This is a genomic window from Sorangium sp. So ce836, from assembly GCF_028553905.1.
GTDB lineage: Bacteria > Myxococcota_A > Polyangia > Polyangiales > Polyangiaceae > Sorangium > Sorangium cellulosum_D.
Genome location: NZ_CP102233.1, coordinates 1,903,162 through 2,825,907, shown reverse-complemented (window position 1 = coordinate 2,825,907; position 922,746 = coordinate 1,903,162). Strand labels below are relative to the sequence as shown.

Here is a 922,746-nt window from a genome sequence, read left to right as displayed (position 1 = left end):
CAGGCCGAGCGCTTCCTGGCCGAGGCGAGCCGCAGGCTGATGACGCTGGGCTACGGCGCGACCTTCGAGAGCGTGGCGCAGCTCCCGGTGCCCGAGCTCTCGGATCAGTGCGTCGTCGAGGTGCTCTTGGAGGACAGGACGCCGGGCCCGACCGCCGTCGCGGGGGTGCCCGGCGAGCAGCTGGAAGCGCTGAAGGACGCGCTGCGCGCTCTGGCAGAGGCGTCGCCGGCCGGATCCGAGCGGGAAGAAGGCCGCGCCACGCCGCTGTTGCAGCAGGTGCATTCGCTCGACCCCCGGGTCAGGCCACCGTGGGATCGGCTCGGCGTCCGTTCCTTTCTGCGGGTTCCGCTGCTCGCGCGCGACCGGTACTTCGGCGTCATGACCCTGCTGGCGACCGCGCCCGAGCGCCGTTATGGTCCCGCCGACCTGCAGCTGGCCGAGGAGCTGGGGCGCCGCGCGGCGCTCGTGATCGACAACGCCCGTCTGTATGCCGAGGCCCAGGAGGCGATCCAGCGGCGGGACGAGTTCCTCGTCGTCGCGTCTCACGAGCTCAAGACCCCGCTGACCTCGCTGCAGATGCAGGTGCAGGCGGTCGAGCGCGTGCTGCGCCGCCGCTCGCTCGCGGACGTCCCCCCGGAGCGGTTCGAGAGGATGTTCCAGACGCTCGGCCGCCAGACGTTGCGGCTCGGGCGCTTGGTCGACGAGCTGCTCGACGTCACGCGGCTGAACGCCGGGCGGCTGACGCTCGCGCGGGCGCCGGTCGATCTGACGGCGCTGGCGCGCGAGGTCGTCGACCGGATGCGCCCGCAGCTCGCGGACGCCCGCTGCCCGATCCAGCTCGATCTGGACGAGCCCGTGGTCGGCCACTGGGATCCGTCTCGCGTGGAGCAGGTCGTCATCAACCTCCTGTCGAACGCGATGAAGTACGGTGCAGAGAGGCCTATCCTCGTCGGCGTGCGGCGGAAGGCCGAACGCGCGCTGGTGGTCGTCCGGGATCAGGGGATCGGGATCGCCGAGGCCGATCAGGGCAGGATCTTCGAGCGCTTCGAGCGCGCGGTGTCGGTGCGGAACTTCGGCGGCCTCGGCCTCGGGCTGTACATCGTGCGCTCGATCGTGATGTCGCACGGCGGATCCATCCGGGTGGAGAGCCATCCGGGCGCGGGCGCGACGTTCGTGGTGGAGCTCCCGCTGAACCCACCGGAGGCGGACGAGCCCGGCTAGTCGGGTAGGCAGGTTCCCGATCGGCTGTTCGCTGTTCCTCGAGATGAACTGAGCTCCAGGGCGCCTATCCGGGCGCTCGCGCCGCGCCCGGGCGACGGACCCACCGCTCAGTGGCGCGTCCTGAGCAGATCGCGTTCAGTGGGCGCGCTCCGCGCGCTCGTTGCGCGTTCGCCGCGGTCGCCGCGGGGAGCGCGCGCGTTCCGCGGCGCTGGGCGGGGGTCGACCGGGCGCGCGGCCTGGGCGGCGAGGGGGCGCGGCGCGGCCGCGGGGGCGGCGGCCTCCTCGGGCGCGGGTGCGGCGGCCCCCGGCGGCGCGGCGTCGCCCGAGCGCGCGGCTGGGCGCGGGCGCGCCTGGGCGGCGATGCGCGCCTGCGCGGCGCGGACGATGGCCCCGGCGCGCGCGTCGACGCTCGCCGCCCGCAGCGCGCCGGGGACCTGGACCTGCGCCCACAGCGCGCCGGTCGACAGCACGACGCCGAGCGCCACGACGAGGCCGGCCGCGAGGCCCAGCTTGCCCCGGCGCGCGGGCTCGGCGCGCGCCGGCGCCCCCGACGGGCCGACCGCGGCCTCGTAGGCGGCGACCATGGCCTCGATCGAGGGGAACCGCTCCGTCGGATCCAGGGCGAAGGCGCGCGCGAACCAGCCCGAGAGCGCCGGCGGCGCCGCCGGGCACAGCGACGACCGCGGCGGCTGCGCGCTGGCCAGGATCGAGGCGAGCACGTCGCTCATGGTCTGGCCCGGGAAGGGCAGCTGGCCCGTGAGCGCCTCGTACGAGACGACCGCGAGCGCCCACATGTCCGAGTGCGGGCTCGTGTCCCCGTCGCATGCGTGCTCCGGGCTCAGGTACGCCGGCGTGCCCAGCACCACGCCGTCGGCGGTTCGACGGGGGAAATCGGCTGGCAGGTCCTTCCGGATCCACTTGGCGATCCCGAAGTCCGCGACCTTGGCGCGCATCTCGCCGCTCCGCTCCTCCTCGAGCAGCACGTTCGTCGGCTTGACGTCGCGGTGCACGATGCCGAGGCGGTGCGCGACCGAGAGGGCCTCTCCGATCTGGCCGAGGAGCGGGGCGAGCTCCGCCGGGGACATCGGCCCCCGCTCCTGCATGAGCTGCCGCAGGGACCGGCCTCGAACGTAGCCCATGACGAGGTACGGACCGACTTCGGGATCGCTCCCGACGTCGCGCACGGCGACGACGTGGTCCGTCTTCTGCGCCAGCTGCGCCGCGAGCTGGGCCTCGAACCGGAAGCGCTCCAGCGCGGTGCCAGCCTGGCTCTCGCGCTGGACCGTGAGGAGCTTGAGCGCGACGTCGATCCGCAGGGCCCTGTCGTGCGCGAGCCACACCTCGCCCATGGCGCCGCGCCCGATCAGCCGCAGGAGCTTGTACCGCCCGGCGACGACCTGGTTGCGCCGCGGGTCCTGCGCTACGTCGCCGCGCCCGGCGGCGGAAGAGGCGGGGCCGGCTTCGCCGGAGCGGCCGGAGCGCGCCGCAGCGGCACGCGCGCTGATCGGGGGATTGGCGTCAGATTGTCCAACGGAAGCCGATGCTTGCCACACGAGCGGTACCCTCCGTGCCGTCGCCGTGTCCAAGCTCGTTGACGCGCTGATGCGACAACGCTCCTGGCCACCGAGACCGGGGCATGTCGGCTACGATACCACCGGGAGGGCAAAACAGGAATCAGGAACGGTCGAAGCGGCTCGCTCGGGAGTCTCCGGATTCACCATCATGTGCGCAAGGGTGGTGGATCGGCGCCATAGTGCGGTGACCTCGCCCGGGTCGGAACGTGATCATGATGGCCGTGAGGGACGTCGATGGTGTTTCCGTCGGCTTCGAGCACGAGCGCCGCGGAGCGGCCAGGGCGGTACGGGCGCTCGCCGGGAGCGGCGGGCGAGCGAGGCGGGCATGCAGAAGGACTTTGCCGCCATGATTTCCACCGTCGCCGATGAATCTCGGCTATTGAGATCGAGAGGCCCACATGTTCGAGTACAGCCCAGCCTGGCCGCACAGCGCGCTTCAGTCGGCGTTCGCGGAGGTCTACTTCGTTGTTGGGACCAACAAAACCCATCACGCGGGCACGGACCTTCAAACCAGCCGCACGATGGTCATACTTCGTGACGGCGGCGCCCTCACGCTCGTCAACACCGTGCGGCTGACAGAGCATGGGCTCGGCGAGCTCGAGAAGCTCGGTCGAGTCCGCGATGTCGTTCGGCTGGGCGCCTTCCACGGTCGAGATGACCCTTTCTACCGCGATCGGTACGGCGCGACGACCTGGGCGCTTCCAGGTGTTCGATGCGCCGATGGACGTCCGGCGGATAGAGAGCTCGACCCCACCGCACCCTTCCCGGCGCATGGAGGCAAGGTCTTCGTCTTCTCCACCGCGGCGTTCCCAGAGGCTGCGGTGGTGCTCCCTCAGGAGGGCGGGATTCTCATCACCTGTGACGCTGTGCAGAACTGGACCCGTGTCGATCCTTTCTTCTCGAAAGAAACAGGAGATTCATTCCTGGAGCAGGGTCTGATCGGCGCCGCGAACATACCGTCGACCTGGCTGAGCGCGTGCAGCCCCGATGCCGCCGATTACCGACGGCTTGTTTCCCTGACATTTCGGCACTTGATCAGCGCCCACGGAGAACCCTTACGCGATGACGCTCAAGCGCTGCTACGGCGCCGCATCGCAGCGGCATTCCCGGAATGAGCGCGGAGCTGCCCAACATCGTGGCATTGCAGCGGACAGCGCTTCGCGCTTCCGCCGAATGCCAGAATGTTGGACGGTAGCGCCGTGGAGTGGGGCCTGGTCGCCGCCCCGTCCGCCATGGCGCCGCCACCCCCTGAGCTGCCCTTCTCCTCGGGTTTTCCCGTGGTTTCGTGCCGGCATGGGGCATGCTCGAGGCCGAGCGTCATGCCGACCAGGAGCACGCGATGGTCTATTTTCAGCTCAGCTGGAACGGGTTGCGTGAGCCGATGCGGCAGGCTCTGGAGGCGTTGGTCATGGAACGGCAGATCGAAGGCGAGGCGACTTTTCCCCCGTTCGTGCAGAGGCTCATCGATCGCGGCAAGCTCGAGGGCATCCGCGAGGGCGAGCTCAAGGGCAAGAGGGATACGCTGTTGCGGCTGCTCGCGCGTGCAGGAATCGTGCTCACCGAGAACGAGAGCGCTCGCGTCCAGGCATGCGCGGACGTCGCGCCCCTCGACCGCTGGATCGATAACGTCCTCGGGGCGAAGACCGCCGCCGAAGTGCTCTCCTGACGGTTGACGGATGCGGCCCGACAGGGCGATGGATCAGACGGGCTTCGCCCGCTGATCATCGCCAGGGTGTTGGGTGGAAGCGATGATGGAGGAATCTGCGCGACACGCCGTCATCGTCGACGTTCTCCAGTCTCACGGTGTCACGAGCGAAGCGGAGGTCGCGGATGCACCATCATGAGTCCCCGACCAACAAACGGCTGGTACTGATGGGGGCGGTGCCGAGCGTCGCCAGGCTCCGTGACCCACAGCACACCCGCACGCCGCGTCCAGCTTCAGCGGGTGCCTCGATGATGCTCAGGCGAGCGGCGCCCAACAAAGGGCCTGGGCAGCTGAAGTAGCATGGGAAAGCCGACCAAACCCGTACAATGAGGCCAAGCTAATGGATCCGCGCCTTGCCAAGCTCATCGAGGACTATCGTGCAAAGGTCGCAGAGGCCGTTGCCTTGCTGGAACGTGCAGGCATACCGCGCCCCTCGAGCAGCCTCGAATGGACTCAAACAGACGTCGCCGGTCGCGATGAACTCGCGGAAGGCTACCGCTATTTCAAGCATGGCTTTGGCTGCGCGGTAGTGGGACCAGAATGGACGGTCGATTTCGACTTCGGCGACGAGGGGCAGATTGACGGAGTTGACGCCGGGCGCTTACAACGGTTCGCAGGGGAGAGGCTCGGCCAGTACGGGTTCACGTCACAGGAGCAGCTCGAGCGCGCCTTCGACGATGCGAAAGCAGCTGGTGATCTGGTCTACTCTGGCTACATCCTGTACTACTCAAAGTGAGCACTTGGCGAACAGCGGCTTGCCGCCGGCGGCGTTGTGCGCCGCGGCAGAAGCCCGGTCGTTAGGCCCCCCTCCTCTTTCTCCGTCCCATCCCTACCTCTGGTGTCGTCGGGGGGGTCGACGGAAACGGGGGTGGACCAGACGCCGGGCGGCGCTCGTCGGAGCGTCACGCGCGTACGTACCGTCGTTGTCCGTGCACCACCACGGCGCGCGCCTCGCGCTCGCGCGAGCGCCTCAGCTCGAGCACGCCGCGATGCGCTCGACGACCTCGGCCGTCTTGTCGCGAAAGATCTGGTCTTCGAATAGCCAGACGTGCTCCAGATACGAGTGCAGCCAGTAGAACAGACGCCGCCGCTCGTAGCCGGGCCGGAGCGGCGCCCTCTCCGCGTAGATGGGCAGGAATCCTGGAAAGCCGATGAAGGCCTCGAGCAGGAAGCTGAGGCTGCGCGCCCTCCCCCTGGGGGCGCATCACGCGCGACCCGCGCGCCTAGAGGGGAGCTGATACGAGCGGAGATTCAGCGGCAAGAGCCCGCGCATGACACGGCAAGCCGCGCGGACGGCAGCCACGGTGCGCTCAGGCGGGAGCGGAGCGAGCGGAGCGGGGACCCGTTCCGGGGAGAGGCCGAGCGACGGCACGATCGCCCGAGCCGCGAGGAGACCTGTCAGGCACGCGCGCTCGAGGAACATCGCCGGCGATCCGCACGCAACGCCGTCACCGCAGCGCGCGACGTTCGGCAGCGCGGTGATCACCGCGGGGAGCCGCGCCATCTGGCCGACGCGCAGTGCGACCTGGGTCGGTGGATTGCGCTGCACGTGGGCATGCACGATTTCGCCCGGGACCTCGGGCCAGATCCGCCGTACCGTCGCCTTGATTCGCTGCGCCAGGGCCGCGTCCTCCACCATCTGCACGCCCACGGCCAGGTCTCCGTAAAGGTGCGCTTCGAGGACACCGCCTCCCGTGCGAGCGTGCCAGGTGCGGAATGGCTCCTGGAGCCGATGCAGCCAGAAGAAGTTCCTCGCCACAGAATCGACCAGCAGCCCGGAGGGCGCGCGCTCCGGCCGCGGAGCGCCCGCGAGCCACAGCCGCACCACGATGCTCGGGAGCCCGGCCGGCCGAGGGCTCCCCGAGGCCGAAGCGAGCGGCGTCCCCGCAAGGAGCCGCTCCTGCCCGGCGGGATCGAGCGCGACCACCACCGCGCTGGCCGGGAGCGTCTCGGCCCCTCGCGGCGTGTCGATGGCCACTCCGGTCGCGCGCCGCCCCTCGATCCGCAACCCCGTCGCGCGCGCGCCGAGCAGCACCTCGCCGCCTCGCCCGCGGATCGCAGCGAGGAGCGGCGAGATCACACACTGCTCTGAGTCGGCGGCGAAGACATCGAACTGCGAATCACGCCGGTCGTTCACCAGATAAAGGTGAATCCCGGTGAAGAGCGCGGCGAGGCTGACCGCATGCGTCTCCTCGAAGTAAATCGAGTGCGAGAAGGACTCGAAGAGCTGCCGGAACGAAAGTGGCCAGTCCGCGATCATCGTCGCCACGCTCGCGTGATCGTACGCGGCGACGTCGTCGGGCGAGGCGAGGTCGAACGCGAGAGCGTGAGAAAGGCACCCCAGCATGCGCGCGAACGCGACCGGACCCGCCGTGAGCGTGTCGTAAGCGAATGGCGGGGAGAACCAGGGGCGGAACTGCGCAAGCGGCGCCGGCAGGCGCGAGCCGCGCACGGACGCGCCGATGTCGACGGCCGCGACGCCGTTGGGCGAGTCGACGATGAGCTCCTGCGTTCCAGCGTCGACCAGCCACCGATCGAGGCCGTGATCGGCGAGGAGGCGGCGCAGGTTGCGATACTGCCGCCACACGCCGTGGAGTCCGTGCTCGATGGGGAACTGCATCGCCGTGCCGCGCCATCGGACATCCACGGTGTCCAGCGTGGCCAGGCGCCCGCCGGCGACATCGCCGGCCTCGACCAGCAAGACGCGGGCGCCTGCCTCCGCCAGGCGGCTCGCCGCCGTGAGCCCGGCCAGCCCCGCGCCTACCACGACGACTCGCGACGATGTCCCCGTCACGGCCGGACTTCGGCAGCCGACGCGGTCGCCGCCGAGGTGGGGCTGTACTGCGCGACGATCTCTCCCTCGTTCAGTACGAAGCTCACGTCCATCTCCACGCCGGCGGCCGCCTCCACGATCGGCATGTTACCCGGCGCGAGACGGTAGATGGGGTCGACCGTCGAGGGCCCGATCTCGAACCGCGCCGCGGAGAGGAGCACCGCCCGGGAGACACGCACGTCGTGGAGAGGCGTGCGCCACACCCGCGATACGCACGAGCGGTCGCCCGCAGGGGTCGGGATGACCTGGTGCGTATAGAAGGGCAGTTCGAAGACGTTGCTCATCCCCAGCGCCGCTCCCCGCGCGCCCAGCGCGGCAGCCTTGTCCGCCACCGCGCGAGCCACGTGGTCGACGAAGGACTCGTGTTTCGCAGCCGCATGCCACGTCCCACGCACGAGCTCGATCGGGTGGACGTTCCCGGCCGTCTCTCCTGGAGCGAGGCCGGGCCGACGCACCTCCATGCCGTCGCTGCCGATGGCGATCTCCGCTAGCTTCTTCGGAAACCCATACATCTCGCGCCCGGTGACCATCATCACGTCGCTCGAGATATAGATGGTGTTGATGAAGAGCCCTATCTCGCTCACCCGCGCGTGCTCACGCACGAAGCAGCCGATGACGAGCTCCCGGTACGGGTAAACCGCGCCCGTCGGATCCGAGGAGGAGAACGCCGACGAGTAATCCATCACGCCCCACAGCGCCTTGCCCTCGAGGCCGGGGAGGACACCCAGGCAGGGAGGGATATCCGCGCTGAGCCAGCCCGGATCGACGTCGACGAGGAAGAGACGCGCGCGGAGCGCCAGCGAGTAAGGGGGCGGCAGGCAGAGCGGATGCGCGCTCGGCATGCCCAGGGGAGACGACCTGAAGCGATCCCGCGGGGGCGCGGCTCGATCGAGCGGAGCAGGCCGCGGCGCGCGCGCGAGGCGGCATGTCCCGAAGTCGTAGACCAGCTCTTGCACGTCGTCGGCGCCATGGAAGGTCTGCACGACGAGGCGCGCCTGCTCGGAGCGCTCGATGACGCGGAGGTCTAGGTCGGGGCGGTCGAACGGCCCGGCGTCGAGCGGGTTATAATAGATCTCGAAAGCGCCGTGCGCATCGGTGATGCCGCGGCCGAGGAAATCGCCCCTCAGGGCGTCGCGATCCCACAGCTCCAGCTCTACCCCCGCGAGCGGCTCGCCCGTCGCGGCGAGGACGAGCTTGCCGACGGTCTTGTGGCTGCGCGAGCTTGTCTGAGGACGGGGGAGCCCCTCCAGTATCCGCTCGTGCAGCTTTTTGGGTTGTTGTTGAGAGGCGACTTCGTCCTTTTTGTCTGCCATGGATGACTCTCAGGGCAAGAGGAGAGAATGACAGGTACATGTTGCTGTTATGGCGGTCAAGCGAAAGGGGCAGGCGTATAGCCGCCGCTCGGGTTTGCACGCGCGGGCTCATTCCGCTCGGTACGTCTCACCCGCCGCGCGCAGGCGCTCGATGAGCTTCGTGCCCATGGCGACCGCGGGCGTGAGGACGCCCCCGTGCGCCGGCAGGTCGTCCTGGGCCAGCGACAGCGCCGCCTCCCCGAGCATGATCGCCGTTCCGCCGTACCCGGGGTCGTGGCTCCCGGCGACCACGCCGGTGAGCTTCTTTCCGGCCGCGCTCCTCGCATGGATCTCAAGGCGAAACCGCCCCTGTTCGCGCTGCTCTCGGCTCGGCCCCTCGCCCGGCGCCGGGAGGAGTCGCCCGAGCAGCCTTCGCCCCGGCGGGACGACGGCCAGCGCGCTCGCGCCCCCGAGCGCCGCGCTGATCCCCGCCGCCCTCGCGAGCCCTGCGACGCCCTCGCCGGTGCTGATGGCCTCGTCGTAGCGGAAGTCGCGGCCGTAGGCGTGTCCCAGGAGCGCGTTCGAGCGCCGCACGACGCGCGTGTTGATGGCCGCCATGATGAACGGAGCCGTCCAGCCCCCGCTGCCTGCGTCGCGTCCGGGAGCCTTGAAGTCGCGACGGTCCGGGCCGCGGGGGCTGCCCTCTGGATCGAGCGCATACGGATCGATGAGCGCGCGCCACACGGCCGGATCGCCGATGTTCTCGAAGATGGACATCAGGGTCGCGACCGAGCCGCCGCTCAGGCCGCCCGGCATTTTGAGGATCACGCGGCCGTGCGCCTCGGCGAGCCGATCGCCCTGCGCGGCGAGGTGCTCGTGGAGCATGAGCACGCCGAGATCCGACGGGATCGAGTCGAACCCACAGCAATGCACGATGCGCGCCCCCGTGGCCTCCGCGCGGGCGTGGTGGGCCTCGATCATCCGGCGGATCCAGTGTGTCTCGCCGGTGATATCGCAGTACGACGTGCCGGCCTCGACGCAAGCGGCGACCACCTGATCGCCGTACTTCGCGTAGGGCCCGGCCGTGCTGCACACGACCCGCGCCCGGCGGACGATATCGTCCATGGCGCCGCGATCGAGGCTGTCGCCGACGAGGATGGGGAGAGCCTCCGCGGCGGGATCGAGGGCGGCGAGCCCGCTCCGGACGAGCTCGAGCCTGCGCCGTCTCCTCCCCGCCAAGGCCCAGCGCACGCCTGGGCGCCGCGCCACGAGGTACTCCGCGACCAGCCGACCGGTGAAGCCGGTGGCACCGAAGAGGACGATGTCGAGTTCCTTGGTCATGCGCGCCAACCTGGAGCAGAGCGCTGGAGTATCTGGGGGCTATCGCGGTTTCGCAAGACCTGAGGTTCGCATCACGCCGTGGTTATCGGCTAGCCTTCATGGCCCGCCGCCGGTGCAGCTCTTCAAATGATGCCGCCGTCGCCAGGGAAATAGGTCCTTGAAGTCGATTGCTCCGACGTGAGCGCTACGTCTCAGCTGCCTGCTGGCAACCGCTGCGGTCTCGCCAGGCTGCTCAGCCGCCTGCCGGCAGCCGGCTCCGGTTCCGCGAGGCTGCTCTTTCTCGCGGCTTCATCATGCCACCGGGTGCGTGCGAGCACGCGGCGTCGCGCAACGCGCCTCCTCCACAGCCATGCGCCTCGCGAGCGCTCCCCGCGCGCCGTGGAGCGCTCTCATGCGCCATCTGTACACCGTGCTGACGGGTATCCCTCGCGTCTCGGCGATGTCTCTCACGGAGATCTCGTAGAGGTCGTGCTGGACGAGCACCGAGCGCAGCTCGAACGGCAACTCCAGGACGAGTGATCTCAGCAGGCACCGCCGCTCCGCCGCGAGCAGGCGCTCGATCGCCGTCGCGCTGCCGCCGGCCTCGCACAGCTCTGCGGGATCCGTGAGGATCTCGTTCCGTTGAGAGGCCTTCGCGTGGTAACGCGAAGCGACGTTCACCGCGATGCCGTTCAGCCACCGCGCGACCTCGCCACGCGAGGGGTCGTAGCTGCCAAAACCCATGATGGCCGCCAGAAAGACATCCTGGCTCAGATCGCCACGATCGCGCTCGGGTACGCGGAGCTTCCCGAGCCACCGGTGAACGCGCCGAGCCGTCTCGGCCCGAAAGAGATCGTGAAACGCGCCCGCCCGGTCGCGGGATGCCGCGCGGTTCACCTCGCTTTGCCGAGATCCCGGCCGTCCCGCCGCCCGCGCCGCGACGCCCCGCGCGCCGGGCGCGCTCGGGCGAGCCGTCCGGGGGTGTCGCGCCACAGGGGCCGACGCCTCACCCAACATGCCTGCTCCGACACGATGAACGGCTGCACCCCGCGCGGGCAGCGCCTCGAGATCCATGGCTCGCCTCCGAGTGAAACGTGAATGCTCCGCGCGACCCTTCGTCCGCACGCAGACACGACCGCTCCTGAGCAGGCCTGAGCAGGCGCCGCGCGCCGAGCGACGCCCGCTCAGGGGGCGCTCAATCCCCCAGGGCGGCGACCACGCACCACGGCACGTCGAGCGCCGCCTTCGGCACGAGCGCCGCCTCGCGCTCGGCGATGCCCCGCCGCGCGCTCCTCACCGGATCTGATCCAGCAGCGCCTCGCGCTCGCGCGCCATGCGGCCCCGCGGGAACCTCCGCCCGTGCTCCTCGAGCATGCGTCGTGCCTCGACGAGCGACGCGACATCACCGGCTTCCACGGCCGTCCGTGCGCGGGCGACCAGATCTCGCTCGCGTGCGCCGATCGCCGGGCGCCGCGCCGCGGGCCGGCCTGTCGGCACGGCGGGGCCTGCCGGCATCGCGAGGCCGGCAGGGGCCGCCACCGCCGCAGCCAGCGCCGGAGGCGCGGTCACCGCGCCGTCCAGCGCCTGGCCCACGCGCGCGGGCTCGGTGGGATGCTGCCCAGCCTGCGCCGTCGCCGGCACGAGCGCCCTCCGGGAGACCACGGCGGCCATGGACGTGCGGAGCGGCTCGACGGGCTCCCTCGGGCCCACGGCCAGCGTGCCGAGCAGCGCCGCGCACGCGATGGCGAAGCCCGGCGCCACCCAGCGCGCAGAACCACCGCGCCGGAAGGAGCGCCGCTCCAGGAGCCAGGGCGCGAACAGCACGGCGCGCAGCCGCCGGGCGCCGCGGCCCCGCTGCCTCGCCTCCCAGCGGGCGGCCGCGTCCTCGAACTGCTCCCAGGCCCGGCGCAGGCGGCTTCGCGCGGTCTCCAGCGGGATCTGCAGCTCTCGAGCGACGTCGGCGATCGGCCGCTCCAGGAGCTCGCACGCGATGAAGACCCCGCGGCCCCGCTCGCCGATCTGCTCGATCAGCTGCCGCACCAGCGCCGCCTCCTGGCGTGCGATGGCGTGCTCCTCGGGGCTCTTTCGGTCATCGCAGAGCGCCGCCTCGTCGAGGCCCGTGAGCACGTCCTCGCGCCTGCGCGCCGCACGCCGGTGATCGCGGGCCGCGTTCAGGACGACGCTGTCGCGAAAGGCGCTCGGATTCGCGGCCGAGCGCGCCTGCTCGCGCTTCTCCCACAGCCGCACCATCGCGTCCTGCATGACGTCGTCGAGATCCCGCGCGGGCACCCCGACGTAGCTGGCGAGCGATTTCACGCGAGCGGATAGAGGGCAGGTCGGCGTTGCTCGGTCCACGACCCACCAGACGATCCGAGCCAGGCCCGATGGTCCAAAAATCGACCGAGCCCGCGAGAGGGGTGGGACGGGCGGCGCCACGAAACACGATGGCGACGAGGCGGGACACGGGGGATACGGGCCCGGCGAGATGTCCTCACAGATCCAGCCCGCCGGCGGAGCTGAGCCGTTGCCCAGCTCCGCCGTGGTCCCCTCCCCCTCCCCCACTCCGGCCTCTGACCTCCGGTCCCCGCGGTGAAATCGTGCATTACTTCATCGATGCTCCGGTTCTCTTTCACTCGTTGATCCGGTGACGACTCTCGCCGTCTTGAACGCCATCGACAACGAGAACACCCAGCGCTGCCGGGAACCGGCTCGTTGACATGGGCCCGCGCGAAGGAGTATCCACCGAGCGGTGTGCCGCGCGCGCTGCGCCTTCGTGACGTGCGTCTTCCTTGGCGTCATCGCGGCGCAGGAGGGCGTGGCGGGCGCGCGTGAGCCCCATGCGATCTCGGGCGCGCACGAGGCGTCGACGACAGCGAATCCGCTGCGCCTCGCGCGGCAGGCGCGCGACGCCGGACGGTGGGTCGAGGCCGAGGCGGCGTACGAGGCGGCCCTCAAGGCGGCTGAGACGGCGTGGACGACGGACGCGGAACGCGCCGAGATCGCCGCGGAGCTCGGCCTGTGCGAGCTCGCGCTGGGCAGGCACCGCGACGCGGCGGAGCACCTGGCGCAGGGCTTGAGACACCGCGACGGGCTCCGCCGCGCGCTCCGGGAACGGGCGGAAGACGGCCTGCTCCAGGCGGAGCGCCGCGTGGCGACGGTCTACCTGGGGGTCAATCCGCCCGACGCCGAGGTGTTCGTCGATGGCAAAGCGCTGGGACGACCGGCGCCGACCTACGAGCTGTTCCTGGAGCCGGGACACCACACCGTGCGGGCCCGGCTCGATGGCCACGCCGAGGCGGTGAGCGCGTTCGAGGGGCAGGCAGGCAAGGACATCTCGCTGGCGTTGAAGCTGCCGCGCGCGCCGGAGCGCGGCGCGCGGGCCCCGGGGGCGGCCAGCGCTGGCGCGTCGCGGCCGGCGGCTCCGACGGCGCGACCGGCGGCGCGGCCCGCAGTACCCCTGACGGAGCTGCGGATCGGGGGCGCGGCGCTGGCGACGGCCGCGGTGGCGGCCGGCACGGTGTTCCTGCTGCGGGCCGATGTGATCGACGGCAATGCCGCCGAGCGCGAGGTGGCGCTCCGCCGGCAAGGCTGGACGCCGGCGACGTGCTGGTGGCCGGACGCGCCCTCGGCCTGCGGGGAAATCCGCAAGGACCTGGCCGAGCGGGATCTGTTCGCGACGCTCGGCAACGTGGCGCTGGCGACGGGGGCGGTGTTCGGGATCGCGACGGCGGCGTCGTTCCTCGCGGAGGGGTGGCTCGTCCACGAGGCGCCGGCCCGCGGAGGCGTGCAGGTGGTGCCGAGCGCGACGGGAACGCAGGCCGGGCTCGTCCTTCAGGGCGCGTGGTGAGGCGAGGAGGGGCGATGGGGATGCGCGGGGGGCGAGGTCGAGCGAGGCTGCGTTCGGTCGCGCTGATCGTGCTCGGCTGCGGAAGCGCCTCGGGGAGCGCCGGCTGTTACTATGCCGAGGACTGCGCGAGGAGCTTCACGTGCCATCCGCTCCCCGGCGAGACGCCGCCGGCGCTGCCGGCGTCGCCGTGCGACGGCGATCCCGCGACGAGCCCGGCCAAGGACGGGTGCGGGGTGTTCGTCGCGCGGCATGGGGACGACGCGAGCGACGGGACGAGGGAGGCGCCGGTCAGGACGCTGCGGCGCGCGGTGGAGAAGGCGACGGAGCCCGGGGGGACGCGGCGGGTGTACGCGTGCGCGGAGGACTTCGAGGAGGCGGTTACGCTGCCGTCGGGCGTCGCGATCTGGGGCGGGCGGGATTGCGGCGCGGAGGCGTGGACCTGGGGCGGTGGGGAGAGCTTCACCGGGATCGCGCCCGAGCCGGGGCGGGTGCCGCTGACCGTGGAGGCGCGCCAGGAGAGCAGGACGTCGGCGGTGTTCGGGGTGCGGCTCGTGGCGGCGGATGCGGTACGGCCGAGCGGGTCGTCCATCGGGATGATCGTGGGCGAGGGCGCCGCGGTGGAGGTGGTGTCGAGCGAGATCCTGGCGGGGGACGGGGCGGATGGGGCGGACGGGGAGAGCGCTCCGCAGGGCGAGCCCTGGCGGGCGCCGGATGGGGCGCCTGGCCATCCAGGCGCGCCCGGGTGCCTGGCGGACTGGGCCGCGGGCGCTCCGGCGCCCGTAACCGTGTGCGAGGACGGGACGACGTCCATCGGCGGCGCGGGCGGCGACGGTGACGTCGCTGCGGGCGGTGACGGTGCGGAAGGTGCACCGGCGCTTCACGAGGCACCGGGGTCTGGCGCAGTCGACGATGGTGAAGGGGGAAAGGGCGGGGCGATGAGCTGTACGCCCGGCAAGAGGGGCGGCGATGGGAAGCCTGGCACGAACGGGGTTGGCGGCGGGACAGGATTGGAGGAGCCGCTCAAGTACGGGAGCATCAGCGCGCACGGCTGGCAGGGGTTCTCGGGACAGGAAGGCCAGAGCGGGGGCATCGGCCAGGGCGGGGGCGGCGGGGGCGGCGTCGGACCGAACGGGCAGTGCCGCCCCGTGGATCCGCAAGGCGGACCGTCCGGCGGCTCGGGCGGGGGCGGCGGCTGCGGGGGGCGTGGTGGCCGGGGGGGCGGCTACGGGGGCGGTAGCTTCGGGATCATCGCCCTGCATGCTCACGTCCTGGTGGACAAGACCGACATCATCACCGGCAATGGGGGGCGCGGCGGCAACGGCGGGAGGGGGCAAGAGGGTGGCAAGGGCGGGCCACGCGGCGCCCCTGGAGCTATCCCAGGCACGGCGTACTTTGCATGCGAGGGTGGGTTCGGCGGTACAGGAGGCAAAGGCGGCCACGGCGGCGGAGGGCTCGGGGGCATTTCCGTCGCCGTCGCACGCGTGGACAGCAGCGTTCACCTCACGGAAAGCGCTCGCTGGAGCCCATCAGGCGCCCCCGGTGCCGGTGGATTCGGACCCGATCCGGATGAGGAGCCAGCGAAAGGGCAGCCCGGCATGAGCTCTCCCCTCTGGGATTTCCCCGAGCTGGATGTGCCGCCCCAATAGGGAGGATCATGAGATTCACAGTCGGTGCATGGGTCCTTCTGCTATCCTCTCCGACCGTCCTGGGGTGCGGAGCGGAGACGTCGACCCCACCGTGCGCGGACGGGGGCACCTGCAGCGCCGGGCCCTCGGAGGAGGCGTGTCTAGAAGGCCTCGCCGCGCTGCGTGTGCAAGATGGTTGCGGGGTGTTCGCGAGCACGACCCAGGGGGACGACGACAACCCCGGCACGATGGATAAGCCCGTGAAGACGCTTGCCCGCGCAATCGCGCTCGCGCCGCGTGCACAGGGGCGGGTGTTCGCCTGCACCGAGCCTTTCCTCCATGATGTCACGTTGCCGTCCGGCATCGATCTGTGGGGCGGCTTCAATTGCTGGGCGGGATGGAAACACGCCACGGAAACGTTGAGCCCCGAGTATGTGGCATCTATCCAGCCAGGATCATCGTCCGAGGTCGCCCCACTCACCGTGGTGGCAGCGCAGGACGACGGCGAGGTGGCCACCGACGGTGTATCCACGATCGTGGACGTGCACGTGATCGCCGATTTCGCACCGGAGGAGTCGATCCCTTCTACCGTCGCGATGAGGCTCTGGCCGGGTGCGGTCGTCGAGGTGCTTCGGAGCGTGCTCAAGACGAGCTACGGCCGGAGAGGCGCAGACGGCGCGAACGGGTCGAACCTTGCGCCACCGGGATCGGCAGCGTACGGGGAGATCGGCGCCATCGGGAAGGACGCTTGCTCGGCAGCCACCGTGACCGGCGGGCCCGCCGTGATGACCGTGTGCGGCGACCTGGTATCGACCGGCGGCAAAGGGGGCGACGGGACCCCGGACCGCGGCGGCGATGGCGAGGACGGCAAGCCGCTGCCGACCCCGAACTCCAGGGACGCAGGCCTGGGCGGCGCAGGCGCGAAGGACGGGGCCCCGTGCGAGGACGGTCACCGTGGGGATGACGGTGCGCCGGGCGCGCCCGGCGCCGGCGGCCAGGGTGGACGGCTCACCGAGGCCGGATGGGAAGGCGTGCCCGGCCGCCAAGGCGGCACGGGAGCGCCCGGCCAGGGGGGCGGCGGCGGCGGCGGCGCACCAGGCGGCCGGAGCAGCTGCGGCAATGCGGCACTGGGCGGTGCGTCGGGCGGCTCGGGCGGCGGAGGCGGCTGCGGCGGTACGGGCGGCGGCGGCGGCGCGCCGGGTGGCGCGAGCATCGCGATCTTCGCCCATCCGGGCAGCAAGCTTACCCTGCGGGAGACCCGGGTCGTGACGGCCGGAGGCGGTTCCGGCGGCGGGGGGGGGCGAGGTCAGATGGGCGGGCAGGGTGTACAAGGAGGCCCGCCGGGGCGGGCGCCAGCCATGGGGGGCGAGTACGCCTGCCGAGGCGGCTACGGCGGCTGGGGCGGCACGGGCGGCTACGGCGGCGGGGGCTCCGGCGGGCCCTCGATCGGCATCGCTTATGCCGACGACGAGCAGCTCACCCTGGATCGCGTCACGTTCGAGATCGGCCCGGGGGGCCGGGGCGGCATCGCGGATGTGGAGGACGAGACGCGCGACAAGCCGAACCGCGGCAGCGACGGCTTCGCTGCCGAGACGATGCGCTTCGCGCCGTAGGGTCTGCGCCCGGGTTGCAGCCCGCGACCGCTCCCCCTTGCCCGATCCATCATGCCCGCCGAACGGCTCGCGCCTCACCCGCGAAGGCCGGGGACCGCCGTCCGGCCGGCGAACGCCCATCAACGTCTCCGGCGATCCGCGGGACCGGAGCCGGCCGGCCTTCGTCGGGTACAGGCGCTCGTTAGCCGGCGGACTGTTGCACTACCGGTCGCTCTCGCCGTCATCCGGCATCTCAGTGTCCGGAAACGCGATCTCTTCTGCGAGCTCCTTCTGGTTGTCGTTGGACAAGACGAAGAAGATCCTGCTATCGACAACCCGAAGCCTCTTCGAGTTCGCGTCGTAATAGAAGAGCGGTGGGCTCATGTCCGCCTGGTACAGCGGAAGGTTCGTGAGCAGGTTGGTGACATCACCAGTGCGAATAGTGGACTTGTCAACGCGGTGATGTGCCGCCCGAAGCAACTCCAAAAGGTAGCCTCGGTCAATCCCCTCCTGCAACTTGGTGACCGGCAGCGAAAGAACCGCTTGAGTCAGGTAATACGGGAGCAGAAGTGGCTCCTCGCCTTCTCCTCGTCGAACGCGCGACTTGGCCGCGATACCCTGAAATCCCTTGAGCAGGGCACTCCGTTGAGACTCGAGTTTCGAGCGAATGGCGCGTTCTAGCGCGGCACCATCCGAGAGCACCGTTGGCGAGTGCATTCGCTCGTAGACGGCACCCTCAAGGCAGTACTGCTTGAGGAGCTCCTGAAACAAGCCAACGTTACCATAGGCACAGCTTCGCATTCTTGCGAGGTGATCGGGGTCAATTGTGATGTTGAGACACCTCGAGCCGACGTCGGCAATATCGTTAAAGTGCGCATCCTTCCATGGCTCAATTGGGACCTCAACAACGCGATCCTGAAGATCGCCGTTATGAGTAACGAGCAAATTTGCCTCTTTCCAGATGCCAAGAATCAGAAATTTGATCCCGACCTCGTGAAATGTCTTGAGGTCGAAAGCAAGAGCCCGTTGTGTCGGCCCAGGCAGGTAGTGGTAATTCTCGAGCACGACGCGCTTGTTGAAAGCGAGCTTCTCAAGGAGCTCGGCGATCGACTGGGCATCGCCAAAATCGTGTGACACAAACTCGGTCGTCAGCTGCCGCTGGCCCTTGACACTCCCTGAACCTTCGAGCTCGGCCTGGGAGCCGCCGACAAGTGGGAGCTTGGCGGCAAACCCGATCTTCGCTTTCAGACCTACAGATCCCTCGATCGACTGCGTTTCGATAGTCTTGATCGTCGCGCCTGCCTGTCGCAGAATGGATTGGTATAGCGTTTCAATCGACATCCGAGGACCACACCGGACAATGGTGCACTTCTCGTCAGGCAAGTGCTTCTGGCGGAGCGAGGTCTTTCCCTGCTTGGATGAACCGTAAACAACCACATGATGGTCCGTCGCCAGCGACTCCTTGAACCGCGAGTCAACGTCGTCACGCTCCACGTAACTGAGAACGAGCTGGGAGCGAATGCCGAAAACTTCCTCGGTACGAACGGTCATGGTGTCCCTCGGTCCTTCAAGCTGGGCCCATCTTACGCCAGCGTCCGGGGTCAGGGGAAGGGGGCCGCGCGGTCCGGCTGACGTATCGGCGTTCACCCACGCCGGGCCGAGGGCGCGGAGCAACCGAGGTCAGGCGTCGGGTGCAACGCCAGGTTAGCGAGCTCCGTCATCTCGCTCCGGGTCCTCTGGCTTGATCGAACCGCCGACGAGGTCAGCCGACCGGCGGACCTCGGCTTCGGAGACGACCAGCGTGATAGAGCCGAACGAGAAACGGTCGGAGCGCTTCTCGAACGGGCTCGCGTGAGGTGGAGAGATCTTTTGATGGGACACGACGCAGACGGTCCGGGGTCTGCGGACCGAATTCACATCCGCCGCGGCAGACTGGGCAGTATCTCGTGATCTTTGTGTTGTGCTGCACCAATGCTGTCCAGCGCCATAGGGGACATCCGTCGAACACCGGCGGCAGCCGCCGCCTTTCCCGGCGGGCGGGTAGCGTCTGGACGGACGCGGCGGACGCGCAGCCGGAGGCGTCGCGCCTGGGTGACACGACGCGGCCGCCTCATAATCGGACCCCGTGCTCCTCCGCGGCCTCGCCGCCGTCGCGCGGTACCATGATCGCGACGATCGCGCCGTCGAGTTCCTGACCCAAGCGCTCGAGCTGGCCCCGGAGGACGTCGCGACGCTCGTCGCCCTCGGCGATGCGCACCTCGCGCGCAGCCGCGTCGACGACCGCCGAGCGCTGGGCGCGCGCCGCGCCGGAGGCCGAGCTTGAGCGCGCCGACGCGCTCGTCCTCATGGGGCACGTGCTCCTCCGGCGCGCGGACGTGAGCGGCGCGCGCGAGCACGCAGTTTGGGCGACCCGCACCGTGGCGGCGAGGCGAGCGCGCCGGCGAGGTTCACGGCGCTCGCGACCGCCTGGACCATGGCAACAACATTTCACCTTCGACCAGCCTTGTGAAGCGCTGCATTGGCTCGAAACCGAATCCGCGCGCAACGATCGCGTTCAAGATCTGGCGTGGAATCCTCACAGCTGCAATGGGATGAGAGCCACTCCAGATCCTCTTAATCGATCCACAACGCAATCCGACCAGCAGCAATCTTTGCAGCTGCGTCGGTTGACTTGGCGTCCTTCTCGTTACTCATGACGCATGACGAACTGCCGATCTGCCGCGGCGCGCAGCGCCGCCAGCAGCAACGGCTTGTTGGGCGAGTTGCTCGGGAATGGTCGGGTGTGCCTGTTGATCACGCCGCCTCGGTCTCGCGCTCGAGTGCGGCGAGGGCGCGTTGAATGCGCGCGACCTCAGCCGACTCGAAGTAGGGCTCGCCGCACTGCTCGCACACCCACGCGGGCACTGCATCCCAGCGCACGTGATAGCCACTGCGGTCCACGCTGAAAGGAGCATGGGATCGCTTCATCTCTCCTCTACAATGCATGCACTGCATGATCACCTTCTCTTTCTGAAGTCGGTGGACCATTGATCGGCATGAGGGATGTAGGCCGTGATGAAGGCCAGGTAGTCCGGCTTCGGTGCGCAGACGACGTGGATGGGACGGCCGCCGTCCCTGGATCCGAGGAGGAGGCAGCTGTGGCCGCGCATATCCTCCGGGTAGTCCTCGACCACCTCGCCGGCGTTGATCGCTGCTTCGATTTCGGCAGGCGAGATCATCCGGCTGGGGCGGCTCATCTGACGCACCGCGTGGGGAGGAAGAGGATTCTCTTCGCCGCCGCTGCCCGGTCCTGGTCGAGAACGCTTGCCGTCATCGAGCTGGACCACCTCCTGCGCCAGTATGCCCGAGACCTGAGTCAAACTCCACGCCGAGATCGCTCGGAGGCGCCCCTCGCCACGCGGTCGACGTTCCGGCGATCTGCAGGGGGCGCTGGTGATGGCCGCAGGATCGCGCCTGAGCACGCCGAAGCGCTCGTCCTCATGGGGCAGGTCCTCTTCCGGCGCCGGGACGTGAGCGGCGCGCGCGCGCACGCGGTCTGGGCGATGCGCGCCGACGTGAGCCATCCGGACGCGCCGAGGCTCCTCCCCGCCATCAAGGCACGCGAGAGCTTGCTCCTCGGCCTCTGGTGCCGCATGAGCTCGGTGCTCGCGGGGCTCGGCCCGAGCGCGATGCTCGTCTTCCTCGCCGCGGTCGTCACCCCAGGACCAGCCGCTGCGTCGGCGGCCCCTCCCGTGGACGCCCTCCGCGGCGGGAACGTCCACGGCGCGTCGTGGGCTCGGGTCACGTGCGGCGCAGCCGGCGAGCTGGTCTTATCCCCTGTCGTCGCTCGGCCCTTCCGGCAGCCCCTCGGGCGCGTCCCACCCGCCGGGAGGCTCTTCGATTCACAGCGCGACGAGGAGATCGCGGGCGACCTCCGAGATGTCGGCGCGGATCGCGAACCCCGGCCCCCAGGCCGACAGCAGCGCGCGGAGCCTCTGGGCAACGGCAGCTGCGGCTGCGGCGGCGGCGGCGCGGGCGGCGCGATCTCCGCCCATTGGGGCAGCAAGCCGACGCTCCGGGAAACGCGCGTCGTCACGGGCAGGGGCGGTCCCGGAAGCAGGGGTGGTCCGCGCGCAGGCTCGCCGGGCCCCTCCTCCTGCCCGCTCGGGAGCAGGGCGGGATGAGCGACCTCCACCTGAGCTGGTTACGCGCGAGCTGTTGTCAAGCCACGGGAGCCGTCCGACCGCCGACCGCGCCTTGAGCCGTGGCGAGCCGAGTCACGTAAGGTGTACCTCGCACATCGAAGCGACATACCCAGGCGCGATCAGCGTCGTACGCGACAGCACCTCCAAGGGACACCGGCGCTGCGGCTTGCAAGCTCGGCAGCCGCTCCAATATCTCTTCGCCTCCGGCACGCCATCGAAAGGACCATCTGCTCAATTCAGACGCCTTTTCCGGATGCTCCTCACACTCAATGACGCGTCCGCCGTCATGGCGGGACCAGGCCAACAGCCGCTCGAGCACGCAATAATCGCCAACATGCGAGAGCCACGCATGCAGACCGGACCTCGCCCTCATTCCGTTGGAAAACACCTTAACCGGCGCGATCCAATCGCTGGAAAGCTGCCGCAGGAGAAGCTCGTCAAACCGCGACAGCAATAGACCCTGAGCAGTCTGCCTCGGGAAGTACCCAGCATGGTAGCGCCCAAGGTTTGCAAGCTGCGGGTGGAGCGCGCTACCAGATGCGCAAAATCTAGATATCGCAACGGGGGATCGGCGACACCACAGTTTCCAGAGAGTGGCAGCGAGCGCGATCTCAAGCTCCGAACACCGGGTGACGGACGGCTTTCGCTGCAGCGCGTCCGCTACATCGATATAGGCCTCCACCGCTGGATCGGGCCCCTGTGGCAGTACCAGCGTCGCATCGGGCTCAAGAGCCATCATGAAGACTTGTCGCCCTCGCTCAGCCGCGGAAGCGCAGATCCTGGAGAAGCTCAGCAGGCCGCGGATCGTCGGCGGCAACGCCACGCAGATCGGTTTTCCGTCAGAGTCAGCGAGTTCTTTATTAAGCTCCGCAGATGGTTCCACTCCCCAGCGCCGAGCTCGCAGGGCTCGATGACGCTTCGGTTCTGCGCTCGACGGACCGACAAGGATATTGTCATCCTCGGCGACCACGGGAGACACAATCTTCCTGAGCTCTGATTGAGCGATTCTACCTAGCGCGACGTAGACGGCACCCTGCAGCGAGTAGCTCATCATCGGAACCCACACTGTCGACACTTACACTGCGGTGGGTACGGTCTATCATTGAGGCAGGCGTCGAGGCAAGTCCTACACGGGCTGCTACCATGGATATCGCATCCGGGGAATCCAACAATACACTTCCCGCCAATATCTTCGCAGTCGTCGAACATGTCATAGCAGTCCTTCGACGGCGAGCACCCAGCCATCAGCGCCTGTGACGCGCCATCAACATCTCCTTCTCCGTCATCTTCCCCATTCCTGAGGTAATCCCCTGCACCTACTGAGCCTGTGGGTATTCCAGCACCTGCGCCTCCCGGCTCCACTGTTTCGCAATCGTAACTCAAGTCGCATGCGGGAGCGAGCACCGTCACGAGTATGCCGCACAGCACGAGGGCGATCAGCCTCATCGTTGCCCGAGATTTCATCTGTTCCTCCGAGCGGTTTCGGACGCACCGTTCCGATCGTCCGGCAGCAACGCAGCGTCAAGGCCATTGCTGGTCCACGTGCTCGACCCGGTGCCCTCGCGACCGCCATGACGTCGCCTTGGCCCACAAGGGCAGCAAGGCGAGCCCGCCGGCGGCCGCCGTCCACGCTAAAAAATTCCTCCCGAGCACGATCGAGCAGGCGCACGCGACCCTCGCGAAACCGACCTACCCCCCACCGCGTAGCACCCTCGAACGACACGCCACGGCCCATCGCAGGCCGAGGCGGGCGCCATACGGGCGCCCGCGGCCGCTCCGGTCTCGTCGGCGTGCCGCTGGAGGAGCGCCCACTGCCACGCGGCTCGCCGCGGCGGGGGCGATCCAGGTCGCGTCATCTCAATCACCGCTTCTGGAGGATGTTCATGAAGATTCGGAATCGCGCGCTGTCGGCCCTGCCCCTCGTCCTCACCCTCGCCGCTGCTTGCGGCGACGGCGAGGGCGGCGATACCACCGGCGCCGGTGGCATGGGCGGGGAAGGCGCCGGTGGGGCCGCTGGCGGGGATGCGGTCACGAGCTTCGAGGTGACCCTCGAGAACGTGACGCCCGCGCGGGCTTACCGGGTGGCCGGCGTGTTCAACACGGCCGTGGGCGAGAGCATGCCCGGGCCGCTCTTCCCCGAGAAGAGCTTCGAGTTCCGCGTCGGCGCCCTGCCGGGCGACAGGCTGTCGTTCACGACCATGTTCGGTCAATCCAACGATCTGTTCTATGCGCCCGACGGCGCCGGGATCGCGCTCTACGACGCGTCGGGCAAGCCGGTGAGCGGCGACGTGACCGACCAGGTCCTGCTGTGGGACGCGGGCACCGAGGCCAACGAGGAGCCGGGCGCCGGGCCGAACCAGGCGCCCCGGCAGAGCGCCCCGAACACGGGCGCTCCGGACCCGGACAACACGGTGCGGCTGGTCCAGGATGACTATACCTACCCGGCGGTCGAGGAGGTCATCCAGGTGACGGTGACGCCGGAGCCGGGCAATGAGTTCACGATCCGGATCACCAACATGTCGGAGGTGGGGACGCTGATGCCCGAGGGCGGGGAGCCGGCCGCCGTGCCGCTGTCGCCGGGGCTCTTCGTGGTGCACACGATGGACGACCCGCTGTTCACGGTCGGGCAGGCGTACCCCGACAACGGGCTGGAGGCGCAGGCCGAGGACGGAAACCCGATGATGCTGCACGAGGGGGCCACGCCCCGCGCGGGGCTGACCTCGCCGGCGGCGCCGGGCGTCGCGGTGGTGCACGGGTCCGGAGCGCCCCTGTTCGAATCGGGCGAGGCGGACCGGGGCAAGGGCCTCGAAATGCTGGCCGAGGACGGGAACCCGTCCGCGCTCGCAGAGGCGCTGGAGGCCGAGGTCGGGGGCGAGAGCGGTATCTCGTCGGTGCTGGTCTACAACACGCCCGTGGGCGCCTCGATGCCAGGGCCGCTGCTGCCCGGCGCGACGTTCAGCTTCACGGTGACCGCGCGGCCCGGCGAGCGGCTGAGCTTCGCGTCGATGCTGGGGCAATCGAACGATCTGTTCTTCGCGCCGAGCGAGCAGGGGATCGCGCTGTTCGACGCGAGCGGCGAGCCGGTGAGCGGCGATGTCTCCGACCAGGTCACGATCTGGGACGCGGGCACCGAGGCCAACCAGTGGCCCGGCGTGGGCCCCGACCAGGCGCCGCGCCAGGCCGGTCCGCAGATGGGCGCCGACGATCCCACGGACCAGGTGCGCCCCGTCGACGACGGCTATCTGTATCCCGCGTCGAACCAGATGCTGAAGGTGACCATCACCCCGGCGCGGTAGCGGGCTCGCGAGCCTCGGCCCCGCCGACGCGACGCTCGACACGGGAGCGCTCGGCGCCTCGGGCGAAGCATCTTGTGCCAGAACGGGCCAGCGCTTCTCCGGATGTCAGGGAGCGGAAGAGCCCGGAGCGCTGCGGCCCGGTCGCTCCGCGCGTTTCGCCCCGGAAACACACGCGCCCGCGATCGCGGGCCGGCGCGGCACGGCCGATGCTGGGCGGGGCGGCATGATGCGAACCCTCCGAACCTTCGCTCCGCTCCTCGCCCTGTCTCTGGCCGCGATCCTCGGCTGCGATGCCTCCACCGAGCCCAACCCGACCCCCGAGCCCGGGGACGAGGCGTGCCGCGACGGCGACAAGCCCGGGTGTGTGGTCGCCTCGGACAAACAGCGCATCTCGACCCCGGACGTCCCTTCAGAGGACAAGACCGCGCTCGTCTCGGGCAACTCCGCGTTCGCGCTCGACCTCTACCAGGAGCTCCGCCAGGAGCCCGGCAACGTCTTCTACTCGCCCTACAGCATCTCGACGGCGCTCGCGATGACGTGGGCCGGCGCGAAGGGCGAGACCGAGACGGCCATGGCCGACACGCTGCGCTTCGACCTCGGGCAGGACAAGCTCCACCCGGCGTTCAACTGGATCGACCAGGAGCTCGAGAGCCGCGGTCAGGGCGCGCAGGGCGCCGATGGCGAAGGCTTCCGCCTCAACGTCGTGAACGCGCTCTGGGGGCAGATCGGGTACGGGTTCGAGGCGCCCTTCCTGGACACGCTCGCGCTGAACTACGGCGCCGGGATGCGCGTCGTGGACTTCCTGGGCCACAAGCAGGAAGCGGCCGATCTCATCAACGGCTGGGTCAGCGACCAGACCGAGGGCAAGATCGAAAAGCTGGTGCCCGTGGACGCGATCACCCCCGAGACGGTGCTGGTCCTCACGAACGCCATCTACTTCAACGCGGCGTGGCGCACCCCCTTCCAGCCCACCGCGACGGCGGACGGGCCGTTCGAGAAGGCCGATGGCACCGAGGTGACGGTGCCCTTGATGCACGCCAGCCTGGAGATGCCGTACGCCGAGGGCGAGGGCTACCAGGCGGTCGCGATGCCCTACGACGGGGACGAGCTGTCGATGGTGTTCCTCCTGCCGGCCAAGGGCACGCTCGACGCGTTCGAGGCGTCGCTCGACGCGGCGAAGGTCGACGGCATCGTCGGCGCGATGAGCGAGCACCTGGTCGAGACGACGATGCCCAAGTTCAAGTTCGAGTACGAGCTGAGCCTCAAGAAGACGCTGGAGGCGATGGGGATGGAGATCGCGTTCACGTTCGGGGTCGCGGACTTCACCGGCATCAACGCCAACGGACAGCCCTACATCCAGGACGTCCTCCACAAGGCGTTCGTCGGCGTGAACGAGGCCGGCACCGAGGCGGCGGCCGCGACCGCGGTCATCGTGGGCGACGAGTCGGCGCCCCAGCCGGCGTCGCTCGCGCTCGTGAACCCCTTCCTGTTCCTCATCCGCGACAACGCGACGGGCAGCATCCTGTTCGTCGGCCGCGTCGCCGATCCCAGCGCGAGCTGACGCGCCGAGCCCCGCTCCCGCAGCGTCCGTGCGCCAGGCGCCGGGCGCCTGCGACGGCGAACCGCCTCCATCGTTGCTCCGTGAGCGCGCGCGCCGCTCGACCCGCCCGCGCCCCCGCCGGCGCGGGGGCCCGCGGCCCAGACGCCGGGGCGCGGCCGCGCCGCCTCCCGGAGCACCGGGTCCTTCACATCCTCCGCGGGCCGGGTCTGCCTCAGCGACACCCGAAAGGAGACCCGAATGAGACGCGCAGCGCCGATCCTCCTGTCCATCACCACCTTGGGCACCACCTTGGGCACCACCTTGGGCACCACCCTGGGCACCGCCATGGGCCTCGCCGCGTGCGAGGCCGCCGACGTCGAGCCGCCCGCCCCCGTCGCCGAGGCCCCCGCGCCGCTCCAGGCCGTGGCGCCGTTCTCGGTCGTCATCGCCTCCGATCCGCAATACTGGTGGAGCGAGGACGACCTCGTGGGCGAGGACGCCGCGAAGGCCAAGCTCTCGTCGGCGGACATCAAGGCCCTGGGCAACAAGACCAACCGGGATCAGGTCAAGGCGATCAACGCGCTCGTCAAGGGCGCGACGCCCCCCGGCTACAGCGCGCCCAGCGCGGTCATCGTCAACGGCGATCTGACCTCGTTCGCCCGGCCCGACCAGTGGGCCGCATACGAGGACCAGTATGAAGACGACCTCCGGGTCGACGTCTTCCCGGGGCTGGGGAACCACGACTACGGGAGCAACGTGCACGACAAGTGCGGCGCCTCGGCGCAGGACATCGCCGAGGCCTGCGGCTATTGCGCCGCGAGCACCGGCTGCGACCTGTGCGAGCTCGTGGGCGCCTGCGATTGCGACAAGGGGTGCGCCGAGTGCGACCGGATGACCGGCGAGGGATCCAACTACTGCGGGAACGAGTCGCGGCGGTGGATGGAGCGCTGGATCAAGAAGCACCGCGGCCAGCTCGAGGCGTACGATCCGGGCAGCGTGGCCTACTCGTTCGTGAAGAACGGGATCCGCTTCATCCAGCTCCACAATCACCCCACCTACGAGGAGCCCGACTTCCACATCTCGAAATCGATCGACTTCCTCCGGAACCAGCTCGCCGACGCGGTCGGCGAGGGGCAGCGCGCCGTCATCAACATGCACGATTTCGGCGACGACATGTCGACCACGGACGGGGAGTTCATCGGCGCCATCACCGGCTTCGAATACAACGTCCTCGGCATCTTCTCGGGGCACATCCACGACCAGGCCGGCCACAGGGGGGACATCGCCGTGAACAAGGTCCAGATCCCGTGGTTTCGCACCGGCTCCGCGACGTTCAGCTACTTCCTGCTCGTCCAGTTCCACGGCGACAGCATGGATGTGAGCGCCGTTCACAGCGAGGGCGGCGTCCCCGCGCAGGTCACGGCGTACACGACCTCGGACTGCGACCATCACGGCGTGGGCAACTGCGCCAACGTCAAGGCGCCGTCGCACCACCCCTACCCCGTCAACCCTTGCCCGGGGGGCACCCAGCCCGACGCCGCGCCGGGCTCGGCGCCGAGCTCCCCCTGCGTCGTGGTGCCGGCGCAGCGGATCACCGACGGCCACACCGAGGACAAGGCCGAAAAGGACGATCATTTCGGCCGGGCACTGGCCACCGCAGACTTCAATGGAGACGGCTACGCCGACCTGGCCGTGGGCGCGCCCTACGAGGACATCAACGGCGCGGACGACGCGGGCGCCGTGAACGTGATTTACGGTTCGATCCTCGGGCTGACGAGCGGCGGAGACCAGCTGTGGCACCAGGACTCGCCGGGCGTGGTGGGCAGCGCCGAGAAGGACGATCGCTTCGGCTATGCCCTGGCGGCCGGCGACTTCAACGGCGACGGCTTCGACGATCTCGCGATCGGCGCGCCCGGCGAGGACATCGGCGGCGACGACGATGCCGGCTCGGTCTACATCCTCTACGGCTCTGCGTCCGGGCTCACGAGCGCCGGCAATCAGGGCTGGGACCAGGACAGCCCGAACGTGGCCGGCGGCGTCGAGCGCGGCGATCACTTCGGCTGGTCGCTGGCCACCGGCGACTTCAACGGCGACGGCTACGCCGACCTGGCGATCGGCGCGCCCGACGAGGACGTGGACGGTCACGACGACGGCGGCGCGGTGCACGTCTTCCGCGGTACGGCGGCGGGCCTGTCGGCCGTCGGCGATCCGATGTTCCACGAGAACAGCCCGAACGTGGCCGGCAGCGTCGAGGAAGGGGATCGCTTCGGCTGGTCGCTGGCCGCCGGCAACTTCGACGGCGACGGCTTCGACGACCTGGCGATCGGCGCGCCCTACGAGGATCTCGCCGGGCACGGCGGCGGAGGCGCGGTGCACGTCTTCCGCGGCACGCCCGCGGGCCTGTCGGCCGTCGGCGATCCGATGTTCCACCAGGACAGCCCGAACGTCGCCGACGCCGTGGAGGACGGCGATCACTTCGGCTACGCGCTCGCCTCGGGCGATTTCGACGGCGATGGCAAGGCCGACCTCGCGATCGGCGTGCCGCACGAGGATTTCGCCGGGCACGGCGGCGGCGGCGTGGTGCACGTCTTCCGCGGCACCGCGTCGGGCCTCTCCGCCGCAGGGGATCCGCTGCTGAATCAGAACACCCCGAACGTGGGCAGCAGCGTCGCGGACGGCGATCACTTCGGCTGGGCCCTCGCGTCGGGGGACTTCGACGGCGACGGCAAGGCCGACCTGGCGGTCGGCGCGCCGCACGAGGACATCGACGGCCACGACGACGCCGGGGTGACGCACGTCTTCCGCGGCACCGCCACGGGCCTGTCGACCCTCGGCGACCCGGCGTACACGCAGGACAGCCCGGGCGTGGAGGGCAGCGTGGAGGACGATGACCGCTCCGGGTACGCGCTGGCCGCCGGCGACTTCGACGGCGACGGCAAGGCCGACCTGGCCATCGGCGCGCCCGGCGAGGACATCTCTCGCGGCGGCGACGACAACGACGGCCACGTCAACGTCCTGTATGGCTCGAGCGCCGGCGTGGTCGCCGACCGCGATCAGGTCTGGCACCAGGCCTGGTGAATCGCCCGGCGTGAGGCGGCGAGACCGCCTCCTCACGCCCGCGCTCGCGCCGGCGGAGCCTGCATCGTGAAGCGCGCCCGCGGTATGCTCCTCCCCCAGGAGCCCCTGCTTGTCCGCTGAAGACCACCGATCCGAGCCGTCCTCCGGCGTCACGGTCGATCCCCAGCCATCCCCCGGCGTCACGGCCGACGCGGCGCCGTCCGCCAGCGCCACGGCCGACGTCGACAGCCTCTCCAGCGGCGGCTCCACCGCTTCCTCGCCGTCCCTCGCGTTCCTCCGCCAGATCGCCCGCGTGCCCGAGGTCGTCCCCGTCGCCCCCGTCGACGCCGACGAGAGCGGCGCCTTCCTCGCCGCCGGCGAAGATCCGCCGCGCTTTTCGCTCCGCCGCCGCCTCGGGAGCGGCGGGTTCGGCACCGTGTACGAGGCCTTCGACGGGAAGCGCGGCGCGCTCCTCGCGCTCAAGGTGCTGCGGCGCCCGGACGGGAAGGCCATCTCCCTGTTCAAGCAGGAGTTTCGCGCGCTGGCCGGCATCGTCCACCCGCGCCTCGTCCGGCTCTACGAGCTGCACCGGGACGACGCGCGCTGGTTCTTCACCATGGAGCTCGTCTCGGGCACGGACGTGCTCACGCACGTGCGCGGCGCGGGAGGGCCGGACGAGGCGCGCCTGCGCGCGGCCTTCCGGGAGATCGCCGAGGGGCTGGCCTTCCTGCACGACGCGGGCAAGCTCCACCGCGACATCAAGCCGTCGAACGTGATGGTCGACGCGGCCGGCGCCGTGAAGGTCCTCGACTTCGGGCTCGTCGCCGATCTCAACGCTTCCGCGGCGCCCGTACGGGCGGGGACGCCGAGGTACATGGCGCCGGAGCAGGCCGCGGGGCTCGCGGTCGGGCCGGCCGCCGACATGTACGCCGTCGGCGTGATGCTCCACCAGGCGCTCACCGGCCGCCTGCCCGCGCAAGGCGGCGCGGCGCCCGCGCCGGGGCCGCTGCCCGCGCAAGGCGGCGCGGAGTCGGCGCCGGGACCGCTGCCCGCGCCGGGACCGCTGCCCGCGCAAGGCGGCGCGGCGCCCGCGCCGGGGCCGGCCGCGACGGCCGCGCCCGAGGATCTCGACCGCCTCTGCCGCGAGCTCCTGGCGCACGATCCCGCCGCCCGCCCCACGGCCCGCGAGGTCGCGGCGCGGCTCCTCGGCCAGGCCGCCGGCGCGCCGATCGCGCGGCGCCCCGCGCCGGCGGCTCCCTTCGTGGGCCGCGCGGCCGAGCTCGGGCGGCTCCACGCGGCCCTCGACGAGGCGCGCGCGGGGCGCACGGTGGTCGCGCTGCTCCGCGGATCGTCGGGGATCGGGAAGAGCGCGCTCCTGCAGCGGTTCCTGGAGTCGGCGGGCGGCGGGCCCGGGGCCGTCCCGCTCGCGGGGCGCTGCTTTCAGCAGGAGTCGGTGCCGTACAAGGCGCTCGACGGCGCCGTCGACGAGCTCGGCCGGCTCCTCGCCCGCGCGGCGCCGGAGGACCTCGCCGCGTGGCTGCCCGACGACGTGGTCGAGCTCGGGCGCGCCTTTCCGGTGCTGCGGGAGGTGCCGGCGATCGCCGCGGCCGCGCCGCGGGAGGGCGCGGCGCCGGACGACGCGGAGCGCAGGCGCCGGGCGTTCGCCGCGCTGCGCGAGCTGTGCGCGCGCCTCGGCCGCGCGCGCGCGCTGGTGCTCGCGGTCGACGATCTCCAGTGGGGCGACCTCGACAGCGTCGCGCTGCTCGTCGAGCTGATGCGCCCCCCCGCGGCGCCGCCGCTGCTCTTCGTCGCCTCGTACCGCGCCGAGGAGGCCGCGACGAGCCCCGTCCTCCGCGCGCTGCTCGCGGCGCTCGGCGCCGATCTCGCGGCGGACGTGCGCGTGCACGAGATCGACGTCGGCGAGCTGCCCCCCGCCGACGCCGCGGCGCTCGCGGGCGCGCTGCTCGCGGGCGCGGGCGCGCCCGGCGGCGCGGCGGCGCGGATCGCGGCCGAGGCCCACCACAGCCCGCTCTTCATCACCGAGCTCTCGCGGCTCGCGGCCGAGCGCGGCGATCTCGGCGGCGCCGCGCCCGACCTGCCCGCGCTCCTCGCGGGGCGCGTCGAGCGGCTCCCCGCGCCGGCGCGGCGGCTGCTCGAGGTGGTCGCGGTGGCGGGGCAGCCGATCGCGCGGCGGACCGCGGCGCGCGCGGCGGCGGCGGAGGGCGAGGCGCTGGACGAGCCCGAGGCGCTCTCGCGGCTCGTCGCCGCGCAGGTCGTGCGCGTGCGGGAGGCGCACGACCGCGAGGAGCTCCTGCCGTACCACGATCGCGTCGGCGAGGCGGTGCTCGCCGCGCTGCCGCGCGCGCGCCGCCGCGAGCACCACCTCCGCCTCGCGCGGGCGCTGGAGGGCCAGGGCGGCGCCGAGCCGTCCCTGCTCGTGCACCACCTCCGCGGGGCCGGGCTCGACGCGGAGGCCGCGGCCTGCGCCGTCGAGGCGGCGGCGCAGGCGCAGGCGGCCCTCGCCTTCGATCGGGCGGCGCGCTTCGCGCGCGAGGCGCTCGAGCTCGGCGAGCGCGACCCCGCGGTCGCCCGCGGCGCCCGCCTCGCGCTCGCCTCCGCGCTGGCGAGCGGCGGCCGGTCGCGCGAGGCGGCGGAGGCGTACCTCGATCTCGCGTCGCGCGAGCCGCCGCGCGAGGCGCTCTCCCACCGGCTGCGGGCGATGCAGCTGCTCCTCGCGGGCGGGTACGTGGACGAAGGGCTGTCGGTGCTCGACGGCGTCCTGGCCGAGCTCGGGCTCTCCAGGCCGGGGTCGACGCTCGAGGCGCTCGCGCAGGCGGCCGCCCTGCGCGCGCGGCTGTGGGCCCGCGGCCTCGCGTTCCGCGAGCGGGCGGAGCGCGAGATCCCGGGCCGCGACCTGCTCGCCATGGACGCCTGTCACGCGGCCGCGAGCCTGGCCGTGACGGCGCCCGTCCAGAGCGCGCCGTTCGCGGCGCGGCACCTGCTCCTCGCGCTCGACGCCGGCGAGCCGCACCGCCTCGCGCGGGCGCTCACCCTCGAGGCGATCCACGCCGCGCTCCGCGGCCAGCGCGACGGCGGCCGGCGCGCCGCCTCCTTGCTGGCGCTCCTCGAGCGGGTGGCCGCGCGCTCGCCGCGCCCGGAGGCGCGCCATTTCCACCTGCTGGCCGAGGGCGTGGCCGCGTTCGCCCGCGGGGAGATCGAGCGCGCCGAGGTGCTCCTCGGGCGGAGCAGCGCGGCGCTCGGGGCGCACGGCGGCGAGAGCGGGAGCGGCGGAAGCTTCGCGCACGCGCTCCTGGCGACGGTGCTCTGGCTCCAGGGCAAGATCCCCGGCCTCGCCGCGATCACGGCCGAGCTGCTCGCCGAGGCGCGCGAGCGCGGCGACCGCTACCGCGAGACGATGATCCGCCTCAACGGCGCGTACCTGCTCGACCTCGCCGCCGATCGGCCGGCCTCGGCGCGCGCCACGGTGGACGCCGCCATGGAGCGCTGGTCGCGCGCCGGCTACCACCTCCAGCACTTCCGCGAGGTCCTCGCCCGCGGGCGGATCGCGCTCTACGAGGGCGACGCGGCCGCGGCGCTGCGCTTCGTCCTGGCGGCGACGCCGCCGCTCCTCGGCTCCGGCATGGTCGCGATCCCGCTGGTGCGGGGCGAGCTCTACTACCTGCGCGCCCTCGCGTCCCTCGCGGCCGCCGCGCGCGGCGGCGCGCGGGCGGTCGCCCTGCGCGCCCTCGCCCTCGCCGACGCGCGCGCGCTCGACCGGCGCGACGTCTTCTGGGGCCCGCCCGTCGCCGCGATGATCCGGGCCAGCGTCGCCGCGCAGCGCGGCCGCGCGGCCGAGGCCGCCGGGCGCATGCGCGGCGCCGAGGCCGCGCTCGACCGGCTGGGCGCCGCCCTCCTGGCGGCCGCCGCGCGCCGCGCGCGGGGGCTCTGGCTCGGCGGCGACGAGGGGCGCGCGCTCGTCGCCGCGGCGGACGCATGGATGGAGGCCCGCGGCGTGCGGCGCCCCGCGCGGTTCGCCGCCACGCTGGCGGGCTAGCACCCAACGCACCCGCGGTGCCTCTCGCGTTCACCTTGGAGCGACAAACGGGTTAAAACCGCTCGAAAGAGCAGAGCCAGCCCACAGGAGAGGACGATCCATGAAACTGTACTTCAGCCGAAACCTGAATCCACGGGTCGCCGTCGCCGTGGCGCGCCACCTCGATGCACCCGTGGAATACGTCCACGCAGCGCCTCTCGACCCGTCCCAGCAGGAGAAGTTTCGCGCGCTGAATCCGAACCTGCGCGTGCCCATCCTGGTCGAGGGAAACCAGTCGCTCTGGGAGACGGACGCGATCGCGTGCCGCCTCTCTCAGCTCACGGGCTCGGACTTCTGGCGCACGGGCGCCGCACAACCGGAGATGATCCGCTGGTTGAGCTGGGGCACGCACAACTTCGTCGCGGCGTGCGACAAGGTCCATTTCGAGCGCGTGACGAAGCAGCGCTACGGGCTCGGTCCCATCCGCGACGACCTCGTGGCGGAGGGGCTCTCGGGGTTCGCCGAAGCGGCGACGCTGCTCGATCAGGTCCTGAGCGGCAGGGACTGGCTCGTCGGGAGCGCGGTTTCGTATGCGGACTTTCGCATGGCGTCGGTGCTCCCGTTCGCGGATCTCGCCGGGCTGCCGCTCTCGGACTACCCGCGCGTCGCGGCCTGGCACGCGCGCCTGTGGCAGCTCGACGCCTGGCGCGATCCGTTCGCGGGGCTCGACGCCCCGGAGCTCCCGGAGGTCCCGCGCTTCGACGCCGCCGGATCGAAGCCGTAGCCGCTCGAGGTGCGCGGTCGTGTCGAGCGCGGACGCAGGCCTGTAGGGAGGGCGCCTGCGCTCAGCGCCGCAGGATCCACCGATGGCCGCGGAGCAGCATGCGGGGCGCACGCGCGCGGTCGACGTCGATCGGCGAGACCCCCGCCCACGACGCGAGCGCGCCGACGGCGACATCGCGCTCCGGCGGCGAGAGATCGCCCAGGCTGGAGAGGTGGTTTCCACGCGGCACGACGAAGCGGTGCGAGTCCCGAGCCTCCCCGACGTCGAACGCGGCGGCTGTGTACGGGTCGTTCTCGCCGTAAATGAACATCAGCCGCTCGCCCTCGGCGGTGAGCCAGGCGGAGATGTCCGGCATCGCCCCGGGATCGAAGACCGGAGTCTTGCCGGGCCCAGGGATGATGAACGATGCGGCCGTGTCGGCGTCGGGGTACACGAGGAGATCGGCGAGGTGATCCGTCGCGATCGCCGGATAACCGAGCTGCACCGCAGCTTGCCAGTAGTAAGGCTCGTACACGACGAGGGAAGGATCGCTGTAGAACGAGGGCTGGCTCACCGTGTCGAGGAAGGCCCAGACGTCCTCGTCGTCCGACGCCGCGGTCGGGACGGCGTCGCAGAGGGTCGCGTCCATGTACTGCCAGAGGGCAAAGACGGAGTCGACCACCGCGGTCTCCAGGACCCTCTCGATGCCGAGCAGGTCGTACGAGAAGCCCTCTGCCGCGGCGTCGGCCTCCATGCGCGCCAGCATCGCCGGGCGCCGCAGCAGCACCTCGCGCTGGAACTGCCGGAGCGCGCCCTGGCAGGCCGCATCGCCGCGCTCGGCCAGGAACTCGAGGTAGCGCGGATCGGGGTTGCCCATGCTGTGCGGCGTCACGTAAGCCACGGTGCCGTCCACGTCGTCGGGATAGAAGCGACGATGGTAGACCGAGGCCATCCCGCCCTTGCTCCCGCCGGTGGAGATCCACTTGCCCTCGTAGAAGGGCCTCAGCGACGCGATGACGTGGTGAATGTCCGCGGCGGCTTGCTCGATGGTGAGCTGCGACCAGTCCGCGGGCTCCGGGCGGGAAGGCGTGAAGAAGCGGTGCTCGACGCGGATCTGGTTGCCGGCGAGCAGCTCGGTGGGCTCGTCGAGCCACTGGTACTCCGGCCAGAGATTGTAGCCTTCGGTCGCGATCACCACGGGCGCGGCGGGGTCCCGGTGGTGGAGCACGAGGCGCTGGCGAAACCGCGCGCCGTCCGGATCGTCGTGATCCGCGGGCTGATCGATCTCCATGACGAAGTAGCGGTAGCCCGGAAGCTCCGAGTCCAGCTCCTCGACCGTGAGCCCCTCGACGCTCTGGAGCTGCTCGAGGATGTCGTCCGAGCCGTGGGGGTCCGCGCCGCCCGCGCCGCCGCCGCCCGCGGCCTGCGGATCCGCGCCGCCCGCGCCGCCGCCGCCCCCGGCCTGCGGATCCGCGCCGCCCGCGCCGCCGCCGCCCTCGGCCTGCGGATCCGCCCCGCCCGCGCCACCGCCGCCCTCGGCCTGCGGGTCCGCGCCGCCCGCGCCACCGCCGCCCCCGGCCTGCGGGTCCGCGCCGCCCGCGCCACCGCCGCCCCCGGCCTGCGGGTCCGCGCCGCCCGCGCCACCGCCGCCCCCGGCCTGCGGGTCCGCGCCGGAATCACCCCCGCAGGCGACAAGCAACGAAGTGACCGAGGTGAAGGCGAGCAAAATTAGATATCGGGTGGACATAGCGGCCGAGCCTACATCAACGAGGCGCTCGTTCGGACGAGCGCCGCCGTCGGGAAGCTGCCTTCACGACCCGAGGCGCCGTGCCGCCGGATCGACGCGGTGGCGGCGCGGCTCCGGGGCGATCCGGCCGTGAGCGCGACGATCCCGCGCCTCGGCATGGACCGCGCGATCCTGGCGGGATCTCTGACGCACGGACCTGCTCACCCCTCGCCGAGCAGCCCCGCGCGCCGGCCCGCCTCGACGAGCTGGTCCTTCACGATCTGGAAGCGCTTGCGCAGCCGCTGCGCCTCCCGCTTCAGCGCGGCCTCGTCCACCGCCTCTTCGCCGAGCATCACCCGCGCCACGTCCTTCCACTCCAGCCCCTTGTCGAGGCGCAGCACGAGCAACATCCGATCGTCCGGCGGCAGCGCCTCGCGCAGCTCCATGAGCTTGTCCTTCGCGTCGGTGCGCAGGTACGGCCGCGTCTCGGTGCGCACCTGCTGCTCGATCGCGCTCAGCTCCGTCGTTCCGAGCGACGGGCGCACCCGCCTCTCGCGGGCACGCCTGTCGCGGGCGTGGTTCTTCGCCGCGTTCCGCGCGATCGTGTAGGCGAAGGTGCGGAGCGAGCACTCCCACGCGAAGGTCGGCAGCCCGCGCAGGATGCGCTCGCACCACAGCGAGAAGACGTCGTCGGGGTCCTCCTCGCGGCGGAGGAGCGCGGTCAGGAAGCCGAGGATCTCGGGCCCGTAGCCGCGGACGGCGAGCTCGGCGGCCCGCGCGACGGCGCCGCTCTCGCAGTGCTCGCGGACCTCGCGCTCGAGGTGCTCTCGGTCGACGGACATCGTGGGGCCGAGGATATCACCGTCCGCCGATGTCCCGCAGTCGACCATCCCGCCGCCGTGCGGCGGCGGCGCTGCATGTCCACGCCGCGGGGAGAGGCTCGACGCGACGCCGGGACGCGCGGCCCGACCGCCATCGCCGCGTCACGGCGCGAGCGCGCACCAGAGGCCGTCCGACGCGCGGCCGCACAGGTCGGCGCGGCCGTCGCCGTCGACGTCGCCGAGCTGCACCGTCGCGCCGTACCGCGCGGGGAGCCACCCCTGGGCATCGCCGAAGGCGCCGAGCGACGCGGGGCGCGCCGCGCCGAAGCCGAGGCGGTTCGACATGGCGCACAGCGCGCCGGAGGTGCCGCGGCCGCAGAGGTCGGCGTCGCCGTCGCCGTCGACGTCGCCGAGGCCGAGGCTCCCCCAGTGGCTCGGCGCCGCGTCGAACTCCGACGCGTCGCCGTAATCGGGCGCGCCCCCGCGGCTGTACGACCAGACGTGCGGCCGCGCGAAACCGGCGCCGGAAGCGCTCGCCACCGCGCACACGACGCCCGACGGCCCGCGGCCGCAGGCGTCCGCCGCGCCGTCGCCGTCGATGTCGCCGAGCTGGATCGTGGCGCCGTACGGCTCCGGCAGCCAGCCGTTCGCGTCGGACATGTCGGCGAGCCAGAGCGCCGCCGCCCCGAAGCTCCCGGCGGTCGTGTTGATCGCGCAGCGCAGGCCGTCGGCGCCGCGGCCGCACACGTCGGCGTAGCCGTCGGCGTCCACGTCGGCGAGGTGGATCGAGCGGTAATAACTCGGCGCGTCGTCGAACCCCTCCGCGTCGGAGAAGCTGTACGTCCACCAGACGTCGCCGGTGGTCACGAACGCGTCGCCGGCGGCGTTCGCGACCTGGCAGCGGATGCCCCACATGCCACGGCCGCAGATATCGGCCTTGCCGTCGCCGTCGATGTCGGCGAGCTGGATCGTGTTGCCGTATTGCGCGGGCCGCCAGCCGTTCGCGTCGGAGAACTCCGTCGTGTACCGCTGCGCGGGGAGGAACCCGCCCGCGCCGTTGCTCCGCGCGCAATACACGCCGTCGGCGCGCCGCACGCACGCGTCGGCCTTGCCGTCGCCGTTCACGTCGCCGAGCCGGACCGTGCGCGTGTAGGACTCGCTCGTGCCGATCTGGGCGTCCGAGAAATCGTTGTTGTACGACCAGCGGGTGGGCGCCGAGAGCTGGATCGCGAACCGCTGCGCCTCGGCGCCGCTGCAGTCGACCATCTGCACCGGCGTGCCGTTCGCGGCGTTGCCGCCGGCGACCGCGAGGCACCTCCCCTCGAGGCCGCGGATCTGCCCGCCGTCCAGCATCGTCCACGCCTGGCCGGGCGTGCCGGCGCAGCCTTCGAGCACCACGGGCGCGCCGTTCGACGCGTTGCCGCCGGCGACGCCGAGGCAGCGGCCGCCTGGGCCGCCGATGCGGTCCTCCGCGACTGTCCATTGCTGCGCCGAGGCCATGGAGCAACTGGCGAGGACCACGGGCGCGCCGCTCGACGCGCCCGCGGCCGCGAGGCATTTGCCCCCGAGCGCGCCGAGGCGGCCCGAGACGCCCGCGATCGCCGAGGCCACGTACCGGCGGCGCGCCCAGGCGCGATAGTCCGAGTTGGCCGGGTCGCAGGTCGTCCCGGTGCCGCACGCGCTCATGTCCGAGCAGGTGAACCGGTCGCATTGCGCATACCACCGGAACGCGTCCCAGGTGATGTCGAACTCCTCGTCGGAGACGTTCGCCTGCTCGTCCGACATGTCGTAACCCCGGTAGATCTGGAGCCCGTGCCCCGCGGCGTAGGCCTGGTGCGCGGCGAACGCGAACAGCGACGTGTGGTAATGATCGGTGTGGTCGCCGGCGTGGCCGTAATCGCTGTTCAGCGTGCCGACGCGGCTCGCGCGGAAATCGGACATCAGGCGAGCGAGGACGCCGATGAGCTCCTCGCGGGTGTAATCGACGGGGGGCTCGTCGGCGGGGACCTCGACGGCGGGGTCGTCGCAGGGGTCGTTGCCGGGGTCGTCGTCGGCGCATTTGTAGTCGCATTGGTCCCCGGTGCGGTCGACGCGCGTCACGATCGGCGCGCCCCCGTTCCAGAGGTCGCTCAGGAGCGCCGCGTCCGGGGACGAGGGGAGCCGCAGGAACACGAGCCCGACGCGGCCGGCGCTCCCGTCGAGCGCGCAGCGCACGAGATCCTTGCCCAGCACCGCGGCCTCGGCGCAGCTCCAGCTGTTGGCGAGGCCGGCCATCGCCGCATACGCGGCCTTCATCCCGGCCTCCCGCTCGCCCATCACGTCCAGGCAATTGCCGCCGAGGCCCGCGGTGACGTAGACCGTCTCCACGGAATTCCCCGCCTGGATCGAGTCCGCGATGTCGGGGTTCATGAAGAGCAGATCGTCGTCCTGGTGCGCGACCACGTAAAGATCGCGCTCGGGCGCGGCGAGCGCCTCCCGGGCCGTGGTGGCGACGCTCTCGCGCTCCACGAAGAAGAGGTCCTGAGCGCTGCTCTGCCCGGAATAGAGGCTGTCCAGCGTCGTGTCGGCGAGCGTGCGGACGACGGCCGGCGGCGCCCCGGGGTCGATGCGGCGACCGGCGCCGGAGCCGGCCCAGATGCTCACGGTGGCGCTGTAGCGGCCGTTCGCGTTGGCGGGGCCGAACACGTACCGCGCGAGCCACGTTTGCTGCGTGGTCCCGGCGATGCCGCTCGTCGGGCCGGCGCCGTCGACGAGCAGGCCCGCGGGGCTCGACGTGTCGAAATGGAGACCGTGGTGCTGGTGGGCGGTCGTCCAGGAGCTGACGCCCATGGGCACGTGGTACGCGTAGCCGACCGGGGGCGCCGCCATGCGGCCGGTGACGGCGATCCACCGGGTGGCGTGCGCGGCCGACAGCGGGGCCGCGAACCGGCGGCGAACGTAGCCGGCGGTCTGCACGAGCTCGCCGCCCTCCCGCGCGAAGGGCCAATCGTCCGCCCAGCCGACGGCGCCGCCCACCTCCCCGTCGTGCTCGTCGTAAGCGAGGATCTCGGCGCGCGCGCTGGCCGGGGCCGCCGTCGCGGCCAGCAGGCCGCCCAGCGCCGTCAGGGTCCGCGCCGCCTTGGTCCACAGGTGTGCTCTCGAATGGATGCGAGTCATGGCTCCGCTCCTCGGGTGAGGCCGGCCCTCTGCCGGCGTTCCCCGAGGCAGACCCGCGCCGGCGCGCGGTGTGAACCGAAATCCGACACGCCGGCGGAGGCATGGCGGAGGGTCGTATCGAGCGGACGATGAGCGCCCCTGCGCATCGCGGCGACGCCGATATCCCACCAGGTTGCCAGGGCCACCCGATGTCGGACTCTGGATGGGCCTCATCGAAGGAGCCCCTCGCGATCGGCGCGAGCTCCCTCACCGGCGCTCCCCGCAATGGGCCTTGGCCGGCGCCGCTCCTTCTGGCACGCTCGTCGAGTCTCCTCGCGGCGGAGTCCTCACCGCGATGCGCCCGCGCCCGCCGAGCGCGACGCGTCCAAGTCCGGGTCCGCGCGCTCCGGGGAGCGAGGGGGGGCATGCCAACGAACACCGTCATCGAGAGCGCGATCCGCCGTGCCGCCGTGCTGCTCGCGACCTCCGCGCTGGGCGCGTGCAGCGCGGAGACGCCGCCCTACGACGACCTGCCGCTGCGCGACGCGCTGAGCGCCGCGCCGGAGGTCCTCGCGGCCTTGCCCGAGGGAGCCCTCCACGACGTCGCGGCGCGGCTGGAGGAGGCGCACCGCGAGCAGGCGGAGGAGACGCCGATCCTCGACGCGGAGATCGCGAGCGTCCCGGCGCTGGTCCGCAGCGCGGACGCGGCGCGGGAGGAGCTCGGGAAGGACGCGATCGTCCTCGGCGCGCTCGAGCCGTCCGCCGAGGGGTTCGTGCTCCGCTCCCTCGCGGCGGAGCGCGGGGCCGAGCGGCCGCTCGCCCGGCCCGTCCTCGCGGGCCAGCCGGCGTCGCCGGAGACCGCGGGGCTCGAGGACGCGGCGCTCGACGGCCGGGCCGGCGCGATCGTGGCGGAGCTCGCGCGGCGCGCGGGCGCGCGCGAGCTCGTCCGCGTCACCGGGCTGCCGGCGGGCGTGGTCGCCCGGGATCGGGCGGTCTACGTCAACGCCGCGTGGCTGGTCGCGCTGAGCGCCCTCTCGCCCCCGGACGCGCCCCCGCTCGAGGGCCCCCAGGGCGCCGTCGCGCTGCCCGAGCTCCCCCGGAGCCAGCCGCAGTCCGTGCGCGCCAACCCGTATCACCTCCCGGGGTCGGTCGCCGAGTGCGCCGCCGGCGTGCGGGACGTGTGCACCTGCGCCGAGGCCGGGCGATGCGAGCACGAGCGCACGGATCCGCGCTTCGCCGACGCGCAGGCGGAGTGCGCGTGGGTCAACGCCGGCGCGACGAACGCCGAGGCGCTCTGCGTGCTCGCGCTGATGAGCATCGAGGGGGTGAAGGAGTGCGTCCTCGCCGCGGGCAGCGGCGCGTGCGCCGCGCTGCCGATCGCCGACCGCGACGGCGCGCTCGCCTTCGCCGCGGACGCGGGGTGCATGGCCGTGCTCGACCGCTGCCTCCAGTACGGCGAGCCGACCTCGCCGGCCGGCGTCCCCATCGGCGCGCCGAGCGGCTCGTCGGGCGACGGCGACTGCGGCAGCTGCGGCGGCGGCTGCGCCGGCTGCAACGAGGACATCGCGGGCTGCAACGAGAACTGCAGCGATTGCAACCAGAACTGCAGCGATTGCAACCAGAACTGCCGCGACTGCAACCAGAGCTGCAAGGACGGCGATCCGACGGCGGGCAGCGGCTCGGGCACGAGCTGCCGGCTGGCCGCGGGCGGGCGCGACCTCGAGGGGGGCCGCCCGGGCGCGCGTGTGCCCCTGGGCGCCGCGTTCTGGCTGCTCGTGCCCGCGGGCTACATGCTGCTGCGCATCCGGAGGCGGGCGTGAGCCGGGCGCTGATGCTCTGGCTGGAGCGCCACGGCCTGCCGCCGTGGCTCTCGCCGACTTACGCGGTGATGGTCGCCGTCGCGGGGCTCCTCGGGTCGACGGCGTTCTTCTGGCTTGTGCGCCGGGACCGGGGCGACGTCGGGGTCGAGGGTCGCGCGCTCCTCTGGGGCTACGTCGCCGCGCTCCTCGGCGGCTACGCCTTCGAGGCGCTGCGCGCCGTGCCCGAGGCGCTCGCGCGCGGCGCGTGGGGTCCGCTGCTCCACGCCGGCCGGGCCGCGTACGGGGGCCTCATCGCGGGCGTCGCCGTCGCCGGCCTGGTCCTGCTCCGCCGCGGCGCGCCGGTGCTGCCGTTCCTCGACCGGCTCGTGCCCGGGCTCGGGATCACGTACGCCAGCGTGCGGACCGGGTGCTTCCTCGCGGGGTGCGACTACGGCCGCGTCACGGCGGGCGCGCTGGGCGTCCGGTTTCCCGCGGGCAGCCCCGCGGCGGCGGATCACGTCGCCGCCGGCTGGGTGCCCCTCGGGGCGCCGAGCCTGCCCGTGCACCCGACGCAGCTCTACGAGGCGGCGCTCGGGCTGCTGGCGAGCGCGATCGCCGCCCTCTGGCTCGTCCGGGGGCACCGAGACGGCCGCGCCTTCGCGACCTGGCTCGCGCTCTACGCCGCCGGCCGGTTCTTCGTCGAGCTCCTCCGCGGCGACGCTGGGCGCGGCGTGTACGGGGGGCTGAGCACCGCCCAGCTCGTCTCGCTGGCGCTCCTGCTGGGCCTCGCGGCGGCCGTCCTGCGCGCGCGCCGCGCCCGCGGCGCTCGCGGCGGCGCCGCCGCGGCCCCCGCGCTGATGGCGCTCGCTGCCCTGAGCCTGGCCGCGGGGGAGGCGGCGGCGCAGCCGGCGCGCTCCGAGCCGCCCCCGGCCGCGAAGCCCGCGCCGGCGAGCTCGGCGCCGCCCGTGGCGCCGCCGCCGCGGGCTCCGGCGGCGCCGCCGGCTCCGGCGCCCTACCCGTACCCGCCGCCTCCGGCGGGCGGGTATCCCGCGCCCTATCCCTACCCGCTGCCTCCGGCAGGCGGCGCGTACCCCGCGCCCTACCCGTACCCGCCGCCCCCGGCGGGCGCGTACCCCGCGCCCTATCCCTACCCGCCGCCTCCGGCAGGCGGATATCCCGCGCCCTATCCCTACCCGCCGCCTCCGGCAGGCGGATATCCCGCGCCCTATCCTTACCCGCCGCCTCCGGCAGGCGGGCCTCCCCCGCCCTACCCGTCCCCGCCGCCCCCGGCGGGCAGATCCGCTGCGTCTCCCCCGCCCTCGCCCGCGGCCGCCGCACGGCAGCCCGGGCGCACGCCGGAAGCGCCTCCGGAGCCCGCGGTCGAGAAGCCCGGGACAGGCCCCCAGGCGGAGGCCAACGCGCGCAAGATGGCGCTCTCGCTCGGGATCTCCGGCTTCTTCGTTCCGGCGCGCTTCGCGGTCAAGGATGGGATGTCCGTGGATCTCGACGTGCTCGCGCGCCTGCGCCTGAGCGAGACGCGCCGCTTCGAGATCGGCGTCGAGCTCCGGAGCGTCTCGACCACCGACGTCGACCAGGTTGCGGCCGGCGTGCCGCTCCGGCTCGTCATGGGCGTCGGCTCGCATGTCGAGATGTCGGTCGGGATCACACCGGGTTATTACCGCATCTTCTTCGACTCACCGTATTTCGAGAGCGTCGGCGCCTTCGGCGGCCGCTTCGCGTGGGGGATCCAGCTCCCGATCACGCCGCACCTGTTCGTCGGTGCCTCGCCGGTGAATTTTCTCTTGCTCGGCTCGAGCGACGTGGATGCGCTCGTGGCCTACGAGCCCGGGCTCTGGGTCGGCGCCGGGCTCTTGTGACGGAGCTCGCCGGAGCGTTCGGGAGCTGATCGAGAGGCCCCGATCGAGCCCGCCGTCACGGCCGGGGTGCGGCGGCCTCTGGCTCGCCCTCGTCGCCGAACAGGAGCTCGACCCGGAGCTCCAGCGCCTCGAACGGCTCTGCGCGCACCGGTTCGCCCGCGCCGGCGCTCAGGGCGAACAGGTAGCCTTCGCGCGCCCAGCGATAGACGATCAGGAGCCGGTTGGCCGGATCGAGGACCCAGTAATGGCCGACGCCGGCCGCGTGATAGATGCTGCGTTTGTCGCCGAGGTCGCGGGCGGCGGTCGAGGAAGAGAGCACCTCGGCGACCCAGTCGGGGCGCTCGGCGACCGCGCCGCCCGGGGGTGCCTTGGGGAGCGCGGGGATGCGCGGTGGCGGCCATGCGGGGAGGCTAGCACCAAACGCTCCCGCATCCCTTCGCGCTGCCAGAACCGACTTCCACCACGGTTGGTGACGGAGGCGGCCGCCTCGACGATCAGGCGACGCTGACGAAGCTGGACGCGGCAGCGCAGAGCGCGGAGGAAGTCGACGGTCAGCCCCTGGCGCCCGCAACGCCGTCAACCCAGCATCGCCCTATAGACGTCGCGCGGATCCATCTGCTCGGGGAAGACCGAGCAGCCGCCGTCGTTGATTTCGATCACCGTGTACCCACCGCGCTCGAGCCGGGCCACGTCGGCCGTGAAGAAAGGGGAGCCGATGACCTGCCCGAGATGGGCGAATTGCCCCGGATGCTCGAGCGTCGAGTCCACGTCGTAGTAAGGCGCGTGCGCCACCAGCCGCCCCTCCCAGAACACGAGCCGGTGCTCGTCGGTCACGCGACGCTGGCCGGGCGCCCAGCCGGGCAACGTCGCGAGATCGAGGTATTTTCTCAGGACGAACCCCCGCTCGAACCGGTCGCCGCGGAGCTCCAGGACCTTCTCGCAAATCTCGGCGAAATCGTCGTACGTGGCGCCCTCGGGCACGAAACACGCCCGATGCCAGAGCTCCTTGACCGATTTCACGTGGTCCTTGACCACCCACGGCGGCGGCCCGAGCTCCAGGGCCACCTCCCACGCTTCCCGGATGTCTTCGCCTTCGGTCCACCGCGTGGGCGCCGTTCGATCGCCGAGCAGCGGGACGTAGTTCGGCATGTACATCGCCTCGGCGAAGCTCTCGGGATCGACGACGAGCTCCTCGCCGCGGTCCTGCATGGCCTCATACAGGCCGGTGTATTCCTCCTCGCTCAACATCCACCCTCGGTAGAGCCACGTCCGGTACCGGGGCTTCGGCAGCCGGCGCAAGGCGCGCTCCGGCTCGCCATTCACGACGGGGTCGAGAGGGATCGCGTACGACTCGATGCCGAGCTCCTCGGCGGCCAGCACGTCGATTTCGAAGCGATCATCGGCGAACTGAGGGACATGGGGTCTTCCGAAGAGGATGGTGACGTCGCTCATGGAGTCCTCCAGGCTGGCGCCGCGCGTGGATCCGGGCCGCGCGGCGGGCCGACAAGGTGGACCCATGTTCGCGAAGAACCAGTCTTGCAAGGATCGATCGTTTGCGAGAGGATAGACTCAACGGGCGACGAAAGCCGGATCTCCCGCCCGCGCGTCGCGCCGCCGTTCAGGCCGGAATGGTCGCCGGCTCATCACCGGAGCGAGCGCGCAGGCGCGCGTGGCGGTGGCCCCTTTGCGCGTACCATCACGCCCGCAGACAGGCCGGGCGCCGACGGGAAGGCTTGATCGCCCCGGCGCACCGCGGGGATACTCGGGCGATGACCGGCTCGCCCGTGCTCGTGTTCACCGACGACAACTTCGCAGCGGAGGTCCTGCAGTCGCCGCTGCCGACCCTGGTCGAGTTCTGTGCGACGTGGAACGCCCCCTCGCGGGCGATGCTGCCGACGACGACGCAGATCGCGACCCGCTACGCCGGCAAGCTCAAGGTCGGCCGCCTCGACATCGACCACAACCAGGACACCCCGCAAGCCTACGGCATCCGCTCGATCCCGGCGACGCTCCTGTTCCGGGGCGGCAAGGTCGTCGAAATGATCGTCGGCGCCGTGCCCTCCGCGAAGGTCGAAGCGATGGTCATGAAGTACGTGTGATCACGGCGGGCAGCCGGTCCGCCCAGGCGCAGACGGAGCGGAGAGGACGCTGCACACGCAGCGCGTGGCACACGCACCGCGTGACCCGGCAGGATCGCTGACCTCCGCGCGCCTCCCCCCCCCGGCGATCGCGTGCCATAGGCTGACTGCCCTCTGCACCCAGGGACGCATGTGGGCGACAACGTGCCAGAGCGGTCGATGTCAAGAACGAGCTTGCGTTGCCGGCACGCTCGCAGCGCGCCGGTCACCGGCACGGCGCGCAGGGGCCGCCGCAATCCACGCCGGTCTCGCCGGCGTTCATCACGCGGTCGGTGGGCGAGGGCGCCGACGCCCCCGCCTACGCGGGCTGAAGAGGGCCAGAAAGGCGCCCCCGCCCTGAGCGCTCGCGGCGCGCGCCCCGCCGCCGGGGGCGGCCCGTGCGGCGCCCCCTTTACTTGCCGCCCTCGACCGGAAGCCCCTCGGCCCGCATCGCCCCCTGCACGGCGGGGCGCGCGGCCACCCGCCGCTGGTACGCGAGCAGATTGGGGAAGGCCGACAGGTCGAGCTTGACGAAATTCGACCAGTTGGTGACCGTGAAAAGGTAGGCGTCGGCCACGGTGAACTGCTCGCCGAACAGGTAGGGCCCCTTCGCGAGCGCCGCCTCGATCACGCCGTAGCGCTTGCGCAGGTACTCTTCGCTCTCTTGCCGCTGCTCGGGCGAGGTCTTCGGTTTGAAGAGCGGGCTGTAGCTCTTGTGCAGCTCAGAGTTGATGTACCCGAGCACCTCTTGCACGCGGTAACGAGCCATCGTGCCCGGCGGCGGCACGAGCTTCGCTTCGGGCTTCTGGTCGGCCAGGTACTGGACGATGGCCGGCCCCTCGGTCAAGACCTCGCCGCCCTCGAGCTCGAGCGCGGGGATGTACCCCTTCGGGTTGATGGCCGAAAAGTCGCGGCCCGACGCCGTCTTCTTGGACGCGAGGTCGACCTTCTCGAGACTCAGCTCGATGCCGACCTCGCGGGCGACGACGTGCGGAGACAGAGAACAGGCACCGGGAGAGAAATACAATTTCATAGGAGCATCCCTCGTATCATGTGGTGTTGGTGAGATCCCCGAACGACCCCGCCCCGGCGACGCGCCTCCGGGCGTTCCGGGCGGCGAGGGGCGGGCGGGCGCGGGGGTCGGCGAAGGCCCCCGCGCGCCCCGGCGAAGCCCGTCGCTTCGGCGAGGGCCGCGGCGCGCCAGCCCCGATCGTTCGGGGCCGGCGCCATCGAGACCAGCAAGCTAGCGCGCGAAGTTACTCTTGGATACTCGCCAGGTGCCAGATCCCCGAAAAACGGGTATCTTCGGGGTTACCCATGGCACTGCCGGTGCGAAAAAATCGCGTCCCCCCGCCGCCCCTCTGCCCGCTGACGCTGTGCATGGCGCTCTTGCGCGGGGCCTGGGCGCCGAACGTCATCTGGTCGCTCAGCGGGCAGCCGCGCCGGTTCGGCGAGCTGCGCGTCGACATCCCGCAGATCTCGGCGCGGGTGCTGAGCGCGCGCCTGCGCGAGCTCGAGGCCAAGGGCGTGGTCAGCCGCCGCGTCATGCCCACGTCGCCGCCCTCGGTCGAGTACGAGCTCACCCCGCTCGGCCAAGAGCTGGTGCCCGCGCTCCGTGCCATCGTCGAGGTCGGCAGAAAGCTCAACGTCCGAGAGCCTCACACCGTGCCGGGGCCCGGGGCACGCCCGCGCAGGCGCGCGGCCGCCCCGGCGCGAAGCCACGCCGCCTGAGAGCGGGGCCGGCCCCCTCGCCCCCGCTCGGCCGCCGCCCGCGTCGCTCCCCGTCTCTGCGCCTGTCCGGCGTGCTCGCGCCGCGCTCGTCGTGGCGCGCCGCAGGGGTGTCGCGTGTGCCAGCGGCGAGCGCGACGACGGCATCGCCGAGACACCAGCCTCGGCACCGGCGTCACGAAGCCAGTCGGTGCGCGCATCGACGGGTCGAGCCTGCTCCGTCGGGTGGACCTCGAGGACGTGTTGGCCTGCCCGTCTGGCGGGCGGTGGAGGCTCGTGGCCGACATCTCCGAGCGCGAGGTCATCGTCGCCATCCTCAAGCATCTCGGGCTCCCGAGCGAGGCGCCTCCCATGCGCGTGCGCCGAGCCCGAGCTGCGAAGCGGCGTGAGCGCCGCAGGCCAAGCCCCCTTTCGCCCGCGACGCCGGCGTCCACGCCGGCGTGCGCCCGCGGCGCTGCCCGCGCCACAGGTTCGCGGCAAACGCCCTCGGTCGCGCAGCGCCGAACGACCCGAGGCGCCCCGACAACCGACGACTGGGCGGTAGAAGGGGCATTCGACGTCCTATCCTCCGCCCGCCCGCTCGACCGCGCGGGAGGACCACACGGACGCAGCCGCGGATCTCAGAACACCGTCGCAGCGAGCGACACGGTCGCTCCCCACCTCGGCCGCAAGCTCGCCGACGGCGCGCCGCCGAGGCCCACAGGATCATCGCGGTCGCTCCGCTCAATAAACGCAGACGCGCGCTGCGTGACCCCCCTCGTGATCTCCCATTCCAACTGCGCCGCCACGCGCGTCATGAAAATCATATCCCCCGCCCGAGGCGCCCCTTCAGGCACGCCCAGATCGCTCACCACGACCCGCTTTGCCATCACGACCGTGCCGCTGCCGCCTGCGTAGATCTCACGCGTGATCGCTACCCGCCCCTCCGCCGCGATCTGGCCCCCCACGTCGCCCGCGCTCCCTGTCGGATCGAGCCGCGAGAACGTTCCAGCGCCGATCGCCGCGCCAGGCCCACGCTCCCCGGCGACATATCGGTCGAGAGAGCTCCAGCTCGGTACGAAAGGCAGCGCCGTCGACCGATAGACGAGATCCCCGAAGATCGTCGGCGTCATGACGCTTGGGACGCTCTCCTTCTCGCCCTCCTCCGACGACGGCGCCTCCGGCGGCAGCGTGGCGTCATAAAGATGCGTCGGCACAGCGATACCGATGCCGCCCCGCGCCCCGAGCGACAGCCGTCTCGACAGCGAAATGCCCGCGAGCGACAGCACATCAAGCTCGATCGTGAGCGCCGCCAGATTGGTACGCCCCTCCTCCCCCCGCTTGAACGGCGCGTCCTGCTGCGCCACGTTCAAATCGATGATCGCCGCACGGACCGGCCGCTCGGGGCTCCGGTCGAAGAACTCGACCACCACCAACTCGACCCCGAGATCGCGCTGCGTGGTTCCCTCCTCGTAGCGCAGCACGTCGGCCTCGACGGCGAGGCTCATCAGGTTCACCTTCGCCGGCAGCACCGTGAACATGCCCGGGAGCGCGAACCGGCCGCCCACCGACATCACGCCGCGCTGCGATCGCCAGAAGCGATCGGTAAACTCCACAGGCCTCTGGTACGAAAACCGCTGCTCCAGGACGACCGGCGTAAGCTGAAGCGTCGCGCTCTCCGCCACGCGCCACTCGAACGCCCGAGCGCCGCCCGTCGATCGCGCCGCGGCGAGGCCAGCCGCGCCCGCGCGGACGATCAAGCCGCGGCGCGCATCGAGCATCGAAGGCGAAAAGAGGCCCAGGCCTGGCGCCCTCGCGTCCGGCTCCGCGGCCGTCCACCCGATCCACCCCTCGCCGTCGATATACGGCCGCAGCCCGCCCCGCGCGCCATCGCCCCGCGTCCCCGCGGCGAGCGCGTCGACGCCCAGCGACAGCGACGCTCCCCAGCGCTCGTCCTTCACGATCGCGATCGAGTGCGGAGAAGCCTCCTCGCCAGCCACGGCGCTCGCCCCCGGCTCGTCCCCGCCCCGCGCGGACCCGGCCGCGCCGAGCTGCGTAAGGAGCGCGCACGCCCCGGTCAGCGCGATTCGCTGACGACGCGAACTCGACTGCGCACGCAGGCGCTTCTGCGCGGGGTTTGGACGCATCGACGTGGGGCCCAGAGGGCGCCTAACAACTCCCGTGCCCGAGCCGAGCCCGCCTCCTTCCCAGCACCGCCGCGAGCGCGCCCACCAGCACCGCGACCACGCCTCGGGCGAGCGTGACAGGCCAGTCCTCAATGTGATGGCACATCCTGACGGCCGCGCATGTACTTGACATCTCCTTCCGCGCCGCGTCGTTCCGGCTAAATCCAATCGAACTGCACGCATGGGAACCGCGCGCGACCGAACGAGCCACGTGACAGGAGGGGTCTCATGACGACGAATGGACGATGCTGGACGGCTGCCTTCGGGCTCACGCTGATGACGGCGGCCTGCGGAGCGAGCGATCACCGACGCAGGGCGGGAATCCACGCCGATCGAACGGGCGCCGATTCCCCAGAACGAATTCACTCCGATGGAGATCGAGGCGACGATCGACAGGCTCGTCGCCGAGATCAACAAAACCTCGTTCCAGCCGAGCTACACGAACTGCATGCCCCAGGCCGGTGATGCGAGCCAGATCCAGAACGGGTATCCGGGCAGCCACGCCTCAGGAAAGGCGGTGAGCGAGGCGCCGTGACTTGCGGTTTCGGTGATGAGGCGCATGGCCTTGTCCACGCCGGCGTCGAGATCGAGAAAGGCAGGGGCGGCCTGGACAGCCGCGGCCTTGAATCGGGAATGGGCCATGGTCATGGCCCATCGATAGCGCCCTCGCCGCCGTGCGGATTGGGCCAGCGCGCGCGAGGCCCGCGTGGCGCGCGCCGCCAGCGCCTCTCGTCGGCGACGTCAGCGCTTCTTCTCGAAGGACACCTCGGGGTACTCGGGCGAGGGGCCGTCGAGCAGCGGCGACGCGTCGCCGCGCACGTGCGCCTCGACGAAGGCGCGCGTGTACGCGTTCGTGATCTCGACCGCGCGGGCCGGAGCGAGCGTGCCCAGCTCCTCGGGGAGGGCGCCTGCGCCGAGCAGGTGCTCGATGACGACGGGCAGATCCGAGAACGTGAGGTGCGCGGCGCCCTCGACCCGCGCGAGGTAGCCCTGGCCCTTCAGCGCGCCGTAGGTCTCGTCGACGCGCACGTCGTCGACGTGGCTCTCCGCGAGCATGATCAGGAACGGCTGCGCGAGGCTCCGGCCTCCGGCGCCGCTCTCCGGCCCCACGAGGCTGCCGTCGAGGTTGAGCCCGGCGTCGAAGCGGTCGTCGACGGCGCACGCCTCGGCGGCCATCGCGCCGCCGAAGGAGTGGCCGAGGACGCCGACCCGATCGAGGTCGAGCCGCCCGGTGAGCAGGCCCTCGGGGTCGCGCTGCGCGGCGGCCGTGAGCTCGTCGAGCACGAAGCGCGCGTCGTCGACCCAGACCGCGACGTGCTCGTCCATCGCCTCGAAGAAGGCTTCGATCTCCTCCGGCGTCGCGTCCATCCCCGGCGGCGTCCCGACGACCGGGCTGAAGGGCACCGCGCGGCCGTCGGGGAACACCGCCAGCTCGGTGTCGTGGGTGTGGCTGATGGCGGCGACCACGAAGCCGTGGCTCGCCAGGTCCTCGACGAGGCTCGTGTAGTCGGCGCGGAGCATCCCGAACCCGTGCGAGAAGAGGAGCACCGGGTAGGGCGCGCCCTCGTCGGCGAGGGGGACGCCGGTGCGCGCGTGCGTGACGAAGCTCGCCTCGAAGCCGTCCTCGACCGGGAGGCCGGCGCTCGCGCGGCGGCTGTCGCCCTCCTCCGGCGAGAGGTACGGCGCGAGCTCGCCGGCGCCACAGGGATCGGCGGGATACCAGAGCTGCACGAGGAGCTCCCGGCGGTCATCGGGATCCTCGGTCGCCTCCTCGCCACGCGCGCTGTCGGTCAGCGCGCGGACCTGCGTGCCGACCGGGTGCGGGCCGGTCGGGCGGGGAAGCTCGAAGAGGCCGTCGCCGGGCGGAGCGTCGCCCCACGCGGTGCAGACCGGATCACCGTCGCGCGGCGGCGCGGCGTCGTCGTCGCCGCAGCCGGCGAGGAGCGCGCAGGCGGAGAGGGAAGCGAGCAGCCAGGAGGCATGTCGAGAGAGGCTGTGATGGATCATGTTCGGTTCGTGCTCATACCGTGATCGAGACCGGCGCGGCGAGCACGATTGTGGGGGGTGGCCCATCACCGGGCACGGCCATCTCGGCCCCCGACGGCCGCATCGCAGCTCGGCTTCGGAGGCCACGTCACAACGGCGCCGCACACCTCGTGCTCGAGCCCATCGCGTTCGTGGCCAGGCTGGCCGCGCTCATCCCGCCACCGTCGGAATCAGCGCGGGAGCACGTTGGCTGGGCGCTGGCGCGCCACACGGAACAGCACGATGGCGGCAGCGGTCCACGCGATCAGCGTGAGGACCGAACCCTCGACGCCGTAAGCACCGCCGCTCAGCCACTCCGGACCGGCCGGCGTCACCTGAATCCAGCCGCGCGCCGCATGGCCGGAGACGGGCACCGATATCAGCGCATCGAACAGGTAGTTCCAGGCGAAGTGCATGCCCATGGCGATCCATACGCGGCGGGTGAGCAGATAGACGCCGAGCAGGCCGGCGCCGGCCGATGCCGTGGCCAGAATCGCGAGGGCGCTCACGTTCTCGTTCGGCAGGTGGGCAAGCGCAAACAGCAGTACGTTCGATGTCGCGGCGATGCGGAACCCCCACCGCCCCTCGACGATGCGGAACAGGATGGCGCGGAACACGAGCTCCTCGAAGGTCGCGACCATGATCTGCTCCGGCAGCGGCTTGAAGATGGCACGCCAGTCACCCAGGCCCTGCACCTGCAGGGCGCCACACAGCAGCAACGAGCCGGCCACGCCGACCGCCAGCGCCGCGCCGATGCCGAAGCCCATGCCCAGCTCCGGCAGGATGCGTGGCCCGGCAGCCTCGAGCGGCTCGCGCTTTTCCACTTTGCGCACGTAGAAGCGGTAGCCTGCCATGCATCCGGCCGCGGCCAGCAGCGTAGGCCACACCACGCGCATGGGTTTGGGCGCGATTTCGGACAGCATCAGCAGCAGCGCCATGGTGCCGATGGAGGCAAGCACCGCAATCAGGATGCGGACGAAGGTGTTTGCGAGAAGGCGCTTGCCCAGCGAAGGGCGGGGCGCTGCGTCAGCAGTGGCGGTGCTCATTTGTCGTCCTTTGTTGAACTGCTCCGGCCCCCCCTGCGCGCCGCCCTCCGAGGTAGCACATCCGTTCGCCGCTGGCTGCGCCGCGAGCTGCACGTCGCCGTCGCCGTCGAGCGCGAACCGCGTCTGGTGGCGCACGCCCCACGCGCGCTCGAGCGCGCTCCAGCGACGCGCGAGCTGCGCCACGCTCGCGGCGCTCTCGAGCAGGTAGAGCGTCGGCGAGAAGGTCAGCGCGTCGGAGCCTCGAGCGGACGGCCCGCGGCCTCGAGGCTCTGCGCGAGCACCTGGGCGACGGCGCGCGCATGGGGCTCGGCGAACATCGTCATGTGATCGCCGGGCACCCAGCGGACATCGACGCCGGCGCGGGCGTGCTTGCCCCAGCCCCAGGCCGGGTCGTCCGCCGCGCGCGCGAAGAGGCCGAGGTCCACGAGAGGGTCGAAGCGGCTCGGCTCGGAGGCTCGCAGGAGCACGACGCGATCCACCGTCACGTGGGCCGGATCGTAGCGGCCGTACGCGAGATCGCTCGCCTTCATGACCTCCGCGATGCCGCGCGCGCGATCGGGCCCCGCGTCCGTGGGCAGGACGCCGAGAGCCCCGAGCCGGCGCGCCAAGAGCTCGAGCTGCGCCTCCGGGCTCCTCGCCCGGAGCTCCTCGTCGAGCGAGCGCAGCGCCTCCGAGGACATCGGCTCGAAGAGCGCGAGGATGGCCGTGAGCCAGCGGGCATGGTCCCACCGGAAGCCGATCCAGTCGCGCTCGGCGACGGGCGCCGGGACATCGAGGATCGCGAGCAGGGCGACCTGCTCGCCTTCGCGCTCGAGCTGCCGGGCCATCTCGAAGGCGATGGCGCCGCCGACGGAGTGGCCGCCGAGAGCATAGGGGCCATGAGGCCTGAACGCGCGGATCGCGGCGAGGTGATGAGCGGCGAGCGCCTCGATGGTGGCGAGCGGCGGCGACTGCCCGTCGATGCCGGGGTACTGGAGGCCGTAGAAGGGCTGATCCGCGCCGAGGTGCCGCGCGAGCGCGTGGAAGTAGACGACGTTGCCGCCGGAGCCGGCGACGCAGAAGAAGGGCGGGCGCCCGCCGTTCGGCTGGATGGGGACGAGGGGCGTCCAGGGGCGCGCACGCGCGGGCGCGCGCAGGGCGCTCGCGACACGCTCGACCGTCGAGCCTCCGAACAGGGCGGCGAGCGGGAAGGCCTGCCCGAACTCCTGCTCGATGCGCGCCGTCAGCAGCGTGGCAAGGAGCGAGTGGCCCCCGAGGTCGAAGAAATCGTCGGTCGCGCCGACCGGGTTGACGCGGAGGACCTCGGACCAGATGCGCGCGAGGCGGAGCTCGATCTCGTCGCGAGGAGCGACCCATGCACGGCCGGTCGGGGCCGCGAGCCCCTCGGGCTCCGGGAGCGCGCGCCGATCGGCCTTCCCGCTCGGCGTCAGCGGAAGCGAGCTCAAAGGGACGATCACCGCAGGGACCATGTAATCAGGGACGGTGGCCCTCATGAACTCGCGCAGATCACCGACATCGCAGCCGTCCCGCGGGACGACGTAACCGACCAGCCGCTTGCCGCCGGTCGCGTCGTCCCTGGCGGCGACGGCCGCGGCCTCGACGCCAGGATGGCGGGCCAGGACGGCCTCGACCTCGTCGAGCTCGACACGAAAGCCGCGGATCTTGACCTGCGCGTCCGTGCGGCCGAGAAACGCGATGTTGCCGTCGGGGAGATACCGCGCAAGGTCGCCGGTGCGGTAGAGGCGAGCGTCGGGAGCGGCGGAGAAGGGATCGACGAGGAACCGCTCCGCCGTGAGCTCTGGCCGGCCGAGGTAGCCGCGCGCGAGGGAGGCGCCGCCCACGTAGAGCTCGCCGGGGACGCCGATCGGGACGGGGTGCCCCGCAGGGTCGAGGAGGTAAATCTGGGTGTTGTCGATCGGTCGGCCGATCGACGGCAACTCCGGCCATGCGCTGGCCGGGCCAGAGAGCGTGAGCGCGGTCACGACGTGCGTCTCCGAGGGACCATACTGATTCTGCAGCACGCAATGGGGGAGCTCCTCGAAGAAGCGGCGCACCGCGGGCGTGATCCGGAGCTGCTCCCCCGCGACATAGAGCTCGCGCAGGCTCTCCGGGGCCGGGGCGCCGCGGTCGACGGCCACCGCCATCTGTTGCAAGGCCACGAAGGGGAGGAACATGCGGGCGACGCGGTGTTCCGCGATGACCCCGAGCAGCGCGAGCGGATCTCGGCGCGCCGGCTCCGAGATGAGGACCAGGGTGCCGCCCGTCCAGAAGGTGGCGAACAGCTCGAGGAAGGAAGCGTCGAAGCTGATCGGCGCAAACTGCAGGGTGCGGTCGCCCGAGCCGAGCGCGGTCTGGCGGAGCTGCCAGGCGAGGAGGTTGACGAGGGGCCCCAGCGGCATCGCGACGCCCTTGGGAGTCCCCGTGGAGCCCGAGGTGTAGAGGACATAGGCGAGCTGATCCGGTGAGGCCTCGTCGTCCAGGTCGTGGTCGGGCTCGGCCGAGAGGAGGTCCTGGGCGGCGTCCATGCACAGCGCCTCGGCGCCGTGGTCCGGCAACAGGTGGAGGAGCCCCGCGCGGGTGACGAGCACGCGGACGCCGGCGTCGGCGCACATGAAGCGCAGTCGCTCCGCAGGATAGCTGAGATCGAGCGGGACATAGGCCGCGCCGGCCTTGAGGATCCCGAGCACGCCGACGATCAGCTCCGGCGTCCGGTCCAGGAGCAGGGCGACGCCGGTATCGCGGCGGACGCCGAGCCGGCGCAGGCGACGCGCGAGCTGGTTGGCGCGGCGGTTCAAGGCGTCATAGGTGAGCTCCTCCGCGCCGAAGACGACGGCGGCGGCGTCCGGGGTCCGGCGCACCTGCGCCTCGAAGGGCGCCACGATGGAGCAGGAGGGGCGCTCGATCGCCGTCGCGTTCCAGTCGTCGAGGAGCTGCCGGCGCTCCCCGGGGGTGAGCATGGGCAGCTCGGATATCCGCCTCGCGGGGTCCTCGGCCATCGCGGCGAGCAGCACCTCCAGGTGGCCGGCCATCCGCCGCACGGTCTCTGCCGCGAGCAGATCGCTGCGGTACTCGATCCGACCGAGGATCCCCTCCGCGCGCTCGTCGATCTCGATCATGAGGTCGAACTTCGCGGTGCCCGTGTGGACGCCGAGGCGGTCGAGCGTCCACCCGAGCGGGCCTGCGGCGAGCGGCGGCTGCGAGATGAACGCCACCTGGAAGAGGGGATTCCGACCGGCGTGGCGCCGGGGATGGAGCGCCGCGACGAGGGCCTCGAACGGGAGCGCTTGATGCTGGAGGGCCTCGAGGCTGAGGCCGCGGACCCGCCGCAGGAGCTCGCCGACCGTGGGATCGCCGGAGAGATCGGCGCGGAGGACGAGGGTGTTGTCGCAATAGCCCATCACGCGCTCGAGCTCCGGCCGGCCGCGCTGCGCGATGACCGTGCCGAGCGCGAGATCGCGCTGGCCGGTGTAGCGATGGAGGAGAACGTAGATGGCGGCGGTCACGGTCATGAAGAGCGTGCCCCCCTCCCTGCGACCGAGGCGCCTCAGGGCCTCGGTGAGGTCGCTCGAGAGCGCCATGCACGCGCGCTCTCCGCTGCAGCTCGGGGCGCTCGGGCGGGGCCGGTCGAGCGGGAGCTCGAGCTCGGGCAAGCCGCGGAGCCGCTCGATCCACCACGGGAGCTCGGCCTTCGCGGCCCGCTCGGCCTCGGCCCGCTGGTAGGCGACGAAGTCCGCGTACTGGGCCGGGAGCTCGGGCCACGGCGGCGCCGTCGCGCCGCGGGAGAGGGCGTCATAGGCCACCTCGAGCTCCGCGAGCAGGACGCGGTACAGGGAGATGCCATCGACGATGAGATGGTGAAGGACGAGGTGGAGCTCCTGTTCGTCGTCGGCGAGGCGCACGAAGGTCGCTCTGAGGAGGGGAGGTGCTCCTAGGTCGAAGGAGAGCCGGGCTTGCTCTTCGGCGAGGCGCTGCGCCGCGGGCGCACGGTCCGCCGGAGGGACCGCCCGCAGGTCGACGACGCGCAAAGAAAAGGAAGGAGCGCGAACGAGCCGCACCGGCCGACCCTCCCTCTCGACGAACGCCGTGCGCAGGATCTCGTGACGGCGGATGAGCTCGACCAGGCACCGCTCGAGGACGCCTTCATCGACCGGGCCGCGCATGCGGATCGCGCAAGGCTCGTTGTAGAGCGGCTCTCCGGCGTGGAGGCGGTGCAGGAACCAGATCTGCTCCTGGCCGGGGGAGAGCGGGAGCTCGTGCTGCGGCGCCGCGAGAGCGGCGGCGTCGTCCGCCGGGCGCGCCGCGAGCTGGCTGCCGGCGTCGTCCTCCCGGGGGGCGCGCTTTGCGTCGATGTGCTCGGCGAGCTCGGCGATGCTCGGCGCGCTGAAGAGCGCGTCCACCGAGAGCTCGACGCCGAGCGCGCTCCTGATCCGCGCGGCGGTCTGGATCGCGATCAGCGAGTTGCCGCCGAGATCGAGGAAGTTGTCGTGAACGCCGATCTCCGCGCCGAGGATCTCCTTCCAGATGGCGGCCAGGGCGCGCTCGGTGGCGGTGCGCGGGAGATCCGCCGGATCGATGCCAGCGTCCCCTGCGGGCGCGAGCTCCGCGGGCAGCGACGCCCGCGAGAGCAACGCCTGGCGATCGAGCTTGCGGCTCACCGTGCGAGGGAGGCAGTCCATCGCGTGGAAGGCCGAAGGGATCATGTAGGCGGGCAGCCGCGACGCGAGGAAGCCGCGCAGCTCCTGCGGGAGGTTCGACGAGGGCGTCCGGGGTACGACGAAGGCGACGAGGCGGCGCGAGCCGTCGGCGTGCTCCGGCGCGACCACCGCGGCGTCGCCCACGAGCGGGCTCTCGACCAGGATGGCCTCGATCTCCTCCGGCTCGACGCGGAAGCCGCGGATCTTGACCTGATGGTCGGCGCGTCCGACGAACTCGAGGTGTCCATCGGCGCGCCAGCGCACGAGGTCTCCTGTCCTGTAGAGGCGAGCGCGCCCTGATGGATCGAAGGGGCTCGTGATGAAGCGCTCCGCCGTGAGCTCTGGCCGGCCGTGATAGCCGCGCGCGAGGCCGGCCCCGCCGAGGTAGAGCTCCCCGGCGACCCCTCCGGGAACGGGCTCGCCCGCCGGGCCGAGCACGTGCGCCTCGACGTGCGGCATCGGGCGCCCGATCGGGACCTCGGCGCCGAGGTCGTCGACGGCGGAGAGGTCGCAGGTGATCGCGACGACCGTGGCCTCGGTGGGCCCGTAGGTGTTCACGAGGCGCGGGGACGGCCCGCAATGCGCCTTCCACGCGAGGACCCGCGCGAGCGACGCGCGCTCGCCGCCGATGATCACGAGGCGGACGCAGGGCGGCAGCTTCAGGCCGGACGCGGTGAGCTCGACCGTGAGCTGGTGCCAGTAGCCGGTCGGCAGATCGAGGACGGTCAACCCGAGCTCCGCGCAAGCCGCGACGAGCGCGGGCGCCGAGCCGATCATCGCCTCGCTGCGCAGCACGAGCGTGCCGCCGGAGGTCAGGCTGGTGTAGATCTCCTCGACGGCAGCGTCGAAGCTGATCGCGGCGAACTGGAGGACGCGATCGCCCGGGCCGATGCCGTAGTCGACGCACGCCGAGCGCGTGAAGCGCGACAGCGCGGCATGCTCCACGACGACGCCCTTCGGTTGGCCGGTGGATCCCGACGTGTAGATGACGTACGCGGCCTGGCCGAGGCCCGCGGCGGCGGCCGGCGCGCCGGTGGGGCGAGCCTCGATGGCGGTGCGGTCGGCGTCGAGGCACACGACGTGCGCCGCCTGCGACGCCAGCCGGCAGGCGAGCGCCTCCGACGTGAGGACCGTCACGACGCCCGCGTCCTTGAGGATGTAGGCGCGACGCGGCTCCGGCTCGGCGGGGTCGATGGGGACGTACGCACCTCCCGCCTTCAGCACGGCCAGCATCGCGACGATCTGCTCGATCGAGCGCTCCAGGCAGATGCCGACGAGCGCCTCGCGGCCGACGCCGAGCGCGGCGAGGTGGTGCGCGAGCTGGTTGCTGCGGGCGTCGAGCTCGGCGTAGGTGATGGAACGGGCGCCGGCGACGACGGCGATCGCGCCCGGAGCTCTCTCCGCCGCTCGCGCGAACAGGTCGTGGACGCAGGCCGCGTCGTCGGAGGCGCCGCGGGGGTGGGCGGCGCCGTTCTCGCCGGCGCGCGCCGGGCGCGCGCCGCCTGGCCAGAGATCCCCTGCGGGCGCGGCGAGCGTGGTCCGCGGCGCCTCCGCGCGACGCGCGCGCGAAGGCGGCGTCCAGTAGGCGAGATCCTCCTCGAACCTGCGGCGCAGGTAGGGATCGAGCGCGTCGCTTATGCCCGGCAGCCCCTGCTCGACGTCGCCGACCGCGGCGGCGTAGCGGGAGATGCGGAGCGCGAGCGCGTCGCGGCTCATGAGGGCGGCCTCCTCCCGGGCTCCATCGCACGCCGCCGCGAGCGCCGCGTCGAGGCGTCCCCCGAGCCACGCGGCGGCCGGGCGCAGGGCCGACGCATCTCCGCGGCTGCTCTCGACCGCGGCGAGGAGGAGCGCTTCGGTCGTGGCATCCCCGAGGAGCGCGCTGCCCCAGTAGAGGGCGGTCGACCGGTCGTCGAAGGGCGTCGCGGCATTCCCCGCGCGGGCCCGCACCCGTGTTGCTGCTTCCTCGAGGCGGCGGGCGATCGCCGGCGACGCGCACGTCTCGGCGAGGAAGCGGTACAGGCTCCGGTCCGCGTGCAGCGCGCTCGAGCCGAGCACCATGTTCAAGGCCTCGGTCGGGCCCTCGAAGATGCGCCATGGGCGCGCGTCGCGGTACATCTGCGGCACGAGGTTGCTCTCCTCGTAGCCGCGCGCCCCGAGGAGCTGGACGAGCTGATCGACGGCCCAGCCCAGGGACTCGGCGCCGGCGTTCTTGCAGGCCATGTACGCCTCGGCGGGGACGCTCCGGCCTGCGTCGCGCAGCTCGGCGATCCGCGTGGCCAGCGCCTCCACCGACGTGATCCGGGCTGCGAGCTCGCTCATGCGGGCGAGCGTCACGGGGTTGTCGAGGAGGTTGCCTGTCAGGACCTGCCGCCGCTCCGCGTAGCGGAGCATGAGCTGCGCGCAGCGCTTCATCCCGCCGACCGCCATCCCGCCCAGATAGAAGCGGATGAGCATCATCGTGTCCCGGGCTCCCTCCATTCCGCTGCCCGGCGCGCCGAGCATGTCGGCCGTGGTCACGCGGACGCCGTCGAGCACCACCGTGTTCTTGGTGAACCCGCGCAGCCCCAGGGTGAGCGCCTCTGGCCCGATATGGAGCCCGTCCGCGCCCTGGCGGACGATGAAGCCCGTCAGCCCACGAGAGCGGCCGCGCTCGTCGAGGAGCTGGGCATAGACGTGGATGACGCTGGCGGCGGAGCCGGCGCCGACCCAGAGCTTGCTGCCGTGGAGGCGCCACGCGCCCTTACCTTCCGGGACCGCCCTGGTCTCGATGGCGCGGAGGTTGGAGCCCGCTTTGGGCTCGGTCATCGCCACCGCGGCGAAGGCTCGGCCGCGCGCGACGAGCGGGAGGAGCTCGCCGCGCACCGCCTCGGTCGCGTGGTGACCGATGGTGTGCGCGCCGAGGATGCTGTCCAGGACCACGATCGCGAGCGTGAGATCGATCGCCGAGAGCTGCTCGAGGACGCGGAGGGCGTCGCCGCAGCGGAGGCCGAGCCCGCCATGGCGCTCGGACACTTGCATGCCGAGCAAGCCGCGGTTGCCGAAGTCCAGGATCACGTGCGGCGGGATGCAGCGCCGCTCGTCGATCAGGCGGGAGTTGATCCGCCGCTCGGCGTACTCGCGCACCCATCGGATCAGCTCATCCGCGCGCCGCCGGCTGGTCTCCGGAGAGGCAGCCCAGGGCTCGGGTTGTACGATGTTCGAGTGCTGCTCGACGTGATGTAAGGTATCGGTGTGCATGTGCAAATTCCCTGCGAAGGCGCGGCGCCTCGTGCGCCGGTCGGAAATGTCTCCTGGTCAGCCGATCCGCTCGTGGGGGAGGTGATCACTCCGTGAGGATGCTCTCGGGGCCGGCGATGACCGGGGTGTAGTCACGGCTCGCGAGGAACTCGGGCCGCGGCATCGAGACCGGGTGAGCTCGATTGAGGACGCTGTTGTACGTGACCAGGATGAGGCACCGGTCGATCGGCGTGATGTTGTTGCTCGACCCATGTACGAGGTTCGGGTGGAACAGGAGCACGGAGCCGGCGGATCCCAGCGCGGTCCGTACGGGGTGGCGAGCCGCGAGGTAGCGCACCTGCTCGCGGCTCAGCACGTACTTGAGGTCCGCGGTCAGGTTGTGGATCCACGCCGGTTCGCCCGCGTAGGCCCCGCCTTGGCTCGCGGACGGGCGCACCTCGATGACGCCCTCGCGGTGCGAGCCGGCGAGGAACATGAGCGGGCCGTTCGACTCCGTGTTGTCGTCGACCATGACAGCGACGTTGACCAGCCGGGGCTCGGGCAAGCCGTCCTCTTCACGCCAGAAGATGAAGTCCTGGTGCCAGGGCCAGAGCTCGCCGGCGAACGCCGCCTTGAGGTTGATCTTGAACTGATAGACGAACACCTCATCCGCCAGGATCTGGCGGCACGGCTCGACGAGACGAGGGTGGCGGACCAGCCTGGCGAAGCTCTCGAACGTCTTGTGCTGGCCGTGAACGCCGCGCACGGTCTGCCCGTCCCGCTCGAGGACGCGGCGCGGAGACTCCTCGGCGAGCGCTACGCGGGTATCGGCCCGGATGCGCCCGAGCTCGGCGTCGGACAGCACATTCGGGACGATCACGAACCCGTCTTGATGGTAGGCGTCCAGCTGAGTCTTCGTGAGCTTCATGAGCGGATCTCCTCCAGTGGTCATGGCCGTCATCAACGCGACGGCGAGCGGCAGATACAGCATCGTGGAACGATTGCGACGCAGCGTTGAGCGCGTGCGCGGTCATCCCCCTGGCGCACGGCGATGCTGCTGTGCCCGGTAGACAATGCACTTTGCGGGCCAATCGCGTATTCTCGCTCACAGAGCGCTGGCCGTGTCCGACGCCCGGCGGTGGTCCTGGAGGTGGAGGGCACGGCGGGAGCGCGGAAGGCGCCGGGCGCGGAGCGCAGGTCCGCGGAAAGGCTCCGCTTTAGCGCGCCATGCGGCCGGCGAGGGCGCCGCGCCCCTGGGCGCCGTCTCCGTGACATGTCACGGGGGCTGTCACGCTGCCGCCGTGACATGTCACGGGGACTGTCACGCTGCCGCCGTGACATGTCACGGGGACTGTCACGCTGCCGCCGCGACATGTCACGGGGACCGTCACGCTGCCGCCGTGACATATCGCTCGTCGGGCTCGCGATCGTCGTCGTGCTCTCGGGGCTCGTCGCCGCGTTCCTCTGCTGGGGCCGACGTTTCCGCGAGGGCAAGACTGCCCTCCCCCGCTCGCGTCTACGGCGCGCCGCCGAATTGAAGCTCGACTCCGCCGATCCTATAGCTATCGACGTAATAGCTCTTGGCGACGCGGTCGTAGCTCATCTCGCCCCCTCTCCCCATCCCCCCACGGAACGAGCCAGCGGGGGAGGGCGTGCGGCGCGGGCGGGGGGCGGCGGGGCAGGCCCCCACAAACCCGAGCGCCGGCCCGCGGCGCAGCGATTCGCCCCCCGATCGCCCCACCCGTTCCCATGGCCATAGCCACCAAAAGGCGCGAGTTTGTGGGACCGCCCCGCCGCCCCCCGCCCGCGCCGCACGCCCTCCCCCGCTGGCTCCGCTGCAGTCGGCTCAGCGCCTACGGTTGCCCCGGCTCCACCGCGATCTCGTCGAACCGCTCCGCCGCCGCGTGCCGGCTCCCCGGCTCCCGCGCCGTCCCTGGCCGGAGCAGCTGCACCGTGCGCATCCCCGCCGCCGCCGCCGCGTCGAGCTCCGCCGCCACGTCGGACAGGAACAGCACCTCTCCCGGCTGCACCCCGAGCGCCTCCGCGATCCGCTGGTAAGCCCCCGCCTCCCGCTTCGGCCCGGTCGTCGTGTCGAAGAACGCCGTGAAGAGCCCTGTCAGGTCCCCGGATGTCGTGTGCTGGAACAGGAGCTTCTGCGCCTCGACCGACCCGGAGCTGAACACCGCGAGCGTCGCCCCGCGCTCCCGCCACCGCCGCAGCGCCGGCGCCACGTCCGCGTACACGTGGCTCCGGAGCCCGCCCGACTCGTAGGCGCTGCGCCAGATCTTCCCCTGCAGCGCCTTCAGCGCCGTCTCCTTGCGATCCTCGTCGATCCACGCGCGCAGCGCCGCCGCGAGCTCGCCGTCGCTCACCGCCTGCGCGGGCGCGCCCCGCTCGCGCGCGACCGCGCCCCGGGCCGCCTCGACCTCCGGGCTCCCGGCGTGCGCCGACACGTACGCGGCCAGGTCCCGGCGCGCCACCGAGAACAGCGTCTCGTGGACGAAGCGCACGTCCGTCGTGGTCCCCTCGATGTCGACCAGCACCGCGCGCGCGGGGATCGACGCCGTGCTCACGCCGCGAGCCTCGGGAAGCGCGACGCGATGTCCGACCCGGTGTGCTCGGCGACCCACCCCTTCGGATCGGAGAACCACCGGATGCAGGTGAACGACGGCGCAGGCCCCATGTCGAACCAGTGCCGCGTCCCGGCAGGAACGCTGATGAGGTCGCCCTTCTCGACCAGGAACGAGAGCACGCGCTCCCCCTGATGGATGCAGAACAGCCCGCGCCCCTCGACGAAGAAGCGCGCCTCGTCCTCGGTATGGATGTGCTCGTCCAGGAACTTCCGCCGGAGCTCCGCGTGGTTCGGCGTGCTCGGGGAGACCGAGATCACGTCCGCCGTGACGAACCCGCACGCCTCGGAGAGCTGCTTCACCGGGCCGGCGTACGCCTCGAGCACCTGCTCCGGCGACGCCGAGGGCGGCAGCGGGCGCTCGGCGGACCAGCGCTCGAAGCGGATCTGCGACGCGCCGGCGACGCGGGCGATGTCCTCGAGCGTCGTGTATTCCTCGGCCTTCGTCGGATCGTTCTCCCGGTACACCCGCAGCAAGCTCATGAGAGCCTCCCTTCCAGCAGCGCGCAGTCGAGCATGAACTCGAGCGCCTCGATGTGGCGGATCGTGTCCGCGATGTCCGCGCCCCAGGTGTAGAGCCCGTGGCCGGCGATGAGGTAGCCGTGCACCGGCGGGTGCGCGGACATGAACGCCTCGACGTCCTCGGCCAGCTTCCGGATGTCCTGCGTGTTGACGAAGACGGGGAGGAGCACCGTGCGGTCGTGCGTCGTCACCCCGGAGAGCGCCTTCGCCACCTCGTAGCCCGCGAGGGTCACGTATCCCTCCTGCGCGCACCGGCGCGAGAGCACCGTCGCGGCCCGCGAGTGGGTGTGCGCGACGGCGCCGATGGCGGCGGAGCGCCGGTAGAGCTGGCAGTGCAGCGCCGTCTCGGCCGACGGGCGGCTGGCGGACGGCCCGACCAGGCGGCCGTCCGCGTTGACGACCACGATGTCCGACGGGCCGAGCGCGCCCTTCGGCCGCCCGGACGCGGTGATCGCGATGGTGCCTTCGCCGAGCCGGGCGGAGAAGTTGCCGCTCGTGGCCGGCGTCCAGCCGCGCTCGTAGCACCAGCGGGACAGCTCGATGAGCTCGGCTGCGACCGAGGAGAACGAGGCCAACGACGTCCCGCGCGCGCTCACCGCGCGACCATACCAAAGCGAGCCCGGCCGATCAACGCGTCCCCCGGCGGCCCGAGCCGCAGAGTCCGGGACAGCCGCGCTCGGCGCGCCCTCGCCTCCGCGCGTCACGACGTCGGCAGGCGGCCCTCCGCGCGCCGTCCAGCGCGGTCGCGCGCGCCGCGGAGCAGGCCGGCCCAGAACCCGAGCCCGTGCGCCGCGTGCATTGCGGGGAAGATGGCGCAGAGCAAGGGAAAATCGCCGGGCGAGGCGCTCCGCGCGAGCCGGAGCGACGCCGCGATGACGAGCGCGGCATACCCGAGCGCCGCGAGCGCGAGCGCGGGTCGGACGGACGGCAGCAGGGCGGACGCGAGGGCGAGCAGCGCGGCGGCGGTCACCAGGAAGAACGGCAGCATCGGCCGGAGCGACAGGAGCCTCCGGCGGCGGAGCAGGGTGCGGGCGCGACCCTTGCCATAGGCGAAGTACTGCCGCGCGAGCGCTGGAAGAGACGATCGCGGGTAGTAGTACGCGACGATGTCCCGGGACAGGTAGACGGCGCCGCCGGCCTCGATGATGCGCTGGTTGAGCTCGGCGTCCTCGTTGGTGATCGCGTCCGGGTCGTAGAGGCCGGCGATCTCGAACGCCTCGCGGCGGAAGGCCCCGTTGAAGACGGACTCGACGAAGCCCTCGCGCGAGGGGTCGCGGTAGGCCGAGCCGCCGACGCCGAGCGGGCTCGAGAGCGCGGCGCAGAGCGCCCGCTGAAAGCGGTTCCGGTGGCGCGCCCGCGCCGCGCCGCCCGCGTTGAGCGCGCCGGTCCTCCGGAGCGCGGCGACCGACGCGGCCACGTAGTCTCCGGCGTAATCGGCGTGCGCGTCCATCCGGACGATCACGTCGCCTCGCGCTCGGCGAATGCCGATATTCATCGCCGCGGCCTGGATCCGGGCGGGGTTGTGGAGGAGCGTCACCCGCGGCTCCTCCGCCGCGACGCGGGCGACGATCTCCCGAGTCCTGTCGATCGATCCGCCGTCGACCACGAAGATCTCGAGGAGCTCGGGAGGATAACGCTGCTTCAGGGCGCAGCGGAGGACGTCCTCGATGTAGCGCTCCTCGTTGTAACAGGGAATGACGATGCTGCACCGCGGCCGCTCGGCGAGCGGGCGCAGCGAGAGGCGGCCCGAGAGGGGCGCGCTCGCCGATGGATCCATGGACTCCCCCCGTCTCTCTCGGGTCGAACCGACCCGACGCTGGACTGTGCGAGAGGCGGATACAAGCGCGGGGCCATGAGGCGTCGCGGGGTCGACCGGAGCAAACCGTGCCGCGCGGGAGGGCCGGGAACGCGGGTGAGCAGGCCGCTGGGCTCGGGCTGCACATCGGCGGGCGAGCTCTTGCCGAGCTGCCCGCTCGCGAGGCGGTGCGAGGGGAGAGCGGCCGACATGCTCACCGACGAGCGGCTCAACGACGCGCCGAACGTCGGTGACCATGGGCTGCCTTCGCTTCCTCGATGAGCGCATCGGCGAGGGTATCGGCGAACAATGCACTGGCCAGAGGAGAGCACGAGCTCGCTCGCGCCGCGAAGGCGCTGCGGGCAGCGGGCCACGAAGCTGGCGGAGGGGAGAAAGCGTCGCGCAGCAACGACAACGGCGCGCGAGGCGATGCGCGGCGCGGCGCAGGAGACCCGCCGGGGCTGCGCAGGAGCCAGACGATGGGGGCGAAGGACACCGACGGGGGCGCGCAGGAGGGGCGCGGGTGCCGCGCAGGACAAGGACGAGTGTAGCGCAGGACACAAACGTGGTTGCGCAGGAGGGCCCACGGCCTGCGCAGGACCGCCGACGGCGCTGCGCAGGAGGGCCGGCGGGTCGGCGCAGGACCCCGCCGGGGGTTGTGCAGGAGGGCCCACGGCCTGCGCAGGACCGCCGACGGCGCTGCGCAGGAGGGCCGGCGGGTCGGCGCAGGACCCCGCCGGGGGTTGTGCAGGAGGGCCCACGGCCTGCGCAGGACCGCCGACGGCGCTGCGCAGGAGGGCCGGCGGGGGGGCGCAGGAGGCCGCCGGGGGTTGTGCAGGAGGCCCACGGCCTGCGCAGGACCGCCGACGGCGCTGCGCAGGAGGGCCGGCGGGGGGGCGCAGGAGGCCGCCGGGGGTTGTGCAGGAGGCCCACGGCCTGCGCAGGACCGCCGACGGCGCCGCGCAGGAGGGCCGGCGGATGGGATCACGGCTGGCCGAAGGGGAAGTCCATCAGGATCCGGCTCTGGACGAAGACTCCATCGTCGAGCGTGGGGTCGTTCATGAGGCCTGATTGGACCCGGAGCTCATCCCGCTGCCGTGAATCCAGAACACGCTGGCGCGCGCGCGTCTCCTCACCAGGGGATCGGGCCTGCGTCGTCCGAGAAGGTGCCAGTCGGCCCGTCGGGGCCGAGCAGCGCGAGCCGCACCGGCTGGCGCGCGCCTTCGGCGACGGTGCGCGTCCCGCTGTGCGCGTTGAGATCGGTCGCGACATAGCCGGGGCACACCGCGTTGACCTTGATCGCGGTGCCGGCGAGCTCCTGCGCGAACGCGATCGTCACCGCGTTGAGCGCGCTCTTCGACGGGGTGTACGCGACGCCGCCGACGCTGCGGTTCGGCGTGGCGGGATCGCTGATCGAGGTCAGCGAGCCGAGGCTGCTCGACATATTGACGATCCGCCCGGCCGGCGCCTCGCGGAGGAGCGGCAGCATCGCCTGGGTCACGGCGATCACGCCGAACACGTTGGTCTCGAACACCTCGCGGACGTTGGCGAGCGAGGCCACGCTCGGCCTCCCGCTCTGGGCGATCTCCTCGACCGTGTCCCCGCGCTGCGCTCCGCCTCTGACGATGCCAGCGTTGTTGACGAGGACGTCGAGCCGGCCGAGCTCGCGACGGATCCGCGCCGCGGCGGCGGCGATCGAGTCGGCGTTCGTGACGTCGAGCGCGATCGCGCGAGCATCGCCGGCGATCTGCTTCGCGGCGGCCTCGCCGCGCGCGAGGTCGCGCGAGCCGACGAGCACCGTGTAGCCGCGCGCCGCGAGCTCCTTCGCGATCGCGTGGCCGATACCTTTGTTGGCCCCCGTGACGAGGGCGACGGGTTTGTCGTTCATGTCCCCTGGATAGCGACCTCCGCGGGCGCTGCCTTGGCGATTCTTGGCCGATCGAGAGGGCGGCCAAGAATGCCCAAGCCGGCCGCCAAGAATGCCCAAGCCGAGGGGGCGCGTCGGGCGTAGAATGGGGGCGTGACGACCCGTGCCGAGCTCCTTCCCGTCCCCGTGCCCGGCGTGCGCGTGACGCGCTGGTCGACCGACGAGCTCTACGGCGGCATGAAGGAAACGTACGCGATCGCCCGCATCGAGGCTGGGCGCACCGAGTGGTGGAGCCGCGGAAAGGTGTGGAGCTGCGGCCCGGGCTCGCTGCAGATCCTGCAGCCCGGCGACGTGCACCGCGACATCTCGCGCGACGGCCCGGGCACGGGCCAGTGCGTCGCGCTCTCGGCGCAGATGGTCGAGAGCGCGATCGGCAGGGTCTGCGTCCATCCACAGCTCGACGCCGGTGACGAGCGGGGCGCGGCGTTCCACCGCCTGCACCACGCGGTGCGCGCCGGCGCCGATCGCCTCGAGATCGAGGCCGCGGTCGCCGAGGCGATCGCCGCGCTCGCGGCGATGGGTGACGTGCAGCGCGAGCTCACGCGACCGGTGCGCCGCGCGGTGGAGCTCCTGCGAGAGCGGCTCGCCGGGCCGGTGACGCTCGACGACCTCGCTGCGCACGCCGGCCTCGACAAGTACCACCTGTGCCGCGCGTTTCGCGCGCAGGTCGGCATGTCTCCGTACGCGTACCTGACGCGGCTGCGGATCATGCGCGCGAAGGAGATGCTCGCCGCCGGCGTGAGGCCGCGCGACATCGCCCCGCAGGTCGGCCTCTACGACCAGAGCCAGCTCAACCGGCACTTCCGGCGCATCGTCGGCACCACGCCCGGCCAGTACGCGCGCGGCGCCTAGAGCGGCGGTCACCCGCTTCGGAGGCGGGCCCATCTCGACGTTTTCGGTGCTCAGCGCACTGGAGTGCGCTTCCGCGCCGAAAACGCCGATCTGGGCCGTCTCCTGTGCGGGTGACCGCCGCTCTGCGATCGTTCGGGGGCGCGAGGTCAGAACTGCGAGAAGAAGTTCCAGATGGCCGAGCTCGCGAAGCTCGGCTGCTGGTGGTCACCGGCGAACTCGCAGCGGTGCACCGGGTAGCCCTCCCGGCACCCTTGATAGGCGACGCACGAGCTCGGGCCTACGGGGGTCGTCTCGGTGCTGCAGCCGTTCTTGCGCACGAAGACGTCGAGCGCCGCCCTCCCGGCCGAGATGGGGACGACGCTGTCGGACAGGCCGTGCGACATCCAGACGGCGACGGGCTGGGTGTTGGATTGGTTGCAGCCGCTGTAGAGGGCGCCGGACATCGGCGCGATGGCCCGGAAGACGTCGGGCATGTCACAGCCCAGCGCGTTCGACATCATCCCGCCGAAGCTCCACCCGGTCGAGAAGACGCGGCTCGTGTCGACGCACAGGTTGGCTTCGAGGTGGTCGACCATGGCGCGGGCGAAGGCGACGTCGCGCCCGCCCGTGTTGGCCCAGCCGTTGTCGATGCCGTTCGGCGAGACGAAGATGGCGCTGCCGTTCGCCAGCGCCTTGAGCCCATAGTACCCGTTGTTCACGACGTCGCTCGCCGATCCGCCGCGCCAGTGCCAGCCGAACACCAGCCGATACGCCTTGTTCGGGTCGTAGTTCGCCGGGATGTCGAGCACGTACTGGCGCGAGGTGCCGTTGACGTTGATGGTGCGGTTACCGCTGGCGAGGGAGGTGGGAATGCCGCAGCCGGCGCTGCGCACGCCGCCGGTGCCGGTGCCGCCGCCGGAGCCGCCGGAACCGCCGGAGCCGCCGGAACCGCCGCTGCCGCCGCTGCCGCCGGTGCCGCTGGTGCTGCTGGTGCTGCCGGTGCCGCCGGTTCCCGAGCCCACGGGCGTGAGTCGGAATTGCTGATTGGTGCCGCCGTTCGACGCCCATTGAATCACGGCGGTGCCGTCCGCGGTGCCGCGGCCGTAGACGTCCAGGGACTTGCCGCTGTGGCGCGCGGTGATGCGCACGACGCCGCTGGCGACGTCCGTGAACGACCACTGCTGGTTTGTCCCGGTCCAGCAGGAGTATTGCTGGATGGCGGCGCCGTCGCCGGTGGAGGCGCCCGTGACATCCATGCAACGGTTGCTGTTGACGTTGCGGATGCGATAGTAGCCGCCGCCCGCCGATTCCATGCGGAACTGTTGCCGCGTCGACCCGTTGCAGCTGGCGATCTGCATGGCCGCTCCATCAGCGGTGCTGCCTCCGGCCACCTGCACGCATTTTCCACTCTGGACGCCGACGATCGTATAGACCGCGTTCGTATCGACCGTGATGGCGCCCTCGAGCGAGCCTTGCTCCTCGATGTCGGCGTCGTACGCCCCCTCGGGGCCGACGACGCACGACACGGCGAGGACGCCCGTCGCCGCCGCAATCAAGCCCTGCTTGGTTCCGAATCTCATCTCGTCCTCCTCCTGTCAAGTAAGTGAAACTGCCATCTTCTCACTGCTCGACGCTGCCCTTGCGCAGGTCGGGGTCGCTCGCCGCGCGCTCAAGGCTCCCGAGCGGGCCGCCGCGCCGGCCATCGCCGCCGCGGATGAACGTAGAGACGCGCGCAGGGTGGATGGGTTCGCTCCGCGTGCGCCAGGGTCGGTCGAACCGCCCTGCTCCTCGGAGCAAGGCGGTTCGAGGGCGAGCCACTCTAGGGCAGATTGGCAGAAGAGATCTGCCAGGTCCTGTCGGTGCAGAAGCGGCAGCTCGGGCCGACGAGCATGCCCTTGCCGGTGGCCGATTCGTCGCCCTTGAGCCACCAGTTGAGCCACGCCAGGTTGACCTGAGTGAACTCGCCGCCGTTCCGGGCCCACAGATCGCCCCCGTGATCCGCGCCGACCTTGGCGAACATCATGACCGGGATATCACCCAGGGCGGCGATGTTCTGGAAGTCTCTCGCGCCGTTCTGGTTCGCGCCCAGGCTATCCGCGGTGCCGGTGACGATCAACACGGGTGTATGAATCGAGTTGTAGAACGACTGATTCGCCGAGAAAGAGCCGCTGCTCGTGTGTCCCCAGGTCGTCATCCTGGGATCTGCAGCGGTCCCCGCCGCCATCAAGCCGCCGCAGGAGAAGCCGTTCGCGGCGACCTTCGTGGTCTCGATTTTCTGGTAGTAGGCGCTGCAAGGCTTCTCATTCTGGGCGATCACCCAGTCGACGTAGCCGCGCAGCACGTCGCCTCCGCTCCCGAGGTCGCGGTTGGGCTGCGTGTTTCCCGGTGTCCCGTCCGCCACCACGAAGTAGCCGTGCGAGGCAATTTCGGCCATGGCCGCTTGATTCGCGAGCCCGTCTCGCGAGCATCCGCCCTGCCCCCAGACGAAGATCGGATACTTGGTGGCTCCACTGAGATCCGCCGGACGGAAGATGGTGCCCTGGTTGATTCCCGGGTCTGAATTCGTCTCGACGACCACCTGATGAGGGCCGCTCCCCGACACGTTTCGACCAGCCGGTCGCGACGCGGTGCACGTGCCGCCGGTGCCGCCCCCGCCGCCGGTTCCGCCCCCGGCGCCGGTGCCGCCGGTGCCGCCGGTGCCGCCGGTGCCGCCGGTGCCGCCGGTACCGCCGGTGCCGCCAGTGCCGCCGGTACCGCCCCCGCCGCCGGTGCCGCCGGTTCCCGAGCCCACGGGCGTGAGTCGGAATTGCTGATTGGTGCCGCCGTTCGACGCCCATTGAATCACGGCGGTGCCGTCCGCGGTGCCGCGGCCGTAGACGTCCAGGGACTTGCCGCTGTGGCGCGCGGTGATGCGCACGACGCCGCTGGCGACGTCCGTGAACGACCACTGCTGGTTTGTCCCGGTCCAGCAGGAGTATTGCTGGATGGCGGCGCCGTCGCCGGTGGAGGCGCCCGTGACGTCCATGCAACGGTTGCTGTTGACGTTGCGGATGCGATAGTAGCCGCCGCCCGCCGATTCCATGCGGAACTGTTGCCGCGTCGAGCCGTTGCAGCTGGCGATCTGCATGGCAGCTGCATCAGCGGTGCTGCCTCCAGCCACCTGCACGCATTTTCCACTCTGGACGCCGACGATCGTGTAGACCGCGTTCGTATCGACCGTGATGGCGCCCTCGAGCGAGCCTTGCTCCTCGATCTCGGCGTCGTACGCCCCCTCGGGGCCGACGACGCACGACACGGCGAGGATGCCCGTCGCCGCCACGAGCAAGCTCTGCTTGGTTCCGAACCTCATCCTGTTCTCCTCGTCCTGCTAAGTAAGTGAAACTGGAATCTTCTCACGGCTCGACGCTGCCCTTGCGCAGGTCGGGGTCGCTCGCCGCGCTCAAAGCTTTCGAGCGGTCCGCCGCGCTGGCCATTGCCGCGCAGAGTGGATAAGTTCATTTCGCGTGCGCCAGGCAACGCGATGAGGGTATCTATTGTTCCGGGCTGGCATGCCCGTCAAGCCGATTGTGCATCGCGAGCGGGCCTGACCTCATAAAGGTGCGATAAGCTCAGATGCCGAGTCATGATGGTAACTCGACGCCGACATGGGGCCGAGTCCTCGACGGACGCGATCGCCAGGCGCGCCAGGCGCGCGAATCTCGTGCGAATCTCGTGCGAATCTCGTCGAAGATCGCCTGCGGCCGACGGGCCGCGCCGGCCGCGCTCGGCATGCGAGCGCGCTCGAAAAGCTGGAGTGAAATGGACGGCTGGCGTCGCCGTACGACACCGCCAGATGTTCATGGTGCAGCCCCCCCGGAGAGGCCTGCTGCTGGACGGGATACGTCGGGTCGCTTCCGGGGTTCCCGCCGCTGCCGGCTGCACCGGCGCTGGGATCATTGCTGCAACCAGGGTCGCCACTGGCCAGGACCGCGATCCCAGCCGCGAGCGACATGACCGATCGCTACTTCATGACCGTCCCCTGAGTGCGCATGACGGCCCACCTGGAGCGAAGCAAAAGCATGACGACCGGTCGACAGTGTGAGCGTTCACATGGCCGGTGTCAACGTCGATCGACCAGCACGCCGCTCGGTTATCGATGTACGCGCAGCTGTGAGCATTCACAAATTCACCCAGCTAGCGTGCTGAGCCGCAGCACGCCGTCCAGCTCGCCCCTGCTTCCGCGCTCAGCGTGGGCCCGGGCCACTCGGCATAGGCGTTTGCGGGCCCATGCTGCAACATGCTGCATGAGAAGAGGACCGCCAGGGCGCAAGAGGCGCAAGGAAACAGAGATGGAATTTTATTCTTCTCCTCCCCCGCCCCCTTGCGCCCTGGCGCCCTGGCGGTCCTCTTCTCATGAATCGATTTTTTGCCGAATTCCGGCAGGATCGGCGTTCTAGCGCCCCCGGCGCACCACCCGCGCGATCTTGCGCGACAGCACGTCCGGCGCGACCGGGTAGCGCACCACATCGGCGGCCCCCGCCGCGACGAGCGCGTTCATCCGGTCCGAGGAGAGCCCCGCCGCGCACACGACGGCCCGCACGCCGCCGGGCGCCGCGCGGCCGAGCGCCTCGAGCAGCGCGCACGCCGCCTCCACGTCCGCGCCCGCGTCGATCACGGCCACCCCGAGCCCCGAGTCGACCAGCGCGGCGGCGTCGGCCACCTCGGTGAGGTGGATCCCCTGCGCGTCGAGCCCGATCTCGCACGCCTCGCTGAGCCCCTGGCCCGCCGGCGCGAGCCGGATCAGCCCGACGGCGCGCTCCGGGACGGGCGCGAGCCGCGCCGTCTCGCCGAGCGGCCAGGGGGGCGCCCGCTCGCCCCGCTCCCCGAGCGGCACGTCCGCCTTGCGCTCGGGCAGCCGACGCGCCTCCGCCTCCCGCGACATCGCCTCGTCGAGCCGCGCCCGCGCCGCCGCGGCGCTCTCCGGCCGCCGCTCCGGCAGCTTCGCCAGGAGGTCCAGCCGGAGCCGCTCCAGGAGCGGCGGGACCGGCGGCGCCCCGGGCGGACGGACCAGCGGCGGCGGGATCGAGAACATGTGCATCGCCATGAGCTCGATCGCCGGAAGACCGGTGAACGGCGGCGTTCCTTGCAAGAGCACGGTGAGAATGCAGCCGCAGGCGTAGAGATCGGTGCTCGGGCCCACGGCGAGCGAGCGGCACTGCTCGGGGCTCATGTACTCCGGCGTGCCGGCGACCATGTCGTTCGAGGTGAGCGTCGGGCCGGCGTCGAGCGGATCGTCGAGGTGCGCCAGGCCGAAGTCGACGACCTTGGCGACGCGCTGCCCGTCCTGCTCGGCCAGCAGCACGTTCTCCGGCTTGAGATCGCGGTGCACGATGCCGCACGCGTGCGCGGCGCCCACGCCGTCGAGGATGTCCCCGAAGATGGCCGCCACCTCCGCGAGGTCCATGAGCTCGCGCGACGCCCGGAGCCGCGCGGCGAGCGACTGCCCCTTGAGCAGCTCCATCACGAGGTAGACGAGCTCCTCCTCGTCGTCCTCGTCGCCCCCGAGGTCGAGCACCTTGACCACGTTCCGGTGCACGAGGCGCGAGGCGGCGCGCGCCTCGCGGAAGAACCGCCGCCGGCTCTCCGGGAGCAGCGCGATGTGCGGGTGCATCGTCTTGACCGCGACCGGGACGCCGAGCAGGACGTGCTCCGCCTCGTAGACCTCCCCCATCCCGCCCGCGCCGAGCAGCCGCACGAGGTTGTACTTGCCGCCGAGGACCCGCCCGACGCCGGCCCGCTGCGACGGGCCGGCTTCCGGCACGTCGGAGGGGAGCGTCTCCGCGTCGGCCATGCGGCCGGCGGGCTGGCGCGGGTCGGGCGCGAGCTGGGTGCCCGGCGCGCGCGCGCCCTTCAGCACGGTGCGGTCGGGGTCCCCGGCCGGCGGCCGGCGCGCGCCGTCGCCGCCGCTCACGGCGGCGCCTCGCGGAAGCCGACCGCGATCTGCGCCGTCACCGGGCCCTCGCCCGCCTCGCGCCACGGGCTCACCCGCACGGACAGCGCCCCGAACAGCGCGCCGCCCGCCTCCGCGCCCGCGGACAGGCCGCCGAGCACGTCGTTCGCGCCGTCGTCCCGGTGGACGAGGTGCAGATCCAGCGCGCCGTGCAGCCGGAGCCACGGCGCCGCGTCGGCCGCCGCGCCCGCCAGCAGGAAGCCCTGCGACGGCGGCGCGGCCGGCGCGCCGCCGCCCGAGGCGCCCGCTGCGCCGCCCTCGCCGCCCGCCGTGCCGCCCTCGCCGTCCGCTGCGCCCTCCCCGCCGCGCCCCGCGCGGATGCGGAGGCCCGCGTCGACCACCCACGTGAGCCGGCCCGCCGCGCCGCCGAGCGCGACCCCGGGCTCGACGCGGACCGGCGGGCCCCCGTCGGCCAGGGGCACGCCCAGGCGAAGCGTGGGGCCGAGCTCGAGCGCCGAGCGCTCGAGGCGCACGGCCCGGAAGCGCGCGCCGAGCCAGCCGGTGCTGCCCCCCCCCTCGCCGTCGCCGGCGGGGTTCGAGCGCAGCGCGGCGTCGAGCCCCAGCGGCCCGATGGCGCCGCTCGCGCGCACCTGCCCCGCCGCCACCCAGCCGCCCCCGGCGCGCACCGCGGCCGCGCCCACGGCCACCACGGCCGGCGGGGTGGGGCCGAGCCAGAGCGCGTCCGCCGCCGCGGTCACCGGCAGGAGCGGGAGGTACGCGCCCAGCACGGGCGCGGCCGGCGGCGGCGGCACCGCCGCGCGCGCCGGCCCCGGCGCGGCCGGCAGCTCGACGTCGCTCGTGCCGAGCACGCCCCCGCGGCCGTCCGCGACGTCGAGCCGGACGCGCAGCGGCTCGCCGGGGCGCGCCGCCTCCGGGGGCAGCGGGATCCGCGCGGTCAGCGCGCCGCCCTGCGCGCCGCCGGTCAGCGCGGCGGAGCGCACCCCGCCCGGCAGGTGGGCGACGATGCGCGGCGCCACCCGCTGCGCGACGTCGACCCCCGCGACCCCGTCGAGCGCCACCCGGGCCTCGAGCGCCTGCCCGCCCGCGGTCGCCACGCGCGCCGCCTGGATCGCCGCGCTCACCGCCGTGTAGCGGACCGGGAGCGACGTCACCGCGTCGGGCGCACGCTCCGCCGCGGCGCTGCCCCGCTCGCGCAGCCGCAGCGCGCGCGGGGCGCGCTGGAGGAGGTCGATGCGCTCGGGGATGGGGCCGAACGGCCCGTCGTCGAGCGAGAGCTCGAGCGCGGGCGACGGCGTGAGCTCGACGATCCCGTACGGGTTCGCGGTGATCTCCCGCGCCGCCGGGGCGACGCCGCCGGAGACCCGCGCGGCGACGAGGTGGAACCGGCGCACCGCGCCGACGCCCAGGTACTCCTCCCGATCGATGACCCGGACCCGGAGGAAATAGGCGCCGGCCGGCATCTTCTCCGCGCGGAAGGACACGACGTCCGGCTTCACCTCCTCGCGGACGACGAGGTCGTTGAGCTCCGGGTCGCGCGCGACCTCGACGCGGTAGCCGGCCGCCCCGGGCGCCGGCTTCCACGACGCCGACAGGACGCCGAGCCCCGCCGGGGCGAGCGCGATCGGCGCGACGTCCGCGGTCGTCCACTCGGGCGGCGGCGGCAGCGGCCGCGGGCGCGCGGGCGGCGCCCTGTCCGAGAAGCGGGTGCCATGGTCCTTCGGGACCACGACGGAGACGCCGCCCGAGCTGACCCCCGCCTTGCCGTCGAACACCGCGACCGTCGTCCGCTCCCCGCGCCGCTGCACCACGGTGTCCCGCGACGACGCGCTCACCCGGCCGCCCCCGCCCGTGGCGACGTCGACCGACTGGCCGCGCAGCGCGGCGAGCGCGGCCTTCACCTCGCCGTCCGCGAGCTCCACGGCCGCGGGCGGCGTCTTCGATACCCGCGTTCGGCTCGCCGTACCGTAGATGACGACGAGCGTATTGGGCGCGAGCAGCACCCGAGTCCGATCCACAAACTCGATGTCTGCCCGCCCCTCATCGAGCGTGTTGACGCTCGAGTTCGCGACGAGGGGCATCCCCGGCGCCGCGGGCGCCCAGGCGCCGGCCGCCGCCCGCGCGCGCACGTCTGGGTGCATCGACCGGATCTTCGCGTCGGGGATCGACGTCACCTCGGCGGGGAGCACCAGCGTGAGGCCCTCCGCGAGCGCCGTGCCCGGGCCGCACGCGACGCGGTTATATCGCTGGATCAGCCCAACATGCCTGGACGAGCCGTAGAGGACCTCTGCGATGTGGTCGCACGTCTCTCCGCGCTGCACGCCCCATTGGATGACCGCCTCTGGATATCCCGGCGTCGGCTCTTTGGCGCTCGACGCGCCGACGTATCCAACGTGGCTGGCGCAGCCGAGGAGCACCGCGATAGCGACGGACTGGCCACTTGACGATGCCACGCCCGGCGCACGCTAGCGGATCGAGATCGGCGTTGCAAGAGACCAGGCAATGGGATACGAGCAGACCGATGGCGTTTTGGTCGGCGCGCGCCATCGCGCCCCTCCTGGCCTCCCCGCTGCTCGTCGCGGCCGCCTCGGCTTCCATGCCGGCCGCGGCGCAGGAGGCCACCGCGCTCGACAGGCTCGCTCCCGCGCCCGCGGGCGACGGGCTAACCACTGTCCCTTCTGCCGGCGTATCGGGCGAGCTCCGGCCGGCGGTCGGACTGCTGTTTTCCTATTCTCATCAACCGCTCAGCCTGCGCGGGACGGCGCCCGCCGGCGCGGTCGCGTGGGTGGACCGGCAGGCGATCCTCCACGCGCTCGCGAGCGTGGAGCTCTTCCAGCGGGTCAAGCTCGACCTCGACGCGCCGTTCGTGCTGGATCAGGGCGGCGCGTCCGGCGCGCTGGGGGACGTCCGCGTCACGGCGCCCGGCGGCGGCGCCGCGCTCGCCGATCTCCAGGTGGGCGGCCGGGTGGCGCTCCTGCCGCAGGAGGGGCTCTGGCCGGCGGCGGCGCTCGGGCTCTCGGTCTGGCTGCCGACCGGCGACGCGTCGGCCTTCGCCGGCGCGGGCGCCGCGCGCTACGCGCCGCGGGTGATCGTGGGGGCGGAGCACCCGGGCTTCCGCTGGTCGGCCTCGGCGGGGGGCCGGTTCCAGCCGGCCTCAACGGACAGCCTGACGGGGAGCGAGGTCTTCTTCGCCGCGGGCGCCGGCGTCCGCAGAGGCCCGCTGCAGCTCGGGTCGGAGCTCTCCGTGTGGGCGGCCGCCGGCGAGGCGTCGGCGGTCCGGGTGCCGGGCCGCGCCGGGGCGGAGCTCCTGCTCACCGCGCGCTGGTCGCTCGGCCCGCTCACGCTGGACGCGGGCGCCGGCCCCGGCTTCGGGCGGCTGCCCGGCACGCCCAAGGCGCGCTTCTTCGCGGCGCTCGGCATCGCCGCGGACGCCCTGCCGGCGCCGGCCGCGGCCGCGCCTCGGGCCCCCGCGGGCGCGCCCGCCGGGGCGGACGGCGGCCGCGGCGCCGCGCTGGCGCCGGCTCCGGCCGCCGATCTCGACGGGGATTCGGTCCCCGACGCGGAGGACGCGTGCCCCCGGGTCATCGGCGAGGCGCGCCCGCCGGCCGCGGCGGCGGGGGCCCGGCAGGCGTTCCGGCGCGGTTGCCCGCCGGACCGGGACGACGACGGGATCTACGATGTCGACGATCGCTGCCCGGACGAGCCGGGGGTGAGCAGCGCCGCGGCCGACGGCGCGCCCGGGAGCGCGGGGGCCCGGCCGACGTCGAGGCACGGCTGCCCTGCGGACACGGACGGCGACGGCATCCCCAACGCGGCGGACGCCTGCCCCTACGAGCGCGGCAAGCCGAGCGAGGACCGCGCGACGCACGGCTGCCCGTTCGCGGTGCGCATCGAGGGCTCGCAGATCGTCATCCTGCAGCAGGTCCAGTTCCCGACCGGCAGGGCCGAGATCGAGCCGGAGAGCTTCGAGCTGCTCGCCGAGGTCGCGGCGGTCCTCGAGGAGCACCCCGAGATCGCCCGGGTCGCGGTCGACGGCCACACGGACAACCAGGGCGCCGACCAGGCGAACCTGCGGCTCTCGCAGCGCCGCGCGCTCGCGGTGGTCGCGTGGCTGACCGCGCACGGCATCGACGCCCGCCGCCTCGAGGCGCGCGGCTTCGGTCCGCGCCGGCCCATCGCCGACAACCGCACCCCCGACGGCCGGGCCCGGAACCGCCGGGTGGAGTTCCAGATCCGCAAGCGCACGGACGAGGGCGCGGCCGGCTGGAAGGACGGCCCCCTTGAGTGACCCGGCGCGCGGCGCGGCGCGCCGCCGCCGGGCGCGCGCCGGGGGCTCCGCGTGAGGGCGCTCTCGCTCAAGGCCAAGGCGATCGCGCTGTTCGCGGGGATCGCGCTCGTCCCCGTGGCCGTCGCCGTGACGCTCCTCGCCGACGTGAACCGGCGCGCCGTGCGGACGTCCGAGGAGGCCTTGCAGGCGGCGATCCTCTCCGAGGTGGCCTCGGTCTCGATCCAGCTCGTCCGGGACGTCGAGAGCGACGTCGTCGCGGCGGCGGCCATCTTCGGTCACGCCGCGGGCGGCGCGATCCGGGACGAGGATGCGGTCGCGTCGGTGCGCGCCCTCGTCGCGACGCGCGCGCTGGTCGACGCGGTGCGGCTCGAGGTGCCCGACGCGGGGATCGGCACCGTGATCCGCAAGGCCTCGTCCGGCGCGGACGTCCCCGCGGCGCCGGCCGCGCTGCGCCGGCTCGCGGACGAGCGCGGGGTCGGCTTCGGCGTGGTCGGTCCGGCGCGGGGCCTCCTCGTGGCCCGCGTGCGACCGTCCGGAGAGGCGGGCGCGGCGGATGCGCCCGCCGGCGCGGCCGATGCGCCCGCCGGCGCGGCGCCGCCTTCCCCGGCCGGCCCTGCCGGCTACGTGGTCGCGGAGGTGGCGCTCGACGCGCTCGGGCGCGATCTCGCGGCGATCGCCGCGCGCCGCTTCGGCGGCCGCGAGGTGCGCCTGCTCATCGCGGGCCACGATCGCCGGGCGATCGCGGCGTTCGGCGTGCCGGGCGCCGCGCCGGGCGCCGACGTCTCGGCCTTGCCGCTCTGGGGCAAGCTCCCGCTGGGCGCGGTGTGGACCGACAAGATCAGCGTGCTCGGCCCGCACGACGAGGGCGGCCAGCGGATGATCGGCGCCATCGAGACGCTCCCCGACCTCGGCTGGGCGGTCGCGATCTGGCGCCCGGAGCCGGTGGCCTTCGCCGCGCTCGACGAGATGCGGCGCCGCGGCCTCGCGGTCGCCGCGGGCGCGCTCGTCCTCGCGCTCGTCCTCGCGGTCTTCACCGCCCGCCACGTGACCCGCCCGGTCCTCCACCTCGTCGCGCAGGCGCGGCTCATCGGCGCCCGGCGCTGGCGCGAGATCGCGCTCGGCGAGGGGCTCCGCGGGCGGCGCGACGAGATCGGCGAGCTCGCCGCCTCGCTCGGCCGCATGGCCGCGGATCTCGAGCAGGGCGAGGCCGAGATCGCGCGCGAGGCGAAGCTCCGCGGCGATCTCGGCCGGTTCATGGACAAGGCCGTCGTCGACGCGATCGTGCGGGGCGAGCACCCGCTCGCGCTCGGCGGCAAGCGGGCGGCGGTGTCGGTGCTCTTCGCCGACGTGGTCGGCTTCACGCCGCTCGCCGAGTCGCGCGAGGCCGAGCGCATGGTCGCCCTGCTCAACGAGCTCTTCTCGATGCTCACCGAGATCGTGTTCCGGCACGGGGGCACGGTCGACAAGTTCATCGGCGACTGCGTCATGGCCGTCTGGGGCGCCCCGCTCGCGCAGGCGGATCACGCGCGGCGCGCGCTCGCGGCCGCGGAGGACATGATGCGCTTCCTCGAGACGGCGAACGAGGAGTGGCGCGAGCGGTACGACGTCGAGGTCCGCCTCGGCATCGGCGTGAACTCCGGAGAGGCGATCGTCGGCAACGTCGGCTCCGACAAGCGGATGGAGTACACGGTGATCGGCGACGTGGTGAACGTCGCCTCGCGGCTCGAGGCGATCGCGGCGCCGAACCAGGTGCTTGTCTCGGAGGCGACCCGGTCCCTCGCCGGCGACGCCTTCCCCCTGCGCGCGCTGGGCGAGCGCAACCTCACCGGGCGCAAGACGACCACGGCCGTCTACGCGCTCGATCCGGACTGAGCACCGCCCGGCGCGCCCGCGCGGCGTTCAGTCGTGCACCGCGTTGATGATGCCGTCGAAGAACTCGGCGCAGCCGATGTCGTCGAGCATCCGGCTCCAGCCGATGTCGTCGAACGGCTGCGGCAGGCCGTGGTTGGTCAGCAGGACGCCGATGATCTTGAGATCCGGATCGACCCACACGAACGTCCCTGCGCCGCCCGCCTTGCCGTACGCGCGCGGCGACAGGCGCATGCCGCCGCTCGAGAAGCGCCTCGTCCAGAGCTCCCAGCCGAGTCCCTTCGGGGTGAGGAGCAGGTTGTTGATGGGCGAGGTGTCGGTCGCCGCCGCCGTCACCTGGGGCGTGTTGTTCTTCTTCATCAGGCGCACCAGATCGGGCCGCAGGACCTCGGCGCCGCCGTAGGCGCCCCCGTTCATGATCATCTGGCAGAACACCGCGATGTCCATCGCCGTGGAGAAGACGCCGTCACACCCGGTGACGCCGCCCAGCGCGAAGTCCTGCTCGTCCTGCACCTCGCCGCGGACGACGTAGCCCCGGAGGCTCGAGTACCCCGTGGCCGCGATGCGCTCGAGGAGCTCCGGGGGCGGGCAGTACATCGTGTCGCTCATGCCGAGAGGCTCCCAGATGCGGTCGCGCGCGACGGCGTCCAGATCGTCCCCCGCGGCGGCCTCGATCATCCGGCCGAGGAGGCGGTACGTGAGATCGCTGTAGAGCACCGACGTGCCCGTCGGGTACTCGAGCGGCGTCTCGGTCATGAGGTGCCACACGGTCTCGTCGTCCGGCTCGTCCAGGAACTGGTTATCCATCGGCAGGCCGGCCGAGTAACGGAGCATGTCGTAGACGGTAATGGCCCCCTTTCCGTTGGCGGCGAACTCCGGCAGGTAGCTGGCGACCGGATCGCTCAGCCGGATCACCCCCTCCTGCACGAGCGCGAGCGCCGACGCGGCCGTCGAGAGCACCTTGGTCATCGATTGCAGGTCGAAGATCGTATCGAGCGTCACCGGCTCGTCCGCGCCGGCGACCTTGCTGCCGAAGGCCCGGTGCCCCACGACGACGCCGTTCCGCGCGACCAGCGCGGTGGCGCCGGGGAACAGGCCCTCGCTCACCCGGCGTTGTATCCGCGCGAACACGTCCTCGAGCCGTTCGGAGCTCATGCACACCGCCTCGGGCTGCCCCGGGGTGAGCGTGGTGCAGGTGGCGCCTCTCCACGGGTCCGAGCCCAACGCGGGCGCCGCGGCGGCCACCGCGGCGAGCTGGGTCATCCCTTGCAAGAAGTGCCTGCGGTTGAACGCTCGTCGTTGATCGATCATGGCTCTTCCCAACCTTGCTTTCATGAGGAACGAATGGTTCCACGGTGTCGCCTCGGCAGCGCCGGGCGCATTCAACGTGGGCGTCTGTCGCGAGGAGTCGCAAGTAGCACGCCAGCGCTGCCTGTTTTCTTCTCCTCCTGCTGCATCGCCGACGAGACCGACTATCTCGCTGCCTTTTCAGCCGAGCGGCTGGGCGCGTCTCTGCCATTTGGGTTGGCACGGCGGCAATCGAAGCGCAATCGATTGCGGGATGACGCAAGCAGATGTGCGCTCCCGCGACATCCAGGACGCCCCAGGACGACCGTGGACGAATGCACAGCACGTTTTCGACCGCGCTTCGAGGCGAGGGCGGACACCGCATTCGGGCGTCGCTCCACGGGCGCGGCCGCGCCTCCGGGCGGCGCGCCCGAGCGGCTGGATCGACGCGGACGGCGCCTCTCGAGGTGCGCCCCACGACGTCAGGCAGCCAGCGCGAGAGGGTGCCTCCACGCGAGCTGGGTCGAGGGCAGCCCGACCATCTGCCCGCTACCCCATCTGCCGCCCAGTCGCCGGTCCCGATTTGTCTCCCGACAAACAACTCTCGTCGTCGAGTGGATGGTTTAGAGAGCAGCATCACGGATTCGATGCGATAGCAGGATACCGACGGAGCTTCCCTGTCGCGACGCCGCCGCGCGCCGCGATACCCTCTCTCCTTTCGCCCCTCAGGACGGGCGGGCGGCCCGCCCGCACCGAGCGCGCGGCTCCCCGGGCCGGCGGTGCGCCAGGATCGAGCCGTACCAGCGGCCGCGGTGCTCCGCGGTCGAGTCTGCATGCCCTGGCATGCACCTGCGGGCGCTGGCATGCACCTGCGGCCACTGGCATGCACCTGCGGGCGCTGGCATGCACCTGCGGGCGCTGGCATGCACCTGCGGCCACTGGCATGCACCTGCGGCCACTGGCATGCACCCCTGCGGGCCCCGGCATGCACCTGCGGGCCCCGGCATGCAGCTCCCGCGGACACACGGCCGCAAAGGAGGGTCCGGCTGCCGCTCATGGCGGATCTCGAGACGACCGCTCAGGCCGCCAATCGCGCTGCTACCGCCCGGTTTCTCGGGGAAAGCTGGCCGACGCGCGCTCGGCGCGGCGCGGGCGTCGTCACCCTGGATGAGCTCGCCGGCGGATGACGCGATGGGCGCAGGCGGTATAAAACTGACCACCCCGCGGCCGGGAAGCATCGACGCACCGCCCCGTCCCTTGCGCGGGCAAACCTAAATCGATATCATATGAGCTCGAGATAGACAACGGCAGAAGCGCACTACGACAGAGAGCCCCCGCGGCCCCGCGTAGCCTGTCGTGTCTTGTCTCATTGTCACAGCCCCAGTGAGGCACCTTTGTCGCCCGGACGACAGAGCGATTGAACTCTTTCACGACTATGCTGTCCTGACACCGACTCTGGCGTTGGCATCAACCGTGAATAGTCTCCAGCGCGAGGGCCGAACGGCTCTGCAAGTGGGGCGTATGTGCTCCGGGACGGCATGAGCGAACATTGATTTCGCAGCGCGCAGGGCTGTTCGCAGCAGCGCGCCGCGCGGGGGGGCTCCCTTATAGGAGCCCGCCCGGTACAACATGGCTGCATCGAGACCGGCGCGAGAGCGCCGGCTGGCGACCACAGGTCGAGATCGATCCAAGCGGACGCGCACCCGACGGACGGGGCCGCCCGAGCGCGCGATCGATCCATGGGACTCGTGACTCGCTCATGACGAACCGGTGTTTTGCGCTCGTCGAACGATCAAACCAAACCTAACAAGACCTGCTTCCAAGAGGACAAACAAACATGAAGTCGATCAAGTCTCGCGTGCTCTCTGGTGTTGGCGCTGCTCTCGTTGCCCTCAGCCTGTCGACCAGCGCGCTGGCGTCGTGGGATGCGCCGGCCGCCAGCGACGCGCCGAACTACACGAACGTGGCCGCTGGGCTCGTGTCCGTCGCCGCCCAGCTCACCGATGTCCTGGATCTGAACGATGAGGTCATCAACGCCGAGCACATCAAGATCGTGTACCTCGACGACGTCCTCAACGACGCCGATATCGACATCCTCAGCCAGACGCTGAACAACCTCATCCTGAACCTCCAGATCCTCAACCTTCAGAACGTGCTGAAGGACGTCGACGTCCTCAACGGGATCAAGGTCGGCGACGTCCTCAGCAACAACGATGTCGACGTCAGCGATGTCGTCGGCGTCAAGGTCTTCGACATCAACGGCGTCAAGAAGCTGCTCGTGTTCGTCAAGTAGCTCTGAACGCGGGCGGAGCGCCGACAGCAGGAGAGGACGAAGCCCGGGAGGTCGGCCGCCTCCCGGGCTTTGCTCGGTCAAAATGACCGACCATCCGGTCATCTCGACCGGCCGGCGCGCCGCTCCATCCCGCGCGACGGCCGTGAAACCCGGCGATCGCGGCCTGGCCTCCGGGGTGCTCTGGGGTGCCCCCGTGGTCCGCTCGCCCGCGCCGCCCTCGGTCCTCGAGCGCGCTGCCCGGCCGAGGGGCCCGGGAGGCAACCGCGATGGATCATCGGATGGACGTGCTCTCGCCCGCGTTTCGCGCGAACCCGTATCCCTGGTACGCCGCGCTGCGCCGCGCGGCGCCGGTCTGCCAGGTCGAGCCCGGCGGGATGTGGGCGGTGAGCCGGTACGAGGACGTGCTCTTCGTCCTCAAGAACCCGGAGCTCTTCTCGTCGCACGGCTTCAAGGCGGCGTGGCAGCCGCCCTGGGTGGGGTACAACCCGCTCGCCAACTCGATGCTCGCCCTGGATCCGCCGGCGCACACGCGCCTGCGCGGGCTCATCCACCGGGCGTTCGGGGCGCGCACCGTGGCCCGGCTCGCGCCGCGCGTCCGCGCCGTCGCCGAGGAGCTCGCGAGCGGCCTCGCGGGAGAGCTCGACGCCATCGACGCGCTCGCGATGCCGCTCCCGGCCTTCGTCATCGGCGAGGTGCTCGGGCTCGACCACGGGCTCCGCCGGCACTTCAAGCGATGGGCCGACGACATCCTCTCGGTCACGCCCGGCCCGGAGCCCCCCGCGCACGCCGAGCGCGTCCGGACGACGATCGCCGAGCTGACGGGGTACCTGAGGGACGTTGTCGCGGCGCGGCGCCGCGCGCCGGCGGACGACACCGTGACCGACCTGATCCGCGCCGAGGCCGACGGACAGGCGCTGACGGACACCGAGATCGTCGACTTCCTCGTCTTGCTCCTGCTCGGCGGGCTGGAGACGACAACCCACCTGCTCGGCAATGCGCTCCTCTTCCTCGCCGATCATCCGGAGATGATGCGGCGCCTGCGCGGCGCGCCCGACCTCGTGCCGCTCTTCCTCGAAGAGGTGCTCCGGTACGACGGCCCGAGCCAGTCCGTGCCCCGGCTGACCACCCGGGAGGTGGAGCTCGCCGGGGCGACGCTGCCGCCCGGGGCGCTCGTGCTGGCGCTCGTCGCCTCGGCCAACCGCGACGAGCGGCAGTACCCCGAGCCGGACCGGTTCGACCTGCACCGCGGCTCTCACGGAGGGCTCCAGTTCGGGCACGGCATCCACTTCTGCATCGGCGCGGCGCTGGCCCGCATGGAGGCCCGCGCGGCGCTGGAAGCGCTGGTCGCGCGCTTCGCCCGGATCGAGCGCGGCCCCGGGGAGATCGTCTACAACCGCACCCTCACCGTGCGCGGCCCGGTCGCCCTGCCGCTGCGGTTCGTCGCCGGGCCGGCGTGAGGCGCGCGCACGTAACCAGCGCGCGCGAACGTAACCCGCGAACGTGACCCGCGAACAAAACAAACGCGCCGCGAGGCGCAGGGCGCGTCACCCGCGCTCGCCGGCCGCCGCAAAGGGCCCTGCCGCGCCTGCCATCTTGACAGAGGTCGCGCCCGCGCTATCCTCGCCACACCGGTCAGGAACAGGATCCGTCATTCCACCGACCGCCGAGTCATGACGGGCCGCGCAAGCGCCAGGCGACGATAGACGCAAAGACGTCCCCGCGCCGCACAGGCCGGGGATGACGAGGTCGCGCCATGCGAAAGGCGGAAATCGACGCCCTGGTGCGCGCGCATCGGGGCCGTGCCCGTCCCGTCGCCTTCTTTCATGTGCTCCGCCAGCCGGTGCTCGAGCCGGACGATCATGCCTTCTTGTCCGAGCACATCGAGGAGCTCGGGACATCCGATCTCCTGCGCTGGAGGGCGCGGTGCGAGAGCGGCTTCAGCGGGCCGGTGATCCAGCAGCTCGCCCGGCTCGCGATCCGGGATCCGGCGCACTTCCAGCACGAGGTGCTGGGCGTGCCGCGGCTCACGCTCGCCGAGGAGGAGTGGATCGAGCTCTCGGATCTCGTGCGCGGGAAGGTCCCGGCGGCCATCTACGAGCGCGTGCTCGCGCGCTGCCGGCGCGAGCCCGTCCAGTGGGCCTCGGAGTTCGTCTTCTCGCCGAGGGTCTACCGTGGGCTGCCGCCGCTGCTCGACGGCGATGAGCTCGACGGCCTCGGCGCCGAGCGCCCCGCGCTGCGCGACATGCCGGTCGCGAAGATCCTCGCGGCGCGGCGGGCCGGGGCGCTGTCGCTCGACGACGGCGCGCTGGCCGCGCTGGCGATGGAGCGCGCGCGCGGCTCGGACGAGGACTGGAGCGCCGATATCCCCCATTTTCCTGCGGTGCTCCGGGACGCGATCCTCGAGAAGGCGCGGCGGACGCCGCGGGGGTCGGAGCGGGCGAACCTGCTCGTCTGGCTGGAGGCGCACGGCGTGGGGCGGGCCGCGCTGCTCGATGTCGCGCTCGGGTCGATCCGGGCGGGAGGCGACGCGTATCCCATGCTCCCCTGGCTCGTGCGCCAGCTGACGACGCGGGCCGCCTGGGACAAGCACGGTCTGGAGACGCTCTCTGCGCTGATGTCGCGGCGCGCCTTCTCGGAGATAGGCGAGCTCGTGACGCTCGCGTGGAGCGAGGCCGGCCAGGGCGGCAAGGAGGTCTCGCGCGGCTTCCTGGAGGCGATCCAGGTCGCCTTCGCGCTGGTCCTGCTCGGGATGGCGCGCGAGGCGCTCGCGGCGGGCCGCCAGGAGGGCGCGACGGCGGCGCTGTCGGCGCTCGCGTGCCTCGACCCGCCGTCGCGGGTGAGCCGCGCGGTCCACGAGCTCCGGCGGGTCCCGGGCGCGAGCCCGGATGTCGCGGAGCTCATCGCGGTGAACGAGCGGCTCGTGAAGCACAGCGACGCGCGCGACGCCTCCCTGGAGGGATTCGTGGCCGCGCTCCACGCGATCGCCGACGCGTCCTGCTGAGCGCCGCCGGCGCGGCGCCGCTCGCGGCGGCGACACAGCGGCTCGCGGCCGGCGGCCCGTGACGTAGCGCGCGGCGCGGGCGCCGGCGGCGCGTGACGTAGCGCGCGCCGCGCTCGACGCGGGGATTCGATGGGGGAGCGGCCGTCGCCTCCCTTCGACGGCGGGGGCCGATTGCCTTCCTCCCGTCGCGAGGGCCGGCGGTCGCCTTCTCTTCGCATGCGGTGGTCGGCCGCTGCCTTCGCTTCCAATGCGAGCGCGGCCGATCGCCTTCGCTTCCAATGCGGGGACCGGCCTTGCCTCCCCTCGAACGTCGACTCTGGAGGAGCACGCCGATGGCGTTCATCAACTATGCGAGCCGGGAGATCTACTGCAAGATCGTCTATTACGGGCCCGGGCTCTGCGGGAAGACGACGAACCTTCAATACGTGTACGATCGGACGGTGCCGAGCGCCAAGGGGCGGCTCATCTCGCTGAAGACGGAGAGCGATCGCACGCTGTTCTTCGATTTTCTGCCGCTCGATCTCGGGGGCCTGTCGGGCTTCCGGACGCGCCTTCAGCTCTACACCGTGCCGGGCCAGATCTTCTATCGAGCGAGCCGGAAGCTGATCCTGAGGGGAATGGACGGGGTCGTGTTCGTGGCGGACTCGCAGCTCGCCCGGCTCGACGCGAACCTGGAGTCGATGGCCGACCTCTGGGACAACCTCGCCGAGGAGGGCCGCTCGCCCGGGCGGCTGCCGCTCGTGATCCAGTACAACAAGCGGGATCTCGACGGGATCGCCGACGTCGCGGAGCTCCGCGCGCTCCTCAACCCGGGCGGAGCGCCCGAGTTCGAGGCCGCGGCGGCGAGCGGCCGCGGCGTGTTCGACACCCTGCGGGCGATCGCGAAGCTCGCCCTCAAGGAGATGGATCGCGGGCGCCGCTGAGGCCTCCCGCGCGCGGCTGGGCTCGTGCACGAGGGCACGAGGCCGTATCCTCGCGTGGCGTCGAGGCCGGGCACCTGCGCCTCGACCTCCTCGTCTTGCCCCTTCCCCAACCCCCTCGTCGTGGAGGCGAGCCATGCCTGATGACCGTCTCACCGCCGCCGAGCTCCGCGAGATCTGGGCGATCCTGTCTCCCGCGGAGCGCGTCGAGAGCTTCGAGCACACCGACCGGAGCGAGGTCCACAGCTTCTTCCTGAGCCTGTCCGGGCAGGAGCAGGCGGCCCTCCTGCTCGCGATGAGGAGCGGCGAGCGGAGGCTCTGGATGCGGCTCCTCGCGCCCGACGACGCGGCGGACGTGATCCAGCTCGTTCCGCCGGAAGACCGCGCCCCGTTCCTCGAGATGCTCGACGAGCCGACGCGGCGCGAGGTCACGGCGCTCATGGCGTACGCCGAGGACGCGGCGGGCGGCCTGATGAGCCCGCGGTTCGCGCGCCTGCGGCCCGACATGAAGGTCGGCGAGGCCATCCGGTACCTCCAGCGGCAGGCCCAGGAGAAGCTCGAGACGATCTACTACGCGTACGTGCTCGACCAGGAGCAGCGGCTGCTGGGCGTGGTGTCCTTCCGGGACCTCTTCGTCGCGCCGGGCGACAGGCCGGTGTCCGACGTCATGCGCCGGGACGTCGTCTCGGTGCCCGACACGCTGGACCAGGAGGCGGTCGCGCACGTCATCGCGCGCCACGATCTCAACGCGCTCCCGGTCGTCGACGCCGGGGGCCGGATGAAGGGCATCGTGACGGTCGACGACATCGTCGACGTCGTGCAGCAGGCGGCCACCGAGGACATCCAGAAGCTCGGCGGCATGGAGGCGCTCGACACGCCGTACATGCAGACCAGCATGCTGGCCATGGTGAAGAAGCGCGCCGGCTGGCTCTCGGCGCTCTTCCTCGGCGAGATGCTCACCGCGAGCGCCATGGGGCATTACGAGGAGGAGATCGCGAGGGCGGTCGTGCTCGCGCTCTTCGTGCCGCTCATCATCTCGAGCGGCGGCAACTCCGGGTCCCAGGCGACGACGCTGATCATCCGCGCGATGGCGCTCGGCGAGGTCACGATCAAGGACTGGTGGCGCATCGTCCGACGCGAGCTCACCGCCGGGCTGTCGCTCGGCGTCATCCTCGCCACGATCGGTCTGGTCCGCATCCTGGTGTGGCAGGCCGTCTTCCACACGTACGGGGAGCACTATCTCGAGGTGGCCGCCACCGTCGCGATCAGCCTGGTCGGCATCGTCACCTGGGGAACGCTCGCGGGCTCGATGCTGCCCTTCGCGATCCGCCGGCTGGGCTTCGACCCGGCCAGCGCCTCCGCGCCGTTCGTCGCGACCCTCGTCGACGTCTCGGGGCTCATCATCTACTTCAACGTCGCGCAGATCGTCCTGCAAGGCACGCTGCTGTGATGCTCGGCGCTTCGATGCGCTCCACGACGAAGGACGGCAAGTGCACCCAGGACCCGTCGTTGCTGCGCCGGGAGCTCGTCGGCGACGAGCGCGCCGCCTCCGGCGCCGCGCCCCGCGGCGGCGCGACAAAAAAAATGCGCCCCCGTGTCGATCCGGCCCGCCCCCGTTCGTCGCCCTGCTGAGCGCCGGGGGTACCCCCGGTGACCCCCCGGACGGAGACCCTGGACCAAGGAGGATGTGGACATGCGTTTCATGATCATGCACAGGACCGACGCGCAAACCGAAGCCGGCGCGCTGCCGAGCCCCGAGTTCATCGCCCGTGTGGGGCAGCTGGTGGGGGATCTGGCGAAGACGGGGGTGCTGCGCGCCGGCGAGGGGCTGCGCCCGAGCTCCCAGGGCGTTCGCCTCCAGTTCGCCGGCGGCAAGCGTACCGTCACCCGAGGGCCCTTCGGCGCGGCGAGGGCGGTGCCGGCCGGCTTCGCGATCCTCCGCGTCGCCTCGCTCGACGAGGCGATCGGCTGGGTGTCGCGCTTCGCGGAGCTGATCGGCGACGTGGACATCGACATCCGGCCCGTGACCGAGGCGTGGGATCTCGGCGTGGCGCCGAAGCCCGAGGGGCTCACGACGACGCGGTACATGGCGGTCCACTGCCACGACGAGGCCGACACCGGCGCGCCGCCCGCGCCGAAGCTGGTGGAGGAGATGGGTCGCCTCATCGAGGAGATGACCCGGGCCGGCGTGCTGCTCTCGGCCGAGGGGCTGCAGCCGAGCGCGAAGGGCGCTCGCGTCGCGTCGACCGGCGGCAAGCACAAGGTGACCGACGGGCCGTTCGCCGAGTCCAAGGAGCTGATCGGCGGCTACGTCATCGTCGATGTGCCGTCGCTGGACGCCGCCAAGGACCTGGCGCTCCGCTACGCGGAGGTCGTGGGCACCATCGAGATGGACATCCGCGCGCTGTCCTGACGAACCTCGTCCCGAACGACTCGGACGCGTGCTACGACGCGTGCCTGGGCCCGTGCCTGGAAGACGGCGCGCTCCTGCCGAGCCAGCGCGCGCGGGCCCGCACCGCCGAGCGCCTCTAGCCGCGCCCGCCCCCGCGACCACTGCACATCTGTCCACATGCTGTGGATTTTCTGTGGACAGATCGAGCCCGGCACGCCGCAGCGGCGCGTGAGCTGCGCGGCGCGGGTTCCTCGGAGGAGCCACGGATCCGGAGCCGTGCCCCGGCCGGCAGCGACAAGGATTCTTGTGGAGGAGCTCGCTCGGTTGCCCGCGCCAGGGTCGCGGGGGATGTCGAGAGAGCACCGACAAGGTCGGGTTTCGCGGCCCCGCCGCCATCGGGCTTCAGCGGGATCCCGAGGCGTTCTCGTGCGCCGCAAAAACTCCGATCTGCCGAAAGCGCACGTTTTTTTGAGACTCTGGTGATTGAGTCCGAGCTGCCGGAGCAACATGGAGGTCGTTCCTTGATCCTCGAACGCCGGGGCCTCCGGTCGAATGATCCGCCGGCCCCGGAGAGCGAGGACCTTTCGCGGATCGCCTCGTGCGCCGCGCGTTATGAAAGGATATTTCCATGCGAACTTGCTTATCTGCAGCAACGGCCACCGCCCTCGTGCTCCTCGGCGCGTGTGTCATGGATGACGCGTACGGGCCTGAAGGAGGGCTCGAGCAACAAGAGGCCTGGGATCAGCCGCTGACAGGCGACGGGCTGACCGCGACGCTGACGTACGCGTCGGACTGGGGGACCGGGTACTGCGCCGACGTCGCGATCCGGAACACGGGGACGGCGGCGACGACCACATGGCGGATCGGCATCGACATGAGCGGCACCACGCTGGCAAACGCCTGGAACGTGGCGACGAGCATGAGCGGGCCGCAGCTGATCGCGACGCCCGCCGCCCACAACGCGAGCCTGGCCCCGGGCGCGTCGACGAGCTTCGGCTTCTGCGCCACGGCGAGCGGTCCCACGCAGCGCCCGGTGCTCGCGAGCGTGACGGCAGGCGGATCCGGCAGCACCAGCAGCAGCAGCGCCAGCAGCGCCAGCAGCACCAGCAGCACCAGCAGCACCAGCAGCAGTAGCAGCGCCAGCAGCGGCGCAGGCGGCAGCGGCGGCGCCGGCGGCAGCGGCGCCAGCAGTAGCAGCGCCAGCAGTGGCGCAGGTGGCAGCGGCGGCTCTGGGGGCAGCGGCGGCTCCGGCGGCAGCGGCGGCTCCGCACCGAGCGGCCACTACCAGATGGAGGACCTCGATCGCGGCGTGGTCGCCGTCAAGGTCTCCAACGGCGTTTACGTCGGGTGGAGGATGTTCGGTTACGAATATGACCCGGCGAACCCGAACGCCATCTCGTACGACGTCTACCGGAACGGCACGCGCATCGCGAACGTCACCAACAGCACCAATTACCTGGATACCGCCGGCACCACCTCGTCGACGTACACCATCCGGGCCGTCGTCGGCGGCGCCGCACAGGCAGCCTCGCCCGCCGCCGCCACCTGGGGCCAGAACTACCTCCGCATCCCGCTCGAAAAGCCCGCCGGCGGGACGACGCCCTCGAAGTGCGACAACGCGGGCGAGAGCTATTCGTACTCCGCGAACGACGCGAGCGCCGGAGACGTGGACGGCGACGGACAATACGAGATCATCCTGAAGTGGGATCCGTCGAACGCCAAGGACAACTCCCAGGCCGGCTGCACCGGCCCCGTCTACCTCGACGCCTACAAGCTCGACGGGCGGCGGCTGTGGCGCGTCGACCTCGGGAGGAACATCCGGGCAGGCGCGCACTACACGCAGTTCGTGGTGTACGACTTCGACGGCGACGGGAAGGCGGAGGTCGCCGTGAAGACCGCTCCAGGCACGCGCGACGGGACGGGCGCGTACCTGCGCCGAGGGCCCGCCGCCTCCGACGACGACGCGGCGGACCACAGGAACGGCGCGGGGTACGTGCTCAGCGGCCCCGAGTACCTGACCGTGTTCGGCGGGCTCGACGGCGCAGAGCTCGCGACCGTGGCGTTCGACGTGCCCCGCGGGACGGTCTCCTCCTGGGGAGACTCGTACGGCAACCGGGTCGATCGGTTCCTGGCGAGCGCCGGATTCGTGAGCGACCTCGGGAGAGGACAGGAGGCGAGCGGCCGGCCGGCGATCCTGATGGCCCGCGGCTATTACACGCGCGCCACGATCACCGCCTGGAGCTTCCGCGACGGCAGCCTCACCCAGATCTGGAAGGCCGACAGCAACGCGAACACCGCCTACACGGGCCAAGGCGCCCACTCGATGGCGGTGGCCGACGTCGACGCCGACGGCGCGCAGGAGGTGATTTACGGCGCCTCCACGATCGACAGCAACGGCACCCGGAAGTGCTCGACGAACTTCGGGCACGGCGACGCGCTGCACGTCAGCGACTTCGTCCCCTCGCGTCCGGGGCTCGAGGTGTTCATGCCGCACGAGGACGGCAGCAAGCCGACCTTCGACATCCACGACGCGAACACGTGCGCGGTCCTCCGGCAGGGGCCGGTCACGGGCGCCGACACCGGCCGCGGCGTGGCGGGCGACGTGCTCGCGAGCAACGCCGGCGCCGAGATGTGGACCAACTCCACGGGAGGGCTCCTGTCCGCCAGCAGCGGGTCGAACGTCGGGAGCCAGCCCGCCTCGGCCAACTTCCTGATCTGGTGGGACGCGGACGAGCTGCGCGAGCTGCAGGACAAGACGTCGATCACCAAGTACGGCGGAGGCTCGCTGCTCAGCTGCAGCCAGTGCGCATCGAACAACGGCACGAAGTCGACGCCTGCGCTCACGGCCGACCTGCTCGGCGACTGGCGGGAGGAGATCGTGTGGCGCGAATCCAACGACGCCGCGCTGCGGCTGTACACGACGACGAGCGTGACGACGCGGCGGATCTACACGCTGATGCACGATCCGCAGTACCGCATGCAGATCACCTCGGAGCAGACCGCCTACAACCAGCCGCCTCACCCGAGCTTCCATATCGGCGCCGGGATGGCGGCGCCCCCCAGGCCGGACATCCACGTCAGGTGACGCCGACCGCGCACGGCGGGCGGGTCGCCCCGCGCGAGGCCGCGGCGCGGCCTGCCCGCCAGCGCGCGAGGGCGTGAGGTCGAGCGGTCAGGGCGCCGCGCGAGCGACAGGCCGAGAGGAGCCGCGAGGCGCGGGAGCCGCGGGCCGGAGGCGCGGGAGCTGCGGCCGGGATCTCACTTCCGGTACCGCGCGAGCAGCAGGCCGGCGTCCGCGGTGCCGTCGGCGACGAAGCCCGCCATGGCGCGGGCGCCGGTCTCGTTGAAGTGGGTGCCGTCGACCGAGCCGTCCGCCCGGACGAGGAAGAAGTCCTCGCCCGCCGCGACGCACCCGATCGAGTTCAGGTGGGCGAGGGTCTTCTCGTTGAGATCGATGACGGGCACGTCGAGCTCGCCCCCGAGCTCCCGCATCGCCTTGGCATACGCGGCCAAGCCGTTGCCGAAGTCGTGGCTGTCCCCGGTGCACGATCGCCGCGGTGGCGGGGTGACGAGCACCGGGATGGCGTCGCGCGCCTGCGCGCCCGTGATGTACTGCTCGAGGTACGATTTGAAGTCCGTCGCGGGGTCGAGGTAGTAGGGAATCGTGGCGCCGTCGTGCTCGTACGTCGCGGTCTTGTTGCTGTCGTTGGTGCCGAACTGCACCAGCAAGTAATCGCCGCGCTGGATGTCGTCGAGGATGTCGGCGAGGCGCTCCTCGTCGATGAACCGGCGCGCGGTGCGGCCGCCGATGGCCCGGTTCTCGATGTGCACCCGCGCGTCGAAGAACTCTCCCAGCATCTGGCCCCAGCCCGCCTGATGAATGGCGCTGTTCACATAGGTCTGAACGGTCGAGTCGCCGGCGATGTAGACCGAGACGTCCGGCAGCGCGGCGCTCCCGCCGCCGCCTTCAGCGCCGCCCGAGGCGCTCGTGGGCCCACCGGTAGCGGCGCCGCCGCCCGAGCCACCGGCGCCCGAGCCGCCGGCGCCCGTGACGCTGGCGCTCGTGACGCTGGCGCCCGTGACGCTGGCGCCCGAGCCGCCGGCGCCCGTGACGCCGGCGCCCGTGACGCTGCTCGCGTCGCCGGCGCCGCTGCCGCTCTGCGCGGGGGGCGGGTCGTCGGCGCCGGCTGGGTCGCAGCCGCCGGACGCGCCGGCGACGAGAAGAAGAGGAAGCACGACGGTCAGGAAGATGGGGCGAGTTCGCATGACAAGCTCCTGCGGGAAAACAACGGATGGAGGAAGCGCGCCTCGGTGCGGGCGGCGGGGAGGCTGAGGGGGTAGCCGCCCGACGACGGATGCGCAGCGAGGAGGCGATCGAGGGGCGAGGCTCGGGACGAGGTGGGCGGTGAGAGGCAGGGTCGCATGGTCGAGATGGTGCGAAGCGCCGCACAGGCACCGCCGTGCTCTCCACGTGGGCCGAAGCGGGCGCGATCAATCACGGGTAGGCCGGACGCCTTGTGAGAAGCGAACCTATTTCACCAGGGTGCAAAATTGAACATTGGCGGCGTCGCGGATCTCAACCCCGGTCGGGTCGGTCGCGCAAACCCCAACCACGGTCAGCTCGCCCGACTCGCCCGCCGGCGTGAGCGGCCGTCAGAGCTCGACGCCGAGAATCACGCCTGGCCGCAGCCGGTAACGCGCAAGGACCGTCTCGGTCCCCTGATCAAGCGACAGGTCGTAGCGAACGCGCGCGGGATCGAGCTCGACGAAGAGCTCCGTGAACACCCGGAGATCCCGGCTCAGCGGCAGCTTCGCCACCGGGCCGGCCACCAGCACGAGCGCGTTCGACGCGCTCGCCTCCGCAGGCACGAACCCCGACGCCCCCGCGCTGCCCGGCCTCGGCGCCGCGCTCACATGATCGACGCCCGCGCCGAGCCGCACCCCGAGCTCGATCGGCATCACGCCCATCGCCATCGGGTAGAGCCAGCAGACGTCCGCCCGGAGCGTGATCGTGCGGAGATCGAGGCCGATGCGCGGCTCCTCGTAACGGCGCTCGAACTGGTACTGAAAGCGCGCGTCCAGGGCGACCCGGTGTCGACCCCAGCCCCCGCCGAGCGCCACGCGCCCCCCGGGACCGTGCGTCAGACCCACCTCGGCGGAGTGCGCCGTCACCCCGTAGAACACCCCGAGCTCCAGGGCGCGCCGCGGCGCCGGCGGCGCCGCCGCGGGGGCCGGCGTCTCGACGGGAACCTCGGGAGGCGCCGCCTGGCGGAGGATGAGCGCGCGCGCCTGCTCCCGATCCAGCGAGGCGCGCGCATCCACCCGCAGCGACCGCAGCGACAGCTCCACGACCTGCGCCACGGACTCGCGATCGAGCTCGTCGAGGCGGCCCGAGAGCTCGATCGAGCGCACCAGGAAGCGATCGGCCACGGGATCCGTGAAGTAGAGCGCCGCGCGGCGCGGATCGCTCACGTCGATCCAGCACGAGAGGGTCACGCCGGACGAGGCTCGCGTCGCGAAGAGCGCCGCCGCGTCGAACCGCGGCGCGATCCGAAAGCGGACCGCGAACGCGGAGAGCGCCTGGGATTCGAGCGCCGTCCGGATCGCGCCGAGGTGGTCCGCAGCGCCCGTGAGCACGATCTCCACGACCGGCGCTCCGGACACCGCCGCTCCGGACACCGCCGCTCCGGGCGATCCGGACGCCGCCGCCGTCCCGTCGCGCGCCAGGGCGCTCGCCGAGGAGAGCGCCGCGGCCGCGGCGACCGCGAGACAGCACGCCCCGCGCTGCGCGAGCGCCCGCCGCGTGATCACCCTCCGAGCTCGGCGAGACGGCGGCGGGCGTGCTCGACGTACGGCGAGCCCGGGTGCTCCCGGAGCAGGCGCCGCCAGTTCTGGGCCTCGTCGGCGGAGCGGCCGAGCGCCCGCAAGGCGCGCCCGCGGCCGTAGAGCGCCTCGACCGAGAGCGGCCGCGAGCCGGCCACGCCGAGGTACCGGTCGAACTGCGCGAGCGCCGCCGCGGGCGCGCCGGTGTTGAGGAGCAGGCTGCCCAGCGACACGAACGAGAGCGTGGCCTCCGGCGACGTCGCGAAGCTCTTCTGGAGCGAGCGATAGAGCTCGATGGCGCGCTGGGAGCTCCCGGCGCGCCGCGCGTCGTTGGCCTCCCGGAAGAGCTGCTCCGCCGTCGCCGCGGCGGAGGACGGCGCTGCCGCGCTCGGCCCCCGCGCCGCGTCGCGCGGCCTCGGACCAGGCGCCGCGACCTCCGGCAGCGCCGCCGGCGGCGTGGAGGGCGCCGGCGCGCTCGACGCCGCCGGCGGCGCGACGGCCGCCGCGCGCTCGCCCGCAGGCGGAGCGGCCTCGGGGAGCGCCGCCGCGCGCGGACGGGACACCGCCGCGCGCACCGCGGGCTCGATCGCGCGGGCGCTCGGCCGCGGCGCCGCCTCCGGGCGCGGACCGACGAGCGCCGTCGCGGCGCCGGCCACGCCGCAGGCGAGCACGGCCGCCGCGGCGCAGAGCCAGGCGCTGCGCCGCCAACCGGCCCCGCGCCGCCCCGCGAGGCCGCCTCCCGGCCGCGCATCGTCGTCTCCGCGCCGGACATCGTTGTCGGGGCGCACATCCGCGCTCGCGCGCCACACCGCCGCGCCCTCGCGGTCCACGCCCGCGGGCCACACCGCCGCGCCCTCGCGCCGCAGATCGATCGCGACCCCGCCGATCGCGGCGTTCGCGATGCGCGCGAGGAGCTCCGCGTCCCCGGGCTCCGCCGCGCCCACGGCGTCGAAATCCTGCGCGAGCTCCCAGGTGATGCGGCACGACTCGCAGGCGCCGAGGTGGGCGTCGAAGGCGAGCCGGTCGGGCTCGGTCGCGACGCCGCGGCGCACCCGCGTGAGGAGCTCGCTCCGGCAGTCCGCGCTCATGATTCCCTCCCGCGGAAGAGCTCGGCCAGCTTCGCGTTGTTGGCGAGCGCGCGCCGCAGCGCCTCCTTGCCGAGCCGGAGGCGGCTCCACACCGTGTTCGGAGACACGCGGCCCAGCGCCGCGATCTCGTCGACCGTGTAGCCGAGCACGAAGTGAAGGGCGAGCGCCTCCGCGGTCGACTCCGGCATCCTGTCGAGCACCTCGAGCACCATCTCGCGCCGCCGGTTGGAGACCGTCTCGGCGAACGGCGACGCGCCGCGCTCGTCGGGCGCGACCTCGATCGGCGCGTCCGGCTCGTCGAAGCGCTCGCGCACGCGGAGGCGCCGGCGCGCGCCGAGCGCGGTCATCACGGCGATGCGGCTCGCGAAATGGAGCACGGTGCACTCGGCGCGGAAGGAGGGCAGGGCCTGGAGCAGCGCGAGCACGGCCTCCTGGGTTACATCCTCGACGTCGGGGTGATGAGGGCCGAGCACCTTCCTCACGCTCCTCAGCATGGCCCCGCCGAGCTCGGTGATGAGCGTGCGGATGGCCGCGGGGTCGCGCGCCGCCGCGGCCCGAGCGAGCCCGAGCAGGTCGTCCGCCCGCGGAGGTGCTCCCTCCGGCGTCGTGAGGAGATCTGTCGCGGGCTTTCGCACGTTGAAGACAATGCACGAGGCCGGAACACCGGGTCAAGGCGCACCGAGAGCGCCGGAGCCCAGCAGTCCGGCGGTGACGCTCGGGAGCTGCTTGGGGCGAGCGGCGCGCGGGGGCTGCACACGGCCTTGCTGCCCACCCTCACTCGCAGGACGGAGACGGGATATCGGCGCTGGCGGCGGGCAGGGCACCGACGTTGGGAGTCCCACCGCTGCTCCATCGCGTGGTGAACGCGGCGCGCACGTCACGGCCCTCCGGAGCGCGGCCAACCGTCGCTGTCCCACACCAGCTCGGAGATCCGCAGCGTGGGGGCGCCGTTCGCCTGGACGTCGTAAGCGTGATAGAGGTTGTAGGCCCGGCCGCCCTCGAACATGACCGCGTTGTGTCCGGGCCCCCGCCATCGGGAGTCGCCTTGGACGAGGAGGGTGCCGCCGCCGGACCTCATCTCCCTGCCCTCCTTGTCCACGTACGGTCCGGTGATGCTCGGCGAGCGGCCGACGGCGATCTTGTAGGTGCTGTCCGTCCCACGGCAGCACGCGTCGAACGAGACGAACAGGTAATAGAATCCGCAGCGCCGGACGATGAACGGCGCCTCGATGGCCCCGGCGGCGTCGGGGCGCGAGGCGAGCGCGTGGAGCTCCGCGTCGGCCCGCTCCCCCGACGGGGTGAGCTTCACCATCTTGATGCCGCTCCAGAAGCTCCCGAATACGAGCCACGGCGTCCCGTCCTCATCGATGGCGACGTTGGGGTCGATCGCGTTCCAGTCGTCGCGCGTCCCGTCGTTCGAGCAGATGGCGGCGCCGCGGTCCGCCCAGGGCTCTCGGGTGTCGAGCGACACCTTCGTCGCGTGCCCGATGCACGACTTGTTGCTGCCGAACGTGGAGGCGGAGTAATACAGATGGTAGGTGTCCCCGAAGCGGGAGATATCGGGCGCCCAGAGGTGGTCCACGCCTGGCACCTTGCCGGCCAGCCATGCGGGCTTCGCGTCGAACACCCGGCCGGTATCCTGCCAGTCGATGAGGTTCGAGGAGACCTTCATGGGGAGCCGGTCCCCCGTCTGGAACAGGTGATATCGGTCGCCGGCCTTGATGACCACCGGATCGTGGGTCCCCAGGTTTCCGGACAGACGCAGCGCCTCGGGCGGGCTCGCCGGGTCGAGGATCGCCTCTGCGCACCGGTCGCCGACCTCTCCGCCGCCGGTCCCCCCAGCGCCGCCGGTCCCCCCGCGCCGCCGGTCGCCCCCGCGCCGCCGGTCCCCCCCGCGCCACCGGCGCCGCCCACGCCGGCCGTGGCGCCGGCGTCACCTCCCGCGCCGCTGCTCGACGTGGCGGAAGCGGTCGTCGAGGAGGTGGCGGCGCCGGCGGTGCCGCTGTCCTGACCGCCGGCGCCGGCCCCCGGGCCCGGCGACTCCGAGCTGCAATGGAGCGACGCGACGACGCTGAGCAGGCCCCACGCGCGCGCAGACACCCGTCGACACAGAAATCGGCAAAGCATGAAGCGCATCTGAGACTCCTGAAGCTCCCCTGACCGATCGTTCATCGACGGACCGCCCGCGGGCGGTCGACGCGTGGACTTCGCGCGCTCCCCGCGGCCCCACCGCGCTCCGGCGGAGCGACGGTGGGACAGGCTCCCTGCCCTGTCCTCGAACGTCATCGGGAACCTGTCCTTCCTCGTTTCCACGTGGATCTGAGCGCCCGCAACCAATCACGGGTCGCTCGAATTTCTCGCGGTCAGCTCAGAACATTTTATTACAGCGGCAAACATACACCAAGAAAGGACACCGCGGCTCCACACGGTCGCACACGTGTCACCCGGAGGGGTCGCCTGTGCGGGCGGCTCCTCCAGCGCCGCCCGCGTGCGCCGCGATCGCTACGGGGCCATCGCCGCGATGCGCGGGGCCTGAGCTTGCGGGGTCATGGCGCGACGCGGTGGGCTTCGTAGATATCGGCCACGCTGGTCCGTGTCGACGCGAAGAACAGGACGGAGCCGTCCGGTGAGAGGTGCGGATCTGTGTCGCGCTCGCCGGGGAGGTTCACCGGTTCCTCGAGCGGCGCTGCCTCCTCGAACGCCGCTTCGGCGCTCGCCCGCCGTGCCCAGAACAGGTCTCCCCCTCCCTGGCGGCTCGATCGGAACAGGATCTGCTTGCCGTCGTCGAACAGGAACGGGCCGCCCTCGTCGCCTGGGCCGTCCAGCCCGGCGAGCGGGGCGAGCGCGCTCCAGTCGTCCTCCGGGCGTTCGCGCGACGCGATCGCGAGGTACGTCTCCGCGTCCGCGGGCGTGACGCCGGTCACGACGTGGAGCCCTGCGGGATCGACGTGAGGGCCCATCACCGTGGCGCCCTCGACGGCGAGGGCGTCCACGTGCACCGGCGTTCCCCACGGGTCGTCCCGGCGGGCGCGCTCGGCGAGCCAGATGCCCTGCGGCTCGCGCGCGCTGTAGAACCAGATCCGGAGCCCATCTCCGGAGACGCAGGGGGTATCCTCGACGCTCTCGGCCAGGTTGATGTTCTCCACGGCGCGCGGCGCGTCCCAGGGCGAGCCCACCCCTGCCCGCCGCGACGTCCAGATGTCCCGGCTCCCCTCGCGATCGGACATGAAATAGATCTCGAGCAGATCGTCCGTGAGGGTCGGGTCCTCTTCCCTTGCGCTGCTGTTGATCTCCGTCACCGCCGTCGGCGCCTCGAACCTCGGCCGCTCTGGCACGCCCGCGCCGCCTCCACCCTGCCCCGGCGAGAGCGCGCCGATCACGACGTGCTGGTCCTCGCACCCCGCCCCCCCGATCGCGAACCACAGCCCCGCCGCCCCCGCCATCCCTCGAAACCGGCTCATCGATCTCCGCTCACGACCAGAACCCCGCTCTTGCCCGTACTCCCCCCTTCACCATGGAAGGCCCCGTGAGGGGGAGCTCGTCGCGCGGAGGCTCACCCGATCCCCGCCTCGCTCGGCGGCACGACGGCCTTGTCGTCCGCCGCCTGGAGGGGCACATGGGGGAACCACAGCGCCACCACGAAGCCGACCAGGCCCATGGCCGCGATGATCCAGAACACCGTCGTGATGCCCGACGTGAGCGCCTCTCCGAGGTGCTGCACGATCGACGGATCGAGCTCCCGCGCCCCCTCTGCCGTGAGGAGCCGGCTCGCCGCGTCCGCGGGGATGGTCGGGTCCTTCGCGAGCTGGGCCGTGAGCACGCCGCCCATGACGCCGACCGCCACCACGCCGCCGAGCAGCCGGGAGAACATCGTGCTCGCCGTGGCGATGCCGCGCTGATCCCAGGCGACGCTGCTCTGCACCGCGATGAGCAGCGCGACGTTCGACAGCCCCATGCCCACGCCGAAGACCAGCGTCGTCGCGCGGAGCATCAGCGGCGTGTCGTGCGCCCCGCCGAGCGCGAGCGCGAGCCCCGCCGCCGCGGTGAAGCCGAGGCCGGCCCAGATGAGCGGGCGGAACCCGACGCGCGGGATGAGCCGCCCGCCGATCGCGCTCGCCACCGGCCAGCCGATCAGCATCGGCGCGATCGCGCTCCCGGCCTCCGTCGGCGTGCCGTGGAGCACGCCCTGCACGAAGAGCGGCACGAACGTGATGGTGCCCATCATCGCGCCGCCCAGGATCGCGCCGGCCACGTTGGAGGTGAGCATCACCGGCCGCCGGAAGAGCGGCAGCGGGATCATCGGCTCGGGGGCCCGGCGCTCGACGGCGAAGAACACGGCGAACAGCGCCACCGCCGCGATCGAGGCGAACAGGGTCGTCCCCCCGCCGAGCCTCCCCGTGGCGAGGAGCAGCGCGACCACGCCGGCGGACAGCAGCGCCGCGCCGAGGAAATCGAGCGCGTGTGGCCGCTTGTCGATCCGCTCGTGGAACGCGCTCGCCACGAGCGCGACGGACGCGACGCCGAACGGGATGTTCATGTAGAAGACCCAGCGCCACGAGAAGTAGTGCACGATGAGCCCCCCCACCATCGGGCCGATGATGCCGAACAGCCCCCAGGCGGCCCCGAAGACGCCCTGGATGCGGGCGCGCTCGTTGAGATCGAAGATGTCGCCCGAGATGGTCATCGCCATCGGCTGCATCGCCCCGGCGCCGGCCCCCTGGAGCGCGCGGAAGGCGATGAGCTGCGGCATCGACCGCGCCGCGCCGCTCGCGATCGAGCCGATCAGGAACACGGCGATGCCGAACAGCATCACCGGCTTGCGGCCGTAGATGTCCGAGAGCTTGCCGCAGATGGGCACCAGCACCGACGAGGTGAGCAGGTAGGCGGTGGTGACCCAGGCGTACTGGTGAATGCCGCCGAGATCGCCGATCACGGTGGGCATCGCGGTGGCCACCACCGTCGATTCGAGGGCGGCCATGGCGAGGGACAGGATCAGCCCGACGACGGTGAGGGCGCGGTGGGTCTTGCGTTCTGAAGCCATGCAGGTGGTTGGGGATGTGGTGTGGACGAGCCGGCGCGGCAAGCGTGACACCGCGCGGCGCCGCTCGTCGAGCCGCAGGGCGCGGGTCGCGGCGCCGGGGCGCGCGGCGTCCGCGCCGGCGACGGCGGCGCGCCCGGCGCAGCGCGCCCGCCCGCCCGCCTACGCCGGCATCCGCAGCGCTCGCCGCATCGCGGCCGTGATCTTCTGCCGGACCTCCCCGTAGCCGGCCCACGGGTCTTCCCGCAACGACGCCAGGCGCTCGGGCAGGCTCCTGAGCGTGAATCGGTCCGAGCGCATCTCGGGGCCGAGCTCGTCCCAGGAGAGCGGCGCCGACACCGGCGCCCCCGGCCGGGCGCGCGTCGAGTACGCGGCCACCGACGTCGCGCCCCTCGTGTTGCGCAGGTAGTCGATGAAGATCTTCCCCTTCCGCTGCGCCTTCGAGACCGCGATCGTGTACCCCTCCGGATCGCGCCGCGCGATGTCCCCCGCCAGCGCCTTCGTGAACGCGAGGCACTCGTCCCACCCGCTCGACGGCGTGAGCGGCACCACGATGTGGAACCCCTTCCCGCCCGTCGTCTTCACGAAGCTCTCGAGGCCTAGCTCGGCGAGGCGATCCCTGAGCAGGAGGGCGGCCGCGATCACGCGCTCCCAGGCCACCGAGGGATCCGGGTCGAGGTCGAACACCACCCGATCCGGCTTCTCCAGCCGCGATGTCGTCGAGTTCCACGTGTGGATCTCCAGGATCCCCATCTGCGCGAGCGACACCAGCGCTTCGGCCGAGTCCGCGACGAGGTACTCGCCCGCCTTCGTCTTCTCCTGGATCGTCACGCGCCGGAGCGCGGACGGCCCCCACACCTTCGCGTGCTTCATGTAGACGCACTCGCTCTCCGTGCCCTCCGGACAGCGCACCAGCGTGAGCGGCCTGCCCTTCACCTGCGGCACCATCCAGCCGGCGACCGACTCGTAGTAAAGCGCGAGCTCGCGCTTCGTGATCCCCTGCGCCGGGTACAGCACCCGGTCCGGGTGCGACAGGCGCACCCCCGCGACCGAGGCGCCGTCGCCGTCCTCCGCGTCCCGCGCCTGCCGCGAGCGCGCCCCGGCGCTCTTCCTGGGCGCCGCGCGCTTGTTCGCCCTGGGCGCCGCCGCTCTCCCCTTCTTCCCCTTCTCCCCGGCCGGCGCGCCGCTGCACGACGCGCGAACCCAGCCCGGACCGCGGCCGGGCACGTAGGGCGCGTCGATCCGCTTGGACACGATCCCCTTCAGCGACAGCTGGCACCCCTTCTGGACGACCTCCTCCCACGACCCCTCGACGTGATCGCCGTAGCGCAGGGCGCCCCCGCCCTTGCTCGCGTCGCGGAGCAGCCGCTCCAGCGCCTGCTTCCGCGCCGAGAGCGGCGACGCCATGAGATCGTGGCCCTCCAGGTACAGGAGATCGAAGACGAAGTAGACGACCTCGCCCTCCCGCGGCGCGGCCTTCGCGCCGGACGGCGGCGGGGCCGTGGTGCCGTCGCGCCGGAGCACCGCCACCTCGCCGTCGAGCAGCGCGCTCCTCAGCCCGAGCCCCGCGATCGCCGCGGCGATGTGCTCGAAACGGCCCTTCTGCTCCTTCCCCTTCTCGTCCACGAGCCGCACGCGCCCGTCCTCGACCCGGGCCATGATCCGGCAGCCGTCGATCTGGATCTCGTGCAGCCACCCCTCGCCCTCCGGCGCCCCCCTCGGCTTGCCCTTCGCCTTGCGCGCCGGGAGCCGCTCGGGCAGCTGCGGCCGCACCTTCTGCGGCATCGCCGCCTCGCGCGCGCCCTCCACCCGCCCCGCGACGCGCGCCCAGCCGCCCGCCCCCCGCGCCCCGCGCCCGCCGGCCGCCGCCTTCTCGTTCTTGTTCTCCTTCTCGGCCCGGTTCGAGTGCCACACCCGGTCCTTGGCCGCGGCGATTTCGTCGAGCTGCCGCCCGCTCGCCACGCTCTCGGGCCGGGCGTCCACGACGCTGTACTCCTCCGTGGCGCGCGCCTCCGCGTCGTTCTCCTTGATGAGCAGCCAGCTCCTCCCCTCGTCGTCGTCCCGCCCGCGGGTCTTCACGAGGGTGAAGCCGCCGCGGAGCTTCTCACCCCGCAGGAGGAACTTCAGCTTTCCGGCGTGATATCCCTTGTGCGGGTTCTCGAGCGGCACCCACGTGCCCCGGTCCCACAGCAGCACTGTCCCGCCCCCGTACTGCCCTCGCGGGATGATGCCCTCGAAGTCGCCGTACTCGAGCGGGTGATCCTCGGTGTGCATCGCGAGCCGCTTGACCTCGGGGTCGAGGCTCGGCCCCTTCGGCACCGACCAGCTCTTGAGGACGCCCTCGAGCTCGAGGCGGAAATCGTAATGCAGGTGCGAGGCGGCGTGCTTCTGGATGAGGAAGGTCCGCTCCTCGCCCTCGGCGGACGCGGCGGTGGCCTCTTGTCCCCGCGGCTCGGGTGTGATGGAGAAGTCGCGTTTGCGCCAGTACTCGCGCAGTCCCATGAGCTAGGATTAGCAGAGGGCAGCACCCGCTGCAGCCGAGCTGCTGAGCACGCCTGGGCCGGGCTCCGGCCACGCCCTCGAGACACGCATTCGCGTTGCTGACGGAGAAAACAAGGAGCATGTCCGGAATGGAACCCCCCTCGAAGGAGGGTAGGTTGATGGCGACCCTCGAGCGTTTGCTCGAGCTCCCCGCGGCCGACCTCCGGCAATCGCTGAACCAGGCGAGTGAGCTCCTCGGAAGCGCGCTCGACGCCGACAAGATCGACATCTTCCTCTTCGATCCGAGCAGGAAGACGCTGTGCGCCGCCGGGACGAGCAACACGCCGATGGGCCGGCTCCAGCAGTCGCTCGGCCTCGACGTCCAGGCGGTGGCCAACGGCGGCTCGATCGTCCAGGTCTTCACGACCGGCGAGCCCTACATCACCGGGCACGCGGACCAGACGCCCGGCGAGCTCCCGGGCGTGGTCCACGATCTCGGGGTCCGGTCGCACATCGCGGTCCCGCTCGTCATCGAGGGCGAGCGGCGAGGGATCGTCTCCGCGCAGTCCGCCCGGCCGGAGTTCTTCTCCGACGGAGATCTCCGCTTCCTGAGCGCGGTGTCCCACTGGATCGGCACCCTGACGCACCGGGCGGAGCTGGTCGAGCAGGTCACCACGGCCGCCGTCGCGCAGGGCCGGCGTCAGGCCGCCGAGGAGCTGATCACGGTCCTCGCGCACGATCTGCGGAACCACCTCGGCCCGCTCATGAACCGCCTCGATCTGCTCCACCGGCGCGCCGAGCTCGCCGGCCGGGAAGACGACCTGCGCGACCTCGACCGGGCGAGCGACGCGGTCGAGCGGCTCGGCCAGCTCGTCTCGGACCTGCTGGACGTCGGGCGCCTCGAGCAGGGGCTCTTCGAGATCGCGCCGGAGCCCGTCGATCTGGTGGCGCTGGCGCAGGACACCGCGAGGGCGCTCGGCTCCCCGAGCGTCGAGGTCCGCGTCGAGGGCCCGCCGGAGCTCGTCGTCGTGGCGGACAAGGCGCGCCTCCGGCAGGCGCTGGACAACCTCGTCAGCAACGCGGTCAAGCACTCGCCCAGAGGAAAGTGGGTCCTCATCAAGCTCAGCAGCGATCTGCGCGAGGGAAAGGAGCGCGCCCACATCGATGTGGTCGATCACGGCTCCGGCGTGCCGCCGGAGCTCCTCCCCAGGATCTTCGACCGCTTCGTCACCGGCGGGAAGGCGCCGGGGATCGGCCTCGGGCTCTACCTGGCCAGCCGGATCGCCGCCGCCCACGGGGCCACGCTGACGGTGAACTCCCCCCTCGGCGAAGGCGCGACGTTCCGGCTCAGCTTGCCCGTGAGCGGACCGCCGGATCACGCGAGAGACGCGTGACCGGGAGGCGAAGGCTGCCGGGCATCCCCCGCCTCGCTGGAGCTCGGCTCGGGCGCCTCGCCGCCTAGGCCGCGTCGCGGCGCATGGCGGCGCTCTTCGCCCCGGCGCGCAGCCCGATGTCCTTCATGATGCGCGCCGCGAGGCCGGGCGCGATCCGCTGGAGCACGAGCAGGCTGCGGTTGGACGCGCCCGCGAGGAAGCTGCGCCGCTCCCGGCGGAGCGTCTCGACGAGCTGCTCGGCCACCCACTCGGGCGCGAAGATCTGCGGCCCTTCCAGCGGCCAGTCGTTGCCGGCGGCGGTGCTCGTGTGCGGGGGAGCGAACACGGTCACCCGGACGCCGCGCCCCTCGAGCTCGCCGCGCAGCGACTCGGAGAACGCGACGACCGCGGCCTTCGCCGCGGAGTACGCCGCCGCGGCCGGCATGGGCACCCACGCCACCGTCGAGGCGATGTTCACGACCGTGCCCGAGCCCCGCGCCAGCATCGCCGGCAGGACCGCCCGCGTGACGCGCTCCATCCCGAACACGTGCACGTCGAACATCGCGCGCGTGAACGCCCCGTCCGTCGACTCCCAGAGGGACATCTTGCCGCCGTTGCCGGCGTTGTTGATGACGACATCGATCCGGCCGAGCCGCGCCAGGATCGACGCCACCGCCGCCCCGACCGACGCGTCGGAGGTGACATCCATCTCGACGGCCATGGCGCTCCCCCCGTCGCGGGCGATGCGATCGGCCTCCGCCGACAGCCTGGCCAGCGACCGCGCGGCCAGGACCACGCGCGCGCCCTCGCGGGCGAGCGCCCTCGCGCTCGCGAGCCCGATGCCCGAGGAAGCGCCCGTCACAATGATCACTTTGCCCTTCGGTTCCATCTCCTCTGTCCTCCTCGCTCCGCCGAGAGCTCGCCGCGGGCGCGCTCGATCCACCCGAGCTCCGCGTCGCACCACGCGAGCCCGTGCTCGATGCTCAGCCGCCACAGGTCGCGCTCGCGCGAGGATCGCGCGAGCGCGAAGATCCGCGGGTCCCCCAGCCTCCCCTCGTAATCGTCCTTCGTCGCCTCGAGCTCCCGGGCGTACCTCGCCAGGAGGTCGTCGAGCTTCTTCGGCGGCACCTGCGCCGCGAACACCAGCTTGAGCAACAGCGGGTGCCGCAGCACCAGCGGCTCGAGCGGCTCCTCGAGCCACACCTTGAGCGCCGCGCGGCCGGGCTCCGTGAGCGAGTACACCTTCCGGTCGGGCTTGCCGTCCCCGGGCATCGTCGTGACCTCGACGAGCCCTTCGCGCTCCATCGCGTGCAGCTCCCGGTAAATCTGGCTCTGGGTCACGGACCAGAACGACCGCACCGACCCGTCGAACCGCTGTTTCAGCGTGTAACCGCTCGTCGGCTCGAGCGAGAGGAAGCCCAGGAGGGCGCCGCGGAGTGACATGACACACCCCAAATAAGGCACAAGTGTCATATGTGCAATGTGATTTATGGCCGCGCCGGCCGCCCGGAGCGGCCGCGCCGCAGTGCGGTGGCGGCCGCCGCGGGCTCGGCTACACCGCGCGGATGCTCCGCCGACTCCTCGCCTGGCTCGGTCGCACGCCCGCGCCCCGCGCGCCCGCGCCCCCCGACCTCGACGGCGTCGCCGGCCCGCCCGACCCGCCCGAGCCCGACCCGCCCGGCCCCGACGACGTCGTGGTCATGCCGATCGAGGACGCGATCGACCTGCACACGTTCGCCCCGCGCGACGTCGCCTCGGTCGTCGAGGAGTACCTCCACGAGGCGCAGCGGCGCGGCTTCCGCGAGGTGCGCGTCATCCACGGCCGCGGCAAGGGCGTGCAGCGCCGCGTCGTGCGGGGCGTCCTCGCGCGCCACCCCGCGGTCGAGGGCTTCCGCGACGCCCCGGCCTCGCGCGGCGGGTGGGGCGCGACCGTCGTGTGGCTCAAGGCCGCGGGCAGCGACGCCGCGCCGTGAGCCTCCCGCAGGGCCACCTGGAACGGCCAGAGGCTCCCGCGTTAAGATGGCGCGCATGTCGCGTCCCCCCGCCACGCCCGACGACCCGAGCCCGACCAGCATCGCGGCCGCCACCGAGCCCCGCATGAAGGCCGAGGTGCTCGCGGTGCCCCGCCTCGAGCTCTGCGTCGAGCGCGAGGCGGGCAAGCCCGCGAGCCGGACGATGGTGCTCGACGGCGACTTCATCCGCATCGGCTCCCACCAGAGCAACGATCTCGTCCTCGCCGATCGCGCCGTCTCGCGCTTCCACTGCATCCTCGAGCGCGTGAAGACGACGTTCCGGCTCACGGACGTCGGCTCGCTGAACGGGACCTACCTCGGGGGCGTCCGCGTGCGGGACGCCGACGCCCTCCTGCCCGAGTGTCGCATCGAGCTCGGCGAGTCGGTCGTGCGCATCCGCGACGCCGCCGCCGTCGCCGAGACCGAGCTCGCGCACGCCGTCAGCTTCGGCGCGCTCCAGGGCGTGTCGGTCCCCATGCGGCGCCTCTTCCCCGTCCTCGATCGCGTGGCGAAGAGCGCGCCCGACGTGCTCATCGAGGGCGAGAACGGCACGGGCAAGGAGGTCATCGCCACCGAGCTCGTCCAGCGCGGCGCCCGCGCCCACAAGCCGCTCGTCATCGTCGACTGCGGCGCCATCTCGCCGAGCCTCATCGAGAGCGAGCTGTTCGGCCACGTGCGCGGCTCCTTCACGGGCGCCTCGCGCGACCGCGCCGGCGCCTTCGAGGAGGCCGACGGCGGCACCGTCTTCCTCGACGAGATCGGCGAGCTGCCGCTGGAGATGCAGCCCAAGCTGCTCCGCGCCCTCGCCTCGCGCGAGGTGCGCAGGCTCGGCGAGAGCCGGGTGCGCAAGGTCGATATCCGGGTGATCGCCGCCACGAACCGGCGCCTCGAGCGCGAGGTGAACAGCGGCCGATTCCGCGAGGACCTCTATTACCGCCTCTCGGTGCTCACCGTGCGCGTCCCGCCGCTCCGGGAGCGCAAAGAGGACATCGGCCTCCTCGTCCACTGCTTTCTGAACGAGCTCGGCGCCGTCGACAAGGTGCACCTCTTTCCGCCCGACGTCATCGAGGACATGAAGCGCTACGACTGGCCCGGCAACGTGCGAGAGCTGAGGAACTACGTCGAGCGCCGCGTGGTGCTCGGCGAGGGCGCCGCCATGGGGGCGGCGGCGCCGTCCGAACGGAGCTCCGCGCCCCCGGGCTCCGGGCCGCCGGGCTCCGGGTCCCAGGGCGCCGCGCCGCCGAGCGGCGCGCACGACCTGCCCGCCGCGAACATCGAGATGCCCTTCAAGGAGGCGAAGGAGGCCATCATCGACAGGTTCGAGCGGGACTACCTCGCCGCCCTGCTCGAGTGGTCGAACGGCAACGTGAGCCGCGCCGCGCGCAAGGCGGGGCTCGACCGGATGTACCTCCACCGCCTCCTCCAGCGCCACGGGCTGCGCCGCGCCGCCGCCCTCGACTGAGCGGCGCCGCGCCCGCTCGGGCCGTGCGCGGCCGCGCGCGATCTTTGCACCCGTCCCCGCGATAGGAGAGGGCGCCGCCGCCTCCCCCATGTCACAGTCGCGGCGCAATGGCGCGACCCGTCCGTGTGCGTAACCTCGCAAGATCCCTAAACATTTCTGAAACAGAGATGCTCGTCTGGCTCGCGGAGAACGCGCCCGCGGCGGACGTCCGGCACCCGGCGGACTTCCTCCCCGCGGAGATCGCGGAGCGCGCGCAGGAGGCGCTCGCCCGGTCGCCGGAGCCCCCGCCGGCGCAGGAGCCGGTCGAGCGCCGCTGCGCGGACTGCATGAAGCTCCCCGCGAAGGCGGGGATCCGCGCGGTGGAGATCGGGACCGACGCAGTTTGCGACATGTGCGGCAGCTCTGCGAACAAGCGGGCGGCGCTCGCGATGATCGAGGCGTTCCGCGCGCGGGGGCTCCGGCGGCTGCTCGTGGTCGGCGGGGGGCCGGGCACGGCCGAGGACCTGCGGCGGCTGCTCGCGGGCGAGGTCGACATCCGCATCGTGGACGGCGAAGGGCACCGCAACGCGGCGAAGGCCGACGCCGATCTCCGATGGGCCGACGTCGTCGCGGTCTGGAGCTCGACCATCCTCTCGCACAAGGTCTCGAAGCTCTACACCGATCGGCGCGACGCGTTCGGCGACAAGCTCGTCACCGTGCCGAGGCGCGGCGTGGCCGCGCTCTGCATGGCGGTGATCGAGAAGGTGGGTTTGACAACAGGATAGTCGCCTTTTCCCACCTCCCCGCCGGCGCCCGTTATCCCGCGCCTGCTTCGCCGGTCGCGCCCTCGTCGGGCCAGCTGCTCTTGTGCTCGGCGCTCGACTCTGGAGTCAGCGGCTTGCTCCCGTCGAACACGCCGGGGATCGCCTCGTTGCTCGACCCGCCCCCGCGCGGCGTATCCACCCCCGGCGACGCGTCGCCCTCCTCGACGTCCTGGCCGTGCGCCGCCTGCTCGCGCGCGCCCGCGGCGCCCTCACGCCCCTCTGGCGTCGCCGCGGGCTCCGCCGGCGCTCCTTTCGTGGGCTCCGCCGGCGCTCCTTTCTGCCCCGCTGCGCTCGGATCGCCCACGGTCCCCTCCGAGAGGCCGCCGTAGCCGGGCGGGCTCGCGGCGGGGCGCTCGGGCCCTCGTCCTTGTATCGTGCGCTCGTCTTGAGCCATGGAGTGTCTCCTTTGCGACGAGGTGCAGCAATGGACATGCCACCTTCGACGTGGAGACGGGCGGGGCGTGGACGGAGAGCGGCGGGGCGTGGATCGCGCGGATCGACCGGCGCTCACGCCGGACGGCTGCTGAGCCGCATGCGGCGGAGGGTGCGCCGCGCGTGGGGCACCCAGCCACGGAAGTGCCAGCGCGCGGACATCGCGAGCCCGCGGACCCACTCGTCGGCGGCGTAAGCCACCCAGACGCCGGCGAGCCCCCAGCCTAGGTGGACGCCGAGCAACCACGACAGGCCGACGGCCACGGCGAACATCGAGAAGACGCCGAACCCGACCGGAAAGCGCGCGTCGCCGGCGGCGCGAAGGCCGTTGATCACGACAAGATTGAGCGTGCGGCCCGGCTCGACCAGGAGGGTGAGCCAGAGCAGCTTGGAGCCGGTGGCGATCACCTCCGGATCGCTCGTGAACAGGCCGAGCAGGCGGGGGCCGAGCAGCGCTGTGGCGAGCACCAGGGCCACGCACACGGCGAACCCGACCGCCAGGCCGCCGCGCACCTGGCGATCGGCGCCGTGCAGCTCGCCCGCGCCGATGTGGTGCCCGACCACGATCTCGGTCCCGAAGCCGATCGCCATGCCGAACAGGAGCAGGAAGTGCACGATCTGCATCGTGTACGTATGCGTGGTGAGCGCCGTCTGCCCCATGTCGGCGACCATGGCGAGGATCATCATGAAGCTGATGCGATAGACCACGTTCTCGCCCGCCCCCGGCAGGCCGATGTGCAGCACCTCGCGGAGCTGCTCGCGGCGAATGCGCCAGAAGTCCTCGAAGGTCGGGCGGATGCCGAGGCGCGCGATCCACAGCTGCCGGTGCATCCAGAAGGAGCACGCGCGCGCGATCACCGCGGCGATCGCGAGCCCGTTCATGCCGAGCCCCGGCCACGCGCCGACACCGAACATGAGCGGCAGGCTGAGCGAGAGCTGCACGACGTACATGACGACGATGAGGCGCAGCGTGTCCCGGCCGTAGGTGTGGGCGCGCAGCACCGAGCCCATCGAGAAATTCATCGCGTCGAACGCCAGCATCACGCCGACCGCCATCAGGTAAGGCTGCGCGATCGGGAACAGGGACGGCGGCAGGCGCATCAGCTCGAGCAGGGGCCTCGCGCCGAGCGCGATGACCGCGCAGCTGGCGAGGCCGAGCCACAGGCTGGCCGCGAGCGACGCCCGCGCGACCTTCTCCGCGGCGGCGCGGTCGCGCGCGCCGAGGCACTGAGTGACCACCACGCTCGCGCCGACGCTGACGAAGCGAAAGGTGATCATGAAGGTCAACATGATCTGGTTGGAGAGCCCGTACGCCGCGGCGGCCTCGTCGGACAGGCGGCTGACCAGCCAGACGCCGAACACCCCGACGAGCATGTGCAAGAGGTGCTCGCTGAAGATGGGCCAGGTGATCTCGAGCAGGCGGGGGCGAGGAAGAGACGGAGCAGGAATGACTGATTGCAAGGCGCCGCATCCTACTCTGCCGGGCCGCCTCTCGCCATGTCGGAACACGGCTGGGCGAGCGCCGGCCGCCGCGCAGTCGAGCGCCGGCCGCGCCGCCGACGAGGCGGTCGCCGCGCGATCGCGCGGCGCTGTGGTCCGCGCGAAGGCGGCTGGGTCCGCTGTCGCCTGTCTCCTCACGGTCCGCTCGGGTCGCACCGGCCGAGCGCCGCGGGAGCCGCCGGGCGCTGCGTCGCGGCGCTCTCGCGGCGACGTAAGCGCGAGAGGAGGAGATCGAGGGGAGACGGCGAGACGGGTCGTCGCTCTCTCCTTGCTGGGTTATCCCTTCCCGGCTCCCCCTCGCCTCGATTACCCTCGGAATGAGCGGAGCAGGGCGCCCTCGCCCCGCCGCGCCCGGAGGGTTCGAATGGTGAGATTGCGTAGCATCGCCGGAGGGCTCCTGGCCGCGGCGGCCGCGGCGCCGGCCGTGACGGCCGGGTGCGCTTGCGGCGATCCGAGCGGGGCGAGCGCGAGCGCCTCCGGCGCCGGCGGCGGCGGGGGCGCGGACCAGGGCGCAGGGAGCGGCCTCGGGGGCGACCCGTTCCCGGCGGGGAGCGGCGTGTCCATCGTCGGGAGCGGCGGGTGCGAGGGGCTCGAGTGCCAGAAGATCGCCTGTCCGGGCGGCGGCAAGACGACGGTGAGCGGCACCGTGTACGCGCCCGCGGGCGAACTCCCGCTGTACAATGTCATCGTTTACGTCCCGAACAGGGAGCTTGATCCGATCGCCGACGGGGCGAGCTGCGAGCCGTGCAACGTGGCGCTCTCCGGAGACCCCATCGCGCTCGCGCTGACGGACACGGACGGGCGGTTCGTGCTGGAGGACGTGCCGGTCGGCGAGGACATCCCGCTCGTCGTCCAGCTCGGCAAATGGCGGCGCCGGATCACGCTGCCGAAGGTCGAGGCGTGCGTCGACAACCCCATCGCGGACGGGGAGGTCCGGCTGCCGCGCAACAAGTCGGAGGGCCATCTCCCGAAGATCGCGCTGACGACCGGCGGCGCGGACGTGCTGGAGTGCCTGCTCTACAAGATGGGTATCGACGCGTCGGAGTTCACGCCGGAGGCGGGCGACGGGCGGGTGAACCTGTTCGTCGGGCGCGCCATCGAGGGGGACAGCGCGACGAGCCGGTACCGCGACGGGCTGAACCACGGGGCGGCCCTCTCCCCTGCGCGGGAGTTCTGGGGCTCGCTCGACAACCTGCAGCAATACGACATGGTGATCCTGTCGTGCGAGGGGTCGGCGTTCCTGGCCGACAAGCCCGAGGCGGCGCGGCGGGCGATGTTCGACTACGCGTCGGCGGGAGGTCGCGTGTTCGCGTCGCACTGGCACAACACCTGGCTGCGGCTCGGGCCGGAGCGGTTCCCCGAGACCGCGACCTGGGACGAGGGCAGCGACCCCGACGACGGGCTCCCCGTGCTGGTGGACACCACGTTCCCGAAGGGCGCGGCGCTCCGCGACTGGCTCGTCCGCGTGGGGGCGTCGACCGTGCCGGGGCGGATCGAGATCGACGATCCGCAGCACTGGGTCGACTCGGTGAACGAGGAGATCGCGACGCGGTGGCTCTACAACGACGCCGACCCGGCCTTCGACGCGCGGGCGGGGGTCAAGTACTTCACGTTCAACACGCCGATCGGCTCCCCGGAAGAACAGCAGTGCGGCCGGTTCGTGTACACGGACATCCACGTGGCGGCGACCGACGTGGCCGGGGCGCCGTTCCCGAGCGGGTGCGAGGACCGCGACGGGGAGATCCATGAGCTGACGGCCCAGGAGAAGGCGCTGCTCTTCATGCTGTTCGACCTGTCGGCGTGCATCACGCCGGACGACGAGCCGCCGCCGGTGCCTGTCCCGAGGTAACCCGAGGTGACGGAGCGCTCGCCGTCGCGGCGAGGAGCTCAGTGGCCAACGTGGGCACCGGTCGGCGGGTGGACCAGGACGGCACAGAGGGCCACGACAGGCGCGCTCGAGGCTTGACATCCCGGGCGCGGTCGTCATCGCTTTCACGAGCGCGATTGACGCTATGCGCATGGATGGGCGGTTGACCAGGGTGGTCGCCCGACCACCGACGAGCGCGCGGTAGCCTGCGCAGATCCTCGAGGGAAAAGCGAGGGAAAGACGGCTCGCGCAGGCCACGGACGCACGGCGACACCGCCCGATTCGCGGGTCCAGCGGACTGGCATGCATCTTGCGGAATTTTTAGTTGCCTGCACACCACGGCTCGGGCACATCGACGCCCGAGATGGCCCCGCCTCACACCTCCCCGGTGGCTGACGGCCGCTCGCCCACGAGCGCTTCGCTCGGCAGCATGGTATCATGGCCTACATGCCAAGGCTTAATTTTCTCGATTAACTTTTACCGCGTAGAGGGCTTGCCACCGGCGCTGAGCTGCCCTTTTAATGCCGCGCCATACGGTTACTTCCCTTGGAGGACATGATGAAGAGCGTTTCATTTCGCGGTGTGCTTGGCAGGTCGAAGTGGTCATTCGGCCTCGCGGCGGTCGCCCTGCAAGCAGCCGTGCTGATCGGCTGCGGCGACGCGTCGACGGATGATGGCGTGGGCGGCGCCGGCGGCGCCGGCGGCGGCGGCGGGGGGACGACGACGGGGACCACGTCGACCTCGGCCAGCTCGACGACCTCGGTCAGCTCGACGACCTCGGTCAGCTCGACGACCTCGGTCAGCTCGACGACCTCGGTCAGCTCCACCACGACGGGGCCCGGGACGACCTCGTCGTCGACGACGAGCACGGGCACCGGGATGGTGCCCACGGACGGAACGCCGGTCGAGCGCCACGGCGTGCTCCGGGTCAAGGACGGCAACATCGTCGGTGAGCACGGGGCCCCGGTCCAGCTCAAAGGCATGAGCCTGTTCTGGAGCCAGTGGAGCAACTACTACAACGGGAACGTCGTCAACTCGATCGCCGACAACTGGAAGGCGACCGTCGTCCGCGCGGCGATGGGCATCGAGAACGAAGGCGGCTACCTCGAAGACGCGGGCGGCCAGAAGGCCAAGGCGAAGGCCATCGCCGACGCGGCGATCGGGAAGGGCATCTACGTGATCCTCGACTGGCACGATCACAACGCGAACAACCACCTCGATCAGGCGAGGAGCTACTTCCGCGAGGTGGCGCAGACCTACAAGAACGTGCCCAACGTGATCTTCGAGGTCTTCAACGAGCCGCTCAACACGCACAACTGGCAGACCGTGAAGTCGTACGCCGAGGCGGTGATCGGCGAGATCCGCGGCCAGGGCGCGAACAACCTCGTCATCGTCGGCTCGCCGAACTGGTCGCAGGACGCGGACATCGCCGCGGACAACCGCATCAACGACCCCAACGTGGCGTACACCCTGCACTTCTACGCCGCGACGCACAAGAACGCGCTGCGCGAGAAGGCCCAGCGCGCGATGGACAAGGGCCTGGCGCTGTTCGTGACCGAGTGGGGGACGTGCGACGCCAGCGGCGACGGCGCGCTCGATCTCGGCGAGTCGGGGACCTGGCTCAACTTCCTCGACGCGCACAACATCAGCTGGGCCAACTGGTCGCTGGGCGACAAGGCCGAGGCGTGCTCCGCGCTGAAGCCCAGGGCGAACACCATGGGCAACTGGACCGACAACGACCTCACCGAGTCGGGCAAGTGGGTGAAGGCGAAGATCGCGGAGTGATCCGCGGCCCCGGGCGCTCGCCCCGGGGTCATTCGCTGGTTCGCGCCGTGCAATGGTGCAATGGAAGCGACCAAGAGCGCTGCAGCGCGGACGAGGCTCACCAGGAGACGGAGCGCATCGCTTTGCCCTGACCCTCAGCGAGCGGGGAGCGCGCGCCCGCCGAGCGCGCGTCTCCCCGCATCGCTCACGCGCGCTTCGGCGCCTTCTCCGAGGACAGGGGCCGCCCCGCACAGAAAGGGCACTGGTCGTCCGAGCTCCAGTCGTCGTCCTCGAGGCCGAGCGCCCGGAGCTGCTCGAGCTCCCACGCGCGCGCCTCGGGCGAAAGCGGGGCAGGACAGGTCGATGAGTGTTCTCTCGGGCGACGCAACATGGACGGTCCCGTTCGGTTGTGCTCCGGAGAGCGGCTCCGGGATCTAACGCGCGCAGCGCTGCAGCGCCCGCGAAATCGGCCGCGCCGCGACGCGTCTGTCCATCGTTGAGGCGAACGGAAAAGGCCTCTGGAGGAGGGTGAAACAGCAAACCGGCAGTTCGACCCGGAAGCGCGGATGCGCGCTGCCGGCGCATCCCGAGCCCGACCGTAGGCCCCCACGGGGGCCGGCGCCCTTCAGCGAAGCCCCCCCGCGCGCAGCCGCTCGGCGACCTCGCGGCGCCGCAGCTTGCCGCTCGTCGTCTTGGGCAGCTCGCCCGGCGGGAGCAGGACGACCTGGTCGACCGTGACCCCGTTCGCCCGCAGCGTCTCGCGCACGCGCTCCGTGAGGCCGGCGTGCTCGGAGGCCTCGGCGCGCGTCTCGGCGACCACGTAGACGGCCTCGGTCTGCCGCTCCTCGAGGAAGAGCCCCACCGCGACCACGCACCCGGCCCGGATGCCGTCGACCCGGGACGCGATCTCCTCGATCACCGCGGGGATCATCGTGTGACCGCCCTTGATGATCACCTCCTTCTTCCTGCCGGTGACGAACAGCGTCCCGCGATCGAGGAACCCGAGATCCCCCGTGCGCAGCCAGCCGTCGACGAGCGCCTCGGCGGTCGCCTCGGGCTCGTCGAAATACCCCTCCATCACGGTCTCCGAGCGCACCTCGATCTCCCCCACGGTGCGCTCCGGGACGGGGCTGCGCCCGGCGTCCACGACGCGGATCTCCGTGCGCGGGATCGGCCTGCCGACGCCGACGAGCTCCAGCGACAGAGGCCCCGGCGCGGCCTCCTCGACGCGGCCCTCGCGCTCGAGCAGGCCGCGATCCACCGTGATCACGCGCGGCTCGGCGAGCAGATCGGGGAAGGTCACGGCGACCGTGGCCTCGGCGAGGCCGTACACCGGGAAGAACGCCTCGAGGCGGAAGCCGCAGGGCGCGAACGCCTCGGCGAAGCGGCGGAGCAAGGCGGGGGAGATCGGCTCGGCGCCGACCATCGCGCACCGCCACGCGCCGAGGTCGAGCCCCGCCTCGACGGCGCGGCGGGCGAGCCCGACGCAGATGGCGTAGGCGCTCGGCGGCCCGAGCGAGATGACGCCCCGGATGCGCGACATCTCCGCGAGCCACGAGAACGGCCGCGTCCGGAACTCGAGCGGCGAGAGCATGTGCACGGGGAAGTCGTTGAAGAGCGGGAAGAGCAGCCCGCCGACGAGCCCCATGTCGTGGTGGAGCGGCAGCCACGACACGCCCCCCGCGCCCTCGCCGCGCACCGGGAGCCGCTGGCTCATCGCGTCGAGGTGCAGCATGAGCCGCTCGTGCGGGATGACCACGCCGCGCGGGTGCCCGGTGCTGCCGCTCGTGAGCTGGATGAGCGCGGGGCCGGGCGCGCGCTCCGGATCGGGCAGCGAGGCGTCGAGCGGCGCGTCGAGCAGCGGCTCGGCGGCGAGCTGCGTGAGGCCGTCCGCGCCGCCCTCGCCCTGCGCGAAGCCGAGCAGCGCCGACGAGACCACGAGCGCGCGCGCGCCGACCCGGGCGGCCGTCCGCCGGAGCTCGCCGAGGAACGCCGCCACGTCCGTGAGCCGGTACGGCACCCCGACCTGGATCGGCACCGCGCCGAGCACCCAGACGCCGAAGAGGCACGGCACCGCCACCTCGACGTCCGTCACGAGCAAGAGCACGCGGTCGCCCGGGCGCACCCCCGCCGCGATGAGCCCGGACGCCGCCGCGCGCGCGCGGCGCCAGTACTCCGCCCACGTCCAGCCGACGAACTCGCCTTGCTGCTTGTGGTAGAAGCCGAACCGATCCGGCGTGGCCTCGGCCCGCGCCCGGAGCAGGCCCGCGACCGTCCGCGCGGCGACTCCACCATTCACGGCGCTCACGGCGCGCGCCTCGGCTCGGGCGAGGGCGCGACGCCGAGGCGCTCGCGGCCGCCGCCCTTCGTCGCCACGATCATGTACTCGAGCGCGGTGCGGCGCGCGAACGAGAGCCGGCCCACGGTCATGTACGTCTGGAGCAGCCGCGAGAAGCCGGGCGCGCGCGCGTCGATCCGGGCGCGGTTCGCGCGCACGTTGTCGATCCACCGGGCGACCGTGTGCACGTACGAGCTCGTGAGGTCCTCGACGCGCCGGACATCGAGGCCGGCCTGCTCGATCATCCCGAGCTCCTCGGCGAGCGAGATCAGGCGGCAGTAGCCGAGCGCCTGGACGAAGATGTACTGCGTGGCGGAGCTCTCCCGGTCGCCGCGGGCGCGCGCCGGGAAATAGCAGTCGGAGATGAGCAGCCTGCCGCCCGGGCGCAGCGCGGCGGCGACCTTCTGGTGGATCCGCTCGCGGTTGTGCATGTGCACGATGCTGCCCACGAAGAGCACCGCGTCGAGCGACTCGGGCTCGAGGTCGACGTCCTCGATATGGGCGAGGTCGATGCGGACCCGCGAGGCGACGCCCGCCCGGTCGGCGCGGCGGAGCGCCTCCTGCCGCTGCTTGTCGCTCAGCGTGACGCCCCGGAAGCTCCCGCCGGTGCGCTCGGCGAGGTAGATGAGGTTCGAGCCCCAGCCGCACCCCACGTCGAGGACGCGCTCGCCGGGGTGGATGTCGAGCTCGCGGCGGACCCAGTCGTACTTGCGCTCCTGCGCCGCCTCGAGGCTCTCCCCGGGATCGAGGAAGATGCCCGTCGCATAGGCGAGGCGGCTGTCGAGGACCATGGAGAAGATCTCCGGGTCGTTCTGGTAATGGGCGGCGACCTCCCGCCGCTCGTGCTCCCGCTGCTCCTCGGGCGTCCGGCCGGCGGCCTCGCGCTCGGCGCGCGTGCGCGGGGAGATCACGACGCCCCTCCCCGGCCGCCCCGCGCCGCGAGCTGCGCCTCGACGAAGGCGATCACGTCGCCGACCGTGCTGATCTGCGCCTGATCCGGCGCCGCGAAATCGGGCGCCACGATCTGGAATCGCTCCTCCAATGCGACGTTGACCTCGATGAGCGCCAGCGAATCCACGCCGAGGCCGTTCTCGAGCGACAGATCGGGAGTCACGGCATCGACGCTCATCCCACATCGCTCTGCAATGATGGTGCGGACCTCGCGGGCGATCTCCGGATCTCCCCCGCTCGCCGCCTGCGGCTGCTTCTCCAGCGCCGCTTCGCTCTTCTTCATCGCGCTCTCCAGTCCAGGGTTGGGCGCGCGCGACCTTCAACGCGCCGGCGCGAGTGGACCTCCATGCCAGCGCCGGTCACGGCCAGACTGGGCCGTACCATGATCGCCATTCGCCGTCCATGACCGGACGAGCGCGCTCGCCCGCTCGGGCGTGGCGCGCGGCTCAGGGCGCCGGCGGACGCGCCCGCGGAGCCGGCGCGAGCGGCTCAATCGCCGAAATCGCCGAGATCGCCGCCGCCGTCGTCGAGCCCGCCGCCGTCATCGCCCCACGGATCGCCGTCGTCCAGCCCATCGCCGTCGTCCAGCCCATCGCCCTCGTCGCCGCGATCGGCGTCGTTCAAGAGATCGGGATTCGCCGCGGCCTCCTGCGCGGTGCCGAGCGGCATGCCCGCCGGGCTCACGAAGAGCACGTGGGGAGGCGAGAGCATGTGCATGAACGAGGAGATGAGCATCACGTCCAGCATCACGCTGAGCGGGCTCGGAGGGTAATAGACCATGAACGGGTCGTAGCCCGGGTGCGTGGGGCTGGCCGGCTGCGGCCCGGCGGCCGCGCCGTCGCCCGAGGGCGCGTGCACGACGCGCGCCTCGGCGTGGCGCTGCTCCACGCGCGCCTCCGGCATCGACGCCTTGAGGGCGCCCTCGAGGCGCCCGACGAACGACTCGAACTGCAGCCGCGCCGTCTCGAACAGCGCCGGGTCCTTCGCGAGGGGCTCGACGCGGCGGCGGTAGTCCTCCGCGGGCTCGCCGGCGCGCGGCTCGAGATCGCGCAGGCGCCCGCCGACGGACACGATCCCCGCCGGCTCGTCCTCGGCGTGCTCGGTGCGGGCGCGCGCCTCGATCACGAGGTGCAGCCCCGCCTCCTCGTGCTCGGCGGCGAACTTGAGCTCGGTGAAGCCGCGCCCGAACACGGCCGAATGCTCGGCCAGCGCGAGGACGAGATCGGGGAGATCGTCCGGCTTCCCGTCGGTGTCCTGGAAGATGACGGTGTCGTCGATGACCAGCGAGAGCGCGTTGCCCACCCCGAGCTGGACGAGCGCCCGCCGCACCTGGTCGACCACGGCGGTGGCCTCCAGCTCGACGCGCATGCGATCCGTGTCGAGGTCCAGCGTGGCGCCGAAGCCGCGCTTCAGCTTCTCCCAGAGCGTGGGGTCGCGCTGGATGATGCTGCCCTTGAGCGATACGTGGATCTGTCCGATGAGCCGCATGCGCGCTCCTTAGCACCGGAGCGCCGCCGGAGGGCGGCCGACGCGGGCGCGGCGCCGAGGCGCCGGCCGGGCGCGCTTCGCCGAGGCCGCCCCGCGCCGGGGCGCCCCTGGCCGCTCGCGCGCGGGGCTAGCCGAACGTGAACCGCTGCGCGACGCGCTTGTACGCCTGCTCCACGACGCGGCGCGCGTGGTGGATGGCATTGGAGTGAGGGAACTGCAGCGACGGCGGCTCGCTCTCGTCGGTCTCCGGCGACGCGTCCGCGAGCCGGCGCGCGAGGGCGCCGACGGTGTCGACCTCGAAATCCCTCGAGTTCTCCTCGAGGAAGCGGCAGAGCCCGCGGAGCCGCTCCACGTTGAGCCGGTTCGGGTAGCCGCGGCGCGCCTCCGCCGAGTCGAGGAAGTAAAACTCGAACGAGTGGGTCACCAGCGTGACCTCCTTGACCCCGAGGGCGCGATAGCGGAGAAGGCAATGCTTGATCTCGTCGAGCGTCACCGCCGTGATCTGGAGGTGCCTGAAGCGCTTCGTCGGCTCGATGAAGTTCGTGACCGGCAGCTCGTACACCCCCTTCTCGGGCGTCTCGAAGAGGCCGAGCCGCGCGCCGGGATACTGCATCTTGCAGTTCTTGTTGAAGTAGCAGGGGTTGTAGTTGCTGCTCAGCACGAGCCCCGCCAGCTTCATCGCCCGCCAGGTGTCGTTGTTCGCGCCGAAGTTGCCGGCGCGGTAGCCGAGCAGCTCGCCCGCCGGGACGCCCGCGCGCACGAGCAGGTCGCGCCCCTCGAGGAGCAGCCGCGCCTGCTCCTCGACCGGGTAGTCGGCGATGTCGTCCGAGACGCGGGCCTCGCCGCGCGTGTGCCAGTCCGCGCGCCGCTGCACCGGGTGCACGTGCAGCTGCACGTCGTGGCCCCGGCTGTGCAGCGCCTGGCACACGTTCGTGAGGCCGTCCATCCCGAAGCTGTACGAGCCGATCGCCTCGACGAAGAACGTCCCGCGCTGGCCGTGCGCCTCGAGCTCGCGCATGATGAGCTCGATGCCGAGCGGCTCGCGCTGGTTGACGAAGCGGCCCCAGATGCGGAGGTCGTAGCCCATCGCGGGAGATTTGCTGTCGCCCGTGATGCGCTCTTCGGCGCACTCCACGTCCACGGTAATGTATACCCGCGTCCTGCCGTCAGCCATCGCCTGCTCCTCCCTCACCGCGCTTCTGAAGAACCATCGTGATCGTCGGGGACACGAAGCCCACGTGCATCCCCAGCGGGCCGAGCACCCGGTTCGCCGCGGAGAAGGCGAGGAGCCGCGGCCCGGACATGCCCATCTTGGCCTTCAAATCGACGATCAGCCGCCCCCGATCCTGCTGCGAGATGTCCGCATAATCGCCGAACCCGCGCCGGAGCTGCCAGGGAAATACGCTGTAGACCGACGGGCCCGGAAACAAGGGGTGCAGCGGGCGAGGCACGTAGTTCATCAGCGGGCGGCGGCTGTGGAGCTCGATCGGCCAGAGGCGGTTGCTCGTGCCCAGGATCACGATGAACCCCCACGACCCGAGCACCCGGTCGATCTCGCGCTGGACGGCGGGCAGGCGCTCGGGCGGGACGTACTCGAGCACGCTGTTGCAGGAGACGAGCTCGAACTCCTCGTCCGCGAACGGAAGCGAGGTCGTGTCGGGGACGTGAAGGACGCGCACCTTGTCGGACATCCCGTGGCGCTCGACGTTCAGCTGGGTCAGCTCGACGTACGTGGGGTCGACGTCGATCGCCGTCACGTCGGCGCCCAGCGTCGCGAGGACGATCGCCGTCCCGCCCAGGTGGCAGCCGAACTCGAGCACCTTCTTGCCGCGGACCGACGTGAAGAGGTCGTCGTAGGCGTGGCGGCTGTGCCGCCACTCCCAGGCGACATAGCCCCCCACGAAGACGTCGTCCGGATCCCAGCCGTGGCGCTGGGCGCACTCGCGGAAGCGGCGGTCGGCGTCTGCGTCCCGGACAGCTGGCGGCGATGTGACGTTCGGGCTGGGTTCGCTCATCGGGAAGGGCTCAAGCGTCAGGCGTGCCCCCGGACGGCATGGGCGCCCTGTAGATGGCGAACAGGTAGGGGGAAAACCAGGGGTTCGTCTCGCCAGGGATCACCCGGCTGGCGAGCGCCCGGAGCGGCGCGACGAGCTTCCAGACGACACGCCGCGCCAAGAGCGGCGCCTCGTCGTCCAGCCAGAAATCGAAGTGGCCGCCCGTGTAACGGGCCTGGACGATCTCGGCGCCGTTGCGGCGGGCGGCGGCCTCGAGGAACGGAAGGTTCATGATGCGGGTGTTGTGGCCGTTCAGGTTCTTGCGATCGAGCAGCCAGTGGAGCGCCTTCTGCCCGCCGGCGAAGTTCGGCATGGCCACGACCACGGTGCCTCCCGGCTTCACCAGCTCGAAGTGCCGATCCACCACCGACCCTGCGTCATCGAAGTGCTCGATGAACCCGAAGGAAGCTACGATATCGAATTTTTCCTCGGGCTTCCAGGAGAAGAAGTCCCCCTTCTCGATCTTGCCGACGTTGACGCCGCGCTTCGTGAGCTCCCGCTCGACGACGGATGGGTCGCAGGCGTAGTCGAGGCCGTGGGCGGTGAAGCCGAGGCGCCCGCAGAAGTCGGCGAGGATGCGGCCCGGCGCACACCCGATCTCGAGGAACGACAAACCCTCTCCGCGCGGCAGGAAGGGAGCGATGTCGTCGTAGAGCTCGCACCCGCCGCCCATGTCCTCGGCGTCGGCGTTGAGCTTCCAATGGTTCTCCCAGTACTCCTGTGACGTGAGCTTCAACGTCGCCTCCTCGTTGCCATGACCGAAGGGGCGGCTCCACGGCGGGCCTCCCCGGAGGATCGCCTTCGACCCGCCACACCGCGGCTGGTCGCGCTGCTCAGGCCGGTCAGCCTGGTCAGCGTCGTCAGCATCGTCGGCGTCGTCAGCATCGTCGTATGCGATCCGTGTGCCATTCAGCGGCACGAATCCTAGAAGACGCGAAGGCCCGCACGCAAGCCGGCCCTCCGGCTTCGCCCTGCGCCTCCGGCCGTCGGGGGGCCGGCGTCGCGGCGCGCGGGGCGCCGAGGCGTTTTTCCCCGGCGTTCTGCCCCGCGGGCCGCGCCCGCGCCGCCGGGGCTAGGAGGCCGCCACCTTCTGCAGGCGCTCGCGGAGCAGGACCTCGAGCTGGGCGAGCGCCTTCGCGAAGCCGTCGATCCCCTCGCTGAGCTTGTCGCTCGCCATCCGGTCGGCGCTGTGCATCGCGCGGAACGTCGCCTCATCCATCGTGATCTTCTCGATGTGCATGGCGCGCGCCGCGTCCGGATCGAGCTTCCTCGGCAGCTCGCCGCGCGCGGCGGCGAGCTCGGCGAGCAGCTTCGGCGAGATGGTCAGGAGATCGCAGCCGGCGAGCTCCTTGATCTCGTCGATGTTGCGGAAGCTCGCGCCCATCACCTCGGTCTTGTAGCCGTGCTTCTTGTAGTAGTTGTAGATCTTCGTGACCGAGACGACGCCGGGGTCCTCGGCGGGCGCGTAGCTCGCGCGGCCCGTGTCCTTCAGGTACCAGTCGAGGATGCGGCCGACGAACGGCGAGATGAGCGTCACGCCCGCCTCGGCGCACGCGATCGCCTGGTGCAGCCCGAAGAGCAGCGTGAGGTTGCAGTGGATGCCCTCCTTCTCGAGGACCTCCGCCGCGCGGATGCCCTCCCACGTCGAGGCGATCTTGATGAGGACGCGCTCGCGCGAGACGCCGGCCTCCTCGTAGAGGCGGATGATGCTCCGGCCCTTCTCGATGGTCGCCTGGGTGTCGTAGGAGAGGCGCGCGTCGACCTCGGTCGAGACGCGGCCGGGGATGATCTTCAGGATGCGCAAGCCGAAATCGACGGCGAGCCGGTCGAACGCGAGGCTCACGGCGTCGCCCGGCTCCTTGCTCCGGCCCGCCTCCTTCTGGGCCCACGCGAGCGCGCCGCTCACGATGTCGGTGTACTCGGGCATCTGGGCGGCCGCGGTGATGAGCGACGGGTTCGTCGTCGCGTCTTGCGGGCGGAATTTCTCGATCGAGTTGATGTCGCCGGTGTCGGCGACCACGACGGTGTACGCCTTGAGGCGCTCCAGCAGGTTCTGGTCCATGGCGCCATTGTACGAGCAGCCAGCCAGGACGCTTCAACGCTTTCGCGGCCTTCGTGCGAAGGGCCTCCGCTGCCGCTGGATGCACGGCCCGCGGTGGCCTATGGACAGCGCCCCGTGGAGCCGCCCCCCAACGCCGTCGCGCAGCCGCCCCCCGACGCCGTCGCGCAGCGCGTCCTGTCCGCCTACGACGAGCGCCTGGCCGTCCTGCGCGCCGAGGCCGGCGCGCTCGATCGCCGGTCGAGGACGTTCTCGCTCCTGCGCGGGGTCTCGTTCGTGGCCGCGGCCGTGGCCGGGGGGTACGCGCTCTTCGGCGACGTGCCGCGGTGGGTCGCGTACGCCGCCGGCGCGGTGACCGCGGTGTTCCTCGGGCTGCTCGTGGCGCACGCGCGCCTCGTCACCCGGATGACGGAGGTCGACCAGCGCATCGGCCTCTACGTGCGCGGCAAGCGGCGCGTCGCCGGCGACTTCGCCGACTTCCCCGAGCGGGGCGAGCGCTTCGCCGCGCCCGACCACGACTACGCGGGCGATCTCGACGTGTTCGGGCAGGCGTCGCTGTTCCAGCTGCTCGACGTGGCCCAGACGGGCGAGGGCGAGGCCACGCTCGCGGCCTGGCTCAACGAGCCCTCCCCGGCGCCCGCCGTGGCGGCGCGGCAGGAGGCGGTGCGCGAGCTCGCCGGCCTCGGCGCGTTCCGGGAGGATCTCGCCGTGGTGGGCCTGCAGGCGGGGGCGCGCGGCCGCGAGGCAGGGCCGCTCATCGCATGGGCCGAGGCGCCCCCGGCGCTGCTCGGCGCCGAGGCGCGCGCCGGCGGCCTGCCGGCGAGCGCGCTGCTGACCGCGGCGAAGGTGCTCGTGCCGCTGACGCTCGCGCTGCTCGCGGCGCCGCAGATCGTCCCGGGAGAGCAGCTCGGGCTGCTCCGCCACGCGTGGCTCCTGCCGTTCGCGGCCCAGCTCCTCGTGCTGCTCCTCCTGCGGCCCGCGATCGAGCCGATCCTCGCCGCCGCCTCGTCGCGCGAGGCGCCGTTCGCGCGGTACCGGCCGCTCCTCGCGCGCATCGAGCAGCAGGCGTTCTCGTCGGCGCTGCTGAACGAGCTCAAGGCCGAGCTCGCCGGCCCCTCGGGCGCGCTCGCCTCGCGCGAGATGACGGCGCTCGAGACCCGGGTGGGCTACTCGGACCTGCGCCACAGCGGGCTCATCCACATCATCGCCGACCTCTTCCTGCTCTGGGACGTGTGGTGCGCGCTCGCCCTGGAGCGGTGGAAGCTGCGCGCGGGCCGGCACGTGAAGGCGTGGATGCGGACGCTCGGGCACGTCGAGGCGCTCGCGAGCCTCGCGACGTTCGCGCACGAGAACCCCGACTATGCCTACCCCGAGGTGAGCGTGGGGGAGCCGCGCTTCGCGGCGACGGGGCTCGGCCACCCGCTCTTGCCGCGCGGCCGCCGGGTGACGAACGACGTGTCGCTGGAGGGCGCGGGCGCCGCGCTGCTCGTGACGGGCTCGAACATGTCGGGCAAGAGCACGCTGCTGCGCGCGATCGGGGTGAACGCCGTGCTCGCCCTCGCGGGCGCGCCGGTCTGCGCGTCGTCGCTGTCGCTGTCGCCGGTCCGCGTCCGGACGAGCATGCGGATCAAGGACTCGCTCGAGCAGGGCGTCTCGCATTTCTACGCCGAGCTGACCCGCCTGAAGCGCGTCGTCGACGGCGCGGACCGCGGCGAGCCGGTGCTGTTCCTGCTCGACGAGATCCTCCACGGCACGAACGCGCGGGAGCGCCAGATCGGGGCCAGGGCGGTGGTGAGGCACCTCGTCGAGCGGGGGGCCATCGGCGCGGTGTCGTCCCACGACATGGGGCTCTCCGTGCTGGAGCAAGAGACCGCGGGCCGCGTGCGCAACATGCACTTCGAGGAGCTCGTGGTCGATGATCGGATGACCTTCGACTACACGCTGAAGCCCGGCGTCGTGACGAGCGCGAACGCGCTGCGGCTCATGAAGATCGTGGGGATCGACCTCGACTTCTCGGAGGGCGGGAGCGCGCCGGCCGCGGCCGCGTCGCCGCCGCCTCCCGCGTCGGAGAGAGCGGCGGCGCCGGAATGAGCGCGACGCGCCGCCCGAGCGGATCATCCCGCTACGACGCGGCCTGACCCGTACCCTGCTCCTGCGGCGCGGCGCGCTCCCCGAGGACGCCTGACGCGGTCGGCGGCGGTGACGCGGCCGCCGGCGCGCCCGCGCCCCGCGAGGTCACCTCCCGCGCGAACGCGGCGATCCGCTCGGCGAACCGGCGCGGGTCGTCGACGTGCGGGCAGTGGCCGACGCCTTCGGGCTCCTCGATCTCCGCGTGCGGCGGGAGGTGCCGCCGGTAGTACTCGAGGTTGCCGCCCGGCATGAGGCGGTCCGAGCGGCCCCAGATCAGCAGGATCGGCATCGACAGGGACCGCAGCTGCTCGGGCGTGAACGCGTGCTCGCACCGGGCCGAGCTCGTGAAGGAGACGATGGTCTCGCGCGCGAACATCCGCACGATGTCGCCGGCGACCAGCGGGGCGAACCACGGGACGCGGTGGTAGAGCCGCGCGAAGAACGCGTGCGCGTCGGCCCGCGACCGCAGCTTGAAGGCGCCGAGCAGCGCCGCGAGCTCGGCCTGCTCCATGCACGCGCCGGCCGGCGACGCGAGCACCAGCGCGCGCACGCGGTCCGGCGAGCTCAGCGCGTAGCTCACCGCGACCGCGCCGCCGAGGGAGTTGCCGACGACGATGGCCGGCGCGTCGAGCTCGCGGTCGAGCAGCTCGTTCATGGCGGTGGTGAGGCACTCCGGCGTGAACGCCGACGCCGGCGCCGCGCTCCACCCGTGCCCCGGCGCCTCCGCGGCGATGACGCGGCGGGCGTGCCGCCGCAGCCGCTGGAGCACGGGCGCGTACGGGAGCGCCGACGAGCCGATGCCGTGGAGCAGGACCACGGTCGGGAGCGAGCCGGTGCCGGGAGCATCGTAGAGGTGCAGGCGGCAGACCGACGTGTCGACCCAGCGGCTCTGCACCCCGGAGCGGTTCAGCGCCTTCTTGGCGAGGCGCTCGGCGAGCGGGAGGATGCCCATCCGCCGGGCATAGCAGATCGCGAGGGTTCCCGCGCGGGCGGAAGCGCGGGCCGGGCGCGGGCCCGATTTCCGTTGAGCGCCAACGAGATCCGCGCCACATCACCGCCGTGCGATCGCTGCTCCTCGCTGCCGCCGTCTCCCTGGTCGCGTGCTCGCGCCCCGAGCCGCCGACGCTCAAGCCCGAGGTCGCCGCGGTGACCGCCGTCACCGCCCAGGGCATCGATCTGCGGGTCCAGATCCAGGCGTACAACCCGAACAGCGTCGATCTCTCGACGCGCTCGCTGAAGGCGACCGTGCTGCTCGACGGCAAGATCGACGTCGGCACGGTCACCGTGCCCACGCCGCTCAAGCTGCGGTCGAAGCAGTGGACGCGGATCGACGCGCCGCTCTCGGTGAAGTGGCAGGATCTCACCAGCATCGCCGCGCTCGCGGCGCAGGGCCGGGGTGTCCCGTACCAGGTGAACGGCACCGTCGCGATCGGCGGGGAGACGCTCAACGTGGACGTGCCGTTCCGCCTGGCCGGCACGCTCACGCAGGAGCAGCTCGTCACGGTGATCGGGAACTCGCTGCCGGGCCTGCCGCTCCCCGGCTTGCGCTAAGCAGCGGCGCCCCATGTCCGGCGGCCTGATCTTCCACGACGGCGGCGGGCCCGTCGCGCGCTGCGGGCGCTGCGGCGCCGAGGCGGCGGGGCCGTGCGCGCGCTGCCATGCGCCCGTGTGCGGCGACTGCTGCGTGCTCACCGAGGGCGGCGCGCGGGTCTGGGCGATCTGCCTCGCGTGCGAGGATCGCGGCGGCCGCTCGCTCCGCCGGGGCTGGGCGACGGTCCTCGGGTGGATCGCGCTGCCCATCGCGGCGCTCGCGCTGCTCGTCGGGTTGCTCGAGTGGCTGCGCAGGTGATGATGGAGAGAACGGAGGCGTCATGTTCAGCGTGAAGAAGATCGAAGGTCCGATCCCCACGGTGGAGCTCGTCGACGGCGACGCCTCGAGCCGCGCCGTGCTCGCCCCGGCCCGCGGCGGGATCCTGACCGAGCTGACCCTCGGCGGGCGCGAGCTGCTCTACCTCGATCGCGCCACCTTCGAGGATCGCAGCGCCAACGTGCGCGGCGGCAACCCCGTGCTCTTCCCTTCCCCGGGCAAGCTCGCCGGCGACGCCTGGTCGTCCTCGGGCGCGCAGGGCCAGATGCGGCAGCACGGCTTCGCTCGCACCCTGCCCTGGTCGCTCGACGATCACGGCACCGCCGCGCCCGGCGGCGCTCACGCGCGGCTCGCCCTGCGCTCGAGCGAGGCGACGCGCGCGCAGTACCCCTGGGATTTCCGCGCCGAGCTCACCTACACGCTGCGCGGCAGGTCGCTCCGGATCGACATCCGCGTGACCAACGAGACCGGCGAGGGCGCGCCGCCGATGCCCTTCGGGGTCGGGTTCCACCCGTACTTCGCCGTCTCCCAGGCCGACAAGCCCCGGGCCTCGATCGAGACGCGGGCGACGCGCGCGTTCGACAACACCACGAAGCAGGAGGTGCCCTTCTCCGGCTTCGACCTGACCCGGCCCGAGGTCGACCTCCACCTGCTCGACCACGGCTCCACCGAGAGCGCGCTCTCGATCGAGGGCCCCCGGGCCGCGCGCATCGCCGTCCGCGGCTCGCCCGAGTTCACCCACTGGGTCGTGTGGACCTTGCAAGGCAAGGACTTCGTGTGTCTCGAGCCCTGGACCTGCCCCGGCGACGCCCTCAACACCGGAGAGCGCCTGATCCACCTGCCGTCGCGAGAGACGCAGGCGCTGTGGATCGAAATCTCTGCCTGAGACGCAGCGCGCGCGAGGCAGGCCCTCGTGACATGAGGGCTGAAGCGAGGAGCGCAAGGGCCGCGCTCGATTGCCTGCTTCGCGGTTGACGGCGGGCTGGAAACAGCATGGAATCCGGCCCATGACTTCTGCAACCCACCTTACCACACATCGCAACCTATCTATCCGCTGCCGGGCGCTGCTCGGGCGGCGGTCGCGCTTCCTGCTTTCCGCCTTGCCCGCCGCCGCGCTGGTCGCGACCGTCGCGACGGGCGCTTCCGCGGCGCCGGTCTGGACCGGAGACTTCGAGACGGGCAACCTGTCCCAGTGGAACACCTCGCTCAACGGCGAGCACATCTCGGTGGTGACGTCGCCTGTCCTGCAGGGGACGCGCTCCGGGAAGATCCAGCTCACCAACGACGCCCGCTGGTCCAACGGCATCAAGCGGGTCGAGCTGAACCACAAGCCGGCCGCCGGGCGCACGGCCGAGGGCGCCCAGACGTATTTCGCCTGGAGCTTCTACCTCCCCGAGGCGCTCGCGGCGGACCCGCCGACGCAGATCGGATACTGGGAGTCCGAGGGGAGCTACAATCAGATGATGTCCTTCGAGGTCGTGGGACAGAACATCAGCTTCGCCACCCGCAAGCCCGCGAACAAGGTGCACTGGCAGGCGAACGGCGCGGTGACGCCCGGCGTGTGGCACCGCATCGCGCTGCACATCAAGTGGTCGACGAACCCGAGCCAGGGCTCCGTGGACGTGTGGTTCGACGGCGAGCAGGTCGTCACCGGCGGCCAGGCGCAGACCCTCGCCGACGGCAACCCGCACTTCACGCAGGTCGGCCTGCTGCGCAACCCGTCCGAGTTCACGGACAGCCCCATCATCATCCTCGATGACGCCGTGGAGGGGGACACCCTCGAGGACGTGCGCCCCGCGCTCCCCTCCTCCGGGGAAGGCGGCGCAGGCGGCGCAGGCGGCGGGGGAACCGGCGGGGGCGAGAACGCGGGCGGCGCAGGCGGCGCGGGCGGCGCGGCCGGCGCCACGAGCGGCAGCGGGGGCGCAGGCGGCGGCACGACGAGCGGCTCGGTCACATCGACGTCCTCGGCCGCGACCTCCGGCGCCGGCACCACCGGCACCGGCGCGGGGACCGGCGGCGCGGACGAGGGCGCCGACGAGGAGGGCGACGAGGGCGGCTGCAGCTGCCGCGCCGCCGGCTCGCCCGCGGCCCCCACGCCGCTGGCCCTCGCCGGGCTCGCCGTCGCGCTCGCGTTCGCGCGGCGGCGCGCGCGGCGCTGAGCCGTCGCGAGCGGCCCCGAGGCCCCAGCGCGAGCCGCGCCGCGCCCGGGCCCAGGCACGAGCGGCGCCGCGCGGGCCATGAGCTCGGCCGCCGTTCACAAAATTGATTCTACGATCAATTTTGTTGAACCGAACGTTGACATTGTTGATCCACGGACGATACTAGCTTCGTCCTGTGGCAAGATTTGTCGTTCGATGCCCGAGCTGTGACGGTGAGCTGCGCGCGACGCGGCTCGGCTGCCAGGCCTGTGGAACCAACCTGGACGGCCAGTTCGAGATCCCGGCGCTGCTCCAGCTGTCGCCGGACGATCTCGCCTTCGTGACCGCCTTCGTGCGCTCCTCGGGGAGCTTGAAGGCGATGTCGCAGCTCCTTCAGATCAGCTACCCGACGGTGCGCAACCGGCTCGACGAGATCATCGGCCGGCTGGATGCGCTGGAGCAGGGCGTTCAGAAGCGCCGGCACGAGATCCTGGATGCGCTCGAGCACGGGCGCCTCTCCGCGAAGGAGGCGGAGGAGGCGCTGAGAAAGGTGGGACTCTGATGAAGATCACGCCCGACGAGAGGGTGCGCGCGCTCGTGCGCGACCGCGTGATCGAGCCCGCGGAAGGCGAGCGGCTGCTGGCGACGATGTCGCCGCGGCCTCCCCGGACCGGATGGCGGCTGGCGCTGAACCCGTTCGATCGCTTCGGCGGGGAGGTCGCGGCCGTGGCAGGGCTCGCGGTCGCCGCGCTGAGCGTCGCCATCACGCGGCTCGGCGTCCGCTTCGACGGCTTCCTCGACCTGCACACGGCGCCCGAGGTCGTCCCGACCACGACGGCGCTCCTCGAGCAGGTCGTCGTGTGGCCCCTGCCCGCCCTGCTCTTCTGGGCGTACGCGCGGCTCCTGCGGTGCCGCGTGCGGTTCATCGATTTCCTCGGCGTGATCGGGCTCTCGCGCGCGCCGCTCGCGCTCGCGGCGATCGTGCTCGGCCTGCTCGCCCCTGCGCCGCCAGCGGCGGGCGGGCCGGTGCTCACGCCCGCGGTGGCCGCCTTCGCCGTCCTGGCCGCGCTGTGCCTCGCGTGGTTCCTGACGCTGCTGACCCAGGGCTTCAAGAACGCCTCCGGTCTGCGGGGCGCCCCGCTGATCGCAGGGCTCATCGGCCTCGTGCTCGTCTCGGAGATCGTCTCGAAGGTCGCGCTCGCGCACCTCGGCTGAATCCATCCGGTCCGCGGCGCGCCGCCGGCTCACGCGGCGCGCTCGGCGACGCTCGCCCGGTCGCGAGGGCGCACCGGTGCGCCCGGGCGGCCTCGGTTTTCCCCTGCTGCTGGCATCTCCCCTGCTTCTTCGGAGGATCGTCATGTCATTGCGTTCGAGTCACCTGGTCCCGGCGCGCCGCGCCGCGTTCGTTCTCTCGTGTGCGGTCGCGCTCGCGGGGTCGCCCTTCGGCGTGGGCTGCGGCGCCGGAGAGGGCGAGTCGTCCGCCGGCGGAGACGGCGCCCTCCCGGACGAGACGGAGCCGCCCCCGGCGCAGGAAACACCGAGCCCGCCGGCGTGTCCGGAGGCGACCAGCGTCGATATTGCCGTCGAGAACGCCTACGGCACGCTGGCGGGCACGCTCGAGGTGCCGGCCGGGTGCGGGCCGTTCCCCGCGGTGGCGATCCTCCCCGGCTCCGGGCCGACCGATCGGGACGGCAACCAGGCGGCCGCGGGCGTCACAGCGGACACGTACCGGCTCCTCGCGGAGGGCCTCCGGGACCGGGGCATCGCGTCGATCCGCTACGACAAGGCCGGCATCGGCGGGAGCGCCTCCGCGGCGCCCCGCGGCGAGCAGGAGATGCGCTTCGAGATGGGCGCCGACGACGCGGTCCTGTGGGTGAAGGCGCTCCGCGACGACGGGCGGTTCGCGACGGTCACGGTGGTCGGGCACAGCGAGGGCTCGCTGCTCGGCATGCTGGCCGCCCAGGCGATCGAGGTCGACGGCTACGTCTCGATCGCCGGCGCGGGCCGGCCCATCGGCGCGGTGCTGCGCGACCAGCTCGCCGGCCTGCCGGACGAGGATCGCGAGAGGGCGTACGCGATCCTGGGCCGGCTCGAGGCGGGCGAGCTCGTCGAGGACGTCCCGCAAACTGAGCTGTTCCTGCGCCTGTTTCGCCCGAGCGTGCAGCCGTACATCATCTCGTGGATGAAGCACGATCCCGCGGTCGAGCTCGCGGCCGTGAAGGCGCCGGTCCTCCTGCTGCAAGGGACCGCCGATATCCAGGTAGGGGTGCAGGAAGCCGAGCGGCTCGCCGGCGCGCGGCCGGACGCCAAGCTCGTCCTGATCGAGGGGATGAGCCACACGCTCAAGGAGGCGACGCTCTCGAGCGCGTCGCAGCAAGCGGCGTACACCGATCCGAGCCTGCCTGTGGTGCCGCGCGTCTTCGAGGAGATCGGGGCGTTCCTCCGCGCGGAGTGACGTCGCGCGCCCGATAGCTCAGCTACGGGGAATGGATTCGAGCGCGCGGAGCCGGTCCTCGACCCACGGGACGACGCGATCGACGTGGAATGCCATGAGGAGGAGAACGCTACCGCGGCGGGCCCCGCCCAGGCTACCGTGGGATCTCGCCATCAGGCATGACCCGGAGGATCTCATGTCGGGTTCACGTTGCACGCGACGCGCCCTCGCCGGGGCGCTCGGTTTCGCCGTCGTCGTGGGGGGCTCCGGCTGCAGCGACGACGCGGCGCGCGCGCCCGGAGGAGCGCAGCCCGGCGCCGGCGGGGCCGGCGGCCGAGGCGGCGAGGAGCAGGAGCCCTCTCCCGCGCCGGCCTACACGATCACGGCGTTCGAGGAGGTCCGGATCACGAGCGACGCGAGTCAGCCGAACTTCCAGCAGGCGAACGCGGACATCGATCTCCGCGACGGGCCGTTCGCGAGCGTGAGGCTCGTCGTGGAGCTGGAGAGCACGTGTTATCCCTTCGAGACGTGGGAGGACAATCCGCCCCCGGAGGGCCAGAGCTGGCCCGCGGATTGCGACGCGTTCGACCGGAACTTCGAGCTCTCCCTGGACGATCCCGTCGATCCTGCGGTGGATCCGCCCGGCATCGAGCTCGTCCGCGCGATCACGCCGTTCGGGGGGCCGCTGCGCCTGGAGGTGGACATCACGGACGTGGCGAACGGGCTCCCCGCGGGCCAGCACCGGCTGAGGGTGGTGATCCCGACATGGTCCGACGGGAGCGGTCAGGTGAGCGGCTCGAACGGCGGGTGGAACGTGAGCGCCGTGGTCGAGGCGGTGCCCGGGCCGGCGCCGAGGAAGGTGCTGGCGGTGGTCCCGCTGTTCAACGGGTCGCAGACGACCGCGGGCGGGCCGGGGCCGCTCGCCGTGGAGGTGCCGGAGGGGACGGTGAGCTCGCGCGTGGAGTACCGGATCACCGGCCACGGCGGCGGCGAGTCCGGGTCGGGGTGCATCGGGCCGGCCGAGGAGTTCTGCAGGAGGATACACACTCTTTTCGTGGACGGGAGCGAGCTTGCCCGCATCAGGCCGTGGCGGACCGACTGCGCGGCGCTCTGCACGATCGCGCACTACGGGCCGGAGGACGGCGGGTTCGATTACTGCCTGGAGAACCCGTGCGGCGCGATCGAGAGCGTGCGGGCGCCGCGGGCGAACTGGTGCCCAGGGAGCGAGTCGCCACCGTTCACGTGGGACGCGGACGCGCTGCGGGTGCCCGGGCAACACACGCTGGCGTGGGAGATCTCGACGGTCGCGGAGGGCGGCGTATGGAGGGTCTCGGCGACGTACTTCGCGTTCGGCGGGTAGCGGCGCCGCGAGCGGCCGCGCGCGTCGCGCCCCTCGCGCGGGCCCCTCGCGCGCTCCGCCGCGCTACGGCGGCAGCTCCTCGAACTGGGGGAGGCCGTCGGTGATCGGATGCCACGCCGCCTTCGAGCCGACGTAGATGTGATGTTCCGGCCGTCGCTCCGGCGCCTCGGAGAGCGCGCCGAGCTGCACGTGAGCGAACGTGTTCCCGCGGACCGTGTCGTACAGCGGCGAGAAGCATCGGTCGCAGAGCCCGCGATACCCCTCCTCGGACTCGTCGACCTTCAAGAGGTGCTCGCGGCCCGCGGAGATGCGGACCTTGTCGATCGCGATCCCGCCGACGGCGGAGCAGGCGGCGCCGGTGCGCCGCCGGCACCTCGAGCAATCACAATAGAAGGCGTAGTCGAACGCATCGTCGACCTCGAAGCGCACGAGGCCGCAATAGCAGCTGCCCGTCAGCATGGATCCTCCACGCCTGTCGATCGCTGCGCCAGGGCCGAGAGCCGGCCGGCCCCGACCAACCAGGCCCGCGGGTGATGCGGCAGCCCGTCGCGCGGCCGCTGCTCGGCCGCGGCGACGAAGGCGCCGTGCAGCGCTTCGTCGCTCGGCGAGCGCAGCGCTTCAGGCGCGAAATGTGCGAAACATGCGCATGTCATGAGACCTCCGGCTCTGGCTGTGTTGGTGGATCGTGGGTTGTCCAGTCCATGGTTGTCCGACGCGCCTTCCGATCGACCCGGATCGCACGAGCGCTGTTCTTTTTCTGTACCACGGGCCGCCTCGGGCAGGCGCCCGCGATCGGCGGGCTCTGCTGGTCGCCGTAGCCCGGCCGTCCGCGCCACGGCTGCCGTCGCGCCGGGCGGCTCCCGCATCCGCGGCTCGGCCCGCCGATCGCGGCGCGCGGGCGGCTCCTGCGGAGCCCGGCACAGGGCGGATATCGGCGGAGAGAGAGAGCCGGCGCGATGCTTGCAATTGCAAAAGAGCGTGCCTGAGCGGAGCCCGGCGCAGGGTGGGAGTCGGCGGCGGGCGATCCGGCGCGATGCTTGCAATTGCAAAGGAGCGTGCCTGAGCTGTTCCGATCTCAATTGATGTTTGAACCCCATCATCGGCAGAGATTCCGTGTGCGCGATGCGCGCCGACGACTACAATGCCGTCGCGACCGGGGATAAACCGGCGAGCACATCCGTGATCAAGAGATCGCTGACAGGGAATGACGAACTCGAACCAGAAAACGGCGGAGCTCGCGGGCGTCTTCTGATTCACTTATTCATCTTGAGCAGAACCCCGTGAATTTGCCGATCTGACATGGAGAACCTTAATGCGCATGAATCGCTTACTTGGCTACATCTCCGCTTCGTTCGCATGCAGCCTGATCGCCTGCGGCGCTGGCTCGCACAGCGATGAGAACAGCGGCACGTTGGGCTCCGCGCTCGTGAGCTCGGATGGCACGATGACGGCGGAGATCACCGTGCCGTCGGACTGGAAGAGCGGATACTGCGCGAGCGTGACGATCAGGAACACGGGCAGCAGCGCGACGACGTCCTGGGGGATGGTCATCGGGCTCAACGGCTCGACGTTGAACCACGCGTGGAACACGCGCATCACGCCGTCGGACGGGCAGCTGAGGGCCGTCAACGAGTCCTACAACGGGAGGCTGGATCCGGGCGCCTCGACCATGTGGGGGTTCTGCGGGAGCGGCACCGGCAGGCCCACGCTCGTAGCGGTCGACGGCAGCGGAGGCCCAGACGTCACCACGAGCACGTCCGTGAGCAGCAGCGTTGGGTCGGGCGGCGGCGCGGGGGTCGGCGGCAGCGGCGGCGAGGGCGGCGAGGGCGGCGGCTCCACCACCACGACCACCGCGGGCACCGGCGGTGAGGGCGGCGCTGGCGGCGGCACGACCACCGCGGGCACCGGCGGTGAGGGCGGCGAGGGCGGCGAGGGCGGCGGCTCCACCACCACGACCACCGCGGGCACCGGCGGCGACGGCGGCGGCTCCACAACCACGACCACCGCGGGCACCGGCGGCGACGGCGGCGGCTCCACAACCACGGGCGGCGGCGGCGAGGGCGGCGCTGGCGGCGGCTCCACCACCGCGGGCGCCGGCGGCGCACCGCCGCTGGATCCGGCGTGCGGCCCGGACACCGCGGCCTTCGCCGATGTGGCGCCCATCCTGGAGAAGAGCTGCGCGAACCAGTTCTGTCACGGCAACCCCACCTCGCCGGCCGGCCGGCTCGACCTCCGCACGAGCACGGCGGTCGGCGCGCTGGTCAATCGGGACGCCGGCTCGTGCTCCAGCGAAAAGGCGCTCGTCGTGCCGTTCATGCCGAGCAGCAGCTACCTGATGAACAAGCTGAAGGACGTCGGCCTGTGCGACCCAGACGAGAGCAGCATGCCCCCCGGCTCGTCGCTGCCCGAGGCCGATCTCAAGACGATCAACGACTGGATCTGCGCGGGCGCCCCCGACCGCTGAGCGCTGCTCGGCCGAGGAGAGCCCGCAGCGCCCCCCGCCGCTCTCCCAACCTGGGTCGGCGCCGGCTCAACCTGGGTCGGCGCCCCCCAACCTGGGTCAGGTTGCCGCCGCCCGCCGGCCTAGCTCACCTGCCGGCCCGTCCGCCGACCGGGGATGAACCGGAGCGGCAACGTGATCGGGCCGCGGACCGTCAGCGTGCGGTTGTAGCGGAGCTCGCCAGGAACGCGCTCGACCCGCTCGAAGCGCGCGATCACCGCCTCCAGCGCCACCCGCGCCTCCATGCGGGCCAGCGCCGCGCCGATGCAGAAGTGGACGCCGTGCCCGAAATGGAGACCTCCCTGCGAGCCACGGTGCAGGTCGAACCGATCCGGATCCTTGAACCGCGCCTCGTCCCGGTTGGCCGAGGCCACGATCGGGAGCACCAGCGCGCCGCACGGCACCGTCACCCCGGAGAGCACGACGTCCGCGGTGGCGATCCGGGGGAGCGTCTGGACCGGGCCGTCGTAGCGGAGCATCTCCTCGACGAAGAGGGAGATCAGGCCGGGCTCGGCGTGCAGCCGATCCATCATGTCCGGGTGGTCCGCGAGGAACAGCAGCGAATTGCTGAGGAGATGCGTCGTGGTCTCCAGCCCGCCGATCAGGAGAGTGACCAGGAACTCGACGATCTCGGCGTCCGTCAACCGCTGCCCGTCGAGCTCGGCACGGACGAGATCGCTCACCGTGTCCTCGACCGGCGCGCGGCGCCGCTTCGCGATGACCTCCATCAGGTACCCGGTCAGCTCCGCGAGGGTCGTCCGCACGCGCTGGGCGTCCTCGGGGCTCGGGAGCTCGGGCGTGATCGCCACGATGTCGTCGGCCCAGCGCTTGAACTTGCCATGAAGCGCGTGATCGAGGCCGAGGATCTCGCCGATCGCAAAGGCCGGCAGCGGGTGCGCGAAGGCCTCGACGAAATCGGCCTCCTCCACGAGCCGGTTCGTGAGCTCCGACGCGACGGCGCGGAGGCGCGGCTCGATCCGCGCCACGGTGGCAGCCCCGAACGCGCGGTGGATCAAGCCGCGCAGCCGCGTGTGCGCCGGCGGGTCCATGGCGAGCATCGAGTTGGCAAACGGGTTGTAACCCACCCAGGGAGGCTGCCACGCCACCTTGAAGCCCTCGGAGGAGAAGAGCCCCGGGTTCTTCATCACGAAGAGCACGTCCTCGTACCGGGTCACCGCCCACATGCCGCCGGGATCAACCTGGCAAACCGGGCTCGTTCGCCGCATCTCGGCATAATGGGGATGCGGATTCGCACGTAGATCTGGCGCCAACACATCAATAAGGGGACTCATCGCGGCTGCCTCCAGTTCGCCGGTCCAGCGAGGCACGCCCTGGACTGCTAGCGGGTCGATGGTCCTCCCCCCACAGCGACCAAGCTCGTGCGCCTCAACACTACGGCACACCACATGTTTGCCATAAAATACGCCATTCACGCAATAGCGCATTCGAGCATGCGCACGCCGACGAGGCGGCGGGTCTTCAACCCCGCGTCGCGGCAGCATGACGGGAGACCATGTATGTCGCTGTGAGGAAGTCCAGCGCCGCTCGTGATGCGGTCGGCGCGCCCTGGCTCGGCGCACCGCCCGGGCGCAGCAGCGTCGACCCAGGTTGCCGGCGCCGGGGGGCGACCCGACCCGGGTGGCGCGGAGCGCAGGCTTGAGGCGGGGCAGGTTGGGCGGGGCGGCGCGGCGCCCCGCTCACTCGTGGACGAGAGGGCCGATGCCGTCGGCGAACGGCCACCCGTAGCTCTCATCGAGATGAATCTGCCAGTCGAACGCCCCGCGGAGCGTCGGGTGATTGCTCTCGAGCTCGTTCCACGTGGGGATCGCCTCGTCGATCGACATGTAGTTCGTCTCGTCCGAGATCCCGAATCCCACGACGACGTGCCGCGCACCGAGCCGCGAGACCCACTCGTTCACGCTGTCCACGATGTACTCCTGCTGGTCCAGGTCCGGTCCGTCGTAGTACTGCGGGGCCGCGTAGTCCATGGCGCCGGCCTTCACCATGGCCTCGCAGAACGTCTTATCGACGTCCTTCCAGGGCGCCGGCGGCGCGGTGATGATGAAGCCCGGGAAGCGCCGCTTCAGCTCCAGGCTGATCCAGATCATCTCGGAGGTGTCGGGGGCCTGGTTGGCCTCGAACGTGTTCCAGTCGATGCCGTCGAACCCACCCAGGCTGTTGTAGATGTCGACCACGCTGTCGACGAACGCCTCCGACTTTTCGCGGGTCGGGAAGCTCATGCCATTCCCGGCGCCCCCCACGGTGAGGAGGATTTTGCGCCCCTGGGTGGTCCGCGCGTACTGGATGTCTGCGTTGAGGTTCGTCGCCGCTCCCCGGCCATCGCCCGGCGGCGTCCAGGTGACGGCGCCCGTCGTGCCGGGCGACCCTCCCACCGGCAGCGCGGCGAAGAGATAGATCACATTGTACTGGCTGTTGATGTCCCGGATGCGGATGGGCGACGGCGTCCAGTTGGGGTAGTAACCGGCGACGACCTTTTCAGGGAGCGTCCCGCCCGCGCCGGGGATGGGATCCGGGGTGACGGTGCAGCCGGCGTACGGCTCCCAGAAGTACGTGCTGACCGTCGGGATGTACCCAGGGTTGCCGTGCTCGGCGATGTAAGCCTGGCCCTCGTAAATCACGATAGCGCCCTCGTCGTACCACTGACCCTCCTGCCACGCCGGAGCGCCTGCGCACGCGGCAGATTCGCCCTGCCCCACATCGGCCTCATCCTGCGAGGATCCGGGGCCAAGACATCCGAGCGCGCCTGCGGCGACGGCCACAAGGAGGAGCGACAGCCTGGAAGCAGCAGCAGTGGAATTGAGCAACATGGTGGGTTTTCCTTTATCGGAAGAGAAGAAGAAGGATCGCCGGCGGTCACCTTGCCTGCTGCAGCATGGCCATGCCGTTTTCGGTAGGCGCGCGGCGTGCGTACCTGCATCGCGACGAAGATGCGGTTTCTGGCGGAGCTCACCAAGCTTGATGCCACCATGGAGAGCAACCCTTCACAGAATCTTGCTTCGCCCCCCGACAGGCCCGTCGCCCGCCTCGCGGTGGTGTCGTTACGGATGCGTTGAAGATGTACCGAGGCGTGACATTTGCTGCTGCGATGAAATCAGCGACGACGTTCGGCCACGTGCGCCGGGCCTCGGGACGCGCTCCGACAGGATATCCGCGTTCCGCCGCGATCCCGGAGCGGCGCGCGGCCGGGCCAGCTCGCTCGACCCTCTGCCGCACACGCCGCCGGGAAATATCGGAAACACGCGCCGTCCGCGCGCCTCGGCGGGCGCGCCGTCGCGCGATGCTCGGTCGAGGCGTAAGCTGCTGCGCAAGCCATGCGCGCCCTCGTCCTGAAAGCCGCGAAGAGCCCGCTCGTGCTGGAGGATCGGCCCGCCCCGCGGCCAGCGCCCGGCCAGGTGCTGCTGCGCGTGCGCGCGTGTGCCGTGTGCCGCACCGATCTGCACGTGGTCGACGGCGAGCTGCCCGACGCAAGGCTGCCGCTCGTGCCCGGGCACCAGATCGTCGGCGAGGTCCTCGAGGAGGTGCCCGCGCCCGGCGGAGCGCCGCGGTTCGCGCGCGGCGCGCGCGTGGGCGTGCCCTGGCTCGGGTGGACCTGCGGCGCGTGCGCGCATTGCCGCGCAGGGCGGGAGAACCTCTGCGACCTGGCGCGCTTCACCGGATACCAGATCGACGGCGGCTATGCGGAGCTCGCGGTCGCGGACGCGCGCTTCTGCTTCCCTGTCCCGGCGGGCCTCCCGGACCTCTCGGCCGCGCCGCTGCTCTGCGCCGGGCTCATCGGGTATCGCACGCTGCGCATGGCCGGGGACGCGGAGCGGATCGGGATCTACGGGTTCGGCGCCGCCGCCCACCTCGTGGCGCAGGTGGCCCGCTTCGAGGGGCGGCGCGTCTTCGGGTTCGTTCGGCCGGGCGACGACGCGGCGCAGGCGTTCGCGCTGGCCATGGGGGCCGAATGGGCGGGCGCCTCCTCCGAGGCGCCGCCCGAGGAGCTCGACGCGGCGCTGATCTTCGCCCCGGCCGGCGAGCTCGTCCCGGCCGCGCTGCGCGCGGTGCGCAAGGGCGGCACCGTCGTCTGCGGAGGAATCCACATGAGCGATATCCCCTCCTTCCCGTATTCGATCCTGTGGGGCGAGCGGGTGCTGCGCTCGGTGGCGAACCTGACGCGCAAGGATGGCGAGGAGTTCCTCGCGCTCGCGCCGCGGGTGCCCCTGCGGACCGAGGTGAACGTGTACCCGCTGGAGGCGGCCAACGCCGCGCTCGACGACCTGCGGAACGGCCGCTTCTCCGGGGCGGCGGTGCTCGTGCCGTCGTGAACGCACGACGGCGGTCGCGCCCGGCGCGGAGCTCGGGGCGCCCTCCGGCGGAGAAGGCCGCCCGCGGCCGCGGCTACACCCGCGCCGTCTCCTCGAGCTCCTTGCCGCGCGTCTCGGGCAGGAGCCACAGGATGAGCGCCAGCGCGAGCACCGGGAAGATCGCCGTCGCGGACACCGCCGGTCCCCAGCCCATCCGCTCTGCGGCGACGCCCACGCCGACCGGAGAGAGGATGTAGCCGATCCGGCCGAGCAGGTTGTTGGACCAGGCGAGCGCGTCGCCCCGGAGGTGCGTCGGGAAGAGCTCGGCGTTGTACGCGTTGAGCACGGGGAGCACGCCGCTCGCGCCGAAGATGGCGAAGACAAGCGCGACCGTGAGCCCGGCGCGCGAGCCCAGGGAGTAAGCGCCGAGCACGCCGACCGCCGCCAGCAGATAGATGATCACCGCGCCCGCGCGGCGGCCCATCACGTCGAGCAGCTTGCCCGACGCGAAGATGAGCGGCATCGAGACCAGCGCGGCGAAGGTGATGCTGGCGCCCACCTCGGCGTCGGTGAACCCGCGCTCCCGGAGCGCGAACGTCTTCCAGAACGTCACCGCGTTCTGCGTGCAAACGTACGTCAGCCCCCAGATGAGGGCGAGCTGCAGCATCCGCCCGCGGTAGGGCGAGCGCCAGATGCGCATGAACGGCTGCGCGCCCTCCGCCTCCCGCGCGGCGGCCGCGTGCTCGAACCGCGCGGTCTCGCGCAGCCCGCGCCGGGCCACCGCCATGACGAGGAGCGGGATGCCGCCGACGAAATAGACGCTGCGCCAGCCGTACGAGGTCGAGAGGAGCAGCGGCACCACCCCGGCGCACACGATGGAGCCCAGGCTCGAGAACGCCTGGATGACGCCGATCACCATCCCGCGCCGGTCGCTCGGGTACTCCTCGGCCGCGTACACCATGCTGACCGCCCACTCGCCGAGGAGGAAGATGCGCGCGAGGAGCTGGAAGACCGCAAAGACATAGACGTTCGGCGCAAACCCCGTGAGCACCGAGAAGAGCGTGTAGCCCAGGATCGTGATCGTGAGCACCCGCCGCCGGCCCCACTCGTCCGCCTTGCGCACGAGCAGGTACGCGATCATCGTCCCCGCGTTGATGAACCCGACGAGCAGCCCCTCGTGGCGGGCCGCGAGGCCCATCTCCGCGCCGATGTTCGGCAAGATCTGCGTGAGCGCCAGGTAGTCGTAGCCCTCGAAGAACGAGGCCACGCTGAGGAACCAGAACAGCCGCCGCTGGTAGGGCGTGAACGGCGTGTTCCGTTGCGGGGCAGCTGTCGTCATATCACCTCTCCCTCAGAGCGGGCCCTCGTAGACGCGGTAGCGCCGGTAGACGGAGCACCCGGCCGACTCCACGATGTGCCGCATCGGCGCGTTGTCCTCGTGGATCAACGAGGCCTCGAGCCGCTCGTACCCGGCCGCCCGCAGGCCGTCCACCACGTGCTGCACGAGGAGCGCGTACAGGCCCGTCGACCGGAACGCCGGCACCACGCCGATCAGCTTGAAGCTCGCCGTCCGGACGCGGCGGAGCGCCCAGGCGGCGCGCGCCCACCCGAGCGGCAGGAGCCGCCCGCGCGCCGCCGCGAGCGCCTCGTTCAGATCGGGGAGGCACACCGCGAACGCCGCGGGCGCGCCGCGCACGGTCGCGATCTGCAAGAGGCGCGGGTTCGAGAGCAGCGCGAACGCGCGCCCCAGGTTCACGAACTCGGCGCGCGACATGGGGACGACCTCCGGCACGCCGCGGTACGCCTCGGTGAAGACCGCGTGGACGATCTCCATGTCGCGCGAGATGCGATGGACCGCCGCGTGGCGCACCTCGAGGCCAGGGATGCTCACCGCCGCGGCCTTCCGGCGCAGGGGCTCGGGGAGCTCGCGGCGGCGCCCCGCGGCGTCGAAGAGCGGGGTGTCGTAGGCGAGCATGTCGTAGCGCTTCGAGAACCCCTCGGCCTCGACGAGCTCGCGGTAATACGGCGGGTGATGGCCGGCGAGCATCGGCGGCCGGGAGCCGTACCCCTCGACGAGCAGCCCGATGTCCTCCACGCGCGTCACGTTGCGCGGGCCCCGCAGCGACGTCGCGCCGAGCGCCCGCGCGCGCTCGCGCACCGCGCCGAAGAGCGCCCGCGCCGCCTCGGGATCGCGCTCGCACTCGAAGAAGCCGAAGAACGCCGTGCGCTCGCCGCTGTGGCGGTCGTGGCGCCCGTCGACGAGGAGCGAGATGCTCCCGACCGTCTCGCGCCCGCGCCGCGCCCGGAACAGGCGGAGGCTCGCCTCGCGGAAGAAGGGGTTCTCGGGGTCGAGCCGCCGGAGGACGAGCGGGCGGAGGGGCGGCACGTAGCCCGGATCGGCCGCGTGCAGGCGCAGCGGCAGATCGAGGATGTCGGCCAGATCCGCGGCGCTGCTCGCCTCCTCGATCGCGATCGACATCGAGGCGCTCAGTACCCCGCGAGCCGCTTCAACCGGAAATACAGCGGCGTGGGGCTGTTCTCGTGCTTCTCCTTGAGCGGGCCGCACATGAGCGGCAGGTACATCACCCGCCGCTGGCTCGCGTCGCCCGTGGCCGTGGCCTGCGCGACGCGGTGCCAGATCCGGCCGTCGTGGATCGTGAGGTCTCCCGCCTCCGCCTCGAGCGCGTACTCGTCCGGGTCGGGCCGGTGGTCGACGAAATACGCCTTGCGGGTGACCATCCGGAAGAGGCCCTGGCGGTGCGACGAGGGGATCAGCCGCACGCCGCCCTTCGAGAGGGGGGAGTCGTCGAGATAGAAGCCGACGTTGAGGTAACGGCGCGGCCGCTCGAGATAGAACACGTCGCGCAGGCTGTCCGTGTGCCAGCCGAGGCGCTGGTACGTCGAGCCCTCCTCGCGGCGATAATGGTTGATCACGAGCCCGTCGCGCTCCCGCTCGGCGATCCGGTAGCCGGGCCCGGCCACATCGAGGATGGCGCCGAAGCGAGGATCGCGCAGGAACGCGCGCAGGCGCTCGCCGAAGAGCGACGCGAACACCATGCGCTGGATGTAGCGCGACCCGTCCTTCCTCGTGCCGAGGATCAGCGGGACGCCGTTGATGTGCGTCCTCCCCTCCCCGACGAGCCGGCGATCGATGGCCTCCACCTCCTCGACGAGCGAGCGCACCGCGTCGCGGCCGGCGAAGCCTCGGAAGCGAATGAACCCGTGGGTGTCGAGGAAATCTCGCTGCTCGGCCGTGAGCGCGCCGCCGAGCGTGAAGTCCGGGAGGCGGAGTCGGCGGTTCGCCGGAGGGAGTCCGGCGGCGGGCTGCGGCTCGCGCGGGGCGACGGCGGGCTGCGGGTCGCGCAAGGTGTGCACGGGGCGTCTCCTTCGCGGGTCCCTAGCGCAGCCGGGCCGCGGCGGGAACAGCCGTCCCACGCCGGCGCGGAATCTGCGCCTCGGCGCACGGCTTGCAGGTTCGTCACACGCGGTGCCGCCTCACCGAGCCGATCCCGGGGCCGCGGCAAGCCGTCATGTCGAGTCCGTGCGTCGCCCGCCGCGCCGGTGGGCTGCCACCGGGCCTGTCGATCACCGCCCTGCGGCGCGGTGGCACCTGCCTTGCAAACCGGCGTCGCGACCGATGAGCGATCCGCCGGGGCCCGTGGCCGAGGAGCAACAGCGCGGTGAACCGCCGATGGCGCCCGTCCGCGGGAGAGCGCGCCGCGCGCGCGGCATCCTCTCATGGGGCTTGCCGCTCGCGCTTTGCGTCGCGCTCGGCGCGGCCGTCGGGCTCGGCGGCTACACGTTCCTCTACGCGAAGGGCGCCTCGTACCTGCAGAACGATCCGTCGGCGTGCGCCAACTGCCATATCATGAACGAGCAGTTCGACGGGTGGCAGCGCTCCAGCCACCGCGCTGTGGCAGGATGCAACGACTGTCATGCGCCCCACACGTTCCTGGGTAAATACGCCACAAAGGCGTCGAACGGGTTCTGGCACTCCTTCGCCTTCACCACGGGCCGCTTCCCGGACCCGATCCGGATCAAGCCCGGCAATCTGCGCATCACGGAGGAGGCGTGTCGCGGGTGTCACGGCGACGTCGTGCATGCGATCGACAGCGAGCACCGCGGCGCGCCCCGGCTGTCGTGCGTGCGCTGCCATGAATCGGTGGGCCACCTGCACTGAGGCGCGCCCGCCGCTCGAGGGATGGAGACGATGACGGAGCCCAAGGACGAAGGATCCACGACCGAGCGCCCGAAGGAGCCGGCGCTCCGGCGCTACCTGCCGCTCATCGCGGTCGCGGCGGCGGCCGCGACCGCGGGGATCGCGGCGCTGCTCGTGAACATCTTCGAGCACAAGCAGGAAGCGAAGAGCCCGTTCTATCGCGTCGTCGAGCTTGACGACACGATGGACGACCCCGCGGTCTGGGGGAAGAATTTCCCCATCCAGTACGACGGCTACCGGCGCACGGCCGACCAGAAGCGGACGCGCTACGGCGGGAGCGAGGCCGTTCCGCGCACGCCGACCGAGGCCGATCCGCGCAGCGTCGTCGCGCAGTCGAAGCTCGAGGAGGACGGGCGTCTGAAGACGATGTGGGCCGGATACGCCTTCGCGCGGGACTTCCGCGAGGAGCGCGGGCACGCTTACATGCTCGAGGACCAGGTGTACACGGAGCGGCAGATCGCGACGAAGCAGCCGGGCACCTGCATCCATTGCCACGCGTCCGTGTACGTGCCGTACAAGAAGCTCGGCGGCGGCGACCTCATGCGCGGGTGGGAGGCGATGAACCAGATGCCGTTCCCCGAGGCGCGCAAGCTCGTGACGCACCCGGTGTCCTGCATCGACTGCCACGACCCGGAGTCGATGCAGCTCCGGGTGACGCGGCCCGGGTTCCTCGAGGGCATCCGCGCGCTCAAGGCGTCGATGGGCGAGAAGGACTACGACGTCAACACGATGGCCACGCGCCAGGAGATGCGCTCGTACGTCTGCGGCCAGTGCCACGTGGAGTATTACTTCAAGGGTCCGGAGAAGCGCCTCGTGTACCCGTGGGCGAAGGGCATCAAGGTCGACGAGATCTACGCCTATTACGAGGAGACGGGCCACGCGGACTGGACGCACGCGGAGTCGGGCGCGAAGGTGCTGAAGGCGCAGCACCCGGAGTTCGAGATGTGGAATCAGGGCGTGCACGCCCGCTCCGGCGTCGCCTGCGCGGACTGCCACATGCCGTACCAGCGGGTGGGGGCGGCGAAGGTCAGCGATCACCACATCCAGAGCCCGCTGCTCAACATCAACCGGGCGTGCCAGACGTGCCACAAGTGGCCCGAGGACGAGCTCCGGCAGCGCGTGGAGACGATCCAGGGGCGCCACGCCGAGACGCGCGATCGCGCGATGGACGCCGTGACCGCGCTGATCGGCGACATCCGGCGCGCGAAGGAGGCGGGCGCGACGGACGAGGCGCTCGCGGAGGCGCGCGCGGCGCAGCGGAAGTGCCAGTTCTTCGTCGACTTCGCCGAGGCCGAGAACTCGTCCGGGTTCCACGCGCCCCAGGAGGCGATGCGGATCCTGGCGTCCGCCATCGACACCTGCCGCCGCGGTCAGCTCGCGCTGCGCGACGGCGCCCCGGCCGGGGCGGCGGGGGCGATCGCGGCGCCGGCGGAGGCTGCGGCGGCGGACGCGGGCTCGGAGGCGCCGGGGGGGGCCGCGGCGCCGAAGATAGGCGCGCCCTAGTGCTCTACCGCGCTCTCACCGTCTTCAGGAAACAATACATTTGCCTTCAACCGCGCGCTGAAGGAGCGACTTAGATCGTTCCTTCTCCTCCTCCTCGCGAAGCACGCCCCGTCGTTCCCGCGCAGCCTCGTCCATCCCGGCCACGAATTCTTCAGTAAATCCGAGGAGGTCCAGCCGCTTGATCATCCCCTCGTTCGTGTAACCGTCTGTCAGGCGATGTCTCAAGCCTTCATATGACTCGCGCGGCTCCCGCGCAGCCAACACCTGCTCCAATGACGTGTATTCAAAAATATTGATGACAACTTCGTCGTTCTGGGTCCTCATTCGCCTTACCCTCGCTTCAGGTGACGCGCCGCCTCCGCGTTCCGTTGGAGCTATCATGATTGATTGACGGGAACGCCACCTGCCATTAGACCCTCGCCCGTCGCGCGCGTCAAGCCGGTCGCCGAGATTCTGTCGCCCGATCTCGCTTCATTCCTCGAGGCGAGAGGGCGCCGAGCGCTCGCCGGAATCCGCTCCGAGCATCCCTGCCAGTGGCTGCAGAAGGCGCTCTCGGCCGCAAGCAGGATCCCGAGCTTCATCGTGGGCCGGCTCGAGGACCGGCTTGCCGAGGCGCACGCGAAATCGCGGCGCAGCTGTTCCCCGCAGACTGCAAAACGAAGACCGCTACTTCAACCCGTGGATGAACTACTGACGCAAGTCACACTTCCAGGAGGGACGGAGCGCGCCGAGGGGTGGCGCTGTCAACGCGGGTAGGTCGCGCAGCTGGGTTTGACGTTTCCGAAACGTTCGTTTCGGATTCCCTCTCCACTCAGCGTCTCTCGTGAATCCGAGATCCGTAACACGGAGCCCCGTGCCGTCCGCCTGCGCCGAGCCGATGGCCGGCCTCTTCCATGCAGGTCCTCCGGCACGCACGTCCTCCGGCCCAACGAGCTGAGCCGTGACTCCGTATCTCGGCCAAGCGCGTTTGTATCCTGCCATGCATCCGAGGCGACGTGAGTCAGCGTCGACCTCATCGCGAGATAGTTCTTGGTTTCTTGAGATGAGATCCGTAGGGTGGCCGCAAAAGGGGAAGACACCATGGCTACACGCCGCAATCGCTCCTGGGCCACTGCCGCTGGATGTGCCGTCCTCGGGCTGGTCTCGGCCTCGTGCGCTGCCGGAGATCCGAGCGCGCCTGCAGCTGAACAGTTCCACGTCTCGCTCGTGGGCAAGGACACCGTCACGACGTTCTTGAACCGCCTCGCCACGACAGATGGCCAGGTCGTTGTGACCCGCGCCACCGTCGATGGCGCCCGGCAGAGCGTCGCGCTCGGGGAAGAGCCCGGCGCCTCGCTGCACCTCGTCGAAGGGCCGCTGCCCGCCGCGCCCCTCCCGGGCGAACGCGCGCGCGTCGGCGGGATCGCCGTTGTCGCCGTCCCCGCTGGCCTGGAGCCCCATGACTGGCTCGGCTCGCACCGCTACCACGCCGAGCCGATCGCGGAGACCGAAGTGGTGCTGTCGGGCGCGCGCGGCCGACAGGGGGCCCCCGCGCCGGCCGGGAGGCGCGCGGCGTTCGAGGGCGACGCCGCCGACGTCCGCATCGACGCCGAGTTCCTCCAGGCGCGCCTCAAAGAGCTCTCCGGCGCCGTGCCCGTGACCCTCGGCGGCCGGACGGTCACCCTCCGCGAGCGCGGCTCCGAGAACGGGCGATCCCTGGCCCGCGCCTGGCTGCGCCAGCAGTACGAGGCGCTGGGGTTCACCGTGCAAGAGCACCCCTATCGAAGCGGCTGGAGCCAGGGCGTCAACGTGACGGCGGACAAGCCCGGGGCCGATCCGTCGCGCGTCCTCATCCTCTCGGCCCACTACGACTCGGTCAGCAACGCGGGCGCCGACGACGACGGCTCGGGCGTCGTGTCGTCGCTCGCCATCGCCCGCGCGCTCAAGGACGCGCGCCTGAGCATCGGCCTCCGCGTCGTCGCCTTCGATCAAGAAGAGACCGGCCTCCTCGGCTCGAAGGCCTACGCGAGCATGCTCGACCGGAACGGGCAGCTCGACCAGGTGGTCGGCGTCCTGGATCTCGAGATGACCGGATACGACTCCAACGACGACGGGCGCTATCACGTCATCCACTGCAACGAGAACACGTCGTCCGAGCTCGCCGCCCTGGTCGAGTCGGCCGCCGCGCGTGGCGAGCTCCGCCTGACCCGGGTGGACGCGTGCACGAACCGCAGCGATCACGCGGCGTTCTGGCGCTACGGCACGCCCTCCGTGGCCGTGTCGCAGAACTTCTTCGGCGACGACGGCAATCCCTGCTACCACGCGCGCTGCGACACGGTGGATCGGCTCAACTGGGACTACATGCGGCGGCTGACCCAGGCCGTCGCGCTCGCCGCGGCCGATCTCCTGATCGAGTGACGCGAGCCGCCGCGCGGCGGGCGAGCGACCGCAGGTCGTCGCTCGTTCCTCCCACCTCCCCGCCTTCCTGCTCGATCACCTGCCATCGTCCGGCGGGGCAAAAAAAACAGAGCGCCTGCTCGACGGCGGGGGGGGGAAGCCGTCACAGGCGCTCTGCTCTGTCCACACTAGCAGGATGCGGGCCAGGTCCGTCCATGCGCGTTTCGCGGGATCCTGCTCGCGGACGGCGCTCGCGGTCTTTCAATCCTGAGATCGGTGTTTGCAAACCTGGCAGCTCGGCGACTCCCGGAGAGGGCGCGACCACGGCGGCGCTACCTGGCGCGTGACGCGTCGGTGCGGGCGCGCGCCGCGGGGGCGCCCGGCCGGCTCGCGTAGAGGGCGAGGTGCTCGTAGGCGATGGTCGCCCCGGCCAGCGCGGTGATCCCCGCCGTGTCATAGGCGGGCGCGACCTCGACGACGTCCGCGCCGACGATGTCCACGCCCGCTATCCCGCGCAGGATCTCGATGGCGGTCGCGGTGCTGAGCCCACCGCAGACGGGCGTGCCGGTGCCCGGCGCGAAGCTGGGATCGAGGCAGTCCACGTCGAACGTGACATAGACCTTGCGCCCCTCGACCAGCTCCAGCACGCGCTGGGCCACGGCCGCGGCGCCGTTCCGGTGCACCCAGGGCGCGTCGAGGATCTGGAATCCGTGCGTGTCCGGATTGAAGGTGCGGATCCCGATCTGCGCCGAGCGGGCCGGATCGACGATGCCTTCCCGCGCGGCGTGGAGGAACATCGTGCCGTGATCGATCCTCCCCTCGTCGTCGCCGACGCTCCACGTGTCCGAGTGGGCGTCGAAGTGGATCAGCGAGAGCGTGCCGTGCTGCTTGGCGACCGCCCTCAGCGCCGGCAGCGTGACGAAGTGGTCGCCGCCGATCGACAGCGGCGCGGCCCCGCCGCGGAGGATGCCCGCGATGTGCGCCTCGATCGCGGCAGGCACCTCGAGCGGCCTGCCGAAATCCCACTGGCAGTCGCCGTAGTCGACGATCGCCAGCTGATCGAGCGGGCTGACCGCGCAGCCGTAAGGGCGGCCTTCAAACGAGAGCAGGGCCGACGCCTCCCGCACGGCCCGCGGGCCGAAGCGCGCGCCGGGCCGGTTCGTCGTCGCCGTGTCGAGCGGCAGCCCCGTCACCGCGACGTCCACGCCCGTCAGATCGCGCGAGTACTTCCGGCGCAGGAACGACAGCGCGCCCGCGTAGGTCAGCTCGAACGACGCGCCGACGAGGCTCTCGGCCGTGAATGCATGATCGCCGCGCACGCTATTCCCCATCTCGACCCGCTCTCACCCCCCGATGAACCGTCGCCGAGAGATACCATGCGCCGCGCGGCAAAACACGGCATCTTCGCCGGCGACGCCCGGCAGCACGGCCCCGCCCGCCCGGTCACCCGCCCGCCCGGGTCAGCTGGCGGATCGCGGCGGCGAGCGACTGGAAGATGGCGATGCCGCGCAGCTCGATCCCGAGGCTGACCATGCGCTGCGCCATCGTGGGCCCCACGCCGACGAGGCTCACGCGGGCTCCGAGCAGCCGTGTCGCCTGCGCCGTCTGCACCAGGGCCGCCGCGGTCGTCTCGTCGACGAGCGGCACGCCGGTCAGGTCGAGCAGCACCCACCGCGCGCGCTCTCGCGCGACGCCCGAGAGCACGGCCTCGAGGATCTGCTGCGCCCTCGCCGCGTCGATGGCGCCGATCAGCGAGATGAGCAGCACCCCGGGCAAGAGGGGGATGACGGGACAGCCGAGCTCCCGCACCGTGCTCGCGAGCGCGCGCTCGCGCTCGTAGGCGGCGGCCAGCATGTCGCGCTCCGCCTGCAGCGCGATCTCGATCTCCTGGCGCTCGAACGTCGCGACGAGGAGCGACACCCACATGACCAGCGGCTGGAGGTTGTCCGCGAAGCTCTCCGTGTGCAGCCCGCCGAGCACCAGCGTGCCCCAGTCGCGCTGCGCGGTCGCGATCGGGACCATCACGCAATAGCCGCCCGCCTCGTCGGGCTGCGCGGCGTCGAGCAGCTCGGGCGGCGGAAACAGGCCGGCCGGGACGCGGCGCCCCACGAGCGCGGCCACGCCCGGATCGCTGGTGTGCACGCCGTCGATGACGACCTCTCGCCCGCCCGGGCCCGGCTCTTCGGCCCAGAGCGCGAGGCACCCAACGCGCACGGAGGTCTGCCGCAGCCACGCGAGGCGCTCGTCGGCCCGCGCCTGCTTCGAGGCGAGGAGCCTGCTCATCTCCATGTTGGCGCGGATCAGCCGCTCGAGGCTCTGCACGCTGCTCCGCTCCGACGCCACGACGGCCCGCTGCTGCGCCAGGCGCACGCGGCCGAGGAAGGCCTGCGCTCGCCGCGCCGCGTCCGGATCCGGCGCGCCGGCGAGCTGCCGCGCGGCGGCCTCCTCGACCAGCATCACCGCCGCGAGGAGGACCTCGAGCCTGCCGCTGTGCGCGACCGCGGGGGCGAAGGCGTGCTCGAGCGTCCCCACGTCCGGGAGCTCCGCCCCGGCGAGCGCCGCGCCGAGGCCGCGCGCGATCACCTCGGCCTCGGGCCAGACCAGGGGGCGCGGCGACGGCGCCGGCCGCTCGAGCAGGCGGCTCAGCTGCCGGGACAGCCCGCGCTGCCAGTCGCCGCCCGCCGCGTCGAGCTCCGGCGCGGGCGGCGCGGCGCCCCACGCGGCGCTGCCGCACGAGCGCCGCACCACCAGCTCGGCCGAGCCGCGGGTCACGGGCTCTGGCGGCGGGATGCCGTGGATGAGATCGACGATCCGCTCGACGGCGATCCTCCCGAGGAGGGCGGGGTCCTGCCGCATCGTGGTGAGCGGCGGATCGCAGTGCTGGGCGACGCTGATGTCGTCGAACCCCACCACCGCGATGTCCTCGGGCACGCGGTAGCCGTGCGCCCGGATCGCGTGGATGGCGCCCATCGCCATCTCGTCGTTCCCCGCCACGATCGCGGAGCAGAATTTGCCGTCGCGGTCGAGAAACTCCTGCAATCGGCGCTCGGTGTAGAACATCGTGCACTCGTCGAACTCGGAGAGCAGGTTGAGGTCCGCCGGGAGCCCGCGCGCCCTCATCGCCTCATCGAACGCCTTGCCGCGCTCGACGAAGTCGTCCGATGTCGATTTGCCGATGTAGGCGATCCGGCGATGGCCGAGGCCGACGAGGTGATCGACGACACGGTGAATCGACTCGCGGTTCTCCGCCCGGACTATCGGGTACCGCGGGCCGAGCGGGGGCGCGCAGAAGATGACGGCCGGCTTCCCGTCGGAGAGCAGCTCCTCCAGGCCGTCGATGGTGTACATCGCGATCCAGCCGACCACCCGGTCGAGGCCCAGCCCGCGCGCCAGGACCGTCCGAGGAGGCCCGTAGATCATGAGTAGCTCGTAGCCGCGCTCCCGCGCCGCGCGGTGCATGCCAGCGAACACCATGGCGTTGAAGGAGTTGTCGATGAAGACCGACGCGACCCCGATCACGTTCCGTGTGCGCTGGTCGACAGGCCTCGTGCTCATCCCGGTCGTGTCCTCCCCCGCGTCCAGCGGGCGAGCGTATCACCGACCTCGACGAAAACGACTGGGTAACTTCGGCGCCGGCGACCGGGGCCGCTCGATCCGGCGCAGTCCTCCTCCGTGCGCGCATGTAGAACATCGTGGACGGCCATACCAGGGCGGTCGATATCACCGAGGCTCCAGCGCGACGCGGGGGCGCAGGCCGGCCGAGGCTCATTGTTTGTAGGGAGCCCTACGCAGGGCGCGAGACCGAGCGGAGGAGCTCGTCGTGGCGGGGTGTGCTCTCACGCCTCAGCGGGCGTGGCCGACAGGGAGCTCCGGGCCGATGCAGCCGCACCCGCACGCGTTGGTGAAGAGCCTCTCCGGCGGCGAGCACGCGACGTCGAGGAGCATGCATTCTTCCGGATCGTGAGAGACATAGACGACGTTCGTGGTGCCCGGCTCCGGACAGACGACCGGCTCGGGGCTGATGCAGCCGCACCCGCAGTCGTTGTAAAAGAGCGTCTGTCCCTCCGCGCAGATGAAGTCGATGAGGTGGCACTGCTCGATGTCATCCGACACGTAGCGGACGCCCGGATCGCTCGGGTCCGGGCACGCCTGCGGCCCGGGGTCGATGCAGCCGCACCCGCACTCGCCGCCGAAGTACTCCTCCGGCGGCGAGCAGGCGAAGTCGATGAGCGTGCACTCCACCGGATCGTGAGAGACATAACGGACGCCCGGATCGCTCGGATCCGGGCACGCCTGCGGCCCGGGGCCGATGCAGCCGCACCCGCACTCGCCGCCGAAGTACTCCTCCGGCGGCGAGCAGGCGAAGTCGATGAGCGTGCACTCCTCGGGATCGTGAGAGACATAACGGACGCCGGGATCCCCCGGAGCAGGGCAGCTCCCGCCGCCGCCGGGCGAGGGGTCGCCGCCGGACGAGGGGCCGCACCCGAGCTGTCCGACGATCGAAGAGGCCGCAAGAAACAACAAGGCATAGGCTCGCATGTTCGTCTCCGTATCTTTCTTCAAGAGGGTTGATCCGTGGAGATGCACCTCCCCTTCGAGGCCCGCCTCGAGCCCCGGGAGGAGATGAGCGTTCAAGCCGGCTCAGGGAGCGTCGCTGACGAAGAGCGTCACCGCCCTCCGGGAGACCTCCGGTGAAGACACCTCGATCAGCAGGACCTCCTCGCGCGGCTCGTCCTCGATCGGCTGGAGCACCACGCGGAGGTCGGCCACGTCCCCGGCCTCGAGGATCACCGGCGCCGTCGCCCCCTCGAGGAGGTACCCGGGCGCCGGCGCGCGCAGGGCGATCGCGTCGATCGCGAGCGGCGCGGCGCAGGTGTGCACGAGCGGGAGGGCGCGGGTGGACGCGGCGCCGACGGCGGTCTCGGGCAAGGCGAGCTCCGGCTGGACCCGGAAGCAGTCGGCGAGCGGGCGGGGCGCGGGCTCGAGGACGCCGCTCCGGGCGACGAGATCCGCCGGCGCGGAGCGGGCCGCGCCGCGCCGCGCCTGGAGGCGCAGCTCGTGCCCGCGGAAGGCGTCGATCTGGAGCGCGAAGCTCCCGTCCTCCTCGACCGGCGCGACCACGGGCGCCCCGGTCCCGTCGAGGTTCACCGCCCAGACGAGATCCGCGCCCTTCGCGCTCCCGGGCCCGCCGGTGACATCCATCGGCGCGCCGTCGCACTCGTCGCAGATCGCGCCGACCACGTCCCCGGCGAGCGCAGGCGCGGAGGGCGGCTCCGGGATCGGGTTCACCCCGCACCCGGCGACGCAAGCAACGAGAAGAACCGCGAGCCAGCGCATCAGGCCACCATCCTGTCGAACGGTGTCCTGTACAACCGCCGTGCCAGCGCGCCCCCCGCTGCGTTTCGCGGGCGTCGTGGACCCTTCTTTGTACCATTCTGTACCATAGTGTACCGATGGTACAGGACGGCCTTGCGCCAGGCGCGGTGGTCGACGGCCGCTACGACGTCGTGCGCGCGCTCGGGCGCGGCGGGCTCGGGTCGGTGGTCGAGGCGCGCGATCGGCTCTTCGAGCGCGACGTCGCGCTGAAGGCGCTGCGCTTCGACTCCGCGGGCGCGGCCGAGGCGTTCCGGCGGGAGTTCTCGCTGCTCTCGGCGTGCGCTCACCCGCGGCTGCCGCGCGCGTACGACTTCGCCCGGACGACGTGCGGCGGCGCGCCGCTCACGTACGCCACGACGGAGCTCATCCGGGGCCGGACGCTCGCCGAGCACGCGCGGGGGCGCGCCCTCGACGCGGCCCTGCCCGTCCTGCTCGACGCGCTCGACGCGCTCGGGTGGCTCCACGGCGCGGGCATCGTCCACGGCGACTTCAAGCCCGAGAACGTCCTCGTGCGGGACGACGGCGCGGGCGTGCTCATCGATCTCAGCGCGGCGCGGAGGATGCGCGCCGCGGCGGGAGACCTCTCGGGCACGGCGCGGTTCTTCGCGCCCGAGCTCCTCCGGGGGGCCCCGCCGAGCGCGCGCTCGGATCTCTTCGCGGTGGGGCGGACCCTGGAGGCCCTGTTCCCGCTCCTCGCCGGGGCGCCGCCCGCCGCCCTGCGCCGCCTCGCCGAGCGGCTCACCGCGGAGGACCCGGCCAGCCGGCCCTCCGGCGTCGACGAGGTGCTGGAGGCCCTCTCCGCCGGCGGCGCGCCGCGGCGCGCGCCCGCCGTCGTGAGCGAGCCGGGCGAGATCGTCGGCCGGGAGCGCGAGGTCGAGGCGTTCGGCGCGGCGCTCGCGGCGCTGCTCCGCGGCGAGCGCGGGCCGCGCGCCGTGGTGATCACGGGCGAGGAGGGCGCCGGCAAATCGCGGCTGTTCCGCGAGCTCAAGTGGCGCGCGCAGCTCAGCGCGCCGGTCTTCGAGGGCGCGCCCCGCGGCGAGGATCCGCTCCGCGCGCTGCTGATCCGCGCGCTCGGCCGCGCCGCGCTCCCGGCCGGCGTCGACGCGCTGCTCGACGCCCGCGGCGAGCTCGCGGGCGGGCGCGGGCGGCCCGGCGACGCCCCGGGCGCGCCCGAGGGCCCGCGCGCGCCGCGCGGGCCGCTCGCGAGCGACGCGCCGCGCCGGCCGCTCGTGCTCGCCATCGACGACGCCGATCGGCTGCGGCCGCACGACCGGGCGCTGCTCGAGGCGCTCGTGCGATCGGCCGCGCCGACCGACGCCCTCCTCTGGCTCATCGCCTCCGCCGAGCGGCTCGACGTGGGCGGCGGCGCGGTCGTCGAGCTCCCGCTCGGCCCGCTCGGCGAGGCGGCGGTCCGGGTGTGGACGGCGCCCCTGGCCACGGCGGCGCGCGTGTCGGATCTCCTCCGCGCGAGCGGCGGCCGCCCGCGCGCGCTCAAGGAGCTCTGCGCCGCGCTCGGGCAGCGCAGCCTGAGCGAGGCGGAGCTCGATCGCTTCGTGACCACGATGACCACGCCGGAGCTCTTTCGCCGGCGCGCGGCCGCGCTCGCCCCCGGGGAGGCGCGCGCCCTCGCCGCGCTCGCCGTGGCGGATCCGCTCGGGCCCGAGGCCGCCGCGGCGCTCGGCGTGGGGCGCGCGGCCCTCGACGCGCTCGAGGCGGCGGGGCTCGCGCGGCTCGACGGCGAGGGGTTCCGCCTCGGCCAGCCCGGGCAGGCGCGGGCGCTCCTGCCCGCGCTCGACGCGGGCGTCGTGCGCGAGGTCGCGGCGGCGATGGCGGCCCACCTCGCCGGCGAGGGCGAGGCGGCGCTCGCCCCGGCGCTCCGCAGCCAGCGCGCCGCGGACCGGGCGAGGGCGCTCGTCTTCGCGGGCGACCACGAGGCCGCGCGGCGGGCGCTCGCCGCGTCCGAGCCGATGTTCGAGTGGGCGCCGCGCGCCTGGGTGCGCGCGGCGGACGCCGCCTGCGCGGTGCAGCCGGCGCCGCGGACGCTCGTGGCCGCCGCGTCCGCGCTCGAGGCGGCCGGCGATCCGAGGCGCGCGCTGTCGCTGCTCGCCCGGGCGAGGCGCGCGCGGCCGCCGCGCGACGTGGTCGCCGAGCTCTCGTACCGGGCCGCGCGCTGCTGCGAGAAGCTCGGCAAGGTCGAGCGCGCGCTCGGGCAGCTCGGGCGCGCGCGGGCGCTCTCGCCCGGGGCCGCGGGCGGGCGGCTCGCGAGCCTCTCGGCGCGCTGCCTGCTGCGCCTCGGCCGCTACGACGAGGCCCGGCGCGAGGCGCAGGGCGCGCTCGCGGCGGCCGACGGCGGCGGCGACCTCGCGGCGGCCGAGGGCGGCGGCGACCTCGCGGCGGGCCGCGACGCCTCGGCCGCGGCGGAGCTCGCCGAGACGCTGGGCCTCGCGCTCGGCTACCTCGGCGACCAGGAGGGCGCCCTCCAGAGCCTCGCGCGCGCCGTCGCGCTGCGGCCCGCGTCGGACTCGCCCCGCGCCCGCGCCCGCACGCTCAGCTACCACGCGCTCCACGCCTACCGCGCCGGGGACGCGGCCCTCGCGGCGCGCGGGTTCCAGGAGGCGCTCGACCTCGCCGAGGCCGAGGGCCTCGGGGACCTGCTCGCGACCGCCGCGCTGAACCTGGGGACGGCGCGGCACCAGCTCGGCGACTGGGGCGCGGCGCTGCGCTGCTACGAGCGCGGGCTGCGGGCGGCGATCGCCTTCGCCAAGGAGCGGACCGAGGCCACCCTGCGCTTCAACCTGGCCAAGATCCACGCGGACGTCGGCCTGCTCGATCGCGCCGAGCTCGGCCTCGCGCGCCTGCGCGCGCCCGACGGCGCGAAGGTCCCCGAGGAGATCGCCGCGGCGGCGCTCGGGCTCGCCGCGGAGATCGCGGCGGCGCGCGGCGCGCTCGGCGAGGCGGCGCGGCTGCTCGACGAGGCCCGCGCGGGCCACGCGGCGCGCGGCTCGAAGCGCGAGGCGTGCGAGGCGACCCTCCACGCCGCCGAGGTCGCGCTCGCGGCGCGCGACAGCGCCGCGGCCGGCGCGCGGCTGGCCGAGGCCGCGGCGCTGCTCCGGGAGATCGACGCGGCCGACCTCGCGCTCCGCCGCGCGACGGCGGGCGCGGAGCTCGCGCTGGCCCTCGGCGACCCGGGCGCGGCCCTGGAGCAGGTGCAGCGGGGCGCGGGCCTCGTGGCGCAGGTCGCGCAGCTCGAGCTCCACGCGAAGCACGAGGAGGTGTCCGCCGAGGTGCTCCGCCAGAGGGCGGCGACGGCGCTGGCCGAGCGGCACCGCACGGCCGCGATCGAGTGCTGGGAGCGCATCGGGAGCACGCTCCCGGCGGAGCTCGCCGAGGTCTTCTGGCGGCACCCCCGGCGGGCCGCGCTCCGCGGCGGTCCCGCGCGGCCGGCGGCCCGCATGGAGCTCGTGATGAAGCTCCTCGAGATCAACCGGCGCCTGAGCTCGACGCTCGACGCCGAGGAGGTGCTCCGCCTCGCCATGGACGCGGCCATCGAGCTGACCGGCGCCGAGCGGGGGTTCGTGATCCTCACGTCGGCTGCACGCGATCCACGCGATCCGCGCAATCCCCCCGATTCCCCCGGAGGGCAAGCGAAGGTCAAGCTCGAGGTCGCGGTCGCGCGGAACCTCGATCGCGAGCGCGTCGGCAAGAGCCAGCTCAAGTTCAGCCACGGGATCGCCAAGCGGGTGGTCGAGCGCGGGGAGGCGGTGCTCACGGTCGACGCGCTGGCCGACGCGCGGTTCCACGGGAGCGCGTCGGTGCACGCCCTGCGGCTCCGGTCGATCGTGTGCGTGCCGATCCGCGCGCACGGCGCGGTGCTCGGCGCCGTCTACCTCGACAACCGGTTCCAGCGCGGCAAGTTCGCGGAGGGCGACGCGGATCTGCTCGGCGCCTTCGCGGACCAGATCGCGGTCGCGCTGCACAACGGCCGGCTGATGGCCGAGCTCAGGGAGCGCACCCGGGCCCTCGAGGAGGAGCAGCGCCGGGTCGCGGAGCTCATGCGCTCGCAGGCGGACGAGATCGAGCGGCTCTCGCACGAGCTCGAGCGGACCCGCGCGGACGCGCGCCGCGACTTCCCGGAGATCGCGGGGAGGAGCGCCCCGATGCGCGCCGTGCTCGCGCTCTGCGAGCGCGTGGCGGAGAGCGACGTGACGGTGACGGTGACGGGCGAGAGCGGCACCGGCAAGGAGCTCGTCGCGCGCGCCATCCACGCGGGCGGGCCCCGGCGGGGCGGGCCGTTCGTGGCGGTCAACTGCGCCGCGCTGCCCGAGGCGCTGCTCGAGTCGGAGCTCTTCGGCCACGTGAAGGGCGCCTTCACCGGCGCCGTCCGGGACCACGGCGGCCTGTTCCTGTCGGCGCGGGGCGGCACGCTGTTCCTCGACGAGCTCGGGGACACGCCGATCGGCGTGCAGGCGAAGCTGCTCCGCGCGCTCCAGGAGCGCTCGATCCGCCCGGTGGGCTCGGACCGGAGCGTCCCCGTCGCCGACGTGCGGGTCGTCTGCGCGACGAACCGGGATCTGCGGGAGGAGGTCGCGCTGGGGCGCTTTCGCGAGGATCTCTACTACCGGGTCAGCGTCATCGAGATCCGCCTGCCGCCGCTCCGCGAGCGCCCGGACGACATCCCGGCGATCGCGCAGGCGATCGTCGAGAAGCTCTCGGCGCGCCAGGGCCGCCCGGCCTTCCGGCTGTCGCGGGGCGCGCTCCGGCGGCTCATGTCGTACGGCTGGCCCGGCAACGTGAGGCAGCTCGAGAACGTCCTCTCGCGCGCGTGCGTGCTCGCGCCGGGCCCGGAGATCGGCCCCGCCGACATCCAGCTGCCGGCGGCGGCGCCCGCGCCGCGGGCCCGGTCGCGCGCGGACTACCGCGGCGCCGAGGCGGAGCGGATCCGCGCCGCGCTCGCTCTCGCCCGCTGGAACGTGTGCGAGGTGTCGCGGAGCCTCGGGATCCCGAGGACGACGCTGTACCGGAAGCTCGCCCGGTACGGGCTCTTGCGGGAGGGGTGAGCGCCGAGCGCGCGCCGCGGCGAGCTAATCCCAGATTCGCACCACCATGAGCCCCAGGCTCGATCGCTTGCCCACGGCCACGATGCGGCCGTCGCGCTGGACGGTGACGGCGTAGAGGTGGTTTGTCTCCGGGAAGTCGTCCAGCACGACGGCGCCCGAGGCGCCGAACCCGGCGTCCGCCGTGCCGTCCGGCAGGAGCCGGAGGATCGAGGCCGTGATGCCCGAGTTCACGGTGCCGCCCGCGACCGCGCCGAGGAGCTTGCCGTCGGCCTGGAGGGCGACGCCGTAGCCTCGCACATAAGGCTTCCCGCCTCCGCTCGCGTTCACCATGCCGCTCCCGCCGAACGTCGTGTCCGCCGAGCCATCCGCGGTGAAGCGCGCGAACGCATAATCGTTCACGCCGTCCAGCGCATAGCCCACGAGGACCGGCTTGCCGTCGCTCCCGAGGGCGAGGTCGGCGTCGTTGTACGGCGTCTGCGCGAGGTAGGCGACGCCGCCAGCTCCGAAGCCCGGATCGAGCTCCCCGTCGGGATCGAGCCGCGCCGCCAGGAAGGTGGGGCCATCGGTCCTCTCCGTCCCTCCGGCGACGATTCGATCGCCTCCGCCGATCGCGACCGAGTGCAGCGGTCGCTCATCCATCGAGAAGAGGCCCGAGCCGGCGAACCCGCGGTCGAAGTCGCCCGTGGAAGAGAGCCTCACGGCGATGCCGCGGTTGCCCGGGTTCCCGACGCCGACGGCGACGATCGAGCCATCGCGCAGGACGGCGACGTCGAAGCCCTCCGAGCCGCTGATCCAGGCGCGATCGATCGTCGCGACCCCGCTCGCGCCAAAGGCCTGGTCGAGCCCGCCGCTCGCGTTGAACCGGACGACCGCGAGCTGGCCGCTGCGCGTCCCGACCGCCACGATGCGCCCGTCCGGCTGCAGGGCCAGCGATTTGACCGAGCCCTCCTGCCCGACGACGAGGCCCCCTGTGCCGAACTCGGGATCGAGCGCGCCGCTCGGCAGGAAGCGCGCGAGCCCCCAGGTGTTCCCGTCGACGCCGGCGACGACGATCTTGCCGTCGTCCTGGACGACGACGGCGCGCCCCTCGTGAGACGTGCCGCTGGAGGCGATCCCGTCGCCGTCGAACGACTGATCGAGCGTCCCCGGCGGGTCGGCGACGAGGAGCGAGACCGGCAGCAGCTGGTCCTCTTCCCCGGGCGCGCTGGCCCGGAGCGAGGGCGCGGCGCTGCCCACGATCGCGAGCGGCTCCGCGGCCAGCGTGAGCACGCCGGTGGTGTCGCCGCCCGGGACCACGACCGGGCTCGCCGTGACCCCGCTCGGCAGATCCGACAGCGACAGCTCGACATCCCCCGCGAAGTCGCCCGAGCGCGTCACGGTGACCGCGAGCTCCTCCGAGCCGCCGCGCACCACGCGCGCGGCCGCCGGGTCGAGCGCGATCGAGAAGCCGGACTGGGGCACCCCGCCGCCGCTGCCCTGCGCGGGTCCGCCGCCGCTCCCGCCCCCGCCCTCGCCCGGCGCGGCGCCGCCGTCACCACCGCCGATGGCGCCGCCGGCGCCGTCGCGCGAGACGTCGTGAATGCCGAGGATGCCCTGGCAGCCGAGCGCAAGGCAGGCCGCGGCCGCCCCCGCGAGGCAGGCCGCGCGCCGGAAGCGCCGCGCTGGCCGCGTCGGCGCGCTCCTCTGCGCGAACGGCGTCAGCAGAAGGATCATGGCAGCACGCTATCACGGCGCCCGCACTGTACATCCGTTCATTCATCTGCTAGCCGACAGGCATGCGCTCCCGCAAGGCCGCCGCCGCCGTCGTCGTCGAAGACCTGCCGCTCGACGAGGAACCCGTCGACGCGATCCCGCCCGACGACACCGCGGCGGACGAGGCGTTCGCCGCCGCGGGAGGGCCGCCGTCGCTCGAGCGGATCTGCATCGATTGCGGCAGCGGCGGCGGCGCGCACGACGGCTGCGCGCACCGCGAGCGCGCCCGCTTCCACGCGCCGACGCGCGCGGCGCTCGAGCTCGTGGCGCGCCTGCGCCGGGCCGCCGCCGAGCACCGCGCCGCCGCCCGCGCCCTCCGGGCCCTGGTCACCGCCGAGCACGCGCGCGGCCGCGCCGAGTTCGAGCGGGAGGAGCCGGAGCCGCTCGCGCCCCCGCAGCCCGCCGCCGCGCCGGAGCCGCCGCCGCCCGCCGCCGCGCCGGAATCGGACGACGCTCCGCCGGCGCTCTGCCCGCGCTGCGCCGAGCGGATCGAGGCGGCGCCGGCCGAGCCCGAGGCGCCGCAGCGCCGGCAGAAGCGCAAGGGGCGGGTGCCCCTCGAGCAGCAGGCATTCCCGTTCACGGGCGACTCCGAGCAACGCTCGCCGCACGGCGCCTGAGCCCCGGCCGGCGCGCGCCGCGGGCACAGCGCAAGAGAGCTCGCCCGGCGCTCGCCGTCATCTCGCGTACGTCAGCGCGACGACACTCGGCACCTTCCGCGATCCGATGACCGGAAAGTTTACCGGCGAGCTAGCGAACTGACACGCTCCCACCGCGCGGCAGGACGCGCGCGTTCCGTGCTACACGGTCCTGTTGATGACAGCGACGCGGCGGAATGCCGGAGCTCTGGACCACCGAGGATTCTGCCACCATGTCGCTCGATAGAGCCATCGGCCTCACGTGCCACGACATCTGGGGAACCTATTTCTGCGAGGTGCTTGGAGGTATCCAGTCGGCGGCAAGGCACTCTGGATATCGCGTGATCGCCGTCAAATCGCCGCCGCGAGACGTTCACAGGCTCGAGCTCGCGCGCGACCAGATCGACGGGTGGATCGCCCTCATCGATCCGACGGACATCGAGCTCTTCCTCGACGACGGCCGGCCGGTCGTGACCCTCAGCGCGCGCTCCAGCGACGGGCGCTGCCCGTACGTCCTGCCCGACAACCACGGCGGCGCCCTGGCGGCCGTGCGCCACCTCATCGATCACGGGCACAGGCGGATCGCCTTCGCGGGCCACATGGCGCATGAGGATATCCGGCAGCGCTTCCAGGCCTACCGGGACGCGCTCGACGAGGGCGGGATTCCGTTCGATCCCGCCCTCGTCTTCGAGCTCCCGAACAACGAGCGGGCCGGCGGGCGGTTCGCCGCGCAACGCCTCCTCGAATCGGGCGTGTCCTGCACCGCGATGTTCATGGCCACCGACCAGGGGGCGCTCGGGATCATCGACGCGCTCGCCGAGACAGGCCTCCGCGTCCCCGAGGACCTCGCCCTCGTCGGCTTCGACGACATCGAGGCGGCCAGGTACGCCTCGCCGCCTCTGACGACGGTCCGCCAGCGGTTCGACTGGATCGGCAGGACGGCCGCCCAGCTGCTCATCGATCGCCTCGCCGGACGGGATGTCCCGAGCGCGGGGCACATCGCGCCGACGCTCCTGGTCCTGCGCCGCTCCTGCGGCTGCTCGCCGGCGCCGGCCGAGCGCGAGGCGCCCGCGCCGGCCGACGGCGCCGCGGACCAGGCCGACGCGCTCGCCCGGGAGCTGGTCGCCCTCGCGACCTTCTCGTCGGCGCCCGACCGGAGCGCGCCGCCGGCGGAGTCGTGGCCCGGCGTGACGGAGGTGGTCCGCGGGCTCGAGGCGGCCGCCCAGGGAAAGCCCGGCCCCCCGCCGGCGGCGCTGGAGCGGGCGTGGCGCGAGGCCGCGGAGCAGATGCCCCATATCGATCTGCTCCTCGCCATGATCGATCGCCTGGAACGAGCGGGCCAGTCCATGCTCCGCGGCGCGGAGGACGCCGCGGCCCAGCGGCGCGTCACGGCGTACATCCGGAGGGCGCGCCACGACATGATGCAGGGCCGGGTGGCGATCGAGGCGGCCCGCGCCGATTACCTGAACAGCCTCCTCGACATCAACCTTGTTGTCCGGGAGACGCTGCTGGAGCACGCGGACAACGGCGGGAGCAAACTGAGCTGGCTCTCCGCGGTGCAGATGAGCTGGGGCTGCCTCGCCGTGTGGGAAGACCCGGGAGACGAAGGGCCGACGCTGCGGATCGTCGAGAGCTCCTGCCCCGGCCAGGAGGCCGCCGCGCCGGCGGCGGGCACGCGCGTCGCGGCGGCGGAGTTCCCGCGCGGCGGCTGGCTGCCAGCGGCCGTCCAGTACGACGGCGACCACGTCATCCGGCTCATCCCGCTCCGCAGCCAGGGCGAGGACCGCGGCGTCCTGGCCATCTGCGCCCCGGTGAGCAGCCCGCTCGGGCTGGATCACCGGGACATGGACATGTGGGTGGCGATGCTGACCGCGGCGTTCGAGCGCGCCTCGCTGATCGAATCGCTGATCGAGCAGGAGAAGCGGTCGCGCGCCGCCTACGAGCGCGAGCGCGCCCTCGCCGACGCCGTGCGCCGGCTCGGGTGCCCGGTCATCCCGCTCGACGAGGGGGTGCTGCTCGTGCCGCTCGTCGGGGCCATCGATCCGGAGCGCGCGAGCCACGTGCTCGAGGTGGTGCTCGCGGAGCTCAGCCGCCAGGAAGCCGAGGTGTTGCTGATGGATATCACCGGCGTGCCCTTCGCCGACATGCAGGTCGCGGCGTCGCTGACGAAGACGGCCCGCGCCGCCATCCTGCTCGGCGCCGAGGTCATCGTCGTGGGGATGCGGCCGCAGGTGGCGCAGGAGTTCACCCACCTCGGCATCGACCTCGCGGGGATGACGCTTTACCCGACCCTCGGCAGCGCGCTCTCGTCGCTGCGCCGCAGGCGGCAGCCGCTCATCGCGCCGCGGATGCCCCGCGCCTGAGCCGCCGCGCACATGGCCCGGCAAAAGCCGGCGTTCCCCGGAAAGGGTCGCCAGCGCGAGATTGAACCGACCTCGCCCTGCATGGGTCCACATTGCCGTTGACCTGATCGCGCCGGGTGGACGACGCTGCGCCCCGGGAGGAAGAGGAAGCCATGTCGACCCTGGTACGTCTGTCCGCCGCGACGGCGTTCGCGGCCGTCGCGATGCACATCGGCGTGCTCGTCACCAGCACCAGCGGGTGCGGAGGCGACGAGTGCGACGAGGAGCCCATCGGGTGCAACACCGTCGAGGATTGCCCTCGCTGGGTGGCCCGGTGCAACGGCGGGTTCGCCGCGATCGCTGGGCAGTGCACCGAGGCCGGCTGTTGCCGGCGCGCCGTCGACGTGTGCTTGGCAGTGTGCGACTCGTTCGAGCAAAAGGTCACGAGCTGCTCCCAATACGATTGAGGCCCCGCCGCTCCTCTACCCCTCCACGCCCGGCCCCGCCCCGTGGGCCCCCGGGTCGCGCTCGCCTTCGCCGGGAGCGCGGCGCGCCGCGCTCGGCTTGCTCTTGCTGACGCCCACGCGCCGCACGAACGAGAGGAACTGCCCGAGCGTGGGCGAGGCGTCGTCGGCCCGCCACGCGAGCAGGAGGTCCGTGACCGGCGCGCCCACGATCGGCCGGAGCGCGAGCCCCCCGCGCCGGATATTCTTGATGGATTCCGGCAGGATAGAGACGCCGAAGCCCGCCGCCACGAGGCTCAGGATGTCGAGGTGCAGCGCCTCCTGCACGATGCGCGGCGTGAAGCCCGCCTCGCGGCACAGCCCCACCACGAGGTCGAAGAAGGCCGACCCGCGCTGGCGCGGGAACACGACGAACGGCTCGCGCGACAGGAGCTCGAGCGGGATGCGCCTGCGCCCGGCGAGCGGGTGATCCGCAGGCAGGGCGACCAGGAGCGGCTCGCGCCGGACGCACTCGGAGGCGAGCCGCGGGTCGTTGAGCGGCGCCCTCACGAAGCCGACGTCGATGCGCCCGTCCTTGAGCGCCTCGATCTGCTCCTGCGGCGGCATCTCGCGCAGCGCGAGCTCCACCGACGGGAAATCGGTGCGGAAGGCGCGGACCAGCTCCGTGATGCCGCTGTAGGCGAGCGACGACAGGTACCCGACCACGAGGCGCCCGGTCTCGCCGACGCTCGCGCGCCTGGCCTCGTGCACCGCGAGGTCGAGCGCGTCGAAGACCCGCCGCACGTGGGCCAGGAAGACCACGCCCGCGGGCGTCAGCTCGACGCGCCGCCGCGACCTGTCGAAGAGCGAGAACCCGAGCTCGGACTCGAGATCCTGGATCTGCCGGCTCAGCGGGGGCTGGGCGATGCCGAGCCGCTGCGCCGCGCGGCCGAAGTGCCGCTCCTCGGCGACGGCCGTGAAGTACCGGAGGTGGCGCAGGTCCATACCTTGAAGGTATCGTCTGATACGAAATAATAGATTGGACGAACGTCAGGGGCACCCTAAATGCGGAGCCTGCCCTCCGGCGGCCCCGTCCGGGGCACCCTGGAGGGGGACGGGAATTGGCCGCCCATGTGGCTCGTCCGGATCGCGCTGCAACGTACGTACACGTTCATCGTGATGTCGATGCTCATCGTCATCCTGGGCGTGTTCACCATCACCCGGATGCCGACGGACATCTTCCCCGACATCGACATCCCGGTCCTGTCCGTCATCTTCAACTACGGCGGCCTCCCCCCCGAGGAGATGGAGAAGCGCATCGTCAACAACTACGAGCGCTTCCTCACGACCACAGTCAACGACATCGAGCACATCGAGAGCCAGTCGCTCACCGGCATCTCGATCATCAAGATCTTCCTCCAGCCGGGCGCCAGCATCGAGGCCGCCACCGCGCAGGTGACGGCGGTCTCGCAGACCGCCATCCGCATGATGCCGCCCGGCATCAGCCCGCCGCTCGTCATCCGTTACAGCGCCTCCAGCGTGCCCATCCTCCAGGCCGCGCTGGAGAGCGAGTCGCTGAGCGAGCAGCAGCTCTTCGATTACGCGGTCAACTTCATCCGGGCCGACATCGCCACGATCCGGGGCACGCAGATCCCCTGGCCTTACGGCGGCAAGCAGCGCCAGATCATGGTCGACATCGACCCGCAGCGCCTCTTCGCCTGGGGGCTGTCGCCGCGCGACGTGAACGCCGCCCTCGGCGTGCAGAACGTCATCCTGCCCTCCGGCACGGCGAAGATGGGGGAGAACGAGTACCCCGTCATCATGAACAGCAGCCCCGAGGCGTTCGAGGAGCTCGGCAAGCTGCCGCTCAAGACGGTGAACGGGAGGACCGTATACCTCCGCGACGTCGCGAGCGTCCGCGACGGGAACGCGCCGCAGACGAACATGGTGCACGTCGAGGGCAAGCGCAGCGTGCTCCTCAGCATCCTCAAGAACGGGAGCGCGAGCACGCTCGACGTCACGTCGCGCATCCACGCGATGCTGCCGAGCACGCTGGAGAAGCTCCCGAAGGAGCTCAAGGTCTCGCTGCTCTTCGATCAGTCGGTGTTCGTCCGCGCGGCGGTCGACGGGGTCGTGCACGAGGCGCTCATCGCCGCGGGGCTCACCGCGCTCATGATCCTCTTGTTCCTCGGGAGCTGGCGCAGCACGCTCATCGTCGTCATCAGCATCCCGCTCTCGATCCTCGTCTCGATCATCGCGCTCGACGCCCTCGGCCACACGCTCAACGTGATGACGCTCGGCGGCATGGCGCTCGCGGTCGGCATCCTGGTCGACGACGCGACCGTGGCCATCGAGAACATCCACAGGAACCTCGGGCAGCGCAAGCCGTTCATCCGCGCGATCGTCGACGGCGCGCAGGAGATCGCCGTCCCGGCGCTCGTCTCGACGCTCTGCATCTGCATCGTCTTCGTGCCGGTGGCGTTCATCACCGGCGCCGCGAAGTCGCTCTTCGTGCCCATGGCCTTGGCGGTCGTCTTCGCCATGCTCATGTCGTACTTCCTGTCGCGGACGCTCGTCCCCACCCTCGTGCGCCTCTTGCTCGAGCGCGAGGCGGCGGAGCACGCCCACGGGCATCACCCGGAGGGGACGGCGAACGCCGATCCCCGACCCACGTCGAAGCCGAAGAGCGTGTTCGGGCGCGTCTTCGCCGCGTTCAACCGCGCCTTCGACCGGCTGCGGGCGGCCTACGGCGGGTGGCTCGCGTGGGCGCTCGCGCACCGCGCCGGGTTCGTCGGGGCGTTCCTCGCCTTCGTCGCCGCCTCGGTCGCGCTGATCCCGCTCCTCGGCCGCGACTTCTTCCCGAGCGTCGACGCCGGGCTCATCAAGCTCCACGTGCGCGGCGCGCCGGGCACCCGCCTCGAGGAGAGCGAGCGCCACTTCGCGCAGATCGAGGAGACCATCCGCAAGGTGATCCCGCCGGGCGAGATCCGCACGATGCTCGACACCATCGGGATCCCGGCGAGCGGCATCAACCTGTCGCTGAGCGAGGGCGCGCAGATCTCGTCGGCCGACGGGCAGATCTTCATCGCGCTCGAGGAGCACCACAAGCCGACCGCCGGCTACGTGCGCAAGCTCCGCGAGAGGCTGAACGCGGCGTACCCCGACACGACGTTCTTCTTCCTCGCCCCCGACATCTCGACGCAGGTGCTGAACTTCGGCCTCGCGGCGCCCATCAACGTCCAGGTCGTGGGCCCGATCGGCAAGGAGGACGAGACCTACGCGGTCGCGCGGCGGATCGCCGATCGCATGGAGCGGATCCCCGGCGCGGTGGACGTGCACCTCGCGCAGGTGCCGGCGCGGCCGCAGCTCCGCATCGACGTCGACCGCACCATGGCCGACCAGCTGGGGCTCAGCCAGCGCGACGTGGCGAGCGACGTCCTCGTCTCGCTCTCGTCGAGCGGGCAGACGTCGCCGACCTACTGGCTCGACAAGCGCGGCGTGCAGTACCTCGTCGCCGTGCAGACGCCCCAGTACGCGATCGGCTCGATCGACGACGTGAACGCGACGCCGCTGTCGACGGGCGACGGCCGCCCCCAGCTCCTGTCGAACGTCGCGTCGCTGTCGCGCTCGACCGGGCCGGCGAACATCACCCACTACAACGTCGCGCGGACCTTCGACGTGCAGGCGAACGTCGACGGCACCGACCTCGGCTCGGTCGCGGGCGCGGTCTCGCGCGTCATCGACGAGCTCAGGCCCGAGCTGCCGCGCGGGACGAAGGTGACCGTCAAGGGGCAGGCGGAGAGCATGGACTCCTCGTTCACCGGCCTCGGCTACGGGCTGCTCTTCGCGGTCGTGCTCGTGTACCTGCTGATGGTCGTGAACTTCCAGTCGTGGCTCGACCCGCTCATCATCCTGATGGCGCTCCCGGGCGCGGTGGCCGGCATCGCGTGGATGCTCTTCGTGACGCACACGACGCTGAGCGTGCCCGCGCTGATGGGCTCGATCATGTGCGTCGGCGTCGCGACGGCGAACAGCATCCTCGTCGTGACGTTCGCGAACGACCAGCGCAAGCTGGGCCGCGACGCCCCCACCGCGGCGCTCGCCGCGGGCATGACGCGCCTCCGGCCGGTGCTCATGACCGCGCTCGCGATGATCTTCGGCATGCTGCCGATGTCGCTCGGCCTCGGCGAGGGCGGCGAGCAGAACGCCCCGCTCGGCCGCGCGGTCATCGGCGGCCTGCTCGTCGCCACGCTGAGCACGCTCTTCTTCGTGCCGGTGATGTACAGCGTCCTCCGGAGCAAGACTCCGGCCAGAGACACGCTCGCTGAGGACCTATGAGCTCCCCCGAACGCCCTGCCCAGACCCCGCCTCCGGCCCCTCCCGCCGACGATCTCGGCTTCGATCTGCCGCAGCCCGCCGCGATGACGCGCACGCGCGGCCTCGCCATCGGCGTGGGCCTCGCCGTCGCGCTCGGGGCGGCGTTCGCGGCGGCCTACCTGCCCCGCCGGAGCGCCCGCGCCGCGCTCGAGGAGAGCGTGCGGGCCGCCGAGGGCGCCGCCCCGCGCGTCGTGGTCGTCTCGCCGCAGCCGGTGTCGAGCGACCGGGCGCTCGTCCTGCCGGGGAGCATCCAGCCCCTCGAGGAGACGGTCGTCTACCCGCGCGTGAGCGGCTACGTGCGCAAGTGGAGCGTCGATATCGGCGACAAGGTCGAGGAGGGGCAGATCCTCGCCGAGATCGATACGCCCGAGCTCGATCAGGAGCTCGCGCAGGCCCGCGCCCAGCTCGTGCAGGCGAACGCCGGCCTCGTGCAGGCGCAGGCGAACCGCGACCTGTCGCGGTCGAGCGTGCAGCGCTACGAGCAGCTCGTCCCCGCGGGCGTGGCGCCGCAGGAGGAGCTCGAGCAGCGGCAGGGCCAGGCGCACGTCGCCGAGGCGAGCGTCACCGTGGCGCGGGCCGCGATCACCGCGCAGCAGGCGAACATCCAGCGCATCCTGGACCTCAAGAAGTTCGCGAAGATCGCCGCGCCGTTCGCGGGGACGGTCACCTCGCGGACGATCGACCGCGGCGCGCTGGTCACGGCGGGCAACGGGACGCCGCTGTTCCGGATCGCGGCGACCGACCCGGTGCGCGTCTTCGTGGGCGTCCCGCAGGACGTGGCGCCCAGCGTGCGCGTCGACGCGCCGGCGAAGGTCACGGTGCGCGAGTTCGCGGGGCAGCCGTTCCAGGGCACGATCGCGCGGACGGCCGGCGCGCTCGACGCGGCGACGCGGACGATGAACACGGAGGTGCGGGTGCCGAACCCCGACGGGCGGCTCCTCGCGGGCATGTACGCCGAGGTCGCGCTGACCCTGCCCACGCCGCACCGCGTGCTCGAGATCCCGGCGACGGCGCTCTACAACGACGCCAAGGGGCTCCGCGTGGCCGTCGTGGATCCCGGGAGCAAGATCCGCTTCGCGCCCATCACGGTCGAGCGCGACACGGGCGCGACGATCCATGTGTCGACCGGGCTCGACGGGAGCGAGCGGATCGTGAAGCTCGCGAGCGCGGAGCTGACCGACGGTATGGCGGTCGAGGTCCTCAAGTGACGAGGCGCCGCGCCCTCAAGTGACGGGCGCCGCCTCGGCGGCTCGTCGGACGGCCTCCACGAGCCGCTCCACGTCGCGGAGCACGGGCCAGACCTCGCGGATGGGCCCCTCAATTTCACGCTCCCGAGCGCTCCACGAAACCTGCCGCCGTGTACCATGGCGCCATGACGCGCATGGACCTGGTGGAGCGGATCGTCGCAGCGAAGCTGGAGCGCAAGCTGACCTGGAAGCAGCTGGCCGAGGCGGTGGGGCGCAGCGAGGTGTGGACCACCTCGGCGCTGCTCGGGCAGCAATGCATGAGCGCCGACGAGGCGGCCGCGGCCGGCAACCTGCTCGGCCTCAGCCAGGAGGAGGTGCTCCTGCTCCAGGTGCCGCCGTCGAAGGGCTCCCTCGGCCCGACCCCGCCGACCGACCCGCTCATCTACCGCTTCCACGAGATCGTGCAGGTGTACGGCACGACGCTGAAGGCGCTGATCCACGAGAAGATGGGCGACGGCATCATGAGCGCCATCGACTTCGAGATGAGCATCGACAAACTGCCCGATCCCAAGGGCGACCGCGTGCGCGTGGTGATGCACGGCAAGTTCCTCCCCTACCGCAAGTGGTAGCGGCAGGGGCGCGCCCGTGCGGCGCCGTCACTGGACCGGTGGCGCGGCGAACGGGTTGAGCTGGTTCGTATACAGGTCCTCGGCCTTGATCTGGCCCGGCTTCAGCTCGCCGTCCTTCACCAGCCAGTCGATCCAGACCTCATATTCCTTGGACGACAGGAGCCCCCCCTTGCCGGCGACGCCCATGCTGGTCCAGTACTTCACCGCCGACGCGTCCTCGTTGCGGCCCCGCCGCTCGATGATGCGCTGCAGGCGGGCCACCACCTCCTCGCGCGGGGTGCTCCGCGCCCACTCGACGGCGCGCGCCACGGCCTCCACGAACTTGCGGGCGCTGTTCGGGCTCTCCTCGAGGAAGCGCCTCTTCAGCACGTAGCTGCCGGCGGTGAACTCGCCGAACAGCTCGAAATCCGAGAACAGCGCGCGGATGCCGCCGCGCTCGAGCGCCTTGTCGCGCAGGATGTCGCCGAGGACCGCGACGTCGACCTGCTTCTGCCGGAGCGCCTGCTCCGCGCTCACGGGCGGCAGCACCACCAGCGTGACCTGCGCGATCTCGGCGCTCGTCAGCCCGCTGCGCGACAGGTACTCCTTCAGCATGAACTCGTGGTGCGCGCCCAGCGTGTTCATCGCGACCTTCTTGCCCACGAGGTCGCGCGGCGACCGGATGGCGCTGTCCTCGGTCACGTAGAAGCCGCTCCAGCGCTTGGCGTCGACCCCGTAGCCGCCCACCACCGCCCGGAGCGGCGCCCCGGCGGCGATCAGCTTGATCACCGCGCCGTTGAACGCCTGCCCGAAATCGGTGTCGCCGGTGACCACCGTCTGGATGTCCTGCGGCCCGCTGATCGTGTTGCCGACGTAGCTGAGCTTGAGCGGGGCGAGATACCCGAGGTCCTCTGCCAGCTCGGGCACCGAGACCACGCCGGCGAACCCCTGATGGCGCAGCTCCAGCACCTCGTAATCGCCCGCGGCCCTGTCGCCCTGACCGCCGCCCGGCTCGACCTTCGAGCAGGCCGCGAGCGAGAGCGCGGCGCAGAGCGCCGCCACGAACGCGCGGCGGGTTGCGGTGAACGGAGCAGACGGTTCGAATTCGCGCATGGGTGCAAGGCCTCTGTGTGCGCCGTGGGTCGGCGCGTGATCTGGATCGTCCCTCTCCTCGTGGGACATCGTCGACGGCGCGCGCTGTGCCTCTCGGCTCACGCTCACTCGGCGGCCGCCGGCTCGGTCGGGGCGGGGTGCGCCGCGGCCACCGCGCTCGACGTCCTGCGCGCCAGCGCGAGGAGCAGCCCGAAGAGCACGGACAGGAGCAGGAACATCGACTGGAGTCCGAGGCTCTTGCCCACGAGGCCGCCCACGGTGCTGCCGAACAGGCCTCCCGACGGCCCCACCAGGGCGTGCAGGCCGGCCACCTTCCCCCGCCCCACGCGCGCGCCGATGCGGGCGATGCGGGTGAGGTTCGCGATCTGCAAGAGGCCGAGCCCGAGGCCGAGGATCAGGCCGCCGGCGCGGAGCAGGTTCAGCTCGCCCGAGAGGCCGAGCAAGAGGAGCGCGCTCGGGACGAGGACGAGGCTGGTGAGGTAGATGCGCTCGTGCCCCACCCGGCCGACCAGGCCGCCCAGCGCGAACAGCGCGAAGATGTAGGTCACGCCCTGCCACGCGAGCAGCCCCGAGGCCTCGGCCGCCGTCAGGTGGGCGACGGCGACGCCGATCGGGATGATGAAGAACATGAAGAACGAGTTGACCGACTGGGCCGCGAACTCGATCATGCACACGCCGCGCAGCTCGATATCCTGCGCGAGCAGGCCGAGATCGGACCGGACGCCGGAGAGGCGGAGCGCCCTCCGGGGGGTGGACCGCGCCGCATAGCGACCGAAGACGATCGGCGACATGAAGACCGTGACGAGGAAGCTCGCCCCGATGAGCCAGTAGGTGCCCTGAAAGCCCAGGGATTTGGTGAGCGTGGCCGCGAGCATGGGGCCCAGCAGGAACATGCCGACCATATGGGTGCCGCGGTACCAGCCCGCCTTGCCCTCACCCACCGTCTCGAGCTGCTGCATGAACACGGTGCTCAGCGAGACGAAGCGCAGCGGCATGAAGAAGCTGATCGCCGTCGTGCAGACCAGCAGGAACACCGGAGACGGGACCGCCGGCAAGGCCATGTAGATGGTCCCCGCCACGAGGCTCCCCAGCACGAACAGCCGCGAGGGCCCGAGGTGATCGACGAGGAGCCCGATCGGGATGCTCATGAGCAGCACCCCGACGCTCTGCGACCCGGCGATGAGCCCGAGCAGCGCCTCGTTCGCCCTGAGCTCCATCGCGTAGAGCGTCGTGGTCACCTTGGCGACGCCGACGCTGATGCCCATGACCGAGGACAGCGCGGCGAACACCAGAAGAAAGCGGTTCTTGTCGATGAAGGAACGCAGCTTGACCTCGTGGACGGCTCGAATCAGGCCTGGTGATCCGCCCCAGCGATCGGCAGCCGTCGCCGCGTGTCCGCGGCGCCCACGCTCGTCAGCGTCAGCAACGCCCGTGCCGCGCCGCCGCGCGCGCTCGGCGAGGCCGCCCGCGCGCGCGCTGCTGCCCCGGCAGCAACCGGTGATGATCCGCTGCTCCGGCGCAAGCAGGACCACGCCGCCGCGCGCCCGATCGGCCGCCCGCGACGGCGAGCGCCTGCGCCGGCGCGGCGGTATGCTGGCGCCATGGCCGCAGCCGCGCCCCCGACCGAGCCCGCCTTTCACGAGGCCGCCCTCGGGCCGGTGCCGCTCCGGGATCTCGGCCTCACCATCGCGGGGACGCGCCTCGAGGCCGTCATCGCGGAGTTCACGGCGGAGCTCGATCTCGCCGGGATCCGCCGGGTCCGCCCGCGCTTCTACCTCTCCACGGAGTGGGGAGTCCCGTTCAACACGATCTCGATCGGCATCCCGTTCTACCTGGCGAGGCCCGACCTGACGGCGCTCCACGGCGCGCGCACCGGGCACGTCGAGGGCGTCTCCCGGGCGGATTGCCTGCGCTACCTCCGCCACGAGATGGGGCACGTCGTCAATTACGCCTATCGCCTGTACGGCGAGCCGGAGTGGATCGAGCGATTCGGCCCGATCGACGCGCCTTACCACGAGGGCTACCGGCCGATCCCGTTCAGCCGCCGGCACGTCGTCCACCTGCCCGGCTGGTACGCGCAGAAGCACCCGGACGAGGACTGGGCAGAGACGTTCGCCGTCTGGATGACGCCCGGGCGCGCGTGGCGGGTCGAGTACGCCGACTGGCCCGAGGCGCTCGCCAAGCTGGAGTACTGCGAGCGCGCCCTGGCCGCGCTGCGCGACCGCGACCCGGTCGTGACCGACGACGCGCTCGACGAGGACGTCGCCGAGCTCGGCACGTCGCTCGACGAGTATTACGGCGCGGCGCTCCCCGGCGAGGGCGAGCTGCCGCGGGGCTTCGACGGCGCGCTGCGGGCGATCTTCGACGAGCTCGACGCGCCGGACGAGGCGGGCGCGGCGCGGCCGGCCGCGGCGCTCATCCTGGACATGGAGCGGGAGCTCGTCGCCAGCGTCTACCGCTCGACCGGCCATTTCCCCGAGGCGACGCGGCCGCTCGTGCGCCACCTCGCCGGCCGCGCGGGCGCGCTCGGGCTCGCGTACCGCGCCGCGAACGAGCGGGCGGCGGTGATCGCCTTCGCGGCGCTCGTCACCGCGCTCGCGATGAACCACGTGCGCACCGGCAGCTACTTCTCGTAGCGCTGCATCGCGAGGTCGACGATCCGCTGGATCAGCGCGTCGTACCCGAGGCCGGCCGCGGCGGCGGCCATGGCGAACTCCCCCGAGGCCTCGAGGTAGCAGCTCGCGTTGACCTCGATCACGTAGATGTCGCCGGCCTCGGTGAGCCGGAGATCGACCCGGCCGTAGTCCTTCACGCGGAGCGCCCGGTAGGCGTCGAGCGAGACCTTCTGGAGCCTCGCCCGGAGCTCGTCGGAGAGCTCCGCGACCACGGCCTTCGTGCCCTTGTACTCGGCGCTCTGCTCGTCGAACTTCGCCTTCTGATCGAGGATGTGCGGCCGCCCTTCCGGGAAGCCGGTGAAATCGATCTCGATCGGCGGGAGCGCCGTGGGCTGCGCGTTGCCGAGGATCCCCACGTAGAGCTCCCGCCCCGCGATGAACTCCTCGGCGAGGGCCGAGTCGTCGCACTCCTCGTGGATGGCGAGGACCCGCTTCATGAGGGATCGGGCGTCGTGGACGAGGCCGTTCCCGTCGATGCCGATCGACGCGTCCATGCGGAGCGGCTTGACGAAGAGGGGCATGTGCAGGTTGCCCCCGGTCTCGAAATCCGCGTCCTTCGAGAAGACGGCGAACCTCGGATAGAGGATGCCCTCGAAGGCGAGGATCTTCTTGGAGAGGCCTTTGTCCTGCGCGAGCGAGAGCTCCGCGGGGCCGGAGCCCGTAGAGCGGAGGCCGAGCATGTCGAGCAGCCCGACCACCGAGACGTCACCGAGCACGTTGTCGCCGAACATCTCCATGAGGTTGAAGACGAGATCGGGGCGGGCTCGCGAGAGGGCGGAGACGAGCCGCGCGACGTCGCCGTGCTCGGCGACGACCGACACCTCGTGTCCGCCGTTCCTGAGCGCCCGGGCGACCTGCTCGACCACGACATCCGGCTTCTGGTCCGGGGCCTCGATGTACGTGAGCACGACGATGTTCATGGCAGGGCTCGGCGTCGCATCGACGCACTCGATGCGCTCGACATCGATGTCGATGTATGAGCATGAAGCGAGCCAGGCTCGATCTGCGGGGAGAACGAAGGGGAAATCGCCCTCGCCGGCGCCTCACCGCCGTGGCGCAACGTCGCAGAGGGGCGATTTGCCGCTCCGGAGCGGATGCTCTGCCGACCTCTGCAGCTCGTAGATCCTCCCCGGGCCCGATCACGGTAGAATCTGGGACAGCATGGACGTGAGCCAGCTCATCGAGCGCGCGGCGGCAGCGCCGTCGTTGCTCCTCGCGACGGACTTCGACGGGACCATCTCCGAGATCGCCGCGGTATCGGGCGGGGCGGTCGCGGAGCGGGGCGCCATCGAGGCGCTCCAGGCGCTCTCCGGCGCGCCGGGGACGGCCGTGGCGATCGTGTCGGGCAGGACGATCCACGACGTCGCGGCGCGCACGGCGGCGCTCGAAGCGGCGTGGCGCGTCGGCGAGCACGGGGCCGAGATCGCGGCGCCGGGCGGCGCGCTCCTCTACGAGGCGGAGGCGCCGGCCGAGGCGCTCGACGCGCTGGAGCGGGACGCGGACGAGATCGCGCGGCGCGTCCCCGCGTTCTGGGTCCAGCGCAAGCGGTGCTCGCTCGCGCTCCACTGGCGGCTCGTCGCGGCGGAGGATCGGCCGGCGGCCTTCGACGCGCTCGAGGCGTGGTCGAGCGCGGCGCGGCGGAAGGGGCTCGTGGTCATGCGGGGGCGCAGCATCCACGAGGCCAGGGACGCCGCGCACGACAAGGGCGGCGCCCTGGCGTTCCTGCTGGCGCGGCTGCCCCCGCGGACGCTCGTGGTCTACGCGGGCGACGACACGACCGATGAGCCGGCGATCGCCTACGCGCGGGCGCACGGGGGCGTGGGGGTGTACATCGCCTCCCCAGAGCGGCCGGACGCCGGGGTCGAGCCCGACCTGACGCTCGGCGACCCCGGAGCGTGGATCGCCCTGCTCAAGGAGCTCGCGGTGCGGCGCGGCGGCCTGGCGAGCGCGGCGCTGCGCCCGGCGTGAGGGGCCGCCGAGCGGCCGCGCCGCCCGGCGTCGCGCCACGGGAGGCGCCCGGGCCGGATCGTGTACGCTCGCGGGCATGCCCATCACGCGACTCACGAAGCCCGATTCGAAGTTTCGCCTCGAGGACGTCTCGACCGACCCGCCCCGCGACGCGACGAAGCAGGAGGCGGCCGAGCGGCTCCACGAGCTCGGCAAGGAGCTGCTCGAGCTTCAGGAGCTCATGTGGGGCGCGCGGACGCACAGCGTGCTCATCGTGCTCCAGGGCCGCGACGCGGCCGGCAAGGACGGCGCGATCAAGAACGTCGTCGGCGCGCTGAACCCGCGCGGCGTGAGCGTGAGCTCGTTCGGGGTGCCGACGAAGGAGGAGCGGGAGCACGATTTCCTGTGGCGGATTCACCGGCACGCGCCGCGCGCGGGGGAGTTCGCCATCTTCAACCGCTCTCATTACGAGGACGTGCTCGTCGTGCGCGTGCACGACCTGGCGCCCAAGTCGCTGTGGGGCGAGCGCTACGACCACATCAACGATTTCGAGGAGCTGCTCGCCGAGCACGGGACCATCGTGATCAAGTTCTTCTTGCACATCAGCAAGAAGGAGCAGGAAAAGCGGCTCCTGGAGCGCGAGGAGAACCCCTCGACCGCCTGGAAGCTCAACGTGAACGACTGGAAGGAGCGGGAGGTCTGGGACGAGTACACGGAGGCCTACGAGGACGCCTTCCGGCGCTGCTCCTCGCGGTACGCGCCGTGGTGCATCGTCCCGGCCGACGCCAAGTGGTACAGAAACCTCGTCGTCGCCGAGACCGTGGCCGAGGCGATGCGGGAATACCGCGACGATTGGCTGAAGACGCTCGAGCGCAACGGGAAGGAAGGCCGCGAGGAGCTCGAGGAGTACCGCAGATCGAAGGGCGCGCGGCACAAGGGCTGAGCGGGCAGCTCAGGGCGACGCGCGGGGCCCGCCCGCGTCGCCAGCATAGACGTCGGCTCAGGTGGGCGTCAGGCAAGCTGGCGGCCCGGGGCGCGGGCAGGACGCGCCGCGCTCGGCCATAACGAGCCGAGCGGCCCGGGGCCGCTGACGCACGCGCGCGCGCCTCCGACGCCACCACGGCGGCCATGTTCCGCAAGCCTCCCTCGGCGAGGCTTTGCCTCCTCCTGCGGGGCTTTGCATTCCTGAGCAAGACGTTGCCCTCCTCAGCGGGACTTGAACGAGCGAGCTGGTCACGGCGGTCCGTCACCTCCGCCCCTGTACTCTCCTGCGACGTCCACCGGTGAGCTCGTTCCCCGGCCGTTTCACCCCGCCATCGCCATCCATGAGATCCATGAGCCGCAGAGCCGAGCGGCATCCTCGCGGCTCTGCATGCACGCCCGGCACGCCGATCCTTCAGCGGCACGCCCCTTGATTAGGCCTTTGCGCGGGCGGGAAGTCGGTGGGGGTAAAGCGGCGGAGCTCAGTCCGCACGAGGCCCTGCCGACCGGTCCGTGACCGAGCAGGCCAACTTGCGTCGGATGAAGGAGAGAAACAAGATGAATACGGACAACAGCGGATTCGATTTCGAGATGATCACCCTTGACGACCCCACCGAGCTGGAGGTGCGGGAGGTCTCGCTGCATTGCTTTTGTTGCGGATGCGGCTACGTGGACGACGAGTGACATGAGCGGCGGGGAGGCTCCCCCCCGGCCGTCGGCGCCCAGGCAGCGCTCGCGGCGCTGCCTGGGCGCTTCCTTTTACCTGCACGCAAGGAGATGTTCATGAGTGTGAATCCGAGATTCGATCTGCCGCGCATCGGCGTTGGGCTCGCCCATCGCCCCTGGTTCGTGCGCGGGATCGAACAACACCGCGACCGTATCGATTGGATCGAGATCTGCGCGGACCATTACATCTATCGGACGGAGGGGCGGGTCGCGCGCGCCGTCGAGCTGAGCCAGCGGCTGCCCATAGCGCCCCATGGCCTCGAGCTATCCATCGGCACCGACGCGCCGCTCGACATGGGTTATTGCCGTGACATCGCGCGCCTCACGAAGGCGGTGCGCGCCCCCTGGTACAGCGATCACCTCTGCTTCACGCAGGTCTCCCAGATCGAGCTCGGCCAGCTCACCCCGCTCGCGTTCACCGAGACCGCCGCGGCGCGCTGCGCCGCCAAGGCGCGTCAGTTCCAGGACATGCTCGGGGTCCCGCTGCTCCTCGAGAACATCACCTATTACATGGCGATCCCCGGGTGCACCCTGACAGAGGCGGATTTCATCAGCAAGGTCGTGAACGACGCCGATTGCGGCATCTTGCTCGATCTCACGAACCTGTACATCAACGCCCAGAATCTCTACTATGATCCGTATGATTTCATCGATCGCCTCCCGCTCGAGCGCGTCGTGCAGGTCCACCTGGCCGGCGGAGCTCGCGAGGACGGCATGTGGCTCGACACGCACGACCAGCCGGTCGACAGCCATCCTGAGGTCTGGGACCTGCTCGACTATCTCTGCCGGAGAGCGCCCGTGCGCGGCATCGCCATCGAGCGCGACGCGAACCCGCCGGAGGACTTCGGCGAGATCCTGGGAGAGGTCGAGCGCGCGAGGGCTATCTGGGCATGAGGCGCCCCTCGCGCGGCCGCAGGGTGGACGATGAAAGTCATGAATTGCATAGCAAAGGGGCGGACGATGGATACGGACAAGTCAGCGTTTCAGACGGCGTTCGCGCGGCTGCTCACCGAGCCTCAGGCGTTCGAGCGCTTTTACGACGACCCGGCGCGCTTCGCCGAGGAGAACGCGCTCAGCGCCGGACAGGTATCCGCGCTCCAGTCCCTCGACAAGGACCGGCTCCGCTGGATCTCGAGGTCGATGGGCACCAAGCGCTTCTTCCTCGTCGAGACGTACTTCCCCGCCACGTTCGCGCTGCTCCGGCGCCACAAGGCGCTCTCGAGGATGGAGCGGAGCCTCATCGCGACATACCGCCCGATCAAGTCCGAGCGCCTGATCCGCGCGTTTCGCGACGCGCTCTGGTTCACCGAGCTCATCGAGCGGCACGTCGACCGAGGGGAGCTCCATATCCCCTACCTCCTCGACGTGATGCGCTGCGAGCGCGCCGAGTTCATGCTGTGGTCCGACGCCGCCAGCGTCGAGAGCGCGAACGATTTCAGGTCGCGGAACGCGTCGAGGCCGAGCGTCACCGAGGCGGAGCTGCTCGACGGCGCCGTGCGCGCGGGCCGGCACGTCGCGCTGCACGAGTTCGCGTTCGATGTCTTGTCGTTCGTCCGGGCGCTCGTCGACGGCAAGGCGCCGCTCGATCCGGAGCCCGCGCCGACGCTGATCCTGTTCGGGAGGATCGCGGCGACCGATCGCGTCCAGAAGGCGCGCGTCGGGCGGAGGATAGGGTCCTTCCTTACCCGCGCTGGCAGCGGAAAGCCCACCCGGGAGATCCTCGCGGAGATGCTTGAATCAGAGGCCGATCGCGCCACACGGGGCGCCGCCGAGCGAGATTGCTGTCGAGTGCTGCACAAGCTCTACGCGCTGAGCTTCGTGACGATCGAGGAGAGCATCGGGCCGAGCGCGCGCGGCGGAGACGAGGACGCGAGGCCGCGGAGCGCGGCATGAAGGGGGCTCCGCGACGTCTTCATCTCGCACCTCGGGCGGCCCCCGCTCCCTCGAAGGACCCAGGGAACGGAGCGTCTCCTTCGTCCTGACGGATCGACTCGGCTTACAGGCAGCTCGCGGCGGCGCTGGGCGACGGCGCGGTCCTCGGCCCGGGCTCGGATCTCTCGGCCTACGTGGACCCCTATGCGTTCGGCGGCTCCGAGGCCTTCCGATGCTCTGGGGCAGCGCTGCCGCCGGGACATCATCCAGAGCAACGCCCAGCTGGGCAATGTCTTGCGCGAGGCGGCGCGCCGCTGTCCGCGCTCGCACGGGTACGATGGGCCCGGCGCCACGCCCGATGAGGTGGTCGAGGCGATCCGCCAGGAGCTGGGCACCTGCTAGCCCTGGCCTCGCCGCGGGCCGGCCTGCGCGCCTGCGAGCGCCTCGAACCAGGCGCCGAGCGGCCGTGTCCCGCGCGCGGGCGCGACCGAGTCGGACGTCATGACGGCCGCCACGAACTCCAGCAGATCCGACAGCCGCGGGTGGATGCCCTCGAGCAGCACGCTCGTGGACCGGAGCACCCCCGCGGGGACGTGCACGATGAGCCCCTTCTTGCCCACGGCGTCGAACGCCAAGCGCATCACCTCGTCGCGCGTCATGACGTCGGGCCCGCCCACGGGGATCACGTCAGGCCCCCCGGCGAGCGCCTCGGCGAGCGCCTCGGCGACGTCCGCGGGGTGCACCGGGTTGGTCCTCGCGAGGCCGTCGCCGGGCACCGTGCCCACGCCGGCGCGGGCCATCGCGATCATGTCGTTCAGCGCGGAGTAGATGCCGGTCGGGCGCACGAACGAGAACGAGAGGCCGGAGGCGCGAATGCGCTCCTCCACCTGGAGATGGGCGGCCAGATAGCGGGTGTGGGCATATCCGGGGCCAGGGTGCGCGGAGAGGTAGACGAAGCGCTTCACCCCCGCCCGCTTCGCCGCCTCGAGCAGGTGCGTGTTCGCCACCACGTCGACGTCGTAATAGCTCCTGCGCTCGCGCAGCGTCATCGAGACGTTCGCGCCGAGACAGGACACGACCGTATCGACGCCCCGGGGCGCGCCGGCAACGGCCCCGGGCTCCGCCGCGTCGGCGACGACGACCTCCGAGGCGAGGCCGCGGATGCCCGCGGCGTTGCCCTCGGTGCGAGAGAGCGTGCGCACGAAGAGACCCCGGCCGCGGAGCAAGCGCAAGAGCTCGGAGCCGACCGCGCCCGTGGCGCCGGCGAGGAGGATCCGCTGCACAGTCATCGGGTCACCCGTTCCTTTCGAGCGCAGCGCCCGGGGGCGCTCCGCCCCTCGCCCGCCCGGTAGCGCAGCGACACAAGCCTTGCCAGCATGTCGGTGTCGACGTCAAGGATCGCGCGATCTGCCGGCGGACAGGCGCGTATCACGGCGGCTCCGGCGGGCGCGCGGCGCACGCACGCCGTGAATCTACGGCGGGCTCAGGTCATCCGCCTGATCATCCTGGTGTGCGGGATCCCGGCCTCGTCGAAGAGCGGCCCCTCCTCGACGAAGCCGAGCTTGCGATAGAACGGCGCGGCGGCGACCTGGGCGTTCAAGACCAGCGCGCGCGCGCCCTGCGCGGCGGCGACGCGGATCGCCTCCTCGAGCAGCCGCCGCCCGAGGCCGGTGCCGCGAAGATCCTTCCTGACGGCGACGCGGCCCACCTTGAGCGCGCCCTCGTACGGCACGACCCGCATCGTCGCGACGACCTCCTCGCCGTCCAGGACCACAAAATGCTGCGCGCCCTCGTCGAGCTCGTCGACCTCGATGTCCGCGGGCACGGCCTGCTCGACGACGAAGACCTCGTACCGCAGGCGGAGCGCGCCGACGTAGAGCGGCGAATCGCTGCGGATCGGGAGGATCTCGCCGGCCATCAGGCGCTCTCCAGGGCCGCGGAGCGGGCCTGGCCAGCCAGGCCCGCGCGCGCCGCGGCGGCCGCCCCGGCGATGATGGCGAGGACGGCGCGCTGCGCCGCCCACAGGAGGCCTCGTTGCTCGATGCTCATCGTCGTATCCATGGGTCCTGCGCGCCGAGGCGCGGCCCCGCGCCCGGCCATGTCGGATTCGTGCGCTGTCACCGGCGCCGCGTCCACCGGATTCAGCACGCCCTGGAGCTGCTCTGCTCGGACGAGCTAGCCTGATCCCACCGTGAAGATCATGACCTTCAACATCCTCTCCGGCGGCGAGGATCGCTTCGAGGCGATCCTCACGATCGTCGCCGCCGCGCGCCCGGACCTGCTCGTCCTCCAGGAGTGCGTCGGCTGGGAGGACGGCGCCCGGCTCCGGGCCGTCGCCGAGGCGGTCGGCGCGCCCCCGGGCGAGCGGCACGCCGTGCTCGGGAACGCCAACCCGCGGCCGAGCGGCCGGCGGAACCACGTGGGCGTGGTCAGCCGGGCGCCGCTCGTGAAGGCGCGCGTGCACGCGCCCGAGGTGCTGGCCCACTGCCTCGTCGAGCTCGAGCTCTCGCTCGCCGGCGAGCCGCTCGTCGTGCTCGGCACCCACCTCAACGCCGGCAGCGAGGACCGCCGGCTCGCCGAGGCCCGCTGGCTGCTCTCCCTCGTGCCGCCCGCCCGGTTCGCCGCGGGCCTCTGGGCGCTCGCCGGCGACCTCAACGCGATCTCGCGCCGCGACCCTTACCCCGCGGACCTCGACGCGCGCCTCGCGGCCGCCGGCATCGAGAAGTACGGGAGCCCGCCGCGATTCGACACGATGGACACCCTCGAGGCGTTCGGCTGGACCGACGCCCTGCGCCTCCGGCCGCGCTCCCCGCGCTGGGCCACCGCGCTGCGCGGCCGCGCCGACGCGCAGGTGGAGACGCGGACCGACTACGTGCTGCTCTCACCACGGCTCTCCGGCCGGCTCGCGCTCGCCGACGTCATCGACGTCGGCGCCGCGTCCGACCACCACGCGGTCGTCGCCGACATCGCCTGACGTAGCCGGGCGCACTTCGCGGCCCAGCGCGCGCCGCCTTTCCGCTACGCTCTCCGCGCGATCGATCGCAGGAGGAGAAGAGAGCGTGGTGGAGCAGCCGAGCATGGACCGCGCGCCCGGGGACGAGACGCTGGATCGGCGCGACCGCCTGCTCGCGGCGCTGCTCCACGGGCCGGACGCCTTCGTGCTCCTCCGCTGCGACGCGGACGTGGCGGAGCTCGCCTCCCGGGCGGCGCCCCTCCGGCTCGTGCTCGTCACGGCGGACGTCGACGCCTCGGCCGACGAGATCCGCGCCGACGTCGAGCCCCTGGTGAAGGCGGCGCGCCCCGGCGGGCCGCCCGCGCACTTCGTCGTGGTGGGCGGCGGCGCCGCCGCCGGCCGGGCCGCGCTCGCGAAGGCGGCGCCGCTCGTGCAGCCCGTGCGGATGGGCTTCCACCACCTCGACGCGGCGGGCGCGCTCGCGCGCGTGAAGGGGCCCGCCCTGCCGGCCCTCGACGAGGCCCACAGGCGCCTCGCCGAGGTGGGCCCGACCGGCCCCGACGCCATCGCCCGGGCGCTCGAGGAGGGGCAGACGCTGGCGCGGCAGGAGCGCGCGATCGTCGACAGGCTGACGGGCAGCCGCCGCGTCACGACGACGCTCGTGATCGCGTGCGCCGCGCTCCTCGCCGTGAGCTATCTCTTCGGCTCGGGCACGCACGAGGCGGCGCTCTGGCGCATGGGCGCCAACAGCGGCGAGGCGGTGCGCCGCGGCGAGCTCTACCGCCTCCTCGCGTCGGCCTTCCTGCACGCCGACCCGATCCACCTGTTCGTCAACATGCTGGCGCTCTGGTCGTTCGGCCCGATGCTCGAGGCGCTCCTCGGCCCGCGGCGGTTTCTCCTGCTCTACGCGGCGTCGGCGCTGGGCGGGTCGGTCGCGAGCGCGATGCTGGCGGAACGGTGGAGCGTCGGCGCGTCGGGCGCGATCTGGGGCCTCATGACGGCGGGCATCGGCGTCGCGCTCCGGCCCCACGGGCTCCTGCCCCCGGCGATGATCGCGCAGATGCGCAGCCGCGCGTGGTGGCCGCTGGGGCTGAACCTCGTCTACAGCTTCCAGCCCGGCGTCGACCTGCTCGCGCACCTCGGCGGCGGCGTCGTCGGCTTCGCGCTCGTCGTCACGGTCCTGCCTCGGGGCCTCCTGCCGGTCGAGCAGCGCGCGCGCGCGGCGGACGCGGAGCCGAGGCCGCGCCCCCTCCTCACGGCGGCGGCCGCCCTCGCGGCCGCGGCGATGGCGGCGTCCGTGGCGATCGCGCTCGCCGTCGGCCGCCCGTGGGCGCTCGGCGAGCCGCCGGCGCTGACGCGCGTCGCGATCGCGGACACGGGCGTCGCGCTCGAGCTGCCGGAGGCGCTCGCGCGGGTCACGGCCGTGGAGGACCTGGACGGCATCCCCTTCCACTCGTACGGGCGGCTGCCCCAGACGCCGGTCGTGTTCCAGATCGCCGTCTTCCCGCTGGACGGCGAGGTGCCGCCCGATCAGCTGGGCGAGCTCCTCGATCAGGAGCGCAAGACGCTCGACGAGCACCGGCCGGCGAACACCGTCAAGAAAGGCCCGGCGGAGCGCGTCGATCTGGGCGGGCGCCCCGCGGTGAGCGTCAGGAACGAGCTCAAGAACGGGGTGCAGATGGTGAGCTACATCGTCGTGCTCGGGGGCCGGGAGGTGGTCCTCCAGGCCTACTCGACGATGAATCGGCCGGTGTCCTGGGCCGGGATCGAGGACAAGGTGGCGGCGACGATCGCGCTCCAGTGACGCGCGGCGACCTGCGGCCGGCGGCGCCCGCATCGAGCGGACGACCCGACGGAGGCCCTCCCCCGCCCTGCGCGCCCGCGACGAACGCGCCTGGCCGGAGGCGCCGCGGCGACCTACCTTGCTCGCCATGACGAAGAAGCTCCGTGTCGATGTCTGGTCCGACATCGCGTGCCCGTGGTGCTACGTCGGCAAGCGCCGGCTCGAGGCCGCGCTCGCCAGGTTCCCGCACCGGGATGCCGTCGAGGTCGTCTGGCGCGCGTTCGAGCTGGACCCCGCCGCGAAGCGCGTCCTCGGCGCGGAGGTCTCCTACGCCGAGCGGCTCGCGAGGAAGTACGGCGCGTCGGTCGCCAAGGCCGAGGCGATGATCCGGCAGATGACCGAGGTGGCCGCGGCGGACGGGCTCGACCTCCACTTCGAGCGGGTCCGGCCCGGCAACACCTTCGACGCGCACCGCGTGCTGCACCTCGCGGCCGAGCGCGGCGTGCAGGGCGCGGTGAAGGAGCGGTTGCTCCGGGCCTACATGACCGAGGGCGAGGCGATCGGCGAGCCGGAGGTGCTCGCGCGCCTCGCCGGCGAGGCGGGGCTCGACCCGGCCGAGGTCCGCGAGGCGCTCGCGGGCGACGCCTTCGCGGCCGAGGTGCGGGCCGACGAGGCCGAGGCGCGCGCGATCGGCATCACGGGCGTCCCCTTCTTCGCCTTCGGCGGGCGGTACGGCGTCTCCGGCGCGCAGCCGGCCGAGGCGCTCCTCGGCGTGCTCCAGCGGACGTGGGACGAGGCGGCCGGCGAGCCCGACCCGGCGTTCGCCGAGGGGGCGGCCTGCGGCCCGGACGGGTGCGCGTGAGCCGCCGGGCGTGATAGAGAGCTCCGCGGCGGATGGCGATTCAATGGTATCCCGGCCACATGACCAAGGCTCGGCGCCTGATCGCCGAGTCGATGCCGTCGCAGGACGTCATCATCGAGGTGCTCGACGCCCGCATGCCGCGGGCCAGCGAGAACCCCGTCGTGGCCGAGCTGCGCGGCCAGAAGCCGTGCATCAAGGTGCTGAACAAGAGCGATCTGGCGGATCCGGCCGTCACGACGGCGTGGCTGCGCCACCTCGAGGCGGAGCACCCGGCGCCCGGCGAGGCGCCGCCGGGCGGCAAGGTGCTCGCGATCGCGCTCTCCGCGACCCAGTCGTCCGAGGCGCGGCGCCGGATCCCGGAGCTCTGCAAGCGCCTCGTGCCCCCCAAGAACGGCCCGGGCAAGGTGGTGCGGGCGATGATCGTGGGGATCCCCAACGTCGGCAAGTCGACGCTCATCAACACGCTCATGGAGCGCAAGGTGGCCAAGGTGGGCGACGAGCCCGCGGTCACCAAGAGCCAGCAGCTCGTCACCTTGAAGAGCGGCATGGCCATCTCGGACAACCCGGGCATCCTGTGGCCGAAGATCGACGACGAGGCGGCCTCGTTCCGCCTGGCCGTGGGCGGGGCGATCCCGGACACGGCCATGGACTACCAGAGCGTCGCCCTCTTCGCGGCGGGGTACTTCCTGCGGCGCTATCCCGAGCTCCTCGTCGCCCGCTACAAGCTGAAGGAGCTGCCGGAGACGGCCCCCGCGCTGATCGAGGAGATCGGCCGCCGCCGCGGCTGCCTGCGGAGCGGCGGGGCGGTGGACCTGCACAAGGCGTCGGACATCCTGGTCCACGACTTCCGCGCCGGGCGCCTCGGGCGCATCAGCCTGGAAGAGCCGCCGGGGCTGGAGCCGCCCTCGGGCATCGAGGAGAGCGCCTGAGCGGCGGCGCGGCGCGCGCTTCAACCGCGGCGCCGCGGCGCCGCGCTACGCCGCCCGCTCCGCCGCGACCAGCTTCGCCCGGACGATGGCGCTGGCGAACCAGAGGTACTCGTCCAGGAACCGCTCGGTCGCCTTCGCGATCGGCTCGCTCTTCACCTGGAGCGACTCGTCGAACGCGTCATGGATCTCCGAGACGAGCAGCTTCGTGGGCATCGCGAAGGCCCCGAGGCTCAGGACGACGTGCTGCAGCTGGGTCGACGCGTTGATGCCGCCGAGCTTCCCCGCGGAGACCGCGGCCACGCCGATCGGCTTTCGGTTGAACTCCTCCCAGAAGTGATCGAGCGCGTTCTTCAGCACGCCCGAGAAGCTCCCGTGGTACTCCGGCGTCACGAACACGAGCCCGTCCGCCGCGCGGAGGCGCGCGCTCAGGGCCTGAACCCGCGCCTCCGCCTGCGCGCTCAGGGCGGAGCGCCCCTCCAGGATCGGCAGCGGGTCGTCGGCCAGGTCGATCAGATCGGCCGCGACGCCCCGCTCCTTCAGCTCCTTCTCCAGGTAGAGCGCGACCTTGTGCGACTGCCTTCCGACCCTCGTGCTGCCAAGCAAAATGCCTATCTTCATGACGGCTCCTCCAGCCAAGAACATGCCCTCAGGGTGAGCTGGGGTGTCCATTCCGTCAGCCGACCCTCCAACCCCTTGGACAGTGTCCAATCCGTCGTCCAGGCGCGCCCTCGCGGGGGGCCGGCGTCGCCGATGACCATGGAGGTGACCGGCGCGGAGCGTCGCCCGGGGAAAGCCGCGCGTGGTAGGCTCGCCGGTCGACATGAGCGGCCAGGATCTTCGACCGGCGGCCGCCGGCGCCGCTACCATGCCCGCCGCGACGTCCGCCTCCCGGCGCCGCCGCGGCGCCCCTCACCCCACCCACTCGACGAGGATCTCACTCCATGGCCGGAAGCAGCCTGCTCGCCCTGATCGACGACATCGCCACCGTGCTGGACGACGTGGCCGTGCTGACCAAGGTGGCCGCCAAGAAGACCGCCGGCGTGCTGGGCGACGACCTGGCGCTGAACGCCCAGCAGGTGACCGGTGTCACCGCCGACCGCGAGCTGCCGGTCGTGCTGGCCGTGGCCAAGGGCTCGCTGATCAACAAGGCCATCCTGGTGCCGGCGGCGCTGGCGATCAGCGCCCTGGTGCCCGCGGCCATCACCCCCCTACTGATGCTCGGCGGCACCTTCCTCTGTTACGAGGGGTTCGAGAAGGTCGCGCACAAGCTGCTGCACACGGAGCACGAGGAGGAGGCCCGCCGCGCCGAGCGCGTGCACGCGCTCTCCGACCCGAAGATCGACCTCGTGGAGTTCGAGAAGGAGAAGATCAAGGGCGCGGTGCGCACCGATTTCATCCTGTCGGCCGAGATCATCGCGATCACGCTGGGCACCGTGGCGGACTCGAAGTTCGGCACGCAGGTCGCCGTGCTGGCCGGCATCGCCCTGATCATGACGGTCGGCGTCTACGGCCTCGTCGCCGGCATCGTCAAGCTCGACGACGCGGGCCTCCACCTGAGCCGCCAGGGCGACGCGTTCCAGCAGTCGCTCGGCCGCGGCATCCTGAGGGCGGCGCCCTGGCTGATGAAGGGCCTGTCCGTCGCCGGCACCGCGGCGATGTTCCTGGTCGGCGGCGGCATCCTGACGCACGGCGTGCCGTGGCTCCATCACCACATCGAGGACATGACCCGCGGCGTCGGCCCCGTGCTCGGCGCGGTGGTGCCGTCGCTGGCCAACGCCGTGGTCGGCATCGTGGCCGGCGCGGTGGTGCTGGGCGTCGTGACCGCGGTGAAGCGGGCGCTCGGCCGCGACGCGCACGAGCCCTGAGCGCGCCATGCGCGGTCGCCCGGCTCCCGCGCCGCGGCGGGGGAAGCACGCGCCGCGCGGCTCAGCCCTGTCCCGGCCGCACCAGGGCCGCGAGCAGCCGGTCGAGGGCCGCGGCCGGGTCGGCGCCGAGGCCGGCGTGGACGCGCGAGGGCTGGACGATGGTGCTGGCCGGGGACACCACCCAGCCGAAGCGCTCGGCCTGGGGGAGCCCGGCGACGTACCCGCACGCCGGATCGCCGGCGCAGACGCGGCGGATGAAGTCGAGGTGGCCGCGGACCGCCTCGAGGTCGAGCGCGGGCCAGAGGGCGAGCAGGCGCCGCTCGTCGGGCTCGCTCCGCGCCTCGAGGAAGCCCTGCGCGCGGCAGAAGAGGACCACCCCGACGTTGACGCGCTCGCCGCGCTCCACGCGCGGGACGACGCGCAGCACGGCGTAGTCGAAGGCGTCCGCGGCGTCGCGCGCGCGGGGCGGGCTATCGTCGGGTGCGGGCATCGAGCGCCTCCTCGACGAAGCCCCGCGGCGACGCGAGGCGGTGGGTGAGGTACGCGGCGTACTTGGCGCGCCGCGCTTCGACGCTCGGCGCGCTCGGCGCGGCGGAGGGCGCCGGGGCCTCGCCCTCGGCGAGGCTGTAAAGCGCCGACGCGCGCCGCTCTCCGACCAGCCGGATCGGCGGCTCCGGCTCGACCAGCCACGCGTCCGGGATCGCGGCGACGATCTCCGCGATCCGCGCGGGCGTGAGCCGGGCGCTGAGCGCGGCGTCGGCGGCGGCGATGTCGCGGGCGAACGGGAGCAGCGCGTGGTTCTGGATGAGGGGGAACCGGTCGGGCGCGTCGGCGAGCGGGTCCGTCGTGTCGGTCCAGGCGTGGTGGACGTAGAGCGCCGCGCCGTGGTCGATGAGCCAGAGGCGGCGGTGCCACAGGAGCAGGTTCGGGTTCTTGGGGGTCCGGTCGACGTTGCTCACGAAGGCGTCGAACCAGACGACCGCCGACGCGAGCGCCGGGTCGAGCTCGGGGCCGACGAGCGGCTGGAACGCGAGCGAGCCGGGCAGGTAGTCGAGCGCGAGGTTCAGGCCGGCGCTCGCCGAGAGCAGGTCCGAGAGCTCCGGGTCCGGCTCGGCGCGCCCGAACTCCGGATCGAGCTCCATGAAGACGATCTCCGGCACGGGCAGGCCGAGCGCGCGCCCGATCTCCCCGGCGACGAGCTCCGCGATGAGCGCCTTCGGGCCCTGGCCGGCGCCGCGGAACTTCAGCACGTAGAGGCCGTCGTCGTCGGCCTCGACGAGGGCCGGCAGCGACCCGCCCTCGCGGAGCGGGGTCACGTAGCGGGTCGTGTGGACGGTTCGGATCATACGGACCTTGGCGTCGCGGCGGACAGCGCCCCTCGGGCCAGGCGGCGGTAGTTGACGATATCTCGGCGCTCTGTGCCAGCGCGTCGCGCTCCCTTTCGGCGAACGGCGGCGGCTGGCCTCCGCTGGCGCGGCGCCTTCCGCAGCAGCGGTATTCCGGCATGAGCCTTGCCGAGCCGCCGCGGTCGCCGCGCGCGACGGCGGGCAAGCCCGGGGCGCGGATGGCGGCCAGAAGAGAGGAATCTCATGCATTCACGCATCTGGCTCATCGGGCTCGTTGTCCCTGCCGTCCTCGCCGCCTCGAGCTGTGCGGACGACGAACCTGGCACAGGTGGCACAAGCGCCGGCGCGACCGGCGGCGATGGCGGCCACGGCGCGACCGGCGGAGATGGCGGCGCCGGCGCGACCGGCGGCGACGGCGCGACCGGCGGAGGCGGCGACGACCGCGTACCGACAGCGTGCCGCAGCAGCGCGGAGTGCAGCCCGCCGCTCCCGAACGGCGAGTGCGTCTCCTATGCGGATCCGTGCTTCAACGCGGGAACCAACTTCTTCCCGCTGTGCTTCGAGGGCGCCTGCCAGGGCGACCAGCGCTGCTTCCAGTGCGCGCCGCAGGGGCGGGGTGTCTGCATATCGCCGTGCGCCGCTGACGCGGATTGCCCGGCGGGCAGCGCCTGCGACGAGGGCCAGCGCTGCGCCCCGAGCACCTGCGCGTCCGACGAGGATTGCCCGGTCAACTTCGCGTGCGATCTCGGTGCGGGCCAGTGCGCGCGGAAGAGCTGCGCCGCCGACACCGACTGCGCGGGCTATTGCGTCGATGGGGTCTGCAGGGACGCGCTGGGCACGTGCGAAATCTGAGAGCGCACCGCTGAAGACATGCCGCCGCTCCTTCGCGGGGCGACGCCGCGGCCCGCGGCTACGGCAGGCGCGCATTGACATGACTGCATGAAACGGGGGAGCTGGGTCGCACCGGAACGTGCGCCCTCGATGATCGATGAGGCGGGCCGGGCGCTCGCTCGCGCGCAGCAGCGCGGGAGCGAGCGCCGCAGGCCCTCCTGGCTCACTCGCCGAGGTGATCCAGCCTCGAGCCCGACACCGGCAGGTAGTCGCCGAGCAGGAATCCCTGCAGATCGTCCGTGAACTCGAACGGACCGATCACATGAGTCACCTCGCCGCTCGCGCCGCCGGCGCCGCCCTCGCCGCTCGTGCCGCCAACGCCGCCGGCGCCACCGTCGCCGCTCGTGCCGCCAGCGCCGCCCTCGCCGCTCGTGCCGCCGACGCCGCCGGCGCCACCGTCGCCGCTCGTGCCGCCGGCGCCACCGTCGCCGCTCGTGCCGCCCGCGCCGCCCTCGCCGCTCGTGCCGCCGATGCCGCCGGCGCCACCGTCACCGCTCGTGCCGCCAGCGCCGCCCTCGCCGCTCGTGCCGCCGACGCCGCCAGCGCCGCCCTCACCGCTCGTGCCGCCGGCGCCACCGGTGCCGCCGCCGGCGCCGCCCGTGCCGCCGCCACCCGTGCCGCCCGTGCCGACGGGCCTCGTGACGGTGATGGAGTCGACATAGACCACGGTCGGGTTGGCCCAGGGCCCCGTGTCGCCTGCATCGACCTTGATGCCGATGCGCTGCACCTGGGTCTTGTCGAACGCCTCGGCCCCTGGAACGCCGGCGGCGTCATCGACGTCGATGGTGAGCTCCGTCCAGTCGCCCAGCACGCTGAGGTCCGTCCACGCCCAGGGGACGCCGACCCAGCCCTGGGCCCCCCCGTTCTGCACGTACGTCTGCACGCCACCGCCGGTGCCGGCGTGGACCTTCAGGCGGTACGTGACCGTCGCGCCGGTCAGGTCGACGAGCCCCGGGAAGTCGAACTGGAACAGCGTCCCCGTGCTCGCCTCTGCGAGCGGCACGGCCAGCCGAGCGCAACCCGAGCAGCTCTCGTCCGGCCCAGGACCGATGTCCGGAGCGCTGCCCCCGCCGCCTTCGTTGACGCCGCCTTGGCCGCCCTCGCCGCCCTCGCCGCCCTGGCCGCCCTGGCCGCCCTCGCCGCCTTGGCCGCCCTCACCGCCCTCGCCGCCGGACCCCGTGGTGGTCGAGCTCCCGCTCGTCGAGCTCGCCGACGTGCTCGTGCTGGACGAGGTGCCCCCGCCGGCGCCGCCGCTGCCGTCGTCGCCGTCGTCGCCGCAGCCCGTGGTGGCGAACGCGCCGGCCAGCAATCCACACATCGCCAAAGAAAGAACTGATCTCATCGCATCCTCTCTATCTAATCCCATGAGGGGCCACGCGGCTGAGATCGCTGTTCGCCGTACCTGCTTAGCCGTACCCGAGCTCGCTCCGAACCCGCCGCGCGGGCGCGACGTTATCCCGAAGCCGGAATTTTCTCAACGGCGCATGTGGACATTTCCGAACCGGCGCTCGGCGCGACGAACGAGCTCGCTCGTCGGCCGCGCCACAAACGCGGGAGATCGCGGGAGCACCGGCGCAAGAAAACAAGTCAGGAGCACGGACCGGACGCAGCGCGACGCGCGATCGCCGGCGCCGGGGGGGGCGAGCGCTCAGGCCTGCTCGACGTTCTGCATCGGGCCGCCGGCCGGGCCGGACCCGACGTCGACGGCCCCGGCGAACCCGGCGGTCGGCGCGGAGAAGGCGCCGCGCTGGGCGGCGGGCTGGCCGGGCGGCGCCGCGCCGATGTCCCCGCCGACCACGCCGAGCTCCGCATCTAGCGCGGCGTCCCGCTGCGCCTCCCGCTCCCGATCGCGCGAGACGACCACCTCCGCGACCGTACCGACGAGCGTGCCGATCACCGAGCCGGCGACGGCCCCGGGCGGGCCGGCGATCGCGCCCACCGCCGCGCCCGCCGCGGCCCCCGCGAGGGCCCCAGCAGCGGCCTTCGCGAGGCCGGAGGCGTGCGGAGGGACGCCCGCGGGCAACGGCACATCGCCCCGGCGGCGCGCCTCAAGATCGTTCTCGACAGCATCCAACGCGGTATCGTGCATGGCAATCACCCTCGCGGAGACCGAAGCCTCCCGCTGCGCGGGGGCGGCTCACGGTAGTTCCGTCATCTTGGTTCGTCGGTTCCTCGGTCCTCCCGAGTCAAAGCACGCACCGTGCCGCCGAGAGCCGCGCGCGGCGCCGCGCGCTCCTGCGCCTTTGCGGCCGCCGCGCGGCGCGCGCGTGGCGCATTTCGCCCCAGCGAGCGCGTCGAGGCGCGGAGCTCGGCGCCCGCTCGAGGCCGCCCGGCGACAATTGGATTCGGCTGGAGGCCGATCGGGTCGACGGCGCGAGGGAGGGTCCAACCGATCCGATGGATCGATGCTTCAGCGCGCCTCGCGCGCTTCTCTGGTGAGGCGCAGCGGGGCTGGCCCGGGCTCAGTCGGCAAGGTGGGACAGCGTCGAGCCTTCCACGGGCATGTAATTGCCGATCACCATCGGCTCCGCGCTGGTCGTGAACTCGAACGGACCGACCACATGAATCACCTCTCCGCTGGAGCCGCCTTCGCCGCCCGTGCCGCCTTCGCCGCCGGTGCCGCCGGTGCCGCCGGTGCCGCCGGTGCCGCCTTCGCCGCCGGCGCCGCCCGCAGCGCCCGAGCCGCCTTCGCCACCGATGCCGCCAGCGCCAGCCGTGCCGCCCTCGCCGCCCGCGCCGGCCATGCCGCCCGCGCCGCCGGTGCCGGCCATGCCGCCCGCGCCGCCGGTGCCGGCCATGCCGCCCTCGCCGCCGGTGCCGGCCATGCCGCCCGCGCCGCCGGTGCCGGCCATGCCGCCCGCGCCGCCGGTGCCGGCCATGCCGCCCTCGCCGCCCGCGCCGCCTTCGCCGCTCGCAGCCCCGCCTTCGCCGCCCGTGCCGCTGGTGGCTCCCGCGCCGCCGACGCCGCTCGCGCCGCCCTCGCCGATCGCGCCTCCGGCGCCGCCCGCGCCGATCGTGCCGCCCGCGCCGCCCTCGCCGAACTCGTCGCGCGTGCCCCAGGCACCGCGCGCAGCGCTCGTGCTCCCGCCCTTCGTGACCGTGATGGAATCGACGTAGATGACGGTCGGGTTGGCCCAGGGCCCCGTGTTGCCCGCCGTGATCTGGAGCCCGAGCAACTTGACCTGGGTGCCGTTGAAGAAGGGAGACGTCGGGGCCAAGGCGTCGACATCGATCGTCAGGTCCGTCCACTCTCCCAGGCCGGCGACCGGATTCCATGTATAGCCGACGTTCGCCCAGAAGAGCTCAGCCCCATTTTGCACGAACGGCTGCACGCCGCCGTTGGTGCCGGTGTGGGCCTTCACGCGGAATGTGACGACGGCGCCCGTCAGGTCGATCGCCTCGTCGAACCCGATGAAGAACTGCGTCGCTTGCCCCGCGCTCCTGAACGGCACGGAGAGCCGCGCGCAACCAGGGCAGCTCTCGCTCGGGTCGACGGTCCCGCCGCCGCCTTCGCCCGAGCCGCCGCCGGAAGCCCCCGTGCCGGTCGCGCTGCCGTTCCCGCCCGTCAAGCTCGACGACGTGCCGGAGCTAGAGGAGCTCCCGCCGGCGCCGCCGCTGCCCGAGCCGTCATCGCCGCAACCCGTCGTGGCGAACGCACCGACCAGCAAACCGGTGACCGCCAAAGAATGAACGGTTCTCATTCAAGCCCCTCCTTTCATGGATCCCACGGGGCTGCGTGGCGAAGCCGCCGTTCGCCTTCGCGGCCATCACCGCACCCGAGCTCCTCCGCGGCCATCACCGCACCCGAGCTCCTCCGAGCCAGCCCCACACGCCGCGAGCGTATCTGGTGCCGAGAGCTTTCTCAACAGCACGGACGGCCAAATCCGTCGTCAAGAACACAGCGGCTCGCGATCCTCGACGCTGGATCCGCTGCGGGGGCGACAGCCACATCAGACCACCTGCGGAGTCGAGCCCGGAGCGCAGCGCCCCTGCCGGCGCCGGCGGTCGAGCGATCAGGGCTGCTTTAGGGTATTCCACCCTACCAGCCCAGCGCCGGCCGGCGATCGCGGCGCAATCGTTTGCGCGACGGGCGCGACGGGCGCGACGCGGGCGCGACCGGGCCTTGCACCCCGGCGAGCGAGCTGGTTAACCTTGGCGGCAATGACCTTGGAGGTCCGGCTGGTCAACGAGATCTGCGCCATGGGCTGGGTCGACCGGATCCATGTCGCCGTGTGGCGAGGAAACGGCGTCAACGAGGCTCACACGTTCTATCGAGAGATGAAGGCCGGTATCGCGCGCTTCGGGTGGGGAATCGGCCACCTCGCCGTCATCGAGCCCGGCACCGCGCTGCCGCCGCCGGACATACGAAAGATCATCGTGCGGGTCTTCGATGAGGTTCCCGGCGCGGTGGGCGGCGTGTCCGTCGCGTGCGAGGGGCAGGGCTTCTTCGGGTCCGCCGTGCGCAGCGTGGCGACCGGGCTCATGATGCTGGCCAGCGCGCCCGTCCCGTTCCGGCTCAGCGGGAGCGTGGTCGATTCGGCGGCGTTCCTGTCGACGCACGTGGCCGCAGGCGCGACGCCGCTCGATCCGACGGCGATCGTCAGCGCGGTCCAGGAGCTGAGGCACCGGATGCGCATGAGGGTCGCCAAGTCGGCTTGAGCCGCGCCCGGGCGCGGGGCGGCGCGGGCCGCGCCCGGCTCACGGCTGCTGCGGGCGCGCCGCGCGGGCGCGGAACAGGCAGAACGCCGCGAAGGTGAGCGCCGCCATGAGCGCGCCGGAGACCCACAGCACGGGGCGGTGCCCGTAGCGATCGACGCCCATCCCGACGACGGGCGCGAGCAGCACGAAGGCGAGGCGGAACAGGAAGCTGCGGAGCGAGACGCAGCTCGCGCGATCGCCGTCGGGCGCGAGCCGCTGCTCTTCGTGGTGGAGCAGCGGCATGTGGAGGCCGCGCACGAACGTGAGCAGGAAGTAGAACGCGAACCCGAGCGCGTGATGCGAGATCGCGAGGCCGAGGTACCCGGCCGCCACCAGGGCGACGCACGCGAGCAGCATCCCCGTCATGCCGAGGCGGCGGCCGGCGCGCTCGCTCAGCATCGCGCCGAGCGCGGTGGTGAAGCTGGCGACGGACCACATGGGGCCTATCCACGTGACCTTGGCGCCGGACTCGGTGGCATACAGGGCCATGAGCCAGGTGGGCAGATACGACGCGAGCGCGAACGCGACGCCGAGCAGCAGCACGGCGCGGAGGTCGGCGCGCTCGAGCAGCGCGTCGCGCACGACGGAGCGCATGCGGCCGAGGTGATCCTCGACCTTGGGCAGGGCGCGCTGGGTCTCGCCGAACCGGAGGGCGATGCCGAGGGCGAGCACCCACGCCGCGACCTCGATCACGAACGGCAGGCGAGACCAGCGCGCGTACAGGAAGCCGGCGACGAGGGCGCCGCTGCCCGAGGCGATCTGGGCGATGGAGCGCATGCGGCCGTACCAGCGGGCGAACTCGTGCTCTTTGCCCTGCTCGCGGAGCGAGTCGTAGAGCAGCGCGGAGTCGGCGCCCGAGACGAGCGAGAACCCGACGCCGAGCACGAGCTCGGCGAGGATCACCGACCAGAGCGCGTGCGCGATCGCATAGAGGGACCAGCCGAGCAGGATGCTGGAGGAGCCGAGCACGAGGGCGCGTCGATGGCCGAGGCGGTCGGCGATGTAGCCGGAGGGGAACTCGAAGAGCGCGATGCTCAGGTTGAACGAGGCCTGCACGCTCATCATCGTGGCCACGCTCATGCCGATGTCCCCGGTCCAGAACAGCGGGAAGATGGCCGCCGGGAACATCAACGAATGCACGCCGTAATAGGCGCAGATGAGCCACGGGTTCCGCTGGACGGACGACATGACGGGAGGGGGCGAGCTTACGGCACCGAGCCGCCCCGCGCGAGGAGGGTGTTCGTCTCGCGGCGCGGGGCGTGGTCCCCCGGGCCTGCCGGGATCGTGTCAGCAGGAGAGAATGGGCTCAGGCGTCCGACGTCGCGGGCCTGCGCGGACCGCCCTAGGCCGCGCGGCCGTATTTCACGTCGTACCTCGCGAGCAGGACGCCGTTCGCGTAGGGCTTCGACGCGACCAGCGCCAGATCGACCTTCCTGGCGCTGCCGCCGAAGAGCCGGACCCCGTGGCCGAAGAGGATGGGATTCACCTTCAGGACGAGCTGATCGATGAGCGCGTGATCCAGGAGGAAGCCCGCGAAGGCGCCGCCCCCGCAAAGGTAGATGTCCGCGCCGGGAGACGCCTTCAGCCCCTCGATGACGGCGACCTCGTCGCGATCGACGACCTGGACCTCGGCCCCCTCGTCGAAGCGCAGCGTCCGCGAGAAGATGTGGTGCTCCATGTGCGGGTACGCCCGCTTGCCCGGGACGAGCCCGAGGGGATAACCCCACTCGTACGTCCTCTTCCCCATCAAGACGGTGCGATAGCCCTTCAGGCGCTCGAGGTACTCGGCGGCGTGCTCTCCCTCCATCAGGAAACCGTCGACCGAGCCGTCCTCATGCGAGATGAAACCGTCGAGCGACACCGCGACGTCGTAAACAATCTTTCTCATTCGATCCTCCTCGTTCTCGGAACCGACCTGCAGCGCGGACGAGCGCGTTCGTCCGCAGGCGCTGACGTGACAGCGCCCTCACGGCACCACGGGCGCCGCTCCATCGCCGCGAAGAGGGCGACGGACGGCTCGCCACGGACGGCCGTGCGACAGAGAGATGGCTTCAGCGAGGAGCGACCATAATCGACGCGTGTCAGGCGTCGTCGGCGACCCTAGCATGCACCCGCTCGCTTGCCTAGCGGTTCGAGCTCCCACGATTCCCGCGCTCGCCCGCATCGTACCCCGACCACCGTCGCGCCCAACGCACGAGAACGCACGTACGCCAGCGCACAACACATGACGCGGCCTTGACCGCGGCTGGCCGCCTTGGGGACCCCCCGTTGCCCTGCTGGTGATGCGCTGGTAGCGTCTTCGGCACATGAAGGAGAAGACAGCCATGAGGAGCGATGTGAACCGGTGCTGGCGCCTTGCCTCGCGTCCTGTCGGCCTGCTCAAAGACAGCGATTTCACGTTCAACGAGGAGCCCATCCCGGAGCCGAAGGCGGACGGGGACATCCTCGTCCGTACACTTTACCTGTCGGTCGATCCCACGCAGCGGATATGGCTCGCTCGCGACTCGTACATGCCGGCGGTCCCGATCGGCGACGTCGTCCGCGCCGGCGGCGTCGGCGAGGTCGTACGCTCGAACAGCCCCGATTTCGCGCCGGGCGACCTCGTCCAGGGCCTCCTCGGCTGGCAGGACTACGCGCTCTTGACGGCCGGGAAGCGAGAGCTGCTCCCGGCCTCGAAGCTGCCGCCCGGCATACCGCCCGAGCTCGCGCTCAGCGTCTTCGGCGTCACCGGGCTGACCGCCTACTTCGGTCTGCTCCACGTCGGCCGCGTCAAAGAGGGGGAGACGGTCGTCGTCTCGGGCGCCGCCGGCGCGACCGGGATGATGGTGGGTCAGATCGCCAAGGCGAAGGGCTGCCGCGCGATCGGGATCGCAGGGGGCGCCGAGAAGTGCGCGTGGATCACGGGGGAGCTCGGCTTCGACGCCGCCATCGACTACCGATCCGAGGACGTCGCCGCCCGGCTCCGGGAGCTCTGCCCCGCCGGCATCGACGTCTATTTCGACAACGTGGGCGGCGCGATCCTGGACGCGGCGCTCGCGGAGCTCGCGATGCGCGGGCGCGTCGTGCTCTGCGGCGCCATCGGCGATTACACCGAGTCCGAGTCGCCGCCCGGCCCGAAGAACTACATCAACCTGCTGATGCGGCGCGGCCGGATGGAGGGATTCATCGTCACCGACTACCTCGGCCAGGTGAACGAGGCGGTCTCCGACCTCGCCGGCTGGGTGAGCTCGGGCAAGATCAAGAATCGCGTGGACGTGCAGGAGGGCCTCGAGAAGGCGCCCGCGACGCTGAATCGCCTGTTCACCAGCGCGAACACGGGCAAGCAGCTCCTCAAGGTCGCCGATCCGTGAGCGCGCCTCGAGGGAGCGCCCATCCGGCTAGAACTCGGTCCCGATCACGTACCTGAGCTGGCCTGTCTTCAGCGAGATCACGTAGACCGCCGTCCACGAGGCGAAGAAGACGTCGTTCGCCGACGCCGAGATCCCGGACGAGACCTGCGATTTCTTGTGGACCTGCACGTCCCACAGGCGCTTGCCGGTGGCGCCGTCGAAGCAGGCGAGGCGCGTCCCCTGGCTATGATCGTTCATGTCGTAGGGGACGACCAGGAGCCCGCCCTCGTAGGCCGCCTCCTCGGTCCCCATCGCCCTCGTGGTGAGCGGATCGACGCCGGGCACCACGTCCTTCCAGAGGACCTTCTTCTTGTCGACCGCGGCCACCATCCTGACCTGGCTGCCCTTGCTGCGACGGCCGAGCATGAACCGCGGCCCGGGACCGCTCGGGACGAGCGCGTGGTGCGCCGACATGCCCTCGATCGCGTGCAGCGCGGGCAGCCCGAGCTCGTCGAAATCGGACCAGCCGACGAGCCGATAGCCGGGCGCCTCGTCGGCGTTCGAGCTCGGGACCGGCTTGCACGCCGCGCCCTTCGCGAGCTCGCGCCGCCTCCCGCTCGCCGGCTCCAGGCCGTGCTTCGCGTCGTCGACCGTCTCGACGACGATCACGCCGTCGCCCTGGCACACCCGCCTCGGCTTCTCGCCGAGCGACGCCGACCACGAGGCGGCCCCGGTGCGCAGATCGTACGCCTGCGCCTTGCCCAGGCCGTCGATCGAGATCACCCGATCGAAGACCACCGCGCGCCGCGCCTCCTGGCCGGCCGCGTCCTTGGTCAGGGCCGCCGTCTTCCACAGCTGCTTGCCGTCGCGCCCGTCGAAGGCGGCGATCCACTCCTCCCCGGCAGGGATCCCGCTCTTGCCGATCACGTCCGGCGCCCCGTCGCCGTTGACGTCGGCGAGCATCGGCCGATCCTTGAACTGCACGCTGGGCCCGATGCCGAGGACGGGCCGCGCCCCGGACGCCGCCGGCGCGCGCTGCGTCACCAAGGCGGCGACCCCGCCGGCCATGGCCATGGCGGCGACGGCCCCCATCACGGCGAACACCGCGACGTTGGCGGACGGCGGCGCCACCCGGACGACGTGCATGCCCTGCGGGACCGGCGCGGTGGTCGGCTTCCTGCCGCGATCGATCAGCGACCGCGCGCCGCAGTACTGGCAGGTGACGGAGTCCATCCCCGGCTGAACCGGCAGCGGGGCGCCGCATCGCGGGCATCGGGTGTCGACGATCCTTGCCATCGTTCCACTCTACACGAGCTCCGCGGCCTATTTCTTCTCCCGCGCGCCGCTCTCCCGCGCGCCCCCGCGCCTGCCCGAGCCGGCGCCCGCGCCGCGCTGGCCCGGCGGCCCGCGCTCCAGGAGCGCCGCGCGCGTGAGCCCCTTCCCGCCGAAGCGCTCGGCCACCTCCGCCACGACGCCCTCGAGCCGCCGGCGGCGCTCGGAGGCGACCGGGAACAGGCTCAGGGTCGGGCCGGCGGTCTGGCTCGTCAGATCGCCGGCGGCGACGCCGACGAGCCGCACCGGCCGGGACAGGTCGAACCGCGAGAGCAGCCCCCGCGCGCAGGCGTAGATCGAGTCCGTGTCCGCCACCGGCTCGGGCAGCTTCGCCTGCCGCGTGCGCAGCGTGAAATCCGAGTATTTGAGCTTCACCGCCACCGCGCGGCAGGACAGGCCCGCCTTGAGCAGGCGCCGCGCCACGCGGCCCGACAGCTCGAGCAGCCAGCGCTCGATCGGCTCCCTGCCCCGGAGATCTTCCTCGACCGTCTCCTCCGCGCCGATCGACTCCGCGACGCGGCCCGGGACGACCGCGCGCTCGTCGACGCCGGCCGCGAGGAGGCGCACGTGCTCGCCCCACGCGGGGCCGAGGAGCTCGGAGAGGCGCGGCGCCGGGCAGCGCGCGAGGTCGCCGATGGTGGCGAGCCCCGCCGCGCGGAGGCGCTCGGCGGCGCGCGGGCCCACGCCCCACATGCGCTCGAGCGGCAGCGGCGCGAGGAACGCGGCGACGTCGTCGGGGACGACGACGAGGCCGTCGGGCTTCTGCAGATCGCTCGCGATCTTCGCGGCGAACTTGCACGGCGCGACCCCGGCCGAGGCGGTGAGCCCGATCTCGCCCTGGATAGCGCGCTTGATCTGCGCCGCGATCGCGACGCCGTCGCCGAAGAGCGCGCGGCTCGCGGTCACGTCGAGGAAGGCCTCGTCGAGCGACAGGCCCTCGACGAGCGGGGTGAAGCGGCGGAAGATCGCGAAGACCTGCGCGCTCACCTCGGCGTAGCGGGCGTGCCGCGGGGGCACGACGATCGCCTGCGGGCAGCGGCGGATCGCCTCGGCCATCGGCATCGCCGAGCGGGCGCCGGAGGGGCGCGCCTCGTAGGAGGCGGCCGCCACGACGCCGCGCCGCGAGGCGCCGCCGACCAGGACCGGGCGGCCCTGCAGCGACGGGTCGTCGAGCTGCTCGACCGACGCGAAGAACGCGTCCATGTCGATGTGGAGGATCTGGCGCATCGCGGGGGAGCGATCGCACCCCGGGAGCGCGCCGGGATCAACCGGCCGCGACGCGCCGGCGCCTGCCCGGGCGATCTCCCCGGCGGCGCGCGCCGGCTCACTCGAGCGACTGGAAGAAGCGCCAGGCTCGCCCGCCCGCGCCGGACGGTACGGAGTGGCCGCCGGGGTGCGTGCAGTACACGAGCGGCAGGCCCTCCTTGCAGCCTTGGTACTCGACGCACGAGTTGCCGAAGGTCGCCGACGGCATCGTTGTCGCCTGGCAGCCGTTCCGGCCGCGCCAGAAGTCGCGGGTGGATTGTCCCAGCGCGGGGGTCACGGTCCCGTCGGTGTCGCCTTGCGTTTGAATCAGCGCATGCGCGGCGCTCGCGTCGCTGCACATGGGCTGCGATGCGTTGGGGCCCCACCCGGCGACCGGAGCGAGGCCGCGGAACACGGAAGAGCGCTCGCAGCCGAGCGTGTTCGTCATGAAACCACCCTGGCTGAACCCGACCGCGAAGACGCGCGTCGTGTCGACGCAGTAGTTCGACTTGGCGTGCTCGAGCATGGCGTCGAAGAACGCCAGGTCGGCCGAGAGGCGCGCCGGATTTGCGCTCGGCGGCGGACCGCCCCAGTTGGAGTCTGCGGTGCCCCACTGCGATTGGGTGCTCGGAGGCGTGGACTGCCCGTTCGCCGGCAGCCCCTGCGGGTAGATGAGCAGCGCCTGGTCGTGGGTCTCCTGGATGAGCTGGAATCCGCTGCTGTCGTGCGCGGCCCACACGTTGTTCATGTTCAGGCCGTGGATACCGAAGACCAGCGGCAGCGGCTTGCTCGGATCGTAGTTCTCCGGCACGTACATCAGGAAGTAGCGCGTCACGCCGCCGACCGTCAGCGTCTGCTGCGTGCGAGGGTCGGGGCGCGTCACCGCCTTGCCGCAGCCCACCGAGCCGCCGCCGCCGCCGGCGCCCGCCGAGCCGCCGCCACCGGCCGAGTCGCCGCCCGTGCCGCCGGTGCCCGCGCCCCCGCCCCCGCCGGCTCCTTCGCCCGACGTCGATCCCGCCGACGTCGATCCCGCCGACGTCGATCCCGCCGACGTCGATGCCGCGGTGGTGCCGCCGCTCGTGGAGGCGCCGGACGACACGGAAGCGCCGGGGTCGACGGGATCCGGATCCGACGAGCAAGCGGGTAGCCCCATCGTCACGCCTACGGTGAAAAAAACGCTCAAGCCCAGTGCAGATCGACTCATCGCGACACCACCTCTCCAACGGACTGCTGATCGCCGGGGCCCGGGCGATCACGGGTCGTCCGCCACGCTCCCCCGGCTGGTTGATGCAGGCATCGTGCGCCGGGCACCGCCGGGCCAGTCAGGATTCTCAATGGGTCGAGAACAGGCTCCAGAGGAACGTGGGCGCGAACGCAGGCCAGCCGTGATCGGCGCCGCCGTGGTTCGGGCCCTCACCGGCAGCGTTCCACGAGGCGCCTCCCCAGCGTGAGGGCGCGCATTGTGAGCGCTCACATTGTCGGTGTCAACTCTCGTCGGCGGAAACGCGGGTATTCTCGGGCCCGCGGAGAGGCAACGCTGGCGAGGCGCCTCCGGAGCGGCGCGTCAAGAGGACGCTGGCGCCGGACCGCGGTCGTGACCGGGTGGCCGGACCGTCTGACCCGGCATCTCGTCGGTGATCGGGATCTCTTCGGTGATCGGGGTGCATGGCGCGCCGCGGAGATCGGGCTTCCACTCCGGCGGCCATCCCACTAGCATCCACCTTGTGAGCGCTCACAGCCGATTGCGGCCTCATCCTGCCGGGGCGACGCAAGACGCTCCCGAGCACGAACCGGCTCAGCGCCGACTAGGACATGACAATGAAGAGACATATCGCTTCCATGACGGCGGTGTTCCTCATCGCCGCCCTGCCCGTCTCCTGCGGAGTTGACGAGCGGATATCGCCCCTTCCGTATCCGCTCACGATCGAGGCGACGGGCGACGGGACGACCGATCCGCCGCCCGGGACCTACATGCACGAGCCGGGCACCGTGATCACCGTGACCGCGACGCCCGCTCCGGGACGCAACTTCCTGGGCTGGAGCGGCGCCGACACCGGGCTGGACAACCCGGCGACGTTCACCATGGGCGAGGGCGCGACGCTGACGGCCACGTTCGGCGCCGCGTTCAGCCCGACGACGTACCAGAACCCGGTGCTGCCCGGCGACCACCCGGACATGAACATCTACCGGGAAGGCGACGACTTCTACCTGGTCGGGTCGAGCTTCCACACGATGCCCGCCTTCGAGATCCTGCGCTCGACGGATCTCGTGCGCTGGGAGCGCGTGACCCGGGCGGTCGATTCGACCGCGCCCGCGCTGGACGAGCAGACCGGCCCTGGCCAGGGCACGTGGGGCGGCTTCATCGTCAAGGCCGGCGATGTGTACCGGGTCTATTACGCGATCGGCGCCACGCAGTATTTCTCCTCGGCGCCGAGCCTCGAGGGCCCCTGGTCGAAGCCCAAGAAGGTCGATGTCTTCCCCTACACGCCGCCGGGGAGCGACACCGCGTACGAGCGAGGGACCGGCTCCGACAACTCGGTGTTCGTCGATCCCGAGAGCGGCAAGACCTTCATGATCATCAAGAACGGTCTGTGCAAATGGGACGCCGATCACCCGAACGACTTCGGCATCAACCTGGTCACGGAGATCGACCCCAAGACCGGGATGCTGCTGCCGGAGTCGACCATCGATCTGAGCTTCATCAACTGGGACCAGCAGACCGGAGGCTGCGGGGACTTCACCAACCCCGACTACAGCAAGTGGGCCGAGGGGCCGACGATGGCCAAGCGCGGCGACTGGTACTACTACTTCGTGTCGACCCACACGGCCTGCGGCGGCCAGCTGCACGCCTGGGCGTCGAAGAAGCTGGTCGGCAGCGCCCCCGAGGACTGGCACTGGCTCGGCTATGTCCTGACGGGCAAGGAGCCGTACGCCGGCGTGCAGCACACCACCGCTCCGATCGAGCTCGAGGACGGCACCTGGTGGGCGTTCGCCCACTCCTACGACTGCACCGGCGTGGGCACCCAGGACTGGAAGAACGGCGAGTGGCAGGGGCTCGGCCGCGAAGGGATCCTCCTGCAGGTGACCTGGGACGAGCAGCAGGTGGATGGGGAGACGATCCCGGTCCCCAAGTTCACGCTCGATGGGCGCGAGCTGCCGGCGCCCAAGCTGCCGCCGAGCGGCGTGCCGTTCCTGGTGCCCGTGAACGACGAGTTCTCGTCGGACACGATCAACCCGGCCTGGACCACCTTCGGCCGGTCGGAGGACAAGTACTCGGTGACCGACCGCGCTGGCTGGCTGCGGATCGAGCCGGGCGCCGGGGAGACCACGCGGGTCGTGCAAAAGGACACGCTGCACTCCAGCAGCATGACCGTGAAGCTGCAGTTCAAGCCCAAGGCGGAGGGCGACGCGGCCGGCCTCCACGTGGGCAACGGCTACTGGGAGGACGAGCAGGTGCTCGCGGCGCCGACGTGGATGGCCAGCGGAGAGGGCTTCATGCTCCCGGCCATCCTGGAGGTCTCCGTGGCGCGGGTCATGGAGGACAAGAAGGACCGGATCCGGTTCTCCTTCCGCTCGCGCTCGGTGAAGCCTCCGGTCGAGGAGGGGGGCGCGTACACCGAGCTCGATGAGCCCGTCGTGGTGGGCGGATCGGCGCCGGCCCCCGAAGGCGACACGATCTGGCTGAAGCTGGTCCGCACCGGCCACAAGGCCACGGGCTGGTTCAGCGCCGATCGGATCGAGTGGACGCAGGTAGGCCCCGAGATCGACGTCTCCACGCTCGACAACTTCTACGCCATGGCCCACACCTGGATCGGCAACCAGGCTGGCATGTTCGCGACCAACAAGCGCGCTGATTTCGACCTGTTCACGTATCGGGACGGGTTCACCTGGATCCCGGCCGCGGAGGCGAACCAGCAGTCGGGCACCGACGTCGCGTCGAGCAAGTCGGCCGGTACGGTGCTGGACGGGCTGGAGAACGGCGACTGGGCCATGTACGGCAGCGTCGACCTGGGCAGCGGCGGCCTCCACGCGAAGGCGATCCAGCTCAAGGCCTCGAGCGCCGGCCAAGGCGGCGCCGTGGAGGTCTGGATCGATCCGCTGGCCGGCGGCTCGGCCATCGGCACCTGCAACATCCCCGACACGGGCGACTGGGAAGCGTGGGAGACCACCACGTGCGACGTGAAGCCCACCGAGGGCACCCACGAGGTCTTTCTGAAGGCGACCGGCGGCGCGGGCGAGCTGGTGCGCATCGCGTCGCTGCGATTCGTGCCCTCCGAGTGACGGCGCGGCGCTAGCGCACCGGCGGCTTCAGGTCGTCCGGCAGCCTGCCGGTGGGCGGCCGCGGCAGCTCGGGCGGGCGCTCGAGCGGCGACGCCGGTGACGCCGCGTCCGGCCCGGCGTCGAGATCGCCGCCGGCGTCGGGCTGGCCGCCGGCGTCGGTCTTGCCATCGGCGTCGGGTTTGCCGCTGTCGCCCGCGTCGCTCCCCGGAACGGGCGGGAGCGGGCGCGTGTCGTCGGTGCAGGCGCAGAGCGCGCAGGCGGCGATCAGGAGGAGCCAGGCTCGCATCGTCTGGCTCCCCGCTCAGTACTTGACCCAGATCTCGGTGCCGGGATGGATCGCCGTCAGCACCTCTGTATCCGGTTCGGTCGTGATCAGGCTCTGCGTGTTCGGATTGGGGCTGTAGGCCGCCTTCCCCGCCCAGACGATCAGCGCGTCCTTGAAGACAGCGAAGTCGTGGACATGCTCGTTCACCGTGTACTTGTTCCACCCGGGTGAACGCGGCGGAAGGACCGTCAGCGACGGCGCTGGATTCGTGGTCGGGGTGCCCGCGTCCGCGTCGTGGTTTCCGTGCTCGCCGGAGGTATCCACCCATTCGGCGATGGTCTCTGTGCCATCCGGGGTGCGGCAGGTCTGGGTGGTGGGGAAGAACAGCGTCTTGAACGGCGCGTCCGGGACCTTGAACCGCACGGTCAGCTTGTAATAGCTGGTGTCCGCCGGAAGCACGTCTTCAACGGGCTTGGTCCAGACGACGGCGGTGACGTTGCCCTCGGCGTCCTTCTCCAGGACGGCCTTGCCGAACGTGCTGTCCAGCGGCCGGACCGACGTCACCCCGGTTGGGATCTGGACCTTCACCCGGTAGGTGTCCGCGCCGTCACAGCCGTGGCCGACACCGAAGGTGGCCTCGTGGGTGGCGCCGGCGAACGCGGGGCCCGACACGGAGATGTGCGCGCGGGCGGCGGTCGCGGCGAACAACGAGCCTGCAACGAGCAGGCAGCTCTGGAACACCCTCTTCATCTCAAGCACCTCCACCGAGGAAAGCTCGAACACTCTAGTAGGGCCGCCATTCCTTGGAAATGCGACCTGTTGTCGCAGGCGCCCGCGACGCATCGCGATCGGCGTCGGCTCAACCCCCCTTCAGCCGATAGCCCACGCCCGGCTCCGTGATGAGGATCTGCGGCCGCGCGGGATCGCGCTCCAGCTTGTGCCGGAGCTGCGCCATGTAGACGCGCAGGTAATGCGTCTGCCCCGCATACGCCGGGCCCCATACCTCTCCGAGGAGCTGGCGGTGCGTCAGCACCTTCCCCGCGTGCCGGATCAGCGTCGTCAGCAGCTTGTACTCGATCGGCGTCAGATGGACCTCCTCGCCCGCCCGCAGCACGACCCGGCGCGCGAGATCGACCTCGACGTCCTGCACCTTGAAGCCCGCGCTCTCGGCCTGCGCCCCGCGCGCCGCGTGGGCGGCGTGGCGCAGCGCCACGCGCAACCGCGCCAGGAGCTCTCCCGCGCTGAACGGCTTCGTCAGGTAATCGTCGGCGCCGCCGTCCAGGGCGTCGATCTTGTCCTGCTCCTGTCCGCGGGCCGAGAGCACGATGATCGGGACGGCGCTCCACTCGCGGAGCCGCCGCGTCACCTCCAGGCCATCCATGTCCGGGAGCCCCAGATCGAGGAGCACGAGATCCGGATTGCGCGTCGTCGCCTGGGCGATCCCCTCGCCGCCCGTCTCCGCCTCCACGAGCCGATAGCCCCGGGCCGCCAGCATCGCGCGGAGGAACCGCCTCATCTGCGGCTCGTCCTCGATCAGCAGCACGAGGGGGGAGGCGTCCGACATTCTCTCTGCCACGTTATCAACCGCCCGCAGCCGCGGGCAGCTCCGGGCCGGCAAGATCGGGAGGGCGGCCCTCGATCGGCAACACCACACGGAAGATGGCGCCCCCCTCGGGGCGGTTCTCCGCCGTGATCCGCCCGCCGTGCGCGGCCACGATGCCGCGGCAGATCGTGAGGCCGAGGCCGAGCCCCTGCCGGCCCTGACCGCGTCCCCGGTAGAACTTCTCGAAGATCGCCTCCTCCTCGCCGGGCGCGATGCCCGGACCGCGATCCTTGATCTCCAGCACCGCCACGCTCCCCTCGGTGAACCCCCGGATCGCGATCGGGCTGCCGGCCGGCGAGTACTTGAGCGCGTTCTCGAGCAGGTTGATGAGCACCTGCTCCATCAGCACCCCATCCATCGGGACGAGCCCTGTCGCCCGGTCCAGCTCGATCGAGACATGCCGGCCCTCGAGGTGCTCCTCGACCCGGTTCAGCGCGGCGCCGACGACCTCCTCGAGCGGCAGCCACTCCTTCTTGACCGCGAGCGCCCCGGACTCCAGCCGCGTCATGTCGAGCAGGTTGCGCACGAGGCGCTCGAGGCGCCGCGCCTCCTCCAGCACCGTCTGCGTCAGATCGCGCCGGACGGCCGGGTCGAGCGCCGCCCCCTCGTCCTCGTCGTCGAGCAGCGCGCCCGCGGCGCCGGTGATCGTGGCGAGCGGCGTCCGCAGATCGTGCGAGACGGAGCTGAGGAGGGCGTTGCGGAGCTCCTCGGCCTGCGCGCGGAGCTGCGCGCGCTGGGCCTCCCGCGCGAGCAGTGCGCGCTCCAGCGCGAGCGCCGTCTGCGCGGCGAAGGCGCCGAGCAGCTCGCGCCGGCCGAGGTCGAGGAACGACGACGGCGGGCGCGGGCGGACGCTGAGGACGCCGATCGGCCCGGAGGAGCCCTGGAGGGGCAAGTGCATCGCGCCCGCGCTCGGCAGGGTGTCGGTCCCGGCGCCCGCGGCCTTGCCGCGCGCGTACGCCCACTCCGCGACCGCCAGCTCCGGCGCGCTCGCGGCCAGATCGTCGGCCGTGCCCGCGCGGACGGCGAGCCGCCCGTCGGGGCCAGGCAACAGGACGGCCGCGTCGGCGTCGAAGACGTCGCGCACGTGGCGCGCCGCCGCCAGGCCGAGCGCGTCGATCCCGCGCAGGGCGGCCAGCTCCTTGCTCATCGCGTAGAGCGCCGCGGTGCGCTGCTCGCGCTCGCTGGCGCTCGCGGCCTGGCGGCGGATGCGCGCGGTGAGGCTGGCGATGACGAGGCCCACCCCCAGCATGATGGCGAACGTGAGGAGGTACCCGAAATCGCCCACCGCGAACGTCAGGTACGGCCTTACGAAGAAGAAATCGAAGGCGGCGACCCCCAGCACCGACGCGAGCGCCGACGGCCCGGCGCCGAAGCGGCTCGCGACGAAGGCGACCCCGAGCAGATACACCATGATGAGGTTCGCCCGATCGGAGAACGGGTGCATGAGCCACGAGGCCAGCGTGCAGAGCGCCACCACGCCCGCGCTGAAGGCGTAGGCCAGCGGCCTGGCCGGGCGCCGCTCCGGCGGCCCGGGATCCGGCTTCGGAGCCTCCGCCGTCCCCTGGATGACGTAGACGTCGATGTCGCCGCTCTGGCGCACGAGATCGTCGAGCAGCGAGCCGTAGACGAAATCCTTCCATCGAGGGTGGGTCGGCTTGCCGACGACGATCTTGCAGACGTTGTGGCGCCTCGCGTACCGCAGGACCTCCGCGGCGACCTCCGCGCCGTGGAGCTGTGCCGGGACGGCGCCGAGGCGCTCGGCGAGCGCGAGGTGCCGGTCGACCCGCTCGCGGTCGGCCTGCGAGAGCCGCGCCTGCGCCGGCGTCTGCACGTAGACCGCGTGCCACTCGGCCTTCAGGCCGCCGGCCATCCGCCGCGTCGCCCGGATCAGCCGCGCCGACATGGGGCTCGGGCCCACGCAGACGACGATCCGCTCGGCGACGGCCCAGGTCTTCTGGATCCCGTGGGCGCGCATGTAGCCGCGCATCTGGTCGTCCACGCGCTCGGCGGTGCGCCGCAGGGCGAGCTCGCGCAGGGCGATGAGGTTGCCCTTGCGGAAGAAGCTGCTCGCCGCTCGCTCGATCTGCTCCGAGAGGTAGACCTTGCCCTCGCGCAGGCGCTCGAGGAGGTCGTCCGGGGGGAGGTCGATGAGCTCGATCTCGTCGGCGCGCTCGATCATCGAGTCGGGCACCGTCTCCCGGACCACGACGCCGGTCACCTGCGCCACCACGTCGTTCAGGCTCTCGATGTGCTGGACGTTGACGGTGGTGTGGACGTCGATCCCGGCGTCGAGGAGGTCCATGACGTCCTGCCAGCGCTTCGCGTGCCTGAGCCCCGGCGCGTTCGTGTGCGCGAGCTCGTCGACGACGAGGAGCTTCGGGCGGCGCTTCAGCGCGGCCTCGAGGTCGAAGTCCCGCAGCGCCCTGCCTCGGTGCTCGACCTCGATCGCGGAGAGGCGGGGCAACCGCGGAGGTTGATCGAGGAGCGCCTCCGTCTCGGCGCGGCCGTGCGTCTCGACCCAGCCGACGACGACGTCGACGCCCTCGTCGCGGAGCGATCGCGCCGCCTTCAGCATCGCGTACGTCTTGCCGACCCCGGGCGCGGCGCCGAAGAAGATCTTGAGCTTGCCCTGCCGCTCGCGCGCCTCCTCCTCGCGCGCCGCCGCGAGCAGCGCCTCGGGATCCGGCCGGTCGTCGCCTGCGTCCGCCAAAGCGCGCGCCCTCCTCAGCGGGCGCCGTCGAGGGCGAGGTTCAGGAGGAGCACGTTCACGTGGGGCTCGCCGAGGAGCCCGAGCAGCCGCCCCTCGGTGTGCCGCGCGACGAGCCGGCGCACCTGGTCCTCGGGGAGGCCGCGCGCGCGCGCCACGCGGCGCACCTGGTACGCCGCCGCCGCGGGGCTGACGTGCGGATCGAGGCCGCTGCCGGAGGCGGTCACCAGGTCGGCCGGCACCGGCGCGGCGCTCTCCGGATCCGCGGCGCGGAGCGCGTCGATCCTGGCCTTGACCAGCTCGGCCAGGGCGGGGTTCGTGGGCCCGAGGTTGCTCCCGGCGGAGGCCTGCCCGGCGTAGGGCACGGGGCTCGTCGCCGAGGGGCGCCCCCAGAAATAGCGAGGATCGTCGAACGGCTGGCCGAGCAGGGTCGAGCCGGCCACGCGGCCGTCCGCGATCACGAGGCTGCCGTTCGCCTGCCGGGGGAAGGCGGCCTGCGCGATCGCCGTCGTGAGCAGCGGGTAGGCGACCCCCGTGACGGCGGTGAGGACGGCGAAGAGGACGAGGGCGGGTCGCAGGTGCGCGAGCATAGCGTTCCTTCCCTGGGTCATCAGGCGAGGTCGAGGGCGGAGAGGAGGAGATCGATGAGCTTGATGCCCACGAACGGCGCGACGAGCCCGCCCAGGCCGTAGACGAGCAGGTTCCTGCGGAGCATCCGCTCCGCGCCGACGGACCGGTAGCGGATGCCCCGGAGCGCGAGCGGGATGAGCGCGACGATGATGAGCGCGTTGAAGATCACCGCGGAGAGCACCGCGCTCCGCGGCGTGGCGAGCCCCATCACGTTGAGCCGCCCGAGCGCGGGGTACGTCGAGACGAACGCCGCCGGGATGATGGCGAAGTACTTGGCCACGTCGTTCGCCAGGCTGAAGGTCGTCAGCGCGCCCCGCGTCATCAGGAGCTGCTTGCCGATCTCGACGATCTCGATGAGCTTGGTCGGGTTCGAGTCGAGGTCCACCATGTTCCCCGCCTCCTTCGCGGCCTGGGTGCCGGTGTTCATGGCGACCGCGACGTCCGCCTGCGCCAGCGCGGGGGCGTCGTTCGTCCCGTCGCCGGTCATGGCGACGAGCCGGCCGCCCGCCTGGTACTCGCGGATGAGCGCGAGCTTGGCCTCGGGCGTGGCCTGCGCGAGGAAGTCATCGACGCCGGCCTCGGCGGCGATGGCCGCTGCGGTGAGCGGGTTGTCGCCCGTGATCATCACGGTCTTGATCCCCATGCGCCGCAGGTCGCCGAAGCGCTCCCGGATGCCGCCCTTCACGATGTCCTTGAGGTGGATGACGCCGAGCACCGCGCCGCCCTCGACGACCACGAGCGGCGTGCCGCCCTTGCGGGAGACGGCCTCGGTCACCGCGCGGACCGCGGCCGGGACCGCGCCGCCCTTCTCCTTGACGTGGGCCTCGATCGCCTCGACGGCGCCCTTCCTGATCTCGCGCGCGCCGTAGTCGACGCCGCTCATCCGGGTCTGCGCGGAGAAGGGGACGAAGCGGGCCCCGAGGGCCCCGAGGTCGCGCTCGCGCAGGCCGTGCTTCTCCTTCGCGAGCACGACGACGCTGCGCCCCTCGGGGGTCTCGTCGGCGAGCGACGCGAGCTGCGCGGCGTCGGCGAGCGCCCTCGCCTCGACCCCGTCCGCCGGGATGAGCTCCGTCGCTTGCCGGTTGCCGAGCGTGATCGTGCCGGTCTTGTCGAGCAGCAGCACGTCCACGTCGCCGGCGGCCTCGACGGCGCGGCCGGACGTGGCGATCACGTTCGCCTGGATCATCCGGTCCATGCCGGCGATGCCGATCGCCGAGAGCAGCCCGCCGATCGTGGTCGGGATCAGGCACACGAGCAGCGCCGTGAGCACGGTGATGCCGATCGGCGTCCCCTGCCCCGTCTGCTGGACGGCGAAGATCGAGTAGGGCAGCAGGGTCGCGGTCGCGAGGAGAAAGACGATGGTGAGCGCGGCGAGCAGGATGTCGAGCGCGATCTCGTTCGGCGTCTTCTTCCGCTTCGCCCCCTCCACCATCGCGATCATGCGGTCGAGGAACGCCTCGCCAGGGTTCCTGGAGATGCGGACGATGAGCCAGTCGGACAGGACGCGCGTCCCGCCGGTGACGGCGCTCCGGTCGCCTCCGCTCTCCCGCACGACCGGGGCGCTCTCGCCGGTGATGGCGCTCTCGTCGACCGAGGCGACGCCGACGACGACGTCGCCGTCGCCGGGGACGATCGCGCCCGCCTCGACGAGCACGAGGTCCCCCTTCCGGAGGCTCGACGCGGAGACCGTGGTCCGCGGCGCGTCGCGCTCCGGGGAGGCGAGCTTCACGGCCTCGACGTCGCGCCGCGCCTTGCGGAGCGCGTCGGCCTGCGCCTTGCCGCGCCCCTCGGCCACGGCCTCCGCGAAGTTCGCGAAGAGCACGGTGAACCAGAGCCAGAGCGAGATGGCGAGGATGAACCCGGCCGGCGCCTCGCCCTGGCCGGCGAGCGCGTGCACGAACAAGGCCGTGGTGAGCGCGCTCCCGGCGAGGACCACGAACATCACCGGGTTGCGCACCTGGTGGCGCGGGTCGAGCTTGCGGAACGCGGCGGCGATCGCCGGCCTGAGGATCGCCGGCTCGAGGAGCGGCCTCGCGGCGGTCTTCTTCCCCTCGACGTCGCGCGACGGGTGGCGCGACCTCGGCGGCGGCGACAGCTCGGGGGGAGGAGGAGCGGGCGCGCCGCGCCTCTCGATCGCCTCGGCGCCGGAATGAAGGTTCAAGGTCATCGCGTCATCTCCAGGTGCTCGACGATCGGCCCGAGCGCGAGCGCGGGGACGAACGTGAGCGCTCCGACGAGCAGCACGGTGCCTGTCAGGAGCGCGACGAAGAGCGGCGTGTGCGTGGGCAGCGTGCCCGGACCGGCCGGGACGAGCTTCTTCCGCGCGAGCGAGCCCGCGAGCGCGAGCACGGGGACGATGACCGCATAGCGGCCGATGAGCATCGCGACGCCGATGGCGGTGTTGTAGAACGGGCTGTTCGCGCCGAGGCCGCCGAAGGCGCTGCCGTTGTTGTTGGCGCCGGACGAGAACGCGTAGAGCACCTCGCTGAACCCGTGCGGACCTGGGTTGAGCACGCCCTTCTGCCCTGCCTCGGTCATCACCGCGACGGCGGTGCCGAGGAGGACGGTGATCGCCGGGAAGAGCACGACCAGCGAGGCCATCTTCATCTCGAAGGCCTCGACCTTCTTGCCGAGGTACTCCGGCGTGCGCCCCACCATCAGGCCGGCCACGAAGACGGCGATGATGACGAACATCAGCATGCCGTAGAGGCCGGAGCCGACCCCGCCGAAGACCACCTCGCCGAGCTGCATGAGCCAGAGGGGCACGAGCCCGCCGAGGGGCGTGAAGGAGTCGTGCGTCGCGTTCACCGAGCCGTTCGAGGCCGCCGTTGTGGCGGTCGCCCAGAGGGCGGAGCTCGTGACGCCGAAGCGCGCCTCCTTCCCTTCCATGTTGCCGCCGGCCTGGAGCGCGCTCGCCGCCTGATCGACGCCGAGGCCGGAGAGCGCGGGGTTGCCCGCCTGCTCCGAGGCGATGCACGCGACGAGGAGGACCGCGAAGATGGCCGTCATCGCGGCGAGCACGGCCCAGCCCTGGCGCCGGTCGCCGACCATCCGGCCGAACGTGTGGCAGAGCGCGGCGGGGATGAGCAGGATCGCGAGCATCTCGAGGAAGTTCGAGAGGGCCGTCGGATTCTCGAGCGGGTGCGCCGAGTTCGCGTTGAAGAACCCGCCGCCGTTGGTCCCGAGCTGCTTGACCGCGATCTGCGAGGCCGCGGGGCCCATCGGGATCACCTGATGAACGACCGCATCGCCGCTCTGATCCTTGGCGGCCTGGAGCAGCGATGCGCCCTGGTGCGCGCCGAAGCCCTGCACGACCCCCTGGGACACGAGGAGGACGGCGAGCACGAGCGAGAGCGGCAGGAGGATGTACAGGGTGCTCCGGACGAGATCGACCCAGAAGCTCCCGACGGTATCCGCGGTCCTCCGCGTGATCCCGCGGATCAGCGCGACGAGCACGGCCATTCCGGTCGCCGCGGACACGAAGTTCTGCACCCCGAGCCCGGCCATCTGCGTCAGGTGGCTGAGCGTCGACTCGCCGCCGTACGCCTGCCAGTTCGTGTTGGAGGCGAAGCTCACGGCGGTGTTGAAGGCGAGATCGGGCGGGACGGCGGCCATGCCCTCGGGGTTCAGGGGCAGGACGCCTTGCAGCCGCTGGAGGGCATAGAGGACGATGAGCCCGGCCAGATTGAACGCGAGCACCGCGAAGGCGTAGTCCTGCCAGCGCATCTCCTGGTCGGCGCGCACGCCCGCGGCGCGGTAGATGAGCCGCTCGATGGGCCCGAGGACCGTCGCCATGATGCCGCGCTCGCCCTGGTAGACCCGCGCCATATAGGCGCCGAGCGGGGCGGAGAGGCCGAGGAGGACGGCCAGGTAGAGCGCTGGTTGAAGCGCGTTGCTGGCGGTCATGACAGGCTCTCCGGCCTGAGGAGGGCGAAGATCAGATAAACCAGGAGACCGAGGGCGAGGACACCCGAGATCCAGGTGAACGCAGTCATGGCGCTCAGACCCTTTCACAGAGCCGGATGAGCCCAGCAAACAGCGAGAAACAGAGGAGCGTCAATCCCAGGTAGACCATGTCCATGGCGACCTCATCGGGCGCTCCGGCGCCCGCGGCGATCGAGCGGGGCAGAAGGTAGTGCCCCTCAGGTCAAGAGGCTGTCAATCCAGGGAGGCGCGTCGTCAAGAAACCATCAAGACCGGTCATGGGGTCGAGCGGTCCGAGCGATCCCCGGGGCGCGGCAACCTTTACCTGTGCCGTCGCGGCCGTAACCAGTCTCCGAGCAGGTAGGGCACGAGGAGCGCGGCGAGCGCGGCCAGCGTGGCCGCGCCGCCGAACGTCTCGCCGCGCGCGACCGACCCGACCGTCGTGACCGTGCAGGTGAGCCAGGTGAGCAGGAAGATGGGGGCGAGATCCGCGTCAATCCGGGGGTCGTCCTCCGGGATCCGGGGGTGATCCTCTGCTGGCGCCCTGAAGGGCGCGGCGGCCACGGCTCTGCTCGGCGACTTCATGGCGGTGCTCTGCGGATGGAGGTCGATCGGCGATACCGGCAAGGTAGATCTTGGCGCGTCAAGATCCCCTCAGGGCATGCCGTCCAGGTATCAAGATCGCGCATCCCGACGCCCAGGCCCCCTCGACCGCGCCGCGGGCCCGCGCCTTCCGGCCAGCCGCCGTCGCCGGGACCCGCGATCAGCACGGCCCCGCAGCGCGCCTCACGGCCGATGAGGCCGGGCGCCCTCGGCACGCCCGTTGAATCCGCCTTGCTCGTTCGATCACCGGGCACGATCTGCCCGGAAGGAAACGCTCATGACGGACGAGGAGCGCGAGCGCGGAGCGACGGCGACGGCCGTGCCAGGGCTCATCACCCGGCAGAGGGACCCGGAGAACCTGGAGATGCCCTTCTCGGGCGTGCGCGATTTCCTCACGCCCGTCGAGCAACTCTATGTCCGCAGCCATTTCGACGTGCCGCACGCCGACGCGGCGACATGGCGTGTCTCCATCGAGGGAGCGGTGCAGCGTCCCTTCGAGCTCGCCTACGACGAGCTCTGCGGGCTCCCCTCGCGGACGCTCGTCGCGTTGCTCGAGTGCTCGGGGAACGGACGCCTCTTCCTCTCGCCGCCCGAGGCGGGCCTCCCGTGGGAGCTGGGCGCCGTGGGCAACATCGAGTGGACGGGCACGCCGCTCTGGCCGCTCCTGGAGCGCGCCGGCATCGAGGCCTCCGCCCGCGAGGTGGTGCTCGTCGGGGCGGATCAGGGCGAGCCGCGCGATCCCGAGCCGAGCACGCCGGGGCCCATCGCCTTTGCGCGCAGCCTGCCTCTGGAGAAGGCCTCGCGCGCCGAGGTGCTGCTCGCCCATCGCATGAACGGACATCCCCTGACGCCCATGCACGGATTCCCGGTGCGCGCGGTGGTGGCCGGCTGGTACGCGATGGCCTCGGTGAAATGGCTGCGGCGGATCGTGGTCGTGGATCGCCCGTTCCAGGGCTACTTCCAGACGCTCACTTACGCGCGCTGGGAGCGCCGGCACGGGCTCCCCAGCCTGGTCCCGGTGGGCGAGCTCCAGGTGAAGGCGCAGATCGCGCGGCCCGCGCCGCACGAGCGCGTGCGCGCGGGGTCGACGGTGCACGTGCACGGCACGGCCTGGTCGAGCGACGCCGCGGTCACGCGGGTGGAGCTCAGCGCGGATGGGGGCGCGAGCTGGCTCGAGGCGCGGCTGCTCGACGAGCCGTCGCCGTACACGTGGCGAAGGTGGGAGATCGCATGGCAGGCGCCCGCGCAGCCCGGGCGGTGCACGCTCATGGCGAGGGCGAGCGACGCGTGCGGCCGGACGCAGCCGATGGAGCGTGACCGGGATTTGCGGGACGGGATGATCAGTCATGTGCTGCCGATCGAGGTCGAGCTCGGCTGAATCGCCCTCGGGTCCGAATCTTGAGTAGATTCACTCGGCGCTGATTCCGACGAAGATCCTGGCGGTGATCTTCCTCCTGGCCATGATGGTGGCCGCGGTCGCGATGCTCTGGAAGCACCGCCCGCCCGTCGACGGCGAGCCGCGCGCAGGCACGGCGGGGCCGTGCTCACAGCGCGCGCGGGTCAGTCGGGGTCGTAGGGACCCAGGATCACCGGCCCTGGCGCGAGCAGCTGCGTGCCCTCCATGAGCCAGACCGCCGCCTGGTTCGTCCCGGCCTTGTACCAGAGCACGTCCCCCAGGTTGTCGAAGCTCACGTCGGTGCCGGGCAGCACCTCCCAGCCGCTGCCGAGCGGCCCCGGGAGCGCGGGCCCTGGCACGAGCACGTGCGTGCCCTCCATCAGCCACACGGCCATCAGGTTCTGCTCGGGGCTGTTCCAGAGCACGTCGCCCATGCTGTCGAAATTGACGTCCTCCGAGGTGACGATGCGCCAGCCCGGGCCGAGCGGCCCCGGGATCACCGGCCCGGGCACGAGCACGTGCGTGCCCTCCATCAGCCACACGGCCATCAGGTTCTGATCGATGTTGTTCCAGAACACGTCGCCCATGTCGTCGAAATTGACGTCTTGCGCGGTCGGCGCCACCCACCCCTCGCCGGGCGGTCCCGGGATGAACGGCCCCGGGTCGAGCAGGTGGTCGCCCTCCATCAGCCAGACGGTGATCAGGTTCTGCTGGGGGTTGTTCCAGAGCACATCCGCCATCCCGTCGAGGTTGAAATCGGTCACCGAGTGCACCTCCCACCCGCGGCCGAGCGGCCCCGGGATGACCGGCCCCGGCGCGAGCAGCTGGCTTCCATTCATCAGCCAGATCGCGACCAGATTCTGCTCTGCGTTCCACCAGATCACGTCCGACATGCCATCGAAGTTGAAGTCGCCCGCGTTGGCCGCCATCCATCCATCGCCGACCGGTCCCGGGATGAACGGTCCCGGCGCGAGGAGCCGGTCTCCTTCCATCAGCCATATGGCCATCAGGCTCTGTTCTTTGTTGTTCCAGAGGATATCCCCCATGCCGTCGAAGTTGAAGTCGTTCAGGCGGATGGCCTCCCAGCCGTAGCCGCTCAACCTCGGTGTCGCGACGCCGAGCGAGGGCGCCGGGGGCTCGACGGGCTCACCGTCTCCGGGAAGGTCGACGCCGGACGAGCAGGCGGCCATGGCGTGAACCGCGACGACCGCGCGCAGCGCGGCCCCTACAACCGCAGACCTCTTCACACTCGCCTCTCTTGCGCGTCGAGCACGGGCACGGGTGGCGGCCCGGGCAGCTCCGATCCGGCCGCTTGTGCGCGCCGCTCACGCGCACGGCGAGGGCGGCAAGCGGCAGTCCATCGTAACCATCCTTTGCGCCGGATCTCGGCGCGGCGCCCACATGCGAGCTTGCCCGGTCATTCCCCGCTTCTTGCATCGAGGGTCGCCGCATAGACACGCTGTGCTCATCGAGCCCGACGAGCGCCCCGGTCCCGGGGCGCTCGCTGGATCTCGTCAACGGCCCATGGCGCCTGCCCGCCGGTCTCCAGGAGGAGACGGTCGCCCGGGACGTCGGACGCCGAGGGGGCTCCGTTGCCCCTGCGCGCTCGTCGAGCCTGGGCGGCGCAGGCCATGTACGGTTCCGACCGCAACCTGGAGAGCGTAGATGTTTGCACCTGACGTAAGAATCACGCTCTGTACGGCGATGCTGCTCACTCCGTCCCTCACCTGCGTGGGCGCGCGCGAGGCGCCTGGGATCGCGGGTCCCGGCAGCGCGCACGCCGGGGTCGGCGAGGCCCGTGGGGCCCTCTGTTCCGGCCTGATGATCGCGAACGTGCTCGTCTCCCCGGAGACGTACCACTGGGAAGATCCCGCCCATCTGCTCACCGTGTCGGAGGGGTTCGGCCCGCGGATCCTCGACGCCGCCGTGTCGGCGAGCGTGGAGCCCTCCGTGAACGTCACGGGGACCGGCACGGGCACCTTCACGCCCCCGGAAACGCAGCCCTTTCCGGGCACGACGTTCATCCCTGGCATCGGCGCCCAGCCGGAGATACCTGGTCTGCCGGGCGTGCCGGTGACCGGCATACCGGGCCTACCGGGCGTGGTGGGCGCGCCGGGCACGCCGGGTACGCCGGGCTCTCGATCGCCCACGGACTTCCCGCCTTCCTGGGGCATGCCGGGCAACGGCGGCACCTCCGGCTACCCGCCTTTCTGGGACATGCCGGGCAACGGCGGCACCTCCGGCTACCCGCCTTTCTGGGACATGCCGGGCAACGGCAACACCTCGGGCACCTCGCCTCCCTGGGGCATGCCGGGCAACGGGGGCACCTCGGGCTACCCGCCTCCCTGGGGCATGCCGGGCAACGGCAACACCTCGGGCTACCCGCCTCCCTGGGGCATGCCGAGCAACGGCAACACCTCGAATGCTCAGCCCTCCTCGGGCACGCCGGGCAACGGCAACACCTCGAATGCTCAGCCCCTCTCGGGCATGCCGGGATTGGGCCTGCCGGGAGGCTGTACGCTCTCGAGCGAAGACATCTCCGCAGCGGTTGGATTCAGCGTGACCGCGAGCGTCACGGTCGAGGCCAGCACGTCCTACTTCGTCCCCACGGCCGCGTTTGGGCGGATTTCGGCGTATCCCGTCTTCCAGAGGGTCACCTGGGATCTCGTCAACGTCGGCGGCTGGAGCTGGGGAGTCCTCCCGCCAGGGAGCAGCCCTGTCGTGGCCTCGGGTGTCGTGCTCAAACCGATCGGCATCTATTTCTCTACGGACCGCATCTATGATCTTGCCTCGATGGGAGGGGGGGTGATCAGCCCGGGCCCGATCTTGGGTCCCCCGGGCGGCTCCGACGCGGGCGGCAGCGCTGGCACAGGCGGCGCGGCCGGCGCTGGCGGCGCTGGCGGCGCTGGCGGCGCGACCGGCGCTGGCGGCGCGACCGGCGCTGGCGGCGCGACCGGCGCTGGCGGCGCGACCGGCGCTGGCGGCGCGACCGGCGCTGGCGGCGCGACCGGCGCGACCGGCGCGACTGGCGCGACCGGCGCGACCGGCGCGACCGGCGCGACCGGCGCTGGCGGCGCGACTGGCGCGACCGGCGCGACCGGCGCTGGCGGCGCGACTGGCGCGACCGGCGCTGGCGGCGCGACCGGCGCGACCAGCGCGACCGGCGCTGGCGGCGAGGCCGGTGCTGGCGGCGCGTGACATTCACCATTCCGACGGATCAGCCGCATCCGGCGCTCTCCTGAGCGCCGTGGCCTCGCGGGGGTGGCTCCGCCGGCCCGGGGGGCCCCTTGCTCAAGGGCTGACCAGCTCGACCGGCGGAATGGATTCGCACGCCGTGTAGCTCAGGACGCTGACGTCGGCCCCGCGAACGGCAAGGCCCACGCAGCGCGCATGAGCATAACGGCCTGGTCCCATGCTTCGCCCGATCGTGACCTTGTATCGCGAGATGTGGCCGCGCCCGAAGATCGGCATGGACTCCTCGAGCCGGATCACATCCATGTGGTATCGCCAGCCCACGAACTCGACGATGCGCTGGAGACGATCGACGCCGAAGAGCTGCGCGTCGCCGAACACGATCCCCTCTGGATCCAGCAGGTAATCGTGCCGTCCGTTGTTGTCCCAGTACTCTCGCCCGGCGACGAGGTACCGAACCGCGAACCGCGCCGGCTCCGGATAATCGGCAGGATAGAGGATGCCGGAGAACACCCACCGCTCGGGAGAGCCCCACGGCGGCGCGGAATCATACCTGGCCGGAGCATCGCGCCATTCGCCGGTGGCGTCGCGGTAGTGGATGAGCACTTGCTTCTCATAGGCGATGTTGTCGACGAGAATCACGCCGGAGACCTCCGACACCGGAGGGTCGCCGCCGCGCTTGCGCGTCGCATGCGCAAGGCGAACGATGTCTGTCGTGCCGCTCATGGGGTCCCCCTCCCTCCACGCAGCACTCCCCGGGCCGGCGGGAGGTGGGCACCGGTGGCACACGCCTCCAGGGTGTCGTGGCGTTCGCCCGCATCGCGCCTGGGGCGTCGTGCGCCTGAGACGGCGCGCCCGCGTCCCACGCCCGGGCAACCCGGCCGTATCGGCCGCCCTGCGTCCCCCGGAGCGCGACACGGTCGCTCCTCGGGTGGGTCGTCAGGAGAGCTCCCCACCCTGGATCACGGCCGGTAGAGCTCGAGGCCCCACCGCTGCCGGATCCCCAGCGGAAAGTGATGGTCCAGGACGTCATGGGAGAGCGCCTTGAACGCCTGACGCGGATAGAACAGCTTCTTCAGGGCGGCTCGCCAGGCCCTCGCAGCGGCGCGGCCGTCTCCAGCGCGGATGGCCTCGCGAATCTCCTTCACGTGATGATCGACGAGGTCGGACACGTGATCTCCGTAGTCGGTCACGAGCGCGGGGCGATCGAGCTTGAGGACCTGGATGGTCCTCTTGCCCCTGCGACTCCCGCCGCGAGCCACGGGGATCCATTTCGTCTTCTTCCCCGCCTGGTGAAACGGCAAGAACTGGATGTAATCCATCGGATCGTCACTGCCCGCAGGATCGACGAGGAGGGCTCGCTCGGGCCCCGGTGGGCTGTGACCCACCGGCAGGATGCGGCTCCCCCGGCTGAGGGGGAATTTATTCTTCTTGTGCCTTCGATTGCATCTTGGGCAGGCGAAGAGGAGATTTTCCCACGTCCACGCCAGCCACCAGTAGCCGTACGTGGGGCGGTCCCCGCCGCGGTAGGCGCGGGTCTTGGGCCGGAAGTGCTCGACGTCGTTGTAGAGGCGGTCGACGCGCCGCTCGCAGTAGCAGCACGTCCGTCCCTGCGCTTTCCAGAGGTCGCAGCGAGCGATGTTGTACCGGTTGCCGAAGTCCTTCGCCGTCGGTGGCGCGTCCCGAACGATGGCCTCGAGCCGCTTCACCTCCACCTTGCGGATGGCCTCCAGCCCTTCCGGCTTCGGGCCTCGGTCCACGCGGATCACCGGCCCCGCGCCCTCTTCGCTGGCCGCCCCTCCCTCGCCCTGGTGCGGGACACGGGCTCCCACTCGGGCTCGACCCCGGCGGCGCGGAGCTTCTGCCGCAGCGCGACCATCTCCTGCTCCTCCGCATCCGATCGGCCAGGGTCGTTCGCGAGCAGGCCGTACCGCTGCGCGGCCTCGCCGAGGTCGGTCGGGTAGAGGCGATCGATCCCGAAGAACTCCTCGTATAGCTCGCTGCCGGTCATGAGCGCGGGCGACTCGCCGGTCTTCCGGGCGATCACGTCGCCGTCCCGGTTGCGGCCGAGCCGGATGATCTCGTCCTTCGCGAAGCCGGGGAGGACCATGGGCGAGTGGGTGGTCACCACGAACTGCATCCGCGGGAAGACCTTCTTCAACTTCGGCACCAGCTCGGCCTGCCAGCTCGGGTGCAGGTGGAGGTCGATCTCGTCGATGAGCACGAGGCCGCTCTTCTCCGAGGGATCCACGAGGGCACCGTCATTCGACCTCGTAGCCAGCATCTGAGTATCAGCCACGATCTGACCGATGAGGTCCGCGATCCAGGAGATCAGCCCCTGGTAGCCGTGGGACAGCCACGTCGCGGGCAGCTTGAACGTGGAGGAGCCCGAGCGCAGCTCGAAGAGGTGCGCTTCCACGAGGTCGGCGGCGCTCTTCACCCCGCCGCGGCGCCGGAGCTCCAGCCCGCGCACGCGCGGAAGCAGGCGGGAGCGGCGAAAGAGGGCATCGGACAGCATCTCGGCGTAGCGGGCCGGGTCGATGCCGAGGTCCTGGAAGATGTCGGCGAATCCGGTGCCGAGGATGGGGGCGCCGTCGAACAGGGAGTCGAGCCGGCTCAGCGTCGGATCGTCCGGACGGGCTGCGCCGTGCGGTTTAGGCAGGCGCCGGTTGACGCCGTACCCGGCCACGAACCACCACGGCGCGCCGATGGCGCGGGCTTCGCGCAGGGGGCCCGGGTCGGCGTTGAGCGTCGGATCGAGGTCTTCCTGTGGATGCGCAGAGGGATCCCCGTAATCGGACGAGCCCACGAAGACCTTCCATTTGGGCGCCAGGCTGAGTCGGCTCCGCAGGAACTTCGGCGGCTGGCCCAGCTTGCCGCTCCAGCCCGGGTATATGCGCGAGCGCTTTTCGGGCAGGGGCCCGAACGCGAAGCTGGCTGCGATCTCGAGAGCCTCGTCCGGGTGCCGCCGGTCCGGCAGCGACGGGATGTCGGCGAGCTGGTTGGCCCGGTCGGGGCCGCTGGCCGCGAGCGCGATCGCCTGCAGGATGGAGGTCTTGCAGAGGCCGTTCTCGCCCACGATGACGGTCCACATCCGCGGCTCGCCGGTGGAGGTGGTGAACGACAGCCGCAGATCGCGGAGCAGCTTGAGGTTCCGGATGTGGATCTCGCGGAGGTACACGGCGGCATCCTAGCGCAACGGGCGCGTGGGTGTTGCGGGCCGTGCACCACGGCTGAAGGCACAAGGCTCGGCGAGTAGTATTTCATCCTTCCCGCTTCATCTCGTACCGTACTCAACCCCGCAGCCATGCCGCTGCGGGGACAGCACGACATGGCGCGCCCCCGTCGTTTCGTGTCATGAAGGGCCCCCATGATCACGACCTCGCTTGCCGGCATCCCGGCGAAGCAGCTCGCGGCGGCCGCGGACGACAACCTCGCCGTCCACTCGAGCTGGGCGCAGGAGCATCTCCCCGGCGCCCACGTCGAGCGCGACGCCGGCCTCGTCCTCGTCGACTCCGGGCTGCCCTGCGACACCTTCAACTTCGTCCTCCGCGCCCGCCTCGACGCCGCCACGGCAGCGGCCCGCGCGGCGCAGGCCATCGACCACTTCCGCCGCGCCGGCCGCCCCTTCTCGTGGTGGGTCGGCCCCGCGGACGAGCCGGAGAACCTCGGCGATCTCCTCCGCGCCGCGGGGCTCGAGGCCGCCGAGTCGGAGGTCGCCATGGCCGCCGATCTCCACGCGCTCCGCGCCGATCCCGCGCCGCCGCGCGGCCTCGAGATCGCGCGCGTCAGGACCCCGGCGCAGCTGCGCGACTTCGCGCGCCTCCTCGCGGCCAATTGGACCCCGCCCGATCCCTACGTGGCGCAGTTCTACGAGATGGCCGCCCCGGCGCTCCTGTCGGACGACGCGCCGCTGTGGCTCTACGTCGGCTACCTCGGCGACACGCCCGTGGCGACCTCGGAGCTCGCCGTCGGAGGCGGCGTCGCCGGCCTGTACAACATCTCGACCCTCCCGTCCCACCGGCGGCGGGGGATCGGCCGCGCGCTGACGCTGCGCCCGCTCTTCGACGCGCGCGCGGCCGGGCTCCGGCTGGCCATCCTGCAGGCATCGGCCGACGGGCTGGGCCTCTACGCCCAGGTAGGCTTCGTCGCGACCGGCCGGATCACGGAGTACAAGCCGCCCGGCGAGGCCGCCCCCTGAGGGCAGCCCGCCGGGGTCCTCGGCGCGCGCAGCGCCCGCAGCTCGACGCCCACAGCTCGACGCCCGCGGCGCAGCGCCCTCGCCTCAGCGCGCCGCCCGCCCGATCTCCTCCGCCGCCCGCGCCCGCTCCTCCGCCGCCTTCGCGAGCGGCCCCGCGAGGAGCGCCTGCGCCTCGCGGAAGCGCGCGGCCACGTCGGCCCAGTAGCTCGGATCCGCGCCCTGCGGCGCCGCGATCTGCTTGATCAGCGCCGCGTCGTACGCCGCGATGCCCGCGTACGGCGAGGCCGGCTTCGCGCGCGCCACCCAGTCGAGCGCCGCGAGATCGCCCAGGCCGAGCCCGGTGAGCGGCGCCCGCCGCATCATGAGCGCCGCGTCCTCGGGGCCGTTGCGCAGGCCGAGGGCGAGCGCGAGCAGCATCGTCGCCTCGGGCGGGCGCGCGGCGCCCTCGGGCCGCGCGGCGAGCAGCGCCGTCGCCTGGTCGAAGTCCACGGCGCGCCAGTACAGCCGGCCGAGCTCGAGCCGCGCCCGCGCGTAGAGCTGCCGCGCCTCGGGCGAGAGCTCGGCAGAGCGCAGCGCCGCGCGGTGCTGCAGCGGGACGCCGCGGTCCAGGAAGACGCGCAGGAGCTCGGGCCGCGCCGCCATCTCGGCCGGGATCAGGCGGCCCGCGTAGTACGTCGGCAGCCGGGCCGCGAGTCGCAGGGCCGCCGACGCGGGCGCGGCCGCCGGGAGCGGCGGCAGCTCCAGCGCGTCGAGCGCGTCGACGCGGCGGCCGCCGTAGAGGCGCGAGAGCATCGCGCGCGCGCCGTCGACGCGGGCGTCGCGGAGCACGCCGACCGACGAGAGCTCGCGCAGGCCGACCAGCGCGGCGTCGCGGCCGCGGCTCTTCCAGGGCTCCAGCAGCTGATCGAGCTCGCCGTAGTAGACGTTGCTGAGCTCCGCGTCCTTCCGCATGGCGTCGGGCAGCGGCGCCGACCTGACCGCCTCGACGAGCCGCATGTCGGCCCGCCCGGACTCCACGGCGACGATGCCCTTCGCGTAGAACGGCAGCTCGATCCCGAGCCGCCCGAGATCCTCGATCGCGCGGGCCTGGTCGGTCACCCACGTGAAGAGCGGCCCCTTGGTGAACGCGACGACGCGCTGGGCGTCGTAGGGCGGCCGCAGCGCGGGCGGCTCGGTCGCGGTGCGCGCGAGCCGGGCGGAGAGCGTGAGGCCGAGCAGCACCTGGTAGAGGTCGCCCTTGAGCGTGGCGGGCGGCGCCTCGAGGTACGGCACGGCGATGGCGTCGCCGCACCCGGCGGGCGCGAGCTCGGCCCGGAGCGCGCGCGCGAGCCCCGCCTCGAGGCCCGCGCACGCCTCGACCCCCGCGAGCCGCGCGTCGCGCTTCGCGGCGTCCTCCTCGGCGAGCGCGGCGTCGAGCGCGTCGAGGGCGCCCCCGACATCGCCGCAGGGCCGCGCGGGCGCGACGGGGGCGCGCCGCGCGAACGCCGCGCAGGCGGCCGGCGGGGCGGGCACCCCGGCCGGCGCCGGGGGCACCAGCGCGGCCTTCGGGTCGAACGGCGCCTGCTTGAGGAGCGGCAGGAACTCGTCCTTGAGCGTGCCGTGGACGGCGAAGGCCTCCTGCTCGGGGAGCGGAGGCGGCGGCGGGGTCGCCGCGCGGGCGTCGCCCGGCGGGACGGGCGCGTGCGCCGCGGGCGGAGGAGCCGCGGCGCACGCCGCGAGGGAGAGCCCCATCGCGGCGGCGAGGGCGGAGAAGATCGGGCGGGGGATCGAGCGCATCACGTCTCCTTGGACACGGGCGATCCGCAAAGGTTTCGCCGAGGGCCGGCGGGCGGCCGTCGGGACCCGAGCGGTGCGCGGTCGTGGATATCACCGCGGCGGCGGGGGCGGGGACGCAAGGTGACGATCGGGGGAGCGACCGGCCCTCCATCGACGCGCTCGAAGGGAAGCGCTGGCGCCCGGCCGCGCGTATTGCGCGCCTTGAAGGAGCCGCAGGGCGCATGGCGAGGCTCGCCGCCGGCTCCACCGTCGAGTATCTGCTTGCGCATGCGGCCTGTCCCGACGAACGCCGTATCCGAGGCCGAGCGATCGCGGCCCCGTCACGAGGAGAGCGACCAGCACTTCATCCTCTATGGCATGACGTGGAAGGACTACGAGATCCTCCTCGCCGTACGGGGGGACCGGGCCGGCGTGCGCATGTACTACCTGAACGGAGCGATCGAGCTGATGCGCCCGTCTCGCGGTCACGGTGGCGTCAAAACGACCATCGCGCGGCTCCTCGAGGCCTATTGCGACGAGCGCGGCATCGAGCTCAGCGGATATGGCGCGTGGACGCTCCGCAACGCGCCGAAGGAGCGCGGGGCCGAGCCCGACGAGTGCTACATCGTCGGCGCTACGAACAAGGAGGTTCCGGACCTGGCCATCGAGGTCGTCTGGACGCACGGAGGTCTCGACAAGCTCGAGATCTATCGAGGGCTCGGCGTCCCCGAGGTCTGGGTGTGGGATCGCGAGGAGGGCCTCCGCGTCTTTGCGCTCTCGGGCGAGCGGTATGAGCCCCGCGCGCGGAGCGCGTTCCTCCCCGAGCTCGACCCTGCGTGGCTCGCGGGCTTCCTCGAGCAGCCGACGCAGAGCCAGGCCGTCCGCGCGCTGCGCGCGGCGCTGCGGTGAGGCAGGCGTCGTCATCACCGCGGCGCGCGGCCGCGCTGCACCTCAGGCCCTTCGCGCCGCGCGCGGCGTGATCCTGTACCCCTTCCGCGCCAGCGCATACCGGAACCCGGCCTGAAGGTCCCGGTGCGTGGAGAGCTGGCCGAGCTCGATGCCGAGATCGATGACGGTGCGCGCGACGCCGGGCGAAGCGCCGACGACGCTGCACTCGGCCCCGAGGAGCTGCGCGGCGCGCGTGGCCTGGAGCAGGTGGCTCGCCACCGCGGTGTCCACCGAGGTGACGCCGGTGATATCGATGATCACGAACTCGGCCTGGTGCCGCTCGATCGCGCGGATGAGCGACTCCATCAGCTGCGCGCCGCGGGAGCTATCCATCTGGCCGACGAGCGGGACGACGAGGATGCCCGGGTGGATGGGGATGCTCGGCGTCGAGAGCTCCTGGATGAGCTCGAGGAGCCGCCGCTGGGTCTCGAGGAGGATCGCCTCGTGGCGCTTGGCGTCCTCGATCTTCTTGCGCTCGGTGATGTCCTCGATGATCCCGAGGAGATAACGGCCCTTTCCCTTGGCGGGCTCCATGGGGATCCACCGGGCATGGCCGATCCGGGGCCCGAGGCGCGACGAGGAGACGTGGATCTCGGGCATCTCGACCGGCACGCCCCCCGCGAGGACGGCGCGGCTCTCGGCGTCGATCTTCGCGGCCAGCTCCTTCGGCAAGTAGTCGGCGAGGCACTTGCCGATCAGCTCTCCCGGCGCGTAGCCGTGGAACTCCTCGAATCTCCGGTTCACCCGCACGTAGCGGAGCTCCGCTTCCTCCTTGACGAAGAGCAGGATCGGGAGGTTGTCGATGATGGCGTCGAGGACGACGCGCGTGCCCTCGAGCGACGCCTCCGTCGCCCGGCGCTGGGTGACGTCCTCGTAGAGCACGGCGAGGCACCGCTCTCCCAGGGGGAACGACCACGTCGTGAAGGCGCGCGAGCCCTCCTCCGCGGGCAAGACCACCTCGCTCTCGGCGGCGCGGCCGCTGCGGATCTGCTCCGCGTAGCGCTGCGGAAGGCCGACCCGGCGCAGGCTGGGGACGCTCTCGTCCATGGTCTGGCCGACGATCGCCGCCGTGGGCCTGCTCGAGATCCGCTCGGCGGCGGGGTTCCTGTAGCTGTACCGGAGCGACCGGTCATCCGCCGGGTCGTCGAGGGTGAGGAACGTGCAGCCGAGCTGCATCGACGCGATCACCTGCGCGCAGCGGCGCTGGTGCTCCCGGGCGCGGCGCTCGCCCAGGTCGATGAGGCGGAGCAGCGCGCCGCGACCGCCGCCGATCGAGCAGGAGAGCCCGCGGAGCGCCCAGGCCGGCGCGCCCGAGCCGTCGCCCGGCAGCTCGATCTCGGCGCGGTCGATCTCGCCCGAGAGGAGCGCCTGGATCCGGGCGAGGTCGACGGCCGCGGGGGATGGGGGCAAGAGCACGCGATCGCCCTCCGGCGACAGCGGCAGGATCGGCGCTCCCGCGCCCGCGAGGAGCCGCTCGAGCGGCTCGTTCTTGCACCGGATGGCGCCCCGCGCGTCGATGATGAGCGCGGGGTCGTCCAGGGCCTCGATCAGCGGCCGCGGATCGATGCACAAGATCTCTTCTTTGTCGCCAGCTGCCGTCTGCACCAACTCCACCCCCGTTGCGCGTCGTGCGTGGCCGAGCGCGGTCCTCGCCCCTGGATGGTCGTCCGGAGCGCATCATCGCGCTGTTCTTGGAGTTGTGCACTCCCCGAATCGGGGGCGGGCCCGGGAGACGGCGGCTAGCGGGCGGGGATCGCGCTCGTCAATACCACTCTCCGCCGAGCCCGAGCGTGAAGCTGAAGGTCGTGCCCTCGGGCAGGAACACCGGGTGGAGCTCGGCGGCCAGGGCGAACCCGCTGCGCCGCGGCCCGTCGCCGGACAGGCCGCCGAGGATGAGGGCGCCCCGCGCGTGCGCGCCGAAGTACCAGTCCGAGGTGCTGGCGCAGCCGGCGCCCGACTCGAGGCCCGCGAGCGTCGCGGAGCAGCTCGCGACGGCCACGTAGTCCATGGATGGCCCTGCGCCGAAGTCGAGGACATGAAACAAGGTGAAGCTCGCGAGGAGCGAGTTGTAATCGATGAACCCCGCCTCGAACCCCGCGCTGTTGTCGGTGCTCTCGGGGGTGAGCGTCAGCATGGGGGTGTTCTGGTAGTAGATCCCGAACAGGTGATTGATCTGGAGGCCGAGCCGGCCCGTCCACGCGAAGACGCCGCCGGTGCCCGTCGGCGCTTTGATGACGCCGCCGCCCAGCGTGCTGCCATACCGGAGCCGGACGCCGTCCCGCTCCTCGTCCTCGGGCTCCTTGTCCCCGTGCTCCTTGTCCTGCGTCTTCTCCTCCGGCTCGGCCGGTGAGGGCTCCGGCTCGTCCACGGTCACCGGGCCCGCCACCGGGGGCGGCGGCGCAGCGCTCGGACGCGCCGGCTGGTTCCGGGGCGGACGCGGAGCGACCGGTGGCGCGGGCGCGACGGGCGGCGGCGGTGCGGGCGCGACCGGCGGCGGCGGCGCGGGCGCGACCGGCGGCGGCGGCGCGGGCGCGACCGGCGCTGTGGGCGAATACGGCGGCGCGGGCGAATACGGCGGCGCGGGCGCAACCGGCGGAGGCGGCGCGGGTGCGACCGGAGGCGGCGCCGGCGCTGCGGGCGGCGGCGCCGGTGCGGGCGGGACCGGCGGCGGCGATGGCGACGGGATCGGCGTGGGCGCAGGCGCAGGCGGTGGCGCCGGCGCGGGCGGGACCGGCGGCGGGGACGGGGACGGCGTGGGCGCCGGCGACGGCGGCGGCGGCGGCGCTGGTTGCGCGGAGGCAGACGGAAGCGGTTCCGGAGGAGGAGGCGGCGGGAGGGGAGCGGCGTCCTGGGTCAGGGCCGTCGCCGAGACCGCCAAAGGAACGGTGAGCGCCGCAAGCGCGGCAAGCCAGCGAGGGGATGTCATCCGGTTTTCCTCGACGCGCTCCTCGCGGCCGTCAAGCGCGCGAAGGTGCGAGCTGTGGGCCGCGGTACGCAGGCGTGATGATCCCCCCGTACGCCAAGAAACGCCAGCCCACGGATCGCCGCCCGATGAGCCCCACATCCCCATCCCTCCACTTTTCATCACGGAGCGCGGCGGCTCCGGCCACCAGCCCCCTCGAGCCATGCGTCGAGACCCCAAAGCCCTTCTGTGCGGCATCAGCCCCCTGCTCGGGATCCTCCTGTCCGTCGCCTGCGTGGGGGAATCTTTCCACCAAGACGCGAACGGCGATGGTGGCGCTGGGAGCGTCCAAGCGTCGACCGGCGCGGGCGACGGCGGCGCAGGCCTCGTGGGCCCAGGCAGCACCGGCAGCGCGGCAGGGCACGGCGCCGGTGCGGGGGACAGCGCCAGCGCGGGCGGCGGCGACGGCGGCAGCGCGGGCGACGGCGGCAGCGCCGGCACGGGCGACGGCGACGGCGACGGCGACGGCGGGGCGGCCGCGGGGCGGCCGTGCAAGCGCGGCATCGCGTACGGGTACCACTCGGTCGCCGACCTCTCGGCCCTCTCGGCCAGCGTCGGCTGGTGGTACAACTGGGCGACCGTCCCCGACGAGGCGCTCCGGGGAGGCGCCTACGTCGACCTGGGCGTCGACTTCGTGCCGATGGTCTGGGGCGGCCGCTTCGACGCCGACCAGGTCAAGGCGGCGATCCCGAGCGGGGCGAAGTACCTCCTCGCGTTCAACGAGCCGAACTTCTTCGCTCAGGCCAACCTCTCCGCCGCCGAGGCCGCGGCGCTGTGGCCACAGCTCGAGGAGATCGCCGACGAGAAGGGGCTGAAGCTCGTCTCGCCGGCCGTGAACTTCTGCGGCGGCGGCTGCCACGAGACCGATCCGTTCGCGTACCTCGACGCCTTCTTCGCCGCGTGCGAGGGCTGCCGCGTCGATTTCATCGCGGCGCACTGGTACGCTTGCGACAGGCCGGCGCTCGAGTGGTACCTCGGCGAGCTCAAACGCTACCGGCGCCCGATCTGGCTGACCGAGTTCTCGTGCGGAGACGGCGCGGATCGGTCGCCCGAAGCACAGGCGGCGTACATGCGAGAAGCGGTGCCCCTCCTCGAATCGGACCCCGACGTCTTCCGGTACGCCTGGTTCTCCGGGCGGACCGACGCGATCCCCAACGTGGACCTGCTCGGCGCGAGCGGGGAGCTCACCGCGCTCGGCGAGCTCTACGTCTCCCTGCCCCACGCGGAGAGGTGCAGCCAGTGACCGCCCGCGCGGCGGTCGCTCCGTCGACCCCGCCGCCCGCCGGCGCGGTCTCCGCCGTCGCCGCGGCCGGCCTCCAGGGCGCGCCGCTCGATTTCGACGAGGTGTACGAGGAGACCTTCCCCTTCGTCTGGCGGACCGTGCGCCGCCTCGGCGTGGACGCGTCCGCGCACGAGGACGTGTGCCAGGAGGTGTTCGTGGTCGTGCACCGGCGGCTCCCGGAGTTCCGGGGCCGCTCGTCGCTGAAGACGTGGGTCTTCGGGATCGTGGTCAACGTCGTGCAGACGCACCGGAGATCGCTGCGCCGCAAGAGCCCCGCCCACCGCGGGACGGGAGAGACGGTGGATCCGGAGCAGCTCGCGGGGCCGAGCGACCTCAGCCCCGACGAGGCCATGACGAGGGCGGAGGCCGCGCGCGTGGCGCACGACCTCCTTGCGTCGCTCGACGAGGAGAAGCGCGTGGTGCTCCTCCTCGCCGAGCTGGAAGAGATGCCGGCGACGGAGATCGCTCAGGGTATCGGCGTGAACATCAACACCGTATATGCGCGGCTGAGGGCCGCTCGACAGGCATTTTCCGACGCGGTGCGCCGCCACCACGCCAGGATCCGAGGAGGCCGCAATGGATGAGCTGGGGCCTGGGGAGCGGGCGCTCCTGAACGCCCTCCGCGACGAGGACGAGCCGACCGACGACGACCGGCGGCGGATGCGCGCGGCCGTGTGGGCGAGGCTCGGCCTCGCCGGGGCGGCGGCCACGGCCGTGATCGCGAGCGCCAACGGCGCCGCGGGGGCCGGCGCCGTCGGCTCGGTGAGCGCCGGGGCCGGAAGCGCCGCGAGCGCCGCGGCGGCGCACACGGTCGGCTCCACCGCCGCGGGCGCGGCCGCGAGCGGTGCGGTCGCGAAGGGGGCGGCCGTCACGCTGCTCGGCGCCCCGCTGAAGATCGGGCTCGCGACGCTGATCGTGGGCCTCGCGACGGGCGCAGCGCTCTACCACCCGGCGTCGGGCGAGGCGCCCGCGCCGCACGCGGCGGAAGCGCCGAGGCTCGCGGGCCTGGCGCCCCGAGCGCCGCACGCCTCGTCGCCCTCCGGCGCGCCGGGCGACGAGGCGCCTCCGCCCGCCGAGGCCAGCGCCTCTGCCGAGGAGAGCGCCTCCGCCGAGAGCAGGGCCGCCGCGCAGGCCAGCGCCTCTGCCGGGGCGAACGCCCCTCCCCCGGCCAGCGACGCCGCCCAGGCCAGCGCCGCGCCCGGGGCCGGCGCCGCCGCCCAGGCCAGCGCCGCGCCCGCGGCGACCGTCGCGTCGCGCGCGCCAGCGTCGCGCGCGCCGGCGCCGGGGACCGCCGCCGCGAGGCCGGGCGCCGAGGGGCTCGACGCGGAGATCGCGCTGCTGCGCGACGCGCAGCAGGCGCTGCAGGCGGGCCAGTTCGCGCAGGCGCTCTCGAAGCTGAACGAGCACGGGAGCCGCTACCCGAGGGGCGTGCTCTCGACCGAGCGCGAGGCCTCGCGCGCGATCGCGCTCTGCCGCTCCGGCCGCGCGGCGGCCGGCAGGGCGATCGCGGCGAAGCTCCTGGCGCAGAGCCCGGGCTCGCCGCTCGCGACGCGTGTGCGCGCCGCGTGCGGGCAGGAGGAGTAGAGTGCGCGGGTGCACGTCTCAAGAGCGGCCTGGGCCCCGTCGGCCCTGCAGGCGCTGATCGTCGCGGCGGGGCTGCTGCCTGCCCGCGCGCGCGCGGCGCCCGCCGAGCCGCGCGCCATCGAGCTCCGCTGGGAAGCGCCGGACGGGTGCCCGCCGGCCGACGAGGTCCGGAGCGAGATCGACCGGCTGCTGGGGACGTCGGCGCAGCGCCAGGCGATCGCGGTCGAGATCGCCGTCGCCCGCCGAGGCGGCGCGCGCCTCCGGCTCGATCTGCGCGTCCGCGCGCCGGTGCCCGGCGAGCGCGCGATCCACGGCGACGACTGCGCGGCCATGGCGCGGGCGGCGGCGCTGATCGTCGCGATGTCGATCGACCCCGATGCGGCCGCGCGGAATGCCGCCGCGCAGCCGGCGCAGCCGGCGCAACCCCAGGCGAGCGGCGGCGACGGAGCGGCCGCGCCGCCGCCCGCGCAGGGCCGCGCGCCGCGGATCCCGCCGCCTGCGGCGAGCCGGCCGCCGCCCACCGCGAGCCGGCCGCCTCCGCCGGACGAGCGCGGCGTGGAGGGGGCGCTCTGGGTGAGCGCGCAGGTCGAGCAGGCGCTCGTCCCGGCGATCGGCGTCGGGGTCGCCGCGGGCGGCGGGATCCGCGTCGGCTGGCTGCGCGCGGACGGGGCGGCCGGCGTGGTGCCGTCGAGCGCCGGCCGCATCGCCGGGCTGACCGCAGGCGCCGACTTCCGGCTCTGGTTCCTCGAGGTCGACGCGTGCGCGCGCGCCCTCGGCCGTCCCCTCGGCGTGTACGTCTGCGCGCTCGGCCGCCAGCACTGGCTCCTCGCCCGGGGGCGCGAGGTCGACGAGGCCTTCACCCGCACGGCGCCGATCTTCGCGGCCGGCCTCGGGACGCTGCTCGAGTGGCGCGTCGCCGCGCCCCTGAAGGTCGAGGGAGCGCTGCACGCCCTCGTCCCGCTGCAGCGTCCCCGCTTCGTCGTCGAGAACCTCGAGGGGACCGTCTATCGCCCCCCGGCCGCAGGTCTCAGCGCCCGCCTCGGCCTCGCGCTGGCCTTCTGAGCGTCACGGCCGATCCGGGCCGGCGCTCCACGCGGCCTCGACCGCGCAGCCGGCCAGCGCCTCGCCGTAGATGCGCAGCTCGTCGTAGCGCCCTCCGAAGTACGGGTCCTGATCGAACTGGGACCGCCCGAGCCAGTTGTTCACGTCCTGGATCGCCGAGAGCGGAAAGCCGACCGGCGCGCTGCCGAGGAGCGCGCCGTCCAGGTAGAGGGCCAGGGACGCGGCCGCGCCATCGAAGACGACGGCGACCTGATGGATCTCGCCGTCGTCGAGCGTCGGCGCGGTGGGGATCGCCACCTCGCCCGCCGCGCCGCTATCGCTCGCGAGCGCGGCGATCCCCCGCGCGTCGAAGCCCGTCGACGGCGTGATGACCAGGTAGGACTCTCCCACGCTCCCGTCGCCTTCGACGGGATCTTCGCCCCCGCTGCCGAGGCCGAAGTCGACGATGCGCATGTAAGCGCCGCCGCCGTCGCGGGCGACCCAGGCCATGACCGTGACATCGCGCAAGCCCGAGAGGAGCCCTGAGGGCAAATCGACATAATCGTCCTCGCCGTCGAGGGCGAGCACCCCTCCGCCATCGAGGCTCGCGCCGCCGAGGATCTCGCCGTCTGCGCCGCCGACGGTATCGGCGACGACCGCCCCCACACCGTCGAACGTGTACCGATGTGTGGGAGATGGCAGCGCATCACAGGGAATCATCCCACTACCCCCTCCCCCGCCGCTGCCCGCCTCACCGCCGGTGCCCGCCTCACCGCCGCTGCCCCCTTCCCCGCCGCTGCCCGCCTCACCACCGCTGGTCGCCGATACCGGGTTCATGCGGCCGACCGCGATCTCCGCTTCCGCTCCGCACCCGGACAGCCCGAGGAGCAACACCATCACCGTAGTCTTCTGCGCACAGAGCACGGCTCGATCCTAGCGCGCCCGTGCTGCCGATTTGATCACGAACGCAGCGCGCTCCGGTCACGAGGGGGTATCTGCCGATTCCACACGCGGGAGCCGACGATGACGTTCAGACTTGACCGGGTGTTCGCGCGCCCCTGGCTCGCTGCCGGGGGCTGTCTCCTGAGCATCTCGTGCACTGGCATCCTCGGGAGCGAGGACGCCCCGGAGGAAGACGCCTCCTCCGTCGCGCCAGGCGGGATGCCTCTGCACCACATGACGGCGTCGGAATACAACAACACCGTCGCCCACCTCCTGGGAACGCGCCTGAGGCCCGCGGACGGCTTCCCTGCCTTCGGCGCGAAGGGCTTCGACGCGAGCGTCAGCGCGCTCTCGAACCTGTCCCAGGTCCTAGTCCAGGGGTATTACGACGCCGCCAAGAAGCTCGCCGAGGACGCGTTCTCGAACGAGGCGCAGCGCGCGAAGATCCTCGTGTGCGACCCGGCGCAGGGCGCGGGCGACGGGTGCGCGCGCGAGATCATCGAGCGCTTCGGGCTGCGCGCCTTCCGGCGCCCGCTCGAGGCGGCGGAGGTCGAGCGGTACGCGGCGCAGTACGCGCGCGCGCGGAGCACCCTCGAGATGTCGCCGGTCGAGGCGGTGCAGCACGTCGTCCGGGCCCTGCTGACATCGCCGCATTTCCTCCTGCGGATCGAGGCGGGCCCCGATTCGGAGCGATCGCCGGGCGCCCTCAACGGCTACGAGATCGCCTCGCGCCTCTCGTACCTGCTCTGGAGCTCGCTCCCGGACGAGGAGCTCTTCGACGCGGCGGAGGGCGATCGCCTGGCCACCGAGGACGAGCTCCGGCAGCAGGTGGACCGGATGCTGAACGACCCGAAGAGCGCCGCCTTCTTCCAGAACTTCTTCGGGCAGTGGCTCGGCACGCGCACGCTCCCCAGCCACAACGTCGACGCGTCCCTGTTCCCGCTCTGGAACGACGACGTGAAGGGCGCGATGGTCGATCAGGCCAACGCCTTCTTCGCCGAATTCACGACCGGCGGGCGGCCGTGGTCCGAGTTCCTCACGGCGCCCCACCCGGACAGCCCGCGGCTCGCGCCGCTCACCGCGAGCGACCCCGAGGGCGTCCGCGGGGGATTCCTCACGCTCCCCGCGTTCCTCACGCTCTCGTCGCGCGCCGATCGCACCTCGCCCACGTCCCGCGCGAAGACGATCCTGGCGCAGCTCTTCTGCGTGCCCCTGGCGCCGCCCGCCAACGTGGACATCCCCGAGCTCGACGCCCCGGGCAGCGGCTCGGGCCCGGTCGACAACGTCCGCGCGAAGCTCGAGAAGCACCGCGAGTCGCCCGACTGCGCGAGCTGCCACGACCTGCTCGACCCGATCGGGCTGAGCCTCGAGAACTTCGACGCGATCGGCGCCTATCGGACCGAGTACCCGAACGGCGATCCGATCGACGCGACGGGCAAGCTCGAGGACACGGAGTTCCAGGACTTCTCCGGCCTCCTGCCGAAGCTCCAGGGAGACCCGCAGCTCGGGGTCTGCCCCTCCGAGCAGCTCTTCACCTACGCCCTGCGCCGGCGCCCGGCCGGCGCGGACATGTCCACGTTCCGGGAGATCGCCGCGCGCTGGGACAGCGGCACGATCGCGGATCTCGTGAAGCACGTGGTGATCAGCGACGCCTTCCGCCTCCGCGGCGGGAAGGGCGAGGCGCAGTGAGGCCGCGGGCGAGTTTGTCGAAGGACACCGGTCACGAAGGAGCGATGCGCACATGAAACGCTTGATGACACGCAGGAACCTGTTGCGCGGCGCGGGCGTCTGCCTGGCGCTGCCGTTTCTCGAGAGCCTCGCGCCGCGCCGGGCCCGCGCGGGGGAGCCCGGCACCCCGAAGCGCTTCGTGCTCTGCACCTTCCCGAACGGGGCGCCCCACCACTGGTGGGAGACGGCGCCCGCGTTCGGCAAGACGCTGAAGGGCGCCGACTTCAAGCTGCCGAGGGTGCTCGAGCACTTCGCGCCGGTGAAGTCGAAGATGCTCATGATAAGCCGCCTCGGCAACTACACCTGGAGCAAGGAGCAGAACCCGTTCATCGAACCGTCCCATTCGCGCTGCGCCGCCGCGCTGTCGACCTGCGTCGACGCCGATCAGCTGGGGAGAGACGCGGGGCAGGACCTCGGCGAGTGGGTGGGCAACGGCGTCTCGGTCGACCAGCTCATCGTCCAGAAGGCCGGCCCGGAGCAGGCGACCCGCATCCCGTCGCTGCAAACGGGGCTCGGGGTCAAGCCGGGCTTCTTCGACGGGCGCAGCTACGCCTACAACCAGGCCGTCTCCTGGAAGAGCCCGCGCGAGCCGCTCAAGCGCTCGGTCAACCCGAAGGCGGTGTTCGACGCGCTCGTCAGCGCGGGCGCGGCGCCCGCGGCGCCCGTGCCCGGGCAGACCGACGAGCAGGCCAGGATCGAGGCGGAGCGCCGCGCGGCGACCGAGAAGAGCGTCATCGACACCGTGCTCGCGGACGCGAACTCGCTCATGAACCGGGTCGGCTCGGACGATCGCAAGATCGTCCAGCAATACCTCGACTCGCTGCGCGAGATCGAGAAGAACGTGACCCGCGTCCAGTCGACGATGACGCCGGGGCAAGGGAGCCTCGGCTGCAGCCCGATCCGCGAGCCCGGCGTCGTCCCAGAGCCGCCCGGACAGCAGGAGGGGCTCAACGAGAACGACAGCACGGAGGCCGGCGAGTACAAGCACGACGATCACGCGAACGTCATGATCGATCTCATCGTCATGGCCATTCAATGCGACGTGACCCGCGTCGTCACCCACATGCTCGACGACGCGCGCTCCGAGTTCGAGTACCGGTGCATCCCGGCGGACGTCCGCGCGAAGGTGGGCCTCGAGTACCGGCAGGGCAGCAGCCTCCATTATCACTCCTGCCAGCACGGCCCGGGCAACCTGGGCAGCACGAACGAGGGCGGCCGCTACGCGGTCGTCGAGGAGAGCAACCTCGACTTCGCGGCGATCAACTGCTGGCTCGGCCAGAAGACGGCGCAGCTCGCAGAGCGGCTCGCCGCGATCCCCGAGGGCGACGGGACGGTGCTCGACCACTGCGTGATGGTGTACATGAGCGAGATGCGTACGCACGATCACGACGCGTACGATCTGCCCATCGTCCTTCTGGGCGGCGACGGCGTCTTCCTGAACGACGCGCACGTCGCCTACGACGCGCTCGGAAGCGATCGCCAGCTCCGCGATCTGTGGTTCACCATCATGAACCAGTACTACGGCCTGGGCGTCGCGTCGTTCGGCGAGGATCGCCGCGGCGAGCCGAACCGGCTGCTCGAGGAGATCCTGCGCTAGCGCGGGGGATCGCGGTCTTTCTGGATAGGCTCACGTCGGAGGGTAGCGCGATGATCGAACGCCGCTCACGTCGGCTATTGTCTCGGGGTCTCCACGTCGCGCTCGGGCTGCTCGCGGCCTGCGCAGCAGGGCTCGGGTGCTCGGGCGACCCGTCGCCGGCGTCTCCCCCGCCGGGCGGCGGGGGCGCTCCGCCGGGCGGCGCGGGCGGCGGGGGCGATCCCCCTCCCGCGCCGTGCGTGGAGGCGGACGGCGGGCCGGCGCTGCCGCAAGCGTTCGCCCTCAACTGCGGCGGATGCCACAGCGCCCACGGCGACACGAGCGGCGGGTTCCCCGATCTGTTCGCCTTCGACGGCTCCCAGGAGGCGTTCGCGGCGCAGGTGCGCACGGGCAGCGGCCGCATGCCGGGCTTCGGCGAGCAGGCGATCACGTCGGCCGATATCGAGGCCATCTACGCCTATTTCTCCTCTGGAGCGCCGCCCGCCGCGACCTGCCCCGGCGGCGAGGTCGACCCCGGCGAATGCTCCGGCGTGAGCGGCCAGATAGCCCCCCTGTTCCCGGCGGTCGCGGGCGGCAAGGCGATCACCACGACGGCCGCGGACGGGACGATCACGCTCGAGGCGGCGGGGCGCGTGCGCGGGCGCCACGAGCGAGAGGAAGAGTTCAGCCCGTTCCAGCCGCGCTATTTCGAGAACCGCAGCTACAAATTCATCGTCGAGGACGCGATCCCGGCGGGGGGCAGCACGGTCAAGTTCACCTGGCTGCCGAGCGCGAAGGCGTCGGACACCCAGGTGATCAACTTCCGCTGCTGGTACACGGGCGACGGCAACGTGTTCCACTCGAACAACGGCATGGATCGCATCACGAGCACCCACTGGGAGTTCGTCGTGGATCGCAATGCCAGGGAAGGCAGGGAGATCCGCGAGGGCGATCTGCTCGAGTTCGAGTTCGGCGTGTTCCTCGACCCGGCCACCGTCGAGGGGAGGACCAGCTATTACAGCGACACGTTCCGCTACCGCGTCGGCAGCGGCGAGCTGACGCCGTTCGACGCGCCGAACGAGGCCGCCCTGTCGGGCGGAGACGGGACGATCCCGTACATCTACGCGGAGCCCCACCTCTATTTCGAGCAGATGGCGCTGAACATCCAGGAGGGCTCGATCCAGCGCTTCCTCGAGGGGCGCCGCCTGTTCCACACGGACTTCGCCACCGGCGAGCACACCGAGGGCGGCAATCCCGTCTTCGACGAGCACGCGGGCAAGGCGGGGCCGCTCTCGAACCAGACCGCGTGCGTGGGCTGTCACCTCAACAACGGTCGCGGCGCCCCGCCCGAGCCCGGCGAGGCGATGGAGACCGCCGTCGTGAAGCTGTTCGGCGCCGGGGCGGGCGCGGACGGCAAGCCCACGGCAGACCCGATGTACGGCCGGCAGCTGCAGGACAAGGGGCTCGACGGGAGCCCCGGCGAGGGCACGGCCACCGTGGCCTACGCGGAGGAGCCCGGGCAGCTCCCCGACGGCACGCCGTATATCCTGCGCAAGCCCACGTTCCGCTTCGACGGGCTCTCCGCGGGGCAGATCGCGAGCTACTCGGTCCGCGTCGCCCGGCCGGTCGTGGGCATGGGCCTCCTCGAGGCGATCGCGGAGGAGGCGGTGCTCGAGCGCGCGGACGGGATGGACTGCAACCAGGACGGCATCTCGGGCCGTCCGAACCTGATCCCGGATCCGGTCTCGGGGGTGTTGCGGCTCGGGCGCTTCGGCTGGAAGGCGGGCAAGGTGAGCGTGCCCCACCAGGTCGCCGACGCGCTCGTCGCGGACATGGGCGTGACGACGAGCCTGTTCCCGGTCGAGGAGTGCGGCGAGAAGCAGGCGGGCTGCCAGGCCGGCGCGAGCGGGACGCCGGAGCTCTCCGATGAGGATCTCGACAGGATGGCGGCCTACATGCGCGTGCTCGGCGTGCCGCCGCGCCGCGACACGACGGACCCGGCGGTCCAGCGCGGCGAGGTGCTGTTCAGCCAGGCAGGGTGCGCGAGCTGCCATGTCCCCTCGATGAAGACGGGCAGCCATCACCCGTTCGTCGAGCTGCGCGATCAGATCATCCACCCGTACAGCGATCTGCTCCTGCACGACATGGGCGAGGCGCTCGCGGACACGTCGACGAGCGATCACCTGGCGGGGCCGCGCGAGTGGCGGACGCCGCCGCTCTGGGGCATCGGGCTGCTCGAGGCGGTGAACGGCCACACCCAGCTCCTGCACGACGGCCGCGCGCGGGACGTGGTCGAGGCGATCCTGTGGCACGGCGGCGAGGCGGACGCCGCGAAGCAGCGCTTCATGGCGCTCCCGCGGGGAGACCGCGACGCCGTCGTCGCCTTCCTTCGCTCGCTCTGAGCGCTCAGAGCCCCGAGCGGCGCGCCATCTGCTTCGAGATCCAGCGCATCGGGCCGGGCGCCACGCGGGCGGCGAGGCTCGCCGTCTTCACGAAGAGGCTCGTCTCCAGGACGTCCCGGCGCGCCTCGACGGCGCGCACGATCCCCTCGGCGACCTCCTCGGGGCTCTGCGGCTTGTGGCCCGGCGGGCGGTAGCCGACGTTGTCGTCGGTCACCACCGCGTTGGCGTGGAACGGCGTCGCGACCGGGCCCGGGCGCACCACGAGCACGCGCACGCCCCGCGACGCGAGCTCCGCGCGGAGCGACATCGAGAGCGCCTCCAGCGCGAACTTCGACGAGGCGTACGCGCCCATCCGCGGGGCGGCGACGAGCCCCGCGACCGAGGAGACCATGACGATCGTCCCCTTCGCGGCCGAGAGGGGCTCGATCGCGAGCTGCGCGAGGCGCACGGGCGCGACGACGTTGAGCCGGTAGATCGCCTCGAGCTCGGCGGGGTCGATCTCGAGCGACGGCGCGTAGTAGCCGCGCCCGGCGTTGTTCACCAGCACGTCGAGCCGGCCGTACGCGCCGAGCGTCCGCTCGCAGAGCGCCTTGCGGTCCTCCTCGGCGGTCACGTCGCCGGCCACGCCGAGGGCGTCGCCGCCCGCCGCGCGCACCTCCTCGACCACGCGATCGAGCGCCTCGCGCCCGCGCGCGCTCAGCACCACGCTCGCCCCGCGCTTCGCCCAGGAGAACGCGAGCGCCCGACCGATTCCGCTGGATGCACCGGTGATGACGACGACGGGAGCCATGTCGGCGGGAGTATAGGCGCTCCGGACGGCGGGGGACAAATTGCTGCCGGCGGCCGCCGGCCGCGCGGGCAGGGGCGGCCAGCCGGCGGTCGTGCTCCGGCGTCCCCGCTCGCGGACGCACCTCCCCGGAGGCGCGCCGCCTGCCCTCGCCAAAGCGGCGGCGCCGTGCGCTGACGTTCTACCGATCCGGCACAGGACCGTCGCAGCGCTGCCAGACGAATCGACCTCGTTGCATACGCTGCGCCGACCGACGACAACACGATTGCGCCATCATCAACGGAAACGCGTCGGTAACACGTAACACAATCTTCGCGCATTTCGTTGGTGCGCCGACTATATTCCCCCGCACACGAAGCCGCCGGGGGGAACGGCTGCCGTCTCCCCGCATAGCGAGCTATGACGTGTAGGTCTCGATTGCATCGACGCGCCCGAACCGCGCCGAGGCTTGAGCGTTCGAGCGCCTCACCAGTGCATTTTGACGCGGGGTGACCGGCAGAGGCAGGAGCGCGGCTCGTCCTCGCTCCGCCGGCTGGCAGCGCCGCGATGGCAGTTCGCGATCGTGGGGGTGACCCGAGCCGGTCCGGCCATCAGATCCATGCAGCCATGGCCGTTCGTACAACCTGTTTGGCGGGACCGGCCGGCGCGCGGTCTCGGCGTTGCGTTCTCATCGCGCGCGCCTGGCGCCGACACCCCACCGAACCGCGGGACGTGATTCGCTCCGCGGCGACAGGGCTCATCTTACGAGCAAACAGGTGCGAATCGACATAGGACGGAATCCGTATCCGGGGAGGGAATGGGGGACGCACCGTGTGTGCGCGCAGTTTGCCAACGCAGTTTCGAACGGGGCGCCGAGCGGGATCGTGACGGGCCGCTGACGAGCGTGAGCGCGAAGGGGCAGCGATCGAGAGCGCGCGTAGCGAGGCTCTCGACGAGAAACGCCGGTGCGGGGCGCAGCCGCGGCATTCACAGATTCGTAACAGGAGATCTCGCGCGACGCGCTCAACCTCAAACCCTGACGGAGAATGAAATGAAGAAAAAGTCGATTGTTGCCTTGTCGATGATGGTCGGCGCCGCCCTCGTGGCGCAGGCGGATCGCGCGAGCGCCGGGCATTGCCCGGCGGCGTCCGTGGGAGACATCACGGAGTACGCCATTCCTTCGGGCGCCTCGCCGGGGGCCATGACCTTCGGCCCTGACAACCGCGTCTGGTTCACCGAGCCCACCGCCAAAAAGATTGCGGCCGCGGATTCCAACGGCAACGTGACCGAGTACCCACTCGCGGCCGGCGCGAACCCGTTCGCCATCACCCTCGGTCCGGATGGCCGGATCTGGTTCACCGATACGGGGAGAAACCTGATCGGGGCGATCACGAAGAGCGGCGTCGTGACCGAGTACGCTATCCCGACGAGCAACTCGCTCCCGGCCGCGATCACGCTGGGGTTCGACGGGAATCTGTGGTTCACCGAGACCCTCGGCAACAAGGTCGGACGCATCACGCCGGCCGGGGTGATCACCGAGTTCGCGCTGCCGACCGCCAATAGCCAACCGCGCGGGATCGCGGCTGGAATCGACGGAAAGCTCTGGGTCGCGGAGTCGCGTGCGAACAAGATCGCGCGGATCAGCACGTCCGGGGCCGTGACCGAGTACCCGCTGCCGGCCGGGGCCGTGACCCCCAACGCGATGACGCTCGGGCCCGACCTCAAAATCTGGTTCACCATGGCGGGCAAGATCGCGAAGATCGACACCCACGGGACCGTGACGGAGTTCGCGCTTCCTGCGGCGAGCCGCGCCCCCGCGAACATCACCCTCGGGGTGGACGGCAATCTCTGGTACACGGATCAGTCCGCGAACAAGATCGGACGCGTCACCACGAGCGGCGTCGTCACCGAGTTCGATCTCCCGCTCGCCAACTCTCGCCCGTTCGGGATCACGCTGCTCCCGTCGCTCCAGGGGTGCGGCCTCCTCGACATCTGGTTCACCGAGCGGCAGGGGAGTCGCCTCGGCAAGATCCGTGCGGTGACCACCCGCTGAGCGGCACCCGTCGCGAGAGATAGAGACTTGACCGCCTGCCGGCGAGCGCTTCGGCGGCCAGGCGGCCCTCGCTGAATTGTTGGCTTGATAGATGCGCTCCGTGCGCCGAGATGTTCGAGGTGCACGGGCGCACCGTCACTCTGAACGATGGAGATGAACATGAACAAGATGGGTAAATTGGTTCTTTCGGCGCTTTCTGTCGTCAGCTTCGCGGCGTGCGCCGTGAACAGCACGGACCAGGCAGAGGTCGTGGGCGAGTCGGAGCAGGCGCTGGTCAACACCCTGACAACCACCAATGGCTTCTTCGGATCGGACACGCTGCGCAACGTGATCACGCAGGCGGTCTTGGAGTCGGGGGCGAACCTCACCTACCTCGGTACCGGGTCGGGCAACGGCGAGAACTGCCTGCGCGGCAGCGCGCCCTCGCCCGGCGTGGCTTATGAAGGCGTGAATTACTGCAACGGGACCGTGGAACAGACGATCGCGCCGATGTCCCGGCCCCTGAAGAACCCTCAGGAATGTGAGGCACAGCATGCCGTCGGGAAGGACGCCATCGCGCTCTGGACGAAGTCCACCCAGACCGCCGACGACCTGGCGCATGACGATGTCGCAGATGCGTTCTGCGGGACCCACCTCAACGGAAGCGGTAAGAGGGACGGGACCGTATGCCCCGTCGACCTGTGGAGCGAGATCTCCCCTGGGGGGTCGACGAACCCCTCGCACCCCATCGTGCTCGTCCGCCGCGACGACGCTTCGGGCACGACCGAGGTCTTCAAGGAGAAAAACAACTGCTCGGCGTTCTGCTCGAATGTCAAGGTTGTGGAGGACGGCGGCCCCGGGATCGGATGCCGGTACACGGACGACGCGCCGGGGACCTCTTCGATCACGGGCGCGGGGATGCCGGGCCCGGGCCCCTGGCTCGCCTTGGTGACCGACTCGGTCACCGATTGCATCGGCAAGATCGCCGCGAGCAACGCCGACGTGCTCGCGTACGCCGGCCTCGATGCGGACGAGTCGGGTAACAAGGCGCTCGAGATCGACGGCGTGGAGCCGGAGGCGGAGACCATCCGCGATGGCTCTTACTACTATTCTCGCTGCCTGTTCATCAACGAGGGCTGCGGAGATCGCGATCCCGAAGAGTCTGTCTTCATGGACTGGGTCTTCAATACCGACTCGGTGAGGTTCGAGGAGGTTCTGGAGGATCACGAATTCTTCGCGTGCACGGATCTGGAGGACCCGGGTCACGAGCCGTTCGACTGCACCTGCAACTGATTCATCTCCTCCTATTGTCCCAAGAGCTCACCGGTCGCGTCGTGATCGCGGAGCACCTCGCCGTGCGCCGGACTTCATGAGTCGAGCGCGTCGTTCTTGCCTCCAGGCGAGAGTGGCCGTGTACCAGTAGCATCCCTGGCCGGCGAGCGGCGTTGCTCGGTTCGTCTTTGACGTCGTGCAGCCGCTCAATCACCTCACTCTCAGCCTGACCGGCGATAGCAAGCTCTCGCGCGCCCATCGCGAGCTCGCGCAGAGCCTCCCAAATTCATGACCTTGCGCAGGCGCGGTCCCCTATCTCATCACCCGCTGAGCGCCGTGCGCCGCGAGAGATAGCGACTTTGCCGTCTAGCACGGATCGGTGCGCATCGACGTACCCGCGCACGAGGATGTGAGACCCAGCGAAGAGCCTATGCCGCGCCGCGCGCTCAGCGTTCAGCCCTTGCAAGGCTCGCCGACACAAAAGCTCCAACCCGCTGTTGCCCGAGCAGCTGGGCATACAATTATTCCGTGTCCTCGCGTCGCGTCCGGAACCTCTCCGGGCGCGGCGTTTCGCGCAGTGCGCTCCGGCGGTCGCCAGACCGTGGCCTGCGCAAGAAAGGACGCCTTCATCCCATGCGAAAAACATCCATCGTATGCGCATTCGCCGCCCTCTCGATCAGCGCTTGCACCCTCGACTCCCGCACCTCGGGCTCCGGCGACGAGGGCCCGATCGGCGAGACGGCACAAGCTATCGTCTCCGATTGCGACTACCTCAACCCCGTGTTTTGGCCGCCGCTCGCCTTGCCCGTCGACTTCGACCGCGAGCTGCTCATCCGCGACGTCGCCGTCGTCGATGACCCCTGTCGCACCACCTGGTCCGGCTTCTGCCCGTTCGGCGGTACGCCGGGCGCGTGGACCTTCGGCGCGCTCATGAGCCAGATGGCGGGCACGACGCCCCCGCAGCAGTTCGTGGCCGAGTGGCTGCATCAATGGGAGGTGCCGCTCGTCGTCAACGGCTTTACCGCACCGGCGCGGCCCGGCGTCCGGCCCGTGCTCATCGATCCCTGGCTCGTCGCCAGCGGCTGCCCGGCGGGCGCGCCCATCGTCGGCCCGGGCGCGTGCCCGCTCGATCTCCAGCAAGCGCCCTTCCGCCTACTCGCGACCCTCAACCGCGCGGATCTGCAAGACCCCATGCCCCTCTACGGCGGCCCCCCGAGCCCGGGCGAGGTGCGCTTCGTGTTCGGCATCTTCGACCTTCCGAGCGGCGGTCCCCTCCCGGCCACGGTCATCCTCGAGTACCGCCTCCCCTCGCAACGCGGCGGCGCTCCGGCCACGACCTTCGACTGGGCCAACGGCTTTCACAAGCTGAGCGATCCGTCGCTCGGCCCCATCGGCTCGCCTTCGTACCTCGCCGTGCTCGAGTCGCTGCTCACCGACATCACCTCGCCCGGGGCCGAGCCCGGCGCGCTCAACGCAGGAAGCGCCATCGGCCAGGTGCGCACCAACGAGATCGTCTTCGGGCCCGACTGGAAGCTCCGTGAGAGCACGCTTCAGCAGGTCGGCCTCGGCCCGAACGCCGCGCTGCTCCTGCCGGACACGACCAAGCAGACGCCGGACGACTCGCTCAACGCGTCGGGCGTGCTCGACGGCTACCTCGACGCCAACGCGTTCTTCACCGGATCGACGAACCTGATGGACTTCACCCAGACGCCGGTCCCGCCCTCGATGCTCGGCGGCGAGTCGACCTCGCCCCCGCCCCCGCCCGCGCCGGGGCCGTTCTGGGATCACACCCTGCCGACCCCCCTCCTCCCGGTGGAGCGCCATCACTTCGCGTTCGCCACCTGCAACGGCTGCCATAGCCCGACCGAGTTGGCGACGCCCTTCACACACATCGACCCGCGCCCGGCGGGCGCGCAGTCCGGCGTCTCGCCGTTCCTCGCCTCACCACCCATCCCCGCCGGCGGCCCCACGGGCCTGCCCGCGCCCGGCACCGAGCTCACCGTACCGGACCCGGCGGGAACGGGCGCCGTGTTCTCGTACCACGAGCCCTGGCGCCGCGTCTGTGAGACGACGCGCATCCTCAACGGCGTGGCCATGCCGTTCACGCGGGCCAACGGCGCGCATTGAGCCGATCCTTCTCCCTCGCGGACGCCGCTCGGGTCCGCCCCCGGCGCGCCGACGGCCAGACGTCTGGTCGTGCCGTCATTTGAACCTGAAGGCGGAAAGAAAACCTGAATGATCTTCCCGCCTTCCCATCTTCATGGGAACCCTCTTGGGGCCAATGACCGCACCATCCGCAGTTTCCGCGCGGGCGATGAGCCGGCCGGGACTACGACGGCCGAGCGCCGGCCAATGTCTGCGGGGTCGGGGGCGCGGGGGTCCCAGGCGCGGGCGCTGCCGCCGGCTTGCCGTTGGCCTGTCCGGCCTCGGCGGCCTTGCGGGCCTTCTCGCGCCGGGCCGCCACGCGCCGGCGCCGATCGTAGGCGCTCGTTACCTCACGGGCGATCTCGGGGTGGCGCCGGAAAACGTGCGCTGCGGTCTTCCGGATGGCGCCGACGCGCTCGACCATGAGGTGCAACATCTGGTTGCGGATCGTGGTCGCGGCGGCCGAGGTGACGCCTTCGGGGACCGCTTCCAGCGCTCGCCGTTGCAGATCCTCCGCGAGCTTCCTGGCCTCGGCGATGAGGCGCACGTCGAACTCCTCGTCCGCCTCGACCAGGCGGTCCTTGAGCGCCTCCGCGAGCCCCGCGTAATCGCGGAGCGCCTGGGAGAGGGCGCTGGAGCGCTGGCCGTCCTGCGCGTGGAACTCCTTGATGCGCGCGAGCTGCACGTCGGCGGGCTCGTCGACGTCGTCGTCCAGCAGGAACGCGAGCGCCGACTCGAGCTCATCGACAACGAACCGGGCGCGCTCTCCGACATCGGTGACCGCGGGATCGACGATGAGGAGCAGCCGCGTCTGCGCCTTCTGCACGGCGTGAACGATGGAGAGCAGCTCCTCGCTGGTCGACGCGGGCAGGCGGTTCTTGACCCGCTTGAGGCCGGGGCGATCGCCGTCGGGCTCCCAGTACTTCTCCACGAACGCCGCGGCGGCGACCGCCTCGCGCACGGCGACGTCGTACGGCACCTTCAGCGGGTTGTCGGTCCGCTCCGTCTCGGCGGCGGCCTTGACCCAGCGATCATAATCCTTTCCCTGCTTTGCCATGGCGATTGCTCGTTCCCTCCTCCTGCGTCCCGCGCCTTTCCGGCGCGGCGCGAAGCAGCAAGGATGAGCTCGCTCGCGGAGATGTCTACGACGAAAAATTGCCGGTCCGGACGCGAGCGGAGGACGCCCGGGGCGATGAGGTAGAGCCGCGGCGTACGGAGCGCGGGGGCGCGCGTCCGGATGGCCGGGGGAGGGTGTCCGGATGGCAGGGAGCGTGTCCGGATGGCCCCGTGGGTGTCCGGATGGCGGGGCGGCGTGTCCGGGTGGCCGGGGGCGTGTCCGGATGGCGGGGCGGCGTGTCCGGATGGCCGGGGGGCGCGTCCGGGTGGACAGAGGCCGGTGTGCGAGCCGAGCCCTTGTAACATCTCTGACCGGGAGCCGCGGTGACACTTCCTTGAGCCACGGCCTCGTGCTCCGGGAGGACGGGAGACAGCGACCGGACCTTGTCGACGCGACACACTCGCCGAGCTCGATATCGGACTCCCGGAACGTCGGAGGGTCGGGCAGGTTCGCAAGGCGGCCAGCTGTAACTGTAGTACGAGAGCTCGTTCATCGTGGCACGTGACTGGCGAGACGAACGCATCGATGAACTGAGGTCGAGCCGCTGAAGCATCCCCCCGAATTTTTTCGGGAAAATTCAGAGGCGTGGAGACAAAAAAATCCCACCAATCTCCCCGTTTCCCTGCCTCCCTGTTCAAATTTCCCGCCAAATGCCGACAAATGAGGGAATTTGTCAGGTCGAGCCGACGAGCACTGCGGCCGAACTCCGGGTTCAACACGGCGTCCTATGGCGCGATACAGCTTCGGCGCCGACAGCCCGAGCGGCAGCCCACCCCGCAACACCGCTCAGCATAGGAGGTCTGGCCGGTGAACGCTTACTCCCCATTAACGGCCGGCGGGAGAGGCGCGCTTGCGGCGCGCAAATCAATGACAGAGCAATCATTTACGTCGACGGGACCGCAATGGCGTCACGGATCCGTGACAGCCCGCATTCACGGTTGTTCCAGGAGCTCACCGGTGGCATTTCGGCCGCCGCATCGGTAGGGGCTTCGCCGCTGCGAGCCCGGGGAGCTGGCAATGATGGGTCAAGGTCGGCGTTGGGTGACGATGAGGTCGATGGTGCTGTTGCTCGGGGTCGTGTCCATAGCCGGGTACAGCTGCGGAGGTGACGACACCGGTGAGCCCCCGGGGGGCACGAGCGGCGGCGGCGCTACCAGCGGTGGTGACGGCGGCGGCAGCGGCGGTACCGGCGGCAGCAGCGGGGTCGCGGGCGGCGATAACGGCGGAGGCGGCGGCAGCGGCGGCACCGGCGGAGGCGGCGGCACCGGCGGTACCGGCGGTACCGGCGGCACCGGCGGTGACGGGGGGGGCACGCAGCCGCGTCTATGCACCCCGGCCCGATCGCACGAACCGATCCCGCAGCGCCACTCGGCGACGGTCGAAGATGCCCTCGATACCTTCAGCAACCTCTCGGGGGAGATCGAGATTCAATGTGGCAACTGCCACAAAGCCCCAGCAGAGCAAGGAGATTTCTCCTACACGGGCACCCCGGAGAACCTGTGCAACGCGCGCGGCAAGAGCGGCAAGACGCCCGATGACGTCATGCTCAGCGGGGAGATGCCCTACATGATCGGCGGGCAAGAGGCCCTCGGCCGGCGGCTCCAGGCGTGGATCGCGCAGGGGTGCCCCACCGGCACGTACGTCCTCCCGAAGGGTGACATGGAGGTCGATCCGGACGGAGATTTCGTGACCCCGCGCGAGATCGGCGATGCGCTGACCGAGCTCGGGAACTGCATCCCCGACGCCGAGATCGTCGGTCGAGACGAGGAGGTGGACGAGCGCTTCGCTGCGATGCAATCGTTCGAGGACCTCCCGGTCAAGCTGTCGGAGACCGATTTCGTCTCGCTGGACGCCGAGGTGCTCGCGCGCAGGGGGACGCTCGCCTACGCGCCGACCTACCCTCTCTGGTCGGACGACGCGGCGAAGCTGCGCCTCGTGCACGTCCCGGCGGGGCAGGCCATCACGTACGACCCGGAGGCGAAGAAGCTCCGCATCCCCCCGAACACCCGCCTCTACAAGACCTTCTTCAGGGCCGTGGTCGAGCCCGACGGCGTCACGCGATACCGCAAAATGGAGACGCGCCTCATCGTGACGCGCGAACAGGCCGAGGACGCGCTCTTCGGCACGTACGTGTGGAACGCGGAGGAGACGAGCGCGAAGCTCCTCGGGACCGGGCTCGATCCGGCGTCACCGGACAGCAGGGAGCTCTACCTGAACGGAGAGCCGTTCCCCGACTACGTCCGCCCTTACACGGCCGACGAGACCACCGGGGCGGTGCAGAGCTACGCCGTGCCCGGCGCGACGCGATGTGTGGCGTGCCACACGGGCTCGGAGAGCGAGAGCTTCGTCCTCGGCATCACGCCCTTCCAGCTCCACAAGCGACCGAAGGGGGAAGGCGGCGTCTACACGCCGGACGTGCTCGCCGACGAGCTCAATCAGCTCGAGCGTCTCCTCGCGTACGGTGTCGTGCGCGGCACGTTGGCGACCCTCACGCCCGACGACTTCCCCAAGCTGGAAGACTCTGCGCTGCCCCGCCGGGCACGCAACGCCGACGAGCTGAACATGCAGGCCTACATGGCGGGCAACTGCGCCCATTGCCATAACCCGCGCGGCTATGCGGTGGCGAGCAAGGCGACGCTGCGAGGCCTGGACATGTCGCCTGGCGGGAGCGTCTTCGGGTTTCCCATGGATGCCACGGGCTCGGACGGGCGGTCCTACTTTCCTCCTACGCGCGTGTCCGTCGATGAGCTCTCCATCCAGAACTTGGTCCCGAACGGGGGGATCTACAGTCGGGTCGTCCTGCCCACGGGAGCGTGGACTCTCCGCGAATTCGGCCTGCCCGTGAGCAACGAGGAGTTAGGCTCATTCTTCATTCTCCACATGCCGATGCATACGGCGTCTGTGGACTGCCGCCTGCCGGTCCTCGTGGCGCGCTGGTGGGCGTCGGTGCCGCGCGATTACGAGCGCGGGGGACAGGAGGCGCCGGAGGATCCGGAGGCGATCGAGCTCGCCATGCGCTTGGCGGACGCCGCGGAGGCGCGCGCCCTTCGGGACTGCGAGCAGCATCGCGATATCGGGTGGGTGCTCGAGGACACGACCGAGCGCTATCCGTATGTCCCGCGCAACATCGACTGGAAGACGAAGCTCGACGACTGGATACGCGCGGAGGAGATGACGAGCGAGCACGAGGCGCTGGCGAAGAAGGCCTACGCTCAGGGGTACTTCGCCCCACGCTGCGCGTTCCCGGGGGATTCGCCAGAGCCCGAGACAGTGGAGCCGTGGATGATCAATCAGGGGACCGGGAGACCGCGCCAGCCGTGGAGCGCGATCTACTGGTCCAACCCGGGGGAGCATATCTACGCTGGTATCTGCTCGAACTGCCATGGGATTTACGGAGACGCCCAGACCGGCGCAGCCAGAGCGCTCCGCGCGACCTCCGGGGCGAGGGTGGCGAGCTTCGTGGACGGGCTCTTCGGCCCGCGCTGGGCACCCAACGAGAACCTCGCCACGTTCCATGGGCCCGACGCGGGGGAGGACGACCTCGGCCCCGATGGGGCGGCGAAGTACCTCGTCTGGATGGCGACCGGGGGCACTACCGTCTCGTTCGGCCGTACCCCGGAGGAGGAAAGGACCTTCTTCAATGTCTTCGTGAACAATCGGATCGTGACCGCGGTGCCGATCCCGCTCGATCTGGAGACCGCGAAGGCCGCCTTCAGGCGATCGAGGGCGAACATGCTCGGCGTCGCGCGCGCCGCCTGCGATGAGATCCGCACCGATGCTCATCGATACGGAGCCCGTTACGACGCCGCGGTCGCGAGCGGAAATTGGAGTAGCATCCTGAGCAGTGTGGTGCCGCCGGAGTTCGGCGTGCCCATGTGGAGGGACGTGTGCACGCTCAGGAATCCTCTCACGGATGAGCTCCGCACCGCGGACGCAAGCTCGCCGGAGGTCGATGCATGGCTCCGGAGAGCGGTCTTCAACGCCGGCGTGATGGCCTACATCTACATGCGTGACGAGCTGACGAAGGGAGTCATCGCGGTTCCGCGTGACGCCTGCGAGCTGAAGTTCCCGAGGCAGTGAATCGTTCTGGCGCGTGCGACGCGCTACACGGAGATGTGTTACGATGAAGATGCGTCAACGATGGCTGATCATAGTGGGTGCGCTGGCCGGGCTTTCGATCTTCACGAGCGCTTGCGGGGACGACGATACCTCATCACCGTCGGGGCAAGGCGGAGGTGGGACCACGAGCGCCAGCGCCAGCACGTCGTCTGGCGGCAGCTCTGACGGCGGCGGCGGCGGAACGGGCGGCAACGACGGCGCGGGCGGCGGCGGGACGGGCGGCGGCGGCGCGGGCGGCGGCGGGACGGGCGGCGGCGGCGCGGGCGGCGGCGGGACGGGCGGCGGCGCGGGCGGCACGGGCGGCGGCGGTATGGGCGGCGGCGCGGGCGGCACGGGCGGCGGCGGTATGGGCGGCGGCGGCGCCAGCAGCACGGGCGGTGCTGGCGGCACGGGCGGCGGCGGCGCCAGCAGCACGGGCGGCGGCGGCGACGCGGGCGGCGCTGGCGGCATCGGCGGCGGCGGTGACGCGGGCGGCGCTGGCGGCATCGGCGGCGGCGGAGACGCGGGCGGCGCTGGCACGGGCGGCGGCGATCCGGAGGAGTGTGGCCTGCCGCCGGACACCGACCCTGAACCCAAGGTCCGGTTCATCAACGCCCTTTTGCCGAATCGCCAGAACACCCCGGTAGGGGCCGGCGACCCGCCTGCGCTCCGCCTCTACGTGAACGGGGCGCCGGTATCCGACATCGAGGCAGTGTCGCCCAGCAGGGTCGCCGCGTCGGTCACGAAGTACGCCAAAGTGACGGCGGGCGCGATCACCTTCTCGGCACAGAGCGATGATGGAACCGGTGGCGCAGGCGACGCGCTCACGATCTCGGCGGATCCGCTGACGGTCGCCCCTGGGGCGCGCTACACGATCGCGGCCATTGGGATCCTGGGCACGACGTCCACCAGCAGTAAGCCGCGGCTTCTCATCGCAGAAGAGAAGTTCACGACGCCTTCATGCAGCGAGGTCGCCTTGCGCTTCGTGAGCGCCGACTCCAACTCTGCGACTCCGAAATCGTTCTACATCGACCGAAGCGCCACGGCCGCCGCGGACCTCGGCTGGTTCACCGCCAGCGCTCCAGAAGGCCTGCTCGTGCCCCTGTCGACCCGGGCGATCACGGTCACCGCGTCGAGGTCCTTCGGTCCGACGGGTCAGGCGCCGTTCTCGCTCTCTGCGGCATCGCTCACCGGCGGGCGATCGTACTTCGTCATCGAGACCGGGGAGCCGACCCGCGTCGCCAATGACGCGCGCGCACACGGCCTGCTCGTCGTCCCGGCGGGGGACGACTCGCCTGCCGTGTTCGTCAGGCGCGATCCGCTCGTCTACCTCTTCCATGCATCGCCGCCGCCCACGCCATCGTCCCTCGTGGTATACTCGGGCGCGGAGAGGATCGCCATCAACCTGAGGTATGCGCAGGTGCCGACGTACACCGATCTGCCGCCGGGGGAGTCGACGCTCTCGCTCGTCGCGCCCGGCTCTGGCACCGGCGAGGGGGGCGCGGGTGACGCCGTGGTAGTCGACGGTCAGCGGACGAGCCCGCTGGACGCCGGCGCGATCTACCTGGGAGGCCTGCTCGGCACCACCGGAGAGACGGGCGACAAGGCGCTGCAGCTCAAGCTGTGGAGGGTTCAGCCGGACCTGACCGGGACGTTCACCACCCCGCGCGTCCTGTTGATCAACGCCTCGGCGAAAGCGCCCTCGGTGGATCTCGGCTACTGGTCGGTCAATGCAGACGGGACCCGAGGCGATACCTTCACACCCGTGCTCACCGACGTCGCGTACGCGTCGGCGAGCGCCATCACCGGCGTCGATTTCGTGCCGCCGCGCGCCGCCGACCAGCAATGGTTAGGAGTTCGACCGGCCGGATCGGCCGACGCCATCCGGAGCGTTATGAAAACCCTGCCAACGAACTGGTATGCCGCTGTCCTCCTGGGAGACTGGACCTCATCCGACCCAGCGAGCGCCGCGCAGCTCATGTTCGTGAGAAGCTTCGGCATCGTCCCCGCGGCCACCCAGGTGACGTTACCGAGCCCCTGACCGGCGCCCCTGACCGGCCGAAATCCTGCGCCCCCCTTCGACCGTACTGATTTCCTCCCCGCGCACCCTTACGATACGCAGCTTGCCTGACGGCCTGCCCGAGCGGCAGGCGCCGCCCGACGCGCGCTGCGCGTCGGCTCCTCCTGACCAGGGTGCACATGAAGAAAGTTGTCGGAGCGCTGTTGATGGGATCATGGCTTCTCACGGCCGCCGCGTGCGGCGACGACGGGCCGACCGAGCCGCCCTCGGGCACGGGAGGGGGCGGCGGCGCGGACGACGGCGGGAGCGGCGGAGACGGCGGGCGCGGCGGAGACGGCGGAGCCGGCGGCGACGGCGGCAGCGGCGGCGACGGCGCCGCCGGCGGTGCGCCCAGGGGCATCCGTTGCCCTGGCTCGGACCTCGTGTGCCCCGAGGGCACGCGGTGCCAGGTCGACGCGGAGGGCAAGCCGTCGGGCTGCACGGCCGCGTGCGACGAGGCGCGCGCCTGCGGCGACGCGGCGTGCTGCAGCGCCGGCGCCGCGTGCGTGGACGGCGGCTGCGCGGCGGCGGACCTCGTGCTCGAGCCCGCGCAGGGCGGAGAGCCCGTCACGTTCGCCGCGATCACCGTGGGCGAGGACGCGTGCGAGCTGCTGCACGGCTGCGTCGGCGCGAGCGGGCGGCGGGCGCTCATGCGCTTCGACGTCTCGCTCAGGAACGCCGGCGACGTGCCGCTCGAGCTCGGCGTGCCCTCGGAGAGCGCCGTGTTCGAGCCGAATTTCTGCGAGGACAGCTACGTCGTCCCGCGCTTCTTCCGCGCGCGCCTCACGCAGGGCGAGGCGGCGGTCGCCGAGGCCGAGCTCGACGCGCGCTGCGTCGCGATGCAGGGCGGCCAGTACAGCTGCAACGCGCAGGGCCTCGGCCCCGGAGAGCGCGTCGATCAGCCCGGCACCGTCGCGTGCAACGCCCTCGACGTGACCGGCGTGCCGGCCGGGCTCTACGAGCTCGAGATCACCGTCAACCCGAACAGGGCGATCGCGGAGGCGAGCTTCGACAACAACACGATCGTCCTGCCCGTCGACTACCCCGCCTGCGACGGCACGATGTGCGGCGGCGCGTGCTGCCCGAGCGGCCACGCGTGCGTGGACGGCGTCTGCATGGTGCCCGACCTGCGCCCGAACAAGGAGCGCATCGTCGACACGGTCCGCTTCTCGTACCAGACGTTCGCCGCGGACGCGTGCGAGATCGTGGAAGGGTGCATCGCGGGCCCCGGCAGGCGGCACCTCCTCCAGTTCGAGGGGCGCATCGAGAACGCAGGCCCCGGCCACCTCGACCCGGGTCCCGAGTTCGACAACCCGCTCTTCGAGTACGCGCAGTGCCACGGGCACTTCCATTTCAGGGAGTTCACCGATTACCGGCTGGTCGACGCGGACGGCGAGGTCATCGCGCAGGGCCACAAGCAGGCGTTCTGCCTGACGGACATGGATCCGCTCGATTTCGAGTCCCCGGCGCCGCCGGGCTTCCCGACCTCGGGGGGCACGGGGTGCAACTTCCTGAGCGCGGGGTGGGCCGACGTCTACCCCGTCGGCACGCCGTGCCAGTGGGTCGACGTGACGGACGTGCCCGAGGGGGATTACATCCTCCGTGTCGCCGTCAACCCGACCGGCGCGGTCGCCGAGCAGTCGATCGAGAACAACGTGGTCGAGGTGCCCGTCCACGTCCCGGCGTACACGGCCTGCGTGCCCGAGCCGGAGATCTGCGGGGACCTCGTGGACCAGGACTGCGACGGGGTCCCCGACAACGGCTGCGGGGGCGCGGGGTGCGTGGTGCCGCTCCCCGAGGTGTGCGGCAACGAGGTCGACGAGAACTGCAACGGCGTGCCGGACGACGGCTGCGCGCCGATCCCGGGCGCCGACAGCTGCGAGACGCCGGGGGAGCTCGCGGAGTCGATGGATTACGCCGCGCAGATCACCGCGGAGAACACGTCGGACGTGGCCCTTTCGTGCGGCGGCGGGGGCGGCGAGGTGTTCTTCCGGTTCACGCTGCCGTCCGAGCAGGTCGTCTACCTCGGGACCCTGGAATCCGAGATCGACACGGTGCTCGCGGTGCTCGAGGGCGACGGGTGCGGCGGCGCCCCGGTCGGCTGCGCGGCCCGGAGCTGCGGCGATCGCATGCTGGGCGCGCACTTCGCGGCGAAGCTCCCGGCCGGTACCTACACGGTGGTGGTCAAGGCCGTGAGGCCCGGGGACTCCGGCCTGGTGCGCCTCCGGTTCGAGCGCCCGACGTGCCTCGGCGAGCGCGCCGAGGTGATCGCGGGCAGCGGCCTCATCGGCGGTGACACCACCGGGGCGCCGATCCCTCCAGCGTCCGTGTGCGGCCCGAGCAGCCCCGAGCAGCCGTACTATCTCCCCGTATGCCCGGGGGTCCCCATCCTGGTGTCCTCGTGCGGCCTGACGGACTTCCCGATGAGGCTGAAGACCGCGGACGATGCGTGCAATCCGGTCAACGTCCAGTGCTCCGCCGCGGCCAACGCGTGCGCCGGCGCGCCGGACGGCGCCAACGCCTCGGTCTTCGGGCTGCGGCTGGGAGGGGGCCTCGGCTCCATCACCGTGAGCGGACGCACGCCGGTGGATTTCGGGCCGTACCAGCTCTTCGTCACGCAGTTCTTCTGACCGGGCGCGCCGCCGGCGTGACCCGCGCGGCGGCGCTCCTCCCGCTCCACGGGCGAAGTTTGCGCTCGGCCTCGGGCGATCTGCGCTAGAACCGCGCCCATGCGAGCCAACCATCCGTCCGAACGGAGGCGCCTCCGGGCGCTCTCGTCCCTGTCCAGCGCGCTCGTCGCCGCGCTCGGCCTGACGTTGCCCGGCTACGCCGCGCCCCCCGCCGCAGCCCCCCCGGCCGCGGCCGCGCAGCCCGCGGCGGCTGCGCCCGGGGCCAAGCCGGCCGCGCCGGCGCCGGCCGGGGCGACGCCGGCCACGACCAGCGTGAGCGTCATGATCCCGGTCGAGAAGTACACGCTGGAGAACGGGCTCGAGGTGATCCTGCACGAGGATCGCCGCACGCCCGTCGTCGCCGTCAACCTCTGGTACCACGTCGGCTCCAAGGACGAGCCGAAGGGCAAGAACGGCTTCGCCCACCTCTTCGAGCACATCATGTTCCAGGGCTCGAAGCACGTCGGCGAGGACATGTTCTTCAAGTACCTGGAGCGCGCCGGCGCGAGCGATCGCAACGGGACGACCAACGCCGACCGCACGAACTACTTCGAGACCGTCCCGGCCAACGAGCTCGGGCTCGCGCTCTGGCTGGAGAGCGACCGGATGGGGTGGCTGCTCGATCACGCGAACGAGGAGACGTTCGCGAGCCAGCGCAACGTCGTGAAGAACGAGCGCCGCCAGAACTACGAGAACGCTCCGTACGGCCTCGTGCCGCAGTTCCTCCGCGCGGCCATGTTCCCGGAGAGCCACCCCTACCACCTGCTGACCATCGGCACGCCCGAGGACCTCGACGCCGCGCGGATGGAGGACGTCCGGGCCTTCTTCAAGACGTTCTACGTGCCGAACAACGCGACCCTCGTCGTGGCGGGCGACATCGATCGCGCCCGGGCGAAGGAGCTCGTCGAGAAGTACTTCGGCCCGATCCCGAAGGGCGCCCCGCCGCCCGTCGTGTCGAAGCCCGACCCCGGCGATCTCGCGACCGAGAAGCGCCTCGAGATCGAGGCGGACGTGGAGCTGCCCCGCGTGACGATCAGCTGGGTGACGCCGCCGATGTTCGCGCCCGGCGACGCGGCGCTCGACCTCGTCGCCAACGTCCTCGCCTCGGGCAAGACGAGCCGGCTGTACAAGAAGCTCGTCTACGATCTCCAGATCGCGCAGGACGTGTTCGCGGCCCAGCAGTCGAGCCAGCTCGCCAGCACGTTCCAGATCACGGCCACGCTGAAGAAGGGCAAGTCGCCCGAGCAGGCGCTGAAGCTGATCGACGCCGAGCTCGAGAAGCTGCGCAAGGCGCCGCCGACGCAGGACGAGCACGACCGGGCCCGGGCGAAGCTGCTCTCGGACCTGATCTTCGGCATGGAGCAGGTGACCAACCGCGCGAACGCCATCAACAACTACAACCAGCTCGCCGGCGATCCGGGGTACTTCCCGAAGGACGTGGCCAGATACGAGCAGGTCGCGGCCGCCGACCTCCAGAAGGCGGCCGCGGATCTCCTGCCCCAGGGCAGGCGCGTGATCGCGCTCGTCACGCCGAAGCCGGGCGCCCCGAAGGCCGGGCGCCTCGTGAAGCCCACCCCGGCGGCCGCTGCGCCGGCGGCCGCGAAGCCCGCGGCGGCGTCGGCGGCCGCTGCGCCGGCGGGCGCGAAGCCCGCGGCGGCGGCGCCCGCGGCGCCGGCAGCACCGGCGGCCGACCGGCCCGAGCCCGCGCCGGCCATCAAGAAGCCCGCGGGCGACAAGCCCGCCGTCGACAAGCCCGCGGCCGGCACGGCCGCGCCGAAGGGGGGTTGAGCCATGCGCATGAAACGAATCCTCTCCGTCTCGCTCGCCGCCGCGGCGCTCGCCGCCTGCGCCTCGAACCCGCCGGCGCCGCCCGCCGCGACCGCCAAGGCGCCGCCCGCGCCGCCCACCGCCGCGGCGCAGCCGCCCGCGCCGGCGGACGCCTTCCGTCGATCGCCGCCGCCCCCCGGGCCGGAGGTGGTCTTCGTGCCGCCCCGCATCGAGGAGGCGAAGCTCGCGAACGGGATCCGCGTCCTCGTCGTGGAGCGGCACGAGCTGCCGATCGTCGCGGTGGACGTGACCACCGTCCGGGGCGCCGACCAGGCCGATCCGGGCGTCGGCGCGTTCGCGGGGGCGATGCTCACGCAGGGCACCAAGACCCGCACCGCGCTCCAGTTCAGCGACGCGCTCGGCAAGCTCGGCGCGAGCTTCTCGTCCGGGGTCAACTTCGACGGCGGCGGCGTGCAGGGCCAGAGCTTGACGCCGCGCTTCGGCGAGATGCTCACGCTGCTCGGCGACGCGTACATGAACCCGGCGTTCGCGCCGGCCGAGATCGAGCGCGAGCGATCGCGCCGCATCACCCAGCTCGCCGAGCTGAACGACCGGCCCGCGTCGCTCCTCTCCATCGCCCAGGGCCTGGTCCTCTACCCCGAAGGTCACCCGTACAGCGCGCCGCTGATCGGCACCGAGGCGGCGCTGAAGAAGATCACGGCGGGCGCCCTCGCGCGGTTCCACGCCGCGCAGTTCCGGCCGGAGCTGACGACCGTCGCCATCGCCGGGAACATCACCAAGGCCGACGCGGTGAAGGAGGTGGAGCGGGTCTTCGGCGCCTGGAAGGGCCCGATCGGCGCGCCGCCCGCCCCGGCGAAGGCGGAGCTCCCCGCCGAGCCGCCGGCGCTCGCGGCGGGCGCGCCGCGCGTCGTGATCGTCGACCGGCCCGGGCTCACGCAGTCGTCGGTGACGGTGACGCTGCCGGGCGTGCCGCGCGCGACAAAGGACTACGACGCGCTCCTCGTGATGAACACCCTCCTCGGCGGGCAGTTCTCGAGCCGGCTCAACCTGAACCTGCGCGAGAAGCACGCCTACACCTACGGCGCGCGCTCCAGCTTCGACATGCGCCACGGGGCGGGCCCGTTCTCGGCGGCCGGCGCCGTCGTGCGGGAGAACACCGGCCCCGCCGTGAAGGAGATCCTCGCCGAGATCGAGCGGATGCGGAGGGAGCCGGTCACGATCGAGGAGCTCGCGGACGCCAAGGCGAACCTCATCCGCCAGCTGCCGGCCCGCTTCGAGACGGCGGGCGCGACCGCGTCGACGGTGGCGAGCCTCGCGGTCTACGATCTGCCGCTCGACGAGTTCGCGACGCGGCCGGCGCGGATCCAGCGGATCACGCCCGCGGACGTGCAGCAGGTCGCGCAGAAGTACCTCGTGCCCAAGCAGCTCCGGGTCGTGCTGGTGGGCGACGCCGGCGCCGTCGAAGGACAGCTCTCGGCGCTGCAGCTCGGCGAGGTCATCGTCCAGAAGGCGCCGGGCGCGACGGCCGGCCAGCCGGCGGCCGGCCAGCCGGCGGCCGGCAAGCCCGCGGCGCCCCAGGCCGGCAAGCCCGCGGCGCCCCAGGCCGGCAAGCCCGCGGCGCCCCAAGCCGGCAAGCCCGCGCAGCCGGCAGCTCCCCCCGCAGCGAAGAAGCCGTGAGAGCCGCGGCGCCGCTCGCCGGCGCGTGCGCGCTCGTGTGGAGCACGACGGCCGCCGCGCAGGCAGGCCCGGCGGCGCCCGACTGGGCGTTCGGAGCGCCGGGCGGCGAGGTGGCCGTCGCCGCCGTCTGCACGGCCTCGCTCGGGGCGTACCTGCTCCCCCAGCGCCGCTCGACGTGGGGCGCCGCCTCCAGCGAGGAGCGCGACGAGACCATCGGCCTCGTCAGCGACATCACCGGCGCCGCCGTGGGCACGCTGCTCGTCCTCGGCAGCGGGTACGCGCTCGAGGGCAGCTATCTCGCGGGCGCCGGCGTCCGCCGCCCCTTCTCGCGGGCGCTCAGGACGTCGCTGATCGAGGTCGAGGCCGCGGCGCTGTCGACCGGCCTCTCGAGCATGATCAAGCGCCTGTCGGGCCGGTGCCGGCCGCGCTCGTGGCGGACCGATCGATGCGGAGACACCGACCTCGACTTCGACGCCTTCCCGTCAGGCCACACCACCCCGGTCGCCGCCATCGCGGGCGCGCGGCTCAACCTCGCGCTGCGCACGACCGGCGACGCCGCGCCGCGCCTCGGCGCGCTGGCGATCGCCGAGGCGGCCACCGTGGTGACGATGGCGCTGCGGATCGGCTCGGGCGCGCACTCGTGGCAGGACGTCGGCGCCGGCATGATCCTGGGCCACGTGACGGGCTTCGCGATCGCGGCCATCCACCCGATCGCGCCGAGCGAGGCGCCATATGCGGCAGGCCCGCCGCCCGAGCCGACGCCGGAGCCGGCCGCGTTCACCTGGTCGTGGACGTTCTGAACGGTCGGGCGCGCGCCGCCGAGCCGACATCTCCGTCCTTTCCCGCGTGCCGTCGCGTCCAGAGGGCGGGCGGCGTTCGAGGGCGACGGGCGGCGCGCGGCTGGAGGCGCCGGCGCGCGCGGGCGGGCCGGCGGGCCGCGATCCATGCTCGCGCCATGCCCATCTTCGAGAAGCGCACGCGCATCGCCGCGCCCCCCGAGCGGGTCTTCGCCTTCCACGAGGAGCCCGACGCGCTGGAGCGGCTCATGCCCCCCTGGGAGAAGGCGCGCGTCCTGGAGAAGACCGGCGGCATCCTCGTCGGCGCGCGCGTGGTCCTGGAATCGCGCGTCGGCCCCGTCCCGGTGCGCTGGGTCGCGGAGCATACCCGGTACGAGCAGGGCAGGATGTTCCAGGACGCGCAGCGCAGCGGCCCCTTCAAGCGCTGGGTCCACACCCACCGCACGGACCCCGACGGCTCGGGCGGTTGCTATCTCACCGACCACGTGGAGTACGAGCTCCCGCTCGGGGCCCTCGGCCGGCTCGGCGGCGGCCGCTTCGTCCGGCGCAAGCTGGAGCGGATGTTCGACTACCGCCACGAGGTGACGCGGCGGGCCTGCGAGGCCCCGCCGCAGTAGCCCCACCGCGATGGCCACCGCGGCGGCCATCGCCGGGCGCGCCCGGCGCGCCGCGCACGGCCGTCGCGCCGCGCACGGCCGTCGCGCCGCGCACGGCTATCAGCCGCTGCCCTGCGTCAGCGGCGCGGATCGCCCTCGGGCCGTCCCCCCGGGTGCGCCGGATCGAACTGCGCCGGCCGGTCTTCGTGCGGCCCGTCCGCCGTGTATCCCCGCTGCGAGGCGCCCTGCTGGCGAGCGATCTTCTCGACGTCGCTCGATCCCTGCGTCGTCTCGTCGTCGAGGTGCCGCGTCGGCGCCCCCGGCGCCTGCTGTTCGCTGCCGACGTGCTGCTCAGCCTGCTTGCGCGGTCCTGCGTGCTCTTTCGTGGGTTTCATGATGTCACCCTGGAGCCCGATCGCTGACTGTAAAGCCCCTGGTTGCCAGGCGGGCGCCGGCCCCACGTTCCTCGCAATGCCGCGTCACGCGGCGGCGGCACCGACCTTCGTGCTCTTCCACGGAGGGCGAGATCTCGATCGTCGCAGCGGCGTGACCTCGCGCGCCGATCTGGAGCGCTGGATCGCGGGCCAGACCGGACAGCCCTCCACGCGCGCAAGCCACGCCTGAGCCCGCGTCGCGCGACGGACGGGAGCGGGGCGAGTCCTCGAGAGACGCGGGACCAGCGGGGCGCCGGGTGGACACCCCCGGTGCGCTTGCCATCGAGCGCCGCGCAGCGGTGAAGCAAACGCGGCGGTGAGGGCTCGTTGATTCCGCGCTGCGCGACGCGCCCATTTGGGTTTCTGCGTGGCCCCGATGCGCTGCAAATGGCGTGAGCGCGGGTGGGCGAACAGAACTTGGCCGGCGACCGCCCTCTCGGCGTAGTCACGGCGCCGTGCCGAGCACACCGCACGAGGTCCTGATCGTCGCATTGCGTGAGCAACCGGGGTTGCTCGGCGCGCTCGTCTCCAAGCTCACCGGCGTGAAGCTTCCGCGGAGCCTCAAGCCGGCCGACGCCACGCTCCGCTTCGTGAAGCCCGCAGAGCTGCGGCTCGATCTCGTGCTTCAGGGCGGCCGGCGCCGCTGGGTCCTGGTCGAGCTGCAGCGCGGCGTCGATCCGGCCAAGCGGCGGCGGTGGCCCCTCGCGGCCAGCCTGCTCTTCAGTCAGACCGGCGCGCTGGGCGACGTGATCGTCATCACCGCGCGCCGCGCCGTCGCCCGCTGGGCCGAGCGCGTCGCGTGCGTGCGCACGCGCCTCGGGACTGAGCTCCAACTCAGGCCGGTCGTGCTCCACCTCGGCGCCGACGAGGGCAAGGCGCTGCTCGACGAGCGCCACCCCGAGCTCGCGCTCTTCGCGGCGTGGGCCATGCAGCACCGCCATGGGCCCGGGGCGCGCGCCGTCGTCGAGCGGGCGTTCGAGCTGACCGAGCGGCTGCCGCGCGCGTTGCGACGGGCCCAGCAGCGTGCGATCCTCTCCGTGCTCAGCGAGCGGATGCTGGAGCTCCTCAGGGAGGCCTCGATGAACCCCGACAAGATCCCGGAAACCCCCGCCGCCAGGAAGTTGCGCCTCTTCCTCGAAGCGCAGGGGCGGAAGAAGGGCCGGGCCGAGGGCGAGGCCAAGGGCAGGGCCGAGGGCCGGGCCGAGGGCGAGGCCAAGGGCAGGGCCGAGGGCCGCCAAGACGCGCTGCTCACGCTGCTGCGGGCGCGCGGGCTCTCGCCCTCGCACGACGACGAAGCGCGCATCCGGGCCTGCGCCGACGCAGCGAAGCTCGACCGGTGGATCGCGCAGGCCGCCACCGCGACGACCGTGCGCGAGGCCCTCGGGACGAGGACCCACAGCGCGAGGGCTCGCCCCCGCACGCCGGCTCGCTCTCGGCAGTCCCCCGCGTCGCGCTCCTGAACCGCGCCGGAGGCGCCTCAGCCGCTCCACGCAGCTGAGCGCCCGCCCCCGCCTCCCCGAGCAGACGCGCCCGCCCCCCCCCCGAGCGGACGCGCCCCGCCGCCGAGCGACGCGCCCCCTAGCTCGTCCCTGGAGCGCGCGACGACGTGCTCGGCTCCCCCCGCCCGAACGCCGCGCCCGCCGCCCCGCCGCGCACCGCGCGGTAGCGCGCCAGCTCGCCGAACTGCGCGAGCCGGGCGCGCACGATGTTCCTGCTGATGCCGAGCAGCCTCGCCGTCTGGAGCTGATTGCGATCGCAATAGCGGTACGCCGTCCGGATGATCGTCTCCTCGATCTGCTCGTGCAGGTTCGGCAGGTTCTGCTCGAACAGCGCCAGCAGCGCGCCCTCCAGCGACGTCGCCTGCGGCGTCGGCCGCACCTGGGACACGGCCTCCGCGCCCCCCCGATCCGACGGCGGAGGGCTCGTCCCCGCCTTCGGCTGGAGCGCCGTCAGGCGCAGATCCGCCGGCGTGACCTCGTGCCCTCTGCAGACCAGGAGCGCGTGGTGCATCGCGTTCTCGAGCTCCCGGATGTTCCCGGGCCACGGGTGCTCCAGGAGCCGCGCCGTCGCCTCCGCCGAGAGCGCGGCCGGCGCCGAGCCGAGCCGCTGCGCGTACAGCTCGAGGAAAAACCGCGCCAGCGGCAGGATGTCGCCCGGCCGCTCGCGCAGCGGCGGGAGCGCGAGCGTCGCCACGTTGAGCCGATAGAAGAGATCCTCGCGGAATTTCCGCGCGATCACCGCCTCCTCCAGGTTCACGTTGGTCGCCGCGATGAGGCGCACGTCGATCGGGATCGGCTGGCGCGAGCCGAGCCGCACCACCTCGCGCTCCTGCAGCACGCGGAGCAGCTTCACCTGGAGCGGCAGCGACAGATCCCCGATCTCGTCGAGGAACAGCGTGCCGCCGTCCGCGGCCTCGAACCAGCCGGCCTTCGAGGTCGTCGCCCCGGTGAAGGCGCCCTTCTCGTGGCCGAACAGCTCGCTCTCGACCAGCGACTCCGACCAGGCACCGCAGTTGACCGCCACGAAGGGCCGGCCCCGCCGGTGGCTGAGCGCGTGGATGTGACGCGCCACGAGCTCCTTTCCCGTGCCGGTCTCCCCGGTCACGAGCAACGTCGCGTCGCTGGGCGCGATCTGACGGATCCGGTCGAGGAGCGCCTGCGACCGGGGATCCTCGAAGACCAGCGCCTTCGCGCGCAGGGAAAGAGCCAGCGAGCTCGGGTTGGGAAGCGTGAGCAACGGCATCGTCATCGGGCTTTACTCACCATGATAGCGGATGTTCCGTCCATTATAACGGACGACCTGGCCGTGCGCCAGAGATCTTTCTCAGGCGCGGCCTTACCGGGGGCCCCGGACGGATCCGGGGCCGCTCGTGCTACGCCTCGAGGAGGTAGCCGCGCACTTCGTCGGTGAGCGCCTTGATGTCGTGATCGGTGCGCGACCGGGGGCGCGGCACGTCGACGGGGACGACGCGCTTGATCCGCCCCGGCCTCGGCTCGAGCACCACGACCCGATCGCCGAGGAACACGGCCTCCTCGACGTCGTGCGTGACGAGGATCATCGTGATCTGCTCCTTTTGCCAGATGCGCTGGAGCTCCTGCTGCAGCTTCGTGCGGGTCAGCGCGTCGAGCGCGCCGAACGGCTCGTCGAGGAGCAGGATCCCCGGCCGGTTGACCAGCCCGCGCGCGATCGCCGCCCGCTGCGCCATCCCGCCGGAGAGCTGGTGCGGGTAGGCCCGCTTGAACGCCGACAGGCCCACGAGCTCGAGGTGATCATCGACCGCGCGGGCCTTCTCGGCCCGCGTCCACGCCGAGTTCTCGAGCCCGAGCGCGACGTTCTGCTCGATGGTGAGCCAGGGGAAGAGCCGGTGCTCCTGGAAGACGATGCCCCGGTCGAGGCTCGTCCCCTCAACGCGCGCGCCGCCGACGAGGATGTCGCCCTCGTACTCGGTGTCCAGCCCGACGAGCAGCCGGAGGAGCGTGGACTTGCCGCAACCGCTCGTGCCCACGACGCTGATGAACTCGCCGGGGTGGATGGTCAACCCGATCCCCTGGAGCACCTCTAGGGACTCGTCCTTGACCACGTATTTCTTGTTCACATCACGGATGTTGATGACTCCAGGCGAGCTCATGGATTCCTCCTCGAAGATGTTCACACGCCGCGGACGCGCCAGCGGAGCAGGCGGTCCTCCGCGGCCGTAGCCAAGAGGTTCAGGCCGAAGCCCACGAGGCCGGACACGATCAGCCCGACCAGCACGACGTCCATCGCGAAGCGCTCGCGCCCGTCGACCATCAGGCTGCCGATGCCCGGCGCGGGCTCGAGCAGGTACTCGGCCCCGAGGGTGCCGAGCCACGCATAGATGAGCGCCTGGTGGACGCCCGCGAAGAGCGACGGCGCGGCGGACGGCAGGACGACCTTGCGGACGACCTGCCAGCGCGAGAAGCGGAGGACGCGCGCCACCTCGATGTGCTCGACACCGACGCTCCGCACGCCCTCATAGGTGTTCACGACGACCGGATAGAAGGCGGAGAGCGCGATGAAGGCGACCTTCGCCTGCTCGCCCACGCCGAGCCACACCGACATGAGCGGGATCCACGCGAACAGCGCGACCTGCTTCGCGGCGTGGAAGCTCGGCGAGAACAGCCTGTCGGCGGTGCGCGAGAGCGCGAGGAGGCCGCCGACCGCCGTGCCAGCCAGCGTCCCGAGCGCGAGCCCGAGGAGATCCCGGCCCAGGCTGGCCCGGAGGTGGGCCCAGAGCTCCCCGCTCTCGTGCTGGGCCTTCGCGGCCTCCCAGACCGCGAGCGGCGGGACCAGGATGCGCGTGTTGGCGAGCTCGTAGCGGCAGACAACGATCCAGGCGGCGACGAAGAAGATGGGCAGGACCAGGCCGCGCCGCAGCCGCGGCTGGATCCATGCGTGCGTGATGGCGCTCATCGTTCGGACCTCGCGGGTGTCACAGGGCGGCGCGCCGCCAGCGGAGGAGGCGGGCCTCGATCTTCTCGAGCCCCTTGTCGAGGACGAGCCCGAGGACGCCGACGACGAGGATCGCCGCGAGCACCACGTCGAGCTGGAAGAGCTGGCGGCCCCAGACGATCAAGAACCCGACGCCCTCGGAGGAGGCCAGGAGCTCGACCGTCACGAGCGACAGCCACGCTTGCGTGAGGCCGTACCGGATCCCGACCGCGATCGACGGGACCGCGGCGGGGAGCACGACCTTCCGGAGCAGCTGGACGTTGCTGAACCGGAAGACCCGGGCGACCTCGATGTACGATCGAGGGACGTTCTTGATGCCCTGGAGCGTGTTGAGCGCGACAGGGATGAGGCTCGCCTGCGCGATGAGGATCAGCTTCAGCGACTCGCCGATGCCCACCACCATCATGAACAGCGGCAGCCACGCGAGCACGGGGACCTGCGCGAGCGCCTTGAAGAGCGGGTGCACGTAGTCCTCGATCCGCCGCGAGAGCCCCATGGCGACGCCGAGCAGCAGGCCGGCCGCGCCGCCGACGGCGAAGCCGCCGAAGACGCGCCCGAGGCTGATGGCGATGTTCGTGTGCAGATCACCCGAGCTCGCGAGCTCGGTCAGCGTCTGGAGGACGAGCCCCGGCGCCGGCAGGATCTGCGGCGGGATCAGCTCCCGCTGCGAGGCGTAGCTCCACGCGAGGAGGAGCGCCGCCGGGAAGATGAGCCCGACGGCGACGTTGCCCACCCGCCGCGACAGGAGCCGCGCGGCGCCGCCCGTGGGCAGCGCCACCTCGGGCGCCGCGAGCTTGTAGGCGGCCTGGGTCTGGCTTTCTTGGATTCCCTGCTGCGTCATCTTGGTTGCCTTTCGATCGTGGCCGTGCGCCGTGCCGCGCGCGCTCCTCTCATTGCCTTCCGGGGTGCTTGACCTTCCCGTTCGCGTCGAACTCGGGCCAGTAGCCCTCGAGGTTCAGCTCCTTGAGCGCCGCGTTCAGGAACCGCAGGTCGATCCACGAATCGACGTCGAACGTGCTCCTGATCAGGCCGAAGCGCTTCGCGTCGGCGACGGCCGCCTTGTAGCGGGAGATCAGGTACTCGTCGAACAGCGGGCTCGCGCGCACCTTGAGCGAGTCGCCCGTCTGGTCCGCCTTGAAGTTCGCGTACGGCGTCCCCGACTTGGACCAGAGCTGGTAGATCGGCGCCGGGTTGGCCTCGTTCTGCGCGATCCAGTGGGCGGCCTGCACGACCACCTTCACGACGCGCTTGGTCACGTCCGGGTACTTGTTCGCGAACTCCTCGGTGACGATCAGGTGAGCGTGCCGCAGGTAGGCCGGCGAGTCGTTCTTCGTCGTGTAGACGATCTTCGCGATCCCCTGGTCCTGGAGCGTGAGGAGGTCGTATCCGCCGAAGGCGGCGTCGATGTCCCTCGTGGCCAGGGCCGCCTTGGCGGTCGCGTTATCCATGTTGAGGATCCGGAGGTCGCGCTCCGACAGCCCGCTCCCCGCGAGGATCTTGTTGACGGCCAGCTGGAGGTTCGTGCCCTTGAAGAGGGCGACCTTCTTCCCCTTGAGGTCGGCGAGCGACGAGATCGGCGAGTCCGAGGGGACGGCCAGGTACGTGTGCTGGCGCGTCGACACGCCCGCGAGCAGCTTCGTCTTGAGCCCCCCTGCCCTGCCGATGCTCGACGGCAGGTCGCCCTGGAGCGCGAAATCGAGGAGGTTGTTCGCGTACGCCTCGTTGACGGCGGGGCCGGCGCCCTTGAAGAAGGACCACTCGATCTTGATGTTGTCCTTCTTGAACTCCTCCTCGAGGAGCCCGCGCGCGTGCACCACGCTGAGGCTGCTGCCGCCCACGAAGGGGCGGTTGCCGATGCCCACGCCGGCGAACGCGACGCGGATGACGCGCGGCGCGTCCGCCCGCGCCGCGTGCGTCGAGAAGGTCAAGAGCGCCGCGATGAAGATCTGTAGAATGATAAGAGCTCGTCTCATGATGTCCTCTCCGAATCCATGGCCGCGCGCCGCGGGACGCGTCAGAAGCCGCCCTGCAGCTGGGCGAGCAGCTCGTGCTGCGCCCCTTCTTTGTTCGTGTGGTCGTCCCGTCGGTTGAAGTTGAGCTGGAACTTCGTCGTCTCCGCGAAGAAGACGTTGAAGCCGAGCGTGTAGACGTCGACCCGGTTCTCGAGCACCTCGGTGCTCGGGTCGAAGAGGTCGACGCGGATGAACGGCTGGTAGGTCTTCGGCCACCAGTCGTCGTACCGACCCTGGTTCCGGTAGCCCCGCAGGAACTGCTCACCCCAGTTGTAGAAGAACGTCGCCACGTGCGACAGGCTCGAGAGCCTCGTCTTCTGGGGATCCTCCAGCGTCGTCCCGAGCGTGACGTCGTCCTGGCCGTAGATGAACTCGTAGGTGACGCCGATCGGGTAATGGTTGTAGTAGATATCGCCGCCGTACCGGCGCTTCGCGCCCTTTCCGGACAGGGTCTTCTTCTCGTCCTTGAGGAACGTGTTCTGCCAGCCGATGTACACGCTCCCGCCCAGCGTGATCTGCCGGAGGATGGAGTTGTAGTCGGACGGCACGGTGAACGCGAGGCGGCCTATGATGTCCTTCTCGCTGTTGTCGTCGGGCGTGTTCGGGCCGCTCCCGTTGACGAGGCCCACGGCGTAGGCGAGGATGGGCGCCCGGTAGTTGTAGCCGTAGTCCACCTGCGGCAGGATGTCGCCGCGGATGATGAGGCCGAGCTCGCGCCGGTTGAGCCCGAGCCGCGTCGTGAACTGCGCGTTGGTGATGACGGGCTTGAGCTCCTCGCTCGCCGGCACCTCCAGCCCGAACGGCAAGAGCTGCTGTCCGAGGGTGATTTGCAAGACCCAGTCCTCGGGGGCGAGGGTGGGGAGCACGGAGTACGACAGCTGGGCGTCCAGCAGGTTGAGGAAGCTGTTGTTGCTCGCCTGCTGGGGCGAGGCGCCGAAGCGCAGGGAGTAGGTGAGGTTGCGCCCTTCCTCGTAGTCCTTGTAGAGGATGCCGTTGAACGAAAGGAGCGCGGCGCCCGTGTCGAACGTCACCTTGCGATCGTTCGAGGTCGCCGTGTTCACCGGCTGCTCCGACCACCCGATGCGCGTCTGGACGACGCCGCCGATGGTGAGGGAGCGCGTGGAGATGGCGGTGTGGAGATCGCGCTCGCGCTGCCACTGGAACTTGAAGTTCTCGAGGTCGGTGACGAGCCCTTGCAGGTCGTCCCGCGTGACGGCGTTGGGATCGGGCTCGACGAAGGCCTCCGCGGCCGCGTCGCCCGCGGGCGCCGAGACCGGGGACGGCACGCCCGGGGCTGCGCCGGGGGCCGCAGGGTCCGCAGCGGCGGCGCCCGGCGCGGCGGCCGCGGCGCCCGGTGTCGCGGCCGGAGCCGCACCGGCAGGCGCCGGGGCCGCGCCCGCTGGCGCTGGGGCCGCACCGGCGGGCGCAGGGGCCGCGCCCGCTGGCGCCGGGGCCGGTCGCTCCCCCTGGGCTCTGCCGGGCGGGTTCTGGGCGCTCGCCTGGGTCGCGCAAAGGGCGATGGCCGTCGCGAGGATCGTGGGGACAGCTGTTCTTGAACGGTCAAGCAGACGCATGAATGGATGATCCAAAGAGGTTCGTTGATTCGTCATCACCGCCGCGCGGGGCTGCTTCCGTCAGCCCCGCGCGGCGCATCGCCGTCAGGCCGCCTTGCTCTTCGGCAGCTTCTGCTCGACCGCGGTCCCTGCGAAGAAGCCGGGGTTCTTGCCGGCGAAGAAGTTGTAAGGATGGGTGAACACGAGATCGCGGAAGTTCGCCTCCGTGAGCGCCCCGCGCTCGACGAGGCTCCAGGTGTCGGCGAGGACCTCGGTCAGGTCCGGCACGTCCCAGTGCCCGCTGTCCGACGCCCAGAAGGCGTTGAGCTGCACGCCGAGCGGGTTGACCTTCGTGTTGAACGCGTACGCGATCGTCGGATCGTCCGCCTCCGAGCCGAAGTAGAAGTTCGGCACGTACCGATCGCGGATGTCCTCGAGCCGCTCGATGCCCGCCGCCGCGAAGTCGTCGAGCGCGGCCGGGTCTTGCGGCTGGCGGCGCGAGTTGTTCGACACGCCGAGCGCCCCCCCGAGGACGGCGTTGATGTCGCCGAGCCGCGCCTCGACCTCCTGCCCGCCGTACTGCTGGTACAGCGCGTAGAGCAGCTTCGCGTCGATCAGGTCGGGGTTGTAGTTCTGGACGGCCCGGCCGTTGCGCTTCTCCCAGTGGCCGACGAGATCGGCGAAGAGCGTCGCGCCCCACGCCGCCCCGCCTTCGAGGAAGCCGACGCGGAGATCGGGGAACCGCCGGGTCACGCCGCTGAAGAACAGCGACTTCGCGAGCGCCTCGGAGGCGGAGGCGAAGTGGCCGATGTGGTTGTACATGTAGCTCGAGACCGAGCTGCGGCTGGTCCACCCCATGCCGGCAGAGTGGGTGGTCAGCACGATCTTGAGCTCGACCGCCTTGGCCCAGAACGGGTCGTAGTTGTATTCGCTGTCCACGCCGAACGTGTCGAGCCAGTTCGCGTGCCGCGCGACGTCCGGATGGTGGCGGGACGGGTACTTCTCGGCCACCGCCCGGATCGGCCGGCGGAGGTTGCCCGGGATGAGCGCGACCTTGAGGCCGAGCTCGCGCACGGCGAACTCGAGCTCCTCGACCCCCTCCTCCGGCGTGTGCAGCGGGATCGCGGCGACCGGCGTGAGGCGGTCGGCGTACGGCCGGTACACGTCGGCGTGATACGCGTTCACCGCGCGGATGAGCACCCGGCGCAGATCCTCCTTGCCGACGTGGGTGGCGAACGTGGAGACGTTCGGGAACAGGACCGCGTAGTCCGTGCCCGACTCGCCGAGCCGCTCGTGCAGGAGCCTGGGCAGCGACACCGTGGCGAGGTCGAGCGTGTTCTTCGTCGGCAGGGCCCACCACGGCGGGCGGACCGAGCGCTGCGCGGCGCGCTGCTCGGGCGTGAGCTCGTACCACTCGTTGCTCAGGTAGCCGAAGCCCCGGTTGATCGCCTGGCGGAACTCGTCGACGTACTTCGCGCCGCCGTACTTCGCGATGTAATCCTCGAGGATCGGCGCGAACTCGATCGTGTGCAGATCGGTGTCGATGACCGGGTAATCGAGCTTGTCGCGCACCGCGCGCGAGCGGGAGGTCTTCTTGCCGTCTTTCAGCGAGAGATGAGAGGATGAGATGCTCATGACGATGTCTCCAGGGTGCGGCCGCGCCGCGCGCTCGCCTCCGGCGCGCGGCAGCCGCGATCAAGGCGCATGAGGCGGCGCGCCGAGGGGCGACCGCTCCTGTGCTGAGAACGTGAGAGGCCTTCGAGCTAGAGCGCCGCGAGCGCGGCGCTCGGACAGCGGGTGGCCGTCCATCGCTCGACGTCAGCGCCGACCCGGCGGGGCGGGACCTGCGGCGAGCGCCGGAGGGAGGAGCGCGCCTGCGCCGGCGCGCCGATGGCAGCGCTCGTCGCGGCGCGGCGCCGCACGACGGCCGGCACGCCTGGACGCGCGTTCGTCACGATCATGCCGGCGAGGATGGATGGGATCGCAGCGAGCGCGATCACGGGGTCTTTCATGGCTGTCTTCAGGTGAACACTCGCCCTGACGCGTTGCACTGCGCGGACCAAAGCCTTCGCCGGGTACAGCAGGGCGGGCCGGGCGGAAGCCGACAGGTGCGCGCCGCGCGGCGAGCGCGACCGCCCTCTCCTGAGCGCCGTCCCGGGGGAGAGATGGAGAGGGCCTGAAGAGCCCGACGCCTCCCGATGGCGAAGGAAGATCAGCGGGTCGCAGCGCGCGCCGCGCACCCAGTCAGAAGAGCGAAGCGACGTTCGTTGCTCCGCTGTCGCTTCCGTTCTGCACGCGGCGTACCAGGCTTATGTCCGCTTCGGAAGACGCGAATCCGTTATACCGGACGCCCTCGTGCTGCTGGGGCAGCAGGCGTGTGCTGCCGGGGTGCTGCTCCAGCAGCAGCCCGAGCGGGGGTGCGTCATGGCGAAGGCGAAGGCGAGGCCGGCAGGCTCGTCGCGGTCGCGAACGCGATGCCGCTCTGCAGGTCGCGGCGGGTCACGATGCCGGAGAGGTCGATGTCGAGGCTGACGATGGCCTGGGACACCTCGGGTCGGATGCCCGTCAAGACGACCTGCGCCCCGAGTAGCCGGACCGCCCGCGCGACCTGCAGGAGGGCGTTCGCCGAGGCCGTGTCGATGTGCGGCACGCCCGTGACGTCGATGATCGCCACCCGCGTCTGCCGCTCGACCACCTTGCTCAGCAGGTTCTCCATCATCTGCTGCGCCCGCGCGGTGTCCAGCGCGCCCACGAGCGGCAGCACGAGGACGCCCTGGCTGATCGGTACGATGGGCGCCGACAGCTCCAGGAGCGTCTTCGCCTGCATCCGGAGCTGGTCCTCGAGCTGCTTTCGCTTGGTGATCACCTCCGTGAACAGCATGATCCCGCCGATCTCGCCGTTCGGGGTGTACCACGGGAAGATCTTCCACATCCCCCATTCGACGTGCCCGTCGCTCCGCGGGAAGGGCTCCTCATCATTCCCTTCCGAGGCCCCTGCGAGGCAGCGCTGGTGAATCGCCTTCCAGTGCTCGGGGACGTCGGGGAAGATCTCATAATGGCTCCGGCCGACGAGCTCCTGGTCGCCCAAGCCGAGGTCCGTCCGGTAGCGGTGACTGGCCATGACGTAGCGCATGTCGCGATCGAACATGGCGAACGCTGCCGGGGTGTAGGTGACGAAGAGGCGCACATGCTCCTCGCTCCGGCGCAGCGCCTCCTGGAGGCGAGCCCGCTCCTCCTCGGCATGCTCCAGCTCCCGGATGCGCTGCCTCAGGCGCTCGTTCTCCGCAACGACATCGTTGTAATCCAAATCACAGGTCATTCAGACCCCCAGTTCTGTCCTGGACTGTATACCAAAGAAGGAGGACCGGGGGCGACCGAAGCGGCGCAGCGCCGGCGCTCAGCGCGCTTCGTGTGCGGCCTTGAGGCCGGCGATGTCCAGCTTCACCATCTTGAGCATCGCCTCGGAGACGCGGCGCGCCTTCTGGGGATCCGGGTCGGCCATCAGGTCGCCGAGGGCGGTCGGCACGATCTGCCAGCACACGCCGAACCTGTCCCTGAGCCAGCCGCACTGCTCGGCGGAGCCGCCCTCGAGCAGCGCGTTCCAATAGCGATCCACCTCGGCCTGGTCGTCACAGCTCACCACGAACGAGATGGAGTGGTTGAACGGGTCGAGCGGGCCGGCGCTGATGGCCATGAAGGGCTGACCGCACAGCGTGAACTCGACGACCTTGACCGAGCCGGCGGGGCCGCCCGGCGTGTCGCTCGGCAGCGCGGTCACGCGGTCCACCCGGGAGTCGGGGAAGATCGACGCGTAGAACCGAGCCGCCTCCTCCGCCTCCTTCGCGTACCAGAGGTGCGGCGTGATCTTCTGGACCCTGGTGCCCGCTTTGCGGTCCTCGCCGCCCGAGTCGAAGAGGACCGCGAACCCGCCCCAGATCATGCGCTTGGGGTCGAACGGCGGGTCTTCCGTCGTCTGCATGCGCGGGTCGTCCCTCATCTTCGCGCTCGCCTGGTCGCGCACCTCCTTCGAGGGCCACACGATCCAGGAGAACACGATGGTCTCGCCCGCCTCGGCCTTCACCGCGCCCTTGAAGTCGGTGATCTTGCCATCGGGGACGTCGTCGCCCCAGCACTCGACGACGCGCGTCGCACCATACTCCTGGAAGAGCTGCGCGGCCTTCGCGCAGAGCTCGCGATAAGCTGCCTTTTTGCCCGTGGGCACCGGAGTCACGAAGCCGTCGATATAGCTCATGGGCGCGATTATGCAGACCTGCCGTTTCGGGCGTCAAGCACGGCGGATCCAGACGAACGGCGGGCTCGACCATGGACGGGAATCGATCGCGCCGAGGCCGGCCGAGCGGATCGCGGCCAACGGGCCCGCGGCAGCGAGCCACGGCCCGCAGCGGGAGAAATCGAGACGCGCATTCGGAATGCACCCTGCGCGCCCCTCGGAGAGGGGCGACTCCCGATCTTCTCGTGGAGCCTTCCTGTCCTGCCGCATGGCTGCCGGGTCGCGCCGAGCTGGCGCCGACGCGGCGACGCTTCAGCTCGGCGCAGCGTCGAGACGAGCGCGATCGCCGTGAGGCGACCACGCCGAGCGCCGTCAGCGGGACGTCACGACCGACCGGGCGAGACGTCCTGCGCTTCCCGGCGCATCTCGCGCAGGAGGGCGGCGGCGACGGTGCCCGGGTGGGTGCGGTCCGGCGCGGCGCCGAACGCGGCGAGGACCTCCGCGAGCGGGCGGGGCTCCTCGCCCGCGGGCAGCCCGCCGAGGCGAGCTGCCGCGAGGAAGAAGCCCGCCGCGTAATAGGCGAGGGCGATCGCGCGCGCCACGCGGGCCCGCGCGCGGTCGTCGTCGCTCGCGGGCCGACCGAGGTACGCCTCGAGCAGGGCCTCGCGCTGCTCGGGCCGCGGATAGGCGAACACGCCGAGCTGCGCGAGATCGACGAACGGATCGCCGGCGCCCGCGGTCGTCCAGTCGACGAGGTACACGCGGTCGGCCGAGACGAGCACGTTGTTCGGGTTGAGGTCGCGGTGGCACGGGGCCGCGCGCGCGTGGGGCGCGCTCACCCGCTCGAGCTCGTCGGCGGTGCGGACGAGCTCCGCCGGGAGGCCCACGCCCGCGAGCGCGGCGCACTGCGCGTCGAGGGAGCGCAGGAAGTCGATGCGCGACGGGCCGCGCGGGAACGGCGGACCGTCGTGGAGCCGCCGCAACGTCGCCGCGACCCGCCCGAGCAGCGACGGGTCGCGCGTCGGGCGGAGCGGCGTCCCCGCGATGCGGTCCATGATCGTGACGCCCGCCCGCGCGTCCGCGTGGCGCAGCCGCGGGGCGACGCCGCGCTCGGAGGCGAGGCGCATGCACGCGGTCTCGCGCGCGAAGCGCCCCGGATCGCTCGGATCGGGCGCGCAGCGCTTCGCGACGTACGGCGCGCCGTCGACCGCGAACGCGAGCAGCGTGGCGCCGGAGAACCCGCCGGACAGCGGCGTCACGTCGGCGACCGGGCGCCCGGGGAACGCGGCGGCGAGCGCGGCGGCGAGGTCCGGGTGCAGCTCCGGGGCGCTCATGCCGCCCCCCGCGCCGCGGCGAGCCGCTTCGCGTACAGGCGGCTCCGCGCGGCGAGGTCGGCGGGCCGCGCCCAGTCCCATCCGATCGCCCGCCAGTCCGGGTCGTCGGGATCGAGCCCGAGCGAGGCGACGAACGCGCGATCGGCGACGAAGAAGTGGCGCTTGTACGTGAGGAGATAGCTGCGCGGCGCCTGCGGCAGCGCCTCGAGGTGGGCGCGCGCCTCGTCGTAGGTCGCGAACCAGTGGTGCAGCACGCCGCCATCCCGGCCGTAGAGCAAGGTCCCGAGCTCGGGCGCGCCGGGCTCTCCCGCGAGGGCGAGGCGCGCGCGTTCCCAGCTCGAGAAGCCGCACTCGCGCGCGACCACGGCGAGGCAGTGCTTGCGGCGAATGCCGGATACGGCCGCGGCGAGCGCGGCCTCGTCGGCGCGCACGAGCTCGGGCAGCGCGCGCAGGCGGGAAAGCGCCTGCGCGTCGTTCGACGCGAGCCGCTTGTGCAGCAGCTCGGCGCGGATCTTCAGCTCGCGAACGGGATCCATCATGGACGTCTCCTCTCGAATCGGCCGCTGCCCGCTCCCTCGGCCCGAGGATCTCGACGTGCTCATGACGGTGCGAGGTGACCCGCGATCGTCGCGTTGCAGGGTGAAAGGCTTCTTTCCGGCGGGGAGGGCGCCCCTGCGCACCCAGAGCGACGACGTTAGCGCTTCGCGCCCTGGCGCGCCAGGTGGAAGATATTCGCAGGATGCCGCCGCTGCTCGTGGTCCCTGGTGATTCCGGCTCGGGGCCTCGCCACTGGCAGACGGGCTGGGAGCAGAAGCTCCCTTTCGCGGCGATTGCTGACGACCCGCCTGGTCTACGCGCGGTCGAGCCTACGCGCGGCTCGCCTCGACCTCGCGCAGCCGCCCGGTGCGGACGTCGTACACAAACCCACGGACGGGGATGTCCTTTCGCACGAGCGGCGAGCTCCGGTAGATCGCGATATCGTCGCGGACCGACGCGTCCAGATCCGAGAACGGCAGGAAGGCCACGTGATCGGCATCCGCCGAGAGGGTCTGCCGCAGCTTTCGGCGGATGTCCTCGTCGGTGAACGTGAGCATCCCGCAATCGGTGTGGTGGACGATGACCACCGCCTCGGTGCCGAGGAGGGTCTGGCTGATCGCGAGGCTCCGCAGCGCCTCCACGACGCGCCCGCCCGCGTTGCGGATGACGTGCGCGTCCCCCTCTTCGAGCCCGAGCGCGCGCGCCGGGTCGAGGCGCGCGTCCATGCACGCCACGATCGCGACCTTGCGGCCTGGCGGCAGGGGCAAAGAACCCTTGGTGAACTGGGACGCGTAGGCCTCGTTGGCGCGGAGCAGCTCGTCGATGACGCTCATGGCCCCATTGTCGACGGCTGGAGGGGGCTCCTGTCAAGCAATTCATCCGCTATAACGGACGGCGCCGGGCGAGCGCTGGCGGGCAGCGCGATCCTCCGCCGGCGCAGGCGCCCCCGTCCTCCAGCCGGTCGACCGCGGCCTCGACCGCCTCCGCGTCCCTGCCGACGAGCAGGAGGCCGTCGCCCCTGACGCCGAACACCGGCGCGCGCCCCTCAACCCCAGAAATGGATGCCTTGGACAGCGCTGTGATGGCCTCGATGCCGAGCGCGCCCCGGCGTCGCGCCGCACAGCCATCGAGAAGAACCGTCCCTTTCATGTCATGGGCTCGCGCGCTCCGTGGTTGCGGCTGGTGACTCTTGGGACTCACCATGCGGCTCAGCAGGGCAGCGCAGCGCACGATTGCACCCTACTGGCAATCTTCCAACCAGCGTCCTCAATTATCGCCTGTGTGGGACATGATCGACCCGGATAGACACGATTGTCGGACGCGGCCGCCCAGGATCGTGTAGGGTGCGAATGTGGCGAATCTCGACGAGATCTCGGACCGGACTTACGAGTCTGCGGGTGCAGACTTCGCCTTCGTGATCACCCGACGGGGAAGGCTCGTCACCCGGCGAGCGCCGCGCGACATGTCCGAGGAGGGCCGCAGCCGGATCGTGGAGGCAGCGCTGAGCCTCGGGAGCCAGGGCCGGCTCGGTCATGTGGAGCTGCCGCGCGAGGACCTGGTCCCGTACGGGGGCGCGGCGCCCATCGACGTGTACTTCGGCGTGGCCGACGAGGCGATCCTCTGCGTGGTCATGCCCACGTGGGCGGACCGTCAGGGCGTGTGGCCCGCGCTCGAGCACGGCCTGCGCGCCATCGACGAGGCGGCCGCGGCGGCGTCGCGGCCGGTGCCCAAGGGGCCCCGGCGCACCCGGTCGCGCCCGCGCGCGGAGGCGGCGCCTGCCTCCGCGCGCCGCCCGGTCGCCGAGGTCCGCGAGCCGCCGCCGTCCACCCGCGCGGTCGCGGCCGTCTGCGAGCCGCCGCCGTCGCCCGCGAGGCGCGCCGCGCCGCCGTCGCCGCCCGCTGGCAAGCGCAGCGCCGTCGCGGGGCTGGTCCTCCTGGCCAACGGCGGACCGCCCCGCTCGCTGGCGCGCCCGGTGATGCTCCGCGACGCGTCCCCGCCGCCCGAGACCGCACCCGCAGCGTCGTTGCCGGAGCTCCGCATCGGCGAGGCGGCGCTCGGCCGCGAGGGCCACGCCGCCGTCGCGCGGGAGCTCGGCGGGGCGCTGTCGTCGGCGCCCGAGATCCAGGTGGGCATGGCGTCGGTGGGCCACGAGACCCTGGCGGCGATCGAGGCCGAGCTGCAGCCGCCGGCGCGCGCCGGCTCGATGCCCGAGGCGTTGCGCGTCGAGCTGGTGAGCATCAGCCGCGAGAGCCTGCTGGAGATCGCGGCCGAGGAGGCGCGCCAGGCGACCGCGGGCCCGCGGCCGTCGGTGCCGCTGGTGAGCCCCGAGCGCCTCACCCACCCCTGGGTGGAGCCGCCCGACGACGCGAGCGTCGAGCCGGAGGCCGAGATCGCCGACGCGGCGCACGCGCGGCGCGCTCGCTCGGGCTGATCATCGATCTCGTCCCGCTCCGCGTCGGAGACCTCCCGGGCGCGGCCCCGGGGCGCACGCGCCGACCGGCCTCACACGGGCCCGCTCCAGGACTCGAGCGCGCCTCTCAGATCGCGCGACGCGCGCCGCGCGGCGTCGCTCGCCCCCGTCGTGCTCGCGCCGGAGCAGCAGATCGCCCCGGGGTGCTGCTGAGGCAGCAGCGCACCAGCAGCGCTCCGGGCTCATTGCAGCTCGGCACCGCCCGCCGCGGGCGCGCGCCGGCCGGCGGTCGCCGCCCGCGGTGAGCGGACCTGCGGCACGGCAGTTGCCGTGCGGTCGCCGATCGCCGCCCGCCGCTCGCCGCCTCAGGCATCGTCGGCCGCGGCCCCTCCCCGCTCGACGCCCGCGCGCGCCCCGAGCCTGACAAGGAGCATCCCGTGACCGTGCCCCACCGACCCGGCAAGCTGCACCTCAACGCGTTCCTGATGACGATAGGACACCACGAGTCGGCGTGGCGGTTCCCGGAGAGCCACCTGACCGGCACATGGGACGTGGCGCACTACACGCACCTCGCCCGCGTGGCCGAGCGCGGGACGTTCGACTCGATCTTCTTCGGCGACGGCCCGGCGCTGCAGGGCGATATCCGGTACCGGCCCGTGGGCCGGCTCGACCCGACGGCGCTGCTGCCGGCGCTGGCCGCGGTGACCGAGCGGATCGGGCTCGTGGCGACGGCCTCGACCACGTACAACGAGCCCTACAACCTGGCCCGCCGCTTCGCCTCGATAGACCACATCAGCGCGGGCCGGGCCGGGTGGAACATCGTCACCACGGCGGGCAGCGACGCGGCCCAGAACTTCGGCCTGGACGAGGTGCCGGAGCACCGGCACCGCTACGAGCGCGCGGCCGAGTTCGTCGACGTGTGCCTCAAGCTGTGGGACAGCTGGGAAGACGACTTCCTGATCGGCGACAAGGCGACAGGGCGCTTCGCGGACGGCGACAAGATCCACCGCATCGACCACGAGGGCCGGTTCTTCCGCGTGCGCGGCCCGCTCAACGTGCCGCGCACGCCGCAAGGCCACCCGCTCCTGGTACAGGCAGGCTCCTCGGAGGACGGCAGGGAGTTCGCCGCCCAGTACGCCGAGGCGGTGTTCACGGCGCAGCAGACGCTGGCCGAGGGGCAAGCGTTCTACGCGGATCTCAAGCGGCGGGTCGCCGCGTTCGGACGGAACCCGGCCCTCGTGAAGATCCTCCCGGGGATCGTGCCGATCCTCGGCGGCACCGAGGAGGAGGCCCGGCGGCGCGAGGACGAGCTCGCGGAGCTCCAGGTGCCGGCCTACGGCCTGAAGCAGCTGTCCGGCCTGATCGGCGTCGAGCTGACCGAGGCGGACCTGGACAGGCCGCTGCCCCCCGTGGGCGACGTGAAGGGGGTGCGGGGGATGCAGAGCCGCTTCGCGCTCGTCACCGACCTCGCGCGGCGGGAGAACCTCACCGTGCGGCAGCTGCTCTCGCGCCTCGGGGGCGGCCGCGGACATCGCACGTTCACCGGCACGCCGGAGCAGGTCGCGGACACGATCGAGGAGTGGTTCACGCACGGAGCAGCGGACGGCTTCAACGTGATGCCGCCGCTGCTCCCCTCCGGCCTGGAGGCGTTCGTCGAGCACGTGGTGCCGCTCCTGCGGCGGCGCGGCCTGTTCCGCACCGAATACGAGGGCACGACGCTGCGGGACCACTACGGGCTCCCCCGGCCGGAGAACCGGTTTGCGGCGCGCCGGGCGGCCGGCGGCCTGGCCGCCGCCGCGGCGGCGGCGCGCTGAGCGCGCGCCCGGCGATCCTGTCGCGCAAACGAGGCAGGATCTCATCCACCGGCGGCCGCGCCTGTCGTCGGCGCCGTGTGGAGACTCGACGCCTCATGTCCTGCCGTGCCTGTCACGATGGCGGACCCCGGACGTGGAGCGGGGACGCCGGCGATCTTCCTGTTCCGTAGCTTCTTGACGACGAAGGCGGTCACGGCGCCGGCCGATGCCGCCTTGGCGAGGACCACTCCGAGGGACGCGAGGCACGCAGGGCACATGGGGCTCTTCTCCTCCTGTCGGCGGCGGTGCGCGCGGCGCTCCGCCGCCGACGCAGAGAGATGACACACGGCCCGCGGACCCGAGAGCAACATCGATGTCGCGAGGGCCGACGAGCCTCGGAAGAGGGCTGGAGTCCACGAAGGAGGAGGAGGACGGCGATCGGGGCGCGCCGGACCGAGGCGGAGAGTGCGCCCGCTGACACTCGCGCCGGCGACGCGCCCTGTCCGGAGGCCCTCTGGACAGAGCACCGTGCGGGCCCGTGCGTGCGTGCACGTGCGCTCCGTGCGCTCGCACCCCCCGGATTCCCCAGCAAACCCCGACATTTTCGACGACAGATCCGGTGGCCCACGCCGTGCTTGGGGCGAAGCAGACGACGCAGCGTGGCGCGCCCGTGGCGCCGCGCCCCCTGCTGGCCGAGGCGTGCCGCCCGGCGCGGTCCCCGCAGGACCGGAGCCGCGCTCGCCCCGCGCTGCCAAGGAGAGCACCGCGATGCCCACCGACGACGATCGCATGATTCCGAGCAGCATGTCCCCCCTGACCCTCCGGCAGTACGAACAGGTGTCCCGCACCCTGATCGACAGCTCCCCCCCGCAGCCGGGAGAGATCGACGTCGCGCCCCGCGGCGCCGGCAAGTACGGCGCCTGGATCCGGCAGCTCGTCACGGGCGCCGCGGGCTGGCTGAGCACGAGCCGAGCCGCCTTCTGCATCCCGCTCGTCACCTTCCTCGTGCTGCTCACCGTCCTTGTCTTCCGGCCAGGGCAGCTCGACGCGACGGTCGCGGTCGACCTCCGCCTCCCTTCGGAAGAAGCCATTCCGAAGGAGCAGCTCGCGCCCGGCGTGGAGGGGATCGACCCCGAGGACATCGTGTGGCGCTTCCGTTACGGCGCCACGGGCACCGAGTTCGGCGGCGGCGTCCCCTACTGGATCTTCCGCGTCATGCCGAAGATCTTCGACGACGAGTTCAAGGGGCGCGGCTACGATCGCTTCGGCTTCGGCGCCGACGACGCCGCCTATTACGCGTCGCGACCGGTGGGCCGGGGGCTCTTCCTCGCCGACTCCACCCTGAACATCCCGCTCTTGCGCACCCGCTTCGCGCTGAAGCGCGTCGCCATCAACTGCTCGGGCTGTCACCGCGGCGAGTACCTGAACGAGCGCGGCGAGCCGGTCTACGTCGACGGGATGCCGAACCACACCGCCGACCTGCAGGGATTCAAGCGCTTCTTCGCGCGCGCCTTCCAGGACGAGCGCGTGACCGGGGATCGGCTCATCCAGGAGATCAACGCCGCGCTCGCCGAGGAAGGGGCCGCCCCGCTGACCGCCCGCGAGCAGGCGCTCTACCGGATCCTGCTCGTCGAGCTGAAGAAGCGGGGGAGCTCCGGGGCGTTCGACTGGATGGACCTCCGGGCCGACAACGGCCCTGGGCGCATCGACCCCTTCAACGCGGTCAAGTTCGAGGTCCTCAAGGCGCCCGACGACGGCACCGCGGCCCAGATCGACTTCCCCTCGCTCTGGAACCAGCGCGCGGAGATCCGCGAGTGGCACCACGTCGACGGCAACACGATGAGCTCCAAGGCGCGCAATCGCGGCTCGGCCATCGGCGTCGGCGCCGTCCCGATGTCGCTCAACAAGCCCACCATCGACGCGATCGGGCGCTGGCTCGACCGCGACCTCCCGCCGCCGAGATACCCCTTCACGGCGCCCGCGCCCGAGCGGGTGGAGCGCGGCCTCGCGGTCTTCACCGAGCATTGCGCCTCGTGCCACGGGCTCTATGACCCGGAGAAGCGCACGATCGAAGAGGTCGAGGGCAGCTTCTACATGGAGCGCGTCGACACCGGGACCGACGCGGAGCGCTCCAAGGCGTTCCTGAAGCCGGCCGCGGACGCGCTCAACGCGTACGGCGAGCGGCGCCTGCTCTGGGAGAAGGACGCCTTCCGCCCGGTCAGGGCCGCGGGCGAGTACCTCGCCGGCCCGCTCGACGGGATCTGGGCGCGCGCCCCCTACCTCCACAACGGCTCCGTGCCCACGCTGGCCGACCTGCTCAAGCCGCCGGCGCCCCGCGGCAAGCTCGCTCCGGAGAAGGCGCGGGAGCTCCGGCCGAAGCAGTTCTACCGCGGCGACCGGCGCTTCGACGAGCGGAACGTCGGGTGGGTGTCGACCGAGCCGATGGAGGGCGAGCGCGCGCTCTTCCTCTACCGCACCGTCGACGACAACGGCGCGCCGATCCCGGGCAACGGCAACGAGGGGCACACGTACGGCACCGACCTCCCGCCGGAGGACCGCGAGGCCCTCATCGACTATCTCAAGACCCTTTGATCGAACCGGACCAGAAGGAGCAGAGTCATGATCCCCCTCTTGGAAACCGCGCTGGCCTTCGCCATGATCATGCTCACTGCGAGCCTGTTCGTGAGCGCGGTCGTGCAGGTGATCGTCAACGTCGGACGCTACCGTTCCTGCGTCCTCGTCCACATGCTGCGGTCGCTCATGCACGGCTTCCGCGCGCTCCACAAGGACCCCGACGTCGTCGATCCGGCGACCGGGCGCCCGGCGCATGGCGCGCTCGCCAGGAACGAAGCCTGTGAAATGCGCTTCGTGCACGAGGTGCTCTCCGATCCGGTCCTGCACGCGCGCAGCGCGAAGCTCGCGTACGGCTCGGACCCCGAGCGGCTCGCGGGCCTCGTCGAGTACATCGACGTCGAGGACCTGATCAGCATCGCCACCGGCGCCTCGGCGCCGGCCGACGGGGACGGGCGCGAGCTCCTCTTGCCGAGCCGCTGGGTGAGCTGCGGCCAGGGCGGCTCGAGCGCGACGAAGCGCTACGCGACGCTCGAGCAGTTCTCCACGTACGTGCGCCGCTGGTTCCCCACCCTCGAGGGCACGGCGTCGCAGACGTTCAAGCTGCGGGTGCGGCGGCTGACGCTCCTCGTCTCGATGATGGTGGTCATCCTCTTCAACTTCGACGGCTTCCAGGTGCTCGCGCGGCTCCACCAGAGCGGCGCCGCGCGCGCGCAGGTGGCCGCCCACGCGGACACGGTGGCGACCACCGCGGCGCGCCTGGGCGAGCTCCCGGCCGGCGCGCCGGCCGAGCTCCCCGACGCCACGCTCGAGGAGCTCGGGCTCGAGATGCAGAAGACGGCGACCCTCCTCGACGAGGCGAACCTCGGCGTCGGCTGGCAGCAGAGCTGGATCGTCCAGCGGTTCCGCGCGTACCGCCACGATGTCCTCGCGCCCCCGCCGACCTCGCTGGAGCTCCTCCAGGACACGCTGTTCTGGCTGGCCGGGCTCGCCTTCTCGTGCGGGTTGCTCTCCCTGGGAGCGCCCTTCTGGGTCACCACGTTCGCTCGGCTCATCCAGATGCGCAACGAGGTGCAGCACCGGAAGCGCCAGGAGAGCGCGTCCGGCGTGAAGGTCGCGAGCACCGCCCTGCCGTTCCCCGCGCGCGAGCGCGCCGTCGCCAAGCCTTCCTGACCCCCCAACGACACCGAGGATCTTGGTCATGAACACGACGCTCAAGCTCCACGAGGAGTCCCCGCCGCCCGGCGAGGAAGACAGCATCCGCCAGATCACCGAGATCATGAGGCGCAATTACGAGCAAGCTTACCCCGCGGGCGCCTCGCCCGCGCTCCGCGGGGTGCACCCGAAGTCGCACGGCTGCGTGAGGGCCCACTTCGTCGTCGACGAGGGCTTGCCCCGCGAGCTCCGGCACGGCGTCTTCCGGGAGCCGCGCGTCTACCCGGCGTGGGTCCGGTTCTCGTCGACCTCCTCGCGCGTCCAGTCGGACATGAAGCGCGACTCCCGCTGCATGGCGATCAAGCTGCTCGGCGTCGAGGGGGAGAAGATCCTCGACGGCGAGAAGGACGCGACGACGCAGGATTTCCTGATGGGGAACACGGACGTGTTCTTCTCGCGGAACGTCGCGGACTACGTCGAGCTCATGTCTGCCATGAGCGCGGGCAAGCCCCTCTCGTATTTCTGCTCGCTCCGCCCGCCCCGCCTCCGGCTGCGCGAGCTCATGAACTACCTCTCCGTCGTGCTCAAGCCGGTGAAGAACCCCCTGCACGCCCGGTATTTCAGCCAGACGCCGTTCCGGCTCGGCGCGCGGGCGATGAAGTTCTGCGTGGTCCCCCGGCCCTGCGGCGCGCCCGGCGTCGGGGTCGAGCCGGGCGACGACGCGCTCAAGCAGGCGGTGGCGCGGCAGCTCGAGGGGGGAGACTGGATGTTCGACTTCCTCGTGCAGCTCCAGGCCCACCCGACGAAGACGCCCATCGAGGATCCGACGATCCGCTGGAGCGAGGATCTGTCACCGTTCACCAAGGTCGCGACGATGGTCATCCCGGCGCAGCGCCTCGACCTCCCGGGACAGGCGGAGTTCGAGGAGAACCTCTCGTTCACGCCCTGGCACGCCCTGCCGGCGCACCGGCCGCTCGGCGGGCTGAACCGCGCCCGGCGCGCGGTCTACGAGGCGATATCGAAGCTCCGCCACGAGAGGAACGGGGCTCGCCGCGAGGAGCCGGCGGCGCCGCGCGCCGGGCGCGCGCGCGCGCCGTCGAGCGCAGGGCCGGCGCGGCTCGGACTCGGGTGAGGTCATCGCCATGCTGCCAAGGAACGACATCATCCATGCTCATGCCGACGTGAACGGCGTCCGCCTCCATTACGCGTCCAGGGGCGCGGGCAAGCTCATCCTGTTCATCCACGGCTTCCCCGAGCTCTGGTACGCCTGGAAGCGGCAGCTCTTCGATTTCGGCCGCCACCACCGCGCGGTGGCCCTGGACCAGCGCGGCTACAACCTGTCGTCGAAGCCGTCGGCCGTGGACGCCTACGGCGTCGACCTCCTGGCCGCGGACATCGCGGCGCTGATCGAGCACCTCGGCGAGGAGAAGGCCGTGCTCGTCGGCCACGACGTGGGCGCGGTCGTGGCCTGGGCCGTGGCGCTCCGCCACCCGGAGCGCGTCGAGAGGCTCGTCGCCATCAACATGTCTCACCCGGCGTGCTTCGACCGCGCGCTGCGGGAGGACCCAGCGCAGCAGGCCGCGAGCCAGTACATGCACCTCTTCCGGAGCCGGTCCGCGGAGGAGCACCTCTCCCGGAACGAGTACGGCTTTCTGCGGGAGATCTTCCTCGAGCCAGGGCTGTCGCAGGGATATTTCAGCGAAGCGGACGTCCGTGTCTACCTGGAGGCGTTCGCGCAGCCGGGCGCGATGACGGGCGGGCTCAACATCTACCGCGCGGCGCGGATCGGGCCTCCAGGCCCGGGCCAGCCCGTCGGGGGGAGCAACCTCACCCGAGGTCTCCACTCGCTCACCGTCTCCGTGCCTGTCCTCGTGATCTGGGGCGAGCGCGATCCGTACCTCTTGCCCGCGAGCAACCTCGCCGGGATCGAGCTTTACGTCCCCGATCTGAGGGTGATGCGCGTGCCCGAGGCGACCCACTGGATCGTCCACGAGGAGCCCGAGATCGTCAACGCGGCGATCCGCGGCTTCCTCGCGCGCTAGCCGAGAGCCGCGCCGTCGTGATCACGACCAATCTTGCCTCCAAGCGCTGGGGCACCGTTTTTGGAGATGCGGGCGACGCGACGATCAGCCCACGTAAGCTTGCGATGGGCTGGTGCCCGGTCTCTCGCGCTCTTCTCCGAGCGGCGGCATGCCGTCGACACCGGCCGCCGCGCCGTCCCCGCGGCTGTCGCCGGGTGCCTGGGTGGCGCGGTCGCTCGAGCGCTCTCTCCCTGGCCACAGCTGCGTCTCCACGCACGTCGACAGCTCTCGTGCCAGGCTCGCAGGATCATCCAGGACGAGCGAGTGCGTGCCGTCGAGGTGGCTCATGACAAAGTCTCCTGTCGTCACCTGACGCCACGCCTCGATGGATGACGCATCTGGGATAAGCTCGTCCCTCGTCGCTGCCACGGCGAGGACAGGGACGTCCAGCAGCTTCTCCTCGGCCCACCGATAGCTCATTCCAAGCCGCGCATCCGCACGGAACGAGGGGAGGAGCGCCGCACGAAGCTCGCCGTCGTCCAGGGCTGTCTCCGGCCATGCCCCGACCGCGACCATTCTCTTCACGACGGTGTCGTCGTCCTCCTCGATCCCCAGTTGCATCGTGCGCTGTCGTGCGTCGGACGGCGGGGTCATGCAGGCGACGGCGAGGCCGAGCGGCGCACGATGCACGCCACGAGACAAGGCGCCGCACAGCACCGCGTAAGCTGTCCAGGTCCCGAAGCTGTAGCCGAAGAACAGCGTGGGCAAGTCGAGTCGCCCGCGCAGCGCGTCGCACACCTCGCTGACGAAAACGCTCATGTCCGTGACCGGCGTCTCTGCGAGCCGATCACCCCGAGCCGGGGCCTGGATCGCCACGAGCTCCACGTCGTCGGCCACATGCTGGGCGAGGGGTAAGAACAGAGAGGCTGCCCCTCCAGCGCCCGGGAAACAGACGATCCGGACGGCGGGGACGCGCGGCGACCTGAGGATGCGAAGCCACTTGCCGGCGACCTTGTCATTCCGCGGGAGCGAGCGCTCCCCGGCCGAAGGGAGCATGTCGAGGAGGAAAGCACCGATGGACCTGGAGTCTGGATGTGTGAAGGCCACGGTGACGGGGAGCGTGGCGCCGATCAGGCTGGAGAGCCGGTTTCGAAGCTCCACCGCCATCAAGGAGTCCATTCCGAGCTCCAGCAGGGGCTGGTCGGCCCGGATGGTAGCCGCTCTCTGCAACCCGAGCACCGCGGCGACCTCGGCTTGAACCAGAGCGACGAGCGACTTCAACCGCTCCTGCTCAGGCAGCGCCACGAGACGCTCGCGAATCGCCGAGGTGCCCTGTGATGCCGGGGAGACCCGGCGCAGGCCCGGGCGCAGCAAGGCCAGGAACAGCGGAGGCAGCGCGCCGCCGGTGTCGAGCTTGCGCTGCAGCGTCGCCAGATCGAAGCGCACCGGGGCCAGGCTCGCCTCGGCGCGCAGGAGCGCGGCATCCAGCAGCGAAAGGCCCTCCTCAATCGACATCGGCACAAGCCCTGCGCGCCGGATGCGTGACAGCTCTGCCTCGCCCAGGTGCGCTGTCATGCCCACACCCGCTTGCGCCCAGAAGCCCCACGCCAGGCTCGTCGCCGCGAGCCCGCAGCCGCGGCGGTGCGCCGCGAGCGCGTCGAGGAAGCTGTTGGCCGCCGCGTAGTTGCTCTGGCCCGACGTCCCGAGCGTCCCGGACATCGAGGAGAACAACACGAACGCCGACAGATCGAGCTCCCGCGTCAGCTCGTGCAGGTGCAGCGCCCCGTCCACCTTCGGCGCGAACACCCGTGAAATGCGCTCCGGCGTCTGCGACGACAGGATGCCGTCGTCGAGCACGCCGGCCAGGTGCAGCACCGCGGTCAGCGGGTGCGCGGCCTCGATGCCGGCCAGCACCTGCGCGACCTCCTCTCGTTTCGACACGTCACACGCCGCCACCGTCACGGTCTCGGCGCCGAGCTTCTCCAGCGATTGCACGAGCTCCCGGGCCCCGGGCGCCTCCAGCCCACGGCGCGACGTCAGCACAAGGTGCCGCACTCCGTGCGCGCGCACCAGATGCTCCGCAACGGCCTGACCCAGCTCGCCTGTTCCCCCGGTCACCAGGACCGTGCCCGTCGGGTCCAGCCCGCGAACCGGCGTAAGCGTCTCCGCTGCCGCGGGCACGCGCACCAGGCGCGCCGCCAGCGCAGCGCCGCCGCGCAGCGCAAGCTCCGGCTCCGTCGCCGTCGCCAGCGCGCGCGCCAGCAGCTCGCCGTCCACAGGCTCGGTCCCGACGTCGATCAGGCGCAGCCGGCGCTCGGGGTGCTCGCTTCGCGCCGTGCGAACAAGCCCCCACAGCGGTGCGTGTGCCAGGTCCTGGACACCGTCGCCCGGAGCGGCGCTGACCGCACCTCGCGTCACCCACACCAGCTCCACCCCCTCGAGCCGGGGCTCCGACAGCCACGCTTGCAGCAACGACAGCGCCTCCTGCGTCGCCTCGTGCGACGCCGCCGGCACGCCCGGCTGGCTGGTAGCGGCAGCAGTGACATCGACCACCACCCGCACAGGCGCGCTCGCGCCCTGCTCGAGACGTGCAAGCAGTACATCGAGGCTCGCCACCGCCTCCGCCTCCAGGATCTCGGCCAGTTGCCCTTGCCCCTCCGCTACCATGACAAGCGTTGGCGGGGCCGGCTCCGACGAGCCGGCCACGAGGCGCACAGGGCGGAAGTCCACCCGATACAGATGCTGCGCCTCGGTACGGATCGCCGCCCTCAGCTGCTCGGCTGTCGCCCAGCGCAGCTGCAGCTCGCCGACGCTCGCCGCGGGCTGGCCGATCGCATCTGCGACGGACAACGAAGCCGTGATCTGCCTGGAGTCCGCGGTCTCCTGGAGCTCCATCCGGACCCGGAGCTCGCTCGCCCCCATGGCGTGCAACACCACGTCCGACCAGGCGAACGGCAGGAGCACCGCGTTCGCTCCTGGCCTCTCGGAGAGGGCCGCAACCATCGTGTGCAGCGCGGCGTCCATCAGCGCCGGATGCACCCCGTAGTCCTCGGCGCTGTCCCCCGCGGCCTTGGGCAACACCACGCGGCCGAACAACGTCGTGCCTCGACGCCACAGCTCCACGAGCCCCTGGAAGGCCGGGCCGTAGTGGAGTCCACGCTCACGCAGCCGCTCGTAGAACCCGGAGAGATCCACCTCCTCCGCGCCGGGCACTGGCCACGTCGCGAGCTCATCGAGCTCACCAGGGATGCCGCGGGGCTCGTCCGTCAACACCCCCGTCGCGTGCTGCACCCACGGGGCGTCTTCTGGCCCCTGCTCCAGCTGGCTGTACAGCCCAAACTCACGCCGACCCGCCGCGTCCGGCGCGCCCACCGACAGCTGCAGTCGCACGGCCACGTCCTCGGCGAGCACCAGCGGCTCGGCCAAGACCATCTCCGACAGCGCCCCGCTGCCCACCGTGCGCCCAGCCGCCAGCGCAAGCTCCAGCATCCCCGCGCCGGGGAACACCACGTTACCAAACACCTCATGGTCGCGGAGCCACGCATGCTCGCCCAGCGACAGCCGGCCAGTGAACAGATGGCCATCGCCCTCAGCCAGCTTCGTTGCCGCTCCCAGCAGCGGATGGGCGGCCGCCTTGAGCCCCGCCGAGCTCACGTCGCTACGCGCCTTCGAAATATCCAGCCAGTAGCGCTGCCGCTGGAATGCGTACGTCGGCAGCTCCACGACACGACCGCCGTGGCCCGACAGCACCCGGGCCCAGTCCACCTCGTGCCCCTGCACGTGCAGCTGCCCCAGCGTCCTGTACAGCTGCGACAACCCACCTTCGTCGCGCTGCAAGCTCCCCACCACCACCCCCTGCGCCTCCGCGCACGCCGTCGTCAGCGGCATCGCCAGCACCGGGTGCGCGCTCACCTCCACGAACACACCGTGCCCGTCCTCCAGCAGCTTCGACAGCGCTCGGTCCAGGCGCACCGTCCGCCGAAGGTTGCGGCACCAGTACTCGCCGTCCAGCGCCTCGCCCCGCGACACCTCTCCTGTCACCGTCGAGTAAAACGGCAGCTGCGTCGCCTTCGGCCTGAGCGACGACAGCTTCGCTCCTAGCTCGGGCAGCAGCGCATCCATGTGCGCGCTGTGCGACGCGTAGTCGACGTTCACCTTCCGGCAGAACACACCTTCTGCCGTCAGCTCCACCATCAGCCCGTCCACCGCCTCCACGTCACCCGACACCACCGTCGAGCTCGACGTGTTCACCGCCGCTATCGCAAGCGCCTCCCCGTACGGCGCGATGCGCTCCTGCACCTCCGATACCGGCCGCTCGACCAGCATCATCGCCCCCATCCCCGACCGCTGACGCACCGCCTGGCTGCGCAGCGCCACTACCCGCGCTCCCTCCGCAAGCGACAGCGCCCCGCACACCACCGCCGCCGACACCTCGCCCTGGCTGTGGCCCACCACCGCCGCAGGCTCCAGCCCCAGCGACCGCCACGCCGCGGCCAGACCCACGCACATCGCGAACAGCGCGGGCTGCACCACGTCCACCCGCTCCAGCGACGGCTGCTCCTCACCTGCCTCACCCGCCTCGCCGCGCAGCACCGACAGCACAGACCAGCCCGTCCACGGCCGCAGCGCCTCATCGCACGCCTGCACCGCCTCCGCGAACGCTGCGCTCTGCTCCAGCAGCGCTCGGCCCATCCCCGGCCACTGGCTCCCTTGGCCGGGGAACACGAACACCACCTTGCCTCGCGCACGCGCCGTGCCCACGGACACCGCCCGGTGGCCGCGACCCTCTGACAGCGCCCGCAGCACCTCCACCGCCTCGGACACGCTCGCCGCAAGCATCGATGCGCGTGAGGCGAAGTGCGTCCGGTGCAGCGCCGCCGTCCTCACCACGTCCGACCACCCCACCTCCCCGTGCTCTTCCAGCCACTTCGCCCAGCGCTCCGCCTGCGCCGCCACCGAGGCCTCGTCTCGCCCCGACAGCAACAGCGGCAATAGCGCAGGCGCCGCCTCGGCCTCGACAGGCTCGCGCCGCGCCTTGGCCGGCGCTTCTTCAAGGATGATATGCGCGTTCGTCCCGCTGATCCCGAACGACGACACGCCGGCACGACGGACCCGGCCGTTGCGCCGCCACGGACGCGCCTCTTGCAGCAATGACAGCCCGCTCCCCTCCCATGCGATGTGCGGGCTCGGCTGCTCCGCATGCAGCGTCTTCGGCAGCACCTCGCGCTGCAGCGCCAGCACCATCTTGATCACGCCCGCCACGCCCGCGGCAGGTCCCGTGTGCCCCAGGTTCGACTTCGACGACCCCAGGTACAGCGGACGCTCGGGGCTACGCTCCGGTCCAAACACCTCCGCCAGCGCTCCGGCCTCGATCGGGTCTCCAAGGCTCGTGCCTGTCCCGTGCGCCTCCATCGCGTCGATGTCCTCGGGCGACAGCCGGCACGACGACAGCGCCTGCCGGATCACCCGCTGCTGGGCAGGGCCGTTCGGCGCCGTCAGACCCTGGCTGCGACCGTCCTGGTTCACCGCAGAGCCACGGATCACCCCCAGCACACGGTCGCCGTCGCGCTGCGCGTCAGACAGCCGCTTCAGCAACAGCATCCCACAACCCTCGGCCCAGCCCGCGCCGTCCGCCTGCGCCGAGAAGCTCTTGCACCGACCGTCTCGGGCCATCCCCTTGAGGCGGCTGAACTCCACGAACAGCGCGGGGGTGCTCATCACCGTCACCCCGCCGGCCAGCGCCAGGTCGCATTCGCCCTGGCGCAGCGCCGTGCACGCCAGGTGCAGCGACACCAGCGACGACGAGCACGCCGTGTCCACCGTGATCGCTGGGCCCTGAAGCCCCAGCACGTAAGCCACCCGGCCAGAGATCACGGAGCCAAGATTCCCCGTCATCTGGTACCCGTCCAGAGCATCCAGGGCGCTCCCGATCTGGCTGCCGTAGTCCGAGCCGGCCGAGCCCAGGTATACACCGGTGGCGCTCCCGCTCAGCGCCGAGGGGCGCACGCCGGCCCGCTCCAGCGCCTCCCACGCCGTCTCCAGCACCAGCCGCTGCTGGGGATCCATCGCCTGCGCCTCGCGCGGCGAGATCCCGAAAAAGCCCGCGTCGAAGAGGTCGACGCCGTGAACGAAGCCCCCCTCGCGCGCATAGCTCTTGCCCACGGCGTCCGGATCAGGAGCGTAGATACTTAGGGCGTCCCAGCGTGCAGGGAAGCGCTCGATCGCGTCCTTCCCTTCCGCCAGGAGACGCCAGTAGTCTTCCGGCGTCGCCACGCCCCCTGGCAGTCGGCACGCCATCGACACGATCGCGATGGGCTCGTCCTCCTGCCCGCGACGACGCCCCCGCGGGCGGTCCCCCGCGCTCTTCAGTTCCGAGAACGCCTGCTTCAGCAGCAGCTCCGCGACGGCCCGCGGCGTCGGGTAGTCAAAGACCAGCGTCGCCGGCAATGGCGTCTCGGTCCTGGCGGTGAGGCGGTTGCGCAGCGCCACCGCCATCAGCGAGTCGAGCCCCAGCTCCTTGAGCACCTGATCTGCTGCCACAGCCTCGCTGCGCGGCAGCCCCATCACGGTCGCGACCTCGGCCTGAACCAGCGCGACGAGCGCATTCAGGCGCTCCGACTCCGGCAGCCTCGCGAGACGCTCACGGAGCGCCGAGGCTTCCTGGGCTCCAAACGCAGCCTTGCGCAGGCCCGGACGCAGCAGCGCCCGGAGCAGCGCAGGCAGCTCGCCGCTGGCCTCGACTCCTCTCTGTAGCCTGGCGAGATCCAGGTACGCCGGAACCAGGCTCGCTTCAGGCCGCGAGAGCGTCGCGTCCAGAAGCGACAACCCCGCGCTGAAGGACATCGACATCAGACCAGGTTGTTTCGTGGCTCCCGGCTCGGCGGTGCTCGGTCGGGCGGTCCCCGTCGGCTCCGGCATCCACGACCCCCACGCCAGGCTCGTCGCCGCGAGCCCGCGGCTGCGGCGGTGCGCCGCGAGCGCGTCGAGGAAGCTGTTGGCCGCCGCGTAGTTGCTCTGGCCCGACGTCCCGAGCGTCCCGGCCGCCGACGAGAACAGCACGAACGCCGAGAGGTCGAGCTCCCGCGTCAGCTCGTGCAGGTGCAGCGCCCCGTCCACCTTCGGCGCGAACACCCGTGAAATGCGCTCCGGCGTCTGCGACGACAGGACGCCGTCGTCGAGCACGCCGGCCAGGTGCAGCACCGCGGTCAGCGGGTGCGCGGCCGCGATGCCGGCCAGCACCCGCGCGACCTCCTCCCGCTTCGACACGTCACACGCCGCCACCGTCACGGTCTCGGCGCCGAGCTTCTCCAGTGATTGCACGAGCTCCCGGGCCCCGGGCGCCTCCAGCCCACGGCGCGACGTCAGCACAAGGTGCCGCACTCCGTGCGCGCGCACCAGATGCTCCGCAACGGCCTGACCCAGCTCGCCTGTTCCCCCGGTCACCAGGACCGTGCCTGCCGGGTCCAGCCCGCGAGTTCGGGTGACCTCCTCCACCGCCTGCACGCGTACCAGGCGCGCGGCCAGCGCAGCGCCGCCGCGCAGCGCAAGCTCGGGCTCCGTCGCCGTCGCCAGCGCGCGCGCCAGCAGCCCGCCATCCACAGGCTCGGTCCCGACGTCGATCAGGCGCAGTTGGCGCTCGGGGTGCTCGCTTCGCGCCGTGCGAACAAGCCCCCACAGCGGCGCGTGCGCCAGGTCCTGGACACCGTCGCCCGGAGCGGCGCTGACCGCATCCCGCGTCACCCACGCCAGCTCCACCCCCTCGAGCCGGGGCTCCGACAGCCACGCTTGCAGCAGCGACAGCGCCTCTTGCGCCGCCTCGTGCGACGCCGCTACTGGCGATCGACCGGCATTTGCAGCAGTGGCATCGACCAGCACCCGCACAGGCGCGCTCGCGCCCTGCGCGAGACGTGCAAGCAGTACATCGAGGCTCGCGACCGCTTCCGCCTCCAGGATCTCGGCCAGTTGCCCTTGCCCCTCCGAGACTATGACAAGCATTGGCGGGGCCGACTCCGACGAACCGTCCACGAGACGCACAGGGCGGAAGTCCACCCGGTACAGATGCTGCGCCTCGGCACGGGTCGCCTCCCTCAGCTGCTCGGCCGTCGCCCAGCGCAGCTTCAGCTCGCCGATGCTCACCACAAGTTGCCCCACGGAGTCAGCGACGTACAGCGAAGCCATCGCCTGCTCTGCGCCGTGATCCTGGAGATCCACATGGACCCGGAGCTCGCTCGCCCCCATGGCGTGCAACACCACGTCCGACCAAGCGAACGGCAGGAGCACCGCGTTCGCTCCTGGCCTCTCGGAGAGGGCCGCAACCATCGTGTGCAGCGCGGCGTCCATCAGCGCCGGATGCACGCCGTAGTCCTCGGCGCTGTCCCCCGCGGCCTTGGGCAACACCACGCGGCCGTAGTACGCCGCGCCTCGACGCCACAGCTCCACGAGCCCCTGGAAGGCCGGGCCGTAGTGGAGTCCACGCTCACGCAGCCGCTCGTAGAACCCGGAGAGATCCACCTCCTCCGCGCCGGGCACTGGCCACGTCGCGAGCTCATCGAGCTCACCAGGGATGCCGCGGGGCTCGTCCGTCAACACCCCCGTCGCGTGCTGCACCCACGGGGCGTCTTCTGGCCCCTGCTCCAGCTGGCTGTACAGCCCAAACTCACGCCGACCCGCCGCGTCCGGCGCGCCCACCGACAGCTGCAGTCGCACGGCCACGTCCTCGGCGAGCACCAGCGGCTCGGCCAAGACCATCTCCGACAGCGCCCCGCTGCCCACCGTGCGCCCAGCCGCCAGCGCAAGCTCCAGCATCCCCGCGCCGGGGAACACCACGTTACCAAACACCTCATGGTCGCGGAGCCACGCATGCTCGCCCAGCGACAGCCGGCCAGTGAACAGATGGCCATCGCCCTCAGCCAGCTTCGTTGCCGCTCCCAGCAGTGGATGGGCGGCCGCCTTCAGCCCCGCCGAGCCCACGTCGCTACGCGCCTTCGAGATATCCAGCCAGTAGCGCTGCCGCTGGAATGCGTACGTCGGCAGCTCCACGACACGACCGCCGTGGCCCGACAGCACCCGTGCCCAGTCCACCTCGTGCCCCTGCACGTGCAGCTGCCCCAGCGTCCTGTACAGCTGCGACAACCCACCTTCGTCGCGCTGCAGACTCCCCACCACCACCCCCTGCGCCTCCGCGCACGCCGTCGTCAGCGGCATCGCCAGCACCGGGTGCGCGCTCACCTCCACGAACACGCCGTGCCCGTCCTCCAGCAGCTTCGACAGCGCTCGGTCCAGGCGCACCGTCCGCCGAAGGTTGCGGCACCAGTACTCGCCGTCCAGCGCCTCGCCCCGCGACACCTCTCCTGTCACCGTCGAGTAAAACGGCAGCTGCGTCGCCTTCGGCCTGAGCGACGACAGCTTCGCTCCTAGCTCGGGCAGCAGCGCATCCATGTGCGCGCTGTGCGACGCGTAGTCGACGTTCACCTTCCGGCAGAACACACCTTCTGCCGTCAGCTCCACCATCAGCCCGTCCACCGCCTCCACGTCACCCGACACCACCGTCGAGCTCGACGTGTTCACCGCCGCTATCGCAAGCGCCTCCCCGTACGGCGCGATGCGCTCCTGCACCTCCGACACCGGCCGCTCGACCAGCATCATCGCCCCCATTCCCGACTGCTGACGCACCGCCTGGCTGCGCAGCGCCACTACCCGCGCTCCCTCCGCAAGCGACAGCGCCCCGCACACCACCGCCGCCGACACCTCGCCCTGGCTGTGGCCCACCACCGCCGCAGGCTCCAGCCCCAGCGACCGCCACGCCGCGGCCAGACCCACGCACATCGCGAACAGCGCGGGCTGCACCACGTCCACCCGCTCCAGCGACGGCTGCTCCTCACCTGCCTCACCCGCCTCGCCGCGCAGCACCGACAGCACAGACCAGCCCGTCCACGGCCGCAGCGCCTCATCGCACGCCTGCACCGCCTCCGCGAATGCCGCGCTCTGCTCCAGCAGCGCTCGGCCCATCCCCGGCCACTGGCTCCCTTGGCCGGGGAACACGAACACCACCTTGCCTCGCGCACGCGCCGTGCCCGCCGACACCGCCCGGTGGCCGCGACCCTCTGACAGCGCCCGCAGCGCCTCCACCGCCTCGGACACGCTCGCCGCCTGCACCGATGCGCGAGAGGCGAAGTGCGTCCGGTGCAGCGCCGCCGTCCTCACCACGTCCGACCACCCCACCTCCCCGTGCTCTTCCAGCCACTTCGCCCAGCGCTCCGCCTGCGCCGCCACCGAGGCCTCGTCTCGCCCCGACAGCAACAGCGGCAATAGCGCAGGCGCCGCCTCGGCCTCGACAGGCTCGCGCCGCGCCTTGGCCGGCGCTTCTTCAAGGATGATATGCGCGTTCGTCCCGCTGATCCCGAACGACGACACGCCGGCACGACGGACCCGGCCGTTGCGCCGCCACGGACGCGCCTCTTGCAGCAATGACAGCCCGCTCCCCTCCCATGCGATGTGCGGGCTCGGCTGCTCCGCATGCAGCGTCTTCGGCAGCACCTCGCGCTGCAGCGCCAGCACCATCTTGATCACGCCCGCCACACCCGCGGCCGCCTGCGCATGTCCCAGGTTCGACTTCGACGACCCCAGGTACAGCGGACGCTCCGGGCTACGCTTCGGGCCGAACACCTCCGCCAGCGCTCCGGCCTCGATCGGGTCTCCGAGGCTCGTACCCGTCCCATGCGCCTCCACCGCGTCGATGTCCTCGGGCGACAGCCGGCACGACGACAGCGCCTGCCGGATCACCCGCTGCTGGGCAGGGCCGTTCGGCGCCGTCAGACCCTGGCTGCGACCGTCCTGGTTCACCGCCGAGCCACGGATCACCCCCAGCACACGGTCGCCGTCGCGCTGCGCGTCAGACAGCCGCTTCAGCAACAGCATCCCACAACCCTCGGCCCAGCCCGCGCCGTCCGCCTGCGCCGAGAAGCTCTTGCACCGACCGTCTCGGGCCATCCCCTTGAGGCGGCTGAACTCCACGAACAGCACGGGGGTGCTCATCACCGTCACCCCGCCGGCCAGCGCCAGGTCGCATTCGCCCTGCCGCAGCGCCGTGCACGCCAGGTGCAGCGACACCAGCGACGACGAGCACGCCGTGTCCACCGTGATCGCTGGGCCCTGAAGCCCCAGCACGTAAGCCACCCGGCCTGAAAGCACGCTCGCCGCGCTCCCGGTCCCTCGGTACCCGTCCAGCGCGGCGAGGTCATTGCCGAGAAGAGCACCGTAGTCCGAGCCCATCGAGCCCAGGTACACTCCGGTGGAGCTCTCGCTCAGCGCCGAGGGGCGCACGCCGGCCCGCTCCAGCGCCTCCCACGCCGTCTCCAGCACCAGCCGCTGCTGGGGGTCCATCCCCTGCGCCTCATGAGGCGAGATCCCGAAGAAGCCCGCGTCGAAGACATCGATATCCCGCAGGAATCCACCCTCGCGCACGTAGCTCTTGCCCACGACGTCCGGATCGGGGTCGTAAACAGAGAACGACTCCCATCGGGACGGGAAGCCATCGATCGCGTCCTTCCCTTCCGCCAGGAGACGCCAGTAGTCTTCCGGCGTCGCCACGCCCCCTGGCAGCCGGCACGCCATCGACACGATCGCGATGGGCTGGGTGCGCGAGGCCTCGAGCTCTGCCATGCGCCGCTCGAGCAGAGCGATCGCCGCCATGGCGCGCTGGAGTCGGGTATCATCGGGCTTTGTCATCACTCACCACCCAAAATTGCGTCGAGCTTACTGTCGATGTCCTGCATGGTCAGCGGGAGCGGGACATCCTCTTCTTCTTGGCGGCTACCATTCTCGTGGTGGCCATCGTTCGTTCGGGGGAGCTTCGGCTCGGCGAGCTGGAGGAGCCGCTGGAGCACACCAGCTTGCTGCATCTGGCTCGCGGAGACCCGCTTGAGCACCCATTTCAACATGCCGTCCGGGTCCGCGGGAGGGCCGTCCTCCTGGGGGGAGAGGGCCGAGAGCAGGCGGCTGTCCAGCAGCCTCGCGATGGCCCGCGGCGTCGGGTAGTCAAAGACCAGCGTCGCCGGCAAGGACGTCTCGGTACGGGACGTGAGGCGGTTGCGCAGCGCCACCGCCATCAGCGAGTCGAGCCCCAGGTCCTTCAGCACCTGGTCTGCCTCAACACCCTCGCTGCGCGGCAGCCCGATCACCGCGGCGACCTCGGCCCGAACCAGCTCGACGAGCGAGCTCAGGCGCTCCGCCTCCGGCAGCTCCGAGAGGCGCTCGCGGAGCGCAGACGCCTCTTTCTTCGTCGCGGAGGACGCCTTGCGCAGGCCCGGGCGCAGCAGGGACCTGAACAACGCCGGCAGCGCGCCGCTGGCCTCCAGCCCCCGCTGTAGCTGCGCAACATCGAGGTGCAAAGGCACCAGGGTCGCCTCGGAGCGCAGGAGCGCGGTGTCCAGCAACGAAAGCCCTTCTCTCACGGACATCGGTACAACCCCGCTGCGCCGCATGCGCGACAGCTCTGCCTCGCCCAGGTGCGCTGTCATGCCCACGCCCGCCTGCGCCCAGAAGCCCCACGCCAGGCTCGTCGCCGCGAGCCCGCGGCTGCGGCGGTGCGCCGCGAGCGCGTCGAGGAAGCTGTTGGCCGCCGCGTAGTTGCTCTGGCCCGACGTCCCGAGCGTCCCGGCCGCCGACGAGAACAGCACGAACGCCGAGAGGTCGAGCTCCCGCGTCAGCTCGTGCAGGTGCAGCGCCCCGTCCACCTTCGGCGCGAACACCCGTGAAATGCGCTCCGGCGTCTGCGACGACAGGACGCCGTCGTCGAGCACGCCGGCCAGGTGCAGCACCGCGGTCAGCGGGTGCGCGGCCGCGATGCCGGCCAGCACCTGCGCGACCTCCTCTCGCTTCGACACGTCACACGCCGCCACCGTCACGGTCTCGGCGCCGAGCTTCTCCAGCGATTGCACGAGCTCCCGGGCCCCGGGCGCCTCCAGCCCACGGCGCGACGTCAGCACAAGGTGCCGCACTCCGTGCGCGCGCACCAGATGCTCCGCAACGGCCTGACCCAGCTCGCCTGTTCCCCCGGTCACCAGGACCGTGCCCGTCGGGTCCAGCCCGCGAACCGGCGTAAGCGTCTCCGCTGCCGCGGGCACGCGCACCAGGCGCGCCGCCAGCGCAGCGCCGCCGCGCAGCGCAAGCTCCGGCTCCGTCGCCGTCGCCAGCGCGCGCGCCAGCAGCTCGCCGTCCACAGGCTCGGTCCCGACATCGATCAAGCGCAGGCCGCGTTCTGGGTGCTCGCTTCGCGCCGTGCGAACAAGCCCCCACAGCGGTGCGTGTGCCAGGTCCTGGACACCGTCGCCCGGACCAGCGCTGACCGCATCCCGCGTCACCCACACCAGCTCCACCCCCTCGAGCCGGGGCTCCGACAGCCACGCTTGCAGCAGCGACAGCGCCTCTCGCGCCGCCTCGTGCGACGCCGCTACTGTCGATCGATCGGCATTTGCAGCAGTGGCATCGACCAGCACCCGCACAGGCCGTCGGGCACCCTGCTCGATCAGTGCGACCAGCGAGTGGAGGCCTGCAACCACCTCCGCCCCCAGAGCCTCGGCCAGTCGTCCTCCCCCCTCCGGCGCACCGAGCACCGCCAGCGAGCCCGTCTCCGCGACCGACGCCGTGAGCTCCGCAGACTGGAAGTCCACCCGGTACAGATGCTGGACACCAGCATGGATGGCTGTCCGCATCTGCTCGGCCGTCGCCCGGCGCAGATGCAAGGCGCCGACGCTCGCCACCAGCTGACCGGTCGGGTCAGCGACGTGCAGCGAAGTGACCTCCTTCTGTGCGCCTTGTTCCCGGAGCTCCATCCGGACACGGAGCTCGCTCGCGCCCACGGCGTACAACACCACATCCGACCAGGAGAACGGCAACAAGACGGCGCCTTGCTCTTCCATCTCCGAGAAGGCTGCGACCATCGTGTGCAGCGCGGCGTCCATCAGCGCCGGATGCACGCCGTAGTCCTCGGCGCTGTCCCCCGCGGCCTTGGGCAACGCCACCCGGCCGTAGTACGCCGCGCCTCGACGCCACAGCTCCACGAGCCCCTGGAAGGCCGGGCCGTAGTGGAGTCCACGCTCACGCAGCCGCTCGTAGAACCCGGAGAGATCCACCTCCTCCGCGCCGGGCACTGGCCACGTCGCGAGCTCATCGAGCTCACCAGGGATGCCGCGGGGCTCGTCCGTCAACACCCCCGTCGCGTGCTGCACCCACGGGGCGTCTTCTGGCCCCTGCTCCAGCTGGCTGTACAGCCCAAACTCACGCCGGCCCGCCGCGCCCGGCGCGCCCACCGACAGCTGCAGTCGCACGGCCACGTCCTCGGCGAGCACCAGCGGCTCGGCCAAGACCATCTCCGACAGCGCCCCGCTGCCCACCGCGCGCCCAGCCGCCAGCGCAAGCTCCAGCATCCCCGCGCCGGGGAACACCACGTTACCAAACACCTCATGGTCGCGGAGCCACGCATGCTCGCCCAGCGACAGCCGGCCAGTGAACAGATGGCCATCGCCCTCAGCCAGCTTCGTTGCCGCTCCCAGCAGCGGATGGGCGGCCGCCTTCAGCCCCGCCGAGCTCACGTCGCTACGTGCCTTCGAGATATCCAGCCAGTAGCGCTGCCGCTGAAACGCGTACGTCGGCAGCTCCACAGCACGACCACCATGGCCCGACAGCACCCGTGCCCAGTCCACCTCGTGCCCCTGCACGTGCAGCTGCCCCAGCGTCCTGTACAGCTGCGACAACCCACCTTCGTCGCGCTGCAAGCTCCCCACCACCACCCCCTGCGCCTCCGCGCACGCCGTCGTCAGCGGCATCGCCAGCACCGGGTGCGCGCTCACCTCCACGAACACACCGTGCCCGTCCTCCAGCAGCTTCGACAGCGCTCGGTCCAGGCGCACCGTCTGCCGAAGGTTGCGGCACCAGTACTCGCCGTCCAGCGCCTCGCCCCGCGACACCTCTCCTGTCACCGTCGAGTAAAACGGCAGCTGCGTCGCCTTCGGCCTGAGCGACGACAGCTTCGCTCCTAGCTCGGGCAGCAGCGCATCCATGTGCGCGCTGTGCGACGCGTAGTCGACGTTCACCTTCCGGCAGAACACACCTTCTGCCGTCAGCTCCACCATCAGCCCGTCCACCGCCTCCACGTCACCCGACACCACCGTCGAGCTCGACGTGTTCACCGCCGCTATCGCAAGCGCCTCCCCGTACGGCGCGATGTGCTCCTGCACCTCCGACACCGGCCGCTCGACCAGCATCATCGCCCCCATCCCCGACCGCTGCCGCACCGCCTGGCTGCGCAGCGCCACTACCCGCGCTCCCTCCGCAACCGACAGCGCCCCGCACACCACCGCCGCCGACACCTCGCCCTGGCTGTGGCCCACCACCGCCGCAGGCTCCAGCCCCAGCGACCGCCACGCCGCGGCCAGACCCACGCACATCGCGAACAGCGCGGGCTGCACCACGTCCACCCGCTCCAGCGACGGCTGCTCCTCACCTGCCTCACCCGCCTCGCCGCGCAGCACCGACAGCACAGACCAGCCCGTCCACGGCCGCAGCGCCTCATCGCACGCCTGCACCGCCTCCGCGAACGCCGCGCTCTGCTCCAGCAGCGCCCGGCCCATCCCCGGCCACTGGCTCCCTTGGCCGGGGAACACGAACACCACCTTGCCTCGCTCCCGCGCCTTGCCCACGGACACCGCCCGGTGGCCGCGACCCTCTGACAGCGCCCGCAGCACCTCCACCGCCTCGGACACGCTCGCCGCAAGCATCGACGCCCGCGACTCGAAGTGCGTCCGGTGCAGCGCCGCCGTCCTCGCCACGTCCGACCACCCCACCTCCCCGTGCTCTTCCAGCCACTTCGCCCACCGCCCCGCCTGCGCATTCACCGCGGCCTCGTCTCGACCCGACAGCACCAGCGGCAATAGCGCTGGCGCCGCCTCGGCCTCGACAGGCTCGCGCCGCGCCTCGGCCGGCGCTTCTTCGAGGATGATATGCGCGTTCGTCCCGCTGATCCCGAACGACGACACGCCGGCACGACGGACCCGGCCGTTGCGCCGCCACGGACGCGCCTCTTGCAGCAGCGACAGCCCGCTCCCCTCCCACGCGATGTGCGGGCTCGGCTGCTCCGCGTGCAGCGTCTTCGGCAGCACCTCGTGCTGCAGCGCCAGCACCATCTTGATCACGCCCGCCACACCCGCGGCCGCCTGCGCATGTCCCAGGTTCGACTTCGACGACCCCAGGTACAGCGGACGCTCGGGGCTACGCTCCGGTCCAAACACCTCCGCCAGCGCTCCGGCCTCGATCGGGTCTCCGAGGCTCGTACCCGTCCCATGCGCCTCCACCGCGTCGATGTCCTCGGGCGACAGACCACACGACGACAGCGCCTGCCGGATCACCCGCTGCTGGGCAGGGCCGTTCGGCGCCGTCAGACCCTGGCTGCGACCGTCCTGGTTCACCGCAGAGCCACGGATCACCCCCAGCACACGGTCGCCGTCGCGCCGCGCGTCAGACAGCCGCTTCAGCAACAGCATCCCGCACCCTTCGGACCAGATGACGCCGTCAGCCTGGGCAGAGAAGCTCTTGCACCGACCGTCTCGCGCAAGCCCCCGGGCACGACTGAACTCAACGAATCCCGCGGGCGTGGTCATCACCATCACCCCGCCGGTCAGCGCCAGGTCGCATTCGCCCTGGCGCAGCGCCGTGCACGCCAGGTGCAGCGACACCAGCGACGACGAGCACGCCGTGTCCACCGTGATCGCTGGGCCCTGAAGCCCCAGCACGTAAGCCACCCGGCCTGAAAGCACGCTCGCCGCGCTCCCCGTACCCTGGTACCCGTCCAACGCGGCGAGGTCACCGCCGAGAAGAGCACCGTAGTCCGAGCCCATCCAGCCCAGGTATACCCCGGTGGCGCTCTCGCTCAGCATCGAGGGCCGCACGCCGGCTCGCTCCAGCGCCTCCCACGCCGTCTCCAGCACCAGCCGCTGCTGGGGATCCATCGCCTGCGCCTCGCGCGGCGAGATCCCGAAGAAGCCTGCGTCGAAGACATCGATATCCCGCAGGAATCCACCCTCGCGCACGTAGCTCTTGCCCACCGCCTCCGGATCGGGGTCGTAAACAGAGAACGCGTCATAACGGGAGGGAAAGCGCTCGATGGCGTCCTTCCCTTCCGCCAGGAGACGCCAGTAGTCTTCCGGCGTCGCCACGCCCCCTGGCAACCGGCACGCCATCGATACGATCGCGATCGCCTCGTCTTCCTTCGTCCGGCGACGCGCCCGCGCTGCCGTCACCTGCTGCTTCGAGAAAGCCTGTCTCAGGAGCAGCTCTGCGACGGCGCGCGGCGTCGGGTAGTCGAACACCAGCGTCGCCGGGAGGGGGATCTCGGCTCGGGCGCTGAGCCGACTGCGCAGCTCCACCGCCATCAACGAATCTAGCCCTAGGTCCTTCAGCACCTGATCTACCGCAACGGCCTCGCTGCGCGGCAGCCCGAGCACCGCGGCCACCTCGGCCCGAACCAGCTCGACGAGCGAGCTCAGGCGCTCCGCCTCCGGCAGCTCCGAGAGGCGCTCGCGGAGCGCCGAGGCTTCCTTCCTCGTGGCGGATGACGCCTTGCGCAGCCCAGGGCGCAGCAGCGCGCGAAGCAGCGCGGGCAGCTCGCCGCTGGCCTCCAGCCCCCGCTGCATCTGCGCAAGATCGAGGTGCGCAGGCACCAGGCTCGCTTCGGGGCGCAGAAGCGCGGCGTCCAGCAGCGAAAGGCCCTCCTCGACCCGTATCGGCACAAGTCCGGCGCGCTGGATACGTGAGCGCTCCGCCTCGCCCAGGTGCGCTGTCATGCCAACGCCCGCTTGCGCCCAGAAGCCCCACGCCAGGCTCGTCGCCGCGCGCCCGCGGCTGCGGCGATGCGCCGCGAGCGCGTCGAGGAAGCTGTTGGCCGCCGCGTAGTTGCTCTGGCCCGCCGTCCCGAGCGTCCCGGACATCGAGGAGAACAGCACGAAGGCCGAGAGATCGAGATCCTCTGTCAGCTCGTGCAGGTGCAGCGCCCCGTTCACCTTCGGCGCCAGCACCCGCGAGAGACGCTCGAGCGTCTGCGCGGTGATGACGCCATCGTCGAGCACGCCGGCCAGGTGCAGCACCGCGGTCAGCGGATGTGCGGCCTCGATGCCGGCCAGCACGCGCGCGACCTCCTCCCGCTTCGACACGTCACACGCCGCCACCGTCACGGTCTCGGCACCGAGCTTCTCCAGCGCCTGCACGAAGCCTGGGGCCCCGGGCGCCTCCAGCCCACGGCGCGACGTCAGCACGAGGTGCCGCACCCCGTGTGCGCGCACCAGATGCTCCGCGACGGCCTGACCCAGCTCGCCTGTTCCTCCGGTCACCAGGACCGTGCCCGTCGGGTCCAGCCCGCGCGCCGGCGTGAGCCCTTCCGCTGCCGCCGGCACGCGCACCAGGCGCGCCGCCAGCGCAGCGCCGCCACGCAGCGCAAGCTCCGGCTCCGTCGCCGTCGCCAGCGCGCGCGCCAGCAGCCCGCCGTCCAGAGGCTCGGTCCCGACGTCGATCAGGCGCAGCCGGCGCTCGGGGTGCTCGCTTCGCGCCGTGCGAACAAGCCCCCACAGCGGCGCGTGCGCCAGGTCCTGAACACCGTCGCCCGGAGCGGCGCTGACCGCGTCCCGCGTCACCCACACCAGCTCCACCCCCTCGAGCCGAGGCTCCGACAGCCACGCTTGCAGCAGCGACAGCGCCTGTCCCGTCGCCTCGTGCGACGATACCACCATGTCCGAGCGCTGTGAGCTGCCAGCCGCCATGTCGACCAGCACCCGCTCAGGCAATCGGGTTCCCTGCTCGATCCGCGCGAGCAATGCATCGAGGCCTGCGATCGCCTCCACACCCAGCGCTTCGCCCAGTCGCCCTCGCCCCTCAGGCGCACGGAGCACCACCAGCGAGTCCACCTTCGAGCCCGCCTCCACGAGGCTCACGAGCTGGAAGTCCACCCGGTACAGGTGCTGCGCCTCGGCATGCGTCGCTGCCCGCAGCTGCTCGGCCGTCGCCCGGCGCAGATGCAGGGCACCGACGCTCACCACCGGCTGGCCGGCGGCATCTGTAACGCGCAGCGAGGCGGCTGCCTGTGCCGAGTCTCTGCCTCCTGCGAGCTCCAGCCTCACCCGGAGCTCGCTCGCCCCCGTGGCGTGCAACGCCACGTCCGACCACGAGAAAGGCAGCAGCACGTCGTCCGGCGCTGATACCTCCGCAAACGCTGCGACCATCGTATGCAGCGCGGCGTCCATCAGCGCCGGATGCACCCCGTAGTCCTCGGCGCTGTCGGTCGCGTCTGTGGGCAACACCACCCGGCCGAAGAAGGTCGCGTCTCGACGCGACAGCTCCACGAGCCCCTGGAAGGCCGGGCCGTAGCGGAGTCCACGCTCATGCAGCCGCTCGTAGAACCCGGAGAGGTCCACCGCCTCGGCGCCGGGCACTGGCCACGTCGTCAGCTCATCGAGCTCGCTGGAGGTGGCGAGGGTCTCGTCGGTCAACACGCCCGTCGCGTGCTGCACCCAGGGGGCATCTCCCGGTCCATGCTCCGGCTGGCTGTACAGCCCAAACGCACGCCGCCCCGCGGCGTCGGGCGCCCCGACCGAGAGCTGCAGCCGCACGGCCACGTCCTCCGCGAGCATCAGCGGCTCGGAGATCGTGAGCTCCGACAGCGCCCCGCTGCCCACCGCGCGCCCAGCCGCCAGCGCGAGGTCCAGCATCCCCGTGCCCGGGAAGACCACCTCGCCAAACACCGCATGGTCGCGAAGCCACGGCTGCTCGCCCAGCGACAGCCGGCCTGTGAACAGATGGCCGTCGCCGTCGGCCAGCTTCGTTGCCGCTCCGAGCAGCGGATGCCCCGATTCCCTCAAGCCCGCCGAGCCCACGTCGGTACGCGCCTTCGGCGCCTCCAGCCAGTAGCGCTGCCGCTGGAACGCGTACGTCGGCAGCTCCACGACACCACCGCCACGGCCCGACAGCACCTGGGCCCAGTCCACCTCGTGCCCCTGCACGTGCACTGTCGCCACCGCCGTCGCCAGCGCGCGCTCTTCCTCCTGCTCTCTCCGCAGGCTCGTCACAAACGTCGCCTCGGCTCCCTCCGGCAGGCACCCCGCCCCCAGCGCGCACAGCACGCCATCCGGCCCGCACTCGACGTATGTGCTCACCCCCGCCGCCGCAAGCGTGCGCATCCCGTCCAGGAAGCGCACCGCCTCGCGCACCTGCCTCACCCAGTACTCGGCCGACATCAGCGCTTCTTCGCCACCGAGCTCGCCCGTCACGCCGCTCACCACCGCCAGCTGCGGCCGCGCGTACGTGCACTCCCGCGCCACCTTCCCGAACTCCTCCAGCATCCCGTCCATGTGCGCGCTGTGGAACGCGTGCGACACACGCAGACGCCGCGTGCGCCGGCCCTGCGCCTCCAGCCGTCGCGCCACCGCGAGCACCGCCGCTTCGTCCCCGCTCAGCACCGTCTGCATCGGCGCGTTCAGCCCGGCGATGCTCAGTCCCCCCGGCGCCCCGACCTCCGACAGCGCCCGCTGCACCTCCGGCTCCGAGGCCTCCACCGACACCATCGCTCCCCCGGCCTCGCACCCCTGCATCAGCCGACCTCGGGCGCACACCAGCTTCGCTGCGTCCGCAAGGCTCAGCACACCCGCCACGTGCGCAGCGCTCAGCTCTCCTATCGAGTGCCCCAGCAGCGCAGCGGGCTTCAGCCCCCACGACTCCCACTGACGGTACAGCGTCACTTCCAGCGCAAACAGCCCGGGCTGCGTGTACTCCGTCCGCTCCAGCAACGCTCCTTCCTCGCTGCCCGCGGCCGCGAACACCACCTCTCTCAACCCACGGTCGAGGTGCGCGTCCAGCGCCTCGCACACCTCGTCGAACGCCGCACGGAACACGGGGTACACTTCGTAAAGTCTCTTCCCCATCCCGAGCCGCTGGCTGCCCTGCCCCGTGAACAGCACCGCAAGCTTCCCGCCTCGCTTCGCCGTCCCGCTCACCACCGCCGCATCCGGCCGCCCCGACGACAGCGCCCTCAGCCCCTCCACAGCTCCCGCAGCGCTCGCCGCAAGCACCGACGCCCGCGACTCGAAGTGCGTCCGGTGCAGCGCTGCCGTGCGCACCACGTCCGACCACCCCACCTCCCCGTGCTCTTCCAGCCACTTCGCCCACCGACCCGCCTGCGCATTCACCGCGGCTTCGTCTCGACCCGACAGCACCAGCGGCAATAGCGCTGGCGCCGCCTCGGCCTCGACAGGCTCGCGCCGCGCCTCGGCCGGCGCTTCTTCGAGGATGATATGCGCGTTCGTCCCGCTGATCCCGAACGACGACACGCCGGCACGGCGCGGGGGGCCCTCTGCGCGCCGAGGCCAGGGGGTCAGGCGATCGACCACCTGCACCGGCAGGTTCTCCCACGGGATCCGGGGATTGCGCGGCGTGCTGTGCAGCGTCGCCGGCAGCGACTCGTAACGGAACGCCGCCAGGATCTTGCACACCCCTGCGATGCCCGCGGCGGACTCGAGATGACCGATATTGCTCTTGACCGCGCCCAGCTGCAGCGGACGAGCCATATCCCGGCCTTGCCCGTACACCGCGCCGAGCGCCTGCACCTCGATCGGGTCGCCCAGCGACGTGCCCGTACCGTGGCACTCCACCACATCGATGCTCGCCGGCTCCAGCCCCGCGTTCCGCAGCGCCGCGCGCACCACCTTCTGCTGCGCCGTGCCGTTCGGCGCCGTGATCCCGCTGCTCGCGCCGTCCTGATTGACCGCCGTGCCGCGCACCACACCCAGCACCCGCTTCCCCTGCTGCTGCGCCTCGGACAGCCGCATCAGCACCAGCACCCCGACTCCCTCGCCACGGCCATAACCGTCCGCCGCCTGCGAGAACGCCTTGCACCGCCCGTCCGGCGACAACGCGCGCGTGCGCGACAGCAGCACAAACCCCGCCGGGTTCGCCAGCACCTGCACACCTGCCGCCAGCGCCACCTCGCAATCGCCCCGGCGCAGCGCGTCGCACGCCAGGTGCAGCGCTACCAGCGACGAGCTGCAGGCCGTGTCGGTCGACACCGCAGGGCCTTGCAGCCCGAGGTGGTAGGCCACCCGTCCCGCAGCAAAGCTCAGCGCCGTCCCTGTCAGCGCATACGCATCTTCGTTCGCGCTCTTTCCTCGGTAGCTCGCGTATTCGCTCGGCGCCACGCCCACGAACACTCCCGTATCCGAGCCCTTCAGGTGCTCTGGACGCACCCCCGCGTCCTCCAGGGCGCTCCACGCCGTCTCCAGCAGCAGCCGGTGCTGCGGATCCATCGGCTCCGCCTCCCGCGGACTTATCCCGAAGAACCCAGGGTCGAACGACGCCACGTCGTCGAGCAGCGACGCGTTCCGCACGTACGTCTTGCCCTTCGCGTCGGGGTCAGGATCGTACAGCGCCTCGACGTCGAATCGTTGGGCCGGGATCGGCCGCAGCGTATCCCGCCCTTCGACCAGCACCTGCCAGAAGCTCTCCAGGTCGCTCGCTCCGCCAGGCATGCGCAGCCCCACGCCCACGATCGCTATCGGCGTGCTCCACCCCTCTTCCCGGCTCACCTCGCGCACCGCCGGCTCCGGTCGCGGCTGAGGTGTGAGCTGCTCCAGCAGCCAGCGCGCCACTTCGCTCTGCGTCGGGTGATCGAAGCTCAGCGTGCTCGGTACCGTCATGCCCGTGCGCTTCTGCAGCCGCTTCGACAGCTCCACCGCCATCAGCGAATCCAGCCCGAGGTCCAGAAAGCCACGGTCCGGGTCAAGCCGGCTCGGGTCCGTCATGCCCAGTACCGCGGCCGTCTCGCTCGCCACCAGCTGACGTACCCGCTCGCGCCGCTCGGCCTCGCTCAGGCCCAGCAAGGTGTCTCTCAGCGCGGTCCCGCCTGCGGCCGGCTGCGGGCCGCGGCTCTCCTGCGCCCGCCGGGCCTCCTCGATCCCGTCCAGGAGCGGCCTCGGCCTCGCCGCGCTGAACGACGGCGCGAAGCGCGACCAGTCCACGTCCGCGATCGCCACCGACGTGCGCCCCAGCCGCAGCGCCATCTCCAGCCCGGCGAGCGCCTTGTCGGGCGACATCACCGCGACCCCGCGGATCCGCAGCTGCGACTCGAGCTCGCTGGTCACCATCCCTTCTCCCGCCCAGGGGCCCCAGTGCAACACCGTCGCAGCCTGCCCTCGCGCGCGCCGGTACCGCGCGAGCGCGTCCAGCCCTGCGTTCGCTGCGCCGTACCCAGCCTGCGCCCCGGAGCCCCACAGCCCGGCGATGCTGCCATAGAGCACGAACGCATCCAGCTCCCGCTTCCCCAGCAGCTGATGCAGGTGCCACGCCCCCTTCACCTTCGCCGCGAGCTCCTGCTCGAGCTGCTCAGGCTCGAGCTCTCGCAGCGGAACACGGCGGCCTATGCCCGCGAGGTGCGCCACCGCCCTCAGCGGCGCTTCATCCTGCTCCAGCTCCGCGAGCAGCGCCGCGAGCTGCGCGCGCTCCGACACGTCACACGCCGCCAGCGTCACCCGAATGCCCCGCGCCACAAGCTCGTCCCGTAGCTCGCTCGCCCCGGGCGCCGACGCGCCGCGGCGCGACGCCAGCACAAGGTGCTCTGCGCCACGCCCGGCCAGCCAGCGGGCAAGATGACCTCCGAGCCCGCCCACGCCGCCCGTGATGAGCACCGTGCCGCGCGGCTTCCAGCCCTCGCCGTCGCCCTCGCCGCGCACACGCACAATGCGCCTCACGAGGCGCCCGCCGCGCCGCACCGCCACCTGATCTTCGTTGTCGTCGGACACAAGCGTGGTCAAGACGTGCTGCATCACGCCCGCGTCCAGCTCCGCCGGCACGTCCAGCAGCCCGCCCCAGCGCTCGGGGTGCTCCAGCCCCAACGCCCGTCCCAGTCCCCACGTCAGCGCCTGCAACGGGTGCACCACCGCTTCGCTTGGCTCGGTGCTGACCGCTCCCTGCGTGAGCAACCACAGCCGCGCGCCGATTCCGGCGTCGCCGAGCGCCTGCACCACCGCCAGCGTCTGGTACAGGCTGCGGGGCGCCTGCCCTTGCTCCAGCGCGCCTTCCTCGCCTGAGGCCGTGAGCGCGATGACGCCACGCAGCTCGCCCTCCTCCTTTCTCAGGCGCGCTTGCTCTCTCAGCCACGCTGCGAGCTGCGCTCGCTCCACGGCCGCGATGTGCACGATCACCTCGGCCCCCGCGGCGCCGAGCGCACCACGCACCACCTCCGCAAGCTCTCCGGCGAGCGGAGGTGACACCACGAGCCAGGTGCCCCTCGCATCCGGACTACCCGTCACACGCCTCGGATGGTTTTGCCACGCTTCCTCATACAGCCAGCTCGCCGCCGCCGCTTCTGCCTGCTTTCTCTGGCGCCACGCCGCGAGGTACGGCAGCAGCGGCCCGACGCTGGCGCGCACGTCGTCAGGCAGCTCCAGCAGCTCCGCAACGCCATCTCCCTCGCCCTCCAGCGCCGCATTCCACAGCGCCTGCTCCGCGCTGGAGACATTCACCTCGGTCGCCGCGCTCTTCGGCGCTTCCAGCCAGTAGCGCTGCCGCTGGAACGCGTACGTCGGCAGCTCCACGGGCCGGCCGCCACGGCCCGACAGCACCTGGGCCCAGTCCACCTCGTGCCCCTGCACGTGCACTGTCGCCACCGCCGTCGCCAGCGCGCGCTCTTCCTCCTGCTCTCTCCGCAGGCTCGTCACAAACGTCGCCTCGGCTCCCTCCGGCAGGCACCCCGCCCCCAGCGCGCACAGCACGCCATCGGGACCGCACTCGACGTATGTGCTCACCCCCGCCGCCGCAAGCGTGCGCATCCCGTCCAGGAAGCGCACCGCCTCGCGCACCTGCCTCACCCAGTACTCGGCCGACATCAGCGCTTCTTCGCCACCGAGCTCGCCCGTCACGCCGCTCACCACCGCCAGCCGTGGCCGCGCGTACGTGCACTCCCGCGCTACCTTCCCGAACTCCTCCAGCATCCCGTCCATGTGCGCGCTGTGGAACGCGTGCGACACACGCAGACGCCGCGTGCGCCGGCCCTGCGCCTCCAGCCGTCGCGCCACCGCGAGCACCGCCGCTTCGTCCCCGCTCAGCACCGTCTGCATCGGCGCGTTCAGCCCGGCGATGCTCAATCGCCCCTGCGCCCCGACCTCCGACAGCGCCCGCTGCACCTCCGGCTCCGAGGCCTCCACCGACACCATCGCTCCCCCGGCCTCGCACCCCTGCATCAGCCGACCTCGGGCGCACACCAGCTTCGCTGCGTCCGCAAGGCTCAGCACACCCGCCACGTGCGCAGCGCTCAGCTCTCCTATCGAGTGCCCCAGCAGCGCAGCGGGCTTCAGCCCCCACGACTCCCACTGACGGTACAGCGCCACTTCCACCGCAAACAGCCCGGGCTGCGTGTACTCCGTCCGCTCCAGCAACGCTCCTTCCTCGCTGCCCGCGGCCCCGAACACCACCTCCCGCAGACCACGCGCGAGGTGCGCGTCCAGCGCCTCGCACACCTCGTCGAACGCCGCACGGAACACAGGGTACACTTCGTAAAGCCTCTTCCCCATCCCGAGCCGCTGGCTGCCCTGCCCCGTGAACAGCACCGCAAGCTTCCCGCCTCGCTTCGCCGTCCCGCTCACCACCGCCGCATCCGGCCGCCCCGACGACAGCGCGCGAAGACCCTCCACAGCTCCCGCAGCGCTCGCCGCAAGCACCGACGCCCGCGACTCGAAGTGCGTCCGGTGCAGCGCCGCCGTGCGCACCACGTCCGACCACCCCACCTCCCCGTGCTCTTCCAGCCACTTCGCCCACCGCCCCGCCTGCGCGTTCACCGCGGCCTCGTCTCGACCCGACAGCACCAGCGGCAATAGCGCTGGCGCCGCCTCGGCCTCGACAGGCTCGCGCCGCGCCTCGGCCGGCGCTTCTTCGAGGATGATATGCGCGTTCGTCCCGCTGATCCCGAACGACGACACGCCGGCACGACGGACCCGGCCGTTGCGCCGCCACGGACGCGCCTCTTGCAGCAATGACAGCCCGCTCCCCTCCCACGCGATGTGCGGGCTCGGCTGCTCCGCGTGCAGCGTCTTCGGCAGCACCTCGTGCTGCATCGACAGCACCATCTTGATCACGCCCGCCACGCCCGCCGCCGCCTGCGCGTGCCCAAGGTTCGACTTCGACGAACCCAGGTACAGCGGACGCTCGGGGCTACGCTCCGGTCCAAACACCTCCGCCAGCGCTCCGGCCTCGATCGGGTCTCCAAGGCTCGTGCCCGTACCGTGCGCCTCCACCGCGTCGATGTCCTCGGGCGACAGACCACACGACGACAGCGCCTGCCGGATCACCCGCTGCTGGGCAGGGCCGTTCGGCGCCGTCAGACCCTGGCTGCGACCGTCCTGGTTCACCGCAGAGCCACGGATCACCCCCAGCACACGGTCGCCGTCGCGCTGCGCGTCAGACAGCCGCTTCAACAACAGCATCCCGCAACCCTCGGCCCAGCCCGCGCCGTCCGCCTGCGCCGAGAAGCTCTTGCACCGACCGTCGCGGGACATCCCCTTGAGACGGCTGAACTCCACGAACAGCGCGGGGGTGCTCATCACCGTCACCCCGCCGGCCAGCGCCAGGTCGCATTCGCCCTGGCGCAGCGCCGTGCACGCCAGGTGCAGCGACACCAGCGACGACGAGCACGCCGTGTCCACCGTCATCGCTGGGCCCTGCAGCCCCAGCGCGTAGGCCACCCGGCCCGAGAGGATGCTCGCCGCGCTCCCGATGCCCCGGTACCCGTCCAGCTCCTTCAGATCGACAGTATGAAGAGCACCGTAGTCCGAGCCCATCGAACCCAGGTACACTCCGGTGGCGCTCCCGCTCAGCGCCGACGGGCGCACGCCGGCCCGCTCCAATGCCTCCCACGCCGTCTCCAGCACCAGCCGATGCTGGGGATCCATCGACTGCGCCTCGCGCGGCGATATCCCGAAGAAGTTCGCGTCGAACAGGTCGATGTCCCGTACAAACCCACCTTCGCGCGCGTAGCTCTTGCCTGCGGCCTCCGGATCAGGGTCGTAGACCTCGAACCCGTCCCAGCGCGCTGGGAGGCCTTCGATCGCGTCCTTCCCCTCGGCCAAGAGACGCCAGTAGTCGTCCGGCGTCGCAACGCCTCCCGGCAGCCGGCACGCCATCGACACGATCGCGATCGGCTCGTCTTTCCCTGCACGACGACGCACCCGCGCCCGCGCTTCCTTCACCTGCAGCCCCGAGAACGCCTGCTTCAGCAGCAGCTCTGCGATCGCCCGCGGCGTCGGGTAGTCAAAGACCAGCGTCGCCGGCAAGGACGTCTCGGTACGGGACGTGAGGCGGTTGCGCAGCGCCACCGCCATCAGCGAGTCGAGCCCCAGCTCCTTGAGCACCTGATCCGCCGCCACAGCCTCGCCGCGCTGAAGCCCTGTCACGGCCGCAACCTCGCCCCGCACCAGCTCGACGAGCGCATTCAGCCGCTCCGCCTCCGGCAGCGCCGAGAGGCGCTCGCGGAGCGCCGAGGCGTCTCGCCTCGTTGCCGAGGACGCCTTGCGCAAGCTCGGGCGCAACAGCGCACGAAACAGCGCCGGCAGCTCGCCGCTGGACTCCAGCCCACGCTGCAGCTGCGCGAGATCCAGGTGCACTGGGACCAGGCTCGCTTCAGGGCGTGAGAGCGCGGCGTCCAGCAGGGCGAGGCCCTCTTCCACCGGCATCGGCACGAACCCATTGCGCCTCATGCGCGACAGCTCGGCCTCGCCCAGGTGCGCTGTCATCCCCACGCCCGCCTGTGTCCAGAAGCCCCACGCCAGGCTCGTCGCCGCGAGCCCGCCGCCGCGCCGGTGCGCCGCGAGCGCGTCGAGGAACGTGTTCGCCGCCGCGTAGTTGCTCTGGCCCGCCGCGCCAAGCGTACCGGCCGCCGACGAGAACAGCACGAACGCCGCGAGATCCAGCTCCCGCGTCAGCTCGTGCAGGTGCAGCGCCCCATCCACCTTCGGCGCCAGCACCCGCGAGAGGCGCTCGGCCGTCTGGGCGGTGAGCACGCCGTCGTCGAGCACGCCGGCCAGGTGCAGCACCGCGCTCAGCGGACGCGCCGCGTCGATGCCGGCCAGCACACGCGCGACCTCCTCCCGCTTCGACACGTCGCACGCAGCCACCGTCACCGTCTCGGCGCCGAGATCCTCGAGTGACTGCACGAGCTCGCGGGCCCCGGGCGCCTCCAGCCCGCGACGCGACGTCAGCACAAGGTGCCTCACCCCGTGCGCGCGCACCAGGTGCGTCGCCACGATCTGACCCAGCTCCCCTGTCCCGCCGGTCACCAGCACCGTGCCCGCAGGGTCCAGCCCGCGGGCTCCTCGGGTGAGCTCTTCCGCTGCCGCCTGCGCGCGCACCAGGCGCGCGGCCAGCGCAGCGCCCCCGCGCAGCGCAAGCTCCGGCTCCGCCGCCGTCGCCAGCGCCCGCGCCAGCAGCCCAGCGTCCACGGGCTCGGTCCCCACATCGATCAAGCGCAGCCCGCGTTCGGGGTGCTCGCTGCGCGCCGCGCGAACAAGCCCCCACAGCGGCGCGCGCGCCAGATCCTGGACGGCGTCGTCCGGCGCCGCGCCCACCGCGCCCCGCGTCACCCACACCAGCTCGACAGCGTCGAGCCGCGGCTCCGACAGCCACGCTTGCAGCAGCGACAGCGCCTGCCTCGTCGCCTCGTGGGACAACGACGCCACTCCCGACTGACTCTGTCCTAGAGCTGTCGTGTCGACCGCCACCCGCGCAGGCGCGCTCGCGCCCTGCTCGAGGCGCGCAACCAATGCATCGAGATCGGCAATCGCCTCCGCCCTCAGGGCTTCGGCCAGCCTCCCTCGTCCCTCCGCTGCACCGAGGACCACCAGCGAGCCCGCCTCCAGGGGGGCTGCCGCGAGCTCCACAGGCTGGAAGCTCACCTGATACATATGTTGGCCACCAGCGTGAACGGCGGTCCGCAGCTGCTCGGCCGTCGCCCGGCGCAGATGTAGAGCGCCGATGCTCGCCACGGCCTGCCCCGTGGAGTCTGCGACTTGCAGCGAAGCGGTGTCCTGGTGTGCGCCTCCGTCCTGGAGCTCCACCCGGACCCGAAGCTCGCTCGCCCCCGTCGCGTGCAGCGCAACGTCCGACCAGGCGAACGGCACGAGCACCTCGTTCGCCCCTGGGCTCTCGGAGAAGGCCGCGACCATCGTGTGGAGCGCGGCGTCCATCAACGCCGGGTGCACGCCATACGCCTCCGCCCTGTCCTTCTCGGTCCCCGGCAGCACCACCCGACCGAAGTAGGTTGTGCCTTGGCGCGACAGCTCCACGAGCCCTTGAAACGCCGGGCCGTAGTGGAGCCCGCGCTCACGCAGCCGCTCGTAAAGCCCGGACAGGTCCACCTCCTCCGCGCCCGGCACAGGCCACGTCGACAGCTCGTCGAGCTCGTCAGGGATGCCGGGGGGCTCGTCCGTCAACACCCCCGTCGCGTGCTGCACCCACGGCGCGTCCTCCGGCGCCTGCTCAGGCTGGCTGTACAGCCCCACCTCGCGCCGGCCCGCCGCGTCCGGCGCTCCGATCATCACCTGCAGCCGCGCCGCGCCCTCGGCCAGCACCAGCGGCTCGGCGAGCGTGAGCTCCGACAGCGACCGGCTGCCCACCGCGCGCCCCGCCGCCAGCACCAGCTCCAGCATCCCCGTGCCCGGAAGCACCACCTGGCCAAACAGCTCATGATCCCGAAGCCACGCATGCTCCGCCAGCGACAGCCGCCCTGTGAACAGGTGCCCCTCGCCGTCGGCGAGCCTCGTCGCGGCGCCGAGCAGCGGGTGTGCTGCTGCCTTGAGCCCCGCCGAGCTCACGTCGCTACGCGCCTTCGAGATATCCAGCCAGTAGCGCTGCCGCTGGAATGCGTACGTCGGCAGCTCCACGACACGACCGCCATGGCCCGGCAGCACCCGTGTCCAGTCCACCTCGTGCCCCTGCACGTGCAGCTGCCCCAGCGTCCTGTACAGCTGCGACAACCCACCTTCGTCGCGCTGCAAGCTCCCCACCACCACCCCCTGCGCCTCCGCGCACGCCGTCGTCAGCGGCATCGCCAGCACCGGGTGCGCGCTCACCTCCACGAACACACCGTGCCCGTCCTCCAGCAGCTTCGACAGCGCTCGGTCCAGGCGCACCGTCTGCCGAAGGTTGCGGCACCAGTACTCGCCGTCCAGCGCCTCGCCCCGCGACACCTCTCCTGTCACCGTCGAGTAAAACGGCAGCTGCGTCGCCTTCGGCCTGAGCGACGACAGCTTCGCTCCTAACTCGGGCAGCAGCGCATCCATGTGCGCGCTGTGCGATGCGTAGTCGACGTTCACCTTCCGGCAGAACACACCTTCTGCCGTCAGCTCCACCATCAGCCCGTCCACCGCCTCCACGTCACCCGACACCACCGTCGAGCTCGACGTGTTCACCGCCGCTATCGCAAGCGCCTCCCCGTACGGCGCGATGTGCTCCTGCACCTCCGACACCGGCCGCTCGACCAGCATCATCGCCCCCATCCCCGACCGCTGCCGCACCGCCTGGCTGCGCAGCGCCACTACCCGCGCTCCCTCCGCAAGCGACAGCGCCCCGCACACCACCGCCGCCGACACCTCGCCCTGGCTGTGGCCCACCACCGCCGCAGGCTCCAGCCCCAGCGACCGCCACGCCGCGGCCAGACCCACGCACATCGCGAACAGCGCGGGCTGCACCACGTCCACCCGCTCCAGCGACGGCTGCTCCTCACCTGCCTCACCCGCCTCGCCGCGCAGCACCGACAGCACAGACCAGCCCGTCCACGGCCGCAGCGCCTCATCGCACGCCTGCACCGCCTCCGCGAACGCCGCGCTCTGCTCCAGCAGCGCCCGGCCCATCCCCGGCCACTGGCTCCCTTGGCCGGGGAACACGAACACCACCTTGCCTCGCGCACGCGCCGTGCCCGCCGACACCGCCCGGTGGCCGCGACCCTGCGACAGCGCCCGCAGCGCCTCCTCCGCCTCCGACACGCTCGCCGCAAGCACCGATGCGCGTGAGGCGAAGTGCGTCCGGTGCAGCGCCGCTGTCCTCACCACGTCCGACCACTGCACCTCCGCGTGCTCTTCCAGCCACTTCGCCCAGCGCTCCGCCTGCGCCGCCACCGAGGCCTCGTCTCGCCCCGACAGCAACAGCGACATCGCAACACCCTCCGCCGCCACCGGCTCGCGCACTGCCTCCACCGGCTCGCGCGCCGCCTCCACCGGCGCCTCTTCGAGGATGACATGCGCGTTCGTCCCGCTGATCCCGAACGACGACACGCCCGCGCGCCGCGCCCGGCCGTTGCGCCGCCACGGACGCGCCTCTTGCAGCAACGACAGCCCGCTCCCCTCCCATCCAATGTGCGGGCTCGGCTGCTCCGCGTGCAGCGTCCGCGGCAGCACCTCGTGCTGCATCGACAGCACCATCTTGATCACACCGGCGACGCCCGCCGCAGGCCCCGCGTGTCCCAGGTTCGACTTCGACGAGCCCAGGTACAGCGGTCGCTCGGCCTTGCGCCCAGGCCCGAACACCTCCGCGAGCGCTCCGGCCTCGATCGGGTCGCCGAGGTTCGTGCCCGTCCCATGCGCCTCCACCGCGTCGATGTCCTCGGGCGACAGCCGGCACGACGACAGCGCCTGTTGGATCACCCGCTGCTGGGCAGGGCCGTTCGGCGCCGTCAGACCCTGGCTGCGACCGTCCTGGTTCACCGCTGACGCACGGATCACCGCAAGCACACGGTCACCGTCGCGCCGCGCGTCCGACAGCCGCTTCAGCACCAGCATCCCGCACCCCTCGGACCAGATGACGCCGTCAGCTCGCGCAGAGAAGCTCTTGCAACGACCGTCCCGTGCAAGGGCCTTGAGGCGGCTGAACTCCACGAATCCCGCGGGTGTGGTCATCACCATCACCCCGCCGGTCAAGGCCAGATCGCACTCGCCCTGACGCAGGGCCGTGCACGCCAGGTGCAGCGACACCAGCGACGACGAGCACGCCGTGTCCACCGTGATCGCTGGGCCCTGCAGCCCAAGCACGTACGCCACACGGCCTGAGAGCACGCTCGCCGCGCTCCCGGTGCCCCGGTACCCGTCCAACGCCGCCAGGTCGCTGCCGTAAAGAGCACCGTAGTCCGAGCCCATCGAGCCCAGGTACACCCCGGTGGCGCTCTCGCTCAGCGCCGACGGGCGCACGCCAGCCCGCTCCAGTGCCTCCCACGCCGTCTCCAGCACCAGCCGCTGCTGGGGATCCATCGCCTGCGCCTCTCGGGGCGATATCCCGAAGAAATCCGCATCGAACAGGTCGATGTCCCGCAGGAATCCACCCTCGCGCACGTAGCTCTTGCCCACCGCCTCCGGATCGGGGTCGTAAATCGAAGGTGCATCCCAGCGCGCAGGGAAGGCCTCGATCGCATCTCTCCCCTCCTCCAGGAGACGCCAGTAGTCTTCCGGCGTAGCGACGCCCCCCGGCAGCCGGCACGCCATCGATACGATGGCGATGGGCCCTGAACGGAGATCCGAGTGGCTGGTCTGCAGCCTCTGCAACTCTTTCAATGCACGGGTCAACGCCTCACGAAGCGTAGGAGAGGCGGCGCTGCTATTCATGGAGATCCTCTGAGTTCGAAATCATTTGCAAGGCTTGCAAGGCCAGCTGCTCGTCGGCGAGATCTTCGAAATCGGAAATGGGAACCGGAACCTCGACGGATGTTTCGGACGGCCCCCGCAGCTCCAAGAGCTTGGGGAGGAGGCCTGAACGACGCACGAGACTGACGGAGAGGCTGAGCATGAACGCGCGAATTTCCTCGTCGGACATGGAGTCCGCTGTACGCAGCAGATTCCGGCGCTCACCGTTTCCGAACTTTGACAGGAGGAACTTCGCGATGTGCGTGGCAGATGGATGATCGAAAAGCAAAGTGGCAGGCAAGTTGCTTCCGACCAGCAAGGCGAGCCGATTGCGGACTTCGACGGCCATGAGCGAATCCATTCCGAGCTCCCTCAAGGGCTGGGCCGTAGGAATCGCGTCACCGCGCTGAAGCCCGAGCACCGCGGCGACCTCGGCCCGCACAAGGTCGATGAGCGAGCTCAGGCGCTCCGCCTCCGGCAGCGCCGAGAGGCGCTCGCGGAGCGTCGACGCCTCCTTCCTCGCGGCAGAGGACGCCTTGCGCAGCCCGGGGCGCACCAGCGCGCGAAGCAGCGCCGGCAGCTCGCCGCTGGACTCCAGCCCACGCTGCAGCTGCGCGAGATCCAGGTGCACTGGGACCAGGCTCGCTTCAGAGCGTGAGAGCGCGGCGTCCAGCAGAGCGAGGCCCTCGTCGACCGATATCGGCACGAGCCCTGCGCGCCTGATGCGCGACAGCTCGGCCTCGCCCAGGTGCGCTGTCATCCCCACGCCCGCTTGCGCCCACAACCCCCACGCCAGGCTCGTCGCCGCGAGCCCGCCGCCGCGCCGGTGCGCCGCGAGCGCGTCGAGGAACGTGTTCGCGGCCGCATAGTTGCTCTGGCCCGCCGTGCCAAACGTGCCGGCCACCGACGAGAACAGCACGAACGCCGCGAGATCCAGCTCCCGCGTCAGCTCGTGCAGGTGCAGCGCCCCATCCACCTTCGGCGCCAGCACCCGCGAGAGGCGCTCGGCCGTCTGGGCGGCGAGCACGCCGTCGTCGAGCACGCCGGCCAGGTGCAGCACCGCGCTCAGCGGGCGCGCCGCGTCGATGCCGGCCAGCACACGCGCGACCTCCTCCCGCTTCGACACGTCGCACGCGGCCACCGTCACCGTCTCGGCGCCGAGCTCCGCGAGCGATTGCACAAGCTCGCGGGCCCCGGGCGCCTCCAGCCCGCGCCGCGACGTCAGCACAAGGTGCCTCACCCCGTGCGCGCGCACCAGGTGCGCCGCGACCGCCTGACCCAGCTCCCCTGTCCCGCCGGTCACCAGCACCGTGCCCGCAGGGTCCAGCTCGCGGGCTCGGGTGAGCTCTTCCGCTACCGCCTGTGCGCGCACCAGGCGCGCGGCCAGCGCAGCGCCCCCGCGCAGCGCAAGCTCCGGCTCCGCCGCCGTCGCCAGCGCCCGCGCCAGCAGCCCAGCGTCCACGGGCTCGGTCCCCACATCGATCAAGCGCAGGCCGCGTTCGGGGCGCTCGCTTCGCGCCGCGCGGACAAGCCCCCACAGCGGCGCGCGCGCCAGGTCCTCGACGGCGTCGTCTGGCGCCGCGCCCACCGCGCCCCGCGTCATCCACACAAGCTCGGTCGCTTCGAGCCGCGGCTCCGACAGCCACGCTTGCAGCAGCGACAGCGCCTGCCTCGTCGCCTCATGCGACGACCCCGCCACGTCCAACGGGCTCGGGCTCGCGGCGGTGACGTCGACCACCACCCGCTCAGGCGCGCTCGCGCCATGCTCGAGGCGCACAACCAATGCATCGAGATCGGCAATCGCCTCCGCCCCCAGGGCTTCGGCCAGCCGCGCTCCTCCCTTCGGTGCACCGATGACCACCAGCGAGCCCGTCCCCAAGGGAGGTGCTGCGAGGTCCACAGGCTGGAAGCTCACCTGATACATATGTTGGCCACCAGCGTGAACGGCGGTCCGCAGCTGCTCGGCCGTCGCCCGGCGCAGACGTAGAGCGCCGATGCTCGCCACGACCTGCCCCGTGCAGTCTGCGACGTACAGCGAAGCCGCTGGCTGCTGTGCGCTTTGTTCCTGCATCTCCACTCGGATCCGAAGCTCGCTCGCCCCCGTCGCGTGCGGCGCCACGTCCGACCAGGCGAACGGCAACAACACGCCGTCTGGCCCTGACATCTGAGAGAAAGCTGCGACCATCGTGTGGAGCGCGGCGTCCATCAGCGCCGGATGCACCCCATACGCCTCGGCGCTGCCCCTCGCGCTCTCGGGCAACACCACCCGGCCGTAAAGCCTCGCGCCTCGACGCCAGAGCTCCACGAGGCCCTGGAACGCCGGACCGTAGTCGAGCCCGCCCTCACGCAGCCGCTCGTAAAACCCGGACAGGTCCACCTCCTCCGCGCCCGGCACAGGCCACGTCGACAGCTCGTCGAGCTCGCCGGGGGCGCCGGGGATCTCGTCCGTCAACACGCCCGTGGCGTGCTGCACCCACGGCGCGTCCTCCGGCGCCTGCTCGGACTGGCTGTACAGCCCTACCTCGCGCCGGCCCGCCGCGTCCGGCGCTCCGACCGACAGCTGCAGCCGCGCCGCGGCCTCCTCGGCCAGCACCAGCGGCTCGGCCAGAACCAGCTCCGACAGCGTCCGGCTGCCCACCGCGCGCCCCGCCGCCAGCGCCAGCTCCAGCATCCCCGTGCCCGGAAACACCACCTTGCCGAACACCTGATGATCCCGAAGCCACGCATGCTCCGCCAGCGACAGCCTCCCTGTGAACAGGTGCCCCGCGCCGTCGGCGAGCTTCGTCGCAGCGCCGAGCAGCGGATGGGCGGCCGCCTTCAGCCCCGCCGAGCCCACGTCGCCGCGCGCCCTCGGCGCCTCCAGCCAGTAGCGCTGCCGCTGGAACGCGTACGTCGGCAGCTCCACGGGCCGGCCGCCACGGCCCGACAGCACCTGGGCCCAGTCCACCTCGTGCCCTTGCACGTGCACCGTCGCCACCGCCGTCGCAAGCGCGCGCTCTTCCTCCTGCTCTCGCCGCAGGCTCGCCACAAACGTCGCCTCGGCTCCCTCCGGCAGGCACCCCGCCCCCAGCGCGCACAGCACGCCATCCGGCCCGCACTCGACGTATGTGCTCACCCCCGCCGCCGCAAGCGTGCGCATCCCGTCCAGGAAGCGCACCGCCTCGCGCACCTGCCTCACCCAGTACTCGGCCGACATCAGCGCTTCTTCCCCAGCGAGCTCGCCCGTCACGCCGCTCACCACGGGCACCTGCGGCCTCCTATACGCGCACTCCCGCGCCACCCTCCCGTACTCTTCCAGCATCCCGTCCATGTGCGCGCTGTGGAATGCGTGCGACACACGCAGACGCCGCGTGCGCCGGCCCTGCGCCTCGAACCGCCTGCCCACCTCCAGCACCGCCGCTTCGTCCCCGCTCAGCACCGTCTGGCTCGGACCGTTGATGCCCGCGATCCCAAGCCGGCCCTCCAGCCCCATCGCCGACAGCGCCCCCTGCACCTCCGGCTCCGAGGCCTCCACCGACATCATCGCTCCGCCCGCCTGGCACCTCTGCATCAGCCGACCGCGGGCGCACACTAGCTTCGCAGCGTCCGCAAGGCTCAGCACACCCGCCACGTGCGCAGCGCTCAGCTCTCCTATCGAGTGCCCCAGCAGCGCCGCGGGCCTCACTCCCCACGCCTCCCACTGCCGGTACAGCGCCACTTCCAGCGCAAACAACCCGGGCTGCGTGTACTCCGTCCGCTCCAGCAGCGCCTCCTGCTCGCTGCCCGCTTCCGCGAACACCACCTCTCTCAACCCACGGTCGAGATGCGCGTCCAGCGCCTCGCACACCTCGTCGAACGCCGCACGGAACACAGGATACGCTTCGTAAAGCTTCTTCCCCATCCCCGCGCGCTGGCTACCCTGCCCCGTGAACAGCACCGCAAGCTTCCCCTCGCGCACTCCCGTCCCGCGCACCACCCCCGCCGCGGCTCGACCCTCCGACAGCGCCCTCAGCCCCTCCACCGCCTCCGACACGCTCGCCGCCTGCACCGATGCGCGCCAGGCGAAGTGCGTCCGGTGCAGCGCCGCCGTTCTCACCACGTCCGGCCATCGCACCTCCGCGTGCTCTCCGAGCCACTTCGCCCAGCGCTCCGCCTGCGCCCCCACCGAGGCCTCGTCTCGCCCCGACAGCAACAGCGGCATCGCGACACCCTCCGCCGCCAACGGCTCGCGCACCGCCGCCGGCTCGCGCGCCGCCTCAAGCGGCGCCTCTTCGAGGATGACATGCGCGTTCGTCCCGCTGATGCCAAACGACGACACGCCCGCAAAGCGGGGGAGGCCGTCGGCGCGCCGAGGCCAGCCGGTCAGGCGGTCGACCACCTGCACCGGCAGACTCTCCCAGGAGATCTGGGGGTTGCGCGGCGAGCTGTGCAACGTCGCCGGCAGGGCCTCATGCCGAAACGCCGCCAGGATCTTGCACACTCCGGCGATGCCGGCGGCCGACTCCAGGTGACCGATGTTGCTCTTGACCGCTCCAAGCCGCAGCGGGCGAGTCGCCTCCCTGCCTTGCCCGTACACCGCGCCGAGCGCTTGCACCTCGATCGGATCGCCCAGCGACGTGCCCGTACCGTGGCACTCGACCACATCGATGCTCGACGCCTCCAGCCCCGCGTTCCGCAGCGCAGCGCGCACCACCTTCTGCTGGGCCGTGCCGTTCGGCGCCGTGATCCCGCTGCTCGCGCCGTCCTGATTGACCGCCGTGCCCCGCACCACGCCCAGCACCCGCATCCCCTGCGCCTGTGCGTCCGAAAGACGCATCAGCACCACCACCCCGACGCCCTCGCCACGGCCGTAGCCGTCGGCCGCCTGCGAGAACGTCTTGCACCGTCCGTCGGGCGAGACCGCACGCGTGCGCGACAGCAGCACAAACCCCGCCGGGTTCGCGAGCACCTGCACGCCGGCCGCCAGAGCCACCTCGCAATCGCCGCGCCTCAATGCGTCGCACGCCAGGTGCAGCGCCACCAGCGACGAGCTGCACGCCGTATCGACCGACACCGCCGGGCCTTGCAGCCCGAGATGATATGCCACACGGCCCGCTGCGAAGCTCAGCGCGGTCCCCGTCAGCGCATACGCATCTTCGTTCGCGCTCTTGCCGCGATAGCTCGCATACTCGCTCGGCGCCACGCCCACGAACACACCCGTGTCCGAGCCCTTCAGCTGGTCTGGACGCACTCCCGCGTCCTCCAGCGCGCTCCACGCAGTCTCCAGCAGCAGCCGGTGCTGCGGATCCATCGGCTCCGCCTCGCGCGGGCTTATCCCGAAGAACCCCGCGTCAAACGATGCCACGTCGTCCAGCAGCGAGGCATGCTTCACGTACGTCTTGCCCTTGGCCTCGGGGTTAGGATCGTACATCGCCTCCACGTCGAAGCGGTCGGTCGGGATCGGCCTTAGCGTATCCCGCCCCTCCACGAGCACTTGCCAGAAGCTCTCCAGATCGTTCGCTCCGCCCGGCATGCGCAGCCCCACGCCCACGATCGCGATCGGCGCGCTCCGCTCCGGTCCACGGCTCACGCCGTGCTCGTCCGCCGCCGGTCGCTCCGGCGGCATCAGCTGCTCCAGCAGCCAGCGCGTTACCTCGCCTTGCGTCGGATAATCGAAGATCAACGTCCTTGTGACCGACACCCCCGTCCGCTGCTGCAGCCGCTTCGACAGCTCCACCGCCATCAACGAGTCCAGCCCGAGGTCCAGAAAGCCTCGCTCCGGGTCCAGCCCGCTCGGATCCTTCACGCCCAGCACCGCCGCCGTCTCGCTCGCCACGAGCTCGCGCAGCCGCTCGCTCCGCTCCACAGCCGGCAGGCCGAGCAGCATCTCCCGCAGCGCCTTGTCCCCCGCTCCGCCCGCGGCCTGCTGCGGTGTCCGGCCCTCCAGCGCATGGCGCGCTTGCTCGATCCCGTACAGCAGCGGCCTCGGCCGCGCCGCGCAGAACAGCGGCGCGAAGCGCGACCAGTCCACGTCCGCGATCGCCACCGACGTGCGCCGCAGCCCAACCTCGAGCCCGCAAAGCGCCTTGTCCGGCGACATCGGCACCAGCCCGCGGCTCCGGAGCTGCGGCTCGGCCTCGTCGCTCACCATCCCGCCTCCGGACCACGGGCCCCAGTGCAGCACCGTCGCCGTCTGCCCTCGGGCACGCCGGTAGCGCGCGAGCGCGTCGAGCCCTGCGTTCGCCGCGCCGTACCCGGCCTGCGTCCCAGAGCCCCACAGCCCAGCGATGCTGCCATAAAGCACGAACGCATCCAGCTCGCGCTCTGCCAGCAGCTCCTGCAGGTGCCATGCTCCCTTCACCTTCGCCGCGAGCTCCTGCGCCAGCATCTCGGGCGCGAGCTCTCGCACCGGCACGCGGCGGACTATCCCCGCCAGATGCGCCACCGCGCTCAGCGGCGCTTCGTCCTGCTCAAGTTCCCTCACCAGCGCCTCGACCTGCGCTCGCTCCGACACATCGCACGCCGCAAGCGTCACGCGCGCGCCCCGCCCCTCAAGCTCCTCCCGAAGCTCGCGCGCGCCCGCTGCCGCGGCGCCCCGGCGTGACGCCAGCACCAGGTGCTCTGCTCCCCGCTCCGCCAACCAGCGAGCCAGATGGCTCCCGAGCCCTCCCACTCCACCCGTGATGAGCACCGTGCCACGCGGCTTCCACCCCGCTCCGCCGTCCTCTCCACTCACCCGCACGATGCGCCGCACAAGACGCCCACCGCGTCGCACCGCCACCTGGTCCTCGTGGTCCTCGGCAACGAGCGTCCTCAGCACCTGCTGCACCGCTTCCGCGTCCACCTCGGCCGGCAGGTCTACCAGTCCACCCCAGCGCTCGGGGTGCTCCAGCCCCACCACCCGCCCCAACCCCCACGTCAGCGCCTGCGCAGGGTCGGACACCCCTTCGCTTGCCTCCGTGCTCACCGCTCCCTGCGTCAACACCCAGAGCCGCGCATCGAGCCCAGCGTCACCGAGCGCCTGCGCCAGCGCCAGCACCTCGTACACTCCGCGAGGCCCTCGCCCTTCCTCCAGCGCACCTTGCTCCCCAGGCGCGCTCAGCGCCACGACGCCACGCAGCTCGCCCTCCAGGCCTCTCAACCTCGCCGCCAGCCGCGCTCGCTCTTCGGTCGCCGGCTCGATGATCACCTCTGCACCCGCAGCTCCGAGCGCATCACTCACCGCCGCGGTCAGCCCTCCGGCACGCGGAGATGACACCAGGAGCCATCTGCCCCTCACGTCCGGCTTGCCCCTGGCAGCGCTGGCTTCCCTTTGCCACGCCTCCTCGTACAACCAGCCAGACACCGCGGCTTCTGCGTCCTTTCTCCGGCGCCACGCCGCAAGGTACGGCAGCAGCGGCCCGACGCTCTCGCGCACGTCGTCAGGCAGCTCCAGCAGCTCCGCAACGCCTTCGCCTTCCTGCACCGCGTCCCACAACGCACGCTCCGGCCACGAGACATTCGCCTGTGCCGCCGTCGTCTTGGGCGCCTCCAGCCAGTAGCGCTGCCGCTGGAATGCGTACGTCGGCAGCTCCACGGGCCGGCCGCCACGGCCCGACAGCACCTGGGCCCAGTCCACCTCGTGCCCTTGCACGTGCACCGTCGCCACCGCCGTCGCAAGCGCGCGCTCTTCCTCCTGCTCTCGCCGCAGGCTCGTCACAAACGTCGCCTCGGCTCCCTCCGGCAGGCACCCCGCCCCCAGCGCGCACAGCACGCCATCGGGACCGCACTCGACGTATGTGCTCACCCCCGCCGCCGCAAGCGTGCGCATCCCGTCCAGGAAGCGCACCGCCTCGCGCACCTGCCTCACCCAGTACTCGGCCGACATCAGCGCTTCTTCGCCACCGAGCTCGCCCGTCACGCCGCTCACCACCGCCAGCCGTGGCCGCGCGTACGTGCACTCCCGCGCCACCTTCCCGAACTCCTCCAGCATCCCGTCCATGTGCGCGCTGTGGAACGCATGCGACACACGCAGACGCCGCGTGCGCCGGCCCTGCGCCTCCAGCCGTCGCGCCACCGCGAGCACCGCCGCTTCGTCCCCGCTCAGCACCGTCTGCATCGGCGCGTTCAGCCCGGCGATGCTCAGCCGCCCCTGCGCCCCGACCTCCGACAGCGCCCGCTGCACCTCCGGCTCCGAGGCCTCCACCGACACCATCGCTCCCCCGGCCTCGCACCCCTGCATCAGCCGACCTCGGGCGCACACCAGCTTCGCTGCGTCCGCAAGGCTCAGCACACCCGCCACGTGCGCAGCGCTCAGCTCTCCTATCGAGTGCCCCAGCAGCGCAGCGGGCTTCAGCCCCCACGACTCCCACTGACGGTACAGCGCCACTTCCAGCGCAAACAGCCCGGGCTGCGTGTACTCCGTCCGCTCCAGCAACGCTCCTTCCTCGCTGCCCGCGGCCCCGAACACCACCTCCCGCAGACCACGCGCGAGGTGCGCGTCCAGCGCCTCGCACACCTCGTCGAACGCCGCACGGAACACGGGGTACACTTCGTAAAGCCTCTTCCCCATCCCGAGCCGCTGGCTGCCCTGCCCCGTGAACAGCACCGCAAGCTTCCCGCCTCGCTTCGCCGTCCCGCTCACCACCGCCGCATCCGGCCGCCCCGACGACAGCGCGCGAAGACCCTCCACAGCTCCCGCAGCGCTCGCCGCAAGCACCGACGCACGCGACTCGAAGTGCGTCCGGTGCAGCGCCGCCGTGCGCACCACGTCCGACCACCCCACCTCCCCGTGCTCTTCCAGCCACTTCGCCCACCGCCCCGCCTGCGCCGCCACCGAGGCCTTGTCTCGCCCCGACAGCAACAGCGGTATCGCAACACCCTCCGCCTCCACCGGCTCGCGCACCGCCTCCACCGGCTCGCGCGCCGCCTCCACCGGCGCCTCTTCGAGGATGACATGCGCGTTCGTCCCGCTGATCCCGAACGACGACACGCCCGCGCGCCGCGCCCGGCCGTTGCGCCGCCACGGACGCGCCTCTTGCAGCAACGACAGCCCGCTCCCCTCCCACCCAATGTGCGGGCTCGGCTGCTCCGCGTGCAGCGTCTTCGGCAGCACCTCGTGCTGCATCGACAGCACCATCTTGAGCACACCGGCTACGCCCGCCGCAGCCTGCGCGTGCCCAAGGTTCGACTTCGACGAGCCAAGGTACAGCGGTCGCTCGGCCTTGCGCCCAGGCCCGAACACTTCCGCGAGCGCTCCGGCCTCGATCGGATCTCCGAGGCTCGTGCCCGTACCATGCGCCTCCACCGCGTCGATGTCCTCGGGCGACAGCCCGCACGACGACAGCGCCTGCTGGATCACCCGCTGCTGCGCGGGGCCGTTCGGCGCCGTCAGGCCTTGGCTGCGACCGTCCTGGTTCACCGCTGACCCACGGACCACCGCAAGCACCCGGTCACCGTCGCGCCGCGCGTCCGACAGCCGCTTCAGCACCAGCATCCCGCACCCCTCCGACCAGCCCGCGCCGTCCGCCTGCCCAGAGAAGCTCTTGCAGCGGCCGTCGCGGGCCATCCCCTTGAGCCGGCTGAACTCCACGAACAACGCGGGGGTGCTCATCACCGTCACCCCGCCGGCCAGCGCCAGGTCGCATTCACCCTGACGCAACGCCGTGCACGCGAGGTGCAGCGACACCAGCGACGACGAGCACGCCGTGTCCACCGTGATCGCTGGGCCATGCAACCCGAGCACGTAGGCTACACGGCCTGAGAGCACGCTCGCCGCGCTCCCGATGCCCCGGTACCCGTCCAGCGTCTCCAGCCCGCCACCCTGGTAAGCGCCATAGTCCGAACCCGCGGCCCCCAGATACACCCCGGTGGCGCTCCCGCTCAGCGCCGACGGGCGCACGCCGGCACGCTCCAATGCCTCCCACGCCGTCTCCAGCACCAGCCGCTGCTGGGGATCCATCGACTGCGCCTCTCGGGGCGATATCCCGAAGAAGTCCGCGTCGAACAGGTCGATGTCCCGCAAGAATCCACCCTCGCGCGCGTAGCTCTTGCCCACCGCCTCCGGGTCGGGGTCGTAGACCGAAAGCGTCTCCCAGCGCGCAGGGAGGCCCTCGATCACGTCTTTCCCCTCGGCCAAGAGACGCCAGTAGTCTTCCGGCGTCTCGACGCCTCCCGGCAGCCGGCACGCCATCGATACGATCGCCACCGCCTCGTCTTTCCCCGCATGACGACGCACCCCCCTGCGGGCTCCCATCACCTGCGGTCCCGAAAAGGCCAGCTTCAGGAGCAACTCCGCGATGGCCCGCGGCGTCGGGTAGTCGAAGACCAGCGTCGCCGGCAAGGACGTCTCCGTCCGGGCGGCGAGGCGGTTGCGCAGCTCCACCGCCATCAGCGAGTCGAGCCCGAGGCCCTTCAGCACCTGCTCCGCCCCCACGGCCTCGCTGCGCTGGAGCCCGAGCACCGCGGCGACCTCGCCCCGCACAAGCTCGATGAGCGCATTCAGCCGCTCCGCCTCCGGCAGCGCCGAGAGGCGCCCGCGCAGCGCCGAGGCGTCTCGCCTCGTCGCCGTGGACGCCTTGCGCAAGCTGGGGCGCAACAGCGCACGAAACAGCGCCGGCAGCTCTCCGTTGGCCTCCAGCCCACGCTGCAGCTGCGCGAGATCCAGGTGCATAGGGACCAGGCTCGCTTCAGGGCGTGACAGCGCGGCGTCCAGCAGCGAAAGCCCCTCTTCCACGGACATCGACACGACTCCGTAGCGACTGAACCGTGCCAGCTCCGCGGCCCCCAGCTGTGCCGCCATGCCACCACCGGCCGGTGTCCAGACACCCCAGGCGAGGCTCGTCGCCGCGAGCCCGCGGCCGCGCCGGTGCGCCGCGAACGCGTCGAGGAACGTATTCGCCGCCGCGTAATTGCCCTGGCCCGCCGTGCCCAACGTACCGGCCGCCGACGAGAACAGCACGAACGCCGCGAGATCCAGCTCCCGCGTCAGCTCGTGCAGGTGCAGCGCCCCGTCCACCTTCGGCGCCAGCACCCACGCGAGGCGCTCGGCCGTCTGCGTCTGAATCACGCCATCATGGACCACGCCAGCCAGGTGCAGCACCGCGCTCAGCGGGCGCGCCGCGTCGATGCCGGCCAGCACGCGCGCGATCTCCTCCCGCTTCGACACGTCGCACGCCACCATCGACACGGTCTCGGCGCCGAGCTCCTCGAGCGATTGCACAAGCTCGCGGGCCCCGGGCGCCTCCAGCCCCCGGCGCGACGTCAGCACAAGGTGCCTCACCCCGTGCGCGCGCACCAGATGGCGTGTCACCGCCTGCCCCAGACCGCCCACGGCTCCGGTCACCAGCACGGTGCCCGCAGGGTCCAGCCCGCGGGCTCGGGTGAGCTCTTCCGCTGCCGCCTGTACGCGCACCAGCCGCGCGGCCAGCACCGCGCCCCCGCGCAGCGCAAGCTCCGGCTCCGCCGCCGTCGCCAGCGCCCGCGCCAGCAGCCCAGCGTCCACGGGCTCGGTCCCCACATCGATCAAGCGCAGCCGGCGCTCGGGGTGCTCGCTGCGCGCCGTGCGAATAAGCCCCCACAGCGGCGCGTGCGCCAGATCCTCGACGGCGTCGTCCGGAGCTGCGCTGACCGCGCCCCGCGTCACCCACACAAGCTCGACAGCGTCGAGCCGCGGCTCCGACAGCCACGCTTGCAGCAGCGACAGCGCCTGCCTCGTCGCCTCGTGCGACGACCCCGCCACGTCCGAGCGCGGTGAGCTGGCAGCGTTCGTGTCGATCACCACCCGCACAGGCGTTGGCGCGCCCCGCTCGATCCAAGCGCGCAATGCATCGAGATCGGCAATCGCCTCCGCCCCCAGGGTGTCGGCCAGCTGCCCTCGTCCCTCCGCTGCACCGAGGACCACCAGCGAGCCCGCCTCCAGGGGGGCTTGCGCGAGGCTCACGGGCTGGAAGCTCACCCGGTACAGGTGCTGCTCATCGGTGCGGGTGACCGCCCTCAATTGCTCGGCCGTCACACGGCGCAAACGCAAAGCACCGACGCTCGCCACCGGCTGGCCTGCGGCATCTGCAGCGCACAGAGATGCCGTTGCCTGCGTGGAGCCGTCTGTCTCTTCGAGCTCCACGCGCACCCGAAGCTCGCTCGGACCCGTGGCATGCGTTGCGGCGTCTGCCCAGGAGAAGGGCATCAACAACGCATCCGCCTCCCAATGCCCCTCGCCGGCTGCGCCAAGCACCTGCAGTGCTGCATCCATCAGGACGGGATGCAGGCCATACGCCTCCGCCCTGTCCTTCTCGGTTCCTGGCAGCACCACCCGGCCGTAAAGCCTGGTGCCTTGGCGCGACAGCTCCACGAGGCCCTGGAACGCCGGACCGTAGTGGAGCCCGCGCTCACGCAGCCGCTCGTAAAACCCGGTCAGGTCCACCTCCTCCGCGCCCGGCACAGGCCACGTCGACAGCTCGTCGAGCTCGTCAGGGATGCCGGGGGGCTCGTCCGTCAACACCCCCGTCGCGTGCTGCACCCACGGCGCGTCCTCCGGCGCCTGCTCAGGCTGGCTGTACAGCCCCACCTCGCGCCGGCCCGCCGCATCTGGCGCTCCGATCATCACCTGCAGCCGCGCCGCGCCGTCCTCGGCCAGCACCAGCGGCTCGGCGAGCGTGAGCTCCGACAGCGACCGGCTGCCCACCGCGCGCCCAGCCGCCAGCGCAACCTCCAGCATGCCCGTGCCCGGAAACACCACCTGGCCAAACACACCATGATCCCGAAGCCACGCATGCTCCGCCAGCGACAGCCGCCCTGTGAACAGGTGCCCCTCGCCGTCGGCGAGCCTCGTCGCGGCGCCGAGCAGCGGGTGTGCTGCTGCCTTGAGCCCCGCCGAGCCCACGTCACCGCGCGCCCTCGGCGCCTCCAGCCAGTAGCGCTGCCGCTGGAATGCGTACGTCGGCAGCTCCACGACACGACCGCCATGGCCCGACAGCACCCGTGCCCAGTCCACCTCGTGCCCCTGCACGTGCAGCTGCCCCAGCGTCCTGTACAGCTGCGACAAACCACCTTCGTCGCGCTGCAGGCTCCCCACCACCACCCCCTGCGCCTCCGCGCACGCCGTCGTCAGCGGCATCGCCAGCACCGGGTGCGCGCTCACCTCCACGAACACGCCGTGCCCGTCCTCCAGCAGCTTCGACAGCGCTCGGTCCAGGCGCACCGTCTGCCGAAGGTTGCGGCACCAGTACTCGCCGTCCAGCGCCTCGCCCCGCGACACCTCTCCTGTCACCGTCGAGTAAAACGGCAGCTGCGTCGCCTTCGGCCTGAGCGACGACAGCTTCGCTCCTAGCTCGGGCAGCAGCGCATCCATGTGCGCGCTGTGCGACGCGTAGTCGACGTTCACCTTCCGGCAGAACACACCTTCTGCCGTCAGTTCCCCCATCAGCCCGTCCACCGCCTCCACGTCACCCGACACCACCGTCGAGCTCGACGTGTTCACCGCCGCTATCGCAAGCGCCTCCCCGTACGGCGCGATGCGCTCCTGCACCTCCGACACCGGCCGCTCGACCAGCATCATCGCCCCCATCCCCGACCGCTGCCGCACCGCCTGGCTGCGCAGCGCCACTACCCGCGCTCCCTCCGCAAGCGACAGCGCCCCGCACACCACCGCCGCCGACACCTCGCCCTGGCTGTGGCCCACCACCGCCGCAGGCTCGACCCCCAGCGACCGCCACGCCGCGGCCAGACCCACGCACATCGCGAACAGCGCGGGCTGCACCACGTCCACCCGCTCCAGCGACGGCTGCTCCTCACCTGCCTCACCCGCCTCGCCACGCAGCACCGACAGCACAGACCAGCCCGTCCACGGCCGCAGCGCCTCATCGCACGCCTGCACCGCCTCCGCGAACGCCGCGCTCTGCTCCAGCAGCGCCCGGCCCATCCCCGGCCACTGGCTCCCTTGGCCGGGGAACACGAACACCACCTTGCCTCGCGCACGCGCCGTGCCCGCCGACACCGCCCGGTGGCCGCGACCCTGCGACAGCGCCCGCAGCGCCTCCTCCGCCTCCGACACGCTCGCCGCAAGCACCGATGCGCGAGAGGCGAAGTGCGTCCGGTGCAGCGCCGCTGTCCTCACCACGTCCGACCACCCCACCTCCCCGTGCTCTTCCAGCCACTTCGCCCAGCGCTCCGCCTGCGCCGCCACCGAGGCCTCGTCTCGCCCCGACAGCAACAGCGGCATCGCAACACCCTCCGTCGCCAACGGCTCGCGCACCGCCTCCACCGGCTCGCGCGCCGCCTCCACCGGCGCCTCTTCGAGGATGACATGCGCGTTCGTCCCGCTGATCCCGAACGACGACACGCCCGCGCGCCGCGCCCGGCCGTTGCGCCGCCACGGACGCGCCTCTTGCAGCAACGACAGCCCGCTCCCCTCCCACCCAATGTGCGGGCTCGGCTGCTCCGCGTGCAGCGTCCGCGGCAGCACCTCGTGCTGCATCGACAGCACCATCTTGAGCACACCGACTACACCCGCCGCAGGCCCCGTATGCCCCAGGTTGGACTTCGACGAGCCCAGGTACAGCGGTCGCTCGGCCTTGCGCCCAGGCCCGAACACCTCCGCGAGCGCTCCCGCCTCGATCGGATCTCCGAGGCTCGTGCCTGTCCCGTGCGCCTCCACCGCGTCGATGTCCTCGGGCGACAGCCCGCACGACGACAGCGCCCGCTGGACCACCCGCTGCTGCGCGGGGCCGTTCGGCGCCGTCAGGCCCTGGCTGCGACCGTCCTGGTTCACCGCTGACCCGCGGACCACCGCAAGCACCCGGTCACCGTCGCGCCGCGCGTCCGACAGCCGCTTCAGCACCAGCATCCCGCACCCCTCGGACCAGGTGACGCCGTCAGCTCGCGCAGAGAAGCTCTTGCAGCGGCCGTCGCGGGCCATCCCCTTGAGCCGGCTGAACTCCACGAACAACGCGGGGGTGCTCATCACCGTCACCCCGCCGGCCAGCGCCAGGTCGCATTCACCCTGACGCAACGCCGTGCACGCGAGGTGCAGCGACACCAGCGACGACGAGCACGCCGTGTCCACCGTGATCGCTGGGCCCTGCAACCCGAGCACGTAGGCCACACGGCCTGAGAGCACGCTCGCCGCGCTCCCGGTGCCCCGGTACCCGTCCAGCGCTTCCAGCCCGCCGGTATGAAGAGCACCGTAGTCCGAGCCCATCGACCCGAGATACACTCCGGTGGCGCTCCCGCTCAGCGCCGACGGGCGCACGCCGGCACGCTCCAATGCCTCCCACGCCGTCTCCAGCACCAGCCGCTGCTGGGGATCCATCGACTGCGCCTCGCGCGGCGATATCCCGAAGAAGTCCGCGTCGAACAGGTCGATGTCCCGCAAGAATCCACCCTCGCGCGCGTAGCTCTTGCCCACCGCCTCCGGATCGGGGTCGTAGACCGAAAGCGCCTCCCAGCGCGCAGGGAGGCCCTCGATCGCGTCTTTCCCCTCGGCCAAGAGACGCCAGTAGTCTTCCGGCGTCTCGACGCCTCCCGGCAGCCGGCACGCCATCGATACGATCGCCACCGCCTCGTCTTTCCCCGCATGACGACGCGCCCGCGCTTCCTTCACCTGCAGCCCCGAGAACGCCTGCTTCAGCAGCAGCTCTGCGATCGCTCGCGGTGTCGGGTAGTCGAAGACCAGCGTCGCCGGCAAGGACGTCTCCGCCCGGGCGGCGAGGCGGTTGCGCAGCTCCACCGCCATCAGCGAGTCGAGCCCGAGGCCCTTCAGCACCTGCTCTGCCCCCACGGCCTCGCTGCGCTGGAGCCCGAGCACCGCGGCGACCTCGCCCCGCACCAGCTCGATGAGCGCATTCAGCCGCTCCGCCTCCGGCAGCGCCGAGAGGCGCCCGCGCAGCGCCGAGGCGTCTCGCCTCGTTGCCGTTGCCGTGGACGCCTTGCGCAAGCTGGGGCGCAACAGCGCACGAAACAGCGCCGGCAGCTCGCCGCTGGACTCCAGCCCACGCTGCAGCTGCGCGAGATCCAGGTGCACTGGGACCAGGCTCGCTTCGGAGCGCAAAAGCGCGGCGTCCAGCAGAGCGAGGCCCTCTTCCACCGGCATCGGCACGAACCCGTTGCGCCTCATGCGCGACAGCTCGGCCTTGCCCAGGTGCGCTGTCATCCCCACGCCCGCCTGTGTCCAGAAGCCCCACGCCAGGCTCGTCGCCGCGAGCCCGCCGCCGCGCCGGTGCGCCGCGAGCGCGTCGAGGAACGTGTTCGCCGCCGCGTAGTTGCTCTGGCCCGCCGTGCCAAACGTGCCGGCCACCGACGAGAACAGCACGAACGCCGCGAGATCTAGCTCCCGCGTCAGCTCGTGCAGGTGCAGCGCCCCATCCACCTTCGGCGCGAACACCCGTGAAATGCGCTCCGGCGTCTGCGACGACAGGACGCCGTCGTCGAGCACGCCGGCCAGGTGCAGCACCGCGCTCAGCGGACGCGCCGCGTCGATGCCGGCCAGCACGCGCGCGACCTCCTCCCGCTTCGACACGTCGCACGCAGCCACCGTCACCGTCTCGGCGCCGAGCTCCGCGAGCGATTGCACAAGCTCGCGGGCCCCGGGCGCCTCCAGCCCGCGCCGCGACGTCAGCACAAGGTGCCTCACCCCGTGCGCGCGCACCAGGTGCGCCGCGACCGCCTGCCCCAGCTCCCCTGTCCCGCCGGTCACCAGCACCGTGCCCGCAGGGTCCAGCTCGCGGGCTCCTCGGGTGAGCTCTTCCGCTGCCGCCTGTACGCGCACCAGGCGCGCGGCCAGCGCAGCGCCCCCGCGCACCGCAAGCTCCGGCTCCGCTGCCGTCGCCAGCGCCCGCGCCAGCAGCCCAGCGTCCACGGGCTCGGTCCCCACATCGATCAAGCGCAGCCGGCGCTCGGGGTGCTCGCTTCGCGCCGTACGAACAAGCCCCCACAGCGACGCGTGCGCCAGGTCCTCGACGGCGTCGTCCGGCGCCGCGCCCACCGCGCCCCGCGTCATCCACACAAGCTCGGTCGCTTCGAGCCGCGGCTCCGACAGCCACGCTTGCAGCAGCGACAGCGCCTGCCTCGTCGCCTCATGCGACGACACCGCCACGTCCAACGGGCTCGGGCTCGCGGCGGTGACGTCGACCACCACCCGCTCAGGCGCGCTCGCGCCCTGCTCGAGGCGCGCAACCAATGCTTCGAGATCGGCAATCGCCTCCGCCCCCAGGGCTTCGGCCAGCCGCGCTCCTCCCTCCGCTGCACCGACGACCACCAGCGAGCCCGCCTCCGGGACGCTCGCCGCGACGCTCACCGGTTGGAAGTCCACCCGGTACAGCTGCTGGGCATTGGCACGGCTGGCCACTGCCAGCTGCTCCGCTGTCGCTCGCCGCAGATGCAGGGCGCCGACGCTGGCCACAGCCTGGCCCGCCGCGTCCGCCGCCCACAGCGACGCCACCGCTTGCGTCATGTCGCCTTCAAGCTCCAGCATCACCCGGAGCTCGCGCGGTCCCGTCGCGTGCAGCGCCACGTCCGACCACGAGAAGGGCAGCAGCGCCATGTCCGCTCCAGCCGCCTCCGAAGAGGCCGCGAACAGCGCATGCAGCGCGGCATCCATCAGCGCCGGGTGCACCCCATACGCCTCGGCGCTGTCCATCGCGCTCTCGGGCAACACCACCCGGCCGTAAAGCCTCGTGCCTCGACGCCAGAGCTCCACGAGGCCCTGGAACGTCGGACCGTAGTCGAGCCCGCGCTCACGCAGCCGCCCGTAAACCCCGGACAGGTCCACCTCCTCCGCGCCCGGCACAGGCCACGTCGACAGCTCGTCGAGCTCGCCAGGAGCGCCGGGGGGCTCGTCCGTCAACACCCCCGTCGCGTGCTGCACCCACGGCGCGTCCTCCGGGGCCTGCTCAGACTGGCTGTACAGCCCCACCTCGCGCCGGCCCGCCGCATCTGGCGCTCCGATCATCACCTGCAGCCGCGCCGCGCCGTCCTCGGCCAGCACCAGCGGCTCGGCGAGCGTGAGCTCCGACAGCGACCGGCTGCCCACCGCGCGCCCAGCCGCCAGCGCAACCTCCAGCATGCCCGTGCCCGGAAACACCACCTGGCCAAACACACCATGATCCCGAAGCCACGCATGCTCCGCCAGCGACAGCCTCCCTGTGAACAGGTGCCCCTCGCCGTCGGCGAGCTTCGTCGCGGCGCCGAGCAGCGGATGGGCGGCCGCCTTCAGCCCCGCCGAGCCCACGTCACCGCGCGCCCTCGGCGCCTCCAGCCAGTAGCGCTGCCGCTGGAATGCGTACGTCGGCAGCTCCACGGCACGACCGCCCTGACCGGATAGCACCCGGGCCCAGTCCACCTCGTGCCCCTGCACGTGCACCGTCGCCACCGCCGTCGCCAGCGCGCGCTCTTCCTCCTGCTCTCGCCGCAGGCTCGCCACAAACGTCGCCTCGGCTCCCTCCGGCAGGCACCCCGCCCCCAGCGCGCACAGCACGCCATCGGGACCGCACTCGACGTATGTGCTCACCCCCGCCGCCGCAAGCGTGCGCATCCCGTCCAGGAAGCGCACCGCCTCGCGCACCTGCCTCACCCAGTACTCGGCCGACATCAGCGCTTCTTCGCCACCGAGCTCGCCCGTCACGCCGCTCACCACCGCCAGCTGCGGCCGCGCGTACGTGCACTCCCGCGCCACCTTCCCGAACTCCTCCAGCATCCCGTCCATGTGCGCGCTGTGGAACGCGTGCGACACACGCAGACGCCGCGTGCGCCGGCCCTGCGCCTCCAGCCGTCGCGCCACCGCGAGCACCGCCGCTTCGTCCCCGCTCAGCACCGTCTGCATCGGCGCGTTCAGCCCGGCGATGCTCAGTCGCCCCTGCGCCCCGACCTCCGACAGCGCCCGCTGCACCTCCGGCTCCGAGGCCTCCACCGACACCATCGCTCCCCCGGCCTCGCACCCCTGCATCAGCCGACCTCGGGCGCACACTAGCTTCGCTGCGTCCGCAAGGCTCAGCACACCCGCCACGTGCGCAGCGCTCAGCTCTCCTATCGAGTGCCCCAGCAGCGCAGCGGGCTTCAGCCCCCACGACTCCCACTGACGGTACAGCGCCACTTCCACCGCAAACAGCCCGGGCTGCGTGTACTCCGTCCGCTCCAGCAACGCTCCTTCCTCGCTGCCCGCGGCCGCGAACACCACCTCCCGCAGACCACGCGCGAGGTGCGCGTCCAGCGCCTCGCACACCTCGTCGAACGCCGCACGGAACACAGGGTACACTTCGTAAAGACTCTTCCCCATCCCGAGCCGCTGGCTGCCCTGCCCCGTGAACAGCACCGCAAGCTTCCCCCCGCGCACTCCCGTCCCGCGCACCACCCCCGCCGCTGCTCGACCCTCCGACAGCGCCCTCAGCCCCTCCACAGCTTCCGCAGCGCTCGCCGCAAGCACCGACGCCCGCGTGGTGAAGTGCGTCCGGTGCAGCGCTGCCGTCCTCACCACGTCCGACCACCCCACCTCCGCGTGCTCTTCCAGCCACTTCGCCCAGCGCCCCGCCTGCGCCGCCACCGAGGCCTGGTCTCGCCCCGACAGCAACAGCGGCATCGCTGCACCCTCTGCCGCCTCCGCCGCCACCGGCTCGCGCACCGCCTCCACCGGCGCCTCTTCGAGGATGACATGCGCGTTCGTCCCGCTGATCCCGAACGACGACACGCCCGCGCGCCGCGCCCGGCCGTTGCGCCGCCACGGACGCGCCTCTTGCAGCAACGACAGCCCGCTCCCCTCCCACCCAATGTGCGGGCTCGGCTGCTCCGCGTGCAGCGTCCGCGGCAGCACCTCGTGCTGCATCGACAGCACCATCTTGATCACCCCAGCCACGCCGGCGGCCGACTGCGCGTGCCCGAGGTTCGACTTCGACGAGCCCAGGTACAGCGGCCGCTCGGCCTTGCGCCCAGGCCCGAACACCTCCGCAAGCGCTCCCGCCTCGATCGGATCTCCGAGGCTCGTGCCCGTACCATGCGCCTCCACCGCGTCGATGTCCTCGGGCGACAGCCCGCACGACGACAGCGCCTGCTGGATCACCCGCTGCTGCGCGGGGCCGTTCGGCGCCGTCAGGCCCTGGCTGCGACCGTCCTGGTTCACCGCTGACCCACGGACCACCGCAAGCACACGGTCACCGTCGCGCCGCGCGTCCGACAGCCGCTTCAGCACCAGCATCCCGCACCCCTCGGCCCAGATGACGCCGTCCGCTTGGGCAGAGAAGCTCTTGCAGCGGCCATCTCGCGCAATGCCCTTGAGGCGGCTGAACTCCACGAAGGTCGCGGGCGTGGTCATCACCATCACCCCGCCGGCCAGCGCCAGGTCGCATTCGCCCCGGCGCAGGGCCATGCAGGCGAGGTGCAGCGACACCAGCGACGACGAGCACGCCGTGTCCACCGTGATCGCTGGGCCCTGCAGCCCAAGCACATACGCCACGCGGCCCGAGATGACGCTGCCGGCACCGCCCGTGATGCGATAGCCATCGAGCGTCCTCAGGTCGTCCGCGTGGCCAGCGGCGTAGTCCGAGCCCATCCAGCCCAGGTACACCCCGGTGGCGCTCTCGCTCAGCACCGATGGGCGAACGCCGGCCCGCTCCAGCGCCTCCCACGCCGTCTCCAGCACCAGCCGCTGCTGGGGATCCATCGACTGCGCTTCGCGCGGCGATATCCCGAAGAACCCCGCGTCGAACAGGTCTACGTTCCGTAGAAATCCCCCCTCGCGCGCGTAGCTCTTGCCCACCGCCTCCGGATCGGGATCGTAAACAGAAGAAGCTTCATATCGGGAGGGGAAGCTCTCGATGACATCCTTCCCCTCACGGAGGACGCGCCAGAAATCCTCCGGCGTCTCGATGCCACCCGGCAGCCGGCACGCCATCGACACGATCGCGATCGGCTCGTCCTCCCTCACCCGACGGCGCACACGCACCCGACGGCGCACACGCGCGCCGCCCCCCGTCTCCTGTAGCTCCGAGAAGGCCTGCTTCAGGAGCAGCTCTGCGATGGCCCGCGGCGTCGGGTGGTCGAAGGCCAGGGTCGCCGGCAGCGAAGTCTCGGCCCGGGAGCTCAGCCGACTGCGCAGCTCCACCGCCATCAACGAGTCGAGCCCAACCTCCTTCAGCACCTGGTGGGGCTCCACCAACGCGGGGTGATGCAGCCCGAGCACCGCGGCGACCTCGCCCCGCACCAGGTCGATCAGCGCTTCGAGCCGCGCCGACTCTGGCAGCGCCGAGAGGCGCGCCCGAAGCGCCGAGGTCTCCTGTGTCCCGGAGGATGCCTTGCGCAGGCTCGGGCGCACGAGAGCCCGGAGCAGCGCGGGCACTCCGCCGCTGGCATCAAGCCCCGATCGCAGCTTCCCCAGATCGAAGTGCGCCGGAACCAGGCTGGCTTCAGAGCGCGAGAGCGCGACGTCCAGCAGGAACAAGCCCTCTGCTACGTACATCGGGATAAATCCTGCGCGCCTGATGCGCGACAGCTCGGCCTCGCCCAGGGTGTCCGTCATGCCCCCGGCCCCCGGCGCCCAGAAGCCCCACGCCAGGCTCGTCGCCGCGAGGCCACGGCCGCGCCGGTGCGCCGCGAGCGCGTCGAGGAACGTGTTCGCGGCCGCATAGTTGCTCTGGCCCGCCGTGCCAAACGTGCCGGCCACCGACGAGAACAGCACGAACGCCGCGAGATCCAGCTCCCGCGTCAGCTCGTGCAGGTGCAGCGCCCCATCCACCTTCGGCGCCAGCACCCGCGAGAGGCGCTCGGCCGTCTGAGCGGCGAGCACGCCGTCGTCGAGCACGCCGGCCAGGTGCAGCACCGCGCTCAGCGGACGCGCCGCGTCGATGCCGGCCAGCACACGCGCGACCTCCTCCCGCTTCGACACGTCGCACGCAGCCACCGTCACCGTCTCGGCGCCGAGCTCCGCGAGCGACCGCACAAGCTCGCGGGCCCCGGGCGCCTCCAGCCCGCGCCGCGACGTCAGCACAAGGTGCCGCACCCCGTGCGCGCGCACCAGGTGCGTCGCCACGATCTGACCCAGGCCGCCCACGCCTCCGGTCACCAGCACCGTGCCCGCGGGGCCCAGCCCGCGGGCTTGCGTGAGCTCTTTCGCTGCCGCCTGTACGCGCACCAGGCGCGCGGCCAGCGCAGCGCCCCCGCGCAGCGCAAGCTCCGGCTCCGCCGCCGTCGCCAGCGCCCGCGCCAGCAGCCCAGCGTCCACAGGCTCGGTCCCCACATCGATCAAGCGCAGCCGGCGCTCGGGGTGCTCGCTGCGCGCCGTGCGAACAAGCCCCCACAGCGGCGCGCGCGCCAGGTCCTCGACGGCGTCGTCCGGCGCCGCGCCCACCGCGCCCCGCGTCACCCACACCAGCTCGACAGCATCGAGCCGTGGCTCCGACAGCCACGCTTGCAGCAGCGACAGCGCCTGCCTCGTCGCCTCATGCGACGACACCGCCACGTCCAACGGGCTCGGGCTCGCGGCGGTGACGTCGACCACCACCCGCTCAGGCGCGCTCGCGCCCTGCTCGAGGCGCGCAACCAATGCTTCGAGATCGGCAATCGCCTCCGCCCCCAGGGCTTCGGCCAGCCGCGCTCCTCCCTCCGCTGCACCGACGACCACCAGCGAGCCCGCCTCCGGGACGCTCGCCGCGACGCTCACCGGTTGGAAGTCCACCCGGTACAGCTGCTGGGCATTGGCACGGCTGGCCACTGCCAGCTGCTCCGCTGTCGCTCGCCGCAGATGCAGGGCGCCGACGCTGGCCACAGCCTGGCCCGCCGCGTCCGCCGCCCACAGCGACGCCACCGCTTGCGTCATGTCGCCTTCAAGCTCCAGCATCACCCGGAGCTCGCGCGGTCCCGTCGCGTGCAGCGCCACGTCCGACCACGAGAAGGGCAGCAGCGCCATGTCCGCTCCAGCCGCCTCCGAAGAGGCCGCGAACAGCGCATGCAGCGCGGCATCCATCAGCGCCGGGTGCACCCCATACGCCTCGGCGCTGTCCATCGCGCTCTCGGGCAACACCACCCGGCCGTAAAGCCTCGTGCCTCGACGCCAGAGCTCCACGAGGCCCTGGAACGCCGGACCGTAGTCGAGCCCGCGCTCACGCAGCCGCTCGTAAACCCCGGACAGGTCCACCTCCTCCGCGCCCGGCACAGGCCACGTCGACAGCTCGTCGAGCTCGCCAGGAGCGCCGGGGGTCTCGTCCGTCAACACCCCCGTCGCGTGCTGCACCCACGGCGCGTCCTCCGGGGCCTGCTCAGACTGGCTGTACAGCCCCACCTCGCGCCGGCCCGCCGTGTCCGGCGCTCCGACCGACAGCTGCAGCCGCGTCGCGCCCTCCTCGGCCAGCACCAGCGGCTCGGCGAGCGTGAGCTCCGACAGCGACCGGCTGCCCACCGCGCGTCCCGCCGCCAGCGCCAGCTCCAGCATCCCCGTGCCCGGAAACACCACCCTGCCGAACACCTGATGATCCCGAAGCCACGCATGCTCCGCCAGCGACAGCCTCCCTGTGAACAGGTGCCCCTCGCCGTCGGCGAGCTTCGTCGCGGCGCCGAGCAGCGGATGGGCGGCCGCCTTCAGCCCCGCCGAGCCTACGTCACCGCGCGCCCTCGACGCCTCCAGCCAGTAGCGCTGCCGCTGGAATGCGTACGTCGGCAGCTCCACGGGCCGGCCGCCATGGCCCGACAGCACCTGGGCCCAGTCCACCTCGTGCCCTTGCACGTGCACCGTCGCCACCGCCGTTGCAAGCGCGCGCTCTTCCTCCTGCTCTCGCCGCAGGCTCGCCACAAACGTCGCCTCGGCTCCCTCCGGCAGGCACCCCGCCCCCAGCGCGCACAGCACGCCGTCGGGACCGCACTCGACGTATGTGCTCACCCCCGCCGCCGCAAGCGTGCGCATCCCGTCGAAGAACCTCACCGCCTCTCGCGCCTGCCTCACCCAGTACTCGGGTGACCTCAGCTCCTGCTCGCTCCACAGCTCGCCCGTCACGCTGCTCACCACGGGCACCTGCGGCATCCCATACGCGCACTCGCGCGCCACCTTCCCGAACTCTTCCAGCATCCCGTCCATGTGCGGGCTGTGGAACGCGTGCGACACGCGCAGACGCCGCGTGCGCCGGCCCTGCGCCTCGAACCGCCTCCCCACCTCCAGCACCGCCGCTTCGCCCCCGCTCAGCACCGTCTGGCTCGGACCGTTGATGCCCGCGACCCCGAGCACGCCCTCCAGCCCCATCGCCGACAGCGCCCCCTGCACCTCCGGCTCCGAGGCCTCCACCGACATCATCGCTCCGCCCGCCTGGCACCTCTGCATCAGCCGACCGCGGGCGCACACTAGCTTCGCAGCGTCCGCAAGGCTCAGCACGCCCGACACATGCGCAGCGCTCAGCTCTCCTATCGAGTGCCCCATCAGCGCCGCGGGCTTCAGCCCCCACGACTCCCACTGCCGGTACAGCGCCACTTCCAGCGCAAACAACCCGGGCTGCGTGTACTCCGTCCGCTCCAGCAGCGCCTCCTGCTCGCTGCCCGCTTCCGCGAACACCACCTCTCTCAACCCACGGTCGAGATGCGCGTCCAGCGCCTCGCACACCTCGTCGAACGCCGCACGGAACACGGGGTTCACTTCGTAAAGACTCTTACCCATCCCGAGCCGCTGGCTGCCCTGCCCCGTGAACAGCACCGCCAGCTTCCCCCCGTGCACTCCCGTCCCGCGCACCACACCTGCCGCGGCTCGACCCTCCGACAGCGCCCTCAGCCCCTCCACCGCCTCCGACACGCTCGCCGCCTGCACCGACGCCCGCGTGGCGAAGTGCGCGCGAGCGGTCGCCAGGGTGAAGGCGACGTCGACGAGAGCCATGTCGCCTCGGCCATCAAGATGTGTCGCCAGGCGCGCGGCGTTCTCCTGCAGGGCCTGCACCGTCTTCCCGGACACCACCAGCGGGAGAGTGACCGCGCGCGAAGTCGCCGCGCGGCCACCCGTGCGGACCGCGTCCCAGTCGACATCGATCCCTTCGCGCCACAACGCGCCGAGCAGCGCCTCCAGCCCGCCCCGCGCGGCCACCTCGCGCCAGCAGGTCGCGAGGACCACAGAACGGCTGTCTCCCCACGTCTTCAGCGACGCTTCAAACGAGCGCACCGCGACCGGATGCGGCCCCACCTCGACGATGCACGCGCTGTGCTGCCGCGCCACGCTCTCGACAGCTTCGAGGAGCTGAACCGGCTCGCGGAGGTTCCGCGCCCAGTAGTGTCCATCGAGCTCCGGACCGGCGACATACCGGTTCGCGACCGTGGACCACATCGGGATCGTGGGCGCGCTGGGCTGGATCGCCGCGAGCTGCCGCTCGATCTCGGGGAGCAACGGCTCCATCTCGGCGGTATGAGCGGCGTAGTCGATGCGCACGCGCATGGTGCCGATGCCATCGCTCGCGAACCGGCGCACAAGACGCTCGACGGCATCGACCGGACCGGCCAGGCAAACCTGGCCGGGGGCCAGATGGACGGCGACCTGAACGCCCCCCGCGTCCCAGCTGGCGAGGACGCGCTCGGCCTGCGCGACCGACAGATCGGCGACGATCATCGCGCCACGTCCTGACGCATGATTCGCGATCAGAGCCGACCAGGTGGAGATCACCCGCGCCCCGTCGCGCAACGACAGGGCTCCCGCGACCACGGCCGCAGCGACCTCGCCGACGCTCTGGCCGAAAACGAGCTCAGGGACCACGCCCCAGCTTTGCAGGGTGCGAGCAAGCGCGACCTGAACGCTGAAGACCACGGGCTGCACGACGTCGGTTCGGTCGAGCCGCGAGCACGCCTCGTTCGCCGCGAGCTCGGAGATCACGGACCACCCGGTGAACTGCCGGACTGCTCGATCGCAGGCCTCGAGGGTCGCGCGGAACACCGGCTCCCCGGCCATCAGGTCACGGACCATGCCCGCCCAGTGGCCGCCGTGTCCTGAAAAGAAGAACACCAGCCGCGGCCTCGGCCGGGAAATCGGGCGGAGCTCCGCGCCACCGTCGGCCAGCTCCCGCAATGCAGCCTCCACCGAGGCGCCATCGCGCCCCTGGACCATGGCGCGAACGGAGCCCGTGCCGGGCTGCACCACGAGCCGCTCCGCATCGCGACCCGCGCCCGAAGCAGCGAAATCGGCCAGGAGGCGTCGCGCCGCATCGCGGAGCGCCTGCTCCCCATCAGCAGCCAAGGGGACGAGGATCTGCGGCCTGTAGGGAGACTCCTCCAGCGCAACATGGGCGTTCGTGCCGCCGAAGCCGAAGCTGCTGACGCCGGCAAGACGGCCCGCGTCCCTCGGCCAGCCTTGCTGCCGTGCGACAACCTCGAGCCGGAGCGCCTGAAAGTCGATGTGGGGGTTCGGGCTCTCGAAATGCAGGTTCGGCGGCAGCTGCCCGTGATGCAACGCGAGCGTCGCCTTGAGGAGCCCGGCGATGCCCGCCGCAGCCTCGAGGTGGCCGAAGTTCGTCTTTACCGAGCCGATGCGGAGCGGCTGCTCCCGGCCGGGCGCAAACACGGCGGCCAGCCCCGCGGCCTCGATAGGATCGCCGAGGATCGTGCCCGTACCATGGGTCTCGACGTATGCGACCTCCCGGGGCGCAACCCCCGCTCGCTGCCAGGCGTCTCGGATGACGTCAGCCTGGGCCTCAGGGTTCGGTGCCGTGAGTCCATTGGACGCGCCGTCGCTGTTCACGGCGCTGCCTCGCAGCACCGCGTAGATGCGATCGCCTGCGACGAGCGCGTCCGAGAGGCGGCGCAGCACCACCACGCCGCACCCCTCGCCACGGACGTAGCCGTTGGCACCTGCGGCGAAAGCCCGGCAGCGGCCGTCAGGGCTCATCGCGCCGAACTTGGTCATCTGGACCGTGGCGTGGGGGGTCAGCATGAGGTTGACCCCGCCCGCAAGCGCCAGATCCGCCTCCCCACGCCTGAGGCTCAGCGCCGCGAGATGCACGGCTACCAGCGAGGAGCTGCACGCCGTGTTGACCGTCATCACCGGCCCGCGAAGCCCCAGAGCGTAGGCGATGCGGGCGGGGATGATGGAGTTATCCCAGCCCACGGCGGAGTGTGGCTCTATGCCTGTCGCGTCCGCCCCCGCGACGCGGGCATACTCCTGCCACATGGCGCCGAAGAACACGCCCGTGCGAGACCCCCCGAGCGCGGTGGGAACGACGCGCGCGTCCTCGAGCGCTGCCCAGGCAGTCTCGAGCGCGAAGCGCTGCTGCGGATCCATCTGCCTGGCTTCAGCCGGCGAGATCCCGAAGAAGCCTGCGTCGAAACCCACGATCTCATTGAGAAAACCACCCCATCGGGTCGTCATCTTCCCGGGCGCCTGGGCGTCCGCGTCCAGCCAGGCCTCAGCGTCCCAGCGGTCCGGAGGAACCTCGACGACGGCATCCACGCCCGAGCACAGGGCCCGCCACATCCCCTCGGGAGACGTGATGCCGCCGGGCATGCGGCACCCGAGCCCGACGATGGCGACGGGCTCGTCGATGGACGACGACGCGACGGCGCGCGCGCCGAGGGCCGTGGAAACGGGCTCACCGCGCGTATCCGCCAGATGCCTGGCAAGCGCGTTCAGGGTGCTGTGCTGCCATAGCAGCGTGGCTGGGAGAGCGCGCCCCATCCAGCTCGACAGCTTTTCAACCAGGAGCAGCGCCCTCGCGGAGTCGAGGCCCTGCTCGTGGAATCGAACATCATCCTGAACGGCTCCCGGCGCAACCTGCAGCAGATCCGCCAACGCATCGCGCAGAAACCCAAGCATTCTGTCCATCGGCGCCACGACTAACACAATGAGTCATTACGATCAAGTACGACCCCACATAGACGCGTATACGGCAAACCGGCGTCACCCCGCACAGCGCGGGCACGATTTTACCTACGCCGCGCTACGTCTTCTTGAGCTGTACTCCGCGCCCCGCCAGGGCGCCGGCAGCACAGCGCTCATCGCGCCACAGTAAGAAACATGAACGAAACAGAATTCCAGCCCGAGCAGCCAGCATGATTCTGCTTGCAATCAAACAAAAAAGCAAATACCGTGATCCGAGCCCCCCCAGCTGTAGGTTTGCTGCCATCTCTCGATGGCGTTCCGCGGTCGTGCGGCGCTCGTCGTCACGGAGCTTCTGCCTCGCAGAGGCTCGCCATAGAAGGGGATCACGAAAGGCAGCTCGCGCGGCTCGATGCGACGAGCGCCCGCACGACCACAAAACGCAAGGAAGATCAATGAGCTCCACGCAAGGCCATCTCAGCATTCACGATATACTCGTCTCCACGCGAGAGCTCGTCCCCGCGCTGCGCGCTTCCGCAGCCGAGGTCGAGGCAGGCCGCAAGCTCCCCAGCAGCGTATTGAGCGCCCTGGACAAGACGGGAGTGTTTCGCATGGCCATGCCCAAGGCGTGGGGCGGTCCGGAGGCCGATCCGTTCTCGCAAATCGAGGTGATCGAGAACCTTGCGCTCGGCGACGCCTCGTCGGCGTGGTGCGCGATGATCCTTTCGGGCAGCGGCTTCTATGCATCCCATCTGGAGGACAGCGTGGCGCGGCGCCTCTACGGCAAGCTCGACGTACGCCACGCCGGAAGCCTGAGATGGTCCGGGAAGGCCGAGAAAGTGGCCGGAGGCTATCGGGTCACAGGAACCTGGGACTTCTGCAGCGGTTGCCACCACGCGGACTTCCTCGCGGCGGGCTGTCTGGTCACCGAAAATGACAGCCCGGTTCTCAACGCGGACGGCAGCCCACGTATCCTCTGGGCCGTCCTCCCCGCTGGAAGCTTCGAGATCCTGGACACCTGGTACACGACGGGGCTGGCGGGAAGCGGTAGCAACGACTGCAGCGCGGGCAACGTCTTCGTGCCGGAGGAGCACACCTTCAACCTGGTGGACCGCAAGCGCAGCGAGCCGCTGTACTCCTATCCCCCCCTCTTCCTGCAAAGCCTGGTGGGCGTTCAGCTAGGCATCGCGCGCCACGCGATCGAGATCGCGCTCGATCTCGCGCAGAACAAGAAGGTCATGCCGACGGGGCACAGCCTGGGCGCCGAGCAGAGCGTGCAGATGGCGATCGCCGAGGCGGAGGGCGTGCTGGGCTCGGCCAGGAGCTACGTGCGCGATGTCGTCGGCGAGCTGTGGGATGCGCTACAATCCGGCAACGGGCCGTCGCTGAAGCTGCGCGCCAAAGGAATGCTGATGATGATCCACGCCGCACAATCGACCCGACGTGTGGTCGAATCGATGTGCGACGTGGCAGGGGCCACCGCGATCTTCGCCAAACATCCCATCGAGCGCCTCCGGCGCGACATCATCACCGCGAACTCGCACTTCCTCTGCCAGAAAAATAAGTATGCAATCATCGGCCATGCGCTGATGGGTACCGAGCCGGCCTACCCCTACTTCTGATCCGGAAAGGCCGGGGTGGTCAGGGCGAACCGGTCACGAGCTCGTCCGGTCGTCGCGAGCGACGCGCCATCGAGGGATGACTCAAATCTCTGGCCATGCGCCAGGGCACCATGAGGACGGTATGGATATACATCGGAATAGGGCGAGCTGGCGCGCGGCGCTGAGCGGGGTGTTCACGTCGGTGCACACCATCGCGAAGGGCAAGGATCCTCGCTGGTACTACAACAATCTCGGCGAGAACGTATTCACCGAGCAGTCCAAGTTCTTGAACCTCGGGTACTGGGCCGACCCAGAGACGAGGACGATGGACGCCGCGTCGACCGCGCTGGTCGACCTCGTCGCAGGGGCCGCGAAGCTCTCGGCGGGCGACGAGGTGCTGGACGTGGGCTTCGGCTTCGGTGACCAGGACATCCACTGGGCAAAGCGTTACTCTCCGAAGCGCATCGTCGGCATCAATGTCACGGAGAAGCAGGTAGAAGAGGCGCGCAGGCGGATCGCGGAGCTCGGCCTCGACGACCGCATCGACCTGCGCGTGGGCTCGGCGACGGACATGCGCTTCGCGCCGGAGAGCTTCGACAAGGTGCTCGCCGTGGAGTCGGCCTTTCATTTCGATACGCGCGACAAATTCTTCGGCGAAGCCTTTCGGGTCCTCCGCCCGGGAGGTCGGATCACCACCGCCGACATCATCCCGCTGCCAGGGCGGCGGGGCTCCCCGCTGTTCACCCTGCAGTCGCAGGCCCCCGCGGAGAACCACTACCCTCGCGACGTCTATGCGGAGAGGCTTCGCGCTGCCGGCTTCGTGAACGTCGAGGTCCGGTCGATTCGCAAAGACGTCTACGATCGGTACCTCGAGCACCTGGATCGCCGCTCGGCGAGCCCCGATTTCAAGCACAAGAACCCGCTGCTCCGGCTGCTGCTGATGAAGGAGAACCCGCTGCTCACCTGGCTGTTCGCCTCATTCGATTACGTCATCGCATCCGGGGAGAAGCCCGGGAACACGCCTCAGCCCGCCGCGTGAGCACCGCGCGCGGCCTCCCGGCGCAAGTGGCCGGTCGCTCCGGCGCGCTCCACGTCGCGCGCCGGCGGCCGCCCCGCCCGGGCCGTCCGCGTCACCCCACCCCATCGAGCGCAGCGAGGCGCAGCTCGCGCGCGAGCAAGAACGCCGGGAACGTCGCCGCGAAGGCGAGCAAAAAGCTCAGCAACACATACGCCCAGATATGGCGCACGCCCACCCGCCGGCCCTCGACCACCATGAACAGCATCCCAGCCGTGGCGGCCACCGCGATGTCGACAAACACGGAAGCGCCCGCCGGGTTGACCGTGGCCGCGTCGACGAACCCCGTCGGGGAATCGAACCCCCCGGCGAGCATGAACCGTATATTGAACCACAGAACGCCGGCAGTGCCGATCAGCGTGAGCGCGGCATACAGGACGATGCGAATTTTTCGTGTGTTCATGGCGGTGTCTCGATGGCAACACCTAACATAGATTAAATTGCCTCGTCAACCGACCTGCGATACCGGCGAGCATCGAAACCGTGTGCGAGGCTGGATGGATAGAACCGCTGCCGCATTGGCCGTGACGCCGGCACCGGGACGCCGCCTTCGCCGTGAGGCCGTATCGCCTCTCACGGAGCCGGTTGACGCGAATCGCAACCAATGCAAATGGCTTCGAACATGATCGCTCTCGCGCGAGAGGCACGATCATCTTGCACCGGAGGTCTACATGGAGAAGAATCCCTGGCTGTCGCACCGGACCGCGCGGACGGACGCGAAGCTTCGCCTTTTCTGCTTCCCCTACGCCGGCGCCGGCGGGGCCATCTATAGAGACTGGGCGAAGAGCCTGCCGGCGCATATCGACGTCTGCCCGGTAGAGCCTCCGGGGCGATTCGCTCGGTCCAAGGAGAAGCAACCTCGCTCGATGTCGGAGTTCATCGACGGCATCGAGCGGGGGCTGGATGACATGCTCGACCTGCCGTTCGCGTGTTTTGGATACAGCCTGGGAGCGCTGATGGCCTTCGAGTGGGCCCGTTCTCTCCGCAGGCGCCGTGGGATCGAGCCGAGATGCATGGTCGTCGCCGCGAGCAGAGCCCCTCACGTACCCGCCCGCCTGCCGCCGATCTCTCACCTCCCCGCGAGCGAGTTCCTGCGGCGTGTGCAGCAGAGGTACGGGGCGTTCGATCGTGTGATCCAGGAGGACCCTGAGCTGCTGCAGCTCGTCGGCAAGATCATGCAGGTCGATCTGGAGGTGCTGGAGCGCTACGAGTGCAGAGACGAAGCGCCGTTCACCTGTCCGTTCACTGCCATCGGCGGCACCGACGACCCTGGGGCGAAGCGGGAAGACCTGGACGCGTGGGGTAGCCATACGGTGGGCGGATGCGACGTGCGGATGGTGGACGGAGACCACTTCTTTATCCGTACACGCGGCCAGGAGCTCTTGGATATCGTCCGGTCCGCGGTGCAGGCGCCCGGCGCCGCCTGACCCGCCGGGCAGCATCGATGATCGACACCATCACAGACAGCTGAACCACGAGGATGTGCCTGATGTCTAACGCAACACGATGTCGACCCAGGACGCTGGCCGGCCTGGCCACGCTGGTCCTCGCTTTCACCGGAGCGTGCGGGAGCACGGACGACGACATAGAGCCGGTGGTCACGGACGGCTGCGGGGAGGCTGAGCTTTCCAGTACGTGGGAAGGAATTCAGCGAGTCATCCTCGCTGGCTACCAATGCAGCAACGCCACGTGCCACGGCGGCGCAAGCGCTCCGGCGGGAGGCCTCGATCTCCGGCCGGAGGCAGCGTACGCGAGCCTGGTCAACGTACCGGCGAACGCGCCGCTTCCGGGCGAGACCGGCGTGACGCTGCGCCTCTACCCGGGCGAACAGGAGCTGAGCTCGTTCTACAAGAAGATCGAGGCGGCGACGCTGGGCGTCTCCTTGCCTGCAGAGTTCGGCGCTCCGATGCCACCGCCGCCGACGTCCCCCGTCTCCAAGGAGCACCTGGAAGCCCTGCGGCTGTGGATACGGGCCGGAGCGCCCGAGACGGGGATCGTGCAAGGAACCGAACGGCGCCTCGGATGCGACCTGCCCGACGACTTCGACGCGAACAAGCTCCCCCCTCTCGCCCCCCCACCCGCGGGCGAGGGTCTTCAGTTCTACTCGTCGGGCTGGCGTGTGCCCGCCGGAAGTGAGAATGAGGTATGCTACGCGACGTACTACGATCTCACGACCGAGGCCGGGGAGATACCGGCCTGGGCTGAGGCTCCATGCAGGCCCGAGGCCGGCGGCCCGGAGGAGACCTGCTTGGCCATCAATGAGAACCTGCTGCACCAGGACCCGCAGTCGCATCACAGCATCATCTATTCTGTCAGGGCCGTCGTGGAGCCGGACGACGCGTCGTGGGGACAGTGGACCTGCCTGGGAGGCGATCTCGCCGGGGCGCCATGCGACCCGACGATGCGAGGCGTCTCGGCGTCGCAGAGCGGCGCCGACTGCGGGCCCCGCAGCGCCTGCACGTCGCCGCCGAGAGACTCGGTCGCTTGCTGGGACTACCTTCCGTCGATCGCCATGAGCCCCGAGCTGCTCACACCGGTCGGAGGCGCACAGGAGCCCGTGAGCGGCGGTCCGCTGCACGAGGGGGTGTACGACACCCTGCCCCGCAGAGGATACATCTTCTGGAACTCGCACGGATTCAACCTTACACGCAAAGACACGACCATCGAGCACTATCTCAACCTGCGCTTTGCGCGCCCCGAGTCGCGCAAGTTCATGTTCCAGGGCTTCGGCGACAGCAGGTTCATCTTCGCGATGGATGTCCCTCCGTTCGAGAGCCGGGAGTACTGCGCCGGCTTCACGCTGCCACGATATTCCAGGGTCACCGATATATCCTCTCATATGCACCAACGCGGAGTGCAGTGGAGGACCTGGGAGCCCCCTCAGGATCCGGAGTGCAGCCCGGACAACGGATGCCTCCCGAACGATGATCCTCCGGACTACACCAGCACGATCTATAGCGATCCGGTCAGGAAGGAGTATAAGACGCCCCTCGCCCTGGACGAGGAAGACGACGCGTCCCGCACATTCAAGTACTGCGCCGTCTTCGACAACGGACTGAGGGATCCTGCGACCGTGAAGCGCTGCGAGGACGGACGCCCGTGCAATCTGGTGGGCGGCTACACGACGGATGACGAGATGCTGTTCTTCATCGGCCACTATTATATCGACGAGCCGTAGGGATCCCGCGTCTCCCGCGGCGCCGCGTCCACCGGAGGTGAAGAGGAAGGCGAGACCGGCGCGGAGGAGGACGGCGCGCCGGACGAGCGACCGAGGCGCGCGGCGCCGTCCGCGCCCGCGCCGGCCTCTCCGCGCTGCACGATCCGCCTCGTCCTCGCGGAGCACGTCAGGCTCGGCGGGGGAGAGTCTCTCCAGGGGCAGCTCCGGCCACCCCGCGCGCGCACGCCCAGCCGCCGCCTCCACGGCAGCGGCTGCCCGCGCAGTGCGGATGGGCCCGGCCCGCCCCCCGGAACGTTACCGATGTCGGAGTCGGCCTCCCGTGATAAAATCACGCTCCGGAATCTCCTCCGTGACGTCCACGACGACCCTGACCGATCGAAGCCTCCTGTGGGGCCGGAACGACCTGGAGCCGGCCCCGGAGTTCTTCCACCTGGTCATCGCCTGGTCGCGCGAGGAGCCGCACCGCGTCGGGGAGGCGGCGCTCGTCGAGGGGCGCTGCGTGCTCGGCCGCGGCGGGCCGCAGTCCCAGGACAGCGCGCCGCGCCTCGCCTTCCACCGTCAGCGGCCGGTGGGCTGGGCCATGATGCCGCCGCTGGAAGGCCCGCGGATCTCGCGCCTCCAGCTCGAGCTCACGCCCACCGAGGACGGGCTGCTCGCCGTCCGCTCGATCGGGCGCTGCCCCCTGCTCATCAACGGCACGCCCGCGACGCAGGGCCTCGTGAAGGCCGGCGACACGCTCACCCTGCACAACGCCCTCGTGCTGTTCGTGGTGCGGCGGCGGTGGAGCCTCGAGGTGATCCAGGCGCTCAAGGAGGCGCCGCGGTTCTCGTTCGGCGACGCCGACACGCACGGGATCGTCGGGGAGAGCCCGGCCGTGTGGGCGCTGCGCGGCGCCCTCGCGTTCGCGGCGCAGTCCGGCAACCACGTGCTCGTGCGCGGCGAGAGCGGCGCCGGAAAAGAGCTCGCCGCGCGCGCCATCCACGCGCTCTCCCGCCGCCGCGCGGACGTGTTCGTCGCGCGCAACGCCGCGACCTTCCCCGAGGGGCTGGTCGACGCCGAGCTGTTCGGGACGGCCAAGGGCTACCCCAACGTCGGCAGCCCCGAGCGCCCCGGGCTCATCGGCGAGGCGGACGGCGGCACCCTCTTCCTCGACGAGATCGGCGAGCTCCCGCCGCACCTGCAGGCCCACCTGCTGCGGGTGCTCGACCGCGACGGCGAGTACCAGCGGCTCGGCGAGTCGCGCGTGCGCCGCTCGGATCTGCGCGTCATCGCGGCGACGAACCGCCCCGTCGAGTCGATGAAGCACGACTTCCTCGCGCGATTCCTCATCACCGTGAGCGTCCCCGGGCTGCCCGATCGCCGCGAGGACATCCCGCTGCTCCTGCGGCACCTGCTCGCCGCGGCCGCGCGGGAGAGCCCGGAGCTGACCGAGCGCTTCTTCGAGCGCCGCGGCGAGCGGCTCGCCGAGCCGCGGATCGCGCCGGCGCTCATCGAGGCGCTGCTCCGCCACCCCTACACGCACCACCTGCGCGAGCTGGAGCGGCTCATGTGGATCGCCCTCGGGTCGAGCCACGACAACTTCCTCGCCCTCACGCCCGATCTCTGCGCGGTGCTCCGCCCGGAGGCGGGCGACGCCAAGACGGATCCCCGGGCCGGCCCCAAGACGGATCCAGGCAAGTCGATCCCGCCCCAGCCGTCCGACTCCGGCTCGCTCGGGCGCGCCGAGATCGAGGCCGCGCTCGCGGAGGCGCAGGGCAGCGTGACGACCGCGGCGCGCCTCCTCGGGCTGAAGAACCGCTTCGCCCTCTACCGGCTCATGAAGCGCCACGGCATCGCCGGGCCGGACGAAGAGGCGAGCGAGGGCTGAGCCAGCGCGGGCGGCGGCGCCCGCCTCACGCGCCCGGCGCGACCCGGGCGGGCGCGCGCTCGCCGGCGCGCATCCGGGCGGCGATGACGCGGTAGGCGCGGGTCCACGCGTCCCGGTGCGCCTCGGTCCAGTCCGCGGCGCTCACCTCGGACAGCGCCGCGACGAGCGCCTCGCCGAACCACTCGTACATCTCCGGGGTCACGCCGTAGGCCGCGTGCTGGGCGCCGAGCCGCCCGAGCTTCTCGGTGAGCCAGACGTCGTCCTCGAGGTGGTCGAGCACCGCCATGAGCGCCCGCTCGAACATCGTGCCCTGCGCCCCGGGGCTGTTGCGGGTGAAGAGCCGCCTCGCCTGCGGGTACCGCTCGAACAGGGCCCGATACACGAGGCGAGGGAACTCGTGATCACGCTGCACGACGAGCTCGAAGCTGTCGCGCAGCAACTCGGCATCATGGGACGACATGAAGGAACGCCCCTCCGTCGGGGTGAGCATCGATCCCGCGACCAGCATCGTTCGTGCCGCGAAATATCCGCCGACGCGCGCGGCTCGCCGGTCCGGCCGCGGCCCACGCCCCGTGCGCGCACGCCGCAGGGCGTGTGCGCGCACGCCTCCACGTGCACACCTGGACACAAATGCGTCCACCGACACACCGCTCGCTGTAGTGCAATGCCGGCCCCAGCAACAAGGCAACGACCGATCCGCCAGGCGGTCCAGTTGGGTATCCTCGCATGCGCACCGGGCGGTCACGCCGCGCGCTCGGCGCGGCCGTGATGGTGGAGGGCTCGATCCGTGTCGTTCCTCGAAGGTTCTCTGGTTGCGGGTCGGTTCCTCATCGAAACGCTGGCCAGGCGGGGCGGCATGGGGGAGGTATTTCGCGCCCGGGACGTGACGACGGGCGCGCCGGTGGCCCTCAAGCTGCTGCACGCGGACGCCGCGCGCTCGGAGGAGACCGAGCGTTTCCTGCGGGAGGCGCGGTTCCTGGCCGATCTCAGGCACCCCGCCATCGTCGCGTACCTGGCGCACGGGAAAGCCCAGGACGGCCGGCCTTTCCTCGCGATGGAGTGGCTGTCGGGGAAGGATCTCGGCGAGCGCCTCGACCACGGGCCGCTGCGCATCTCCGAGTGCGTGACGCTGCTCACGCGGGTCGCCGACGCGCTCGCCGTCGCCCACGGCCGGGGCGTGGTCCACCGCGACATCAAGCCGAGCAACCTGTTCTTGCGAGACGAGCGCGTCGACGGCGTCACGGTGCTCGATTTCGGCATCGCGCGCTGGGCGGCGGCCGGCATGACGCTCACGGGGACCGGGCGCTTCGTCGGCACCCCCGGCTACATGGCGCCGGAGCAAGCGCGCGGCGACCGCGAGCTCGGGCCGGCCGTCGACGTCTTCGCCCTCGGGTGCGTCCTCTTCGAGTGCCTGACCGGGAAGCACCTGTTCGCCGGCCGGGATCTGGTGGGCGTGCTCGCGAAGATCCTGTTCGACGAGGTCCCCCCGGTCGGCTCGCTGCGCCCGGACACGCCGCCCGCGCTGGCGGAGCTGCTCGCGCGGATGCTCGACAAGGATCCTCAGCGGCGCCCGCGCGACGCCGCGGCGCTCCGCGAGCAGCTCGCCGCCCTGACGCTGCCGGAGGAGGGCGACGAGGCGCCGGCGCCGGTGCTCGCGCCGCCGCCGACGCCCCGGGCGCTCACCGGCGAGGCGATGCAGCTGCTCAGCGTCGTCCTCGCCGTGCCGGCCTCCGGCCACCCCAGCGAGACGCTGCCGCCATCCACGGCCCAGACCTGGGCCCGCCCGACGCGCGACGCCCTGCGCTTCCGGCTCGCGCGCCTCGGCGGCCGCGCCGAGTGGCTGGCGGACGGCTCGCTGATCGTGATCGTGTCGCCGGCGAGCAGCGCGGTGGATCAGGTCTCGACGGCCGCCCGCTGCGCCCTCGAGGTGCAGCAGCACTGGCCCGAGGCCCGCATCGCGCTGACCACCGGCCGCGGGCTGCTCCAGGGCGGCGTGCCCGCCGGAGAGGCGATCGACCGGGCGGTGGCGCTCTTGCGCGGCGCGGCGCCGACGGTGACCGCCGAGCCCGACCCGCAGGGCGCCGCGCTCGAGCCGGGGATCTGGCTGGACGAGCTGAGCTCGAGGCTGCTCGAGCCGCGCTTCCTGATCACGACGCTGGGCGGGCAGCTGGCCTTGACCGGCGAGCGCGCGAGCGTCGACGAGTCGCGCCCGCTGCTCGGCCGCCCGACGCCCTGCGTCGGCCGCGAGCAGGAGCTCTCGATGCTGCTCGGCGCGATCGACGGGTGCATCGAGGAGGCGGCGCCGTCCGGCGCGCTCGTGATCGGGGCGCCCGGCATGGGCAAATCGCGCCTGCGGCACGAGCTGCTCCGGCGCCTCCGCGCCCGGTCGCCCGGCCTCGAGGTGCTGTTCGCGAGCGGCGCGCCGATGAGCGCCGGCTCGCCCTACGCCCTGCTCGGCGAGGCGCTCCGCCGCCTCTGCGACGTGCAGGTCGGGGATCCCCCCGCGGCGCAGGAGGCCAAGATCCGCCAGCGCGTCGGCCAGCGCGTCCCGCCGGCCGACACCGAGCGGGTGAGCGAGTTCATCGCGGCCCTGTGCGGCATCGCGGTCGAGCGGCCGAGCGCCTCGCTGAGCGCCGCGCGCAGCGATCCGAAGATCATGAGCGAGCAGATCCGCCGCGCCTTCATGGATCTGCTGAGCGCCGAGGCCGCGGCGCGCCCTTGCCTCCTCGTGCTGGAAGACCTGCACTGGGGCGACGCGGCCACGGTCAAGCTCGTCGACGCCGCCCTGCTCGAGCTGCGCGAGCGCGCCTTCTTCGTGCTGGCCTTCGCGCGCCGCGAGGTGCACGACGTGTTTCCGAAGCTGTGGCAGGGGCGGGTCGTGCACCGGGTCCCGCTCGCCGGACTGACGAAGAAGGCGGCCGAGCGGCTGGTGGTCGCGGTGCTCGGCGCCGAGGTCCCGCCCAGCCTGGTGGCGCGCATCGTCGAGCAGGCCGCGGGCAACGCGCTGTTCCTGGAGGAGCTGATCCGCGCGGTGGTCGAGGGAAAGACCGAGGGGCAGCCCGCCACGGTGCTGGCGATGCTCCAGGCCAGGCTGTCCTGCCTCGAGCCGGAGGCGCGCAAGGTGCTCTGCAGCGCGAGCGTGTTCGGGCAGACGTTCTGGCGCAGCGGCGTGCTCGCCATGCTCGGGCAAGAGCGCGCGGCGGCCGGCGGCGACGGGGCGGATCGATGGCTGGAGAGCCTGGTCCGCTCCGAGATGGTGGAGGTGCAGTGGAGCAGCCGGTTCCCCGGCGACGCGGAGTACCGGTTTCGCCACGTCCTCGTGCGCGACGCCGCGTACGGCCTCCTCGCGGCGGAGGATCGGCGGCTCGGCCACCAGCTCGCCGGGGCGCACCTGGAGCAGGCGGGGGAGGCGGACCCCATGGTGCTGGCCGAGCACGCGCACCTCGGCGGGGATCTCGAGCGCGCCGCGCTGTATTACCTGCGAGCGGCCGAGCAGTCGTACCGGAGCAACGATTACGACGGCATGCTCTCGCGCGTCGAGCGCGGCATCGCCTGCGGGCCGCGCGGCGACATCCTGGGCCGGCTCCTCGGGATGAAGCTCGACGTCTGCTTCCTGCGCGAGGACTGGGACGTGGGCCTGGAGATCGGCAAAGAGGCCCTGTCGCTCTTGCCGCGGGGGAGCGTCGCCTGGAACAGGGCGGTGGGCCGGCTGGTGGTGATGACCGGCCACCTCGGCCTGGCGGACGACCTGGAGCCCCTCGTGAACGCGATCATGAGCAGCGAGCCCGAGCCCGGGGGCGAGGCGGCGTGCTGCATGCCCGTGGCGACGGCGATCACGGCGCTGAGCCACTGGGGCATGCGCGATCTGTCGCTGCGCCTCCTGGCGCGCCTGGAGCAGCTCGCGACCCGCGTGCCCGAGAGCGAGGAGCTCGCGCACGCGCAGCTGCGCTACAGCCGCTCCACGTTCTTGCGGCTCCTCGGGGACGATCCCTGGCAGGCGTACGAGGACGCGCGGCGCGCGGAGGAGGTCTTCTTCGAGGTGAGCCCCTGGCGCTGGCGCGAGTTCGCGGCGAGCTCGACCGCGCTCTCGATGGCGGAGCTCGGCGAGCACGCCGAGGCGGAGCGCAAGCTGCGGGAGTCGCTGGAGCGCACGCTGCGCATCAACGACGCTTTCACGGTCTCCAGCGTCCGTGTGTGGCTGTTGATCCTCCTCTCGGAGTGCTGCGCGCCGGAGCACCTGGACGAGATCACGGACCTGGCGAACCAGCTCATCGAGATCGGCGCCATGGAGGCGACCGTGGGGCCGGCGCACGGCGCGCTGGCGCGGGTCCTCGTGGCGCGGGGCCGCTTCCCGGAGGCGCGCGAGGAGGCGGAGAAGGCGCTCGCGGTCCTGCAGCGAGACCGGTTTTACCGGCCGCTGGTCTACCGGACGCTCATCCAGGCGCTGCTCCGGGAGGGGTGCGCGGAGGCCGCCCGGCAGGCCTCGGAGGAGGGGCTGGGCTGCCTCGCGGCGCTCGGCGGCTCGCTGGGGTACAGCGAGATCCCGCTGCGCCTCGCGATCAGCGAGGCGCAGCTCGCCGGCGGGGACACGGCGCGCGCGCGGGCCGCGATCGAGCAGGCGCTGCGCGCGGTCGAGGAGCGCGCCCGGAAGATCCCCGACGCGGCCGTGCGGCTCCGCTACATGGAGCAGGTGCCGGCGAACGCGCGGGTGAGGGAGCTCGCGCGCGCGTGGCTCGGGCGCGACGTCGAGCCGCCGACCGGGCCGCACGCGCGCGAGCGGACGGCGTGAAGCGACAGAAGAGACAGCAAGGGCGCAAGGGGACAGGGATGGAATTGGATCCGTCTCTTCCCCTTGCGTCCCTTGCGACCTTGCGGTCCTCTTCCCATGAACCGATTTTCACGGGATTTCAGCGAGATCGGCGCGCTAGACGTCGACCTTGTAGTTCAGCTTGACCTCGTCCCCGTGCATGCCGCGGAACCCCCAGTCGTGGGGCGGCGACTCCGAGATGCAGATCTCGATGTCCTGGTGCTCGATGCCGACCTCGTCCCGGATCCTGTCGAACAGGAGCCGCACGAGCTTCTTCTTCGTCTCCACGGTGCGCCCGGTCATCATCGAGATCTCGATGATCGTATACGCGTCGGTGCGCCCGCCCGGCGCCAGCATGTCCTCGCGCTCCATCGGGAAGAAGCGGTGCGCCCGCTTGTCCTGCGGCATCCCCAGCGCCTCCATGACGCAGGCGTGGATCACCCGCGACAGCTTCTCCTTCACCGGGTCGAGCCGGTCCTTGATCCCGTAAATCTTCACCTGAGACATCGAATCACTCCTGGAGCGGCGCTATCGCCGCCGTACGCCGCGGCTTCATCTACGCCGATTACGCCGATTACGCCGATTGCCCGAACAGGACCACGGCGATCGACAGGTTCGCGTGCTGGTTCTTGCCGCGGACGAAGCACCCCTGCTCTCCGAACGTGAACATGCCGAGGAACGGCGTCGGCCCCAGCGCGGCGCTCATCCCCTGGACCACGCGGCCGATGTCGTCGCGCACCGCGAGCATGCACCCGGCGCAGAAGATCACGAGCGCGCCCTGCGGCTGGAACGAAGGCCGCGCGGCCTCCAGCGCGGCGCCCGCGACGGCCGTGATGCGATCGAGCAGGCCCTCTCTCGACCCCTTCATGAGCACGAGCTCGTCGCCCTCGCTGATGTGCACGCCGAACGTCAGCGCGTTGTCCTGGTCCACCGCGTTCGGGTGGATGAGCAGGAACTGGGGGGCCTTGCCGGCCCAGCCGGAAGGCCGGCCGAGCGGGCTGAGCGCGCTCTCCGCCGCGATGGAACCGCCGCCGAGCTGCGCGGCGAACCTGCCGCCGGTCCACCGGTTGTAGACCTCCGCCGCCGGCTGCCCGTCGATCTCGGGCACCCGCCGCCCCTCCGAGCGCGTGACCCAGCCCCGGTGCTCGGTCGGCGTGTAGCCGGAGCCGAACGCATAGGCGATCTCGCCCGACGGGTACAACGCCGACAGCAGCACCGCGTCGCGGTGCGCCTGCCCGCGCCCGAGCTGCGACAGCGCCCCGTCGAGCGAGTTCGCCCCGGAGGTGCCGCCGAACACCGGCACGTCGGCCCCGACCGCGTCCTCGATCCCGCAGAGGACCTGCTCCTCCACCCCGAGCGGCGCGGTCAGCCAGAACAGCGCCGGCGGCTTGCCCGCCCGGCCGGCGTCCTCCATCGCGCGGCGCGCCGCGCGGGCGGCGGCGGCGCGCGGCGAATCCCCGATCGGCTCGGCCGCCGCGCCGTACGCGCCCCGCGCATCCGCGATGCCGAACAGCGCCAGGCCGGCGCCCGGCGCGCCGTGGACGCCAGCGGCGGTCATCACCGAGAGGCAGGAGCTCGACCCGTGGACCCGCACCGAGGGCGGAAGCGCCGCCGTGACGCGCGCGAGTTCGCCGAGATCGTGGCCCTCGGTGTAGCTCAGGAAGAGATGATCCGGCTCGCCGCCGAGGCCCGCGCGGAGCGCGGCCAGGGCCTCGGCGAACGCGACGCCCGTCGAGCCCGCCGTCGAGGACGCAGAGGCCATCTTCATCGCCCCCGCCGCCCCTTCCGCGCCCGCGCGGCCCGCCCGCGGAGCCTCGTTTGCGCCGGAGAGCGCGCCTGTCCCACTGTCCACGTCGTCGTTGCTCATCGGATCTGGACCTCCTGCGGCGCCCCCCGGTCGGGTCGATCACGCAGGATCCCTATACACCACCCCGCGCCGGGCTCGCCCGGTTTCGACCGCTGGCGCGGAGCGCCCCGCGGGCGCGACCACGGGGTCTCCAGCGCTGAGCCCGGTAGGGTGCCGCGGTGTCGCGGCGCGCGCTCCAGAGCGCCGCCGGCCCGCCAGCGCGCGCGCTCATTCCTCGGGATCGTCGCCCTTGGGCCCGGACTGCCCCGCTGCGGGCTCGTCGCTCTCCTCGCCGTCCTCCTCGGCGACCCCGGCGTCCGCCGCGCCCGCGCTCGTCGCCTCCGCGGCGAGCGCCATCCGCTCGGCGAGGGGCCGCTCGGGGAGCGTCAGCAGCGGCCCGTCGCCGAGCTCGCCGAACATGTTGAGGTACGCGTTCATCGCGTGGCACACCGAGTCGGTGCGCACGTAGCGGTCCCGCACGCTCCAGAACACCCCGCCGGCGGCCGCCTTCGGGTTCTTCAGCATGAAGGAGCTCTCGGGCCCATAGGTGTATTGCAAGATCTGCCGGATCGCCGCGACCACCGCGTCTTTGTACCGGTCGCAGCCCGCCATGCCCTTCGTTCGGCAGTGGTGATGGACCTCCGACATCACCTCGGCGAGCCACCCGCTCCCGCTGCTCGAGAGCGACCGCTGCCAGCGGCCGTAGCGGTAGGCGTCCTCGGGCCTGCGCCACTGCCGCTTCACGAGGTCGTCGGCGCAGCGGAACACGGTCTGCTCGACCCGCTGATCGCCGCTCGCCTTGGCGAAGTCGAGCAGCGACTGGACCGCCCACGAGCTCGAGATCGGGTTGGGCTTCCTGTACTCGTCGCCGAGGAAACAGCCCTTCTTGACGATCCTGGCGAGCAGGAAGTCCGCGGTCTGGGCCGCGGCGTCGAGGTACCTCTTGTTGTTCGTGGCCCGGTAGGTGCGCGACAGCGCGGAGAGGACCTGTCCCGTGTAGAGCGTCGACTCCTTCCCCTGGACCTTCCACGCGCCGCCCTCTTGCCCGACCAGGGCCGAGCGCACGCTGCCGTCCGGCCGCTGCATCGAGATCAGCCAGTCGGCCGCGAGGACGGCGGACTCCAGGTACTTCTTCTCCTTCGTGACGTTGTAGAGCTCGATCAGCGTGAAGATGGACTTCGACGCCGTGCCGACGACCAGCCGGCGCTCGGGGCGCTTCCGCTCCAGATCGAACGCGTAGAAGTAGGCGCCGGCCGTCCGATCGCGCGTCTCGTGGCTCTGCATGCCCATCACGAAGCCGGCGGCCTCGGTCGCCGTGCGGAGCAGGCGCGGGTCGGGCTTGTAGGCGTGCAGCTTCAGCAGGGTCAGCGCCGTGGACGCGGTGTAGATCGTGTGGAGCTCGTCCTCGAACCGGTCGGCGGGCGCGTGGTAGTACTTGTGAACCCCCTTGTGCGTCGGATCGATGACGCGCAAGAGATAGCCTTTGCCGTCCTCGATGCGCTTCGCGAGGAGGGCCTTGTCGAGGGCGCGGACCGGCACGAGCCCCTGGGTGAGCTCGAGGCCCTTCCCCTTGCGCTCGACGCTCTCGATCATCGACTCGTGATGATCCGGCAGCTCCACGACGAGCCGCGCGCCGGCGAGCGCCTCGCGCGCGCCCCCCGCCGCGGCCACGGCCCGTCGCGCGGCCTCCTTCAGCGCGACGCAGAGCCCCGCGTCCGACGCCTCCCCACGGGCGATCTGCTTCCCTTCCTGGAACCCCATCACGACGGCGCGGAAGGGCCGTTTGGACGACAGGGACAGATCGCACGTCACCTTGTCGCCGCCCGCGGCCACCTGGCGGACGAAGGCGACGGTGCGATCGCGGAAGGTGTCGTTGTCGAGCTCGGCGCCCGCGCCGCCGCCCGCCGGGACCTGGATCGCCGGGTCGGGCACCCGGGGCAGATTCGCCGCGATCTGGGCCGCGAAGCGGTCGTCGCCCTGGATCGCGGCGGCCTTCCGGACCTCCGGGGCGCCGGTCGACGCGGCCGGCGCGGCGGCGTCGGGCTTCCCGGCCGCGGCCTCCTCGGCGGGCTTGCGGCTATCGCAACCGATCGCGAGCGCGGAGGACACGGCGGCCACGGCCAAAAGGGTTGCGGTGGAGAGGGCGCGTGAAGACGGCATGGACAAGTACCCCGGAAGCAGCGATATCGACGCGTACCAAGAACCCCGAGGCCCCGCAAGGCCGAACGGGGATCGCGGCACCCCGTAGGTCGGGCGCTCGCCCCCTGTCGTCGCCACTCGATGCTCACATCGGCGCCGCGTGTACGCGCCGCGCGTGCCGTGCGCGCCGTGCGCGCGGCGAGCCCACAGCCGCCTGTGACGGCCGCGCGACAGCAAGACTCCTAGATGTTCCCGGGTGATTCATCGCTTGCGCCGATAGCGCGGAGACGGCGAACTACATGGGTTTCGTGCCCTCATCGGGTCTGAGACGAAAGGATTCGGGTGGCGGAATGCTCTTTTCAACACGACGCAATACAGCGTTAACATCATGGCTCGGGGCGGCCCTCCTCGCGATCGGTCCGGGATGCATTGCCGGAGCGGCCGCGGAGGATACGACCGAAGACGCCGAGCCCCTCGGCGGGAGCACGTCGTTCGTATCGGCGGACGATCTGCCCACGATGGTTTACGGGGAAGAAGAAGAGGAAAAAGAAGAAGAAGGAGAAGAAGAAGAGGAAGAAGAGCAGACCGAGCTCGAGGAGGGCGACATCTACCGGGTCATCGAGGACGGGCATCTCCTGAACCTCAACGGTTACCGGGGCCTGCAGGTCATCGACATCCACGATCCGGAGAGCCCGGCGATGGTCGGCCAGATGCCGGTCGCCGGGACGCCGGTCGAGATGTACGTCGATGGCGACCGCGCGATCGTGCTGCTGAACGACTGGGTCGGGCTCCGCGCCACCCCGGGCAGCCTCATCATGGATCGCCGGGCGGGCGGAGCCGTCCTGCTCATCGATATCTCCAACCGGAACGCGCCCGAGCTCCTGTCACAGCTCGATGTACCTGGAGCCATTCAGACGAGCCGTTACGCGAACGGCGCGACCCGGGACGCCCTTTACGTGGCCAGCACCAACTGGGGGTGGACGGATCTCGGGAACGATCAGTACGAGTGGCACAACGAGGCTGTGATCAAGAGCTTCGAGGTGACGCAGGGCGGGCTCGTGGAGCGCAGCCAGCTCGATCTCGGCGGGTACGTGACGGACATCCACGGCGCGGGAGACGTCCTGCTCGTGGCGCGGGGGCCCGAGGGCTGGGACCGCGAGAACAGCCAGGTGTCGCTCGTCGACATCTCGAGCGTCGACGGTTCCATGGCGCTCCGCGACACGGTCACCGTGGACGGCTATGTGCGCTCGCAGTTCCACATGGACTTCCGCGACGACATGCTGCGCGTCTTCTCCGGCCCGCAGTGGGGTGGCGGGGCGAGCCACCTGCAGACGTGGGACGCCTCGGATCCGGACAACCTCGCGCCGATCGACGAGGAGGACTTCGGCGACGGACAGCCGCTCTTCGGCGCGGTCTTCCTCGACGACCGGGCGTTCGCCGTCACCCACCTCCGCGTGGACCCCTTTCACGCGTTCTCGATCGATCCCGAGGGGAACATCGAGGAGAAGAGCGAGCTCATCGTCTCCGGCTGGAGCGACTTCTTCCGCCCGGTGCTCGGCGCGACCCGCCTCATCGGGGTCGGCGTGAGCGACGAGGGCGGGACGCGCAGGCTCGCGGCCAGCCTGTACGACATCACCGACCTGACCCATCCGAGCCCGATGCTCGCGCGCGCCGAGGTGAGCGGGGACGAGGGCGCCTGGAGCTGGTCGGAGGCCAGCTGGGATCACCGCGCGTTCACCGTGCTCGACGACGCCGTGAGCGTGGAGGCGCCGACCGGCGAGACCGAGACGGGCCTCGTGCTGCTGCCGTTCACCGGTTATCACAGGACGAGCGGCGCGTGGAAGCACGAGTCTGGCGTGCAGATCTTCACGTTCTCGGGCGCGACCCTGACCCGCCGCGGGGTGATGAGCCACGCCTCCCCCGTGCGCCGCTCGTTCCGCGTCGACCCGAGCACCGCGGCGAACGTGTCGGAGACGCAGCTCAGCCTCTACGATCAGCGCGATCTCGACGCCCCGGAGCGGCTCGGCGCCCTCGATCTCGCGCCCTCCTACAACGCGATCTTCGCGTACGGCGATATCCGCGTGCGCATCCGCAACCCCGAGCAGGACTCCTCGCAGCGCGAGCCCGACGAGATGGCCTTGGCAGAGGTCATCGACGCGGACGACGACGCCGGCCTCGCGACGCCGCTCGCGACCATCCCGGTCACGCCCGACGCGAGCTACTACAAGATCGGCGACGACCTGCTCGCCGTCGTGACCTCCCGGTACGTGAGCTGGCCGGACTACGAGACCACGATCAGCGTCGTCGATTTCTCGGACCCGCGAAGGCCGCGGGCGGCGGGCCAGCTCGTCACGACGGCCCTGCCCCCGACCTACGGCGCTTCCTACGATGATTCCTATGACCAGCCGACGAGGGTCCATGTCACGAACAGGTCGCTCACGTTCACGCGCAAGACCGACGTCTGGCGCGATCTCGGCCCGGGCGATCAGTGCGATTCGCACGTCGCGTACGCTCACGGCGACGACGCCTGTACCGGCCTCGACGGCTGCACGTACTACACGGGGCAGCGCACCTGCCAGTCGATCGACGGCGGGCCGGAGTACTGCGCGGGCGGGTTCGCCGCGTGCACCACGCGGCTCGGCGCCAAGGACGCCTGCGCGCCGGTCCTCGACGAGGCGGCGCTCGACGGGCTGATCGAGTCGTATTGCTACGCCGGCGACGTGGGCCGCCAGATCCGGCAGATGAGCGTCCACGTGGTCGACCTCTCGGACCCGGATCACCCGACCCTGGCGCCCGCCCTCGCGCTCCCGGCCGACGAGGACGCCGTGAGCTCCCTTTCCCACGAGGGCGACGTCTACATCTCCGTCAAGCGGCCCGCCGCCGTGCCCCACGACCCGCGCCCCCACGCGCGCTATTTCCTCCGGCGCGTCGACCTGTCCCACCCGGGGGCGCCCGCCCTCGGCCCGGCGATCAACATCCCCGGCGAGGCCCTCGCGATCCGCGGCACGAAGGTGTTCACGCGCGACCGGGTGTGGGGGCCCTACTTCATCGAGCCGGCGCTCGCGAAATCGACGCTGCACGGCGGGCTCGCGCACCTCGACAATCACCAGGAGCTCACCGGCAAGGCGCTCGGCGACACCGTCCTCATCGATCAGCACCAGAGGGCGCTCTTGACGTACGCCGAGCGGAGCTGGCCGACGTACTGGCGATGGAGCCACGGCGACGAGCCCGGCAGCTTCGCGATCCTGAGGGCCAGCCGCACGAGGACGTCGACCGGGTTCGACGTCCTCTCGGAGACGCCCGTCGACCGCTGGACGACGCTCATGCCCTACGCCGCCGAGCGCCGCGCGTTCTTCAACATGTACGGCGGCACGCTGATGGTCGACTACGACGACCCGCGGAGCCCCGTGGCGCAGGCGTTCTTCCACGGCGCGTGGTCCCCCCGGGTGCTGCTCGATCCGGCGCGCGACGAGGTCCTCGTCGCCGCGGATCGGTACGGCGTCCACCAGCTCGACCTCGACGCCTCGAACCTCCTCCCGTGACCCGCGAGGGAGGCGGCGCGCGCCTCCCCTGCCCTCTCCTTCCTCCCTCCCCGCCCTTCGCCGCCCGGCGCGCCGCGCGCTACGCTTCCCGGATGGGACCGGCGCAGATCAAGGGCAAGAACGTGGACATCAGGCTGTGGACCCGGCCGGAGGAGGTCGAGCCGGTCGCGCTGGAGCAGCTGCGCAACATCAGCGCCCTGCCCTGGGTGTTCCACCACGTCGCCGCGATGCCCGACGTCCACTTCGGCAAGGGCGCGACCGTCGGCTCGGTCATCGCCATGCGGGACGCCGTCGCGCCCGCCGCCGTCGGCGTCGACATCGGCTGCGGCATGGGCGCGCTCCGCACGAACCTCACCGCGGCCGACCTGCCCGACGACCTCAAGCGGCTCCGGAGCGACCTCGAGCGGGCGATCCCCGTCGGGTTCGCCGCCCACGACACGCCGCTCAAGGGGTTCGCGGGCCTGCCGCTCTGGGACGAGTTCGCGAGCCTGACCCCGAAGGTCCAGGGGCTGTTCACGAAGGCGCGCTGTCAGCTCGGCACGCTCGGCGGCGGCAACCACTTCATCGAGCTCTGCCTCGACACGGACGGCGGCGTGTGGCTGATGCTCCACTCCGGCTCGCGCAACATCGGCAAGGAGCTCGCCGAGATCCACATCGCCACGGCGAAGAAGCTCGCCCACAACCGAGACCTGCCCGACCGCGAGCTCGCGGTCTTCCTCGCCGGCACCCCGGAGATGAAGGCCTACCGGCGCGACCTCTTCTGGGCGCAGCGCTACGCCCGCGCGAACCGCGAGGCCATGTTCCACCTCGCCGAGGGCGTCCTCCGGCGGCACTTCCCGCAGCTCGAGATCCAGGAAGCCATCTATTGCCATCACAACTACGTGGCAGAAGAGATCCATTTCGGCGAGGAGGTGCTCGTGACGCGCAAGGGCGCGATCCGCGCCGGCAAGGGCGAGCTCGGCATCATCCCCGGCTCGATGGGCACGCGCTCCTACATCGTCCGCGGCCTCGGCAACCCCGAGGCGTTCGAGAGCGCGTCGCACGGCGCGGGCCGCAAGATGAGCCGCGGCGAGGCGAAGCGGCGCTTCACCACGAAGGACCTTGCCGCGCAGACGGCCGGCGTCGAGTGCCGCAAGGACGGCGGCGTCCTCGACGAGATCCCCTCCGCCTACAAGCCGATCGAGCGCGTCATGGAGGACCAGCGCGATCTCGTGGAGATCGTCGCGGAGCTCCGGCAGGTCCTGTGCGTGAAGGGGTGATCGACCGGCGCGGGCGCTCCCGCGTCTCCGCCAGGCGCGCCCGGGGTTCGCGGTCCCTCCCCGCCCTGCTCTCGGCTACCATGCGCGTCGCTGGCGCGACGCACCCCGCGATCGGACGTGCCGCGCGCCGCAGCGCAGGGAAGCCATGAAGCCGGACTGGATCGATCTGGGCCCCCTCTCCGAATTTCCGGCGGAGGAGCCCGTGCTCCGCAAGGACGACGCGGGGCGGCGCTTCGCCTGCGTCCTCCGGGGAGGCGAGGTCCACGCGCTCGACGATCGTTGCCCTCACCAGGGTTACCCGCTCTCCGAGGGCGCGCTGCGCGGCGGCGTGCTGACGTGCGCGTGGCACAACTGGAAGTTCGACGTCGCCTCGGGCGCCTGCACGTTCGGCGGCGAGCCGGTGCGGCGCTACGCCACCCGCGTCGACGGCGGCCGCGTGCTGCTCAACCGGGCCGTCGACACCGCGGCCGAGGTGCGGCGCCTCGTCGCCAGCCTGCGCGAGGCGATCCTCCGCGACGACCCGGCGCGCGCCCTGCGCGACGGCCTCCGGCTGGGCTCGCTCGGGCTCCACCGCATGGAGACCGGCCTCGGCAGCCTCCACCTCGCGTTCGAGGTGCTCGCCAAGGACGGGGCCGAGCGCGCCGAGTACGGCTTCGATCACGGCCTCGCGCTGCTCTCGGATCTCTGCGCCTGGGTCGAGCGCGGCTGGGTCCCCGCCGAGGAGGCGTTCGTGATCGCCGCCCACGCGATCGGCGAGGCGTCGGCCCGGCTCGACCCGCGCGGCAAGGGCGCCGGCCGGGCGACGGCGCGCTCGCCGCTCGCGCGCATCGTCGACTTCGAGCTCGACGAGCCGGCGAAGGTGAGCGAGGCGCTCGCGGCGGAGCGGCGCGACGAGGCCGAGGCGCGGATGCGCGAGCTGGTCGAGGTCCGCGGCGCCGCCGGCGCGCGCCGGGCGCTCCTGCCCTTCGTCGCGCAGCACCTCTACGACTACGGGCACGGCGCGATCTTCCTCGCGAAGGCGCTCGAGCTGGCCGAGCGGTTCTCGTCCGCGGCCGACGAGGTCCTCGCCGCCTCGACGGTGCAGCTCGCCTGGGCCACCGCCGACACGAGCCTGCCCCCCTTCGCCGCCACGCGCGCCGCGCTCGCGCGCCTCGCCGAGCTGCCTTTGCCCGGCGCCGAGGCGCCCACAGGCACGAGCGGCGCCGGCCCGGGCGCCGCCGGCGCCGCGCCGCTCGACCCGGCGGAGCGCGCCGCCTTCGAGGCGGAGGTGCTCGCCGGGGAGCGGCCGGCCGTGGAGGCGACCGTGCGCTGGCTCGCGCGCGGCGCCGGCCCGCTCGCGCTGCTCGTCGCGATCGGCCACGCCGCGGCCGTCCGCCTCGCGCGCTTCGATTCGGCCTGGGAGCAGCGCCTCGACGCCGAGGTCGGGGTGCTCGACGTCACCCACGCCGTCACCTTCGCCGAGGCGGCGGCCGCGCTCGGGCGCGAGGCCTCCCCGCGCGAGGCCGCGCAGCTCGCCGTGCTCGCCGCCGGCTTCGTCGGCAAGCTCCGCAGCGCGGACGCCGCCGCGCCGCCCGCGCTGACGGCGCGCGCGCCCGGCGGCACGCTGCGCCAGGCGGCGGAGGCGCGCGACGTCGGCGGGGCGCTCGCGATCGCGCGCGAACTCGACGCCGACGGACGGCTCCGCGCCTTCGCGGAGCTCGCGCCGTTCGCCGCGCTCGACGCCGCCGTGAGGCCGATCTTCACGGCGCACGCCGTGAAGACGCTCGAGGCGCTCAGGCGCCTCGAGTCGTCCGATCCGCAGCCCGACGGCGCGTACCTCGAGGCGCTGCTCACCTATGTCGTTCCCGTCCGGCGGGAGCTCAGCGCGCGTCGGATCGCGGCCGTGGCGAAGAAGTTCATGTCCGATGGTCGGCCACCCGAGGGGCTGTATTGAGCCGCGCGGCGCCGTGCGCGGATCCGCGGCTCCGTCAGTGGCCAGACTAGGGACCGTCATGCATACTGATCGTCTATGCGGCTTGAGCCTGGGTCCCACGTAGCGCCGCACCTTTCGCTCGTCAGCCTCCTCAGGATGGGGGGTGTCGGCAGCATCTGGGCAGCGCACCACCTCGGGCTCGGCAAGGACGTCGCCGTCAAGTTCATCTCCGCGTCGCTCGCGACCGATCCGATCGCGGTCGCCCGGTTCCACCGCGAGGGCGCGCTCATGGCGAGGATCAAGAGCCCTCACGTGGCCGAGGTCTACGAGCACGGCGTCGCCGGCGGCGGCCTCCCGTACATCGTCATGGAGCTGCTGCGCGGTGAGGAGCTGTCCGACCGGCTCGCGCGCGCCGGGCGCCTGTCCCTGCAGGAGACGGTCTCCATGGTCTCGCAGCTCTGCAAGGGCCTCACCGCGGCGCACAGGCTCGGAATCATTCACCGGGACATCACGCCGGAGCACGTTTTCCTCGCCGACGACGGCGGGAGCACCTGCGTCAAGCTGCTCGATTTCGGCGTGGCCAGGGGGGATGTCGACCCCGACGGGACGACGCTGACGGCCACGGGCGCGGTCGTCGGAAACCTCGTCTACATGAGCCCGGAACAGTTCTTCAACCCGAAGCGGGTCGATGGCCGCTCGGACCTCTGGTCCGTGGCCGTCATGGCGTACCAGGCGCTCACCGGCGCGCCGCCGTTCGAGCAGAAGGGGCTCGAGGCGCTGCTCGGCGCCATCCGTATCGGCATCTTCCCGCTCCCGAGCGAGCGCTCCGCCGACGTCACGCCTGCCCTCGACGCGTGGTTCGTCAGGGCGCTGTCCCGCGAGCCGACCGGCCGCTTCGGCTCGGCCGAGGAGATGGCGGACGCGCTCCACCGGGCCATGGCCGCCGGACCGCCGAGCCCTGTGGGCGCGCCTCCCGAAGCGGGCTAGCCTAGCCGCCATGGCGCGCGCCCGCATCCCGAGCCGTTCCAACCACGAGCTCGTGTTTCGCAGCGCCCGCAAGGGCGAGGAGGGCACGCTCGCCACGGTCGCCTACCGCGCGTTCCAGGCGGGCGATCCGGAGGCGTGGCTGCGGTATTTCACCGAGCACGCGCACCTCGCCCTCGACAACGTGATCGTCGCCGAGACCGACGGCCAGCTCGTCGGGCACGTCTCCTCGCTCGACCTGACGATGAGCTTCGCGGGCGCGGACGTCCCCTTCCAGGGCCTCGCGTCCGTCGCGGTGCTCCCGGAGTTCCGCCGCCGGGGCATCGCGGATCGGCTCGTCCGCGAGAGCCTCCGCCGCATGCGCCGCCGCGGCGAGGCGCTCACGCTGCTCCACCCGTCCCGGCTCTCGTTCTACCGCAGGTTCGGCTTCGGCGTGTGCGAGCTCCGGGACGTCGTGCGCACCTCGCCCGACCGGCTCCCGGACTCGGTGCTGCGCCGCCACGTGCGGGCCTTCTCCCGCCCGCGGGACGAGCCGCTCATCAAGCAGGCCTACGACCTCGCGCGGGCCGACACCACGGGGCAGCTCTCGCGGAGCGACTACTGGTGGGACGTGCGCGTGTTCAAGCGCTCCCCGAGCGGCGCGGTCTACGTCGATCCGGGCTCCAAGGCGATCGCCGGCTACTTGCTCTTCGACGTGCCCGAGGGCGGCGCTTACGGCGTCCAGCAGCTGCTCGTCCGCGAGCTCCGCGCGCCGACGCCTGGCGCGTACCGCGGGCTCATCGGCTTCCTCGGCGCGCTCGGCGATCAGTACGAGGTCGTGGAGCTGGTGCTGCCGCGCGGCTACGGCGCGCCGCTGCTCGACGAGCCGGGCATCCGCGACGAGCCGATGGTGTACGAGACGGCGGCCCGGCACCCCGGCCTGTGCCCGCCCGTGCACACGGCGCACCGCCGCAACGTCCTCGGCCTGACGGCGGCCGGCGCGATGGGGCGCATCGTCGACGTCGCCGCCGCGCTCGCGCTGCACCCGTCGCCGCGGAAGCACGGCGTCCGCGGCGCCATCGGCCTCGACGTCGAGGACCCCGTGTTCACCGACGCGCCGCGCGCCTTCGACGTCACCTTCGCGGCCCGCGGCGTCCAGACGGCGCCCGGCAGCACGGCGGGCGACCGCCTCTCGCTATCCATCGAGCGGCTCACGCAGATCTATTTCGGCGCCACGTCGGCGCGCGATCTCCTGAGCCAGGGCTTCGTGGTGGGCAGCGCCAAGGCGGCCGCGCTCCTCGACGCGGCGTTCGCCGGGCCCCCCCTGTTCCTCGGCGCCTACAACGGATTCTGAGGCGCGGCGCGCCGCTCAGGCGCCGCGCCGGCTCCGGAGGAAGAGCTTGAGCGAGCGCGCGATCAGCGCCGTCTCTTCCCCGCCCTTCCGCGCCTCGGTGGCCGCGTCGTCCTGCGTGTCGACGAGGAGCTGCCACGGCCTTGGATCGTCGTCGAAAGGGAGCAGGAACGTCAGGTCGCACTCCGACGCGTTGAGCAGCAGGACGAAGTCGTCGTCGACCAGCCGATCGCCGGCCTCGTCCACGTCGTCCAGCCCCTCTCCGGACAGGAACACCCCGAGGCACTTCGTGCAGGGGTTCGACCAGTCCTCGTCGGTCATCAGCTCCCCGTCGGGGCGATACCACTGGATATCGTACGCCTTGCCGCCGCGGATCGCGCGCCCCTTGAAGAACGTCGAGCGCCGGAGCGCGGGGTGCTCGTGCCGGATGCGGAGGCACTTGCGCGTGAACTCCAGGAGCGCGCGCGACGGCTCGTCCCAGGTCCACGGCTGCCAGGTGAGCGGGCTGTCCTGGCAGTACCCGTTGTTGTTCCCCTCCTGCGTGCGCCCCCGCTCGTCGCCGTGGAGGATCATCGGCGTGCCCTGCGAGAAGAGGAGCGACGCCATGATGTTCCGCATCTGGCGTGCGCGCAGCCGGAGGATCTCGGGGTCGTCGGTCGGCCCCTCGGCGCCGCAGTTCCACGAGCGGTTGTCGTCCGCGCCGTCGCAGTTGCCCTCCCCGTTCGCCTCGTTGTGCTTGCAGTTGTACGAGACGAGGTCGGCCAGGGTGAAGCCGTCGTGGGCCGTGACGAAGTTGATGCTCGTGTACGGCTTGCGCCCGCTGTTCTCGTAGAGGTCGCTGCTCCCCGTGAGCCGGAACCCGAGATCGGAGGCGACGCCGCCGGCGCCGCGCCAGAAGTCGCGCAGCGTGTCCCGGTAGCGGCCGTTCCACTCCGCCCAGCGCACCGGGAAATTGCCCACCTGGTAGCCGCCGGGGCCCACGTCCCAGGGCTCGGCGATGAGCTTCACCTGGCTGAGCACCGGGTCCTGGTGGATGATCGTGAAGAAGCTCGAGAGCTGGTCGACGTCGTGGAGGCCGCGCGCCAGCGCCGCCGCCAGGTCGAACCGGAACCCGTCCACGTGCATGTCGAGGACCCAGTACCGCAGCGAGTCCATGATCAGCTGGAGCGTCTGCGGGTGGCGCACGTTGAGCGTGTTGCCCGTGCCCGTGTAGTCGAAATAGAAGCGCTCGTTGCCGGGGACGAGCCGGTAATAGGTCGGGTTGTCGATGCCGCGCAGGCTCAGCGTCGGGCCGAGGTGGTTGCCCTCGGCCGTGTGGTTGTAGACGACGTCGAGGATGACCTCGATGCCGGCGGCGTGGAGCGCCTTCACCATCTCCTTGAACTGCCGGACCTCGGACGCCAGCTCGGCGCCCGCGCGGTAGTCGACGTCCGGAGCGAAGAAGCCTATCGAGTGGTAGCCCCAGTAGTTCCGGAGCCCCTTGTCGAGCAGGAACTTCTCGTGCACGAAGGCGTGCACGGGCAAGAGCTCGATGGCGGTGATGCCGAGGTACCGCAGGTACCCGATGATGGCCGGGTGGGCGATGCCCAAGTAGGTCCCGCGGAGCTCTTCCGGGACCTCCGGGTGCAGCATCGTCAGGCCGCGGACGTGCGCCTCGTAGATGACGCTGCGGTGGAACGGCACGCACGGGCGCCGATCTCCGCTCCAGTCGAACGAGGGATCGATGACGACGCCGAGCGGGGGGCCGAGCACCTCGCCGTCGGCCATCACGAGATCGCCGTCCGGCTCGCCGCTGCGGTGGGCGAACGCGTTGGCCTCCCACCGGACCCGCGACGCGAGCGCCTTCGCGTAGGGATCGAGCAGGCGCGCCCGGGGGTTGAAGCGCAGCCCTCGCTCGGGCGCCCACGGGCCGTGCACGCGATAGGCGTACTTCTGCCCAGGTCCCACGTCCGGCACGTAGACGTGCCAGACCAGCGAGGTGCGATGGCGCATCGGCAGGCGTTGCTCGTTCCCCTCGTCGTCGACGAGGCACAGCTCGACCGCTTCGGCGTTCTCCGAGAACAGCGCGAACTGCGTTCCAACGCCGTCCCATGTCGCGCCGAGCGGGTAAGGCTCCCCCGGTCGCAATCCCTTGCGCTTCTGGTCCATGCTGTTCTCCAGGCCGGGAGTGGGCCCCCCCGTCTCGGCCTTGCTGCGGTGGGCGTGTGTTTGCTGGGCTAGGCCACGTGGCTGCGGCGGCTGAGCATGACGTCGCTCACGGCGTCCGCCACGCTCCGCGCCATCCCCTCGGCGATGCGGAGGGTCTGGGCCTGATCGCCCTCCGGGGTGCAGAACCTGAGGCGCTCGATCATGTCTGCGAGCCGCCGGGCTAGCTCGCACGCCTCAGCGATGGAGGCTGATGACTCGAGGGAGGCCCTCCGCTGCGGGAGGGGGACCAGATCTTCGGTCGGCGTCATCGGGGTTGAAATCATGCCTGGCTCCTTCGATATCGGTGATGCCTACAGTCAGCTACCACGGAGAGCAGGCATCATGCCAGCAACACTTCCGTGTGTGCGCTCACCGCGGACACAACAGCCGGCCGCTCCACGGTGGAGGTTGGGGAAACAAAATCGCCACACGTGGGGCGAATTGTCTCCCACAGCGCCTGAGGATGGTGCTCTGGACAGCCTGATGCTAAAATTGCAAGCACATTGCGCGCCCGTGAGGGCAAGGTCACGACGAAGGCTGTCCTGGACGGTCGTGGGAGCTCTGCGGGGGCGGGTTTCGGTTTCAGGCCGCGTGCGCGTACCCCGGAGGTGAGGCTGTGGGACGAGCGAGCGGGCGTGCCGGGAGCGCTCGTCGCCGCCCCGGCGCGGTGCTGGGCGCGAAACGGCGGGTTGCCTTCAGGGCAGCGGCGCCGGGTGCCTTGGGGCGTCGTACCTCAGCCGATCGCTGTGGCCAGCGGCGGTGTGCTGCCACCGCCGCTGACCGCTGCGCAGGGATCGCCGCCGATGGGCCGCAGCGCGCCTCGTCCGCTCCGTTCCGGCCGCACCGTTCGTCATTTCAGTGCCTCAGCCTTGATTCATCTTGACTTGAGCGCCTGAAGCGCGGCGCGAAATCCTGTGCGGAGCGCTCGCGCGCCGCGGATCCTGGCGGGGGCCGATCGCGCACATCGGGAGGGCGGGCTGGTGACACCGGGAGAGGCCGCGTCGGCGGCGGCGTGGACGAACGAGGCGGCTGTAGCAGCGCCCGGGGGGGCCAGGGTAGACTCCGGTCCGCCGCGGCGGCCGCCGGTCCAACGCGTCGCGGTCGAGAAAGCTCATGATCGGAACACTCCAGGCGAAGCTCCAGTACCTCAAGAACAAGAACCTCCACAACTGGCTCGGCGGCTACGCTCGCCAGAGGATCGAGAACGCCCGCAGTCCGCGTCCGATCGGCCCGCGACACGTCCTCTTCGCGGTCTGCGACCACTGGGAGCCGGGGTGGGAGAACGCCACGCCGGAGGTCGGCGACGCGCGGGTGAGGGCGTGGTCGGAGCGATATCCCGAGATGGCCGGCGCCTACCGCGACGCGGACGGCCGGAACCCGCGCCATAGCTTCTTCTTCCCAGGGGAGCAGTACACGCCGGGGTGGCTCGACGCGCTGGCGGATCTCACGCGCCGCGGCTTCGGCGAGGTGGAGCTGCACCTGCACCACCACAACGACACGGAGGAGAAGCTGCGCGCGGACATCCGCAGCTACCTGGAGACCCTCGGGAAGCACGGGCACTTCTCGCGCGACGCGGACGGGCGCATGCGATACGGGTTCATCCACGGCAACTGGTGTCTTGCGAACTCCGGGCGGGACTCGCGGAACTGCGGAGTCGACGCGGAGCTCCCGCTCTTGTTCGAGACCGGCTGCTATGCCGACTACACGTTCCCGTCGGCCCCTGACGAGTCGCAGCACAGCATCGTGAACCAGATCTACTGGCCGACCGGCAACCTGGCGCGCCGGAGGGCCCACGCCGTGGGCGCCCGGGCCAAGGTCGGCGAGGTGCTGGAGGACCGGATCCTGATGATCGAGGGTCCGCTCGCGCTCGCGCTGACGCGCCGGGGGAGCCGGGTGCGGGTGCGGATGGAGTACGGCGCGCTCCAGGCGGTCGATCCGCCGACGCCGGACCGGGTGAAGACGTGGGTGGATCAGAACATCCACATCGAGGGGCGGCCCGAGTGGGTGTTCGTCAAGGTCTACACGCACGGGGCGCCCGAGGATCAGGCGGAGTCGCTGCTCGGCGCGGGGGGCCACGCGCTGCACCGGGAGCTCACGACCCGGTACAACGATGGTAAGGAGTGGGTGCTCCACTACGTGACCGCGCGCGAGATGTACAACATCGCGATCGCGGCGCTCGACGGCAAGACGGGCAATCCCGGGGACTACCGGGATTACCGGCTGAAGCCGCCGCCCTGCGCGAGCTGACGCGCGCGGGAGATCCGGCCTCCGGGGGCCGGGCAGCTCGGCAGAGCCTCAGCCCGCCCCGCGCCGCTCCCGGAGCACCTCCTCGAGGAGCGCGTGATAGCGATCCCCCACGACGTCCCACGAGAGCGCCCCCACGCTGCCCCGCAGCGCCTCCGGATCCCACGCCATGTCCAGCGCGCGGACCAGCGCGTGCCCGAGCGCCTGCGGATCGCCTGCGGGGACGAGCAGGCCGTTGCCCCCCGGCCCCTCGGACACGAGCTCCGGCACGCCGCCCACCCGGGTCGCGACGACGGGGCGGCCCGAGGCGAGCGCCTCCAGGACGACGTTCGGGCAGCCCTCGCGGCGGCTCGGCAGGCAGAACACGTCGCACGCCGCCATGTACTCCGGGATCTCCGCGGGCAGCGCCCAGCCGTACAGCCGCGCCCGGTCCGCGAGGCCGAGCGCGCGCACCCGCGCGCGCAGCGGCTCGAGCAGCTCGCCGCCGCCGACCATCATCAGGTGCACGTCGCGGCGGCCCGCCTCGGCGAGGCGCGCCATCGCCTCCACGAGGACGTCCACGCCCTTCTCGGGCACGTGGTAGCCCGCGTAGAGCACCACCTTCGCGTCCGCCGGCAGACCCAGGCGCTGCCGCGGCTCGACCCGGTCCCGGATCGAGAACCGCGCGCCGTCGACCGCGTTGAGCTGCACCACGACGCGCTCCCGCGGCACCCCGAGCTCGACGAGGCGCTCGCCGAGCGCCCCGCTCACCGCCACCACCCGGGCGCAGCGCTGGAGCGCCGGCGCGATCTGCGCCCGCAGCACCGCGTCCCTCGGCTGCTCGTTGATGTCGCTGCCGAGCACCGTCGTGACGAGCGGCACCCCCGCCTCCCGCGCGAACACGTCCGCGGCGACCGTGTCGGGATAGGCCCAGGCGGCCAGGATCACGTCGTAGGGGAACTCGCGCCGGAGCCCGGCCATCGTGCGCCGGAGCGACGCGTGGATCGCCCGCGCGTGCAGGCGCGGCTGCCCCGGGATCGACCAGTAGGTGGGGAACAGCGCGTCGATGCCGGTGTGCGACTCGCGCGTGCCGCCGATGAGCTCCCGCGACGCCCCGCGCACGCGCGTCCACCAGGGCGTCGGGGCCACGAGCCGGAGCTCGCAGCGGCGCGCGAGCGCCCGGTACGTGTGATAGCTGTACGGCGCCATCGTCGGCAGCCGCATGGAAGGGTAATGGTGGGTGAAGACGAGGACCTTCATCGCGCGCTCGCCCGTCACCTGAGGCCGAGATAGAGCTGCTCGTACTTGCGCGTCATCTTCTCGAACGAGAAGTCGTCGCGGACCCGCGCGTGCCCCGCCTCGCCGAGCCGACGCCGCAGCGCGGGATCGCGCGCGAGCCGCTCGATCGCGGCCGCGAGCGCGTCGGGGTCGTCCACCGGGACGAGCAGGCCGTGCTCCTCGCTCCGCACCACCTCCGGGACGCCGCCGACCGGCGTCACCACGACAGGCAGGCTGCGCGCCATGGCCTCGAGCACCGCGAGCGGCAACCCCTCGTCGCGCGAGGGCAGCACGAAGAAGTCGGCGGCGAGGAGCAGATCGGGCACGTCCTTGCGGAACCCGAGGAAGCGCGCCTCCTCGCCGTGGATCCCGAGCTCCCTCGCGAGCCCGTGGATGCGGTCGCGCTCGTCCCCGTCGCCCACGATGAGGACCGTGACCGCGACGCCGCGGTCCCGCAGCCGCGCGAGCGCCCGGAGCAGCACGTCATGCGCCTTCACCGGATGGAACGCGGCCGGCATGATCCCGACGAACGCGCCGCCGGACAGGCCCGCGGGCGCGGGAGAGGCCGCCGGCTCGGGCGACTCCGCGGGCGAGGGCGCCGGCTCGGGCGAGGCCGCGGGCGCAGGCGGTGGGTCGGCGCCGAAGCCGAGCTCGGCGCGCACCTCCTCGCGCGTCCGCCGCGCCGGGGCGATGTCGATCCCGTTGTGAATGACAGAGATGTTGCCGGCGACGCCCACAGCGCCGCTCTTGTCGGCCGTGTCCTGCGAACAGCCGACGACGGCGTCCGTCGCCCGCCACTCGAAGCGCGAAGGAATGCGGATGATCCCGCGCGTCTGGGCGTGATCGGTGAAGACGAGCCGCGCCCGCGTGAGGAGCTTGCCGACCGTCGCGTAGTGGAGCGCAGTGGGGTTGTGCGCGTGAATGACGTGCGGACGCGCGCGCGCGAAGGCGAGCGCCGCGTCCGCCACGCGCGCGGGCAGCCGCCCGCCGAGCACGGTGGCCGGCAGCGCCCGCTGCCGCGCCAGATCCGCGAGCGGCCCGCCGCGCAGGGCGAGGATGGAGGCGTCGTGGCCGTGGCGCCGCTGCGCCTCGGCGAGGCGCAGCACGAAATGCTCCATGCCTCCGCCGTTCAGGCTGCTCACGACATGGACGATCCGCAGCGTCGAAGTCCCCATGGAGGGTTGCTACCCGAATCGGGTCTCCTGTTGAAGCGCAAACCGCACCGCCCGCCGTCACCCACGCTTGCCAACACGCCTCGCCGGGGCGCTGGCGTTCGTGACGTTTGGCGCGCGGTCGCGCCGAGTCACGCGCGATCGCGTCGAGTCGCGCTCGTCGCTGCTCGCGCGTGCTCGTTCGCGCCCGTTCGTGCTCGTTCATGCTCGAGGGCGCTCCGGGTCGCTGGATCATCCTACCACCTCGCCTCGCCGTCACCGCACTTTTGATTTGGCGAGCGGAAGCGGCTACTAGACGGGCATGAACCCTGAACTTCGGCGCGCCCTGGACGAGGGCCTGCGCCGCGTGCCAGGCATGAGCGCCGCGGCGAGGCTGCTCGCCGTGCGGCTCGAGACCGTCAAGGCGCTCCTCGCGCGCCGGCTCGACGAGAACCCGCTCCCGGTGCCCGACGCCGTCACCCCGAGCGACATCCCGTCGGTCGCCGAGCTCGGCCCCGGGGACAGGGTCCTCGCCGAGCTCGATCAGGACGGCTTCGCCTTCGCGCTCCACCCGGCCGACGTCCCCTTCTTCAACCGCCGGAGCGAGAAGATGCCGCGCCTGCGCTACCGGCTGCACGTCGTGCTGCGCCGCGGCTACGTCTGCGTTCGCAAGCGCTTTATCGGCCAGCCGCGGAACGCGCCCGCGAGCGCGCACCTCTCCGCCCTGCTCGGGCTCTTCTTCTACAACGAAGCCGCCGCGCTCCTCCGCCTGCGCGACCTCCCCAGCGTCCCGCGGATTCGCGATCTCCACCTCACCACGCGCACCCTGTTCATCGACTACGTGCGCGGCCAGACGCTGCAACATCAGGTCGCCGAGCGCGGGCAGAAGGTCCTCGACATCGACCTCGCGCCGCTCGGGCAGCTGTTCGATCCGGAGCGCGATCGGCGCGAGATCGAGGCGTTCGCGAGCGGCGGCGGCGAGGCCTACCGCGGCAGCATCGAGGAGATCGTCCGGTCCATGAACGCGCGCGGCGTCGCGCCGCTCGACGTCAAGCTCGGCAACGTGCTCATCGGCGAGAAGACGGGCACCCTCTACTGGGTCGATTTCGAGCGGGCGGCGATCGAGGGCGCGCCCCGCTACCGCGAGCAGCTCGCGGAGCACCATGACCTCGTGAATCGGTGGTTCGGGCTCTCCCTCCCGGGCGACGGCGGGGCGTGAGGCGCGGCGGGCGCGATCGAGGGTGCGATCGATGACACGAGAGGAAGGCGGGGCGCCGCGGGGCGCCATCGAGCGGATCGGCGAGAAGGCGGGGCGGTCGTGGCCGAGCATCGAGGCGGCCGCGCGGCTCTCGGCGGAGACCCGGGCGCGCCTCGCGGCGCTGCTCCGCGAGCAGATCCCCTGCGACACGAGCGCGGTGGTCTTCGGCTCGCTCGCCCGGGGCGAGTACACGACCGGCAGCGATCTCGACTGGACGCTGCTCATCGACGGTCAGGCCGACGAGGGGCACTTCAGCCAGGTTCAGGCCATCACGAAGATCCTGAAGGGGGCGAAGTTCCACGAGCCGGGCCCGACGGGCGTGTTCGGCAACGTGGCCTTCAGCCACCCGATCCTCCACCAGATCGGCGGGCAGGAGGACACGAACAAGAACACGACCCAGCGCATCCTGCTGCTCCTGGAGTCGCTCGCGATCGGCAAGCCGGACGCCCACGAGCGCGTGCTCAGGCTCGTGCTCTCGCGCTACGTGGAGGACGACCGCGGGCTGCACTACGGCAGCAAGCGCGAGATCATCCCGATGTTCCTGCTGAACGACATCGTCCGGTACTGGCGCACCGTCGCCGTCGACTTCGTCTACAAGCAGCGCGAGCGCAGCTCGGGCTGGGCGCTCCGCAACGCGAAGCTCCGGATGTCGCGCAAGCTCATCTTCGTGAGCGGGCTCATCACCTGCTTCGGCTTCGAGCTGTTCGGCAAGGACCGGGCGACGTGGGCCGACGACGGCGACCGGGTCTCGACGCCGGCGCTCGTGCGCTTCCTGCGCGAGCGCATCCGGGTAACGCCGCTGGAGAGCCTCGCCGAGGTGCTGCTCCGGCCCGCGATCTCCGCGGAGACGGCGCGGATGCTGTTCGACAGCTACGACGCGTTCCTCGAGCTCCTGTCGAACGAGGAGGAGCGGGGCCGGCTGAAGCAGCTGCCGCTCGACGAGCAGCTCGGCCACGACCCGACGTTCAAGCGGGTGCGCGACATCGGGCGCGAGTTCCAGGGCGGGCTCAACCGGCTCTTCTTCGAGGAGGATCCGGAGCTCCGCAAGCTCATCCAGACGTACGGGGTGTTCTGATGCGACCCATGGGCTACTCGACAGGGGCGCTCGCGCTCAGCGACGTCGAGCGGGCGCTCTCGATGCTGGAAGGGAGCTCCGCGACCGCGGTGGAGCTCTCCGCGCTGCGCATCTCGGAGCTCAAGCCCCTGCTCCGGCTGCTCGGCTCCCTGGACCTGTCGCGGTATCGTTACGTGTCGTTCCACGCCCCGAGCCGCTTCGACGCGGCGGAGGAGCGCGTCGTCGCCGACGCCATGGCGGAGGTCGCCGCGCTGGGCTGGCTCATCGTCCTCCACCCCGACACCGTCCACGATCCCGGCGCCTTCCGGCAGCTCGGCGGCCTGCTCGCGCTCGAGAACATGGACAAGCGAAAGCGGACAGGCCGCACGGTGGACGAGCTCCGGCCGTTCTTCGACGCGCTGCCGGAGGCGTCGTTCTGCTTCGATATCGGCCACGCGCACCAGGTCGATCGCACGATGACGGAGGCGCACTTCCTGGTGAAGGCGCACAGGACGCGGCTGAAGCAGCTCCACGTGAGCGAGGTGAACTCGGGCAGCCGCCACGACGCCCTGAGCCAGAGCGCGGCGCACGCGTTCCAGCGGGTCGCCGCCCACGTCCCGGGCGACGCGGCGCTGATCCTGGAGACGCCGGCGTCGCCAGGGGAGCTGGAGCGGCAGATGGCCATCGCCAGAGCGGCGCTGACGATCCCGGACGGCGTGGAAAAGACGCCCGCCTGATCCCGGGAGCGCCGGCGGCGAGGGCGCGGGCGCACGCCGGTTTCGCCGGTCGCCGGCATCGATCCTGGCGAGCCCTGGCCTCGCAGCCTCGACGAGCGGCTTCGGGGGCGTCGCGGCGCCCGACGGACGGTCTGGGGGCGCCCGAGGCGCTACGCTCCGCGCGTTCTCGGCGCGCCTAGGGCCGGATCGGGGGGGACCACGATGAAGCTGAAGACGCTGGCGGCCGCGAGCACCGCATGGCTCGCCGCCCTCGCGCTGCTGACGGCGAGCGGGCTCACGCTCAGCACCGCGTACCTGGACCGCGAGGTCGCGTGCCTCTTCAACCTGGTCCGAGAGGTGCGGTCCATCATGGAGCTGGAGGTCCACCTCCTCGCGTACGAGCGCGAGAGCGCCCGGGTCGCGCTGACGCAGCTCCCCGAGCACGCCCGCGCGCGCGACGCCGCGGGGCGAGAGGTGAAGCGGTGGTTCGAGGACCTCCGCGAAAACCCCGTCACCGTGGAAAACGCGGACGTCTTCACGGCGACCGAGCGGGAGCTCGAGCTCTACCTCGCCGCGCGCGCGCTGGCGGACGGGACGGCGCCGCTGGCCGCCCCCGCGGAGGGCGGGCTCCCCGATGACGTCGATCGCGCCTTCGTCGCGCTCGAGCAGCTGCTCGCCGCGAAGCTCGAGGAGGCACAGATCGCCCGGGGGCGCGTCGACGCGGTGAACCGGCTCTCGGAGACCGTGAGCCTCGGGGCCGCCGCGATGCTCCTCACCGGGGTCCTGCTCGCGCTGTGGCAGATGAGCGGGCGAGTCTATCGCCCGCTCCTCGCGATCCGCGCCGCGATCGACCGCTACGGGGCCGGCGCGCTCGACGCCCGCGCGCCGCAGGGCGGGCTCGACGAGCTGCGCGAGATCGCCGTCGCGTTCAACGAGATGGCCGAGGCGCTGGCCGAGCAGCGCCGGAGGCAGCTCGGGCTCCTCGCGAGCGTGGCGCACGATCTGCGCAACCCGCTGGCCGCGCTGAAGCTCACCGTCGACCGCCTCCGGCCGGATCGGCCCCTGCCGCCCGAGGAGCGGCTCAGGCCGATGCTCGCCCGCATCGGGAAGGAGGCCGCGCGCTGCGATCAGATGCTCACGGACCTCATGGACATCGCGCGGCTCGAGGGCGGCGAGATCGAGCTGCGCCACGAGGTCCGGGACGCGCGCGAGATCGCCCGCGAGGTCGTCGAGCTCTACCGGCCGACGGCGACCGCGCACGAGATCAGGCTGTCGCTGCCCGACGAGGCCGTCCCGCTGCGCTGCGATCCGGTCAGGATCGAGCAGGTGCTCAACAACCTGGTCGCGAACGCCATCAAGTACTCGCCGGAGGGCGGCGCCGTGCTGGTGGCCGTCGCGCGCGAGGGCGCCGAGGTCACGATCGCGGTCACCGACCAGGGCGTCGGCATCGCGGCCGAGGACCAGCGGCGGCTGTTCGAGCGCTACTGGCGCGCGCCGTCGTCGCGCTGCGTGGCGCCGGGCGTCGGCCTCGGCCTGTGGGCCGCGCGCCGCATCGCCGAGGCGCACGGCGGGCGCATCGAGGTGACGAGCGCCGCCGGCGAGGGCTCGACGTTCACCCTGCGCCTGCCGTCCTAGGGCTCGTCCGGATCGAGCTCCCAGCCGAAGACGCCGGGGGTGCGAGCGCGGTGCCTGCCGAGCGCCTCGCCGGGGAGCCAGGGGCCGTCGGCGGCCCAGCGGGTGGAGAAGGCGTCGCGCAGCACGAGCTCCGCCAGCTTGCCCCGCGGCGAGAAGCCCCACTCGGCCTCCTGCGAGACGTCGTCCGGGTCGGCGTAGAGCCGCCAGACGAAGAAGCCGGCGCAGCTGCGCGCGTCGAGGAACGGCGCCATCACCGCGGCGTAGGCCTCGGCCTGCGAGCGCTGATCGACGACCACGTCCTTCATGCGGTCGGGCCACTCCCACGGGCGCACGGCGGGATCGCGCCGCGTGGTGTAGCCGATCTCGGTGAGCAGGACCGGCTTGCCCCACGCGCGCGCCACCGCGTCCACCCCGGCCGCCACCTTGCGCCCGCCGCTCAGGAGCTCCTCGAACGACGCGCCCTCGCGCTCGGCGAGCGGATAGAACGCGTTGATGCCGATGAGGTCCAGCGCGTCGAAGATCAGCGTGTGCTCGACGTCGTCCCAGTTCGCCGAGTAGGTGAGCAGCCCCGGGTACGCGCGGCGCACCGCCTCGATGATCGGCAGGAAGCTCGCCGCCCGCGGCGTCGTCACCCAGCTCCGCAGCTCGACGCCCACGCTGAGCATCTCGGCGCCGCCCTCGCGCGCGACCTCCGCCCAGGTGAGCAGGAACCGGCGGTACGACTCGGCCCAGCGCGCCCAGCCCGCGTCGTCCCCCGGGTCGATCAGCGCCCGCCACTCGCCGCTCTCGACCCAGAGGTGCGGGACGAGCAGCACCTTGAGCCCGCGCGCGTGCGCCTGCGCGATCGCCTCGAGCACGTTGCGCCGGTTCTCCTCGAACGGCGCCTCGAAGACGAGATCGACGCCGGTGCCCTTGCCGTCCCACACGCGGCCGAACGGCGTCAGGCTGACCCAGGTCGCGCCCATCGCCACCGCCTCGTCCATCGCTCGCCCGCTCGCCGCGGTCCCGTAGCCGCGGTCCGGATGCCGGAGGTTCTCGATCGGCCCGATCGTCACGCCGCGCACGCCGCCCCAGCCCGACTCGGCCCACCCCGTCGCGCCGTACGGAAGGCGCTCCGGCGAGATCCGCGGCGCCCCCGGCGCGAGCCGCGGCGCCCCTGGCGCGACGCGCAGCGCCCCTGGCACGACGCGCAGCGCCCCCGGCGCGAGCCGCAGCGCCCCCGGCGCGAGCCGCGGCGCCCCTGGCGCGACGCGCAGCGCCCCTGGCGCGACGCGCAGCGCCCCCGGCGCGAGCCGCAGCGCCCCCGGCGCGGCCGACGGCGCCTCCGCCGCGCTCCGCGGTGCCTCCTGCGCGATCCGGGGCGCGGCGCTCGCGGGTCGCGCAGCGCTGCAGACGGCCGCCGCCGACACGGCGAGGGCGGCGCCCGCGGCGCCGGCGAGCGCGCGTACTTCTCGACTCATCGCTGGCACGGGGACGCCTTATACCAGGCGAGCGGCGCGCGGTACCGCGGACGTCAGCCGCCGTCGGTCTCCTGGGGCCGCGGCCCGCCGCGGCCCTGCTCGGGCGGCTACGGCGCGGCCGTCCCCGGCTGCGGAGGCTGCGGCGCGGCCGCCCCCTCCCCCGGCCGCGCCGCGGTCGCCTCCCCCGAGGGCTGCCGCGCGTGCAGCATCGCGTCGCGCTCCTGCCGCGCGCGCTCGGTCCCCTCGCGCCACCGCTGCTCGCGCTCGATCTTCTCGCGCCGCCGCCGCTCGCGCTCGACCTCGTCGTAGATCACGTCGGGCCGCTGCGGCTGGTACCGGAGCCCGCCCGGCCGCACGGCTCGCAGCGCTTCGCCGTCCGGGCCCGGAGCGCTCTCGGCGTCCGGCCCCGGCGCCGCGGGCTCGTCCGACGCCCCGGGCGCGGCAAGCACGGCCGCGACCGGTCGCATCGCCGCGACGGCGGAGCGCGCCTCCTGGGCCGCGCGCCTCGCCACCCCCTTCGATGCGAGCACGGCGCTCTCACCGCCGCCGAGCGCGCCCGTCTGCACGAGCCACACGCCGCCGACCCCCGCGGCCATCCCGAGCACCGCGAGCGCGATCGCGAGCCGGCGTGGCCACGGCGACGGCCCGCGGCGCACCACCGTGAGCCGCTCCGTCTCGGCCGGCGCGCGCGCCTCGGCCGGCGTGACGCGCGGCGCCGGGTCGATGGTGACGCGATGCGCGACCTGGCGGTCGAGCGGCACGGGCGTTCCACCCGCCGGACGCTGCCCTGCCCCGCCCCTCTGCACGTCGGCGGGGAGCTCCGGCGGGCTCACCGTCAGGACCGGGGGCGGCGTGCGGCTCGGCCGCAGCTGCTCGCCGCCGTCCCAGGACGCGCCCGCGTGCGACACCAGCGTGATCTCGCCGTGGCGGACGCCTCCGGGCGCGTCCCACTTGGCCGTCGTCTCGAGGTCGCCCATGAGATCGTCGGGCGACATCATTGGCAGATCGGCCAGCGTGTCGGCCTCCCACTCGTCCTCGACGGGCGCGGGGGCCGGGGTCGCCATGCGGAGCGTCTCGTCCTCCGCCCGGAGCGCCTCCCACACGCGCTCGGCCGCGTCCTCCGCGCCCTCGCCCCCGAAGCGCGCGAGCGCGAACGCGAGCTTCGCGACGTCCGAGGGGCGCGCCTCCGGGTCCTTGTCGAGGCAGCGCAGCACGAGATCCCCGAGCTCGGCCGGCTCGAACCGCCGCGGGAACGGCGCGGGCGGATCGTTCAGGACCTTGTTGCAGATCTCGAGCTCGGTCCGCGCCTCGAACGGGCTCGCCCCGCAGAGGAGCGCGTAGGCCACCGCGCCGATCGACCAGACGTCGGCGCGCTCGTCGATGCCGCCCGCCGACCGCATCTGCTCCGGCGCCATGTAGAGCAGCGAGGTCCGCATCGCGCCCGAGGCGGCGTTCGGTCCCTCGCTCTCGACGCCACACGCCACGGCCGACACGCCGAAGTCGAGCACCTTCACGCTGGGCGCGCCGTCGCCGAAGCTGAGGAACACGTTCTCGGGCTTGAGGTCGCGGTGGAGGAGCCCGACGCCGTGCGCCTCGGCGACGGCCTCGCAGATCTGGAGGAGGTACTTCACCGCCTCCCTGGCTCGCAGCGGACCGCGGCGCTGCAGGTAGCTCGCGAGATCGGAGCCCTCCAGGTACTCGCTGACGACGAACGGCACACCGCCCTCGACCCCGACGTCGAGGGTCCGCGCGACGTACCTGCCCGAGAGGGCGCGCGCGGCGCGAGCGCCCCGGAGCAGCCGGTCGACGGCGGGCCGGTTCTCGGCGATCCTGGGGTCGACGCGCTTGAGCGCGACGCGCTGGCCCGACGCGCGATCGATCGCGAGGTGGACGGCGCCGACCCCGCCGACGCCGAGCCGGGTCTCCACCGCGTACCTGCCGGCGACGACCTCCTGGCCCCCCGCGGGAGCCCCGGCCGCCCGAGGCGCACGCTCGGCGTCGGTCCACCCCTGCGCGGCGGCGCGATCCTCTCTTCCGGCCTTCAGCGACGTCAACGCACTGCCTCGGTGGGGTCCGCGCTCTGCGCGGACCGGGTCAAAACCTGTCCTCTGAATAGCAGATCCAGAGTGCAGCAACGCGTCCATGACGTGTCGTCTACCGACCACGACGACCGAGGGATGTCCGTTCTGCGCGCAGCCGGCTGGCCGGCCAGCTGGCCGGCCGGCCGGCCCGCCTCCATCCATCGCTGCTGCGAATGCAGCCGATCCATCGCCCTTCGCCATCCAGACATTCCCAGCCATGCAGCCCAGCGATGCGCCGTCCGTGCCACGCAGTCCGGCGCTGCGCCGCGCGTGCCGCGCGGGCCTGCGCTCCGGCCGTCCACGCGGCTCACGGCGGGAGCCCGAGCGCGAGCGCTACCAGGGAGTCGACGCCGGCCAGGACGAGGACGAGCGCCGCGGCGGACGCCGCGCCGAGCCCGAGCGCCTTCACCGCGCGGAGGCGCCGCGGCCCGCGGGCGTCCGGCCGCCCGTGCTGAACGCCGCGCGTGACCCAGCACCACCCGAGCATGGACAGCGGCCCGAACGCGTAGAGCGCCGCGCCCCAGGTCGCTCCGTTCCAGCAAGCGGCGCGCTGCTCGGGCGTGAGCCGCCGCCGATCCCACCGCTGCAGCGCGAGCGGCAGCGCGATGCCGAGCAGCATCTGGATTGCGAGGCGGAGAGCGCTCATGTCGCGCGAGGGGATCCCGGGCGCGCGATCCGCTCAGGCAGCGCCGGACAACCGCTGTTCGATCGAGCACGCCGCAGCGCGTCGCGGCAGAGCTCGGGTGAGCGACTCGATGCCCGTCTTCGCTGTCCTGCTGCGCCGCGGAAAGCACCCCAAAAATCGCGTGCCGGCCTTCTCGATCTCCACGGGGATTGATACGAACGAGGAATGACAACGACTGAGGCAGGGGACATCAGGAACGTTGCAATCATCGGACACAAGGGGGCTGGGAAGACATCGCTCGCCGAGGCCATGCTGTACGTCGCCAAGGCGACGGCCAAGCTCGGCAAGGTGGACGACAAGTCGAGTGTCCTCGACGATACCGCCGAGGAAAAAGAGCACGTTTGCTCGTTCGAGGCGAGCGTCGCGCACCTCTCCTGGGGCGGGAAGAAGATCAACGTCGTCGACACGCCCGGAGAGGGGAGCTTCCTCGCCGAGACGCGGCTCGCGCTCGCCGCGGTCGACGCGGCCATCCTCGTCGTGAGCGGCAAGGACGGCGTACAGCCGATCACCGAGCGTGTCTTCGGGTGGGTGAGGGAGGCGAAGCTGCCGTGCATGATCGTCGTCACCAAGGTCGACGCCGAGAACGCGCGACCCGACGAGGTGATCGCCGAGGTCCGCGCGCGCCTCAAGGCGCCGCTCGCGGTCATGGAGGAGCGCGTCGGCGAGGGGCTCCAGTTCCGGGGGGTCGTGGCGATCCGGACGAAGAAGGCCTGGCTCGACAAGCCCGAGGCGCCCGCCGCGGCCGCGGGCGCCCCCGTGCCGGCCGACGTCGCGGGGGCGGTCGAGAAGGCCCGGGGGAAGCTCGTCGACGACGTCGCCGGCAGCGACGACGAGCTCACCGAGCGGTACCTGACCGAGGGCGACCTCACGCAGCAGGAGCTCGATCAGGGGCTCCGCGCCGCGGTCCGCCGGGGGGCGCTGGTCCCGGTCTACTTCGCCTCCGGGGTCCGCCCGAGCGGCGCCGCCGCGCTGCTCGACGGCATCGTCGAGCTCGTGCCCCCGCCGACCGAGCACCCGGCGTGGGCCGGCGTCGTCCCGAGCGGCAAGCCCGGCGCCACGCCGCAGCCCGCCGAGCGGCCGCCGGCCGCGGACGCGCCGGCGGCGGCGTTCGTCTTCAAGACGTCGATCGATCCGCACGCCGGCCGCACCTCGTTCGCGCGCGTGCTCTCCGGCGTGCTCCGGCCCGACGCCACGCTGCTCAACGCGAGCACGGGCAGCGCGGAGCGCCTCGGCAAGATCCACGCCGTGGTCGGCAAGGACCACAAGCAGGTGGAGGAGGCGCGCGCCGGCGACATCGTCGCGCTGCACAAGCTGAAGGCCACGCTGAGCGGGCACACGCTCTGCGACGAGAAGCACGCGTTCCTCTTCAGCGCGCCGGAGCTGCCGCCGGCCCTCTTCTCGCGCGGCGTGCGGTTCGACGCGAAGGGCGGCGAGGACAAGGTCGGCAACGCCCTCTACCGGCTGACCGAGGAGGACCCGGGGCTCAGCGTGCACCAGGACCCGTCGACCCGCGAGCTCGTCGTCTCGGGCCTCGGCGCCCTGCACCTGGAGATCACGGTGGAGCGCATCCGCCGGCGCGTCGGGATCGACTGCCGGCTCGGCCCGCCGCACATCGCCTACAAGGAGACGATCTCGCGGAAGGCCGCGAACGTCGAGGGCAAGCACAAGAAGCAGACCGGGGGCCACGGCCAGTTCGGCGTCTGCTACATCGACATGGAGCCCCTGCCGCGCGGCGGCGGCTTCGTCTTCGAGGACGCGGTCGTGGGCGGGGCCGTGCCGCGGCAGTTCATCCCCTCGGTCGAGAAGGGCATCGTCAAGGCGATGTCGAAGGGCGTCCTGGCCGGCTACCCGCTGGTCGACGTCAAGGTGCGGCTCTTCGACGGCAAGTACCACGACGTCGACTCCTCGGACGCGGCCTTCCAGATGGCGGGGAGCAAGGCGTTCAAGGCCGCCGCCGCGCAGTGCGCGCCGGTGCTGCTCGAGCCCATCGTGCGGCTCTCGGTGACGGTGCCGAGCGCGACCATGGGCGACATCATCGGCGACATCAACAGCCGCCGCGGGAGGATCCTCGGCACCGACTCGGTCGAGGATCAGACGATCGTGAACGCGTTCGTGCCGCTGGCCGAGGTGCTCGAGTACGAGTCGAAGCTGAAGAGCATGACCCAGGGCAAGGGCACGTTCACGATGAGCGTCGAGCACCTGGAGGTCTGCCCGCCGGCGGTGCAGGAGAAGGTGATCAAGGAGAGCGGCTTCAAGGTCGAGGCCGACGAGGACTGACGGGGCGACGCCCGGGCTACGGGTGGATGTGGACGATGGTCCCCTCCCCCGTGGCCTTCCCCGCGCTGACCCCGTGCCACCCGTCGGGCACCGGCGGATCGGTCCAGAGGAACACCTTGCGCGCGTCGATCGGCGACAGGTTGATGCACCCGTGGCTGCGCGGCTTGCCGTAGTCGTCGTGCCACGGCGCCGCGTGGATCGCGTAGCCGGCCTCGAAGTACTGCACCCACGGCACGTCGCGGAGCTCGAACTTGTTGTCGACCTCGTGCGCGTCCATCGTCGTCGTGACGTGCTTGTCGCGGATCCGGAACGTCCCGCGCACGGTCGAGAAGGTCTTCTTGGGGTCGCCGAGCCCGTCGCGCCCCGTCGCCGCCGCGGTCGCGTAGACGGGCCGCTTGCCCTCGTAGAGGATGAGCGTCTGGCTGAGGATCGAGATGTCGATCCACTTCACGTCCCCCTGCGCGAACGACGGCAGCTCCGAGGGCTTCACCGCGATGGCGACGTCGGAGTCGCGCACCCACGTCCCGTCCTTCGCCTCGACGAGGCGCGCGCCGCCCACCTTCCTCGATCGCCCCGTGAGCTGCACGGCGGTGTGCCAGGGCAGCTCGCCCGCCTTTTCCATCTCGCCGCCCGAGATGTCGTAGCGCTTCGCGTCCTGCCGGTGCACGAACGCGAGGGGCAGCTCCCACCCCTTGGTCATGTCGACGCCGTGGAACGTGGAGCCGCGGGCGGGCTTCAGCTTCGACGTGGGCACGAGCCGCGCGTCGGTGGTCATCGCGAAGCGCCGCCCGCCGTCGCCCATGAAGGTGTCGATGAGGGCGAGCCCCGCCTTGCGCGCGATCCGGTTCGTGATGATCGCGTAGCCCGGGACCTTGAACGACGAGATGTTCGGGATCTGCCGCCCGCCCTTGAAGAACCAGGGGATCTCGTCGCTGCCGTTGCCGCCGTAGAGCTCGCTGTCGCCGAGCTCGGGCGGCCCGGCGGGCGGGTCGCCGGTCGCGTTGCCCTGCGCGTCGAGCGGCACGTCGTTGGCGCCGACCTTGATCTCGTCCCACTTCTTTTTGAGCTTCTTGTAGCTGCGGAGGTGCCGCTCCAGGCTCATCTCGTACTGGAGCTGCTCCTTCATCAACGGCATCCGGTAGTAGTTCGGCGCGATGGCCCTGACGAAGGCGTACGGGTACGGCATCGGCTTGGACAGGTCGGGCCGCCGCGTGAGCGCCCGGAGGATCGGGTGCTGCATGTCGATCGTGGCGTCGCTGTCCGCGCACATGTACCCGGCGGGCAGCACGCGGTAGTAGCCGCCCTGGCAGTCGTCGAACGAGACGGGCTTCTCCCCGCGGGGCGCCGTCCCGCCCGCGCGCAGGTAGCCGAGCTTGGCGGAGCGGCGGTCCGCCTTCTCGTAGATGGGCGCGACCATCTGCACGGCGCCGATGCGGGGCCCGTCGACGCGCGGGAGGGTGGCGGGGTCGTTCTCGGCGGGCGTCTGGGCCGCGCCCGCGGAGAGGCTGATGATGCCCTCGGGCGTGGCGTTCTCCCCGCCGCTGCACGCCGAGAGGACCGGCAGAGCGAGGGCGGCGAGCGCCAGGGCCGGCGGGGAGAAGCCGCGCGCAGGGGCCGGGATCGCAGAGCTTCGCTGTCGGGCGTCCATGCCCCGGGGATGCCGGACAGACGGTCGGGTGGCCAAGTTTTGGCGCTCCCGGATCAGGAAGCGAGCGGCAAGGCGCTGCCAGGAGATGCGCGACGTTGCTGGAAAGGGTTGCGCGGAAGCCCGACCCCGGCTAGGTTCCGGGCCCTCGCGAACCCCGCGAGCATGCGCCACTAGCTCAGCTGGATAGAGCGTCGGCCTCCGGAGCCGAAGGCCAGTGGTTCGAATCCACTGTGGCGCGCTGGGTTGTCGATGATCCCGTGACCTCGGGGTCGCGCCCGGACTGCGGCGATGCGCCGCTCCGTCAGGCGCTCACGCGAACCACGCGTTGAGCTCGGCGTACGTCAGCGGCGCATCGTGGAACGGCGGCGGCGTCCACCGGCCGGCGAGCAGCTGCTCCGCGTCCTGCCTCGCGGCCGAGAGCGCCGTCAAGGCGAGGCGCGGCCCGACGCTCACCCGGCGCACGCCGAGGGCTCGGAGCTGCTCGACGGGCGGCAGCGCCGGCGAGGCCCACACGTTGAGCGGGGCCTGCACCTCCGCGGCGACGCGCGAGAGCCCCTCGGCCGCCGCGAGGCCCGGCACGAAGACGCCGTCGCAGCCCGCGTCGACGTAGCGCCTGGCGCGGCGCACCACCTCGTCGAGGGTCGCTGCGGAGTAGGGCGCGCCGCGCAGGAGCACGTCGGTGCGCGCGTTCAGGAACAGGTCCAGCCCGGCGCGCTGGAGCGCCCCCCGCGCCGCGAGCAGCTTCGAGACGAGCGCCTCGGGCGGCTCGGCCCCGTCCTCGAGGTTCACGCCCGCCACGCCGGCCTCCGCGAGGCGGCACACGGCGTCGGCGACCCCCTCGGCGCTCGTGGCGTAGCCTCGCTCGAGATCGACGCTCACCGGGACGCGCACGGCGCGGAGGATGTCGCGGGCCGAGGCGAGCAGCCGGTCGAACGGCAGGCGCTCGCCGTCGGCCACGCCGTGCGCCCAGGCCACCGCCGCGCTGCTCGTCGCGACCGCGGCGCCGCCGGCGGCCTCGGCCATGCGGGCGCTCACGGCATCCCACGCGTTGAGCAAGACGAGGAGCTGTCCCGGCGCGTGCAGCGCCCGGAAGCGGGAGGTTTTGGTTGCCATGGCCCGGCAGGATAGGCTCATGATGGCCCAGCGACAGTGCCAAGAACCGCGAAAACGAGTGGGCCATCGTGACCCGCCGCGGGGCCAGGGTCTCCGCGGCGCGCCGGCGGCAGCGGAGCGCCGGTACGCTGCAAGCGCAGCTCTACGACCGGATCCGCCAGGCCGTCCTCTCCGGCGCGCTCGCCTCGGGCGCGCGGCTCCCCTCGGCGCGCGCCATGGCGCTCGAGGCGGGCGTCTCGCGGGGGACCGTGGACGCCGCGTACGCGCGCCTCTCGGTCGAAGGGTTCCTCGTGGCGCGCGGCGCGGCCGGCACGTTCGTCACGACCCCGCTCCCCATCGCCGCCGCCTTCGCCCCCGCGGCCCCTCCGGAGCCGCCGCGAAGGGAGCCTCGCGCCCGCGCGGCGCTCCTCCCCTTCCAGGTCGGCGTCCCCGCGGTCGACGCGTTCCCCGTCGCGACCTGGTCGCGGCTGCTCGGCCGGCACGCGCGGCGCGCCCGCGCCGGCGATCTCGCCGGCTCCGACCCGTGCGGCGACCGCGCCCTGCGCGAGGCCATCGCCGCGCACCTCGCGGTCTCGCGCGGCGTCGTCGCGCGCGCGGAGCAGGTGATGATCACCGGGGGCTACCACGGCGCGCTCGGCCTGCTCGCCCGCGCGCTCGCTCGGCCGGGAGACCGGGCGTGGTTCGAGGAGCCCGGCTACCACCGGGCCCGCGCCGCGCTGGAGCTCGCCGGGCTGCGGCTCGCGGCCGTGCCGGTGGACGCCGAGGGGCTCGACGTCGCGCGCGGCGCCGCGCTCGCCCCGCGCGCCCGGTTCGTGTTCGTGACGCCGAGCCACCAGATGCCGCTCGGCATGGCGCTCTCGCTGCCGCGCAGGCTCGCCCTCCTGGCCTGGGCGCGCGGCGCCGACGCGTGGATCATCGAGGACGACTACGACGGCGAGTTCCAGCGCGCCTCGGCGCCGCTGCCCGCCCTCAAGAGCCTCGATGACCAGGGCCGGGTGATCTACGCGGGGACCTTCAGCAAATCGATGTTCCCCGCGCTGCGCCTCGGCTTCCTCGTCGTTCCGGACGGCGCGCGCGACGCGCTCGCCCGCGTGGCCAGCCTGCTGCACCCGGCCCCGCTGCTCGCCGTGCAGCGCGCCGCCGCCGACTTCCTCGGCGAGGGGCACTTCGCGCGCCACGTGCGGCGCATGCGCGCGCTCTACAGTGAGCGGCACGGCGCGCTGTCTCGCGCGCTCGAGGAGCTCTCCTCGCCGCAGCTCCAGGTCGAGGAGGGGACGGGCGGCCTGCACCTGATCGCGCGCCTGACCGGCGCCCGAGACGGAGAGGTGGTCGAGCGCGCGAGCCAGCTGGGCCTCGCGCCGGGTGCCCTGTCGAGCTGCTATCAGTCCGATCCGAACGAGGGGCGGCTCGACGGGCTGCTGCTCGGGTTCGCCGCGCTGCCGGCCTCGCGCGCGCGCGAGGCCGTGCGCCGCCTCGCGCGGGCAATCGAGCAGGTGCCCCGCCCTGAGCTCAACGCGGGGCGCCGGCGCGGAGCATGAAGGCGCGCAGCCCGCTGCGAAGCGAGGCCGCGTCGATGCCGTCGAGCAGGGCGTGCTGAACCAGGAAGCCGAACAGGAGGCTAGACAAGACCCGGGCCATGTGGTCGGCCGGGATATCCCGCGTCACCAGGCCGCGAGCCTGATACGCCGCGATGAGCCCGACGAGCATGCGCTGGACGCTGCTGAAAGTGTCTCTGGCGCGCGCCGAGAAGGAGGGTGAGCGCTGCGCTTCGCCCCACACCTGGACGGCGAGCTTGGCCAGATCCTGTGTGGCCTCGAGGCGCTCGAGCGAGGCGAATACCCGTCCGAGGACTTCCTCAAGCGGCGGCGGTGCCTCGGCGTCGAACGCGGCGTCGAAGGCGTTCTGGACCTCGGCGAGCGTGTCGTCAGCGATGGCGGCGATGATGTCGTCCTTGCTGCGGAAGTAGCGATACACCCCGCCGGCGGAGAGCTCCGCTTCGCTGAGCACATCCTGCATCGACGTGGCGTGGAACCCGTTGCGGACGAAGCAGCGCCGCGCAGCCGCGAGGATCTGCTGCCGGCGGGCATCGAGGTGGTCCTGAGAGACGCGGGCCATGTCTCATCATAGAACGAACATTCGCTCTTGTATACACCAGCACAATCGGGCAACCTAGGTCGAAAGAGAACGATCATTCGTTCACTGAAACATCGGGCGAGGATGACGATGCAAGAGACGACACTTTTCGGCGGACTCTCCGTTGATGATCCCGGGAAACGGCTGGGTCAGCTGGTCGATGGCTTTCTCGCGACCCAGGTCGTGGCCGTGATCGCGCGGCTCGGCGTGCCCGACCACATGGCCGGAACGGCGCGAACCGCGGAGGAGCTGGCGACGGCCACAGGCGCCGACCCGGACGCGCTGGGCCGGTTGCTGCACGCGGCCATGGTCTTCGGCCTGCTAACCCGGGATGAGGGTGGTCGGTTTGCCCTCACCGAGATGGGCGCGTTGCTGCGTACGGACACTCCAGGATCGCTCCGTGACCTGGTGGTTGGCTTCGCCACACCCCCGTTGTGGCAGGCCGTTGGTCGCCTCGCTGATGTCGTCCGCACCGGGCGCGGAGGCGACGAGAACGAGACCTGGAGCTACTACCGACGCCACCCGGAGGAGGCCCGATGGCTCGCCCGCGGCATGAGCCGCATCACCTCGCGCCTCTCGACCGAGGTCGCCGCGGCCTACGACGCCTCCGGCTTCGATCGCATCGTCGATGTGGGCGGCGGCCGAGGAACCCTGCTAGCGGCCATCCTCCGCCGCGCGCCGCGCGCCGCCGGCGTGCTGTTCGATCTCTCCGAGACGCTCGCCGAGGCCCCCACCCTGCTGGCCGAGGGCGGCCTCGCGGATCGCACCCAGATCGTCGCCGGGAGCTTCTTCGACGCGGTCCCGGCCGGCGGCGATCTCTACGTGATCAGTCAAGTACTTCACAACTGGGACGACGAGCGCGCCCGCACCATCATTGAACGTTGCCACCAGGCCAGCCGCGCGGGCGGCACCTTGCTCGTCATCGAGCCGCTGCTGCCCTGTGGCCCGCAGGCCTCGCCGATGCACCTGCTCGACGTGCTCACCCTGGTCGGCTGCGGCGGAAGGGAACGCACCCGCGAGCAGCTCCAGAGCCTCCTGGCCGCAGCGGGCTACACGCTCGCCCGCACCATCCCCCTCTCGCAGGACTTCCTGCCCTGGCACATGCTCGAGTGCCGGCGGACCTGACGCGGCCGATCGCGCCCAGGCCCTGCAGCGCGATGGCCCGAGTGGGCCCCAGGAGCTGCGCGCGTCGCCCTCGCGCGGGCTCGCGCCCTCGCCGCCGCCCCGGCCTCACCCCCTGGCGAGGACCATCTCCGTCGACGTGAACGGCGGCGGCGGCAGGTCCGCGCGGTGACGGAACCCGAACCGCGCGTAGAACGTGTGCGCGTCCTGCGTGCCCAGGTGGACGTGGCGCGCGCCGCAGACCGCCGGGTGCGCGAGCAGCAGGCGCACCACCGCCTCGCCCACGCCGAGGCCCCGCAGCGGAGGGGCGACCATCACGTCGAACATCCACGCGCGCTTGCTCCCGTCGCTCACCGCGCGCGCCGTCGCCACGAGCCGGCCCGCGGCGTCGCGCGCGCCCACCCACGCCGACGAGCCGAGCTGCGCCCGCGCGATCACCTCGCGCGGCACACCCTGGTTCCAGTAGGCGCCCTCGAGCAGATCGACGGCCGCGTCCACGTCGCGCGGCCCGAGCGCGCACGCGAGCGCGCAGCCCGCCGGCGCCCGCAGGAAATCGGGCACCGGCGTGTCCGGGCACGCGCCGCGCAGGAGCTCGATCGCCTCGGGGTCGCCCGGCGAGCCCCGCTCCCAGAGCTTCGTGAGGAGGCGCGCCCGCTCCTCCGGCGCGCGGTTCTGCGCGAGCTTCGCCTTGCCGTCGAGCCGCTCGAGCGGGACCGCGAGCACGAGGATCCCCTCGATCGCCTTGCGGTAGAGCGGGCTCCGGGCGTCGAGCGGCGCGTACCCGCCCTCGGGCTGGTACTTCCGCATCAGCGCCTCCAGCACCTCGGCCTTGTGGTCCGGGTCGTCCACGCGCTCGATCACCCCGTGCGCCTGCGCGCTCCGGTAGAGCGTCGTCGCCGGACAGGCGCGCGCTGGATCGGTGAAGTAGCTCGGGATCGAGGCGACGATCTGCTCGCACGACACCACCGCCGCCCGGCCGACGGCCTCGATCTTCTCGCCCGCGGGCGCGCCGTGGAACGCGATCGACCCCCGGACCACGACGCCGTGCACCGCCCGCAAGAGCGGCGCGCCCTCCGCCGTCGTCGAGGCCACGTGCACCACCTCTGCGCGCCCGAGGAGCTCCTCGGCCTCCACGCGCTCCATGCGGAAAATTTCCCTGCGCATGGCCGGAGCGTGCCGCGCGGCTGGTACGTCCAAAAGATCCGGTCCGTCGATTTCTGCTAGACCAGCCGGCGTGCCCTGGGAGCTCTCGCTCGCCGTCGATCCCGCCGCGTCGCAGCCGATCTTCCTGCAGATCGCGCGCGCCCTCGCCGACGACATCCGCCGCGGCCGGCTCCGCGCCGGCGACGAGCTCCCGGGCAGCCGCGCGCTCGCGCGGTCCCTGTCGGTCCACCGCAACACCGTCCTCGCCGCGTACCGCGAGCTCGCCGCCGAGGGCTGGATCGAGGCCAGCGCCGCGCGCGGCACCTTCGTCTCGGCCGAGCTGCCGGCGCCCGCGCCCCGGCGCTTCGCCCGGCGCGCGGCGGTCCGGGCCGAGGTGCCGGCGAAGCTCGGCTTCGACCTCGGCGCGACCTCGCTCCGGCCCATGCCCCTCGTCCCCGAGGGCGCGCTCCGGATGAGCGGCGGCGTCCCCGACATGCGCCTCGTCCCGACCGCGGCGCTCGCGCGCGCCTACCGCCGCGCGCTCCGCGCCGAGCCGAGCCGGCTGCTCGACTACGCCGATCCGCGCGGCCACGCCCGCCTCCGCGCCGCCCTCGCCGCGATGCTCTCGGCGGTGCGCGGCCTCGCCGCCGGCCCGGAGTCGGTGCTCGTCACGCGCGGCAGCCAGATGGCGCTCGACCTCGTCGCGCGCGCGCTGCTCGCGCCGGGCGACGCGGTGGCCGTCGAGTCGTACGGCTACCGCCCGGCGTGGGAGGCGCTCCGCCTCGCCGGCGCGCGGCTCGTCCCGGTGCCGGTCGACGCCGCGGGCCTCTCGGTCGACGCGCTCGCGGAGCTCGCCGATCGCGAGCGCCTCCGCGCCGTCTACGTCACCCCGCATCACCAGTACCCCACGACCGCGGTGCTCGCGCCCGGCAGGCGGATCGCGCTCCTCGAGCTCTGCCGCAGCCGCCGGATCGCGCTCCTCGAGGACGACTACGATCACGAGTTCCATTACGACGGCCGCCCGGTGCTGCCGCTCGCCAGCGCGGACACGGCCGGCATCGTCGTCTACATCGGCACCCTGTCGAAGATCCTCGCCCCCGGGCTCCGGCTCGGCTTCGTGGTCGCGCCCGAGCCCCTGATCGAGCGGCTCTCCTTGCACCGCACCTTCGTCGACCGGCAGGGCGATCACGCGGTGGAGCGCGCCGTCGCCGAGCTGCTCGAGGACGGCGAGGTGCAGCGCCACGCGCAGCGCGCGCGGCGCGTTTACCGGGCGCGGCGCGATCTCCTCGTCGCGTCGCTGCGCGCCCGGCTCGGCGACGCGCTCGACTTCCGCGTGCCGGCCGGCGGGATGGCCCTGTGGGCCAAGGTGGACGCCGCGATCGACGCGGACGCCTGGGCCGAGCGCTCGCTCGCGCGGAAGGTCGCGTTCTCGGCGGGGCGGCGGTTCGCGTTCGACGGCAAGAAACGCCCCTTCCTGCGGCTCGGGTTCGCGGCGCTGGACGAGCGAGAGATCCGCGAGGCGGTGGAGAGGATGGTCCAGGCGCTCTGATCGGCAGGCGGACAGCCGGCCAGAACGGCCCGGCGCCCTGCACGGCGGCGAACGCGGCAGAAGCGGTAGAACGCGGGTGTCCGCGGTTTTGGGGGCGGCTCCACCTCCGGTCGATGGCGGCGCGTCCACAAAACCGCCGTCTCTCCCTGTCTCTCCGGAGAGAGCTACTCTATGCATCGGGGGCGAACCGAAGGGACAAACACCACCAGATGCATCGAGAAGTAGTGACCGCGCTCGGGCTCGTCGCGGCGACCCTCACCACGATCTCCTTTCTCCCGCAGGTGCTCCGCACGCTGCGCACGCACGACACGCGCTCGATCTCGGTCGGCATGTACGCGGCCTTCGTGACCGGCGTCGGCCTGTGGCTCGTTTACGGCCTGCTCACCGGGGACGTGCCGATCATCGTCGCCAACGCGATCACGTTCGTCCTCTCGGGCACCGTGTTCGTCCTCAAGCTCCGGTACGGCTGAGCCGCCCCCTCCCGCGCGGCGCTCCGGCTCGCCGCGCCTCGGCCAGCCAAACCAGCTCCGCCCCGGCGGCGCCCACTGGGCCTCTCCGCTCCTCCCGCCGAAGCCGGCCTTTCCGAGCCTCGCTTGACACGGCATTTCCCACGTCCTACTGCATTGCCAGTCCCAGCAGCGGGACCAGGGCGCAGATCCCCAGCGGACCATGTCGTGCTCGGCGCGCTGGGGCGAGAGATCGGCTCTCGCGCCTCGATCGCCGCGCCGTGGGCTTCCGTCATCCCGAGAGGGGGATTCATGAGACGATTCCACAGGCCGAGCGTGCTCCTCGCGCTCGCGGCGCTGGGCTGCGGGGCGTCCGAGACGCCGATCGCCGAGGCCGGGGAGGGCTGCGGCGGCTTCACCCACGGCCCCGCGCCCGTCTGCGCCACGGGGCTCTATTGCAGCTACGCGCTGGAGGACAGGTGCGGCTGGGCGGACGCGGCAGGCGTCTGCGAGGAGCGACCTGCGTCCTGCACGGAGGAGCACATGCCCGTCTGCGGCTGCGACGGCCGGACTTACGCGAATCCCTGTCTGGCCGCGATGGCCGGCGTCGCCGTCCAGGCGATGGGCGAGTGCGACGGCGCCCCGACCGGTGGATGAGCCGAGCTCCCCTCACCCGCGACGCATACGTCCCCGACTCGCCGCCGCGAGGCGCGCTGTGCCCGCAGTGAATCGATGACGGTTCCGGTAAGGCACCCGGCCGCGCCGGCTTGACCGCGCCCGCACCCCCTCTCACCATCCAACGTAAGGGGGAATACAATGAATGGTGCGATGCTTTATGACCTCGCGATGCGGCTGCCGCTCGCCGTCCTGATGCTCTATAACGCCCTGTTCACCGGGCGAGATATCTACGTTCACCTGTTTCTCTGGCGCGGGCCCGCGGGGCTCACGTACGGGACGACGCTGGCCGCGCTCCTCGCCACCGAGGCGTATCTCTTGCTCGTCGCGGCGCTCACGCTGTTTCGCCTCCGCCCGGTGCGCAAGCTGAGCGGCGTCGTGCCGCGCATCACCGCGCTCGCCGCCGGGCTGCTGCCGGCGAGCCTCGCGTGGCTGCCCAAGGTTGCGCCCACACCCGGCCGCCAGATGGCGGGGACGCTGCTCCTCGTCGCGGGCCTTGCGCTCGCCGTGGTCAGCCTCGGCTGGCTGGGCAAGTCGTTCAGCGTCATGCCCGAGGCGCGCCGCCTCGTCACGGGCGGCCCTTACCGGCTGGTACGACATCCGGTCTACCTCGCGACGGCGCTCCAGGGCGTCGGCGTGATCGTGCTCTATCCGTCGATCGCCGCGCTCGTGCTCTTCACGGTCGAGCTCGTCTTGCAGGTCGTCCGCATGGGGTACGAGGAGCGCGTGCTGCGCGACACCTTCCCCGAATACGACGATTACGCGCGCCGGACCTCCGCGCGGCTCATCCCCCGCGTCTACTGACGAGCGACGAGGCGCTCGCGCGCCGCTTCGCCCCCGGCGGCGTTGCGCGGCAAAATGCCACGAGCGTCACAGGCGCGCCGCATCGAGGGCGCCGGGCCGGGATATCCGCGATACGCCGCCTCGACGACGCAGCACGGCGGGCGCGGCGCGCGTGCCTCGGCGCGCGGCCCCCCGGCGCCGGAGAGGAGAAATGCCCCGACGAGCTCAGCGCGGAGATCGACGCCCCCTGAGGCCGCGACCGGACGAGGAGCGGCGACCTCGGCGGGCTCGGCGGTTCAACCGGACGGATTCGCTACCCGGCCGACGAACAGGATCGCGCCGGTCGCGTGATCCCGGATGAAGAAGAGGAACGGACGATCGAAATGGATGGTCGCGGGCTCGGGCGCCGACGTCTCGCCGATGACCACCCCCGTCGCCGCCGCCGCCTCGGTGCCCGCCTCGTTCACGGAGACGAACGCCTTGTGGAGCACGTCGCTGATGAAGAGGCCACCTTGCCCGTTCATCCCCGAGAAATCCGCGAGGCCGGAGAAGGCGATGGGCATCCCCAGCTCCGTGAGCGGCTGGACGAGATCGAGGGTCGACGCGAACTTGAACCTCGGCAGCGTCATCGTGACGCTCCGCGACCCGAGCGAGGCGAGGACTCCATCGAGCCGCTCCCGGTCGAGCCCCGCCTCGAAGCCCCCGAGCTCCGACGGGAGCACGAGCACCATCGACAGCTCGCCGCCGTCATAGGGCATCTCCAGCGCCTTGTAGCCGTCGCCCTCGCCATAGCGGACCTGCGCGTTGCCCGTCATCATCGGCACCGAGACGGTGGCGCCGTCGGCCAGCGTGAAATCGCCGGGGGCGGTCGCCTCCTCCTTGAACGGAAACTGCCATGCTGCGTTGAAATAGATGGCGTTCGTCAGCACGAGCCGCGTCGCGGGCTGGATGGCGCCCTCGGGCAGGATGTCCTTGATCCGGCCCTCGGTGCGCTCGGCCACCCAGCCGTTGATGATCCTCCGCGCCTCCTCGGGCGCCTGGGCGAAGTCGACGACGCGCAGCCCGGCCCCGTAGCTCTCCGCGAGCACGTCGAGGAACGGCCGCGCGAACGAGGAGCCGACCTGGCCCCAGAGCGCGTTGGCCACCTTGAGCCGGAACCCCTTGCCGTCCTGCCCCTCGGCGCCCTCGCCGCGGCGCGCGAGCGCCTGGTCGAGCGCGTTGAACGCCGGATGAAGCCGCTGCTCGGGCAGGGTGAAGCGCAGCGCGCGCGCCATCTGCTCCGCCGTTTCGCCGCGGGCGCCGGCGTACGTCATCGCCAGCGCGCTCGACACGCTGTACGGCGAATAGAAGAGGTTGCCCGGCTCGGCGCCGACCCGACGGTAGAGCTCGAGCGCAAAGGCCGTGTTGCCGGCGACGAGCTCCTTGACGTCGGCCTGGGGCACGTCGGGCTCGCGGATCCGCGGCTTGTCCGAGGCGATGACGCAGCCCGCGGTGTCCGGATCCCTGCACCCGGAGGCCGACGGCTGCGGTGAGGGCTGCGCCGCCGCGGCGCCGTCGGAGGTGCAGCCGGCGGACATCAGGGAAAATGGCAACAGGATCGCGGAGATCGGAGGCCTACGCATGCGCCCGGCGGAGCAGGGGGCGTGCCGGCCTGCCGTGGTCCGATCGCCGGCAGGCGTGCAGGGCACGGCGCCGCGCATGATAGGATGCGACCCACCATGCGGAGAGCCCGAGAGAGAGCCGCCGGAGGGGCGCGGCGCCCGTGATCGTGGTCGTGATGGGCGTGAGCGGCGCCGGAAAGACCACGGTCGGGGTGCGCCTCGCGCGCGAGCTCGGGTGGGCGTTCCTCGACGCCGACGACCTCCACCCCGCCGCCAACGTCGAGAAGATGCGCTCCGGCAAACCGCTCGACGACCGGGATCGCGCGCCGTGGCTCGCCGCGCTCTCGGCGCGCATCCGCCAGCTCCTCGACGCGGGGCGCGACGCCGTGATCGCCTGCTCGGCGCTCAAGGCGGCTTACCGCGCGCAGCTGCTCGTCGACCCCGCGCGGATGCGCCTCGTGCACCTGACCGGCGATCCCGCGCTGATCGCCGCGCGCCTCGCGGCGCGGACGGATCACTTCATGCCGCCCGGCCTCCTGGAGACGCAGCTCGCCGCGCTGGAGCCGCCGGAGGACGCGATCCGCGTCGACATCGGCGGCACCCCCGAGGAGATCGCCGCCGCCGTCCGCCGCGCGCTCGGCCTGTGAGCCGGGCTCGCCCCGCGCAGCGCGTGCGGGAGGCCGCAGCGCCTGCGCGACGCCGCGGTGCCTGCGGGAGGCAGCAGCGCCTGCGGGAGGCCGCAGCGCCTGCGCGGGTCATGGCGCCGCGGACAGGCCGAGGACACCGCCGGGCGACAGCCCCGGCGCGCCGAGCGAAAGACCCGGCGCGCCGGGCGCGGTCAGTCCGATTCGGACAGCCGGGCCACGAAGAGCGCGCCCTGCGCGCTGGAGAGCTCGTCACCGCCCAGCTCGATCGTGCCCTGGAACCTCCCGGCGAGCACCGGCTTCTCCCACGGGTCCAGCTCCAGCCCGACGACGCGGACGTCGGCGCCGATGCGCTGGGTCCACTCCTCTTCCTCCCCGCTCGGGCTCAGCCCGGCCGCCCACGCGCTGCACGAGGCCGGATCCTCCGCCTCGCACAGCGCATCGCCGGCCAGCACCACGCTCTCCTCGCTCGCCGCGACCTGGCGGGGGCTCTGCGCGTCGAAGCGCTTCACCCAGAGCACGTCGCCGTCGTCGTCGAGCTTGGCCACGAACGGCCGCGGGCCACCCGGCAGCTCGGGCTCGCCGAAGACGCCGCTGCCGGAGAGCAGCGCGGCGCCGTCCGGATCGACGGCGAGGTCGAACGCCATCTCCAGCTGATCCGACGAGCCGCGGAACCGCTTGTGCCACTCGAGCTGCCCGTCGTCGTCGAGCTTGGTCACGAACGTCGCCGTGCCGCGCCCGTCCTGGCTCGCGATGAGCGCGTTGCCGTCGTGGTCGACCTCGATGCCGATCTCCTCGCTGTCCGCGCCGCTCGGCGGCAGGCTGACCCACACGACGCGCCCCGAAGCGTCGAGCCGGACGACGAAGGCGCCGATCGACCGCCGCTCGATCCGCACGCCGGCGACCTTCGCCGTCCCCTCGAGCCTGCCGAGCACGAGCGCGCCGCCGTCGTCGACGTCCGCCGCGAGCGCCGTGCCGGTCAGGATGGAGTCCTCCCCGGCGCTGATCTGCACCGCCCAGCGGGTCGCGCCGTTCGAGCCGAGCTTCGCGAGGAACAGATCGGCGCCCCAGGGCGACGCCGCCGTGAGACGGTGCGCCCCGAGATCGAGCGTGCCGGTGAACTCGCCGAGCACGAACGCGTGCCCCCCTTTGCCCGCGGCCACGTCGATGGCGCCCTGCGCCGCGGCGTCGCCGAACCGCTTGGCCCAGATCGGATTGCCGCACGCGTCGAGCTTCGCCACGAAGACGTCCGCCGCGCCCGCGCTCTCCAGCCGGGTGCCGCCGAAGGTCGCCTCGCTCTCGAGGGCGCCGGCGAGCAGCGCGTTGCCCGCCGTGTCGATGGCGAAGCCGCGCAACGTCGCGCCCGTGGCGGGGAACTGCCGACTGAACGGCCGCCGCCGGCAGCCCGGCTCGGCCCGAGCGGCCGCTCCCGGCCCACCCGCGCCGGACATGCTGCTGCCGCGCGGAGCCGCGGCGTCCTGACACACACCGCCGGGATCCGCTGCACCCGTCCCGCACATCCCTGCGGGCGATCTGTGCTCCGCGTTCGCCCCGATCGAATCCACGCCGTCGCGCCCCGGCTCGCCCTCCGCCGCGCCGCCCCCAGCCCCCGAAACACACCCAGCTCCCCAGCAGATGACGCCGCAGAGCGCGCCCAGCGCCCCCAAGACAGACCGCATACCGCATTCTCCTCTCCCGCCTCGACGCGGGCAGACTGGAAACACTGCAGGATGTGGACCATGACCATTCCATTTCAAACTTCTTGGAAGTACGAAAATCTCGTCCTTTATCGGGGCCCGCGAACTCATCTGGGACGGGAGGGCGCGATCGGATAGAACCGCTTCATGCCCTCTTCACGCCGCCACTTCCTCTCGCTCACCGCCGCGGCGGGCTCGATGGCTGCGCTCGGCTGCTCCTCCGCGCCGAGGCCCAGCCCGCCCGCGCCGGCCGGCGCCGGGCCCGCACCAGGCGGCGGCCAGGCGCGGGCGCCCGCGCCGGCGTCGCCGCAGCCGACCGTGTCCTCCGGGAGCTCGGGGAAGAAGACGCTCCTCATCCTCGGTGGAACAGGCTTCCTCGGGCCCGCCGTGGTCGAGGCGGCGAAGGCGCGCGGCTATACCGTCACCCTCTTCAACCGCGGCAAGACGCGGCCGCACCTCTTCCCCGATGTCGAGAAGCTGCACGGCGACCGGGATCCGAACAAGGGCGATGGGCTCAAGGCCCTCGCCGGCCGCGCGTGGGACGCCGTCATCGACAACTCGGGGTACGTGCCGCGGATCGTCAAGGCGTCCGCGGAGCTGCTCGCCCCGAACGTGCAGCAATACGTGTTCATCTCGAGCCTCTCCGCCTACGCGACCCACACGACCCCGGGGGCCGACGAGACGGCCCCGATCGCGACGATGGCGGACCCCACCGTCGAGACGATGGGCAAGGACTTCGAGAACTACGGCCCTCTCAAGGCGCTCTGCGAGCAGGCCGCCGAGGCGGCGATGCCCGGCCGGGTCACGAGGGTCCGCCCCGGGTTCATCGTGGGGCCCGAAGACCCGACCGACCGGTTCACGTACTGGCCCGTTCGCGTCGAGCGGGGCGGTGAGGTCCTCGCCCCGGGCACGCCGCTCGACCCGATCCAGATCATCGATGTCCGCGATCTCGCCGCGTGGCTCGTCGCCGTCGTCGAGGCCCGGACCACTGGCATCTTCAACGCGACCGGGCCCGGCGAGCCGCTCACGATGGGCGGGCTGCTCGACACGTGCAAGGCCGCGCTCGCCAGCGGCGCGAACGCGCGCTTCACCTGGGTCAGCGCGAAGTTCCTCGAGAAGCCGGGCGGCGAGCCGGTCGACCTGCCGATCTGGGCGCCCGCAGAGGGCGAGACCCAAGCCTTTCACCTGCGCAGCACCGAGCGCGCGCGCAAAGCGGGGCTCACGTTCCGGGCCGTACAGGAAACGGTCAAGGACACTTTGTCGTGGTGGAAGACTCTTCCGCCGGAGCGGCAAGCCAAGCCGCGGGCAGGGCTCTCGCCAGAGCGCGAGGCCGAGCTCCTGCGCGCGTGGCGAGCGCAGCCCAGAAAAGCCGGCACACTGCCACAGTAGCGCACCCCTGCCCACTTGGGGTAGAATGCTGACGCACGACTCCGGCGGACGTCGCGCCGCTGGAGGAGCCCGCTGTCGCGGGCGACGATGGCCCCTCCATGACCCCCCATCCATCTACGATCACGACGGAGCTCCCAGCGAGCGAAGGGGCCACCGCGCGGACACCCACGCCGGCACCTCCGACCCCGCTGCCGGTGCCCCTCCGCGATCGCCTCGGAGATGGCGATGAAGCTCCTGTGCAAATCGGCTGACGAGCGCTATCCGGGCGCGCAGGTAATGAAGGTCGACCTCGAGGCGTACCTGAAGCGCCGGGACGCGCGCCCCGACGCCGCTTCGTGGGATCTCGACGCCCTCGCGCCGCCGCTCGTCGCGCCGCACGGGCGCGCGGAGCTCGCCGCGATGAGCCTGGCGGCGGGCCGCAAGGCGAAGGAGCAGGGCGCGCCCTCCGAGGCGGCCGGCTTCTTCGAGGCGGGGCTCTCGGCGCTGCCGGACGGGAGCTTCAAGGAGGACCCCGAGCTCGCGTTCTCGCTGCACGCGGAGGCGGCCGAGTGCGCGTACCTCGGCGGCCAGCTCGAGCGCGCGGGGTCGCTGCTCGACGTGCTCGCGGCGGAGGCGCGCTCGGACCTGGAGCGCGCCCGGGCGTACGAGCTGCGCATCGCCGTGTGCGCCGCGCAAGGCCGGCTGGAGGAGGCGATCGCGCTCGGGAAGACGGCGCTCGCGATGCTCGGCGTCCCCCTCCCCGAGGACGGGCCGGCGCGGAAGGCGGCCGCGGAGGCCGAGCTCGCGGCGGCGCGCGCCGCGCTCGGCACGCGCCGGCTCAGCGATCTGCTCGACGAGCCCGAGACGTCGGACGCCCGGGTCCGCGCGGCGCTCCGGCTCCTCATGGCGCTGACGATGCCCGCCGCGCGGATCTGCCCGCCGCTCTGCACCTTCATCGCGGCCAGGCAGGTCAACCTCTCGCTGGAGCACGGCCACGGCGGCGCTTCCCCGTACGGCTACATGGCCTACGCCTGGATGGCCGCGCGGGTGCTCCGCCGCTACGACGAGGCCTACGAGGTCGGCGAGCTCGCGCTCGAGATGAACGAGAGGGCCGGCCAGGACGAGCTCTCGTGCCGGCTGCGCCTCGTGCTCGGGGCGCACATCAGCGTCTTCACCAAGCACCTGCTCTCGAGCCTCGACCTCTTCAAGGAAGCCCACGAGGCCGGGCTCAGGGCGGGCGATCCCTCGTACGTGGCGCAGACGTGCGTCCATACCGCCCTGGTTCGCCTCGGGCTCGGCGACGAGTGCGCGGCCGTGCGGGCGGAGGTCGACGGGTTCCTCGAGCTGGTGCAGCGCGGCCGCGACGAGCTCGCGCTGGCGGCGCTCACGGGGGTGCGCCGCGCGCTCGACGACCTGATGAGCACGACGGCGCCGGTCGGCGCGTCGCGCGCGCCGGAGCCCGTCGTCGACGAGGCGACCACGGCGTACGAGGAGAAGATCTCGGCGCCGGCCTACGGCGCCGTCGCGCTCATCCATTACGCGCTGCGCCAGCAGGTCTGCTTCCTGGTCGAGGACTACGAGGGGGCGATGCGCATGGGCTCGCTCGCCGAGGCGAAGATGCAGGGCCGCGTCGACGATCACCTCGCGACCGAGGTGTTCTTCTACACCTGCCTCACGCTGCTCTCGCCCGCGCTGTCGCGCGGCCGGCAGCTGACCCCCGTCTCCGTGCCGAACTACCGGGATCGGCTCGCGGCGTGGGCAGAGCGGTGCCCGGACAACTACCGGCACAAGCACCTCCTCGTCCGCGCGGAGTCCGCGCGCGCCGCCGGCGAGGAGCTCGCGGCGATGAAGCTCTACGATCAGGCGATCGAGGCGGCGAAGGTGAACGGGTTCGTTCGCGACGAGGCGCTCGCCAGCGAGCTCTGCGCGAAGTTCCACCTGGCGAGCGGGAGGGAGCGGATCGCCCACGTCTACATGACCGACGCCCACGAGGCCTACCTGCGGTGGGGCGCGACGGCCAAAGTGCGACAGCTGTCTCGGAAGTACCCACACCTCGTGGCGCGCACGACGCTCTTCGGGCAGGCGAGCCGGCCGCCGGAGGCCGCGCCCCCGGCGAGCACGCAGCGTCCTTCGCTCGATGCGCTCGCCATCTTCCGGGCCTCGCGCGCCCTCCACGGGGAGCTCGTCCTCGAGCGGCTCTTCGAGCGGCTCCTCCGGGTGCTGCGCGAGATCGCCGGGGCGCGGCGCGCCGTGCTGCTCCTCGCGCGCGACGGCGCGCTGGGCGTCGAGGCCGAGCTCGCCGCCGACGCCGAGGGGGTGCGCCTCGACGCTGCGATGCCGCTCGAGTGCGCGTCCGATCTCGCCGTCGCCGTCATCCAGCACGTCGCGCAAACGCAGCAGCCGGTCGTGCTGGCGAGCGCGGCGGCGGACGAGCGGTTCGCGCAGGATCCCTACCTGCTCGAGGCCGGTCCGCGGTCGATCCTGTGCCTCGCCATGACGCACCAGGGCCGCCTCACGGGCGTGCTCTACGCGGAGAGCGACACGGGCGCCGGGGCGTTCCGCGCGGGGCAGCTCGAGCCCTGCGGGCTGCTCGCGTCGCAGGCGGCGGTGGCCGTGAACAACGCGCTGCGCTACCGCGAGGTGCAGAGCACTGCGAGCGATCTCCGGCGATGCAACGAGGCGCTCGCGGCAGAGGTCGCTCGCCTCACGGAGGAGCTCCGCGCCTGCAACCGCGACGCGGAGAGCCCCTGGAGCGAGCTGAGGCGCTGCAGCGACGCACGCGACGCACGGTAGCTCGAACGGCGCGGCGCGGGTGCGCCGCTCCACGGCGGTGCCGAAGCGCCGGGCTCGACGAAGGGGTGTTCGTCGCGCGGCGCGGGGCCCCGCCGGGCTCGTCTGCGAGCGCCCTCCGGCAAGGCCGGAGGAGCGCGCTCAACCGGGGTCAGACAGCGGCCCTCGAACATCGGCCCTCCCCGCGCCGCGCGACGAACCCCCTCGTCTCGGGCCTACCGTCTCCGCGGGAGACGCCGCCATTGGCCCTCGCTGCGCGGCGACCATGAACCGGGGATGGGCCGGGGCAACGCATCGCCGGCTCGACGCGATGGAGATCTCGCCACGAACCCATGACGCCGGATTCAGGGCGGGCCGCAAATGATGCATAGCTTGGGAGCGGCCCGCCGGGCTCCGTCCGAGACGCGTGGGAGCGCAGAGGCGCGCGACAACGCGAGAGCGGCGCGCGGCAGCGCGAACGGCGCGTGACAGCGCGGCAGCGCCGCGCAGCCACCAGCGCAGAGGGCGCCAGACGCAGAGACCCTCCAGACCGGATCAACCGGCGCCGGAGGGTCCATGAGCTGAGATGAGGGTGCTCCGGATCTCACGGGAAGGAGGGAGGACGCAAAGTACCTTCCGTCTCCCTGCCTTCCCGTGATCCCCTTCGAGCTACGATCGGCTCGATCCCGCTCCCCCCGCATTGCGGTTCGGGAGGGGGAAACGCATCAAGGACGCGCTCGGCTCAGGCGCCGCCAGCCCCGCCCTCACCAGCGCCGCCCGCGCCGCCGGTGCCGCCGCCAGCGCCGCCCGTGCCGCCGCCAGCGCCGCCGGTGCCGCCGCCAGCGCCGCCAGTACCGCCGCCAGCGCCGCCAGTGCCGCCACCCTCACCACCCTCGCCGCCGCCGCCACCCGTGCCGGAGCCGGTCGTCGCCGAGCTGGTCGTCGTGCTGGTCGTCCCGGTGGTGTTGCCGGTGTCCTCGTCATCGCCGCATCCGGCGCCAATCATCATCGTCGCGCCAAGCAGCAGCGCGCTCGCAAAGATGCTCATCGAAGCTTTCATGTATTGTTCTCTCCTTGGGTTGTTCCCCCCCAAAGAATCGCGCGGCACAGCCACACGCCGATCACCGCTCCACACCGCCACGGCGACTCAATTCACGCCGAAAATCGCGCGAATGTGCGCTCGCAAGCCGCGCGAGCGCGTTCACCTGCAATGGTTCGGTGTCGGTTCGATGGTGATTCCGTTATTGTGGATGATAGGCCACCATACTGGATTACGCAAGCTTTTTGTCTCACTGCATCATCGTTGCATGTGCGCGGGCCACCGCGAGCACGCGCCGGTCAAGCACATTCGCCGATGCGCGCTCGAGCGCATGTGAAGTATGAAGAGCGACTGCGTCTGACGCGGCATCCGCTATAACGGATAAACCTCCCGAGGTGAAGCCCCATGAGCCCATGCGTGCTCGCGTGCGCGTGCTCGACGTGGAGGAGCACCGCCGGCGCGCAGCACGCGACCGCGGCCCGACCGCGGTGCGGGCGCGCTTCGTCCGGCTCCCCGCGGTGGGGCTGGCTCCGCGTCTGGCCCAGGGGGACATGTTCCGCGGAGTGCGCTGCAAGTCCCAGGCCTACCGCTCGTCACGCCTCGGGTCGCCACGCCGCGGTCGATGTCGATGGACGAGCCCGCGGAGGCTCAGGCGGCCAGGCGCCGGACCCGGCAGCCATCGTGACGTTCTGCTCGCCTCCTGGATGACCGCGTGATGGGGCCGCTCAGGTCGAGCGGTTCGGGAAATTACGGATGGGAGTTTGCCGGATCGACCTGACGAGCGCCTTTGTCCCGCTCGTGAGCGCGGGCGCGCCGGACCAGACTCGATATCGATCCCGCTCGATCTCGCTCGGGCGCGGCCGTCCGAATCAGGTGTCGTGTGCGTGCGCGAGGGGCGCGACGGCGCTCCTGACCAACGACGCTCGCCCACCGCACGGCGCGTCCCCGGCCGAACGGTAGGGCGGGAGATCGCCCGGCTGCCCTCCGCTCCCCTCGCCCGTCACGGGTTGATCTCGTCGCCAGAGCCTGGCTCCCAGGGGCAGGTGAGCTCGCCGGCGCGGGCTCTGGCCGCGAGGCTCGCCACGGCGGCCACGAGGGCGGCCGGCTCGATCGGCTTCGTGGCGTGCATGTGGAAGCCGGCGTCGAGCGCGCGCTTCTGATCCTCCTTGCGAGCATAGGCCGTCAGCGCCAGCGCGGGCAAATCGCCGCCAGCGTGCGGCGGGCGCTGCCGGATGGTGCGGATGAGCTCGTAGCCATCCTCGCCCGCCATGGCGATGTCGCTCACGAGCACGTGCGGGCGGGCCACGCAGAACGCGGCGAGCGCCTCGCTGGCCGAGGCCACGGCCGTCACCTCGGCGCGGTGCTGCGAGAGCACCTCCTGGAGGAGCTCCCTGGCGTCCGCGTCGTCCTCGACGAGCAAGACGTGGAGCCCGCCGAGATCGGAGGCGGCCTCCGGTGGCGAGAACGAGCGCGAGCGCCCCTCCTTCGCCGGCGCCGCCAGCGAGCTGCGCTCGACCCCGAGGAGCGGGAGCCGGACCACGAACGTCGACCCCTTCTGCAGCCCAGGGCTCTCGGCCACGACCGAGCCGCTGTGGGCCTCGACGATGTGCCGCACGAGCGACAGCCCGATGCCGAGCCCCGCGTGCGTCCTGCGGCTCGTGCTGTCGGCCTGGCGGAACCGCTCGAAGACGAAGGGCAGGAAATCCGGCGCGATCCCCTCGCCCGTGTCGCGCACCGTGAGCTCCGCGTAGGCGCCGGCCCGCCGGAGCGAGACGAGGATATGGTCCCCCGGGCGCGTGAACTTGAGCGCGTTGGAGGTGAGGTTCGAGACGACCTGCTGCAGCCGATCCGCGTCGCCGTTCACCTCGACGAGGGGATCGAGCGAGACGTCGATCGTGAGCCCCTTCGCCTCGGCGGCCGGGCGGATCGCGTCGATGGCGATCTCCACGACGGGCGCGAGCGCCATGGGCGCCGCGCTGATGCGCAGCTTGCCCGTCGCGATCCGGGAGACGTCGAGGAGATCCTCGATGAGCTTCGTCTGCGCGGCCACGTTGCGCTCGATCACCTCGAGGCCGTGCGACACCCGCTGCTCGTCGAACGGCTCGCTGCGCAGGAGGTGCGTCCAGCCGAGGATCGCGTTGAGCGGGCTGCGCAGCTCGTGGGAGAGCGTGGCGAGGAACTCGTCCTTCAGGCGGTTCGCCTCGCGCGCCTCGGCGTGCACGCAGTTCTGGATGGCGATGGACGCGAGCTGGGCGAGCTGCACGAGGACCGTCTCGTCGTCGTCGGAGAACTCGCCGTCGCGCCGGTCCGAGAGCTGGATGATCCCGATGTTCTGGCCGTCGGCCGCGGTGAGCGGCACGGCGAGGTACCCTCGCGGCGGCGGCCTCTGCCCGCCGTCGTCCAGCCACTCCGGGTGCTGCGAGAGCTCCAGCTGCGTCATCCGGAGGGGCCGGTTCCTGCCGCACACGTACGCGCACAGCTTGCCGGCGATGGAGGGCGGCGCCTCCTGCTGGAACGTGGCGTACCGCTCCGAGAGCGACACCGCGGTCCGCGCCCGCTCGCCGGGCCTCTCCAGCTTCACGAGCGTCATGGCGTGATGGGCGCCGCCGACGTCGCGCGCCGCCTCCGTGATCGCCGCGACCATGGCGTCGAGCGACAGGGCCGAGTTGATCGTGAGCGCGGCGCGGTTGAGCCGCTGGAGCTGCTCCGCGTGGGCGCGCAGCGACTCGGCCTGGAGCTTGATCTTCTGTGTCTTCTTGAAGAGATCGACGAAGACAGACACCTTGGTGCGGAGGACCTCGGGGGCGAACGGGGTCATGATGTAATCGACGGCCCCGAGCGAATAGCTGCGCTCGACATAGACGCGATCGTTGTGCGCCGTCAGGAAGATGATCGGGGTGTGCAGCGTGCTCCGCCGCTTGCGGATGAGCGTCGCGGTCTCGAACCCGTCTATCTCCGGCATGTTGATGTCGAGGAGGACGACCGCGAACTCCTCCTGCAGGAGGCAGCGGAGCGCCTCCCCGCCGGACGCCGCCTTGATGACGTTCTCGCCGAGCGGAGCGAGGACAGCCTCCAGGGAGAGCAGCTGCTCGGGCCTGTCGTCAACGACGAGGATGTTGACCCTGCCTACGTCTGCCCTCATCCCGCGTCTCCTTGCCCTCCTGCCCGGCGTCAGCGCCGCGGCCAGCCTCGCAGCATCCTCAGGAACGCTTCGGTGTCCACCGCTTTCGGGCGGCGCCGGCCGCGCCTGCTCCAGGGTTCCGCTCGAGGAGGCCCATGGAGACGATGTGGTCCGAGCGGCGCGGCGCGACCGCGCGGCCGAGGACGGAGCCGCGCTGCGTCGCGACCGGGCGGCTGCCGGCGCCGCTGCCCACGCGATGGGAGGCCCCACCGGCGGCGGTCGAGCGCGCGCGGACCGCGCTCCCGGCGCAACCAGCCCCGAAACGCTCGGCCTCCTGCGCATGGCCGCTCCGTTGATCCATTCCAGCCCTCCCTGAACTGCACTGACGAGCCCGTATCGTAGTCTAGGCGCTGTCTTACCCGCGACCCAGGTCTCGCCTGCAGTGGCAATAAGGGGGGTCCCGATGCTGCTCCATAATCCCCGCACACGGACGCTACACCGAAGCGCGCCGGCGTGAAAAGAGGATTTCGCGGCGCCCTCGGAGGAGCGCTTGCCTTCCGAGCTTCCGAGAGGTTCCGAAACGCCGTGAGGGAGATCGCGAATCGGGAGAGACCACGAAGGAAATCCGCGCGAAACGCGCACGGACCACGAGAGGCGAAACCGATGCGGCAGTGCGCGCGAGAGCGGAAGCGAGCGCCGACCCGAAAGGCGGACTGGAGCGGCGCGGCTCTCGTGACCCTCCGTGTGTCCGTCGTGTTTCCGTGGTGAGGAGTTCGCCCGGCGCGCCGTTGCGCGCCGCGCCGCCGCGTGGCCAGGTGATGACTAGGTGGAAGAGCGCCGCTCCTGCAAGGAACGCGAGTGCCGGAGGATCACCTCGAACACCTCGGCGACCCCGTCGGCGTCCAGGCCGAGCTCGGCGGCGCGGCGGCGGCGCGACTCCATGAGGCGCGCCTCGCGCAAGGGATCACGGACCGCGGCGCCGATCGTGGCCTTGGCCCGGGCGGCGCGCTGGACGAGCTCGGAGCGGCGCGCGAGCAGCTCGACGAGCTCCAGATCCAGCTCGTCGATGAGCTCCCGCGTCTCGCGGAGCTCGGGGGAGAGCGAGCCGAGATCCGGGATCGAGAGCGCGGCGAGGTCCTCGGGCGCGGCGTCTTCGGTCGGGATGTCGAGGGTGCGATCGACGGCGAGGAGCGCGTTGATGAGCCGGCGGCGCGCCTCGCCCGCGAAGGGGTTCTCGCGGTGCAGCGCCGCGAACAGGTGCCCGGCGTCGACGCGCACCGTCTCGATCGTGTGCGCGATGCCCTGGAACGAGGGCGGCGCGTACGGCGCGCCCGCCGGCACGCCGGCGTCGAGCATGCCCTTCGCGATGAAGAAGGCGAGCGCGTGCGTGAAGGCCATCACCCGGTCGTGCTCCTCCGGGGCCTGCTCCAGCACCTGACAGCCGATCCGCTCGAACAGCGCGACGACCTGGCGCACCGCGTCCGGGTGGGCGGTGTTCGGGCAGACGACGACGCGCAGCGGGCGCTCGCCGCGGGCGAGGCTCGCCGGGCCGAAGAGCGGGTGCGTCGCCACCCAGGGCCGGCCTTCGCCGAGCGCCTCGGCCATGGCGCGCGCCGGCACGGTCTTCACGCTGCCTACGTCGGCCACGATCTGCCCCGGCGCGAGGTGCGGCCGCAGCGAGACGAACGCCTCGCGCATCGCCGGCACCGGGACGGCGACGAGGACCAGGTCCGCGCCATCCACGAGCTCCGGGAGCGAGCCGGCCCGCGCGGCGCCGTGGATCTCGGCGCTCGGGTCGAGCGCGCGCACCGCGATCCCCGCGTCGCCAAGCAGCGACCCGAGCGCCGCGCCGAAGCGGCCATACCCGAGGAATGCGACCTTGCCGATGCGCCCGGGCGGAGCGGAACCGCCCCCGGAATGTGGGAGAGAATGCGGCATGCGACGGATACTACGACAGCCGGTCTACGCCGACGTCACGTTTTCTCGGCGCGGCCGCGAGGTCCAGCGCGCGCGACGGCGCGGGCGTCCGGCGTCGACGGGGCGGCCCGCCCGGTTGCTCCCTGCCCGCCCCGCGCCGACGTCACGGCGCACCAGGCGAGCTCCGGCGGCGATCCTCGACGGAGTCGCGGGGGCGCGATCGGCGCCGGCTCACTTGAGCTGCGCCGCGGCCACGCCGAGGATCGCGAGCAGCGACGCGACGGCCGCGAGGAGCGCGAGGCGCGTCGTGTGCCGCGCCAGGTGCGGCGTCTCCTGCTGGAAGGTCCGCGAGAGCGCCGGCGCGCCCGGCTCGGCCCCCTGCAGCAGGCGCGGCGCGGGGCGCGGCTTCGCGTTGAGCCCGAGCCCGATCGTCGGGAGCGAGGCGCGGGGGCGCGGCGGCAGCGTCGCGCCGAGGATGCGCGCGGCGCGCTGCGCGTAATCCTGGCTGCCCACCGGCGCGTGGGGGGCGAGCGCGATCGCCAGCTCGGCCACGTTCGCGGGCCGCCGCGCCGGGTCCTTCGCGAGGCAGCCGAGGAGCACGCGCTCGACGACGGGGGGAATGTCGGGCCGGAGCGCGCTCGGGAGCGCCGGCTCCGCGCTGGCGACGCGCAGCGCGAGATCGGCGGGCGAGCGCGCATCGAAGGGCGGCTGCCCCGTCAGGAGCCGGTAGAGGATCGCGCCGAGCGACCAGATGTCGGCGCGCGCATCGACAGGGCGCGACGGCTGCAGCCGCTCCGGCGCCACGTAGAGGGACACGCCGAGCCCCTCCTGCGCCGCCGCGCCGTCGTCGCCCGCGGAGGACGGCTCCGTCGAGACGCCGAGGTCGACTACCTTGAGGAGCGTCGCCCCGCCGGGGGTCGTCGTGAGGAACAGGTTCGCCGGATCGAGGTTGCCGTGCACGATCCCCGCGGCGTGCGCCTCGGCCATCGCCACGCAGGCCTGCAGCACGTAATCGATGGCCTCCGAGATCTCGAGCTGGCCGCGATCGCGGAGCAGCTCGGCGAGGTCGCGGCCGTCGAGGTGCTCCATGACCAGGTACGGGACGCCCGAGTCGAGCTGGCCGACGTCGAGCACCCGCGCGACGTGCTCGCCCCTGAGCCGCACCGCCGCGCGCGCCTCCCGGAGGAACCGCTCCACGAGCGCAGGGCTGGAGTCGCCGACCAGGAGCTTGATCGCGACCCGCTCGGGCTGGACGAGGTGGCTGGCGCCGACCACCATCCCCTTCCCGCCCCCGCCCAGGACCCGGTCCACTCGGTACTTCTCGGCGATCACGTCCCCTGCGACCACAGGTGCGTTCATCGAAGCTCCCCGCTGCGCGCACCGGCGCGGGGCAGCGGCCCACCCCGGACATGCGCAGCTTCATTCTAGCACCTTCGCTCGCTGGATTGATCGAGGTCGCGCAGCCCGCGCGCTCGCCCGGAAGCGCTGCCCAGCGCGCCTCGCGGAGCAGCGCGAGCAAGCGCGCGCCGCCAGGGATCGGACGGGATTACATCGAGCGCCCGTTCAACGACGTTCGATCCAAAGGGCGCCAAGGGTGCCCAAAGGCGCCAAGGGTGCGCCGGGGTCTCGCGCGTCGGCAGAGGAAGCCGGACGGGCGACATCTCGGCGCTGACCCTAGCCCTGAGCGCGGCGGGCGGCCGATCGAGCATCGATGTGCCGAGGAGGCCGCGTGGCTCCCCGGCCCGAGGAGGGCTGAGGCCGAAGGGGAAGAGTCGACCGATGTTCCCGCGACGCCGTGAGGCCCGAGGCCCTCTCGGCTAGCGCACACACGCAGCCGGCCTTATGCTCCCGTGAAGCGCGCGAGGGGGACGCGTATGGCTCGGGCGGAAACGACCGAGATTCACCGCTGCGGCCGCTTTCGGCTCCGCAGGCTCACGCTCGCCGGCAGGGCGGTCGTGCAGAAGACCGTCCGCGGGACCCCTCCGGCCCCGGGCGCCGCGGGTTTGCTGCTGCGCGAGCACGCCTTCCTGCGCCGGCTCGACGTGCCGGGGATCGCTCGGCCGCTCGCCCTGGAGGGCCCGGAGAGCGCGCCCGCGCTCCTCCTCGAGGACGCAGGCCCCGAGGATCTCGAGCGGCGGCTCGGCCGAGGGCCGCTCGCGCTCGACGCGTTCTTCCACGTCGCCGTCGCGCTCGCCGACGCCTGCGCGCGCATCCACGCGGGCGGCGTCGTTCACCGAGCGATCTCCCCGAGCCGCGTCGTCCTCGGCGCGGACGGGCAGGTCACCCTCGTCCATTTCGCCGACGCGGCCGAGCTCACGAGCGCGCCCGGCGCCCTGGAGCTCGAGAAGCTGAAGGCCCTCCCCTTCCTGTCCCCCGAGCAGCTCGGGCGCACGGGCCGGTTCGTCGACACGCGCTCGGACCTGTATGCGCTGGGCGCGACCTTCTACGCCATGCTCATCGGCGCGCCGCCGTTCCAGGAGCTCGATCCGCTCGCGCTCGTGCACGCCCACGTGGCGAGGAGCCCCGTGCCCGCGCACGCGGTGAGCCCCTACGTGCCGGCGGCGCTCTCCGAGATCGTGCAGCGGCTCCTCGCCAAGATGCCGGAGCTGCGGTACCAGAGCGCCGAGAGCCTCGCCGAGGACCTGCGCGAGGCGCGGCGGCGATGGCTCGCCGCGGGCGACGTCGCGCCGTTCGAGCTCGGACGCCTCGACCTCGCGCGGCGGCTTCCGCTGCCCGAGCGCCTGTTCGGGCGCGAGCGAGAGCTCGCCGCGCTGCAAGGCGCGCTCGCCCGCGCCGCGGAGGGTCGCACGGAGCTCGCGCTGGTGACCGGAGAGGCGGGCATCGGGAAGACCGCCCTCGTCAGGGCGCTCGGCGAGGCGGTCGCCGAGCGGGGCGGGCGGTTCATCGAGGGCAAGTTCGATCTGCGCGCCGCCAACGTGCCCTACGCCTCGCTGGCGGAGGCGCTCCGCACCCTCGCGGCCGCGCTCCGCGCCGAGCCGGAGGACAGCCGCGCAGCGCTCAGGGAAGCGGCGAGCGCGCCCTGCCGGGCGCTCGCCGAGCTCTGCCCGGAGCTCGCCGACCTGCTCGCCGCTCTGCCCGAGCTGCCCGCGGCGGATCCGAGGCGCGCGGAGAGCCGCTTCCTGCTCGCGATCCAGGACTTCGTGCGCGCGGTGGCCGCAGAGCGGCCGCCGCTCGCCATCTTCCTCGACGATCTCCAGTGGAGCGACGCCGCGTCGCTCCGCGTCCTGCGCGCGCTGGCCGCGGATCCAGGCAGCCGGCACGTGCTGCTGATCGCGGCGTACCGGCCGAAGGAAGTCGGCCTCATGCACCCGCTCCAGGGGGCGCTGGAGGAGCTCCGGCGAGCCGAGATCCCGACCACCCGCGTGCCGCTCGGCCCCCTCGACGCCGAGGCGATCGTCGCGCTGCTCGCCGGCGCGCTCCGCTGCGAGCCGGAGCGGGCGCGGCCGCTCGCGGAGCTCATCCTCGCCAAGACCGCGGGCAACCCCTTCTTCATCCGCCAGCTCCTCCGCTCGCTCCAGGAGAAACGGCTGCTCCTGTTCGACGCGGGCCGCTCGACGTGGACGTGGGATCTCGGCCGGATCGAGCGGGTCGGGGCCACCGACAACGTGGTCCAGCTCATGGCCGAGTCGGTCCGCAAGCTGCCCGAGCAGACGCAGCAGCTCCTGCAGATCGCGGCGTGCATCGGCAAGCGCGCGGATCTCGAGATCGTCGCGGCGGTGTCGGGGCGGTCCGTCGACGGGGCGCTCGCGTCGCTCGGCAAGCCGCTCTGCGAGGGCCTCCTCCTGCCGGACAGCGCGCGCGATCGCGGCACGGGGCTCGCGATCCGGTTCGCCCACGATCGCGTCCAGCAGGCCGCCTACGAGCTCGCGCCGTCGGAGCGGCGGGGGCAGCTGCACCTCGAGATCGGCCGCTTCCTCCTCGAGGGCTCCCCGGGCGGCGGCGCGGAGGGCGCGCTGTTCGACGCCGTGGATCAGCTGAACCTCGGCCCGGCGCCGATCGATCCGGAGCGGCGCGGCCGCCTCGCGGAGCTGAACCACCGCGCCGGCCTCAAGGCGCGCCGCGCCGCGGCCTACGGCCCGGCGCTCGCGTACTTCCGCAGCGGCCTCCGCCTGCTGCCCGAGGGCGCCCCGCGCTCGTGCTACTCGCTCTGGTTCTCCCTCCACCGCGACGCGGCGGAGTGCGCCGCGCTGACCGATCGGCACGCCATGGCCCGCGCGCTCGTGGACGAGGGGCTCCGCCACGCGGCGTCGATCCCCGAGAGGGTCGACCTGGAAGCGCTCCGGATCATGAGCGCGACGATCACCGGCGAGCACGATCTGGCGCTCGGCTGGGGGCGCGACGCGCTGCGCGCGGACTTCGGGGTGGAGCTGCCCGCGGCGGACCTCGACGAGGAGATCGCGGCGCAGCGGCGGGCCATCCGCGGGCACCTCGGGGCGCGCTCGCCCGAGTCGCTCGTCGACCTGCCGCGCGCGACCAGGCCCGAGGAGCGGGCCCACATGAGGCTCCTCGCCGAGATGGTGGCCCCCGCCTGGTTCGCGGACCGGAAGCAGCTCTTGCTCCTCACCTCCCTCGGCGTCCGCCTCGCGCTGGAGCACGGCAACTCGAGCGCGTCGATCCTCCCCTACGCAGGGTACGCGATGCTCCTTTCGGCCGAGGGCGAGCTCCGGAGCGCCCAGGGCTTCGGCCGGCTCGCCGTGGAGCTCGCGCGGCGGTTCGAGGATCGCGCCCAGGAGACGATCGCCCGGTACATGGTCAACGAGTTCGTTCGCCCGTGGGTCGCGCCGCTCGCCTCGACCGCGGGGGCGTTCCGCGAGATCGTCGCCCTGGGCCTGTCGTCCGGCGAGCTCCGCTTCACCTCCTACGCGCGCACGGGGCTCGTGGAGCACTCGTTCGCCGCAGGGGTGGAGCTCGATCGCGTGCTGGTCGATCTGAACGACGCGATCGCGTTCAGCCGGCAGACCGGCAACAAGTCGACGCTCTTCTACCAGCTCGCCTACCGGCAGACCATCCGGTGCCTCAAGGGGCTGACCAGGAGCCGAGGCGTGGCCGACGACGCCGAGTTCGACGAGGCGGCCTTCCTCGAGGCGGCGCAGAAGGAGCCGCCGGCGAGGTGCGTGTACCATGTCCTGCGCCTCCAGGCCTCTTACGTGTACCGGGATCTGACGCAGGCCACGGCGCACTCCGACGCGGCGGTCCCGTGCATCCACTTCATCAGCGGCTACATCCCCGAGTGCCAGCACGCGCTGTACACCGCGCTCACCCTGCTGCAGCGGTGCGATGAGGTCGACGCGCCGGAGCGGGCCGCGCTGCTCGCGCGCGCGGCCGACCTCCGGCGCGTCCTGCAAGGGTGGGAGTCGGGCTGCGCGGAGAACTTCCTCGCGCGGCGCCTCCTCGTCGACGCGGAGATCGCCCGCGTCGAGCGCAAGCTCGAGCTCGCCGGCGCGCGGTACGACGAGGCCGTCGACGCGGCGGCGCGCGGGGGGTTCGTCCACCTGGACGCGCTCGGCAACGAGCTGGCCGGGCGCTTCTATCACGGGCTCGGGCGGGCGCGGATCGCGGCCCTGTACCTGCGCGCCGCGCGGCAGGGGTTCGCCCGGTGGGGGGCCTCGGAGAAGGCGCGCGCGCTCGCGGACGAGTTCAGGCTCTCCGGGCCCTACGGGGAGCCCGAGCTCGCCGAGGAGCGGCTGCCGGCGGTCGCCCTCGACGCGCTCAGCCTGCTCAAGGCCGCCGAGACGCTCTCTGGAGAGATCGTGCTCGATCGCCTGCTCGAGAAGCTCCTCGGCGTCTGCCTGGAGGCCGCCGGCGCGCAGCGCGGGGCGCTCGTGCTCGAGGAAGAGGGGGAGCTCTTCGTACGGGCCCTCGGGTCCGTCGCCGCCCCGGTCTCCATCGAGCGCGCGCCGCTCTGCCGGTCGCGCGAGGTCCCGCAGCGGGTCGTCGAGCACGCGCACCGGGCGCAGGAGACGCTCGTGCTCGACGACGCGACCAGCGAGCCGGAGCAGGGCCGCGATCCCCGCTTCGCCGACGGCGGATCGAGGTCGGTCCTGGTCCTGCCCATCCAGCGGAACGAGGCGCGGCTCGGGGTGGTCTACCTCGAGAACAACCTCACCACGCAGGCCTTCACGCGCGACCGCGTCCACGTGCTCGAGCTCCTCTCGGACCAGATCGCGATCGCCCTGGAGAACGCCCGCCTCTACCGCGAGGCGCAGCACGCGGTCCGCATGCGCGACGACTTCCTCAGCATCGCGTCGCACGAGCTCCGCACGCCCGTCACCTCCCTGCGCCTCGGCATCCAGGCGCTGCTCCGGCGGAACGGCCACGCGCCCGACGATCGCCTCGGGCGCGCCCTGCACAGGATCGATCGGCAGGTGCAGCGGCTCACCCGGCTGATCGACGATCTCCTGGACGTCTCGCAGCTCCACACCGGCCGGCTGGAGCTGCACGTCGAGCCGGTCGACCTCGCGGAGGTCGTGGACGAGGTCGTGGAGCGGCTCGGCGAGCGCGTCGCGCAGTCGGGCTCGCCCGTGAGCGTGCGCGCCGAGCCGTCCGTGGTGGGTTCGTGGGACCGGAGCCGGCTGGAGCAGGTGGTGTCGAACCTGCTCGACAACGCCCTCAAGTTCGGCGCGGGCAAGCCGATCGAGATCTCGGTGGCGCGGAACGGCGGCGCGGCGGAGCTCGTGGTGCAGGATCAGGGCATCGGGATCCCGGCCGGGCGCCTCCCCCACGTGTTCGAGCGGTTCGAGCGCGCGGTGTCGAGCCGCCACTTCGGGGGGCTCGGGCTCGGGCTCCACGTCGTGAAGACCATCGTGGAGGCGCTCGGCGGCGCGGTGCGCGTCGACAGCCGCCAGGGCGAGGGCGCGCGCTTCACGGTGGAGCTGCCCTGCGAGCCGCCGGCCGGGAGCCGGGCGGCGCCGGCGTCGCTCGGCGGCCTGCGCCCCTGACGCGCGCCGGCCCGGGGACCGCTACGGCCTGCGCGCCGGCGGCTGTGGGACCATGAGGATGTACGGCGTCTCCGGCTCCTCTCCCGGCGGCACCGCCTGCGGCGCGCGGGCGCCCTTCGCGCCGAGGCTCCGGATGAAGCGGTACATCGCCACGAGGTCGCGCTCGTGCATGGTGGCGTAGTTGAGCCAGGGCATCGGCGGGCGCCCGGCGGCCGCGCGGAACATCCTCACCCAGGCGTCCTCGCTGAGGTCCTGGACGGCGAGCCGGAGGTTCTCCGCGTAGCTCGTCCCCCACGGACCGCGGTAGCCGACGTCGTTGCCCGTCAGCCACTCCGAGGCGGGGAGCCTGCCGCTCGATCGATCCCAGGCCGGCGTGTGGCAGTCGTTGCACCCGCCCACGAGGATCAGGTACCGGCCCGCCTCTTCCGCGCTCGTCGCCGTCACGTGCGGCGAGGCGGGCGGCTGAGCACAGTCGGCACAGCCGATCACCGCCGCCAGCGCCGCGCCCGGCAGCCCGCGCACAGCCCGGCGCGCCGCGCGCGCCGGCGCGGCGGAGGACCTCGATTCAGCGCGCATTTCGCTCCCCATCCCGGCCATTTCATCCGCCGTGCAGCGCGCATACCCGGCCGCGGTGCCGCGCGGGGCGGAGCGCGCCCGCCGCCGCCCGGGCCCGCGCGCCGCGCCGGCTCACCGGCGGCGGGCGCGGGCCGCCATGAGCGGACGCAGGCCGTTCACGCACGCGAGGACCGCGGAGCCGTTGTTCATGAGCGTCGCCGCGACCGGGTTGAGGAGACCGGGGATCGACAGCGCGTACGCGACCGCGTTCACGGCGAGCATCATCGAGAAGTTCTGGTGGATGATGCGCATCGCGCCGCGCGAGATGTCGATCGCCTCGACGAGCTTCGACAGGTCGTCCTCCACGAGGACCACGCCCGCCGTCTCCCGGGCGATCTCCGCGCCCGCGGACACGCTGATGCCGATGTCGGCGTACGAGAGCGCCGGGGAGTCGTTGATGCCGTCCCCCACGACCGCGACCGTGCGGCCCTCCTGCGTCAGCCGCCGCGTGATCTCCGCCTTGTCCTCGGGCAGCATCTCCGCGAAGTACCGGGTGATGCCGAGCTCGAGCGAGACCTGCCGGGCCACCTCGCGGCTGTCGCCCGTCAGCATGACGATGTCGTCGATCCCGCGCTCGCGCAGGCTCCGGATGGTCGCGCGGCTCTCGGCCCGGATCGCGTCGCGGTAGGCGAGCGTGGCGACGTGCCGCCCGTCGACGGCGAGGAAGAGGAGCGACTTCGCCGTCGCCTCGAGCGCCTGCCTCGCGCCGGCCTCGGCGCGGCACGAGACGCCGAGCTCCTCGATGAAGCGCGGGCTGCCGAGCTGGACGACCTTGCCGAAGACCCTGGCCTGCACGCCCCGGCCGACGAGGTAGCGGGACTCCTCCCGGTCCGGGATCGACAGCTGCCACGCGTCGGCGAGGCGGAGCACGGCCTGCGAGACGGGGTGCGTCTGCCGCGCGGAGACCGCGGCGGCGAGCGTCGCCGCCTCGCGCTCGGACAGGGCGTCGTGGACGAGGAAGTCGGTCACCTCGGGCACGCCGGAGGTCAGCGTGCCGGTCTTGTCGAACACCACGGTCGACACCCGCGCGAGCTTCTCGATGTACGCGCCCCCCTTGATGAGGATGCCGCGCCGCGCCGCGGCGTTCATCGAGGCGAGCACCGTGGTCGGGGCCGAGACGCGCGGGCCGGTGCCGAAGTCGATGGTCAGGATGGCGGACACGCGGCCGAGGTCCCGCGTCGCCGCGAGCACGACCCCCGAGCACGCGAGCGCCGGCGGGACGAGCCGGTCCGCCACCACCTCCGCGTAATTCTGCGCGCGCGTCTCCAGCGCGGGCGCGTTCTCGATCAGCCGCGCCGTGCTCGCGGCGGTCGTGTCGCCGCCGACGCGCTCGGCGCGGATGTACAGCTTGCCGTCCTTGATGACGGTCGCCGCGAAGCAGCGGTCGCCGGGGCCCTTGAGCACCGGCATCGACTCGCCGGTCAGCGTCTGCTGATCGACGAGCCCGTCGCCGTCCGTGACCGTCCCGTCGACCGGGATCACCGAGCCGGTGTAGACGACGAGGACGTCCCCCACGGCGAGCTCGGCCACCGGGACCTGCACCTTCGCGTCGCCGCGCACCACCCACGCGAGGTCCTGCTGGTAGCCGAGCAGGCCGCGGATCGCGCGCCGGGCGCGCGCCTGGGTGAGATCGCGGATGTGGTCGCCGAGCGTGACCAGCCAGATGATGCCGGCCGCGTTGACGGCGTCGCCGGTCGCGACGGCCGAGGCGATCGCCAGGCTGTCGAGCAGGTCGACGTTGAGCTTGCGCTGCCGCGCCACCGAGTCCCACGCCCGCTTGAAGATGGGCGCGCACGTCGCGGCGATGAACGGGTACGCGAGGAGCGGCGAGACGAAGCCGAGCGAGAAGAGCACGCCGGCGCTCGAGAGGTAGAGCGGGCGCTTCGCCATCGCCGACGCGCGGCGCGCCTTCCTGGCGCCGCGCGCGGCGCGCAGCGCCCCCCGCGGGGCCGGCGCGGCGGAGGCCTCGGCCGCGGCGCGCACGATGGCGCCGACGTCGATGATCCGCGGGTCGTGCTCGACGACGGCGCTCGACGCGCCCTCGGCGATGCGCACGGACAGGACCCCCGGCACGGCGGCGAGCCCCGCCTCGAGCAGCGGGCCGAACGCCTCGTCCCGCCCGATCCGCGGCAGCCGCAGGCGGACCCTGCCGGGGATCGCGTGGGCGACCGAGACCGCGCCGGTCCCGCTCGACAGGAGCGCTGCCATGGTCACCCCGCCTCGCCGCCGGCGGGCGCGCCCGAGCCCGCGAGGAAGCCCTGGATGCGGGCGTGGTTCAGCACCACGAAGGCGTCGACCCCGTACTTGATGAGCGTGATCCAGTGGGGCATGCTCGGGGAGCGCCGCAGCAGCACCTGGAGCACCCCGGAGCCGACGAGGACCGCCGGAACCAGGAGCTTGAGGTCGACCTGCGGCGGCGGGACGGCCTTCGACGCCGCGTTCAGCCGGTCCGCGGCCTGGACCACGAGGCGCGCCGTCCGGCCGGGGCTCGGCGGCTCGGCGGGCGCCGCGCAGTGCGGCGGCGGGGGCGAGAGCGCGTCGAGCGGGTGACAGCCGCAGTCCGCGAGTTCCGGGATGCTCGCGAGCTCGGAGAGGACGGTCTCCAGCGGGATGTCGGGCTCGTGCTCGACCGTGAGGCTCCCGGCCCACGCGCTCGCCCGCGCTTCGACGACGCTCGGGCAGGCGCGCGCCGCCTCCGCGATCTCTTCCGCCCTCGCCGGGTCCCTGCGCAGCGCGGGGACGCCAAAGCGCACGCGCCCGACAACCCTGTGGATGATGACGACCCCTCGATCGCTCGGCATGGCTCACCTCCCGGCCGTCCGGGCCGGGTCACCGGAACACCCTCTCGTCAGGCCGCGGGCGGCTCGATCTCGGCGCGCGCGGGCGCCCGCACGCCGCCCACGCCGGCGCGCTGCTCTTGCCGGGCCATCTCCTCCCTCACCTCGGCGATGAGGTCGCCGAGCCGCTCCCTGCCCTCGCCGAGCGCGCTCTTGAGCGCGTCGGCGGCGGCGAACCCGAACCGCAAGGCCCTCTTGACGGTCGGACGGGTGATCCTGGTCAAGCTGGCGAGTCCCACGCCGATGATGATGCCGAACCCGAGGCGTTCCATCCCCCCTCCTCTCCTCGAAATCCACGACCGGCGGCGCGCGGCGGCGCCGCTGAAAGACAGAGCATCGGAACCACAGAGGCACAGAGAACACGGAGAGAGACAGAGGCGCTCTGTCCCTCCGTGCTCCTGTGGCTGACTCCCTGGATTCTTGGCTGTTCGGGACGCTAGCGACGCGCGATGTCGGCGCCGCGCGGCCACGGCCAGGACGGGCGACGTCGCGCGGGCGGCGGCGCCGATTCCGGCAATCTGGGAGGGCGCCTTCGAGCGAAGATCACTGCTTCCGCGACTTCCGTGAGAGCACCCACGCATGATTTGTAACACCGTAGTCTCTCGATCGCCATGTACATTTCATGTCCACTCGACACCTGACTTGCGCGCTGACGGAGCGTCGGCGCTGTTCCGCGCTGTTCCGCGCTGTCACGCGCTGTTCTGCGCTGTTCTGCACGGTTCCATACGGCCGCGCGCGGGCGTCCGAAGCGCGCCGCCGCGCCGTCACGTCAATGCGCGATCGGCGTGGGCAGACGGGGCGAGGCTGCGCGGGACCGCGCCGCGCCGGCCGCGTACGCCGGCGTGTCCGTCGCTTCCAGCCGGCGACCGACCGTGGTAAATTTGTGGACATGCAAGCGGGGCAGCACGAAGAGCCGGCGACGGAGAGCGGCGGCTCTCTGCTCGAGGAGCTCCTGGCGGAGACGGGGATCCCCCCGGCCAACGAGGCCTACCAGGACATGAAGCGCGGCGTGAAGGCCGCGCTCGACAGGGTGGCCGGCCGGCCGGACGCCGGCCCGGCGCTCGACAACGCCCTCATCGACCTGTGGATCGCCGAGATCGACCAGCGGCTGTCGCGCCAGATCGACGAGATCCTGCACCACCCGGTGTTCCAGCGGCTGGAGGCCGCGTGGCGCGGCCTCAAGTTCGCGGTCGATCGCATCGACTTCCGCGAGAACATCCGGGTCGAGGTCCTCAACTGCTCGAAGGACGACCTGCTCGCGGATTTCGAGGACTCGTCCGAGATCGTGAGGAGCGGCCTTTACAAGATCGTCTATTCGTCGGAGTTCGGCTCCTTCGGCGGGAAGCCGTTCGCCGCCGTCGTCTCGAACTACGAGTTCGGCCCCGGGCCCCAGGACATCGCGCTCCTCCAGAAGTGCGCGGCGGTCGCGACGATGGCGCACGCGCCCTTCCTGGCCGTCGCGGGCCCGCAGTTCTTCGGGCTCACGGACTACCGGAAGGTGCCGCACCTCGGCGACGTCAAGGCGCTCTTCGAGGGGCCGCAGTACGTGAAATACACCTCGTTCCGCGAGTCCGAGGACGCCCGCTACGTGGGCCTGCTCCTCCCCCGCTTCCTCCTGCGCCTGCCCTACGGGGCGAGCACCGTCCCGGTCCGGGCGTTCTCCTACGAGGAGGACGTCGTCGGCAACCACGCGGCGTATCTGTGGGGCGCCCCCACGTACGCGCTGGCGACCCGGCTCGCCGAGAGCTTCGCGCGCCACCGCTGGTGCCTGCACATCATCGGCCCGCAGTCCGGGGGCACGGTCGAGGGGCTCACGCTCCACGAGTACGAGGCGCTGGGCGCCATCCAGACGAAGATCCCGACCGAGATCATGCTGACCGAGCGCCGCGAGTTCGAGCTCAGCGAGGAGGGCTTCATCGGCCTCACGTTCCGCAAGGACACGGACAACGCCTGCTTCTTCTCCGCGAACTCGGTGCAGAAGCCGAAGTTCTTCGGGCAGAGCGAGGAGGGGCGCGCCGCGGAGGTCAACTACCGGCTCGGCACGCAGCTGCCCTACGTGCTCCTCGTCAGCCGGCTCGCCCACTACCTCAAGGTGATGCAGCGGGAACAGATCGGCACGTGGAAGGAGCGCGGCGACCTCGAGCGCGAGCTGAACAGCTGGCTGAGCCAGTACGTCGCGGACATGGATGTTGTGTCGCCCGCCGTGCGCTCGCGCAGGCCGCTCCGCAAGGCGCGCACCTCGGTGACCGAGGTGGAGGGAAGCGCAGGCTGGTACCGGGTGCACCTCGAGGTGCGCCCGCACCTCAAGTACATGGGGGCGTACTTCACCCTGAGCCTGATGGGGAAGCTCGACCGGGAGTGAGGCCGCCGGCGCCTCGGACGACGGCGGCCGAGGCGGCGAAGGCGAAGGCCGGCCGGCGTCGCGGGCTCCGCGCGGCCGGCGGTCGCTGTCCGCGCAGCGCGCGGTTCGTGGTACAGCGCCGCATGCGCACGCAACGACCGCTCGCAGCCCCCCTCGCGATCACCCTGGCCCTCTCTGCGCTGCCGGCGTGCGGCCCGGCCGCGGGCCCGCCGCCGCCGCCCCCCTCGGCGGTGAAGGCGGCGGCCCCTCCGCCTCTGCCGCAGGGCCTCCCGATCGTCGAGACGAAGCTCGAGAGCGTCGGGCTCGACGAGGCCGCGCTCGATCGCTCGGCCAACCCCTGCGAGGACTTCTACCAGTTCGCCTGCGGCGGATGGCTGGCGAAGGCGGAGATCCCGGGCGACGAGGCCATCTGGATGCGGAGCTTCAACGAGATCGAGCAGCGCAACGAGGCGGAGCTCCGGCGCATCCTCGAGGAGGCGGCGCACGCCGGCGACCGGGATCCGGTGAGCAAGAAGATCGGGGCCTACTACGGCGCGTGCGTCGACGAGGCCGCGATCGAGGCCGCCGGCGCGAAGCCGATCGCGGATCTCCTCGCCAAGGCGCGGCGTGTGCGCGACCCGAAGAGCCTCGGGGCGCTCGTCACCGAGCTCCACAGCCGCCGCATCTGGGCGCTGTTCGACATCGCCTCTGCGCAGGACATGAAGGACGCGACGCGCGTCATCGCCCAGCTCGACCAGAACGGGCTCGGCCTGCCGGACCGCGATTACTACCTCAACGAGGACGACAAGTCGAAGGCGCTCCGCAAGACGTATGAGGAGCACGTCGCGCGGATGATGCGGCTCGCCGGGGCCCAGGAGGCCGCGGCGAAGGCGGCGGCGGCCGACGTGATGCAGATCGAGACCGAGCTCGCGAAGATCTCGAAGACGCGGGTCGAGCGGCGGGACCCGAAGGGCCTGTACAACAAGATGGACCGGGCGGCGCTCGCGAAGGCGGCGCCGGATTTCCCCTGGGACGCGTACTTCCAGGGTCTCGGCCGCCCGGACATCAAGGAGGTGAACGTGACCTCCGTCCGGTTCTTCGAGGGGCTCTCGCGGCTGCTCAAGTCGGCGAAGCCCGCCGCGTGGCAGAATTACCTGGCGTGGCACGTGGTGCGCTCCCTCGCGCCCGCGCTGCCCAAGGCGTTCGTCGACGAGAGCTTCACGCTGCAATCGGCGTTCACCGGCCAGAAGGAGATCCGGCCGCGCTGGAAGCGCTGCGTCGACGCGACCGACAACGCGCTCGGCGAGCTGCTCGCGCAGCCGTTCGTCAAGACGAGCTTCTCCGGCGAGAGCAAGCCCGCGGCCGAGGCGATGGTGCGCGAGATCAGCGAAGCGTTCGGCCGCGAGGTGCGGGCGCTCGACTGGATGGATGAGGGCACGCGGCAGCGCGCCCTCGCCAAGCTCGGCGCGATGGCGTACCTCATCGGGTATCCCGACAAGTGGCGGACGTACGATTTCGAGGTCGATCCCAAGTCGTACGCGAAGAACGCGCTCGCGGCGCGCGCCTTCCACACGCGGTGGGATCTCGGGAAGATCGACAAGCCGCTCGATCGCGACGAGTGGCAGATGAGCCCGCCCTCGGTGAACGCCTATTACGATCCGCAGCGCAACCACATGGTCTTCCCCGCCGGCATCCTTCAGCCGCCGTTTTACAGCGTGAAGTCGGGCGTCGCGGTGAACCTCGGCGGCATCGGCATGGTGGTCGGGCACGAGCTCACGCACGGGTTCGACGACGAGGGCTCGCAGTTCGACCAAAAGGGAAACCTGGAGGACTGGTGGCCGAAGGAGATCGCGGCGGCGTTCAAGGCGAAGACCGAGTGCGTCGAGGCGCAGTACTCGGCCTACGAGGCGCTGCCGGGGGTGAAGCTGAACGGCAAGCTGACGCTGGGCGAGAACATCGCGGATCTCGGGGGCCTGAAGCTCGCGTTCATGGCGTACCGCACGATGCGCAAGGGCGCGGCGGAGCAGACGGTCGCGGGCGGGTTCACCGAAGATCAGCAGTTCTTCCTGGCGCACGGGCAGTCCTGGTGCGGCAAGATGCGCGACGAGGCGCTCCGGATGATGGTGCAGGTGAACCCGCACTCCCCGCCGCGGTTCCGCGTGAACGGGCCGCTCGCGAACCTGCCGCAGTTCGCCGAGGCCTTCAGGTGCGCGCCCGGCACGCCGATGCGGCCGGCAAAGATGTGCTCGGTCTGGTAGCCGCGGCCGGCGTCCCTGGAGAGAGGAGGAACCATGATCCTGATTGGCCAGTACGACTCGCCGTTCGTGCGCCGCGTCGCCGTGGCGCTCCAGCATTACGGGCTCGCGTACGAGCACCGCCCGTGGTCGGTGTGGGCCGACGCGGAGTCCATCGCGAAGCACAACCCGCTCCGGCGCGTGCCCGTGCTCGTGACGGACGGCGGGGAGTCGCTCGTGGAGAGCGCGGCGATCCTCGACGCCCTCGACGACCTGGTGGGGCCCGATCGCGCGCTCCTGCCGCGCTCGGGCGAGGCGCGCCGCGCCGGGCTGCGGGTCTGCGCGCTCGCCACGGGCCTCGCGGACAAGGCGGTGAGCCTGCTCTACGAGCACGTGCTGCGCGAGAGCGACCGCCGCAGCCAGGTCTGGGTCGACCGCTGCGCCGCGCAGCTCGGCGAGACGCTCGATCTCCTGGAGCGCGAGCGCGCCGCGCGGGGCGGCGATTTCTGGTTCGGCGCCTTCAGCCACGCCGACATCGCGGTCGCCTGCGCGCTGCGCTTCATCGGCGAGGCGCACCCGTCCGTGACCGACGCGGCGAGGCGGCCGGCGCTGGCCGCGCACGCGGCCCGCTGTGAGGCGCTCCCGGCGTTCGCGGCGGTGGTCCAGCCCCTCCACGTGGCCGTGAAGGCCTCCTGACGCGCCCGCGTCGCCGCGCAGCTCCGGCCGCCCGACGCGCTCGCGCGGCCGCGCAGCCCCGGCCTCCCGGCGCGCTCGCGTCGCCGGAGCCCCCGTGCACAGCGCACGATACCGGTCCTCGCGGACGCCGCTGGACGCCGCTCACCGACGATATCGCGCGGTGAGACAATCTAGCATGGATGAGAGACGTATTCGCATGGATCCTCTCTGAAGCCATGCCGATACTGCCCTGCATCCGGACGTAGCGAACACACACCGACGCTCCGGGAGGAGAACGAGATGGGCACGAGCAACGGCAGCAGCGGCAAGAAGATCCTGGTCCTGGCCAGCACCGGAACGGTCGGAAAGCTCTTGGTCGAGCAGCTCACCCAGGCGGGGGAGCAGGTGCGCGCGGGGTCGCGCGACCCGGCCAACGTGGCGCAGGTGCGCGGCGTCGAGCCGGTGCGCTTCGATTATCGCGATCCGAGCACCTTCGCCGGGGCCCTGGAGGCGGTGGATCGGGTGTTTTTGCTGTCGCCCTCCGGCGAGCTGGCGCAAGACGATCTGCTGCTCCCCTTCCTGAAGGCGGCGCTCTCCGGCGGCCGGCGGAAGATCGTGCTGCTGACCGCGTCCGGCGTCGAATACGACGACAACATCCCGCTGCGGAAGGTGGAGCTCTTCGTCGAGCGGTCGGAGGCGCCGTACGTGATCCTGCGCCCGACCTGGTTCTCGGACAACTTCCACACCTTCTGGCGCGGGCCGATCGTGCAGGCGGGGGTGCTGCCCATCCCGGCGGCGGACTCCCGGACGGCCTTCGTCGACGCTCGGGACATCGCGGCGTCGGCGGTCGCGGCGCTGCGGTCGGACCGCTTCGACAAGCAGGCGTTCACGCTCACCGGCCCCGAGGCGCTGACCTACGCGGACGCGGCGGCGATCCTGTCCAAGGTGTCGGGCCGGCCGATCCAGTATGTGAACGCGGACGACGCGTCCTTCATCCAGGGCGCGACGCGGGCGGGCCTATCCGAGGGCTACGCCCATTACCTCACGGCGCTGTTCGGGTTCGTGCGTCAGGGCGCGGCGTCGCAGGTCAGCCCGGGCGTGACCACCTTGACCGGCCGGGCCCCGCGCAGCCTGGCGCAGTACGCCCAGGACCACAAGGACGCCTGGAAGGCGTGAGCGCGGCGTAGCGGCGCGGACCGGAGGGCGCGCGGAGCGCCCTCCGCGACGGCTCGTTCCGCCGAGGAGCAAGCCGGAAGAGCACGGCGTGCAGCAAGAGGAGAGACCGCAAGGGCGCAAGGGGCGCAAGGGGAAGAGAGGGATATAATTCCGACTCTGTCCCTTGCGCCCCTTGCGCCCTCGCGGTCCTCTTTCCATGATTCGATTTTCTCCGAATCTCGACGTGATCGGCGCACTAATGCCCCGGCGTCGGGATCAGGCCCAGCTGCTGCCGCGTGCGCAGGTCGTCGCTGTGCGCCCAGTGCTCGGCCATCTTCTTGCCGACGAAGCGGACGATGTGGGTGCCGCCAGACTCGATCCGGCGGTTCGTCGCGGGGATGCCGTGGTACGCGCCGCGGTGGGTGCCGGTGAAGGAGACGCGGGCCACCAGCTTGTCCCCCTCCGCGATCAGGTCCTCGATCGTGATGCGGAAGTCGGGGAAGGCCTCGAGGAACATCGCGAACGTCTGCTTGAGCCCCGAGAGCCCCGGCCCTTGTCCCGGCGGCCCCGCGTGGTCGAGCACGTCGTCCGTGAAGTAATCGTCCGCCGCGGCGACGTTCCTCTCGTGCCAGACCACCTCGACGTATTCCCGGTACAGCGCCTTGAGATCGTGCGTGCTCATGGATTCAGCTCCTTCTTGGGTCCGTTCGACGAAAGCGCCGTCAGACGCGCGCCGTCTCCTCGAGCTCCTTGCCCCGCGTCTCCGGCAAGAGCCACAGGATGAGCCCCAGCGCGATCAGCGGAAAGACGACCGTCGCCGACATGGCGGGCCCCCAGCCGACCCGCTCCGCCGCGACGCCGAGGAAGATCGGAGAGAGCATGTACGCGAGCCGGCCGAGCAGGTTGTTCGACCAGGCGAGCGCGTCGCTCCTGAGGTGGGTCGGGAAGAGCTCGGTCGTGTACGCGTTCAGCACGGGGAGCACGGCGCTCCCGCCGAAGATCGACAGGGCCAGCGAGGCCGTGAGCCCGGCGTGCGAGTGGAGCGAGTACCCGCCGAACACGCCGGCCGCCGCCAGCGTGAAGGTGATCACCGCGCCTTTGCGGCGGCCCACGGCGTCGATCAGCTTGCCCGACGTGAAGACGAAGGGCATGGCGACGAGCGCCGCGATCATGATGCTCGTGCCCACCTGCCCGTCGCTGAGCCCGCGCTCCCGCGTCGCGAACGTCTTCCAGAACGTGACGGCGTTCTGGATGCACACGAACATCAGCGCCCAGATCAGGGCGAGCTTGAGCATCCGCCCGCGGTACGCCGAGCCGAGGATGCGCGTGAACGGCTGCGTCTCCTCCCGCCTCCGCTCGGCGGCCATCTGCTCGAACCGCGCCGTCTCGCGCAGGTCGCGCCGGGCCAGCGCGATGAGCACGAGCGGAATCGCCCCGACGAAGTAGATGGTCCGCCACCCGAGCGAGGTCGAGAGGAACAGCGGCACGAGCCCGGCGCACGTGATCGTCCCCAGGCTGGAGAACGCCTCGATGAGGCCGATCGCGAGCCCGCGCCGATCCTTCGGGAACTCCTCGGCCGCGTAAACGACGCTGACCGCATACTCGGCGACGAGGAAGATGCGCGCGAGGAGCTGGAACCCGGCGAACGCGATCACGTTCGGCGCGAGGCCCGTGAGCAGGGAGAACAGCGTGTAACCCGCGATGGTGATCGTGAGCAGCCGCTTCCTGCCCCAGTGGTCCGCCTTGCGGACGAGGAGAAACGCGAGCATCGAGCCCAGGCTGATGACCCCGATCAAGAGCCCCTCCCCCTTCGGGGAGAGCCCCATCTCCGCGCCGAGGTTCGGGAGGATCTGCGTGATCGCCAGGCGGTCATAGCCTTCGAAGAACGCGGCGACGCTCAGGAACGCGAGGAGCCGAAACTGGTACCCAGTGAGCGGCGTCTTCTCGGTATCGCGGGTGGGCATGGGGGTTCAGCTCTTCCAATCCGAGCGGGAGCTCGTGGGCGCGACCGGACTTCTGCGCGCGCGAGGACCAGCGTGCTCACGCCGCTGGCCCCGGCCTCCGCCGGCCCCGCGCGCCCCGCAGCCCTCGCCGGGCCTCCCCTATCCAAGTTCCGCGCCTACGGCGGAGACCGCAGCGCAGCGTCCCCGCGCTCGTGGCTCATCGCAGAACGGCACGCGCGCTCGCATCCGCCTGGCGGCGCGCTGCTTCCGAGGCAACACCGCTGCTGGTGGAGCGTTGCCGCAGCAGCAATCGCGCCGGCCGCGCGACGCCGCCGGCGCGGCCCGGCGACGCGGAGGAGCGCGAGCGGCGCGGTCGGACCCTCACGTCGACCGGCGGGGCGAGTCGCCCTGTCCCGCGCGCCTGCCGTCCTCGCGATGGCCGTCGCGGTAGGCCGAAGGCGACGTGCCGACCAGCTTCTTGAACGCATGAGAGAACGCGGCCTCCGAGCTATAGCCCACCTCCGCGGCGACCTCCGCCACGAGGGCCGCCCCGGACCGCAAGCGGACCTTCGCGCGGTACATGCGCCACTCCGCGAGGTACTTGCCCGGCGACGCCCCCATCTGCTCGGTGAAGCGCGCGGAGAACGCCGCCCGCGACATGCCCGCCTCCTGCGCCAGCGTCAGCACCGACCAGTCGAGCTCCGGATTCCGGTGCATCCGCGCGAGCGCGCGCCCGATCTGCGGATCGGCGAGGCCCCGCAGCCATCCGCGCTCGTCGGCGGGCACGTCGCGCAGATACGCGCGCAGCGCCTGCACGAGCAGGACGTCCGAGAGGCGCGCCGTCACGATCCCCGCGCCCTCGGCCGGCGCGCTCACCTCGGCGGCGATGCACTGCGTGTGCGCCTGAACGAAGGGGCCTACCCCCTCGTCCGCGCGGAGGTGGAGGACGGGCGGCAGCGCCTCGAGCGCGGGGTGCCCGAGGGTGCCGAAGCGGAACTGCCCGCAGACGATGGTGGTCGGCACCCCGTCGCCGCCATGCTCGACGGCGCGCCCGGGGGACGCGCTCCGGACGAGATCCTCGATCGGGACGGCCTTGCGCGGCTTGCGCGCGTCGCGGAGCACGTGCCCTCGGCCGCTCGGCATCACGAGGAGATCGCCGCTGGTCAGGGCGACGGGCGGCCGCGGCCCGTCGACCTCGAGCCAGCAGCTGCCGCGCGTGATGATGTGGATCCCCCGTCCGCCGGGCGGGAAGCGGAGCGCCCAGGGCGCGGTGAGCTCCAGCCGGAAGTACGACACGCTCTCGAGGCGCAGCTCGCCGACGATCTCGCTGAGGAGGTCCATGCAATCGAGGCCAGGGTAGACGACCCGAGAACGTCCATCAAGTCGGCACCACGGTAGACGATCTCGAAAGTGATCGAGCCAAAATCGCATGGATCCGCCAGCGCACGGCCGCTACAAACCCGTGGATGTCCGGCGCTCCCCGGCCCCGTCGACGGGCCGGAGCGGGGCCGACGCCGCGCGCGGCCGGCGCCGCGATCATCGTCGATGGGTACCGCTGTACCCCGAAACCCAGGAGAACTCCCCATGAGTAGCGCTTCCCCTCGCATCGTCGTGCTCGGGAGCACCGGCATGCTCGGCGCCCCCGTGACTCACGAGCTGGTGTCCGCCGGCTACGCCGTGACCGCCCTCGTCCGCGACCCGAGCGCGACCCGCGCGAGCCACCGGCTGCCGTCCAGCGTCCACCTCGTCGCCGGCGACGTCAACGACGTGAACGGATTGACCGCGGCGTTCCGCGGGCACGACATCGTCTATGTGAGCCTCTCCGTGCCGGTCACCGCAACGGCGAGCGCGTGGCGGGTCGAGTCGGAGGGCATGAAGAACATCGTCGCCGCGGCGCGGGCGGCGGGCATCAAGCGGATCGCGTACCTCTCGTCGCTCCTGCATCGGTACGACGGGTTCCGCTGGTGGGTCTTCGACATGAAGCGCGAGGCGCTCACGATCCTGAAGGAGAGCGGGATCCCGAGCACGATCTTCTATCCGTCGAATTTCATCGAGTCGATCCCCTACCGGAGCCGCCAGGGCAAGCGGATCAACCTCGCCGGCAGCCCGCGCGAGAAGGCCTACTGGATCGCGGCGCGCGATTACGGCAAGCAGGTCGCGCGCGCGCTGGCGCTCCCCGGCGACGAATCGCGAGAGTACGTGGTGCAGGGCCCCGAGCCGCTCACGGCGAAGGAGGCGGCCGAGCAGTTCGCGAAGCATTACACGAAGGAGAAGCTCTCCGTGGGCGCGGCGCCGCTCGGCGTCCTCAAGGTGCTCGGGCTGTTCTCCCCGCTGTTCAACTACGTCTGGCACATCTCCGACGCGATCAACAACGCGCGCGAGCCGTTCCAGGCCGAGACGACCTGGAAGGAGCTCGGCAAGCCGGAGACCACGGTGGCCGACTTCGCCGCGTCGTTCCAGTGAGCGAGGCGGGGCGCCCGTCGCGGGCGCCTGTGTGAACGAGGGCGGGGCGCCCGTCGCGGCGCCCCGCGGCGCGCGCTCAGTGGTCGCTGTGGTCGCCGTCGACCGAGCAGGAGCGCTGGCGCGCGCCGGAGTCCTCGCACGTGCCAGCGACCGGCTCCGGCTGCGGCTCCTTCGCGTGCCTGATCTCCCGGTCCACGACGTTGCAGAGGATCTTGGTGCTCAGGGCCAGGTCGCGGACCGGCATGGCCTCTCTGATCCCGTGGTAATTGACCGGCTCCCCGAAGGCGGTGTCGAACAGGGCGCCTGCGGCGATGGCCTTCACGTACGCCTTGGCGTCCGTGCCGGCGCCCATGGCCACCGCGGGGGCCGGCTTGCCCGTCACCTCCTCGAACGCGCCGCTGATCCGGCTGAAGGTGGGGCCGTCGGTCCGGCGGACGTCCGGCGCCACCCGGGTCGCGGTCTCGAAGGAGATCGGAGCGCCGCCGGAGGTGGCGTTGAACTCGTCGACGATCTGCGCGAAGATGCCGGCGAACTCGCTATCTTGGCCGCACAGGAGCCCCTCGCTCTCTCCGTCCCACGGCTGGCTGTGGTGGCCGATGGCATAGCGGACATCGAGGCTGAGCGTGACGGCTCCGGGCGCGGGCTCGGTGTAGAACCTGGTCAGCGCGTAGGTGGTGCCGTTGCCCTCGGTGAACACCTCGTCGTGGCGCTCGAGCAGCTCGGGGTGAGCTTCACCGAAGGTCCTCGTGCCCCAGGTGGAGACGATGAACCTGCACATGCGGGCGACGTCGTTGTCGGCGACGACCTGCGCCTCCGACAGCGCGCCGAGGAAGTTGGCCAGGGAAACGAGCGGGTTCGCGCCGCTCGCGCGGTTCTCCTGGGGGACGGAGGCGTGCTGCGCGCCCGCGACCTCGGTCGTCAGCTTGAGCTCGTCCGGGAGGCCCGAGGTGTCGACGGTGAGCTTGGCCCGCCGGTACGACGGATCATCGAACGGGTGGGCGGCGTACTCCGCCTCGATGCGCTGGGCGAGCTCCTCGAGCTGCGCCGGCGAGTCGCTGCGGAGGATCGCCTCGGCGCGGTCCGGAAGCTGATTGACGGGACCGGAGGGGGTGTTCAGCGATTCGATCCACACCCCCGTCTCGGGAGGGGGCTCGCGCGGGAGGGAGAAGACGGGGCGCTCGATGCCCTTCTCCGCGCGCACGGCCCAGAACGTATCGAAGATGATCTCGAGGTCGGCGGCCTCCTCGGCGTTCTCCTCGCGGTAGCGCCGCATCGACATGGGGCCGATCTCCTCGGTGGTGTCGAAGATGAGCTCCACGGTGATGTCGTCGAGCAGGGGGCTGCCGTCGTACGCGCGGGCGATGTCCTTGAGCACCAGGAATGTCGCCAGCGCCGGCCCCTTGTCGTCGATGGCGCCGCGGCCGACCCATAGGTCCTGCTCGCCCCCGTGCTTTGTGGCGCCCCTGGCCTTCGTCAGCTGGAACGGCTCCCACACGTCGGCGTCGCCGGGAGACACGGTGTCGAAGTGCGTGTTCAGGGAGATCTTGCGGGGCCCGTTGCCGAGCCGGAAGCCGAAGACCCAGTAGTACCTGGGCTCGGCCGCGTTGCCGCTCTCGACCTTCCACTCCCACGGCTCCAGCTTGTGGGTCTTCTGCCCCTCGTTGAACTGCCGCGCCTGCGCGCTCAGGTCGTCGGCGATCGCCTGCATGTTCGCGACGAACGCCTCCTCGTTGGCGAACTGCTCTTCGCGGTAGGTCTCGGCCGCGACGAGCCTGGCCAGCGCGTCGAAGCTGGCCTCGAGCTCGGCGTCGACGCTCGCGCAGGCCGGCTCACGAGCGGCCGGCGCCTGGCTCGACGGGTCGTCGCCCCGGCAGCTGACACCATACGAGAGCGCCGCGACGCCGATCCAGCCTGCCCGATAAAGCCCAGTCAACCTCATACATCCTCCAGGGCGGATTCGATTCGCGTCGAATCCATTCAGACAAAGCGCACACCACTCCATGCACCGTTCGCACCTCGAGATCCGCACGGCAGCAAGGCGAAAACGACAACAACAAATCTGATTTTCTAGAGCATTTGTGGCTCCTACATGCAATACATAGGCGTTCCCCCGAAGCACAAACACAGGTGATCCATATGGCACAAGAGTTCGATCACAACGCGATTGTACGGCTCGGTATGGCTTACGCCGAGTCGAAGACGCTCCTCAGCGCCGTCGAGCTCGGCGTCTTCACGGAGCTCGCGAAGGGGCCGCTGGACTGGCAGGCGCTGCGCGAGCGGATCGGGATCCACCCCCGCGCGGCGCGCGATTTCTTCGACGCGCTGGTGGCGCTCCGCCTGCTGCGGCGGGAGAGCGGGCGCTACTCCAACACGCCGGAGACGGACCTCTTCCTCGATCGGGCGAAGCGGACGTACATCGGCGGGATGCTGGAGATGTCGAACGCGCGGCTCTACCGGATCTGGGGCTCGCTCACCGACGCGCTGCGCACCGGCGAGCCGAAGAACGAGGTCGCGGAGGGCGAGGACATCTTCACGTGGCTCGCCAAGTCGCCCGAGAAATATCGTGAGTTCACGCAGGCGATGACGGGGCTCAGCCTGCCGTCGGCGCGGGCGATCGCGGCGAAGTTCCCGTGGGAGAAGTACAAGACCTTCGCCGACGTCGGCACCGCGCAGGGGGGATTGCCCGTCCAGGTCGCGCTGGCGCACCCCCACGTGAAGGGCATCGGGCTCGATCTGGCGCCCGTGCAGCCGGTGTTCGAGGGCTATGTCCGCGATCACGGGCTGGCGGATCGGCTGCGCTTCCAGGTGTTCGACCTCTTCCGGGACGCGATCCCGCAGGTGGACGTGATCACCATGGGGCACATCCTCCACGGGTGGAGCCTCACGGACAAACGGAGCTTCATCAAGAAGGCGTACGACGCGCTCCCCCAAGGAGGCGTGCTCGTCGTCTACGACGCGATGATCGACGACGATCGCAGCGAGAACGTCGCCGGGTTCATGATGAGCCTCACCATCCTCCTCGAGACGCGCGAGGGCTTCGATTACACGAGCGCCGATTGCGCGAGCTGGCTGCGAGATCAAGGCTTCCGCGACGTCCGCGCGGAGAAGCTCATCGGATCGGACTCGTTCGTCGTCGGCGTGAAGTGAGGAGGGCCGGCGCGCAGGGGTGAAGGCCCGGCGGCCAGGAGCGATGAGCTTCACGGGGTCGCCGGGCCGCCCTGGCCGAGCGGACGCCCCGCTGGCTCGACGCCAGCGGGGCGCCGCCCCTCGCCCCCCGCGGGCCATGTGCGCTGCGATATCCATCGTTGGAGCGCCGGCGGGGCGCCGCGACCTTCGTTATTGCAGCGCGTCCGGCAGCGACGTGAGGACGCAGAGGCCCGTCTCGGCGTCGCAGGCCACGCGGTCCGCGAAGTCGGGGTTGATCCCGGAGCCGAACGCGCGGCCCTTCGCGAGATCCGGGCGCGGATCGCAGAGGGTCGGGTCCGGCACGCCGTCGGGCGCGCACTCGACCGCGGGGTACAGGCCCACGACGCTGTACGACGCAGAGCAGCCGTCCTCCGTGTAGGTCAGATCGCCGACGATCTGCGTGCCCGGATAGGCGGCCGTCACGTAGATGCGGAGGTTGCTCCACGCATAGCCGATCTCGACCGCAGGGCGCTGCGTGGGCGGCGTATCCTCCGGAGCGTCCGGGGGCGGAGGCTCCTCGTACGCCGGGATGCTCAGCCTGGCCTCCGACAGCGAAGGGACCGTGCAGACGTCGTCCTCGTCCGGATCGACGGCGGCGAAATCGCCAATGGAGTCGAGCGCGGCCTCGCCGAGCTCCACCTGCGCGCCCTGGGCCGCGAAGGCCGGGAAGGCGATCCCCGACGCCCGGACGGCGACGTGGGCCTTCGTGAAATCGGGGCGCTTCGGGTTGCCGGGCTGCCGGGGGTTGTATTTCTCGATGCCGACGATCTCGCCCTTGAGCGTGTCGCAGGCGCCCTCGCCCTGCTTCGAGCCGGGCTTCAGCGTGTATTTCGCCGCGAAGCCCCCGTGGGCCGCGGTGCAGGTGACCCTCCGCTGCTCGCAGGACAAGGACAGCGCGGCGATCGCGAGGATCCCGAGAGATGTTCCGAGCGTTCGTTTCATGGTCATCCGTCTCGCAGTGCGATCGCCCTAGAAGGTCACCTTGGCGCCGATCCTGAAGCTGCGCGGCGCCTGATACGCGATCGGCTTTCCGAAATTCGGGTTCTTGTTGTTCGGATCGAACGCGGACCCGTCGACGTTCTTGAGCTGGCCGAGATCGCCCTTCTTACCGTTCTCGATCGGGAGGACGGAGGCCTGCGTGTACCGCTGGTCCAGGGCCGTCGCCGCCTGGAAGTTGAAGATATTGAACGAGTCGACGGTGATGGTCAGGGCGCTCTCCCGGGCGAGCTGCACCCCGACGCCGACGTGGGCGTCGACGGTGTGCACCCAAGGGAGCCGCTCGCCGCTGCCGCGCGGGAGGATGTAGACCTGATCGGGGCCGTAGAGCGGGTGCGAGCCGAGGTAGCTCGTGGGCGCGCCGGAGGCGGACCGATAGCTCCCGCCCACGCTGACGATCACGCCGTTCTGGAACGTGAAGTCCCTGGCGCCGAAGACCTTGAACTGGTGCCTGCGATCCCCGGGGAGCGGCCCCGTGCGGTTCGGCAGGAGCGACATCAGATCGAAGTCCGCGTTGACGTTCGGGTCGAGCTGCCCTGTCTCGGGTCGAAAGAGGCCGGCCCAGTTGCCGCGCAGGGTCGAGATCGTGTAGCTCGCCTGCGCGAGCCACGCGTCGGCGAAGGTCTTCTCGGCGTGAACGGTGAACGCGTCGTAATCGCGGGCCGGCTTCGGGAAATCCTTCGCGACGCCGTAGCCGGGGTTGCCGATGAGGTACGTCCTCGCCTCGTCCCGGCTGATGTCCTCGATGACCTGGTTCTGGTAACGCTTCGTGTACTGCACCCCGACGCGCAGCTTGGGGTAAACCTCGACTTCGCCGCCGAGCACGATCTCGTCCGTCGACTGCGGCTCCAGATCCGGATCGATGCCGCCGTCGCCGCCGATGACGCGCCACTTCTGGTTCGGGCTGTAGGGGGCGCTCGTCGTGATGAGGTTCTCGTTCCGATCGCACGCGTCGCGCTGCTGCGCGACGTCCCGGGGATCGCACAGTGCCGCGTTGTGCAGGGAGAAGACCTGCCGCTCGCCGGGGAACGCGCGATCGATGATGTTGAGCGGCACGCTCTCGTAGAACCGCGCGTAGTTCGCGTACAGCTTGGAGCGGCCTGCGTGTGTGAAGTCGTAGATCACGCCGACACGCGGCGACCACTGGTTGGGCAGGGCGATCGCCAGCTTGTCGTCGCCCCCGTAGAGCAGCTGCGCGTCGTACCGGACACCCGCGTTCAGCGTGACCTTGTCGAGGATGCTCCAGCTGTCCTGCACGAAGCCGCCGATCGTGGTCGACTTCGACACCGTCTCGAACTTCACGAGCGGCTCGGCGTCGTCGGGGTTGGCCAGGAATCCGAGCCGGCGGAAGCCGGTGTACGCCCGCCCGTCGGTGGTCTCGGCGAAGATGTTGCCGCCCGAGTGGCCGCGGGACGACCCGTAGCGCATCAGCTCGAGGTCGACGCCGGCCTTCACGATGTGGTGCCCGAGGGCGGTGAACAGGGTCGTGAGCACGGCCTTGCCCTGGTACCGGTCCAGCACCGTCTCGTTGAGCGCCCCCGGCCCACCGCTGTAGTAGGTCGCCACGGGGCAATGCTCGGCGCTCGGCGCGCCCGCCGGCTCGCAGTCGCGCGTCGCCGCGGACGGCTCGAAATCGTTGATGGAGTGAAACCCGGGATCGGTCCGCTGCCAGTGCACCTGCGCGATGTCGGACAGCCCCTCGCCGCTCCCGATCCTCGTGCCGTCGGAGGCGCGGACCGCGTTGTCCTCGTGGTGGACGCCGAGCGTGACGTCGAGCAGGTACGTCTTGTTCTGGAACGCCGACGACCACTTGAGGGCGGCGTCGGTGGCGCTCGCGACGTACTCGTGCGCTAGCGCGCCGAAGCTGCCGTTGATGACGTTGTTGCTCGAGCTGTTGTTGAGCTCCACGGTCCCGTCCTTCGGGTTGATGCCGAAGTTGCCGCTGCCGCCCGAGCTCGAGGGGGAGCCGTACACCGACAGCGAGACGGTGTTGTCGGGGTCGATCAGCAAGGTGAGCTTGCCGAGGTACTGGAGGCTGTGCTGGGTGGCGTAGTAGACCCGGCGCGTGCCCGGCAGCGGCTCGGTCCTGTCGAAGCGCAGCTCGCGCTCCAGCCGGTAGCTCGCCGCCGAGGGGGAGAGCCCGGCGAAGAACCAGAGCCTGTCCTTCAGGATCGGGCCCCCGAGCTGCACGCCCACGTCCCGGAGCGACGACAGCTTTGTCTCGGTCCTGATCGTGCTCGCCTCGCTCTCTGCCTGCTCCCGCGCCGCCTCGAGGATGCCGGGCGTGACGCTGAGGAACACCGCGCCGTGGAATTCGTTCGAGCCCGATCTCGTCACCGCGTCGAGGTAACCGCCGGTGGCGCGGCCGTACTCCGGCATGTAGCCGCCGGTGATCACCTTGACCTCCTTGATGAACTCCACGGACAGCGGCGTCCCGATGACGCCGAACGCCGGGTTGTTCACCGACAGGCCGTCGATCACGTACTGGTTCTCGGGCGAGGTCGTGCCGCTGATCGAGACGCCGTACTGGTCGGCGTTCGCGCCGGGCGCCACCTCGGCGAGCGCCTCGAACGAGCGGGTCGCCGCCCCCTTCGAGCCGGTGGAGATGAGCGGGACGCGGCTCGCGAACTCCGAGGTGACGCTCACGCCGGTCGCGCTGGAGCCGACGTCCACCGTCGGCGCGCTGCCGACGACGACGATCTCCTCGGCCTTCAGCGCCTCGGGGAGCAGCTCGCTGTTCACGCGGATCGTGCTGTCGACGCGCAGCTCGATGCCGCCGCGGCTGTAGGGCCGGTATGTCTCCTTGTCGAGCCGGAGCGTGTAGTCGCCCGGCGGCAGGTTCGGGATCCGGAACTGACCCGATGGATCGGTGACGACCACCTGCTCGCCCTGGAGCGCGGCGGACGTCACGGTCACGACGACGTCGGCCGCGGGCTTCTTCGTCGATGCGTCGAGGACCGTTCCGGTCAGCACGCCGGAGCCGGTGGCGAAGGCCGAGGTCGAGACCAGCACGCTGGCCGCCGCGGCCAGCCGCGCGGCCCAGACACCGCGCCTTTCATGCATGAAGTTCACAGATCTCCTATCACGGTGTGGACGCAGGCGGCCCGCCGCCGCGAGGCCGGCAGAGGCGCGCGAGGCGACGGGGCCGGCCTCGTCAATCGGGGGGATGCACCTCTCCGGACGGCGCTACAGCTTGGAGTACCGGTATTCCAGGATGGCCTTCAAATTGGCCATCTCGATCTTGTGGATGGCGTCGAAATGCGGCCAGATGTCGCCGACCCAGGCGCGGTCCGTCCGCGCGCGCGGCTTGCTGATGTAGTCGGGGAGCTCCGTCGTCGCCCGGTCGTAATACGGGTGCTTGCAATTGGTCCAGAGCACGATCGTGCCCGGCTTGCGGATGGTGGGCCTCGCGTCGATGAAGCGGAAGTAGTACCGCATCCACAGCTCGTCGCCCTGGTCCCACGCGCAGGGGTAATCGACGACGCGGCTGTCCGGGTAGGCCTCGGCGCGCACGTAGATCGACGTGTCCTTCGCGAGGTATTCCTTCCCCTTGTAGAGGCCGCCGCCGAGGTGGTGGAGGCTCCGCAGGCTGAACGTCCACTCCTCCAGGCTGTAGACGTTCGCCGCGTACTCGTACGCCATCTCGACCGGGCAATGGATGTACTCGCCGAGGTGGCAGTACTGCCCGAAGATCTCGTTGTGCGAGTACGTCTCCTTGGTGATGCCCTCGAGGTGCTTCACGCACTCCTCGATGGAGTGATCCTCGGAGACGTACAGCCCGGGGATCTCCCTGCTGGAGATCCCGTTCTTCACGAGCCCGGATCGGCTCCACGGCCCTCTATCGTCATGTGCAGTCATCGTGCTCTCCTTCGGGTTCGACATCGCGATCGAGCTAGAACGGCGCCAGCGCCACGGTGGTCTGTGCGCTCGGGAACTGGTTGAAGCTGTCGAGCACCGTAAATTCCGCGGTCGAGCCGCCGATCAAGCCCCCGAGCGCGTTCCCCGCGTTGGTCGCGAGGCTGACGTCGGCGCCGCCGAAGAGGAGGCTCGAGATGGTCGTCGCCTGCTTGACGGGCCCGTGCCAGGTGGACACCCACCAGTTGGCGACGAACGGGGCCGGGGGCGCGCCGGACGGCGCGATCGAGCCCTCGACGACCAGGCGGGGGCTGCCGGGGAACGGCACGCGCACGTAGATGTCGCTGTCGGTCAGCGAGACATCGTACTCGAGGTTCGGCACGTACTGCGCCAGGAAGCCGGCCTGAATGAGCTTGAGCGCGAGGAGCGCGTGATCGGTGTAATACCACAGCGTGTAGCTGTTGACGTCGCCGGTCCCGTCGGGGGGGACGACGAGGAGGCCTATCTGGACGACCGAGCCCGGCGTGGCCGTCCCGCCGTTCACCGAGATGCCATCGGCGTGCGCCGTCCTCACGGTGATCGGGGTGACCGGGTCCGCCTCGCCGGCGAGCACGAACTCGTCCGGGACCAGGGCTCGGGCCTCGTCGGTCGGGACGAGCTCCAGGCCGACCGTCTCGACGACGTTCGTGAAATTGACGCTGAACGCCCGGATCTCCTGCTGGGCCTCGGCGGTGAGCTCGGGGTCTCCGGCGTCGACGGCGCAACCGGCGACAAGGACGCAAGCAAGCGACAGGAGCTTCGTGGAACCACGCGCGTACATGAAAGCCTCCTCAGGCCGCCGACTCAAGAGTCGGCGATCATACGATGATAATGACCAATCGCGTTATCACAAGTGATCTCAGAACAAATCGACGGATCTCAAACACGCTTGAAACAATGCATGAGTCTCCCCACCTCGAAGCCCCGAGCGCGATCGACAGCGCTGCGCGCTGGAGCGTCCGCGCTAGAGGGCGCCGAACGAAGGCGCCGGCATGGTCGGCGCGTCCGGCCCGAGGAACGGCGCGAACGGCGGGATCTCCTCGCGCTCCAGCCGGACGTCGAGCACCCCGGGCAAGAGCTGAGCGCTCTCATGATACTCGCGCAAGCGCTCGCGCAGCTCCTCGGGCGTGGAAGCAGCGCCCACCCAGAGCCGGTCTGGAGGGGCGAGGCCGCGCGCGAGGGTCGCGAAATCGACGCCCGGGTAGCGCACGGCCTCGATCCTGGACTCGAAGAGGAGCTGCTGGCGCGTGACGCACATGCCGTGCATGGCGTTGTTGAAGACGACGAAGAGGACGGGCAGCGAGAGATCGACGGCCGTGTGCACCTCGAGGCCGAGCATCAGGAACGCTCCGTCGCCGCAGATGACCGTCGTCCGCGTCCCGGGCTCCGATCCGAGCTGCGCGCCGATGGCGCCGGCGATGGAGTAGCCCATTCCCCCCATCCCCAGCGCGATGGTCGATGTGGAGCCCGGAGGGACGGAGAGGTAGTGCATGGCCGCGGCGGCGCAATTGCCGGCGTCGAGCACGACGTGGCCCTTGGTCGGCAGGTACGCCTCCAGGATGGCCAGAGCCTGGCTCTGCAGGAGGGCGTCGGCCCTTCCGGGGCGCGGCGCGTCGCCCGGGATCGCCGGCGCCAGGCGAGGCTCGTAGAGGCTCCGCGAATACCCCTGGACCGGGGGGAACGGCGACATCGGCGTCCTCTCGAGCAGCTCGAGGAGCGCGCGGAAGGCGCGGCCGACATCCGCGTAGAGGGTGATCTCGGGCTGCAGGATGCGGTGGATCGCCTCGGGATCGACGTCGATCACCGCGAAGCGCTTGTCCTTGAAGCTCCGCTCGACCGCGGAGCGCGTCATGACGTCGAGCGTCGCGCCCGCGGCGATGATGAGGTCCGCCTCGTCGCGCAGGTACGCGTGCGCCGACGGGTGGCCCGCCGCGCCGATCGTCCCCAGGTAGAGGCGGTCGTCGTTCGGGAAATCTCCGCGGGCCGACATCGTGGTCACGACGGGGATGCCGGCCTTGCGCGCGAAGGCCTCGACGGCCGCGGCGTCGTCCGAGCGCCGCGCCCCCTGGCCGATGAGGAGCAGCGGGCGCCGCGCGCTCCGGATGGCCTCGAGCAGCGGCATCACCTCGCCGATCCCGATCGGCCGCGACCGGCAGAAGCTCGGCAGGTCTCCCGGCCAGTCGGCCGGCGGCGGGCCGACCTCCTGATCATAGAGATCCCGGGGCACGAGGAGCACGGCCGGCCCTTGCCGGCCCGACGTCGCCGCGACGACGGCGTCGCGCAGCATCGGCCAGAAGTCGTGCGGGGTCCTGACCTTCCCGACGTACTTGGAGATGGCGCGCCAGAGCTGGACCGCATCGACGCAGTTGCCGATGCCCGACGAGTCCTGGAACGCCCCCCGGCCCTCGAGCGCGGTCGGGGGCTGGCCCACGATCGCGAGCACCGGCACCGCCTCGGCGTAGGACTCGGCGATCCCGACCGCCAGGTTGAGCATCCCGCCGCCCGACGTCGCGCAGCAGACGGCCAGCCGCTTGTGCACCCTCGCCCTGCAGTCCGCCATGAACGCGGCGCCGGTCTCCGTCTTCGCCAGCACGGAGATCAGCTTTCCTTGCCCGTGTCGGTGCACGGCGTCGTGCAGGTGCTCGATGTTCGCGCCGCTCACACCGAAGAGGTATTGAACCCCCCAATCTCTGAGCGTCTGGACCAGCGCATCGGCCAATTTCATACCGCATGTCCTTTCCGTGCGTGAGGGGACGCCGCGCCCCCGGGCTCGCCGCGCCGGCGAGCGGGCGGGATCGCGGACGGGCGGCGTCGCGCCACGCGCGGCCTACAAACCCTTGAGTCGCCGCAATTTCCTGCGATGAGCCCTCAGCGATGAACATCGAGCCAGCACACGAGCTTCGGACACGGGTGACCTTTCGCCGCTAGTGCCAGCGCAGCACCATGGAGCTCACGAAATCGCCGCCGTTCGAGAACGTCCCGAGCGCGATGATGTCGCCGCGGCGGACGCGGCCGGTCTCGAGCGCGTCCGCCAGCGTGACCGGGATCGAGCCCTGGAACAGGTTGCCGTAGCGCGCCAGGGTGTCGTGCGTGCGCGGCGGGAGGATCCCGATCCGGGCGCGCCACTCCTTGAGGAAGGTGTCGTTCGGCTGGTGCGTGATCAGGAGGTTGACGTCGCTCGGCGACAGCCGAGCCTCCGCGAGGCACCGCTTCACGGCGTCGGGCACGAGCTGCAGCGCGTTCGCCCGGATCGCGTCGACCATATCCTTCGAGAAGTTGACCGTGATCGGGCCGCAGCCGCGCTCCCAGTAGTTCTTGAACTGCCCGTCGACGAAGTCGGGCTCGAACCGGAACAGGCCGTAGTACTCGCCGTGGGAGCGCTCGTACCGCGCCATGATCGACGCCTCGCCCGGCATGACGAGCGTCGCCGACGCGCCGTCGCCGAGCACGGACGACCGGCGGGACTTCTGGAACTCGGGCAGCCGAGAGATGAAGTTCGTCACCGTCACCACGACGATCCGCTTGTATTGCCCGGACTCGATGAACGCGCGGGCCGCGTTGAGCCCGGACAGGAACGAGGAGCAGCTCGTGTCGATGTTGAGGATCGTCGCCTGCTTCGCGCCCACGCGGTGCTGGATCGCAGGGCCGATGCCCGGCCAGAACGTGTCCGAGAAGATGCACGAGCACACGATGAGATCGATCGTCTCCGGCCGGACGCCGGTCTTCTCCAGGAGCCGCTGGACGGCGCGCACGCCGAGGTCCTCGGACAGGTAATCCGGCGACGCGAACCGCCGCTCGTGAACTCCGCTGAAGAACGCGTTGTCCGCCAGGGCGTCCTGCGAGCTCCCGTCGGGCGGCTCGTTCACGACCCTGCGCTCCGGCATGAAGCTGACGACATCGATGATCTGCGCCTTCATAGAGCTCCGCCCTCGAATCCGATGTGTTGAAACCGCGCCGGAGAACGCGGCGCCGAAAACCTGCTATGGCGAGCAATCCGCCGCGGGGTGGCCAGCCGATGACGCTCACCCGGGCGACCGAGGACGCCGACGCCTTCGCTCAGCTCGCTCACAGCAAACAAGGAACGTGCCGCGGAGCTGGATGGCCTCTCTCTTCCCGCGCCGATTCGTGATCCGCCCTTCGTGCCAGCTCCTCGGGCCGCGATGCCGCGAGATGACGACGGACATGCAGGTGTAAATGAATTTCGTTAAATCGTGTTAAGCCGACTGACTGCTGCTGCAGCAACACTCCTACTGATTGTCTGCTGCTGCGTCAGCAGCCGGTCCCGGCGACGGCCCCCGTCCGATTGCTGCTATCACGACGGCTGGACGTGCGCCTGGATCGGGCAGGCCGCCGGGCAGCGCGCTGGCAGGAGGGCGGGGCGACCGCTGGCGTGCGCATTGCCAGCCGGCACGGTCTTGCTGTCGGGGACGAGATCCGCCGACCCACACGGGAAAGAAGGGGCCAGCATGGTGAACGTCGTTGCCGTCGATCCGATTGCTCCTGCCAGCGCCGCGGCGTCGGCCGCCGAGGCCGAGCGCGAGGTTGTGCTGACGTTCTACCGAGCGTTCAGCGAGCGACGTCCTGAGCTCATCGACGAGGCGGTGACCCAGGACTGGGAGGATATCCCGCTGCCCCCCGGTCACGGGCGGGGCCCGGAGAGCGTCAAGCCCATCCTGCGCGCCTTCTTCGAGGCCTTCCCCGACGTGCACATCGCGGTGCTGGACATCCTCCAGGAGCCGGGCCGGGTCGCGGTGCGGTCGCTCCTCACGGGGACCCACCGCGGCACCTTCATGGGGGTGGCGCCGACCGGGAAGGAGATCAGCGTCGCGTGCCACGATTTCCACGCGCTGCAGAACGGCCGGATCGCGCGGACGTGGCACCTCGAAGACTGGTTCACGGCGCTCGCGCAGATCGGCGCCTGGCCGCCGGCGCGGTGAGCTCACCCTCCCTCGTCGCGCGCGGCGCGGCCGCTGGCCCGGGCTCCCCGCGCCGACGGGCGCGCGCCGCGCCTACCGCGGCTGCTCGACCATCGCGCTCCCGCCGTGACGTCGGACCGGCTCGGCGACCGCGGTCACGGTGCCGTCGCCGTGGAAGCGGAGGGCCGTGGCCGCGCCGATCTCGCCGCCCAGCGTGGCCGCGTCGGAGAGGGCGTGGCCCAGGGACGCGAGCCCCTCGGCCTCGGGGGCGCTCAGGAACGCCGTCTCCGCGTCGGTCGAGCCGTCGCCGGAGTTGCGCTGCGAGAGCCGCGGCGCCGCGAGCGCCTCGTCGATGGGCAGGCCGAGGTCGATGTGATTGACGAGGATCTGCAGCACCGTGGTGATGATCGTGGACCCGCCCGGAGAGCCGAGCGCGAGCGCGGGCTTGCCGTCCTTGAGGACGATCGTCGGGCTCATGCTGCTGCGCGGGCGCTTGCCCGGCTCGGCCACGTTGGGGTGCGGCGCGCTCGGGTCGGGCGGGATGGTGAAGTCCGTGAGCTCGTTGTTCAGCAAGAAGCCGTAGCCGGGGACCACGATTCCATTGCCGCCCTCGTACTCGATGGTGCACGTATACGACACGATGTTGCCGGCGGCGTCGCTGACGGTGATGTGGGTCGTCTCGTTGTCGCCCGCGTCCTTCGGGCCAGCGCTCCCGCCCTCCGCCTTCCGGGCGCGGCCCGGCGCGGGGCTCGGATCGCTCTGGAACGCGTAGGGGTCGCCCGGCTCCGCCGCGGCGGAGGGCGCCGCCGCGAGGTCGATCTGGGCGCGCCGTGCATCGGCGTAGTCCTTCGAGAGCAGCCCCTTCACGGGGGCGTCCACGAACTCCGGATCGCCGAGGAAGGCGCCGCGATCGGCGAACGCGAGCCGCGAGGCGCCGAGGTAGCGGTGGAGCACCTCGACCGGCGTGAGGGGCGCCATGTCGTAGCCCTCGAGCAGGTCGAGCGCCTCCGCGACCGCGATCCCGCCGCTGCTCGGGAGGCCGACGCCGTAGATGGCGTAATCCCGGTACGTGGTCGAGAGCGCCGGGCGGACGCGGGTCTCGTAGTCCCGGAGGTCGGAGAGCTCCAGCACCCCGGCGCGGACGTCGAGCGCGCTCCCGGGCTCGACCGGAGGCTCTTTCACCGCGGCGACGATGGCCGCGGCGACCTGTCCTTCATAGAAGGCCTTCTCGCCGCCGTCGGCGATGAGGCGGTAGGTGGCGGCGAGATCCGGGTTCTTGAAGAGGGCGCCGACGGGCCACGGCTTTGCGTCGGGCCCGAGGAAGAGCGCCTTCGTGCTCGTGATCGCCTGGAAGCGCGAGAGGTTGCGCCCGGTCTGCTCGAAGAAGGTCTCGTCGACGTCGAACCCCGCTTCCGCGACCTGGATGGCCCGCTGGAGCACGTCCCCGAGCCCGAGGGTGCCATAACGGCGGAGCGCGTCGCTCCAGCCCCGCACGGTGCCGGGCACGCCGACCGAGAGGCCGCTGGTGACGAGCTCGTCGAACGGCACCGGGGCGCCGTCTTCGTAATAGAGCCGCGCCTCGAGCCGCGACGGCGCCGTCTCGCGGTGATCGAGGGCGATCACCTCGTCCCCATCGGCGAGGTAGATGAGCATGAAGCCGCCGCCGCCGATGCCGCAGGAGAACGGATCGGTCACGCCCAGCACGCCCGCCGCGGCGACCGCGGCGTCGACGGCGTTGCCGCCTCGCTTCAGGACCTCGATGGCGGCCAGCGTGCCGCGGAGATCGACCGTCGCCGCCGCCCCGCGCCGCCCGGTCGCCGTCGGCGCGATCTTCGGGAGCTGTGCGAAGGGATCGCTGTCGGCGCCGCCCCCGGAGGCGTCCGGCACCGCGCCCGCGTCGCCCGGCGCGGCGCCGCCGGCGCCGATCGGAGCGAGCTTTTCGTTCGGGCTGCAGGAGGCGCAGAGGAGGAGGAGACCGACGAGGGGAGTGGTGTTCTTCATGGCTTCTCTCGCGAAGCGCTCCGGGCGCGGGGCGCGCCGGGGCGTCTGCCTCACGCGGCGACAGCGGCCGTGAGGGTCTGTTCAGGAGCAGCGATGTGGATTTCGCCGTCTCCCGGAAAATCACAATGCAATCGCCGTACCGGCGCCCGCGGCCGGCCCGCGCTCGAGCGGACCGCTGCGATGTCGCGCAGGCCCTTGCCACATGGCGGCCATCGGGGTACTGTCTCGGCAGGTCATGAGCGCCAGCGCGTAGCCCCGGCTCGCTGGCCGACAACCCTCCGAACCGCGGTGGGGTGTCCCGGGTGAAGACCTGGCCGGCCGCATGAGCGGCAGGCAAGCGCGGACTCTGGTCGCCCGGAGTCTCCCTGGACTCGTGAGGTGATATGTCGATCGCTTACGTCGTGGACTCGCGTCCTGATGCGGCCGCGCCGTCGCCGCTGGCCGCCGGCGCTCTCCCTTTGCCCGTCGTCGGCGCGGACCTGTCCGTGCCGCTCGTCACGGGCGAGCAGGTGGGCTACGTGAACCTCGATTACGCGGCGAGCGCCCCGTGCCTCCGCTCGGTGCTCGATGCGGTCGCGGCGCTGCTCCCCTGGTACAGCAGCGTGCATCGCGGCGCGGGGTTCGCGTCCACGGTCACGACCGAGCTCTACGCCGCCGCCCGCCAGGCGGTGGGCGACTTCGTCGGAGCGCGCGCCGACGACACGGTGGTGTTCACGAGGAACACGACCGACGCGCTCAACCTGCTCGCCGCCGCGCTGCCCGAGGACACGACGGTGGTGACCTTCGCCTCGGAGCACCACGCGAACCAGCTGCCCTGGCGGCGCGGCCGCTCGGTGGTCCTCCCGGTGCCGGCGAGCGCGGACGAGGCGATCGCGCGGGCCGACGACGCCCTGCGCGGCGCGCCCTCGCGCCACCGGCTGCTCGCCGTGACGGGGGCCAGCAATGTCACGGGGGAGCTGTGGCCGCTCTCGGAGCTCGCCGCGGTCGCCTACCGCCGCGGGGCGCGGCTCTCCGTGGACGCGGCCCAGCTCGCGCCCCACCGCGCGATCGAGATGGCGGCGATCGGGGCCGACTACCTCGCGCTGTCCGGGCACAAGCTCTATGCCCCCTTCGGCGGCGGCGTGCTCGTGGGCCGCGGGGACTGGCTCGACGCCGCGCGCCCGTACCTCGCCGGCGGGGGCGCCGTCCGGCGCGTCACGCTCGACGGGGTCGAATGGGCGAGCGGCGCGCCCCGCCACGAGGCCGGCACGCCCAACGTCGTCGGCGCGGTGTCGCTGGCCGCGGCGTGCCGCGCGCTCGCCGAGGTCGGCATGCCCGCCGTGGCGGCGCACGAGGCCGGCCTGCTCGACCGCGTCACGCGCGGGCTCGGCGCCGTGCCGGGGGTCGAGCGGCTCGAGATGTGGGGCCCCGCGAGCCCGCGTATCGGCGTCGTGACGTTCCAGGTGCGGGGCTTCCACCCCGGCGTGGTCGCCGCCGCGCTGAGCGCCGAGCACGGCATCGGCGTCCGCGACGGCTCGTTCTGCGCGCACCCGCTCATGAGCGCGCTCGCCGGGGCGCGCGCGCCCGAGGCGCCGGGAGGCGCGGCGGTGCCCGGCGCGGTGCGGGTGAGCTTCGGTGTCGGCACCAGCAGGGCGGACATCGATCGATTCCTCGGCGCGATATCCGATCTCGTCGCCCGGGGTCCCCGCGCTCGGTATCGCCTCGACGCAGGGAGGTACGTCCCCGAGCCGGATCCGCGCCCCCGCCCTGCGCTGGCCGGGCTCCTCGCCGGGGGCACGGCCGGCGCCATGCACGGGCTCCTGGCGAGCCACCTGGCGCCGTGCCAGTCGCCGGTTTGAGGCCGGCGACGCCCCGACGGACATCACGTGCTTTCTCCGGGCCGGCGCGGCCCGGCGAGGGATTCGCGACATCCCCCGCCGGCCTGCGCGCGGGCCTCAGCGCTCGGGGAGGCGCAGCGCGGCGAGCCGATCCATCGACGTCTGACTCACCTCTTCCGGCAAGCCGGGGAAGAGCTCCGAGGCGCTCGCCGGGATCGCCGCGGGGTGCACGATGCCCACCTGGATTGTGCGCTTCGCCTCGTCGAGCAGGATGAAGAAGAACCGATCGTCGAGGGGGCGCCGCCACACCGGGCAGCCGCCGCCCGGGTCCTCGGCGTCGAGGACGGCGCCGGCGTCGAGCGCGGCCTGTCCGCAGGCGTCCAGCAGATCTGCGGTGTTCGGGAACGACGCGACGTCGCAGCGCTGCTTGCCGCAGACGCTCCCGCCCAGGTGGCCGACCTGGTACGAGCGGAGCCCGGTGCTGAGGATATCCCGGTTGCCGTACTCGAGCCCTTCGGCCTCGGACACCGTCTCGAAGACGTTGATCTCCCCGCAGCCGTCCCCCACGCCGGGGTCGGTGTTCGCATAGCAATGGCACGGGTGATACTTGCCCCAGCCGTCGCGCATCAGCTCCGATGCCGAGAACCCGACCCACGGCGCGTCGGTCCAGCCGTCGCTCGGGCCGTCGGCGCAGCTGAGCGGCGCGAGCGCCGGATCGTCCGCGTAGGGCATCGACGCGAGCAGCACCACGAGCTTCGCGCCCTCCCAGCCGTGGTAGCTCACGTCGGGCCCGCCGGAGGGGCAGTATGGATCGCTGCCCGGCCCGCAGGGGAAAGGCGCGTCGCGCATCGCATACCAGTGGCATGCATTGCCCAGATCGCCGGTGAACGCGCCCGCGCCGTCCGGCCCGGTGAGCTTGAGATCCGCGAGCGCCTGCGGGGCGCGGCGATCCCAGAACGAGCGGCGCACCCAGCGATCGCCGGCGCCTCCGGGCTGGTAGACGGCGAGCTGCTTGACGCGGAGCGGCCCTCGCAAGATGAGGGTCATCTGCTCGTTGAAGGGCGAGAGCGACGCGCTCGTGACCTCGTGGCGCGTACGGCAGCAGAACTCGTCGCCCCAGGAGAAGTCGAGCGTCGCCGACTCGACGTCGCAGCGCGGGTCGCCCGGCTCCGCCTCGATGCGGCGACCCCAGTAGCCGGGCGCGCCGATGTTCTGGAACGTCATCGTTCCTCCGCGGGTCGCCGCGCCGACATTCTCCGTCGGATAGGGATCTCCGCCCGGCGCTCCCCCGCTCCCGGCGCCGGCTCCTCCGGTCCCCGCCGCGGCTCCGGTCCCCGCCGCGGCTCCGGTCCCCGCCGCGGCTCCGGTGCCGCCGTTCTCGCCGTGAGCGCCGCCGCTCCCGGCCGGTGTCCCGCCTCCGCCTCCGCAACCGGCCGCCGTCATGGCGAGCCCGAGCGCGGCCGCCGTGTTGAAGAGATCCCGTGTGACTCGCCTCGTCATGAGCTGCCTCCGTGCCCCCCAGATCCTCGATGATCGCGAACAGCTGCTCCCGCCGAGAGCGCGCGCTGCGCGAGCGCGCGGAGGTCGGCGAGGCTCGCCCCCTCGAGCGGCGCGGTCCCGGCGTCCAGGGGCGCAGCGGCCTCGCCGCGGCCGAGCTCCTCCAGGAGCCAGCGCCCCGTGAGGACGTCGCCCCCGAGCCACGCGCGCGCCGGCGCCCCGCCGAGCGCCGCGGCCTCGATCCAGCCGATGGGCACGCGCGCGACCACGGCGGCGCCGGCGCCCGGCGGCGCCGGGTCGTCGGGCGCGGTGATGGGCTGGAAGGGCCCTTCGGCGAGCTCCGGCGCCTCGCCGCCGTCGACCCGCGGTAGCGCCGCGCGGAGCGCGACCGCGTCGACCACGGCCTGCGCGAGCGCCTCGAGCGAGGTCCGCGCCGGGAGGACCTCGGCCAGCGCCGCCGGCGCCTTGCCCAGCCAGCGGTCGACGGCGCGCTCGTCGGGCGCCGCGAGCTCCGCGGGGACCGCGAGCGGCGCGTCCTGGCCGGCGAAGACCTCGATGAGGACCGCGCCGTCGCGCGCGGCCTCGACGCCGAGCAGCGCGGCGGGGCGGTGCTGCAGCGCGATCCACTCGCGCCCGCCGTAGTGCGCGGGCGCGCCGGCGCGGGCGAAGCCCTTGAGGAAGCCGCGCACGTTGCGGTTGAGGAGCGTCCGGGCCGTGGCGTCGGGCGCGAGCGCGGCCACGTGCGGCAGCGCCAGGGTCCAGACGACGCCGCGCCCGCCGAGGAAGGCGGCGGTGCCGGTCGTGGCGCGCCGCACGACCGGCACGCCGCGCGCCGCGCAGGCCGCGAGGTCGACCACGCGCGCGGCGCGCTGCAGCGCCCCGAGCACCACGGCGGGGCCGTCGACGAGGCTCGCGGCGAGCCACGGCGCCGCCGGCGACGCGCGAGCGCGATCGAGCAGGGCCGGGCCGAGCGCGAGCGCGCCCGCGAGGGGGCGATGGGCAGGCGGGAGGGTGCGCATGGCCCCGCGGGGCGGCGCCGGTGATACCATCGCCCCATGTTGACCGAAGAGGAGCTGGCAGAGCAGCGCGTCGGCACGCGGATCGGCCCGTGGGCGGTGGAGCGCGTCCTTGGGGTCGGCGGGATGGCGAGCGTCTTCTTCGGCCGCCGCGCCGACGGGTGCGTGGCGGCGGTCAAGGTCCTGCACGCCGAGCTCGCCAGCATCGACGAGGTGCGCAAGCGGTTCCTGCGCGAGGGGCCGATCGGGAACGCGCTGGCCGCCGTGGCGCCGCTCTGCGAGGGGCTCCCCCAGGTGCTGGAGTCCGGGGCCACCGACGACGGCCTGGTCTACATGGCCATGGAGATGCTCGAGGGAGAGACCGTGTTCGACCGCATGGTCCGGCACGGGACGCTCCCCGTCGGCCAGGTGATCGCGCTCGCCGAGCGGGTCCTCGACGTGCTGATCGTGGCGCACGAGCACGGCATCGTTCACCGCGATCTCAAGCCCGAAAACCTGCACATCGGCAACGACGGGCGCGTGCGGGTGCTCGATTTCGGCCTCGCGCGCGTGCTCGACCCGCTGCTCGAGGACGTCGCGGGCGTGCCCGAGATGACGACGACGAGCACCGGCGTGTCGATCGGCACCGACGATTACATGGCGCCCGAGCAGGCCCTGGGCCTCATTCGCGAGATCGACGGCCGGACCGACCTGTTCGGCCTCGGCGCGACGATGTTCCGCCTGCTCGCGGGGCGCACGATCCACGGCAACCTGGACGAGGCGCGCCTGCTCATCGCCGTGGCCACCGAGAAGGCGCCGCCGCTCGCGCAGCACGCCCCCACGGCGCCGCCGGGCCTGTGCGCCGTGGTGGACCGCGCCCTCGCCTTCCTGAAGCAGGAGCGGTACCCCGACGCGCGGACGATGCGGGGCGACCTCGCCGCCGTGCGCGCCGGGCGCGAGCCGCCGTATGCGACGGCGGCGGCGGCGAGGGGGCGGGCGTAGCGCCCTGGTGAGCTGCGCGGCGCGGGGTACGCTGGCACCTGCTCTCTGGCCTGCGCGCGAGCGAAGCGGCGCAGCGCGCCGGGTACGAGAGCGCCTCGCACTTCACCCGCGACTTCACGAGGTGGAGACAAGCTGCTGATCGTCTCTCATCCGTCCTTCTCCGACGACCTGCGGGTCGCGTCGCACAAGAACGCGATCGACGCAGCGGTGAAGGCGGGGGTGAGGCACATCTATTACACCTCTCTCGCCTTCGGGCGAGAGAGCAAGGCAGCCGTGATGAGAGCGCACCTCGACACGGAGGCCTACCTGAGGGCGCGCGGGATCACCTACACGATCCTCCGAGAAGGCGTGTACATGGAGAGCTTCCCCGTCTTCCTCGGGTTCTTCGGCGCCGGACACGACGAGGTGGTCGTGCCGGGCGACGGGGGGGGTCGCCTGGGCTGCGCGGGACGACCTCGGAGAGGCGACGACGAGGATCATCGCAGGCGGCGGATACGACGATGAGACGATAGCCCTCGTCGGGCCAAAGGCGTACACGCTGGAGCAGACGACCGCGCTCATCTCGTCCATCCTCGGCCGCGAGATACGCTTCTCGCTGGTGAGCCGAGACGAGTTCGTCCGGCGGAACAGCGCGAACGGAGATGTCGCGAGGTTCTGGGCGTCGGCGTATCCGGCGCTGGAGGCGGGCGAGGCGTCCAGCGTGGATCCGCTCCTGGGGGCGGTCCTCGGGCGGCCGCCCGTGTCCTTCGAGTCGAGGTTGAGGGAGCTGCTCGACCTCGAAGCGGAGCCGCGGAAGGAGCTCTCCAGCTGGATCGACAACGGACGAGGGCCAGCGCGCTGAGCGCTGTCCCCCTGGGTCGATCGCCTCCGCGGCGCGCGGAGGCGTGGGCGCGTCGACGCTCCCTCTTGCCGCCCCCGTGGCGCTCCACGCGCGTGATAGCCCGGGGATTGACGAAGCGCGTCGCGAGGGGTTAAGCACCGAGGAGCACACCATGATCATCCACCACACCGGAATCGGCGTCTCCGACGTCGCCCGTTCGGCAGCGTTCTACGACGCCGCGCTCGGCGCCCTCGGCTACCGTCGGGTCATGCAGCTGCCGGAAGGCACCGGCGCCGATGCCGTGGGTTACGGCGTCGACTATCCGGCGTTCTGGATCGACCGGTTTCACCCCCACAGCACGCGGAACCATACGGCCTTCGCGGCGCGCAGCCGAGCGGAGGTCGATGCCTTTCACGCGGCGGCGTTGAGGTCGGGCGGCACCGACAACGGCCGGCCTGGGCTGCGCGATACCGCGGAAGGGTATCCGCCCGGCTATTACGCGGCGTTCGTGCTCGACCCGGACGGCAACAACATGGAGGCGCTGTTCATGGAGGGCGGCTCACCGGCGCCTTAGCTCGCGCCGGGCTCGCCGTACTCGCGCCATGTCCGCCCCCACCCGCCGCGCCAGGGCAGCGCTGCAAGCCCTCGTCGTCGCCGCCATCCTGCTGGCGCTCCTCGCGCTCGGCCAGGCGGCGCGCCCCGCCGGGCGAAGCCTCTCACCGCGCGACATCGCCCAGGGCGTCGCCGCCGCCGGCGGCATCTTGCTCGGCAGCATCGCCGTCATGCTCGCCGTGTTCCGGGAGCGCTGGACCACGCTCGGCTTCCGGCGCGAGGCGCCGACCGCCGTCCTCGGCTGGGGCCTGCTCGGGCTGATCGCCAGCTACCTGCTCGCCGGCGCGGGGACGGCCGTCTATGCGCTGGCAGCGGGCGTCTCCCCGGAGCGGCTCGCCGCCGAGAAGACCGCCGCGCTCAGCGGCTTCTCCGAGCTTCCGCCGGCGCTCATCCTCCCGCTCTCGCTCTTCACCGGCACGTACGAAGAGCTGGTCTTCCGCGGCTTCTTCATCTCGCGCCTGCGCGCCGCCCTGTCCCGGGACCCCCACGATCCCGCCGCCGCCGCCGGCGCCGTCGTGCTGACGTCCGCCCTGTTCGCGATCGGCCACTTCTATCAATCCACGCTCGGCGTCGTGCAGACCTTCGCCATCGGCCTGGCGCTCGGGGCGCTCGCGGTGCGACGGGACAACGTCTGGCCGTGCGTCGTGGCGCACGCGGGCATCAACCTGATCGGGATGCTCGCGCTGCGGTTCGCTTGAAGCGGCGCCGCCGGCTCGGCGCGGGCAGCCTGAGCGGCCCCCCGCGAGCTCACGATCACGGTCGATGCAGGCGCGAGGAGGGCGGGCGCCGTTCAGCCGAGGCGCTTTCTCATGCTGATGCTCGTGATCCGGTAGCCGAGCGAGTCGTAGAGCCCCCGCGCCCGCGCGTTCTGCGCGAACACGTGCAGCTCGATGTCCCGCGCGCCCAGGCCGCGGGCGATCTCCTCCGCGAGGGCCATGACCCGGCGCCCGATCCCCCGGCCGCGGGCGTCCTCGCGCAGGTGGATGTCGTAGAGGAACGCGCTGCGAAACCCATCCGCGCTGGTCATGCCGATCCAGACGTGGCCGACCACCGCGCTGCCCTCCAGCACCGCATAGATGTGGTGGTCGGGGGTGGCGAGCCCCTGCGGCAGGAACGCCTCGATCTGCGAGCGCGCGTTGCGCTGCTCGTCCTCGGTCCGCGCGTCCACGGCGCTCGCGCGCTGCTCCGCGTACGAGCAGGCCACGAGCTCGACGAAGGCGTCGAGCTCCGCGGCCTCGAGCGGCCGCACAGAGATGGGGAGATCCGACATGGCGCCAGGTTACCACCAGATGGGGCGGCAGGCCCACGTCGCCCCGGACGGAGGCGCCCATCGGCCCCGGCGCCGTCACTGGATGACGTGCAGCATCCCCATCATGCCGGCCTCGGCGTGGTCGAGGATATGGCAATGGAACATCCACATTCCCGGCCGGTTGTCGTAACGGACCACGAAGCGCGCCGCGCCGTCGACAGGCACGTTCACCGTGTCCTTCCACTCCATCGGCCGCACCGGCCTCCCGTCCGCGCCGAGCACCTGGAAGAAGAAGCCGTGCAGGTGGAACGGGTGATCGAAATCGAACGTGTTCTCCACGGTCCACACCGAGGTCTCGCCCACCGCTGCCACGAGCGGCTCCGCCTTCCACGAGGGCACGCCGTTGATGCCCATCTCCACGCCGCTCGGGCTCTCCTGCAGCGTGAGCTTCAGATCGACGCGCGTCGCCGCCGCCGTGTCGAGCGCCGGGATGTCCCTCCGCACCTCGGGGAGCGGCGCGTCCTCGGCCGCGGGCTCGTCCGCGAGGCGGAGGCGGAACGCCTCGACCTCGGGCCTCCCGAACGTGGCGCCATAGCCGCGGTCGTAAGGCACCCAGCGCACCGGGAGCGTCGAGCCCGGCGCGCCGCGCGGCACGATCAGGACGTCGGCGCGCTCGCCGGGGGTGAGCAGGATCCTGTCCGTCGCGACGGGGCGCTCGAGGAGCCCGCCGTCGCCGCCGATCCGGGTGAAGCGGTGATCCGCGATCATGAGCTGGTAATAACGGGACTTGGCCGCATTGACGATGCGCCACCGCTGCCTGAGCCCGGCGCGCGCCTCGATCACCGGGTTCACCCGCCCGTTCACGAGCAAGTGGTCGCCCTCGCGCCCGAACAGCGTGCCGAGGTTGCCGCCCGCCTCTGGGTCCTCGAGCGTGCCGTCGTCGCGCAGGCTGATGTCGCTGAGCACGAGGACGAGCTCGTCGCCGAGCCCCGCGGGCTCGTCCGGGTCCTCGACGAGCAGCGGGCCGTACAGGCCGTTCCCCGCCTGCACGGCGGAGTCGACGTGGGGGTGATACCAGTAGAGCCCCGCGTCGGGGACGACGAAGTCGTAGGTGAAGCTGCCGCCCGGCGGCGTCTCGGGCTGGCTGTGCCCGGGCGCGCCGTCCATCTCCGCCAGCAAGCGCACGCCGTGCCAGTGAATCGTCGTGGGCGCCGGGAGCTCGTTGCGGAAATTCACGATCACGCGATCGCCCACCTTGGCGCGGATCAGCGGGCCGGGCAGTCCGCCGTCATACGTCCAGGTGGGCGTCCGCTTGCCGGGCACGATCTCGACCTCCTCGACGCGCGCGGTCAGATCGACCTCGACCACCTCGGGCCTGGCGTCGCGATCGCGCGCCGGCCGCAGCGCCACCGCGCTGTCCCACCCCTCGGGCTGGGACGGGCGATCGGCCGCACATCCGAGGGCGACGGCGGCGAGCAAAGGGCTCACGAAAAGGAAGAGAGGGTGATCGTACGGCATGTTGCGGGGCCGACTTTACCACGCGAACGGGACAGGATCCGCCCGAGAACGCCGAACGCTCCCGGAACGGGGAACTGCGGACGCGGACGCGGACGAGGCCAGCGCGCCGCATCCGCGCAACGTCACGCGACGCGCCTGTGCCGCTCGACCACGCTCGCGCTTTTCCCTGGACAGGCGCCGAGGTAGGGCGCGATATTACGCTGTCGGCCTCTCATTGGCTTCATGGGGCACGATGGAATGGAGCACCGAATGAAGAAGCGCGCCGTGCTCGTCGGCATCAACGACTACGCAGGCAATCCGCTCGCCGGTCCCGTGAACGACGTCGCGCTGATGAGCGAGTTCCTCAGGGACCGGTGTGGCTTCAGCGTCGACACGGAGATCGTCTCTGCCACCCAGATGGCAGGTACCAAGTCGGCCATCCTGGAGAGGCTCCAGTGGCTCGTGCGCGGCGCCGAGCCGCAGGATCAGCTCCTCTTCCACTTCAGCGGCCACGGCGACCAGCTCGACGCGTCGGACGACGCCGGCGAGCTCGATCGGCTCGACGAGGTGCTCTGCGCGCTCGGCTTCGACAGGACGAACGCCACGGCGATCCGCGACGACGAGCTCACCGCGCTGTTCTCCACCCTGCCGAGGGGCGCGCACGTCGTGTGGACCTGCGACTCCTGCCACGCTGGGGGAATGCCCCCGGCGTCGGCGCGGGGAGGACCGCCGGCGGCCGAGGACAGGACCGCTCGCGGCTGGAGCGCCGCCGCGGCGCCCGAGCCCCGGAGCGCGCGGGCGAACGATCGGCGGCGCGCGGAGCGACGGATGCGCAGGGCGATGGGCGAGCTCCCCGTCGTCTTCATCGGCGCCTGCGCGGAGGGGCAGCGCGCGTACGAAGGCCCGCTGGGCGGCCGGGTCCACGGGGCGCTCACCTATCACCTCGTCCGGGAGCTCGAGCAGCCGGGAGGGCTGACGACCTCCCTCGCGCGGATCGTCGACGGCGCGACGCGCGCCATGAACCGCGCCGGGTACGCCCAGGAGGCCGTCCTCGTGACGCCGCGCGAGCGCGAGGCGGCTCCGCTCTTCTGGCCATGAGCGGGAGCATGGCGTTCTTGCGCGCTCGTGCGAGCGAATCGCCCGGAGGCGAACACTCATGACGAACCGACACAGGTGGCCGCTCGGGCTCATCATGCTCGCCGCGCTCTCTTCGTCCGGGTGCCCCGAGGACCCGGAGGTGGAGAGATATCTCATCGTCGCGCCGGCCGCGGAGCAGCCGGGCTCGCCAGCGCTGGGGACCAGCGTGCTCGTCCAGCAACGAGGGGGCGCCTACCTGCGCCTGAAGACGATCGCGGGGAAGCTCGATCTATCGACGGACGCGCCCGGCGGAGCCACGCGACAGCCGTCGTGCATCCCCGCGCCCCCGCCCGGCGAGCCGCGGTTCTTCCTCGTCATACCGGACGATGTCGAATGCGAGCTGTACGTCGATCTCCTCGGGCCTGACAGCGGCGACGACGCCCCGGCCTGCTCGGGGCCGCTGCTCGCGAGCCGGCTCCTGCAGATCACGAACGTGCGACAGAACCCCTCCGGCGACGGCGGGGGAGGCCCGGGGGGCGCGGGCGACACGGGCGGCGACGGCGCCGGCACGGGCGGCGCGGGCGGCGGCACGGGCGGCGAGGGCGGCGAGGGCGGCGGCACAGGAGGAGATGAACCGTGAATGGGAAGCGGGAGCGCACGCTCCTCACGTCGAATCATGACGCGCCGTGGATGCGGATCGCGCGCGTCGCGGCGGCCATCTGCGCGATCCTCCTCACGACCCGCGTCGCTCGTGCAGACGGCGCATGCAGGGACGTCAGCCAGCTGTGCAGTGGCGATGATGACAAGACGTGCGCCGAGGAGCTGAGCGGCGTATTGCTCAACATCGAAGGGGAGGTCCTCAACGAGATAGACGCTCTCCAGAAGCGCGTCCCCGCCTCCCCGAGCGCCAGCGTGACAGCCGCGGTGACCGTGGCAAAGACCAAGAGCGACGCGTTCCTCGCGAGCCGCAAGAACGCGTCGAGCGCCACAGGTACGGACGCCGAGAAGAAGGCGGCAGCGGTCAAAGCCATCGCCGAACACTGCGATTACGTCACGGCGAGGGACCAGGCGAACAAGGACATCTCGCAGATCCCGGCGCCGCCCGCCTCCCCCAGCGGCATCGCGGATCCGCTCCAGGCGCAGCGCCAGGAGATCCAGCAGATCTGCACGAGCTCATGCAAGGCCCCCGGCGCCTTCTGCATCGACGCCAGATCCGGCGAGCCGCTCTGTGACGGCCTGGCGCCCGATGTCTACTCGCTCGTCGGCGCTCTATCCCCAGGAGACAAGCTGATCGTACGCGTGTTCGGCGAGGAAGCGCTCAGGGACAAGCTCAAGCTCTCGGTGAGCTTCCTCCGCTCGCCGGACCGCCGCTTCGACGATCGGGCGCCGGGCGGCCGGGCTCCCGCGAGGCTCGAGCTCCTCGCGGAGCAGACCGCGGAGATCCCCGAGGACACGTCGATCACGTCGCTGAAGATCCGCTACGAGCTCGCGGGCGATGGACCCGAGAGCGCGATCGACGAGTCGTATGCCGTGCCCATCGATCAGGGGCAGTACTACCTCGAGTTCGGCGCCCTCATCCCGCTCGTGATCGATGGGTCGCGGCGCGTCGTCCAGACCACGCTCCCCGGCGCCGGCGGCGAGCGCCGCCTCTCGGTCGAGGAGGACTGGAGCGTCAACCCCTCGATCGTGCTCAACGTCTTTCCCGGGGGCCGGCGCCGCGGCGTCATCTCGTCGTTCCAGGACATGCGGCTTTCGACGACGCTGGGCGACCTGCTCGGGGTGCAGGTCGGCGTGGACCTCGACCTCGGCGAGCCCTTCGATCGCATCTTCCTCGGCGGCGTGATCGAGCCCGTGGCGGGGCTCGGCTTCAACGCCGGCCTGGCCTTCGTCCAGCAGGAGTACCTCCCCGCGGGCCACGCGGAGGACATGATCGTGCCCGTCGGAGAGTCCGTGTCGCCCGCGCGCCGGTACGCTCCTCGTTTTTACTTCGGCGCCACGCTGACCCTCGACATCGTGACCACCGCGACGACCGCCACCACCAGCTTCGCGAGCGCGCTCACGCGCTGAGCCCGCTCGCGGCGTCAGACGTAACGCCCCACCGCGTCGAGCAGCGCGGCGAGATTCACCGGCTTCTTCAGGATGTCGACCGGCCCGAGCTCGGCCGCGCGCGGCGCCGCCCCCGCCGTGAGCACGACCACCGGGACATCGGCGATCGACGGGACGCGCAGCTGCTCCGCGCGGAAGGCATACCCGTCCATCATCGGCATCATCAGATCGAGGACGATGAGCGCCGGCGCCGGCGCGTCGCGGAGCCTGGCCAGCGCCTCGGCGCCGTTCCTGGCCGTCATCACCTCGTAGCCCTCGTCCGACAGGACACCCACGAGCGCGTCGCTGACGCCCTGGTCGTCCTCGATGACGAGGATCGTCCGCGATCGCGCGGGGCCGCCCTCCGCGGCCCCGCGCCCAGGGGCGCGCGGGGCCGCGGACGGATCGCCCGGAGCCACGCCGTCGTCGCCCCGCTCCGGATCGCGCGGGGCATCGTCGTTATCGCCCGAGCGCGGTCCGTTCGCGTCCATGGAGGCCCCATAAAGCTTTCCGCCACAGCGCGCAATTTGAATCGCGCCGCGGCGCACGGCGCGCGGGAGGATCGCCCGCGACGAACCGCTCACGCCCGTGCGCGCAGCGAGCTCGGCAGCGCGGCGCGCGCCGGCGCGAGGACGGCGGTACGGGCGCTGCATCCTCGCGGCCCCATGAACGTGGCCGTGATCTTCTATTCCCTTTTCGGCGACACGGCCGCGCTCGCCGCCGCGGTCGTCGAGGGCGCCGAGCAGGCCGGAGCGACCGTGCGGCTCCGGCAGATCGCCTGCCTCGCGGCGCCGCAGGAGCGCTGGAGGACGAGTGAGCAGATCCGTGCCACACGGGAACACCTCGCCTGCGTCCCGGTGGCGCGCCGCGACGACCTCCTCTGGGCGGACGGCATCGCCCTCGGCTCGCCTGCGCGCTATGGCACGATGAGCGCGGAGCTCCGGCGCTTCCTCGACGGAGCCAAGCAGCTCTCGGGCGATCTCGCCGGCAAGGTGGCGTCCGTGTTCTGCTCGCCCTCGCCGATCGCGGGGGCGCAGCGCGCAGCCCTCCAGTCGATGGTCGTCTCCCTCCTCAGCCATGGAGTCCTGGTCCAGCCCCCCGCCCGCGCGGCGATGGATCCCGCGGACACGACCGCCCGGCGCGGCGGCTCGCCCCGGGCGAGCTCGGGCGAGCTCGATCTCACGCTGGCGCGCGCGCTCGGTCGCCGCCTCGCGCTGACCGGACAACAGACGCGCAGGTAAGCGCAGCGCGACGGCCGCGCCGCCGGCCTGTACCGTGACCGCGCCGGCGCGGCGAGCCCTGGAGTCCCGGACAACCGCGCAGCAAATCAGCAGGAGCTCTGCTCCTCTCCCGCACATTGCAGTGAGCGCGACCGCGAAGGGCTGTTACACCTGCGCCGATACCTCGCTACCGGTCGGAACCGATGGACCGTCAGGCGGGGCCCGAAGCCCGGGCCGCCGGCGGCCACCTCAGCCGTAGACAGGAGAGAGCTCAGCGAACCATGAGCGCACAAGCTCACCGCAAGGACTATCACCCTTCGCCGCGGCGCGGGGGCAGGATCGCGCCATCGAGGCGTTCCCCAGCGATGGCCGCAGAGCGGCGCGCCGCGCCGAGCAGCCGCTCGGCAGCCGGCGCGGATCGGCTCCGGTTCTTCCTCCGCGTGGGCGCCTATTTCAAGGAAGAGTGGGCGCGCATCGGCGCGCTCTCCCTCCTGGTCTGCGTCTCCATCGCGATCAGCCTCCTCCAGGTGTGGCCCATCGCCGTGATCGTGGATCTCATCTCGAGCGGGCCCCGCAACGAGGACCTCGTCCACCGCCTCCTCCTCTCGCCGCTCCCGGACAGCCTGCTCGGCCGCGTCCTCGGGCTCGCGGCGATCACGCTCGTCCTCCGCGTGGCGCAGGAGTTCGTGGGCATGGGCCGCGCCCTGATCAACTTCCGCATCGGCTACGGCGGGCTCACGCGCGTGCGCTGCGACGTGTACAGGAAGCTCCAGGCGCTCCACATCGGCTATCACCGGGCGCAGCCGCAGGGGGACGCCCTCTACCGGCTCAACCAGGACGCCGCCGGGTTCCACGGGATCCTCAACGTGGCCGTCGCGGTGATGGGGAGCGCGCTGACGCTCACGGTGATGATCTGCATCATGGCCTCGCGCAGCCTGCCGCTCACGCTGCTCGCGCTCGCGGTCGTGCCGCCGCTCCTGCTCACGAACCACCGGTTCGGGCGCGCGCTGCACAAGAAATGCACCGAGGCAAAGGAGGTCGAGAGCGAGCTCACGACGTCCGTGCAGCGCTCGATGGCCTCGATCGGCCTGGTCCAGGCGTTCGGCCGCGAGGCCGACGAGGAGGCGCGCTTCCACGCGACGCTGCGCAACAGCGTGAAGGCGTGGCTCAGGCTCCACCACGACGAGCTCGGTCACGTGCTCACCGTGGGCTCGATCCTCGGGCTCGGCGGCGCGCTGGTGCTCGGCTACGGCGGCTACCTCGTCGTCGAGGCGCGCGGCGGCGCGGGCGACTCCGGCATGACGCTGGGCGCGCTCACGGCGTTCCTCGGCTACCTCGGCATGCTCTACGATCCGCTCTGCAAGCTGACCGGCGCCGGCGCCGCGGTGCAGGGCGGCGTCGCGGGCGCCCAGCGCGTCTTCGAGGTGCTGGACCGCGATCAGGCGGTGGTCGACGCGCACGACGCGGCGTCGCTGCCGACCGAGCCGCGCGTGCTCTCGCTCGACGGGGTCGGGTTCGAGTACCGCCCGGGCCACCCGGTGCTGCGCGGGATCGACGCGACGATCCGGCCGGGGCAGATGGTCGCGTTCGTGGGCTCGGTCGGCTCCGGCAAGACGACGCTGCTGAGCCTGCTGCCGCGCTTCCACAACCCGACGTGCGGCGCGCTGAGGCTCGACGACATCGACACGCGCGCGATCCGCGTGGCCGACCTGCGCCGGCACATCGCGCTCGTCCTCCAGGACAGCATCCTCCTGCCGGCCACGATCGCGGAGAACATCGCCTACGGTTGCCCCTTCGCGACCGACGCCGAGATCCGGAGGGCGGCCGAGATGGCGGGCGCGGCGGGCTTCATCGAGGCGCTGCCGGACGGCTACGGGACGCAGATCGCCGACGGCGGGCTCAACCTGTCGACCGGCCAGCGGCAGCGCATCGCCATCGCGCGCGCGCTGCTGACGGACGCGCCCATCCTCGTGATCGACGAGCCGACCGACGGGCTCGACGCCGAGCACGAGCGGACCATCGGCGAGGCGCTCCGCGCGCTGAAGGGCCAGCGGACGATCATCCTCATGAGCCACCGCCTGAGCACGATCGTCGACTGCGATCAGATCTTCGTGCTGGAGCGCGGCCGCATCGTCGAGCACGGCGCGCACGCGGAGCTCCTGCGTCGGGACGGCGTCTACACCAAGATGGCGCGGTGGCAGCACCTGCACACCGGCCACGCCCTCGGTCCGAAGAGCGGCCCGCGCCGCGCCCTCCCGGCGCCGTCGCCCGACGCGCTCGGCGGCGACGACGGCCGATGGGCCGATGGGCTGATGGGCTGAGGGCGGAGGCGGAGCGCGGCGCGCGCCCACGCCGCGCGCCCACGCTGCGCGCCGCGCGCCCACGCTGTCGCGACGCGCGCCCCAGAGCGCGCTTTTCGACCCGCACGCCGCCCCCGGAGCCACGGAGACGTGATAGAGCTCCGGTGGCGCGAGAGCCGCGCCTCACGCCGGATCGCCATCGATGCTGCGGGCCACGAACATCGACAGCTTGAGCCGCGGGACCTTCGACGTCCTCGTCCTCGGCGCCGGGATCAACGGCGCCGTCGCCGCCGCGGCGCTCGCCGCGAAGGGCGCCAAGGTCGCGCTGATCGACCGCGGCGACTTCGCCGGATTCACGAGCCAGGAGTCGTCGAACCTCGCCTGGGGCGGCATCAAGTACATGGAGAGCTTCGAGTTTCCGCTCGTGCGGAAGCTCTGCAAGTCGAGGAACCTCCTGCTCAGGAGCTATCCGTCGACGGTGCAGGAGATCCGGTTCTACACCGCGCACGAGCGGGGGTTCCGCCACGGCCTCTTCAAGCTCTTCCTCGGCGCCTGGCTCTACTGGATCATCGGCAGCTTCTTCACGAAGATCCCCCGCCTGCTCTCCCGCCGGGTCATGGCGCGGGAAGAGCCCATCATCAACCTGGACGGCTGCGACGGAGGATTCGAGTACTCCGACGCGTACCTCGTCGACAACGACGCGCGGTTCGTCTGGGGCTTCGTCCGCGCCGCGCTCGATCACGGCGCGCGGGCGGCCAACTACGTCGAGTCGCTCGGCGCGCGGCGCGAGGGGGACGCGTGGCTCACGCGCGCCCGCGACGTCGTGACGGGGCGGGAGCTCGCCATCCGCTCGCGCGTGCTCGTGAACGCCTGCGGGCCGTTCGTGGACGCGCACAACGCGCTCACCGGCCAGCGGACGAGCCACAGGCACATCTTCTCGAAGGGCATCCACCTCATCGTGGATCGGCTCACCCCGAGCCGCCGGGTGCTGACGTTCTTCGCCGACGACGGCCGGCTGTTCTTCGTGATCCCGATGGGCCCGAGGACGTGCATCGGCACGACCGACACCCGCGTCGAGAGCCCTCATGCCGTGGTGACGCCCGAGGATCGGCGCTTCGTGCTGTCGAACATCAACAAGCGCCTCGACCTGCCGCGGCCGCTCACCGAGGCGGACGTCATCGCCGAGCGCTGCGGGGTGCGCCCGCTCGCGGTCGCGAACGGCGGCGGCGACGAGGACTGGCTGCAGCTCTCGCGCAAGCACGCCATCGAGGTGGACCGCGCGCAGGCCCACGTGAGCATCTTCGGCGGCAAGCTCACCGACTGCATCAACGTGGGCGAGGAGATCTGCGCCGCCGTGGAGGAGCTCGGCGTCGCGCTGCCCCGCCCGGCGCAGCGCTGGTACGGCGAGCCGGCCGAGGAGGTTCGCCGCGAGTTCTTCGAGAGGGCGCGCCTCCTCGAGCTCGACGCGCTGACGCCGCCGCGCGCCGCGGAGAAGCTCAGCGCGCGGCTGTGGCGCCGGTACGGCGCGGCGGCGCGCGAGCTGCTCGAGGAGATCCGGCGCGACCCGACCATGGCCGAGGCGCCGATCGAGGGCGCAGAGGACGTGCGGTGCGAGATCGCGCACGCCGCGCGGCACGAGATGATCGTGAAGCTCGAGGACTTCCTGCGGCGGCGCACGAAGATCTCGCTCCTCATCCGCCCGGGCGAGCTCGCGAGCTCGCCCGGGCTCCGGGAGGCGTGCCGGATCCTCTTCGGGGACGACGCCGATCGGCGGCTCTCCGAGTACATCCAGGAGCAGCACGGCGCCCGCGAGCGCGCGGAGGGGGAGGCGCCCCTCGCGGCGCAGCCGGTCAGGTAGCCGCGCCCCGCGCGGACCGCGCTCCACGGCGCGGCGATTCCTCCGTTGAACAAGGCCCCACCGGGCCGCGCTCCTCCGGCGAGCGTGGCAGTTCGAGCGCCGGGCTCCCTCCCGGCGACGGAGCGCGCGGGCGTCCCCGCCCTCTGCACGCCCGATCCCACGCGCGGCGCGTGACAAGGTGAAGTGTTATGCCATTCCGTGCCTCATCTCTCCACATGTAGGTCGGCGAGGCACGATGTGCTGCGGCGCTCCGGATCGCCAGCGCCAGATTCCACCGCTCAGGGAGGCCCCGAGACGCGGCGCGGCGCGCCACTCATGCGCAAGCGAGGAGAGGGCGGCGCGCGCGTGCGACAGGCGCGCGACAATCAGTCCTGAGACGGCAGCACGAGTCGCGCGCGCCCCCGTGTGCCGCGCGTGAGCGGCGACGCCGGCCGGGATCACTGCGGCGCTAGTTTTGCGCGGCAGCGGCCGCGAGTGTGTTGTTCCCCTCGCCAAGGTCCGCCTTTCGCCAAGCTCGTTCGGATCATTCGATCGCGCGCTTCTCGGCGCTTGACACGGTCGACTCCTCTGGGGCGCTTGACAAGGAGGGTTGACCGTCGGTTACGCTGTCCTCTTACGGTGACCAGGAGGGGATGAAGCGGGTGGAAAGGAGTCGCAGGCGTTCCAGATGGGTACCGCGAGCAGCGGTCGAGCGGGCCTTGGGGCACCTCGCATCTCCAGCGCGGATCGCGCACCGCTTGAGTTCGCCGTGTGCGCGGCCAAACGACCTTCTGGCGGCGCCGGCGCGGCCGGGAACATCTCGCCGCATCGCCGAGCTCCGCGCCGCTTGCGCTCGGCTCGCCGAAGCCTGGCGCCGCCCGCGCCGGGCCGTCCAGCCCCGGCGCGCGCCGGCGGCGTTGCTCGCCGCGGCGCTGCTCCTCGGGAGCTGTCTCCTGCTGCTCAGTTCGCCGCTCACGGCCGGCCCCGAGGCCACGCTCTATGTCTATGCCGTCACGCCGCTTCGCGCTCGGGCGCTCGAGCAGAAGATCGAGGAGGCGATGCCCGGCGTCGACGTGACGGTGTTCGGCAAGCTGAGCGATTTCAAGACGGCGCTCGAGGTCAGCCCGCCGAACGCGGCGCTGTCGCCCAGGCCGGTCCTGACCTCGCTCAACCGGGGCGTCGACCTCCAGGGTCTGAGGGCGGGGAGCGACGCAGAGCAATACCTCCTGGTCTCGACGAAATTGCTGGCCAGGGACATGCTCTCCTCCTTCCGGTACGGGATGGTCGACCTGGTCGAGCGGAAGTCGCTCCCGAGGTTCGTCGCCGGCCTGCTCGGCGTGAACGACGCGCCCGAGGTCCAGCGCGTCACGAAGATCGAAGATCTGCTGCAGCTGCTCCAGTTTCAAACGGCCGACGCGGTGCTCCTGCCGGAGCGGTTCCGCGCCGATTTCGAGTCCAAGAGCAAGATGAGCTTCACGATCCTGAGTCTCTCGACCGCCAAGGTCGGGCTTGTGGCGGTGACGTTCCTGAGCGAGCGTCAATCGATCGAGGGCGCGATCCGGAGGCTCCCGAAGCACGTGCTGGCGGACCTGGGGGTGGACGAATGGCGATGAGATCGACGCGTCCGCGCGGTCCGCGCTCGCTCTGGCGAGCCTCCGCCCTGCTCGGGCTCCTCCTGCCCCTGAGCTGCTCGCCGGGCCCGTCCCCCCAGGCCGCCAGAGATCCGGCCCCGCTGTCCGAGGCGCCGCCTCCGGACGGCAGGCCCGTCATCTCCATCATCGCTCCCGCGGACTCGCAGCTCGAGGACATGCTGAAGTCGCTCCGCGTCGAGCTCTCCGACGAATACCGTGTCACCATTTCCCCGCTGCGCATCGAGGAGTCGAGCCCCGAGGCCGTGGGGCGGATCGTGGCGAGGGATCGCCCGCGCGCGGTGGTGCTGGTCAACAATTCGACCGTGCTCCTCTATCGCAGCTGGGTGCGCACCACGCCGACACCGCCGGTCGCGCTGATCCTGATGGCGTCCTTCGCCGAGGAGCTCCAGCGCACCGTCCCCAACTCGGTGGCGATCTCGTACGAGGTGCCGGCGGTCACGGCCATGGTGGGGCTGCGCACGCTGGGCCTCGACGTCCGCCAGGTCGGCGTCGTGTACCGCCAGGGCTTCGCCAGCCACATCGCCCGGCAAGAGACCCTCATGCAGGTGGAGAAGCTGACGTTCGTGAAGCAAGAGCTCTCGAACAAGCCGCGCGTCCAGGACCTCCGCGCCGCCCTGGTGCGGCTCCAGCGCGCCGAGGTTGACGCGATCTGGCTGCCGAACGACAATGGCCTGCTGAGCCCGACGTTCCTCACCGACGTCTGGCTGCCGTACGTGGATCGGCTCGGCGCGCCGGTGGTCGTGGCCGTGCGCTCGCTCGTGAACGAGCACGCGGAGTTCGGGACGTTCGCGGCCATCCCCGATACGCAGGCGCTCACGCTTCAGGCGGCGGATCTCCTCTACGAGCTCGGGGACGCGGACTGGAAGCTCCGGGCGTCGGACGTGCGCCTGCCCATCTCCGTGAAGCGCCTGGTCGACGTGCGGCTCGCGCGGCGCTTCGGCCTCGATTCCAGCCAGTTCGGAAAGGTTGACTTTCTCGTCGGTCGATAACCGCAGTTCGAGGGGGGACTGGAGACGCCATGCCGTTGCCTTTTCAAATGCATACAGGTCCCCGAAGCTGCGGGTCGGCTCGCGCCCTCCAAGGTCATTGCTGGAGCCCTTCGGCCTCGCCGCGGCGGGGGTGTCGCGTGGTGGAGCGGCAGCCCTGGAGGATGCGCTCATGATCCGGGTGCTCGTGATCGACGACGACGAGATCGCCCGCGAGGCGATGTGCAACGTCCTCGTCAGGGCTGGCTTCGTCGTCTCCGAGCTGGCCACGCCCATCGGCGCGACGTCGGTCATCAAGCGGGACGGCATCACCGTGGTCGCGCTCGACATCAACATGCCGACCATCAACGGCGACAAGCTGGCCAAGCTGCTCCGCGAGAACGCGCACCTCTCGAACCTCGGGATCGTCCTCGTCTCCGGCTGCGACGTCGAGCAGCTCAGCGCGATCGGCGAGAAGGTCGGCGCCGACGGCATCGTCTCGAAATCCAAGCTGCACGTCGCCCTGGCGCCCGCGATCGAGCGCGCGGTGGCGGCGCGCGCCGCGAAGGCCGGCGCGACCTCGTCGGTGACGACCCTCTCCGCGCCCCCGCCGGCCTCGTCGCGGCGTCCACGCTGAGTCATGCCCACCCCGAACGCCCACGGCTCGCTCCGTAACAAGCTGCTGCGCCTGATCCTCGGCGCGCTCCTGCTCCTCGGCGGCGCCACGCTCCTGTCGAGCGGCGCCCTCATCTACTCCACGGATCGCGAGGTCCAGGCGACGCGCGAGCAGGAGCTCCTCGGCAGCCTCGAGGAGAAGGCGCGCCTGCTCGGCTTCAACCAGTCGCTGGCGCTGCGCAGCCTGGTGGCGGACAACCTCTTCGGGGACGTCAAGGCGCTCATCTACCAGACGGTCTCGGAGAACAGCGACATCGCGTATGGCCTGTTCGTCGACTCGGAGAACCGGGTCTGGGCGGCGAGCGGGCTCGGCCCCGCGAGCGGCGCGAAGGACGCGCCGGCCCTCACGGTGAAGGACCTTCAGGCGCTCGGTATCAGCGCGGTGCACCAGCCCCGGCCCGCGCTGAAGCGGCGGGCGAACCCCATGGGCGGGGTGGACGTCCTCGAGGTCTCGGCCCCGGTCGTCTCCGAGGGGACCCAGGCCGGGACCGTGATCTACGGCATCAGCACGAAGAGCGTCGCCGAGCGGATGGCCCACGCCCGCGAGGTCGCCGCGAGCCGGCTCGCGACCACGCTCGGCCTGATCGTGGCGCTGATCATCGGCTGCGTCGCGGCGAGCTATTTCCTCGTCAAGCGCGTCGCGGTCCACATCACGGAGCCGCTGCTCGCGCTGCGCTCGGCCGCGGGGGCCATCGCCACCGGGCTCCGCTCGAACGCGCCGCTCGCCGAGTCGACCGGCACGGCGCGGAAGAGCTGGGAGCGCGTGCAGATCTCGAGCGGCGACGAGCTCGAGCTGCTCGGCGCCGCGTTCAACAGCATGGTCGAGGCCAACGAGCAGGCCTTCGAGGAGCTGCGCGTCAAGACCGAGCAGGCCCTCGAGGCGTCGCGGCTGAAGAGCGAGTTCCTCGCCAACATGAGCCACGAGATCCGGACGCCGATGAACGGGATCCTCGGGGTCATCCGGCTCATGCAGAGCCAGGCGCTCGACGGCAAGATGCGGCGTTACGTGGAGACCGTCGACGCCTCGGCGAACACGCTGATGGCGATCATCAACGACGTCCTCGACTTCTCGAAGCTCGAGGCCGGCAAGTACATAGCGCAGCACGTGTCCTACGACCTGCGCCTCGTCGTGCAGGAGGTCGCGGAGCTGATGGCGAGCCAGGCGCACGAGAAGGGCCTCGAGCTCGTGTACCGCGTGGAGCGCCGCGTCCCCACCGGCGTCGTGGGCGACCCCGACCGGTTCCGCCAGGTGCTCACGAACCTGGTCGGCAACGCGATCAAGTTCACCGAGCGCGGAGAGGTGCTGATCGACGCGATCACGGCGCAGCAGGACAAGGCCTCCGCGCTGGTGAAGGTCGCCGTCGTGGACACGGGCCCCGGCATCGCCGCCGACGACCAGAAAAAGCTCTTCTCCGCCTTCACGCAGGTGGACGGCTCGCTGGTCCGCAAGCACGGCGGCACCGGCCTGGGCCTCGCGATCAGCAAGCACCTGGCGGAGGCCATGGGCGGCGAGATCGGCGTCGACAGCACGCCGGGTCAGGGCAGCCGGTTCTGGTTCACGATCAAGGTCGGCGTCACGGCCGGGGCCGAGCAGATCCGGTCGGCCGAGTGGGCGAGCGGGCGCCGCGCGCTCGTGGTGGAGATCAGCAAGAGCTGGCGCGACGTCGTCGTGGAGCACCTCGTGGCCTGGGGCTTCGACGCCGAGGCCATGGCCTCCGGGAGAGACGCGATCAACCGGCTGGAGCTCGGGCTGCTCGAGCAGCGGCCGTTCAGCGCCGCGGTCGTCGGCGTCCAGATGGACGACCTCGGCCTCGAGGAGTTCGTCCGGACCGTCCAGTCGGTGCCGGGGCTCCATCGTTTGCCGATCGTGGCGCTCTACCACATGGGCTCCAGCGTGGCGCTGAGCGGGCTGGAGTCCAGCGTCGTCACGCAGCTCCCCAAGCCGCTGCGCGTGTCCGAGCTCTACAACACGCTGCAGAGCGCGCTGACGGGCGCCGCGGCCGCGCCCGTCAGCAAGCCCGGCGTGGAGCCGGGCCGGATCGCGAGCAAGCTCCCCGTCTTGGTCGTCGACGACAACGAGATCAACCGTTACGTCGCGATGGAGCAGGTGGAGCAGCTGGGCCTGCGGGTCGAGACCGCCAGCAACGGCCTGGAAGCGCTCGAGTGCGTCAAGCAAAAGCAGTACGTCGCCGTCCTCATGGACTGCCAGATGCCGGTCATGGACGGGTACACCGCCACCCAGAAGATCCGCGAGTGGGAGAGCGGGATCGGTCGCCACACGGTGATCATCGCGCTGACCGCGCACGCCCTGGTCGGCGAGCGGGACCGGGTGCTCGCCGCCGGGATGGACGACTACCTGGCCAAGCCGGTGCGACCTCAGTCGCTGCAGAAGACCTTGTGGCGGCACGTGGTGCTGAACCGGGACGAGCCGGAGCCGGGCCCGCTGCTCCCGGACGCCGACAGGCCGTCGCCGGTCCTGCCCGTGCTCGACCCCGAGGTCCCGCGGTCGCGGAAGCTGATCGAGCTCGTCCTCAAGAACGTGCCGGGGCAGCTCGACAGCCTGGAGTCGGCCTTCAAGGAGGCCATGACCAAAGAGGTGATGGCGAGCGCGCACAAGCTGAAAGGCAGCATGCTGTCGATCGGCGCGGCGCGCGTCGCCGAGCTGGCGGAGAAGGTTCAGCTCGCCGCCCGCGAGGGCGACCTGCCGCGAAAGGGCGACCTCTCGCGGCTACGGCAGGAGTTCGATGCCGTCAGCGTCGCCCTGAGGCAGGAGCTCGCCGCCACCGCCAAAGCGAGCTGACGATTGGCCCGATTCCACCATGGCCGAAGGCTCAAAACGAAGCGTAACCGCATGACCTTTGCCTCGCTCGACACCAAGTGGATTGTTGCCCTGGCGATCGCCGCGATGCCAGGCGCCGCGTGGGCTCAGCCGACGGCCGCGACGGCACCGGGAGAGCCGAGGTCCGCGGGGGAAGCGCAGCGCAATGACGCGCTCGAGGGCGTCGACCTCTTGCGGCTGCTCGACGTCGAGGTGTCCACCGCCACCAAGACGCTGGAGACCCTCGACGACGCGCCTGCCCTCGTGACGGCGATCACCGCCGAGGAGATCCGGCGCTGGGGGTACAAGAGCGTCGGCGAGGCGCTCCAGCACGTCATCGGCTTTTACCTGGTGGACGACCACATCCTGCCGAACGCCGGCGTGCAGGGGATGACGGGCGGGCTCGGGGCCGAGAGCGGCGGGATCAAGGTGATGATCGACGGTCGTTCGGTGGCGTTCCGGACCACCAGCGGCAACTGGCTCGGCACGGAGCTGATCCCGCTGTCGGCCATCAAGCAGATCGAGGTCGTGCGCGGCCCGGCGTCGGCGCTCTACGGCGCGGACGCGTTCCTCGGCGTCGTCAACATCATCACCCTGTCGCCGGAGGACATCCCCTTCGTCGACGGGACGGTGCACGCCGGCGTGACGAAGGATCACCCGAGCGGCCGCCTCGACGTGGTGGGCGGGTGGAGCAGCGGCCGCTTCGACATGATGATCTCGGCCGCGGGTGAGCTCGACGACCGGAGCGGCCTGGAGATGCCTCGCCAGTCCCCGGCCCCCCGCGTCCCGATGTACAACGCCGGGCGCATCGACGCCCAGAACCTCGAGCGCCTCTCCGGGGTGATCGGCTCGCGCATCGCGTTCCGCGATCCGAGCCGCGGCCACCACCTCGCGCTCAGCGCGTACTGGTCCGGCTTCCGGCGCGGCGGCGATTTCGCGCAATGGGCGCAGCTCACGGGCGGAACTGACGCCTTCGGGCGCGAGGCCGGCACCGTGATCAGCCTGCAACAGCGCCGTGTGGCGCTCGACGGGCTCTTCCAGCTGAACCGAGAGCTCGCGTTCGCGGTGCAGGGCATGTACTTCCAGGGCGGCGTCCTGCCGGGGGATCGCGTGGACGTCGCCGGCGGCTGGTACTACATCGAGCGGCGCATGGCCTACCGCGGCGTCGACGCCAACGTCGAGCTCCGGTGGGTTCCGTGGGACCGGTTCAACGTGATCTTGAACCTCGAGTCCATCTACGACAAAGAGGATCTGCCGTCCTTCCGCCGGGTCAGCAAGCTCACGGGCGAGGCGTTCGGCTCGCCGGAGCGGGAGCGGCTCTCGGCCGAGCTGGTCGACGTCGGGGCGCTGCTCAGCGCCAACCTCAAGGTGCTGGATCCCTGGCTGAAGCTGACCGGCGGCTTCCGCTACGATCGCCACAGCAAATACGGCAATCAGATGACCGGCCGCTTCGGGGCGACGTCGCACCTCGGGAAGACGGTCGTGGCGAAGCTCTTGTACGGCAGCGCCTTCAAGGCGCCGTCCCCGTACCTGCTCTATGCCGAGCCCCTCGTCCCGGGCGACGTGATCGGGAACGTGGATCTCAGGCCTCAGCGCATCCACACCGTGGACGCCGAGGTGACGTGGCGGCCGGCCGCCTGGGCCTCGGCGAGCACGAGCGTGTCCTACAGCCGGCTGAGCGACAAGGCAGAGTTCGTCCCGCGGGGCATCAACCAGACGGCCGAGAACCTCGCCAGCCAGACGTCCGTCTTCTGGGCGACGCGCGCCGAGCTGCGGCGCGGCGACGCCCTCGGCGGCTACGCCTCGTTCGAGACGGTCCACTCGACGCGGGAATCCGGCCAGGTGGGCTATCAGGCCGAGCTGGTCGGTCCGGCGATGGTCGCTTACCCGAGCTGGGTGGCCCGGGCCGGCGCCTACGTGAAGGTGCCGTCGCCGAGCTCCGTTCCGCTGGAGCTCTCGACGCAGGGGATCGTCGTCGGCCCCCGTCGCGCCGCGGACGCGAGCATCCTGGAGAACGGCCGCAGCTTCGACCTGCCGCCGTATTTCATGTGGAACGCCAGCCTGGTGGCGCGCAACCTGTGGCTGATTCCGGGTCACGAGACGACCGTGGCGCTCCGCGCCAAGAACCTCCTCGGCGCCACCGGTCCGGACCCCGGGTTCTCGGGCTTCGAGTACCCGCTCTCGCCGCGCGAGGTCTTCCTCGAGCTACGGCACCGCTACTGAGTCGCGCCGATCGAGTCGAGGAAGCGGTTGTACTCGTCGACCTTGGTCGACAGCACCACGTCCAGGCCGACGTCGAGCCGGCTCTCGTCGAACATCTGCGGGGCGAGGGCCTCCTTGGTCGCTTCGAGGCCGATGGTCCCGATGCCGTAGAGGATGTAGGGCACGAGGTACCCCGCGTAGTACTGCCGCTGGGTGTGCGTCGCCCTGATGAGCCCCTGACGCATGTACTCGACGGTCTTCAGATCGTAGTCGAAGGTGACGACCGGGAGGTCCGTCCGGCCCGCGGCCTCCGCCGCCATCGCGCACCGGTACGAGATGTCGTGCAGGCCGAGCAACCCCACGACGGGCGGGTCAGCGGTCTCGATCAACGCCCTCATCGCTTCGACGTCGTCGACCTCCCCGTTCGGGCCCCAGGTGGTTTGACGCACCACGACCGTGTAATCGGCCTTCTCGAGGACGCCCCGGGCCCCCTGCATTCGGTTCAATCCGTCGACCCAGGACGGGTCGACGTTGCCGTGGATCACCACCGTCCCCAGCGTCGGGGGCAGCAGCCCGAGCAGGGTGTTTCCTGCCGTGACGCCGGCCGCCTCGCTGATGGTTCCTACATAGATGGCGCGCTTCGAGCCCTTGGCGTCGGTGTCGAGCGTCACCACAGGGACCCCCTCGGCGACGGCCGCATCGATGCCGGCCGCGATGGCGTCGCCGAAGGGCGAGACGCCGATCCCTTCGGCGCCGTCCGTCACCGCCTGTCCGATCTGCTCATTCTGGGCCTCCGCCCTCTGCTGCTGATCGCCCCTCGTTCCGCTGGGCCCGACCACGTTCCCCGTGACCCCGAGCTCGCCCATGGCTCGGTTCGCCCCCGTGGTGATCGGCGTGAAGAACCCGCCGAGGGACTTCAGCAGGATCGCCATCTGCATCGGCTCGATGGCCCCCTCGTTGATCTTGTCGACGAGCGCGTCGAGCGTCGCCTCGATCTCCGTCGCGGTGAACTCGCTCTTCGGCGTCGGCGCGCGCAGGATGATGGGCGAGGCTTGCTCGCCCTCGCCGGTGGTGTCGCCCGATCCACATGCCGCCGTCATCAGCGCGAGCCCGAAGGCCGCCCCCCAGCATCGTCCAATCCTGTTCATGAGCCCCCCTTTGAGGTCCGTGGTTCATCCGGTCGTGCGCGGTATCCTTACGTGAAGCACTGATCTCGCAGCGAGTTAGTCACCCGGGGAAGCAGCTGACGGGGACGGGGGCGAGATCGACGAAGGCGTCGCCCTCCACGGTCCACAGCTGCATGAAGTGATGCCTGTTCGCCCCGTATTTATCGAATTCGTACTCGGCGGCTGCGCCGACGTAGCGGAGCGGGATGCCCGCGCGGAGCTTGGCCATCGCCGCCGGGAGGTCGCGCCACGAGGCCGCCTCGTGGGCCGGGTCGTTGAGCTCGCGGATGATCTCGTGCAGCTCGTGCCCCGAGGTCGGGATCCCCCCGGTCTTCGCCTGGGCGTACACGAGGCCCATCGCGATGAGCACGACCCCGTCGTAATAGAAGTGCGCCGCGGGCAGCGGCGCGTCGCCGTCCCACCCGCTGGAGAAGTGCTCGAGGAAGGCGGCGGCGTTCCCGGTCGCGCAGTCCACCGCCCGCTCGCCCCCGGCCGTCGTCGTCGTGCGGCACTCGCTCCGCAGGCTGAGCGACGGCGACACCCCGAGGTGTCCGTCGAGAGAGCCTGTCGGGATGTTGGCGAGGAGCACCTCGGTGCGCAGCGCGGGGCCGAGGAACCAATTGCCCGGGCGCCCGGAGACGGTCCATTCGGTCACGATGGTCGAGCCGGTGCGGGGATACGCGGCGAGGAGCGTCCGGCCGGCCTTGGCGTCGAAGGCGGACTCGATCTTGCTCGCATACGTCTGCTGGCCGGACCGGAACGTCACCGAGGGGAGGATCCTCCCCCCGAGCGCCGCGAAGTGGGTCGTGAACTCGCTGCTGACGCTGGTGTTGTAGTCGTCCCCCGCGGCAAGGCTGTTCACGGTAGGGATGCCGTCGTCGAAGGCGATGCGCGCCAGCGTGCAGCCGACGTCGAACGAGGAAGGGGCGAGCCGCATCCAGCCCCCCATCGCCTCGCTGCGCGCGATGGGGGGCGCGGCATAGCCCGGCAGCATGTGAAACGCGTCGGCCAACTTCACTTCCTGCACGCTCTTGCTGGCGAGCGCGTTCTCTTCTGGCCCGATCAGGTAATGGACCTCATCCGTGTAGAGCAGATGGAGCAGCTGGTCGAACCCGCGCTCCACGCTGGAGTGGCTGTCCCGGCTCCGGAGGTGGAACGGCCGCCCGTCGAGCCCCCCCGCGGCGTTCAGATCCTGGACCGCGAGCAACATCGCCTGCTCGAGGTTGCGGCCGATGGCCGACTCGCTGCCGGAGAAGGGCAGGAGTGCCCCGAGGACGATCGCCTCCTCGGGCCGGCCGGGCTCCTCCGGCGCGCACGAGGCCGAGAGCAGGGACGCGACTCCCGCCAAGAGCCCGATCTCCATCCAGCGCACGCTTCGCTGGAGAGGCGTGAGGCACACGCCGGCTCGGCTGAGGCGATACGGCATGGCAAGCATCCGAAGGAACATTCTTCCCCCGCGGGATACGCCATCACATCGAGCTCCGTTCTGTCAAGGGCACATGAGCACAAGCGACGAGTCCTGGAACGACGACTCAAGCGCTGATGCGATACAGAACACACACCGACCAATACCGTTGCTCACCCGCCGCGATCTTTGTCCGTCGAGCGCGGTGCTCAGGCCGAGAGGTGAGCGCATGCGCGCGGACGGACGAACCCCTCTGCGCCGCATCGAGGGGCGCGCGGCGCCGAGCAAGCGAGGTGAGCGTCAGAAACGGATGCGATCCGCCGGCACGCCGGCCGGGCCCGCCCGGCTCACCGCGCCGGCGCGCCGCAGATGCGGTGGACCAGCTCGAGCAGGGGCTCGATCTGGAGCGGCTTCTTCAGGAGCCCCGCGGCGCAGAGCCGCGACGCCTCCTGCTCGGCCCTCACGTCGGCGGACACGATGACCACCGGGACCGACGAGAGCGCAGGATCGCGCTGGAGCTCGGCGCGGAGCTGCCATCCATCCATGATCGGCATCATCAGATCGAGCAGGATCAGCGCGGGTGGCCCGTCCTTGCGCAGCAGCGCGAGCGCCTCGGCGCCGTCCGCGGCCTCCTCGACCTCATAGCCCTCGAACGCGAGGAGCTGCGACAGGATGCTCCTGATGTCCAGATCGTCCTCGACGACCAGGATGCGGCCCGTTTTCTCGATCATCCTCGAACCTCACCACCGGACCGCGCCGCGCGGCGCGCTCCCCTCCCGCTGCTCCGCCGGGCAGCCCAGCTGCGGCCCTGACCGATCGAGCGTTCATGGGGCCCGTGAGGCACCTTGAGCGCGCGCAACCGCCGCCGCAAGCGGCCAGCTCCACGAAGCGGCGCGCAGCCCGCACGAGCGCGCCCGGCGCGCGGCCCGCCCCCCCTGTCCGTCGGCGCCTCTCCGTCGAGGACGGCGCGCCACGCCTACTGCGCGGCCTCCTCGGGGACCTCGTCGGCGCCGCCCGGCGCGCCGTCGCGATCCTCGCCGGCGCCCGCGCGCCACGCGGGCAGGAGCACGCGGAAGCACGCGCCCTTGCCGACCTCGCTCTCCACCGCGATCTCGCCCCGGAAGCTCGTCACGATGCCGTGGCAGATCGCGAGGCCGAGCCCCGTCCCCTCCCCGATCGGCTTCGTCGTGAAGAACGGGTCGAAGATGCGGCTCCGGTGCTCGGGCGCGATCCCCGGCCCGGTGTCGCGCACCTCGATGCGCACGCGGCCGGGCGGCGCGGGCGCGGCGGTGATCCGGATCTCGTTCTCCGCCTCCTTCCCGTCCGGCAGCGCCTGGGCGGCGTTCACGAGCAGGTTCAGGATGACCTGGCCGAGCTGCGCCTCGTTCGCGTGGACGGGCGGCACCGCGCCGAGCTCCACGACGAGCCGCGCCTTGCTCCGGATCTGCTGCTGCGCCATCCGCAGCACGAGCTGGATCACGCGATCGACCTCGACCGGGCCGAGCTCGCCGTCGTCGGCGCGCGAGAACGTCTTCAGGCCGCTCACGATGTGCCGGACGCGCGCGCCGCCCTCCGCGGCCTCGTCGAGCGCCGACAGGAGCGCGTCGATGCGCGCGGCGGCGCCCTTCTGGCGGAGCTCCTTGCGCGCGAAATCCACGTTCGCGACCATGTACGCGAGGGGGTTGTTGATTTCGTGCGCCACCCCGGCCGCGAGCGTGCCGAGCGATGCCATGCGATCGGCGAGCAGGAGCCGCGCCTCCAGCTGCCGGCGCTCGGTGACGTCGGACACGGCCCCGAGCATCCGGTACGCCCTGCCGCACGCGTCGCGCATGACGATGCCCCGGTCGTGGACGTCGGCGTAGCTGCCGTCCGCGAGCACGCACCGGTACCAGAGCTCGAACGTGCTCTCGCTCCCCTCCATCGCGCGCCTGAGCCCGTTCATCACGCGGTCGCGATCGTCGGGGTGGACGCGCTCGAACCACCACACCGCGTCCTCCTCGATGTCGCCGCCGCCCGTGCCGTAGAAGCTCCGCATGCGCTCGCTCCCGGTGACGCGCCCCGACGAGAGGTCCCAGTCCCAGAAGGCGTCGCTCGTGGCGCGCACGACGAGCCGCATGCGCTCCTCGCTCGCGCGGAGCGCGTCCTCGGCGGCCCGGCGCGCCGTCATGTCGACGATGAAGCAGACGCCGCGATCGCGGGACCCCTCGACCAGCGCGGGGGCGATGAGCACGGGCAGGCGCCGCCCGTCGCGGGCGAGGAACTCCTTCTCGAACGGCGGGCAGATCCCGTGCTTCAGGACCTCCGAGAGAGCGCGCTGGTCCTGGTCGCGGAGCTCGGGCGGCGTGATCGCCACCCAGTTCAGGCGGCCCGCCTCGACGTCCTCGCGCGCATAGCCGATCATGCCGAGGAACGCGTCGTTCGCGTCGAGGATGCCCCCCGCCGCGTCCCACACGAACAGGCCGATCACCTCCGTGGACGCGTCGCGGAAGGAGCGCGCGGCGCGCTCGAGCAGCGCGCGCTCCGCCGGCGCACGGTCGGCCACGTGCGCCGAGGGCCGCCGCGTCCACCACACCGCCGCGTCGAGCTGGATCGCGATCGACGGCTCGCTCGCCTCCGCCACGACCGTCGCGCCCGCCTCGAGCAGCGCCGTGGCCGCGCCGGCGCTCCCGGTGACGGCGACCACGGCCACGCGATCGCCGCCCGGCGCCGCGCGCAGCCTCCGGCAGAGCGCGAGCGCCTCGCGGGGCGGCCCCTCCGCCCCGATCACGGCCACGTCGAACGGCTGGGTCGCCAGCAGATCCAGGCCCGCCTCGATGTCCCGGGCCAGGGCCGCGACGTAGCCGCGGGCCGCCGCGAGCGCCTGCGCCGCGCCCGCGGAGCCGCCTGGGAAGATCAAGATCCTGGGCTGCTGTGCTCCCGCCACCCGCGCAACATCCCGCGCGCGGCGCGCAGACGCAATACCGGCGCAGCGCGCTCCTGCTCTCCTCTATGCCCCCCTCCTCCCTTTCCTCCCCCCTCCTTCCTTTCCTCCCCCCTCCTCCTCCTGCTCCCCCACCGCCGCGGCTTCCCCTCCCCTACCTCGCTCTCCTCCGCCGCCTCACGCCTCTGCCTGCGTCACCCGACGCCGGTCTTCCGGTCGTCGAACCATTGCCAGGCGTTGGCGAACCCCGCGCGCTGCGACGACTTCTTGTAGCAGAGGAAATAGAGCCTCCCGTCCTGAACACCGCACTCCGTGCGGTCTTTCCAGCAGGCGAGGAGATCCGGGTCCACGGCCGGATTGCTCGCGAACGTCGCCCCCTCCTCGAGATCGGGCATGTCGCCGGGGCAGCCCACCGGGCCGGAGGCCATCGGGACGCCCACCGTGTTCGACTCGATGCCCGTGTTGAAGATCGCCTCGGCCACCCGGCGCGCGGCGGCGGCGCGGTCCTTGCCGCAGAGAGCGAGGATATCGAGGCTCGCGCGGTCGACCTGGACGAGCACGAAATTGCGCCCCTCGGTGACGGTGAGCCCGAGCCCGCCCGCGGCGTACTCGTGACGGAGCAGATCGGGCGTGTCGTCCGTGGCGGCGTGGATCGCGTGGCGCGCCCCCACCGCCTCGTTGTGAGGGTTGAGGTCGCTCCTGAAGATGGAGTCGCACCAGTAGAGCGAGTCGGCGCGCGCCTGGGCCGGCACGTCGTCGAACCGCGCGACCTGCGTGAAGCCGCCCGGCGGCACGCGCGCCACGGCCGAGAGCCACGCCGCGACCTTCGCGTCCACCTCCTGCGTGAGACATTCCTGCGCGTTCATCGAAGACCTCCGGATTATCGGTATCTCGCCACGATCTTCTCGACGCGGAACCCCTCGTTCGGCGCCGAGCTGAACCAGATGAGCCCCCAGAAGACGCCCAGGATCGGCTCCACGCGGTCGAACACCCCGGCGCCGCCCGCGTAGTACCGCGTCACGCCGCCGTGCGCGAACTCGAGAACCGCCTCGTACCGGTTGAGCCCAGGGCTGAACGTCCCGTCGGGGAGGCGCGTATGGGAGGCGGGGTACGTCCCCCCCTCCTCGACCGGGCCGTCGATGAGCGCCGCGCGCCACACGCGGCCCCCCACGACCTGCGTCGTGTCGAGCCCCGCCCACGGCCGCTCCTCCAGATCGGCCGACAGCGTCTTGCGCCCGCCGCCCACGTTGGGATCGCCCCAGACCACGAGGATCCGGGTCCGCCCGGGAATCCCGAGCTGGCGCAGCATGCCGCGGAGGAGGCGGACGATCGCCTGACACTCGCCGGTCTCCTCCACATAATCGGTCATCGCCCAGGCCCCGCCCTGGTCGTTCAGGTACGTCGGGTGGTGGTACTCCCGGGGCACCCTGGGGCTCGGCACGAGCGTGTACGTCGGGAATCGGGCCATGATCGACGCGACGATCTCGTGAGGATCGAGGGTGTTGAGCGGCGCGACCCAGGAGACCGACCTGTCCATCCGCTTCAGGGTCACCCCGTCTTCCTGCCAGACATCCTGCTTGTCGGTCAGGGGTCTGCCCATCGTGACATAAACGACGTTCGAGGTCCGGCCGGGCGACAGCGTGGCTCCTCCGCCGGCCGACCAGCTCACGTTGAGGTTGAGCTTCTGGATCCTCCGCTCGATCTTCCGCGCGGACGTGAGCTCGACGGGCGCGCCGAAGGCGGCGGGGCCGCCGCTCTCGAAGGTGAGCCCCGCCGGCCCGACGCCGCGGATCTCGGCCGGCGCCGCGGGCGCGCCGCCGCTCGACGAGAGCCCGAGCCGGATGACGACGCTCCGGCCCATCGAGATCGACACCGGGACGGACCGCTCCGGCGTCCACTCGGGCTGGGGGCACGGCTCCCCGGCGTTCCTCCAGCCGGTCCCTCCCGCGCAGCCCTTCAGGAGACCGTGATCGGAGACGAACTCGATGGAGTCCAGCGCGATCGAGCGCGCAGCGTCGGGCTGCGGGCTCTCCGTGGTCGGATCCGCCATATCGACCTTCCTCGCTCGCGGCGCAGATGGACTCGACACCTGCCGGGCCACCCGCCGATTCACGGGGATCGTAACGCCGCAGCCGGCCGGGCCAAGTCGGGAGTGGACGCAGGGGGCGAAGGCGCTCTGCCGACAGGTGCGCGACGCCTGGCGGCGCGCGCGGGCGACAGCCGCGCGACGCCGGGCGGCGTCACCTGGCCGCGCGGGCCGCGCGGGCGCCGGGCGGCCCGCGCGGCCAGGTGACGCCGAGAGGCCCCGCGCGCCCGCGCGTCACGAGCCGGGTTCCTGCGGCAGCGCGACCGAGCTAGATTGCGCGCATGCAGAGCAGCCTGTTCATCGTGCATGTCGATGTGCATGTCAAACCCGAGCACGTAGGCGCCTTCCGCCAGGCGACGCTCGACAACGCGCGCGAGAGCGTCAAGGAGCCGGGGATCGCCCGGTTCGACGTCGTCCAGGACATCGAGGATCCCGCGCGCTTCGTGCTCGTCGAGGTCTACAGGACCAAGGAGGCGCCGGCCGCGCACAAGGAAACGGAGCATTACAAGCGGTGGCGGGACACCGTCGCCGACATGATGGCCGAGCCGCGGACCAGCCGGAAATACGTCAATGTCTTCCCGGACGACGCGGGGTATTGACATGGCGCCTCCGCCTTCCGGGCCTTCCGAGCTCGCCTTCGAGTTCGCCACCGCCACGCGCATCGTCTTCGGCGCGGGCAAGCTCTCCGAGGTGCCCGCGGCCGTGCGGGGCCTCGGCGGGACGCGGGCGCTCGTCGTCACCGGGCAGCGCCCGGGCCGGGCCGCGCCGCTCCTCGCCGCGCTCGCCGAGGCGAAGATCGCCGCCGTGACCTTCGCCGTCGCGGGCGAGCCCACCGTGGAGATCGCGCGCGAGGGCACGGCGAGGGCCGCGGCCGAGCGGTGCGACGTCGTCGTGGCCCTGGGCGGCGGCAGCGCGGTCGACGCCGGCAAGGCGATCGCCGCGCTCCTCGCGAACGGCGGCGACCCGCTCGACTACCTGGAGGTCATCGGCCAGGGGAAGGCGCTCTCCCGGCCGGCCGCGCCGTTCGTGGCGATCCCCACGACCGCGGGCACCGGCTCGGAGGTGACGCGCAACGCGGTGCTCGCGTCGCGCGAGGCCGGCGTGAAGGCGAGCCTGCGCAGCCCGCTCATGCTGCCGCGCCTCGCCGTGATCGACCCCGACCTGCTCGCGGGCGCGCCGCCCGAGGTGCTCGCCTCGAGCGGGCTCGACGCGCTCTCGCAGCTCATCGAGCCGCTCTTGTCGATCCGCAGCAACCCGCTCACCGACGGCCTCGCGCGCGAGGGCATCCGCCGCTCGGCGCGCTCGCTCCGCCGCGCGGTGCTCGAGGGCGCGGACGCGCCGGCGCGGGACGACCTCGCCGTGGCCAGCCTGCTCGGCGGCCTCTGCCTGGCGAACGCCGGCCTCGGGGCGGTCCACGGCTTCGCCGCGCCGGTGGGGGGCACGTTCGACGCGCCGCACGGCGCGGTGTGCGCCGCGCTCCTGCCGGCCGTCCTCGAGGTGAACCTGCGGGCGCTGCGCGGCCGCGCCCCGGCGCACCCGGCGCTGCCGCGCTTCGACGAGATCGCCGCGCTCGTCACCGGGCGGGCCGGGGCCGCCCCCGAGGAGGGGATCGCCTGGGTCCGCGAGCTCTGCCGCGACCTCGCGATCCCGGGCCTGCGGCGCTACGGCGTGAGCGAGGCGGACCTCCCGGCGCTGGTCCAGAAGGCCCGGGCGGCGAGCAGCATGAAGGCGAACCCGCTCCCCCTCACCGACGAAGAGCTGACCGACATCGCCGCGGCGTCCTTGTGACGTCGGGGACGGTGGTATCATCCCCGGGTGGCAAGCCCCTACCGCACGCGACCGTCCTCTCCGTCTGCCCGGCGGACCGATGAGCGGCGGCTCGGCGTCGCGACGCTCGCCTTCGGCCTGGCCTGCGGCGTGATGGGGATCTCGCTCGCCGACGAGGGCCGGGCGGAGTGCGCGCTGCTCACGGGCCTCGGCGGCTTCGCCCTGCTCCTCCAGCGCGCGGGCGCTCGCTAGCCTCGCCCTCCCCAATCCCCGACGACCGGAGCTCGATGAAGAACGATCCCGCCCCGAATCCCGCCCTCGACGCCATGCTCGCCGCCCAGCGCATCGCGTTCGCGCCCGTCATGTTCCAGGTGGCGCGGGTCATGAGAAACCGCGGCGTGCTCAGGGCGCTGCAGCGCGCCGGCAAGGCCGGCCGGACGCCGGCGGAGGTGGCCCAGGACACCGGCCTCTCCGCCTATGCGGCCAAGACCTTGCTGGAGGCGAGCCTGAGCTTCGGCCTGGTGGAGCTCGCCGGCGGCAACGGAGAGCGGCGAGAGGGGCGAGGCGGGCGAGAGGGGCGAGGGGGGCGCGAAGGTGAAGAGCGTTACGCGATCACGCGGGTCGGGCTCATCGTCGAGAACGATCGGATGACCCGTATCAACATGGATTTCATCCATGACGTTTGCTACGAGGGCATGCGCTTTCTCGACGAGGCCATCGAGGGCGGCAAGCCGGCGGGCCTGAAGGTCTTCGGCGATTGGCCGACGGTTTACGAGGCGCTCCCGGAGCTCCCGCCGAAGGTGAGGGAGAGCTGGTTCGCCTTCGATCACCTCTACTCCGACTCGGCGTTCCCGAAGGCGCTGCCCATCGTGTTCGAGCGGCGGCCGAAGACGCTCCTCGACATCGGCGGCAACACCGGCCGGTGGGCGATCCAGTGCTGTACGCACGACCCCGACGTGCGGGTCACGATCCTGGACCTTCCGGGCCAGCTCGAGGACGCGCGCGTCAACGTGGAGCAGCACGGCCTGCTCGGCCGCGTCATGGGCACGCCCATCGACTTCCTCGATCACGGACAGGCGTTCCCGACGGGGTTCGACGCCATCTGGATGAGCCAGTTCCTCGTGTGCTTCTCCGAGGCGGACATCACCCAGATCCTCCGGCGGGCGCGCGCCGCCATGGGGAAGGAGACGGAGCTCTGGATCCTCGACACGTTCTGGGATCGCCAGGAAAATGAGGTGGCGGTCCACTGCCTGCACGGCTCTTCCCTGTATTTCACGTGCCTCGCGAACGGGAACAGCCGCATGTACAGCGCCGCCGACATCAAGCGCTGCATCGAGGAGGCCGGGCTCATCGTCGACGCGGAGATCGACCACCTCGGCCTCGCCCACACGCTGCTCCGGTGCCGCCGGCGCGACGTGCCCGCCGACAAGCGCGCGTGAGCGCGTGAGCCCTGAGGCGCGGCGCGGCCGCGACGGAGCGCGCGCGGCGCCCGGGACCGGGGAGAGCGCGTAGCAGCCTGGACGATCGGGCCTCCCGGCCCTCTGGGGGAGGCGCGGGAGGCGCGGGAGGCGCGCGAGGAGCGATACGACGGATGAGCCGGCCCGCGGCGGAGGGCGCGGCGGGCGCGAACGAACGGCTTTCGCCTGCGGTCCTCGCGGTGCATAGTGGGACGCCGCGGTCGCCTCCGCCGCGCCGCGCCATGGACCCACAAGGAGAAACCGTCGTGTCCCATCCTCCGCTCACCCAGCTCTCCGACGAGGAGCGCCTCTTCCGCGACTCGGTGCTTGATTTCGCCCGCAAGCGCGTCGCGCCGCGCGCGGCGGCGATGGACGAGCAGGGCGCGCTCGACCGCGATCTGCTCCCTCCGATGTTCGATCTCGGCCTCATGGGCATCGAGATCCCGGAGTCGTACGGGGGCTCCGGCGCGAGCTTCTTCAACGCGATCCTGGCGGTCGAGGCGCTCGCCGTGGTCGACCCGAGCGTCAGCGTGCTCATCGACGTGCAGAACACGCTCGTGGCCAATGCGCTCCTCCGCTGGGGCAGCGACGCGCAGAAGGAGAGGTATCTCCCGCGGCTGAGCCGGGAGTGGGTCGGCTCGTACGCGCTGAGCGAGGCGGGCTCCGGCTCGGACGCGTTCGCGCTCGCGGCCCGGGCCGAGCGCAAGGGCGACCGCTGGGTGCTGAACGGCCGCAAGCTGTGGATCACGAACGCGAACGAGAGCTCGCTGTTCCTGGTGTTCGCCAGCGTCGACCCGTCGAAGGGGTACAAGGGCATCACGGCCTTCGTGATCGAGCGGACGTCCCCTGGGTTCTCGGTGGGCAAGAAGGAGAACAAGCTGGGTATCCGCGCCTCCAGCACCTGCGAGCTCGTCCTCGAGGACTGCGAGGTGCCGGAGGGCAACGTGCTCGGCGAGGTCGGCAAGGGCTACAAGATCGCGATCGAGACCTTGAACGAGGGTCGGATCGGCATCGGCGCGCAGATGCTCGGCCTGGCCGCCGGGGCGTTCGAGCACGCGATGCGCTACATGGGCGAGCGGAAGCAGTTCGGCCAGTCGATCGCGAGCTTCCAGGGCGTGCAGTTCCAGTATGCGCGCGTGGCCATGGAGATCGAGGCCGCGCGCCTCCTCGTCTACAACGCCGCGCGGCTCAAGGACGCTGGCCAGCCGTTCGTGAAGGAGGCCGCGATGGCCAAGCTGTTCGCGTCCGAGGTGGCCGAGCGGACAGCGTCGCTGTGCATCGAGTTCATGGGCGGCGTGGGCTTCACCAAGGATTACCCGGTCGAGAAGCTCTACCGCGACGCGAAGATCGGGAAGATCTACGAGGGGACGTCGAACATGCAGCTGTCGACGATCGCGAAGCTGCTCCAGGCGGAGTACGACGTGAAGGGCTGAGCGGGGTGTTCTCCCTTCCGGCTCGCGCAACGCTGCGAGGGCCGGGAGGGAAACAGGCGTTGAAACAAAGGAGGCTACCATGGGCTGGCATGAGCGCATCGTGACGGATCCGGCCGTCTGCCACGGCAAGGCGTGCATTCGCGGGACGAGGATCATGGTGTCCGTCGTGCTGGACAACCTGGCCGCGGGTCTTTCGCCGGATGAGATCGTCAGCAGCTACCCCTCGCTTAATCCTGACGATGTGCGCGCGGCCGTCGCGTATGCGGCGGAGCTGGCGAGGGAGCGCATCCTCGACCTCCCAGCAGCATCGTGACGATGAGGCTGAAGATCGACGAGAACCTCCCGGAAGAGGTCGCCGAGCTGATGCGCCAGGCGGGGCATGACGCGTCGACGGTGCTAGCGCAGGGGCTCGGCGGACATCCCGATCCGGATATCGCCGCAGTGTGCGCTGCGGAGGGAAGAGCGCTTCTGACCCTGGATGTCGACTTTGCCAATGTACGCCGGTACGCCCCTTCGAGCTACCGGGGGCTGATCGTGATGCGCTTGGCCCGCCAAGACAAACTGTATGTGCTCTCGATCGTGCGACGTCTGCTCGCGCTGCTAGAGCGCGAGCAGGTCGACGGCCGCCTGTGGATCGTCGAAGAAGAGCGCGTACGCGTTCGCGAGTAGCTGCCCCGCCAGAACAATCCGCAGCGCCCGGCCGCGTCACGGCAGCTGGCGCTTGAGGTCGGCCAGCGTTCGGAGCGTCGACACCTGCTGCGGCAGGATCACGTCGCGCACCAGGACGTGCGACTCCGAGTCGAGCTCCTCGATGTCGTTCCGGTAGTCCTTCAGGCCGTGATCCTCGCCCTCCGCCAGCACCGAGAGCGCCGTCTTGTGGCCGAGCGCCACCGCGGTCCGCTCGACCACCTTGGCGAACGCGCCCCATGGCCCGGAGCTCGACGGCGGGTCGCCCCCGAGCTCCTCGATCCGCCGGCGCAGCATCTGCACCCGCGCCTCGTGCGACGCCAGGTTGAGCCGGAGCTGCTGCACCTCCCAGCCCTCGCGCGCGGCGGCGATCGCCTGACGGTAGGTCTCCACCGCGGACATCTCGCCCCGACAGAACGATTTGAGCTGCTCGATCGAATCGTCATCGATCAGGCCGTCCAGGCCCACGCTCTCCTCTGCGAATGCGACCGGTTCCATGGGTACTCTCCTGAGGTTGCTGGTGAACGCCGATTCGTCTCCTCCCTACCTCCCGAGCAGCAGCCGGCGCGACCTACGTCCGCGCGAGAACCGTGAGCGAGACCGCCGATGTTCGACCTCGCCGCAGAGAGCGTGCGGCCATCGTTGCGTCAGGGGTAATCCACGTCTCAGACCGGGGCGGCCTCGGTTGAGCTCTCTGGATTCTATTCAAACCCCGTTCCACCCGTACTGATTCCCGCTCGTGCGATAGCGAGCTCATCGCAGCGGCGAGGCGTTCAGGCGGCGGAGATGACGAGGAGAGAGATCGAGCCGCCAAGGCGCCAGGGACGCCAAGAGAGAAGCGAGAGGTGCACCCTGGGCTCTCCTGGCGTCCTTGGCGCCCTGGCGGCGCTCGGTCGGGGGTTGTACCGAGGCGGCCGGCGCGGACGAGCGCGGCGTCAGAGGGTCGCGAAGACGCGCGCGCCCTTGCTGGTGCCGCACGACTCCCCGGCGCCGACGCCGCCCAGGATCGCCTGCACGGCCGCCGCGTCCGCGTCGTCGCGCGCGAGCACCCCGATGAGCATCGCCCCCTCCTTGAGGCGCCGCTCGACCTCCGGCGCGCGCTGCTCCGGGACGCCGGCGTCGACGAGCACGCTGCTCAGGCTGGCGGTCGCGCCGGCCGAGCTCGCGTCGTCGAGCTTCACCGCGATGGGGCCGGCCACCGCGAGCCGCAGCCCCGGCACCACGAGCCCCGCGCCCGCCGCGGCGAGGATCGAGCTGAGCGCATTACCGTGCACGGCCGCGCCCTGCACGCGCGAACGCGAGAAGTGCTGGCGGCGGGCGGCCTCGCTCACGATGACGCAGATGTCCCTGCGCGAGTGCCCGTGGTCGAGGATCCGCCGGATGGCGTCCTCGGCCTCCACACGTGTCCGCACCATCTCGGTGATCAACCTCTGGCTCGCCATGTATATCTCCTTGGCTGAGGGTCCTCGTCGTTCGCTTCTCCTTCGCAGAACACGAAACGTACCGGGCGCGTCCATCGCGGATGTCTGCGTAGCTGCTCACAAAGCGACGGCAGAATGCCCCGCGCCCGGGGCACAATGCCACGGCGAGATGGCCACGCTGTGACGGAGGGACACGGCGCTCTCGTCGGCTGCCCGCGGCGGCGCGGCGCCGGGCGCAGAGAGCGCGGGAGCTAGCGTTGCACCAGGGACGGGTCAGGCCGCGGCGCGCCGCTGCCCGCTCGAGCGCTTCACGCTCTTCGGGTGCGTCACGCTCTTCGGACGCGTTGCGCGGTCCGGTCGCGCCGCGCTCTTCGGGCGCTTCACGCTCTTCGGACGCGTTGCGCTCTCGCCCGTCCGCCGCGCCTTGACCGCGCGCACGCTCTCGCGCAGCTGGGTGGCGAGCGGCACCGCGTCGCGCTCGCTGAACCCGCGGACGATCCGGAGCATCGTGGCCTCCTCGGGCCGGAGCGCCGCGATCGCCTCGTCCATGACCGCCTCTTCCGCCTCGATCAAGGTCTGCAAGGCGCCCTCGGTGTAGGCGCGGATCACGGCGGGGTGGACATAACAACGCTGGCAGACCGCGCGCGTGTTGCCGAGGCGGGCGGACACCATGTCGATCACCTGCGCCACGCACTTCTTCATCTGGCGGGCCGAGGTGGCGACCTCCATCTCGCAGAAGAACGACGCGCACAGCACCGTGCCGGTCCAGGTGCGGAAGTCCTTCGCCGTGAACTCCTGCCCCGCGAGGGAGCGCAGGTACTCGTTCACGTCGTCCGAGTGGACGCGCTGCCGCTGGCCATCGCCGTCGATGTACTGGAACAGCTCGTGGCCGGGCACGTCCTGGCAGCGCTTCACGATGCGCGCGAGCCGCCGGTCCCGCACCGTCAGCTCGTGCTCCTTGCCGCTCTTGCCCCGGAAGTGGAAGCGTATGAGATCGCCCTTGATCTCGACGTGCTCGTCGTGGAGCGTGGTCAGACCGTACGAGTTGTTGTCGCGCGCATACTCGTCGTTCCCGATGCGGATCGACGTCTCGTCGAGCAGGCGCACCACGGTCGCCAGCACCTTCTCGCGCGGGAGCCCCGGCAGCGCGAGATCGCGCTCCACCGCCGCGCGGATCGCCGGGAGCGCCGAGCCGAACGCGAGCATGCGGTCGTACTTCGTCTCGTCGCGGACCTCGCGCCAGCGCGGGTGATACCGGTACTGCTTCCGGCCGCGCGCGTCCCGGCCGGTGGCCTGGATGTGCCCGCGCTCGCTCTGGCAGATCCACACCCCGGTCCACGCGGGCGGGATCGCGAGGCGCCGGATCCGCTGGAGGGTCGCCTCGTCCTTGATGGGGCGACCCTCGGGGTCGAGGAACGTGAAGCCCTTGCCCGCCTTCCGGCGGGAGATGCCCGGCTCGCCGTCGTTCACGTACCGGAGCCCGGCCGATTTCGCGGACTCGACCGGCGACGGGGTGAGCGGCGCGGCCGCCGCGAGCTCGCCCGCCGCGCGCGCGAGCTCGACCGTCTCGACGGTCTCGATCGACAGGCTGACGCGGCGCCGCCGGACGACGGCGCCGCTCGGGGCGGAGCGCCGCGCGCGGCCCGGCGTGCTCCGCGGGCGGCGCCCGGATCGGGGGATCGTGGTGCTGGCGCTCGGCATGGCGGGGCTAGCTCAGACGGCTTCCCCCAGGGCCGCGCCGTGAGCGCGCCGCGACCGCTCGCGGTGCGCCTCGTCGATGTACCGCCGCACCTCCGCGTCGATCGCGGCGATCGCCATCCGCTTGAACATGCGCAGCGGCAGCGGCACGTCGATGTCGAGATCGACGGTCCTGGGCCCGAGCTCGAGCCGCCCCGCGACCTGGAACCCCTTGAAGCACAGGCCGAGATCCGCGCGCCGCTCGTCGCTCCAGAGCATGGAGGGCGCGTACTCCGCGTACCGCTCGCGATACCGCTCCATCGCCCTCAGGACGGCGTTCTTGGCTTCTTCATCGTTCAGGTCGTGATGGACCGTGTGCTTCATGATGACCTCGGGGTTGGCTGGAGCTCGGCTCCAGCGGGGCTGACGTGCGACAGGCTCGGCAGCGCAGCGGTCGCCAGGGTCGGCGTCGGCAATCGGGGTTAGCAATCAGGGTGCCCGCCGGGTCCGGCGGGGGGCGACGGCCTCGAACAGAGCATTTCTCGGGAAATTCGGGCAAGATCGCGCACTTTCGCGCGCCGCGCGTGGCGACCTCCGCCACACACGGGGCAGATCGCTACGGCGAGCCCAGCGCCCGCCGGCCGCGCAGCGGGCCAGCTCGGCGGCACGGCGCGTGCGTTCCGCCCGTTCATGCCGGGAGCTTTGGCCGTGACGTCTTCGCGTGGGCTCGGAGGGTGGCTCGGGCCGCGCATGAGCAAGGCGCTGAAGGTGATATCGATCCTGCCGATCGCGCTCTGGGTCGGCTACGTCGTCATCGGCAACGTCATGCTGAGCACGAAGCTCGTGGCGAGGCTCGTCAGCTACAACCCGACCGACGCCACGCTGTTCTACGGCTCGGCCTGGAGCCTCTGGCCGGGCGTCGTGCACGTGAAGGAATTACGGCTCAGCGGGTCCGACAGCCTGCTGGAGTGGGCGGTGCTGCTCGACGAGGTGGAGGCGGACATCCACCTGACCGATCTTTTCCGGAAGAAGTTCCATGCGGAGGACATCCGCGCCGAGGGCTTCACGTTCCGCATGCGGCTGCTCGTGGATCCGACGAGCGAGCGCGATCTCGAGGCGCCGCACATCAAGGCGCTCCCCCCCATCCCGGAGTTCACGAACCCTCCGCTCAAGCCGGAGCTGCCGCCGAAGCACGATCTCGAGAGCTCGGACGAGGGCTACAATCTTTGGACCGTGCACCTGGAGCGCGTGGACACGACGCTCAAGGAGGTCTGGATCCAGCAGGTCCGGTACGCCGGCGGCGGCCGCGTGCGCGGGGGGTTCTACTACAAGCCGCTCCGCTCGGTCCGCGTCGGGCCGGTCGCGCTGGAGCTCCGTTCGGGCGAGGTCCACCTGGCCGACCGCGTCGTCGCGCGGGTCGACGCCGACCTCGACGTCACGATGAACACGTTCGATCCGCGGGACATCGAGGGGCTCGACATCTTCGACACCACCTGGGCGCGCGTGCGCCTCGACGCCCAGCTGCCCGGGCTCGATTTCATCTACTTCTTCACCGGCGAGGACGGAGGGCCGCGGATCGAGGACGGGAGCGGAGGGCTCCGGGCGAACCTCGTCGTGAACCGGGGCAACGTCGAGCCGGGCAGCTCCCTCTCATACGGCACGAGCCACCTCGCGGCCTCCGCCGGGTCGCTCCGGGCGGCCGTCGCCGCGGACGTGGATCTCCGCGTCGACGAGCGCGGGCAGGCGCGCCTCGCGGTGGCGGTGCCCCGGGCGACGCTCGAGCGCCCTGGCAAGGGGCTGCCGCCCATCGTGGTGGAGCGGGCGAGCGCCGCCTTCGACGCGCCGGAGCTCCACCTCATGCGGCTCCCGCCGGGGTTCTCGTCGAAGGTGGAGGTCGTCGCCGCGGCGATCCCGGACCTGCGCTGGCTCAACCCGGACGACGCCGGGCCGGACGCGCCGCGGTTCACGGGCGGCGCCGCGTTCGTGCGGAGCAGCCTCGAGGTCGACCCGCTGGGCCGGGGGACGGGGGCGCTGAGCCTCCTGCTCAAGCAAGGGGCGCTCGCGTGGAAGGAAACGCGGGTGAAGGGCGACGTCAAGGCGCGCCTCTCGCTCGACGCGGCGAACCTCCTCGGCCCGACGGCCAGGCTCGGGAAGAGCCGCATCGAGATCGAGGACCTCGCGATCGAGCACGAGGGCGAGGCGTTGCCCGGCTGGTGGGCGCGCATCGACGTCGACGACGCGAAGGTGGGGCGTGGCCTGATGGAGGCGGCGATCCGGCTCGAGTGCAAGGACGCGCGGCCCGCGGTGGCGCTGCTCGACGCCGAGGACGCCATCCCCGGGTGGGCCGCGGGGCTGCTCACCATGGAGGGGCTCAAGGCCTCGGCGACGGTGAGGCGCAAGGAGAGCGACGTCGATTTCAGGCTGCTGGAGGCGCAGGGCGGCAACCTCGCCATCCGCGGGCGGCTCACCAAGTCGGACGGGCAGGAGCCGCTCGGCGCGTTCCTCGTGAAGAGCGGCCTGCTCTCGGTGGGGATCGACCTGGAGCGGGACGGGGCCGGCGTTCACCCGCTCGTGGGGGACGACTGGGTGAACGAGAAGATGGCCGCGCTGGGCCGGTGAGCTCGCGGCGGCGCCGCGCGGCCGTCGTCCCCTCGATCGCTCGGCTCAGCGGATGTAGCGATTGACGATGTTCTCGTACAGCTCTTGCTGACCGCTCGTGAGCTTGACCTCGCCGCCGGCGTTGCCGATCTCGGCCAGCTGCTCCAGCGTGAGCTTCCCCTGCTCGAACTCCGCGCCCTTGCCGTTGTCGAACGACGCGTAACGGGTCTTGCGCATCGACTCGAGCGGCGACTTGCGGATCAGGTCGTCGGCGATGATGAGCGCGCGGGCGAACACGTCCATGCCGCCGATGTGGCCGTGGAAGGTGTCGATCAGATCCGTCGAGTTGCGGCGGCGCTTGGCGTCGAAGTTCACGCCGCCGCCCTGGAACCCACCGCTGCGGAGCAGGATGAGCATCATCTCCACGGTCTCGTTGATGTTGTAGGGGAACTGGTCGGTGTCCCACGCGTTCTGGTAGTCGCCGCGGTTCGCGTCGATGCTGCCGAGCATGCCGGCGTCCGCGGCCACCTGCATCTCGTGCTCCATGGTGTGGCCGGCGAGCGTCGCGTGGTTCGTCTCCAGGTTGAGCTTGAAGTCCTTGTCGAGGCCGTGCTGGCGCAGGAACCCGATCACGGTCTCGGCGTCGAAGTCGTACTGGTGCTTGGAGGGCTCCATGGGCTTCGGCTCGATGAAGAAGGTGCCCTTGAAGCCGCGCGAGCGCGCGTAGTCGCGCGCCATGGTCAGGAAGCGGGCGAAGTGCTCCTTCTCGCGCCTCATGTCCGTGTTCAGCAGGCTCATGTAACCTTCGCGGCCGCCCCAGAACACGTAGTTCTCGCCGTTCAGCGCGATGGTGGCGTCGAGGGCGTCCTTGAGCTGGGCGCCGGCGTAGGCCACCACGGCGAAATCCGGGTTCGTGGAGGCGCCGTTCATGTAACGCGGGTTGGAGAACAGGTTCGCCGTGCCCCACAAGAGCTTGATCCCCGACTGCGCTTGCTTCTGCTTGGCGTACTCGACGACGCTCTGGAGGCGCCGCGACGTCTCGGCGCGGCTGTCGCCCTCCTCCACGAGGTCGATGTCATGAAAGCAGTAGTGCGTCACGCCGAGCTTGGTGATGAACTCGAAGCTCGCGTCCATCTTCATGCGAGCGCGGCTCAGCGCGTCCTTGCCCTCGTCCCAGGGGAAGTTGATCGTCCCCGGACCGAACGGGTCGTGCCCACGACCACAGAACGTGTGCCAGTAACACACCGCAAACTTGAAGTGATCCTTCATCGCCTTGCCGGCGACGACGCGATTGGCGTCGTACCACTTGAAGGCAAGGGGGTTGTCGGACTCGGGCCCCTCGTAGGGGATCTTGCCGACGCCAGGGAAGTACTCTTTGTCTCCAATCACAACGGTCATAACCGGATCTCCAGCTCGTGGTTTGCGTGTGCCTACGTTCAGAGGGCGCTCTCGGCGACGGGGGCCGCGAGGTGAGCCCAAGGGCTCTGGCCTCGGGGCCAGGGTGGAGTCAGGTTCGCCACGTCCAGGTTGGGCCTTCCAAGCACGCTGGGGTAGTTGTGGCTCCGACTCTCCTCACGTCAGGTGAACCGCCGACGCGCGTCAATTGCACGCGTAGTGAAATTTGTCGGCTAGCAATAACATGGTGACGGGTCGGTGGCTAGGGTCGGCGCCGGCGCCTCTGCCGCTGACCAAAGGTAGCTGAGCCGGAGGCCGCCCGCAGCCATCCCGCGAAACGATTCCGATGGCGCTGTAGCGCCGCACACCTCCAGGGCGAGCGGCCGGCCGTGCCGCCCCCCGCTCGCCGCAGGAACGACGCGGGCGGCCCCCGATGGAGCGCAGTGTCAAGACGGATGCACCTCGACGCCGGGCCGGCGCGAGGCGGAGACCTGGAGATGGAGGCGGGGTCAGCGGTCGACGCGGTAAACCGCTTCGCGCCCTACGACGACGACGTGGCCCTCGTCGACCGCGAGCCCATCGGCGAGGAAGAAGCCGGACGCTGTCCTTCGAGCGCCCGTGCCGTCCGTCTTCACCTGCCACAGCTCGACGCAGCCAAAGCCTTGAAGCCAGTAGACCGTATCACCGCTCACGGCGATGGCGGAGGGCGCGGGGTCCGCGTTCGGGACCCTCTCGATGTCGTGGAGGACGTCGATGGCGGCTGCGCCGTCGCGCCACCGGTTGACGGTGTGGAGGCTTGTGTCGGTCCAGAAGACGCTCTCGCCGGCCGCCGCCATCGGCCCGCCGAAGAACACCTCCGCGAGCGGCTCACGGGTGCCGCCTTCGCGCGGCACCCGCTCGAGCTGCTCCGTCTGGAAGTCGAGCCAGTACAGCGCGCCGTCGTGGCTGATCATGCCGAGCGGGTGGCCGCTCGGCACCAGCACCTCGGGGGCGCTGCCGCCGGCCAGAGCGACCTTCCAGATCGCCTGCGGGTCGCCCTGATCGTAGTAGGCGTTCGTGGCGTCGAGCGCGAGCATGGCAGGAGGGAGGATGTCCTCCGCGAGCACGGTCGAGGCGCTCAGGCTCGTCACCGGCGCGGCGAGCAGGCGCACATTGCGTTGCGAGCTCAGCTCTTCGGTCCAGACGAGGGTGTCGCCGACGATGGCGTGCCGTCCGCTGGGCAGGTCCCCGAGCGTCTCCGCGGCGCCGCCGGCGACCGGCACGCGCAGGAGCTGGTAGTCCGCGCTGAAGTACACGTACCCTCCCGAGAGAGCGCTCCCTTCGATGGATTCCACGGCATCGTCCGTGCGAAACAGCGCCACAGCGCCGCCAGGGCCGACCTCGCCGGGCTGGAGGTCGAGGATCTCGCACTCCCATCGCCCGCCTCCGCCCTGCGCGCCGGCGCCGCCGCCCCCGTCCGCGCTCCCGCCCTCCCCTTGCGCGCCTCCGGCGCCCGCGTCCCCGCCCGTTCCGCCCGGCGGATCCCCCCCATCGGACCCGCAACCCAAGAGCGCCAGCGCCACCATCACGGCGCCGGCAGCCGCCGCCGCGGTCTGCATCGACACGACCATGTTCACCTCACCTGCCGTGGTCTACGGCCATCGCCTCAGGACACTTCCTCGAACCGGCGAATACACACAGCGTACCAGCCACCCAGCCCGGCGCGCGTGACCGGGCCGTCATCGATTGCGCATGGCAAGGAAAGGACCAGCGCCTCGGCACAGTGCCGGCTGGCGCATCATGTGCTGCTCATGTGCTGCCGACGACGAACCGCGCCATCGAACCAGCTTGCCTCTCCTTGTCTCCCTCGTGACGTTCCTCGTCACCCTGGTCGCGTGCAACTCGAGATCACGGACGGCGGCGGCTCCGGCGGCAGTGGCACAGGTGGCACCGGCGGCACCCGCGGCACCGGTGGCACCGGTGGCACCGGCGGCTCCGGCGGAAGCGGCTCCGGCGGCACCGGCGCCGGCGGCGGTGACCCAGGTGGCGCCGGCGGCGGACCAGCCTGTGAGGCGCACGAGCCCAGGGTCTTCGCGTGCACCGACATCGACCTCCCGGAACGGGCGGACCCGAGCGGCTGCAACCTCGGCCTCGCGGTCGAGTACATCGTCAGCGCCGCGCCCGCGCCCTGAGCGCCCGCCCCGCGCTCGGGGCACGGGCGAGCCGTGCGCGCGTCAGCTCCCGGAGATCCCCGGAGCGGCGAGCGCCCGCGCCTTTGCGAACAGATCGGGGCGCGCCAGGTCGTGGGACCAGCCCTCCGGGTACGAGGCGACCGCCGAGGGGCGGCCCCGCACCCGGCGCTCGTAGGCGTCGAGCGCGGGATGGCCGGCGAGCGACAGCCCGCGCCGCTGCATGTGGGCGAGCACGGGGTAGAACGCGCAGTCGGCGAGCGTGAAGGCGTCCGACGCGATGAACCGTGTCCTCTGGGCTCGCGCCTCCCACAGCGCGAGCTCGCGCTCCTCGCCCGCCAGCGCGCCCACGATGGCCGCTCGCCGGTCCGGCGACAGGGCGTCCGGGCCGGCCTCGAAGAGGCTCTCCAGCGGGTCGTAGACGCACGCGGTGGCCTCGGACTCCTGCGCCCGGGCGAGCGCGCGGGCGAGCGCGCCGGGCTCGGCGGGCGGCGGGAGGAGCGGCGGGTCGGGATACCGCATCTCCAGGTACGTGAGGATCGCCAGCGACTCGTTCATGACGGTGCCGTCGGGCTCGACGAGCACCGGGGCCTGGCCGCGCGGATTGAGGGCCAGGAACTCCGCGGCGCGCGTCTCGCGGGGCTCGCGCATCACGCGCAGCCGGCGGGGCTCGAAGGCGAGGCCCTTCTCGCGCACGGCGAGGAGCACGCGCCAGCTCGAGATCGAGCCGTTCACGAAATACACCGCCCGCTGCGCGCTCATCGGTCGCCTCCGGCTCCTGCAGCGTGCGAAAATTGAGCGCCTCGAAGCCCGCGCGGTACGCGGCGGCGTCGAAGGCGGCGTCGATGTTCTCGGCGCGGAAGAGCTGGAGCATCCGCTCTGCCTCGGCGCGCTCCGCGGCCTCCCGCTCCGGCCCGGGGAGCGCGGACCGGGCCCGGGCGCGCGCCTCGGCCTCGGCGCGATCCGCGGCGGGCGCGCCGACGCCCTAGACAGCGCCGGTCGCCGGATCGTGAAACGTGCCGATATGCCGGAAGGTGAGCGAGATCCGCGACGCCCGGTCCTCGCCCTCCGCGTCGCCCTCCTGCCGGATGAGATCGGTGTCGCGGAAGGCCGAATACCAGCGCTTCTCGACGTGCCACTCCGCGGCCCCGGCCGGGCGCTCGGCGCGCACCGGGGCGAGCGCCGGGAACAGCTCGGCGCCCCACGTGCCGCAGGCGCAGCACGCGCTGCCGGTGTGCGTCTGCCCGCGGAGCGCGTCCGGGGCCGCGTCGATCTCGCCGTAGGCCGAGGTCACCCACACCACGGCGCGCCCCTGCGCGCGCGCGGCGCGCACCAGCCAGGCCACGCTCTGGGCGAGCTGATGCGGATCGCAGTGCCGCTTCGAGAACGCGCCCCCCTCCGCGAGAACGTCGTTCTGCATGTCGATGACGAGCAGCGCCGTGCGCGCCGGGTCGTTGGGGTGTGGTCGCTCTCTCACGTCCTTGACCTCCTGGTATCACCTCGCCGGTCGGCCGACCAAGCGCTCCGGAGCGCGGCGCGCTGCGAGGCGGCCGCGTCGGCGCGCGGAGGCTCGGTGAAGCGACCGGAGCTCTTCTGGAGGGCAGCTCGCGTCGGCGCGTGCAGCCTCATCAGGGTGCGATTCTAGAAAAAGCGCCCCCGCCGGACTACCGGTTCGGCTACACCCACGAAGGATCCCGATCGAAGCCCCGCGCCTGGCCGCGCGGCCCCCGCGCGGCGCGTCTTTGGCTCACCACCTTGAGGAGGTCTGAACATGGCTCACGTACTGGCAAGGCTCACCGGCGCCACGCTCGAGGACGTCAAGCAGCAGCTGGCGGCCGACGCGGCCAGCCACGCCGAACAGGGGATGCACCTGGAGCACATCTGGACGAACGACGACGATCCCGGCGACATCCTGTTCCTCCTCCGGGTCGACGACCTGAGCCACTGCAAGCAGCTCATCAGCAGAGTCCACGCCGAGATCCATCGGGAGGACCCGAGCGCCAAGCTACCTCACATGACGTTCCTGAAGGAGGCGTGAGCGGTCACTCCCCCTCACGACACGCGCACGCGCAGGAGGAGGGGCCCTCCGTGAGCGTCCCGTCGGAGCCCCAGATGCAATATCTCCAGCCCACGGGGCTGAGGCCACAGACGCCATCGAAGCGATGGAGCTCGACGCTCCCGCCGACCTGGCGGTACAGGAGGGGCAGGCCGTCCTCCTGCCCGCACTCCACGCTTCCGGGGCATCCGCCGGGGCCGCCGCGCGGTATCGCCAGGCAGCGGTGCTCCTCGGTCAGCGCGTCGCAGGACGCGCCGTCGGGGCTCACGGACACGAGCTCCCAGGAGCAGACATGGACGTCATCGTCCGATGTCTGAGCTTCGCAGTCTTCCTGGGACAGGCGCTCTTCACAGGGCGTCCGATCCGTTCCAGCGCCGGTGCCGGCGCTCGTCGACCCGGCGGCGGCGCTCGTCGACCCGGCGGCGGCGCTCGTCGACCCGGTGCCGGCGCTCGCCGCTTCGGGCGCGCCCCCGGCGCCGTCGTCCTCGGGGCCGCCCGACACGCTCGACGTGCAGCCGAGGAGCGACAGCGCGGCCAGCCCCAGGACCGCGCCTGCCCCACGGCTCAGCCGGATGCTGCCGCGCTGGAGCGCCCGTGAGGACGGCGCGCCTCGGTTCGTCGTAGCTCCTTGTTTCATCGCCTCGTTCCTCCGCAGCGCACTCCCGGTCAGCCGGCCTGCCGGCCGTGCGTTCTTGCCAGCGGAGCACGCCGGGCGCCGGATGGCTCCGGCGATGGGCTCGACGCGAGGCGCCGTCGCCTCGTCAGACGCGCCAGGGAGAAGAGTGCGACGAGGCCGATGTGGGGGGCAGAGATCGACCTCGTTTCGCCGAAGTTGCAGCCGCTCCCGGCGGTCACGGGCGTGTCGCTGCCGGTGCCAGCGCCCGCGCTCGTCGACGCAGCGGTCGACTCGCCTCCGCCCGCTCCGCCCGTGCCCGCGCTCGTCGACGCAGCGGTCGACTCGCCTCCGCCCGCTCCGCCCGTGCCCGCGCTCGTCGACGCAGCGGTCGACTCGCCTCCGCCCTCTCCACCAACTCCCGCTCCGCCCGTGCCCGCGCTCGTCGACGCAGCGGTCGGCTCGCCTCCGCCCTCTCCACCAGATCCCGCTCCGCCCGCGCCCGCGCTCGTCGACGCAGCGGTCGACTCGCCCCCGCCCGCTCCGCCCGCGCCCCCGTCACCTGCTCCGCCCGCGCCCGCGCTCGTCGACGCAGCGGTCGACTCGCTCCCGCCCGCTCCGCCCGCGCCCCCGTCACCTGCTCCGCCCGCGCCGCCTGCGCCCGTCGCGCAGGCGCCAGCGTCGCTCGGTACGCCGCTACAGATGCCGTCATCGCAGCTGTCGGCTTCCGTGCAGGCATTGGCATCGTCGCACGCTGGACCCGTGAGCAGCGTACACTCTCCCTCGATGGCCGCGCCGGCGGCGATGGAGCACGCATCGCACGGGCCTGCATCGCACGCCGAGGTGCAGCAGACGCCGTCGACGCAGAAGCCGGTCGCACACTCCGCAGAGGAGCCGCAGGGAGCTCCGCCCACGAAGAGGCGCTCGGCGCTCGCGGAGATCTCTCCGTACATGTAGGGCGCCGGCGGAACGGTGCCGCCCGCGATGAGCACGCTGCCGTCGAGGAGCGCCGTCGCCGAATGGCCCGAGCGCTCCACCGACAAGGACGGTCCTGCCGTCCAGCGGTCCGTCGATGGGTCGTAGAGATACGTCGCGTTCGAGTATTCCCTGTTGTAGTAGCAATCTCCCCAGGGGGCGCAGTTTTCGTAGAATTCCTCCATGCCTCCGGAGACGAGCACGCGTCCGTCCTGCAGGACCGTCACCGCCCGTTCCTGCAGGGGGAGGTTTACGCGGCCCTCCGCGTCCCGAGGCGCCCGCAGCGTATTGGGCAGCCCAGGGACGAAGCTCCACCTGTCGGCGGCGGGATCATAGACTTCCACGTTGCGGTCGGCCATCCCGTAAACCGCAACCGCGAGGACCCTGCCATCGGGAAGCAACGTCGCCTCGTAGTCGTTCCCCTCGCCCATCTCCGCCGCGGGGCTCCAGGTATCGTCTGTCGGGTCGTAGATCGCCGCTTGATTCGTGTCATAGAGATTCGTCGCCGTGACCAGGATCTTCCCGCTCGGCAGCAGCGTCGCCGTATCACAGCACCCCTCGATCACCGGCGCGGCCCCGACCGTCCAGGTATCGGCGATGGGATCATAGAATTGAACGCCGTCCGCGCCGGGGATGACGACCCGCCCGTCAGCAAGCAGCGGAGCATCATGTCCCGCCCTCCAATGGGGCAGGGACGCGACGGCCGTCCAGGTGTTCGACGCCGGATCGAACACCTCCGCCGTATCGACGGGTGCGGCGATGCGGCGCGAGGTCCAGCTATAACCGCTGGTGACGAGCACCCTGCCATCCGCGAGCAGCGTGACCCCGAAGGCGGATCGGTCGTCCGTCATCGCGCCCGCAGGGGCGAAGGTGTCCGTCGCCGGGTCGTAGAACTCCGTGGAGCCCACCCCGCCGTCTCCGTCGATGAGGAGGACCCGCCCGTCCAGGAGGCGAACGGCCCTGTGATTGAAGCGCGGCCGGGTCATCGACCCTGCCGCCGCCCAGCTCAGATGGCTGAGCCGCGGCGCTCCCGGCCCAGCCTCGAACGCGAGCGCGGCCGACGCACCGTCGACGCCGAGCCGCGTGGGGACAAGCTGCCCGCCAAAGGCGCCATCAAGCCTCGCCACCGCCTGTCCCGAAAACGCCCCTGGCGGCGCGGCGTGCGCCTCCGAGCCGTCGTCACCCGCAGCGCAGCCGAGGCTCGCCCCGAGCGCGACCAGCAGGACGAGCGTCGCGCTGCCCGGCGCAGCGCGCCGCGCGGAAGCCCGCGCCGGCGCCGGACGAGCGCCACCCTCGTGCTCCTGCGCATCGACAGGGCTTTCAGCGCAAGCCGGTTGGACGGCTCGATCGTGCTCCCAGCGGGCTCGGCTTTGACCCATCGCGATCTCCTCAAGCCAGGCGATGCCCGATGTTCCCCGCCAGGCACCGCGATTGCAATCCGGTACGCGACGCTTCGATGCCGCGCGCAGCCGAGCCATTCACGTCGAAAAGCTGCGCCGCGCAACGTCCACCGCGACAATGCTCGCCGAGGGCGACAGCGCGGCTCAAAGCGCGCGCGTCAGCCCTCGCCCGAGAGCACCGCGGCGATCGCGGCGCGCTGCCCGCGCGGCCGCCCGGCCGCGTCGGCGTGGGCCATGTCGAGGGCGGCCAGCACCGTCGAGAGCGTCGTCTGGTCCAGCACCGACGACGCCTCGATGGCGTCGAGGTCCTCTCCGACGAAGTTCTTCGGGCAGGCGTCGATGACCGGCAGCGCTCGCCCGCCGGACGGCGCGAAACGGATGGGCAGGCCGTGCGAGCGGCAGATGAGCGGCCGCGCCGCGTAGAGCGCGCACCTCCCCTCCCCGTCGAGCGCCGGGCACACGCCGGGATCGCCCGCTCGCGCGCGGCCGGCGAGCGCCGCGCGATCGGCCTCGGGGAGCGCCGCGAGCGCCTCGCGGAGGGCGTCGGCCTCGATCGACGTCACCGAGAACCGCCGCCGGCAGCAGTCGCTGCACCCCGTCGCGCACGCCATCCGCCCGCCATGGCGCGCGCTCGCCTTCGCGAAGAACGCGTCGACCTTGGCGAAGAGCTCGCGGAGGCGATCGAGCGGCCGGGGAGTCACGCGCCGGGTTCTAGCACCCGAGCCCCCCGGCGCCCTCGCCAGGGACAGGGAATCGTCCGGCTGGGACAGCGACCGCGCCGGCCGGGACAGCGACCGCGCCGGTTGGGACAAGGGCCCGCGCCGGACACGACCGAGGGAGCTGCCGCCAGGGACAGGGACGCCGGCGTCAGGGACAGGGGCGAGCGGGCCAGGGACACCGAGCCGCTCGCAGGGACGCGGGGGAACGCGCCAGGGACACCCGGGCCGGCGCTCCCCTGTCCCTGGCGCGGCCAGGAGAGCGCACGATCGCCCCGGCCCCGCCGCCCAGGAGCGCCGGACGGGATCGAGGCAGCACGCTCGGGTCGACCTCACCCCTGCTTCAGGGATCGATGCGGAACGGATAGCCGTCCGTGGCCACCACGATCGGCTCGGCGCCCGGCGCGCCGCGCGGGCGGACGGCGAGCGCGTGCGCCCCGGCGTCGTCGAGCGCGGGAGGATCGCGGTAACCGAACTCCTCGCGGCGTACCTCCCCCTGCGCGTTGAGGAACTCGCATTCCCATCCAACGACGATGCCGTTGTGACGCTTCTCCCGGAGGTCGCGCAACGGGAGCAACACGACCTCGGGGGAGCTCGCAGCGCGGCGAAGCGCGCGGAGCTTCGACCAGGTCTCGCCCACCAGCTTGAGGCCCAGCACCAGCAGGACGGCGGCGAACCCCGCGCTCCCTGCCGCGATCAGCAGCCGCGGTGTCCTCAGGGCGGGCTCCGCGCTCGTCATGAGCTCGCCTCCGCTCCTCCGTACCTCGATGTCCGGCGACACCCTCGGCGCCCAGGCGACCAGGTAGCTCACCTCCTGCTCCTCGCCGTCGACGCGGAAGCTCACGACCACATCGGTGAGATAGTCGTCGGTCCAGGCGGTGTGGCCGTGAGGCGCCACGGAGACGAGGCCGTCGACGGCGACCGGCTCGGCGGCGGCCCAGCGGCCCGGCTGCGCCAGCACGTCGCGCGCGATCTGGACCGCGCCCACGCCGGCGATCGCCATCACCGCGCCGTTGAGCGGCGCCAGGAGGGCCACGCTCGCGAGGGCGATCAGGAGATAGCGCGGCCGGAGGCGCAGCGCGTCCCGGTCGAGGCGCCGCCGGAGCTCCGCGAGCGGCAGGGCGCCCGCGGCGCGCCGCGCGGCCTGCGCGTCGGCGCGGCGGATGACGAAGCCCAAGAACCCGATCGCGAAGCACATCGCGGCGAGGCCGAGCAAGGTCCAGGCATCGACGCGCGCCTTGCGCGGACCGTCGCCGAGCGACAGCACGAGCGCGTCCTCGTCGGCCGCCTCGGGCAGCCCCCGGTCCACCAGCAACGAGCGCTGTCGGCCCGTCGGCGCGTCGAAGGCGCCCGTGAGGGGCTGGTCGGGCGGCGGACACAGCGGCCCGTCCGCGCTCACCAGGGCCACGACCTCGCCGAGCGAGGGCGCGAGCAGACGACCGTACCGCGTGCCCGCGAGATCCACGCTCCCTTCGCACGAGAACTGCGCGTCGGTCAGCTCCACCCACACAGCCTCGGTCCGCGCGCGGCGCAGCGCCTCCGCCGCGCTGAGCCGCACCGGCGCGTCGCCGAACGCCGCCACCCGCTGCCACGCCCGGACCGAGAGCACGCCGAGCGCGACGCCGGCGATCACCCCGAGCGCGACGCCGATCCAGGGCCGCCGCTTCAAGCCTCCCGCGATGCGGTTGTTGATGTCGCTCACGCCGATGCTCCTCCGAGGGTGGCAGGCGCGCCGGCCAGGCCCCCGCGCCGTATCGGGACGCGGCGGCCTCGCCTGGGCGGCCGTTTCAGCAGGTGAGCCGGATACGCTCCCCGAGCCGCTTCACGCGGTCGTTGGCCTCGACCCGCACGTCGCCGCGCCGGGCGCCGAGCCGCTGCGCGCGCGCCTCGCTGACCCGATCGCCCTCGCTGCGCAGCGCCGTGGCGCCGCCGCTGCGCAGCTCGATGCCCTCGCGGGCGTGGATGGCCACGCGCTCGGCCGCGAGCTGCAGATCGCCGGCGCCGGCCACGGTGATCGAGAGGCCGCTGCCGGGGAGCGGCGCCGGCCCGTCGGGCCGCAGCTCGATCCGCAGCGGCTCCGCGCAGGGGCGATCGACGAGCCGGATGCACGAGCCGTGATCGCGGCGCTCCACCGCCAGGCGGTCGTCGTCGACGGGGATCACGCGCACCGGGTGGCGCTCGCTCGGATCGGTCATGAGAGACCAGGAGGTCGCAAGGCGGGCCCGGAGTCAAGGGCCGCCTAAAGCGCTCGCTGGGGCGCCGCGGGAAGGTGCGTGTCGCCGGGGCGCCGGCGTTGAAGGGCGTTCACGCCCAGCGGCCGAGTCTCGGCGCCGGTAGCGGAGCGCGCAGGGCGCCGACGCGCTCTCGACGTCGCTGAAGCAGGCGCAGGTCAGCCGGTGGACCGGGTCATACCGGGAGCGTTCCGTCGTGTTCTCGGGCCGGAGCGCATCGGAGCGGCGCGAGAGATTGAGGAGATCGTCGAGCTCATCGTTCGAGGTCCTGCACCTCACCCGCGCCGCTCTGCGTCACCATGTGCTTCACGCGCTGCTTGTCGGTACCCCCTGAGTAGCTCGCGTGTTACGGCACCGCTGGTTGCGCGTCCATCAGAAGCTCCTCGCCTGGAGAAAGCTCTTCATCCCTGCGAACGACCCGGGGGGCGGTGGTCCCCGGCACGAAACGGAACTTGCACCACATCCCTGAACCAAGGCATCGGCCGTGCTCGAAGAGCACCGTGTAATCCCCCGGATCCAGTTCGATCACGACTGTTCCAGTAAGAGTGCCCACTTCGACATCAACCCCGACCGGAACGTGAAATGGTACCTGGATTGCCCTCGTCGCTGAGGGCGAAACATCAAGCGCCGTTCCCTTCTCTACAATGACCGAGGCCATCCCCTCTACATCGAGAGTACGAAAAGACACGCTACCCGGCCGCCATGAGAATCCCTGTGCAACGTGCGCGTCGGTCCAGTCATTGAACGGGTCTTTTAGACACGATTGAAAAACGAAAATTTGTGAATACGCAACTTCCAGGCTGAACTGCGACATGTCCTACTCCACGATGATCCTGATCCGTGTGCCATCGGGAATCCCTCGGCACTGGTTCCCGATGCAGGCCCCTGCGCCCATGTTGTCTGCTGGCGACACAGGGCGAACACTCGCCCCCGATCCACCTTCCCTGAACATGGCTGGTGGGTACTCGTCCAGCTGTTTTCCCGGCACTCTCGCATAGCCACTGAGTGCCTCGGCCCGTCGTGCGGCTGCCCCCTGGTCCTCCCCCGCTTCCGTCGACACCCCCGACGGCACCAGGAGGCAGGGATGGGACGGAGAAAGAGGAGGGCGTTCACGCCCGAGTTCAAGGCGGAGGCGGTACGGCTGGCGAAGGCGAGCGACCGGAGCATCGGCCAGGTGGCGAAGGACCTCGACCTGACCGAGACGGCGCTGCGCGACTGGATCAAGCGCGCGGACACCGACGCGGGCCACGGCCCGCCGGGGGCGCTGACGACGCCGGAGCGTGAGGAACTGCAGCGGCTGCGCCGCGACGTGAAGCGGCTGGAGATGGAGCGCGAGATCTTAAAAAAAGCGGCGGCCTTCTTCGCGAAGGAAAACGAGTGAGGTTCGAGTTCATCGACGCGGAGAAGGCGCACTACCCGGTGCTGGTACTGTGCGCGGTGCTGCTCGTCTCGCGCAGCGGCTACTACGGGTGGGCCAAGCGCTCGGAGTCCGCGCGGGCCAAGTCCGACGCTCAACTGAGCGCACAGATCAGGGCCGTGCACCACAAGAGCCGTGGCCGCTACGGCAGTCCGCGCATCCACGCGGAACTTCGTGCTCGCGGCATGCGTGTCGGCAAGAAACGGGTCGAGCGGCTGATGCGAGCTCAACGACTCGCGGCTCGGAGGAAGCGGCGCTTCCGCCGCACCACCAACTCGCGGCACAACGGCCCGATCGCCCCGAATGTGATCGAGCGGCAATTCGATGCTCGAGCGCCCAACCAGGTCTGGGTGACGGACGTGACGTACATTCCCACCGGCGAGGGCTGGCTGTACTTGGCCGTGATCCTGGACCTGTTCTCGCGCCGCGTGGTCGGCTGGGCCGCGAGCGCGTTCAACGATCGCGCCCTGGCGCTCACCGCGCTCGCGTTCGCCTTGGGAACGCGGCGGCCGGCGCCTGGGCTGGTGCACCACTCGGATCGTGGCAGCCCCTACGCCAGCGACGACTACCGGCTCGTGCTCGGGACCCACGGGCTCATCCCGAGCATGAGCCGCGCCGGCGACTGCTGGGACAACGCCGTGGCCGAGAGCTTCTTCGCGACGCTGAAGGCGGAGCTGGTCGAGCACGAGCGCTACCCGACGCGAGCGGCCGCCATCGCATCGATCGGAGACTACATCGAGAACTTCTACAACCTGAAACGACGGCACTCACGGCTCGCCTACATGAGCCCGATCGAGTTCGAATTGAAGACCTACGTGACCGCGCGCGCGGCATAGTGAGACTGTCCGCGGAACCGGGGGAGGACCACCCGTTCCGCGGTCGCGCACCGCGATCACATGGCCATGCGCGTCGTGGTCGTAGGTCACGGCGAACGGCGCCGCGGCGGCCGGCGACGGATACGTGACCGCCTCGATGCGACCGAGCTCGTCGTAGCCGAGCCTGGCCTCCAGGGGAGCGCGCTCGCCGTCGATGCGGAGCGAGAGCGTGTCGAGATGGCCGCGATCGGTGTACGCGTACGTCTTCTCCCCGTCGGGGCTTGCGAGCGCGTGGAGCTTGCCGACACCATGCGCCGCGGTGTCCCAGGTCCACGTGGTCGTCAGGCGCTCGGCACCGTCACCGTCCCGGTCCACGCGCGTGCGCGGTCGCCCGAGCACGTCGTAGATCCACGAGCTTTCTCGCCCGAGCGCATCGGCCGACGAGATCAGCTCGCCGAAGCCGTCATGGATCGAGACCGTGGTGCCCCGATCGGGGTCATCGAGCTGCCGGACGCGGCCGAACGCGTCGCGCGTCGTACGCGTCACCGCCCCGCCTGGATCCGTGACCGTGTGCAGCATGCTGAACGGGCCGTAACTGTAGCGGGTGATCCCGTCGGCGGCGTCGGTGATCGACTCGATTCGCCCCAGCGGATCCTGCTCGGTCACCGTCACGTGATCGAGCGGGTCGACGACGCGCACGCGCCAGCCGTCGTACTCGGTCGTCGTGACCGCGTTCCACGGCGTCGTATGCCGCACCTCGCGGCCTACCGCGTCGTACTCATAGCGATCGTACAGCCTCTCGCGCTCCGGGCTATCTTCGCGGACCGGCACCGAGCGCCGCGCGATGTGCTCTCCGAGCGCGTCGTAGCCGATCTCTTGCAGGATGCGCTTCGCGTCGCCCGAGCCCTGCGCCGGCTCCGGCTCGGGCCCGTACCACCACCACCGGATCGGGCGGCCGAGGCCATCGAACTCGACCGTATCGTCGGCCCCGCCCGTCGTGGTGCTTCGCTGCCTCACCCGCCACGCGTCCTGCGCCGGGCCGCCGTCCTTGGTGCGGGAGAGCGTGGCCGTCGTCGTCGTGCCATCCGGGCGCGTCTCGACGCCGAGGCGCCCGAAGCCGTCGTACGCCCACGTCGTCACGAGCTGATTCGGATCGACGCGCTCGAGGAGCACGCCGAGCGCGCCGTCGAACTCCACGAGCGTGGTGTGCCCGGCCGCGTTCACGTACTTCTCGGGGAACATGCCCTCCCCGTCGAAGTCCGTGCTGGAGGTCCGATGGTGCCCGAAGGCGTCCTCCGCCGTGACGCCGGTGATGTTCCCGAAGTCGTCGCGCGCGTAGGCGATCGTCAGCTTCGTGTCCGGGAGGCCGTCGTCGCTCTCGGTGGCCTCGCTCTCCACCTCGCCGTAGATCGTATTCGTTCGCGTGAGGTTCCGGCACCGCGACATCCCCGCCGCCGCGCTACACTCCTTCTGCGTCTGGAGCTGGCCGAGGACCCAGCGCTCGGTGTCGTTCTTGAACGTCCGCGTGACCTTGAACGTGAGGTCGACGCCGCTCGTCGAAACCTCCTCGGCGCGCACATTGCCGAACGTGTCGAAGTCCGTCACCGTCGACACCGAGTCGCGCAGCAGCGTCGCGCTGCCGCCTCCGGCCTCGACCTCCCGCACGTACGCCTCGATGGAGGGCGTTGCGCCGCTCGGGGGTGGATAGATCCCTTGCGCTCGCCTCACGCGGCGCTCGGTGGGTAGCGTGAAATACGTCGCGCCGTCGTTCGTCGGTACGAGCGTCCGCTTCACGTCGACGAACGAGAGCTCGATCTGCTCCGGCCTGGGCTGGCTCGCAAGCCCCGGAGCCCAGCGCCATATCCGCTGGACGCTCCCCGCGAAAGGAAAGACCTGGAGCTCTTCGTCGAAGGTGACGTGATCGTACGCTTCAAGCGTCGCGGCGCCCGTATCCAGGTCGGTGACGATCCGCTCCCCGAACCCAAGAAATCCGCGGCCCAGCCGGTGGTAGCGCCCGTCGCGGTAGCTGACCTCGAAGCGCCGCGGTCGGTCCGCCCCGTTGTTGACGGCGTACGCGCTCACCACCCGACGAGGCCCCACCACGCAGCGCCGCGGGTAGCCGCAGTCGTCCGCAGCGCCGGAACGCGCGAGGTACAGCGGGCTCTCCCGCGCTGGATCCTCCACTCCGTCGCCCGTCGCCACCGACGCGTCGGTCAGATGCCCGTACGAGATGCTCACGTTGGGCACGAAGCCCGGGTCGGTCGGGTCGTGCGCGTTCATCCCGTCGGAGACCGCGACCAGGAGATCCTGATCGGCCGAGAGGTTCCGGAAGACAATAAACACGCCGCCGAGCGACAGGATCAGGTCCTGCGCGCCGTCCCCGTCGACGTCGCCGGTACGCGGCCCCCGTGGATCGGCCAGGGTGACCGCGTCGCCGAGGCTGGCCTCGAACGGCAGCCCCGGGTCGGCCAGCCTGAAGGGCGGCCCCGAGCGGTCGCCCGTCGCGAGCAGGACGGCCCACGACGGGAGCGCGTCGGAGCCTCCCAGCAGCATGCCTGGTGGCACCGGCGTGAGGAGATCCTGCCGCCCATCGCCGTTGATGTCGAGCGGCACGGCGAACCGGAAGAACGCGTCCTGATCGGGAAAACCGAACAGATCCCCGAAGCTGAACGCGTCCACGGTCCGGAACGGCGAGGCCACGAAGGTCGGGCCCGTGTTGAAGTAGGTATAGAGCTGGTGGTCACCCGGGCCGGATTCGACGGCATCGGGCAAGCCGTCGCCGTTGGCGTCGAGAAAGACGACGCGGCCCCCGGGCCACGCGACGGGCAGCTCGGTGTCGATCGCCTCCCAGCGCCCCTCGCCCCGGCGCATGATCGCGTCGTAGCTCGATCCGAGGAGGACCGTCCCGTCACCGAACCGCCGCAGCGACGGCACGACGAGATCGATCCTGCTGTCGGCGTCGATGTCGAGCGTGTGGAGCTCCGTATCGCAGGGATAGCCCATGAGCAGCTCGATCGATTCGCCCGTGGGATCGAAGCCCGCGGGCGTCGCGCCGCGCGCTGGTCGCCAGGGGTGAACGGCCCACACGGCAGCGAGCGGGAGCGGTGTCTGTGCCTCGCGGGCGTGGTCCTCGCACTGGATCAGATCCGGCATGCCGTCGCCGTCCAGATCGGCGAGGTGCATCGACGCGCCGGGGCTGCTCAAGCTCGGCGGCGCGGGCGTGACCCCGAGCGGGAACGGCCTGCGGATCCCCGTGTCGTGGAGCGCGAAGGTCCAATCCGGTCGGGACAGGAGCACATGCCACGTGATCTCCGTGCCGTAAACGTCATGGAGCAGCACGTCCGCCCGCCCGTCGTCGTCGTAGTCCAGGACCGTCCCGAGCTCGGGCAGAAGAAGGGCCGGATCGGAGGGCCCCATCGGATCGGCGACCGTGGGCCACTCTTCGAGGAAGGCGAGCTCCGCCGGTGCGAGAAAGGACGGCGAGGCGCGCGGCCCGACGTTTCGCGCCACCCGCCACGCGGTGATCGGATTCCTCGGGGTACTGAGCCCCGCGACCATGTCCGGGATCACGAGGTCGTCGCGCCCGTCGGCGTCGAGGTCGAACACCATCGGGCTCGCCCTCTCGGAGACCGGCTTGTCGATGTCCGTCGTTACCCGCTCGAATCCGGGCTTCCCCTGGCTGTACTGAAAGCGTGTGGGAGGCTTGCAGCCCCGGTCGCTCGCACACTCCTCGACCTCGGTCAGGAGCGTGCGGCTCGTCGTCGGGCTGAGCTCATACCGGAACCCGTAGCTCCGGACCAGCGCGTCGCCGGGACCGAGCATCTGGATCTCGTCGAGGCGAAGCGAGCGCTGGAGCGCCATGCCGCCCGAGTAGCCGGTCCGAATGGCGGCCGGATCCTTGGTCCTATACACGAAGCGTACCGCCCGGGAAGGCTCGAGCGACGGCGTTCCCTCGAAAGCCGTGTAGCGGATCTCGTCGACCGCGTACTCGGCAGCATGGCCGTCCTCCGCCTCGGCGAGGCAGTACGCGTACGTCATGGCGTTGCCGCGGCCGTCGCGGGCCTTGCTCGCGAGCCACGCGCGCGGGACGCCGCCGCGCGCGAGGGGCTTGCTGCCCTCGGTGCGCCCGTACTCGACGACGCGGCCGTTGGGCAGGGTTGCCTCGAAGAAGAGCGCCTCGGCGGGCGCGCCGCCTTCCGGACCGTAGTGCCCGACCACCTTGACGAAGGTATCCGGGAACGTCCGGTACTCGATGGTTCCCGGCCCCTCTCCCACGCGGACGAGGCGCTGGCCGTCGAGGCAGAGCGCGTCGTCGCCGTCGTACCTCACGCCGCGGATCTCCCCGTCTTGCGCGAGGCTCTTCGGACATCGCGTGATCGCGGACAGCCCGGCGATCGAGAAGCCAGCGCCGAGCACGCCGTCGGCGCCGTCGCTGCGATAGACGAGCTCGATCCGAGGCCCCATGTCCGCGCGCGACGGTGGGACGGCCAGCTCCATGGTGTACACGGCCTCCCCGGTGCTCGTGATGGCGAACGTCCCCGGGATGGTGCCGGCGGCGACGGTCTCGACCTCTGGCGCCGCGCGCGACGTGGCAGGGCTGTGTGCGCTCTGGGTCCGGCAGGCGACGAGGCCCGGCGGTGCCATGGGCGGGTCGCCAGAGATGCACTGGCACCCACTCTGCGCGAGCACGCATTGGTAGATCCTACTTTCTCCTGCCCGGCCGTGAAACTGGGCGATGAAGGGCAAGACCCCCTTTCAAACCGTGCGTGCGGATTTCCCGCACACGGCTTACCGGTGGCCTCTCGGGTCGCTGCATTATGCAGCCTCCGGGTACTGAACGGTCCCGCGCAGGCGGTGGAGCCCGTGACCTTCGACGAAGAAGTCGCATGTCCAACCCTCGACCTCACCCGCGCGCAGGTTGCGCCCCTTGCGCTTCCTGAGGAAGTCGCGGAGCCGCCGCCACACGTAGCGGTCGATCTGGTTGAACTTGCTCTTCGCGTTCCCGGTGCGGAAGTAGTTGCCCCAGCCGCGCAGCACCGGGTTCAGAGCGCGGATCAGCACCCGCACGTCCTTCACCCCGTTCCTGGCTCGACCGGTCAGCTCCTTCACGCGCTGCCGCACCCGCTTCATGCTGCGCTGAGAGGGCCAGCGCTGGAGGAAGTACACGCGCCGGCGTGACTGCTCCCAGATCGGCCCGCTCATGCGCTTGCGCAGGTGGCAGCCGAGGAAGTCGAAGCCCTCCTTGCCCAAGGAGAGATCCACCCGCCTCGTCTTATCCGGGTGTAGCTCCAGCCCGAGCCGCGCGAGCACCTCGCGTACGCGCCTCTCGGCCTGCTCGCACGCCGACCTCGTGGTGCACATGACCACGAAGTCGTCCGCGTAGCGCACCATCGTGCCCAGATGGGCACCATGGCGCTCCCACGCCACATCGAGCACGTGCAGGAAGATGTTCGAGAGCAGTGGAGAGATCACGCCGCCCTGCGGTGTCCCCGAGAGCGTCGCTATCTCCCGCCCTTCTTCCATCACCCCGCACCGGAGCCACTGCCGCAGCAGCTTGAGCACCCGCCGATCCGAGACGCGTCGCTCGACCAGCTTCATCAGCTTGTCGTGGTCGATGCTCCCGAAGTAGTCGCGGATGTCCGCGTCCAGGACGTGGTTACCTCTGCGAGCTCCCAGCTTGCGGAGGGTCTCCAGCGCCTGCGTCGCGCTGCGGCGAGGCCGGAAGCCGTACGAGCTCGGGCGGAAGTCCGCCTCGAAGATCGGCTCCAGCACCAGCTTCGCCGCCATCTGCACCACCCGGTCCCGGATCGTCGGAATGCCTAGCGGCCGCCTCTTCCCATCGGCCTTCGGGATGTACCGGCGCAACACCGCTGTCGGCCGGTACGTACCTGCTCGCAGCGTGACGCCGAGCTCTTCGAGGAAGCGCTCCACGCCGTGCTGCTCGATATCAGCGAGCGTCTGAGCATCGACACCCGCCGCACCTCGGTTCCGCTTCACCCGCTTCCACGCTTCCGCGAGGACGTCACCCCTCGCGATGCGGTCGTACAACGCGTGGAACCGGCGCCCCGGATGCCGCTTGGCCGCGACCCACAGCCGGCGTTGGAGTTGTCGCACTTTGTCCATGGGCTCGCGCCCACGGGGGTGGTTGGAGCCGGTCCTGCCGGCCATGCCCTCGCGCTTACCTCCTCGACCGACGCGACCACCGCAGGGGCCTCTCCCTCCGACCGCGTTGTTCGTCGCGGCCATCAACGGTACTACGGCCCCCTCGGACTCCCGCTGCGCAGCGCTCGATTTCACCTTCGGCTTATACGAGCCACCTTGCCGTGACGACAGCAACGCAGACGGGTCTCCCGTGTTCCGCACCTCTCCTTGAACGCGTGCTGCGCCCTCTACCCCGGAGGGACCCGACGCGCGTTCTGCTCCGGACTGCGGCGCGACGGATGTGGCCTTCGCCGTTGCATGCGCGGCTCGGCTCCCTCGTTGTTTGTCTGTCGAGGCGGCAGGCTTCACTTGATGTTGCGGCCCGCGTTCTTGCTCCCTCCGTAAAGGCATTCGACGCCCCGCTCGGGCCGCGGGGTCTCCCCCGCAAACCTGGGGCCTGCTACCGGGCGCTCCGGCGCTTACCCGGACGGGACTCGCACCCGCTAGAGATGTGCAGCTTGAGATCGCTCTCTCGCCCCGCGGACGGGGATAAAGATTGATCTCGTCACGACGCACCATGCAACGACGGTACTTACGCCGAGCACGCGACGTCAACCGGGAGAAAAATACTGGAAGCAGCGCTTTAGGAGAGAATCCACAGGAGCATGGCGGAATCGACTCATCCGTCCCATGTGTCGGCGATCTTCCAGCCGACCCGGGTGAGATGTGGTGCTTTGTGCCACATCATCCGACCAAAGTGATCGCGGCCGTGCATTTTGCTGACCCCGAGGGGGTCGCTCAGACGTGCTACCCGCGTGGGCAACCCGTCGAGCATCGCCAGCAGCTTCGAGCTCTTCCGGCGCCTCGCGAGGCGTCTCGGCGTTCCGGCACGCCACGCCGAGGACGTGGCGCAAGACGCGCTCCTGCGCGGGTTGGAAGCGGACCAGCGGATTGCGCCGGGCGGAGACGCGGCGGCGTACCGCGTCACGATCGCCATCAACCAGGCGCGCGACCATGTGCGGACCGCGCGCCGTCGCGGAGAGGTCCTGACGTCGTTCGACGAGAGCGAGCTCCGAGCCGAGTGCCCGAATCCAGAGGAGCTGGTACGCGGGAGCCAGCGGCACGCGCTCACGCGCCGCCTGATCAACCGGGTCGACCCGAAGTACCGACACCTCCTGGTCAAGCATGACCTTGAGGAGATCCCGCTCGCCGAGATCGCCGGCGAGCTCGGCCTCACGACGGAGGCGGTGAAGACGCAGCACCGGCGGGCGCTCGAGCAGCTCACCGAGGAGAAGCGCCGCTATACGGCCGGGCAGGCTGCACGGGGACGCGACGCAGAGGCGTGCGTCCCCGTGGCGCTCGGCCTCTACCGTCGCGAGTCGTGGCTGGCCACGCTGCGGCGCCTGGTCTTCAGGATCTTGGCACAGGGCGCGCTCGTCATCCTGACGGGCGCGCTGCTCTCCGGGCTGTCGCACAGCTTGGAACCATGGCTGTTGCCCGCGGTGGCTCGCGCGCCCGGCTCCGCGCCAGCCGCGCAGGAGGTCACCGCGTCTGCCCGAGAGGGCGGCGCGAGCGCCACCACCCAGATCGGTGCGCCCGCCGCGCGCAAGGTGGAGCCGTCCGCGCAGCAAGGCGACGCTAGCGCCCTGGCCGCCGTGGATAGGCCCGCAGCCGCTTGCGAGAACTTCCGCCACGCCGCGATGAGCTCACGGGAGAGCAATACTCGTCGCGACTTCCCGCCGTGCACGCGATCCTCTACCTCCTGTTCACGGAGGGCTACCTCTCTTCCCACGCCGAAACGGCGATCCGCCGAGAGCTTTGCGACGAGGCGATGCGGCTGGCAGCCATCCTGGCGGAACACCCGCTGGGCAGGGCTCCAGAAACGTTTGCCCTGTTGGCGCTGATGCATTTGCACGCGGCCAGGATGACCGCTCGACAGGACGGCTCCGGCGGATTGCTGCTCCTGGAAGAGCAGGACCGAGGTCTTTGGGACCAGCGGGAAATTCAGGTTGGGCTTTCGTGGCTGGCCAAATCTGCGCACGGCGATGTCTTTTCTAGGTACCACGCGGAGGCCGGCATCGCCGCAGAACACTGTCTCGCGCCATCGCTTGCCGAGACTCGGTGGGACAGAGTCGTGGAGTGCTATGCGCTGCTGGAGCGGCTCGGCCCCTCCGCGATACACACGCTGAACCGCGCGGTGGCGGTGGCGGAGTGGCAGGGACCTGCTGCCGGGTTCGCCGTTCTCGACGGCCTTGAACCACCAACTTGGCTGGCCGGCTCCTACTTGTGGGCTGCGGTGCTGGCCGACCTGCATCGGCGCTGCGGAAACGACGGCGCGGCGCAGCGCTATCGGGATGTAGCGATCAGGGCCGCGCCCACTCCTGCAGTGCAGGAGTTGCTCCAGCGACGGCTCCGGACCGGCGGTCAGTGATCGTGCGCTACTCTACGAGCTCGTAGAAGTCGTATGTGAGCGTGACCTGCTCGATGACGTTCTCGTCGCGCACAGCATCACCGCGTGCCGCTGCTGCTCAGCCCGTGGGGTCACCCGACGTACCGCGGGAGCTGAGCGCCGCCGGCCGAGCGAGCCCGCGAGAGGCGTTATGCCGCATGCTCCCGCTGAAGGAGGCATCATGCCGCACACCGCCCACCGGGCTCAGCGGCGTCAGGCCGCGTGCTCGAGCTGGAGCCCGAGGGAGCGTGGATCGAAGTAGGCGCGGAAGCCGGTGATGGCGCCGGCGGGGTGCTCGATGACGCTCACGCCGTGGTACGAGAACGGGGCGCCCCGCAGGCGTGGAGTGAAGGCGGCCCCTTCGATGCATAGATAAGCTATTGATATGGCATCGTTTTCCCAGGAGGGCCGGTTTTGACGCGGGCATCCGCTTCGGACACGTCGTCGCGCAGGACATGGTCGGCATCGACGTCGGCCCGCCCCTGACTGCGCACGTCCACTTCATGCGCAACGCGCGCCCGGCGGCATCGCCAAGCCTCTCGACCACGTTGCGGGAGCCATGAGCACGGCCCATTGCACATAGCGCGATGACGCGAACTGTCGGTGAGCGTCGCGTCCCGCGTCCGATCGGTGAAGACCGCGGCCCGTGATCGCCGGCGTTCACCGTTCACCGCCGGCCCCCGCGCCGATCTGGGCCGCGCTCGCCTTCGCGGCGTAGACGTCAGGCCCGCCGAAAAATCGAAGGCCCGAGGGCTGCCACCCTCGGGCCTTCTGGAGCTCCGCCTACCGGAGTCCCCCACCTTCATCACAAGCCGGGCTCCAGGTCCAGAAAACGGCGGCATGGAGCCCGTTGTCGTCGTCCGCCTACCGCCTCGCCCTGTGCAGCCGCTGCCGCGTCCAGCTTCGCCTCTGCCGTCGCTGCGATCGCGGCCAGCGCCTGTGCCTCGACTGCCGCCCGCTTCGACGCCGTGAGTCGCTCCGGCGCGCCGGCGCCGCCTACCGGACCCGGCCTCGCGCTCGCCGCCTGCATGCCGCTCGCCAGGCCCGCTACCGCGACCGACAGCGGGACAAGTTCTCCGCGCAGAAAGTGACGCATCACGGGGTGACGCAAGCCGTGGCCGCATCGACGTCCCAACTCGCGCCGGAGAAGTTCTCCGGCCGAAAGGACGACGATGACGATCGAATCCGAGATGTCGGCCGCTGCTCGCTCTGCGGAGCGCGGCTTCCGCCCTGGGCCCTGCGCGAGCGGCGCGCTCGGCCAGCGCTTCACCGACGCGCTCCCCGCGTGCCGCGAGGACCTCCCCGCGTGCCGCGAGGACCTCCGCGCTGACAGGAGGCGGTGGTGATCGCCAAAGAGAAGGAGGCGGAGATCCTGCGCCTCTACCATGGCGAGAAGTGGCCCGTGGGCACCATCGCCGGCCAGCTCGGGCTGCACCACACCACCGTGCAGCGCGTGCTCGGGCAAGCGGGCGTCGACCCGAAGGTCGTCGCGCCGCGCCCGTCCATGGTCGACCCCTTCGTGCCCTTTATCGTCGAGCAGCTCGGCAAGTATCCCTCGCTGCGCTCCAGTCGCCTCTTCGTCATGCTCAAGGAGCGCGGCTATCCGGGGGGGCCCGATCACCTCCGCCGGGTGATCGGCCGTCTCCGCCCCAAGAAGCCGGCCGAGGCGTTCCAGCGGCTCCGCACGCTGCCCGGCGAGCAAGCGCAGGTCGACTGGGCGCACTTCGGCAAGCTGGCTGTCGGCCGGGCGCAGCGCCCGCTCTGGGCCTTTGTCATGGTGCTCAGTTACTCGCGCAGGATCTTCCTGCGCTTCTTCCCGGGCGCGGCGATGCCCTTCTTCGTGCGCGGGCACGTCGAGGCGTTTGCCGACTTCGGCGGCGTCCCGCGCGTGCTGCTCTACGACAACCTCAAGAGCGCCGTCGTCGAGCGCCACGGCGACGCGATCCGGTTCCACCCCACGCTGCTGGATCTGTCGGCGCATTACCGCTTCGAGCCGCGCCCCGTCGCCGTCGCCCGCGGCAACGAGAAGGGCCGCGTCGAGCGCGCCATCCGCTACATCCGCGAGGCATTCTTCGAGGCCCGGACCTACGCCGGCCTCGACGATCTCAACCGACAAGCGACCGAGTGGACCAGCTCCGCGGCGCTCGATCGCTCCTGGGTCGAGGACCGCGCCCGCACCGTGCGTCAGGCCTTCGACGACGAGCGCAGCGTGCTCTTGCGACACCCCGACACGCCGTTTCCGGCCCACGAGCGCGTCGAGGTCGAGGTCGGAAAGACCCCCTACGCGCGCTTCGACCTCAACGACTACTCGGTCCCCCACGACCGGACGCGCCGCACGCTCGTGGTCCTCGCCGACCTCGACCATGTGCGCATCGCCGACGGCAATGAGATCATCGCGACCCACGTCCGCTCGTGGGACCGCGGCCAGCAGATCGAGCAGCCCGAGCACCTCCAACGCCTCGTCGACGAGAAGCGCCGCGCCCGCGAGCACCGCGGCCTCGATCGTCTCGCCCGCGCGGCCCGCAGCAGCCAGGCCTTCCTCCGCATCGTCGCCGAGCGCGGTGACAACATCGGCAGCGCGATCGCCCGGCTTCTGCGACTGCTCGATGCCGTCGGCGCCGCCGAGCTCGAAGAGGCCCTGGTCGAGGTGCTCGAGCGCGACACCGTCCACATCGGCGCCGTCCGCCAGGTGGTCGACCGCCGCCGCTCCGAGCGCCACCTGCCGCCCCCTGTCTCGATCCCCGTCACCCGCGGCCAGCACGCCGCCCTCGTCGTCACGCCGCATTCCCTCGCCACCTATGACGCGCTGAAGAAGGACCCGACGCCATGACCGACCTGACGCCCACCGAGACCAAAGACCGCCTCAAGAGCCTCGGCCTCTTTGGCCTGCTCGCCTGCTGGGAGCAGCTCGCCGACAAGCCCTGGCTTCGCGAGGTGCTCGCCATCGAGGAGCGCGAGCGCCACAAGCGCAGCCTCGAACGCCGCCTGAAGAACTCTCGCGTCGCCGCCTTCAAGCCCATGGCCGACTTCGACTGGTCCTGGCCCAAGAAGATCGACCGCGAGGCCGTCGACGACCTCTTCGGCCTCGGCTTCCTCACCACCGGCCACAACGCCGTGCTCGTCGGTCCCAACGGCGTCGGCAAGACCATGATCCTCAAGAACCTCGCCCACCAGGCCGTCGTCCGTGGCCACACGGTCCGCTTCTCGACCGCGAGCGACATGCTCTCCGACCTCGCCGCGCAAGAGTCCTCGGCCGCGCTTGCGCGAAGGCTCCGCCGCTACACGATCCCCGCGCTTCTCTGCATCGACGAAGTCGGCTACCTCTCCTACGACAGCCGCTACGCCGACCTGCTCTTCGAGGTCGTCACCCGTCGCTACGACGCGCAGAAGCCGCTGCTGCTCAGCACGAACAAGGCATTCGCAGACTGGGGCCAGGTCTTCCCGCACGCCGCGTGCGTCGTCACGCTCGTCGACCGGCTCGTCCACCGCGCCGAGGTGATCGAGATCGAGGCCGAGAGCTACCGGCTCAAGGAAGCCAAGGAGCTGAGCGCCACCCGCACCAAGCAGCGGCGCAGCAAGAAGCACTGAGCGGCCTCTTCACCGGTGAACTTCACCGGCATCGGGCGCGGACTTCACCGGTGAACTTCACCGGCATCCAGCGTGCTCTTCACCGGCATCGGGTGCGGATTTCACCGGTGAACTTCACCGAATTCCCTCGGGTTGCCACGATCATCTACAACGCGAACAACGCCCCGTCGACGAGGGGGTCAGCCGGGCGCCCCCTTCTTCTTCGCCTCCACGGCCTTCTCGATCTCATCCTCGATCAGACGCTCCATCCTGTCCTCGAAGGTGCGTCCAAAGATGTACGGCACGGAGACGGGGAATCCCGTCTCTCCAGGCTTCCTGACATTAGATGGCTTGTGTCGTTTGCACGCACCCTGCGAGACGCCTCATCGAGGAATGGATCCTCCGGGGGAGTTCTCTTCGCCGAACGGCGAAGAAGTACGGCCTGCTCACCGCGACCGGGGAACTCAATTTCAAGGGCGTGGACCACCACAAACGGGTCTGCATGCCGAAAGCTCGGGTCACCCCTATCTCGCGATACGAGGGCGAGGAAGACGAAACGCCGATCCTTCGAGAGAGGCGTGCACCCCTCACCAGCAAGCAGATCGATCTCGCCGGGAAGTCAGCGAAGGAACGCCTCGAAGGCCTGCTCGATCGGACGGTCGAAATCGTCAACGGGGGACCTGAGTTCGTTCGTCTCCAGGCGCTCAAGGAAGCGCGCTCTCTGGTCGCTGACATCGACGCACTGGACAAGGTCGAGCAGCCCGCAACCCAAAAGGGTCCTGACGCTTCTGCTCTGACTGCATCGATCCTCGACAAGCTCGACAAGCTTCACGATTCGGCGTCCCAGACCGACGCCGAGCCGACTCCACTTCCTTCAGAGAACGCCGCCCCCGCGGTTCATTGAGGTCCTTGGCCTATGTCGTTCGTGTACTATCCTGTGGGCTCGGCCCCTCTGGCCGACAGCCATGGCAAGCAGCAGGTGATGCCCGCCGTCGCGGCTGACCGGTCCCTTCGAGTCACGGTTCAGCAGCCGACCGCACCCCCGAAGCCCGCCCGGATCGCTAGGGTCGTCCATCTGGCGTCGGCCACCCTTCCAGCGGCTGGAGCGTGGACCAATCAGGCGGCGTACGCGATCCCCGATGGGGTGTCCGCGGTCAGCTTCGTCTCGGTATACACGAGGGGATCGGCAAGCGGACAGCCCCAATTCCGGATCCTCGTGGTTATGCTCAGCCGTCCTCGTGGGCGATGCCAGCAAGGGGGAGGTCGAGCACTTCTACCTCGTGGTCGACGTCGAGGCGGGGTGTGCTTCCGTGGCGCCTGGAGGTGCCACGTGATGGATCCCGTTCAGTTCTCGGGACTTCTGCGGAAGGACAACGAGGGGCAGCAGAAGTGGAAGGCGCGTTTCGAGTACCCTTCCCACGACGCCGCCCGGTTCGTCATGGATCAGATTCATCCCGGTGACAATTTGTCCGTCTCGGGTGTATCTGCGAGGCTTGACGGGAGCCCGAATATCGTCTTGTTCGTGTTCGAGCCAGGCATGGCTGTCACCGTCGCGATGATGGCGCCGATCAACGATGGCACCTGCCTCCTGCCTGGGCTCGACCGGCTGCCGCGCTCGCCGATCCCGGGCCTCTGAGGCGGGCTCTACGCGGCCAGGATCGAGATCTCTTCCAGGGGCAGGATGAGGAGGGACCCGCTGGGGACGCCATCGGTAGTGCACCTGGCACTACCCTCGACGGCGAGCATCGCCTCGATGCCCGACCTCCCCCTCGATCCGGTAGCGTTTGCCCTCGGGCGCCTCGATCGGGGTAAAGCGCAGGGGGGCCCGTCGAGGAGCGGCCCGAGCGCCCTGCGCGCCTCGTCGGGATTGCTCCCCATCAGGCTGCGGAAGTCCTATTGTCGCATCCGTAGAACGAGGCGCGCGCTGCCCTTCAGAGCTGCTGCACCGAGGTGTTGCACGAGGAGAAGCCGACCTCGATCGGGAGCACGCCCGCGCTCAGCGAGATGTTGTTCGCGGTGCCCACGAACTGCCCGCTGGTGGTGAGGATTTCCGAGGTCTGAAAGCCCACGATCTCCCCGGCCGCCGCGCTGACGACGAGCGACGGCCCCTGGACACCGCTGAACGGCACGTCCAAGAGGGAGAAGCCGCCCCACGCGCCGATGCTGACGTTGGTCGCCACGCCGGCGCAGGTCGTGAGATAGCAGCCGAACTCTCCGTCACGACCATAGACGACGCCGGTCTCGGCTCCCAGCGTCGCGCCGGCCTCGATCCCCACGCCGAAGCCGTAGGTCATCGTCGTCCCGCTCGACAAGGCGGCGCCTGCCAGCGTGGCGTCATAGAGCGCCTGGCAGCTGTTGACGTCGAGGTTCTGCAGCCAGCACACCGGCCCCACTCCCTTGTAGCCCGTCTCGCACTTCGGATAGCAGAGAGCGCCGTTCTGGTCTTGGTCAGCGCGGCAATGGGGCGTGACGCCCACGCCCCGCCCATAGGAGCTCTTCCCGAAGATGTGCGCGTCGATCCGGCAGGTGCAACCGTCGTTGGTGTAGCCGGGCGGGCACACGGAGCACCCCTTCGCGAGGGTGACACCACACCTATCGTACCAGGGGCACGACGAATTGTTGGCGCTGGTGAACCGCGCGTCGCGACGGCAGGTCGCGCCGTCGTCGGAATAACCGGCAGGGCAGACCTGCCAGCAGACGGGGCCGACGCCCACATAGCCGCTGTTGCACTTGGGGTAGCACAACGAGCCCTGCAGCTCGAAGCCTGGATCGCACGTATTCAGCGGCACCCCAGCGCCGCGCCCGTACGACGTCGCCGGAATGGCGACGCCGCTGGCAGTGACGCCGCCGGCGACTTGACTCTCGGAGCGGAAGAACTCCGCGATCCGGCCCTGCGGGGCGGTGAGGGCTTCGCGCGACTCGCCGATCTCCCCGGCCTCGCCGGCCTCGCCGGCCTCGCCGTCAGTGGCCGTGTCTTCGTCCGTCACGTCTGCGCCGGCGACGCAGCCGGCGAGCACAGAAGCGCTGAGGGAGATCGAAGCAACGTGCGAGAGATTCATAAACGTACGCTTGGTCATGTGGCCTCCTCGTGGTTGACGTGACCTGCGGGGCCATGGCGCGCTGCGAGGCGTCGCCGGCCTTCATCGAAGCGTGGAGCTATCGCCGCGCCGCCTCTCGGCGAGGCACGGCCCCCCGGTTCACATCCCTGCTTACGGATCGCCGACGGCGTGCGTTTCAAGAAAAGCGACGAGCTGGCCGAGGAGGCGCCGATCCTGCGAGTCGCCCTGGACGTGCCTCGCGACGCGCCGCCACGACGGAGTCACCCGACCTGGCGGCGCGATGATGGTGGCCCGCCGCCCGTGGTGCCCGAGCCGAAAGGTGAGCGTCCCGGGAGGAAGCGGCGGGCGCGAGGGCGGCTACGCTGCGCCTCCGGGCTCGCGATCATGCCCGTGGCGGGCGGCTCGGCGGCGGCATCAGCCACCATCCCACGACGGCGCCCACCGCAGTGACCACGAGCACCGGCAGGAGGTGGCCGAGCAGGAGGTGACGAGGCCCCGTGACCGGGCACCACAGATCGGTGAGCCCCCAGGCGAGAGCCCCCACCGCCGCGCCGAGCGCGGCGCCCGTGACCGCGGGGTGTCGTGGATCAGTGCCGCGGCGCGCGAGCAGGAGCAAGGCGAGGGGGAGGACCACCCGTGGTGCGAGCCGCGCTGGCCACACGGCGCCGACACCGCACGCCGCACGCCACGCGGTGAGGGCGCGTTTTCGCCGCGGCGCCTTCCGCGCCCCCGCCCCCTGCCCAGTTCGCCGGCGCCCGCTGGCGCTGCGGAGTGAGCGTGACATCTCGCAGGTCACGCCTGCGGCGCGCGCGCTCGCGCTGGGAAGGGTCGTCACACCGTTGTTAGGGTCCGCGCGGCGGCCTCGGCTCCGGCTCGCCGACGGTCACGGTCCTCGGCGGCGGGGTCCGCGGCCGCGCCGTCGGTCCCGCGTCAGCCGGCCCCGCGTCCGCCGCCGCGCCTGCCGTCTGACCTGTCGTGGTGAATCGATCGATGAAGAGCGCGACCGCCGCGAACGGCGCCAGCACGAGGATGGCCATCAACGCGCGAGCTGCCGTCGAGGCCCTGGCTCTGCCTCGGTGTCGTGGGGGCGGGGCCCTGCCGGCCCCGGCCGTGGGCAAGGTGGTAGCGGCGGGGGACGTGTCGAGTGTCCTCTCCGTGCGTGCCGTGTGCGCCGGCCGCGTCGGCGTGGTCGTGTCCATCAGCGTGGGCGCAGTGGTCCTGTGCGTGAAGTCTGCGACGGCGGCCCGGATGGCGAGCGTCACGGCGGTCCACGCCTCGCTCTCGCGCTTCCACGACATCACGGGGACGCGGTTCGCGGGCAGCGGCGCCAGAGCGGAGAACGGCGTGCCCTCCCAGTCGCACGCGTCGAGGAGGATGGGGATGAGCCGCGCCCGCCCGGCGTTGTGGCGCCCGAGCGCCCGTTCCATCTCTCGCCACTGCGCGTCGCCGGCGAGGTAATCGACGCTGATGAGAAGGACGATGAGGTGAGCGGCGTCGAGGCGGACCGCGAGCTCGGCGTCCCGATCGCTGCCGACCCCGATGCGCCCGGTATGCCAGGTGCGGATTTTCCCTTCGCGCTTCAGGGCCGACAGATGTTTTCTGAGCACGTCCTTCTGCCTCTCGTTCGCCGCCGCGTACGAGCTGAAGACGTCAATCGGGACAGGCGCGGGAAACACGAGGAGAGCGTACCAGGAAGAAGCCAGGCGAACGAGCCGAGCGGCATTTGTTTAGAGCCTTTCCTTGTTGCCAGATCCTGGCGAGTCTGTACATCGAGGAACGCTGCCCTCGGGGCGCAGGGGTTACCCTCCGGGATCCGTCCTGCGCGCGAGCACCGACCGTTCCGCCCGCCGTGACATCTCACGCTGGATCCGTGACATGTCACGGCGCGAGCGCGCCCACTCGCCCTCTCGCCGATGGATCGCGAGGTCGTGGTGATGTTGGTCGCGAGTGAGAACGGCTGCGATCTCTGCCGCAAGAGCTCGAGGTGATCGTTGGCATCGGCACGTTCACCCTGTCGACGTTCGCGAACCGGATGACCCGCAGCCACGCGATGCGCTGACGCGCCCGGGCTCGCGGGGCCCCCTCGCGAGCGCAAACGCGCGGCGCAGAAGCTCGGCCCACGGCCGACGATCGCCGAGAACGCGGGCATCCTCTACATCATCCCGCAGTCGTCGACGCCCGGCGCGATGCCCGTGCTGCCGAACCGCCGGGAGCTGGGCCTCGGCGACCTCGGCGAGACGACGGACCTTCATTGACGGACTGCGAGCCGTCCGCTACTACTCCGTCGATGATGAAGTTCTCCGTGTTCCTGCTCGGCTGAGCGCCGCATCCCGGCGCTCATGGGTCGTCCGCGACGCGCGCGTCGTGCGCAGTCGTGTGCCTTGAGCTGGAACAACAGGAGATTTCAGATGCCTCATCATGATTTCGCGCTGTCCGCAGCGCAGCTCGAACAGTTCGTCCGCGATGGCTTCGTTCGGATCGACGAAGCTTTCCCCCGTGATCTCGCCGACGCATGTCGTCGAGTCTTGTGGCTCGCCACCGGGTGTGCGGAGGACGCGCCCTCCACCTGGACGCGCCCCGTCGTGCGTGTCGGCGAGATCCCGAACCCGCTCTTCCGTGAGGCGGCCAACACACCGAAGCTGCACGCGGCCTACGACGCGCTCGTGGGGCCTGGACGCTGGATGCCTCGCGGCAGCCTCGGCACATTCCCGATCCGCTTCCCCTCGCCAGACGATCCGGGCGACTGCGGCTGGCACATCGATGTGAGCTTCGGAACGGAGGGCGAGCCGGACTTCCTCAAGTGGCGGGCCAACGTGGCGTCGAAGGGGCGTGCGCTCCTCATGCTCTTCCTCTTCTCCGACGTCGGTGACCAAGATGCACCGACGCGTCTTCGCGTTGGTTCGCACTTCGACATCGTCCGAAGGCTCGAACCTCACGGAGCGGAGGGGCTGACCCTCGGCGAGCTCGCCAGCACCGACTTCGCCGAGTCGTCGCACCGCCCCGAGGCCGTCGCGACTGGACCGGCTGGCACGGTGTACCTGTGTCACCCGTTCCTCGTTCACGCGGCACAGCCCCTCCTGCGTGGCGACCGGCCTAGATTCCTCGCGCAACCTCCCTTGCTGCCGAGGGAAGCGCTCGACCCGTGGCGCGACGACGCCTCTCCGGTTGAGCGTGCGATTCGGATGGCGCTCGTTCGCCCCTGAGAGCCTGTCCCTGACCCACGGCGCGGTCGGCATTGCCTTCCCCAGAGGCTCGGTGCACTCCGGGGCAGGCGCCCAAAGCTGGACGCGGATCGTCGGCCTGGGCAGCGGAGAGCTTGACACTCCGTACACGCGGCATAGCGGCCATCTCACGCTGGCACACGGCGTGCATTGCGCTCAGCCCAAGGCGCGCGTCGAGCACCTGTCCGTGACCGCGACGCGCTTTGCGACCGCATGACCTCTCGGCGCTCCGCTCCGCGCCTCGCGACGATGTCTCATTCGACCTCCCGGGCCAGGCTCGGCGGGTCCAACCCCCATGTCACGCAAGGAGAAGCCCATGTTCGCATCGTTACACCGCTCGAAGCCCCGCGCTTTCTTCCAGGTGCTCGGAGCCGTGTCGCTCGTCGCCGCGACGGCGGGGCTCAGCGCGCCGGCTCGAGGCGCACAGCTGAACGTCGATGAATACGAGGATCAGATCCGGAGCCGCTTCGGAAGCACGAAGGGATATTCCACGACGCTCGTCCGCACGACCGGGTTCCGCTACGGCGTATCCGGAGGAGCGGCGACCCACTCCGATGCGATGACCTGGAATGTCCTCGCGAACGTGGGCAGCGCGACCAAGATGGTCGGCGGGCTCTTGCTCGTGAAGGTGCTGGAGGAGCAAGGGAAGAGCACCCCGCAGGTGCTCAGCTTCCTCGACAACGAGATCCGCCACTACCTGCCCGCCGTGGTGAAGAACGCGCTCCCGGTCGAGAACCGGAAGATCACGTTCCGCGATCTCCTCCAGCACAAATCCGGCATCCGAGGAGGGGATCCGGCGAACCCCTTCGTTCAGCTCCTGGTCCCCGTGGAGGACAGCGACTACGGCGTCCGGAGCTACCACAACATCAACAGCAAGCTGCTCACGTACCTGGTCCCGATCGTCGGGAACCCGGCCAACCTGCCGGCGATCAACGACGCCGTCGCGAACAACGGGTGGAGCGCGACGGGAAACGACATCATCCAGGCCATGGGTTGGTGGTACGAGACGTTCGTCCGCTACTACATCTTCGACCCTGTCGACCCCGACCTCGCGGCCACCTGCGACCCGGATCCGGACGCCCTCGGCACCCTACTCAACGGGTGGACGATCGCGGGGGCGTACACCACGAAGACCGATCCGTACGGCGGCGTCATCTACAACTCGAAGGTCCTCGCCGGGCACTGCAAGGCGCAGGGCGGCTGGTACTACTCGTCGAAGGCGTTCGCCTCGATCTTCCAGTACCTCGGGCACAGCAGCGGATTCATCAGCCCCTCGACCTACGACGCGCTCTATTCGCCCACGGGCTCCTCGGCCGCGCGGAACAATCGGCTCGTCTGGTCCAGCGAGATCGCGAGCGCGAAGCTCGAGGACCTCTACGGCTGGAAGGCGAGCCCCTACCATGGCGGCTCGCACCCGGTGAACCGCAGCGGGAGCGTCCCGAGCGGCTTCAGGACGACCCACGCCCGCGCCGCGGTCATCCGCCTGCCGTCGGGCTACCACGCCGTGGGCATCGTCAACTCCGGCGAGATGTCGTCGGGGGACATCGCTTCCGAGCTGAAGAACGCGTTCGCCAACGCCCTGGAGTAGACCTCGGACGAGGAAGGCGGGCACGAGGACGGCGAGGCCGCCTCGTGCCCGGCCACCTGGGCGAACCGCTCGAGCTTGCCTGGCAGAATGCCGCCCCGTCCCGCTGCGAGCGGGTAGTGCTCACATTGGCCCAGAGAGAATTCAGATGAATGCGAAATGTTCATTGATCTTCTCTTCCCGCCTTCCGACCTTCATGTTCAAATTTGAGCATTACCCGCGCGCGAGGGGGCGTGAACCCAGGGCGCGCGGGGCGGCATTCGATGGCATGCGCCGGTGCGGCGCGACGCCCTCGCGGGGGCTTCGATTCAGGGCACCGGGAAGTATTCGATGTAAGCGCCGGTGTAGCGGTACCAGGCGCCCCCCTCCGGCGAGGCGACCAGGAAGGTGTCGAGCGCACAGGCGGAGGGCGCCCCGACGGGGGCGACGCCACCCGGGGTGATCTGCAAGACCGACGTGCGGCCCGAGGCGTTCACGCAGAACGCCAGGTAGCGGCCCACCCCGTCGGCGATCGAGGCGACGTGCGCGTCGTCGCCGCAGGGCGTGGCGCCCGCCGAGAGGCCCACAGCCTCGAATCGACGCCGAGGGGGTCTCGCGCGCCGGCGTCGGCGAGGTCCGGGCCCTGCGCCCCTTCGGGCGACTCTTGCGGTTCGCCGGCCACGCAGGCCACCAGGGAGAGAGAGCTCATGCAGGCGAGGACGTGGGCGAGGTTCATGGTCGTCATGCTTCTCCTTGTCGTCTTTGGAGTGGGTGAGTCGGCTGGCGTGCCGCTCGGGGTCGACGAGCGCCCATCGCAAGCGCGGTGCCGGAGCTCCGGCGCGCGCGCATGCGGCGCTCGCCGGCTGACCCTGCGCCCCGCTCGGGCGGCGCAACGGGGCTTCCGGGCGAGGGCGCGGGCGGGCCGCGCGGGGCGGCACCTCGGCCGGGTGTCGCGCGCCCGCGACAGCGCGGGGTTACAGGGGTTACAGCTGTCACGAGCGCGTGACGCCACGGCGCGGCGGGGGCGCGCTCACCCGCCAGCCTGCGCCGCCACGGAAACGGAAACGTCAACACCCACGGACGGTGCGCCACCTCGGGCAGGACGTCCTCGATCAGGTTCGCCGCCGTGGCACACATGCGTCGGCCCAGACACGACGGGCAGAAACCGCGTCCTTTACAGCTGAAGACCACCAGCCGACTCTCTTCGCAGCGCTCGCACCGGAGCCGCGCGAACCCGCAGCAGAGCAGCCCGCAGTCGAGGTAGGCTTCGAGCTCCTTCTTCGCGTGCTTGGGTATCCGGACGGCGATGGCGCCGTCGTCGATGGCCCCGTACAGCGACTCCATGTTGGCGCGCACGATCTCGTAGAGCGTCGTCTCCTCGGGGCGACGGCGCTCGTAGACGGCGCCCGTGGTGCGAGCCGCGCTGGCCACACGGCGCCGACACCGCACGCCGCACGCCACGCGGTGAGGGCGCGTTTTCGCCGCGAATTTCGACAACACGCCGGGTCCGGGGCGCTTCGGCACGCAACCACCGCGTGCGGGCGATCCCGGTAGAGCCTGCGGGCACTGGCGAGCGGCAAGGCTCCGGCAGCGAGTCGACGCGAGCGGCGGGCTCGACGTTCGGCCCAAGCTTGCTCAGCCCTCCGGTGCCACCGGCAGCCCGAGCAGCCGACCGAGCGCCTCGTGAACGACCCGGGCTGCCTCCTCATCGCCGAGGGCGACGGCACGGCTCAGGGTGCCGGCGAGCGACGCAACCACGGCGGCTCGAGGCGATGGATCGACCGTCGCGAGTTCCCCGGGCCCAGGGCTCGGCGGTTGGGCCCGGGTTGGGTCCATGCCACCCGACGATGAGGCAGCCCTGAGGTCAAGGGCTTGAGCGCTCTCTTTGCGCGGCTGGCCGGCTTCGGCTCGGCAGCGGCGGCGCTCGGCGTCGTCAGTGCAGGTCGTTTCGGCATGGACATCTCCCTTCGCCCTGGTCGGGCGTCGTTCCGCTTGTGCTTGAGCGCCTCGTCGCGTCCGCAGGAGCGAGCTGTGGCTCGATCGACGATCCGCATTCACAGGCCGGCGGTCGCCCTGGTGGCCTGGATGCACACTGGGGTCCGAAACGGGACCGTGGAGGCGCATTCTAGGGGACGGCATGTTCGACCCACAGGCCGGTCACCCGGAAGGCTTCCGCGCTCATCCACGTGGCCCTCTTTCACGCTCCCAGCGTGACGCGCTCGTGGCGCACGTTCCCGTAGGGGGAAAGTCAGTGCATCGAGGCCCTCCTTGAGGTCGAGACCGGCCTCGACCGAGCCGTTGCCCGAGCGACGCCGAGTCCCTTGTCGATCGAGCGCTGCCGGCGGCGCGCCTTGGCCGCGGCCTCCTTCATGCTTTGCGCCTGCTGCTCGATCGACTGTGCTTGCAGCCGCAGGCCCTTGGCCGAAGCGACCGCTGCGCTCTGCGCATCGTAGACCATGCCGTCGCGCCACATGGCCCACAGCACCCCCGACAACCGCCGCGCCAGCGCCACGACCGCGACGTGGCGACCCCGGCGCTCATCGATGGCCTTTGCCCATCGGCGCAGCGGGTCGTCGCCGCTCTTGTGCCGCAGGATCGTGTGCGCGGCCTGCGTCAGCAGCGCGCGCAGATAGCCGTTGCCTTGCTTGGTGATCGAGCCCAGCCGCTGCTTGCCGCGCCCCCCGGAGGTGTCCTCCAGGGGGACCAGGCCGAGATAGGAGGCGAGCTGGTGGGCGTGGTGAAAGCGCTTGGCTTCGTCCACCACCGAGACGAACGCGGCAGCGACGACCAGCCCCACGCCGGGAGCCGTGGTCAGCCGCACGATCACCGGCTCGTGGGTGCACAGCTGCTCGAGCGCGGCATCGGCCAGCGCGATCTGAGGGGTGAGCATCTCCAGCGCTGTCACCAGAGGTCCAACGAGCTGGCGAGTCTCGGCCGGCAAGGCTGCCGCGCTCAGCACCGTGAGGAATCCCTCGGTGGTGCACCTCGCGAGCTTGTGTCCGCAAGCGCGCAGGATGCCGCGCACGGTAGTGACGTACTGGGCCCGCGTCTCAACCAACGCGCGCCGGACGGCCAGCTGGTGGCGAATGGCCCGCCGGTGAGGCGACAGCACGTGTGCGAGTGGAATGCCCCCGCGCTCGACGGCGCGCGCTAACGCCTCGGCATCAAGGCGGTCATTCTTGCGGCCGTGCTGGCCGATGCCGAGCTGACGAGCTCGCGTGGTGTCGACGACCAGCACGTCGTGACCCCAGTCGCGCAGCTTGTCGTGCACCGCCCAGGCCTCGCGGCAGGCCTCGATCGCCACCCGGGCCGGCGAGGACGACGGGCCGAGGAGATCCTGCAGCGAATCCAGCGAGCGAACCGTGCGCCGTAGCACCACGGCCCCGCCCGCCACCTCGCAGAATGAGATCTCATGGACCCCCAGATCCAGCGCTACACTTCGCATGGCTGACCTCTCCTGGGCCCCCGTCTTCTGCGTCCTCGAACGCGTGGGGGTGCCCGCAGGCAACCCTGCAGGCGAGAGGTCAGCCACATTGCTCGCTGCTCCGAGCGGCTCTTTCTTGCTCGCTCCTCTCCGGAGCCTGGAGCCCCCGCCGGAGGCCTCCGTCCGCCCATCGCCCGCAGCTTTGTCCGGCTGGAGCGCGCAGGGGGAGTCAAGGGCGGCGGAGCCGGCGAGCTCCGCTCGCGAACCCTTGACGCCTCCGAGCACTCCAGCACCCTCGGCTGCCGATGGGCCGACCTCCACGGTGCGGCGGGCTGTCTTCGCAGGCCCCGCCGCGCGAACGCGTCGAGCAGAGGCTTGGGTCGGTACGGTCGGCATCATGGGTCCAGGCGCGCCGTGGGCTGCCTCATTCCATCTAGGGGGTGCGATCCGTCGTCACGCCCCCCCGAAATCCCGCCGAAAGTAACGGATCGCGACCGCTCGTCATCGACCGGCGTTCCTGGCGAGATTCCTGGCGCACGGATCTAGCAGTCGAACACCCCGACCCCCCGCTCGATCTCGCCGAACGGATCCACGAGCGCGCGCACGAGCACGCGCGCCGGCGCGCTCTCGATCCCCGCCGCCGCGCGCCAGGTCGCATGGCGGAGCTCCCCGAGGAGCGCCCCGGCGAGCGGCGTGTAGACGAGATCGAGCGCCGAGGGGCGGACGCCGTTGGCCTCGTAGCCGTACTCCCAGAGGTGGGTGCCGGCGATGGCGAACGCGACCGCGGCCGGCACGCCGAACCGGCAGCTCCGCGCCCTGAAGTAGATCTCGCTCCCGAGCAGGGCGTGGCCGATCACGTTGATCGGCCACGGGTCGTGATCCCACCGAAACGCGGGCTGATCGGCGTCGAAGAGCGGCGGCTTCGTGAACGCCTCGCCGTAGTGGTACCCCCAGCGCTCCAGGCGGAAGTCGGCGAACGGATCGGGCCACACCACCGCCTCCACGCTGCGGGTCACCGTGAACACGGCCAGCGTGTGCACGATCGGCGGCACCCAGGCGGGCTCCGCGCTCGGAGCCGCGACCGCGCGAGGCCGCGCCCCGGACGCGCCAGCCCGAGGCGCGGGCCGCGAAGGGGCGGCCGCTCCCGCCGGCGGAGCGACCGAGGGCGCCTGCGGAGCGGCCGAGCCGACCGGCGGCGCCGTCGCCGGCGGAGCCGCCGGCCGCGCCGTCGCGCCCGGGCCGGCGCACGCGGACGAGAGGACGGCGAGGACAGCGGCGGCGTAAAGGCGGGTCGAGGCCATCAAGACAGCGGGCGCGGCGCGCGCGAGGAGCACGGCGGCCCGGCGCGAGTCTAGCGCGCCGGCGACCCCGGCGGCGCGCCGCTCTCGCCGGCGACCCCCGGCGACGCGCCGTCCTCGCCGCCGACCCGCGCTAACCTCCCGCCATGGCCGGGATCATGATCGTCACGGGCGGCAGCCGCGGGATCGGCGCCGCCACCGCGCTGCTCGCCGCGCGGCGCGGCTACGCGGTCGCCGTGAGCTACCTGCGCGACGTGGGCGCCGCCGCCAGGGTCGTCGACGAGATCCGCGCCCGCGGCGGCGCCGCCCTCGCGATCGCCGCCGACGTGAGCGCCGAGGACGACGTCGTGCGCCTGTTCCAGACGGTCGACGGCGCCCTCGGCCCGGTCACGGCGCTCGTGAACAATGCCGGCGTGCTCGACCGGCAGGCGCGCCTCGAGGACATGACCGCGGCGCGCGTGCAGCGCATCCTCGCCACCAACGTCGTCGGCAGCTTCCTGTGCGCGCGCGAGGCGGTCCGGCGCATGTCCACGCGCCGCGGCGGCGCGGGCGGCGCCATCGTGAACGTCTCGTCGCGGGCGTCGCAGCTCGGCTCCCCGGGCGAGTACATCGATTACGCAGCCTCGAAGGCCGCCGTCGACACGCTCACGATCGGCCTCGCCAGGGAGGTCGCCGCGGAGGGCATCCGGGTCAACGCCGTGCGGCCCGGGATCATCGCCACCGACATCCACGCGAGCGGCGGCGATCCAGGGCGCGTCGAGCGGCTCCAGGCGAGCCTGCCGCTCGGCCGCGCCGGCACCCCCGAGGAGGTCGCGCACGCGATCCTGTGGCTCGCCTCCAGCGAGTCCTCCTACTGCACCGGCACCCTCCTCGACGTCGCCGGCGGCCGCTGAGCCGCTCCGATCCGCCGCTCAGCCGCTCCCGTCCGCCGCCCTCCCCCCAGCGCCGCCCTCCCCTCACCGCCGCCCTCCCCTCACCGCCGCCCGTCCGCCCCGATCGCCTCGCCCACCACGGCCGCGAGCGTCCGCGCCGCCTCCCCCAGCGCGGGCTCCGCGTGCGCGCCGAACCCCAGGATCAGCCCCGGCGCGCGCGACGCCCTGGCGCGCCCCGCCGCGCCGCGCGAGAGCGGCATCGCGTCCACGCCCCGCGCCGCGAGCGCCCTCACGACGGCCACGTCGTCCGAGCCCTCGGGCAGATCCAGCGTCAGCACCGAGCCGCCCGCGGGCGCGCGCACCCGCACCGCGCCCGGCAGCACGCGCCCGAGCTCCGCGAGCAAGAAGTCGCGGCGGCGCCGCGTCGCCTGCTTCAGCTTCCGCAGGTGGCGCGCGAAATGCCCCTCGTCGATGAAGTCGGCGAGCGCGGCCTGCAGCAGGTACGGCGGCGACCGCGTCGACGCCGCGCGCACCTGGGCCACCGCGCGCACCAGCGCCGGCGGCACGATCATGAAGCCGAGGCGCAGCCCCGGGAACAGCGAGCGGCTGAACGATCCCACGTGGATCACGCGGTCGTTCACGCCCTCGACGTCGAGGCCGAGCAGCGACGGCAGCGGGGAGCCGTCGAACCGCAGCTCGCCCTCGTAGTCGATCTCGACGACCACCGCCCCCGCCCCGCCGGCCCAGGACAGGAGCTCGATGCGCCGCGGCAGCGTGAGCCGCGCGCCGGAGGGGAACGCGGAGGCCGGCGACACGAACGCGACCCGCGCGCGCGGCGCCCGGCGCGCCCCGACGTGCACCCGCAGCCCCTCGTCGTCGACCGGGACCGCGATCGGGCGGGCGCCCGCCATGCGCACCGCCGCGCGCAGGGCGAGCGGCCCCGATGCCTCCACCCACGCGGCGTCGCCCGGGTCGAGCAGCGCGCGGCAGCAGAGGTCCAGCGCGCCCTGCGAGCCCTCCGTGATGAAGACCTGGTCGACCGTCGCGCGCACGCCGCGGGCCACCGCGGCGTGGTGGAGCACCGCGCGCCGGAGCAGCAGCGCGCCCCGCGGATCGTGGTGGAGCGCGCCCTCGGCCGACATCGAGCGGAAGCGGCGCGCGAGGCACCGCTCGAAGATGCGCCACGGGAGCAGCTCGAGATCCGGCAGGCCGACGCCGAACGGGCGCGAGCGCGGCCGGCCGCCGAGGAGCGCGTCGAGCCGATCGGGAGGCACCACCGCCGCGAGCCGCCGCGCGCTCCGGGACAGCCGCGGAGGGGCCGCCGCGGGCTGGGCGCGGGCGGCGCTCTGCCCCGCCGCGCGCACCGGCACGTGCGCCACGACCGGCGCCCGGCGCGCGCGGACCAGGACCGTGCCGTCCGCGGCCAGCGCCTCGTACGCCGCGACGACCGTGTTGCGCGACACGCCGAGCTCCCGCGCGAGCTCGCGCGACGACGGCAGCATGTGGTCGGGCTGGAGGACGCCCTCGAGCACGGCGCGGCGCAGCTGCTCGACCAGCTGGGCGGCCAGCGTCGCCGGCGCGCCGCGCTCCAGGCGGAGGAAGGCGTGGGGGGCGTGGGAGCTCTGGGGCGCTGGCACCATCGAAACCGACCGCCGTGGCACTTTCCAGGGTGCCAGGTCCGGGTCACGGTGTCCACGAGGAGCCCGCCATGCCGACGCCGACGCCGACGCCGACCGACGACGACGACGACGACCTCACGACACCAGCCGCCGCGCGAACGGAGCAGGCCACCGCGCGTCGGCCACGGGCGCCGGAAGGCGGCAAGACGGGCGAGCTGTCGTCGCGCATCGCGCGCCGCGCGGCCGAGGCGCACGCCGGCCAGCCGCTCGATCGGCTGCTCGCGGAGGGCCTCCCGGGCAACGAGCTGACCACGCTGCTGCTCCATTGCCTGCGCCAGCGCGCGCTGCGGCGGAGCTTCGCCGAGGTCCTCGACCACGCGGAGCGGGCGCCCATGACCCACGCGTCGGCCGCGGACGCCCGGCGGATCCACGCCTTCGACGCGGCGGCGTACGCGGCGGCGGCGGGCTTCGAGGCGGTCGATCTCGCGCCGGTCGGCCCGCTCGGCGCCACGGCGTGCGCGGGCGTCGAGCCGAACAACGTGCTCGCGACGGTGCGCTTCGCCGAGGTCGCCGCCGACCCGACCACCGGGCTCGCGCTGCACGCGGCGCGGCGCCGGCGCGAGACCCGGGGCGGCGAGCCGCTGCGCCTCTGCGCCAGCCAGCGCGTGCTGCGCATGCAGCCCACGAAGCACCCCGGCTTCACGCCGCACTTCCGCCTGTTCGCCCTGGTGACCGCGGCCCGCTCGCCGGGCCGGAGCGAGGACGACGCGTGCGAGCGGCGCGCCCTGCTCGAGCACCTCGTCGTCTGGGCCGACCTCATCCGCGCCCTGCCCGCGGCCGGCTTCCGCGCGGCGGGCCTGCGCGTGGTCCTCTCCGACACGGCCGTGGTCCGGGCGTGCCTCGGCGCGCGCGGCCTCGACGCGGACGCGCTGGCGCAGCGGGCGAAGGCGCACGAGCCGGGCTCGTCGGAGGCGGCCCTGCGCGAGGCCTCCGTCGATCTGCCGCGCGCCGCGGCGGACTACGTGGGGGCGGCGCGGTCGCTCGGCCTCGGTCCGGAGCCCGTCGCGCGCGCCGAGCGCTGGGTCGCCGAGGTGGGCGAGCCGCTCGCGCGCGCGCGGCCGGAGATCGAGATCGTCTACGATCTCGCGCGCTTGCAGGGGCTCGGCTACTACGCCGGGCCGTTCGTCCAGCTCGTCGTCCGGCGGGACGACGGCCTCGAGCTCCCGCTCGGGGACGGGGGCGCGGTGCCGTGGCTCGGCGCGCTGCTCTCGAACCGCCGCGAGCGGATGGTCGCGACCGGCATCGGGACCGAGATGGTCGTGAAGCTGTTCGATCGCTCCGCCCCCCGAGCCGGCGAGGCTCGATCGGAGGAACCGACTCCATGATCATCGAGACCCCCTCCCTCACGCTCCGTCCCTGGACCGCGGCCGACGTGGACGCGCTCGTGAAGAACGCGAACGACCGCCGCATCTGGGCGAACGTCCGGGATCGCTTTCCGCACCCGTATACGCGCGCCGACGCCGAGGGCTGGGTGGCGCTGTGCGCCTCGCGCGCGCAGCCGGCCGAGGCGCTGGCGATCGTGGTGGGCGGGGAGGCGGCCGGCGCGATCGGGCTCGAGCGCCTCGACGACGTGCACCGCTGCACCGCCGAGATCGGCTACTGGCTCGGCGCGGCCTACTGGGGCCGCGGGCTGGCCACCGAGGCGGTGATCGCGCTGACGCGGGCCGGCCTCGAGCAGCTCGGCCTCGAGCGCATCCAGGCGGGGATCTTCGACTGGAACCGCGCGTCGGCCCGCGTGCTCGAGAAGGCGGGTTACGCGTTCGAGGCGCGGATGCGCCGGCACGTGGTGAAGGACGGGCGGGTGGGCGACGTCCTGCTCTACGCGCGGGTCCGGGAGGAGGCGCCGGCCGACGAGCGGCGATGACGCGCAGGGCGCCCCGAGCGGGGCTCGCGTCCCGACGGGCGCCTCACCCGCCCGCGCGAGGGTCGCTCTCCGCGGGCAGCGCGGGCGCCTCCTCCGCGGCGGGCGCCCGGTGCGCGGCGGGGTCGGCGAGCGGGAGCGCGACGTAGAACCGGGTGCCGCGCCCGACCTCGCTCTCCACCCAGATGCGGCCTCCGTGCGCGTCGACGATCCCCTTGGCGATGTAGAGCCCGAGCCCGGTGCCCCGCTCCTCGTACGCCTCCACCTTCCAGAACCGCTCGAAGATGCTCGTGAGGTCCTCGCGGGGGATCCCCTGCCCCATGTCGACGACGGCGAAGCGGGCCATCCTCCCCTCCCGGTCGATCGAGAGGGTCACGCGGCCGCCCTGAGGCGTGAACTTCAGCGCGTTGCCGACGAGGTTCGACAGCACCTGGAGCACGCGCCCGCGCTCCGCGAAGATCACGAGCCCGGGCGCGTTCACGCTCTGCTCGAACCGGACCTGCTTGGATTCGGCGAGCGGCCCGAACAGCTCCAGGGTCTCGCGCAGGAGATCGTCGGCGGCGCACGGCGCGGGCGTCACCGAGAACTTGCTGGCCTCCATCGTCGCCGCGTCGAGCATGGTCCGGATGAGCTGCTCCATCCGCTTGGCGACGTTCTCGATCGACTCCGCCTGCTGCCGTACCTGCTCGGGGTCGGCCGCCCGCCGCAGCCGCGCGGCCTTCAGCGTGATGGCGCTGAGCGGGTTGCGCAGGTCGTGGGCCACGATGCCCATGAGATCGTCGCGGGCCGCCACCGCCCGGCGCGCCGCCTCGCGCGCCTCCCGCACCTGGTGGTACAGGTTGCCGAGGCGCTTCGTGAAGTACCACGCGATCCCGAGGCCGGCCGACGCCAAGAGGACCAGCAGGCCGTACAGCCGCAGCACGAGCTGGGCTCGCTCCGCCCGCTCACCGGCATAGGCGGCCTCGATGGCAAACTCCTTGTGATCGACGAGGCTATCGAGGGAGCGATAGAGGGCTCGGCGAAGCGGCCGCAGCTCCTCGTCGAAGCGGCGCGCGATGAGGCCCGCGTCGTCGGTCCGCTCCCGGGCTGCGAACAGCTCTCTCTGAAACAGGAAGAAGCGCCCGGCCTCCGCCTCGACGTCCGCGACCAGCTGGAGAGCCGTCGGGCTGAGCGACTGGGCGCGGAGCGCGCGGATGTTCTCGCGAAAGCGCGCCTTGGCGTCCTCGGCCTCGTCGAGGAGCTCTCGATTTCCAGAGATGAGGTAGCCCCTGCCGTGAGACACGATGAGCTCGGTGGTCCACCGGAGCCGCTCCACGAGGGTGATGTTGCGCTCTTGCGCGCTCAGCCACTGGGTCTGAGCGTCCGCCACGGACGAGAACCGTCGAATGGAGAACGCCATCCCGATCGCCAGGAGCAGCGTCAGGATGGCGTAGCCCCTCCTCGCCGTGGCCTCGAAGCGCGTCCGCGTCGGCATGACCGAGGTTCCTCCCTGCTCTCGACGGGGCCAGCGGGCCAGCGGATCGAGAGGGCCCTCGCTCCTTCGTGGCTGGCCCCTCTCAAAAGCTAGGCCGGACGGCGCGGGGAGCAAGCTGCCCCCGGGAGCCGCGCGCCATGACGCTCCTGCGCGGGCGGCCGAGCAGGATGGCTCGGCCGCCGGGCGCTCGCGCGCGAGGGCGGTGACAAGGGTACGTTCCTCGGTGTAAAGATCACGCGCCATGGCCGACCGAGCCGCCAACCGGGTCCGCGAGCGGCGCGAGGCGCGCGGGCTGTCGCAGATCGCGCTCGCGGAGCGCGCCGGGCTGACGCGGCAGAGCGTGGGCGCCATCGAGGCGGGCCGCGCGACGCCGGCGGTCGACGTCGCGCTGCGCATCGCGCGCGCCCTCGATGGCCAGGTCGAGGACCTCTTCGGCGCGCCGGGCGCGGCGGCCGCCATCGCCGCCGAGCTCGACGCCCCGGCGGCGTCGGGCCGCGCCGCGGTGGCGCGCATCGCGGGCCGCTGGGTGGCCTACCCGCTCGACCACGACGCGGCGCGGACGGCGGCGGACGGCATCGTGACCGGCGAGCGGCGCGGGAAGGCGGACGTCGAGCCCCTCCGGGCGCTCGCGGAGGTCGAGGACAACGTCGTCGTGATGGGCTGCGCGGCGGGCCTCGGGCTGCTCGCCGACCGGCTCAACACGCGGCCGGGGCCGGGGCGGTTCCTCTGGTTCCCCCGGTCGAGCACCGCGGCCCTCCAGGCGCTCGGCCGGCAGCGCGCCCACGTCGCGGGCGTCCACCTCGTCGACGCGCGCACCGGCGAGGCGAACGTCGCCGACGTCCGGAACCTCGGGCACGCCGAGCCGATCGCCCTCATCACGCTCGCGCGCTGGGAGGCGGGCCTCGTGGTCCGCCGCGAGGACGCGGCCCGCATCCGCGGCGCGGTCGATCTCGGCCGCCCCGGCCTGCGCCTCGTCGGGCGCGAGGCGGGCGCGGGCGCCCAGCGGCTCCTCGAGCGCGAGGTGCGCGGCCACGGGCTGCCGCTCGACCTCGCGCGCAGGCCGCCGCTCCGGGCCGCCGGCCACCTCGACGTCGCGCGCGCCGTGGCCATGGGCGCGGCGGACACCGGCGTCGCCACGCGCGACGCGGCGATGGCGTTCGGGCTCGGCTTCGTCACCCTGGCCGAGGAGCGCTACGACCTCGCGATCCCGCGCGCGTCGCTCGCCGACGCGCGGGTCCAGCGCCTGCTCGACGTGCTCGTCTCGGGCGCGTTCCGCCGCGAGCTGTCGGTCCTCGGCTACGACGTCCGCCCGGCGGGCGAGCGGGTCGCGGAGGTGCGGGCGGCATGACGGCGCGCGCGGGGCGGCGGCCCCCAGGAGCCTTGCAGATGAATCTCGTCCGACGACAGCTGTTGCGCGCCTTCCCGCGCCTGGTCCTCGCGGCATGCCTCGTCGCCCTCGTCGGCTGCGGGCGCTCGGAGCCGACGCCGGCCCCGCGCGAGGACAGGCTCGCCGTCTTCGCCGCGGCTTCCCTCCGGGACGTGTTCACCGCGATGGGCGAGGACTTCGAGCGCGCTCACCCCGGCGTCGAGGTCACGTTCAACTTCGCCGGCACCCAGGAGCTCCGCACGCAGCTCGAGCACGGCGCCGCGGCCGACGTGTTCGCCTCGGCCGATCAGCGCCACATGGAGGAGCTCGTGAAATCCGGGCGCGCCGTGGGCCCGGTCGTCTTCGCGCGCAACGAGCCCGTCCTCGTCGTCGCGCGCGAGAGCGCCGGGACGATCCGGGGGCTCGCCGACCTCCCCGGCGCGGCCCGCATCGTCATCGGCGCCCCGGAGGTCCCGATCGGCCGCTACACCCTGCAGATCCTCGATCGCGCGTCCGCGTCCCTGGGCGCGGACTTCCGCGCGCGCGTCGAGGCCAAGGTCGCCTCGCGCGAGCTCAACGTGCGCCAGGTGCTCACCAAGGTGCGCCTCGGCGAAGCGCAGGTCGGCGTGGTCTACCGGACCGACGCGCAGCCGGCGCAGGACGGCGTGACCGTCGTGGCGATCCCGCCCGAGGTCAACGTCGTCGCCGAGTACCCGATCGCGGTCGTGGCCGGCGCCGCGCACCCCGGGCTCGCGGCCGCCTGGGTCGACCTCGTGCGCTCGGAGGCCGGGCAGAGCGCGCTGCGGCGCGCCGGGTTCCTCGCGCCGTCCGGGGGTGGATCGGGCCCGTGAGCGCGCGCCTGCGCGCGGAGCGGGGCGCCCTGGCCGCGATCGGCGCGGTCCTCGTGGCGTTCCTCGCCGTCCCGATCCTGGCGCTGTTCGTGACGGCCACGGCGGCGGACGTCGAGCAGGGGCTCCGCCACCCCCTCGTCTGGCCCGCGCTGCGCCTGAGCCTCGTCACCACCGCGGCCAGCCTCGCCCTCGTGGTGGTCCTCGGGACGCCGCTCGCCTGGACGCTCGCGCGCGCGCGCGGGCGCCTCGCGCGCGCGGTCGAGACGGCGGTGCAGCTGCCCATCGTGATCCCGCCCGCGGTCGCCGGGGTCGCGATGCTCCTCGCCTTCGGGCGGCGCGGGCTCCTCGCCGGCTGGCTGTATCCGGAGGGGTGGTCGGTGACGTTCACGACCGCGGCGGTCGTCGTGGCCGAGGTGTTCGTCTCGGCGCCGTTCTTCGTGCAGGCGGCGACGAGCGCGTTCCGGCGGGTCGACCCGAAGCTCGTGGTGGTGGCGCGGACGTTCGGCGCGTCGCCGCTCCGGGTGTTCTTTCGCGTCGCGCTGCCGCTCTCGGCCCCGGGGCTGGTCGCGGGGGCGGCCATGAGCTGGGCCCGCTCCCTCGGCGAGTTCGGCGCGACGCTCATGTTCGCCGGGAACCTGCAAGGCCGGACGCAGACGCTGCCGCTCGCCATCTACACGGCGCTCGAGTCGGACATGCGCGCGGCGCAGGCGCTGTCGATGGTCCTCGTCGTCGTGGCGTTCGCGCTGCTCCTGTTCGTGCGGGCCGCGGCGCGGCGCTCCACCGGGCGCGGCGAGGCGGCGCCGTGACGGAAGCGGAGGGGCTGCGCGCCCGCGTGACGGCGCGGGTCGGGCGCCTGCGCATCGACGCGGAGATCGAGACCGGAGAGGGGACGCTGGCCCTCGTCGGGCCCAACGGCGCGGGGAAGACGAGCCTGCTCTCGCTCTTGCTCGGCGTGCTCCCCGTGGACCGGGGGCGGGTGGAGATCGGGGGCGCGGTGCTCCTCGACACGGCGGCCGGGATCGACGTGCCGGTCGAGCGGCGCGGGATCGGCTACGTGCCGCAGGACTACGCGCTGTTTCCGCACCTCAGCGTCCGGGAGAACGTCGCGTTCGCGGTGAGGAGCGATCCATCGCGCCGGAGGGGCGCGTCCGTCGACGCGCGGGTGGACGCGGCGCTGCACGACCTCGGCATCGCCGAGCACGCAGGCCGCCGGACCGAGGCGCTGTCCGGGGGCGAGAAGCAGCGCGTGGCGCTCGCGCGCGCGCTCTCCGTGAGCCCGCGGGCGCTGCTGCTCGACGAGCCGCTGGCCGCGCTCGACGTCCACTCCCGCCGCGAGGTGCGGGCGTTCCTCTCGGGGTACCTGGAGGCGCTCGCCCTCCCGACGATCGTCGTCACGCACGACGCGGCGGACGCGCGGCTCCTCGGGCAGCGCATCGCCGTGCTCGAGGCGGGGCGCGTGACGCAGGCCGGAACGTGGGAGGAGCTGGCCGCCCGGCCGGCGTCGCGCTTCGTGGAGGAGCTCGTCGCGTCGGCGCGCGGCCGGAACGAGTGACCCAGTCGATGCCCTGAGCCACGGCCGACCTCGGAATACGAGCTGCCGCCCGCGCGCCGCTCCGTCAAAACGAGACGCCCAGGCTGAGCGTGCCCAGGGCTTGAGCGACGATGGGCGCGGAGCGCGCCTGGTCGACGGCGATGACGGGGCGCGGGAGGAGCGCGAGACAAGTGAGCTCGAAGCCGAGGCTCACGCTCGGAAGAAAGAAGAACTGGGCGTTCAGCCCCGCGTCGGCGGCAAAGAAGAAGGATGCCTCGCTGCGCCCCACGAGCGGCAACGCGACGTCTCCGGTGGCCTGGAGGTGATAGGCGCCGATGCCGAGGAGCGGCCCCCACTCCCAGTGAGGACCGGCAGCTGCTTGCGCGAGGTTCCAGCTGGCCCGGAGGAGCGCGAGCTCCTGGCGCACCTGGGCGGCGCCGCCTCGTGCACGGAACTCGGCGCCGAAGAGGGGGCCGCCCAGGAGCAGGCCGAGACGGAAGCTCTCGTCGAGGCGATAGTGCGCCCCGATCTGCACCCCCACGCCGCCGCCGACCGGAGGCGTGAAGAGGACGAGCCCGCCCGTGCGCACCTCGAAGCGGGGAGGCTTCTGGGAAAAGCGGAGCACCTCGGGGGCGGGCGGCTGCGCCTCGACGCCGAGCACGTCCCGCGCGGGGGCTTGGCCCGAGCCGAGCTCGAGCAGGCTTGCGCGCAGCAGATCGACGGCGCGCACGGCGAGGAGCATCGGGCCATCGCTCGAAGGGTCGATGAGGAGCTTGCGCGTCGTCGTCTTGCCCGTCACGCGATCCACGATGCACACCTCGGCGGCCGTGCCGCTGCCGTCGCGGCTCAGCGCGACGGCCGCGAAGGCCTCGCTCTCCTGCGCCTTTCGCTCGAGCTCCTCGGCCCCGGGCGGGCGCGCGGCGCTCCCGAGCACGATCACCTCGAAGGACTGCAGCTCGAGCTCGGCGCAGAGCCGTCCGAAGGCCTCGAAGAGCGCGGCGTCACGCGGGGGCGGCCGCACGACGAGCACCCGCTGCGCCCAGGCCAGTCGAGGGCAGACGAGCAGCAGCAGCAGGACGAGGAGCGTTCGCGCCCGCTGGACCATGGATCAGGGCTGCGCGGCGAGCTGTCGGGCCGTCTTGGCGTGGACCCCGCTCGGAAAGAGGCGCAGGTACTCCTGCGCCACCGCGCGCGCCGCAGCGGGCCCCTCGAGGATCTGGACCGTGCGCATCTTTCCCGCGAGCGCTTCCGCGGCGAAGGGGCCGCTCGGCGCCTCGCGGAGCGCCGTCTCGTACCAGGCCCTGGCGCGCGCGGCGGCGCCGCGGCTCTCGTGCAGGCGCCCGAGCAAGAAGGCGGCGCGGCTCCCTGCGGCCTTCGCGTAGCGCGCGCGCAGGGCGAGCAGGGCCTGCTCGGCGAGCTCGCCCTGCCCCACATAGCGAGCGGCGTCGGCCAGGGCGTTCAGATCGGCGGCGTCACAGGAGGCGAGACAAGCCTGCTCGCCCCGCGCCGCGGCCTCCTGGACCACGCGCCGGAACTCGCCCTGGGAAACGAGCTTGGTCCAGGACGGTTTGCCGCTCGGCGGGGCGGCCAGGGGCGCCGGATCTCCGGAGGAGCTCGGCTCCGGGGAGCTCGCGGGTCCCGGCGGCACCGGCGCGACCTCGGCTCCCTCTCCCTGCGCGGCGGGAGGCGCGGGCTCGGGGCCGTGCGCCGCGGTGTCGCTGACGAGGAGCGTCCTCGCCGACGCGTCCCCCACGAAGCGCTGCCCCGCGCGCACGCTCACGGCGCCGAAACCGGCGTAGCCCTCCACCTCGACCGACCCCTCGTGCAGGATCACCTCGAGCCGCTCGCGGTCGGCGTCCCAGTGGAGCTCGAAGCGCGTGCCCGTGACGCGGACCGCGAAGGGACCCGCCACGAAGCGCCAATCGCTGTGACCGGTGTGCGTGATCTCGGCGTCGACTCGGCCGCGTTCGAGCGAGATGCGGGCGCCGCTCTCGTTCTTGATCTCGTCGATGCGAAGGCGCGCCCCTGCCGCCGCCCGGATCTGCGTCCGATCGGAGAAGGTGATGGCGGCCGGGTGATCGAGGGGAACGCGCACATAGCCGCTCTCGTCCTCCGCCCCTTCGACGACATAGTCGAGGCCTCGCTCCGGCAGGAGGAAGAGAGCGAGCAACACGCCCCCGGCGAGGGCGAGCGGCGCTGCCCAGCGCACGATCGCCCGCGGCTTGCTCGCGCGAGCCTGCTCCTCGTCGACGCGGCGCAAAAAGGCGGCCCGCGCCTCGACGCGCTCCGCCTCGCTCAGCTGAGCGGCGCGCTGCAGGAGCTCCGCAACGGGATCGAGCTGTCGTCCGGGGTCGCTCATGGCCAGAGTCCTTCACGCTGAGACAAAAACTCCTGGAGGGCTGGCTCACGCGCCTTTCGCAAGAGCTCACGTGCGCTCTCGAGCTCCCGGCGCAACGTCGATTCGGACACGCCGAGGGCCGCGGCCGTCTCGAGCATGTCGAGGCCTTGCACGTGGCGCAGCACGAAGGCCATGCGCCGGCGCGTGCTCAGCCTGTCGAGCACGCGGTGGAGGGCGCGGAGCACCTCGCGATGCTCGAAGTCGACGCGCTCGAGGGCGCGCTCGGGGAGCTCCCCGCTCGGGGAAAGGCCCACCCAGCGGCGTATCTTGCGCTTCCGGATCTCGAGCGCCCCCTGCCGCGCCGCGATGGTCGCAAGATAGCCACGGAGGGCCTGCCCGTCCTGGATGCGCGCGGCTCCCTGGATCAGGGACAGGAAGACCTCCTGGACCAGATCTTCGAGGCTTGTATCGGGGCCGAGGGCGCCATAGAGCACACCTCGCACGAGGCCGGAGTACCTATCCCAGATGACGGCCATGGCCTCGCGCTCTCCCGCGGCCACGCCGGCGACCAGGCTCGCGTCCGACCGCTTCTCGGCGGGAAAGCGGGCCAAGGTGGGCACCGGCGGCGGTGGGACGGAGCGCGTGGGGTGAGCCACTCCCTCCTAGTTACTTAGGGGCGTCTCGACCCGCCAGAAAAAATTCGCCCGCTGCCGGCCCGCGGGATCGGCGCAGGAAACTCGGAGCATTTTGCTTGCGCTCCACGGCATGGCCCCCCAGCTTTGCCTCGTTCCTTATGCGCCTCTCCCGCAGCACCTGGGTCCTCGGAGCCGCCGCGCTCTCGGCCGCGGCCTGGGGGTTTTCCTGTGAGGACCAGCTCATCCAGACGGCCACGCGGCTCCCGGGGGACGCGGGCCTCGGCGGCAGCTCTCCTTCCCTCACGGATCTCGCTTGTGAGGGCGAGCCGCCCGACGACGAGCTCCCTCCGGGCGCCGCCTTCGGGGAGGGAGAGGAGCTCGCGCCGTCGCCGCTCGTCAACGAGAGCTATGGTGCGCTCGAGGGCCCCGGTCTCTCCATCGCGGCGCGCGATGCCTTCCGCGTCCATCTCAATGGTGCTCTCATCGCCGTGAGCGAATCGGCGCGCGCCCCGCGCTTCGTGCCCCTCTCCTTGCTCCCGGGTGAGAACGTGATCGCCGTGAGCGTCCATGCCGCAGCGGGGATCCCCGCGGCGCTCGTCCAGCTCGACGAGCTCGAGCGCAGCTACGGGAGCGGCAGCGACTGGAAGCTGAGCACGGCGCCGGAAGGAGGCTGGACGGCGCCTGGCTACGACGACAGCGGCTGGACGGCCGCGCGCGAGCTGGGGAGCGCTGGAGATCTGCCGGGCTGCGATCCCGGGGGTTCCTTTCCATCGAACACGACGGCTCGCTGGATCGGGCCCGCGCCCGGGACGAGGGGGCCCATCGCCCTCCGAAAGGTGATACGGGTCGAGCCGGTCGGCTTCGGCGAGGGCACCACCGGGGGCGCGGGTGCGACGCCCGTGCTCGTCTCGAGCTGGGCCGATCTCGAGAGGCTCGCCCGCTCCGACGAACCGGCTGTGCTCTTGCTCGCCGAAGGCATCCACGACTTCCGCCGCGAGGGTTCGGACGTCGTGGACATCGAGGTCTGTCCGAGCGCCTGCTCGGAGGATGCCGAGAAGACGTTCTATCAGGTCCTCACCGGGGACGCGACCTGCGCGAGCCCGCTCGTCGGCGCGACGCGAGACGATCGCATCCTCCGCTTCGGCCCGAACAAGACGCTGGTCGGGCTCGGACGCGGCGCGGCGCTGCCAGGTGTGACCATGGCCCTCGACGAGAGCCAGAACGTCATCATCCGCAACCTCGCCCTCTACGATCTGAACGCCGGCCTGCTCGAAGCGGGCGATGCGTTCACGCTGACACACCCCTCCAGGGTCTGGATCGATCACGCGACCGTCAAGTGGATCAGCGACGCCTTTACCGACATCCTCGCGGGCACGAGCGCGGTCACCGTCTCCTATGTCCACTTCGACGGGAGCAACGAGGCCGAGTGCGGCGGCCGCGAGCGCTGGGCCTCCACGATCACCGACTCCGAGGTGACGATGCACCACTGTCGCTTCGATGAAACGAGCACGCGCGCCCCCCTCGCGGTCGGATCCCAGGCGCGCATCCACCTCTTCAACAACGTGTTCTCGAACATCTCGGAGTGGGCGGTCGGCTCTTCGTGCGAAGGGCAGGTGCTGCTCGAGGCGAGCGTGTTCGAGAACGTCGCGGCAGCGACGCGGCGCTCGACCTGCAGCGGCTCGACGGCCATCGGGCTCCTCCTGGCCGTCCCTGGCTCGAACCTCTACCGCGACGAGAGCGGCGTTCACCTGGGCGGCGGGGGCGAGGAGCCAGCCGATGACGTCTTCACGCCCCCCTACGACTACGCGCCCGAGCGGGCGAGCGACGCCTTTCCCCAGGTGATCTCCCGCGCCGGCGCGGGAGGGCCCTGGGCGCTGCCGCTCGCGCGCGAGTAGCGCCCGCTTTTTTTTGACGGGTCCGGCCTCCCTCGAACAACCACCCGTCGTGTTTCCCTTCAGCGCGCTCTTCCGCCGTTCCGGCAGCAGTCGAACCTTCCACCATCGTTCACTCGGGGCGATCGCGTGGATCTGCACGGGCCCTCTCGCTCTCTTCTGCTCGTTCGCCTGTTCGAGCGAGCCGGACGCCGACCCTCTGGCCTCCGCGGCCGGAGGCGGCGCGTCCGCCGCATCCGGCGGGCCGTCGAGCGGCACGACCGCGTCCGGCGGGCCATCGAGCGGCACGACGGGGAGCGGAGGCACGGTGTCGCCCGGCGGCTCGGGAGGCGCTGGCACCGGCGCGAGCGCCGGCACGGGCGGCAGCTCGGGGACCGGCGGCGACGGCGGCGGCGGTTCAGGCGCAGGCGGCTCGGGCGGCGGCGGCGGCGCGTCCGACTGCAACAGCGTGACAGGTGGGCCGCTCGTGGAGGTGAACCGGGATGGCTCGGGCGATTTCACCTCGGTTCAAGCCGCGATCAACAGCGTCGCCAGGTCGAACACGACGCCCACCGTCATTCGCATCGCCCCTGGGACCTACGCCGAGAAGCTCGTCGTCGACCGCCCCCACCTGACGCTCTGCGGCCAGGCAGGTCGGGCGGAGACGACCGTGCTCACCTACGGCGACAGCGCCAGCACCTCGAACGGCGCGGGGGGCACGCTGGGCACCTCGGGGAGCTTCAGCGTCAATATCTCCGCGAGCGACGTCTCGGTCGAGAACATCACCTTCGCCAACAGCACGGGCCCAGGCATCCAGGCCGTCGCTCTCCTCGTCTCCGGGAGCCGCGTGCAGTTCCGTCGCTGCCGGGCCCTCGGTCACCAGGACACGCTCTACGTGAAGAACGGAACACAGTACTTCAGGGACTGTTACATCGAGGGCAGCGTCGACTTCATCTTCGGGGGCGCCACGGCCGTCTTCGAGGACTGCACGATGCACAACGCCGCGGGCGGGTCGGCGATCACGGCGCCGAGCACGGACGAATCGATCCCTTTCGGGATCGTGTTCCTCGGAGGACGGGCCACGGCGGCCGGCTCGGTCAGGTCCGGCTCGGTCGCCCTCGGTCGCAACTGGAGGCCCTACGGCGCGACCGTCTACCTCGGGACCGAGCTCGGCGCGCACATCGCGCCCCAGGGCTGGGTCCGCATGGGCGACAACACGCTCGCGACCGCGCGCTTCGCCGAGTACATGACCACGGGACCTGGCGCGAAGCCGAGCGAGCGAGCCCCGGAGTCCAGGCAGCTCGGCGCGGCCGAGGCTGCGCGCTACACGGTCGAGGGCATGCTCGCGCCCTGGAGGCCCACGTTCGCGGACTGAGCGCGCCTCTCATCGACCCTTGTCACCCGAGACCAAAGAACGATCAAAGAGCGATGAAGCACGACCTCTTCGCCTCCTTTCTCCTCGCGCTCTCCCCTCTCGGCCTCGCCCTCGCCTGCGGGACTTCGGAGCCCGACGGCCCGGGAGGCATCGACTCGCTGGCAGGGGGAAGCGGGAGCACGGGCGCGACGACGGGCGGTGCGGCGAGCGGAGAGAGCTCGGCCGCCGGAAGCTCGGTCACGGGTGGAGATCCGAGCCCCGGAGGCACGGGGGGCGGCGGATCGGCGAGCACCTCGGGGGGAGCGGGCGGCGGCGAGCCGAGCGCGGGGTCGGGTGGTGCGGGCGGCGACGGAGCCGGAGGCGCGGACGGCGCGGTCGACAGCGAGGGTTGTCCCCTGACCCTGGAGGGCTTTGCCAGCGTGAGCGGCGAGGGCCAAGACGGGACCTATGGCGGACGAGATGGAGAGACGGTCACGGTGACGACGCAGGCCGATCTCGAGAAGTACGCCGGCGCGTCCGAGCCCTATGTGATCCGGGTCCAGGGAAAGATCACGATGTCCCCCAGGGGCAAGGAGATCTCGGTCGCGTCGGACAAGACCATCGTGGGCGTGGGCGCGACGGCCGAGATCTCCCAGGGGGGGTTCTTCCTGGGGAGCGGCGTGCACAACGTCATCCTGCGGAACCTGACCATCGGGGACACCTTCGTCGAAGGAGACTGGGAAGGGAAGACGCAGGACTTCGACGGGGTCCAGATGGACACGGCCCACCACGTCTGGATCGACCACTGCCGCTTTCACCACATCGGCGACGGCATGATCGACAGCCGCAAGGACACCTCGTACTTGACGGTGTCCTGGAGCATCTTGAGCGATCACAACAAGGCGTTCGGGATCGGCTGGACGGAGAACATCACCGCGCAGATGACCATCCACCACAACTGGTTCCGCGACCTGAACCAGCGCAACCCCAGCACGGACAACGTGCTCCGCGCCCACCTCTACAACAACTGGCTCCAGCGCATCAGCTCCTACGGCAACTACGCGCGCGGCGGCACCAACATGGTGCTGGAGAACAGCGTGTTCGATACGGTGAACCGCCCGCACTATTATGACGACGGCACGCTGGTCGCCGCGGGGAACATCTACCGTTCCACCTCGGGGGACAAGGAGTCGAGCGGCTCTACGTATTCGTTCTTCGATCCGAGCGACTTTTACGAGTACTCCCTCGATCCCGCCGACCAGGTCGAGGCCCTGCTCACCAGGTGCGCAGGTCCGAGGCCCGAGCTCGGCCGTTGAGCCGCCCGCGGCGCCGCTCTCCGCGAGGACCTGCTCGGTCACGCGGATCTGCGCGCTCAACGCCGGATCCGTCGGGGATCGCGGACGACCGGCGAGCGAGGTCACGCCCTCTGACGACGAGCCCGGAGCGGCTCGGGCGCACCTCCTGAGGCGGCCTTCGGACGGCCGCCGACGAACGCCGCCAGGTGCTCGCCGGTGAGCGTCGACTTCGCCGCCACCAGGTCGGCCGGGGTGCCTTCGAACACGATCCGCCCGCCGTCGTGGCCCGCGCCCGGCCCGAGGTCGATGATCCAGTCGGCGTGCGCCATCACGGCCTGGTTGTGCTCGATCACGATGACCGACTTGCCGGCGTCGACCAGCCGGTCCAAGAGCCCGAGCAGCTGCTCGAGGTCGGCCAGGTGCAGCCCGGTGGTCGGCTCGTCGAGCACGTAGACGCCGCCGTCTTCGCCCATGTGCGTCGCGAGCTTGAGCCGCTGCCGCTCGCCGCCCGACAGCGTGGTGAGCGGCTGGCCGAGCCGGAGATAGCCGAGCCCCACGTCGGCCATGCGCTGCAGGATCGCGTGCGCGGCCGGCGTACGCGCCTCGCCGGCGCCGAAGAAGCGGGCCGCGTCGTCGACCGACAGGTCGAGCACCTCGGCGATGTTGAGCCCGCCGAGCCGGTAGCCCAGCACCGACGCCTGGAACCGCCGGCCTTCGCACTCCTCGCAGACCGTGGCGACGCCGGCCATCATCGCCAGATCGGTGTAGATCACCCCGGCGCCGTTGCAGGTCGGACAGGCGCCCTCGGAGTTGGCGCTGAACAGGGCGGGCTTCACGCCGTTGGTCTTCGCGAACGCCTTGCGGATCGGCTCCAGCAGGTCGGTGTACGTCGCCGGGTTGCTCCGCCGCGAGCCGCGGATCGGGGTCTGGTCGACCGACACCACCCCTTCCCGGCCGCACACCGAGCCGTGGATGAGCGAGCTCTTGCCCGACCCGGCCACGCCGGTCACCACCACCAGCACGCCGAGCGGGATGTCGACGTCGACGTTCTTCAGGTTGTGCGTGCGGGCGCCGCGCACCTTGATCACCCCCGATGACGTCCGCACCGACGGCTTCAGGGAGGCCCGATCGTTCAGGTGGCGCCCGGTGAGCGTGCCGCTGGCCCGCAGCCCGTCGACGGTGCCCTCGAAGACCACCTTGCCGCCGGCGGTGCCGGCGCCGGGGCCGAGATCGACGACGTGGTCGGCGAGCGCGATCACCTCCGGCTTGTGCTCGACCACGAGGACGGTGTTGCCCTTGTCGCGCAGCCGCCGCAGCAGCTCGTTCATCCGCTGGATGTCGTGGGGGTGCAGCCCGGCCGTCGGCTCGTCGAAGACGTAGGTCACGTCGGTGAGCGACGACCCGAGGTGGCGGATCATCTTGGTGCGCTGCGCCTCGCCGCCCGACAGCGTGCCGGACGGCCGGTCGAGGCTGAGGTAGCCCAGCCCGATCTCCACGAACGAGTCGAGCGTCTCCCGCAGCGTCGCCAGGAGCGGCGCGACGGACGGCTCGTTCAGGCCGCGCACCCACGCGGCGAGGTCGCTGATCTGCATCGCGCAGGCGTCGGCGATGTTGATCCCCTTGATCTTGGAGGACCGGGCGGCCTCGTTGAGCCGGGTGCCTCGGCACTCGGGACAGGTGGTGAAGGTGACCGCGCGCTCCACGAACGCCCGGATGTGCGGCTGCAGCGCGTCGACGTCCTTCGACAGGTACGACTTCTGGATCGACGGGATCAGCCCTGCGTAGGTGAGGTTGATGCCGTCGACCTTGATCTTGGTCGGCTCCTTGTGGAGCAGGTCGTGCAGCTCCTTCTTGCTGAACTTGCGGATCGGCTTGTCCGGGTCGAAGAAGCCGCAGCCCCTGAAGATGCGGCCGTACCAGCCTTCCATGCTGTAGCCGGGGATCGTGATCGCCCCCTCGTTGAGCGACTTCTTGTCGTCGTACAGCTGGGACAGGTCGATGTCGGAGGCCGAGCCCATGCCCTCGCATCGCGGGCACATGCCGCCGTTGACCTCGAACGTGCGCGACTCGGTCTTCTTCCCGCCGGCCTTCTCGACCACGATCTGCCCGGCGCCGCGGACCGAGGGGACGTTGAAAGAGAAGGCGTTGGGCGACCCGATGCGCGGCTTCCCGAGCCGGCTGAAGAGGATGCGCAGCATGGCGTTGGCGTCGGTGGCGGTGCCGACCGTCGACCGGGCGTTGGCGCCCATCCGCTCCTGGTCGACGATGATCGCGGTCGTCAGCCCTTCCAGGACGTCGACCTCGGGTCGGGCCAGCGTCGGCATGAACCCCTGCACGAACGCGCTGTAGGTCTCGTTGATCAGCCGCTGCGACTCCGCCGCGATGGTGCCGAACACCAGCGACGACTTGCCCGATCCCGAGACGCCGGTGAACACGGTCAGCCGCCGCTTGGGGATCTCGACGCTGACGTCTTTCAGGTTGTTCTCCCTGGCGCGCTGGACGCGGATCAGGTCGTGGCGGTCTGCGGGGTGCTGGCTGGAGGCGGTCATGTTTCGCGATCCTGTCATGGAGGTTCGACGGTTGTGAAGAGATCCCCCCGGGTCGGCCGCCCGTTCAGCCGGCGCGCCGCCCGCTGCGCCACTTGGCGGCATACGGCAGCACGAACAAGTACAGACCGGTGAACAGCAGGAAGGCGAGCGGGAGCAGCGGCGAGTAGGTCACCCAGGCGGGAGGCTGCCCCTGTCCCGAGGCCAAGGCGACGAAGTTGGCGATGACGGTCACCGTGAAGGCGATGGACACCCAGCGGTGGCTCTCTCGAACCAGTTTGTTCACGGGAGCCTCGCGAGCAGCTCGACGAGCTTTCCGCCCATCATCTTCCAGCCGTAGCGCGCGCCGCCGAAGTTCTGCTTCTGGTCCGGCTTGAAGCCCGACTGCTCGAGCGACAGGCGGGTGCCCGACGCCGTGGGCGTGAGCGTGAAGGTCACGACGGTGTCGAGGAAAGGGACGTTCCACGTGTAGCTGATCTTCCTGTGCGCCTCGATCTCGAGGATGCGACAGTCCACGGTGCCGTCCCAACCGGGGTACGGCTGCGTCTTGAACGTGAACACGGCCCCGGGATCGAGCTTGAACCCGACGGCGGGCAGGAGCCACTCGGCGAGCAGCTCGGGGTCGGTGAGCGCGCGCCACACCTTCTCCGGCGAATGGCGCAGATCGAATTCGAATGAAATGGATTCGGTTTGCGATGGGGCGGTCTTGTCGATGAGGCTCATTCGTCCATTTTCTCCAGCAGTGCTTCGAGGCGATCGATGCGGTCCGTCCAGAAGGCGCGGTAGTGTGCGATCCAGTCGATGAGCGGCTTCATCCCGCGCGGCTCCACCCGGTAGTAGACGCAGCGCCCTTCGCGCCGGGCGTTCACCAGGCCGGCGTCCTTCAGGGTGGCGAGGTGCTGCGAGACCGCCGGCTGTGAGATGTCGAAGCGCGCCGTGAGGTCCTTCACCGCCGCTTCGCCGCGCGTGAGCGACTCGAAGATCGCCCGGCGGCTGGGATCAGCCAGCGCCTGGAAGATCTTGTCTTCGGCCGCGGCCGCGCGCTGCATGCTCAACATATAAGCCACCGCTTATGGGTTGTCAAGCGCGCGGATCGGACCGCGAGGGCTTCGCGGAGCAGGGTCCGCGATCCTCACGCTCCGCGCGAGCTCCCCGAGAGCGGCCCCTCCGCGGTGAGCTGCGACACACCGAGGGGCGCGAGCTTCCCGTGGTTCTAGCCGGCGCGCGCGTAGCGGCTCGGAGGCTGGCCCACGTGCCGGCTGAACGCCGTGCTGAAGGTGCTCGCCGAGCCGTAGCCGACGCGCTCGGCGACCTCGGCGATCCCGAGGTCGTGGCGCCGGAGCAGATCCCTCGCGACGGCCATGCGCAGGGCGAGCAGGTATTCCATCGGCGGCAGGCCCACGGCGCGGGTGAAGCGCTCGAAGAACGTCGAGCGCGAGAGCGCCGCCGTCTTCGCGAGATCGGCCACCGTCCACGAGCGCGAGAGCTGGCCGTGCATGTGCCGTATCGCCGGCGCGAGCCGCGCATCGGCCAGCCCGCGCAGGAGCCCCGGAGGCGCGTCGTCGCCCGGAGTCGCCCGCAGCGCCTCGATGAGCATCACCTCCACGAGCCGCGTGAGCACGAGGTCGCGACCGGCCTTCTGCTCGTTCGATTCCTCGCCGACGAGCCGCACGAGCACCGAGAGCCGCTCGACGCCGCGCACGTGCACCAGCGCCGGCAGCAGCGACACCATGAGGGCCGCGTCCGGCGAGTCGAAGACGAAATAGCCGCCGAGCAGCCGCACGTCCGGGCGTCCGCCGCGCGTACCGTGGCGGACCTCGCCCGTCGGCGCGGGCGCGACCTTGGGGTCGACGCGCTCCGGCCTCACCGGTTCGAAGCCCGACAGCGTGAAGCCCGGCGTCGCCGGCAGGAGCACGAAATCACCTGCCTCGAGCGTGACGGCCCGCTGACCGTCGACATCGAGACGGCAGCGGCCCTCGAGCACGGCAGAGAAGCTCGGTTGGCCAAAGTCCGAGTAGCGAACACCCCAGCGGCCGGCTCCGCTGATGACCTTCGAGAACACGGCGCGCGGCTGGAGCAGCGCGATGACCTCCGAGAGCGGATCGTTCACGCCCGGACTCTAGCAAACGAAATACGGACTGTACACGATAGATCGTCCGGCTCACCGCGACTACTTTACCCTCATGAACGCCGCGCACCGCGGCAAAGAGGTCGACGTGAATGCGACGAATGGCGTTCGTTCGACGATGACCGCACGTCCCGGAGAGGGCGACGAGGTGAGAGATAACGCGATGAAGACGGTGCTCATTACTGGTTGTTCCTCTGGCTATGGCCTCGAGACCGCGCGCCACTTCCACGCGCAGGGCTGGAACGTGGTCGCCACCATGCGAACGCCGCGCGAGGGCGTCCTGCCCCGATCGGACCGGCTGCGCGTGGTCGCGCTCGACGTGACGAAGCCCGAGAGCATCGCCGCCGCGATCGAGGCGAGCGGGCCTATCGACGTGCTCGTCAACAACGCGGGCATCGGGCTCTTCGGCGCCTTCGAGGTCACGCCGATGGCCACGGTGCGCGAGGTGTTCGAGACCAACACCTTCGGCGTGATGGCGATGACGCAGGCCGTGCTGCCCCAGCTCCGCGCGCGCAGGTCGGGGGTGATCGTGAACGTGACCTCGAGCGCGACGCTGGCGCCCATGCCGCTGGTGGCCGTGTACACCGCGAGCAAGACGGCCATCGAGGGGTTCACCGCGTCGCTCGCGTTCGAGCTCGCGGAGTTCGATGTGCGGGTGAAGCTGGTCGAGCCGGGCTATGGCCCGAGCACGAGCTTCACGAGCAACGGCGGGGCCCGCATGCAGGGGCTGCTCCCCGAGGCGTACGCGCCTTTCGCGCAGCGCATCTTCGCCTCTCTCGGTCAGCCGTCCGCGGTGACGAGGGAGTCCGACGTGGCCGAGGTGGTGTGGCGCGCCGCGAACGACGCGACCGGGAAGCTCCGTTTTCCGGCCGGTCCCGACGCGGTGGCGCTGGCTCGCTCGACATAAGCACCGTCGACGGGGCGCGGTGGGCCGTCGCGAGCCGCGACCGGGACGCCGTCGCGCGCGCCTTCTCGGGGCTGCCGCTGGTCTCGGTCAGCCCGGGTTTGCGGGCTGCCGGACCGAGTACTCGGTGCCCGAGCGGAAGGGCACCGTCATCGACGCGAAGCCGTGGCGCGGATCGCGCACGTAGGCGACGTAGTCGCGGTAATCGGCCTTGAAGACGCCGACGTTGTCGGTCACCACCACGGCGCCCGGACGCAGGGCCGGGGCGACGAGCTTCAGCACGTCGAGGGCTCGCAGGGGAAACCCATCGTTGAGCATGAAGTCCACCTCGCCGAGGTCCGCCCGCAGCGTCTCCGTCGCGTCGCCCACGCGGATCTCGGCGAAGGACGCGAGCCCCGCCTCCTCCAGGTTCGCCTGCGCGCGCCGCGCCTTCTCCGGCACGAGCTCGGTGCCGATGACGCGGCCGCCGCCGTTGTCGCGCACCGCCGCCGCCAGCCACAGCGTCGAGACGCCGAAGGACGTGCCGAACTCGACGATCGTCCTGGCGCGGAGCGCCCGCGCCGTCAGGTAGCAGAAGGCGCCCTGGTCGCTCCCGATCGCGAGGTATTTGTCGGCGTAGTCGAGCTCCGTGCCCGGGGCGTCGATGCGGCGGCCGAGGAGCATCCGCGGTAGCTTCGGCAGGAGGTGGAGGACGACGCCCGGCACCTGCCGGTCGGCGTCGTCGTGGAGGCGCCGCAGCACGGCGCGCACCCGCCCGTCGGGCAGGACGGCGAAGGGATCGAATTTCATGGGAAGAGAGCATAAGGGACCGGCGCCCTGACCGCATTGCGCAATCAAGACAAATTGTTTATCAAAACGGTCATGGCAGCGAAGCGGCGGAGCTCGGGGGCGACACGGATTGCGCATCCGACGGGCTGGACGATCCGTGGAGACGTCCAGGTGGCGAACGAGCCCCATGGCGCGGCGGCGTCGTTCGAGTCGCTCGCGACCCGTTTCGCGCTCGAGGCGCGCGGGCGGTGGAAGACCGCGGTCGCGCGGCCGGTGAACGCGATCGGGCTCAGCATGGCGAGCGGCGGGCTCGAGAGCGAGCCTCACGCGCACCGCGAATCGCAGCTCATGTACCTGGTGCGCGGAGAGCTGGTCTGCGAAGGGTCGAGCGCCCTCTGGATCGTGCCGCCGCAATCGGCGCTGTGGATCCCCGCGTCGGTGACGCATCGGATCCGCGCGCGCGCGCCGCTCGAGGGCTACAGCGTCTTCGTCGAGCCCGGCGCGGCGCCGCGCCTCCCGCAGGATTGCTGCGCAGTGTCGGTGACGCCGCTCCTCCGCGAGCTGTTGCTGCGCCTGGCGACGCGCCCCGCGCTCTACGATCTCGAAGGGCCGGACGCGCGCCTGGTGAGCGTGCTCCTCGACGAGCTCGCGACCGTCTCCATCGAGAAGCATCGCTTGCCGATGCCGACCGATCCGCGGCTCCGTCGTCTGGTGGACGCGATGACCGCCGATCCGGCGAACGGCGCGACGACGAAGGCGTGGGCGAAGCGAATCGGCGTCGGCGAGCGCACCTTGAACCGTCTCCTGGTCGAGGAGACGGGCTTGAGCTTCGGCCGCTGGCGCCAGCAGCTCCACATCATCCTCGCCATCCAGAAGCTCTCCCGCGGCGCGACCGTGCAAAGCGTGGCGCTGGATCTCGGCTACGAGAGCGCGAGCAGCTTCGTGACCATGTTTCGCAAAGCGCTCGGGACGTCGCCCGCGCGGTACATGGCGGGCCGCCTGGCCGCGCTTGCTTGAGCGTGTGCCACCGATACCATGGCGCAGCTAGTGTGGACGCCGCCGCCAAGCGGCGGCTGGAGCCGGTGCGCCCGCGCGAAGGCGGGCGCTCCGAGACGGGAGTCGCCGCGCTACCGCAGGATCTCTTCGAGCAACGCGTTCGGCGCGCCGCGGCGATCCTCGCCGAACGACGTGACGCCCAGGCCGTAGTACTGGTTCATGATGGTGAACCACAGATCGCGGAGCTGGCGATCGCTGCCGAGGGCGCCGTAGGCGACGTGCGCGTCGTTCAAGAAGACGCCGTCGCCGCCGAGGAGCACGATGGGCAGGTCGTACCCGTCGTGATCGTGCGAGCGCATCTCGCTCATGTGCACCATGACGCAGTGATCGAGCACCGTGCCGTCGCCCTCGGGGATCGCGTCCAGCCGCTGCGCGAGCTGCGCGCTCTTCTGGTTGAGCCAGCAGTTGATCGCCGCGTAGTCGAGGTTGCTCTGCTGGACGATCTTGTACCGGCCATCCTGGGTCGCCCGGTCCAGGTTGCCGGCGGCGTGCTGGGAGGAGTGGTAGTGCAGGCTGCTCTCCCTCCTGTACGCGAGCCCCACCTTGGCGCGGACGTCCTCCGGGATGCACCGATACTCGAACTCGGAGCGCATGTCGTCGAGCATGTGGGTGATCACGCGCGTCACGTCGCATTGAATGGCCATGACGATGAGGTCGATCATGACCTTCGCGTGATCTTCGTGCTTGTACGGGCCGGCTCCCGTGTTGTCGTTCTCGTTGAGCCCCTCCGCCTGGCCCGGCGGCTCGGGGACCACGCCGGGCTGGCTGATCGGGCTGCAGCCGAGGCTCCCTTGCCCCGGCGTCATCGTCGACTGGACGCGGGTCGCGTTCTTCTCGATCTCGCGCAGCGAGTCCAGGTATTGCTGGACGATCTTGCGATCCCCGGAGCCGACCCGGTTCATGAGCGAGTTCGCGTCCGCGAGCACGCCGTCGATGACGCTCTTCTCGGTCGCCGCGCGGCGCTCCGCCTCGATCCTGGCCTCCTCGTCGCTCTGCCCTGGCACGTTGGACCCCGCGCCCGCGCCGACGAGCGCGTCGAACACCGCCTTCGGGTTGACCGAGCGCTTCAGCGGCTCGCGCGGGCTCTTCCAGGAGACGACCTGGTTGTAGGCGTAGCTGCGCTGGTCGAAGAAGCCGGGCTTGACCGCGAGCCCCGTCTGCAGCGACGGGATGCGGGTCGCCTGCTCCGGGCCTGCCTTCTGGACGATGAGCTGGTCGACCGAGACGCCGTTGCCCACCCACTCGCCGAGGTCCTGGCGCGCCTCCCTCCCCAGCTGATCGGCGTCCACGCAGGTCGAGAGCGCCGCCCCGAGCCGCGAGTGGGAAGGCTCGATGTAGGGGTGCTGCTCCGTGCTCCACGTGTAGTTGCCGAGGCGGCTTATCATGAGCATCTTCGACTTCACCGGCGCGAAGTGCTCGAGCACCCTCGGCAGCTTGAAGTCGGCGCCCTTCAACGTCTTTCCGAACGCCGGGGCCGTCTCCCACCAGTGATGGGGCGCCCCGTTCGGGAAGGTGCAGAGCAGGAAGCGCTTCGGGGTGCCGGGCTCCCCCGCGCGCGCCCCGCGCGGCGCGAGGCTCTCGAGCCACGGCAGCGCCAGACAGACGCCCGCGCCGCGCAACAGGTTCCTGCGTGTCATCAAGCGTTTCATGTGCCCATCGCTCCTTCGTGCCTCGTCTCGTGCAGAAACAACGCGCGCGGCCTCACCGCGCCTTGCCCTTCGCTCGAAGGCGGAACGCATCGCTGGTCACCACCTGCTTCACCAGATCCGCGATCGTCCCCCCGCCCCAGCGCTCGGCGATCTCCTTGAGCCTGGTCCTGTCGTCGCCGCTCGGGCGCCGGCGCAGGGCATAGCTGAAGAGCTGCTCGGAGGGGCACATCCCCGACCGGGCGCCCTCGACGAGCGCCGGCACGAGGCCGGAGATGTCCTTGAACGCCACGCCCTCGTACACCCCCGTCGCGTCGACCGGGTCGCCGTTCGGGTACGCGGTCCGGTAGGCGCCGATCGGATCGAAGTTCTCCAGGCTCAGCCCGATCGGGTCGAGCACGTCGTGGCAGCTCGCGCAGTCGGGCGACGCGCGGTGCTTCTCGATCGCCTGGCGCACATTTTCCACGGGGCCCTCGTCCCCGCCCGCGTCGCCGAGCTCCGGGATGTCCACGTTGGCGGGCGGCGCCAGGGGCACGCAGAAGAACTGCTCCAGGATCGTCTTCGCGCGGGACGTGGGAGAGGTCCGGTCGGCGCGGGACGACAGCGTCAGGAACGCCGGGAGCGTGAGGAACCCCTGGCGCACGCCCTCGGGGTCGTTCGCGTAGAGCGGCTCGACCAGCCGGCTCTCCGGGTGGGGCGCCGTGAGGAACTCGGACCAGGTCCGCCCGCCGGTCGTGAATTCGGCGAAGTAGGCGTTGACCTGGTCGAGCATCGCGCCCTTCACCTCGTCGTTCCAGCGCGGGAACCGGGTCGCGTCGGCGTTGTGGCTGGGGAGCGTGCGCGTGCCGAGCCACTGCCCGAAGAAGTTCTGGAAGAAGGCGGCGCTCTTCGGGTCGTCCAGCATGCGGTCCACCTGCTCTCGGAGCTCGCCCTCGGTGGCCAGCTGATCGGCCTCCGCCGCGTCGAAGAGCGCCTCGTCCGGGAGCGAGCTCCAGAGCAGGTAGGAGAGGCGCGACGCGATCTCGTAGCCGCCCAGGGCGCCCGGCGATTTTGCCGAGTCGGGGCCCAGCTCGATCCGGAGGAGGAAATGCGGCGACGTCAGCAGGGTCCGGACGACGTGCTGCACCGCCTGGACGGCGGACATCTCGAGGGCGGTCCGCGCGTGGGTGTACTGCGCCGCGTACCGCTCGACCTCCGCCGCCTCGAGCGGGCGCCGGAACGCGCGCAGCCCGAAGCGCTCGATGATCTCGCGCGCGCACCCGTCGTCCTCGCCTTGCGCCGGGTCGCACACGAGAATCTTGGCGCGCTGCGCCTCGTTCGAGAACGCGTCCTCGGCGAGGTTCCTGGCGGCGTCGTAATACCCCTGGACCAGGACCTGCGAGAGGTTCGAGAGCGCGCTCACGTTCGCGTCGAAGCCCTTCGCGCCGAAGGCCGGGAAGCCGTCCGCGGGCCTCAGCCTCGTTCCCAGGAGGTGGGCGACCGTAGAATTGTACTCCGAAGCTGTCATATGGTGCAGAGGCATCCCGTCTACGGCGAGGGCGGCGTCCTGCTCCGGGACGTCATCGCTCTGCCCCGGAGCGTCATCGCTCCCGAGGGTGCCAGTGCACGAGATGCTCAGGAGGCATCCCCCGGCGGCGAGCCAGGGACTCGCGAACACTCGGTCCAATCTGAACGTCATCATCGGCTCCCGCGTCTGGAATCGGCTATTCCCCCCTAGTGACCGGTGCGCGCGGATTTCGTGATCAAATCGACCTCGCGGCCTCGAGAAGATCAGGCCGTGCCCTGCGCGCAGAAGACTACGGTGATGGTGTTGCTCCTCGCGCTGCCCGGGTGTGGGGCGGACGTGGAGGGCCTCCTCGGATCCTGGCGTGGTGGCGATGCACCGCGTCGGAAAATGCCTGTCGAGCGGCCCTCAGCCGCGCATACACGGTGTTGATGTTCACCCCGATCCCCTCCGCGATCTCCGCCGCCGGCATCTCTTCCAGCTCGGCGAGGAGGAGCACCACGCGCTTCTCCTCGTCGAGCGACGCAAGGAGGTCGTGCACCACGCGCGCGGTCTCCGCCCTCGCCATGGCCTCGTCGGGGCTGAGGTTGCTCGGCCCTGCGAGCTGCTCGGGATCCACGATCTCTCCTGTCCCGCGGTGGGCCGGGCTCTGGCGGCGCAGCGACCTCCGGTGCGCCTGAACGACGTTGGCCACGATCCCGAAGACCCACGTCTTCAGCGAGGAGCGGCCCCGGAACTCCGGGAGCCGTCGGTGCACGACGACGAACACCTCCTGGCACACGTCCTCGTGCGCCGAGGCGTCCACGCCGAGGCGGCGCACGGTCCGCCCGACGAGGGGAAAGAGCTTGCGGTACACCTTAACGAAGTCGAGCGGCGCGGCCTCATCGTCGGAGACGGCGGAGACCGCGTCGGCGGGCGGAGCCGTCGACGGAGCGACCGCCGCGCCGGTCGCGTCGGAGCTCGCCAAGGTACCGATCGAGGACAGACCTGTCGCCATCATGCCAATGCGCCGCGGTGACATCGACGCGGCAGCCTTCGCACGCACCATCGATACGAACGCAACCCTCTCGGGGTCGGAGCCGAGCTCGATCCCGATGACGAAGGAGCCGGTATGCATGGCGACCCCCCTCAGGGCAAAGCCGAAGTACGAACCCATATTGTGAACGCTCACATTTTTCATGTCAACGAGGATCTGTTCATCCGCGGCCAAGCCCGACATCGTCGACGTCCGATGGCTGGCAAGTCCTCCTCCGGAGCGGCGCGTCAAGAGGACGGGCGCAGGGTCACGGTATTGTTCGATGTGGATTCCAATTTCTGGATCGAGGCTCGCCTCGCGCCGGTTCGGTTCATTTGAGTTGACATGAACGATGTTAACGCTCACAATTTCGCTTCAGGGGTGCCCTTCCGCTTTGTCCCGGGTGGCCGTCGTGCGCACCGGACTCTTGGTCCTTGGTACCGGGCTCGATCTCTGGGCTGACCCGGCTCGGGTGTCGTAAACGCAAGCCATGGCGGGATCGCGGGGGCTCGCCCGCGCTGCGCTCGCTCGGGTGGAGCCGATCCAGGTGAGCCGATCCTGGCGGAGGGAACAGCATGGCGAACTGTGGGACGAGATCGTGGCTCGGATTGACGATGACGGCGTGCATCGCCGCCGCATGCGGCGGCGCGCGGACCGTCGACACGCCCCCTGCGGCAGCGCCGCCGGCGGCGGCCCCCGCGACGGACGCCTCTCCTGCGGCCCCGGCCGCCACATCCGAGCCACCTGGTGGTGAAGCCGTGAACGCAAAGCCCGCTTCCGTCTCCAAGGCGCCCTTCGGCAACGCCGATGGCAAAGAGGTGCTCCTCTACGCGCTCACGAACGCGAACGGCCTGGTCGCGAAGGTGATGACCTACGGCGCGACGGTGACCGAGCTCCACGTCCCCGACAGGACGGGGAAGATGGGCGACGTCGTCCTCGGCCACGACAACCTCGACGGGTACCTGAAGAGCAGCCCGTACTTCGGCGCGACGGTCGGCCGCGTGGCCAATCGCATCAAGAACGCGCAGTTCCAGCTCGAAGGCAAGACCTACAAGCTCTCCGCGAACAACGGCGCCCACACGCTGCACGGCGGCAAGAAGGGCTGGGACAAGGTCGTCTGGGACGCGGAAGCGACCGAGACGCCGCAGGGCCCGTCCATCAAGCTCACGTACGTATCGAAGGACGGGGAAGAAGGCTACCCCGGCACGGTCAGCGCAACGGCGACCTACACGCTCACCAACGAGAACGAGCTCAGGGTCGAGATGTCGGCCACGACCGACAAGACCACGATCGTCAACATGGCCCACCACAGCTACTGGAACCTGGGAGGGCACGGCTCGGGCTCCGTCGCCGACCAGGAGCTGACGCTGCACGCCGACAGCTACACCCCGCCGGACGCCACCGACATCCCCTCGGGCCAGATCAAGCCGGTGAAGGGGACGCCGCTCGACTTCACCGCCGCCAAGCCGATCGGCAGGGACCTGAAGGCCGTGGGCGGCAAGCCGGTCGGATACGACCACAACTTCGTCGTCAGCGGCGACCCCCACAAGCTCCGCGAGGCGGCTCGGGTCAAGGATCCGAAGACCGGTCGGGTGCTGACGGTCGAGGCCGATCAGCCGGGGCTCCAGTTCTATACCGGCAACTACCTCGACGGGTCGATCAAGGGCAAGGGCGGCGCGGTCTACACCCAGTACAGCGGCTTGTGCCTCGAGCCGCAGAAGTTCCCGAACTCGATCAACGTCCCGGCCTGGAAGAACGAGGTCATCCTCCAGCCCGGCCAGCGCTACGCGCAGACGGTCGTCTTCCGGTTCACCACCGAGTAGCTCGTCGACGGTCACCGGCGCTGCCCGGCGGCGCCGGCGCGCTCACGCGAACGTCACGATCGGCTTCACGTCCGCCGACCGGCGCAAGGAGGATCCATGATCCGCTCGAGCACATGCACTATATCGCTCCTCGTCGCGCTCTCAATCGCTGCTTGCGGGTCCGACAACGGCGCCGCCGACGGCTCGGGCGGCAGCGGAGGAAAAGGGAGCAACGGCTCTTCGAGTAGCAGCAGCAGCAGCTCTCCCAGCAGCAGCAGCAGCAGCAGCAGCAGCAGCAGCAGCAGCTCTTCGAGCACCAGCGGCAGCACCTCGGGCACGGGCGGCACAGACGACCCGGACCCGAACGGCGGTGGAGGACAGGGCGGGACGGTCGATCCGGTCGGCACCGAAGGCGACGGCGACTTCGAGATCGGGCCGAACTACCAGGACGCCCCGGAGATCAAGAGGATCGACGGCGTTCCCCAGGGGCGGACGTTCACGTTTTCCCTGTCATCGCGGGAGAGCGAAATCTTCACCGGCCACGATCCGACCTTGAACGACAACGCCAAGGGGGATTTCAACCGCCGCGTGGAGGTCGCGATCCCCGCGACGTACGTCGACGGCGCGGAGGCGCCGTTCATGGTCGTCCAGGACGCGCGCGACAGGAACGAGATCATCAACACGATCAACAACCTCGTCGCGGACCCGAACAACCGTTTCCCGAGCGTCATCGCCATCTTCGCCGCGAGCGGAGGGGGCGACTCGTACGGCAGCGAGCGGGGGCTCGAATACGACACCATGTCGGACGCCTATCAGAGGTTCGTCGATACGGAGCTCCTCGAGGCGGTCAAGAACGACCGAGCCGTCCACGCCGCGTACCCCAACCTGAAGTTCACGAGCAACCCGGACGGCCGCGCCACGTACGGATGCAGCTCGGGGGGGGCGGCGGCGCTGACCATGGGCTGGTTCGGCCACGACACCTACCGCAAGATCGTCACCTACTCCGGCACGTTCGTCGACCAGCAGAACCCCCGCGCGCCGACCGAGGCCGAGTATCCCGACGGCGCCTGGGAGTACACGGAGGGGCTCATCCGGGAGAGCCCGCGCAAGCCGCTGCGCATCTTCCTGCAGGTCGGCGACAACGACCTCGGCAGCACCAGGGATGAAGCCAGCCACCACAACTGGGTGATGGCGAACCAGCGCGTGGCGGCGATCCTCAAGGAGAAGGGGTATCATTACCGCTTCGTCTACGCGAAGGGCGCCGGCCACTGCGAAGGGAGAGTGATCAAGCAGACGCTCCCCGACACGCTGCGCTGGATGTGGCGGGGCTATCCGGTCGATTGACACATGGTGGTCCAGCGCGTGCCCGGCCCCGCAGGCCGTGGGTCTACGAGCGCGCGCGGAGCTCGGGGAGCGCTGTACTAGGGCTCCCGCGCGGGCTCGTCGGCTTCGTCGTCGCCGAAGAGCACGCCGACCTGCAGCGGGGTCGCCTCGAACGGCTCGGCCCGGACCTGCTCGCCGCGCTCGGCGGCGAGGATCTCGACGTAGCCTTCCTGCGTCCAGCGGTAGACGGCCAGGGTCTCCTCCTCGGGGTCGATGATCCAATAGTGTGGCACCTGGTGCCGGTGATAGACGCGCTTCTTCTTGATGAGGTCGTTCCGCTTGTTCGTCGAGAGGATCTCGCAGATCCAATCGGGGCGCACCATGATCGGGATACCGCGCGGGCGCTCCGGGACGCGGTCTCGCCGCCAGCCGACCGCGTCGGGGCGGACGGTGTTCGCGGCATCGACGTGGACATCAACCTCGGTGGCAAACCACCAACCCCCGGGCCTGCGCCCGCCGGGCCGCTGATCGTAGGGGTCGACGTAGGCGGAGAGCTTGCGCTGCACGGCCCCGTGCTCTCCGGTCGCGGCCCCCTTCTCGACGATGCTGCCCTCGATGAGCTCGTGGCGCCGCTCTTCCTCCGGGATCGCGAGGAGATCCTCCAAGGTCGCGGGGCGGGCAGCCTTCGGCGCGGATGCGGTCATGCCCGAGGATAGCAAATCCCCCCGGGCAAGCGCGCCATCCGTCGCGCGGCCGCGCCCGAGGAGATCGCCGAGGTCGTCGCGTTCCTGGCGTCCGACAAGGCGAGCTTCATGGTCGGCTCCATCGTGATGGCCGACGGCGGATACTCCGTCGCCATCCAGCCAGGGGATTGAGCGCCGGTGCCCCAGCTGGACGGCGAGCACGCGCTCTACCCCCGGGATCGCAGCCGCCGCCGGCTCTGCCTCCAGCGCTGCGGCGACCTCCGCCGCGAGCGCCGCGTCCGCCTCGACGATCACGGCGTCCGGATCGGACCGGCGGATCAGCTCCGCGACGCGCGCGGCCTGCGACGAGCCGAGCACCTACGTCCCCACCTGCGCGCGCTGCGCTTCCACGAGCGGGCCCAGCGCGTCCTTGCCCGCCTCGCCCGGCGAGAGCGGCCACGCGGCGCCTCCGCGCTCCCCCTGTCGCGCCCGACAGGCGGGCTTTACGCTCTGTCATGTCGCCTGCTATGCGTGAAGATCTGATGATGACGCGCTCGAACACGCGGCACCCGCGCCGGGGTCCGGCCGCGACGCCGGGCTCCGCGGCGGCGCCTCATGGCCGCGCGGCGCGCCGCTGGGTGGCCGCGGTCGCGTCGCTCGGGCTCGCGGCCTGCGAGAAGGCGCCGCTCGACGCCGTCGCGCCGGCGACGACGACGACGTTGACGCAGGACCTTGTCGCGTATTGGCCGTTCGACGAGGGCGAAGGGACGGTCGTGACCGACCGGTCCGGCAACCGGCGCCACGGCGAGCTCACCGGCGGCACGTGGGTGAAGGACGGCCGGTTCGGGCACGCGCTGCACTTCGACGAGGGCGAGTTCATGACGGTGGGCGATTTCCCGAACGCCACCTCGAGCTGGACCGCCTCGGCGTGGGTTCGCGTGCTGACCGACCAGCCCCCCGCCGACGACACGCTGAGGACCGTGATCAGCACGGAGAACGCCGGCGGATGGGAGCTCAGCGTCGACTACGACGGCGAGGCGCCAGGCATGCGCTTCGGGTTCTGGAAGGGGCCCGAGATCTCCGACGACCACGCCATCCTATGTTCCTGCCTGGAGCTCCAGCGGTGGACGCACGCCGTCGGGGTCGTCGACGGCGAGGCGCTCACCATGAGCCTCTACATCGACGGGCGGCTCCACAGCACCGTGCCCGTCGAGAAGACGATCTCGCCAGGCCCCACCAGCCTCTACGTCGGCCGACGGCCGCAGGAGGGTCGGCTCCTCGTCGGGGACGTCGACGACATCGCGATCTACAGCCGAGCGCTCGCCCCGGCGGAGGTCGCCGAGCTCTTCCAGCACGCCGTCCCGGCGGAGGTCGAGGCGGACATCTCGACGGGCACCAACTACACCCTTGTCGGCGTCCAGAGCGGGCTCTGCGTGGACGTCGACGCCGCCGTCATCACGGCCGACGATGTCGTCCTGCAGCTCTGGGATTGCAACGGCGGCGCCAACCAGCAGTTCCGCTTCGAGGCGATGGACGGCGGGTATTACCGGATCCGCAACGTCCACAGCGACAAGTGCCTCGACGTCCGCAGCGCGTCGACCGCCGACGGCGCCGCCATCGTCCAGTACACCTGCCACGACAACGCCAATCAGCAATGGTCCGTCACCGAGGCAGGCGGCGGCGCCGTCCGCATCACGTCGCGCCTCAGCGGCAAGGTCATCGACGCTTACGGCTCCCCGCCCTCCAACGGCACCGCCCTCGTCCAGAGGGCTTCCAACGGCGGCGCCAGCCAGCAGTTCAAGCTGACCCCGCTCGAAGCCGGCACCGGCACCAGCGGCGCGGGCCCGTGACGCCCGGCGCCTCTCCGCAGGCGAGCAGCCTGCTCAGCGACATCGACAGCCGATGAGCATCCACCGCCAGGCGCGCGGGGCGGCCGTCCTCCGAATCACAGCCACCCCACGAGGCTGAGGCTGCCGAGCAGCGCCGGGCGCGCGACGCGCGCCGCCTCGGTCTCGACGAAGCGGACCACCGGATACGGGTGCGCGACGAGCGCGTGCGCCTCGACGACGACGTCGAGCCGCCGCACGATCCCGAGCTCGACGCCGGCGCCGGCGTCCGCGGCGAACGCCCATTGCGCGCTGTGGACCCCCCGGTACGGCCACGACGCCTCGCCGTCCACGGCCACGTGGAGCACCCCGAGGCCGGCCGAGAACCTCGGGCGCAAGCGGAGCTCGGGCCAGGGGAGCGCCGCGAGCTCGACGAGCCCGAACCGCTGCTGCACGGTCGCGCTGCCCTGCGGCCCGGCGACGCGCGGCGCCGTCCCGAGCCCGGCGAGCGAGAGGCGCGCCTCGATCGGAGCGAGCGGCGCGACGCGCAGGCGCGCGACCCCGAGCAGCGCCGGGCCGATGCCGCCCGGGCTCACGAGCAGCCCGCCCCCCAGCTCGACGCCCCACATCGTCCGGCGCGGCGGGTCGAGCGGCCGCTCTTCCCGTCGAGGCGCCTGCCGGCTCACCTCGCTCGGGGGCGGCGCGGCGGCGGGCGCCGCGGAGCGCCGCGAGGACATCAGGAGCTCGAGCTGGCTCGCGCGGAGCAGCTCGACGGCGCGCACCGCGAGCACCTCGGCGATGTGCTCCGGTGCCTCGCCGCGCGTGTCGATCCGGCGCACGAGCGTCTCGTTCGTCCGCGGGTCGACCACCCAGAGCTCGGCGGCCTGACCGTCCGGCGCCAGGAACAGCCCGATCAGGGCCGCGGAGCCGGCCAGCTGCCCGGCGTCGTCCATCGCCGGCCGGGGGGCGGAGGCCGACTGCGAACCGAGGAGCTCCACATCGAAGCCATCGGCGACGAGCTCCCCGTGGATGCGGATCAGCGCCTCGGAGATCGACGGGTCGGCGGCGCTGGGCCGCACGAGGACCACGCGCGCAGGCTCCGCCGACGCCGCGGGGCTCGCGGCGCAGAGGAGGAGCGCGAGGGCCCCGGAGAGCGCTTTCGCCCGCGCGAACCTCACGGCTCCCGAGCGAGGGTCCGCGCTGCCTGGGCATAGGTCCCGCCGGGGAACCGGCGCAGGTACTCCCGGGCGACGATCTCGGCTTGCGCATCCCCGTGGAGCCGCCGCACGATCTCCATCTTGCGCCCGAGCGCCTCGGAGGCATAGGCCCCTTGCGGCGCTTCCTTGAGGTACGTCTCGAACCACGGGAGCGCCGCAGCGCCTCCCTCCTGGGCCTCGGCGAGGCGGCCGAGCAGGAAGGCCGCCTCCCGGGCGCGCTGGGTCGCGGGGAAGCGCCGGCGCTGCGCGAGCAGCGCCCGCCGCGCGACGTCGCCCCGCCGCGTGTAGCGCGCCGCGTCCGCGAGCGCCGAGAGCTCCGCACTGCTGGACGCCGCGAGGGTCTGGTCGAGCCCGCGGCGCTGCGCCTCGTCGACGATGGCGTCGAGCTGCCCGGCCGCGAGCTGCCCGGCCCAGTCGCGCTTCGGCGCGGCCGCCGCCTCCGCGCGCGGGGCCGCGGGCGCCTCGCCCTCCGGCGGCGCGCCGGGGAGCTCGGCGCTCGCGCCGGGGAGCTCGGCGCCGCCCGAGGGCGGCGGGGCGGAGCTCGGCGCCGCCTCCGCGCCCTTCTGCGCGCCGAGCTCGCGCAGGAGCACCTCGCCGGTGCGCAGCCGCACGGTGAGCCACTGCCCGGCGCGCATGGCGATCGGCTCGCCGGACAGCGGCCCGCTGACGGTGACGGCGCCATTCTCGAGCCGCAGATCGAGGCGCTCGTCCTCCGGCGCCCAGGCGAGCGCGAAGGCCGTCCCGGTCACGGTCACCACGAACGGCCCCGCGTCGAACAGCCACTGCGTCCCAGACCGGTGGACCACGTGCGCGCGGACCTCGCCCCGGTCGAGCGCGACCCGGGCGCCCTGCCCGGTCACCGACGCGAGATGCGCGCGCGCGCCCTCGGCGAGCTCCACCTCGGTGCCGTCGGAGAACCGGAGCTTCGGCCGGCTCGCCGCGTCGGCCTGGAGCGAGCCGTCCTGCGAGGCGACGCCCCCCTCCACCTCGTAGGACAGGAGCTCGGAGGGCGCCCTGCGTTGCCACCGCCCGAAGGCGACGAAGCCCGCGGCCGCCACGGCGATCGAGAGCGCGACCGCCCCGAAGGGCGAGAGCCGGAGCGCCCGGCGCGACGCCGTCCGCTCCGCGACGCGGAGCAGCCCTCGCGTCCGCTGCTGGTGGGACATCTCGCCGAGCGACCGGCACGCGAGCCCGACGAGGCGCGCGGCGTTCGCGCTCAGCTCCGGCTCTCTCCCCTCGTCACGGTTCATCTCGCGCCGTCCCTTTCTTGTAGTAGCCGGCGAGGGACGCGTCGTGCTCCACGCGCGACGACACGAGCTCCGTGGCCCGGCTGAGCCGTCGCTTCACCGTGGCCAGCGACACACGGGCCGCCTCCGCGATCTCCGGCAGGCTCATGCCCTCCATGTGCCGGAGCACGAACACGGTCCGATCGTCCGCGTTCAGCGTGTCGAGGATCGCGTAGAGGCGCCCGAGCGCCTCGCGCGCCTCGCTGTCCACCGGCTCCACCGCCTGCTCCGGGAGCTCCGCGCTCTCCGCGAAATGGAGGATCCGCCGCACGCGCCGTCGCCGGAGCTCCCACTTGAGCATCCGGAGGGTGACCGACACGATGAAGCTCCCGAGCGCGTCCGGATCCCTCAGCCCGGGCACCTTGGAGAAGACGCTCACGAACACGTCCTGGGTGAGGTCCTCGGCGTCGGCGCCCGGCCCGAGCACCCGCGCCACGATCCGGAACACCTTCGGCGCGTGCCGGTTCCACACCGCCGCCGCCGCCCACGGCTCCCCCGCCACGAGCGCGCGCACCAGCGCGCGGTCGTCGGGGCCGCCCCGCTCGGCTTCCGGAGGAGCGATGGCAACGCTGGCTCTGCGCACGACGGCATCGCTCCGGGGGCTCATGATCCCCGCACAGCGACCGCGCGGGGGAGCCACGGTATCGAGCCCATGTCTCCGTTGCAAGGAGCTCGTCGCACACGGCCGGAGGCCATCGCAGCGGTGTTCCCCGGTGTGGATTGCATGGCTGCCACCCGCGGCGACACCACGCCACGCCGGCAAGACCCCACGGGGTTCGGCAGGCTCCCCGGCCGGGCTGGCGAAGCGCATGTCAGGCAGTAGCGAGACCACGCCGAATCGGCTCACCGCGCGCGCGGGTGGATGAGCCGGCGGACTACGGTGAGCTCGCCCACGGGCGCGACGCGCAGGCTCACGCTTCGACAGGAAAACTTCACCTCGGCGATATTCGCTCACGTTGTGAGCCGGTCCGAGGGCGATCCGCTACTGCATGGCGGGCGCTCCACTTGCTCTTCCTGATCGCTTCGTCCTCCCGATCGGTCCGCACCACGGGCGGGACGCCCGAGCCCGGCGGCGGCGGGTCGGCGAGGGTGCGCCCGCCGGATGGCAGCACGTCCCGGGATTCGATTCCGCATTTCTATCGATGGAACACGGATCCGCCAGAGCGATCCCGGTAGTCCCTGCTTCGCCGTGAGCCCCGCTGGTGGGGCCGGCGCGATGATCCTGTGATCCTCTTGTAAAGAAAGCCTGTTGTTCGATGAGAGAACTTCAGCATGCCCGGAGCGGGCGAGGAGCGACAACGATGTCCAGGTCCTCACATCACGAGCAGGCGCGTCCTCTCCGAGGCTCTCGGTCGGCGATCCTGGCCGCGTTGCTCCTGGCCAGCGGCTGCATCGGAAACGTGGGTGGTCCTGGCTCCGGCGCCGAGCCCGGCGACGAGCCTGACGTCAAGGATCCCACCACCGGGGCCCCGCTCGCGTGCAAGGACGGCGTGGTGTACCCCGGGCGAGCGCCGCTGCGGCGGCTCACGCGCACCGAGTACAACAACACCGTCCGCGATCTCCTGGGCGACACGACCAACCCCGCCTTTTCGCTGCCCAGCGAGGACGTGGGGAACGGCTTCGGCAACGACGCGGACACGCTGTCGGTCTCGAGCCTGCTGGCCGAGCAGCTGGGCACCGTCGCGGAGGGCGTCGCCCAGCGCGCGACCGCCACCCCGGAGGCGCTCGCGAAGCTCGCCCCTTGCGCGCGCAACGTGGCGGCGGCGGACGAGGCGGCGTGCGCGCGCACGATCATCGAGAGCCTCGCCCCGCTCGCGTACCGCAGGCCGCTCGCCGGCGGCGAGGCGGAGGAGCTCCTCGCGCTGTACAGCGTCGGCCGGACCGACGCGACGTTCGCCACCGGCGTCGCGACGATGATCGAGGCGCTGCTCCAATCGCCAGATTTCCTCTACCGCATCGAATGGGGAACGCCCGACCCCGAGCGCCCCCAGCTCCGCCGACCCACGGGCGACGAGATGGCGACGCGGCTCTCGTACCTGCTCTGGGGCACGATGCCCGACGAGGAGCTGCGCATGGCCGCGCAGGCGGGTGAGCTCTCGACGAAGGAGGGCGTGCGCAAGCACGCCGAGCGCATGCTCGACGATGACCGGTCTCGGCCCACCATCCGGTTCTTCTTCGACAACCTCCTCCCCATCAGCAGCCTCGCGGATCTCGAGCGGAACGCGGAGGCGTTCCCGACCTTCTCTCGCACCATCGGCTCGCTGATGCGCGAGGAGACACAGCGGTTCCTCGAGCACGAGATCTTCGAGGGGACCGGCTCCTGGGCGTCCATCCTGACGGCCCCGTACACCTTCATGAACGAGCGGCTCGCGGCGTTCTACGGCGTCTCCGGGGTGAAGGGCGACGAGTTCCAAAAAGTAGAGCTCGACACGACCCAGCGCCTCGGGCTCCTCACCCAGGCGGGCGTGATGGCCGGGACGACGCACTCGAACAACACGAACCCCGTGGTCCGCGGCTCGTTCGTGCTGCAGAAGCTCATGTGCATCCCGATCCCGCTCCCCACCGGCGATATTTTGGAGAAGGTGAAGCCGCCGGATCCGTACTCCGGCGCGACGGCGCGGGACCGCTTCAGCCAGCACAGCAAGGACAAGGCGTGCGCGGGGTGCCACCAGTTCATGGACCCGGTCGGCTTCGCGTTCGAGAACTACGACGCGGTCGGGCTGTACCGCACCACCGAGAACGACGTCGTCATCGACCCGAGCGGCACGGTCCCGGGCACGCTGGGGGACGTGAGCGGGCCGATCGAGCTGGTGCAGAAGCTCGCCGCCTCCGAGGAGGTGCAGCACTGCTTCGCCAAGCGCTGGAGCGAGTTCGCGTACGGCCTCACCCTGCGCAAAGAGGACCAGTGCACCGAACAGGCTGTCACGACCGCCTTCGAGGCGTCCGGGTACAACGTGAAACAGCTCCTGATCGATCTCACGCAGACGGACGCTTTCCACTACTTGGCTTCAGGACAGGAGTGACGGTCATGTCGAATTTTCGTTTGAGCCGACGTGCCATGCTGCGAGGGGCCGGCGCCATCGCGGTCTCGCTCCCCTGGCTGGAGATCATGGGCCCCGAACGCCAGGCGCACGCGGCCCCCGCCCCCGCCAAGCGTTTCCTCGCCGTCTACACGCCCGGCGGGACCGTGATGAACCGCTGGAGGCCGACCGGCTCGGAGACGAGCTTCACCCTGAGCCCCATCCTGGCGCCGCTCGCGCCCGTGCAAAACCGGCTGCTCGTCGTCGACGGCCTCGACATGAAGAGCGCGCGCGGCGAGCAGCATCAGGCCGGGATCATCGCCTGGCTCACGGGCACGGCGCAGGAGGGCGCCAACAACGGCGGCTACGGGAAGGGGCCGTCCATCGATCAGGTGATCGCCGCCCGGATCTCCGCCGGTCAAAAGGCGAAGGCCAGCATCCAGATCGCGTTGCGCTGGGCGACGGGCAAGTCTCACGGCCTGCTGTCGCCGATGAACGCCGTGAATTTCGAGAACGACGCGCCGCACAAGCCGATCCCGCCGCGCCTCGATCCGGTGGAGATCTTCACCGAGCTCTTCGGCACGCTGAACCCGAACGACGGCAACGACGCCGCCCGTCGCCTCGCGCGGAAGCAATCGATCCTCGACTTCCTCGACCGGCGCTACGCGACCCTGTCCGGGAAGCTCGGCGCCGCCGACAAGCAGAAGGTCGACCAGCACCTGACGAAGATCCGCGAGATCGAGCAGAGCCTCAGCAACACCCCGGTCGCGACGAGCGCGTGCAAGGTGCCGACGAGGGTCGACACGTCCGACTACAACCCGCGCACGGGGCTCAACTCGTCCGACAACGGCTCGATCAAGGACACCTCGACCGACGCGGCGATCCCCAAGGTCGGCAAGCTGTTGACGGACATGATGGTGATGGCGCTCGCCTGCGACATCACCGCGGTCGGCACCCTGCAGTGGAGCGACACCGAGGCGAAGCACACCTTCCCCTGGCTCAACCTGACCGAGCACCACCATTTCTACCAGCACGACGGCGGCTTTAAGCCGAACGAGTGCGAGGCCATCTGCAACTGGTACTCGAAGCAGCACCTCTACCTGCTGCAGGAGATGGAGAAGGTCGACATGGGCGGGCACTCGCTGCTCGACGAGAGCGTCGTCTTCTTCGGCTCCGAGCTCTCGGATCCGCCGACGCACAAGAAGAACGACATGCCGTTCCTGCTGGCCGGCGGCGGCGGCGGCCTGCGCACCGGACGCTGGGTGCGGTACCCGAACCTCCCGCACAACAACCTGCTCGTCTCGATCTTGAACCTGTTCGGCGACACCCGGACCACATTCGGCGACCCGCGGGACTGCACCGGGCCGCTCACCAACCTGACCTAGCCATTCGAACGAGGCGCGGCGCGCCGTGCGCCATGGGTCCCCGTTCCTCTGTCTCGACCGGTCGCACCGGCAGCCTCGCCGGCGTTGCAGGACGACGCCGGCGCGCGCTGGGCGAGGGGGATCCGGCAGCGGGACGCCAGCTGGTTCGACATCGACGAAACGAAGTTCGACGGTCCCGACTTCTATCCCGGCGTTCTCGCCGGACTGGTGTGAAATGAGAATCTCTCTGCTCGTGATCCCTGTGACGATGGTCCTTCTTGCCTGCGGCTCCGAGGCCGACCCGCCCGCGAACGACCAGGCTACTTCCAGCGCGACGGGCGCTGGGGGCTCGGGCGGGGGAGCCGTGACGGGCGCCAGCACGAGCGCCTCCAGCAGCGCGAGCTCCGGCGGGGCCGGCGGCGGCGGCGGGGCCGGCGGCAGCGGCGGGGCCGGCGGCAGCGGCGGGGCCGGCGGCAGCGGCGGGGCCGGCGGCGCGGCGGCGGCGAGGACCCGCGCGCCGCGGCCGCCAGCATCGACGGCTTTCGCTGGGAGCTGCCGTGCGACCAGGACCCAGGCAACCGTGACGAGTGCTCGTCGTCCGCGCGGGTCGACGAGACCAAGACGTTCGGCGGCTCGCCCGACACGACCTACCAGGTGACTGTCCGGCTGCGCGGCGTCGTCGAGCCGATGACGTACCAGGGCGGCACATCCGACGGCATGCACTTCCGCGTCGGCGGTTCGCCCAGCAACCCGACGTACAACATCTACAGCTTCGCTGTCTCCGATCCGCCCGAGGTCTACTATCTCAACGATAACCCCAACGTGGGTCACGACACGTTCATCATCGACCACACGAAGACCATCCCGATTCGGGGTGGAGCCACCGTGACTTTCGTCGGCGACGGTCAAAACGGCGTCGAGATCGCCAACTACAAGCACCTCGTCGTGGACGGCATCCCCCCGGCACCCGAGCCTTTCATCGGTCAGTTCATCCAGCTCGACGTGCTGTCGGTCGAGGCGGCGCAGCCCTGACCGTGCGCCGCGCAGGATGAGCTCCTCGTAGCGGCCGTCTCACCGTACAACCACGCTGCACGCGCGGGTTGACATGGAACACTTTACGCGCTCGCGGCGCATCCATGGACGGCGCGCCGGTGCGCCCGCGCGCGGGGCGCTGGAGCGAGCGCCTCAGCCCGCAGGCTGCCTGCGGAGGAGGGATGACGCTCTCACCGGAACGGCCACGGCTCGCCGACGCTCCGCGAGGCGATGCGGTAGTCGCCGGGCGCGCCCCACACCGCGACCTCCCGGTCGGGCGCGCTCTGCCCCATCGCGAACGTGAACGACAGGACAGGCCGCTGCCCCGCGCGCGGCCGCCGCTGGGGCTCCGACCAGCGCACCTCCAGGTTCGTGGAGAGCGCCGCCTCCAGGGCGGCGACGGCCTCGTCGGCGTCGGTGGTCGTGACCCGGGTGCCAACGAAGAAGCTCGGGGTGTTCTGCTCCACGATGTGGAGGTGCTCGCGCAGCCACGCGGCCCCGTGCGCTCCCGAAGCCGGGGCGAACGGCGGCGCGTAGAAGACCTCGGCGACCGCGGCGCCGACCAGGCCGGCAACGCTGATGTGGTGCCACTGCAGGCGCTCCGGCTCGGGCGGCCAGGGCTCCGTCTCCAGCTCGATGGCGAGCGCCTCGAGGTACTGCGCCGGCCCGTCGAACGCCGGCGCCACGCCCGCGGCCTCGGTGTCGACCAGGTACACCGTGCCGCCCTCGCCGATCCAGATGGAGGGGTACCCCTTCGCCACGACCGCCAGCAGCACCTTGCCTCCTGCGCGCGGCAGCCTCTCCGGCGCGAGCAGCCGCCCGTCTTCGAGCGCCTTCAGCGAGGCGAACACGCCGAGCCGCTTGTCCGGCGGGAGCGGCGCGCCCCCGGCGAGGCCGTCGAGCTCGAGCGCGGCCTCGTAGGCGGGCAGCCCGCGCGCTTCGAGCAGGGCCCGCAGCGCGTCGGGCGACGTGGTGTGCTCGGGGTCGCGGCGGAGATCGAGCTCCTGGAAGACCTCGACCGCGTGCCGGCTCAGCTGCCTGCGCGCGCTGTCGGCGAGCCGGAGCGGACGGTCACTGTGCCGGCGTGCCTTGCTCATCTGCGTCGTTCCCGGCGGCGCTGCTGCCGCATGCCCTGCGCCATCGCGGCTTCCGTCAGGAGCTCGCCGGCGCTCCTGACGGGAGCCGCAGGGTCGCCTTCCCATCCTCGTAGGTGGTCCAGCTGAGCAGCCGTCCTTCGGCGGTCGTCTGGTACTGCTCGATCCGTCGCGAGCCGCGCGCACCGATAAGCCAGACGGTACCATCGTGGTGGTCGTCCTCGTCGCCGTACTCAAAACGGACGGCATCGGGGGCGGCGCTCCACGAGCCCGTAGGAGGGATGCTCGACTCCTCATCGGCGGACAGGCGAACCACCGTCGCCCCCGCGCGGTGGACGCTCACGCGGGGCGATCCGACGACGTGGGCAGCCGACTCCAGGATCGCCGCGACGTGCTCGAGCGAGGGGGCGAGCACGAGGTCCGCGCGCGCTTCGTATACCTCCGGCTGCCGGTAGTGGCGCAGGAGCACGCCGCCCGAAGCGAAGTAGGCCTGATACGCGTCGGTCGCCTCGGAGACGACGGTGAGACCGAGCGACGCCGCGAGGGCGTCGCCCGTCGCGGGGCGGACCTTGACCCGGTATGCGCGATGCGCTTCCGCGGCCGAGAGCAACGCGCGCTGCTCGATGTATTTCTCGATCGAGGCGCTCTTGACGTTAGGCTGGGTGATCACCTCTCCCGCCTCGTTCATGAACAGGCCGCAGACCCCCTCGCTGCCGATCGGCACCATCGTGCCGTCGAGGTCGAGCGGGTCGTTCTCGTCGCGCATCGGTTCATCATAGTAGATCCCGAGGGTGTCCTCGCCCCACGACAGCCCGCCGTAGAGGTGCTCGAAATTAATGGCCGCAGCGAACAGCGGCCGATGGCACTCGGCCAGTCGGCGGGCGACGCTCTCGCGATCGCGTGCGATGTCGTCGCGCTCCGCGGAGAGGAGGAGCTGCTGAGCGCGAGGGGAAAACAGGTGCAGAGGCAGGGGAAGTCGCATGGGCGATCTGTCAGCGGAACACGGGCACGTTCTGGATTGTGAACACCTGGGCGATGTTGGGCATGGCCTGCACGGCGGCCTGCGGCGTCATGACCCGGTTCGACGATCCCATATTGTTCAAGGTCGGACCGCAGAAGTCGCACGGCGCCTTATTTCCCACCGCTCCCCGTGGCGTCCGCAGTTCCTCCATGGCGTCGCCAGGCAGCATCGCGGCGAAAGGGTCTTCGCCTGCGCACGCCCCGGCCTCGATGCGGAGCGCCATGGTTCAGACAGCCCGCTTCTTCCAGCGAAGCTTCGGCGGACGGCGCTTCGGGTTCGCCAGGTTCGCCAACGCTTCGCGAAGCGCGCGAGGCGGCTCGAAGCCTTGATCGAGAACGCTGGCCAGGCGGATCGTCTCGGCGTCGCTCAGCGTGAGGCGCTCGCCCATCGGCTTCTGCCGTCTGGCGCGAAGGCGCTCGATCGCCGGATGAACGAGCGGCTCTACCTCCTCGCCACGGCGCGCCTCGATGGCTCGCCCCTGCTCGGCCTGCCGCACGACCCATCCGGCGAGCGCGGCGACCTCACGCAGAAGGTCGGCTTTCTGGTTGGGCTCGAGCCCGAGCCGCTCCCGCAGCATCTCCAGCTCGGCATCGAGCACGCTGTTGGTCAGGGCCTGGAAGCGGGACATGACGACCTCCGGACGAGCCAAATACTACTCGCCGAGGCAAGCAGCACGAGGACGTTCGGAGAGTCTGCCGACGTGCGTCCCCCTGCGGCATGATGGGCGTTGAAGCCGCCGCCCGCCGGCCGATGTTTAGGGCGTCGTGGGCGCGGGGGTCGTGGGCGCGGGCGCCGCGGCCGGCTTGCCGCTGGCCTCCGCCGGCTTGCCGCTGGCCTGTCCGGCCTCGGCGGCCTTACGGGCCTTGTCGCGCCGCGCCGCCGCGCGCCGGCGCCGGAACTCGAGCGCCGACTCGAGCTCATCGATGATGAACCGGGCGCGCTCGCCGAGATCGGCCACGGCCGGATCGACGATGAGCAGCAGCCGCGTCTGCGCCTCCTGCACGGCGTGCACGAGGGAGAGCAGCTCCGCCTCAATGGCGCTCGAAGCCGTCGATGGAGACGAGCCGATGACCGAGCGGCCCGTCCGGTCGGTCGCCCACGCGGGAACGTGGGCCCCGCAGCGGACGGTGAGGGCGTCCGCCATGCGGCGCGGGTAGGATCCGGGCCACACCTGTTCTTCTCGACTTTAGTCCGGTCTTGTCGGCAGAGCTCGGCCCGGGTACCCTGCTCCGGTGCACAGGGGGTTCCACGCGACCGGAGCGGAGCCGATGACGACAGAGCGTTGGGCCTCGGTTGAAGACGTCGCCAGGCACCTTGGGGTGGCGAAGGACTCGGTCTACCACTGGATCGAGACCCGGAGCCTGCCGGCGCACAAAATAGGACGCCTCTGGAAATTCCCGCTTTCCGACGTCGACACGTGGGTGCGAGCTGGCGGTGCCGATGCCCACGACGGCGCCGCAAAGGGGGGCCCCCGATGACCGGAGCAACGCTCGATCTCGATCGGCTGCTGAAGCTTCGCCTCCTGGTCGCACGCTTCGGTGAGATGGACGTCGCCAAGTGGTGGAACACCAAGGGCCAGCTCGGGCGCCTCGGATCCGCCGCCCTGCGGCGCGGCTTCCCGCGCACGCATCGCTTCGCGCAAGCACGATGCGCCGTCCAGCCGTGCTTCGGCGCCGGCATCGAGACGGAAGAGCAGTTCGACGCTGCGCTGGCTGGCCTGCGCGATGAGCGTGCGCGCCTCATCGGTGCGGGCAAGAAGGTGGTGCTTTCGTGACGGCCCGCATCGACCTCGTGGAGCTCGCGAGACGAGGGAGCGAGCAGACGGAGTGGAAAGAGAACGTCGCTGACGTCAACGACGTCGTCGAGACGCTCACTGCCTTCGCGAACGACCTCCAGAATCTGGGCGGCGGCTACGTGGTGTGCGGCGCGAAGGAGGAGAAGGACGAGAGCGGATTTCCCAAGCTCGTTCGCACGGGGCTGACCGCAGCGCGCTTGAAAGAGGTCGAGAACACTGTCCTGACTCGGTGCAGGGATCGCGTCTCTCCGCCTCTGGCGCCGTTGGTCGAGGAGCTCGAGTCGGACGATCCGCAGCGGCGGATCCTGGTCTTCCTCCAACCTGCCACGGGCTCCGCGCACACGTTTCGCCGAAGCAACGAGGGGGCGAAGCACTTCGTGCGGGTGAGCCGCTCCACCATCGAGGCGCGGAACGGGCTCCTCAAAGACCTGCTCGTTCGCAAGGGGGCTCTGGAGCCCTGGGATCGGAGGCCGTGCAACGCCGCGACCGTGAACGACATCGACCTCCTCACGCTGAGGGACGCGCTGCAGCGCATGGGGGTCTTCACGCTCGACCGTGGTGTCGATCCCTACCTGGTCGACGGGGTTCAGCTCTCGCCGTTCGTGCCGTCGCTGTGCGTGGCCGAGCCGCTCTCCGGCGTGCTGCGTCCGAGGAACTTCGCCGTGTTGCTCCTCGGACGAGAGCCCCAGCGCTTCATCCCCGGCGCGTTCTCGATCTTCTCCGCGTACCCGGGGCTCGATCGCACCGCTCCCGTCGCTCGTCGCGTCGAGATCCCCGGGACGCTGCTCGATCAGGCGCGCCGCCTTCAGGAGCTCCTCGACGCCGAAGCCGTGACGCTGTTCGACAAGACCGACCTCGAGGCGCCGAATGCGCAGAAGTATCCACAGCGAGCTCTCCAGGAGGCGATGGTCAATGCGCTCGCGCATCGAGACTATGAGCTCGTCGATCCTGGCCGCTTCACCTCGTACCGTGATCGCATCGAGCTCGTCTCACCGGGGCCGCTTCCCGTCGGTGTGACGCTGGAGAACCTCCGTACGGGCTCCGTCACGCCCCGCTGGCGAAACCAGGCGCTCGCCTGGTTCCTCTCTCGCCTCCAGCTCGCCCAGGCGGAGGGACAAGGGATTCAGACCATCCGCAGCACGATGAAAGCAGCGGGCTGTCCCCCGCCCATCTTCGATGCCACGGAGGTCTCCGTGACTTGCGTCCTCCGGGCCCATCCCCGCTTCGAGTCGGCGGAGCGAGGGAAGACCATGTCGAGAGGCGGAGCCGCGAAGCCCGCTGCTTCGAAGAAGATCAAGCCGAAGGCAAAGACGGCCAAGTCGACGTCGAAACCCGCGGCGAAGCCCAGGAAGACGGGCACGAAGGCGACCCAGAAGAGCAGCAAGAAGGGGGTGCGTCGTGGATAAGGACACACGCGACGCCATCGAACGCGCCACCCAGCGAGCGGGGAGAGGGGCCCTCCGAGCCTCCGCGTCGCGGCGGCCCGGTCGCTCCGCGCAAGAGGCATGCGTCACCCCAGGTAACGCGCGAGATTCTCCAGGGACGATCGAAGGCCGGCGTCGTGGTCGGCCTGGCTGATGCCGGGCGGGACGTTCTCCGCGGTGATGGTGATGCGGGTCCCTGCGGGCAGCGGTTCGAACGACCACGTCATCATCATCTCGCCCGCGCCCGCGAACGAAGCGTCCGACGACTCGAACTCGACCGACTGGACGATGCGCTTGCCCGGCTCCAGCGAGAGGAAGCGCCCGGCGCTGACGTCGGTCCGCTCTGTGGTCTTGCCCCCACCCGAGGGCGCTGCCTCCTCGTAGGTCAGCTCGATGCGGTAGCGACCGCCCTCGCGGAAGTCGTAGTCGAGGACGCGACCGGTCATGCCCTCGGGCGGGAGCCACGTGATGAGCGCGTCGGGATCGGCGAAGGCGCGGTAGACCGCGTCGGGTCGGGCTGCGACGACGAGCGACGCGGTATCCGTTCGACCTCTGGCGGCTGGATCTCGCACCCGCACAAGCTATCGCGCCACCGGTCCTCTGGCCAGAGCGGAGAGTCTGCCGACGTGCGTCACCCTGCAGGGTGATGGGCGTTGAAGCCGCCGCCCGCCGGCCGACGTTTACGGCGTCGTGGGCCCGGGGGTCGTGGGCGCGGGCGCCGCCGCCGGCTTGCCGTTGGCCTCCGCCGGCTTGCCGTTGGCCTGTCCGGCCTCGGTGGCCTTGCGGGCCTTCTCGCGCCGCGCCGCCGCGCGCCGGCGCCGCTCGTAGGCGCTCGTCACCTCGCGGGCGATCTCGGGGTGGCGCCGGAACACGTGGGCCGCGGCCTTCCGGATGGCGCCCACCCGCTCGACCATGAGGCGCAGCAGCTGGTTGCGGATCGTGGTCGCGGCGGCCGAGGCGCCGGCTTCGGGGGCCGCCTCCAGCGCTCGCCGTTGCAGGTCCTCCGCGAGCTTCCTGGCCTCGGCGATCACGCGCACGTCGAACGCCTCGTCCGCCTCGACAAGGCGGTCCTTGAGCGACTCCGCGAGCCCCGCGTAGTCGCGGAGCGCCTGGGAGAGGGCGCTCGAGCGCTGGCCGTCCTGCGCGTGGAACTCCTTGATGCGCGCGAGCTGCGCGTCGGCGGGCTCGTCGACGTCGTCGTCGAGCAGGAACTCGAGCGCCGACTCGAGCTCATCGACGACGAACCGGGCGCGCTCGCCGAGATCGGCCACGGCCGGATCGACGATGAGCAGCAGCCGCGTCTGCGCCTCCTGCACGGCGTGCACGATGGAGAGCAGCTCCTCGCTGCTCGAGGCGGGCAGGCGGCTCTTGACCCGCTTGAGGCCCGGGCGATCGCCGTCGGGCTCCCAGTACTTCTTCACGAACGCCGCGGCGACGACCGCCTCGCGCACGGCGATGTCGTACGGGATGTTCAGCGGGTTGTCGGTCCGCTCCGACTTGGCGGCGATCTTGACCCAGCGATCGAAGTCCGTTGCTTGCTTTGCCATGATGACGTTGACCCCTCCTCCTGCGACCCGCGCCCGTCGGGGCACGACGCAGAGCGGCAAAGATGAGCTCGGTCGGGAGGACGTCCAGCGCGGAGCAGGGTCTGGACGGGGGTGGGGGGAGCCGGGAGGTGAGGCGGCGGGGTGGGATGTCCGGGTGGGCGGGGGGGGATGTCCAGATGGGCGGGCGGGATGTCCAGATGAGCCCGCACCCTGTCCAGATGGGCGGGCGGGGTGTCCAGATGAGCCCGCATCCTGTCCAGATGGGTCGGAGGGTGTCCAGATGGGCGGCGGGGGTCGCGAGAGAGGCGGGCGCGCGAACGGCGGGGTCGGCGTCGATGCGCCACACGACGTCGATGGCCTTGGACGTGGGCGCCCGGCAGGCGCGGGTCCTTGAGCTCAAGGCCGTCCACGGCGCGGAGCCCCTGGCCGAGCAGACGCTCCGAGCGGTGGCCACGCCGGGACGTGGGCCGAGCAGCGGACGGCGTGGCTGGGCATCTCGCCAGGCCTGGTTGCTCAGTCCGGCCGCCTGGGCTTCCACGAATGCAGCCGGAACACTCGCGTCCGTTGCGACCCCATACGTGCCTGGTGTACGTCTGGCAGAGGCTGGCGACCCCTGCCAACTGCTGCGGAGCTTCGCTCGATGACGGATGAAATCCTCACTCTGCCTGAAGTCGCACAACTGCTGAAGGTCGCGGAGAAGACCGTCTGCACGATGACCCAGAAGGGGGAGCCGCCAGCGTTCAAGGTAGGAGGGCAGTGGCGCTTCCGCCGCATGGCCTTGGACGCCTGGATCGACGCGAAGACCCGCCGCGCCGCTGGCGAGGTGGAGTCGACGTGACGAGCCCCCTGACCCCACAGGATCGCTCCGCCTTCTACGGCGCTGCGGCGCTCGGCCTTCGCGCGCTCGACGCCCGCGAGACCACGCCGCGCCGCTTCGGCGCCGATGCCGAGGCGCGCTGGACGCAGTTCGCCGGAGCGCTCGGCGCGGGCGACCGCATCGACATCCTGCTGCGCGACGCCGCCGGGACGTGGGGCGCCGCGTTCTCCCCCTCGGAGTGCTTCGGCTTCTTCGGCGTCGCCGACGACGAGCCGTTCGGGCCCGACTGGGGCGGCATCGACGACAACGCCGCGAAGCGATTGCTGGCCGAGCCCGATGCTCCGGCGACGCTCGAGCACATCGCCTACGGGCTCGGCGTGAAGGCGGCGGGGGTTCCCGTTCCGCCGATCACGCCGTCGACAAAGCTCGTCGTCGCGGGCGGCACGGCGATCATCTCGGTCGCCAAGGCGTTCGCCGAGAACCGCGCGCTCTCGTGGACCGATCAGGTCGTTGTCGTCGCCGACAAGGCGGCGTGGCGCCAGCTCGCGGGACTTGCCGCCGTGCTCGTCGGCGCGCGCGGCCGCACCGTCCTCGTGCGCCCGAGCGAAGGCGCGGACACCGCCCTGCGCGCCGCGGGCTTCGCACACCTCGACGCGGCGGTCGTCTCGCCCGACGCCGAGCCTGAAGCCGCCGAGCTCGCGCGGAAGGTTGGGGGTAGATAATGGCGCTCTCCGAGGGACGCATCCATCGCGGTCGCGCGACGCCGTACCCGTGGGAGCGGCAGGCGCTCGACCTCGTCTACAAGCACGCGTCCCTCTCGGACACCGACCCGCACCAGGCGTGGGAGCTGCACGAGCTCTACGACCCGTCGTCGGGTCGCCTCTACGAGATCGATTTGCTCTTCCTCTCGCGCCAGGGTCTGTTCCTCGTCGAGATCAAGAGCCACCCCGGCGTGCTCACCGGCGACATCGTCGACTGGACGATCACGGAGGACGGTCGGCGGCGCACGATCGAGTGCCCGTATCCCGGCGCGAACCACAAGGCGAGGGTGCTCGGCGCTCTGCTCGAGCGGCAGCTCGGGGACGAGCGCCCCTACGTCCACGCGGCGGTCTTCCTCTCCAACGTCACCGAGGTTCGCCTCGACGGCGGTCGGCCACCGTGGCTGCTGCTCCCCGGCGACGTGGGCAGCAAGCTCGTGAACGGGCTCGATGGACGCGACGCGCCGCGTATCGTGAACCGCCCGATGATGAAGCAGCTCCTCCAGGCTGCGCACAAGATCGGCCTGCGCCCGAGCACCACGGCGCGCGTGGTGGGCGGCTATCAGCTCGGCGAGCTGCTCGACGAGGGCGATGGCTACCAGGAGCACCTCGCGAAAAACGCGGCTGTCGAGCGCGATCAGGCGCGCGTCCGCAGCTACCTCGTGCCCGCCGCCACGTCGGCCGAGCGGCGCGCGCAGCTTCACCGCGCCGCCCGTCGCGAGGCACGGACGCTCGCGCAGATCGGCCAGCACCCGGGCATCCTCACGTATCGCTCGTTCATCGACGACGGGCCGCTCGGACCGGCGGTGCTCTTCGAGGCCTTCGAGGACTCGCTGCCGCTGCACTCCTTCCTCCGCCAGGAGCCGAACCTCACCTTCGACGAGCGGCTCGGGCTCCTGCAGCAGATCGTCGAGGCGGTCGCGCACTGCCACCGCGCGGGTGTTTTGCACCGCAACCTGTCGCCCGCGTCCGTGCTCGTCCGGCGCGCCAGCGACACCCGCGTCCACGTGCGCCTCCATCGTTTCCAGACCGCCGCGTGGATCGAGCACTCGAGCGTCGGCACGCGCCACTTCCACGACCTGTCGCAAGCCGTCGATCGCCTCTACCAGGCGCCCGAGGTCCTCGCCGACCCTGAGAAGGCCACCTACGAGAGCGACGTGTTCTCGGTGGGTTGCCTCGCGTGGCTCGTGCTCACCGGGCAGCACCCGGCCACGACGCTCCCCGAGCGAGAACAACGTATCCAGGGCGTGAAGGACGGCGAAGGCGGCCTGCGCCCGTCGGCGGTTCGTGCCGACCTCGCGATCCTCGACGAGGCCATCGCGTTCGCGACGCAGCCGAACCTCCACGCGCGCGCCGACGATATCTCCGACTGGTTCAACACCTTCGTCCTCGAAGCGCTCACGCGCCCGACCGTCGACATCAGCGCCGGCGCCGACCCGCGCGAAGCGCAGAAGGGCGACACGCTCCAGGGCGGGCTCCGCGTCGAGCGGCGTCTCGGCTCCGGCGGCACGGCGCTCGTGCTGCACGTGCGCCGGGAGGGGCGTGACTTCGCGCTCAAGGTCCCGCACGACGCGGGCTGCGGCGAGCGCCTGCTCTCCGAGGCGAAGACGCTCCGCGACCTGCGCCACGAGCACATCGTCGCGCTGCGCGACGTCGTCACGCTGGGCGGGCTCCCGTGCTTGCTCCTCGAGTTCGCGGGCGACCGGAGCCTGGGCGACGTGCTGCGCGAGCAGGGGACGCTGCCGCTCGAGCTCGCGCGCCGGTACGGCGACGACCTGCTCTCCGCGGTCCAGTACCTCGAAGAGGCCGGCGTCACCCACCGCGACATCAAGCCGACCAACGTCGGCTTCACGAGCCTGTCGAAGAAGCAGAGCCACCTGCTCTTGCTCGACTTCTCGCTCTCGTCGGCCGACGCCACCGCCATCACGGCGGGCACGGCCGAGTGGCGCGATCCGTGGCTCTACCTGCGCGGCGCGTGGGACGCCGAAGCCGACCGCTATGCCGCCGCCGCCGTCCTCTATTACGCGCTCACCGGCGCTCGGCCCACGCTCCCGCAGGGCGACGCGACCGCCGAGGTCGTGGTCGAGGCCGAGCGCTTCGACGCGGCCGTCCGCGATCGGCTGACCGCGTTCTTTCGCAAGGCCTTCGCCCGCGATTCGAAGGCCCGCTTCGCGAGCGCGGAAGTCATGCGCCAGGCGTGGGTCCAGGCGCTCTCCGCTCCGGCAGAAACGGACGACGGTGCCTCGGCCATCGCGCTCGACCAGGTTCGCCCCGAGACGCCGGTCGACGCGCTTCCGCTGTCGGCCCACGCGCGCAACGCGCTGGATCGCGCGGGCGTGTCGACGGTCGCCGAGCTGCTGCTCCTGCCGCGCAACCAGCTCTCCGTCGTGCGCGGTGTCGGCACCCACGTCGCCCGCGAGATCATCCGGTGCGCCGATGAGCTCCGGCCGCGCTTCGCGGTCGAGAGCGGGCCGGTCCTGGTGCCTGGCTTCGCGCGCCCGCGATTGGTCCTCGATGAGCCCGAAGCCGGACTCGACGCCAGCACGGTGGACCGTCTGGTCGCCGCGGGCCTCAAGACCACGGTCGACGCTGCGCTCGCGCCGTCGGTGCGCGTCGAGAAGCTCCTCGGGAAAGCGCGCGCCGAGGCGCTGCGTGACCGGCTCGTCGCCATCGCCGCCGCCGAGCCCACGCCGGGCTCGCTGGGTGACTGGTCGCGAGAGCTCATCGGACGCGCCAGCGCCAACGAGGCGAACCGTCGTCTTCGCGTGCTGGTGGGTCTCGACCCGCTCCCCGACGAGCGCCCCGACACGGGCCTACCGGCGGCGCGCACCGTGAGCGAGGTCGCAGGGGCCTTCGGCATCGAGCCGGCGCAAATCCACTCGAGCCTTCAATTTTTACGCAACAAGCGGTGGGCCGACAACGCGGCGGCGAGCGCGCTCGCGCAGAGCATCTCGTCCGCGCTCGACGCGGCCTCTCCCGCGACGCCCTTCATGGATCTCGCGACGGCGCTGGCCAGGGCGCGCACCGACGGCGCGCCGACCGACGACGACGTGCGCACCGCCGCCGCGCTCGTGCGCGTGGCCCTCGAGCTGCGCCCGAACCCGCCCGCCGTGTGGCGGCGCATCGGCGGCACGCCCTGGGTGGCGCGCGATCCCGAGGTGCTCGACGCGCTCGCCGCGCTCGCCGTGGCCGCCGACCACCTCGCCGTGACCGAGCCGCTTCCCTCCTCCGAGGCCGTGCGCAGCAAGCTCGCCGAGGTCGCCCTGGGCACGCCGCTGGCCACGCTGCCGGCGGACCAGCGCCTCACGCTCGCCGCGCGCGCCAGCACGAACGCCGCCGCTTCGGCGCGCCTCGAGCTCTACCCGCGCGGCATGGACGCGGCGCGCGCGCTCGCCCTCAGCCTCGCCGCGCTGTCGGGCGCGGGCCTCACGCCCGACGTGGTGAAGAAGCGCATCGCCGCGCGCTACCCCGAGGCAGCGCCGCTTCCCGACCGTCCAGCGCTCGATGCGCTCCTTGCGCCGCATGGGCTCGTGTTCCTGGCGGACGTCGGCGCGGGCGAGTACGCGCGCCCTGGGCAGCACGCGCACACGTCGATGACCGTCTCGCTGCCCTCGCGAAAGCCCACCGCACCGGGCCTTCCGCAGCGCCGCAGCCCCGAGGCCCAGCGCGCGGCGGCCTTCCAGGACCAGCTCGATCGCGGCGTCGCGGCGGGCCGGTTCCGCGTGGTGCAGGTGCGCGCCGACCTCGCGAGCCCCGCGACCGACGCGCTGGCCACCGCGCTGAAGACGCAGGCGATCTCGTTCGACCACGCGCTCACGGACGCCGCTCGACGGACGGCCGAGGATCTCGGCGTCGAGTGGACGAACGTCCAGGCCGCCGATCGCCAGGGCCCAGGTGGTCCCGACTGGCCGCTGCTCGTCGAGCTGGTGCGCCGGGCGACGGATCGCGTCGTGGACGAGCTCCTCTCGCGCCGCGAGCAAACGCTGGTGGTCGCGTGGCCCGGCGCGCTCGCGCGCTACGGCCTCGCCGGCGCGCTCCAGCGCATCGTCGACGGCGCCGAGCGCGGTGACGCGCCCGCGATCCTCCTCGTGGTGCCGTCGCACGCCGACGGCATCGCCCCCTCCATCAACGGCCGGCTGCCCGTTCCCGCGCCGCTGCCGAGCCAGCGGCTCGTCATGCCCGATGCGTGGCTGGCGAACGCCCACAGGGCCGAGAGTTCCCCATGATCGAAGAGATTACTCTCACCGACTTCCTCTCGTTCGGACCTGGTGCTCACACGCTGAAGCTGCAATCCCTCAACGTGCTGATCGGCCCCAACGGGTCCGGCAAGTCGAACCTGATCGAGGCATTCTCGGTGCTGCGCGCGGTTCCGAAGGACTTGCCGCTGCCGATCCGCCAGGGCGGCGGCGTCGACGAGTGGATCTGGCGTGGAGGTGCTCACGAGCACGCTGACTCCGCGGCCATCGAGATCATCTTCGTGCCCAAGGAGATCGCGTCCAGGGCAGTTCGGTACCGTGTCGCGTTCGGGAGCGAGGGAGGAAGCTTCGTCGTGCTCGACGAGCGTATCGAGAATCGCGACGGGTCGCCCAAGCCCTACTTCTACTTCGGCTACGAGAACGGACGCCCCATGCTGAACAGCGCGAAGACGAAGACGAAGCCGCGCGCCCTCGAGCGGGCCGACATCGACCGTACGCAGTCGATCTTGTCGCAGCGCCGCGATCCCGAGATCTATCCGGAGGTCGCGGCGACGGGAGATCGGCTCAAGCAGATCCTCATCTATCGAGCCTGGAGCTTCGGACCGCAGAGCGCGATTCGTGCGGCGTGCGGCGCCGACGTGCAGACCGACCGGCTCCTGGAGGACTTCTCGAACCTGCCTGCCCGGCTGGCTGTCCTGAAGCGCACCCCTGCGACGAAGAAGCGACTGCTGGAGTTGCTCTCGGAGGTGGCTCCCGGCTTCACCGACGTGGAGGTCATCCCCGAGGGCGGACAGCTCCGGCTTTACCTCACCGAGGGTGAGCGCAACGTGCCTGCGCACCGGCTGTCGGACGGGACGCTGCGGTTCCTGTCGCTGCTGGCGATCCTCATCGATCCTGGCCCCGCGCGCCTGGTCCTCATCGAGGAGCCGGAGCTCGGCCTCCACCCCGACGTGCTGCCGGCGCTGCGTGACCTGCTCGTCGAGGCGAGCTCTCGCTTCCAGCTCGTCGTCACCACGCATTCCACGCAGCTCGTCGACGCGATGACGGAGCACGCCGCCGCGGTCGTCGTCTGTGAAAAGGACGGGAGCACCTCGAAGATGACTCGCCTCGACGCTGACCAGATCGCGCGTTGGAAGGAGTTCGGCTCGCTCGGTCCGCTCTGGCTTTCCGGGCGCATCGGAGGGACGCGATGGTGAAAAGCAGCCATTCCACGCCGCGGCGCGCTCGCGAGCTTTACGTCGAAGGCGGCGGCGACAGGAACCCGAGCCTCGCGAGCGAGTGCAGGAGGGCCTTCAGCAAGCTCTTCGAGCGCGCGGGCGTCACGCAGAGGCCAAGGGTCATCGCGTGTGGCGGCCGCGGGCTCGCCTACAAGCAGTTCTGTGACGCGCACGCGTCGTCGGAGGCCGACACCTGGCTGCTCGTCGACGCGGAGGAAGTCCCGAAGGCGCAGTCGCCGTGGGACCACGTGAAGGCACGAACGGGCGATGGCTGGGATCGCCCAGCCAACGCGAGCGACGACCAGCTCCACCTGATGACCGTCTGCATGGAGACGTGGCTCGCCGCCGACGTTGCTGCGATGAAGGACGTCTTCGGGCCGAAGCTGGATGACAGCAAGCTCCCGGCGCTCGATCGGCTCGAGAACATGGACAAGAAAGCGATTTACGAGGCGCTCGCAGCGGCCGCCAAGCCCACGAAGGCCGGTGCGTACGCCAAGGGCTCGCATTCCTTCAAGGTACTTGAGAGGGTCTCACCCGAAGCGATCCGCAAGCTGTCGTGGGGCAAGCGCTTCCTCGACGCGATGGGAGCGACGAAGTGACCGCGCCGACCGGTTTGCCGAAGCTGCTGCAGCCCGCGCTCAAGGCGCTCGAGAAGGACCTCCTTGCGCGCGCGAAGACCGAGCGCGTCGAGGCCGGCCTGAAGAAGGCGTGGGAGGACGAGCAGAAGGCCGGACAGACGGGCCTGGGCTTCGACCCCTGGCGGCGCGAGCGCGTGACCCAGCTCGCGGTCGCGTGGATCTTGTCGGTCGTCTTCGTGCGCACGCTCGAAGATCGCGGCTACGTCGATCCGCGCGTGGCGGGCGTCTCGGCCGACGCGCTGCGCGCCGCCGAGGACCGCGAGGCGCTCTTCCTCCAGGTCGCGCCGTTCCTCGGGCCGCGCGAGTACCTGCTGGCGGTGTTCCGCGAGCTCTCGAAGCTGCCGGGTGCGCGCGACGTGTTCGACACGAAGCACAACCCGGTGTGGGTGCTCTCGCCGTCGAGCGAGGGCGCCCGGGCGCTGCTCGACTTCTTCCGCAAGCGCGACGCGAGCGGTGCGCCCGCGCTGGTGTTCGCGGGCGGGGACACGCGCTTCCTCGGCGATCTGTACCAGGACCTCTCCGAGGCGGTGCGCAAGCGCTACGCGCTCCTGCAGACGCCGGAGTTCGTCGAGGAGTTCATCCTCGACCAGACGCTCGATCCGGCCATCGCGGAGTTCGGGCTGAAGGAAGTGACCCTCATCGACCCGACCTGCGGCTCGGGCCACTTCCTCCTGGGCGCGTTCCGGCGGCTCCTCGGTCGCTGGCAGAAGGAGGCGCCGACCGAGGACATCGCGGACCTCGCGCGCCGCGCGCTCGACCAGGTCTACGGCGTCGACATCAACCCCTACGCGGTCGCCATCGCCCGCTTCCGACTCGTGCTCGCGCTGCTCGACGCGGTGGGCATCAAGCGGCTCAAGCGCGCGCCCGACATCAAGCCGAACGTCGTCGTGGCCGATAGCCTGCTGCATCGCTTCGACCAGCGCGTGCTCAGCGTCGGGCAGATGTCGATGGACGACGACCTGCGCTGGGGCGACAGGCTGTTCCGCTTGGAGAACCGCGGCGAAGTCGAGCGTGTGCTGACCAAGCGGTTTCATGCTGTCGTTGGCAATCCGCCGTACATCACAGAGAAGGACGCGTCGAAGCGCAAGAAGTACCGCGACATGTACAAGAGCGCCGCGGGCAAATACGCGCTTTCCGCGCCATTTACGGAGCGCTTCTTCGACCTCGGTGTTGCAAGCGGCTACGTCGGACTCATCAACAGCAACGCCTGGGCGAAGCGCGACTTCGGCAAGACGCTTATCGAGAAGGTCCTTCCGCGTCTCGACGTGCAGAAGGTCATCGACACGTCGGGTTGCTACCTGCCAGGCCACGGCACGCCGACGCTGCTGCTCTTCGGGCGCAATCGTTCTGAGAGCGATGCGCCCGCAATCGCAGTCCTCGGAAAGCGTGGCGAGCAGCAAGTTCCGGCTGACCCGTCGAACGCACCGGTGTGGTCGGAGCTTGCCCGCCACCACGACGAGGTAGGGTTCGAAGGTCTCCACGTATCCGTCGAGCGATTGCCCCGCTCGGATCTGCGGCGGCAGCCGTGGATTCTCGCGGGTGGTGGTGCGCGGAGTCTCTACGCACTGCTGCATACCTCCGGTGCGCAATCGCTCGAGAAGCTCACAAGCGACCTGGGCTACGCGTCCTTTCCAGGGATGAACGACGCCTTCATAGTTCCGCTCCACACGGGGCGAAACATCCGTATCCCGGAGGCGTATCTCCGCGACTTCGCCGTTGGTGAATCCGTTCGCGATTGGCGTTTTCATCCTGGTTCCGTTGCGCTGGCACCGTACGACGATGCACATGCACTCGTGGGGCTTCCGCAGCTTGGTGAAGCGCACCGCCACTTCTGGTCGTTCCGAACCACCATCCTCTCGACGACGGACTTTGGTGGTGCGACCAGAGCCGACGGCGGAGAGCCGCACTGGGCTTGGTACCGTTGGCAACCGACCCGCTATTCGGCGGCGATGCGACTTTCACTGCCCTATGTTTCTACGCACAACCACTTTGCATTGGATCGCGGCGGCATCGTATTCAACCAACACGCGCCAGTCCTCATCATGCGGAATGAGTACGGCGAAGCTGACTACCAGACCCTCCTCGGCTACCTGAACTCCTCGACCGTCGCATTCTGGTGCCGCCTCGTGATGTTCCCGAAGGGGGGTGACCAGGTTGGCGAAGGCGCGCGGCTCTCGAAGACGCCGTGGCAGGACCGCCTCGAGTACGCCGGCAACCTGCTCCAACAGCTTCCGGTGCCGAAGCTCGACCACCTGCGCGCGAAGTTCCTCGATCTCGTCGTTGCGGCCGAAGAGACCGTCCGGCAAATCGCCGAGCAGGCGCCCGGGAAGGTCGTCGCGGCAACTCTCGCATCGACACCCACGCTAACCGCATTGCGCGGCACGCGCACCAGGAGCCTCACCGAGCGCGCGCGGCTGCGCGGAATCCTCGTCTCGCTCCAGGAAGAGATGGACTGGCGCGTCTACGGAGTCTTCGGTCTGCCGACGGTCGAGGCGCCATCGGTCAACGCCGTCCGCGTTCCTGTCGAGCCGAGCCACCGCCCATTTGAAGTGCGCCTAGCGCGCGAGGTCGCGACCGACATCTCGGCCTTCGAGTGGTTCCGCGTGCACAAGCGCGAGGCACCGAAGGACGTCGGCGGCCCGCTCGCCGATCTCTATCGCCAACGCTTGCGCCTGCTCGATGATCCCGAACATGGCAAACAACTGCGTCTGCTCGAGACGCCCGAGACGAAGCGCCGCTGGTCGCCGCCCGACGACGCCAAGGCGTTCTCGGATGCCGTGCGCACCTGGCTCCTCGAACGCATCGAGGCGTCGTTCCGCGAGCAGTCGCAGCCCGAGCTGCGCACCGCGCGCCAGCTCGCCCTGGAGCTCGGGCGCGATCCGGCCGTCACCGCGGCCCACGAGCTGCTCACCGAGGCGAGCGGCCTCGACCTCGTGAGGCTCGTCTCCGATCTCGTCGACGCCGAGGGCGTGCCCTTCCTCGCCGGCTACCGCTACGCCGAGACCGGCATGGAGAAGCGCGCGAACTGGGAGGAGACCTGGCGCCTGCAGCGCCTCGAAGACGAGGGCAAGCTCGCCCCCGAGCTGAAACGCTTGAACCTCAAGGCCATCCCGCCGCCCGACAAGTACGCTCCCAAGGACTTCCTGCGCCACCACTGGGGCCTGCGCGGCAAGCTCGACGTGCCGAAGGAGCGCTTCGTCACCGTACCCGGCGGCAACACCGACGAGGACGCGACGCCGCTCGTCGGCTGGGCGGGCTGGGACCACCTCCAGACCGCGCAGGCGCTCTCCGGCCTCTACCAGCGCCGCAAGACCGAGGACGGCTGGCAGAAGAACCGTCTCGTCCCGCTGCTCGCCGGGATCGCCGAGCGCGTGCCCTGGCTGCTCCAGTGGCACAACGAACCGAACGACGCCTTCGGCGGGATGAAGCTCGGCGAGTTCTTCCGCGATTTCGTCGTCGGGGAAGCGCACACGCTGGGCATCGCGGTGGACTTCACCAAGCCGACCGACGACCTGCGCAGGTGGACGCCGCCCGCCGCGCCGAAGCGCACGACCGTCGACCCGAACGAAGTGCTCGCCGCGCTCCAGAGCTGGAAGCCCGAAGTCGAAGAGGACGAGGACGACGACGGCGAGGACGCCGAGCTCCCGGAGGGACCGACGGACGTCGAGCTTGCGAGCGCCGTGGGGGTCACCAAGGCGCTTGTCGCCAAGGCGCTGAAGAAGCTCATTGCCGACGGGCTGGTGGAGAAGCTCTCCGGGCGCCCTGCTCGGTACGTGGCCACTGGAGACCAAGCATGACGTCCATCGACTGGAAAGCCCTGAAGCCGCACGTCCCGCTCCCGCCGGGCGCCGCCGAGTATGTCGAGATGACGGGCTCGGCGGGCGACAAGATCGCCCAGTGGATCCTGGCCGATCGCTCGCCGCTGCTCGTCGGCGGCCCCGCGGGTGTGGGCAAAAGCACCGAGCTGGCGCGCGCCGCCGAGCTGCTCCAGCCGGACCGCGTCGCGTGCCTGGTGCAGCTCGATCGCTTCGAGAACATGCGCCGCCTCACGCCCGATCGAATGCGCCTGCGGATCGCCCAGAAGGTCGGCTACCTCGCGCAGAACGTGCTTCACCTGCCGCTGTCGGCCAGCCTGACGAACGCGCTCGACAAGGTAAACGCGGAGCTGCGGGGAGAGAGCGTCACGCACGAAGCCACGCCGAGCGTGCTCCTGAACGTCGCGCTCACCGAGATCCTGCGGGTCTCCAAGCAGGGGCGCTTGACCCTGCTCATCGACGGGCTGGAGAAGGTCCCGCAAGGGCCCGAGAGCCTGGATCTGTTCGCGGCGCTCGCTTCGATTCACGATGAGGTCGAGCTTGTCGTCGTCATCCCGTGGCACGCGGCGTTCGGGCCGCAGGCCGAGACGGTGATCCGGACGGGCGAGCGGTTCATCGCGGTTCGCGCGCTCGACGTCGAGGGCGATGCAGGCGAGCCGGGCCGCGAGGTTCTCCGGAAGATCCTGCTCCAGCGCCTGCGCTGGCCGGAGGAGGAGTTCAACCCGGACGCCGTCGTCGGCACCGTGGGGGCCAGCCTCGACCAGGCGCGCGCGCGCGTCGCCGCGAGGCGCAACCTCGTGAACGACGCGATTCGCTGGAGTGGAGGCCTGCCTCGCGTATTCCTGCAGCTCCTGGCCGATGCAGGCTCCTACGCGAAGCTCCGGCGCTCCGACCCGTGGCCGATCGTCGAGGACCTGAACGACGCGTGCGCCGACCAGGTCGACAGCTTCCGCCGGCTCTTGTTGCCAGGAGACGTCAACGCGATCCGCGGTGCGGCGGGGACGATCGGGAGCGAGCTCGACCTGGACCGCAAGATTCGCCTGATGGCCCACGGCATCCTTCTCGAGCGCGTGCGCGATGGCGCTCCCGTCCTCGCTGTGCACCCGCTCGCGCAGGCGGCCTTCGACGCGGGAAGTGCGCATGCGTAACGCCATCCAGTCGATGCTCAACGCTATCGACCGTGAGGCTGGGGGTGTCGCCGTCGTCCGGTGTCCCGACTTCGGCCTGCGCGACTGGCTCGTCGAGCAAATGAAGAGCCTCGTTCCCGACGAGGCACACGTCCTGCGGGTGTCCGACGTCGAGGCTGCGCTCGCAGCGCCGGCGCGTTTGGTCCTGCTGATCCCGACGGACGAACGGGAAGCGGTGCTCGACCTCGACGCGAATCGAGATCGCATGCTCCAGGAGCCTGCGCGCTCCCAGCCGATCGTCCTGTTCCTGCTCAGAGGTGGCGACGGAGAGCGAGCGCTCGCGAACGAGGCGCCTGGCCTGCGGAGCTGGGTCAGCGGCAGCGACGCTGATCCCGAGGCGCTCGCCGAGATCGACGTGGCCAAGGAGCGCGCTGAGTTCGAGGCCAGGCACGGCGTGACGCCGGAAGCGTGGCTCACGCGGTGGCGCGCTGGGGCGATACCCCAAACGGGCGCCAACTTCCGTGCGGCCTACGACGCGATGTTGCTCGAACGCAGGGAGGGACCGTGAAGTCCTGGGTCGACCTCTATCGGGCGCAGCGAGATGTCCGGAGCCTCAGTTCGAGCACATGGACCGATGAGATTCGCAAGCGCCTGATTGCACTTTCCAAGGCGGGACACTGCGATACTTCCGTAAAGGGGCGCTTCACCTACAAGCATAACGGCAGTCTCTTGGAATGGTCGATCCGAGACGGGAGCTCGACTGCTCCGTTACCGCTCCAAAAGATTCCTGACCTCACCTCGGCGGAGCTTTCGCTGATGGCGCTCGCGGACCGAAGCAACCACCTTCACCAGTTCACCGTCATGGTCGAGGGGAAGCGAGCTGACGGTTCGGCGTGGGCGCTCGCGGTCCATTTCGAAGACGATCGCGTCACCGAGAAGAACCCGGGAGGCGATCGCAAGGGAACTGGCGCGTGCGGTCATGCGGCCTTCCATTGCCACGTCGGCCCTGGTCTCGATGTGGCGCCGAAAGTCCGCGTGCCGCTGCCCGCAGTAGGCCCCGTCGAGGCGCTCGACTGGGTGCTCTCGCAGCTCGTGCCGACGTCCAGATTCGAACCCGCGCCGTGGGCCCAGGTCCAGGCCGCCCTGAAGAAGGCTTCCGCATGACGACACGCATCCACGATCTGCTCGACCTGCCCGAGGCCGTACGCAAGGGCGACTTCGTCCAGGACCTCACCGGCGGTATCGCTCAGCCCGAGCGCACGGTGAAGGACTACGCGATCACGCCGAAGATCGTGCAGACCTTCGAGCACGCGCTATCGATCATCGGAAGCGCGCTGCGCGACGGGCGCAGCCAGGCGGCGTACCTCCATGGGTCGTTCGGCGCGGGCAAGAGCCACTTCATGGCGGTGCTCGACCTGATGCTCGCCGACCACCCTGCGCCGTGGAGCCGTGGCGAGCTGCACGCGCTGCGCAGCAAGAACGAGTGGCTCGGCAAGAAGAAGCTCCTCCAGCTCCCGATCCACATGCTCGGCGCGCAGGACATGGAGTCGAAGATCCTGGGCTCCTACGTCGCGTGGGTGGCCAGGAACCACCCCGACGCGCCGACGCCCGCCGTCTATGCCGACCAGGGCCTGTTCGACGACGCGCGCCGCCTGCGCGCCACGCTCGGTGACGACACGTTCTTCGGCAAGCTGAACGGAGGCGTTCAGCAAGCGGCGAGCGGCTGGGGCAAGCTCGCCGAGACGCGCAACTGGAATGCCGCGTCCTTCGAGGCGGCGGCCTCCGCGACCTACATCGGCGAGGGCGACCGGGACGCCCAGAGCCCGCGCGCCAAGCTGTTCAGCGATCTGGTGCGGACCTTCTTCACGTCGTGGACCGCGCAGCAGGATCGCTTCGTTGACCTGGACACCGGGCTTGGCGTCATGAGTCGTCATGCGAAGTCGCTCGGCTTCGACGCCATCGTGCTCTACCTCGACGAGCTGGTGCTGTGGCTCGCGGGCAACTCGAGCGATCTGCCCTTCGTCGGCCGCGAGGTGCAGAAGATGGTGAAGCTCAAGGAGGCGCAGGACGCCGACCGCGCCATCCCCATCGTGAGCTTCATCGCACGCCAGCGAGATCTGTCGCAGTTCCTCGGCGAGCAGGCGCAGGGAGCGGTGCGGAGCGAGCTGTCGCGCAACCTCTCGCACCACGACGGACGCTTCGAGACCGTCACGCTCGCCGACTCGAACCTCCCGGCCATCGTCGCCCACCGCGTCGTGCGCCCGAAGGACGAATCCGCAGCGCAGCGCCTCGCCGACGACTTCGCCAAAACGTGGCGCGCTGCCGGGCAGGCGCAGAGTGTGCTCATCGGCAGCGAGGGTGACGAGGCCGACTTCAAGAAGGTCTACCCGTTCTCGCCCGCGCTCGTCGAAGCGCTCGTCGCGCTCTCGGATTGCCTGCAGCGCGAGCGCACCGCGATCCGCATCCTGATGGAGCTGCTCGTCAACCACCTGCCGGACCTCGAGCTCGGTCGCGTGGTGCCCGTGGGAGACGCGTTCGACGCCCTCGCCGAGAGCGAAGACCCGATTGACGACCCGGTGATGAAGGCGCGCTTCGATCGCGCGCGCGACCTCTATCGCGAGAGCTTCCTGCCCATCATCCGGCGGCAGCACAACACGGACAACCCGGCCGCGTGCCAGCGCCTGCGGGAGGACCACGACCGTCGCCTCGGCTGCAGCGGCTGCCAGCAGCGCATGTGCCGCAACGACAACCGGCTCGCCAAGACGCTGCTGATGGCGGCGCTCGTGCCCGAGGCCAGGCCGTTCAAGGGGCTGACGGTGAAGCGGCTCGCGCACCTGAACCACGGCACCATCGCGTCGCCCATCCCCGGCGCCGAGATGCAGGTGGTCGCGCAGCGGCTTCGCGACTGGGCGAGCCAGATCGGCGCGCTCCGTCTCGGAGAGCAGGCCGATCCCGAGGTGGGCATCCACCTCGCGGGCGTCGATCTCCAGCCGATCCTCGCGCAGGCCGCCGAGGCCGACACGCCCGGCGCGCGCAAGAACGCGATGCGGCGCCTCCTGTTCCAGGCGCTCGAGCTCGACAGCGAGGGCACCGTGGTCGAGGCCGAGCTGCCCTTCCATGGCACGCGCCGCAAGGGCCGCATCCGCTACGGCAACGTCCGCGAGATGGACGACACGACGCTGACCTGTCCCCGCGAGTACGAGTGGCAGGTCATCGTCGACTATCCCTTCGACGAGCGCGGCCACGGTCCCGACGAGGACCTGCGCACCGTCGAGCGCTACCGCGACACGCGCCCCGCCGACGCGCCGCCGAACCCCACGGTGGTGTGGCTGCCGACGTTCTTCTCGCACGCGCTCGAGCGCGAGCTCGGCGAGCTGGTCGTCCTCGAACACATCCTCGACGGCGACGCGCGCAAGTACCTCGGGCATCTGCGCGTCGAGGATCAGTCGACGGTCCGCGCCGACCTCGCGAGCCTGCGCGCGCAGAAAGAGGCGCTGGTGAAGCGCACGCTGGCGCAGGCCTACGGCCTCGCGATGGCGAACGACAGCGCGTTCCTCGACCGGTCGCGCACGGTGGACGAGCACTTCATCCCCCTGCTCGGTGATCTCGATATCCGCGCGGTCCTCGCCGGCACGATGAAGGACGGATTTCGCCAGGTCGTCGACACGGTGCTGTCGAAGAAGTACCCGCACCATCCTCGCTTCGATGGGCCGGTGTCGGCGACGCGCATGGAGAAGGTCGGCGCGCTCGTCGAGAAGCTGCTGGACGAGCGCGACCGCCGCATGAACGTCGACAAGGGCGAGCGCAACGACCTGCGTGCCTATGCCGATCCGCTCGGCATCACCGAGACGGGCGACGTCGCGGTGCTGCTGCGTGAGCGGCCCTTCCAGGACATCGACCAGCAGCGCCAGCAGGCCGGCGTCGACACGCCGACCGCGGGCAACGTGCGCGGCTGGCTCGATCCACAGCGGACACGAGGCCTGCCCGCGGAGGTGCAGGACGCGCTGATATCGCTCTACACTTCTTGGAGCGGTCGCACCTTCCGGCGTAACGGTAAGAGCTACGCGATGCCACGGCCCGGCCAGCTCCCGGACGACGTCGAGCTCCTCCGCCCCGAGCTGCCGACGCTGGCCGAGTGGACGGAAGCGCTGAACCGCGCGGGTGGCCTGTTCGGTGTGGCGATCGGTGGTCGTTCGCTCAGCGCACGCAACCTCTCGGCCTTCGCCGACAAGGTGAAGGAGAAGCTGAACGAGGTACGGGACGCCGGCGACCTTCCCGCCGCGCTCGAGCCGAAGGTGCGCGACTGGGCCGAGCCCGAAGCGGCGCCCCGGCTGGTCACGGCGCGGGCATCTGCGGCGCTGCTCACGCAGCTCGCGCGCGGCGACGGCGCCTCCATCGTGCGCGACCTCGCGAGCTTCACGCCGAAGACGTCGATCGCCGCGATGGACCGGAACTTCAAGACCGCCGCTGCCAACAAGCACCTCCTCGAGGAGGACGCGCGCTGGATCCTGTTCCGGCAGGTGAAGGGGCTCCTCGGCGACGCCGAGCGCGGCGAGCGTGCGAGGTCGCTCCTCGCGGACCTCGCCGCGCTGCTCACCGCTGACGAGGTCAACAAGATGCTCGCCGACGGCCTGAGCGGCCTGACCCGCCGCGCAGACGAGCTGCTGCGTGTGCCGACGAAGCCCGAGCCGCCGAAGCCGCCGGCGGGTGAAATGGTCGTGCTCGAAGCCTCGAACGACCTCGCCTCTGCCAAGGCGGCGGCGAAGGCGCTGCGTGAGCTGGCTGAGCGCCTCGAAGCGGAAGGGCGGGACGCCTCACGCATCGAGATCCGCATCAGGGCGTGGAAGCGGAGGCCGGAATGACCGAGTCGCCGCTCCTCTCGGAGGCCGACGTTCGCTTGGAGGTGGAGCGGCTGTTCCGGCGCGACCATCGCTCGAAGCTGCTCGCGCTCTTCGGTCGAGGGCAGCCCGGGCGCTTCGAGCTCGATGGTCTCGAGTGGGACATCATTCCGACGGCATGCGAGCTGGAGCTTCGCGCGAAGCTGCCAGCCCCGGGCGAACAGCGTGCGACCGGGAGCGTGTACCTGGTCGACTGGGCCGAGGACGCACTGCCGCTCGATGTCTCGTGTCGGCTCGCGGGCGGGCGCATCTATCACGTCGCGCGCGACGCTCGGCTCGCCGCCCTGTTCGGCGCGCGCCAGATCGATCCGGGCCTGTCGTCGACAGCGCTCGCGCGGCTCGTGCTCTCGGGGAGCGTCGAGGGGCTCCGCAAGATCACCGGGCTTCGGCTCACGCGCAGCGACCTCTGGAAGCGCGTGCTCGAAGCGCGCTTCGGGATCCCCGAGGGCGCGCTCGAGACAGCGGCTGCGTGGCTGCGCTGGGTGCGCAGCTCCGACGCGGGCCCAGCGTTCGTCAAGGCGTGTGAGGGCGACGACCTCCTGCGGGCAGTGCGCCGCGAGCTGCTCGACTGGCTCGAAGAGCGGCTTCCCGCCGTCGGCGTGCTCGGCTTCCGTGCGTGGGAACTCGGCCTCATCGACCGCGCGCTGCAGGCGCTCTTGCTCCTCGCGGCCGTCGAGCAGAGCGAGGACGCCTACCTGCGTGGGCTCGTGAACGGACAGATCGCGAGCATCGCGCCCGGGCTCGCCAAGGAGGTCCGTGCGGCGCATGCCGGCGGCGCCGCGCAGGCGCTGCTCGAAGCGGTGCTGTCCGTCGAGGACGCCGGCGATCGGCGGCTGCTCGACGAGGCGGAAGCACACGCGGTGAACGGTGGCGCCTCCGCGCTCGCCACGGCCAGCGACTGGCTGCCGGCTGGCCACGCCGCGCGCGAGGCCGCCGTCGCAACCGCGCTGACCAGGTTCGTCGATGCGCCCAGCCCCGAGGCGCTCGAAGCGTTGCTCGCAGCCTTCGATCGCCTGAGCGCGCACCGTCTGGACGGCGCGATCCGTCGCTCGGAGCACGTCGAGGCGCGGAAGATGGCGGCGCGCCTCTCGGCGTGGCTCCTCGCGCGCCGGGTCCGCCCGCAGCTCGCCGAGCACGGTACCCCGTACCAGGCGGCGGTCGACCTCGCGCGCCGCTACGCCGAGGAGGGCGGCTTCCTCGACTGGGGTCGCCAGAGCCTTCGAGGCATGCGCGGCGCGGGTGACGCGCTCATGGCGGCCGTGCGTCGCCTGAACGAGGCGGTCGACGAGGTCGCGCGGGCCGACGATCAGCGCTTCGCCAAGGCGTACGTGGCGTGGGTCGATGCCGGGAAGCCCTCGAACGAGGTGCTGCCCATCGAGCACGTCACGAAGCGCGTCGTCGCGCAGTTCCTCAAGGGCGGCGAGCACCGGCGACTGCTCCTCGTGCTGATGGACGGCATGAGCTACGCGGCGGCGGTGCAGGTGCTCCAGCGCCTGCGCGACCAGCGCCGCTGGAACCCGATCGCGTGGCGCACGCCCGGCTGGAACGGGCTGCTCCCGATCCCGCCCGTGCTGGCGGCGGCGCCCACGCTGACCGAGGTGAGCCGCGCTGCGCTCTTCGCGGGCGTGGCCGACCCCCGCTTCGGCGACCAGGGCACCGACAAGGACGACGCGCGCTGGGCGTCGAACCCTCACGTACGGGAGCTGGTCGGCGACGAGCCGCTCAAGGTGTTCTTCCGCCGCGACATTCACGCCGGGCACGAGCTCATCGACGAGGTGAAGCAGGCCGTGGCCGGGGACCAGCGCGTCGTCGCCGTCGTCGTGAACGCCATCGACGAACAGCTCAAGGGCAGCCTCCAGGTGGCCGTCGACTATAGCAAGACGCCGATCCTCCCGCTCGAGGCGCTGCTGAGCGCGGCGGACGGCGCAGAGCGCGCCGTGCTGCTCGTGGCGGACCACGGGCACGCCCCGGGCGACGCGATGCGCGTCGCGAGCGGCCGCATCCCGGCGGGCCGCGAGGGCGGCCCCCGTTGGCGCGCGCTGGCCCAGGGCGAGCAGCCGCAGGACGGCGAAGTGCTCCTCCCTCGGACCTCGTGGAAGCCGCGCGGAGCGGCAGGCATCGCCGCGCTCTGGGACACGGCCCTCGCGAACCGCGCGCCGCACTACGGCGAGCACGGTGGGCTGTCGCTCGCCGAGGCGGTCGCCCCCGCATTCCTCATCGGCCCCGAGTGGCTCGATCGCGTCGCGGGCGAGGACGTAGAGCTCTCGTGCCGCGTCCTGCCGGAGCCTGATTGGTGGGCACTCAAGATCGCGCGGCCCGCAGCCCCGCCCGTGGCGGTGGAGGAGCCCAAGGCACCCGCGAAGGCGCAGCTCCAGCTCCTCCCCGTCGAGCCCGCCAAGACGCCCACAGCGCGACCTCCCGCGCCCACGGAGCCCGCGCTCGTGGCGCGCCTGCGCGTATCCAAGCTCTTCACGCAGCAGGTCGCCGGCGTCCCGAAGCCCGACGTCGAGCGCGTGCTCACCTGGCTCGCCGTGCTCGTCGAGTCGGGCGGCAGCCTGACCGCCGCCGACTTCGCACGGCTGTGCGGTGTGCGGCCCCACCAGGTCGGCGGTGTCGTCGCGCGCATGGGGGTCCTGAACGCTGACGGTTTCGCCATCGTCGAACACGACGTGGCAGGCCGCCGAGTCGTTCTGCACAAGGCGAGGCTGCTCTCGCAGTACGGAGTGACGGAATGAGCAAGCCCAGCGTGCTGCTCCGCAAAGACGTCATCGAGGCGCTGCGTCGAGGAACGGTGCCACGGCGCGGTCTCGACCTGTTCGCGGTGGGAACGGACCGATTCGAGGTCTCCTTGAAGGAGGAGCTGGAGCGCTGCGCTACGGGCGGCGCCGTATTCAAGGCGCTGCGCGGCGACTTCGGTTGCGGCAAGAGCTTCACCGCGCGCTGGTACCAGCAACAGGCGCTGGCGCGAGGCTTTGCCGTCGCCGAGGTGCAGGTCTCCGAGAGCGACACGCCGCTGCATCGCCTCGAGACGGTCTACCGCCGAGCGACGGAAGGACTGCGCACGGCCGAGTGGGACACAGGCGCGTTCCGCGCGATCACCTCGCAGTGGCTGATGGGCCTTGAAGAAGAGGTCTCGCGCACGCTTGGCGATCCCGACGACTTGAAGGCGCTGGCCGACGGTGTCGGCAACCTGCTCGAGGCGCGCCTGAAGGACGTGAGCGCAGTGCAGCCGCAGTACGCGGCGGTGCTGCGCGCCTATCACGCCGCCGAGGTGGCCGAGGACCACGCACTCGCCGAGGGACTCATCGCGTGGCTGATGGGTCAGCCCAACGTCAGCGCGGACATCAAGAAGCGGGCGGGCATCAAGGGCGAAATCGATCACACCGGCGCGCTTGGCTTCTTGCGTGGACTGCTCGCGGTCTTGCAGCAGTGCGGGCGACCGGGTCTGCTGCTGGTCCTCGACGAGGTCGAGACCATCCAGCGCGTTCGCTCCGACAGCCGCGACAAGAGCCTCGAAGCGATCCGCAAGCTGATCGACGATCTGTACGGCAGTCGCTTCGCGGGGCTCTACATCCTCATCACCGGCACGCCCGCCTTCTTCGACGGGCCGAACGGCGTGAAGCGCCTGCCGCCGCTCGCGCAGCGTCTACACGTCGACTTCTCGGGCGACCCGAAGTGGGACAACCCGCGCGATGTGCAGGTGCGCCTCTTCCCGTTCGACCGGGAGCGGCTCATCGAAGTCGGACGCCGGGTGCGGGACCTGTACCCGACGGACCACCCCGAGCGAATGAAGGCGCGCGTCACCGACGCGGTGCTGAGCGGGCTCGCCAACGAAGTGGCGGGGAAGCTCGGCGGCAAGGTTGGCGTGGCCCCGCGCATCTTCTTGCGGAAGCTCGTCGCGACCATCCTGGATCGCGTCGACCTGTTCCCCGACTTCGACCCGGCCAAGGATCTTGACATCCGCATCGAGGCCGAGGAGCTCACGCTCGAAGAGCAGGCCGCAGCCGTCGGCAAGAAACCCGACGACATCGAGATCGATCTGTGACGACGCGCCCGGACGCCATTGACCGCCTGAGCCCCGCCGTTCGCTACCAGATCGCGAATGGGCTGGGGTGGAGCGGTCTGCGTCCGGTGCAGGCGCTCTCGACCGAGGCAATCCTCGACGGAGCCAACTGCGTTGTGCTCGCGCCCACCGCTGGTGGCAAGACCGAGGCGGCGTTCTTGCCGCTCCTCTCGAAGATGGACGTCGAGGACTGGCGCGGCGTTTCGGTGCTCTATATCGCGCCGATCCGCGCGCTCCTCAACAACCAGGAGGCGCGGCTCTCGAAGCTCACGGGGCTCATTGGAAGGCGCGCCGGCAAGTGGCACGGGGACGTGAAGGAGCCCGCGCGCAAGCGCCTCGTCGGCGACCCACCCGACGTGGTGTCCATCACGCCCGAGTCGCTCGAAGCGATGCTGCTCTCGACGCGTACGCCCGCGCGACGCTTCCTCGCGCACGTGCGCGCCGTCGTCATCGACGAGGTACACGCCTTCGCGGGAGACGATCGCGGCGCTCACCTCGTGTCGCTCCTCGAGCGCATATCGCGCATCGCGGAGACCGACATCCAGCGCATCGGCCTGTCGGCGACCGTCGGCGATCCCGAGATCATCGTCACGTGGCTCAGCGGCAGCAGCATGCGGCCCCAGCGCGTCGTCGACCCAGGCGGTGCGCGTAAGCCGCCGGAGCTGGTCCTGGACTTCGTCGGCACGCTCGACAACGCGGCGCTGCTCATCGACCGCCTGTACCCGGGCACGCGGCGCCTGGTGTTCGTCGACAGCCGCAGGCGCGTCGAGGAGCTCGGTCATCGCCTCTCGCAGCGCGGGGTCGACGTCTACCTCTCGCACTCGTCGCTCGCGCTTTCGGAGCGAACGGCCGCCGAGAAGGCATTCGAGGAGGGCACCAACTGCGTCATCGTCGCGACGAGCGCGCTGGAGCTGGGCATCGACGTCGGCGACCTCGATCACGTGATTCAGATCGACGCGCCGACCAGCGTTTCGTCCTTCCTGCAGCGCATGGGGCGTACGGGCCGACGCGCGGGTTCGACCGCCAACTGCACCTTCCTCGCAACCGATCACGACGCGCTCCTGCGCGCCGCCGCCATCATCGATCTGTTCAGAAACGGCTACGTCGAGCCCGCAAGGCCCTCGGCGTGGACGCCCCACGTGCTCGCGCACCAGGCCATTGCGCTCTCGATGCAGGAGCAGGGCTCGGCGTCGCACGGCTGGTGGAGCTGGCTCGAGGGCTGCGCGGCCTACCGCGACGTCTCCGCGCAGGAGCGCGAGAGCATCGTTCGCCACATGGTCGACAACGACATCCTCGTCAAGGCCGACGCACGGCTCGCGCTCGGCGCACGAGGCGAGCGGCTCTATGGCGCGCGGAACTTCCTGGAGCTCTACGCGGTGTTCTCGACACCCCGCGTACTGCGCGTGATGCACGGCCAGACGGAGGTCGGAGTCGTGGACGCCTCGTTCCTCCAGGACAAGGAGCGCCAGAGCCCGAACTTCGTCCTTGCCGGGCGCCCATGGCGGATTGTCGGTGTCGACTGGAGGGGCGGCACATGTTCCGTCGAGCCCGCAGAGGCGGGCGGTTACCCGCGCTGGTTCGGCCTGCCCGTGAGCCTCGATCGCTCGCTCTGCCAGGCCATGCGCCGCGTCCTCGCGAGCAAGGGCACCGACCCCTCCTGGTCCAAGCGCGCGGTCACGCAGCTCGAGCAGCAGCGCGAGTCCCACGCATTCCTCGAGGACAGCTCGCTGCCCCTCCAAGAGGATCCCGACGGCCGCTGCCGCTGGTGGACCTTCGGCGGCGGCGCCGGCAACCGCGTCCTCGCAGGGCTCCTCGAGCTTGAGCTCGGCGAGCGCGTCTCGCCCGGCAACACGTCCATCACGTTCTCGAACGGCGCCGCCGAGAGCGCGGTCGGCATCCACCAGGCCATCGACGCACTCGCCGCGCGCAAGCTCATGTGGGAGGACGCCGCGCGCCTCGTCGACTCGAACCAGCGCTCGCGCGTCTCGAAGTTCCAGCCCTGTCTCCCGCCCGACATCGAGCGCGGCCTCATCGCCCGCGAGACGATGAACGTCGACGACGCCAACGCGACGCTGGCGCAGTGGAAGCGCTCGGGTGACGAGGGAGCTCAGCGGTGACGAGGCCGTCTACCAATCCGACCATCGCCGATCTGTACCTCGCGTTCCGCCAGGCGAAGACCGCGCTATATTTCGAGAAGCGTGGCGTTGGTCTCCTTGAACTCGCCGCGTACGAGCAGAAGCTCCCCGACAACCTGAAGGCGCTGAAGGGCAAGGTCGCCAACGGCAAGTGGTTCGACAAGGTCGAGCTCGGCGAGACGTGGATCGTCCCCAAGCGCCTCCGCGCGACAGACGAGGAGGACGATGGTGTCGTTCGAATCGGCGCTCCCAAGCACGCCGCGTCCGGGCGGGCCGTCGACATTCAGCTTCGCCTGAGCCCGCATCCTGACTTTGCGACCGTCGAGGTGCTCTACCTCTGGCGCTTCGGTGGCCTCCTCGACGCGCTGCTCTCGAAGGAGGAGGTGCTCGGCTACCGGCTCGATCTTCGGAACCAGCAGGTCGTCCCGCATCGACGCTGGCTCTTCGAGTACTGGCCCAAGCAGTACCAAGCGTTCCGCACCGCACCGCTCGAGGCTGCAAAGACCGCGCTCAAGGAGGGAGCGCAGACGCTGATCATCAGCGGCGACCTCGCGAGCTTCTACGACACGGTCGATCCGTCGTTCATGCTCAGCAAGACGCTCCTGGCCGAGTTGCTGAAGCATGGGACGTCGCAAGCCGACGTCGACGAGTACAAGCGGGCCACTGCGTCGTTGCTGCGGGCGTATGGGCGGTTCCAGAAGGTGGCATCGAGTCGAGCGGCGCTACCAATCAAGGTCGGCGTGCCGATCGGGGCGCTAACGAGTCGGGTCGTCGCGAACCTCTCGCTGGCCCCGCTGGATCGGCATGTCGCTGCGCAGCCCGGCATCCTCTGCTACCGCAGGTACGTCGACGACTTGGTGATCGTCGCGCACGCCCCTGAAGGCGGCCAAGGGCTCGTTGACACGATGCGACGGTTCTTTCCGTTGCTCCAGGGCGACGACGCGGTGTTGCGGTTGAACGTCAACGCGCTGGGCCGCAAGGGGTCAGAATTCCAACTGCAGAAGGCGAAGATCCGCGTCCATCACCTCGCGGGCGTTCCGGGCACCGACTTCGTGGAGGCAGTCGCGTCGGACTTCGCGAAGGCAGTGAGCGAGCGTCGCGCGTTCGTCGACTCGTCTACGCTCGTCGGGGATGGTGTGAGCCACCTTATCCGCGCTGGTGAGGCCGAAGGTTCGCCCCTTCGCGTTCTGCGTGAGGCCGACCGCGCGCGGCTCGAACGCTTCGCACTCTCGACGAGCCTGCAGTCGTTGAAGCGCGTGTCGAGTCTCATCGGGCACGACGAAGCTCGCAAGCTGGTGAGGGACAGCCTCGAACGCATCGGGCGCGTGCTCGATGCCGAGGACAACTGGGTAGCGGATCTCGACGTCTCCCTCCGCCTCCTGAAGCTCGCCATCAGCACGGGCGACTGGGAGTCGGCGAAGGAACTCTTCGCGCGCATGGACCGGGTGTGGGGAACGAGCGACGCGCTTCGGACGGCAACAACGCGGCTCTACTACCGCGACCGGCAGATCAAACCGGGCAAGAAGTCGCCTTGGACGTGGCTGCGCAACTACCTACACGAACGCCGCATCGAGGCGATCAGCTCCGCGCTCCCGATCGGCATGGACGCCGCGCAGATCGCGACGAAGTTCCCGGGCGGGTTGAGGGTCAGGACCAAGGAGGTCAAGGCAACGGTTCTGCGTCGTCGAGCGGAGCAGCTTGCCTCGGCCGATCTGCGCTCGCGTGATCGTGAGGACGACGCCCTCCCGAACGGCCATAAAGTCGACGTCGATCGGGACTGGCTGCGCGGCGAGGTGAAGGCTGACACCGAGCTGTCGGCGCGCTTGGCGACGATCGACGAGTTCGTGCAGAGGTGCGAGGACCTCGGCGACCGTCCCTGGCTCATGCCCGCCGCGCGACTCTTCCTCTGCACACGCCCGCCGTCCTACTTCGACATCGCGCGATCCTGGCTCTACCGCGTTGAGAAGGAGGGCTTTGCCCCGGACGTGTTTGAGCGGCTCTTGGCGATCGTCAACGCCGTGCGCGGCACCGAGTACAGCGACGCGGTTGGGCAGGTCATCAACCCGAGTACCGTGTCGATCGAGTCGTTCTGGGCTGCGGAGCCACCGCCCGGAGCTGCGTCGCCCCTCGACCCACGAATCATTCTGGGCAACCTCTCCGTCAACGAGAAGGCATGGGAGGCAGCAGCAACTCGCACGGGACACGCGCCCTACAACGCACCGGTGCTGACGCTGGATCGCCTTCTACGAGTCGCGGGCATCCTCGACCGGGCGGCGCGCGTAGCACGCGGGCGTGTCTCGGCTGTGCTGGTATTGCCGGAGCTATCGCTGCCTCGTCGTTGGTTTCGAACGGTGTCAAATCACGTCGTGAGACTCGGGCGCTTCGGCTTGGTCACGGGGCTCGAGTACATCCACGACCCGAAGCACGCACACGTCAGCAACCAAGTGTTCGCGGTTCTTCCCGGACCGTTCGCGTCGGCAGCAACGTGGCCGTGGACCAAGCGTCTGCCCGCGCGTGAGGAGGGGCGGCAGCTCGCGAACCTCAAGCCGTCGGTGTCGTTCCCGCCACCGCCGCCGAGCAGCCTCCCGCGCACGGTGGTGAAGTCGGCGTGGGGCTCGCTGTCGGTGCTCATCTGTAGCGAGCTGATCGAAGCTCGGCGTGTCGCTGACCTCCTCGGTCGAGTGGACGTGGTGCTGTGCCCGGCGTGGAACCGCGACACGTCGTCCTACGACCATCTGGTCCAGTCGGTAGGCTTCCAGCTCCACTCGATCATCGCCATCGCGAACAACGGCCACTACTCGGACTGCCGAGCGTGGGCGCCGCGCTCCGAGCGGTGGGAGCGCGACCTCTGCCGACTCATCGAGCGCGACGTTGACGATGTTGTTCATGTTGACATCCCGCTCGCCGAGCTCGTCGCTTTCCACAAGGGCAGCCCCCTGAAGGGATGGCGGCCGCTACCACCGGATTGGCCATGACCGAGAAGACCTCGTCCGACAACACGCGGAAGGGCGGGCTGATCCTCTACCAAACAGAGGACGGGCGCACGCGCATCGAGTGCCGCTTCGAGCGGCGAGACCCTCTGGCTCACGCAGGCGCAGATGGCTGAGCTGTTCCAGAAGGACGTCCGCACGATCAATGAGCACCTCGTGAACATCTACGGCGAGGGAGAGCTGAGCCGGGAGGCAACTACCCGGCGCCACCGGATGGTTCGAATCGAGGGAAATCGCTCGGATTCTCGCGAGATCGAGCACTACAGCCTCGAGGCGATCCTCGCCCGCGCTACTCATCCACGGGGACATGAGCATGCAGGGTAACATCAAGCCCCTGCGCTCACTCACCGAGCCTCTGCAGGTCGCCAAGGACAACGGCGCGAAGCGCGCCCTCATCCCGATCGAGAGCAAGCGGAACTTCCTCGACGTCAGCGCCGACATCATGCAGCACGTCGACCCGATTTTCTTCGGTGATCCGAAGACGGCCGCGATGAAAACCCTCGGCCTGACATGAGGGGCCCCTGGCCGGTTAAACCTCCGCGGTCCCGTCCCGGAAGTGAGCTTCGCTGTTGAACCTCTCGGCTTTTCTCGCACATCGTGCTCGCCGAGCGCCGAACGCCCCCGGAAACGAGCCCTCGGCGGCGGCTCGTCCGCGCGCTCGAAGAGCGGCTCGCGAGGCGCCGGGCTGCGTCCCGGTGCGACGCCTGAATGACCCTCATGCGCGGTCGTTGGCGATGCGCCCGTCGACGATCTCGATCACGCGGTCGCACTGCTCGGCGATGCGCGGATCGTGGGTGACGACGAGGAACGTCGTGCCGAGCTCGCGGTTGAACCGGCGCATCAGCGCGAAGACCTCGGCCGACGACTCGGTGTCGAGGTTCCCCGTCGGCTCGTCGGCGAGGACGAGCGGCGGTCGGCGCGACAGCGCGCGCGCGATGGCCACGCGTTGCTGCTGGCCGCCCGAGAGGGCGGTCGCCCTGAAGTCCATTCGGTCGGCGAGCCCCACCGCTCCGAGCAGCTCGGCCGCGCGCTCCTTCATGGTCGACGAAGGGAAGCCCTCGTCGCCCCAGGCGGGCAGCATCACATTCTCGAGCGCGGTGAACATCGGCAAGAGATGGTGGAACTGGAACACGAAGCCGAGCGTCCGCGCCCGAAGCCTGGTGAGGCTCGCCTCGTCGAGCCCCGTCGTGTCCTTGCCGTCGACGACCACGCGCCCGCGCGTCGGTCGATCGAGCAGGCCGATGATGTTGAGCAGGGTGCTCTTGCCGGAGCCGGACGGACCGATCAGCGCGGCGAACTCGCCCTTCTCGAGCCGGAGATCGACTCCATCGAGCGCGCGCATGACGACGGCCTGACCGTATTCCTTCACCACCCCTTCGACGGCGAGCAGCGGATCAGCCATTGCGGATCGCCGACGCCGGATCGAGCCTTGATGCGCTCCGCGCGGGGAGCACGGCCGCGAGGAGCCCCACGCCGATAGCGAGGGCGGTCGCGAGCACGAAGAGCTCGAGATCGAGCTGCACGGGAAACTTCGGGGCACCGTCGGGCCCGCGCACGAAACCCTCGAAGAGCTTCGACAGGAGCGCCCCGAGCGCCGATCCGACGAACGACCCGAGGAGCCCGAGGACCGCGCCCTGGATCAGGAAGATGCGCAGAACGCGGCCCCGCGACGTGCCGACCGCGCGGAGGATGCCTATCTCGCGCGACTTCTGGACGACCGACACGATGAGCACACTCGCGATCCCCAGCGCGACCGCGAGGACGACGAAGAACTGGATCATGCTCTTCGAGCTGCTCTGCGCCGAGAGGCCGGTGAGCAGCTCGGCGTTGATCTTCATCCAGCTGTCCGCCTTCAGCCCCGTCCTTCCGCGCAGCTCGCCCGCGACGGTCTCGGCGGCGAACACGTCGGCGACCTTGAGCTCGACCGAGGTCGCCCCGCCGGGGAGCGCGTAGAGCGTCTGCGCCCTGCGGAGCGACGTGATCACCCACGTCTTGTCGACCGCCTCGTTACCGAGCGAGAAGACGCCCGTGATCGCGACGACATCGTCGATCCCTTCGGTGGTCGTGATCCGGATCTTGTCGCCGACGCCGGCGCCGAGCTCGTTCGCGAGCACGGCGCCGATGACCGCGTCGCCCCCGGCGACGTCGAACCGGCCCGCGCGCATGCGCTTCCGGACGTCGATGATCGCGAGGAAGCGCTCGGGATCGACGCCGCGCACGACGATGGCGTTCTTCGCCTCGGCGCGGACCGCGAAGCCGGCGCCCACGATCGCCGGCGACGCGGCGATGACGCCGGCGGTGCGCTCCGCGTCGGCCATGACGAGCGGCCACTGGTCGATGGAGCGAAGGCGCTGCGGCGCGGGCTGCACGGAGCGCGCGACGGCGCGATCGTGCGAGGGGTCGACGAGCGGACGCGGCGCTTCGCGCGGCACCTGCAACGTGATGTGCGGCTGCGAGCCGAGCGTCTTGTCGATGAGCGACACCTGGAGGCCGTTGATGAGCGCGGAGAGGAAGACGATCACGCTCACGCCCACCGACACCGCCGCGAGGATCAGCGCGGTCTGCCCCTTCGCGTCGCGCAGGTAACGGAGCGCCACGAACCATTCGAACGGCATCTCAATCGAGCTCCGTGCGCACGCGCTGGCCCGGCGCATGGACCCGTCCGTCGGGCAATACGACGACGCTCCCCTCGTCGAGGCCCTCGATGACCTCGACGGCGCCCTCTCCGCGGATGCCCAGCTTCACGTCCTTGCGCACGAGTCGATCGCCCTCGACCGCGAACAGCCAAGGCGCCGGCGTCGCCGCGTCGCGCACGGCGTCGCTCGGAACGACGAGCGCATTCTCGCGCCGAGCGACCGAGAGATCGATGGAGACGGTCATATCGGGCAAGAGAAAGGCTGGCGCGCTCGGCACCGCGAGGCGCACCTCGACACTGCCCCTCTGCGGATCGATGGAAGGCGCGATGTAGCTCACCTCGGCGTCGAACACCTGTTGCGGATAGGCGTCCGCAGACGCGCGCGCCTGCTGCCCCAGCGCGATCCACGCGAGGTTCCGCTCATCGGGTTGGAAGACGAGCTGCGGGCTCCCGTCCGCGGCGAGCACCATCAACGTTCGCGCCGGCTGCACGACGTCGCCGGGCTCCACGGAGCGCGCGAGCACGACGCCGTCCTGATGCGCCACGATCCGCGTCTGCGCGAGGCGAACGTTCGCGCCGACATACTGCGCCTGCGCCTGGAGGAGCGCAGTCAGCGCGACGCGGGAGTCCGCGCCCATCGGGGTCGAAGCGATGCGTTGCGCCTCCGCCGCGACCTTTTGCGCGCGCGCGAGCTCGACGCTGTGCTGGGCGTTGTCGAGCTCGGCTTGAGCGACCGCCCCCGACGCCGAGAGCTCTCGCACCCGCGCGAGCTCGACCTCGGCACGATCGAGGTTCGTCTCCGCCTGACGAAGCGCCTCCGTCGCGACGATCGCGCCGACGCGGCGGAGCTGCTCGACGCGCGCGTTCGCCTGGTCGACTGCGGCCTTCGCCTGCGACGCCGCCGCGCGCGCCTCGGCGTCGTCGATCTGCACGAGGAGATCGCCCGCCTTCACGCGTTGCTCCTCGATCGCGCCGACCGCGACGACGAGGCCCGGGACCTGCGCCGCGACCTGAACGCGCGTCGGCACCCTCACCCGTCCGCTCGCGACGACGCGCTGCTCGAGCTCCTTTCGAGCGGCCACGGCGACCCTCACCTTGGGTCCACGCGCGCGCACCGCCATCACGATCGTGGAGGCCGCGAGCAACGCGATCAGGATCCAGAGCCCAGGGCGCCGGAAGAGCGTCCGCATCGGCCGGACGGTCTACCACCGAACCGGCGCGGCCTGCGAGGCCCGTCACGCGGAACGTGGGCGCGGGAGAAACGACGAAGCCCCCCGAGGCATGTACCTGGTGCGCTCCGTGAACCGCGCGTCGCTGCGAAGTTCGCAAGGAGATGAAGAGTGGCTCCAGCTGCTGGACTCGAACCAGCGACCCGGCGGTTAACAGCCGCCTGCTCTACCAACTGAGCTAAGCTGGAATGCGTCGGAGACGGGCGCGAGAATAGTCGGCCAGCCCTTCCCGTCAAGCGAATCCGCACCGCGCTTCACTTTGGTGACACGCGCGTGAGCTCGCCCGCTCCCTCCCCTCCTCTCCTGCCCCGCGCTTCGCCTTCCCCCTCGCCCGCTCCCGCGAGATTGCCCGCCTGGCGTGCTTCTGCGAGAACCGCGCCGTGTCGCGCGCCGCCGAGCCCCTCCCGCCGCCCGAAGCCTCCGCCCCCTCGCAGGCCCCTCCGGCCCCCGCGCAGGCCGCCCCGTCCCCCGCCGCGCCCTCTCCCGTCCCCTCCGCCGCCCGCTCCGCCGGCCGCGGCGGCCTCGCCATCGCCGGCGCCAAGGTCTCCTTCATCGTCTTCGGCTTCGTCCAGCAGCTCATCCTCCCCCGCCTGCTCGGCACCGACGGCTACGGCGCCGTCTCCGTCGTCTTCGCCGGCGTCGGCGTCGTCAACAACGTCATCGTAGCCACCGGCATCCAGGGCGTCTCCCGCGCCGTCTCCAGCGTCGCCGACCGCGACGCCGCCGAGGCCTTCCGCCGCACCCTCGCCCTCCACGCCGTCCTCGCCGTCGCCGTCTCCTCGGCCTTCGCGCTCCTCGCCGGCGCCATCGCCGACTTCTCCGAGGCCCCGCACGTCGCCGGCCCGCTCCGCCTCGCCGCCCTCGTCGTCCTCCTCTACGGCCTCTACGCCCCGCTCGTCGGCGCCCTCAACGGCCAGCGGCGGTTCCTCACCCAGGCCGGCTTCGACGTCGGCTACGGCGCGCTCCGCACCGCCAGCATCGCCGCCGGCGCCCTCCTCTTCCTCCGCGCCGGCCACAGCGGCGTCCTCGGCGCCATCGCCGGCTTCGTCGCCGCCGCCGCCATCATCGTCCCCCTCGCCGCCCTCAAGACCGGCTTCGGCCGCGCCGGCAACGCCGGCCCCTCGATCCGCGAGCACCTCGTCTTCCTCCTGCCCCTCGCCGTCTCGCAGACCTTCCTGAACCTCCTGCTCCAGACCGACTTCTTCCTCCTGCGCCGCTTCCTCGGCCAGGCCACGAGCGGCCTCGCCCTCGGCGCCAGGGCCGCCGACGACCTCATCGGCGTCTACCGCGGCGCGCAGCTGTTCGCGTTCCTCCCCTACCAGCTGCTCCTCTCCGTCACCTTCATCCTCTTCCCCATGCTCGCCCGCGCCCACGCCGAGAACGATCGCGCCGCGGTCCGCCGCTACGCCATGACCGGCGTCCGCCTCTCCTTCCTGCTCACCGGCCTCCTCGTCGCCCCCATCTCGGGCCTCGCGCCCCACGTGCTGCGCTTCGCCTTCCCCGTCGAGATCTGGAGCCGCGGCGGCGACACGCTCCGCGTCCTCTCCCTCGGCATGGGCGCCTTCGCCATCCTCGGCGTCGCCTCGGCCGCGCTCACGAGCCTCCACCGCGAGCGCACCGCCGCCGCGCTCACCGCCGCCACGGTCCTCCTCGTCGCCGTCGGCTGCTCCATCTCCGTCCCCCGCGCCGCCTTCGGCCCCGACATGCTCGTGAGCTCCGCGACCGCCACCTCGCTCGCCCTCGCCACCGCCGCGGTCATCGCCGGCGCCCTGCTCCACCGCGCCGCCGGCGGCTTCGTCCCCGCGGCGACGGCGCTCCGCGTGGGCCTCGCGCTCGCCGCCGCGATCGCCGTCGGCGCGCGGCTGCCGTGGCTCGGCAAGATCGCCGTGCTCGGCGAGGCGATCGCCGTCGCCCTCGTCTACCTCGCCCTCCTCGTCGCCACGCGCGAGGTCGGCCGGGACGACCTCGCCGTCCTGCGGCAAGCGTTCGGCCGCAGAGGCCGCCCGGTATGAGCCGAGCGGCGATCGCCGCCCCGCCAGCGCCGCCCCCGACGCCCGCCGTCGACGCCTCTTGACCGACAGCCGGCAATCTCGCATACGCGGGTCTCCCCGATCCCGAACGCGGCCGGAGCCCGCTCGGTCGACGCGCGGTCGACCCGGCGCTCGCCCTTCCCCGCTCCCGTCTGCCCGCCGGGCTCGCACACGCAGGAGATACCGTGGCGCCTCAATTCATCTTCACGATGCAGGATGTCCGGAAGGTGCACCCCCCGAACAAGGAGGTGCTCAAGGGCCTGTGGCTCTCCTTCTACCCGGGCGCGAAGATCGGCGTCCTCGGCGCGAACGGCGCCGGCAAGAGCACCCTGCTCCGCATCATGGCCGGCGTCGACAAGGAGTACCTCGGCGAGGCCAAGCCCGCCGACGGCATCCGCATCGGCTACCTCGCCCAAGAGCCGCAGCTCGAGGCCGGCAAGACCGTGCAAGAGCACGTCGAGATGGCCGTCCACGACGTGCGCTCCCTCGTCCAGCGATTTGAGGAAATCGGCGCCAAGCTCGGCGAGTCGCCCCCCGACATGGAGGCGCTCCTCGAGGAGTACGCCGCGCTCCAGGACAAGATCGAGGCCGCGAACGGCTGGGAGATCGACCGCGTCGTCGAGCGCGCCATGGACGCCCTCCGGCTGCCCCCGCCCGACGCCGACGTCACGAAGCTCTCCGGCGGCGAGCGCCGGCGCGTCGCCCTCTGCAGGCTCCTCCTCGAGAAGCCGGACATCCTGCTCCTCGACGAGCCGACAAACCACCTCGACGCCGAGAGCGTCGCCTGGCTCGAGCGCTTCCTCCACGAGTACCCCGGCACCGTCGTCGCCGTCACCCACGACCGGTACTTCCTCGACAACGTCGCGGGCTGGATCCTCGAGCTCGACCGCGGCGCCGGCATCCCGTACGAGGGCAATTACACCGGCTGGCTCGAGCAGAAGAAGAAGCGCCTCGAGCTCGAGCAGAAGCAGGAGAGCGCGCGCAAGCGCACCCTCGAGCGCGAGCTCGAGTGGGTGCGCATGGCCCCGCGCGCCCGCCAGGCCAAGAGCAAGGCCCGCCTCGCCGCCTACGAGTCGCTCCTCGCCGAGGACAAGTCGAAGAAGGTCGAGGAGAACGAGATCGCCATCCCCGCCGGCAAGCGCCTCGGGAACGTGGTCGTCGAGGCCGACCACCTCCGCAAGGGCTTCGGCGATCGCGTCCTCATCGACGACCTCACCTTCTCGCTCCCGCGCGGCGGCATCGTCGGCGTGATCGGCCCGAACGGCGCCGGCAAGACCACGCTCTTCCGCATGATCATGGGCCTGGAGCAGCCCGACGGCGGCGCGCTCCGGATCGGCGAGACCGTGGAGCTCGCGTACGTCGACCAGTCGCGCGACGCCCTCAACCCGACCAACAGCGTCTGGCAGGAGATCTCCGGCGGCGAGGACCGCCTGGTCGTCGGCAAGCGCGAGGTCAACTCGCGCGCCTACGTCGCGAGCTTCAACTTCGCCGGCAGCGACCAGCAGAAGAAGGTCCGCGACCTGTCCGGCGGCGAGCGCAACCGCCTCCACCTCGCCAAGCTCCTCCGCCGCGGCGGCAACGTCCTCCTGCTCGACGAGCCCACGAACGACCTCGACGTCGACACGCTCCGCTCGCTCGAGGAGGCGCTGCTCAACTTCGCCGGCTGCGCCGTGGTCATCAGCCACGATCGCTGGTTCCTCGACCGGATCGCGACCCACATCCTCGCCTTCGAGGGCGACAGCAAGGTCGTCTGGTTCGAGGGCAACTACGCCGACTACGAGGCCGACCTGAAGCGCCGCCTCGGCGCCGACGCCGCCGAGCCCCGCAAGATCCGCTACCGCAAGCTCACCGCGAGCTGACGTGCCGCAGCGCACGGCCGCCCGCGGCGCACCACCCTCGGAGCACGGTTCCGAGCTGGCGTGACGCGGGCGCCCGCACTAGCTCTTTCCCCGCATGGTCCGGAGCCCCCTTCGCGCGTGGTGCGCATGGCTCGGCGTGGCCGCCGCGGTCGCGACGACGGCCGTGGCCGGCTGCCGGGACGCCGCCGAGATCCGCTCGCCGTTCACGGCGTCCGCGTCGCACGCGGGCGGTGGCGGGGCCGCGGGAGAGGGCGGCGCCGGCAGCGGGGGCGCGAGCGGCGTCGGCGGCTCGGGCGGCCACGGCGTCGGCGGCTCGGGCGGCCACGGCGCCGGCGGCTCGGACGGCGACGCCGGGCCGGTCGACCCGCCGCCGGAGGCCGCGCCGCTCTCGATCGTCACGTGGAACACAAAGGATTTCTTCAACGATCGGGAGGACACCGAGGGCGGCGGCGAGATCGTGCTCAGCGCCGCGGAGTATCGCGAGAAGCGCGAGGCGATCGCGGCGGTAATCGAGGAGCTCGATCCCGACGTGGCGGTGCTCCAGGAGGTCGAGCACCTCAGCGTCCTCAAGGACCTGAACCGCATCGAGCTCGGCGGGGCGTACCCCCATGCCGCGCTTGTCGAGGCGTACGATCCGCGCGGGATCGACGTCGGCGCGCTCTCGAAGATCCCCTTCGACAAGGTCGTCTCGCACCGGGACGACCGCTTCACGCTGCGCGGGACATCGGGGCCTGTGTACACGTTCGCCCGCGACTGCCTCGAGCTCCACCTCACCCGGGGCGGCCGGGAGGTCATCCTGCTGGGGGTCCACTTCAAGGCCAAGTCGGCGCCCGACGACCCCGACCGGCGCCTCGCCGAGGCGCAGCACACCCGCGCCATCGCCGACGCGCTCGCCGCGGAGCGCCCGACCGCCGTGATCGCCGTGCTCGGCGACTTCAACGACGTGCCCGGCTCCCCCCCGGTCGAGGCCGTCGCCGGCGCCGGCCCGGGCGCGTTCGAGGACGTCGCGGCCGCGGCGCGGCCCGCGGACCAGTGGACGTATGACTTCCGCGGACAGCTAGAGCTCATCGACCACCAGATGGTCAACCCGCTGCTCTGGCCGATGCTCGACCCGCGCTCGATCCGGATCCCCCACGGGCCGTCGATCGAGGACGCGAGCGACCACGCGCCAATCTTTTCCGCATACAGGATCACCCCGCCCACGTAAGCGTTCCACCGCGCATCAGCTAAGCTGCGCCCCGATGCACGGCACGAGGAGAAAGGGCTCCCCGCCGAGAGCCCGCCGGGACTGGGGGCGCCTCGCCGTGCGCGTGCTGTGCGTCGTGTTCGCGGTGATCGGGGCGGTCCCGCTCGCGGTCGGCTTCCTCGTGCGCACCGAGACGGTGCGGGCCTGGGCGGCGGCCGAGACGGCCGCGCTGCTGGAGAGCAAGCTCGGCATCACGGCCCGCTACGACGTGCGCGTCCAGGCGTGGCCGCTCATGGTCGGCCTGAACCGCCTCGTGGTCGACTCCTCGGACGGCGGCGCGCCGTTCCTCGAGCTGGAGCGCGTGGCGATCCGCCCGCGCCTGTTCTCGCTGCTCGCGGGGCGCATCGACGCGGGCGACGTCGAGATCATCGGGCCGCGCGTCCGCGCCGTCGTGAAGGACGGGGAGCTCCGCAACTTCAAGCTCCCCGAGACCGGCAAGAGCAGCAGCGGCGGCGGGCTCGACCGCGCGCCGCTCTCCTCGGTGGCCATCACCGACGCGCGGATCGACCTGACCATCGACAACGTCCGCGTCCAGGCCCGCGAGGTCGACGTCGACGTCTCCGCCGAGCCGTCCGACGTGTTCGAGATCGCGATGCGCTCCGGCCTCGCCTCGGTCGTGCACACGCACCCCGCTCCCGGCCGCGAGGCCGAGGAGGACAGCGTCGACGAGGACGTGATCTGCCGCTTCGACACGCGCATCAGCGTCGAGCCGGACCGCGCGCTCGTCCGCCGGCTCATCCTGGAGGGCGCCGCCGACTTCGATCCGGATCCCGGCACCGCGCCGCCGTGCGATCTCCAGGGCGGCGACTGGCGCCGGGTGGAGCTCGAGCTCGGCGCCCTCCGCGCCGTCGGCCTCGGCGGCGGCATGCCCCACCGGATCGAGGGCCGCGTGCGGGCGCGCCTGCCGGTGCCGATCGTGCACCGCTTCGTCAGCCTGCCGCCCGCGTCCGGCTCGGTCGCGATCGACGTCGACGCCGAGTACGACGCGGCGGCCGCGCCGCTCGGCCTCGCGCTGCCGCGCGTGAAGGGGACGCTCGCGCTCGACCAGCCGGGCCTCGACGGCCGGGTCTTCGTGACGCGCCTCTCGGGCAAGCTCTCGACCACGCCCGACGCCGTGCAGCTCTCCGACGCCGACGTGGCCTGGGCCGACGGCACGCTGAAGATCTCCAGCGCGGAGATCAAGCCGTTCGAGAAGGGCATGCCGCTCCAGGCGGGGCCGATCGACCTCGCCGACATCGAGCTGCCCGGCCTGCTGCGGGACCTCGGCGTGCACCCGCAGGCGCACGTCGCCTGGACGCTGCGCGAGGGCCGGTTCGATCGCTTCGGCGGCACGCTGGTCCCGCTCTCCCTCGAGGGCCCGCTCGCCGTGCAGACGCGCGGCTTCGACATCTTCGATCGCCCGACCAAGGACCCGGCCCGCCAGCGCCTGATGGGCGTGAAGGAGGGCGCGGTCCGCGGCTCGTTCCAGGTGCGGCCGAACGCCGTCGTGCTCTCCGGCTTCTCGGTCGACACGCCGAGCTCGCACCTCCGGGCCACCGTCTCGCTCGGCTTCAACGACCAGCTCGGGGTCGAGGTCCACCCGGGCTCGCGCGTGGATCTCGCCGAGGTCTCGCCGCTCGCCGCGCTCGAGCTCGCCGGCGTCGCGTCGCTGAGCGCCTCGATGCACGGCTCCTACGCGCACCCGAAGCTCAAGGGCGAGGTCGGCATCGAGAAGTTCGTGTTCGCCGGGTTCCCCGTCGGCGACCTCGAGCCGTCGCCGGTCTCGTTCGAGCCGCTCGCCGTGACGCTCGAGAACGCGCGGGTGCGGCACGGGGCGAGCCGCGTGCGGGTCCCGTCGCTCAAGGTCGACTTCGACCCGGCGGGCAACCTGCCGAAGGGCCGCCCGCTCGACAGCTCGTCGGGGATCGTGGTCGTGGACGCGGCCGTGGACACGCGCGAGGCGCCGCACCTCGGCGCGCGCGATCTCCTCGAGATGCTCCGCCTCGACAAGGATCCGCGGTTCGCGGCCTACAAGGCGACCGCGAGCGGGACGGCGCGGGCCCACTTCGCGCTCGGCGGCCGCGAGGACCGCTGCGGCGGCGGCTACCTCGCCGTGAGCGCCGGGATGCGGCTCAGCGGCATCGAGCTGCTCGAGGAGCGCTTCGACGAGGGCGAGGTCGACCTCAACCTGATCTGGGACGATCAGGCCGCCGGCGGCGACGGGATGCGGCTCGACGTCCGCTCGGCGTCGCTGCGCAAGGGCACGGGCTCGGTGCTGGCGAGCGTGTCCGTCGCGCACGGCGGCGCGCTGAAGGGGAGCGTCATCGCGAGCGGCCTCCCGCTCACGCGCATCGACGCGCTCGGGCCGGCGGGGTCGCTGTTCGACGGCTCGGTGTCGCTCGTCGCCAGCCTGGGCGGCACCGTGAGCAGGATGGCCGGCTTCGCGGACGTCCACGTCTCGCGCATCGGCATCCGGCGCTCGCACGCGAGCCTGCCGCCGTCGCGCGTCGAGCTCACGATCGTGCCCCAGGACAAGCCGCCCAAGGTTCTCGGCAGGACGCCGATCTGCGGCAACCCGGTCGGCGCGCCGTTCGACCCGGCGGAGTTCGAGCGCGACCTGCCCGACGGCTCCTTCGTCGCGAACGGCTCGCTCTTCGGCGGGCAGGTCGCGCTGGAGGGGGTCCGCGTCACGCGCCAGCAGCGCAAGATCGTGGACGGCAGGGTGCGCATGGACGCGCTCGACCTCGGCACGCTCGCGAACCTGATCCCGGGCGTCGCGTTCTCGGCGGCGACGCCGAAGGGGACGCTGACCGCGTCGCTCGACATCGAGCGGCTCCCGCTCGCGGATCCGAAGCAGGCGGCGCTCACGCTGACGGTGGGCGCGCTGAAGCTCGAGCGGGAGGGCCAGGGGGTGCACCTCACGGCCCCGAGCGGGCCGATCCGCCTCGCGGGCAACGCGCTCACGGTGCCGGAGCTCCACATGGAGGCGCACACCGCCTCGCGCCTGTCGGCCGCGTTCACCGCGTCCGGCGAGGTGAAGCGGGTGTTCACCGCGCCGGACCTCGACGTCGCGATCCGGGTCAGCCCGACGAAGCTGGCGCGGCTCAGCGCCGACATCCCGCAGATCCGGCACGCGCGGGGGACGGTGCAGGCCGACGTCCGGATCACGGGGCCCCTCCAGGGGCTGCGCTACGCGGGCTCGGCGACGCTCAAGGAGGGAGAGCTCGACGTCGTGGGGCTGCCGGTGTCGCTCGACGACATCGACGTGGAGATCGCGATCGACGACGATCTGGTGCGCCTCACGCGGGCGACCGCGCGGGTCGGCACGGGCACGGTGAGCGCGGTCGGGAACATGCCGGTGCGGGGCCTGAACCTCGGCATGGCGACGGCCTCGATCGTGGCGACCGGCGTGAAGCTGCCGGTCGCGGACGGGGTGAACCTCACCGCGAACGCGAACCTCGTGGCGCGCTTCCAGCCCGGCGTCGAGGACGACGCGTCGGGCGAGAAGAACCTCCCGCACGTCGAGGGCAAGATCACGCTCACGTCGTTCAACTACACGCGCCCGATCCTGATGAGCATGGACCTCGGCGACCTCACGGGCCGCCAGCGGACGACGGTGCAGACCTACGACCCCGCGGCCGACGCGGTCCGGTTCAACGTGGTCGTGCTGTCGCCGAACCCGCTCCACTTCTCGAACGATCTCGCGGACATGCGGCTCGAGGTCTCGCCCACGGGGCTCGAGCTCTCGGGCACGAACCAGCGCTTCGGCGCGCGCGGGTCGCTGCGCATCCTGCCCGACTCGAAGCTGATGCTGCGGAGCACCGAGTTCAACGTGCGGGAGGGCTACGTCCGCTTCGACGACCCGTTCCGCATCGCCCCGAAGGTCGACGTGCGCGCCGAGAGCGAGTACCGCCGCTACACGGCGATGAGCAGCTCCGCGGCGGACTCCGGCGCGGAGGCGCCGTCGGCCGCGAGCGCGGGCATCGGCGCCGGCGCGAACGCGAGCGGGCACTGGCGCATCAAGCTGCACGCGCAGGGCGACGCCGACAACCTGCAGCTCAACCTGACGAGCGATCCGCCGCTCAGCCAGGAGGACATCGTCCTGCTCCTGACGCTCGGGATGACGCGCGCCGAGCTCAACCAGGGGGTGGTGTCGTCGCTCGGCGAGACGATGGGCCTCGAGGCGCTCTCGTCGCTGACCGGCGCGGACAAGGCGGTGAAGACGATCGTCCCCATCATCGACGAGTTCCGCTTCGGCACGGGCTACTCGTCCAAGAACGGCGCGCCGGAGCCGACGGTGACGCTGGGCAAGCGCATCACGGACGCGGTGCGGGCCAACGTCACGACGGGGCTCTCGCAGGGCAGCCAGGTGCGCGCGGGCGTCGAGGTGAAGCTCAGCGACCGGATGAGCGTGCAGGGGTCGTACGACAACGCGAACGACGCCACGAGCTCGCCGCTCGGCAACGTGGGCGCCGACCTCCGGTGGCGGCTCGAGTTCGAGTGACGTCCGGGCGGCGGCCGTCAGGCGGGCGCGGCGAGCGCCGCGTCGAGGGCGCCGTAGCGGTCGTCGCGGCCGGACACCCACTGCTTGTGGCCCATGAGCTCGAAGATGCGCCGGTGCTTCGGGTTCTTCCAGGTCATGCTGAGCAGCGCGCGCTGGAACGCCTCGGCCTTCGCCTCGGGCAGCGCCGGCAGCGCGTCGAACATGGCGAAGTCGTAGGCCGGCGTCGTCCAGAGGACGTCGACCCGGCGGAGATCGATGTGGCCGCTCGCCTGCTCGGCCAGCCACACCGCGTCGCCGACCGCGGCCGCCTGCGCCTTGCCCTCGTGCAGCGCCGCGAGCGCCTGGACCTCGCTCGTCGCGGTGTCCCCGTGCTTGCCGAGGTCCACCTCGAACGGCATGAGCTGGATCTTGTCGACGGCCACCCCCGCCTGCCGGAGGAAGTGGAGCGGCAGGATGCGCGCGTGCGCGGAGTCGGCGCTCCCCACCGCGAGCACCTTGCCCTCGAGGTCGCTGAGCGCGCCGACCGCGGCGTCGCGGCGGACGAGGAGCTTGCTGTGGAAGTCGCGGTCGATCTCGCGCATGGCGAGCGAGCGGGAGCGGCCCTCGGTGTGCCGCTTCACCCGCACGTGCGAGATGGCGCTGTTCCAGGCGACGTCGATGTGCCCGCGGATCAGCGCCTCCGCCTGGCGCTCGTAGGTAGAGAAGAGCGCGAAATCAATCAGGATTCCATGTTCTCGGAAGTGCTCGCGCAGGCTCTCCCACAGCGTCACCACCTTGAGGTCGTGCGCCACGGCGCCGACAAGCATCGCCAGGTCCTTCATCCGGTGCCTCGCACGGGCGGCGACGCTAGCACGAGGTCCGCCCGCCGAGAGCCCCGCGTCTCGCACATCGGCGCATCGAGGCGTCGATCGGGTCGGGCCTGGGCCTCCGGGGCGCTGGAGCTCGCGCGTCCCGTGTTGGGGCGCGAACGGGGCGCGGCGACGGGCGGATGGGGGCGGGCGCGCCGCGGCGGCGCGGGGCGCGGCGGCGAGGTCTCCGCGCGGGCGGCCTCTTGCCAAAACGCGGCCCAACCGGGCTACGCTGCGCTCCTCGTGCACGCCGGCGCCGGTTCATTTCGTTTTCGTGCCCCGGCGCTCCGCGCCTGATGGCTCGCTTCCGCTCCGTCCTCATTCCCCTGGCGCTCGGCCTCTTGCCGCTCGGTGTGCTCGCCGTCCCCGCGCGCGCCGACGAGGCGCCCGTGCGCGTGGCCCAGGCTGACGAGGAGGACGCCGGCAGCTCGAACCAGGTTCAGGTCAACCCGGGTCGGGTCAACCCCAACCTCAACCCGGGTCGGGTCAGCAACCCCAACCCCGGTCAGGTCAACCCGAGCCCCAACCCGGGTCGGGTCAGCAACCCCAACCCCGGTCAGGTCAACCCGAGCCCCAACCCCGGTCAGGTCAGCAACCCCAACCCGGGTCAGGTCAACCCGAAACCCAACCCCGGTCAGGTCAGCAACCCCAACCCCGGTCAGGTCAACCCGGCCCAGCCGAACCCCAACCCGGGTCAGGTCAACCCGGGTCAGGCCAGCCCCGCGGAGCGCGCCGGGCCTCCGGGCGACGCCGGCACCGAGGCCACCGACGTGCCGTCGCTCCAGCAGCCGGTCGCCCTCGGAGAGCTCGTCGGCAAGCCGATCGTCCGCATCGACGTCGCCGCGCTGGGCGACCGCTGGGTGATCGTCTCGCCGGTCACCAGCGTCGAGCTCGGTGAGCCGCTCAGCCCCGACGCCGCACGCCGCGCGATGCGCGAGCTGCTCGCCTCCGGCAACTTCGCCCGCGCGTCGGCCGACGCCTACCTCCTGCCGGACGGCGCCGCGCTCCGGATCACCGTCGTCCCGCGCCGGCTCATCGCGACCATCCAGATCACCGGCGGCGCGCTCGATCGGCAGGACACCCTCGAGGCCGCCAGCATCGCCGAGAACGGCGAGATCACCGCCGCCGCCCTCGCCGAGATCGGCCCCCGCATCCGCGCGTTCTACGCGCAGCACGGCTACCCCGCGGCCGCGGTCACGGTCCGCGCGGTCGACACCGACGATCGGTCGCAGATCGTCCTCGCCCTCGACATCGAGGCCGGCGCCCCGCGCGTCGTCTCCCAGCGCGTCTTCGTCGTCGACCCGCGCGCGGGCCGGGAGCTCGGCGCGCTCAAGGACAGCTACCGCCTCGGCGTCGGCGCCCGCGTCGACGAGCCCGCCCTCGCCGAGGCCGACCGCGAGATGGCCGAGCTCCTCCGCCGGAGCGGCTTCCATGACGCCGAGGTCTCCCACCGCGTCCTCGCGGTCGGCCCGAACAACTACCTCTACGTCTACCTCGACCCGGGCGCGCGCATCGTCCCCGCCTTCGACGGCAACCGCGCCTTCGACGACGACGCCCTCGAGGACGCGCTCGGCCTCGGCGAGACCACCGAGACGAAGCCGGACGATCTCGCCGACCGGCTCACCGCGTTCTACGTCGCCCGCGGCTTCCTCGACGCCAAGGTCACCCCGTCGCTCGGCGGCAAGCCGGAGGATCCGGTCCGCCACCTGACCTTCACCATCCGCGAGCACGAGCAGGTGCGCGTCACGAAGCGCGTCTTCCCCTGCCTCACCGGCGACCTCAGCCCGGACGACCTCGGCCGCGAGATCGAGAGCTTCCTCGAGGAGGACCTGCCCGGCGCCGACGCCTTCTCGATGCCCGACCCGCGCGGCATCTCGGACCTGTTCGGCCCGACCCGCGGCGCCGGCGGCCGGGCCAAGCCGGTCGAGCTCATCCCGGCGATGACGTACGCGCAGGAGACCTACGAGCGCGCCCTCAAGCACCTGCGCGACCTCTACTTCAGCAAGGGCTACCTGAACGCCGTCGTCGGTCCGGTCTCGGTGCTCCGCGCCACCTGCTCGCGCCGCTCTCCGCCGGGCGCCTGCATCCCCGAGCCGGTCACCGAGCGCGTCACGGCCCAGTGCCGCACCGACGCGCTGGGCCTCCCCGTCCCCGAGCCGCCCGTCCCCGCCGCCCTCACCTGCCGGCCCGACCCGGCGCGGCACATCGCGTGCGCCCCCGAGGTGACGCTCCGCATCCCGGTCCACCCCGGTCCGCAGACGCGGCTCTACGATCTCGCCTTCGAGGGGAACAAGGGCTTCTGCGGCCAGGCCGGCCTGAGCGAGCGGGACCGGAATTTCTGCGCCGAGGAGAGGCCGTTCAGCGAGCGCTGGCTCGGCCAGGTCGCGGACCTGAAGGTCGGCCAGCCGCTCTCGACGCTCGACCTCGACGCCGCGCGGCTGCGCATCCTCGATGTCTACCGCGACCTCGGGTACGCGTTCGCCGAGGTCCGCACGGCCATCGAGCCCTCGCCCGACCGCACGCGCGCCCGCGCGCGGTTCATCGTGTCGGAGCGGGATCGGGTGATGGTCACCGGCATCGTCGTCAAGGGCGCCGTCCGGACCGACGAGCAGCTGATCCTCCGCCGCGTGCTGCTCCGCGAGGGCGCGCCGTTCCGGCAGTCGCAGGCGCGCCTGAGCGAGGAGCGCATCGCCACGCTCGGCCCCTTCTCCAGCGTGTCCATCTCGCTGGAGGACCCGGAGGTCCCGCAGAAGAACAAGCGGGTCATCATCCACGTGGTCGAGCAGCTGCCGCAGTACCTGAACCCGCAGATCGGGTTCTCGACCGGCGAGGGCGTGCGCTTCGCCTTCGAGTACGGACACCGCAACATCGGCGGCCTCGCCATCGGCCTCACGATGCGCGTCCAGCTCAGCTACCTGTTCGAGTTCATGGTCGTGGACCCGGCGGCGCAGCGTCACTACCACGAGCTCGACGACGACGATCAGCTGGAGCGCCGCAACACGATCTCGGTCACGCTCCCGGACATCGGCCTCGGCCCGCTCGTCAGCCTGTCCCTGTCGGGCATCGACGTGCGCGACAACCAGCTCGACTTCGGCTTCACGAAGCAGGCGCTCATCCCCGCGCTCACCTACCGCCCGCGGCGCGCCATCACGACGCAGCTCGCCGTCTCGACCGAGCTCAACGACGTCGGCTTCTTCCCGGGCGCCGTGGGCACCGACAAGCGGGACATCCTCGATCAGCTGCGCATGCCCGAGGGCCGCACGATCGCCCTGGCGCAGCGGATCGACGCGTCCTGGGACACGCGCGACACCCCCTTCGCCGCGACCCGGGGATTCCTCCTCTCCGGCGGCGTCGAGCACGTCGACGCGTTCGACGCGTTCGCCTCGGCGAGGGCCCAATCGAGCTTCCCCGAGAGCCATTTCTTGCGGTTCACGGGCCGCGTTTCGGGCTACATCCCCCTCGCGCCCCGGTCGCGGCTCACCCTCGCGCTGAGCCTGTCCGGAGGGTACATCCAGCCGCTCGTCGCCCAGAGCGGGACGTACCCGGACCGCCTGTTCTTCATGGGCGGCGTCGACTCGCTCCGCTCCCACCTGGCCGAGTCGCTGTACCCCGAGGACGGGCTCAAGGAGGCGAGGAAGGCGCTCGGCCCGAACGCCGAGGTCTCGACCGACGATATCCCCCGCGGCGGAACGGTGATGGTGAATCCGCGCGCCGAGCTGCGCATTCCGCTGACCGATCTGCTCCAGCTCGGGCTCTTCCTCGACGCGGGCAACCTCTGGATCCAGGCGAGGAACGTGAACCTCGACCCGCGGCGGCTCCGCTACGGGCTCGGCGCCGGCCTGCGGGTGAACACGCCCATCGGCCCCCTGGCCTTCGATTACGGCTTCAACCTGGCCCCGCGCGAAGAGCTCGACGAGATCGGCGGCGCCCTCCACTTCTCCGTGGGGCTCTTCTGACGGGCGGCGTCGCGGCCGCCGGCCGACCCGACCGAGGTTGAGCCTCGGGAGGGCGCGGGCGGCCGCCCCTGTCAGCGCGCCGTGGCCGCCTTCATCTCGCGGACGAAGCTCGCGATGGAGCGCGCGGCCGCCTCCGGATCGCCGAGGTTCGCCGCGACCCGCTGCACGACCGCGGACCCGCTGACCACGCCGAACGCCCCGGCGGCGAGGGCGTCGCGCACGTGCTCGGGCTTCGAGATGCCGAATCCGAGGATCGTGGGCGGCGCGCCGAACCGACGCAGCGTCTCGAAGAGCCCCCCATGGCTGAGGCGCAGCTGCTCGTCCGCCCCCGTAACGCCCTTGCGCGTGACGCAGTAGGTGTACGCACCGCACCGCTCCGCGAGCAGCTCCAGCGTCGACTCCGAGGCGTTGAGCGGCGCGATCAGCACCGGCGCCACGCCCGCCGCGCGGGCCGCCGCGACGTACGGCTCCGACTCCCTCACCGGCACGTCGGCGACGAGCACGCTGTCGACCCCGGCCGCGGCCACCGACGCATAGAAGCCCTTGAGGTCGCGGTGCTTCACCAGGTTCGCGTACGTCAGGATGCCGACCGGCACCTCCGGCGCCTCCGCCCGGAACCGCGCGAGCAGCTCGATGCAGTCGGGCGGCCGCACCCCGGCCACGAGCGCCCGCACGGCGGCGGCCTGGACCGTCGGGCCGTCCGCGATCGGATCCGAGAACGGGATCCCGACCTCGATCGCATCCGCGCCGCCCTCCACCGCCGCGCGGAGCAGCCGCGCGCTCGTCGCGAGGTCGGGATCCCCGAGCATCAGGAAGGGGATGAACGCCCCCTCGCCCCGCTGCCGCAGCCGCTCGAATGCGCCATCGTAGCGCGTCTTCACCGCCACCCGACTCATGCCGACCTCCCGGGATCGAGCAGCCTTTGCGCCTGCTCCATGTCCTTGTCTCCGCGGCCCGACAGGTTCACGACGAGCACCGTCTCTCGCCCTGCCTGCGCCGCCTCCGCCGCCATCTTCAGCGCGTGCGCGACCGCGTGCGCCGACTCGAACGCCGGGATGATGCCCTCGCTGCGCGCGAGCCGCTGGAACGCGTCGAGCGCCTCGTCGTCCGTCGCCGCCACGTACGTCGCGCGGCCCGACGTCATGAGGTGCGCGTGCTCCGGCCCGACGCCGGGATAATCGAGGCCCGCCGACACGGAGTGCGTCTCGGCGACCTGCCCGTGCTCGTCCTGGAGGATGTAGGTCTCCGACCCGTGCAGCACGCCCGGCCGGCCCTTGAGCAGCGTCGCGCCGTGCTTGTCGGTCGACAGGCCGTGGCCCGCGGGCTCGACGCCCACGAGCGCCACGCCCTTGTCCGGGATGAACTCCGAGAAGATCCCCATCGCGTTGCTGCCGCCGCCCACGCACGCGACCACCGCGTCGGGCAAGCGCCCCTCGATCTCCAGGATCTGGGCGCGGGCCTCGCGGCCGATCACCCACTGGAAGTCGCGCACGATGGTGGGGAACGGGTGAGGCCCGGCGACCGTCCCGATCAGGTAGTGCGTGTCCTCGTAGCTCTCGGTCCAGTAGCGCAGCGCCTCGTTGAGGGCGTCCTTCAGCGTCTGCGTGCCCGAGCTCACCGGCACCACCTCCGCCCCCATGAGGCGCATCCGGAAGACGTTGAGCCGCTGCCGCTCGACGTCCTTCGCGCCCATGTAGATGCGCGTGGGCATCCCGAGCAGGGCGCCGATCATCGCGGTGGCGACGCCGTGCTGGCCGGCCCCGGTCTCGGCGATCAGCCGCCGCTTGCCCATGCGCCGCGCGAGCAGCCCCTGGCCGAGCGCCTGGTTCGTCTTGTGCGCGCCGCCGTGGAGCAGGTCCTCGCGCTTGAGGTACACCTTCACCCGCGGGTCGCCGGTCAGGTTGCGGCACAGGGTCAGCGGCGTCGGGCGCCCGGCGTAGCTCGTCAGCAAGGCGTTGAACTCCGCCGCGAACGATGGATCGCCGCGCGCCTCCAGGTACGCGCGCTCGAGCTGCTCGAGCGCGGGCACGAGGATCTCCGGGACATAGGCGCCGCCGAAGGCGCCAAAGCGGCCGCTTTGCTGCATGGTGATTGCCTCGATCGTCGATGGTGCGTGGTGCGTTGTGGAAGATGGGGTTCAGGGAGACGCGCGGTCCGCCGGGGCCGCGGGGCCAGGGTCGTGGCGCGAGGGGCCGCGCGCGGCGTCGAACAGCCGCGCGAGCAGCTCGGCGCACTTCTCGCCGGGCGCGCGCTCGACGCCCGAGCTCACGTCGAGCGCCCAGGTCCCCACCCGGCGCGCCGCGGCGATGTTGTCCGGCGTGAGCCCGCCCGCGAGCAGGCTCCGGCCCCGCGCCGGGTGGCCCTCGATCGCGCTCCACGCGAACGTCCGCCCGGTGCCGCCGCGCGCCTCGGCCGTGCGCGTGTCGAAGACGAGCCGATCGGCGCGGCGCTCGACCTCGGCGCCCGCGCCGGATGCGCCGGCGGCGCCCGGCTGGCCGGCCGCGCCCGAGCCGCCGGCCGCCTCGCCGGACGGCGCCATCGGGACCGCCTTCCAGACCTCGCACCCCTCCGGGAGCGCGCGCCGCAACCCCTCGACGTACGCGGCGTCCTCGTCGCCGTGCAGCTGCACGGCGCGGAGCCCGAGCGCGCGCGCCGTATCGGCGACGAAGTCCGCGGGTTGATTCAAGAAAACGCCGACGAACGCCAGCCCTGCGGCGGTGGCGATCGCGATCTCGGCCTGCTCGCGCGTCACCCGCCGCGGCGAGGCCTCGGCGAAGACGAGGCCGCCGAAGCGGGCCCCGAGCCGCTCCACCTCGCGCGCGTCCCCGGGGCGGGTCAGGCCGCAGACCTTCACCCTGCCGTTCACCAGCGCGCGGGCGGCGTCGGCGATGTCGGGGCTGCGCATGAGCGAGGTGCCGACGAGGAAGCCGTCGACCGAGGGCGCGAGGCGCTCCACGTGGGCGCGCGACTCGACGCCCGACTCGGCGATGACGATCCGGTCGCGCGGCACGCGCGGGGCGAGCCGCTCCGAGACGGCGAGATCGACCTTGAGCGTCTTGAGATCGCGGTTGTTGATCCCGATCACGGGCGCGGGCAGCGCGAGCGCGCGGTCGAGCTCCGCCTCGTCGTGGACCTCGACGAGGCAGTCCATGCCGAGCGCCTCGGCGGCGCCCAGACAGAGGAGCGCGGTCGCGTCGTCGAGCACCGACATCATGAGCAGGATCGCGTCCGCGCCGTGCGCCCGCGCCTCGACCACCTGGTAGGGGCTCACGACGAAGTCCTTGCAGAGGATCGGGACGTCCAGGACCGCGCGCACGGCCTGGAGGATCTCGAAGCTGCCCTGGAAGAAGGGTTCGTCGGTAAGCACGCTCACCGCGTCCGCGACGCCGTAGTAGGCGGCGGCGACGGCGTGCGGGTCGAAGTCCGGCCGGATGAGGCCCTCGGACGGAGAGGCCTTCTTGCACTCCAGGATGAACCGCGCCCCCGGCGCGGAGAGCGCGCGCCGGAGGCTCCGCGAGGTGGGCGGGGCGTTCGCCCTGAGACCGGCGAGCGGCGTGCGCCGCTCGCGCTCTGCCACGTCCGCCCGCTTCCGCTCCACGATGCGCGCGAGAACATTGCCTTGCTCAGCCATGATTCGCCTCCTTGCGCGCTTCTTGGGACGCTTCCCGGCTCAGCGCCACGAAGCGCGCGAGCCGCTCGGCCGCGCGACCCGAGCTCAGCACTTCGAGCGCGGAGGCCGTCCCTTCGCGCAGGCTGTCGGCGCGCCCGCCGATCCAGAGCAGCGCCCCCGCGTTGATGGCGACGGCCTCGCGGTGCGCGCGCTCGCCGCGGCCGGCGAGGAGATCGCGGAGCCACGCCGCGTTCTCCGCCGGGCCGGCGCCCCGGAGCGCCTCGGGCGGCGCGGGCGAGACCCCGGCGTCCGACGGGTCGATCGTGAGCTCCTCGACGACCCCGTCGCGGAGCCGCGCCGCGCGCGTCGGGGCGTGCAGGGCGATCTCGTCGAGGCCCCCGCCGTGCACGACGAGCGCGGCCTGGCACCCGAGCATCCCGAGCGTGCGGGCGGCGTGGCCGACGAGCGCCGGGTCGTAGATGCCCATCACCTGGATCGGCGGCGCGCTCGGGTTCACGAGGGGGCCGAGCAGGTTCATGATCGTGCGCACCTTGAGGGCGCGGCGCACCGGCATCGCGTGGCGCATGCCCGCGTGGTACTGGGGCGCGAAGAGGAAGCAGAAGCCGACCTCGTCGAGCGCGCGGCGCGAGACCTCGGCCGGCGGGTCGAGCCGGGCGCCGAGCGCCTCGAGGACATCGGCCGAGCCGCACTGGGACGAGACCGAGCGGTTGCCGTGCTTGGCCACCGGCAGCCCCCCTTCGGCGGCCACGAACGCCACAGCGGTCGACACGTTGACGGTGCACTGCCCATCTCCACCGGTGCCGCAGCAGTCGGCGTACGCATAGGCCGGCCGCGCGAACGGCGCCGCGGCACCCCGGAGCGCGCGCGCGGCGCCCGCGACCTCGACGGGTGTCTCACCCTTCGCCTTGAGCGCGACCAGCAGCGCGGAGAGCTCGAGCTCGGTCAGCGCTCCCGCGAACGCGTCGCGAAACAGCGCCTCCGCCTGCTCGGCGGAGAGGTCCACCCCCGCGCAGAGCGCGTCGATGACTGCATGCATCATGGTTCGCTCCTCATGTTCACGGTCGTTCCGGCAGACACTGCTCCTCGGGATTCGAGCGTCGGACTGCGGCGCCCTGCATAGCGGACAAAAACGAAAAGGCCCACCGTTGTTCGGCGGGCCCTCTTTCTTCTATCTTCAGGTCGGCCTCCCGGGAGGGAAGCGCATTACCCGTCGCTAGGGCCCGCCTTGGTACAGCACCAGCACCACCAGCGCAGCCCGGCCACGCGCGAGCTCACGTGGGCGGCCCCGCGCGACCGGGCTGCGCCGAGGACGAAGGCCTCGGAGCCGGAGCGAGCGGAGGACGCGGTGAACGCGCTGGGCATGCGGGGAACATAGCTTGCGGTCGCGCGGGGGGTCAAGCGGGTTCGCGGCGGTTTCCGCTTCGCTGGTTCTGCCGGTCTTGTCTGTCGACCGGCCCGCCCCCCGCCGGCAGCCTTCCTTCCCGTCCCGCGCGCGCGTTGCCCAGCGGCGCGACGGACGCCCGTGGGGTCCGGGCGCGGGCGCGCGAGACAGCTCCCGTCGAGGACGTGGTGGATGCGCACGTTTCACGGCGCCGCGGTGGCCACAACTCTCGTCGGGCTCAATCGAACACGAACCAGCGGACAACCGAGACGACAAGACCACTCTCAGGCTGCTCAAAGCGACCACGCAATTCGATGGTCGACACTGTTCCGGTTGGCCGATTCGGATTCGGGGGTTGCATCGTCAACCCGAGCCCATCGCACACCCGATGAGCGGGCGCTTCTCCGTTGACATCCTCGAGCCGCCTCGCTTCCCTCCCTGGGACATGAGCACCGTGGCGATGGAGGCGACGTCGGTCGGAGCGCAGCTGCGTCCGGTCGGCGTGATCCGGTCCGCGCTCAAGAGCCGCGGCGATGCGCCCAGGCAGGGCTCGGAGGGCGCGCCCGATGCGTGGGTCGAGGTGCACCCGTGGGCGGCGGAGGCGCTGAAAGGCCTCGTCGCTGGCGACGAGATCCTCCTCATCACGTGGCTTCACGAGGCGCGCCGCGACGTCCTCCAGGTCCACCCGCGCTCTGACACGAGCAACCCGCTCACAGGCGTCTTCGCGACGCGATCGCCGGACCGACCGAACCCGCTCGGCCTCCACCCCGTCTTCGTGCGCGCGATCGAGGGCGACCGCCTCCGCGTCGGGCCCATCGAGGCCATCGACGGAACGCCGGTCGTCGACATCAAGCCGGTCCTGAAGTGAGGGGCCGAACGTCGAACGCACCTCGTGCCCGATCGACCTCCAGCCGGACGCGAGCGTCGAGATCCGCGAGCTCGCCGCCGCGCGCCCGCGATCGACCCGCGCCGTGGGATCCAGCGCGCCGACCGTGACGAGCCCGTCCACGCAGGGCGTCCCGAAGCTCCCCGGGTGGGGCAAAACTCCCCTGTTCGAGCAGGCTCCTGGGCCTGACGGCACGAGGCATACGACGTGCAATGCGCGTGGGCTCGCCGGCCTCGTCGGCACGGGATGGCTGGCGGAAGGAGCTGTGCATGAGCCTCATCGACCCGTGGGTCGGCGATCCGCCGCCCCCTCCGCCCGCGGACCGGTACGGCGCGGGCTGCCGGGTGCTCGTGGCCGAGGATGACGACGAGATGCGCGCGCTGCTGGCGTCCACGTTGAAGTGTGACGGCTTCGAGGTCGTCGAGGCGAAGAACGGCCTGGAGCTCCTCGATTACCTCCTCCCCTGGTTCTCCGGCCGGGAGCCGCCTGCGCACGTGGACGCGATCGTCAGCGACATCCAGATGCCGTGCTTCACGGGCATGGAGGTGCTCGCGGGCCTGTCCGCGGTGCGGCGCCGGCCGCCCATCGTCCTGATCACCGCCTTCGGCGAGAGCTCCACCCACGCGCTGGCGCGCTCCCTGGGCGCCGCCGCGGTGCTCGACAAACCGTTCGACCTCGACGCGCTGCGAGGGGTGATGAGCCGGGTGATCGCGGCGCGGCCGGCGCCGGAGGACCCGGGTTGAGCTCCCCGACCCGGGTTGAGCTCCCCGACCCGGGTTGAGCTCCCCGACCCGGGTTGGGCTCTCGCAGGTCGGCGCCCGACCTCGATCGCTCCCCTCCCCGCCGCCCCCAGCCCATCCGCTCCCGCAGGATACTTTCCGGTTCCGTGCACCGATGGTAGGCCCCCGTTCTGCAGGGCGCACGACCTCGCGGCCAGGCGCGACAGGCCCTCGCGAGGCGCCCGCGCGGCCCTCCCCCCCAGTGTGCCCATGATCACCGCCGAACCAGGTCCCCCGCCGCCGAGCGCCGCCGGCGCCCATGACAGCGTCCCGCCGCGATCCCCGAGCGGTCCGCCCGCCCGCCAGAGCGCGCCGCCGGCGCGATCCGCCCCCCCGCCGGCGCGGTCCGCCCCCCCGCCGCCGCGCCGCAGCGCCTGGACCACCCGCCTCGGCGAGGCCTGCGTGCTCGGCCTCGGCGTCGCGTCGCTCTCCGCCGTCCCGACCGCGCTGCGCACCGCCCGCGCCGGCGCGTCGTTCCTCGACGGGCTCCTCGTCGGCACCGCGGTCCTGCTCCCGCTCGTCACGCTCGCGATCATCCTCTCGCGCGCCGCCGGCCGCGGCTTCCGCGGCATCGTCGGCGCGGGCGGCGAGCGCATCGCGGTCCTCCGCGTCGCGCTGTGGATCGGCGTCGCCGTGCCCGTGCTCGCCGCCCTCGCCGCCCTCCTCAAGGCGACGACCCACCACCGCGGCCTCGCCGGCGCGACGTTCGGCGTCCTCGGCCTCGCCGGCGTCGCCGCCGCGGCGCTCCTCACCCAGCGCCTCGTCGCGCTCGGCGACCGCCTCGCCGCCCGCGGCGTGAAGCCGTGGATCCTCGCCGTCGCCGGCGCCGCCATCGGCGTCCTGCCCCTCGTCGCCGCCTTCGCGCCGCTCGCCGCCCTCGCGGGCAGCACCCCCGGCGACGCCGGCGCCGCCGTGCGCGCCGCCATCGTCGACGGCGCCATCGCGCTCGTGGCGACCGCGCTCGTCTCCAGCGTCGACCTCAGCGCCGCGGTCGGCCGCGTCGCCGGCCTCGCGGGCGTCCCGCTCGCCGCCCTGGTCCTCATGACCGCGACCGCCCGGGTCGAGTCGTTCCCCGCGCTCGGCCAGGCCGTCCGCGCCGGCGGCGGCCTCGCGGCCACCCTCCTCGGCGCGCTCGAGCGGTGGACCGACCGCGACGGCGACGGGATGGGCTCGCACTTCGGCGGCCTCGACTGCGACGAGGGCGACCCCACCCGGTATCACGGCGCTCCGGACATCCCGGGCGACGGCATCGACCAGGGTTGCGGCGATGCGGCCCCGGGCGAGGCCTCCCGGCCCGCCCGGGCGCTCGCGGGCCTGCCTGCCCCCGCCAGCGCCTCGCCGGCCGCGCCGGCGCGCGCCGCCGCCACCGCGCCCGCGGACGCCACCGCCGCCGCGCCCGCGGCGCGCGACGATCGCGGCGCGGTCGTCCCGGCCGTCCTGACCAGAACCACCTCCTCCGCCGCCGTGGTGGCCGCCGCCGCCGCGGCGCCCGCCACCGCCGCCGCGGCGCCCGCCACCGCCGCGGCCCCGCCGCCGCCGCGGCGCCCGCCACCGCCGCGCCGGCCCCCGCCGCCGCCGCGACGTCCGCGCCGGGGCGCCCCGACATCCTCCTCGTCACCCTCGACACGGTGCGCGCCGACCACACGTCGGCCTACGGCTACGGCCGCGACACGAGCCCGCGGCTCGCCCAGCTCGCGGCCCGCGGCGTGCTGTTCGAGCGCGCTTACGCCGCCTCGAGCGAGATGCAGCGGGCCATCGCGCCCATCGTCACCGGCCGCCGCCTCAACCGGGCGGCGCGCGACCGCCGCGCGTGGCCGACGCTGCTGCCCGAGAACGACACCCTCGCCGAGCGCATGAAGCGCGCCGGCTACCTCACCGCCGCGGTCAGCTCGTTCACGTGGATCAGCCAGGAGCGCGGCTTCGACCAGGGGTTCGACCGCTTCGAGACCGTCTACGGCGAGGCCCACCCCGAGCGCGAGGCGACCGGGCACCTCGCGGTCAAGAAGGCCATCGAGCTCCTCGACGGCTACGCCCAGCGCGCCCAGCCGGTCTTCCTCTGGCTCCACCTCTTCGACGCCCACGAGCGCTACCTCAGCCACCCCGGCATCCGCTTCGGCGCCGGCAGGACGGCCGCCTACGACGGCGAGATCGCCTACGTCGACCGGCAGCTCGGCGCCCTGCTCGACGCCGTGGCCAGCGGCCCCCGCGCCGGCCGCACCGCGATCATCGTCCACGGCGCGCAGGGCGAGGGCCTCGGCGAGCACGCCTCCGTCGGCCACGGGGTCGAGCTCTACGAGGAAGCCATCCGCGTCCCCCTCGTCGTCGCCCTCCCCGGCGCCGCGCCCGGCCGCTACCCGCACCCGGTGAGCACGATCGACATCGCGCCCACCGTCCTCGACCTCGGCGGCGCGGACGCCGCGGCCGTCGAGGGCGGCTCCCTCGCCGCCATCGCCGCCGGCGCGGACCGCGCGCCCCGCGGACCGGTGTTCGCCCGCACCGCCCGCCGCGCGGCGCTCGTCGACGGTCACCTCAAGCTCCTCGTCCTCAAGCGCAAGAAGCGCGACCGGATGCTCCTGTTCGATCTCGAGCGCGATCCCCGGGAGACCCGCGACCTGTCCGACGAGCGCGCCGACGACGTGGCGCGCCTCCGCGAAAAGTTGTCTGCCTTCGAGTCCCCCGCGCAGTAATCTACGCGAGGGAGCATGCACAGGTACGCCCACTCGCCGCGGAAGCCCGCGCCCCCCCGCGCGAGGGCGCTGCGCGCTGCCGTCGCCGCCGGCTTCGCGCTGGGCGTCGCCGCCCTCGCGCTGCTCGTGGTGCGGCTCGCCGAGGCGCCGGCCGTGCCGCCGACGCTCGCCACCGGCGCCATCACGGGCGCGCTGCCGCGCCGGCTCCGGTTCGAGTGGCGCCTCGTGCGCGACCGCCACTGGCAGATCGCGTCGTCCCCCGCCGAGCCGCGCGAGGCCACCGACCAGATCGAGGGCAACCGCGGCGTCTGTTCGACGGGCATGGTCGAGGTCTCCGGCCTCATGAAGCTCGACCCCGCGCCGAGGGCCCAGGGCGATCTGCGCTCCATCGACGAGATGCAGCGGACGACCTGCAAGCACTGGATCAGCAGGGATTACCCGGAGCGGTGCGCGGAGTTCGATCGCGAGAAATGGCTCGCCATGTCGGGCGATCTCGACACGAAGCCGATGCATTTCTGCATCGATCGCTACGAGTACCCCAACCAGAAGGGCGTCTATCCGTTCATCCTCGTCTCGTTCTACGAGGCGAACGAGCTCTGCGCCGAGGAGGGCAAGCGCCTCTGCGACGAGGCCGAGTGGACCTTCGCCTGCGAGGGTGAGGAGGCGCGGCCCTACCCGTACGGTTACGTCCGCGACCCGGAAGCGTGCGTCGTCGACCAGCCGTGGCGCCCGTTCATCGAGACCGCGCTGCGCCCGCGGGGCGGCCCTGCCGCCATGGCCGAGATGGATCGGCTCTGGCAGGGGATGCCGTCCGGCGTCCAGCCCCGCTGCCGGAGCCCCTTCGGCGTCTACGACATGACCGGCAACATCGACGAGTGGACCCGTTCCGTCCGCGAAGGCGAGCGCCCCTCCATCCTGAAGGGCGGCTACTGGGGCCCGGTCCGCACGCGCTGCCGCCCCTCGACCCGCTCGCACGACGAGAACCACATGTTTTACCAGCAGGGCTTCCGCTGCTGCGCGGACCCGGGCGCCGCGGGGGCCGCGCCGGCGGACCGCGCCGTCTCCGGCGATCCTGCCGCTGCCCCGCTGCCGCGCGAGCTCCGCTGACGCGCTCGCCGGCCGGCGGGCCCTCGGCCGTCGCCCGCGCCGCCGCGCAGTCGACCGCGCTGGCCGCAGCGCGTATCCTCTGCGCTGATGGACGATTCCCCCGCCGGACAGGGTGCCTCGCCTGGCTCCCGCGACGTGCGCGCCGCGCACGCCGGCACGCGCCTCGCTGCCCGGGCGGAGCCGCCGCCGGGCGCCGCGCCTGCGCCGCCGCGCGCGCGCCGGCTCGATCGGCTGACCGGCCTCGCGCTCTTCGCCGCCACCGCCGTCGCGGCGCTCCCGACGGCGCCGCTCGTGCTGCGCGCGATCGTCGACGATCGGTCGCCGGTGCAGGGCGCCGGCCGGTTCGCGCACCTCCTGGAGGGGCGTTCCCCGGCGGCGGGCCGCGCGCAGGCCCGCGCCCGCTTCCCCTTCGACGACGACCCCGGCGCCGACGAGCCGCGGTCGCCGCACGACGACGGCCCAGCCTTCGACGAGGAGGACGATCCGGCCGCGCCCGCGCGCCTCCAGGCGGGCATCGCCTCGCGCAGCGTCACGCTGCTCGACGAGCCGCGGGCGGACGGCGCCCGGATCGGCGCCGTCGCCGCGGGGGAGCTCGTGATGGTCGTGCGCGAGTCGGGCGCGTGGGCGCTCGTCATGAAGCACGACGGGGGCAACATGGTCATGGGCTGGGCGCGCCGGAGCGAGATCGCCATCCGATGAGCGCGCGGCCGCCGGAGTCGCCGCGCGCCTACCGCGGTCGCCTGCTCACCCCGCTCGCCGCGTCGTCCAACGGCGATCGGGTCCGTTACCTGGACGACGCGCTGCTCGTGGTCGGCAGCGACGGTCGGATCGTGCAGGCGGCGCCCTTCGCCCCGGGCGCCTTCCGCGGGCCGGTGCTGGACTTGCGGCCATCTGTGTTGATGCCGGGCTTCATCGACGCGCACGTCCATTTCCCGCAGACGCGCATCATCGGCAGCGCCAGCGGCTCGCTGCTCGACTGGCTGGAGCGGTCGGTCTTCCCCGAGGAGGCGCGTTTCCGCGACGGCGGCTATGCCGCGCTCGTCGCGGGCGAGTTCACGGCGCGCCTCGTCGCGTCGGGCTCGACGACATGCGTGGTCTTCTCCAGCTCGTGCGCCGGCGCGACCGACCAGCTCTTCGGCGCCCTCTTGCGCGCTGGCCTGCGCGGCATCGCTGGCCTCACGCTCATGGACCAGAACTGCCCCGAGGCGCTCCGTGTCCCTCGGGACGAGGCGATCGCGGCGGCCCGGGATCTCGTGCAGCGCTGGCACGGCGCGGGCGGCGGGCTGCTCGAGTTCGCGATCACCCCTCGCTTCGCGCTGTCGTGCTCGCGCGGGCTGATGGAGGCGGCCGCGCTCCTCGCTCACGATCACGACCTCCTCGTGCAGACGCACGTCGCCGAGACGCCTGCCGAGGGCGCGGCCACGCTGCGCGAGCACCCGTGGGCGCGCGATTACATCGACGTCTACGACCGCGTCGGCCTGCTCACCGGGCGCGCCTTGCTCGCGCACGGCGTTCACCTCTCGCCGCGCGAGTGGGATCGCCTCGCCGAGACCCGCTCGTCGGTCGTCCACTGTCCCGACTCGAACTTCTTCCTCGGCAGCGGTCGCATGCGCCTCGCCGACGCGCGCGCCCGCGCGGTCTCGGTCGGGCTGGGCAGCGACGTCGGCGCCGGGCGCAGCTTCGACATGCGCCGCGGCATGTCGAGCGCCTTCGACAATGCCCTCTGTCTTGGCGACCGCCTCCTCCCGTCCGCGCTCTTCGTCATGGCCACGCAGGGCACGGCCGACGCCATCGGGCTCGGCCGGGTCATCGGCAGCCTCGAGGCGGGCAAGGAGGCCGACTTCATCGCCGTCCGTTTCCCCGAGCACATCCTCGGTGAGGCGGACCTCCTGAATCACCTCGTCTTCGCCCCCGAGACCGCCGCCGTCCACCGCGCCTTCGTCCGCGGCCGCCCCGTCCACCTCCGCCGCCTCGGAGCTCCCCCCCATCATTCACCGTAGGCGTCCGCGGATGCCTCGTACACCTCGAGCTCCCAAATGAGGATCTCGAAGTCGCGCCGCAGGATGTACCGTGCCCCGTCGTCCCCGCGCACCTTGAAGTAGAGGTGATCCCCCCCTGGCCACCGGTCGAGGATCTCGGTCACCCGCACGCGGCGCTCGCCCAGGGTGAACGCCACGGGCTCCTCGCTCCCGCCGTGGCCGGCACGGCACGCCACATCGACCCGCATCTGCCTTCGCAGGGTAGCAGGCCCGGGCGCCCGGCTCCCGCGATCCGCCGCGCCGGCGCTCGCCGACCGGGCGGCGCCTTGGAGCGGCGCTCCCGGCGCGATGCGCCCGGGAGCGCCTCCTCGCTTCAGTTGGGGTTGACCGAGCAGCCGTAGAGCAGGTTCATGCCCGCCGAGTTGTCCTGGACCGCCATGGAGCACGTGTCCGGGCACAGCCGGATGATCCCCTCGTCGATGTAGAAGGACATCGGCTTGCACTCCTCGGGCGTCTTCACCTGGGAGAAGGTCTGCTTCTGCCCGCCGTTGCTCGGCGTGAACTCGATCTGCACCGTGTCCAGATCGATCGAGTGCCCGCCTGGCGCCTTGGGCACCTCGATCTCGCACGACAGCTTCGCGCCCGAGATCACGCTGTCGGCGATCGCCTGGAACACGGCGTCGTAGGTGTCGTACTGGTTGATCGGATATCGCAGCCCTCCGGTCATCACGCTGAGCGTCTGGTACGTCGTCCCGGGGTCGACCGAGCCGGGCCGGCACTGCTTCCAGGTGACGGGCTCCTCCGGCGGCCAGGGCGCGGTCGGCGGCGTGTTCTCCACGATGCCCACGAAGCTGAAGAACATGTAGTTGCGCGCGCTCGGCGAGCCGAAGAGCTCGGGCGCGAGCTTCGTCAGGGCCGCGTCGAAGTCCTGTGCCGCCTTGGTGCCTCCGGCCAGGCTCTCGGTGTCATCGTCGTCGATATCTTTGAGAGCGATGTCGCCGTCGTCGGTCTTCGTGGCGTCCGCGCCGAGCGAGATCGTCGAGCAGTCGACGCCGTCGTCGGTGATCTCGACGAACACCTTGAGCGAGTCCGGCCGCAGCCACTGCGACCACCCGGGCGAGGTGGTCTCCCCCTTGGGCGGGATCGCGCCCTTCAGGGTGTCGATGGCGAGACAGAGCGAGTTGACGCTGCTGACCTCCAGGCTGTACTGGTAGAAGTGCGGCGGGTTGGTGTTCGGGGCCGTCGGGACCGGCGAACAGCTCCCGCTGCCGAGCGGCGCCTCGATGCAGACCGACTGCTCCAGATCCGAGCTGCCGTGCTTCGAGATCATGATGACGCGGTAATCGATGCCGCTCCGCTCGATGATGGAGGCGAAGTTCTGGTTGATGTTCCGCTGGACGCTGTTGATCTCGTCCGTCATGCTCTCGGAGTTGTCGATGAGGAAGATGATGTCGGCCGGCCGCTGCTCGTAATCGGCCTGTAGCTTCGTCGCGATACACGCGGTGTCCTCGTTGAGCGACCCGTCCTCGGTCCCTCCATCGAACTGGAACCCGCCGCCGTCCCCGAGCCCGCTCCCGGTCGTATCGCTGCCCCCGCCCCCGCCGCCGCTGCCGCTGCCAGAGCCGTTGTTGCCGGAGCTCGCCTCACCACCCCCGCCGGAGCATCCACCGATGGATGCCGCCGCCGCAAGCAAACCCAAACCAATCAGCCCAACAAGCGTCTTCGTCGAGAGCTTCAAAATGGACCTCCCAATGGGGGGCGCGATAGTGCGCAGCAACGGATGTTACCAGAGACACGTCCGGATGGATGCGATCGGCATGAAATAATCGAGCCTGACGGCAGGTAGACAACCGACCACCGTTGTCGGTCCATGTACCTTGTCTGCGACCGATGGACTCGCGATCTGGGACAGGCGCCCCTAAGGAGCGAGGAGATGGCCGAGCGCGGGTGAACGGGCTCGACGCGCGACAAGGAGGGTCCGCGCGTCCCGTCGATACCACCCTCGTGCACACGCGAAGCGCGCCGAGCAGGCCAGCGCAGGGCCGGGCAGGCTCGTCGACGCCTGCCCCCCTTACGACCCTTGCGCGCCCGCCCCCTTCGCGGCGACGAGCTCCCGCGCCGCCGCGAGCAGCCGCTCGGGCGTGTTCGCCTCGGGCTCCTCGGTCACGAGCTCGACGAGCCGCTCCAGGATCTCCCCCACGAGCCTGCTCGGCGGGATGCCGAGCTCTTTCATCAGAACGCTGCCGTTCACGGCGAGATCCTTGGCCGACAGCGCCGCGCCCGCGGCGAGCATCGCCTCCACCCGCGCCCGGAGCCGCCCGATCGTCGCGATGTCCTCGGTCACCTCGCGCCCCTTGCCGAGCGCGTCGGCGACCCCGATCTCGTAGAGATCCGGCGCGAGCGCCGGCGTCACCCGCCGCAGCCACCGCCGCACCGCGGCGTCGGTCCACGAGTCGTCGTAGCAGATCAGGTGGTGACGGATGAGCGCCACGATCCGCGCCCGCTCGTCGTTGGAGAAGCGCAGCCGCGACAGGATCGGCTCGGCCATCTCGGCGCCGACCCGCTCGTGCTCGTAGAACGTGTAGTCGCGGGTCTTCTCCGAGAACTCGCGCGTCCTCGGCTTGCCGATGTCGTGCATCAGCGCCGCCACGCGGAGGATCGGCTCCGGCGTGCACGCGTCGAGGCAGGCCATCGCGTGCCCCCACACGTCGTACGCGTGCCAGCGGTTCTGCTCGCACCCGACCGACTCCATCATCTCCGGGCAGGTGATCCCGAGCAGCTCCGTGCGCCGCATGATCTCGAACGCCACGCTCGGGCGGCGCGCGCGCATCGCCTTCAGCCACTCGTCGCGCACCCGCTCCGCGCTCACGCAGCGGAACGTCTGGTGCGACCGCGCCGTGCCCATGGCGCGCTCGGTCTCGGGATCGAGCGCGCCCTCCAGGGTCGCCGCGAACCGCGCCGCGCGCAGCACCCGCAGCCCGTCCTCGGCGAAGCGCTCGGCGGGATCCCCCACCGCGCGGATGATCTTCGCCTCGAGATCCCGCTGCCCGCCGAACGGATCGATGAGGTGCCCGTCGACCGGATCGAGCGCGATGGCGTTCATGGTGAAGTCCCGCCGCGCGAGATCGGCCGTGATGTCGTCCACGAACTCGACCCGATCCGGCCGCCGCCCGTCGCTGTAGGTCCCGTCGCCCCGCAGCGTCGTGACCTCGTACGGCACGCCGCGCACCATGACGGTCACGGTCCCGTGCTGGATCCCGGTCGGGATCACCTTCCGGAACGCGGCCATGACCTCCTCCGGCCGCGCGTCGGTCGCGACGTCCCAGTCCTTGGCGGGCTCGCCCCGGAGCAGATCGCGCACACAGCCGCCGACGATCCAGCCGCGCTTGCCGCGCTCGCGGAGGCGGCGACAGATGCCGAGCACGTCCTCGGGGACGAGGTCGATGAGGTGAGCTATCTGGGTCACCCCCGCGGCTTATCACGGCGCCCGGAGAGCGGGGCCCGCGCCGAGCAGCCGCTCACTTCTTCTGGTGCGCCCAGGGATCCCGCACGTCCGAGCCCTTGGGCGGCTTGGCCGTCGTCTGCGGCGGCGGCCGCGGCGTCCCGCCGGCCCTCACCTTCGAGCCGCCCTTCTCGTCGACCTCGACGAGCTTCACGAGCTTGCTCTGCTCCGTCCCGTCGAGCACGACCGTGCTGGGGTGGTACCCTTCGGCCCGGATGTCGATCGTGACCGTCTGCCCCTGCTCCACGTCGATGCTCGCGGGCAGCTTCATCTCCACGCCGTTGCGGTAGCCGACCGCCGTCTCCGGCACGGCGGCCAGCGCGACCACCGTCTTCTGCACGGCGGGCGGCGGCGCGGGGACCGGCCTGGCCGCCGGCGCCTCGACCGGCGGCTTCTGCGCCTGCGGGCCCGTGTCCCGCGCGGACCCGCTCGCGCCGATGACGAAGATGGCGGTCACGATCCCCACCGCGGCCGCCGCGCCGGCGACCCACACGTAGCGCGGCCACGGCGAGCGCGGCGGCGACGGCGGCGTCGCCGGGACGATCACCTTCGACGTCTTGAAGTAGTCGTGCGGCACGTTGAAGCCGCCCGAGCGCGCCATCATCTCCGCGACCGCGCCGGGCACGCCCCCGCTCCTCACGCGCTCGAGGTCGTCGTGGAGATCGCTCATCGACTGGTAGCGCGACTCCGGCTTCTTGGAGAGGCACTTCAGGATCACCGCCTCGAGCCCCGGCGGGCAGTCCGGGCCGCCGACGAGCGCGCGGATGGGGACCGGCGCCTTGTACATGTGCTGCGTCAGGATCCCCATGAAGTTGTCGGCGTTGAACGGCAGCTGCCGGCTCACGAGCTCGTAGAGCATCACGCCGAGCGAGTAGATGTCGGTCCGGTGATCGATCGGCGCGCCGGCGGCCTGCTCGGGCGACATGTAGTGCGGCGTCCCGAACACCGCCCCGGCGCGCGTCAGCTTGGTCGTCGTGCTGGTCGACACCTTCGCGATCCCGAAGTCGAGGATCTTCACGAAGTTCGGGTCGCTGCCGCGCGCCACCACGAACACGTTGTCCGGCTTGAGATCGCGGTGGATGATGCCCGCGTCGTGCGCGGCGGCGAGGCCCGCGGACAGCTGCAGCGCGATGTGGCAGATGCGGTCCATCGGCAGCTCGTTCGGCGAGTCGATGAGCTGCGCCAGGCTCACGCCCTCCAGGTACTCCATCACGAAGTACGTGGACCCGTCCGGCAGGTCGCCGAAGTCGGAGATGTCGACGATGTGCGGGTTGCCGATGCTCGACGCGGCGCGGGCCTCCTGCACGAAGCGCTCGAAGATCTCGCGGTCCCGCGCGAGCTCGGCGCGGAGCACCTTCACGGCGACGCGCTTGTCGATGACCTTGTGGCGGGCGAGGTAGACGAACCCCATCCCGCCCTCGCCGAGCAGCCGCTCGATCTTGTACCGGTGATCGAAGGTCGTCCCGATGTACGGATCCTTCGCGCCGGGCGGCCGCCGCTCGCGCGGCTCGACCTCGTCCGGCGGCGGGATCTCCAGGGAGGGCTCCGCCTCGCTGATCGGGGCCGCGCTCGTCCTGCCGCTCACCTCGTCGGTGTCCGGCTCGCTCTGCCGTCCGAGCCGCGGGGTCTTCTGGCGCAGCGGCGGCGGCGCGCGGAAGCTCGGCGGGATCTCGCTGTCCGGCCCCTCGACCCAGCCCGACCTGGAGGGCCTCGACGAGGGCCGGAGCTCGACGTCGACGGGCACGTCGTCGCCTGCGCCCTCGGGCTCCACCGCGGGCGCGAACGCGGCGCCGACGCCGGACGCGCGAGCTCCGCCAGCCGCGCCGCTGGGGCGCGACGCCGGCGCCTCATCGAGCGCGCCTGCCTCTTGCTCGAAAACTCTGCTGCGCGCGGTGTGGTGCTCGTTTTTGGTGGCGCTCATGAAAGGCTCGCGGGCAGAGGTGCACGCCACATGCCGGCATCAGCGGCAGGGTCGGATCCTAGCAGGTGTTCGGTCCGGGAAGCGAGGGCCGCGGACGTCGCCCGCGAAAGCCCGCGCGGCCGGTGGCGCCGGGGCGCAAGCCGCCGCGACGGGGCACAGCCGCGCTGCCCTCTGCGGCGCAGCGGGCACCGTGCCGCGCGCGCCGCGTTCTGCTAGGAGGGCTCCGCGATGAGCTACCCCATCAAGGTCGCGCTCTACACGGCCTGGATTGCCCTCAATGTCGTAGTTCTTCTGGTTCTTGCCGCGCTGATCTACGATATCGCGACGCAGCGCTACACCATCCGGGTCGCGCTGCAGTACCTCGGCTCCAAGAAGCGGGCGTTCGTTTCGGTCGGCACCACGTTCGCGATCCTCGGGGTCGCGCTCGGTGTCGCGGCGCTCGCGACCGTGATCAGCGTGACCGGCGGCTTCCGGACGGAGTTCCGCGACAAGGTCCTCGGGGTCAACGCTCACGTCCTGGTGATCAAGTACTCCACGGATTTCCGGGAATACCGGTCCGTCATGGATCAGGTCGCCAAGGTGCCGGGCGTGATCGGCGCGGCGCCCTTCAGCATCAATCCCATGATGCTGACGCACGGCGACGCGACCGCGACAAACGTGCTCGTGAAGGGGGTCGACCCGGCCAGGAGCCTCGGTGTGGGCGCCGACGGCGCCGCCGCGCCCGTGCTCGATCTGCCTCGGTACGTCCTCCCGGGCGGCGATCTCAGCGGGTTGCGGCGCCCCGGGGCAAAGCCCGCCGAGCGCGCGCCGCCGCCGTCGCCGTCCTTGCCCGACGTTCCTCTCCTGGACAAGGGCGCCCGCGGCGCGCTCGAGCCCGACGCTGGCGCGGAGTTCGATCTGCTGAAGGCGTACGAGGCGCGCATCCTGGAGGACGAGCGCAAGGCGGCCGCGCGGGGCGCCGGCGCCGAGCCCGCGCCTCCGCCGGCCGAGCTCGACGTCGCCGCGGAGGCTGGCGCCGAGGAGGCCGAGCCCGCGCTCGACGCGGGCGCCCCCCAGGGTGCGATCGAGCCGGAGGGCGGCTACGGCAGCAAGCTGCCCGACGACGACGAGCTGCCGCCCGAGGTCGATCCGGATCCCTGCGCGGACAAGGAGCGGGTCGCCAAGCTGCCGGGCATCGTCATCGGCGCCGGGCTGGCGAAGAACCTGTCCCTCGACATCGGCGAGTGCGTCACCGTCACCTCGCCGACCATCGGCTTCTCGTTCTCGGACGGCGCCATCAAGCCGCCGGTCGCCAAGCAGTTCCGGGTCATCGCGCTCTTCGAGGCGGGCTTCGAGCAGTACGACACAAAGCTGGCGTACGCCGATCTCTACGAGACGCAGGCGTTTTACGATCACGGCGACACGGTGACCGGCGTCGAGATGAAGGTCGATGACATCGACAACGCCAGCAACATCGCGCGCGAGATCACGAACCTCCTCAGCAACGGGCTTTACTACACGATGGACTGGGAGGAGCTGAACCACGGGCTCTTCACCGCGCTGGTCGTTCAGCAGCTCCTCATGAGCGTCGTGCTGGGGCTCATCATCGTGGTCGCCGCGTTCACCGTGATCGCGACGCTGATCATGGTCGTGCTCGACAAGAAGAAGGAGATCGCGGTCCTCAAGGCGATGGGCTCGACGGACTCCGAGATCCTGCGCATCTTCCTGTACCAGGGCGGGATCATCGGCCTCGCCGGCACCACGCTGGGGCTCCTGCTCGGCGTGGCGGTGTGCAAGGGGCTCCTGGTCTACGGATTCCCGCTCGATCCGAAGGTCTACTTCATCTCCCGCCTCCCCGTGCACGCGACCCCGCAGGCGTTCGCCATCACGGGCGACGTCGCCATCCTCATCTGCCTCCTGGCCACCGTCGCGCCGAGCCTGTACGCCGGGCGCCTGCGCCCCGCCGAGGGCTTCCGCGCGCAGTGATCTCCCCCTCCTGACCGCGCTCCCCGGCCCTCTCCCCGAGGGCCGGGCGCCTCGCCGGGGCCTCCTTACCGCCGCGAAGCCGCGTAGAGGCGCTGCCGCCGGTCGACCATGTCGAGGTCGGACGCGACGTAGAGCGTGCACTCATCGGGCGAGAGCGACGGCGTCATGACCGCGATCTCCGGCTTGAGGCTCGCCAGCAGCATCTTGGCCTTCTCCCCGGGCACGGGCAGCCCATCGGCCCCGAGCCTCACATAGAAGCTCCGCAGCACCGACGCCTGCGCGCAGTCGCCCCGCGCGCTGTACGGCGCCTGGAAGAAGAGCAAGCTCCCGTCGGGCGTCACCCAGGGCGCGAGGTCGTCGCCCTGCGCCGGGCAGTCGCCGGGCAGGACGATGTGGAGCTCCTGCACCTCCGCGCCGTCGGCGAGCGTCGTGAGGAGCCGGCTCGTGATCGCCCCGCCGTCCTGGTGCTTGTTCATGAACCAGTACCGGTAGGGCTGAACGCCGTGGGCCACCGCCACCGAGTGGCTCCCCCCGTCCATGTTGAGCGCGTCGAACGTCTCCGCCCGGATCGCCCCGAGCTCGTCCGCGACGAGCAGCACCGGCAGGCTGCCCGGCCCCGCGAGGAGGCGATCGAAGAGCAGCGAGCCCTTGGGAAAGTCCGCGCGCGGCGAGGGCGCGTCCACGGGCAGGAGGAGCGGGCCCGACTCCGACTGCGGCGAGTTGACCACGGGGCTCGCGACCACCTCGCCCGCCGTCCAGGGCCGCCCCGTCGCCGTGGCGATCTGCGCGTCGCTCGACCCGAACGTGGCCACGTAGACGAGCCGCTGCGTCACCGCGCCCTCGCCGGGCTCCTCGCGCACGCGCGGGAACGCGGGCTTCGACCCCTCGACCTCGATCGTCGTCGGCGCGCCGAACGACAGCGCGGCGCCGCGGTCGGCGCAGCGCACGCACGTCTCGCTGGCCGTGCAGAACTCCCCGGCCTTGCACGCCGCGCAGCCGCCCTCGCCGCCTCCTCCCGCCGAGGAGGACGACGACGTCGCGGCGCCGGCGCCGCCCCCGCCCCCGTCGCCGCCGCCTCCGCCGCCCCCCGAGCTCGACGACGACGCGTCCGACGCCTCGGCCGCCGTGAACGGCTCGCCGCAGCCGGGCGCGCCCCACAGCGCGGCCAGCGAGAAGATCCCGAACAAGCGAAGCGTGCGCACCCGAGCTGCCTCCTGCCGTGTTCCCGCCGCGCGGAGCAGGCGCGCGCCCGGGTCAAGTTGCCTTGTTGTAATCCGTGTCCTCAAGAAGGATGACGTTCGTCTTCGAGCGGGTCTCGCCGACGCTGGTGACGTAGACCGCGGGCTTGTCCTGCACCGGGCAGACCTTCTCGCACGCGCCGCAGCCGATGCAGAGCGACGGATCGACGTGCGGGCGCTGCACGTGGACCATCTTCATCGGCGGCTCCTTGCCGTGCTCCGCGGCGACGGGCTCGCGCTTCGGGATGTCGACCTCCTCGACCCAGATCGCCTTGGGCGACGTCGGGCAGAACTCCTCGCACACGATGCACGGCACGCTCATCGACCACGGCAGGCAGCGCCCCTGGTCGTAGAACGCCGTGCCGATCGAGATCGGCTTCTGGCCGATCCCCATCTTCTGCTCCTCGGTGATCTTCTGGATCGCGCCGGTCGGGCACACGTCGCCGCAGAGGACGCACGAGTGCTCGCAGTACCCGATGCGCGGGATGACGATCGGCGTCCAGAGCCCCTCGATCCCCGCCTCGAAGAACGCCGGGTGGATCGCGTTGTTCGGGCAGACCTTCATGCACTCGGCGCACCGGATGCAGCGCTCCAGGAACTCGCGCTCCTCGACCGAGCCCGGCGGCCGGATGACGCGGTGGTCGTAGTTCGCGTCGAGCACGTCGGCGATGCGCGCGGTCGGGATGATCACCGCGCCGGCGGCGGCGGTCGCGAGGGCGGTGCGGCGGCCCGTGTCGGGCGTCACGAGGGCGCTCTTCCGGTTCGGCAGGAAGCGGAACTTGATGACGTCCTCGGGGCAGGCGTTCTCGCAGTTGAGGCACATGTGGCACTCGTCCTGCCGCCACTTCACGCCGCCCTGGGGCGAGTCGGCGCCCTGGCAGTGCACGAGGCACAGGTTGCAGTCGGTGCACTTCGCGTGATCCTTCTGCATCCCGAAGAGCGCGAAGCGCGCGAACACCCCGAGGAAGGCGCCGAGCGGGCAGAGCACGCGGCACCAGAAGCGCGGGATGAAGCGGTTCATGAACAGGATCGCGACGAACAGGATCCCGACGAACCACGCCTGGTGGAAGTAGAACTGCTTCGTCTGCCACACGCTCGCGGCCAGGAAATCCTGCGCGTGGTCCGCGGCGGCCTGCACCGGCCGGCTCCCGGTCGTGGCCGCGGAGCCGGTCACCACGCCGGCGACGTACTGCGCGGCCGGGATGACCGCGAGGCCGATCGCACGGACGGCCACGCAGATCGGATCGAACAGGCCGCCGATCACGCTGCCGGCCGCGCTCGCCGCGAGGAACGCGTACATCAGGTAGTACTTCACCCGCTGCCGCGCGTACGTCTTGTTCGCCTCGACGCGCTTGCCGCCCTTGCCGTAGCGCGACGGGAAGATCCACCCGAAGAAGTGGTGGAGCGTGCCGAACGGGCAGATCCAGCCGCAGAACACGCGCCCGAAGACGAGCGTCAGCGCGAGGATGCCGAGCGACCAGAGCAGGCCGCGGTAGACGGTGTGCGTCGAGAGCAGCGTCATCGCCCCGACGAACGGGTCGGCGAGGAGGAACCCCTCGACGGGCAGCGGCAGGCGGACGCGCGCCTCGGACGAGGCGAACGAGCCGCGGAAGCCGGTCTGGAACAGGAAGTAGAGGAACAGCCCGAGGCAGCCCGCCTGCACGGCGCGGCGCACCCAGACGAGCACCTGGATCGTCTTGCGCGCCGGCAGCCCCGAGCCGGGCCGCCGCTTCGCGCCCGGCCGGACGATCGCGCCCGCCTTGCGCAGCAGCGCGGCCCATGGATTGGCGCTCGTCGGCACCGCGGGCGCCGTCGCGCCGCGGGGGCTCGCCTTCGCGGGCGCCGCAGCCGCCGAGGGACGGTGCGCCGGCCCGGCCGGCGTCGGATCGGAGTTGGCCATGATACTACACCTCGGCGAGCCGCAGGTTCTGCCAGTGCATCGTGCCCAGGCCCCGCTCGTGGCCCATCTTGAGGTACGGGATCTCCTCGGGCTTGCGGCCGATGAGCTGGCACCCGTACGCGTCGGCGGCGACCTGGTCGGTCGTCGCGATCACGGTGTGCATGTCCTTCGCGTCGGCGACGTTCCCGCCCTGCGGCCCGTTGCGCATGAGGACGCGGACGGCGTCCACGATCGTGAGCGTCGGCTGGATGAACGTCGCGAGGTCGGCGATCGACACGTCGATGTTCTGGTGGAGGCGGTTGCGCCGGCCGCCGAGCGCCCCGTACCAGTTCTTCATCGCCGCGGTGTACTTCGACAGGTTGTGGTGCTTCGCGATCGGGACGTTGATGACCTTGTCCGCGTTGACGAGCGGCGTGTAGACGGGCCAGTCGTCGAGCACCTCGCCCTTCAGGCGCATGCCGCGGAAGCGGTGCGCGGCGGGGATGACGACCTCGGCGCCGACGTCGTACGCGGCCTTCCAGATGCCGGAGCGCTGGAAGCAGCGGTTCGGCTCGTTGCACGAGGCGTCGGTGACGATGACGCTCTTGGCGCCGGCGTCGTAGGCGAGGCGCACCACCTCGGCCACGACCTTGGGGTTCGTGTTGGCGGCGTGGATGGGCGTGCGGTCCCACCCGATGTTGGGCTTCACGACCACGACGTCGCCGCGCGAGATGAAGCGGCGCATCCCGCCGAGCGCGTCGACCGCCTTGCGGACCAGGGCGGCGGGGTCCGGCGCGCCCCCGGCGAGCGCCTCGGCGCCGGCGCGTGCGACGACGAGCTGGGGCACCTCGGCGGGCGCGTCGCGGAGCCGGTAGTCGCGCGTCTGCTGGCGCTCGGGCGCGGCGGCGGCGGTGCCGCCGCGGTCCCATCGGGCCGCCGCGACCCCGGCCGCGCCCCCGAGGACGAGGCCCGCTGCGCCCAGCCGACGCAGCACTTCACGTCGAGAGATGTCACCCATGGCCCTCGCCTTCCCTGGCCCTACGGATAGCCTCCCCGGGCGGCTGCCACAAGCAGAGGCGGCCTGGCGGCGACGACGTGGGCCGCCTTCCAGCGCCGGCGATCAGGGAGGAGCGGCGGTGGACGGCGCCGAGGCCGCCGGGGTCGCCGTCGTCGCGCCCGCCGCGGGGGACGCGCCCGCCGCGGGGGACGCGCCCGTCGCGGGGGGCGCGCCCGCGCTCGCCGGCGGCGGCGGCAGCTGCGGCAGCGCGCCGCTCGCGGCGGGCGCCGCCGGCCTCCCCGGCGAGGGCGGCGCGTCGTAGGGATCGGCCGCCTCCGCCCTCAGGCGGTCGCGCTCGGCGGCGCAGCTCGCGCGCTCCGCGTCGCAGGCGGCGCGCAGCTGCGTCGCGGCGGCGAGCTCGGCGGCGCGCTGGTCGGCGAGCGCCCTGGCCTCGTCGCGCTCGGCGGCCATCGCCGCGCGCGTCTTCTCGGCCTCGGCGAGCCGCTCGCGGTCCTCCATGGCGGCCTTCTGCGCGGCCCCGGCGCTGTCCTCGCAGGCCTTGAGGCGCAACGCCTGGGTCGCGTGCAGCGACTGGATCTGGCGGGCGTGCTCCGCCTCCGTCATGGAGTCGCTCTTCTGGAGGGCGGCGAGCGTCTCGTTGAACTCCACGCGATCCTGCTCGCGGGCGGTGCGGCACGCGTTCTTCTCGGCCTCCGCGATCTGGTGGGAGGCGACGCAGGTGTCGAGCTTGTCGAACGACTCGGCGCCCTTCTGGCGGGCGTGCTCGAGCTCGTTGGCGAGCCGCAGGGTCTCGCGCTTCGAGAAGCCGAGCAGCACGACCGCGCAGCCGACGAGGGTCATCGCGCCGGCCGCGATGCGCACGCGCAGGTAGGAGGTCTTCTGCTTGATCCGCAGCCGCTCGGCCTCGCGCTCGGCCTCGCGCTCCGGCTCGAGCAGCACATCGAGCTCCTCGGCGAGCTGGGTCATCGACGGGCGCTCGTTCGGGTCGATCGCGAGCCACCGCCGGAGCGCGTCCTGGAACATCTGGCGCGGGCGCCCGGTGAGGTCGGGCAGCGCGTTGTCGGCGAGCGGCTTGTCGGCGCGAACGTCGTGGGACGCGGCGAGCTCGGTGCGGGTCTGCGCGGACTCGCCCGGGAAGTCCCTCGGGTTGACGAGCGAGTAGAGGAGGGTCGTGGCGAGCCCGTACGTGTCCATCTTCTCGCTCAGCGGCACGACGCCGGGGAAGCCGTTCAGGGCGCGGATCTGCTCGGGCGAGGCGTAGAGCGCCGTGCCCGCGCAGAAGGACGCCTCGCGCTCCGCGGCCACGCCGAGGTCGAGCAGGATCGGGTGGACGCGGCCGGCGAACCTCGCGAGGAAGATGTTGTCGGGCTTGACGTCCTGGTGGCGGAGCCCTGCGCTGTGGAGCGCCTCGAGCCCGCGCGCGACGGGCAGGAAGATGTCGTACGCCTCGCGCATGCCGAGGGGGCTGCGCTCGAGGCGCTGCGCGAGGGTCTCGCCCTCGTAGACGGGCATGGTGAGCCACACGTAGTCGGCGTTCATGCCGTGGTCCTTCAGCTGGACGACGTGCGGGTGGCCGACGGTGGCGAGCATGACGAGCTCGCGCTCCACGTTCCGCATCGCGTACAGCGAGCGGGGCATGAGCTTGAGGGCGACCTGGTGCTCGGGGACGTCGATGCGCTGGGCGACGTAGACCTTGCCGAACATGCCCTGGCCGAGGAGGCGCCCGAGGCGGTAGAGCCCGCCGACGATCTGGCCGACGTCGGGGAGGATCGAGGGGCCGCGGCTGCTGGTCGCTGGGTCGTCGGTGCCGCCGCGCGAGGTGGTGCGCACCAGGCTCGACGGGTCCGCCACCGTGACGGCGAACGCGTGGACCATCGTGGTGCGGAGGCTCGGATCGGCGGGCGGCACGGCGGTTGCCAGGGTAGCGGAAGCGGCGAGCGCAGAGAAAAAAGCCGGCAGGCGGGAGACGGCCGGCGCCGGGGGTTTATTCGCGGAGCCTGGCGAACGTGGAAGGCCGCGGGCCGCCTCGCGCGCGGCGCGCCGCGTCGAGGCGGGGGCTGCTCACGGAAGCGGTCCGCGGACGAAGCCCACGCATGGCGAGAGCGTACTACACGGCCCTCGCCGGCGCAGGAGCTCGGCCCGCGGGAGGCACTGGCGGCTCAGCCGTCGAGCGGCGCGGCCGGCGCCGCCGGCGCGGGCGCTGCGGGCGAAGGCGCCGCGGGCGCAGGGCCCGGCTGGGCCTTCCGCCGGGCCGCGGCGCGCTTGCGGCGCTCGTAGGCGCTCGTCACCTCGCGCACGATCTCGGGCTGGCTCCGGAACACGAAGCGCGCCGCGGACCGCACGAGGCCCATGCGCTCGATCAGCAGCGCCGCCAGCTTGTTGCGGAGCTGCAGGGCCTCCTGCGCCTGCCGGGAGATCGCCTCCGCCTGCGCCGGCAGGCTCCGCAGCTCGGCCGCCACGGCGCGCGCCTCGTCCAGGTACTCCGCCTGGAAGCCGCCGAGCCCGTCGAGCGCGTCGCGGTGCTTCTCCCCGAGCGTCGCGTAGTCGTGGAGCGCGCTCGCGAGCGCGTCCGCCGTGTCGGGATCCCCCGCGTGTGCCGCGTCGATCCGGGCGAGCATCTCGTCCCGCTCGTCCTCGACGCCGTCGTCGAAGTAGAAGCTCAGCGTCGCCCCGATCTCTCCGAGCAGGAACTTCCCCCGCTCGCGCGGGCTCTTGTTCTTCTCGACGGTCAGGAGATACCGCGTCTGCGCCTCCTGCGTCGCGCGCTGGAGCGAGAGGATCTCTTCCGCCGTCTTCGGCCCGAGGCGCGCCGCATCGCCCTTCTTGCCGTCCTTCGGGACCGCCGACTCGAGGCCCAGGCGGGTCACCCGCTTCTGGGCGTCGACCTGGGTCTTCCAGTACTTCTCGAAGAACTTCGCCACGTCCACCGCCTCCCCGAGGAGCACGTGCAGGGGCACCGTGCTCGCCGGAAGATCGGCGGCGTTCATCTGCTGCACGACGTCGGACCACCGCTCGATATCGCTCTTCTTCGTCATGTCGACCTCCCCTGGGCTGCGGCGCCGGCCACCCCGTCCGGCCCCGCCATCCCGGGCATCCATTCCGGAGAGCCCTGGCCGGGCTCCCCCTTCACAAGGACCAGATCGCGTAACTCTCGATCTTTCTCGCCCCACAAGCAGCCCAGGATGGGGTTCGGAGCGCGCGGGACGCGGGAGCTGCACGACAGGGCGACGGAGATCCAAGCGCCGTGCCCGGAGGGCGCCGCGCCGGGGACACGCGACAACGCGCCGGGGTGTCCCTGGCGCCTCACCTCCTGTCCCTGGCGACTGGCTCCATGTCCCTGGCGCCCCACCGCTTGTCCCTGGCGACTGGCTCCGTGTCCCTGGCGAGGGCGCTGCCGGTCGCGATCGGTTCGGGCACTTGTCCCTGGCGGCGCGCGTCCTGTCCCTGACCATCCAGCTCGTGTCCCTGGCACCGCGCGACGAGCAGCGCGCCGCGGCCGTCAGCGCTCCGCTCGGATTGCCCTCGTGGAAGTTTACGGCGAGAGCTGTCGATTCCGGAGCGCCGCTCGCCGCGGGAGGTGCGCGCGTTCGAGCGCGGGGCCGAAGGGCATCGCCGTCCGATGCGCAAGTACGCAATCCCTTGCGCAAGTGGCGAGACGCGCGCCCACGAGCGCCAGCAGCATGGTGGCGCCAGAGCCACGCAGCGGAACGCCCCCACCGCAACGAGCAGCTCGCGCGCAGGGCGCGTACTGGCCTGTTCGATGCACTGCCGTGTCCCGGACGCGCGCCGGGAGCAACGGTTGCACTCGCGCGCCGCAAGATCGGGAATTCACGCAAATGCTCGCCAGAATCGCGCTCGTGATGGTCTCTCTGGAGCTCGCCGGGTGCGCCGCCCTCCGCCCGCCGGCGCCGCCGCCCGAGCTCGCCCGCGCCGAGGCGGCGATCTGCGGGGCAGCGCAGGAGGGCGCGGGCGCGGACCGGCGCGCGGCCATGCACCTCGCGCTGGCGCGGAGCGAGCTCGCGCAGGCGAGGCGGCGACTGTCGGTGGGCAATCTGGAGGCCGCCCGCTGGCTGATGCGGCGGGCCGAGGTCGACGCGGAGCTCTCGACGCTCATCGTGAGGGAGGCGGGGCTGCGCGACGCCGCGGGCCGCACGCTGGACCAGGCGAGCACGCTCGCCGAGGGGGCGCGGTAGGAGGCCGCATGCGCGCCGGAGCTCCGCTCGCGATGGCCCTCTCGCTCGCCGGCTGCGCGCGGGGCGCGGCCGGGCCGCCCCCCGAGCTCGTCACGGCGCGAGCCGCGGTCGTGCAGGCGCAGGACAACCCGCTCTCGCCGCTCGCGATCGCCGAGCTCAAGCGGGCAGAGCAGGCGCTCGCGATCGCCGAGCGCGAGGCGCGCGAGCGCCCGCGCTCCGCCGCGGCGCGCGACGCCGCCTACGTCGCGCGGCGGCGGGCGCAGTGCTCGCTGCTCACGTCGCTCGTGCGCGCGAACCAGAGCGCGCTCGCGCGCGCGCGGCAGACCCTCGAAGGGCTCCGCGCCCGAGGCGCGCGCGGCGCGCGTGGGCCCGCGGCGCGCGACCGGCCCCCCGCTCTTCCGGACGACGTCGACCTCGAGCCTGACATCCTCGATCCCTGACGTCCTCGGGCCCTGACGTCGATCGCGCGCGCACGGCCCCAGCAACCCGCCCGGTGATCGCGGCCGCGATCCCGCGCGGCGGCCGCGCCGCGCCCGCTTGCGCCGTCCCGCAGCGCTGCGCCCGCCGCGCCGTGCCCGCGCGCCGCCCGGATCCGCCGCCGGGATCGGGGCGAGCGCCGTCGCGCGCGGGCTACCGCCCCGGGCGTCAGCTCCGCCTCGGCGGAGCAGTTTCTCCTGGGACTGACCGGCTTTTGGATCCAAGATTCGCGCGGCACGCCTCCGCCGGCGGCGAAAGCGTCCCGGGGGCGGGCAGCGGTCGAAGGTCGAAGGGACGCTCGGTCCCGCGTGCGAGGAGAGCGCGATGAAGGAAGGCGCGAACGTGATACTGGTCCCCGTCGACTTCGAGGCGGCGTCGATGAAGGCCATCGAGCTCGCGAAGGACCTCGGGGCGAGGCTGGGGCACAAGATCGTGCTGCTGCACGTCTACCAGCTCCCGGTCTACACGTACCCCGGGCTGGAGCCGGCGCTGATGCCCGGGTTCCACGCCGAGGTGAGCGCCGCCGCGTCGCGCGCGGTCCAGCAGCTCTCGGCCCGGACCGGCGGGCTCGAGACGGCGCTGCGCGAGGGCGATCCCGCGACCGAGATCCTGACCGTCGCCGAGGAGCTGCGGGCGGCGATGATCGTCATGGGGACCCACGGCCGCCGGGGGATCTCGCACCTGTTCCTCGGCAGCGTCGCCGAGCAGGTGATCCGCAAGAGCAGCGTCCCCGTGCTCACCGTGCGCGTGGCCAGCTGATCGCGCACGCGCGCGTGCGTCTCCTCTAGGGCGGCCGGCGCTGCCGCCGGCCAGGGCGCGGCGGGCTCGATCGCGCTCGACGTGAGCAAGGACCACCCCCTTCTGCGGCGCACCTGCGCCGCATGGAGCTCCTCGCATGTCGCCCCTGTCTGCGCGCGATCTCGCGCTCCCGCCGAACCTCATGAGCCTGGCCCGGCTGCCGCTCGCGGCGCTGTTCCCGATCGTGGCCACGCGCCCCGCGCTCGCCCTCGCCGTCCTCTGCTGCGCGGGGCTCACCGACGTGCTCGACGGCTGGCTGGCCCGCCGCTCCGGTCAGGTGACCCGCACGGGGGCGATCGTCGACCCGATCGCGGACAAAGTGTTCGCGCTGGCCGTGGTCGCCACGCTGCTCCAGAGCGGCTCGCTCCCGCTCTGGGGCATCCCGGCGCTGCTCACCCGCGAGCTCCTCGAGCTGCCGCTCGCGCTCTGGATCGCGGTGAGCCGCCGCTTCCGAGGCGCGCGCCTCTCGACCGCGAGCGCCAACATCCCGGGCAAGCTCGCCACGGCGGTGCAGTTCGGGGCGGTCTTCGCCGCGATCGCGCTCCCCGGGGCGCTGCCGGCGATGCTCGCGGCGGCGGCGGGCGCGGGCGCCGCGGCGGGCGTCTCGTACTGGGCGCGCCAGCTCCGGCGCGCTCCCGGAGCGGCGAAGAGCCCGCCGGAGGCGGGCGGCTAGCTCGCTCGCCCCTCCTCGCCCCCCCGGCAGCCGGAGGTCTTGCCGAGCTGCCCGGCGCCCGGCGAGGGAGCGCGTCGCGCGGCGCGGGCGCCTTGCCGTGGTGTAAGGTCGGCCGGGGCAGCGCGTTCTGCGCCTGTCACCGGCTCCACGCTCCGAGGAACCATGCGAAGAACGCTGCCCGCCTGGGCTCTCCTTGCCGTGCTCGCAGGCCCCGTCGCCTGCGCATCCAGCCGCTCCAAGGCGGGCGACGCCGCGAGCGCGTCGATGTACCCCGAGAGCGCCCCGATGTACGCGGCGACGCAGGCTCCGGCCCCGCCGCCGCCGTATCCGACCGTGGGGATGGATCCGACCGCGGCGATGCAGAGGTCCAGCGCCGTAAGGACCAGCGGAGAGCCGGAGATCGACGTCGACGCGTCGTCGAGCTCGGTCGCGCTCGCCAAGGCGGCGCCGCCGGCGCCCGGGCGGGGGGCGCCCGGCCCTGCGCAGCCCGCGGCGACCAGCAGGCCGGCGCCGACGAGCCCTGCGCCGCAGCCCGGGGCGGCGCCGGCCGCCGCCGGGCCGCAGGGCGCGCAGCAGGGGGCCGCCGAGGCGAGCGCGGCGCCCGCGCCCCTCCTCGTCTACACGGCGCAGGTCGCGATGGCGGTGTTCGAGGTAGGCGCGTCGCTCGGCAAGGTCGAGGAGCTCGCGCGGGACCTCGGCGGCTTTCTCGCCCGCCGCGACGACCGGGCGATCACCATCCGCGTCCCCGCCGCCCGGTTCGACGAGGCGCTGAGGCGCCTGGAGGGCCTCGGCGACGTCCTCCAGCGCAACGTGGTCGCGGAGGACGTCACCGAGGAGTTCCTCGACCTCGGGGTCCGCATCCGGAACGCGCGGGCCGTGCGCGATCGCCTGGAGAAGCTCCTCGAGAGGGCCGCGAAGGTCGAGGAGTCGATCCAGCTGGAGCGCGAGCTCGCGCGCGTCACGAGCGAGCTCGAGCGCCTCGAGGGGCGCCTCAAGTTCCTGCGCGACCGGGTCGCGTTCTCGACCCTCACCGTCTCGTTCCAGCCGCGCTCGACGGAGACCATCACACCGTCGGGCCCGCGGCTCCCGATCGACTGGCTCAACGAGCTCGGCCTCTCGCGGCTCCTCAACCTGTGACCCGGGCGCTTCCGATGATCCACTCCCTCCGCCACGCCTTCGTCCTCATCGCCGCGCTCGCCGGCGCCGCGGCGCCGCTCGGCTGCGGCCGGCCCTTCGTGCCCGCGACCCCGCCGGGCTTCGTCGACCTCGGGGATCGCTACGGCGACGACGAGTACCGCGCGACCACCGCCGAGGGGCTGGTGCTCGGGATCCGCGCCTTCGAGAACGATCCGGAGGGCGACCTCGCGTTCTGGTCCCGCGTGGTCGAGAAGCGGCTGCGCGAGGGCGGCGGCTACGCGCTGCTCGGCAAGGCCGACGTGAAGAGCCGGAGCGGCCTGCCGGGCGTCCAGCTGCGCTTCGGGCACGACGAGGGCAAGGAGGCGCACCTTTATTACCTCACCGTCTTCGTCGACGACGATCACGTCTTCCTCCACGAGGCAGGCGGCAAGAAGGAGCTGGTCGAGCGCCACCAGCAGCAGATCGACTGGTCCATCCGCAATTTCCTGCCCGATTGATCCGCGCGCTGCCCGCGTCCGCCGCGCGGTGTTCTCGGCCGGCGGCCGCCGCGCTTGCTCGCGGAAGCCCTGTTTGCTACCTGGCGGACGTGCGTTCCCGCCCCATGCTCTGCGACGCGCGGCGGCGCCGGTCGACCCAAGCGCTGCTCCTCGCCCTCGCGGCCTCGCTCGGCAGCGTCGAGGCGCTGGCGCACGGCGAAGGAGAGAGGCCGCTCGCCACGGTGCCCGCGCCGCCGCCCGGCGACGGCGCCAAGGCGGCGCAGATCCTCCGCGAGATCGAGGGGCGCGCCGCGACGGCGCCCCCGCCCACCGCCGGCGACGAGGTCGAAGGCGGTGGCAAGGCCGAAGGCGGCGGCAAGGCCGCCGGAGGGCCGGCGAGGATCGCCGCGAAGGTCGTGGCCGAGCCGGTGGCGCAGGCGAAGCAGGCGCTCCAGCGCGCGCACGGCGCGCGCGCGGCGGGCGACGCGACGAACGCGCGGCGGCTCGACGCGGTGGCCCTCGAGTGGGCCGAGACGGCGAGGGCGGTGCTGCGCGCCGCCGCGGTGGAGGCAGCGGCGGCAGAGGCGGCGAAGCAGGCGCGCGAGGTCGAGACGAAGCTCGAGCGGGCGCGCGCGCTGCTCGAAGAGACGCAGGCGCGCCGGGGCCGCGCCGCGGCGGAGCTCGAGCGGATCGAGGCCGAGGCGCGCGAGGCGACCAGGGCGGCGACGAACGTGGAAGCGCAGCGGATCGAGGCCGGCAAAAAGGCGGCCGCCAGGGGGACGACGCCGCGGGCGGAACGGGCGCCGGCCGCCGCGCAGGGCGCCGGGGCCAAGGGCAGCCGGGACGCCGGCAAGGCGGCGGCGCCGGCCGGCAAGGAGGGCACGCCGTGAGCGCGCGCCGCCTCGCAACCATCGCCATCGCGGGGGTGGTCCTCGCCGCATGCGCGCCGATCCCACGGCCCGCGGTGCTCGACGAGCTCGATCACGTCCGCGCCGGGGCGGCCGCCGCCGAGTCGAAGCGGTACGCGCCGGGCGCGTTCGCCCGGGCGGAGAAGCTCCGCGGCGATGCGCTCGCCGCGCTCGCCGAGAAGGATCGCGCCGGGGCGCAGATCCTCGGCGAGCAGGCGGTCGCCGCGCACGCGCACGCGCACGCGGTCTCGCGGGTGGCCCGGGCCGAGGCGGCCGAGGCCGAGGCGAAGGCGCAGCGCTCGGCCGGCGAGGCGTCCCTCGCGGGCCTCGAGGCGGAGCAGGCGCGCGTCGCGGCCGAGGTCGACGCGCTCGACATGCGGATCAAGGTCGCCCGCGACGCGCAGCCCGTGGTCCCCTCGGGCAGGGCCGACGCGGATCGCGAGAAGGCGCGCCTCGCCGCAGCGCGCTCGCTCGCGCTCCAGGCCCGCCTGCTGTGCGGCGCGGCGCGCCTCCTGACCGCGCCGACGCCGCCGGACAATCCGCAGCCCGACGGTGCGCAGCCCAGCGCCGCGCCGTCCGACGGCGCGCAGGCCGGCGCCGCGCAGCCCGGAAACGCGCAACCCGGCGGTGCGCAGCCCAGCGCCGCGCAGCCCGGCAGCGCGCAACCCGCCGGTGCGCAGCCCGGCGCCGCGCAGCCCGGAAGCGCCAGCCTTGCGGCGCAGCTCGACGAGGCGACCGCCGCGATCAGGAAGCTCGACGCGGATCTCGCGGAGGCGGGCGTCGCCGGCCGCGCCATCCCGGCGCCCATCGACCAGGCCTCCCGCGCGCGGGCAGGCTGCCTCGCCGCGCTGACCGCCGCCCGCCGCGCCGCCACGCCGGTGACCCGCGCGCCCGGCGCCGGCGACGCGCTGCTCGCAGAGCTCTCGGCCGCAGGCACCTGGTCCCCCGCCCGCGACGACCGCGGCATCGTTGTCACGCTCCGGGGCCTGTTCGCCGGCAACGCCCTCACGAAGACCGGCGAGGCGCGCCTCCGCGACCTCTCGCGGGTCGCCGCCGCGCACCCCGCGTTCCCCGTGGCCGTGGTCGTGCACACGGACCGGGAGATCAGCGCCAGGGAAGAGCCCGCCTGGGCCGCGCGGGCCGATGCCGTCGTCCGCGCCCTCGATCCGGCGCAGGGCGCGAGCGCCGCCGCGGCCCCTCAGGCCCCGCGCATCGCGCCGTTCCTCGCGGGCTCCGCGGCCCCGGTCGTCGACCCGGGCGGCAGCGAGCGCGGCCGCAACGCCCGGGTCGAGATCGTCTTTGTAACCCCGGAAACCCTTTGAGGAGCGATGGTCCCGGCCGACGGAACTCCGCTCCCCGTGGAGAGTCGTTCTCGATGATGCGCTCTTCAACCCTCGCCCGAAGCGAAAACAAGCCCGTCGTGCTCACGTGTGCGCTGGTCGCCGCCCTCGCGAGCGCGTGTCAGGAGGACGGCAAGACGTCGCAGAAGCAGGCCGCGGAGCTCTGCGCCAAGCTCGCTCCGGTCGTGGCGGAGGACGTCGGCCAGGTGCGGGCGGGCCTCCCCGCGGGCTCCCAGAAGCTCGCGGCGCTGATCGACACCGACCCGGGCGCGAACCTGCTCGGGCTCCAGCGGGCGATCGCGGGCGCGCGCGCCTCGGTGAAGGAGCTCGAGTTCGCGAAGAGCACCTTCTTCTCGTTCGCCGATCCGAGCGGCACGGTGCTGCGGAGCGAGGCCGATCCGGACATGCTCGCCAACCGGTCCGTCCTGGCCTCGTTCCCCGAGCTCCGGAAGGTGCTGGCGCCGGGCAGCGGGCTCGTCGAGGCGTTCGGGGAGATGCAGGAGATGCGCGGCGTCCGGAACGGCCCCGATCTCCAGTGGGTCGCGGTGCATCCGGTCAAGGCGAGCGACGGCGAGCTCAAGGGCCTCTTCGTCACGGGCTGGTCGTTCCGCGCCTACGCGTACCGGCTGCAGGAGGCGGCCAAGCGCGACATCGCCGAGATCGCCAAGCGCGACGGCCTGAAGTCGACGCCGCTGCTCTACGTCTTCGCGTGGAAGGGCGCGAAGGCCTACGGAGGGCCGGTGACGCCCGATGTCAACACCGACGCGCTCGAGAAGCTCGACCTGCCGGCGAAGACCGCCTCGGGCCCGTGGAGCGGGACGGTCGAGATCGCCGGGCGCACCTTCGGCGCCGCAGCGCAGCGCACGCCGGAGCTCGCCGCCGACGCGGGCGTCGCCGCGCTCGTCTCGACGCTGTGAGGGCGGGCGCGGGGAGCGCCGGGCGCGGGGGAGCGCCGGGCGCGGGCCCTCGGGCGCCGCTCCGGGGTGGCGGGGCCTGGCGGGGCCGGGGCGTTCTCCCGATCGAGCGCTGCCGTGCTAGGCTCGCAGCTGGCTCGCGCTGCGAGCTCACCCCCCATGCCGGCTTCCATCGATCAGCTTCTCAAGGTCTGCCGCGAGGTCATCGCGCCGCTCGTCCAAGCCGACGGCGGTGAGCTCTACATCGTGGCGGTCGAGCCCGACCACCTGACGCTCCACCTGGCCGGCGCATGCTCGGGCTGCCCCGGGGCCATGCTCACCGCGCGCGCGGTGATCGAGCCGGCGGTGCTCGCGGTCGCGCCGTCCGCGCGGGTCGTCGTGACCAACGGCATGCGCGTCCCCGACGGCGCCTCCCTCATCGGCTGAGGCGGGCGCCCGCTTCGGAGACGGGCCCATCTCGACGTTTTCGGTGCTCGGCGTACAGAAGTACGCCTGCGCGCCGAAAACGCCGATCTGGGCCCGTCTCCTGTGCGGGCGACCGCCGCAGGCGTGGCTCTGGAGATGAGAGGGGGCGGAGGGGAGGAGCCCGCGGGCGGGGCTCTGGGTGTTGGGGGCGGAAGGAGGAGCCCGCGGAGGGCTCCAGGGGGGAGGAACGGGGAAGGGCTACTTCTTCTTGCCGGACTTGTCGGTGGGAGGGGGGGCCGGGGGGGGCTCGTCCTTGCGGACGGCGGAGGCGACGGCAGGGTCGATGGCGTTCGCGTCGACCGGCTTGTTGGGACGGAGCGAATCGAGGCTGCTCAGCGTCACCAGGTCCTCGTAGGCGAAGGCGATCTCGCTGTCGCTGCGCTCGATCGCGCGGAAATGCGTGGCCGCGTCCTTCCAGTCGACCTCGGTGACGTAGCGGCCCTTCTCCGGCTCGGGCGGCGTCACGCGGCCAGGCACCCCGAACGCCGTCGCGAGCTTGATGACCGCCGACTGGTAGTCCTTGCCGCGCGCGTTGCCCTCGCCCAGCGCGTGCTCATCGATGATCTTCCAGAGCTTGTCCTGGATGAAGAAGAAGTAACGCTTCCCGCCGTCAGCGCGGGACAGCGTCATCATCGATTCCTTGTTGAGGTAGGTGTACTCGCCCTTGAGCGGCGTCGCGTCGATGCCCGTCGGCAGCTTGCCGAAATCGATGCGGCTGCGGCGGAACGCGCTCTTCTCCTCGGCGAGCTCGGCGTCGAGCGCCCTCATCTTCACGCCGGGCGACGTCGCCTTGTACCGCGGCACGTACGCCTCATCGAGCATCTTGTCGATCACCGCCGCGACCTGCTTGGTGCTCATCCCCCACGAGATGCCAGCAGGGGTCAGCGCGATCGTCTTCTTCGTCGCCGGCGGCTCGGCAGGCCGGGCAGGGGCCGCGGCCGACGCCCCGCTCTTCCCCTTCGGCTGGGCAGCCACCACGGTCGTGCTCGTGATCGCCGCAAGGCCCAGCCCAACGGCCAACGCTGCTCCCAAGAGCCTCTTCGCTTTCATGTTCTTCCTCCAGCCGGCGCAGGCCCTGTCCCTGCGCGCTCTGCAATCGCAAAAGTTAGGAACCAGCCCGGCAAGCCCGGGAACGCTAGCACCAGCGGTAGGACAGGAGAATAGGATCCCCGCCGACCGGGGCCGCCCGCTGACGTTGGACGGCGGCTCGGCCCCGTCGATGGAAGCCGTGAAACCGGTGAAGGACGAACACAGGATGACGAGACGATTCAACGCTGGGCGCACGAAGCACAGCGCGGCGCGCGGCGCGGGGAAGAAAACGACGAGGGAAAAACGGCCTCAACAGCGCTTGTGGCCGATGTGTGCGGGGTCCTGACAGGGGCGAGCCGACGTGCTACGAGCTCCGGTCCCAAGGATGATTTCCGCCACCGGTGCTGCTCCGCTTCGCCTCGCGCTCGCCGCGCTGGCGACCGTTGGCCCCGCCGGCGGCTGCGTCGCCGACCAGGAGCGCCCGGCGACGTCCGCCGACACGCTGGGCGGGGCGCCCGCGTGGGAGGGGCACGCGCGCGAGGTCTTCGACGACAACATCGAGCCCGCCGCCGTGGGCTTCTCCCTGGACGGCCCCTCGCCCAGGTCCGACCCGTTCCTCCGCGAGAGGGCGCAGACGGCCGACGTGGTCGCGCGGGTCCGCGTGAGCACGGTGACCGTCGACTCGATCGGAGAACAGAGCACCTATCACCTCGGGATCCAGGTCGGCTACCCTCCCCTGGCTACACCCCGGGTGCCGGATCGGACGTTCGAGCTCCACATCCGCCCGCAGAGCCGCGCGTTCGGCATCGCCAAGGCGATCGACGCGCGGCTCCGAGGGCTCATCTTCATCGCCTTCATCCGGCGCTTCGCCGGCGTGGACGGCGAGCCGGAGATCCACTGGCACCTTTCACCTGATACAGCGGAGGTCGCCGCGGCCGTCAAGGAGGCCGTCGTCCTCGGGGAGCTGTCTGCGCCGTGAGCAACGTGAGCATCAAGACGGTCAAGGAAGTCGACGCCCTGCGGGTGGCCTGCCAGATGGCGGCCGAGACGCTCCTCGGAGTGGGCGAGATGATCCGCGCCGGCATCACCACCGAGGACATCAACACCTTCGTCCACGAGGACACCATCCGCCGCGGCGGCTACCCCGCGCCGCTCAACTACCACGGGTTCCCGAAGAGCGTCTGCACGTCGATCAACGAGGTGGTCTGCCACGGCATCCCGTGCGACCGCGTCCTCGAGCCGGGCGACATCATCAACGTGGACGTCACCACCATCTACAACGGCTTCTACGGCGACACCTCCGCGACCTTCTACATCGGCAAGCCGTCGCCGGAGGCGAAGCACGTGACCGAGGTGTCGCGGCGCTGCCTGCAGCTCGGCATCGCGCAGGTCCGGGACGGGGCGCGCCTCGGCGACATCGGGGCCGCCATCCAGGAGTTCGCCGAGGCCGAGGGCTGCTCGGTGGTGAGGGCCTTCGTCGGCCACGGCATCGGGCGGCGCTTCCACGAGGCGCCGCAGGTCTCGCACGTGGGCAAGTACGGCAGCGGCACCCGGCTCCGCGCCGGCATGTGCTTCACGATCGAGCCGATGATCAACCTCGGGACGTACGAGGTGGAGATCCAGGAGGACAAGTGGACCGCGCTGACGGCCGATCGCTCGCTGTCGGCGCAGTTCGAGCACACCATCGTGGTCACGAGGACCGGCTGCGAGGTGCTGACCCGGCGGAGCAAGCCGCTCGCGAACAGCGAGATCTTCCCGGATCCGTTCGCCGTCTCCGCGGCGCGGGCGCTCTGAGGCGCGCGCCGGCGCCGCGCGAAGGTACGGCGCGCCGCATCGCGCGCCGCGGGCCGGCCGGCCCCGGCCAGAGGGCCGAGGTGGACCGGCGCCGACGACTGGAAACCGAGTTTTCTCGACCGATCGGCCGAGGATTAAGGGTAGAAGCAGGGCATGGCCTTGGACGAAGCGTCGCGTGCCAGAATCGCGCCGTATGTGTCGAGCCTGACGGCTGACGTCTTCTCGCTGTCGGGTCTGCCGGAAGAAGTCATCGCCGTCCTGTTCGCGTACTACTCGCGCAGCCGCGACGATCTGCGCACCAACCTGGCGCGCCTGCTCGGCGACGAGGAGCTCGACGTGGCCCCCGGCGCCGACGACCGGCCGCACCGGGGGCTCGCGTTCGCGTCGGACAAGGCGCGGAGCTTCCACGAGAAGTGGGTCGTCGGCTACGGCCACGCGTCGGTCGCAGAGCACGCCGTGGTGCACCTCGCGATCGAGAACGTGAGCATCGTCGCCTCCAAGGTGATCGAGGACCTGCGGCTCGGCTCCTACACGGAGAAGAGCACGCGCTACGTCGTCTTCGATCAGCACTCGTTCGTCGACCTGCCGGAGCTCGACCCGGAGCACGGCGCGAGGTACCGGGCCACGAGCGAGCGGCTCTTCGCGACCTACCTCGACCTGGTACCGAAGGTGACCGAGCGGCTGAGCGCGCGCGAGCCGAAGCCCGAGAAGATGTCGGACGCGGCCTACCGGGGCGCGCTGCGCGCGCAGGCGTGCGATGTCTTGCGCGGGCTCCTGCCGGCGGGGACGCGGACGAACATCGGCCTCACCGCGAACGCGCGGGCGCTCGAGATCCTGCTCACGAAGATGCTGTCGCACCCGCTCGAGGAGGTGCGCAGGGTCGCCCGCGACATGCACGCGGCGGCGCTCGCCGTGACCCCGACGCTGGTGAAGTACGCCGCGCCGAACGAGCTCCGGAAGGGGCTGCAAGCCACCGTCGCCGAGGCGATGAAGCGCGTCTACACGCCGCCGGAGGAGGGCGTGAGCGCGACGATGGTGATCAACCAGCCCGTCCGGCTCGTGCGCTACGACAAGGACGCGCTGGAGCGCATCGCGCTGGCGCTCGCGTACGAGGGCAGCGACCCGGGCGTGCACGCCTACAACCTCGGCGACGCGCTCCGCCGGGCGACGCTGCCGGAGCTCATCGCCATCGCGCAGGCGGCGTGCGCGAAGCGCGGCCCGTACGACGCGCCGCCGCGCGCGTTCGAGGCGTCGACGATGACCTTCGAGCTGATGCTCGACTACGGCGCGTACCGCGACCTGCAGCGCCACCGGATGCTGACGCCCGCGACGCAGCGGCTCACCTGCCGGCTCGGCTTCGAGACGCCGCAGGCCCTGTCGGACCTCGGCCACGCCGAGGCCTATCAGGACGCGATGCTCGCCGCGCGCGACGCCTGGCACGCGATGGAGGAGCGCTATCCCCTGGAGGCGCAGTACGCGGTGCCGCTCGGCTTCCGCGTGCGGACCCTGTGGACGCTGAACCTGCGCGAGCTCTTCCACGTGATCGAGCTCCGGTCGGCGAAGCAGGGGCACACGAGCTACCGGCGCATCGCCCAGGGGCTGTACCGCACCGCGATCACGGTGCACCCGTGGCTCAAGGACATGATCCGCGTCGATCTGAACGACTACGCGCTCGCGCGGAGCTGATCCGCGCCACGGACCCGCCTTGGGTACGCCGTCGCAGAGCGGCGGTCACCCGCACAGGAGACGGGCCCAGATCGGCGTTTTCGGCGCGCAAGCGCACTCCAGTGCGCTGAGCACCGAAAACGTCGAGATGGGCCCGTATCCGAAGCGGGTGACCGCCGCTCAGAGGCGCGCCGCCTCGATGAGCTCCGTCGCGGCCCTGAGCGACGCGCCGGTGACCTTCGCGCCCGACAGCATCCGCGCCACCTCGGCGATCCGATCCTTCTTGTCGACGCGCGTCACCGAGCTCTTCGCGATGCCGCCCGCGTTCTCCTTGGCGACCACGAAGTGCGCGCCGGCGAACGCCGCGATGGGCGCGAGGTGCGTGATGCAGAGCACCTGGTGGTGGCGCGCCACGTCGCCGATCGCGCGCCCGATCTTGTCGGCGACGGCGCCGCCGACGCCGCTGTCGACCTCGTCGAAGACGTAGAGCCCCGCCGGCCCGCACTCCGCGAGCACGCGCTTGAGCGCGAGCAGCGCGCGCGACAGCTCGCCGCCCGAGGCGATGCGGCGCAGCGGGCGAGGCTCGATGCCCTTGTTGGGCGAGATGAGGAACTCGACGCGGTCGATGCCGTCCTGACCGAGGCGGGCGCCGTCGACCACGAGCTCGGCGCGGTCGCCGCCGTGCGGCTCGATGTCGACGACCACCCGCGCGCCGCCCATGCCGAGCTCGGCGAGCTCCGCCGAGATCGCGGCGCCGAGCTTCTCGCCGGCCTTCCGCCGCTTCGCCGAGAGCTTGCGGGCGCGCTCGGCGGCGACGGCGAGCAGCGCGTCGCGCCGCCGCTCGAGCTCCGCGACGTGGCTCTCGACCCCCGAGAGGTGCTCCAGCTCCGCCGCGAGGCGCGCCCGCGCGGCGAGCACATCGTCGAGCGTGGGGCCGTGCTGCCGAAGCAGGCCCTCGAGGCGGTACATGCGGTCCTCGATCTCCGAGAGGCGATCCGGATCGGCCTCCGCGCGCTCGGCGTAGCGGGCGATCTGGCGGGCCGCCTCGCTGAGCTCCGTCCAGCAGCCGTCGACGGCGCGGGCGACGTCGTCGAGCGCGGGATCGATCTCCGCGGCGGCCCGGAGCTCCGAGGCGAGGCGCGCGAGCTCGTCGCACATGGCGTCGTCCCCTTGATCGAGGCGGGACGCCGCGCGCCGCGTGATGTCGTGCAGGCGGCCCGCGTGGCGGAGCCGGTTGCGCTCGGCCGCGAGATCGGCGAGCTCGCCGGGGCGCGGCGAGAGCGCGTCGATGGCCTGGAGCTGGAAGGAGAGGAACGCCTCGCGCTCGCCGCGGCCACGCTCCAGCTCTCGGGCGGCCCTGAGCTGGGCGGTGAGCGCCTCGAGCTCGCCGACGTCCGCCGCGAGCTCGCTGCGCGCCGGGACGAGGCGGCCGAAGCGATCGAGGTAGCCGAGGTGCGTCGACGGATCGGTGAGCGCGACGCTCTCGTGCTGCGAGGCGACGTCGGCGAGCTCCGGGGCGAACGCCTGGAGCTCGCCCGCGGTGCAGAGGCGGCCGTTCAGGTAGGCGCGCGAGCGGCCGGTCGCCTGGACGACGCGGCGGATCACGAGCTCGCCGTCGCTCGCGATGCCGGCGGCGTCGAGCATCGCCATCGCGCGATCCGAGCTGCGCACGTCGAAGAGCGCCTCGATCTCGGCCTCGTCGGCGCCGGGGCGGACCTGCTCCGCGCTCGCGCGGCCGCCGAGGACCAGCGAGAGCGCGCCCACGACGATGGACTTGCCCGCGCCCGTCTCGCCGGTGAGCACGTTGAACCCAGGCTCGAGCCGGAGCTCGAGGGCATCCATCAGAATGAAGTTCTTGACCCGAAGGGCGACCAGCACAGCGGCGGGAGGATAGGAAGCTTTCGGCCCGTCGTCAGCGGATCTTCACCTGCTTCATGACGGTGACCGGGATGCCCTCGAAGGGCGGCACCGTGGCGCTGCGGAACGCGGCGGCGATGCACGCGGCGGTGGCGGTCCCGACGAGGTCGCCCCCTTCCACGCGGGCCGACATGGTCTTGCCCGAGGGCGCGAAGGTGACGGCCACGCGGGCCGTGCCCGTGAGCCCCTCGCCGGTGCACCCGGCGGCGGCGGCGGCCGCGGACGCGAGCGCGCTCGTCGCCGCGCTCTGATCGAAGCGGGCCGGCTCGTCCCTCGCCGGCAGGAGCGACGAGGTCGCCGGCGGCTGCTTGGCCGCCGGCTTCGCGCGCTCGGGCGCGCTCGGCGCCGCGGCCCGGGCCGGCCTCTCGGCGGCCTGGGCCCCCTCGCCGGACTGCGGGCCGGCGCCCGCCGCCGGAGCAGCGGCCGTCGCCGGAACCGCGGCCGCCGCCGACGCGGCGCTCACCGCGGGCGCGGCGCTCGGCAAAGGCGCCGGCCCGGGCGCAATGCCCGCCTGCGCCGGCTCGAGCGGCGGCGCGGCCGGCTCGCCCGTCGGGCCGGGCGCGGCGGATGCGACCGGCGCCTCGGCGGCGACGCCGGGGGCGGCGGACGGCGAATCCGCGACCGGCTCGTCATCGAGGGACGGCTCCCGGTCGGTGGCCTGGTCGGCGGAGGCAGGCGCGGCGGGCGGCGGCGCCACCTCGGGCGGAGCCGCCGCCTCCGGCGGAGCCGCGGCGAGCGCGCCGCTGCTGCTCGCCGGCGCGGCGTGATCCGCCGCGGCGCTGGACGAGCGGCCGCGGGCCTGCGCCAGGTACAGCGCCGCGCCGAACACGATGAAGACCACCGTCACCCAGCCGGCGATCGCCATGTACTGGCGCGCCGCCGGCGTCGAGAGGGCGCGCAGGAGAGGGCCGGCGGTGCTCGAGGTGCGCGGCGGCGCCCCCTCCCCGGAGTCCTCGGCGGACGTGTGCCCGCCGACGGCGACGAGGTCGGGCTCGACGGGCTGCGCCGGGAACGGCGGGGACGAGCTGCGCGCAGGGGTGGCTCCCTCGAACAGCCCGCTGCTGATGCTCAGGATCTCCTCGTCGGCCCGGTCCTCGTTGCGGCGCGCCTCGTCCTCGGCGCCGGACGGCGGCGCCATGCTGCGGAGGTCGATCAGGCCCGAGTCCTCCTTGCGACCGGCGCGCCCGCGAAGGTCGGTCTGGCTGATCCGGTCGCCCGCCGAGCGGGCGGTCGCCCTGGGGGCGCTGCTCGCGCGCGCCGGCTGCTCGCGCGAGGGACGCTCGTCGCCCTCCTGCTCGCGCAGCCCCTCCGCGGCGCCCTGGGCTCCGGCCGCCTTCGGCCTACCGCGCTCTCGCCGCGACGCCTCGGCGGCATGCGCCGGGCCGGCGGCCGGCGGCGGGCTCGGGAACGGCGGCGGGCCCCCGGTCGGACGGGGGCTCGGGAACGGCGGCGGGCCCCCGGTCGGCGTCGCGCTCGGAAGCGGCGGCGGGCCCCCGGTCGGCGTCGGGGCCAGCGACCCCAGCAGGGCCAGATCCGCCGGAGAGTCGTCGGCGGGCGCCGCGGGGCCGGGGCCCGACCGGGCGCGGCGCGCGGACGGCAGGGGCTGCGGGGCGAGCGCCGCCATGGCCTGCACGTCCTGGAGGCGGAGCTCGGGCGACGAGCGGTGCGACGAGGGCCGGCCCTCGTCGATCGACAGCGGCGCCGGGGGCAGCTCGGACAGCGGCGCCGGCGGCATCTCGGACGGCGGCGCCACGGGCCGTGGGGAGGCGCCCGCGCGCGGGACCGCGGCGGACCGCGGTCGCGTCGCCGCCGGCGCCGCCGTGATGCGGTGCTCGCGCCGCGCCGGCGGGCGGACCGGGACCGGCGTCCGCGCGACGGTGCGCGGCCTCGGCGGCGCCTCGGGCGCTGGCGCGGGCTGGCTCGCGCGCTCGTCCTCGGCGTTGTCCACCCCGAAGGAGAGCGAGGGCGGCTCGACCCCGGGAGAGAGCATCTGCGCGAGGTCGTGGATCGAGACGGGATCGGAGTCGGCAGGGGGGAGCGCGGACGGGCTCCGGCTGGCCGCTGGCGGCGCCGCGACGCTGCGGCGCGCGTCGTCCCAGGAGACGCCGGCGAACGTGCGAGGCCGCATCTGGACGTCGCGCCGCCCCAGCCCGCCGTCCGGCGTCACCACCGCGTGCTCGAGCGAGGCCTCCGCCGCCGCGTCGAGCGCGTCCAGCGCGTGCGGCCTCGGGCTGGACGCCGGCGCGTCCTCCAGCTCCTGCTGCGCGATCCGCTCCGCGAGCGTGAGACCTCGCCGCCGGGCGGGGGGCGCCGACGCCGCGCGCCGCTCCGGGTCGCGCGCAGGCGCCGCCCTGCGCTGGATGCCCGCGCCCGGGAGCGTCGTCTCGGCGTCCAGCAGGTCGCTGGACAGCGCAGGCTCCCGCTCGAGCGCGCGCCCGGAGGACGGCTTCCCCCGCTCCGGATCGCTCGGCGGCTCGCGTCGGTCGCGCCCGCTCGCCGAGCTCGGAACGACCGAGGGGGACGACCGCGGCTCGCCCCGGTCGGACGCCGACTGCTTGCTCTTCGTCCGGCAGGATTTGCAGACAAACGGCAGCGACGGACGCATCTCGCGTCCTACCCCGATCTCCACGTAGGCCCTGCAGACAGAGCAGGCGAGTTGCACCTTGGCGAAGAGAATCGCGCAGCTCGTCTGGGCGCGCAATCTTCTTGGCAATTGACCGGGGCGGCCGCCCTCGGGCTCGCCCGCTCCGCGCCGCGGGAGTCCCCCTCCCCCCGGGCCTTCGCGGGGCTCGGCCCTCAGCCGGAGGGTGTTCCGGCGCGCGCGGGGAGCGGCGCGGGGGGGCGCACCCAGCGCTGCTCCAGCCACGCCAGCGAGACCGGCGCGCTCCGCAGCGCCGCGTCGACGGCGCGGGCGACCGGATCGGGGGCGGGCGGCAACCCGGGAGCGCGCGTCGACAGGATCCAGTTCGACAGCTCGTAGTGATGGAGGAGCGGGGCGAAGCGGTGCGCGTCGAAGCCGGAGAGGATCTCGGCCGCGCGGCTCAGGCGATCGCAGGGCAGGAGCGCGGTGGTCACGTCGAAGAGCAGCGCGCGGAGGTCCTCGAAGGCGCGCTCCGGATCCGCGGACACGCTCTCCAGGAGCGCCTCGAAGCCGTCGTCGGAGAGCCCGGCCGCCTCGGCCGCCTCGGCCATCGCCGGCACCTGCGTGGCCAGGAACTCGGCGTTCGGCGCGTGCCCGAGGAGGCGCCCGACGAGGTACAGATCGAAGGCGCTCGCGATGGCCTCGGCGAGCAGGAGCGCTTCCGCGCTGGGCGGAGCGCCGGCGCTCGCGGCCGTGAGGGCGCGGTGGGCGAGGTGGTGCCACGCGACGTGCGCGACCACGTCCGCGGCGAGGTGATCGCTGGCGATCAGGTCGCCCTGCTCGCTCTGGCTCCAGAACGTCAGGTTCAGGAAGACGACCCGATCCCAGCTCGCCTCGCCCTCGGGCACCCGGAAGCGGTACCCATCGCGCCGGAGCACCTGCTTCAGATCGTCGTAGAGCGCGACGTGCCGGAAAGAGCGCTCGTCGTCGATGGTCAGCTCGTCCAGGGTCAGGCTTCGCAGCTTCACGCGGCGACCTTAGACCCGGATCGTTCCATCAGCCACAGCGGAGGCCAGGAAGAACCCGGAGAGCTCGCGTGTTTGGGGCTGGAGCCGGGTTTTTCCCGACCAGCGCCGCACGTTCCCGCCCATGGCCGGTGTTGCAAGCGCCGCCGGCTTAGGCATGATGCGCCCGTTCCTGCGCCAGCCGAGGAGGCACACCGAATGATTTCCGTCAGGTCTCTCTGTTCCATCGCGCTCGTGCTCGTCGCCAGCGGTGTCGCCGGCTGCAAGGAGGACCCGCCTCCCCCCCAGCCGGAGCAGCCGGCAAGCTCCGCGGCGGCGAACAAGGGTAAGAACCTGCGGACGCCCGTGTCGCCGATCGCGAAGGTCGACCCGCAGTCGATGAAGGAGTACCGCGTCGACGTCTGCTACTTCGGGACGCTCTCGCTGAAACAGGCCCGCGACGCGTACCTCGCGAGCCTCGGCAAGGACGAGCCCAGCGAGAAGAAGATCCCGAAGTTCGGCACCGAGGACCTGGCGAAGGCCGGCGACGCCCCGAAGGGCTTGCTCCCCGCCAAGCCGCCCGTGCCCGGCGCGGCCGCGGCGTCCGGCAGCGCAGCCGCCGGCGTCGCCAAGGCCGGGCCGACGCCGCCCGGCAAGGACGACCGCCGGCCGTTCAACTTCAGCGCGCGCGCCCCGCACGAGCGCAACGCGCGGGCCTGCACCGTCGCGCTCAGCCTCAAGGAGCCGGCCATGTCGGACGTCGACGCGGCGCTCGCCGAGTACGCGCCGTTCGCGACGGAGCTCGCGAAGAACATCGCCACGGCGGCCAACTACTACCAGCGCGAGGAGTACAAGAAGGACAGCTTCGCGAAGGGCAAGGAGCTCCACGCGAAGCTCATCGCCGACTTCCAGAAGCTCGACGCGCACTCCGACAAGCTCGGCCTCGCGGTGTCGGCGTGGCACGCGTCGCACCTGCCCGACCTCTCGAAGGCGGAGGACGGCCAGAAAGCGGCGATCACGGCCCTCGAGGACGCGCGCGCGCTCATGGTGATCCTCGCCAGCAAGAACGTCGATCCCGCGGCGGCGAAGACCTCGCTCCAGAAGGTGGAGACGTCGACGGCGGCGCTCAAGGCCCACGGCACGAGCCACCAGACCGATCCGTGGGCCAAGATCATGGCCCCCGCGCTCGAGGGCTTCATCCGCGACGTGAAGGCGGCGGAGCCGAAGCTGACCGACCAGGGGATCTCCTCCCCCGCCCTGTTCCTGCCGGTCGTCACGAGCTTCGTGTCGGTGGTCGAGGGCAAGCACCGGGCGCTCTCGCGCTCGCTCATGGCGAAGGGCCAGGCGGCGACGCGCGAGGCCGCCGGGGCCGCGCAGCCGGCGGCGCCCGCCGCGCCCGCCGCCGAGCCGCAGAAGGAGTAGCGCGCCGCGGGCGGCGCTCCCCGCAAGGGAGGCGCGCCCGCGGCCGCCGATCGCGCCGCGCCTCCCTCCGGAGGCGCGGGCGCGATCAGAACGGGCGGCCGGTGCGGCGGGAGATGGCGAGGCGATAGAGGGCCTCGTACTGCCGCGCCGCCTGCGCCCAGCCGGAGTTCTTCTTCATCGCCCGCAGCTGCATCGTCCGGAAATACGCCGGGTCGGCGCGGTAGAGGTGCACCGCCCACGCGACGGTGTTCCCGAGCGCCATCGACGACATCTCCTCGAACTTGAAGCCCGTGACGTTGTTCTCGACCGTGTCGTCGAGGCCGCCGACGGCGCGCACGACCGGCAGCGTCCCGTAGCGCTGGCTATAGAGCTGGTTCAGGCCGCAGGGCTCGTAGCGCGACGGCATGAGGAAGAGGTCGGCGCCCGCCTCGATGCGGTGGGCGAGCCCCTCGTTCATGCCCACGTAGACACGGAAGCGGTCGCTCGATCCGGCGATCCGCGAGAAGAGGTCCTCGGCCCAGCGCTCGCCAGAGCCGAGGACCACGAGCTGGACGTCGAGCGAGAGGATGTGGTCGAGCGCGCCCGCGAGGATGTCGATCCCCTTCTGGGTCGCCAGGCGGCTGATGAGCCCGAGGAGCGGGACGTCGGGGCGCTCCTCGAGGCCCATCTCGCGCTGGAGCGCCGCCTTGCAGAGGCGCTTGCCGCTCAGGTCCTCGGCCGAGTACGTCGCCGCGATGTGGGGATCGGTCGCGGGGCTCCAGATGGAATCGTCGATGCCGTTGAGGATGCCGATCACGTCGGTGCCGCGATCCCGGAGCACGCCGTCGAGCCCCTCGCCGCCCTCCCACGTCTGGATCTCCTGCGCGTACCTGGGCGAGACCGTGGAGACGAGCGTGGCGTTGTAGATGCCGGCCTTGAGCAGGTTGATGCTGTCGTACGCCTCCAGGCAGAACCTGTGGAACTGATCCCAGCCGAGCCCCGTCGTGGGGAGCTGATGCTTGTTGAACCAGCCCTGGTACCCGAGGTTGTGGATGGTCAGGACCGACGCGGCGCGCGCGAGCGGCGACCGGTGCTCGAGGACGTTGAGGTAGAGCGGGACCAGGGCCGTCTGCCAGTCGTGGACGTGGACGACGTCCGGCCAGAAGCCGAGCGCGTGGCACAGCTGCATCGCGCCGCGCGACAGGAGCGCGTAGCGGGCGAGGTTGTCGCCGAACTCGCCGTGCGCGTCCCCGTAGATGCCGTCGCGGTCGTAGAGCACGTCGTGCTCGAGCAGGTACGCGCGGGGCGCGGGCGCGCCGGGGGTCTCGGGATCGAGGCGCGTCTCCCAGACGGCGGTCCACACCTCGCCCGTGCCGAGCGGGATGCCGAGCGGCTCCGGCAGCCGGCGCGGCATGAAGCGCTCCGCCGGCGCCGGCGCGTCCCCGCCCTGCGGAGCGGCGATCGCCGCCGCGTCGGCCGGCGCCTCGGCCGGCGCGGCGTCCGCCGGGGGAGCGGCGTCGGCAACGTCGGCCGCCGCGCCGGCGGCCGCCGCGGCCACCGCCGGCGTGGCGACCGCCGCGCTGCCCCGAGCCTGCTGCTCGGCGCGCTCGATCTGGCGGGCGAGGTAACGCTTGGCGACCCGGTAGGCCGGCATCACGACGCGCACGTCGTGGCCCGCTGCGGCGAGCGCGATCGGCAGCGCGCCCGCCACGTCGGCGAGGCCGCCGGTCTTGCTGAAGGGGACGCATTCGGACACCACGAAGAGAATTTTCATGCGCGGCATGGACATGGGAGGGGGGAACGCGCCCCTGTTCAAGGCGAGCGCGTCGCGTCCCTTCTACCAGCTTCACGAGCGATCTTGACCACGCGATCGACAGAGCGGGCGAGTCCGAGCGCCGACGTGTCCACCACGAAGTCGGCTCGCTCATAGAGCGCGCGCCGCGCCTGGAAGAGCGCCCGGAGCTCCTTCATGGCGTCGGCCCGGTTGGCCATGGGGCGCGCGTCCCCCTGCTCGACCACGCGCAGCCAGTGGTCCTCGGGCTTCGCCCGCAGCCAGACCGTCACCGCGCAGCGCCGCAGCCGCTCGAAGGTCGCCGGATCGGTCACGAGGCCCCCGCCCGTGGCCATGATCCCGTGGGCGCGGGCGTCGGCGAGCCGCGCGAGCTCCTCGCGCTCCAGGCGGCGGTAGTAGGCGTTCCCGTGGATCTCGAACAGCGCCGCGAGGCTCATCCCGGCGCGCGCGGCCACGAGCCCGTCGAGCTCGCGGAAGGGCACCCCGAGCCGCGCCGCGGCGCGGCCGCCGATCGTGGTCTTGCCGGCCCCGCGCAGGCCGAGCAGCGCGACGAGGACCCCGCCCGCCCCCGCCTCGCCGGAGGCCGGGCCGCGCGGCGCGTCCTCCGGGGCGAGCTCGCCCGCCGCGAGCAGCGCGGCGGCCGAGGTGCCGAGCGCGCGGCCGATGTCCTCCAGCTTCACCACGGACACGTTCGCCCGCCCACTCTCGAGCAGGACCAGGAAGCGCTCGCTCACCCCGGCGAGCTCAGCCAGCTCGCGCAGCGTGAGCGCGAGCTCCTGGCGCCGCTGCCGGAGCCGCCCGGCCAGGTGCGCGAGGATCAGCGACGCGCCGGCGTCGCCCGCAGCGGCCTCCGGGCCCTGCCCGGGGCGCTCCCGAGGCGATGTCTGGCGGGGTGGCATCTCTATAGTGCAATATATTTCATAATAGCCTATCCATCAAGAACTATACTGCTTGACTGAAGGCCAGCGCGGTGGTGGGCTCGTCGGTATGGAAGCGACCACCTCTTCTCCTTCCGCGGCTCCTTCGCCGCAGACCAGAGCCCGGGAAGAGGGCTCATCCGGCGAGGGCTCGCCCGTCCGCTTCGAGGCGGAGCCGGGCCGGTACCGGCACTGGAAGCTCTCGTTCGAGGGGGCGATCGCGCGCGTCGCGATGGACGTCGACGAGGACGCGCCGATGCGGCCCGGCTACCAGCTGAAGCTGAACAGCTACGATCTCGCGGTCGACATCGAGCTCGCGGACATCGTGCAGCGGCTGCGCTTCGAGCACCCCGAGGTGAAGGCGGTGGTCGTGACCAGCGCGCAGCCGCGGATCTTCTGCGCGGGCGCGAACATCTACATGCTCGGGTCGTCGCCGCACGCGTTCAAGGTCAACTTCTGCAAGTTCACGAACGAGACGCGGCTCGCGCTCGAGGAGGCGTGCTCCGAGAGCGGGCAGCATTACCTCGCGGCGCTGAACGGCGTCGCGTCGGGCGGCGGTTACGAGCTCGCCCTCGCGTGCGAGGAGATCTTCCTCTGCGACGACGGGAGCAGCGCCGTGTCGTTCCCGGAGACGCCGCTGCTCGCCGTGCTCCCGGGCACGGGGGGGCTCACGCGGCTCGTGGACAAGCGCAAGGTGCGGCGCGACCTCGCGGACGTGTTCTCGACGCTGGCCGAGGGGGTGCGCGGCAAGCGCGCGCAGGAGTGGGGGCTCGTCGATCGCGCGATCCCGAGGAGCCGCTTCGATCAGGCGGTGGCTCAGCGCGCCGCGGAGCTCGCGGCGGCGACGCCGGACCGGCCGGGGCCCGGGGTGAAGCTCGCGCCGCTCGAGCCGCGGCGCGCCGAGGACGGCGACGCGTCGACCTGCGACTACCGCCACGTCTCGCTGAAGGTCGACCGCGCCGCGCGGACGGCGGAGATCCGCGTGCTCGGGCCGGACGGCGAGGGGCCGTCGGACGCCGCCGGGATGCGCCGGGCGGGCGCGGACCTGTGGGCGCTCCGCGCGTTCCGCGAGCTCGACGACGCGCTCCTCGACCTCCGCTTCAACCACCCCACGGTGGGCCTCGTCCTCCTCAGGACGGCCGGCTCGCCGGACGCGGTGCGGGCCGCGGACGAGGCGCTGTGGGCGGCCCGGGGCGACTGGTTCGCGAAGGAGGTCCTGCTCCACATGCGGCGCGTGCTCAAGCGGCTCGACCTCACGGCCCGCAGCGTGTTCGCGCTGATCGAGCCCGGCTCGTGCTTCGCCGGGAGCCTGTTCGAGCTCGCCCTCGCGGCGGATCGGTCCTACATGCTGGACGGCGGAGACGACGCGTCGGGCGCGTCTCCCGCGACGGTTGCGCTGAGCTCGCTCAGCTTCGGTCCGCTCGCGATGTCGAACGGGCTGACGCGGCTCGCGTCGCGCTTCCTGGGCGCGCCGGAGCGCGTGGCCGCGCTGAAGGAGCGGACGGGCCTCCTGTCCGCCGAGGAGGCGCTGGAGGAGGGCCTCTGCACCTTCGCGCCGGACGCGATGGACTGGGACGACGAGGTGCGGCTCGCGATCGAGGAGCGCGTGAGCCTGTCGCCCGACGCGCTCACCGGGATGGAGGCGAGCCTGCGCTTCTGCGGGCCGGAGACGATGGAGACGAAGATCTTCTCCCGGCTGTCGGCCTGGCAGAACTGGATCTTCCAGCGCCCCAACGCGGTGGGCCAGCGGGGCGCGCTGACCATGTACGGGCGCCCGGAGCGCCCCGAATTCGACTGGAGGCGGACGTGAGCGCGGTCATCAACTCGGAGCGGATCCCGAACAACGTCGACCTCGCGTCGGACAAGAAGCTCCAGCGCGCCCTCGAGGCGTGGCAGCCGAAGTTCCTCGACTGGTGGCGGGAGACGGGGCCCGAGGGGTTCCAGGCGGACGACATCTACCTGCGCACGGCGATCAGCGTCGACCACGAGGGGTGGGCGCACTTCGACTACGTGAAGATGCCCGAGTACCGCTGGGGCATCTTCCTCGCGGATCGGGTGCCCGACCGGAAGATCGGCTTCGGCGATCACCTGGGCGAGCCGGCGTGGCAGGAGGTGCCCGGGGAGCTCCGGAACATGCTGCGCCGGCTGGTGGTGACGCAGGGGGACACGGAGCCGGCGAGCGTGGAGCAGCAGCGGCTGCTCGGCCAGAGCTGTCCGAGCGTCTACGACCTGCGGAACCTGTTCCAGGTGAACGTCGAGGAGGGGCGGCACCTCTGGGCGATGGTGTACCTCCTGCACAGCCACTTCGGCCGCGACGGGCGGGAAGAGGCGGAGGCGCTCCTGGAGCGGCGGAGCGGCGATCCGGACAAGCCGCGGATCCTGGGCGCCTTCAACGAGCCGTGCACGAACTGGCTCTCGTTCTTCATGTTCACCTACTTCACGGATCGCGACGGCAAGTACCAGCTGCTCGCGCTCGCGGAGAGCGGCTTCGATCCGCTGTCGCGCACGACGCGGTTCATGTTGACCGAGGAGGCGCACCACATGTTCGTCGGCGAGACGGGCCTGCTCCGTATCGTCCAGCGGACGTGCGAGCTGATGAAGCGCAACAAGAACGAGGACGCGCGCGCCGAGGGCGGCATCGATCTGCCGATGATGCAGAAATACCTGAACCTCTGGTACTCGCTGTCGCTCGATCTGTTCGGCGGGGAGATCTCCTCGAACGCCGCGTCGTTCTTCGCGTCGAGCGTGAAGGGCCGCGCGAAGGAGGAGTCGTACGAGGATCACCGGGCCATCGACGGCGTGTACGTGATCGACGTGCCGCACGTGCCCGTGGCGGCGGCCGGCGGCGCGGTGGCCGGGTGGCGGCGCGAGGAGGTGCCGCTCCGCAACGCGATGAACGAGGTGCTGCGCGACGAGTACGTGAGCGACTCGCAGCGCGGGATCGACAAGATGAACCGGGTGATCGAGGAGGCGGGCGTGCCGTTCAGGCTGCGGCTGCCGAGCCGGCGGTTCCACCGGAGCTCGGGGATCTACGCGGGGCTCCACTTCGACGTCGACGGCAACCCGCTCTCGAAGGAGGAGTGGGAGCGCCGGCGCGACGCGTGGCTGCCGACCGCGAGCGACGAGGCGTACGTGAAGAGCCTGATGGAGAAGCCGGTGTTCGATCCGAAGCAGATGGCGAACTGGATCGCGGCGCCGGCGAAGGGGCTCAAGGGCAAGCCCGTCGACTTCGAATACGTGCGGCGCAGCGGCTAGGGCGAGCTGCCCGGCCCTCGGAGGGCCTACGGTCTGCGCGGGAGCAGGGACGAAGTGTTCAGGGGGCCATACCCGTGTCGGCGGGCGGCGCGCCCGCGTCGGCGGGCGGCGGCGGCGCCTTCTTCGGCGGATCGCCGTGCTCGGCGGCGAGCTTCTTCACGAGGGCGTCGAGCAGCACCTGCTCGTGGTACTGCGGCATCGCGGGGAGCTGCACCGCGACGTGCACGCCGGCGCCGCCGTTCACGACCTCGATCGCGCCCTGCGTCGCCCTGCCGCCGCTCTCCGGGCTCCTGTACTCGAAGAGCAGGTAGCCGCTCGCGACGTCCTTCTCGACGATCTTGAAGCCGAGATCGACGCGCACGAGGCGCAGCGCCGTGCCGAAGGTCTGCTCGAATGTGTAGGGCGACGCGTAAGCGACGCTGGCGCTGGCGTGCCGCGCGCCGAGGACGCCGGCCAGGGGGAAGGCCAGCGCGACGACGAGGAGCGCGATCGACGGGAGGCGGCGCATGACCGCGGCGTAGAGGGGCCGGCGACGACGGGCCAAGTTTCTTGCCGGCGCGCGCGCGGGTATGCTGGCGTCGACCTCGATGGACCGACCCTACGTCGAGCAGCTCCGCATCCAGGGCTACGGCTGCGTCCAGGATACGACCCTGGAGCTCACGCCGCTGCACGCGCTCATCGGGCCGAACGACAGCGGCAAGAGCACCGTGCTGCGAGCGCTCCGGACCCTCTCCTCCGTCCTCGAGCGGGCGCTCGGGGCGCCGGCGCCGGACCCGCTCGGGCGCGGCGCCCCGGCGAGCAGGGCGCTCGGCGGCGCCGTGTTCGAGGTGTCGGCGGCGACCACGACGTGGCGCGTGGAGCTCGACGCCGCGGGGCGCGTCCGCTCGACGTCGTTCCCGAGGGACCTGGAGCCCCCTTCGTTGCTCGACGACGCGGACGAGGACGACGACGTGAGCGGCGGGCCGAGCCCCGAGCGCCCCGCCCCGGACATCGTCCAGGCCCTGCGCGGCACGCAGATGCTCCGCTTCGACCCGGACGCGCTGCGAGCCCCGCACCCGCTGATCCCCGACGGGCATCCGCTCTGCTTCGCCGACGAGCGCGGCACCGGCCTGCCGGCCCTCTACGACGCCGTCATCAGCCGCGACCTGTCGGCCTACATCGAGCTGAACGAGGAGCTCACCCGCCTGTTTCCCAGCGTGCGCAGCATCCACCTCGCCAACCCGAGCTCCACCACGAAGGCCATCGGGGTGAAGCTCGAGGGCGGCGGCGTCGTGCCGGCCGCGCTGATGAGCGAGGGCATGCTCTACTACCTCGCGTTCGCGGCGCTGCCGCACCTCGATCCGACGCCCCTGCTCCTCGTCGAGGAGCCCGAGCACGGGCTCCACCCCGCACGCATCGCCGACGTGATGCGCGCGCTGCGGCTCGTCTCCGAGAAGACCCAGGTCCTCCTCGCGACGCACAGCCCGCTCGTCGTGAACGAGCTCCAGCCCGAGGAGGTCACGGTCGTCACGCGCGCGGGCGAGCAGGGGATGAGGGCCACGCGCATCCTGCACACGCCGGGCTTCGAGGACCGGGCGCGGGTGTACGCGCTCGGCGAGCTCTGGCTCAGCTACGCCAACGGCGCGGACGAGGCGCCGCTCCTCGGCGGAGGCGCGCGGCCGTGATGAAGCCGCTCGAGAGGACCCGGGTCTTCCTCGTCGGCGAGGGCGAGAACGAGCTCGGCAGCCGCGCCGGAGCGCCGGCCTACCAGTCGGACAAGCACCCCGGCGTGCTCTTCACGCTGCTCTCGCGCGTCCAGCCGAACGGGTGGGTCGTCGGCGGCGCCCGCGAGTGGAAGAGCATCCGGAAGTACCAGGCGCGCGGCGCGGCCCACGAGGACACGCATCACGTGCTCGGCGCGGCCCTCGACGCGAAGGAGGCCGGGTGCGACGTCCTCGCGTTCTCCCGCGACATCGACCGCGATCCGGCGCGACGCGAGGCGATCGCGGAGGGCATCCGGCGCGTCTCGTCGAGCCTGTCGTCGCCGCCCGAGGTGATCGGCGGCGTGGCCGTGCCGGCGCTCGAGGGCTGGATCCTCGCGCTCCTCGGCGAGAAGGCGACCGAGGAGCTGTCGCCGCTCAGGGCGCAGGCGATGCTCGCGGCGAAAGGCATGATGCCGGACGACGGCGCCGCCATGGTGCGCGTCGCGGAGGACGCCGACCTCGACGCCGTGCCCCCGGACGCCACCTCGCTCGCGGAGTGGCTCGCGCGCGCCCGCGCGGTGCTGCCGCGGCGGACCGGCCGCGGCGCACGGTGAGGCCTCACCGGCGGCACTGCGGCGCCGCGGCCAGCGCGGCCCTCGCCGTCTCGCGCAGGCCGTGGGGCGTGTCCTTGTCGAGCAGCGGCTTGAGGCGCGCGGGCAGATCGGCCGGGTGCACCGCCCCGAGCGCCGCGAGGGCCGCCGAGCCGAGCCGCTGATCGCGCTCGCCGATCGGCGCCTTCGCCCGCAGCGCGAGCCGCGTCCACAGGTCGACCGAGCTCGCGTCGCACATCGCCCCGAGCGCGAGGATCGCGCGCGCGCGCACCTCGACGTCCTCCTCCTTGTCCTCCGCCCGATCGCGCACGGCCTCGATGTGCGCGGTCGCCCGGTGCGCGCCGAGGCCGTCGAGCGCGTTTCGGCGCACCTCGGGCGATCGATCGGCGAGCGCCCCGACGAGCGCCCGGTCGCCCGCCGGCGTCGCCGGCATCGCGCCGATCGCGAGCGCGGCGCCGCCGCGGATGAACGTCCACGGGTCGGAGGCGAGCCGCGCCGCGAGCGCCTCGGCCACGCCGGCCGGCAGCTTCACGCCGGCGGAGGCCGCGCGCGAGAGCGCCACGATGGCCGCCTCGCGCACGCGCACGTCCGGATCGGAGGCCGCCGCGAGCAGATCCTGCGCGAGCGCCGGCACCTCCGCCGCGACCCCGGCGGCGCGGAGGCGCACGTGCGGGTCCGCGTCCTTCCGGAGCGACGCGCGGAGGTACGCCTCCGCCGGCGCCTCGCCGGCGCGGGCGAGCGCCGCGGCCGGCGCCTGCAGCAGGTAGCGCCGCTCGAAGGGCGCGGGCGCCGCGGAGGCGAGCGCCTGGAACGCCGCGCCGCCGCCCTTCACCCGCCCGAGCGCGGGCCCGAGCGCGCGCAGCAGATCGAGCTGCGCGGCCTCCGGGCGGGCGCGGAGCCGATCGATCTGCACCTCCTCCTCGACCACGGGCGCGGCCCGCTCGCTCCGCGCCGCCAGCGCGAGCGCGGCCCGGAGATCCCGCCGCGTCGCGCCGCGCGCCCCGGCGAGGGCGTCGAGCAGCGCCGGGATCGCCTCGGCCGGCGCCACGAGCGCGAGCTCGCGGGCCGCCGCCACCTTGGCCGCGGCGGCGCCCCCCTTCACGATCTCCGCGAGCGCCGGCGCGGCCGCGCGCCCGCAGCGGCGGATGCGATCGCGCGCGTGGTGGAGCTCCGGATCGGGCTCGGGCGCCGCCGCGCGAGGGGCGCGCCCTGGCGCGGCGGACGTAGACCGCGCGGCCGCCGCCGCGCCGGACGCGGGGGCCGCCGCGCCGGACGCGAGCCGCGCGGTGAAGAACGGGATCTGCACCGCGCACGGCGCCGTGTCGATCACGCCGCGAGCGAGCTGCTTCCCCGCCGCGTCGAGCTTGTCGTAACCGGCGATCGCCGCCTCGACGGCCTCCGGCCCGCTGCGCGCGAGCAGCGCCGCCGCCGCCCTGGCTCGCTCGCCGCCGCCCGCGAGCGCGCCCACGAGCGCCCCCGAGCCCTGCCCGTCGAACGCGGTGCGCGCCGTGACCTCGGCGATCGTGACGCGCACCTCCGGCGCGGACGGCGCGCCGCGGTCGCCCGCGCCCCGCGGCGCGTACGCCTCGTCGAGGACGACGGCGAGGCACGACGCCTTGATCTCCTCGGGGAGCTTCACCTCGTAGCCGGCGGACTCCTTGGCCCACGCGTCCTCGGGCAGGCTCACCTGGAAGAGCCGATCGGGCGTCGCCACGAAGAGCGTGCGCGGCGCCGCGCCGCCGTCGACGCCGTCCTGGGGCTTGATGCGCAGGCCGAGGCCCGTGATCCCGACCTCGTCGGCCGACGAGAACGACACGAACTCGCCCCGGCCCGCGCCCGCCTTACCCTCGGACCACGCGGTCTTCGGGTCGCCGTCGGCGATCTCCGCGAAGCGCTTGCCGACCGCGCTCGACGCCGCGGTCGGGCGCAGCAGCCGGAACGCGGGCGCCGCCGCGTCGGCCTCGCGGCGCTCCGCGACCAGCTTGCCCGCGGCGCGGCGCTCCTCGGCCGGGAGGTTCTGGAAGCTCGCCCCCTTGAGGAGCGTCATCGTCCGGGGATCGACCTCGCTCGCGCCGACCAGCGCCGGCCGCCCGCAGATCGTCACGTCCTCGCGCAGCTGCCCGACGAGCACGCGGCTGCCGCTGCCGAGCGGCTCCACGACCACCGCGTCGCTCCTCCCCTCGCCGTGCTCCCCGGTCGCGACGCCCGTCCAGCCGCTCCAGAGCACGATCGGCTCCGTCCCCTTCCCGGCGAGCGGCGCGGCGACCAGCATCGCCCAGCTGCCGCCCGCGGCGCCCGGCGCGCTCGCGGGCGCCGGCTTGCCCGCGGCCGGCGCCTCGATCTTCGCGAGGTGCTTGCCGTCGGCCAGCGTGATCGGCACGACGCGCGCGCCGCCGAGCAGCGGCGCGACCTCGGACGGCACGGCGAGGACCTTGCCGCCGTCGGGCGCGCACGCGGCTGCAGCGGGACAGGCGCGGGCGGTGATGCCGCCGGGGTCGATGCGGACGGCGAGCGCTTGCTGGCCCGCCGCGTGCGGGAGCACCACGGGCGCGACCTGCGCGGCGGCGTTACCGAGGAGGGTCGAGGAGGCTGCGAGCACCCCGACGGCGGCGCCGACGCGAGGCCGCCGAGAACGAAACGGCGAACGGCTCATGCGCGCCATCCTAGTCGCCTCGGGCGGCCGAGCTCTCGAGAGTTGAGCGCCTCGAGCAGGGCGCCGCGGCCCATGGCCGCGCCGCGGCGCGTCGCCCGGTCGGCCCCGCCGCGCTCCGCCGCGGGCCCGCGCGCCCTCGCTACTTCGGCGTCTCGGAGGCGGGGATCCAGAAGCCGCCCTCGTCCGGCGGCGTCATCCCGAGCGTCTTCGGGAGCACGTTCGTCCAGCCCGCGACCGTCTCGAGCAGGTAGATCTCCGCGCCGGCCTCGATCTCGCCGACCGGCTTCTCCTTCTCGTCGCGCCGCGCGCGCACCGGGATCGACCGCGTCGCCTTCACGATCGGCGGCGCCTTGTCGAGCGCGAGCTGCGCGCCGGCCACCGCGGTCGTCGGCGGGATGTACTGGTCCATCAGCTCGCCCTTCTTCAGCGCCTCCAGGTCCTTGAGGCGCCCCCAGGCGTCGATCGTGAGATCGCCCCGCGACATCAGGTGGACGAACCCGTTCTTGGCCTCGGTGCTCCAGAAGAGCTGGGCCGCCCCCTCCAGCATCTTCAGCGTGAAGATCACGTCGCCGTTCGGGCGATCGAACAGCTCGATCGTCGACGTCTTCATCAGGTAGCCGCGGGCGCTGCCGGGGACCTCCATCTTGGCGGGGACGCCGCGCTGCAGCGAGAAGGCGTCGCACGAGGCCGAGGCCCGCGCCGTCTGCCCCTCGGACCCGGAGATCGAGAGCTCCGCGCGCAGCGAGTCGCCCGTGGCCGCGACGAGCTTCACCTTCTGCGCGCTCGAGATCCAGATGTGCCCCTGGATGACCGGGATGTCGCGCGTCGTGTAGGCCGCGACGTCCGAGGGCGCGATGTAGCCGTCGATCCGCAGCGCCGGCCCGCTGTCCGACGTGCTCAGCCTCGCCCGGCCGGAAGGCGGGTCCGCCGGGATCGCGCTCAGCGTCATCGGGACCAGCGCGCCGGTGAAGTTCGCGATCGTCCGGCCGCCGCTCGGCGCGTCGTAGAGCCGGGCGCCCTTGCTCACCGGCGCCGTCCCCTTCAGCTTGCAGGCGGGCCCCGTCACCGCCGGCGCGGCCGCCCCCGCCGCCTGCACCGCCGCGCCCGTCGCCTGCGCGGCCGACACCGCCACCTGCGCGGGCTCTGCCCTCGCCTCGGAGACGGCCGGCGCGCCCGGGAGCCCGGCGCCGCAGAGCATCCCCCCAACAGCCAGAAGACCAAGTCCCAGAACGTCGCTTCTCATCCACTTCCTCCGACGTACACGGGCAGCCCCGCTCGCGGCGATCCCGGGCGCGGTCCCCTCCTGTCGCGTCTGCCTGAGCCGCCGGCCTCCAGCGCGGCGGCGACCTGCTGGAACGCGCCCGGGAGCGCCGAGCCGTCCCTGCCGTTGGTCGGATCATCCTAGCGGATCATTCAGGCCCCGCCCGTGAAAGGTCCTCCGCCGCAGCGCTTACGCCATTTCGGGTGTATGGAGCAAGGCGCCCGACGCGGCTCGCGCCGGGCAGCCCGGCGGGGCGGTGCCCGCCTCCCCGGAAGCGACCCCATGCACGGATTCGATCTCGCCTTCGCCTCCCCCCGCAAGCTCCCCCGCGCCCGCGATCTGCGCGGCAACGTCGCCGTGCTCGACATCGCCTTCGCCTCCGAGGCGGGGGGCAAGAGCTTCGAGACCGTCACGCTCCCCCTCATCCAGGAGCTCGGGCCGCGGCTCGCCGCCTGGGTCGACCACCACGACAGCGCCCACCACGCGCGCTTCGCGGGCGACCCCCGCTTCGTCCTGTCGACAAAGGCCGAGCACGGCGCCTGCCCCGAGATGATCACCCCCGAGGTCGTCGCCCGCGCCGGGCGCGTCGACACCCTCGTCTGCCACGTCGACTTCGACGGCCTCGCCAGCGGCGCCAAGTGGATGCGCGGCGGCGTCGAGCCCTACCCCGGCTGCGACGACGACGCCCGCGCCATCGACACCCGCATCGGCGTCCCGGGGCCGGTGGCCACCCGCATGGACCGCGCCCTCCGCGCCCGCCCCCGCGACCAGGCCCTCTTCGGCCTCATCGTCCGGCACCTCGCGTCCGGCCTCTCCGACCCGTCGCTCTGGGCCCCCATCGACGCGGCCGGCGCCGAGCTCGCCGTCATGGAAGCCGAGACCCGCCGGATCGCGCTCCGCTACGAGCGCGTCGAGCCAGGCCTGGTCCTCGTCGACGCCTCCCAGCGAGGCGGGCCCTACGACAAGACCCTGCTCCTCCTCATCGGGCAGGAGCGCGCGCCCATCTCCGTCGTCGTCGACAACGACAGCGTCACCTTCGCCGCCCGCTTCGACAGCGGGGTGAACTTCCTCGAGACCTTCAAGATCTCCGGAGGGATGCCGACCCGCATCTCCCTCCAGCGCTCCAAGCTCAAGGACGCGCTCGTGGCGCTCGGGGTCAAGCCCGCCGACGCGGGCCGGCTCGCCGCCGCCCCCTGACCTTCCCCGTCACCCCTCCCCCCCTCCCCCGATTCCTCGGCCTCACCGACATCGTTGACGCTGTGGGCCCCGGCTGCTAGGGGCATTTCAGATCTGCAATTTGCATTTCTGCAATGACCGCGTGACCTGAGGCATCACGCCTGCGCCGAGCACGAGGGGTATGGCAGCGAGAAACTTGTCTTCGACGTCGAGCAGCGGTGTCGACGAGCTCCTGTTCCGGAACGACGCCGTTTCGCTCTGTCTCCTGGTCAACCGACGGCACCGGACGCTCCGCATCATCGACTTCCGGGCGGGGCCGACGCCGTCGAAGCGGAACTTCGTCCTGTCGGCCGCCAAGCGCGAGGGGGTCGAGAAGATCTTCACCCTGGTCGAGCGCGACGAGGTGCCGACCTGGACCCGCCTGGGGTTCGTCCGGGAAGGCTCGATCCCCGGCTTCTACAAGCGCAGCGACGCGTGGATCCTCGGGGCGGTCGTGTCCCAGATGTCCCCGCAGCTCCGCGAGGAGAGCGACGACGACGAGGGCGCCGAGGGCGAGGACAGGGCGGGCTCGCCGGCGGTCCTGCTCGCGGAGCGCACGATCGCCCGCGCGAGGCGGCTGCTCCGGGAAGGCGAGGGGCGGCCGATGCCCGCGATCAAGATCGCGCCGGCGAGCGCCGCCGAGCTGCGGCGCGCGGTCGCGGCGGCGCAGCGGGCCGGGCGGGCGCTCACGGGCTTCGAGCCGTTCGGGCGTGACGCCGTGCGGACGGGCTACGCGCTGTCCGCGCGGGGCGGCTTCACCCTCCACGCGGCGTGGGAGATGCAGTCGTGCTTCGGGAACTCGTTCCTCGAGATCCTCACCTCGCCGCGCCACGAGTCGGAGCGGCTCGCCACGACGGCGGCCATCGGCGCCCTGTGCGAACGCCTCGTCGAGGAGAAGGCCGTCAGCACGTTCACCTTCGCCCCCGCCGACGACCAGGAGCTGTGCGCCGCCCTGCTCGCGAACGGCTTCCGCCGCTCGGCCGTGCTGGCGCGCCACCTCGTCGTCGGCCGCACCCGCAAGGACGCGATCCTCTGGGCGAAGAAGCTCGTCGCGCCCGAGGCGTGAGCGCCGCCCGCGGCCGCGGCGCGCGGCGGCGGGCTACGGCGCGAGCGTGACCTCGTAGTCCTCGATGACCGTGTTCGCCAGCATCTCGTCCGCCATCTTCTTCAGCCGCGCCTCGAGATCGGGCGCGCTGCCGAGCGAGGGGTCGAGCTCGATCTCGATGATCTTGCCCACGCGCACGCCCTTCACGCCCGGGAACCCGAGCGAGGTGAGGGCGCGCTTCACGGCGTCGCCCTGGGGATCGAGGACCTCTTTCTTCAGTCGGACGGTGACGACGGCTTTCACTGACTTTGCTCCAAGCGCTCTCTGCGCGACGCTAGCACGGGCACGGGCGAGGCCGCGCCCACCTACACTCCCAGGTTGCGCGGGATGCGCACGGCCGGGTCCTCGAGGTCGGGGACGAACGCCGCGCCGGTGATCCGCTCGAACGCCTCGATGTAGCGGCGCGACGCCTCGATCCGGACCTCGTCGGGGATCGGCGGGATCGGCCCGTCGCCCTGGAAGCCGCGCGCGGCGAGCCAGCGGCGCACGTACTCCTTGTCGAAGGACTCCGGGTCCTGGCCGGCCGCGAAGCGCTCGTCGTAGGACGAGGCGAACCAGAAGCGGGACGAGTCGGGGGTGTGGATCTCGTCGATGACGACGATGTTCCCGCTCCGGTCCTTGCCGAACTCGTACTTGGTGTCGACGAGGATCAGCCCCTGGTCCGCGCAGAAGCGGGCGCCGTGCTCGAAGAGCGCGAGCGCCATCTCGGCGGCGGCGTCGAAGTCGCGCGGCGCGATCGTCCCGAGGGCGAGGATCTCCTCGCGCGAGGCGGAGAGATCGTGCCCGCCCTTCGGCGCCTTGGTGCTGGGCGTCAGGATGGGCCGCGGCAGGCGCTCGTTCTTGCGGAGGCCGTCGGGGAGCCGGTGGCCGCAGAAGACGCGCTCGCCGCGCGCGTAGTGCGTCCAGATGCTGGTCGAGGTCACGCCCGTCACGTAGGCGCGCACCACCATCTCGACCGGCAGCGGCGTGCACTCGATCGCCTCGAGGACGTTCGGGTCGGGCTGGGAGATCATGTGGTTCGGCGCGACGCCCCGCGTGCGCTCGAACCAGAACGAGGAGAGCCGGTTCAGCACCTGCCCCTTCAGCGGCAGCGTGCCGAGCACGCGGTCGAAGGCGCTGATGCGGTCGGTGACGACGAGCAGGCGCCGGCCGTCCGGCGTCGTGTAGCAGTCCCGCACCTTGCCCTCGTAGCGGGCGAAGGGGCCCGCGAGCGAGGTGCGCTCGAGCACCCGGCCGAGCGCGGTGCGCAGATCGTCCTCGGTGACCATGGGGCGCGGCTTACCCGGCCTCGCGGGCCGAGTCGACAGGTTTCCGAAGGCCCCGGCCGAGTTCCTTCCCCCGCGCCCCGGCTGGGACCCCCGTTGGTCTCCGGCCGGGGGGGTGGTAAAGGGGCCGCCCATGGCAAACCGAAAGAAGATCGCCCTCATCGGCGCCGGGAACATCGGCGGGGAGCTCGCGGCCCTCATCGCGCGCAAGGAGCTCGGGGACGTCGTGCTCTTCGACATCCCCCAGAAGACCGACTTCGCGAAAGGCAAGGCGCTCGACCTCGAGCAGAACGGCGCCGTGCTCGGCTACGACGCGTCCATCAAGGGGACCTCGGACTGGGCCGACTGCGCCGGGGCCGACGTCCTCATCATCACGGCCGGCATCCCGCGCAAGCCGGGCCAGAGCCGCGACGACCTCGTCGCGACGAACCTGCCGATCATCCGCAGCGTGGCGGACGGCGCGAAGCAGCACTGCCCGAACGCGCTGGTGATCGTCATCTCGAACCCGATCGACGCGATGGTCTACGAGTTCAAGCGCCGCACGGGCTTCCCGCGCGAGCGCGTGCTCGGCATGGCGGGCGTGCTCGACAGCGCGCGCTTCCAGCTGTTCCTGGCGCGCGAGGCGAACGTGTCCGTGAAGGACGTGCGCGCGATGGTCCTCGGCGGCCACGGCGACGACATGGTGCCCATCCCGTCGGCGTGCACGATCAACGGCGTGCGCGCGACCGAGTTCATCAGCAAGGAGAAGCTCGACGCGCTCATCGCGAGGACCCGCAAGGGCGGCGGCGAGATCGTGCAGCTCATGGGGACGAGCGCCTACTACGCGCCCGCGTCGAGCGCCGTCGTGATGGCCGAGAGCTACCTGCTCGACCAGAAGCGGCTGCTCCCCGCCGCGGCGTACCTCGACGGCGAGTACGGCTACAAGGACATCTACATGGGCGTCCCGGTCGTCATCGGCGGCAAGGGCGTCGAGAAGATCGTCGAGCTGCCGCTGACCGCGGAAGAGAAAGAGATGCTCGCGAAGAGCGCGAAGAGCGTCCAGGGCATCACCGACGTGGTGAAGGCCGCGAGCTGACGCCGGTCCCGGGCGATCCCGGGCACACGAACGAGGAGAGACCGCGGAGAGCGCAGAGGGCGCGAAGGACATCGATGAGAGAAGAGCTCTCATCCCTCCCCTCTGTGTTCTCTATGCCTCTGTGGCTCCTCTCTCCTCCTCGCTCCGACAGATCTTCTCCTCACGCCATCCGAGATCTCCGCGGCTCACTCCGCGGCGGGAGCCATCGAGAGCGCCTCGAGCCCGCGCGGTGAGGCGCCGGCGACGACGTCGGGCGCCGGGAGCTCCGCCGTCGCGTGGCAGCCGCGCTCGGCGATGTCGCTGATGCGCTGGCAGATCAGGTTCATCATCTGCCAGCCCTCGATCAGCGCGCCCCGGAGCGGGGCGATGTCCAGGCCGGGGAGGCTCTTCAGGAGCTCGACCCCGAGCCTGAAGTGCTCCGCGTCCACCTCGGCGTGCGTGGCGAAATAGTCCGAGTCGGGGAAGATCCGCTGGGCCGCGCTGAGGAGGATGTCGGCGCAGCGCTCGATGACGAAGTGGATGAGGACGGTCCGCTCCTCGGTGGACGCCGAGCCCATCCGCTCGATGAACCAGGACGACGCCGCGGCGATGCCCCGGTCCCAGGACGGCGAGGACGACGGGCCGTGCATCCGGGCGAGCCGCCGGTTGTGACCGACCTCCTCGGCCAGATGACGCTCGGCGATCTTGATCGCGGCGGGGTGCGACTCGAACACGACCCTGGCACACAGGACCTTCTGGAAGGCGTTCGACCAGATCTGGAGCGCGCCGAGCATCCGTCGCTTCACGTCGTCGCCGAGCGCGCGCTCGGATCCGATGAGCTGCATGAGGGGGCTGCCGGCGAACTCCCGCGCGTGGGCCTCGTTCTCCTCGACGAGGCGATCCAGAGGAGACTCCGATCGATCCGAGGGAGCGCCGCCCGGGGCGACCGCCGCGCACAGGCACGGCGTGTCCCAGCGGGCGTCCTCTCCCTCGAAGTGGATGGATATCGCGGAGAGCCCGTCCGGCGCCGCGCCCACGAGCCCCTGCAGCCCGCCGGGAGGCACCAGCACGACGTCTCCCGCCTGGACCCTCCGGACCGAGCCTCCGATGATCTCGCCCGAACCGTCGGTGACGACGATCATGCCTTTGCCGGGGAGCTGACGAGGCTTGATCGGCTGACCCCAGGCGAGGCGCACCCATCTCAGGGAGAGGCGGCACGCCTCGGGCAGGAAAGCCGAGAGCTCCTCGTGTTTCCGGATATCCCTGAAAAGCCCCAGCAGGGTGCGATCATCCGCTTTGAGAGACTCGATCGCGGGGATGCTGGCTGTGTTGACTACGCGCATCGACACTGTCCTCCGGACGACTTCGTGGTGTGGTGACTCTGCACGGCTTGATCGCTCGTGTCCAGACGGTACACAGGTGCGAAGGTGAAAGTCGGAGGCCAAGAGAAGGAAGAGAGCCTGTAAATTCTTTTCAACCAAGATTCCGCCTCTTCGCTGGAGTGCTCGCGTTCGGAGGTGGGTCCGCGTGCCGAAGGCGAACGCTTGGCCGAGCGCGCCACGCTCGTGTCCCATCACGAGGCGCCCCAGGATCTTAATGGCCGACGCCCTCTGTTTCGGGTCGCTCCAGTCGACGCCGAGCCCGCCCTTGATGCTGAGCGTCAGAAGCAGGAGGATGCCCACTTTACGGCAGATCTTCTCGGGCGGACGCCGGGAACGCGGGCGTGGTCACACCCAGGCAGTTGAGATTCGAGGTCGCTGCTGCGCGGCGGATGACGAACCGATTCCTCCTGACGACGACGTCGCGCGCTCTTCTTTATGATCCTCGCCGCGATGTGATCGATCGCATGCTCTACGGCTGTCCGCTGCCGGAGCACGTCACGCTCTGGCCGGTCTGCCGCGGCCGTCGGAGCCTGCGCTACAGAATTTCATCAGCGCTGGATAGCGCCCGACCTCGTCCCGAAGCGACTTGGGTGCAGCTGACTCGGAGGGGGCACGCCACACTCCTCGGGAGCGAGCTCCACCGTGTCACGCGGCTCTAACACCACCGTGTCACAGCCGGAGGGACTGGAGCCTGGGGCGCTCGGCGTGTCGATGGTGGCAGCTGGGTCACCGGGGCAGCCAGCGGGTCAGCACGCGGGCGATGGCGAGACGACAGGTGGCGAAGGAGTCGCTAACCCTCGGCCCAGCTCCGAGGCAGGTACGCCGCCTGAGAAAGACGAACAGTACTCTCACGCGGGTCAACCGCTTCATCAGTAACTGCTCCTGCCAAGCGACAGTCAATTTTCCCCCGTGCGTCCGTAAAGCTCCCCCCCCACCTCGTGAAAAGGGGGGCAGTTTTGCTCTCGCACCGGGATCATTTTTACTGAGCTCTACAGATCCCGGCGCGACAGCTCTACCGGCCGTGACCATCGTCCCATCCGTGCGCCTCCGGACGCGGACGAGCTCATCGTCCGGCGAGGCCGTCGAGCATTCCACCGGTGCACCCTGGATTATCAAAAGATCGACCTGATCGACGCTATAGGTGCGCCGGGCGCGACCGCTCGCCTAGGACGTTCCGTTCAAACCGTCGCTCAGAGGACGCCGTGCGTCCAGCGAGCGCGCTGGTCCCCGGGCCGCCGATGGATGGGTCCGCCGACAAGTTGGAAGTAAATAAAATTTAACTTGATTCGCAACGCGAGCACATTAGGGTGCATAAAAATTAACCGATCCGGAGTGACTGGTGAGTCGAGCGATACAGACGATCAGGCACAGGGTCTTCGAGATGCTGGAGGAGCGCGGGCAGAAGCAGCGCTGGCTCTTGTCCCAGCTCCGCGCACGCGGCTACGACGTCAGCGCGAGCTACCTCTCGCAGGTCAAATCCGGCACCAAGGAGCCCAGCAGACAGTTCATCGATGCCGTATGCAGCGTCCTCGGCAAGCCAAAGAACGAGCTTTTCTCCCAACCCAATAAGAGGGATAAGGACATGAAGGGAAAGAGGACCAGCGGAAGCCGAGCCAAGAACACCCCACCTGCAGCCAAGAACACCCCACCTGCAGAGGAGCCGACGCACGGCAAGGGCCCGATCAATGTCGCGATCGTGGGCGTGGGCAACTGCGCGTCGTCCCTGGTCCAGGGACGATATTTCTACGAGAATGCCGAAGAAGATCAGTTCGTCCCCGGCCTGATGCACGTCAACCTAGGCGGCTACCACGTCCGGGACATCAAGTTCGTCGCCGCCATCGACATCGACGCCAACAAGGTCGGGAAGGATCTCTCCGAGGCAATTTTCACCTACCCTAACAACACCGTGAAGTTCTCCGACGTCCCGCACCAAGGCGTGCGCGTCGCGCGCGGCATGACCCACGATGGGATCGGCAAGTACCTCTCGCAGATCATCAAGAAGTCCAGCGGGGGCACCGAGGATATCGTCAAGATCCTAAAGAGCACCAACACCCATGTTGTCGTGAACTACCTGCCGGTCGGCTCCGAGGAGGCGACCAAGTGGTATGTGGAGCAGCTCCTCGCGGCCGGGTGCGGCTTCGTCAACTGCATCCCGGTGTTCATCGCGCGCGACGAGCACGGCTACTGGCCCCGGCGCTTCGCGGACGCCGGGCTGCCGATCATCGGCGACGACATCAAGTCTCAGGTCGGCGCGACCATCGTTCACCGCGTCCTCACGCGCCTCTTCCGCGAGCGCGGGGTCAAGCTCGATCGGACGTACCAGCTCAATTTCGGCGGTAACACCGATTTCCTCAACATGCTCGAGCGCGAGCGCCTGGAGTCGAAGAAGATCTCGAAGACATCCGCGGTCACCTCGCAGCTCGGCTTCGATCTACCGCCCGACCAGGTCCACGTGGGGCCATCGGACTACGTGCCCTGGCTCACGGATCGCAAGTGGTGCTACATCCGGATGGAAGGCACCACGTTCGGTAACGTGCCCCTAAACGCAGAGCTGAAGCTCGAGGTGTGGGACAGCCCCAATTCCGCCGGGGTGGTCATCGACGCCATCCGCTGCTGCAAGCTGGCTCTGGACCGCGGCATCTCCGGGCTGCTCGAGGCACCATCGGCCTATTTCATGAAATCGCCCGCCAAACAGTTCGCGGACGACGCGGCGCATGACATGGTCGAAGACTTCATCCGCGGATGATCCCTCCTCCGACGCTTGTCCCGCTTCGGCTTGGGCGCACGAGCAGAGGCTCCCGCTCCGCCCCGAACGGCGATCATGGAACGGAGAACGCCAACAGGTTTGAGACAGGCCGGACGAGAATCCCATGAGTGGATCGCGCCGAGGGGCGCGTTCCGGCGCTGGGGCCCGAGCGGTCGAGGTCGGGGCGGCTGCGGCACGGCGGTGGGCGTGGCGCCCGGTTCGGGCCGACCGGGCTTGCGCTCCGCGAGAGCCTCGCTGCCGTGGAGGGCGAGCTGCTTGCGCCACGCCGCCAGGAGGGAGCTGTAGATGCCCTCGCGGCGCAGCAACGCCTCGATGTCCCCGCGCTGGGTGCACGCGGCCGCCTCGCGAACGATGCGCAGCTTCTCCGCCGCCGAGAACTTCCGCCACTTGGCCGGCTTCGGCGCGCTCTCGACGGCGGCGCCACTCGGGCGGGGAGCAGCGCCCTGCGCCGCTGGGGCGGAGCTAGGATCGACGGATCGGAGATGCGAAGGCTTCGGCACGGGTCAGGTCCATTCTCCGCCCTCTCGCCACAGATTTCCAGGGTAGCTTGTCTCACCCGACGTTGGCACAGAGGGGAAACACCTGCGCCCGGTCAGCACCGGCCGGAGGAGTGAGGACCATAGGTCTCCAGCATCCACTCCCTCCATGCGGCTCGGCGAGCTGCGCCCCCTGCGCCCAACCGCTCCGCAGAAGCAGGGAGGAGACGAACCGGGGCGGCACGGTCCAGGCGCGAGCAGATAGGCAGCCACCCAGCACGCTGTGTACGCTCAGCACAGGAGGTCCCAGCGTGGCTACGACGAAGAGGATGACGGAGACGGCCGGCGCCGCGAAGACCGCAAAGACCGCAAGGACCGCCGGCGCCGCGAAGACCGCAAAGACCGCAAAGACCGCCGGCGCCGCGAAGACCGCGAAGGCCGCAAAGACCGCCGGCGCCGCGAAGGCCGCGAACGACGTGCGCGGCGGCGGCGGCAACGGCGCCTTCGAGGCGCTGCGGAGCATCCTCCAGCGGCACGCGCGCGATCTCGTGGTCGTGCACGACACGCCCGACAACTACTACCTCGACACGCGCACGACGGCGCCGAACGGAAAGCCGCTCTTCTTCGGCGCGGCGCGGGCAGGACGGGCCTACACGAGCTTCTACCTCATGCCGGTCTACACGAACCCCGAGCTGCTCGGCGGGATCAGCCCGGAGCTCAAGAAGCGCATGCAGGGCAAATCGTGCTTCAACTTCAAGACGAGAGAGCCCGCGCTCCTCGACGAGCTCGAGGCGCTCACCGGGCGCTGCTTCGCGCAGTGGAGATCCGCGGGCCGCATCGGGTGATCAGGCGCGGGCGCGCCGCCCCGAGGAGCCGCCCCCGCGAAAGAGCGCGGACGCAGCGGCGCAAGGGGCGCCGGCTCAGCGGCCTTTCGACGCGCGCCCGTTCACCGCCCGCTCACGAGGAGAGGCTCCCCCTCGGCCCCGAGCAGCGACAAAGGGAACACCTGCGCCCCGGCCAGCACGTCGGCGCAGAACCACTCCGCGTCGGGGCCGCGCAGCGGCAAGGCCCGGAGCTCCTTCAACGTGACCCACCGCGCCTCGAGCGAGTGCTCGTCCGGCTGGCTCTTCGGCGGCGTGCCGTCCGCAGGGCGCGCGAGGAAGATGACCCGGAAGCGCGACTCGTAGCGGCTCGGGCTGTGCTCGACGCGCAGGATGCCCTCCAGCTCCACCGGGACGCCCGTCTCCTCCAGCGCCTCGCGCCGCGCCGCCTCGGCGAACGTCTCCCCGGGCTCGACGCGGCCCGCCGGCAGATACCAGAGCTGGCCGTGCTTGCGCTCGTGCACCAGGAGAAAGCGCTGCTGGAGCCTCACCAGCACCACGGCGAAGCACCAGGTCGGAATGGCCGTGCGGGACATGTTCGCTCCGATCGACAGCTTATCCGGAAGCGCCGCTCAAAATAAGAGGAACGCGCGGCGGCGCAAGACGGCGCGGAGACGGGCCGCTGCCCCGCGGAGGCGCTCGCCCTCGACGCAGATGTTGCGCGAGGCGAGGTTCTAGGCGCCGCCGTCGCGCTCGAGACGACGGCGGCCGTGAAATCGAGGCACGGGCGGACGGCACCGCGTTTGCTCCTACCGCCTGTGACGGAGAGATCGGCGCACGGCTCGACGCCGTGCGCGGAGCGCCGCGTCGGCAAGCGCATCGCGGGAACCGCCATGTCGACGCGGCGCCGGCCCGCGTCGCCGCCGGTCGCCCTCGCGAACGCCCCGGCGCCTCTCTGCGCTCTCCGCGAATACCGAGCTCACCGGAGGAGGAGGAATCCATGCTCAAGCGCCCGTGTTTCAGGTGGATGTCGCTGGCGTGCGGGGCCGTCGCGGCCTGCAGCTCCGGAGGCGGCGAGCGCCGCGGCGACGCGCCGAGCCCGCCGAGCGAGGCGACGTTCTCCCCGGTCGAGAGGCCGCCGAGGCTCGCGCTGCGCCTCGACCGCGTCGTGTACGATGCGGGCGACGCGCTGTCGGCGACGCTCGACCCGGGGGGCGTCGACCTCGGCCCCGGGCCGCTGACGATCGCCCTCGCCTCACCGGAGACGGGCGACGTGGAGCTCCTCGAGCTCGTCGCCGCGCGCGCCGGCTTCGCCTCGACGGCCCCCCTGCGCGTCCAGGCCGACGGGGGCGGCGCGCTCAACGACGGCGTGCTCAGCGCGCAGCCCGGAAAGCTGTTCTATGCGCAGTACTTCGTCGACAGGACGCGGGCGCCGCAGGGCGCGCTCGAGGAGGACGTGGTCTTCGACTTCGCTTTGCTCGCGGACCCCGCGGCGGCAGCGCCGACCGTCGACGCCGGCGTCGCGATGAGCGACGACGAGGGCCGCGCAGGCGCGAAGCCGAACGGCACCCTGCTCCCCAGGGGAGGGCTGCCCGTGCAGATCGCCACGCGGGAGCTCATCCTCTACCCAGCCGACGGCGACGAGCTCGAGGCGTTCCTGAGAGACACCGGCGGGAGCGTCAAGGCGACGCTCGAGAGCGACGAGGAGGGGGGCCGCGACGCGGTGCTCGTCGAGGTCGACCCGAGCGGCGAGCGGGCCTCGGACGCGACCGCGCTGCGGGCGCTGCTCGGGGAGGACGATCCGCTGTACGCCAGCGACGCCGGCGCGCTGCAGATCGCCTCGCTCGCCATGAAGCTGCAGCTCGACGGCTACCTCGTCGGTGTGAACCCGCGCTTGCAGCTGCAGGGAGCGCCCGTCATCTCGGCGACGGAGGAGGGGCACCTCACGCACTCGATGAAGATGACCCCGGCGCGAGGCAGCCCGCTCCCGTGCGTGCCGGGGGACGCGAGCCGGCCTTGCGTGGAGAACGTGCCGGCGGTGTGGGCGTTCAACGCGCTGTGGGAGATTGACGAGGAGCGGATCAACGTCGCCGTCCTCGACACGGGGTTCGCGCCGACCGACGATCTCCGCTGGCCGGACCGCGGCGATCTCGTCGCGTGCGACATGACCGCGGGCTGGTTCGGCGGCGAGCGCTGCGGGCCCGGGGCCGCGTGGGGGCCTCCGACCGTCGGCAACAGCTTCTTCGGCAAGCGATCGTGGCACGGGACCGGCGTGGTCGCGGCGATCGGCGCGAAGGTGAACAACGGCATCGGCGCGGCGGGCGTGGCGGGCCAGGTCGCCGTCCCGATGCTCTACAAATACGACGCGGCCGCGTATGCGTTCGAGATCGGGCGCGGCGTCCGGCTCGCCGTGTCCCAGGGGGCCTCGGTCGTGAACATCAGCGGCGGGTATCCGTGCCGGATCCTCACGAACCTCGGCCCCGACGTCGACATCTGCGCGCCGGAAGGCCGCCTCGGGATCTGCGGCGTCGTCACGGCGGGAGCGCACGCCGCCGCGGCGGCCACGTGCGCGGCGGCCAGCGCGATCCCGATCGTCGGCGCGATCGCGTGCGCCGCCGCGGTGGGCTCGGCCGCCGTCGCCACCGCGGCCTGCGTCGCGACGCTCTCGTTCGGCGACCTGAAGGGCCCGATCAGCGTCGGCGTCCGCGGCGCGGCCGCCGCGGGCGTGCCCGTCGTGACGATCGCCGGCAACGCGCTGTCGCGCGGCTCGCTCCCCGCGGTGGTGCGCGACCTCGTCGACCTGCGCGACCCGAGGACGGAGCGCTGGGGCATCGTCCCGGCCATGATCCCGGAGACGATCGTGGCGGGCGCCGTCGGTGCGGGGCTCGACAACGCGGAGTTCTACGGAGACCGCGTCGACATCTGGGCCCCCATCCGCACGGCGTACCTCGCGCCCGAGGGCATCGACGACATCGACGCTCCGCGGGTGCGCCGCGAGCTCGGCGGCACGAGCGCCGCTGCCCCGTTCATCGCCGGCGTCATCGCCAACATGCAGGCGGCGAATCGCCGCCTGAACCCGCGATCCGAGGGCCTGAGCGCGGCGGAGCGCGCCCGGATCGTCGCGCGCATCAAGGAGATCTTGCTGTCGCCGGACAACACGTTCAGCAACGCCGAGCTCGCGGCGCTCGGCTACGCCGACCAGCCCGATCGGCGCCGCAAGCTGGTGAACCCGCTCGCCGCGGTCATGGCCGCGGCCGACGTGCCGGACGTGGCCGCCATGGGGTTCTCCGATGCGTCGCTGAACTTCAGCGAGCTCATCGCGCGGAACGACACCGCCGAGACGGCGACGCCTCTGCCCTTCGGGCGATCGGTCAGCGGGACCATCCTGACCTTGCCGGCCGACCTACCGATGACCGCGGCCCCCGACGTCGACTTCTATCGGCTGCAGCTGCCGGCCTTCCCGGCCGTGCCGCAGGAGGTCACGGTGACGCTGGAGATGCCCGACGCGACCACCTACGGTCATGTGACGATCGCCGAGGGCCGGCTGATGGCGGTCAGCGCCTCGCCGACGCAGCGCACGTACCGCCTCGTCGCCGAGGCGGGAGAGCGCGTCGAGTTCGCCGTGCGGGCGGCGATGGGCGAAGACAACGTCTACAAGGTCACCGCCTCCGCGCCGGTCCCGGCGCGGCCCATCGGGCGCATCACCCAGCCGGCGAGCGCGGTGGAGGTCTGCGCGAACGAGGAGATGACCTTGACGGCCGAGGTCCTGTTTCCGGGGTTCGGCTCGGTGGTCGTGCCGGACGCGCGGATCCGGTGGCGCGCGAACGGCGCGAGCCACGGGACGGGCAGATCCCTCACGACGTCGTTCGCGGAGGGGGCCTCTCGCGTGGAGCTCCTCGCTTACGACGACCCGGCGCCGCTCGACAGCGTGCTCATCTCCGCGAGGACCTGCACGGACGACCCGCCCGCCGCGAGCATCGTGACGCCCGCCGGAGATCTGGAGCTCGAATCGTGGGACGGCTACGACAGCGAGCGATCCAGGTGGTTCAAGGACGTGACGCTGGTCGGCTCGGCGATGGACCTCGAGGACGGCCCGCTGAGCGGCGAGAGCCTGGTCTGGACCACGGACCGGACGAGCGACCAGCCAGCGGATCTCGGGACGGGGAGCAGCGTGGTCGCGCGGCTGTACTCGGGGGAATGCTTCGGCGACACGCACAGGATCACGCTGCAGGCGATCGACTCGGGAGGAAACCGATCGGCGCCGGCGACGCGCACCGTGACGATCTGGCAGGTGTGCTGATACGGCAGCCCGAAGAGCCCCGCGCGCTCTTCCGAGGTGAAACGGGTAGTCTCGCAAATCTTCGTATGATATTTGCCATGTTGGAGATACTTCGTTGGCACACGTGGGAAGGGAGTCGTCCGCGGCTGATGGCGGAATGCGCCTTATATCGGCATCTCATGTGGGAGACCCTCGCCCAGCATCGCCGAGCTGCTTCGGCTCGGCGGGGTTGGCCTGGAGAGGTGCCTTCACATGCTGTCTCGGAGCTTTGCCGCGGCAGCTCGCGTCGCGGCCGCGGCGCTTCACATTGCGCGCGCGGCGTCGACGTCGCGACTTATTGATGCATCTCGGAGAGCGGTGTCATGACCCTGAACAGCATGCTGGCTTTTGCGCGGTGTACCGGCGGATGCGTCATTGCGGTGCTCGGGCTCGGGTGTGCCCAGATCTTCGGCTTCGACAAGAGCTACGAGCTCGGGATCGATGGCCTCGGAGGCGCGGGCGCTGGAGGTGAAGACCGAGGGGCGGGAGGCGACGGCGGCGGCGGGGCGGGAGGGGCGGGCGCGGGAGGCGAAGGCGCGGGCGCGGGGACCGGAGGTGGAGGCGCGGGAACCGGAGGCGGAGGCGGTGGCGCGGGCGGTGACGGCGGAGGCGGAGGAGCTGGAGGTGGTTGCGTACAAGAGCCGCCGACGGGCGAACCCATGGACCTGTCGCTGATCGACGACATGGAGGACGGCGACGGCGCCATCATCCCCCTGGACGACGCCGAGAACCCCCGGCGAGGGGCCTGGTTCGTGGGAAACGATGACCTCGGCACGCAAAAGCCCGCCAAGAACGAGACGTTCTTCATGACCTCCATCGAACCGCCGCGCGGCGGCAGCCTGTCCGCCGCGCACTCCGAGGCGGACGACAAGTTCACCAGTTGGGGAGCCCTCTTCGGCTTTCGTCTGAACAGCAATCAGACGGAGACAAATCCGGGCGTCTACGACGCCTCCGAGTTCCGTGGCATCACCTTCTTCGCCCGTGCCGACAGCGGCTCCTCGACCAAGGTGCTCGTGGACGTCGTCGACGTGCAGACCTGGAACAAAGGCGGCATCTGCAGCACCCAGTGCGACGACCATTTCAACAAGATAGTCACGCTGACGCCTTGCTGGACTCAGTACAAGATAGCCTTCTCCGAGCTCAAGCAGTCAGGGTGGGGCCAGGCGTTCGCGGCGGTCGACCTGACGAAGGTCTGGGGCATCCAGTTCCGCTTCGGAGCGCGCAGCGGGTTCAACATCTGGATCGACGACGTGGCGTTCTACAGATAGGAGCGGCGCGGAACGGCCGGGGGTTCGGCCTGGTTCATCGTCACGGCCAGCGGCGATCGCGCTTCAGGTGCTCGCGCAGCGCGCCTAGCGCGGCCTCGTCCATCGCGTCCAGCGACGCCTCGCGCTCCGGGGAGAGCGCGATGCCGAGCAGCTCGCACAGGTCCCGCACGGCGGCGCGCAGGCCCTGCCTGCGCCCCTCGTCCCGCACCGCGTCGAGGCCGTCGTACCCCTTGCGCTGCAGCAGGTTGCGCAGGGTCGCCTCGTGCGCGGCGCTCCGGTCATAGAGCGCCTCGACCGGAACCGCATTCCGGAGCACCCCGGGCGCCTCGAGCGCCTCGCCGGCGACCGCGACGCGCGCCGGCTGCCGCACCTGCGGCCAGACGCGCGCCGCCGCGCGCGCGGCGGGCGCCAGCGGAGGCGTCGCGCGGGCCGAGAACGGCGCTGGCGCCGCAGGCGTCGCGTCGCGCTCGGGTGCGTCGGGCGCTGCTTCATGCACCTCGACCCGCCGCGTCCCGTGCAGCCGCACCACCCAGACCCAGCGCGTCCCTGCCGCCAGCAGCTCCTCGATCTTGCGCTGCAGCTCCGCCTCGTCCTCGCCCGTGTCCGCGTACTCGACCGCGAGCGGCGGCGCCGCCGTCGCCCACCCGGGCTCGTCGGGGATGTTCCCCACCACGAGGTCGGGCGCCCGCAGCATGTCCGGCCTCGGCGAGATGCCGATGTCCACGCCGGCGGCCTCGACCGCGGGATCCGTGTCCAGCACCTCGCCGCCCACCAGGTTGCTCCGACCGCCGCGCCGTCCGGTCGGCAGGCACTCGACGAGGCGTCCCTCGGACAGCTCGTACGGATCGCCAGGGCGGAGCTGGTCGGCGGTCACGGGGGAACGAGGCGGCGCGCTCATGGGATGTTTCATACCTCCTTGTTCCGGGGAGGCGCCGGCGCTGAGGTCGGTTTTTCGATCCGGCGGGAGCGCCTCCGGCGCGGAGCAGCGCCGACGAGCCCTGGAGAGGGCTACTGAGGAACGTTCACGGCCGCCAGGGCACGCAGCGTCTTTGCCAGGGCGGAGAGCGGGATCCCGGAGAGCGAGACCTCGCCACGGGCGACCTGGACCTTGACGTCCGGGGCCCCGATGTCGCGGAGCGCGCTACGGAGGGCGGCGGTGGCGGGCGGCTCGCCGGCCCCGCCGGAAGGGCGCGGTTTGCCGCGCAGCGCGCGCGTGGCTGCGCGGATCTCCTCGACCGAGGCTTCGTCCCCCGGGAGCCTCTCGGCCGGCGCGGCACGCAGCTCCGGACGAGCCGAGCGCTCACATGCCCCCGTCGCAAAGGATGCGCGCTCCTCGCGCCAGCGCTGCCATTACGTTCTATCTCTTCCTATCGTGCGCAAATCGCGATCTGGGTGCTCACGATCATCGCCTGTCGCAAAGGATGCGCGCTCCTCGCGCCGACAGAACCGTTACGTCTTACCTCTTCCCGCCATGCGCAAATCGGCACCTAATTTTGCGCATTTTTGAGCACGCTCACCGTGATTTCTCCTGGCCGACGACGCCGCCACAAATTAGACACCTCCTGCGTCATGACCGAGCCCGAAGTTCCTCCGCGAGAGGGGGTCACCGCCTGGCACCCCATGCTGGTCGCCCTCCTCGAATTTTACTTGCCCAGCGGCTGGCGGTTGTATCCCGAGCTCCTGCTGAATCGCATGCCCCTCCGGGTGGACATCGTTGTCCTGCGTCTGGCCGATCAACCGGCTGGAGACGCGCGCAAGCTCCACAGCATCTTCGGTCACCTGCGGCAGCACACGCTCATCGAGCACAAATGCCCCACCGACGATCTGGAGCCCGAGGACGTGCTGACCTTGCTCGCCTACGGCGCCCTGTATATGCGGCACAACAAGCTGCTCGACCCGGACGAGCTGTGCCTCATGGTCATCGCCGACCGCATTCCCGCGGGTTTCGCCAGGCAGGTCGAGCGCCACCGCGGGAGCTTCGCGCCGGTGGGCGGGGGTCTCTGGCGGGGCGAGCTCAACGGCCTCTTGCTCCACGGCGTGGAGGCACGCGAGGCCTTCCGGCAAAGCCCCACGGAGCATCTGCTCTACATGTTTTCCCGGGCGTACCTGAAGGGAGCGGGGCAGATCCTGCCGCTGGATCCGGAGGAAGCTCGGGTGTACAATACGCTGTACCAGCAAGTCGAACAGTTCCGGAGGCAGCGAGGCACCATGGCCATGAAGGACTACGAGCTGGCTCGCCATAGCTACGAAGAGGTGCTGGAGCAGATGCTCGCGCAGCTGCCGCCAGAGAGGCTCCTGGCGAAGCTCACGCCCGAGCAGCGCCTCGAGGGGCTCACGCTCGAGCAGCGCTTCGAGGGGCTCACGCCCGAGCAGCGCTTCGAGGGGCTCACGCCCGAGCAGCGCTTCGAGGGGCTCACGCCCGAGGAGATCCTGCGGGCGATTCCGCCCGAGGTGCGGGAGTTGATCGCGAAGAAGCTGAGCCGCGGAGAGCCGCAGGAGTAGGCGCCTGCCCCGCTCACAAAGAGCGACGCTCTCTTCCAGAGAGCATGCGCACGACCCGGACATGCGCGCGACCTGCAGCGCGTGATCCGGAGCCCGCCGGCTCGCCAGTCGACAGATCGGCGCCCCTCATGCGGCGTCAGTCGGTGCCATACCGTTCGCGTGGAGCTCCGGTAACGGCCATCGGGGGTGAAGGCGGCCCAGCCCTCGGGGCAGGCAGGAGGATGGCGAGGCGGCGGCCGGTAGCCACGTGCCAGGTCGCCGCTCTCGGGGCCAACGTTGGCCCGTCGAGCGGCAACGCCGTGACTTTGCCCCCGGTTCCAGCCGGCTGCCGGACAGGCTACGGTGAGCTCACCTCGAACGGGAGAGCCGCGCCGTGAACGACGTCGATTTCGCCTTCGCCTGGGAGGGCGCCTCGGAGGGAGCTGGCCCCTGGCGACACCTGCAGGTCGTCGAGCTCCGCGGCAGCGAGGCGATCTCGAGCCTGTACCGCTACGAGCTCACGCTCGTCGCCCACGAACCGGCCCCGGTCGTGGACCCCGAGGAGCTCGTCGGGGCCCGGGCGACCCTGCGCCTCGCCACGCACGCCGAGCCGGCCTACCGCGTGGTGCACGGCATCATCACCGAGGCGGAAGAGCTCGCGCCCATCTACGACGGCATGCTCTACCGCGTGGTGCTCTCGCCGCCGCTCGCGCGCTCGATGCACCGCACCCGCTGCCGGATCTTCCTCGAAAAGACCACGCGCCAGATCATCGACGCCGTGCTCCAGGGCGACCCGTCGCTGCACCGCGACGACGGCGCCTCGGTCGAGCCCGACGGGGGCGACGCGCTCACGTTCCAGGCGGCGAGGGAGCTCTACGCCTGGCGGGTGACCGACCCCTCCCGCATCGACGACGTGGCCGCGCGGCCCTACTGCGTCCAGTACAACGAGAGCGACCTCGCGTTCGTGTCGCGCCTCCTGGAGGAAGAGGGCATCAGCTACCACTTCGAGCACGGCGACAAGATGTGCCTCCTCGTCCTCGCCGACGCCGACGGCGGCAGGGCGCGCCTCGCCCCGTTCGCCCCGCTCGGCCCGGGGGTGCTCGGCCGCGAGATCGCCGCGATGAAGCTCGGGGCGCGCCTCCGGCCCAAGAAGGTGTCGCTGGTCGACTACAACTGGAAGAAGCCCGCGCTCGACATGGCCGTCACCACGACGGGCCAAGAGGACGGCGAGGTCCTCGTCGACCACGAGTACCCGGGGCGCTACCCGGACACGCCCGATCAGGGGCGGCCGCTCGCCCAGGCGAAGCTCGATCGGCTGACCGTGGAGGCGAGCTACGCCGTCGCCGAGGGCACCGCGCGGGTGCTCGGCGCAGGCAGCGTGTTCGCGCTGGACCACCCGGCGGCGCGGTACGACGGGGAGTACCTGGTGACCCGCGTCGAGTCGCGCGGCGAGCAGCAAGGCACGCTGCCGCCGGAGCTCTCGGGGCGCTTCGCGCTGCAGGGCGTGCCGTTCACGGCGCGGTTCGAGTGCGCGCGGCGCGGCAAGAACGGGAGCGTCGCCGAGTCGCGCTTCCGGCCGGCGCGCGTCACGCCGAAGCCGCGCGTGCAGGGGACGCAGACGGCGTTCGTCACCGCGGAGCCGAGCGCGAAGGGCGCGGAGATCCACGTGGGCGGCCCGCCCGGCGCGGAGATCGGCTGCGTGCGGGTCAAGTTCCACTGGGACCAGGACGCCGAGCGGCTCGCGAAGGAGCCGTCCTCGTGCTGGGTGCGCGTGAACCAGGTGTTCGCCGGCGTGGGCGAGGGCGCGGTGTTCCACCCGCGCGTCGGCGTGGAGGTGATCGTCGACTTCGAGGAGGGCGACCCGGACCGGCCGATCGTCGTGGGCCGCGTCTACAACGGCCAGAACCGCCCGCCGGGCGGCGCGCCGACGGTGAGCACCTTCAAGACGATGACGAGCCCCGGCGGCGGCACCCACAACGAGCTTCGCTTCGACGACACCGCCGGCAGCCAGCAGATCCTGCTGCACACGCCGAAGAACTGGAACAGCGAGGTCGGCAACGACCGGAGCGAGCAGGTGGCGGCGAACAGCGGCTCGTCCGTGGGCAGCAACCGCAACGAGTCGACCGGCGCGAACCGCAGCACCATGGTCGGCGGGAACAACTCGGAGATCATCGGCGCGAACGAGTCGACCACCGTCGGCGCGAACCAGAACGTGACCATCGGCGCGAATCAGACGATCTCCGTCGCGGCGAACCGGACCCTTTCCGTGACTGGCAACCAGAGCGCGAGCATCACGGGGAACCAGGAAGAGAAGGTCACCGGCAACCGCTCGGGCGACGTCACCGGCAACGACGCGCTCACCGTCACCGGGACCCGGAGCGTGACCGTGACCGGGGCGCAGACGACGTCGTACCTGGCCACCCACGAGGTGAGCGTCGCCGCGAGCCAGAAGATCAACGTCGGCGGCGAGCAGACCGTGGCGGCGACCGGGCCTCAGGGGCTGAAGTCGTCGGCGAGCCAGAAGATCGAGGCGCCGTCGCAGGAGATCAAGGCCGACGGGGTGCAGGCGCTCAAGTCGACGACCCTCGCCGTGAACGCGTCGAGCACGATGAAGGTCGACACGTCGCTCTTCGATGTGAACGGCTCGACGCTGGAGCTGAAGGGCGGCCAGATCCTGATCAAGGGCGGCCAGGTGGTCATCGAGGACGGCGAGATCGCCATCAAGGGCGGCAAGGTCACCGTGAATGGCTCGCCGATCGAGATGGACGGGGGCGGGATGGTCCAGGTGACGGCGGGGCTCATCAAGCTGAACTGACGGGACTGACGGAACTACGGAACTGACGAGACCGACGGCCGCGATGCGCTTCTCGAACGACACGCCGCTCCCCGCGGCGATGCTCCCGAACGCGGAGCTGGACGACCGGGTGACGGCGATCTTCCTGGCCGCGATCACGTACCGGATCGCCGGCGGCCGGCTCGCCCTCGCGGCCGCCCAGCGGCCGCTCCTGCTCGATCCGGAGCTCCCGTACCCGCACGACGGGATGCTCCAGAAGAGCGTCGCGTCGGTGTGCGCGACGGGGTTCGTCTACCCGAAGGAGGGGCGCGCGCGCGAGGCCACGGCGGTGCTCCGGGTGGGCGACCGCGACGCGGCGATCGTGGCGTACGGGCAGCGCGTCTGGCAGCGCTCGCTCGGCGGAGGGCTCGTGCCGAGCGCGCCGCTCGCGTTCGAGCGGGTCGAGATGAGCTGGCGGAACGCCTACGGCGGCGTCGTGCAGGAGGCGGCGCGGGTGGTGTCGCTCGACGACGACGACGGCGGCGGCGAGGCGTTCGTCCCGGAGCACGAGAGCGGGTATCCGCACAACTTCGAGGGCAAGGGGTTCGTCACCGAAGCGGCGCGCGCGCAGGACCAGCCGCTGCCGCAGCTGGAGCACCCGGAGCAGCTCATCCGGCGCTGGAACGACCGCCCCGAGCCGGTCTGCTTCGCCCCCTACCCGCTCTGGGGCGGCCTGCGCGCGGCGCACGTGTGGCACGACCAGCAGTTCGACCAGAGCGGCGCGAGCAAGCTGGCGAGCCGAGCGGCGCCGCGGACGACGTTCGACGCGATCGCGCCCGGCACGCGGATCGCGCTCGGCGGGATGCGGCCCGGCGGGGAGGCGCTGGTGTTCGAGGCGCCGGCGCCGCCCGTCGCGGTGACGGTGGCCGTGGGCGGCGCGTCCGAGCGGCTCGTGCCGGCGCTCGACGCGGTCGACATCGACGCCGAGGCCGCCGAGGTGCGGCTGCTCTGGCGGGCGAGCGTGAGCTACGGCCTTGTGCAGCTGGAGCACCGGCGGGCGCGGCTCGAGGCGACCGAGGCCTTCCCGCGCGGGTGAGGAAGGAGAGGGGCGGACGTGGCACACAACTTCCACGACATCAATGGCTGGCTGATCGTGGGCCTGGAGATGCACCAGGGGTTCCACATCTTCCCGCCGGCGCCGATGAAGTTCTTGAAGCTCGTGCTCTTGCACCCCTTCACGCTGGGGGACAGGCAGAAGCCGACGGTGCTGTTCAACGGCGTGCCCTCGGTGACGCACCAGCACGAGCCCAAGTTCCTCTGGCCGCACCTCGGGATCATCCCGGATCCGCTGGACGCGCTGACGCCGCTCCACATCCTGTTCGGCTCGCACAAGTGCTGGCTGCCGCGCGGCGCGGTGGAGATCTGCGGGGAGAAGGCGACCTGCTGCGTGATCGGCGGGCCGGTGTCGCTCAACGCGGACTGCTGGGACATCGGCCGGTGGCCGACCTCGCTGGTGCTCAACCCGGGGACGGTGCAGACGACGCCGACCTTCGGGGACTTCGCGATGGGGGCGGTGACGCTGGCGATCGACCTGGTGCTCGACTTGCTGTTCGAGGGGGCGGCCAAGATCGCGGGCGGGCTGCTGCTGAAATTCGGCGGCAAGGTGCTGAAGCCGCTGTTCAAGAAGGGGAAGGACCTCGTCGGCAAGGGGCTGCGGGCGGCGACGAAGCAGATGGGGAAGGCGGGGAAGGCCCTCGGGAAGGGGGCGCGCGCGCTCAAGGGCAAGGCGGCGTCGGCCTTGAAAAACCTGAAGTGCCGCGTCACCGGTCACCCGGTCGATACGACGTCTGGCCGGGTGATCGACGCCAAGCTGGACATCAAGCTTCCCGGCGCGATTCCGCTCGCGTGGGAGCGCCGTTACGCGTCCGACAGGGCGCTCGAGCGGACCTCCCTCGGGCGCGGGGGTTGGACGCACAGCTTCGAGCAGTGGATCGAGCGGACCGAAGACGGCCTCATCCTCCGCGACGAGGAGGGCCGCGACGTCTATTTTCGGCTGCAGGCGCCCGGATCGAGCGCGTTCCACCGGCCGGACCGGCTCACGCTCACCGCGCTCGAGGACGGCGGGTTCACCGTGTACAGCCACGAGACCCGGCTGACGCGCCGCTTCGCACCGGCGGAATCAGGAGAGAAGGCGCTCCTTCGCTCGATCAGCGACGCCCATGGCAACACCATCGCGCTCGAGTACACGGGGAGCCGGCTCCAGCGGATCGTCGACACCGCGGGCCGAGAGATCCGGGTCAAGCTAACCCACGGCGCCCGCATCGCGCGCCTGGAGGTGTGGGCAGGCGGTCGCCTCGAGCAGTGGGTCGATTATGCCTACTCCAAGATGGGTGAGCTCGCGAGCGCCACCGACGCGATCGGCCACGCGGAGCGCTACGAGTACGATGAAGACCACCGGATGGTCAAGACCACGCTGAAGAACGGCGTGAGCTTCTATTACGCTTACGATGAAGAGACCGGCCGATGCACGAGGACCTGGGGGGACGGCGGGCTGCACACGGTCGCCATCGAGGCCGATCTGGAGAGGCGGATCACCCGCCTCAGCGGTAATGACGAGCCTCGGCTGCTCTACTGGAACGAAGACGGGCTCGTCGTCCGGGAGGAGACGCCCGACGGGCTACTCCTCCGCGCGTGGGAGTATGACGAGGATCAGTACATCGCCGCCGAGATCAACGGGGCTGGAGAGGCGACGCGGTTCGAGTACGACGCGCAGGGCAACAAGACCCGACAGATCGACCCTGCGGGGAACGCCACGCAATGGCAGTACCAGGACGACCTGCCCGTACTGCACGTCGGGCCCGACGGGCTCGCGACACGATACCGGTACGACAGGAAGGGATCGCTCGTCGAGATCACCTACCCGTCCGAGCTCCGGTACGCGCTGGCTTACGACGGCCGTGGCCACCTGCGCGCCATCGCGCAAGGGCAGCGCAACCTGGTTGAGTATGCTTACGATATCCGCCACGACCTCGTCGAGGAGATCAACGCCTATGGCGGGAAGACGCGCTACGAGCACGACGCGCTCGGTCGCCCGACGCGCAGCGTGGATCCGCTGGGCCGGAGCACCCGGGTCCAGTACGATCGCCTCGGACAGCCGGTCATGGTCATGCGACCCGATGGCACGGCGAGGCACGCGGCTTACGATCCGCTGGGCAACCTGAGCAGGAGCACGGACGCGCTCGGGCGCGTCGTGGAGATGGAGCACGCCGGCACCGGCGTGCTCACCAAGATCACGCAACCCGACGGGAGCACGTGGAGGTTCGCCTACAGCGCAGGCGAGTCGCTGCGCAGGATCGTGAATCCGAAGGGGGAGATCTACGATCTCGCTTATGACGAGGCAGGCCGCCTGACGCGCGAGGCGGCGTTCGACGGGCGCGCGCTCTCCTACCGCTACTCGGCGGCCGGACGCCTGGAGCGGGTGAGCTATCCGGACGGCAGCTTCCGCGCTTTCTCGTACGATGCGCTCGGCGGCCTCGTCGTCGAGCAATCCACGGACGGTCCTGTCACGTACCAGCGCGACCGGTTGGGGCGCCTGCTGGGCGCGGTGCTGGAGCAAGACGGGCAGACCGTGGTGACGCGCCTGGAGCGCGATCGCCTCGGGCGCGTGGTCGCCGAGACGCAGGGGGAGCGCCGGATCGGGTATCACCTCGACGCCTCTGGCAGGCGCGTCGCGCGCATCATGCCGACGGGAGAGGCGACACGGTATGCGTACGACGCGCTCGGGCGGCTGTCTGCCGTCGAGCACGCCGGGCGCAGGATCGCCTTCGAGCGCGATGCAGTTGGGCGCGAGATCGCGCGAGGTGAGCTGGGGGGTCGCTTCTCGCTCCGAAGCGAATACGACGCGATGGACCGGATCGTCGAGCAACGGCTCGATCTGCGCTCACCCGGCGCCGAGGCGGCCACGATGGCGATGCGGCGGCTCTGGCAATATGACGCGCTCGGGCGGGTGCAGCTGGTCAATGACGCTCGGTGGGGAGCCACCGCGTATCGCCACGGATCCATCGACGAGCTGATCGAGGCGCGCAGCGCGCGAGGCCGCGAGGTCTTCACCTACGATGCGGTCGGCGCCGTCCAGAAGGTCTTGCGGGCGCTGGAGGCCGGCGAGGCCGATGAGGCGAATCCGCCCTGGGAGATCGCTCGCGGCGACACGGTGCAACGCACCGATCGCGCCGAATACGCCTACGACGGGCGGTCTCGCAGGATCGCACGGACCGAGACCGCCGGCGAGGCTCAGGACGAGCGCGCGCGGACGGAGTACCGCTGGGACTGCCGCGATCGGCTGCGCGAGATCAGGTTGCCTTCGGGAAAGAGCATCTCGTTCACCTACGATGCCTTCGGACGGCGGGTGCGCAAGGAGGTCCGCGCCGACGACCCCCGTGAGAGCCATGTGGTCGAGTTCCTGTGGGACGGTGACGCGCTGGCCGCGGATATCCGCAGCGACGGCGGCTACCGCTGCTTCGTCCACGAGCCCGACTCGCTCGTGCCGCTCCTGCAAGCCGAGCAGGGCGAGGTCTTCGTCTACGTGACCGACCACGTGGGCACGCCGAGGGAGCTCATCGATGCGGAGGGCAGGGTGGCGTGGTCCGCGGCCCACTCCGCCTGGGGGTCCGTGGCTGCGATCCACCAGGCGCCGGAGCGCCGGCGCCGGGTGGAGTCTCCGTTCCGGCTGCTCGGACAGTACGCGGACGAGGAGACGGGGCTCTGCGTCACGAGGTTCCGTTACTTCGACGCCGAGCTGGCCCGGTGGCTGAGCCCGGATCCGCTGGGGTTCGCCAGCGGGGGATCGCTCTTCGCCTTCAACGCTTCCCCGGTCACGACCGTCGATCCGCTGGGTCTCAAGCTCTGCGATGGCACGATCTACCGCGCGCTGAGCGCCGACGATTACGACGCGTTCTTGCGTGGAGAGCGGATCATGCCAAAGGGCAGCGGAGGTTCCATCGGCGATCATGTGGCCGGGAAGCCGACGAAGTACATCTCGGCGTCCGAGACGCCGGCCGGGACCAGCCATTATCAAGGGGGCAGCCCCGTGCTGGTCGAGATCGACGTCAAGGCGCTCAGGGAGACCGGCAGCACTGTCGTCGACCACAACAACGTGCTCCAGGCGGTCAAGCGAGAGGGGACCGCGCTCGACCTGAGGAACGCGATCAAGGCAGAGGAGGTCCTCATCAAGGGCGGTATCGACCCGTCGGCCATCAAGGTGATCAAGAAATTCTGGGACTGAGCGGCCGCCGTCGCGCGGCAGCGCGCCGCTTGCTGCAGGAGGGCGGAACGATGAAATACGTGCTTCGATCGCTGGACCGGTTCGGTGCCCCGAGGTGGGAGCGGCTCAGCCGGAGCGACGCGGCGGTGCTCGTCGGCTACTGGTACGGGAGAGGCGCGGCGGCGGAGCGGCCGCTCGAACGGTTGACGTGCGCTCGAGGCATGATGATGACGCTGTTCTGCGCTGGCGCACCGTGGGACGAGATCGCGAAAGCAGCGGACGGATACGTCAATGAGGCCCTCGCCGCCCCGCGCGACGCAGAGAGCACAATCATGCGGGCGATCCATCTTACCGAGTGCATGCAAATCCAGCTCGTCTTCCCGGACGACGCCGCGAGGCGAGCGCGGCTCATCGAGGCGGGGTCTGCGTTGCTCGCCGAGCAATCCGGGACACGCGGGGTCCCGGGACACGCGGAGACGCTCGCCGATCTGAAGCTCCACTTGGCTGCGGTGGACGAGCGCCGGGAGGCGCTGCCCGCCCTCGAAGGGCTGGAGTTAGGGTGCTACTCGCTGCTCGAACCGGTGCATCGCGCCGACGGCGCCGCCTTCGCTGAAGCCATCGATGCGATCGTGAGGGGCGCGAGGGACCGGGGCACGCGCTGCGCGCGCCCGGACAGCGCCCTGTTCGTGCAGCGGATCCAGGGCTTCGAGGATGTCGGCTCAGGCTTTCTGTACGGCGGATCGCGCCGGATCGGCGCGGTCTTCGGCCTCCGGGTGCCGGAGCCGCCCCCTGACACCTTGCCCTTCTATCCGCCGGACGCGCGCAGCGGGTGAGGCGGGGCGAGGGGGCCGCGGGCGACAGCAGGATCCCCCCCGGCGGCCCGCGCGATCACCACCGCCCCCACGTCACCCCGAGCTTCGTCTCCGCGAGCTGCTCCTCCCCGAGCGGCGCGAGGAGCCGGACCGCCCCGCACCACGTCAGCGACACCGTCCGCCGCTCCCCGTCGATGCGAACGGTCTGCAGCACCGCCTCCGGCGTGAAGATCTTCGGCGCCCCCGGCGGCCGCACCGACAGCGCCGGCGCCTCCCCGGGGAGCGCGAGCTGCACCTCCGGCTGCCCCTGCACCAGGTACTTCAGGATCACGAGCTCGTCGCCCCGCAGCCGCTCGGCGGCCAGCCCCGGCGCCGCGCCCTGCACGAACCGCGGCAGCACCTCGTTCTTGCGGAACGGCCCCCCGAGGTCCGCCCCGTCCGCGAACGCCATCTCCCGGATCGGCTTCGCCGGCGGATCGTGCTCCAGGAAGGCGCCGAGCCCCCGCATGATCCGCGGATACCAGGTGTGCGCCACCCAGCCGAGCCCGCCGGAGGCCGGCGCGTCGAGCCACGCCCGCGGCGCCTGCACGAAGAAGCGCGACGCCGCGAGCGGATCCCCCGGGTCCTCGATCTGCGGCAGGAGCTCGCCGTCCGCCCGGTCCCGGTCGACGTCGAGGAAATACCCCCGCCCGACCTTGTTCCGCGGGTAGGCGAAGACGCCCTCCTCGCGCGGCGAGGGCTCGACCCGCCGCCCCTTGCGGCGCTCGGGCGGGTCGAGCTCGTCGTGGGCGTACGCGTCGTAGCCGCCGTACGCCAGGTCCCACGACAGCGGCACGCTCTCGAACGGCGCCGGATCCGGGAAGCGCACCTGCCCCTCGAGCGTCACCTCCACGCGGCGCTCGCCGAGCACTCGCAGCACGCGCGCGCTCCGCCCCGCGGCCACGCCGACCATGAGCTCGCGCACCTTGCCCGGCGCGTGCGCCCGGCCGGTCACCACCACGTCGGTGGCCGGCTTCGGCGGGAACAGGTCCGTGTCGTCGCGCAGCGCGCGGTAGCGGTCGTGCTGGTCGGTCTCGATGTCGGGGTCGATGACGACCGGCGCCTGCTCGTCCGCGAGCGTCACCCGGCCGCCCGCGAAGGAGTAGGTGCGCTTGGCCACGCAGACCATCCACACCTTGCCGTCGTGGCTCTTAGCGCACCGCACGGTCTGGGTCGCACGCGGGGAGGCCTCTGCGCTCATCGGGCTCCTTGCAGGCTCGCGTTTCGACGGGTATCTCCGCCCACGCGCGCGCGCAAGGGCGAGGACCGGCGCGCGCCCGCGCTGAGCCGCGGCGCCCGCGCTGAGCCGCGCGCGGCGCCCGGCCCTGCGCTACGATGCGGCCGTGACGGACGCGCCCGCCCCTCCCCCGCAGGCTCCCTCGCCGCAGGATCCTCCGCCGCAGGCCGGCGCCCTGGCGCCCGCGCCCGGCGCGGAGCTCGCGCCGCGCGCTCGGGTGGTGCCCCTCGCCTCGGGGCGCTCCATCGAGATCGCCGAGGAGGGCGCCGGCGAGCGGATCCAGATCCGCGCCGCGGCCGGGCAGATCCTGGTCTCCATCCGGATGACCGACGACGGGCCGGTGCTGTCGCTCACAGGCGCGTCGCTGGAGATCGCCGCCGCGAGGACGCTCTCGCTCTCGTGCGACACGCTGCAGATCCAGGCGGCGCAGGACGCCGCCATCGAGGTGGGCGGGAGCCTGCACGAGCGGGTGCGCGGCAGCGCGGTGCGCGAGGCCGGCCGGAGCGCGCGCACGACGGCGCGCGAGGTGAAGGTCGAGGCGTCGCCCGGCGGCGTGGAGATCCGGGCGAACGACGACGTCGACATCGTCGGGGAGCGGGTGCGGCTCAACTCCGAGGATCCGCCGATGCCGCTGTCCTGGGAGGAGTTCCGCGCGCGCCAGGCGCTCGCCGGCGGCCCCGGGCAGCCCTCCGCGCTGGCCGCCGGAGAGGCGGCGCCGCGAGCGCCGGACGGCGGCGCCCGCCCCGGGGAGTGAGAGGAGCGCTCACTCGGCCCGCAGCTTCTCCAGGAGCGCCATCAGCTCGGCGGAGAGCGCCATGTGGCCCGCGGCCTTCTTCGTCCACACCCGCACGATCGGCATCAGCGCCGCCCGCTGGATGGCGAGCGCGTCGAGGACCTCGCCGGCCGCACCGCGCTCCAGCCCCACCGCGATCCGGGCGTACTCCTCCAGGGCGATCGGGCCGCGGAACGTCTCCACGGCCGCGACGTAGGCGGCGTCGTGCGCGGCGCGCAGCCGGCCGCCGGCGCGCGCGTCCTTGTCCAGGAGGGCCCGGAAGCGGCGCTCCACCGCGTCCCAGGCGCGCTCGCCGAGCCCGTGCGCGCGCAGCACCTCCGGCCGCGGCGCGCGCCGCTCGGCGATCTCGGCGGAGATCGCCGCGAAGCGCTCCACCGGCACGTCCTCCGGTCGCACGGCCGGCTCCGGCGCGGGCGCGGGCGCGGGCGCGGGCGCGGCGAGCGGCGACGGGGGCTCCTTCGCGGGCTCGGTCGCCGAGCTCGGCGGCGCGGAGGGCGGCGGTGCGTTCGCCTGCGCCGCGGCCGGAGGCGGCAGCGAGCTCGGCAGCCGCTGACCGAGGATCGGGGGCGGCGGCGGCGGCGCGATGCCCGGATCAGGGACAGGCGTCGCTGCGACGCGCCCTGTCTGGAACGGCAGCGGCTCCGCGGGCACGGGCACGAGGCCCGAGGTCAGGGTGCCCGGCGTCAGCGTGCGCGGCACCAGGGTGTCCGTCCCCTCGTCGAGGGCGCCGGCCGCGGCGCGCGGCCGCGGCTCGGCGGGCGCCGGCGGGAGCGGCGCCGACGACCGGTCGCTCGGCGCCGCCCCGGGGGCCGCGCGGGCGCGCCGCTCCCCTCCCCGGCGCCGCCCTGCGCCGCCGGCGCGAAGGGCAGCCCCGACGGCGAAACGAACGGCAGCGCGTTGGAGAAGCCCGCCGCGCGCAGATCCGGCACGAGCGTGGTCACCATCGCCGCCGGCAGAGCTCCGCCCACCGCCCCGGGCGCGGGCGCGCCGGCGTCGTCCCGCTCCGGCGCGAAGGCGGCGATCGCCGGCATCAGCGTCTCCGCCAGCTCGGCCTCGGCCTCCGGACGCTCCGCGGTCACCACCGCCGTCACGTCCTCGGCCGCGTGCCGCAGCGGCACCGCCCCGCGCCACGTCAGCGTGCAGATCCCGCGATCCGCGTCGATCCACAGCGTGTCGCAGCGCAGCCGCATCTCCTGCGGCGCGGCGCCGCCGCGGAGCAGCGCCGCGCGCGGGATCACGCCCTCCAGCGCGGTCGCGAGCTCGGGGTGCTGCGGGTGCAGGTGCTCGAGGATGAGCCGCTCGCCCGCGGGCAGCTGGTCGAGCTGCTGGTCGGGCGGCGCCGCGTTGAAGTAGCCGGGATCGATGTCCTCCGGCAGAGGCCGCTCCGCCCAGGCGTCGTGGCCGAACGTGGCGGCGTGCCGGCGCAGCCTCGCGGCCCGCTCGGGCCACGACGGCGCGATCGGCCCGAAGCCCGCGGGCGGCAGCGGCTCCGCCGGGCCGCGGAGCTCGGCGCCGGGCGGCAGGAGGCTCGGCGCCGGCCGGAGCCCGCGCGCGTCGGGCGCCGCGTTCGCGGGGATGCCCACCGGGTTCCAGCCGTCGGGCCCGCGCGCCGCGCGCTCCCACCGGAGCGACGCCCTGGCGAACGGCGCGGCCGCCGTGATCTGCCCGCCCGGCGTCCACGCGCGCTGGCCGTGCACCTCGATCCGCTTGTCGATCGCGCCGATCGCGAGCCGCGCCACGAGCGAGGCCGAGGGCTCGCCGCGGGGCGCGTGGGCGTGGCCGACCACGAGCACGTCCACGCGGCGCTTGAAGGGCGCGAGATCGCTCGCGGCCCACAGGCTCGCCCGGGGGTCGTCGCCCCACGGGACGTCCGCCTCCCACGGCGCCTCCTGCGCGGGCGCGAGGCGCGAGCGCCCCGGCTCGAGCGCGAAGGTCGCCTTGCAGACCACGGTGAGCGCGAAGGCCTCGGGGCGGGGCCGCCAGACGAGGGACGCGACGCGGAGCGGGCAGGTCGAGGAGACGCGCACGCCGGGAGCTTATCGCGCCCGGGCGGCCGGCGACGGCGCGCGGCGCGCCCGGCGCGGCGCCGGCGCTACTCCTGCCAGAGGACGCCGAGCTCGATCTCCACGGCGTCGAACGGCGCCGCGCGCACGGTGACGTCGCCCTCCCACGCGCCCATGCGCGCGAACCGCCCGCCGTCGATGCGGTAGACCTCGAGGCGCCGGCCCCGCGGATCGATGAGCCAGTAGTGCGTCACGAGCTCGCGCGCGTAGATCTCCATCTTGTCGCGGCGGTCGAGCGCCTCGGTGGACGGCGAGATCACCTCGCACACCCAGTCGGGCGCGAGGAAGATGGCCGCGTTCCGCATCGGGATCTGCGGCATCCGGTCGCGGCGCCACGCGGCGATGTCGGGGATCACGATGTCCGGATCGGTGCCGAGGTGCAGCTCGGGCTCGACCAGGAGCGCCCACCGGCCAGGCCCCTTGATGCCCCGGCGAAACGGGAGGTAGAGCTCGCCGGCCAGGACCGACGTGACGTTGCGGCAGGACAGGGACGGCCGCGGCGTCGCGTGGAGGACGCCGTTCAGGATCTCCGCCACCTGATTCGGGGGCGTGTCGAGCACATCCTGGTACGTGGCGCGACGACCGTCGGACATGGTCGGAACTTAGCACGCACGCCGCGCGCAGCGGCTCACGTCGCGAAGATCTGACGCATGTCCTGGAACGACTTGAACTCGAGCGCGTGGCCGCTCGGGTCGACCACGAAGAGCGTCGCCTGCTCTCCCGGCTCGCCGACGAAGCGGATGTGCGGCTCGATCAGGAACGCGACCCCGAGCCCGCGCAGCCGCTCGACCAGCGCGTGCCAGGCGCGCCACTCGAGGATGGCGCCGAAGTGGCGCACCGGCACGTCCTTGCCGTCGACCGGGTTCGTGGGGAGCACGGCGCCGGGCTCATCGACGAGGTGGGCCGAGATCTGGTGGCCGAAGAAGTCGAAATCGATCCACCGGGCGGCCTCGCGGCCGACGCGGCAGCCCAGCACGTCGACGTAGAAGCGGCGGGTCGCCTCGAGGTCCGAGACCGGGAAGGCGAGGTGGAACGGCGGGGCCGGGGTCATCGAGGTCCTCCCTTTGCGGCGCCCGCCATCGTAGGGGAGGCGGCGGTCTCGGGACAGGCCCGCCGCCGGGCCGGCGGCGCCCGCCGGCCCCTCCGCGCCGCCAGGCGCCGCCTGCGGGCCTGCCGCCGCCCGCGCCCCTGGACGCCCCCGGGCCCCCGGCCGGCGCGCCAGGGCGGGTCGAAATTCCCCGAGCGGCCCCCCGATCGCCGCAGCTTCGTTGTAGATTCCGCCGCCATGAGCGAAGCCGCACCCTCTCCCAGTCAACGCCCCCGCCCGCTCGTCCTCTGCATCCTCGACGGATTCGGCGAGCGCGAAGAAAAGGACCAGAACGCGATCGCCCTCGCGAAGATGCCGAACCTGGACGCGATCAAGCGCGACGCGCAGCAGACGCTGATCGGGACGAGCGGCCCCGACGTCGGCCTCCCGGTGGGGCAGATGGGCAACAGCGAGGTCGGCCACCTGAACTTCGGCGCGGGGAGGATCGCGCTGATGGACATCTCGCGCATCGACGTCGCGATCGCCGAGAACAAGCTCGGCTCGAACGAGATCATCGATCGCACGTTCCGCATCGCGCAGGACCGCAAGTGCCGGCTGCACCTGTTCGGCCTCGTCTCGGACGGCGGCGTGCACTCGTCGCTCGATCACTTCTTCGCGCTGTTCAAGCTCGCGAAGTTCCACGAGGTGCCCGTGGTCCTGCACGCGTTCCTCGACGGGCGCGACACGCCGCCGAAGAGCGCGTGGGGCTACGTCGAGAAGGTCCAGGAGGCGCTCGAGGGCGTCGGCGTCATCGGCACCATCGCGGGCAGGTACTACGCCATGGACCGCGACAAGCGCTGGGACCGCGTGACGAAGGCCTACACGGCGATCGTGCGCGGCGACGCGCCGCGGGTCGACACGCCGTTCGACGCGATCCAGCAGTCGTACGCGGCCGGCAAGACGGACGAGTTCGTCGAGCCCGTCCGCATCGGCGACTACAGCGGCATCAAGGGCGACTTCATGGCCGACTTCGCCTCGAAGGAGGCTCGCTGGGAGTGGTGGGGCGAGGAGGTCGGCCTCTCCGTCAACTTCAGGCCCGACCGCATGCGCGAGATCTCGGCGATGCTCACGCGGCGCAACCTGCCGCCCGAGGTCGAGGAGCTCCTCACCGATCGCGGCAAGCCGGTCTACGCCTTCCAGGAGCACTGCTACAGCTGCATGACCGAGTACGACGCGGCGCTGAAGCTGCCGGTCGCGTTCCCGAAGGACGAGGTGACCGACTCGTTCCCCGAGGTGATCTCCCGCGCCGGGCTCACGCAGCTCCGGTGCGCGGAGACCGAGAAGTACGCGCACGTCACGTACTTCTTCAACGGCGGCCGCGAGGAGACGTTCCCGGGCGAGGACCGCAAGCTCGTGCCCTCCCCGCGCGACGTCGCCACCTACGACAAGAAGCCCGAGATGAGCGCGGCCGGCGTCGCGAACGAGGTCGTGGCCGCGATCAAGAGCGGGAAGTACGACTTCATCCTCGTGAACTTCGCGAACCCGGACATGGTCGGGCACACGGGCATCCTCGAGGCCGCCATCCACGCCGTCGAGGCGGTCGACAAGGGGCTCGGCGACATCGCGGACGCCGTGCGCGAGGCCGGCGGCGCGCTCATGATCACCGCGGACCACGGCAACTGCGAGCAGATGAAGGACGAGCACGGCAACCCCCACACCGCCCACACGTTGAACCCGGTGCCGCTCTACTACCTGAACAAGCACGACCCCGGCGTCGTGCTCCGGTCGGGCGGCCGCATCTGCGACGTGGCGCCGACGATGCTCGAGATCCTCGGCATCCAGCAGCCCGCGGCGATGACGGGGCGCTCGCTCCGCGTCCGACAGCGGTAAGTGGGCGCCGCGGAGAGGCAGCTCGGCCCGTACATCCTGCGCGAGGCCGTCTCGTCGCGGGCGCTCACGGTGACGTACCGGGCCGAGCACGCCGAGCTCGGCCGGGCGGCGCTCATCAAGACGCTGAAGCCCACGGTGTCGGCCGCGAGCGCGTTCGCGGCCGGCCTCGAGCGCGAGGCGAAGATCCTCGCCCGCATCCGGCACCCCAACATCATCGACATCCACGATTTCCAGCGCGACGAGGACCGGATCTGGCTGGTGCTCGAGCCGCTCTCGGGCCCGACGCTCGCGGAGCTGTGCGCGCGGGCCGGCCGCCTCCACGAGGGCGCCGCGGCGGCCATCGCGCTGGAGATCGCGCGCGGTCTCGGGCACGCGCACGAGCGCGGGGTCGTGCACCGCGAGCTGCGCCCGGAGCGCGTCATCGTCACGCCGCCCGGCGGCGTGAAGATCCTGGAGTTCGCGGCGGCGTTCGACGGCCGGCTGCCGTCGCTGCCCGAGCCGTTCGAGGGCAGCGACACGTTCGCGCGGCCCGACTACATGGCGCCGGAGCAGATCCTCGGGGCGGAGGCCGGACCGCAGGCCGACGTGTTCGCGCTCGGCGTGGTGCTGTTCGAGATGCTCGCCGGCGCGCGCCCGTTCGACGAGCCGAAGCAGGAGCCCGCCGACGCGGGCGCTGCGCCTTCCGCCTCCCGCGCGTCGCGCGCGCCGCGCGAGCGCGAGGAGGACCGGTGGGCCGAGGGCCGGGCCGTCGCGCACCGCATCCGCAGCGCGCCGCCGCAGCCGCTGCGGGCGCTCGTGCCCGACGTGTCGCGCGGCCTGGAGCGGGTGGTGCTCCGGTGCCTCGAGAAGGAGCCGGAGCAGCGCTACGAGAACGGCCGCGCCGTCGCGGACGCCCTGGCCGAGGAGCTCGCCGAGCACGGCCACGCGCAGCCGAGGGCGCTCATCGGCAGGGCCCTCGCGGCGGCGAAGCTCGGCGGGGACGAGCTCCCCCTCGCCCACGTGCCGTCCGTCCGCCCGGCCGCCGAGCGGCGCCACGCGGCGTCGCTCGCGCCGGACGCGGTCCGGCTCCTCGGCATCTTCGCGCTGGTCGTCGCGGGCGGCGCGCTCATCGAGCTCGGCCTGCGCGAGCAGGACGCGGTCGGCCCGCCCAGCGCCGAGGCCAGGCAGCCCGGCGCGCCGTCGGAGGGGCGCGGCTACCTGAAGGTGCTCGCCCGGCCGTGGGCGGAGGTCGTCATCGACGGGGAGCTCATCGACGTGACGCCGATGGCGCGGCCGATCCCGCTCCAGGCGGGGCGGCACTACGTCACGTTCCGCCACCCGAACGCGCCCGAGGAGAAGCGCACGATCACCGTCTCCGCCGGGCAGACGGTCACGCTCGACGTGAGCATGCGGATCGACCGCAGCGCGCTCGACGCCGGCGCGCCGCCGGTGGAGGACAGGGACGCCTCGCCCTGACGGCGGGGCGGGCGGCGCCCGCCCCGGCGCGGCTCCGGATCGCTCCGGCGCTCGAGCCCGTCGGTCGACGCGCGATCTCGCATCGACGGGGGGCGTCAGCCCGTGCGCCCTTCGGCACCGCCGTGATGCGCGCTCGAAGAGGCTTGCCCGCCGGGCGGCGCGTTCGGGACCCGCCCACGGGCCTCCCGAGCGGGCTCGCGCGGCAGCTCCACGATGAACGTGGCGCCCGCCCCGGGCTCGCTCTCGATCTGGATGCTCCCGCCGAGCGCGTCGACGATGCGCCGCGCGATCCATAGCCCGAGGCCGAGCCCGCCGAAATGGCGCTCCGAGACGCCGCGCTCGAACCGCCCGAAGAGGCGCGCCTGCGTCGCGCGGGCGATGCCGGCGCCGCGGTCGCGCACGACGAGCCGGGCCCGGCCGTCGTCGCCCTCGACCCGGACATCGATGGGCTTCCCCTCGCCGAACTTGACGGCGTTCGACAGCAGCTTGTCCGCCACCTGAACGAGGCACACGCGATCCCAGATGCCCACGACCCCCGGCTCCGCATCGAGGGACAGCGTCGAGCCCGCATGTTCGAGCGCCGCCGCGTGCCTCGCGGCGACATCGCGGACCAAGAGCGACAGATCCACCGGCTCCATCCGCATCTCCGGCTCGCCCGCGGCGAGGCGCGCGACGTCGAGGAGATCGTTCGCGAGCCGCTCGAGGCGCCCGATCTGGCGCCCGGCGCGCTCCAGCTTCCTGGCCGCGCGGTCCGCCCCCCCGGCCCTCATCCGGCCGGCGCGCGCGTCCCGGAGCAAGGTCTGGACTTCCATCAGGAGCGGCGTGAGCGGCGTCCTCAGCTCGTGCGCGGCGAGCGTGAGGAACGTGTCGCGCGCCCGCACCCCCTCCTCGGCCTGCGCGAGCAGGCGCGTCCGCTCCTCCAGCAGGCGCGTCCGCTCCTCCAGCAGGCGCTCGAGGTCGCCGTAGAGGAACGCGTTCTCCAGCGCGACGGCGGCCTGGGCCGACAGGATCGCCACCACCTCCACGCGCTCGGCCGTGAAGGCGCCCGTCACGAGGTCGTTCTCGAGGTACAGCACGCCGCGCAGCGCGCTCCCCGAGAGGACCGGCGCGCACAGCACGGAGCGGGACTGCCGCGACACCGCGTAGGGATCGTCGCGGGTCGCCGGAGACGTGCGCGCGTCCTCGAGGACCACCGGCGCCCGGGTCCGCGCCACGGTGCGCACGACGGAGAGGCACGCGCGATCGCCGGCGCGCTCGACGGGCACGCCCGCCGCGCGGACGGCCCCGCGGGACGGGTCGCCCGCCGCCTCCAGGACGAGCGCGCCCTCCCGCTCGACGAAGAGCGCCCCCCGCTGCGCGCCGGCGTTCTCCATGGCGACGGCGAGGAAGCGCGTCGGGAGCTCGTGGAGCGCCAGGCTGCTCGTGATCTCGCGCGAGGCCTTGAAGAGCGACGCCGCGTCGAGCAGGACGGCCGGCGCCTGCGACGTCGTGATCAGCGCGCCCATGGGGGCGTGCATCGGCAGGAGCGTCGCGTGCTGCTGCTCGAGCTGCGCGACCTTGGCCACGGCGCCCCACCGCGCGTAGAGCCGCCGCGCTCGCTCCAGGTAGGCGCGCGCCAGGAAGTCCCTGCCAGCGGTCAGCCAGAAGCGCCCGGCGAGCTCGCACGCGAACGCGGCGTCCTGCACGAACCCCTGCGCCTCCGCCCCGGTGACGGCCTCGTCGTAGAGCCTGGCCGTTGCCCAGGGGTGCTCGCCCTGGATCCCGGACCGCACCGCCTCGATGAGCGCGACGAGGTGCTCGAAGTTCATCGGGGCGTGCCGCGCGGCCCGCCGCAGCTCGGCGAGGATGCCCTCGGCGCGCTCGACGAGCGCGCCGCGCCGCTCCCCCGCCTCTTCCGCGGCGACCATCAGGCAGGCCAGCGCCTCCGGGACCTGCATGCGGGTGAACAGGACGAGCCCGGGCACGGCCGAGAGGTGGGGCTCGATCCACGCGATCTCCTCGAGGACGCCGCGGAAGTCGCCGAAGAGGCTGAGCAGGAGGGTGCGGTGGAAGGCGATGTAGAACAGGGAGAACGAGTCGCCGGCGGCCTCCAGGCCGGGGCGCGCCGCCTCCGCGTCGAACGCCTCGCCCTTCAGGACCGTCGGCTGCCCGCCCGCGCCGAGGAGGTTCAGCGCGGCCTGCTCGAGGGCCCTCAGGTACCGCGTGGTGCGCTCCTGGTGGAGCGGCGCGATGGTGCGGCGCAGCTCCTCGATCTCCCGCAGGAGCCCGCGGAGCGGCGCGCCGCTGAGGTAGCCGTGGATGCAATACCCCATGCCGCAGTGGCTCGCCCACTCGAAATCGCCGTGCGAAAGCCCCTCCTGAACGCCGAGGCGCAGCGGCCCGAGCGTGTCGCGGAAGTGCGCCGTGCGCGGGTGGATCATGCACTCGAAGAGGTTGACGATCATGGCCGAGAGCTCGCGAGCTCGCAGCCGCGCCATCACCTCCATCGCGAGCCGGCCGAAGCGCGCGCCCCCCTCGGCGTCGCCCTCCGTGACGACGAGGAGATTGCCGAAAAATACGTACGACTGCGGGGACGACGGCGCATTGCCGTGCTCGATGGAGAGCCGCACGCCCTCGGTGACGAGGAGCGGGTAGTGCGCCGGCGCCACCTGGAAGGCCAGGCCCACGACCTGGCGGATGAGCTGCATGGCGGCGAGGGCGCACGGATCGCGCATGGGTGGCAGCGTCGCGAGCGCCTCCACGCCCTCGCCCGCGAGCCGCCCGCGGATGGCGGAGACGGCGCGCTGCGCGTCCACCATCGTGGGCTTCTCGGGGAATGTGAGCCCGAGCCGCCCGAGCGCGCGGAGGCCCAGACGCAGGGCTTCCCTGCTCCGGTCCTGCGATTGCGCGCTGCGGATGCGGAGCCCGTCGACCTCGACCTCGTCGAGGACCGAGGCCGCGTGCGCGGAGAGCGCGGAGACGAGCCGCTCGACGCCGCCGAAATCGCCGGTGAGGCAGGCCGCGAGCGCCGTCGCCCGGTACAGCGAGACCGCGAGCTCGCGCGCCCGCGCGAAGCCCTGTTCGCCCAGCACCCGGACGCCTGCGCCGAGCAGGGTCGCGGCCACCTCGAACGACGCCGCGCCGAGGGCCCGCTGGCCGCCGCGCAGGAACAGCCTGGCCACCTCGATCCGCTCCTCCTCGTCCGCGAGCAGCGCCTGCCCGGCCTTGAGCTGGTCCAGGATCACGAACAGGCGCTCGTCCAGGCGCTCGGCCGGCGTCATGGCGATGAGCCGCCGTCCGAGCTCGAGGTGCACGGCAGGTCGCTCCCGCTCCTCGATGAGCGCGTAGGCCGCCTCCCGGATCCGATCGTGCGCGAACGCGAACGTCGCGCCCGAGGGGTGGCCGGCGGGCGCCCGGAGGCGGAGCGGGATCAGCATCCCGGCCTCCACCGGCTCCCGCAGGTCCGAGAGCGTGTCCTCCGCGGAGGCGCGGCAGAGGGCCGCGAGCGTGGCGACGTCGAACGTATCGCCGAGGCACGCGCCCACGCGCAGCGCGCTCCTCGCGGCCGGCGAGAGCTCGCCGAGCCGCGCGCGGAGCAGCTCGGCGGCGCTCTCCGCCATCGGCGCGGCCTCGACGCGCGCGTCGTCCCACGTGAAGGAGGCGGCGGCCGGGTCGAACGTGATGACGCCCTCGCGGAGCAGCCGCTGCAGGAGCTGGCCGATGAAGAACGGGTTGCCCCCCGTCTTCCGCTCCACGATCGACGCGAGGATCCCCACGCGCGAGGCCGGGACCCGCAGCGCGTCGGCGACGAGCTCCACGACGGCGCGATCGCGCAGCGGCGACGGCGCGATCGCGGTGACCCTCGCGGCGCCGTGGCGCAGGCGCTCCATCGCCGCGCGCAGGGGGTGCCCCGCGGCGAGGTCGTTGTCGCGGTACGCGAGGATCACGCAACAGAAGCGCAGCTCCGGATCGGCGGCGAGCTCGCAGAGCAGATCGAGCGTCGCGGCGTCCGCCCACTGGAGGTCGTCGAGGAACAGGACCAGCGGACGTCCGTCCCGACACAGCGCGCGCACGAGCTTGCGGAGCACCATCGTCGAGCGGTTGCGCGCCTCCACGGGATCGAGCTCCCGCAGCGGCGGCTGCGGCCCGATCAGCAGCGTCAGCTCCGGCACGAGCGCCGTGACCAGGGCGCCGTTCTCGCCCAGCGCGGACAGGAGCTCCTGCCGCCATGCCGCGGCGGCGTCGGGCTCGGCCCCGAGCAGGTGGCGCACGACGCCCTGCAGCGCCTTGGCGAGGACGTCGTACGGCGTCGCGCGCTGGGACCTGTCGCACTTGCCCGCGCCGAACATCCCGCGCTTGCCCGTGATGGGGCAGAGCAGCTCGTGGGCCAGCGCCGACTTGCCGATGCCTGGCGGTCCGCCGACGAGGATGACCTCCGCGCGCCCCTCGGCGGTGGCGCGCTCCAAGGCGAGCGCGACGGCCCCGATCTCGTCGTCGCGACCGTACAGCCGGCGGGGGATCGCCAGCCGATCGGGGACGTCGCGCCGGCCGAGCGGGAAGGGCTCGATCCGGCGCGCGCTGCGCCACGACGCGACGCACCGGCCGAGGTCCGCTTCGACGCCCCACCCCGTCTGGTAGCGGTCCTGCGGCTCCTTGGCCATCAGGCGGAGCACGATGTCGGACACGACCTCGGGAATCGCGGGGTCGACCTCGCGGGGCGCGACGGGGGCGCACGCCAGGTGGGAATACACGAGCTCGAGCGGGTCGCTCTGCTCGAAGGGTCGGCGGCCCGTGAGCATCTGATAGAGCGTCACGCCGAGCGCGTAGAGATCGGCGCGGGCGTCGAGCGGCCGGTTCATGCGCCCCGTCTGCTCGGGCGCGATGTACGCGAGCGTCCCCTCGATCTGGGACGGCTGCGCGAGCTCGGCTTGCTCCAGCGGCAGCTCGCTCGCGATGCCGAAATCGATCAGCTGAACGGCGCCCGTGCGCTCGTTCCACACGACGTTCGACGGATTGACGTCCTTGTGGATGACGTGGCGGCGATGCACCTCGGTCAGCTCGCCCGCGACCGCAGCGCCGATCGCGAGCGCCTCGTCGATCGCGAGCCGCCGCCGAGCGCAGACGCTGGCGACGGAGACGCCACCGATGTCCGGCATCTCCAGGCACCGCTTGCCGTCGAAGGTGAGGAGCTGAAAGGCGCGCCCCAGCCGGCGGAGCACCGCGGCCTCGTGGTCGGGGCCCTCGCTCTCATCGCTGTAGATCTTGAGGATCACGGGGCGGGCGTCGCGCCCGTCCGTCGGCGCGACCGCGCGGAACACCTCACCCGACCTCGTACGGGCGACCGCCTCGATCTGCCCGTAGCCGGCGGAACTCAAGGCTTTGACGATCTGAGCTGCGACGTCCATGGACCTCATCCAGGTCGCCCGTCTCGCGCGCGGAGCGCCCTTGAGGGCGGCTGGCGCTCGGTGCGCGAGGGACCGGCGAAGAGGGTAGCGACATCGTGGCACCGCGCTGGGCGCCTGCAGCAGGGGCTAGCCGTCCCGGCCGCTGCGCGGCGCAGCGGCGCGCCGCAGCCGATCGAGCGCGATCAGCGGTCGCTCCCGCTTCTCGTGGAGCTCGCCGAGGCACGCGCCGCTGCCGCGCTCGAGCGCGCGGCAGCAGTCGGGCCGCACCTCGTAGATCGAGCACAGGAAGCGGCCGAGCTCCGCGTCCAGCGTGAGCGCGGCGCACCGGCCGTCCTCGACGCGCATGTAGCAGCGGTTGCCGATGAACCGCGTGAGCGCCCGCGCGCGATCGTCCATGCGATCGTAGTCGCAGCCGAAGACCCGGATGTACTCGGGCAGGGTCGAGAAGCAGCAGGTGCCGCACGCGGTGCACTCGGGCACGTCCGCCTCGCCGCGGCCGCCCGCGCTCGCCGCGCCGCGCGCGCCCCCGCCCGTCAGAGCCGGACCTCCACGTGCGTCCCGCGCTTCAGCTCCTCGAGCCACTTCTGCTTGGCCTTCTGCAGGATCTCCGCCTGCAGCCGCTGGAGGATCTCCGGCCGGGCGGCCTCGAGCGTCGTGAAGCGCGACGGCTGGCGGCTGAGGAGCTTCATCACCACGAGCGCGTCGCCCGCGCGCATCGGCCCGGCCACGCCGCCCGGCTCGATCGCCATCAGCGCCGCCTCGAGCTCCGGGGCCATCACCTCGCGCTGGCCGCTCGCCGCGGCCTGCGTCCCCTGCGGCGCGCGGACCCCGAGGTCGCCGCCCTCGTCGCGGGTCGCGGTGTCGTCCGAGAACTGCCGCGCGAGCGCCGCGAAGTCCTCGCCCCGCCGCGCGCGGTCGGCGAGCGCCGCCGCGAGCGCGCGCCGCTCCTCGATCGCCTCGGCGCTCGATCCGGGCAGGATGCGCAGGACGATCCACGCCGGGTGGTACTCGCGCCGCCGGCGCTCCTCGCGCACCATCCGGTCGTAAGCGGACCGCACGTCCTGCTCGGTGAGGCGCACCCGCCCCTTCACCCGGAGCTGCAGCATCTTCCCCTCGAGGATCTGCCGGCGGATCTCGTCGCGGTACTCCTGCTCGGTGAGCCCGGAGCTCGTCCGCGCCAGCCGGAACAGCTCCTCGACCGTCGTCTGCTCGGCGGCGGCGATGTTCCGGAAGGCGTTCTCGATCTCGTCCGAGGTCACGCGGATATTGGCCTTCTCGGCGGCCTGGCTCTCGAGCTCCTCGTCCACCACCTTCTGGACGAGCTCGCGGAAGAGCTGCGACTCGGCCGCCGCCTGCTGCGGGCCCGGCGGGACCCGGGCCTGGATCTGCAGGAGGAAGGGGCGGGCCCGCTGCCGCAGGTCCGAGAGCAGGATGGCGCGATCGCCGACGACCGCGACGATCCGCTCGCTCACGACCGCGTGGGCGAGCGGCGAGGCGAGGGCGGCGGCGGTGATGAGCCCGGCGAGGGCGATGCGGAGCGGGGCGCGCATCGCGCGGCTCTACCATTTGACCCCGGCCGGTTCCACGCGTTTCCGGCCCCGCGCGGCCCGACATGACGCGCCGCGCCTCGCTGCGGAGCGCGCCGCGCCACGGCCGCCCACGCCGCGCCGCGGCCGTCCAGCCTGTTGCCGCAGCGATCCCGGCGCGGTAAGCGGCCGCCATGACGACCTTTGCCGAGCCCACGCAGGGACAACCGATCTCCATGTCGCGGGCAGGCACGCTGGTCGACCGGACAACCCCATCGTCCCCCTCATCGAGGGCGCGTGGCCCCGCTCGGTCCCGCACGCCTCGATGGCAATGCGGGGGTGTGAGCAGTGAAGTTGTCCAGCACCAGGTGAATCCGACTCGCCCGCGGGTAGGCTCGGGCGATCCGACAACCCCGGCCCTTCAACCCTCGAGGAACTAGTGGAAACTCAAAATTCTACCATCATCTACACGAAGACGGACGAGGCGCCGGCCTTGGCCACCTATTCGCTCCTCCCGATCGTCGAGGCGTTCACGAAGGCCGCTGGGGTCCGGGTCGAAACGCGCGACATCTCCCTGGCGGGCCGCATCCTCGCCAACTTCCCGGAGCGCCTGACGGACGGCCAGAAGCTCGGCGACCACCTGGCAGAGCTCGGCGAGCTGGCCAAGACGCCAAACGCCAACATCATCAAGCTGCCCAACATCAGCGCCTCCATCCCGCAGCTCGTGGCCGCCATCAAGGAGCTGCAGCAGCAGGGCTACGCCGTGCCGGACTACCCCTCCGAGCCGAAGACGGAGGAGGAGAAGGCGATCAAGGCGCGTTACGCCAAGGTGCTCGGCAGCGCCGTGAACCCCGTCCTGCGCGAGGGCAACAGCGATCGCCGCGCCTCGCCCGCCGTCAAGGATTACGCCAAGAAGCACCCGCACTCGATGGGCGCGTGGAGCCGTGACTCGAAGAGCCACGTCGCGCACATGTCGGGCGGCGACTTCTACGGCAGCGAGAAGTCGGTCGTGGTGGACAAGGCGCAGGAGCTGAAGATCGAGCTCGTCGCCGGCGGCAAGACGACCGTGCTCAAGCCGAGCGTCAAGGTGCAGGCGGGCGAGGTCGTCGACGTCAGCGTGATGAGCGCCAAGGCGCTGCGGGCGTTCTACGCCGAGCAGGTGGAGGACGCGAAGAAGCAGGGAGTGCTGTTCTCCCTGCATCTCAAGGCCACGATGATGAAGGTCAGCGACCCGATCCTCTTCGGGCACGCCGTCAGCGTGTTTTATGCCGAGGCGCTCGACAAGCACGCGGCCACGCTGGCCAAGGTCGGCTTCGATCCGAACAACGGCATCGGCGACCTGTACAACAAGATCCAGGGCTTGCCCGCAGACGAGAAGGCGAAGATCGAGGCGGACATCAAGGCCGTCTACGAGCGACGCCCGACGCTGGCCATGGTCGACTCCGACCGCGGCATCACCAACCTGCACGTGCCCTCGGACGTGATCATCGACGCCTCGATGCCGGCGGCCATCCGCTCCAGCGGCAAGATGTACGGCACGGATGGCAAGCTCTACGACACAAAGTTCACGATCCCCGATCGCTCCTACGCCGGCATCTACCAGGCCACGGTCGATTTCCACAAGCAGCACGGGGCGTTCGACCCGCGCACGATGGGCAGCTCGCCGAACGTGGGGCTCATGGCGCAGGCCGCGGAGGAGTACGGCTCGCACGACAAGACCTTCAAGATCCCCGAGAGCGGCACGGTGCGCGTCGTCGACGCCTCCGGCAACGCCCTGCTGGAGCAGAAGGTCGAAGCTGGCGACATCTTCCGCGCTTGCCAGACGAAGGACATCGCGATCAAGGATTGGGTCAAGCTGGCCGTCGCCCGCGCGCGCGCCACGGGCGCCCCGGCGGTGTTCTGGCTCGACGAGAACCGCGCCCACGACAAGAACCTGATCGCCAAGGTCAAGGCCTACCTGCCCGAGCACGACACGAGCGGCCTGGAGCTCCCGATCCTGAGCCCGGTGGAGGCGATGAAGTTCACGCTCGGCCGCATGAAGGAGGGCAAGGACACCATCAGCGTCACCGGCAACGTGCTGCGCGACTACCTGACGGACCTGTTCCCGATCCTGGAGCTGGGCACCAGCGCCAAGATGCTCTCCATCGTGCCGCTGCTGGCCGGCGGCGGTCTCTACGAGACCGGCGCCGGCGGCTCGGCGCCGAAGCACGTCCAGCAGCTGCAGAAAGAGAACTACCTGCGCTGGGACTCGCTCGGTGAGTTCCTGGCGCTGCAGGTCTCGATCGAGGACCTCGCCAACAAGACCGACAACGCCAAGGCCAAGGTGCTCGCCAAGGCGCTGGACACGGCGATCGGCCTGTTCCTCGAGAACAACAAGAGCCCGGCGCGCAAGGTCGGCGAGATCGACAACCGCGGCAGCCACTTCTACCTCGCGCTCTACTGGGCGCAGTCCCTCGCCAAGCAGACCGAGGACAAGGAGCTGGCGGCCAAGTTCGGCAAGCTCGCCAAGACGCTGACGGACAACGAGCCCAAGATCAACGACGAGCTGATCGGCGCGCAGGGTAAACCCGTCGACCTCGGCGGCTACTACCACTTCGACGATCAGAAGACGTTCGCCGCGATGCGGCCCAGCGCCACGCTGAACGCGGCCATCGACGGCTTCTCCTGAGCCTCGCGGGGCCCCCGCCGAGCGCGCACGAGTCCACGGGCGACGCGCTCGGCGGCCACGGCCGCCGAGCGTCGCCGTCAGGGCTGCTGGGGCGCCGCTTCCAGGGAGCCGGAGTTACACCGTCTGCCGGCCCCGGCGTTACACCGTCTGCCGGAAAGCGCGCGATCAGCCGGAGCCGGCAGCGCCGGGGTATACCGTCCGCCGGGACGCGCGCTCGCGGACGGCCTCGCGCGCGAGCGCGTCGGCGCGCTCGTTGAGCAGCACGCCCGCGTGCCCTGGAACGTACACGAGGCGCGCGCGCGGCCGCGCCGCGAGCGCGTCCCGCAGCGAGGCGATGAGCTCGGCGTTCGCCTTGGCCTTCCACCCCTTCTGGAGCACGCCGATCGAGTACTGGCTGTCGGTGTGGATGACGATGGGCCGCTCCGGCTGGTCCACCTCCTCGAGCGACCGGAGGATCGCCGTCAGCTCCGCGATGTTGTTGGTCGCAGTGCCGAGGTACTCGCTGCGCTCGATCCGCCGGCCGCCGTCGATGATCACCACGCCGAGACCCGCGGGCCCAGGGTTCCCCGAGCACGCGCCGTCGGCGTAGACGATGACGGCCCCCTCCGGGACAGGCGCCGCGGCGGTCGCCCCCCGCGCCGGCGCCTTGCGCTGCCCGCGCGCCGCCCCGGCCGGCGCCGGCGCGCCTGCGCCCCCTGCCCCGTCGGGCTGCTCGCCGGCGCGCGCCTTCACGACCGCCTCGGCCGGACCGCAGGTGTCGTCGGGCAGCACCTTCGGGTCGACGATGGTCAGGTTGTCCAGGCGGGCCTTGTACTTGCGGCCGTCGTTCGGCTTGTAGCGGATCTCGACGCCGCCCCCTTCCTCGGCGACGAAGGCGCCGGCGGCATCGGCGCGGGCGTAGACGGTTTGACCTCGAAGCGATGCGCGAACCCAGGGCACGCGCGCACCCTGGCATGAATCGCGGGCCGGCGGTACGGGAGACCCGGCCAGCCGAGCGCGGACGATCGGACCGGACGGGCGCGGCCGGACGCGCGGCGCGGCGCGGTCACCGCTCGATGCAGAGGGCGAGGGACCACGAGCTCAGCGTGCCGGAGTCGGACCCGGCGTCGTCCCCGACCCGGAGCGTCCACGTGCCGCTCGCCGGCCGGGACACGAACGCCGCGAACGAGGCCTCCGGGCGGAAGCACCCGCGGAACGGCGCCACGCCCGCCGTGACCGGGGTCCTGCACCCCATGTCGAAGAGGGTCCCGCGGTAGTCGTCGCCGGAGCCCCCGTTGTCGCTCGAGACATCGACCATCGTCCCCGCCGGAGAGGCGAGCGAGATGTCGACGTCCGCGTCGAACGAGTGCGCGATATCGACCTCGAGCGTCACGCGCCGCACCGCGCCGCTCGCGCCGACCGCGAGGACGCTGGCGGCGACCGCGCGATCCGTGACCGCCTTGGGCACGTCCGTGGACGACTCCACCCACAGCACCTGCCCCGGCGCGCAGCCGCCCACGCCACCGTCGCAGCCGGTCGCGCAGTCCGGGTCGTCGCAATCCGTCTCGCCGTCGAGGTCGTTGTCCTCCGCATCCCCGCAGTTGCGCTCGATCGAGGAGGTACACACGCTCGGCGTGCCCCGGCACGCGTATCCCGCCTCCACGACGCAGGTCGCGCTGCATCCGTCGCCGCTCGCCGTGTTGGCGTCGTCGCAGCCCTCGACGCCGGCCCGCACGAACCCGTCGCCGCACCGCGCGACGCGGCACGTGATGGGGCAGCCGTCGGTGCTGTCCATGTCGCCGTCGTCGCACTCCTCGCCGGACCGGATCGCGCCGTCGCCGCACCCCTCGCGGAGGCACCCGGGGCTGCACCCGTCGCCGGAGATCCGGTTGCCGTCGTCGCACGCCTCGACGCCGGTGCGCACGAACCCGTCGCCGCACGCGGCCGCCGCGCAGCCGGCCGGGCAGGCGTCGGCGTCGCTCGCGTTGCCGTCGTCGCACGCCTCGACGCCGGCCTGCACGAACCCGTCGCCGCACGAGGCCGCCTTGCACGTCGTGAGGCAAGCGTCGGTGTTGCTCGCGTTGCCGTCGTCGCACGCCTCGCCGGCCGCGTTGACGACCCCGTCGCCGCACGCGGGCGCCGCGCACGTCCCCGCCGCGCTGCAGACGCGGCTCAGGCAATCGCGCCCGATCGCGCAGCCCATGCCGGCGGCGCACCCGACGCACGCCGGCCCGCCGCAGTCGATGTCCGTCTCCGCGCCGTTCCGCGCGACGTCGGTGCACGACGGGAGGCACGTCGTCCCCGAGCACCGTCCGCCGAGGCAATCGCCGTCCGCCGCGCACGCCTTGCCGGTGGCGCACGGCGGGCACGCCGGCCCGCCGCAGTCGACGTCGGTCTCCGCCCCGTTCGTCGCGCCGTCGGTGCACGAGGACGCCCTGCACGCCCCGTCCCTGCAGATCCCGCTCCGGCAGTCCGCGTCGGCGAGGCACGCCGCCGCGTCCGGGCACGGCACGCACGCGGAGCCCCCGCAGTCGACGTCGGTCTCCGCCCCGTTCGTCGCGCCATCGCCGCAATCGGGCGCCACGCACCTGTTCCCGACACAGACGTTGCTCAGGCAATCGCCCGGGGCGAGGCACTCGACGCAGGCGCCGTTTCCGTCGCAGTAGCGCCCTCCGGACGGATCGGCCCCGCCGCACACCGTCGTGGCCGGCGCCGGCGGATTCTCCGGCGCGCCGGCGACGCAGACGTCGGCCGAGCACGGGTCTCCATCGGAGAAGACGTCCAGCTCGTCGTCGATCTCGATCACGGCGCCTTGCCCGTCGCAAACGCTCTTCCTGCAGTCGCCCGGCACCTGCTCGGCCACGGGCTTTCCCCGCGGCGCAGGGTCGAGGCCGCACCGCCCGCCCTCGCAGGTGCGCCGCTGACACGCGCCGTCGACCCCGGGGCAATCCGCGGCCACGCTGCAGGGCGCCCCGCCCCCGCCGCTCCCGCCGCTTCCGCCGGCCCCTCCGCTCCCGCCGCCCTCGCCGTTCCCGCCGCCGCCGACCTCCGAGCCCGACGGCTCCCGGGGCTGATCGCAGCCGGATGCGGTGATGGCAGCGACGATGACGAGCGGCGACAGGGCCCTCGTGAACGGAGCGCTTCTGAAGAGGTCCGCTGGCACTGGCACCTCGATCTCCTCCGCGTCTCGCGGGAACGGCGATGTCCCTTCAAGGCTCGTTCCGAGCCTGACGGACTCGCGCGGTCGATCCTCAGCGCACTAGACTGATATGGAATCGAGAGGACGCCAGCGGCCGAGCGCGCGAGGCCGCTGCGAGACCGTGCGGACGTTCACGCCCGAGCGCGCGGCCAAGGCGGCGAGCGCACGCCAGGGCCGGCGCGCCGACATCAGACGATGTGTGCCCGGCTCGTTGCCATGACACGCCTTCATGCAGCCGCCGACGGTGAGGATCTTCGCGCCGTTGATCTTGGTGCGCATGCACGGGTCGGTGATCCTCTCGGCCACTGTCCCCATCGTGGGGTACGGGATCGGTAAGGGGCTCGGCGCAGCGGGGGTCAGGCAGACGCTCACGGCGATGCCCGTCATCTGATGGCCGGATTTGTCGGTGATCGTATCCAGCCCAAGCGCAGTCACTTTCCCCATGACAAGACCAGCGTACTGGCCTCCCCGCGTGAAGGCAGCCGCCTTGTGGCGCACCGCATACCGCACTCTTTAGAACTGGCAGCATCTCCGACGCACCAATACATCCTAGACGGAACGTACCCGCGGGCGGAGTGAAGACATCCGCTCTGCCTTGCCACGTGCGAGACGTGCGCTCGTCGAGCAAATCTCCGTCGCGTCGAGCGGATTGCGTCCGGCCGCGACCTCCACGTAGCTTCCCAGGATCCACGCACGCCGCTCTCGGCGCGCGCCCAACCAAGGAGGTCAGTTCATGCCCAAGCAACCTGTGCAAGACCCCACGGACGTCGATCAGCTCTCGGCTGCCCAGATCGAGGAGCGCGTCGAGAAGACGCTCGCTCACGTCGAGGCCATCAAGGCGCTCTGGCCTGGCATCGAGCGGCTCGAGGAGGACCGGCGCAAGCGCAGCCTCGGCCGCAGCCTCGCCGTGCTGGGGCCACCGCTCGGCAAGCTGTTTGCGCTCCTGCGCCCCAAGGACGGCAAGGAGAGCGTCCTCGCCCGACCGTTCCATGTGCTCGGGGATCAGGACGACGGCGATGATCCCGAGCGGTTCGAGGTCGAGCTGCTGGAGCGGCGCCTGAAGCGCGCCCTGGCCGAGCAGAAGGTCGCCGACGCGCTCGAGGACCTGGCGCGCCACCTCGACGACGACGCCCTCGCCACCGGCGAGGCGGTCATCGGTCCGGGCCTCGCCGCGCTCGACCTGGCGCGCACGATCGCCCGCCAGAACGCGACCCTCCGCGCCGTCCTGGCGCCGGTCCTCGACGACTTCCGGGCGATGACCAAGCAGGCGCGCAAGGGGAAGAAGCCCGATGCGCCGAAGGCTGAACCGCCGGCGCCCGCGCCGATCTGACTCAGCCGCCGGCGCCGCACTGCCCGCGGGGTACCCGGCGATGCCTCGCCAGGCATCCGCCGGTACCTCGCCAGGCATCCGCCGGTACCTCGCCAGGCATCCGCCGGTACCTCGCCAGGCATCCGCCGGTACCTCGCCAGGCATCCGCCGGTACCTCGCCAGGCATCCGCCGGTACTCCGCCCGTTCGGCGGAGGCGCCGCCTCGTCAGTATTCGACGTCCTGCTTGAAGACGAGCTCCGAGGAGGGCGATGCGGGATTGGCGTTCTGCTCGAGGCTGATGACGAGCTCGAACCGGGTGAGCGGCACACTCACGTCCTTGAGCTTGCCGGTGCGGGCATCGGCGTCGAAGTTGAGCGCGCCGACCCGCTGCCAGGGCGAGTCGCTGTCCGGGCGCGCCCAGACGACGTAGGCGGAGCTGCTCGAATCGATGCGCTCGGGCGGCGGGAGGTTCTTCGCGCTGATGTCGAGGCGGGTCATGGCCGCGTCGAAATTGACGTCGGCCACGATCAAGGCGTCGGCGCCCGGCGCCTTCCCGATGCCCTGCGGCGTGTAGCGCAGCGGGCCGCCGCAGCCCGCCATCATCGCGCACGCAAACGCCACGACAGCGAGCCGCAGCACCTTGGAAACATATCCTCTCATCTCGGTAGCTCCTCCTTCATCCCTCTGCTGCGGGCGAAGACGCCTCGCGAGCCGCCGGCACCGGCCGGCGGCCGAAACCGCGGCGGCATCATAGCCGCTTTCGGCGGCGCGGACGGCGCTGACCGAGATGCATCTCGGCGGCCGGACGCGCTGGACGAGCCGGCGGGTCCGCTGCGCGCGCGCTCGCCCCTGGCTCCGCCGCCGCGCGCGCCTCGCCAGCCGCTCCGCCGCCGCGCGCGCCTCGCCAGCCGCTCCGCCGCCGCGCGCGCCTCGCTCCGCGCCGCCGCGCGCCCCGCCGACCGCGCGCGCCCTCCCCGGCCCTCGCAGCCGCGGGGCCCTCCCGCCGGCAGGCGCCGCTCGGTCGCGAGCACGACGCCGGCGGCCGACCCCCGGGATCGGCGAGCGGCGCGGTACGGACGGATCGCATGGCGAAGCGCCGACTATCGACTAAAGTCTCGAATTCGAGATGGATTTGGCACACACGCGGCTCGGAGCGCGGGGCGATCGCTGGTCGACCTCGAGGGGGGTCCTGGACGTCCGCACGCCCGCGTCCGACGTCGTGACGCGGCGTTTCGAGGGGTACGCGACGCTCGATCTCATCGAGCCGGCGGTCAGGCACCTGGAGACCCTGATCGACTCGGGCCTGCACCCGATCGTGTTCGACGATTTCGAGCTCGGCGCAGGCTACGACAGCGACGTCCGGGCCAAGCTCACGGCGTGGCACCTGCGGAACCCCGGCAAGCTGAAGGAGGTCCACATCCTCGTGAAGCCGGGGCTCGTCGCCATGGGCGTCACGGTCGCCAACCTCGCCACGGGCGGCCGCTTCAACGTCTACACCGACCGCTCGGCGTTCGAGTGGGCGCTCGCGGGCGTGCTGACCGCGAGGATCACGGCGGGGCCCGCCTCGTCGGCGCGCGCGCCGTCCCTGCGCTGACGAGCGCCCCCGGCGGCGCGCGGACGACCCGCGCGCCGCCGCCCCGCGCTCACGGGTGCTGCGCGACCCCGTTCGCCGGGACATTCCGCGGGCCGAGCGTGATCTCGCTCATCCGGCTCGCGTGCTTTCCCTCGATGCCCTCGTAGTAACGGCGAATCGCCGCGATATCGGCCTCGATGTCGCCCGTCGGGTAGAAGACGTGGAGGATCCCGCCGCGCTTCCTGGGGAAATCGAGGTATCCGAGGATGATGGGCACGCCGGCGCCGAGCGCCACGTAATAGAAGCCCGTCTTCCAGCGCTTCGTGCGCGAGCGCGTCCCCTCGGGCGCGATGATCAGCTTGAGCTCATCGTGCTGCTTCAGCACGTCGACAACGGCCGCGACGAGGTTGTTGCGGTCGCGGCGGTCGACGGGGATGCCGCCGAGCCACCTGAAGAAAGCGCCGAACGGCGGCTCGAAGAGCGTGTGCTTGCCGAGCCAGGAGAACTCGAGGTCGAGCATGTAGCTCACCGCGAGCGTGAACGGGAAATCCCAGTTCGAGGTGTGGGGCCAGGCGATCAGCACCGCCTTCGGCGGCAGATCCGTCACGCCCTCGACGCGCCAGCCGAATACGGACAGCCATGTCTGGCCGATGAACCGGCGAATGGCGCGGCGGGTGGCGGAAAGACGCGGTGCAGCGGCGCTCGGCATGGACGACCTCGACGGTAAGCAGCCGGAGATTCGTCGCAGCCCGGGTGGAAGTCACGTCACGCTTCCGTCATTCCGCGCCGCGGTCACGCGCGCGTGGAGCGCGGCGCGCGGCGCGCGGCGCGCGCACGGCGCTACGCGGATCTACGACCGTGACGGCGCGCGGCGCGCTCACCGCCGGTCATCGCCGCTCACCGCCGGTCATCGCCGCTCACCGCCGCTCATCGGCGCTCGAGCCCGTGGGGCTTGCCCTCGCCGTAGCCGGCCAGCGTCTGCACGCCGATGACGGCCTTGTCGTGGAGCTCGTCGAGGTTCGCCGCGCCGGCGTAGGTGCACGCCGACTGCACGCCGGTGATCATCTCGATGAGGATGGCCCCGACGCTCTCGCGGCCCTCGTGGATGTAGATGCGCGACGTCGAGATGCCCTCGCGGAAGAAGACCTTCTTGGCGCGCTCGAACGGGTCGAGATCGGCGGTGCGCTCGCTGACGGCGCGGGCGCTCGCCATGCCGTAGTTCTCCTTGTAGAGCAGCCCCTCGCGGTCCTCCATCACGTCGCCGGGGCTCTCGTAGGTGCCGGCGAGGGTCGTCCCGACCATGACGCGCGAGGCGCCGGCGGCGAGGTAGAGCGCCACGTCGCGCGGGTGGCGGACGCCGCCGTCGGCCCAGACGCGCTTGCCGTGGCGGCTGGCCTCGCGGGCGCACACGAGCACCGAGGAGAACGTCGGCCGGCCGGCGCCGGTCTGCATGCGCGTCGTGCACATGGCGCCGGGGCCGACGTTCACCTTCACGATGTCGGCCCCCGCCTCGATGAGGTCCCGCGTGCCCTCGGCCGTGCAGACGTTGCCGGCCACGAGCGGGACGGCGTCGCCGATCGCCCTCCGCACCGCGCGGACCGCCTCGATCATGCGCCGCTGGTGGCCGTGCGCGGTGTCGAGCACGATCGCGGAGACGCCGATCTCGAGCAGGCGCGCGGCGCTCTGGGCCGCCTGCGCGGAGATGCCGATCGCCGCCGCGACCATGAGCTCGCCGCGGGCGTCGAGCGTCGGCCGGAGCAGCTCCAGGCGCACGGCGTCGTCGCGGGTCAGCACGCCGTGGAGCCGGCCCTCCTGGTCGAGCACGGGCACCGCCTTCACGCGCGCGTCCTCCATCAGGAGGAACGCCGTCCGGTTCGGCGTGCCCGCCTGGATGGTGATGAGGCGCGACGACATGAGCGCGGACGCGGGCGTGTACTGGTCGCGGTTGCGCAGGTCGGCGTGGGTGACGATGCCGATGGGGCGGCGCTCGTCGTCGACCACGACCACCATGTCGTGCGACCGCTTCCGGATGATGCCGTGCACGTCGCGGAGCGTCGCCCGCGGCGAGACCGAGAGCGGCGTGTCGTACCGCGGGTCGGCGCGCTTGATGTGGCCGACGATGCGCTCGACCGTGTCGAGATCCATGTCCTGCGGGAGCACGCCGAGGCCGCCGAAGCGGGCCATCGTCTCGGCCATCCGCTTGCCGGTGACCGCGTTCATGTTCGCCGAGACGATCGGGTGCGAGCCGCCGGGGAAGTCCGTGGGGCGGAGGTCGGTGTCGAGGCGAGAGCCGCCGGCGAAGTACCCGGGGGTCAGGAACACGTCTTCGAGGGCGAGCTCCAGGGACTCGTCACGCTCGGGGTGGAGAAAGCGCATGCACAGCTCCGATCCAGGGTGGTGGCGCCGCGAAGGCGGCGCGGCGCGCGGCAGTCTAGTGCCTGCCGGCGGGGTGGGGCGCGCCGGCCAGGACGCGGTCGAGGATCGCGGCGATCCGGGCGGCCGCGGCCTCGGAGGAGAGGTCCGGGGGCGGCGGGGCGGGCTCCGGCAGGGCGCCCGTCTCGCGGAAGCGCGCGAGGTGGCGCGCGAGCGCCGCGGCGAGGCCCTCGACGTCGTCGGGCGGCACGCGCGCGCTGTCACTGCGGTGCGCGAGCAGCTCGTCGACCTCGGGGTTCGCCGCGGCGCTGACGATCGGCATGCCCGACGCGGCGTAGTCGTAGGTCTTCGCGGCGATCCGCAGCACGACGCGAGGGTCCACCAGGGTGAGCAGGACGTGCGCCCGCCGCAGCTCGGCCATCACGTCGCGCTGCGGGATCGGCGGCAGGATCTCGATGTACGGGGTGAGCCCGAGCCGCTCGAAGCGGTCGCGATCGTAGGCGGACGTCCGGCCGATCTGCCGCAGGACGAGCTCGCCAGGGGCCAGCCGCTCGCGGTCGATCAGCCGCCGCAGCACGGCCCCGATCGCGTCGGCCGAGGTCTCCTCGCGCAGCGTGCCGAGGTGGAGGATGACGAACGAGCGCGGCGGCTCCGGCGCGGGGGCCGGCACGTACAGCGCGAGATCGAAGTGGTTGCGCACGAACGACGACTTCGTCGCGAGCTCGGGGAAGCGCGCGCGGTAGGCCTCGAGCGCGCTCCTCGTGTTGAGGATCACGTGGTCGGCGCCCGCGAGCCAGCGGCGCTCGAGGCGCGGCACGACGGCGCGCCGCGCCCGCTCGGCCAGGCCGGACGGGGGGCCGTGGCCGGTCTCGTGCAGCGACCACGGGTCGCGCAGATCGAAGACGAGCGGCACGCCGAGCGCGCGCTTCACGTGGAGCCCCACCGGGCAGGCGGAGAACGGGCCGGCGCTCACCACGACGGCCTGCGCGCCGGCGCGGCGGGCGAGCGCGACGGCCACGCGCGCGGCGTGGGGCGCGTGCAGGGTGCAGCGATCGGTGAGCGCCCGGAACGGGCGGAGCCCCACGAGCGGGCCCCCGGGCCCCGCCCGGCGCGGCACGCGCGCGCGCACGGCGGCGAACGCGGCCTCCGCGGCGAGCACGGCCGGGTCGAGGAACGCATCGGCGACCTCCACCTCGGGCGGCAGCGCCGCGAGGAGCCCGTCGTCGCGCGCGTCTCCGGGGAAGGTCGCGGACAGGACCACGGGACGGAAGCCGTGGCGCGGCAGGTGCCGCGCGAGCTTCACCCAGCGGAACGCGCCCACGCTCGTCTGGGGCGCGAAATACGGCGAGATCAGCAGGAACGGGCGCACGGTCGCGGACTCCATCGCAACGATCCAGGCGCTCGGGCGCTCCGGCGCTCCGGCGGCTCAGCCATCGCGAGGCGGCCCGCCGCCGGCGCGCCCGCCGCCCTGGCCGCGGCCGAGCAGGTCCGCGTACAGCGCGAAGAGCGCGTCGAAGTGCTCGTCGCTCGCGGGTAGCCGCTCGCCCGCGGCGCGGGCCGCCGCGGCGCGCTCGGCCCGGGGGCGCTCCAGCACCCGCTCGATCGCGGCGGCGACCTCGGCGGCCGGGGCGCGCGGCGGATACGCCTCCGCGGCGCCGGGGCTCACGAAGTCCATGGCCGCGCCGGCCGCGGGGACGACCAGCGGCAGGCCCGAGCAGAGCGCCTCGCCCAGCACGAAGCCGAACGTCTCGGCGGCGCCCCCGTGGACGAACACGTCGGCGCTGGCGAGCAGCGCCGCGTAGGTGGCGCGGTCCTTCGCGAAGCCGAGGAAGCTCACCTGCGGCAGCCCGGCCGCGCGCCGCTCGAGCCGCGCCCGCTCGGGCCCGTCGCCCAGCACCGCCAGCGCCACCGGGCGCCGCGCCGCGAGCTCCCGCGCGGCGTCGATCACGAGCGCGACCCGCTTCTCGACGGCGAGCCGGCACGCGACGAGCAACAGCGCCGCCGAGGGGTCGTCCGCGAACCGCCCGAGCAGGCTCCGCCGCAGCGCGGCGTCGGCGCGGGAGGGGTCGAACGACTCGCGGCGCACGCCGAAGGTGACGCGGTGGACGCGCTCACAGCCGTGCGCGCGGAGCTGCTCGGCGATGAACGTCCCCGGGGCGATCGTCGCGTCGAACCGCCGCGACAGGGCCCGCGGCCAGGCGAACAGCGCGCCCTCCAGGGCGCGGGCGACCGCGCGCGGGCGCAGCCGGTCGAGCAGCGGCGCGGCGTACGTGCTGATCTGGTCGGAGTGGTACACGAACGTGCGGAGCGGGACCCCGCGCTCGGTCGCCGCGACGAGCGCGGCCGTGTACGGCGCGCTCGCCTGCAGCACGTCGGGCGCCTCGCGGCGGATGATCGCGCGGACCGCGCCGAGCCGGAGGAGGGCGTGGTACGTCGGGTCGTAGGGCATCGGCGGGCCGGCCACCCGCACGATGCGGCCCTGCTCGAGCGGCACCACCTCGTCGCGCGGCCCGGGCGCCACGACGACCACCTCGTGGCCGCGCCGGCTCCCCTGGCGCACGAGCTCCTCGAGGTACGACCGCACGCCGCCCCCGCGCGACGAGAAGAACTCCGCGACGTCGAGGATCTTCACGAGTGGTGGCTCCCTCTCCAGAGCAGGCCGCCCTTCCAGGCGCGCTTGAGCGCCCCGGAGCGGCTCATCACGTGGAGCAGCGCCGGCAGGAACAGGAGCGCGCTCGCCACGCACGCGATCTCGCCGCTCACCGCGACCCAGCCGAACGAGTTCAGCGCCTGGTTGTCGGCGAAGACGAGCGACCCGTAGCCCAGCACGGTCGTGTAGCTGCAGAGCGCCACCGGCCCGGCCGAGCGCTTCAGCGCGAGCGCCACGTCGCCGCCGAGCAGGCGCGCGCGATCGAAGACGTTGAACGGGTACTCGCAGCCGATGCCGAAGGTGATCGGGAGCGCGATGAAGTTCAGGAAGTTGATCTTCACGTCGAGCATGGCCATCGCGACCGCCGTCCCGAGCACGCCGAGCACGAGGGCCGACAGCACCGAGAAAGCGCCCATCTGGCTCCCGGTCGCGAGCACGACCACGCCGGTGACGGCCAGGAACGACACCGCCGTCGCCAGCGGGCCGTCGCGCTCCATCGACCGGATCATCTCGGCGAAGACCGTCGGCCTGCTCGCCGTGATGACGTGCGTCCCGTCGGGGAGGACAACGTTGCCGGTCGTGTTCGCCATCCGGAGGAGGTTCTTGCCGTTCGAGAACGAGACGTTGTTCTTGTACTTCACGTAGAACACCGTGCCCACGACCCCGTTGTTCTCCTCGAACCGCCGCCGGATGAGGTCGGGCAGATCGTGGGGCGTGATCACGCGCAGGGCCTCCGGCGGCCGCATCTGCAGGGCGCGCTCCCGATCCTCCGGGGACAGCGATTTCAGCACGCGCGGGGTCAGCCGGTCGCGGATCCGCCCCAGGATCTCGAGCTTCTGGCGCTGCTCCTCGGGCGAGCCGGGGAGGACGTCCGCGATGGTCGCGACGTCGGCCACGAGCTTGCCCTCCGGGTCCTTCGCGTCGTTCGCCAGGATCTGCGCCTTGATGGCCGGCACCTGCTCGGGGGTGTCCGCCAGCATCATCGCGCCCGCGACGTTCATCTTGCCGCCGAACACCTCGGACGCCTTGAGCGACCAGCTCCCCGCGCCCTTCTCCCGCGAGCTCTTCGAGCCGAGGCGCGCGAAGTTGTACTCCCACGGGTCCTTCACGTACGCGGGGAGCTTCCACGCCGCGAGGATCAGGACGGCCGGCGCCACGGCGAGGACCACGACCGGCCACCGCCTCGTGACGCGGGCGAGCAGCCGCGCCCCGGGCCCGGCGGTGCCCTCGTCCGAGACGCGCGGCGCCGGATCGCGCAGCCAGCGCGGGAGCCTCGCCTGGACGCGCTCGATGGCGACGAGCGTGGCCGGCACGAGCGGCACGATGGACGCCCACACCATGAGCATCCCGACGAAGCCGATCGTGCCGAACTGGCTGAACCCCCGGAAATGCGTGATCGTGAGCGACCCGTACGCGATCGCCGCCACGCACGCCCCCACGAGCTCGGCCCGGAACGCGTTGACGACCGCCTCGCGCCGCGCCTCGTCCGCCGCCATGCCGCGCGCGCGGAAGTCGCGGTAGCGGGACAGGAGCACGATCGGGTAGTTGACCCCGTTGCCGACGATGATCGCCCCGAGGAACGCGCCGACCGTGTTCACGTAGCCGTACGTCGCCGTCGCGAACGCGTACCCGGCGCTCGCGCCGAACGCCGTGGGCAGGGCGATCACGATCAGCGACCAGGGCGAGCGGTAGTAGAGCACCACGCCGCCGAGGATCAGCACGAGGGCGATGACCGTGGCCCACACCGCCTCGCTCACGAGCGACTTCTGCTCGGCGATCGCGTTCGGGATGTCGCCGGCGTACCCGACCTGCATGGCCGGGTGGAACTTCGCCGGATCGAGGCGCCCGACGAGCGCGGTCACCTCGTCGAGGAGCTTGGCCGCGCTGCGATCGCCCATCCCGGCGCTCCGCGAGACGATGCGGATCGCGACCATGCGGCCGTCGGGCGTGGAGAAGTAGCCGCTCGGGAACTCGTCGATCTTCTTCAGCCGCCGCTGGAGCTCCGCCCACGTGTCGTCGAGCGACAGGCCCTTCTTCGCCGGCGCGCCCGCCTCGCCCCCGCTGGCGGCGCCGCTCGCGCCGCCGCCCTCGCCCGCCTCGAGGTCGTCGATGAGGCCGCTGCGGAGCGCGATCTCGAGCTCGATCGCCTCGTCCGCCTGCTCGAGCTCCCGGACGCCCGCGTAGAGCCACTTGTTCTCGTCGAAGAAGCGGCGCACGTCCTTGGTGCCGGTCTCCACGTAGCGGATGAGCGACGCGGGCCCGCACGCGCTCCGGCACGCGTCGTCGGCGCACGCCGCGACGCAGGCCGCGCGCCGCCGGAGCGGCTCCTCCAGCTGCTCCGAGAGCGCGTCGATGAACCGCTCGTTCGCGCCGCGGTCCGGCGACTCGGCGATCACGATGAGCTGCGCGCCGCCGTCCACGCGCTTGGCCTGGCGCTCGTAGGCCATGAATGCCGGGCTGTCGCTCGGCAAGAGCTCCCGGAGCTCCGTGCGCAGCTCGAGCCGCGAAGCGTAACCCCATAGCCCTGCCATGGCGGCGATCGCCAGGCCGATCACGAGCCAGGGACGTCGCCCGCTGAAGTCGACGAGCGCCCCGATCATCCTGAGGAGCATGCTGAAGAACACCTCGAGCCGGCGCCGCGCGGAGGGCGGCGCCGGGCCGGTCTTACCACGCGCGGAAGGCGCGCACGGCGGTCAATGGCGAGAAGGACCTCACGCGCAGAACGACGGCTGGATGCCCTTCGGCCGCGGCGCCGCGGCCGGGCGCAGGTGTCCGAAGGCGAACAGGCCGCCGGTGAAACCCACCCACGAGCGGAAGTGCCGAAAAGTCTCCAGCCACTGGAGCGCCTTCGGCCCCTCGACGAGCGGCCGGATCCCGGCCTCCCGGGCGTGCTCGCGCGCGTTCACGAAGGCGTTCGCGAGCATCCGCTGCACCACGATCGGCGAGGACCGCTCGCGCGCGCGCTGCGCGGCCGCGCTCCCCAGCCGCGCGGCCGCCTGCGGGTCGCGCGCGAGCGCGAGCGCGGCGTTGCCGAACGCGGCGTTCGCCCTGTCCTCCGCGAGCGCCCCGCGGCCGGGATCGAGCAGCAGGCCGTTGTAGCCGCTCTGGATCTGCGAGCTCACGCCCATGCCGTCGGCGAACGCCACCGTCGGGGTGCCGCACCAGAGCGCCTCGCTGAGCACGTTGCCGAACGTCTCGCTCAGCGACGCGTGCAGGAAGGCGGTCGCGTGCCGGTAGTAGTCCGAGATGCGGCTGTACGGCACCTCGCCCGTCATGATGACCCGCCGGGCGACGCCGAGCTCCCGCGCGAGCGCCGCGTACGCCGCGCTGTCGGGCCCGTCGCCGACCAGCGTGAGCGTCGCCTGCGGGTGGTGCGGGGCGATGTGCTCGGCGAAGATGCGGATCAGGCGGTGCTGCGACTTCTCGCGCGTGTGGCGCCCGGCGCAGACGAAGCGCGGGCCGCGCACGTCGAGCCCGCGCTCCTCGAGCAGCGGCGCGTACGGGTCGGGGCCGAGCGGGCGATCGAACACGTCCTCGGGGACCATCCGCGGGATGACGTGGATGGGCACCGCCACCCCCCGTTCGCGCCAGTAGTCGCGCAGACCCTCGCTCAGCACGACGAGCCCGTCGCCCTGGTTGTAGAGATCCACGAAGAGCCGCTCCATCGGGGCGCGCAGCGTCTTGTGGAGCACCGTGTGGACCGCGCCGATCCGGGACACGCGCTCGGGCAGGAGCACGTCGTACGCGGCCGCGAGGTGCGTCGTGTTCACGCAGAGCAGCGGGATTCCGCGCATCTTGCGCAACCAGATGCCGAACTCGACCAGGAGCGTCGTGGTCTGGGCGAAGCAGATGTCGAAATCCCACCGCATCGGATCGAACACGAAGGACTCCAGGGGCATCGGCAGGTGCACCCCCGGATAGGTGCGCAGCGGCACGCTCGGCAGGGCGACGGTGCCGGGGGGCATCTCGTCGGCCGAGGCGTCCGGATCCCGGGGTCCGATCAGTGTTGCCTGGTGACCACAGGTGTTGAGCGCGCGATACAGGGCCCGCGTCTGGAAGACCGCCCCGTTCGCGTAAGGAATGCGCGTGAAGTCGCTGAGGATGGCGACCTTGAGCGGCCGCCCGTTGGCTCCGGAGAGGGCAGCGAAGGGATTTTCAGGAAGAGCCGCCTGCGCCCGGGCGGGGGAATGCCCTCCCCGCGCCGATCCCGTCGATGGAGCGTGGCGCACCGACGCGATCGCCTCGTGCTGTGCGCGATCGATGCGGTGCTCACCCAGCGGCCGAATTGCATCCATGGTCATCTTCGTTGCTCCTTCGAGAAGCGGCGCAGCCCTTCGTCAACGGCCGGCGCGCGCGGCGCGACGGGCGATATGACGTTCGTGTCGCGCTCCTGGCAGCCGTGTCGTCCTGCGCCCGCGAGCGCAGCCTGCTGCTCGCCACAGCAGCGATTCCTCGCCCTCGTCACTCCGAATCGACGGGGACGTTTAGCAAACCTCGTGCCTATCTCACCACCTGCCATCGTCGCGCGAGTGCGAACGCGGCGATGCACCTAGGCCATTCGGCGCGCCTCATCAAGCATGGCGAGCACGGCCGAGGGCGCGTCCGGCAGCGAGCCCGCGAGGTCGACGCGCGCGAAGTCGCCTGCGCGGACGCGCTCGAAGAAGCGCGCCACGCAGCGCGACGAGAGCGACGCGAACGAGCTCGCGACGGCGACCCCCGCGGCCGCGGCCAGGCTCGCGTTGAGCGCCTGCTCGTGATCGCGCCGTTCGTGGAGGGCGAGCACGGGCTTGCCCGCGAGGACGCACTCGGCGAGCAGGTTGCTCCCGGCCGAGGCCACGACGGCGGACGCGGCGGCGAGGTGGGCGAGGAAATCGCGGCTGTCGAACGGCATCGCCCGCACCCCGGGCACGCGGAGGTCCGGGTCGCCGAACGCGATCACGCGCCGCCCGCCGGCCGCGACGAGCTCGATCGCCGCCCGCGCGTTGCGATCGCGGAAGTAGCAGACGACGGCGCCGGGCTCGATCCCCTGCCCCGCGCCCGCGGGCGGCCGCCGCGGCGCCGGGCGCGCGACGATCGTGCGCGGCATCGCCGGCTCGGCGGGCAGGAAGTGGACGGCGACCGCGTAGGTCCGCCGGGTGACGGCCCACGTGGTCCGGCGGCAGGCGAGCACATCGAGGCGCGGCAGCGCCTCGGGCAGGCGGCAGCGCTTGAAGAGGAGGTCGTGGCCGAGCGCGACCGCGGGGATCCCGAGCGCGCGGGCGGCGAGCAGCGAGGGCACGTCGCCGTCGCTCAGGAGGGCGTCGGGCCGGAAATCCGCCTGCTCGACGAGCTCCTTGGCGAGGCGGCGCGGGAGCTCGATGACGCCCCCGAGGCCGGGGTAGATGGGCCGGACGAGGCGGTGCTCCGGGAGGGCGCCGAGCAGGTCCGCCGCCTGGCCGCCGCCGTAGATCCTGAGCTCGTGGCCGCGCTCGCGGAGGGCTCCCGCGATCGCGAGCGCGCGGCTCGCGTGCCCGCGCCCGCGGCCGTGGACGTAGTAGCCGATCTTCGCCACGGGACGTCAGGGCTCGCGCGGCGCGGCGCATCGCCCGCGCGGGTGACCGCCCACCGGGACGCCGGCGCCGCAGAGCGCCCGGTCGCGGTGGTCGTGCTGCCTGTCGAGGATCACGCGCGCGCTCCCCTGCTTCATCTCCGCTTCTTCCCCGAGCCGGCCCGAGCGCCGGCGATGGCCTTCACCTGCTCGTACCGGAAGCAGCCCACGAGGTGATCGTTGACCATCCCGGTCGCCTGCATGAGCGCATAGCAGATGGTCGAGCCGACGAACTTGAAGCCGCGGCGCGCGAGATCCTTGCTGAGCGCGTCCGAGACCTCCGTCTTCGCCGGGACCTCCGCGAGCGCGCGGAACGCGTTGACCACGGGCGCGCCGCCGACGAAGCCCCAGAGGTACGCGTCGAAGCTGCCGTGCTCGCGCTGCACCTCGAGGAAGCGCTGCGCGTTGACGACGGCCGACGCGACCTTGAGCCGGTTGCGCACGATCCCGGGGTTCGCGAGGAGCTCCTCGACGCGCGCGGGCGTGAAGCGGGCCACGCGGGCCGGGTCGAAGCCCGCGAACGCCTCGCGGTACGCCGCGCGCTTGCGCAGCACGGTGAGCCAGCTGAGCCCCGCCTGCGCGCCCTCGAGGATCAGCATCTCGAAGAGCGCCTGGTCGTCGTGCAGCGGCACGCCCCACTGCTCGTCGTGGTAGGCGACATACTCGGGATCCGCGGTCACCCACGGGCATCGCTCCGGCATCGCGCGGCACTGTAGCAGCTTCCTCTCCGCGCGATTCCGCGCGATCGCGCTCGCCGCTCCGCGGGGGCGACGTGCGCTTTGACTCCCCGCCAGCGCAGCGCTCCAATGCGGCCTGCACCCTGGGCCGCGCCGCACCATGAACGCCTCGAGCAGCTCTCATCCGACGGGATCCCAGGGAGCCTCCGGCCCGAGCTCGACGGAGGAGCGCCGCGCGATGGCGCGGGGCCTCCCCACCGCGCTGGTGACCTGGCCCACCTTCGCGGCGCTCGACGTGTTCGTCGTGCTGGCGGTGTTTCCGAGCGCCTCCATCGCGCGGCTGCTGCTCTACCGGCTGCTCGGCGAGATCATCCTGCTCTGGCTCTACCTCCTCGCGCGGCGCGAGCAGACCTCGGCCGAGCTCCTCGACGCGGCCCACGTGTTCGCGGTCTGGAGCACGGGGGGGCTGATCTCGGTGATGGCCCTGGAGTTCGGGGATCTCACCTGGAACTACATGCACGGGCTGTCGATCGTGATGCTCGTCGACGCGACGATCCTGCCCACGCACTTCACGCGCTCGCTGCGGATGACGCTCCCCGTGGCGCTCAGCTTCCCGATCATCATGGGCGCGGGGGCGTCGCTCGACCCGTCGCTCGCGGCGCAGTGGACGTCGCCGCGGTCGCTCGTGGTGTTCGCCTGCAACTACATCTTCGTGCTCGCCACCGCGATCCTCGTGTCGGCGGCGAGCCACGGCCTCTGGTCGGCGCGCCAGCAGGTCTACGAGGCCCGCAAGCTCGGCCGCTACCGGCTCGTGGCGCCGGTCGGCCGGGGCGGGCAGAACGAGGTGTGGCTCGCGTGGGACGAGTCGCTCCGCCGCGACGTGGCGCTGAAGCTGCTCCGCAGCGAGAGCAAGTCCGAGGGCGACGTGCGCAGCTTCGAGCGCGAGGCGCGCGCGACGAGCCGGCTCACGTCGCCGCACACCATCCGGATCTTCGATTTCGGGGCGAGCAGCGACGGCATCTTCTACATCGCGATGGAGCACCTGGCCGGCGCCGACCTGGCCACCCTGGTGCGCGATCACGGCCCGATGCCCCCCTCGCGCGTCGTGCACTTCGCGCGGCAGATCTGCCTCTCGCTGGCGGAGGCGCACGACGCGGGCGTCATCCACCGCGACATCAAGCCGCACAACCTCTACATCACGCGCGTCGGCGACGAGCAAGACGTGCTCAAGGTGCTCGACTTCGGGATCGCGAAGCAGGTGACCCTCGAAGGGGACGCGAGCATGACGGACGTCGGCGTGATCAAGGGAACGCCGACCTACATGTCCCCGGAGATGATCTCGGCCGGCGCGGTCGACGCGCGCAGCGACATCTACTCGCTCGGGGTCACGCTCTATTACCTGCTGACGGGGGTGGCCCCGTTCGACGGCCGGAGCTTCGGCAAGCTCGTCTACTCCCACATGACGATGCCGCCGATCCCGCCGTCGCTCCGCGCGCCGTGGCCGCTCTCGTCGGAGCTGGAAGAGGTGGTGATGCGGTGCCTCGCCAAGCGGCCCGGCGACCGATACCAGAGCGCGCGCGAGCTGCTCGCCGCGCTCGAGGCGTGCGCGCCGGAGCCGCCCTGGACGCCGGAGGACGCGCGGAGCTTCTGGGCCGCGCGCGCCGCGATGCCGCGCGCCGAGCCCCCGCCCCCGGATCCCGGCCCCACCGTGCGCCTGCGGCCCGACAAGGCCGTGCCGGTGGCCTGAGGCGGACCCCGGCCAGCGCGGGGCCGCCCTGCGCCTTCAGGCCGCCGCCGCGCGCCTTCAGGCCTGGCTGACCCCGCGCCGCGCGGCCGCCTCAGGCCTGGCCGACCGCGACCTCGGGGAACCGCCGCGAGGCGGGCGGCGGCGCCCAGCGCGCGGACGGAGGGGGCTGCCCGTCGAGCTGGAGCACCGGGCGCTTCTCGACCACCGCCGGCAGCGGCCGCTCGCCCCGCGCGGCGAGGATCGAGTCGTAGAAGGCGCGGGCGCTCTCGTCCCACCCCTTGCACCCCGAGATCGCCGCGATCCGCTCGGGATCGTACGGCGCGTACGCCGCGCGCACCATGGCCCGGGACAGCGCGGGCAGATCGCCGGGCGAGACGAGCTCGCCGAGCTCGGGGCTGCTCAGCACGTCGGGGATGCCGCCGACCCGCGTCGCCACCACGCGGCGGCCGGACGCGATCGACTCGATCACGACGTTGGGCGTGCCCTCGTGGTGGCTCGGCAGCACCAGCGCATCGCAGGCGGCGACCCAGCGCGCCACCTGGTCGTGCGGCTGGCGGCCCGTCAAGAGGACGCGGTCGCCGAGCCGCTCCGCCGCCGCGCGGCAGGCCTGCTCGTCGGCGCCGCTCCCGACCAGCACGAGGTCGATGTCCGGGTGCGCCGCGGCGACCCGCTCGAAGGCGGCGATCGCGTCGAGCGCGCCCTTGTCGCGGAGCAGGTGGCCGACGTAGAGCAGCGTCCGGCGGTCCGCGGCGCGGCCCAGGGCGGCGCGGGCCTCGCCCCGGTCGCGCGGCCGGAACATGGCGCGATCGACGCCGTTCATGACGACGTCGATGCGATCGCGCGGGACGCCGAGCGCGTGGACCCCCTCGGCGAGCTGCTTGCTCACGGCGACGACGCGCGTCGCGCGCCGGAGCCCCCACTCTAGCGCGGGCCGCACCGCCGGCTGCTGGGAGAGCACGTCGATGTCCGAGCCGTGCACCTTGACGACGGCCGGGACGCCGAGCAGCTCCGCCAGGCACACCGCGGCGAAGCCGTCCGGGTAGGCGAACGATCCGACGATCACGTCCGGCGCCGGGTGGTGCCGCGCGAGCTCGAAGAGCATCGAGGCCGCGTAGAGCGGGCCGTTGAGGTACGGCGCGACCTTCGGCAGGTACAGGAACCGCGGGTGGCGCACCGGCAATCCCTCGATCACCTCCTCGCGAGGCGCGTTGTCCGCGATTGACCACTTGGAGAACCTGGAAGCTCCCGGAAACCAGGGGATGGTGGCGAAGACGTCGATGTCACAATAACGCGACAGCGCGGCGAACTGCCGCCGGTTGAACGGCGCCTGGCCGGGGTTCATCGCGTTCGGGAAGACCTTTGTGATAAGCAGGATGCGCATACCTCTGCTCCTCCGGACTCGCCCGCAGGCTCGACAGGAGTCCTCCAAATAGGGGGGTGCGCGGCTCGCGCGCGGTCGAGCCACGGTCAGCAGAGAACATGCCACCTCGGAGAAGCTGGAAACGAGGCCGGAATGGCAGCAGCGGGCCCGCGCCAGCAGCAAGCGAGCATCCAGCCTGCCTCAGGCGAGGCAAATTTGCACAGGGTCGGATGGGGTCGCTTGCGTGAGACAGTTCAGCAGACAGCGGGTTTGTACATCAGTGCGCCAATTTTACAACCGGGGGCTAGAGGGAAAGTTTCGTCAGAAACGCATCCCCCTGGCCCGCGCCCGAGAGCGCCCCCTGACCGAAGTTGAGCTTGCCGTAGAAGCGGCCGGCGAGCAGCACGCTCCCTCCTGAGTCCGCCGTGACGTCCAGGCCGACCTGCGTCTGACCGTCTCCGAACAGCGAGCTGAACAGGTGAGCGCCCGAGGGGCCGAGCTTGACCAGGTAAACGTCGGTCTTGCCCCGGCTCTTCAGCAGCCCGCCGCCGAAGTCCGCCGCGCCGAAGAGCGGCCCCGCGAGCACGATGTTGCCGCCGGCGTCCACGTCGGCGCTCGCGCGCGCGCCCGTCTCGAAGTCGGTGAGCAGCTGGTCCTCCGCGTCGCCGAAGCGCCGGCTCAGGACGTGCGCGCCGTCGCTGGAGAGCCGGGCGACGTACAGGTCCCGCCCGCCGGCGCTCGTCAGCCGCCCGCCGCCGAAGTCGATGGTCGACGCGAACGTGCCCGTGAGCACCACGTCGCCCGTCGCCCCGTGAACCGCGACGTCGTGGGCCTCGTCGGCCTCGGCGCCGCCGAACCGGGCGCTCCACAGGTGGTCGCCCGAGGGGCCGAGCTTGGCCAGGAAGACGTCCGAGAGCCCCGCGCTCACCAGCGGCGCCCCGCCGAGATCGATCGAGCCCGAGAAATGACCCGCGACGAGCAGGTTGCCGTCCGCGTCGGCCGCGATCCCGTGGGCGTAGTCGTCGCCCTCGTCGCCGGCGCGCAGGGCGAGCAGCGTGCGGCCGTCCCCCGGGGCGAGCCGCAGCACGAAGGCGTCGCGCAGGCCCGCGCTCGTGAGCACGGCGCCGCCGACGTCGACCTCGCCGTGGAAGCCGCCCGCCACGAGGACGCCGCCCGCCGGATCGACGGCGACGCGATCGCAGCGGTCCGCGCCGGATCCGCCGATCATCCGGCTCCAGACGTGCTCGCCGTCTCCGTCGAGCTTGGCGACGAACACGTCGTCGGCCCCGTGCGACACGAGCACGCCGCCGCCGAGGTCGACGCTGCCGAACGCGCGGCCCGCCACGACGATGTCGCCGGCCGGGTCGACCGCGAGCGCCATCGCGAACTGGTTGCCGTCGCCCGCGAAGCGCTTGCTCCAGAGGTGGGTGCCGAACTTGTCGAACTTCGCCACGAACGCGTCGGCGCCCGTGGCCGTGAGCGGGCCGCCGCCGAAGTCGACGGTGCCCTCCATCTGGCCGGCGACGATCACGTTCCTGTCCGCGTCGACGGCGACGGCGCGGGCGTACTGGCCGTTCGCGTCGCCGAAGGCGCGGCTCCACACCTCCTCGCAGGCGGGCGCGCGCCCGTCGCAGTCCTCGTCCTCGGGCGTGTCGCACGCGTCGAACGCGGGCAGGACCTCGCCGGTGCACGGGCCCCACGAGGTGCCCTCGGCGTTGCAGGTGCGGGTGCCGTCCGCGCAGCGCCCGACGCCGCGCGTCTCCTCCGAGCCGGAGTAGCACGCCTCCTGCGCGCCGGGCGCGCACACGCACCCGGGACAGCCGCAGTCGGGGCCGCTGCACGCGGCCGGCGCGAGCTCCGCGATCCACGCGGCCACGCACGCGAGCTCCTCGGACGAGTACGGGAGCCCGCCGAGCGGCATGCGCGCGCCGCAGGACGGCGCGTCCGTGAGCTTCGCGTAGAGCACGCTCTTCTCCGGCCGGTCGGGGTCGGCGAGCACCCCCGCGCAGCTCTGGGCCGGGCGCCCGACGACGCGATCGCCGACGCCGAGCGTGACGAGGTCGAGGGCGGCCGCGGGCTCGCCCGGGCCGTGGCAGCTCGCGCCGCCGCAGCGCTCGGCGAACGCCGAAGGCACGTCGGCGCAGCCGGCCGGCGGGCGGTCGTCGGGCGTCTCGAACCGCGTTTTGTCGTCGATCCTGCCGGGACACCCCGCGAGCAGCGGCAAGGCCGGCGCGGCGAGCGCGGCCGCCGCCCAGAAGCCGCGGCGGAGGCCGGACGCGCGGCGCGCCGCGCGCGCTCCGCGCACCTCAGTACCCATAATAAGCAACCCCCAGGTGAGCGCCGAAGAGCTGATCGAGCGCCCCGCCGGCGATGTACGGGTCCCCGGGCTCGGAGTCGAAGTCATAGAAGAACCGCGCATACGACGCCCCGGCGCGCGCCTCGAGCCCCGGCGCGAACGGGACGGCGACCGCGACGCGGAGGTCGACGCCGCCGGCGCTGGGCTCGCGGAAATACGACGCGAGGGCGCCCATCGAGAGCGGCGCCTGGTAGCCCGCGCCCGCCTCCAGCGCGACCGGGCCGACAGGGAGGCGGCCGTCCGCGCCGAGGCGCAGGGCGACGTAAGACACCGCCGCTGCGTCGCGCGACGGGTCGCCGGTCGGCGCGACGTCGAAGTCGGTCCAGCAGAGTCCGCCGCTCGCGAACAGGACCGGCCCAGCCTGGCCAGCAGGGCGATAACGGCCCTTGAGGCCGGCGTGCAGCCGGCTGAAGGAGGTCGATACGCTCGCTCCCCCGGCGCCCTCCGAGTCGAGGCCGACGGCGCGCGCGTACGAGAGGGCGATCCCGAGATCGCGGAGCACCGGCAAGGCGCTGCGCGCGAGCGGGTACAGCTCCGCCCGGAGCGACGGTATGGGCACGCCGAGCACCTCGTAGGTGCGGAGGTTCTCGGAGAGCAGATCCGTATAGGACAGCGTACGACCTGCGATCTCGAGATCGACTCCAGCGCTGAAGAGCTCGGTCCCCACGGCGGCCCCCGCGTCAGGCGGAGCGCGCCCCTCGTCGCGCTCCGCGGCCTCGGGGCGGAGCGCCGCCGCGACCTCGGCGGCGCGCGCGGACGGGGGCGCGGCGAGCGCGGCGAGCGCCGCGCCGAGCAGCGCGGCCGCATGGGAGCGGCGCGCGCGGCGCCGCGATTGCGCGGGAAACAAAGGACAGGCGAGCGTGCGCCTCGTTGGCATCGAGCGCGAGCATAGTCGCTCTTCACGTCGCGGGTCGAGCGTCGCTTTCGAGAGACCGAGTCGGCGACATCCCGCGGCGATCCGGGGTCGTTTGCGACAAACCGCCACACAGCGCGCCCGCGGTAAGGCGAGCGCGCATGGGAGGATCGCATCGGCCCCAAGCTCCCACTTGATTCGCCCTCTCCTCGCGCGGCGCCTATCCTGGAGGAGCGGATTGCCATAGGCTCCCCGGAAGATGGCGAGAGGGCGCGCGCGGCACGGCGGCGCGCGATCCCGCCGTCGGCTCCTCCCCGCGCTCGCTGACGAGGCATCATGGCTGAACCACGAAGTCTCCGCTGGCCCATCGGCCTGCTCCTCCTCGCCTCCTGCACAGGTCAATACGGCGATTTGCCCGCGCACGATGGAGACGGAGAGGCGACGGCCCCGCTGTGCACCGCGATCGAGCCCGGCGAGTCGCCGCTCCGCCGGATGACCCGCGCGGAGTACGACAACACGATCTTCGATCTCCTGGGCGACGACAGCCGCCCTGCGAAGGGCTTCGTGCCAGAAGAGGAGTCGCTCGGCTTCAACAACCAGGCGGCGGCGCTCGTGGTGAGCCCGCTGCTCGCCGAGCAGTACATGACGGCGGCCGAGGGCGTCGCGGCGCGCGCGGTGGGCAAGCTCGTCCGCGAGGCGCCCGCGTGCCTCGAGGCCGCGGCGGGCGAGGCGTGCCGCGGCGAGGTCGCGGCGCTCGTCGCGTCGTTCGGCAAGCGGGCGTTCCGGCGGCCCCTCGCCGAGGACGAGATCGCCGACTTCGTCGCGCTCTTCCGGCGCGGGATCGCCCTCGGGGACGCGCCCGACGACGCGTCGACCGGCCTCGCGCTCGTCCTCCAGGCGATGCTGCAGTCGCCGCACTTCCTCTACCGGGTCGAGCTCGGCATGCCGGATCCGGTGGAGGACGACGTCGTGCCGCTCACGTCCTACGAGATCGCCTCGCGTCTCTCCTACCTGCTCTGGGGCACGATGCCCGACGGCGCGCTCTTCGCCGCCGCCGAGCAGGGGGCGCTCGGCACCGCCGCGGAGATCGAGGCCCAGGCGCGGCGCATGCTGGAGGACCCGCGGGCGCGCGAGGCCGTGAAGAGCTTCCACCGCCAGTGGCTCGGGCTCGCGAAGATCGACGAGATCGCCGCGGGCGGGAAGGATCCGGAGCTCTACCCCGAGTACGACGACGAGCTCTTGCCGCTCTTCCAGGCCGAGACCGAGGCGTTCCTGGACCACGCGATCTTCGAAGAGGACGCGGGCGTGAGCGCGCTGTTCACGGCGCCGTACTCGATGATGAACCGGGAGCTCGCCGCGTTCTACGGCGTCAAGGGCGGGCCGAAGGGCGACGCGTTCGAGCGGGTCGAGCTCGATCCGTCGCAGCGCGCCGGCTTCGTGACGCACGCCGGGCTGCTCGCGCTCTACGCGAAGCCGAACCGGTCCTCGCCGGTCCACCGCGGCCGGTTCGTGCGCCAGAGCCTGCTCTGCCAGATCCCGCCGCCGCCGCCGGACGTGGTCCCGGAGCCGCCCATGGTGGACCCGACGAAGACGACCCGCGAGCAGTTCGCCCAGCACGTCTCGGATCCGGGGTGCAAGAGCTGCCACGCGCTGCTCGACCCGATCGGGTTCGGCTTCGAGCACTACGACGCGCTCGGCCGCTGGCGCGACGCCGAGAACGGCATCCCTGTCGACGCGAGCGGCGAGCTCACGCAGACCGACATCGACGGTCCGTTCGACGGGGCGGTCGAGCTCGCGCACCGGCTCGCGCAGAGCGAGCAGGTGCGCGCGTGCGTGGTGAAGCAGTGGTTCCGCTTCGGCTACGGCCGCGCCGAGCAGAGCGAGGACGGCTGCAGCCTCGCGCAGGCGACGCAGGCGTTCGAGGCGTCCGGGTACAACATCCGGGCGCTGCTCGTGGCGCTCACCCAGACCGACGCGTTCCGCTACCGGCGCATGATCCGCGCAGCAGGCGCCGCAGAGGGCGGCGCAGAAGGAGAGCCGTGATGAAGCCGTTCCGACTCAGCCGCCGCGCCGTGCTCCGGGGCCTCGGCGGCGCGGCGCTCGCGCTGCCGTTCCTCGAGGTGATGGGCTGCTCGAAGCGGCTCGCCCCCGCGTCGGAGCAGACCGGGCGGGCCGCGTTCGGGGCCGAGTTCCCGAAGCGCTTCGTCGTCATCTACACGCCGAACGGCACCGTCCCGCCGGACTTCTGGCCGTCGTCGTCGCAGCTCAAGAACGGCGAGGAGCTGTCGCCCATCCTGGCGCCGCTCAAGGACCACAACGAGGATCTGCTGGTCCTCGGCAACGTGAGCGCGCTGTCGGCGCTCACGGGGCCGGGCGACGCGCACCAGAAGGGCACGGGGCAGTGCCTGACCGCGCGGCCGATGCAGGAGGGCGATTTCCCCGGCGACGCGGGGCTGTCGTGCGGCTGGGCCGACGGCATCTCGGTCGACCAGGAGATCGCGAACCACATCGGCACGAGGACCAAGTTCCTGTCGCTGGAGCTCGGCGTGCTCGTCTACGGGGCGAACGTGGGCGCGCGCATCGCCTACCGCGGCCCGGCGCAGCCGCTGCCGCCGGAGAACAGCCCTTACGCCGCGTTCGACCGCCTCTTCTCCGATCTGGCGGTCACGCCCGAGACGGCGACGAAGAAGACCGAGCAGCGCAGGGCGGTGCTCGACAAGGTGGCCGCCGACTACAAGCGGTTGCAGCGGCGCCTCGGCGCCGCGGATCAGGAGAAGCTCGCGGGGCACCTCGCGTCGGTGGAGGACATCGCTTCGCGCCTCGACCGCGGCGTGGCGCCGACCTCCGAGGCGTGCGCGCCGCCGGAGCTGACGCCGGACGTCGACCCGGACAAGGTCGCGAACATGCCCGAGGTCACGAGGCTCCAGCTGGATCTCATGGCCATGGCCCTCGCCTGCGATCTGACGCGGGTGGCGAGCCTCCAGTTCACGAACTCCGCGACGACAAAGGTGCTGAGCTTCCTCGGCCCGGACATCACCGAGGGGCACCACCCGATGGCGCACAACGGCTACGCCGACCCGGTGAACCGCCAGCGCCTCACGAAGATCAGCCGCTTCTACGCCGAGCAGCTCGCATACCTCATCGCGAAGCTGAAGAGCATGCCGGAAGGCAACGGCTCGGTCTTCGACAACACGGTGATCTTCTGGACGAACGAGCACGCCGACGGCAACCACCTGCGCCAGAACATCCCTTATGTGCTCGCCGGGAGCGCCGCCGGCCACTTCAAGACGGGCCGATTCGTCTCCCAGGCGAAGCAGGTCGGGCACAACGACCTGCTCGTCTCGCTGCTGCAGGCGATGGGCGTCGACACCGAGTCGTTCGGCGACCCGAAATACTGCACCGGGCCCCTGAAGGGGCTGACCAGCTGAGGGACAGGGGCGAGGGGGCGCGCTATCCGGGAACGCCGGCAGCGGCGGCGGCTCCCCCAACGCCCAGGCCGGCTGGATGAGCGACTGGCCGCTCGGCGAGCTGCGCGAGGCGGACGCGAACGGAGGGCGGAAGCTCCGGGGTGCGCTCCCTCGACGCTCACGAGATCCACACCATGTTCTCGACGATGCTCCCCAGCGCGACCGACGCCGCCCGAGTCCACCGGTTCGGCGGCCCCGAGGTCATCACCCTCGACAAGGTGCCGGTCCCGCTGCCCGGCCCGGGCGAGGTGCTGGTCCGCGTCGCGGCGGCCGGGGTCGGGCCGTGGGACGCCTGGATTCGTGCCGGCAAGAGCGTGCTGCCCCAGCCGTTGCCGCTGACGCTCGGCTCGGATCTCGCTGGTACCGTGGCCGCGGTCGGCCCCGAGGTGACCGGCCTCGCGCCGGGCGCCGCGGTCTTTGGCGTCACCAACAGGCGCTTCACCGGCGCACACGCAGGCTATGCCGTGGCGCAGGCGTGCAGGGTGACGCGCAAGCCTCTCCGGTTCGACGACGTGCAGGCCGCCTCCATGCCGGTCATCGCCGTCACGGCGTGGCAGGCGCTGTTCGATCAGGCCCAGCTCGAAGCCGGACAGACCGTGCTGGTGCACGGCGCGGCCGGCAGCGTCGGCGCGTACGCGGTGCAGCTCGCGCGCCGGGTTCGCGCCCGTGTGATCGCGACGGCCTCGGCCAAGGATCGCGACTTCGTCCGCGGTCTCGGTGCGGACGTCGTCGTGGACTACCGGAGCGAGCGCTTCGAGGAGGCCGCCAAGGACGTCGATGCCGTCATCGACCTCGTCGGCGGCGACACCCAGGCGCGGTCCTTCGCCGTGCTCAAGCGGCGTGGCATCCTGGTCTCGGCGGTGTCGACCCCAGATCAGGAAGAGGCCGCCCGTCGCGGCGTGCGGGCGAGCTTCTTTCTCGTCGACGTCACGACGTCCCACCTCGACCGCATCGCCGCCCTGCTCGACGCGGGCGAGCTCTCGGTCGACATCGGCGCCGTGCTGCCGCTCGCCGAGGTCCGCGGCGCGCATGAGATGCTCGACGGCACCCGCCCCCGCCCGCGTGGCAAGATCGTCCTGGCAATCACGCCTGCTCGCTGAGGTCCAGCGCAGCGGCCCTCCGGGCGCGTCCGACGAGGCCATTCTCCTGAGCAGCGCCTGCGGGCGCTGGCGAGCAGCGAGGCCCCGGCGGCTGCGGATCGCCCTTCGGCGACGCGGTGCTAGTACATCGTCGCCCAAGTTCGTCCCTGGTTGGGCGACAGGTCCTGCCGAGCCTGCCGGGCCTCCCAGCTGACACCATCCCGCTCAGACGAGAGGCGTCAGCACCCAGGGGAAGTCCTGCACCTGGACATCGAGGATGACCTTGAGGGGCGCGCGGATGCCCGTCGGCTCCCAGCGCCCGGTATGCGTGGCGATCTCAAGCCTCCAGAGCTGGACGGTGTCGCGCCACAGGCGCGCATGCGGGATGGGGTCGTCGTCGGGACCGGACTCGATGACGACCAGCTCGCCGCGCTTGCGAGCGCGCAGGTGGGGGAAGCCGCGCGCTGACAGCCGCGAGGCGACGGCTTCGGCGTGTACCGGGTCGGCGTGGAGCTTGGCCATGCGACCTGGACCGCATGCTCGCGGAGCGAAGCGTTGCTCCCGCGCTTGCATGCCTGGTTTCTCATCGACGCACAGCACCGTCGCTCCCTCGGGCGGCTGCACGTACAGGCAGCAGATCTTCGCCACCTTGGGTCGGAAGTCCGGGTCCGGGCTGTGCAACCAGAGCCGGACGCGATGCAGCTTCAAGCTGGCGCCCTCGAGAATCCTCCAGACCTCGGTCCGGCTCAGCTGCACGCCGGTCGACTCGGCAAGCGCATCGGCCAGGGTTTTGAGGGTCCAGACCTGCTCGAACGGCGACTTGTCGTCGGGGGGCCGCAGGCAGGCGAGCTTGATGAGCTCGTAATGCACCTCTAGAGAGATGCGCGCCGGCCGGCCAGTGCGGTAGTCGTCCTCCAGCGCCAAGGGGTCCTCGAGCGCGGCGATGCGGTCGCGCCACTTGCGCACCGTCTTGACGTCGCGGCCTACCTGCTCGGCGATGACGGCGTTGGACAGCCCCGGCTCGGCAAGCAGGGCGATCTTCGCCCGCACGACGATGCGGTGCGGAAGCTTCGAGGAGCGCGCGTAGCGAGCCAGGCGCTGGCGTCTCGATGAAATCCGAACCGAGCGGCGAATTCGCGGGGGTGTAGCTCCGCCAGGCCATCCTCGAGCCGTGACAGCTCCTTGCTCGTTCCGAACCACGTCGTCGTCCGACCGCCCGGTCGCGCGTCTCGATGATGGCGATCGCGTGTTTGTTGAGGAGGCCCGGGAGCGGGCGGCAGTCGAGGCAGAGGCGAAGCTGGACGCGGCAGCAGCGCGAAGGGCGAGGCGGTAGGCGAACGACGGCAACACCGATCTCCACGACCTCGAGGATATCTTCCCGCATCGTTTCGATGACACCCTCACCGGTTTGAATGGCAGCAGCGCGCTCGATGCCGAGCTCTGGCGATCACCTGTAGTGCTTCCGCCAAGAACGACGCCGGCAATCCCGTCGGCACGCGAATATGGTCGACGTCTCGAGGGTAGTAGTTCGCGCCCGTCGCGACGATCATCATATCTTCCACCAGCAGCGAGTCCGCGAATCGCTCCGTATCACCGGCCTCAAGGTCGAGCCACGCCTGAGTCCCGCTCCGCACGGAGTCCAGACGAACGCCGTGCTCCAGGGCCCAATCGACGACGAGCTGGTGACCGTGGTCGACTCGCTCGACGAGCGGCGCATTGCCATGCTTGCACAGGGCGGCGGCCCGGAGCTGAGCCTCGGTGGACACGGCGATTCGCTCCATTTCAAGATGCGAAGTCAGATCTGCGATCGTCCCCGGCTCGGTGACCAGCCATCCAACACGAAGCCCGGGAGCTCCGTAGTTCTTGGAGAAGCTGTTGACACCAAAGACATTTCTCCACTCTTCCACTAGCGCCAACGGAGAAACGAAGCGCTGCGGTCCATAGGTAAAGGAGTCGTACACCAGATCGAAGATCAGCGCGAAGCCGTGATGCTCCTGGTCCTTGAGCAGATCCTTCACTATCCAATTCTCGAGGCATGTGCCCGTGGGGTTGTGTGGAGTGTTGATGTAGACGACGTCGCCAGGACCCAGGCGGAATAGCCGCCAACTCTGCTCAGACCACAGTCTCGACCAAGGCTGGACGACTAATTGAAGCCCAGTGACGTCGAACAGTTGGGCCAGGCTCAGCAAGATGGGCCCCGCACAGACGGCGCGGCTCACCCCGGACCGCCTCAGGTGACGGACCGTCAACCCCAGGGCGTCGAGACCACCGTTGGTGATGAGAATCGACTCGGTCCCGACGTGCACTCCCTGGGACTGACCACGGTCGTGCAAGGCGTCGAGCAGCACTTCAACCCCCTGGCTCGGCGCATACCGGTGATCTCCGTCTCCCCATGTATACGGCGGGACCGGCGGAGCGACCGGCCAGACCGGAACGTTTTCGACAAGGAACTTCCAGTTTATATCGGATGCTCGCGCAGCACGCGCCAGTCGCTTGCCCAGCGGTGTCTGTTCCATACTTCCTCCAATCACCTGGACTTCAGCACGCAGCCGAACAGAAGCCCGGTCGAATCAACCTCTGGGTTCACGTGCTGTCGAGCGACCACCATGGCACCCGCCTCCTCGAAAAGATCCAACCAGAACCGCGTCGTCTCCAGCCGCTGCTCGGTCAGGACGTGCAGGAGATAATAGGGATTGTAGTAGGCGAGGCCCAAACCGTGCCGCATGACCGATGGATCCGCCGGTCGATGATCGACCTCGACGACCACGAGGGACGCATCCCCGCGGAGCGCGTTCCGCACGAGCTCGACCACATCCGCCCGGCCCTCCTGCTCGAGGATCTCCTGCAGCAGGAAGGCGGCGAGGAATAGGCGGCGAGGACGACCGGCGACGGGTCCCTCGGGATCGAGAGAGCGGACATAGTCCACTGCAGAAGCCCGACAGAACGTGAGCAGCTCGCTGCCGCTGAGGAGAGGTGCGAAGGGGTCTATACCGATGGCGTGAACGCCAGGGTAGTCTCGCGCCAGATCTGCCAGGAACGTTCCATCGCCGCAGCCCAGATCGATGAGCTGCGTAGCGGACATCGGCATATTCGCCAACAACCTTCGGACGAGCGGCAAGGCATCGTATCGGCTGATGCCGCAGCTTCCGATCCCGACCATCGCGCCGTCGCGGCTGGCATAGCTCCCTCCCCGGAGCGTCTCCGTGATCTGCTGGAACGTCTGCGCGTAACCTCCGATCAGCAACTCGTACCAGGGCCGGAACTCGGCGAGCTCGCGCCCCCGTGAGGTCAGCGAAACAGCGTCACCCTGCAGCAAGACGAGCCCCTCATTCGCGAGATAACGAAGAAAACCAGCGGTTCGTCCTCGGTGCGCTCCCGAATCCTCGAGATCTTGCAGAGTCGACGTGCCGCTGACCAGCCGGTCGAAGATGCCGCTCAGGAACAGATGATATATTCCCTGGGCCAGCGCGAAACCTCGAATGGGCTGCAACGCCTCGATCAGCCGAACTTCGAAATTGCTATCGGTCATCGGTGTCTACCTCATGCCAGATCTCGTGTTTGTCGCGTCGCGTCATCAAGCCACGTCGCCTCACTGCTCGCCGTACCCATGATTCGTCTCATCGCGCTCTTCTCCGATGCTCATCGGATTGAAGCCGATTTGGACGATCTCGAGATCGCACAGATCGTTGAGCAGGACCTTGAAACGCTCGGCCCGCTCCACGGATCTCGTGCTGACTCGGAGGAAGGGACGTTCGTTGCCCTGCCAATCGCGGACACGGGAGCGCGCCGCCGTGACGAATACACAATCTCCTCGGAACGGCTCAGCGTCCAGCCGCTCGCGGACGCGATGCTCGAGGATAGCTCGATCATCGTCGCTGTAACCGAAGAATTCGATGGTGGGCATATGACTCCGCTAGCGCTGTGCTGGAGCTTGGCTCGCGTTGTCGCCGGCGAGCCGCTCGATCATGAACAGTGTCCTCTTGCATCGGTCGCTACTGGTCCTTCCTGGGGCGGAACCCCCTCGGCTGCCGCGCGTCTCGCGTGGCCGCAGCGGCCTCGTCGCTTCGAGGCGCGATGACCCGGAGCGGCGCGCGCACGACGAGCAGCCATGGGGACTCGCCGGCCCACCGCTGCCCGCTGTCACATCTCTACATCTCTATCTCTCAAGCAGCCGACGTGCCAGGTCGATGCGGCTCGGATTCAGGCGATCCAGCTCAGCAGGGCAGCGCAACGAACCGATCCCGAAAAGGATGCCCACGATCGAACAGAGCACGCTCTGGCTGGCAGAGCCCGACGGCTAGACCGGCGAGTCGTCGGGAGGTCCGCCAGGCTCCATCACCATCAGGCGCGGCCTGGGCTTTCCTGTCAGGAGCGTCTGGGAAGTCCACCGTAAGCTCAGGTCACTTGCGAGGCACCATCCCAGCACTAGGGTAAATCCACGCGTGGCGTCGCGGCACTTACGCTCGTGCCGCGCGTCGGACCGGCGACATGCAGTTCGGACCGCCGCATGATCGATCCTGATTCGACGACGGGGAGAACCTCGCCAGCCTGGAGAACACATGCCCGCGTGCCCAGGACAGGCCTCCTCCAAGCATGAGCTCGGTAGCCACCGAGTTGTGCTTGCCTATCTGGCGCATCAAATCTGCTCATCGGAGGGACCAGGATGATGGGTCAAGCGACGGACGAAGCCGCTCGGCGCGCAGCCGTACGAACAGAAGAAGAGATCCAGACTTGGCTCATCGATCGGTTGGTTGCGCTGGCGCGGCTACCTTTGCGATCGGTCGATACCGGCGAGCGGTTCAGCCGCTATGGGCTCGATTCGCTCAGTGCGATGCACCTGCTCGCCGACCTGTCTCAGGCGCTCGGGCGCGACCTGCCGCCCACCCTGCTCTGGGAGCACCCGACGATTGACGCCTTGTCTCGGTACCTTGCTGGTTTGATGGGTGCGGCGGCCGCCAAAGGCGCAGACTCGCCGGCTTCGCCCGAGGACGTGAGCGCGGTCCAGCCCTCGGCGCGCGAGCCCATCGCCGTCATCGGCATGGCCTGCCGGCTTCCAAGAGCGCCCGACATCGAGGAGTTCTGGCGGCTACTTCGGGAGGGAGTGGACGCCATCACCGAGGTCCCCCGCGCTCGGTGGAACGCTGACGCGCTGTTCGATCGCGAGCTGGCCGCGCCCGGCAAGATGAACACCCGCTGGGGCGGGTTCCTCGACCACGTGGACCAGTTCGACCCGCTCTTCTTCGGGATATCCCCCCGAGAGGCGGTTCACATGGATCCGCAGCAGCGGCTCATGCTGGAGCTGGCCTGGGAGGCGCTCGAGGACGCGGGTCTCGTGGCAGGAGAGCTCAAGGGGAGCCGAACAGGCGTCTTCTTCGGCGTGGTCTGGACCGATTATGCTGCGCTGGCGCAGCAGGCCGGCGCCGCGGCCGTCGCGCAGCACACGGTGACCGGCCTTCATCACAGCATCGTCGCGAACCGCGTATCCTACGTGCTCGGCTTGCAGGGGCCGAGCCTGGCGCTCGACACCGCCTGCTCCTCTTCCCTCGTGGCCGTACACCTCGCGTGCGAGAGCCTGCGCCGCGGCGAATCGACGCTCGCGTTGGCCGGCGGTGTCAACCTGAATATCGTCCCAGAGAGCACGATGCAAGTGTCCAAGTTCGGTGGCTTGTCGCCGGACGGACGGTGCTTCACCTTCGACGCGCGCGCGAACGGGTACGTTCGTGGCGAGGGCGGAGGCGTGATGCTGCTGAAGCCGCTCTCCCGCGCGCTCGCGGACGGCGATCCCATCGTCTGCGTGATCCGCGGCAGCGCTGTTAACAATGACGGAGCCAGCAGCGGGTTGACCGCGCCGAACCCGAGCGCCCAGGTGGACGTGCTGCGCGCTGCCCTCCGGCAGGCCGGCGTGGATCCCGCGGCCGTCGATTATGTGGAGGCCCACGGCACGGGGACATTGCTTGGCGATCCAATCGAAGCAGCGGCGCTGGGCTCCGTTTTCGGAGCAGCCAGGCCGGCCGAGCGGCCGCTCCTCGTCGGCTCCGTCAAGACGAACATCGGCCACCTGGAGGCCGCCTCGGGTATCGCCGGCCTCATCAAGGTCGCGCTCTGCATCAAGCATCGAGAGCTGCCGCCCAGCCTGCACTTCGAGACGCCGAACCCGTACATCCCGTTCAACGAGCTCCACCTCTCGGTTCAGCGTACGATCAGCGCCTGGCCAGATACGGACAGGCTCGCGACGGCGGGGGTCAGCGCGTTCGGCTTCGGAGGGACGAACTGTCACGTCGTGCTCCAGGAGTGGCCGGCGCCGCAGGCAGAGCTCCTGCCGCTCTCCGCAGAGCGCCCGGACGCGCTGCGGACAGCCGCGCAGAAGCTCCTCGGGCACCTGCCCCCGGCAGAGGCGCGCAGCTCGGTCCAGGAGCTCTGCCGCGCGCTGGCGCTCCGCTCCAGCGATGGCGACCACCGCCTCGCCATCACGGCACGCTCCTGTCGCGAGCTCAGGCAAAAGCTCCAGCGCTGCGTTGATGGCGAACCAGGACCGGAGCCGAACGGCATCGCGGGCGGACCCGGGATCGCGTCGGGCATCGCGGCGCAGGGGCGCCTCGGAAAGCCGGTCTTCGTCTTCTCGGGTCAGGGCTCGCAGTGGCTGGGCATGGGGCGCTCCCTGCTCGCGCGCGAGCCGCTGTTCCGGGCCGTCCTCGGGGATTGCGATCGGCTCATCCGGCGGTACGTGGGCTGGTCCCTGCTCGATGAGCTGACAGCGGGCAGCGAGCGCGCGCGGATGATGGATGAGATCGACGTCAGCTGCCCGGCCATCGTGTCGATCCAGGTCGCGCTCGCGGCGCTGTGGCGCTCGTGGGGCATCGAGCCCGCGCTCGTGGTCGGACACAGCATCGGCGAGGTCGCGGCGGCGCATGTCGCTGGCGCCCTGAGCCTCGAGGACGCCATGCTCGTCATCTCCACGCAGGGCCGCCTGATTCGCCGCATCCGGGGCCAGGGAGCCATGGGGCTCGTGGCGCTGCCGTGGGACGAGGCCGGCGAGGCGCTGGCCGGCCGTGAAGGGCGCCTCTGCCGTGCGATCCACGCGAGCCCCGACGCAACGGTCCTGAGCGGAGAGCCAGAGGCGCTGGCCGAGGTCTTCGCCACGCTCGGGCAGCGCGGCGTCTTCTGCCGCCAGGTGAACGTGGACGTCGCGGCCCATAGCCCGCAGGTCGATCCCCTCCGTGAGGATCTGCTCGAGGCGCTGCAGCGCGTATCGGCACACCCGGCGCGCGTACCCATCTGCTCAGGCGTGACCGGCTCGACCTTGGAGGGCGAGCGGTTCGACGCCTCGTACTGGGCGAGGAACCTGGCCGAGCCGGTGCGCTTCGCCGACGCGATGGCGTCGCTGATTCAGCAGGGACACAGCGTCTTCGTCGAGATCAGCCCGCACCCGCTGCTGAAGCACGCGGTCACGTCGAGCCTCAACCACGCCGGACAGCGCGGCGTCGTTCTGGCCTCGCTCCGCCGGGACGAGGACGAGCGCGCCGCGCTGCTCGACGCTGTCGGAGCGCTCTATGCGTCGGGCCATCCCGTGAGGTGGAGCGAGATCTGTCCCGCCGCGGGAACGGGCGTGGACGCGCTCGATCTCATGGCGGACACCCCGGCTCCGGCGAGCGACGCCGCCCCGGGCTCCGTTCCGGAACCCGAGCCCCATGAGAGCTGGTATGTGCTGCCGCTGTCCGCGCACTGCCCGGAGGCGCTGTCCGCCCACGCGGACGCGTACCTTTCGTTGCTGTCCCGAGCTTGGCCGTCCGGCGCCCGGAGCATCCGCGATATCGCCTATACGGCCGGCGCCCGGCGGAGTCACCACGATCACCGCCTCGCGGCGGTGGCGTGCTCGCCAGAGGGCCTGGTCGCATCCCTCGGGACGTTCGTGCGAGGAGGGGAAATGCGCTCGGGGCTCGTGCACGGCCAGGCGGGGCCCCGGGCGCAGCGCAAGGTGGTGTTCATCTTCTCGGGCCAGGGATCTCAGTGGGCGGGTATGGGCCGCGAGCTCCTCGCGCGAGAGCCTGTCTTTCGCGCCGCAGTCGAGAGGATCGACGCGCTCGTGGCCCGGCGCGCGGGCTTTTCGATCCTGCGAGAGCTCGCCGCGCCCGAAGATCGGTCGCGCCTGCACGGGACCGACGTGGCCCAGCCCGCGATCTTCGCGCTGCAGGCCGCGCTGTCGACGCTCTGGGCGTCGTGGGGCATCGCGCCCGACGCGGTCGTGGGGCACAGCGTCGGCGAGGTCGCGGCGGCGCACGTGGCCGGCGCGCTGGGCCTGGATGAGGCGGTCCGCCTCGTGTGCGCGCGCGGGCGCGTCATGCAGCAGGCAGCGGGGCTCGGGAAGATGGCGTCTGTCGCGCTCGGCGCCGAGGAGGCGGCGCGCGCCCTGCGCGGTGTGCGCGGTGTCGAAGAGCGGGTGTGCATCGCGGCCATCAACGACCCCGGCGCGGTGGTGCTCTCAGGCGCCACCGCGACGCTCGAAGAGGCGGTGGCGAGGCTGAAGCAGCAGGGCGTGCGCTGCTGCTACCTGCCAGGCAGCCACGCGTTCCACAGCCCGCAGATGGCTCCGCTCGCGGGCGAGCTGCTCGAAGCGCTCGGCGCCATGGCGCTGGATGGCCCGAAGCTGCCGCTGTACAGCACGGTGACGGGCGCCAGGCTCTCGGACGTCGAGCTCGACGTCGCTTACTGGGCGAGAAACCTCCGGGAGCCGGTCCGGTTCGCGAGCGCGATCGGCGCCGCGATCGATGACGGGTACCGGGTGTTCCTGGAGCTCGGACCTCACCCGGTCCTGTCCAGCAACGTGGAGCAGTGCCTCGCGGCGCGGGCGGTCGAGGGGCGCGCCGTTTCCACGCTGCGGCGCGGGCGGGAGGAGCGGCGGAGCCTCCTCGAAGCGCTCGGAGCGCTGTACGTGTGCGGCTGCGCGGTGGACTGGGAGCGCCTGTATCCGTCGGGAGGGCGCGTCGTCTCGGTGCCGCGGTATCCGTGGCAGCGGAAGCGCTACTGGCTCGATCCGGGACCGGCAGCGCACGCGGCCCCTCGGGGCGCGGCGTCAGGACACCCTCTCCTCGGGGCGAGGCTGCCGGTGGCGACGGTGGGAGCCGCCTTCGAGGCCGCGCTCAGCGCGGAGACGGCGCCGTACCTCGCCGATCATCGCGTCTTCGACGAGGTGGTGCTGCCAGGGGCGGCCGTGCTGGAGATGGCGCGCGCGGCCGCGGCGTCGCGCTTCGGCCATGAGCGGGTGAGCGTCGAGGACCTCCTGCTCCAGGCACCGCTGCTCTTGCCGGAGACCGGCGGCGTGCGCGTGCAGGTCGTGCTGTCGGCGGAGGCAGGACAGGACACCACCGTGACCGTGTGCAGCCAGACGCTCGAGGCGGCGCCGGAGCACGCGTGGACGGTTCACGCCAAAGGGCGCGTGCAGCCGTGGTCCGAGGAGGCGTGTTGGACCGCCGTGGATCTCGGCGCCGTGCAGGCGCGCTGCCAGGCGGTCGTGCCGGCGGCAGACATGTACGCGGCCTGTGGCGATGCGGGGCTCGCGTATGGACCGGCATTCCAGGGGATCACGGCGCTCTGGCGAGGCCACCGCGAAGCGATCGCGCAGGTGACGCTCCCGGCGCGCGAGCTCGAGGACGCCGGGGCCTACGGGGTTCACCCGGCGCTGCTCGACGCGGCGCTGCAAACGCTGCTCGCCGCGCTCGATCCCTGGTGCGCGTCGGCGCCTTCGGCGGTCCTGCCCGTCGGGGTGTCCGGCTTTCGCGTGTGGCAGCCAGGAGCGACGGTCGCGTGGGCGCACGCTCGCGTCCAACGAGCAGCGGAGCCCGGCGCCCCGGTCATGTCGGGCGACGTCGCGCTCCTGGACGCGCTGGGCCGGCCCATCGCCGAGGTATCGGGGATCCGGCTGAAGCACGCCGATCGCGCGGCGCTGCGCGCGGCGGACAGCCAGGCGCCCCTGGAGCGGCTGTATCGGCTGAGCTGGATGGAGGCGCCGCAGGCCTCGGGCGAACAGACGCCGAAGGAGCGCTGGCTCGTGCTGACCGACGGCTCGGCCGTCGGGGAAGCGCTGGTGGAGCGCCTGCGATCCTCGGGCGCGACCTGCGTCGTCGTGGCGCGAGGGCCGTGGCAGGTGACGCGCGACCGCGGCGCGGCGGGGGCGAGCCGGATGTTTCCCGAGGCGCTCGATGCAGCGCTCGCCGACGAGCCGGCGGGCGCGCCGCTCCAGGGTGTCGTGGTCCTGTGGGACGTGACACCGTCCCCAGCGCTGGCGGGGTCGCCCGCGGAGCGCGCGGATGAGCTCGCGGCGGCCGGCCTGCACCTCGTGCGGACCCTGGCCCGGCGCGCGGCGCCGGCCCTGGCCCGGCGCGCGGCGCCGGCGGGGGCTCGGCTCTGGTGGGTCACTCGGGGCGCCCAGGCCGTGGAGCCCGGCGATGTCTCCGACGTGGCGCAGGCGCCGCTCTGGGGGCTCGGGCGGGTGGCGATGCAGGAGCACCCGGAGCTCGGGTGCACGCTGGTGGATCTCGATCCGTCCGCCCGAACCGAGGACATGGCAGCGGCCCTGATGCGGGAGCTCACGAGCGCCGACGGAGAGACGCAGGTAGCGCTGCGCGCCGGCAGGCGGCGCGTCGCTCGGCTCGTGAGGGCGGACGCGGCGGCCGGGCTCGCGATCCCCGAGGCGGTGTCCTATCGGCTGGAGCACGGGCGAAGAGGCCTCCTGAGCGAGCTGCACCTGGCCGCAGCGGAGCGCCGGGCGCCCGGGCCGGGCGAGGTCGAGATCGAGGTGACCGCCTCCGGGCTGAACTTCCGCGACGTGCTCGCGGCGCTCGACGTGTACCGCGGCGAAGCCGGACCGCTGGGCAACGAGTGCGCGGGGGTGATCGCGGCGGTGGGCCAGGGGGTCGATCGCCTCTCGGTGGGCGATCGTGTCATGGCGATCGCCAGGGGCACCTTCCAGCGGTACGTGACCGCCGACGCGCGCCTCGTCGCCCCGCAGCCGGCGGGGATGACGCCCGCGCAAGCAGCGACGGTGCCTGTCGCGTTCCTGACCGCCTGGCATGCGCTGCACGACCTGGGGCAGCTCCAGGCAGGGGAGCGGGTCTTGATCCACGCCGCCGCCGGGGGCGTGGGCATGGCGGCGGTGCAGATCGCCGCGTGGCTCGGGGCCGAGGTGTTCGCCACGGCGAGCCCGCCGAAGTGGCCGGTGATCGAGGCGATGGGGGTACGGCACAGGGCCAGCTCGAGGTCGCCTGAGTTCGCTGCTCTGTTCCGGGCAGCGACGCAGGGCGCCGGCATGGATGTCGTGCTCAACTCCCTCGCGGGCGAGCACGTCGACGCGGGCCTGTCGCTGCTCTCTCCAGGCGGCCGCTTCCTGGAGATGGGCAAGACCGACGTCCGATCGAGCGAGGTGATCGCCAGGGACTACCCCGGGGTGCGCTACTGCGCCTTCGATCTCTGGGAGGTGGGGCCAGAGCGGATCCAGGCGATGCTCGAGCTCCTGCTCGAGGGGTTCGCGTCAGGGCGGCTGCGCCCGCTGCCCGTGCGAACGTTCGCGATGAGCGACGCAGAGGCAGCCTTCCAGCTCATGGCGCAGGCTAGGCACACCGGCAAGGTCGCGCTCTTGCCGGCGCCGGGGCCGCGGATCATGGCGGACTGCTCCGTGTTGATCACGGGCGGGCTCGGGGCCCTCGGGCTCCACACGGCGCGCTGGCTCGCTGAAGAGCACCGGGTGCGGCACCTCGTGCTCGCCGGCCGCCGCGCCCCGGACCGCGAGGGCGCGGCGGCGATAGAGGCGCTGCGGGCCAGAGGGGCGCTCGTCACCGTGGCCCAGATCGATGTCGCCGACGCGACCGCGGTGCGCTCGCTGCTCGCCTCGCTCCCGCGGCACCTGCCGCTCAGGGGCGTCATCCACGCGGCGGGGGTGCTGGACGACGGCATGCTCGCCGACCAGGACGCCTCGCGCCTCTCGGCGGTGCTCTCGCCGAAGGTGCGCGGCGCATGGAACCTGCACAGCGAGACCCGGCACATGCCGCTCGACTTCTTCGTGCTGTTCTCCTCGGTGGCGTCGCTCCTGGGCCCGCCTGGCCAGGGCAGCTATGCGGCGGCCAACGCGTTCATGGACGCCCTGGCGCACCTCCGGCGCGCCGAGGGGCTCCCGGCGCAGAGCGTGAACTGGGGGCCTTGGTCCGGAGGCGGCATGGCCGGGAAGCTGGGGGAGGCCCACAAGGCGCGCCTCGCTCGGCAGGGAATCGGCACGCTGCCGCCGTCCGAGGCCGTCGCGCTCCTCGGGCGCGCGATGTCGCGCGGAGAGACGCAGCTCGGGCTGCTGTCGCTCGACGCGCGGGCAGCGAGGCTTTCGTTCGCTGCCGCGAGCGACGTGCCGCCGCTGTGGCGAGCGCTGGTCGCGCCGTCGCCCGCACGATCCCCGGCGGCAGACGCGGGCGCGTACACGGCGCGGCTCGCCTCGCTGCCCAGAGCGGCGCGACCGGCGGCGATCGAGGCTGTGGTGCGCGCCGAGGTGGCGAAGGTGCTGTCCCTTGGATCCCCCGACGACATCAGCGCCGAACGACCTCTCCAGGAGATGGGCCTCGACTCGCTGATGGCCGTGGAGCTGCGCAACGCGCTCTCGGCGCGCGTCGGTCAGCCGCTCCCCGCGACCCTGGTGTTCGACTGCTCGACGGTGGCGGCGCTGGCGCGTTACCTGCTCGAGAAGGCGCTGCCGGAGCCGACGACCGGCGCCGCGCCGCCGCCGCCCGCGGCGCGCGCCGCGGACAACGAGCCGATCGCGATCGTGGGCCTCGGCTGTCGTTTCCCGGGCGGCGTGCGGGATCCTGAGGGCTTCTGGCGGCTGCTGGACGAGGGGGTGGATGCGATCCGGGAGGTCCCGAAGGATCGCTGGGACGTCGACGCCTACTACGATCCCGACCCCGACGCGGTCGGGAAGACGTACACCCGCTCGGGCGGCTTCCTCTCCGAGGTGGACAAGTTCGACCCGGGCTTCTTCAGGATCTCGCCGCGAGAGGCGGCCCGGATGGATCCGCAGCAGCGCCTCCTGCTCGAGACGAGCTGGGAGGCGCTGGAGCGGGCCGGGCTGCCGCAGCAGCGCCTGATGGGCAGCGACACCGGGGTGTTCGTGGGGCTCATGTACCACGACTACGGCGTGTTGACCTCGGGCGCGCCCGAGCAACTCGACGGGTACGTGGCCATCGGATGCGCGGCGAGCGTGGCGTCAGGTCGAATCTCGTACCTCCTGGGTCTCAGGGGCCCAGCCATGACGGTGGACACGGCGTGCTCCTCGTCGCTCGTAGCCGTCCATCTGGCCTGCCAGAGCCTGCGGGCCCGGGAGTGCTCTCTGGCCCTGGCGGGCGGCGCGACGCTGGTGCTGCTCCCCGACATCTTCGTGGAGTTCAGCCGCCTGCGCGCCCTCGCGCCGGACGGCCGCTGCAAGCCCTTCGACGCATCCGCCGACGGCGTGGCCTGGAGCGAGGGCTGCGGCATCGTCGTGCTGAAGCGCCTGTCCGACGCCGAGCGCGACGGAGATCCAGTCCTCGCGGTGATCCGCGGCTCGGCCGTCAACCAGGATGGGCGCAGCAACGGGCTCACCGCGCCGAACGGCCCGGCGCAGGAGGAGGTGATCCGGCGCGCGCTCGCGCAGGCGGCCGTGGCGCCGTCCGCGGTGGGTTACGTCGAGGCACACGGCACGGGCACGCCGCTGGGAGACCCCATCGAGCTCCTGGCGCTCGGGAGGGCGCTGAGCGCCGGGCGCACGCCGGACCGACCCGTGGTGGTGAGCTCGGTGAAATCCAACATCGGGCACACCCAGGCGGCCGCGGGGGTAGCCGGAGTCATCAAGGCGGTGCTCGCGCTCCAGCATCAGCGCATCCCGCGGATGGTGCACTTCACCACGCCCTCGCCGCACGTCGCCTGGCAGGAGCTCCCGCTGCAGGTGGCCGCCGAGTCGGTGCCGTGGCCGGCCACCGGAGCGCCGCGGATCGCCGGCGTGAGCTCCTTCGGGATCAGCGGGACCAACGCCCACGTGGTGCTCGAGGAGGCGCCACGGAGCGCCGCAGCGTCGCCCACGGCGACGCGCGCCGTCACGCTCCTGCCCATCTCGGCGAGGAGCCCGGAAGCTCTCGCGGCGATGGCCCGGGATTACCGGGCCTGCCTCGCCCAGGCGACCTCCGAGGCCCCGGCGACGCTCCATGACGTGGCGTATACGGCGAGCGTGCGGCGCAGCCATCATGAGCACCGCCTCGCGCTTCTCGGGAGCAGCTGGGAAGAGCTCGTCACGTCGCTCGACGCCTTTCTCTCCGGCGAGCCGCGCGCTTCCGTCATGCAGGGGCAGGCGGCGCCCGGGAACCGGCAGCCCAGGGTGGTGTTCGTGCTTGCTGGGCAAGGCTCCCAGTGGGCGGGAATGGGCCGAGAGCTGCTCGCCGAGGAGCCGGTCTTCCGGGCCGCGCTCGAGCGATGCGAGCCGCTCGTGCAGCGCCATGGTGGCTTCTCTCTGATCGACGAGCTCGCCGCGACGGAGGCGACCTCCCGCCTCGACGAGACCTTCGTGGCGCAGCCGGCCCTCTTCGCCCTCCAGGTGGCGCTGGCAGAGCTCTGGAGCGCATGGGGCGTGACGCCCGACGCGGTGATCGGGCACAGCGTGGGCGAGGTGGCCGCCGCACACCTCGCCGGGATCCTGAGCCTGGATGACGCTGTCCGCCTCGTGGTCTCCCGCGGACGCGTCATGCAGCGTGCGACGGGCCTCGGGAGGATGGCGGCTGTCGCGCTGCCGGCGGAGGAGGCGGCGCGCGCCCTCCGTGGCGTCGAGGACCAGGTGTCTGTCGCCGCCGTCAACGATCCCGGCTCGGTCGTGCTGTCCGGCGACGGGGCGGCGCTCCGGCGCGTGGTGAAGCGCCTCGCGCAGCGGAAGGTGCACTGCCGCATGCTCCGGGTCAATTACGCCTTCCACAGCCCGCAGATGGCCCCGTTCCAGCAGGAGCTCCTGAGCGCCGTCGGCGCGCTCGAGCCGCGCCGCCCGGAGCGCCCGATGTACAGCACGGTCACCGGTGCGAGGGTCGACGGAGAGCTCGATCTGCAGCACTGGGCGGACAACATCCGAGCACCGGTCGAGTTCGCCCGCGCCGTCGAGGCGTCGATCGCCGACGGTCATGATGTGTTCTTGGAGGTGGGGCCTCATCCGGTCCTCTCCGTTCACCTTCGGGCGTGCCTTTCCTCGCGAGCGGAACAAGGTCATGTCCTTGCCTCGCTGCAGCGCGGTCAGGAGGAGCGGCGGAGCCTGCTGCGGTCGCTGGGCGCGCTGTACACCACGGGCCGGCCCGTGGCGTGGGAGCGCCTTTACCCCGCGGGCGGGCGCTGCGTCGCGCTTCCGACATACCCCTGGCAGCAGCAGCGTTGCTGGTTCGAGTGGGGCTCGCCGGGCGGAAGCGCCCCGGTGCGCCCCAGGAGCGCTGGCTCGAGCGCTGGCTCGAGGGACGAGGGCCACCCGCTCCTCGGCGCGCCCCTGCCCGAATCGGAGCATCCTGAGACCCGCTCCTGGGAGCAGACCCTGAGCGCGGGGGCGCTGCCTTACCTGTCAGATCACCGACTGCACGGCGAGGCCGTGCTGCCCGGGGCCGCCTACGTCGAGATGGCGCTCTCCGCCGCCGCAGGGGCCGGCCGCGCCGGGACGCCGGCGCTGGAGCACGTGCGGTTCGAGCGCATGCTCGTCATCCCGCCGAAGGGCGGGCGCACGGTGCAGGTGACCCTCGCCATGGAGCGCCACGACCATGCCTCGTTCCAGATCCTGAGCCGCGAGGCCTGCGGCGCGTCCTGGCAGCGGCACGCCGCGGGACGGCTCCGCTGGAGCGACGGGGCCGCAGGAGCGCATCCGACGAAGGAAGCGCCGCACCGGATTCAGCAGCGGTGTCCGAGGCCGATGCGCGGCGCCGAGCACTACCAGCACATGAAGGCGCTTGGGCTCGATTACGGCGCTTGTTTTCAGGGCGTGCAGGAGCTGTGGGTCGGCTCGGGCGAGATCCTGGGCCGGGTGCGTCTTACGGACGCGCTGGCGGGGCAGGACGGCGCTTACCAGCTGCATCCGGCCTTCCTCGACGCGTGCCTCCAGGTGCTGGGCGCCTCGCTGGCCGCAGAGGCGCGCGCGCCCGTCGACGGCCGGCTCGTCGTGCCCGTGGGCCTGCGCCACGCGCGCGTCTACGGCCGGCCCGGCCAGGAGGTGTGGGTGCACGCGCGGCTCTCGGCCGGGCCGGCCGCGGCCGACGGCGAGCTCACCGGCGACGTGGACCTGCTCGAGGACGACGGGAGGGTCGTCGCCGAGGTCCACGGGCTTCGTGCCCAGCGGCTCGCCCGCGGCGCCCTTCCCCAGGCGGCGCCCGCCGGAGGAGAGGCGCCGCTGTTCGCGCTCGAGTGGCAACGCAAGGAGCCCCTGGCCCGGGCACCCGAGGTGCGACGTGCGACGGGCGTCCTCCTGCTCTTCACGGATCGGGGCGGTACAGGGGCGGCCGTCGCTTCCCTGCTGCACGAGCGCGGGGAACCCTGCGTGCAGGTCGTCGCGGGGCAGCGGTATGCTCGCCTCGCGCCCGGATCCTACGAGATCGACCCAGCCCATCCGGGCGCGTTTCATGCGCTGCTCCGCGATGCGCTCGGCAAAGATCTTCCATGTCGAGGCGTCGTGCACCTCTGGAGCCTGGATGCGACGGCGGCGGCGGACACGACGCCCGAGTCGCTGGAAGCGGATCTGCGCCTCGGCAGCCTGAGCGCGCTGCTCCTGTCGCAGGCGCTCGTGCATCGAGGTGGCCGCGATACGCCGAGGCTCTTCCTGGTGACGCGCGGAGCGCAAGCGGCGGGGCTGGAGGGCGGCGCTGCCTCGGTGTCCCAGGCGCCGCTCTGGGGCCTAGGCCGGACGCTGGCGCTCGAGCACCCCGAGCTCGCGTGCACCAACGTGGATCTGAGCCCGGTGAGCTCGCCGGGAGAGGCGCGATCGCTGCTCCGGGAAATCGAGCTCGGGGATCGCGAGGATCAGATCGCGCTGCGCGCGGACGGCCGCTTCGCGGCGCGCCTCGTGCGCACCTCGCTCGCGAGCGAGGCCGGGACCGCGGTCCACCCCGCCCTGGAGCCGGCCAGGGATCGGCCGTTCCGTCTCGAGATCCAGGAGCCCGGCGTGCTGGAGCGGCTCAGCCTGCGGGAGATCCCGCGCCGCCGTCCAGGCCAGGGGGAGGTGGAGATCGAGGTCGAGGCCGCCGGGGTGAACTTCCTCGATGTGCTCCTCGCTCTTGGGGTCATGCCCGACGACACTGCGGAGGCCAGCGGCGCGTCACCCAGCCTCGGGGGCGAGTGCGCCGGGCGCGTCGTCGCGCTGGGCGAGGGGGTCACGGACCTCGAGGTAGGCTGCGAGGTGTTCGCGCTGGCCCCCTGGAGCTTCAGCTCGTTCGTGACGACGAGACGCTCGTTCGTCGCTCGCTGGCCCGAGCGCCTGAGCTGCGAGCAGGCCGCGACGATCCCCATCGCCTTTCTGACGGCCTACTACGCGCTCGCGTACGTCGGCAGGCTCCGCGAGGGCGAGCGTGTCTTGATCCACGCGGGCGCCGGCGGGGTCGGAATGGCCGCCATCGCGTGGGCGAAGCACGTCGGCGCCGAGATCTTCGCCACCGCCGGGAACGACGAGAAGCGCAATCTTCTGCGCTCGCTCGGCGTCCAGCATGTGATGAGCTCGCGATCACTCGAGTTCGTGGACGAGGTGCGGCGGATCACGAACGGCGAAGGGATCGATGTGGTCCTGAACTCGCTGTCGGGGGAGTTCATCGACGCGAGCTTCGGGCTCCTGCGGGATCACGGCCGGTTCGTGGAGATCGGAAAGAGGGACTACTACGAAGACAGGAAGCTCGGGCTCAGGCCGTTCCTCCGGAACCTCTCGTTCTCTCTGGTCGATCTACGGGCGATGCTGACCCAGCGACCGGAGCTCGTTTCATCGCTCCTCGAGGAGGTCGTGCGCCTCTTCGACGCTGGCGTGCTCGGGCCCGTCCCCTGCCGCTCGTTTCCGATCGCGGAGGCGGTCCAGGCCTTCAGCACGCTGGCGCAGGCGAAGCATGTCGGCAAGATCGCCCTGACGATGCGGGATCCGGAGGTGCGGATCGCGCCGGCCTTCCCGGCGGACCGCCCGCGCATCCGGGCGGACGGCAGCTATCTGATCACGGGCGGGCTCGGTGGCCTCGGGCTCTCGCTCGCGCAGTGGCTGGCCGCGCAGGGCGCCCGCCACCTGGCGCTCGTGGGGCGGCGCGGCGCCTCCGCGGCGGCCCGCGCCGTCATCGCCGCGATCGAAGGGGCGGGTGCGCAGGTGGAGGTGATCCAGGCGGACGTGTCGCAGTACGACGAGGTCTCCGCCGTGATGCGGGAGCTCGGCCGCCGCCTGCCGCCGCTTCGCGGCGTCGTCCACGCGGCCGCGGTCCTCGACGATCGACGAGCCGCGGACCTGTCGACGGAGAGCTTCCGGAACGTGATGAAGCCCAAGGCGCTCGGCGCGTGGAACTTGCACGCACTGACCCGGGACATGCCGCTCGACTTCTTCGTGCTGTACTCGTCGGCAGCGTCGCTCCTCGGCGCCGCCGGACAGGCAAACTACGCAGCCGCCAACGCGTTCCTCGACGCGCTCTCGCACCACCGCTGCCGGACTGGCTTGCCGGCGATGAGCATCAACTGGGGGCCGTTCTCCGAGGTCGGGCTCGCGGCGGCGGACGACAGCCGCGGCAAGCGGCTCGCGAGTCGGGGCATGCGGAGCCTCACGCCGGCAGAAGGGTTGGAGGCGCTGGGACGCCTCCTCGCGCGTCCGACGGCGCAGATCGGGATCTTCGAGCTGAACGTCCGCCAGTGGCTGGAGTTCTACCCGGTCGCCGCGCGCTCGCCGCTCTGGGCAGAGCTCTTGAAAGAGCAGGACCCTGGAGCGCCGAGGTCTTCGGGAGCGCTCAGCACGAGGAGGGCGCTGGAGGATGCGCGACCCGAGGAGCGAGTGACGATCCTGGAGGAGCACCTGAGCGAGCAGCTCTGCCGTGTGCTGTATCTGCCGGCGTCCCAGGTGGACAGGACCACCGGGTTCAGCAGCCTCGGGGCGGACTCCCTGAGTAGCCTGGAGCTCCGTAATCGGATAGAGGCCAGCCTCGGGATCAAGCTGCCGGCCACATTGCTGTTCATGTGCCCTAACCTGACGTCGCTGGCTCGCCACCTGATGGAGGAGATGGGGCTCTCCGTCGAGACCAGCGGCGCAGCGGCTCCGGCAGGCGAGGGCGATGCGCCGTGCCGCTTCACGGAGGAGGTGGAGAAGCTCTCGGAGGATGAGCTGCTCGCGCTCTTCGACGACAAGCCCGCCGGTTGAACGCGCTCATCACGTGGCCAGTCCGGCCGCGCTGACGCTGCCGAGATCACCACCACGGACGAGCTTTCGCCGGAAAGGAAGGCTCATGCGGGCACGAACGCTCGCGCCCCGCTGGCCGGGCGTCGAGCGGGCGGCTCACCGGTTTCGCGGCGAGCGACACTTGCGCGGCCTCGAGGCCAGCACCACTTACGCGCACCAGAAGCGAGCACCTTGTACGCAGGCAATACCGAGCTGGGCATCGAGGGCGAGCGAGGGGGCGGGATGGGCAGTGTCGATGTGGACTACCTGGTCCGTTTGAGGCGTGCGGCGGTCAGGATCAAGGAGCTCGAATCCAAGGCTCTCGAAGCCGAGCAAGCGAGGACGGAGCCGATCGCCGTCGTCGGGATGAGCTGCCGGTTCCCCGGCGGCGCGGCCGATCTGGAGTCGTTCTGGCAGGCATTGAAGGACGGCACCGACGAAATCGGGGAGATCCCCACGGACAGGTGGCCGGCGGACGCGACGCCACCGGATCAGCCGTCGACGCGCTGGGCCGGACTCCTCCCCGCGTCCGCGATCGACGGGATGGACGCGCCGTTCTTCGGGATCGCGCCTCGCGAAGCGGCGAGCATGGACCCGCAGCAACGGCTCGTGCTCGAGGTGGCCTACGAGGCGCTGGAGGACGCCGGTCATCTCCCCGAGCAACTGAACGGGAGTCGGACGGGCGTGATGCTCGGCGTATCAAGCGCGGATTACCAACACCGCTTGTTCTCCGCGGGGCCCGCTCACCTGGACGCTTATGCCGCCACCGGCACGATGCTCAGCGCGGCGGCGGGACGCCTGTCCTACGTGCTTGGGCTGGAGGGGCCGTCCCTCTCCGTCGACACCGCTTGCTCCTCATCGCTCGTGGCCATTCACCTGGCCTGTCAGAGCCTGCGCAACGGCGAGAGCGCGCTCGCCCTGGCGGGCGGGGTCAATGTCATCGTCATCCCGACCGGGATGCATCTCTTGGCGCAGATGCAGGCGATATCGCCGGACGGCCGCTGCAAGACCTTCGACGCGAGGGCCAACGGGTACGTGCGCGCGGAGGGCTGCGGCATCGTCGTCCTCAAGCGGCTCTCGGATGCGCAGCGCGACGGGGATCGGGTGTGGGCGTTGATCCGGGGCTCAGCGGTCAATCAGGATGGCCGCTCCTCGGGGCTGACCGCGCCGAACGTGCTCTCGCAGGCGGCGCTGCTCCGGACCGCGCTCGCGAGCGCCGGCGTCTCGCCGTCCCAGGTGGGCTACGTCGAGACCCACGGCACGGGGACTTCCCTCGGAGATCCCATCGAGGTCGAGGCGCTGAAGGCGGTCGTGGGCGCGCCTCGACCGGATGGATCGACCTGCGCGCTGGGAGCCGTGAAGACGAACGTGGGCCACCTCGAGGCAGCCGCGGGCGTAGCGGGGCTGATCAAGGCCGTGCTCGCGCTCAAACACGAGACGATCCCTCGCAATCTCCATTTCGACACGCTCAATCCGAGGATCTCCCTCGAGTCCACCTCGCTGGTCATCCCGGTGGAGGAGCTGCCCTGGAAGGCCGGCGGGGCGCCGCGTATCGCCGGGGTGAGCTCGTTCGGGATCACCGGGACCAACGCTCATGTGGTGCTGGAGGAAGCGCCCCGATATGCAGCGGCGCCCGCCGGCGAGGCGTCCGCCGTCCTCCTGCCGCTGTCCGCGAAGAGCCCTGAGGCGCTCAAGGCGCTGGCCCAGGCCTACGCGAGCCACCTCGCCCGCGCGCCCGCCGAGGACACGGCGAGCATCGGGGATATCGCCTACACCGCGAGCGTGAGGCGGGGCCATCATGAGCATCGCCTCGCGCTCGTCGGGGGCAGCCTGGAGGCGCTGCGCGCCTCGCTCGACGCGTTCCTCCGCGACGAGACTCACGCCTGTCTGGCGCAGGGGCGGGCCGAGCCCGGCCCCCGGCCCAGGCTTGTGTTCGTCTACCCGGGCCAGGGCTCGCAGTGGGTCGGCATGGGGCGCGCGTTGCTCGATGAGGAGCCGGTCTTCCGCGCTGCCATGGACGCGTGCGATCACGCGATCCAGCGCGAGGCCGGCTTCTCGCTGCTCGAGGAGCTCCGCGCCGGCGCGTCCGCATCGCGGCTCGAGCGCATCGACGTCGTCCAGCCGGCGCTGTTCGCGATGGAGGTGGCGCTCTCGACGCTGTGGCGCTCCTGGGGAGTGCACCCCGACGCGGTGGTGGGCCACAGCATGGGCGAGGTGGCCGCCGCGCACGTCGCCGGCGTCCTCTCGCTCGAGGATGGGGCGCGCATCGTCTGCCGGCGGAGCCGGCTGCTCCGCCGGCTCAGCGGCCAGGGCGCCATGGCGCTCGTGGGTCTGTCGCTGGATCGAGCGGAGGAGGCGCTCTCGGGCTACGAGGATCGGCTGTCGGTCGCCGTCAGCAACAGCGAGAGGTCCTCCGTCCTGTCGGGAGACCCCGGCGCGCTCGACGAGGTGCTCGCGCGGCTCTCGCAGGCGAACGTGTTCTGCAAGCGGGTCAAGGTGGACGTCGCCTCGCACAGCCCGCAGGTGGATCCGCTTCGCAGTGAGCTGCTCGACGCGCTGTCGGGGCTCGCGCCCGGCGCGGCCACGCTGCCCATCTACTCGACCGTGACCGGCAGGGCGCGCGAGGGCGCGGGGTTCGGTCCGGAGTACTGGGTCGAGAACCTGCGGCGCCCGGTGCGGTTCTCTCAGGCCGTTCAGCGGCTCATCGCGGACGGTCACGCGCTCTTTCTGGAGGTGAGCCCGCACCCGATCCTGCTGCCGGCCCTGGAAGAGGGGCTGGATGTCGGCGGGCAGTCCGGGGCGGCGCTGCCGTCGCTGCGCCGGGGAGAAGAGGAGCGGCGCAACCTCCTCGAGTCGCTGGGCGCCCTGTACACCCGCGGTTATCCGGTGGAGTGGAGGCGGCTGTATCCGAACGGAGGGCGGTGCGTGCGGCTGCCGACGTACCCCTGGCAGCGGCAGCGGCTCTGGATCGAGGTCGCGCGCGGGTCGACCGCGGTGCGCGGCGCGGTCGACACCGGGCACCCGCTGCTCGGCGCGCAGCTGCCCGTGGCGGGCGCGGGCGCCGTGTTCGAGGCGGTGCTCGGGCCCTCGCTCGACGATCACCGCGTCTTCGGCGAGCCGGTCGTACCGGCGACGGTGATGCTCGAGCTCGCGCGCGCGGCCGCGACGAGGCAGCCCGGGTCGGGCCGAGCGCGGGTGAAGGCGCTCGAGCTGACCGTGCCGCTCGTGCTGCCGGCTTCAGGGGAGCTGCGGATGCAGGTGGTCATGTCCGACGCGCCGGCCGGGAGCGCGGCCGTGGGGGTGTACAGCCAGGCCGCCTCCGCGCCGGCGGGCGAGGCGTGGACCCTCCACGCGAGGGGGCATGTGGAGCCGCTCCCCACGGACGCGGAGCCGCCGGCGCTGGATCTCGCCGAGGCCCGCGCGCGCTGCAGCGCGGCTGTCGACGTCGCGGCGCTCTACGCGGCGTGGCGCGACCTGGGGCTCGACTACGGTCCTGCGTTCCAGGGGATCACGGCCCTGTGGCAGGGGGAAGGCGAGGCCGTCGCCCGCGTCGGGCTGCCGGCGGGGGCCAGCGGCAGCGCGCTCGCGGACACGGCGTGCGGCGTGCCTCCGGCGCTCCTCGACGCGGCGCTGCAGGCGCTGAGCGCCGCGATGCCCCTGCTGGCCAAGGGACATGTGTACCTGCCGGTCGAGGTCGGAGAGTTCACCGCATGGCAGCCCGGGGCGACGGCGTTCTGGGTCTACGCTCGAGGGACGAGCGCGCCGGGACCGGAAGCCGAGGTGCTGTCGGGCGACGTTACCGTGCTGGACGAGCGCGGCGGGGTGCTGGCCGATGTCAGGGGAGTCCGGCTCAAGCGCGCCGACGAGAACGCGCTGCGGCGGCCGCGGAGCCCGGTCCCGCGGTCGTCGCTGTACCAGGTGGCCTGGCGGGAAGCGGCGCCGGCGCCGGACGTCAAGACGCCCTCGGGCGCCTGGCTCCTGCTGGCGGAGGGCTCGGCCCTCGGCGACGCGGTGGCGGCGCGCCTGCGCTCGGCGGGAGCGCAGTGCACGACCTTGGCGCTGCACCAGGACGCCGCGCTTCGGGGTGGAGAGCTCCGCGCCACGGCCTCGCGCGTCGGCGAGGCGCTGGGGCGGGCGGTGGCCGCCGCGGCGGAAGCCGGACGGCAGCCGCTGGAAGGCGTCGTGTGCCTCTGGGGAACGTCGGCCGCGACGGAGGCAGGGCGCTCGCCTGCGGACGCCGCGGAAGCGCTCGCGGCCGCAGGGCTCGCCGTGGCGCAGGCGCTCGCGCGGCAGGGCGCGAAGGTGCTGTCGCGTCTGTGGTGGGTGACCGAAGGCGCGCAGGCGGTGCGCCGGGGCGAGCAGGTCGCGGCGCAGCTGGCGCCGCTCTGGGGGCTCGGCCGGGTGGTCATGCAGGAGCACCCGGATCTCGGCTGCACGCTCCTGGATCTGGAGCCGGGCGCCGAGGACGCCGTGGAGGCCCTGTGGAGCGAGATCACGCGGGCCGATGAGGAGAACCAGGTGGCATGGCGGTCGGGGAAGCGCCTCGCGGCGCGGCTGGTCGAAGCGCCTGCCGCGGCGGCGCTCGCGGTCCCCGACGCAGCGTCGTACAGGGTGGAGATCGCGCAAAGAGGTCTGCTGGAACAGCTGCGCGTGGTCGCGGCGGATCGCCGGGCGCCGGCGGCGGGCGAGATCGAGATCGAGGTGACCGCCTCGGGGCTCAACTTCCGCGACGTCCTGAGCGCCCTGGGGATGTACCCAGGCGAGGCCGGGCCGCTCGGCAGCGAGTGCGCGGGCACCGTCACCGCCGCGGGCGCGGGTGTGGAGGACCTCGCTCCGGGCGACGCGGTGCTCGCGCTTGCGCCGGGCGCCTTCAGCCGGTTCGTCACCGTGGATGCGCGCCTCGCGATCCGGCAGCCGGCAGGGCTCTCGGCAGCGCAGGCGGCGACCGTGCCTGTCGCGTTCGTGACAGCGCTGTACGCGCTGCGCGAGGTGGGCCGGCTCCAGCCCGGCGAGCGGGTGCTGATCCACGCCGCCGCCGGGGGCGTCGGGATGGCCGCGGTGCAGATCGCGCAGTGGCTTGGCGCCGAGGTGCTCGCCACGGCGAGCCCCCCCAAGTGGGCGGCGGTCCGGGGGATGGGCGTGCGCCACGTGGCCAGCTCGCGCACGCTGGCGTTCGTCGACGACTGCCGCGCCGCGACGCAGGGCGCAGGGGTGGACGTGGTGCTCAACTCCCTGAGCGGCGCGTTCGTCGACGCGAGCGCCGCGCTGCTGTCGCCGAACGGTCGCTTCCTCGAGCTGGGCAGGACCGACGTGCGATCGGCGGCGGCCATGACGGCAGCCTATCCGGGGATCAGCTACCGGGTCCTCGACGTCTGCGACGTCGGGCCGGATCACATCCAGCAGATGCTCCGGGACATCGCCGGCGGCCTCGCTTCAGGACACCTGCGGCCGCTGCCGGTGCGCTCGTTTGCGACGACCGACGCCGAATCCGCGTTCCGGTGGATGGCGCAGGCCAGGCACACCGGCAAGGTCGCGCTCTTGCCGGCCCCCGTCGCGCCGGCGCCGGCGGTCCCTGCCAGCAGCACCGTGCTGATCACCGGCGGGCTCGGTGCCCTGGGGCTGCACGTGGCGCGGTGGCTCTGGGAGGAGCACCACGTCCAGCACCTCGTCCTGGCGGGACGGCGCGCGCCGGAGGGCGATCGCCTGGCCGCGGTGGAGGCGCTGCGGGCGGCGGGGGCTCGCGTGACGGTGGCGCAAGCCGACGTGGCGGACGCTGCCCAGGTGAAGGCGCTGCTCGACGCGATCCCGGAAGAGCTGCCCCTCCGCGGCGTGATCCACGCCGCGGGTGTGCTGGACGACGGGGTGCTGTCTCAGCAGAACGCGGAGCGGTTCGCCGCCGCGCTCTCGCCCAAGGTGCGCGGGGCGTGGAACCTGCACGAGCAGACGCGCCACGCGCCGCTCGCCTTCTTCGTGCTCTTCTCCTCGGCCGCGTCGTTGCTCGGCCCGCCTGGGCAGAGCAGCTACGCCGCCGCCAATGCGTTCCTGGACATGCTGGCGCACGCACGGCGCGCCGAGGGGCTGCCGGCGCACAGCCTGAACTGGGGCCCCTGGTCGGGTACGGGCATGGCCGCGGGGATGGATCCGCTGAAGCAAGCCCGCCTCGCGCGCCGGGGGATCAGGGGGCTCGCGCCGGAGCAGGCCCTCGCGCTGCTCGGGCAAGCGCTGGCGCGGCCCGAGCCCGAGCTCTGCGCGTTGCTGCTCGACGCCCTCGCGCTGCGGCAGGAGCTCTCCTCGGGCCCCGTGCCGCCGCTGTGGCGAGCGCTCGTGGCGCCGCACGGGGGACGTGCGCAGGCGCGCGCCGCCGGCGGGTGGGCCGAGCAGCTCGGCGCGCTCGCGCCGGCGGCGCGGGCGGCGGAGGTCGAGGCGGCGGTTCGCGCCGAGGTGGCGAAGGTGCTGGCGCTCGGCTCCGCGGCTGACGTGCGCACCGGCCGCCCGTTCAAGGAGCTGGGCCTCGACTCACTGATGGCGGTGGAGCTGCGCAACGCGCTCGCAGCGCGGCTGCGCGTGCGGTTGCCTGCGACGCTGGCGTTCGATCACCCCACCGTCGAGTCCATGACGCGCTACCTGCTCGATCTGTTGTCGCCCGACCGCGAGAGCGCGAGGCCGGCGCAGCCGAGCGCGCCCGCGGCGCTCGAGGAACCGATAGCGATCGTGGGCATCGGCTGTCGTTTCCCGGGCGGCGCGCGGGATCCGGAGAGCTTCTGGCGGCTGCTGGACGAGGGGGTGGATGCGGTCGAGGAGGTGCCGAAGGACCGCTGGGACATCGACGCGTTCTACGACCCCGACCCCGACGCGGCGGGCAAGACGATCTCCCGCTGGGGAGGTTTCCTCTCCACGGTGGACGAGTTCGATCCGGGCTTCTTCGATGTCCCGCCGTGGGAAGCGGCGAGCCTGGACCCGCAGCTGCGTCTGCTCCTGGAAGTGAGCTGGGAAGCGCTGGAGCGCGCGGGGCAGACGCTGGAGCGGCTCGCGGGCAGCGACACCGGCGTCTACATGGGGATATGCAGCAGCGAGTACCCGTCGTTCGCGGATGGACGCGCTGAGGCGGTCGATCCGCACGTGTTCCTGGGGACCGCGCACAGCACCGGCGTGGGGCGCCTCTCGTACTGGCTCGGGCTCAAGGGCCCCAACATGCCGGTCAACACGGCGTGCTCGTCGTCGCTCGTGGCTGTTCACCTGGCGTGTCAGGCGTTGCGCGCCGGCGAGTGCTCGCTGGCGTTGGCCGGCGGGGTCAACCTGATCCTGACGCCCAGGGGTGCGATCTGCTTCAGCAAGATGCGGGCGCTGTCGCCGACCGGCCGCTGTCGCGCCTTCTCGGCCGACGCGGACGGCTTCGTGCGCAGCGAGGGGTGCGGCGTCGTGGTCCTCAAGCGGCTATCCGACGCGAGGCGAGACGGCGATCCGATCGCGGCCGTGATCCGCGGATCGGCCGTCAACCAGGACGGCCGCAGCAACGGGCTGACGGCGCCGAGCGGGCCCTCGCAGGAGGCGGTGATCCGGCGAGCCCTCACGCAGGCAGGCGTCCCGCCAGCGGCCGTCGGGTACGTGGAGGCGCACGGGACAGGGACGCCGCTCGGCGACCCGATCGAGGTGCAGGCGCTGGCGAAGGTGCTGGGCGAAGGACGCGCGGGAGACGAGCCCGTGGTCCTCGGCTCGGTGAAGACGAACCTGGGCCACACCGAGGCGGCGGCGGGGGTCGCGGCGCTCATCAAGACGGCGCTCGCGCTCCAGCATCGACGCATCCCGAGGTCGTTGCACTTCACAAGCCCGAACCCTCACGTCCCCTGGGAGACGCTGCCGGTGAGGGTGGCGACCGCGAGCGTCCCCTGGGCGGCGAACGGAGCGGCCCGGATCGCCGGCGTGAGCTCGTTCGGGTTCGGCGGGACCAACGCCCATGTCGTGCTGGAGGCAGCGCCGGATCTCGAGCCGCGGCAGGAGGAGGCGCCCCGGCGCCCGCTGCACGTCCTCGCGCTGTCGTCCAAGGCTCCCGAGGCGCTGCGGGAGCAGGTAGAGCGCTACGCCGAGCACCTCGTGAGCCATCCGGAGCAGTCGCTCGCGGACCTTTGCTACACGGCCAACACCGGCCGCAGCGGCTTCGCCCATCGCTGGGCGGCGGCGGCGGAGACACCGGAGCAGATGGTGGCTGCCCTGAAAGCCGCTGGCGCCGTGCTCGCCACGGCTGCGCCGGCCCAGCTGCAGGACGGCGAGCCGCCGCGGCGGCCGAAGGTGGCTCTCCTGTTCACCGGGCAGGGCTCGCAGCACGCAGGCATGGGCCGGGAGCTCTACGAGACCCAGCCGGTCTTTCGCGAGGCGCTGGACCGCTGCGACGCGTTGCTCAGGCCGCTGCGCGAGCGGTCGCTCCTCTCGGTGCTGTACCCGAAGAAGGGGGAACCCGACCTCCTGCACGAGACCGCCTGGGCTCAGCCCGCCTTGTTCGCGGTGGAGTACGCCCTCGCGGAGCTCTGGCGCTCATGGGGCGTGACGCCGGACGCCGTGCTCGGCCACAGCGTGGGCGAGTACGCGGCGGCCTGCGTCGCAGGCGTGTTCTCGGTGGAGGACGGGCTCCGGCTGATGGATGTGCGGGGGCAGCGGATGCAAGCGCTGCCCGAGGGCGGAGCGATGGCCTCCGTCCGCGCGAGCTCAGCCCGCGTGGCCGCGGCGATCGAGGCCCAGGCCGACGCCGTGTCGATCGCGGCGTTGAACGGACCCGAGCACGTCGTGATCTCGGGCGCCGACGAGGCGGTGCGGGCTGCGTGCGAGGCGCTGTGCGCGGCAGGAATCGAGACGAAGCGGCTCCCCGTGGCGCACGCCTTCCATTCGCCCCTGGTCGAGCCGATGCTCGCCGACCTCGAGCAGGCAGCCGCGAGCGCGGCGCTCGCGTGTCCGCAGGTCGCGCTCGTCTCCAACGTGACCGGCGGCCTGGTCACACGCGAGCTCATGACCGCCTCGTACTGGAGGCGCCACGCGCGCGAGCCGGTGCGGTTCGCCGATGGGATCGCGGCGCTTCACGCCGAGGGGATCGAGCTCTTCCTCGAGATCGGCCCGCGACCGACGCTGCTGGGGCTCGGAGAGGCATGCTCGCCGGACGCCAGAGCGGCGTGGCTGCCTTCGCTCTGCCCCGGGCAAGGCGACTGGCCGACGATCGTGAAGAGCCTTTGCCATCTGTACAGGAGCGGCGTCCGCGTAGACTGGGACGGCTTCGACCTGCCGTATCTGCGCCGACGCGTCGACGCGCCAACCTACCCGTTCCGCCGGTCGCGGTTCTGGATCTCCGCGGCGGCGCAGGAGAGCGGGCCGCCGCCCGCGCCGCGCCATGCTGCGGACGGGGCAGCTCCGGCGCCCGAGCTCGCGGAGGCTGCGTCGTGCCCCGCGCCGGACGGAGGCGCAACCCTGCCGGGCGCGCCGGAGCGGGGCACGAGGCTCCTCGAGGAGATCCGCGAGGTCTTCGCCGGATTCTTCGCGCTGCCCGCGGCGGAGGTGCAGACGGATCGCAGCGTGCTCGAGATGGGCCTGGACTCGCTCGGATTGTTCCGCTTCAGGAAGGTGATCGAGCAGCGTTTCCAGGTGACGATCCCGCTCAGCGCGTTTTACGAGGAGGCCGCGAACCTGGAGCGCATCGCGTCGCTGATCGACAGGACGCTGCCGCCCGAGCCGGCCGCGGTGGTCGAGGCTCGGCGCCCGCCGCCCCCGCCGAGCAGCGCGGGCCGCGCGCAACCCTGCTCACCCTTCCCACCGCAGGAGCCGGTCGCGCCGAGCACGCTCAGGACCGGAGACGAGGCGGGGAGCGCCGTGGAGCGGATCGTCCTGGAGCAGCTCGCCCTGCTCCGGCCGCAGCGCCAGGGGGCCGAAGCGAGCGGGGCCGTGGAGCGGATCGTCCTGGAGCAGCTCGCGCTCCTGCGGCAGGCCCACGACGGCGCCGGCGTCGGCGCTCCCGCGGGCGCGGCCTGTCTGCTGCCCCCGCCGCCTTCGTCCGGCGACGCTCCGGCGCGCCTTGCCCCGCGCCCGACCCGGGAGGAGCAGGCGCCGCGCCCGGCCGCCGCCGCGCCCCGACGAGAGGGCGATCCGGCGACCTTCGTCCCCTACCGCCCGATCCAGACGGCGCGCGAGCCCGAGAGGGACGCGAAGAAGACCGCGTTCGTGGAGGCGCTTGTCCGCGAGCTCACGGCGCGCACCCAGGGCTCGAAGCACCTCACCGAGGAGCACCGCGCCGCGCTCGCCAACAACCGCGCCGTGGCCGGGTTCCGGTCGTCCTGGAAGGAGATGATCTACCCGATTCATGCGGTCCGGGCCGAGGGGAGCAGGATATGGGACGTCGACGGCAACGAGTACATCGACGTGACCATGGGGTTCGGCGTGTACCTCCTGGGGCACGCCCCCGCGTTCGTCGTCGAGGCGGTCATCGAAGAGCTCCGCCGCGGCGCGCCCATCGGGCCCATGACGGAGCTGCCGAGCCAGGTGGCGAAGCTCATCATCGAGGCGACCGGGGTCGAGCGGGTCGCCTTCTACAATTCAGGGACGGAAGCGGTGATGGTGGCGCTCCGCCTGGCGCGCTCCATCACTGGCCGTTCGAAGGTGGCGCTCTTCGGAGGCTCGTTCCACGGCAGCTTCGACGGCGTCCTCGCGATGCCCGGCCTCGACGGCCCGAGCTCGGGCGCGGTGCCGATGGCGCCCGGAACGACCGACGCCATGGTCAGCGACGTCATGGTGCTCGACTACGGCGCGCCCGACGCGCTCGAGGCGATCCGCGGGTGCGGGGACGAGCTGGCCGCCGTGCTGGTAGAGCCGGTGCAGAGCCGGCGCCTCGACTTGCAGCCTCGGAGCTTCTTGCACGAGCTGCGGCGGATCACGACGGAGTCGGGCGCGGCCCTCATCTTCGACGAGATGATCAACGGGTTCCGGATCGGGCGCGGCGGAGCTCAGGCGCACTTCGGAGTTCGCGCCGACCTCGTCACCTACGGAAAGGTCATCGGCGGCGGGATGCCCATCGGCGTCGTGGCCGGGACACGACGCTTCATGGATGCGGTCGACGGTGGTCTGTGGCGGTTCGGCGACGATTCTTATCCACGGGTGCGGAACACCTTCGTCGCGGGGACGTTCTGCCACCACCCGGCGGCGATGGCGGCGGCACGCCAGGTGCTGCTGCACCTGAAGCGCGAGGGCGACGGTCTGCAGGAGCGGCTCACCCGGAAGACAGCGGAGCTCGTGGCAGAGCTCAACGGCCACTGCGAGCGCGCGGGCGCCCCGGTGCGCCTCGTGCATTTCGGCTCGGTGTTCCGCTTCCAGCTCAAGGGGGACTGGGAGCTCCTCTTCTACCGGCTCCTCTGCAAAGGGATCTACGTCTGGGAAGGCAGGAACTGCTTCCTCTCCACGGCCCACTCCGAGGAGGACATCCGCCGGCTCGTCGCTGCCGTGAAGCAGTCGATCGACGAGATGATGGCGGCCGGGTTCGCGCCCGCGCCCGCGTCCGTGCCGCCAGAACAGCCCGGCAATGACAGCGCGGCGACGGCGGCCGCACCGGCGGCCGGTCCCGCGGTCTACCCCATGTCCTCTGCCCAGCGGCGGGTCTACGTGCTCAGCCAGACGGAGGCCGGCGAGCGCGCCTATCATGTCATCGGCGCCCAGGAGATCGTCGGCGCCCTGGACGAAGCGCGTGTCGTGGCGTGCTTCCGGACGCTGATGCAGCGGCATGAGAGCCTGCGCACCGGGTTCGATCTGCGCGAGGACGGCCAGCTCGTTCAATGCGTCTACCCCTCTGTCGAGCTCGACGTCACACGAGAGCAGGGCAGCGATATCGACGCATGGCTCCGGCAGCTCAACCGGCCGTTCGCGCTCTCCCGCCCGCCGCTCTTCCGGGTAGGGCTGCTCGAGGTCGGCGAGGACCGGCGGATCCTGGCGCTCGTGCTGCACCACCTGCTCGTGGACGGCCTCTCGGACGTGATCCTGCTGCAGGAGTTCGCCTTGCTGTACCGCGGCGCTGCGCTCACGGCTGCGCCGCGGCAGTGCCACGAGCACGCGGCCTGGGAGCAAGAGTTTCTGCGCAGCGAGGCGTCGGCTGCGCAGCTCAGGTACTGGGAAGAGCGCCTGTCCGGCGAGCTGCCGAGGCTCGCGCTCTGCACCGACTTTCCGAGGCCGCCGGTGCGCCGTTTCGAGGGCGCCGAGGTCTGCCTCGAACACCCCGCGCAGCCGCTGCGGCGGCGGGCGCAGGAGCGCGGCACGTCGCTCTACATGCTGCTCTTCGCGGCGTACCACGCGCTCCTCCAGCGCTTGACCGGGCAATGCGATCTCGTCATCGGCACGGCGCACAACGCCCGCCAGCGCGGCGGCTTCGACGAGGCGGTCGGGATGTTCGCCAACGTGCTGCCGCTGCGGGTCGCGATCTCCGAGGACGCCACCTTCGTCGAGCTCCTCGACGAGGTGAAGCGGCGCTGCCTCGAGGCGTACGAGCACCAGGACGTCCCCTTCGAGACCCTCGTCCAGCGCATGAAGGCGGGCGGCGATCCGAGCCGCAACCCGCTCTTCGACGCCATGTTCTCCTACGAGCGGGCGGACGAGCGGGGGATCCGGCTCCCCGGGCTCGAGATCAACGAGCTCAGGAGGCCGAGCGAGGAGGCCCCGTTCGATCTCTACCTGGACATCGCCGAGACGCGCGGCGTGCTCCGCCTTCGATTCGAGTACTCCACGGCGCTCTGGAGGCGGGAGACAGTGGAGCGCTATGCGGCGTACTTCCGCAACCTCCTCGGAGAGATCGAGGGCGATCTGGCGCGCTCGACGGCAGAGGCGCCGAGGAGGCGGGTCGGCGAGCTCTCGCTCCTGACCGCGGAAGAGCGGCGCGAGCTGCTCGTGGCGTGGAACGACACGAGCACCGCCTACCCGCGCGAGCTGGCCGTTCACGAGGCCTTCGAGGCGGAGGCCGAGAGGACGCCGGACGCCATCGCGGCGGAGCACGGAGAGCAGCAGCTCTCGTACAGGGAGCTGAACCGCCGCGCGAACCAGCTCGCGCGTCACCTGCGCACGCTGGGGGTGGGGCCCGAGGTGATGGTCGGTCTCTGCGTCGAGCGGTCGTTGGAGATGCTGGTAGGCCTCCTCGGCATCCTGAAGGCGGGTGGGGCCTATGTCCCTCTCGATCCGACGTATCCCAGGGAGCGGCTGGCGTTCATGATGTCGGACGCGGCGCTCCCGGTGGTGCTGACGCAGACGTCGGTGGCCGGCGCGCTGCCGCGGTCCGCGGCCGCTGTGGTTTGCCTGGACGCCTGCGGAGGCGTCATCTCCCGCGAGAGCGCGGAGGACCTCGGGGGCCGTCATGGCGGCGAGCGCCTCGCCTACGTGATGTACACGTCTGGCTCGACCGGTCGGCCCAAGGGCGTCTGCGTCCCGCATCGCGCCGTGGTTCGGCTCGCGTGCGCCACCAGCTACATCCGAATCACCCCGAGCGATGTCGTGCTGCAGTTCGCGCCGATCTCCTTCGACGCGTCGACCTTCGAGATATGGGCCGGCCTCTTGAATGGCGCGCGCGTGGCCATCGCGCCTCCCGGACCGGTCGATCTCGCCGAGCTCGGGCGGACGCTGGCGCACCACCGCGTGACGACGTTGTGGCTCACCGCGCCGTTGTTCCACCGCATGGTCGAGGAGCGCCTCGACGATCTGCGCGGGCTCAAGAACCTCCTGGCCGGCGGCGACGCGTTGTCGGCGCTCCATGTCCGGCGCGCGCTCGCGGGGCTGCCCGGCTGCCGTCTGATCAACGGGTACGGGCCCACGGAGAACACCACGTTCACCTGCTGCTGGCCCGCCGAGGCCCGTGCGCTCGTCGGCGCCTCGGTCCCGATCGGCCGCCCCATCGACGACACACGCGTGTACCTGCTCGACGCCAGGCTCCAGCCCGTCCCTGTCGGCGCCGCCGGGGAGCTCTGCACGGCGGGCGACGGGCTGGCGCGGGGCTATCTCCACGACGACGCGCTCACGGCGGCGAGGTTCGTCCCGGACCCGTTCAGCAGCGAGCCCGGGGCGCGGCTGTACCGCACCGGGGATCTCTGCCGTTATCGGCCGGACGGGCTGATCGAGTTTCTGGGCCGCGCGGATCATCAAGTGAAGATCCGGGGCCACCGGGTCGAGCTCGGGGAGATCGAGGTCGCGCTGGGGCGGCACCCCGCGGTGCGGGCGGCGGCGGTCGTGGCGCACGAGGACGTGGCCGGGGAAAAGCGCCTGGTTGCGTACCTGGTCGCGCGCGAGGACGCGGTGCCAGCCGCGACCGAGCTGCTGGCGCACCTGCGCGAGACGCTCCCGGAGCCCATGCTCCCGACCGCGTTCGTGTGGCTCGCCGCGATGCCGCTCGGCCCGAGCGGCAAGGTCGATCGTGGCGCGCTGCCGGCTCCCTCCACGGCGCAGGACGGAGGCTTCGTCGCGCCGCGCACGCAGGCCGAGCAGCTGATCGCGGATATCTGGGCGGAGGTGCTGGGCCACGCGCGCGTGGGGAGCAGCGACAGCTTCTTCGCGCTCGGCGGACATTCGCTGTCTGCGATGCAGGTGGCTTCGCGGCTCCGCTCCGCGTTCGGGGTGGAGCTCTCGTTGCGGGCGCTGCTCGAGGGGCCCACGGTAGCCGAGCTCCGCGGGCACATCGAGGCCGCCCAGCGCCGCGGCGTGCCGGCTCCGCCGCCGATCGAGCGCGCCGGGCGCGAGGGCGAGCTGCCGCTGTCCTTCGCGCAGCAGCGGCTCTGGTTCTTGGATCAGCTGGAGCCGAACAGCCCCTTGTACAACCTCCCGGCGGCGGTGCGCCTCACGGGGTGGCTCGACGTCGCCGTGCTGGAGCGGAGCCTCTGCGAGATCGTACGGCGCCATGAGGTTCTCCGGACCAGGTTCTCCTCTGCCTCCGGGAAGGCACGCCAGGTCATCGAGAGCGAGGTCGGCTTCGCGCTGCCCGTCATCGACCTCGGGGCGCTGCCGACGTCGGCCCAGGACGCCGAGATCCGGAGACGGGCGCAGGACGAAGCCGCGCATCCGTTCTCTCTCGGCGAGGTGCCGCTCTTCCGGGCGGCGCTGCTGCGGATCTCCGACACGGCTCACGTCCTCCTGTGGACGATGCACCACATCCTCTGCGACGGCTGGTCGATGGGCGTCTTCGTCCGCGAGCTCTCCACGCTCTACAGCGCGTTCTCGGCCGGGCGGCCGTCGCCGCTGCCCGAGCTGCCCATCCAGGTCGCGGATCACGCCCTCTGGCAGCGTCGATGGCTCTCGGGCGAGGTGCTCGAAGCACAGCTCGCGTACTGGACGCGGCAGCTCGGCCGCGCGCTGCCCGTGCTGGAGCTCCCCACCGATCGACCGCGTCCAGCAGTGCAATCGCACCGGGGTGCGTCCCTGCCGGTGGAGCTGCCCAGCGAGCTCTGCGCAGCCCTCCGGGACCTCTCCCGGCGGCAGGGCGTGACGCTGTTCATGACCTTGCTCGCGACGTTCGAGGTGCTCCTGTCGCGCTACGCGGGGCAGGACGACATCGTCGTGGGCACCCCGGTTGCGGGTCGCACCCAGGGGGAGACCGAGGGGCTGATCGGCCTGTTCGCCAACACGCTGGTGCTGCGCAGCGACCTCTCGGGAGAGCCGACGTTCATCGAGCTGCTCCGCCGGGTGCGCGAGGTGACACTGGACGCGTATGCCCACCAGGCGGTGCCGTTCGAGAAGCTGGTCGAGGAGCTCGCCCCGGTGCGGGACCTCAGCCGCTCACCGCTGTTCCAGGTGATGTTCGCCTTCGAGAACACGCCTCCACCGGCGGCGTCCCTCGGCGATGTGAGCCTGACCCCTCTCTGGGTGGAGAGCGCGACAGCGAAGTTCGACCTCACGCTGTCGCTCCAGGAGAGCGAGGGCGTAATCCGGGGAGAGCTGGAGTATGCCACGGACCTCTTCGACGCGGCGACCGCGGCGCGGATGGCACGGCACTTCCAGACGTTGCTGGAAGGCATCAGCCTCTCGCCCGAGCGGAGCATCTCGGATCTGCCACTCATCACCGCAGCGGAGCGGCATCAGCTGGTCTCGGAGTGGAACGACACCCGGGTGAGCTACCCCGAGGACACGTGCATCCACGAGCTCTTCGAGGCTCGAGCGGAGGAGCGGCCGGACGCCGCCGCGGTGGTGTCCGGACAACGAGCGCTCTCGTACCGCGAGCTGAACCAGCGCGCCAACCGGCTCGCGCATCACCTGCGGTCGCTCGGTGTCGGGGCGGAGGTTCGCGTGGGGATCTGCGTCGAGCGGTCGCTCGAGATGGTGATCGGGCTGCTCGGCATCCTGAAGGCGGGCGGCGCCTATGTGCCTCTCGACCCGGCGTACCCGCAGGAGCGGCTCGCCTTCATGCTCGAGGACAGCGGGGCCACCGTGCTCATCACGGACGAGCGGCTCCACGGCGCGCTGCCCGCGCCCTCGTGCTCCCGGGTCCTGCTCGAGGCGGCGCAGGCGCAGGGGGGCCGCGAGAGCGCCGAGAACCCGCGCTGCCACGTGGCGCCTTCCGACCTCGCGTACGTCATCTACACGTCGGGCTCCACGGGACGTCCCAAGGGCGTCGCCATCGAGCACCGGAGCGCGGTGGCGTTTCTCCACTGGGTCCAACAGGTCTTCTCGCCGGACGAGCTCGCCGGTGTGCTCGCCTCGACCTCGCTCTGCTTCGATCTGTCGATCTTCGAGGTGTTTGGCGCGCTGAGCGCCGGCGGCACGGTCATCGTCGCGAGGGACGCCATGGAGCTGCCGTCTCTCCCCGGGCGCGACGCGGTCACGTTGATCAACACCGTCCCTTCTGCGATGGCCGAGCTGCTGCGCATGGGCGCCCTGCCGCCTTCGGCGCGCACGGTCAACCTTGCAGGGGAGACGCTGGACAGCGCGCTCGCGCAGCGCGTTCACGCGGTGCCGACCGTCGAGCGGCTGTACAACCTCTACGGCCCCACCGAGGCCACCACGTACGCGACCATCTCCCTCGTGGGCCGCGGCTCACGTCTGCCACCCAGCATCGGCCGCCCGATCGCCAACACCCGGGTCTATGTGCTCGACGCGCGGCTCGAGCCTGTGCCTGTCGGCGTGTATGGCGAGCTGTACGTCGGCGGCGCGGGGCTATCGCGCGGTTACCTCGGCCGGCCCGAGCTCTCGGCCGAGCGGTTTGTCCGCGATCCGTTCTCCCCCACCCCGGGCGCCCGCATGTACCGGACGGGCGACGTCGCGCGCTTCCGGCCGACGGGAGAGCTCGAGCTCTCGGGGAGGCTCGATCATCAGATCAAGCTGCGCGGATACCGGATCGAGCTGGGTGAGATCGAGGCGGCCTTGCGGCGACATCCCGCGGTGCGCGACGCGGTGGCGATGGCGCGGCACGACGATGGCGGGGACAGGCGCTTGGTCGCGTACGTGGTCGCGCGCGAGGGCGAGGCGACGTCGATCGCCATGCTGCGCGACCACCTGCGCCGGCTGCTCCCGGAGCCGATGGTCCCGTCCGCGTTCGCGTGGATCGAGGCGCTGCCGCTGACCCCGAGCGGCAAGGTCGATCGGAACGCCCTCCCCGCCCCCTCCCGGACGCGGCCGGAGGAGGGTGATTTCGTCGCTCCGCGCACCCCCCCGGAGGAGCTCCTGGCCGGCCTGTTCGCCGATGTGCTGGGCCGAGATCGGGTAAGCGTCCTCGACAGCTTCTTCGAGCTGGGCGGGCACTCTCTCTCCGCGACGCAGCTGCTCTCGCGGCTCCGCGCCAGCTTCGCGGTGGAGCTACCGCTGCGCGCGCTGTTCGAGACACCCACCGTATCGGGTCTCTGCGAGCGGGTCGAGTCCGCCCGGCGCAGCGGCGCGCCGCTGGGGCCGCCGATCGAGCAGGGACGCCGCGACGGCGAGCTGCCGCTGTCGTTCGCGCAGCAGCGGCTCTGGTTCCTCGATCAGCTGGAGCCGAACAACCCAACGTACATCATTCCAGCGGCCCTGCGCCTCGATGGGCCGCTCGACGCACAGGCCCTGGAGCGAAGCTTGCGAGAGATCGTGCGGCGCCACGAGGCGCTCCGGACGAGCTTCCCCGTCAACGACGGTAGAGCGCGCCAGGCCATCGCCCCCGAGCCGTCGCTGACGCTGCCCGTGGTCGACCTCGGGGAGATCCCGGCGCCGGCTCAGGAGGCCGAGGTGCGGCGGCGGGCAGAGGCCGACGCGAGGCTGCCGTTCTCGCTCGCGGAGGGGCCGCTCGTGCGCGCCATGCTGCTACGCCTCTCCGAGAGGGCACACGTCCTCCTGTGGTCGATGCACCACATCATCTCTGACGGATGGTCGACAGGCATCCTGCTACGGGAGCTGTCCGCCCTCTATGAAGCGTTCTCGGCAGGTCGGCCCTCCCCCTTGCCCGAGCTGACCATCCAGGTCGCGGATCACGCCCTCTGGCAGCGACGGTGGCTGTCCGGCGAGGTGCTGGAGGCGCAGCTCGCCTACTGGAAGCAGCAGCTCGCCGGGGCGCCGCCGGCGCTGGGAATGCCGACGGACCGGCCGCGCAAGGCCATAGCGTCGCACCGCGGCGCCACGGCGCCGGTCGCGCTGCCGGGCGAGCTGTACGCCGCCCTGCGCGCCCTGAGCCGGCGGCAGGGCGTGACGCTGTTCATGACCTTGCTGGCGGCCTTCCAGGTGCTCCTGTCCCGCCATGCGGGGCAGGATGATATCGTCGTGGGCACGCCGATCGCGAGCCGCAACCAGGTCGAGCTCGAAGGGCTGATCGGGTTCTTCGTGAACACGCTTGCGCTGCGCACCGATCTCTCGGGCAACCCGACGTTCGTCGAGCTGCTCGAGCGGGTGCGGGAGGTGACGTTCGGGGCTTACGCTCACCAGGATCTGCCATTCGAGAGGCTGGTCGAGGAGCTCGCGCCGGCGAGGGACATGAGCCGATCGCCGCTCTTTCAGGTGATGCTCGTGCTGCAGAACACGCCGCCTCTGGCGCGCTCGCTGGGCGACGTGGCGCTCTGCCCGATCCCGGTGGAGAGCGCCACGGCGAAGCACGATCTCACGCTCAGGCTCCAGGAGACGGACGGCAGGATCGAGGGGGAAATCGAGTACGCAACGGACCTGTTTGACGCCGCGACCATCGCCCGGATGGCGGAGCGCTTCCGTACGCTCCTGGAGGCCGTGGTGGCCGATCCTGGGCGGCGGATCGGGGAGCTGCCGATCCTCCCCGACGAGGAGCGGAGTCGGGTGCTCGCGGCGTGGAACAACACTGGGGCGGCGTATCCCCACGACCGTTGCATCCACGAGCTCGTCGAAGCGCAGGTCGAGAGGACGCCGGACGCCCTGGCCGTCCTCTGCGACGATCGGCAGCTGTCGTACCGTGAGCTGAACGGGCGAGCCAACCAGCTCGCGCGCCATCTCCGCTCGCTCGGGGTGGGCCCGGAGGTGCTCGTCGGCCTCTGCGTCGCGCCGTCGCTGGACATGATCGTCGCGATCCTGGGCGTGCTCAAGGCCGGAGGCGCCTACGTCCCCGTGGATCCGGGCTATCCGCCGCGGAGGATAGCCGCCCTGCTCCAGGATGCCGCGGCCCCGGTGCTGCTCACCCAGGAGCGGTTGTTACCGCAGCTCCATGCCGGTCCGGCGCGCGTGGTCTGCCTGGACGCCGGCTGGCCCGCGATCGCCGAGGAGCGCGCGGACAACCTGGCCACCACGGCGCGCCCGGAGCATCTGGCGTACGTCATCTACACCTCGGGCTCCACGGGCGCGCCGAAGGGCGTCGAGGTCCTCCATGGAGGCCTGGTCAACTACGCGAGCTTCATCTGCAAGAAGCTCGGCTCCGATCGTGGGGCCAGCCGCGGCCTCGGTTTCGGCGTCGTCTCGACGATCGCGGCCGACCTCGGCAACACCAGCATCTTCCCCGCATTGATATCCGGTGGATACCTGCACGTGCTCGATCAGGAGACACGCACGGACCCGGAGCTCTTCAGCGCGCGCGCGCGCCAGCATCCCATCGACGTCCTCAAGATCACGCCATCGCACCTCACCGCCCTCCTCGAGGCGAGGGCGCCCGAACACGTCCTGCCGCGCAGGTACCTGATCACGGGCGGCGAGGCATGTCCGTGGAGCCTGGTGAGGCGCGTGCGGCAGCTGAGCGACGTGCCCTGGATCAACCACTATGGCCCGACCGAGACCACGATCGGCGCGCTCACGTTCGACGTCGGGGGCGGCGAGGCTGCGCGCGACGCTGGGGGGACCGTGCCGATCGGGAGGCCTGTGGCCAACACCCGGATCTATCTTCTCGATCCAGAGCTCAGGCCGCTCCCGATCGGCGTGCCCGGGGAGCTGTTCATCGCCGGCCGCGGCGTGGCCCGCGGGTACCGCAATCGACCCGAAGAGACGGCAGGGCGCTTCCTCCCCGACCCGTTCTGCGGTGCGGCGGAGCGCTCCGCGGCCGCCGAGCCGCCCGCGCCCACCCCGCCGCGGATGTACCGGACCGGCGATCGTGGCCGGTACTTGCCCGACGGAAACATCGAGTTTCTCGGTCGCCTCGATCACCAGGTGAAGATCCGTGGGTATCGCATCGATCCTGGTGAGATCGAGGCGGTGTTGAGGCAGCACCCCCGGGTGCGAGACGCAGCCGTGATCGCGCGTGATGGCGTGGCCGGGGACAAGCGCCTCTGGGCGTACCTCGTGGCGCGGGATGGCGCGGCGCCGGGGGCGACCGCGCTGCGCAACGACCTCCTCGAGACGCTGCCTGAGCACATGGTGCCTGCAGCGTTCGCGTGGCTGCAGGAAATGCCGCTCACGCCGAACGGCAAGATCGACCGAGCGGCGCTCCCGGATCTCTCGCTCGCCGGCCTGGAGCAAGAGCGCGGCTTCGTCGCCCCGCGCACGCCGCTGGAAGAACGCGTGGCGGGCGTCTTCGCCGAGGTGCTGGGCGTCGAGCGAGTCTCCGTCGGCGACGACTTCTTCGATCTCGGCGGGCACTCCCTGCTCGCCGTGCTGGTGATCTCTCGGCTGCGCTCGGCCCTCGGCGTCGAGTTCCCGCTACGGGCGCTGTTCGAGGCGCGCACCGTGGAGGAGTTCGCGCGCGTCCTCGGCGCGCTGATGGGTGAGACCGACGTCGAGGAGACCGTCATCTGACCGGACCGCTGCTCTGGAGATCGTCCCGTGGATATCATCGATCGTCTGGAAACCCTGGGTGTCGAGCTGACGCTGGACGGAGACGACCTGCGGGTCAGGGCGCCGCGTGGGGTGCTCTCGCCGGAGCTGAAGGAGGAGCTCAAGGCCGTCAAGTCGGCTGTCCGCGAGGTCCTCCTTCAACGTCGCGCGACCGGCAGCAGGCCGGCTCCGGACACCCCCATCGTCCCGTCGCCGCGCGACGGGGAGATCCCTCTGTCGTTCGCGCAGCAGCGGCTGTGGATCCTCGACCAGGTAGATCCCGGCAAGCCCATCTACAATGTCCCTTCCGCCACTCGCCTCTGCGGGCCGCTCAGCGTCTCGGCGCTGCAGCGGAGCCTGCGCGAGATCGTGCGACGTCACGAAGCGCTGCGGACGACGTTCCCCTCGGTGGACGGGCAGCCGCGTCAGCTGATCGCTGGCGAGGTCTGCTTCGAGCTGCCGGTGGTCGACCTCGGCGCGCTCTCGGCGTCTGCCCAGCACGCCGAGGTGCACAGGCGAGCGGACGCCGACGCGCACCGGCCGTTCTCCTTGGCCGAAGGGCCGCTGTATCGAGCGACGCTGCTGCGGCTGTCCGACACGGCGCACGTCCTGCTCTGGACGATGCATCACATCATCTCCGACGGCTGGTCGGTGAGCGTCCTGCTCCGCGAGCTGTCGGCGCTCTATGAAGCCTTCTCGGCGGGGCGGCCTTCGCCGCTCCCCGAGCTGCCCATCCAGGTCGCCGATCACGCCCTTTGGCAGCGGCAGCGGCTCTCTGGCGAGCAGCTCGACGCCCAGCTCGCGTACTGGAAGCGCCAGCTCGACGGCGCGCCGCACGCCCAGGAGCTGCCCACCGACCGCCCGCGCCCAGCCGTCCAGACCTACCGGGGAGCCACCCAGCCGCTGGAGCTGTCCGGCCAGCTCTGCGCCGCCCTGCGCGCCTTGAGCCGGCGCTGCGGGGTCACGCTGTTCATGACCCTGCTCTCGGCCTTCAAGGTGCTCCTGGCCCGCTCTACCGGCCAAGACGACATCGTCGTCGGCACGCCCGTCGCCGGGCGGACCCACGTCGAGACCGAGGGGCTCATCGGCTTCTTCGTCAACACCCTGGTGCTGCGCACCGATCTGTCGGGAAACCCCACCTTCGTCGAGCTGCTCGCGCGGGTGCGGGAGGTGGCGCTCGGCGCCTATGCCCATCAGGACGTGCCCTTCGACAAGCTCGTCGAGGAGCTGGCGCCGGCGCGCGACATGAGCCGGTCTCCGCTCTTCCAGGTGATGCTCGTGCTGCAGAGCACTCCCTTTGCGGCGCTGTCGCTGGGCGACGTGACGCTCTCCCCGCTGCTCGTGCACAGCGCGACGGCGAAGCGCGACCTCACCCTCTCCCTCGACGAGGTCGACGACCGCATCGAGGGCGTTTTCGAGTACGCCACCGACCTGTTCGACGGCGAGACGATAGCGCGCATGGTCGCCCGCCTGCGCACCCTGCTCGAAGGCGTCGTGCAGGCGCCCGAGCGGCGCATACAGCAGCTGCCGCTGCTCAGCGCCGAGGAGCGCAGCACCCTGCTGCACACGTGGAACCAGACCCGGACCAGCTACCCCGAGCACGCATGCCTGCACCAGCTGTTCGAGGCGCAGGTGGACCGAACGCCGGAGGCGGCGGCGGTGGTGCTCGATGGCGAGCATCTGTCCTATCGAGCGCTGAACCACAGCGCCAATCAGCTCGCGCACCGACTGCAAGCGCTGGGGGTGGGGCCAGGAGCCCGCGTCGGCCTCCTTGTCGACCGGTCGCTGTCCATGATGGCGGGGCTCTGGGCCATCCTCAAGGCCGGAGCGGCGTATGTGCCGCTCGACCCCTCGTATCCAGCCGAGCGGCTGGCACTGCTGCTCGAGGATGCCGGCGTCGAGCTGGTGCTCACCCAGCAGCGACTGGCGGCCCGGCTGCCGGCACCGGCGCCGAAGCTGCTCTGGCTCGACGCGCCAGAGCAGGCGCTGCCCCGCGAGAACGCCGACAACACGGTGAGCGGGGCCGGGCCGGACAGCCTTGCTTACGTGATGTACACCTCGGGCTCCACCGGCAAACCCAAAGGCGTGATGATCCCCCACCGCGGCCTCGTCAACTACCTTTGCTGGGCCATCGACGCATACCGCGTGAGCGAGGGCACCGGCGCACTCGTCCACTCCTCGCTCGCGTTCGACCTGACGATCACAGGGCTGCTGGCGCCGCTGCTGGTGGGCGGGCGCGTGGTGCTCGTCGCCGAGACTCACCCGCAGGCGCTCGCCGACGCGCTCAGGCGCGAGCGCGACCTGACCCTGGTCAAGCTCACGCCGGCGCACCTGACCGTGCTCGGCCAGCTGCTGCCAGTCGAGCTGGCGGCGGGGCGGGCTCGCGCCCTGGTCATCGGCGGCGAAGCGCTGACGTACGAGCAGCTCGCCTTCTTCCAGCGGCACGCGCCCCAAACTCGCCTCTTCAACGAGTACGGGCCCACCGAGACGGTCGTCGGCTGCTGCGCCTACGAGGCGCCCCAGCCAGCACCGCAGACGGGAGCGGTCCCGATCGGTCGCCCTATCGCCAACACCCGGGCCTATGTGCTCGACGCTGACCTCTCTCCGGTGCCCATCGGCGTCGTCGGCGAGCTCTATATCGGAGGTGACGGCGTCGCCCACGGCTACCTCAACCGCCCCGAGCTGACGGCCGAGAGGTTCATCCCGGACCCCTTCCAGCTCCGCGCTGGCGCTCGGATGTACAGGACCGGCGACCTGTGCCGCTGGCGCTCCGACGGCCTCCTGGAATACGTGGGCCGGCGCGATCACCAGGTCAAAATCCGCGGCTACCGCATCGAGCTCGGCGAGATCGAGGCCGTGCTCCGGCAGCACCCCGCCGTGCGAGATGCCGCTGTCGTCCCGCGCGAGGACACCCCCGGCGACAGGCGGTTGGTCGCGTACCTAGCGCTACGCGACGGCGCGGCACCGGCGTCGACCGAGCTTCGCGAGCACCTGGGCAAGTCGCTCCCGGAGCCCATGATCCCTGTGTTGTTCGTCCCGCTGCCGACCCTACCGCTGACCACCAACGGCAAGGTCGACCGACGCGCGCTGCCCGCTCCCGACGGGCGGAGCCAGGCGCCGGAGCGCTCCTTCGTCGCGCCGCGCACGCGCGTCGAAGAGGTGCTGTCCGGCGTCTGGGCCGGCGTGCTGCGCCTCGATCGCGTCGGTGTCCACGACAGCTTCTTCACGCTGGGGGGCGACTCCATCCTTGCCATTCAGGTCGTCAGTAAGGCCCGGCAGGCGGGCGTCGTCCTGTCGGTCAGACAGGTGTTCGAGCACCAGACCATCGCCGCCCTCGCGGCGGTCGCCACCCCCGCGGAGAGCACCCGGGCCGAGCAGGGACCGAGCGCCGGCGCCGTGGTGCTGACCCCTATTCAACGATGGTTCTTCGCGCAGGAGAGACCCGAGCCCAACCATTTCAACCAGGCCGTCCTGCTGAAGACCCGAGAGCCACTGGACACGCGCGTCCTCGAGCAGGCCGTCGACCTGCTGGTGCGCCACCACGACGCGCTGCGCCTGCGCTTCGTGCGCGACGGCGCGAGCGTTCGTCAATTCCATGCAGACGCCCCGGGGCCGGCGCACGTGGCTGTCGTCGATCTCTCGTCTACTCCGCCCGGACAGCTCGCGCACGCCGTCGAGGCGGTGGCCACGGAGACCCAGGCGAGCCTGCACCTCGAGGGAGGTCCGCTCCTGCGTGTCGTGCGGATCGATCTCGGGCCAGCGCGATCAGGCCGGCTCCTGATCGTCATCCATCACCTCGCGGTCGACGGCGTGTCCTGGCGGATCCTGCTCGACGATCTCGGGACCGCCATCGCCGCGCTCCGGCGCGGCCAGGCGCCGATGCTGCCGTTGAAGACAACGTCGTTCCAGCGGTGGGCCGAGCGGCTCTCGGACCATGCGCAATCCGAGGCCGTGCGCGAGGAGCTGCCCTTCTGGCTGAACATGCCTGGGCCGCGCCCTCTTCCCCTGGACATCATGGGGGGAGACAACACGGTGGCTTCTGCCAGGTCGGTGGAGGTGGCGCTCGACGCCGAGGAGACCCGCGCCCTGCTCCAGGACGTGCCCGACGTCTACCGGACCCAGATCAACGACGTGCTGCTGACAGCCGTGGCGCAGGCGCTCGCGCCGTGCATCGGGGCGCCCACGCTGCGGCTCGACCTCGAAGGGCACGGGCGCGAGGAGATTTTTCCGGGGCTCGACGTCTCGCGCACCGTGGGCTGGTTTACGGCGTTGTTCCCCGTTGCGATCGAGGTTTCGTCCTCGTCGCCGGGACGAGCCCTGATGGCGGTCAAGGAGCAGCTCCGTCGCGTTCCGCAGCATGGCCTCGGGTATGGTCTGCTCCGTTACCTGCATCCGGCCGCCAGCGCGGCGCTCGCATCCGCGCCACGCTCGGAGGTGAGCTTCAACTACCTCGGTCAGCTCGACAGCAGCATGTCGGGCTCGTCCTGCTTCGAGTGGGCCGATGAGCCGACCGGTCCGGCGCACAGCCCGCGTGGCTTCCGCCCCTACCGGCTCGACATCCAGGCCTGGGTCGCCGGAGGGCTGCTCCGGATCCGATGGACGTACAGCGAGAACCTCCATCGCAGGGCGACGATCGAGCGTCTGGCGCAGCGGTTCATGGAGGCGTTGCGCGCGCTGCTCGCGCATTGCCTGTCGCCCGAGGCGGGGGGGCGCACGCCGTCAGACTACCCCCTCGCCCGGCTCCCGCAGCCGGCGGTGGATCGGCTTGTCGGCCGAGGGCGTGACGTGGAGGATGTGTATCCACTCTCCGGCTTGCAGCACGGGCTGCTCTATCACACGTTGCGCGACCCGGCGTCGGGCATGTACGTCGAGCAGCTGACGTTCCGGATCGACGCCGGGCTCGACGTGGAAGCGCTGCATGCGGCGTGGCAGCAGGTCGTGGATCGCCACCCGATCCTGCGCACGGGCTTCGTCTGGGAGGGATTGGACGAGCCCGTTCAGGTCGTTCGCACGGGCGTGGTCCTCCCCTGGTCGGAGCTCGACCTGCGCGGGCTCACGGCAGAGGAGCAGGAGGAGCGGCTCGATGCCTTGCTCGCCGAGGACCGGGCCCGCGGCTTCGAGCTCGCACGCGCGCCGCTGGCGCGGAGCGCGCTGCTGCGGCTCACCGAGGACGCGTACCAGCTCGTGTGGAGCTATCACCACCTGCTGCTGGACGGCTGGTCGACAGCGCTGCTCTTCAAGGAGCTGCTCGCCTGCTACGAGGCTGCTCGCCGGCGGGAGGCGGCCCGCCCGCCGCTGCCGCGCCCTTATCGCGCGTACATCGCGTGGCTGCGGCAGCAGGACGTCGAGCGCTCGGAGGCGTTCTGGCGCAAGACGCTCTCCGGCTTCAAGGCGCCCACGCCGCTGCTGCCTGCCGCCCACCCTGCGGGCTCAGCCGCAGCCTCGACGCCCGCGACCAAGGAGCGCCGGCTGTCGGCCGCCGCGACAGACGCCCTGGACCGCTTGGCACGCGCCGAGGGGCTGACGCTGAGCACCCTCCTGCAGGCGGCCTGGGCACTCCTGCTGAGCCGCTACAGCGGTGAAAGCGACGTGGTGTTCGGCGCCACGGTGTCGGGCCGCTCGGGCGGCGTCGACGGCGTGGAGGCGATGATGGGCCTGTTCATCAACACGCTTCCGGTGCGCGTCCAAGTGTCGCCGGACGTCCACCTCCTGCCCTGGCTGAGGCAGCTTCAGGCGCAGCAGGTCGAGCAGCTGGCCCATGCACACAGCCCGCTTTCTCAGGTGCAGGCGTGGAGCGACGTCCCGCGAGGACAGGCCCTGTTCGAGAGCCTCCTCGTCGTCGAGAACTACCCGGTCGACATGGTGCTGGAACAGCGGGAGAGTGGACTCGCCATCTCCGGGGTCCGCGCCCTGACACGGACGAACTACCCGCTCGTGGTGGTGGCGGTGCCGGGTCCGGAGCTCTCGATGCGGATCGGGTATGCGGCGGACCGGTTCGACGCCGCGACCATCGAGAGGACGCTGGGGCACCTGCAGATGCTGCTCGAGGGCATGGCGGCCGATCCCGCACAGCGCATCGCCGCGCTCCCGATGCTGACCAGCGCCGAGCGCCGGCAGCTGCTCTGGGACTGGAACGCCACGTCGGTGCGCTTTTCCGGGGAGGCGCGCCTTCACGAGCTGTTCGAGGCCCAGGCGGCGCGCACGCCGGATTCAGTCGCCCTGGTGTGCGGCGAGCGGCAGCTCACGTACCGGGAGCTGAATCTGCGCGCGAACCAGCTGGCACACCGCCTCGTGTCCCTGGGGGTGGAACCGGAGGTCCCGGTCGGCCTCTGCGCGGAGCGCTCGGTGGAGCTGGTCCTCGGGATGATGGCCGTCCTGAAGGCGGGAGGGGCGTATCTGCCGCTCGACCCGACCTGTCCGGAGGAGCGGCTGCGCTTCATGCTCGCGGAGGCAAGGGCGCCGGTGCTGCTCACCCAGGAGAAGCTCCTTCCGTCGCTCCCCGACACGGGGGCGACGGTCGTGGCCCTCGACGCCATCGACCTCGGCGCGGAGAGCGCATCGCAGCCCGCCTGCGCGGCCACGGAGGAGAGCCTGGCATACGTGATGTTCACCTCAGGATCCACCGGCCAGCCCAAGGGGGTGATGATCTCCCATCGCGCCATCGTCAACCACATGCGCTGGATGGCGGCGACGTGGCCGCTCGTCGCCTGCGACGCCGTGCTCCAGAAGACGCCTCTCGGCTTCGATGCCTCGATGTGGGAGATCCACGCGCCGCTGATGAGCGGCGCGCGCCTCGTCCTGGCCCGTCCTGACGCGCACGCCGACCCGTCCGGCTTGATCGATGCCGTGCTCGAGCACGGGGTTACGGTGCTCCAGGTCACCCCCTCGATGCTCGAGCGCTTGGTCGAGGTGCCCGCGCTCGAGCGATGCACCGGCCTCTCGCGCATCTACTCCGGCGGAGAGGCGCTGAGCCGCGCGCTCGCCGAGCGCCTTTTCCGCCGGCTCCCGTCTGCCACGCTGGTGAACCTCTACGGTCCGACCGAGGCGACCATCGACGCGACCTACTGGAGCTGCGAGCGCGGCGCTCCGGACGCCGCCTGGGAGCCGATCGGCCGCCCCATCGCGAACATGAGAGCCTACGTGCTCGATACGGCCATGCTGCCCGTGCCGATCGGCGTATCCGGCGAGCTCTATCTCGGGGGCGCGGGCCTCGCGCGCGGCTATCTGAACCGCCCCGAGCTGACGGCGGAGCGGTTTGTCGCCGATCCGTTCCATGAGCGCCCGGGGGCCTTGCTGTACAGGACAGGAGACCTGTGCCGGTGGCGCTGCGACGGGGTGATCGAGTTCCTGGGCCGGCGCGATCATCAGGTGAAGGTTCGGGGGCACCGCATCGAGCTCGGGGAGATCGAGGCGGTCCTATCGCAGCACCCGACGGTGCGGCAGGCGGCCGTCCTGGCGCGCAAGGACGCGCGCGGGGACACGCGTCTCGTCGCGTACGTGGTGGCGCGCGAGAGCGTCGCGCCGCAGGCAGCAGAGCTGCGCAGCCACCTGAGAAGGTCGCTCCCGGACGCCATGATCCCCGCAGCGTTCGTCGGGCTCGCGGCGATGCCGCTGACGCCGAACGGCAAGATCGATCGCGAAGCCCTGCCGGGGCCCTCCCTGGCGGCGCAAGCCGAGCGAGAGGTGGTGTTCGTCGCCCCGCGTACGCAGGTGGAAGAGCTGCTCTCGGGGCTGTTCGCCGAGGTGCTGGGGGTCGAGCAGGTGGGCGTGCACGACGACTTCTTCGCGCTCGGAGGGCACTCGCTGCTCGCGATGCAGCTGCTCTCGCGGCTCCGCGCCCGCTTCGCCGCGGATCTGCCGCTCCGCGCGCTGTTCGAGGCGCCGACGGTGGCTGGGCTGTCGGGGCGGGTCGAGGCGGCGCGGCGCAGCGGCGCGCCGCTGCCGCCGCCGCTCGTGCCCGCCGGGCGCGGAGGGCCTCTACCCCTGTCGTTCGCGCAGCAGCGGCTGTGGTTCCTCGAGCAGCTGGAGCCGCACAGCGCGCTGTACGTCATCGCCGCGGCGGCGAGGCTCGACGGCCCGCTCGACCCGGCCGCGCTCGAGCAGAGCATGGCGGAGATCGTGCGGCGGCATGAGGCCCTGCGGACGAGGTTCCCGGTGGTCGACGGCCAGGCGCATCAGACCATCGACAGCGAGCCCACGATGAAGCTCACGGTGGTCGACCTAGAAGCGCTGGCCGCCGACGCGCAGCAAGCGGAGGTGCGCAGGCGGGCAGAGGCCGAGGCGCGCACGCCGTTTTCGCTGGCCGAAGGGCCGCTGCTGCGGGCGACGCTCCTGCGGCTGTCGGAGCGACAGCACGCGCTGGTCGTGTGCATGCATCACATCGTGTCCGACGGTTGGTCGACGACCATCCTGGTGCGAGAGCTGTCGGCGTTGTACGAGGCGTACGCGGCGGGCCGTCCCTCGCCCCTGCCCGAGCTGCCGGTCCAGGTCGCGGATCACGCGGTCTGGCAGCGCAGCTGGCTCAGCGGCGAGGTGCTCGATGCACAGCTGTCCTACTGGAGGCGGCAGCTGGGCGGGGCGCCGCCTGTGCTGGAGCTGCCGGTGGACCGGTCGCGGAGGGCGGCGCCATCGTACCGGGGAGCGACGCAGCGGCTCGAGCTGTCCCCCGAGCTGGCGGCGGCGCTGCGGGCGCTGAGCCGACGGCACGGGGCGACGCTGTTCATGACGCTGCTGGCGGCCTTCGACGTGCTGCTGTTCCGCTACACGGCGCAGACCGACATCGTCGTCGGCACCCCGGTCGCCGGTCGCACGCCGGTCGAGGTCGAGGGGCTGATCGGCCTGTTCGTCAACACCCTCGCCCTGCGCGTGGACGTATCGCAAGATCCGGCGTTCGAGGAGCTGCTCGGGCGCGTGCGCGAGGTCACCCTGAGCGCTTACGACCACCAGGATATGCCCTTCGAGCAGCTCGTGGAGGAGCTCGCGCCGGCGCGCGACATGGGCCGGTCGCCCCTCTTCCAGGTCATGTTCGTGCTGCAGAACGCGCCGGCGGCGGAGCTGTCCCTGGGCCAGGCGCGGCTCTCGACGCTCCCCGTCGAGAGCGCGACGGCCAAGTTCGACCTCACCCTCTCGCTCCAGGAGACCGAGCACCGCATCGAGGGAGCGTTCGAGTACGCCACCGACCTGTTCGACGCCGCGACCGTCGCCCGCATGGCCGGCCACTTCCAGACCCTGCTCGAAGGCATCGTGAATGCGCCGCACCGGCGCATATCGGAGCTGCCGCTCCTCACCGAAGCGGAGCGGGAGCAGGTGCTCGTCGCCTGGAACGACACGAAGGCCGAGCTCCCCCGCGAGCGCAGCATCCACGACCTGTTCGAAGCGCAGGTGGAGAGGACGCCCGACGCCGTGGCGGTGGTGTTCGAAGGGCAACAGCTCTCGTACCGGGAGCTGAGCCAGAGGTCCTGCCAGCTCGCGCATCAGCTGACATCCATGGGGGTAGGTCCGGAGGTGCTGGTCGCGCTCTGCGTCGAGCGGTCGCTGGACATGGTGGTGGGGCTCCTCGGGATCCTCAAGGCGGGAGGCGCGTATGTGCCGCTCGACCCGACCTACCCCGAGGAGCGCCTCGCCTTCCAGCTGGAGGACGCGGGCGTCTCCGTGCTCCTCACAGAGGAGCGATATGCCGGCGAGCTGCCGCGGCGCCGGGCTCGGCTGCTCTGCATGGACGTAGACCGGGCGGCCATCGCCCGGCAAAGCGTGGAGGGCTGGCGAGGAGTGTCGGCGCCGGACAACCTCGCCTACGTGATTTACACTTCGGGATCGAGCGGAGTCCCCAAAGGGGTCTCGATCCCGCACCGCGCCGTCGTCAACTTTCTCCATGACATGCGAGCGCGGCTGGGGCTCGAGGCGGCGGACCGGTTGCTCGCGGTGACGAGCCTGTCGTTCGACATCGCCGGACTGGAGCTCTTCCTGCCGCTGTGCTCGGGCGCGTGTGTCGAGGTGGTGAGCCGCGAGACGGCCTCGGATGGGGAGGCGCTCCGCGCTCGGCTCGCTCGGTCCCGGTGCACCGCGATCCAGGCCACCCCTGCGACCTACAAGCTCCTCCTGGAAGCGGGGTGGGAGGGAGATCGGAACCTCAAGATCTTGGTCGGCGGTGAGGCGGTGCCCCGCGCGCTCGCGGACGCCCTCCTCGATCGTGCAGCCTCGGTGTGGAACATGTACGGTCCTACCGAGACGACGATCTGGTCGTGCGTGCACCCGATCGACAGGCGCGGCGGCCCCGTGCCGATCGGGCGTCCGATCGCGAATACCTCGGTTTATCTCCTCGATGACGGGCTCTGCCCTGTCCCGGTCGGCGTGCCCGGCGAGCTCTACATCGGCGGCGCGGGCCTCGCGCGCGGGTATCATCGCCGCCCGGCGCTGACCGCCGAAAGGTTCGTCGTGGATCCGTTCTCCTCCGAGCCGGGAGCCCGGATGTACAGGACCGGTGACCTGTGCCGCTGGTCGGTCGACGGAACGCTGGAGTACCTGGGCCGGCTGGATCATCAGGTGAAGGTCCGCGGCTTCCGTCTCGAGCTCGGGGAGATCGAGGCGGTCCTATCGCAGCACCCGACCGTGCGGGAGGCGGTGGTCGTCGCGCGCGACGGTGCGCCGGGGGACACGCGGCTCCTCGCGTATTTCGTGGCCCGCGAGGGCGCGACCCCCGGGTCAGCCGAGCTGCGTCGTTATCTGCAAGCCAGGCTCCCGGAATACATGATTCCGCACGCGTTCGTGGAGCTCGAGGCGCTTCCGCTGACGCCGAACGGCAAGATCGATCGCAAGGTCCTCATGGCGCGTCCTCCGGCTCCACCGGCGCACGAGGACGGCCGGGTCGCCCCGCGTACGCAGGTGGAAGAGCTGCTCTCGGGGCTGTTCGCCGAGGTGCTGGGGGTCGAGCAGGTGGGCGTGCTCGACGATTTCTTCGCGCTCGGAGGGCACTCGCTGCTCGCGATGCAGCTGCTCTCGCGGCTCCGCGCCCGCTTCGCCGCGGATCTGCCGCTCCGCGCGCTGTTCGAGGCGCCGACGGTGGCTGGGCTGTCGGGGCGGGTCGAGGCGGCGCGGCGCAGCGGCGCGCCGCTGCCGCCGCCGCTCGTGCCCGCCGGGCGCGGAGGGCCTCTACCCCTGTCGTTCGCGCAGCAGCGGCTGTGGTTCCTCGAGCAGCTGGAGCCGCACAGCGCGCTGTACGTCATCGCCGCGGCGGCGAGGCTCGACGGCCCGCTCGACCCGGCCGCGCTCGAGCAGAGCATGGCGGAGATCGTGCGGCGGCATGAAGCCCTGCGGACGAGGTTCCCGGTGGTCGACGGCCAGGCGCATCAGACCATCGACAGCGAGCCCACGATGAAGCTCACGGTGGTCGACCTAGAAGCGCTGGCCGCCGACGCGCAGCAAGCGGAGGTGCGCAGGCGGGCAGAGGCCGAGGCGCGCACGCCGTTTTCGCTGGCCGAAGGGCCGCTGCTGCGGGCGACGCTCCTGCGGCTGTCGGAGCGACAGCACGCGCTGGTCGTGTGCATGCATCACATCGTGTCCGACGGTTGGTCGACGACCATCCTGGTGCGAGAGCTGTCGGCGTTGTACGAGGCGTACGCGGCGGGCCGTCCCTCGCCCCTGCCCGAGCTGCCGGTCCAGGTCGCGGATCACGCGGTCTGGCAGCGCAGCTGGCTCAGCGGCGAGGTGCTCGATGCACAGCTGTCCTACTGGAGGCGGCAGCTGGGCGGGGCGCCGCCTGTGCTGGAGCTGCCGGTGGACCGGTCGCGGAGGGCAGCGCCATCGTACCGGGGAGCGACGCAGCGGCTCGAGCTGTCGCCCGAGCTGTCGGCGGCGCTGCGGGCGCTGAGCCGACGGCACGGGGCGACGCTGTTCATGACGCTGCTGGCGGCCTTCGACGTGCTGCTGTTCCGCTACACGGCGCAGACCGACATCGTCGTCGGCACCCCGGTCGCCGGTCGCACGCCGGTCGAGGTCGAGGGGCTGATCGGCCTGTTCGTCAACACCCTCGCCCTGCGCGTGGACGTATCGCAAGATCCGGCGTTCGAGGAGCTGCTCGGGCGCGTGCGCGAGGTCACCCTGAGCGCTTACGACCACCAGGATATGCCCTTCGAGCAGCTCGTGGAGGAGCTCGCGCCGGCGCGCGACATGGGCCGGTCGCCCCTCTTCCAGGTCATGTTCGTGCTGCAGAACGCGCCGGCGGCGGAGCTGTCCCTGGGCCAGGCGCGGCTCTCGACGCTCCCCGTCGAGAGCGCGACGGCCAAGTTCGACCTCACCCTGTCGCTCCAGGAGACCGAGCACCGCATCGAGGGAGCGTTCGAGTACGCCACCGACCTGTTCGACGCCGCGACCGTCGCCCGCATGGCCGGCCACTTCCTGACGCTGCTGGAAGGCATCGTGAATGCGCCGCACCGGCGCATATCGGAGCTGCCGCTCCTCACCGAAGCGGAGCAACATTGGCTGGTCCGGGAGTGTAACGACACGCGGATGTGGATCCCCGAGGAAGCGACTCTCCACGCGCTCCTTGAGGCGCAAGTGGAGAGGACGCCCGACGCCGTGGCGGTGGTGTTCGAAGGGCAGCAGCTCTCGTACCGGGAGCTGAACCGTCGCGCCAATCGTCTCGCCCATCGTCTCGCCTCGCTCGGGGTGGGCCCCGAGACGATGGTCGGCCTCCATGTGGAGCGGTCGCTGGACATGGTGGTGGGGCTCCTCGGGATCCTCAAGGCCGGCGGCGCCTGCGTCCCGATCGACCCGAGCTACCCCCAGGAGCGCCTCCACGCCATGCTCCAGGACAGCGCCCCTCCTGTCGTGGTCACCCAGGCGAAGCTCGCAGGCGCGCTCCCTCCCAGCCCTGCCGCAGTCATCTGCTTCGATCCGAGCGGAGAGAGCGCCATCGAGGAGAAATGCCAGGAAAACCCCACAAGCGGAGTCAGGCCCGATGATCTCGCTTATGTGCTCTTCACCTCCGGCTCAGAGGGCAGACCCAAAGGGGTGCAGCTCCACCACCGGGGCCTCGTCAACTTCGCCATCGCGGCCGCTGCGCGATTCGGCTTCACGGCAGCGGACCGGGTGCTCCAGTTCTCCTCGATGAGCTTTGACGCTCACATCGAGGAAGTCTTCCCCGCGTTTCTGGTGGGCGCCGCCGTGCTGCTCCGGGGCGACGAGTTGAGCGCCTCGACCGCTTCTTTCTCGAGGTGGCTCGCGGAGCGGGCGGTCACGGTCGTGAATCTGCCGACCGCCTACTGGCACGAGTGGGTGCGCGACCTCGCGGCCTCGGGCCAGGCGTTGCCCGAGACGCTCCGCGCCGTGATCGTCGGCGGCGAGCAACTCCAGGCGAGCGCCTACGCGCGCTGGGTCAAGGTGCCGGGGGCCAGGCGGGTGCGCTGGTTCAACGCCGCCGCGCCCACCGAGTGCTCGGTGGACGCCTTCGTCCACGAGGGCGATCCGTCGGCGGAGGAGCTCCCGGACGAGGTCCCGATCGGGCGACCGCTCGGCAACGTCAGCGGGCACGTCCTCGACCAAGCCCTGAATCCGGTCCCGATCGGCGTCGCGGGGGAGTGGGTGATCGGCGGCCTCGGCGTCGCCCGGGGCTACCTGAACCGGCCCGAGCAGACGGCGGCGGCGTTTGTACCCGACCGGTTCAGCGACACGCCCGGCGCGCGTCTCTACCGCACCGGCGATCGCGCCCGGCGCACGGCCAGCGGCGACATCGTGCTCTTGGGGCGGCGCGATCAGCAGGTGAAGGTGCGCGGGTATCGCGTCGAGCTCGGCGAGGTCGAGGCCGTGCTCGCGCAGCACCCGGCGGTAGCGCAGGCTGCCGTCGTCGCCCGCGAGGACGAGCCCGGGCAGAAGCGGCTCGTCGCCTACGTGGTGCTCGCCGAAGGCGCGCGCTGCGGGCCTGACGAGCTCAAGGCGTTCGCCAAGCTCAAGGTTCCCGACTTCATGATCCCTTCGGCGTTCGTGGTGCTCGCGGCGATGCCGCTCTCCCCGAACGGCAAGGTCGACCGGCTGGCACTTCCACACCCCTCGGCGGCGCGACCCGAGCAAGAGGAGGCGTTCGTCGCACCGCGCACGCCGATAGAAGAGCTCCTGGCAGGTCTTTTTGCCGAGGTGCTCGGGCTCGATAGGGTGGGCATCTTCGACGGCTTCTTCGCGCTCGGGGGTCACTCGCTCCTGGCGACACGGCTGCTCTCGCGTATCCGGTCGACGTTTTCGGTCGAGGTGCCGCTGCGCGCCCTGTTCGAGGCGCCGACGGTCGCGGGGCTCCTCGCGCCGATCGAGGCGGCGCGGCGCGGGGGAGCGGCGGTGTGCCCGTCCATCGAGCCTGTCGCGCGCGAGGGAGAGATCCCTCTGTCGTTCGCGCAGCAGCGGCTGTGGTTCCTCGATCAGCTGGTCCCGAACCATCCATTCTACAACGTGCCGGAGGCGCTGCGGATGGACGGGCCGCTCAGCGTCTCGGCGCTGGAGCGGAGCCTGCGCGAGATCGTGCGACGTCACGAAGCGCTGCGGACGACGTTCCCCGCGGTGGACGGGCAGCCGCGTCAGGTGATCGCTGGCGAGGTCTGCTTTGAGCTGCCGGTGGTCGACCTCGGGGCGCTCTCGGCGTCTGCCCAGCACGCCGAGGTGCACAGGCGAGCGGAAGCCGATGCGCACCGGCCGTTCTCCTTGGCCGAAGGGCCGCTGTATCGAGCGACGCTGCTGCGGCTGTCGGACACGGCGCACGCCCTGCTCTGGACGATGCATCACATCATCTCCGATGGCTGGTCGGTGAGCGTCCTGCTCCGCGAGCTGTCGGCGCTCTATGAAGCCTTCTCGGCGGGGCGGCCTTCGCCGCTCCCCGAGCTGCCCATCCAGGTCGCCGATCACGCCCTCTGGCAGCGGCAGCGGCTCTCTGGCGAGCAGCTCGACGCCCAGCTCGCGTACTGGAAGCGCCAGCTCGACGGCGCGCCGCACGCCCAGGAGCTGCCCACCGACCGCCCGCGCCCAGCCGTCCAGACCTACCGGGGAGCCACCCAGCCGCTGGAGCTGTCCGGCCAGCTCTGCGCCGCCCTGCGCGCCTTGAGCCGGCGCTGCGGGGTCACGCTGTTCATGACCCTGCTCTCGGCCTTCAAGGTGCTCCTGGCCCGCTGTACCGGCCAAGACGACATCGTCGTCGGCACGCCCGTCGCCGGGCGGACGCACGTCGAGACCGAGGGGCTCATCGGCTTCTTCGTCAACACCCTGGTGCTGCGCACCGATCTGTCGGGAAACCCCACCTTCGTCGAGCTGCTCGCGCGGGTGCGGGAGGTGGCGCTCGGCGCCTATGCCCATCAGGACGTGCCCTTCGACAAGCTCGTCGAGGAGCTGGCGCCGGCGCGCGACATGAGCCGGTCTCCGCTCTTCCAGGTGATGCTCGTGCTGCAGAACACTCCCTTTGCGGCGCTGTCGCTGGGCGACGTGACGCTCTCCCCGCTGCTCGTGCGCAGCGCGACGGCGAAGCGCGACCTCACCCTCTCCCTCGAGGAGGTCGACGACCGCATCGAGGGCGTTCTTGAGTACGCCACCGACCTGTTCGACGGCGAGGCGATGGCGCGCATGGTCGCCCGCCTGCGCACCTTGCTCGAAGGCGTCGTGCAGGCGCCCGAGCGGCGCATACAGCAGCTGCCGCTGCTCAGCGCCGAGGAGCGCAGCACCCTGCTGCACACGTGGAACCAGACCCGGACCAGCTACCCCGAGCACGCATGCCTGCACCAGCTGTTCGAGGCGCAGGTGGACCGAACGCCGGAGGCGGCGGCGGTGGTGCTCGATGGCGAGCACCTGTCCTATCGAGCGCTGAACCACAGCGCCAATCTGCTCGCGCACCGACTGCGAGCGCTGGGGGTGGGGCCAGGAGCCCGCGTCGGCCTCCTCGTCGACCGGTCGCTGTCCATGATGGCGGGGCTCTGGGCCATCCTCAAGGCCGGAGCGGCGTATGTGCCGCTCGACCCCTCGTATCCAGCCGAGCGGCTGGCGCTGCTGCTCGAGGATGCCGGCGTCGAGCTGGTGCTCACCCAGCAGCGGCTGGCGACCCGGCTGCCGGCGCCGGCGCCGAGGCTGCTCTGGCTCGACGCGCCAGAGCTGGCGCTGCCCCGCGAGAACGCCGACAACACGGTGAGCGGGGCCGGGCCGGACAGCCTTGCTTACGTGATGTACACCTCGGGCTCCACCGGCAAACCCAAAGGGGTGATGATCCCCCACCGCGGCCTCGTCAACTACCTTTGCTGGGCCATCGACGCATACCGCGTGAGCGAGGGCACCGGCGCACTCGTCCACTCCTCGCTCGCGTTCGACCTGACGATCACAGGGCTGCTGGCGCCGCTGCTGGTGGGCGGGCGCGTGGTGCTCGTCGCCGAGACTCACCCGCAGGCGCTCGCCGACGCGCTCAGGCGCGAGCGCGACCTGACCCTGGTCAAGCTCACGCCGGCGCACCTGACCGTGCTCGGCCAGCTGCTGCCAGCCGAGCTGGCGGCGGGGCGGGCTCGCGCCCTGGTCATCGGCGGCGAAGCGCTGACGTACGAGCAGCTCGCCTTCTTCCAGCGGCACGCGCCCCAAACTCGCCTCTTCAACGAGTACGGGCCCACCGAGACGGTCGTCGGCTGCTGCGCCTACGAGGCGCCCCAGCCAGCCCAGCGGACGGGAGCGGTCCCGATCGGTCGCCCTATCGCCAACACCCGGGCCTATGTGCTCGACGCTGACCTCTCTCCGGTGCCCATCGGCGTCGTCGGCGAGCTCTATATCGGAGGTGACGGCGTCGCCCACGGCTACCTCGACCGCCCCGAGCTGACGGCCGAGAGGTTCATCCCGGACCCCTTCCAGCTCCGCGCTGGCGCTCGGATGTACAGGACCGGCGACCTGTGCCGCTGGCGCTCCGACGGCCTCCTGGAATACGTGGGCCGGCGCGATCACCAGGTCAAAATCCGCGGCTACCGCGTCGAGCTCGGCGAGATCGAAGCGGTCCTCCGGCAGCACCCCGCCGTGCGAGAAGCCGCTGTCGTCCCGCGCGAGGACACCCCCGGCGACAGGCGGCTGGTCGCGTACGTCGCGGCCGTCGAGCCCGAGCAGCCACCCGCGGAGCCGGACTCCGTCACTCGTGCGACGCAGGTCTCGGAGTGGAACGCGGTGTTCGATGACAGCTACCGCCGGCCAGCGCCGGATCACGACCCGACCTTCAACACCCAGGGCTGGAACAGCAGCTATACTCAGGAGCCCATCCCTCAGGAGGTCATGCGCGCGTGGCGCGATCACACCGTCCAGCGCATCCTCACCTTCGCGCCCGCTCGGGTCTGGGAGATCGGCTGTGGTACGGGCCTCTTGCTCTTCGCGGTGGCGCCGCGATGCTCCGTCTACCTGGGCACGGATTTCTCCCGGGCTGCCCTCGACCTGCTCCGGCCCACCGTCGAGCGGCTCGGCCTCGACCACGTCGCCCTCGCGCGCCGCGAGGCGAGCGATTTCAACGGCATGGAGGCCCGGCAGTTCGACGCCGTGATCCTCAACTCGACGGTGCAGTACTTCCCTGACCAGGCTTATCTCCGGGCCGTGCTGGAAGGCGCGGTGCGCGCCGTCGTGCCCGGAGGTTTCGTGTTCATCGGCGACGTGCGGAGCCTCCCGCTGCTCGATGCGTTCCACGCCTCGGTGGAGCTTTGCCGAGCTCCGCCGGAGCTGCCGCTCGCGGCGCTGAGCGAGCGGGTCCGCCAGAGAATGCTGGCGGAATCGGAGCTGGTCCTCGACCCCGAGTACTTCCACGACATCTGCCGCGAGATCCCGGGTCTGTCCCACGCGGAGATCGCGCTCAAGCGCGGCCGCGGGGGCGATGAGATGCTCCGCTATCGCTACGATGTCGTCCTGCACGTCGGAGAGGCCCGCGCGCCGGTCTCGATCTCCGCCTCCCGGGCGTGGACCGAGCTCGAAGGCGGCCTCGCGGGGCTCGAGCGGTGGCTCGTCGAGCAGCGGGTCGAGAGCGCCGAGGTCCTCGCGATCCCGAACGCCCGCGTCCACGCCGACACGTGGGCCCTGGGCCGGCTCGACGCCGTCGATGGCGACGCGACCGCGGGCGCGCTCTCGCGCCGGGCCGCGCTCGCCGCGACGGCAGCCGTGGATCCGGAGTCGCTCTTCGCGCTCGGCGAGCGGCTGGGCTACGCGGTGCGCGCCACGTGGTCGCGCGCCAGGCCGCCGGACCACATCGACGTGCTCTTCGAGCCCGCCGGGCCAGCGGCGGGGCGCCGGCCCTGGACCTCGGGGCGACCGCCTCACGGCGCCCGATCCGGCCTCCCGCGCGCCAATCAACCGCTCCGCGCCCGGCAGGCGCAATCGCTCATCCCGTCGCTGCGGGCGCACGTGCAGGAGACGCTGCCGGCCTTCATGATGCCTGCTGCGTTCGTGGAGCTCGGCCGGCTGCCGCTCACGCCGAACGGCAAGGTCGACCGCAACGCGCTCCCAGCGCCCGAGCTGCTGCGACCGGAGCAGGAGGGCGGCCTCGTCGCGCCGCGCACACCGGTGGAAGAGCTGATAACCGGCCTCTTCGCCGAGGTGCTGCGCCGCGACCGGGTGAGCCTCTCCGACGACTTCTTCGCGCTTGGAGGGCACTCGCTCCTGGCCACGCAGCTCATTTCTCGTCTCCGCAGCAGCTTCGCGGTGGAGCTGCCCGTACGCGCGCTGTTCGAAGCGCCCACGGCCCTGGCCCTCGCCGAGCGGGTCGAGGCTGCCCGCCGCGGCGGCGCGCCGCTCCCCCCGCCGCTCAAGCCGGGGGAGCGCGGGAGTGAGCTGCCGCTGTCGTTCGCCCAGCAGCGCCTTTGGTTCCTCGAACAGATGCAGCCGGACAGCGCGCTCTACAACATCCCCTTCGCGGTGCGGCTGGAAGGCCCGCTCGACGTCGCGGCGCTGGAGCGAAGCTTCTTCGAAATCGTGCGGCGCCACGAGGCGCTCCGGACCACGTTCCCCTCCCGGCGCGGCCAGCCGCGCCAAGTGATCGCCGGCGAGCCCAGCTTCTCGCTGCCGATCTGCGACCTCGCGGCGCTCCCGGTCCCGGAGCAGGAGGCCGAGGTGCGGCGGCGCGCCGAGGAAGATGCCGACCGGCCGTTCTCTTTGGCCGAAGGGCCGCTCCTCCGGGCGGCGCTGCTGCGGCTCTCGGAGAGAGCGCACGTGCTGCTCGTGTCGCTGCACCACATCGTGTCCGACGGCTGGTCGATGGGCGTGCTCGTGCGGGAGCTGTGCTCGCTGTACGAGGCGTTCTCGGCGGGGCAGCCCGCTGCGCTGCCCGAGCTTCCCCTCCAGGTGGCGGATCACGCCCTCTGGCAGCGGCAGTGGCTCTCGGGCGACGTGCTCGAAGCGCAGCTCGCCTACTGGAAAAGGCAGCTCGGCGGTGCGCCGCCCCTGCTGGCCCTGCCGACGGATCGGCCGCGGCCGCCCTTGAAGAGCTACCGCGGGGCGGCGCGTCCGGTGGCGCTGCGCCCGGAGCTCTGCGCGGCCCTCCGGGCGCTCGGCCGGCGGCACAACGTGACGCTCTTCATGACCCTGCTCGCGGCGCTCAAGGTGCTCCTTTCACGCTACGCAGGGCAGGAGGACATCGTGGTGGGCACGCCGATCGCGGGCCGGAACCAGGTGGAGATCGAGGGGCTGATCGGGTTCTTCGTCAACACGCTGGCGCTGCGCACCGACCTGTCGGGCGAGCCGACCTTCTTGGAGCTCCTGGCGCGGGTGCGAGAGGTCACGCTGGAGGCGTACGCGCACCAGGAGCTGCCGTTCGAGAAGCTCGTCGAGGAGCTCGCGCCGGCGCGGGATCTCGGCCGCTCGCCGCTGTTCCAGGTGATGTTCGTGCTGCAGAACGCGCCGTCGCCCGAGCTCAGGCTGGGCGAGGCGAGGCTCTCTCCGCTGCCGCTCGCGACCACGACGGCGAAGTTCGATCTGCTGCTGTCGCTCGAGGAGGGAGACCAGGGCCTGGTGGGCAGCGTGGAGTACGCCACGGATCTCTTCGAGGACGCGACCATCGCGCGTATGATGTCCGACCTTCAAACGCTGCTGGAAGGGATCGTGAAGGAGCCCAATCGCAGCATCGGAGAGCTCTCGCTCTTCACGCCGGAGGAGCGACGACGGCTGCTCTGGGCATGGAACGACACGAAGATCGAGCGTCCGCAGGACCCTTGTGTCCACGAGCTGCTCGAGGCGCAGGTCGAGAGGACACCCGACGCCCTCGCGGTGCAGCTCGGAGGAGAGCAGCTCTCGTATCGGGAGCTGAACCGGCGCGCCAATCGGCTCGCACACCATCTCCGGTCGCTCGGGGTGGGCCCGGGCGTGCTCGTCGGGCTCTGCGCCGAGCGATCGCCCGGGGCGATGGTGGCGCTCCTCGGCATCCTCAAGGCGGGCGGGGCCTACGTGCCCATCGATCCGTCCTACCCTGGAGCGCGCATCGCGGCGATGCTCGAGGACGCAGCGACGCCCGTGGTCCTGACCCAGGCGAGCCTCGCCCCGCGCCTGCCGCCGAGCGGCGCCAGCATCGTCTGTCTCGATACCGACGGAGAGAGCTGGTCGCGGGCACCGGAGGACAATCCCGCTCCGATCACGACGCCGGACGAGCTCGCCTACGTGCTCTACACGTCGGGGTCGACCGGCGAGCCCAAGGGGGTCGCGATGCCGCACCGCCCGCTCGCGAACCTGCTCTTCTGGCAGCTCCGCAGCTTCGGGCACCCCGACGCGGCGAGGACGCTGCAGTTTGCCTCGATGAGCTTCGACGTCTCGTTTCAGGAGATCTTCTCCACGTGGTGCTCGGGCGGCACGCTCGTCCTGCTGGGGGACGACGATCGCCGCGATCCGTCGCGCTTGCTGCACTGGCTCGACGAGCTCTCGGTGGAGAGGGCGTATCTGCCCCCGGTCATGCTGCAGCAGGTCGCTGAGGCAGCGGCGCGCGAGGGGCGCGCGCCCCGGGCGCTGCGCGAGATCACGACGGCAGGCGAGCAGCTCATCGTCACGCGCGCGATCGCCGATCTGCTGGCCGCCCTGCCGGGCTGCTCGCTTCAGAACCACTACGGCCCCACCGAGGCGCACGTGGTCACGGCCTTCACCCTGCCCGAGCGCCCGGAGCTCGGCCCGGCGCCCATCGGGCGGCCGATCGACAACGTGCGGATTCACCTCCTGGACAGGCATCTCGAGCCGGTGCCGATCGGCGTCGCCGGGGAGCTCTACATTGGCGGCGGCTGCCTGGCCCGGGGGTACTGGAGGCGCCCCGAGCTCACGAGGCAGCGGTTCCTCCCCGACCCTCACGGGGGCGAGCCGGGGGCGCGCCTCTACAGGACCGGCGACCTGGCGCGGTACCGGCCCGACGGCAGCATCGAGTTCCTCGGCCGCGTTGATCGTCAAGTGAAGCTCCGAGGCTTCCGGATCGAGCTCGGCGAGATCGAGGCGGCGCTGACCCGGCACCCCGACGTGCACGAGGCCGCCGTCGTCCTGCGCGAGGACGCGCCTGGCGACAGGCGCCTGGTCGCGTACATGGTGCCGCGCGGCGCGGCGACGGCGACCGCCGAGGTGCGCAGCCACCTGCAAGGCGAGCTCCCGGCATACATGATCCCAGCGGCGTTCGTGTGGCTCGAGGCGATGCCGCTCACCTCGAACGGCAAGCTCGACCACGGGGCCCTCCCGGCACCCGGAGCGGCGCAGATCGAGCGCGACGCCCTCCTCGCTCCACGCGATACGCTGGAGCTGGAGCTCGTCAGGATCTGGGAGGAGCTCCTCACCGTGCGGCCCGTGGGCATTCGCGACGACTTCTTCGCGCTCGGGGGGCATTCCCTCCTGGCAGCGCAGCTGATGGCGCGCATTCACGAGCGGTTCGGACAGGCGTTCCCCCTCTCCACGCTGTTCCAGGGGTCGACCGTGGAAGCGCTGGCACGACCGCTGCGTGAGCGGGCGCGCCCGCGCCCCTGGGCACCGCTGGTCACGATCCAGCCGGCTGGGGCGGGGCGTCCGTTCTTCTGCGTCCACCCGGGAGGTGGCAATGTCCTTTGCTACGCCGACCTCGCCCGCCACCTGGGGCAGGACCGCCCGTTCTACGGCTTTCAGGCCAGGGGTATCGAGGACGACCAGCAACCCCACCACCGGATCGAGGACATGGCTGCGCAGTACGTCGAGGCGCTGCGCGCCGTGCAGCCCGAAGGCCCCTACCTGCTGGGAGGCTGGTCGCTGGGAGGGCACGTGGCCTTCGAGATGGCCCATCAACTCCTGCAGGACGGGCAGCGGGTCGATTTCCTGGCCATCTTCGACTCGTCAGCGTCGGCACCTGCGGCGTCCCCTCCGGAGCCGGCAGAGGACGACGTGCGCATTCTCGTCGAGCTCGCCCGCGGCTTCGAGGTGTCGATCTCTGACGACGACCTCCGCGGGCTCGGGCCGGACGACCAGGTCGGCTATCTCGTGGACTGCATCGTCCGGCAGAACCTCTTGCCTCCGGGGTTCAGCGTCCTCCAGGCGAGACGCATCGCCAGGCTCGTCAGGGCCGGCGTTCAGGCGCTGGAGCGTTACGCGCCGCGCTTCTACCCCGAGCGAATCACGCTGTTCCGGGCCAGCGAACAGCCGGCGCCGCCCGCGCTCGAAGGTGCTCAGCCGGCGCTCCTGGATCCGACCGCGGGTTGGAGGGAGCTCTCGCCGCACCCGGTCGAGGTCCACGAGGTGCCCGGCACCCACCACACCATGGTCAGGGAGCCTCATGTCCGGATCCTCGCGTCGCGGCTCAGGCGATGCCTCCTCGCGGTTGACCCGCTGCCCTCCGGCGTGACTCAGGCAGCCGCCTGATCCGGCCGCACACGCCGGGATGATGGCGCGGCTCCGCGTGCTGACTCAGGGCGTGCCTCTCGCGGCCCACGCCGCGCCCGCAAAGCGATCCTTGAACGCGCTCAGACGGTGCAGGCTCGCCATCGTCGCGTCGAGATCGACGCCGAAGTCGATGAGGCACGCGATCTCGTCGACCCCGATCGCGGCGAGCCGCTCGACCGCCCTGGCGCACGTCTCGGGTGTGCCGAAGAGCGCCGCCGTCCGGAAGTAGCGCTCGAATGCCAGGACGATCACCTCCTCCTGCTCCGCCGGGGGGAGCGCCTGGAGCTCCTTCCAGAAGGCGCCCCAGAGCTCGACGGCGCTCCGGAGGTAGCTCATGAACGGCCGCTGGACGGCCTGCCGCACCTCCTCCAGGCGATCGCCGATGAACGTGTGCATCATCAGCGTCACCTTCCCTGCGGCCGGGTCGTGATCGTGCTCGGCGCGGGCACGGCGGTAGGCCGCGATCTTTGTCGCGAGATCGTCCAACGACTGGAGGATCAGCGCTGTGAGCACGTTGGCGCCGAACGCGCCCGCCTGGACGAACCGCTCCTCGCCGCCCGAGCACGTAATCCAGACGGGCAGATCCGGCTGCTTCGGCTGCGGGTAGAGCCGGACGGAGGCCATCTCGCCCTTGCCGTTCGGGAAGCTGACGCCCTCACCGCACCAGAGCGCCTTGACCGTCAGGATGCGGGAGAACAGGAGCGCCACGCGATCCTCGTAGCTCTCCGGCGCGAGGACGAAGTCGTTCGGATTCCAGCCTGTCGCAAACGCGACGTCCACCCGGCCACCCGAGAGATTGTCCACGACCGACCACTGCTCGGCCACCCGGATCGGGTGGTCCATCGGCAAGACCACGCTGCCCGCCCGGAGCCGGATCCGACGCGTCACCATCGCGAGCGCGCCGCAGAGGAGGCTCGGGCACGGGTAGAGCCCGCCGAACGCGTGGAAGTGGCGCTCCGGCGCCCAGATCGCCTTGAAGCCACGCGCGTCCGCCAGCTTTGAGGTCTCGAAAAAGAGACGGTATTTGTCGTCCGCGAAGTCTGCTTCGTTCGATGAGAAAAATAGCAGGCTGAAATCCATGCGGGGCTCCTCGGTTCTCGTCTGGGCGCTCGCTCGTCTGGGCGCTCGATTTCTCAGCCGCAGGCGATCGAGGCAAGCTTACCTAGAGCCCGATCCGGTCCTATGCAATGGCGCCGCGCCGCGCTATTCCCACCGAAACAGCTTGACGGACGCGGCGAGCGAGACCGCGCCCCACGTGAGCAACGTCGCGATCTGCGGGAGGACCTCCGATGCGCCCGCCCCTTCCAGCATCACCGCGCGCAGCGCGTCGTTGAGGGGTGTGAGCGGCAGCGCCCGCACGAGCGGCTGGAGGGCGTCGGGGAACCGCGACGAGGAGAAGAACGTCCCCGAGGCGAGGAGCATCGGCACGCTCACCAGGTTGATGATGCCGCCGGCCGTCTGCATGTTCTGCGCTCGCGACGCGAGGAGCAGCCCGAGCCCCGCGAACATCAGCGCTCCCGACGCTGCCACCGCCGTGAGCAGCGCGAGCGAGCCCCGCATCGGCACGTCGAGCACCAGCGCTCCGAACGCGAGCAACGTCGAGATCTCCAGCCCGAGAAAGCACGCCCGGGACACGAGGAGCGAGAGGAGGAAGTCGCCGCGGCGCATCGGCGTCACCAGGAAGCGCCTCATCAGCCGCTTCGTGCGCAGCTCGACGACCGCGAAGCCCACGCCCCAGAGCCCGCTCGACATCACGGTGATACCGATGATCCCCGGCACCAAGAAGTCGACGTACCGCGATCCCGGCTCGGTCGTCGTGACTTCCACCGCCTCGACCGGATCGCTGCGCCCTGCCGCGCGCTGGAGCACGTCGTCCGCGAGCATCCGCGCGAGCCGGCTCTCCGGTCGCGTCGGATCGAACTCGTACACCGGCCGCGCGCCGGGTACGACCACGAGATCGACCTTCCCCGCGCGCAGCGCGGCGCGCGCAGCGCCCGCGTCGAGCGCCTCCGCGGTGACCTCGGAGCTCGCGTCGAGCACGGCGCGAAGCGGCTCGGCCCCGGGCCCTTCTGCCACGGCGACTGCGACCGGCTGGGGTGGGCCGCTCCGGAAGGCGATCCAGAGCACGGTGGCGACGAGGATCGGGAGGACGAACGTCCAGAAGACCTGGCTGGGCTCGCGGTAGAACGAGCGCAGGCGGGTGAGCACGAGCTCCCGGAGCGCGGGTCGCTTGACCCTACTCACGGAGCTGCCTGCCGGTGAGGTGGACGAAGACATCGTCCAGCGTTGCGCGCTGCATCGAGAGGCGGGTCAGGCGGGCACCCACGCGCGCGAGGAGGTCGAGCAGCGCCGGAAGCGCGACGTGGGGCGCCTCGACCGCGAGCGAGAACCCGTCGGCGTCCCTGCGCGACATACGCGCGCTCGGGAGCGCGCCGAGCGCCGCGACGTCGACCCCTCCGCTGGGCTCCACGGCGAAACCGATCATCACCTCGCCGCCCAGCGCGGCGATGAGCTCCCTGGGCGTCCCGAGCGCCATCAACACGCCTCCATCGATGACGCCCACACGGTCGCAGAGCCGCTCTGCCTCGTCCATGTAATGTGTCGTGAGCATCACGGTGCCGCCGTGCGCGCGGAACTCGAGCACGAGGTCCCAGAGGTTCCGGCGAGAATGCGGGTCGAGGCCGGTCGTCGGCTCGTCAAGAAAGAGCAGCTCCGGGTCGCCGACGAGCGCGCAGGCGACGGCTATCCGCTGCTTCTGCCCACCGGAGAGCCGCTCGTACTGCGCGTCCTGCTTCTCCTCGAGCTGGACCGCGCGGATCAGCTCGTTCACCTCGCGTCCCCTGGCGTAGAAGGAGCGGAAGAGCGACAGGATCTCGCGGGCGGTGAGCCGCTCGGGCAAGTAGGTCTGCTGCAGCGTGATCCCGATCCGCTCACGCAACGCGCGCTCATGTGTTGTCCAGCGTCGATGGAGCACCTCGGCGTCGCCGGCCGTGGGCTCGCGCAGGCCTTCCAGGATCTCGATCATCGTGGTTTTCCCCGCGCCGTTCGGTCCGAGGAGCCCGAAGCACTCGCCTGTGTGCACGTCGAGATCGAGGCCGCGCAGGGCGTGCACGTCGCCGTAGCGCTTCGTGAGCCCGCGACAGCGGATGGCGAAGGACATGGGCCAGCGCGCGGCAGAGACCATGCCATGGAGACCATGCCAGGAAGAGCGAGCGGCCCCGATCATCGACGAACGAGAGCGTGACCGCCGCGGGCACGAACAGATTGGAAAGGTCGGAGCTCATTCGGCTTTCTTCCGAGCCGCCTGCGCGGAGCGCTCCGACGTGAGGGGACGGGCTGATTCAGCGGCGGGGCGCGGCGAGAGCCGCCTTTCGCCTCCAGGCAGCCGAACTCGAATCGAGGACGCCGGAAACCCGAGCCTGCCCGGCGTGACGTTCATCCTCAGCGCCGAGGGCTGGCCGGGCCCGAGGTGCTCCCCGCCCGAGCACGAGCGCTCCCCGATGCGAGCGGCCGCCATGGCCGGAGGCTACATCGACAGCTCTCGCAGCCCGGCCGGATGGCATTCCTGGTCGTCCTACATGCGACAGAGTAAATTCGAACCGCAGGCATACGTAATCGCGCTCGGCGAAGAAATGAGGCTGTCCACAAAAAAAAATATAATGCGACGGCGACCGGGTGCGACTTCGTGCCGCAAAGCGGATAGCGCTGCGGATCCGGGGCGCCCTTGCCGCCGCCCTGCGCCTGGTTCCCGCCGCTCCCGCCTCCCGCGCCCTGCCGGCCCGCTCCGGCGCCGCCGCCACCGGTTCGCCACCGCAACTTCGTCCTTGGGCGACGCGGTACTAGGCGACGCTGGGCAGGTTCGCCTACATTGCTATTTCATACGCCATGACCTTCCCGCGCCGCAGACGGCCTTTCGTGGTCGCTCCCCCTGCTCTCCTGGCCGCGCTGCTCCCGCTCGCCGGCTGCACCTCGTCCGACCGGCAGCCGGACGAGGCGCTGCGCAGCGCGTTCCCGGACCAGGCCGAGGCCGTCCTGAGCGTCGGCCCGGGGTTCGTCCGCAGCGGCGCCGGCATCGAGCGCGCCGCCGGGCCGCGCCGCGGCGGGGTCGCGGTGCGCCTGCCGAGCGACGGGAGCGACGCCATCCTCTTCGAGCTCGACGGGGGCACGACGCTCCGGATTCGCGAGGTGGGCGCCGGAGGCGAGGCGATGCTCGCAGACCGCGCCGTGGTCTACAGGCGCGCCGGCGGGTCGTCGTTCTGGAGCGCGATCCCGGACGGCGTCGAGGAGTGGCTGCTGCTCGACGCCGAGGCGGTGCGGCGCGACGCGCCCGTGGCCGCATGGGAGCTCCAGGGCGGCGCGCTCGCGGCGCGGGACGGGGCCGTCGAGATCGCCGACGCGACAGGGGCGGTGCGGCTCCGCGTGACGGCGCCGGCGGCGTACGCGGCCGGCGGGCGCGAGGTCGAGGCGCGGCTCGCGGCGCGCGGGGCGCGGATCGAGCTGTTCGTCGACGCGGAGGGCGAGCAGGTGCTCGTCGATCCGGAGTGGGTGGCCGCGGGGAGCATGGGGTTCCGCCGCCGCCGTCACGCGATGGCGAAGATCGGGGCCGGCCTGCTCGTCGCCGGAGGAATCGATATGGGGGGCGACAAGCTCCGCTCCGTCGAGATCTACGATCCGGCCGACGACGCATGGGCGGCTCCGCCGCCGCCAGGCAGCCAGATGAGGAAGCCGCGCGCCGACTACGCGATCACCGCGCTCGACGATGGGCGCGTCCTCGCCGTCGGCGGCGACGTCGGTACGATGAGCTCCACCTACGAGCTTTACGATCCAGAAAGCAACACGTGGGGGCCGGAATCCCCGCCCACCTTGGGCGTGGTCGCGCCGCTCTACCAGCACACGCTGACCGTGCTCCCGGCAGAGCATGCGAGCACCGTCGGAGACGTCCTGATCGTCGGCGGCACGCCCGATCTGAACAACTACACACCCGTCCGCGACGTCTTCCGCTTCTTCAACGGTACCGATACGATCGTGAGAGGCCCCGACCTCGAGACCGCCCGGACCATGCACGCGGCCACGCTGCTCGCGACAGGCCAGGTCCTGGTCACCGGCGGCTACAGAAGCACGTCCGGGCTCCCGACCACCGAGCTGTACGATCCGGCGGCAAACACCTGGACCCCGGGACCCATGATGCTGGGCGAGCGCTACCAGCACACGGCAACGCGGCTCCAGGACGGGCGCGTCCTCGTGGCTGGGCACAGCGTCGGAGCAGAGATCTACACGCCGTCCGCGTCGGGCCCGGGCGAGTTCGGCGCGGCCGGGGACTTCGACGGCTCCAATCGATTCCGTCACTCGGCGACGTTGCTCCCGAACGGCTGCGTGCTCGTCGCAGGTGGGCAGAAACCCGGGATGATCACCCTCGCCGACACGTGGCTCTACGACCCGGGCACGAACGAATGGAGCCGCGGGCGGCCGCTCATCGAGGCTCGCTCGTTCCACACGGCGACGCTCCTCGATGACGGCTCCGTGCTGATCGTCGGCGGGGAATCCTGGAATGACGGCGGGGCGCGCGTACCCCTCGCGACGTCGGAGCGGTATGTCCTGAGCCAGGCCGGCGAGGCGTGTGAGGCCGGCTGCGAGTGCCAGACCGGGTTCTGTGTGGACGGCTTCTGCTGTGACACCGCCTGTGATCGCGGCGCCTGCGACGCCTGCTCCGTGATCGCCGGCGCGTCCGCCGACGGCATCTGCACGCTCCTCACGGGACCTGCCTGCGACGACGGGAACCCATGCACGAGCGGCGACGTGTGCCACGAGGGCACCTGCGCCGGCGACAACGACGACATGGCGACCTGCGGTGACGAAAAGGAGTGCACGCTTCACGCCTGCATCGAGGGGAGCTGTATCGAGATGAACGACGACGGCGCGACCTGCGACGACGGCAATCTCTGCACCCGAGGCGACGTCTGCCGGGAGGGGGTCTGCGGCGGCGAGGAGATCACCTGCGATGCCGTGGATGAGTGCCACACCGACGGCGCGTGCGATCGGAACACCGGAGAGTGCGTCTTCCCGAAGAAGATCGATCAGACGCCGTGCGCGGAGGACGGGGTGTGCATCGACGGGCGCTGCGACCACGCCGGCGTTCCGGAGGCATCGTCGTCATCGCAGGGCGGCGCGGGCGGCGCGGGCTCGCCTCCCGCTGACGAGGACCACGAAGGCTGCGGCTGCAGGGTCGCGGGCGCGGCCGCGCCGGATGGGAGCGCGGCCGCTGCGCTGCTCACCGCGGCGGCGGCGGCTTCGCGCGCCGCACGACGGCGCCGCCGGCCTCGCCCGCCGAGCCCTCGTTGACCCAGTAGATCGCGCCGGCAGGGGCCGCGATCGCCCCCGGGCTGCGCTGCCCCTCGGCGAGCGTGAGCACCTGGCCTGCACCGCAGCCGACGCCGGGCGCAGCGCCGCGGGGCAGCGCCTTCACGGTGCCGTCGCCGCGGTTCGTCCAGTAGATGAGCTGCTCGTCGAGCGCCACGCCGTACGGGCCCTTGCAGCCCTCGACGAGCACATCGCGCCTGCTCCCGTCCACTGCCCCCCGCACCACCTCCCCGCTGCGGTAGTTCACCCAGAACACCTCGACCGGGTCCCTGGCGTCGAGCGCGATCCCGTACGGTGTGCTCTCCCGATCGCCCACGATCACCGGCGCGGCGGCGTCGGCCTCCCGGCACCGGACCTCGCCCGTCTCGCCCGCGCCGTGGTCGGTCCAGCAAACGACGCTGTCCGCCGCCGCGATGCGGTAAGGGTAGCTGCCGGCGTCGAAGACCGGCTCCGGCACCCGCCGGCTCAGATCCATCTGACCCACGCTGCCGGGCTCTCCTGGGCTCCCGGAGAGCTGCGTCCAGAACAGGCGATCACCGTTCGTCGCGAGCCCCTCCAGAGCGCCCGATCGTCCCGAGCTCGGCTCGTCCAGCAAGCGCTCTGGCTTGTTGCTGCCGACGATCAGCCGCATCAAAGCGCTCTCGCGATTGCCGATGCCGTGGTTCGTCCAGAAGACACGGCCGCCCTCGCCGAGCGCGATCTGGCGCGGCGCCGCCTGCCCGGAGGCGAGCGTCTCCGGCCGGCCGCCGGTGCGCGCGACCCGCTTCACGGCGCCGTCGGCCGGAGCGCTCAGCGAGCCCTGCTCGGTCCAGAACACGGCCTCGTCGCTCACCGCGAGCGACATCGGGCTCCGCTGCCGCGCGGCCAGGACGACAGGCTGCCGCTCGTCGACGGCGCAGAGCGGATCGCCGATCCGCTTGCGAGGGCAGCTCGCCGTGACCGGAGACGTGACCACGACGGGCGCAGGCTGCCGCTCGGGTGAGCAGATCGCCTCCGGGAGCGCGATCCGCCCCTCGGGCGTGCGCCGCCAGCCGACCTCGCTCTCCGCCTCGAGCGGCACGAAGCACCCGGAAGGGCCGCAGACGCCGTCCCCCTCGGTCGCGATCGCGACGTTGACGTCGTCGCTCGCCGCGATCGTGCACCCCTCCGGCTCGACCTCGGCCAGATCCGCGCCGCCGAAGCAGCGCGCCACGTCGAAGCAGGCCCGGTGCAGGACGTCGCGCTCCACGTAATCGGGCAGGAGCTCCGCGCTCACGTGGGCGTCCACGCACGTGCCGGCAACGCACGTCCGGTCCGCGCCGCACGCCCCCTCGGCGTCGGCCTCGCCCCCGCTGCACAGGAAATGGAGCGGCATCCAGAGCGTCGCCACGCGGTCCTCGGGGACGGTCGTGACCACCGTGTGCTCCACGCGGACGCGCCCGCGCAGGAGCCCCCGCACGGTGACGCGGATCTCCAGGCTCGGATCGTCGGAGACCGTCAGCCCCTGTGTTCCGGGAAGACTCACGTCCTCCGGGTCCGGGCCGAGCGAGAAGCCCTCGTTGATGATGCGATTGTCGCCGGACAAGACCTCGAGATCGAAGCGATCGAGATCCTTGGGCATCGCCATGTCGGTCTGGACGGCGATCACGACCTCCCCGGTGACGGGCGCCGAGCACGCCGCCTGGGCGACGGCGAACGCCGCCGTGGGCCACGAGGGCCGCCTCACCAGCGGCCTCCGAACGCGGCGGAGCGCGTGGGGCCGAGGGTCCCCTCGATCGTCGGCGCCGGCGAGGGCTGGAGCAGGAGGATGCCGCCGGTGACGGCCGCCACGACGACGAGGGCGCCGCCCGCGACCCACACCCACGCCGGGGGGGCGCTGGACCTCTCGATCGGCGTCAGGGCGACGCGGAAGCGGCTCAGCTCGTCGTCCTGGATCACGATCTCCGACTCATAGGGTGTCATGCCGGGCGCCGTGACCCGCAGCGCATGACGGCCGCTCGGCACGGCGCCGTCCCACTGCCCCTGACCCAAGACCTTGCCGTCCAGCGCGATGCGGGCGCCCGGCGACGCGAGCACGGAGAGCCTGCCGGCGTGGACCTGCGGCTCCAGCTGGACGTTCACGACCACCGTCGCGCCGGGCACCACGTCCTCCACCCGGACATGCTCCTTGAAGCCCGGCTTCTCGACGCGGATGCGCCTTGTCCCGGAGTCGACGATCACCTTGTCCGGGAGCGGCGTCTTTCCGGCCGGCGCGTCGTCGATCGTCACCTCCGCGCCCGCCTCGCTCACCGCCATGTCCAGGCGACCGACGAGGGCTTCGGCGCTCCGCTCGAGGGCGTTCATCGTCGCCCAGTCCTGCGGGGTCAGGACGCCGCGGTCCGCCTGCCTCAGCTGCTCCACGAGCGTGAGCACATGCCTGTACCGGTGCATGTTGGACTTGCAGACGACCATGTTCCAGAGGAGGCGCACGTCCTTCGAGAGCGCGTAGGCCTGCTCGAACTTGATGAACGCATTGGCGTAGTCGCCATGGTCGAAGAGGCTCTTCCCGAGCTCGTAATCGGCCTTGGCCGTGCCGGTCAGCACCTCTGCGAGCGGCGCCGGGGCCGCCGCGGCCGGCGCCGGGGCCGCCGCGGCCGGCGCCGGGGCCGCCGCGGCCGGCGCCGGAGGGGTCTGCTGCGCGGCCGCCTCGCCGGCCATGGTCAGCGCCAGGAGGGCGATCGCGACCGCGGGCCGCCTCGCCAGCATACGTGAACGCATCGGTGCCTCGTCGAATGAGGGGTGCCGCCGGTCAAAGACCGGTCATGCGTATCTCATTTGAGGGGGGGCGCGAAGGGATTCGTGGGCTGGACGGGCGTCGACTGCGCTGTCGGCGCCGCGACCGCCGCCGGCTCACGCCGGCGCTTCTGCGGCAGCGCGGGGCGCCGCACCGTCTCGGCCGGCGAGACCGGAGAGACCGACGGCTGCGGCGGCGCGGCCTTCGCCGGCTCGTCCGCCGCAGACGGGGGCTCCGGCGGGATGGGCCGGCCCGCCGGGACGTCTGCCGCGCCTTGCCGAGCGCGCTCCGGCGCCTCGTCGTCCTGCGCGACCGCCGCGATCGGCTGCGGCGCCTCCTCCGTCTCCGGCGGTCCGCGGCGCAGCGCGACCGCGCCCGACACCCCGAGCGCGAGCGCGGCCATCGCGACCGCGCCGAGCACCACCGAGAGGATCTTGCGGCGCGCCGGCCGCGCGACGGTCCGCGCCGTGGGCAGGATGCTCTCCAGCGCCCCCGGAGAGGCGGCCGCCGTGGTGTCCAGCTCGAGCCTCACCGCGGGCGCGGGCGCAGCGGGCTGGGGCGCCTCCGGGGCAGCGCTCAGGATCCGCGCAGCCCGCTCCGCGCGCTCCTGCCCGCCCGCCGGCGCGAAGGGCACGAGCGCGAGCGCCAGCTCGGCCACGGTCTGCGGGCGCTGGGCCGGATCCTTCTGGAGGCAGTGGAGGATCACGCGCTCGAGCCCCGCGGGGATGTCGCTCCGGAGCTCGCTGGGCCGCGCCGGGTCCGCGCTCGCGACCTGCAGGACGAGCTCGGTGAGCGCCATCGCCTCGAACGGCGGCCGCCCGACCAGCAGGCGGTAGAGGATCGCGCCGAGCGCCCAGATGTCGGAGCGGGCGTCGACCGAGCGCGACGATCGCATCTGCTCCGGCGACATGTAGATGGGCGAGCCGAGCATCTCCCGCGTCTGCGTCAGCGACGCGCCGCCGCCCTCGGCGCCGCTCGGCAGCTCCTTCGAGATCCCGAAGTCGAGCACCTTGAGGAGCTTCGTCCCGCCGGGCGTGGTCGCGAGGAAGAGGTTCGCCGGCTTGAGATCGCGGTGCACGATGCCCGCGGCGTGCGCCTCGGCCATCGCCACGCACGCCTGCAGGACGTAATCGACCGCGTCGAGGGTGCAGAGCGGGCCGTGGGCGCGGAGCACCTCGGAGAGATCTTCGCCCTCCAGATACTCCATCACGATGTACGGGACACCCGAGTCGAGCTCGCCGACGTCGAGCACCCGCACGACGTGCTCGCCCTTGAGCCGGACCGCCGCGCGCGCCTCGCGGAGGAACCGCTGCGAGAGCGCCGGGCTCTCGCCCTCGTCGCTGAGCAGGAGCTTGATCGCGACCCGCTGCGGCAAGAGCAGGTGGCTCGCCGCGACCACGAGCCCCATGCCGCCGCGGCCCAGGACGCGATCGACCCGGTACTTGCCGGCGATCACCTCTCCTTGGACGACAGGTGGGTTCATGAGAGCTCCGCGCGTTGCGCCCTCGCAAAGGGCGGCCGCGACCACGAATCTGCCGTGCGCGATGGTAGCACACAAGCCCGTCGCACAACCAACTATGGACACAGCGCTCGCCGGAGGGCGCTACGATTCGGCCATGACGCTCTCACCTCGACGCATTTCGCACATTTCCAGGGCGGCAGGTCCGCTCGCGCTGCTCGTTCACGCCGGGTGCGCCGGTGCGGTGATCATGGACGGCGGCGGAGACGGCGCCGGCGGCGCCGGCGGCGCGGGCCCAACGACGACCGCCGCCGTCGGCCCTTCGCCGACCCCTCATCCTCCGCCGACGCCCGATCCTCCGCCGACGACCTCCGGCAGCCCGGCGCCGGAGGTGAGCGCGGTCGTCTACGGCGACGCGACCGTGACCATCCGCGTCGCCAGCCTGGCCCTGTCTTGCCGCGATCCCGAAGCGCGCCCCACGTTCTCGCCCTGCAGCGACTGGTGGAACCTGGAGCTCCGCATGCCCGCGTCGATGCTCACCGTCGGCGAGGTGGACACGGCGAGCGGCGATTTCACGATCTATGGGACGTCATCGCGCGCGGATTGCAGCAGCACCGGGGCCGCCAGCGGCGGCGGCGACGTGGGCTTCGGCAGGCTCACCATCACGGCGATCGAGCCGACGTCGGTCGCCTTCGAGCTCGATGGCATGGGCTCCCTGTTCCTCGACGAGGACCCGAACGGCCGCTACGTCGCGGCCCGCTGCGCCGCGCGCTAGCGGGGCGAGCCGATCCCATCCCGCGCGCGGCGCCCGACCACGCGATCCGGCCCACCAGAGCCCCCGTCGCCCACCTGGGCGGGCCGCCGCGGTCTCGGGACGATCTCGGTCACACTCCGAGATCGATCCGCGACCTTGCACGTCGACGGGTCCACCCGACGGCGACGAAGCGACGCCCAGAGTCCCACGGGCGCCAGGACTTCGTCCGTCCGGAGCCCTGGGAGAAAGCTCATGTCGATCCGCACCTGGTTTCGCGCGCCCCGCGTCCGCCACGGCCTCGCCGCCAGCGCCGTCGTCCTCGCTGCCGGAGGCCTCGTCCTCGCCCGCGCCGCCGCCGGCGATCAGCGCCCCGCGAGCGCGTCCACCGCAGCCGCCTCGAGCGGCTCGAACAGCGCCGCCTTCTCCGGCCCCGGCGCTCACGGCACCTTCGCCCTCAGCCACACCAAGGTGCTGAGCGGCGGCGAACAGCGCGTCTTCGCCGAGCTGATCCTCACGGCCGACGCCGTCGAGCAGGCCAGGGAGCGCGCGCCGCTCTCGATCGTCATCGTCCTCGACACCTCGGGCTCCATGGCCGGCGAGAAGCACGAGCAGGCGAAGCGATCGGCCGTCCAGCTCCTCCGCGACCTGCGCGACGACGACGAGATCGCCTTCGTCCGCTATTCGAGCGACAGCGAGCTCCTCCAGCCGCTCGCCAGCGCCGGCCGCGTCCGGGCCGACCTGATCGCCCGGATCCAGGCCCTGGAGTCCAGCGGCGGGACCAACATCGCGCCCGCGCTCGCCCAGGGCGTGCTCGCCCTCGCCGACGCCGGCAAAGGCCGCGTGCGCCGGGTGATCCTGGCGAGCGATGGCCTCGACGGCACGCGCGCCCGGAGCGAGGAGGTCGCCCGGGACAGCGCCGGGCGCGGGATCACCACCTCGTCCCTGGGGATCGGCCTCGATTTCGACGAGGCGTACATGGGCGTGGTCGCCCAGGCGGGCCGCGGCAACTTCGCCTTCGTCAAGGACGCCTCGGCCCTCGCCGCCTTCCTGCAGCGCGAGCTCCGGGAGACCGCCGCCACGACGATCGAGGGCGCGTCGGCCCGGCTGAAGCTCCCGGCCGGCGTCCGCCTCGTCCGCGCGTCCGGGGCCGACGCGAGGCCCCTCGCCGCCGGCGGCGAGGTCGAGCTCGCGCTCGGCGCGCTCTTCTCCGGCGACGAGCGCCGCGTGATCCTCGAGCTCGCGGCCTCGCTGGACAGCGAGGCGTCGCGGACCATCGAGGGGCAGATCCGCTGGAGCCGGGTCGGCGGCGACGCCGCGCAGGCCCCGATCGCCGGGCTCACCCTGACCGGCTCGAGCTCCGCCGAGGCCGTCGAGGCGGGCAAGGACCTCGCCGTCCTCGCCGACGCCCTGAGCGTCGTCGCCTCGCACCGTCAGCTCGAGGCCGCGGACGCCTACCAGCAGGGCGACGTCGGGCGGGCCCAGCGCCTCATCGATCAGAGCATGAGCGAGCTCGGCGCGGTCGCCGCCGTCGCGCCGAGGGCCGCGGCGGCCCCGCTCCGGAAGCAGCTGATGGACTACAAGGCGACGCAGAAGGAGTTCCTCTCTGCGCCGCCGTCGAGCACCGCCGGCAAGGCGGCGGCCAAGCGCGCCGTCGAGAAGGACATCTCCAACCTGTCGAGGCGCTGACGATGCTGCGCGCGATCGCCTTCGTCGCCGCCGCTGCGCTCTCGCTCGGGCTCTCGCCGCTCGCGCTCCGGCTCGGCCCGGTCGCGGGCGCGCTGCTGCTCGTGGCCGCCGCCGTCCTCCTCGCCGTCGCGGCGAGCGGGGCGCTCGTCTCGCTCGCCGTCGCCGCGGGCGCGCTCGGGGCGCTCGCGTTCGGCCTCGCCGGCGCGGCGTCCCCGGCCGCGGCCGGCGCCGCGCTCGCCGGCCTCTGCTTCGCGGAGCGCTCGGTCCGGGTCCGGGGCCGGGGCGCCCGCCTGCTGCACGTCGGCGCGGCCCTCGCCGGCGGCGCCCTCGCCGGCTCGCTCCTCGCTGCCTTCGGCGCCGCGTCGCTCGCGCTCCGGGGGGTCGCGCTCGCGGTGTCCGCGGTGCTCGTCGCGCTCCCCTTCCTCGTCGACGCCGACGACGCCGTGGCCCACGCCCTCGACGGCGCCGCCGGCGAGATCACGGGCCCCGCGCGCGCGTCGCTCCGCGAGGGCGCGGAGCTCCGCCGGACGGTCGCGGGCGAGGCGCTGCGGGGCCGCCGGGCGGCGCGCCAGGCCCGGGCGACCTGGGCGTCGCTGCTGCGCCTCGCCGAGGCGCGGGCGAGGCTCGAGCGCACGCTCGCGGTGGGCCGCGCCGCGCAGGGGCGCGAGGCGCGAGAGGGGGAGCCTCCGCCGGCCGGCGCTGGGGGCGCCGAGGCCGCGCAGGCCGGCGCGCCGGCGGTGGAGGCGGTGATCGGCAAGGTGGACGCGCGGATCGCCGACCACGTCGCCGCGCTGACGCGGGCTTACACCGCGGTGAGCGCAGCCCGGGCCGCGGAGGCGAGCCTGGACGACGCGGCGCTCGTCGGGGTGCAGACGATGGGCGACTCGCTCGAGCAGGTCAGCAAGACCATGGTCGAGGAGGTCTGACGCGCGCCCGAGGTGGCTAGATCCATCCTCCAGGAGTCCGGCCATGGATCCGGGGAGAGAGAGTTCGACGCAGAAGCGCAAAAGAACGAGAGTCCGCGTCGCGCACGGCGCTGGACGCCGGGTACGTGCTGTCCTCGAGCGACGGCGAGCTCATCGTGATAAGGAGCTCTACCGGAGGACTTATGCAAGTGATCGTCGCGGGCGCTGGGATCGGCGGCCTGGCCGCGGCTCTGGCGCTGCACGCCTCGGGTCATGAGGTGACGGTGTTCGAGGCGGCGGCCAGCATCCTGCCGCTCGGGGTCGGCATCAACATCCTGCCCCACGCCGTCGAGGTGCTGGGCGAGCTGGGCCTGGCCGAGGCCCTGTTGGCGCACGGGGTGGCGACCCGCGAGCTTGTCTATTTCAACCGCTTCGGCCAGCGCATCTGGGGCGAGCCGCGCGGCCGCTTCGCCGGGCATGCCGCGCCGCAGCTCTCCCTGCACCGCGGCGCCCTGCAGGGCGTGCTGTTCGACGCCGCCGTCGAGCGGCTGGGCCCCGACCGGGTGATCTGCGACCGGCGCCTCGTAGACCACGAAGAGGGCGGAGGCCGCATCGTGGCGCGCTTCGTCGACCGCGCGGGCGCGGCGTGGAAGGTTCCCGGCGACCTCCTGATCTGCGCCGACGGCATCCACTCGGCGGCGCGCGCCCGCCTCTATCCGGACGAGGGGCCGCCGATCTACGGCGGTCACATCCTGTGGCGGGGGACCAGCCTGGCGGCGCCTTTCCTCACCGGCGCCAGCATGATCATTGCCGGGCATCAGGACCAGAAGTTCGTCGTCTATCCGATTTCCCCACCGGGGCCGGACGGCCGCCAGAGGATCAACTGGGCCGCCGATCTCGCGGTCGCCAAGAGCCTGCGACGGGAGGACTGGAACCGACCGGGCGACCCCGCCGAGTTCCTGCCCAGGTTCGAGGCCTGGCGCTTCGGCTGGTTGGATGTGCCAGGCCTGGTCCGGGACGCCGAGGCGATCTACGAGTTCCCGCTGGTCGACCGCGACCCGCTGCCGCGCTGGAGCCATGGGCGCGTCACGCTGCTGGGCGACGCCGCCCATCCCATGTATCCGAACGGCTCCAACGGGGCGACCCAGGCCATCCTGGACGCCCGCGCCCTGGTCCGCGCGCTCGCCGCCCACGCCGATCCGGTGGAAGCGCTGGTCGCCTACGAGGCCGAGCGCCTGCCCGCTACCGCCGCCATCGTCGCGGCCAATCGCCGCAACGGTCCGGAGCAGTGCCTGCAGATCGCCTATGAACGCGCGCCCGACGGCTTCGACCGGATCGAGGACGTCTTCGCCCCCGGCGAGCTGGAGGACATCGCCGCCCGCTACAGGGTGCTGACCGGCCTGAAGAGCGTTTCGGAGCCCCTCCTGCGCTGACAAGACCCCCGGCGCGCTTGGTCCTCCCCGTGGAGTGGGGCGTGGTCGCCGCCCCCTCCGCCATGGACGAGGCGTGAGCCATGCGCGCTCTCGGTTACAGACTTCGATCGCGACCTCATCCTCGACCTCCTCGATCAGCTGGAACGAGTGCGCGGCAACCAGGCGCAAACACGCAACGATCGCCTCACGGCAATCCGGTCCTTCTTCTGGCACCTCGGTGCGAGTGACCCCGCGTCTATCGGTGTCGCGCAACGCGTCCTGACGATCCTGGCGAAGCGCACCACGTCGGCGACGCCGCGGCATCTCGCCGACGACGAGCCTGCGGCGCTGCTGAACGCATCCGATCCGAAGAAGGTGCAGGGCCGCCGCGATCACGCCCTGTTGCTGTTCCTCGCCCGCACAGGGGCGAGGGTTTCGGAGGCCATCGGGATCGACGCAGCCGATCTACGACTGGACGAGAATAGCCCGCGCAAAGCCATTCCGACCTGTCAATATTTCCCGTCAACGACCGGCAGTTGATATAACTTACAAAAGGCACGGATCCGCTGATCCGCCTATAAAACCAATCGATCCCACGAGTTCACTCGACTGTGTAATATTGTCTACACCACGCTGGCTGGCCGGCGCTCTATCCAGGGATCGCGCGTCGGGTCGGGAAGACGCGCTCCTTCCCCCGTGCGTAGCACGGCCTTCCCCCGTGTGTAGCACGGCGGGCTGGCCGTCGAGTTCCGGGAGAGGCAGAACACCCCTCCCATGAGACCCCTGGCCGCCAAGGGGTGCGCCGAGCGTCCAGACTCCAGGGCGGCGTTCGGAGTGTCCTGACGACCTCACGCGCCTGCACACCCAAGAGTCGCACGAACTGGGCGTGATCCAAACTCCCCCGGTGCCAAGTCACACCCTTTGGGATATAAAATTAGCTGGTCGCAGTGCGTCGCCTTAACGGGCGAGCGAGCAAGGTTTGCGATGATCGTCGAGAGAGGCTACCTGCTCCGCGAGAAGATCGAGGAAACCGTCGATTTCACCCTGTACCGCGCATGCCGCGAAGGCGACAGCGTCCCGGTCTTGCTGAAAATCCTGCGCGCGGAAAGATCGACCGGCGCCGAGGTCGCGCGCTTCAAGCACCAGTACGAGCGCGTCGCGCGCCTCGCCTCGCCCCGCCTCGTCGCGCTGCGCGGCATCGAGGCGCTCGCCGGCTCCTTGATCGTCGTCCTCGACGACTTCCCGGGCCGCGATCTCGCGCGGATCCTCGCCGCGCGCCCGTCACGCAGGATGCCGGTCGGCGAGGCGCTCGATCTCGCGGCCGCGCTCGCAGAAGGTCTCGCCGCGGTGCACGCGGCCGGGCTCGTCCACCGCGATCTGCGCCCGCAGAACGTGCTCGTCGGCGCGCACGGCGCGGTCAAGATCAATGGCTTCGGCGTCGACGCCGAGATCACCCGCGCGCACGAACGGCTCTACGCGCCGGCGGTCATCGCCGAGGTGCTGCCCTACGTCTCCCCCGAGCAGACAGGCCGCATGAACCGCGGCGTCGACTACCGGACCGACCTCTACGCGCTCGGCGTCATCCTGTACCAGATGCTCACGGGTCAGCGCCCCTTCGAGGCCCTGGACCCGATGGAGCTCATTCACGCGCACCTCGCCCTCGCGCCCGCGCCGCCGTCCCGCGTCGATCCGGCCATCCCCGAGGCCGTTTCCGACGTCGTGCTCAAGCTGCTCGCGAAGAACGCCGAGGAGCGTTACCAGAGCGCCGAGGGCCTGCTCGCCGACCTCGATCGCTGCCGCGAGGCCCTGCGCGGCACGGGGACGATCGAGCCCTTCGTCGCGGGCCAGCGCGATCGTCAGGACCTCTTCCGGATCCACCAGAAGCTCTACGGCCGCGAGCATGACATCGAGACGCTCACCGCCGCGTTCGAGCGCGCGCTCGAGGGCAGCCGTGAGATCGTCATCGTCTCCGGCTACTCGGGGATCGGGAAGTCCTCGCTCGTGCACGAGATCTTGAAGCCACTCGCGCGGCAGAAGGGCTATTTCACGAGCGGCAAATACGACCAATACAACCGCGGCGCGCCCTACAGCGCGGTGATCCAGGCGTTCGACGGCCTCGTGCGGCAGATCCTCACCGAGAGCGATGCGCGCATCCTCCGCTTTCGGAGCGCGCTCCTAGAGGCGCTCGGGCCGAACGCGCAGGTCGTCTGCGACGTCATCCCGTCGCTCTGTCACGTGATCGGCCCGCAGCCGCCCGTCCCAGCGCTCGGCCCGATCGAGGCGCAAAACCGCCTGAACCGGTGCTTCTTGCTGTTCGTCTCGGTGTGCGCGCGGCGCACGCACCCGCTCGTCCTGTTCCTCGACGATCTTCAGTGGATCGACCCCGCGAGCCTCGTGCTGCTCCGCGCGCTCCTCGCCGACGACTCGCTCGATGCGCTCTTTTTCTGCGGCGCTTACCGTGACAACGAGGTATCGCCCGGGCACCCGTTCGTCGTGGCGATCGAGGAGCTCAAGCAAGCCGGGCTCGTCGTGCGCAACATCGTCCTCGCCCCGCTCGCGCGCCTGCACCTGATCGAGATGCTCTCGGATAGCCTCAAGCGCAGCGACTGTGGGCCGCTCGCCGATGCGGTGCAGAAGAAGACCGGCGGCAACCCGTTCTTCGTCAAGGAGTTCGTCCGGTCGCTGCACGACCACGGCGTCCTCGCGTACGCAGCCGGATCAGGCTGGCGCTGGGACCTCGCCGCGATCGACGCGCTCCGGTACACGGACAACGTCGCAGACCTCATGGTGCGCACCATCGCGCGCCTGCCGCCGGCGACGGTGAAGGCGCTCAACCTCGCCGCGGCGATCGGCAACCGGTTCGACCTCGACGTGCTCGCCGCGGTGAACGAGTGCTCGACGGAAGACGCGTACGCCCGCCTCGATCTCGCCGTGAGCGAGGGGCTCGTGATCGCCGGGCGCGGCGGCTACCGCTTCGCCCATGACAAGGTCCAGGAGGGCGCCTACGCGATGATCCCGGAGGTGGACCGACCCGCCTCCCACCTCCGGATCGGCCGGCTGCTCGCGGGCAAGCTAGACCTCTCGGAGAGCCAGAGCCTCTTCGACGTCGTCCGCCACATGAACAGCGCAGGCGACCTCGTGTCGGACCCCGCGGAGCGCCTGCACCTCGCCCGCATGAGCCTCGAGGCCGCATGCCGCGCCGAGGACTCGGCCGCCTTCGGCGCCGCGTTGCGCTACCTGCAGCTCGGCCTCCTACGCCTTCCGGAGGACGCCTGGGCGTCACAGTACCCGCTCCGCCTCGATTACGCGAAGAGAACCGCCCTGATGCTCTCGCTCTGCGGCCGGCATGACGACGCCCTCGCGATCCTCGCCGATGGCCTGGAGCGGGCCGCGAGCCGGCTCGATCGCACCGAGGTGCTGCGGCTCAAGATGAACGTGCAGGTGCTCAAGAACGACCTGCCAGCCGCGCTCGCGGAGGGGCTGGAGGCCCTGCGCCCGTTCGGGATCGACCTGCCTCCATTCCCGGACGAAGTCATGCTCGACGCCCAGGTGCGGGCGACGATGGATCTCGTCCGGGAAAGGACGATCGAGGCGCTGCCAGGCCTGCCGCCGCTCGCGGACCCGGAGATCCTCGCCATGCAGGACGTGCTCCAGGAGCTCTTTCTCCCCTGCTACTTCCTGGCCACGAACAACCTCGGCATCACGGTCGCACAGATCCTCGAGAACACGCTGCGCCACGGGCTCTCGAAGAACTCGATCTTCGGCTGCATGAACTTCGGGATGCTCCTCTGCGCCCGCGGCGACATCGCGCTCGGCTACCGCTTCGGCCGCGCCGCCGTCGACCTCGCGGACCGCTACACGGACAAGAAGTCCGAGGCGATGCTCCGCAATATGTGGGGCGCCTTCGTGCAGCATTGGCGAGAGGGCTACGCCACCTGCAAGGCGTCGCTGGTCGCCGGGATGCACGCCGGGCTCGAAACGGGCCAGTACATCTGGTCGTTCTACAACACGGTCAATGGCATCACGAACAGCCTCCTGCGCGGCCTCCCGCTCTCCGACCTCCTCGCCGAGGCGCAGAGCTACCAGCCGATGCGCAAGCTCGACGAGTTCAATGCCATCACCTGGATGGTCGGCGCGGTCGGACAGATGGCGCACCAGCTCTCGGTCGAGACCGAGCACCCCGCCACGCTCAAGGGGGCGTGGGTCGATATCGACGAGGTGATCGGGGAGTCCCGCCGCATCGACAACCAGGCCTCGTTCTTCTTCGCCCACTTCTACATCGTCGTCCTCTGCGTCTTCCAGGGGGCGTTCGAGGAAGCGGCGCGCGCTGCGCTCTTGCCGAACATCGAAATCCCGGCCGTGGCGGCCTGGCATGGCACCCCCGCGTTCCATTGCTACGCAGGCATCGCGTTCACGCAGGCGGCGGACGTCGTCTCCCCAGAGGAGCGCGCGCTCTTCCTCGCCCGCGCCGAGGTCTCCGCCGAAAAACTCTCGCGCTGGGCGGACCTCTGCCCGGAGAACCTGGCGCACCGCCGCGCCCTCCTCCTCGCCGAGCTCGAGCGCGCCCGCGGCGACGCGCGCGCCGCCGGGGACCGCTACGACGAGGCGATCGCGCTCGCGCAGCGCGGCGGCTATCTCCACGACGAGGCGCTCGGCAACGAGCTCGCGGGCCTCTGCTTCCGCGCGCTCGGCAAGGAGACCATCGCCGGCGCCTACCTGACCAAGGCGCACAGGGCGTACGGCCGCTGGGGCGCGACGGAGGCGATGCGGCGCCTCGAGCACGCGTACCCCGACCTCGTCCCGGGCGAGAGCCTCCGCGGCGAGAGGAGCCCGCAGGCCGGCGCCGCGCTCGACGTCGGCTCGGTGCTCAAAGCCTCCCAAGCCATCTCGGGCGAGATCGTCCTCGACCGCCTGCTCGACGCGCTCATGCGCATCATGGTCGAGAACGCCGGCGCGCGGCGCGGCGTCCTCCTGCTCCTGCGTGACGGACGGCTCGTCGTCGAGGCCGAGCACCACATCCGGGATGCGTCGGTCCACGTGCTCGGCGCGGCGCCCCTCGAGGACCGCAAGGACCTGCCGGCCAGCGTCGTCACGTACGTGGCGCGGACGCGCGAGACCGTCCTGCTCGGCGACCTCGCGATCGACGGGCCGTTCGGGCGCGATCCCTGCTTCGCCGGCGGTGCGCCGCGCTCCTCGCTCGCCGCGCCCATCGTCTACAAGGGCCGCCTCGCCGGCGTGATCTATCTCGAAAACGACCTCACCCGCTCTGCCTTCACCCCCGATCGCGTCGAGGTGATCCGGCTCCTTTCGGCCCAGGCGGCCAGCTCCATCGAGAATGCGCGCCTCTATGCGGATCTGCAGCAGGAGAACGCGGAGCGACGGCGCGCCGAGGAGGTGCTCCGCCATTCCTACTCGCTCCTCGAGGCCACGCTCGAATCGACGGCGGACGGCATCCTCGTCGTCGACGACGAGCAGCACGTCGTGCGTCAGAATCACAGGTTCGCGGCGATGTGGCGCATCCCGGACGAGATCATCTCCGCCGGGTCGGACGACACGTTCCGTACGTTCACCTCCGACCAGGTCCTCGATCCCGAGGCGTTCCTGCAAAAAATCCGCGCTCTCTATGCCTCGCCCGAGGAGTCCAGCGTCGATACCATCCCGCTCGCGGACGGGCGCGTCTTCGAGCGTTATTCGCAGCCCCAGCGCCTCGGCGGGCGCGTGGTCGGGCGGGTCTGGAGCTTCCGCGACATCACCGCGCGCGTGCGCGCCGAGCAGCAGCGCGATCAGCTCCTCCTGGACGAGCGGCGGGCGCGCACGGCAGCGGAGGAGGCCGTGCACCTGCGGGACGAGTTCCTTTCTGTCGCCTCGCACGAGCTCCGCACCCCGCTCACCAGCCTGCAGCTCGCCATTCAATCGCTGGCGCAAAGGCTCGCGCGGGGCATGGACGTCGAGCGCGTGCGATCCGCGGTCGCCCTCTCTTGCCGCCAGGTCAAGCGCCTCACCGACCTCGTCGATATGCTCCTCGACGTCTCCCGGATCCAGGCGGGGAGGCTCGAGCTGTACACGGCGCCCGTCGAGCTGCGCGCGCTCGTGGACGAGGTCGTCGCCCTCCTCGGCCATCAGATCGCGCAGTCAGGCAGCGCGGTCGCCGTGCGCGCGGAGCAGCCGGTCATCGGCCGGTGGGACCCGCACCGCCTGGAGGAGGTCGTGACCAACCTCCTCACCAACGCGATCAAGTTCGGGGAACGCCAGCCGATCGACATCGCCATCACCCGGGAAGATCGGGTCGCGCGGCTCTCGGTGACGGACCGAGGGATCGGGATCCCGGCCGAAGTGCAGGCGCAGCTCTTCCAACGATTTCGCCGCGGCGTCTCGTCGAAGCATTTCGGGGGGCTCGGGCTCGGCCTCTACATCACCCGCACCATCGTCGAGGCGCACGGCGGCCGAATCCGCGTGTCGAGCGAGGTCGGCCGGGGCTCGACCTTCTGCGTCGAGCTGCCGCTCTCGACCGAGCGCGCGGGGGATTTGTCGTCGTAGCGGTTGCCTCGAGCGGCTTCGTGCGTGATAGACCGCGGTATCGGTAGCCGCCGACAGCGAGCGTCTGATCCCGCACACCGTCACGCAGAGATCCTGGCGGGATTTCTGACCCGAGGTGCTATCGACCGAGAGCCCCGTCTCCGAGCGCGCGAATGGATCAAGGATCCGGCCGCCCGGCGCGGAGCGCCCGGGGATCGACGAGGACCCACTGCATGCCCGCGGCCCGCGCGGACTCGATCCCCAGCACGGCGTCCTCGAAGACCAGGCAACGCGCCGGCTCGACGCCGAGGCGCGTTGCCGCCGTAAGGAACGGTTCGGGCGCCGGCTTGGGCCGCGCATAGTCCTCCGCCGCGACGATCTCGTCGACGTACCCGCGGAGCCCCAGGAACTCGAGCGTCTTCTCCACCGACGCGCGCGGGCTCCCCGAGACGACGGCGCGCTTCGTGCGCGGGGGAGGGTCGCGGAGCGCGGTCACGACCTCGGGCACGCCGCGCACGCCCGGCAGCAGCCGGCGATACGCCGCTTCCTTCGCCTCGAAGACCTCGGCCACCGGCATCCGTAGCCCGTACTTCCGGTTCAGGAGCTCGACGATCCGGTCGGTCGTCATACCCGCCCAGCCGTAGAAGTCCTCGTCGGTGAACTCGCATCCATGCGGGGCGAGCGCCTCGAGCCAAGCCCGATGATGAATCGGCATCGAGTCCGCGATCGTCCCATCGCAGTCGAAGAGGTAGGCAGCGAACGACCCGGAGGGGAACACGAGCCCAGGCATGGGTCGCCACCCTACCCTATCGACCTTCTCCCTGCCACCGCCACAGAGCAGGGGAACGAGGCGGGGCTGGTTGGAACGGGCTCCGACGGCGTTCTTTCTGCGGTCCGCCTGACCAATACCTGGTTCAGCTGAAGCGCGCCCGGATCGGCGCGGGGCTCTCGCAGATCGGGCACGCGTCCGTGCGCTCGGCGATCTTGCCGCAGTCCTTGCAGTCGACGCGATAGCCGTGGAACCCGGGGTCGTGCAGCTCGACGCTCGTCTGTGCTTTGTCCGCGCGCTTTCCCTCGTACTTCACGCGCGCTGGCACGAACGCGATGAAGCGCACCTCGATGTGCTCGCACCGCGGGCACCGCTCCGGCACGGCGTACGCGTTGGTCGTCGTGAGCCCGCGCGCGAGGCCGCCTTCGGCGTGGCACCGCGGGCAGCGGTCGTCCGTGAACAGGAGGTGCTGGCACGCGCCGCACGCGATCTCGTACAGCCCGTCGACGAACATCTCGCCCTTGTAGACCCACTTGACCGGGCCCACGGGCTCGCCCTCCATGAGCGGCACGAGCCCGTCGACATACGAGCGCAGGTTGAGCCGCCGTCCTCCGCACGAGGGACACCCCGCCTCGACCATCTCGGCAAACGCGCGCTCGGAGATCCTGCTCATGTGCGCCCCCCTTCTAGCACGCCTCGGCGGCGCGCGGCCCCCGGAGAACGCGTGGAGCCTCGGAGGCGCGATCCCGGCCGCGTCACGTGCGGCGATCCCCGCCGGGGAGGGCCGCCTGCTCGCCTTGCTCGCCGCGCAGGAAGCCCAGCGCCGCGCGGGCGAACGGCTCCTTCCACGCGCCGAAGATGGGCCCGTGTCCGCCGTTCGGCACGAGCCACAGGCAGGAGCGCGGGATGGCGCGGTATATCTCCAGGGCGATCTCGGCGGGATAGAGGGGATCGCTGTCGCCGCTCACGATCATCGTCCGCGCGGCGATGGTCGACAGGTAAGGAGGCGTGAAGCTCATGTCGTCGTGGCTCTCGGCGAAGCGCCTCGGCTGACGCCACAGCGCCCGTATCTGCGCGTCGCCGAGCTTGTGGCGGCCCCGCATCTCCTCCCATTCCCCCTCCGATCGACCCTCGTCGGAGACCTGCCGCATGATCGCCCTCGCCTGCTCGGGGAAGTACGGAGCCGCGGACACGAGGACCATCGATTCCACGCGTTCCGGCTGCTGCGTGGCCAGGTGCAGCAGGGATTTGGCGCCGAGGCTGAGGCCTATGGCCCGGAACGTCGTCACCCCGAGGTGGTCGAGGAGGGCGAAGACGTCGAGGGCGCACTGGCGGATGGTCAGAGCGCCGGTCGGGTTCGTCGACCGGCCGTGCCCGCGCAGATCGGGGACGATGACGCGGTGATCGCGCCCCAGCTCGGCGAGGTCGAACACGTGGCCCCAGTCGCCGCCCACCCCGGTGAAGCCGTGAAGCAGCACGAGCGGCGGCCCCTCGCCGCGAAGCTCGTAGTACAGGTCGATGCCGTTGACGGACGCGGTCCGCCCGATGGCCGGCGCAGTCTCCATTCGCTCCTCCGATCGCTCGGCCGCGGCCAATCCGCAGCCGGATGCACCGGAGGGATAGGCGAAGCACTCCACTCTTGATAGCTGTGCCCTTCGCGCGTACGATGCGACTCGCCTGACGAGGAAACCGGCGGACGGCGCGACGACGCGATTCCGCTGAGCAGACGTTCAGCACTCCGCGTCCCCTGGTGCCGAGATGCCGTGAGGAGCGCGCTCGTCAGCTCCCGAGAAAGCAGCGCAGGAACTCGTCTGACTCGCGGAGGATGCGCGGAATCGAGGCCACGAGCTCGTGGCCGTCGTCCACCTCGACGAGCCGGACATGGCGCTTCCCCGCCGCGAACGTCCGCGAGAGATCGATGTCCACCACCTCGTCGTTCCGGCCGTGGACGATCAGCGTCGGGACCCGCACGTCGGGCCAGCCGCCCGAGCGGTCATCCACCTCGGCCGCGTCGCGCGCAAAGCCGAAGTCCACCCGGGCCCGCCGCTTCTCGGCGTAATCGTCGACCTCGAGCCACCCCCGCTCCTCCCATGCCCGAAAGGCCTCCTCGCCGAGCCGCCGCCGCCATCGCTCGATGATCCGGAACGCCGGCGCGAGCAGCACCAGCGCGCACACCCGCGCGTCCTCCTCGGCGACGCGGCACGCGGTGAGGCCCCCGAGGCTCGACCCCATCACCACGGCCCGCTCGCGCGCTCCGCCGAGCGCCTGCTTCACGGCGTCGATCATCGCGCTGAGGCGCAGGCGCTCGAGCGAGGGCACCCGCAGGTCGAGCCGCTCGACGGCGACCCCGCGCCGCTCGTAGTGCGCGGCGATCTGGACGCCCTTGGTCGAGCGCGGGCCCGAGGCGAAGCCGTGCAGGTAGAGCCAGCGCGGGCCGACGGCGGAGGGCGGTGTCGTGCTCATCGAGGTGCGGAGAGCCTAGGGCGAGCGCGCGGCGAGCGGCAAGCCGCGCCGCGCGGCCCTTCCGCTCCGGCAGGGCGATGCGTTATGACCCGCCGGAGACGCCATGATCCGCCCCGCCACCGCCGCCGACATCCCCACCATCGCCCGCCTCATCCGGATGCTCGCCGAGTACGAGCGGCTCGCGCACGAGGTCGTCTTCGACGAGAAGGAGCTCGCGGCGCACCTCTTCGGCCCGAGGCCCGCGGCGGAGGTCGTCCTGGCCGAGGCGGACGGGGTCGCGGTCGGCTTCGCCCTGTTCTTCCAGAGCTTCTCCACCTTCCTCGGCAAGCCCGGGATCTACCTCGAAGACCTCTTCGTGCTCCCCGAGCACCGCGGAGCAGGCCACGGCAAGGCCCTCCTCGTGCACCTGGCGAGGCTCGCGGTCGAGCGCGGCTGCGGGCGGTTCGAGTGGTCCGTGCTCGACTGGAACGAGCCCGCCATCGGCTTCTACCGGAAGCTCGGCGCCAGGCCCATGGACGACTGGACCGTCTACCGCCTCACGGGCGAGGCGCTCGCCAGGCTCGCCCAGGGCTGACGTGCTCGCCGCCCGCCGATCGTCCGCGGTGGAGCGGCGCGGCGCGCGGGCGCCGCGTCGTGCGCGGTGCCCGCGCGCTGCTCGTGGGGGCGCAGCGGAGCAGCACCGGCTGCTGCCAGGGCAGCAGCGGCCGCGGATCCTGCGTCGATCGCGGGCGCGCGGCCCTCGGGACGCGCGCCGTGGCGCGGGTGTTGCTGGAGCGGCGCACGCTCGTGTCGGTGGCGCGGCTCCCGGGCTCGGTCGCGACATGCGCTGTTGCTCATCGAGCGTGAGCCCACACTGCCCATCGAGGGTCGCCGCAGGCGTCGAATGTCCTCCAACCAACTCACCGGGCTCGGCGTGCTGCGCCACCGGAGCTTCTCGTTCTACCTCGCGTCGAGGCTGCTCTCCGCGATCGCGGTGCAGATGCAGAGCGTCGCGATCGGCTGGCAGGTCTACGCGATCACCGGCGACGTCTTCGATCTCGGCCTCATCGGCCTCGCCCAGTTCGCGCCGTTCTTCGCCCTGATCCTCGTCGCCGGGCAGGCGGCGGACCGGTTCGACCGGCGCCGCATCATCACGGTCGGCCTCGGGGTGGAGCTCCTCTGCTCCCTGCTGCTGCTCGCGTTCACGCTGTCGGGCCTCACGGTGGTGTGGCCCGTGTTCGCGGTGCTGGTGCTGTTCGGCAGCGCGCGCGCCTTCATGATGCCGGCGCAGCAGGCGATCCTGATGAACCTGGTGCCGGCCGACAGCTTCAGCAAGGCGGTCGCGCTCAGCTCGTCGAGCTTCCATGTCGCGGTCATCGTCGGGCCGACGCTCGGCGGGCTCCTCTACCTCGCCGGGTCGACGATCGTGTACGCGATCGTTGCGGCGCTGCTCCTCGCCTCCCTCCTGCTCATGGGCCTCGCGCGCGCGACCCAGCAGGCCAGGCGGAGCGAGCCGGCGTCGCTCGACGCGGTGCTGGAGGGGCTGCGCTTCGTGTGGTCGAGGCCGGCCGTGCTCGGCGCGATCTCGCTCGACCTGTTCGCCGTGCTGTTCGGCGGCGCGGTCGCGCTCCTGCCCGCGTACGCGCGCGACGTGCTCCACGCCGGGCCGACCGGCCTCGGCATGCTCCGCACCGCGCCGGCCGTGGGCGCCGCGCTCACCGCCGGCGTCCTCGCCTTCCGGCCGATCACGCGGCACGTCGGCCGCTGGATGTTCGGCGGCGTCGCGGTGTTCGGGCTCGCCACGATCGGCCTCGGGCAGACGCACAGCTTCACCGCCGCGCTCGTCGCCCTGTTCCTCGTCGGCGCTGGCGACATGGTGAGCGTCTATATCCGCCACATCCTCGTGCAGTTCGAGACGCCGGACGCGATCCGCGGGCGGGTGAGCGCGGTCAACGCGGTGTTCATCGGCGCCTCGAACGAGCTCGGAGAGTTCGAGTCCGGCCTCACCGCCGGCTGGCTCGGCCTGCTCCCCGCCATCCTCCTCGGCGGCGGCGCCACCGTCGTGGTCGCCGCGCTGTGGGCCCTCGCCTTCCCCGTGCTGAGCCGCATGGACCGCTTCCCGCACGCGAAGCGCGACACCGAGGAGAGCGAAGCCCGGGCCGGGGAGCCGGAGGCCGCCGCCGCGACGTGAGGGTGGGCGCGAGGCCGCGGCGCATCGCGCCTCGCGGCCCGCCGGGCGGGAGCGCTACTCCGCGCGGAGCGCCTCGATCGGATCGAGGCGCGCGGCGCGGTAGGCCGGGTAGAAGCCGAACACCACGCCGATCGTGACGGAGAGGCCGAGGCCGAGGGCGATCGACCAGACCTCCACGTGGAAGGCCCAGCGGCCGACCAGCTGCGCGAGCAGCGCGCCGGCGAGCCACGACAGGCCCACGCCCGAGAGGACGCCGAGCGCGCCCCCGAGCAGCGAGACGGCCGCCGCCTCGCACAGGAACTGCAACAGGATGGCGCGGGGCGAGGCGCCGACCGCGCGGCGGACGCCGATCTCCCGCGTCCGCTCGGTCACGGTCACCAGCATGATGTTCATGATGTTGATGCCCCCCACGATCAGCGCGACCACGCCGGTGCTGAGCAGCAGCATCTTGATGATGTCGAGGACGAGCATCTCCTGGGCGTGGCTGTCCTTGTCCTCGATCTTGAAGTTCTTCACCCCGTGGTGGCGGCGCAGGAGCGTCGCGTCGATGACCCCGCGGAGCGCGGCCAGCGGCGACCGGACGGCCGCGAGCGGATCCTGCCGGACGTAGATGCGCTCGGTCCTGTGCGCCGGCGCGTACAGCGCGTCGTAGGTCGTCTCCGGGACGAGGACCTTGCGGTTCCAGATGTTCGTGTCGTCCGTGGAGCCGAGGATCGGCCGGTCCTTGAGCACGCCGACCACGGTCCACACGTGGCCGTCGGCCGTCATGTGGACCGGCTCGGCCTGCGCGGCCCGCGCGGGAGGGCCGCCGAAGAGCTCGGCCCAGACCTCGTGGCCGACGACGCACACGCGCCGCCGCCCCGCGAGATCCGCCTCGCCGAGGAACCGGCCCGCCGCGAGCTCGAGGTCGTAGAGCGCGGGCGCCGCCGGCGTCGCGCTGACGAGCGTGACGCGCTTCTTCTTGCGGCCGGCGCGGGCCTCGGTGGGGCGCGCCGACTCGCTCAGGGCCGAGGCGCCGCCGAGGGCGCGCGACCCGGCGAGCGCGCGGGCGTCGTCCCGCGAGAGGTCGCGCCGGGTGCGCCGCCGGTCCTTGACGCTCACCTCGGCGGGGTGGACCTGGATGAGGTCGGCCTCCACGGCCTGCTGGCTCGCCCGGAGCAGCGCCTCCTCGCCGCCGGCGAGGAGCGAGGCGAGCAGCACGATCGAGCCGGTGCCGATGATGACGCCGAGCAGCGTGAGCGCGGCGCGGGTGCGGTCGGCCACGACCGCGCGCGTGGAGTGGAGGAGGTCGCCGAGCCTCATCGCCGCATCGCCGCCACCGGGTCGAGCCGGCCCGCGCGCCGCGCCGGCAGCCACCCGAACACGACGCCCACGCCGGAGGAGACGAGGAGCGCCGCGATCACCGCCGTCGTCGAGATCGCGCCGACCCACGCCGGCGTGAAGCGGCGGATGATCGACGAGGCGACCCCGGCCGCGAGCGCGCCGCCGGCGACCCCGAGCAGGCCGCCCGCGCCGGAGAGCAGCGCCGCCTCGCACAGGAACTGCGCGCTGATGTCGCCCGGCGCCGCCCCGAGCGCCTTGCGGATGCCGATCTCGCGCACGCGCTCGGAGACGCTGACGAGCATCATGTTCATCACGCCCACGCCGCCGATGAGCAGCGCGACGCCGGCGATGAGGCCGACGATCGCCTTCATCGTCGCGAACATCGCCTCGAACTGCCGCATGATGCTGCTGAAATCGAAGAGGGTGAAGTCGTCGACGCCGTGGTGGCGCTCGACGAGGAGCGCGTTGACGATGCGCTTCACCGGGTCGTTGTTGCGGACGTCGTCGGTCTTGAGGACGAGGAGCGCCGAGGAGCGCACGTCCTTCTCGACGTCCGCCGCGGTGTCGATGGGCGCGACGAGCAGGTCGTCCCAGCTGAAGCCGAAGTTGACGCCCATCCGCTCGCTCGCGGCCAGGACGCCGATGACGCGGCAGCGCAGGGCCCCGACCGTGACCCACCGGCCGATCGGGTCGCCGCGCCAGAGGCGCGCGGCGAGCTTGGGGCCGGCGACGCAGACCCGGGCGCGGCGGCGGTCCTCCTCGTCGGAGAACGCGCGGCCGCGGCCGACGGGCATCCGGAAGGCGTCGAGGAAGCCGCTGTCGGCCGCGACGAGATCGGTGCGGTCCTCGGCGCCCTCGTCGGAGGTGACGTCGCGCGAGCCGAGCATGGCGTAGAGCGTGTGCTCGGCGACGTGGGGGATGCCGCGCGCGAGGTGGTCGCGGTCCTTGCGGGTGAAGCCGGTGACGTACATCGCCTTCTTGCGCTCGGCGCGCACCGGCTCCTTCGGCGCGACGAGGATGAGCCGCGCCCCGCCGAGCTGCTCGATGCCGCGGCTCAGCGTGAGCAGCCCGCCCTCGGCGAGCGAGGTCATGAGCACGATCGCGAAGGCGCCGAGGGTGATGCTGAGGACGGTGAGGAGCGACCGCAGCTTGTGCGCCGAGAGCGCCTTCGCGGCGATCGCGAGGTAGACGGCCCACCTCACATCTTCGTCTCGTTCTCGGCCGCGGAGGGCGGGTTGATGAGCACGCGGGCCCCCTCCGGGACGCCGCTCACGATCTCGACCTCGCGGTCGTTGCGCGCGCCGAGCGCGACCTCGACCTGCTCGGTGGTCGGCTTGCCGTCGGGCCCGTCGACGACGCGCGTGACGAGCTGCTTGCCGCCCTCGGCGGAGACGGCCTCGATCGGCAGGGAGACCACGCCGGGCCTGCTGTCGAGCCGGATGCGCACGTCGGCGGTCATGCCGGGCTTGATGAGGTCGTCGACCTGGGAGAGCTCGGCCTCGACCGGGAAGACGTCGACCTCGCGCCCCTCGAGCTTCACCGAGGCGGGCGCGATCTTTGTGACCTTGGCCGCGTACGTCTTGCCGGGCAGGGCGTCGAGCGTCAGCGTCGCCGGCTGTCCGGGCGCGACCTTGGCGACGTCGATCTGGTTGAGGTCCACCTTGACCACGAGCGTCGAGAGGTCGGCCACGGTGAGCAGCGCCTTGCCCTCGAAGGTCGACTGCACCCCCGGGGTGACGACCTCGCCGGGCTCGATGTTGCGCTGGATCACGGTGCCGTCGAGGGGCGAGTAGATCTTCGTGTAGCGGAGCTGGTCCCGCGCGGCGCTCAGCGCGACCTCGGCGAGCCGGACGGCGATGGTCTTCTCGGCGAGCTCGTGCTTGGCGAGGTCGAGGTCCTCCGAGGGGGTGACGCTGGCCTGGACGCCGGCGGTCCGCCGCTCGACGACGCGCTTGGCGAAGGCGGCGGCGGCCCTTGCCCGCGCGAGCTCGGCCTCGGCGCGGGCGACCTCGCGCGCGTTGTCGGTCGGGTCGAGCACGAGCAGGAGCTGGTCCTTTCCGATCCGGGCGCCCTCGTCCGCGAGCACCTCGGCGACCTGGCCGGCGACCTTGGATTTGATCTCGACCTTCTCGCGGGCCTCGATGCGCCCGGTCTCGAGGATGTCGACGGCGAGGTCGCCGCGCTTCGCGGTCACGACGAGCGCGGGGTCGATGGGCGGGGGGCCGCCGCCGGCCTTGGCGACGACGACGGCGCCGACCCCGGCGAGCGCCAGGGCGGCGATGAGCCACGGCCAGAGGCGCCGCCGCCGCCGGGCGCTCACGAGCGGCCTCCGGGAGGCGCCGAGCCACGGCCTGGAGGCGACGATGCCGGTCCAGGAACCGATGACGCCGGTCCAGGAACCGATGACCCCGGTCCAGGAACCGATGACCCCGGTCCAGGAACCGATGACCCCGGTCCAGGAACCGACGACCCCGGTCCAGGAACCGATGACCCCGGTCCAGGAACCGATGACGCCGGGACGTCCACGCGCCTGCCGCGCGGGCCGGTGTCCTCGACGATGGCGCCGTCCCGGAACGTGACGACCCGGGTGGCGTACGCGGCGATCGAGGGGTCGTGGGTGACGACGACGACCGTCATGCCCTGCCCGTGCAGGGCGCAGAAGAGCTCCATGACCTGCTGGGTGGTGGCGGAGTCGAGCGCGCCGGTCGGCTCGTCCGCGAGGAGCAGCGGCGGCTCGTTGACGATGGCGCGGGCGATGGCCACGCGCTGCTGCTGGCCGCCGGACAGCTGGTTCGGCAGGTGGTGCGACCGGTCCGCGAGCCCGACGCGCGCGAGGGCGCGCGCGGCCCGCTCCCGCCGATCGGCCGGGCGGACGCCGGCGTAGACCATGGGCAGCTCGACGTTGGCGAGGGCGCTGTCGCGCGGCAGGAGGTTGAACGACTGGAAGACGAACCCGATCTTGCGGTTGCGGAGCCGCGCGAGCTCGACCTCGTCGAGCTCCTCGACCGGCTCGTCGTCGAGGAGGTACCGCCCGGCGGTCGGCCGGTCGAGCGTGCCGATGACGTTCAGCGTGGTCGATTTGCCCGACCCCGAGGCGCCCATGATGGCGACCATCTCACCCCGGGAGAGCTCCAGGGAGACGCCGCGGAGCGCCTGCACCTCCACCTCGCCCATCCAGTAGACCTTGGTGATCGCCTCGAGCTTCACGAGTGGAGACATGGGGGTCCTCGGAGGCGGACGGCGCGGCGTCCCCGGCGCGCGCGATCTGGGTTCTCCCGGTGCGGGCCTGAGGCCCCAGCTCGTTGCTCCCGCCATCGTGCCGTGAGGGCCGCTCGTCGGGGTGAGGCGTAGGCGAACTGCGGCAGCGAAGCAACCGAAGCGCACGGGCGCGACGGGAGGGCGACACCGCCCGCAGTGGCGCGCCCAGTGACGGCGCGCCCGGAGCGCCGGCGCAGGCTGCGTCGAGCGCGCCCGCGGCGGCCTGAGCGGGAGGGGCGCGATCGCCGAGTGGTGCAATCCTGCGCGAGCGTCCGCCTGCTGTGGCAGAACGCGACGCGCAGCGCAGCGCGATCCCGCCGGCAGCGGCGAATCGTCGTCGCGGCAAGCTTTCCGCTGGGCGGCCTCCCGATTGCATTGCCCCGGCCGCGCTGGGGGGGAATTGAGGAGGTTGGAATGGCGAACGAGCAGAAGCAGGGAGTCGGCGCGCAGGGACAGCAGGGCTCGGGCCTACAGGAAGGCCGCAGCGAGAGCAGCGTTGTCCCCGACAAGGACTACAACCTGGTCAGCGTGCTCTACCATGCTCTCCAGGGCGCAGAGACCTATTCGAAGTACGTTCAGGACGCGCAGAAGCAAGGTGATCAGGAGCTCGCCTCCTTCTTCGGCGAGGTGCGGCAGGAGGAGCTGCGGCTCGCGGAGCGCGCGAAGCAGCTGCTCGGTCAGCGGCTGAGCGGCGGCGGGCGCGCGGGCCAGGGCGGCACGCGCGGCAGCGCCTGACGCGCTCCAGCGGTCGAATCGACGAGGCGTCAAGGACGCCAGGGGAGCGCGGTCTTCCTCTGGCGCGCTTGGCGCCTTGTTTTGTCGTCGACGTGCGAGGGACGAGCCGTGGCGGGCGCCCGCTCCCTGCGCGCGCCGGAAGCTCGCGCGTGCGAGAGCCTCCGTGGTATGCGCATGCTCCATGCCCCTCCCCAAGCACCCCCGCGCCGTCATCACCGGCGCCGCCTCGGGCCTGGGCCGCGCGCTCGCCGTCGAGCTCGCGGGCCGTCAGGCGAAGCTGCTCCTCGCCGACCTGAACGAGGAAGGCTCCCGGGAGACGGCGCGCCTCGTCGCCAGCGCCGGCGGCGAGGCGCACGCCGTCCGCTGCGACGTGAGCCGCAGCGATGAGGTCGCCGCGCTCCTGGGCGAGGCCGATCGCGCCCTCGGCGGCGTCGATCTCGTCGTGAACAACGCGGGCGTGTCCGCGGGCGGGCAGGTCGGCGAGACCCCCCTCGAGGACTGGGCGTGGGTCATGGGCGTCAACCTCTGGGGCGTCATCCACGGTTGCCACGCGTTCGCGCCGCGCTTCAAGGAGCAGAGGAGCGGGCACTTCCTGAACATCGCCTCCGCCGCCGGCTTCCTCTCCATTCCGGGCGCCGCCTCGTACTGCGTGACCAAGGCCGGGGTCGTCGCCCTCTCCGAGACGCTGCGGCTCGAGCTCGCCCCGTACGGCGCCGGCGTGACGGTGCTCTGCCCGACCTTCTTCAAGACGCAGATCGTCGAGAGCGGACGCGGGTTCGATCAGGCCACCCGGGAGGCCGCCCGCAAGCTCATGGGGCGCAAGGGCGTCCAGGCCGACTACGTGGCGCGGCACGCGATCGAGGCGGTCGACGCCGGCCGCCTGTACGCGGTGCCCCACCGCGACGGCCGGTGGATGTGGCGGGTGAAGCGAGCCCTGCCCGAGCTGCTCCAGGACGTCGTTATGCCCCGGCTGACGCGCAAGGTGCACTGATCCGGGGCGCGCCGGCCACGGCGGGCTGACGAGGCGCAGGTCGGCGAGCTCCCGCTCGCGCACGACCGCGCGCGCAGGGCGCCGGCATGACGGCGCTCTGTCCTACCTGTTCCATACCCCCGGGATGAACCGCAAGATGCGAGAGCCCGGGTCCTCGAAAATCGATGTGGTCCAACTCATGAGATCACCTCGTCTTCCGGAGAACAGGTAAGGAGAGCGGGCTCGCTCGAGAGGCCTTTTCTTCCGGCAATACGGGCAGATACCTGGCGTCGTGGAGGGGCGCTCGCTTCATCGCGCCTCCGGATCGTCGCGTGTGCGTCGGAGCGCGCCGACCTCTGGTATCGTGGCATCTCCTATGCGTTCGCCGCTCCCTCCGCCCCTCGCCCTCTTCGCCCTGCTCCTGCCTGCGTGCAGCTCCACGGCGCCTCCGGGGCCCGAGGACAGGCTGCTCCGGTTCGAGTCCCCCGACGCCGCGGTCGAGATCAACACCGCGCCCTTCGCGCTGCGCATCCTCGACGCCGAGGGCAACACCGTGCTCGCGACCGTGAAGGGGGCCGGAGACGGCGCCTACGGCGGCCCCGCGGCCACGATCGACGAGGCCGTCCACCGCGCGGGCTTCCTGCCCGGCTGGGACGAATTCACGCCGATCGAGGGCCCCTGGCGGCGCGCCGCCCACGCGACGGTCCGCGCGGAGCGGAGCGACGGCGCCACGCTCGATCTCGCCCGCGATGGGCTCTTCCTGACGCTCGACGTGTCGCTGGAGGGCCCGCGCGTCCGCCTCGCGCTCGACGCCCGCGAGGCCGAGGACCAGGGCGAGCCGATCGCGCTGAACAAGACGAGCCTCTCGTTCGCGCTCCGCCAGGACGAGCATTTCTACGGCCTGGGCGAGCGCTTCGCGACCGTCGATCACCGGGGCCAATCGCTCTACGCGTGGGCGGAGGAGGGCGGCCTCGGCCAGGGCGAGGACGCGCCCGCGGGGCCGGGCAATCCGTATCCGAACGGTCCCTCGATGACCTATTTCCCCGTGCCGTTCTTCCTCTCGAGCCAGGGCTACGCCGTCCACGTCGACACCACGTTCCGGAGCGAGGTCCACCTCGGCAGCGAGGCGAGCGACGCGTGGCGGCTGGCCGTCGACGCGCCTTCGTTCGCGACCACCATCTACGTGCGATCCGAGCCGCTCGCGGCGATCGCCGATTACACCGAGGACACCGGGCGCCCCCCCGTGCCCGCGCCGTGGGTGTTCGGCCCGCGGCGGCGCGTCAACCGAGGATCGATGATCGACGGGGTCGACGAATACCTCCTCATGCGCCAGCGCAAGATCCCGATCACGGGGATCGACGACGCCCTCCACTTCCTCCCCGCGCTCTCGCACCTCGGCGTCGAAGCCGAGCTCGCGCACTGGACGAGCGACCTGCACGCCGCCGGCTACAAGGTCATGGCCTACAACAACCCCTACATCGCCGAGAACGCGCCGAACGCCGAGGCCGACTACACCTACGCAAAGGACCATGGCTTCCTCGTGAAGGGCCCGGACGGCGAGCCCTCGCTCACCACCTTCATCTCCGGTCAGCTCCTCACGGTGGCCGCGGTCGATCTCACGAACCCCGACGCGGTGGCCTGGTACAAGGACCTCCTGCGCCGCACGCTCGACCTCGGGTACGACGGCTGGATGCACGATTTCGGCGAGTACACGGCGCACGACGCCGTGTTCCACGACGGCCGCCGCGGCGCCGAGGTCCACAACGAGTTCCCGGTCCTCTCGGCGCGCGCGGCGCACGAGCTCCTGGAGGAGGAGCGCCCCGGCGATTACCTCTTCTTCGTGCGCTCGGGCTACCGCGGGACCCAGGCGCTCGTGCCCGCGGTCTGGGGCGGCGACGCCGAGGCGACCTTCGACGAGACCCAGGGGCTCCCGTCGGCGGTGCGCGGCGGGCTCAACCTGTCCATGTCGGGCGTGCCCTACTGGGGCAGCGACGTGACCGGGTTCAAGTGCATCACCAGCGCTCCCAACGACAAGGAGGTCTTCCTCCGGTGGGTCCAGCTCGGCGCCGCGTCGCCGATCATGATGGAACAGGACGCGTGCTCCAACCCGGTCACGAAGAAGACGAAATGGAAGCTCTGGAACGACCAGGAGACCCAGGACGTCTATGCGAAGTACGCCCGCCTGCACACGCGCCTCCTGCCGTATTTCATGACGCTGGCCCAGGAGGCGGCGAAGAGCGGCAAGCCGCTCTCGATGCACCCGTTCCTGCTGCACCCGCGCGACCCGGCGGCGTGGTCCGTCGATGACGCGTACTACCTGGGCCCGGCCCTCTACGTGGCGCCGGTGGTGCGGCGCGGCGAGACCTCGAAGACGGCGTGGCTGCCGCCCGGCGCCGAGTATGTCGATCTCGACGATCTCACGGCCTACGCGGGCGGCCGCGAGCAGGTGATCCCGGCGCCGCTCGAGAAGCTGCCGCTCCTGCTCGTCTCGGAGCAGATCCTCCCGCTGCTCGACCCGAGCATCGACACGCTGGCGCCCGCGACCGATCCGTCGGTGGTGACGCTCGAGCAGGTGAGCGACCGGCTCGACGTCCTGGTGGCGCTCCGGCCTGGCGGGCGCGCGCGCCTGACGCTCGCCGACGGCACCACGCTCGAGGCGTCGCGCGGGGCGGAGCAGGGCAACCCGGGCGCGCTCGAGGAGGCGAGCGCGGCCACCATCGAGGCGTGCGCGTCGTGCTTCCTCGCGACGAGCGAGGGCGGCGTGGAGCGCCTCCGCGCCACCTCGAAGCTCGCCGACAGCTCGGAGATCGCGCTCGAGGACGTCACGCTCACCGCGAAGGGCGGCCCCGCGCGCCGCGTGCGCTGGGACGTGCTCCGGCTCCGGCCGTGAGCGCGTCCGGGGGCGCCGCCCGCCGCGCCGCCGTTCTGCCTGGAACGCCGGGGAACCCCGGGGGAACGCCGGGGTTCCCCGGGACCGCCAGCTTGTGGCGCCGCCCGCTGACCCGTTGTAAACGCGGAGCGTGACCCAGGCGCGCTCGATCTTCGCCCCAGGACTCTTCGGCCATCAGGTCGCCCTCGTCACGGGCGGGGGCAGCGGGATCGGCCTCGCGTGCGCGCGCGAGCTCGCGTCCCTCGGCGCCAAGGTCGCGATCTGCGGCCGCAAGCCCGACAAGCTCGAGGCGGCCGCGAAGGCGCTCGCCGAGGACGGCATCGCCGAGGCCGACGTGCTCGCCGCGCCCTGCGACATCCGCGAGCCGGAGCAGATCGCCGCCTTCGTCGGCCAGGTCCTCGGGCGCTTCGGCCGCATCGACGTCCTCGTGAACAACGCCGGAGGCCAGTTCCCGAGCCCGGCCGTCGACATGACCCCGAAGGGCTGGGAGGCGGTCGTCCGCAACAACCTGAACGGCACCTTCTTCATGACCCGCGAGGTCGCGCGGCGGGCGATGATCCCGGCCCGGCGCGGCCGCGTCGTGAACGTCACCGCGTCGGTGAGCCGCGGCTTCCCGGGCATGGCCCACACCGGCGCCGCGCGCGCGGGCGTCGAGAACCTCACCCGGTCGCTCGCCGTCGAGTGGGCGGCGCACGGCATCCGCGTCAACGCCGTCGCCCCCGGCAGCAACATCCGATCGAGCGGCACGTCGCAGTACGGCGACGAGCTCCTCGAGCTCGCGCGGCGCGCCACCCCGCTCAAGCGCCTCGCCACCCCGGAGGAGGTCTCGCGGCTCATCGTCTTCCTCGCGAGCGACCAGAACGACTTCATCACCGGCGCGGTCTACGGGATCGACGGCGGCCAGCCGCTCTGGGGCGACATCTGGTCCATCCCCGAGCCGGAGGGCCCGCCGGGCGCTCCGCCGGACGGCAAGGGCTGAAGGGGCGCGGCGTGACCTACCCGCCCCCGTCCGCCGCCGGCCAGGCCGCACCGGAGCCCACCTCCGGCGCGCTCTCCGACGCCCTGGCGCCGCCGTTCGGGCCGCCGTCCGCGCCGCCGTCGTCCGCGCCGCCGTCGTCCGCGCAGCCGCCGGCCGAGCCGCCCACCTGGCTCGGGCGCGTCGCCCGGCGCGTGCGCGACTACTTCCTCGCGCTCGACCCGACCTTCCTGTCCGCGGCCGCGCCGCTCGCCGTCATCGCGATCATCCTCTTCACGCGCGCCCCGTCGACGAACTACATCTTCGACGAGCAGGAGGCGCTCCTCGCCAACCCGTACGTGAACGCGAAGGGCGGGCTCCGCTTCATCGACGCGATCCACCGCGATTTCTGGGGCCTGCCGCCCGACCGGAGCGTCGGCTCCTACCGCCCGCTGCCGAACTTCCTCTGGCGCACCGTCTGGGCCGTCACCAAGCAGCCGTTCTTCCATCACTTTTACAACGTCCTCTTCCACGCGGCGAACGCCGCGCTGCTCACGTGCGTCACGTTCTGGCTCACGCGCAGGCGCGGGCTCGCCTACCTCGCCGGGCTCATCTTCGTCGGCTGCGCGGTGCTCACCGAGGCGGTGAGCGGCATCGTGGGCATCGCCGACGTGCTCGGGGGCCTCGGCGCGATCGCCGCCCTCGCCGCCCTGGCGCTGCCCGCGTGGGCGATGCCGTTCGGCGTGTTCGCGGCCGTGCTCTTCGGCCTCTTCTCCAAGGAGAGCGCGCTCGTCTGCGTGCCGCTGATCCCGTTCGCCGCCCTGATCGCGGCGCCGCTCACGCACCCCACGCGGCCGGCGCGGCTCGTCCGGTCGCTCCTCGCCCTGCTCGCCGCGGGCGCGGCGTTCGTGCTGTACGTCGAGCTCCGGCGGCGCTGGTTCCCGGCGCCCATGCCGGCCGAGCTCGCGGCGCCGCTCCCGGAGGGGACGCCGCTCGCGAAGCGCGCGCTGCACGACCTGCTCGTCTGGTTCCACCAGGCGCCCCTGCCGCGCGATCCGCTCAACAACCCGCTCAGCTCCGCGGACACCCCGCACCGGATCGCCGGCGCGCTGCGCGTCTACTGGCGCGGCCTCACCCAGGTCGTGTTCCCGTGGACGCTCAGCGGCGACTACTCGTACCCGCAGGAGCCGGCGCCCGACCGGCTGGTCTTCTTCGGCAGCGTCGCCGGCGCCGCGCTGATGGCGCTGCCCCCGCTCGGCTCGCTCGCCCTCTGGATCGCGGCCCTGCGCCGCGAGCACCTCGAGCGGCGCGAGCGGCGCTCGGTGCGCGCCGCCTTCCTTGTCGACGGCGGCCAGGCGACGTCGCGGCGGTGGTCGCTGCTCCTCGCCGGGGCCCTGCTCGCGGGCGCGGCGGCCGCGCTCGCCGCGTACGACTGGCACGTGCTCCGCCCGGCGGGGCGCGTGCCGCTGCTCCGGGCGCTGCCGCTCGTGCTCTGGCCGCTGCCGTTCCTGCCCGCGCTGCTCCTCGGCCTCGGGCTGCTCGTCGAGGGCGGGCGCCCCCTGCCCTGCCCCGCGACCGCGGACCGGAGCGCCTGGGTGCCGCTGCGCCGCGGCTACGCGGGGCTGTGCCTCCTGGCGATCGGGCTGACCTGGGTCGTGGTCAGCTACTTCCCGCACTCGAACATCCCGGTCGTCCTGCCGACGGTGCGCGCCGAGCGCTTCTGGTACTTCCCGGCCATCGGCTCGTCGCTGGTCCTCGCGGTCGCGTTCTCGTGGCTGCACGAGGCGCTCGCGGGCACGACCCTCGCGCCGCGCAGGCGCTGGTCGTGGCGGGCGTGGCTGACGCCGGCGCTGTTCGCGCTCTTCTTCGGCTTCCAGTGCGTGCAGGCCTACCGGCACGCGATGGACTACCGCAACGATCTCGACTTCTGGGCGGCGACGAAGGACGCCGTCCCGAACAGCGCCAAGGCGCACCTCAACTACTCGGTCATGAAGGGCGCCCGCGGCGACCTCCCGGCCCGGCTCGCCTCGAGCGAGATCGCGGTGGAGCTCGCCCCGACCTGGCCGATGGCCCACGTGTACACGGGCGACACGCTCTGCCGCATGCACCGCGCTGACGAGGCCTTCCCGCACTACCGGCGCGGCATGGAGCTCGGCCCGAACGAGCTGAGCCTGATCGCGCTCGCGCTGCAGTGCCTGCACGACGAGCAGCGCCTCGCGGCGCACGAGGCGGAGCTCCGGCAGCTCGCGGAGGAGCACCCGGGGACGTGGCTCGCGTACCTCGCGGTCGACACGCTCGACAACGGCGCGAAGCACGGCGGCGTGGACCCGAAATACCGGCCGCGCGGCTACAACGAGGGGCCGAAGGAGTGACCGCGGCCTGGCACGTGTACATCCTGCGCTGCGGCGACGGGTCGCTGTACACGGGCATCGCCCGCGACGTGGAGGCGCGCCTGGCCCAGCACGCGGCCGGGCGCGGGGCGCGGTACACGCGCGGCCGGGGGCCGCTCGCGCTGGTCCACGTGGAGGCCGCGGCCGACAAGAGCGAGGCCCTGCGGCGGGAGGCGGCCATCCGGAGGCTCGGGCGCGCGGGGAAAGAGGCGCTCGCCGCCGGAAGCGGGAGCGCTCGGTGAAGGGCCGCCCCGTCCAGCGCCCGAGCGCGCGCGCCCTCGCGGCGCGGTCACCCCCACGACACGTCGAACTCGCAGGCCTTGGCGCCGCGGAAGCGGCAACGGGTGTGCAGGCAACGGCCCTCCCGGGCGCCCATGTGGGACATGAGCCGCTCTTGCCATACCGGGATGCCCACCGAGCAGGTGATCGGCCCGGGGCCGCGGTCCGGGAGCCGCGACGCGGTGAGGCGGACCGTGAAGCGCTTCGGGGCGACCTCGCTCGCCTCCATCGTGCCCTCGTCGAAGTAGCGCTCCCACAGCGAGGCGGACCTGCGCAGCACCGTGGCGGGGGACGCGGCCTTGAGCAGCACCGTGAAGAACCGATGCAGGTCCTCCTCGGCGATGGCGCTGGCCACGGGCCGGAAGCACTGCGGATGGCCGTCGCCGAACAGCGTCATGTAGCGGTCGGTGAGGCGGTTCCAGAGGCCCACCGGGTACCAGCCGTGCGGCAGGATGATGCCGCCGACCTGCGCGGCTTCCTGCGGGCTCAGGCCCTCCAGCCACCGCTCCACGCCGGCAGCGCCGTGCTGCGCGGCCACGAAGTTCTTGAACCCCCCCAGCGCGTTGCCCTTGACGTTGCTCATCGAGTCGCTCCACCGGGCGGCCATCGCCACGCCCGTCGCGTGCCGGGTGCGGCGGATCCTGACCAGGGTCCCGGGCAGATGCAATCGCGTCGGTCGGGCGCTCCGCAGAACCGGCGGGCGTGGTCGTCGGCGCGCTGTCCGCCGGCGGGCGCCGTACTACAATCGCCGGCGTGAAACCGTGCCCCTTCTGCGCGGAGCAGATCCAGGACGCCGCGATCAAGTGCCGCTTCTGCGGCAGCATGCTCGAAGAACGAGCGCCTGCGGCTGCCGCGGCCCTGGCCGCGCCGCTCGCCCCCGCGCCGGGCGCGCTCTCCCCTGCGCCCGGCGCGCTCGCCGCCGCGCCGGGCGGGGCGCGCGTCCTCTTCGAGGGGGCGCCGAGCTGGAAGGCGTGGTTCTGGTCCTACGTGGCCGCGAGCGTGCTCTCGCTCGTGCTGGTGGGCCTCGTGTGGCTCGGCATCCTGCACTGGAAGCGCAAGAGCCTCCGCTACAAGATCACCGACCGCACGATCGACTATGAGGCCGGCCTGCTCACGCGGCGGGTCGAGACCCTCCAGCTCTGGCGGGTGCACGACCTCGACCTCCGCCAGACGTTCATGGAGCGGCTGCTCGACATCGCCGAGATCCGCGTGTTCACGCGGGACGCGAGCGATCCGGAGCTCGTGATCCGGGGCCTTCCGGCGTCGCGCGAGCTGTTCGAGGCGCTCAAGAACGCGGCGGAGCTCGCGCGCCAGCAGCGCGTGCTCGGGGTCGTGCAGTAACGCGGCCTTCGCGCCGGCGCAGGCCAGAGAGGAGCCCCTACCATGTCTTCCAGGCGATCCCCGTTCGACGATCTTCCGGATGTGCGCGACGGCCTGACGCGCGCCGAGCGCATCATCCTCTGGAAGCTCTCCGAGCTCGAGCGGGAGTTCAACGGCCGCAACGTGCCCACGGCCACGCTCTACGGCCGCGTCGTCGAGCACATCGATCTCTCGGTTCCCGAGTTCCAGCGCCTCATGCAGCGCCTCGTCGGCGTGCGCTGAGGGCGCCCCGGAGCGGCTCGCTCCAGCGCGCGGCGCCCCTCTCCAGCGCGCGGTGTCCCTCTCCAGCGCGCGCTGCCCCTCTCCAGCGCGCGGCGCCCCTCGTCAGGCGGCCCGCTGCTCGAGCGCCACCCGCTGCTCGAGCGCGGCCCGCAGCGCGGAGACCGAGGCGCTGCGCAGGTACACGACGGGGGCGCCGTCCGTCGCGAGGGTCTGCATCTGATCGCGCAGCGCATGCGAGACCATCGTCACCATGATCACGATGAGCGCCACCTTGCCCGCGCTGTGGCGCGCGCCCGGGGGCACGCGGTTCTCGTAATGGCGCAGCGACCAGCCGTGCTTCTCCACCACATCGCGGTAGCGGCTGGACATGCCGCCGCTGCCCCCGATGACCAGCACCGTCTGCTCCTCGCGCTTCCTGTCGACCGCCTGGGAACACCGCTGCGCCTTCATGCGATCCCCCTGGAGCAAACCGTAAGCCACGCTCTCCAGCGCGCCATTTTCGGCGGAATCCCCGCTATCGGGCTCTATTCCCAGGCAAATTGTCGTTGCCCCGGGAGGCCTCTTGTCACCGTGACATGAGGAGCGCGCGAGAGGCGCCGCGCCCCAGAGAGAGCTCCCATGGAGCCACGCTCCTCGAGCGGGCATTGCCGCGCAAATCTCGCGGTCCGGGTCTATTCCCCGGCAGAATGTCGCCGCATCGCGGAGGCCTCTGTCATCGTGACATGGCGCGCGTGACGACCGGACGCTGCCCTGCAGTCGCGAGCATCGGGGAATATTCCCGTGCACAGCAGCCGCCGGCGGTGCGGTCAGCGAGGATCCGGAAGACAGGGGACGACCGCGAGCGCCCGCCGAAGCTCGACAGCGCCGCAAGGCCGTCCCTCGGTCCAGGGACATCCACGAGCACCGAGACAGACCTACATGCCGTCCCGGTTGCGCGCGGCGGATGCGCCCGCGGGCGGTGGCCAGGCTCGGCGGGGAGCAGGGCGCAACATGATTAGTTTGCAACACTAACAATCGCGGGCGCGCTCCGGACACACGCGACGGCGACCGCCGGCGACCTCGAGCTGTGGTAGGGAGCAGCACCCCCCTGCCCTGCCGTGCCATCATGTCTCCCGCCGCGCCGCCCAGCGACCCGCCTCCGCCTCCGCAGGGCACCGTCGAGCCGCCTCCGCAGGGCACCGTCGAGCCGCCTCCGCAGGGCACCGTCGAGCCGCCTCCGCAGGGCACCGTCGAGCCGCCTCCGCAGGGCACCGTCGAGCGCTGGGCCTGGGATTACGTCCTTGCGACCGATCTCGCGCACAAGCTCGAGCCGCCGCCCGTGCCGTCGGTCTGGGAGCCCGACCCCGCGCCGCCGCGCCGCCTCGTGCGCCCGGGCCGGCCCGCCGAGCTGCGCATCTCCGCGCGCGCGTCGAAGAGCCCAGGGCCCGAGGCGCTGCGCAACCCGGCGCGACGCGCGCAGCTGTTCCACGCGTTCATGCACCACGAGCTCCAGGCCGCAGAGCTGATGGCCTGGGCGCTGCTCGCCTTTCCGGAGACGCCGCGCGCGTTCCGCGGCGGCCTCGTCCGGATCGCCCTCGACGAGGTGCGCCACATGCGGCTCTACGCCGCCTACCTCGCCGCGATCGGCCACCGCTTCGGCGACTTCCCGGTGCGCGACTGGTTCTGGTCGCGGGTGCCCGCCGCCGCGTCGCCCGCGCAGTTCGTGGCGGTGATGGGGATGGGTCTCGAGGGGGGCAACCTCGACCACACCGCGCGCTTCGCCGAGCGCTTCCGCGCCATCGGCGACGACGAGGGCGCCGCGCTCACCGAGCGGGTCTGCGCCGAGGAGATCCCGCACGTGCGCTTCGGGGTCCGCTGGTTCCGCCGCTTCACCCAGGCGCCGGGCGGCGCATCGCCCCACCCGCCGGGCGGCGCATCGCCCCACCCGCCGGGCGGCGCATCGCCCCACCCGCCGGGCGGCGCATCGCCCCACCCGCCGGGCGACTTCGAGACGTGGATCCGCCACATCCCGCCGCCCCTCTCGCCGCTGCTCATGCGGGGCGAGCCTATGAACCGCCGCGACCGGACCCGGTCCGGCCTCTCCGAGCCGTTCCTCGACGCGCTGGCCGCATGGACCGAGCGAACGCCTGGGTCCTGAACTTCGACGCCGACGAGGAGCTCGCCCGCCCGGCGGGGTATACCCCTCGCGCCGCGGTCGCCGGCCGGGCTCCCGAGCTCGCCGGCCGGGTCGCGGCCCTGCTGCGCCCCGGCGACGTCGTGCTCAGCCCCGACCTCCCCGCGCCGCTGGTGCCGCCAGCGCCGCCCGGCACCGCGCTCGTCGGCCGCGCATGGTGCCCCACGCCCCGCGCCCAGCGCCTCCTCGGCCGCGCCGGCGTCCCCCTCGCGGACGCGCCGCCGCTCGAGGTGCTCCGCCGCGTCAACCACCGGAGGTTCTGCGCGGACCTCGGCCAGACGCTGCCGGGCGCGCGCCATGTCGTCACCCTGGCCGAGCTCGAGGCCGCGATCGCCGCGCCCACGCCGACCGGCCACTGGCTGCTCAAGCGGCCGTTCGGCTTCGCCGGGCGCGGCCGCCGACGGGTCGCCCGCGGCGCCCTGCCGCCCGACGCGCGGCCCTGGGCGGTCGCGTCGCTCGATCCCGCCTCCCCGGACAGCGGCCTGCAGGTCGAGCCCTGGGTCGAGCGCCGCGGCGACTTCTCGCTGCACGGCCACGTCGCCCGCGGCGGCGCGGTCCGCCTCGGCGCCCCCTGCGTCCAGCGCTGCGACGACCGCGGGGCCTACCTCGGCGCCGCGCTCGCCGGCGAGGGCGACCTCGACGGCGACGAGCGCCGGCGGCTCGTCGAGGCCGCGCTCGAGGCGGGCGAGGCGCTCGCCGGCGCGGGGTATTTCGGGCCCTTCGGGATCGACGCCTTCCGCTGGGAGGACGAGCGCGGGGGCCTGCGCTGGAATCCCCGCTGCGAGATCAACGCGCGGTACACGATGGCGTGGGCGATCGGCATGGGCAGCGCCCGGCCCGACCTCGAGTGACCGGCGCGCGACGGACACCCCGCGGAGGCCGCGCCCCGATCCCGACACCGACTTGTTGCACAAGAGATCGGCCGCTTCCTCTATAGCGGTGCTCCGACGACGAGACGAACCGTCGAGACGCCGGGAACGCCGCGATGGCGGCTCTCCGGGCTCTCCTGGCATCCTCACGGCCTTCTCGATCCATTTCGCTGTACCCGACGCAGCCGAGCACCGCGCTGGCAGCTCGTCGCCCGGACGGCGCGGCGCCGGTCAGCGCGCGTTCCCGGCGATCGGCCGCGATGAGCGCGCGAGAGGAGGGATCGACATGAGTCTTCCGGCAAGGACAGGAGCGCAGCGGCCAGCGCGGCGTCGCGCGACCGAGGGGCGGCGCAGGGCGCTTTCGCTCGCGAGCGCCGCGGCCATCGCCGCGCTGCTCGCGGCGTGCGGGCCGGAGGGAGCGGGCGCGGAGCCGGGGCCGTGCGGCGGCGCGACGTGCACCCCGGACCAGGTCTGCGTGTACCCGCCGGGCGACTGCGGCGAGGGAGGCATCGTCCCCGGGAACTACGGGGTTTGCCAGCCGCGCCCCACGTCGTGCGACACCGCCACGCCCCGGGAGGTCTGCGCGTGCGATGGGCGCGTCTACGCGAACGCCTGCGAGGCCGCGCGGGCCGGCGTGAGCATCGGGAGCGGCGAGGAGTGCAGCGGCGCCGCGCCGCCAGGGACGATCGCCTGCGGCAGCTACTTCTGCGACGCGGCCTCCGAATATTGCCAGAGCGTCGAGGATCCTCACGACGAGCTCTTCAAGATGCCGACGCGGAGGACCTGTGAGGAGATACCGACCACCTGCATGGCAGAGCCGTCCTGCGACTGCCTGGCCGCCGCCGCCGCCGATCCCCGCGAGGGCGATTGCTCCAGCGCGCCGGCCTGCACACGAGGCGAGTCGGGGAGCTTCGCCGTCCGGTGTACAGGAGATCTGTATTGACACGCCGCCGCGCCGAGCACCACGTGCCGGCCTGGCGAGGGTGCCTCCCAGGGCCGGACAGACGTCCTCGGCGGCGCCCTCATGCCACATCGAGCGCCAGCGGCACATCATGGAAAGGACACCGAATCACCACCAAAACGTTGAGGCTTTAACAAGAGGTCTTCCCGTAATTTGCTCGCGCAACGCCCCCATCGAGACTCGAATCCAGAAGAAGGAAGGCACGCACTCATGCAGAATTCGCGCGCGCGAGCTGAATTACCCGGACACAAGCGAGTGACGGCGAGCTGGTCTCGGCTGTCGATCGGCGTCCTCTGCGCCGTCCTCCCGGCGATCGCGGTCGTCAACGCCTGCGGAGCCGAGGGCGAGATCGAGGAGATCTCGGAGGCGCAACAGGCGCTGACCACCGTCTCCTTCCAGCAGGGGTCGCTCCCGAGCTCGTCGTACGCGGGCTCGACCGACGCGACGATCCGGCAGGCCGCCGCCACCACCAACTACGGCGGGGCGACCACGTGCGAGGCCGACGGCGACGACGGCTCGGGCGTGGACAAGTCCTGCCTGCTGAAGTGGACCCTCTCCGGCATCCCCGCGGGGAGCACCGTCCAGTCGGCGTCGATCACCCTCCAGGTCACCGACGGCTCCTCGAACACCTACAACGTCTACGAGGTGAAGCGCTCGTGGGACGAGTCGCAGGTCACCTGGAACAACGCGACCTCCACGACGGCGTGGGCCACCGCGGGCGCGATGGGCTCGACCGATCGCGGCAACCTCGTGGGCAGCGTCACCGGCAGCGCCGGCTCCAGGACGATCACCCTGAACGCGGCCGGCGTGGCGCTCGTCCAGGCGTGGGTCGACGGGACGTCCAACAACGGCATCGTCATCGCGAGCTCGTCGAACACGGACGGCATCGACTTCGCCTCCTCGGAGCACGCCACCGCGGCGCAGCGGCCCAAGCTCACGATCACCTACGGATCGTCGAGCGGCACCGGAAGCTCGACCGACCCGGGGCTCCTCATCGCCTTCATCGGCGATCAGGGGAACAACGGCAACGCGGACGCGGTGCTCGATCTCATCAAGAACGAGGGCGCCGCGGCGACCATCCACAACGGCGACTTCGACTACGCCAATAGCCCGGCGGCGTGGGAGAACCGGATCAACAGCATCCTCGGCCCGAACTATCCTTATTTCGCCATCATCGGCAACCACGACGCCGCGGCGTGGGGCGGCAGCAGCGGGTACGCCAGCTACATCCAGGCCCGCCACGCGCGCGTGCCGGACATGAACTGCACGGGCGAGCTCGGCGTCAAGGCGACGTGCAACTTCCACGGGCTGTTCATCGTGCAGTCCTGCATCGGGACGAGCGAGCTCCGCTCGACCTGCGCCGCCAACGCGGCCGATCAGGTGAGCTTCATCCAGGACGCGCTCGCCAATGACAGCTCGATCTGGTCGGTGTGCGCCTGGCACAAGAACCAGGCCGACATGCAGGTCGGCGGGAAATCGAACGAGGTCGGCTGGAGCGCCTACCAGGCGTGCATGAACGCGGGCGCGATCGTCGCGACGGGGCACGAGCACTCCTACTCGCGCACGCTGACCCTCACCGACGTCGGCAACGCCTCGACCGGCCACGGCAAGACGGGCGCCTTCGACCTGGTCGAGCTCGGCCCGAACCGAAACTTCGTGTTCGTGTCGGGCCTCGGCGGCGTGGGGATCCGCGATTACGAGGCGGCGAGCCACGACGACGACACGTGGTGGTCGTCGTACTACGCGAGCAACAAGTGGGTGAAGAACGGGACGCTGATGTCCGGCACCGCCGACTACGGCGCCCTGTTCATCCGCTTCAACGTCGGCGGGGACCCGAAGCGCGCGACCGCGTACTTCAAGGACGTGGACGGCCGCCTCGCGGACGAGTTCACGATCCAGGTCCAGTAAGGCGCAGGGCGCGCCCGCGCCGTCGGGCCCCGCGGCCGCGGGGCCCCCTCCTTTCCCGGCCTCGCGCGGGGACGCGGCGACGGCGCCCCCGCGCGAGGCCGAGGATCGTCCGCAGATCGAGCTCTTGCGGGCGATCGAGGGCGCGGGCGATGGCCAGGCTGCGCGGAATCTCGAGCGGCTGCTCGAGCGTCGCGCGCTGCCGGCCTGGGTCGCCGCGTGGCCGGGCGCGGTTTCCTCGGACCGAACGGTGCTGCGCGGTTGACGCTGGCGCGCGACCCCTTGTAGGAACGGCCACCTCTGAACGGAGGAATACGAGGAGACTCATGATCGTGAATCGACGCTATGTTGCGCTGGCCTCCATCTGCCTCACGTCGATGCTCGGAGCGTGCGGGGACGACGATGTCGGCGATTCCGGTACCGGCACCACCTCGAGCGGCACGAGCACGTCCTCGGGCACGGGGGGCGAGGGCGGGGCTACGTCGTCCACCTCCTCAGGCACCGGGGGTGAGGGCGGCACCGGTGGCGACGGCGGTACCGGCGGCCTCGGGGGTGACGGCGGGACCGGCGGCGCCGGCGGGACCGGCGGCGCCGGCGGGACCGGCGGCGCCGGCGGGACCGGCGGCGCCGGCGGGACCGGCGGCGCCGGCGGGACCGGCGGCGCGGGCGGTGGAACCGGTGGAACCGGCGGCGCTGGCGGCGAGGCCGCTACCTCCGCCGTCGGCACCGGTGGAGCCGGCGGCGACGGTGGAGCCGGCGGTGACGGTGGAGCCGGCGGCGGACCGGCCTACGCATTCCAGCGGGTGGTCGGATTCTCCACGCCGGAGAGCTGCTACTGGGATCCGGAAGACCGGGTCTGGTACGTGTCGAACATCGGTGGAGAAGCCGAGGCGGGCTGGATCAGCCGCCTCGACGAGAACGGAACGGTCCTCGACGCGACGTGGATCGATGGGCTCAACGATCCGAAGGGGATGCGGGTCTTCGAGGGCGTCCTTTACGTGGCCGATGTCGACCGCGTGCTCGGCATCTCCCTCTCGGACCACACCATCACCGAATACCCCATCCCCGGAGGCATCTTCGTCAACGACGTCGCCGTCGACGAGGCCACGGGCCAGGTCTACGCCTCGGATTCGCTCGCGCAGGCCATCCATCGCTTCGACGCGAGCGACCCCGCGAGCGCCGAGCTCTTCCTGCAGTTCGACGACGTCGCCGGCCCGAACGGCATCCTCGTCGACGGCGGATCGCTCGTCATGGTGGGCAGCGGGGAGCTCGCCCCGTCGGGCGAGCTCGGGCCGGTTCTCTCCATCGCCCTCGCCGACGGCGCCATCACGCGCATCGGCGATGTCGCCGGCAAGTTCGACGGCGTCGAGAAGGACGGAGACGGCCTCTGGGTGTCGGAGTGGATCTCGGGCAAGATCTTCCGGGTCTCCGCCGACGGCACCTCGACGGTCGCGTACGACCTGGCCGCGGATCACGCCGTCGGCTCGGCCGCAGACATCGGCTTCGATCCGGAGCGCCGCATCCTCTGCGTCCCCGATCTGAACGACAGCGTCGCGTTCGTCACGGCGGAGTAGGCCTGCTCGGCCCGCCGTGGCGGACCGCCGGAGCGCTCCACGGCGGGCCGCCCGAGCGCTCCACGGCGGGCCGCCCGAGCGCTCCACGGCGCCCCTCGCACGCGCTCCCCGGCAGCCCGCCTGGGCGCTCGAAGCCGGGCCGCCGGTCGGGTACGCTGCGCCCCGGCCATGAAACAGCCCGCGCCGCGCTCCCCCGACGCCTCGGCCCCCGAGGCCCACGCGAACGCGCCCTCGCGGCCCTCGCCGCCGTCGTCCAACGCCACGACCCTGGTCCAGAGGCCGCGCGTGCCCGACGCCTTCGGGGAGGCGCCGACCATCGTGTACATGCCGAGCGACGAGCCCGGCCGCGCGCCCGACAACGCCGCGCCGGGCGCGCCCGGGGGCGCCGCGGCCGCCGCCGCGCCCGGCGGCCGGGAGCGCGGCGCCATCGACGACGTCACCCTGCGCATGCCGCCCAAGGCCGGCGCCCCGGGCGGGGATCACGACGACCGCACCCTCAAGATGCCCGCGCGGCCGGCGCGGTCCACCGCGGAAGACGACGCGCCGACCGTCAAGGCCGAGCCCAAGGCCTCCTTCGTCGAGCTCGACGCCGAGGCGCACGAGGAGGGCCGGCCTCAGGACCTCAAGTCGGCCGCCCGCGCCTTCTTCAAGCGCCACCACAAGAAGCTCTGGTGGCTGCACACCGCCTATGCGCTCAGCCTCGGCGCCTTCGTGGTGGCCTTCGCGCAGAAGGGGTTCCAGCACGCCCGCTTCCTCGCGATCTCGGTCAGCGTCGCCTGGCTGCTCGTGCTCCTCTTCTTCAGGCTCTTCGGCACCGGCGCCCGCCAGGACTTCGCGACGGCGTGGCGCGGCGCCCGGCTGCGCTTCCTCGTGATGACCTATGTCCTGAAGAACCTCTATCAGGGCATGCTCTTCTTCCTCCTCCCGTTCTACTGGAAGAGCGCCAGCCTGGACGCGCCGAACCGGTGGTTCGTCCTCCTCCTCGGCGCCTGCGCGGTGCTCTCGACGCTCGATCTCGTCTTCGACCGCGTGCTCATGCGCTGGAAGACGCTCGCCTCGGTGTTCTACGGGGTGACGCTGTTCGCCTGCCTGAACCTCGTCATCCCCGCGCTCCTCCCCAACACCCGGACGCTCTACACGCTGCTCTCCGCCGCCCTCGTGTCCGTGCTCGGCTTCTGCACGCTTCACCTGCCGTTCGGCGCGCTCTGGAGCCGGATGGGCCTGGTGTTCCTCGTCATCGCGTCGGCCGCCGGGGTCGGGCTCGCCTACGGCACGCGGGAGATCATCCCCCCGGTGCCGATGCACCTGTCCTCCGCGGCCGTGGGCCCCTCGGTGCTCCCGGACGGCCGCCTGGCCATGTCCGTGAAATCGTTACATTTTTCCGTGATTCGGGAGCTCCGCGCGGTGACCGACGTGGTGGTGCCGGGCGGCGACGGAGACCGCCTCGTCCACGTGTGGCGGCACGAGGGGCGCGAGATCCTCCGCGCGCCCGAGGAGACGCTGCGGGTGCCTGGCCCCGAGGGCGCGGTGCGGCTCAAGTCGCAGCTCGTGGGCGGGAGCCTGCCGCGCCGCCTGGCCGGGCACTGGACCGTGGATGTCGAGACCGAGGACGGCCAGCTCGTCGGCCGCACCGCGTTCGAGGTGACGGAATGAAGGCATCGCTCCAGGGCGACCGGGCCGGCGCCGCGCAGCGCGCGCGCTGGGTCGACGCCGGCAACATGGCGAACGGGTTCCTCGTGTTCGGCAACGTCGTCACCGGCTTCATCGCGATCGGCAACGTCGCCCGCGGGTTCATCGCGATCGGCAATGTCGCCGTCGGCGTCGTCGCGATCGGCAACGTCGCGTTCGGCGTCGTCGGCGGGTTCGGCGCGACGATCGCGGTCGGCGCCTTCGCCGCCGCGGGCGTGCTCTCCTTCCCGGTGCTCGACGGCGTGGCGGGCGTGGCCAGCGCGACCGATCTGCACCTGGTCCTGTCGGTGTTCCCGATCGTGCTCTGGTTCGTCGCGGCGCGCCTCTTCCCGGGGCGGCGCGCGCCCCGCCTGGGCCCGAGCCCCGAGCTGACGCCGCTCCGCGCGCTGCTCCGCGGCGACCGCCCCGAGGGCTGGGTCCGCGCGCGCGTCGAGCGGGCGGGCGCGGGCGCGCTCCGGCTCGCGCAGGGCGGCGCGCGGCTCGAGCTGCCGGCGACGCCGGAGGCGCTCGGCGCGTGCGGGGCGCTGCTCCCGGAGGGCGGGAGCGCGCGGCTGTTCGCGTACGTGCGGGCGGAGGAGCACGTGCGCGGCGGCGAGGGCGGCTACCGCGAGGCGCAGCGGCGGGAGCGGGTCCTCACCGTGGCGGACCTGGTGAGGCCGCCGGCGTGGGTCCCGCCGTGGATCGACGGCGGCGAGGCGCAGTGGTGGCTCTCGCGCGCGTGGAAGGTGGGGGCGGTCGCGGCGGCGGTCCTGAGGGCGGCGCAGCTGGTGGCGGGCGCGATGGGATGAGCGGCGAGCGTTCTGGGCCGGCGCTGCGGATCCGCGAGCGCGGCGCGGCGCCGACGCGCATGGCGCGCGCCCCTCAGCGCTGTCCGGCGCCGGGGAGGCTCTGCGCCGTCACGTCTCCGACGCGGCCGTCGAACGGGCTGGCCACGGTGACGTACGGCGTCAGCCAAGAGAGGCGCTGCTTGAGCCGATCGCTCCGCTCCTTTTGCCAGATCTCTCTCTTCTTGATGGGCTCGGCGGCGCGCAGGTCCGGATCGGCGATCCATGCGATCACGTGCACGCGCGCCTTCTGTTCGACGAGGAGCCGCGCGCAGCTCTCCACCCAGGGCTCGGCGCCCTGCCTGCCCGCGCCGACCAGGCCGGCGACGGTGTCGCGTACCTTGCACGCGATGGCGACAGGGAGCTCGTGGGGCTGCCGCCTCTTCGTCTCGATGGGATACCCCCGGTAGTCCTTCACCTCGATGAGATAGAGCCGGTCTTCGCGTACCCCGACGATGTCGACGGCCTTCGTCCCCACACGAGCCAGAGCTCCCGTGTCGTCGTCGGTCCACTCGCCCTGGAGCTTGCCGATTCCGCTCAGGAAGGCGCGGCTCTCGTCCCACTTCTCCGCCAAGGACCAGCTGTCGCCGAACTCGAAGCGGATCCGCTCCACATCGATCGCCTTCACCGCGGCGTCTCGCCCGGCGCGAAGAAGGCCTGTTGCTCCCGCTCGTGCAGAGACGCGATGGCGTCGAGGATCGCGTTGTGCTGGAGCGCGGCGAGCCGCTCGCCCCGCTCGACGAGGACCTCGCGTTCTTCGCGGCGAAGCGCGAAGAACGCGGCCTCTCCTGGGCGCAGCGCGCCCGTGTCGACCTTCAAGGATAGCTCCGAGGTGAGCGCGTAATCGTGGGTCGCCATGAAGACCTGCGCGCCCGCGTGAGCGAGCCCGGCGGCGGTGTCGCTGGTGAGGCGAGCGCGCTTCGGGTTGAGGTTCGCCTCGGGCTCGTCCCAGAGCAAATAAGCGTTCTCCGAGAGGGATCCATTGATGAGCAGGTAGGCGATCATGGCGAGCTTGCGGTCTCCTTCGGCCACCATCGTCACCTCCATGTCGTCCCCCGGGTAGTTCACGTAGAAGCGCCCGTCCCTCATGAAGACCTCCCCACCGAGCTCCTGCTCGATGGGGTCGAGGAGCGCCGCCGGTCCGCGAGACCGGAGCGGCTTCAGCCCGAGCGCCACGCAGAGATCGAAATAGGTGCGGTCGAACGCCGATTCGCGGCGAAGCCACGCTTCGACGAATCCAGGAAAAATCGAGAGGACCTCGCGAGGAGGAATGAACAGCGGCCTGCCGATCTTGGACAGGTCTCCAGTGGCCTTCGACGTCAACGCTGCGCCCGGGGTCAGCGTGACCTCGACCCGGGCATCTTCCCACTCGAGCGAGACGTCCGCCTGGATGGTTTGGGCGAAGCTGTCCAGGGAATCGGGCAGGAAGACCCCCATGAGCATGCCTCGAACCAGCTCGTCGAGCTTCGGCTCCGCCGCGCGCTCGAGCCCCTCGCCCGCGGCGAACCGGCGCGCGGCCTCGGTCAGCGCGTAGACGAGCTTGAGGACGTGGGACTTGCCCGTCCCGTTCTCGCCGATGAGCACGTTGACGCCGGGCGCGAAGTCGAACGCGGCGTCGGAGAACACGGTGAATCCCTGGAGGGTGAGCCGGGTGAGCTTCATCGCGCGCGGAGTCTACTGGACTCGGCGCGCCCCCGCGAGGAGGCGGAGGCCGCGGCTCGGACAGGCGAGCGCGAGGTCGGGCGCCTCCGCTCGTGGTCGTGAAGAGCGCCGCTCACCCCTCCACGATGGCCGGGCTCCCGCTGTACACCACCGCATCCAGGAGCCGCTCCTCCCGCACCAGCGCGAGCGCCGGCGCGTCCCGGCGTAGGTAGATGCTGCCGCCCGCGTCCGCGAACCCGCACGCCTCCGCCCCGCGCTGCGAGCCGATCTCCCAGAGCGCCTCGGCCGGCGTCCCCCCGCCCTCGCCCCGCAGCGTCACGCGCTGGCCCGTCCGCAGCCGCTCGCCCAGCTCGACGCCCCGCAGGTCCTCGAACGGATCGGTGATCACGTGGCTGTCGATCCCCACGCACAGCCGCACCCCCGCCCCGCGCAGCGCCCCGACGTCGGGCAGCCCGTCGCCGAGGTCGCGCTCGGTCGTGGGGCACAGGCACGCGAACGCCCGCGCCGCGCCGAGGAGCGCAGGCTCGTGCGGCGCGAGGTGCGTCGCGTGCACCGCCACGAAGCGCTCGCTCAGGACCCCGCGCTCGGCCAGGAGCTCCACGGGGCGCCGGCCCGTCTCGGCGAGGCACGCCTCGATCTCGGCCGGCTGCTCGGCCACGTGCATGTGCACCATGAGCCCGCGCTCCGCGGCGTACCGCGCGATCTCGCCGAGCCACGCCGGGGGCACGGCGCGGACGCTGTGCGGCGCCACGCCGACGCGCACGTCCTCGCAGCCCGCGTAGCGCGCCCGGAGCGCGTCGACGTCCGCGAGCGCGGCGTCGAGCGAGCCGTCCGAGAACCGCCGCTGCGCCCCCTCGGGCGCCCGGCCCGCGCCGGCGCGCGCGTAGACGACCCGGAGGAGCGCGATCCGGAGGCCCTCCGCGCGCGCGGCCTCGATGACCGCGTCCGCCAGCACCGTGCGATCCGCGTAGGGCGCGCCGTCCGGCTGGTGGTGCACGTAATGGAACTCGCCCACCGTGCGGACGCCCGCGGCGCGGAGCTCGCGATAGGCCACCTTCGAGATCGCGTGAATGGACTCGGGCGTGAGCGACGCCGCGAGCGCATACATGGCGGTCCGCCACGACCAGAAGTCGTCCGACCCCGACGGCCCCGGCCGCTGCGCCTCCCCGCGCATCCCGCGCTGGAACGCATGGGAATGGGCGCTCGCCAGCGCCGGCAGCTCGATGGCCCCCGCCGTCAGCCTCATCGAGTTCGGCCTACCACGCCGGGGAGGCCGGCGGAAGGCGCGGCGCCCTCGCGCTGCGGGTCACTCCTCTTCCGGTTCCGGCAGCGCGAAGAGCGCCATGCAGCCGGTGCTGAGCTTGCCGCAGGCCTCCATGACCGCCTCGGTGTCCCGTTCCTGGTCGTACCACGCCACGGTGAGCGCGCCGCACTCGGGGAGCACGTCGAGAGAGTACGCTCTCGTCGCGGCGGCGCACGCGTCGAGCTCCGCGATGGTCGCCGTGCACTGCGTGGGCTGCACACAGGGTCGCTCCTGCAGCTCTGCGAGGAACTGCTCGATCTGCGCCGCCTGCTCCGGGTCGGCCATGCAGCTCTCGTAGTGCTCGGCGCACCTCGCTCGCACCCCGGCGTCGTCGGTCCCGGGATTGTCCCCGAACTTCGCGCCCAGCACGCCGAACATGCGGCAAAAATAGTTGATGTCCAGCCGGTCGGCCTCGCACGTGCGGTATCCCTTGCACGCCTGCTCGGCCTCCGCGGGCGTGAGCTCATCGACCACCGCCGACGGGTCGAGCCCCGTGCACGAGGCCTCGCCGGTCCGCTCGCCGCCCGTCGCTTCCTCCGGCGCCGGAGCCCCGTCATCCCCGCAGCCGAGGCCCGAGAGACCACAGGCCAGGCACACCCCCACCACACCTGCCCAGAACGTCGATCGCATGCTTCCAAGCTCCCTTGAAGGAATCAGGATCAAGCTCCGCCCCACCGGCGAAACCACCTTTCCTTACGCAGGGCCGCTGTCGCTTCCCCCTCGTGTTCGGCGTCACAATGCTGCTGTCGCCGCCGCGGCGGGCGCGCGCGTCGCGACGGCCGCCGCGCGGGCCGCCGCGGCCGCCTCAGGCCTTGGGCTCGACCTCGAGCTCGGGCAGCCCTTCCAGCTTCACCTCGACCTCGGCGGCGGGCGGCGGCGCGGGGACCTCCTCGCGGCGGGCCGCCATGACCGTCAGCGCGCGCGGGAGGCACTCGACCGCGAGGGGCGTGGTCCCGACCTCCTCGCCGTCGATGAGCACGCGCTGCGGCGGATCGGTGCTGATGAGGACCCGCCGGGCGGCGAGGAACCCGATGTTGTCGCGCTCGGCCGGCTCGCCGTCGATCGCGGTCCTCAGGAGGTGCAGGCCCGTCGCGACCGCCTCGACCAGCGTCGTCGCCGACACGATGGTGACGTCGAGCCGCCCGTCTTCCGGCGACACGACCGGCGGCCCCTGCGCCAGCACCGTGCGCGCAGGCGCCATGTTCGCGACCGTCACCGCCACCGCCCGGCAGTGGATCCGCTGGTCGTCCGTCACGATCTCCACCCCGAACGGCTCCAGGCTCATCAGCTTCTTCAGCCCGGTGCCGATGTACGCGAGCACCCCCCAGCGCTGCTTGGCGTCCTGCGGGGTCTCACCCACGGTGTCGGCGTGGAGCCCGACCGCCGACAGCAGGATCATGGTCCGCCCGTTCGCGCGGGCGGCGTCGATGCGCGTCGGCTCGCCGCGGACGAGGACCTCGATGGCCCCCTCCAGGTCGGCCGGGATGCCCAGCGTGAGCGCGATCGAGTTCGCCGTGCCGAGCGGCAGGATGCCCAGGCACGTGTCCGTGCCGAGGAGCGCGGACGCGACGCTCGAGATCGTCCCGTCGCCGCCCGCCGCGATGACCAGGGGGGCGCCCTCGCGGCGCGCCGCGTCGGCGCACGCGGCGGCGCTGCGATCCTCGCTCGTCTCGTAGACGCTCAGCGCGAACTCGCGCTGGAGCCGCGAAGGAAGCGACTCGACCGCATCCCCGGCGTGGCCTGCAGCAGGGTTGAAGATCAGCGCCGCTCTCCGCTCGGTCATCGCCGTATCCTAGAACGCCGAAGCGGTTGAAACCCCAAGAAAATTCGCCATGGAGCCCGCGCGCCGCCGCGGCGGCGCCGTCGCGCGCGCCGCTCGCCCGCTCGGGCGCGCTCCCGGCGGTTGTGCCTGCGTGCGCCATGCTCGCGACAGCAACGCCCCGCCGCCCAGCGCGAAGGTGCTCTCTGCAGGACGATGGCACGGCGATTGTACATCGGCGTCACCCATGAGGTTTCAACGATTCGGTCGAATGGCTTCCCTCGCGCTCGCGCTGCTCGGCGCAGGGACGCTCACCGCGTGCGGCGACGGCTCCGCGGGGGGCTCGGGGGGCAGCGGCGCCGCGGGCGGCGGAGACGCCACCGGCGGAGCAGGTGGTACGGGCGGCGAGGGTGGCGGTGACGGCGGCGACGGCGGCGAGGGTGGAGGCGACGGCTACGAATGGCCCGTCGAGACCTACCCGATCGACATCACCCCGTCCGAGTTCTGGAAGAACCAGATCGAGCTCCCCTTCGACCTCTTCGCGGCGTACTCGTCGTACGACGGGCCGACCTGGGTGAAGTTCACCGTGCTGATGCACGACCCCACCAAGGTCTATTACCAGAACAGCAACGAGTACCCGTTCCACGCCGAGTTCGACACCGAGCGGCTCGACCCGTTCGTCGGCATGACGCTGGACGAGTTCGACCAGGTCTCGCTCCACGAGGAGGGACAGAAGGCCATCCTCGGCGCGGTGCTCATCTCGCCCTTCGCGACCACCGAGCCGGAGTACGGCATCCAGCTGGTCCGCCAGGACGCCTACGATCCCGAGATGGCGCGCGTCGTCCTGAACCTCGTGAAGGACAGCATCGTCGCGCCCGAGGGGACGAAGCCCTTCTATTTCCCGACCTACGAGCAGACCGAGTCGGCCGCGGCGAACAGCGCGTTCTTCGCGGAGAGCGGGTTCCCCGTGAGCTCGGTCGAGCGATGGTTGAACGGCGACGCGTGCTACTCGACCGGCTGGGCCATAGGCCGGCTCCGCTATGTGCCCCCGGACATGATCGACGCGGCCTACGCGAGCGGCGATCTCCGGGCCGAGGACATCCTCCTCACCGACTCCGTGCCCGCGGAGGTGCCTTATGTGGCGGGCATCGTCTCGCTGTCGCCGTCGACCCCGAACGCGCACACCGCGCTCCTGGCGACGTCGTTCGGCATCCCGTTCGTGTACGTCGGCGACCCGGCCACGGCGGAGCAGGCGAAGGCGCTCGACGGCAAGGAGGTCGCGCTGCGCGCCTCGCTGGAGTGGGGGGTCGTGTGCCGGGCCGCCCTCTTCGACGCCGAAGGCAAGCTCGCGCCGGCGGACCGGGAGCAGCTCCTCTCGCTGAAGCGGCCGGGCGATCTCGGGCTCCAGCCCAAGGAGCCGCTCGGGGCCTATTCGGGCTCCACCGAGGATCTCGGCCCCGCGGACATCGTCCACTTCGGCGGCAAGGCCGCGAACTTCGGCCTCTTGCGGGACGCCATCCCCGAGAGCTCCGATGTCGCGGTCGCGCTGTCGTTCGATCTCTGGGACGATTTCCTCGACCAGGTCATGCCCGGCGGCAGCACGCTGCGCGCCGAGATCGCGGAGCGCCTCGGCGGCTACACGTATCCGCCCGACATGCGGGCGCTCAAGGTCGATCTCGCGGCGATCCGCGATCGGATCGCCAAGGACACCGCCTTCTCCGCGGGGCAGCGGCAGGCGATCGAGGCGGCGATCGCGGACTTCTCGCCCACGAGGAAGATCCGGTTCCGGAGCTCGACCAACGTGGAGGACAGCGCCGTCTTCACGGGCGCGGGCCTCTACGACAGCTACAGCGGCTGCCTGGCCGACGACCAGGACGCCGACGAGGTGGGGCCGAGCCACTGCGAGGCCGGCGAGGACGCGGAGCGCGGCGTGTTCCGCGCGATCCGGAAGGTGTACGCGAGCTTCTACAACGACAACGCCTTCCTCGCCCGGCTCCTCTACGGCGTGGACGAGGCCGAGGTCGGCATGGGCGTCCTCGTCCACTACTCCTATCCTGACGAGGACGAGATGGCGAACGGCGTCGCCACGCTCTCGCGCGGAATCCCGCCCTCGGACGAGATCAAGATCGTGACGCAGCTCGGGGCGACGTCCGTCACCAACCCGGAAGGGGGAGCGCTGCCGGAGGTCGTGACCGTGAACAGCGATTTCGGCGAGACCTACGTGCAGCTCCGCGCCGGCTCGACGCTGGTCCCGCTCGGCGATCACGTGATGCAGTGGGAGGACGACTACCGCGCGCTCGCCTCCCTGCTCGGCCGGGTCGAGGAGAGGTTCCGGGAGGTGCACCCGAGCAAGACGGCGTTCCTGCTCGACTACGAGTTCAAGAAGATGAAGCCCGGGAAGCTCGTGGTGAAGCAGGTGCGCGAGGTCTCGGTCCCGAGCACGACGCCGACCCTCACGCCGTTCCTGCTCTCCGAGCCGCGGGAGCTCTGCACCTTCCAGGGCGAGTTCGGCGACGTGTTCGCGAACCACCGGCTCAAGGTGCGCGCGCGCCTCTCGACGAAGAGCGCGTTCCTCACGCCGGAGGCCCTCGGCGCGACCTTCTTCGAGGACGCGACGCTCGACTACCTCTCTTCCGGATCGGTGGCGACGCTGACGGGGAGCCCGGCGGCGTGGCCGGGCGCGACGCACACGTACGCCGACCAGACGGCCACGGACGCGTTCGTGGACGGCGACGGGGCGGGGGCGGTCACCTTCGCGCTCGTCACCTCGGCCGTGCCCGAGCTGCTGCCGCCGTCGGTGGGCCCGCTCGTCGCGCTGCGCGACTTCGGGCTCGAGCTCCGCGCCGAGTACGCCACGCCGGTGTGGTCGCGCGACTGGGACGGCACGCCGCTCAGCGTGTCGGCGGAGGCGGTGCGGCTCGGCGCCTGCCCTCCGGAGGGTCCGCCCGTGGAGGGCGCGCTGCTCCAGGAGCGCTCGCTCTCGTCGGCGTCGTCCGGCGTCCAGGTGGAGACCTCGTTTTACTGGCCGCCTTACCCCAAGGGCCCGACGGCCGGGTACACGGCGCCTCTCCACAAGTGGGTGGAGACGCGCATCACGGGGCTGACGAGCGGCCCGATCGTGCTCAAGGGCTACCACGCGCAGACGTACCGCCCGGCGCACCACAACTTCTCGGAGGATTTCCTCTTCGAGCCCCGGCTCGAGCCCGGCCTGGACCCGGCGCTCCTCGCCGAGCTGGAGGACAAGGGCATCCGGTGGATCTACGTCCGCACCTCGGATATCGAGGGGATGCCTCCGCAGGTGTGGACCGCCGACGCGGCGGGCGAGTTCACCCAGATCGACTGAGCGCCTCGCGGGCGGTCCGCGGCGCCCCGGCGCGCCGCGCGGCCGCCCGGGGCTCCGCCGCGGCCGTCAGTCGTCGTCGCGCTCGTCCCCGAAGAGCACGCCCACCTGGAGCTCGATGGCGTCGAACGGCTCGGCCCTGACGCGCTCGCCCCGCTCCGCGCGGAGCGCCACGAGGTATCCCTCGGGCGTCCACCGGTACACGGTCATCGTCTCCTCCCTGGGATCGACGATCCAGTAATGTGGCAGCTGGCAACGCTGGTAGACACGCATCTTCTTGACCGTGTCGTTTCGCGCGTTGTCCGGGGAGAGCACCTCGCAGACCCAGTCGGGCCGGAGCCGGACGGGGCTCCCGCTGGGGCGCTCCGGCGCGCGCTCGCGGCGCCACCCGACGACGTCGGGCCGGTACACCTGGTCCGGCGCGAGCTCGACCTCGACCTCGGTGGCGAACCACCATCCTCCGGGCCAGCGGCCGCCGGGGCGCCGCTGGAAGGGGATCTTCACGTGCGCGACGATGGCGGACTGCGCGTCGCCGTGCTCGAACGAAGGCACGGCCTTCTGCATGAGCTCGCCGTCGACGATCTCGTGGAAGCGCTGCTCCTCGTGGATGGCGAGGAGATCCGCCACGGTGGCGGGGTGTGGCTTTTGCGCAGCGGTGGGCACCCGTCGAGCATAGCGCCTCCCGGCGAGGGGTCGCGCTCCTTCGGATTTTCAAGCAATTTCAATAACTTATGATCTAGATCGACCGCTGCTCCGGGCCGCGGCGCGCCGTGGACCGGGGCCGGCGCGCGCGGGGGTTGACGCGCGGAGGCTGCGGATGAACCAGAGGCCCTGGTTCTTACCGTCGACGAGGAGAAGATCATGAGCCTTTACGAAAGCTCGTTCCCGCAGATGGCTCGCATGCTCGGACAGGTGCTGGTCTGGCTCGACAAGGCGCAGGCGTACGCCGAGCAGAAGAAGTTCAACCCGGAGGACCTCCTCACCGCGCGCCTCGCGCCCGACCAGTGGAACCTCCGGCGTCAGATCCAGACCGTCGCTCACTGGCCGGTGCGGCTGGCCGCGCTCCTCACCGGCGCGGAGGCGCCGGCGCGCGAGAACGCCGAGGAGGAGACGATCGCGGATCTGCGCGCGCGCATCGGGACAGCGCTCGAGCAGCTGAAGGCGCTGAAGCCGGAGCAGCTGAAGGGCGCGGAAGAGCGCACGATCCCGCTGTTCTTCCTGCCGGGCAAGGGCATGAAGGCGGCGGACTTCGTGTTCCAGTTCGCGCTGCCCAACTTCTACTTCCACGCCACGACGGCGTACTCGATCCTGCGGCACAACGGGATCGACGTCGGCAAGGGCGACTTCATCGGATCGCTCGACCTCCGCGACCTGTAACCGCGGCGGCGTCCCTCGCCCCACCAGCCCGCGGCGCCTGCCCTTCCCTCGGAGCGGCGGTGGAGCGACGCGCAGGCCCACGAACCCCGGAGGAGCCCAGGCGCGAGCCGCCGCTTCGCCTTCCTGGAGCGGGTCAGGCACTCCATCCCGGGCCGACCCGACAGGCTCAACCGCCCCAGTCGACCTTCGGCCTCCCCGGCGGCGTCACGTTCGGCATCTCGTGGAAGAGCGCGCGCCCGAGATCGGGCAGCGGCGCGCACGCCTGCTCCCCCAGGTTGGTCAGCTCGAGCGGATCCTCCAGCACGTTGAAGCAGTGGAACTCGCCGTCCCACTCGCGCGCCTCGATCTTCAGCGGCCCCTGCATCATCCCCCAGTTGCGGAAGGAACACCCCCACACCCACGTGCAGTTCGTGAGCGGCACCGGCGCCACCGTGCGCTCCGGCCGCGTCAAAGGGTGCCCCATCATCCGGCCGCGGAACGGCGCGAGCCGCGGCTCGTCCCAGAGGCCCATCAGATCGAGGAACGTCGGCGCGAGATCGAGGTGCCACACGAACTCGTCCCGCGCGCCCGCGATGCTCGCCCGCTCCTCCGGGGCCAGCGTCCCCTCCGGCGCGTCGATCCACGCGGGGACGAGGATCTCCTCGTCCCACAGCGAGCTCGTGTGACCGAGCTGCCAGTGCTCCCGGAACGACTCGCCATGATCCGAGGTGTACACGATCACCGTGCGCTCGCCGCTCGGCGTCCCCCGGATGTGCTCGATGAGCCGGCCCACCGCCATGTCCGACAGGTAAACGACGTTGCGATAGTAGTTCTTGAAATGCTCGTTCTTCTCGGGCGCCTTGTTCAGCTCGCTGGGCTGAAAGGGCGCATGGAGCGGATCGCTCACGTACGGGAAATGGATGTTCGAGTAATGCACGACCGCGAAGAACGGCTCGACGAGCTCGCCCCACTCCTCGATCACGCGATCCGTGAGCTGCCGATCATAGGCGCCGTAATCGAGGTCGGCGCCCGGATCGAGCTGGGTCGCGACGACCCGGTGCGAGACCGGGATGTCCTGCACGTAGAGCCGGGCGTTGCCGAACATGAGGTTCTGGCTCGTCCAGTACGCCGTGTCCCACCCGGCCGCGTGGGCATAATCCCAGAGCAGCGGGGCCGAGCCGAGCACCGCGAGGCTCTCCGTCGGGGAGACGCCGGACCAGATGTTCGAGATGGAGATGGCCGTCGTCGAGTCGTGGGCCCGCATCTGCAAGAGCGGCATGCGCGCCGGCGCGGCGGCGTTGGAGAACGGCGTCGCCAGCTCGCAGTCCGGGTCGTGCTCGACGCACGTCACGTCCGCACGCTGGCTCTCCTGCAGGATGAGCACGACGTTCCGCGGCCGCGCAGGCCGCGCGGCGAGCGGCGGCACGCGCGCCGGGTCGCGGCGCTGCACCCGCAGATCCGGCGAGTCGTCGGTGATGCCGAGGTGCTCTTTGACCACGGCGGTGATGCCGTGGAAGTAGATCATGTCGGCCGACGACGACTGGATCACCCGGTAGCTCACCGGGATCCTCGTCACGCCGATCAGCGCGAGCGGCACGAGCGCCGCGGCGACGCGCCGCCGGAGGCGCCGCGGGCGCACGAGCCGGCGGGAGAGCCGGAGCGCCGCGAGGGCGAGCCCGAGCGCGACGGCGAAGTGGACGATCACGCGCGGGTGCCCGAGCGGGAGCGTGCCCACGACCGACCAGGGGATCGACTGGGAGTGGATCTGCGAGTCGATCGAGCAGTAGATGTTGTAGAGGGCGTGGAAGCCGCCCTGGACGCCGCACGCGAGCGTGAAGAGCGCGACGAACAGGCCGCCCGTCACGCCGCGCAGGGCGCCGCGGCGGCCCGAGGCGACGTAGAGCAGGACGCCCCAGAACCCCAGCGACACGGCGACGGTCGCGGCGTACCCCGCGGCGTGGAGCCGATCGAACGTGGCCATGTGGCGGCCCCGCCGCAGCACGTCGACGACGAGGAGCCAGAGCGCCGGCGACGCGAGCACGGCGAGGCCGAGGAAGCGGCGCCGACGGCGCGCCGCCCGGCGCGCGGCGCGCGGGCGAGCGGCGGCCGCGGCGCCCTGTCGATCGAGGTCCTGCGCCATCCGGATCAGTCGCGGCGAGGCGCCGCCGCGAGGTCGCGGAGGTGGGCCGGGGCGTCGACGCTGCCGGCAGGGCCGCCGTAGATCGCGTCGGCGAGCCGGGGCAGGTCGCCGCAGGCGGCGGGCCCGAGGTCGTGCTGCTCGCGGGGGTCGGCGAGCACGTCGTAGCAGTGCCAGGCGGTGTCCCAGGCGCGGGATTCGAGCTTCATGTTGCCGCGCATCATCCCCCAGTTCTTGAACGCGCAGCCCCAGATCCCGGTGCAGTTCGTGAGCGCCAGCGTCGCCGGCCCCGGCGACGGCCGGAGCAGGCTGCGGCCGACCATCGCCGCCCGGTAGCCCGCGAGCGCCGGCTCTTCCCACAGGCCCATGAGGTCGAGCAACGTCGGCGCCACGTCCGTGTGGAACACGAGCTCGTCCCGCGCGGCGCGCAGCGCGGACTCCTCGGCGGCCGTCAGCGTGCCCGGCGGCGCGTCGATCCAGCCGGGCACCCGGATCTCCTCCTCGAGGATGGAGCCGGTGTGACCGAGCTGGCCGTGCTCGCGGAACGCCTCGCCGTGATCCGAGGTGAAGACGATCACCGTGCGCTCGCCGACCGGAGAGCGCCGGACGAAGTCGATGAGCTCGGCGATCGCCGCGTCCTGCCGGTAGACCGCGTTCCTGTAGAAGTTGCGGTACGCCTCGTTGTCGTCCGGCGCCTTGCTCTCGAGGGCGGGCTGGAACGGCGCGTCCTCCGGGTCGACCAGGTACGGGACGTGGGTGTTGCCGAAGTGGGCGACCGCGAGGAACGGCTCGCGCAGCGAGGGCAGCTCGGACCGCACGTGCGCCGACAGCAGCCGGTCGTCGGCCCCGAGATCGATGTCGGCGAGCGGATCGAGCTCGGTCGCGCCGCACTGGTGCGAGACCGGCAGGTCCTGCACGTAGAGGCGCGAGTTGGCGAACATCATGTGGTGGCTCGTCCAGTAGGCGCCGTCGAAGCCGGCGGCGTCCGCGTAATCGAAGACGAGCGGCGCGGTGTGGAGCTCCTCGCGCGTGGCGATCGGCTGGAGGCCGGACCAGAGCACCGCGAGCCCGATCGCCGTGGTCGAGGCGTTCGAGCGCATCTGCGTGAGCGGGAGCCGGCCGGGCACCGCCGCGTCGATGCGCGGCGTGCCGGGGCACCCGGAGGGCGCCGCGCCGGCGGGCGCGGGCGCCGAGCACGCGGCGTCGGCGCGCACGCTCTCGGTCAGGATGAAGAGGACGTTGCGCCGCGGGCCGGGCTTCGGGGTCAGCGGCGGCAGCGCGGGCGGCGTGCGGAGGCCGGGGCGCACCTGCGCCGTGGTCTGGACGCCGACGAGCTCCTTGATGAGGCCGCCGATCGCGTGGAAGTAGATGACGTCGGGCGTGGACGCCTGCACCGTGCGGTAGGAGCAGGGCAGCACGAAGGCGGCCACCACGCCCGCGGGCGCGGCGAGGCGCGCGGCACGGGCCCACGCCGTGCGGCCGGGGCGCACGATGCGCCGGCCGAGCCAGACGAGCGCGACCGCGAGCAGGAGCGGCGGGAGGACCGAGCGGAGGAAGTTCTCCCCGTCGGCCCGGAGCTGGCCGAAGAGGCTCGCGGAGAGCGACGTCCCGAAGAGCGTGGCGTCGAGGTTGAGGTACGTGGCGTACTGGCGGTGGAAATAGAGCTGGCCGCCGAGCGAGAGCGTCGCGAGCGTCACGAAGAGCAGGGCCGCGATCCACCGCGACGCGCCGCGCCGCGACGAGGCCGCGAAGAGCAGGAGCCCCCAGAGCGCGGCGCTCTCGACCATCGCGCCGAGGTAGCTCGCCGCGTGCTTGGCGCTCAGGTCGAGCAGGCGATCGCCGCGGATGCGGACGTCCGCGAGCACCACGAGGAGCAGCGGGAGCGCGAGGAACAGGCGGCCGTAGCGGCGCCGGGCGCGCGCGAGGGAGCGCAGCCGCGCGCGCGCCGCCGCGCGATCCGGGCCGAGATCGCGGGCGAGGCCGCGGGACGAGCGGCTGGCGGCGTCGGCATCGGGCGCCGGGGGATCGTTCAACGTCTTGAACGGGTGCACGGGACGCGCGCGAGTTTAGCGAGGACGTGGCATGTCGGGAACGTTTCTGCGGCGGGCTGGTGGCGGCGCGATGACGGGCCCGGCCGGCCGGAGGGGGCGCGCGGGCGGAGAAACCCTTCGACAGCCGCCCGGGGCGTGCCATGAGAGGCGTCCGACATGGCGGAGCAGCTCTTCCTGAACGGGTTGCGCGGCGCTCAGCAGGCCCGAGAGGCCGCCGCGCCGCCGGCCGAACCGTCCTCGTCTTCCCCAGCCGGCGCGCCGCCGGCCGAACCGTCCTCGTCCCTCGCAGCCGGCGCGCCGCCCGAGCCGCGGCCGTCCCCCGGCGCGCCGGCGCCCGAGCCGCCGCGCCAGACGGCGGCGAGGCTCAGCGCCGAGCTGGAGGCGGCGCTCGTGCGCGAGCTGATGGCGGCGTACCAGAGCCTCAACTACACGCATTTCCGGCGGAAGCTGCGCTCGGCATCGATCGAGCTGTCCGACGCCGCGAGCCGGCTCGGGCGCTGGATCTCCGAGGCGCGCGCGATCGAGATCTCGCGGCCGCTCGTGCTGACGCAGCCGTGGGGGGTCGTGATCGAGGTGCTCAAGCACGAGATGGCGCACCAGTACGTGCACGAGGTGCTTGGCGTCACGGACGAGGCGGCGCACGGGCCGGCGTTCCGCGAGGTGTGCGAGCGCCTCGGCATCGACGCGACGGCGTCCGGGATGCCCTCGGCGGAGGCGGGCGGGGCGGCGCGCGGCGACGGGAGCGTGGACAGCGCGGACGCCCGGATCCTCGATCGCATCGCGCGGCTGCTCGCGCTCGCCGACAGCCCGAACGCGAACGAGGCGCAGGCGGCGATGAGCGCCGCGCAGCGGCTGATGCTGAAGTACAACCTCGACGTCGCGAAGGCGCGCGCCGCGCGGCAGTACGGCTTCCGCCACCTCGGCGCGCCGAGCGGGCGCGTGGGCGAGAGCGAGCGGATCGTCGGGGGGATCCTCGGGAAGCATTTCTTCGTCGAGGCGATCTGGGTGCCGGTCTACGCGCCGCTCGAGGGCAAGCGGGGCAGCGTGCTCGAGATCTGCGGGACGCCGGCGAACCTCGAGATGGCGGCCTACGTGCACGCGTTCCTGCACCACACGGCCGAGCAGCTGTGGAACGAGCACAAGCGGACGCACGGCGTGAAGGGCAACAAGGACCGTCGGACCTACCAGGCCGGCGTGATGCTGGGGTTCCTCGAGAAGCTGAACACGGAGCGGAAGGCGTCCGCGGAGCAGGGGCTCGTCTGGGTGAGGGACGCCGACCTGGACGGCTACTACCGGACGCGCCACCCGCACGTGCAGCACCTGCGTCACGCGGGCAACCAGCGGACGGCGGCGCACGCGCACGGGCGCGAGGCGGGACGGAAGATCGTGCTGCGCCGCCCGATGCAGGGGGCGACCGGCGAGCGGGGCATGCTGCTGCCGCCGGGCAAGAAGGGCTGAGCGCCGCGGTCGCCGACGTCCGCCCCGGGCCGCGCGCGGCCCGGGGCGGACGTCGGACGACGGCGCGCGGCCCGCATCGGGACGGCGATGCGCGCTCGACGGGCGCGTTGACGGGGATGGAGCGGTTCCGGCACGATGGCCCGGTGTGCGGGCCAACCTAGGAGAAGAACGAGATGCCGCTCCGGTTCACCATTGAAGAGCGATTCGATGCGTCCCCCGAGGACGTCTTCCGGCTCGCGACCGACATCGACTCCTTCGGCGACTGGATGCCGAATTTCGTGCGGGTGGAGAAGCTCACGGGCGACGTCCCCGGCAAGGGCACGATGTGGCGAGAGACCCGCAAGATGTTCGGCAAGGAGTCGACCGAGCTGTTCGAGGTCACGGCGGCGGAGCCCGGCAAGAGCCTGGACCTCTTCGTCGACGGGAAGAAGGGCACGACGGGGCGCGGGGAATACCGCTTTCGCTACGTCTTCGAGCCCCAGGGCGCCGGGACGCTGCTCCGGATGGATGGCGAGATCGCCGGGATGGGGTGGTTCATGGAGACGCTCGGGCGGCTGTTCATCGGCAGCTTCAAGAAGGCCGTGCACGGGGATCTCAAGGCGATGAAGACGCACCTGGAGCGGCGGCGGGCGAGCTAGAGCACCGTTCAGGTCGATTTGTGGTAATTCCGGGCGCTTCGATGGAAGGCTCGACGGTCTCGCCCGCCCATGATCTCGTCCGCGTCCGGAGGTGCACGGATGGAACGATGGTCGCCGCCGGTGGAGCTGTCGCGGCACGGCGATCCCATATCCATGCGCGTCGTGGTCGTAGGTCACGGCGAACGGCGCCGCGCCGACCGGCGACGGATACGTGATCGCCTCGACGCGGCCGAGCTCGTCGTAGCGCAGCTTCGCCTCCAGGGGAGCGCGCTCGCCGTCGATGCGGAGCGAGAGCGTGTCGAGCTGGCCGCGATCGGTGTACGCGTACGTCTTCTCCCCGTCGGGGCTCGCGAGCGCGTGGAGCTTCCCGATCCCGTGCGCCGCGGTGTCCCAGGTCCACGTGGTCGTCACGCGCTGGGCGCCGTCCCGGTCCACGCGCGAGCGCGGTCGCCCGAGCGCGTCGTACGCCCACGTGGTCGCTCGCCCGAGCGCATAGATCGATGAGAGCATCAGGGAATGCTTGGAGCGTTGTCAACGAGCTCAACCCATAGTCTCGCTGGGTGTATCTCGTCATCTACCAACACTCTAACAGGCACCCTCGGACGACTATCCATCATCTCAAGCAATACTCGGTCCTCGGACGTAACTAGCGCCACTTTTCCTCCAGGGGTGTCAATGGTCCCACGGAATACTTCTATGCCGCCTGTGGTGATGCCGGGCGGGAGATCGGCTCCAAGCGTCAAGGTTACGTCGCCGTCGACATCGGCCATCGTGCGAATTGAGACGCAGGAGGCGTTGGCGGACACTACCTGTCCTGGATCGTATGCGGACACATCCACGTCGCTGTTCGATGGATCAAACACGAAGACGATGGGATGCGTTGGGGAGCATGTTGTTGTGTTCACTATTGTTCCATTCTTCTCAATTCGCGCAGAACTTCGCCGCCTTGGCGAGCCTTGCAATGGTTGCAATGTGGAAGAAATATCTTTGGCTCATCGAGTGCCTGTGGCGGCTGACGATCGGCAATAGAATTCCCGCTCTTTGTTCCAGGCTCCTTGGTGCCACAGGTGTGGCAGCCGTGCCTTTCCATTAGCGTGTTAACTTGCTTTTGCTCGCTGGCAGTTGGCCGACCTCGATGGGCGGGGATCGACTCCTTTGCGAACGGACCTGGCTTGAGGGTAGTGGGTTCCTCCCCAACGGGCGCTGCGCCTTGCGGGCCTGTGCTGCCTTGCGACATCATCGCCTGCGACAGCCCCTGGAGCCCCGCCGCGATGTTGCTCACCCCGCCGACGATGAGCCCGGTCGACACCGCAATCGCAGGCACGCCGATCGCCGCGCCGATGCCGGTTGCACTCGTGATGCCCCCGAAGACCTCCCCCGTCAAGCCCCCGATCGTGACGGCGAGCCCACCCACGATCTGCCCGATAGCCAGCCCACATGGGGTTTCTGCGCTGCCCGAACGGGTCGTAGCTCCGCCGCTCGATCACGTCGCCGTCCTCGTCGGTGAGCGCGTCGACCGAGCCGAGGTGGTCGACATGCACGTAACGGGTGCGTATCCGCCCAGCCAACGCCATCGTGATGGCCGGCGCGGCGCCGGCTACCTGTTCCCATCGCGAAGGAGGAAGCGATGGCGACGAGGGTGGAGTGGGCCGAGCGGGTGGAGCGATGGGAGCGGAGCGGGCTGAGCGCCGAGAAGTTCGCGCGACGCGAGGGGTACAACCCGAAGCAGCTGTACTGGTGGCGCTGGAAGCTGCGGGCCGACGGCCCCTCGCAGTCCTCGCCGCCGCCGACGACCGAGCCGCCGCGGTTGCTGTCGGTGCACGTCGTGGCCGGCGCATCGCCGGCGGTGACAGAGCCGATCGAGATCGCGCTGCCCAACGGGCGGGTGGTCCGCGTTCGTCCGGGCTTCGACCCCGCCACGCTCGAGCGCGTGCTGGCGCTGGTAGCGAGGAGACGCCGTGCTGACGCTGCCGCCGTCGGTGCGCGTCTACGTCGCGGCGGAGCCGGCTGACCTGAGGAAAAGCTTTGATGGCCTGTCGTCGCTGGTCGCGCAGCGCTTCGGAGCCGACCCGCTCTGCGGGCATCTTTTCCTGTTTAGGAATCGGCAGGGTGACCAGGTGCGCATCTCGTTCTGAGCACCCGGGGAGGGGGATGTAAAGCAGTGGCGCAATCAGCTCTTTGCTTTTGCGCCAGCTCTCCTTGCGAGCTCATACGTTTGCGCGGCCCAGACCAGGACTGCATGCGCTGCGCGAGCGGCAGGGTCCTTGTCGCCCATCGCGTCCAAGATGACAAATAGCCGTTTCCTCCCCTCTTCTTCACAATCGACCCAACGGTTCATCGCATCCTCAAGTGGTAGAATGCGACAAACCGGCACACTGACTCCAGGTGTCTCAGGATCTTTCGCGCGTCCAGGTGTCGCCTCGTCCAAGACCAGTCGAGCCAACGTCAGCAGCGCCGTTGCCACCTTGCCCGCAGGAGCGCTGTAGTACGCATCGAATCCTTCTTCGATGATGGCCTGTACATGACTCTTGCGTAACGGAACGATGCGCCATTCCATTTGAACAACCAACTCGTCGATAGCCTTGACGTTTGATTCACGATTCTTAGAATCCATTTTCCAACCTATCAAGCACGTGTCGCAGCTACGCTACCCCTTGGCGCCCTACTCCTGGAAGTGTCGTGTTCAGCGACGAGCGCTCGATGTCATCCCAATCGGATCCGCGTGCAGGACTGGACCCGCCTTCGTCACGCTGCACCGGGAAGCTCGTCAGCGTGGCAGCGCGGCGCGCGAGCTCGTCCCCCGCCCCGGCGGGAGCAGGGAGCGGCGACCGCAGCCGCGGCTGTGGAGGCGGCGGGAGCTTGGCCCGTGGACTCCTGGCAGCCGGGTCATGTGCCGGCACCACGGGCGGCGGGACATCCAGCGCGCGAGCGGGTAGCGATGGCGGACGCGGCGGCACCGAGATCGACGCTGACGAGGCCGCCGCACGCGGCGCGTTCTCGCGGCTGGTGATCGGCTCATCGAGCTTGATCACGACGGTTTCCTCCGCATCCGTCCGGTAGTCCTCGTGCAGCCGCCACAGGCGCTCCCAGTACCGAGCAGGCACGCCCGTGAAGGCCTCCAGCTGCCGCGCGAGGCCGGGCGTCATCGGGAGGTCGCTGCTCAGCAGCCGCTCCACTTCCTTCGGGAACAGCCCCGTGTTCTCGGCGAGTTTCCGTTGCCAGGCAGGGGTCGTCGCACAAAACGATTCGAGGACCCGGCCCGGCCACGGGATAGGGCGCGCTCGGACGTCCGCCATCGCCGCGACCAGCGCATCGACATGGCAGTCCAGCAGGCGCTGATGTCGCTCAAGCTCCCGCTCGGCCTTTTCCTTCGCATCGGTGAGGGCGGACTCCTCGTCCTCATGCGCCTGCTCGCGCGCCTCGCGCAGCCCGCGTTCGCGTCCCATCGCCTCGCGCGCCGTGACCGCGAAACCGATCGCAACGCACGACATCATCGCGAGGACGATTGGCGAGACGAGCCACATCGCACCCAGCATGTCTTCCATGATATTTCGCCTCCTGGACGTGACCATTGCTGTCCGACGCAAGGTGGATCTCGGCCTTGTGCTGCCCGACGACAGCACCGTCCCCACCGCTTGCTTAGCTGTCGGCGGACAGCCGATACTTCAGCGAATTTGCGTTAGGAGCGCTTCACGCTCCGCTGCGAGCTGCCCTTGCGGGAACTCCCGCGCGTGGATCTCGAGCAATTGTCGCGCCTCGGCATCTGCGAGCGCGTTATGGGCTTCGATGGCTCTTCGGGCCTCGTCAATGAGGATCCGCTCGCGCTCGCCGGCGGCTGGGGCTACGGCGCGGACGGGGAGCGAGGTACGACGAGCCGGCGCGCCTGATGGCGCAGGCACGCGAGCGTCCCCATGTCGCGACAGCGGCGCGATCTCCTGCGCCGCCGTCGCGGCCGTCATCGCCATCGTCTGCATGTGGCGTTGAGCCGGTGGCGGCGCGATCTCCTGCGCCTCCGGCGCGGGCGCAGGGGCGTGCACCACCGCCGCCCGCAACCACGACTCCGGGCTGAACGAGTCCGGCAACGTCGCGATGACAGCGCCGGTCAGCACGACGACCGCTCCCTGGATCAGGGTCCTAATGCCCAGGCGTCCTAGCTTGCTCAGCCATCCCTCGCTGCCGCGCAGGTCGATGGCGAACGGGACACATGCAGTTTCGTCCCATCCGCGCGAGCGTTGCCGCGCCCGCCGGCGTTCCACGGCCGCGGCGAGATCCTCGAGCGCTCGGCGGTACTGTGTCCTCACCGTCTTCGGCTTGAGCCCCAACTCGGAGGCGATCTCGACGAGCGGCACCTCCTCGAGCCCGTGCTTGATCAAGACGCCGCGGTACTTGGGGTCGACCTGGTTGATCAGATCGCGGATGAGCGCCTCCCGCTGCCGGCCGCGAAGCAACTCTTCCGGACTCGGGCACTCCGCCTGAAGCTCGTGGTCGTCGAACGAGGTCAGCACTTCCCTTCGACGCCGTTCGTTCCGGACGTGGTTCCGCGCCTGGTTCAGGACGATGGTGGCACCGTAGCGCGCCCGGGCCTCCCCGAGATCGAGATCGACCCGCTGCTCCGCTTCCAGCTCCCGCAGCAAGGCGTCCTGCGCGAGGTCCTCCGCGTGTCGCGCAGGGACCCCGAAACGCCGCGCGAGGCGCCGGAAGAACGCGAAACCGGTGGGGGTGCTGGTTGGCTCGCCCATAACCGGTAGAACACCCGGGCCGCCCCGAAGGCTTCAAGAAAGTGCCGAGCGACGCCAGCATTGGTCGGACAATGTGCGACATGTACCGCCGCGTCACACGCGCTCGCGGAGCATGGCCGGCCGCATTCCGCTATCCGGCGGCATTTTGTCGCCCAACCGTCCACTTGACGGCGTTTTCTTAGCGGTTGACGCCGCGCGGCTGGCGTAACTACCGTCCATGCATGCGTTTCGGTGCGCAATCGCTGTGGAGTTGCATGATGGTTGCCGTCGCGACCGGCATTACGCCTCCGGTCTGTGCGCAGAGCCGCAATCCGGCACCCGTGCGAAGCGACGTTTCGCCGGTAAAGGAACATCTTCGCCGCGCCCGGAGCGCTCGGGCAAAGGGACGGTGGACCGAGGCATACGCGGCCTACAAGGCCGCCTTCGAGGCCATCGACTCGACATCTGGCGCAGAGGGAGAGCCGGCTGAGATCGCCGGAGAGCTGGGCCTCTGTGAGCTCGCGCTGCGTAAGTACCGTGACGCGGCTGAGCACCTCGCTTGGAGCCTTGAGCGACGCAAGGTGCTTTCTCTTACCCAGCAAAAACGATATGGGGACGGACTGACCACGGCAGCGCAGTTCGTCGCGACGCTCTACCTGTCGGTGGATCCGCCAGATGCGGAGGTGCTTGTCGACGGCAAGCCGATCGGCCCACCCAGGCGGACCTACACCCTGTTCCTCGAGCCGGGCAAGCATCTGGTGCGGGCCCAAGCACCGGGCCGTGGGGAAGCATTCCAGTCGCTGGACGCGCGGGCGGCGACGGAGCCGACCATAACGATACAGTTGCCGCGCGCCGCGGTGAGCAGTTCGGGCCAGGGAGCACCAGCGGGCCCTGCGAAGAAGGCTGCCACCGAGGCGCACGCGGTGAGGAGCTCCGCGCGGGTGCCGGCGCCGTCGGCCTCCTGGCCGGGGACGTTGCGGATTGGCGGCGTCGCGCTCACGACGGCGACGGCAGCGGCCGGCGCACTCTTTCTCTTGCGCGCTCATGTGTTGCACCGCAACCTGCGCGAGGCCAACAGCGTACGTCGGGAGCAGGGGTGGACGCCTCACACGTGCCGGGAAGCAAGCGCGCCGGCGGCGTGCGCTGGCATCCAGGACCAGGTCAAGGAGCGAGACCTGTTTGCCACCCTCGGCAAGGTGTCGCTGGCGACGAGCGCTGCGTTCGGCGTCGCTACAGCGGCTTCTTTTTTCACGGAGGTTGCGATCTTCGGCGAAGCGCAGAAAGCCGCTGGTGTCCGCGTCGCGCCGCTGGCGACGAGCGAACGGGCGGGTGTACTCCTCGAAGGGGCCTGGTGAGCAGGAGGCTGGCTTGACGCGTCGGATCGTGTACTGCCGAGTTCGAGAGCTCCTTCGCTCGCTCGCGCCCTTCACGCTCGGCTTGGCCGGCGGCACCGGCACATCTGGGTGCTATTCGGATAACTGCGTGGACGCCTTCCTGTGCGAGATTCCTCCTCCGGAGCCATCGCCTTGTGATGGCGACCCGGCGTCGGCGCCAGCGCTCGACATGTGTGGGGTGTTCGTCAGCGAGCAGGGCGACGACAACGACGCGGGCACGAAGGCCGCGCCGATGAAGACATTGCAACACGCGATTGGGCTCGCCGCGAGCGGACGAGGCCACGGCGAGGCGCCGACCCGGCGCGTGTACGCGTGCGGCGGATCGTTCCAGGAGAAGATCACGCTGCCCTCGGGGGTCGACCTCTGGGGCGGCCGTCGATGTGCCGGCGGCGATTGGTCGTATCGGGGATCGTTCGGCGGACCGGATCACCCGACGATCATCGCTCCGCCGGAGGGGATCCCTCTGCGGGTGATCACGGGAGAAGAAGAGGGCGCGACGTCGACGGTCTTCGGCGTGCGCGTCGAGGCGGCGGACGCCTCGGCAATCGATGAGAAGTCGTCGATCGCGATGATCTTGAGCCCTGGGACCAGGGCGATCGTGCGGGCGAGCGCGATCGTCGCGGGTAACGGCAAGGACGGGGAGCCGGGAGGGGACGCCCCGAGGGAGCGGGCGAACGACGGCCTGGAGGGAAACGACGGCGTGTCCGCCTGCTCCGCGGACTTCGCGACGGGCGCTCTCGCGGTCGTGACGGTGTGCGGCGACGGCACCGAGTCCACGGGCGGAGACGGGGGGTACGGCGGGCTCGAGTCGGGGGGCGACGGTGCGCCGGGGCAGCCGAAGGCGATGGAGAATCCGGAGGGCTACGGCCTCGCTGGGCTCGGCGCGGACATGGCGAGATGCACCGAGGGGACACACGGCGCGGATGGCGCAGACGGGGGTCGCGCGGAAGGTGCAGTGGGCATAGGCCACCTCACCGAAGAGGGTTGGATCGGCGAGCGCGGTGAGGGCGGGAAGAAAGGTGGCGTCGGTCAGGGTGGCGGGGGCGGGGGCGGCAGCCGATCGCGAGGCGAGATGACGGCGTGTCCAGCAGATCTCCCGCAGGCGGGTGCGGCTGGAGGTTCAGGGGGCAGTGGCGGCTGCGGTGGCCTTGGAGGGAAGGGCGGCGGGTACGGCGGGTCGAGCATCGGCATCGTCGCCTTATGGGGGAGCGCGTTGACGCTCGAGGCGACTCGGGTGACCACGGGCAACGGCGGAAACGGCGGCGTCGGCGGAACGGGCCAACCGGGCGGCTACGGTCGATGGGGTGGCGACGGTGGAAAGGGCTTCACTGGCCCCATCACATGGGGCGCATGTCGTGGCGGCTGGGGCGGCCGCGGCGGTCGCGGCGGTGATGCCGGAGGCGGCCTCGGAGGGCATTCGTTGGGTGTCGCCTCGGTGGGCGCGTACGTGTCCCTTGCGCCGAGCGCGATCTTCAATCAGGGCAACGCCGGCGTCGGCGGGCTCGCGGGCAATGCGGCTCCCGGCGACCAAGTCGGTCAAGGCACCGATGGAATTCCGACGTTCTGGTACAGGTTCGATGCGCCCGACCCGGAACCACCTCGTTGAACCGCGCTGAACGGGCGACCACCGTCAGGAGACGCTCATGGGAAAGACCACCGCTGCTGCCTTCGTCCTTCTGCTGTCGCCGTGGATCACCGGCTGCGGAACCGTGCCCGACGTGAACGACCCTGGCGTGACGCCTTGTGAAGGCACCTCGTGCGAGAATGAACCGCCCCCGGAGTCGGTCTGCGTCGAGCATGTAGCCGCCCATGTCCTTGACGATGGCTGCGGCGTGTTCATGGCCGGCGCCTTGGGTGGCGGCGACGACAGCAACCCCGGCACGAAGGCGAGGCCGGTGTTCACGGTCCATCGCGCCGTCGAGCTCGCGCGCGCTGGACGAGGGCGCGTCTTCATCTGCAACGACGGCTTCCCGGTGATCGGGCACATCACGCTGCCCTCTGGCGTGGATCTCCTCGGCGGTTACGACTGCCGGCGATGGGTGCGCGACCCTGAAGACACGGTGTCCACACTCGTTCATATGATGGATAGCGACCCCTTGGTGACCATCGAGCCCGCGGGCCCCGACGACAGGGGGGCCGCGGACGGGGTTTCGATCCTCGCCGATCTCGAAATGGGGGCGAGGGGTCCGGTCGCGGTGCTCGTCCAGTCCAACACGGCGGTGGAGATCCTTCGAAGCCGATTGAGGACCGGGAGCGGATCGGCAGGTCGCCCCGGGGTGCGATGGTCCGGGCTGAATCAGGCCGCGGCAGGTCCCGATGGGCTGTATGGAGGAGACGCGTGCTCAGCGACGACCGTCCCCGGCGGCGCCGCGGTGGTGAACCCGTGCGAGGGCGGGCTCCCGAGCACAGGCGGCAAGGGAGGCGACGGCCTTCCCGATGGCGCGGGCGACGGCGACGACGGGCAGCCGATCTCCACGACGTACCCGAATGAAGGACGCGGGGGAGGCGGGGATCCGACCGGCAGGCAGTGCGACGGCGGGATCACCGGGGCCCCCGGCATGTGGGGCACCATCGGCGCGGCGGGGCAGGGCATCGGGCATCTCACCGAAACAGCATGGGTACCCGACTGGGCAGGCGACGGCAGCAGGGGCATGCCGGGTCAAGGCGGGGGCGGTGGGGGCGGCCGTCGAGGCGGGCTCGCGGCGTGCGGCGCGGCCACCAAGGGAGGCGCCGGCGGCGGTTCTGGAGGCGCCGGCGGCTGTGGCGGTCGAGGGGGCCGAGGGGGCGAGAATGGGTACCCGACGATCGGCATCCTCGTGCTCCATGCCAAGGTGACGGTGCGCGACAGCGTGATCGCCACCCTCCGCGCGGGTCCGGGCGGCGACGGCGGGCTGCCCGAGGAGGGCGGCGATGGGGGCCGAGGCGCACCGGGCGGCGCCGTGGGGGACGGCACGTGGTCCTGTCCGGGGGGCAACGGGGGCCCGGGAGGCGCCGGCGGCTACGGCGGTCCCGGGCGCGGTGGCGACTCGATCGGCATCGCCTACCTCGACGAGGACCAACTCAAGCTCGAGGGCGTCACGTACGAGCTGGGACCGCCGGGCAAGGGCGGTGTGAGCTGGGATTGGTCTGGCAACGAGATCCGAGGGGAGGACGGCAGCGCCGTGAAGACGCTTCGGTTTCCTGAGTAGTCGGAATCACCTCACAGGAGGACGGCGCTGCGGCACATCCGATGCGACGCCGGCTCTGCCGCTATGCAGATGCAAGAACGGCAACGGAGATCGGAGCAACCGCTCGCTCGCGACGGGGTGTCAAGCGACAGTGACGGCTCTGACCCGATGCCCAGCGGAGGAGGACCGTCACCACGGTCACGCAACCGGACGCGAGTTCGAGAGCGGCACCCCAACGAACTTCGCTCCAAGGCATCCAACCGATTCCATACTAGCCTTCACAGTATCCGAGACAATTAGCTCCACCAGCGAACCCTCGATACGGAAGAAATGGGCGTCGTTCGGAAGCGCACTTTCGTCCAGCGTGTGTTTCGTGATCTGTCGATACTGGCCGCCTAGATTCGAACGATGATCCTGCTTGGTCCACTTAATGAACTCGGATCGTTCCTCGTCGAGGCATCGGACGACGCGAACTGAATTCAGGACGAACATGCCCCTCTGACCCGCAATCTCCAGGGGAATGCACTGGACGTCACTTCCCGCCACGGACCTCACCGCGTTCGCGAGCGCCGTCGTCGCAACGGGCACATTGAAGCTGGTGAGGCTGAAGTCTAGGACGCGACCTGCGTGAGTTACTTCACCTCGCAATGGTTCACTGGCATCCAGTCGATGTCCCGCATCGAGCAGCGGCTCCAAGCCAATGCAGAGCCAGACTTCGCCCAGGTGCCATCGTCCCTTAATGGCCATTTCATCTCGGAGCAGAAAGAATTGTCGCATCACTGCCCCCCGTTAGGAGCCGGTTGAGCCCGCCGGTCCGTCGGTTGTCCACGCGCGGGTAAACCCCGGGGAACGTGCCGGGTGGTACTACACGTTCAGCAAGGATGGATCATTCCAGACATCCTCATACTCGTCAGCGACGAGGAAGCGCCACCCCGGCGGAAGACCGAGGAAGCGAACGGCAATCGGGCACCATTCTACGAGATGCACGGCATGCAACGGAAGGAAGAACTCCGGGTCGTCGCTCAACTCCTCCCCGGCCCAGATGTACCAACCGGTAGTGTCGCCTGTCGGCGGGTGCCGAAGACCATTGACAGGCAGCAACCCTTCGCGCACGTTCCGCGCGATTCCGATCTTCAGCTGCGGCGGCGCCGCAACGAAGTCTGCGCCGTGCCGCTTGCAGAGTTCCTGCTGTGCGCGCGTCGTCTCGTCCACGTTCACGACTAGTCCCCTTCCAGAAGTTGCCGCTGTTCACCAGAGTACCTGCTCATGTCGGCCCCCTGCCGAGCAGAGCAGGTCGGACATTGCGCCTGCACAGCGTCGACGCTTCTCATGCGTGTCTTGTCAATCATACCCGTCTCAAGGAGGCAAAGGCGGTCGAGGAGCACCTGGCGGCGCCTTGGGGGACGGCACGTGGTCCTGTGAAGGGAGCAACGGCGGCCGAGCAGGCGACGGTGGCTACGGCGGCCCCGGCCGCGGGGGCGACTCGATCGGCATCGCCTACCTCAACGAGGACCAGCTCACGCTTGAGGGTGTCACCTGTGAGCTCGGACCGCCAGGCGAGGGCGGCATCAGCTGGAGCCACGATGGCAGCATGGTGACAGCGGAGGGCGGGAAGACCGTGAAGACGCTTCGCTTTCACGAATAGGTACGATCATCGGTCAAGATATTCACGAGAGAGTCTTGCCTTCGAAGTGTCGGATGCACCCCTGCTCGTTGATGAGCGCATTGGCATAGCCGACATGCTGGCATGCGCTTGGAGGGGCCGCATGCACGTTCTCACTGTTTCTACTGCGAAGAAGCATGGGCGCCGCGAGCATCTACCAATCCCGTTACCATTGCATTCCAGGTAACATTCTCCTGTCGCGAGAAACTGCCCAGCAGCCACGACGGCATCGCGGGATGACCGGCATCCTCCTGATGATGAGCACGCATCCTCGCGGACTCCAGCTCTGCTCGAGCGTCGGGAGGGGAGCTACTCTTCACTTAACCGAGCCAAGAATTCATCAAACCGAGTTCCATAACAAATCTCATCGTCTAGGCCGACAAATGGAACACGGACAATCCTCGCCGGCTCAGTCCGACGATCGAACGCGAAAGCCTCTCCGCCGCCATCCGATCCGAACGCAAGCAAGTGTGGCGCAAATTCGTCGATATGGTGCTGCTCGTTCAAGCTGATAATACTTGCCACGGGCCACAGGACGAGATAACGACCCTTTCTTCCGATTGGCCCCTCAGCGCCATCGGACCGCTGCATGAATTCAATATATCCTGGTGGGAACCCAACCTTGGCTCGTGCCACAAAAGCGCAAATATCCTCGGCCGACGCGGGCGAATTTTGACTGAGTTGCGCGGTGAGCAGTTCGATGTCGATCATTTGCCAATTACCCCTTCCACATGGGTTCGCATACGGTTCCAGAATGTCGTGAGCGGCGCGTGTTCAGCCTGTATGACTGCGATCTTGTTTGATAGATCTGTGGGGCTTCCACCGAATTTAACCGGTGTAATTTCGTGAATTTGCAAGCCCTTCAGCCTGGAATCCGCAGCGTGCAATGCTTGGTTCGTGGCGTTTGCTGCACTGCGAGCTTCGGCATACTCGGGGCCACTGAGCAGTCGAAACGGACCGGAGGGTCGCGGCGCGCCTGCAGGATATCCTGTCCAATCGATAATTGAGAAGGAACCCTCCGGGAGCGCCTTGGCGCCCCCCCTTGCGGCTTGCACTCCAACTGTCGGCTCCTCCGCGAGCGCCGCTAACCCTCTGCCGGTCCCGAAGACGGTCGCTGCCGCGAGGAGCACCGTCTTCGTCCCCGCCGCGCCCGCTACCCGGTAGTCACCTCCGTCGATCGCGAGCGCCGTGTCCGCCGCGCCCCGCCCGATCTGGTAGAGCGGGTTCACGGCGTTCAGCGCGCCGAGGAGCCCGCCCTCTTCGTACCCCGCCCACGCCGCGTTGCCGAGCTCGTATCCGCTGTAGATCCCGAGCGTCAGCGCGTTCAGCGCCAGCGACCGCGCGACCCCCGCCGCCAGCTCGACCGTCCCCTCCGCGGCGCCCAGCAAGCTCTGGCCAACGACGGCGCTGGCGCCCGTGTGCTCCGGCGCCGTGCTCACCGGCTGCGGCACGTACCCGGACGCGCTACCGGTCGTGCTGACGTCGATCGGCGGCATGGCGCCGCCCGTCTCGGCAGCCACGGTGTTGGTATCGGCGCCGGAGCGCGCCTCGTGCTCCGGGGACGGGACGACACTCAGCTTGAGTCCGATCGGCGCCAGGTCGAGCACTTCCCAACGGAACTCCGCGCCGGCCGGCAGCGGTGAGCGAGCCCCGGCCTCCGGGAGCGCTTCCTGAAAGCCGCCCGGGTCGACGTAGGCGAGCGGGTTGTTCAGCACGTAGCTGTACGGGTTCCAGCTCTGCCCGAAGGACGGGATCGAAACGATCGGGTCCGTGGTCAAGAACCGCCCGATCCTGGGATCGTAGATCCTCCCCTTCATGTTCACGAGCCCGAGCTCGTCGTCGCTCTCGTGCCCGGTGAACCCTTGCGTCGTCTCGCTGGAGAACGACGCCGGCGCGGTCTCTCCCCACACGGGGTTCCTGCGCTGGCCGAACGGGTCGTAGCTCCGCCGCTCGATCACGTCGCCGTCCTCGTCGGTGAGCGCGTCGACCGAGCCGAGGTGATCGACATGCACGTACCGCGTGCCGGCGTCCGCGCCTCCGCGGGTCACGATCGCCACAACGCGCTCCGGCGAGTGGACGTGGTACCGATGCTCCGCGGTGCCCGATGCCGCCTTGGTGACCCGCTCGTACAGATCGCCGAAGTAGAGCGTCTCCTGCTCCGGCGTCGTCTTGCGGATCCGCTGCTGGTCGCCGTCGTAGCCGAACGTGATGGTGCTCGCGCCCTGCGTGATGCGCTCCGGCAGGTCGAACGGCGTATAGCGCACGGTCGTGCCGCCGGGCCGCGCGATCTGATTGCCGACGGCGTCGTAGGCGAAGCTGCCCGCACCCGTGCCCGCGCCGGCGCCGGTGACCGCGTGCGGGTGCAGCGGGTCGTCGTACGAGAGCGTTCCGATGTCCGACTTGAAGGTGAGATTGCCGTTCGGGTGGTAGTCGTACCGGAGCGCGCAGGGCGCCGACGCGCTCTCGACGTCGCCGAAGTACGCGCAGGTCAGCCGCTGGAGCGGATCGAAGCGGAAGCGCTCCGTCGTGTTCTCGGGCTGAAGCGCATCGGTGCGGCGCGTGAGATTCAGCAGATCGTCGAACCCGTAGTCCAGGTCCTGCACTTCACCCGCGCCGCTCCGCGTCACCATGTGCCTCAGCCGCTGCTTGTCGGCGAAGTAGCTCCGCTCCGTGACGACGCCGTTGCCGAACACCTCTTCCCGGAATCGCCCCGCGTCGTCCACGTCCGTCAAGCGCCAGTAGGCGGAGCCCGTTCTGCGGTCGCGCACGGCGATCACATGGCCATGCGCGTCGTGGTCGTGGTCCACGACGAACGGCGCCGCGCCGGCCGGCGCCGGATACGTGACCGCCTCGACGCGACCGAGCTCGTCGTAGCCCAGCCTGGCCTCCAGGGAAGCGCGCTCGCCGTCGATGCGGAGCGAGATCGTATCGAGCTGGCCGCGGTCGGTGTACCCGTACGTCTTTTCCCCGTCGCGGCTCGCGAGCGCGTGGAGCTTTCCGATCCCGTGCGCCGCGGTGTCCCAAGTCCACGTGGTCGTCACGCGCTCGGCGCCGTCCCGGTCCACGCGCGTGCGCGGTCGCCCGAGCGCGTCGTACGCCCACGTGGTTTCTCGCCCGAGCGCATCGGTCGACGAAACCAGCTCGCCGAAGCCGTCATGGATCGAGACCGTCGTACCCCGATCGGGGTCGTCGAGCTGCCGGACGCGGCCGAACGCGTCGCGCGTCGTGCGCGTCACGGCGTCGCCCGGATCGGTGACCGTGTGCAGCATGCCGAACGGGCCGTAACTGTAGCGGGTGATCCCGTCGGCTGCGTCGGTGATGGACTCGGTTCGCCCCAGCGGATCCTGCTCGGTCACGGTCACGTGATCGAGCGGGTCGGCGACACGCACGCGCAGGCCATCGTACTCCGTTGTCGTGACCGCGTTCCACGGCGTCGTATGCCGCACCTCGCGGCCTACCGCGTCGTATTCATAGCGATCGTACAGCCTCTCGCTTTCGGGGGTATCTTCGCGGACCGGCACCGAGCGCCGCGCGATGTGCTCGCCCAGCGCGTCGTAGCCAATCTCTTGCAGGATGCGCTTCGCATCGCCCGACCCCTGCGCCGGCTCCGGCTCGGGCCCGTACCACCACCACCGGATCGGGCGGCCGAGGCCATCGAGCTCGATCGTATCGTCGGCCCCGCCGGTCGTGGTGCTTCGCTGCCTCACCCGCCACGCGTCCTGCGCCGGGCCGCCGTCCTTGGTGCGGGAGAGCGTGACCGTCGTCGTGCCATCCGGGCGCGTCTCGACGCCGAGGCGCCCGAAGCCGTCGTACGCCCACGTGGTCACGAGCTGATTCGGATCGACCCGCTCGAGGAGCACGCCGAGCGCGCCGTCGAACTCCACGAGCGTGGTGTGCCCGGCCGCGTTCACGTACTTCTCGGGGAACATGCCCTCCTCGTCGAAGTCCGTGCTGGATGTCCGCTTGTGCCCGAAGGCGTCCTCCGCCGTGACGCCGGTGATGTTCCCGAAATCGTCGCGCGCATAGGCGATCGTCAGCTTCGTGTCCGGCAGGCCGTCGTCGCTCTCGGTGGACTCGGTCTCCACCTCGCCGTAGATCGTGGTCGTTCGCGTGAGGGTCCGGCACTGCGACATCCCCGCCGCCGCGCTGCACTCCTTCTGCGTCTCGAGCTGGCCGAGGACCCAGCGCTCGGTGTCGTTCTTGAACGTCCGCGTCACCTTGAACGTCAGGTCGACGCCGCTCGTCGAGCCCTCCTCGGCGCGCACATTGCCGAACGTGTCGAAGTCCGTCACCGTCGACACCGAGTCGCGCAGCAGCGTCGCGCCGTCGCCTCCAGCCTCGAATTCCCGCACGTACGCCTCGATGGCGGGCGTCGCGCCGTTCGGGGGTGGATAGATCCCTTGCGCTCGCCTCACGCGACGCTCGGTCGGCAGCGTGAAGTACGTCGCGCCGTCGTTCGTCGGTACGAGCGTCTGCGTCACGTCGACGAACGAGAGCTCGATCTGCTCCGGCCTGGGCTGGCTCGCAAGCCCCGGAGCCCAGCGCCAACTCCGCTGGACGCTCCCCGCGAAGGGAAAGACCTGGAGCTCATCGTCGAAGGTGATGTGATCGTACACGTCGAGCGCCGCGGCGCCCGTATCCAGGTCGGTGACGATCCGCTCCCCGAACCCGAGAAATCCTCGGCCCAGCCGGTGGTAGCGCCCGTCGCGGTAGCTGACCTCGAAACGCCGCGGTCGGTCCGCCCCGTTGTTGAGGGCGTACGCGCTGACCACCCGACGAGGCCCGACCACGCAGCGCCGCGGGTAGCCGCAGTCGTCCGCCGCGCCGGAACGTGCGAGGTACAGCGGGCTCTCCCGCGCCGGATCCTGCGCTCCGTCGCCCGCTGCCACCGACGCGTCGCTCAGATGCCCGTAGGAGATGCTCACGTTGGGCACGAAGCCGGGCTCGGTCGGGTCGTGCGCGTTCATCCCGTCGGAGACAGCGACCAGGAGATCCTGGTCGGCCGAGAGGTTCCGGAACACGTTGAACACGCCGCCGAGCGACAGGATCACGTCCTGCGCGCCGTCGCCGTCGACGTCGCCGGTGCGCGCGCCGCGCGGATCGGCGAGGGTGACCGCCTCGCCGAGGCTCGCCTCGAACGGCAGCCCCGGGTCGACCAGCCTGAAGGGCGGCCCCGCACGGTCGCCGGTCGCCAGCAGGACGGCCCATGACGGGAGCACGTCGGAGCCGCCCAGCAGCATGCCTGGTGGAACCGGCGTGAGGAGATCCTGCCGCCCATCGCCGTTGACGTCGAGCGGCACGGCGAACCGGAAGAACGCGTCCTGATCGGGAAGACCGAACAGATCGCCGAAGCTGAACGCGTCCACGGTCCGGAACGGCGAGGCCACGAAGGTCGGGCCCGTGTTGAAGTAGGTATAGAGCTGGTGGTCACCCGGGCCGGATTCGACGGCATCGGGCAAACCGTCGCCGTTCGCGTCGAGAAAGACGACGCGGCCCCCGGGCCATACGACGGGCAGCTCGGTGTCGATCACCTCCCAGCGCCCCTGGCCCCGGCGCATGATCGCGTCGTAGCTCGATCCGAGGAGGACCGTCCCGTCACCGAACCGCCGCAGGGACGGCACGACGAGATCGACCTTGCCGTCGGCGTCGATGTCGAGCGTGTGGAGCTCCGTATCGCAGGGATAGCCGGTGAGCAGCTCGATCGGTTCGCCCGCGGGATCGAAGCCCGCGGGCGTCGCGCCGCGCGCAGGCCTCCAGGGGTGGACGGCCCACACGGCAGCGAGCGGGAGCGGTGCCTGTCCCTCGCGGGCGTGGTCCTCGCACTGGATCAGATCCGGCACGCCATCGCCGTCCAGATCGGCCAGGTGCATCGATGCGCCGGGGCTGCTCAAGCTGGGCGGCGCGGGCGTGCCCCCGAGCGGGAAGGGCCGGCGGATGCCCGTGTCATGGAGCGCGAAGGTCCAGTCCGGTCGGGACAGCAGCACATGCCACGTGACCTCGGTGCCGTAAACATCGTGGATCAGGACGTCCGCCCGCCCATCGTCGTCGTAGTCCAGGACCGTCCCGAGCTCGGGCTGAAGAAGGGCCGGATCGGAGGGTCCCACCGGATCGGCGACCGTGGGCCACTCTTCGAGGAACGCGAGCTTCGCCGGTGCGAGAAAGGACGGCGAGGCGCGCTGCCCGACGTTTCGCGCCACCCGCCACGCGGTGATCGGATTCCTCGGTGTGCTGAGCCCCGCGACCATGTCCGGGATCACGAGGTCATCGCGCCCATCCCCATCGAGGTCGAACACCATCGGGCTCGCCCTCTCGGAGACCGGCTCGTCGATGTCCGTCGTCACCCGCTCGAATCCGGGCCTCGCGTGGCTGTACTGAAAGCGCGTGGGAGGCTTGCAGACCCTGTCGCTCGCGCATTCCTTGACCTCGGTCAGGAGCGTGCGGCTCGTCGTCGGGCTGAGCTCGTAGCGGAACCCGTAGCTCCGGACCAGCGCGTCGCCGGGGCCGAGCATCTGGATCTCTTCGAGGCGAAGCGAGCGCTGGAGCGCCATGCCGCCCGAGTAGCCGGTCCGAATGGCGGCCGGATCCTTCGTCGCGTACACGAAGCGTACCGCCCGCGAAGGCTCGAGCGACGGCGTTCCCTCGAAAGCCGTGTAGCGGATCTCGTCCACCGCGTACTCGGCGGCATGGCCGTCCTCCGCCTCGGCGATGCAGTACGCGTACGTCATGGCGTTGCCGCGGCCGTCGCGGGCCTTGCTCGCGAGCCAGGCGCGCGGGACGCCGCCGCGCGCGAGCGGCTTGCTGCCCTCGGTGCGCCCGTACTCGACGACGCGGCCGGTGGGCAGGGTTGCCTCGAAGAAGAGCGCCTCGGCGGGCGCGCCGCCTTCCGGACCGTAGTGCCCGACCACCTTGACGAAGGTGTCCGGGAACGTCCGGTACTCGATGGTCCCAGGTCCCTCTCCCACGGGGACGAGGCGCTGGCCGTCGAGGCAGAGCGCGTCGTCGCCGTCGTACCGCACGCCGCGGCTCTCCCCGTCTTGCGCGAGGCTCTTCGGACATCGCGTGATCGCGGACAGCCCGGCGATGGCGAATCCGGCGCCGAGCACGCCGTCGTCGCCGTCGCTGCGATACACGAGCTCGATCCGAGGACCCATGCCCGCGCGCGAGGGCGGGGCGGCCAGCTCCATGGTGTACACGGCCTCCCCGGTGCTCGTGACGGAGAACGCCCCCGGGATGGCGCCGGCGGCGACGGTTTCGACCGCCGGTGCGGGGCGATCCGCGGCAGGGCCGTGTGCGCGCTGGGTCCGGCAGGCGACGAGGCCCGGCGGTTCCATGGGCGGGTCGCCGGAGATGCACTCGCACCCCCCCTGCGCGAGCACGCAAGCGAGAAACATCAAGAGCGGGGTGAGGGCCAGCGGCACATGCCGCAGAACGCACGCCATCGCAGCCTCCCTCGCACCGAGGAGGCCATGGCGCCGCGACCCGCGTCAAGCGATGAGCGTGAGTCGGCACCCGTTCCCTATGCTGAGCTCCAGGCATTCATCAGGGTGTCTGTGCCCGGCTGGCGTCCATGCGGTAACAGGGATCGCGCTGCGTCGAAAACGCTTTCGGCCGTCCGCGCCGGAGGCGCAGCACGGCCCGCTCGATCGGACGGTGCATCGACATCATCGCCCGCCCATCGCCCTGGGTATGGCCCTGGCGGCGCTCGGCGAGGGCGACCATGTCATCGCCCAGCGAACCAGGGAACCAGGAAGAACGAGGCTTCGAGAAATCGCTTGACTCCGCCCGCCTGCCCGTGATGCCTTGACGATCAAGGGAGGTATTCTGCGTGGCGACGTCCATCCCCTTCGATCCGACTCCATACCTGCGTCCTCCGAAGCTCGACGTCCGGCAGGGCGTCGCGCTCGCGATCGCGCTCCTCTCGGCGCTGCCGAGGGACGCGACCGCCGGCATGAAGCGCACGGCGCGCGCCGTACGCAAGGCGACGCTCGCCATGAACAAGGCGTGGGACCAGAAGCGGCGCGCGGCCGGCGCCCCGAAGCCCGCGAGCAAGGTCAAGGCGGACCACCGCGTCGATACCGCCTGGGCCGCCCTGAAGATGCGCGTCGATGCCTGCGCCCTCTTGCCGGCCCCGGCGCACCCGAGGGCCGAGCGAGCCAACGAGATCTCGCGGCTCTTGTTCCCGGAAGGCCTCGAGTTCCTCAAGCTCTCGATGGATCTGGAATGGGCCGAGAGCAACGCCCTCCTCGGCCGGATCGCCGAGGACGACGCGCTCGGCAAGGACCTCGTCGCCATCGCGGGCCAGGAGTTTTTGGCCGAGGTGCGCGCCGCCCATGAGGCCTATGGCGAGGTCCTGGGGATCACGAAGGCGCACGAGACGCCCGCGGACGTGGCGGCCCTGCGCGAGCCGCTCCGGGAGCTCGTGGGCGCGATCGGCGATTACCTGCTTCAGGTCGTCGCCAGCGTCGATCGCGAGAGGCCGGAGACGGTCCAGTCGGCGCGCGCGGCGCTGGCCCCGCTGGACCGCCTGCGCCAAGCCGCCGCCCGGCGGGCTGCCGGCAAGAGCGGCAAGGGCGGGCCGGCCGCGGACGAGCACGAGGACGACGAGGAGGCGCTCCCCGAGATCGAGCTCGACACGCCGGTCCCGGACGTGCCGCAGTAGCCGCCCCGTTCCAACGGAGCCGGCGGCGCCGCCCCCTCGTGCAACGTCGCCGCCTCGGACGACCCACGGCGCCTCGAACTTGTACAAGGTTGCCGCCTCGGACGACCCACGGCGCCTCGAACTTGTACAAGGTTGCCGCCTCGGACGACCCACGGCGCCTCGAACTTGTACAAGGTTGTCGCCTCGGACGACCCACGGCGCCTCGAATTTGTACAAGGTTGTCACCCCGGACGACCTGGTCTCCTTCAGTTCACGCCGATCCGTCTTTGTTGACCCGGTGCGCGGCGCCAGGCACCATCCCGCGCGGCGCCCGGCTGGCCTGCCTGCATGGCTGGAGGCTCGAACCCGGCTCGCCACCCGTCCTCTAACAAGCTGTTGAGGTGCTTTGATGCGCGTTCGTACGATTTTCTTGCTCTGCCTTGCCCCCTTCGTCATCGGCTCGCTCCAGGGCTGCGGCGATGAATCCAACCCGGGCGGCGGCGGCGAAGACGGGCCGCTCGGCGCTTGCCCGCCCGACTCCGCGGCGGAGCAGGCGGCGGGCCTAGAGGCGCTCCAGGGCAACTGCAACATCTGTCACTCGACCACGAAGGTGGGGGCGGCGGCCCGCGCCAACGCGCCCGAGGGCGTCAACGTCGACGATGAGGCGTATGTCAGCGGGAACGCGGAGAAGATCTTCGAGGAGATCGACGAGGGCGAGATGCCCCCGACCGGCCGGCTCCAGGACGCCACGGTCGAGTCCATCCGGATCTATCTCGCCTGCGAAACGCAGTAGCACCCCACCCCCTCACGCCACGTCCGAACGCTGGCGCGCCGCCTCGCGAGGCGGCGCGCCAGCGGTCCCCGCCAAGGGCCGCCCGGCCCGCTTGCAGGCCCCGCCAGAGCAGCGATAACGTGGCCGCGGCACCTCCCGGGACATCCCACCTCGGAAGCACGACGGCTCCCTTCGACATGAGACTCGACCCGATGCGTTTACAGCGGGGCTTCAGCTTTGTTGTGGCGTTGACGATTGCCCTCTCGGCCTCCGGGTGCTCCAACGACCCCCCCGAGGGCGAGGGCGCCGGCGGACAGGCGGGGCACGGGACCACCACGACGAGCGGCGCCGGCGGAGACGGCGGCAGCGCCGGCGGCGGGGACGGCGGCAGCGCCGGCGGCGGAGACGGCGGCAGCGCCGGCGGCGGGGGCATGGAGGCAGCGCCGGACTTCGCGCTGTTCATCGTCCCCGCCACCATCGACGTCCCCTATGACGGGCTGACGTCCGTCGATCTCTCGATCCATCGATTCAACGGCTTCGACGAGCCGATCGAGATCATCGTCAACGCACCTCCCGCCGGGCTCGTGTACACGCCGCTCGTGCTGCCGCCCGACGCCGCGTCCGGCGCCCTGGAGGTCGGAGCCTCGGGCGAGCTCACGGCGGGCACGACCTTCAACCTCGAGCTCGTGGCCCGCGCGGAGGACCTCCTGCGGTTCGCCGCGGTCGCCGCCACCGTGGTGACGGCCTCGCCCTGATCGCCGCGGGCCCCGGCGCGCCGCTCCCTCGAGCGCTGTGCGACCGCGCGATCCGGAGTATGGTGCAGGCATGTTCAGGCTGGATGCCCGCTCCGGGGCCGCGCTCGCGCTGGCCTCCGCGCTCGCGCTGACCGCCGCGCTCGGCGCCTCCTGCGCCGGCGCGCCCCCCGCGCAGCGCGGGACGGCGGCCTGCCCGCCGCTCTGCCCGCAGCCGACGACCCCGCCGCCCCAGGCGCCGCCGGGGCCCGTCGTGCCGGGCACGCCGGGCGACGCCCCGGTGTTCGATCCCGAGCGCCTCACGCTCGTGCTGGACGACCCGAGGCTCGCGCCGGTGCAGAAGCTCGTCGCCGAGGAGGCGTACGCGAGCGCGGCCGCCGCGATGGCCCAGGCGCTCTCCGCGCCCCTGTCGCCCGCGGACGCAGCGGCGCTTCGCTACCAGCTCGGGCGGCTGCGCGCGCTCGCGGGCGACCCCCTGGGCGCCGCGAGGGAGTACGACGCGGCGGCGGCCGCCGGCGGGCCGCTCGCCGATTACGCGCGGTTCGCGGCGGCCGATCTCCTCGCCAGGGCGGGGCAGCCCGACGCGGCGATCGAGCGCGCGGGCGCCGTCTCCTCGGACGTCGCGATCGCCGACGAGCTCGATCGCGTGGTCGCCCATGCGCTCGCCGAGAAGGGCGACATCGGGGCCGCGGCCGCGCGCTGGCAGGCGTACCTCGCCCGGAGCTGGCCGGCGTCGACGTGGGTGCCCGAGGCGCTCCGCTTCGCCCGCGCGCTGCTCCGCCATCCGAAAGAAGACCACGCCGAGGAGGCGATCCGGCTCGCCCGGCGCGTCCTCGACGAGGCGCCGGGCGGCGCGGGCGCGGGCGAGGCGAAGGAGATCCTGGAGCAGGCCCTGTCGACGCTGCCGTTCGCGCGGCGCAAGCCGTTCCTCGACCCGGGCCCCGCCGACCTGCTCGCCCGCGCGCGCGCCCTGCTCGCCTCGCGCCAGGACAAGGAAGCGCTCGCCGTCACCGAGGCGCTGATCGCCCTGCCCGAGGCGCAGGCGCCCTCGGCCTTCGCCTGCGACGCGTTCGCCGCGCGCGGCGAGGCGCTCGGGCGCGTCCGGCGGCGGGCCGAGGCCGCCGACATCTACGGCACGGCGATCGAGCGCTGCGGGCCGGCCGCGCCCGCGGCCGCCGCATCGGCGAGCGCGCCCGCCGTGGCCACGGGAGCGAGCGCCCCCGTCGCCGCCGCGGGCGCCCCGCCGCCGCCGCGGGCGCCCCGCCGCCGCCGCGGGCGCCCCCGCCGCCGCCGCGGGCGCCCCCGCCGTCGCCGCGAGCGCCCCCGCGGCGCCCGCGGCCGCGGGCGCAGGCGCGCCCGCCCCCCGGCGGCCCGAGACGCTCTACAACGCCGCGCGCGCGTCGTTCCGCGTCGATCGGCACGCCGAGGCCGCCGCGCGCTTCGCGCTGCTCGAGAAGGAGTACCCGGATCACCGGCTCGCGGACGACGCGCGCTACCTCGGCGCGCGCGCGCTGCTCGCGCTCGGCGATCAGGCGCAGTTCGTCCAGATGCTCACCGCCATGCCCGACGACTACCCGTCGGGCGACATGGTCGCCGACGGCCTGTTCGAGCTCGCGCTCTTCGAGATGGAGCGCGACGGCTGGGCCGGCGCGGTCAGGCCGCTCGAGCTCGGGCTCGCGCGCTTCCCCCACGAGCGCGCGTACCACGCCGCCGGCAGGTTCCCCTACTACCTCGGGCGCGCCCACATCGAGACCGGCTCGCCCGACAAGGGAAAGGCGCTGCTCGAGCAGGTGATCCGCGATTACCCGCTCTCGTTCTACATGGCGCTCGCCCACGCCCGGCTCGCCGACGCCGATCCCGCGGCCGCCCAGCGCGCCCTGTCCGCGGCCCTCGAGCGCGACGCGAGCGCGCCGTACGCCGAGCTCCGGAGCCCCCTGTTCGCGCGCCCGGCGTTCACCCGCGCGGTCGAGCTCGCGCGCCAGGGGGAGGCGAAGCTCGCGCGCCGGGAGCTCGACGCGCTCGGCGTGGGGAGCCGCACGGCGCCGCGCGAGGTGATGTGGGCCTCGGCGTTCCTGCTCGCGCGCGCGGGCGCGCTGCCGCAGTCGTACAGCATCCTGCGCACGGCGATGGCGAGCGACGGCCGCGTCGAGCTCGCGGGCGACTGGGTCGACCACTACCCGGCCGGGCGCTGGCGCAGCGCCTGGGAGCTCGCCTACCCGCGCCCGTTCGCCGCCCTCGTCGCCGCGGAGGCGAAGCGCAGCGGGATCCCCGAGGCCCTCGCCTACGCGATCATGCGCGAGGAGTCGGCCTTCGACCCGAAGGTGGCCTCGCCCGCGCAGGCGTACGGGCTCATGCAGCTCATCGTGCCGACCGCGAAGCGCATGGCCAAGCCGCTCGGGCTGCCGTCGAGCGCCGAGGCGCTGAAGCGGCCCGAGGTCAACATCGCGCTCGGCTGCCGTTACCTCTCGGTGCTGCGCGGCCAGTTCTCGGACAACCCGCTGCTCGCGATCCCCGCCTACAACGCGGGCGGCGGCGCGCCGAAGCGGTGGATCGCGGAGCGCCCCTCGCAGAGCTTCGACCTGTGGGTCGAGCGCATCCCGTACGAGGAGACGCGGCTCTACACGAAGCGCGTGCTCACGAGCCTCGCCGTCTACGAGCTCCTCTACACCGGCGATCAGCCGAGCGAGGCCCTGCGCACCCCGCTGCCCGCGAGCCCGGCGGCGCGCTCGGCCGTGGCGAACGCGGCGCCGTGACGCGCGCCGGGGCTCGCGGCGCGCGCGGCGTGCCCCGCCGCGCCCCGGCGCCCGCCGCGGGGGCGGCCTGCTCCCGCGCTCCGCGCCGAGGTTTCGGCGAGCGGGCCGCGCGGAAGCTTTGGTAGAGTCCGCGGGTGGTCGACCCCTCGAGCCCTTCCCATCAGCTCGTGGGCGCCGTGTTGAACGGGCGCTTCCGGCTCGTGCGTCTCCTCGGCGAGGGCGGCATGGGCGCCGTCTACGAGGCCGACGGGCTGCGCGGCGAGGGCAAGCGCGCGATCAAGGTGCTGCACCCCGAGTTCACGCAGGAAGAGCAGGTCCTGCACCGCTTCTTCGCCGAGGCGGAGGCGACGAAGGGGTTCGTCCACCAGAACATCGCCTCCGTCTTCGAGGCGGCCCGCGCCGAGGACGGCACGCCCTACCTCGTCATGGAGCTCCTGCAGGGCGTCCCGCTCGCCGCGTACATCGACACGGGCAACCCCATCCCGCCGCAGCAGGCCGTGCCGATCATCCACGAGGTGCTCCAGGCCCTCATGGCGGCGCACGGCCACAAGGTGATCCACCGCGATCTGAAGCCGGAGAACCTGTTCCTCGTGCGCGATCCGCGCGGCGGCTTCCGCGTGAAGCTGCTCGATTTCGGCATCGCGAAGGTGATGGACGCGGCCGGCGGCATGGGCCTCAAGACCCGCGCCGGCACGCTCCTCGGCACCCCCGGCTACATGAGCCCCGAGCAGATCAAGAACGCGCAGGGCGTCGACGCGCGCACCGACCTCTGGAGCGTCGGCGTGATCTTCTACGAGATGCTCACCGCGACGCAGCCGTTCCCCGCCGAGAACGAGTTCGCGCGGCTCACCGCCGTGCTCGCCAAGGAGGTGCGCCCGATCGAGCAGGTCGCGCCGCACCTCGCCGCCTGGAGCCTCTTCTTCCAGCGCGCCCTCTCCAAGGACGTAAACGGGCGCTTCCAGACGGCCGAGGAGATGGCGCAGACGCTGAGCGCCGTCGCGCACCGCACCGGCATCGCGACGCCCGGCGCGTGGGCCGATCCGCAGGCGTCGCTCCCGCCGCCGCACCACCTGCCCTCGCTGCCGCCGCCGGCGCATCCGCACCCGCAGCTGCACGCGTCGCAGCTGCACCCGCCGCAGCCGCCGTCGCAGCTGTACGCACCGCAGCCGCCGTCGCAGCTGTACGCGCCGCAGCCGCCGTCGCAGCTGCCCCCGCCGCCGCACGGGCCGGGCGCGACGACGAGCATGCCGGTCGTGCCGAGGCCGGAGTCGGCGCCCCCGCCGCGCCCGACCACGCCGCCGACCCAGACGACCCCGCAGGTGGCGCCCACGGCGTCGTTCGCGGCGCCCCCGGTCCCCGCCGGGCCGACCCACGTCAGCGCGCAGCGGCCGACGGGCGTGCCGACGCTCACGGGCGGCCACTACGACGTGCGGGTCGTGGAGGTCCCCCTCCCCGCCGAGGCCGCGCCCTCGGAGGGCGCCGCCTGGTGGCTCGTCGGGGTCATCGGCCTCGTGTGCCTCGGCGTCGGCTTCGCGCTCGGCGTGCTGGTGAGCGGATGAGCGCCGGAGGCCGCGTCCGCGCCCTGCTCGCCGTCACGTGCGCGGCCTCCGCCCTGGGCGCGCCGCGGCCCACGCGCGGCGACGGCGGCGAGCCCCCCGTGCAGGTCGTCGACCTGCACGTCGACGTGCCCTGGCAGGTCCACTTCAAGGGGCGCGACCCTCGCCTGGGCGAGGGCCACGCCCGCAGCGACACGCTCGTCGCCGGCAACTACCTCGGCATCGTGCTGCCGATCTACCTGCCCGACCGGGCGCGGCCCGAGGGCCCGCGGATCGAGGACGCCAGCGCGGTCCTCGCGACGATCGAGGCGATCATCGCCGCGAGCCCGGTGCTCCTCCCGCTCGGCGCGGCGCGGGCCGAGCCGGGGAAGATCAGCACCTTCCTCTCGATCGAGGGGGCCGGCGCGTTCGCGGAGGACATCGCGCAGATCGACCGGTTCATCGCGCGCGGCGTGCGGCTCATCAGCCCGAGCCACGCGAAGAACACGCGGCTCTCGTCGTCGGCGACCGGCGAGCCGGCCGCGTTCGGGCTGACGGAGCTCGGCAAGCGGTTCTGCGAGCGCGTCTACGCGCAGGGCGCGCTCATCGACGTCTCGCACATCTCGGACGCCGCGTTCGCGGATCTCGTGCCGATCGCGGCCGCGCACGGCGCGCCGATCGTGGCGACCCACTCGAACGCGCGCGCGGTGGCGAACCGGCCGCGCAACCTGACCGACGAGCAGCTGCGGCTCATCGGGCGGAGCGGCGGGGTCGCGGGGCTCAACTTCCACGCGCCCTTCGTGAACGGCACGAACGAGGCGGACCTCGACGACGTGCTCGCGCAGGTCGAGCACATGGTCCGCGTGGCCGGCGTCGATCACGTCGCGATCGGGTCGGATTTCGACGGCGGCATCATCCCGACGAAGGGGCTCGACGACGCGTCGGCGGTGCCGGCGCTCGCCGCGCGGCTCCGGAAGCGCGGGATGTCGCGCGAGGACGTGGTGAAGATCTTCTCGCAGAACGCGCTGCGCATCCTCGGCTGGCGGCCGGCGGGCGCGAGCGGGGGGCAGCGGCCCAGGTAGGGTCGCCGGCCGCGCGCCGCCTCGGCGATCGTGGTAAGGGCCCCCATGCGCACGGAAGTCGCTCGGTCGCTGCGGGGGCTCCTCGCCCTCGCGGTCGTGGGGGCCATCCCGGGCCTGAGCTGCGCGGAGCTCGGCCACATCGAGGGCGTCGGCGAGGCCGTCTGCCCCGAGCTGCGCGGGCCGGGCGACGTCCTCGGCGCCCAGTTCTCCGCGGACGCGCGGGCGAACGTCAAGGTGCGGACGTTCGTGCAGGCGGCCAAGGACATGGCCGCCGTGTCCGCGGCGATCGAGGCGCAGGTGGCCGACGCCTGCCGCCGGATCGGCGCGGATCTCGGGATCCCGCCCGCGCAGATGGCGCCGCGCGACGAGGCGGGGGGCCAGGCGAGCGGCGCCTGCGGCCCGGTCTCGGCGGCGATCGACGCCATCCTGCGCCAGGGCGCCGGGGTGCAGGTGGCGGTGACGCCGCCGGCCTGCCAGGCGAACGCCCAGGCCGGGGCGCGCTGCAGCGGCGCGTGCGACGTCCAGCTGGATCCGGGGCAGATCGTGGCGCAGTGCGAGCCCGCGCGGCTCTCCGGCTACTGCCAGGGCCGCTGCGCGGGGCGGTGCGAGGGGCGCTGCGCGGGGCAGTGCCGGGGGCAGTGCTCCGCCTACGACGCGCAGGGGCGCTGCGTGGGGTTCTGCAACGGCGAGTGCGACGGCGGCTGCGACGCGACCTGCCACGCGCGGTGCGAGGGCACCTGGCAGGCGCCGCAGTGCGCCGGGATGGTGCGACCCCCGAGCGCCGACGCCGAGTGCGAGGCGAGCTGCCGCGCGCACGCCGACATCTACGCCGCGTGCACGCCGGCGCTCGTGCAGGTGCGCGCGTCGTACGGCGCCGAGATGGCCGCGCGGCTCGCGGCGACGCTGCAGGCCAACCTGCCGGCGCTGCTGCACGCCGAGGTGGCGCTCGGGCGCAGGCTCCTCGGCGACGCCCAGACGGTGGTCCAGGTCGGCGCCGCGCTGCCGCGGATCGTGGGCGACGCGGGCGCGCGCGCGCTCGCGTGCGTCGCCGGCGCGGCCGAGGCCTCGACGAGCGCGTCGGTGCGCATCCAGGTGAGCGTGCGCGCGAGCGCGAGCGTCACGGGGCGGGTCGGGGCGACGGGCGGCTGATCCAGCGCGCGCCGTCCGCGCGCCGCGCTCGCCTCCGCGCAGGAAGGCGATCCTTCGCCGCCGGTCCCCCGCGGCACGCGTCGCCCGGGCTCCCGGCTCGTCCGGTCCTGCCCGGGTTCCCGGTCCGCGCCGTCGCCTCGGCCGCCGGGCCGCGCCCGCAGCTTCGCGGCCAGGCGCCGGCTACCGAGGCTTCCCGCCGCGCCATGCGGCTTCATGAGATCCGGGACGGAGCGCGCGCGACGAGGCGCCGAGCTCGGGCGAGACGAGGGGGGAGCGATGATACGAAGAACATTCATCAGGGTGGTCGCTGCAGCCGCGGGGCTCTTGTCCCTCGCCGCGATCCAGGACGCCGCCGCCCAGGAGAGCGTGTTCTCCGCTGGCAACGGCGTCATCTATGGCACCCGGCAGAACGGGGACCTCCAGTGGTATCTCCACCGAGGCTGGCAAGACGGAAAGGCGAGCTGGACCGGCCCGCAGAGCGTCGGGACCGGCTGGAGCTCGTTCACACGCGTGTTCGCGGGAGAAAACGGCGTCATCTACGGCATCCTGCCGAACGGGGACCTCCGCTGGCATCGCCACGACGGCTGGCAAACGGGGACCGTCGACTGGGCCGACGCGCGGACGGTCGGGGCCCGCTGGAACGCGTTCACGCGCGTCTTCTCCGGAGGGCGCGGCGTCATCTACGGTATCCTCCCGAACGGCGATCTTCACTGGTATCGCCACAACGGCTGGCAGACGGGGGCCGTCGACTGGACCGGTCCGCAGAAGGTCGGCACTGGCTGGAACGCGTTCACCCATGTCTTCTCCGGAGGGCACGGCGTCGTCTACGGCATCCTCCCGAACGGGGATCTCCACTGGTATCGCCACAACGGCTGGCAGACGGGGGCCGTCGACTGGACCGGCCCGCAGAGGGTCGGCACGGTCTGGAACTCGTTCGCGCACGTCTTCTCCGGAGGGCGCGGCGTCGTCTACGGCGTCCTCCCGAACGGCGATCTCCACTGGTATCGCCACAACGGCTGGCAGACGGGGGCCGTCGACTGGACCGGCCCGCAGAAGGTCGGTGCTGGCTGGAACTCGTTCCTCTGAGCGCTCGCGCGAGCCCCGCTCACCGGGCGATCCTAGAGAGCACGAGCTCGGCGTCCCGGCCTGGACGGAGCGCCGCGAGGCGGGGCATGCCCCCTATGGCCGGCGCCTCACGCCGGCGGCGCGCCGAGCGCCTGCGGGCGCCGCGCGCCGTCGTCCGCATGGACGGCATGGACGGCGCCGCGCCGGTCGGACTACCCTCCCGCTCCCGCCGGGAGGATCCCATGACCGATCTCGACGACCGCTGTCTCGATACGTTCCCCGAGTGGCTGCGCAGCCTCGCCTCCGACGCCACGGACCTGGCCGGGCTGCTCGCCTCGCCGGACAGCCCGGAGGCGGCGCGCCGCTCGCTCGCGGCCGGCCTGAACTACCTCTTCAAGTCGCTCGACCTCATCCCGGACGGCATCGAGGATCTCGGCTTCCTCGACGACGCCTTCGTGCTGCGCGTCGCGGCCTCCTTCGCCGCGGCCGAGAGCCAGGAGCTGCGCGACCAGGCGCCGGCCCTCGCGCGGCTCGCGCGCGACGCGGATCTCATCGCCGAGCTGCTCGGCGGCGACTACGCGCGGCTCAAGGGCTACGTGCGCTCGCTGGAGAAGGGCGCCGCGCGCGGCCGCACCGTGGACGATATCCTCGGCGACGAGCAGGTCCGCGCCTCGTTCATGCACGAGATCGCCGGCTGGGCCTCGAGCTACACCGCCCCGACCTTCAGCCGCGACGCGAAGAACCTGATCAAGCTGAAATCGTTCCTCTCCACCAAGCTCCCGGCCTGACCGCGCGCGGCCGGCGCGCCGCCGCGCGGCGAGCCGCTGCGGGCGCGCCGCTCGCCGCGGCACGCCCACCCCCCGCGTAGTACATAACCCCCATCACCCCGGAGGACCGCGTCCGATGTCAGCCGCTCCCTGCCTCTCCGCGCTGCTCGCCGCGCTGCTCGCCGCGGGCTGCGACGCCGATCGCCCCGCCTCGACGGCGCAGCGGCCCGCGCCCGCCGCCACCTCGGCCGCGCCCGACCGCGCCGCCGCCTCGCCCGCGCCGCCGCCCGACACGGATCGCTCCTACGCCTACCCGGCCGCCGAGCGCGTTGTGGCCATCGGCGACGTCCACGGCGACCTCGCGGCCACGCGCGCGGCCCTGCGGATCGCGGGCGCGATCGACGGCTCGGATCGCTGGATCGGCGGCAAGCTCGTGCTCGTCCAGACGGGCGACGAGATCGACCGCGGCGACGGCGAGCAGGCGATCGTGGACCTCTTCGACCGCCTCGCCGTCGAGGCGCGCGCGGCCGGCGGCGCCGTGTACGCGCTGAACGGCAACCACGAGGTCATGAACGTCCAGCTGGACTTCCGCTACGTCACCGAGGGCGGCTTCAAGGACTTCGAGGACGTGCCCGGGCTCGACGCCTCGTCCCCGCGCCTCGCGCCCGTGCCGGCCCCCGCGCGCGCCCGCGCCGCCGCGTTCTTCCCCGGCGGCGTCTACGCCAAGAAGCTCGCGGCGCGCGACGTGATCATCACCGTCGGCGACACGGTCTTCGCGCACGGCGGCGTGCTCCCGTCGCACACGCGCTACGGCGTCGCGCGGATCAACCGCGAGGTGCGCGCGTGGATGGAGGGGAAGAGCCCGTCCGCGCCGGCCGTGATCGCGGCCGAGGACGGCCCGGTGTGGGCGCGCCTCTACTCCACCGATCCGGCGCCGACCCCGGGCTCGAGCCCCTGCGCGGCGCTCGACCAGACCCTCGCGGCCATGTCCGCGAAGCGCATGGTCGTCGGCCACACGGTCCAGAGGAACGGCATCACCTCGGCCTGCGGCGACAAGGTCTGGCGGATCGACGTCGGGATGGCCGCGCACTACGGCGGAAAGCCGGCGGCGCTGGAGATTGCCGGCGACACCGTGCGGATCTTGACGGGCGAGGCGACGGGCGCGAACAGCGCGAGCGGCGAGAAAAAGTAGACGTTCTCGTGAGAAAATCGCATCGCTGTTTACAATACGTTCTCGCGCGCCAGCTGCAGCGAGCGCGGCAGGAGGCGCGGGTGGCGCGAGCAGCGCGAGCGGCGCAAGAGACGCAGGGCGCGCCGCGCGCCGGATGGGCCATCGACGCGAACGACGCGAACGACGCGAGCGGCACAAACGGCGCGAGCGGCACAAACGGCGCGAGCGGCACAAACGGCGCGAGCGGCACAAACGGCGCGAGCGGCACAAACGGCACGAACGACGCGGCGGCGCGAACAGCGCAGCGGCGCAAACAGCTCGGACAGCGCGAGAAGCGCCGCGGCGCCCGTCTGCTCCATTGACGGGCGCCGCGCGGACCGGATAACGTCGATGGCAAACTGGGGCTCTTCGATCCCCAGGGGAAGGGAATCAGATGCCTGAGCGTCCGCTCGCGCTGATCCACGAGGCGAATCGGAGCAACGGGGAGCCCCCCCTGGCGTCCGGCGAGCAGCGCCTCCCCCTCCCGGTTCCTCGTGTCGCACCCGCGCTGCTGCGCCGGTGCCGGCCGCCCGATCGCCGTACAGCGCGGCGCGACGCGGGGAGCGGCTGATGGA

The 922,746-nt window shown here is 71.8% G+C and carries 624 protein-coding genes, 2 tRNA genes, 9 pseudogenes and 1 riboswitch (2 of these 636 cut by a window edge); of the genes and pseudogenes, 316 read left to right on the top strand and 319 right to left on the bottom strand.

The genetic code is table 11. The annotated features are described in order from the left end of the window. Positions 1-1,221, top strand: partial view of an AAA family ATPase gene (locus NQZ70_RS10190; protein WP_129574045.1) — the final stretch only. 4,833 nt of this gene lie to the left of the window's left edge; only the last 1,221 of its 6,054 coding nucleotides appear in the window; its start codon lies off the left edge, out of view; the stop codon is at positions 1,219-1,221. 107 nt (positions 1,222-1,328) lie between these two features. Here the strand turns inward: NQZ70_RS10190 and NQZ70_RS10185 are convergent, their stop codons facing one another. Further along, on the bottom strand, positions 1,329-2,774 hold the full coding sequence (locus NQZ70_RS10185; RefSeq protein WP_408022415.1) for a serine/threonine-protein kinase: 1,446 nt from the start codon (positions 2,772-2,774) through the stop codon (positions 1,329-1,331). A gap of 419 nt (positions 2,775-3,193) precedes the next feature. Here NQZ70_RS10185 and NQZ70_RS10180 point away from each other — a divergent pair, with 419 nt between their 5' ends. From NQZ70_RS10180 to NQZ70_RS10170, 3 genes are all read left to right on the top strand, one after another. After that, positions 3,194-3,910 (top strand): hypothetical protein, encoded by a 717-nt coding sequence (locus NQZ70_RS10180; RefSeq protein WP_129574044.1) that lies wholly within the window; start codon positions 3,194-3,196, stop codon positions 3,908-3,910. Between the two features lie 185 nt (positions 3,911-4,095). Beyond that, on the top strand, positions 4,096-4,461 hold the full coding sequence (locus NQZ70_RS10175; RefSeq protein ID WP_237245197.1) for a hypothetical protein: 366 nt from the start codon (positions 4,096-4,098) through the stop codon (positions 4,459-4,461). A 379-nt stretch (positions 4,462-4,840) separates the two neighbouring features. Then, positions 4,841-5,236, top strand: a complete 396-nt coding sequence (locus NQZ70_RS10170; protein ID WP_129574043.1) for a DUF6896 domain-containing protein — start codon at positions 4,841-4,843, stop codon at positions 5,234-5,236. A 234-nt stretch (positions 5,237-5,470) separates the two neighbouring features. Here NQZ70_RS10170 and NQZ70_RS53315 read toward each other — a convergent pair whose 3' ends face one another. From NQZ70_RS53315 to NQZ70_RS10145, 6 genes are all read right to left on the bottom strand, one after another. Next, positions 5,471-5,653: a hypothetical protein gene (locus NQZ70_RS53315; RefSeq protein ID WP_408022427.1), complete on the bottom strand. Its 183-nt coding sequence runs from the start codon at positions 5,651-5,653 to the stop codon at positions 5,471-5,473. 51 nt (positions 5,654-5,704) lie between these two features. After that, positions 5,705-7,267, bottom strand: a complete 1,563-nt coding sequence (locus tag NQZ70_RS10165) for an FAD-dependent oxidoreductase (protein ID WP_165373890.1) — start codon at positions 7,265-7,267, stop codon at positions 5,705-5,707. Positions 7,268-7,290: 23 nt separating this feature from the next. Then, entirely contained in the window at positions 7,291-8,646 is a 1,356-nt protein-coding gene (locus tag NQZ70_RS10160) for an acetoacetate decarboxylase family protein (protein ID WP_129574041.1), read from the bottom strand. Positions 8,647-8,754: 108 nt separating this feature from the next. After that, a complete protein-coding gene (locus NQZ70_RS10155; RefSeq protein ID WP_207217793.1) occupies positions 8,755-9,966 on the bottom strand; it encodes a trans-acting enoyl reductase family protein in 1,212 nt (403 codons plus the stop codon). Between the two features lie 291 nt (positions 9,967-10,257). After that, a complete protein-coding gene (locus tag NQZ70_RS10150; RefSeq protein WP_237245196.1) occupies positions 10,258-10,962 on the bottom strand; it encodes an RNA polymerase sigma factor in 705 nt (234 codons plus the stop codon). A 276-nt stretch (positions 10,963-11,238) separates the two neighbouring features. Continuing rightward, entirely contained in the window at positions 11,239-12,261 is a 1,023-nt protein-coding gene (locus NQZ70_RS10145) for an RNA polymerase sigma factor (protein ID WP_165373888.1), read from the bottom strand. 433 nt (positions 12,262-12,694) lie between these two features. On the opposite strand from NQZ70_RS10145, the gene NQZ70_RS10140 reads away from it, so the two are divergent. The 3 genes from NQZ70_RS10140 (at position 12,695) to NQZ70_RS10130 (ending at position 17,030) form a co-directional block, all read left to right on the top strand. After that, entirely contained in the window at positions 12,695-13,792 is a 1,098-nt protein-coding gene (locus NQZ70_RS10140; RefSeq protein WP_129574037.1) for a PEGA domain-containing protein, read from the top strand. 14 nt (positions 13,793-13,806) lie between these two features. Next, positions 13,807-15,438, top strand: coding sequence for a hypothetical protein (locus NQZ70_RS10135; protein ID WP_272828151.1), 1,632 nt, complete (start codon positions 13,807-13,809; stop codon positions 15,436-15,438). Positions 15,439-15,620: 182 nt separating this feature from the next. Beyond that, entirely contained in the window at positions 15,621-17,030 is a 1,410-nt protein-coding gene (locus NQZ70_RS10130) for a hypothetical protein (protein ID WP_165373887.1), read from the top strand. A 201-nt stretch (positions 17,031-17,231) separates the two neighbouring features. Here NQZ70_RS10130 and NQZ70_RS10125 read toward each other — a convergent pair whose 3' ends face one another. The 5 genes from NQZ70_RS10125 to NQZ70_RS10105 all read right to left on the bottom strand — a co-directional run bounded on the left by NQZ70_RS10125 (position 17,232) and on the right by NQZ70_RS10105 (position 21,043). Continuing rightward, a complete protein-coding gene (locus NQZ70_RS10125) occupies positions 17,232-18,560 on the bottom strand; it encodes a hypothetical protein (protein WP_129574034.1) in 1,329 nt (442 codons plus the stop codon). Between the two features lie 559 nt (positions 18,561-19,119). Then, on the bottom strand, positions 19,120-19,356 hold the full coding sequence (locus NQZ70_RS10120; protein WP_129574033.1) for a hypothetical protein: 237 nt from the start codon (positions 19,354-19,356) through the stop codon (positions 19,120-19,122). Positions 19,357-19,802: 446 nt separating this feature from the next. Then, entirely contained in the window at positions 19,803-19,994 is a 192-nt protein-coding gene (locus NQZ70_RS10115; protein WP_257792791.1) for a YgiT-type zinc finger protein, read from the bottom strand. 11 nt (positions 19,995-20,005) lie between these two features. Beyond that, positions 20,006-20,572 (bottom strand): DUF4258 domain-containing protein, encoded by a 567-nt coding sequence (locus NQZ70_RS10110; RefSeq protein WP_207217790.1) that lies wholly within the window; start codon positions 20,570-20,572, stop codon positions 20,006-20,008. A 318-nt stretch (positions 20,573-20,890) separates the two neighbouring features. After that, a complete protein-coding gene (locus NQZ70_RS10105) occupies positions 20,891-21,043 on the bottom strand; it encodes a hypothetical protein (RefSeq protein ID WP_165373886.1) in 153 nt (50 codons plus the stop codon). Between the two features lie 2,033 nt (positions 21,044-23,076). Between NQZ70_RS10105 and NQZ70_RS10100 the strand changes: the two genes are divergently transcribed. From NQZ70_RS10100 to NQZ70_RS10080, 5 genes are all read left to right on the top strand, one after another. Further along, positions 23,077-24,489, top strand: a complete 1,413-nt coding sequence (locus tag NQZ70_RS10100) for a spondin domain-containing protein (protein ID WP_237245195.1) — start codon at positions 23,077-23,079, stop codon at positions 24,487-24,489. A gap of 223 nt (positions 24,490-24,712) precedes the next feature. Beyond that, a complete protein-coding gene (locus tag NQZ70_RS10095; RefSeq protein ID WP_129574029.1) occupies positions 24,713-26,050 on the top strand; it encodes a serpin family protein in 1,338 nt (445 codons plus the stop codon). Positions 26,051-26,287: 237 nt separating this feature from the next. After that, positions 26,288-29,107, top strand: coding sequence for an FG-GAP-like repeat-containing protein (locus tag NQZ70_RS10090; RefSeq protein ID WP_129574028.1), 2,820 nt, complete (start codon positions 26,288-26,290; stop codon positions 29,105-29,107). A 109-nt stretch (positions 29,108-29,216) separates the two neighbouring features. Next, positions 29,217-33,140 carry a serine/threonine-protein kinase PknK gene (locus NQZ70_RS10085; RefSeq protein ID WP_129574027.1) on the top strand — a complete coding sequence of 1,308 codons (3,924 nt, stop codon included), beginning with the start codon at positions 29,217-29,219 and terminating at the stop codon, positions 33,138-33,140. Between the two features lie 100 nt (positions 33,141-33,240). Then, entirely contained in the window at positions 33,241-33,903 is a 663-nt protein-coding gene (locus NQZ70_RS10080) for a glutathione S-transferase family protein (RefSeq protein WP_129574026.1), read from the top strand. Between the two features lie 61 nt (positions 33,904-33,964). Here NQZ70_RS10080 and NQZ70_RS10075 read toward each other — a convergent pair whose 3' ends face one another. The 3 genes from NQZ70_RS10075 to NQZ70_RS10065 form a co-directional block, all read right to left on the bottom strand. Then, positions 33,965-35,629, bottom strand: a complete 1,665-nt coding sequence (locus tag NQZ70_RS10075; protein ID WP_129574025.1) for a S28 family serine protease — start codon at positions 35,627-35,629, stop codon at positions 33,965-33,967. Positions 35,630-35,829: 200 nt separating this feature from the next. After that, positions 35,830-36,450, bottom strand: coding sequence for an RNA polymerase sigma factor (locus NQZ70_RS10070; protein WP_165373885.1), 621 nt, complete (start codon positions 36,448-36,450; stop codon positions 35,830-35,832). A 141-nt stretch (positions 36,451-36,591) separates the two neighbouring features. Further along, entirely contained in the window at positions 36,592-39,585 is a 2,994-nt protein-coding gene (locus NQZ70_RS10065; RefSeq protein ID WP_129574023.1) for an FG-GAP-like repeat-containing protein, read from the bottom strand. 404 nt (positions 39,586-39,989) lie between these two features. On the opposite strand from NQZ70_RS10065, the gene NQZ70_RS10060 reads away from it, so the two are divergent. Both NQZ70_RS10060 and NQZ70_RS10055 read left to right on the top strand, forming a co-directional pair. Continuing rightward, on the top strand, positions 39,990-41,384 hold the full coding sequence (locus tag NQZ70_RS10060; protein ID WP_129574022.1) for a hypothetical protein: 1,395 nt from the start codon (positions 39,990-39,992) through the stop codon (positions 41,382-41,384). Then, positions 41,381-43,240 carry a prolipoprotein diacylglyceryl transferase gene (locus NQZ70_RS10055; RefSeq protein WP_129574021.1) on the top strand — a complete coding sequence of 620 codons (1,860 nt, stop codon included), beginning with the start codon at positions 41,381-41,383 and terminating at the stop codon, positions 43,238-43,240. The genes NQZ70_RS10060 and NQZ70_RS10055 overlap by 4 nt, the downstream gene beginning before the upstream one ends. 55 nt (positions 43,241-43,295) lie before the next feature. Here NQZ70_RS10055 and NQZ70_RS10050 read toward each other — a convergent pair whose 3' ends face one another. Both NQZ70_RS10050 and NQZ70_RS10045 read right to left on the bottom strand, forming a co-directional pair. Beyond that, on the bottom strand, positions 43,296-43,811 hold the full coding sequence (locus NQZ70_RS10050; RefSeq protein ID WP_257792790.1) for a Uma2 family endonuclease: 516 nt from the start codon (positions 43,809-43,811) through the stop codon (positions 43,296-43,298). A 5-nt stretch (positions 43,812-43,816) separates the two neighbouring features. Next, positions 43,817-44,692 (bottom strand): ATP-grasp domain-containing protein, encoded by an 876-nt coding sequence (locus tag NQZ70_RS10045; protein ID WP_129574020.1) that lies wholly within the window; start codon positions 44,690-44,692, stop codon positions 43,817-43,819. 317 nt (positions 44,693-45,009) lie between these two features. On the opposite strand from NQZ70_RS10045, the gene NQZ70_RS10040 reads away from it, so the two are divergent. Together NQZ70_RS10040 and NQZ70_RS10035 are read left to right on the top strand one after the other, a co-directional pair. Next, positions 45,010-45,339 (top strand): co-chaperone YbbN, encoded by a 330-nt coding sequence (locus NQZ70_RS10040; RefSeq protein ID WP_129574019.1) that lies wholly within the window; start codon positions 45,010-45,012, stop codon positions 45,337-45,339. 218 nt (positions 45,340-45,557) lie between these two features. Beyond that, on the top strand, positions 45,558-45,689 hold the full coding sequence (locus tag NQZ70_RS10035; protein ID WP_257792773.1) for a hypothetical protein: 132 nt from the start codon (positions 45,558-45,560) through the stop codon (positions 45,687-45,689). An 80-nt stretch (positions 45,690-45,769) separates the two neighbouring features. Here the strand turns inward: NQZ70_RS10035 and gstA are convergent, their stop codons facing one another. Beyond that, positions 45,770-46,390, bottom strand: a complete 621-nt coding sequence (gene gstA / locus NQZ70_RS10030) for a glutathione transferase GstA (RefSeq protein WP_129574018.1) — start codon at positions 46,388-46,390, stop codon at positions 45,770-45,772. Between the two features lie 284 nt (positions 46,391-46,674). Here gstA and NQZ70_RS10025 point away from each other — a divergent pair, with 284 nt between their 5' ends. Continuing rightward, a complete protein-coding gene (locus NQZ70_RS10025; protein WP_408022414.1) occupies positions 46,675-47,088 on the top strand; it encodes a winged helix-turn-helix transcriptional regulator in 414 nt (137 codons plus the stop codon). 617 nt (positions 47,089-47,705) lie between these two features. On the opposite strand, the gene NQZ70_RS10020 is transcribed toward NQZ70_RS10025, so the two are convergent. The 11 genes and pseudogenes from NQZ70_RS10020 to NQZ70_RS09970 form a co-directional block, all read right to left on the bottom strand. Continuing rightward, the gene (locus tag NQZ70_RS10020; protein ID WP_129574017.1) at positions 47,706-49,664 is read right to left on the bottom strand and encodes a hypothetical protein; all 1,959 of its coding nucleotides are present in this window, start codon (positions 49,662-49,664) and stop codon (positions 47,706-47,708) included. A 24-nt stretch (positions 49,665-49,688) separates the two neighbouring features. Next, positions 49,689-49,898 (bottom strand): annotated as a pseudogene (locus NQZ70_RS10015) (nitrilase-related carbon-nitrogen hydrolase); the annotation flags it as partial. A gap of 93 nt (positions 49,899-49,991) precedes the next feature. Further along, complete coding sequence (locus NQZ70_RS10010) at positions 49,992-51,257, bottom strand: chlorophyllase/cutinase-like alpha/beta fold protein (protein ID WP_129574016.1); 1,266 nt, start codon at positions 51,255-51,257, stop codon at positions 49,992-49,994. A gap of 209 nt (positions 51,258-51,466) precedes the next feature. Next, a complete protein-coding gene (locus NQZ70_RS10005; RefSeq protein WP_129574015.1) occupies positions 51,467-52,504 on the bottom strand; it encodes a CPBP family intramembrane glutamic endopeptidase in 1,038 nt (345 codons plus the stop codon). Positions 52,505-52,545: 41 nt separating this feature from the next. Then, positions 52,546-60,252, bottom strand: coding sequence for a non-ribosomal peptide synthetase (locus NQZ70_RS10000; RefSeq protein ID WP_129574014.1), 7,707 nt, complete (start codon positions 60,250-60,252; stop codon positions 52,546-52,548). Between the two features lie 85 nt (positions 60,253-60,337). Beyond that, on the bottom strand, positions 60,338-61,159 hold the full coding sequence (locus tag NQZ70_RS09995) for a phytanoyl-CoA dioxygenase family protein (RefSeq protein WP_129574013.1): 822 nt from the start codon (positions 61,157-61,159) through the stop codon (positions 60,338-60,340). A gap of 925 nt (positions 61,160-62,084) precedes the next feature. Further along, positions 62,085-62,804: an acireductone synthase gene (gene mtnC / locus NQZ70_RS09990; RefSeq protein WP_129574012.1), complete on the bottom strand. Its 720-nt coding sequence runs from the start codon at positions 62,802-62,804 to the stop codon at positions 62,085-62,087. Then, positions 62,801-63,343 carry an acireductone dioxygenase gene (locus NQZ70_RS09985; RefSeq protein WP_129574011.1) on the bottom strand — a complete coding sequence of 181 codons (543 nt, stop codon included), beginning with the start codon at positions 63,341-63,343 and terminating at the stop codon, positions 62,801-62,803. The genes mtnC and NQZ70_RS09985 overlap by 4 nt, the downstream gene beginning before the upstream one ends. After that, entirely contained in the window at positions 63,340-63,978 is a 639-nt protein-coding gene (locus NQZ70_RS09980; RefSeq protein ID WP_129574010.1) for a methylthioribulose 1-phosphate dehydratase, read from the bottom strand. Before NQZ70_RS09980 ends, NQZ70_RS09985 begins: the two co-directional genes overlap by 4 nt. 104 nt (positions 63,979-64,082) lie before the next feature. Further along, positions 64,083-65,159: a glycosyltransferase family 2 protein gene (locus NQZ70_RS09975; RefSeq protein ID WP_129574009.1), complete on the bottom strand. Its 1,077-nt coding sequence runs from the start codon at positions 65,157-65,159 to the stop codon at positions 64,083-64,085. A 1,150-nt stretch (positions 65,160-66,309) separates the two neighbouring features. Continuing rightward, positions 66,310-67,065, bottom strand: coding sequence for an SDR family oxidoreductase (locus tag NQZ70_RS09970; RefSeq protein WP_129574008.1), 756 nt, complete (start codon positions 67,063-67,065; stop codon positions 66,310-66,312). Between the two features lie 132 nt (positions 67,066-67,197). Between NQZ70_RS09970 and NQZ70_RS09965 the strand changes: the two genes are divergently transcribed. Further along, positions 67,198-67,956, top strand: coding sequence for an AraC family transcriptional regulator (locus NQZ70_RS09965; protein WP_129574007.1), 759 nt, complete (start codon positions 67,198-67,200; stop codon positions 67,954-67,956). 146 nt (positions 67,957-68,102) lie between these two features. Here NQZ70_RS09965 and NQZ70_RS09960 read toward each other — a convergent pair whose 3' ends face one another. From NQZ70_RS09960 to NQZ70_RS09945, 4 genes are all read right to left on the bottom strand, one after another. Continuing rightward, a complete protein-coding gene (locus NQZ70_RS09960; RefSeq protein WP_129574006.1) occupies positions 68,103-69,515 on the bottom strand; it encodes an RICIN domain-containing protein in 1,413 nt (470 codons plus the stop codon). A gap of 239 nt (positions 69,516-69,754) precedes the next feature. Then, a complete protein-coding gene (locus NQZ70_RS09955; protein WP_129574005.1) occupies positions 69,755-71,284 on the bottom strand; it encodes an RICIN domain-containing protein in 1,530 nt (509 codons plus the stop codon). A 1,083-nt stretch (positions 71,285-72,367) separates the two neighbouring features. Next, on the bottom strand, positions 72,368-73,885 hold the full coding sequence (locus tag NQZ70_RS09950) for a serine/threonine-protein kinase (RefSeq protein WP_129574004.1): 1,518 nt from the start codon (positions 73,883-73,885) through the stop codon (positions 72,368-72,370). Further along, positions 73,882-76,335 (bottom strand): FecR domain-containing protein, encoded by a 2,454-nt coding sequence (locus NQZ70_RS09945; RefSeq protein WP_272828140.1) that lies wholly within the window; start codon positions 76,333-76,335, stop codon positions 73,882-73,884. The genes NQZ70_RS09950 and NQZ70_RS09945 overlap by 4 nt, the downstream gene beginning before the upstream one ends. A 68-nt stretch (positions 76,336-76,403) precedes the next feature. On the opposite strand from NQZ70_RS09945, the gene NQZ70_RS09940 reads away from it, so the two are divergent. Further along, a complete protein-coding gene (locus NQZ70_RS09940; RefSeq protein WP_272828139.1) occupies positions 76,404-78,170 on the top strand; it encodes an OmpA family protein in 1,767 nt (588 codons plus the stop codon). Between the two features lie 51 nt (positions 78,171-78,221). Next, positions 78,222-80,042, top strand: coding sequence for an adenylate/guanylate cyclase domain-containing protein (locus tag NQZ70_RS09935; protein ID WP_129574002.1), 1,821 nt, complete (start codon positions 78,222-78,224; stop codon positions 80,040-80,042). A gap of 27 nt (positions 80,043-80,069) precedes the next feature. Here the strand turns inward: NQZ70_RS09935 and NQZ70_RS09930 are convergent, their stop codons facing one another. After that, complete coding sequence (locus NQZ70_RS09930; RefSeq protein WP_237245191.1) at positions 80,070-81,350, bottom strand: serine hydrolase; 1,281 nt, start codon at positions 81,348-81,350, stop codon at positions 80,070-80,072. A 1,813-nt stretch (positions 81,351-83,163) separates the two neighbouring features. On the opposite strand from NQZ70_RS09930, the gene NQZ70_RS09925 reads away from it, so the two are divergent. The 8 genes from NQZ70_RS09925 to NQZ70_RS09890 all read left to right on the top strand — a co-directional run bounded on the left by NQZ70_RS09925 (position 83,164) and on the right by NQZ70_RS09890 (position 93,017). Then, positions 83,164-83,619, top strand: a complete 456-nt coding sequence (locus NQZ70_RS09925; RefSeq protein WP_129574001.1) for a hypothetical protein — start codon at positions 83,164-83,166, stop codon at positions 83,617-83,619. 266 nt (positions 83,620-83,885) lie between these two features. Beyond that, positions 83,886-85,076, top strand: a complete 1,191-nt coding sequence (locus tag NQZ70_RS09920; RefSeq protein WP_165373884.1) for a cytochrome P450 — start codon at positions 83,886-83,888, stop codon at positions 85,074-85,076. 296 nt (positions 85,077-85,372) lie between these two features. Continuing rightward, complete coding sequence (locus NQZ70_RS09915) at positions 85,373-86,620, top strand: hypothetical protein (RefSeq protein WP_129574000.1); 1,248 nt, start codon at positions 85,373-85,375, stop codon at positions 86,618-86,620. A 332-nt stretch (positions 86,621-86,952) separates the two neighbouring features. Continuing rightward, the gene (locus tag NQZ70_RS09910) at positions 86,953-87,543 is read left to right on the top strand and encodes an ATP/GTP-binding protein (RefSeq protein WP_129573999.1); all 591 of its coding nucleotides are present in this window, start codon (positions 86,953-86,955) and stop codon (positions 87,541-87,543) included. A 133-nt stretch (positions 87,544-87,676) separates the two neighbouring features. Beyond that, entirely contained in the window at positions 87,677-88,990 is a 1,314-nt protein-coding gene (gene mgtE, locus NQZ70_RS09905; RefSeq protein WP_129573998.1) for a magnesium transporter, read from the top strand. 14 nt (positions 88,991-89,004) lie between these two features. Continuing rightward, positions 89,005-89,172 carry a hypothetical protein gene (locus NQZ70_RS09900; protein WP_165373883.1) on the top strand — a complete coding sequence of 56 codons (168 nt, stop codon included), beginning with the start codon at positions 89,005-89,007 and terminating at the stop codon, positions 89,170-89,172. Positions 89,173-89,233: 61 nt separating this feature from the next. Continuing rightward, on the top strand, positions 89,234-89,953 hold the full coding sequence (locus NQZ70_RS09895; RefSeq protein ID WP_129573997.1) for a YciI family protein: 720 nt from the start codon (positions 89,234-89,236) through the stop codon (positions 89,951-89,953). Between the two features lie 607 nt (positions 89,954-90,560). After that, positions 90,561-93,017, top strand: coding sequence for a cellulose binding domain-containing protein (locus NQZ70_RS09890; protein ID WP_237245190.1), 2,457 nt, complete (start codon positions 90,561-90,563; stop codon positions 93,015-93,017). Positions 93,018-93,190: 173 nt separating this feature from the next. Here the strand turns inward: NQZ70_RS09890 and NQZ70_RS09885 are convergent, their stop codons facing one another. The 5 genes from NQZ70_RS09885 to NQZ70_RS09865 form a co-directional block, all read right to left on the bottom strand. Continuing rightward, complete coding sequence (locus tag NQZ70_RS09885) at positions 93,191-94,198, bottom strand: rhamnogalacturonan acetylesterase (protein WP_129573996.1); 1,008 nt, start codon at positions 94,196-94,198, stop codon at positions 93,191-93,193. Positions 94,199-94,585: 387 nt separating this feature from the next. After that, on the bottom strand, positions 94,586-95,743 hold the full coding sequence (locus tag NQZ70_RS09880; RefSeq protein WP_129573995.1) for a hypothetical protein: 1,158 nt from the start codon (positions 95,741-95,743) through the stop codon (positions 94,586-94,588). Continuing rightward, positions 95,740-96,843, bottom strand: coding sequence for a tol-pal system YbgF family protein (locus NQZ70_RS09875; RefSeq protein ID WP_129573994.1), 1,104 nt, complete (start codon positions 96,841-96,843; stop codon positions 95,740-95,742). Before NQZ70_RS09875 ends, NQZ70_RS09880 begins: the two co-directional genes overlap by 4 nt. Then, positions 96,840-97,478: an RNA polymerase sigma factor gene (locus NQZ70_RS09870; RefSeq protein ID WP_129573993.1), complete on the bottom strand. Its 639-nt coding sequence runs from the start codon at positions 97,476-97,478 to the stop codon at positions 96,840-96,842. Before NQZ70_RS09870 ends, NQZ70_RS09875 begins: the two co-directional genes overlap by 4 nt. 242 nt (positions 97,479-97,720) lie before the next feature. Continuing rightward, entirely contained in the window at positions 97,721-98,572 is an 852-nt protein-coding gene (locus tag NQZ70_RS09865; protein WP_272828133.1) for an arabinan endo-1,5-alpha-L-arabinosidase, read from the bottom strand. 6 nt (positions 98,573-98,578) lie between these two features. Here NQZ70_RS09865 and NQZ70_RS09860 point away from each other — a divergent pair, with 6 nt between their 5' ends. After that, entirely contained in the window at positions 98,579-98,854 is a 276-nt protein-coding gene (locus NQZ70_RS09860) for a hypothetical protein (RefSeq protein ID WP_272828132.1), read from the top strand. Between the two features lie 535 nt (positions 98,855-99,389). On the opposite strand, the gene NQZ70_RS09855 is transcribed toward NQZ70_RS09860, so the two are convergent. From NQZ70_RS09855 to ligD, 3 genes are all read right to left on the bottom strand, one after another. Beyond that, positions 99,390-100,304, bottom strand: a complete 915-nt coding sequence (locus tag NQZ70_RS09855; RefSeq protein WP_129573992.1) for a PD40 domain-containing protein — start codon at positions 100,302-100,304, stop codon at positions 99,390-99,392. Positions 100,305-100,396: 92 nt separating this feature from the next. Then, positions 100,397-101,884, bottom strand: a complete 1,488-nt coding sequence (locus NQZ70_RS09850; protein ID WP_129573991.1) for an MDR family MFS transporter — start codon at positions 101,882-101,884, stop codon at positions 100,397-100,399. Positions 101,885-102,043: 159 nt separating this feature from the next. Further along, complete coding sequence (ligD, locus tag NQZ70_RS09845) at positions 102,044-104,383, bottom strand: non-homologous end-joining DNA ligase (protein WP_272828131.1); 2,340 nt, start codon at positions 104,381-104,383, stop codon at positions 102,044-102,046. Positions 104,384-104,541: 158 nt separating this feature from the next. On the opposite strand from ligD, the gene NQZ70_RS09840 reads away from it, so the two are divergent. Further along, on the top strand, positions 104,542-105,756 hold the full coding sequence (locus tag NQZ70_RS09840; protein WP_129573989.1) for a GAF domain-containing sensor histidine kinase: 1,215 nt from the start codon (positions 104,542-104,544) through the stop codon (positions 105,754-105,756). Positions 105,757-105,820: 64 nt separating this feature from the next. On the opposite strand, the gene NQZ70_RS09835 is transcribed toward NQZ70_RS09840, so the two are convergent. Together NQZ70_RS09835 and NQZ70_RS09830 are read right to left on the bottom strand one after the other, a co-directional pair. Next, positions 105,821-106,624 (bottom strand): SDR family oxidoreductase, encoded by an 804-nt coding sequence (locus NQZ70_RS09835; protein WP_129573988.1) that lies wholly within the window; start codon positions 106,622-106,624, stop codon positions 105,821-105,823. Next, positions 106,603-107,178, bottom strand: a complete 576-nt coding sequence (locus NQZ70_RS09830; RefSeq protein ID WP_165373881.1) for a PadR family transcriptional regulator — start codon at positions 107,176-107,178, stop codon at positions 106,603-106,605. Before NQZ70_RS09830 ends, NQZ70_RS09835 begins: the two co-directional genes overlap by 22 nt. A 122-nt stretch (positions 107,179-107,300) precedes the next feature. Between NQZ70_RS09830 and NQZ70_RS09825 the strand changes: the two genes are divergently transcribed. The 3 genes from NQZ70_RS09825 to NQZ70_RS09815 all read left to right on the top strand — a co-directional run bounded on the left by NQZ70_RS09825 (position 107,301) and on the right by NQZ70_RS09815 (position 109,973). Beyond that, positions 107,301-107,708, top strand: a complete 408-nt coding sequence (locus NQZ70_RS09825; protein WP_129573986.1) for a Smr/MutS family protein — start codon at positions 107,301-107,303, stop codon at positions 107,706-107,708. Between the two features lie 55 nt (positions 107,709-107,763). After that, complete coding sequence (locus NQZ70_RS09820) at positions 107,764-109,209, top strand: sigma 54-interacting transcriptional regulator (RefSeq protein ID WP_237245187.1); 1,446 nt, start codon at positions 107,764-107,766, stop codon at positions 109,207-109,209. Between the two features lie 167 nt (positions 109,210-109,376). Then, positions 109,377-109,973: a hypothetical protein gene (locus tag NQZ70_RS09815; RefSeq protein ID WP_272828128.1), complete on the top strand. Its 597-nt coding sequence runs from the start codon at positions 109,377-109,379 to the stop codon at positions 109,971-109,973. Between the two features lie 31 nt (positions 109,974-110,004). Here NQZ70_RS09815 and NQZ70_RS09810 read toward each other — a convergent pair whose 3' ends face one another. Together NQZ70_RS09810 and NQZ70_RS09805 are read right to left on the bottom strand one after the other, a co-directional pair. Then, the gene (locus NQZ70_RS09810; RefSeq protein ID WP_129573984.1) at positions 110,005-110,406 is read right to left on the bottom strand and encodes a hypothetical protein; all 402 of its coding nucleotides are present in this window, start codon (positions 110,404-110,406) and stop codon (positions 110,005-110,007) included. A 113-nt stretch (positions 110,407-110,519) separates the two neighbouring features. Further along, positions 110,520-111,953, bottom strand: coding sequence for an MATE family efflux transporter (locus NQZ70_RS09805; protein WP_237245185.1), 1,434 nt, complete (start codon positions 111,951-111,953; stop codon positions 110,520-110,522). A gap of 355 nt (positions 111,954-112,308) precedes the next feature. On the opposite strand from NQZ70_RS09805, the gene NQZ70_RS09800 reads away from it, so the two are divergent. After that, a complete protein-coding gene (locus NQZ70_RS09800; protein WP_129573983.1) occupies positions 112,309-113,793 on the top strand; it encodes a carboxypeptidase regulatory-like domain-containing protein in 1,485 nt (494 codons plus the stop codon). 536 nt (positions 113,794-114,329) lie between these two features. Here NQZ70_RS09800 and NQZ70_RS09795 read toward each other — a convergent pair. Then, positions 114,330-114,701 carry a hypothetical protein gene (locus tag NQZ70_RS09795; RefSeq protein WP_237245184.1) on the bottom strand — a complete coding sequence of 124 codons (372 nt, stop codon included), beginning with the start codon at positions 114,699-114,701 and terminating at the stop codon, positions 114,330-114,332. Here NQZ70_RS09795 and NQZ70_RS09790 point away from each other — a divergent pair. Continuing rightward, complete coding sequence (locus NQZ70_RS09790) at positions 114,691-115,596, top strand: glycoside hydrolase family 5 protein (protein ID WP_237245183.1); 906 nt, start codon at positions 114,691-114,693, stop codon at positions 115,594-115,596. The two genes, NQZ70_RS09795 and NQZ70_RS09790, sit on opposite strands and share 11 nt — an antisense overlap. Before the next feature lie 184 nt (positions 115,597-115,780). Here the strand turns inward: NQZ70_RS09790 and NQZ70_RS09785 are convergent, their stop codons facing one another. The 9 genes from NQZ70_RS09785 to NQZ70_RS09745 form a co-directional block, all read right to left on the bottom strand. Then, positions 115,781-115,966, bottom strand: coding sequence for a hypothetical protein (locus NQZ70_RS09785; RefSeq protein ID WP_129573982.1), 186 nt, complete (start codon positions 115,964-115,966; stop codon positions 115,781-115,783). 234 nt (positions 115,967-116,200) lie between these two features. After that, positions 116,201-117,883 carry an AMP-binding protein gene (locus NQZ70_RS09780; protein ID WP_129573981.1) on the bottom strand — a complete coding sequence of 561 codons (1,683 nt, stop codon included), beginning with the start codon at positions 117,881-117,883 and terminating at the stop codon, positions 116,201-116,203. Beyond that, on the bottom strand, positions 117,880-118,824 hold the full coding sequence (locus tag NQZ70_RS09775) for a cyclopropane-fatty-acyl-phospholipid synthase family protein (RefSeq protein ID WP_129573980.1): 945 nt from the start codon (positions 118,822-118,824) through the stop codon (positions 117,880-117,882). The genes NQZ70_RS09780 and NQZ70_RS09775 overlap by 4 nt, the downstream gene beginning before the upstream one ends. Then, a complete protein-coding gene (locus NQZ70_RS09770; protein WP_129573979.1) occupies positions 118,821-119,147 on the bottom strand; it encodes an acyl carrier protein in 327 nt (108 codons plus the stop codon). The genes NQZ70_RS09775 and NQZ70_RS09770 overlap by 4 nt, the downstream gene beginning before the upstream one ends. Before the next feature lie 206 nt (positions 119,148-119,353). Continuing rightward, positions 119,354-120,352, bottom strand: a complete 999-nt coding sequence (locus NQZ70_RS09765) for a hypothetical protein (protein WP_129573978.1) — start codon at positions 120,350-120,352, stop codon at positions 119,354-119,356. 127 nt (positions 120,353-120,479) lie between these two features. After that, positions 120,480-121,526, bottom strand: a complete 1,047-nt coding sequence (locus NQZ70_RS09760; protein ID WP_129573977.1) for a hypothetical protein — start codon at positions 121,524-121,526, stop codon at positions 120,480-120,482. Beyond that, complete coding sequence (locus NQZ70_RS09755) at positions 121,519-122,367, bottom strand: bifunctional 2-polyprenyl-6-hydroxyphenol methylase/3-demethylubiquinol 3-O-methyltransferase UbiG (RefSeq protein WP_129573976.1); 849 nt, start codon at positions 122,365-122,367, stop codon at positions 121,519-121,521. The genes NQZ70_RS09760 and NQZ70_RS09755 overlap by 8 nt, the downstream gene beginning before the upstream one ends. A gap of 10 nt (positions 122,368-122,377) precedes the next feature. Beyond that, positions 122,378-123,142: a bifunctional 2-polyprenyl-6-hydroxyphenol methylase/3-demethylubiquinol 3-O-methyltransferase UbiG gene (locus tag NQZ70_RS09750; protein ID WP_237245182.1), complete on the bottom strand. Its 765-nt coding sequence runs from the start codon at positions 123,140-123,142 to the stop codon at positions 122,378-122,380. A 336-nt stretch (positions 123,143-123,478) separates the two neighbouring features. After that, positions 123,479-124,468 carry a transaldolase gene (locus tag NQZ70_RS09745; RefSeq protein WP_129573975.1) on the bottom strand — a complete coding sequence of 330 codons (990 nt, stop codon included), beginning with the start codon at positions 124,466-124,468 and terminating at the stop codon, positions 123,479-123,481. Positions 124,469-124,582: 114 nt separating this feature from the next. Between NQZ70_RS09745 and NQZ70_RS09740 the strand changes: the two genes are divergently transcribed. Continuing rightward, complete coding sequence (locus NQZ70_RS09740; protein WP_129573974.1) at positions 124,583-126,556, top strand: MutS family DNA mismatch repair protein; 1,974 nt, start codon at positions 124,583-124,585, stop codon at positions 126,554-126,556. Between the two features lie 31 nt (positions 126,557-126,587). Here the strand turns inward: NQZ70_RS09740 and NQZ70_RS09735 are convergent, their stop codons facing one another. Next, positions 126,588-127,547, bottom strand: a complete 960-nt coding sequence (locus NQZ70_RS09735) for an alpha/beta fold hydrolase (protein ID WP_129573973.1) — start codon at positions 127,545-127,547, stop codon at positions 126,588-126,590. 107 nt (positions 127,548-127,654) lie between these two features. On the opposite strand from NQZ70_RS09735, the gene NQZ70_RS09730 reads away from it, so the two are divergent. The 8 genes from NQZ70_RS09730 (at position 127,655) to NQZ70_RS09695 (ending at position 134,394) form a co-directional block, all read left to right on the top strand. Beyond that, a complete protein-coding gene (locus NQZ70_RS09730) occupies positions 127,655-128,146 on the top strand; it encodes an LEA type 2 family protein (RefSeq protein WP_129573972.1) in 492 nt (163 codons plus the stop codon). A 13-nt stretch (positions 128,147-128,159) separates the two neighbouring features. Then, positions 128,160-128,444, top strand: coding sequence for a hypothetical protein (locus NQZ70_RS09725; protein ID WP_129573971.1), 285 nt, complete (start codon positions 128,160-128,162; stop codon positions 128,442-128,444). 22 nt (positions 128,445-128,466) lie between these two features. Continuing rightward, positions 128,467-129,348, top strand: coding sequence for a galactose mutarotase (locus NQZ70_RS09720; protein WP_129573970.1), 882 nt, complete (start codon positions 128,467-128,469; stop codon positions 129,346-129,348). A gap of 121 nt (positions 129,349-129,469) precedes the next feature. Further along, positions 129,470-130,621 (top strand): polysaccharide lyase, encoded by a 1,152-nt coding sequence (locus tag NQZ70_RS09715; RefSeq protein WP_237245181.1) that lies wholly within the window; start codon positions 129,470-129,472, stop codon positions 130,619-130,621. A gap of 175 nt (positions 130,622-130,796) precedes the next feature. Next, entirely contained in the window at positions 130,797-131,162 is a 366-nt protein-coding gene (locus NQZ70_RS09710; RefSeq protein WP_129573969.1) for a DUF2089 domain-containing protein, read from the top strand. Then, positions 131,162-131,815 (top strand): YIP1 family protein, encoded by a 654-nt coding sequence (locus tag NQZ70_RS09705; protein ID WP_129573968.1) that lies wholly within the window; start codon positions 131,162-131,164, stop codon positions 131,813-131,815. Before NQZ70_RS09710 ends, NQZ70_RS09705 begins: the two co-directional genes overlap by 1 nt. A gap of 142 nt (positions 131,816-131,957) precedes the next feature. Then, positions 131,958-133,055 (top strand): alpha/beta hydrolase, encoded by a 1,098-nt coding sequence (locus tag NQZ70_RS09700; protein ID WP_165373879.1) that lies wholly within the window; start codon positions 131,958-131,960, stop codon positions 133,053-133,055. A 175-nt stretch (positions 133,056-133,230) separates the two neighbouring features. Further along, positions 133,231-134,394 carry a peptide-N-glycosidase F-related protein gene (locus NQZ70_RS09695; protein WP_129573967.1) on the top strand — a complete coding sequence of 388 codons (1,164 nt, stop codon included), beginning with the start codon at positions 133,231-133,233 and terminating at the stop codon, positions 134,392-134,394. Positions 134,395-134,457: 63 nt separating this feature from the next. On the opposite strand, the gene NQZ70_RS09690 is transcribed toward NQZ70_RS09695, so the two are convergent. The 3 genes and pseudogenes from NQZ70_RS09690 to NQZ70_RS09685 form a co-directional block, all read right to left on the bottom strand. Continuing rightward, positions 134,458-134,853, bottom strand: coding sequence for a GFA family protein (locus tag NQZ70_RS09690; RefSeq protein WP_129573966.1), 396 nt, complete (start codon positions 134,851-134,853; stop codon positions 134,458-134,460). Between the two features lie 29 nt (positions 134,854-134,882). Next, positions 134,883-134,996: pseudogene (locus NQZ70_RS53310) on the bottom strand (hypothetical protein); the annotation flags it as partial. Positions 134,997-135,729: 733 nt separating this feature from the next. Next, positions 135,730-135,945: a hypothetical protein gene (locus NQZ70_RS09685; RefSeq protein WP_237245733.1), complete on the bottom strand. Its 216-nt coding sequence runs from the start codon at positions 135,943-135,945 to the stop codon at positions 135,730-135,732. Between NQZ70_RS09685 and NQZ70_RS09680 the strand changes: the two genes are divergently transcribed. Next, positions 135,857-136,858, top strand: a complete 1,002-nt coding sequence (locus NQZ70_RS09680) for a cellulose binding domain-containing protein (protein ID WP_237245636.1) — start codon at positions 135,857-135,859, stop codon at positions 136,856-136,858. The two genes, NQZ70_RS09685 and NQZ70_RS09680, sit on opposite strands and share 89 nt — an antisense overlap. A gap of 119 nt (positions 136,859-136,977) precedes the next feature. Here NQZ70_RS09680 and NQZ70_RS09675 read toward each other — a convergent pair whose 3' ends face one another. After that, a complete protein-coding gene (locus NQZ70_RS09675; protein ID WP_129573963.1) occupies positions 136,978-138,078 on the bottom strand; it encodes a cytochrome P450 in 1,101 nt (366 codons plus the stop codon). A 513-nt stretch (positions 138,079-138,591) separates the two neighbouring features. Beyond that, positions 138,592-139,533 (bottom strand): glycosyl hydrolase family 18 protein, encoded by a 942-nt coding sequence (locus tag NQZ70_RS09670; RefSeq protein WP_237245180.1) that lies wholly within the window; start codon positions 139,531-139,533, stop codon positions 138,592-138,594. 693 nt (positions 139,534-140,226) lie between these two features. Here NQZ70_RS09670 and NQZ70_RS09665 point away from each other — a divergent pair. Further along, complete coding sequence (locus tag NQZ70_RS09665) at positions 140,227-141,222, top strand: zinc-dependent alcohol dehydrogenase family protein (RefSeq protein WP_129573961.1); 996 nt, start codon at positions 140,227-140,229, stop codon at positions 141,220-141,222. Positions 141,223-141,295: 73 nt separating this feature from the next. Here NQZ70_RS09665 and NQZ70_RS09660 read toward each other — a convergent pair whose 3' ends face one another. The 3 genes from NQZ70_RS09660 to NQZ70_RS09650 are packed head-to-tail and all read right to left on the bottom strand — an operon-like array spanning position 141,296 to position 144,576. Continuing rightward, positions 141,296-142,540, bottom strand: coding sequence for an MFS transporter (locus tag NQZ70_RS09660; protein ID WP_129573960.1), 1,245 nt, complete (start codon positions 142,538-142,540; stop codon positions 141,296-141,298). Between the two features lie 12 nt (positions 142,541-142,552). Beyond that, positions 142,553-143,680 (bottom strand): hypothetical protein, encoded by a 1,128-nt coding sequence (locus NQZ70_RS09655; RefSeq protein ID WP_129573959.1) that lies wholly within the window; start codon positions 143,678-143,680, stop codon positions 142,553-142,555. 8 nt (positions 143,681-143,688) lie between these two features. After that, positions 143,689-144,576: a phytanoyl-CoA dioxygenase family protein gene (locus NQZ70_RS09650; protein WP_165373876.1), complete on the bottom strand. Its 888-nt coding sequence runs from the start codon at positions 144,574-144,576 to the stop codon at positions 143,689-143,691. A 316-nt stretch (positions 144,577-144,892) separates the two neighbouring features. Here NQZ70_RS09650 and nrfH point away from each other — a divergent pair, with 316 nt between their 5' ends. After that, positions 144,893-145,381 (top strand): cytochrome c nitrite reductase small subunit, encoded by a 489-nt coding sequence (gene nrfH, locus NQZ70_RS09645; RefSeq protein ID WP_129581254.1) that lies wholly within the window; start codon positions 144,893-144,895, stop codon positions 145,379-145,381. A gap of 30 nt (positions 145,382-145,411) precedes the next feature. Then, on the top strand, positions 145,412-146,923 hold the full coding sequence (locus NQZ70_RS09640) for an ammonia-forming cytochrome c nitrite reductase subunit c552 (protein ID WP_237245179.1): 1,512 nt from the start codon (positions 145,412-145,414) through the stop codon (positions 146,921-146,923). A gap of 24 nt (positions 146,924-146,947) precedes the next feature. Here the strand turns inward: NQZ70_RS09640 and NQZ70_RS09635 are convergent, their stop codons facing one another. Beyond that, complete coding sequence (locus tag NQZ70_RS09635; protein ID WP_129573957.1) at positions 146,948-147,247, bottom strand: hypothetical protein; 300 nt, start codon at positions 147,245-147,247, stop codon at positions 146,948-146,950. 756 nt (positions 147,248-148,003) lie between these two features. Between NQZ70_RS09635 and NQZ70_RS09630 the strand changes: the two genes are divergently transcribed. Continuing rightward, on the top strand, positions 148,004-149,320 hold the full coding sequence (locus NQZ70_RS09630) for a M28 family metallopeptidase (RefSeq protein WP_129573956.1): 1,317 nt from the start codon (positions 148,004-148,006) through the stop codon (positions 149,318-149,320). A 311-nt stretch (positions 149,321-149,631) separates the two neighbouring features. Here the strand turns inward: NQZ70_RS09630 and speB are convergent, their stop codons facing one another. The 4 genes from speB to NQZ70_RS09610 all read right to left on the bottom strand — a co-directional run bounded on the left by speB (position 149,632) and on the right by NQZ70_RS09610 (position 154,636). Further along, on the bottom strand, positions 149,632-150,630 hold the full coding sequence (speB, locus tag NQZ70_RS09625; protein ID WP_129573955.1) for an agmatinase: 999 nt from the start codon (positions 150,628-150,630) through the stop codon (positions 149,632-149,634). Positions 150,631-150,742: 112 nt separating this feature from the next. Then, entirely contained in the window at positions 150,743-152,854 is a 2,112-nt protein-coding gene (locus tag NQZ70_RS09620; RefSeq protein WP_129573954.1) for a substrate-binding domain-containing protein, read from the bottom strand. Positions 152,855-153,142: 288 nt separating this feature from the next. Then, positions 153,143-153,862 (bottom strand): hypothetical protein, encoded by a 720-nt coding sequence (locus tag NQZ70_RS09615; RefSeq protein ID WP_237245178.1) that lies wholly within the window; start codon positions 153,860-153,862, stop codon positions 153,143-153,145. A gap of 78 nt (positions 153,863-153,940) precedes the next feature. Then, complete coding sequence (locus NQZ70_RS09610) at positions 153,941-154,636, bottom strand: hypothetical protein (protein ID WP_165373875.1); 696 nt, start codon at positions 154,634-154,636, stop codon at positions 153,941-153,943. A gap of 116 nt (positions 154,637-154,752) precedes the next feature. On the opposite strand from NQZ70_RS09610, the gene NQZ70_RS09605 reads away from it, so the two are divergent. Beyond that, positions 154,753-159,732 carry a sigma 54-interacting transcriptional regulator gene (locus NQZ70_RS09605; RefSeq protein WP_129573953.1) on the top strand — a complete coding sequence of 1,660 codons (4,980 nt, stop codon included), beginning with the start codon at positions 154,753-154,755 and terminating at the stop codon, positions 159,730-159,732. A 24-nt stretch (positions 159,733-159,756) separates the two neighbouring features. Here the strand turns inward: NQZ70_RS09605 and NQZ70_RS09600 are convergent, their stop codons facing one another. Beyond that, the gene (locus NQZ70_RS09600) at positions 159,757-161,445 is read right to left on the bottom strand and encodes a hypothetical protein (protein ID WP_129573952.1); all 1,689 of its coding nucleotides are present in this window, start codon (positions 161,443-161,445) and stop codon (positions 159,757-159,759) included. A gap of 62 nt (positions 161,446-161,507) precedes the next feature. Here NQZ70_RS09600 and NQZ70_RS09595 point away from each other — a divergent pair, with 62 nt between their 5' ends. The 3 genes from NQZ70_RS09595 (at position 161,508) to NQZ70_RS09585 (ending at position 164,928) form a co-directional block, all read left to right on the top strand. Next, positions 161,508-162,101: a hypothetical protein gene (locus tag NQZ70_RS09595; protein ID WP_129573951.1), complete on the top strand. Its 594-nt coding sequence runs from the start codon at positions 161,508-161,510 to the stop codon at positions 162,099-162,101. A gap of 251 nt (positions 162,102-162,352) precedes the next feature. Further along, complete coding sequence (locus tag NQZ70_RS09590; protein WP_165373874.1) at positions 162,353-164,482, top strand: substrate-binding domain-containing protein; 2,130 nt, start codon at positions 162,353-162,355, stop codon at positions 164,480-164,482. A 152-nt stretch (positions 164,483-164,634) separates the two neighbouring features. Beyond that, positions 164,635-164,928 carry a hypothetical protein gene (locus NQZ70_RS09585; RefSeq protein ID WP_129573949.1) on the top strand — a complete coding sequence of 98 codons (294 nt, stop codon included), beginning with the start codon at positions 164,635-164,637 and terminating at the stop codon, positions 164,926-164,928. Positions 164,929-164,943: 15 nt separating this feature from the next. On the opposite strand, the gene NQZ70_RS09580 is transcribed toward NQZ70_RS09585, so the two are convergent. Next, positions 164,944-165,909 (bottom strand): LysR substrate-binding domain-containing protein, encoded by a 966-nt coding sequence (locus NQZ70_RS09580; RefSeq protein ID WP_129573948.1) that lies wholly within the window; start codon positions 165,907-165,909, stop codon positions 164,944-164,946. A 126-nt stretch (positions 165,910-166,035) separates the two neighbouring features. Here NQZ70_RS09580 and NQZ70_RS09575 point away from each other — a divergent pair, with 126 nt between their 5' ends. The 3 genes from NQZ70_RS09575 to cynS all read left to right on the top strand — a co-directional run bounded on the left by NQZ70_RS09575 (position 166,036) and on the right by cynS (position 171,097). Further along, positions 166,036-169,242, top strand: coding sequence for an efflux RND transporter permease subunit (locus tag NQZ70_RS09575; protein ID WP_129581250.1), 3,207 nt, complete (start codon positions 166,036-166,038; stop codon positions 169,240-169,242). Then, positions 169,239-170,489, top strand: coding sequence for an efflux RND transporter periplasmic adaptor subunit (locus NQZ70_RS09570; protein WP_129573947.1), 1,251 nt, complete (start codon positions 169,239-169,241; stop codon positions 170,487-170,489). The genes NQZ70_RS09575 and NQZ70_RS09570 overlap by 4 nt, the downstream gene beginning before the upstream one ends. 164 nt (positions 170,490-170,653) lie before the next feature. Continuing rightward, positions 170,654-171,097, top strand: a complete 444-nt coding sequence (gene cynS, locus NQZ70_RS09565; protein WP_129573946.1) for a cyanase — start codon at positions 170,654-170,656, stop codon at positions 171,095-171,097. Positions 171,098-171,124: 27 nt separating this feature from the next. On the opposite strand, the gene NQZ70_RS09560 is transcribed toward cynS, so the two are convergent. Continuing rightward, positions 171,125-172,189: an ABC transporter substrate-binding protein gene (locus tag NQZ70_RS09560; protein WP_129573945.1), complete on the bottom strand. Its 1,065-nt coding sequence runs from the start codon at positions 172,187-172,189 to the stop codon at positions 171,125-171,127. A gap of 104 nt (positions 172,190-172,293) precedes the next feature. After that, positions 172,294-173,721 (bottom strand): MFS transporter, encoded by a 1,428-nt coding sequence (locus tag NQZ70_RS09555; protein WP_237245176.1) that lies wholly within the window; start codon positions 173,719-173,721, stop codon positions 172,294-172,296. A 69-nt stretch (positions 173,722-173,790) separates the two neighbouring features. Between NQZ70_RS09555 and NQZ70_RS09550 the strand changes: the two genes are divergently transcribed. Then, positions 173,791-174,825, top strand: coding sequence for a hypothetical protein (locus NQZ70_RS09550; RefSeq protein WP_129573944.1), 1,035 nt, complete (start codon positions 173,791-173,793; stop codon positions 174,823-174,825). Here NQZ70_RS09550 and NQZ70_RS09545 read toward each other — a convergent pair. Continuing rightward, positions 174,813-175,784, bottom strand: coding sequence for a D-alanine--D-alanine ligase (locus tag NQZ70_RS09545; RefSeq protein ID WP_129573943.1), 972 nt, complete (start codon positions 175,782-175,784; stop codon positions 174,813-174,815). The two genes, NQZ70_RS09550 and NQZ70_RS09545, sit on opposite strands and share 13 nt — an antisense overlap. A gap of 241 nt (positions 175,785-176,025) precedes the next feature. Here NQZ70_RS09545 and otsB point away from each other — a divergent pair, with 241 nt between their 5' ends. The 6 genes from otsB (at position 176,026) to NQZ70_RS09515 (ending at position 180,792) form a co-directional block, all read left to right on the top strand. After that, the gene (otsB, locus tag NQZ70_RS09540) at positions 176,026-176,832 is read left to right on the top strand and encodes a trehalose-phosphatase (protein ID WP_129573942.1); all 807 of its coding nucleotides are present in this window, start codon (positions 176,026-176,028) and stop codon (positions 176,830-176,832) included. A 76-nt stretch (positions 176,833-176,908) separates the two neighbouring features. Continuing rightward, entirely contained in the window at positions 176,909-177,754 is an 846-nt protein-coding gene (locus NQZ70_RS09535; RefSeq protein ID WP_129573941.1) for a PPK2 family polyphosphate kinase, read from the top strand. A 596-nt stretch (positions 177,755-178,350) separates the two neighbouring features. Then, entirely contained in the window at positions 178,351-178,476 is a 126-nt protein-coding gene (locus NQZ70_RS09530) for a hypothetical protein (protein ID WP_257792772.1), read from the top strand. Between the two features lie 99 nt (positions 178,477-178,575). Continuing rightward, positions 178,576-179,412, top strand: coding sequence for a DUF692 family multinuclear iron-containing protein (locus tag NQZ70_RS09525; protein ID WP_129573940.1), 837 nt, complete (start codon positions 178,576-178,578; stop codon positions 179,410-179,412). A gap of 39 nt (positions 179,413-179,451) precedes the next feature. Beyond that, entirely contained in the window at positions 179,452-180,411 is a 960-nt protein-coding gene (locus tag NQZ70_RS09520) for a hypothetical protein (RefSeq protein WP_129573939.1), read from the top strand. Between the two features lie 183 nt (positions 180,412-180,594). Further along, a complete protein-coding gene (locus NQZ70_RS09515) occupies positions 180,595-180,792 on the top strand; it encodes a hypothetical protein (RefSeq protein WP_129573938.1) in 198 nt (65 codons plus the stop codon). Here NQZ70_RS09515 and NQZ70_RS09510 read toward each other — a convergent pair. The 3 genes from NQZ70_RS09510 to NQZ70_RS09500 all read right to left on the bottom strand — a co-directional run bounded on the left by NQZ70_RS09510 (position 180,789) and on the right by NQZ70_RS09500 (position 182,439). Continuing rightward, positions 180,789-181,679 (bottom strand): SDR family oxidoreductase, encoded by an 891-nt coding sequence (locus tag NQZ70_RS09510; RefSeq protein WP_129573937.1) that lies wholly within the window; start codon positions 181,677-181,679, stop codon positions 180,789-180,791. The two genes, NQZ70_RS09515 and NQZ70_RS09510, sit on opposite strands and share 4 nt — an antisense overlap. Positions 181,680-181,873: 194 nt before the next feature. Continuing rightward, positions 181,874-182,308 carry a GNAT family N-acetyltransferase gene (locus tag NQZ70_RS09505; protein WP_129573936.1) on the bottom strand — a complete coding sequence of 145 codons (435 nt, stop codon included), beginning with the start codon at positions 182,306-182,308 and terminating at the stop codon, positions 181,874-181,876. Continuing rightward, positions 182,308-182,439, bottom strand: a complete 132-nt coding sequence (locus NQZ70_RS09500; RefSeq protein WP_257792771.1) for a hypothetical protein — start codon at positions 182,437-182,439, stop codon at positions 182,308-182,310. Before NQZ70_RS09500 ends, NQZ70_RS09505 begins: the two co-directional genes overlap by 1 nt. Before the next feature lie 151 nt (positions 182,440-182,590). Between NQZ70_RS09500 and NQZ70_RS09495 the strand changes: the two genes are divergently transcribed. The 4 genes from NQZ70_RS09495 to ylqF all read left to right on the top strand — a co-directional run bounded on the left by NQZ70_RS09495 (position 182,591) and on the right by ylqF (position 186,917). Then, positions 182,591-183,364, top strand: coding sequence for an endonuclease/exonuclease/phosphatase family protein (locus NQZ70_RS09495; RefSeq protein ID WP_129581248.1), 774 nt, complete (start codon positions 182,591-182,593; stop codon positions 183,362-183,364). A gap of 85 nt (positions 183,365-183,449) precedes the next feature. Next, positions 183,450-185,147 carry a rhomboid family intramembrane serine protease gene (locus NQZ70_RS09490; protein WP_129573935.1) on the top strand — a complete coding sequence of 566 codons (1,698 nt, stop codon included), beginning with the start codon at positions 183,450-183,452 and terminating at the stop codon, positions 185,145-185,147. 127 nt (positions 185,148-185,274) lie between these two features. Next, the gene (locus NQZ70_RS09485; RefSeq protein WP_165373873.1) at positions 185,275-185,988 is read left to right on the top strand and encodes a DsbA family oxidoreductase; all 714 of its coding nucleotides are present in this window, start codon (positions 185,275-185,277) and stop codon (positions 185,986-185,988) included. 32 nt (positions 185,989-186,020) lie between these two features. Beyond that, positions 186,021-186,917, top strand: coding sequence for a ribosome biogenesis GTPase YlqF (gene ylqF / locus NQZ70_RS09480; protein ID WP_129573933.1), 897 nt, complete (start codon positions 186,021-186,023; stop codon positions 186,915-186,917). Between the two features lie 45 nt (positions 186,918-186,962). Here the strand turns inward: ylqF and NQZ70_RS09475 are convergent, their stop codons facing one another. Continuing rightward, positions 186,963-187,535 (bottom strand): NADPH-dependent FMN reductase, encoded by a 573-nt coding sequence (locus tag NQZ70_RS09475; protein WP_129573932.1) that lies wholly within the window; start codon positions 187,533-187,535, stop codon positions 186,963-186,965. Positions 187,536-187,858: 323 nt separating this feature from the next. Here NQZ70_RS09475 and NQZ70_RS09470 point away from each other — a divergent pair, with 323 nt between their 5' ends. Continuing rightward, positions 187,859-188,782, top strand: coding sequence for a DUF808 domain-containing protein (locus NQZ70_RS09470; RefSeq protein ID WP_129573931.1), 924 nt, complete (start codon positions 187,859-187,861; stop codon positions 188,780-188,782). Positions 188,783-188,843: 61 nt separating this feature from the next. Here NQZ70_RS09470 and NQZ70_RS09465 read toward each other — a convergent pair whose 3' ends face one another. Together NQZ70_RS09465 and NQZ70_RS09460 are read right to left on the bottom strand one after the other, a co-directional pair. Beyond that, complete coding sequence (locus tag NQZ70_RS09465; RefSeq protein ID WP_129573930.1) at positions 188,844-189,272, bottom strand: DUF3037 domain-containing protein; 429 nt, start codon at positions 189,270-189,272, stop codon at positions 188,844-188,846. After that, complete coding sequence (locus tag NQZ70_RS09460; protein ID WP_129573929.1) at positions 189,253-190,128, bottom strand: HipA family kinase; 876 nt, start codon at positions 190,126-190,128, stop codon at positions 189,253-189,255. The genes NQZ70_RS09465 and NQZ70_RS09460 overlap by 20 nt, the downstream gene beginning before the upstream one ends. A gap of 243 nt (positions 190,129-190,371) precedes the next feature. On the opposite strand from NQZ70_RS09460, the gene NQZ70_RS09455 reads away from it, so the two are divergent. Continuing rightward, the gene (locus NQZ70_RS09455; protein WP_165373872.1) at positions 190,372-190,980 is read left to right on the top strand and encodes a hypothetical protein; all 609 of its coding nucleotides are present in this window, start codon (positions 190,372-190,374) and stop codon (positions 190,978-190,980) included. 202 nt (positions 190,981-191,182) lie between these two features. On the opposite strand, the gene NQZ70_RS09450 is transcribed toward NQZ70_RS09455, so the two are convergent. The 3 genes from NQZ70_RS09450 to NQZ70_RS09440 form a co-directional block, all read right to left on the bottom strand. Next, positions 191,183-192,361, bottom strand: a complete 1,179-nt coding sequence (locus tag NQZ70_RS09450) for a hypothetical protein (RefSeq protein WP_129573927.1) — start codon at positions 192,359-192,361, stop codon at positions 191,183-191,185. 306 nt (positions 192,362-192,667) lie between these two features. After that, positions 192,668-193,108, bottom strand: a complete 441-nt coding sequence (locus NQZ70_RS09445) for a hypothetical protein (protein WP_129573926.1) — start codon at positions 193,106-193,108, stop codon at positions 192,668-192,670. Between the two features lie 373 nt (positions 193,109-193,481). Next, positions 193,482-194,720, bottom strand: coding sequence for a hypothetical protein (locus tag NQZ70_RS09440; protein WP_129573925.1), 1,239 nt, complete (start codon positions 194,718-194,720; stop codon positions 193,482-193,484). A 460-nt stretch (positions 194,721-195,180) separates the two neighbouring features. On the opposite strand from NQZ70_RS09440, the gene NQZ70_RS09435 reads away from it, so the two are divergent. Continuing rightward, positions 195,181-195,678 (top strand): hypothetical protein, encoded by a 498-nt coding sequence (locus tag NQZ70_RS09435; protein ID WP_129573924.1) that lies wholly within the window; start codon positions 195,181-195,183, stop codon positions 195,676-195,678. Positions 195,679-195,717: 39 nt separating this feature from the next. On the opposite strand, the gene NQZ70_RS09430 is transcribed toward NQZ70_RS09435, so the two are convergent. Both NQZ70_RS09430 and NQZ70_RS09425 read right to left on the bottom strand, forming a co-directional pair. After that, on the bottom strand, positions 195,718-196,905 hold the full coding sequence (locus NQZ70_RS09430; RefSeq protein ID WP_129573923.1) for an MFS transporter: 1,188 nt from the start codon (positions 196,903-196,905) through the stop codon (positions 195,718-195,720). 154 nt (positions 196,906-197,059) lie between these two features. Then, complete coding sequence (locus NQZ70_RS09425) at positions 197,060-197,605, bottom strand: dihydrofolate reductase family protein (RefSeq protein WP_129573922.1); 546 nt, start codon at positions 197,603-197,605, stop codon at positions 197,060-197,062. 436 nt (positions 197,606-198,041) lie between these two features. On the opposite strand from NQZ70_RS09425, the gene NQZ70_RS09420 reads away from it, so the two are divergent. Next, entirely contained in the window at positions 198,042-199,067 is a 1,026-nt protein-coding gene (locus tag NQZ70_RS09420) for an NADP-dependent oxidoreductase (protein WP_237245174.1), read from the top strand. 27 nt (positions 199,068-199,094) lie between these two features. Here the strand turns inward: NQZ70_RS09420 and NQZ70_RS09415 are convergent, their stop codons facing one another. From NQZ70_RS09415 to NQZ70_RS09405, 3 genes are all read right to left on the bottom strand, one after another. Continuing rightward, positions 199,095-200,279, bottom strand: a complete 1,185-nt coding sequence (locus NQZ70_RS09415) for a PQQ-binding-like beta-propeller repeat protein (RefSeq protein ID WP_129581247.1) — start codon at positions 200,277-200,279, stop codon at positions 199,095-199,097. A gap of 90 nt (positions 200,280-200,369) precedes the next feature. Continuing rightward, positions 200,370-201,605 carry a DNA polymerase IV gene (locus NQZ70_RS09410; protein ID WP_129573920.1) on the bottom strand — a complete coding sequence of 412 codons (1,236 nt, stop codon included), beginning with the start codon at positions 201,603-201,605 and terminating at the stop codon, positions 200,370-200,372. Between the two features lie 97 nt (positions 201,606-201,702). Further along, entirely contained in the window at positions 201,703-202,776 is a 1,074-nt protein-coding gene (locus NQZ70_RS09405) for a PHB depolymerase family esterase (protein WP_237245173.1), read from the bottom strand. A gap of 665 nt (positions 202,777-203,441) precedes the next feature. Between NQZ70_RS09405 and NQZ70_RS09400 the strand changes: the two genes are divergently transcribed. After that, the gene (locus tag NQZ70_RS09400; RefSeq protein ID WP_237245172.1) at positions 203,442-205,904 is read left to right on the top strand and encodes a family 43 glycosylhydrolase; all 2,463 of its coding nucleotides are present in this window, start codon (positions 203,442-203,444) and stop codon (positions 205,902-205,904) included. Between the two features lie 10 nt (positions 205,905-205,914). On the opposite strand, the gene NQZ70_RS09395 is transcribed toward NQZ70_RS09400, so the two are convergent. The 9 genes from NQZ70_RS09395 to NQZ70_RS09355 all read right to left on the bottom strand — a co-directional run bounded on the left by NQZ70_RS09395 (position 205,915) and on the right by NQZ70_RS09355 (position 215,618). Then, positions 205,915-206,190, bottom strand: coding sequence for a hypothetical protein (locus NQZ70_RS09395; protein WP_129573918.1), 276 nt, complete (start codon positions 206,188-206,190; stop codon positions 205,915-205,917). A gap of 15 nt (positions 206,191-206,205) precedes the next feature. Next, positions 206,206-206,919 carry a YcnI family protein gene (locus NQZ70_RS09390; protein WP_129573917.1) on the bottom strand — a complete coding sequence of 238 codons (714 nt, stop codon included), beginning with the start codon at positions 206,917-206,919 and terminating at the stop codon, positions 206,206-206,208. Between the two features lie 109 nt (positions 206,920-207,028). Further along, the gene (locus tag NQZ70_RS09385; protein ID WP_129573916.1) at positions 207,029-207,733 is read right to left on the bottom strand and encodes a response regulator; all 705 of its coding nucleotides are present in this window, start codon (positions 207,731-207,733) and stop codon (positions 207,029-207,031) included. Positions 207,734-207,749: 16 nt separating this feature from the next. Next, positions 207,750-210,482 (bottom strand): sensor histidine kinase KdpD, encoded by a 2,733-nt coding sequence (locus tag NQZ70_RS09380; RefSeq protein WP_129573915.1) that lies wholly within the window; start codon positions 210,480-210,482, stop codon positions 207,750-207,752. 14 nt (positions 210,483-210,496) lie between these two features. Next, the gene (kdpC, locus tag NQZ70_RS09375) at positions 210,497-211,069 is read right to left on the bottom strand and encodes a potassium-transporting ATPase subunit KdpC (protein WP_129573914.1); all 573 of its coding nucleotides are present in this window, start codon (positions 211,067-211,069) and stop codon (positions 210,497-210,499) included. A gap of 20 nt (positions 211,070-211,089) precedes the next feature. Further along, entirely contained in the window at positions 211,090-213,276 is a 2,187-nt protein-coding gene (gene kdpB, locus NQZ70_RS09370) for a potassium-transporting ATPase subunit KdpB (protein WP_207217788.1), read from the bottom strand. Further along, positions 213,273-215,015: a potassium-transporting ATPase subunit KdpA gene (gene kdpA, locus NQZ70_RS09365; RefSeq protein ID WP_129573913.1), complete on the bottom strand. Its 1,743-nt coding sequence runs from the start codon at positions 215,013-215,015 to the stop codon at positions 213,273-213,275. Before kdpA ends, kdpB begins: the two co-directional genes overlap by 4 nt. Continuing rightward, positions 215,012-215,104, bottom strand: a complete 93-nt coding sequence (kdpF, locus tag NQZ70_RS09360) for a K(+)-transporting ATPase subunit F (protein ID WP_129573912.1) — start codon at positions 215,102-215,104, stop codon at positions 215,012-215,014. Before kdpF ends, kdpA begins: the two co-directional genes overlap by 4 nt. 250 nt (positions 215,105-215,354) lie before the next feature. Continuing rightward, complete coding sequence (locus NQZ70_RS09355; protein ID WP_129573911.1) at positions 215,355-215,618, bottom strand: hypothetical protein; 264 nt, start codon at positions 215,616-215,618, stop codon at positions 215,355-215,357. Positions 215,619-215,913: 295 nt separating this feature from the next. Here NQZ70_RS09355 and NQZ70_RS09350 point away from each other — a divergent pair, with 295 nt between their 5' ends. After that, entirely contained in the window at positions 215,914-217,014 is a 1,101-nt protein-coding gene (locus tag NQZ70_RS09350) for a sulfite oxidase (protein WP_129573910.1), read from the top strand. Positions 217,015-217,196: 182 nt separating this feature from the next. Here the strand turns inward: NQZ70_RS09350 and NQZ70_RS09345 are convergent, their stop codons facing one another. After that, positions 217,197-218,279: a VCBS repeat-containing protein gene (locus NQZ70_RS09345; protein ID WP_237245171.1), complete on the bottom strand. Its 1,083-nt coding sequence runs from the start codon at positions 218,277-218,279 to the stop codon at positions 217,197-217,199. 457 nt (positions 218,280-218,736) lie between these two features. Between NQZ70_RS09345 and NQZ70_RS09340 the strand changes: the two genes are divergently transcribed. After that, the gene (locus NQZ70_RS09340; RefSeq protein ID WP_207217787.1) at positions 218,737-220,230 is read left to right on the top strand and encodes a hypothetical protein; all 1,494 of its coding nucleotides are present in this window, start codon (positions 218,737-218,739) and stop codon (positions 220,228-220,230) included. Between the two features lie 93 nt (positions 220,231-220,323). On the opposite strand, the gene NQZ70_RS09335 is transcribed toward NQZ70_RS09340, so the two are convergent. From NQZ70_RS09335 to NQZ70_RS09325, 3 genes are all read right to left on the bottom strand, one after another. Continuing rightward, positions 220,324-220,950, bottom strand: coding sequence for a hypothetical protein (locus tag NQZ70_RS09335; RefSeq protein ID WP_129573909.1), 627 nt, complete (start codon positions 220,948-220,950; stop codon positions 220,324-220,326). Between the two features lie 236 nt (positions 220,951-221,186). Continuing rightward, a complete protein-coding gene (locus NQZ70_RS09330; RefSeq protein WP_129573908.1) occupies positions 221,187-221,993 on the bottom strand; it encodes a hypothetical protein in 807 nt (268 codons plus the stop codon). Then, entirely contained in the window at positions 221,990-223,405 is a 1,416-nt protein-coding gene (locus tag NQZ70_RS09325) for an AAA family ATPase (protein ID WP_129573907.1), read from the bottom strand. The genes NQZ70_RS09330 and NQZ70_RS09325 overlap by 4 nt, the downstream gene beginning before the upstream one ends. A gap of 189 nt (positions 223,406-223,594) precedes the next feature. On the opposite strand from NQZ70_RS09325, the gene NQZ70_RS09320 reads away from it, so the two are divergent. Further along, the gene (locus NQZ70_RS09320; protein ID WP_129573906.1) at positions 223,595-224,425 is read left to right on the top strand and encodes a GNAT family N-acetyltransferase; all 831 of its coding nucleotides are present in this window, start codon (positions 223,595-223,597) and stop codon (positions 224,423-224,425) included. 84 nt (positions 224,426-224,509) lie between these two features. Here the strand turns inward: NQZ70_RS09320 and NQZ70_RS09315 are convergent, their stop codons facing one another. Next, the gene (locus NQZ70_RS09315; protein ID WP_129573905.1) at positions 224,510-226,201 is read right to left on the bottom strand and encodes a hypothetical protein; all 1,692 of its coding nucleotides are present in this window, start codon (positions 226,199-226,201) and stop codon (positions 224,510-224,512) included. A gap of 267 nt (positions 226,202-226,468) precedes the next feature. On the opposite strand from NQZ70_RS09315, the gene NQZ70_RS09310 reads away from it, so the two are divergent. Then, positions 226,469-227,089, top strand: a complete 621-nt coding sequence (locus NQZ70_RS09310) for a Uma2 family endonuclease (protein WP_129573904.1) — start codon at positions 226,469-226,471, stop codon at positions 227,087-227,089. Positions 227,090-227,131: 42 nt separating this feature from the next. Here the strand turns inward: NQZ70_RS09310 and NQZ70_RS09305 are convergent, their stop codons facing one another. Together NQZ70_RS09305 and NQZ70_RS09300 are read right to left on the bottom strand one after the other, a co-directional pair. After that, positions 227,132-228,733, bottom strand: coding sequence for a PAS domain-containing protein (locus tag NQZ70_RS09305; RefSeq protein WP_129573903.1), 1,602 nt, complete (start codon positions 228,731-228,733; stop codon positions 227,132-227,134). Between the two features lie 157 nt (positions 228,734-228,890). Next, positions 228,891-229,502: a hypothetical protein gene (locus tag NQZ70_RS09300; protein ID WP_237245634.1), complete on the bottom strand. Its 612-nt coding sequence runs from the start codon at positions 229,500-229,502 to the stop codon at positions 228,891-228,893. A gap of 751 nt (positions 229,503-230,253) precedes the next feature. On the opposite strand from NQZ70_RS09300, the gene NQZ70_RS09295 reads away from it, so the two are divergent. From NQZ70_RS09295 to NQZ70_RS09280, 4 genes are read left to right on the top strand one after another with little or no spacing between them, the layout of a single operon-like run. Then, complete coding sequence (locus NQZ70_RS09295) at positions 230,254-231,333, top strand: glycoside hydrolase family protein (RefSeq protein ID WP_129573901.1); 1,080 nt, start codon at positions 230,254-230,256, stop codon at positions 231,331-231,333. After that, complete coding sequence (locus tag NQZ70_RS09290) at positions 231,330-231,956, top strand: RNA polymerase sigma factor (RefSeq protein ID WP_129573900.1); 627 nt, start codon at positions 231,330-231,332, stop codon at positions 231,954-231,956. The genes NQZ70_RS09295 and NQZ70_RS09290 overlap by 4 nt, the downstream gene beginning before the upstream one ends. Then, complete coding sequence (locus tag NQZ70_RS09285; protein ID WP_129573899.1) at positions 231,949-232,956, top strand: hypothetical protein; 1,008 nt, start codon at positions 231,949-231,951, stop codon at positions 232,954-232,956. Before NQZ70_RS09290 ends, NQZ70_RS09285 begins: the two co-directional genes overlap by 8 nt. A 9-nt stretch (positions 232,957-232,965) precedes the next feature. Next, complete coding sequence (locus NQZ70_RS09280; RefSeq protein ID WP_129573898.1) at positions 232,966-234,018, top strand: hypothetical protein; 1,053 nt, start codon at positions 232,966-232,968, stop codon at positions 234,016-234,018. A gap of 3 nt (positions 234,019-234,021) precedes the next feature. Here NQZ70_RS09280 and NQZ70_RS09275 read toward each other — a convergent pair whose 3' ends face one another. Further along, positions 234,022-234,921, bottom strand: coding sequence for a LamG domain-containing protein (locus NQZ70_RS09275; RefSeq protein WP_237245170.1), 900 nt, complete (start codon positions 234,919-234,921; stop codon positions 234,022-234,024). Positions 234,922-235,020: 99 nt separating this feature from the next. On the opposite strand from NQZ70_RS09275, the gene NQZ70_RS09270 reads away from it, so the two are divergent. From NQZ70_RS09270 to NQZ70_RS09260, 3 genes are read left to right on the top strand one after another with little or no spacing between them, the layout of a single operon-like run. Further along, entirely contained in the window at positions 235,021-236,628 is a 1,608-nt protein-coding gene (locus NQZ70_RS09270) for a DUF1592 domain-containing protein (protein WP_129573897.1), read from the top strand. A 52-nt stretch (positions 236,629-236,680) separates the two neighbouring features. Then, positions 236,681-238,264 carry a DUF1552 domain-containing protein gene (locus tag NQZ70_RS09265; protein ID WP_129573896.1) on the top strand — a complete coding sequence of 528 codons (1,584 nt, stop codon included), beginning with the start codon at positions 236,681-236,683 and terminating at the stop codon, positions 238,262-238,264. Positions 238,265-238,314: 50 nt separating this feature from the next. After that, entirely contained in the window at positions 238,315-240,642 is a 2,328-nt protein-coding gene (locus NQZ70_RS09260) for a di-heme oxidoredictase family protein (protein ID WP_129573895.1), read from the top strand. A gap of 4 nt (positions 240,643-240,646) precedes the next feature. Here NQZ70_RS09260 and NQZ70_RS09255 read toward each other — a convergent pair whose 3' ends face one another. Further along, entirely contained in the window at positions 240,647-241,432 is a 786-nt protein-coding gene (locus tag NQZ70_RS09255) for an SDR family oxidoreductase (protein ID WP_129573894.1), read from the bottom strand. A 1,027-nt stretch (positions 241,433-242,459) separates the two neighbouring features. Between NQZ70_RS09255 and NQZ70_RS09250 the strand changes: the two genes are divergently transcribed. The 3 genes from NQZ70_RS09250 (at position 242,460) to NQZ70_RS09240 (ending at position 246,839) form a co-directional block, all read left to right on the top strand. Then, positions 242,460-243,461 (top strand): Virginiamycin B lyase, encoded by a 1,002-nt coding sequence (locus NQZ70_RS09250; RefSeq protein WP_129573893.1) that lies wholly within the window; start codon positions 242,460-242,462, stop codon positions 243,459-243,461. 153 nt (positions 243,462-243,614) lie between these two features. Then, complete coding sequence (locus NQZ70_RS09245) at positions 243,615-244,733, top strand: PstS family phosphate ABC transporter substrate-binding protein (protein WP_207217786.1); 1,119 nt, start codon at positions 243,615-243,617, stop codon at positions 244,731-244,733. Between the two features lie 612 nt (positions 244,734-245,345). After that, positions 245,346-246,839 carry a hypothetical protein gene (locus tag NQZ70_RS09240; protein WP_129573891.1) on the top strand — a complete coding sequence of 498 codons (1,494 nt, stop codon included), beginning with the start codon at positions 245,346-245,348 and terminating at the stop codon, positions 246,837-246,839. 202 nt (positions 246,840-247,041) lie between these two features. Here NQZ70_RS09240 and NQZ70_RS09235 read toward each other — a convergent pair whose 3' ends face one another. Then, positions 247,042-247,914, bottom strand: coding sequence for a hypothetical protein (locus tag NQZ70_RS09235; protein WP_129573890.1), 873 nt, complete (start codon positions 247,912-247,914; stop codon positions 247,042-247,044). A gap of 1,116 nt (positions 247,915-249,030) precedes the next feature. Here NQZ70_RS09235 and NQZ70_RS09230 point away from each other — a divergent pair. From NQZ70_RS09230 to NQZ70_RS09200, 7 genes are all read left to right on the top strand, one after another. Next, the gene (locus NQZ70_RS09230) at positions 249,031-252,054 is read left to right on the top strand and encodes a hypothetical protein (RefSeq protein ID WP_207217785.1); all 3,024 of its coding nucleotides are present in this window, start codon (positions 249,031-249,033) and stop codon (positions 252,052-252,054) included. Positions 252,055-252,097: 43 nt separating this feature from the next. After that, positions 252,098-254,113: a DUF4397 domain-containing protein gene (locus tag NQZ70_RS09225; RefSeq protein ID WP_165373870.1), complete on the top strand. Its 2,016-nt coding sequence runs from the start codon at positions 252,098-252,100 to the stop codon at positions 254,111-254,113. A 185-nt stretch (positions 254,114-254,298) separates the two neighbouring features. Then, on the top strand, positions 254,299-256,761 hold the full coding sequence (locus NQZ70_RS09220; RefSeq protein WP_129573888.1) for a lysyl oxidase family protein: 2,463 nt from the start codon (positions 254,299-254,301) through the stop codon (positions 256,759-256,761). 99 nt (positions 256,762-256,860) lie between these two features. Further along, entirely contained in the window at positions 256,861-258,588 is a 1,728-nt protein-coding gene (locus NQZ70_RS09215; RefSeq protein ID WP_272828110.1) for a pitrilysin family protein, read from the top strand. Between the two features lie 3 nt (positions 258,589-258,591). Next, on the top strand, positions 258,592-260,265 hold the full coding sequence (locus NQZ70_RS09210) for a pitrilysin family protein (protein WP_237245168.1): 1,674 nt from the start codon (positions 258,592-258,594) through the stop codon (positions 260,263-260,265). Next, positions 260,262-261,065, top strand: a complete 804-nt coding sequence (locus NQZ70_RS09205) for a phosphatase PAP2 family protein (protein ID WP_129573887.1) — start codon at positions 260,262-260,264, stop codon at positions 261,063-261,065. Before NQZ70_RS09210 ends, NQZ70_RS09205 begins: the two co-directional genes overlap by 4 nt. 155 nt (positions 261,066-261,220) lie before the next feature. Then, complete coding sequence (locus tag NQZ70_RS09200; protein WP_129573886.1) at positions 261,221-261,679, top strand: SRPBCC family protein; 459 nt, start codon at positions 261,221-261,223, stop codon at positions 261,677-261,679. A gap of 116 nt (positions 261,680-261,795) precedes the next feature. Here the strand turns inward: NQZ70_RS09200 and NQZ70_RS09195 are convergent, their stop codons facing one another. Next, positions 261,796-262,053 carry a hypothetical protein gene (locus tag NQZ70_RS09195; RefSeq protein ID WP_129573885.1) on the bottom strand — a complete coding sequence of 86 codons (258 nt, stop codon included), beginning with the start codon at positions 262,051-262,053 and terminating at the stop codon, positions 261,796-261,798. Between the two features lie 494 nt (positions 262,054-262,547). Between NQZ70_RS09195 and NQZ70_RS09190 the strand changes: the two genes are divergently transcribed. Beyond that, positions 262,548-263,552 (top strand): hypothetical protein, encoded by a 1,005-nt coding sequence (locus NQZ70_RS09190; RefSeq protein ID WP_129573884.1) that lies wholly within the window; start codon positions 262,548-262,550, stop codon positions 263,550-263,552. Between the two features lie 118 nt (positions 263,553-263,670). Here NQZ70_RS09190 and NQZ70_RS09185 read toward each other — a convergent pair whose 3' ends face one another. The 13 genes and pseudogenes from NQZ70_RS09185 to NQZ70_RS09125 form a co-directional block, all read right to left on the bottom strand. Beyond that, positions 263,671-264,834, bottom strand: coding sequence for a sigma-54 dependent transcriptional regulator (locus NQZ70_RS09185; protein WP_237245633.1), 1,164 nt, complete (start codon positions 264,832-264,834; stop codon positions 263,671-263,673). 130 nt (positions 264,835-264,964) lie between these two features. Further along, positions 264,965-265,720, bottom strand: a complete 756-nt coding sequence (locus tag NQZ70_RS09180) for an ABC transporter ATP-binding protein (RefSeq protein WP_129573882.1) — start codon at positions 265,718-265,720, stop codon at positions 264,965-264,967. A gap of 20 nt (positions 265,721-265,740) precedes the next feature. Next, positions 265,741-266,523, bottom strand: coding sequence for an ABC transporter permease (locus NQZ70_RS09175; protein WP_129573881.1), 783 nt, complete (start codon positions 266,521-266,523; stop codon positions 265,741-265,743). Between the two features lie 19 nt (positions 266,524-266,542). Continuing rightward, the gene (locus NQZ70_RS09170; RefSeq protein ID WP_129573880.1) at positions 266,543-267,403 is read right to left on the bottom strand and encodes an ABC transporter permease; all 861 of its coding nucleotides are present in this window, start codon (positions 267,401-267,403) and stop codon (positions 266,543-266,545) included. Between the two features lie 49 nt (positions 267,404-267,452). Beyond that, the gene (locus tag NQZ70_RS09165) at positions 267,453-268,535 is read right to left on the bottom strand and encodes an ABC transporter substrate-binding protein (RefSeq protein WP_129573879.1); all 1,083 of its coding nucleotides are present in this window, start codon (positions 268,533-268,535) and stop codon (positions 267,453-267,455) included. A gap of 41 nt (positions 268,536-268,576) precedes the next feature. After that, entirely contained in the window at positions 268,577-269,860 is a 1,284-nt protein-coding gene (locus tag NQZ70_RS09160) for a hypothetical protein (protein ID WP_129573878.1), read from the bottom strand. Positions 269,861-270,232: 372 nt separating this feature from the next. Next, positions 270,233-271,762 carry an amidohydrolase family protein gene (locus NQZ70_RS09155; protein ID WP_129573877.1) on the bottom strand — a complete coding sequence of 510 codons (1,530 nt, stop codon included), beginning with the start codon at positions 271,760-271,762 and terminating at the stop codon, positions 270,233-270,235. A gap of 128 nt (positions 271,763-271,890) precedes the next feature. Further along, positions 271,891-272,139: a hypothetical protein gene (locus NQZ70_RS09150; protein ID WP_129573876.1), complete on the bottom strand. Its 249-nt coding sequence runs from the start codon at positions 272,137-272,139 to the stop codon at positions 271,891-271,893. A gap of 410 nt (positions 272,140-272,549) precedes the next feature. Beyond that, on the bottom strand, positions 272,550-273,446 hold the full coding sequence (locus NQZ70_RS09145; RefSeq protein WP_129573875.1) for an STAS domain-containing protein: 897 nt from the start codon (positions 273,444-273,446) through the stop codon (positions 272,550-272,552). Between the two features lie 78 nt (positions 273,447-273,524). Next, on the bottom strand, positions 273,525-274,067 hold the full coding sequence (locus NQZ70_RS53305; RefSeq protein WP_165374633.1) for a VOC family protein: 543 nt from the start codon (positions 274,065-274,067) through the stop codon (positions 273,525-273,527). A gap of 21 nt (positions 274,068-274,088) precedes the next feature. Next, positions 274,089-274,379: pseudogene (locus tag NQZ70_RS53300) on the bottom strand (DUF1428 domain-containing protein); the annotation flags it as partial. A 362-nt stretch (positions 274,380-274,741) separates the two neighbouring features. Continuing rightward, a complete protein-coding gene (locus tag NQZ70_RS09130; protein ID WP_129573873.1) occupies positions 274,742-275,692 on the bottom strand; it encodes a phosphotransferase in 951 nt (316 codons plus the stop codon). Next, complete coding sequence (locus tag NQZ70_RS09125; protein ID WP_129573872.1) at positions 275,689-276,231, bottom strand: hypothetical protein; 543 nt, start codon at positions 276,229-276,231, stop codon at positions 275,689-275,691. The genes NQZ70_RS09130 and NQZ70_RS09125 overlap by 4 nt, the downstream gene beginning before the upstream one ends. Before the next feature lie 200 nt (positions 276,232-276,431). Between NQZ70_RS09125 and NQZ70_RS09120 the strand changes: the two are divergent. Then, positions 276,432-276,491, top strand: a pseudogene (locus NQZ70_RS09120) (alpha/beta hydrolase); the annotation flags it as partial. A 67-nt stretch (positions 276,492-276,558) separates the two neighbouring features. Here the strand turns inward: NQZ70_RS09120 and NQZ70_RS09115 are convergent. Further along, on the bottom strand, positions 276,559-277,062 hold the full coding sequence (locus NQZ70_RS09115) for a carbonic anhydrase (RefSeq protein WP_129573871.1): 504 nt from the start codon (positions 277,060-277,062) through the stop codon (positions 276,559-276,561). A 518-nt stretch (positions 277,063-277,580) separates the two neighbouring features. Here NQZ70_RS09115 and NQZ70_RS09110 point away from each other — a divergent pair. The 6 genes from NQZ70_RS09110 (at position 277,581) to NQZ70_RS09085 (ending at position 286,200) form a co-directional block, all read left to right on the top strand. After that, entirely contained in the window at positions 277,581-278,660 is a 1,080-nt protein-coding gene (locus NQZ70_RS09110) for a hypothetical protein (RefSeq protein WP_129573870.1), read from the top strand. Between the two features lie 416 nt (positions 278,661-279,076). Further along, entirely contained in the window at positions 279,077-280,453 is a 1,377-nt protein-coding gene (locus NQZ70_RS09105) for an LLM class flavin-dependent oxidoreductase (protein ID WP_165373869.1), read from the top strand. A gap of 747 nt (positions 280,454-281,200) precedes the next feature. Next, positions 281,201-283,024 carry a hypothetical protein gene (locus NQZ70_RS09100; RefSeq protein ID WP_129573869.1) on the top strand — a complete coding sequence of 608 codons (1,824 nt, stop codon included), beginning with the start codon at positions 281,201-281,203 and terminating at the stop codon, positions 283,022-283,024. Positions 283,025-283,051: 27 nt separating this feature from the next. After that, a complete protein-coding gene (locus NQZ70_RS09095) occupies positions 283,052-284,176 on the top strand; it encodes a hypothetical protein (RefSeq protein WP_129573868.1) in 1,125 nt (374 codons plus the stop codon). 28 nt (positions 284,177-284,204) lie between these two features. Next, positions 284,205-285,290 (top strand): catalase family protein, encoded by a 1,086-nt coding sequence (locus NQZ70_RS09090; RefSeq protein ID WP_129573867.1) that lies wholly within the window; start codon positions 284,205-284,207, stop codon positions 285,288-285,290. A gap of 10 nt (positions 285,291-285,300) precedes the next feature. Continuing rightward, entirely contained in the window at positions 285,301-286,200 is a 900-nt protein-coding gene (locus tag NQZ70_RS09085; protein WP_237245167.1) for an alpha/beta fold hydrolase, read from the top strand. A gap of 84 nt (positions 286,201-286,284) precedes the next feature. On the opposite strand, the gene NQZ70_RS09080 is transcribed toward NQZ70_RS09085, so the two are convergent. Genes NQZ70_RS09080 through NQZ70_RS09070 form a run of 3 tightly spaced genes read right to left on the bottom strand, consistent with a single transcriptional unit; the run spans position 286,285 to position 346,542 of the window. Then, a complete protein-coding gene (locus NQZ70_RS09080; RefSeq protein ID WP_408022413.1) occupies positions 286,285-297,909 on the bottom strand; it encodes an SDR family NAD(P)-dependent oxidoreductase in 11,625 nt (3,874 codons plus the stop codon). Next, positions 297,906-318,845, bottom strand: coding sequence for a type I polyketide synthase (locus tag NQZ70_RS09075; protein ID WP_129573865.1), 20,940 nt, complete (start codon positions 318,843-318,845; stop codon positions 297,906-297,908). The genes NQZ70_RS09080 and NQZ70_RS09075 overlap by 4 nt, the downstream gene beginning before the upstream one ends. After that, positions 318,838-346,542, bottom strand: coding sequence for a type I polyketide synthase (locus NQZ70_RS09070; protein ID WP_237245632.1), 27,705 nt, complete (start codon positions 346,540-346,542; stop codon positions 318,838-318,840). The genes NQZ70_RS09075 and NQZ70_RS09070 overlap by 8 nt, the downstream gene beginning before the upstream one ends. A 458-nt stretch (positions 346,543-347,000) precedes the next feature. Here NQZ70_RS09070 and NQZ70_RS09065 point away from each other — a divergent pair, with 458 nt between their 5' ends. Both NQZ70_RS09065 and NQZ70_RS09060 read left to right on the top strand, forming a co-directional pair. Next, entirely contained in the window at positions 347,001-348,167 is a 1,167-nt protein-coding gene (locus NQZ70_RS09065) for an acyl-CoA dehydrogenase family protein (protein ID WP_165373868.1), read from the top strand. A gap of 121 nt (positions 348,168-348,288) precedes the next feature. Then, the gene (locus NQZ70_RS09060) at positions 348,289-349,185 is read left to right on the top strand and encodes a cyclopropane-fatty-acyl-phospholipid synthase family protein (protein ID WP_165373867.1); all 897 of its coding nucleotides are present in this window, start codon (positions 348,289-348,291) and stop codon (positions 349,183-349,185) included. A gap of 91 nt (positions 349,186-349,276) precedes the next feature. Here NQZ70_RS09060 and NQZ70_RS09055 read toward each other — a convergent pair whose 3' ends face one another. Then, on the bottom strand, positions 349,277-349,624 hold the full coding sequence (locus tag NQZ70_RS09055; protein WP_129573862.1) for a DUF2834 domain-containing protein: 348 nt from the start codon (positions 349,622-349,624) through the stop codon (positions 349,277-349,279). A 268-nt stretch (positions 349,625-349,892) separates the two neighbouring features. On the opposite strand from NQZ70_RS09055, the gene NQZ70_RS09050 reads away from it, so the two are divergent. The 3 genes from NQZ70_RS09050 (at position 349,893) to NQZ70_RS09040 (ending at position 354,266) form a co-directional block, all read left to right on the top strand. Beyond that, positions 349,893-350,648, top strand: a complete 756-nt coding sequence (locus NQZ70_RS09050; protein ID WP_129573861.1) for a thioesterase II family protein — start codon at positions 349,893-349,895, stop codon at positions 350,646-350,648. A gap of 62 nt (positions 350,649-350,710) precedes the next feature. After that, on the top strand, positions 350,711-352,399 hold the full coding sequence (locus tag NQZ70_RS09045) for a hypothetical protein (protein ID WP_129573860.1): 1,689 nt from the start codon (positions 350,711-350,713) through the stop codon (positions 352,397-352,399). A 349-nt stretch (positions 352,400-352,748) separates the two neighbouring features. Beyond that, positions 352,749-354,266 (top strand): sigma 54-interacting transcriptional regulator, encoded by a 1,518-nt coding sequence (locus NQZ70_RS09040; protein ID WP_129573859.1) that lies wholly within the window; start codon positions 352,749-352,751, stop codon positions 354,264-354,266. Positions 354,267-354,291: 25 nt separating this feature from the next. Here the strand turns inward: NQZ70_RS09040 and NQZ70_RS09035 are convergent, their stop codons facing one another. Then, positions 354,292-354,726: a globin domain-containing protein gene (locus tag NQZ70_RS09035; RefSeq protein ID WP_165373866.1), complete on the bottom strand. Its 435-nt coding sequence runs from the start codon at positions 354,724-354,726 to the stop codon at positions 354,292-354,294. Positions 354,727-355,122: 396 nt separating this feature from the next. On the opposite strand from NQZ70_RS09035, the gene NQZ70_RS09030 reads away from it, so the two are divergent. Next, on the top strand, positions 355,123-359,055 hold the full coding sequence (locus NQZ70_RS09030) for a serine/threonine-protein kinase PknK (protein WP_129573858.1): 3,933 nt from the start codon (positions 355,123-355,125) through the stop codon (positions 359,053-359,055). A 135-nt stretch (positions 359,056-359,190) separates the two neighbouring features. Here the strand turns inward: NQZ70_RS09030 and NQZ70_RS09025 are convergent, their stop codons facing one another. The 3 genes from NQZ70_RS09025 to NQZ70_RS09015 all read right to left on the bottom strand — a co-directional run bounded on the left by NQZ70_RS09025 (position 359,191) and on the right by NQZ70_RS09015 (position 363,037). Further along, entirely contained in the window at positions 359,191-359,580 is a 390-nt protein-coding gene (locus tag NQZ70_RS09025) for a tautomerase family protein (RefSeq protein ID WP_129573857.1), read from the bottom strand. 67 nt (positions 359,581-359,647) lie between these two features. Next, complete coding sequence (locus tag NQZ70_RS09020) at positions 359,648-360,940, bottom strand: FIST signal transduction protein (protein WP_129573856.1); 1,293 nt, start codon at positions 360,938-360,940, stop codon at positions 359,648-359,650. Positions 360,941-361,147: 207 nt separating this feature from the next. Further along, complete coding sequence (locus NQZ70_RS09015; RefSeq protein WP_272828103.1) at positions 361,148-363,037, bottom strand: terpene cyclase; 1,890 nt, start codon at positions 363,035-363,037, stop codon at positions 361,148-361,150. A gap of 539 nt (positions 363,038-363,576) precedes the next feature. Between NQZ70_RS09015 and NQZ70_RS09010 the strand changes: the two genes are divergently transcribed. The 5 genes from NQZ70_RS09010 (at position 363,577) to eis (ending at position 372,088) form a co-directional block, all read left to right on the top strand. Next, positions 363,577-366,600, top strand: coding sequence for a beta-propeller domain-containing protein (locus NQZ70_RS09010; protein WP_165373864.1), 3,024 nt, complete (start codon positions 363,577-363,579; stop codon positions 366,598-366,600). 92 nt (positions 366,601-366,692) lie between these two features. Further along, a complete protein-coding gene (locus tag NQZ70_RS09005; protein ID WP_129573854.1) occupies positions 366,693-367,859 on the top strand; it encodes an RtcB family protein in 1,167 nt (388 codons plus the stop codon). A 145-nt stretch (positions 367,860-368,004) separates the two neighbouring features. Next, a complete protein-coding gene (locus NQZ70_RS09000; RefSeq protein WP_129573853.1) occupies positions 368,005-369,792 on the top strand; it encodes a Rieske (2Fe-2S) protein in 1,788 nt (595 codons plus the stop codon). 135 nt (positions 369,793-369,927) lie between these two features. Further along, entirely contained in the window at positions 369,928-370,758 is an 831-nt protein-coding gene (locus NQZ70_RS08995; protein ID WP_129573852.1) for a serine/threonine-protein kinase, read from the top strand. A 10-nt stretch (positions 370,759-370,768) separates the two neighbouring features. Further along, on the top strand, positions 370,769-372,088 hold the full coding sequence (eis, locus tag NQZ70_RS08990) for an enhanced intracellular survival protein Eis (RefSeq protein WP_129573851.1): 1,320 nt from the start codon (positions 370,769-370,771) through the stop codon (positions 372,086-372,088). 15 nt (positions 372,089-372,103) lie between these two features. On the opposite strand, the gene glgX is transcribed toward eis, so the two are convergent. Next, positions 372,104-374,233, bottom strand: a complete 2,130-nt coding sequence (glgX, locus tag NQZ70_RS08985) for a glycogen debranching protein GlgX (RefSeq protein WP_129573850.1) — start codon at positions 374,231-374,233, stop codon at positions 372,104-372,106. 68 nt (positions 374,234-374,301) lie between these two features. Further along, complete coding sequence (locus tag NQZ70_RS08980; RefSeq protein WP_257792770.1) at positions 374,302-374,436, bottom strand: hypothetical protein; 135 nt, start codon at positions 374,434-374,436, stop codon at positions 374,302-374,304. Positions 374,437-375,385: 949 nt separating this feature from the next. Here NQZ70_RS08980 and NQZ70_RS08975 point away from each other — a divergent pair. Then, the gene (locus tag NQZ70_RS08975) at positions 375,386-376,519 is read left to right on the top strand and encodes a hypothetical protein (protein ID WP_129573849.1); all 1,134 of its coding nucleotides are present in this window, start codon (positions 375,386-375,388) and stop codon (positions 376,517-376,519) included. Positions 376,520-376,567: 48 nt separating this feature from the next. On the opposite strand, the gene NQZ70_RS08970 is transcribed toward NQZ70_RS08975, so the two are convergent. Then, the gene (locus NQZ70_RS08970) at positions 376,568-377,755 is read right to left on the bottom strand and encodes a glycosyltransferase family 4 protein (RefSeq protein WP_129573848.1); all 1,188 of its coding nucleotides are present in this window, start codon (positions 377,753-377,755) and stop codon (positions 376,568-376,570) included. Between the two features lie 14 nt (positions 377,756-377,769). Next, positions 377,770-378,948: a glycosyltransferase family 4 protein gene (locus NQZ70_RS08965; protein WP_129573847.1), complete on the bottom strand. Its 1,179-nt coding sequence runs from the start codon at positions 378,946-378,948 to the stop codon at positions 377,770-377,772. Between the two features lie 298 nt (positions 378,949-379,246). Here NQZ70_RS08965 and NQZ70_RS08960 point away from each other — a divergent pair, with 298 nt between their 5' ends. The 4 genes from NQZ70_RS08960 to NQZ70_RS08945 all read left to right on the top strand — a co-directional run bounded on the left by NQZ70_RS08960 (position 379,247) and on the right by NQZ70_RS08945 (position 383,587). Next, positions 379,247-380,143 (top strand): hypothetical protein, encoded by an 897-nt coding sequence (locus NQZ70_RS08960; RefSeq protein ID WP_237245164.1) that lies wholly within the window; start codon positions 379,247-379,249, stop codon positions 380,141-380,143. 31 nt (positions 380,144-380,174) lie between these two features. Continuing rightward, complete coding sequence (locus tag NQZ70_RS08955; protein WP_129573846.1) at positions 380,175-381,257, top strand: nucleotidyltransferase domain-containing protein; 1,083 nt, start codon at positions 380,175-380,177, stop codon at positions 381,255-381,257. An 8-nt stretch (positions 381,258-381,265) separates the two neighbouring features. Beyond that, on the top strand, positions 381,266-381,973 hold the full coding sequence (locus NQZ70_RS08950; RefSeq protein WP_129573845.1) for a TIM barrel protein: 708 nt from the start codon (positions 381,266-381,268) through the stop codon (positions 381,971-381,973). A 201-nt stretch (positions 381,974-382,174) separates the two neighbouring features. Next, a complete protein-coding gene (locus NQZ70_RS08945; RefSeq protein ID WP_129573844.1) occupies positions 382,175-383,587 on the top strand; it encodes a HAMP domain-containing sensor histidine kinase in 1,413 nt (470 codons plus the stop codon). Here NQZ70_RS08945 and NQZ70_RS08940 read toward each other — a convergent pair. From NQZ70_RS08940 to NQZ70_RS08930, 3 genes are all read right to left on the bottom strand, one after another. Then, positions 383,584-385,047 carry a glycoside hydrolase family 113 gene (locus NQZ70_RS08940; RefSeq protein WP_129573843.1) on the bottom strand — a complete coding sequence of 488 codons (1,464 nt, stop codon included), beginning with the start codon at positions 385,045-385,047 and terminating at the stop codon, positions 383,584-383,586. The genes NQZ70_RS08945 and NQZ70_RS08940 overlap by 4 nt on opposite strands. 107 nt (positions 385,048-385,154) lie before the next feature. Continuing rightward, on the bottom strand, positions 385,155-387,101 hold the full coding sequence (locus NQZ70_RS08935; protein WP_129573842.1) for a serine/threonine-protein kinase: 1,947 nt from the start codon (positions 387,099-387,101) through the stop codon (positions 385,155-385,157). A 334-nt stretch (positions 387,102-387,435) separates the two neighbouring features. Beyond that, positions 387,436-387,774, bottom strand: a complete 339-nt coding sequence (locus NQZ70_RS08930) for a transcriptional regulator (protein WP_237245163.1) — start codon at positions 387,772-387,774, stop codon at positions 387,436-387,438. 204 nt (positions 387,775-387,978) lie between these two features. Here NQZ70_RS08930 and fusA point away from each other — a divergent pair, with 204 nt between their 5' ends. Further along, positions 387,979-390,090 carry an elongation factor G gene (fusA, locus tag NQZ70_RS08925; RefSeq protein ID WP_129573841.1) on the top strand — a complete coding sequence of 704 codons (2,112 nt, stop codon included), beginning with the start codon at positions 387,979-387,981 and terminating at the stop codon, positions 390,088-390,090. 16 nt (positions 390,091-390,106) lie between these two features. Here fusA and NQZ70_RS08920 read toward each other — a convergent pair whose 3' ends face one another. Then, on the bottom strand, positions 390,107-391,738 hold the full coding sequence (locus NQZ70_RS08920) for a L,D-transpeptidase (protein WP_129573840.1): 1,632 nt from the start codon (positions 391,736-391,738) through the stop codon (positions 390,107-390,109). 164 nt (positions 391,739-391,902) lie between these two features. On the opposite strand from NQZ70_RS08920, the gene NQZ70_RS08915 reads away from it, so the two are divergent. Next, positions 391,903-391,976 (top strand) — tRNA-Arg (locus NQZ70_RS08915). A gap of 71 nt (positions 391,977-392,047) precedes the next feature. Here the strand turns inward: NQZ70_RS08915 and NQZ70_RS08910 are convergent. Further along, positions 392,048-392,851, bottom strand: a complete 804-nt coding sequence (locus NQZ70_RS08910; protein WP_129573839.1) for an isocitrate lyase/phosphoenolpyruvate mutase family protein — start codon at positions 392,849-392,851, stop codon at positions 392,048-392,050. 68 nt (positions 392,852-392,919) lie between these two features. Here NQZ70_RS08910 and NQZ70_RS08905 point away from each other — a divergent pair, with 68 nt between their 5' ends. After that, entirely contained in the window at positions 392,920-394,389 is a 1,470-nt protein-coding gene (locus NQZ70_RS08905) for a PLP-dependent aminotransferase family protein (protein ID WP_207217783.1), read from the top strand. Here NQZ70_RS08905 and NQZ70_RS08900 read toward each other — a convergent pair. Further along, positions 394,361-394,966 carry a TetR/AcrR family transcriptional regulator gene (locus NQZ70_RS08900; protein ID WP_129573838.1) on the bottom strand — a complete coding sequence of 202 codons (606 nt, stop codon included), beginning with the start codon at positions 394,964-394,966 and terminating at the stop codon, positions 394,361-394,363. The two genes, NQZ70_RS08905 and NQZ70_RS08900, sit on opposite strands and share 29 nt — an antisense overlap. A gap of 102 nt (positions 394,967-395,068) precedes the next feature. On the opposite strand from NQZ70_RS08900, the gene NQZ70_RS08895 reads away from it, so the two are divergent. Further along, positions 395,069-396,109, top strand: coding sequence for a methyltransferase (locus tag NQZ70_RS08895; RefSeq protein ID WP_129573837.1), 1,041 nt, complete (start codon positions 395,069-395,071; stop codon positions 396,107-396,109). Positions 396,110-396,214: 105 nt separating this feature from the next. On the opposite strand, the gene NQZ70_RS08890 is transcribed toward NQZ70_RS08895, so the two are convergent. Then, positions 396,215-397,270: a GNAT family N-acetyltransferase gene (locus NQZ70_RS08890; RefSeq protein WP_165373860.1), complete on the bottom strand. Its 1,056-nt coding sequence runs from the start codon at positions 397,268-397,270 to the stop codon at positions 396,215-396,217. Positions 397,271-397,340: 70 nt separating this feature from the next. Here NQZ70_RS08890 and NQZ70_RS08885 point away from each other — a divergent pair, with 70 nt between their 5' ends. The 4 genes from NQZ70_RS08885 (at position 397,341) to NQZ70_RS08870 (ending at position 400,723) form a co-directional block, all read left to right on the top strand. Then, complete coding sequence (locus NQZ70_RS08885; RefSeq protein ID WP_129573836.1) at positions 397,341-398,798, top strand: PLP-dependent aminotransferase family protein; 1,458 nt, start codon at positions 397,341-397,343, stop codon at positions 398,796-398,798. 209 nt (positions 398,799-399,007) lie between these two features. Beyond that, positions 399,008-399,268, top strand: a complete 261-nt coding sequence (locus NQZ70_RS08880) for a SemiSWEET transporter (RefSeq protein ID WP_165373859.1) — start codon at positions 399,008-399,010, stop codon at positions 399,266-399,268. A gap of 288 nt (positions 399,269-399,556) precedes the next feature. Further along, positions 399,557-399,901: a Kazal-type serine protease inhibitor domain-containing protein gene (locus NQZ70_RS08875; protein WP_129573835.1), complete on the top strand. Its 345-nt coding sequence runs from the start codon at positions 399,557-399,559 to the stop codon at positions 399,899-399,901. 171 nt (positions 399,902-400,072) lie between these two features. Further along, on the top strand, positions 400,073-400,723 hold the full coding sequence (locus NQZ70_RS08870) for an isoprenylcysteine carboxylmethyltransferase family protein (RefSeq protein WP_129573834.1): 651 nt from the start codon (positions 400,073-400,075) through the stop codon (positions 400,721-400,723). 275 nt (positions 400,724-400,998) lie between these two features. Here NQZ70_RS08870 and NQZ70_RS08865 read toward each other — a convergent pair whose 3' ends face one another. Further along, a complete protein-coding gene (locus NQZ70_RS08865) occupies positions 400,999-402,324 on the bottom strand; it encodes a serpin family protein (RefSeq protein WP_165373858.1) in 1,326 nt (441 codons plus the stop codon). A gap of 140 nt (positions 402,325-402,464) precedes the next feature. Between NQZ70_RS08865 and NQZ70_RS08860 the strand changes: the two genes are divergently transcribed. Beyond that, a complete protein-coding gene (locus NQZ70_RS08860; protein WP_129573833.1) occupies positions 402,465-402,950 on the top strand; it encodes a gluconokinase in 486 nt (161 codons plus the stop codon). A gap of 191 nt (positions 402,951-403,141) precedes the next feature. Here the strand turns inward: NQZ70_RS08860 and NQZ70_RS08855 are convergent, their stop codons facing one another. Then, positions 403,142-404,626: a hypothetical protein gene (locus NQZ70_RS08855; RefSeq protein ID WP_237245162.1), complete on the bottom strand. Its 1,485-nt coding sequence runs from the start codon at positions 404,624-404,626 to the stop codon at positions 403,142-403,144. Positions 404,627-404,791: 165 nt separating this feature from the next. Here NQZ70_RS08855 and NQZ70_RS08850 point away from each other — a divergent pair, with 165 nt between their 5' ends. Further along, the gene (locus NQZ70_RS08850; RefSeq protein ID WP_129573832.1) at positions 404,792-406,033 is read left to right on the top strand and encodes an SDR family oxidoreductase; all 1,242 of its coding nucleotides are present in this window, start codon (positions 404,792-404,794) and stop codon (positions 406,031-406,033) included. Between the two features lie 225 nt (positions 406,034-406,258). Then, on the top strand, positions 406,259-408,805 hold the full coding sequence (locus NQZ70_RS08845) for a GAF domain-containing protein (protein ID WP_237245161.1): 2,547 nt from the start codon (positions 406,259-406,261) through the stop codon (positions 408,803-408,805). A gap of 718 nt (positions 408,806-409,523) precedes the next feature. Here NQZ70_RS08845 and NQZ70_RS08840 read toward each other — a convergent pair. The 4 genes from NQZ70_RS08840 to NQZ70_RS08825 all read right to left on the bottom strand — a co-directional run bounded on the left by NQZ70_RS08840 (position 409,524) and on the right by NQZ70_RS08825 (position 416,217). Then, entirely contained in the window at positions 409,524-409,829 is a 306-nt protein-coding gene (locus NQZ70_RS08840) for a hypothetical protein (RefSeq protein ID WP_237245160.1), read from the bottom strand. A 991-nt stretch (positions 409,830-410,820) separates the two neighbouring features. Beyond that, positions 410,821-412,962, bottom strand: a complete 2,142-nt coding sequence (locus tag NQZ70_RS08835) for a response regulator (protein ID WP_129573829.1) — start codon at positions 412,960-412,962, stop codon at positions 410,821-410,823. Positions 412,963-413,763: 801 nt separating this feature from the next. Then, positions 413,764-414,879, bottom strand: coding sequence for a prephenate dehydrogenase/arogenate dehydrogenase family protein (locus NQZ70_RS08830; RefSeq protein ID WP_129573828.1), 1,116 nt, complete (start codon positions 414,877-414,879; stop codon positions 413,764-413,766). Between the two features lie 210 nt (positions 414,880-415,089). Further along, on the bottom strand, positions 415,090-416,217 hold the full coding sequence (locus tag NQZ70_RS08825; RefSeq protein WP_237245159.1) for a serine/threonine-protein kinase: 1,128 nt from the start codon (positions 416,215-416,217) through the stop codon (positions 415,090-415,092). Positions 416,218-416,732: 515 nt separating this feature from the next. On the opposite strand from NQZ70_RS08825, the gene NQZ70_RS08820 reads away from it, so the two are divergent. Beyond that, a complete protein-coding gene (locus tag NQZ70_RS08820; protein WP_129573827.1) occupies positions 416,733-421,817 on the top strand; it encodes an AAA family ATPase in 5,085 nt (1,694 codons plus the stop codon). A 21-nt stretch (positions 421,818-421,838) separates the two neighbouring features. On the opposite strand, the gene NQZ70_RS08815 is transcribed toward NQZ70_RS08820, so the two are convergent. The 4 genes from NQZ70_RS08815 to NQZ70_RS08800 form a co-directional block, all read right to left on the bottom strand. Then, positions 421,839-422,393 (bottom strand): cytochrome C, encoded by a 555-nt coding sequence (locus NQZ70_RS08815; protein ID WP_129573826.1) that lies wholly within the window; start codon positions 422,391-422,393, stop codon positions 421,839-421,841. Positions 422,394-422,504: 111 nt separating this feature from the next. Continuing rightward, a complete protein-coding gene (locus tag NQZ70_RS08810) occupies positions 422,505-424,640 on the bottom strand; it encodes a heavy metal translocating P-type ATPase (RefSeq protein ID WP_129573825.1) in 2,136 nt (711 codons plus the stop codon). A gap of 2 nt (positions 424,641-424,642) precedes the next feature. Further along, positions 424,643-425,233 carry a hypothetical protein gene (locus tag NQZ70_RS08805; protein WP_129573824.1) on the bottom strand — a complete coding sequence of 197 codons (591 nt, stop codon included), beginning with the start codon at positions 425,231-425,233 and terminating at the stop codon, positions 424,643-424,645. A gap of 47 nt (positions 425,234-425,280) precedes the next feature. Then, a complete protein-coding gene (locus NQZ70_RS08800; protein WP_129573823.1) occupies positions 425,281-425,541 on the bottom strand; it encodes a DUF5132 domain-containing protein in 261 nt (86 codons plus the stop codon). A 617-nt stretch (positions 425,542-426,158) separates the two neighbouring features. Between NQZ70_RS08800 and tssC the strand changes: the two genes are divergently transcribed. The 4 genes from tssC to NQZ70_RS08780 all read left to right on the top strand — a co-directional run bounded on the left by tssC (position 426,159) and on the right by NQZ70_RS08780 (position 431,695). Next, positions 426,159-427,631 (top strand): type VI secretion system contractile sheath large subunit, encoded by a 1,473-nt coding sequence (gene tssC, locus NQZ70_RS08795; protein ID WP_129573822.1) that lies wholly within the window; start codon positions 426,159-426,161, stop codon positions 427,629-427,631. A 122-nt stretch (positions 427,632-427,753) separates the two neighbouring features. Next, entirely contained in the window at positions 427,754-429,868 is a 2,115-nt protein-coding gene (locus NQZ70_RS08790; RefSeq protein ID WP_129573821.1) for a M13 family metallopeptidase, read from the top strand. A 33-nt stretch (positions 429,869-429,901) separates the two neighbouring features. Further along, positions 429,902-430,540, top strand: coding sequence for a glutathione S-transferase family protein (locus tag NQZ70_RS08785; RefSeq protein ID WP_129573820.1), 639 nt, complete (start codon positions 429,902-429,904; stop codon positions 430,538-430,540). Positions 430,541-430,819: 279 nt separating this feature from the next. Then, the gene (locus NQZ70_RS08780) at positions 430,820-431,695 is read left to right on the top strand and encodes an SDR family oxidoreductase (protein ID WP_129573819.1); all 876 of its coding nucleotides are present in this window, start codon (positions 430,820-430,822) and stop codon (positions 431,693-431,695) included. A gap of 235 nt (positions 431,696-431,930) precedes the next feature. Here NQZ70_RS08780 and NQZ70_RS08775 read toward each other — a convergent pair whose 3' ends face one another. The 3 genes from NQZ70_RS08775 to NQZ70_RS08765 all read right to left on the bottom strand — a co-directional run bounded on the left by NQZ70_RS08775 (position 431,931) and on the right by NQZ70_RS08765 (position 434,958). After that, a complete protein-coding gene (locus NQZ70_RS08775; RefSeq protein WP_129573818.1) occupies positions 431,931-432,356 on the bottom strand; it encodes an ester cyclase in 426 nt (141 codons plus the stop codon). A gap of 40 nt (positions 432,357-432,396) precedes the next feature. Then, positions 432,397-433,638 (bottom strand): MFS transporter, encoded by a 1,242-nt coding sequence (locus NQZ70_RS08770; protein WP_129573817.1) that lies wholly within the window; start codon positions 433,636-433,638, stop codon positions 432,397-432,399. A gap of 360 nt (positions 433,639-433,998) precedes the next feature. After that, positions 433,999-434,958 carry an AraC family transcriptional regulator gene (locus tag NQZ70_RS08765; RefSeq protein ID WP_165373857.1) on the bottom strand — a complete coding sequence of 320 codons (960 nt, stop codon included), beginning with the start codon at positions 434,956-434,958 and terminating at the stop codon, positions 433,999-434,001. 243 nt (positions 434,959-435,201) lie between these two features. Here NQZ70_RS08765 and NQZ70_RS08760 point away from each other — a divergent pair, with 243 nt between their 5' ends. Beyond that, positions 435,202-436,080, top strand: coding sequence for an SDR family oxidoreductase (locus NQZ70_RS08760; protein WP_165373856.1), 879 nt, complete (start codon positions 435,202-435,204; stop codon positions 436,078-436,080). A 76-nt stretch (positions 436,081-436,156) separates the two neighbouring features. Here the strand turns inward: NQZ70_RS08760 and NQZ70_RS08755 are convergent, their stop codons facing one another. Further along, positions 436,157-438,019: a M20/M25/M40 family metallo-hydrolase gene (locus NQZ70_RS08755; protein ID WP_129573814.1), complete on the bottom strand. Its 1,863-nt coding sequence runs from the start codon at positions 438,017-438,019 to the stop codon at positions 436,157-436,159. Positions 438,020-438,216: 197 nt separating this feature from the next. Between NQZ70_RS08755 and NQZ70_RS08750 the strand changes: the two genes are divergently transcribed. Next, positions 438,217-439,227, top strand: coding sequence for a methyltransferase (locus NQZ70_RS08750; RefSeq protein ID WP_129573813.1), 1,011 nt, complete (start codon positions 438,217-438,219; stop codon positions 439,225-439,227). Positions 439,228-439,416: 189 nt separating this feature from the next. Here the strand turns inward: NQZ70_RS08750 and NQZ70_RS08745 are convergent, their stop codons facing one another. The 6 genes from NQZ70_RS08745 to NQZ70_RS08720 form a co-directional block, all read right to left on the bottom strand. After that, positions 439,417-440,208: a hypothetical protein gene (locus tag NQZ70_RS08745; protein ID WP_129573812.1), complete on the bottom strand. Its 792-nt coding sequence runs from the start codon at positions 440,206-440,208 to the stop codon at positions 439,417-439,419. Positions 440,209-440,235: 27 nt separating this feature from the next. Further along, a complete protein-coding gene (locus tag NQZ70_RS08740; protein ID WP_129573811.1) occupies positions 440,236-443,325 on the bottom strand; it encodes a TonB-dependent receptor in 3,090 nt (1,029 codons plus the stop codon). A gap of 123 nt (positions 443,326-443,448) precedes the next feature. Beyond that, positions 443,449-444,120, bottom strand: a complete 672-nt coding sequence (locus NQZ70_RS08735; RefSeq protein ID WP_129573810.1) for a hypothetical protein — start codon at positions 444,118-444,120, stop codon at positions 443,449-443,451. A 34-nt stretch (positions 444,121-444,154) separates the two neighbouring features. Continuing rightward, complete coding sequence (locus NQZ70_RS08730; protein WP_129573809.1) at positions 444,155-444,937, bottom strand: hypothetical protein; 783 nt, start codon at positions 444,935-444,937, stop codon at positions 444,155-444,157. 183 nt (positions 444,938-445,120) lie between these two features. Then, the gene (locus NQZ70_RS08725) at positions 445,121-446,881 is read right to left on the bottom strand and encodes a thiamine pyrophosphate-binding protein (protein ID WP_129573808.1); all 1,761 of its coding nucleotides are present in this window, start codon (positions 446,879-446,881) and stop codon (positions 445,121-445,123) included. Between the two features lie 199 nt (positions 446,882-447,080). Next, positions 447,081-448,073: a 3-oxoacyl-ACP synthase III family protein gene (locus tag NQZ70_RS08720; RefSeq protein ID WP_129573807.1), complete on the bottom strand. Its 993-nt coding sequence runs from the start codon at positions 448,071-448,073 to the stop codon at positions 447,081-447,083. A gap of 549 nt (positions 448,074-448,622) precedes the next feature. Between NQZ70_RS08720 and NQZ70_RS08715 the strand changes: the two genes are divergently transcribed. Then, positions 448,623-449,093: an ester cyclase gene (locus tag NQZ70_RS08715; RefSeq protein WP_129573806.1), complete on the top strand. Its 471-nt coding sequence runs from the start codon at positions 448,623-448,625 to the stop codon at positions 449,091-449,093. 72 nt (positions 449,094-449,165) lie between these two features. On the opposite strand, the gene ggt is transcribed toward NQZ70_RS08715, so the two are convergent. Then, positions 449,166-451,073: a gamma-glutamyltransferase gene (ggt, locus tag NQZ70_RS08710; RefSeq protein ID WP_129573805.1), complete on the bottom strand. Its 1,908-nt coding sequence runs from the start codon at positions 451,071-451,073 to the stop codon at positions 449,166-449,168. Between the two features lie 231 nt (positions 451,074-451,304). Further along, a riboswitch (SAM riboswitch) is annotated at positions 451,305-451,419 on the top strand. A 37-nt stretch (positions 451,420-451,456) separates the two neighbouring features. On the opposite strand from ggt, the gene NQZ70_RS08705 reads away from it, so the two are divergent. Beyond that, on the top strand, positions 451,457-452,911 hold the full coding sequence (locus NQZ70_RS08705; RefSeq protein WP_129573804.1) for an aminotransferase class V-fold PLP-dependent enzyme: 1,455 nt from the start codon (positions 451,457-451,459) through the stop codon (positions 452,909-452,911). A 96-nt stretch (positions 452,912-453,007) separates the two neighbouring features. On the opposite strand, the gene NQZ70_RS08700 is transcribed toward NQZ70_RS08705, so the two are convergent. Together NQZ70_RS08700 and NQZ70_RS08695 are read right to left on the bottom strand one after the other, a co-directional pair. After that, the gene (locus NQZ70_RS08700; RefSeq protein ID WP_129573803.1) at positions 453,008-454,390 is read right to left on the bottom strand and encodes a DUF2403 domain-containing lipoprotein; all 1,383 of its coding nucleotides are present in this window, start codon (positions 454,388-454,390) and stop codon (positions 453,008-453,010) included. Then, positions 454,387-455,436 carry a lipoyl protein ligase domain-containing protein gene (locus NQZ70_RS08695; RefSeq protein ID WP_129573802.1) on the bottom strand — a complete coding sequence of 350 codons (1,050 nt, stop codon included), beginning with the start codon at positions 455,434-455,436 and terminating at the stop codon, positions 454,387-454,389. The genes NQZ70_RS08700 and NQZ70_RS08695 overlap by 4 nt, the downstream gene beginning before the upstream one ends. Positions 455,437-455,442: 6 nt before the next feature. Between NQZ70_RS08695 and NQZ70_RS08690 the strand changes: the two genes are divergently transcribed. The 5 genes from NQZ70_RS08690 to NQZ70_RS08670 all read left to right on the top strand — a co-directional run bounded on the left by NQZ70_RS08690 (position 455,443) and on the right by NQZ70_RS08670 (position 458,514). Beyond that, on the top strand, positions 455,443-456,384 hold the full coding sequence (locus tag NQZ70_RS08690; RefSeq protein WP_129573801.1) for a serine/threonine-protein kinase: 942 nt from the start codon (positions 455,443-455,445) through the stop codon (positions 456,382-456,384). 12 nt (positions 456,385-456,396) lie between these two features. Then, entirely contained in the window at positions 456,397-456,888 is a 492-nt protein-coding gene (locus tag NQZ70_RS08685; RefSeq protein ID WP_129573800.1) for an NmrA family NAD(P)-binding protein, read from the top strand. Between the two features lie 94 nt (positions 456,889-456,982). Beyond that, a complete protein-coding gene (locus tag NQZ70_RS08680; RefSeq protein WP_129573799.1) occupies positions 456,983-457,225 on the top strand; it encodes a hypothetical protein in 243 nt (80 codons plus the stop codon). Positions 457,226-457,379: 154 nt separating this feature from the next. Further along, positions 457,380-457,778: a VOC family protein gene (locus NQZ70_RS08675; RefSeq protein ID WP_129581230.1), complete on the top strand. Its 399-nt coding sequence runs from the start codon at positions 457,380-457,382 to the stop codon at positions 457,776-457,778. A 28-nt stretch (positions 457,779-457,806) separates the two neighbouring features. Next, complete coding sequence (locus tag NQZ70_RS08670; protein WP_129573798.1) at positions 457,807-458,514, top strand: CPBP family intramembrane glutamic endopeptidase; 708 nt, start codon at positions 457,807-457,809, stop codon at positions 458,512-458,514. 92 nt (positions 458,515-458,606) lie between these two features. Here the strand turns inward: NQZ70_RS08670 and NQZ70_RS08665 are convergent, their stop codons facing one another. Further along, positions 458,607-459,086 carry a GNAT family N-acetyltransferase gene (locus NQZ70_RS08665; RefSeq protein ID WP_129573797.1) on the bottom strand — a complete coding sequence of 160 codons (480 nt, stop codon included), beginning with the start codon at positions 459,084-459,086 and terminating at the stop codon, positions 458,607-458,609. Positions 459,087-459,161: 75 nt separating this feature from the next. Beyond that, the gene (locus NQZ70_RS08660; RefSeq protein WP_237245156.1) at positions 459,162-460,553 is read right to left on the bottom strand and encodes a multicopper oxidase family protein; all 1,392 of its coding nucleotides are present in this window, start codon (positions 460,551-460,553) and stop codon (positions 459,162-459,164) included. A gap of 279 nt (positions 460,554-460,832) precedes the next feature. On the opposite strand from NQZ70_RS08660, the gene NQZ70_RS08655 reads away from it, so the two are divergent. From NQZ70_RS08655 to NQZ70_RS08645, 3 genes are read left to right on the top strand one after another with little or no spacing between them, the layout of a single operon-like run. Beyond that, entirely contained in the window at positions 460,833-461,660 is an 828-nt protein-coding gene (locus tag NQZ70_RS08655; protein ID WP_165373855.1) for a caspase family protein, read from the top strand. Between the two features lie 58 nt (positions 461,661-461,718). Then, on the top strand, positions 461,719-462,279 hold the full coding sequence (locus NQZ70_RS08650) for a hypothetical protein (RefSeq protein WP_165373854.1): 561 nt from the start codon (positions 461,719-461,721) through the stop codon (positions 462,277-462,279). Further along, a complete protein-coding gene (locus NQZ70_RS08645) occupies positions 462,276-463,706 on the top strand; it encodes a hypothetical protein (RefSeq protein ID WP_129573795.1) in 1,431 nt (476 codons plus the stop codon). The genes NQZ70_RS08650 and NQZ70_RS08645 overlap by 4 nt, the downstream gene beginning before the upstream one ends. Before the next feature lie 14 nt (positions 463,707-463,720). Here the strand turns inward: NQZ70_RS08645 and NQZ70_RS08640 are convergent, their stop codons facing one another. Beyond that, on the bottom strand, positions 463,721-464,215 hold the full coding sequence (locus NQZ70_RS08640) for a response regulator (RefSeq protein ID WP_129573794.1): 495 nt from the start codon (positions 464,213-464,215) through the stop codon (positions 463,721-463,723). Positions 464,216-464,389: 174 nt separating this feature from the next. On the opposite strand from NQZ70_RS08640, the gene NQZ70_RS08635 reads away from it, so the two are divergent. The 8 genes from NQZ70_RS08635 (at position 464,390) to NQZ70_RS08600 (ending at position 477,414) form a co-directional block, all read left to right on the top strand. Next, positions 464,390-464,965 (top strand): NAD(P)H-dependent oxidoreductase, encoded by a 576-nt coding sequence (locus NQZ70_RS08635; RefSeq protein WP_129573793.1) that lies wholly within the window; start codon positions 464,390-464,392, stop codon positions 464,963-464,965. 344 nt (positions 464,966-465,309) lie between these two features. Next, entirely contained in the window at positions 465,310-467,265 is a 1,956-nt protein-coding gene (locus NQZ70_RS08630) for an ABC transporter ATP-binding protein (protein ID WP_129581228.1), read from the top strand. Positions 467,266-467,446: 181 nt separating this feature from the next. After that, positions 467,447-469,102: a glycerol-3-phosphate dehydrogenase/oxidase gene (locus tag NQZ70_RS08625; protein ID WP_129573792.1), complete on the top strand. Its 1,656-nt coding sequence runs from the start codon at positions 467,447-467,449 to the stop codon at positions 469,100-469,102. 896 nt (positions 469,103-469,998) lie between these two features. Next, positions 469,999-470,694 carry a hypothetical protein gene (locus tag NQZ70_RS08620; RefSeq protein WP_237245154.1) on the top strand — a complete coding sequence of 232 codons (696 nt, stop codon included), beginning with the start codon at positions 469,999-470,001 and terminating at the stop codon, positions 470,692-470,694. Continuing rightward, positions 470,691-471,722, top strand: coding sequence for a hypothetical protein (locus tag NQZ70_RS08615; protein WP_237245153.1), 1,032 nt, complete (start codon positions 470,691-470,693; stop codon positions 471,720-471,722). Before NQZ70_RS08620 ends, NQZ70_RS08615 begins: the two co-directional genes overlap by 4 nt. A 169-nt stretch (positions 471,723-471,891) precedes the next feature. After that, the gene (locus tag NQZ70_RS08610; protein ID WP_129573789.1) at positions 471,892-472,335 is read left to right on the top strand and encodes a PleD family two-component system response regulator; all 444 of its coding nucleotides are present in this window, start codon (positions 471,892-471,894) and stop codon (positions 472,333-472,335) included. Between the two features lie 3 nt (positions 472,336-472,338). Further along, positions 472,339-475,173 carry a response regulator gene (locus NQZ70_RS08605; RefSeq protein ID WP_129573788.1) on the top strand — a complete coding sequence of 945 codons (2,835 nt, stop codon included), beginning with the start codon at positions 472,339-472,341 and terminating at the stop codon, positions 475,171-475,173. Between the two features lie 51 nt (positions 475,174-475,224). Next, positions 475,225-477,414, top strand: coding sequence for a TonB-dependent siderophore receptor (locus tag NQZ70_RS08600; protein WP_129573787.1), 2,190 nt, complete (start codon positions 475,225-475,227; stop codon positions 477,412-477,414). Here the strand turns inward: NQZ70_RS08600 and NQZ70_RS08595 are convergent. The 6 genes from NQZ70_RS08595 to NQZ70_RS08570 all read right to left on the bottom strand — a co-directional run bounded on the left by NQZ70_RS08595 (position 477,408) and on the right by NQZ70_RS08570 (position 484,934). Next, positions 477,408-478,541 (bottom strand): substrate-binding domain-containing protein, encoded by a 1,134-nt coding sequence (locus NQZ70_RS08595; RefSeq protein WP_129573786.1) that lies wholly within the window; start codon positions 478,539-478,541, stop codon positions 477,408-477,410. The genes NQZ70_RS08600 and NQZ70_RS08595 overlap by 7 nt on opposite strands. Positions 478,542-478,620: 79 nt before the next feature. After that, positions 478,621-479,985: an ABC transporter substrate-binding protein gene (locus tag NQZ70_RS08590; protein WP_237245152.1), complete on the bottom strand. Its 1,365-nt coding sequence runs from the start codon at positions 479,983-479,985 to the stop codon at positions 478,621-478,623. Between the two features lie 326 nt (positions 479,986-480,311). Beyond that, entirely contained in the window at positions 480,312-480,695 is a 384-nt protein-coding gene (locus NQZ70_RS08585; protein WP_061628355.1) for a response regulator, read from the bottom strand. Positions 480,696-480,940: 245 nt separating this feature from the next. Beyond that, positions 480,941-482,887, bottom strand: a complete 1,947-nt coding sequence (locus NQZ70_RS08580) for an ATP-binding protein (RefSeq protein ID WP_237245151.1) — start codon at positions 482,885-482,887, stop codon at positions 480,941-480,943. 191 nt (positions 482,888-483,078) lie between these two features. Further along, the gene (locus NQZ70_RS08575) at positions 483,079-483,750 is read right to left on the bottom strand and encodes a hypothetical protein (RefSeq protein WP_129573784.1); all 672 of its coding nucleotides are present in this window, start codon (positions 483,748-483,750) and stop codon (positions 483,079-483,081) included. Positions 483,751-483,764: 14 nt separating this feature from the next. After that, positions 483,765-484,934, bottom strand: a complete 1,170-nt coding sequence (locus NQZ70_RS08570) for a hypothetical protein (RefSeq protein ID WP_129573783.1) — start codon at positions 484,932-484,934, stop codon at positions 483,765-483,767. A gap of 317 nt (positions 484,935-485,251) precedes the next feature. Here NQZ70_RS08570 and NQZ70_RS08565 point away from each other — a divergent pair, with 317 nt between their 5' ends. The 7 genes from NQZ70_RS08565 to NQZ70_RS08535 all read left to right on the top strand — a co-directional run bounded on the left by NQZ70_RS08565 (position 485,252) and on the right by NQZ70_RS08535 (position 490,296). Then, positions 485,252-485,569, top strand: a complete 318-nt coding sequence (locus tag NQZ70_RS08565; RefSeq protein WP_129573782.1) for a putative quinol monooxygenase — start codon at positions 485,252-485,254, stop codon at positions 485,567-485,569. A 1-nt stretch (position 485,570) separates the two neighbouring features. Continuing rightward, the gene (locus tag NQZ70_RS08560; RefSeq protein ID WP_129573781.1) at positions 485,571-486,758 is read left to right on the top strand and encodes an iron-containing alcohol dehydrogenase; all 1,188 of its coding nucleotides are present in this window, start codon (positions 485,571-485,573) and stop codon (positions 486,756-486,758) included. A gap of 27 nt (positions 486,759-486,785) precedes the next feature. Then, positions 486,786-486,989, top strand: a complete 204-nt coding sequence (locus NQZ70_RS08555; protein ID WP_129573780.1) for a hypothetical protein — start codon at positions 486,786-486,788, stop codon at positions 486,987-486,989. Positions 486,990-487,024: 35 nt separating this feature from the next. Beyond that, the gene (locus NQZ70_RS08550) at positions 487,025-488,176 is read left to right on the top strand and encodes a class I SAM-dependent methyltransferase (RefSeq protein WP_129573779.1); all 1,152 of its coding nucleotides are present in this window, start codon (positions 487,025-487,027) and stop codon (positions 488,174-488,176) included. A 284-nt stretch (positions 488,177-488,460) separates the two neighbouring features. After that, positions 488,461-489,627 (top strand): acyl-CoA dehydrogenase, encoded by a 1,167-nt coding sequence (locus NQZ70_RS08545; RefSeq protein ID WP_129573778.1) that lies wholly within the window; start codon positions 488,461-488,463, stop codon positions 489,625-489,627. A gap of 79 nt (positions 489,628-489,706) precedes the next feature. Then, positions 489,707-489,940, top strand: a complete 234-nt coding sequence (locus NQZ70_RS08540) for a DUF433 domain-containing protein (protein ID WP_129573777.1) — start codon at positions 489,707-489,709, stop codon at positions 489,938-489,940. 2 nt (positions 489,941-489,942) lie between these two features. Then, positions 489,943-490,296, top strand: coding sequence for a DUF5615 family PIN-like protein (locus NQZ70_RS08535; protein ID WP_129573776.1), 354 nt, complete (start codon positions 489,943-489,945; stop codon positions 490,294-490,296). Positions 490,297-490,332: 36 nt separating this feature from the next. On the opposite strand, the gene NQZ70_RS08530 is transcribed toward NQZ70_RS08535, so the two are convergent. The 4 genes from NQZ70_RS08530 to NQZ70_RS08515 all read right to left on the bottom strand — a co-directional run bounded on the left by NQZ70_RS08530 (position 490,333) and on the right by NQZ70_RS08515 (position 493,796). Beyond that, entirely contained in the window at positions 490,333-490,812 is a 480-nt protein-coding gene (locus NQZ70_RS08530; RefSeq protein WP_129573775.1) for a DUF2383 domain-containing protein, read from the bottom strand. A gap of 437 nt (positions 490,813-491,249) precedes the next feature. Next, the gene (locus NQZ70_RS08525; RefSeq protein WP_129573774.1) at positions 491,250-491,756 is read right to left on the bottom strand and encodes a hypothetical protein; all 507 of its coding nucleotides are present in this window, start codon (positions 491,754-491,756) and stop codon (positions 491,250-491,252) included. A 252-nt stretch (positions 491,757-492,008) separates the two neighbouring features. Further along, on the bottom strand, positions 492,009-493,436 hold the full coding sequence (locus tag NQZ70_RS08520; protein WP_129573773.1) for a DNA topoisomerase IB: 1,428 nt from the start codon (positions 493,434-493,436) through the stop codon (positions 492,009-492,011). 12 nt (positions 493,437-493,448) lie between these two features. Continuing rightward, positions 493,449-493,796 (bottom strand): polyhydroxyalkanoic acid system family protein, encoded by a 348-nt coding sequence (locus NQZ70_RS08515; RefSeq protein WP_129573772.1) that lies wholly within the window; start codon positions 493,794-493,796, stop codon positions 493,449-493,451. A gap of 366 nt (positions 493,797-494,162) precedes the next feature. Between NQZ70_RS08515 and NQZ70_RS08510 the strand changes: the two genes are divergently transcribed. Next, a complete protein-coding gene (locus tag NQZ70_RS08510) occupies positions 494,163-496,031 on the top strand; it encodes a hypothetical protein (protein WP_129581226.1) in 1,869 nt (622 codons plus the stop codon). Between the two features lie 45 nt (positions 496,032-496,076). Here the strand turns inward: NQZ70_RS08510 and xylA are convergent, their stop codons facing one another. Both xylA and NQZ70_RS08500 read right to left on the bottom strand, forming a co-directional pair. Beyond that, the gene (xylA, locus tag NQZ70_RS08505) at positions 496,077-497,408 is read right to left on the bottom strand and encodes a xylose isomerase (RefSeq protein WP_129573771.1); all 1,332 of its coding nucleotides are present in this window, start codon (positions 497,406-497,408) and stop codon (positions 496,077-496,079) included. Between the two features lie 506 nt (positions 497,409-497,914). Further along, positions 497,915-499,009 (bottom strand): hypothetical protein, encoded by a 1,095-nt coding sequence (locus NQZ70_RS08500; RefSeq protein ID WP_207217781.1) that lies wholly within the window; start codon positions 499,007-499,009, stop codon positions 497,915-497,917. Positions 499,010-499,279: 270 nt separating this feature from the next. Between NQZ70_RS08500 and NQZ70_RS08495 the strand changes: the two genes are divergently transcribed. Next, positions 499,280-499,576 carry a hypothetical protein gene (locus NQZ70_RS08495; protein ID WP_165373851.1) on the top strand — a complete coding sequence of 99 codons (297 nt, stop codon included), beginning with the start codon at positions 499,280-499,282 and terminating at the stop codon, positions 499,574-499,576. Between the two features lie 42 nt (positions 499,577-499,618). Here the strand turns inward: NQZ70_RS08495 and NQZ70_RS08490 are convergent, their stop codons facing one another. Together NQZ70_RS08490 and NQZ70_RS08485 are read right to left on the bottom strand one after the other, a co-directional pair. Continuing rightward, a complete protein-coding gene (locus tag NQZ70_RS08490; protein WP_129573767.1) occupies positions 499,619-500,335 on the bottom strand; it encodes a glutathione S-transferase family protein in 717 nt (238 codons plus the stop codon). A gap of 223 nt (positions 500,336-500,558) precedes the next feature. Continuing rightward, a complete protein-coding gene (locus NQZ70_RS08485) occupies positions 500,559-501,050 on the bottom strand; it encodes a cysteine hydrolase family protein (RefSeq protein ID WP_237245150.1) in 492 nt (163 codons plus the stop codon). A 294-nt stretch (positions 501,051-501,344) separates the two neighbouring features. On the opposite strand from NQZ70_RS08485, the gene NQZ70_RS08480 reads away from it, so the two are divergent. Beyond that, the gene (locus NQZ70_RS08480; protein ID WP_129573766.1) at positions 501,345-501,611 is read left to right on the top strand and encodes a hypothetical protein; all 267 of its coding nucleotides are present in this window, start codon (positions 501,345-501,347) and stop codon (positions 501,609-501,611) included. A gap of 4 nt (positions 501,612-501,615) precedes the next feature. On the opposite strand, the gene NQZ70_RS08475 is transcribed toward NQZ70_RS08480, so the two are convergent. The 6 genes from NQZ70_RS08475 to comJ all read right to left on the bottom strand — a co-directional run bounded on the left by NQZ70_RS08475 (position 501,616) and on the right by comJ (position 508,378). Then, positions 501,616-502,266 (bottom strand): hypothetical protein, encoded by a 651-nt coding sequence (locus NQZ70_RS08475; protein ID WP_165373850.1) that lies wholly within the window; start codon positions 502,264-502,266, stop codon positions 501,616-501,618. Positions 502,267-502,295: 29 nt separating this feature from the next. Continuing rightward, positions 502,296-504,344, bottom strand: coding sequence for a kelch motif-containing protein (locus NQZ70_RS08470; protein ID WP_165373849.1), 2,049 nt, complete (start codon positions 504,342-504,344; stop codon positions 502,296-502,298). Between the two features lie 431 nt (positions 504,345-504,775). Continuing rightward, complete coding sequence (locus tag NQZ70_RS08465; protein WP_129573762.1) at positions 504,776-505,318, bottom strand: YkgJ family cysteine cluster protein; 543 nt, start codon at positions 505,316-505,318, stop codon at positions 504,776-504,778. A gap of 358 nt (positions 505,319-505,676) precedes the next feature. Next, positions 505,677-507,035: a hypothetical protein gene (locus NQZ70_RS08460; RefSeq protein WP_129573761.1), complete on the bottom strand. Its 1,359-nt coding sequence runs from the start codon at positions 507,033-507,035 to the stop codon at positions 505,677-505,679. 85 nt (positions 507,036-507,120) lie between these two features. Beyond that, entirely contained in the window at positions 507,121-507,528 is a 408-nt protein-coding gene (locus tag NQZ70_RS08455; RefSeq protein WP_129573760.1) for a hypothetical protein, read from the bottom strand. Between the two features lie 382 nt (positions 507,529-507,910). After that, the gene (gene comJ / locus NQZ70_RS08450) at positions 507,911-508,378 is read right to left on the bottom strand and encodes a competence protein ComJ (RefSeq protein ID WP_129573759.1); all 468 of its coding nucleotides are present in this window, start codon (positions 508,376-508,378) and stop codon (positions 507,911-507,913) included. Positions 508,379-508,648: 270 nt separating this feature from the next. Between comJ and NQZ70_RS08445 the strand changes: the two genes are divergently transcribed. Continuing rightward, a protein-coding gene (locus NQZ70_RS08445) for an IS3 family transposase (RefSeq protein WP_129572590.1) occupies positions 508,649-509,817 on the top strand; the annotation gives its coding sequence in 2 pieces (ribosomal slippage) (positions 508,649-508,901 and positions 508,901-509,817; 1,170 coding nt in all). Here the strand turns inward: NQZ70_RS08445 and NQZ70_RS08440 are convergent. Beyond that, positions 509,749-514,440, bottom strand: a complete 4,692-nt coding sequence (locus NQZ70_RS08440) for a SpvB/TcaC N-terminal domain-containing protein (RefSeq protein WP_237245631.1) — start codon at positions 514,438-514,440, stop codon at positions 509,749-509,751. The two genes, NQZ70_RS08445 and NQZ70_RS08440, sit on opposite strands and share 69 nt — an antisense overlap. A 171-nt stretch (positions 514,441-514,611) precedes the next feature. Next, complete coding sequence (gene ltrA, locus NQZ70_RS08435) at positions 514,612-515,919, bottom strand: group II intron reverse transcriptase/maturase (RefSeq protein ID WP_207217527.1); 1,308 nt, start codon at positions 515,917-515,919, stop codon at positions 514,612-514,614. Positions 515,920-516,752: 833 nt separating this feature from the next. Here ltrA and NQZ70_RS53120 point away from each other — a divergent pair. The 3 genes and pseudogenes from NQZ70_RS53120 to NQZ70_RS53295 form a co-directional block, all read left to right on the top strand. Beyond that, positions 516,753-517,166 (top strand): annotated as a pseudogene (locus tag NQZ70_RS53120) (RNA polymerase sigma factor); the annotation flags it as partial. A 512-nt stretch (positions 517,167-517,678) separates the two neighbouring features. Then, on the top strand, positions 517,679-518,368 hold the full coding sequence (locus NQZ70_RS08425; RefSeq protein WP_129573756.1) for an RNA polymerase sigma factor: 690 nt from the start codon (positions 517,679-517,681) through the stop codon (positions 518,366-518,368). Positions 518,369-518,437: 69 nt separating this feature from the next. Next, positions 518,438-518,503 (top strand): annotated as a pseudogene (locus tag NQZ70_RS53295) (hydroxyisourate hydrolase); the annotation flags it as partial. Positions 518,504-519,191: 688 nt separating this feature from the next. On the opposite strand, the gene NQZ70_RS08420 reads toward NQZ70_RS53295, so the two are convergent. Continuing rightward, on the bottom strand, positions 519,192-519,656 hold the full coding sequence (locus tag NQZ70_RS08420; protein WP_129573754.1) for a hypothetical protein: 465 nt from the start codon (positions 519,654-519,656) through the stop codon (positions 519,192-519,194). Between the two features lie 72 nt (positions 519,657-519,728). On the opposite strand from NQZ70_RS08420, the gene istA reads away from it, so the two are divergent. The 4 genes from istA (at position 519,729) to NQZ70_RS08400 (ending at position 523,589) form a co-directional block, all read left to right on the top strand. Next, positions 519,729-521,216 carry an IS21 family transposase gene (istA, locus tag NQZ70_RS08415; RefSeq protein WP_129573753.1) on the top strand — a complete coding sequence of 496 codons (1,488 nt, stop codon included), beginning with the start codon at positions 519,729-519,731 and terminating at the stop codon, positions 521,214-521,216. Beyond that, positions 521,213-521,974, top strand: coding sequence for an ATP-binding protein (locus NQZ70_RS08410; RefSeq protein ID WP_129573752.1), 762 nt, complete (start codon positions 521,213-521,215; stop codon positions 521,972-521,974). The genes istA and NQZ70_RS08410 overlap by 4 nt, the downstream gene beginning before the upstream one ends. A 325-nt stretch (positions 521,975-522,299) precedes the next feature. After that, positions 522,300-522,857 carry a hypothetical protein gene (locus NQZ70_RS08405; protein ID WP_129573751.1) on the top strand — a complete coding sequence of 186 codons (558 nt, stop codon included), beginning with the start codon at positions 522,300-522,302 and terminating at the stop codon, positions 522,855-522,857. 429 nt (positions 522,858-523,286) lie between these two features. Beyond that, positions 523,287-523,589, top strand: coding sequence for a hypothetical protein (locus NQZ70_RS08400; protein WP_129573750.1), 303 nt, complete (start codon positions 523,287-523,289; stop codon positions 523,587-523,589). Between the two features lie 295 nt (positions 523,590-523,884). Here the strand turns inward: NQZ70_RS08400 and NQZ70_RS08395 are convergent, their stop codons facing one another. The 3 genes from NQZ70_RS08395 to NQZ70_RS08385 all read right to left on the bottom strand — a co-directional run bounded on the left by NQZ70_RS08395 (position 523,885) and on the right by NQZ70_RS08385 (position 526,688). Next, positions 523,885-525,030 (bottom strand): hypothetical protein, encoded by a 1,146-nt coding sequence (locus NQZ70_RS08395; protein WP_129573749.1) that lies wholly within the window; start codon positions 525,028-525,030, stop codon positions 523,885-523,887. A gap of 364 nt (positions 525,031-525,394) precedes the next feature. After that, on the bottom strand, positions 525,395-525,646 hold the full coding sequence (locus NQZ70_RS08390; protein ID WP_165373846.1) for an NrsF family protein: 252 nt from the start codon (positions 525,644-525,646) through the stop codon (positions 525,395-525,397). A 208-nt stretch (positions 525,647-525,854) separates the two neighbouring features. Further along, positions 525,855-526,688 carry a toll/interleukin-1 receptor domain-containing protein gene (locus NQZ70_RS08385; protein WP_165373845.1) on the bottom strand — a complete coding sequence of 278 codons (834 nt, stop codon included), beginning with the start codon at positions 526,686-526,688 and terminating at the stop codon, positions 525,855-525,857. Positions 526,689-527,420: 732 nt separating this feature from the next. Between NQZ70_RS08385 and NQZ70_RS08380 the strand changes: the two genes are divergently transcribed. Next, a complete protein-coding gene (locus NQZ70_RS08380) occupies positions 527,421-528,215 on the top strand; it encodes a phytanoyl-CoA dioxygenase (RefSeq protein WP_129581224.1) in 795 nt (264 codons plus the stop codon). A gap of 334 nt (positions 528,216-528,549) precedes the next feature. Then, positions 528,550-529,821, top strand: a complete 1,272-nt coding sequence (locus NQZ70_RS08375; protein WP_165373844.1) for a serine hydrolase domain-containing protein — start codon at positions 528,550-528,552, stop codon at positions 529,819-529,821. Positions 529,822-530,126: 305 nt separating this feature from the next. Here NQZ70_RS08375 and NQZ70_RS08370 read toward each other — a convergent pair whose 3' ends face one another. The 4 genes from NQZ70_RS08370 to NQZ70_RS08360 all read right to left on the bottom strand — a co-directional run bounded on the left by NQZ70_RS08370 (position 530,127) and on the right by NQZ70_RS08360 (position 534,273). Next, positions 530,127-530,384 (bottom strand): hypothetical protein, encoded by a 258-nt coding sequence (locus NQZ70_RS08370; RefSeq protein ID WP_129573745.1) that lies wholly within the window; start codon positions 530,382-530,384, stop codon positions 530,127-530,129. A 154-nt stretch (positions 530,385-530,538) separates the two neighbouring features. Then, entirely contained in the window at positions 530,539-531,141 is a 603-nt protein-coding gene (locus NQZ70_RS53290; RefSeq protein ID WP_408022426.1) for a transposase zinc-binding domain-containing protein, read from the bottom strand. Positions 531,142-532,045: 904 nt separating this feature from the next. Then, positions 532,046-533,242 carry an IS110 family transposase gene (locus NQZ70_RS08365; RefSeq protein ID WP_129572584.1) on the bottom strand — a complete coding sequence of 399 codons (1,197 nt, stop codon included), beginning with the start codon at positions 533,240-533,242 and terminating at the stop codon, positions 532,046-532,048. A gap of 521 nt (positions 533,243-533,763) precedes the next feature. Then, entirely contained in the window at positions 533,764-534,273 is a 510-nt protein-coding gene (locus NQZ70_RS08360) for a DUF3943 domain-containing protein (RefSeq protein WP_237245148.1), read from the bottom strand. Between the two features lie 392 nt (positions 534,274-534,665). On the opposite strand from NQZ70_RS08360, the gene NQZ70_RS08355 reads away from it, so the two are divergent. After that, positions 534,666-535,412, top strand: a complete 747-nt coding sequence (locus NQZ70_RS08355) for an SDR family oxidoreductase (protein WP_129573741.1) — start codon at positions 534,666-534,668, stop codon at positions 535,410-535,412. A gap of 80 nt (positions 535,413-535,492) precedes the next feature. On the opposite strand, the gene NQZ70_RS08350 is transcribed toward NQZ70_RS08355, so the two are convergent. Beyond that, positions 535,493-537,031, bottom strand: a complete 1,539-nt coding sequence (locus NQZ70_RS08350; RefSeq protein WP_129573740.1) for a PLP-dependent aminotransferase family protein — start codon at positions 537,029-537,031, stop codon at positions 535,493-535,495. 68 nt (positions 537,032-537,099) lie between these two features. Here NQZ70_RS08350 and NQZ70_RS08345 point away from each other — a divergent pair, with 68 nt between their 5' ends. Next, positions 537,100-538,395: an ATP phosphoribosyltransferase regulatory subunit gene (locus tag NQZ70_RS08345; protein WP_129573739.1), complete on the top strand. Its 1,296-nt coding sequence runs from the start codon at positions 537,100-537,102 to the stop codon at positions 538,393-538,395. Continuing rightward, positions 538,392-538,934, top strand: a complete 543-nt coding sequence (locus NQZ70_RS08340; RefSeq protein WP_129573738.1) for a GNAT family N-acetyltransferase — start codon at positions 538,392-538,394, stop codon at positions 538,932-538,934. The genes NQZ70_RS08345 and NQZ70_RS08340 overlap by 4 nt, the downstream gene beginning before the upstream one ends. Before the next feature lie 43 nt (positions 538,935-538,977). Here the strand turns inward: NQZ70_RS08340 and NQZ70_RS08335 are convergent, their stop codons facing one another. After that, positions 538,978-540,405, bottom strand: coding sequence for an ATP-binding protein (locus tag NQZ70_RS08335; RefSeq protein ID WP_129573737.1), 1,428 nt, complete (start codon positions 540,403-540,405; stop codon positions 538,978-538,980). A gap of 241 nt (positions 540,406-540,646) precedes the next feature. On the opposite strand from NQZ70_RS08335, the gene NQZ70_RS08330 reads away from it, so the two are divergent. The 4 genes from NQZ70_RS08330 to NQZ70_RS08315 are packed head-to-tail and all read left to right on the top strand — an operon-like array spanning position 540,647 to position 544,174. Continuing rightward, entirely contained in the window at positions 540,647-541,753 is a 1,107-nt protein-coding gene (locus tag NQZ70_RS08330) for a substrate-binding domain-containing protein (RefSeq protein WP_129573736.1), read from the top strand. 38 nt (positions 541,754-541,791) lie between these two features. Then, positions 541,792-542,622 (top strand): molybdate ABC transporter substrate-binding protein, encoded by an 831-nt coding sequence (modA, locus tag NQZ70_RS08325; RefSeq protein WP_129573735.1) that lies wholly within the window; start codon positions 541,792-541,794, stop codon positions 542,620-542,622. Then, positions 542,619-543,428 carry an ABC transporter permease gene (locus NQZ70_RS08320; RefSeq protein ID WP_129573734.1) on the top strand — a complete coding sequence of 270 codons (810 nt, stop codon included), beginning with the start codon at positions 542,619-542,621 and terminating at the stop codon, positions 543,426-543,428. The genes modA and NQZ70_RS08320 overlap by 4 nt, the downstream gene beginning before the upstream one ends. After that, complete coding sequence (locus NQZ70_RS08315; protein WP_129573733.1) at positions 543,425-544,174, top strand: ABC transporter ATP-binding protein; 750 nt, start codon at positions 543,425-543,427, stop codon at positions 544,172-544,174. The genes NQZ70_RS08320 and NQZ70_RS08315 overlap by 4 nt, the downstream gene beginning before the upstream one ends. 64 nt (positions 544,175-544,238) lie before the next feature. Here the strand turns inward: NQZ70_RS08315 and NQZ70_RS08310 are convergent, their stop codons facing one another. Genes NQZ70_RS08310 through NQZ70_RS08300 form a run of 3 tightly spaced genes read right to left on the bottom strand, consistent with a single transcriptional unit; the run spans position 544,239 to position 547,147 of the window. After that, the gene (locus NQZ70_RS08310; protein ID WP_129573732.1) at positions 544,239-545,258 is read right to left on the bottom strand and encodes a hypothetical protein; all 1,020 of its coding nucleotides are present in this window, start codon (positions 545,256-545,258) and stop codon (positions 544,239-544,241) included. 3 nt (positions 545,259-545,261) lie between these two features. Beyond that, positions 545,262-546,512 carry a FecR family protein gene (locus NQZ70_RS08305; RefSeq protein ID WP_129573731.1) on the bottom strand — a complete coding sequence of 417 codons (1,251 nt, stop codon included), beginning with the start codon at positions 546,510-546,512 and terminating at the stop codon, positions 545,262-545,264. Further along, entirely contained in the window at positions 546,509-547,147 is a 639-nt protein-coding gene (locus NQZ70_RS08300; RefSeq protein WP_129573730.1) for an RNA polymerase sigma factor, read from the bottom strand. The genes NQZ70_RS08305 and NQZ70_RS08300 overlap by 4 nt, the downstream gene beginning before the upstream one ends. A 137-nt stretch (positions 547,148-547,284) precedes the next feature. On the opposite strand from NQZ70_RS08300, the gene NQZ70_RS08295 reads away from it, so the two are divergent. Genes NQZ70_RS08295 through NQZ70_RS08285 form a run of 3 tightly spaced genes read left to right on the top strand, consistent with a single transcriptional unit; the run spans position 547,285 to position 551,667 of the window. Continuing rightward, a complete protein-coding gene (locus tag NQZ70_RS08295) occupies positions 547,285-549,021 on the top strand; it encodes a hypothetical protein (protein WP_129573729.1) in 1,737 nt (578 codons plus the stop codon). 49 nt (positions 549,022-549,070) lie between these two features. Continuing rightward, entirely contained in the window at positions 549,071-550,372 is a 1,302-nt protein-coding gene (locus tag NQZ70_RS08290; protein ID WP_129573728.1) for a pectinesterase family protein, read from the top strand. 53 nt (positions 550,373-550,425) lie between these two features. Then, complete coding sequence (locus NQZ70_RS08285; RefSeq protein WP_207217780.1) at positions 550,426-551,667, top strand: polysaccharide lyase family 1 protein; 1,242 nt, start codon at positions 550,426-550,428, stop codon at positions 551,665-551,667. A 101-nt stretch (positions 551,668-551,768) separates the two neighbouring features. Here the strand turns inward: NQZ70_RS08285 and NQZ70_RS08280 are convergent, their stop codons facing one another. The 5 genes from NQZ70_RS08280 to NQZ70_RS08260 all read right to left on the bottom strand — a co-directional run bounded on the left by NQZ70_RS08280 (position 551,769) and on the right by NQZ70_RS08260 (position 556,302). Continuing rightward, positions 551,769-554,195, bottom strand: a complete 2,427-nt coding sequence (locus NQZ70_RS08280; RefSeq protein WP_129573727.1) for an excinuclease ABC subunit UvrA — start codon at positions 554,193-554,195, stop codon at positions 551,769-551,771. Positions 554,196-554,259: 64 nt separating this feature from the next. Then, positions 554,260-554,478, bottom strand: a complete 219-nt coding sequence (locus NQZ70_RS08275; protein ID WP_129573726.1) for a hypothetical protein — start codon at positions 554,476-554,478, stop codon at positions 554,260-554,262. After that, the gene (locus NQZ70_RS08270) at positions 554,475-554,915 is read right to left on the bottom strand and encodes an SRPBCC domain-containing protein (protein WP_129573725.1); all 441 of its coding nucleotides are present in this window, start codon (positions 554,913-554,915) and stop codon (positions 554,475-554,477) included. Before NQZ70_RS08270 ends, NQZ70_RS08275 begins: the two co-directional genes overlap by 4 nt. After that, positions 554,912-555,241 (bottom strand): helix-turn-helix transcriptional regulator, encoded by a 330-nt coding sequence (locus tag NQZ70_RS08265; protein WP_020733615.1) that lies wholly within the window; start codon positions 555,239-555,241, stop codon positions 554,912-554,914. The genes NQZ70_RS08270 and NQZ70_RS08265 overlap by 4 nt, the downstream gene beginning before the upstream one ends. Before the next feature lie 164 nt (positions 555,242-555,405). After that, entirely contained in the window at positions 555,406-556,302 is an 897-nt protein-coding gene (locus tag NQZ70_RS08260) for an AraC family transcriptional regulator (protein WP_129573724.1), read from the bottom strand. A 181-nt stretch (positions 556,303-556,483) separates the two neighbouring features. On the opposite strand from NQZ70_RS08260, the gene NQZ70_RS08255 reads away from it, so the two are divergent. Next, the gene (locus tag NQZ70_RS08255) at positions 556,484-557,227 is read left to right on the top strand and encodes an SDR family oxidoreductase (RefSeq protein WP_129581222.1); all 744 of its coding nucleotides are present in this window, start codon (positions 556,484-556,486) and stop codon (positions 557,225-557,227) included. Positions 557,228-557,314: 87 nt separating this feature from the next. Here NQZ70_RS08255 and NQZ70_RS08250 read toward each other — a convergent pair whose 3' ends face one another. Next, positions 557,315-558,013 carry an O-methyltransferase gene (locus NQZ70_RS08250; RefSeq protein WP_129573723.1) on the bottom strand — a complete coding sequence of 233 codons (699 nt, stop codon included), beginning with the start codon at positions 558,011-558,013 and terminating at the stop codon, positions 557,315-557,317. Positions 558,014-558,163: 150 nt separating this feature from the next. Between NQZ70_RS08250 and NQZ70_RS08245 the strand changes: the two genes are divergently transcribed. Next, on the top strand, positions 558,164-559,009 hold the full coding sequence (locus tag NQZ70_RS08245; protein ID WP_129573722.1) for a helix-turn-helix domain-containing protein: 846 nt from the start codon (positions 558,164-558,166) through the stop codon (positions 559,007-559,009). A gap of 110 nt (positions 559,010-559,119) precedes the next feature. Here the strand turns inward: NQZ70_RS08245 and NQZ70_RS08240 are convergent, their stop codons facing one another. The 3 genes from NQZ70_RS08240 to NQZ70_RS08230 all read right to left on the bottom strand — a co-directional run bounded on the left by NQZ70_RS08240 (position 559,120) and on the right by NQZ70_RS08230 (position 563,165). Then, positions 559,120-560,697: a DUF1552 domain-containing protein gene (locus tag NQZ70_RS08240; protein ID WP_129573721.1), complete on the bottom strand. Its 1,578-nt coding sequence runs from the start codon at positions 560,695-560,697 to the stop codon at positions 559,120-559,122. A gap of 52 nt (positions 560,698-560,749) precedes the next feature. Continuing rightward, complete coding sequence (locus NQZ70_RS08235) at positions 560,750-562,201, bottom strand: DUF1592 domain-containing protein (protein WP_237245146.1); 1,452 nt, start codon at positions 562,199-562,201, stop codon at positions 560,750-560,752. A 289-nt stretch (positions 562,202-562,490) separates the two neighbouring features. After that, positions 562,491-563,165: an RNA polymerase sigma factor gene (locus NQZ70_RS08230; protein ID WP_237245145.1), complete on the bottom strand. Its 675-nt coding sequence runs from the start codon at positions 563,163-563,165 to the stop codon at positions 562,491-562,493. Positions 563,166-563,309: 144 nt separating this feature from the next. Here NQZ70_RS08230 and NQZ70_RS08225 point away from each other — a divergent pair, with 144 nt between their 5' ends. Both NQZ70_RS08225 and NQZ70_RS08220 read left to right on the top strand, forming a co-directional pair. Continuing rightward, positions 563,310-563,552, top strand: a complete 243-nt coding sequence (locus NQZ70_RS08225) for a hypothetical protein (RefSeq protein ID WP_129573719.1) — start codon at positions 563,310-563,312, stop codon at positions 563,550-563,552. A gap of 419 nt (positions 563,553-563,971) precedes the next feature. Continuing rightward, a complete protein-coding gene (locus NQZ70_RS08220; RefSeq protein ID WP_129573718.1) occupies positions 563,972-565,036 on the top strand; it encodes an aldose epimerase family protein in 1,065 nt (354 codons plus the stop codon). A 65-nt stretch (positions 565,037-565,101) separates the two neighbouring features. Here NQZ70_RS08220 and NQZ70_RS08215 read toward each other — a convergent pair whose 3' ends face one another. After that, positions 565,102-565,353 carry a hypothetical protein gene (locus tag NQZ70_RS08215; RefSeq protein ID WP_237245144.1) on the bottom strand — a complete coding sequence of 84 codons (252 nt, stop codon included), beginning with the start codon at positions 565,351-565,353 and terminating at the stop codon, positions 565,102-565,104. Positions 565,354-565,567: 214 nt separating this feature from the next. Between NQZ70_RS08215 and NQZ70_RS08210 the strand changes: the two genes are divergently transcribed. After that, positions 565,568-566,359 carry an esterase family protein gene (locus tag NQZ70_RS08210; protein WP_237245143.1) on the top strand — a complete coding sequence of 264 codons (792 nt, stop codon included), beginning with the start codon at positions 565,568-565,570 and terminating at the stop codon, positions 566,357-566,359. Between the two features lie 77 nt (positions 566,360-566,436). Here NQZ70_RS08210 and NQZ70_RS08205 read toward each other — a convergent pair whose 3' ends face one another. Continuing rightward, entirely contained in the window at positions 566,437-567,042 is a 606-nt protein-coding gene (locus NQZ70_RS08205; RefSeq protein ID WP_165374629.1) for a Uma2 family endonuclease, read from the bottom strand. A 24-nt stretch (positions 567,043-567,066) separates the two neighbouring features. On the opposite strand from NQZ70_RS08205, the pseudogene NQZ70_RS53115 reads away from it, so the two are divergent. Both NQZ70_RS53115 and NQZ70_RS08195 read left to right on the top strand, forming a co-directional pair. After that, positions 567,067-567,213: pseudogene (locus NQZ70_RS53115) on the top strand (SDR family oxidoreductase); the annotation flags it as partial. A 353-nt stretch (positions 567,214-567,566) separates the two neighbouring features. Further along, entirely contained in the window at positions 567,567-568,871 is a 1,305-nt protein-coding gene (locus NQZ70_RS08195) for an RICIN domain-containing protein (protein WP_165373842.1), read from the top strand. A 95-nt stretch (positions 568,872-568,966) separates the two neighbouring features. Here the strand turns inward: NQZ70_RS08195 and NQZ70_RS08190 are convergent, their stop codons facing one another. Genes NQZ70_RS08190 through NQZ70_RS08180 form a run of 3 tightly spaced genes read right to left on the bottom strand, consistent with a single transcriptional unit; the run spans position 568,967 to position 571,933 of the window. Further along, on the bottom strand, positions 568,967-570,025 hold the full coding sequence (locus NQZ70_RS08190) for a hypothetical protein (RefSeq protein WP_129573715.1): 1,059 nt from the start codon (positions 570,023-570,025) through the stop codon (positions 568,967-568,969). Next, entirely contained in the window at positions 570,022-571,314 is a 1,293-nt protein-coding gene (locus NQZ70_RS08185; protein ID WP_129573714.1) for a FecR domain-containing protein, read from the bottom strand. Before NQZ70_RS08185 ends, NQZ70_RS08190 begins: the two co-directional genes overlap by 4 nt. Next, positions 571,304-571,933 carry an RNA polymerase sigma factor gene (locus tag NQZ70_RS08180; protein ID WP_207217779.1) on the bottom strand — a complete coding sequence of 210 codons (630 nt, stop codon included), beginning with the start codon at positions 571,931-571,933 and terminating at the stop codon, positions 571,304-571,306. Before NQZ70_RS08180 ends, NQZ70_RS08185 begins: the two co-directional genes overlap by 11 nt. A 718-nt stretch (positions 571,934-572,651) precedes the next feature. Between NQZ70_RS08180 and NQZ70_RS08175 the strand changes: the two genes are divergently transcribed. The 4 genes from NQZ70_RS08175 (at position 572,652) to NQZ70_RS08160 (ending at position 576,766) form a co-directional block, all read left to right on the top strand. Then, on the top strand, positions 572,652-574,373 hold the full coding sequence (locus NQZ70_RS08175; protein WP_237245142.1) for a DUF1592 domain-containing protein: 1,722 nt from the start codon (positions 572,652-572,654) through the stop codon (positions 574,371-574,373). A 35-nt stretch (positions 574,374-574,408) separates the two neighbouring features. Then, on the top strand, positions 574,409-575,755 hold the full coding sequence (locus tag NQZ70_RS08170; protein WP_129573154.1) for a DUF1552 domain-containing protein: 1,347 nt from the start codon (positions 574,409-574,411) through the stop codon (positions 575,753-575,755). Positions 575,756-575,839: 84 nt separating this feature from the next. Further along, positions 575,840-575,968, top strand: a complete 129-nt coding sequence (locus tag NQZ70_RS08165) for a hypothetical protein (RefSeq protein WP_257792769.1) — start codon at positions 575,840-575,842, stop codon at positions 575,966-575,968. 420 nt (positions 575,969-576,388) lie between these two features. After that, positions 576,389-576,766: a hypothetical protein gene (locus NQZ70_RS08160; RefSeq protein ID WP_272828091.1), complete on the top strand. Its 378-nt coding sequence runs from the start codon at positions 576,389-576,391 to the stop codon at positions 576,764-576,766. A 191-nt stretch (positions 576,767-576,957) separates the two neighbouring features. Here NQZ70_RS08160 and NQZ70_RS08155 read toward each other — a convergent pair whose 3' ends face one another. The 5 genes from NQZ70_RS08155 to NQZ70_RS08135 all read right to left on the bottom strand — a co-directional run bounded on the left by NQZ70_RS08155 (position 576,958) and on the right by NQZ70_RS08135 (position 580,025). Beyond that, complete coding sequence (locus NQZ70_RS08155) at positions 576,958-577,863, bottom strand: hypothetical protein (RefSeq protein ID WP_129573712.1); 906 nt, start codon at positions 577,861-577,863, stop codon at positions 576,958-576,960. Between the two features lie 55 nt (positions 577,864-577,918). Next, complete coding sequence (locus tag NQZ70_RS08150) at positions 577,919-578,842, bottom strand: hypothetical protein (protein ID WP_129573711.1); 924 nt, start codon at positions 578,840-578,842, stop codon at positions 577,919-577,921. Between the two features lie 10 nt (positions 578,843-578,852). Continuing rightward, complete coding sequence (locus NQZ70_RS08145) at positions 578,853-579,104, bottom strand: hypothetical protein (RefSeq protein ID WP_129573710.1); 252 nt, start codon at positions 579,102-579,104, stop codon at positions 578,853-578,855. Between the two features lie 3 nt (positions 579,105-579,107). Beyond that, positions 579,108-579,509 (bottom strand): hypothetical protein, encoded by a 402-nt coding sequence (locus NQZ70_RS08140; RefSeq protein ID WP_129573709.1) that lies wholly within the window; start codon positions 579,507-579,509, stop codon positions 579,108-579,110. 126 nt (positions 579,510-579,635) lie between these two features. Next, on the bottom strand, positions 579,636-580,025 hold the full coding sequence (locus NQZ70_RS08135) for a hypothetical protein (protein WP_237245140.1): 390 nt from the start codon (positions 580,023-580,025) through the stop codon (positions 579,636-579,638). A gap of 124 nt (positions 580,026-580,149) precedes the next feature. On the opposite strand from NQZ70_RS08135, the gene NQZ70_RS08130 reads away from it, so the two are divergent. From NQZ70_RS08130 to NQZ70_RS08120, 3 genes are read left to right on the top strand one after another with little or no spacing between them, the layout of a single operon-like run. Further along, positions 580,150-580,359 carry a helix-turn-helix domain-containing protein gene (locus NQZ70_RS08130; RefSeq protein ID WP_129573708.1) on the top strand — a complete coding sequence of 70 codons (210 nt, stop codon included), beginning with the start codon at positions 580,150-580,152 and terminating at the stop codon, positions 580,357-580,359. Further along, positions 580,356-580,655, top strand: a complete 300-nt coding sequence (locus NQZ70_RS08125) for a BrxE family protein (RefSeq protein ID WP_237245139.1) — start codon at positions 580,356-580,358, stop codon at positions 580,653-580,655. The genes NQZ70_RS08130 and NQZ70_RS08125 overlap by 4 nt, the downstream gene beginning before the upstream one ends. Beyond that, positions 580,652-582,082 carry an ATP-binding protein gene (locus tag NQZ70_RS08120; protein ID WP_129573707.1) on the top strand — a complete coding sequence of 477 codons (1,431 nt, stop codon included), beginning with the start codon at positions 580,652-580,654 and terminating at the stop codon, positions 582,080-582,082. The genes NQZ70_RS08125 and NQZ70_RS08120 overlap by 4 nt, the downstream gene beginning before the upstream one ends. A 104-nt stretch (positions 582,083-582,186) precedes the next feature. Here the strand turns inward: NQZ70_RS08120 and NQZ70_RS08115 are convergent, their stop codons facing one another. Both NQZ70_RS08115 and NQZ70_RS08110 read right to left on the bottom strand, forming a co-directional pair. After that, positions 582,187-582,678: an SRPBCC domain-containing protein gene (locus NQZ70_RS08115; RefSeq protein ID WP_129573706.1), complete on the bottom strand. Its 492-nt coding sequence runs from the start codon at positions 582,676-582,678 to the stop codon at positions 582,187-582,189. A gap of 102 nt (positions 582,679-582,780) precedes the next feature. After that, positions 582,781-583,647, bottom strand: a complete 867-nt coding sequence (locus NQZ70_RS08110; protein ID WP_129573705.1) for a hypothetical protein — start codon at positions 583,645-583,647, stop codon at positions 582,781-582,783. Between the two features lie 640 nt (positions 583,648-584,287). On the opposite strand from NQZ70_RS08110, the gene NQZ70_RS08105 reads away from it, so the two are divergent. From NQZ70_RS08105 to NQZ70_RS08025, 16 genes and pseudogenes are all read left to right on the top strand, one after another. After that, positions 584,288-584,485, top strand: coding sequence for a helix-turn-helix domain-containing protein (locus tag NQZ70_RS08105; RefSeq protein WP_129573704.1), 198 nt, complete (start codon positions 584,288-584,290; stop codon positions 584,483-584,485). Further along, positions 584,482-585,186 (top strand): hypothetical protein, encoded by a 705-nt coding sequence (locus tag NQZ70_RS08100; RefSeq protein WP_129573703.1) that lies wholly within the window; start codon positions 584,482-584,484, stop codon positions 585,184-585,186. Before NQZ70_RS08105 ends, NQZ70_RS08100 begins: the two co-directional genes overlap by 4 nt. Beyond that, positions 585,186-589,448: a protein kinase domain-containing protein gene (locus NQZ70_RS08095; protein WP_129573702.1), complete on the top strand. Its 4,263-nt coding sequence runs from the start codon at positions 585,186-585,188 to the stop codon at positions 589,446-589,448. The genes NQZ70_RS08100 and NQZ70_RS08095 overlap by 1 nt, the downstream gene beginning before the upstream one ends. Further along, positions 589,445-590,614 carry an AAA family ATPase gene (locus tag NQZ70_RS08090; RefSeq protein WP_129573701.1) on the top strand — a complete coding sequence of 390 codons (1,170 nt, stop codon included), beginning with the start codon at positions 589,445-589,447 and terminating at the stop codon, positions 590,612-590,614. The genes NQZ70_RS08095 and NQZ70_RS08090 overlap by 4 nt, the downstream gene beginning before the upstream one ends. Continuing rightward, a complete protein-coding gene (locus NQZ70_RS08085; protein WP_129573700.1) occupies positions 590,608-591,234 on the top strand; it encodes a DUF4276 family protein in 627 nt (208 codons plus the stop codon). Before NQZ70_RS08090 ends, NQZ70_RS08085 begins: the two co-directional genes overlap by 7 nt. After that, positions 591,231-595,070, top strand: coding sequence for a BREX-2 system adenine-specific DNA-methyltransferase PglX (gene pglX, locus NQZ70_RS08080; protein ID WP_165373839.1), 3,840 nt, complete (start codon positions 591,231-591,233; stop codon positions 595,068-595,070). Before NQZ70_RS08085 ends, pglX begins: the two co-directional genes overlap by 4 nt. Further along, positions 595,067-596,236, top strand: a complete 1,170-nt coding sequence (locus NQZ70_RS08075; protein ID WP_129573698.1) for an ATP-binding protein — start codon at positions 595,067-595,069, stop codon at positions 596,234-596,236. Before pglX ends, NQZ70_RS08075 begins: the two co-directional genes overlap by 4 nt. Continuing rightward, positions 596,166-596,783: a hypothetical protein gene (locus tag NQZ70_RS08070; protein ID WP_129573697.1), complete on the top strand. Its 618-nt coding sequence runs from the start codon at positions 596,166-596,168 to the stop codon at positions 596,781-596,783. Before NQZ70_RS08075 ends, NQZ70_RS08070 begins: the two co-directional genes overlap by 71 nt. Continuing rightward, positions 596,780-597,379, top strand: a complete 600-nt coding sequence (locus NQZ70_RS08065) for a hypothetical protein (protein ID WP_129573696.1) — start codon at positions 596,780-596,782, stop codon at positions 597,377-597,379. Before NQZ70_RS08070 ends, NQZ70_RS08065 begins: the two co-directional genes overlap by 4 nt. After that, on the top strand, positions 597,376-601,077 hold the full coding sequence (locus NQZ70_RS08060; RefSeq protein ID WP_129573695.1) for a hypothetical protein: 3,702 nt from the start codon (positions 597,376-597,378) through the stop codon (positions 601,075-601,077). The genes NQZ70_RS08065 and NQZ70_RS08060 overlap by 4 nt, the downstream gene beginning before the upstream one ends. Beyond that, positions 601,074-603,848, top strand: a complete 2,775-nt coding sequence (gene pglZ, locus NQZ70_RS08055; RefSeq protein ID WP_129573694.1) for a BREX-2 system phosphatase PglZ — start codon at positions 601,074-601,076, stop codon at positions 603,846-603,848. The genes NQZ70_RS08060 and pglZ overlap by 4 nt, the downstream gene beginning before the upstream one ends. Further along, positions 603,845-605,158 carry a BREX system ATP-binding protein BrxD gene (gene brxD / locus NQZ70_RS08050; protein WP_129573693.1) on the top strand — a complete coding sequence of 438 codons (1,314 nt, stop codon included), beginning with the start codon at positions 603,845-603,847 and terminating at the stop codon, positions 605,156-605,158. Before pglZ ends, brxD begins: the two co-directional genes overlap by 4 nt. Continuing rightward, positions 605,155-607,293 (top strand): DEAD/DEAH box helicase, encoded by a 2,139-nt coding sequence (locus tag NQZ70_RS08045; protein ID WP_129573692.1) that lies wholly within the window; start codon positions 605,155-605,157, stop codon positions 607,291-607,293. The genes brxD and NQZ70_RS08045 overlap by 4 nt, the downstream gene beginning before the upstream one ends. Then, the gene (locus NQZ70_RS08040) at positions 607,290-610,286 is read left to right on the top strand and encodes an RNA-directed DNA polymerase (RefSeq protein ID WP_129573691.1); all 2,997 of its coding nucleotides are present in this window, start codon (positions 607,290-607,292) and stop codon (positions 610,284-610,286) included. Before NQZ70_RS08045 ends, NQZ70_RS08040 begins: the two co-directional genes overlap by 4 nt. Further along, positions 610,283-610,586 (top strand): annotated as a pseudogene (locus NQZ70_RS53285) (hydroxyacid dehydrogenase); the annotation flags it as partial. The gene NQZ70_RS08040 and the pseudogene NQZ70_RS53285, both read left to right, overlap by 4 nt. A gap of 22 nt (positions 610,587-610,608) precedes the next feature. After that, positions 610,609-610,815 carry a hypothetical protein gene (locus NQZ70_RS08025; protein ID WP_272828082.1) on the top strand — a complete coding sequence of 69 codons (207 nt, stop codon included), beginning with the start codon at positions 610,609-610,611 and terminating at the stop codon, positions 610,813-610,815. Between the two features lie 201 nt (positions 610,816-611,016). Here NQZ70_RS08025 and NQZ70_RS08020 read toward each other — a convergent pair whose 3' ends face one another. The 4 genes from NQZ70_RS08020 to NQZ70_RS08005 form a co-directional block, all read right to left on the bottom strand. Next, a complete protein-coding gene (locus tag NQZ70_RS08020) occupies positions 611,017-611,703 on the bottom strand; it encodes an ABC transporter ATP-binding protein (protein ID WP_129573690.1) in 687 nt (228 codons plus the stop codon). Continuing rightward, complete coding sequence (locus NQZ70_RS08015) at positions 611,696-612,916, bottom strand: ABC transporter permease (RefSeq protein ID WP_129573689.1); 1,221 nt, start codon at positions 612,914-612,916, stop codon at positions 611,696-611,698. The genes NQZ70_RS08020 and NQZ70_RS08015 overlap by 8 nt, the downstream gene beginning before the upstream one ends. A gap of 1 nt (position 612,917) precedes the next feature. After that, the gene (locus NQZ70_RS08010; protein ID WP_129573688.1) at positions 612,918-614,126 is read right to left on the bottom strand and encodes an efflux RND transporter periplasmic adaptor subunit; all 1,209 of its coding nucleotides are present in this window, start codon (positions 614,124-614,126) and stop codon (positions 612,918-612,920) included. Between the two features lie 151 nt (positions 614,127-614,277). Then, positions 614,278-614,353, bottom strand: a tRNA-Asn gene (locus NQZ70_RS08005). A 192-nt stretch (positions 614,354-614,545) separates the two neighbouring features. On the opposite strand from NQZ70_RS08005, the gene NQZ70_RS08000 reads away from it, so the two are divergent. From NQZ70_RS08000 to NQZ70_RS07985, 4 genes are all read left to right on the top strand, one after another. Beyond that, entirely contained in the window at positions 614,546-616,177 is a 1,632-nt protein-coding gene (locus tag NQZ70_RS08000; protein ID WP_129573687.1) for a lipopolysaccharide biosynthesis protein, read from the top strand. 203 nt (positions 616,178-616,380) lie between these two features. Continuing rightward, positions 616,381-618,054 (top strand): energy-dependent translational throttle protein EttA, encoded by a 1,674-nt coding sequence (gene ettA, locus NQZ70_RS07995; RefSeq protein WP_129573686.1) that lies wholly within the window; start codon positions 616,381-616,383, stop codon positions 618,052-618,054. A 94-nt stretch (positions 618,055-618,148) separates the two neighbouring features. After that, complete coding sequence (locus NQZ70_RS07990; RefSeq protein ID WP_129573685.1) at positions 618,149-619,261, top strand: endonuclease/exonuclease/phosphatase family protein; 1,113 nt, start codon at positions 618,149-618,151, stop codon at positions 619,259-619,261. 34 nt (positions 619,262-619,295) lie between these two features. Continuing rightward, the gene (locus NQZ70_RS07985; RefSeq protein ID WP_237245138.1) at positions 619,296-623,783 is read left to right on the top strand and encodes a translocation/assembly module TamB domain-containing protein; all 4,488 of its coding nucleotides are present in this window, start codon (positions 619,296-619,298) and stop codon (positions 623,781-623,783) included. Positions 623,784-623,800: 17 nt separating this feature from the next. Here the strand turns inward: NQZ70_RS07985 and NQZ70_RS07980 are convergent, their stop codons facing one another. Continuing rightward, entirely contained in the window at positions 623,801-624,604 is an 804-nt protein-coding gene (locus NQZ70_RS07980) for a phosphate/phosphite/phosphonate ABC transporter substrate-binding protein (protein WP_129573684.1), read from the bottom strand. A 323-nt stretch (positions 624,605-624,927) separates the two neighbouring features. Between NQZ70_RS07980 and NQZ70_RS07975 the strand changes: the two genes are divergently transcribed. Then, positions 624,928-628,587, top strand: coding sequence for a POTRA domain-containing protein (locus tag NQZ70_RS07975; RefSeq protein ID WP_261344339.1), 3,660 nt, complete (start codon positions 624,928-624,930; stop codon positions 628,585-628,587). A 71-nt stretch (positions 628,588-628,658) separates the two neighbouring features. On the opposite strand, the gene trpA is transcribed toward NQZ70_RS07975, so the two are convergent. Genes trpA through trpD form a run of 4 tightly spaced genes read right to left on the bottom strand, consistent with a single transcriptional unit; the run spans position 628,659 to position 633,254 of the window. Continuing rightward, a complete protein-coding gene (gene trpA, locus NQZ70_RS07970; protein ID WP_129573683.1) occupies positions 628,659-629,483 on the bottom strand; it encodes a tryptophan synthase subunit alpha in 825 nt (274 codons plus the stop codon). Next, on the bottom strand, positions 629,480-630,673 hold the full coding sequence (gene trpB, locus NQZ70_RS07965; RefSeq protein WP_129573682.1) for a tryptophan synthase subunit beta: 1,194 nt from the start codon (positions 630,671-630,673) through the stop codon (positions 629,480-629,482). Before trpB ends, trpA begins: the two co-directional genes overlap by 4 nt. A gap of 51 nt (positions 630,674-630,724) precedes the next feature. Beyond that, positions 630,725-632,218 carry a bifunctional indole-3-glycerol-phosphate synthase TrpC/phosphoribosylanthranilate isomerase TrpF gene (gene trpCF / locus NQZ70_RS07960; RefSeq protein WP_129573681.1) on the bottom strand — a complete coding sequence of 498 codons (1,494 nt, stop codon included), beginning with the start codon at positions 632,216-632,218 and terminating at the stop codon, positions 630,725-630,727. Continuing rightward, positions 632,211-633,254: an anthranilate phosphoribosyltransferase gene (trpD, locus tag NQZ70_RS07955; RefSeq protein ID WP_408022425.1), complete on the bottom strand. Its 1,044-nt coding sequence runs from the start codon at positions 633,252-633,254 to the stop codon at positions 632,211-632,213. Before trpD ends, trpCF begins: the two co-directional genes overlap by 8 nt. A gap of 790 nt (positions 633,255-634,044) precedes the next feature. On the opposite strand from trpD, the gene tsaA reads away from it, so the two are divergent. The 6 genes from tsaA to NQZ70_RS07925 all read left to right on the top strand — a co-directional run bounded on the left by tsaA (position 634,045) and on the right by NQZ70_RS07925 (position 641,058). Beyond that, a complete protein-coding gene (tsaA, locus tag NQZ70_RS07950; RefSeq protein WP_129581216.1) occupies positions 634,045-634,467 on the top strand; it encodes a tRNA (N6-threonylcarbamoyladenosine(37)-N6)-methyltransferase TrmO in 423 nt (140 codons plus the stop codon). Between the two features lie 287 nt (positions 634,468-634,754). Beyond that, a complete protein-coding gene (locus NQZ70_RS07945) occupies positions 634,755-635,228 on the top strand; it encodes a response regulator (protein ID WP_129573679.1) in 474 nt (157 codons plus the stop codon). Between the two features lie 653 nt (positions 635,229-635,881). Continuing rightward, entirely contained in the window at positions 635,882-637,951 is a 2,070-nt protein-coding gene (locus tag NQZ70_RS53110; RefSeq protein ID WP_324293048.1) for a sulfatase, read from the top strand. 15 nt (positions 637,952-637,966) lie between these two features. Further along, on the top strand, positions 637,967-639,058 hold the full coding sequence (locus NQZ70_RS07935) for an SUMF1/EgtB/PvdO family nonheme iron enzyme (RefSeq protein WP_129573678.1): 1,092 nt from the start codon (positions 637,967-637,969) through the stop codon (positions 639,056-639,058). Positions 639,059-639,145: 87 nt separating this feature from the next. Then, a complete protein-coding gene (locus NQZ70_RS07930) occupies positions 639,146-639,757 on the top strand; it encodes an SH3 domain-containing protein (protein WP_165373838.1) in 612 nt (203 codons plus the stop codon). Continuing rightward, the gene (locus NQZ70_RS07925) at positions 639,754-641,058 is read left to right on the top strand and encodes a guanine deaminase (protein ID WP_129573677.1); all 1,305 of its coding nucleotides are present in this window, start codon (positions 639,754-639,756) and stop codon (positions 641,056-641,058) included. The genes NQZ70_RS07930 and NQZ70_RS07925 overlap by 4 nt, the downstream gene beginning before the upstream one ends. Here the strand turns inward: NQZ70_RS07925 and NQZ70_RS07920 are convergent. The 4 genes from NQZ70_RS07920 to NQZ70_RS07905 form a co-directional block, all read right to left on the bottom strand. Then, positions 641,046-641,234: a hypothetical protein gene (locus NQZ70_RS07920; protein ID WP_237245136.1), complete on the bottom strand. Its 189-nt coding sequence runs from the start codon at positions 641,232-641,234 to the stop codon at positions 641,046-641,048. The two genes, NQZ70_RS07925 and NQZ70_RS07920, sit on opposite strands and share 13 nt — an antisense overlap. Before the next feature lie 176 nt (positions 641,235-641,410). Beyond that, on the bottom strand, positions 641,411-642,775 hold the full coding sequence (locus NQZ70_RS07915; RefSeq protein WP_129573675.1) for a hypothetical protein: 1,365 nt from the start codon (positions 642,773-642,775) through the stop codon (positions 641,411-641,413). A gap of 333 nt (positions 642,776-643,108) precedes the next feature. Next, the gene (locus tag NQZ70_RS07910; protein WP_129573674.1) at positions 643,109-644,503 is read right to left on the bottom strand and encodes a CCA tRNA nucleotidyltransferase; all 1,395 of its coding nucleotides are present in this window, start codon (positions 644,501-644,503) and stop codon (positions 643,109-643,111) included. 52 nt (positions 644,504-644,555) lie between these two features. Next, the gene (locus tag NQZ70_RS07905) at positions 644,556-646,460 is read right to left on the bottom strand and encodes a serine/threonine-protein kinase (protein ID WP_129573673.1); all 1,905 of its coding nucleotides are present in this window, start codon (positions 646,458-646,460) and stop codon (positions 644,556-644,558) included. Positions 646,461-646,688: 228 nt separating this feature from the next. Between NQZ70_RS07905 and NQZ70_RS07900 the strand changes: the two genes are divergently transcribed. After that, positions 646,689-648,425, top strand: coding sequence for an ABC transporter permease (locus NQZ70_RS07900; RefSeq protein ID WP_129573672.1), 1,737 nt, complete (start codon positions 646,689-646,691; stop codon positions 648,423-648,425). 65 nt (positions 648,426-648,490) lie between these two features. Here NQZ70_RS07900 and NQZ70_RS07895 read toward each other — a convergent pair whose 3' ends face one another. The 5 genes from NQZ70_RS07895 to NQZ70_RS07875 form a co-directional block, all read right to left on the bottom strand. Next, positions 648,491-649,627 carry a hypothetical protein gene (locus NQZ70_RS07895; protein WP_165373837.1) on the bottom strand — a complete coding sequence of 379 codons (1,137 nt, stop codon included), beginning with the start codon at positions 649,625-649,627 and terminating at the stop codon, positions 648,491-648,493. 52 nt (positions 649,628-649,679) lie between these two features. After that, the gene (locus NQZ70_RS07890) at positions 649,680-651,563 is read right to left on the bottom strand and encodes a 4Fe-4S binding protein (RefSeq protein ID WP_129573671.1); all 1,884 of its coding nucleotides are present in this window, start codon (positions 651,561-651,563) and stop codon (positions 649,680-649,682) included. Between the two features lie 4 nt (positions 651,564-651,567). Beyond that, on the bottom strand, positions 651,568-652,560 hold the full coding sequence (locus NQZ70_RS07885; RefSeq protein WP_129573670.1) for a DUF362 domain-containing protein: 993 nt from the start codon (positions 652,558-652,560) through the stop codon (positions 651,568-651,570). A gap of 102 nt (positions 652,561-652,662) precedes the next feature. After that, positions 652,663-654,468 (bottom strand): serine/threonine-protein kinase, encoded by a 1,806-nt coding sequence (locus tag NQZ70_RS07880; RefSeq protein WP_129573669.1) that lies wholly within the window; start codon positions 654,466-654,468, stop codon positions 652,663-652,665. 251 nt (positions 654,469-654,719) lie between these two features. Further along, the gene (locus NQZ70_RS07875) at positions 654,720-655,595 is read right to left on the bottom strand and encodes a hypothetical protein (RefSeq protein WP_129573668.1); all 876 of its coding nucleotides are present in this window, start codon (positions 655,593-655,595) and stop codon (positions 654,720-654,722) included. A gap of 801 nt (positions 655,596-656,396) precedes the next feature. On the opposite strand from NQZ70_RS07875, the gene NQZ70_RS07870 reads away from it, so the two are divergent. From NQZ70_RS07870 to NQZ70_RS07825, 10 genes are all read left to right on the top strand, one after another. Beyond that, a complete protein-coding gene (locus NQZ70_RS07870) occupies positions 656,397-656,753 on the top strand; it encodes a DUF4398 domain-containing protein (protein WP_129573667.1) in 357 nt (118 codons plus the stop codon). 8 nt (positions 656,754-656,761) lie between these two features. After that, complete coding sequence (locus NQZ70_RS07865) at positions 656,762-657,193, top strand: DUF4398 domain-containing protein (protein ID WP_129573666.1); 432 nt, start codon at positions 656,762-656,764, stop codon at positions 657,191-657,193. 361 nt (positions 657,194-657,554) lie between these two features. Continuing rightward, on the top strand, positions 657,555-657,989 hold the full coding sequence (locus NQZ70_RS07860; RefSeq protein ID WP_129573665.1) for a universal stress protein: 435 nt from the start codon (positions 657,555-657,557) through the stop codon (positions 657,987-657,989). Positions 657,990-658,125: 136 nt separating this feature from the next. Continuing rightward, complete coding sequence (locus NQZ70_RS07855) at positions 658,126-658,701, top strand: CDP-alcohol phosphatidyltransferase family protein (RefSeq protein ID WP_129573664.1); 576 nt, start codon at positions 658,126-658,128, stop codon at positions 658,699-658,701. 162 nt (positions 658,702-658,863) lie between these two features. Next, the gene (locus tag NQZ70_RS07850; RefSeq protein WP_237245135.1) at positions 658,864-659,838 is read left to right on the top strand and encodes a DUF4349 domain-containing protein; all 975 of its coding nucleotides are present in this window, start codon (positions 658,864-658,866) and stop codon (positions 659,836-659,838) included. Positions 659,839-659,852: 14 nt separating this feature from the next. After that, positions 659,853-660,335: a serine/threonine protein kinase gene (locus NQZ70_RS07845; RefSeq protein WP_129573663.1), complete on the top strand. Its 483-nt coding sequence runs from the start codon at positions 659,853-659,855 to the stop codon at positions 660,333-660,335. An 89-nt stretch (positions 660,336-660,424) separates the two neighbouring features. Then, positions 660,425-661,204 carry a hypothetical protein gene (locus tag NQZ70_RS07840; RefSeq protein WP_237245134.1) on the top strand — a complete coding sequence of 260 codons (780 nt, stop codon included), beginning with the start codon at positions 660,425-660,427 and terminating at the stop codon, positions 661,202-661,204. Then, the gene (locus tag NQZ70_RS07835) at positions 661,201-662,544 is read left to right on the top strand and encodes a hypothetical protein (RefSeq protein ID WP_129573662.1); all 1,344 of its coding nucleotides are present in this window, start codon (positions 661,201-661,203) and stop codon (positions 662,542-662,544) included. The genes NQZ70_RS07840 and NQZ70_RS07835 overlap by 4 nt, the downstream gene beginning before the upstream one ends. A gap of 98 nt (positions 662,545-662,642) precedes the next feature. Then, positions 662,643-663,479, top strand: a complete 837-nt coding sequence (locus tag NQZ70_RS07830; protein WP_237245133.1) for a hypothetical protein — start codon at positions 662,643-662,645, stop codon at positions 663,477-663,479. Positions 663,480-663,635: 156 nt separating this feature from the next. Further along, complete coding sequence (locus NQZ70_RS07825) at positions 663,636-663,902, top strand: NifU family protein (protein WP_129573660.1); 267 nt, start codon at positions 663,636-663,638, stop codon at positions 663,900-663,902. Between the two features lie 237 nt (positions 663,903-664,139). Here the strand turns inward: NQZ70_RS07825 and NQZ70_RS07820 are convergent, their stop codons facing one another. Beyond that, on the bottom strand, positions 664,140-664,991 hold the full coding sequence (locus NQZ70_RS07820) for a hypothetical protein (RefSeq protein ID WP_129573659.1): 852 nt from the start codon (positions 664,989-664,991) through the stop codon (positions 664,140-664,142). A gap of 364 nt (positions 664,992-665,355) precedes the next feature. On the opposite strand from NQZ70_RS07820, the gene NQZ70_RS07815 reads away from it, so the two are divergent. From NQZ70_RS07815 to NQZ70_RS07805, 3 genes are all read left to right on the top strand, one after another. Beyond that, positions 665,356-665,949, top strand: a complete 594-nt coding sequence (locus tag NQZ70_RS07815; protein ID WP_129573658.1) for a cobalamin ABC transporter substrate-binding protein — start codon at positions 665,356-665,358, stop codon at positions 665,947-665,949. Beyond that, positions 665,946-666,764: a type I methionyl aminopeptidase gene (gene map / locus NQZ70_RS07810; protein WP_129573657.1), complete on the top strand. Its 819-nt coding sequence runs from the start codon at positions 665,946-665,948 to the stop codon at positions 666,762-666,764. The genes NQZ70_RS07815 and map overlap by 4 nt, the downstream gene beginning before the upstream one ends. Positions 666,765-666,959: 195 nt before the next feature. Further along, a complete protein-coding gene (locus NQZ70_RS07805; protein WP_237245132.1) occupies positions 666,960-668,450 on the top strand; it encodes an FAD-dependent thymidylate synthase in 1,491 nt (496 codons plus the stop codon). A gap of 159 nt (positions 668,451-668,609) precedes the next feature. On the opposite strand, the gene recN is transcribed toward NQZ70_RS07805, so the two are convergent. From recN to NQZ70_RS07790, 3 genes are all read right to left on the bottom strand, one after another. Beyond that, the gene (gene recN / locus NQZ70_RS07800) at positions 668,610-670,307 is read right to left on the bottom strand and encodes a DNA repair protein RecN (RefSeq protein WP_129573655.1); all 1,698 of its coding nucleotides are present in this window, start codon (positions 670,305-670,307) and stop codon (positions 668,610-668,612) included. Between the two features lie 34 nt (positions 670,308-670,341). Beyond that, entirely contained in the window at positions 670,342-672,951 is a 2,610-nt protein-coding gene (locus NQZ70_RS07795) for a hypothetical protein (protein ID WP_129573654.1), read from the bottom strand. A gap of 191 nt (positions 672,952-673,142) precedes the next feature. Then, a complete protein-coding gene (locus NQZ70_RS07790) occupies positions 673,143-673,955 on the bottom strand; it encodes a hypothetical protein (RefSeq protein ID WP_129573653.1) in 813 nt (270 codons plus the stop codon). 195 nt (positions 673,956-674,150) lie between these two features. Between NQZ70_RS07790 and NQZ70_RS07785 the strand changes: the two genes are divergently transcribed. Next, positions 674,151-675,353 carry a DUF3829 domain-containing protein gene (locus NQZ70_RS07785; RefSeq protein WP_129573652.1) on the top strand — a complete coding sequence of 401 codons (1,203 nt, stop codon included), beginning with the start codon at positions 674,151-674,153 and terminating at the stop codon, positions 675,351-675,353. A gap of 85 nt (positions 675,354-675,438) precedes the next feature. On the opposite strand, the gene NQZ70_RS07780 is transcribed toward NQZ70_RS07785, so the two are convergent. Continuing rightward, a complete protein-coding gene (locus NQZ70_RS07780; protein WP_408022424.1) occupies positions 675,439-677,115 on the bottom strand; it encodes a glycogen synthase in 1,677 nt (558 codons plus the stop codon). Between the two features lie 29 nt (positions 677,116-677,144). Further along, a complete protein-coding gene (locus NQZ70_RS07775; protein ID WP_129573650.1) occupies positions 677,145-678,023 on the bottom strand; it encodes a shikimate kinase in 879 nt (292 codons plus the stop codon). Positions 678,024-678,111: 88 nt separating this feature from the next. Here NQZ70_RS07775 and boxC point away from each other — a divergent pair, with 88 nt between their 5' ends. Beyond that, positions 678,112-679,851 (top strand): 2,3-epoxybenzoyl-CoA dihydrolase, encoded by a 1,740-nt coding sequence (gene boxC / locus NQZ70_RS07770; protein ID WP_129573649.1) that lies wholly within the window; start codon positions 678,112-678,114, stop codon positions 679,849-679,851. Further along, complete coding sequence (gene boxB, locus NQZ70_RS07765; protein ID WP_129573648.1) at positions 679,848-681,296, top strand: benzoyl-CoA 2,3-epoxidase subunit BoxB; 1,449 nt, start codon at positions 679,848-679,850, stop codon at positions 681,294-681,296. Before boxC ends, boxB begins: the two co-directional genes overlap by 4 nt. 58 nt (positions 681,297-681,354) lie before the next feature. Here the strand turns inward: boxB and NQZ70_RS07760 are convergent, their stop codons facing one another. Further along, positions 681,355-681,804 carry a hypothetical protein gene (locus tag NQZ70_RS07760; RefSeq protein ID WP_129573647.1) on the bottom strand — a complete coding sequence of 150 codons (450 nt, stop codon included), beginning with the start codon at positions 681,802-681,804 and terminating at the stop codon, positions 681,355-681,357. A gap of 79 nt (positions 681,805-681,883) precedes the next feature. Here NQZ70_RS07760 and NQZ70_RS07755 point away from each other — a divergent pair, with 79 nt between their 5' ends. After that, positions 681,884-682,960 carry an AAA family ATPase gene (locus NQZ70_RS07755; RefSeq protein ID WP_237245130.1) on the top strand — a complete coding sequence of 359 codons (1,077 nt, stop codon included), beginning with the start codon at positions 681,884-681,886 and terminating at the stop codon, positions 682,958-682,960. After that, the gene (locus tag NQZ70_RS07750; RefSeq protein WP_129573645.1) at positions 682,960-683,592 is read left to right on the top strand and encodes a hypothetical protein; all 633 of its coding nucleotides are present in this window, start codon (positions 682,960-682,962) and stop codon (positions 683,590-683,592) included. Before NQZ70_RS07755 ends, NQZ70_RS07750 begins: the two co-directional genes overlap by 1 nt. 4 nt (positions 683,593-683,596) lie before the next feature. Here the strand turns inward: NQZ70_RS07750 and NQZ70_RS07745 are convergent, their stop codons facing one another. After that, positions 683,597-686,242, bottom strand: coding sequence for a HEAT repeat domain-containing protein (locus tag NQZ70_RS07745; RefSeq protein WP_129573644.1), 2,646 nt, complete (start codon positions 686,240-686,242; stop codon positions 683,597-683,599). 139 nt (positions 686,243-686,381) lie between these two features. Next, positions 686,382-687,485 (bottom strand): hypothetical protein, encoded by a 1,104-nt coding sequence (locus NQZ70_RS07740; RefSeq protein ID WP_237245129.1) that lies wholly within the window; start codon positions 687,483-687,485, stop codon positions 686,382-686,384. A gap of 300 nt (positions 687,486-687,785) precedes the next feature. Between NQZ70_RS07740 and NQZ70_RS07735 the strand changes: the two genes are divergently transcribed. Beyond that, positions 687,786-688,700 carry a hypothetical protein gene (locus tag NQZ70_RS07735; RefSeq protein WP_129573643.1) on the top strand — a complete coding sequence of 305 codons (915 nt, stop codon included), beginning with the start codon at positions 687,786-687,788 and terminating at the stop codon, positions 688,698-688,700. A 160-nt stretch (positions 688,701-688,860) separates the two neighbouring features. Continuing rightward, complete coding sequence (locus tag NQZ70_RS07730) at positions 688,861-689,784, top strand: hypothetical protein (protein ID WP_129573642.1); 924 nt, start codon at positions 688,861-688,863, stop codon at positions 689,782-689,784. 33 nt (positions 689,785-689,817) lie between these two features. Here the strand turns inward: NQZ70_RS07730 and purS are convergent, their stop codons facing one another. Continuing rightward, positions 689,818-690,066: a phosphoribosylformylglycinamidine synthase subunit PurS gene (gene purS / locus NQZ70_RS07725; RefSeq protein WP_020733510.1), complete on the bottom strand. Its 249-nt coding sequence runs from the start codon at positions 690,064-690,066 to the stop codon at positions 689,818-689,820. A gap of 62 nt (positions 690,067-690,128) precedes the next feature. After that, positions 690,129-691,091 (bottom strand): phosphoribosylaminoimidazolesuccinocarboxamide synthase, encoded by a 963-nt coding sequence (locus tag NQZ70_RS07720; RefSeq protein WP_129573641.1) that lies wholly within the window; start codon positions 691,089-691,091, stop codon positions 690,129-690,131. A gap of 130 nt (positions 691,092-691,221) precedes the next feature. On the opposite strand from NQZ70_RS07720, the gene mdh reads away from it, so the two are divergent. Beyond that, positions 691,222-692,163 (top strand): malate dehydrogenase, encoded by a 942-nt coding sequence (mdh, locus tag NQZ70_RS07715; RefSeq protein WP_129573640.1) that lies wholly within the window; start codon positions 691,222-691,224, stop codon positions 692,161-692,163. A 185-nt stretch (positions 692,164-692,348) separates the two neighbouring features. On the opposite strand, the gene NQZ70_RS07710 is transcribed toward mdh, so the two are convergent. After that, complete coding sequence (locus NQZ70_RS07710; RefSeq protein ID WP_237245128.1) at positions 692,349-693,485, bottom strand: hypothetical protein; 1,137 nt, start codon at positions 693,483-693,485, stop codon at positions 692,349-692,351. Between the two features lie 1,720 nt (positions 693,486-695,205). Between NQZ70_RS07710 and NQZ70_RS07705 the strand changes: the two genes are divergently transcribed. Further along, a complete protein-coding gene (locus NQZ70_RS07705) occupies positions 695,206-696,270 on the top strand; it encodes an inositol-3-phosphate synthase (RefSeq protein ID WP_408022423.1) in 1,065 nt (354 codons plus the stop codon). A gap of 808 nt (positions 696,271-697,078) precedes the next feature. Continuing rightward, positions 697,079-697,612, top strand: coding sequence for a hypothetical protein (locus NQZ70_RS07700; RefSeq protein ID WP_207217772.1), 534 nt, complete (start codon positions 697,079-697,081; stop codon positions 697,610-697,612). A 101-nt stretch (positions 697,613-697,713) separates the two neighbouring features. Here the strand turns inward: NQZ70_RS07700 and NQZ70_RS07695 are convergent, their stop codons facing one another. Further along, positions 697,714-698,184, bottom strand: coding sequence for an NUDIX hydrolase (locus NQZ70_RS07695; RefSeq protein WP_129573637.1), 471 nt, complete (start codon positions 698,182-698,184; stop codon positions 697,714-697,716). 404 nt (positions 698,185-698,588) lie between these two features. Here NQZ70_RS07695 and NQZ70_RS07690 point away from each other — a divergent pair, with 404 nt between their 5' ends. From NQZ70_RS07690 to NQZ70_RS07680, 3 genes are all read left to right on the top strand, one after another. After that, entirely contained in the window at positions 698,589-701,888 is a 3,300-nt protein-coding gene (locus tag NQZ70_RS07690) for a S8 family serine peptidase (RefSeq protein ID WP_129573636.1), read from the top strand. A 459-nt stretch (positions 701,889-702,347) separates the two neighbouring features. Further along, the gene (locus NQZ70_RS07685; RefSeq protein ID WP_207217771.1) at positions 702,348-702,581 is read left to right on the top strand and encodes a hypothetical protein; all 234 of its coding nucleotides are present in this window, start codon (positions 702,348-702,350) and stop codon (positions 702,579-702,581) included. Next, positions 702,566-703,174 (top strand): carbohydrate binding domain-containing protein, encoded by a 609-nt coding sequence (locus tag NQZ70_RS07680; RefSeq protein WP_129573635.1) that lies wholly within the window; start codon positions 702,566-702,568, stop codon positions 703,172-703,174. The genes NQZ70_RS07685 and NQZ70_RS07680 overlap by 16 nt, the downstream gene beginning before the upstream one ends. A 40-nt stretch (positions 703,175-703,214) precedes the next feature. On the opposite strand, the gene NQZ70_RS07675 is transcribed toward NQZ70_RS07680, so the two are convergent. Then, entirely contained in the window at positions 703,215-704,084 is an 870-nt protein-coding gene (locus NQZ70_RS07675; RefSeq protein ID WP_237245126.1) for a Uma2 family endonuclease, read from the bottom strand. Between the two features lie 659 nt (positions 704,085-704,743). Between NQZ70_RS07675 and NQZ70_RS07670 the strand changes: the two genes are divergently transcribed. From NQZ70_RS07670 to NQZ70_RS07650, 5 genes are all read left to right on the top strand, one after another. Continuing rightward, on the top strand, positions 704,744-705,676 hold the full coding sequence (locus NQZ70_RS07670; RefSeq protein WP_129573634.1) for a hypothetical protein: 933 nt from the start codon (positions 704,744-704,746) through the stop codon (positions 705,674-705,676). A gap of 373 nt (positions 705,677-706,049) precedes the next feature. After that, on the top strand, positions 706,050-708,470 hold the full coding sequence (locus NQZ70_RS07665; RefSeq protein ID WP_129573633.1) for a type VI secretion system Vgr family protein: 2,421 nt from the start codon (positions 706,050-706,052) through the stop codon (positions 708,468-708,470). Between the two features lie 43 nt (positions 708,471-708,513). Further along, on the top strand, positions 708,514-709,524 hold the full coding sequence (locus NQZ70_RS07660; protein ID WP_129573632.1) for a DUF2169 domain-containing protein: 1,011 nt from the start codon (positions 708,514-708,516) through the stop codon (positions 709,522-709,524). Positions 709,525-709,542: 18 nt separating this feature from the next. Next, the gene (locus NQZ70_RS07655; protein WP_129573631.1) at positions 709,543-713,709 is read left to right on the top strand and encodes a DUF6531 domain-containing protein; all 4,167 of its coding nucleotides are present in this window, start codon (positions 709,543-709,545) and stop codon (positions 713,707-713,709) included. 50 nt (positions 713,710-713,759) lie between these two features. Next, the gene (locus NQZ70_RS07650; protein WP_129573630.1) at positions 713,760-714,521 is read left to right on the top strand and encodes a hypothetical protein; all 762 of its coding nucleotides are present in this window, start codon (positions 713,760-713,762) and stop codon (positions 714,519-714,521) included. A 55-nt stretch (positions 714,522-714,576) separates the two neighbouring features. Here the strand turns inward: NQZ70_RS07650 and NQZ70_RS07645 are convergent, their stop codons facing one another. Beyond that, on the bottom strand, positions 714,577-715,740 hold the full coding sequence (locus NQZ70_RS07645) for a DUF2169 domain-containing protein (protein ID WP_129573629.1): 1,164 nt from the start codon (positions 715,738-715,740) through the stop codon (positions 714,577-714,579). 142 nt (positions 715,741-715,882) lie between these two features. Between NQZ70_RS07645 and NQZ70_RS07640 the strand changes: the two genes are divergently transcribed. Continuing rightward, positions 715,883-716,530, top strand: a complete 648-nt coding sequence (locus NQZ70_RS07640) for a hypothetical protein (RefSeq protein WP_129573628.1) — start codon at positions 715,883-715,885, stop codon at positions 716,528-716,530. A gap of 9 nt (positions 716,531-716,539) precedes the next feature. Here the strand turns inward: NQZ70_RS07640 and NQZ70_RS07635 are convergent, their stop codons facing one another. From NQZ70_RS07635 to NQZ70_RS07620, 4 genes are all read right to left on the bottom strand, one after another. Continuing rightward, on the bottom strand, positions 716,540-717,268 hold the full coding sequence (locus NQZ70_RS07635) for a hypothetical protein (protein WP_272828064.1): 729 nt from the start codon (positions 717,266-717,268) through the stop codon (positions 716,540-716,542). Further along, positions 717,253-718,596, bottom strand: coding sequence for a DUF2169 domain-containing protein (locus NQZ70_RS07630; RefSeq protein ID WP_272828062.1), 1,344 nt, complete (start codon positions 718,594-718,596; stop codon positions 717,253-717,255). Before NQZ70_RS07630 ends, NQZ70_RS07635 begins: the two co-directional genes overlap by 16 nt. A gap of 65 nt (positions 718,597-718,661) precedes the next feature. Beyond that, positions 718,662-719,225, bottom strand: coding sequence for a Uma2 family endonuclease (locus tag NQZ70_RS07625; protein ID WP_129573626.1), 564 nt, complete (start codon positions 719,223-719,225; stop codon positions 718,662-718,664). Between the two features lie 35 nt (positions 719,226-719,260). Next, entirely contained in the window at positions 719,261-719,683 is a 423-nt protein-coding gene (locus NQZ70_RS07620) for a VOC family protein (protein WP_129573625.1), read from the bottom strand. Positions 719,684-719,917: 234 nt separating this feature from the next. On the opposite strand from NQZ70_RS07620, the gene gpmI reads away from it, so the two are divergent. Continuing rightward, the gene (gene gpmI, locus NQZ70_RS07615) at positions 719,918-721,549 is read left to right on the top strand and encodes a 2,3-bisphosphoglycerate-independent phosphoglycerate mutase (protein WP_129573624.1); all 1,632 of its coding nucleotides are present in this window, start codon (positions 719,918-719,920) and stop codon (positions 721,547-721,549) included. Then, on the top strand, positions 721,550-723,004 hold the full coding sequence (locus tag NQZ70_RS07610) for a protein kinase domain-containing protein (RefSeq protein ID WP_129573623.1): 1,455 nt from the start codon (positions 721,550-721,552) through the stop codon (positions 723,002-723,004). It begins immediately after the preceding gene. Between the two features lie 95 nt (positions 723,005-723,099). On the opposite strand, the gene NQZ70_RS07605 is transcribed toward NQZ70_RS07610, so the two are convergent. The 3 genes from NQZ70_RS07605 to NQZ70_RS07595 all read right to left on the bottom strand — a co-directional run bounded on the left by NQZ70_RS07605 (position 723,100) and on the right by NQZ70_RS07595 (position 729,938). Further along, positions 723,100-728,388 (bottom strand): ATP-binding sensor histidine kinase, encoded by a 5,289-nt coding sequence (locus tag NQZ70_RS07605; protein WP_165373836.1) that lies wholly within the window; start codon positions 728,386-728,388, stop codon positions 723,100-723,102. A 126-nt stretch (positions 728,389-728,514) separates the two neighbouring features. Beyond that, a complete protein-coding gene (locus NQZ70_RS07600; protein ID WP_129573621.1) occupies positions 728,515-728,868 on the bottom strand; it encodes a YkgJ family cysteine cluster protein in 354 nt (117 codons plus the stop codon). Between the two features lie 53 nt (positions 728,869-728,921). Beyond that, positions 728,922-729,938 (bottom strand): peptidylprolyl isomerase, encoded by a 1,017-nt coding sequence (locus tag NQZ70_RS07595; protein WP_129573620.1) that lies wholly within the window; start codon positions 729,936-729,938, stop codon positions 728,922-728,924. 415 nt (positions 729,939-730,353) lie between these two features. Here NQZ70_RS07595 and NQZ70_RS07590 point away from each other — a divergent pair, with 415 nt between their 5' ends. Beyond that, positions 730,354-732,582 (top strand): NADP-dependent isocitrate dehydrogenase, encoded by a 2,229-nt coding sequence (locus NQZ70_RS07590; RefSeq protein WP_129573619.1) that lies wholly within the window; start codon positions 730,354-730,356, stop codon positions 732,580-732,582. Between the two features lie 165 nt (positions 732,583-732,747). Here NQZ70_RS07590 and NQZ70_RS07585 read toward each other — a convergent pair whose 3' ends face one another. The 3 genes from NQZ70_RS07585 to NQZ70_RS07575 all read right to left on the bottom strand — a co-directional run bounded on the left by NQZ70_RS07585 (position 732,748) and on the right by NQZ70_RS07575 (position 736,204). Next, entirely contained in the window at positions 732,748-733,521 is a 774-nt protein-coding gene (locus tag NQZ70_RS07585; RefSeq protein ID WP_129573618.1) for a ribonuclease HI, read from the bottom strand. 106 nt (positions 733,522-733,627) lie between these two features. Then, complete coding sequence (locus tag NQZ70_RS07580) at positions 733,628-735,730, bottom strand: DUF4215 domain-containing protein (protein WP_237245125.1); 2,103 nt, start codon at positions 735,728-735,730, stop codon at positions 733,628-733,630. 90 nt (positions 735,731-735,820) lie between these two features. Beyond that, positions 735,821-736,204 carry a PAAR-like domain-containing protein gene (locus NQZ70_RS07575; RefSeq protein WP_129573617.1) on the bottom strand — a complete coding sequence of 128 codons (384 nt, stop codon included), beginning with the start codon at positions 736,202-736,204 and terminating at the stop codon, positions 735,821-735,823. Positions 736,205-736,493: 289 nt separating this feature from the next. Here NQZ70_RS07575 and NQZ70_RS07570 point away from each other — a divergent pair, with 289 nt between their 5' ends. Further along, the gene (locus tag NQZ70_RS07570) at positions 736,494-737,090 is read left to right on the top strand and encodes a hypothetical protein (protein ID WP_129573616.1); all 597 of its coding nucleotides are present in this window, start codon (positions 736,494-736,496) and stop codon (positions 737,088-737,090) included. Between the two features lie 205 nt (positions 737,091-737,295). On the opposite strand, the gene NQZ70_RS07565 is transcribed toward NQZ70_RS07570, so the two are convergent. Further along, positions 737,296-737,730, bottom strand: a complete 435-nt coding sequence (locus NQZ70_RS07565) for a hypothetical protein (RefSeq protein WP_207217770.1) — start codon at positions 737,728-737,730, stop codon at positions 737,296-737,298. Positions 737,731-738,196: 466 nt separating this feature from the next. Here NQZ70_RS07565 and NQZ70_RS07560 point away from each other — a divergent pair, with 466 nt between their 5' ends. Continuing rightward, complete coding sequence (locus NQZ70_RS07560; RefSeq protein WP_129573615.1) at positions 738,197-738,664, top strand: hypothetical protein; 468 nt, start codon at positions 738,197-738,199, stop codon at positions 738,662-738,664. Between the two features lie 49 nt (positions 738,665-738,713). Here NQZ70_RS07560 and NQZ70_RS07555 read toward each other — a convergent pair whose 3' ends face one another. From NQZ70_RS07555 to NQZ70_RS07515, 9 genes are all read right to left on the bottom strand, one after another. Beyond that, positions 738,714-739,250 (bottom strand): lysophospholipid acyltransferase family protein, encoded by a 537-nt coding sequence (locus NQZ70_RS07555; RefSeq protein ID WP_237245124.1) that lies wholly within the window; start codon positions 739,248-739,250, stop codon positions 738,714-738,716. Positions 739,251-739,570: 320 nt separating this feature from the next. Next, on the bottom strand, positions 739,571-741,019 hold the full coding sequence (locus tag NQZ70_RS07550; protein WP_129573613.1) for a GuaB1 family IMP dehydrogenase-related protein: 1,449 nt from the start codon (positions 741,017-741,019) through the stop codon (positions 739,571-739,573). 55 nt (positions 741,020-741,074) lie between these two features. Beyond that, on the bottom strand, positions 741,075-742,400 hold the full coding sequence (locus NQZ70_RS07545) for a glycosyltransferase (protein WP_272828055.1): 1,326 nt from the start codon (positions 742,398-742,400) through the stop codon (positions 741,075-741,077). A gap of 42 nt (positions 742,401-742,442) precedes the next feature. After that, positions 742,443-743,648: a glycosyltransferase family 1 protein gene (locus NQZ70_RS07540; RefSeq protein ID WP_129573612.1), complete on the bottom strand. Its 1,206-nt coding sequence runs from the start codon at positions 743,646-743,648 to the stop codon at positions 742,443-742,445. Further along, the gene (locus NQZ70_RS07535) at positions 743,645-746,278 is read right to left on the bottom strand and encodes an RND family transporter (protein WP_129573611.1); all 2,634 of its coding nucleotides are present in this window, start codon (positions 746,276-746,278) and stop codon (positions 743,645-743,647) included. Before NQZ70_RS07535 ends, NQZ70_RS07540 begins: the two co-directional genes overlap by 4 nt. Positions 746,279-746,377: 99 nt before the next feature. Further along, positions 746,378-747,967, bottom strand: a complete 1,590-nt coding sequence (locus tag NQZ70_RS07530; protein WP_129573610.1) for a glycosyltransferase — start codon at positions 747,965-747,967, stop codon at positions 746,378-746,380. A gap of 248 nt (positions 747,968-748,215) precedes the next feature. Continuing rightward, on the bottom strand, positions 748,216-749,217 hold the full coding sequence (locus NQZ70_RS07525) for a glycosyltransferase family protein (protein ID WP_129573609.1): 1,002 nt from the start codon (positions 749,215-749,217) through the stop codon (positions 748,216-748,218). Positions 749,218-749,223: 6 nt separating this feature from the next. Then, positions 749,224-749,352: a hypothetical protein gene (locus tag NQZ70_RS07520; RefSeq protein WP_257792767.1), complete on the bottom strand. Its 129-nt coding sequence runs from the start codon at positions 749,350-749,352 to the stop codon at positions 749,224-749,226. Next, positions 749,349-749,954, bottom strand: coding sequence for a DNA-3-methyladenine glycosylase I (locus tag NQZ70_RS07515; RefSeq protein ID WP_129573608.1), 606 nt, complete (start codon positions 749,952-749,954; stop codon positions 749,349-749,351). Before NQZ70_RS07515 ends, NQZ70_RS07520 begins: the two co-directional genes overlap by 4 nt. Positions 749,955-750,168: 214 nt before the next feature. On the opposite strand from NQZ70_RS07515, the gene NQZ70_RS07510 reads away from it, so the two are divergent. Then, positions 750,169-751,677 carry a serine/threonine-protein kinase gene (locus NQZ70_RS07510; RefSeq protein WP_129573607.1) on the top strand — a complete coding sequence of 503 codons (1,509 nt, stop codon included), beginning with the start codon at positions 750,169-750,171 and terminating at the stop codon, positions 751,675-751,677. Positions 751,678-751,768: 91 nt separating this feature from the next. Here the strand turns inward: NQZ70_RS07510 and NQZ70_RS07505 are convergent, their stop codons facing one another. From NQZ70_RS07505 to NQZ70_RS07495, 3 genes are all read right to left on the bottom strand, one after another. Beyond that, the gene (locus NQZ70_RS07505) at positions 751,769-753,058 is read right to left on the bottom strand and encodes a glycosyltransferase family 4 protein (protein ID WP_129573606.1); all 1,290 of its coding nucleotides are present in this window, start codon (positions 753,056-753,058) and stop codon (positions 751,769-751,771) included. Between the two features lie 283 nt (positions 753,059-753,341). Next, positions 753,342-755,342, bottom strand: coding sequence for a nucleotide-binding protein (locus NQZ70_RS07500; RefSeq protein WP_129573605.1), 2,001 nt, complete (start codon positions 755,340-755,342; stop codon positions 753,342-753,344). 1 nt (position 755,343) lies between these two features. Further along, positions 755,344-756,270, bottom strand: coding sequence for a hypothetical protein (locus NQZ70_RS07495; RefSeq protein ID WP_237245121.1), 927 nt, complete (start codon positions 756,268-756,270; stop codon positions 755,344-755,346). A gap of 312 nt (positions 756,271-756,582) precedes the next feature. Between NQZ70_RS07495 and NQZ70_RS07490 the strand changes: the two genes are divergently transcribed. From NQZ70_RS07490 to NQZ70_RS07480, 3 genes are all read left to right on the top strand, one after another. Next, the gene (locus NQZ70_RS07490) at positions 756,583-758,289 is read left to right on the top strand and encodes a DUF1592 domain-containing protein (RefSeq protein ID WP_165373834.1); all 1,707 of its coding nucleotides are present in this window, start codon (positions 756,583-756,585) and stop codon (positions 758,287-758,289) included. After that, complete coding sequence (locus NQZ70_RS07485) at positions 758,289-759,674, top strand: DUF1552 domain-containing protein (protein WP_129573604.1); 1,386 nt, start codon at positions 758,289-758,291, stop codon at positions 759,672-759,674. The genes NQZ70_RS07490 and NQZ70_RS07485 overlap by 1 nt, the downstream gene beginning before the upstream one ends. Positions 759,675-759,847: 173 nt before the next feature. Beyond that, positions 759,848-760,813 carry an NADP-dependent oxidoreductase gene (locus tag NQZ70_RS07480; protein ID WP_129573603.1) on the top strand — a complete coding sequence of 322 codons (966 nt, stop codon included), beginning with the start codon at positions 759,848-759,850 and terminating at the stop codon, positions 760,811-760,813. A 204-nt stretch (positions 760,814-761,017) separates the two neighbouring features. Here the strand turns inward: NQZ70_RS07480 and NQZ70_RS07475 are convergent, their stop codons facing one another. The 4 genes from NQZ70_RS07475 to NQZ70_RS07460 form a co-directional block, all read right to left on the bottom strand. Then, positions 761,018-761,842 (bottom strand): IS630 family transposase, encoded by an 825-nt coding sequence (locus NQZ70_RS07475; protein WP_237245119.1) that lies wholly within the window; start codon positions 761,840-761,842, stop codon positions 761,018-761,020. A gap of 350 nt (positions 761,843-762,192) precedes the next feature. Continuing rightward, positions 762,193-763,308 (bottom strand): beta-methylarginine biosynthesis bifunctional aminotransferase, encoded by a 1,116-nt coding sequence (locus NQZ70_RS07470; RefSeq protein WP_129573602.1) that lies wholly within the window; start codon positions 763,306-763,308, stop codon positions 762,193-762,195. An 11-nt stretch (positions 763,309-763,319) separates the two neighbouring features. Next, on the bottom strand, positions 763,320-764,321 hold the full coding sequence (locus NQZ70_RS07465) for a hypothetical protein (RefSeq protein WP_207217769.1): 1,002 nt from the start codon (positions 764,319-764,321) through the stop codon (positions 763,320-763,322). 60 nt (positions 764,322-764,381) lie between these two features. After that, on the bottom strand, positions 764,382-764,696 hold the full coding sequence (locus NQZ70_RS07460) for a hypothetical protein (RefSeq protein WP_129573601.1): 315 nt from the start codon (positions 764,694-764,696) through the stop codon (positions 764,382-764,384). A 759-nt stretch (positions 764,697-765,455) separates the two neighbouring features. Here NQZ70_RS07460 and NQZ70_RS07455 point away from each other — a divergent pair. From NQZ70_RS07455 to NQZ70_RS07445, 3 genes are all read left to right on the top strand, one after another. Beyond that, a complete protein-coding gene (locus NQZ70_RS07455; protein ID WP_129573600.1) occupies positions 765,456-780,173 on the top strand; it encodes a type I polyketide synthase in 14,718 nt (4,905 codons plus the stop codon). A 261-nt stretch (positions 780,174-780,434) separates the two neighbouring features. Further along, positions 780,435-801,317 (top strand): non-ribosomal peptide synthetase/type I polyketide synthase, encoded by a 20,883-nt coding sequence (locus tag NQZ70_RS07450; protein WP_129573599.1) that lies wholly within the window; start codon positions 780,435-780,437, stop codon positions 801,315-801,317. A gap of 27 nt (positions 801,318-801,344) precedes the next feature. Beyond that, complete coding sequence (locus NQZ70_RS07445) at positions 801,345-824,141, top strand: non-ribosomal peptide synthase/polyketide synthase (RefSeq protein WP_129573598.1); 22,797 nt, start codon at positions 801,345-801,347, stop codon at positions 824,139-824,141. A gap of 45 nt (positions 824,142-824,186) precedes the next feature. Here the strand turns inward: NQZ70_RS07445 and NQZ70_RS07440 are convergent, their stop codons facing one another. From NQZ70_RS07440 to NQZ70_RS07430, 3 genes are all read right to left on the bottom strand, one after another. Continuing rightward, entirely contained in the window at positions 824,187-825,242 is a 1,056-nt protein-coding gene (locus NQZ70_RS07440) for a MupA/Atu3671 family FMN-dependent luciferase-like monooxygenase (RefSeq protein WP_129573597.1), read from the bottom strand. A 123-nt stretch (positions 825,243-825,365) separates the two neighbouring features. Further along, positions 825,366-826,406 (bottom strand): ABC transporter permease, encoded by a 1,041-nt coding sequence (locus tag NQZ70_RS07435; RefSeq protein ID WP_129573596.1) that lies wholly within the window; start codon positions 826,404-826,406, stop codon positions 825,366-825,368. Next, entirely contained in the window at positions 826,399-827,322 is a 924-nt protein-coding gene (locus NQZ70_RS07430; protein ID WP_237245118.1) for an ABC transporter ATP-binding protein, read from the bottom strand. Before NQZ70_RS07430 ends, NQZ70_RS07435 begins: the two co-directional genes overlap by 8 nt. Before the next feature lie 755 nt (positions 827,323-828,077). On the opposite strand from NQZ70_RS07430, the gene NQZ70_RS07425 reads away from it, so the two are divergent. Beyond that, on the top strand, positions 828,078-830,501 hold the full coding sequence (locus NQZ70_RS07425; protein WP_207217768.1) for a kelch repeat-containing protein: 2,424 nt from the start codon (positions 828,078-828,080) through the stop codon (positions 830,499-830,501). Here the strand turns inward: NQZ70_RS07425 and NQZ70_RS07420 are convergent. From NQZ70_RS07420 to NQZ70_RS07410, 3 genes are read right to left on the bottom strand one after another with little or no spacing between them, the layout of a single operon-like run. After that, positions 830,431-832,224, bottom strand: a complete 1,794-nt coding sequence (locus tag NQZ70_RS07420) for a hypothetical protein (protein ID WP_129573593.1) — start codon at positions 832,222-832,224, stop codon at positions 830,431-830,433. The genes NQZ70_RS07425 and NQZ70_RS07420 overlap by 71 nt on opposite strands. Further along, positions 832,221-833,255 (bottom strand): PEGA domain-containing protein, encoded by a 1,035-nt coding sequence (locus tag NQZ70_RS07415; protein WP_129573592.1) that lies wholly within the window; start codon positions 833,253-833,255, stop codon positions 832,221-832,223. Before NQZ70_RS07415 ends, NQZ70_RS07420 begins: the two co-directional genes overlap by 4 nt. 53 nt (positions 833,256-833,308) lie before the next feature. Continuing rightward, a complete protein-coding gene (locus NQZ70_RS07410) occupies positions 833,309-834,754 on the bottom strand; it encodes a serine/threonine-protein kinase (RefSeq protein WP_129573591.1) in 1,446 nt (481 codons plus the stop codon). Positions 834,755-834,887: 133 nt separating this feature from the next. Here NQZ70_RS07410 and NQZ70_RS07405 point away from each other — a divergent pair, with 133 nt between their 5' ends. The 6 genes from NQZ70_RS07405 (at position 834,888) to NQZ70_RS07380 (ending at position 846,024) form a co-directional block, all read left to right on the top strand. Next, positions 834,888-835,505, top strand: coding sequence for a hypothetical protein (locus NQZ70_RS07405; protein ID WP_165373832.1), 618 nt, complete (start codon positions 834,888-834,890; stop codon positions 835,503-835,505). 231 nt (positions 835,506-835,736) lie between these two features. Beyond that, on the top strand, positions 835,737-837,170 hold the full coding sequence (locus tag NQZ70_RS07400) for a VWA domain-containing protein (RefSeq protein WP_129573590.1): 1,434 nt from the start codon (positions 835,737-835,739) through the stop codon (positions 837,168-837,170). Positions 837,171-837,172: 2 nt separating this feature from the next. Beyond that, a complete protein-coding gene (locus NQZ70_RS07395; protein ID WP_129573589.1) occupies positions 837,173-838,096 on the top strand; it encodes a hypothetical protein in 924 nt (307 codons plus the stop codon). A gap of 182 nt (positions 838,097-838,278) precedes the next feature. After that, positions 838,279-839,508 (top strand): flavin-dependent oxidoreductase, encoded by a 1,230-nt coding sequence (locus tag NQZ70_RS07390; RefSeq protein ID WP_129573588.1) that lies wholly within the window; start codon positions 838,279-838,281, stop codon positions 839,506-839,508. Positions 839,509-839,655: 147 nt separating this feature from the next. After that, the gene (locus NQZ70_RS07385; RefSeq protein ID WP_129573587.1) at positions 839,656-840,027 is read left to right on the top strand and encodes a tyrosine-type recombinase/integrase; all 372 of its coding nucleotides are present in this window, start codon (positions 839,656-839,658) and stop codon (positions 840,025-840,027) included. Positions 840,028-840,471: 444 nt separating this feature from the next. Continuing rightward, positions 840,472-846,024 (top strand): AAA family ATPase, encoded by a 5,553-nt coding sequence (locus tag NQZ70_RS07380; RefSeq protein ID WP_129573586.1) that lies wholly within the window; start codon positions 840,472-840,474, stop codon positions 846,022-846,024. 157 nt (positions 846,025-846,181) lie between these two features. Here the strand turns inward: NQZ70_RS07380 and NQZ70_RS07375 are convergent, their stop codons facing one another. The 4 genes from NQZ70_RS07375 to NQZ70_RS07360 form a co-directional block, all read right to left on the bottom strand. After that, positions 846,182-846,793 (bottom strand): HAD family phosphatase, encoded by a 612-nt coding sequence (locus NQZ70_RS07375; protein WP_129573585.1) that lies wholly within the window; start codon positions 846,791-846,793, stop codon positions 846,182-846,184. Between the two features lie 124 nt (positions 846,794-846,917). Continuing rightward, entirely contained in the window at positions 846,918-847,445 is a 528-nt protein-coding gene (locus NQZ70_RS07370) for a hypothetical protein (protein ID WP_129573584.1), read from the bottom strand. An 82-nt stretch (positions 847,446-847,527) separates the two neighbouring features. After that, positions 847,528-848,337, bottom strand: coding sequence for an alpha/beta fold hydrolase (locus NQZ70_RS07365; protein ID WP_129573583.1), 810 nt, complete (start codon positions 848,335-848,337; stop codon positions 847,528-847,530). Between the two features lie 214 nt (positions 848,338-848,551). After that, positions 848,552-849,235 carry a YqiA/YcfP family alpha/beta fold hydrolase gene (locus tag NQZ70_RS07360; protein WP_129573582.1) on the bottom strand — a complete coding sequence of 228 codons (684 nt, stop codon included), beginning with the start codon at positions 849,233-849,235 and terminating at the stop codon, positions 848,552-848,554. 103 nt (positions 849,236-849,338) lie between these two features. Between NQZ70_RS07360 and NQZ70_RS07355 the strand changes: the two genes are divergently transcribed. Both NQZ70_RS07355 and NQZ70_RS07350 read left to right on the top strand, forming a co-directional pair. Continuing rightward, the gene (locus tag NQZ70_RS07355; protein ID WP_129573581.1) at positions 849,339-849,809 is read left to right on the top strand and encodes a GNAT family N-acetyltransferase; all 471 of its coding nucleotides are present in this window, start codon (positions 849,339-849,341) and stop codon (positions 849,807-849,809) included. A gap of 309 nt (positions 849,810-850,118) precedes the next feature. Next, positions 850,119-851,405, top strand: a complete 1,287-nt coding sequence (locus NQZ70_RS07350; protein ID WP_129573580.1) for an MFS transporter — start codon at positions 850,119-850,121, stop codon at positions 851,403-851,405. Positions 851,406-851,459: 54 nt separating this feature from the next. Here NQZ70_RS07350 and NQZ70_RS07345 read toward each other — a convergent pair whose 3' ends face one another. From NQZ70_RS07345 to NQZ70_RS07330, 4 genes are read right to left on the bottom strand one after another with little or no spacing between them, the layout of a single operon-like run. Beyond that, entirely contained in the window at positions 851,460-852,707 is a 1,248-nt protein-coding gene (locus NQZ70_RS07345) for an ABC transporter permease (protein ID WP_237245117.1), read from the bottom strand. After that, positions 852,704-853,930, bottom strand: coding sequence for an ABC transporter permease (locus tag NQZ70_RS07340; RefSeq protein ID WP_129573578.1), 1,227 nt, complete (start codon positions 853,928-853,930; stop codon positions 852,704-852,706). The genes NQZ70_RS07345 and NQZ70_RS07340 overlap by 4 nt, the downstream gene beginning before the upstream one ends. Beyond that, a complete protein-coding gene (locus tag NQZ70_RS07335) occupies positions 853,927-855,048 on the bottom strand; it encodes an efflux RND transporter periplasmic adaptor subunit (RefSeq protein ID WP_129573577.1) in 1,122 nt (373 codons plus the stop codon). The genes NQZ70_RS07340 and NQZ70_RS07335 overlap by 4 nt, the downstream gene beginning before the upstream one ends. Continuing rightward, on the bottom strand, positions 855,045-855,947 hold the full coding sequence (locus NQZ70_RS07330) for an ABC transporter ATP-binding protein (protein WP_272828042.1): 903 nt from the start codon (positions 855,945-855,947) through the stop codon (positions 855,045-855,047). Before NQZ70_RS07330 ends, NQZ70_RS07335 begins: the two co-directional genes overlap by 4 nt. Positions 855,948-856,400: 453 nt before the next feature. On the opposite strand from NQZ70_RS07330, the gene NQZ70_RS07325 reads away from it, so the two are divergent. From NQZ70_RS07325 to NQZ70_RS07300, 6 genes are all read left to right on the top strand, one after another. After that, positions 856,401-856,721, top strand: a complete 321-nt coding sequence (locus tag NQZ70_RS07325; RefSeq protein WP_129573576.1) for a hypothetical protein — start codon at positions 856,401-856,403, stop codon at positions 856,719-856,721. Between the two features lie 181 nt (positions 856,722-856,902). Further along, positions 856,903-857,712 carry an SDR family NAD(P)-dependent oxidoreductase gene (locus tag NQZ70_RS07320; protein ID WP_129573575.1) on the top strand — a complete coding sequence of 270 codons (810 nt, stop codon included), beginning with the start codon at positions 856,903-856,905 and terminating at the stop codon, positions 857,710-857,712. Positions 857,713-858,067: 355 nt separating this feature from the next. Then, the gene (locus tag NQZ70_RS07315) at positions 858,068-860,581 is read left to right on the top strand and encodes a TIM-barrel domain-containing protein (protein ID WP_129573574.1); all 2,514 of its coding nucleotides are present in this window, start codon (positions 858,068-858,070) and stop codon (positions 860,579-860,581) included. A 130-nt stretch (positions 860,582-860,711) separates the two neighbouring features. After that, on the top strand, positions 860,712-861,560 hold the full coding sequence (locus NQZ70_RS07310) for an SDR family oxidoreductase (protein WP_129573573.1): 849 nt from the start codon (positions 860,712-860,714) through the stop codon (positions 861,558-861,560). An 11-nt stretch (positions 861,561-861,571) separates the two neighbouring features. After that, positions 861,572-863,908: a tetratricopeptide repeat protein gene (locus tag NQZ70_RS07305; RefSeq protein WP_129573572.1), complete on the top strand. Its 2,337-nt coding sequence runs from the start codon at positions 861,572-861,574 to the stop codon at positions 863,906-863,908. Continuing rightward, complete coding sequence (locus tag NQZ70_RS07300; protein WP_129573571.1) at positions 863,905-864,168, top strand: GIY-YIG nuclease family protein; 264 nt, start codon at positions 863,905-863,907, stop codon at positions 864,166-864,168. The genes NQZ70_RS07305 and NQZ70_RS07300 overlap by 4 nt, the downstream gene beginning before the upstream one ends. A gap of 47 nt (positions 864,169-864,215) precedes the next feature. Here NQZ70_RS07300 and NQZ70_RS07295 read toward each other — a convergent pair whose 3' ends face one another. Further along, complete coding sequence (locus NQZ70_RS07295; RefSeq protein WP_129573570.1) at positions 864,216-864,788, bottom strand: hypothetical protein; 573 nt, start codon at positions 864,786-864,788, stop codon at positions 864,216-864,218. 170 nt (positions 864,789-864,958) lie between these two features. Between NQZ70_RS07295 and NQZ70_RS07290 the strand changes: the two genes are divergently transcribed. After that, a complete protein-coding gene (locus tag NQZ70_RS07290; protein WP_129573569.1) occupies positions 864,959-865,546 on the top strand; it encodes a PH domain-containing protein in 588 nt (195 codons plus the stop codon). 42 nt (positions 865,547-865,588) lie between these two features. Continuing rightward, positions 865,589-865,807, top strand: a complete 219-nt coding sequence (locus NQZ70_RS07285; protein ID WP_129573568.1) for a hypothetical protein — start codon at positions 865,589-865,591, stop codon at positions 865,805-865,807. A 102-nt stretch (positions 865,808-865,909) separates the two neighbouring features. On the opposite strand, the gene NQZ70_RS07280 is transcribed toward NQZ70_RS07285, so the two are convergent. After that, positions 865,910-866,287, bottom strand: a complete 378-nt coding sequence (locus NQZ70_RS07280; protein WP_237245116.1) for a DUF2325 domain-containing protein — start codon at positions 866,285-866,287, stop codon at positions 865,910-865,912. Between the two features lie 625 nt (positions 866,288-866,912). On the opposite strand from NQZ70_RS07280, the gene NQZ70_RS07275 reads away from it, so the two are divergent. The 7 genes from NQZ70_RS07275 to NQZ70_RS07245 all read left to right on the top strand — a co-directional run bounded on the left by NQZ70_RS07275 (position 866,913) and on the right by NQZ70_RS07245 (position 875,766). Beyond that, positions 866,913-867,944, top strand: a complete 1,032-nt coding sequence (locus NQZ70_RS07275; protein ID WP_272828037.1) for a ferritin-like domain-containing protein — start codon at positions 866,913-866,915, stop codon at positions 867,942-867,944. Further along, entirely contained in the window at positions 867,917-868,831 is a 915-nt protein-coding gene (locus NQZ70_RS07270) for a hypothetical protein (protein ID WP_129573567.1), read from the top strand. The genes NQZ70_RS07275 and NQZ70_RS07270 overlap by 28 nt, the downstream gene beginning before the upstream one ends. Positions 868,832-869,135: 304 nt before the next feature. After that, positions 869,136-869,792, top strand: coding sequence for a hypothetical protein (locus NQZ70_RS07265; protein ID WP_129573566.1), 657 nt, complete (start codon positions 869,136-869,138; stop codon positions 869,790-869,792). A 273-nt stretch (positions 869,793-870,065) separates the two neighbouring features. Continuing rightward, a complete protein-coding gene (locus NQZ70_RS07260) occupies positions 870,066-871,718 on the top strand; it encodes a DNRLRE domain-containing protein (RefSeq protein WP_272828036.1) in 1,653 nt (550 codons plus the stop codon). A 323-nt stretch (positions 871,719-872,041) separates the two neighbouring features. After that, entirely contained in the window at positions 872,042-873,289 is a 1,248-nt protein-coding gene (locus NQZ70_RS07255; RefSeq protein WP_165373700.1) for an SMP-30/gluconolactonase/LRE family protein, read from the top strand. A gap of 168 nt (positions 873,290-873,457) precedes the next feature. After that, a complete protein-coding gene (locus tag NQZ70_RS07250; protein WP_129573564.1) occupies positions 873,458-874,942 on the top strand; it encodes a DUF5924 family protein in 1,485 nt (494 codons plus the stop codon). After that, the gene (locus NQZ70_RS07245) at positions 874,939-875,766 is read left to right on the top strand and encodes a hypothetical protein (protein ID WP_129573563.1); all 828 of its coding nucleotides are present in this window, start codon (positions 874,939-874,941) and stop codon (positions 875,764-875,766) included. The genes NQZ70_RS07250 and NQZ70_RS07245 overlap by 4 nt, the downstream gene beginning before the upstream one ends. Before the next feature lie 73 nt (positions 875,767-875,839). Here NQZ70_RS07245 and NQZ70_RS07240 read toward each other — a convergent pair whose 3' ends face one another. The 5 genes from NQZ70_RS07240 to NQZ70_RS07220 form a co-directional block, all read right to left on the bottom strand. Further along, the gene (locus NQZ70_RS07240) at positions 875,840-876,430 is read right to left on the bottom strand and encodes a hypothetical protein (protein WP_129573562.1); all 591 of its coding nucleotides are present in this window, start codon (positions 876,428-876,430) and stop codon (positions 875,840-875,842) included. Continuing rightward, the gene (locus NQZ70_RS07235; protein WP_129573561.1) at positions 876,427-877,464 is read right to left on the bottom strand and encodes an ATP/GTP-binding protein; all 1,038 of its coding nucleotides are present in this window, start codon (positions 877,462-877,464) and stop codon (positions 876,427-876,429) included. Before NQZ70_RS07235 ends, NQZ70_RS07240 begins: the two co-directional genes overlap by 4 nt. Before the next feature lie 112 nt (positions 877,465-877,576). Beyond that, complete coding sequence (locus NQZ70_RS07230; RefSeq protein WP_129573560.1) at positions 877,577-878,710, bottom strand: formimidoylglutamate deiminase; 1,134 nt, start codon at positions 878,708-878,710, stop codon at positions 877,577-877,579. A gap of 60 nt (positions 878,711-878,770) precedes the next feature. After that, positions 878,771-879,397, bottom strand: coding sequence for a hypothetical protein (locus NQZ70_RS07225; protein WP_129573559.1), 627 nt, complete (start codon positions 879,395-879,397; stop codon positions 878,771-878,773). Positions 879,398-879,572: 175 nt separating this feature from the next. Beyond that, positions 879,573-880,550: a YegS/Rv2252/BmrU family lipid kinase gene (locus tag NQZ70_RS07220; RefSeq protein ID WP_129573558.1), complete on the bottom strand. Its 978-nt coding sequence runs from the start codon at positions 880,548-880,550 to the stop codon at positions 879,573-879,575. 247 nt (positions 880,551-880,797) lie between these two features. On the opposite strand from NQZ70_RS07220, the gene NQZ70_RS07215 reads away from it, so the two are divergent. Next, on the top strand, positions 880,798-883,869 hold the full coding sequence (locus NQZ70_RS07215; protein ID WP_129573557.1) for a PEP/pyruvate-binding domain-containing protein: 3,072 nt from the start codon (positions 880,798-880,800) through the stop codon (positions 883,867-883,869). A gap of 66 nt (positions 883,870-883,935) precedes the next feature. On the opposite strand, the gene NQZ70_RS07210 is transcribed toward NQZ70_RS07215, so the two are convergent. Then, complete coding sequence (locus tag NQZ70_RS07210; RefSeq protein ID WP_165373830.1) at positions 883,936-884,529, bottom strand: Uma2 family endonuclease; 594 nt, start codon at positions 884,527-884,529, stop codon at positions 883,936-883,938. A 198-nt stretch (positions 884,530-884,727) separates the two neighbouring features. On the opposite strand from NQZ70_RS07210, the gene NQZ70_RS07205 reads away from it, so the two are divergent. Then, positions 884,728-885,243 (top strand): DUF1993 family protein, encoded by a 516-nt coding sequence (locus tag NQZ70_RS07205; protein WP_129573556.1) that lies wholly within the window; start codon positions 884,728-884,730, stop codon positions 885,241-885,243. A gap of 166 nt (positions 885,244-885,409) precedes the next feature. Here NQZ70_RS07205 and NQZ70_RS07200 read toward each other — a convergent pair whose 3' ends face one another. Both NQZ70_RS07200 and NQZ70_RS07195 read right to left on the bottom strand, forming a co-directional pair. Further along, entirely contained in the window at positions 885,410-887,362 is a 1,953-nt protein-coding gene (locus NQZ70_RS07200; RefSeq protein ID WP_129573555.1) for a sulfatase-like hydrolase/transferase, read from the bottom strand. Between the two features lie 5 nt (positions 887,363-887,367). Then, positions 887,368-889,410, bottom strand: coding sequence for a sulfatase-like hydrolase/transferase (locus tag NQZ70_RS07195; protein ID WP_129573554.1), 2,043 nt, complete (start codon positions 889,408-889,410; stop codon positions 887,368-887,370). Between the two features lie 156 nt (positions 889,411-889,566). Between NQZ70_RS07195 and NQZ70_RS07190 the strand changes: the two genes are divergently transcribed. From NQZ70_RS07190 to NQZ70_RS07180, 3 genes are all read left to right on the top strand, one after another. Continuing rightward, positions 889,567-890,868 (top strand): DUF2786 domain-containing protein, encoded by a 1,302-nt coding sequence (locus NQZ70_RS07190; protein WP_129573553.1) that lies wholly within the window; start codon positions 889,567-889,569, stop codon positions 890,866-890,868. Positions 890,869-891,041: 173 nt separating this feature from the next. Beyond that, the gene (locus NQZ70_RS07185; protein ID WP_129573552.1) at positions 891,042-891,506 is read left to right on the top strand and encodes an SRPBCC family protein; all 465 of its coding nucleotides are present in this window, start codon (positions 891,042-891,044) and stop codon (positions 891,504-891,506) included. Between the two features lie 295 nt (positions 891,507-891,801). Continuing rightward, positions 891,802-892,002, top strand: a complete 201-nt coding sequence (locus tag NQZ70_RS07180) for a hypothetical protein (protein ID WP_165373829.1) — start codon at positions 891,802-891,804, stop codon at positions 892,000-892,002. Between the two features lie 13 nt (positions 892,003-892,015). Here NQZ70_RS07180 and NQZ70_RS07175 read toward each other — a convergent pair whose 3' ends face one another. Together NQZ70_RS07175 and NQZ70_RS07170 are read right to left on the bottom strand one after the other, a co-directional pair. After that, on the bottom strand, positions 892,016-892,411 hold the full coding sequence (locus NQZ70_RS07175; protein WP_129573551.1) for a hypothetical protein: 396 nt from the start codon (positions 892,409-892,411) through the stop codon (positions 892,016-892,018). Then, on the bottom strand, positions 892,411-892,890 hold the full coding sequence (locus NQZ70_RS07170) for a hypothetical protein (protein ID WP_207217767.1): 480 nt from the start codon (positions 892,888-892,890) through the stop codon (positions 892,411-892,413). Before NQZ70_RS07170 ends, NQZ70_RS07175 begins: the two co-directional genes overlap by 1 nt. A gap of 243 nt (positions 892,891-893,133) precedes the next feature. Here NQZ70_RS07170 and tnpA point away from each other — a divergent pair, with 243 nt between their 5' ends. After that, on the top strand, positions 893,134-893,517 hold the full coding sequence (gene tnpA, locus NQZ70_RS07165; protein ID WP_129573549.1) for an IS66 family insertion sequence element accessory protein TnpA: 384 nt from the start codon (positions 893,134-893,136) through the stop codon (positions 893,515-893,517). Then, positions 893,465-893,641, top strand: a complete 177-nt coding sequence (tnpB, locus tag NQZ70_RS53280) for an IS66 family insertion sequence element accessory protein TnpB (protein WP_129573548.1) — start codon at positions 893,465-893,467, stop codon at positions 893,639-893,641. Before tnpA ends, tnpB begins: the two co-directional genes overlap by 53 nt. 35 nt (positions 893,642-893,676) lie before the next feature. Here the strand turns inward: tnpB and NQZ70_RS07160 are convergent, their stop codons facing one another. From NQZ70_RS07160 to NQZ70_RS07150, 3 genes are all read right to left on the bottom strand, one after another. After that, complete coding sequence (locus NQZ70_RS07160; RefSeq protein ID WP_129573547.1) at positions 893,677-894,120, bottom strand: hypothetical protein; 444 nt, start codon at positions 894,118-894,120, stop codon at positions 893,677-893,679. A gap of 28 nt (positions 894,121-894,148) precedes the next feature. Then, a complete protein-coding gene (locus NQZ70_RS07155; protein ID WP_129573546.1) occupies positions 894,149-895,051 on the bottom strand; it encodes a hypothetical protein in 903 nt (300 codons plus the stop codon). Positions 895,052-895,171: 120 nt separating this feature from the next. After that, the gene (locus tag NQZ70_RS07150; RefSeq protein ID WP_129573545.1) at positions 895,172-896,245 is read right to left on the bottom strand and encodes an RNA polymerase sigma factor; all 1,074 of its coding nucleotides are present in this window, start codon (positions 896,243-896,245) and stop codon (positions 895,172-895,174) included. Between the two features lie 254 nt (positions 896,246-896,499). Between NQZ70_RS07150 and NQZ70_RS07145 the strand changes: the two genes are divergently transcribed. From NQZ70_RS07145 to NQZ70_RS07135, 3 genes are all read left to right on the top strand, one after another. After that, positions 896,500-897,579, top strand: coding sequence for a hypothetical protein (locus NQZ70_RS07145; protein WP_237245114.1), 1,080 nt, complete (start codon positions 896,500-896,502; stop codon positions 897,577-897,579). A gap of 208 nt (positions 897,580-897,787) precedes the next feature. Then, positions 897,788-899,224 (top strand): hypothetical protein, encoded by a 1,437-nt coding sequence (locus NQZ70_RS07140; RefSeq protein ID WP_207217968.1) that lies wholly within the window; start codon positions 897,788-897,790, stop codon positions 899,222-899,224. 37 nt (positions 899,225-899,261) lie between these two features. Further along, entirely contained in the window at positions 899,262-900,806 is a 1,545-nt protein-coding gene (locus tag NQZ70_RS07135; protein ID WP_129573541.1) for a hypothetical protein, read from the top strand. Between the two features lie 177 nt (positions 900,807-900,983). Here the strand turns inward: NQZ70_RS07135 and NQZ70_RS07130 are convergent, their stop codons facing one another. Both NQZ70_RS07130 and NQZ70_RS07125 read right to left on the bottom strand, forming a co-directional pair. Beyond that, positions 900,984-901,562: an imm11 family protein gene (locus NQZ70_RS07130; RefSeq protein WP_129573540.1), complete on the bottom strand. Its 579-nt coding sequence runs from the start codon at positions 901,560-901,562 to the stop codon at positions 900,984-900,986. Positions 901,563-901,649: 87 nt separating this feature from the next. After that, the gene (locus NQZ70_RS07125; protein ID WP_129573539.1) at positions 901,650-902,003 is read right to left on the bottom strand and encodes a hypothetical protein; all 354 of its coding nucleotides are present in this window, start codon (positions 902,001-902,003) and stop codon (positions 901,650-901,652) included. Positions 902,004-902,136: 133 nt separating this feature from the next. On the opposite strand from NQZ70_RS07125, the pseudogene NQZ70_RS07120 reads away from it, so the two are divergent. Then, positions 902,137-902,430, top strand: a pseudogene (locus NQZ70_RS07120) (hypothetical protein); the annotation flags it as partial. 327 nt (positions 902,431-902,757) lie between these two features. On the opposite strand, the gene NQZ70_RS07115 reads toward NQZ70_RS07120, so the two are convergent. The 3 genes from NQZ70_RS07115 to NQZ70_RS07105 all read right to left on the bottom strand — a co-directional run bounded on the left by NQZ70_RS07115 (position 902,758) and on the right by NQZ70_RS07105 (position 910,287). Next, positions 902,758-903,159 carry an SMI1/KNR4 family protein gene (locus tag NQZ70_RS07115; protein ID WP_129573538.1) on the bottom strand — a complete coding sequence of 134 codons (402 nt, stop codon included), beginning with the start codon at positions 903,157-903,159 and terminating at the stop codon, positions 902,758-902,760. Next, a complete protein-coding gene (locus NQZ70_RS07110) occupies positions 903,156-909,887 on the bottom strand; it encodes an RHS repeat-associated core domain-containing protein (protein ID WP_237245113.1) in 6,732 nt (2,243 codons plus the stop codon). Before NQZ70_RS07110 ends, NQZ70_RS07115 begins: the two co-directional genes overlap by 4 nt. Before the next feature lie 100 nt (positions 909,888-909,987). Next, positions 909,988-910,287 carry a hypothetical protein gene (locus NQZ70_RS07105; protein WP_129573537.1) on the bottom strand — a complete coding sequence of 100 codons (300 nt, stop codon included), beginning with the start codon at positions 910,285-910,287 and terminating at the stop codon, positions 909,988-909,990. On the opposite strand from NQZ70_RS07105, the gene NQZ70_RS07100 reads away from it, so the two are divergent. From NQZ70_RS07100 to NQZ70_RS07090, 3 genes are all read left to right on the top strand, one after another. Beyond that, on the top strand, positions 910,274-911,107 hold the full coding sequence (locus NQZ70_RS07100) for a hypothetical protein (RefSeq protein WP_129573536.1): 834 nt from the start codon (positions 910,274-910,276) through the stop codon (positions 911,105-911,107). The genes NQZ70_RS07105 and NQZ70_RS07100 overlap by 14 nt on opposite strands. Before the next feature lie 388 nt (positions 911,108-911,495). Then, positions 911,496-911,879 carry a cytochrome c gene (locus NQZ70_RS07095; RefSeq protein ID WP_129573535.1) on the top strand — a complete coding sequence of 128 codons (384 nt, stop codon included), beginning with the start codon at positions 911,496-911,498 and terminating at the stop codon, positions 911,877-911,879. A 227-nt stretch (positions 911,880-912,106) separates the two neighbouring features. Continuing rightward, positions 912,107-912,613 carry a hypothetical protein gene (locus NQZ70_RS07090; protein WP_129573534.1) on the top strand — a complete coding sequence of 169 codons (507 nt, stop codon included), beginning with the start codon at positions 912,107-912,109 and terminating at the stop codon, positions 912,611-912,613. 528 nt (positions 912,614-913,141) lie between these two features. Here NQZ70_RS07090 and NQZ70_RS07085 read toward each other — a convergent pair. Continuing rightward, a complete protein-coding gene (locus NQZ70_RS07085) occupies positions 913,142-913,738 on the bottom strand; it encodes a hypothetical protein (RefSeq protein WP_272828027.1) in 597 nt (198 codons plus the stop codon). A 431-nt stretch (positions 913,739-914,169) separates the two neighbouring features. Here NQZ70_RS07085 and NQZ70_RS07080 point away from each other — a divergent pair, with 431 nt between their 5' ends. From NQZ70_RS07080 to NQZ70_RS07040, 9 genes are all read left to right on the top strand, one after another. After that, positions 914,170-915,363 (top strand): lytic transglycosylase domain-containing protein, encoded by a 1,194-nt coding sequence (locus tag NQZ70_RS07080; RefSeq protein WP_272828025.1) that lies wholly within the window; start codon positions 914,170-914,172, stop codon positions 915,361-915,363. A gap of 134 nt (positions 915,364-915,497) precedes the next feature. After that, positions 915,498-916,922: a serine/threonine-protein kinase gene (locus tag NQZ70_RS07075; RefSeq protein ID WP_129573533.1), complete on the top strand. Its 1,425-nt coding sequence runs from the start codon at positions 915,498-915,500 to the stop codon at positions 916,920-916,922. Beyond that, complete coding sequence (locus NQZ70_RS07070) at positions 916,919-917,980, top strand: dipeptidase (RefSeq protein ID WP_129573532.1); 1,062 nt, start codon at positions 916,919-916,921, stop codon at positions 917,978-917,980. Before NQZ70_RS07075 ends, NQZ70_RS07070 begins: the two co-directional genes overlap by 4 nt. 45 nt (positions 917,981-918,025) lie before the next feature. Continuing rightward, positions 918,026-919,129, top strand: coding sequence for a hypothetical protein (locus NQZ70_RS07065; RefSeq protein ID WP_129573531.1), 1,104 nt, complete (start codon positions 918,026-918,028; stop codon positions 919,127-919,129). 276 nt (positions 919,130-919,405) lie between these two features. Continuing rightward, positions 919,406-920,215 (top strand): tachylectin-related carbohydrate-binding protein, encoded by an 810-nt coding sequence (locus NQZ70_RS07060; RefSeq protein ID WP_165373826.1) that lies wholly within the window; start codon positions 919,406-919,408, stop codon positions 920,213-920,215. Positions 920,216-920,436: 221 nt separating this feature from the next. Further along, entirely contained in the window at positions 920,437-920,982 is a 546-nt protein-coding gene (locus tag NQZ70_RS07055; RefSeq protein WP_129581199.1) for a DUF1232 domain-containing protein, read from the top strand. A gap of 115 nt (positions 920,983-921,097) precedes the next feature. Next, the gene (locus NQZ70_RS07050) at positions 921,098-922,153 is read left to right on the top strand and encodes a metallophosphoesterase (RefSeq protein WP_129573529.1); all 1,056 of its coding nucleotides are present in this window, start codon (positions 921,098-921,100) and stop codon (positions 922,151-922,153) included. Positions 922,154-922,161: 8 nt separating this feature from the next. Then, positions 922,162-922,494 carry a hypothetical protein gene (locus NQZ70_RS07045; protein WP_207217766.1) on the top strand — a complete coding sequence of 111 codons (333 nt, stop codon included), beginning with the start codon at positions 922,162-922,164 and terminating at the stop codon, positions 922,492-922,494. Between the two features lie 247 nt (positions 922,495-922,741). After that, a protein-coding gene (locus NQZ70_RS07040; RefSeq protein ID WP_129573528.1) for a hypothetical protein crosses the window boundary here: on the top strand, positions 922,742-922,746 show its start. It continues 1,171 nt past the right edge of the window; the window shows 5 of its 1,176 coding nt (coding positions 1-5); its start codon is at positions 922,742-922,744; its stop codon lies off the right edge, out of view.

Bases quoted from the DNA above. Each gene is read 5' to 3' on its own strand.
- NQZ70_RS08995 (WP_129573852.1), top strand. From the start codon at position 369,928: ATGGGGGGTGTCGGCAGCATCTGGGCAGCGCACCACCTCGGGCTCGGC.
- NQZ70_RS07975 (WP_261344339.1), top strand. From the start codon at position 624,928: ATGGCTCGCTTCCGCTCCGTCCTCATTCCCCTGGCGCTCGGCCTCTTG.
- NQZ70_RS09220 (WP_129573888.1), top strand. From the start codon at position 254,299: ATGGGATCATGGCTTCTCACGGCCGCCGCGTGCGGCGACGACGGGCCG.
- NQZ70_RS09320 (WP_129573906.1), top strand. From the start codon at position 223,595: ATGATCACGACCTCGCTTGCCGGCATCCCGGCGAAGCAGCTCGCGGCG.
- NQZ70_RS09665 (WP_129573961.1), top strand. From the start codon at position 140,227: ATGCGCGCCCTCGTCCTGAAAGCCGCGAAGAGCCCGCTCGTGCTGGAG.
- NQZ70_RS09635 (WP_129573957.1), bottom strand. From the start codon at position 147,247: ATGAGGACCCAGAACGACGAAGTTGTCATCAATATTTTTGAATACACG.
- NQZ70_RS10115 (WP_257792791.1), bottom strand. From the start codon at position 19,994: ATGCATTGTAGAGGAGAGATGAAGCGATCCCATGCTCCTTTCAGCGTG.
- NQZ70_RS08865 (WP_165373858.1), bottom strand. From the start codon at position 402,324: ATGCGTAGGCCTCCGATCTCCGCGATCCTGTTGCCATTTTCCCTGATG.
- NQZ70_RS07055 (WP_129581199.1), top strand. From the start codon at position 920,437: ATGACCGATCTCGACGACCGCTGTCTCGATACGTTCCCCGAGTGGCTG.
- NQZ70_RS08650 (WP_165373854.1), top strand. From the start codon at position 461,719: ATGACGAACCGACACAGGTGGCCGCTCGGGCTCATCATGCTCGCCGCG.
- NQZ70_RS08595 (WP_129573786.1), bottom strand. From the start codon at position 478,541: ATGAACAGGATTGGACGATGCTGGGGGGCGGCCTTCGGGCTCGCGCTG.
- NQZ70_RS07625 (WP_129573626.1), bottom strand. From the start codon at position 719,225: ATGTCCGACGGTCGTCGCGCCACGTACCAGGATGTGCTCGACACGCCC.
- NQZ70_RS07360 (WP_129573582.1), bottom strand. From the start codon at position 849,235: ATGAGCACGACACCGCCCTCCGCCGTCGGCCCGCGCTGGCTCTACCTG.
- NQZ70_RS09910 (WP_129573999.1), top strand. From the start codon at position 86,953: ATGGCGTTCATCAACTATGCGAGCCGGGAGATCTACTGCAAGATCGTC.
- NQZ70_RS09560 (WP_129573945.1), bottom strand. From the start codon at position 172,189: ATGCGCGAATTCGAACCGTCTGCTCCGTTCACCGCAACCCGCCGCGCG.
- NQZ70_RS07400 (WP_129573590.1), top strand. From the start codon at position 835,737: ATGTCGATCCGCACCTGGTTTCGCGCGCCCCGCGTCCGCCACGGCCTC.
- NQZ70_RS07945 (WP_129573679.1), top strand. From the start codon at position 634,755: ATGAGCCTCATCGACCCGTGGGTCGGCGATCCGCCGCCCCCTCCGCCC.
- NQZ70_RS07685 (WP_207217771.1), top strand. From the start codon at position 702,348: ATGGCCTCGGAGGCGCGGGCGCTGGAGGTGAAGACCGAGGGGCGGGAG.
- NQZ70_RS09995 (WP_129574013.1), bottom strand. From the start codon at position 61,159: ATGAAGCTCACGAAGACTCAGCTGGACGCCTACCATCAAGACGGGTTC.
- NQZ70_RS08130 (WP_129573708.1), top strand. From the start codon at position 580,150: ATGACGACAGAGCGTTGGGCCTCGGTTGAAGACGTCGCCAGGCACCTT.
- NQZ70_RS07570 (WP_129573616.1), top strand. From the start codon at position 736,494: ATGCCCAAGCAACCTGTGCAAGACCCCACGGACGTCGATCAGCTCTCG.
- NQZ70_RS07230 (WP_129573560.1), bottom strand. From the start codon at position 878,710: ATGAGGCTGACGGCGGGGGCCATCGAGCTGCCGGCGCTGGCGAGCGCC.
- NQZ70_RS09070 (WP_237245632.1), bottom strand. From the start codon at position 346,542: ATGCTTGGGTTTCTGCGCGATGCGTTGGCGGATCTGCTGCAGGTTGCG.
- NQZ70_RS07985 (WP_237245138.1), top strand. From the start codon at position 619,296: ATGCACGGCACGAGGAGAAAGGGCTCCCCGCCGAGAGCCCGCCGGGAC.
- NQZ70_RS08525 (WP_129573774.1), bottom strand. From the start codon at position 491,756: ATGGCGAGCCAGAGGTTGATCACCGAGATGGTGCGGACACGTGTGGAG.
- NQZ70_RS10000 (WP_129574014.1), bottom strand. From the start codon at position 60,252: ATGCACACCGATACCTTACATCACGTCGAGCAGCACTCGAACATCGTA.
- NQZ70_RS08010 (WP_129573688.1), bottom strand. From the start codon at position 614,126: ATGCGGACGCTCTTCCGGCGCCCTGGGCTCTGGATCCTGATCGCGTTG.
- NQZ70_RS08570 (WP_129573783.1), bottom strand. From the start codon at position 484,934: ATGGCGGATCCGACCACGGAGAGCCCGCAGCCCGACGCTGCGCGCTCG.
- NQZ70_RS07485 (WP_129573604.1), top strand. From the start codon at position 758,289: ATGAAGCCGTTCCGACTCAGCCGCCGCGCCGTGCTCCGGGGCCTCGGC.
- NQZ70_RS07345 (WP_237245117.1), bottom strand. From the start codon at position 852,707: ATGAGGCTCGGCGACCTCCTCCACTCCACGCGCGCGGTCGTGGCCGAC.
- NQZ70_RS07605 (WP_165373836.1), bottom strand. From the start codon at position 728,388: ATGGACGTCGCAGCTCAGATCGTCAAAGCCTTGAGTTCCGCCGGCTAC.
- NQZ70_RS08440 (WP_237245631.1), bottom strand. From the start codon at position 514,440: ATGGCACCGCCGGGCCTCGTCGCCTGCCGGACCCAGAGCGCACACAGC.
- cynS (WP_129573946.1), top strand. From the start codon at position 170,654: ATGACGCGCATGGACCTGGTGGAGCGGATCGTCGCAGCGAAGCTGGAG.
- NQZ70_RS10100 (WP_237245195.1), top strand. From the start codon at position 23,077: ATGAAGATTCGGAATCGCGCGCTGTCGGCCCTGCCCCTCGTCCTCACC.
- gstA (WP_129574018.1), bottom strand. From the start codon at position 46,390: ATGAAATTGTATTTCTCTCCCGGTGCCTGTTCTCTGTCTCCGCACGTC.
- NQZ70_RS08405 (WP_129573751.1), top strand. From the start codon at position 522,300: ATGGCTTGTGTCGTTTGCACGCACCCTGCGAGACGCCTCATCGAGGAA.
- NQZ70_RS10040 (WP_129574019.1), top strand. From the start codon at position 45,010: ATGACCGGCTCGCCCGTGCTCGTGTTCACCGACGACAACTTCGCAGCG.
- NQZ70_RS09255 (WP_129573894.1), bottom strand. From the start codon at position 241,432: ATGGCTCCCGTCGTCGTCATCACCGGTGCATCCAGCGGAATCGGTCGG.
- NQZ70_RS09130 (WP_129573873.1), bottom strand. From the start codon at position 275,692: ATGAGCGCCCCGGAGCTGCACCCGGACCTCGCCGCCGCGCTCGCCGCC.
- NQZ70_RS07680 (WP_129573635.1), top strand. From the start codon at position 702,566: ATGGACCTGTCGCTGATCGACGACATGGAGGACGGCGACGGCGCCATC.
- NQZ70_RS08740 (WP_129573811.1), bottom strand. From the start codon at position 443,325: ATGCATGAAAGGCGCGGTGTCTGGGCCGCGCGGCTGGCCGCGGCGGCC.
- NQZ70_RS08105 (WP_129573704.1), top strand. From the start codon at position 584,288: ATGACGGATGAAATCCTCACTCTGCCTGAAGTCGCACAACTGCTGAAG.
- NQZ70_RS08830 (WP_129573828.1), bottom strand. From the start codon at position 414,879: ATGCCGCATTCTCTCCCACATTCCGGGGGCGGTTCCGCTCCGCCCGGG.
- NQZ70_RS09025 (WP_129573857.1), bottom strand. From the start codon at position 359,580: ATGTCTCAGGTGAAGATTTACGGGATCAAGGACCGGCTCGACCCGGTG.
- NQZ70_RS10010 (WP_129574016.1), bottom strand. From the start codon at position 51,257: ATGATCCATCACAGCCTCTCTCGACATGCCTCCTGGCTGCTCGCTTCC.
- NQZ70_RS09150 (WP_129573876.1), bottom strand. From the start codon at position 272,139: ATGAAAGACCCCGTGATCGCGCTCGCTGCGATCCCATCCATCCTCGCC.
- NQZ70_RS10155 (WP_207217793.1), bottom strand. From the start codon at position 9,966: ATGACCAAGGAACTCGACATCGTCCTCTTCGGTGCCACCGGCTTCACC.
- NQZ70_RS08575 (WP_129573784.1), bottom strand. From the start codon at position 483,750: ATGAACGCGCAGGAATGTCTCACGCAGGAGGTGGACGCGAAGGTCGCG.
- NQZ70_RS07050 (WP_129573529.1), top strand. From the start codon at position 921,098: ATGTCAGCCGCTCCCTGCCTCTCCGCGCTGCTCGCCGCGCTGCTCGCC.
- NQZ70_RS09765 (WP_129573978.1), bottom strand. From the start codon at position 120,352: ATGCGGCTCATCGGACAGATCCACGTATCGCTCAAGGGCAGCATCATC.
- NQZ70_RS10045 (WP_129574020.1), bottom strand. From the start codon at position 44,692: ATGAGCGACGTCACCATCCTCTTCGGAAGACCCCATGTCCCTCAGTTC.
- NQZ70_RS09500 (WP_257792771.1), bottom strand. From the start codon at position 182,439: ATGAGCATCGAGCAACGAGGCCTCCTGTGGGCGGCGCAGCGCGCCGTC.
- NQZ70_RS09115 (WP_129573871.1), bottom strand. From the start codon at position 277,062: ATGAGCGTCATCGACGAGCTGCTCCGCGCCAACGAGGCCTACGCGTCC.
- NQZ70_RS07150 (WP_129573545.1), bottom strand. From the start codon at position 896,245: ATGGGCGAGCCAACCAGCACCCCCACCGGTTTCGCGTTCTTCCGGCGC.
- NQZ70_RS10120 (WP_129574033.1), bottom strand. From the start codon at position 19,356: ATGAGGACGAGCGCGTCGGCGCGCTCAAGCTCGGCCTCCGGCGCGGCG.
- NQZ70_RS10090 (WP_129574028.1), top strand. From the start codon at position 26,288: ATGAGACGCGCAGCGCCGATCCTCCTGTCCATCACCACCTTGGGCACC.
- NQZ70_RS08480 (WP_129573766.1), top strand. From the start codon at position 501,345: ATGGCTCACGTACTGGCAAGGCTCACCGGCGCCACGCTCGAGGACGTC.
- NQZ70_RS09930 (WP_237245191.1), bottom strand. From the start codon at position 81,350: ATGATCGATCAACGACGAGCGTTCAACCGCAGGCACTTCTTGCAAGGG.
- NQZ70_RS09715 (WP_237245181.1), top strand. From the start codon at position 129,470: ATGACTTCTGCAACCCACCTTACCACACATCGCAACCTATCTATCCGC.
- NQZ70_RS08900 (WP_129573838.1), bottom strand. From the start codon at position 394,966: ATGGCCCGCGTCTCTCAGGACCACCTCGATGCCCGCCGGCAGCAGATC.
- NQZ70_RS09170 (WP_129573880.1), bottom strand. From the start codon at position 267,403: ATGACGCAGCAGGGAATCCAAGAAAGCCAGACCCAGGCCGCCTACAAG.
- NQZ70_RS07560 (WP_129573615.1), top strand. From the start codon at position 738,197: ATGGATTTGGCACACACGCGGCTCGGAGCGCGGGGCGATCGCTGGTCG.
- NQZ70_RS10175 (WP_237245197.1), top strand. From the start codon at position 4,096: ATGCTCGAGGCCGAGCGTCATGCCGACCAGGAGCACGCGATGGTCTAT.
- NQZ70_RS07135 (WP_129573541.1), top strand. From the start codon at position 899,262: ATGGGAAAGACCACCGCTGCTGCCTTCGTCCTTCTGCTGTCGCCGTGG.
- NQZ70_RS09225 (WP_165373870.1), top strand. From the start codon at position 252,098: ATGAAGATGCGTCAACGATGGCTGATCATAGTGGGTGCGCTGGCCGGG.
- NQZ70_RS07905 (WP_129573673.1), bottom strand. From the start codon at position 646,460: ATGAGCGCCACCAAAAACGAGCACCACACCGCGCGCAGCAGAGTTTTC.
- NQZ70_RS08110 (WP_129573705.1), bottom strand. From the start codon at position 583,647: ATGGCAAAGCAAGCAACGGACTTCGATCGCTGGGTCAAGATCGCCGCC.
- NQZ70_RS09630 (WP_129573956.1), top strand. From the start codon at position 148,004: ATGGCTACACGCCGCAATCGCTCCTGGGCCACTGCCGCTGGATGTGCC.
- speB (WP_129573955.1), bottom strand. From the start codon at position 150,630: ATGGGGAATAGCGTGCGCGGCGATCATGCATTCACGGCCGAGAGCCTC.
- NQZ70_RS07515 (WP_129573608.1), bottom strand. From the start codon at position 749,954: ATGCCGGAGCGATGCCCGTGGGTGACCGCGGATCCCGAGTATGTCGCC.
- NQZ70_RS10170 (WP_129574043.1), top strand. From the start codon at position 4,841: ATGGATCCGCGCCTTGCCAAGCTCATCGAGGACTATCGTGCAAAGGTC.
- NQZ70_RS08760 (WP_165373856.1), top strand. From the start codon at position 435,202: ATGAGTAGCGCTTCCCCTCGCATCGTCGTGCTCGGGAGCACCGGCATG.
- NQZ70_RS07885 (WP_129573670.1), bottom strand. From the start codon at position 652,560: ATGGGTGACATCTCTCGACGTGAAGTGCTGCGTCGGCTGGGCGCAGCG.
- NQZ70_RS10110 (WP_207217790.1), bottom strand. From the start codon at position 20,572: ATGGCTCACGTCGGCGCGCATCGCCCAGACCGCGTGCGCGCGCGCGCC.
- NQZ70_RS07130 (WP_129573540.1), bottom strand. From the start codon at position 901,562: ATGCGACAATTCTTTCTGCTCCGAGATGAAATGGCCATTAAGGGACGA.
- NQZ70_RS08975 (WP_129573849.1), top strand. From the start codon at position 375,386: ATGATCGGAACACTCCAGGCGAAGCTCCAGTACCTCAAGAACAAGAAC.
- NQZ70_RS07845 (WP_129573663.1), top strand. From the start codon at position 659,853: ATGATCCACTCCCTCCGCCACGCCTTCGTCCTCATCGCCGCGCTCGCC.
- NQZ70_RS09960 (WP_129574006.1), bottom strand. From the start codon at position 69,515: ATGAGATTCGGAACCAAGCAGGGCTTGATTGCGGCGGCGACGGGCGTC.
- NQZ70_RS09620 (WP_129573954.1), bottom strand. From the start codon at position 152,854: ATGAGCACGAGGCCTGTCGACCAGCGCACACGGAACGTGATCGGGGTC.
- NQZ70_RS09355 (WP_129573911.1), bottom strand. From the start codon at position 215,618: ATGAAGTCGCCGAGCAGAGCCGTGGCCGCCGCGCCCTTCAGGGCGCCA.
- NQZ70_RS09875 (WP_129573994.1), bottom strand. From the start codon at position 96,843: ATGAGCGCGGACTGCCGGAGCGAGCTCCTCACGCGGGTGCGCCGCGGC.
- NQZ70_RS09495 (WP_129581248.1), top strand. From the start codon at position 182,591: ATGACCTTCAACATCCTCTCCGGCGGCGAGGATCGCTTCGAGGCGATC.
- boxC (WP_129573649.1), top strand. From the start codon at position 678,112: ATGGAAGCGACCACCTCTTCTCCTTCCGCGGCTCCTTCGCCGCAGACC.
- NQZ70_RS08085 (WP_129573700.1), top strand. From the start codon at position 590,608: ATGGTGAAAAGCAGCCATTCCACGCCGCGGCGCGCTCGCGAGCTTTAC.
- NQZ70_RS09535 (WP_129573941.1), top strand. From the start codon at position 176,909: ATGCCCATCACGCGACTCACGAAGCCCGATTCGAAGTTTCGCCTCGAG.
- NQZ70_RS10160 (WP_129574041.1), bottom strand. From the start codon at position 8,646: ATGGCAGACAAAAAGGACGAAGTCGCCTCTCAACAACAACCCAAAAAG.
- NQZ70_RS08870 (WP_129573834.1), top strand. From the start codon at position 400,073: ATGCTTTATGACCTCGCGATGCGGCTGCCGCTCGCCGTCCTGATGCTC.
- NQZ70_RS08135 (WP_237245140.1), bottom strand. From the start codon at position 580,025: ATGGCGGACGCCCTCACCGTCCGCTGCGGGGCCCACGTTCCCGCGTGG.
- NQZ70_RS09350 (WP_129573910.1), top strand. From the start codon at position 215,914: ATGACGGACGAGGAGCGCGAGCGCGGAGCGACGGCGACGGCCGTGCCA.
- NQZ70_RS07660 (WP_129573632.1), top strand. From the start codon at position 708,514: ATGCGCTTCTCGAACGACACGCCGCTCCCCGCGGCGATGCTCCCGAAC.
- NQZ70_RS07370 (WP_129573584.1), bottom strand. From the start codon at position 847,445: ATGAGCAGGATCTCCGAGCGCGCGTTTGCCGAGATGGTCGAGGCGGGG.
- NQZ70_RS07365 (WP_129573583.1), bottom strand. From the start codon at position 848,337: ATGGAGACTGCGCCGGCCATCGGGCGGACCGCGTCCGTCAACGGCATC.
- NQZ70_RS08170 (WP_129573154.1), top strand. From the start codon at position 574,409: ATGCTGCGAGGGGCCGGCGCCATCGCGGTCTCGCTCCCCTGGCTGGAG.
- NQZ70_RS09400 (WP_237245172.1), top strand. From the start codon at position 203,442: ATGAAGAGACATATCGCTTCCATGACGGCGGTGTTCCTCATCGCCGCC.
- NQZ70_RS09520 (WP_129573939.1), top strand. From the start codon at position 179,452: ATGAATTGCATAGCAAAGGGGCGGACGATGGATACGGACAAGTCAGCG.
- tssC (WP_129573822.1), top strand. From the start codon at position 426,159: ATGCAAGCGGGGCAGCACGAAGAGCCGGCGACGGAGAGCGGCGGCTCT.
- NQZ70_RS09175 (WP_129573881.1), bottom strand. From the start codon at position 266,523: ATGAGCGCCATCACGCACGCATGGATCCAGCCGCGGCTGCGGCGCGGC.
- NQZ70_RS07255 (WP_165373700.1), top strand. From the start codon at position 872,042: ATGATCGTGAATCGACGCTATGTTGCGCTGGCCTCCATCTGCCTCACG.
- NQZ70_RS07405 (WP_165373832.1), top strand. From the start codon at position 834,888: ATGACGCTCTCACCTCGACGCATTTCGCACATTTCCAGGGCGGCAGGT.
- NQZ70_RS09045 (WP_129573860.1), top strand. From the start codon at position 350,711: ATGTCTAACGCAACACGATGTCGACCCAGGACGCTGGCCGGCCTGGCC.
- NQZ70_RS07285 (WP_129573568.1), top strand. From the start codon at position 865,589: ATGTCTTCCAGGCGATCCCCGTTCGACGATCTTCCGGATGTGCGCGAC.
- NQZ70_RS07690 (WP_129573636.1), top strand. From the start codon at position 698,589: ATGCTCAAGCGCCCGTGTTTCAGGTGGATGTCGCTGGCGTGCGGGGCC.
- NQZ70_RS09445 (WP_129573926.1), bottom strand. From the start codon at position 193,108: ATGCACGATACCGCGTTGGATGCTGTCGAGAACGATCTTGAGGCGCGC.
- NQZ70_RS09675 (WP_129573963.1), bottom strand. From the start codon at position 138,078: ATGTGGGCGGTGACCCGGTACGAGGACGTGCTCTTCGTGATGAAGAAC.
- NQZ70_RS09395 (WP_129573918.1), bottom strand. From the start codon at position 206,190: ATGCGAGCCTGGCTCCTCCTGATCGCCGCCTGCGCGCTCTGCGCCTGC.
- NQZ70_RS07710 (WP_237245128.1), bottom strand. From the start codon at position 693,485: ATGCGCGTAGTCAACACAGCCAGCATCCCCGCGATCGAGTCTCTCAAA.
- NQZ70_RS08250 (WP_129573723.1), bottom strand. From the start codon at position 558,013: ATGAAATTCGATCCCTTCGCCGTCCTGCCCGACGGGCGGGTGCGCGCC.
- NQZ70_RS08020 (WP_129573690.1), bottom strand. From the start codon at position 611,703: ATGGCTGATCCGCTGCTCGCCGTCGAAGGGGTGGTGAAGGAATACGGT.
- NQZ70_RS08585 (WP_061628355.1), bottom strand. From the start codon at position 480,695: ATGATCGAGAAAACGGGCCGCATCCTGGTCGTCGAGGACGATCTGGAC.
- NQZ70_RS09970 (WP_129574008.1), bottom strand. From the start codon at position 67,065: ATGAACGACAAACCCGTCGCCCTCGTCACGGGGGCCAACAAAGGTATC.
- NQZ70_RS08695 (WP_129573802.1), bottom strand. From the start codon at position 455,436: ATGGTATCACCGGCGCCGCCCCGCGGGGCCATGCGCACCCTCCCGCCT.
- NQZ70_RS07205 (WP_129573556.1), top strand. From the start codon at position 884,728: ATGAGCCTTTACGAAAGCTCGTTCCCGCAGATGGCTCGCATGCTCGGA.
- NQZ70_RS08070 (WP_129573697.1), top strand. From the start codon at position 596,166: ATGGCGCTCCCGTCCTCGCTGTGCACCCGCTCGCGCAGGCGGCCTTCG.
- NQZ70_RS08270 (WP_129573725.1), bottom strand. From the start codon at position 554,915: ATGAGCCTCATCGACAAGACCGCCCCATCGCAAACCGAATCCATTTCA.
- NQZ70_RS08285 (WP_207217780.1), top strand. From the start codon at position 550,426: ATGAAGCACGACCTCTTCGCCTCCTTTCTCCTCGCGCTCTCCCCTCTC.
- NQZ70_RS08790 (WP_129573821.1), top strand. From the start codon at position 427,754: ATGCGCACGCAACGACCGCTCGCAGCCCCCCTCGCGATCACCCTGGCC.
- NQZ70_RS09430 (WP_129573923.1), bottom strand. From the start codon at position 196,905: ATGTCGTCCGTCCAGCGGAACCCGTGGCTCATCTGCGCCTATTACGGC.
- NQZ70_RS09460 (WP_129573929.1), bottom strand. From the start codon at position 190,128: ATGATCCGAACCGTCCACACGACCCGCTACGTGACCCCGCTCCGCGAG.
- NQZ70_RS09660 (WP_129573960.1), bottom strand. From the start codon at position 142,540: ATGACGACAGCTGCCCCGCAACGGAACACGCCGTTCACGCCCTACCAG.
- NQZ70_RS07460 (WP_129573601.1), bottom strand. From the start codon at position 764,696: ATGCCCACCATCGAATTCTTCGGTTACAGCGACGATGATCGAGCTATC.
- NQZ70_RS07490 (WP_165373834.1), top strand. From the start codon at position 756,583: ATGGCTGAACCACGAAGTCTCCGCTGGCCCATCGGCCTGCTCCTCCTC.
- NQZ70_RS08960 (WP_237245164.1), top strand. From the start codon at position 379,247: ATGAACCCTGAACTTCGGCGCGCCCTGGACGAGGGCCTGCGCCGCGTG.
- NQZ70_RS07065 (WP_129573531.1), top strand. From the start codon at position 918,026: ATGCGCACGGAAGTCGCTCGGTCGCTGCGGGGGCTCCTCGCCCTCGCG.
- NQZ70_RS09655 (WP_129573959.1), bottom strand. From the start codon at position 143,680: ATGTCGATCGCGATCGAGGAGGCGAGCAGCGCCGCGGATCTGGCCGAC.
- NQZ70_RS08535 (WP_129573776.1), top strand. From the start codon at position 489,943: ATGAGGCTGAAGATCGACGAGAACCTCCCGGAAGAGGTCGCCGAGCTG.
- NQZ70_RS07295 (WP_129573570.1), bottom strand. From the start codon at position 864,788: ATGAGCAACGTCAAGGGCAACGCGCTGGGGGGGTTCAAGAACTTCGTG.
- NQZ70_RS07160 (WP_129573547.1), bottom strand. From the start codon at position 894,120: ATGGATTCTAAGAATCGTGAATCAAACGTCAAGGCTATCGACGAGTTG.
- NQZ70_RS08060 (WP_129573695.1), top strand. From the start codon at position 597,376: ATGACGACACGCATCCACGATCTGCTCGACCTGCCCGAGGCCGTACGC.
- NQZ70_RS07520 (WP_257792767.1), bottom strand. From the start codon at position 749,352: ATGAAGCAGGGGAGCGCGCGCGTGATCCTCGACAGGCAGCACGACCAC.
- NQZ70_RS07825 (WP_129573660.1), top strand. From the start codon at position 663,636: ATGCCGGCTTCCATCGATCAGCTTCTCAAGGTCTGCCGCGAGGTCATC.
- NQZ70_RS08720 (WP_129573807.1), bottom strand. From the start codon at position 448,073: ATGAAGGCGCAGATCATCGATGTCGTCAGCTTCATGCCGGAGCGCAGG.
- NQZ70_RS09090 (WP_129573867.1), top strand. From the start codon at position 284,205: ATGAACACGACGCTCAAGCTCCACGAGGAGTCCCCGCCGCCCGGCGAG.
- NQZ70_RS07265 (WP_129573566.1), top strand. From the start codon at position 869,136: ATGAGTCTTCCGGCAAGGACAGGAGCGCAGCGGCCAGCGCGGCGTCGC.
- NQZ70_RS09240 (WP_129573891.1), top strand. From the start codon at position 245,346: ATGCGAAAAACATCCATCGTATGCGCATTCGCCGCCCTCTCGATCAGC.
- NQZ70_RS09185 (WP_237245633.1), bottom strand. From the start codon at position 264,834: ATGCCGTTGCTCACGCTTCCCAACCCGAGCTCGCTGGCTCTTTCCCTG.
- NQZ70_RS08780 (WP_129573819.1), top strand. From the start codon at position 430,820: ATGGGCACGAGCAACGGCAGCAGCGGCAAGAAGATCCTGGTCCTGGCC.
- ligD (WP_272828131.1), bottom strand. From the start codon at position 104,383: ATGGGACTGCGCGAGTACTGGCGCAAACGCGACTTCTCCATCACACCC.
- NQZ70_RS08950 (WP_129573845.1), top strand. From the start codon at position 381,266: ATGGGCTACTCGACAGGGGCGCTCGCGCTCAGCGACGTCGAGCGGGCG.
- NQZ70_RS53290 (WP_408022426.1), bottom strand. From the start codon at position 531,141: ATGGAGTCGCTGTACGGGGCCATCGACGACGGCGCCATCGCCGTCCGG.
- NQZ70_RS09000 (WP_129573853.1), top strand. From the start codon at position 368,005: ATGAAGCCGGACTGGATCGATCTGGGCCCCCTCTCCGAATTTCCGGCG.
- NQZ70_RS09180 (WP_129573882.1), bottom strand. From the start codon at position 265,720: ATGAGCTCGCCTGGAGTCATCAACATCCGTGATGTGAACAAGAAATAC.
- NQZ70_RS07850 (WP_237245135.1), top strand. From the start codon at position 658,864: ATGCGAAGAACGCTGCCCGCCTGGGCTCTCCTTGCCGTGCTCGCAGGC.
- NQZ70_RS07190 (WP_129573553.1), top strand. From the start codon at position 889,567: ATGGCGGAGCAGCTCTTCCTGAACGGGTTGCGCGGCGCTCAGCAGGCC.
- NQZ70_RS07930 (WP_165373838.1), top strand. From the start codon at position 639,146: ATGGACGATTCCCCCGCCGGACAGGGTGCCTCGCCTGGCTCCCGCGAC.
- NQZ70_RS08375 (WP_165373844.1), top strand. From the start codon at position 528,550: ATGTTCGCATCGTTACACCGCTCGAAGCCCCGCGCTTTCTTCCAGGTG.
- NQZ70_RS09075 (WP_129573865.1), bottom strand. From the start codon at position 318,845: ATGAATAGCAGCGCCGCCTCTCCTACGCTTCGTGAGGCGTTGACCCGT.
- NQZ70_RS07875 (WP_129573668.1), bottom strand. From the start codon at position 655,595: ATGACGAAGAAGAGCGATATCGAGCGGTGGTCCGACGTCGTGCAGCAG.
- NQZ70_RS09890 (WP_237245190.1), top strand. From the start codon at position 90,561: ATGCGAACTTGCTTATCTGCAGCAACGGCCACCGCCCTCGTGCTCCTC.
- NQZ70_RS08255 (WP_129581222.1), top strand. From the start codon at position 556,484: ATGAAGACGGTGCTCATTACTGGTTGTTCCTCTGGCTATGGCCTCGAG.
- NQZ70_RS08305 (WP_129573731.1), bottom strand. From the start codon at position 546,512: ATGAGCGACCCCGGACGACAGCTCGATCCCGTTGCGGAGCTCCTGCAG.
- NQZ70_RS08125 (WP_237245139.1), top strand. From the start codon at position 580,356: ATGACCGGAGCAACGCTCGATCTCGATCGGCTGCTGAAGCTTCGCCTC.
- NQZ70_RS09800 (WP_129573983.1), top strand. From the start codon at position 112,309: ATGGTGAGATTGCGTAGCATCGCCGGAGGGCTCCTGGCCGCGGCGGCC.
- NQZ70_RS08700 (WP_129573803.1), bottom strand. From the start codon at position 454,390: ATGACGAGGCGAGTCACACGGGATCTCTTCAACACGGCGGCCGCGCTC.
- NQZ70_RS08345 (WP_129573739.1), top strand. From the start codon at position 537,100: ATGCCGACGCCGACGCCGACGCCGACCGACGACGACGACGACGACCTC.
- NQZ70_RS09785 (WP_129573982.1), bottom strand. From the start codon at position 115,966: ATGTTGCGTCGCCCGAGAGAACACTCATCGACCTGTCCTGCCCCGCTT.
- NQZ70_RS09515 (WP_129573938.1), top strand. From the start codon at position 180,595: ATGCGTTCGGCGGCTCCGAGGCCTTCCGATGCTCTGGGGCAGCGCTGC.
- NQZ70_RS07325 (WP_129573576.1), top strand. From the start codon at position 856,401: ATGGCGAACGAGCAGAAGCAGGGAGTCGGCGCGCAGGGACAGCAGGGC.
- NQZ70_RS08560 (WP_129573781.1), top strand. From the start codon at position 485,571: ATGGCGCCTCCGCCTTCCGGGCCTTCCGAGCTCGCCTTCGAGTTCGCC.
- NQZ70_RS07550 (WP_129573613.1), bottom strand. From the start codon at position 741,019: ATGCGCTTTCTCCACCCCGAGCGTGACGAGTCCCTGGAGCTCGCCCTC.
- NQZ70_RS09690 (WP_129573966.1), bottom strand. From the start codon at position 134,853: ATGCTGACGGGCAGCTGCTATTGCGGCCTCGTGCGCTTCGAGGTCGAC.
- NQZ70_RS09270 (WP_129573897.1), top strand. From the start codon at position 235,021: ATGACGTTCAGACTTGACCGGGTGTTCGCGCGCCCCTGGCTCGCTGCC.
- NQZ70_RS08880 (WP_165373859.1), top strand. From the start codon at position 399,008: ATGCATCGAGAAGTAGTGACCGCGCTCGGGCTCGTCGCGGCGACCCTC.
- NQZ70_RS09485 (WP_165373873.1), top strand. From the start codon at position 185,275: ATGACGAAGAAGCTCCGTGTCGATGTCTGGTCCGACATCGCGTGCCCG.
- NQZ70_RS08265 (WP_020733615.1), bottom strand. From the start codon at position 555,241: ATGCAGCGCGCGGCCGCGGCCGAAGACAAGATCTTCCAGGCGCTGGCT.
- NQZ70_RS08895 (WP_129573837.1), top strand. From the start codon at position 395,069: ATGACGATGCAAGAGACGACACTTTTCGGCGGACTCTCCGTTGATGAT.
- NQZ70_RS09570 (WP_129573947.1), top strand. From the start codon at position 169,239: ATGAGCTCCCCCGAACGCCCTGCCCAGACCCCGCCTCCGGCCCCTCCC.
- NQZ70_RS09815 (WP_272828128.1), top strand. From the start codon at position 109,377: ATGCTCGTCTGGCTCGCGGAGAACGCGCCCGCGGCGGACGTCCGGCAC.
- NQZ70_RS09600 (WP_129573952.1), bottom strand. From the start codon at position 161,445: ATGATCCTTCTGCTGACGCCGTTCGCGCAGAGGAGCGCGCCGACGCGG.
- NQZ70_RS07220 (WP_129573558.1), bottom strand. From the start codon at position 880,550: ATGACCGAGCGGAGAGCGGCGCTGATCTTCAACCCTGCTGCAGGCCAC.
- NQZ70_RS07250 (WP_129573564.1), top strand. From the start codon at position 873,458: ATGAAACAGCCCGCGCCGCGCTCCCCCGACGCCTCGGCCCCCGAGGCC.
- NQZ70_RS09790 (WP_237245183.1), top strand. From the start codon at position 114,691: ATGGTGCCCACGGACGGAACGCCGGTCGAGCGCCACGGCGTGCTCCGG.
- NQZ70_RS08510 (WP_129581226.1), top strand. From the start codon at position 494,163: ATGAGCAAGGCGCTGAAGGTGATATCGATCCTGCCGATCGCGCTCTGG.
- NQZ70_RS09595 (WP_129573951.1), top strand. From the start codon at position 161,508: ATGCGCTCCCGCAAGGCCGCCGCCGCCGTCGTCGTCGAAGACCTGCCG.
- NQZ70_RS07925 (WP_129573677.1), top strand. From the start codon at position 639,754: ATGAGCGCGCGGCCGCCGGAGTCGCCGCGCGCCTACCGCGGTCGCCTG.
- glgX (WP_129573850.1), bottom strand. From the start codon at position 374,233: ATGGACCAGAAGCGCAAGGGATTGCGACCGGGGGAGCCTTACCCGCTC.
- NQZ70_RS09030 (WP_129573858.1), top strand. From the start codon at position 355,123: ATGGGGGAGGTATTTCGCGCCCGGGACGTGACGACGGGCGCGCCGGTG.
- NQZ70_RS08400 (WP_129573750.1), top strand. From the start codon at position 523,287: ATGGATCCCGTTCAGTTCTCGGGACTTCTGCGGAAGGACAACGAGGGG.
- NQZ70_RS08550 (WP_129573779.1), top strand. From the start codon at position 487,025: ATGAAGAACGATCCCGCCCCGAATCCCGCCCTCGACGCCATGCTCGCC.
- NQZ70_RS08850 (WP_129573832.1), top strand. From the start codon at position 404,792: ATGCCCTCTTCACGCCGCCACTTCCTCTCGCTCACCGCCGCGGCGGGC.
- NQZ70_RS07355 (WP_129573581.1), top strand. From the start codon at position 849,339: ATGATCCGCCCCGCCACCGCCGCCGACATCCCCACCATCGCCCGCCTC.
- NQZ70_RS09915 (WP_129574000.1), top strand. From the start codon at position 85,373: ATGCGAAAGGCGGAAATCGACGCCCTGGTGCGCGCGCATCGGGGCCGT.
- NQZ70_RS09510 (WP_129573937.1), bottom strand. From the start codon at position 181,679: ATGACTGTGCAGCGGATCCTCCTCGCCGGCGCCACGGGCGCGGTCGGC.
- NQZ70_RS09340 (WP_207217787.1), top strand. From the start codon at position 218,737: ATGCTGCTCACTCCGTCCCTCACCTGCGTGGGCGCGCGCGAGGCGCCT.
- NQZ70_RS07695 (WP_129573637.1), bottom strand. From the start codon at position 698,184: ATGTCCCGCACGGCCATTCCGACCTGGTGCTTCGCCGTGGTGCTGGTG.
- NQZ70_RS08815 (WP_129573826.1), bottom strand. From the start codon at position 422,393: ATGCGCGCTGAATCGAGGTCCTCCGCCGCGCCGGCGCGCGCGGCGCGC.
- NQZ70_RS07115 (WP_129573538.1), bottom strand. From the start codon at position 903,159: ATGATCGACATCGAACTGCTCACCGCGCAACTCAGTCAAAATTCGCCC.
- NQZ70_RS10060 (WP_129574022.1), top strand. From the start codon at position 39,990: ATGCCAACGAACACCGTCATCGAGAGCGCGATCCGCCGTGCCGCCGTG.
- NQZ70_RS09420 (WP_237245174.1), top strand. From the start codon at position 198,042: ATGAGGAGCGATGTGAACCGGTGCTGGCGCCTTGCCTCGCGTCCTGTC.
- NQZ70_RS08750 (WP_129573813.1), top strand. From the start codon at position 438,217: ATGGCACAAGAGTTCGATCACAACGCGATTGTACGGCTCGGTATGGCT.
- NQZ70_RS09580 (WP_129573948.1), bottom strand. From the start codon at position 165,909: ATGGACCTGCGCCACCTCCGGTACTTCACGGCCGTCGCCGAGGAGCGG.
- NQZ70_RS07455 (WP_129573600.1), top strand. From the start codon at position 765,456: ATGATGGGTCAAGCGACGGACGAAGCCGCTCGGCGCGCAGCCGTACGA.
- NQZ70_RS08530 (WP_129573775.1), bottom strand. From the start codon at position 490,812: ATGGAACCGGTCGCATTCGCAGAGGAGAGCGTGGGCCTGGACGGCCTG.
- NQZ70_RS09820 (WP_237245187.1), top strand. From the start codon at position 107,764: ATGTCGCGTCCCCCCGCCACGCCCGACGACCCGAGCCCGACCAGCATC.
- NQZ70_RS53305 (WP_165374633.1), bottom strand. From the start codon at position 274,067: ATGATCTGGGGCGGGTTCGCGGTCCTCTTCGACTCGGGCGGCGAGGAC.
- NQZ70_RS08940 (WP_129573843.1), bottom strand. From the start codon at position 385,047: ATGAGTCGAGAAGTACGCGCGCTCGCCGGCGCCGCGGGCGCCGCCCTC.
- NQZ70_RS07645 (WP_129573629.1), bottom strand. From the start codon at position 715,740: ATGAGCGCAGAGGCCTCCCCGCGTGCGACCCAGACCGTGCGGTGCGCT.
- NQZ70_RS07900 (WP_129573672.1), top strand. From the start codon at position 646,689: ATGAGCTACCCCATCAAGGTCGCGCTCTACACGGCCTGGATTGCCCTC.
- NQZ70_RS07350 (WP_129573580.1), top strand. From the start codon at position 850,119: ATGTCCTCCAACCAACTCACCGGGCTCGGCGTGCTGCGCCACCGGAGC.
- kdpA (WP_129573913.1), bottom strand. From the start codon at position 215,015: ATGACCGCCAGCAACGCGCTTCAACCAGCGCTCTACCTGGCCGTCCTC.
- NQZ70_RS08335 (WP_129573737.1), bottom strand. From the start codon at position 540,405: ATGCCGACGCGGACGCGCTTCGAGGCCACGGCGAGGAGGGGCTACGCC.
- NQZ70_RS08820 (WP_129573827.1), top strand. From the start codon at position 416,733: ATGGCTCGGGCGGAAACGACCGAGATTCACCGCTGCGGCCGCTTTCGG.
- NQZ70_RS09125 (WP_129573872.1), bottom strand. From the start codon at position 276,231: ATGATGGATCCCGTTCGCGAGCTGAAGATCCGCGCCGAGCTGCTGCAC.
- NQZ70_RS08175 (WP_237245142.1), top strand. From the start codon at position 572,652: ATGTCCAGGTCCTCACATCACGAGCAGGCGCGTCCTCTCCGAGGCTCT.
- NQZ70_RS07890 (WP_129573671.1), bottom strand. From the start codon at position 651,563: ATGGCCAACTCCGATCCGACGCCGGCCGGGCCGGCGCACCGTCCCTCG.
- NQZ70_RS08805 (WP_129573824.1), bottom strand. From the start codon at position 425,233: ATGCCGAGCGATCGAGGGGTCGTCATCATCCACAGGGTTGTCGGGCGC.
- NQZ70_RS10080 (WP_129574026.1), top strand. From the start codon at position 33,241: ATGAAACTGTACTTCAGCCGAAACCTGAATCCACGGGTCGCCGTCGCC.
- NQZ70_RS07855 (WP_129573664.1), top strand. From the start codon at position 658,126: ATGTCGCCCCTGTCTGCGCGCGATCTCGCGCTCCCGCCGAACCTCATG.
- NQZ70_RS08295 (WP_129573729.1), top strand. From the start codon at position 547,285: ATGCGCCTCTCCCGCAGCACCTGGGTCCTCGGAGCCGCCGCGCTCTCG.
- NQZ70_RS08330 (WP_129573736.1), top strand. From the start codon at position 540,647: ATGGCCGACCGAGCCGCCAACCGGGTCCGCGAGCGGCGCGAGGCGCGC.
- fusA (WP_129573841.1), top strand. From the start codon at position 387,979: ATGACAACGACTGAGGCAGGGGACATCAGGAACGTTGCAATCATCGGA.
- NQZ70_RS08015 (WP_129573689.1), bottom strand. From the start codon at position 612,916: ATGCCGTTCGAATGGTTCGTGGCGCTCCGTTACCTGCGCGACGCGAAG.
- NQZ70_RS10075 (WP_129574025.1), bottom strand. From the start codon at position 35,629: ATGTCCACCCGATATCTAATTTTGCTCGCCTTCACCTCGGTCACTTCG.
- NQZ70_RS07510 (WP_129573607.1), top strand. From the start codon at position 750,169: ATGGCGCGGGGCCTCCCCACCGCGCTGGTGACCTGGCCCACCTTCGCG.
- NQZ70_RS08745 (WP_129573812.1), bottom strand. From the start codon at position 440,208: ATGAAACGAACGCTCGGAACATCTCTCGGGATCCTCGCGATCGCCGCG.
- NQZ70_RS07650 (WP_129573630.1), top strand. From the start codon at position 713,760: ATGAAATACGTGCTTCGATCGCTGGACCGGTTCGGTGCCCCGAGGTGG.
- NQZ70_RS08095 (WP_129573702.1), top strand. From the start codon at position 585,186: ATGGCGCTCTCCGAGGGACGCATCCATCGCGGTCGCGCGACGCCGTAC.
- NQZ70_RS08715 (WP_129573806.1), top strand. From the start codon at position 448,623: ATGGTGAACGTCGTTGCCGTCGATCCGATTGCTCCTGCCAGCGCCGCG.
- NQZ70_RS08490 (WP_129573767.1), bottom strand. From the start codon at position 500,335: ATGAGCGCGCAGCGGGCGGTGTATTTCGTGAACGGCTCGATCTCGAGC.
- NQZ70_RS08540 (WP_129573777.1), top strand. From the start codon at position 489,707: ATGGGCTGGCATGAGCGCATCGTGACGGATCCGGCCGTCTGCCACGGC.
- NQZ70_RS10135 (WP_272828151.1), top strand. From the start codon at position 13,807: ATGGGGATGCGCGGGGGGCGAGGTCGAGCGAGGCTGCGTTCGGTCGCG.
- NQZ70_RS07755 (WP_237245130.1), top strand. From the start codon at position 681,884: ATGGACCGACCCTACGTCGAGCAGCTCCGCATCCAGGGCTACGGCTGC.
- NQZ70_RS09575 (WP_129581250.1), top strand. From the start codon at position 166,036: ATGTGGCTCGTCCGGATCGCGCTGCAACGTACGTACACGTTCATCGTG.
- NQZ70_RS08310 (WP_129573732.1), bottom strand. From the start codon at position 545,258: ATGGTCCAGCGGGCGCGAACGCTCCTCGTCCTGCTGCTGCTGCTCGTC.
- NQZ70_RS09705 (WP_129573968.1), top strand. From the start codon at position 131,162: ATGAAGATCACGCCCGACGAGAGGGTGCGCGCGCTCGTGCGCGACCGC.
- NQZ70_RS09035 (WP_165373866.1), bottom strand. From the start codon at position 354,726: ATGTCGTCCCATGATGCCGAGTTGCTGCGCGACAGCTTCGAGCTCGTC.
- NQZ70_RS08800 (WP_129573823.1), bottom strand. From the start codon at position 425,541: ATGGAACGCCTCGGGTTCGGCATCATCATCGGCGTGGGACTCGCCAGC.
- NQZ70_RS09100 (WP_129573869.1), top strand. From the start codon at position 281,201: ATGCCCACCGACGACGATCGCATGATTCCGAGCAGCATGTCCCCCCTG.
- NQZ70_RS09435 (WP_129573924.1), top strand. From the start codon at position 195,181: ATGACCTTGGAGGTCCGGCTGGTCAACGAGATCTGCGCCATGGGCTGG.
- NQZ70_RS10065 (WP_129574023.1), bottom strand. From the start codon at position 39,585: ATGACTCGCATCCATTCGAGAGCACACCTGTGGACCAAGGCGGCGCGG.
- NQZ70_RS09840 (WP_129573989.1), top strand. From the start codon at position 104,542: ATGGCGACCCTCGAGCGTTTGCTCGAGCTCCCCGCGGCCGACCTCCGG.
- NQZ70_RS07760 (WP_129573647.1), bottom strand. From the start codon at position 681,804: ATGCGCCGCCTCCCGTCGATCGCGCTCCTCGTCGTCGCGCTGGCCTTC.
- NQZ70_RS08625 (WP_129573792.1), top strand. From the start codon at position 467,447: ATGCTGCGGGCCACGAACATCGACAGCTTGAGCCGCGGGACCTTCGAC.
- NQZ70_RS07085 (WP_272828027.1), bottom strand. From the start codon at position 913,738: ATGTCGGCGGCCTCGGCCCGCCGCCGGACGCGCCCGAGCGCCTCGCCG.
- NQZ70_RS09850 (WP_129573991.1), bottom strand. From the start codon at position 101,884: ATGGCTTCAGAACGCAAGACCCACCGCGCCCTCACCGTCGTCGGGCTG.
- NQZ70_RS08875 (WP_129573835.1), top strand. From the start codon at position 399,557: ATGAGACGATTCCACAGGCCGAGCGTGCTCCTCGCGCTCGCGGCGCTG.
- trpCF (WP_129573681.1), bottom strand. From the start codon at position 632,218: ATGGCTGAGCAAGGCAATGTTCTCGCGCGCATCGTGGAGCGGAAGCGG.
- NQZ70_RS07410 (WP_129573591.1), bottom strand. From the start codon at position 834,754: ATGAACCCACCTGTCGTCCAAGGAGAGGTGATCGCCGGCAAGTACCGG.
- NQZ70_RS09385 (WP_129573916.1), bottom strand. From the start codon at position 207,733: ATGTCGGACGCCTCCCCCCTCGTGCTGCTGATCGAGGACGAGCCGCAG.
- NQZ70_RS08380 (WP_129581224.1), top strand. From the start codon at position 527,421: ATGCCTCATCATGATTTCGCGCTGTCCGCAGCGCAGCTCGAACAGTTC.
- kdpB (WP_207217788.1), bottom strand. From the start codon at position 213,276: ATGACCTTGAACCTTCATTCCGGCGCCGAGGCGATCGAGAGGCGCGGC.
- NQZ70_RS09050 (WP_129573861.1), top strand. From the start codon at position 349,893: ATGGAGAAGAATCCCTGGCTGTCGCACCGGACCGCGCGGACGGACGCG.
- ggt (WP_129573805.1), bottom strand. From the start codon at position 451,073: ATGAAGAACACCACTCCCCTCGTCGGTCTCCTCCTCCTCTGCGCCTCC.
- NQZ70_RS07390 (WP_129573588.1), top strand. From the start codon at position 838,279: ATGCAAGTGATCGTCGCGGGCGCTGGGATCGGCGGCCTGGCCGCGGCT.
- NQZ70_RS07140 (WP_207217968.1), top strand. From the start codon at position 897,788: ATGTGTGGGGTGTTCGTCAGCGAGCAGGGCGACGACAACGACGCGGGC.
- NQZ70_RS07735 (WP_129573643.1), top strand. From the start codon at position 687,786: ATGCACGGATTCGATCTCGCCTTCGCCTCCCCCCGCAAGCTCCCCCGC.
- NQZ70_RS07200 (WP_129573555.1), bottom strand. From the start codon at position 887,362: ATGGCGCAGGACCTCGATCGACAGGGCGCCGCGGCCGCCGCTCGCCCG.
- NQZ70_RS10095 (WP_129574029.1), top strand. From the start codon at position 24,713: ATGATGCGAACCCTCCGAACCTTCGCTCCGCTCCTCGCCCTGTCTCTG.
- NQZ70_RS07450 (WP_129573599.1), top strand. From the start codon at position 780,435: ATGGGCAGTGTCGATGTGGACTACCTGGTCCGTTTGAGGCGTGCGGCG.
- NQZ70_RS09505 (WP_129573936.1), bottom strand. From the start codon at position 182,308: ATGGCCGGCGAGATCCTCCCGATCCGCAGCGATTCGCCGCTCTACGTC.
- NQZ70_RS09695 (WP_129573967.1), top strand. From the start codon at position 133,231: ATGTCGGGTTCACGTTGCACGCGACGCGCCCTCGCCGGGGCGCTCGGT.
- NQZ70_RS07730 (WP_129573642.1), top strand. From the start codon at position 688,861: ATGGCAGCGAGAAACTTGTCTTCGACGTCGAGCAGCGGTGTCGACGAG.
- NQZ70_RS08970 (WP_129573848.1), bottom strand. From the start codon at position 377,755: ATGAAGGTCCTCGTCTTCACCCACCATTACCCTTCCATGCGGCTGCCG.
- NQZ70_RS07465 (WP_207217769.1), bottom strand. From the start codon at position 764,321: ATGACCGATAGCAATTTCGAAGTTCGGCTGATCGAGGCGTTGCAGCCC.
- NQZ70_RS09465 (WP_129573930.1), bottom strand. From the start codon at position 189,272: ATGCCCGCACCCGACGATAGCCCGCCCCGCGCGCGCGACGCCGCGGAC.
- NQZ70_RS07270 (WP_129573567.1), top strand. From the start codon at position 867,917: ATGGACCGAGCGAACGCCTGGGTCCTGAACTTCGACGCCGACGAGGAG.
- NQZ70_RS09210 (WP_237245168.1), top strand. From the start codon at position 258,592: ATGCGCATGAAACGAATCCTCTCCGTCTCGCTCGCCGCCGCGGCGCTC.
- NQZ70_RS07440 (WP_129573597.1), bottom strand. From the start codon at position 825,242: ATGGATTTCAGCCTGCTATTTTTCTCATCGAACGAAGCAGACTTCGCG.
- NQZ70_RS07145 (WP_237245114.1), top strand. From the start codon at position 896,500: ATGATGGTTGCCGTCGCGACCGGCATTACGCCTCCGGTCTGTGCGCAG.
- NQZ70_RS08655 (WP_165373855.1), top strand. From the start codon at position 460,833: ATGAAGAAGCGCGCCGTGCTCGTCGGCATCAACGACTACGCAGGCAAT.
- NQZ70_RS08150 (WP_129573711.1), bottom strand. From the start codon at position 578,842: ATGCGACTTCCCCTGCCTCTGCACCTGTTTTCCCCTCGCGCTCAGCAG.
- NQZ70_RS08610 (WP_129573789.1), top strand. From the start codon at position 471,892: ATGATCCGGGTGCTCGTGATCGACGACGACGAGATCGCCCGCGAGGCG.
- NQZ70_RS08185 (WP_129573714.1), bottom strand. From the start codon at position 571,314: ATGAACCGTGACGAGGGGAGAGAGCCGGAGCTGAGCGCGAACGCCGCG.
- NQZ70_RS07870 (WP_129573667.1), top strand. From the start codon at position 656,397: ATGCTCGCCAGAATCGCGCTCGTGATGGTCTCTCTGGAGCTCGCCGGG.
- NQZ70_RS09335 (WP_129573909.1), bottom strand. From the start codon at position 220,950: ATGAGCGGCACGACAGACATCGTTCGCCTTGCGCATGCGACGCGCAAG.
- NQZ70_RS07620 (WP_129573625.1), bottom strand. From the start codon at position 719,683: ATGACCCCGGCCCCGCCGTTCCACCTCGCCTTCCCGGTCTCGGACCTC.
- comJ (WP_129573759.1), bottom strand. From the start codon at position 508,378: ATGTCGCAGTTCAGCCTGGAAGTTGCGTATTCACAAATTTTCGTTTTT.
- mdh (WP_129573640.1), top strand. From the start codon at position 691,222: ATGGCAAACCGAAAGAAGATCGCCCTCATCGGCGCCGGGAACATCGGC.
- NQZ70_RS07415 (WP_129573592.1), bottom strand. From the start codon at position 833,255: ATGCGTTCACGTATGCTGGCGAGGCGGCCCGCGGTCGCGATCGCCCTC.
- NQZ70_RS09825 (WP_129573986.1), top strand. From the start codon at position 107,301: ATGCTCCGCCGACTCCTCGCCTGGCTCGGTCGCACGCCCGCGCCCCGC.
- NQZ70_RS09610 (WP_165373875.1), bottom strand. From the start codon at position 154,636: ATGCGCTGGCTCGCGGTTCTTCTCGTTGCTTGCGTCGCCGGGTGCGGG.
- NQZ70_RS10125 (WP_129574034.1), bottom strand. From the start codon at position 18,560: ATGACCGTTCGTACCGAGGAAGTTTTCGGCATTCGCTCCCAGCTCGTT.
- NQZ70_RS09530 (WP_257792772.1), top strand. From the start codon at position 178,351: ATGAATACGGACAACAGCGGATTCGATTTCGAGATGATCACCCTTGAC.
- NQZ70_RS07935 (WP_129573678.1), top strand. From the start codon at position 637,967: ATGCACAGGTACGCCCACTCGCCGCGGAAGCCCGCGCCCCCCCGCGCG.
- gpmI (WP_129573624.1), top strand. From the start codon at position 719,918: ATGAGCGAAGCCGCACCCTCTCCCAGTCAACGCCCCCGCCCGCTCGTC.
- NQZ70_RS08605 (WP_129573788.1), top strand. From the start codon at position 472,339: ATGCCCACCCCGAACGCCCACGGCTCGCTCCGTAACAAGCTGCTGCGC.
- NQZ70_RS10025 (WP_408022414.1), top strand. From the start codon at position 46,675: ATGGCACTGCCGGTGCGAAAAAATCGCGTCCCCCCGCCGCCCCTCTGC.
- NQZ70_RS08225 (WP_129573719.1), top strand. From the start codon at position 563,310: ATGCATGGCGACCCCCCTCAGGGCAAAGCCGAAGTACGAACCCATATT.
- NQZ70_RS10150 (WP_237245196.1), bottom strand. From the start codon at position 10,962: ATGTTGGGTGAGGCGTCGGCCCCTGTGGCGCGACACCCCCGGACGGCT.
- NQZ70_RS09310 (WP_129573904.1), top strand. From the start codon at position 226,469: ATGCGGCCTGTCCCGACGAACGCCGTATCCGAGGCCGAGCGATCGCGG.
- NQZ70_RS09475 (WP_129573932.1), bottom strand. From the start codon at position 187,535: ATGAAGATAGGCATTTTGCTTGGCAGCACGAGGGTCGGAAGGCAGTCG.
- NQZ70_RS08890 (WP_165373860.1), bottom strand. From the start codon at position 397,270: ATGCGCAGGGAAATTTTCCGCATGGAGCGCGTGGAGGCCGAGGAGCTC.
- NQZ70_RS07745 (WP_129573644.1), bottom strand. From the start codon at position 686,242: ATGAGCCGTTCGCCGTTTCGTTCTCGGCGGCCTCGCGTCGGCGCCGCC.
- NQZ70_RS09835 (WP_129573988.1), bottom strand. From the start codon at position 106,624: ATGGAACCGAAGGGCAAAGTGATCATTGTGACGGGCGCTTCCTCGGGC.
- NQZ70_RS08140 (WP_129573709.1), bottom strand. From the start codon at position 579,509: ATGTCCCGCTTCCAGGCCCTGACCAACAGCGTGCTCGATGCCGAGCTG.
- NQZ70_RS09440 (WP_129573925.1), bottom strand. From the start codon at position 194,720: ATGAGAACCGTTCATTCTTTGGCGGTCACCGGTTTGCTGGTCGGTGCG.
- nrfH (WP_129581254.1), top strand. From the start codon at position 144,893: ATGGCGCCCGTCCGCGGGAGAGCGCGCCGCGCGCGCGGCATCCTCTCA.
- NQZ70_RS08355 (WP_129573741.1), top strand. From the start codon at position 534,666: ATGGCCGGGATCATGATCGTCACGGGCGGCAGCCGCGGGATCGGCGCC.
- NQZ70_RS09215 (WP_272828110.1), top strand. From the start codon at position 256,861: ATGCGAGCCAACCATCCGTCCGAACGGAGGCGCCTCCGGGCGCTCTCG.
- NQZ70_RS08665 (WP_129573797.1), bottom strand. From the start codon at position 459,086: ATGTCGGATCTCCCCATCTCTGTGCGGCCGCTCGAGGCCGCGGAGCTC.
- NQZ70_RS08810 (WP_129573825.1), bottom strand. From the start codon at position 424,640: ATGGCAGCGCTCCTGTCGAGCGGGACCGGCGCGGTCTCGGTCGCCCAC.
- NQZ70_RS07530 (WP_129573610.1), bottom strand. From the start codon at position 747,967: ATGACCATGGATGCAATTCGGCCGCTGGGTGAGCACCGCATCGATCGC.
- NQZ70_RS09250 (WP_129573893.1), top strand. From the start codon at position 242,460: ATGAAGAAAAAGTCGATTGTTGCCTTGTCGATGATGGTCGGCGCCGCC.
- trpA (WP_129573683.1), bottom strand. From the start codon at position 629,483: ATGAGTCGGGTGGCGGTGAAGACGCGCTACGATGGCGCATTCGAGCGG.
- NQZ70_RS07505 (WP_129573606.1), bottom strand. From the start codon at position 753,058: ATGCGCATCCTGCTTATCACAAAGGTCTTCCCGAACGCGATGAACCCC.
- NQZ70_RS09285 (WP_129573899.1), top strand. From the start codon at position 231,949: ATGGATGAGCTGGGGCCTGGGGAGCGGGCGCTCCTGAACGCCCTCCGC.
- NQZ70_RS08735 (WP_129573810.1), bottom strand. From the start codon at position 444,120: ATGACTGCACATGACGATAGAGGGCCGTGGAGCCGATCCGGGCTCGTG.
- NQZ70_RS08945 (WP_129573844.1), top strand. From the start codon at position 382,175: ATGAAGCTGAAGACGCTGGCGGCCGCGAGCACCGCATGGCTCGCCGCC.
- NQZ70_RS07315 (WP_129573574.1), top strand. From the start codon at position 858,068: ATGCGTTCGCCGCTCCCTCCGCCCCTCGCCCTCTTCGCCCTGCTCCTG.
- NQZ70_RS08590 (WP_237245152.1), bottom strand. From the start codon at position 479,985: ATGCCGTATCGCCTCAGCCGAGCCGGCGTGTGCCTCACGCCTCTCCAG.
- modA (WP_129573735.1), top strand. From the start codon at position 541,792: ATGAATCTCGTCCGACGACAGCTGTTGCGCGCCTTCCCGCGCCTGGTC.
- NQZ70_RS08730 (WP_129573809.1), bottom strand. From the start codon at position 444,937: ATGTACGCGCGTGGTTCCACGAAGCTCCTGTCGCTTGCTTGCGTCCTT.
- NQZ70_RS08930 (WP_237245163.1), bottom strand. From the start codon at position 387,774: ATGAGCGCTCTCCGCCTCGCAATCCAGATGCTGCTCGGCATCGCGCTG.
- NQZ70_RS07080 (WP_272828025.1), top strand. From the start codon at position 914,170: ATGCCCGACGACTACCCGTCGGGCGACATGGTCGCCGACGGCCTGTTC.
- NQZ70_RS09735 (WP_129573973.1), bottom strand. From the start codon at position 127,547: ATGGGCATCCTCCCGCTCGCCGAGCGCCTCGCCAAGAAGGCGCTGAAC.
- NQZ70_RS09260 (WP_129573895.1), top strand. From the start codon at position 238,315: ATGATCGAACGCCGCTCACGTCGGCTATTGTCTCGGGGTCTCCACGTC.
- NQZ70_RS07775 (WP_129573650.1), bottom strand. From the start codon at position 678,023: ATGCCACCCCGCCAGACATCGCCTCGGGAGCGCCCCGGGCAGGGCCCG.
- tsaA (WP_129581216.1), top strand. From the start codon at position 634,045: ATGAGCACCGTGGCGATGGAGGCGACGTCGGTCGGAGCGCAGCTGCGT.
- NQZ70_RS09095 (WP_129573868.1), top strand. From the start codon at position 283,052: ATGATCCCCCTCTTGGAAACCGCGCTGGCCTTCGCCATGATCATGCTC.
- NQZ70_RS09940 (WP_272828139.1), top strand. From the start codon at position 76,404: ATGGCGTTTTGGTCGGCGCGCGCCATCGCGCCCCTCCTGGCCTCCCCG.
- NQZ70_RS08840 (WP_237245160.1), bottom strand. From the start codon at position 409,829: ATGAGCATCTTTGCGAGCGCGCTGCTGCTTGGCGCGACGATGATGATT.
- NQZ70_RS09020 (WP_129573856.1), bottom strand. From the start codon at position 360,940: ATGAGCAACGACGACGTGGACAGTGGGACAGGCGCGCTCTCCGGCGCA.
- NQZ70_RS07675 (WP_237245126.1), bottom strand. From the start codon at position 704,084: ATGAAACATCCCATGAGCGCGCCGCCTCGTTCCCCCGTGACCGCCGAC.
- NQZ70_RS09060 (WP_165373867.1), top strand. From the start codon at position 348,289: ATGGATATACATCGGAATAGGGCGAGCTGGCGCGCGGCGCTGAGCGGG.
- NQZ70_RS07740 (WP_237245129.1), bottom strand. From the start codon at position 687,485: ATGAGAAGCGACGTTCTGGGACTTGGTCTTCTGGCTGTTGGGGGGATG.
- NQZ70_RS08615 (WP_237245153.1), top strand. From the start codon at position 470,691: ATGAGATCGACGCGTCCGCGCGGTCCGCGCTCGCTCTGGCGAGCCTCC.
- mgtE (WP_129573998.1), top strand. From the start codon at position 87,677: ATGCCTGATGACCGTCTCACCGCCGCCGAGCTCCGCGAGATCTGGGCG.
- NQZ70_RS07375 (WP_129573585.1), bottom strand. From the start codon at position 846,793: ATGCCTGGGCTCGTGTTCCCCTCCGGGTCGTTCGCTGCCTACCTCTTC.
- NQZ70_RS10105 (WP_165373886.1), bottom strand. From the start codon at position 21,043: ATGGGCGGAGATCGCGCCGCCCGCGCCGCCGCCGCCGCAGCCGCAGCT.
- ltrA (WP_207217527.1), bottom strand. From the start codon at position 515,919: ATGGACAAAGTGCGACAACTCCAACGCCGGCTGTGGGTCGCGGCCAAG.
- NQZ70_RS07595 (WP_129573620.1), bottom strand. From the start codon at position 729,938: ATGCGCGCCCCGCTCCGCATCGCCCTCGCCGGGCTCATCACCGCCGCC.
- NQZ70_RS07225 (WP_129573559.1), bottom strand. From the start codon at position 879,397: ATGCGATCGACGTTCTGGGCAGGTGTGGTGGGGGTGTGCCTGGCCTGT.
- NQZ70_RS07495 (WP_237245121.1), bottom strand. From the start codon at position 756,270: ATGCCAACGAGGCGCACGCTCGCCTGTCCTTTGTTTCCCGCGCAATCG.
- NQZ70_RS09405 (WP_237245173.1), bottom strand. From the start codon at position 202,776: ATGGGGCTACCCGCTTGCTCGTCGGATCCGGATCCCGTCGACCCCGGC.
- NQZ70_RS09165 (WP_129573879.1), bottom strand. From the start codon at position 268,535: ATGAGACGAGCTCTTATCATTCTACAGATCTTCATCGCGGCGCTCTTG.
- NQZ70_RS09605 (WP_129573953.1), top strand. From the start codon at position 154,753: ATGGTACAGGACGGCCTTGCGCCAGGCGCGGTGGTCGACGGCCGCTAC.
- NQZ70_RS08600 (WP_129573787.1), top strand. From the start codon at position 475,225: ATGACCTTTGCCTCGCTCGACACCAAGTGGATTGTTGCCCTGGCGATC.
- NQZ70_RS09315 (WP_129573905.1), bottom strand. From the start codon at position 226,201: ATGCGCTCGATCCCCCGCCCGATCTTCTCCGCCCTCGCCGCCGCGATG.
- NQZ70_RS10180 (WP_129574044.1), top strand. From the start codon at position 3,194: ATGTTCGAGTACAGCCCAGCCTGGCCGCACAGCGCGCTTCAGTCGGCG.
- NQZ70_RS07155 (WP_129573546.1), bottom strand. From the start codon at position 895,051: ATGGAAGACATGCTGGGTGCGATGTGGCTCGTCTCGCCAATCGTCCTC.
- NQZ70_RS07215 (WP_129573557.1), top strand. From the start codon at position 880,798: ATGGCTTCCCTCGCGCTCGCGCTGCTCGGCGCAGGGACGCTCACCGCG.
- NQZ70_RS07380 (WP_129573586.1), top strand. From the start codon at position 840,472: ATGATCGTCGAGAGAGGCTACCTGCTCCGCGAGAAGATCGAGGAAACC.
- eis (WP_129573851.1), top strand. From the start codon at position 370,769: ATGGCGCGCGCCCGCATCCCGAGCCGTTCCAACCACGAGCTCGTGTTT.
- NQZ70_RS08725 (WP_129573808.1), bottom strand. From the start codon at position 446,881: ATGAAATTGGCCGATGCGCTGGTCCAGACGCTCAGAGATTGGGGGGTT.
- NQZ70_RS09720 (WP_129573970.1), top strand. From the start codon at position 128,467: ATGTTCAGCGTGAAGAAGATCGAAGGTCCGATCCCCACGGTGGAGCTC.
- NQZ70_RS09745 (WP_129573975.1), bottom strand. From the start codon at position 124,468: ATGGACCAGAACCTGCTGGAGCGCCTCAAGGCGTACACCGTCGTGGTC.
- NQZ70_RS07990 (WP_129573685.1), top strand. From the start codon at position 618,149: ATGGTCCGGAGCCCCCTTCGCGCGTGGTGCGCATGGCTCGGCGTGGCC.
- NQZ70_RS08205 (WP_165374629.1), bottom strand. From the start codon at position 567,042: ATGACCGCATCCGCGCCGAAGGCTGCCCGCCCCGCGACCTTGGAGGAT.
- xylA (WP_129573771.1), bottom strand. From the start codon at position 497,408: ATGACCGTTGTGATTGGAGACAAAGAGTACTTCCCTGGCGTCGGCAAG.
- NQZ70_RS09725 (WP_129573971.1), top strand. From the start codon at position 128,160: ATGTCCGGCGGCCTGATCTTCCACGACGGCGGCGGGCCCGTCGCGCGC.
- NQZ70_RS09955 (WP_129574005.1), bottom strand. From the start codon at position 71,284: ATGAGGTTCGGAACCAAGCAGAGCTTGCTCGTGGCGGCGACGGGCATC.
- NQZ70_RS07750 (WP_129573645.1), top strand. From the start codon at position 682,960: ATGAAGCCGCTCGAGAGGACCCGGGTCTTCCTCGTCGGCGAGGGCGAG.
- NQZ70_RS08075 (WP_129573698.1), top strand. From the start codon at position 595,067: ATGACGTCCATCGACTGGAAAGCCCTGAAGCCGCACGTCCCGCTCCCG.
- NQZ70_RS08755 (WP_129573814.1), bottom strand. From the start codon at position 438,019: ATGAGGTTGACTGGGCTTTATCGGGCAGGCTGGATCGGCGTCGCGGCG.
- NQZ70_RS09295 (WP_129573901.1), top strand. From the start codon at position 230,254: ATGCGTCGAGACCCCAAAGCCCTTCTGTGCGGCATCAGCCCCCTGCTC.
- NQZ70_RS09415 (WP_129581247.1), bottom strand. From the start codon at position 200,279: ATGGACTCCGTCACCTGCCAGTACTGCGGCGCGCGGTCGCTGATCGAT.
- NQZ70_RS09925 (WP_129574001.1), top strand. From the start codon at position 83,164: ATGAAGTCGATCAAGTCTCGCGTGCTCTCTGGTGTTGGCGCTGCTCTC.
- NQZ70_RS09545 (WP_129573943.1), bottom strand. From the start codon at position 175,784: ATGAACATCGTCGTGCTCACGTACATCGAGGCCCCGGACCAGAAGCCG.
- NQZ70_RS07535 (WP_129573611.1), bottom strand. From the start codon at position 746,278: ATGCTCCTCAGGATGATCGGGGCGCTCGTCGACTTCAGCGGGCGACGT.
- NQZ70_RS09895 (WP_129573997.1), top strand. From the start codon at position 89,234: ATGCGTTTCATGATCATGCACAGGACCGACGCGCAAACCGAAGCCGGC.
- NQZ70_RS09195 (WP_129573885.1), bottom strand. From the start codon at position 262,053: ATGAAACCCACGAAAGAGCACGCAGGACCGCGCAAGCAGGCTGAGCAG.
- NQZ70_RS08775 (WP_129573818.1), bottom strand. From the start codon at position 432,356: ATGAGCACGCACGATCTCAAGGCGCTGTACCGGGAATACGTCGAGGTG.
- NQZ70_RS08825 (WP_237245159.1), bottom strand. From the start codon at position 416,217: ATGAACGCACCTGTGGTCGCAGGGGACGTGATCGCCGAGAAGTACCGA.
- NQZ70_RS09885 (WP_129573996.1), bottom strand. From the start codon at position 94,198: ATGCGAACTCGCCCCATCTTCCTGACCGTCGTGCTTCCTCTTCTTCTC.
- NQZ70_RS08835 (WP_129573829.1), bottom strand. From the start codon at position 412,962: ATGAGGGCAGACGTAGGCAGGGTCAACATCCTCGTCGTTGACGACAGG.
- trpB (WP_129573682.1), bottom strand. From the start codon at position 630,673: ATGCAGCAAAGCGGCCGCTTTGGCGCCTTCGGCGGCGCCTATGTCCCG.
- brxD (WP_129573693.1), top strand. From the start codon at position 603,845: ATGAGCAAGCCCAGCGTGCTGCTCCGCAAAGACGTCATCGAGGCGCTG.
- NQZ70_RS08785 (WP_129573820.1), top strand. From the start codon at position 429,902: ATGATCCTGATTGGCCAGTACGACTCGCCGTTCGTGCGCCGCGTCGCC.
- NQZ70_RS08155 (WP_129573712.1), bottom strand. From the start codon at position 577,863: ATGAGCAAGGCACGCCGGCACAGTGACCGTCCGCTCCGGCTCGCCGAC.
- NQZ70_RS08635 (WP_129573793.1), top strand. From the start codon at position 464,390: ATGAACGTGGCCGTGATCTTCTATTCCCTTTTCGGCGACACGGCCGCG.
- NQZ70_RS09145 (WP_129573875.1), bottom strand. From the start codon at position 273,446: ATGACCTGTGATTTGGATTACAACGATGTCGTTGCGGAGAACGAGCGC.
- NQZ70_RS08855 (WP_237245162.1), bottom strand. From the start codon at position 404,626: ATGCGGTCTGTCTTGGGGGCGCTGGGCGCGCTCTGCGGCGTCATCTGC.
- NQZ70_RS08520 (WP_129573773.1), bottom strand. From the start codon at position 493,436: ATGCCGAGCGCCAGCACCACGATCCCCCGATCCGGGCGCCGCCCGCGG.
- NQZ70_RS09085 (WP_237245167.1), top strand. From the start codon at position 285,301: ATGCTGCCAAGGAACGACATCATCCATGCTCATGCCGACGTGAACGGC.
- NQZ70_RS08845 (WP_237245161.1), top strand. From the start codon at position 406,259: ATGAAGCTCCTGTGCAAATCGGCTGACGAGCGCTATCCGGGCGCGCAG.
- NQZ70_RS08280 (WP_129573727.1), bottom strand. From the start codon at position 554,195: ATGACCGCCTCCAGCCAGCACCCCGCAGACCGCCACGACCTGATCCGC.
- trpD (WP_408022425.1), bottom strand. From the start codon at position 633,254: ATGCATGCAGTCATCGACGCGCTCTGCGCGGGGGTGGACCTCTCCGCC.
- NQZ70_RS09810 (WP_129573984.1), bottom strand. From the start codon at position 110,406: ATGGCTCAAGACGAGCGCACGATACAAGGACGAGGGCCCGAGCGCCCC.
- NQZ70_RS09200 (WP_129573886.1), top strand. From the start codon at position 261,221: ATGCCCATCTTCGAGAAGCGCACGCGCATCGCCGCGCCCCCCGAGCGG.
- NQZ70_RS07105 (WP_129573537.1), bottom strand. From the start codon at position 910,287: ATGGACGTCGCCACGCAGAATACCTCCCTTGATCGTCAAGGCATCACG.
- NQZ70_RS09770 (WP_129573979.1), bottom strand. From the start codon at position 119,147: ATGAAGAAGAGCGAAGCGGCGCTGGAGAAGCAGCCGCAGGCGGCGAGC.
- ylqF (WP_129573933.1), top strand. From the start codon at position 186,021: ATGGCGATTCAATGGTATCCCGGCCACATGACCAAGGCTCGGCGCCTG.
- NQZ70_RS07245 (WP_129573563.1), top strand. From the start codon at position 874,939: ATGAAGGCATCGCTCCAGGGCGACCGGGCCGGCGCCGCGCAGCGCGCG.
- NQZ70_RS08025 (WP_272828082.1), top strand. From the start codon at position 610,609: ATGAGCATGCAGGGTAACATCAAGCCCCTGCGCTCACTCACCGAGCCT.
- NQZ70_RS09410 (WP_129573920.1), bottom strand. From the start codon at position 201,605: ATGCGCCAGATCCTCCACATCGACATGGACGCGTTCTTCGCGTCGGTC.
- NQZ70_RS07275 (WP_272828037.1), top strand. From the start codon at position 866,913: ATGTCTCCCGCCGCGCCGCCCAGCGACCCGCCTCCGCCTCCGCAGGGC.
- NQZ70_RS09830 (WP_165373881.1), bottom strand. From the start codon at position 107,178: ATGTCACTCCGCGGCGCCCTCCTGGGCTTCCTCTCGCTCGAGCCGACG.
- NQZ70_RS08705 (WP_129573804.1), top strand. From the start codon at position 451,457: ATGTCGATCGCTTACGTCGTGGACTCGCGTCCTGATGCGGCCGCGCCG.
- NQZ70_RS09525 (WP_129573940.1), top strand. From the start codon at position 178,576: ATGAGTGTGAATCCGAGATTCGATCTGCCGCGCATCGGCGTTGGGCTC.
- NQZ70_RS09585 (WP_129573949.1), top strand. From the start codon at position 164,635: ATGTCGACCCTGGTACGTCTGTCCGCCGCGACGGCGTTCGCGGCCGTC.
- NQZ70_RS08410 (WP_129573752.1), top strand. From the start codon at position 521,213: ATGACCGACCTGACGCCCACCGAGACCAAAGACCGCCTCAAGAGCCTC.
- NQZ70_RS09390 (WP_129573917.1), bottom strand. From the start codon at position 206,919: ATGAAGAGGGTGTTCCAGAGCTGCCTGCTCGTTGCAGGCTCGTTGTTC.
- NQZ70_RS09640 (WP_237245179.1), top strand. From the start codon at position 145,412: ATGACGGAGCCCAAGGACGAAGGATCCACGACCGAGCGCCCGAAGGAG.
- NQZ70_RS08770 (WP_129573817.1), bottom strand. From the start codon at position 433,638: ATGCCCACCCGCGATACCGAGAAGACGCCGCTCACTGGGTACCAGTTT.
- NQZ70_RS08670 (WP_129573798.1), top strand. From the start codon at position 457,807: ATGTCCGCCCCCACCCGCCGCGCCAGGGCAGCGCTGCAAGCCCTCGTC.
- NQZ70_RS09470 (WP_129573931.1), top strand. From the start codon at position 187,859: ATGGCCGGAAGCAGCCTGCTCGCCCTGATCGACGACATCGCCACCGTG.
- NQZ70_RS07330 (WP_272828042.1), bottom strand. From the start codon at position 855,947: ATGTCTCCACTCGTGAAGCTCGAGGCGATCACCAAGGTCTACTGGATG.
- NQZ70_RS07785 (WP_129573652.1), top strand. From the start codon at position 674,151: ATGATTTCCGTCAGGTCTCTCTGTTCCATCGCGCTCGTGCTCGTCGCC.
- otsB (WP_129573942.1), top strand. From the start codon at position 176,026: ATGGACGTGAGCCAGCTCATCGAGCGCGCGGCGGCAGCGCCGTCGTTG.
- NQZ70_RS08090 (WP_129573701.1), top strand. From the start codon at position 589,445: ATGATCGAAGAGATTACTCTCACCGACTTCCTCTCGTTCGGACCTGGT.
- NQZ70_RS07720 (WP_129573641.1), bottom strand. From the start codon at position 691,091: ATGGTCACCGAGGACGATCTGCGCACCGCGCTCGGCCGGGTGCTCGAG.
- NQZ70_RS09245 (WP_207217786.1), top strand. From the start codon at position 243,615: ATGAACATGAACAAGATGGGTAAATTGGTTCTTTCGGCGCTTTCTGTC.
- NQZ70_RS08240 (WP_129573721.1), bottom strand. From the start codon at position 560,697: ATGAAACGCTTGATGACACGCAGGAACCTGTTGCGCGGCGCGGGCGTC.
- NQZ70_RS08765 (WP_165373857.1), bottom strand. From the start codon at position 434,958: ATGGACCTCCTCAGCGAGATCGTCGGCGAGCTGCGCCTCGAGAGCGTG.
- NQZ70_RS08690 (WP_129573801.1), top strand. From the start codon at position 455,443: ATGTTGACCGAAGAGGAGCTGGCAGAGCAGCGCGTCGGCACGCGGATC.
- NQZ70_RS07070 (WP_129573532.1), top strand. From the start codon at position 916,919: ATGAGCGCCGGAGGCCGCGTCCGCGCCCTGCTCGCCGTCACGTGCGCG.
- NQZ70_RS07060 (WP_165373826.1), top strand. From the start codon at position 919,406: ATGATACGAAGAACATTCATCAGGGTGGTCGCTGCAGCCGCGGGGCTC.
- kdpF (WP_129573912.1), bottom strand. From the start codon at position 215,104: ATGACTGCGTTCACCTGGATCTCGGGTGTCCTCGCCCTCGGTCTCCTG.
- NQZ70_RS07670 (WP_129573634.1), top strand. From the start codon at position 704,744: ATGACCGAGCCCGAAGTTCCTCCGCGAGAGGGGGTCACCGCCTGGCAC.
- NQZ70_RS09700 (WP_165373879.1), top strand. From the start codon at position 131,958: ATGTCATTGCGTTCGAGTCACCTGGTCCCGGCGCGCCGCGCCGCGTTC.
- NQZ70_RS08340 (WP_129573738.1), top strand. From the start codon at position 538,392: ATGATCATCGAGACCCCCTCCCTCACGCTCCGTCCCTGGACCGCGGCC.
- NQZ70_RS07095 (WP_129573535.1), top strand. From the start codon at position 911,496: ATGCGCGTTCGTACGATTTTCTTGCTCTGCCTTGCCCCCTTCGTCATC.
- NQZ70_RS09975 (WP_129574009.1), bottom strand. From the start codon at position 65,159: ATGGATCCATCGGCGAGCGCGCCCCTCTCGGGCCGCCTCTCGCTGCGC.
- NQZ70_RS09010 (WP_165373864.1), top strand. From the start codon at position 363,577: ATGGTTTACGGGGAAGAAGAAGAGGAAAAAGAAGAAGAAGGAGAAGAA.
- NQZ70_RS07575 (WP_129573617.1), bottom strand. From the start codon at position 736,204: ATGGGGAAAGTGACTGCGCTTGGGCTGGATACGATCACCGACAAATCC.
- NQZ70_RS07865 (WP_129573666.1), top strand. From the start codon at position 656,762: ATGCGCGCCGGAGCTCCGCTCGCGATGGCCCTCTCGCTCGCCGGCTGC.
- NQZ70_RS09755 (WP_129573976.1), bottom strand. From the start codon at position 122,367: ATGAGCGAACCCAGCCCGAACGTCACATCGCCGCCAGCTGTCCGGGAC.
- NQZ70_RS07110 (WP_237245113.1), bottom strand. From the start codon at position 909,887: ATGGCGTGCGTTCTGCGGCATGTGCCGCTGGCCCTCACCCCGCTCTTG.
- NQZ70_RS08965 (WP_129573847.1), bottom strand. From the start codon at position 378,948: ATGGGGACTTCGACGCTGCGGATCGTCCATGTCGTGAGCAGCCTGAAC.
- NQZ70_RS09550 (WP_129573944.1), top strand. From the start codon at position 173,791: ATGGCCGCAGCCGCGCCCCCGACCGAGCCCGCCTTTCACGAGGCCGCC.
- NQZ70_RS09685 (WP_237245733.1), bottom strand. From the start codon at position 135,945: ATGACCATCCCCCAGGACGTCGTCGCGCTGCTGCCCGTGTTCCTGATC.
- NQZ70_RS07980 (WP_129573684.1), bottom strand. From the start codon at position 624,604: ATGAAGGACCTGGCGATGCTTGTCGGCGCCGTGGCGCACGACCTCAAG.
- NQZ70_RS08235 (WP_237245146.1), bottom strand. From the start codon at position 562,201: ATGACAGCTTCGGAGTACAATTCTACGGTCGCCCACCTCCTGGGAACG.
- NQZ70_RS09265 (WP_129573896.1), top strand. From the start codon at position 236,681: ATGAAACGCTTGATGACACGCAGGAACCTGTTGCGCGGCGCGGGCGTC.
- NQZ70_RS09055 (WP_129573862.1), bottom strand. From the start codon at position 349,624: ATGAACACACGAAAAATTCGCATCGTCCTGTATGCCGCGCTCACGCTG.
- NQZ70_RS07860 (WP_129573665.1), top strand. From the start codon at position 657,555: ATGAAGGAAGGCGCGAACGTGATACTGGTCCCCGTCGACTTCGAGGCG.
- NQZ70_RS07565 (WP_207217770.1), bottom strand. From the start codon at position 737,730: ATGAGAGGATATGTTTCCAAGGTGCTGCGGCTCGCTGTCGTGGCGTTT.
- NQZ70_RS08630 (WP_129581228.1), top strand. From the start codon at position 465,310: ATGGCCGCAGAGCGGCGCGCCGCGCCGAGCAGCCGCTCGGCAGCCGGC.
- NQZ70_RS07470 (WP_129573602.1), bottom strand. From the start codon at position 763,308: ATGGAACAGACACCGCTGGGCAAGCGACTGGCGCGTGCTGCGCGAGCA.
- NQZ70_RS08475 (WP_165373850.1), bottom strand. From the start codon at position 502,266: ATGAAACAAGGAGCTACGACGAACCGAGGCGCGCCGTCCTCACGGGCG.
- NQZ70_RS07320 (WP_129573575.1), top strand. From the start codon at position 856,903: ATGCCCCTCCCCAAGCACCCCCGCGCCGTCATCACCGGCGCCGCCTCG.
- NQZ70_RS08365 (WP_129572584.1), bottom strand. From the start codon at position 533,242: ATGCGAAGTGTAGCGCTGGATCTGGGGGTCCATGAGATCTCATTCTGC.
- NQZ70_RS09455 (WP_165373872.1), top strand. From the start codon at position 190,372: ATGCATTCACGCATCTGGCTCATCGGGCTCGTTGTCCCTGCCGTCCTC.
- NQZ70_RS09760 (WP_129573977.1), bottom strand. From the start codon at position 121,526: ATGGCTGACGGCAGGACGCGGGTATACATTACCGTGGACGTGGAGTGC.
- NQZ70_RS08195 (WP_165373842.1), top strand. From the start codon at position 567,567: ATGACGCGCTCGAACACGCGGCACCCGCGCCGGGGTCCGGCCGCGACG.
- NQZ70_RS09065 (WP_165373868.1), top strand. From the start codon at position 347,001: ATGAGCTCCACGCAAGGCCATCTCAGCATTCACGATATACTCGTCTCC.
- NQZ70_RS07820 (WP_129573659.1), bottom strand. From the start codon at position 664,991: ATGAAAGCGAAGAGGCTCTTGGGAGCAGCGTTGGCCGTTGGGCTGGGC.
- NQZ70_RS08910 (WP_129573839.1), bottom strand. From the start codon at position 392,851: ATGGCAACCAAAACCTCCCGCTTCCGGGCGCTGCACGCGCCGGGACAG.
- NQZ70_RS08395 (WP_129573749.1), bottom strand. From the start codon at position 525,030: ATGACCAAGCGTACGTTTATGAATCTCTCGCACGTTGCTTCGATCTCC.
- NQZ70_RS09155 (WP_129573877.1), bottom strand. From the start codon at position 271,762: ATGAGCATCTCATCCTCTCATCTCTCGCTGAAAGACGGCAAGAAGACC.
- NQZ70_RS09450 (WP_129573927.1), bottom strand. From the start codon at position 192,361: ATGAGATCAGTTCTTTCTTTGGCGATGTGTGGATTGCTGGCCGGCGCG.
- NQZ70_RS07780 (WP_408022424.1), bottom strand. From the start codon at position 677,115: ATGCCGCGCATGAAAATTCTCTTCGTGGTGTCCGAATGCGTCCCCTTC.
- NQZ70_RS07235 (WP_129573561.1), bottom strand. From the start codon at position 877,464: ATGAAGCTCACCCGGCTCACCCTCCAGGGATTCACCGTGTTCTCCGAC.
- NQZ70_RS09985 (WP_129574011.1), bottom strand. From the start codon at position 63,343: ATGAGCTTGCTGCGGGTGTACCGGGAGAACGATCCGACGAAGGCCGAG.
- tnpA (WP_129573549.1), top strand. From the start codon at position 893,134: ATGGCGACGAGGGTGGAGTGGGCCGAGCGGGTGGAGCGATGGGAGCGG.
- NQZ70_RS08145 (WP_129573710.1), bottom strand. From the start codon at position 579,104: ATGGCGCTCCGCATCGAGGCCGGGGCGTGCGCAGGCGAAGACCCTTTC.
- NQZ70_RS08920 (WP_129573840.1), bottom strand. From the start codon at position 391,738: ATGGACGCCCGACAGCGAAGCTCTGCGATCCCGGCCCCTGCGCGCGGC.
- NQZ70_RS09230 (WP_207217785.1), top strand. From the start codon at position 249,031: ATGGTGCTGTTGCTCGGGGTCGTGTCCATAGCCGGGTACAGCTGCGGA.
- pglZ (WP_129573694.1), top strand. From the start codon at position 601,074: ATGACCGAGTCGCCGCTCCTCTCGGAGGCCGACGTTCGCTTGGAGGTG.
- kdpC (WP_129573914.1), bottom strand. From the start codon at position 211,069: ATGCTCGCGCACCTGCGACCCGCCCTCGTCCTCTTCGCCGTCCTCACC.
- NQZ70_RS10070 (WP_165373885.1), bottom strand. From the start codon at position 36,450: ATGTCCGTCGACCGAGAGCACCTCGAGCGCGAGGTCCGCGAGCACTGC.
- NQZ70_RS07430 (WP_237245118.1), bottom strand. From the start codon at position 827,322: ATGTCCTTCGCCATCCGCTGTCGCGGGCTCACGAAGCGCTACGGCGAC.
- NQZ70_RS09005 (WP_129573854.1), top strand. From the start codon at position 366,693: ATGGGACCGGCGCAGATCAAGGGCAAGAACGTGGACATCAGGCTGTGG.
- NQZ70_RS08640 (WP_129573794.1), bottom strand. From the start codon at position 464,215: ATGGACGCGAACGGACCGCGCTCGGGCGATAACGACGATGCCCCGCGC.
- NQZ70_RS08515 (WP_129573772.1), bottom strand. From the start codon at position 493,796: ATGAAGCACACGGTCCATCACGACCTGAACGATGAAGAAGCCAAGAAC.
- NQZ70_RS08980 (WP_257792770.1), bottom strand. From the start codon at position 374,436: ATGATCGAGCGCCTCAGGTTCTGCACCCCGGAGGGCGATCAGGCCCAG.
- NQZ70_RS07185 (WP_129573552.1), top strand. From the start codon at position 891,042: ATGCCGCTCCGGTTCACCATTGAAGAGCGATTCGATGCGTCCCCCGAG.
- NQZ70_RS09855 (WP_129573992.1), bottom strand. From the start codon at position 100,304: ATGAGCCGGTTTCGAGGGATGGCGGGGGCGGCGGGGCTGTGGTTCGCG.
- NQZ70_RS07795 (WP_129573654.1), bottom strand. From the start codon at position 672,951: ATGCGTCCGTCGCTGCCGTTTGTCTGCAAATCCTGCCGGACGAAGAGC.
- NQZ70_RS07395 (WP_129573589.1), top strand. From the start codon at position 837,173: ATGCTGCGCGCGATCGCCTTCGTCGCCGCCGCTGCGCTCTCGCTCGGG.
- NQZ70_RS09920 (WP_165373884.1), top strand. From the start codon at position 83,886: ATGGATCATCGGATGGACGTGCTCTCGCCCGCGTTTCGCGCGAACCCG.
- NQZ70_RS09590 (WP_165373874.1), top strand. From the start codon at position 162,353: ATGTCGCTCGATAGAGCCATCGGCCTCACGTGCCACGACATCTGGGGA.
- NQZ70_RS09900 (WP_165373883.1), top strand. From the start codon at position 89,005: ATGCGCTCCACGACGAAGGACGGCAAGTGCACCCAGGACCCGTCGTTG.
- NQZ70_RS08350 (WP_129573740.1), bottom strand. From the start codon at position 537,031: ATGGTGCCAGCGCCCCAGAGCTCCCACGCCCCCCACGCCTTCCTCCGC.
- NQZ70_RS08955 (WP_129573846.1), top strand. From the start codon at position 380,175: ATGACACGAGAGGAAGGCGGGGCGCCGCGGGGCGCCATCGAGCGGATC.
- NQZ70_RS09425 (WP_129573922.1), bottom strand. From the start codon at position 197,605: ATGAGAAAGATTGTTTACGACGTCGCGGTGTCGCTCGACGGTTTCATC.
- NQZ70_RS07815 (WP_129573658.1), top strand. From the start codon at position 665,356: ATGATTTCCGCCACCGGTGCTGCTCCGCTTCGCCTCGCGCTCGCCGCG.
- NQZ70_RS07480 (WP_129573603.1), top strand. From the start codon at position 759,848: ATGTTCTCGACGATGCTCCCCAGCGCGACCGACGCCGCCCGAGTCCAC.
- NQZ70_RS08455 (WP_129573760.1), bottom strand. From the start codon at position 507,528: ATGACCGATCCGAGCGAGCGCCACCCGGTGCGCGTGATCCCCGTCGAC.
- NQZ70_RS07545 (WP_272828055.1), bottom strand. From the start codon at position 742,400: ATGGAGTCCGCGACCGTGCGCCCGTTCCTGCTGATCTCGCCGTATTTC.
- NQZ70_RS08565 (WP_129573782.1), top strand. From the start codon at position 485,252: ATGCAGAGCAGCCTGTTCATCGTGCATGTCGATGTGCATGTCAAACCC.
- NQZ70_RS09235 (WP_129573890.1), bottom strand. From the start codon at position 247,914: ATGGCAAAGCAGGGAAAGGATTATGATCGCTGGGTCAAGGCCGCCGCC.